Genomic DNA, 915,986 nt, shown 5'->3' on the forward strand with positions numbered 1-915,986 from the left:
ATGTCTCAGCAGGATGTTCCAGACGTCTCGATCTGGTCGGCCGTGCTCGAAGTCCTGGCCACGGATGATCGCATCACGCCTCAGCTGAACGGGTTCCTCAATCTCGCGGTGCCTCAGGGGGTCATGGGCGGGACGCTGTATCTCGATGTCCCGAACGACCTCACCGCGGCGCAGTTCAACAAACGGATGAGGGCGTCCATCATGGAGGCCCTCGCACGCATCGACCATCCCTCCGCCGCGGTCACCTTCCGCGTCGTGGTCAACCCCGAGCTCGCCGACGCGCCGACCGGCCGCTCCGAACCGGAGAGGTCGAGCGAGCCATCGCCCGCATCCGCCGGGCCGGCCGCCGTCGATGCCGCGTCAGGCCCGGCTCTGCGGGCATACGTCGAGCCCGCCCCCGAGCCTGCCCCCGTCGCATCGCGCAGCGATACGCGCCTGAATCCCAAGTACACCTTCGACAACTTCGTGATCGGCCAGTCGAACCGCTTCGCCCACGCCGCGGCCGTCGCCGTCGCCGAGGCACCCGCCAAGGCGTACAACCCCCTGTTCATCTACGGAGACTCGGGGCTCGGCAAGACGCACCTGCTGCATGCGATCGGCGACTACGCGCTGAGCCTGTATGCCGGCATCCGCGTGCGCTATGTCTCGAGCGAGGAATTCACGAACGATTTCATCAACTCGATCGCGAACAACCGGGGCTCGGCATTTCAGGCGCGCTATCGAGAAGTCGACATCCTGATGATCGACGACATCCAGTTCCTCCAGGGCCGCGCCGAGACCCAGGAGGCCTTCTTCCACACGTTCAACACGCTGCACGACCACGACAAGCAGGTCGTCATCACGAGCGACGTCCCGCCCAAGCACCTCACCGGGTTCGAGGACCGCATGCGCAGCCGCTTCGAGTGGGGCCTCATCACCGACGTCCAGGCTCCCGATCTCGAGACTCGCGAGGCGATCCTGCGCAAGAAGGCGCAGAGCGAACGCCTGCACGTACCCGATGATGTGCTCGAATACATCGCCACCAAGGTCTCGAGCAACATCCGCGAGCTCGAGGGTGCGCTCATCCGCGTCTCAGCCTTCGCCAACCTCAACCGCTCGGCGCTCGATGTGCAGCTGGCCCAGACCGTCCTGCGCGACATCGTCGATCAGGACGACGCGAACGTCGTCTCGCCGACCGACATCATCACCGCCACCGCGCAGTACTTCAAGCTCACCGTCGACGACCTGTACGGCTCCAGCCGGTCGCAGGCCGTCGCGACCGCACGTCAGATCGCGATGTACCTCTGCAGGGAGCGCACGAGTCTCTCCCTGCCGAAGATCGGTCAGCTCTTCGGCAACCGCGATCACACGACGGTCATGTACGCGTACAAGAAGATCAGCGACCTCATGAAGGAGCGCCGCTCCCTCTACAACCAGGTCACCGAGATCACCACGATGATCGGTCGCCAATCCCGCTGACGACCACTCCTCGTCGTTCCGTTCGCCCCGATACATCCACTCGACGCGGGATGCATTCCCCACACGGCGCTTGACAGCGTCCCGCGCAACACGCCATCATTTCGATTTTCACAGTGTGGATAACTTGTGGATAAGCCGTCTCGAGGCTCACAACTCTGTGCACCCGCGACGTCGTTCTGTGGAAACCGTCGAGTGGATGCCGCACGCCGCCGTCATCCGTCAGGCCCTGTTTCCGCAGCTCGTACACAACTCACACGCATGTAGTTCCCCGCTCTCGACAGCGATCCACCGAGTTATCCACAGAATCCACAGCTGTTAACACCATTAACGAGAATCTTGATGAGAAACCCCGTCCCATCACCTCCGGGGCGAACGTCGGTACCGGCGGCCCCGCTCACACGAGCGCTCGACCACGGCACTAGCATGGGTAAGCCCACCCCCAGGACGACAAGGGAGCGCCCGTGAAGTTCCACGTCAACCGCGATGTCTTCAGCGACGCGGTCTCGTTCGTCGTGAAGCTGCTGCCGCAGCGCAACCCCCAGCCGATCCTGGCCGGCGTGCTCATCGAGGCAGGATCCGACGGACTCTCCCTCTCGGCGTTCGACTACGAAGCGTCCGCCCGAACCACCATCGAGGCGACGGTCGACAGTCCCGGCACGATCCTTGTGCACGGGCGTCTGCTGTCGGAGATCGCCAACCGGCTGCCGAACGCTCCCATCCAGATCGTGGTCGACGACGACGGCGGAATCGTGCTCACCTGCGGCTCGGCACGATTCACTCTGCCTTCGATGCCTGTGCAGGAATATCCCGCGATCCCCGAGGTCACGGGTGAACCCGGGCTCGTGCCCGCTGACGATTTCGCGACGGCCATCGCCCAGGTCGCCTTCGCCGCATCGCGCGACGATGTCACCCCCGTCCTCACGGGTGTCCAGCTGGAGGTCTCGGGCACGACACTGAGCCTCGTCGCCACCGACCGCTACCGGGTCGCCCTCCGGGAGATCGCCTGGGACGCCGGCGACGCCCGTGCCGATGAGGCGACCGCACTCGTCCCCGCGCGCACGCTGCAGGAAGTGGGCAAGACCTTCGGTCACGGCGGCAACATCCGCATCGCGTTCTCCGGATCGGGTGACCGCGAGATCATCGCGTTCTCCGCGGGTGACCGCACGGTCACGTCGCTGCTGATCAAGGGCAACTTCCCGCCGGTGCGGCGCCTGTTCCCGGAGCAGAACGACCACCACGCCGTGGTCAACACGGCCGAACTCGCCGAAGCCGTCCGACGCATGCAGATCGTGCTCGATCGGTCGGCCCCCCTGCGGTTCACCTTCAACGGCGACGGCGTGACCATGGACGCCTCGGGCGGAGACCAGGCGCGGGCATCGGAGTCCGTCGACGCGCACCTGCAGGGCGAAGACGTCGTCCTCGGCCTCAACCCGCAGTACCTTCTCGAAGCACTGACGGCGGTACGCAGTGAGTTCGTGCGCATCACGTTCACGTCCTCCGACAACGCCAACAAGCTCAGCCCGGTCCTGATCACGAGCCAGACCTCGGTCGAGAAGGCCGGCGGCGACAGCTTCAAGTACCTGCTCCAGCCCAACCTGCTGCTGCGCTGATCCGACCGTTCGGGGTGTCCGCCCCTCGACGTAGGGTTGTTCCGTGATCGTCGAGCATGTCAGCCTCATCGACTTCCGCAACTATGCGGTCGCCGATGTCGCGCTCGCGCCGGGCCCCAATCTGTTCGTGGGACGAAACGGTCAGGGCAAGACCAACCTGGCAGAGGCCATCGCCTACGTCGCCACACTCGGTTCGCATCGAGTCTCGGGTGATCAGCCCCTCGTGCGTGCCGGAGCGGATGCCGCCATCCTGCGGGTGCGCGTCGCCTACGGCGAGCGCAGAATCCAGCTCGAGGCTCAGCTCAACCGTCAAGGAGCCAACCGTGCGCGCGTCAACGGCGCCGACGTGCGGCCCTCCGAGCTGCCGCGATACGCACAGGTGGTGATCTTCGCCCCCGAAGATCTGGGTATCGTCCGCGGTGACCCGTCGTCCCGACGCCGCTTCGCCGACCAGCTCCTGGTGCAGCGTTCACCACGTATGGCCGCGGTGATCGCCGATTACGAGAGGGTGCTCAAGCAGCGCGGCGCTCTGCTCAAATCGGCCCGCGCCCGCGGCATCCGCGGAGAGGCGCTCTCCACACTCGATGTCTGGGATGACAAGCTCGTCACCCTCGGGTCCGCGCTCATCGATGCCCGCGAATCCCTCGCTTCAGAGCTCGCCCGACCCCTGGCCGAGGCGTACGCGGCCATCGCCGGAGACGACCATCAGCCGTCGGCGCTGTGGAACCTCTCCATCCGAGGTGCCGACCCGGAGGACGGCATCGATGCCACCGGTGAGTCCATCGAGGGCGCGACCGCTGAGCTCTTCCGCCGGGCTCTCGCTGCGCGGCGCAGCGCTGAGCTCGAGCGCGGCATGAACCTCGTCGGTCCGCACCGCGACGACCTCCTGCTGCAGATCCGCGGGCTTCCCGTCAAGGGCTATGCGTCGCACGGTGAGTCCTGGTCGGTCGCCCTGGCGCTGCGGCTCGCATCGGCCGAGCTGCTGCGGGCCGAATCCCGCGCCGGAGACCCCGTCCTGATCCTCGACGACGTCTTCGCCGAGCTCGACACCGAGCGACGGGCTCGTCTGTCCCATCTCACCAGCGGCTACGAGCAGGTCATCGTCACAGCGGCCGTCGAAGACGACGTTCCCGATTCGCTCCGCAGCCGGACGGTGCGCATCGAGGCAGGGCGTATCATCCACGACGAGCGCTCGTCCGCACCCTCCGCCGATGTCCATGCCTGACGAGATCGAGGATCCATCGTCGCCTCAGGCGCCGCGGCCGGCGGCCGACGACGCTGCTGACTCGCTCACCTTGGCGACGTATCTGAGACTGCGCGGCATCGCGGCGCCGCGCGGAAGACGTCGGCGCCGCATCCGCGACGAAGACGGCGAGAATGTGCCTTTCGCCCCCGGTCGGGACCCGCGCGGACTCGGCGACATCGTCGCCGAGGTGACGCGCGAGGCGGGTTGGGACTCGCACCTCGCGCAGGAGGACGTCCTCCGGCGATGGAGCGAGGTCGCGGGCGAACAGACCGCTGCGCACGCCCATCCGGTGGCGCTGGAGGGCGGTGTGCTCACGGTCCAGTGCGACTCGACGGCGTGGGCCAAACAGCTCTCGCTGCTGCGCGCCGAGATCGTCACTCGCATCGTGCGCCACCATCCCGATGCGGGCATCACCGGAGTGCGCTTCATCGGGCCCGACGTCCCCTCGTGGAAATGGGGTCCCAGGACGATTCCAGGGCGTGGCCCACGCGATACCTACGGTTGAGGGAGCATTTGGGGTGTCCGGCCCGATTTCCGAGCCGCAGAGGGCCGGATATGCCGTTTCGGGCGGGCCGCCTCGACTAGACTGAGAGGGCCTCATCCCTCGATCTGGAGCGCCGCACCTCTATGACTTCCGACTCGCTCGACAGCGCCCCGGCCGATCCGAACCTCACGCCCGAAAAGACGCCCGTCGAGTACGGGGCCGACGCCATCCAGGTCCTCGAGGGTCTGGAGGCGGTCCGCAAGCGCCCGGGCATGTACATCGGTTCGACGGGTCCCCGAGGACTGCACCACCTCGTGTACGAGATCGTCGACAACTCCGTCGATGAGGCGCTCGCCGGCTACTGCGACACGATCGACGTCGCGATCCTCGAAGACGGTGCCGTCCGCGTCGTCGACAACGGACGCGGCATCCCCGTGGACATGCACCGCACAGAGGGCAAGTCCACCGTCGAGGTCGTTCTGACCGTGCTCCACGCGGGCGGCAAATTCGGCGGCGGCGGATATGCGGTCTCGGGCGGTCTGCACGGTGTCGGCTCGTCCGTCGTGAACGCCCTGTCGACACGACTCGAGGTCGAGGTTCGGCGCCAGGGATACGTGTGGCGTCAGTCCTACCGCAACGGCGGTGTTCCCCAGGCGCCCCTCGAGCGCGGCGAGGAGAGCGCCGAGACCGGAACGACGATCACCTTCTGGCCCGATCCCCTGATCTTCGAGTCCGTCGACTTCGACTACGACACGCTGCGAACGCGCTTCCAGCAGATGGCGTTCCTCAATAAGGGGCTGCGCATCGCGCTGCGCGATGAGCGTCCCGACAAGAAGCTCGAAGATGACGTCGAAGGGCAGGTCGAGCTGCACCAGCCGCGTGACGAGTTCCTCTACGAGCGCGGACTGGTCGACTACGTCGAGTACCTCAATCGCGTCCGCAAGGCGGAGTCCGTCAACGATGTGATCATCGACTTCGAAACGGAAGACACCGAGCGCAAGATCGCGCTCGAGATCGCGATGCAGTGGACGACCTCGTACACGGAGAACGTCTTCACCTACGCGAACACGATCAACACCCACGAGGGCGGCACGCACGAGGAGGGATTCCGCGCGGCGCTGACCACGCTCGTGAACAAGTACGCGCGTGCGAACAACCTTCTCAAAGACAAGGACGAGAACCTCTCGGGCGACGATGTGCGGGAGGGGTTGACGGCCGTCATCTCGGTCAAGCTCTCCGAACCCCAGTTCGAAGGGCAGACGAAGACCAAGCTGGGCAACACCGAGGCCAAGGCCTTCGTGCAGAAGGTCGTCGGCGATCAGCTCGGTGACTGGTTCGACCGCAACCCGGCGCAGGCCAAGAACATCATCCGCAAGGCGATCGATGCCGCGACGGCTCGTCTTGCGGCTCGCAAGGCCCGCGAGACCGCGCGACGCAAGAGCGTCTTCGAATCCGCGTCGATGCCCGACAAGCTCAAGGACTGCACCAGTAAGGATCCCTCGATCAGCGAGATCTTCCTCGTCGAGGGTGACTCGGCCGGCGGTTCGGCGGTGCAGGGCCGCGACCCGCACACGCAGGCGATCCTCGCGCTGCGCGGCAAGATCCTCAACGTCGAGCGGGCGCGGCTGGACCGCGCGCTCGGCAACAACGAGATCCAGGCGATGATCCAGGCTTTCGGCACCGGTATCGGCGAGGACTTCGACATCTCCAAGGCGAGATATCACAAGATCGTGCTCATGGCCGACGCCGACGTCGACGGCCAGCACATCACGACGCTGCTGCTGACACTGCTCTTCCGCTACATGCGCGGTCTCATCGAGGCAGGATTCGTCTATCTGGCCCAGCCTCCCCTCTTCCGCCTGAAGTGGTCGAACGCCGATCACGAGTACGTCTACAGCGACCGTGAACGCGACGCACTGCTCGTGGCCGGTCAGGCCGCCGGCAAGCGCATCCCGAAGGACAACGGCATCCAGCGCTACAAGGGTCTCGGCGAGATGAACGACAAAGAGCTCTGGGACACCACGATGAACCCCGAGGAGCGCACGCTGCTCCAGGTCACGATCGACGACGCGGCGGCAGCCGACGAGATCTTCTCGACCCTCATGGGCGAGGACGTCGAATCCCGCCGACACTTCATCCAGCGCAACGCCAAAGACGTCCGCTTCCTTGATATCTGACCGTTGCAATGCGTTTCGTCTCGCTTCGCTCGCGCAACGACCGAGAGCCTCCGGTCGTTGAGCGAGAAGCGCAGCGACGAGACGAAACGAACTCAGCCCAGACGAGAGAACACCAATGACTGACGAGACCCGACCCGACCTGACCCCCGAGCACGACCACGGCAGGATCGACCAGGTCGACCTGCAGTCGGAGATGCAGCGCAGCTATCTCGACTACGCGATGAGCGTCATCGTGGGACGCGCGCTCCCCGATGTGCGCGATGGACTCAAGCCTGTCCACCGTCGTGTCGTGTACGGCATGTACGACGGAGGATTCCGTCCTGACCGGGCCTTCAGCAAGTGCGCCCGTGTGGTGGGCGAGGTCATGGGTCAGTATCACCCCCACGGTGATGCGCCGATCTACGACGCGCTCGTCCGTCTCGTCCAGCCTTGGTCGCTGCGGTATCCGCTGGCCCTCGGCCAGGGCAACTTCGGATCGCCCGGCAACCAGGGCGCGGCGGCGCCCCGCTACACCGAGACCAAGATGGCGCCGCTCGCACTCGAGATGGTGCGCGACATCGAAGAAGAGACCGTCGACTTCGAGGACAACTACGACGGGCGCACGCAGGAGCCGACGGTGCTTCCGGCGCGGTTCCCGAACCTGCTGGTGAACGGCTCGGTCGGTATCGCGGTCGGTATGGCCACCAACATCCCGCCGCACAATCTGCGCGAGGTCGCCGACGGTGTGCTGTGGGCCCTCGATCGCCCGGATGCGACCCACGAGGAGCTGCTCGAGGGTCTGATGCAGCGCATCAAGGGACCCGATTTTCCGACGGCCGCCCAGATCCTCGGCACGCGAGGCATCCAGGAGGCGTACCGCACCGGGCGCGGTTCGATCACGATGCGCGCGGTGGTCAACGTCGAAGAGATCCAGGGCCGCACGTGCTTGGTCATCACCGAGCTGCCGTACCAGGTCAATCCCGACAACGTCGCCATCAAGATCCGCGATCTCGCCCGCGACGGCAAGATCACCGGTATCGCCGACATCCGCGACGAGACCTCCGGACGCACCGGTCAGCGCCTGGTCATCGTGCTGAAACGGGATGCCGTGCCCAAGGTCGTGCTGAACAACCTGTACAAGCACACGCAGCTTCAGGAGAACTTCGGCGCGAACATGCTCGCGATCGTCGACGGCGTTCCCCGTACCCTCGCGCTCGACGGATTCGTCTCGCTGTGGATCGCTCACCAGATCGAGGTCATCGTCCGTCGGACCACGTACCGACTGCGCAAGGCCGAAGAGCGCATGCACATCCTGCGCGGATACCTCAAGGCGCTTGATGCGCTCGACGAGGTCATCGCCTTGATCCGTGCATCCGCGTCCGCCGATGACGCTCGCGAGGGCCTCAAGTCGCTGCTCGACATCGACGACCTTCAGGCGAAGGCGATCCTCGAACTGCAGCTGCGTCGCCTTGCCGCGCTCGAGCGTCAGCAGATCATCGACGAGGCCGAGAAGCTCGAGACCCAGATCGCGGACTTCCGCGACATCCTGGCCAGCCCCGAGCGTCAGCGCACGATCGTGCGCGAGGAGCTCACCGAGATCGTCGCGAAGTTCGGCGACGACCGACGCACCGAGATCCTCCTCGGATTCGACGGCGACATGTCGATGGAAGATCTCATCCCCGAAGAGGAGATGGTGGTCACCGTTACGCGCGAGGGTTACATCAAGCGCACGCGCAGCGACAACTATCGCTCGCAGCACCGCGGCGGCAAGGGGGTCAAGGGTGCGCAGCTGCGCGCCGACGACGTCGTCGAGCACTTCTTCGTCACCACGACGCACCACTGGCTGCTGTTCTTCACGACGAAGGGCCGTGTCTACCGGGCCAAGGCGTATGAGCTTCCCGAGGCCGGGCGCGATGCCAAGGGACAGCATGTGGCGAACCTGCTCGCCCTGCAGCCGGGTGAAGAGATCGCCCAGGTCCTCGACATCCGCGACTACAAGGCGGCGACGTACCTGACGCTCGCCACCCGCGGTGGCCTGGTGAAGAAGACACGCCTGACCGAGTACGACACCAACCGTCAGGGCGGCATCATCGCGATCAGTCTGCGCGAGGGCGACGAACTCGTGTCTGCGCTTCTCGTCGAGCCCGATGACGACATCCTGCTGATCTCCCGGCACGGCATGTCGCTGCGATTCACCGCGGACGATGATGCACTCCGGCCCATGGGACGATCCACCGCCGGGGTCAAGGGCATGTCCTTCCGCGACTCGGACAGCCTGCTTTCGGCGAGCGTGGCCCGCGACGGAGAGGGCGGACATGTCTTCGTCGTCACCGGAGGCGGGTACGCCAAGCGCACCTCGATCACCGAATACCGAGGACAGTCGCGAGGCGGACTGGGCATCAAGGTGGCCAAGCTGAACGATGAACGGGGCGAGCTGGCGGGCGGATTGATCGTCTCGGAGGACGACGAGGTCTTGGTGGTTCTTGCCAGCGGCAAGGTGGTACGCTCCTCCGTGGCCGAGGTGCCCTCCAAGGGTCGCAACACCATGGGTGTCGTGTTCGCCCGTCCCGACGACGACGATCGGATCATCGCCATCGCTCGCAACGGCGAGCGGGGCATCGACGCAGCGGAGCCCGCGCCCGCGCCCGCGAGCGAGAGCACCGAAAGCGCGCCGGCCGACACGTCCACTTCCCCCGACGAGAGTTCTGACGCATGAGTACTGTTGCCGACAAGCTGGCCAAGAAGTCCAGTCGCCAGACCGGTGCCAAACAGGTGCGGCTGCGCCTGGTCTACATCGACTTCTGGTCCGCGGTGAAGCTGTCCTTCCTCGCCGCGATCGCGGTGGCGATCGTGACGGTGGTGTCGTACTTCCTCGTGTTCGTCGTGGTCCAGACCACAGGGCTCATCGCCCGCTTCGACGAGTTCTTCCAGTCGTTCTCCGAGAACGGTGTTTCGATCACGCAGTTCGTGGGTCTGCCCCAGGTCATGGCGTTCGCCGCGGTCGTGGCGATCCTCAACCTCATCGTGATCACGGTGCTCGGGGCGGTCGTCGCGGGGATCTACAACCTCGCGGTCAAGATCACCGGCGGGCTGCTCGTCGGTTTCACGTCGAACTGATCCTGATCCTCACACGACACCGGCCGTACCCAAGAGGGTGCCGATCAGCCACGTCGCGGTGAGGGCCAGCGCCCCGCCGATGACAAGGCGCACCGCAGAACGCACCCGGGAGCTGCCACCCAGCTGAGCGGCGACCGTTCCGGTCAGGGAAAGCGCGATCAGCACGGCGACGAACGTCGTGGGAACCCGCCAGTCGGCGGGCGGCAGCAGAATGGCCAGCAGGGGCAGCAGCGCGCCGATGGTGAAGGCGACGGCAGATGACAGCGCCGCCTGCCACGGGCTGACCAGGTCCTCCTGATCGATCCGGAGCTCCACCTCGAGATGGGCGGCGAGTGCATCGTGCGCGGTCAGCTCTGTCGCCACCTGCCGGGCCGTCTTTTCGGAGAGTCCCCGCCGGCGATAGAGTTCGGCGAGTTCGGCCAGCTCGGCCTCCGGCATCTCACGCAGCTCGCGGCGCTCCTTCGCGATGAGTGCGCGCTCGCTGTCGCGTTGGCTGCTCACCGAGACGTACTCCCCCAGCGCCATCGAAATCGCGCCGCCCACGAGTCCCGCGACACCGGCGGTCAGCAGAGCCGCACTGTCCGTCGTCACGCCGGCCACGCCGACGACCAGCGAAGCGACCGACACGATGCCGTCGTTGGCGCCCAGCACTCCCGCCCGCAGCCAGTTGAGCCTCCGGCCGATATTGCTGCTGTGGGGCTCGCTCCCGGTGTGCTGCGCCGTTTCATCCTCGCTCATGCGCTCATTCAATACTTCCGCGGCGCTGGTCGTGGGCGGCGGAGCCGGAACAATGCGTCTTCGGTGTCGATCGTCTTGCCTCACGTCAAGATGTCCGGGAGTGAGTGATGCTTGCCTCACGTGAAATGTCCGCGTAGCTCAGGCGGCGGGGCGGGTGCCCTGGGTGCGGGCGGCGGCGAGTTCGATGAGTTGTTGCTGGATCTGGTTGATCCGTCGGGTGATCCGTGCCGGGTTCAGCTTCGCATGCTCGCGCTCCAGTCGGGCGCGGGTCTTCTCGTCGAGCACACCGGCGTCGAGCAACCGCTGGTAGGGGGTACGTGGCTTGTCGTAGACGCGCTTCTTCCGGCCGGCTGCGGTGTGGGTCCAGTCGATCGCTTTCACGCAGGGCAGCAGATGGTTCTTGCGGGCCATCACGAAATCCCAGAGCTCGTTGAGCAGGGTCATCTCCGCCTCGGTCTCGTAGCGGTAGCGGAACGCGTGTTTGCGGACCCAGTCGCCGTTGCGTTGCTCGACGTGCGCGTTGTCGTTGTGCTTGTAGGGACGCCCCCGGGTGACGGGGATCTCCTTCTTGTCCGCCCAGGCGATCACGCCCCAGTTCATGAACTCGGATCCGTTGTCGAAGTCGAGCCCGGCGACCGGGACGGGCGCGTTCTTCACCATCCATTCCAGGGCGCCGTGCACGTGCACGTAGGCGTTGTTGCGGATCGTGCGCAGCATCGTCCACCCCGCGACCGGGTCGGTGCCGGTCAGGGTGCGCAGGAACTCGCCTTTGAGGGAGTGGCCGCAGTGCGCGACGGTGTCCAGCTCCAGGAACCCCGGGACGGTCAGCGGGGCGTCCATGCTGGTGCGCGTCGGGATCGAAGAGCGCAGGATGTGGGACGGCTTCGTGCCCGAGACCGCGACCGGGTAGGCGGCGTCCTTGTGCGGTTTCAGGTACCGGTCGATCGTCGCGGCGCTCATCGATCGCAACTCGTCCAGCACCTCCGGTGTGACCCGCTGCTCGACCTTGCCGAGCTCACGGAAGCGGACGAGGCGTTCGAGGGTGTCGTCCATGATCGCCGCGAAGTACTTTCCCGACGGCTGCCCGGACAGCCGCCAGACTTCTTGCAGCACCACGAGCGCATCGTAGGAGTACTTCCGCTCACGCGGCTTACGCTGCTGATCGCGCGCGGCACCTTTGCGTGCGTTCGCGGCACGGATCGCGCGGCGCGCGTGATCACGCGTCCAGCCTGTCGCGTGCACAAGCTCGTCCAGCAGCCGGCCCTTCTCTTCCTTGCCTGCTTTCGCATACTCGCGGGCGAACTTCTTCGTGATCTCACGGCGCGCCGCCATCGACAACTCCCTGCTCATCACCCCAGGGAACTACGCGGACATTCCTACGTGAGGCACGCGCAGCCCTTCCCGGACCTTTTAGCTGAGTCTCGTCGTCGATTCGAGAAAACCGCGCGCGTCGGGTAAAGTCTTGGAGGTTGCGGGGCTATAGCTCAGGCGGTTAGAGCGCTTCACTGATAATGAAGAGGTCCCAGGTTCAAGTCCTGGTAGCCCCACCACTTCCCTCCCGCGGGGCCTTAGCTCAGTTGGTAGAGCGCCTGCTTTGCAAGCAGGATGTCAGGAGTTCGAATCTCCTAGGCTCCACATCCGGATGAATCCCCGACCGACCTTCCGGTGGCTCAGCTCTCCGCCGGCGGTTGTCGCAATCGTGACCCGCGGCCCGCACCGATTCTGTCGGGCCTCGTTAGGGTTGCATTCATGGACATGCGAGTTGCGGCATACGCGGTGGTCGTCGATCCCGACGATCGTGTGCTGCTCGCGCACTGGAACGAGGGTCGACGCGGGGCGTGGACGATGCCGGGCGGTGGTCTCGAGGCCGGTGAGGATCCCGTCGACGCCGTGCGCAGAGAGGTGCGGGAGGAGACCGGCTATCGCATCCACGTCGGCGATCTGCTCGGCATCCACTCGCGGGTGATCCCGCCCGGGCGTCGGCTGCAGGTCGATGCGCGGGAGCCGCTGCACACGCTACGGATCGTCTATCGCGCCCGCGTCACGGGTGGTCGCCTGCGCGACGAGGTCGATGGATCGACCGACAAGGCCCAGTGGTTTGCCCTGCCGAGCGTGCGCGGTCTGCAGCGGGTAAAACTCGTCGACATCGCCCTGCGCATGGCGGGCCTGCTCTGAGACCGGTGGATGCCGTCAGCCTACGGGCTGCGTGATGTCAGTGATCGTCGCGCCCAGGGCCTCGAGCAACGCGTCGGCCTCGACGAAGAGACTGTATCCGTGGGCCCCCGCCCCCATCGCGATACGACCCGAGATGTTCTCGTCGGCATACACGGGCCAATCGACGGTGCTGCCGAGGGGCACGATGGTTCCCCGTTCGTAACCGGTCGCCTCGAGGGCTCGCTCTGGTTCGGGCAGGCGGAGCTTGTTGACGCCGACGGCGGCCCGCAGTTTCGGCCAGGAGATCTGGCGGTCGCCCGGCACGAGGGCGAACAGGTAGGTGTCGTCGCTGCGCTTGACCACGAGGGTCTTCACGATTTCGCGGGGGGTGAGTCCCAACATCCGCGCCGCCTCTTCGAGGCTCGATGCCCCGGGACGTTCACGGATCTCGATGTCGAGACCCAGGGCGGATGCCGCGCCGCGCACACGCGCGGTCGCGGCATCCGCCTCACTCATCGGGAGAGCGGAGCGGGTCGTCGGCGACCCAGAGCTCGTCGTCTGCGCGCAGCGTCTGCCACGCGGCGTAGAGCACACCCGCGGCCGCGACGACACCGAGCACGATGGCGATGACGCCTCCGACGCCGATGCCCGACTTCTGCGGCGCCGGCTCGAAGGCCGCAAGGCGCTTGGAGAGCGCCTTGGTGGCCTTCTTGCTGTAAGCGTCGGCCTTCTTGCTCACCGACTTAGCGTCGGGAAGCGCGAAGCCGCGACCGGCGGCGATGCGCGAACGGGTGTCGTTGGCGGCGTCCCACACGGAGAGGGCGGACCCGACGACCGAGCCCACCGCGGGCACGACCTTGTCGCCGACGACATGCTTGCCGAACTGCACGCCTCGATCGACGGTCGGCACCACCCGGTCCTGATAGGTGGACTGCACGGCAGGGACGACCTGCTCGCGCGAGTAGTTGCCGAGCTGACGGCTGGCCTCGCGGGCGATGCCCGCGGCCTCACCGACCAGCACCTGCTGCGACTCCCACAGCTTTCCTGCGGTCTCCTGCAGTTTGCGGAGTTCCTTCTTGCGCTTCCGGCTCAGGCTCATGGGGCCTCCTTGATCGCTGGTGGACGACGGTGCGTCGCTTCTTATCTTGCCACGGGGGCGGGGCCAGGCCGGGTTTCGCGACAAACTCCTATGCGAGAATGGCGGAATGCCGCATCACACCGCCGTCGCGACCCTGCACACGAACCACGGCGACATCGTCGTCAACCTCTATGGCGACCACGCTCCCCGCACGGTCGAGAACTTCATCGGGCTCTCGGACGGCAGTGGATCGTGGACTCATCCCGCGACCGGTCAGCCGGGCGAGGGCGCCCTCTATAAGGACGTCATCTTCCACCGCATCATCCCGGGCTTCATGATCCAGGGCGGCGACCCGATCGGCCAGGGCGTGGGCGGTCCCGGTTACACGTTCAACGACGAGATCAGCCCGGAGCTGAACTTCGCCGCCCCGTACATCCTCGCGATGGCGAACGCCGGTCTGCGGCGCAACGCGATCACCGGCCAGGCCGAGGGTACGAACGGCTCGCAGTTCTTCATCACCACGGATCCGACCCCCTGGCTGCAGGGAAAGCACACGATCTTCGGTGAGGTCGCCGATGACGCATCGCGTGCCGTCGTGGATACGATCGCGAAGGTTCCGACCGCCGCGGGTGACCGCCCGATCGAGCCCGTTGTGATCGAATCGGTCGACATCACCCGTCTCTGATCCCGCTGTGAGCGCCGACGCACCGCGCAACACCGACGACTACTGCTACCGCCACCCCGACCGGCGCAGCTACGTGCTGTGTCAGCGATGCCTGCGCACCATCTGCCCCGAGTGCCAGACGCAGGCCGCGGTCGGTGTCATCTGCCCCGAGTGCATGAAAGAGCAGCGTCAGGCGACCCCGCCGCGTGTGCGTCGTGCGCAGGCATCGGTGCGCGCGCTCGACTCGCGCCCCCTCGTCACCTTCTGGATCCTGGGCGTGACGGCGGTCGTCTCGCTCATCGCAGTGGTTCCCGGTGTCCCCATCGCGAACTATCTCGCATTCAACAGCGTGTTCATCGATCCGTCGACCGGCGCTCCCTTCCAGCCGTGGCGCGTGTTGACGACCGCGCTCGTGCACAACGGGTTTCTGCACCTCGGATTGAACATGCTGGCGGTGTGGTGGATCGGCCGGAGCCTCGAGCCACTCCTCGGACACGTCCGCTACCTCGTCCTGTACGTCCTCAGCGCATTCGGCGGCTCGGTGGCGATGACGCTGATCGCACCCGGGACAACGGTGGTCGGGGCATCCGGCGCGGTCTTCGGGCTCCTCGGGGCGCTGCTGGTGATCGGGCGTCACATCGGTGCGAATGTGCGCGGCATCCTGATCATCGTCGGCATCAACCTGGTGATCGGACTGCTGCCGATCCCAGGCTTCTACGTCGCGTGGCAGGCACACCTCGGCGGACTCGCCGTCGGTGCACTCGTCGGTCTGATCTTCGCCCGCACGCGCCGACTCGATCAGCGCGCGCCGCAGAATCTGCTGCTCGTCGCCGTCGTCGCTGTGCTCATCGCCCTGAGTGCGATCCCCGTACTCCTCTGAGCGGGGGTTCTGCACAGAGTTATCCACAGGTGTGGAGAATTACACGCGTGTAACTCTGCGCAGAGGGATTGCCGTGCTCAGCGCCAGCGCGTAGTCATCAGGAAGCCGATCAGGGCGATCCCGAAGCCGATGGCGAGATTCCACGCGGCGATTCCGGGGATGGGAAGGTTGCCGTTGCTGAGGTAGAACACCAAGACCCACACCAGACCGAGCAGCATGAAGCCGAACATGATCGGCTTGAACCAGACGGGGTTGGGTGCTTCGGCGTCGCGACGCGGAGCTTCGGGTTCGACGTCGTCAGAGCGTGCCATGCGGTTCATTGTAGTCGCGGGCTCCGCTCAGCCCCGTGCTTTAGGATCGCCGAAGCAGTGTCGACGTCGGGGGGAGGCCGCGCGTGTCCGGAGATGCGCCCACAGGCGATGAACCGCGCGCGGCTCCGTCGACGCGAGCAGATGCGCGACGACGGGTCCCGCCGAGGCCGGCGCGACGCAGGGTGAGCGTGGTCGGGGTGTTCGGTGAGCTCCTCGTCACCGCGGGCGTCGTGGTCATGCTCTTCGTCGTGTGGCAGCTGTGGATCGGCGACATGATCGGCGCCGCGCGCAACACCGCCGAGGCGCAGTCGCTGGCCGAGGAGTGGAGCGCCCAGGCCACCGATCCGCCCGCCGAGCCCACTGCGTCGCCCGATCCCTCTGAGCAGCCCACCGAGGCTCCCGCTGAGGATGCGCCGATCGAGCCCGTGGTCGCCGCCGAGCCCGGGGACGGGCAGGAGTTCGGCATCATGTACATCCCGCGCTTCGGACCCGACTATCAGGTGCGCATCGGCGGTGGAGTCTCCCGCGCGCGCACCCTCGACACGATCGGGATCGGCCATTACCCCGGCACGCAGATGCCCGGCGAGGTGGGCAACTTCGCCGTCGCCGCGCACCGCACCGGTTACGGTGGGGCTCCGTTCTATCGGATCGCCGAACTCCATGTGGGCGATGCGATCATCATCGAGACACAGGACGGCTGGTACACCTACCGGTTCCGTACGCTCGAGTATGTGCGCCCGAGCGCTGTGGAGGTGCTCAACGCGGTGCCGCAGGACACCGTCGCGGGTACGGGTGAGCGCTACCTCACGATGACGAGCTGTTCGCCCAAGCACACGATCATGGAGCGCATCATCGGCTACAGCGTCTTCGACTCCTTCACGCCGCGCTCCGCCGGCGCGCCCGCCGAACTGACCGAGCAGGTGTCCTGATGTACGGTGCGCTCTGGCGTGTGCTCCCCGGGCCGTGGTGGCTACGTCTGCTCATTCTGCTCCTCGCGGCTGCGGCGGTCGTGTACGCGCTCTCCTTCTACGTCTTCCCCGTGGTGGGACTCTGGCTCACCCCGGAAGAGGTCACGGTCGAGTGAGCCTCCGCGTTCTCGTCGCCGACAACGACGACAGCTTCGTGCACACGCTCTGCGACTACCTGGCCCAGCTGGGGGCAGAGGTCCTCGTGCACCGGAGCCGCGACCTCGACACGAACGACCTCGACGCCCTCCTGGTGGATGTCGATGCGGTGCTGATCTCACCGGGGCCGGGTGCGCCGGGGGATGCCGGAGCCTCGATCGACCTCGTGCACGCCGCGGCCGCGCGCCGGACGCCGCTGCTCGGCGTCTGCCTCGGACATCAGGCGATCGCCGAAGCATACGGCGGCGAGGTCGACACGGCAGCCGAGCTGATGCACGGCAAGACATCCCTGGTGCGGCATGAGAGTGACGGCATCTTCGACGGTCTGCCGTCACCGCTGACGGCGACGAGATATCACTCCCTCGCCGTGCGCGACGAGAACCTGTCCCCGGACCTGGTGGTCACCGCGCGGACGGAGGGGGGCGTCATCATGGCTCTGGCGCACCGCACCCTCCCGCAGTGGGGCGTCCAGTTCCACCCCGAGAGCGTGCTCACCGAGGGTGGACATCGGCTGCTCGCGAACTGGCTCGACACCGCCGGCATGTCGGGCGCGATCGCGGCGGCCGAGGGACGGCATCCCCTCGTCGGACCGGAGTGATCGGACCCGGCGCTCGCGTCAGCCCGCGCCGGTGCAGTAGGTCAGCGAGATCGTCGCTCCGACGGGCGCTTCACCCGGCGGGATCGACTGCTGCGTGACGGTGGGCGGGTCGGTCGCGACGCAGCCGGGATCTTCGATGGGCTCGACCGTCAGGCCGACATCCGGTCCCTGCAGCGCGTCCGTGGCGGCCTGCAGGGTGAAGCCGACGTAGTTGATGATGACGACGCGCCCTGTTGCGGTCACGAGGTCGACCGTCGATCCGCGGATGACCTCGGTGCCCTCGGTGGGATTGGCCGAGATGACTGTGCCCGCCGCGAGGTTGGCGACGCTGCGCGACGTGATCTGCCCGACCGTGAGCCCTGCGGCCTCGATCGCCGCCCGTGCATCGACCTCGTTCAAGCCGGTGAGTGGGGGGATGTCGACGGTGTCGGCGCCCGTGGAGACGTAGAGCGTGACGTCCTGGCCGATATTCACGCTCACGCCGGCCTCGGGCACCGTGCGGATGACGGAGCCCTCGGGCACGGCGTCGCTGGCCTCGTTGCGCGGGACGGCGTTGAGCTCCACCGCGGTGAGCTCCTCCTCGGCCTCGTCGACGCTCATGCCCGCGACATCGGGAACGAGACGCGCACTGGTCGGCGTGTCGGAACTCGGCTGGATCGTCACGATCCAGAAGAAGAGCGAGATGATGACGACGGCGAGGACCGCGACACCGGTCCAGATCCACGCCGCGGGCGGTCCGCTCTGGGTCCTGGTCATCGTGGCGTCGGTGCTGAGCTGTCGCAGCGAGCGTGCGGTCTCGGCCGCCTGCCGGGGGTTCGGCCCGTAGAGCTCGGTCGCGAGGGCGCCCACCTGGCGTTTGGTCGGCGCGCGACCGTCGGTGGCTGCATCGAGCGCCTCACGGAACTCGCCGGCGGTCTGGAAACGCTGGAACGGATCTTTGGCCAGCGCGCGGAGGACGACCGCGTCGAGACCGCGCGAGATCGTCGGCACCAGTTCGGAGGGTGTCTCGGGAGTCTCGCTGACGTGCTGGTAGGCCACCGCGACGGGTGACTCGCCCCGGAAGGGCGGCCGGCCGGTCAGGAGTTCGTAGAGTACGACTCCCGTCGAATAGAGATCGGCGCGGGCATCGACCGACTCGCCCTTGGCCTGTTCGGGAGAGAAGTACGCGGCCGTGCCGAGGATCGCCGTCGTGTCGGCGACCGTCGAGGAGGAGTCGGACACGGCTCGGGCGATACCGAAGTCCATGACTTTGACCTGCCCGGAGGGGGTCACCATGACGTTGCCGGGCTTGATGTCGCGGTGCACGACCCCGGCGCGGTGCGAGTACTCGAGGGCCTCGAGGATGCCGTCGACGTAGCGCGCGGCGTCGTCGACCGGCACGGGGCCCGCGGCGATGATGTCCTTCAGAAGAGAGCCGTGGACGAGCTCCATGATGATGTACGGAACCGGGTGGGTCGCACCGGAGGCATCCGTCTCGGCATCCTCCCCCGCGTCGTACACACGCACGATCGTCGGGTTCGCCATCCTCGAGGCGGCCTGCGCCTCGAGGCGGAACCGCGTGCGGAAGGAGGAATCGCCGGCGAGATCGCGGGAGAGGATCTTGATCGCGACGGGCCGACCGAGGGTCAGGTCGTAGCCGCGATAGACGCTGGCCATGCCGCCGCGCCCGATCAGATCGTCGACCCGGTAGCGACCGGACAGCACGCGTGGCTCGGTCGTCACGTGATACTCCTCGGCGCGTGGAACGGGTGAAAGCCTAGCCTACGAGCCGGGGCACTCTCCGAGAGGAAGCGGCGACCGCTCACTCCTCGTCGCTCGCGTCGCCGCTGGACTCGTTGCCGTTGCTGTTGCCGTTGGAGCCGTCGCTGTTGCCGTTGCTCGCCGCCTCGATGGTGGCCTGTGTCTGAGGTGAGGAGCCGGAGGTGCGATCGCCGCCCTGGCCACCCGTGCACGTCACGGTGTAGCTGACGATGACCGACTGACCGGCGGTGTTGCCCACCGTGAGGGGGATGGGACGCTCGGTCGGACCCGCGGCGATCGTGGACTGTCCGTTCGAGAACAGCCCGTTCGTCGCGGTGAGGTCGTACGACGCGACCGAACCGGTGCCGGCCGGACAGCTGTAACCCGACCAGTTGATCTGCACGGTCGACTCGGCCTCGACCGTTCCGCTGCCATCGCCGATCGTGGCGGCGCCGGGCTCGGGCATCGCGGTCATCGAGGCGTAGCGGGTGAGCGTGATCGTCGAGCCTTCGGGCACCCGCGGACCGGACGGATTGACGTCGTAGACCCGGCCGACCTCGTCATCGGTGGATGCCGAGTTGCCGTCGACGCACGAGGCGTTCAGACCGCTCTCGGTGACCAGCTGACGGGCGGCTTCGCACTCCATCCCCTCAAGGCCGAGGGCGTCGACGTCGACCGTCGTCGGTGTCGGCGTGTTCGAGGGCGTCGACTGAGAGGGTGACGGTGCCGAACTGGTGGGCGACCCGCTCGGGTCGCCGCCCGACCCCTGGTTGGCAAGGAGTGCCCAGACGGCGCCGCCGAGCACGAGTACGAGCAGCACGATGAGGGCGACGAGCGGCCACGTCCACGGGCTGCGCTTGCGGGTCTGGGCGTCGGTCTCGGTTGTGCCCGCGACGGCTGCCCCGGCGGGCGCCGCCGACGTCAGCAGGCGGGTCGCATCGTCGCCGGCCGGGGCCGGGGAGAGCAGCTGCGTCGCATCGTCGCCGAGGAACGCGGCACCGGCGACGGCCGGCACGGCGGCCGCGGCGGCCGTCACGTCCCCGCGTCGCAGCGCCGTCGCGGCGCGCGCGACGGCAGCCGCCGAGGCCGGGCGCTCGTCGGGCTTCTTGGCGATCATCGCCATCACCAGGTTCTGCACCGGCTGCGCGACCGTGGGTGGCAGCGGCGGCGGCTGCTCGTTGATCTGCGCCATCGCGATCGCGACCTGCGACTCGCCCGTGAACGGGCGCTTGCCCGCGAGAGACTCGTAGGCGACGATGCCGAGCGAGTAGATGTCGGTGGCCGGAGACGCCGGGTGCCCGGACGCCTGCTCGGGCGAGAGGTACTGCACCGTGCCCATGACCTGCCCGGTCGCGGTCAGCGGAACCTGGTCCGCGATGCGCGCGATGCCGAAGTCGGTGATCTTCACCCGGCCGTCGGGCGTGATGAGCAGGTTGCCCGGCTTGATGTCGCGGTGCACGAGACCTGCCGCGTGCGCGGCCTGGAGGGCCGCGGATGTCTGGGCCACGACATCCAGGGTCTTGTCGGCGCTCAGGGACCCATCGCGCTCGAGGATCGTGGAGAGGGCCTCGCCGGGCACGAGTTCCATGACGAGGAAGGCGCTGCCGTTCTCCTCGCCGTAGTCGAAGACGCTCGCGATGCCCTCGTGGTTGACGAGCGCGGCATGCCGGGCCTCGGCACGGAAGCGCTCGAGGAACCCGGGATCGCCCATGTACTCGTCTTTGAGGATCTTGATGGCGACGGTGCGCCCGATCACATGATCGGTCGCCTCCCAGACCTCGCCCATGCCGCCGATGGCGATGCGCGAGATCAGCTCGTACCGTCCGCCGAAGGACACTCCCTGCGTCGGCCTCATCTGTTCAGCACCGCCTCCATGACCGCCTTGCCGATCGGGGCAGCGATCCGGTTGGACTGCCCCGCCTGACCCAATCCGCCGCCGTTCTCGATCACGACCGCGACCGCGACCTGCGGATCGTCCGCGGGCGCGTAGCCCGTGAACCACAGGGTGTAGGGGGCGGCCGGTCCGTTCTCCGCCGTACCGGTCTTCCCGGCCACCTCGACGCCGTCTATTCTTGCACCCGACGCGATGCCATCCCGGACATTCGCCACCATCATCTCGGCCATCGTCGCGGCATCCTCCTCGTTCAGAGCGCGCTGGAACTCGGTGTCCTCGAACTGCTGCTGCACCGACAGGTCGGGCGCGATGACGCGGTCGACCATGCGGGGGTTCATCACGAGGCCGTCGTTGGCGATGCCCGCCGAGACCATCGCCATCTGCAGGGGCGTCGCCCGCACGTCGCCCTGGCCGAAGCCGCTGAGCGCCGTCTCGGCGTCGTCGAGAGCGCGGGGATACGTCGAGGGGGTGGAGACCAGCGGCATCTCGAACGCGGAATTGAAGCCGTACTTCTCGGCCTCCTCGCGGATGGCGTTGTCGCCGAGCTCGACGGCGAGCTGCGCCATGGGGATGTTGCACGACAGTGCGAGGGCGGTCGCGAGGGACACGGTCTCACCCGGTCCGCAGGTGCCGCCGCCGGCGTTGCTGATGAAGTCGGACGACCCCGGCAGCTGCCACTGCGCGGGATTGTCGAACGTGGACTCCGGCGTGTACTCGCCCGAAGAGATGGCGGCCGAGGCGACGACGAGCTTGAACGTCGATCCGGGCGGGTTGAGATCCCCCGCGATCGCTCGATTCGAGAGCGGATCCAGATCATCGGACTCGAGCGCGTCGTAGGTCGCCGCGACCTGCTCGGCGTTGTGCACCGCGAGCTGATTGGTGTCGTAGCTCGGGCTCGTGACCATGGCGAGCACGCGGCCGGTGTCGGGCTCGATCGCGATGACCGCTCCCTCGAGGTCGCCGAGGGCCTCGTATGCCGCGCGCTGCACCTGCGGATCGAGCGAGAGGACGACGTTGGAGCCCTGCGGCTTCTGACCCGTGATGATCTGCTCGACACGCTGTAGGAACTGCGAGCCGGCCGTGCCGGAGAGCTCCTGGTTCATCGCGCTCTCCAGTGCCGTCGCCGACCCGAGCATCGGATTGATATAGCCCGTCACCGGCGCCCACATGTCGCCGTCGTTGTACACGCGCTGGAAGGAGTAGACGTCGTCGGAGGGAACGGAGTACGCGATCGCCGCACCACCCGCGATGATCGCCCCGCGCTGGACTTGATAACTGTCATAGAGCGCCCGGGTGTTGTTCGGGTTGTCGGCGAGCGTGTCGACCTGGATGACCTGGATCCAGCTCGTCGCCCCGAAGAGGGCGAGGAACATGGCCAGCAGCACGATCGAGAGCCGGCGGAGTTCGCGGTTCATCCGATCACCACCCGCGGACGGGAGCGCACCGCGTCGGACAGACGCAGCAGGAGGGCGACGATGATCCAGTTCGCGACGAGCGAGGATCCGCCCGCTGCCAGGAAGGGTGTGGTCAGGCCGGTGAGGGGGATGAGCCGGGTGACGCCACCGACCATGATGAACACCTGCAGACCGATCGTGAAGGCGAAGCCTGTGGCGAGGAGCTTGCCGAAGTCGTCCTGACCGGCGAGCCCGATGCGGATGCCGCGGCTGACGAAGACCATGTACAGGCACAGGATCGCGAAGACCCCGAACAGCCCGAGCTCCTCGCCGAGGCTCGGCAGGATGTAGTCGCTCTGCGACAGGGGGGTCAGGTAGGGCCGGCCCTGGCCGAGCCCCGTGCCGATCAGGCCCCCCTGCGCGAGGCCGAAGATGCCCTGCACGAGCTGATAGCTGCCCGCCGGCCGCTCGATGACCTCGGGGTCGAACGCGTTCCACCAGGCGGAGACGCGGGAGCCGACATACGTCATCACCTGTGAGGCGATGACGACCCCGATGGCCGCGAGGGCGATGCCCATCAGCGCCCAGCTCGTGCGTCCCGTCGCGGTGTAGAGCATCGCGACGAACATGCCGAACACGAGCACACCGGTGCCGAGGTCACGCTGTAGCACGATGATGCCGAGCGAGATCAGCCAGATCACGAGCAGGGGCCCGATCTCGCGGGCACGGGGCCACGTCATCCCGAGAAAGCGGTGCCCCGTCGAGGTCAGGCTCTCGCGCGTACGGACGAGGTAGCCGGCGAAGAAGATCGCCAGGCAGATCTTGGCGAGCTCTGCCGGCTGGAACGAGAAGAAGCCACCGATCGAGACCCACACGGCGGCGCCCGTGCCTTCGGCGGCAAGCCCCGGCACGACGGGGAGGATCAGCAGCACGAGGCCCACGAGCCCGAAGATGTAGGTGTAGCGGAAGAGCACTCGGTAGTTGCGCAGCATGAGCACGACGGCCACCGCGCAGGCGACCGCGATCGCCGTCCACACCATCTGCCGCGTGGAGTAGGCGTCCCAGCCGCCGAGCGGAGCCGCGAGATCGATGCGGTAGATCATGGCGATGCCGAGCCCGGTGAGCACGGTCGCGATGGGCACCACGATCGGATCGGCGTTGGGGGCGGTGAAGCGCAGCACGATGTGCAGCGCGAGCACGAGCGCTGCCAGCACCCCCGCGTAGATCAGGATCGACCAGTCGACGGCCCCGAGCGCGCCCAGCTGTACGAGCGCGATCGCGCCGCCGCTGATGGCGAAGGCGAGCAGCAGGAGCCACAGCTCGCGATTGCGCTGGGTCTGCGGCGTGCGCAGTTTGCGCAGTGCCCGCACGACCGTCGTGTCGGCCGAGATCTGCGACGTCTCGGCGCCGGGACCTGTCACGGACGCGCTCATCGGTTGGCCTCCGCGGTGCGGCGAAGGCGGTCGACGATCTCTTGTGCCTCGGCGAGGGAGCCCGCCGAGATCGTGGATTCGACCGTCTGACGTGAGAAGGAGGGCAGGTCATCGAGCGCGATTCCGGTGTCCTCGTACTCGGATGAGAGCGGGATCGGGCCCAGGTCCTGCTGGATCCCCTTGAAGATGACGACGGTGTTGTCGTCGGCACCGACGAAGAACCGGGTCTGCGTCCAGTTGTAGGCGAGCAGCGTGCCGATGGCGAGCACGACCACGACCACGACGGCGCCGATGATCCAACCGATCCGGCGACGTCGCGCGCGGCGACGATCCTCTTCGATGAGCTCCTCGAGGAACTCCGCCGCCGGCTCGAAGTGCGTCGGCTCGTTGGCCGCTTGGCGGTTGGGGTGCAGCCATCCGCCCCATCCGGGTCGCGCGGCCGGGACGTCCACCTCGAGGGGAGTGGATGCCGATCCCACGATCGTCGGCGTTCCCGTCACCACGGGGTGAGAGCCCCCGACATCCACGATCACGATCGTCACGTTGTCGGGTGCGCCGCCATCGAGCGCCTGCTTGAGGAGGAGGTCCGCGGTGCGTGCGGGGGTGAGCCCCTGGCTGAGGGCCTTGGCGGTGTGGGTGTCGTCGACGACACCGTAGAGTCCGTCGGAACATAGCAGCCAGCGATCGCCGGGCTGTGTCGCCATGATGAACGTGTCGACCTCGGGATGGGCGTCCATGTCACCGAGCACTCGCATGAGCACCGAGCGGCGAGGGTGGTAGCGCGCCTCCTCGACCGTGATGCGCCCCGAGTCCACGAGGCGCTGCACGAAGGTGTGGTCGGCGGTGATCTGGGTGAGCTGTCCGTCACGCAGCAGGTAGACCCGCGAGTCGCCGATGTGCGCGATGACTGCGTACTCGTCGACCATCACGAGCGCGCTGACGGTCGTGCCCATGCCCGAGAGCTCGGGTTTGCGCGCAACCATGTCGATGAGGTCGGCCGCTGTCTCGGTGATCGTGTCGCGCAGCGTCCGTTCCGCCTCGGCGGTCGACGCGAACGGTCGGTCGAGATCTTCGAGGTGGCGGATCGCGAGCGAGGATGCCACGTCGCCCCCGGCGTGGCCACCCATGCCGTCGGCGACGACGAACAGGTTGGACCCGGCGTAGCCGGAGTCCTGGTTGTTCGATCGCACCTTGCCGGTGTGCGACAGCGCGACGGACGAGCCCTCGAAGACCATGGCCTATGACCGCAGCTCGAATGTCGTCGCGCCCACCTTGATCGGCGCGCCGATCGTGACGGGGGTGGGCGCGTGCACCCGGTTGCCGTCGTGCCAGGTGCCGTTCGTCGAGTCCAGGTCCTGGATCATCCACTGCTCGCCCCACAGCACGAGGCGCGCGTGGTGGCTCGAGGTGTAGTCGTCGCGGATGACCAGCCCGGACTCGCTTGATCGTCCGATCGTGAGCGGCTCCGTGCCCAGCGGCAACTCGAGTCCCGCCTTCGGACCGGAGGTGATCACGATGCGCGAGACGTCGTCGGTGGTGGCGAGCCCGCCGGGGGACGACCGGGCGGGGCGGGAAGGTCGCGGGGGCCTGGCCGTCGGAGCCGGCGCGGGCGGCAGCGAGGCCGCGGACGGTGCCGGCGCGGCAGCATCCGTCGCCGGTTCGGGCATGCGGCGCACCTTGACGCCGAACAGGTCGGCGCGCATCGAGTAGACGACCACGAAGACGAAGGCCCACAGCAGCAGCAGGAACCCGATGCGCAGCAGCAGGAGGGTGAGCTCGCTCATGCGCGCCCGTCCCCGCGGCGGGTGTCGTACGCCTGGGTGAGGTCGGGCAGCGGGGGCACCGGCGGCCGTTCGGCGCGCGCCTGGGCGACGACGTGGAACACGATCTCGGTGCGCCCGATGCGCACGACCGAATCGGGGGCGAGCGGAGCCTCGCTCACGCGGCGTCCGTCGAGGGTCGTGCCGTTGGTGGAGCCGAGGTCGCGCACCATGGCGCGCTCGCCGTCCCACAGGATCTCGACGTGTTTGCGGCTCGTGCCGGGGTCGGGGATCGTGATGTCGGCATCGCTGCCGCGGCCGATCACGGTGCGGCTGGCGCGCAGGGGGTGCCGCGTGCCGTCGATGTCGACGACGGCACGCCACGACACGCGTCCTTCTTCGGTGCGCGAGGCCACCCGCAGAGTGCCGGCGGAGAGCTGCGGATCTGCCGACAGGGCGATCGTGACGGCGCCGGCGAAGGTGTATCCCTGCGCCTTGGCATGCTTCTGCACGAGGGTGTCGAGTTCGTCGATCAGGGTGGCGCCGAGCGCGCTCATCGTCACGAAGTCATCGGGCGCGAGTTCGACGCCGAAGGTGTTGGGCGCGAGGATGCGGTCGCGGCTGACGACGGCGGCCTTGGTGTCGAGCTCTCGGCGCAGTGCCGAGGCGATCTCGACGGGCTGGATGCCGCTGCGGAAGGTCTTCGCGAAGGCGCCGTTCACGGCGCGCTCGAGACCCTTCTCGAAGCTGTCAAGTAGTCCCACGGGGCTCCTCAGGCGGGGCGGATGGTACGCCCATCGTAGTCAGCCACCCTGTACGGGCACGCAGAGCACCTGTCGACGCGCGTCGAGAGGGCGCGAAGCGCCGTGATATCCTCGGGAAGTTGAGTTGCGGACGGTGTGTCGTCCGCGTCGCGCGAGTGGCGGAATAGGTAGACGCGCTGGCTTCAGGTGCCAGTGCCCGCAAGGGCGTGGGGGTTCAAGTCCCCCCTCGCGCACAGAACGAAAAGGGTCCCGGATGGGGCCCTTTTTCGTTCTGTGCCCACGGCGGCGGCCCCCGCCCGGGTCGCCGATCGCCGAGAGTGCTTCTCGCCTGTCGCCTTGTGCGGGTGTGCGGCGTTGCGACCCGCATTTTGTGACAGGCGAGCGCGGGCTGGGCGGGGCGGATGCTGCTCGCCTGTCGCTTTGTGCGGGTGTGCGGCGTCGCGACCCGCATTTTGTGACAGGCGAGCGCGGGCTGGGTGGCGGCGTGGGCTGGGCAGGCGGCGAGGGCCGGCTGCGTCACCGGCCGCGGGTGCGCGGCGACGTCAGTAGCCGTCGATGGCCGGCAGGAGTGCGTACAGGCGCTCCTCGGCCTCGCGCCCCAAGCCGGGTGCGAACGACGTCGTGCGCGACACCTCCGTGAAGCCGTTCTTCTCCAGCACCGCGATCGAGGCGAGGTTGTGCGAGGCCACCCGCGCGAACAGCGGGCGCTCCGCCTCGAACGCGATGAGCAGGCGCAGCGCGGCGGTGGCGATTCCCCGTCCCCACGCGTGCCGCGCGATCCAGTAGGTCACCTCGCGCTCACCGTCGACCGTGAACAGGGCCGCGGTGCCCGCGAACCCGCCGTTCTCCGTCACCGCGAAGAACTCGACGTCGGGCGCGGTGCGGTGCCGCGACATCCATTCGTCGAAAGACGGGCGGTCGTCGGGATGCTGCGCCGTGAACGCCGCGAGGCGCACGGCCCCGGGGTCGCGCATCATCTCGAACACGGCGTCGACGTCGTCGTCGTCGAGCGGGCGCAGCTCGATGTGGGCCATGGCGACACCCTACGCGCGGGCGGCCACCGCTGGGTACCGCCCCATCGAGCCGGCGGGGTCAGGCCAGGGGATGCTGCTCGCGGACGATCTGCTCGACGAGAACCTCGTCGCGCGCGGCGACCGCGGCTCGCAGACGGCGGAAGGAGTCGACGCACCGCTCGTGATCGCCGCCGAAGGGGCGCCAGCCGCCGACGACGCGCTGCACGGGCAGGTTCACCTCGCGGATGACATTGATCAGCAGCCTGTTTCCCGAGGCGATCGTCGCCGAGCGGTGGAACGCGACCATGCGTGTCATCAGCTCGCGGTCGTCGTCGCGGCCGCAGGCGTCGATGACGGCATCCAGCTCCGTCAGCATCTGGGCGATCTGCTCATCGCTGGCGCGGAGCATGGCAAGGCTTGCGGCCGTGCCGGTCAGTCGCCCGATGAACTCGGTCGCCTCGGCCTGCGCCGATTCGTCGGGCGTCGACACCCGTGTGTAGCGGTGGGCGGCGACCTCGACGAGTCCTTGGCGCTCGAGGCGTTGGATGGCCTCGCGCACGGGCGTGCGCGAGATGCCGTAGAGCTCGGCGATCTCGACATCGCGGAGGCGCTCGCCGGCGGCCAGACGGCCGTCGAGGATGGCCTGGGCGAGAAGTTCGTAGACCTCGTCGGCCAGGGCGGAGCCGTGGGCCTCGAGGCGCTGCGCAGGCGCGTCAATGGGCATGGTGCGGTGAGCCTGATTTCGGGTGGAGGCTGCGATGGGGGGCGCGGCCGGGTCGGGCAGTTGGCCCATCATACGTCCGGGTCCTCCGAGCGCCAGCGAGACGGTGGGGGCTGCTATTTGCGTCACCTTCGAAAATCGTCTCGCAATTCGGGGGCGACGGAGGGTAGCGTGAGATATCACAACCCCGTATGCACCAGAGTTTGCGGGCTGAAGAGAATGGCAAGGCATGTCCAGCACGGGAACCGTCAAGTGGTTCAACTCCGAGAAGGGTTTCGGTTTCATCGCTCCTGATGAGGGCGGCGCCGACGTTTTCGCGCACTACACGGCGATCCAGGCGGGCGGCTACCGCTCGCTCGAGGAGAACCAGCGCGTCGAGTTCGAGACGGCTCAGGGCCCCAAGGGTCTGCAGGCCGAGAACATCCGCCCCATCTGAGGGCCGATCGACTCGAAACGCGCCTCTCGCATCCGTGCGGGGGGCGCGTTTTTTCGCGCCCGGCCGAGAGCGGGGCGCTGATCAGTCGCGCCGGATCATGTCCACTCCCGCTGCGGCGAACTGTCGTAGCGTGGCGTCGGGCAGGAACGCGCGCGTGAGGCCGGCGGCGATGCGTGTGAGGTCGCCCTCGTCGCGGTAGAGCAGATGGATCGGCTCGTAGCGCGGATTGAACTTCGTCTTGAACCGGTGCAGGGAGCGGAACCCGTACACGGGCTCGAGCGACTGCGAAAGCTGTCCGAGCAGCTGCGCGATGACGCCCTCTTCGGGGCGCGCCTCGTGCGCGAGCGGAGCGCCCGAGAGCGACATCACCTCAGCTCCCTCCTCTGCGAAGTCGCGAGCCGAGGACCCGATGAGGTATTCCATGACGGGGCCGAAGCCACCGTCGCGACGGCGCATGAGGTCGAGGGTCCATCCCCGGTGCACACCTCCCGGGCCGAAGACGGGCAACCACGAGAGAAAGCCGTCGACGTCCCCGGAGGGTGAGATCGCGAGGGCGAGCCGGACCTCGGGGTCCTCGGCCTCCTGCAGCGTTCCGAGCGTGAAGCGCATCTCGGGCAGACCCTTGTCACCGACCCACGACTCGGAGATCGCCCGCAGCTGCTGGCGCACGCCCCAGGGCTCGGCGCCGAGAGTGGTCAGCCGGAACGTCATGCCGTCGCGCGCACCGCGGTTGAGGGCCTGGCGCACATACGACCAGGACTTTCCGGTGAAGGCGAGCCCTTCGAGGTCGACGATCGTGTCGTCGGCGATGACCAGCGAACGCCATCCGGCGGGCATCGCGTCACGGGTGGGCGTGCCGCAGCTGAAGAAGCAGGGGATCAGCCCTTCGCCCTCGGTGCGCCGGACGAACTCCTCCACCGAGGCGGGAATGGATGCTGCAGGCCCGAGCGGGTCGGCGAGGGCGATGGCGACCCCGAGTCGCTCCTGGAAGGGCACGATCCCCTCGCCCGTGCGCAGATACCGAAGCCCCTCCCAGGTCGCCATCCACGACAGGGTGCCGCCGCCGTCGGCGCGGATCAGGTTCTTGACCTCGTCCGAGCTCGCGCCCGCCGCGGTGCCCAAGCGCTTGCCGCGGCGGGCGCGGAACGCACGACGGACCATGAGCAGATAGACGAAGAACAGGGCCCACAGGACCGATGTGGCGAAGGAGACATCGGGATCGCCGTAGGTCTCGTGCATGTCGGCCGGGGCGATGACGAAGAGGACGACGAGGGTGAGAGCCAGCAGAAGATTGACGGCCGACCAGATCAGCGTGAGCACCCACGCCCATCGCCGTCCGAGTCTCAGTCCCCGCGCGACGAGCAGGATGACGGCGGCGTCGATCGCGACATCGAGCCAGGGACCCTCGAGAGGCGCCGTGGGGCCGAACGGGCCGTCCGTGGGCAGCAGCAGGGTCAGGATCTGGATGACCCCGAGAGCCAGGATGCCGACGAAGGCGATCAGTCGCTGCTCTCGGATCGTGGTGCGCTGGATGCGGAAGGAGCGATCGACCATGAGGACGAGCGCGATCGCGAAGGCGTGCTCGACGTCGGCGAGTTCGCCGAGGAGGAAGAGGCTGATCGCGGCGTACACGAAGACGATCACCCAGCCGCGCTGACGCCAGGGAGCGGCGAACAGCCCCACGGCGGCGGCGATGCAGGCCATCGTGCCGCCCGACGGGCCCACATCGAGCACCTGCGCGAGCTCCTGCGCCCACGGCCAGGGGAGTAGCTGACCGATCATGAGGAACGCGGCGGCGGCGAAGATCGCGAACAGCTGCCCGAACCCGAAGTACAGCATCGCCACGCGCGAGCCGCGACGCATCTCGACGAAGACCATGCCGGCGACGCTGAGCAGGGTCGGCACGTAGACCCACGGCGACGCGACGAAGAAGGTTCCCGTGATCGGGGTCCACCACCGACCCTCCTCGAGCGCGGGGAGCCCGTAGGCGATCGCCGCGAACCAGTCCTGCTCGATCGCAGGCGTCCACAGTCCACCCCCGGCGACGCCGACGACGAGGAGGATCGCGACGAGGGCGATGCTCGCGGGCGCTGCGCGCAGGGTGCGCACGATCGGGTGGCGGGCAGGCGAGGGGGTCGCGGTGGGGGCGCTCACGCGATCAGGCTATCGAGGCGACCGTCCGGGAGCGGATCCCCCGCCGGGCCGACCGAGACGCGCGTAGGCGCACAGCGCCCGAGCGTCGTCGGCGTGGCGCAGCGCCCGGCGCGCCGCATCGAGGGCTTCGACGGGATCGCCCACGGTGCGCGCGTGCGCGAGCGCATCACGGGCGTCGGCGACGCGCACGCGCGCCTGGGCACCCGCCCCCGAAGCCGCGAGATCGGCCTCCGCGCGAGCCAGCGAGGCGCGCGCGGAGGCCAGAGCGCCGGGAAGCGCCGTGCGCGCGCCGCGCATCCTCTGCTGCGCCGTTCGGGCGTCGCCCAGCGCGAGGTCGAGACGCGTGCGCATTCTCGCGACCGCATCCACGGCGGCGACCGGCCGGCGCGCTCCATTCGACGAGATCCGGGACAGCTCCTCGTCCGCTGCGCGGATCTCTCGCGCGAGAGCCTCGGCCTGCTCGCCGGCCACACCTTCACGCAGGCCGAGTGCGCCCGAGATCGCCTCCCGTGCGGAGTCGATCTCGCCGGCGAACGCCTCCGCTGCCTGCATCACCAGCCGATGCGACTCCTCGAGCCGCCGTTCAGCGTCCTCCGCCGCCCGCAGCGCACGCTCGGCGGCGGCGATCGCGGGGAGTGCCGTATGAGAGGGGTCGGCCACGAGGGCGCGGGCGGCATCGATCTGCCGTCGTGACTCGGAGATGCAGTGCTCGATCGCGGCGGCCGCGTCGGCGACATCCCGGCTCTCGTCGGGGTCGACGCGGCGCTCGAGCTCGCGCAGCAGGGCGCGGGGATCGCCGATCCGGTCGTGCAGCTCGTGCCAGCGCCGCTCGACGGCCGCGAGCTGATCGGCGGCCGAGGCATGGGCTGCAACCCACGACGCATGGGCGCGGCGCGCGGACTGCACCTCGGACAGCGCGCGCTGTGCCTGCTCACGTACGCGGCGCGCGATCCCGCGCGCCTCGGGCACCGGCGTGGCGGGGTCGGCGGCGCGACGGTAGTCGTCGAACGCCCGGTCCCGCGCATGCTGGGCGCGCATGCGCGCCCGACGCAGGGGCGCCGCGCCGTCGCCGCCGTAGAGGGCCCCGGAGAGCCCGACCTCGAGATCGAGCTCCGCGACGGCGTCGTCGAGTTCGACGAGTGTCGTGCCCGCGCGGGTCCGCTCGTCTTCTGCCCGCGCCCTGGCGCCCGCGCCGGCACGCGCGCGGCGCACAGCCCAGACCGTCGCGACGATCAGCAGGGCGGTCGCACCGAAGACCACGACGGCCGGGATCACCCAGCCCAGCGCGGCCCCGGCGATCTCGATCACGGCTGGTCGATCACGGCCGGGCGGGTTCGACCGACGCGGCGGGCAGCAGGAGAGCCCGCAGATCGTGGATGTCGTCAGCCACGGCCGACGCACCCTCGGACTCGTGCGGCCAGCTGAAGCCCCAGCGGACGAAGATGACGGGCACGTCGTGCACGGCGCCGCCGTCGATGTCGTGGTGGCGGTCGCCGACGAGGACGGGCCGCGAGGTGTCGATGCCGTCGATGCGCAGCCGACGCAGGGCCTCGGCGACGATGTCGGCCTTGGTGGCGAGCGTGCGCTCGTCGGGCGTCGCCCCGGCCATCGTGGCGAAGGCGGGTGCCAGCCCGAAATGCTCCATCAGCACGTGCACCTGGCGTTCCGGTTTGCTGCTCGCCGTCGCCTGCGGGACGCCCGCCCGATCGAGGTCGTGGATCAGCTCGGCGACGCCGGGGAACAGGCGCGCACCGGTCGTGTAGCCCTCGGCACGGCCCAGCTCGCGGTACCAGGCGACCGCGGTGGCGGCGAGCTCGGCATCCATACCGGCCTGCGCCTGGAAGGAATCGAACATCGGCGGCCCGATCCAGTGCACGAGCTCTGCCCGCGTGGGCGCGGGCCGGCCGAAGTGCTCGAGGGTGACGGTCAGGCGATGCAGGATGCCGTCGGACGCGTCGACGATCGTGCCGTCGACGTCCCACAGGATGCAGGACCAGGGGGACTCGGGAGGCATGCCTCCAGCCTAGGTCGCTGCGGGCGTTGTCGATGCGTCCTCAGAACAGGCGCGGAACCCCCGACTCGATGCCCTTCATGTCGTCGTAGTCGAGGGTGACGCAGCGGATCCCGCGATCGGTGGCGAGCACGCGCGCCTGCGGCTTGATCTCCTGGGCGGCGAAGACGCCGGTGACGGGGGCGAGGTGCGGGTCGCGGCCGAGCAGTTCGAGATAGCGGGTGAGCTGCTCGACACCGTCGATGTCGCCGCGACGCTTGACCTCGACGGCGATCGTGCCGCCCGCCGGATCGCGCAGGAGCAGGTCTACGGGACCGATCGCCGTCGGGAACTCGCGGCGCACGAGAGTCACGCCGTCGCCGATGAGCGAGACCTGCTCGGCGAGCAGGCGCTGCAGGTCGGACTCGACGCCGTCCTTCTGCAGGCCCGGATCGATGCCGAGCTCGTGCGAGGAGTCGTGGAGGACCTCGTAGATGCTGACCATCAGCGCGTCTCCGGTCTTGGCGTGCGCAACGCGCCACTGCTCGATCACACCCGCCGACGCCGCGTCCTCGCTGGGCGCCTCGACCGTGAGCGAACACGGCGGGCTCATCCAGTTCAGCGGCTTGTAGGAGCCGCCGTCGGAGTGCACCAGAAGGCTGCCGTCGCCCTTGTGCACCAGCAGCCGGGTCGCGAGAGGCAGGTGGGCGTTGAGCCGGCCGGTGTAGTCGACCGAGCAGCGGGCGATGACGAGACGCACCCGACGAGCCTAGACGCGTCGAGGTCAGTGCGAGCGCCGGTGCCCCTCGCCGACGTGGGCGCCGGGCAGCGGTCGGGCCGCACGCGACGCGAGCCCGGAGGCGACGATGAGGACGACCAGCACGTAGAGGGTGTTCAGCAGGCCCACTCGTTCGCTGATGATGCCGAGGATCGGCGGACCGCACAGAAAGGCGATGTAGCCGATCGCGGCGGCCGCGCTGACCCGCGCCGCCGCCTTCTCGGGGTCGTCGGCCGCGGCCGACATTCCCAGCGGAAAGCCGAGCGATATCCCCGCGCCCCAGAGCGCGGCGCCGACGAACACGAGCGGGACGCTCGGGGCGAGGATGAACAGCAGAAGACCCGTCGCGGCCGTGACGGCGAGCACGCGCAGCGTCGCGACGCGACCGAAGCGGTCGACGAGCGGTCCGCCGGCGACGCGCACCACCGTCATGCTGATCGAGAAGACCGCGAGCCCCGCGGCGCCCAGCGCCTGATCCGCGCCGTGGCCCTCGACCATCCCGAGTGCCAGCCAGTCGTTGGCCCCGCCCTCGGCGAAGGCCATGCCCAGCATCACCACGCCGAGGGCGTACGTGCGAGGCTCCCGCCAGGCCGACAGCGCGATGTGCAGGCGTTCGCGCCACGCCGTCTTCGGCTCCGCGGGCGCGTCGGCCGCGTCGGGATCCATGGCCGCGGCCCGTGCGGGGACGTTCGCGATGCTCACGAACGCGAGGACGACGATGCTGACGGCGATGACGGCGGTGTGCGCCAGCACGTCCAGTCCCGCGGCTACGGCGGCTACGCCGAGTCCGGCGCCGATCACCGTGCCGAAGCTGAAGAAGGCGTGGAAGAGCGGCAGGATCGTCTTGTTGAGCTGCTTCTCGATCGCCGCCCCCTCGACGTTCATCATCACGTCCACCGCACCGTTGCCCATGCCGAACAGGACGAGGCCCGTGACCACCAGGGCGTAGGACTGCGCGATGTCGGTGCCGACCCCGATCACCGCGACACCGACCGCGAAGAGGAGCATGGCGCCCAGCATCCCCTTGCGGGCGCCGAAACGCGCGAGCACGACCGAGGCCAGCGAGAGGCCGACGATCGAGGCGATCCCGGCTCCCAGCAGCATCATGCCGACCTGGATGTTGTCGACGCCGAGTGTCTGCTTGATGGCGGGAACCCGAGACGCCCAGGTGGCGATGGACAGGCCGCTCGCGGTGAAGATCGCGAAGACGGCCGCGCGCCAGCGCACGAGCGTGCGTGCGTCGACGGTGGGGGTGGTGCTCATGCCGGGGAGTCTATCGAATCGATTCGATCGCGAGCGACAGGCCGGGTACGATCAGTGCGCGCGCCCCGCGCGCCGAGCATCGGAGGAGTCGATGAGCGCACGCAGACCCACGATCGCCGATGTGGCGCGCGCGGCGCAGGTCTCGCCCTCGACCGCGTCCGTGGTCTTCAGCGGCAACGCCGCCGTCGCGCCGGCCACGAAGGCGCGCGTCCTCGAAGCCGCCGCGGCCCTGGGCTACCGCGGCCCGGACCCGCGGGCGGCGTCCCTGAGACGCGGGCGCAGCGGCATCGTGGGCGTCGTGTTCGAAGAGCACCTCGGGGCGGCCTTCCTGGATCCCGTGAACACCCACATGATGGACGGCCTGGCCGAGGGCGTCGCCCCGCTGGGGGCGGGGCTGCTGCTTCTGCGGGACGATCCCCCGCCGACCGGTGACGCGCCGACCGAGACGACCGGCGCGCTCTCCCTGCGCTCTGCGCCGGTCGACGCCGTCGTGCTCGTCGGCTGCAGCCGCAGGCTCACCGAGTCGCTCGAGATCCTCCGGGCACGCGGCATCCCGGTCATCGTGATGGAGGGAGACGCCGGCCCCGGCATCCCGCGCATCGAGCTCGATAACCGCGAGGCGCAGCGGCAGGCCGCGAGCCACCTGCGCACGCTCGGTCACTCGCGCGCGGCCATCGTGACGCTGCCCTTCGACGGCCGTCGTGAACGCGGCATCCTCGAGCCCGGTGATCCGCGCGTGCCCGCGATCGAGGTGACGAAAGAACGACTCGCCGGTGCGCGGGATGTGTTCCCCGACGCGCCCGTCCACATCGCCGCGGCCAGCCGCATCGACGAAGGGCTGCAGGCCGGGCGGATGATCCTCGCCGACTCCGATGCGCGCCCGACCGCCGTGATCGCGCAGAGCGATCTCCTCGCCGCGGGCGTCATCCGGTCGGCGGAGGAGCGGGGCATCCGGATTCCCGAGGATCTCAGCGTGACCGGCTTCGACGGCATCTCACTCGACGGTTTCGCCCCCTACGAGCTGACGACGCTCGTGCAGCCCTCGACGGCCAAGGGGCGAGCCGCGGGCGAGGCAGTGGTGCGGATGCTGGAGGGGGGCGCCGGGGTGTCGCTGCGCTTCACCTGCGAGTTCCGTGCCGGCAATACGACGGGACCGCCCCCGAGCCTCACGTAGAATGGCACGGACGTCCACCTTCTGAGCCGCCCCGGCCGACGAGCCCGAGAGGACGCCTATGCTGCTGATTCTCGCCGCGTTCGCACTCGCTCCCATCGTCCTGCCCTGGCTGGTCCGCCTATTGGGTGCGCGTGCGTTCTACGCCGCCGCGGTGCTGCCGATCATCGCCTTCGCCGACGCCGCACTGCGGGGACCCGAGATCATCTCCGGTGGCATTCCGTTCGAGGAATACTCCTGGATCCCGTCGCTCGGGATCTCGTTGTCGATGCGCATGGACACGCTGGGCTGGATCATGGCGCTGATCGTCACGGGTGTCGGTGCGCTCGTGATGCTCTACTGCCGCTGGTACTTCAGGGGCAAGACCGAGGGAGTCGGACAGTTCGCGGCGGTTCTGCTGGCGTTCGCGGGAGCGATGTACGGCCTCGTCCTCACCGACGACATCGTCGTGCTCGTGATGTTCTGGGAGATCACGAGCGTCCTCTCCTACCTGCTCATCGGCTATTACCACCAGCGTTCCGCCAGCCGGCGCTCGGCACTGCAGGCGCTGCTGGTGACGACCCTCGGCGGACTGGTCATGCTGATCGGCGTCGTGCTTCTCGTGGTCGACACCGGCACGTCCAGCCTCTCGACGATCCTGGCGCTCTCGCCGTCGGGCCCGGTCATCGAGGCGGCGCTCGTCCTCGTGCTCGTGGGGGCGCTCAGCAAGTCGGCCATCTTCCCGTTCCATTTCTGGCTGCCCGGCGCGATGTCGGCGCCGACGCCCGTGAGCGCGTACCTGCACGCGGCCGCGATGGTCAAGGCCGGCATCTACCTGATCGCCCGCTTCGCCCCGACCTTCGCCGACGACTCGGTCTGGCGTCCGGTCGTGATCTCGCTCGGGGTCTTCACGATGCTGCTGGGCGGGCTGCAGTCCCTGCGCGAACGCGACCTCAAGCGCATCCTCGCGTTCGGCACGGTCAGCCAGCTCGGCCTGCTCACCGTCGTGCTCGGCTTCGGCACCCGCGATGCCGCGCTGGCGGGCCTGGCGATGCTCCTCGGGCACGCCCTGTTCAAGTCGTGTCTCTTCCTCATCGTGGGCGTGATCGACCGACAGCTCTCTACCCGCGACATCGACGAGCTCTCCGGGCTCTGGCGCCAGGCGCCGGTCATGGCCGTGGCATCGCTTGTGGCGATCGCCTCCATGGTCGGGTTCATCCCGACCCTGGGCTTCGTCGCGAAAGAAGGCGCGCTCACCGCGCTCCTTGATGCGAGCATCGCCGGATCGGTGTGGGGTCTCGTCGCCCTCATCGGCGTGCTGCTCGGGTCGACCCTCACGATGGCGTACGGACTGCGCTTCCTGTGGGGAGCCTTCGGCACCAAGCGGGCAGTCGCGCCCACAGAATGGCCCGACCCTCCGCTCGGATTCCTGGCTGCGCCGGTGGTGCTGGCGGCGCTCTCTCTCGTCGGCGGCTTCGCCGCACCGTGGCTGGATGTCGCGCTCGCCCGATATGCCGACACCGCTCCCGCGGCGCCCGCGGGACTGGCGGCGCCCGAATACGCGTATCACCTCGCGCTCTGGCACGGTCTCGAGCCGGCTCTGTTCCTCTCTCTCGGCACACTCGCTGCGGGGGCTCTGGTCTTCGTGGCGGCCCGCGCGCTCGCGTGGGACACCCGCCGCCGCGTGCTGCCGTTCACGTCGGCGGACGCCTACAACGGCGCCCTGCGTCTGATCGACCGGCTCTCGGTCGTGACGACGACGTTCACTCAGCGAGGGTCGCTGCCGATCTACGTCGGCACGATCTTCGTCGTGCTGGTCGCGGCGGAGGGCACGGCGATCCTCTCGTCTCCGGGATGGCGCACTCAGCTCGAAGCCTGGCAGTCGCCGTGGCAGGTGCTCGCGGCGCCGTTCATGATCGCCGCGGGAATCATGGCGGTCCGGGCGCGCAAGCGCTACACCGGTGTCGTCCTCGTCTCGGTGACGGGCCTGGGCATGGTGCTGCTGTTCGCCACGAGCGGTGCGCCCGACCTCGCGATCACGCAGGTGCTGATCGAGACGGTCACCCTGGTCGCGTTCGCACTCGTGTTGCGACGCCTGCCCGCCCAGATGGGGGATCACAACGCCTCCGTCGCGCCCGTGGCGCGAGCGATCCTCGCCATCGGCGTCGGCGCCACGATGGCGATGGTCGCGATCATCGCCACGGGCGCCCGCATCCACGACCCCGTGTCGGTGGACTGGCCCGAGCTCGCCTACGAGATCGGGCACGGCCGCAACGTCGTCAACGTCGCCCTCGTCGACATCCGCGGCTGGGACACGATGGGCGAGCTCTCGGTGCTGATCCTCGCCGCGACAGGCGTGGCTTCGCTCGTGTTCGTCACCGACCGCCGTGACAACCTCCAGACCCTCACCTCGGGACTGCCCTCGGTCCCGGCCGGCCGCGGACTGCGCCGCCCGCTCGTCGAGACGATCGACGGCCCGCGCCCGCAGACGGGCGCGACGCCCACCCCCACCCGGCAGCGCGCGTGGCTGCTGGGTGGTCAGCGGCTGCGTCCCGAGAATCGGTCGCTTCTGCTCGAGGTCATCGTGCGGGTGCTGTTCCACTCGATCATCGTCGTGTCCATCTATCTGCTCTTCGCGGGGCACAATCTGCCGGGTGGCGGTTTCGCGGGCGGGCTCGTCGCCGGCATGGCCTTGGTCATGCGATACGTCGCCGGTGGTCGCTACGAGCTGGGGGTCGCCGCCCCCACCGACGCGGGAATGCTGCTGGGCGTGGGCATGACCCTGGCCGTCGCGTGCGCGATCGTGCCGGTGTTCTTCGGAGCAGCGCCGCTCACGAGCACGTATTTCGCGGGTGAGATCCCCGTGATCGGCCACATCGAGTTCGTCACATCGACGATCTTCGACGTCGGTGTCTACCTCGTCGTGATCGGGCTTGTCCTCGACGTGCTGCGCAGCCTCGGCGCCGAGGTCGACCGCCAGGCGCAGCCGCAGTCCCAGCGCCCGAGGGAGGTGCGCGCCTGATGGACGTCTCGCTCATCCTCATCATCGTGATGGCCGCTCTGTTCGCGTGCGGCGTCTACGCGATGCTCGAGCGCAGCCTCACGCGCGTGCTCATCGGCTTCCTCCTGCTGGGCAACGCCGCGAACCTCCTGCTGCTGATCGTCATGGGCGCCCCGGGCATCGCCCCGTTCACGGGTGACGGGGCCTTCACCGACATGTCCGACCCCCTGCCGCAGGCCCTCACCCTCACCGCCATCGTCATCACCTTCGCGGTGTCCGCGTTCCTCCTCGCCCTCATCTACCGCTCGTGGCAGCTGGGCCAGGCCGACACCGTCTTCGACGACGAGGCCGACATCGCCCTGCGCGAGCGCGGTGTCGAGGACGAGGACGTCATGGACGACGAGGGCGCCGAGGCCGAGGCATCCACCGACTTCGTGGGAGTCGACACCGCGCCGATCACGGTGCTGCAGAGCCGGGACTTCCCGGCGCTGCGCGATGACGCCCCCACCGATCGTCCGTATCGGCGCCCGGGCGGCGACGACGACACCGGCAGCACGACGACGGAGGGGAGGGACGCATGAGCGCACTGGTTCCTCTCCTTGTGACCGTCCCTCTGCTCGGGGCGGCGGTGACGCTGGTCTTCGGTCGACGGCCGCGCCTGCAGGTGCTGATCTCGATCGTCACGCTCGCGGTCGTGCTGGTGATCGCGGCGGTGCTTCTCGCGACCGTCGACCAGGGCACCCCGTTGGCCGTGTCGGTGGGAGGCTGGCCGATCCCGGTCGGAATCGTGCTGTACGTCGATCGGCTCGCCGCGCTGCTCGTGCTCGTCTCGAGCGTCGTGCTGATCGCGGTGCTGCTCTTCTCCGTCGGCCAGGGGGCCGCGGACGGCGACAGTGAGACACCGGTCTCGATCTTCTACCCGTCCTACCTGATCCTCGCCGCGGGCATCTTCAACGCCTTCATCGCGGGCGACCTGTTCAACCTCTACGTCGGATTCGAGATCCTGCTCGTCGCCTCGTACGTGCTGATCACCCTCGGCAGCACCGAGTCGCGCATCCGCACGGGTGTGGTCTACATCGTCGTCTCGCTCGTCTCCTCGATCCTGTTCCTCGCCGCGATCGCGATGATCTATGCCTCGCTCGGCACAGTCAACATGGCGCAGATCGCCGACCGCATGACCGAGATGCCGCCCGAGGTCCAGCTCGTGCTGCACCTCATGCTGCTCGTCGCCTTCTCGATCAAGGCGGCGGTCTTCCCGCTGTCGTTCTGGCTGCCCGACTCGTATCCGACGGCGCCGGCTCCGGTGACGGCGGTATTCGCGGGCTTGCTGACCAAGGTCGGCGTCTACGCGATCATCCGCACCGAGACGCAGCTGTTCGCCGACAGCGATGTCAACCTGCTGTTGATGGTCATCGCACTCGCGACGATGATCGTCGGCGTCCTGGGCGCGGTGGCGCAGGCCGAGCTGAAGAGGATCCTCTCGTTCACCCTCGTCAGCCACGTCGGCTACATGATCTTCGGGCTCGCGATCGCGACCCCTGCGGCGTACGGCGCCACGATCTACTACATGGTCCACCACATCATCGTGCAGACCACGCTGTTCCTCGCCGTGGGGCTTGTTGAGCGTCGCGCCGGAAGCACGTCCATCCTGCGGGTGAAGGGTCTGATGCGGGCCGCCCCGATCATCGCCGTGCTCTACTTCATCCCGGCGGTCAACCTCGGGGGGCTGCCGCCCTTCTCCGGGTTCGTCGGCAAGTTCGCGCTGTTCGATGCGGCCGCCGAGGTGGGCACCCCGGTCATGATGGTGCTCATCGTCGGCGGCATCGTGACCTCGCTCCTGACCCTCTATGCCCTCATGCGCGCCTGGAACCTCTCGTTCTGGCGCGAGGAGGAGGACTCGGCCGAGACCGAGGCGCGGATCGCGTACCTGGGTAACGCACCTGCCGCGGCCGTCGAGACGGAGCGCCGCGTCATCCCCCGCATCATGACCGCGGCGACAGCATCCATGGTCGCCGTCACGGTCGCGCTGACGATCTTCGCGGGCCCCCTGATGGACCTGTGCATGCGCGCGGGCTCCGCACTGGCCGAACCGGTCATGATCGTGCAGCTCGAGGACGAGGAGGCGGCGCAATGAGTCCCGACCGGCGGCCCATGCTCGAGCACCTCTGGGTGCAGCTGCCGTTCTTCGTCTGGCTGATCGCCCTGTGGATGCTGATGTGGGGGCAGTTCACCGTGCTGGCCTTCGTCACCGGCCTCGTCGTCGCGATCGTCGTGACACGCGTCTTCCGCCTCCCGCCTGTCGAGCTGTCGGGCCGGCTGAACCTGTGGTTCGGACTCGTCTTCGTCGTCACCTTCCTCGCGGCGGTCGTGCGCGGGTCGCTGCTCGTCGCGTGGCAGGTGCTCGATTTCCGAAAGCAGCCCGGAGCGGCGGTGATCGCCGTGCAGCTGCGCGTCGACGACGACCTCATCATGACCCACACGGGTGTGACCGCCTCGCTGATCCCGGGTTCGCTCATCGTCGAGGCCGACCGGGATCGCCGCATGCTCTACCTGCACGTCATCGGCGTGCGGTCGCAGGACGACATCGAGGCACAGCGCCGCGCGGTGCTGGGCTGGGAGGCGCGAATCGTCCGCGCCGTGGGCTCGGGAGCGCAGCTGGCGAAGATCCGCGCCGCCACCGTCGACACGCCGCGTCACGGGAGTGCGCCGGTATGAACATCGTCATCGTCATCGCCCTGGTGGTCTTCGCGATCGCCGCCGTGCTCGCGCTGGTGCGCATCGTCATCGGGCCCTCGATCCTCGACCGCGTCGTCGCGGCCGACGTGCTGCTGACCGAGATCATGTGCGTGATCGGCGCCGAGATGGCCATCAACCAGCACACTCGAAGCCTGCCGACGCTGCTGATCATCGCCGCGGTGGGCGTATTCGGCTCGATCTCCGTCGCCCGCTTCGTCGCCCGGAGGGACAACCCCAGATGACGGATGCTGTGACCACACTCGCCGCCGCCGCGGATGCGGGCGGGGCCTTCGACTGGCTTCTCATCGCCGACGGAGCGGCCGTCGTCCTCGTGCTCATCGGGGCGCTGCTGTGTCTGACGGCGTCGATCGGCCTGCTGCGCCTGCGCGATGTGCCGTCGCGACTGCACGCCGCGACCAAGCCGCAGGTGCTCGGCCTCATGCTGATCTGTCTCGCGATCGCGCTGTCGCTGCGGTCGTGGCCGGTGGTCGCGACGCTCGTGCCGGTCGTGCTGTTCCAGCTCGCGACGGCGCCGCTCTCGGCGCACATGGTCGCGCGGGCGGCGTATCGCAACGGCACGTTCGACGAGAACGCGCTGTTCTCCGATGAGCTGCGCGACGCGCAGGAGACACCGCCCGCCTCGGGCGGATGAGGCCGAAACGGCGGCCGCGACTCAGCGAGCGGCGTGTGCGGCGGCGACGCCCGGGTTCGTGATCTCTCCCGCGCGGGTGTTGAGCCCCAGGGCCAGCGCGGGGTCTTCGGCGGTCGCGCGCTGCCAGCCCTTGTCGGCGAGGGCGCACACGTAGGGCAGGGTCGCGTTGGTGAGTGCGCGGGTGGAGGTCTCGGGTACCGCGCCGGGCATGTTGGCGACGCAGTAGTAGAGCGAGTCATGCACCGCGAACGTCGGGTCGTCGTGGGTCGTGGGTCGGGAGCCCTCGAAACAGCCGCCCTGGTCGATCGCGATGTCCACCAGCACGGAACCGGGTTTCATGGTCGCGACCATGTCGTCGGTCACGAGCTTCGGTGCCGCGGCGCCCGGGATCAGCACGGACCCGATCACGAGGTCGGCAGTGGCCACCTGTTCCGCGATCTCGTAGCGGCTCGACGCGCGGGTCTGCAGGGCGCCGCCGTAGCGCTTCTCGAGTTCGCGCAGCCGCGGCAGCGACACGTCGATGACCGTGACCTCGGCGCCCAGCCCCAGAGCATTCGCCGCCGCGTGCTCGCCGGCCACCCCGCCGCCGATCACCACCACGCGCGCGCGGGGCGTGCCGGCGATCCCCCCGAGCAGGGTGCCACGGCCGCCCGCCGCCCGCATCAGCGAGTAGGAGCCGACCGTGATCGAGAGTCGGCCGGCGACCTCGCTCATGGGCGTGAGCAGCGGGAGGCTGCGGTCCGGCAGCTGGACGGTCTCGTAAGCGATGCCGGTGGTGCCCGCCGCCAGCAGGGCGTCGGTGAGCGGGCGGTCCGCCGCGAGATGCAGGTAGGTGAAGAGCGCCAGGTCCGGGCGCAGGTGCGTGTACTCCGCCGCGACGGGTTCTTTGACCTTGACGAGCAGATCGGCCTCGGCCCACACATCGTCCGCGGAAGACACGATCGTGGCCCCTGCAGCCGCGTACTGCTCGTCGGAGATGCGCGAACCCGTCCCGGCGCCCGCCTGCACACGCACCTCGTGTCCCCGCACGACGAGCGCGTCCACTCCTGCCGGGGTGATCGCGACACGGTTCTCGTTGTTCTTGATCTCAGTGGGGATGCCGATCCGCATGGCGGGCCCTTCGGTCAGGTGAGTGCGGGAGAGCGCGGGTGTTGTCGGTACTTTTGCAGGATCTTCGTTTCGATGGGGTTACGGACGACGATCCTTCGGAGGGTAGGCACGTCAAGCTAGTCTGAATGGCATGAACGACCGCAGGACGGGCCCGTCGGCGAAGGATCTTCGGACGGAGGGGCTGGATGAGATCGACGCTCAGATCGTCGCAGCTCTCGCCCGTGACGGGCGCATGACCAACGCCGACCTCGCAACAGCTCTCGGGGTGGCGCCTTCCACGGCGCACGCGCGGGTGCGGGCCCTGACCGAGCGTGGCGTCATCACGGGGTTCCACGCCAGCATCGATCAGCGCTCGCTGGGAAAGGGCCTGCAGGCGATCATCGGTGTGACACTGCGGCCGGGTGCGCGCCAGAGCAGCATCACCGCGTTCGCCGACGAGGTGCGCCGACTGCCGCAGGTGCTGCAGGTGTGGTTCGTCGGCGGCACCGACGACTTCCTGGTGCACATCGCGGTGGACGGGTCGTCCCAGGTGCGCGAGTTCGTCGTCGAGCACCTCTCAGCTCAGCAGAGCGTCGCCTCGACGCGCACGAGCATCGTGTTCGAGTACCACCGCAACACGGTGGCCAGCCCGTTCCGCTGACCGGAGCGGGCTGCGGGCCCGGCCGTCAGTCGGTGCCGAAATCGAAGGCGGCGCCCTCGGAGGCCTCTTCGACAGCATCCGCCAGCGCGTCCCGCTCGGCATCGTGCGGCGCGGCGCTCTCGATGATGTCGTCGGCCTCGCCCGCCGTCACGCGACCGACGAGGGCGCCGGTGGCTCCGCCGATGAGGCCCAGGCCCGCGTACTGCTCGAGACGCGCGCGCGAGTCGGCGATGTCGAGGTTTCGCATCGTGAGCTGACCGATGCGGTCGACGGGCCCGAAGGCGGCGTCGCCCACACGTTCCATCGACAGCTTCTCCGGCGCGTAGGAGAGCGTCGAGCCCGTCGTGTCGAGAATCGTGTAGTCGTCTCCGCGCCGCAGGCGCAGGGTGACGGATCCCGAGATCGAGGTGCCGACCCACTTCTGGATCGAGTCGCGCAGCATGAGCGACTGCGGGTCGAGCCAGCGTCCCTCGTACATCAGGCGACCGAGGCGCCGGCCCTGCTCGTGGTAGGTCGCCAGGGTGTCTTCGTTGAGGATGCCATTGACCAGCCGCTCGTAGGCGATGAACAACAGGGCCATGCCCGGCGCCTCGTAGATACCGCGACTCTTGGCCTCGATGATGCGGTTCTCGATCTGGTCGCTCATCCCGAGGCCGTGGCGGCCGCCGATCGTGTTGGCCTGGCGGACCAGCTCGACCGGGTCGCCGTACTCCGTGCCGTTGAGCGCGACGGGTCGACCCGCTTCGAACGTGACCGTGACGTCCTCGGTGTCGATGGTGATCGCGGGGTCCCAGAATCGCACGCCCATGATCGGCTCGACGGTCTCGAGCGAGACGTCCAGGTGCTCGAGTGTCTTGGCTTCGTGCGTCGCGCCCCAGATGTTGGCGTCGGTCGAGTAGGCCTTCTCAGCCGAGTCGCGATACGGGAAACCGTGTGCGACGAGCCATTCGCTCATCTCCTTGCGTCCGCCGAGCTCGGTGACGAAGTCGGCGTCGAGCCAGGGCTTGTAGACGCGCAGGCGGGGGTTGGCGAGCAGGCCGTAGCGGTAGAAGCGCTCGATGTCGTTGCCCTTGTAGGTCGACCCGTCGCCCCAGATGTCGACGCCGTCCTCCTTCATGGCGCGCACGAGCAGGGTGCCGGTGACGGCGCGCCCGAGCGGTGTCGTGTTGAAGTAGGTGCGACCACCCGAGCGGATGTGGAAGGCCCCGCACGCCAGGGCGACGAAGCCCTCCTCGACCAGCGCGGTCTTGGCGTCCACGAGCCGGGCGACCTCGGCGCCGTACTCGAGCGCCCGGCCGGGCACCGCGTCGACGTCGGGCTCATCGGGCTGACCGAGGTCGCCGGTGTAGGTGCAGGGGATCGCGCCCTTGTCGCGCATCCAGGCGACGGCCACGGAGGTGTCCAGCCCTCCCGAAAAGGCGATGCCGACGCGCTCGCCGACGGGCAGGGACTGGAGGACCTTCGACATGGCCTCCAGTCTAGTGAGGGCGGATGCGCTCACTCAGCGCACGGCTGTGGCGACAGCATCCCGCTTTTCAGCGGCGAGATGGGCCGAGAACAGGAGATGGGTCGAGGACAGGAGCGGTGTGCCGCGCGGATCCTGTTCTCGGCGCGACTCCTGTCGTGGGTGCGGTCAGTGCGGCGATTGCACGCCGGGCGCGGTGCGGGACGCTGCCACCCGGGCGCCGCGCCAGCGCCCGACCGCGACGACGCCGAACGCGACGGTGACGATCGCGACGGCGATGCCGACGACGTACCCGATGACCCCGAGGTATCCGCCGGCGACGACGTTCGGATCGAGGAAGGGATACGGGTACCAGTACGGCACCCCCGTGCCCGGGTTGGTGATGTAGGGAGCCCGCACCAGCGTGTACAGGGCCCACGCGATCGGGTAGATCGCCACGATCAACGCCGCGCGCCACGGCAGCGCACGGCGGCGATAGCCGATGAGGGCGTCGACGAGCAGGAAGACGGGCACCCAGACGTGCAGGATCTCGTTCGACCAGCCCACGACGGCGCCCGGGGCCTGCTCGATGCCGCGCAGCAGGGTGTTGTAGACGATTCCGGTGACGACCATGTAGGTGGTCACGCAGGTGACGGCGAGGGCGATGCCCCAGGGTTCGGGGGTGGTGTCGCGTCGGCGGCGCAGCGCCCAGATCGCCGCGATCGCCAGGACGACCGCTGTGGCGAGGTTGGACTGGATCGTGAAGAAGCTGAAGAAGTTCGTCACCATCGTCGGAATGTGAGAGCCGTACGGGGTCGGGCTGACGAGGGCGAGGCTCAGCGAGCGCTCGAACTGGGCGAAGACGGCGACGACGGCCGCGGCGGCCACGAGCAGTCGAACGATCGGGTACAGCATGACCCTCCAGGGCGTCGACGGTGGGGCCAGGATATCGGCCCGGTAGGATCGTCAGGGCCGTCCGCGCCGCCCGGCGCCCGTCCCCAGGGGGTAGACCAATGCCAGGCATCGTGATCGTCGGCGTGCAGTGGGGCGACGAAGGAAAAGGCAAGGCGACCGACCTGCTCGGTGACCGCACCGACTGGGTCGTCAAATTCAACGGCGGCAACAACGCCGGACACACCGTGGTGATCGGCGACGAGAAGTACGCCCTGCACCTGCTGCCCTCGGGAATCCTCTCGCCCGGCGTGAACGCCGTCATCGGCAACGGCGTGGTCGTGGACCTCGAGGTGCTCTTCTACGAGCTCGAGGCGCTGAGCGCGCGCGGCGTCGACACGTCGCGGCTGCGCATCAGCGCGAACGCGCACATCATCACGCAGTACCACCGCACCCTCGACAAGGTCACCGAGCGCTTCCTGGGCAAGCGTCAGATCGGCACCACGGGGCGCGGCATCGGGCCCGCCTACGCCGACAAGATCAACCGCGTCGGCATCCGCGTGCAGGACCTCTTCGACGAGAACATCCTGCGCCAGAAGGTCGAGGGCGCGCTCGATCAGAAGAATCACCTGCTGGTGAAGGTCTTCAACCGTCGAGCCATCACCGTCGACGAGATCGTCGAAGACCTGCTCTCCTACGCCGAGCGGGTGCGTCCGATGGTCGATGACACCGGCCTGCTCCTGAACAACGCGCTCGACGCGGGCGACGTGGTCGTCTTCGAGGGCGGACAGGCCACGATGCTGGATGTCGACCACGGCACCTACCCGTTCGTCACCTCCTCGTCGGCGACCGCCGGCGGCGCGGCGATCGGCTCCGGTGTGGGCCCCAACCGGCTCGATCGCATCGTGGGCATCGTCAAGGCCTACACGACCCGCGTCGGGTCGGGCCCGTTCCCGACCGAGCTCTTCGACGAGCAGGGCGAATGGCTGCGCTCGCGCGGATTCGAGTTCGGCACGACCACGGGCCGCCCCCGCCGCGTGGGCTGGTACGACGCGCCCATCACGCGCTACGCCACACGGATCAACGGCATCACCGACCTCGTGCTGACCAAGCTCGACATCCTCTCGGGTCTTGATCAGATCCCGGTGTGCGTCGCCTACGACGTCGACGGCGAGCGTTTCGACGAGGTGCCGGTGAACCAGACCGACTTCCACCACGCGACGCCCATCCTCGAGTACTTCCCGGGTTGGAAGCAGGACATCTCCGGCGCCCGCACTTTCGATGATCTGCCGATCGAGGCGCAGGACTACGTGCTCGCCCTCGAGCAGATGAGCGGAACCCGCATCTCGGTGATCGGCGTCGGGGCGGCGCGCGACGCCGTCATCGTGCGCCACGACCTGGTCGACTGACCTTGCAATTCTGGGTCGGCGGCTGGGGTCCCGAGATGGACTCGGCCGCCGAGGGCGTCGGTGCACTCGCCGCCGGTGGGCTCGACGGTGCCTCGGCGGGAGGGCCGCTCGCATTCGTCGGCACGGTCGCCCGGGCGGCATCCCCCTCGTGGCTCGCGGCGCATCCCTCCCTCGACGTCGTGTACGCGACGCTCGAGAGCGAGGGCCGGCTGCAGGCCTACCGGCGCAGCGGGCGGTCCTCGCTCGCGCCGCTCGGCCGCGCGGTCGAGGTCGGCGACGCCGTCTGCCACGCCGCGGTGTCGTCCGACGGTGCCTTTCTCGTCGCGTCGTGCTGGGGTGACGGCCGGGTCGTGCGCATCGGGCTGGATGCTGTCGGCAGGCCGGTCTCCCGCGTCGAGGCCGCCGCGGCGGTCGATCCGCACGCGGGTTCGGGTTCGGGTTCGGGTTGGGGCTCGGGCGCAGGTGCGGGTGTTGGCGCGGGTGCGGGTCCTGCGTCGGCGGGAGCCGATGCGGCGACGGCGGTCGCGGTCGCAGGTGCGGGTGTCGGCGCGGGTGCGGGTCCAGCGGGTGCGGGTTCACCCTGGGCTGGTGCAGGAGGGGTGGACCTCGCCGCGGCCGCCCGTGCGCTGCGGGAAGCGACGGGTGCGGAGTTCGCCCACCTGGTGCCCGATCACGACCGGGAGGACCCGGGCGCTGTCGCCCCAGCATCCACCGTCGAGGGCGAGCCCGCGGAGGCGCCCGTGCGCGTCTCACGGGCTCATGCCGCCGCGTTCCTGCACTGCGGGCGCATCGCGACCACTGATCTCGGCTTCGATCTCGTGCGCATCTGGCGCGTGGATGCCGCAGGGCTCCGTGCCGACCACGAGGTGGTGCTGCCGCAGGGCTGCGGACCGCGACACATGATCGTGCACCCGAGCGGGCATCTCTATGTCGTGACGGAGTTCTCGTGCGAGGTGTTCGTGCTCGCCCCCGATGCGAGTGGACGATGGGGACTCGTCGGCGGGATGCCCGCGCCCGTCGGGTATCTTGCCGGCGACACGGGCGCCGAGATCGCCCTCTCGCGCGATGCGGAGTTCGTCTACACGGGTCTGCGCGGGAGCAACACCATCGCGGTCGCGCGGGTGCGCGGCCAGGGCGAGACGCTGGCGCCGGTCGCGCTCGTCGAGTCGGGGGTGGACTGGCCGCGGCATCACCTTGTCGTGCGCGACACGATGCTCGTCGCCGGTCAGCGCTCGAACGACGTGGTGTCGTTCTCGCTCGACATCCGCACGGGCGTGCCCGGCCGCGTGCGGCATCGCGCCGCGGTTCCCGCACCCACGCGGCTGCTGCCCGCCCGGCCCTGATCGCGCCGGCGTCGCGCGTCTGGGTCGCCTCCGGGCCTTGCGGCCCGGCCTCGGCGCCGGCGCCCGTTCCGGCCCCGCGCCCGCGTCCGCCCCGGCGCCGGCGCCCGCCCCGAACCCACATTTTTGCAGCGAACCGACATCCGTCGTGTGGTGGCTCGCTGCAAGAATGTGGGTTCGACGATCGGGCCGGGTAGCGCGACGCCGACCGCGCAACCCGCCGACCGTGCAACCGCCCGACCGCGCGACACCGACCGCGCGACGCCGACCGCGCAACGCGCCGACCGCGCGACACCGGCCGCGCGACGCCGACCGCGCGACGCAGGGAGACCGTTCCCCCGAGACCGCGCGACCGGCGCGGCGCCGTGTCAGACCTTGGCGTCCTGGCGTGGCACCCAGATCTGCTTGATGATCAGCAGGATCGAGGCCGAGATCGGGATCGCCACGAGCGCTCCGATGAGTCCGAGCAGCGTGCCACCGACGAGGGCGCCGATGACGACGAGCGCTCCGGGCACGTCCACGGCGCGGGACATGATGCGGGGCGTCAGCACGTATGCCTCGATCTGCATGTACACGAGGTAGACGAGGGCGAAGATCAAGGCGGCGACCGGGCTGGTGAACAGGGCGATGATGCTCGCGAAGATCCAGAACAGCACCGAACCGATCATCGGGATGAGGGTGATCAGGAACGCGAGGACCGCCATGAGTGCGGGAAAGGGCAATCCGAGCAGCGCGTGCAGGATGAAGGCCACGACGGAGTTCGCGAACGCGAGCGTGACCTGGCCCATCAGGTAACTGCCGATCGAGCCGGTGATCTGCTCCGTCATCGCCGCGAGGTTCGTGCGACCGCGCGCCGGAGTGAGGCGGTAGAACGCCTGCTTCATGGTCGGCAGCGACCCGAGGAAGAACAGCGTCAGCACGAGCGTGGTGAACCCGCCCGACACGACGGCCACCAGCCCCACACCGAACTGGAGGGCGCCCCCGCCGATCGTCGCGAGATGGCCGGGGTCGGTGAGGAAGCTCTGCAGAGCGGACAGCATGTCGGTCAGGCTCGCCCCGAACATGTCCTCGAGCGACTGGAACCACTCGGTCTGCTGCATCGATTGGATAAGGGTGGGGATGTCGCGGATGAACTGCGAGATCTGCGAGACGACCGTCGGGATGATCAGCCACAGCACGGCCACCACGACGACGACGAGCCCGAGCACGACGATCACGATGGACCACCCGCGCGGCACGCCGAGCTTCATGAGTCGATTGACGATCGGCTCGAGGCCCAGCGCGGCGAACAGCGCGAGCATGATGTAGATGAGCACGGTCGAAAGGTTCGACACGGCGAGCCCGATCACGAAGGCGGTGAGGGCGCCGAGGGTGACCATGAGACCGACCGCGAAGGGGCGGTCGATGCGCGCCCAGAACGAGCGGGCGGGCTCGCTTGTGACGGGGGTCGGCTGGTACGTGTCGGCGGCGACGACGTAGTGCGGATCGCCCGGGGCCGGAGCGAGGGTGAAGGAGTCGGCCGGGCTGGGTGCCTTCGCGGGCCGGGGCTGCTTTGCGCGGCGCCGCCGCGGCAGGGGCTCGTCGCCCGCATCGCGCGCTGCGCGGGGCGTCTTCTCGCTCATGGTCACACTCTAGGGGCGCGAGAGCGCGCTGCAGGTACCCTCGGTGGGGAGGAGGCCGACGTGAGCCAAGAGACCGATCCGCGCGAAGAGCTGCTGCGGCTGCGCGCCAGCATCGACAACATCGACGCCGCGCTGGTGTACATGCTGGCCGAGCGTTTTCGCTGCACCAAGCAGGTCGGTGTGCTCAAGGCCACGCACGAGATGCCCGCGTCCGACCCGACGCGCGAGGTCGAGCAGGTCGCGCGCCTGCGCCGCCTGGCGCTCGACGCCGACCTCGACCCGGCGTTCGCCGAGAAGTGGTTCAACTTCGTCGTCGCCGAGGTGATCCACCACCACGAGCAGGCGGCGAACGGGCGCTGAGGGGCGGAGGCGGCGCGGATGCTGGAGCCACAGCCCGCGGCGGGCCTAGCATTCGCTCATGACCCGTGAACTCCCCGTCGGCTCGCTGATCGGCTCGGACCTGCCCGCCCCCGCACACGTGCTCGCACCTCGTCTGAATCGACACACGTTCTGGTGCGGCCAGAGCGGTTCGGGAAAGACCTACGCGTTGGGGGTTCTCCTCGAGCAGGTGCTGCTGCACACGCGGCTGCCGCTGGTGATCCTCGACCCGAACTCCGACTTCGTGCGCCTCGGCGAGGTGCGCCAGGGTGTCGCCGCCGATGCGGCCGCGGAGCTGGCGTCGCGGGACATCCGCGTCTTCCGTCCCGGTGATGCCGTTCGGCCGCTGCACGCGCGCTTCCTGCAGCTGCCGCTGCGCTCGCGGGCCGCGCTCATGCAGATCGATCCGCTGGTCGATTTCGATGAGTACAACACGATGCTGCGTTTCGAGGACGAGATGCCGCACGTCAAGGACGGTGACCTCGTGGCGCACCTGCGCGCGGGTGAGGGCACGATCCGTCAACGACTCGCTACGCGCCTCGAGAACCTGGGTGTCGCCGACTGGGATCTGTGGGCGTGGGGCAAGCGGTCGATCACCGACGACATCGATGAGCGGCCCGATGCGGCCGTGCTCGATCTCGGCGGCTTCTCGACGCAGGCGGAGGCGCGCGCGGCGGCGCTCGCTGCGCTCGATCACCTCTGGGAGAAGCGGGAGGAGCGCATCGGGCGGCTCATCGTCATCGACGAGGCGCACAACCTGTGCCCGCCCGACCCCGCGAGCCCGGTCGATCGCCTGCTCACCGAACGCATCGTGCAGATCGCCGCCGAGGGACGCAAGTACGGGCTGTGGCTGCTGCTCTCCACGCAGCGTCCCACCAAGGTGCACCCCAACGCTCTCTCGCAGTGCGACAACCTCGCGCTCATGCGCATGAGCTCGCCTCGGGACCTCGACGATCTCGCCGAGGTGTTCGGGTACGCGCCGATGTCGCTGCTGGAGCGCTCCCCGGGATTCGCGCAGGGCCAGGCGCTCTTCGCGGGCGGGTTCGTGCAGGCGCCCGCCCTCGTGCAGATGGGCGAGCGCCTGACACAGGAGGGCGGACGTGATGTGCCGGTTCCGCTGCGGTGACGCGACAGCATCCATCGCCCCTGCGGCGAGCGGTTAGGGGACCGCGCGCCGCAGGGTGAGGAACGAGGATGCCGCGAGCACCGCGATCAGCAGCAGACCCCACAGGGTCAGGCCCGAGGCACCCTGCACCGCGAACCACTCGAACACGCGAGCCCAGGCGTTCATGCGGCCGGTCAGCCACATGAGGCCGACGAGCACCAGGCCGATGCCGACGAGCACGACGGTCAGCCACAGTGCACCGAACCGCTTGTAGATCGTGGCCGCCCAGAACCCGATGACGAAGAACAACATGGCCAGGGCGAAGTAGAACAGACCCGCCATCGCGGGCCCGGCGGCCCAGATCCAGTCGAGGTAGAAGAAGTAGCCGTTGACCCCCCACCCGCCCGTCGCACGCTCGATCAGGCCGCCGGCGACGAAGATGAGCGCCAGGATGCCGCCGGTCAGCACCGCCGTGAGCAGCGTGCCGAGGTAGAACTCGCGCCGGGTGACGCTCATCGCCTGCGAGAACGGAAACGTCAGCGTGAGCGCCTGCACCCCGACGACACCGAAGTACCACAGCGGCGCCTGCGCGCCTCCGCCGTACTTGGGGCTGTCGACGGGGATCATCGACCAGATCAGCAGACTCAGCACGAAGGCTCCCGCGAGCACGATCAGCGGCACCCAGATGTAGGTCTGCCGGTTGATCAGCTGCATGCGGACGACATTGAGTGTGCGACTCATCGGAGTGCTCCTTCATCGACGGTGGATGCTGCGGCGCGATCTTCGGCCGCCTTCTGGGTGACGCGCACGATCAGCTGCTGCAGCGACACGGGTGCGACGTCGAGGCCCGTCGCGTCGAGCTCGGCGCGGTCGGCCGCGTCCAGATGACCGAGAACGGTGACCGAGGCGACGCGGCCGAGCGTCTCGCGATGCAGCACCTCGCGCCCCGCGGTGAACGCGTCGACCGCGCCCGCGTCGCCGACGATGTTCGTGGCGCGATCGCGCACGGCGTCGGTGTCTTCGTCCATGAGGATGCGGCCCTGATCGATGACGATGACCTTCTCGATCAGGTTCGAGACCTCGTCGATCAGGTGGCTCGAGAGGATCACCGTGCGCGGGTGCTCGGTGTAGTCCTCGAGCAGGCGGTCGTAGAAGATCTGACGGGCGACGGCGTCGAGGCCCAGGTACGGCTCGTCGAAGAAAGTGATCTCGGCGCGCGAGGCCAGCCCGATGATCACGCCAACGGCCGAGAGCTGCCCGCGTGAGAGCTTCTTGATGCGGCGCTTGAGCGGCAGCTGGAAGTCGGCGACCAGGCGATCGGCGAGGGCCTGATCCCAGTGGGGGAAGAAGAGGCGCGCGGTGCGGAAGGCGTGCAGGGGCAGTGCGTCGTCGGGGTACTTCTGTCCCTCGCGGACGAAGCACATGCGCCGAAGCACGCGCGTGTTCTCGTACGGATGCTCGCCGAAGATGCGCACATCGCCCGAGGTCGCGAAGTTCTGCGCCGTCAGGATCGACATGACCGTGGTCTTGCCGGCGCCGTTGCGCCCGAGCAGCCCGTAGATGCGGTCCTTCTCGATCGTGAAACTGACATCGTCGACGGCGAGGGTGTCTCGATAGCGCTTGGTGAGGCTGTGCACCTCGATCACATCGGTCATGCGTCGGTCCTTTCTGAGGTCGCGGGAGAGGTGTTAGCGGCGGATGCGGCGGCTCGCTGCGTGATGAGCGCCGCGAGCTCGTCGGGGTCGATGCCGATGCGCGCGGCTTCGGCGAGGAGGGGTTCGAGGTAACGATCCGAAAACGCTTCACGGCGTGCCGTGCGCACTCTCTCGCGCGCGCCGGCGGCGACGAACATGCCGATTCCGCGGCGCTTGTAGAGCACACCCGTGTCGACGAGCATCGAGACTCCCTTCGCTGCGGTGGCCGGGTTGATGCGATAGAAGGCGGCCAGCTCGTTTGTCGACGGGGCCTGGGATTCTTCGTCCAGCGAGCCGTCCACGATCTGGTCCTCGATGCTCTCCGCGATCTGCAGGAAAAGCGCTCGGCCTTCTTCGATCACTCGGTCCTCCGGGGCTGGTGTAATGGTTACTTACTAAACTAAGTAACCATAGAACTCTGGATGCTGTCAACGGGCGTTTTGAGCGGCCGGAGTGATTTGACCTCGGCATCCCGCGTCTGATTGCCTCGAAGGAGGGCCGATCTCGGCCCGTAAGTCCAGTCCGCGTTCGCGCCGCCCCCAACCCGATGGGCGTGGCGGGCGAACGTACGGTTGATGGATCAGTGCGGACGACCCGATGTCCTCCGCCGGTGCGACGAACGCACGACGTCTGCGGACGCGTGCCCGTCGCCGGTGATCATCACCCGGGCGTAACCGATGCGGCCCCACCATGCGCAGCGGGCCGTCGAGGTGTGACCAGTGACCGTCGCGCACGCGATCGAGGCAACAGGCCTCTACAAAGTCTTCGGAAAGAATCCCAAACAAGCCGCCCGGCGCCTCGCCGCCGGGGAGAGCCGCACGCAGGTCGCGGACGCCGGAACGGCGGCCGTCATCGACGCGAGCTTCACCGTCGCGCCCGGCGAGATCTTCGTCATCATGGGCCTGTCGGGATCGGGTAAGTCGACGATCATCCGCATGCTCAACGGGCTGCACGATGCGACCGCCGGCACCATCACGGTGCAGGGCGAGACCATCACCGACATCCCGGCGAACAAGCTGCGTGAGATCCGGCGGGATCGGGTGTCGATGGTGTTCCAGCACTTCGCGCTGCTGCCGCACCGCACGGTCGCCGAGAACGTCGCCTACTCGCTGGAGCTGCGAGGCGTCGGCAAGGCCGAGCGCACGGCCAAGGCCGACGAGATCCTTGCCCTCGTGGGCCTCGAGGGGTGGGGTGACAAGCTGCCCTCGGCACTCTCCGGCGGCATGCAGCAGCGCGTCGGCATCGCGCGAGCACTCGCGGCCGACACCGACATCCTGCTCATGGACGAGGCCTTCAGCGCACTCGACCCCCTGATCCGCCGCGAGATGCAGGAGCAACTGCTGTCCCTGCAGCAGAAGCTGCAGAAGACGATCGTGTTCATCACGCACGACCTCAACGAGGCGATGTTCCTCGGCGATCGGATCGCGGTCATGCGCGACGGTCGCATCGTGCAGATCGGCACACCCGAAGACATCCTCACCGACCCCGCCAACGACTACGTCGAGCAGTTCGTGCAGGACGTCGATCGCGCCCGCGTGCTGACGGCCGCGAACGTCATGGAGCTTCCGCGTCCCGTCGTCAGCGAGAGCGGCGGCCCGCGCACGGCCCTGCGCCAGATGCGCGACGCGTACTCGTCGGCCGCGTACGTCGTCGGCCGTGATCGCCGGCTGCTCGGCATCGTGACGGATCGGGATGCGGTCAAGCTCGTCCGTCGCGGGGAGCGTTCGCTGTCGTCGGTGGTCACCCGCGTGCCGCAGAGCGTCTCGAAGGACGAGGTCCTGGTGAACCTGTTCGTACCCGCGGTGGAGTCGCCGCTGCCGCTCGCCGTGACGGATGACGAGGGCCGGTTGGTCGGCGTCATCCCCCGCGTCACCCTGCTGGCGGCCCTCGGACCCGGACCCAGCGACACCTCGGAGATCACGATCCTGCCCCAGCCTGTTCCCGCGACCGAGATCGATGCGGTGCTGGCGGCCTCCGCCACCGCCGACGAAGCGCCGGCCGGCGAGAGCGAGGGGGTGCGCTGATGGATGGTTTCCGCATTCCGCTCGGGGACTGGATCGACACCGGTGTGGACTGGCTGCGCGACAACCTCGCGGGGCTCTTCGACGTCATCACCGTCGTCGTGCGGTTCCTGGTCGACGGCCTCACCGACGGGCTCGTCGCCATCCCGGTGTTCGTGGCGATCGCGCTCTTCGCGCTGCTGGGCTGGTTCTTCCGGTCGTGGCAGATGGCTCTCGGCACCGCGCTGACATTCACCCTGATCGTCGCGATGGACCTGTGGGTGCCCGCGATGCAGACGCTCTCGCTCGTGCTCGTCGCGACGCTGGTGGCGCTGCTGATCGGGATTCCGCTGGGCATCTGGTCGGCGCGCAACGACACCGTGCGCGCCATCCTCAAGCCCGTGCTCGATTTCATGCAGACGATGCCCGCGTTCGTCTACCTGATCCCCGCGATCACGTTCTTCAGCATCGGTGTCGTGCCGGGACTCGTCGCGACGGTCATCTTCGCGCTGCCCCCCGGGGTGCGCCTGACCGAGCTGGGCATCCGCGGCGTCGACTCGGAGACGGTCGAGGCCGGGCACGCATTCGGCGCCACGCCCGGACAGATTCTGCGCGGCATCCAACTGCCCCTCGCCACGCCGACGATCATGGCGGGCGTCAACCAGGTCATCATGCTCGCGCTGTCGATGGCGGTGCTGGCGGGAATCGTCGGCGCCGACGGCCTCGGCAAGATCGTCGTGCAGTCGGTCTCGACCGTCAACCTCGCGCTCGGCGTCGAGGCGGGCCTGGGCGTCGTGATCCTCGCGGTCTTCCTCGATCGCGTCACGGCCGCGCTCGGAAACCCCGCCGACTACCCGAGATCACTGCGGGGCGTGCTCGGGCGCCGTCGCGCGGCGGGGTCGCGCAGCGGTGGCCCGGCCGGGGGCTCGAACGCTGCGGCCGAGCAGGCCGAGCGCGAGGTCGCGTCGCCGCGGCGGGCTCCCGTCGGTGGCGGCGCCGTCTGAATCCCGCAGATCCACAACTGAAAACCCATACGAAACGCATGCAATCACACATGAAGATGAAGGGAAGCACCATGAGAAATCGCAAGCTGACAGGAATCCTCGCCGTCGGAGCGGCCGCGACGCTGACGCTCGCCGGCTGCTCGGGCGACGCCGGTGACAACGGAACCGGCGACACCGGCTCGGAGGACATGGGCACGATCACCCTCGGGTTCCTCCCGTCGTGGACCGACGGACTGAGCACCGCGTACCTGCTCGAGAACCAGCTCGAGAAGCTGGGCTACACGGTCGAGATGGAAGAGCTCACCGAGGCGGGACCGCTGTACACGGGCCTCGCGCAGGGTGACGTCGACATGTATCCGTCGGCCTGGCCCGAGGTCACGCACGCCGAGTACATGGAAGAGTACGGCGACGACATCGAAGACATCGGCGCCTACTACGAGGGTGCCGTGCTCACGATCGCCGTGCCCGACTACGTCGAGATCTCCTCGATCGAGGAGCTGAAGGGCAACGCCGACATGTTCGGCGGACAGATCATCGGCATCGAGCCCGGCGCCGGTCTCACGCGCGTGACGCAGGAGGAGATGATCCCGGCCTACGAGCTGGGCGACGAGTACGAGCTCGTCACCTCGTCGACGGCCGCGATGCTCACCGAGCTCGAGAACGCGATCGCCGCCGAAGAGAACATCGTTGTGACGTCCTGGCGTCCCTTCTGGGCCAACGACGCCTACAACCTGCGCGACCTCGAAGACCCCATGGGCGCCATGGGCGAGCCCGAGGCGCTGCACTTCCTCGGGACGAGCGACTTCTCGGAGCGCTTCCCCGAGGCGGCCGAGCTGATCGCCGGCATCGAGCTGGATGACGCGCAGTACGCCTCCCTCGAGGACATGGTCGTGAACGAGTACGGCGAGGGCAACGAGCCCGAGGCCATCGAGGCCTGGCTCGAGGCCAACCCGGACGCGTTCGACACGATCATCACCGAGTGATCGCGCTCTAGCGGCTGTGCGAGCGGGTCCCGGCTTCGGCCGGGGCCCGCTTTGGCGTGTCGCCGGCGCCGGGTGGCAGCATCCCGTTCGTCTCGCGCTGGCCGCGCTGGTCGCGTTGGTGCTCGCCTGTCGCGTTGTGTGGGTGTGGATGCTGCGTACCCGCATTTTGCGACAGGGGAGCATCTTGCGGCTCGGGTCCCTGGTGCTCGCCTGTCGCGTTGTGTGGGTGTGGATGCTGCGTACCCGCATTTTGCGACAGCGGAGCGTGGATGGCGGGGTGGATGCTGCGTGCCGCGTGTCAGGTGCGCGACTCGTGCCGCGCGGGCTTGAGCCGAGCGGGGGCGTCGTGCGCGTCGACCCACTCGCACACGAAGGAGCCCCGATACCCGAAGAGGAATCCGAATCGGTGGTTGTGCACCTCCAGCTCGACGTGGAAGCGCTGATCGTCGTCGTCGAAGTACTCCTTCAGCCGCGCGCGCCCGCTCAGCAGGAGCGGGAAGGCGAAGCCGATCGGCCCCGCGAAGAACCGCTGCGTGTCAGAGGTGAGCAGCAGGCCTCCGCGCTCATCGATGCGAAGGTCGAGCTCGACGGCGAGGTGCTGATGCGTGCCCAGATAGTCGAGCACGCGACCGCCGTCGAGGATCATCGTCGCGTCGAAGCGGCGCCGGTGGGCACCCACGGTGTACTCGCGGACGAAGGTGACCGTCTCGCGTCCGAGTGGATCGCGGTACGGATAGTTCTCGATGACGAAGGGCACCCGCACGCCGGTGTCGGGGACGAGGATGTTCCGGAGTCTCCCGATCTGGAGGAACGGCACCGTCCACCAGGGTCCGCGCCGGATCTCGTCCATCACACCCCGCCCGATGCACGCCTCTCCCGCGTCGAGCCCGACGCCGAACCGGCGGCGCATCATGGGGTGCAGGCGGGCGAAATCCTCGCCGAGCGCGCGTTCGAAGATCGACGTCATGAGGGAGACGTCACGAGGGAGATGCCGGGTCGGGGAGGGCAGCAAGCGTCGCCGGAGCGCTCCGCACGAGCTCCGTCCGCTTTCCATACGCGGGCCTGCGACGGCACCGTGTCGCGCGCGGTCGGTCCGGCCGCCACCACCACGCGACGCTCCACAGCGGCCATCGCTCGGGCGGGTCGTCTGACTCGATCCAGAGGCGGAGTCGATCGAAGCTCCAGGCCGTCGCCCAACCGAGCAGTGGGCGGACGACGACATCCAGCATCCCCCAGCCGGCGTCGTAGTCATATCCGGTGATGAAGCGGGTGCCGCCCTCGACGGGCACGTAGCGCCAATATCCGCGACCTGAGCGGATCGGCGACATCCGGTCGCGGGTGTGGAACCGCAGCGCGGACGTGCGCGTGCCGTCGGGCCGGTCGTGTTCGCCGATGCTCACGCCGGTACCGCGCACGACGTGACCCGGCACGCGACGCTCATAGGTGAATCGGGTGGCGCCGTCCTGCGTCTTGTCGACCGGCATGATGCGCGTGAATCTGACGTCCCAGCGCACGTGCGCGCGCGGATCCTGCGTCGCGCGCCACACGGCATCGACATCGGCGCAGATCGTCGTCTCCACATAGATGCCGCGCCCGCTCACAACACGACGCTACGACAGCGGGCGCCGCCCGCGGACGGCGCGCGCCGGTGCGCCGCGGGATGCTCGCTTGGTGGCGCCGTCTTCGCTCGCCTGTCGCGTTGTGTGGGTGTGGATGCTGCGCACCCGCATTTTGCGACAGGGGAGCATCTTGCGGCTCGGGTCCCTGGCGCTCGCCTGTCGCGTTGTGCCGGTGTGGATGCTGCGTACCCGCATCTCGCGACAGGGGAACCGTTCCTCGAGCCGGTCAGTCGGTGGGTGGACGCCGCAGCCGCTTGGTGTCGGTGCGGTGCCGCTTCGCCGTGAGGCGACGCTCCTTCGCGCCTCGAGTCGGCTTCGTCGCGCGCCGCGTCGGGGACGGTGGCCGCAGCGCATCCGCCACGAGGGCCGCGAGTCGGGCGCGCGCCGCCTCCCGGTTGCGGACCTGCGCGCGATGTTCGGAGGCCGCGATCGTCAGGACCCCGTCGACGAGGCGACCGCCGAGGCCGTCGAGCAGCCGCTCGCGCTGAGTCGGCGAGAGGGCACGGGAGTGGACAGCATCCCACAGCAGTTCCACACGCGAGTCGGTGGTGTTGACGCCCTGCCCGCCCGGGCCGGACGAGCGGGAGAAGCGCCAGATCAGCTCTGCGTCGGGGATCGTCAGGCTCGCGGTGACCCGAAGGCCGGCACGATGGGGCGCGGGCACGAGACCTACCGGGCCGGGTCGGCCAGGGCTGCCCGCACGTACGCCACGATCGCGTTGGCGTGCCCGTGCCCCATGCCATGCTCGGCCTTGAGGTATGCCACGACCTGCATGTGCGGGTGATCGGCCAGGCGATCGGCGGCGATGTCGAGCCACTCCTGCACCGGGTGCCCGTACGCCTGCTCGATGCTCGCGAAGTACGACGCCGGTCCTTTCGGCTTCGAACCGTCGGCGGGTGGGTCAGGGGCGAAGACACGTCGAGCGCTCATGCAGCCAGGATAGGAGTGCTCAGCTCCGGATGATGCCGGTGACGAGTGCGGCGAGACGATCGAGATCGGCCCCTCCGGGTACGTCGTTGCGCGATCGCAGGGAAAGTCGCGGGCGTCAGTCCTCGTAGCCGATGAGCCACGTGATGCCGTATCGATCAGTGAGCGTGCCGTCGTGGGCGCCCCATGGTCGCTCCTGCAGCGGATCGATGACGGTTCCGTCGTCGGCGAGGGCCGTGAACCATGACTCCAGGGTGCGCGGGTCGGCGGTGCCGAGCAGCGAGAACATGATGCCGCTCATGACCAGCGGGCGGGTGGCGGTCGAGGCGTCTGCCGCGAAGAGATCGACCGGACCGGCGAGTATTCCGTGAGCGATCGCGTCTGCAGGGCCGTCCGTGCTGCCGAACTCGGCCCGCGTGTGCAGCTCCAGCGCGCCGCCGAAGACGCCGTGATAGAACGTGAGGGCCTCACGTGCAGTACCGGGGAAGTGGATGTACGGAACGAGACGTGCCATGCGCCGACCCTACGCCGGCGCGACGCCGGCGCCGACCTCCGGCATCCGACCCCCGGGATCACTTCGCCGAGATCCGGGCAAGGATGGGTGCCATGTTCACCGTCACCGAATCCATCACGATCGCCAGGCCCGTCGATGAGGTGTTCGCGTTCCTGGCCGACGGTCGCAACCGAGCAAAGTGGGACACGTCGGTGATCTCCGAGGAACTCACCTCGCCCCCGCCGCTCGGTGTCGGAAGCACCCTGCACACGCGCATGCGGGTGATGAGCCGCGAAGTCGAGTTCGACTGGCGCGTGACGCGCTTCGATTCCCCGCGCCGGATGGCGATCGAGAGCACGGCGGGGATGCTGCCCACGTCGTTCCTGCTGGAGTTCACCGATGCGGGCGAGGCCACCGGCGTGGTGGCGACGGTGGCGGGTGAACCGAGAGGGATGCTGCGCCTCGGTGAGCCCATGATCGCCGAGTCCGTGCGCGCCACCCTCGCGACGGGTCTCGCGCGCGCGAAGCGGCTGCTCGAGGAGCGTCAGCGATAGGGGTTCGGTGTGGAGCCGCCCTGCGCGTCGGCCCCACCGGCCGCATGACCCCGATCCCACGCATCGCCGAGGGCCTCGAGATCGCGCGCCAGAGCATCGCGGCGGGCAGGCGGCTCGATCAGTCCCAGAACGATCGGGCGCTCGAGGTCGTCCTCTTCGAATGCGACCCAGACTCCGGCGCCGATCGGCACCGCGTGGGGGGCGAAGGCGCCGAGCGGGATGACGACGGGAGCCCAAGAATCAAGCCCGGTCTGGGGAAACCGGATCTGCACTCGGCCGCGCCCGGACGGATCGTCGTCTGCGATGACTTCAGCCCGGTGAACGCCCACGCGCTCACCGTACCTTGCAGCCTGTCCGAGCGGGCGCGGTGCAGTCGGGATCGTCCGCGCCGTACGCCTGGCAGGATCGAAGAATGGTCAGTTCGTTCACGCTCGTCACGCGGACGACCGCATCCGTCGAGCAGCTCTTCGAGCTGTCGTTGAGTATCGACGAGCACATGTCATCCATGGATAGGTCGAGCGAACGTGCGATCGCGGGCGTCACCGGCGGGTCGATCGGTCTCGGAGAGACGGTCACGTGGCGTGCGCGACACTTCGGCATCTGGTTCACGATGACTTCGAAGATCACTCATCTCGAACGCCCCGGGTGTTTTGTGGACGAGCAGGTGCGGGGCCCCTTCCGATCGTTCCGCCACGAGCATCGATTCGCCCTCGAAGACGGGAAGACGGTCATGGTCGATACGCTGACGATCGCGTCGCCGATCCTCGGTCGCCTCGCGGAGCGTGCGATTCTCGTGCCCTACCTGCGCCGGCTGATCAGACGACGCAACGAGCATCTCCTTCGCGTGCTCGCAGACGCGCCGAGCGGCAACGCCTGATCGCGCGCGCGTCGCGAGCGTTCAGCGGCCGGAGGGGGGCAGCTTGTCGACGCCGTGCCGGAGGGGCTTTTCGGGCTCGGCCGCCGTTTCGGGGGAGGCCGCGCCCTCGTGAGTGGGCGTACCCGTACCCGGGTAGCGCGGCTGCTCGATCTCGTCTCCGCTATCGCGCTCCTCCTCCGGCGTGAGGTTGCCCCCGGATTCCGGACACTGACCAGGCGGGATCCGCGTGTTTGCGTGCCTGTCGGGGAGGATGTCCGTGATGGGCACGAGCAAGAGGAAGACGTATACGCCGGAGTATCGGCGTGAGGCCGCGCGGCTGGTGATCGACACGGGGCGCACGATCGTCGCTGTGGCGGGCGAGATCGGTGTCGGGGCGCAGCTGCTGGGCCGGTGGGTGCAGCAGGAGCACGCGCGGGCTGGTGGTGGGCCGGACGGGCCGCTGGAGGTATCGGAGCGTGCCGAGCTGGAACGGTTGCGGCGCGAGGTCGCGGAGCTGCGGATGGACAACGAGTTCCTGGGAAAAGCGGCGGCCTTCTTCGCATCGAAGCAGAACCCGAGGAGCGGTTCGCGGTGATCGAGGCGGAGAAGGCGAATATGACGATTACGCGCATGTGCCTGCTGCTCGGGGTCGACCGGCGCCGGTTCTACGAGTGGCGCGCCCGGCAGGTCGCGGGGCCCTCGGCCCGGCAGCAGCGGGCGGTGGTCCTGACCGCGCAGATCCGCGAGTTTCATGCCGCGTCCGACGGGACATACGGGGCGCCCCGAATCCATGCAGATCTGCATGATGCTGGGGTGGCCGTCTCACGTAAGACGGTCGCGAAACTCATGCAGGCCGACGGGATCACCGGGATCAGTCCGCGGACCTGGCACCCGCCGACCACGATCCGAGGTGCGGACCCGTTCCCCGTCCCCGACCTCGTCGAGCGGCAGTTCGATCAGGGCGCGCGTGATCTCGCCTGGTTCAGTGACATCACGTATCTGCATACCGGTGAGGGCTGGGCATACCTGTGTGTCGTCCGGGACGGGAACACCCGCCGGGTGCTCGGTCGCACCGTCGGCGACAGCCTGCACACCGACCTCGTCGAGGATGCCCTCCGGCAAGCGGTCGCGCTGCGCGGTCACCTGCCACGGAAGGTGGTCTTCCACGCGGATAGGGGCACCCAGTACACCAGCGCTCAACTCGCGGAAGCCGCGGCCGAGCTCGGGGTGCTCCGATCGATGGGTCGCACCGGGGTCTGCTGGGACAACGCCGCCGCGGAATCGTTCTGGTCCACGTTCAAGAACGAGTACTACCACCGGCACGTGTTCGCCACGATCGACGCCGCTCGACGCGGCGCCTACACCTGGATCGACGGCTGGTACAACGCGCGCAGACGCCACTCCGCGATCGGCTACATCAGCCCGCTAGAGTACGAACGCCGCCAGCTCACGCTGGCAGCCTGACCAACCAACCACCTGTCCGGGATTCGGGGTCAGCCTCAGGCGGAAGGTGGTCCTGCGGCTGCTTGATGTCATCTCGATCGTTCATGCCCCCAGGTTTCGCGTCTCGCCCGCCGCGCGGAAGGGGGTTGCGGACCTCACGGGAGCATGATCTCGCGGGAACGCGGCGCCTCGCGCTCCCGCGCTCCTGCGCCGGCGTTCGGCTGTCGCGTTGTGCGGGTGTGGATGCTGCGGACCCGCACTTTGCGACAGGGGAGCGGTATGAAGGATTCGGGGCGGGTGGGCGCTGGTGTTCGGCTGTCGCGCTGTGTGGGTGTGGATGCTGCGGACCCGCACTTTGCGACAGGGGAGCGGTGGTGCGCGGTGTGGCACTCGCCGTGTGGTGCCCGCGGTGCGGGGTGACGCGCGGGGGTGACGGCGCGCGCCGGGGTCAGGCCGGAGGCCGGGGGCGGGTGATGCGTCCGGGCGCGGCGGGAGGTGCCGGATTCGTGGGTGGCGGCGACGGCGCCGGGCGGGGGGCCGATGGGGGAGGAGTGCCGGAGGACCCAGCATCCGGATCGGGCTCGGCATCCCTCGTCGTCGCCGTGAAACCGCTGCCGGGCCCGGACCCCTGACTCGGAGGCGCCGACGCCGTCCCGTGACCCGGCGCCGACCCCTGACCCGAGGTCAACTCCAGCGCGACCCGCTCCTCGAGCGCATCGATCGCGCCGTCCGAGAGCAGGATGAGACCGTCGAGTTCCTCGCGCACGCGACGGTACGCCAGCTGTCGTTCCGCGGGCGTCGCCGCCTGATCGATCGCGACCGTGAGCAGTTGCTTGGCGGTGTCGAGGCGCTTGCGCTCGGACTCGGTGAAAGACGAGTCGCGGATGCGGCGCGCATCGCGCTCGGCGATCTCGAACGCGGTCGCGAACTCGGTGACAGCATCCCGGTACTCCGCGAGGGCCTCCTTGCTCAGGCGCGCCTTGACCGACGCGGGACGCAGGCCGTCGGCCTTGCGCTTGGCGCGCAGGAACGCCGCCGTCAGCGGCTGGCGCCCGTCGCTCATGGCCGGAAAAGCGATGATCTTCGCCACGTCGAGCTCGTAGTCGAGCCAGCGGGCGGTGATGGCATCGTGCTCGTCGAACAGGCGCTGCAGTCGGGCGACGGGAGTGTCGGCGCGGGCATCCGCGGCTCCGGGCACCTGTAAATCAGTCGACGGCAGCGAACCGGCGACGGCCGCCGTGCGCAGTTCACTCTTGGCACGCAGGATCTCGAGCCGCCGTTTGTGGCGCCGCCGCGCCCCGCGCTCCCAGGCGCTGCCGAGCCCGCCCATGACGCCCACGAGCGGGAAGACCAGCCACCAGTAGCTGCCGAGGAACGTGAAGAGAGGCTCCACCCCCTCATGCTATCCGCGTGGTCGACCCGGGCGAGGTCAGTCCGAGGATCGCCGCGGGACCGGCCACACCCGCCGCGAGGGCGAGGGCGAGGGCGAGGGGATGGATGAGGATGCGGGGGCCTCCCGCCGCGGCTCCGGCTCCGGCCGCGGATTTCGCTGGGGCGGCGGCTCCGATCGCCGCTCAGCGGCAGGAGGCTGGGGCCGCCGCTCAGCGGAGGAAGCCGCGGGTGCGGGCGGCGCCTCGGAACGCTGGGGCCGCCGCTCCGCCGGGGAATCCTCGGGCGCGTGCTCGGGCTCGGGCGCATGCGGGGGCTCGGGCGCGGCAGCGGTATCCGAAGCTCGGGTCCGCTCTGCCGGGTCGTGCGCGTCGTCGCGGCCCTGACCGCGGGTGGCGCGGAGCACAGCATCGAGCGTCCACGCGGGTGCTGCTGCCGCGGCGGCGCTCGCCGTGCTGCGGGCGCTCTGCACGAGGTCGTCCCACGCCCCGCGCAGCTGCGGCGGAATCGACGGCCGCGACCCCGTATCGCCCCCGAGCCCGCCACCCCCGAGCCCGCCACCGCCGAGCCCGCTCCGACCACCAGGCCCGCCGGTGGCACCCGCCGCACGCCACGCGTCGGCCTCGGCGGTCTGGAACGCCGCCTCGAGGTCGGTGACCGCGGCGCGATAGTGCGAGTACGCCTCGGGCGTCATGCTCGCCTTCGGCGAGGTCGGACGCAGCCACCGGGCTCGATCGAGCGCCGTCAGCAGCGCGGAGGTCGCGGGCACACGCGTGTCGGTCATCGTGGGAAAGGCGATCGCCTTCGCGGGATCCGTCTCGTACTCCATCCAGCGCGACACCACGGCGTCGTGGGCGGCGACGAGCCGCGCCGTCGGCAGATGCTCGTCGTCGCGGGGCATGCCGCGCAACGCGATCCGCGCGGCACGCACCTGCACCCGGCGCCCCTGCAGCGCCGTCTGCGCCGACCTCATCTCGCGCTGAGCATCGCCGAGCGACCGGCGCGCAGCATCCATCGCACCCGTGCCGGCGCGTCCGGCCTGGCGTTCGCTCTTGGCCGCCAGCATCGCGGCCCGCGCCGACGTCACCTGGGCGCGGGCGCCGTGGAGTCGGGCGCGCGCGACGTCGAGCTCATGTCGCGCCGCGGCGTACTCGATCGTGCGCTCGCGGTGTCGGCGTCCGTAGCGGATCGCCGCGAACGACGCCGCGCCCCCGCCGATCACGACGGGCCCGAGCCACCACAACTCCGCGGCGAACGCGAAGACAGGGTCCATCACCTCATGCTAATCGCGTGTCGCGAGGGTGTCAGCGGTCCCGCGGGATGGCACCCGGCGTCCGGACATCGCCCTCGGCGCGTGTCAGCCAAAGAGCAGCGCGAGCACCGTTGCGCCGCCACCGCCGATGATCAGCGCCGCGATCACGATCCACGCGGTCACCCGCATCCGCTTCTGCCGCTTGTCGGCGAAGCCGCGGTACTCGTCGTCGTCGCTCATGCTCGTCCTCACGCCACCGGGGGCGCCGCGGGCGCCTCGAATTCGCCGATCGTCGGCCCGAACGCGGCCGGGAGCGTGTCGCGCCACAGGGTGCCGAGCTCCGACAGCGGAACCGTGAACAGGTCCTGGATCTCGAGCTCCGCCTCGCCCGCGGGCGACACGTCCGTGACCCCGATGCGCAGCACCGGGTAGCTGCGGCCCTCGCACAGCCCGCGGAATTTCACGTCGTCTTCGCGCGGGACGGTGACGAGCACGCGGCCCGTGCTCTCGGAGAAGAGCGCGGATGCGGCATCCACTCCATCGCGTTCCATGAGCTCGCGCAGCCAGACGCGCGCGCCGACCCCGAAGCGCAGCACACCCTCGGCGAGGGCCTGTGCCAGCCCGCCACCCGAGAGATCGTGGGCGCTCGAGACCAGAGACTGCTGGGATGCTGCGTGCAGCAGCTCCGCGAGCTGCTTCTCTGCGGCGAGGTCGACCTTCGGCGGCAGTCCGCCGAGGTGCCCGTGCACGACGTGCGCCCACTCCGACCCGCTCAGCTCGTTGGCGGTGACACCCAGCAGGTAGATGTTCTCGCCGGCATCCTGCCACCCGCTCGGGATGCGCCGGGCGACGTCGTCGATGATGCCCAGAACGCCCACGACCGGCGTCGGGTAGATCGGCTGGTCGCCGGTCTGGTTGTAGAAGCTGACGTTTCCGCCGGTGACGGGGATGCCGAGCTCGCGGCAGGCATCCGCCAGGCCCTCGACGGCCCGGCTGAACTGCCACATGACCTCGGGATTCTCGGGGCTTCCGAAGTTCAGGCAGTCGGTGACGGCGGTGGGGACCGCACCCGAGACGGCGACGTTGCGATACGCCTCGGCGATCGCGTGCTGCGCGCCCGCGTACGGGTCGAGCTGGCAGAGCCGGCCCTCGCAGTCGGTCGCGATCGAGAAGCCGAGACCCGACTCCTCGTCGACCCGGATCATGCCGGCGTCGTCGGGGAACGACAGGGCGGTGTTGCCCATGACGTAGTAGTCGTACTGGTTGGTCACCCAGGAGGTGTCGGCGAGGTTGGGGCTCGAGAGCAGCTGGGCGAACTGCTCGCGCAGCGTCGCGGGATCGCTCGAGCGCGGAAGGGCGCTCGCCGAGTCGCCCTGCAGCGCGTCGAGCCAGCTCGGGTAGGCGACCGGTCGTTCGTAGACGGGCCCGTCGATCGCGACGGTGGCGGGGTCGACGTCGACGATCTTCTCGCCGTGCCAGTGGATGAGCAGGCGCCCATCGCCCGTGACCTCGCCGAGCACGCTCGTCTCGACATCCCACTTGCCGGTCACGGCGAGGAAGGCGTCGAGCTTCTCGGGCGCGACGATCGCCATCATGCGCTCCTGGCTCTCGCTCATCAGGATCTCTTCGGGCGTGAGCGTGGGGTCGCGCAGCAGCACGTTCTCGAGATCGACCCGCATGCCCGACCCGCCGTTGGCGGCCAGCTCGCTCGTCGCGCACGAGATGCCCGCGGCACCGAGGTCTTGGATCGCTTCGACGAGCTCGCCCTGGTACAGCTCGAGGCAGCACTCGATGAGCACCTTCTCGGCGAACGGGTCGCCGACCTGCACGGCGGGGCGCTTGGTGGGCCCGCCGTCGGCGAAGGTGTCGGAGGCGAGGATCGACGCTCCGCCGATGCCATCGCCGCCGGTGCGCGCCCCGAACAGCACGACCTTGTTGCCGGCGCCCGAGGCGTTGGCGAGCTTGATGTCTTCGTGGCGCATGACGCCGACGGCCAGCGCGTTGACGAGCGGGTTGCCCTGGTACACCGAGTCGAAGACCGTCTCGCCGCCGATGTTGGGCAGGCCCAGGCAGTTTCCGTAGAACGAGATGCCGCTGACGACGCCGTGCACGACGCGTGCCGTGTCGGGGTGGTCGATGGCGCCGAAGCGCAGCTGGTCCATGACGGCGACGGGCCGCGCGCCCATCGAGATGATGTCGCGCACGATGCCGCCGACGCCGGTCGCGGCGCCCTGGAACGGCTCGATGTAGCTGGGGTGGTTGTGGCTCTCGACCTTGAAGGTCACCGCCCAGCCCTCGCCGACATCGACGACGCCGGCGTTCTGTCCCATGCCGACCATCAGACGCTCACGCATCTTGTCGGTCATGCGCCGGCCGAACTCGCGCAGGTAGATCTTGCTCGACTTGTACGAGCAGTGCTCCGACCACATCACGGAGTACATGGCCAGCTCGGAGCTGGTGGGGCGTCGGCCGAGCAGCTCGCGGATGCGGTCGTACTCGTCGGGCTTGAGGCCGAGGGCGGCGTAGGGCTGCTCGCGCTCGGGGGTGGCCTCGGCGTTGTCGACGGTGTCGGTGGCGGGCCGGGGGGAGACGGCGGCGCGGCCGTCGGAAGTGGGGATGGTCACGCGGCTGGGCTCCAAGATCACGGGATGCCGGACCGCATCAGTCTAGCCGGGGCGCGCCGGCTCCCTCGAGGTGCTGGGGCGCCGCGTCGTCCGGGGTCGCCAGGGTCGCGCGCCCGAGCCTGTTCACGGCGCTCCGGCCGGTGCGGGTTCAGCGCGACGTGAGGACTTCTGCGCGGCGCGAGGATTCTGCGTGCCGCAGCATCCTCGTCTCGAGCGGAAGTCCTCGTGTGGGTGCACGCGCAAGCGCCAGGTGAGCGCGGAAGTGCCGGCGCCGGCGCCGGCAGCAGCGGCGGAGGGAGGAGGAGGGGCCTTGACGGATGCTGCCATCGGGCATAACGTACAACCAAATGGTTACATATCCCCTCTCCGACACCGAGATCGACGCGATGTTCCACGCGCTCGCGGATGCGACGCGCCGCGACATCCTGCGCCGGTCACTCTCGCGTGAGCACTCCATATCGTCGCTCGCGCGGGAGTACTCGATGTCGTTCGCGGCCGTGCAGAAGCACGTCGGCGTGCTCGCGGCGGCGGGCCTGATCGTCAAGCGCGCCGAAGGACGGGAGCGGCTTGTGCGGGCCGACCCCGCGCGCATCGCCCGGGCGCGGCTTCTGCTCGAGGGATACCAGCAGCTCTGGCGCGGCCGCGTCGACCGACTCGACGCGATCCTCGCCGACGATGCCGAAACCGCCGCGGGGACCCCTTCGACAGGGTCAGGGGCCGCCGAAGCCGAGCGGGCCGCCGAGGCCGAGCGGGCCGCCGAGGCGGGGCGGTCCGCCGACACCGAGACGACAGCATCCACACCACTCATCGAAGGAGATCGACATGCCCGTGATTGATGTCACCACCGACCCCGAAGCGCTCACGATGACGCTCGTCGCCGAATTCGACGCGCCGGTCGAGCGCGTCTGGGACGCGTTCACGCAGCCACGTCAGCTCGAGCGGTTCTGGGGACCTCCCGGCTGGCCGGCGACCTTCACCGCGTTCGACCTCAGCGTCGGTGGGCGCGCCGCCTACTTCATGACCAGCCCGAAGGGCGAGAAGGCGCCGGGGGCATGGGAGTTCCTCGCGATCGAGGAGCCGCACCGGTTCGAGGTGCTCGACAGCTTCACCGACGAGCACGGCGATCCGGTCGAGGGCATGCCCTCGATGCGCACCACCTACGACTTCACGACGACGGATGCCGGCACCCGCCTCACGAACGTCACCTACTTCACCTCGGGCGAGGCCCTCGAGCAGGTCGTCGCGATGGGCGCAGTCGAGGGCTCGACCATGGCCATGAACCAGCTCGACCGCGTACTCGCCGGATTGCGGGCGTACGCGCAGGGCAAGGGCACACGGACCGAGTTGCTCGATGACACGCACGTGCGCATCACGCGGCTGATCGAGGGCCCGCGCGAGCTGGTCTGGCGAGCGCACACCGAGCCCGAGCTCATGACGCAGTGGCTGCTCGGGCCCGACGGGTGGCGGATGAGCGTGTGCGAGGTCGATCCGACGGTGGGCGGTCGTTATCGCTACGTCTGGGAGCCGGTGGGCGACACCGAGGGTCAGGAGTTCGGCTTCGACGGCGAGACCGTGCTGAGCGAACCCCCGCGCCGCGCCGTGACGACCGAGCACATGACGGGCACGGACTTCGCGTCGACGCTCAACGACATGACGCTCGACGAGGAGGACGGCGCCACCCTCATCTCGATCGTGATCGAGTACCCCGACCGCGAGACACGCGACATGGTGCTCGCGACCGGCATGACCGACGGGATGGAGGCGTCGTACGCCCGACTGGAGGGTGTGCTCGTGGGCTGAGCGGCCGGGCGATGCGCCGTGGGCCGGCGCTTTCTGTCGAGGTCGGGCTGATTCGAGAAGTTTTTCTGTCACATCATTGACGGAAAAATTGGGCGCCGCTTAGCGTGTGCAGGTGCCCAAGCCCAACGGAGTGCACGCACTCCTTCGCCAGACCCACGAGGACCGCGTCCTGCGCGTCCTGCGCGAGCGCGGCGCCCTCGCCCGCGGTGAGATCGCGCGGCGTCTGGGCCTGTCACGCACGACCGTCTCGGCGATCACGAGCGACCTGCTGGCGCGGGGCGCGATCATCGTCGCCGATACGGATGCGGCCGAACGCTCCGGCAGCGGACGACCGGCGGAGCGGCTTGCCCTCGACCCTCGCGCGGGCCAATACCTCGGCGTGGACTTCGGCCACCGCCGCGTGCGCGTCGTCGTCGCCGACGCGTCGCACGACATCGTCGCCAGCGGGCGAGCGGGGTATGACGACGGGGCCCAGTGGCCCACACGTCTGGATGCCGCGCTGACGCTCATCAACGACGTGGCGCGCGAGCATGGGCTGCACTTCGGGGCACTGCAGGCGATCGGCATCGGCGTACCCGGCCCCGTCTCGACCGCGGGTCTCGAACTCGCCGAGAGCTGGGGACGGATGTCGTCGGGCGTCACCGTCGGCGACGTCTTTCAGGATCGCTTCTCCGCTCCCGTCATCATCGACAACAACATGCGCTTCGCCGCGCTCGCAGAGGCCATGAACCTGCCGGGGGGTGGCGGAGACGTCGTCTATGCGCGCCTGGCCGACGGCGTCGGCGGCGGTGTCGTCGTCGCGGGACGCCTCGTCACCGGTGCGGTGGGCCTCGCGGGCGAACTCGGCCACGTGCGCGCCGTGGACGGCGGCCTCGGCTGCCGCTGCGGTAAGAGCGGCTGCCTCGAGACGGTCGCCTCCGCGCCCGCCGTGCTCGCGACGTGCACCGCTCGGGGTGTCGCCGTGGCGGATCTCGACGAACTCGCCCTGCAGATCGAACGCCGCCACCCCGTCGTGGACGAGGTGCTGCGCGAGGCCGGCGCGGCGCTCGGGCGCGTGCTGGCAGCATCCGCCATGGTGCTCAACCCCGCGCACATCATCATCGGCGGCGAGATCGCCCGCGTCGCTCCCGCCCTGGTCACCGCCGCACGCGACACCCTTCACTTCGAGCGTCTGCCCGGATCCGCCACGGCGCCCGAGGTCCGCGTCGCGGAACTCGGCGACGACGACGGCGCGATCGGCGCCATCGCAGCGCTCTTCCATCAATCCCCGCTGCTCGCGGGGTACCCCGAGCCCGTGGCATCCGCCGCCGCGCCCACCGACGACCGAAGGAGCTCGTGATGACGCGCCGCCTACCCGACCGCGCCACCGAGGAGGCCTCGTGGCTACCGTGACCACGCAGGCCGTGCGCACCGAATCCGAGAAGCAGCAGAAGCGCCTGAAGACGGGCGCCGGCAGTCGCAACCTGCTGATCGGGTTGAACATCGTCTCGATCGTGCTCGGCATCGGCATCTGGTGGGGCCTCGCGCTCGCGGGATTCCAGTTTCCGACCCCTGCAGAGGTCGTCCAGAAGGCGGTCCAGCTCTGGCAGGCGGGAATCCTCCAGGAGGACATCCTCGCCAGCCTCGGGCGTGTGCTCAGCGGCTTCATCCTGGGCTCCGCGGTCGCGATCCCGGCCGGCTTCCTCATGGGGTGGTACACCGTCGCGCGCGGCCTGCTCGAGCCGTGGATCCAGTTCTTCCGCACCATCCCGCCGCTCGCGCTGCTGCCGCTCGTGCTCGTGCTTCTGGGCATCGGCGAGGTGCCGAAGGTGTTCGTCATCTTCCTCGCCGCGTTCCTCGCCTGCGTCATCTCGACCTACCAGGGCGTCGTGAGCGTCGATCGCACCCTCATCAACGCGGCGCGCGTGCTGGGCGCCAAGGACGGCACGATCTTCTTGCGCGTCGTGGTGCCGGCATCCACCCCGTTCATCCTCGTCGGCATGCGCGTCGGGCTCGGATCGGCCTGGGCGACGCTCGTCGCAGCCGAGCTGCTGGCCGCGCAGGCGGGCCTGGGCTACCGCATGCAGAACGCGCAGCTCTACTACGACCTCGCGACGATCTTCGTCGGGATCGTCATGATCGGCATCCTCGGGCTCGTCATGGACCGCCTGCTGCTGCTGGCCGAATCGAAGCTCACCGGATGGCAGGAAAGGCGATGACCGTGACGATCGCAGACCCCAAGATCAGTGTTCAGGACGTCAGCAAGATCTTCCCCCTCAAGGGCGAGGAGTTCGTCGCCCTCGACCACGTCTCGCTCGACATCGCCGACAACGAGTTCGTCACCGTCGTCGGCCCCTCGGGCTGCGGCAAGAGCACGATGATGAACATCCTCGCCGGGCTCGAGACGCCCACCGAGGGGAGGGCGCTCGTCGCGGGCAAGGGCGTGACCGGGCCCGGTCCCGACCGCGGCATGATCTTCCAGCAGTACGCGCTGTTCCCGTGGCTGACCGTGCGCCAGAACGTGGAGTTCGGACTCAAGGTCGCGAAGATGTCGGCGAAGGAGCGGCGCGAGAAGGCCGACTACTTCATCCGGATGGTGGGGCTCGAGCAGTTCGCCGACGCCCTGCCCAAGATGCTCTCGGGCGGCATGAAGCAGCGGTGCGCGATCGCTCGCGCGTACGCGGTGAACCCGTCGATCCTGCTGATGGATGAGCCCTTCGGCGCGCTCGATGCCCTGACCCGCGTGAAGCTGCAGGAGCAGCTGCTCGAGACCTGGAGCCAGGAGAAGCGCACCGTCATGTTCATCACGCACGACGTGGACGAGGCGGTGTTCCTCGCCAACAGGGTCGTCGTCATGGCCGCCCGCCCCGGCCGCATCTACGACGTCATCGACGTGAACCTGCCCTACCCCCGCACCGAAGAGGTGCGCCTGAGCCCCGAGTTCGCCGACCTGCGCAACCGCGTGTGGCACTCGGTGTACCACCAAGAGCCCGACCTGCGCGTCGGCCCCACCCCGTCGGCGACGACGGCTTGAGAGAGGAAAAGCAATGACACCCAGCAGCAAGCTGATCGGCACCGTCGCCGTCGGCGCGACCGTGGCCCTGGCCCTGGCGGGATGCGCCGGATCCGGCGGCGGCGAGGCGTCCGAGGGTGGCGGCGAAGCGCCCCTCGAGACCATCGACGTCAACTTCGGCTACATCCCCGACTTCAACGGCACGAGCCTTCTGGCCATCGCCGAGGACCAGCGCATCTGGGAGGAGCACGGGCTGAACGTCACGACGTCGTCGTTCACCAACGGTCCCCTCCAGATCCAGGCGCTCGGCACCGGCGACCTGGACTTCGGCTACATCGGACCCGGCGCGATGTGGCTGCCGGCATCCGGCCAGGCGAAGGTCGTCGCGATCAACACGCTCGGCCAGGCCGACCGCGTCGTCGCGCAGCCGGGCATCGACTCGGTCGAAGAGCTCGCGGGCAAGACGGTCGCCGTCCCCGAGGGAACCTCCGGCGACATGATCCTCACCCTCGCACTCGAGGACGCGGGAATGACGAAGGAGGACGTCAATCTCGTCCCCATGGAACCGGCCGCCATCGTCGCCGCGCTCTCGTCGGGACAGGTCGATGGAGCGGGCTTCTGGTACCCCGCGCTCGCGACCGTCAAGCAGCAGGTTCCCGACCTCGTCGAGCTCGCCGACAACACCGACTTCGAGGACCGGGTGGCGTTCCCGACGGCGTTCGTCGCCGGCAACGAGGTCGTGGACGAGGACCCCGAGAAGACCGAGCGGGTGCTCGCCGCCCTGCGCGACGCGATCGAGTTCCGCTACGACAACATGGAGGAGACGATTCAGCTCACAGCCGACTTCCTCGCGATCGACGCGGCGCAGGTCGAGGCCGACGCCGGCAACGTGCAGGTGCTCTCGCTCGACGAGATCGACACCTGGACCGAAGACGGCACGATCGACACGTGGCTCAGCGGGATGAACGACTACTTCGTCGGCGCCGGCAAGCTCACGGATCCGACCGACCCGTCCACCTTCTACACCGGCGATCTCTTCTTGGCGGCAGGGCAGTGACTCAGCGGAGAAACATCCTCTTCTTCATGACCGACCAGCACCGGGTCGACACCCTCGGTGCGTACGGCAACCCGCACGCGGCGACGCCCGTGCTCGACGAGCTGGCGGCGACCGGCACGCGGTTCGACCGGTGGTACACGCCGTCGGCGATCTGCACGCCCGCCCGCGCGAGCCTGCTCACCGGGCAGGCGCCGTTCCGGCACAAGCTGCTCGCCAACAACGAGCGCAACGTCGGCTACATCGAGGACCTGCCCGACGGGCAGTTCTCGTTCTCGCAGGCTCTGCGCGGCGTCGGGTACAACACCGGTCTGATCGGCAAGTGGCACGTGGGCACCCACAAGGTCGCGGCGGACTTCGGGTTCGACGGACCCGACCTGCCCGGCTGGCACAACCCGGTCGAGAACGAGGACTATCTCCGCTACCTCGAGGAGAACGGGCTGCCGCCCTACCAGATCAGCGATCGCATCCGCGGGACGCTGCCCAACGGCGGGCCGGGCAACCTGCTCGCCGCGCGGCTGCATCAGCCCGAGGAGGCGACCTTCGAGTACTACCTGGCCACGCGCACCATCGAGATGCTGGAGCGATACGCCGACGAGTACCGAGAAGGCGGCATCCCGTTCTTCCTGGCCCTGCATTTCTTCGGGCCGCACCTGCCGTACATCCTTCCCGACGAGTACTTCGACATGGTCGACCCCGAGCTGGTCGAGCTGCCGAAGTCGATCGCCGAGAACTTCCACGGCAAGCCGCCCGTGCAGCGCAACTACAGCGCGCACTGGACGTTCGACACCATGCCGATCGAGACGACGCGCAAGCTGATCGCGGTGTACTGGGGTTACGTCGCGCTGATCGACAAGCAGATCGGTCGCGTGATGGACGCTGCCCGGATGCTGGGGCTCATCGACGAGACGGCGGTGTTCTTCACGTGCGATCACGGCGAGTTCACGGGCTCGCACCGGCTGCACGACAAGGGCCCCGCGATGTACGAGGACATCTACCGCACCCCGGGTCTCGTCCGGATCCCCGGCGCCCCGGAGGGCGTCGTGCGCGACGAGTTCGTCAGCCTGCTCGACTGCACGGCGACGATCCTCGAGCTGGCAGGGGTGGATGCTGCCCCCGCCGTCGATTCGCGCAGTCTCATTCCCCTCGTCGGGGCCGAGGAGGTGCCGTGGGCCGACGACATCGTGTGCGAGTTCCACGGGCACCACTTCCCGTACCCGCAGCGCATGCTGCGGGAGCGGCGGTACAAGCTCGTGGTCAACCCGGACTCGGTCAACGAGCTCTACGACCTCGACGTCGACCCCGATGAGCTGATGAACGTGTACGAGCACCCGGAGATGGAGCCCGTACGACGCCGCATGATGGGCAGTCTGTACCGCCAGTTGCGGGATCGCGGCGACAAGTTCTACCACTGGATGACGACGATGTACGACGTCGGCGAGGTGGATTACGATCCCACGCAGTCGGGCCTCGACGAATCGACGTACTCCGCGGCGACGGACGGCGCGGTCGGCGGCGCGGTCGTGTCGTGAGCACGCCGCGGGACGGCTCGGACCGCCGGCCCAACATCGTCCTCATCCTCACCGACGATCACGCCGCGCATGCGATCTCGTCGTACGGCTCGGTGGTCAACACGACGCCGCGCATCGACGAGATCGCCGCGCGCGGAGTGCGGTTCGCCTCGTGCTTCGCGGCCAACTCCCTCTGCTCACCCAGTCGCGCCAGCATCCTGACCGGGACCCACAGTCACATCAACGGCGTGACCACACTCGTCACGCCGCTCGATGCGAGCCAACCCACCTTCGTCTCCCAACTGCGGGATGCCGGCTACCGCACGGCGATCGTCGGGAAATGGCACATGGGCGAGGGCCCGGGCCACGATCCCGAGGGATTCGACTACTGGGACGTGCTGATCGATCAGGGCGAGTACCACGATCCGAGATTCCTCAGCGCCGACGGACTGCGGATCGAGCCCGGCTACGCGACCGATCTGATCACTGACCTGGCGCTGCGCTGGCTGGAGGGACTCGAGGGCGACGACCCCTGGTGTGTGCTGATCTGGCACAAGGCGCCGCACCGGCCGTGGCAGCCCGACGCCGCGCACGCGCAGATGTACAGCGATCCGATCCCGCTGCCGCGCACGTGGGACGACGACCTCGCCACCCGCAGCGCGTCGGCGCGGCGTGCCGCGATGCGCATCGCAGAGCACCTGAACGCCGAGGACCTCAAGCAGGATCCCCCGGCCGGGCTCGACCACGAAGCGACCGCGCTGTGGAAGTACCAGCGCTACATGGAGGACTACCTGCGCTGCGTCGCGTCGGTCGACGACAACGTCGGCCGGGTCGTGGACTGGCTGCGCGCCCGCGGGGATTTCGACGACACGGTGCTGATGTACGCCTCCGACCAGGGATTCTTCCTCGGCGAGCACGGCTGGTTCGACAAGCGCTTCATGTACGAGGAGTCGCTGCGCATGCCGCTCCTGCTGAGCTATCCGCGGCGGGTGGCCCCGGCATCCGTGCACGAGGGCATCGTCACCAACGTCGATTTCGCGCGCTCGATCCTCGAGCTCGCCGGCGTCGAGCCGGCGTCGCGCATGCAGGGCCGCAGCTTCGCCGGGGACCTCACGGGCGGCGAGGCCGAGGCGCCCGCGGAGGGCATGTACTACCGGTACTGGGAGCACGACGACGTCTTCCACAAGGCGCCCGCGCACTACGGGTATCGCACCGAGACCCACAAGCTCATCTACTTCTACAACGACGGTCTCGGGCTGCCGGGCACGGGCCCCTTCACCTACGCCGGGGAGTGGGAGCTCTACGACCTGGTGGCCGACCCGGATGAGGTGCGCAACGTCGCCCACGATCCGGCGTATCGCGCGGTGCGCGACGAGCTCGAGTTGCGAATGTGGCACGAGCAGGCTCGCCTGGGCGACAGGCCGCATGCGTCGCAGCGCGTGCCTGCGGGGGTGGAGGTGTCGTCGGTACGGCGGTGAGCCGGAGGCGGCCGGCTCCGTCCGCGCCACGCGCACGCTACGCGCGCGCGAGACCGTCCTCGAGGGCGACCCACGCGAGCATCGCGCACTTGACCCGCGCGGTGTACTTCGACACCCCCGACAGCGCCGCGGCGTCGCCGTACTCGTCGACGTCGAGCTCGGCCCGACCTCGGGAGCGCAGCACCTCCCGGAACCCACCGATCAGCGCGCCGGCATCGGGCACCGTCATCCCGTTCACGAGATCGCTGAGCATCGAGGCGCTGGCCTGCGAGATCGAGCAGCCCGCGCCCTCCCACGTGACGTCGCGGATGCTGGCGCCGTCGTCCGCGAGGCGCACGCGCAGGCTGATCTCGTCGCCGCACACGGGGTTGCGTTGGTGGGAGGTGGCCGAGCGGCCCTCCTCGGGCGCGAGTTCGCGGCCGTGCGGATGCTTGGAGTGATCGAGGATCAGCTCCTGGTACAGCGATTCGAGCCCGCTCACGATGCGACCCCGAAGTAGGCGCGCACGTCGGCGACGGCCTGCAGCATCCGATCGATCTCGTCGTCGGTGTTGTAGAACGCCGCGCTCGCCCGCACACTCGCGGTGAGGCCGAGACGTCGGTGCAGCGGCTGCGCGCAGTGATGCCCGACGCGCACCGCGACGCCGCGGGCATCGAGGAACTGTCCGACATCGTGCGCGTGCACGCCGTCGACGTCGAACGCCCACAGCGCGACACGCTCGACCCCCTCGGCATCGCCCAGCAGGCGCACGCCGGGGATCTCGCGCAGGCCGTCCCCCATGCGCCGGGCGAGGGATGCTTCATGCCGGGCGATCGCGTCGTGCCCGAGGTCGTCGAGGTACCGCACGGCGGCCGCGAAACCGATCGCCTGCGACACCGGCTGCGTGCCGGCCTCGAAACGCTGCGGCGGCGGCAGGTACTCGGCCTCGTCGAGGGTCACCGAGGTGATCATCGACCCGCCGGTGAGGAACGGGGGCAGAGCGGCGAGCACCTCGGAGCGGCCCCACAGGGCGCCGATGCCGTAGGGCGCGAACATCTTGTGGCCGGAGAATACGGCGAGGTCGACGCCGAGGTCCGGCAGATCCACCGGCAGATGCGGCGCGGACTGGCACGCGTCGAGCACGGTGAGGGCGCCGACGCGGCCGGCGAGAGTCACGAGTTCGGCGACCGGATTGACGATACCGAGCACGTTGGAGACGTGCGGGAACGCGACGACCCGCGTGCGATCGGTGAGCAACCGGGCGGCGGTCTCGAGATCGAGGGTGCCGTCGTCGTGCACGGGGATGTGACGCAGCCGCGCGCCCGTCCGGGCCGCAAGCTCCTGCCACGGGATGAGGTTGGCGTGATGCTCGGCTTCGGTGACGAGGATCTCGTCACCCGCGAAGAGGCGCATACGGGCGGCCGGCCGGCCACCGCGACCGGCCGAAGCGTTGCCGATCGCATACGCGACGAGGTTGAGGCCGGCGGTCGCGCCGCTCGTCCAGACGAGGTTCTCGGCATCGGCGCCGATGAACCCCGCCACTGTCGTTCGGGCATCTTCGAAGGCCTCGGTCGCGTCGGCGGCCAGGGTGTGGGCGCCGCGGTGGACGGCCGCGTTGTCGGATTCGAAGAACGCGCGCTCGGCGTCGAGCACGGCGCGGGGTTTCTGGCTGGTCGCCGCGGAATCGAGATACGCGAGCGGATGGTCGTGCAGCATCCTGCCGAGAATCGGGAAATCGGCGCGCACGGCGGCCACGTCGAGCGTTCGGGGGGTGCTCATCCCTCCAGGCTACGCCGCGCCCGCAGGCCCGGGGCGTGCGGCTGTGCGTGCGGGCGCGCGCGTTCGTGTGCGCCGCGGGGCATCTGTCGGCGTTGGGGCGTCTGTCGGCGTAGGGGCATCTGTCGGCGTTGGGGCGTCAGAACCACGTTGGGGCGCGGAGCAGCACGCCCCACGGTGATTTCAACGCCCCAACGCCGAGGGGAGGGCGCCGGGGCGGCAGGGCCGGGGAGCTCGACGGGGCGGCCCGCCGAACCCGAAACGTCAGGCCAGGAACTCGCGCGCGGCCGCGACCATCGCCGCGACGCCGACATCGATCGTGGGGCCCGCGACAGGCGCGAAGAAGGGTGAATGATTGGTCGGGATGTCGCGCTCCACCGTGCCGGCGGCTGCTGCGGCCGCGTACACGGCGGGGTCCACGCCGCCCCAGAACCAGAACACGAGGGGCACGCCGGCGTCGCGGGCGAACCACGACACGTCCTCGCTGCCCGTGAACATGCCCGGGTCGACGACGCTGCCCGCCCCGAGCGCGCCCTCGATCGCCGCGGCGACGCGCGCGGTCGCTGCGGCGTCGTTGATCGTCGGCGGCAGAGTGTGGTCGGTCGTGATCAGCGGCGGCTCGGGTGCCCCCGAGGCCTGCGCCTCGGCGTGCACGATGCGCTCGACCTTCTCGAGCACGCGGTCGCGCGTCTCATCATCGGGGTAGCGCAGGCTCAGCTCGAGGCGCGCGTCCGCGGGGATGATGTTGTGCTTGAGGCCCGCATGGATCGACCCGACCGTCACCACCGCGACGTGCCGGGGATCGATCTCGCGCGACGTGATCGTCTGCAGCCGCATGACTGTCGCGGCCGCCATGACGACCGGGTCGACCGTCGCGTGCGGGCGCGAACCGTGTCCGCCGCGACCGAACATCGTCACGGTGAGACCGTCGGATGCGGCCATCTGCGTGCCCGGGCGCACCCCGACGGTGCCGATCGGCAACGGGGTGACGTGCTGGCCCAGCACGACGTCCGGGCGGGGAAAGCGCTCCAGCATCCCATCGTCGAGCATGGCTCGCGAGCCCGCGCCGAACTCCTCGGCGGGTTGCAGCACGGCGACGATCGTGCCGGTCCACTCGGTGCGCGCCGCGACGAGCCGCTCGAGCGCACCGATCAGCGCCGTGATGTGCATGTCGTGTCCGCACGCGTGCATCACCGGTACCTCGACGCCCTGCGGGTTGAACGCGCGCCGCGTGCTCGCGTACGGCAGGCCGGTCTGCTCCTCGACGGGCAGGGCGTCCATGTCGGCGCGCAGCCATACGACGGGTCCGTCGCCGTTTCGCAGCACCCCCACGACGCCGGTGATGCCCACGCCCTCCTCGACCTCGAATCCGAGATCGCGCAGATGCCCGGCCGCGACCGATGCGGTGCGGGTCTCCTGGAACGACAGCTCCGGATGCGTGTGCAGGTCGATGTACAGTGCCTCGAGATCGATGCTCATGCGACCGAGCCTACGTCCGGCGCCCACGCCGTCGTCTGCCTCGTGACGAGTTCGAAGGGCAGATCACCCACCACGGCGGGGGATGCTGTGGCCCCGGCATCCGTCGTCGGTTCGAGCATCGCGAGCATCGCCTCGGCCGCCCGCTCGCCCTGTCCGCGCGGGAACTGGTCGATCGTGGTCAGCCCGAAGAACTCGCCGAGCTCGTGGCCGTCGACGCCGATCACCGAGAGGTCCTCGGGCACGCGCACGCCGCGATCCCGCGCGCCGAGCACGGCGCCGATCGCCATCTCGTCGCTCGCCGCGAACACGGCGGTCGGGTGCGTGTTCGGGCGGTCGAGCAGCCGCGCGATGGCGCCGAAGCCGCCCTCGACGGTGAAATCCGCGGGTTCGTAGAGTTCGGGGCGCGGGGACACCCCTGCCTCGGCGAGCACGACCTCGAACCCGCGGCGCCGGTGCGTGGGAATGTGGAAGTCGATGTCGAACTCGGGACTCGCCCCGATGTGGGCGATCTCCCGATGCCCGAGTGCCACCAGATGAGCGGTCGCCGCGCGCGCCACGGCGACGTCGTCGACGGTCAGCGAGGGGAAGAGGGGATTGGGGCCGCCGAGACCGATGATCGGGATGCCGATCGCGGCCAGCTCGGCGGACTCGTGGTCGCCGAGCTCGAGCGAGATGGCGATCACCCCGTCGACACGCTGTCGCCGCAGGAACGTCGAGAAGATCTCGCGCCGAGCGTGAGGATCGTCGGTGAGCGCATAGAGCGTGATGTCGTAGCCGCGCCGGGCGAGGGCGGCGGCGATCCCGCTCAACACGGTGCTGAAGAACCATCGATCCAGGTGCGGAACGAGCACGCCGATGTTGCGGGTACGACCCGACGCCAGGCTCGATGCCGCTGCCTGGACGACGTATCCCAGCTGCGTCGCGGCCGCCGCCACCCGCATGCGCGCCTCCGGCGAGACCTGCCCGCGGCCCGACAGCGCCCGCGACACCGTCGCGGTCGAGACCCCCGCGAGGCGGGCGACGTCGTTGATGCTCACCACGAGTCGCTCACCTCGGGCCGTTCGCCCTCCGGCGTCGCCGGCATCCGGCGCTCAGGCCCCGGACTCGACCCACACCGCGGTGTCGGCGGGCAGCGTTCCGCCATCGAGCGGGCCGCTGGCGACGATCACCCGCGCACCCGCCGGCAGCTCGACGGGTTCGGCGCCGACGTTGGCGACGACGGTGACGCCGCCGTTGCGGAAGGCCAGCACATCGTCGCCGTAGCCGTCGAGCCAGCGCAGCGCGCCCGTGCCGAGACCGTGATCGCGCCGGGCGCTCAGCAGAGCGGTGTACAGCTCGAGCGTCGAACCCTCGGCCCCGGCCTGCACGTCGCGGGCGAGGGTCGCCCACTCGGCGGGCTGCGGCAGCCATGCCTCTCCGGTCTCGCTGAACCCGTACGCGGGCGCCTCGGACGTCCACGGGATCGGCACCCGGCATCCATCGCGCCCGTAGCGCTCGCCCTTGGTGCGGAACCACGTCGGATCCTGACGCGAGTCGGCGGGCAGGTCGATGACCTCGGGCAGGCCGAGCTCCTCGCCCTGATACAGGTAGGCAGAGCCGGGCAGCGCCAGCATCAGCGTCGTCGCCGCGCGGGCGCGGCGAAGGCCCACCTCGGGGATCGGCTGCCCGGGCGAGTCCGGGCCGATGCCGTGGCCCTGCGGGTTCTCGGCCGTCAGCGCAAGGCGCGACGCGTGGCGCACGACGTCGTGATTCGAGAGCACCCATGTGCTCGGGGCCCCGACCGCGGGGAAGGCGCGCAGGGACTCGTCGACGACCTCGCGGAGGGCCGCGGCATCCCACTCGGTCTGCAGATACGGGAAGTTGAACGCCTGGTGCATCTCGTCCGGACGCACCCACAGGGCCGTCTTGTCGGGTGTGGGAAGCCACGCCTCGGCGCACAGCGCGCGGTCGCCCGGGTAGGCGGCCAGCACGGTGTTCCAGTCGCGGTAGACATCGTGCACGGCGGGCTGGCCCCAGTACGGCACATCGGCCTCGGCGCCACCCATCGAATCGGCCTCGGCGGGCGGGGTGTAGTCGGGCAGGCCCGGCTTCTTGATCAGGCCGTGCGCGACATCCACCCGGAATCCGTCGACGCCACGGTCGAGCCAGAACCGCAGGACACCGCGGAACATCTCGCGCACCTCTTCGTTCGACCAGTCGAAGTCGGGCTGGGAGGTGTCGAACAGGTGCAGGTACCACTGGCCCTGGGTGCCGTCCTGCTCTTCGACGCGGGTCCAGGCCGGCCCGCCGAACACCGACTCCCAGTTGTTGGGCGGCAGCTCGCCGTGCTCCCCCTTGCCGTCACGGAACATGTAGCGCGCGCGCTCGGGGCTGCCGGGTTCGGCCGCCAGCGCCGCCTGGAACCACTCGTGCTGGTCGGAGGAATGGTTGGGGACGAGGTCGACGATGACGCGGATGCCGCGTGCGTGCGCCGCCTCGAGCATGTCGTCGAAGTCGGCGAGCGTGCCGAAGATCGGATCGACGTCGCAGTAGTCGGCGACGTCGTAGCCGGCGTCCTTCTGCGGGGAGGTCATGAACGGGCTCAGCCAGATGGCGTCGACGCCGAGCGTCTGCAGGTCGTCGAGCCGGCTCGTGATGCCCGGCAGGTCGCCGATGCCATCACCCGAGGCATCGGCGAACGAGCGGGGATAGATCTGGTAGATCACGGCGCTGCGCCACCACTCGGCGCCGGGGGCGGCATCCGCGTGCAGGGCGGACGTGTTCTCCTGCGTGAAAGTCATGCGCCCCAGGGTAATGCAAGCGCTTGCATGGACCCTCCGCGGCGGCCTTGCGGGCGCGAAGCGCACAACATTCCGGATGAACGCGATGGTGCCGGCGGCGGGCCCGCGTCGTTTCGGGGGTTGACGCGGGTGCGGGGTCGAAGTCTCCGGAATGTTGACCGCCTGGGTCGGAACACCGCCCGCCGCTAGGGTGAACGTCGTGCCCGAACCCGATGCCCTCGCGCGCGCCGAGTCCCTGATCGGCGTCATTCCCGACTATCCGAGCCCCGGCATCCTGTTCCGCGACATCACGCCCCTGCTGGCCGATGCGGCCGGACTGCGCGCCTCGATCGAGGCGATGCTCGCGCCGTTCGCGGGGCGCTTCGATGTCGTCGCGGGCATCGAGGCCCGCGGTTTCCTGCTTGCAGGAGCCGCCGCGACGGTCGCGGCCGTCGGCCTCGTGCCGATCCGCAAGGCCGGCAAGCTGCCCCGGCCCGCGGCATCCGTCGACTACGCCCTCGAGTACGGCACGGCGACGATCGAGGCGCACGACGACATACCGGCCGGATGCCGGGTGCTGCTGCTCGACGACGTCCTGGCGACCGGGGGCACGATCGGGGCCGCACGCACGCTCGTGGCCTCGCTCGGCGGTGTCGTCGCGGGCGCCGCGGTGCTGATCGAGCTCGACGACCTCGGCGGGCGGGCGCTTGCGGGCGAGGACGTGCACGCGGTCTTCCACGCCTGAGGCGTGCGGGGCGCCTCTCGTTCGCGCCGAACCCACTTTTTTTGCAGCGAGCCACCAGGCGTCGGATGGTGGTTCGCTGCAAAAATGTCGGTTCGCCGTCCGCGGCCCGTGGCCCGCCGGCCGGGCGTACGCCGTGCGCGGCGCGGCCCGGCCCGCCGCGCTGAGGGCGCCGCGCTCCGGCCCTGCCGCCCGAGGGCGTGGATTGCGTCGGCGTAACGCCGGTGTGAAGAGTCCGCGACGATCGCCCGCCGCGCCTGGCGTCGTCTGCAGCGCGGCCCTACGGTCGCACCCAAGCACCGCGGCGGGCACGTCGCCGTCTCTGCCGCAACCGTCCTTCCCTCGCGAGACCGGAGCAGCGCATGGCGACCACAGACACCGAACCGGGCACGTCCGACGCGACGGATAAGAAGGCCGCGCGCGCGGCGCGCGCTCAGGCCAACACGGTCGACAGCATCCCGCCTCTCGCCCGGTTGTTCCCCCTCGGGCTGCAGCACGTGCTCGCGATGTATGCGGGCGCCGTCGCCGTGCCGCTGATCGTCGGCGGCGCGCTCGGGTACTCCGCAGAGGACATGGCGTTCCTGATCAGCGCCGACCTCTTCGTCGCCGGCATCGCGACGATCATCCAGTCGGTCGGATTCTGGCGCTTCGGCGTGCGGCTGCCGCTGATGCAGGGCGTCACGTTCGCCGCGGTCGGCCCGATGATCGCGATCGGTCAGAGCGAGGGCATCCAGGCGATCTTCGGGGCGACGATCGCCTGCGGTCTGTTCATGATCCTGATCGCGCCGTTCTTCGCGCAGCTGCTGCGCTTCTTCCCGCCGATCGTGACGGGCACGGTCATCCTGATCATCGGCCTCTCGCTCATGCGGGTCGCCGCGGGCTGGATCGTCGACGGGTCGACCGAGGGTGCACCGCCGATCAATGTCGGGTTCGCGGTCGGCACGCTGCTGTTCATCGTGCTGATCGAGCGGTTCGCGCCGCCCGCCCTCCAGCGGGTGTCGGTGCTGCTCGGACTCCTGGTCGGAACCATCGCGGCGCTCTTCGTGCCGGGAATGGTCGACTGGTCGCACGTGGGCGAGGCCGCATGGTTCGGCGTCGTGACGCCCTTCCACTTCGGCCTGCCGACCTTCCAGGTCGCCTCGATCGTGTCGATGATCATCGTCGGCATCGTCATCATGACCGAGACGACCGGCGACATGATCGCCGTCGGCGAGATCGTCGAAAAGCCTGTCAACCGGCGGCAGCTCGCCGACGGTCTGCGCGCCGACGGCCTCGGCACGGTCATCGGCGGCGTGTTCAACACATTCCCCTACACGGCTTTCGCGCAGAACGTCGGACTCGTCTCGCTCACGGGCGTGCGCTCGCGATGGGTCGCGACGGCGGCCGGCGTGATCCTCGTCGTGCTCGGGCTGATCCCCAAGATCTCGGCGATCGTCGAGGGCGTGCCGAGGGCGGTGCTGGGTGGAGCGGGCATCGCACTGTTCGGCATGGTGGCGGCGTCCGGCATCCGCACGCTGGCGAAGGTGCACTTCAACAACAAGAACGTGCTGATCGTGGCGATCTCGGTCGGCGTCGCGCTGCTGCCGACGGTCACCCCGACGATCTACGACCAGTTCCCCGAGTGGTTCACCCTCATCTTCGACTCGGGCATCAGCGCCGGCGCGATCACGGCGATCCTGCTGAACCTGCTGCTCAACTCCGACGAGATGCGCCGAGACCACGCCGCCGATCCCAAACTCGACGCGTCCGACGCCGTGCGCGGGCCCGCCGCGGCGGCGCTCGTGCACCCGCAGGCCGAGGGCACGGGACTGATCCCGACGCACGTGCTCGACACCGATCGGGATGCTGGGGCCCCCGCGCCGCCCGAACGTCCGTGATGCGGCGGGCGACAGCATCCCGTCGCCCGCTCGCGGTGGGGTTGGACCGTGCCGCCACGCGCCGAACCCACATTTTTGCAGCGAGCCACCACGCGTCGGCTGGTGGTTCGCTGCAAAAATGTGGGTTCGGCAACGGGTGAGGGCGTGAACGCGCGCCGCGCCGCAAAGACCGAGGGAACGAACGCCGCGCCGCAAAGACCGAGGGAACGAACGCCGCGCGCCGCGCCGCGACAGCAGCGCGTCAGGTCAGGATGCCGCCGCCGAGGTTGACGGGGGAGTCGACGATGTTGCCCACGATGCCGCGGATGATGCCCGTGCCGTCCTCGGTACGCAGGCCGTCGTACCATTCCTGCGTCGCCGCCGGGTCGAAGGCATGCGTCTCCCACGCGCGCTTGCGCGCCCGCGCGACGAGCTCGCCGGCCCGCTCGGCGCGGATCTTCTCGTACCGCTGCAGCGAGTCCTCGACGCCGAGCGTGTTCGTGGCGAACACGATGCCAAGGGCGAACGAGTCCTCGAGTGCCGAGCACGCGCCCTGACCGATGTCGGGTGCGGTGTTGTGGGCCGAGTCGCCCAGGAGAGCCACACGTCCGTGCACCCATGTGTCGAAGGGGTCGATGTCCCAGATCTCGACGCGGTTGAGGGACACCTCGGGATCGATGGAATCCAGCAGCACCTGCACGCCGGGCGCCCAGTTGCCGAACGCCTCGCGCAGCGGTGCCGCGCCCTCGGCCCGGTCATAGGGGACGCCCGCGGGCTGCGGCACATCGACGAAGAAGTAGAAGCGGTCGCCCGCGACGGGCATCACGGCGCAGCGCTTGCCGTCGGCGACGTATGTCGTCCACTGGTCGAGCGGGCCCACGGCGGGGTCGGCCGGGACGAGCCCGTTGAAGTTCGTGTACCCCGAATACGTGCGTTCGATCGGGGCAAGGCCGCGCGCGGCGGTGATGTAGTCGCGCGTGAACGAACGCGCACCGTCGGCGCCGATGAGCATGTCGGCGGTGTCGGTCGATCCGTCGGCGAAGGTCGCCGTGACGCCGTCCTCGTGCTGCTCGATGCCGACCAGCTGCATCGACAGGTGGATGTTCGGCATGCCGACGCGCTCCATGAGCAGCGCCTGCAGCTCGGCGCGGGCGACGGGATACGGGCGCTGGCCCGTCTGCACGGTGACGGGGTCGAGGCTGAAGCGGCAGAGCGTCTCGCCGGTGTGTCCGTCGTAGTAGGCCATGTCGTCCATGAGGCCGCCGAGGGCTGCGACCTCGTCACGAAGGCCCAGCCAGTTGAGCACCTTGACGCCGTTCGACCACAGCGACAGCGCCGCCCCGACCGGTTTGTTCTCGCGCATCCTGTCGTAGACGACGACCTCGTGCCCGAGGCGCTGCAGCGCGATCGCGGCGCTCGTGCCGCCGATGCCGGCGCCGATGACGATGACCTTCATGGGGATCCTCCGAACGTTGCCCGCGGCGCTCAGCTGCCGCGGTAGGTCGAGTAGGCGAACGGGCTCAGCAGCAGTGGCACGTGATAGTGCCTGCTGGTGCCGTCGTCCGCGACCTCGACGCTGAACGTCACGGTGACCGAAGGGTAGAAGGTGTCGACGCCCTGCGCCGCGAAGTACGCGCCCGTCGCGAAGGTCAGGGCGTAGACGCCCGCGTCGAGCTGCTCCGGGCCGAGGCCCGCGCGCCCGTCGGCGTCGGTGGTCGCCTCGGCGACGGGCGTTCCGGATGCTGTGGCCAGCGCAACGGCGACGCCCGGTGCGGGCGAACCCGTCGCGGCGTCCAGCACGTGGGTGGTCAGGTGCGGTCTCATGCGCCCATCCTGTCGTCCGTCACGGCGCCGCGCAGGCGCAGCACCGCGATCTCCCCGAGTTGCGCAGCGGCTTCGCGCCACTCGTCGGAGGGGTCGTTCGCGAGCCGGCGCTCGAGCTCGGCGAGCATCTCTTCGGGAGCGCGGCCGGCCGCCCGGATCAGGAAGACACGGCCGAACCGGCGCTCGTACTCGGCGTTTCCGTCCGCGATCCGTGCGGTCGTATCCTCGCCCGCCGAGGCCATCGATGCCTGCTCCCGGCGGGAGGCGTCGCCCTCGGCGCCGGACGCCGTGGGCTTCTCGCCGATGCGGGGGTGGTGCGCGAGCGCCGCGTCCAGGTCGGCCTCGTCCCACGCCGCGGCGAGCTGCGATGCCCGCGCGGCGACCTCGTCGACCGAGGTGTAGGGCCGCGACGCGACGATGCCGTCGACGAAGCTCGGGATGTCGGCCCAGACGCGGACGAGGGCGGCCGCCTCGGCAGCATCCACGGTGTTGAAATCCTGAAGGAGCACGACGTCACGTTACCCGCGGCACGTTTCGCGAATGTTGCTGTGGGTAACATCCGGGAAACGCGGGCCGCCTAGCGTGGGTGCCATGACCGCTCTTCCCGACGCCCCGCGCGCCCTCGCCGCGCGTCGTGTCTTCATCGACGGAGTGTTCCGTCCCGCCGTGGTGCACGTCGAGGGCGGGCGCATCACCGCGGTCGACGCGTACGACCCGGATGGTGTGACCCCGGGCGACGTCGTCGTGCTGCCCGATCACGTGACCCTGTTGCCGGGCCTCGTCGATTCGCACGTGCACCTGGACGAACCCGGGCGGACGGAGTGGGAGGGCTTCGCGACGGGCACCGCGGCCGCGGCGGCGGCGGGGATCACGACACTCGTCGACATGCCGCTGAACAGCGTTCCCGTCACGACGAGCGTTGCGGCGCTCGAGGCCAAGCGGGCCGCGTCGCGAGGCAAGCTGGCGGTCGACGTGGCCTATTGGGGCGGTGCTGTTCCCGAAAATCTCGGCGCGCTCGCCGAACTCGCCACGGCGGGGGTCGTCGGGTTCAAGTGCTTCCTCTCGCCCTCGGGCATCGACGAGTTCGAGAGCCTCGACGCCGAGCATCTCGAGGCGGCCCTGACCGAGATCGCGGCCTTCGACGGCCTGCTCATCGTGCATGCCGAGGACCCGGCGCAGCTCGGCGAGGAGGGTCCGCTCGGCCCGCGGTACGACGCGTTCCTCGCCTCCCGGCCGCCCGTGAGCGAGCGCGACGCGATCCGACGCGTGATCGAGGCCGCGCGTCGCACGGGCGCCCGCGCCCACATCGTGCACGTCTCGGATGCGGGCGCGCTCGCCGATGTGCGCGCCGCCAAGGCCGAGGGCGTGCGCCTGAGCATCGAGACGTGCCCGCACTACCTCACCCTCACCGCAGAAGAGGTTCCGGACTCGGCCGCCGAGTTCAAGTGCTGCCCGCCGATCCGCGACGCACACAATCGCGACTTGCTCTGGCAGGGCGTGCTCGACGGCACGATCGACGCGATCGTGAGCGACCACTCGCCCTCGTCCGCAGAGCTCAAGGGCCGCGGCGAGGGCGACTTCGGGCTCGCATGGGGCGGGATCGCCGGGCTGCAGACCGGATTCGCGTCGGTGTGGACCGAGGCCCGCCGCCGCGGCATCGCGCTCGAGACGCTGCTGCCCTACGTCACCACGGGTCCGGCGCGGGTCGCGGGACTCGCGGGTGCCGGTGTGATCGCGGTCGGCGCCCCCGCGCACCTCGCGGTGTTCGCGCCCGACGAGGAATGGACGGTGGATGCCGCCACCCTGCAGTACCGCAACAAGATGTCGCCGTGGCACGGGCGCACCCTTGCGGGCGTCGTGCACGCGACGTACCTCGCCGGCGAGCGGGTGTACGGTCCCGAGGACGGGGTGATCGCGCGCCGCGGGCGTGAGATCCTGGCCGCCGGCGCCGAGTCGACGCTCCCCGGCGCGAGCGACGAGGAGGGCGCGTGAACTTTCCGATCCTGCAGCCGGGCGTGGGCGAGACTCCCGGCGATCACTACCTGGCAGCATCCCCCGACACGGTGCTCTGGGGGCGGCTGCCCTGTGCGCGCGACGCCGCGGTGCTGACCATCGCCGCGGGCCAGAGCGTCACGATCGACACCGTCAGTCACGAGGGGATCCTCGAGGACCAGGGCAAGGATCCGCTCGCGTACTTCACCGGCAAGGGCGTGGATGCTGCCGCCGTCCTCACGGACGCGGTCGACATCGCCGCGACCCTGAGCCGTGACACGCTCGCCGACGGACCGCACGTCGTCACGGGTCCCATCCGCGTCGAGGGTGCGCAGCCGGGTGACCTGCTGAAGATCACCGTGCTGGATCTTGCGCCCCGCGTGCCGTACGGCGTGATCTCGAACCGCCACGGCAAGGGCGCACTCGTGGGCGAGCTGCCGCGCGGCGAGCACAACGTCAGCGTCTTCACTCCCGTGCAGTCGCGCGAGGGCGGCCTCGTCGGCGTGCTGCCCGTCACCGAGGGAGGGCCGGGTGTCGTGGAGTTTCCGCTCGCGCCGTTCCTCGGCACGATGGGCGTCGCCGTGGCGGGCGACCAGCGCCCGCACTCGGTGCCGCCCGGCGAGCACGGCGGCAACATCGACATCAACCTGCTCGTCGTGGGGACCGTGCTCTACCTGCCCGTGCAGGTCGAGGGGGCGCTCGCGTACGTCGGAGACCCGCACTTCGCGCAGGGCGACGGCGAGGTCGCCCTCACGGCCCTCGAGGCCTCGCTCCGCGCGACGCTGCGCTTCGACGTCGTGCCGCGGGGCGAGGCGCTCGCCGAGTTCGGCGAGATCACGGGGCCGCTCGTGCGCACGTCCGAGTACCTCGTGCCGACGGGGCTGGATCCCGATCTCGGCGAAGCCATGCGCCGCTGCGTGCGGGCGGCGATCTCGCTGATCCGGGCGCGGTGGGGGCTCGAGGAGCACCTCGCGTACGCGTACCTGAGCGCCGCGACCGACTTCGACATCTCGCAGGTGGTCGACATCGTCTGCGGTGTGCACGCGCGCATCCGGGAGGCGGACTTCGCGGGGGTGCCGCGGCCGGCCGCACCCGTCGCGGGTGTGGCCAGAACAGGACATTCGACGGGAACAGGAGAGATGACCGGGAATTCTCCTGCTCCGGGCGCATCTCCTGCTCCGGGCGCATCTCCTGCTGCGAAGACGGGCGGCACACGATGACGAATGCGCTCGCCCGAGGCGCCGAGCATGTCCCGGCGGATCTGCGCCAGGCCTTCGACGCGTACGAGCGCGCGATCATCGCCAACGACCTGGATGCGCTCGACGCGGCCTTCGCCCCGGGCGCCGAGACGATGCGAGGGGATGCCGCGGGCCTGCTGGTCGGGCACGACGCGATCAGCGCCTTCCGCGGCGTGCGCGGGGGAGTCCCGCCGCGCACGATCGAGCGCATCGAGTACCGCGAACTGGCGCCCGATGTGGCGCTGCTCGTGTCGATCTCGCGCTACGTCGGGGGCGGCACGGGGCTGCAGACCCAGGTGTGGGAGCGCGTCGACGGGCACTGGCTGATCACGGCGGCCCATGTCACGCCCCGCGCGCAGGCGCTCGACCGCTCGGTGTGGCGCACGGTCGGCGACCCGCTCTTCCAGGGTGCGTGGGAGGGTCCGCTCGAGGGTCTGACCGTCGCGGTCAAGGACCTCTTCGCGATCAAGGGCTACCGCATCGGCGCCGGCAATCCCACCTATCTCGACTCGGCGCGCGCCGAGTCGACGACCGCCGCCGCGGTGTCGGACCTGCTCCGCGCCGGCGCGTCGCTGCGCGGCATCGCCCGCACCGACGAGTTCGCGTACTCGGTCGCCGGCGACAATGCGCACTACGGCACGCCCCCGAACGGAGCGCTGCCGGGCGCCCTGCCCGGCGGCTCGTCGAGCGGCCCGGCGACGGCGGTCGCGACGGGGCAGGCGCAGATCGGCCTCGCGACCGACACCGCCGGGTCCATCCGGGTGCCGGCGTCGTACCAGGGTCTGTGGGGCCTGCGCACGACGCACGGGCTCGTGCCGAGGCAGGGACTGCTGCCTCTCGCGCAGACGTTCGACACGATCGGCTGGCTGACCCGCGACGGTGAGACCCTGCAGAAGGTCGTCGACTGGTGCCTGAGTTACGACGGGTCGGAGTCGACCGAGAGCGTCTTCGGCGAGTCCGGCCGCGACCTGCCGTGGAGCTTCACCGTGCCGGCCGAGATGCTCGATTCCGTAGAGCCCGAGACGCGGGCCGCCTTCGAGCGCCTCCTCGGCGCCCTCGAGGGAGCGAGCGACGCGCCCGCTGTGGCGACAGCATCCCTCGGCGATCCCGACGAGTACGTCGCGGCGTTCCGCGCCGTGCAGGGTGCCGAGGCGTGGCGCAACAACGGCGACTGGCTGCGTGAGCACCCCGGCGCGGTCGGCGCGGCGGTCGCGGAGCGATTCCGCATCGCGTCCGAGGTGACGCCCGAGGCCGAGCAGGCGGCGCGGCACACCGTCGACCGCCTGCGCGAGCGGCTGCACGACGCCACCCACGAGAGCGTGCTGATCATGCCGACGGTGCCGGGGCCCGCGCCCATGCGCACGCACCGCGGCGAGCGGGTCGATGCCGTCCGCACCGCGACGCTGCGCATGACAACGCCCGCCGCGATCGGCGGCATGCCCGCCATCTCGATCCCGCTGCTGACCGTGCCCTCCACGCTCGGCCCCGCGCCCGTCGGCATCAGCCTGATCGCGCGCGCAGGCACCGACATCGCCCTCGTTCGCCTGGCGCGCCGCCTCGCCCGTGCCGCCGCCGACCTCGTCCCCGCCCCGAAGGATGCCCCGTGACCGACCTGCCCGGACCGATCGCCCCGCCCGCCCGCCTGCTCATGGGCCCGGGCCCCATCTCGGCGTATCCGAGCGTGCTCACCGCGATGTCGGCGCAGCTCGTCGGCCAGTACGACCCGTTCATGACGGGCACGATGGCCGAGACGCAGGCCCTCTACCGCCAGGTCTGGGCGACGGAGAACGACGCGACCCTGCTGATCGACGGCACGTCCCGGGCCGGCATCGAGGCGGCGATGATCTCGCTCATCCGCCCCGGTGACCGAGTGCTCGTGCCGGTGTTCGGGCGATTCGGGCACCTGCTCGCCGAGATCGCCGAGCGCGCCATGGCGGAGGTGCACACGATCGAGGTCCCGTGGGGGCAGGTGTTCACTCCCGCCGCGATCGAAGAGGCGATCGTGCGGGTCAAGCCCCATCTGCTCGGCCTCGTGCAGGGCGACACGTCGACGACCATGCTGCAGCCCCTCGACGAGATCGGCGAGATCTGTGCGCGCCACGGCGTGCTGTTCTACTCCGACGCCACCGCATCGCTCGGCGGCAATCCTTTCGAAGCGGATGCCTGGGGCCTGGATGCGGCGACGGCCGGGCTGCAGAAGTGCCTGGGCGGGCCCTCCGGATCTGCGCCCATCACCCTCTCGGAGCGGGCCGTCGGCGTGATCCGGTCGCGGAAGAAGATCGAGGCCGGCATCCGCGAACCCGGCGACGAGGACGCTCCCGACTTCGTGCGCTCCAACTACTTCGACCTGGGCATGATCCTGGACTACTGGGGTCCGCGGCGCCTGAACCACCACACCGAGGCGACCTCGATGCTCTACGGGGCCCGGGAGTGCGCCCGCGTGCTGCTGGGCGAGGGTCGCGACGCCGTCATCACGCGCCACGTGCTGCACGGCGAGGCGATGCTCGCGGGCGTGCGCGGGCTCGGTCTTGTCGTGTTCGGCGACGTGGCGCACAAGATGTCGAACGTCGTCGCCGTCGAGATTCCCGAGGGTGTGGCGGGGGATGCTGCGCGCCAGGCGATGCTCGATGACTTCGGCATCGAGATCGGCACCTCGTTCGGTCCGCTGCACGGGCGCGTGTGGCGCATCGGCACGATGGGGTACAACGCCCGCAAGGACGCCGTGCTCACGACTCTCGCGGCCCTCGAGCAGGTGCTGCGTCGCTTCGGCGCGCGCGTGCCGGTCGGTGGCGGAGTGGACGCGGCCCTCGACGTGTACGCCGGTGAGGCGCGATGACACGCACCCTGCTTCCCGATCTCACCCCCGACGTGGTCGCCACCGCGGCCCGGCGCGTCATGGCGCGCTGCGACGAGCTCGCGCGCGTCACGGCCGCCCCCGGGCAGATCGAGCGGGTCTACCTGTCGCCGGAGCACGCGCGCGTCAATCGCCTGGCCGCGGAGTGGATGCGCGAGGTCGGCATGACGACGCGGCAGGACGCCGCGGGCAACCAGATCGGGCGGCTCGCCCCTTCGACGGGCTCCGGGGCCGTGGGGTCGACGGGCTCCGGGGCCGCTGCGCGGTCGCCGCGGTCGTCGAGCGCGCGCGGAGCGCGAGACGAAACGCCGGACGTGCCCACCCTCATGCTCGGCTCGCACCTCGACACGGTGCCCGACGCCGGCCGCTTCGACGGCATCGTCGGCGTGCTGATGGCCCTCGAGGTGGTGCGGCTGCTTCGCGTTCCGGGGCCGGATGGCCGCGGAAGCGTGTCGCCACTGCCGTTCGCGATCGAGGTCGTCGCGTTCTCCGATGAGGAGGGCACACGGTTCGGCAAGGCGCTGCTGGGATCGTCGGCCGTGGCCGGCACGTGGGACGACGACTGGTGGCAGCTGACGGATGCCGACGGCACGACGCTCCGCCAGGCGTACCTCGAATTCGGGCTCGATCCCGGGCGGGTCGGCGAGGCCGCGCGCCGGTCCGACGAGCTCGTCGGCTACCTCGAGGCGCACATCGAGCAGGGCCCGCAGCTCGACCGACGCGGCGAGTCGCTCGCTGTCGTGTCGTCGATCGCCAGCGCGCGCAGATTCCAGCTGGTCGTCGAGGGCGAGGCCCGCCACGCCGGCGGCACGCCCTACGACATGCGCCGCGACGCCCTGCTCGGGGCGAGCGAGGCGGCGCTCGCGGTCGAGCGCATCTGCGCCGCCGAGCACCACATCATCGGCACGGTCGGGCAGCTCGAGGCATTCCCCGGAGCGGTCAACATCGTTCCCGGCGAGGCGCATTTCAGCCTCGATCTGCGCGGCGAGTTCGACGAGTCCCGCGACCGGGTGTGGAGTGCGATCTCGCGCGATCTCGACGGGATCATGGGTCGGCGCGGCCTGCGTTGGCGGGCCCGCGAAGTGCACAACGCGCCCGCCGTGATGTGCGCCCCGCTGCTGCAGGACGTCGTGCGCGAGGGGATCCGCGGCGCGCTGCCCGACATCCCGGACGACCCGGCGACGCTCTTCAGCCCGGCAGGGCATGACGGCATGTCGATCGGCGCGATCACCGACGTCGGCATGCTGTTCCTGCGCAATCCCGACGGCATCAGCCACCACCCCGACGAGGCGGTCAGCTCCGCCGACGTCGCGCTCGGCATCCGCGCGCTCGCCGAATCGGTGCTGCACCTGGCCGCCGAGCCGCGGTGAGGCGGGCAACCGGGCGTTTCGTCTCGCTGCGCTCGCGGGGCCTGGGCGTTGAGCGAGCCGAAGGCGAGTCGAAACGCGGTTGGGGTGTGGCGTTTCGTCTCGCTGCGCTCGCGGGGCGACCGCGGATGCCCGCTGTGAGACTGGTGCGATGACCGCGGCCGACAGCATCCTCGACGACATCGTCGCCGAGATCCGCCGCACGGGCTTCACGGCCCACGGCGTCCACGTGCTCGTCGGCGGCGACACCGCCGAGCACGCCTTCACCGCGGACGTCCGTCGCGACATCCAGTCGATCGCCAAGGGACTCTGCGTCATCGCCGCCGGCATCGCCGCAGACGAGGGGATGCTGTCGCTCGATGCCCCCGTCGCGGCCTGTCTGCCGAGGGTCGCGCTCGGCGCGGGCGTCGAGCGCGTCACGATGCGCCACCTCCTCACGATGTCGAGCGGCATCGACATGCCCTGGTCTGCCACGATGCTCACCGACTGGCCCGATCTCGCGGTCGAGTTCCTCGGCCGGCCGAGCCGCGGACGGGTCTTCCAGTACGCGGGCGCGAGCACCTACACCGCGATGCGCGCGCTCGCGGCGGTCGTCGGCGACGTCGGCGCATGGGCGCAGTCGCGCCTGTTAGACCCCCTCGGCATCGACGCCGTCGAGTGGGCGCGATGCCCGAACGGCGGGATCGCGGCCGGCGGCGGCGTCGCGCTGCGCACGGCGGAGGTCGCCCGCATCGGCCGTCTCATCCGCGATCGCGGCGTGTGGGAGGGCCGCCGAGTCGTCGGCGCCGAGTGGATCGACGGCATGCACGCGGACTGGGTGGTCGCGGGCTCCGATCCCGGGTACGACCGGTATGCGCTCGCGGGATGGGGTGGGCCCGGCGCCGGCTGGCGCCTGCACGGGGCGTACGGTCAGCTCCTGCTGTTCCACGCCGACGCCGTCGTGACGATCACCGCCGCCGACGACCGGATCGAGAACCACACCGACGCCGACCCCCTCGCCGCGTTCGTGATGGCGTCGCTCGAGGCCCGGGCGGCAGCATCCCCTCGGTCGTAACGGCCTCGAAACACGGTGGCCGATGTTCGTGTAATCGACATCCCGTAGCGTCGATCAGGCGCCTCCATCCGCGCCCGCTCTGCTGTGCCCACCCGAAGGAATCCATGTCTCTTCTCGTCATCAACGCCCGACTCATCACGATCCCCGCGGGCACCGACGACCCCGGCTACATCGAGCGGGGGTGGATGCGGGTCGAGGACGGCCGCATCGCGGGAATCGGCGCCGGCGACCCGGCGGACGCCACCGCCGATGAGGTGCTCGACGTCGACGGCGCGTTCGTGGCGCCCGGCTTCGTCTCGAGTCACAGCCACCTCTTCACCTCGGGCCTGCGTGGGCTGGGTGTCGCCGACACCCTCTACGGCTGGTGCGACTCGATGCTGGGCCTCACCGCGTACGCGAGCGCCGAGGACGTGTACTGGTCGACGCTGCACGGCTCGCTCGACTTCCTCGCCAACGGCGTGACGACCGCCTATAACTTCACCGACCCGCAGCAGGCGTGGGAGTCGATGGTCGACGGCAAGCGGGTCGGCGACGCGCCCCTGCGGGGCACCGAGTACCACACCCGTCAGGCCGACGGATGCCTGGACGCAGGGCTCCGCTTCGTCGACTCGATCGGCATGGATGTCGCCGTCGGGTCCGATGACGAGATCTTCGCGCGCTTCGAGGCCGCGGTCGCGCACACCCGCGCGATGGACCCCGACTTCGCACTGGGCGCGTCGATCATGGGCCAGGTGCAGTGGTCGCCGCGTCCCGAAGCGGCGGAGTTCGAGGTCGAGGCGATGCGCCGATTCGGCGTGACCAACCAGGCGCACTTCCTCGAGTCGCCCGAGGCCGTGCCGCTGCAGCAGTCGAAGTTCGCCCTGTACCGGGATGCCGGGGCCCTCGGCGAGGGCATGATGTTCGGGCACTTCATCCAGACCACGCCCGAGATCATCGAGCAGGCCGCCGCCGGCGGCGCCGCGATGTCGTGGCAGCCCGCCTCGAACGGACGTCTCGCGTCGGGTGTCGCGCTCGTGCCGGAGATGATCGCGATGGGCATGAAGGTCGGCATCGGGCTCGACGATCAGGCCTGCACAGACGTGTCGGACCCGTGGCAGAACATGCGCATGGGCATCGCGATGCAGCGCGCACGCACGAAGGATCCGCTCTCGATGATGCCCGAACTCGTGCTGCGGCTGCACACCCTCGGCTCGGCCGAGATCATGGGGGTCGCCGACCGGGTCGGCAGCCTCGAGGTCGGCAAGTTCGCCGACTTCGTCGTCGTCGACCCGCGCCGTCCCGACATGGGCCCCCTGTGGCACCCCGTGCGCAACTACGTGCTCTCGTCGACCCTGCGCAACCTCACCCGGGTCTACGTCGGGGGCGTGCTCGTGTCCGATCACGGCGCGTCGACCAACCCGCTCGCGGGCGAGGCGACGGCCCGCGTCCACGCGGACCTGCCCGCGGTCGCGGCCCGGATGGGCCGTCACCCGCACTGAGCGGCGCGGCGTCGTGCGGTCGCTGGAGCGGCCGTGCGGCGACATCTGCACGACCGATGGTGCGGGTGTGGCCACGGGGTGCGCATGAGTTGGCGTGGGCGCCGGTGGTCGTGCATCCGTCGGCGCAGCGGCAGCCCGCGAGGTGTAACGGCACCGAAACATCGCGCCAGTGTTCGTGAAATCTACATCGCATAGCGTCTGCAAGGTCGGCACGGCCGAGGCTCTGGGCCGCCGACGTACCCGAGTGCACACACCGTCCTGATGGAGACACAGCACATGACATTCCGCTTCAGCACCTCGCGCCGCCGCCTCGCCGCGGTCGGCGCCGGCCTCGCCGTGGCCGCCCTCGCCCTCACCGCCTGCGCCGGCGGCAGCGGCTCCGACGCCTCCGAGTCGCCCGCGGGCGAGGAGGGCTTCGGCGACCTGACCCTTCAGCTCAGCTGGATCCTCAACGAGGAGTTCGCCGGCGAGTACTTCGCCGACACCAACGGCTACTACGAGGAGGCGGGATTCTCGTCGGTCAACCTCGTCCCCGGACCCGAGACCGGCGTCGCCCCGCTGCTCAGCGGCTCGGCGGATGTCGCGCTGAGCGATGCCGTGTCGATCGGCTCGGCCGTCGCCAGCGAGGGTGCCCCCCTCAAGATCATCGGCGCGACCTTCCAGGCCAACCCGTTCACGATCCTCTCCCTCGCCGCGGGCGGTGACATCGCCACCCCCGAAGACCTCATCGGCAAGCGCATCGGCGTGCAGGACTCCAACCGCACCCTGTTCGACGCCTTCCTGCTCGCCAACGAGATCGACGCCTCCGAGCTGACGATCGTCCCCGTCCAGTACGACCCGGCGCCGCTCGTCAACGGCGAGGTCGACGGCTTCATGGCCTACCTCACCAACGAGGCGATCACCGTCGCGGCCGAAGGCCTCGAGACGACGAACCTCCCCTTCGCCGACAACGGCCTGCCGTTCGTCGCCGAGACGATCACGACGACCGACGAGACCATCGCCTCGAGCCGCGACATGCTCAAGGCCTTCCTGGTCGCCGAGATCAAGGGCTGGACCGACGCGGTCAACGACCCCGAAGAGGGCTCGCGCCTGGCCGTCGAGGTCTACGGCGCCGAGCTCGACCTGAACCCGGAGAACTCGCTCGCCGGTGCCATCGCCCAGAACGAGCTCGTCGTCTCGGAGGAGACCGAGGAGTTCGGCCTCTTCTGGATCAGCGAGGAGCTGCAGGCGGCCACGATCGAGAGCCTCGAGCGTGCGGGCCTCGAGATCGAAGCCGGCGACCTGTTCGACCTCAGCCTGCTGGCCGAGGTCTACGAAGAGAACCCGGAGCTCGTCGCCTACGCGGGCTGAGCTCCCTCACCTCCGACCGAGAGAATCCACTGTGACCGATACGGCCACCCAGACCGGTGCCCAGGCGACGAGCCTGGGCACCGGCCTGCAGATCACCGAACTGAACAAGGTCTTCAGCGTGGGGCGCAAGAGCGTCGTCGCGCTGCAGGACGCCAACCTGCACACCGAGCAGGGCAGCTTCCTCGCCCTGCTCGGCCCGTCGGGATGCGGCAAGTCGACGATCCTGCGGATTCTCGCGGGTCTTGAGGATGCCACGAGCGGCACGACCAGGGTCGACGGCAAGAGTCCCAAGGAGCTGCGGCGCGGCAACGAGCTGGGCATCGCCTTCCAGGACTCCGCGCTCCTGCCCTGGCGCAGCGTGCAGTCCAACATCCAGCTGCCTTTCGAGGTCGCCGGCAAACCCGTCGACAAGGAGTACGTGCGCGAGATGATCGCGCTCGTCGGGCTCACCGGCTTCGAGAAGGCCAAGCCCGCACAGCTGTCGGGTGGCATGCGTCAGCGCGTGTCGATCGCGCGCTCCCTGATCATGAAGCCCTCGGTGCTGCTGTTCGATGAGCCGTTCGGCGCCCTCGATGACATGACACGGCAGAAGCTCAACCTCGAGCTCCTGCGCATCTGGACGGAGAAGCCCGCCACGACTCTCCTCGTCACCCACGGCATCTCCGAGGCGATCTTCCTCTCCGACCAGGTCGCGGTGATGAGCCCGCGACCCGGCCGGATCAAGGAGGTCATGACCATCGACCTCCCGCGCCCGCGCACCCCCGAGATGATGCGTACGCCCGAGTTCCACGCGTACGTCGACCAGGCCTCCGAACTGCTCTTCGGCGTCGGAGGCGCCGCGGCCGATGACCACTGACGCCACCAAGCCGCGCGCCATCCAGTGGGAGGACATCAAGCTTCCCGCCTGGCTCACCGGCCTCATCGGGGTCGTGGGCATCATCGCGCTGTGGTGGATCCTGGCCGCGACCGTCGGATCGAACGTCGGTCCCGGGCGGGTGCAGGCCGTTCCCACCCCGCCGCAGGTGCTCATCGAGTTCTTCAACACGGGCTGGGAGTTCTACCTCCGCAACTTCAGCGTGACCCTCGCCGAGGCGGGCATCGGCTACGCGTGGGGCAACGGGCTGGCCCTGCTGCTGTCGGCCCTCGTCCTCATCGTGCCGCGCCTGGAAGGCGTGGTCATGCAGATCGCGATCATCACGTACTGCGTGCCGATCGTCGCGATCGGTCTGCTCGTCGTCGTCATCGTGCCGGTGCCGGCGGCGGGGGAACCCTCGCCCACGGCGATTTTCCTCGCAGCGCTCAGCTGCTTCTTCACGACCGTCGTGGGGGCGCTGCTGGGGCTGAAGGCGGCCGACAAGGCCAGCCTCGACCTCATCACCGTCTACGGGGGATCACGGCTGACTCAGCTGCGCAAGGTGCGCCTCATCGCCGCCCTGCCCGCGATCCTCAACGCTCTGCAGATCGCCGTCCCCGCCGCCTTCCTCGGTGCCGTTCTCGGCGAGTTCTTCGGCCGCGTGACGGTGGGCGTCGGGCCCGCCATGATCGCGGCGCAGCAGGCTCTGAACTCCGCCCGGGTCTGGGACATCGCGCTCGTCTCCGGTGCCGTCGCGCTGGCCGGGTACGGCCTGCTCGGACTGCTGTCGCGGGCCATCGCGCCCTGGTCGAAGGGAACGGCTAAGTGAGCACGCTCATGACCGAACAGCCGGCGGCGGCGACGGTGGCCGCCAGCCCGCAGACCACGCAGTTGAACGCCGAGATCCGACGCGAGACGCGCCGCGCGACCCTGCGTGCTCTCGGCCGCAGCGTGCTGACCTTCGTGCTCACGATCGTGGCCGTCCTCGTGATCTGGGTGGGCTCGCTCTGGGTGTTCCAGATCTCGCCGTACGTCGGCAAGGGCCCGATCGACGTCTACAACTTCCTCTTCACCGTGCCGAACGCCGCCGAGAACCGCGATCAGCTCTTCGGCCAGCTGTGGGTGACCCTCGGGCACTCGGTCGTCGGGTTCGCCGCGGGCCTCGTCGTCGCGCTGCTGGTCGCGATGATCTTCCAGCTGAGCAAGGGGATCGAGCACGCGCTGATGCCGATGGCCATGCTGCTGCGGTCGGTGCCCCTGGTCGCGATGGCGCCCGTCATCATCCTGATCTTCGGCCGCGACTTCGCGTCGGTCGCCGTCATCGGCGGCATCGTCGTCCTCTTCCCCGCATTGGTGAACATCGTCTTCGGGCTCAAGTCCGCCTCGCCGCAGATGAACGACCTCGTCACCGTCTACGGCGGCACGGCGTGGACGCGCCTGCGCAAGGTGGCGCTGCCGAGTTCGCTCCCGGAGTTCTTCGCCGCCGTACGCATCTCGGTGCCGGGCGCGATCACGGGCGCGCTGCTGGCCGAATGGCTCGCGGTGGGCGGCGGCATCGGCGGGTCCGTCGGCGGCTACATCTCCGGCGCCCAGTTCAACGCCGTGTGGACCGCGGTCGTCCTCGTCACCGGTACCGCCCTCGTGCTCTACAACCTGGTGCAGATCATCGAGTCGGTCGTGCTCGCCCGCGTGGGCATGGCGGACCGGGTCTGACACCACGGATGGATGCCGGGCGCCGGCATCCATCGTTCGCTTCATCTTTCGGAGGACTCCATGACCGAATCCGTCGCGCTCGCCGCGTTCGCCCACGGCCTGCCCAAGGCCGAGCTGCACCTGCACCTGGAGGGCACGCTCGAGCCGGAGCTGAAGTTCGCGCTGGCCGCGCGCAACGGCATCGAATTGGCCGAGAAGACCGTCGAAGAGGTGAAGGCGACGTATGACTTCACCGATCTCACGAGCTTTCTCGCGGTGTACTACCCCGCCATGCAGGTGCTGCAGACGGCCGAGGACTTCGAGGACCTGGCCTGGGCGTACCTGCTTCGTGCCAAGGAACAGGGCGTCGTGCACGCCGAGATGTTCTTCGACCCGCAGGCGCACACGAGCCGCGGTGTTCCCTTCGAAGCCGTCATCGGCGGATACCGCCGCGCGATCGTGCGGGCCGAGCGCGAACTGGGCGTCTCGGGCGAGCTGATCCTCTGCTTTCTGCGGGACTTCTCGGCGGAGTACGCGATGGCGACCCTCATGGAGGCGCTGCCGTACAAGGGGTGGATCGCGGGAGTGGGGCTCGACTCGGACGAGCGCGACAACCCGCCGGGCACCTTCTCGGCCGTCTTCGCCCGCGCTCGCGCTGAAGGTTTCCTGCTGACGATGCACTGCGACATCGATCAGGTCGGCTCGGTAGAGAACATCCGTGCGGTGCTGACCGAGGTCGGCGTCGATCGCATCGATCACGGCACCAACATCGTCGAGGATCCCGACCTCGTCGCGCTCGCCAAGGCGCGCGGAATCGGCTTCACCTGCTGCCCCGTGTCGAACTCGTTCGTGACCGAGCAGATGAAGGCCGAGGAGATCGTGGGTCTCATGCGTGAGGGTGTGCGTGTGACGATCAACTCCGACGACCCGGCATACTTCGGCGCCTACGTCGGTGACAACTACGTCGCTCTCGCGGAGTACGCGGACCTGTCGCACACCGACCTCGTGCAGCTGGCGATCAACTCGTTCGCGGCGTCCTGGCTGACGCCGGCGCGGCGGGCGGCCTACATCGACCTGGTCGAGAAGTACGCCGCCGCACACGGAGTGGCGCTGCCGGCGTAGCGGGATACTGAGCGCATGACGACGATCGTCTCGGACCAGGCCGTCGATGAAGAGGCCGCCAACGAACGGCTGGGCGCCGGCATCCGTCGCCTGCGGCATGCCCGCGGTCTCACGCTCGTGCGCCTGGCCGAGGCGACCGGTCTCTCGCACCCGTTCCTCAGCCAGCTCGAGCGGGGGCTGGCACAGCCGAGTCTGTCGTCGCTGCGGCGCATCGCGGTGGCGCTCGAGACGAGTCCCATCGAGCTGATCGCCGCCGCGGACGCCGAGGCGGAGCCGCACCCGATGATCGAGGTGCACCGGCGCGGCGAGGGCGGGGTCGCGGAGGGCTTCGCGGACGGGTCGGCACGTATGCTCGCGCGCGGCGGCCGGCCCCTGCATCCGCTCGAGGTCACCGATGACCGATCCGTGCCGGGCGAGTGCTTCACGCACGCCGAAGACGAGTTCCTCTACGTGGTCGAAGGGTCGATCCAGATCGAGCTCGACGGTGAGGCGAGCCCGCTCCGCGTCGGCGACTCGGCCTACTACCCGGGTGGAGTGCGCCACCGCTGGTGGTCGACCGATGGTGCGCCCTATCGTCTGATCGTCGTCAAGCAGGGTCCGCGCGGGGGACGCTGACGCGCGGCATCCTCCGTTCGTCCGCGGGCCCGGCCCGCGGCATCCCCCGTGCGTCGAACCCACACTTTTGCAGCGAACCACCTGCCGACGCGTGGTGGCTCGCTGCAAAAATGTGGGTTCGCGGGATCCCGCGGCGGTCGCAACCCCGCCCGCCTGGCACCGGGCGGGGTTACGTCGGCGCGTCGGGTCGCGGGACGTGCTGGTCGATGAGGATCGGATTGCCGTCGGGATCCTCGATCATCACACTCGCGGGCCCCGTGCCCGATTCATCGACGGACTCGAGTGGTTCGATGCCTCGTGCGCGCAACTCAGCCTGGATCGCGCGCACATCGGTGAACTCGGCGCCGGTGGGCCCGTCGGCCGACCAACCGGGCGTGTCAGCGCTCATCGGATCTGCCTTTCCGTCCCGCCCAGCCTGAAGCGCGACGCGATCGCGCGCAAGGCCATCACGCGCGGGCACTGCTCCGATCCGCCCGGTCGTGCACGGCGCCGGCTGAGGTCACAGGGCACCGCGGGAGGCGGCGCAAGCCCATGCAGGCCGCGCCGCGCGCGCGTCAGCCCGCGGCGACGAGCTCGGCCGCGCGCTCGGCGATCGCGACCGTCGGGGCCTGCGTGTTCGCGGTCGGGATGACGGGCATGACCGATGCGTCGGCGATCCGCAGACCCGACAGCCCCCGCACCCGCAGCGCCGGATCGACCACGGCGCCATCGTCCACGCCCATCCGCGCGCTGCCGGCGCAGTGGAAGAAGCTGCCGATGTTCTCGCGTACGAACCGCACTTTGTCCGCGGCCGACAGGCCGTGCGGGGGCGTGATCGGCCCCTCAGCCAGGTCGGCACACGCCGACGTCGCCACGAGGTCGTGCACAGCATCCAATGCCTCGACCATCGCCTGCACGTCGCGCGCATCGCCCAGATAGTTGGGGTGGATGTCGGCTGCCGCATCGACCGCGGACGAGCGTGCGCGCACCCACCCCGTCGACCGCGACCCGTAGAGCCCCGGCACGAGAGCGAACACGCGATCACCCGACAGATCGTGGGCCGCGTGCAGGGCCTCGTCGCCGCGCGATCCGTGCGCGATCACGGCGTGCAGGTCGGGACCCGCGCCGGCGAGCGAGCTGCGCCAGTTGAGCATCGTGCCTCCGCCGTTGCCGATCACGGGCCCGAGACTGGCCCGCGCGCGGAAGTTCATGCCCAGGATCAGCGGATGATCCTGGAAGTTCTCGCCCACACCGGGCAGATGGTGGCGCACATCGATCCCGGCCGCGCCCAGTCGCTTCGCGTCGCCGATGCCCGACCGCTGCAGCAGCAGCGGCGTATCGATGGCGCCCGCCGCGAGCACGATCTCGCTCGCCCGTGTCGTGACGTGAGCTTCGCCGACGACGTGATGGATGCCGATCGCGGCATCGCCCGCCAGCTGCACCGCGTGCACGGGACTGTCCACCAGCACGTCGAGGTTCGGTCGCGGGAGCGCGGGCTCGAGGTAGGCGCGCGCGGTGCTGAAGCGTTCGAAGGCGCCGGTGGCAGCATCCTGGATCGCGTTGTAATCGGCATAGACCGCACCCTCGTTCGAGGCGGCATTGGCATCGTCGATCACCGGCAGCCCTCGCTCGCCCGCGGCGTCCATGAGGGCGTGCGCGATGGGATGCACCTCGCGCAGCGGAGCGACCCGGACGGGACCGCCCTGTCCGCGATAGGTCGGATCGCCGCCGGGGCGTGACTCGCTGCGGCGGAAGAAGGGCAGGAGCTCGTCGTACGACCAGCCGGTGGCCCCGGCATCCGCCCACGCATCGTAGTCGGCACGGTGGCCGCGGTACCAGAGCATCGCGTTGGTGCTCGAGGATCCGCCGAGCACGCGCCCACGCGGCATCGCGACTGCCCGGCCGAGCACATGGTCGGTCGGCCGTGCGCGGTAGCCGTAGTCGAAGGGTCCGCCGATCATGGCGTCCCAGTGGGCGGCGTCGAGGATCTCGCGCACCCCCCTGTGGTCGGGACCGGCCTCGACGAGCAGCACGCGGCGCGCCGGATCCTCCGAAAGCCGCGCCGCCAGCACGCAGCCCGCGGCGCCCCCGCCGACGACGATGACGTCGTAGGCGGGGGCCGGGGCCTGCACGAGGGGCATCAGTTGTGCTCGCTCGGACCCATGATGGTGATGCCCTCGGTCGCCTCGACGTGCCGCACGAAGATGTACTTGTCCTCGCGGCCGTCGGAGTGCTTGCGCTTGATGCCGGGCTCGAGGATGCCGTCGGTCTTCGCCACGACGATGTACGGCGTCGTCGCGGCCAGGCCCGCGGCGCAGTGCGCGTCGAACTCCTCGAGTGTTGCGGCTGTGTACGCGTGTTCGACCCCCGCGCCCCGGGCGATCGCGGCGAGGTCGACGCGTCCCTTCGCGGTGTGCGTCGCGGGTCCGCCGATCGACTGGTACTGCTCGTTGTCCCACACGACGACGAAGAGGTTGTCGGGCTGCTCGTTGCCGAGGGTCGCGAGGATGCCGAGGTTGAACAGCAGCCCCCCGTCGGTGTCGAGCGACACGATGCGACGGTGCGGCAGGCCGACGGCCAGGCCGAATGCTTCGGGCGTGACGCAGCCCAACTGCTGCTGGAACAGACTCGCCTCGCGCATGTGCGGTGCGGCGTTGTGCCACTCATCGACCGCTCCGCCGAGGGAGAGGATGACGAGTTCATCCGCCAGGCGCGCGCCCAGCAGCTTCATGGCTTCGAATCGGCTGTAGCTCATCGGACCAGACCTCCTCCGAGGACGATGGCGGCGTGGTGGTACGACGCGTAGGCCGTTTCATAGGCGTTGACGACGGCCTGCTCGATCTCGTCGACCTCGCGGACGATCGTGTAGGGCGTGCGCAGGGTCTGCAGCAGCGGCTCCATCGTGATGCCGTGCGGGATCGCCCACCAGTTGTTCTCGCCCATCTCGCCGCGATAGCTCATGATCATCACGACGGGGATGCCGGCGCCCAGGCCCATGCGGGCGAGGTGCTCGGTCGCGGCGCGCAGCCCCGAGTTCTCCATCACGAGCACGGCGCGTTTGCCCGAGAGGAAGACCCCGCCGGCGATCGCGGCGCCCTCGCCCTCGTTGGTGACGGGGATCGTGCGGATCTCGGGGTCGGCGTCGAGCGCCGGGTAGAGCTCTTTGAGCAGCGAGTCGGGCAGGTAGGTCGCCACGCTCACCCCGGCTCTCTTCAGACCGCGGATGACCGCCTCGACGGCTTCGGCTTTCATTCGATGGTGCTCGCTTTCGTGGGTGTGGATCGGGCGAATCGGGCTCTCGCCTGTCGCGATTCGCGGGTGCGTCGGGCGGGCACCCGCAGGTGGCGACAGGGGAGCGAGGGCTAGGGCTGGGTCGAGGGCTGGGGCGAGGGCGGGGGGATGCTGTCGCCGGAGCGCGCGGTGAGTCCGTGCGCTCGGTGGGTCGGTGGCAGGCGCGGGCCGCGGCCGGGGTGCACGCGCTCCCGCAGCGTGCGCGGGGCGGCGCCCGCGGCAGGAGGTGCGCCCGTGCCCGCGACAGGAGATGTGCCCGGCACAGGAGAATCCGGGGCCGATCGTCCTGTATCCGCCACGTTTCCTGTTCCGCCGACGCCGGCCACGGCGGTGCGGGATGCTGTGGCCACAGCATCCACGGGCGTGTCGAGGCGTCCGCGCTCGCGCAGCAGCGGCACGACGAGCTCGATGAAGGCACGGTACGCGTCCGGCCCGCCGAAGGTGGGCTCGAGCATGATGCCGTCGATGCCCGAGCCGTCGACGATCGCCTCGATCTCGTCGGCGACCTCGGTGGGGGATCCGGTGATCTGGAAGCCGCGGATCGCCCGGGTACGGAACTGATCGAGGATCTCGCCCACGCGCATCTCGGGATTCTGCCGCGCGTAGCGCTGCACGAGCGTCTGCCCGAGGTCGGTGCGCAGATCGACGACCCGCATCGCGGGGTCGATCCCGGTCAGATCCAGCCCCGTGATCCCCGCGAACATCACCGCGGCGTCGTCGTGCTGCAGCAGCGCCTCGTATTCGGCGCGCAGGGCGTGCGCCTCGGGCGAGGTCGCGGCGACCGTGACGGTCATGCCGGTGACGACCGCGACATCCGTCCCCGCCCGGCCGCCGAGCTCGGCCTGCGCACGGATGTCGGTCACGTGCGCCGCGGCGGAGGCGATCGTCTGCCCCTGGATGAACACGGCCTCGGCGTTGCGTGCGGCGTAGGCGCGGCCGCGATCCGAGGTTCCGGCCTGGAACAGCACGGGGGTGCGCTGCGGGGTCGGCGGCACGGCGAAGACGCCGCGCGAGCGCTGGAAGCGCCCGTCGACCTCGACGCGGTGCAGCTTGGTGGGATCGGCGTAGACGCCGGCGGCGCGGTCGCGCACCTCGGCGTCGTGGTCCCAGCTGTGCTCCCAGTAGCGCAGGCAGGTGTCGAGGAACTCGTCGGCCGCGTCGTACCGCTCGTCGTGGGTGAGCTCGGCCGTCACGCCGAACAGCTCGTCGGTCGTCGACTGCGAGCTGCCGGTGACGATGTTCCAGCCGATGCGGCCGCCGGTCAGCCGGTCGAGCGTCGCGAAGCGCCGGGCCGTCGCGTAGGGGCGCTCGACGGTCGTGGGCGAGGTCACCACGAAGCCGAGGTCGCGGGTCTCGCGGGCGAGCGCCGCGATCGCGAGCATCGGATCCAGCGCCGGAAACTGGATGCCGTGGGCCGCGACCTGCGCGGGCATGACGCCGTCGAGGGTCGCGTAGCCGTAGGTGTCGGCGAAGAAGAGGAAGTCGAATCCGGCAGCGTCGAGCTCGCGTGCGAGGTCGACCCAGTACTCCAGGCGGTCCCAGTCATCGCCGCGCCCGCGCGGGTCGGTCCAGGTGGGCATTCCGTTGCTGGGGTTCATCATCTCGAAGACCCCGAGCGCGATGCGCCTGGTCATACGACCATCACCACCGACTTGGTCTCGAGGTAGTTCTCCAGTCCCTGGGGGCCGTTCTCGGTGCCCCAGCCCGACTCCTTGTAGCCGCCCTTGGGCAGCTCTGGGCCGAGGAACGAGTGGCAGTTGACCCACACGGTGCCGGCCTGCAGGCGCGCGGCGATGCGGTGCCCGTTGCTCAGGCCCTCGGTCCACACGCTCGCGGCGAGGCCGTAGTCGCTGTCATTGGCCCACCCGACCACCTCGTCGAGGTCGTCGAAGGGGGTGACGACGGCGACCGGTCCGAAGATCTCCTCGCGCATGAGACGGGCGTCGGCGCGCACGTCGGTGAGGACGGTCGGTCGGTAGAAGGTGCCCTGTGCGCCGTCGCGCTCGCCGCCCGTGACGACGCTCACGCCCTGCGCGCGCCCCTCGTCGATGAACGAGGCGACCCGGTCGGCCTGGGCGACGCTCACGAGCGGACCGAGATCCGTGCCCTCCGCGAGGCCGTGCCCCAGCCGCAGGTCCTCGCCCGCGCGCGCCATCCCCGCCACCACCTCGTCGTACACATCGCGGTGCGCGTAGACGCGCGCGCTCGCGACGCACACCTGACCGCCGTTGTCGAAGATGCCGCGCGAGACGCCCTCGATCGCGGCGGGCAGATCGGCGTCGGGCATGACGATCGAGGGCGATTTGCCGCCGAGTTCCAGGGTCAGTCGGGCGAGGCGATCGGATGCTGTCGCCACGAGCTTCTTGCCGACGGCGGTCGATCCCGTGAAGGCCACTTTCGCGACCCCGCGGTGCTCGGCCAGGGCCTGCCCCGCTTCGGCACCGAAGCCGGTGAGCACGTTGACGACGCCGTCGGGCAGACCCGCCTCCTGCAGCAGGCGAGCGAGATAGAGCGCCGTGAGCGAGGTGTTCTCGGCCGGCTTGAGCACGATCGTGCAGCCCGCCGCGAGGGCGGGGGCGAGCTTCATCGCCGTCATGATGAGCGGTGAGTTCCACGGCACGATCGCGGCGACGACGCCGACGGGCTCGCGCCGCGTGTAGGCGAAGACCTCCTTGCCCGCCGGTGTGCGGGAGAGGGAGGTGGGGATCGTCTGGCCGAGGATCTTCGTGGGCCAGCCCGCGTAGTAGCGGAATTGGTTGATCGCCGCCGGCACCTCGCCGAACCGAGAGGTGCGCAGGCTCTTGCCCTGATCGAGGGTCTCGAGCTCGGCGAGGTCGTCGAGGTGCTGCTCCATCAGGTCGGCGACGCGCCAGAGCAGCGCGCCGCGGTCGGCGGGGCGCATCGCCGCCCACGCGGGAGCGGCGGCCGTGGCTGCGGCCACGGCGCGATCGGCGTCGACGGCGTGCCCGCGGGCGATCTGCGCGAGTGTGTCGCCCGTCGCGGGGTCGATGCTCGCGAACCGTTCCCCGGCGATGGCCTCGATCCAGCGCCCTCCGATGAGCAGCCGGCCGGGGTCGTCGGCGAGGAACGCCGATACCCGCTCGCGCAGGGGGGAGTGGGTGACGGTGATACTCATTCGGTTCTCCGTGGTGTTCTCGGGTGTGCGGTCGAGGATAGGCGTTTCGGCGCGCGTCGCTCGCTCACCGCCCGGCGAACAGGCCCGACAGATCGTCCTGTGCGTCGAGCCACGCCGAGCGCCGCGCGAACAGATCCGGCACGAGCGCGCGCACCCGATCGATCAGCTCGGCCAGATCGGCGTTCACGAGTCGGCCGTCCCGCACGACGACGTCTCCGTCGACCATGGTCAGGTCGACGTCGGACCCGCGGACCGCATGCACCAGGTTGTGGTGGATGTTCGCGTAGCCGCCGGAGGGCAGGAGCGGGGTCATCCGGGGCGTGTCCGTGCGCACCGCGACGATGTCGGCCTTGTGTCCGGGCATCAGCGCGCCGAGCGCGCCCGCGCGGCCGATGGCCGCGGCTCCCCCTCGGGTCGCCATGTGCAGCACGTCCCAGGAGTCCATGGCTGCAGCATCCATCGTGCGCAGCTTGCCGAGCAGCGAGGCGACCTTCATCTCCTCGAACATGTCGAGGTTGTTGTTCTCCTTCTCGCCGTCGGTGCCGAGGCCGACGTTGACGCCCGCCGCGAGCATCTCGGCGACCGGGGCCATGCCGCTGGCGAGCTTCATGTTCGAGACCGGGTTGTGCGAGACGCCGACCGCCCGCGCGGCGATGAGTTCGACCTCGGCCTGATCGAGCCAGACGGCGTGCGCGATCATGGCGCGCGGGGTGTCGAAGAAGCCGAGCTTCTCGAGCGCGAACATCGGACGGGTGCCGTAGCGGGCCACGAAATCGGCGACCTCGATCTCGGCCTCGCTGCAGTGGGTGTAGATGCCGGTGTCGTAGTGCCTCGCGAGGTCCACGGCGCGGCGCTGCCCCGCCTCGTCGGCGTAGAACGGGTGCTCCAGCCCCACCCAGGGCATGATGCGGCCGTTCGCCGCGCCGGCCCACTGCGACAGCATCCGCTCGTTGTCGTCGAGGGTGTCGAAGTAATCGAAGTCGGGATGCTCGCCCACGTAGTTCACGCTCACGAGCCGGTTGCCCAGGGTCTCGGCGGCGCGTGCAGCCCCGTCCATGAAGCGCCACATGTCGACGACGGTGGTCGTTCCCGACAGAAGTCCCTCGGCGTAGCAGAGCCAGGCCGCCGCCTCGGCCTCATCCGGGCGCAGGACGCGGTGCATCGGATCGATGTGCAGCCGCAGCCACTCCCAGACGGGCAGGTGCTCGGCGGTGCCGCGCAGCATGCCGGAATGGTGGTGGGCGTTGATGAGGCCGGGCATGAGCACGTGATCCGGCAGATCGATGCGCTCGGCGTCGGGATGCTGCGCCGCGAGCTCGGCCGCGTCGCCCACGGCCGTGATGGTGTCGCCCGTGACGAGCACCGCGGCGTCGGTCAGCACGGAACGGGCGTCGTCCATCGGGACGACGATAGGGGCGGTCAGCAGGCGGGTGGTGCTCATGGGAATCTCTCGTTGCGGGTGGGTGCTGCGGCGGGGCGCGGGGGGTCGCCCCGCCGCAGACGGCTCAGCGCTCGTAGGCGATGAGCTCGGGATGCTCGGCGTAGACCTCGTCGAGCAGGCTCAGATCGAAGATGTCGGCGGCGGTGACGTCGAAGCCCGAGTTGATCAGGCTCGCGACCGTCTGCTGCTGGAGATCGTCGGAGATCGTGAACAGGCCGTTCTCGGCGGTCTCGTCCGAGACGACCAGGAGCTCGGCCTGCGCCGTGGCGCTCGCGATCGAGGTTTCGAGCTCGAGGCCAAGATCCGCGCCGTACTCCTCGACGGCGAGTTCGGCGCCCGCGGCCGGGTCGGCCACGGCGTCGGTCCAGCCCTGGATCTCCGCGACGAGGAAGGCCTTGAGGCGCTCGCGGTCGGACGCGATGCTCTCGTCCGTCACGGCGACGACGTGCCCGACGAAGGGTAGGCCGTTGTCGGCGAACAGCAGATCGGTCACCTCGATGCCCTGCACCTCGAGGGTGACGGACTGGCTCGTCACGAAGGCGATGAGGCCGTCGACCTCGCCGTTGACCAGCGGCGCCGGGTCGTACTGCACGGGCACGATCTCGACCTCGGACGCGTCGATGTCGTTGGCGGCGAGGAAGGCGTCGAAGACGGGGCGGTTGGAATCCTGCACACCGATCCTCTTGCCGATCATCTGCTCGGGGGTCGTGATGTCGGCCCCGTCTGCGAGGGACGCGATCGTGAAGGGGTTCTTCTGGAAGGTGGCGCCGATGACCTTGAGCGGCGCGCTCTCGTTGGCGACGGCGGCGCCGACGGAGAGAGCGTCGGTGAACGAGACGTCGGCGGTGTCCGAGAGCAGTTCGGCGATGCCGCTCGAGGGTCCGGGGATGAGGTTGACGGAGGAGAATCCGGCGTCCACGTAGTAGCCCTCGGTGTCGGCGATGAGCTCGCCCGACCACTCCTCGTTGAGGATCCAGCTGAGCTGGACGGACAGGTCGCCGAGGTCAGCGGACTCGGCGGGTGAGGTTTCGGTGGACGCGGCGTCGCCGGCGCAGGCGGCGAGGCCCAGCGAGGCGGCGACCAGGGCGGCACCGACGGCGAGGCCGCGCGTGCGCCGGAGGGGGGCGAAGGGCATGACAGGACTCTTTCTCTCGGGTGCTCACCGATAGTAGAGACTTATCATTGATTGCACGTGGCAATCATGTTTCATGGATGTTTCCCGTGTTCCCGGGCAGGCGGATCAGGTGTCCGTCGTGTACGCGAGGATGATCCGCACCGTCTGGTCGCCCCGCGCCGTCCAGCGGTTGCGCAGCGCGCCGGGGTACGTCAGGGCGTCTCCCGGACCGAGATCCCACGAGCCGCGGCCCTCGACATCCACCCTCATCTCGCCGTCGACGACGTACACGGTGACCTCGCCGTCGGACTCATACCAGTCACCCATGTACTGACCGGGCTCGATCAGGTACTCCTGCATCGAGGCGACGCCGGAGTGCACGACCCGGGTCGTGCCGGCGTTCTCGACCTCGGCGATCGGCACCCAGTGCGCCTGATCGCGCCGCGAGACGTGGATGGGTTCGAGCTCGGGCTCGGCCGGAAGCAGCGCCGACGGGGAGAGGCCGAGTACTTTCGCGATGCGGTAGAGCGTGATCAGCGAGGGCATCGCCGCGCCGCTCTCGATCTGGCTGAGGAATGGCTGGCTGATCTCGGCGGCCGAGGCCAGGGCGCGCATCGAGAGCTTCTTCTGGGTGCGCGCCTCGCGGATCGCCCGGCCCAGCGGTGCACCGATCAGCGCGTCCGGGTTCGCCGAGGTGCGTGCGGTGTCGGGTGATGAGGGTGCGGGCACCGATCCACCCTAGCGATCCGGGCGGCGAAACGGCGGCGTTTTCGATAGGTGCGATCGATCATGCATTGCCGCGGGCAATCACCGCGCGTCGCCCCTGGAGGCGCTTGGTGCTCGGCAGGGGGCGTTGGGGCGTCAGGCCAACGCTGGGGCGTGGAGCAGCGCGCCCCACCGTGATTTCGACGCCCCAACGCAGGAGAGCGGGCGCGGCGCGGGCGACGGGATGCTGCCACCCGGCGCCGCGGGTCAGCGCTGCTGGGCGAGCCGCCAGACGCGATCGCGCGAGAAGGGCTGCTCGTACGGCCGCGAGCCGAGGGCCCGGGCGATCGCGTTGCCGATCGCGGGGGCCACCGGGTTGTACGGCGACTCGCTCATCGACTTGGCGCCGAAGGGACCCAGATCGTCGTCGGTGTCGGCGAAGTACACCTCGGTGTCGGGGATGTCGGCCATCTGCGGCACCCGGTAGAGCCGGAACATCGGGTTCTCGACCGCGCCCCGCTCATCGACCAGCACCTCTTCGTACAGCGCGCTGCCCACGCCCTGTGCGACGCCGCCCTCGATCTGACCGATGCACTGCGCGGGATTCATCACGAACCCCGCATCGGCCGCCTGGATCTGCTGCAGGATCCGCACGCTGCCGGTCTCGGGGTCGACGGCAACGCGCACCGCGTGCACGTTGAAGGCGAGCGAGCGCACGTCGCCGAACTCCTCGCCGCGCGCGACGAGCCCATCGGATGCACGTTCGTCGGCCGATGCCGCGGCGACGATCTCGGCGAAGGTCACGATCCCCGCGGGGGTCTGCACGCCGTCGTCGACGAGGGCGCAGTCCGCCGCGGAGACGTCACGACGAGCGGCGGCGAGCTGCAGCATCCGCTCCCGAAGCGCGAGGCACGCGGCGTACAGGGCCTTGCCCGCCACGGTCGTGCCGGCCGAGGCGAACGCCCCCGTGTCGTGGGCGACCACGTCGGTGTCGGCGTGCGCGAGCGTGATGCGCTCGCCGCCCACGCCGAAGACGGATGCTGCGATCTGGCGCTGGACCGTCGTCGTGCCGTTGCCGAACTCGGCCGTGCCGGTTCGCACCGCGTAGGTGCCGTCGGGGCGGAGGGTCGCCGTCGTGTGCGCGATGTGTCCGCGGGGGGCCATCGTGGCGATCATGGTCGAGGCCATGCCCTCGCCCACGAGCCAGCCCTCGGGGGCGACCGAGCCGTTGCCGCGACGCAGCGCATCCTGCGCGAGATCGAGACACTGGTCGAGGCCGTAGCTGCCCCAGATGACATCGTGCTCGGGCTCGTCGTGCCACGCCAGGGGCGCCTCGCCCTCGCGCACCGCATTGATGCGCCGCAGATCGAAGGCGTCGATGCCCAGCCGCAGGGCGAGCTCGTCCATCGCGGACTCGACACCCAGCTGCACCTGCCCGAGGCCGTAGCCGCGGAACGCGCCCGAGGGCACGTTGTTGGTGTAGACCGCCTCTGCGTCGACGCGCTTGACGGGCGCGCGGTAGAGGCTGATCGACTCGGAGCAGGAATGGAACATCACGCCGATCGCGTGGTTGCCGTATGCGCCGGTGTCGCTGAGCACCTCGAGCTTGATCGCGGTGAGCTCCCCCTCGCGCGTGGCGCCCAGGGTGACCGTGACGCGCATGGGATGCCGCACCGCAGCGCGCTGGAACTGGTCGGTGCGCGAGAACTCGTACGCGACCGGACGTCCGGTGCGCAGCACGGCGAGGGCCACGAGGTCCTCGGTGAAGATCTCCTGCTTGCCGCCGAAGCCGCCGCCCACCCGCGGCGCGTAGACGCGGACCTTCTCCCGCGGCAGGTCGAAGACGTGGCACAGCTCGTCGCGAGTGAGGAAGGGCACCTGCGTGCTCGAGCGGATGACGAGGCGGCCCTCGTCGTCCATCCAGCCGACGGCGCCGTGCGTCTCGAGCTGGGCGTGTGAGACGCGCGCGGTCTGCCACGTTCCCGAGACGGTGACGGCGCTGGCGGCCAGCGCGGCATCGACGTCGCCCCCGTACCCGGCGTGCAGAGCCGCGACGACGTTGCGGCCGGCGTCCGCCACCCGGTCGGCCGGGGTGCGATCGGGATGCAGCAGCGGTGCGCCGGGGCTGCGTGCCGCCTCGGGCTCGAAGACCGCGGGACGCACCTCGTAGTCGATCGTGATGAGGCGGCAGGCCTCCTCGGCAGCGGCGGCCGTCTCGGCGACGACGGCGGCGACCCGCTGGCCGACGTGTCGGACGACGTCATCGAGCAGCCGGGTGTCGTCGGGGTCGTCCGTGCGGTGTTCGTGCCTGCCCGTGGAGTAGCGCGTCGCGGGCGCGTCCTCGTGCGTGAAGACGGCCACCACGCCGGCGACGGCGCGCGCGGCGGTGGTGTCGATCGAACGTATGCGCGCGTGCGCATGCGGTGATCCGACCACGCGCAGCACCAGCGTTCCGGGCTGCGCGACATCGAACGTGAACGGCTCCTGCCCCTGCACGACACGGCGCGCGGGCTCGGGCGAGACGGATGCGCCCACGCCCGAATATGCGGCGCCGTGATCGCATACGCCGGGGGCGCGCGCGGATGCCGGAGCCTCGGCATCCCGCTTGGTCGTCTCGCGGACCGCGCCCATGATCGCCTCGCGGATCGGGCGGTAGCCCGTGCAGCGGCAGAGGCTGCCCTTCATGCGGCGGTCGAGATCGGGCAGGTCGTCCGGGCCCAGCGCGGACGCGGTCACGCTCATGCCGGGGGTGCAGAAGCCGCACTGGAAGCCGAAGTGCTCGATCAGGGCCTCTTGCACGGGATGGAGTTCGTCGCCCGGAGCGAGACCCGCGGCGGTGGTCACCCGTCGGCCCTCGACCCTCGGGGCGGGGACGATGCAGGAGTGCACCGGCTCACCGTCGAGCAGCACGGCGCACGCGCCGCAGTCGCCCGCGTCGCAGCCCTTCTTGACCTCGGTGCGCCCGTGCTCGCGCAGCAGCGTGCGCAGGCACTGGCCGGGCCGGGGCTCCGCCTCGAGGGAAGCGCCGTCGATCTCGAATCTCATCGGGTCTGCCCGCCTTCCGTCTCGGGTGCCGCGGCGAGCTCGCGCCGGGCGCGCTCCGCCAACACGATCGCGACGCCGCGGCGCCAGTCCGCGCTGCCGAGCGGATCGGTGTAGAAGCCGGTCGCGGCGCCGACGTGCCCGGCCAGCCGCTCGGCGGTGGGCATCGCGGCGTAACGAAGGATCGTCGGGCGGAGGGTTGCGGCCGTGATGCCGAAGACCGCGCCACCGTCGTCGTCGAGTCGGCCCGTGACGACCGCACCGGAGCGACCGAGCTCGGCGAGAGCGATCTTGTGCAGGATCAGTCGGGATGTCAGGGCGGATGCCGGCAGTTCGACCGCGCGCAGCACCTCGCCGTGTGCGAGGTCGTTCTCGCCGTTGCCGGTGACGAGGTCGGCGACCGCCACACGACGTTCGCCGCCGTCCGGCGTCCAGATCAGAGCGACCCCGTCGAGCCCGGCCGCCAGGGAGACCATGGCGCCGGCGGCGAACGAGCGGCAGATGTTGCCGCCGACCGTCGCGGTGTTCCAGATCTTGAACGAGGCCAGCAGCGCGTTCGCGGCCACCGGGAACGTGCTCGTCGCCGTCCACTCGGCGGGCGGGTAGATCCGATGACGCCCCTGCGCGAAGGCGACCAGCGTCGCGATCGTGCAGGTCGCGCCGATGGTCAGCCCCTCGGCGGTCACGTCGAGGTCGGGCCAGCCCATCGTCGTCAGATCGACCAGGCCCGTCGCCTCGGGCTGCGGCTCGCCATAGAGCCACGTGCCGCCGCCGAGCAGGATCTCACCGGGTTCGAGCACGAGGTCCGCGCGCGTGCGTGCGCGACGGAAGCTCGTCACGGTGTTGAGGTCCACGGGGTCCTCCCGGCGGTGTGGGTCTGTTGATCAGGTGAACAATGCGAGTGAATCAGGCGCGGATTTCGGCTGTGTTACCGCGCCGCGGTCTGTGCCAGGCTGGGCGGGTCGAGGAGGTCGCATGCTGATCGTAGGAATCGTCTGCGCGGGGCTTTCGGCGATCGTGCACGTCTACATCTTCTGGCTTGAATCGATCGTGTGGGCCGGACCCCGCAGTCGTCGCATCTTCGGGCTCCGCTCCGACGCCGAGGTGGAGCACACGCGGGCGCTGGCCTTCAACCAGGGCTTCTACAACCTGTTTCTCGCCGTCGTGGCGTCCCTCGGCATCGTTCTGCTGCTCGCCGGGGCGCAGCCCGCGGGCGCCGCGCTCGTCCTCGCCGGCACCGGCTCGATGCTGGCCGCCGCGCTCGTTCTGGCGCTCAGCGCGCGCCGCAAGCGCCGCGCCGCGCTCGTGCAGGGATTCTTCCCCCTCCTGGCCGTCGTGGGCACCGTGACCGGACTGCTCCTCCAGCGATGACGCGCCGGATCAGAGCTCGAGCTCGACGGCGGTCTCGAGCGCGGCCTCGATCGACCGCATCCAACCGTCCTTGAGCGCCGTCTTGTTGTCGTCGTAGAGCGAGGCCCCGTCGACGAGGTTGCTCGAGCACGCGCACACCATTCCGGCCCGCAGGCCACGCAGCCGCGCGACGATGTACAGCGCGGACGCCTCCATCTCGACGTTCAGGATGCCCATCCGGTTCAGCTCGCCGATCCACTCGGGAGTCTCGGCGTAGAACGCGTCGTCGCTCACGCTGATGCCGCTGTAGGCATGAACCCCGGATGCTGTCGCGATGCGCTCGGCGTGTCGGTTCAGTGCGAGGGTGAGTTCGAGATCGGGAACCGCGGGAAACCCCTTGGGCAGGTACGCGTCGGTCGTTCCGTCGTTGCGGAAGCTGCCCTCGCTCACGAGCAGGTCGCCGGGAAGGATGCCGGGCTGCACGCCGGCCGAGCTTCCGACGCGGATGAAGCTCGTCACGCCGACGCGGGCGAGTTCCTCGACCGCGATGGCGGTGGACGGGCAGCCCATGCCGGTGGATGTCGCCGTGATGTGGCGTCCCTTGTACCAGCCGGTCATCGTGCGGTGTTCGCGGTTGTGCGCCACCTCCCGCACATCGGTCAGGAACTCCGCGACGAACGGCACCCGGAACGGGTCGCCGGGAAGCAGCGCCACCGAGGAGACCTCACCCGGGGCGATGCCGATGTGGTACTGGCGGGCGTCGATTCCGGCCTGGGATTTGTCGACGGCTGTGGACATGCGGGTCTCCTTGGATCTGCGCCGAGTGCACGACGTGTCGCCGAGTGCACGAGCCGGCCGCGGCGGTCATGTCGTGCACTCGGCGATGTGTCATGCACTCGCGGGGGTGGCGGGCGTGGCGGGCAGGGCGCACGCGATGTCGGCGGGCGTGCGCGCGTGGATGGGGCCCGCGAGGTCGCGCAGCGGCCGACCGGTCGCGCCGTGGCGGGCGGCGAGGATCTCGGCGATCGCGGCGACGGCGGCCTCCTCGGGCGACGCACCCCCGAGATCGAGCCCGAGCGGAGAGTGCAGCCGGGCGAGGTCGCCCTCGTCCACGCCGCGCTCCCGCAGGGCGTTCAGCCGGTGCGCGACCGTGCTCCGCGCACCCATCGCTCCCACGAACCCGACGTTCATGCCCAAAGCGGCATGAAGCGCGGGGATGTCGAGTCGCTCATCGTGGGTGAGCACGCACACGGCGGTGCGTGCGTCGACGGCATCCGGCGCGAGGGTGGCCAGATGCTCCGCGGGGGTGTCGATGACGATCTCGGCGGCATCGGGAAAGCGTTCCCGCGTGGCGAGCAGGGGCCACGGATCGCAGATCGTGACGACGAAACCTGCCGCCGCACCGATCCGGCACAGGGCCGCCGCGTGCTCGCCCGCCCCCGCGATGATGAGCCGAGCCCGCGGCGCGCGGGAGAGGACGAGCCAGGATCCGTCGGCGATGGGTCGTGTCTCGGCCAGCACGGCGGCAGCATCCATCTCGGCGGCGACCTCGGGGGCGAACGCGGTGAGCGCCTCGACATCCAGGATCATGCCCTGCCGCTCACCGCGGGTGGCGATGGCGATCGAGACGCGGTCGTCGGCGAGGGATGCGTCGAGGGCTGTGCGCGAGATCGTGTCCTCGGGCGCAAGGCGGTAGGCGAGCACGTCAACGGTGCCCCCGCAGGCGAGTCCCGCCGCGTGTGCGGTCTCGTCGCTGAATCCGAAGCGCGCGGCGCGCGCGACGCCGTCGGCGAGGACGGCGTGCGCGAGCACCACCGCATCGCTCTCGACGCATCCGCCGGAGATCGAGCCGATCACCTCGCCGCGTGCCGTCACCGCCATTGACGCCCCTGCTCCACGGGGGGCACTGCGGGCGACGCGGGTGACCGTGACGAGCGCGACAGGCTCGCCCGCGCGCAGGCGCGGCAGCAGATCGGCGGCCAGTTCGAGCATGCGTTCACGCTAACCCGGCCGTGTTACGCGCGCGCTACGCTGGCGACATCGTGACATCGCGCCCTCCCCTCGCCGGCCTCGTGCTGGCGGCCGGCGCCGGGGCGCGCTTCGGCGGACCCAAAGCCCTCGCGCGGAGAGCCGATGGCACGCCCTGGCTTGCGATCGCCGTCGATCTGCTGCGCGGCGGAGGGTGCGATCCCGTCCTCGTCGCACTCGGCGCCGGTGCCGACGAAGCGGCTCCCCTGGTGCCCCCTGACGCGGTCGTCGTCCTCGTCGAGGACTGGGCGCGGGGTCTGTCCGCGACGCTGCGTGCGGGCCTGGGCGCCGTGAGGGTGGATGCCGTCGTCGTCATGCCCGTGGACACGCCCGATGCCGACCCCCGCGCCGTCCGCCGCATCATCGCCGGGGCGCGCGAGGAGCCGCGGACGGCCCTCGTGCAGGCGACGTACGGCGGCGCGCCCGGTCACCCCGTGCTCATCGGCCGCGATCACTTCCCGGCGCTGATCTCAGGACTGACCGAGGATCGTGGCGCAGGAGCGTACCTCGCGCGGCATGGCGCGGTCACCGTGGAGTGCGGCGACCTGTGGTCGGGCGCCGACATCGACGTGCGTCCCCGTGGCGAGGACTCCGGCACGGGGTGAGGAGGATTCGCGCGCCGAGGTCCTCGTGTCGCGCGAACGTCCTCGCGTCGCGCCGGGCGCGAGTCAGCGAGCCCCGTCGATGACGACGTTGATCGGGGGCTCGCCGCGCAGCATCCGCTCGATCTGCGTACGTACGAGGCGCGCGATCCGCGGACCCATCGCGCTCGATGCCCCGCCGACGTGCGGGGAGATGAGCACGCCGGGCGATGTCCAGAGCGGGTGACCCGGCGTGAGCGGCTCGGGGTCGGTGACATCGAGCGCCGCGCGGATGCGCCCACGCTCGACATGCGCGACGAGGGCGTCGGTGTCGATGAGTTCGCCTCTGCCGACGTTGACCACGAGAGCCCCGTCGGGCAGGGCGGCGAGGGCGTCGTCGTCGAGAATATGGCGCGTCGACGCGCCCCCCGGCAGTGTCAGGATCACGATGTCGACGGTCGGGAGGAGCTCTTTCAGCTCCTCCACGCCGTGCACGTGGATGCCGTCGTCCTCTCTTGCGCGGGAGGCGACCGGCACGAGCTCGACCTCGAAGCCCGCCAGGCGCGCGGCGACAGCTTTGCCGATGCCGCCGTAGCCGAGAAGGAGCACGCGGCGGTCGGCGAGACTCGGGGCGAACGCGGTGGTCCAGCGCTCACTGATCTGGGCGCGGACGAAGTCGGGGATCTGGCGCTGGGCGGCCAGGGTGAGGGCCACCGCGAGCTCGGCGGTCGAGGTCTCGTGCACGCTCGAGGCATTGGCGAAGGTGAGCCCCGCCGGCAGGTGCTGCCCGATGTGCTCCCAGCCGATGGACTGGCCCTGCACGAGGGTGACATCGATCTCGGCGAGCATGGGCAGCACACGATCGGCCGAGATGTACGGCGGCACGACGATGTCGAGGTGGCTGCGCGGAGCGGGCCCGTCCATCGACCACACCAGGACGTCGACGCCGTCGGGCAGGGGAGCGAGGTCCTCGGCGAGCTGTTCGGTGGGCACGGTCACGACGAGCGGATGCGGCATGGTCCCAGCCTAGGCATCGCCGGGCGCCCGTCCCGCGCCCTGCGTCTCGCGCCTCGCGCCTGCCTGTCGGCCGGCGCCCGCGAGCGCTACGCTCGGCACACACCGAAGGGAGCTTCCCGATGATTCCCGAGATCAATTACTGGGCCGTGCTGATCGCCACGGCATCGAGCATGGTCGTCGGCTCGATCTGGTACACGCCGAAGGTGTTCGGCACGAGGTGGGCGCGCCTGGCGAAGGTCGACATGGACCGGCCCGGGGCCTCCGCGGTGGTGCCGATCGTCGTTACGGTGATCGTGAGCTTCATCACCGCCTGGGTGCTCGCGGGGGCGGTGGCCATCGCGTGGCACTTCTACGGAGGATCGTTCCTCGTGGGGGCGATCGTGACGGGCATCCTGCTGTGGGCCGGATTCACGGCGGCGCGGTTCATCACCCACGACGCGTTCGAGGGACGCCCGGCCGCGCTCACGGTCATGAACGTCGCGCACGAACTGGTGACCATCGTCGTGATGGCGCTCATCATCGGCGTCTGGCCCCCTGCCGGGACCGTCTGAACGGGACCGTCTGAACGGGGCGGTCTGAACGGGGCGGTCTGAACGGGGCCGTTCAGGCCGCGGCGGAGACCAGCGCGGCCACGGCGCTCTCGAAGAACACGCGACCGTCCTCGCCCGAGCGCATCGCGCTGGGCATGTCGGGGCCGAAGCCGAGCTCGACCGCATGCTCGGGGTGCGGCATCAGGCCCACGACGTTGCCGCGCTCGTTGGTGAGCCCGGCGATGTCGCGTAGCGAACCGTTGGGGTTGACGCCGAGGTATCGGAACGCCACCAGGCCCTCGCCCTCGATCCGGTCGAGCGTGTCGTCGTCGGCGATGTAGCCGCCATCGCCGTTCTTGAGCGGAATGACGATCTCCTGCCCCGGCGCGAACCCGTTCGTCCACGCGGTGTCCGCGTTCTCCACTCGCAGCCGCTGGTCGCGGCGGATGAACTGCTGGTGGGCGTTGCGGATCAGGCCGCCGGGCAGCAGATGTGCCTCGACGAGCATCTGGAAGCCGTTGCAGATGCCGAGCACCGGCATCCCCCTGCCCGCCGCGTCTTTGACGTCGGCCATGATCGGCGCGTGCGCGGCGATCGCTCCGGCGCGCAGGTAGTCGCCATAGCTGAAGCCGCCGGGCAGGACAATGGCGTCGACGCCGCGAAGGTCGTGGTCACCGTGCCAGAGCGCCACCGGCTCGGCGCCCGCCACGCGCACGGCGCGCCGCGCGTCGGCGTCGTCGAGCGAGCCGGGAAAGGTGATGACCCCGATGCGCGTGGTCACTCGACGACCTCGATGCCCACGACATCCTCGATGACGGAGTTCGAGAGGATGTCTTCGGCGATCTCACGCGCCTTCGCCAGCACGGCGTCGGTGACGTCGCCGTCGACGGTGAGCTCGAAGCGCTTGCCGATGCGGACGGCGCTGAACTGCTCGACCCCGAGTCGGGTGAGGGCTCCGGTGACGGCCTTTCCCTGCGGGTCCAGCAGCTCGGCCTTGGGCATGACGTCGACGACGATGGTGGGCATTCGAGGCTCCGGATGTCGCGGGTGGGGATCGCGGCAAGTCTAGTCGTCGTCGTCCGCGGGCCCCGTCGCGTCCCGCGTGCAATCCCGCGTGCGGCACGCGGTGGGCGCGGGATCCGCGTTGGGGCGTCGAAATCACGTTGGGGCGCGCTGCAGCACGCCCCAACGGCGTTCTGACGCCCCAACCAACGGCGTTCTGACGCCCCAACGCGAGAGGTGCGCGGCCGTGGGAGCGATCCCACAAAGTGCTTGACAGCGTGGGACCGCTCCCATAGAGTCACGTCTCGATCGGTGGGAGCGTTCCCACGACGGGCCGCAACACCGATGTCTTGCACCCACACACAAAGGAGTGAACGTGAAATCACGCGCACAGCGGCGCATCGCGATCGTCGCAGCCACGGCCGCAGGTTCTGCCCTCGTCCTCGCCGGTTGCGCCGGCGGCGGAGGCGACACCGAGGGCGACGCCGACGGCACCACGACCCTGACGATCGCCACCTTCAACGACTTCGGCTACACCGACGAGCTGCTGCAGGAGTACATGGACGCCAACCCCGGCGTCGAGATCGTGCACAACAAGGCCGCCACGTCGAACGACGCCCGCGCCAACTACTTCCAGAAGCTCGGCAAGACGGGCCTCGCCGACATCGAGGCGGTCGAGATCGACTGGTTCGCCGAGATGATGCAGTACTCCGACCTGCTCGCTCCCGTCCCCGACGACCTCAAGGGCCGCTGGCTCGACTGGAAGGAAGCGGCGGCGACGGATGCCGAGGGCAACCTCGTCGCGTACGGCACCGACATCGGCCCCCAGGCCATCTGCTACCGCGCCGATCTGTTCGCCGAGGCGGGTCTGCCCAGCGACCGCGCGGGAGTCGCCGAGCTGTTCGCGGGGGACTGGGACACCTTCTTCGAGGTCGGAGCGGACTATGTCGCGACGACCGGCAAGCCGTTCATCGACTCGGCGAACTCGGTGCTGCAGGGCATCGTCAACCAGATCGAGTACACCTACGAGGAGCCCGACGGCACGATCATCGCCACCGAGAACCCCGAGGTCCAGGCGGCGTACGAGACCGTCGTCGAGAAGGCGATCCCGATCGCCGCATTCCCCGGCCAGTGGAGTGATGACTGGTACGCCTCGATGGCCAACGGCGAGTTCGCCGCGATGCTCTGCCCGGGCTGGATGCACGGCATCATCTCGGGCGAGGCGCCCGACGTCGCCGGGTGGGACATCGCCGATGTCTTCCCGGGCGGCGGCGGCAACTGGGGCGGGTCGTACCTGACCGTGCCCGCCGACGGCGAGAACGTCGAGGCGGCGCAGGCACTGGCCGACTGGCTGACGGCACCCGAGCAGCAGGTCAAGGCGTTCGTCAACGCGGGCACGTTCCCGAGCCAGACCGACGCGTACGGCGACACCAACCTCACCGGCTTCACCAACGCGTACTTCAACGACGCCCCCACCGGCGAGATCGGCGTGGCGCGGGCCGAGGCCGTCACCGTCTCGCCCTTCAAGGGACCGAAGTACTTCCAGTTCCACGACGCGCTGCAGAACGCCGTGACGCGCGTGTTCGACGGCCTCGAGACCCCCGAGGTCTCGTGGGAGAGCTGGGTGACCGAGGTGTCGGCCTTCTAGGCCGGCCACCGAGCGGGGCCCCGTCATCCGATCCGGGATGCCGGGGCCCCGACATCCACCCTCTCTCGTCACCGCCCGCCGCAAAGGATCCCCCGTGACCGTCACCGCCACGCGCCCGTCCGTGCAGGACGAGGCTCCGCCGCCCCGCGCACCCCGAGTGCTCTCGTTCAGTCAGAGGCTCAGCCGCTTCGACCTCAAGGTCTCGCCCTACCTCTACATCTCGCCGTTCTTCATCCTCTTCGCGATCACGGGGCTCTTCCCCATCGTCTTCACCGCGGTGATCTCATTCCAGGACTGGGACCTCGTGCGGGGGGAGGGCACGTTCGTCGGGTTCGACCAGTACATCTGGATCCTGCAGCAGCCTCACTTCTGGACGGCCCTGCGCAACACCTTCAGCATCTTCCTGCTCTCGACGGTGCCGCAGCTGGTCGCGGCGGTCTTCATCGCGGCGCTGCTCGACCGGAACATCCGCGCCAAGACGTTCTGGCGCATGGGCGTGCTGCTGCCCTACATCGTGGCCCCGGTCGCGGTCGCGCTGATCTTCTCCAACCTCTTCGCCGACCGGTTCGGTCTCGTCAACACCCTGCTCGGCGGCGTCGGCATCGGACCGATCCCCTGGCACACCGATCCGTTCTGGAGCCACGTCGCCATCGCGACGATGGTCAACTTCCGCTGGACCGGCTACAACACGCTGATCCTGCTGGCGGCCATGCAGGCGGTCAACCGGGACTACTACGAGGCCGCCTCGATCGACGGCGCGGGCGCGTTCCGGCAGTTCGTCTCGATCACCCTGCCCTCGCTCAAGCCGACGCTGATCTTCGTCATCATCACCTCGACGATCGGCGGGCTGCAGATCTTCGACGAACCGCGCATGTACGACCAGTTCGGCCGCGGCGGCGCCGCGCAGCAGTGGCTGACGATCACCCTGTACCTCTACGACATCGGCTGGGGGCAGTGGAACTTCGGCCGCGCGGCGGCGATGGCCTGGATCCTCTTCCTGATCATCCTCGTGATCGGCCTGATCAACCTGCTCGTCACCCGTTCCCTCGTCCGCGACGAGGGCAAGCGCGGGGCGATGACGCGCGCATACCGGCGCGCCGTCCGCCGCGCACGAAAGGACGCCCGATGACCTCGCTCGGCACACCCCCTCTCGCGATCACCGAGAGCAGCATCCCGAATGCACGCAAGAGCCGTCGCGGCGCCCGCGCGATCCGCATCCGCGGCAACCGGCCGGGCGTCTGGACGTACGTCGCGCTCGGCGTCGTGCTGGTCGGCTCGATCTTTCCGTTCTACTGGTCGTTCCTGATCGGCTCGGGCGATTCGACGACGATCCGCGACCCGAACATGTCGTGGATCCCGGGCGGGAACTTCTTCGCCAACGCCGCCTCGGTCATGAACGATCCGGCCGTGAACTTCTGGCCGGCGCTGTGGAACTCGATCTACAGCTCCGCCCTCATCGCGCTCTCGGTGGTGGCGTTCTCGACCCTCGCCGGGTGGGCCTTCGCCAAGCTCCGCTTCCGCGGCAGCGGATGGCTGCTCGTCTTCGTCATCGCCACCATGGCGGTGCCGATGCAGCTGGGCGTCGTGCCCCTGTACATCCTCTTCAGCGATCTCGGCTGGACGGGCAGCATCGGCGCGATCATCATCCCGTCCCTCACGAGCGCGTTCGGGGTCTTCTGGATGACGCAGTATCTGCGCCAGTCCGTCCCCGACGAGCTGATCGAGGCGGCTCGGGTGGACGGGGCATCGATGATCCGCACGTTCTGGACGGTCGGGCTGGTCGCCGCGCGGCCCGCCGCGGCGATGTTGGGCCTGTTCACCTTCGTCACGGCGTGGAACAACTTCTTCTGGCCCTTCATCGTGCTCGACCGGCAGAACCCCACGCTCCCGGTGGCGCTGTCGCTCCTGCAGTCCAACTACTTCGTCGACTACTCGATCGTGCTCGCCGGCGTGCTCCTGTCGACCATCCCCCTGCTCATCCTCTTCGTGTTCGCCGGAAAGCAGCTCGTGAGTGGGATCATGCAGGGAGCAGTCAAGGGCTGAGGGATGCCGTCCGCCGGCATCCCTCGACCGTCACATCCGCTGAGAGAGGAGCGCGTGATGAGCGTGCCCGAAACGCGTCCGTTTCCGAGTGACTTCCTGTTCGGTGCGGCCACCGCCGCGTACCAGATCGAGGGAGCAGCCTTCGAAGACGGGCGGACAGCATCCATCTGGGACGCGTTCGCCCGCGTGCCCGGCGCCGTGATCAACGCCGACAACGGCGATGTCGCGTGCGACCACTACCACCGCTATCGCGACGACGTCGCCCTCATGAAGCGCCTCGGCCTGCAGACGTACCGCTTCTCGACATCCTGGTCACGGGTGCGTCCCGACGGGGGCGCGGTCAACCCCGCGGGCCTGGATTTCTACAAACGCCTGGTCGACGAGCTGCGCGCGGCGGACATCATCCCGTGGCTCACGCTCTACCACTGGGACATGCCCCAGGCGCTCGAGGAGAAAGGCGGCTGGACCGCCCGTGACACCGTCGATCGCTTCGCCGAGTACGCGCTGTCGATGCACGACGCGCTGGGCGACCGCGTCGACATCTGGACGACCCTCAACGAGCCGTGGTGCTCGTCTTTCCTCAGCTACACCGCGGGGCTGCACGCCCCGGGGCGGCAGAGCGTCACCGACGGGGTGCTCGCCGCGCACCACCTGCTGCTCGGGCACGGCACGGTCGTGCGCGAGCTGCGGGCCCGCGACGCGGCGCTCGAGCTCGGCATCACGCTCAACCTGACGGTCGCCGAGCCCGCCGACCCGGCCGACCCCGCCGATGTCGACGCCGCGCGCCGCATCGACGGGCAGTTCAACCGGTGGTTCCTCGACCCGATCTTCCGGGGCCAGTACCCGGCCGACATCCTCGAAGACCTCGCGGGGGTGGATGCTGCGGCCCGCGCCGCCCTCGACGCCGCCATCCTGCCCGAAGACCTCGAGACGATCGCGGCGCCCATCGATTCGCTCGGCGTGAACTACTACCACGGCGAATTCGTCGGCGGTCGCGAGGCGGCGGATCCCCCGAAGCCCGGGGACGCCCCCACGGATCGCGAGGGGCGCTCCCCGTTCCCCTCGCACGAGGGCATCTTCTGGCACGAGCGCGGGCTGCCCCGCACGTCGATGAACTGGGAGGTGCAGCCCCGCGGGCTGACGAGCCTGCTCCAGCGGGTCTGGGACGAGTACGCGCGACCGGCGGGCACGACGCTGTACGTGACCGAGAACGGGGCGGCCTACGACGACGTCGTGACGCCGACCGACGCCGGCCCGCGCGTGCACGATGCCGAGCGCCGCGACTTCGTGCGGGTGCACCTCGCGGCGATCCTCGACGCGATCGAGGCGCGAGTCGATGTGCGCGGATACTTCTACTGGTCCCTGCTCGACAATTACGAGTGGGCCTGGGGGTACGAGAAGCGCTTCGGGATCGTTCGCGTGGACTACGACACCCAGGAGCGCACGGTGAAGGACAGCGGCCTGGAGTATGGTCGCATCATCGCCGCGCGCGCCCTCGACCCGGAGCCGGCCGCGGGGCACTGACCGCCGTCCGGGCCGCATCCGGGCCCCGGCGCCGTTCGCGTCGCCCCGGGCCCGCGTGGCCCCACCCGATGAGAGAAGCCATGGCCACCGACGCCGTTCGCGCCACCCCGACGATCGAACAGGTCGCCGCGGCGGCAGGGGTGTCGCGCTCGACCGTGTCGCGGGTCGTGAACGGCTCGAGCGCCGTCAGCCCCGAGGCGCTCGCGGCCGTCAAGGGCGCCATCGAACGCCTGGCGTACGTTCCCAACCGCGCGGCACGCTCGCTCGCGAGCCGGCAGACCCACGCGATCGCGCTCGTCGTGCCCGAGGACGCCTCGCAGTTCTTCGGCGATCCCTACTTCGCCGGGATCGTCACGGGGATCAGTCGGCGGATCAGTGAGAGCGACTACCTGCTGAACCTCATCATCGCGTCGGACGATCCGAGCAACAAGACGGCGTCGTATGTGCGCAGCGGCACGATCGATGGGGCGCTCGTGGCCTCACATCACGCCGAGGACCGTTTCATCGACGCGATCGCTGCGGCCGTGCCGCTCGTCTTCGGCGGCAGGCCCGCGCAGTGGAGCGACACGCATCACTTCGTCGACGTCGACAACGTCGCTGGGGCGCGCCTCGCGACCCAGCACCTCATCGAGCGCGGGCGCACGCGCATCGCGACGATCACGGGTCCGCTGTCGATGCCCGCGGGTGTCGACCGGCTCGCGGGCTGGAGCGCCGCCCTTGCCGAGGCGGGGCTCGCCGAGGGGCCCGCCGAGGACGGCGGCTTCAAGCCCGAACTCGCGGAGGACGCGATGCGCCGGATCCTCGCGAGCGGCCGCGAGTTCGACGCCCTCTTCGTTGCGAGCGACATGATGGCGCGCGCCGCGATCCGTGTGCTCACCGCCGCGGGCATCAGGGTTCCCCAGGACGTCGCGATCGTCGGCTACGACGATTCGCCGGTCGCGACCGACCGGGAACCGCAGCTGACGACGATCCGCCAGCCGCTCGAGCAGATGGGCGAGACGATGGCGTCGCTGCTGATCCAGGTGCTCGCGGGAACGGCCCCGGCCGAGCGGGCGCTGATCATGCCCACCGAGCTTGTGGTTCGCGAGACGACCTGACCCCAGCATCCTGGCGGTCTTGCATGTCCCACTTTCTGTCGCCTCGCGCAGGCGCAGGCGACAGAAAGTGGGACACCCAAGTCAGGCGCCGGTGGGGCGCTCGGGACAGAGCGGTGCTCAGCCGCGCCCGGGTACGGTCGCGTGCAGCAGGTTGGCCCAGGGATCGTCGAACTCGAGGGTGCGGCCGTCGTCGCGCACGGGCGTGCCGTGGTGCCTCAACCGCTCGCCGAGGGAACCCAGGGCATCGGCATCCGGCAGCACGAGGTCGATGCGACCGAGCCCCAGCGCGGGCATACGGGGTCCTGCACCGCGCGAGTTCCACACGTTCATCGCCATGTGGTGGTGGTATCCGCCCGCACTGACAAAGAGGGCCTGACCCCCGTAGTCGAGCGTCTCGTCGAAGCCGAGGCGAGTGACGTAGAACTCGCGCGCCGTCGTGACGTCGCCCACCGAGAGGTGCACGTGCCCGATGGATGCCGGAGCCGCGCGCCGCGCGTCGCCTGAGTAATCCGCGGTCAGATGCTCTGCCAGAAAGGCGTTCGGGTCGAGGGAGAGCGTGGCCATCTCGACCCGGCCGTGCGTCCAGGACCATTCGGTACGAGCGCGATCCCAGTAGAGCTCGACGCCGTTGCTCTCGGGATCGGTGAGGTAGAAGGCCTGGCTGACGAGATGATCGGCGCTGCCTGTGAACGTCTGCGGCGCGCGGGAGGCGACCGAGTACAGTGCGGCCGCGAGGGCGGCCTGCGTCTCGAAGACGATGGCTGTGTGGAACAGCCCCGCGGACTGCGGCGCCGCGGCGCGCAGGTGCGGGCTGTGTCTCAGGACGACGATCGGTCGTGCGGCGCGGCCGAGCGTGACCGAATCGCCTTCGGCTCCCAGCACCTGCAGCGTGATCACGTCGCGGTAGAACCCGGTCATCCCGTCGAGGTCGCCGACGTCGAGGGTCACGGGCCCCATTGCCGTCGCCGGGGCGAGCCCGTTGGACGTATTCATATTCACGTGCATGCTCAACCGAGTTCGGGCGCGGTGCATTCCGGGCTGGTGCCACCATCCGCACGATCGCTGGTGCTGAGGTGGCCTCGAGATACGGATGAGGCAGTGTCCTGCTTCTGCTCGTGCGGATGCCGCCCGTCACTCGCTGCCATGTCGAGGCGTGTCCCACTTTTTGTCGCCTCGCGCAGGCGCAGGCGACAAAAAGTGGGACACCCAAGTCAGGCGCCGGTGAGGCGCGTGAGCAGCTCGCGATAGCGCGCGAGCGTGCGCTCGACGACCTCGCTCGGCAGCGCCGGCGGCTCGCCCGTCTTGTCCCAGTGGGCGGCGAGCCAGTCGCGCACGATCTGCTTGTCGAAGCTGGCCATGCGCTCCTGCGGTGATCCGCCCGCGTGCCATGCGGCAGCATCCCAGTACCGCGACGAGTCGCTCGTGAGCACTTCGTCGGCGAGGCGCAGAACGCCGCGTTCGTCGGTGCCGAACTCGAACTTCGTGTCGGCGAGGATCAGACCGCGCGCCTCCGCGAGCGCGGCCGCTCGGCCGTAGATCGCCAGCGACGCGTCGCGCAGCTCGGCGGCACGTGCCGGGCCGACGAGCTCGACCGTGCGCTCGTACGTGATGTTCTCGTCGTGCTCGCCGAGAGGCGCCTTGTAGGCAGGGGTGTAGATCGGCTCGGGCAGCCGATCGCCGTTGCCAAGGCCCGAGGGCAGCGGGATGCCGCACACCGTTCCCTCGGCGTCGTACTCGGCCCAGCCCGACCCGGTCAGGTATCCGCGCACGACGCACTCGATCGGCGCCATCTCGAGAGAGCGGACGACCATCGCGCGCCCGGTGACAGCATCCGGGATCGTCTCGTGCGCCTCGTCGTCCGCTCCGAGCTCGGCGGAGGCGGCGAGGTGATTGGGTACCGCGGGCCCGCCGTCGGCGCCCGCGAGCTGGTCGAACCACCACAGGCTCAGCGTCGTCAGCAGCTCGCCCTTGCCCGGGATGCCGGGCTCGAGCACATGATCGAACGCGCTGACCCGGTCGGAGGCGACGACGAGCATCCGCTCGGGCGCTCCGCCGTCGGGGGTCGCGGCGGGCACGAACAGGTCGCGCACCTTGCCGGAGTAGACGTGCCGCCAGCCGGGAAGATCGAGGGGGGAGCTCACCCGCCCATTATCCCGGGGTGCGCGGCGGGCTGGGAATGCCCTGGGTTTGCGGGACGGGGATGCTGTCGCCCGGCCCCTACGAGACGACCCGTGCCGCGATGTCGGTGCGGAAGTGCGCGCCCTCCAGGGTGATCCGGCCGAGGGCGTCGTATGCGCGCTCGCGCGCCTGCCCGAAGGTCTCGCCCACGGCGACGACGTTGAGGACTCGACCGCCGGTGGCGATCAGTCCGTCAGCGCCGCCGTCGCCGGTCGCGGCGTGGGCCAGGTGCACACCCGGCACAGCGGCCGCGGCATCCGTGCCGGTGAGAGCGCGCCCCGTGACGGGCGACTCCGGGTAGCCCTCGCTCGCGAGCACGACGGTGACGGCGCAGTCGGGGGCGAACCGCGGCGCGGGGTGGTGGTCGAGCGTGCCCGAGGCGGCGGCCATGAGCAGCTCGGAGAGCGGCGTCACCAGGCGCGGCAGCACGACCTGGGTCTCGGGGTCGCCGAACCGCGCGTTGAACTCGATGACCTTGACGCCGGAATCCGTCAAGATGAGCCCCGCGTAGAGCAGCCCGATGAACGGCGTGCCTTCGGCGTCGAGGCGGCGGATCACGGGCTCGGCGACCGTGCGGGTGACCTGCTCGACGAATTCGGCCTCGCTGCCGAAAGTCTCGGCCAGCCACGGCAGTGGCGAATAGGCGCCCATGCCGCCGGTGTTGGGCCCGGCGTCGCCGTCGAGGGCGCGCTTGTAATCCTGCGCGGGGCTCAGCGGCAGGACGGTGTCGCCGTCGGAGACGAAGAACAGCGACACCTCGGGCCCGGAGAGGAACTCCTCGACGAGGATCGGACCGGTCGGCAGGTAGGTCTCGGCGTGCGCGAGAGCGGCCGCCCGGTCGCCGGTGACGACGACGCCCTTGCCTGCGGCGAGTCCATCGGCCTTGACCACGTGCGGGGCACCGTATCCGTCGAGCGCCGCGGCGACCTCGGCGAGACTCGTCGCCCGCGTCGCGCGCCCCGTCGGCACGCCGGCTTCGTGCATGATGCGCTTGGCGAATGCCTTCGATCCCTCGAGGGCCGCGGCGGCCTTGCCGGGCCCGAAGACGGGGATGCCCCGCTCGCGCAGAGCGTCGGCCACGCCCGCGACGAGGGGGGCCTCCGGTCCGATCACGACGAGGTCGACGTTGTCGTCGCCGGCGAACTCGACGACGGCGGCCGCATCGACCGGGTCGAGGTCGACGATCGTCGCGTCGCGGGCGATGCCGGCGTTGCCGGGAGAGGCGAAGATCTCGTGCGCCGCCGCTTCGGCGCGGAGGGCGAGGATGATGGCGTGCTCGCGCGCGCCCGAGCCGAGGACCAGGATTCTCACCCGGTCAGCCTACCGAGCCGCCCCGTCGGGCACGGTTCTGTGCCCGCGCATCGGCTGTGTGCCCGCGCATCGGCCGCATCCCGCAACAGTCGTCTCCCCGCGCATCACTTGCGGGGCGGCGCATCGCGCACGCGGCGCCGACGCGCGGGTAGCGTGACAGCGTGCCCCGCAAGATCTCGACCGACGACGGCCGCAACGCGCTCGCGGTGGTGGCTGCAGCATCCACGCCCTCGCGCGCCGCGCTCGGCACAGCCGTGCGGTACCTGCTGCAGCTGCTCGCCGAGAAGGCGCCCGGCAACTCCGTCGAGATGCGGGTGCCGCCTTTCGGCGCGGTGCAGGTCGTCCAGGGTCCGCGGCACACGCGCGGCACGCCCCCGAACGTCGTCGAGACCGATCCCGCGACCTGGATCGGTCTCGCGACGGGCGCGGAGCAGTGGGTGGATGCTGTCGCCCGCGGCGCGATCCACGCCTCGGGCACGCGCGCCGATCTGTCGGACCTGTTGCCCCTGCGTCCCTGACGCGGGCCACCGCCCGCCCCCCGGTCCCGGCGAACCCACATTTTTGCAGCGAGCCACCATTCGTCGCGTGGTGGCTCGCTGCAAAAATGTGGGCTCGGCGCCGCGACAGCCACCGCCCGCGGCGCGCCCGGCGGTGCGACAATGAAAGGGTGAGTACCGCGCAGCCCGAGCAGCCCGCCGAGGGGCAGACCCCGACGGATGCCACGGGCGCCCGCCCCGACGGCACGACCGACGGCACGACCGACGGCGCCGCCCCCCGCCAGCGCGAGCACTGGGTGAGCGACGAGATCGTCGCCGCGAAGGTGCGCAGCGTTCCGCGTTACGGCGTGTTCCTCACGCTCGGCTTCGTCCTGGGCGCGGTCGTCGCGCTGATCCTGACCTTCACCTATCGCGGCACCGTCGAGGCCAGCCAGATCACGGGCGCGATGTACTCGCCGATGCAGGTGTTCGGGTTCCTGACGCTGATCCTCGGCGCCATCGGCATGGGCATCGCCGGGTGCGTCGCCCTGATTCTCGATCGCGTCATCGGCCGTCACGCGCGCACGGTCATCGCCGATCGGGAGACCGTCGTCGATTCCTGACGAAAGACGCGCGGGACCGGGGATCAGGCCAGCTCGGCGATGATCGGGTGGATCGCCGCGTCGAAGGCGACGACGTCGCTGCGCAGCCCGTCGGTCACGGCGATCGTCAGCGACCCGATCCACCACAGGCCGCGCTGACTGAGGGGGAGGATCTGCACGTTCAGCTCGAAGGAGTGGGCGCGACGCCCCACCGCGCGCTCGTGCTGCGCGATGGCGCCGGCGTAGGCGCGATACGACACGCCCGTGCGCCCGAGTGCGTCGCCGGCGTGGCGATCGTGGGCGGCACGCGCGAACTCCAGCACATCGGTGTGCGCGGCGAACTCCGCCCGCAGCTCGTCGAAGCCCTCGACGGGCAGGGCGACGTGCGTGTCGAATCCCTCGATCAACTCGAGCGGCCCGGTCGCAGGATGGGCCTGAGGCTCGACCGTCATGGCCCAGTACTCGCGCCATTGGCGCTCGAGCACGTCCTGAGCGGCAGCATCCCGTGTCGGCTTCTGCGAGGGCAGGCCGCGCAGGGGCGGAAGCTCCTCCGGGGCGCGGATGCCGATGCGCTGGCGCAGCGCGAGAGCGATCACCACGGCGACGCTTGCGTCCTCGCGGATCACCCACTCCGGTCCTCCGGCGCTTGGCATGCCGTCATTGTAGGGCGGGCCCGGGTCGCGGCGGGTGGCCCCGGCGTCGGATCCCCGGCGGCCGGGTAGTCTGTTCGGGTGGCCGCACCCTCCCACGAATCCCCCGCGAATCCCTACGCCGCTGCAGGCGTCGACACCGCGGCCGGCGATCTCGCCGTCGAGCTGATGAAAGCCGCCGTCCGGCGAACCCACGGGCCCGAAGTGCAGGGCGGTGTTGGCGGCTTCGCCGGCCTTTTCGACGCCCGCGCCCTCCGTGACTACACGCACCCGCTGCTGGCGACCAGCACCGACGGCGTCGGCACCAAGGTGGCGATCGCCCAGGCGATCGACAAGCACGACACCGTCGGCCAGGACCTCGTGGGCATGGTGGTCGACGACATCATCGTCGTGGGTGCCAAGCCCCTCTTCATGACCGACTACATCGCGTGCGGAAAGGTCGTGCCCGAGCGCATCGCCGCCATCGTCGCGGGCATCGCCGAGGGCTGTGCGCAGACGGGCACCGCTCTCATCGGCGGAGAGACCGCCGAGCATCCGGGCCTGCTCGGCCCCGCCGACTACGACATCGCGGGTGCTGCGACGGGCGTCGTCGAGGCGGGGCGCGTGCTGGGCGCCGACCGGGTGCGCGCAGGCGACGTCGTGCTGGCGCTCGCCTCGAGCGGCCTGCACTCCAACGGCTACTCGCTCGTGCGCCACATCGTGGCGGGGCGCGGCATCCGCTACGGGGATGTCGCCCCCGATCTCGGCGAGCACGGCACGACGTGGGGTGAGGCGCTGCTCGAGCCCACGCGCCTGTACACCTCGCCCCTGCTGCGCATGATCGACCGGCTCGGCGATGGCACGCACTCTCTCAGTCACGTCACCGGCGGCGGGATCGCGGCGAACCTCGCGCGCGTGCTGCCCCGCGGCACGTGGGTCGACCTCGACCGTTCGACGTGGTCGCCGCCTCCGGTCTTCCGTGTGCTCGCCGAAGCGGGCGATCTCTCGCTCGAAGACACCGAGGGCACCTGGAACCTCGGCATCGGGTTTCTCGCCGTCGTCGACCCGGCCGCCGCGGGCGCGGCGATGGCCGAGCTCGCGGCCGACGGCATCGCCGCGTGGCAGGTCGGCGAGGTGCACGCCGGAACGCCCGGGGACGAGGGCTACGAACAGGGCGCGAAGGGCGTCGACGGCGGCGCCGTGCGTCTGGTCGGCGCCTACGGAGGGCACAGCCCGGCGGTCGCCGGCACGGACGGAGCGAAGTAACACCCATGTGCGGCATCGTCGGAATGGTCGGTCAGGGGCCGGTCAACCAGGACATCTACGACTCTCTGCTGCTGCTCCAGCACCGCGGGCAGGACTCGACGGGCATCGCGACCGCCGAGCCGAACGGCATCTTCCACATCGCGAAGGCCCGGGGACAGGTGCGCGAGGCATTCCGCACCCGTGACATGCGCGGACTCCTCGGCACGATCGGACTCGGACACGTGCGGTACGCCACGAAGGGCACCGCGGGCAACGAGGAGGAGGCGCAGCCGTTCTACGTCAACGCCCCCTACGGCATCGTGCTCGTGCACAACGGCAACCTGACCAACACGCGCGAGCTCACGCAGGAGCTGTTCTCCAAGGACCGGCGCCACCTCAACACCAGCTCCGACACCGAGCTGCTCGTCAACGTGCTGGCCAATGAGCTGCAGTCCTCGATCTCGGGGCTCGATCTCGACCCGGAACAGATCTTCCAGGCGGTCAGCCGTGTGCACGAGCGCGTCGAGGGCTCCTATGCCACCATCGCGCTCATCGCCGGCTACGGGCTGCTCGCCTTCCGCGATCCGTTCGGCATCCGCCCGCTGATCCTCGGCACCCGCAAGACCGAGGCGGGCGGCTACGAGTGGATGGTCGCCTCCGAGTCGCTCGTGCTCGAGAACGGCGACTACGAGGTCGTGCGCGACGTCATGCCCGGCGAGGCGGTCTTCATCGACCTCGAGGGGCGTCTGCACACCCGCCAGTGCGCCGCCGACCCGCGGCTCGTGCCGTGCTCTTTCGAGTACGTCTATCTCGCGCGACCCGACTCGATCATGAACGGCATCTCGGTCTACGAGGCGCGCCTGCGCATGGGAGACCGGCTCGCCGACACGATCGCCAAGTACACGCCCTCGGGCGCGATCGACGTCGTGATGCCGATCCCGGACTCGGCTCGCCCCGCCGCGATGCAGGTCGCGCGCAAGCTCGGCATCGAGTACCGCGAAGGGTTCTACAAGAACCGCTACGTCGGGCGGACGTTCATCATGCCCGGCCAGGCCGTGCGTCGAAAGAGCGTACGCCAGAAGCTCAACGCCATGTCGAGCGAGTTCAAGGGCAAGAACGTGTTGCTCATCGACGACTCGATCGTGCGCGGCACCACGAGCCAGCAGATCATCCAGATGGCGCGGGATGCCGGGGCCACCTCGGTGACGTTCGCCTCGGCCGCGCCGCCTGTGCGCTTTCCGCACGTGTACGGCATCAACATGCCCTCGCGTCAGGAGCTCGTCGCGCACGATCGCACGATCCCCGAGATCGCCGAGGAGCTCGGCGCGGACTACATCGTCTATCAGGAGGTCGAGGACCTCAAGGCCGCGATCCTCGAGGGATCAGACCTCGACGACCTCGACATGAGCTGCTTCGACGGCCGATACGTGACCGGCACCGTCTCGGATGAGTATCTCGCCTGGGTCGAGGGCACGCAGACCTCCTGAGGCCTCTTCGACGGACTCGCGGGGCCGGGCTCAGACCCCTGCGACGGGCTCAGACCTCTGCGACGGGCCCGGGGGCCGCGCCGAAGGAACCGGCGCCGTGCCGATGAGTCTGCACGAGTCGGCGGGTCAGGCCTTCTCGTCTTCGTATTCGTCCGCGTACTCGTCTGCCCACTTGTCGACGTAGGCGTCGTCGTCTCCCTCGGGGTGACCGAGTTCGCGTTCCAGCGCCGAGTAGTTCACCGACGGGCTGTACGACTTGAGTTCGCGGGCGATCTTGGTGTGTTTCGCCTTCTGACGGCCACGCCCCATGCGAGACCCCCTCACGACTAGGGCTGCGGGCTTGGTTTCGCTGGACCCGCCGCATTCACGGGACCGGCTCGAGGCCGGTAAGAGTAGCATTCAGAATAGCACGGGCGCGCGTACCGGAGCCGGTCGCGCCGGGCCCGGCGGTGGGAGGATCGATGTCCGACATCAACCCCGATGCCACGCAGGCGCAGACCGAGGCAGACCCCGACGCCGATATCCGCGGCGCCGTCATCGTCGCCGCGATTCCGGGTCAGCCCGCGCGCGTCCTGCTCGAGGGGGCGCACTACGCGAAGCTCATGCACGCGCCGCTGGTGGTCGTCCACGTCGACGTGACGCGCTTCGTCACGTACGAAGACCCCGATGGATTCGTGCACTCCGCCCCGATCGACCTGAACATCGCTCCGGGGGCGAGCGAGCTCGAGGAGGTGCGCGCGGCGGCCGCGGCGGCGTTCGATCCGAAGGGCGTGGCGTGGACGCTGCGCCAGCTCGTCGGCGATCCCGCGATCGCGATCAAGCAGCTCGCCGATCGCATCGATGCGAAGCTGCTCGTGGTCGGCACACGCAATCGCGGCATCGGCGAGTCGATCCGCGAGTTCTTCACCGGATCGGTCGCCGCGCGCCTGGCGCACCGACAACATCGTCCGATCCTCGTCGTGCCGCTCGGCGATCCCGCCGCCGACGATGAGGAGCTGTGGGTGGAGTGAACCCCGCGCGTCCCGCGCCGCGCGAACGGGCGGGCCGCCGCCCCGCGGTTTGGAGGCGACGGCCCGCTCCGCGGGTGCTCGTCAGCGCTGTACCGCCCGCGTGATCGCCGTCGCGGCAGCATCCAGAGCCGTACTCAGCTCATCGACGACGGATGCCGGCAGCACACCGCCGCGCGCGACGAAGGTGCGCAGGTCGGCCCGCACGCGTGCGCGGAACTCGTTGACGGCGGCATCCGCCCGTTGCAGCTGCTCTCGGCTGCGGGCGCGCGGGTCTTCATCCGTGGGCTCGGCCTCCGTCGCCGTGCGGGCGGCGGCGGCGAGGTCGGCGCGCAGGCTCTTCATCGCCTCGCGCACGCTCCCGCGCACCTCGTCGGCGATGAGCCGGACGGAGTCCGCGAGGCCTGCTTCGATGCCCTCGAGGTCCCCCGCGCGAGCCGCCACTTCGGCGCGTCCGCTCGCGGTGATCGCATAGACGGTCTTGCGGCCGTCCACCGTCTTGGTGACCAATCCCTCTTCCTCGAGCTTGGCGAGGCGCGGATAGATGGTGCCCGCACTGGGCGTGTAGGTGCCGCCTGTGCGGTCCGAGAGCGCCTGGATGATGTCGTAGCCGTGCCGGGGGGACTCGTCGAGCAGGTTGAGCAGGTAGAGCCGCAGGTCGCCATGGGAGAAGACGGGGCTCATGACAGCTCCTCGTTGCCGTGGTCGGGCGCGTCGCGAGCCGGCTCTTCTCGCGAACTCGCCTCCTGTGCGGGCGCTCCCGCCGGGGGAGCGGTGCGGCGAAGCACCGTCAGGTCTCCCGACACCGTGTTCGTGCGCACATCGGCGAACGATCCGCTCAGTTCGCCGGTGGAGCCGGTGTGATTGGTGGGGCCGGAGCCCGAGCGCACGACGCCGTCGATCTGGAGACGACCGCTCACGCTTCGGCAGACGTAATTCGCGGCGACGCCCTGATCGAGGCGCACCGTGATGTTTCCGTTGACGGTGTTGACGCCGATCTGCTGGACGGCGCCGGCGGAATCGATCGTGACATTGCCCGACACCGTGTCGACCGACGCCTTGCTCAGGGTGCCCGTCACGGCGACGTCGCCCGAGACGCTGTTCGCGCTGAGCGCGCCGACCATCTCCCGTGCCTGGACATCGCCGGAGACGGCGTTGACCTGCAGGTCGCCGTCGAGCCCGTCGACGATGACGTCGCCCGAGACGGTGTTGAGGCGGGCGTCGTTGCCGAGTCCCGCGACGAGGGCGCTTGCGGAGACGACGCCGAGGTTGAGTGCGACGGCGCGCGGAACGGCGACGCTGATCTCGGCTTTGGGGCCGCCCGCGCCGAAGTTTCGGAACACCTCGAGGAAGTTGTCCCAGCGCAACTGGGGATGATCGATCTCGACCACGTCGCCCGAGACCTCGATGCGCAGATCCTTGATGGTGACCGCGTGCACCTCGATGCGCGCGCCGGGTTCGTCGTGAGCGACGACGTCGATCTGGCCGCCGACGAGGCCCACCTTCAGCTTGCGCACGGTCTCGATGTCGATGACGCGCGCCTCACCGGGGTGGATGATCCACTTCTCAAGTGACATGGGGTTCTCCTGTTGTCCGATTCAGACACGATATATCGTGTGTCGTGACGATAACACGATATATCTCGAAAGGGAACCGGGTCCGCCGACCGCACGGGAGGGCGCCGGCACCACGAACGGATGCCGCGGCCCGACGAGAGACGTCAGGCCGCGGCATCCGCGGAGGAGGGAACGGCGCTCGTACCCGAAAACGGCGCCGATCCGTGGGTTCGTGCGGCTAGGCCTTGCGGTTGCCGCTGATGACTCGGAAGAGGAACACGATGAGGGCGATGATGCCCGCGATGATCGCGACCCAGACCAGCCAGCCCAGCGCCGAGTTCAAACCGCCGACGATCGCCAGGACGATCGCGACCACGATGACGATGATGAGTGCGAGGTTCATGGAGGATTGCTCCCATTTCATTTCAGGCCGACCCCGGGGTGGGGGGACGGGTGCCGGGGCACGACACCACAGTCCCACTCCTGTGCATTCGATGCGAGGGGCTTGACGCTCCAACTCTCGCGGTGCTATCCACATGCGCCTACGCAGGTGCCGTGTCAACCCCGTGCACTCCCGCGGACTCGGGCGTATGGTCTGCGGTGCGGACAGCATCCTCGTCGTCCGCGCACCCACGAACGCGACCGAGAAGGAGGCACACATGCCCCGGGGACGTGGATCGAACAGCCTGAAGGACCCCGAGCTCTACGAGGAGCTTCGCGACGACGGCGCCTCCAAGGAGAAGGCCGCCCGCATCTCCAACGCCGCCGCCCGCGATGGCCGCAAGGCCGTCGGTGAGCGCGGCGGCCGCTCCGGCGACTACGAGGAGTGGACCGTCGCAGATCTGAGGGGCCGCGCGAAGGAGCTCGGCATCTCGGGATACTCCGGCAAGAAGAAGTCGGAGCTGATCTCGATGCTCCGCAACCACTGACGCGTGCCGCGCCTCGTGCGCGTGCGTCCACTCGAGGACGCCGGCATCACCCGTGTGCGCGCGGGCTCCGGATTCCGCTACGTCGACCACAGGGGTCGGTCCGCCGCCGCCCGAGACGTCGCACGCATCCGGACTCTCGTCATCCCGCCAGCGTGGCAGGAGGTCTGGATCTGCCGTGAGTCGCGTGGACACATCCAGGCCGTGGGCACCGATGACGCCGGCAGGCGTCAGTACGTGTACCACCCCGACTGGAGCGCGAACCGGGACCGCAACAAGTACGCGCGCGCACTGGCGCTCGGCGAATCGCTGCCCCGCGCCCGCGCCCGTGTGACGAGCGCCCTGCGCCGCTCCGCGCTCGATCGGGAGAAGGTGCTCGCGGTCGCATTCCGGCTGCTCGACCTCGGCGCGCCCCGGGTAGGTTCGGCGAGGTATCTCGCCGCCCACGGAAGCCGGGGGCTCACGACGCTGCAGAGGCGGGATGTCGTGGCCGAACCGCCGCGCATCACCCTGTCGTTCCCGGGCAAGAGCGGCAAGCGCGCCCACATCGTGATCGACGACGCCGACCTCGCGGCGGTGGTGGCCGACCTGGCGCAGGGGCGGCCACGCGCCGCTCTGCTGTCGTATCGCCGCGGGCGCCGGCGCGTGCCGCTGAGCCCTTCGGACGTGAACGCGTACGTCCGTGCCCTCACGGGCGGCCGGTTCACTGCCAAGGACTTCCGGACGCTGCGCGGCACGATCCTGGCCGCCGAGGCGCTGGCGCGCATCGGCACGGTCGACACCAAGGCCGACCGCAGACGCGCCGAACAGCTCGCCGTGCGGGCGACGGCCGAGGCGCTCGGCAACACTCCCGCCGTCGCGCGCTCGAGCTACATCGATCCCCGAGTGTTCCGCCACTACGCACGCGGACGACTGCTCGACCTCGACATCTCGCCCGAGTCGGCGATCCGCGAGCTCCTGGGCGGGTGAGCCCGGCACCTCAGTAGGGTGGGGCGCATGCCCCGCGCGCCCGTCGTCCGACCGCGTCTGCTGGGCGCCGTCGTCGCGGGCGGGATGCTGGGCGTCGCCCTACGGGCGCTGCTCACGGTGGGCGCGGGCCCCGACGCGATCGCCGCCGCCACCCTCGCGATCAACGTCGCGGGGTCCTTCGGCCTGGGTGTCGTCATCGGGCTGCTCGGCGCCCGTCATCCCGCCCGTCGCGCCTTCTTCGGCACGGGGGTCTTCGGCGGGTTCACCACGTACAGCGCCTTCGCCGTGCAGTCGGTCGAGGCGACAGCATCCGCCCCTCTCCTCGCCGCGGGCCTCGCCGTCGTCTCGATCGTTCTGGGCATCGCGGCGGCCGCGGCGGGTCTCGCGCTCGGCCGGGACATCGCGCGTCGCCGGGGGTCGTTCGATGATCCGAGCGAGGCCGAATGAGCGGGCTCGAGCTGCTGCTGACGGCGCTCGCGGGCGGCGTCGGCGCCGGTCTGCGCTACATCGTCGACGCGATCGTCGTCGCCGGGCGGCCGCTGCGGTTTCCGTACGGAATCCTGGTCGTGAACGCGACGGGCTCGCTCGCGCTGGGTCTGCTCGTCGGCGTCGTCGGGCACGCGGGGTCGGCGGCGCTCGTCCTCGGCGTCGGGCTTCTCGGCGGCTACACGACCTTCAGCACCGTGTCGGTCGAGACGGTGCTGCTGGCCGAGGAGGGGCGCCGTCGCAGCGCCGTGATCAACGCCCTCGGCACCGTCGTGGCGTGCCTCGCGGTGGCAGGTCTGGGCCTGACGGCCGGAGGCGCTCTGACGGCCTGGGGGCAGCGCATCGGGTGAGATACTGGCATCCGATACATCTCCGTATCGAGCGCCGCGCACTCTGTCCTGCTCGATCGTGCGGCGACGCGATCCCCCCAGCGAAGGTCCCCTGTGTCGAAGCTCGCCGTCCTGAGTCTCAAGAACCGCGCCCTCATCGCCCTCATCACGATCGTGGCGGCCGTCTTCGGCGGACTCGCCCTGACGAGCCTGAAGCAGGAGCTGATCCCCTCGATCGAGTTCCCTCAGCTCGCGATCGTGACCACCTATCCGGGAGCGTCCCCCGAGGTCGTCAACACCGACGTCTCGACGCCGATCGAGACCGCCATCCAGGGGGTTGCGGGGCTCGAGTCGACGACGGCGACCAGCACCACCAACGCCTCGATCATCTCGGCATCCTTCACCTACGGCACGGACCTCGCCACCGCCGAGCAGAAGATCACGCAGGCTATCAACCGCATCGACGCGCAGCTGCCGGAGTCCGTCGAGCCCAATGTGATCTCGGCGAGCTTCGACGACTTCCCCGTCATCCAGCTCGCCGTCACCGGATACGACGATGCGCTCACCATCCAGTCGCAGCTGGAGCAGAGCGTGATCCCCGATCTCGAAGACGTCGACGGGGTGAACGCCGCGCAGGTGGTCGGCGGCATCGGGCAGCGCATCACGATCACGCCGGATCAGGCACAGCTGGCGGCCGCCGGATTCAGCACGCAGGCGATCCGCGACGCCCTCGATCAGAACGGCGTGCTCTTTCCCGGCGGCGACATCACCGAGGGCGATCAGACCCTCACGGTGCAGACGGGCGTGAAGATCACGACCGTCGAGGACCTCGCCGCCCTCCCGCTCGTGCCGAGCGACCCTGCGCAGCTGGCCGCGGGAACCACGACGATCGGCGACGTGGCGACCGTCGCCGAAGACACCGACCCCGTGACCTCCATCTCGCGGGTCGACGGCGAGCCGGCACTCACCATCGCGATCACCAAGCTGCCGGCCGCGAACACCGTGGACGTCTCGCGCGGCGTGCTCGCGATCGTCCCCGACCTCGAGGCGGCCCTCGGCGGGCCCGCGTTCACCGTCGTCTTCGATCAGGCGCCCTACATCGAGCAGTCGATCGAGGCACTCGCGCAGGAAGGCCTGCTCGGTCTCGTGTTCGCGGTGATCGTGATCCTCGTGTTCCTGCTGTCGGTGCGCTCGACGCTCGTCACCGCCATCTCGATCCCCACGAGCGTGCTGATCACCTTCATCGGCATCCAGGCGTTCGGGTACTCGCTGAACATCCTGACCCTCGGCGCGCTGACGATCGCGATCGGCCGGGTCGTCGACGACTCGATCGTCGTCATCGAGAACATCAAGCGGCACTACGTGGGCGACGCCGACAAGCGGGCCTCGATCCTGCTCGCGGTGCGCGAGGTCGCGGCCGCGATCACCGCGTCGACGATCACGACGGTCGCCGTGTTCCTGCCGATCGCCTTCGTGGGCGACGTCACCGGCGAGCTGTTCCGGCCGTTCGCGTTGACGGTGACGATCGCGATGACCGCGTCGCTCTTCGTCGCACTCACGATCGTGCCCGTGCTCGCGTACTGGTTCCTGCGGCCCGGCAAGGCGCTGCGCGACGCGGAGGGGAACCCGGTCGATCCCGAATCTCCCGCGGCGCCCCCCACCCGCCTGCAGAAGGCGTATCTGCCGGTGCTGTCCTGGACCCTCAAGCACTCGTGGATCACTCTCGGCCTGGCCGTCCTGGTGCTGGCCGGCACGATCGCCGCCGCGCCGTTCATGAAGACCAACTTCCTCGGCGACTCGGGACAGAACACGTTCACCGTCACCCAGAACCTCGGGCCCGCCGCGAGCCTCGACAGCGAAGATGCCGCCGCGGCACAGGTCGAAGATGCGCTCATCGGGATCGAGGGCATCGACACGGTGCAGGTCTCGATCGGCTCGAGCGGGTCGGCCCTGCGCGACGCATTCTCCGGCGGCGGCGCGGGCATCACCTACTCGATCACGACCGACACCGACGCCGACCAGGTTGCGCTTCGTGAACGCGTGCAGACGGAGCTCACCGAACTCGACGACGTGGGCGAGATCGCGGTGGCGGGTTCGGGCGGCGGATTCGGCTCGAGCGACGTCGAGATCGATGTGACCGCCCCCGACCGGACGACGCTCGAGCAGGCGACCGCCGACGTCGTGACCTCGCTCCAGGGCGCCGAGAGCATCGGGCAGGTCACGAGCAACCTCTCGGCCTCGCTGCCGTACATCGCCGTGGTGGTCGACCGTGATGCCGCCGCGGCCCGCGGCCTCTCCGAGGTCGCCGTCGGCGCCCTGGTCTCGAACACGATGCAGCCCCAGTCCATCGGCACGGTCGAGATCGACGATTCCGCCCTCACGGTCTACCTCGCTGCGTCGGCGTCGCCGGGCTCGCTCGATGATCTGCGCGCACTCGAGGTGCCCACCGCCGCAGGGCCGGTGCGGCTGGACGAGATCGCGACCGTCGAAGAGACCGAAGGTCCGACATCCATCACCACTCAGCGGGGTCAGCGCACCTCGACGGTGACCGTCACGCCCTCGACCGACGACCTCAACGCCGCGTCCGCGGCCGTCACCGCGGCGCTGGCCGACCTCGACCTGCCCACGGGGGCGGACGCCGAGGTCGGAGGCGTGATCTCCCAGCAGACCGACGCGTTCACCCAGCTGGGTATCGCCCTGCTCGCGGCGATCCTGATCGTCTACATCGTCATGGTGGCGACGTTCAAGTCGCTGCGTCAGCCTCTGCTGCTGCTGGTCTCGGTGCCGTTCGCGGCGACCGGCGCGATCCTGCTGCAGATCGCGACCGGCGTGCCGCTGGGCGTCGCCTCGCTGATCGGCGTGCTGATGCTCATCGGCATCGTCGTGACCAACGCCATCGTGCTCGTCGACCTCGTCAACCAGTACCGGGAGAAGGGGATGTCGGCCCACGACGCGACGATCGCGGGATCCGCGCGGCGCCTGCGCCCCATCCTCATGACCGCGTCGGCGACGATCTTCGCCCTGACGCCGATGGCGCTGGGCATCACCGGCCACGGCGGATTCATCTCGCAGCCGCTCGCGATCGTCGTGATCGGCGGGTTGATCTCGTCGACCGTGCTCACGCTGGTCGTGCTGCCGACGCTCTACAACCTCGTGGAGGGGGCTACGCAGCGACGCGCGATGCGCCGTAGCGGCGCGGCGTCGGAGACGGACCGCGACGGTTCGTCGTCACACGGGACGGGCGGTGACGCAGAACCGTCCGACGCGACGGATTCGGCGTACGAAGGGCTGCCGAGGGCGACACCCGTTCAGCAGTCACGCCGTACGCGACGCGAGCACGGGGACGGCTGACCGGGACGGCATGCGCGCTCGTCGTGACGCGGCGAATCCGGCGGGGGATGACCAGGTCGCGGCGTGCGGGCGCCGGGGTGGCGGTCGACGTGTCGCCGGCGCTCCGACGGGTGCGCGAGGCCCGCGCCGTGGCGGGGGAGGCGCGCGGGGCGGGGTGGATGCTGCTCTCCGCGCAGCCGGCGAACACGCCGATCCACCAGAACATGAGCCCGAAGGCGATCACCTCGAACGCCGCCAGGTTGATGACGCCCATGATGAAGACCGTCGCGCCGATGACGAGCACGACGGTGACGATGCCGGTGGCGCGGAAGAGCTTGCGATCCATGCCGCGCAGCAGCCACGGGGCCGTGGCCAGCATGCCGGCGAAAGCCAGCACCATGCCGGTGGCCGCGCGATCGTGCCAGAACTCGAGCACGTTGACGGGGATGAAGCCGACCAGCGCCAGGTGCGCGCCGACGAGCGCGACGAGCACGGGCAGGATCTTCGCGGCGCGCCGGTGGTTCGCGAGCACGGAGAGTCCGCCGAGGCGCTCGATCTCGCGGCGCACCCGCAGGGAGAATGCCACGATCAGCGCGCCGGTGGCGATGAGGGTGCCGTTGAAGACATAGCCCGAGAACACCTGGAACGTGCCGAGGCGGCTGAAGTGCAGCTGCCACCACAGCGGGTCGGGGGTCGTGGCGATCGCGGTCAGGCAGCCCAGGGCGATGAGGATCATCAGCACGCGAACGGCGCGGCTCGTGGCGGTGCCCTGAGCGCTGCGGCGCACGAGGACTCCGACGAGGATGAGTGCGATGGCGCCCCCCGCCGTCGCCTGGAGGAGTGAGACGCTCGAGCCCTCGGTCAACAGATCGATCACGATGAAGGCGAGGGCGACCACGAGGCCCGCGATCAGGGCGTATGCTACCGACGCAGCGAGAGCGTCGATGCCGCGGTGAAGCCGCGCACCGAGGGTCAGCGGAGCATCGGGGGCGATTCCCGTCGCTGCGGTCGTGTACGAGTGAAAGGCGAGGATCGCTGCCGCTGCGGCAGCGCCGGCAGCGGTGAGCGCGCCGACGGACCAGTGGCCCCACAGGGGCACGACGAACGTCTGGGGGGCGAATCCTGCGGCCACCAGCACGGCCACGGAGGCCAGTGCGACCGCGCTGAGCACGCGCCAGGGGCGCAGGCTCGCGGGGACGGAGGGGGCGTAGAACTCGACGAGACCGGGGGCTGCCACGTCTGATCACCTTTCGCGCGCGTTATAGGGGATATCGCGCCCGAGCTAAGGAGTCCCCAGTGGCCTGCGTACACCGACTCCCCAGAACGGCGCGCTTCACATCCGTGGTCCCCATGAACGCAGCTCGTGTCTGTTGTATTTGGGGGAATTATAGCGGCGGAATGTTTCGGATGCGCCACTAAACCACCGCGGTATATACCTCGCGATGACTCGCCGTGTCTGTGGAAACCCTCGGCTGACCCTCGGTCACTCCGTCTGGCCCGTGACGCCGAGGAAGCGGATGAACACCGCGATCCATCCGAAGATGAGCGCGAACACGATGATCTCGAGCGCGGTGAGGCCGAAATATCCGGTCGCGAAGAGCACAACGGTGACCACGGTAGACGCCAGGAAAGCCCAGGTCGATAGAAAATAGAAGGTCGGCATTCCGCGCAGGATCCTGGGACCTGCCGCGAGCAACCCGACGTAGACGAGTGCCATGCCCGAGGCCGAGAGATTGTGGATCGGCTCGTTCACGTTGACGGGCACGAGCCCGACCCCGGCGAGCATGAAGCCCATGAGGACGAAGAGCGTCGAAACAATTCTCGGAGATCGCTCATATGCCAGCTTGCGGCGTGCCACGAGCGCGCGCATGTCGGCGGCGATATACACCGCGAACGTCGTGACCAGCAGGCCCCCGGCGACCAGGGTGCCGTTGAAAACGGCGCTCGAGAGGGCCCAGAACGTGCCGAGGTGGCTGAAGTGGATCTGCCACCAGACGGGGTCCGGCGTCGTCACCATGGCCGTGAGGGTGCCGATCACGATGAACGCCATGAGAAGCGACGACATCCGCTGCGTCGTCATGCGCGAAACGGAAAGTGACACGAGATACGCCGTGAGTCCCAGCGTGACGGTCATGAGCACCACCGACCAGAAGGTGATCACCCCGAGCCCGATGAAGCCGCGGCTGAGTACCAGGTAGATGACGAGCGTGGCCAGGACCGCGAACACCGTGTGGGCGATGACGACCGAGATCGTGTTGACCGTGAAGGCCCAGGGCGCCAACGCGCGCCGCCATTCCTGGCCGGGCGCGTGCCGGGATCGCCAGTAGCCCCATCCGGCAGCCAATGCCGCGATCACGCCCGATCCCGCGGCGGCGAGCGTGCCGAACGACACGTCTCCCGACATCGGAAGGTCCTCCGTGAGCAGCCCGATCAGCAGCCCATAGAGCGCCCCGAGTCCGCCCGCCGAGACCGCGAAGACGATCGCCTCGGACTCGCCGCGCACCGTCGGGGGAGTGGGCGGGGTGGTGGAGGGCGCTGCGGCTGCGGGGGTCGGCGGGGAGCCGGCGGCTGTCATGGCGTCAGTGTAGAACCGGAGCTTCGAAAACGATGCCCCACTCCAGCGTCCAGTTCTCGCCGGGTTCGAGCCACCGCAGCCCCCGGCCGGAGTTCAGGGCGTCGGCGGGCGCCGTCATAGGTTCGACGGCGACGGCGACGGGGTGTCCGGGATAGCGATCCGTCGTGAAGATCTGAGCGTACTCGAAGCCCGGTCCCTGCCACAGCGTCACGCGACGTCCGTCGGGAGCAGTCAGGGAATGCCGCACGCGCCCGTCGTCGTCGCGGGCGAGATCGCCGTACGCCGTGTCGAGGTCGAGTTCGCCGACCACCCGACCCGCGCGCAGGTCGGTGTCGGCATCCACCGGAACCTCCTCGGTCGGCAGCTTGCGAGCGTCGACGACGAACCGTGTCGCACCGCTCGATCGCAGAGTGAGTGTCGCCGTGTCGACGTCCCCGATCATCAGATACGGGTGGGTGCCCAGCGCCACCGGAGCGTCGTCTTTTCCGACGTTCTCGATGCGGTGCGTGATGTGGATGCCGTCGGCCTGCAGCGCGTACGTCACCGCGGTGTCGAGCTGAAACGGGTAGCCGGTCTGCGGAAAGACCGTCGCGCGCAGGGTGACGGTGTCGCCCGCGGATTCCGCCGTCGAATCCGCTGAGTAGGGGGCGAACCGCAGCAGGCCGTGGGCCGCGTTCCCGAGTGCGGGCTCCGAGATCGCCAGGCGGCGGGTTTCGCCGCGCTGGGTCCAGATGCCGTCGCGCACCCGATTGGGCCAGGGGACCAGCACGATTCCGGATGCTGCCGGGGTGGCCGCGCCCGCGGGGTACGGCGTGACGAGGTCGGTGTCGTCGACGCGCAGGGCACGCAGGGATGCGCCCAGCTGCGCGACCTGGGCGCCGACCCTCCCCTCGGGGGACCGCAGGACGAACTGGCGACCGGTGGGGTCGGGGCGGGAGGCGGCTGCGGTCATGGGAGGCTCCGATCGCTCGGCGGTGGGTCCGGCCGGTGAGGCGCTCTCACAGGCTCGGATGGCGGCATCCGCTACAGTAGGCCAGTCGGCTCTGGGCACCGCGCGGGATGCGCGGATGGGTTTGTGAGTCCAAGGGGCCGATGGTGGGGGCGATTCCGCCCCGACGACCATCATGTTGAATGGCCCCCGGCCGACGATAGTCCGGGTTACTCCGTCCGCCTGTGCGCGGGGGTGTCGCACGCTGCTGCGACACGACGTGGAGCGCTGTTCTCGCGAAGAGACAACCCAGAAGGACACCATCGTGCCCAAGAACAAGAAGCCCGCCGGCGGACGCCCGGCCAAGAACTTCGAGCCGCGCCGCGGCGAGACCAAGACCTCGTTCCACGACCGCAACCGCGGTGGATCCGCCGACGCCCGTGGGCAGAAGCCGGGTAGCCGCAGCGCCGGACACCGTGGATTCCGCGCCGCCGAGCCCGACGCTGCCGAGGCGGCGCCCAAGCGTCGCTGGAGCGCCCAGGAGAAGGCGGGGCGCGACGAGGCTCGCGGCATCCGCACGCATGCCGCGGGTGGCGCGCGTCGCCCGGAGCGCCCGGAGCGCCCGGCGCGTTCCTTCGACGAGCGTCCCGCCCGGCGCCCCGTCGGCGGTGAGCGTCCTGCCCGCCGTGAGCACTCGAACGACCGGCCGGCCCGCTCGTTCGACGACCGTCCGCGTCGTTCGTACGACGAGCGCCCGGCGAGGTCGTTCGACGAGCGTCCGCGTCGCGACGACCGACCCGCGCGTTCGTTCGATGAGCGTCCGGCTCGCCGGGAGTACTCGAGCGACCGACCCGCGCGTTCGTTCGATGACCGGCCGCGTCGCTCGTACGACGAGCGCCCCGCGAGATCGTTCGACGGCGAGCGCCCCGCGCGTCGCACCCAGGACGGAGAGCGCCCCGCCCGTCGTGAGTACTCGAACGAGCGCCCAGCCCGTCGTGAGTACTCGAGCGACCGACCCGCGCGTTCGTTCGATGAGCGGCCGGGTCGCTCGAGCGGTACCGCGCGTCCCGCCCGTCGCGAGTATCCGAATGACCGACCCGCGCGGACCTTCGACGACCGCCCCCGTCGCGACGACCGCCCGCGCCGTGACGACCGCCCGCGCCGTGACGACCGCGGTGCCGCGGCGGGTTCGCGTGCCGACTGGAACGCCCCTGCCCGCACCGCGGCTCAGGAGCAACGCGTCGACGTCGTGCACGAGCGTCTGCAGGCCGAGGCCGTCCAGGCGTCGGATGTGCAGGGAGTGAGCTTCGGTGATCTGGGCCTGGGTGAGAACATCGTGCGTGCGCTCGGTGAGCTGGGCGCAGCATCCCCCTTCCCGATCCAGGCGTCGACGATTCCCGAGATCATCGCCGGCCGCGACGTGCTCGCCCGCGGGCGCACCGGCTCGGGCAAGACGATCGCGTTCGGCGCGCCGCTCGTCGAGAACGTGCTGCGCGGCCAGGCTGGGCAGCGCCGCGAGTTCGGACGCAAGCCCAAGGCGCTGATCCTTGCGCCGACCCGCGAGCTGGCTCTGCAGATCGACCGCACGATCCAGCCCATCGCGCGCAGCGTCGGACTGTTCACCACGCAGATCTACGGCGGCGTACCGCAGGCGCGCCAGGTGGGCGCGCTGAAGAAGGGCGTCGACATCATCATCGGCACGCCGGGGCGCATCGAGGACCTGGTCAACCAGGGCAAGCTCGACCTGCGCGACGTGCAGGTGGCCGTGCTCGACGAGGCCGACCACATGTGCGAACTCGGATTCCTCGAGCCCGTGCAGCGCATCCTCCGCCTGACCGCCGACGGTTCGCAGAAGCTGCTGTTCTCGGCCACGCTCGATCGCGAGGTCTCGGCGCTCGTCGACGAGTTCCTCGTCGAGCCGGCCGTGCACGAGGTCGCCGGCGAGGATCAGGACTCCAGCACGATCGAGCACCGTGTGCTCGTGATCGATCACCGCGACAAGGCGCAGATCCTCGACCAGCTCGTCGATCGCGAGGGCAAGACCCTCGTCTTCGCCCGCACCCGCGCGTATGCCGAGATGCTGGCGGAGCAGTTCGATGACGCCGGCATTCCGGCCGTGTCGCTGCACGGTGATCTCAATCAGGCGCGCCGTACGCGCAACCTCGAGCGTCTCACCTCGGGCCGGGTCAACGTGCTGGTGGCGACGGATGTCGCTGCGCGCGGCATCCACGTCGATGACATCGACCTGGTCGTGCAGGCCGACGCGCCCGACGAGTACAAGACCTACCTGCATCGTTCGGGTCGCACAGGCCGTGCGGGCGCGACGGGCCGAGTCGTCACGCTCATCACGCGTCAGCGTCGCCGCAAGATGACCGAGATGCTCGATCGCGCCGAGATCGTCGCTCCGTTCGAGGATGCCGCCCCCGGTGACGACGTGATCGCCGAGCTCGCCGGCTCGGCCCCGACACTGGCCGAGCTCACCGCGTAGTTCGCACGCGCGAGGGCGTCCCGGGTTCGCCCGGGGCGCCTTTCGCATTCGCGGCCCGGGCCCCGAACCCCGAACCTACATTTTTGCAGCGAGCCACCATCCGACGTGTGGTGGTTCGCTGCAAAAATGTAGGTTCGGCGTCCGCAGAAGTGCGGGCGCGGGGCCGGGGCCGGGGCCGGGGCCGGGGCCGGGGCCGGGGCCGTCCGGCCGCCGCCATCCGGGCGCGGCTGACCGGGCGCCGTCGGGGTGCGGGCGGGCGCCGACGGCGCCGCCGATGGCGTCAGTCGAGCGCGCTGTCAGAACAGCGCGGGCGCCGCGGTCGTCGAAGCAGGCCCGGTGGTGCGCACCGGCCCGGGCCGCGACGCGCGCATCGGCAGCTCGTCTTCGTCACTGCCGTCGAGCCCGTGCACGCGCAGCAACGGCCGCACGCGTTTGGCGAGCCACGTGCGGTAGCCCTTCGGCGCGACGGCGCTCTGACCGGGATACAGACCCAGATACGACGACACGAGTTCGGGATGCTGTCGCTCGAGCCATTGCATGAACCAGGGCTTGACCCCCGGTCGCAGGTGCAGCGCCCCGTAGATCACCCGCCGGGCCCCCGCGGCCTTGATGCGCCCGAGGGCGTCGTCGAGCGCGGGCACCGAGTCGGCCAGGTGCGGAAGCACGGGCATGAGGAAGACCGTGACGGCAAAACCCGCGTCGGCGGCAGCGCGGACGGCGTCGAGTCGGGCCGCGGCGGTCGGCGTGCCTGGTTCGATCGAGCGTTGCAGGGCGTCGTCGAAGACGGCGATCGAGAAGGACAGATCGACCGGAACCTCTTCGGCAGCCGCGTGCAGCAGCGGCAGGTCGCGGCGGATGAGTGTGCCCTTCGTGAGGATCGAGAAGGGCGTGCCGGACGCGGCGAGTGTGCTGATGATCTCGGGCATGAGTCTGTATCGCCCCTCGGCCCGCTGGTACGGGTCGGTGTTGGTGCCCAGGGCGACGTGCTCGTGCTGCCAGGATGTTGCGGCGAGTTCTCGCCGCAGCACCTCGGCGACGTTCGTCTTGACGATGATCTGCGAGTCGAAGTCGTGCCCGCCGTCGAGGTCGAGATACTCGTGCGTGCCGCGGGCGAAACAGTAGGCACACGCATGGGTGCAGCCCCTGTAGGGGTTGATCGTCCACGCGAACGGCATCGCCGAGGCGCCGGGCACGTGGTTGAGCGCCGAGCGCGAGACCACCTCGTGGAAGGTGATGCCCGCGAACTCGGGAGTCGTCACCGACCGGACCAGGCCGTCGATGCGTTCGAGCCCGGGCAGCGCATTGGTGTCGACCTCGCCGATCTGTTGCCCACGCCACCTCATCTGATCATTCGAACACAGATGCGACACAGATGCAATCCCATTGGAAGGCTGCATCGACCATACATCCCTGGCCGCGTCGCGACTCGACATGCTCGGGCACAATGAAGGGCATGACCGCACCCGACACCGGCCCGGTTTCGCGCGCCGATGCGCGGGTTCTGCGCCGCCGCGGGGAGCGTGCGCGCACGGCGCTCATCCTCGCCGGGATGCTGGTTCTGCTGCTCGTGACGGGCGTCGGTGTGGCTGCCGTCGTGGGTGGTGGTATCGGTCGTGCTGCCGGCGACGGGGCCGCAGCATCCCCCTCTGCTTCTGCGACCGCGCCGCCGCCCTGGGCCACCTCGATCCCGGCTCCGCAGTTCACGGGCGAACCGGCGGCGGTGGTGGCGCTCTGCGACCGACCCGAGGTGCAGCAGGCCCTCGCGGCCGGCGACGACGCCGCGGTGATCGCGGCTGCGGGCGGGGGTGAGGGGTTCCGTCAGGCGGTCATCGGCGGCGCGGCACCGTGCGTGAACCTGCGCGACGCCTCGCACGTGTGGTTCGTGGTCAACAAGACGCTGCCGATCGAGCCCATCGACTACGCGCCATACGACTGGATCGCCCCGCCCGGCACGACCAACGGGGCCAATGCCGCGGCCCGCACCGACATCGCCCCCACGCTCGGCGAGATGGCGTCCGCCGCGTCCGCCGCCGGGGTCGGTCAGCTGGGCGTGCAGAACGGATACCGGGGCTACTCGATCCAGCAGCGCATCCACTCCCAGCGTGTCGCCGAATTGGGTCGCGAGGCGGGCGAGCGCCTTGCCGCCCGACCGGGCTACAGCGAGCACCAGACGGCGCTCGCCGTCGACGTCTTCGCGTGCGACCCGGGTTGCGGCTCGTCCGAGCAGTTCGGCGGATCGGCGCTGTCGGCCTGGGTGGTCGAGAACGGCTGGCAATTCGGCTGGATCGTCCGATACGAGCAGGGGTACACCCCCATCACCGGATACGACCCCGAGGCCTGGCACCTGCGCTACATCGGTCCCGAGCTCGCCGCGGCGTACCATGCCGGAGGCTTCCACACGCTCGAGGAGTTCTTCGGCCTTCCCGCAGCCCCCGCCTACCTCGACTGAACCCATGGCCGCGGGCGGCGGCATCCGGTGTCATTCGAGACGAGACCGGATGCCGTGACCCGGCCTAGAATCGGAGCGCCGCACCGAGCGTCACGACATCGCCGGTGATCTCGACGAGGAGAAGAGGAGGGTTCCATGGAGCGGGACCTGTACGACGAGGACCACGACGCATTCCGTGACATGGTGCGCGACTTCATCTCGCGCTACGTGACCAACGCGCAGCGCGAGCGCTGGGATGCCGAGGGGGAGGTCGACCGTGAGACGCTGCGCCGTGCGGGCGAGGCGGGGATCCTGGGGCTGGCGGTCCCCGAGGAGTACGGCGGGGGCGGGATGCTGGATGACTATCGGTTCCGTGCCGTCGTGATGGAGGAGGTCATCCGCGCCGGGGCGGGGTCGCTCGCGGGTGCGCTCGGCATCCAGGACGATCTCGTCGTGCCGTACTTCGTGCACTTCGGCACCCCCGAGCAGAAGGCCCGCTGGCTGCCGGGGCTCGCCTCCGGCGAGATCATCGGCGCGATCGCGATGACGGAGCCGGGCACCGGATCGAACCTGCGGGGCATCACGACCACGGCGCGCGCCGTGGAGGGCGGCTACGTCGTCAACGGCGCGAAGACCTTCATCTCGAGCGGCGCGACCGCCGACATCGTGATCACCGTCGTCAAGACCGGCGAGGGCGACGGGCCGCAGGCATTCAGCCTGCTCGTCGTCGAGCGCGGCGCGGAGGGATTCGATCAGGGCAAGAAGCTGCACAAGATGGGGTTCGCCGGCCACGACACGGCCGAGCTGTCGTACGCCGACGTGTTCGTCCCTGCCGAGAACCTCATCGGAGGCGAGGAGGGGCACGGCTTCGTGCAGCTCATGAAGAACCTGCCCCTCGAGCGACTGTCGATCGCGGTGGCCGCGGCGGCGGCATCCGAGGCGGGACTGGAGTGGACGCTGGAGTACACGCGCTCGCGCGAGGCGTTCGGGCAGCCGGTGATCGACTTTCAGAACTCGCGGTTCCAGCTCGCGGGGGTCGCGGCGACCGTCGATGCGCTGTGGGCCTACATCGACAAGGCGATGCTGCTGTACAGGGACGGCAAGCTCTCGGCCGAGGAGGCCGCGAAGGTCAAGTTCTGGACGACCGAGCGCGAGGGCGAGGTGCTCGATGTGTGCGTGCAGCTGCACGGCGGATACGGGTACATCCTCGAGTATCCGATCGCTCGCGCGTACGTCGATGCCCGGGTGCATCGGATCTACGGCGGTACCAACGAGATCATGCGCGAGATCGTCGGACGCCAGCTCGCCGGGCGGCGCTGAGCCTGCGGCTCGTCGGGCGGGCGCGCGGCGTGCGGTGCCTCGGCCCTGCGCATTCGGGCGTTGGGGCGTCAGAATCACGTTGGGGCGCGGAGCAGCGCGCCCCAACGTGATTTCAACGCCCCAACGCGGGGGATTCGGGGGCCCGCACGCGGGGCGGGACGGGGCGGCTCACGCGGGGCGGGGCACGCGAGGCGCGCCCCGGGTCGCTGCGCCGCGGTCAGCCCCAGGGGTGCAGGACAGCGAACAGCGCCACGCTCACGGCCCAGAACCCCGCGACGAACACGGTGTCGCGTACGCGCCAGGGCACCAGGTGGCGCTCTGTGCGCTGCGGATGGGCGCCGAAGGCCCGTGCGTCCATGGCCAGGGCCACCCGCTCCGCATGGCGGATCGCCCCCGCCAGGAGGGGCACCACATATCCCAGGCGCCGCCGCGCCGCCGCGATCGGCCCGCGACCCTGAGCCGCCCCGCGCACCCGATGCGCCGCGCGGATCACCTCGAGCTCGCGCCCGAACCGGGGCACGAAGCGCAGCGCGGCCAGGGCCGTGTATCCGATGCGATAGGGCACGCGCAGCTGCTGCACGAGCGCCCGCGTGAGGTCGGTGCCGGTCGTCGTGAGCCCGCCGACCAGCGCGAGCACGAGGATCGCGCCGAGACGCAGCGCCGTCGCGAATCCGATCTCGAGCGCCGCGCCGTAGAGCACGAACCCGCCGATCCGCAGCGCGACGACGTCCGTGGCGATGCGCGACGGGTCGGTCCACAGGGCGAACCCGAAGCCCACGAGCACGAGGAACGCCGGGACTCCCAGCAGGAGCGTCGACAGCATCCACCCCGACAGTCGCGCACCGACGAGGAGCACCGCGTACCCGAGCAGCAGGAACGCCGCGGGCGTGGCAAGGTCGCGCACGAGAACGAGCGCGATCATCGCGGGGAGGGGCCCGGCGATTTTGGCCAGCGGCCCGATGCCGTGCAGAAAGCGCCACGCCGGGGCGGGCGGCGGCGGCGCATAGGGGTCGAAGGTGCGGGATGCCGTCGCCGCGGCCGCGCCTGCCTCGATCGCCGCGGTGCTCACGATGACGCTCCCGGCAGATCGGTCAGGCTCACGACGCCGTCCAGCTCGGGGTGACCGGACACGCCGCGCAGCGCGTCGGCGAGCGGCGGGGGACGCAGTCCTGCCCGTCGCAGCAGCGCGACATCGTCGAAGATCCGCGCGGTGGGCCCATGGGCGAGCAGCCGCCCGTCGCCGAGCACCGCGGTATGCGTCGCGTATTCGGCGACCAGCTGCATGTCGTGCGTCACGACGATGACGGTGGTGCCCTCGGCGTTCAGGTTGCGCAGCAGGGTGAGCAGTTCGTCGGCGCGGGCACGATCCTGGCCGAACGTCGGCTCGTCCAGCGCCAGCACGGGCGCCCCCGCGATCAGAGCCGTGCCGACCGAGAGTCGCCGCTTCTGTCCACCCGAGAGCAGGAATGGGTGGGATGCCGCATGCCCGGTCAGGCCGAACCGCATCAGCATCTCGTCCACGCGGTGCGCGACGTCCTTCTCGGGCACGCGGCGCAGGCGCAGCGGCTGGGCGAGTTCGTCGAACACGGTGGACGTGACGAACTGATGCTCCGGGTTCTGGAACACGAAGCCGATCGCGCGCGAGAGCGCCCCGGGGTCGGCCCGCCCGGGGTCGAGCGTGCCGACCCGGACCCGCCCTCGCGGCGGCGGGACGACCCCCGCGATCGCCTGCACGAGGGTGGTCTTGCCCGCCCCGTTCGCCCCCGTGATCGCGAGGAAGTCGCCGGCGTGCACGTCGATGTCGATGCGGTGCAGGATCACGCGACGACGGCGGGTGACGGTGAGGTCGCGCACGCCGATCAGCGGGGTGGGAAGCGTGGCGGGTGCGGGCGGGTCGGGCGTCGCCGGTTGCTCGGCGGGTGCGGGCGGGTCGGGCGGCGTGGGCGACTCGGGCGGCTGTGGTGATCCGACCCCGGCATGCTCCGCGAAGGGCGCACCCGGCGGCTGCGCCCCGTCCAGTGCGGCGCGCAGCTCGGGCGGCGTCAGAGGGAGCGGATCAAGCGCATAGCCCGCGGCCCGCAGCCGCAGCGCGGCGAGCGTGGATGTCGGAAGCCACACGCCCAGTGCGTGCAGCGCCTCGGCGCTCCGGCGCAGCACGTCGTCGACACCGCCGTCGGCGATCACCCGCCCGTCGGCGTCCAGCACGACGACGCGGGTCGCGATGGCGACCGCTTGATCGAGGTTGTGCTCGACGAGCACGATCGCCCGGTCCCCCGCAGCGACGACATCGCCCAGCGCCGCGTACACGTCGTCGATGCCGGACGGATCGAGGTTGGCGGTGGGCTCGTCGAGCACCAGCAGGTCGGAACCCATCGCCAGCGCGCACGCGATCGCCAGGCGCTGGCGCCCCCCGCCCGAGAGTCGCTCCGGGTTCTCGCCGCGCCGATCCCAGAGCCCGACGCGCCGCAGGGCGGCTTCGGCGCGAGCGAGGACCTCGACCACCGGCAGCCGCAGATTCTCCGGCCCGAACGCGACTTCGTCGAGTACCGACCCCGTCACCAGCTGCGCGTCCGGATCCTGGAAGACCATCGCGACCCGCTCGCTCAGCCGCGCGACCGGGGTCCGGGCGGTGTCCATCCCCCCGACGTCGACGGTGCCCGCAAGATCGGCGGGGACCGCGTGGGGGATCAGGCCGTTCATCGCGAGCGTCAGGGTGGATTTTCCCGAGCCGCTGGGCCCCATCAGCAGCACGACGTCGCCGGGCCGGACGGCGAACGACACGTCCCGCGGGGTGGGGGCGACAGCATCCACGTGGGTGATCGACACGCCCCGTGCGGTCAGCAGGGCCGCCGCGGCGGGGGTGCCGGGGGTGGGGCGCGCCCTGTGCGGGCGGGTGGATGCTGTCACGAGAGGCCTTCGGAGGTGTCCCTCCAACTTAGCCTGACCTAACCTGCGCGCGGGTGGCTCGGGTGGCGCGGTGCGGTTCTCGGCGGTCGAGACCACATATTTGCAGCGAACCACCATCCGACGTGTGGTGGCTCGCTGCAAATATGTCGTCTCGGGGTCGCGCGGCGCGGCGCCCGGGCGCGGGCGCCCGGCGCGGGGCGCGGGCGCGCCGGGGCGGGGGTCAGCGCCGCGGCGGACGCGCGACACCCGCGCGGCGGAGGGCGGCGCCGACCCACAGTCCCGCGGCGGTCCAGGCCACCGGACCCAGCACCGAAAGCACGATGTACACGATCTGTGCCCACAGGGGCAGGCGTGCGAGGTCGGCCGCGAACCCCACCACCACCGCCACGACCGCGCCGATGACGACGGCCGAGACGAAGAAGCGCCACGCACCCCAGGCCCGATAGCGGGTGAGGGCGGCCACGCCCTCCTGGATCGCGCCGAACAGCAGCGCCGTGCCCAGGAACCGCCCGGCCCAGGCCGGGTTGAACGCGGTGGCGACGAGCGCGGCGATCAGGTGCGTGAGCAGCGCGACGAAGGGCATGCGCAGCAGCTCCTGCGCGATGATCCCCGGCAGCACGTGCGAGCCGAGCACCAGCCCGTAGACGATCGGCAGCGCAACGACCACCACAGGCGTGAGCCAGCCCGCCACCGCCCCGACGAGCCCGGTGGCGACGCCGATCGCGGCGCAGATCAGCAGGACGCGCGTGGAGAGGGCGTTCAGTGTGCGCACCCGGTCAGGCTATCGGCCGGCGCGGCGGAGGGGTCCGGCGATCGCCGTGACAATGCGCCCGCTCGGGGCGCGGGCCCCGGCATCACAGGCGCCGGCGGCGCGGGGTCAGTCGCACGTGCGGCAGGGGCGGGGCAGGGATGCGCTCCGGCCCGTGCCCGACGACGTGACCGAACCGCGGCGCGTCGGCCTCCCACTCCTCGCGGGCGGCGACGATCTCGTCGTGACTGCGTCCGACGAAGTTCCACCACATCACGATGTCTTCGCCGAACGGCTCGCCGCCGAGCACGAAGATCGTCGCGCCCTCGTCGCCCGCCGTGACGTCGACGTGGTCGCGGTGGACGCCGAGGTAGAGCAGGTCGTGCGCGCCGACGGTGATCCCGGATGCTGTGGCCCCGGCATCCGTCGCCGCATCGTCGCCGTCCAGCCTGACCTCGCCGAAGACGCCGACGAGCGCATGCTCCCACGCGGACTCGAGCGGCAGACGCACGGTCGCGCCGGGACGGATGCGCACCTCCGCGCCCACGAGCGGGGTGTGCGTGGTCGCGGGCGAGACCGCTCCCGCGAAGGGTCCCATGACGACGGTCGCCTCGGCGACCTCCGCGCCGTCGGCGCCGAGCGCCACGATCGGGAGGCGCTCATGGCGTTCGAACTCCGGTGCGCCGTGGCGCCGATGCTCGGGCAGGGCGACCCAGAGCTGCAGTGCGTCGAGGGCGACAGCATCCGCGCCCGTGGAGTACTCGGAGTGCGCGATCCCCGCGCCGCTGGTCATGAGGTTGAGCGCGCCCCGCGCGACGAGCACATCGCTGCCGACGGTGTCGCGATGGCGCACCTCGCCCTCGAACGGCCAGGTGACGGTCTGCAGCCCGATGTGCGGGTGCGGTTCGACGCGCATGCGCGTGACCTGCGGGCCGAACCGGTCGAGGAAGCACCAGGCCCCCACCATGGGCAGGTCGCGCTGCGGGAGGGCGCGGTGCACCTCCATCGCGCGCACGCCTCCCAGCGGCACGTCGCGCGAATGCAGCAGCAGGGCCCGCGGCCCGTCGCACGCGGCGGGCGCCTCCACCTCCTCCGGGCCGGCGTCGAGCCTGGTCATGCGGGGGATTCGCCGGGGGCGGCGGAGTCCTGCGCCTGCGAGGACCGCGGCCAGTCGATGACGGCGCCGGGCACCTCGTTCTCGCTCAGGTACTTCGCGATGAACGGGCACGCGGGCACGATCGTGGCGCCCTCGCGGGCGGCGTCGGCCAGCGCCTCCGAGGCGAGGACCCCCGCCAGGCCCCGGCCGCGGAAGGCGGGATCGGTCTCGGTGTGCGTGAAGATCATGCGGCCGTCCTCGCGTGATCTGTACTCGGCGAATCCGGCGAGCGTGTCGCCCATGTGCAGCTCGTAGCGCGACTCGGCGTCGTTGCGGGTCACCGTGGGGGTGGGATCTGACATGCGGCTCCTTCGCTGGGGGCGGTCACCACGCTCCAACGTAGGCGGGCGGCCGGGTGTTCCGCCACGGCGCCGGGCTGCGGCATCCCGCGCCGTGCTTCTCCGGGCTGCGGCCGCCCAACCCACACTTTTGCAGCGAGACACCACACGACGGCTGGTGGGTCGCTGCAAAAATGTGGGCTCGCGCCGGCGGCCTCGGTCGGTCCGCGCCTGCGGCCGCCCGGCGGCCCGCGCCGGAGGCGGGCGCCCGGCGCCGCGCCCCGATGAGGGACTCGCCACGCGCATGCGCGAGACTCGAGGCATGGACCTGCTCGCCACGATCCCGGACGGCGCGGGCCCCGACGAGATCTACGAGGCCTTCACCCTGTGGGCCGAGCACCGCGGCTTCTCGCTCTATCCGGCGCAGGACGAGGCGATCATCGAACTCGTCTCCGGTGCTCACGTGGTCCTGTCGACACCGACCGGCACGGGCAAATCGCTCGTCGCCGTCGCGGCGCACGCCGCGTGCCTGGCGCGAGGCGGGCGCTCCTACTACACGGCCCCGATCAAGGCGCTCGTCAGCGAGAAGTTCTTCGCCCTCGTCGAGATCTTCGGCGCCCGCAACGTCGGCATGGTGACGGGCGACTCGTCGGTCAACGCCGATGCGCCGATCATCTGCTGCACCGCCGAGATCCTCGCCAACCTCGCGCTGCGCGAGGGGGCCGGAGCGGCGGTCGATCAGGTCGTCATGGACGAGTTCCACTACTACGGCGAGCCCGAGCGCGGCTGGGCATGGCAGGTTCCCCTGCTCCTGCTGCCCCGGGCGCAGTTCGTGCTGATGTCGGCCACGCTCGGCGATGTGACGGTGATCGCGTCCGATCTCGAACGTCGCACCGGGCGTGCCGTCGCCGAGGTGACGGGGGTCGAACGCCCCGTGCCGCTGCATTTCTCGTACGCCCGCATCCCCGTCCACGAGCAGGTCGAGCAGCTTCTCGGCACCGGCGAGGCGCCGATCTACATCGTGCACTTCTCGCAGGCCGCGGCGATGGAGCGCGCGCAGGCGCTCTCGAGCATCAAGATCGTCTCGCGCGCACAGCGCGACGAGATCGCCGAGGCGATCGGCGGATTCCGCTTCACGACCGGCTTCGGCCGCACGCTCTCGCGGTACGTGCGGGCGGGCATCGGGGTGCACCACGCCGGGATGCTGCCGCGCTATCGGCGGCTCGTCGAGACGCTCGCCCAGCGCGGTCTTCTCCGGGTCATCTGCGGAACCGACACGCTGGGCGTCGGCATCAACGTGCCGATCCGGACGGTGCTGCTGACCGCGCTGACGAAGTACGACGGACAGCGGATGCGGCACCTCAGCGCCCGCGAGTTCCACCAGATCGCCGGGCGGGCCGGTCGGGCGGGGTATGACACCGCGGGAACGGTCGTGGCCATGGCGCCCGACCACGAGATCGAGAACGCGGCCGCGATCGCCAAGGCGGGCGACGACCCCAAGAAGCAGCGCAAGATCGTGCGGAAGAAGGCGCCGCAGGGTTTCGTCTCGTGGGGTGAGGCGTCGTTCGAGAAGCTCGTCGAGGCCGTGCCCGAGCCGCTCGAGCCGCGGATGCAGCTCACCGCCGCGATGCTCATCAACGTCATCGCGCGCGGCGGCGACGTGTTCGCGAACGTGCGCTCCCTCGTCTTCGACAACCACGAGCCGCGTGCGCGGCAGTACGAGCTGGCGCGCCGGGCGATCGCGATCTTCCGGACTCTGCGCGATGCCGGCATCGTCGAGAGTGAGGATGACAGCATCCGCCTCACCGTCGATCTGCAGCCGAACTTCGCCTTGAACCAGCCGCTGTCGCCCTTCGCGCTCGCCGCGATCGACCTGCTCGACCCCCTCGACACCCCCGGGGCCGCCGGAACGGGACACTACGCCCTCGATGTCGTGAGCGTCATCGAGGCGACGCTGGATGACCCACGTCCGGTGCTCTCCCAGCAGGAGTTCCGCGCCCGCGGGGAGGCGGTCGCGGCGATGAAACGCGACGGCCTGGACTACGACGCGCGCATGGAGGCGCTCGAGGAGATCACCTATCCGAAGCCACTCGCCGAGCTGCTCGCGCAGTCGTTCGAGGTCTTCGCCTCGAGTCAGCCGTGGGTGCGCGACTTCGAGCTCTCGCCGAAGTCGGTCGTGCGCGACATGTTCGAGAGGGCGCTGTCGTTCGGGGAGTTCGTGTCGCTCTACCAGCTGGGACGCAGCGAGGGGCTCGTGCTGCGCTACCTCAGCGACGCGTACCGCGCGATCCGGCAGACGGTGCCGGCGGAGGCGCGCACAGAGGCGCTGCTCGATCTGATCGAGTGGCTGGGCGAACTGGTGCGGCAGGTCGACTCCAGCCTCGTCGACGAGTGGGAGGCGCTCGTGAATCCGTCGCTCGCCGCCCTTCGACAGACTCAGGGACCGGATTCGGGTGTCGTGCCGCCCGCGCCGCCGTCGGTGGTCGTGAACCGCCGGGCGTTCACGGTGCTCGTGCGCAACGAGATGTTCCGGCGCGTGCAGCTCGCGGCGCTGCAGAAGGACGACGAACTGGGCGATCTCGACCCCGACGTCGACTGGTCGGCGGCGCTGGATGCCTACTTCGACGAGCACGACGAAATCCTCACGGGCGGGCCGGCGCGCTCGCCCGCGCTGTGTGCGATCGACGAGACGGATGCCGCGGCTCGGGGCATCTGGCGGGTCGAGCAGACGATCGACGATCCGGCGGGCGACCACGACTGGCGCGTCCGGGCGGAGGTCGACCTCGAAGCCTCGGCCGAGGAGGGCACCGCCATCGTGCGGGTGCTCGAGGTGCGCCGGCTCTGAGGCGGCGGTCTCCGCTTCACCCGGCGCCCCTGATCCGATGTCCCACTTTCTGTCGCCCCGCGCGAGCGTGGGCGACAGAAAGTGGGACATCCTCTGCGCCGGGGCGCGCGCGAGCCCGTCTTGCCTCACGTCAAGATGTCCGGGAGTGAGTGATGCTTGCCTCACGTGAAATGTCCGCGTAGCTCAGGCGGCGGGGCGGGTGCCCTGGGTGCGGGCGGCGGCGAGTTCGATGAGTTGTTGCTGGATCTGGTTGATCCGTCGGGTGATCCGTGCCGGGTTCAGCTTCGCATGCTCGCGCTCCAGTCGGGCGCGGGTCTTCTCGTCGAGCACACCGGCGTCGAGCAACCGCTGGTAGGGGGTACGTGGCTTGTCGTAGACGCGCTTCTTCCGGCCGGCTGCGGTGTGGGTCCAGTCGATCGCTTTCACGCAGGGCAGCAGATGGTTCTTGCGGGCCATCACGAAATCCCAGAGCTCGTTGAGCAGGGTCATCTCCGCCTCGGTCTCGTAGCGGTAGCGGAACGCGTGTTTGCGGACCCAGTCGCCGTTGCGTTGCTCGACGTGCGCGTTGTCGTTGTGCTTGTAGGGACGCCCCCGGGTGACGGGGATCTCCTTCTTGTCCGCCCAGGCGATCACGCCCCAGTTCATGAACTCGGATCCGTTGTCGAAGTCGAGCCCGGCGACCGGGACGGGCGCGTTCTTCACCATCCATTCCAGGGCGCCGTGCACGTGCACGTAGGCGTTGTTGCGGATCGTGCGCAGCATCGTCCACCCCGCGACCGGGTCGGTGCCGGTCAGGGTGCGCAGGAACTCGCCTTTGAGGGAGTGGCCGCAGTGCGCGACGGTGTCCAGCTCCAGGAACCCCGGGACGGTCAGCGGGGCGTCCATGCTGGTGCGCGTCGGGATCGAAGAGCGCAGGATGTGGGACGGCTTCGTGCCCGAGACCGCGACCGGGTAGGCGGCGTCCTTGTGCGGTTTCAGGTACCGGTCGATCGTCGCGGCGCTCATCGATCGCAACTCGTCCAGCACCTCCGGTGTGACCCGCTGCTCGACCTTGCCGAGCTCACGGAAGCGGACGAGGCGTTCGAGGGTGTCGTCCATGATCGCCGCGAAGTACTTTCCCGACGGCTGCCCGGACAGCCGCCAGACTTCTTGCAGCACCACGAGCGCATCGTAGGAGTACTTCCGCTCACGCGGCTTACGCTGCTGATCGCGCGCGGCACCTTTGCGTGCGTTCGCGGCACGGATCGCGCGGCGCGCGTGATCACGCGTCCAGCCTGTCGCGTGCACAAGCTCGTCCAGCAGCCGGCCCTTCTCTTCCTTGCCTGCTTTCGCATACTCGCGGGCGAACTTCTTCGTGATCTCACGGCGCGCCGCCATCGACAACTCCCTGCTCATCACCCCAGGGAACTACGCGGACATTCCTACGTGAGGCACGCGCAGCCCTTCCCGGACCTTTTAGCTGAGTCTCGTCGGAGCCTGGCGCGGGCGGGCCGGCGGGCGTAATCTGGCCGCCACATCGACGGATCGGGGGTGGCCCTGATGGCCCTGTTCAGGCGGCGGCGCAGCCCGTATGAGGCGCTCAGCGAAGAAGAGCGGATGTCGCGCTACATCTACCTGCTCGGGACCCTGCCCGCCGAGGTGATCGAGAAGGCCCACGCCGCCGCGTTCCGCGAGCTCTCGGCCCGCGAACGGCGCGAGATGTTCGACCGCCTGCGGCCGTTCATGTCGGAGCAGGAGCAGGAGCAGGCGCACGCCCGCAGGCCTCAGCCGGCGCTCATGGCGGGCGTGCTGCGGCGCCTGTCGGCCGCGAACGGCGGCACGACCGCGGTGCGTGATCGCGAGGGCGCGACGGCCGTCGACGATCCCCGTCGCGGGTTCGAGGACAGCCTGCAGGCCAACGCCATCACCGCGGCCGTGGCCCACAATTTCATCCTCTCGGCGGTCGTCGTGTCGTACTTCGCCTCCGGCGCGGGCGCGGCGACGCTGTCGGGCGAGCCCGAGTGGGTCTCCGACCTCGCGGCGTCCGACCCGGCCGGTGCGGGGTACGGGGGCGGGTCGTACGGCGGGTACGACGGCGGGGGCGCCGCGGGCGGCGGGTACGACGGCGGGGGCTTCATCGGCGGTTTCGACGGCGGCGGCGGATTCGCCTGAGCGAGAGGGTGCTCGGACCGGGATGTCGGGGCACGTCGTTACACTCGACGGGTGCCGCCGCGCGATCCCGACCCCGCCCGGTGGGGTGACCCCCTCGATGAGTGGGCGCCCCCGGAGGACGAATGGTTCCCGCCGGATGACGCGCCCCCGCCGATGGATGTCGACGCGCTCCCGCCCGAGGGGTTCGTGCCGCCGCGCGATGGTTTGTCGTCCGCGTCGGGCTCGGGGGCAGCATCCGCCCCCCGCCCGGCGCCGCGCCGGTATGCGACGCCGCTCGAGGCGCTTCGCACCGTCTACGGGTTCGACGCGTTCCGCGGCGAACAGGCCGAGATCATCGACCACGTCACAGCCGGCGGAGATGTCGTCGTGCTCATGCCCACCGGCGGCGGCAAGAGTGTCTGCTATCAGATCCCGGCGCTCGTGCGCGAGGGCACGGGGCTCGTGGTCAGCCCGCTCATCGCGCTGATGCACGACCAGGTCGATGCCCTGCGCGCCAACGGCGTGCGCGCGGCATACCTCAACTCGACGCAGGCCCCCGCCGAGCGCGCGCAGGTCGAGCGCGACTACCTCGCGGGCGAACTCGACCTGCTCTACGTCGCCCCGGAGCGCCTGAACACGGAGACCACCCTGCGCCTGCTCCAGCGCGGCGCGCTCAGCGTCATCGCGATCGACGAGGCGCACTGCGTGTCGCAGTGGGGGCACGATTTCCGGCCCGATTACCTCGGTCTGGGTGATCTGGCCGAGCGGTTCCCGGGCGTCCCGCGCCTCGCGCTGACCGCCACGGCGACCCCCGCGACGCACCGCGAGATCGCCGAGCGGCTGCAGATGCCGCAGGCCCGGCACTTCGTCGCGAGCTTCGACCGGCCCAACATCCAGTACCGCATCGAACCCAAGGTCGAGCCGCGCAAGCAGCTGCTGGCATTCCTGCGCTCGATGCCCGACGGTGCGGCGGGCATCGTCTACGCGCTCAGCCGCAAGAGCGTCGACCAGACGGCCGCCTACCTGCGCACGCAGGGCATCGACGCGCTGCCGTACCACGCCGGTCTCGACGCCTCGACGCGGGCGCTGCACCAGTCCCGGTTCCTGCGCGAGGACGGCGTCGTCATGGTCGCGACCATCGCCTTCGGCATGGGGATCGACAAGCCCGACGTGCGCTTCGTCGCGCACATCGATCTGCCCAAATCCGTCGAGGGCTACTACCAGGAGACAGGGCGCGCCGGTCGAGACGGCGAGCCCTCGCTCGCGTGGATGGCGTACGGGCTCGGCGACGTCGTGCAGCAGCGGCGCATGATCGATCAGAGCCCCGGCGACCGCACCTACAAGATGCGGCTCGGCCAGCACCTCGACGCGATGCTCGCCCTCTGCGAGACCGTGGCGTGCCGTCGACAGAACCTGCTCGGCTACTTCGGGCAGGAGGCGGGCCCGTGCGGCAACTGCGACACGTGCCTCACGCCTCCCGAGACCTGGGACGGCCTGATCCCCGCGCAGAAGCTGCTCTCCACGATCGTGCGGCTGCAGCGCGAACGCGGGCAGGCGTTCGGCGCGGGGCATCTGATCGACATCCTGCGCGGGGCGAAGACCGACCGCATCGCGCAGCAGGGTCACGACGCCCTCAAGACGTACGGCATCGGCGCCGATCTGTCGGAGCAGGATTGGCGCAGCGTCATCCGCCAGCTGCTGGCCCGCGGCATCCTCGTCGCCAAGGGCGAGTACGGCACGCTCGCGCTCAGCGAGGTCAGCGCGGGCGTCCTCTCGGGTACGACGCCCGTGCCCCTGCGTCGCGACGTCCTCGGCCGCGGCGGCGGATCGGGGGGTGGGGGATCCCGCGGGCGGCGCTCGGCGGCGTCCGCGTCGCTCGGCGAGGCCGACCAGCCGCTCTTCGAGGCGCTCCGCGCGTGGCGCGCCGAGGAGGCGCGGCGCCAGGGCGTGCCCGCCTACATCGTCTTCGGCGATGCGACACTGCGCGCGCTCGCCGAGCATCGACCCGCGAGCGAGGCCGAGCTCGGCGGCATCTCGGGCATCGGAGAGAAGAAGCGCGAGGCCTACGGCGAGGCCGTGCTCGCGGTGATCGCCGCGGCCTGACCCCGCTCAGCCGGTGAGCACCTGATCGAGGTGCGCGGTGATGCGCGCCGATATCGATCTCGTCGGGGGCGTACAGAGCGCTTCGGCGGCGGGCCGTCCCACAGCGCCAGCAGCCAGAGCGCCTCGGCTGCGCGCCTGCCCGCCTGCCCGCCTGCGCGCCCATCCTTCGGCGTTGGGGCGTTGAAATCACGTTGGGGCGCGCTGCAGCACGCCCCAACGTCGCGCTGACGCCCCAACGCCCCGTGCAGCGAGCCCCGCCGCCGCGACCCCCGGCGCCGCGACCCCCGGCGCCAGCGCCCCCCGCCGCAGCGCCCCCCCCCGCCGCCGCGAGCCCCGCCGCAGCGGGCGCGGGCGCGGGGTTAGGCTGACCCCGAACGTCGACGACGACGGGAGGATCGATGGCGACTCCGAGCAACATCGAGATCGCACAGGCGGCGCGCATGCGACCGATCGACGAGGTGGCGGCGGGTCTCGGCATCCCGGATGACGCGCTCGTGCCTTACGGGCGATACAAGGCCAAGATCTCGCTGCCTTTTCTCGCGCGGCTCGGCCATCGCCCGCGCGGTCGGCTCGTGCTCGTCACCGCCGTCTCCCCCACACCCGCCGGCGAGGGCAAGACGACGACCACCGTCGGTCTCGGCGACGCGCTCACCAGACTGGGCGAAAGGGCCATGATCTGCCTGCGCGAGCCCGCCCTGGGGCCCGTGTTCGGCATGAAGGGCGGTGCCGCGGGCGGCGGGTACGCGCAGGTCGTGCCGATGGAAGACATCAATCTGCATTTCACGGGCGACTTCGCCGCGATCGGCGTCGCCACGAACCTGCTCGCGGCGATGATCGACAACCACATCCACCACGGCAACGCCCTCGGCATCGACGTGCGCCGCGTGACGTGGCGGCGGGTGCTCGATGTCAACGACCGGGCGCTGCGCGACACGGTCACGGGCCTCGGCGGGCCGGGAAACGGCTACCCCCGCGAGAGCGGGTTCGACATCGTCGTCGCGAGCGAGGTGATGGCGATCTTCTGCCTGGCCACGAGCCTCGCCGACCTCAAGCAGCGCCTCGGCCGGATCGTGGTGGCCCGCACCCGCGAGCGCCGACCGGTCACCGCCGCCGATCTCGAGGCGCACGGGGCGATGGCCGCGATCCTGCGCGACGCGCTCGCCCCCAACCTCGTGCAGACCCTCGAGAACACCCCGGCGCTCGTCCACGGCGGCCCGTTCGCGAACATCGCGCACGGCTGCAACAGCGTCCTGGCGACGGATGCTGCGCTTCATCTCGCCGAATACGTCGTGACCGAGGCGGGGTTCGGTGCCGACCTGGGCGCCGAGAAGTTCGTCGACATCGTGGGGCGCGCGTCGGGGCTGCATGCCGACGCCGCCGTGATCGTCGCGACGGTGCGCGCGCTGAAGTACCACGGCGGCGTGGCGCTCGCAGATCTGCCGGTCGAGGACGTCGCCGCGCTCGAGCGCGGCATGGCCAACCTCGAACGTCACATCCGCACCGTCCGCGACGTGTACGGGCTGCCCTGCGTGGTCGCGATCAACCGCCGGGCGGACGACACGGATGCCGAGGTGTCGGCGCTCCTCGCCGCCGTCGGACGGAGCGGGGTCGCCGCCGTCGAGGCGCGGCACTTCGCGGAGGGCGGCGCGGGCGCCGAGGACCTCGCGCGGGAGGTCATCCGGCTCTGCGGTGATGGACCCGCGTCCGCGCCCGTCTACACCTACGACGACGATGCGACGCTCTGGGAGAAGATGCGCGCCATCGCGACGCGCGTCTACGGCGCCGCCGACATCACCGCGTCCACTGCCGTGCGTGCGCAGTTGCGTCGGCTCCAGGACGAGGGGTACGGCCGGTACCCCGTGTGCGTCGCGAAGACGCAGTACTCGTTCTCGACCGACCCCCGGTTGCGGGGTGCGCCGACGGGCCACGTCGTCGATATCCGCGAGGTGCGACTGGCGGCGGGAGCCGAGTTCGTCGTCATGGTCTGCGGCGAGATCATGACGATGCCGGGCTTGCCGGAGCGGCCGGCTGCAGCATCCATCGATGTGACCGACGACGGGCGGATCAGCGGCCTCTTCTGAGGACGGTGGTGGGCGTTTCGTCTCGCTGCGCTCGCGGGGCGACCGGGGGCTGTGGGTTGGCCACAATCGCGGGTCGCGCGAACCGTCGCAAACATTGGCTATACCCCACAGTCGAGTTCGCGCATCGTTGTCGCAGTCCTACCATCGGAGCATCCCCCTTTCCGCGACGAGAGGATGCCTCATGGCCGACGCCGCCGTCCGACCGAACAAGCCCGCCACCGCCCGCCGCACGCCGGCCGGAGGCGCCCGCACCGCACCGAACAGCGCGGCCGAGGCCGCTGAAGCGCGCATCGACGTCGACCAGGTGACCGACATGCTGCTCGGCACGTGGGCCGACACGCGGCGCGAGGCGCGCGAGATGATCAAGGACCCGGCGTTCTGGCGGGTCGATGACCTCGGCAAGGACGAGCACCGCGAGCGCGTGTTGAGCCAGCTGCACCTTCTGGTCGAGAACGGCGGGGTGCATCGTGCCTTCCCCGTCGAGTACGGCGGAGAGGCGAACAACGGCGCGAACATCGCGGGCTTCGAAGAACTCGTCGCCGCCGACCCCAGCCTGCAGATCAAATCGGGAGTGCAGTGGGGTCTGTTCGGGTCGGCCGTGCTGCAGCTGGGCACGAAGGAGCACCACGATGCCTGGCTGCCCGGCATCATGAGTCTCGAGATCCCCGGCGCCTTCGCCATGACCGAGACGGGCCACGGCTCGGATGTCGCGGCCATCGGCACGACGGCGACCTACGACGCCGCGACCGAGGAGTTCGTCATCCACACCCCCTTCCGCGGGGCGTGGAAGGACTACCTCGGCAACGCAGCCCTCCACGGGATCGCCGCCACCGTGTTCGCGCAGCTGATCACGAACGGCGTCAACCACGGTGTGCACTGCTTCTACGTCCCCCTGCGAGATGAGAGCGGCGCGTTCCTGCCCGGCATCGGCGGCGAGGACGACGGACTCAAGGGTGGTCTGAACGGCATCGACAACGGTCGCCTGCACTTCGACCACGTGCGCATCCCCCGCACGAACCTGCTCAACAAGTACGGCGATGTCGCCCCCGACGGCACGTACTCGAGCGCCATCGCAAGCCCCGGCCGCCGATTCTTCACGATGCTCGGCACGCTCGTCCAGGGCCGCGTCTCGCTCGACGGCGCGGCGGCGTGGGCCTCGGCCCTCGGGCTGAAGATCGCGATCACCTATGCCACCCAGCGCCGGCAGTTCGACTCGGGCACGGGCACCGACGAGGTGGTGCTGATGGACTACGGGCGTCACCAACGTCGTCTGTTGCCGCGCCTCGCGACGACCTACGCCCAGATCTTCGCGCACGACGAGTTCCTGCAGAAGTTCGACGCCGTCTTCAGTGGCGCCGCCGACACCGACGCCGACCGCGAGGACCTCGAGACCCTCGCCGCCGCGCTCAAGCCGCTCTCGACGTGGCACGCGCTCGACACGCTCCAGGAGGCCCGCGAGGCGTGTGGCGGCAACGGGTTCCTCTTCGAGAACCGTCTGGTCGGCCTGCGCGCCGACCTCGATGTCTACGTCACGTTCGAGGGCGACAACAACGTGCTGCTCCAGCTCGTGGGCAAGCGACTGCTCAGCGACTACGCCAAGCAGTTCACCGGCAAGGATGCCAAGGCGCTCGCCGCCTACGCGGTCGGCCAGACCGCCGGCAAGGTGTTCCACGGCGCGGGGCTGCGTCAGCTCGGTCAGACGGTGGTCGACCTCGGCCAGGTCGCGCGGTCGGTCGAGCGGGGCCTGCGCGCCGACCAGCAGCAGGAGCTGCTCACCGGTCGCGTGCAGCAGATGATCGCCGATGTCGCGGGGCGCCTGCGGCCGGCGGCGAAGCTGCCGAAGGAGGATGCCGCCGAGCTGTTCAACGCCAATCAGTCGGAGCTCATCGAGGCGGCGCGGGCGCACGGCGAACTGCTGCAGTGGGAGGCGTTCACGGATGCTGTCGCCCGCACGAGCGACGAGGGCACCCGGCAGGTGCTGACCTGGCTGCGGGACCTGTTCGGGTTGACGCTGATCGAGAAGCACCTGGCGTGGTACCTCATCAACGGGCGCCTCTCCACCCAGCGGGCGGCCGCGGTCTCGAGCTACATCGATCGCCTGTGCGCGCGGCTGCGTCCGCACGCGCTCGATCTGGTCGATGCGTTCGGATATGCGCCCGAACACGTGCGGGCGCCGATCGCGTCCGGGGCGGAGAAGGCGCGGCAGGACGAGGCGCGCGAATACGTCGCCGCCCTGGAGGCATCGGGTGAGGCCCCCGTGCCGGAGAAGGTCGCGCGCGCGAGGCGGTGAGCCCTCTCGCTCGCGGTATCACGCGCTGCGCCCCGCGGCGCGTGATACCGCATCGGGCGCTCGCCGCGCAACGCCCTCGCGTCAGCGGGGCATCCCGCGTAGCTTCGTCGGTTGGCACGGCCCAGAAGGCCGCCCCGACCAAGGAAGCAGGAATGTCATGAGTATCGGTTTCGGAATCTTCCTCTTCGCGATCGGCGCGATCTGCGCGTTCGCGCTCAACCTCGATCTCGGCTGGATCGAGATCACGACCGTCGGCTACATCCTCATGGGCGCGGGTGCGATCGTGACGCTGATCGGCATCGCACTGCTCGCGCGCCGCCGCAGCGCCTCGTCGACCACGCGCACGCAGGTCGACCCGGCCTCGGGCACGCGTGTCACGCAGCACGAAGCCTCGGCGCCCGACGACCCGCGGGTCTGACGCTTCGGGCCCGACGCTCCGGCGCTCTGCCCGATCCCGAGGACAGCGGATGTCCGCGGGATCGGGCACACTGGTGCCCGGCAGAGAGGGGCATCACATGCCGGATGAGCAGGCCGCAGCATCCATCGCCGACGTGCACGGGGTGATCCGCGTCGTGGGGGCGCGCGAGAACAACCTCAAGCACGTCTCGCTCGAGATCCCCAAGCGGCGCCTGACGGTCTTCACGGGCGTCAGCGGATCGGGCAAGTCCTCGCTCGTGTTCGGCACGATCGCCGCCGAATCCCAGCGGCTGATCAACGAGACCTACCCCACGTTCGTGCAGCAGTTCATGGCGCAGCTGCAGCGCCCCGAGGTCGATGCGCTCGAGAATCTCAGCGCCACCATCCGGGTCGACCAAGAGCGCATGGGCGCGAATGCGCGCTCGACCGTGGGTACCGCGACGGATGTGCACGCCATGCTGCGGGTGCTGTTCAGCCGCCTGGGCCAGCCGCACGTCGGGTCGCCGCAGGCGTTCTCCTTCAACGTGCCCTCGATCAAGGGCGCGGGCGCGGTGACGATCCAGACCGGGGCGAAGAAGGGCACGAAGGAGCGCCGGGCGTTCGAGATCACCGGCGGCATGTGCCCCGAGTGCGAGGGTCTCGGCGAGGCGAGCGACATCGACCTCGACGAACTGTTCGACAAGACCCGCTCGCTCGCCGAGGGTGCGATCACGATCCCCGGCTACAGCGTCGACGGGTGGATGGTGAAGGGATTCACCGAGTCCGGCTTCGTCGACGCCCACAAGCCGATCCAGGACTACACCGAGACCGAGCGCGCCGATTTTCTCTACAAGGAGCCGACCAAGGTCAAGATCGGCGGCATCAACATGACCTATGAGGGCCTCGTGCCCAAGGTCACCAAGAGCATGCTGCAGAAGGACCGTGACGCGCTTCAGCCGCACATCCGCGCCTTCGTCGAGCGTGCCGTGAAGTTCCTCCCGTGCCCGGCGTGCGAGGGTACCCGCCTGAACGAGGGCGCGCGCTCGTCCCGCATCAACGGCGTCAACATCGCCGACGCCGCCGCGATGCAGATCAGCGACCTCGCCGCGTGGGTGCGCAGCATCGACGACGCGCAGGTCGGGCCGCTGATCGAGGGGCTCGCCGCCACGCTGGAATCCTTCGTCGAGGTGGGGCTCGGCTACCTCTCGCTCGACCGATCCAGCGGCACGCTGTCGGGTGGTGAGGCGCAGCGCACGAAGATGATCCGGCATCTGGGTTCGAGCCTGACCGACATCACGTACGTCTTCGACGAGCCGACGGCGGGTCTGCACCCGCACGACATCCAGCGCATGAACGCGCTGCTGCAGCAGCTGCGCGACAAGGGCAACACGGTGCTCGTCGTCGAGCACAAGCCCGAGGTCATCGAGATCGCCGACCACGTCGTCGATCTGGGGCCGGGCGCCGGGCGCCACGGGGGCGAGATCCAGTACGAGGGCGATGTCGCAGGGCTGCGGGCATCGGGCACGCTCACGGGGCGGCATCTCGATCACCGGGCGCGGCTGAAGACCTCGTCACGCGCGGCCCGCGGGGCGCTCGAGGTGCGCGGGGCGTCGCAGCACAACCTCGTCGGCGTCGACGTCGACATCCCCCTGGGCGTGCTCACGGTGGTCACGGGCGTCGCCGGGTCGGGCAAGTCCTCGCTCATCCACGGCAACGTCCCCGCGTTCGACGACGTCGTCGTCGTCGATCAGGCGCCGATCAAGGGGTCGCGGCGATCGAGCCCCGCCACCTTCACCGGCATCCTCGATGCTGTGCGTACCGCCTTCGCGAAGGCCAATGGCGTGAAGCCGGCGCTCTTCAGCGCCAACTCAGCGGGGGCCTGCATCGCCTGCAAGGGCCTCGGCGTGATCGTCACCGAACTCGGTTTCCAGTCCACCGTCGAGACGCTCTGCGAGCTCTGCGAGGGCACGGGCTTCAGCGACGAGGTGCTCGAGTACACCCTCGAGGGCAAGAACATCGCCGAGGTGCTGGCGATGTCGGCGGTCGAGGCGGCCGAGTTCTTCCCGTCGGGTCCCGCGCACACGACACTCGCCCGCATGATCGATGTCGGCCTCGGCTACATCACACTCGGCCAGGCCCTCAACACCCTCTCGGGCGGCGAGCGTCAGCGGCTCAAGCTCGCGATCAGCATGGCGAAGAAGGGCGCGATCTACGTGCTCGACGAGCCGACGACGGGTCTGCACCTCGCCGACGTCGACAACCTGCTCGGGCTGCTCGACAGGCTGGTGGATGCCGGCAACTCGGTCATCGTGATCGAGCACCATCAGGCCGTCATGGCGCACGCCGACTGGATCATCGACCTCGGCCCGGGGGCGGGCCACGATGGCGGCCGGGTCGTGTTCGAGGGCACGCCCGAGCGGCTCGTCGAGACCGCCGAGACGCTCACCGCCCGCCACCTGCGGGACTACGTCCGATCCGGGGCGTGACCGGGTACCCGGATACTCACAGGCGTCGGGAGCGGTCGAGACCCCGGGTTAGGCTGTTCGACGGATAACGCCCCGCCGTGCTCGCGCGGATGCGGGTGGCGCCGCCCGCCGGTGCCGAGAGCTTTGAGAACACGAGAGCGCGCCCCGGGGGGAGGTCGAACTTTCGCATGAAATCCTTTGCGTGGATTCGTGCGCGCCGTAAGGCGCTCGCCGGGGCGAGCGTGGTCACCGCGTCAGCGGTGGTGATCACGACGCTCGCCTTCGTGTACGAGGGGCTTCCCACCACCGAGGTCGACCTGCACGACGGCGGCGTGTGGATCACCAAGTCCTCGAGCCTGCTCGTCGGTCACTTCAACCACGAATCGCGCGTCCTCGACGGCGGCCTGCGCACGACCAGCGACGACTACGACATCCTCCAATCGGGCACCACGGTGCTCGTCGTCGACGCGGCCGGGTCGACCCTCAGCACGGTCGACCCGGCGCGTGTCGTGCTCGACGAGGGCAGCGAACTGCCCGCCGGGGGCGGCGTCGCGCTCGGCGGTGAGACCGTCGCGGTCGTCGATCCCGCGTCGGGTGCGCTCTGGGCGATGCCCGCCGACGCCGTGGGCGGGTTCCAGCCGCAGGGCGTCGAACCCCTCGTCGAACTCGGCGAGGGTGCGCGAGCGGTCGTCGGGGTCGACGGCGTCGTGCACGCCTTCTCGCCGCGGGACGGCGAGATCGTGAGCATCGCGCCCGCCGAGGGCGGGGAGATGGCCGAGCCCGTGCGGCACGCCGTCGAGGGCTTGGAGGCAGCATCCACCGCCGCCTCGATCACCGCGGTCGGCGACCGGGCATACGTGCTCGACCCGGAGACCGGGTTGCTCTCGGGTAGCGATGGCACGCGGGTCGACGTCGAGGACGCCGACGCCGCCGTGCTGCAGCAGCCCTCCGCGGCCTCAGATGCGGTGACGCTGTCGACGGTGTCGCACCTCGTGCAGGTGCCGACCGACGGCTCGGAGCCGGTGCGCCGCTCGAGCGGGGCGCAGGGCACGCCCGCGGCGCCGGTGTTCCTGGGCGGGTGCACCTATGCCGCGTGGTCGGGGTCGGCGCGCTTCATCCGCGACTGCCCGGGAGAGCTCGACGATCTCGAGACGGGCATCGAGGGAGCGGATGAGACGTCGGTGCTGCAGTTCCGCGTCAATCGCGACGTCGTCGTGCTCAACGACGTCGTCGGGGGCGCGGCATGGATGGCGAGCGATTCGATGCAGCGCGTCGACAACTGGAACGACGTCACCCCGCCCGAGTCCGAGAGCGAGGAGGAGGACGAGCAGACCACGGAGGAGACGGTCGAGACGACCCTTCCCGAGCGCACGGAGCAGAACACGCCGCCGATCGCGGTCGACGACGACTTCGGGGTGCGTCCGGGGCGCACGACCGTGCTTCCGGTGCTCGACAACGACAGCGACGCCGACGGTGACGTGCTCGTGGCCTCGCCCATCGACGGCGGGCCGTCCATGGGCGTGATCCAGCAGATCCACAACGGCGGTGCGCTGCAGATCGCCGTCCCCGAGGGGGCGACGGGGTTGGAGACGTTCCGCTACGGCGCCGAGGACGGCCGAGGAGGCGAGGCGGAGGCCGCGGTCACCCTCACCGTGCACGATTGGGACGTCAACGCCGCGCCGGTGCAGAAGCGCGTCACGGCGGTCACCGTCGAATCGGGCGGCGTCGTGTCGTACAACGTGCTGCCCGACTGGATCGACCCCGACGGCGACGACGTCTTCCTCAAGCAGGTCACCCCGGCCCCCGGCGACGAGGCCGACTTCACGTCGGACGGTCAGATCACCTACCGCGCGATCGGGGGCGTGCAGGGTCGCGTCGACGTGCCGATCGTCGTGTCGGACGGCACCGAGGACGCCGCCGGTGTGCTGCGCCTGGATGTGCGACCGCTCGGATCGACGACGCCCGTCACCAACGCCGACCACGTCGTCGTGCGGGCCGGGCAGACGGTCACCGTCGCCCCGCTAACGAACGACACCAGCTCCGGTCGTGAGCCCCTGCGCCTGACCCGCGTCGACGAGGTCGAGGGCGCAACCATCGTGCCGGACTTCGCCGATCGCACCTTCTCCTTCACCTCGGCTCAGCCCGGCACCTCCTACGTGCAGTACTTGGTCTCGGCGGGGGCGAACTCCGTGCCGGGGCTCGTGCGCGTCGACGTCCTGGCCGACGGCGACATCGAGGTGCCCCCGGTCGCGGTGCGCGACGTCGCGCTCCTGCCCCGCGGCGGCGAGGTGCTGGTGAACGTGCTCAGCAACGACACCGACCCGGCGGGCGGCATCCTCGTCGTGCAGTCGGTCACCGTCGATCCCGGCACCGGCGTCTCGGTCGCGGTGCTCGGCCACGAGACGCTGCGCATCAGCGACCAGTCCGCGCTCGACCGGCAGGTCAGTGTGCGGTACCGCATCTCCAACGGCACGCAGACGGCCGAGGGCGAAGTGGTCGTGATCCCGGTTCCGGCCCCGCCGACGCTGCGCCCGCCGGTCGCGAACGACGACCAAGTGGTCGTGCGCGCCGGCGACATCGTCACGATCCCCGTGCTCGAGAACGACTATCACCCCAACGGCGACGAGATCCACGTCGCGCCCGACCTCGTGGCGCCCCTGCCCGATGCCGCCGACGGCGAGATCTTCGTCTCGGAGGACACCCTGCGATTCCGCGCGAGCAACGAGCCGGGCACGGTCTATGCGACCTACGAGGCCGTCGACTCGACGGGGCAGCGGGATGCCGGCTACGTCACGATCCAGGTTCTCCCGGTCAACGCCGAGACCAACGCCGCGCCGCGGCCCCGTGACATCGAGGCCCGCACCCTGAGCGGGTCGGAGGTGCGCATCGCGGTGCCGCTGGACGGCATCGACGAAGACGGCGACTCGGTCGAGCTCGTGGGGCTGGCCTCCGCACCCGGCAAGGGGCGCATCGTCGAGACGGGCGCCAACTTCTTCGTCTACGAGGCGTTCGAGGACTCCGTCGGCGTCGACACCTTCACCTACCGGGTGCGCGATCGCCTCGGCAAGGAGGGCACGGCTCCCGTGCGCGTGGGCATCGCCCCGCCCGAGTCGGCCAACCAGGCGCCGTATGCCCTGAAGGATGCCGTCATCATGCGCCCGGACCGGCAGGTCGCCGTCCCGGTTCTCCAGAACGACTCCGATCCTGATGGCGATGAGATCTCCCTCGTGCGTGGCGGGCTCGTGCTGCCCGATGTGCCGGGGCTGGACGCCGAGGTCTCGAACGGCCGCGTCGTCGTGACCGCGCCGCCCTCGCCCGTCGAGACCTCGCTGCAGTACACGATCGAGGATGCGCGCGGAGCGCGCGCCATGGCGGTGCTGCAGATCACGGTGGCCGAGGATGTGCCCCTGCAGCGGCCGATCGCACGGGATGATCGGGTACGCGCCGAGGACGTGACCGACGAGGGCACGGTCGATGTCGAGGTGCTCGGCAACGACGAGGACCCCGACGGCACGGTGGCCGACCTCGAGGTCTCGGTCGCGGACGGGGCTCAGGTACGCGCCGACGGCACGGTGCGCGTGGTGCTCGGTGAGAGCGCCCAGCTGCTGACGTACACGATCACCGATCGTGACGGCCAGAGCGCGTCGGCGTTCATCCACGTCCCCGCGCTCTCGGCGCTCGTGCCGAGCCTTTCATCGTCGAGCGGTGTCGAGGTGCGAAGCGGCGAGACGATCCAGATCCCCCTCGCCGAGCACGTGCGCGCCGCGGGTGGTCGCGCGGTCGTGATCACCGAGGCCGGCAAGGTCACCGCCGCCCACCACGACGGCGCCTCGCTCGTGCAGGATCAGTCCACGCTCGTCTACACCTCGCGCCAGGGCTACTTCGGTCAGGACGCGATCGTGTTCGAAGTCACCGACGGCCGAGGACCCGACGACCCCGAGGGGCGCAAGGCGACGCTCACCCTGCCCGTCACGGTGCTGCCGCCCGCGAACCAGCAGCCGGCCTTCGCCGGAGCGCAGATGGATGTCGCACCCGGCGAGGATCCGGCATCCCTCGACCTCTCCGCCCTGGTCACCGACCCCGATCCGGGTGACCTCGACGGCATGGGGTACACGCTCGTCGGCGGCGCGCCGAACGGGTTCACCGCGTCGATGGACGGCTCGGCGCTGAACGTCGCGGCGGACTCCGACGTGCAGAAGGGCACCACGATCGATCTGCGCGTGCGCGTGGACGATGGCACCACCGAACCCGTCGAGGGCACCGTCCAGGTGCGCGTGAGCGCTTCCACGCGCCCCGTGCCGACGGCCAACGACGACGTGATCACGGAGGCGGACCAGGGCGAGAGCATCACCGTCCCGGTGCTCGACAACGACTTCAACCCCTTCCCCGAGACGCCGCTCGTCGTCGTGGCCGCATCCGCCGAGACGGGCGTGGGCGTCGCCGAGGTCGCGGGCGACCAGGTGCGGGTCACCCCCGGTGACAGCTTCGTCGGCACGCTCGTCGTGCGCTACCGCGTGCAGGACGCGACCGCCGACGCCGACCGCGAGGTCGAGGGCCGCATCCGCATCACGGTGCAGGGACGCCCGGGCACGCCCGGAACCCCCACCGTCTCGAGCGTGCAGGATCGCACGGTGGTGCTGGCCTGGACGCCGCCGACCGACAACGGCGCGCCCATCACCGGCTACACCGTGGCCGCGACCTCGGGCGGCTACACCACCGAGTGCGCATCGACGACGTGCACACTCGGCGGGCTGACCAACAACGTCGAGTACAACTTCGTGGTCACCGCGACAAACCGGGTGGGCGAGTCCGACCCGTCGCCGGCCTCGCAGACGGCTCGTCCCGACGCGCGCCCCGACACCCCGCAGCCCCCGACCCTGGACTTCGGCGACCGCAGCCTGCAGGTGGCGTGGACGACGCCCCCCACGCCCGGCTCGCCGGTCGAGTCCTTCTCGCTCGAGATCTCGCCCGCACCGCCCTCCGGTGCGGCGCAGAAGACCGATGTCTCGGGCACGTCGCTCACCTGGGAGGGGCTCGAGAACGGCGTGAACTACCAGGTGCGCGTGCGCGCCCACAACCGCGCCCCCGAGCCCTCGACGTGGAGCGCCTGGTCGGCCGGCATGGTGCCGGCCCGAGCGCCCGAGGCCCCCGCCGCCCCGACGACCGAGCGCCTCGAGCCCGTCGGCTCGCAGGCGCAGATGCGGGTGAGCTGGACCCCGCCCGCCAACAACGGCGATCAGATCTCCGGATATCGGCTGACCGTGCAGGGGGGCGGCGGGAGCCGCACGATCGGCGTGCCCGCCGGCCAGACCTCGCAGGCGCTGGCCCTCGACGCCTCGACGAGCGACTACACCTTCACCGTCGCGGCAGAGAACAAGGCCGGCTGGGGCGCGACGAGTGCGCCCTCGGCGCCGCGTCGTGCCTTCGTGGCGCCCGACGCGCCGACCAATGTGCGGGCGACCGAGGGGGACAACCGCGTGTCGGTCACCTACGGCGCCGCCGACGGCAACGGCGCCAACGCGGGGGAGCTGCGCTACGAGTACTCCGTGAACAACGGGCCGTGGCGCGCCGACTGGGACGGCACGACGATCACGAGCGGCGTCGGCAACGGCGGTTCCTACTCGGTGCGGGTGCGGGCCTATACCGCGCTGGACGGTGTGCGCTACGACGGCGCCGCGTCGGCGGCATCCAATACGGTGCAGCCCTACGGTCCCGTGCGCCAGCCCGGGGTCTCGGCGAACGCGAACGGCACGAACATCACCTACCGGTGGACGGCGCCTGCCGAGAACGGACGCGCGATCACCCGCATGGAGATCCGCATCGACGGCGGAGGCTGGCAGCAGGTCTCGCTCAACGACGCGACCACGCGCGGGTACGGCCACGCCGAGACGCACCGCATCGAGGTGCGGGCCACCGATGCCGCCGGCCAGACGAACACCAACTCCGCGCAGGCGCGCACGTCCGACCCGCCGCAGCCGCGGGCGTGGGCGTCGCGTGGCTCGGCCGTCAACAACGGCAACTGCAACACCGCCAGCTGCGCGCAGGTGCGCCTGAACGTCGAGAACTTCCCCGCGGGCAACTACCGCATCTGGTGCAGCGCCGACGGCGACGCGCGCTGGGGCGGCGGCTACACGATCAACATCCCCGCCAACGGGTCGGTCGAGCCCGGCTGCTACTACGGCTGGCCGGGGGCCCGCGTCTACGTCGAGATCGTCGGCTGGGGCGACTCCGAGAGGGTGACGTGGTGACCGATGGCGCGAGCTCCCCAGACGCACGAGAAGAAGGACGACACACGATGAGCATGACCGCCGAGCAGGCCGCCTGGTTCGAGGGCACCTTCACCAGACTGGTCGACAACGTCGATCGCGCGCTGATGGGAAAGCGCGAGATCGTCGCCCTGGTTCTGCAGGCGATGCTCGCCGAGGGGCACGTGCTCCTCGAGGACGCCCCCGGCACCGGCAAGACGAGCCTCGCGAAGGCGCTCGCGGCCACCGTGCAGGGCACCTCCAACCGCATCCAGTTCACGCCGGACCTGCTGCCCTCCGACGTCACCGGTGTGACGATCTACGACCAGGACTCGCGTCGCTTCGAGTTCCACCGCGGCCCGATCTTCGCCTCCATCGTGCTCGCCGACGAGATCAACCGCGCCTCACCCAAGACCCAGTCGGCGCTGCTCGAGGTCATGGAGGAGTCGCGTGTCACGGTCGACGGGACCGCGCACGAGGTCGGCCGGCCCTTCCTCGTCATCGCAACGCAGAACCCGATCGAGCAGGCGGGCACGTACAAGCTTCCCGAGGCGCAGCTCGACCGCTTCCTGCTCAAGACCTCGATCGGCTACCCCGACCTCGCCGTGGCCGAGCGGATCCTGGCGGGCGCCGCCGAGCGCAATCCGTCGGCGCACCTCACCGCGATCATCACGACCGGCGCCGTCGCCGACATGGCCGATCTGGCAGCATCCGTGCACGTCGATCCCGTCGTGCTGCGTTACACGGCGCAGCTGGCCGAGGCCACGCGCACCGACGCCGCCACCCGGCTGGGGGTCTCGGTGCGCGGCTCGCTCGCGATGGTGCGCGTGGCGAAGGTGCGCGCGGCGTCGCAGGGGCGCCACTACGTCGTGCCCGACGACATCAAGGCGCTCGCCGCGCCGGTCTGGACGCACCGGATCGTGCTCGATCCCGAGGCGGAGTTCGCCGGAACCACCGCCGAGAGCGTCGTCACCCGCGCGCTCGCCGACGTCGAGGCACCGCTGGCGAGGTCGTCCGCGGCATGATGTCACCCTCCCCCGTCACGACGCGCGCAGAGGCCCGCGCGGCTCGCGCCGCCGATCCCTCAGCCGTCGCGGTCCCGCGCGCGGCCGACGTGCGGGGGTCCGGCACAGGGGAGCGGGCGGATGCCGGGGTCTCCGCGCCGGCGGCCACGCCCGTCGCCGCGACACCCGCGCGCGAGTCGTCCTGGCGCGAGAGCGCGGTTCCCGTCGCGGCGTATGCGCTCCGTCGAGTGGCGGGGGTGCTGTCGTGGCCCGTTCCGTGACGTGGGTGCTGATCGCGACCGTGATCGTGTGCGCGCTCGCCGGATCGATGCTCGGCTGGGCGGAGCTCGTCGTCGCGGCCGTCGTCATCACGACGGCGCTCGCGGTCTGCGCGCTGTTCCTGATCGGCCGCACGACGTACGACGTCGCCCTCGATCTCACACGCACGCGGGTGGTGGTCGGCGAACGCGCGGTGGGCGCCCTCACCCTCACGAACGGCGGTGACCGGGCGATTCTGCCCTCCCGCGTCGTGCTGCCCGTCGGCTCGGGTCGGGGCACGTTCGATGTGCCGCGCCTATCGGCGGGCGAGTCGCGCGAGGAGCTCTTCACCATCCCCACGACCGCGCGCGGTGTGCTGGCGGTGGGTCCGGTGAGCGTGCTCCGCGGCGACCCGCTCGGCCTCTTCGAGCGCGTGCACAACCGCGAACGGGCGGTGCAGCTCTACGTGCACCCGCGCACCACGGGGCTCGACGGTCTCTCGCTCGGGCACCTGCGCGACCTCGAGGGATTGCCCGCCAGCGACCTCTCACCGGACGACGTGTCCTTCCACGCCCTGCGCGAGTACCAGCCGGGCGATGACCGCCGTCATGTGCACTGGCGCTCCAGCGCTCGTACGGGCACCCTCATGGTGCGCCAGTACGAGGAGACGCGACGGTCGCACTTCGTGGTCGGCCTGTCGGTGCGTGCGGGGGACTACCGGGACGCCGACGAATTCGAGCTCGCGATCTCGGTGGCGGGCTCCGTCGGCCTCCGGGCGTTCAGCGACAGCCGCCGCCTCGATGCGTGGGTGCAGGGTCGCGCGCTGCCCGCGGCCTCGGGACGACGATTCCTCGACGCCCTCGCGGGGCTCGAGCAGGGTCGCACCCGCACGGGCGGCCTCGTGGAGCTGGCGGGCGTGATCGCTGCGGGGGCATCGACCGCGAGCGTGGCGGTGCTGGTGTGCGGCTCCGGTGTGCCCGCGGCGCAGCTGCGTGCAGCGTGCGCCCGGCTGCCGCGCGAAGTGCGCGTCGTCGCAGTCATCGCCGAGTCCGGTGCCCGGCCGGGCCTGCGCCGCATCGGGGATGCCGATGTCGTGACCGTCGGCGCGCTCGATGACCTGCCCGCGTCGCTTCGCAAGGTGCTCGGATGAGCGCCGCCGCCCCCCGGGCCGATCTCCCGCGTGCCGCCGCGCGGCGGCGCACACTCGTCGACGTCGTCGCGGTCGCGCTGCTGCTGGCGGTGCCGGTGATCGGGTTCGCGCCCACCTTCGCCGGCCCGGGCTTCGCCGTCGCCGGGTTCGGGGGACTCGCCGCGGGCATGGGTCTCGCCGTCCTCGGCGCACGGCTGCGTTGGGGCGTCCTCACCCTCACGGCGGCGACGGCGGCCCTGTACTTCGTCCTCGGCGGGGCGCTGGCGCTGCCGCTCACGACGCTCGCGGGTGTCGTTCCGACGATCGAGACGTGGCGCCAGCTCGCGGTGGGCATCGTCACGAGCTGGAAGCAGCTGCTCACCACCGTCGCCCCCGTGGCATCCGGAGACGGCCACCTCATCGTGCCGTTCCTGCTCGCGCTGGTCGCCTCCGTGCTGACCGCCGGCCTCGCGCTGCGCGTGCGCCCGCCGGCCTGGGCGCTGGTTCCCGCCCTCGCCTTCCTCGGCGTCGAGATCGCCCTCGGTATGTCGCAGCCCGCGCTCCCGGTGGTCCAGGGCATCGTGTTCGCGGTCGTCGCCGTCGCGTGGCTCGCGCTGCGCCAGGCGTGGGATCCTGCCCGCACCGTCGTCGAGGTGGGCGCACCCGACGCGCTGCCCGTGCCCGGACAGGGGATCCGCCGGCTCGTCGCCGGCGCGGCGATCCTCGGCGTCGCGGCCGCCGCAGGCGTCGCCACCGCGGCGATCGCCGCCCCCGCCGGCCCCCGCTACGTGCTGCGCGACGTCGTGATCCCACCCTTCGACATCCGTCAGTACCCCAGCCCGCTCCAGTCGTTCCGCGGATACGTCCGCGACAGCGCCGACGAGACGCTCTTCACGGTGACGGGGCTGCCCGACGACGCTCGTGTGCGCCTGGCGGTGATGGACGCCTACAACGGCATGGTCTACAACGTCTCCGACGAGGGCGCCGGATCGTCGAGCGCGTTCACTCCCGTTCGCGAGAACATGTCGCCGGATGCCGAGGGCCAGACGATGACCCTCCGCTTCGAGATCGACGAGCTCGACGGCGTGTGGCTGCCCGACGCGGGGGCGGTGACCGAGGTGCGCTTCGACGGCGAACGCGCCGATGACCTGCGCCGCGCGGCGCACTACAACGACGCGACGGGCACCGCCGTGGTCACCGCGGGACTGGCCCAGGGCGATGCCTACACGATGACGACGGTGCTCGCGGCGTCGCCGAGCGATGAGGCGCTCGCCGACGTCGGGTTCGCTCCCGTCCGCATGCCGGAGCAGCGTGAGGCGCCGGAGGGACTCGCCGAGGCGGCGACCGACGCGATGGCCGAGGCGGTCACCCCGATCGAGCGCGTGCGGGCGCTCGAGAGCTGGCTGGCGCAGGACGGCTTCTTCAGCCACGGACTCGAGGGCGAGGCGCTCTCGCCCGCCGGCCACGGCGCCGCGCGCGTGACGACTCTGCTCGGCTCGGACCAGATGATCGGTGATGACGAGCAGTACGCGGTCGCGATGTCGCTCATCGCGGCCGAGCTCGGCATCCCCGCCCGTGTCGTGATGGGCTTCCACGCCGACGAGGAGGATCCGGCGGGGCAGGTCTTCACGGCGACGGGTGCGGACCTGCACGCCTGGGTGGAGGTCGCCTTCGAGGGCTACGGCTGGCTGCCGTTCGACCCGACCCCGCCCGAGGACCAGGTGCCCAACGACCAGACCACCAAACCCAAGGCCGATCCCCGGCCGCAGGTGCTGCAGCCCCCGCCGCCGCCGCAGGAGCCGGTCGAGCTGCCGCCCACGGTCGCCGACGATCGCGAGTCCGAGGAGGATCAGGAGGCGGGCGCCGGGTGGATCGTCACCGTGCTGCTGATCGCGGGCGGTGTCCTCGCGGTGTTGGCCGTGCTGCTCGCGCCGTTCATCGCGATCCTCCTGCTCAAGGCCGCCCGCCGCCGGCGTCGCCGCGCCGCCCCCGCCGTCGCCGACCGCATCAGCGGAGGCTGGGACGAGCTGGTCGACCGGGCCGTCGACCTGCGCGCGCCGCTTGCGGCGGGTGCGACCCGTGCCGAGAGCGCTCCGGTCGTGGGGTCGAGTCTCGGTCAGCCCGCCGTCACCGCACTCGCCGCGCGGGCGGACGCCGAGGTGTTCGGCCCCGGCGAGCCCTCCCCGGAGCGGGTGGATGACTTCTGGCGCGAGATCGACGCCGTGCTGGCGGGGTCGGACGCCGGGCTCGGGCGCTGGGCTCGGCTGCGCGCGCGTGTGAGTCTGCGCTCCCTCCTGATTCGCGCGCGCCTCGGCGAGGTGCGCGCGAGCATCGCCCAGCGGGCGACGCAGATCGCCCGCGACGCCCGTGACACGGCTCCCGCACGTCGCGGCGCCCGCCCCGCCGCCGCCGACACCGGGCACGACGCAGCCCGAGCCGAAGAGGACCCTCGATGACGACATCCGCCGATTCCACGCCCTCGCTCGCCCGCCGCGCGGGCGCCTACGCGATCGATGCGGTCATCGCGGGTGTGGTGACGTCGGTCGTGACCGGCGTCGCCGCGATCGTGTGGCTGACCGCGCAGACCTCGCCGCTGGTCGTGGTGGCGGCGGCGTGGGCGGGCGGGTTCGCATGGCTGCTGATCTACACCGCGATGCAGGGTGGGCGCGGCTCCCTCGGACAGCGTGCGCGGGGACTGCGTCTCGTGCGGCAGGACGCCGCCGCCCGTCCGATCGGCTTCGCCCGGGCCCTGCTGCGCAACATCGTCTGGGGCCTTGCCTGCGCCGTCGTGGTCGGGTACTTCACGCCCCTCTTCGACCGCAGCGGCCGCCGTCAGGGCTGGCATGACCGGGCCGCAGGTTCGGTGATGATGGATGCTGCGCCCTCGCGCACCGGATCTCCGGCCGAGTCCGGGACCGAGCAGGGCGCGGCGCCCGCGCTGGCGCCTCATGCGGGCGCGGGCACCGACGCGCCTTCCGGCGAGCCCCTGTCGTTCCTGCCTCCCGGTCCCGTGCTCCCTCCGCCGTTCGCATCGGTCGGCCCGCCGCCCGTGCCGCCCGCTGCCGTCGCGCCGGCATCGGTCGCGCCCCCGGCACCCGCGTACCCCGTGCCGCCCGTGCCGGCGACAGGGCTGATCTCCCACGTCCCCGGCGTCACGTCCCAGGATTCCGCGGCGACTCCGCCGGCCCCGGCTCCGACGACTCCGCCGGCCCTGACCCCGCCGGCCCCGGCGCCGGTCGCGCCGCCCGTGCCCCCGGCTCCGGACGGGCCCACCGCCCGCCCCACTCACGCCGCGTCGACCGATGAGCTCGCGCTCACGCGTATCGCCTCCGGTGAGCGGGCGCTCGTGACCCTCGTCTGGGACGACGGTGCGCACCAGGCGGTCTACGGACGCACGGTCTTCGGTCGCAATCCCGCGCCCGAGACGGGGGCGCTGACCGCCGCCGTGCGCGACGAGACCCTCTCGCTGTCGAAGACGCACTTCGAGATCGGGGCCGGCGACGACGGCACCCCCTACGTCCTCGACCGGCACTCGACCAACGGCGTGGTGCTCGTGCGCTCCACCGAGCGGCAGCGAGCCGAGGCGGGGGTGCGCCTGGCGGTGCGCGCGGGCGACGTGCTCGAATTCGGCGATAGACGACTGAGCATCGAGGTGCCCGCATGAGCCCCCGCGACGAAGGCCCGCCGATCCGCGTCGCGGTCGGCGCCGCCACCCACGAGGGGCTGCGCCGCCGGATCAACGAGGACGCCCACCTCGCGCGTTCCCCCCTGTTCCTGGTCGCCGACGGCATGGGCGGGCACGACGCCGGCGACATCGCGAGCGCCGCCGTCATCGACGAGTTCTCAGCGCTTCCGGGCACCAGTGTGACCGTGGACCATCTCCAGCAGGCGCTCGAACGCGCGCGGGTGCGCGTCGATGCGCTGCGGGCGGGGGAGCGCGCGGCGGGCACGACGCTCAGCGGCGTCGCGATCGCCGACATCGACGGCGAAGGGTACTGGCTGACGCTCAACGTCGGCGATTCGCGCACCTACCGTTTCTTCGACGGAGTGCTCGAGCAGATCAGCGTCGACCACTCCGTCGTCCAGGAGCTCGTGGACTCCGGCGCACTCGATGAGGGGGATGCCGCGTCCGACAGTCGTCGCAACGTCATCACCCGCGCGATCGGCGCCGGCAGCACGGGCGAAGCCGACTTCTGGCTGATCCCCGCCGAGGCGGGCGACCGCATGCTCGTCTGCTCGGACGGTCTGTCGGGCGAACTGGATGCGCAGGGCATCGCCGACATCCTGGCGGGTGTGCGTGACCCGCAGCTCGCCGCGAACCGCCTCGTGCACGAGGCCATCCTGCGCGGCGGACGCGACAACATCACGGCGATCGTCGTCGATGCACTGGAGGTCTCGACCCGCAACGCGGGCGACGATCACGACACGCGGCCTCCGGAGCCGGCGGATGACGGTCCCGACGTCGACACGGAGACCCGGCCGCGCGCGGCCGCATCGGAGGGAGCACGATGAGCGAGATCACCTATGCCGGGGGGCGCTGGCCGGCGGTGGCGGTGCCCGCCGGGCTGGCGGTGTTCGAACCGGGCGTGCCGACGGCCGTCGTGCGGGCGATCGGCGAGCGTCTGGCGTCGGGGGGTGTCGGCGCAGTCATCGGGGCGCTCGCCGAGGCCTTCGGCACGACCCTCGTCACCCTGCCGACCTTCGGGATCGTGCTGTTCGAGGGCGACGGGGTGCGCATCCTCGTGCGCGGCGACCTCGATGTCGATCTGACGACGGAGGCGGGAGTGGAGACCGTGGGCAACGCCGAGGTCTCGACCTGGACCGAGCGCTTCGCCCCGCGCGCCTCGGCCGTCGTGCTGCGCGCGGGCGGAGTGGACGGGCCGGCGCCGGAGGCCGATCGGATGCCGATCCGAGACGGCGTGGTGCTGTTCTCGGAGCTGCGGATCGCGGTGCAGGCCGACGTCGCCGCGCCGGCACCCGCGGCAGCCCCGAGCACGGCGGGCGCGGCGGACGGTGCGGCGTCCTGGACGGTTCCGCTGGATGCGACCCTCGAGGAGCTCCAGACCTCCGCGCCGGAGCCCGAGCTCGAGGCCGTTCCAGAGCCTGCCACCGCGCCGGAGCCCGCCACCGCACCCCAGCCGGCACCCGTGCCCGCTGACGCGGAGTACGACCACCTGTGGGGTGCCACGGTGGCCCGCTCGGTCGAGGACGCGGCCGTGCGTCCCGTCTCGGCTGAGGAGACCGACGCGGAGGAGCCGGTCGCGCCGGTCGTCCCGCCCGCGCCGCAGGGCGACCACGACGGGGCCACGATCTCGGTCGAGCAGGCCCGACAGCTCCGCGGGGCCGGGGCCCCGGCATCCCCGCCCACGGCACCGACGATGTCCCTGCGTGCCGTGCCCCGGGGCCGCATCCGGCTCTCGACGGGACGCATGGCCATCCTCGATCGACCCGTCGTGATCGGGCGACGCCCGCGCTCGACCCGGGCGTCGGGCAGCGAGCTTCCCGAGCTGATCGCGGTCGACAGTCCGCAGCAGGACATCAGCCGCAGCCATGTCGAAATCCGCTCCGAGGGCGAGAGCGTGCTGGTGGTCGATCTGCACACGACGAACGGCACGACGCTGCGGCGCGGAACCCAGGACCCCGTCCGCCTGCACCCCGGTGAGCCCACCGTCGTCGTCACGGGGGACGTGCTCGATCTCGGCGACGGCGTGACGGTCGCGTTCGAGGACCTGCCGTGAGCACGAAGCGCCCGCCCGCGCCGCCGCCGCAGCTGCCGGGCTTCACCTATCTCGAGCTGCTGGGCTCGGGCGGCTTCGCCGACGTCTACCTGTACGAGCAGCAGCTTCCCCGGCGCCGCGTCGCCGTCAAGGTGCTGCTGCCCGATCGCCTGACGACCGGCTCGGCCGAGGAGTTCACCGCCGAGGCCAATGTCATGGCGATGCTCTCGACCCACCCGGCGATCGTGACGATCCACCAGGCGGGCGTCGCGGGCGACGGACGGCCGTACCTCGTGATGGAGTACTGCCCCAAGCCCAACCTGCAGGTGCGCTATCGGGCCGAGCCCTTCTCGGTCGCCGAGGCGCTGCGCACCGGCATCCAGGTGGCGGCGGCGGTCGAGACCGCCCACCGTGCCGGCGTGCTGCACCGCGACATCAAGCCCGCCAACATCCTCGTGACCGAGTACAACCGGCCGGCGCTGACGGACTTCGGCATCGCCTCGTCGGATGCGACGGGGGCGGGGGCCTCGGCGGGCCTGTCGATCCCGTGGTCGCCGCCGGAGTCGTTCGCCGACGCCCCGCAGAGCGGACCGCGCTCCGATGTCTACGCGCTCGGTGCGACGCTGTACAGCCTGCTCGCGGGGCGCTCGCCCTTCGAGACCCCGGGGCGCCGCAACACCGGCGCCGACCTGATCGAGCGCATCGTGTCGCAGCCCCTGCCGCCGCTCGAGCGCCCCGACGCGCCCCGCGCGCTCGTCGGCGTCCTCGAGCGGGCGATGGCCAAGAATCCCGGCGACCGCTTCGACAGCGCGGTCGCCTTCGCCCGTGCTCTGCAGAAGGTGCAGATCGAGCTGGCGCACTCGGTCACGCCCATCGACATCCTCGATGACGCCCCCGCGGCGCCCGACGAGGCGGGCGACGACGACGGTCTCACCCGCGTGCGGGGAATCGTCAGCATCGACCCGCAGACCTCGCCGGCCGCCGGGCCCACCCGTCCCTCGGCGTTCGGCGCCCCCGCCGCCCCTCCCCTGTCGGGCGCGCCCGTCGCCTCCTCCACGACGGATGCCGTCGCCCCGGTCGTCGTGGACGACCCGGGCGAGACGGTGCTCCGCGCCGACGCCTCGCACGCGTCCGCGGCGCCCGCTGATCCCGCGGCCGACTCAACCCTGCGCCGGCCGGTCTCCGTCGCCCCGGCCGCGTCGCAGGCACCGTCACCGGCCTCCCCGCCGGCCGCACCCGCCGTCGTACGGCGACGGCGCGGCGTCTGGGTGGCGGTCGGCGTCGCGGCGGCCCTCGTCATCGTCGGCGGTGTCGTGACGGCATCCCTGCTCACCGGTGGGGACGCGGCGGAGCCGTCGGCTTCTCCGACCGCGGCCCCCGTCGACGTCGTCGGCGCGGCGGTGCCGACGCCGACGGATCTCACCGGTCGGGTCAGCGACGCGGGGGTGGTGTTCACCTGGACCAACCCCGATCCCCGTAGCGGCGACCTCTTCCTGTGGCGGATCGATGCCCCCGGCCAGGAGGAGGCGCTGACCTCGACCGACCAGAGCACCGTCACGGTGCCCGCGGATGCCGGAGCGACCTGCATCGAGGTGCTGCTGCGGCGCGCCGACGGTCAGGCGTCGCAGACACCGGCGACGGGATGCGCGCCGTGAGCGCCGACATCCCCATCGAGACCGTCCCGCCCGAGGATCCCGCGGGGCGTCCCGCCGCGGCGACGCTGGAGTTCGCGGGCGAGTACCACCGCCTCGAGCCCGGGCGTACGTTCACCGTCGGGCGGGAGGGCGATCTCGAACTCGACGACAACCTCTTCCTGCATCGGCACTTCCTGCGAGTCGAGCACGTGTCGGGCCTGTGGTGGCTGGCCAACGTCGGCTCGCGACTGAGCGCGACGGTCACCGACTCGGAGGGGCGTGTGCAGGCGTGGCTGGCGCCGGGGGCCCGGCTGCCGCTGGTCTTCCGGGCGACGACGGTGGTCTTCAGTGCGGGACCCACGACGTACGAGCTGACGGTCCACGCCGATGAGCCCGCCTTCCGCGAGGTGCCCCGGCCCGCCGCGGAGGAGGGGCTCAGCACGATCGGCGCGGTCCCTCTCACCGAGAGCCAGAAGCTGCTGATCGTCGCGCTCGCCGAGCCGGTTCTGCGCCGAGACGGCACCGGCATGAGCGAGCTGCCGACCTCGGCCAAGGCCGCAGAGCGCCTGGGATGGACGCTCACCCGGTTCAACCGCAAGCTCGACAACGTGTGCGACAAGCTCGACCGCCTGGGTGTTCCCGGCATGCGCGGCGGCGTGCGGCAGTTCGCCACCAATCGCCGGGCGCGGCTCGTCGAGCACGCGATCGCGGCGCGGCTCGTGACCCGCGACGACCTGGCCCTGCTGGACGCGCCGCCCGCCGGCTCGACCGACCACGCCCCCGCGGGCGAGGAGGAGAACGAATGAAGCTGCGCGCCACTCTCGTGCGACCCCGCGGCGACGCGGAGGACATCGCGATCACGGCGGACGCGACCGCGCGCGTCGGCGACATCGCCCGTACGATCGTCATCGCCGATCCCCAGCGCGCGCACGACGGGGCGGGGGAGGCGACGCTCGAGGTGTTCAGCACGATCGGCCAGGCACCCGGCCGTGTGCTCGATCCCGAGACGACCCTTTCGCACGTGGAGATCGCGGCGGGCGCGGCGCTGCGTGTCGTCCCCACCGACTACGCACAGCGATCCCCCGTGGGCGAGCTGCGCATCACGCAGGGACCGGCGGCCGGGGCGAACTGGCCCCTCACCCGGGGGGCGTTCTCGATCGGCCGCGACGCGGCATGCGACATCGTGATCGATGATCCGCTCGTCTCCAAGCGCCACGCGCGGCTCGAAGTCGGCCCCGACCACATCGAGCTCGTCGACGCGAACTCCGCCAACGGCGTGCTCGTCGACGGAGCCGCCGTGCCGCACCTGGCCTCGACGCAGGGCCGGATCACCGCGGTGCTCGGCGACAGCGTCGTCGAGATCCGTGTCGCGGTCGCCGACCCCGACACGGCCGCCGCGATCGCTCCGCGGCAGATCCCGTTCGTGCGCTCCCCCCGCGTCGAGCGCCGCTACCTGGGCGAGGAGCTGGCCGGTACCGACCTGCCCGTGCCCCCTCGCCCGCAGCCGTTCCCGTGGCTGGCCCTCGTCGCGCCGATGCTCATGGGTGCGACGCTCTTCGCCGTCACCGGCAGTGCCATCTCCCTCGTGTTCGTCGCGCTCTCCCCGATCCTCATGATCGGAACGTGGCTGACCGCGCGCATGAACGCGAAGGCGCAGCTGAGTGATGACAAGGCCCGATTCGAGCAGCAGCTCGAACGTCTGACCTCCCGGCTCGACGCCGAACGCCGGGAGGAGGCATCCATCCGCCGTGCCGAAGTGCCCGAACTCGATGCCGTCTGCGCCGATGCGGTCGCCGCCGGCCCCCTCGTCTGGACGCGGCGTGTCGAGCACTGGTCCTTTCTGCACGTGCGACTCGGGCTGGGTGCCGCGACCTCGCGCAACACCGTCGCGGATTCGTCGCAGCGCGATCGCGCCTTTCCGGAGTACCTCGAGCGTCTCGACGCCGTCGTCGAGGCGCATCGTTTCGTGCCGGACGTGCCGATCCTCGAATCCCTCCCCGACGCGGGCGCGCTCGGAATCGCCGGCTCGCCGGCGGGCGCGGCCGGGGCCGCCCGGGCCCTCCTCGCCCAGGTCGGCGCGCTGCACGCGCCCGCCGACGTCGTCATCGCGGGATTTCTGGGCGCCTCGTGGACCCCCGAGTTCGCCGACAGCAAGTGGATGCCGCACACCTGGGCGGCGCAGGAGCTGCTCGGCACCGCGAGCCTCGCCGACAACCCGGCGACCGGCGCACGGCTGCTCGCCCAGCTCGAAGAGATCGTCGAGGCGCGCGGGCGCAGCGCCGCAGCCGCAGAGCGGCTCGGGGCGCAGAAGGAGGAGGACGCCGCCACGCGCGCCGGCGCAAGCGTTGGCGAGACCCGCGGACAGAGGGCGGGCGTGCCGACACCGGCGATCGTCGTGCTGATCACCCCCGATGCGCCGGCTGATCTCGGCCGGCTGATCCAGTTGAGCGAGCGCGCTGCCGGCCGCGGTGTGCTGCCGGTGTGGATCGGCGCCGCCCCCGCCGATCTGCCCGCCGCGTGCCGCACGTGGCTGCACGTGCCGGCGGGGGGCGACCCCTCCGCCCACTTCGTCCGGCTCGGGGAGAGCGTCGCCCCGCTGACGGTCGACAGCCTCGATCCGGCCCGCTTCGCCGTCGTCGCCCGGGCGCTCGGTCGCCTGACCGATGTCGCCGACGTCGCCCACGACGAGGCCGACGTGCCGCGCACCGTCTCCCTCGTGCACCTGCTCGGCCGAGAGGCCGCCGAGCAGGCCGAGGCCGTGATCGACCGCTGGACCCAGAACCACTCCATCGCCGCCCGGCGCACCCCCGGCGGGCGCGGCTACCAGCCCAAGCTTCGCGCGCTCGTGGGGCAGACCGGCCAGGGCGCCCTGCACCTCGACCTGCGCGCGCAGGGCCCGCACGCGCTCGTCGGCGGCACGACCGGGTCGGGCAAGAGCGAGTTCCTGCAGGCGTGGGTGCTCGGGATGGCCGCCGAGTACAGTCCCGAGCGCGTGACGTTCCTCTTCGTCGATTACAAGGGCGGGTCGGCGTTCGCCGACTGCATCCGCCTGCCGCACAGCGTGGGTCTGGTCACCGACCTCAACCCCCACCTCGTGCGGCGCGTGCTCGTGAGCCTGCGAGCGGAGCTGCACCATCGCGAGCGCCTGTTCAACCGCAAGAAGGCCAAGGATCTGCTCGAACTCGAAAAGGCCGCCGACCCCGACGCGCCGCCGGCGCTCGTGCTCGTCATCGACGAGTTCGCGGCTCTCGCCAAAGAGGTGCCCGAGTTCGTCGACGGGGTCGTCGACATCGCCCAGCGCGGCCGTTCGCTCGGCATCCACCTGATCATGGCGACCCAGCGTCCCGCCGGCGTCATCAAAGACAACCTGCGTGCCAACACCAATCTGCGGGTCGCCCTGCGCATGGCCGACGAGACCGACAGCGACGATGTCATCGGCTCGGCGGACGCGGCGCTGTTCGATCCGGGCCTGCCCGGGCGCGGTATCGCCAAGACGGGACCGGGTCGCACCACCCTGTTCCAGTCGGCCTACACCGGCGGGTGGAGCCTCGACGAGTCCGACGACACGGTCGTCGAGCTGCGTCCCTTCGGGCTCTCCGACGCGCCCGCCTGGCCGGTGCCCGAGGCGCCGTCATCCGCCGCGGACGCCGAAGACCTCGGCCCGAACGACCAGCAGCTGCTGGTGGAACGGATGGTGCAGGCGGCGCAGGGGGCGGGGCTCGCGGCGCCCCGCCGGCCCTGGCTGGACGAGCTCGCCCCCACGTTCGATCAGACGCTCCTGCCCCAGCGCACCGACGCGGCCCTCGTGATGGGCGTGATCGATCTGCCCGAGCGGCAGGAGCAGACCGCCGTCGCGTTCCTGCCGGACGACGAGGGTCACGTCGCCGTCTTCGGCACGGGCGGCTCGGGCAAGAGCGTCGTGCTGCGCACCCTCGCGATCTCGGCGGGGATCACCCCGCGCGGCGGTCCCGTGCACGTGTACGGCATCGACGCCGCCGCCGGCGGTCTTCGCATGCTCGAGCCGCTGCCGCACGTGGGCGCCGTCATCTCGGGCGACGACGCGGAGCGCGTCGAGCGCCTGTTCGGGATGCTGCGCCACGAGCTCGACCGGCGGGGCGATGCGTATGCAGCCGTCGGCGCGTCCAGCCTCACGGAGTACCGCGCGCTCGCGGACGCGCCCGACGAACCGCGCCTGCTGGTCCTGATCGACGGATTTCCCGCGTTCCGCACCGCCTACGAAGCCGTCACCGGTCGCGCCGACACCTATCGCGCGCTGCAGCAGGTGCTCTCCGACGGTCGTGCCCTCGGCATCCACGTCGCCCTCACCGCCGACCGGGGGCAGAGCGTGCCCTCGGCGCTGCAGGCGATGATCCAGCGGCGCGTCGTGCTGCGCATGACCGACGACGACGCCTACTCGCTGCTGGGCGTGCCGCGCGACATCCTGTCCTCCGACGCCGTGCCGGGTCGCGCGATCATCGACGACCGCGAGGCGCAGATCGCCGTGGTCGGCGGCACCCGCAGCACGAAGGAGCAGGCGACCGCGATCGAGCGGATGGCGGCATCCATGATCCGGCGCGGACGCACCCAGGCGCCGCCGATCCGCTCGCTGCCGCAGCTGTACGGGGCGGGCGAGCTGCCCGCGACGCGTGGCGATCAGGTCGTCATCGGCCTCGCCGACACCGACCTCGGGCCTTTCGGGATCGAGCCGTCGGGCACCTTCATCGTCAGCGGACCACCCGCCAGCGGCCGGAGCAACGCCGTCGCCGCGATAGCCGCGCAGGTGGTGCGGGCGCGACCGGGAGTGCCGACGTACTTCATCGGCGATCCGCGCTCGCCCGCCGTCTCGGCGGTGCCGTGGCGACAGGTCTCGCCCGACGCGTCCCGCGCGATGGCCGCGCTCGCCGACGCCGAGGAGCGCGCCGATGCGGGTGAGGTGCCCCTCGTCGCCATCGAGGGCATCGGCGAGTTCGCCAACTCGCTGATCGAGATGCCGCTGTCGAACCTCGTCAAGCGCGCCGCACGCGGCGAGGTTCTGCTCGTCGTCGAGGGCGAGATCGGGTCGTGGAATTCGAACTTCGGACTGTTCGGCGAGCTCAAGGCCGCGCGCCGGGGGATCATCCTCCAGCCCGAGACGATCGACGGCGAGGTGGTGCTGAAGGCGCCGTTCCCGCGGCTGCAGCGGGGCGAGTTCCCCGTGGGTCGCGGCATCCTCGCGCAGCGCGGAAAGCTCGTGCGGCTGCACCTGCCCCTCGTCGTACCGGAGTCCTGAGCCCGCGCGTCTGGGTATTTGTCCCCATCGGCGCTTTCGTGGCCGCCGGTTAGTCTCGAAGAGTCAGAAGTGCCGTCCGTCCGGGCGGCGCCCGGGGGAGGAAAGGGCTACCCATGTCGAACTTGAACGTCACCTACGACCAGATGCACCAGGCCGCCGGCCGCCTTCGCCAGGGACAGGCCGAGATCGAGGCCAACCTGCAGCAGCTGCGCCAGCTGGTCGCCCAGCTCGTGCAGGACGGCTTCACCACGACCCGCGCCTCGGGTGCCTTCGACGCCTCGTACACCGAGTTCAGCACCGGCGCCACCAAGACCGTCCAGGGCATCGACGGCATGGCCACGTTCCTCGACAAGGCCGCCGAGGCTCTGCGCACGACCGACGAGCAGCTCGCCAGCCAGCTCGGCCAGTAGCGCGGCTCAGCGGCCGGTGTCGAACAGGTGCCGGCCGCCGTGGCCCAGCACCTTGACCACGATGCCGCGGCGGTGCAGCTCGGCCACCGCGCGGGTCTCCTCGTCGATGTCGCGGCCCAGCGCATGCACGGTCGCGACCACGAGCACATCGCCGGGCTGCAGAGTGTCGAAGAAGCGGCCGAGCCGGTCGGACCACCCCTCGAGGGATTCGGGCGACGGGTGCCGGAATCCCTCGATCGGCACGCCGAACCGCGTGAGATCGTCGCGCTGAAGCGCGACCGAGGGCATGTCGGGCCGCGAGACGACGAGCCCGACGAGCCTCGCTCCCGCGGGCCGGGCGAGCCACCAGTCGCGATCAGCCTGCAGTTCGGTGAAGCACTTGGGGCAGGCGGCTGCGGCGTGCGGGAGGGTGATCGGACTCGACTGCGGCGCGTCGGCGCCCGGCATTCGCACGGTCACGCCGCCGGTCTGTGCGTCGTCGCTCATCTCGCCCTCCCTCGCGCCGCAGGCGGCAGACTCCGCGACGCCCCTCCATTGTGCCCGACGGCGCCCGCCGGGCTCAGTCCCGATCAAGACGCAGCTGGATGCTGAGCTCTTCAGCGTCGAGTTCGTCGAGCGCGTGCCGGAGGGCCACCGAGCTGAACGCGCCGTCGCCGCGCACGTCGACCAGGCGCACCCGCATGGCCCGCAGCGCGATCAGGCGCAGCTCGAGTGCCTCGCGCGCGGCGACCGACAGATCATCGTCGCGCGGCTCGGTCCACTTCTTCAGCACCCGCTCGCGCATCCCGGAGTCGAACGTGTTGCCGTCCGCGCGGCGCAGCGCGGGATCGCCGATGGCGGATGCCGCGGCGGCGTGCAGTTCCACGTTCAGGCGCTCGAGCTCGGCTCGGGTCGGCCCGCTGCCACCTTCGCCGGACAGGCCGAGCCGCCGCGCGAGCCACGCGAGGGTGCCGCCCTGGATCAGCAGGGTGCCCGCCGCGACGAGGAATGCGACGAGCACGAGCAGCGCCCGGCTAGGGGTGTCCCGCGGAAGGGTCTGCGCCGCTGCGAGCGTCACGGCACCGCGCATACCCGCCCAGACGATCACCGTGCCGTGGCGCCAGCCCAGCGGTGAGGACTCGAAATAGTCCAGGTCGGCCAGGGCGCGTCTGACCCGCCGTCGCGCCGGGTGCCAGGGGCGGCGGGCGAGCTTCTCCTCGAGGCCGCGCAGCGCGACGCGGCCGCGATCGACCCCGCGTGCACGCCGCGACTGCAGCCAGATCAGGGGCGCGACCCAGAGGGAGCGGACGGCGATGACGATCAGCACCGCGACGGCGGCGAGCCAGGCGGCGTGCGCGAATCCGCCCATGCTCTGCCGGTTCTCGTCGAGGATGGCGGAGAGTTCCAGTCCCATCACGAGGAAGACCGCTCCCTCGAGCACGAGTTCGATGGTGCGCCAGTTCACGCGATCCGACAGCCGCTGCTCGGGCGTGAACCACCTCGCGGCGCCGTGACCCGTCACGATCCCCGCCACCACCGCGGCGACCAGACCCGAGCCGCCCAGGTGCTCGCTGGGCAGGTAGGCGGCGAAGGGGACGACGAAGCCGAGAGCCGTACCCGCCGTCGTGTGCCGGATCCAGGAGCGCACGCGCAGGTTGATCCAGCCGATCACGAGCCCGACGGCGACGGCGATGAAGACCGCCCAGGCGAAATCCAGCAGACCCTCGCTGAACGTGAACGATCCCGTCACGGCGCCCAGCGCCGAGCTCAGCAGCACGAGAGCGGTCGCGTCGTTGAGAAGACTCTCCCCCTCGAGCACGGTCACGACCCGGGGTGAGATGCCCAGGCGCTTGACGATCGATGTGGCCACAGCATCCGTCGGGCTGAGGATCGCGCCCAGGGCGATGGCGAGCGCGATGCCCAGGCCGGGCACCGCCCACGCGAAGAACAGGCCGAGCGCGAACGATGTCAGCAGGACGAGGGCGACCGAGAGCCCGCCGATGGCTCGGAAATCGCGGCGGAACTCCATCGCCGGCAGCGACACCGCCGCCGAGTACAGCAGCGGGGGCAGGACGCCCATGAGGATCCACTCGGGGTCGATCAGGACATCCGGAACGAAGGGCAGCAGGCTCACCCCGACGCCGATGAGCACGAGCGCGAGCGGAGTGACCACGCCCACGCGGGGCGCGAGGGCGGTCACGACCGCGATCGCGACGACGCCGAGGATGAGGACGAGCAGCAGATCCATGAGGAGACCGAGCCTATTGGGTGAGTTGCTGCGGCTCGGTGCGGCGGGACGACCCGTGCTCGCGGCGCGCCCGGCGCTCCCCGGAGATCCCGCTCAACGCGCGGGTGCCGCGCTACCGTGAGGCTGTGACGTTCAATGAGGGGGCCTCGGTCGGGGGCAATCGCGCCCGCCGCCGGGGCCGCGGCGTGGCGATCGCCGGTGGCGGCGTGGTCGGACTCGGCGCGATCGCCGTACTGCTGCTCAACCTCTTCACCGGAGGCGATTTCTCGGGTCTGCTCGGCGGAGGCACGGATGCCGCGCCCGGCGCCGGCGGCGGGTCCGAGATCGCGCAGTGCGAGACGGGGGCCGATGCGAACGAGGACGACGCCTGTCGCCTTGCCGCAGGCTCCCTCGCGATCGATCAGTACTGGGGCGAGACGCTCGAGGGATACGTCGAGCCCGCGCTCGTCATCGTCGACGGTCAGACTCCGAGCGCGTGTGGGACGGCGTCGAATCAGACCGGTCCCTTCTACTGCCCGCCGGAGCAGACCGTCTACATCGACCCCACCTTCTTCGCCCTTCTGCGGGAGAGGTTCGAGGCGAGTGCGGGCAGCCTCGCGCAGCTGTACGTGCTCGCGCACGAGTACGGTCATCACGTGCAGAATCTCGCCGGCATCCTCGAGGCGTATCCGACGGGAGACTCCGGTCCCGACAGCAACGGCGTGCGCATCGAACTGCAGGCGGACTGCCTGGCCGGTTCGTGGGTCGGGGCGATGACCGAGCAGGAGGACGAGAGCGGCGTCCCCTACCTGCAGGCGCCCACCGCCGCGCAGCTCGCGGACGCGCTGGATGCCGCCGCCACGGTCGGCGACGACCACATCCAGCAGGAGTCGGGCGGGTTCGTCAATCCCGAGAGCTGGACTCACGGCTCGAGCTCTCAGCGACAGCGCTGGTTCGACGCCGGCTATCGAGACGGACCCGAGGCCTGCGAGACATTCGGGATCCCGGGAGAGCAGCTGTGAGCACGCAGAACGGCGACGCGGCGTCGCAGGGGGCAGGCGGCGCGCTGTACCCCCCGATCGAGCCCTACGAGACCGGCGAGCTGTTCGTCGGCGACGGCCAGCGACTGTACTGGGAGCAGTCGGGCAACCCGGACGGCAAGCCCGTCGTCTTCCTGCACGGCGGACCCGGAGCGGGGACCTCGCCGTGGCAGCGCCGGCTGTTCGACCCCGAGCGGTACCGGATCGTGCTCTTCGACCAGCGTGGATGCGGCCGCAGCACGCCGCACGCGAGCGCCCCGGGTGCCGACCTGCGCCACAACACGACGTGGCACCTCGTGGCCGACATCGAGCTGCTGCGCAAGAACCTCGGTATCGAGAGGTGGCAGGTCTTCGGCGGCTCCTGGGGGAGCGCACTCGCCCTCGCCTACGCGCAAACGCATCCTGACGCCGTCACCGAGATCGTGCTGCGCGGCATCTTCACCCTGCGTCGGCACGAACTGGAGTGGTTCTACGAGGGCGGCGCCGAGGCGATCTTCCCCGATCTCTGGGAGAAGTTCGTCGCGCCGATTCCGGTGCTCGAACGCTCACGCATGATCGAGGCGTACCACCGGCGCCTGAGCGATCCCGACCCGGCCGTGCACGTCCCCGCGGGCATGGCCTGGACGACGTGGGAGGCCTCGACCCTGACGCTTCGCCCCGACCCGGAGCTCGTGGCGTCGATGACGGATCCCGCCGCTGCCGTGGCGTTCGCGCGCATCGAGAACCACTACTTCATGCACGCCGGATGGTTCCGGGAGGGGCAGCTCATCGCGGACGCGGGGGTGCTGCGTGACATACCGGCCGTCATCGTGCAGGGCCGATACGACGTCTGCACGCCGCCGATGACGGCGTGGGATCTGCACCGGGCGTGGCCCGAGGCCGACCTCGTGATGGTCGACGACGCGGGTCATTCGGCCACCGAGCCCGGCATCCAGGCCGCCCTCGTCGCCGCGACCGACCGATTCGCGGCGCACTGACGCGGGCTCGCGTCCGGGCGCAGGAGGCCGCTCAGATGAGGGAGAGCTCGCGCAGCTTCGCCTCGACGTCGGCGTTCGAGGGCTCGACGTGGTGCGAGGAGTCCGGGTAGACGACCACGGGGATGTTGGTGCGACCGGAGATGTCGCGCGCGACATCCGCCGCGGCCGGCTCGGCCTCGAGGTCGATGTAGGTGTACTCCACACCCAGCTCATCGAGCTGCTTCTTGGTGCGCCGGCAGTCGCCGCACCAAGTGGCGCCGAACATGGTCAGGGTCTCGGAGGATGCAGAAGTCATACCGACAAGCCTAAAGGCGCGCGGGATCAGGGGCGCCCGAGGCCGCGGTAGGTCCACCCGGCTGCGCGCCACGCCGCCGGGTCGTAGCTGTTGCGGCCGTCCACCACCTGACGACGCGCGACCTTCGCTCCCACGGCCTCGGGGTCGAGGTAGCGGTACTCGTCCCACTCCGTCACGAGCACCACGACGTCGGCTTCCTCGACGGCCTCGTCGAACTCCTCGCGGTAGTCCAGCTGCGGGTGCAGGCGACGCGAATTCTCGATCGCCTCCGGGTCGGTGACGCGCACGTCGGCGCCGAGGCCCTTGAGGCGTACGGCGACGTCGAGTGCGGGGGAGTCGCGCACGTCGTCGGAGTGCGGTTTGAAGGCGAGGCCGAGCACGGCGACCCGCTTGCCGTAGGGCTCGCCGTCGAGGGCGTCGACGACGTGGTCGACGACGCGCTGCCGGCGGCGCAGGTTGATCGCGTCGACCTCCTTGAGGAAGGCGACGGACTCGCCTCGACCGAGCTCTTCGGCGCGGGCCATGAAGCCGCGGATGTCCTTCGGCAGGCACCCGCCGCCGAAGCCGACCCCGGCACCGAGGAACCGGCGGCCGATGCGCGCGTCGAAGCCGATCGCGTCGGCGAGCTGAGTGACATCCGCGCCGGTGACCTCGGCGATCTCGGCCATCGCGTTGATGAACGAGATCTTGGTCGCGAGGAACGCGTTCGCCGAGACCTTCACGAGCTCGGCGGTCGCGTAGTCGGTCACGACCAGGGGGGTGTCGTCGCCGAGGGCGGTGGCGTACACCTCCCGGAGGGCTTCTTCGCCGCGGGCGCCCGCCTCGGACTCGGGCGCGAGACCGAACACCAGCCGGTCGGGGGTGAGCGAGTCCTTGACGGCGAAGCCCTCGCGCAGGAACTCGGGGTTCCACGCGAGCACCGCACCGGATCCGTGCTCGGCCACGCGCGCCGCCAGCCGGGCGGCCGTGCCCACGGGAACGGTGGACTTGCCGACGACGACGTCGCCGGGGGAGAGCTGCGGCAGCAGCTGCTCGAGCGCGGCATCCACGTAGGTCAGATCTGCCGCGTTCGAGCCCTTGACCTGCGGTGTTCCGACCGCGATGAAGTGCACCTCGGCCCCCTTCGCCTCGGCGATGTCGTCGCTGAAACGCAGGCGCCCGGTCTTGCCGGCGCTGATCAGAAGCTCGGGCAGGCCCGGCTCGAAGAAGGGCGCCTCGCCGCGTGTGAGCGCGGCGAGCTTGACGGGGTCGACGTCGATGCCGACGACCTCATGCCCGAGCTCGGCCATGGCCGCGGCGTGCACCGCGCCCAGATACCCGCATCCGATCACCGAAACCCGCATACCGTTCCCCCTCGTTGTCCGTCTTCATCCGCGAAAGAGGCCTGCTTCCCGAGGCGATCGACGACTCGGGCGCAAGGCCCACCTCAGACGATAGCGGCGCGGCCGCTGCCGTCGAGTCCCGCCCCGGCAGAGATCATGTCGAGAGCGCGGCGCAGCGCGGTGCTGGAGGTGTGGGCCGTGTACGGGAAGTACACGACCTCGACGCCCACCGCTGCGAACTCCCGCTCGAGGGCCAGGCCTTTCTCGGTGCCGCGCCAGTCGTCGCCCTTGAAGAAGTGCGTGAACCCCACGTCGCGCCAGGCATCGATCTTGTCGGGCATCGTCTCGACGTACACGTCGTCGACGAAACGGATGCTGCGCACGATCTCCGCGCGCTCGATTGTCGGGATCACGGGCTCGACACCCTTGACCTGACGCAGCATTTCATCGCTCACGACCCCCGCGATCAGGACGTCGCAGTTCTCCCGAGCGTGTTTCAGGATGTTCAGATGGCCGACGTGGAACAGATCGAATGCTCCCGCGGCGTAGCCGATGCGCTGTGGCATGAAGGTTCCCCAGTTTCCCCAGATGCCCGGCTCCCCAGCCGAGCGACGCGGCTCCCCAGCCCCGCTGCGCGCCAGTCTAGCGCGACGGCGGCGAGGTCAGGATCCGTCGCGGAGGGCGTACTCGCGGTAGGTCCTGCCCAGAGCGCCGGCCAGCATCCCGAAGCCCCGCGCCGCGAGGCGCGCGCCGCGGGCGTCGTGTACGTCGTCGCGGGTCAGGCGCCCCCATGCGCAGCGCGCCGCGCCCATGCACGTGCGCGCGGCGCCGACGACCGCCCAGCGGCCGCGCCGCAGCGCCCGCCGCGGCGGGGTGGTGCGCAGGCGCACATCGCCCGCGACGGTCGTCGTGCCCACCCGGTACGCGCGGCGCAGCACCCACGCACGGGTAGTCCGCTCGGCGGGCACCGGATCGATCACGCGCGCGGCCGGCGCCGAGACGATGCGTGCCCCGAGCGCGACGGCGCGGCGCGTGAAATCGATGTCCTCGCCGCCCGTCGCGGCGAAGCGCTCATCGAAGCGCAGGCCGAGGGCGGCGATGACGGTCAGATCCAGGAGCAGGTTGTTCGTCGGCGCCGCCGGCATCGAGACGCCCTCGGCGAACCGGACGCGACGGAAGAATCCGCCGGCGATGATCCAGGGATCCACACCCTCCCCGAACACCGAGTGCACCTCGCCCGAGACGGCATCGGCGTCGCCGGCCGCCCACGGGGCGACGAGCGCGGCGAGCCAGCCGTCGTCGGGGATCTCGTCGTCATCGATGAAGACCAGGGCGTCGGCGCCCGCGGCGGTCGCCGCGTCCAGGGCGGCGTTGCGGACCGCGGCGAGTCCGCGCGCGGGTTCGATCATGTGGAGGGCCCCCGCCGCGTGCGCCGCGCCGGCGGCCGAACCCGCGGGATCGTTGTCGACGACGATGATCGTGGAACGGATGCCGGGGGTCGATGCGGCCTGAGCCACCACGACCGCGAGCAGTTGCGCGAGCTGCGCGGGGCGGTGGAAGGTGGGCACCGTGACGGCCACGAGCGGGAGGACGCCGGTCACCGCACCCGCTCCGGCGCGCGGGTGCGCCGCGCGGCGACGGCGTCGGCGTAGGCCGCGGCGTGCAGCATCCCGGTACGGGTCCAGTCCCGTACCGAGAGGTCCGGCGCCGCCGGAGGGTCGCCGGCGACGGCCGCCATGAAGCTCTCGAGATCGCGGGCGTCGAGCTCGCCGGCGAACATGTGCACCCACCCCGGTCCCACCTCGTCGGCGAGCGCGGCGTTGACCTCGTTCTGCGGGACGAGCACGGGCCGGCCGAGTGAGAGGGCGGCAAGGACGACACCCGAGTTGTGCATGAACCGGTAGGGCAGCACGAGACCGCGCACGCGGGCGATGGCCGCGGCGAAATCGGCCTCGGCGAGGAAGCGCAGATCGAAGGCGATCCGTTCGTCTCCGGCGGCGAGCGTTCGCAGCTGATCGGCGAGCTCGGCGCTGCTGGGATTCCCGGCGATCCGGAGTCGCCAGTGCGGGTGTCCGGTCCGGGTGGCGCCGAAGGCCTGGATGAGCCCCTCGACGCCCTTGTAGCGACGAACGAGGCCGACGAATCCGATGGTCTGCGGATCGGGCGTCGTGTCCCCGTCCCGCGCGAACCAGTCGCGGAAGTGGCCGTGCGGGATCACCGTGGACGCGCCGTCGACGCGGGTCTGCTCGTTGAGGAGGATCCTGTAGTCGGTGCGCCGTTCGATGCCCTCCAGCATCCGCCGTTCCGCGCGGGTGACATCTTTCGGGAGCTCGACGTTGTGCACCGTGCGGATGACCGCGACGTTCGTCAGACGCAGGCGGCTCAGCAGGGCCCGGGCGTACACGCGGCGTGCCCATGCCTTGAGCCTGGTCGACCCGCCGAGAAGCGTCTCGGGCCAGTGGAAGTGGATGGCGTCGTATCGGCCGAGCAGCGCCCGGCGCCGATCGAAGCGCAGATGTTCGACGCCCGGCGCCTCGGCGAGGGCGGCATCGAGCATGTGGATGTAGGGGTTCGTGGTCGGTCGCGGCGCCCCGAACGACTGCATCACGCGCACGCGGCGCGCCGGATCGATCGATGTGTCCCCCACGCGGGCCATTCTGGCAGGTGGCGGGGCGTGTCCGTGCGAGCGCCTATGCTCTAGTCCATACCGACGTGCAGTGGTTGGGGGATCTGAGCATGTCCGAGTCGTTCGCCGCGTCCTATCGCCGGCTTTCCGCGGCCCAGAAGGGCCACGCCCGGGGTGCGCCCGGGTATTCCGTCTATGTGAACAGGCGCATCGGCCGTGTGCTCGCGGCCGCCGCGCACACGTGGGGGCTCACGCCCAACCAGGTCACGATGATCAGTGCGGCGCACACGTTCGCGGCCGTCGTGGTCCTGCTCGCGGCGCCCGCCGCGTGGTGGACCGGTGTGATCGTCGCCGTCCTGCTCGCCCTCGGCTACGCCTGGGACTCGGCAGACGGGCAGCTGGCCCGCCTGCGCGGGGGCGGGAGCCTTGCCGGCGAGTGGCTCGACCACTTCGTCGACGCGGTGAAGATCGCCTCGCTTCATCTCGCGGTGCTCGTCGCGCTCTGGCTGCACACGCCCTACCGCGACACACCCTGGCTGCTCGTGCCGCTGCTGTTCTCGGTCGTGGGTGTCGTCACCTTCTTCGGGATGCTGCTGAACGATCTGCTCAAGGGCAAGAAGGGCGTGGCGTCGACCCACGCGCGAGGCGGCGGCACGTTCGTGCGGTCGATGATCCTGGTGCCCACCGACTACGGGCTGCTGTGCCTGCTGTTCGCGCTGTGGGGCGCAACCGCCGTGTTCCTCTGGGCGTACACGGCCCTCATGGTGCTCAACGCGGTCTTCCTCGTGCTCGCCGCGGCGAAGTGGTTCCGCGAGATCCGGGCCCTCGATCGCACGCTCGTCGCATGAGCGGACCGAGTGCCTTCGAGAGCACCCGGTTCGCGGTGATCATCGTCAACTACGGCTCGAGCGCGCTGCTCGAATCCGGCGCCGCCCGGCTCGCTCTGCCACCCAACGGCACCGTCGTGCTCGTGGACTGCTTCAGCGACGTCGACGAACGGGCGAGAGTGGCCGCGCTCGCCGAACGGCACGGATGGACGAGCGTGCTGCTGGATCGCAACGCCGGATTCGGCGGGGGCAGCAATGCGGGCGCGCAGACGGCGCTGCGCACCGGCGCCCAGGTGCTGGTCTTCCTCAATCCTGACGCGCAGATCGATCGCGCCTCGCTCGCCGCCCTCGTCTCGACGGCGGCGACCGATCCGTGCACCCTCGTCTCCCCCCGCATCGTGACGGGGGACGGGGGCGCGTGGTTCGCGGGTGCCGATCTGTACCTCGATGACGGCACCACCGCGGGTGCCGCCCGGCGGGCGCGCAACGGGCATCGCCCCCGCCGGGAGTGGGCGACCGGGGCGTGCTTCGCCGTGTCCGCGCCGCTCTGGGAGCGGGTGGGCGGCTTCGACGAGGAGTACTTCCTCTACTGGGAGGACATCGACTTCTCGCATCGCGTGCTCGACGCCGGAGGACGACTGCTCCTGCTCGAGGAGGCGCGGGCGGTGCACGACGAGGGCGGCACCCACGGCGATGCCGTCGCCGGACGAGCCAAGTCCGAGACGTACTACTACCACAACATCCGCAATCGGCTGCTGTACGCCGCCAAGCACCTCGACGACGAAGACCTCGCCGCGTGGCTGCGCTCCGCGCCGCGTGTCGCCTACCGCGTGCTGCTTCAGGGTGGCCGACGGCAGCTGCTGACATCCATCGCGCCCTGGCGCGCCTATGCCCGGGGACTCCGGGACGGCCGTCGCGTCGCGCGCCGCCCGCGCGCGACGCCGGCGGGCACCGATCCGACGCGACGCTAAAGTCGCACCGACAAGGGGGTTTCCTGTGGCTACGCAACGCAAGGCCTACATTTTGACGGTCTGCACCGCGAACGTCTGCCGCTCGCCGCTGGCGGAGTTCGTGCTCCGAGAGGCCCTCGACGACCTCCCGGGTTTCGAGAGCGTCGTCGTCGAGAGCGCGGGCGCCGGCTCCGCTCGCGCGGACGCGGTCTGCACGCGCGTAGCCGGCCGCCGGGACACGGAGCAGTGGCGCGATCTTGCGGCGGCGCATAGGCCCCGTACGCTCACCAAGGCGCTCGTGACCCGGTCGCAGCTGATCCTGACGGCCTCGCGGTCGGCGCGCGCCGCGGTCGCGCGCATCGCGCCGGACGCCCGCTCGCGCACCTTCACGATGCGCGAGGCCCTCTGGCTCGCCGAGGACTACCGTCCCGACCCCGCGCTCGTCGGCAGGGACGCCGTGCTCGCGCTCGCGGTGTACCTCGACCGCCAGCGCGGACTGCGGCCCGCGCCCGTCCCCCGGCCCAAGCGGCTGTGGGGGTCAGCGCCCGTCGATCCCTTCGACATCCGGGACGGCCACAACATCGACGACCGAGCGCACGGCGCCACCCTCGACGACGTCGAGCACGACGCCCGACGCATCGCGGCCCAGCTCTCCAGCGCCGCGGAGCAGACCAAGCCCGGCCTGCTGCGTACGACGCTGCGCCGCTGAGAGCCCGCCGTCAGCGCGTCGCGGCGCTGCGGAGCACGTCGGCGGCGCGCTCCCACGTGAACTCGTCGATGACCGCGCTCCGTGCCGCGATCCCCGGCCGGCGTCCCCACTCCGCGTCGATGGCCTCGGCGATCACCCCGGCCTCGGCGAGGGGGTCGACGAAGCGCGCGTACTCGCCGACGGTCTCGCGGAAGACGGCGATGTCGCTGACCACCAGTGCGGAGCCGTGCAGGGCGGCCTCGACCGCCGGCATCCCGAACCCTTCATCCAGGCTCAGGGAGATCGTCAGCGCCGCGTGGGCGTACATCCAGGTCAGCTCGTCGTCAGAGATCGGACCGAGGAACACGACGCGCCCCGCGGCGCGCAGCGCCTCCAGCTCTTCACCGAGCCCCGGGCCTCGCCCGGAATGCGCAGTGCCGCCGACGACATACAGCGGCGACCGGGCGGTGATGCGCCCGCTCGCGCCCGCCGCCCGCAGAACCGCCGCGAGATTCTTGCGCACATTGAGCCGGCCGACGGTGATCGCGAACTCCTGGGCCTCGGGAACGTCCGGAGGTCGGCGTCCGGCACCTGTCAGTGTGGCCGGAGGAGCAAGGCCCGTCACCGCGATCGGCGCGGGGGCGGCGGGCCCGTGGCGACGGATGCGGTCGGCCTCGGTGCGGGTCGATGTGGCGACCACGTCGGCGGCCGCGCTCCAAGGGAGCATCGGCGCGAAGTACACGCGCTCCTTGCGGGAGAACCACTCCGGATGTTCGGCGAACATCACGTCGTGGATGAACACGACCGATCGGGCGCCGGACGCCCTGCGCGGTGCGTAATTGTGAGAGATCACCGCATCGGCGCGAACCCTCGACGCATGCCGGGCCAGCTCCAGCCGGTTGGAGAGAGCATGCGGCCACAGGCGCGTGCTCACCATCGCCATGCTCAAGGGCAGGTCGGCGGGTCGGTCCGCGCCGCGCACGGCGACGACGATCTCGTCATCCGGGAAGGCCCGCGCCCAGGCGAGGACGAACTCCCGCTGGACGGTGCGGTTGGCCAGCGGTCCCGACCGCCACCAGTACCCGTCGAACAGCACGCGCATCTGCTCTCCCCCCACCCAGGCACATCCTAGGTGGACGTATGCGCGTACGCGAATGAAGCGGATGTCGACAACCGGGCCCCGCGTGTCGTATAGTCCGTTCTGAACGGCCGTGGGAAGTCGTTCAACTGGGGAATCTGGGGATACGCGTGAACGCACGTTTTCGTGCGAGCCGTGACGGGTGGGGTGCGACGCCGAGCGTCGCCGCTGCCGCGATCGGTCTCGCCGCACTGTTTTTTGTCACGGGCTGCACCGCTGGGGGCGGGCAGACCACGGACTCGTCGGCATCTTCGCCGAGTCCCACCATGATCGCGCCTCCGCCGTTACCGGAGGCCTCGGGTGATCCGTCGCCGGCGGCGCCGGCGCCGCTGCCGACGCAGACGGCCGCCCTCGGCGAGACGATCTCGTTCGACACCGGCGTCGCGATCACGATCGACGAGGTGTCGGCGACGACCGTCACCGCGTCGACGCCGGGCGAGGTCACGGGCCCGGCTGTCATCGTGCACGTCACGGCCCGGAACGACTCGACCACGGCACACAGTGTCGACTCGGCGGTCGTGTCGCTCGTCGCCGACGACGGCGCACTGGGCATCCCGACCACGGCCGGCCCCGTCTCGCCCCTCACGGGCGAGGTGCCCGCCGGCGCCTCCCGCGAGGGCACCTACGTCTTCATGCTCGATCCGGCCACCGGCCGCGCCTTCACCGTCACCGTCAACTACGCGGCGGGCGAACCCGTCGCCGTGTTCCAGGGGAGCATCTCGTGACCGTTCGCACTCGCACAGATCGGCCGGCCGGTCACGTCCGTCGCCTTCTCGCGGCGGCCACGGCGGCCGTCCTGGTCGCCGCAGGCCTCACCGTCGTCACTGCGGCACCGGCCGTCGCTGCGGATCTGCCGTCGCCGGCCACGGCGCTGCAGCGTGATGAGGACGTCGTCACGTCCGACCCCCTGCCGACTGTGCAGATCGACTCGGGTTACGTGTGGGCGCAGACGACGATCGGCAACACCGTGTATGCGGCGGGCAGCTTCAGCAACGCTCGGGCGCCGCTGGCAAGCCCCGGCACCAACCTCACGCCGCGCTCGAACATCCTCGCGTACGACATCACGACGGGTGCGCTGCTGCCGTTCGCGCCGTCGGTCAACGGCGTCATCAAGTCGATCGCCGCGTCGCCCGACGGCACGCGCATCTACATCGGCGGCTCCTTCAACTCCGTCAACGGCCAGACCCGGTGGAACATCGCGGCGCTCGACGCCGTGACCGGCCAGCTCATCGCCGGCTTCGCGCCCTCGGTCGGAGGTGCGGGTGTCTACGGCATCGCGGCGACGGCCGACACCGTCTACGTCGCGGGTCTGCTCACCCAGGCGAACGGGGTCGCACGCAAGAATTTCGCGGCCTTCGGCGCGGCAGGCGGCACCCTGCTGCCCTGGGCCCCGACATCCGACCTGCAGGCCGACGCCCTCGTACTCGAGCCCGGCACGTCGCGCGTCATCGCGGGAGGCCGCTTCTACCTCGTCAACGACGTCGTACAGCGAGGACTCGTGGCGCTCGACGGCACGACCGGGGCGATCGACACCGGCTGGGCGGCGCCTCAGACGATCGTCAACGGCTGGAACTCGGGTCAGTACGCGGGCCGGGCGGGCATCTTCGCCCTCAGCACCGACGCGACCGGTGTCTACGGCACGGGCTGGGTGTTCGCCAACGCCAGCGTCGGCAACCTCGAGGGCGCCTTCGCGGCGGACGCGGGCACCGGCGCCGTCCGCTGGGTCTCGGACTGCCACGGCGACCACTACGGGGTCTACTCGACGGGTGAGACGGTCTACACGACCAGCCACACGCACGCCTGCGAGACCCTGGGCCTGTGGCCCGAGCAGAGCCCCCGCCAGTACCGCTACGTCGAGGCCTACACGGCCGAGGCGGGCGGCATCCTGACCCGCACGGCCTCCGCGGGAACGACCTACAAGGACTGGAGCGGCACTCCGTCGCCCTCGCCCTACATCTGGTACCCCGACTTCACCGTCGGCACGGCGTCCGGTCTCGGCCAGGCCGGTCTGTCCATCACCGGTGCGGGCGACTTCATCTCGATCGCGGGCGAGTTCACGACCGTGAACAACCAGCGATACCAGGGCATCGTGCGCTTCGCGACGCAGCCCTCCACCGGAGCCAATGACGGGCCGCGACTCTCGGCGAGCACCTGGTCGGCGCCCGAGGCGCGCTCGATCTCACCCGGGCGTGTGCGCGTGGTCATCCCGGCCAATTGGGACCGCGACGACCGCGACCTGACGTACGAACTGCTTCGCGAGGGCACGGCCGAGCCGATCGTGACCCGCGTGCTCGCGTCGGGATGGTGGCAGCAGGGCCGGCCGACGGTGATCCTCGACGACAAGGACGTCGAGCCCGGCTCCGCGCAGACCTACCGCGTGAGGGTGAGCGACGGCGACGGCAACACCGTCACCAGCGCGTCGGTGAGCGTCGACGTCGCCGAGGGCGAGCCCTCGCTCTACAGCGACGCCGTGCTCGATGACGGGGCCTCGATCTATTTCCCGCTGGGTGAGGTCACCGAGGACTGGGCGGGCGTCGAGACGCAGATCCGCGGCTCGGGCGTGACGACGACGACGCCCGGAGCCGTCGAGGGGCTTTCGGGCGAGAGTGCTTCCGCGTTCACGGGCACCTCCTCGGGGCGCATCTCGACGAGGAACCGGATCGCGGTCGGGGCGGAATACTCCACCGAGCTGTGGTTCCGCACGGAGACCACCCGTGGTGGCAAGCTCCTCGGATACGGCAACTCGCAGACGGGAACGTCGGGAAGCCACGATCGCCACGTCTACATGCTCAACAACGGACGACTGACCTTCGGCGTCTATCCCGGGACGGTGCGCACCGTCGTCACGCCGACCGCCTACAACGACGGCGACTGGCACCACGTGGTGGCCACGCAGGGCGCTGAGGGCATCAAGCTGTACGTCGACGGCGAACTGCAGGGCGAGAACACCGAGGCGACGTCGGCGCAGAACTACAGCGGCTACTGGCGCATCGGTGGCGACAGCCTCTCGGGCTGGCCCTCCCGTCCGTCCTCCGACTACTTCGACGGAGCGATCGACGAGGTGGCGATCTACCCGACGGTGCTCAACGCGACCCAGGTGCTCGCGCACCACGCGGCCGGTCTCGGGCTCGACGCCCCGACGGCGCAGTTCGCAAGCGCAGCCACCGATCTGGCGATCACCGTGGATGGATCCGCGTCGACCGCGCCCGACGGACGCTCGATCGTCTCGTACGCGTGGGACTTCGGCGACGGGCAGTCGGCGAGCGGGGCCACCGCGTCCCACACCTTCGCCGCCGCCGGCGCCTACCCGGTGACCCTCACCGTCACCGACAGCGCGGGGCTCTCGCACGCGCAGACCCAGACCGTGACCGTGCTGGCGCCGAATGTGCTGCCGAGCGCGGACTTCAGCACCGTGACGCAGAGCCTGACCGTGACGGTGAACGGCGATGCATCGGCCGACGACGACGGCACGATCGACTCCTACACGTGGGACTGGGGCGACGGCTCGGCGCCCGGCGCGGGCTCGACGGCCTCGCATGTCTACGCCGCGAGCGGGCAGTACACCATCACTCTGACGGTGACGGACGATCGCGGGGGCATCGCCTCGACGACTCAGGCGGTATCGGTGGCGCACGACGCCCCGGTGGCCTCGTTCACCTCGGCGGTCTCGGGACTGACGGTCTCGACCGATGCGACAGCATCCACGTCCTCCGACGGCACGACGCGCGACTACGCCTGGTCGTGGGGAGACGGCACACCGGCGAGCGCGGGCGTGGGGGCCTCCCACACGTATGCCGCAGCAGGCACGTACGTCGTCGAGCTGACCGTGACAGACAGCCTGGGCGCCTCGCACACGTCGAGCCAGACGGTGACCGTCTCGTCGGTGCAGTTTGCGGCGCGGGATGATTTCGAGCGGTCTGTGGCGTCGGGGTGGGGTTCGTCGGATGTCGGTGGTGCGTGGTCGGTGTTGTATGGGGCGGCGTCGGCGGCGTCGGTGTCCGGCGGTAAGGGCACGGTGACGATTCCGGCGGGTAACACGCGCAATCTGGCGTTGCAGGGTGTGTCGGTGCGTGATGTGTCGTCGTCGGTGGAGTTCTCGGTGGGTTCGGCTCCGTCGTCGGGTAATTCGTATGTGGGGTTGGCTGCGCGGCAGAGCTCGTCGGCGGATTACACGACGCGTGCGTGGATGCGCAGCGATGGGTCGGTGTGGCTTGTTGCGCAGCGTTCGGGGACGGTGCTTGCGGCGCCGGCGTTGAACGGGGTGACGTGGGCTGCGGGTGATGTGTTCACGATGAAGACCGAGGTGTCGGGTGTGAATCCGACGACGATCCGGTCGAAGGTGTGGAAGGTGGGGTCGGCGGAGCCGGCGTCGTGGCAGGTGTCGGTGACGGATTCGACGGCGGGTCTGCAGCAGGCGGGCTTCGTGAGCGCGCACTATGCGCGGGCGGGTTCGGCGACCGGGTCGGGCACGGTGTCCTTCGACGGGTTCCGCGTCACCGACCTCCAAGCACCCGTCACGCCCCCGGCGAACGTTCCTCCGGTGTCGTCGTTCGCGTCGACGGTGGATGGGCTGCAGGTCTCGGCGAACGGGGCGGGATCGTCGGATGCCGACGGTTCGGTGGCCTCGTACGCCTGGAACTGGGGCGACGGCTCGGCCGCGGGGTCGGGGGCGACCGCGTCGCACACCTACGCGGCGGCGGGCACCTACACCGTGACCCTCACGGTCACGGACGACGACGGCGCGACACACAGCTCGTCGCGCTCGGTGACGGTGAGCGCTCCGGTGCCGGGCAACCAGTCTCCGGTGGCGTCGTTCACGGTGAGCGCGGAGGATCTGCTCGCCTCCGTGGACGGCTCGGGCTCTTCGGACCCGGACGGCACGGTGGCCTCGTATGCCTGGAACTGGGGCGATGGGTCGGCCGCGGGGTCGGGGGCGACCGCGTCGCACACGTACGCGGCGTCCGGCACGTACGTGGTGACTCTCACCGTGACGGACGCAGCCGGGGCGACACACAGCACGACCCGCGAGGTCACGGTGGCCGAACCGGTCGTCGAGCCGCCCGCCGAGCAGTTTGCGGCGCGGGATGATTTCGAGCGGTCTGTGGCGTCGGGGTGGGGTTCGTCGGATGTCGGTGGTGCGTGGTCGGTGTTGTATGGGGCGGCGTCGGCGGCGTCGGTGTCCGGCGGTAAGGGCACGGTGACGATTCCGGCGGGTAACACGCGCAATCTGGCGTTGCAGGGTGTGTCGGTGCGTGATGTGTCGTCGTCGGTGGAGTTCTCGGTGGGTTCGGCTCCGTCGTCGGGTAATTCGTATGTGGGGTTGGCTGCGCGGCAGAGCTCGTCGGCGGATTACACGACGCGTGCGTGGATGCGCAGCGATGGGTCGGTGTGGCTTGTTGCGCAGCGTTCGGGGACGGTGCTTGCGGCGCCGGCGTTGAACGGGGTGACGTGGGCTGCGGGTGATGTGTTCACGATGAAGACCGAGGTGTCGGGTGTGAATCCGACGACGATCCGGTCGAAGGTGTGGAAGGTGGGGTCGGCGGAGCCGGCGTCGTGGCAGGTGTCGGTGACGGATTCGACGGCGGGTCTGCAGCAGGCGGGCTTCGTGAGCGCGCACTATGCGCGGGCGGGTTCGGCGACCGGGTCGGGCACGGTGTCCTTCGACGGGTTCCGCGTCACCGACCTCCAAGCACCCGTCGTGGAGCCCGATCCGGAGCCGGCTCCCGAACCGGAGCCCGAGCCCGAACCCGAGCCCGAACCGGAGCCCGAGCCCGAACCGGAGCCCGGGAACGTCGCTCCTGTCGCGTCGTTCTCATCGGCGGTGAGCGATCTGAGCGTGACGGTGGACGGTTCGGCGTCGTCGGACCCCGACGGCACGGTGGCCTCGTACGCCTGGAACTGGGGCGACGGCTCCGCCGCGGGGTCGGGGGCGACCGCGTCGCACACCTATGCGGCGGCGGGCACCTACACGGTGACCCTCACGGTCATCGACGACGACGGCGCGACACACACGGTCACGGCGCCCGTGACCGTCAGCGCGCCGGTCGTCGACCCGCCGGTCGAGCCCGAAGAGCCGCCCGCCGAGGCGTTCGCGGCACGGGATGACTTCGAGCGGTCCGTGGCGTCGGGGTGGGGTTCGTCGGATGTCGGCGGGGAGTGGTCGGTGCTGTACGGGGCGGCGTCGGCGGCGTCGGTCGCCGGCGGCAAGGGCACGGTGACCCTCAACGCGACCGAGACGCGCAACCTCATGCTCAACGCGGCGTCGGCACGGGACATCAGCCTGAGCGTCGACTTCTCGCTCGACGCCGACCCGGCCACCGGAAACGCGTACGCGGGTCTTGTTGCGCGGGCCACCTCGACCGACAACTACGCGGTGCGTACGTGGCTGCGCAGCGACGGGAGCGTGTGGCTCGTCGCGCAGCGGGGATCGACGGTGCTCGGGATATACCCGGTTCCCGGCATGGTCCGTGCCGCGGGCGACGTGTTCACGCTGAAGGCCGACGTCGTCGGGTCCGGCACCACCACCATCTCCGCGAAGATCTGGCGGGCCGGAACTCCGGAGCCCGAGGCGTGGCAGCTGAGCGTGACGGATTCGACCCCGGCGCTGCAGGCGGCTCTGCCCTACGGCGTGCACGCCAACCGCGCGGGTGGTGCGACGACACCCGGAGTCCTCACCTTCGACGCCTTCCGCGTCACGGCGCTGGGTTGATCCGGTCCGGGGCGGAGGTCCGCGCGATCTCCGCCCCGGCCGGGCGTAATAAGCTCGGCGGGTGAGTCGGGGCATGCGCGGCGGACGGGGTTCCGCATGAACGTCAGTGCGCTCCTGCTTGCGCTCACCGCCGTCGGCATCCTCATCCTGCTCGCGGTCGTCTTCCGGGTGAGTGCGCGATCGGCCTTCATCGTCTGGACCCTGACGCTCTTCTTCGTTCCGGTGTGGATCGGGGTCAACCTCGGATTCTTCTGGGCCGCGGTGACGGGGATCACCCTGCTCGCCGTCGTCACGGGTTGGCGCTCGGTCTCGCTCGCGCCCGCCGACGCCCTCGTCGCGGCCTTCGCGCTCCTGGCGCTCATCCTCTTCGGGCTGCGCATGGTGCCGTTGTCGTCGGCCGTGATCGCGGTCCTGGAATGGGTGCTGCCCTACGTCTGGGGGCGGTTGGTCCTGGCTCGCCTCCCGACCGCGTTCGTGACCCGCATCATCGCGGCGGTCGCCACCGCGGCTGCCGTCATCGCCATTCTGGAGTTCGCGTCGGGCACCAACGTCTTCCTCCTCCTTCCCGCCATGGGGGCATCCTTCGAGGAGTGGGGCAGACTCCAGCCGCGTGGCGGCTTCATCCGGGTGGAGGGCGCCTTCGGGCACTCGATCGCCCTCGGCGCAGCCCTGGCGATGTCGTCGGCCTTCGTGCTCGCGACCCGCTGGACGCTCACGGCCAAGCTCCTCTCCCTGGCCGTCATCTCCGCCGCGACCGTTGTGACCTTCAGCCGACTGGGCCTGCTGACCCTGGTGCTGACGGTGGCGCTGTCCGTCGTCACGCTGCCGGGGCTGACCCGCCGCACCCGCGGCGCGGTCATCGCGGTCGGCGCGATCGCCGCTCTCGTGGTCGTGCCGTTCGTGGGCGGGGTCTTCCTCGAAGCCGGCGACGAGGCCAGCGGCAGCGCCGACTACCGCTCCAGTCTGTGGATGCTGCTCTCGCAGGTGCAGATCATCGGGTCGGCGGGCGACTGGGCCGGTCTCACCGTGGGGGGCACCTACCTCGGTCAGTACGCCGATTCGATCGACAACGCGCTCCTCGTGATCGCGCTGCGCTTTGGCTGGATCCCCGTGCTCCTCGTGATCGCGGTGCTGGTGATGGTGGCTGTCAGCGTCGTGCGGCCCGGTCGCGCCAACCCGGCGTCGATCGCGGTCACCGCGCAGCTTCCGTCGCTGTTCGCGGTGGCTCTCATCACGCAGTACGGCATGTACCTGTGGTTTCTCGTGGGGCTCGCGATCGCGTGGCCGCGCCGCTCACCCGACGGGCACGCCGTAGAGCCTGTCGCGGTTGCGCAGGATGTAGACGGTGTACGGGATGATCTGGAACACCATCACGCTCGCGGCATTGGCCAGCAGCGGACCGTTCACCCCGAACACGGGCACGAGCACGTACGTCAGGGCCACGGTGCTCGCGGCCATGAGCAGCGAAGGGGCGACCTGGAACCGGATGCCGGGCCGGTCCATCATGAACATCCCGAGCGGGTAGAGCACGGCCTGCAGGGTGATCATGAGCCCGAACGCCAGGATGATGTCAGGCGTGATCTCGAGCTCGCCGTCCGAGATGATGCCGAACAGCCACGGACCGATCGCGAGGATCACGGCCGTGGCGGTGACGATCATCGCCCCGAACAGCCCTGACGCGAGGAAGGGCCCGCGGCGGATCGATCCGTTCGCCCGCGCCTTTGCGAAGTGCGGCCACAGGGTGACGCCCGCCGCCGCCACGAGCGCCTGCAGCGCGAAGAACACCTGGCCCGCGACACCGTACTGGGCGACCGCGACCCCGGTGGCGAGCTGGGCGAGGATGTAGCGCGGCAGCGCCATCGACAGCGGACTGGAGAGCAGCTGGGCCATCATCGGCCAGCCGACATCCATCACCTTCACGCCGGGATGCCTGCGCGGAGACAACAGCACGCGCAGGGCGCGCGGGATGAGAGGACCGCTGCTGCGGATCGCGACGAGCAGTCCGATGACCGCGACCGTGAAGGTCGCGAGGAACGATCCCAGCGCGAGGTAGGACTTGAGGGCCTCCGAGCCTGTCGCGAGGAATGCCCAGACGACGAAGAGGGCGAGGGGCGAGATCAGCCCCTGCAGCAGGATCACGACGGGGTTGCGGCCGAGACCGAGCAGCACGCGCTGCCAGATGCCGAGGCAGATCGTGAGGCAGAAGATCGACACGCACACGAACGCCGCGAGGCCCGCGTCGGGTACCTCCGCTCCGGAGCCGAGCACGACGTACCAGCCGCCGGTGAGCAGAAGGACCGTATTGACCACGGCGATGCCGCCGGCGAAGATCACCATGATCCGCATGACCGTGCGCACCTGGCGCTCGAGGTGTCGGTCGGCGCGGACGTCTTTGCTCGTCGCGATCCCGTTCACCACGACCGCGCCGGTGCCCAGGTCGCTGAACGAGACGAGGCTCGGCAGGGCCACGAGCAGCGAGAGGAAGGCGTAGTACTCCACCCCGCCCTGCGTGATGGCAAGACGTGCGGTGAGGATGCCGCACACCAGCGACACCGCCATCGTCCCGACGCGCGCGAGGGTCGACCAGAGAGCGATCACGGCACTCCCCCTGCTCCCGGATTCCGTGTGAACGGCGAGGGGTACTGTAACATCGGACGGGGGCCGAGACGGTCGCGGTGGGGGCTGCGGACCGGTCGAGGACGGCACCGATTCTGTTGCCCGTCCCCATCTCGAAGGACCGCCCAGTGAAGCCAGACTCGTCGGCGTGGACTCTTTCCACCGTCTGGGAGGCCATCCGCAAGTTCTGGCTCCTGATCGTCGGTCTGACGATCCTCGGCGGGGCGCTCGGCTACGGGCTCAGCTCGACGGTGACCCCGATCTATCAGAGCACCGCGACGCTCTACTTCGCGCTCAACCAGGGAAACAGCGCGTCCGACCTCGCTCAGGGGTCGACGTACACGCAGAACCAGATGCTCTCGTTCGCGCAGCTGGCGACGTCGTCCCGTGTCCTCGATCCGGTCATCGACGAACTCGAGCTCGATACGACGCCGCGCGTGCTCGCGCGATCGGTCGAGGTCACGATCCCTCAGGACACCGTCATCCTCCAGGTGCAGGCGTCGTCCACCGACCCCGATGAAGCCGCCGCGATCGCCAACGCCGTCTCCGACAGCCTCACGGACGTCGTGCGCGACGTCGCGCCCAAGGGTCCGGCGGGGGCTGCGACCATCACCGCCCAGGTCATCGACGAGGCCGTCGTCCCGCTGGTGCAGTCCATCCCCAACAAGCCCCGGGATGCTGCGCTGGGTGCCCTGCTGGGTCTTGTCGTCGGCGTGCTCGCCGCCCTGGCGATCACCCTCGGCGACACGAGGGTGCGCAACGAGACGGTGGTCGCGCAGGTCGTCGACGCGCCGCTGTTGGGCTCCGTCACCCGGACGCGTGGCGAGGGCGGGCTCGTGGTGGCTCGCGAGCCGCTGGGGCACACATCCGAGGAGTTCCGGCGGGTGCGTGCCGCGCTGTCGTACGCCAATGTCAGCGACAGCGCGCGGTGTCTCCTCGTCACCTCGTCGACCCCGAGCGAGGGCAAGTCCACGTTCTCGTCGAACCTCGCGCTGACGCTCGCCGGACTTCAGCACCGGGTGCTCCTCATCGACGCCGACCTGCGTCGGCCGCGCATCGCCGACTACTTCGGCGTCGAGGGCGCTGTGGGACTCACGACCGTCCTCGTCGGCGACGTGGACGTCGAGGTGGCGAAGATGACGTGGGGCAGCACCACGCTCGACCTGCTCACCTCCGGCAGCGTTCCGCCCAACCCGGCCGAGATCCTCACCTCCGACGCGATGCGCGAGCTCCTGCGCGAGGCATCGGCGGCCTACGACTACGTCGTGGTCGACTCGCCGCCGGTGATCAGCGTCGCCGATGCCACTCTGATCGCGCCGCTCATGGACGGCGTCGTGGTCGTCGTCGACGCGTCCCGCACGCGTCGCGCGCAGCTCGCCAACAGCGTGCGCATCCTGCAGGGATCGGGTGCGCGCATCCTCGGCGTGGTGCTGAACAAGGCCAAGGTCGCCCGGCGCCGACGCTCGTACTACGCGGAGGATGCCGCGGTCGAGGGTGACGCGCGGGGCTGAGTCTCCCGTCCGCCTCGCGCCGGTCACGATGCGAGGCGGCGTCGGACCGCCTCCACCGCGCGGGTCTTCGCCATGAGCGGTGCGTACCTGAGACGGAAGCGTCGGACGAAGGCGCGCGCCTCGCGCGGGGTCAGCAGGCCCCGCTCCGCCCAGAACGTTTCGATGCGTCGGCGCGTGTCGCGGTCGCCGCGCGCGAGCACGCGTCGGTGCACCGCGAACCACAGCGCGTCCTGCTCGTGCACCTCCGCGATCGTCGCCTCCACGCCGTCGAGGTGCGCGCGGCGCGGCCAGATGACGGGGGCGGGGATGGGACGGCCGTCGACCACCGGTCGTCCGGGCCGATGCAGCGCAGCCCAGCCGGAGTACAGGAAGAACTCCAGCAGGCCCGCGCGCTCGAACGCCTCGGCGAACCCCGTGCCCGCCGAGCTCTCGACGTCATCGATCAGAGCGCGCACGACATTCGTGTCGACGACGAACGGCGTGGCGGTGGGGGGGAAGTCGGCGACGGCGGCGGAGATCGCGGCCTCGTCGGCGCCGAGATGGCGAAGCGTGCGCTCCAGCTCATCGCGGAGCGGATGTGCGAGGTAGGAATGGGTGCCGCCGCGGGGGATGCCATCCGCTCCGACGAAGTCGTCGACGCTGGCGTCCGCGATCAGGTGGTTCTTGGCGTCCAGGATGACCACATGGGAGGACTGCACGCGCCGCGCGATCAGGAGCTTGGCCGCCTGCTGGCTGCGCCACCCGTGGACCGCACCGCCGACGCCGAGATCCGCGGTGCGGACGTACGACACGAGGGGCTCGAGCGCGCCGTACTCGCGACCGATGCGCGTCCGCGACCGGCGGGAGAGTCCTCGAGCGGTGTTGTCGAGCACGACGATGGCCGACGCGGTGCCCGGCGCGAGGTGCGCGCGCAGCGAGCGCGCCTGCAGCTCGAGCAGCCCGATCTCGGCCTCGAAGACGACGGTGACGAATGCGAGAGTGGGGGTCGGTGACTCAGCGGGCTGCATGGTGGCTCGGCTGGCTCGACCACGCGCCCGTCGCCCGGCGTGCACGCCGCGCGACGTCGTGGACGCTGCGGCCATCGGCGAGTCGACGCGCCAGAGACTCGTAGTCGTCGGTCACCCGGTCCCAGCGGAAGACCTCGGACGCTCGCTCGCGTGCGCTGAGCCCGAGCTGCGCGACCCGCTCCGCGTCGGCCTCGACGCCCGCGAAGAGCGCCGTGAGGTCGCGCGCGGACTCGAAGAACCAGCCCTGCGAATCCAGCACCTCGCGATTGAAGGTCACGTCGTAGGCGACGACGGCGGCACCCGCGCCCATGGCACGCAGAAGCGACGGGTTCGTGCCGCCGACGGAATGTCCGTGCACGTAGGTGTACGCGTGCGCATACAGCGCGTCGAGGAGGTCCTGGTCATAGACGCCGCCGAGGAAGACGATGCGCGGATCGTCGGCTGCGGCATCCCGCACGAGGCGTGTGTACTCGGCGCTGTAGGGCGCCGATCCGACGACGACGAGCGGCAGGCGCGCGGTGCCGCGACGGTAGCCCTCCACGATCTCGAGCAGGTGGTTCTCGGGCTCGAACCGGGCGACGACGAGGTGGTAGCCGCCCGGCTCGAGGCCCAGACCGCGCACGCCCTCGTCGGGCATCTCACCGAGGATCGGGGCGCCGTAGCGGATGAGCTCGGTCGGCACGCCGAACTGGTGCGTGTAGTACTCCGCGATGCCGGGCGCGTCTGAGATGAGGGCATCCGCCGTGCGCACGCCGAACTCCTCGGCCCACCGGTAGTAGGCCTTGCCGCGCGCGCCCCACTTGGAGCGCTTCCACTCCAGACCGTCCATGTGCAGTGCGGTCGGGATGCCGCGCGCGCGCAGCACCGGCAGGAAGGGTGCATTGGCGGCGTTGAAGACGAACGCCGCGTCGGGGCGCCGACCGAAAACGGTGTGCAGGGTCGACAGGCCCGTGTGGCTGAGCGTCTCGAGCTGCTTCTGGTGCAGCGCCGGCAGATGCACGAGATCCATGCCGAGATAGGTGCGCTCGCGGGTCTCGGATCCGCGCGTGTAGACCGTCACGCGGTGCCCGCGGTCGACCAGGCGCCGCCCCACCTCCTCGATCGCGGTCTCGAACCCGCCGTATGCCGCCGGCACGCCGCGCGTGCCCACCATGGCGATCGAGAGCGTCCGCTGCGCGGTGGATGCCGGGGCCTTGGCCGCGGTCGTGATGTCAGTGTGTTCGAGGACCATCAGTAGGCACCCTTCGGATCGATCATGACCTGGGCGGTGCGCCACATGATCATGAGGTCGTTCATCACGGACCAGTTCTCGACGTAGCGCAGGTCGAGCCGCACGCTGTCGTCCCAGGAGAGGTCGCTGCGACCGCTCACCTGCCACGGCCCGGTGATTCCCGGCTTGATGTAGAGACGGCGGTAGACGGTGCCGTCGTATGAGGTGACCTCGTGGGGGAGCGGAGGTCGGGGTCCGACGATGCTCATGTCGCCGACGAGGACGTTCCAGAACTGGGGCAGCTCGTCGATCGAGTGGCGGCGCAGGAACCGCCCCATCCGTGTGACCCGGGGGTCTGCCTTGAGCTTGAACAGCGGTCCTGCGCCCTCGTTCGCGGCCTGCAGTGCGGCCAGCTCCGCGTCGGTCGAATCGCGCATCGAGCGGAACTTCAGCATCCGGAACTCGCGGCCGTCGCGGCCGACGCGCGTCTGCCGGAAGAAGACCGAACCGGGGGAGTCGAGCACGATCGCGAGCGCCAGAACCGGTAGCAGCGGCAGCAGGACGAGCAGGGCCGTCGCCGCCACCGCGACATCGAGGGCGCGCTTGAGCAGGTGCTGGCCGCCCTCGTAGACGGGGATGCGCACATGGATCAGCGGAAGACCGTCGACCGGGCGGAACGAGACCCGGGGGCCGGCGACATCCGTCAGGCGGCTCGAGAGCACGAGTTCCGCCGCGCGTCCCTCGAGCTGCCAGCTGAGGCGCCGCACGTAGTCGGGGTCGTCGGAGGGCTGGCTGGCGACGATGATGGTGTCGGCATCCAGCTCCTGAGCGACCGTCGCGACCGTGTGGGTGGTCGCGACGACCTCGTGACGACGTCCATCGACGATGATCGGCTCGGGCGAGCCGTCGGCGGTCGCGGTGCCCACGACGACGTAGCCCAGGAGGGCGTCCTGCTGGAGGCGCCCCACCACGTAGGCGATGTCGTCGGGCTCGCCGACGATGATGGCCCGCGATGCGTAGTGACCGAACCGGCGCTGGCGTACCAGCCACTTGCGCCAGGCCCAGCGGCCGACGAGCAGGGCGACGAGTCCGATCGGCATCGCGAAGATCAGCTGGACGCGCATGCCCTGCCACTGGAACACGATGAAGACGATCGCCAGCACGCCGAAGGCGAGTCCCGTCGCGTGCACGACGCGCTTGTACTCGGTCGGTCCGGAGCCGAGGATGCCGGGCTTGCGCGTGTGCAGCAGTCCGAGCACCGAGAGCCAGGTCAGTGCGACGAGCACGGGCACACGGGCCAGCATCCATGGATCATCGGCCAGGATGCCGGGAGCCCACGCCATCATCGGCAGGATCGCGGCCGCCGCGACGGTCGTCAGCACGATGACCGTGTCGGTCAGGCGCAGGCGTCGCACGTAGCGCCGCTCCCACAGCCGACGCCGCTCGAGTGCGGGCTGAATGCGCGGCGTGACCGTCGTCTGCAGCGGCTGGCTCGCGACACTCCGCGCCGCGACGGGCGCGAAACCCGCGAGCGGTCGGATCGGCGCGGCGGCTCTGTCGAGAGCCGTCATCGGGTATATGCGGAAATCCGCACGCGTCCCCACGCGTCCCCAATTAGCATGCTTTCCCCAAAGCACTCACGATCGACGCCAGGCGTCGACCTACTCCCCAGTTGCGCGCACCGGCTCCCAGACCAGTGCAGACCGGCGTCCCACCGCCGTGCGCTTGTGCCACTGTACTGCACGACGCGCGGAGCGGGAAGATCGCGGCATGTCCGGCGTGTAACGAAATCGTCGCCGAGCGGCCCCACGGCGGTCATCGCGTGTTCATCCGCGTTTCCGCGCGCGGGCATGAAGAAACCCCCGTGCGTAGAAGCCGCACGAGGGTCCCAGTGGCTCCGACGGGCGTCGATCCCGTGACCTCACGATTTTCAGTTAGTTGCGGGGGATTCTCGGGTACTTGTTTGCACTCATTGCCCGCATGATTCCGCGGTTCGAGTGCTCATTGGTGCTCGTTGTTCGTCGTTGTTCTGGTGGAGTTCCCGGCACATTCCCGGCACACGCTTCGTGGGTGCTGTTTAACACTCAGCTACATCATCGGCCTGACCGGTAGCATCATCACTGTGGCTATTGACGACATTTTGGCGCGTTCGCTCGCGCATCCGCCAGTCGTTGAGGCGGTCGCTGGAATCGAGTTCAGGCCTCGCGGGATGGATGTCGTTGCCCTCGTGCGTGAAAGCGACAAATGGAGTGGACGATATCCGGCCGTCACTGCTCAGGGCGCGTTGCCTCCTACGCGTCCTGTGGGTCAGCCGGGTCCGGGTTTCGAGATGCAGTTGGGGGAGGGGCTTATGCCCGTCCGGATCTGGGCTGCGTCTGCAGATCAGAGCTGGCTTGTGCAGAGTCAGGACGATCGACTGCTCTTGAACTGGCGTCGTGTCGTGGCTGACGATAGCTACCCGGGATACCTCGGCCAGATACGTCCAGAGTTCGAGCGCCTACTCGATATCGTCTCCAAGCAGGGAGGCGCTGACATCGTTCCGCTCGTCGCAGAGTTCTCGTACGTCAATCAGATCCCCACAGCCGAAGCCGGGTTGCATAGCGCGTACGCGGTGTTTCGGCAGCCAGACCGAGCAATACCAGGACGAGTCGTGGGGCAGCGGTACGAGGTTGTTTCGCAATTTGACCACGAGCTTGGCATCGGACAGCTGACGGTATCGATCGAGCCGGCCGGGTCTCCGGAGATGACGATGCTGACTGTCTCTGCGAAGGTCTTTGCCGGGAGACATCTCGCGCCTACGGAAGCCCTGCAACTCGTGGATCGCGCGCACGATGCATCCAAGGAGGGGTTCTTCGCGATAGTGTCAGATACTGCTACGAACCAATGGAGGGGTCCGGGTGAGTCCTAGTCTTACTCTCCACCGAGAGAATCTTGTTCCTGAGGCTGCTCCGTACTTTGAGACGTCTTTGACGTACAACGCCGATTCCACGGCGCCGTCTGTTCGATCGCGTCGGGCGCTGCTTACCTTTGCGCACCGCGAGCTACGTGATCTTGCCGAACGAACGGGCGCGCGGGACGACTTCCCGTATGCAACGGTTTTGCGGCTCATTAACGCCCTAATTCAAGACGGCAGTGCCACTCCTCAGATCTCGTCTAACGGTGACGGGGGGATCTTCGTCGAATGGCTGGCCGGTGGGCTGTCACTAACAATCGATTATGAGGACGAGACCGAGATCTTGATCGCGGCATCCTCAGTCGCCGTGGGCGTTGAGTTCGAGAAAACCGTCACTGCTTGGTGGACGGCGTCTAGCGATGTCATTCCCGCGGCGCGATCCTTTCTGGCTCGACTCTCGTCACACGTAGCTCACCCGATTTCGCTGACGTAGCGTGAGCGGGGCGACGGCTTCGTCCCCTGTCGGCGCCGCTGTCGATGGGAAAGAAGTGATCTGGCGGCGTTTCGACGAACGCGACCCAGCCCACTACGACAATCTCTCTGTTGATGAACAATCCGGGGAGTCGAGACTCAAGGGCCACGCGCTCCGCTTCGATGACGACGGATGCTCTGTCTTCAGGGAGCGAGTCATCGTGGAACTTGGCCTACGCCCGGGCGCGATCGCTACTCGTCAGTACTCGGCTCTCGCCGCGGCAAAGTGTTGTGAAGTCGACCAGTTCGAGTCAGGCCTTGCCACGGAAATCGGACAGGAGTTCCGAGTCGTCCCTGACCGCCTCGATCCGCCTCCGCCGTTCAATCCGGCGCACACCCTGATCGAGCATCACGGCGTTTACGGCTCGAAGACGAAACGACGGCAGGCCATTCACCAACTCGCAAGGCGCGTCTTCAGAGTGCCATGATGCGGTTTCCCGCAACGTTTGATGAGGCAGGGGCAGCCCCATCGAGGACCAGACGCTCCGCAACGTTGCCCGCCGCCAGCCGTACGAGCATGCGCGTTGTCACAAGGACGGCCCACTTCGGGATGGTCCCCCGAACAACCCATCCAGCCTCTCCGCCCCGCGCCGCGCCGCGTCCGACCTCGCGCGGCTGTAGCGCTCGGTCATCTGAAGGGTGGAGTGCCCCATGATGGCTTGCACGTCGTTCGCAGAGGCGCCGCCGTCGAACAAGAGCGTCGCCAACGTGTGGCGGAGATCGTGAATGCGGTAGTCGTCACGGTCGAGGAGCGCTTTGAGAGCATCCCATCTGACGGCTCTTCGGACGTTTGATCCGTTGATCCGACCGCCCTTCGGTCCGGTGAAAACGAGCGCCGACCGTGACTTTTCCTTCATCGCTTCTGTGAGGTGCGGGACGAGTGCGGAAGGGATCGGGACGTCTCTCTCCTTGTGGCTCTTCGGTGTGTATTCCTTGATCCGGCCGTCGAGGTCGACGCTGAAGCTCCGGTGGACGTGGATTGTCCGCGCTGTGAGGTCGACGTCACCGACCTGTAGTGCGGCTGCTTCGTTGGCACGCATTCCCGTGTAAATGAGGCCGGCAAGGTAGTTGCGATAGGGACCAGCCGGAACGGCGCTCAACACGACGCCAACCTCTCCCAGCGTGAGTGCGCGCGATCGGAGGTTGAGCTGTGGGTCCGCGACTGGCCGCCGCGCGAGGCGTGCCTGGTTCATCGAAATGAGCTGGGCGCGCACCGCGCCGTCGAGGAGGCGGCTCAGGACCGCGAGCGCGTCGATCTTCGTGGAAGCCCCGCCCGTCCACTCGGTGAGCGCTTGCTCGACATCGCCGGCGGTGATCGTCTCAAGTCTGCGGTGGCCGAGCCACGGCTTGACTCGCAGACGCCAACCCCGTTCGTACGCTCGCGCGGTAGCGGGTCGAACGCTGTTCCGGATCGCCGGCCAATATCTCTCGTGCCAGTCTTCGAGCTTCATCGAGCCTTCGGGGAATTGGCGTGCGACGCTTTCGGCTCGCAGCGCCTTCGCCTCCTTGAGGGTGTCGACGAGGGTGGCCCGTTCTTTCCACTCGCCGTCGCGCCCGACGCCCCACACGCGGACCTGGTACTTGCCGCCGCGGTCTGCGCGGTATCGAATGCCTTCAGGAAGTGTCCGACGGGTCTTGGGGTCGATGCGAGGCGTATGAGCCTCACCGGAAGTCACGGGTGCCTCCGGCTTCGAGGAACTCGTCGAGAGTGGTGCGCTTCCAGAGCATGTGCTTGCCCATCTCGGCATCCGGGTGCGGGATCTGGTTGCGGCGGCGTAGCGAGTCGAATGTCGAAATCGGCACGCGGCAGTATGTGGCTGCTTCCCGCCGGTCGAGGTAGGCGGAGCGGATCGGTTGTTCGTCGATGTCGGCGAATGGTGATGCTTCCAACGTCATTGCGACCTCCTCGAATCTTCCGTGGAACGCGAGATGGCTTCTCGCGACGAGTGTTGCGGGGGCAGGTTGAAATGCAGCCGTATGGATGCGGCGCATTGATGGCGCGCAACCCGGTAGTAGAGCGGCTTGGTGCCGGAGAAGTGCGGGGTGAGGTCACCGAGGCCAACGTGGTGGCGTAGCCGTGATGGGCTGATCCCGAGAGCGGCGGCGGCACTGATGTGGTCAAGGGCCACTGCGGTGGGCGCGGTGATCGGGGGACTAGTCACTCACCGGTCGACCGACATTTGATGTCATTCCGACCAGGCGTCCGGCGCCGCGCGCCTTCTTGATCCAGTCCGAGGCGGTGCGCTCGGGAACGTTGAGCTCGAGCGCGATCATCTTGACCGGCGGCTGATCCGAGAGTGCGGATGCGCCGTACAGGATCTCGATGACCTCCCACCGCTCCTCTTTCATGCCGCGCTTCACGACGGCTTGCGCCATCCATGGCGGGATGATGCGCCCCTCACTGGTGGTGAGATCCGCGATCGTCAGCCACGAGACATGCTGCGCATCGTCCAACTGCACGGCAATGCAGTGCGGGATGGCTGCCTGCAGGATCGCCTGCGGAGCAGTGTGGCGGAGCTTGTCCTCGTCGAACTCGTCGCTGACCGCGCGGTTCACGATCGTCGTGACGATGTACCGCCCGCGCTGCGGGTTGTAATGCGCCTCGATCGTTGTCTCGACGCCAGAGGCGTCATCCGACGCCGTGGCGACGAAGCCGGGGGCTATGCGCAACGCGGTACCGACGGGCTGCGTGATCGCGAGCCCGGACATTGGCTGCCCGTCGGTTGTCTTCACGTCGACCTTCACCTCCTCAGTTTGCCTTACCGCGTTGGCGTTCCGCAGATTGCTCTTGACTAACTATACGACTAAGGCATGTACTGATGTCTAGTACCAATTCAGATCCGCAAGTCCAACAGATCGGAAGTGCCGAAGATGAAGGTCATCGCGATCGCGAACCAGAAGGGCGGCGTTGGCAAGACCACCGTCACTATGCAGCTCGGCGCGGCGTTGTCACGCCGTCACCGGGTGCTCGTTGTCGATGTCGACCGACAGCAGTCGACCGTGTGGTGGGCCGAGAATCTCCACGAACGACTCCCGTTCGACTTCGCTGGTAGCCAGAACCCGAAAGCGCTCACGGGGCTGCGGGAGTTGCGGGTCGAGTACGACTTCGTGCTCGTCGACACCCCAGGAGCTCTCGACGACACACCCGTGCTCGAATCGGTGCTCGACGCGGCCGACTACGTTGTCGTCCCGTTGACGCCCGAGCCCCTCGCAGTGGAACCGACGATGCGGACGATCAGTCGCCTGATCGAACCGCGGCGGCTCCGGCACGCGGTGCTCCTGAACCGCATCGACGCGCGCATCCCGTCCCAGCTGCACACCTGGCAGGACCTGCTCGACACGACGTGGGGCGTCCCTCGTTTCGACGCGTATCTGCGTCAGTACAAGACGCAGTCGGATGCCCCGATCCTGGGTCAGCTCGTGACGAACCTCCGCGACAACCGCCGTACTGCGGGAACGATCGCCGACGTCACCCGGGTCGGCATCGAGATGGCCGCGCAGGCCATCCCGACCCTGGCAGGGCGGTGGTGAGCATGGGCAGAGTCGATCTCGCCGGGAAACTGCACGATGCCCGCGCGCGCGTCGAGGCCGAGACTCCCGCGGAAGAGCGCAGGCTGGCGAAGTTCGCGCGACTCACGCGCAAAGACGCGCGGGTGCGGCGGGATCAGGATGCCGCGCTCACCGCGCTCGCGAAAGCCCTGATGCAGCGCCGGCCCGCGAAGAGTGAGCGGATCACCGAGAACACCCTCATTCGCGTCGCGATCGACCTGCTCCTCACCCACGCCGACGAGCTGTACGGCTCCACCGAGGACGAACTGCGGAACTCCGTGACTTCCGCAGTCCGGACGCTCCGGAGTCCCGCATTTCCGGACGGCGGTGCTGCGGCACCCCCGGGCTTCCCCTCTTCCGAGTTCCCGGAGAATGGGAGGCCGGACCTTCCCGTCTCCCGCACGTCCGCACCGCGTGACCTCGCGCGGCATCGCGCCGGCGCGGACGGCGGATCATGACCGAGCAGGGGCGACGTCCGGAGCCCGAAGAGGAGCGCGCGGCGCGAGCAGAAGGCGGGCGGGGGCGGGGCCGCGTGTATCGCGAGCGAGACACAGACCGGCTCCGGGAACAGAGGCGAGCGTACCGGGCGTCGCACGCCGACCAGATCCGGGAAGGCAAGCGGGCGTGGCGGGAACGGAACGCCGACCACATCCGGGAATATCGCGCCGCGTACGACGCCGCGCACCGTGACGAAGTGCTGCAGCAGAAACGCGAGTACATGAAGGGCTACCACCAGCGAAAGGCGCAAGAGCATCGCCAGCAGGACAACAAGAAGTCCTCGGCGAAGAAGTACTACGAGGCGCACAAGGAACAGCACCACGAGTACACGCGGCAGTGGCGCGCCCGCAAGCTCGCCGAGAACCCGGAGGGGTTCCGGACAGTACAGGTGCAGAGGCAGCGGCGGTGGCGGGAAGCGCACAAGGAGGAACAGAACGCGAAGCTCCGGGCACGGCGGCGGGAGAACCCAGAAGCGAACCGGGTCGCGCAGCGCGTTTACTACGCCGCCCACGCGGAACAGCTCAAGGCACAGAAGCGCGCCCACTACGCGGCGAACCGGGACGCCGTGCTGGCGCGAAACCGCTCCTGGAAGCAACGGGAAAAGCGACGAAAGGATGCCGGGTTGCCACCGCGGCGGATCCACACCACCTCGGCGGGGGAACGTCGGGCCAATACCGTCGCCGCCGACGAGTTCTTCAGCCGCCTGCGATCCCCGGAGGAGGTCGCCCACCTGCGGCACCAACTCGCAGCGCTGGAGCAGACCCCGGAAGTGCTCCTCGCGGCACTCGCGCGGGACAATGCGCGCGCCCGGCTCGAGCACGCCCTCGCCACCGACTTTACTGTCGCCCGTCGCAGCCGACTCGGCGAAGCTCGGGCTGCACTCGCCGCGCAACCCTCTCGCCGCGCGGAACGCGATGCGGAAGAGAACGCGCGGTTGGACGCGATCGGCAGGCAGGTCAACGACCGGCTCCGCCGCAACCCGCCGCGCCGTACCCCGCACGTGGACCCCGCCGCGCCACACCCCATGCTGACCCCCACCATCACGAACACGACAGGAATGAACCGATGACCGCCACCCCGAACACCGACGCGACCATGATCGACCGCGCCCACACCGATGCCACCGTCTACCGGGTCGCGATCTGCGCGTTCACCTACCACCCGAACAAGCACCTCGACGAACTCGGGTGGGACATCGCCGAAGACGTTGCCTGGTGCCTCGCCCCGCTCCGAGCACTCTCCGCGGAGTTGCTCGCAGAATTCCGCGTGACTATCGCCACGTTGATCACCACCCCGGCCGCCGATCGGCAGGCATTCATCCGCCGCCTCTCTGCCTTGAGTGGTGACGACGGCGCGGTTGATCAGCTCACCTGAAACACCGGTATCCGGCCTACGGAAGGAACGCAACCATGAGCATCCCCGCACACCTCGGGGCACTGATCGCACTCGCGACGATCGCGTCCATCACGACCGTGGCGCTGCTGCCGGTCCTCGCCAGGCACCTCCTGCGCGGTCGCCTCAAAGACGCCGCACACATCGCCGGCGTCATCCTCATCCTCGTGGTGATCACGAGCGCGGCCGCGGTCACGCTCGCCACCTATCCGTTCGACGCGACAGCGTCGACATGACCACAATCGCGCGGCCGCGCGCCCGCGCAGAGGCGCGATTGCCGAAGGGAGAAGGGAGCGGCGCCGAGGCCGGGCCTCTCCTGGCGGCCGATGGTAGCTCCCTCACGGGTTGCTCCGTTCCGGCCCTGCGGCATATCCTCCCTCGCTGCGCTCAGTCCGGTAATCCTCGGACTCGGCACTGCGCACCCCTCCGGGAGCATCTGTAGCCACTGCCAGGAAGACACCGGAGGAGCAGTCGACAGCGAGAAAGCAACTCCCAATCCGTCAAACAGGGGACGGTTTCGGTATACTTTTGACATGTCGACGCGAACGCTGGCCCGCGATGATCTCTGGGAGATCGCGACGGCGCAGCATGGTTTCGTCACCGCGCAGCAGGCGAAAGACGTCGGCGTCGGCAAGGAGACGCTCCAAAAACTGGTCGGCCGCGGCACGGTGGAGCGGGCCGCGTTCGGCGTCTACCGCTTCCCCAAATATCCCGTGGGCGAGGCCGACCCGTACATGCTCGCTGTGCTCTGGACCAGGGCACCCGAGGCGGCACTCAGCCACGAGACGGCACTTGACGTGTACCGGATCAGCGACATCAACCCGAACGTCATTCACGTCACCGTCGGCAAACACCGTCGGCTGCGTCGCAGCGACGGGCAAGGCTACGAGGTGCACTACGAAGACCTCGACCCGGCACAGCTCGGCTGGTGGCAAGAAGTGCCGACTGTCACCGCCGCCACCGCGATCGCCCAGTGCATCGGGTACGGCACACCCACGTACCTGCTGCGACAAGCGCTCCAGAACGGGCACGAGCAGGGCCGGCTCACCACAGCCGAACGAGACGCACTGACAGCACGACTGGACACGCGGCATGGCTGAACCGTTCGCGTCACACCAGACCGCCAGGCTCCGCAACCTCGCACCCAAGGCGAAGCCCCCGGCCTCCGCGAGCATCCTGAACACCTGGATCGCCCAAGCAGAACGACAACTCGACTCCGAGACCGACCGGGGGCGGCTGGGCTGGCTCATCGCGTCGTCGGTGGCGGTCGCAGCAGTCCAGCGTGCCGTCGACGACGAAGGCCACCAGCTATTCCTCCTCAAGGGCGGCACTCTGCTGCAGCATCGGCTGCACAACACCGTCCGCGCTACCAGAGACATCGACCGACTCATCCGCGGGGACATCGACGCATTCCTCCTCGCACTCGAGACCGTGCTCGCCACCCCGTGGGGCCCGCTGACACTCCGCCGCGGCCCGGTAGAAGTAATCAACGTCGCCACGCGGATCGCCAAGCCCCGCCGATTCGACATCTACCTCGAACTGCGCGGCGTGACCTGGCGTCGCATCCACTTCGAGATCGCGCCCGACGAAGCGCACATCGGCGACGCATCGGAGTCGATCGCGGCACCCGCGCTGGGCGGATTCGGGCTGCCCGATCCAGACGCGATCGTCGGGATCGCGATACGGCATCAGATCGCACAGAAGCTGCACGCCGTCACCGACCCCCACGACCCGCCCGCTTCGGTCAATGATCGCGCCCGCGACGTCATCGACCTGCTGCTCCTGCGCGATCTCGCCGCCGAAACCGGCACGCCAACCCTGCGCGAGATCAACGACGCTGCCACCGCGGTGTTCCACAGCCGCGCCGCCGAAGCCCTTCAGCTCGGCCTCACGCCCCCGAAGCTGGCCAGCCGAAGTCACCGGCCATCCACACTGGGCCGACGACTATCAGCGCGCAGCCGCGTCCGGATCGCTCACCCTCCCGCTGGGAGAAGCCGTCGACCAGGTCAACGCGTGGATCGCCGCGCTCAGCCGATCCTGACCTGCGTGCGGACCCAGTACCTTCTCAATGCGCGAAGGAATTGACCGTCGAAGCGTGATGTCTCGCTGTCGCTCATAGCCTCTGGGTGGGTTCCGCCGCAGGAGTGGACGCAAGCGCACGCTGCACCGCGTTCGCACTCACCCCGAGCACCCGGGCAATGTGCGTGACCGGCCGGCCGAGGTTCCGTAGCTCCACCGCCATCGCGATCCGCTCCGGGGTCATCACTGTCGGCCGCCCGGGTCGGCGCCCTTCGCTCGCCGCCGAGGCCATCCCCGCTTGTGTCTGCAGACTCACCAACCGGCGCCGCAGCGCCTCCAGCGCCGCGAACACTTCGGCCGGGTCCGCAGCGACACCCACGCGCGCCGATAGCGCCGGTTCGCTCAACGAACGAAACCCGGCACCCCGGCCCGCTATGTCGCTCATCGCCCGAAGGAACTGCGGGACCGTCGGTGCCAGTATCGCCGCGCTCGTCACCAGCAGCGTGTCACCCGGCTCAAGGAACTCCAGACATTCCTGCAACCCCGGGGACCGGCGAGCGCCGGCCAATTCCTCATCCGCGAAGACGGGCGCCGCTCCGGCTCGGGCCAGTTGCTCGGCATCCGCGCTGGTCCCGGCTCCAGAAGCCAGTTCCCGCGTGTAGCCGGCCAGCCGCGTCACCGCGACACGCCCCCACGCTCCGGCCCCGCCGGCGCGATCACCGGAGCCGCGACATCCACCGACGGTTCCCGCTGCAAAGAACGGCGCAGCGTCACCAAACCAGCCACCGTCTTCTGCTCGATCACGGTCGCGAACTTCCCATCCGCCGGAACGTGCAATTCGGGAATGACCTCACGCAGCGCCGTCTCATGCAGATCCACCAGCAACTCCGTCACTCCGCGCGGCAGATCACGCCGGGATACCGCGAACTCTGTCACGTGGTGCAGCTCGCTCAACCACTGCGTCGCATCGAACCGGCTCAGCCGTGCCGATTGCGCAGCCACGAGCGCGGCGCTCGCGCCGTCGAACCCACCATCGGCGCGGTGCGCATCGAACGCCGTGCGCCCGTCACGGCCCAGCACAGTGAGACGATCGACGGATGCCGCGTCCTCGAGCGCGGCGACCAGTGCCCGCGTCGCATCGAATCCCCGATCGTGCGTCTCGCGACTTGTCCACCGTGCCAGAGTCCCGGCCCGCACGTCGCGGAGGTAGAGCGACGCGACCGACAACAGACTCTCTGCGCGCCGCGACGTCACGACCACGACCCGCGCCTGGAAGCCCTCGGCCGCGAACCGGTCAGCCGTGCCGACCGCGATCGACGGATCTTGAAACGCCCCCTCGAGCACCAGTGAGCGCCGGTTCTCCCGCGCATGCCGGATGCAGTCGCGCACCCACCGGGCGGTTACGCGTGCGAGAGCCTCGCGAGCCTCTGGTGCCCGCGTCGCGGTGATCTCGATGAAGCGGGGGTGGAACGCGCGAAGGTCATCACCGGTGACCACGGCGAGATCAGGACCGTGTTCGTGGAGCAGACCACGCGATGCTCGAGACCTTCCCCCGCCCTGCTGACCTGCAAGCAGGATCAGAGTCGGCGAGTCCTCCGTCGGAGGAAGGTCAGGGAAGTAGAGCGGCAGGATGCTGCGCCGAAGGATCTCGTCCCGGGAATCGGCCCCGAGCTCCCACTCGCTCACGGCGACTCTCGAGACAGGTCCGCGATGCGACTGTTGATGCGTGCCGAGAGCGTGTTCACCGCGTCGCGGTCGTACGCATCGACAGCCAGCACATCCTCCCGCAGCTGCGCGACGTCAGTCTGAGCTAGGTCGGGATCGTGGCGGGTCGCTCCGAGCAGAAGCGCAATGAGCGTCGTCGCCGACTCGCGCATCGCGTCGTACGCGACCACATCGTTCACTCGCCACGCCGAGATCCCAGCCAATCGTGCCTCCTACGGATCATGCTAGCCGTAGTCGAAAAGGTCTTCCCCTGAGTTTCGGACATTCGGCTTCTGTCGCCCCACTCTGATGAAAATGTCAGCGGTAGGAGCGAGTGGCCGGACCGGCCGCTGAGCGACAGGGCGGTCTGAGACGCTGGCGGTCGACTTCTTCGGCATCGCCCGCATGGGGATGGTTCAAGCGTCGACCGGAGTCGCGGTGACGGATCACCAATTGCGCAAAGAATGAACGTCGTGTGCCGGCGCCCAATCCTGATCCCCGTGTGCCGCATGCGATTGTTGCTGCCGTTCCGTTGGATAGGCTGGCGCCCACACGCCTTGATTGGACCGGGAGGGGAATCCGTGACCGCAGCGGATCGGCTGGCTCAGTCTACGTATGTCCACTCTCGTTCTTTGGGAGTTTTTCCGCAGGGCGCGGCCGGCTGGGTTGCCGCGCGACGCGCAAGAAGCGTCCTCGATGATTACGTCGGGCTTCGGCGCGTGCAGCGTCCGCGCCTCGGAAGCATCGCCTAATGACGAAGGTAAGCGGCGCGACGAAGCAGTCGTTGGCCAAGCTTCTGGAAGACGAGACCACCCACACGGTTCTCGATAGCCTCTTCACCCGGTACGAGGTCAAACGGCTGACTCCGAACATGAGCTCCAACAAGCTGAGCAAGGCTACCTACCTCGTCCAGCAGCTAAGCGACCGCGGCGCCCTGCCGGACCTAGTTGAGTACCTCGCGAACCCGCACTCCGGGCTATCCAACTCCTTCCGCCGCGGGCACGCTGCGTCGACCGACTTCTATCGCAACTACGACAATGGCTTCGGCGCAAAGACGTCAGCGGCGAAACCGAGAGAGCGCGCGTTCGCGCGACCCGGCACGACCGCGCCCCCCGCGACTAGAACATCCACAACGCACGCCAAGCGATACATCTTTGTCGTTCGGGGGCGCGATGCGAGCGCCTACAACGCTCTCATTTCGCTCCTAACAGCGCTTGACTTGCGCGTGGTCACCTGGGATGAGGCGACTCGGAGCGCAGGTGGGGGCACGCCGCACACGCTCGATATCGTCCGCGCGGGGATAGGCATCTCAGACGCAGTCATAGTGCTGATGACGCCGGACGACGAAGGCTACGTGAAGTCGGGCTTCTACGACGCGACACGCGATGACCCGCGCGAAGCTCGGCCCACCGGACAGGCGCGGCAGAACGTCGTCTTCGAGGCGGGATGGGCGATGGCCCTCAATCAAAACGGAACCGTTCTCGTCCGTGTGGGGGATGTTCGCCCGCTGAGCGACATAGACGGACTGAACTACGTTTGGCTGACCAACGATATCGACAGCCGTCGACAGCTCATTACGAGGTTGCGCAACTGCGACCTCGAAGTGCGCGACAACGACGATCGTTGGCGCACTGCCGGCGAGTTCCCCGAGCGGTAGATCGGGGTCGACTCGAGCAGGGGCATCGGCAAGCGGCCCGGCGCTCCATGGACGGGGAAGGCGAGGCGGAAGGCTCCCCAGTGCGGGAGGCAGGCTGTGGGGATACCCCTCTCGCTACGGACAAGAATCCGTGCTCGCGAACATACTGCGGCGAGACGTTGCTCTTCACCGTTTGAACTGGCATGACCAGCCGGCGTTTGGCGTAAAACGCTCGTCGTCGAACCGAGTGGCGGGTACTGCCAGAATGAAGCAAACGGGGGAGGAATACATCGATGAGCTATGTCGAGCATCCGATTGAACATGTACCGGTAAACGAGCTCCACCTCGACGTCACCAACTACAGGTTTGCCAGTGCTCAGCCATCCGAGAGCGCCGCGATGAACTTCCTTTGGGCCGAGCAGGACGTGGCGGAAGTTGCACGTCTCATCTTGCGTGACAGTTACATCGACAACGAGATCCCATTGGTAGTCCGGGAGGATGATCAGTGGATACTCCTGGAAGGCAACCGTCGAGTCTCCGCACTCATGGCGCTACTCAAACCTTCGCTGGCACCCGCACATCAAGGTGAGGTCGAGCAACTGCTGAAGCGTTTCGCCATCGAAGCCGAGGCGCTTCCCTCAGTTATTCGAGTCATGGTCATGCCTACCCGAGAGGCAGCCGCTCCCGTTCTGGCGCGTCTCCACATCGGACAGTCCAAGAAGGCGTGGAATCTCGACGAACAAGCGAAGTTCGTACTCGCACAGCTCACGAGCGGGACGACCCTCGAACAATTGAAAGCACAGCTCCCCGCGATCAAGGACATCCCCCGCGTGGTCCGGATGGGACGCGTCCGAGAGAGGTTGCGCACATCGCGCTTCAATGACCCGGATATCTCGGCCTACGTGAATGGGCCGAGACTGGCGATGTCCTCCTTCGAATATGCCTATCGGAATCCCACAATTCAGAAACTGATCGGACTTGAGTTTGACGCGCAAGCACGGGTGGTTCAGTGGGCACAAAGTCCAGCTGAGTTAGTCGCACTCGAACGACTGGTTAGGGGGTTCCGCGACGGCGAGCTAAATACTAGACGCGGGCTCAAACCGGACACCGAAGGGTACGAAGACCTTCTCATCGAAATGAAAGGCGGGATCCTCTCGCCAGCGACAACCGATTCGGCGCCTGAATACCTCAGCGATCCGCAAACGCCCGAAAGCCCAGCTTCCGCGCCAGAGGAGTCCGAGCGCAGCGACCCGGACGAGGACGTTCCCGACCACCCGACCGCACAAACACCCGCACCAGATCCCGACAATCCCGCGAGCAGTCCAGGCCTTCCGCCGAGCGAACCTGCCGGTCCACCCGATCCCGGCGAACCCGCTGCGTCGCCGACCGAGCCGGATGCACCAAACACGCCTCGCGGTCCCAACGATCCGGAAACCAAGCTGAATCTCAGCACAGCGGGCATCGATGAAGGCTTGATTCCGATACCGTTCCAGCATCGGCTACGGGAACTGCGGCGAATCAATGTCATCGAATTTCCGGCCGCGGCAGCCATGCTCATGCGCTCCGTGGTGGAGGCCTCAATCAAGGAGCACTACGGGCTCGGAAACGGCATAGAGGCAACCGGAACTCTAGGGGATGTGATGGGTCGGGTCACTGCTGACTACGGAAGCAACGGCCAACTCGCCAACGCGATCTCGAGCGTGAACAGAACTAGGAAGAATGCGAGCGATATCCCCGGTACAGGGCAGTGGTTCAACCTCGTTGCCCACAGCGTGAATGTGGATGCCCAGGGAAAACACATCCACCAAGCCTGGCGCGTGGTGTATCCCCTCGTGCGCTTTATGCTGACTGAATCGCCGCGGCCGCCGAAATAGCACGTTCGAGGTTCGACGAAACGATCATCAGCTCCGAGGCGCGACCGGGGTAGCGCGCCGAGTAGTTCAGGTCGTACGGAAACGTCAAGAAGTCTGCATACAGCTGCTCAATTAGCGGCGAGCGATCGTAGGTCATAAGCCAATGGGCATCCGTCACCGCGGCAACGACCGTCGCGAGGTCCGAATGATCGCGTGCATCGAACGCGTTCAGATAGAGCTTCGACCCCGCCTCGACATACGGAGGATCGATGTATAAGAACGCATTCGAGTCGCTGGCGTAGTCTCGAATTATCGAGCGCCCGTCGTCGTCGCGGACGGTAATGCGGTCTGCTAACGCTCCGATCGCCTCCACGCGGCTGACCAGCGTTTCGCGATTGAACCTCGCGTCGATCTTGTAGTTGCCAGACTGGTCGAGGCCACCGATAACTCCACCGGTCAGAACTCCCGAGCGGTTGGTCCGGTTCAGGTAGAAGAATGCAAACCCAAGCTCGAGGCTGCGACCCACGTCTCCTTGGCGATAGATCTCCCGCTGCTTTAGCCACTCCGTAATGGTGAGCTGAGCGGACTTGATCAGTTCCACGAAGGCCGCGTTCTGATGCACGACGCTGTGCCAGAAGGCATGTACTGCCGAGTCAAAGTCGTTGACCACCAAGTGGTCGACAATCCCTTCCCGAAGGAGCGCAATACCGGCTCCGGCCCCGCCCGCGTACGGTTCCACGTACACCGCTCCGTCGATGCCGAGCTCTTGGATGAGGTCGGCGAAAAGACCTGCCAGCGCGGATTTTCCGCCAGGGTATCTCAGCGGCGAAAGAGTCCCATACCGCCGGCTCGCGGAGAGCGTAAGCGTTTCGTTCAACGAATCCTCCTTCGTTCACTCATCGAGCAGTCCGCCCAACTCTAGAGCTCCCGTCTACGTGACCGCTTACGACCAGTGTTCGCCGGGCAAGACCGACTGACTGGCTACTTCCTCGCGGCACCTGGGATGATCCCTGAATATCGCGCGCATGATTCGGACGTTCCAGATGGGCCTCGCTGCTGGCAGTTGGACGCGCACGCAACGTTCTAATACTCCAAGGTCTAGGCCTTGATCCGTCGAGCAGGGCTGCACGCCGCGAACGGGGACTCACGCCCCGCGACCTGATCGAGCAGCGCGGCATCGACCGCGGGATCATCGCACAACTGGGCACCGACCCGCTCCAGGGCATCAAAACGGTTCACACCCACGGACTCTCCGAGAGATTCGGCGTGCGGGGCCGTGTAGACGGGCACGTCAGAAGAGGGCCGCTGCGGCTGGCGGCTGACCGGGTAGAAGGCGACCGCGACGACCGCGACGACCGCGACGACCGCGACGACCGCGACCAAACGAAGACGAAGAGACAGAGCAATGCACGCAGGCACTTTTTGTGGAATTCGTTTTGAGTTCAGCATAAAAGCGGTACGCTGTTCGGGTGCGAGGAGGTCTCGAGCGCTGGAAGAGAGGTGTCGGATCGCAGGGGGTTCGACAGGCGCTGGGCTATGCGTTGAAGGGCTCGTGTGACTCGCACCTGCGCGCGACCGTTGGTGTGGATGCGCTCGCCGGATACGGGGATGCGGCAGCCGGCGTCCGACGATTCATCGTTACGGCGGGCGTCATTTCGACGGACACGCTTGACGAGATGCAGTTGCGCAGTTGGGTGGATGGGTGCGATCCGGAGTCCGGGGAGCGGCGTGGGCGCGATCTGAGTTCCGCGGATGCGGACCTCATTCTGGATGGCACGATCAACGCACCGAAATCATTCAGCATCGCCGCACTGATCGCCCCGGACCTGGCACGCGAGTTCGAGGCGCTGCAGGATCGGTTGCGGGATCGGATCATCACGACTTGGCAGGCCGAGCTGAACGCGCGCCGCGGCGCGGGTGGCAGGTTCCGTGAGCCCTTGCAGCGGGTCGAGGTTGTCGAGTTGCAGCATCGTCGTTCCAGGGCGTTGGACCCGCACGTTCATCGGCATCTGTGGCTGAGCGTGAAGGTGCAGGGCGAGGACGGGAAGTGGTCCAACGTGGACTCCCGGGTCGCGATGAGGCTGCACACCCTGATCAACGCCGAAGGCGAACTCGCCGCCCGCACCGACCCGCAATGGGTCGCGGCGCTGGCCCGCCACGGATTCACGCTGAACGCCGAGGGCGAGATCGCGGAGCTCGCTCACGCGGTCCGCCCGCTGTCGCGCCGGTCGACGCAGATCGAGGCAAACCGGGCTGTACTGCTGGTTGAGTGGCGAACCGCGCACCCGGGGCAGGAACCAAGCCCAGATCAGATGCACCGGATCGACCGACTGGCGTGGGCGAAAGCCCGACCAAACAAGCCTGGTGATCTCGACGAAGCTGCCTGGGAAGAACTCATCGCAGGCGAACTGGCCGCGATCGACCCGGGGATCCTGCGAGGTCGTGCCCCGGTGCCGGTGCAGGCCGGGACAATCGAGGATCTGGATGTGGCGTTGTTGGCGGCGCGGGCGATTGTGGATGCAGACGCGCGGGCCGCGTCTTGCGGGGGCCGGTTCAGCCTGGTCGACGTGCACGCTGGCGCCACCCGCGCCCTCGCGGCAACCGGGATCGTCGTCCCCCGCGAATCGCTCCAACCCGTGCTCGAGCAGATCATCGAGCGCGCGCTGACGCTGACGGTGGATCTGCTGGCTGCGGAAGAGGAACGGCCCGCGCACGTGAAGCGGCTGATGGCATCGACCACAGCCGCACTCAAGACCGAGCTCGCCGAGCGCTTCGACGCCCTCACTCGGGCGGGCGCCGCGGTTGAGCCCACCCTGATCGTCGCCGCGGCAGAAGCGGTGCTGCGAGAGCACGTCGAACTGGATAGCCGCCAGGTGCAGGCCGCCGCCGCAATCGCCGGGACCGACAGGTTGGTATCGGTGACTGGGCCTGCCGGCGCTGGAAAAACGACCATGCTGCGCGCCGCAAAAGAGGCGCTTTCGCAGCGCGGCGACCGGATGGTGGTGGTCGCACCAACGAAGAAGGCCGCCTCGGTCGCCGGCCGAGAGATCGGCACGTCTGCCTCAAGCCTGCACGCATTGTTGAGCGATCACGGGTTCCGCTGGGGGCGTGACGAGTCGGGTGCCGATGTCTGGACCCGACTCCATCGGGACGAAATCGACCCGACCACCGGGCTTCGCTACGCAGGGCCGCGCCGGTTCCCACTCCGGGCGGGGGATCGAGTCGTGGTCGACGAAGCCGGCATGGTCGACCTACACACCGCGAACGCCCTCGCGATCGTGGCGGCCGAGACCGGGGCCGGGATCGCGATGGTCGGCGACCACCTCCAGGCCCGGCCCGTCGGACACTCCGGTGCGATGGCGACGATGACCCGCCGTGCCACCGCCGTTGTCGAACTCACCGTCGTACATCGATTCCACGACCCGGAGTACGCCGAACTGACCCTGCGCATGCGTGAACCAGGTTCCAAGGATGAGGCGCTCGCGGTCGCGTCCGACCTCGACGCTCGCGGGCTCATCCACTGTGTCGCAGACCAAGCCCAGGCGCGCGAGGTGATGGTGGAGGCGTACTTCCGCGCCTCGGCGGGCCAGCGTCGGATGGCATTGGTGACCAGCACGAACGAGGAAGCGGACGCGATCAATGAAGCCATCCAGCAACGCCGCATCGACCACGGGCAGCTCGCGCTGAGCCGGATCGCGGTGGGACAGGCGGAGCAGCGACTCCTTGAAGGCGACATCGTTCAAACCCGCCGCAACGACCGCCACGCCAACGTCGAGAACAGGGCCCTGTGGGTCATCCGCAAGCTCACCTGCACCGGGATCGAACTGGTCAGCCTCAACGACAGCGCCGACGTCCGCACGGTCACGCGTGAGTACGCAGCCGACCATGTGCATCTCGCGTACGCGTCGACGGTGCACGGCATTCAGGGCGAGACCACGGATGCCGCCGTTGTGGGGCCGGGTGTCGACGCGGCCGGCCTCTACGTTGGAATGACTCGAGGCCGCACTCGCAACGAAGCGCTCGCGATCGCCCCCACCGCTGCCGCGGCCCGCGCGCAGATCGCGGACAGTATGTTCCGCGGCCTCCGTGAAGTCAGCATCAACGACTCCATCCGCGCTGCCCGCATCGAGCTGGGACGCGCCGCCCGCACCCCCCACAACGTTGCCGATACCCCGCCCGACCTGTGGAGCGCTCAACAAAGTCCAAGTCGCGAACTCGAGCGATACCAGTTGGAGCAACTGAATAAGGGGCTCCATGCGACGAAACAGGCGCTGATCGAGCTGGACCGCCGCATTGCGGATGACGACGCCGGCACGCACGGACACCCCGAAGCCGTGTTGACTGCCGCGCCGATAGTCGCGGCGCGGCAGCAGCTTGTGGCACAGTATGTGGCGGGTGTCGGTGAGTATGTCGAGGCCCGTCACGTTCACGAACAGGCGATTCTCGCCGCAAATGACGCGATGAATGGCAGCGGAGCACCCGCCCCGATCGCTCGGCAGAAGGACACCGAACGACGCCGCGGCGACGCAGACGCGCGTGTCGTGGTTCGGTCAGCATTTGACGGGTCGGACCTCTCGCGCTGACATGGTCGTGGCATCCCCCGCGGTCACTTCTTGGATCGGCCGGATTCGTGACTGAGCGTGCTCAGCCGCATGAAATGGATGTCGATGACCCAACTGAGCTCGTTGGCGCGCATTCGTTTCAGCGGGCTGGACCTTGATGATGAATTGAACCGAGCGGTTCTCCGCGCGTCTCGATCTCGACCCGCTCGACTGGATCATGTCTGGGACCTCAGCCCAGCTGGGCACCGAGTGCCCAACGAGCACCAGGCGTACTGGCTCGACGGAGGCCGCAAGATCATCACACCTGATCGTTGTGTTGGGGGACACCGAAACCACTCGAGCGAATGAATCGAGGTCGTAGCTGGGCACGTCGTCGTAACCCTGGAAGCCAACCTGGCCGGAATGAAATCCGCAGGGTGCGAGCACATCCCACTCAAGTCACTCTTCGGTGAGAAAACCTTCCAACTCCAGGAGAATCGTCACTTCTTTCCCAACCATAAGCCCACCTGTCTCGAGCGTCGCGCTCCAGGTCAGGCCAAAATCCTCTCGATCGATGGTTGTCTTCGCAGAAGCGCCTGCTCGATACACCTTGTCCGTGTCATAGCCAAATCCGCCCAGCTCGACCTGAAATGTAATAGACCGAGTCACATCGCGGATCGTCAATTCGCCATCGACGAGAAACTCATCACCGCTCACTCGAGCGCCGCTTGATACAAATTCCATCGTCGGGAATCGTGCGACGTCGAGAAAGTCGACCGATCGAAGATGGTCGTCGCGGATCTGCAAGTTCGTATTTACGGATGCTGCGTCGACCGTAGCGTGGAGGACGAAATCCAAGGGATTGTCAGACGCAATCAGAGTGGCTGATTTTACACCAAAAGCGCCCCGAACCTTCGAGACCATCATGTGACGAACGTGGAAGCCTACTTCGCTGTGAGTTGGGTCGAGAACCCACTTACCTGCGCGAAAGCCAGGAACCTCGGTGTTGGTCAGCGTCATTGATCTTCCTCTCCATGAAGGGACGGCGGCGCTCACATGAGCCGCTCGGGCAGGCGAGGCAACTACTTCGACTGGGACGAAGCACGTCAGCGTCCAAATTTTGTTTATGTTCGCAGAACACTCTGTTGGTTGTCAAGAACCCGACGAGACTCAGCTAAAAGGTCCGGGAAGGGCTGCGCGTGCCTCACGTAGGAATGTCCGCGTAGTTCCCTGGGGTGATGAGCAGGGAGTTGTCGATGGCGGCGCGCCGTGAGATCACGAAGAAGTTCGCCCGCGAGTATGCGAAAGCAGGCAAGGAAGAGAAGGGCCGGCTGCTGGACGAGCTTGTGCACGCGACAGGCTGGACGCGTGATCACGCGCGCCGCGCGATCCGTGCCGCGAACGCACGCAAAGGTGCCGCGCGCGATCAGCAGCGTAAGCCGCGTGAGCGGAAGTACTCCTACGATGCGCTCGTGGTGCTGCAAGAAGTCTGGCGGCTGTCCGGGCAGCCGTCGGGAAAGTACTTCGCGGCGATCATGGACGACACCCTCGAACGCCTCGTCCGCTTCCGTGAGCTCGGCAAGGTCGAGCAGCGGGTCACACCGGAGGTGCTGGACGAGTTGCGATCGATGAGCGCCGCGACGATCGACCGGTACCTGAAACCGCACAAGGACGCCGCCTACCCGGTCGCGGTCTCGGGCACGAAGCCGTCCCACATCCTGCGCTCTTCGATCCCGACGCGCACCAGCATGGACGCCCCGCTGACCGTCCCGGGGTTCCTGGAGCTGGACACCGTCGCGCACTGCGGCCACTCCCTCAAAGGCGAGTTCCTGCGCACCCTGACCGGCACCGACCCGGTCGCGGGGTGGACGATGCTGCGCACGATCCGCAACAACGCCTACGTGCACGTGCACGGCGCCCTGGAATGGATGGTGAAGAACGCGCCCGTCCCGGTCGCCGGGCTCGACTTCGACAACGGATCCGAGTTCATGAACTGGGGCGTGATCGCCTGGGCGGACAAGAAGGAGATCCCCGTCACCCGGGGGCGTCCCTACAAGCACAACGACAACGCGCACGTCGAGCAACGCAACGGCGACTGGGTCCGCAAACACGCGTTCCGCTACCGCTACGAGACCGAGGCGGAGATGACCCTGCTCAACGAGCTCTGGGATTTCGTGATGGCCCGCAAGAACCATCTGCTGCCCTGCGTGAAAGCGATCGACTGGACCCACACCGCAGCCGGCCGGAAGAAGCGCGTCTACGACAAGCCACGTACCCCCTACCAGCGGTTGCTCGACGCCGGTGTGCTCGACGAGAAGACCCGCGCCCGACTGGAGCGCGAGCATGCGAAGCTGAACCCGGCACGGATCACCCGACGGATCAACCAGATCCAGCAACAACTCATCGAACTCGCCGCCGCCCGCACCCAGGGCACCCGCCCCGCCGCCTGAGCTACGCGGACATTTCACGTGAGGCAAGCATCACTCACTCCCGGACATCTTGACGTGAGGCAAGACGGAACCTCTGAACGGTGCGGCTTGCAAGCTATTCCGCATCGAGACACGTCTCCTAACCGCTTCAGCCAGAAAGCGATGGGGCCCGAGAAGAGCGCCCGCAGCGGCAAGTGGGGGCGAGCTTGTCGTAACCGGCCGCGGGTTCGCGCCATCGCCTATCGTCTTCGTTCATCCTCGTTCGACGGTGTTTCGGGCCATGTAGTTGTCGACGTCGTCGTTCACTGGCCGGCCACCCTTCAGTCCGCGGCGTGTGCGGTGTCCGTGCTGAGGAGAGGGTTCGAGGTGTCGGCGATGATGCTGCGCCCATATAGATGCCTACGGATCACGCTCGACGAGTGTGCCTTGTCGCGGCAGACGCGATCCGGCTGTTTGTACGGCCGATCCGGCCGGCGCCTGGCCGCACGGAACTGATCGCTCAGGAGCGAGCAGCGTCGGGAATCGCCGGCTTGAGCAGTGCTGACGCGCACAACAAACGGCAGTCTTGCACAGGTCGGCGATGGACTCTTCGCGCTCAAACCACCGCATGATCGGCCAATCGGGTCATCCGAGGGATCGATACGCAGATCCTCGCAATTCGATTCGGTCGCCCTCCGCGCGTGGTGGATTCGTCGCGCAATTGTGGGGCGGTCGATGGTTAAATTCACACGGACGGCCCACGAGGTCTCGCCGGCGGAGTCCGCGTCGGAAGGAATCCTTCTCGCATCTGGCGCACGTGAAGATGTTCATTTATAGTGAACGAGATCAATGAGGACTGATGTCGGCGAGGGTGCCGACACATGGTCGTCTATCAAAGGAGAGGGATCCAAATGAAATCTGTCCAATCGGCTACTGCGGCGTCAGATGGTGCGCATTCGTTCGTTCCAGAAATCTCACAGCCGAACCTTGACCTCCTCGGCCGCGCCCAATCGCTCTACTCACTTATCCATGAACATGCCCCAGACAGCGATCGTGACCGCCGTGTCTCCGAAGTGGTGATCGATGGGCTGGAAGAACTTGACCTCTTCCAGGTCTGCACTCCTCGTCGCTATGGCGGATTCCAGAGCAATTTTCGAACGCTGTTCGAGCTCACCGCCGAAATCGCACGGGGAGATGGGGGTACAGCTTGGGCGTTTGCGTTGCTCAACTCAAACGCCTGGGACGTCGGCACCTACTCACGCGAGGCCCAGGACGACATTTGGGGCGCGAATCCGCGTGCACGCATCACCACTGTAACGAAACCTCCTGCCGGCCCTACCGCATCGGCGCGCAAGGTTGACGGTGGCTATGTAATCAGCGGCCGTTGGCCGTACGCGTCAGGGTCCCTCCACGCACAATGGGCGGAGCTCGGGTTCGTCGTCGAGATTGATGGCGCACCGGTACGGATGATGACTCTCGTTCCGATGGACGAGGTCACGCTTGAAGACACGTGGTATGTCGCAGGAATGCGTGGCTCTGGGAGCAACACAGTCGTCGGCACAGAGGTTTTCGCGCCGGACTACCGCACTCAAAGCTTTGACAATCTAGTCGAAGGAAACTACGCGTCCGAGTTCACCGATGAGCTCGAATATCTCACGCCTATGGTCCCCAACCACGATCTAGTGCTCGTTGGGGCTCAAGTCGGACTTGCTCAGGCAGCTCTGGATTATGCTCTCGAAAAGCTTCCGACGCGCGGCGTCACAAACACAAAGTATGCAAAGGGGAGCGACGCGCCGACGAACCAGATTGCGGTCGCCGAGGCTGCGAACGCGATTGACACTGCACGCATGCTTGGGCGGCGAGCTAGTTATGACATCGATGCCGCCGCGGTAACCAATCGTGGTCAAATCGATTGGGCAACGCGCGCACGTATTCGGATGGATGCGGCGACCATAGCGGTGCTATGTCGAGAGTCCATCGATAAAATGCTCACTGCTATCGGTTCGGCCGCCTTTGCCTCGGTGAACCCACTTCAGCAGATATGGAGGGACTCGGAAACGGCAAGCCGTCATGCGTTGGTGAACGTGGGCGTTTCGAAGGAAACGTACGGGAAGTCGCTGCTCGGCATCGACGAGTTCGTCATGCCGATTTAGCGAAGGCTCAACCGCTGAGGGCATGGACGCCGCTTCGGTCGTCGACGCGGTGGTCGTGCCCTCAGCCATTGAGTTTCTCAGCGGTAGGCCACGCGTCAGACCGAGGGTCCGGTATTGCAGGGGCCAGCAATTGGTCATCACTCCATCTCGATGCATAGCACACATCCTGTTCGAATGGTCACGACAGTCACTTGTGCCGATTGAACAGCAGGGCTTCGCGGTCGAAGCTCCTGTACAGGTTCAGAGAGCGACCCGCGTGACTCCACAGGGGTGTCAGTCGAGGCGATCCGGCCTGGTGAACTGCTGCCGAAATCGCGCCAGACTAACGGCCACTATGCGATGTTGATCGGCGCGAGGACCACCAGGCCGCTCGCTTCGGGAAGCTCGGAGATGAGCTGCCTTGAACCGGCGGCGACTGACCCATGAACGGGGCGGGCTGTAAAGCCGAGTGTTGCTTTCGGAACTTGCACTCGTTTATTGTGACTACACAGGCTGTGAAAACGTCAGGTAGGACTAAAGTGCATCCGTGCGCTGAACCTGACCTCAGGGTTGAGGAAGGAGGCGTCGATGCGCCGACAACGCTGCCCCGATCCTCCTCGGATATCCAGTAGATCGCGGGAGGGCGAACCGAGACCCTGTCCGAACCCGGTGCGAGCTGAACGGTGTTCCACTGCAGTGAGCTACAGAAGACTTCACTAACCATTTCAGAGCGAAAGGAAGACCGTTCCATGGTCGATAGCAGTTTGCCCCCTGACATCTCCGCCCTCCTGGAGAGGATCGATGAGATCCGCCCGCTGATTGAGAAGAACGCAGCGCAAGGCGAAGCAGAACGACGCGTGTCGCAGGAGTCGATCGATGCCCTCGAGGCAATCGGAGCCTTCCGGGTGACGCAGCCAGCCAAGTATGGAGGATATGAAGGTGATTCTCGTGCGCAGGTCGACGTGGGCGCAGCCGTCGGCAAGGGCGACGGCGGGACTGCCTGGGTCGTCGCGCTCACCAACATCGCGAACTGGCTGACCGCGCTTTATCCCGAGAAGGCGCAGGATGATGTGTGGGGTGAGGATCGCAACGCAAAGGTCTCCGTGGTCCTAGCCACAAACGGTAAGACCCAGCGCGTTGATGGTGGGTACCTCGTCAGCGGGGAGTGGAGCTACAACTCGGCATCGTGGCACACGCAGTGGGCGATTCTCGGGGCCGAGCTCGTCGACGAGAATGGTGACTTCGTTGACACCGCGCAACTGCTGATCCCGCGCTCGGATCTCGGCTTCAAGGACATCTGGCATGTGGCCGGCATGCGTTCGAGCGGAAGCAACGCGCTCAGCGCGACTGACGTTTTCGTTCCCGATCACCGTGTGATGCGTGGGGAACCTGCCTTGCGAGGCACCTACCCTGGCACGACCGAGGACACTCCCGCGGTCTACCGGGCGGGGTGGATTCCCGTGCTGAACATCATTCTCGTCGGCCCGCAGCTCGGCATGGGCCGTGCCGTGCTAGAGAGGGTGATCTCGAAGGCAGACTCGAAAGCCATCGCATACACAAGCTTCGAGCGACAGAGTGACTCGATCGCATTCCAACTCGACATCGCCAAGGCCGCGCTGCTGCTGGAAGCTGCGGAAGGGTTCGCCCACCGCGCCACTGACGAGATCGACATCCCCGCTGCTCAGGGCGTCTATCCGGACTACTTGACCCGAGCTCGAAATCGTGCGTACGTGGGCTGGATCGTCGAGCACACCGCTCGCGCCATTGAGATGTTGCTCACCGCGCACGGGTCGGGAGCTTTCGCGGAAGTGAACCCGTTGCAGCGCCTTTGGCGTGACCAGGCAGTCGCGTCACGGCACGCGTTCGTTCTTCCGGCGCTCGGTTACGAGCTTTACGGGAAGGCCCTTCTCGGCCGCGAAGATGGGGATTCCGTTACGCCTCTGGTTTGAGCCCCCGGCTGGTTCGGGATGGGAGCCACTTCGATCCCGAACCAGCCCCTCCCCCAACAATCGGCATTTGGATCCATATGGCCGAACGAGAAGGGAGACGTCCAAAGCAGTAATCGCTTCTCCTCGCCGGACTGGGGTCTCTTCGCCCGCACACTCACCGCATAGCGATCCAGCGAACTCGCATCGCTGGTGAAGGCGGGCCAAACTGCGTGCGCACTGGGTACCGCACGGCATTTTGTCAGGGGCATCCTTCACATCGTGGTGGTACAGCGAACCGAGGTGCATCATCTCGAGTGCTGTCGCGTCCTCGATGACATCGATACTCAACATCGTCCAGCTGCGGTGATGAGCGCCAACGCCGGCCGCACCCGCTTGCCGACGGCTTCATAGAGGTAGCGGCTCGCGGCGTCGGCAATTCGGTCGGTGACGCCCACCTCTTTGACGAGGCGGTCGACGCGCGCGAGGGCCAACAACGTCGCGATCCTCACCGGCGACTCGCTGTTCTCTCGCGCGAACCAGATCATCGCTCGGCAGGGCGAGCGATGAATTCGCGTCCACGACCATGTTTTCGAGCCGTCGAGCAGCTGGAACGCGACCCCGTCCTTCTCCCCAAACACGACGACCGGCCGCTCGAGCTCTGCCGGGCCCATCGCGAAAATCAGACCCGATTGCGCAGCCGCGGCGATGAGCGAACCAGTCTTGTCGGTGAGTACCTTGAGGTAGATGCCATTGACCTCTCGTCCGACCCGGACGAGCCTGGCAAGATGCCGGGCACCGGATAGCGAACTGGTGCGATGACGATGTCCTACCTCCTGCTCGGATAGCGGACGGATGCAGCACCCGTCTCCCTGCTCGCGCGGATCGACGAGGGATCGAGCGCGTCGCCGGGGTGAAGATCCCTCGATTCTCGACGCTGAACTCCTCGAACTGCGCGAGCACGAAGCGACCGGCGCCACGCTCGACCTTGCCGGCTCCTGGTCGTACGAGGCCGTCGCGGCGCTCGAGGCACTTCCCACTGTGTGGTGGGAGTGGCGCTAACGCGCTTCGCGCAAGCGGTCGGCGATCGTTCCAGCTGATCCAGCCTTGCGGGCGCGCGGGGACGGCCTGGCGCAGAAACGGCTTCCGACTCTCCTGGCTTCGGGTGCTTCCATGCGGCGGCGAACGCAATTGCTTCGCGTGTGGGGTTGACTGCCTCGAGGCGGTCGGGCGCAGCCAAGACGACATCGAGTGTGTCCTGTTCGCGGGAGCGGCCCCGGCTGGTAGGTCTTCGTGGTGTCTATGACGCATCGTCACCCGCAGGGCAGAGGCGCTCGCTATCGGGCGGAGAGTCATGGGGCGCCCCGTTTCACGTCGTCGCCCGACGCTAAGGGACACCCAGGTTCTCCCGTGTGGACGCCGATGATCTGGGCACCGCGGTTCGTGACGGGACCGCCCCTGCGTAGACAGCCGGCCCCAACCGGACTCGCGTCGACAAGCCCCGAGTAATCGTCGCCGACACCATCCTGATCGGTCAGATCAACAGTCCGGCGACTAGCGGGAGGGACGGCCCTCACAGCGACCTGACTCGGTGATTCGTCAAACTCAACCCCGCGCACAAGGCTGGACTTCCGATAAAAAGTAAGTCAGAATAAACACAGGTCGCTGCGACGAGCCGGTCTTGAAATGCTGGCTGGACACAAGGCCCGGATGTGAGAAGTCACAATAAAGTGTTCGCTGCGATGGCACATACGAGAACCGGCTGGACACACACCAAGGATGGTAGAAGTCATGACGTCAGAAAGCCCTACCCCGAAGCACGCGCAGGAGTCGAGCAGTGGGGGTGGCGCTCTGGTCCTGGACACGCTCTCCGCAGACGATTTCCGGGCGATCTTCCGTCGGCATCCTGCTGGCGTGACCGTCGTAACGGCAGACGCAGGAACCGGCCCAGTCGCCCTCACGGCCACATCGGTCGCCTCTATGAGCGCCGATCCGCCGCTGCTAATCTTCTCCGTGTCATCGTCGTCCTCGAGTGCGCGCGTCCTGAAAGATGCCAATACTGTCGTCGTCCACTTCATCGGCCCAGACAGCATCGAGATCGCCAAACTTGGCGCGACGAGCGGAATCGACCGATTCGCGGACTCGACCATCTGGTCCCGCCTCCCAACCGGGGAAGTGGTGTTTGATGCGGTTCGCACGTGGATCCGCGCGCGGGTGGTGAATCGGCTGGAGGCGAGCGGATCGACCATCGTGATCGCACAGGCGATCGAGTCGAACTACACGGCGGCAGAACTCGATCAGCAACCGGAGCGCGAAGGACTCGTCTTCATGAACCGAAGCTGGCACCAGGTCGGAGAGCGCTCAGCAATTATCTGAAATCAGGATTGACCGGTAGCACCCACGTTTCAGGCGGTGGACGAAAGCTCGTCCACCGCCTGAAACGTGTGTGCTACTTGGCGTAGGCCGCAGTGATGCTGTGCAGCGCCGCGTCCAGTGCATCGCCATAGGCCATCTCTTCGACCTGATAGACAGACGGGCGCCCGCCGGCAACCGTGGCACCGCCGCGGGCGACCAATCGAAGCCAGTCCTCGGTTGCCTGGATGACCCTGTCAGCAGGTGCGAGCGCATTGACCAACCCGACCTCCCGCGCGCGTTCCGCCGTGAACGGCTCGCCGCTGGCGATGTTCTCGATCGCAGCACGGGCCCCAAGCCTCTTGATGAGGGCGACTTGAGCGACGATCGGCCATACTCCGACGCTGACTTCGTAAGAGCCGATCTTCGCGTCCGGGACGGAGACGACATAGTCAACGGCAGCAACGAATCCTGCGCCGCCCGCCAGAGCGTCTCCGTTCACGGCTGCGGCAACGGGCTTCGGCAAGGTCGGCAGCAGCTTGAGCACGCGGATCAAGCCCTGGTAAAAGGGAACGGGATCAGCGCCGGCCTTGATCGCCGGCACATCAAGGCCGCCGCAGAACGCATCGTCGCCGGCTCCGGTCAGTATGATGCCGGCCACCGCCGCGTCATTTGCCGCAGCGATTAGTTGGTCCTCGATGCTCTGGAGCACCTCGGGATTGAGAAGATTCCGCCCGGGGCCCGCGATTTCCACGGTCGCAATGCGAACATCGTCAGTCATTAGTCTCTCCTTCGATGAGATTCCTCCGGGCCACGCAACGCGCCCAGTAGCCCGTCCAGCCTCGCAGAAGGCGTTCGGTGCGTCAAGGAACACTGAACGCCTGGACAGTTCTACGACAGCAGGACGCTATTCTCGGAGTGTGGACACCGCCAACCAGCCCGAACCGCCGAAGTCCGGAAGCGACACTCAATACCTTCCGTCTTCCGCACCTGTGATCGAACCGACCAGAGATGGAGGAGGAGACATGAAGGAGCAACTGGGCCGACGACTCCGCGCAACACGTGAAGAGCAGAAGCTGAGTCTGCGTGCGGTTGCCTCAGCGATAGGGGTCTCCCCGAGCATGCTCTCGCAAGTAGAAACTGGGAAGATCCATCCTTCCGTCACGACGCTGTACGCACTTGTGTCGCACCTCAACGTATCCCTGGACGAGCTGCTGGAGATCGTCCCGTCGGATGCCGCGCCGACCGCTGCGCTGCGGGAGATTCAGCGCCTCGGAGTACAACGCGCAGAGGCGAATCCCACCATCGAGATGGAAAACGGTGTCACCTGGGAGCGACTCGCGAATGCCGGGCACCGTGGGGTCGATCCGCTGATTATGACGTATGAGCCGGGTGCATCCAGTTCAGCCGAAGGCAAGCTCATGCGACATTCTGGGACCGAGTACGGGTATCTGATAGAGGGTGAGTTGACGCTCCTCCTCGATTTCGACTCGTTCACATTGCATGTGGGTGACTCAATATGCTTCGACTCGCACCGTCCGCACCTGTACCGCAACGACACGGACCGGGCGGCTCGTGGGATCTGGTTCGTGACAGGGCCGCTGGGCGAGAGTCCTCTACAGTTCGACGGGCAGCCGGCACCCGCGCACATCAATCGACTGCAATCCGTGCGTCAGGTTCTGCGCCAGGACGACACGATAATCCCACCGCGGGCCTGAGGGGGATTTGAGTACCACTTCACAATTGGATCCATGTATGATCGTTCTGACTGAACAGATCTAGGGAGCTCTCGAGTACGTCGACGCGGCGGACGGTCCTCCCTCTCACCTTCTGAGGAGTGGACATGGCCAACGGACGAATCACTCACAATCCAGCGCCCGTCATCCCGGGTATCGCCGACAGTGTCAAGGTCAGCGCCGGGGACTTGCTATTCGTATCGGGCGCGGTGGGCTTCGAAGAGGACGGCTCGGTGCCCGCGGACTTCGCGCGCGCGATCGAACTCACCTACCTTGAGCTCGAACGCGCTCTCAAGGCGGGCGGTGCGTCATTCGATGACCTCGTCCGCGTCAATGTCTACATCACCGAACTGGATCAGGAGAAGCTGGGGATCTGGCGGGACACGCGCGACCGGGTTGTCAGAGTCGACGAGCCGTCTGCGAGCACCGTGATCGGGGTGTACTCGCTCTTCAAGGGCGCCTCCATCGAGATTGACGCGATCGCTGCAATCTGATGAAGAACACCGGAACAACAGGAACCAATGCGGTCGACTGGGAAGCGCGTGTTGACTTCGAGCGACTACGGGATGCGCGCTTAAGAAGGCTGAAGGAGCAACTCAATCGATCCGATTTGGGCGCAGTCTTGGCCTTCGACTTCTCGAACATCCGCTATATGAGCGCGACGCATATCGGCACGTGGGCGATGGACAAGTTGATCCGGTTCGCCCTACTCACCCGTAACACCGATCCGATCGTGTGGGACTTCGGTTCGGCGGCCAAGCACCACGCACTGTACAACCCCTGGTTGGACGTAACGACATCCGAAATGGACGCGGACCCACACGCGCCCCACGAGGGCGCCAAGCGGCCACGACTGGAGTCAGGCGCACGAGCGGGTCTTTCGACGCTGCGAGGCGCCTTCCCGCCGGACGCCGAGATGGCGACCGATCTGGCAAAGAAGATCAAGCGCGAACTCGAGAAGTTCGGACTCGCCCACGCGCCCCTCGGGGTCGACGTGATCGAGCTTCCTGTGCTGATCGCCCTGCAGAAGGAGGGCATCGAGGTCGTCGACGGCCAGCAGGTGTTCATGGAGGCGCGGCGCATCAAAACACCCGACGAGATTCGCTTGCTCACCCAGGCTGCATCGATGGTCGATGCCGCATACGAGGAGCTACACCGGTTCCTACGTCCTGGCGTGAGGGAGAACGAGGCCGTCGGGGTGGTCGCAAAGACGCTTTATGACCTTGGCTCGGAGTACGTCGAGGGAGTCAACGCAATCTCGGGTGAGCGCTGCTCGCCGCATCCGCACGTCTTCTCGGACAGGCTCATCAGGCCCGGCGACCCGGCGTTCTTCGACATCCTGCACAGTTGGAACGGCTACCGCACGTGTTACTACCGCACATTCGCTGTGGGCTCCGCCTCAAGCAAGCAGCGCGACGCCTACACACGTGCTCGGGAGTATATGGACCGCGCGATCGCCCTCGTGAAGCCAGGGGCGACGACGGCCGACATCGTGGCAGTGTGGCCCGAGGCACAGGAGTTCGGCTTCGCCAACGAGATGGAAGCCTTCGCCTTGCAGTACGGGCATGGCGTAGGGCTGTCGATCTGGGAGAAGCCAATCTTCTCACGGTTGACCTCGTTCGATCATCCAGAGACGATCGAGGAGGGCATGGTGTTTGCGCTGGAGACCTACTGGCCTTCAGCGGATGGGTGGGGAGCCGCGCGGATCGAGGAGGAGCTTGTCGTCACCGCCGATGGATGCGAAGTCATCACCAAGTTCCCTGCGGAGGAGCTCATCGTCGCCGGCCGTCAGTACTACACGATCGATGGTCCACTCAACACCAATCGTGATAGTCAGTCGCACCTGAACACGACATGGGGACGCGGTCAGTCGTGACGACTCTCGGTTTTCTCGGAGTCGGCGCGATGGGGTCAAAGATCGCGGCTCGACTCATCGCCGCAGGAAACAGTGTGTTGGTCTGGAACAGATCCCCCGGCCCCCTCGCAGATCTCGTGGCCATCGGTGCTGTGCCGGTGGCGACGCCGTCTGAGGCGCTCGCTGCAGATATATCCTTCAGCATGCTCGCCAACGATCAGGCTGCAGAAGAGGTTCTGAACGATGGAACGACAAGAACGGGCCGCATCCATGTGAATCTGGCCTCGATCAGCCCGACAGCGGCTGACCAACTCACGGGAAGATTCGCCGCGGCCGGCGCGGGATATGTGTCCAGCCCCGTTCTCGGTCGCCCGTCCGCGGCAGCCGCAGGGCAGCTGCACCTGCTCGCCGCGGGTGCCAGCGACCACATCGACGCGGTGTTGCCTCATCTGAATCAGATAGGCAAACGAGTCTGGCGGATCGGGCAAGTCCCCTCCGACGCGAATGCGGTCAAGGTCGCGGTCAATTACAACCTCATCCACGTGTTGCAGGCTCTAGGCGAATCGGTCACGATGGTCGAAAGGCGCGGCGTCGATCCCTCAGTGTTCGTCGAGTTGCTCACTAGCAGCCTCTTCGCCGGCGTGGCCTACACAGAGTACGGGCGAGAGATCGCCGCGCACAGACACACGCCGCCGGCCTTTTCGATGGCGCTCGGGTACAAAGACCTCGGCCTGGCTCGAGACCTCGCCGAGGCCGGCGGCGTGAAGCCCGCCACGATGCCCGCCCTGTTCTCGGTCTTCGAACGAGCCCTAGCCGATCCTGAGCTCGCGACATCCGACTGGGGCGCTATCGCAGAAGTCACGAGACGAAACCTACTGTGATGCGTTACCCGAATTGCAGAGGGATGCTCCCGGATGTCAGGGAGCAGTCGTCCAATCAAAGGAGAGATCGTGACTGATCGTACGGTGCTCATTGCTGGGAGTTCGAGCGGGATTGGGCTGGAACTAGCAAAGGACCTCGTGGCCAGCGGTGACCGTGTCATCGTGACCAGCCGAAGTAGACAGACAGCTGAATCTGTCGCGGCCGAGCTCGGCCCCTTGGCGCACGGAATCGCCCTGGACCTGTCCGAGCCGGAAGGCATCGCTGCGCAACTGGACGGCATCGGCCGCCTTAATGGAATCGTGCTCAGCGCGATCGAGCGCGATGCGAATACCATCCGTGACTACAACCTCGCTCGTGCGAGGAGACTCATCACCCTTAAACTGATTGGCTACGCCGAAACCGTCCACACACTCGTTGACCGCATCGAGCCGTCAGTGGACTCCGGTATCGTCCTGTTTGGGGGCCGCGCCAAGGACGCACCGTACCCGGGATCCACCACAGTGTCCACGGTCAATGGCGGCATCGATGGGCTAATGAACACCTTGGCGCATGAGCTTGCACCCATCCGGGTCAACGCTCTCCATCCGGGGATAATCGGCGACAGCCCCTTCTGGGCTTCGCGACCTGAAGCGGTTGCAGCATACGAAAGCCGGACCCCCGGTGGGAAGCTCGCAGAACTTCACGACGTCATCGACGCCGTGAAGTTCCTCCTGTTCAACCGGGGTGTCTCCGCGCACAGCCTTAACGTCGACCGTGGCTGGCGCATCGGCTAACATGCCCCCGTTGTTCAGGGCAGGACGAACCTATTCGAGAGTCGAAAGAAGCAAATCACGGGTCATGCCTCATTACGATGTCGTCATTCTCGGCGCGGGCCCCGGCGGGTACGTCGCAGCCGTCCGCAGCGCTCAGCTCGGCCTCTCGGTCGCCATCATCGAGGAGAAGTACTGGGGCGGTGTGTGCCTGAACGTCGGGTGCATCCCCTCCAAGGCGCTCCTGCGCAACGCCGACCTGGCCCACGTCTTCCACCACCAGGCCGAGCTGTTCGGCATCTCCGGTGACGTGACGTTCGACTTCGGCACCGCGTGGGACCGCAGCCGCACGGTGGCCGAGACGCATGTCAAGGGCATCCACTTCCTCATGAAGAAGAACAAGGTGACCGAGTACGAGGGTCGCGGTTCGTTCGTGGACGCGCACACGATCACCGTCGCGAAGGCCGACGGCTCCACCGAGCAGCTCACCTTCGACAACGCGATCATCTCGACCGGCTCCAAGGTGCGCCTGCTTCCCGGCGTCACGCTGAGCGACAACGTCGTGACGTACGAGGAGCAGATCCTCACGCGCGAGCTGCCGCGCTCGATCGTCATCGTCGGTGCCGGCGCGATCGGCATGGAGTTCGCCTTCGTCATGGTCAACTACGGCGTCAAGGTCACGATCATCGAGTTCCTCGACCGGGCGCTCCCGAACGAGGACGTCGACGTCTCCAAGGAGATCGCGCGCCAGTACAAGAAGTACGGCGTCGACATCCTCACCTCCACCAAGGTCGAGACCGTCGTGGACTCGGGCGACAAGGTCACCGTCACCTACACGCCCAAGGACGGCGCGCCCGCGTCGATCGAGGCCGACAAGGTGCTCATGTCGATCGGCTTCGCCGCGAACGTCGAGGGCTTCGGCCTGGAGAACACCGGCGTGAAGCTCACCGACCGCGGTGCGATCGACATCGACGACTACATGCGCACCAATGTCCCCGGCATCTACGCCATCGGAGACGTCACGGCCAAGCTGCAGCTCGCCCACGTGGCCGAGGCGCAGGGCGTCGTGGCCGCCGAGACCATCGGCAAGGCCGAGACCCAGACGCTGGGCGACTACCGGATGATGCCCCGCGCGACGTTCTGCTCGCCGCAGGTCGCCTCGTTCGGACTCACCGAGCAGCAGGCGCGCGACGCCGGCTACGACGTCAAGGTCGCGAAGTTCCCGTTCAGCGCGAACGGCAAGGCGAACGGCCTCGGCGAGCCCATCGGCTTCGTCAAGCTCATCGCCGACGGCGAGCACCTCGAGCTGCTCGGTGGCCACCTGATCGGCCCCGACGTCTCCGAGTTGCTCCCCGAGCTCACGCTCGCGCAGAAGTGGGACCTCACGGCCCTCGAAGCGGCCCGCAACGTGCACACGCACCCGACGCTGTCCGAAGCCGTGCAGGAAGCCTTCCACGGCCTCGCCGGCCACATGATCAACATGTGACCGAAGAGTGGCAGCCATCGCCAAAGCATGACATCCCTGAGCGCACGTTCTATGCGGGCGCGGGGGGTGGCGCGTGATGGACACTCCGATGCGCTTGCGGGAGTCAATCTGGTCCGCCGCTTGAGGCACGGCAACGGGCTGTGTGGGTGGCCCCCCAGGCAGCCGACTGCGTCGGGGAGGTCTTGTCTTTGACGTCTTCAAGACCGAGTCGGGGTGGCATCTACATCACGCGTACGGCTGGGAGCGTTGGATATGCAGCGGAGCGGGGCGAGAGTACAGTGACTCTCACCCCGCTCCTGTTGGTTCAGGTCAGCGGATCACTCCGGTGCCGGCGTACGAGGCCGGTACTGCTGTCGGGCCCGTAGCGTCTGCTGCGGGCCTTTCAGCTTTTGGGGTGCGGTCCACCTCGACGCTGGAGAACTTGAGGGACGCGCCGACGTTGTCCGCGACGATGTCGCGGGTTTCGCGGGTCTGCCCGGTTTCCTTGTCGGTGTAGGTCCCGAACCGCAGGTCCCCGGCGACGATCACGCTGTCGCCTTTGCGGAGCGAGTCGGCGATATGCCGGGACTGTTGGTTGAACGCGACGACCCGATGGAACACGGTGCCGGCGTCTTCCCACCGGTTCGTGGTCTCGTTGAGGCGCCGGTCGTTGACCGCGACGGTGAAGCGGGCATACTCGTTGCCTGATTCGCCGGTGCCGTGTTCGGGGTCGCCGGTGAGGTTCCCCTCGATGGCGACCGGGATCTTGGTGGTCATCTCTGCTTCCTTTCATTGGTGAGACGCCCGGGTGGGGTCTCAGTGGGCGTGGGCCTGGCAGGTCCACGCGTCCCATTCCTGCTCGTTCGTGTTCCAGGAGCGGGGTTTTGCGGGGTCGTGTCCGCGTGCGCATCCTCCGAAGTACGCGCGGGATAGTCGGGGGATGGCGAGGCTGAGGCGTTCGTGGAACCCGATCGGCCCGAACCCGGTATCGGACCGGTCGAACGCGGCCGTGTGCGCGGCGTGCAGGGCGGAGAGTTCCTCGACGAGATGCCCGTGCTGGTACCAGCACGGCGGAACCACGGACTCGGAGATCCGATACCGAACCGTGAACCATTCCACCCACGCCCGCAACGCCTGCCATTCAGTGCGGGCATCCCGATCGGTCAGGGTGCGCCAGTCCACGACGTGCCCGCCGATCGGGGCGGAGCCGGCGTAACGGATGTCGGGTTCGAGCTCGGTTAGGTCCGCGGCGATCGCATCGTCCAGATCGATGGGGTCTTCGTAGTCATTCATGACGGGCTCCCGTCAGGGGATTGCAGAGCGGGGCGGAGGCGTTCCAGGGCGAGGCGGGTGGCGTCTCGGCGGGTGCGGTTGCGGGAGAGGACCACGTCGCGGTCGATGAGGCGGTGCAGCAGGTCATGGCAGTACGCGTGCAACGGGATGAGGTCCTCATGCGCCTCGAGCGCCTTGTACCGCCCCTGGATGATCGTCACCCCGGTGTAGTCAAGGTGGTGCAACTGCAGCTGCCTTTTCGACGCGGGACGACCGCAGGCCGCGCAGACCAGTGGCCACCCGAGCGCTGCCTGTTGGGTGAACCAGCGGTCCCGGCGGGCGAACCAGGCCGGGGAGCGGAGGAACCCGGACCGGTACAGGTTCATGATCGGGGGTTTGCGGTGGTTGCTCATTCGTCGATCACCGCCTCCGTTGCATCCGCCCGGGAGGGGGCGGACGGGCGTCGTGTCTCGAACACGTCGCGTTGCTCTTGCTCGGTCTGGTGTTTGCCGGTTTGGATGGTGGCGGCGTCGCGGCGTTCGTCCCACCCGGTGAGTTCCAGCAGCACGCTGCGCCGGTTGCGGTAGGCGAGCAGCCCGGTGCTGGGCGGGAGACGCCGGATCTCATCCACCGACATCAGGGGGCGGCGTTCGTGGTGCTCGTTGGTGGAATGCCCGGCATCCCGTGTCGTCCAGGACCGTAGCGTGCGCTGGGTGTCGCGGGTGCCGAGCAGGGATTCGATGTCGCGGAGGTGGTTCACGTGGCTGGCCCCGCCGAGGAGCACTTTCGCGGTCGCGGCGGCCCAGATCGTGTCGGCCTCCGCCCGGGACCAGGATGTCTCGGCTTGGGAGAGAGCCTGCAGGACGATGAAGGTGCAGATTCCGCGGCCGCCGCCGTCGGCCATGATGCGGGGCAGGTTCCCCCATCGGAACATGTTCGCGATCTCGTCGAGGATGAGTCCGAGCGGGTGGGTCAGGCGGGAGCCGGGGGAGGCGAGCGCCGTGGTGCGGGCGACTTCGACGATGTCATCCAGGAGAGCGCTGAGCCATCCGCCCATCGCCGATGCCCCCGACGAGGACCCGATCAAGTACAGGGTGTTCGCGGCGTTGAGGAATTCGCGCGGGTCGAACGTCGGGTCGCCGGGGTGTGGGAGCAGGGTGTCGCGGATCTGCGGGACGGCGAGCGGGGCGACGGCGCCGTGCACGCCGAACCAGATGGAGGAGACGAGTTTTTCGTCCCCGCTGATGGTGGCGTCGAGGCTGTCTCCCCACCCGGGTGTGCCGTCGGCCTTGAGGATGTCGACCGCGTCTCGGGTTTGGGCGGGGCTGGTGCCCCAGTCATACAGTTCCGCGATCGACTTCCCGCCGACGGCGGCGGCGTGCAGCAGCCGGCCCAGGACGACACCGGAGGCTTGGGCCCATTCTCCGTTCGTGGTCGAGGCGCCCAGGGCGGTGCCGGTGATGATCGCGGTCCCGCGTTGCATTGCAACCAGGGGGTTCTCGCAGCCGACGATCGGGGAGACCCGGAGCGGGTGACGGATGCCGGAGAGCCCTTGCGGGTCGAACACGTGGACGGTCCCGCGGGCCTGCCGCATCCGCATCGTCGCGGTCAGGTTGTCGTTTGTGGTTGATGTGGTGATCAGTGGTCCTGACCAGTCCACGATCGCCGAGATCAACACCCGATACCCCTTCCCGGACCGGGGCGGCCCCTCGAGGGCGACGGAGTCTTCGATGGAGACGTATACGTCTTGCCCGCGGGCGCGCCCGACTCGCCACCCGACGTCGGTAGGGGTGGGTCTGGCCAGGTCGGGGCGGAGTTGCTGGGCGCGACGCAGCACGGCGCGGGCGGAGAGATGGTCGCGGATTTCGGAGGTGCTGGCGAATCCGGTCCGGGTGCGGAGGTCCGCGATGAATGCCCGGTCCGATTCCCGGTACCGGCGCACCGCCCTCACCAGCCACACGGCGAGCCCGGCGACGAGGAGGACGGCGGCCACGTCGGCGACTCGAATCCACTCAACCGGCAGGACGCACCCGGCGGGGATTGCGTACCCGGCCGGGTTGCCGGTGATCGCCAGCCCGAGGCCGGCAAACAGGTTGCCCGGTGTGGGGCGGGTGCCGCAGACACGCCCCGTGATCGCCTCGGCGAGGAACCCGAACGCGACGGCCAGGATCACCCCGCCTGCGATGGTGATCGCGACCGTCTTCCCCAGCACACCCTGCGACATGGCCAACCCTCGCTTTCAGAGTGCCTCGGCGGCCGCGGCGGCCGCGCCCAGCCAGGCGTCCCGGGTGCGCCGGTGCAAGGCGTCGAAGCGGAGTTGCCCGGCTTTGAGGGCGGGATCGAACGGGACGATCTGGACGGCGCGGACGTGCGGGGCGAACCCGTCCGCGATCCGACGGGCCACGGTCAGAGCAGGTTCGGATTGGGTGACGATGACGACGGCATTCGCGGCCAGTGCCGCGGAACGCTCGTCACGCCCATGGAGCGCGTCCAGGAGGAGGGCGGCGGATTCGGCGGACTCGGGGGTTGCGAGGGTGGGGATCACGAGTTGGTAGGAGGAGTCGATCATCCGCAGCCACCGTTCGGCGGACTCATCGTTGCCGGAGTCGAAGATCACGAGCCGGTAGTAGCGGGCGGCGACCTGCATCAGCAAGTCGAACTCGGCCGCTTGGATGCGTTGATCGGTGGCGAGCAGTTCTGGGTTGGAGCGGAGGACGTCGTACCGGTCGGTGGCCTGGTGGTGCACGAACCGGGTGATGTCGGACACTCCTGCGGACGGGCTGAGGAGGGTGGGGGCGGCGGGGAGTAGGTCGCGGAGGGTGGTGTCGTAGAGGCCTTGTTCGGTGCGCCAGCCGAGGGTGCCGCGGGTGTCGTTGTTGTCCCAGGCGAGGACCTGCCCGCTGCCTTCCCTTGCGTAGACGGCGGCGAGCATCGCGCACGTCATCGTCTTACCGACGCCGCCTTTGCCGTTCGCGACGGCGATCGTGCGGCATCCCGCCCACTGCCGCGATACGGTCGCCGTCCACGCGGCCCGCTCGCGCTGTGCCGCCGAGGGGCGCACGGTGATTCCGAGGCGGGCGAGCGCGCCCCGCCACCAGGCAGAAGCGGCGGGAGTGTCGATGGTGGAGGTGAGGAAGGTGGGGCGTGTGGGGGACTCCACAGCCGGCAGCGGTCCTGCGCGGAGGCCATCCGGCCGTGGAGTCTGTTCCCTCACCTCCTTTCCCTGCCCCCTGTTGTGGGCGTCGTCGGAACTGCTCGTGGAGTCGGATGCGGTGGTGACAGGGGTGACCGGGGTGAGGGCCCCATCGGTGCCGATGAGGAGGTGGTGGTCGCCGCGGTCGCCGGAGGTGACCAGTTCGACCGGGGTTCCGGTGCGGCGGGCCTCGTCGGTGGCGCGGCGCAGGATCGTGTGCCGGATGTCTTCGCCCCCGGTGGCGGTGATCGGTTCGGTGTGCCCGTCGAGCGTGACGAAGGTGGCGTGGGGGCCGGTCACGGTCGCATAGGTGCGGGGGTGGGTGACGGTGCTCATGATCAGAGCTCCTCTGTGAGGTCGCGGGTATCGGGGAGGAGCCACCCGTCCAGGCTGGTTTCCGGGGTGGGGTCGGGACCGGGCCAGTAGGTGTCGAGCGTGGTGGGGTCGATCAGCCGGAGCTCGGCGTCGTTGTGGTCGGCGGGGGTGACGGCGTCGTCGGTGGCGAACAGGTCGTACTCCCACGGGGTGGAGGTGGCGAAGCAGTCCACCAGGTAGGAGTACTGGCCGACGTAGGCGAGGAACTCGCCTTTACGCAGCAGCCGGGCCATCTCCACGTGCGGGGCGGGCAGGTTCAGCCGAGTGCGGAGGGCGGTTTGTTCTTGGTGGTTGACGCGGAAGATGAACTTGTTTTCGATGTCCCCGACGATCGAGTAGGCGAGGGATCGTTGTAGGGAGTCGGCGTCGCCGACCGCGTCCAGGTCGCCCATCTTGTGCAGGATCACGATGTTGCTGATCCCGTAATGCCTGCTGAGTTTGAGCCACTGTTGGAACATCTGCAGGGATGCCAGCGAGGTCATGTCCCGCCATCCTTCTTCACGCACCACGTAGCGGGTGCGGTGGGCGGCTCGGTCGCTGATGACGGCTTGGATCCACGCGGTGGAGCACACCTGGGTCAGTTGCGCGGCCAGGTCGCCGCGGGCGAACAGTTCGCTGGTGTCGGTGACCACGATGGGGGCGTCCTGGTCGAATGTGACGGTAGAGGCGTCTTCGAACAGGCCGGATAGATCGCCCTCGACGAACCTGCGCAGCACGAACCGGGGTTGGATGGCGCCGTCCGCGGCGTGGAAGGCGGCATCCGTGTCCGCGGCGAGATGCCCGAGTTGCTCGTAGACGCCGCGCAGCGTCGGCTGGTCGCCGGTGTGTTCGATACACCGGTCGAGGGCGTCGAGGATTGCGGCATGCTCGACCGCGGTCAGCCGAGACCCGAGGGTCATTTCGATGAGGGCGATCAGGGTGCCGATGCGGCGCTGCTTGACCATCTGCTCGTGCTGCTCATCGGTCGTGTCCGTCCGGCGGGGTCCGCGGTCGAGCGGGTTGAGGCGGGTACCGGTGCCGCCGCCGAGGCGGATCACCCGCCCACCGGGGATGGCTTCGGCCACGGCCACCCATTCGCCTTTCGGATCGGAGGGGACTACGACCTGGTGCCCGAACGCGATCGACCGGGTCACGAGGGTTTTCACGGTGGCGGATTTCCCACCCCGGTACGCACCGAGCACGAGGATGTTGGTGGAGAAGGTGCCGCGTTCGGTGGAGTCGACATACGCCTCCCACGGGGAGAAATGCCACAGCGCGTCCGCGTTCAAATCCACCCCCAGGATCGGGCCCCGGTGACCGAGCCCGGAGTCGGCTACGAACGGGTAGATCCCGGCGATGTGCTGCGAGGTGGCCTGATGGGCCGGGATGACCGCTTTCGCGAGATTCCAGTACCCGCCCTGCACCAGCCCCGGCCCGAACGGACCGGGCACCGCCGCCTCCGGGAGAGAACGGTCTTTCCTCGACGACCGTGCTGGCCTCTCGGGCGGTGCCCCTTGGGCGATCTGGCGGCGCAGTTCCTTCTTTTGCCGGCGGGTGAGGTCGGCGGGGGTGAAGGTGGCGGTGTGGCGGGCCATCACTTCATCCCCAACCCGATCGGCAGCGCGTTCACCATCAACGCTTCGGCCTGCTGGCAGTACAAGACCTGCGCCTCCATCCCGGCACGAGACAGCGCGTTGCGCATCCCGGCCAAGGCCTGGTCGAGGCGTTCCTCGTCGGGCGCGGTGATGGTGAGGTAGGCGCCGTAGTGGAACTCGCCGTGCCCGTTCGCGATCTCCTGCTCCTGCTGCTCCAGCGCGCGCCAGTCCGCGGCGTCCGCTGCCGACCCGTCCGCGCCCCGCTTCGCCCGCAGCGACTCGTTGCCCCGCCATACCTTCTTCTCCTCCCGGATCCGCTTCAACGCCTTCGACACCGGCACCGGCGTCAGCACGATGGACAGGATGTGGGTGATCGCCTCCCCGGTGTTCGGGTGCCGGGCGAACACGATCGGGGCGAGGAACCCGACGGGCGAGTCCGAGCGCGGCCATTCGTGCACCCACAGGGTGGTGTGCACGCCCGAGTCGGTGACGACAATCCCGTTGCGGTGCGCGGGTTCGTCCAGATACATCGGCCCAATCGCCACCGGGTCCACCCCGGTCAGGGCATCGGGACGGTTCTGCACGACCGCCGCGAACTCCGGGTCGAACGCGAGCCGCCCCAGAGCGGCGACGTCGCGCGGGGTCAGCCAGCGGCGCACGGTGATCTTCGCCGCCGTCAGGGCGTCGGCGAGGTTGCCGGCTTCGATCTGCGCCAGGGCGAGAATCGCGTCCTGGCCACCGCCGAGCGCCTTCAGCTGTGAGCCGAGGACGACCAGGTCGAGGGTGAGGATCAGGTAGTTGCGGTGGGCGACCTCGAACCGTTCGGACCGGTCCATCACATCCTGATAGTTGTGCGCGACCGGGGAGTCCGGGTTGAGGTCTTGGACGCGGCGGACGGTGTCGTAGTGTTCCCGGGCGGCGCGGATCGTGGTCGGCAAGGTGCGTTCCTGCAACGTCACTCGCTTCACCCCCGGGCGTTGCGTGAACGGGCCCAGGACCCGGTCGAACTGCTCGGCCAGGTCGAACCGTTCCGGCAGGTCATGCATCAAAAACCCCTGCACCTCGAGCTCTGCGATCACGGACACGGACCGGTCGTGGGGGTTGTAGACGGCGCCGGCCTGGCCGGTGTCCCACAGCTGGATCGAGGCCCGCGTACCGGGAAGGTTCAGCGTCCCGGCCAGGCGTGGCCGTTCGGGGCGGAACGTGTGCGTGGTGGCGCCGCCGGCGTGCCGGACTTGCTTCATCAGCCACAGCCCGGCCATCCGCGGGGTAGAGACCCCGTGGATGCTGGTGAGCGCGGTCACGCCGAACCCGAGATACAGCGGCGCCCCATACAACAGCCCCAGCGGGCCGAACCTGTTCACGAACACCAGCAGGATCAGCGCCGCCGTGGCGAGGAAGGCGAGTTGCCAGGGGTCCATGCCCATCACGACGCCTTGCCGTGACCGGCGCGGCAACCGGACAGGGCGCGCGTACTCGGGTGTGGCGGTCATAACGATCTCCCATCCGTGGTCGGAGGTTGCGGCGACGTCGCCGGCGGACGTGACGGCGCGGGCTTCCCGGCACTACCGCTCGACCCAGGACCGCTCGACGGGGCGGTGCGGGTCTGGGCGGGAGAGAGCGCACCGCGCGGCGAATTCGCCGACGTCGAGCGTGTCGAGGCGGACCTCGGAGAGGGGCCGGTGGATGCGGACGAGCTGCCGGCCGGGCGCACACCGGAGGGTAGCCCGCCCAGGCGGGTGGGGATCTGTGCAGCGGAGCGGGCGGCGCCGGTGGCCATCCGCCCGCCGTGCGAGCCGAGACGGGACCCGACACCGTCGGCGGCGACCGCACCGGCGAAGCTGAACAGTCCGAAGATCGCGAACGGCGCGAACGCCACCAACACGAGCCCGACCAGCAGCGGCCAGGACTGCGGGTTCCAGATCGTCTTCACCCCGGCGAGGCCGTTGATGATGAGGGTCACGAACCCGATCGTGAGCGGCCCCGTCAGCAGCAGTACGATCACCGCGGATACATACCGGACCACCCATTGCGGTCCGATGCCGCGGACCGGGAACAGCATCCATGCAACCGGACCGACCATGATCAGCGCGGCCAGCACGATGTTGCGGAACGCGAACACCAGCATGAGCAGCAGCATCCCGAGCATAAGGAGGAAGTGGATGAGGAACGCGAAGAAGTAGTTCGCCTGTCCGCCCGCCCACATCACCGACTGCAACGTCGAGTACATGCTGGCGGGGCCCTCGCCGTTGAGGATGTACCAGGTCATCTCATCGACCGCGTTCAACAGATGTCCGGTCAGCCACAGCGTGATCGCGACTGCGGGGATCGCGATGAAGGACCGCACCAACGCTCCGACCAGTTCGGCCCGGTCGCCCGAGACGACCGCGGCGGCGATGGCCCACACCATCGCCCCGAACGTGATGATGAGGATCGCCCACTGCCAGAACGACCACTGATCGACCGCCGCCGTCCACAACAGGCTGCTGGTATCGAAGCGCATGTTCTCCGCGACGAGGAACATCATCCCGGTCGCCGCCAACGCCATCCCGCGACCGGCATTCTCGAACGTGACGCAGACGGCATCGCCAAGGCTGCACCCGTACTTCACAGTGAGCGCCTTGCCTCCGTCGGATTGGATCGCCCGCGCGTGCCCCTCGTAGGTCGTGCAGACCGTCGCCTTTTCGCCGCCCAGAGAGACGCCTATGAAGCACTGCTGAGGTGTGACGTTTCCTGGATCGGTCGGTGTGCAGGTGACTTGTCCGCTGGCGATCTGGCAGTCGACGGGATAGGCGGGAGCCGACCACGGTTCTCCGCCAACGACCTCCATCCGCACAGGGCTGGGGGCATGCGTCGTCATCGCTTGCGCGGCGGTGCCGGATCCCACGGTCAGCGCGATGCCCACGACGATGCCGAGACGGAGAACGCGCGACAGGTTCATCAGAAACCGAAGTCGAAGTTCACGAACCAGGCGAATAGACCGGATGCGGCGCCAAGCACGGCGGCGGCGATGAAGATCCAGAGGATGTTCTCGCCTGCCCAGGTGCGGACCCGGTCCGATGCCAACCCGCGGAATGCGAGGGCAGCGCCGGCGATGATCAACATGATCAGCACGACCAGCATCGCCCCGGCCAGGATGTAGGACGCGATGACTTGGAAGCCTTGGAAGAACGGGGCCGAGAAGTCGGGTTGGATGTCGGGGATGTCGACATTCCCGGGAGTGGTGCGCCTGGACATGATCGTGCTCCCTTGCTCGGTGGCCTACATCAGGGGGAGGCCGCGGGCGGCCATGAACGGCTCCGGGGCTACCGGAGTTCCGGAATCCCGGACTTCGAAATGCAGATGGCAGCCGAACGACTTCCCCGTGTTGCCTTCCGCGCCCAGCGGGGTACCGGCGGTGACCGCCTGCCCGACGGTGACGCGCAGCGAGTCCCACTGCATGTGGCCGTAGAGGGTGACGATCTCGCCGCCGTGGTCGATGCGGACCGCGTTGCCGTAGCCCTGATAGGAGCCGGCAGTGATCACTTCGCCGGGCCCGGCGGCGTAGACGGTGGCTCCACAGCCTTGGGCCATGTCGTAGCCCTGATGATCCGTGGAGCAGTAGCTGCATCCCTGCACCGGGTTGTACCCGAACCCGCGACCTTTGGAGTAGTCCCCGGCGAGCGGAAATCCCCACTCGCCGCTGACCGCTGGAGCGGCACCGGACCCAGCCGAGGTGGTGCTGACGATGCTGCCCGCGACGGCGAACGGGACGGCGATCAGCGGCGTCAGCAGGAACGCGACCGCTAGGAGGGCAGCGAGGCTCGCCCCGATCAGGATCTTCCGGCCAGTCCTCGTGTTGAGGGCTGCGGCGGCGATCATCGGGGCTCCCATGTCAGGGCTCCAACGGCTCCGTGAAGTAGCGGACCACCTTGCAATCCCCAGCCTGTTGCGCCGACTCGAGTGTCGGCACCGATGCCGGCCCGCAGAGCACCTGGACGCTCACCCGCACCGGTTCCTCGTACGCCGTCTCCCCTCCGTCGCCATCTGACCGGGTGAACGTCAACGTCACGTCCGAAGTGCCGATCGACATGTCACCGGATGCGTCATCGCTGACGGCAACGTAGATGACGTCCCCACTCGTCTTCGCTACGACGCGGCCATCCTCGCGGGCGAGCGAGTCCCACTCCTCCTGAGGAAGGACAACACCCGTCCGCAACTCGACCTGCGCGTCGTCTACCGATGACTGTTGGTCGGCTTCCGACGTGTAGCGGGTGTCTGGCGTGAACCAGCTGTCGAGGTAGTCCAACCATTCTTCGCGGGTGCTCAATGTGGTGTCGAACGTGGAAGCCGCTTCGAGCGCGGCCCGGATATAGGTCTCGGGGTCAGTTGTGATCGGCTCCGGTACCCATCCACGCTCAGAGACCGCAGGATCCACGAACTCACCGCCCGCTGATTCCGTTCCACCCGGGCTCGGAGTATTCGAGTTTCCGCCGGGGCTACCGGTAGGGGATGGGGAGGAGAGGGTGGAGCTGACGATGATCGCGACAATTCCGGCGATCAGGACGAGGCCGCCGATGATCGCCCACGCGAGTCCGCGCCGCCCTGAAGCCTGATTTGTCGTCATTGGTCAGCCCTCCTGATCTTGCAGGATGGCCACCGTGCACGGGGAGAACGGCTCGCGCGACGGTCGCCGTGGCGGCATCTTACGCATCCGGGGGCAGCACGGAAAAGGAACCGACCCAAGGTTGTGGACAACTCGGCACAAATGCGTGCGTGTGGACACCTCGCGACAGAGCCGAGTTGGGTGAGCGAATTTTAGGCCGTGAATGAGCGAGTCGTCTGTAGGAAGTTTGGGGGACAAGGCTGCGAGCGCCGCGTTCGACCGCGGTGCCTGTGGCTTGCTCAACCCGACCATGACCACACGGTATAGCAGTGTTGTCTTCGAGTAAACCCCTAAGTCGTATTGTTTGCTGGACGTGTGCACGGTCGGTGCAGCAGAATGGACCTCATGCCTCGTATCGCTCAGCCAGCGGGTTCCGAGGGTTCCGAGGAGCCGATCGCGCTTCTCGGGAGCCTCGTCAAAGCAGCGGTCCTGCGATACCTGCGATCGAACCCGGACGTCACCGCCGGCCCCATCTGCGACGCACTTGAACTTGGTGCGTCGACGATCAAGCCGATCCTCGACGAGCTCGCAGCGGCCGGCCTCGTCATCGCCGACCCACCCCCGGTAGAGGGGCAGTCCCGGAGAGGGATCTGGATCAAGTACCGCGTGAACGACGAGGCCGTCACCGACCTCTACCTCCGGTTGGGAATGGCGATCGGCGAGTTCTGAGCGGCCGCTCGCCGGTTCGCACCTTCCGGAGATCTGGGCGCTCTTGGGGATCGCGACGAGATAGCGTGCCAGGACAGCGCCGCGTTGTGCGAAGCGGGGCGATCGGGGGCTTGTCGATTCGGATCCGAAGGCGGCGGCGGCGGACGTGCTGGTCGATTGAGATCAATCGGCGAAACACAACCGCCGCAAGCGTCAACCCTGCGGGGGCATCGGGCTTGAGCCACGTGAGACCGTGTCGTCGCAGCCACCGCGACCGCGACACCGTCCGTCGGGTAGCTACGCATGCGCCAAGTCACGTCGATTGCCACGCGCTCGGGTCGATGCCATGCGGCCCTCCTGGTCGTTGATGGTGTCCTTCTACGGGTCTGAGTGTGAGTCAGCTGCGCCTTCGCCATGCGGCGGCTTGGGGATCTGACTATGAGACTGCCAGTACGAAGATGCTCTTCCCCACTCCGATCCCGCTGCCTCGGATGTGCGACATCCCAGAGGTTCCCGCCGCGCAGGTGCCTGGAGCTTTGGTGATCGCGGAAGCCATTGCCGCGAGGATGGCCTTGACCGGCGAGTGAGTGTGCGGGAGATTCTCTCCAGAGCACGGCCGCACATTGTTGGTCGCTGAATCGCGCGTCAGTCGACGGTGAAGACTTCGGGGTGGCGACGGAGCTCGAGTCGACTGCGGCGGATGTGCCCGGCAAGTGCCCTTTCGGCTTCCTCTGGGTCGCGGCGTCGCATTGCGCTGACGATGAGGTGGTGATCGTGGTGGACGCTGCGGTCGCCGTCCGAGTAGTACAGCCTCGTCACCGCGCGGCGGTAGTGCTGGGTGCGATTCCACAGCGACTTCACCGTGTCTCCGAGGACGGTGGTGGGTGCGGCGTCGAGACACGAAAGGTGGAATTCTTCTCGCTCGGCTTGAGGATGACGGTATTACCTGCCGCGAGAGCAATGGGGAAGAACCACATCGGCGCGCCTACGCGTACCCGCCGGGAAAGCCAATGCTGCGGCGCGGACGGCGACGGCGACGTCGGCTGTCTCGGCTAGCGTCACCGATCCGCTCTGCGCGCCGGTGGCAGGGTCGAATACCGCGCTCAGGCGGCGGTCGGGCAGGTCGACGCGTGCACCGTCGATCCAGTGGGGAATGCGCTTGGTCATCGAAACCTCTTCTTCTGAGTGATGTTGTGATCAGTCCATGACGACAACGGCGCGGCCTGTGATCTCGCCGAGCGCGAGGGCCCGGTAAGCGGCGTCCGCGTCGTCAAGGGCGTAATGCCGGGTGACGACGCCCTCGGCGTCGAAGTGCCCATCGGCGGCCAGCTGCACGACGGCGGGCAGATCTACCCGGGTACGTGCGCCGAACGAACCGGTCACCGTATAGCCGCGCCGCACGAGCGGCGTGATCTCGATTTCGGCCGTAGCGGTGCCCGCGGCGATGCCGATCGCGACCATGCGTCCGCCATCGGCGAGGATATCGATGGCCTGACGGAAGGTCGCCGGGTGCCCGAGCGCCTCGAATGAGACGTCGACCCCATGTCCACCGGTCAGTGCGCGGACCTCCGTCTTCACATCGACACTGCTTGAGTTCACGGTATGGGTCGCGCCGAGCCGGAGGGCCGCCTGGAGTTTCTCGTCCGAGACATCGATGGCGATAATCGGATCGGCGCCGGCGGCCTTGGCGATCTGCAGGACTGCGCTACCTACGCCGCCGACGGCTGTGATAGCGACGGACTCGCCACGTTCGACGTGTCCGGCGCGGTGCACGGCGCCGTAGGAGGTGAAGGCGGCGCAACCGAGAATCGCGGACGCCACCGGGTCAAGGCCGGCAGGAAGCTTCGTCAGTGCCGAGATCGGTACCACCGAGTACTCGGCGAGGCCTCCCATCGAGTACATAGCCAGGAACGAGCCGTCGGGTAGCGTGAGCCGGCTTGTGCCGTCGTAGAGCGTTCCTCGCAGGCGATTCTGGCCGAAGAAGTTCGCGCAGAGATCGTCACGACCGCGAATGCAGGCATCGCACTCCGTGCACGGCATGATGAACGCTCCAACGATGTCATCGCCCGCCTGTAGGCCGTGAGTTTCTACGGTTCCATCACCGAACGCCACCACGGTGCCGCTTATCTCATGTCCGAGCACCGCTGGGCGGGGAAAGGTGACTTCGCCCTTGATGACATGGAGGTCCGTGTGGCAGACACCGCACGCGTGCACCTTGACGAGGGCCTCGCCTTCCCGGGGTGTCGGCACAGCGATCCGTATGATCTCGAGCCCCGGGTGGTCGTCTCGCAGAACCGCGGCCTTCATGGTCTCAGGCAGAGCAGTTTTCTTGTCGATGTGCACGTCAGCACCCTCCTGTCGGTCAGCCGTTGTCAGCCTGCGACAGACATGTAGGTGCGGTCAAGCACTAGTCATGCATGGTGAATCTGCGAAATTGCAGATTCGATCGTTCGTAAAGGTATCGCGACCGGGTCAGGTCGACGGGACGAGAGAGTCCTGACGAGCGACGACCACTCGCCGCAGCGCCGCCCGGATAAGGTTGACGGCCTCGGGCGCGGGGCTGTCTCGGCGCATGCTTAGCGAGTAGGCCAGAAGGAACCGCACTTGATCGGGCAGGACGCGGACGAGGTCGGGCTCGCCTTCCGCCATGTAGCAGGGGAGAAGGCCGATCCCTGCCCCGTGCTGTGTGGCTGACACTTGTGCCGACACGCTCGTGCAACCCATCCCCACTCGCATGCCGGCGAAGCCGCGGGCGAGATCGAGCTCAGCGACGTTCAGATGCGAATCCACATAGAAGACGAGACGATGATCGGCGAGATCCTCCATCGATTCAATGGCGGATGCCTGCGCCAGATATCGACGGCTCGCGTAAAGTCCGAGCGCGTAGCTGGTGAGAAACTCTGACGTGAGCCAACCTTGGCGGGGTTCCCCGATGCTCACGGCGAGGTCGAAGCCGGACGCTCGCGAGGTCAGCGGACGAGTGGAAGTGACCAGCTCGATCGAAATGCCGGGATATCGCGCGACAACTTCGGTGATCGCTTCAGTGGCGAAGACGACTCCGAAGCCATCCGGCGCAGAAACCCGGACGGTCCCTCTGACGGTGCCTTCCTCGCCCGCTACCGCATCCCGAACGCTTTGGACGATCTGCTCCAGCGAGGCCGAGCGTTCCACGACGACGCGGCCGAGGTCGGTTAAAGCCCATCCGTCTGCGCCGTGCTCGACCATGGTTGCGCCGAGCGCTGCCTCCAAGCGGTTGAGTCGGCGACGCACGGTCGTGTGGTCGATGCCAAGCAACGTCGCGGCGGTGACGAGTTTCCCGGTGCGGGCGAGCGCAAGCAGCATGCGCAGGTCGTCGGTCGATACCTCACCGGTGGATCGTTGCGCGGTCGCGGTGTGATCGGGATTGCTCCGGGTCATGTGTGGTGACACTCCTTGTCACACGTCTTCGTGCGTGGTCGCCGATCGAATTTCGCACAGCGTCTGACGAACGAAGGAGCGGTGGTGGCTGATGGCATCCCACTCTATGTGCACCAACGCACATCGATCCATGCTCGCAGCGGTCGAGTTTGTGCCGCGTGAGCGGAGCATCGATCACTACGAGCCCTGAATTCCTGCGGTTTTACATCAAGTGGCGTGAACGTGCCGCACATGCCGAACGCGATTCTCGCACGAGGTTTACCGTCAGGCGGAAAACAGCGACCCGGCCAAAATGCGATTACACATAATGGTCGCTGCGGGATCTGCATAATCGCCCGCAATTCCTGGCAGCGGCTTGGTCGTGCACCGATGCACACGACCGTTACTCGACTACATGCCACCCAAGCAAAGGAGCTTTGATGAGAGTCAAGCAGTTTGGGATCCTCTCCGGAGCGATCCTCGCCGTAACAGCCCTCGGCCTCGCCGGCTGCGCATCGAGCTCGCCAGCGGTTACGCCGTCGGCGACCAACGGAGCGTTCGATCTAGATGCGCTAGTTACGGCGGCGAAGGCTGAAGGTTCGCTCATGCTTTACGGCGATTCGTCGGATGCGAGTATGAAGGCCTGGACGGATGCCTTCACACAGGAGTACGGCATCCCTGTGACGATCGTTCGCAACGCAACCGGGCCGCTTTTCCAGCAGTTCGCGCAGGAGGAATCGGCTGGGCAAGCCCAGGCTGACGTCCTCAGCATTCTCGATCACTCGGCTCTCGACCAGGCGGTCGACAATGGCTGGATCGCCGAGTACACACCCCAGGAGGCGGACGCCCTTCCGGCGGAATACGCACGCGCGGGCTACTACTACGCCGTCCAGAGCGTCACCTCGCCGGTCATCGCATACAACACAGACAAGGTCACGCCTGAAGAGGTCGAAAAGCTCCAGGCCGACCCGATGGGCTTCCTCGAGAGCAAGGGCCTCACCGATCGTGTCGGCGTGGTCGCCCCTCAGGCTGGCCAGCAACTGCAGGCGTACTGGTACCTCTACTCGGATGGTCCTGCGGCCGAAGACTTCGGCTGGGATGGTCTGGGCGGCATCGCGGCCAATACTGGCGCCATCTCGGATACCGTGACGATCGCGCAGAACGTCATCCAAGGTGAAGTCGACTTCGGGCTGCCGCTCGCCGACAGCTACGTGATCTCGCTGATTACCGGCAGCGGCGCCCCGCTCGGCTTCGTCTACCCAGACCCGACTGTCGCGGTCATGTCCGCTCTTGCGGTCGTCGAGAACGCGCCCCACCCGAACGCCGCGCGGCTGTTCTCTGAATGGGCCGCCTCCGCCGACGGTGTCAGCGCGTGGGCGGTGGGTGCGAACAACGCCCCGATGCGCAGCGACGTCGAGGACCCTCGTACCTACCTCGACGAGCCCTGGTTCTCGCCGAAGACGGACGACGTCTGGAGCGACTTCGGTTCGGATCCCGAATTCCTCGAGGCCATGACAGCCGATGGCTGGTACTTCCCGAAGTGGAACGAGACGTTCGGCTACTCAGGATGAGCACACGCGACCACACCATGACCACGACCGAAGCGAAGGAACATTGATGAGTACCAGAACACGTAGGGTCCTATGCGCAGCGATCCTCACCGCGGCCGCGATCGGCCTCGCGGCATGCTCGTCGGGGCCTGCAACACCGGTGAGCTCATCGTCGGGCGACGCGTTCGATTTGGCGACCCTGACGGCAGCGGCCAAGGCCGAGGGCAGCCTCACGATCTACGGTGATGCCTCCGAGGCCAGCCTCCGAGGGTGGGCCGACAAGTTCACCGAGGAGTACGGCATCCAGGTGTTCATCGTGCGCAACACTCCAGGCCCGCTGTTTCAGCAGTTCGCCCAGGAAGCATCGGCTGGGCAGCAACAGGCCGACGTCATCAGTATCGTCGACCATGTTGCACTGGACCAGGGCATCGAGAATGGCTGGATCGCGGAGTACACACCTCAGTATGCGGATCAGTATCCCGAGTCCGAGAGCCGGGCGGGGTACTACTATCCGGTCCAGAACGGCAACGCCCAGACGATCGCGTACAACGCCGACAGCCTTTCAGACGATGAGATCGAACTCATTCAGGAGAAGGGACTTGACGCGCTGACCGACCCGATCTTCGCGGGCCGCGTCGGTGTCGTCAACCCGCAGATCTCCTCGGGCGTCCAGGCGTTCTGGTACCTGTACACGGACGGTGCAGCGAAGGGTTTCGGCTGGGATGGTATGGAGGGCATCGCCAAGAACGTCGGCATGATCTCCGACACCCTGACCCTGGGCCAGAACATGATTCAGGGCGAGATCGATATCGCGGTGCCGATGGTCGACTCCTTCATCTCGTCGCAGATCGCCAACAACGGTGCCCCGCTCGAGTACGTCTATGCGACACCGACCATCGGTCAGACCGATGGTGTGGCCGTCGTGCAGAATGCGCCCCACCCGAACGCAGCACGTCTGTTCTTGGAGTGGGCTGCTCTCCCCGAGACGAACGCGTTCTACTCGACGATCTCGCAGTCCGCTCCGACCAACGTGAAAGCGACTGATTCTCGCAAGATCGTGAATGAGGCATGGTATGCGCCGGCCGGAGATGACACGTGGTTCGACTTCGGCAGCGACGAAGCGTTCCTGACGGCGATGAAGGCCGACGGCTCCTACTTCCCGAAGTGGAACGAGACCTTCGGATACTCCGGATGAATGTGACGGTCGGCGAACACGCGATGAACATCGGAACGGAGCTGTGATGCGCACGAAAGGCGTGTACGCAACGCTGCTCATAGTCGCAGCGGCAGGCCTGGCTGCGTGTTCGTCGGCCGTGCCCACAACGGTCACAGCACCTACCGAGAGTGGGAGCGCCTTCAACCTCGAGGCGCTAACGGAGGCAGCACAGGCCGAGGGCAGTCTTACTTTGTACGCGGACTCGACCGAGTCGGTTCTGCGGGGTTGGAGTGACGGCTTCACCAAGGAGTACGGCATCCCGGTGACGATTCTGCGTAACACCGCTGCACCGCTCTATCAGCAGTTCGCGCAAGAGCAGTCGGCCGGGCAGGCGATCGCCGATGTGTTCGGCGTGGTTGACGCAGCCACGATGGCGGATGCGCGGGAGAACGGTTGGATCGCGCAGTACACGCCCCAGAACAGCGACCTCCTGTCGAAAGATCTCGGCGACCCGGGCTACTACTGGGCCCTGCAGAGCTCTACCCAGCAAACCGTCACCTACAATCCCGACAACGTGACTGAGGACGAGGTCGAGTTGATCTTGAAGGACCCCGTCAAGGCCATGACTGACCCACGGTTCGCCGGTCGGGTTGGCGTCGTTCAGCCGCAGGTGTCCCAAGGTGTCGGGGCGTTCTGGTACCTCTACAGCGACGGCGCCGCTGCTGCCAATGTGGGTTGGGACGGCCTTGAGGACATCGCCGACAACACAGCGATGATCGCGGACAACCTCACGCTGGTGCAGAACGTCATCCAGGGCGAGATTGACTTCGCCTTCCCGATCGTCGACTCGATCCCGGCAGCTCAGATCGTCCAGAACGGCGCTCCGCTGCAGTTCGCCTACGCGACGCCAGCGACCGGATCGAGCGCACTCACCGGAATCGTCGCAGACGCCCCGCACCCGAACGCCGCGCGGCTGTTCCTCGAGTGGGCCGCAGAGCCCGACGCGAACTCGCTCTGGTCGAAGCTGTCGCAAACCGCCCCGATCAATGCCGAGGCGACTGACGGACGTGAGTTCACCGACCTGGACTGGTACCAGCCGGCGGGCGACGACACCTGGTTCGACTTCGGCACCGATCCCGAGTTCCTCGCGGCGATCAGTGCAGATGGCGACTACTTCGATCGCTGGAATGAAATGTTTGGATACACCGGATGACGACCATCAATGCCCCCGCCCCGGCCACCAGCAGCGGACGAAACGGGGATCCCGACCCGCCGACGAGGAAGACTACAGCGGAGGCGGTGACGCGCCGGAAAGCGACTAAGCGTGGGCCGAGCCCGTTCGCGGTCGTCATCCTGATCCTGCTCGGCGGCCTGATCCTCGTGCCCGTAGCGATGGTGTTTTTCGGCGCTTTCCAAAGCGCGGCGCCCGGCCTTCCCGGCACCACGTTCTCGCTTCGGGCGATCATGGAGGTCTACGGGACCACGGCGTACCTCGGCTCTCTCATCGGCACACTCCTGATGGCGCTCAGCGTCGCAGTACTGGCGGTGGTCTTCGGTGCGTTGGCGGCCTGGATACTCGCGCGCACCGACGTGCGGCTTCGAGCAGTTCTCGAACTCGGCGTGATCGTTCCGTTGTTCATCTCGCCCTTCATCGGCGCAGTCGCCTGGAACATGCTCGGCGCGCCGCGCTCGGGCATCATCAACGTGAACCTGCGCTGGATCTTCGGCACCGACGCGACATTCATCGACATCGGCACAGTGCCGGGCGTGATCTTCGTGATGCTGCTGTACTTCCTGCCCTACACCTACATGCTCATCTCGGCGTCGCTGAAGAACATGGATCCGGGTCTCGAAGAGGCGTCTTACATGAACGGCCGCGGCATCGTCGCGACTGCGATGAAGGTCACACTCCCGATCGTCCGCCCCTCACTGACGGCCGCGTTCTTCATGATCGCTGTCTTCGCGACCGGGATCTTCGCGATCCCCGCCGCCCTCGGCCTTGACACGGGCTTCTCACCGCTCGCCGTGCAGGTCTACCGCAAGATGACGGTCTTTCCATCTGATCCGCCCGCGGCAGCCGCGATCGGTACGCTTATCTTCTGGTTCACCCTGGCCGGCATCTACTTCTATCGCCGCTCTATTCGCAACAGCGCCCGGTTCGTCACGGTCGGTGGAAAGGCCACGCGTCCGCGCGTCGTGAAGCTGGGCTGGGCACGCTGGCCAGTCACGATCCTCGTCGCGCTCTACGGATTCCTGGCGGCGGTGCTGCCGTACGCGGCGATCATCCTCATTTCGTTGTCGCCCTACACGATCACAGACTTCCGCAAGATGCAGTTCTCGCTCGACAGTCTCTGGACGGTCGTCACCTCCCCGGATGTGACCAGCGCCTTGCTCAATACCGTGTGGATCGCACTGCTCGCACCCACTGTGGCAGTGCTGATCGGCCTTGGTGTCGCCTATATCACCGTGCGCGAACGCGGACGCATCGCCACGATCATCGACTACATCTCGAACTTCCCAATGGCGGTTCCGGGAATCGTGTTCGCAACAGGCATCATTTGGCTCTATGTGCGCACGCCGCTGTATGCGACGCTGGCGCTGCTGATAATTACCCTGGTCGCCACGTATATGCCGCAGGCGACTCGATTCGCAGCCACCGGCTTGATGCAAGTCGATGGGTCCCTGGAAGAAGCCGCGCGCATGTCCGGCGCGAGCAAGTTCCGCGCGATTACCACGGTCACCATGCCGCTCGTTGCCCCGTCACTGATGTCGGCATGGGTGCTCCTGTTCATCTTCTCGTCGCGGGAGGTGAACGAGGCGGTGATCGTAGCCGGTCCCCGCTCCCAGCCACTGTCCGTGCTCGCCTGGAACTACGTCGAGAACGGCTCGCTCAATCAGGCCGCAGTAGTCGGCCTGTTGATGTCGCTCGTGATGCTTGCCGGATTGATCCTGGCGAGATATGTCTTCCGCGTCCGACTCACCTCCTCCCAACTGTGAACATCCGAATCAGTACCCACGCAGAGATGGAAACCCAATGTCTATGACGATTGACAGGACGACGACCGCGACGCAGGAGCGCGTCGGTGCGTCGCTGAGCGTCCGAGATCTGCGCATCCACTACGGCAACGTCGAGGCGGTGAAGGGCATCTCATTCGACATCCTGCCGGGAGAGTTCCTCACGCTCCTCGGCCCTTCCGGATGCGGCAAGTCAACGACCCTGCGCTGTATCGCAGGCCTCGAACCCGCCTCCGCAGGCACGATCACGATCGACGACACGGTTGTGGCAGGTCCCGGAAAGCACGTGCAGCCCGAGAAACGTGGCATCAACATGGTGTTCCAGTCGTACGCTGTGTGGCCGCACATGACTGTCGAGAAGAATGTCGGCTACGGCCTCAAGGGCCTGCAAAAGGACGAGATCAAGACCCGCGTCGACGAGGTTCTCGACCTCATCGGGCTCGGCAAGTTCGCGAAACGGTACGGCACTGAGCTCTCCGGTGGTCAGCAGCAGCGTGTTGCGCTCGCCCGCGCGATCGTCACCCGTCCGAAGGTCCTCCTCTTTGATGAGCCGTTGTCGAACCTCGATGCGGGACTACGCGAGCAGATGAGGTTCGAGATCCTCGCGCTGCAGCGTGCCGTCGGGATCACCGCGGTCTACGTCACGCACGACCAGACCGAAGCTATGTCGATGTCCGACCGGGTCGTGCTGCTCAACGACGGTCTGGTTGAGCAATCCGATGCGCCGCGCGAGATCTACTCCCGGCCGCGCACTGAGTTCGCCGCGAACTTCGTTGGTCATGCGAACATCCTTCCCGGCCGACTCGATGGCGCCCGTGAGCGGTTGACCGTCCCGGGCATCGCCACGCCCGTCCTTGCCGCCGAGACCGCCGCCAACGATGTTCACGAGTCCGCCTCCGCGGTCTTCCGCGCCGAGAGCCTGCTCGCCGGGAGCGCGGCGGAGTCGGCAGAGAACGTATGGCCGGCGAAGGTCGAGCGAGTCTCATACCTCGGTCGTCACCTCGACGTGCTGTACTCGGTCGGCGACTCGAAGGTCCGTGGTGAGCTTCCGTCGGCGACGCCGATCGTTGTCGGCGACACGGTCACCATCGGCATCCGCGCTTCCGACGTGCACTTCGTGCCGCACACCGAGGCCTAGCATGCGAGCGCAGGTCGCGATCGTCGGCGTAGGAACGACGAAACAGGGCGAGCTTCCCGGTCGGACAGCGAACGAAATCGCCATCGAGGCGATCGAACTCGCGCTCGTGGACGCCGGACTCACGAAGGCAGATGTCGATGGGCTCATAACCTGCCGGAATCTGCATGACCGTTTCGGCATCGACGAACAAATCGGGCACCTGCTCGGAGTGAACCCGAGGTTTGGCGCGACCCTCGATTACGGCACGGGCAACTTCTCGCTTCATCTCGCGGTGATGGCGATCGAGGCGGGTATGGCCGAGACAATCGTGCTTGCATACGGCACGAACCAGCGCTCGATGCGCTCGGGATTCGGCATCTCGGTCGGGGGCGGTGCCGAAATGGCGGCGCTCGCCGGAGTTGTGCATGTCGCCGGACCGGCGGCGCTCGCATTCCGGCGCCACCAGGAGCTGTATGGCACAACTGAGGAACAGTTGGGCTGGGTGGCGGTCGGCCAGCGTGAGTGGGCGCAGAAGAATCCGTTGGCCATCTTCCGTACTCCGCTCACGATTGACGACTATCTCTCGAGCGATCCGCTCGTAGCGCCGCTGCGCCGTGCCGACCTCACGATGATCTCGGATGGGGGGGCCGCTCTCGTGGTGACCTCGAAGCAGCGCGCGAAGGATCTTCCAAAGCAGCCCGTCATGATCGACGGCATGGCCGAGCGCACCGCCTTCCGGGCTGACCACGATCGCGACAGTCTGATGCGCCCCTGGCTCGGCGAACTCGCTCGTGATCTCTGGGCCAGCAGCGGGTACCGCCCCGAAGACATCGATGCCCTCTACATCCAGGATGCGACATCCGTATGGGTGCTCCAGATGCTCGAGTGGTACGGCTTCGCACCGGTCGGCGAGGGAGGCCGCTTCCTCGCCGAAGGTCACACCCGACCGGGCGGTTCCCTGCCGGTCAACACGAACGGCGGCCAACTCTCCGAGAGCTACATGTGGGGATGGCTCCACCTTTGTGAGGCCGTCCGCCAGCTGCGCGGTGAAGCAGGGGAGCGCCAGATAGAGGGGATCGAGGTCACCCTCGATTGTTCATCTCACGACTTTCTTAAGGGGGCGGCGTCAATTCTGACGACGAGATCATGACGTACCAAGGACTGCTTCCTGACACGCACAACGTGCTCACCGCCCCGTTCTGGGCCGCGACCCACGAGAGACGGCTGACGGCGCAACGATGCAGCTCCTGCAGTGTGTTCCGCTGGCCGCCCAGTGAGTTGTGCCCAGAGTGCGTCAGTACCGCCGCCACGTGGACGCAGCTCGCGGGCACCGCCGAGGTGTGGAGCTATGCCGTCTATCACCGCTCGATGCACCCGGCATTCACGGCTGTGCCCTATACGGTCGCGCTCCTCGAACTTCCCGAAGGCATCCGCATGTACGGAGCCGTGGTGACCTCGACCGGTGACGCCGATGCCGATGGCGAGGTGAAGATCGGCGACCAGGTGCGAGCAGCGTTTGAACGCACCGAAGACGACGTCGTTCTCGTCCGATGGATTCCAAGCGAGGAAGAATCGGCCCTCGCTGCCGTACAGCTGGAGGAGCAGCCATGACCGACCACGCGAGGCAGGTGAGCTCGACACGCAAGGGGCCGCTGGAACACGTCACCATCCTTGACCTCACCCAGCACCTCTCAGGTCCATTCGGGAGTCAGATCCTTAGCGATCTCGGCGCACGTGTCATCAAGGTCGAGCCGCCCACAGGCGACCCGACACGGCGCATTGGTCCGTACTTCGAAGACGGTGACAGCGCGTACTACCTCAGCGCGAATCGCAACAAGGAGAGCGTCGTCCTTGATCTAAAGGCGCCAGGCGGCGCCGACGCGCTTCTTGCGTTGGCCATGCGTGCTGACGTCGTCATCGAGAACTTCCGCCCGGGTACGCTGGCCAAGCTCGGAATCGACTTCGACGAGCTTCTGCGGGTCAATCCGCGGATCGTGCTGTGCTCGATCACAGGCTTCGGACCGGATGGCCCCTACCGGGCATTGCCCGCGTTCGACATCGTCGTCCAGGCGCTCGCCGGCGGCATGTCGCTCACGGGTGAGGAAAGCGGCAAGTCGGTGCGCTCCGGGCTGCCGATCGGAGACATCTGCGCCGGCATGTACGGTGCAGTCGGCACGCTCGCCGGCCTGCTCGAGGTGGGCAGGACGGGCGTTGGCATGCGTATCGACGTCTCGATGCTCGACGCACAGGTGTCAATGCTCTCGTACGTCGCGAGCTACTACCTCGCCTCAGGCGATGTCGCTGGTCGTCAGGGTCGCGGGCACATGAGCATCCCCACCTACCGGGCGTTCACTTGCCGAGACGGCAAAGACATCGTCGTGGCCGCGAACACGCAGCCGTTCTGGCAGGGTCTCGCGCGTGCGTTCGAGCGCGAAGACCTAGTCGCCGATGAACGGTTCCTCGACAATGACCTTCGCAGGGAGCATCGCGACGAACTCGATGCGGCGCTCGAGGCGGCCGTTGGCGAGCTGGATGCCGCCGAGGCTCTGGCGAGGCTTGCGGCAAACGGTGTACCGTCGGCGCCGGTGAACACCGTCGATGCCGCCCTCGCCGACCCCCAGGTGGTCCAGAGCGACATGGTGTTGCAACTTGAAGGCCGCGGGGACAGCATCCGTGCCGTCGGCAACCCGATCAAGACCCACGGAGGCCGCACCCGTCATATCGCCCCGCCCCGACTCGGCGAAGACACCGAGTCGGTGCTGCGAGACGTAGCGGGCCTGACGGATGATCAGCTCCGGAAGCTCTCGTCCGGCGGGGCGATCACCCTCGCTGCACCCCACGAAGGGTCAGCCGCGGCCTACGCCTGATCCATCGGCGGACATCCGATAACAGTTCACAAGGGAAAGAACTCGACATGCTTCGCACAGTCCTGATCGGCGTAACCCACTGGCATCTGCCGCTCTTCCTGGAGCCAATGCAGAAACGCGATGACCTCTCTTATGTAGGCGTCTCCGACCCCGATCTCGCCGGTGCGCAGAAGGTCGCCGAACGACTCGGGACGATCGCCCTCGCGGACTACCGCGAACTCGTTGAGCAGACCAAGCCGGACTTCGCGCTCGTGCTCGGTATCCATGCCGAGATGGCGGCGACGGCCGAGTTTCTCATCGAACGCGGCATCCCATTCATCATCGAGAAGCCGGCGGGACTGAACGGCGCGCAGGTCTCACACATCGCGGAACTCGCCGCCGAGCGCGACGCGTTCGCGGCCGTACCGTTCGTTTTCCGTCAGAACGGATGGGTCACCCGGATGCGGGAACACTCGGCCGGCGAGCGCTTCGACCATCTCTCGTTCACCATGATCGGGCGGCCGCCGCAGCAGTACGAACGGATGGCGTCGGGCTGGGTGCTAGACCGCGCCCGTTCCGGAGGCGGAGCGCTTATCAATCTGGGCATCCACTTTCTCGACCTCATCCCCTACCTGGTGCCGGACGAGCCGGTCGAGGTAGTGGGCGCCGCGATCTCGAACACGGCCTGGGACCTCTCCATCGAGGATTTCGCGTCGGTGATCCTCAAGGTCGGCACGAGTCTTGCGACGATCCAGACCGGCTACCGTTACACCTCGCCGGACGAGTACATGGATATGCACTTCTCGGTGCGGACGGCCGCCTCGTATTACGTCGCTCGTACCCCCACCGAAGTGCAGGTGACCACGCCAGAGGGGGGCATCGAGACGTGGGCGGTCAGCACCATGAACATGAAGACCTACCCGTTCTTCGTGAACGATGCCATCGAGCGGGTGTTGCGGGGAGACATGCCTGCGTTCGACCTCAGCGACGCGGCACGTGCGATGCGTCTGCTAGATCGAATCTACGAGAAGGCCGGTGCGATTCTTCCGTCGACACCGGGATCCGCAACACAGGAATAGGAGAAGACCGTGGCAGAACAGAAGCGTCGGGGCCTGCTGCACGTGCAGATGGACATCGCGCCTGAGCACGAAGACGAGTTGAACACGTGGTACTGGCAGGAGCATCTTCCCGAGCGACTTGCTGTTCCGGGTTTCCTGAGCGGGCGCCGGTTCGAGATCGTCGACGGCGGCCCGCCGAAGTACCTCGCGATATACGACCTCGAGGATGTGTCGGTGCTGGACAGCCCGGAGTATCAGCGGCTCATCAATCCCCCCGATCCGCGGACGAAAGAGATCGGACGGATGCTTAACACGAACATCCGTCGGGTCTACGTCGAGATCCCGCGGATGGAGGCATAGTCCGGATGAAGCAGCTGCTGCTCTTCCCAGGGATGGCCCAGGATGCACGCGCTTACGATTTGACCGGCTTCCCGCAGGAGCAGGCATACGTGTATCCCGGGCATGGCGGCCGCGAGTCGCAGGTCGTCACTCTGGACGGGCTGGCCGATGAGGCCCTCCGCGGACGAGTCGGCCGGCTCGACCTCGTCGGCGTGGCGCTGGGCGGCATTATCGCGCAGCATGTGATGGTCCAGCATCCGCACAGAGTCCGCTCGGCAGTCCTCGCAAACACTCCGGCCGGCGTGTCGAACCGGTCTCCGCTGATCGAACGAGCCGAGGCGACCGCCGCGACCGGCCCGCAGGTCGACGAGCTGATCGCACGTTGGCTGCGGCCGTCCACGATCGCAGATGACGGCGAGGCCGTGCGATACCTCCGCGAGGTGCTCGAGACGATCTCGTGGGACGGTCTCGCGAACGTCCAGCGGGCGATGGCCGATCACGATCTCGTGACAGCGCTGGAGGGAAATACTCATCCGGTGACGGTCATCATCGGAGAGGACGACTATGTCGGGATCGGTGCAGCCGAGCGCCTCGCCGCCCTGTTCGTCAACCATCGCGTACGCCGCATTCCCGGCGGACACATGGTGCACCTCGACAACCCCCGGGGATTCCGCGAGACGGTGCTGGAGCATGTCGAATGGGTCGATGACCTCGAACGCGCGGCCGACGGCGCACGTGAATCAGAGAGAAGGAGCGCATGACCGATACTCAGGTCAAGGGACTGCTGATGGTGCAGATGGAGGTCGCACCGGAGGATGTCGCAGAACTGGATGCCTGGTACTGGGAGGAGCACATCCCTGAGCGCCTCGCCTGTCCGGGGTTCCTGTCTGCGCGGCGCTTCCAGATGGCCGATGGCTCTCCGAAGTTCGTCGCTCTCTACGAGCTCGACGGCATCGGGGCGCTCGAGACCTCTGAATACCGGTACGTGATCGAGAACAGCACCGCGCGCACGAAGGCAGTGGGTCGGATGGCGACGATCACACGCGTCGAATACATCGAGCTACACGATCCGGCTCCGCAAGGCGAGCCGGCCGGCCCGTGACGACGCTTCTGCTCCACCCGATCGGACTGGACCGGCATACGTGGGACGGTGTAGCGATCGACAACGCGCTGGCTGTCGATCTGCCCGGTCACGGTGGGGCTCCCGGTGCTGAGCTACCGAGCCTCGACGATGTCGCCGATGCCGTACTCGAGGCGGTTCCGCTCGAGCTCGGACCCCTGGATGTCGTCGGGCTGTCACTTGGCGGGATGGTGGCGCTGCACGCCGTGCTCCGGCACCCTCAGCGAATACGGTCTCTGGTGGTGGCATGTGCCCCTGCGTTGTCGCCGGCAGACGCGATGCTCCAGCGGGCGGCCGACACGGAGCGACTAGGCATGCGCGGGATGATGCCCTCAACACTGCAGCGCTGGTTCAGCGCCGACGTTCTCGAGCACACCCCGGATTTTGTCGACACGGCAGCGAGGATGCTGCTCGCCAACGACCCGCGTGTTGTTGCACACTTCTGGCGTCTAATTTCGCAGCATGATGTGCGGACACGATTAAGCGAAATTCGCGTGTTCACGACGATCGTCGCGGGTCGAGCCGACCTCTCGGTTCCTCGGCCCGCCGCGCAAGCACTCGCTAGAGGCATTCCGGGCGCACGCTATGTGGAGCTCCCTGGCGCACACATGCTGCACCTCGAGGCCCCAGGCGCCTTCGCCGAGACCATCCGCGAACATACCTTCGTTGCACAGTATTCGTGACTGTAAGACTCGACCGCCTTCGGGCTTAATCAGGCCGATGCCGCAGATGCTTGCAGCCATGCGGGAGGTTGATCGGCAAGTGCGCGCGATATGCCTCGCGCAGCCATCAACACGGCGGGTATGTGTTCTCGCACCGCCGGTGTACCTTCACCGCGGACCGCGACCGAGACGGCGGCGATGACGTCTCCGGATGTCGATCTGATCGGAGCCGCAACGGAGACCGCTTCGCTTGTCATCTGTCGATCGCAGATGGCGTATCCGTCGCGACGCACGTCCGCAAGGATCCGACGAAGCGAGCCGACGTCGACGATAGTGAACGGTGTGAAACGCGGCAGCGACTTCTCGACCACATCGTTGAACACATCTGCGGGGGCGTGGGCGAGCAGCACCAGCCCCGCACCCGTTGTGCGCATCGGCAGTCGGGTTGCGGCCCTTGTACGGAGCGGTACTGAGCCATGACCGGAGAGATGCGATACGAAGATCGCTTCGGTGCCTTCTCTTACGCCGAGTCGCACGTTTCCATGAGTGGCCTCATATAGGTCTTCGAGGAACGGCAGGGCCGCATCAACCAGCCCGGTGCTGCGCGGAGCAAGCGATCCGAGTTCCCAGAGGTGCAGGCCGATGCGGTACACCCCGTTCTCGTCGCGTTCGAGGCCCCCCCAGTCGACCAGCTCCCCGAGAATGCGGTGCACGGTCGTAAGAGGAAGACTGGTCGATCGGCCGATCGCAGACAGCGACATCGGTCGTCGTGTCCGGTAAAGGGCATCGAGGACGGCGAAGACCTTCTGTGGGGCGGTCAGCGAGCGGTCATCGTCAAGGAGCTTTTCGCCGCCAGGCTTGGACCGGCCTTCACGAGGCATCGTACTCACTCTTTCCCCTGGTTCCCGCGCGGTGCCCGGAACAGTATCAGCCTATCCGTCGGTTTTCGTGCCCTTCTCGGCCGTAGGCTGAATGTATGCCTCAGAAGACTTGGTTCATTACTGGCGCGTCTCGCGGCTTCGGCCGCCAGTGGGCTATCGCAGCGCTCGAGAGAGGTGACCGGGTGGCCGCCACGGTGCGAGATATCTCGACCCTCGATGATCTCGTCGAGCGGTTCGGCGATACCATCCTGCCCATTGCACTGGATGTGACTGATCGGCAGTCTGACCTGTCGGCGGTCTCCTCCGCCGCGTCGCACTTCGGCGGGCTCGATGTCGTCGTGAACAACGCTGGCTATGGCCAATTTGGGATGGTCGAAGAGGTGACCGAGAGCGAAGCGCGAGACCAGTTCGAGACGAATGTCTTCGGCGCGCTCTGGATCACCCAGGCGGCCGTGCCGATCATGCGGGCGCAGGGGTACGGCCACATCATCCAAGTGTCCTCGATCGGAGGAATCACAGCGTTCGTCAACCTCGGAATTTATCACGCGTCGAAATGGGCGCTCGAGGGCTTCTCGCAATCGCTCGCGCAGGAAGTCGCCGAGTTCGGCATTCACGTGACCTTGATTGAGCCAGGTGGATTCGCGACTGACTGGAGTGGGGCAAGCGCCAGCCGCTCGACGCCGATTGCTGCATACGACGGAGCTCGCCAGCGGCGTCAGCAGCAACGCCAATCGCAGGTCCCTGGAAGTCCCGAAGCATCCGCGGCGGCGATGATGCGAATCGTCGACGCCGAGAAGCCGCCGCTGCGAGTATTTTTCGGGACAGCTCCCCGACCAATCGCGGAAGCGGACTACGCAGCGCGGCTCAAGACGTGGGAGGAATGGCAGGACGTGGCTGAACTCGCGCAAGGCTGACGAGCAACGGTCTCGCGCGCTACGTCCGTGACTCTCCGACGAAATCGAAATGCGAGGGTGTCCTTCGCAGCAGCTCGGCTGCTCCACGATCGGCGATACCACGACCCACGGTTCCTCCGTCGGCAAACGTCGGTTGAGCGTACGCGCCACTATCATCGCAAGCCGCGCGGCGGTGACAGAGTTGGGGCTCAGATGGATTGGTCCGCCAAGTGTCCCCTCGGGCGAGCACTCTGCGAATCCACGGCCGGCCAGACCGACGAAGCGGCGCGTCGCATCCGCACCATCGAGGGAAGGTCTCGTGTCGATCAGAGGAAAGTGTGCTGCTATCGCGAAGGCACATGAGGGCGGATGCGCGGCAGTTGGTATCGCGTAGAGACCCTGAAGCGGCCACCACGATGAGTTTCGATGCCGCTTCGCGTGGGCCGCGGTCAGCAATATATGAAGGCCGGGCCTTGATGACTACGAGCGATCCTTCGGCGTCAGCGCCTTCCTGAATTGCATTGGCGAGCTGCTGGGGCAAGTTCCTCTTGCAGTTGTGGCCGGGTGCTCAGAATTTCACGACTCCGCCCGATCGAACCGAAACCCCCCCCGACCACTCGGCATGACGTTGATGGGCCTCCGGACCTTCATTAGGACGCCCCTCGAATCTGCGTCCATTGTCTCGCATCGGCTCAAGCGCATCCCTCGAATCGTTCGCGAACTGGCGAATATGGAGAGCAGCATGCTGGCTGGGCTCGAAGACACTGGGGGTACGTGCGTTTTCACAGGTGCGTCAGTGATCTCCAACCTTCATCCGACGATGCTCACGACGGATGGACCGCCGACTTAGACGGATCGGACGCCAAGCTATCTGACTTCGTCGCGTGACCCAGATGTGGATGCCTGTGCGGGATTGTGTCCGCCGTCGTGAGGGTCCGCATGACCTCGTCGAGTACTTCGCCCACCGACGTGTACCGAGAGGAAAGCACTAGGTCACGCAACCACACGACCTCGGTAAGTTCCGCGACGCACGCCACTGCGCATCGCGGATCGTTGTGCGGAAACCAGTGATCCTGGATGATCGACTCCGTCGCCGTGAGACGACGCAACTCGAATCGGGGGCTATCACACACTGACATGCTCACTCCCAAAGTCAAATCTGACCTGCGCACGAGCCTCCGTGACACCCCGAGAATAACCCTGGCGATACGACCAGGCAAGGGGGCCCCGCAGCGAAGCCGTCATCCCCGTGCGCGCGCTACGTCGGAGCGCTCCGCAGTGGATAGCCGCACCAGGTGGGGGAGGACTCACGACATGGGCGGTGGTGTTCGACTGCCGCTCAAACAGAAATGCCCCGCCAGGTGCTGTGACCGGACGGGGCCGGCGAGAACCAGCCTCGGATTTTTGGACTCGCCGTGCTCAAGGATATCTACCCGGATGGGGAGCGCCGATACGCCCAGTCCGTATGCTGCCCGTCTAGCTCGGCTTGTGCCTTCGCGACGACAACGATCGAACCCAAAAAATATTTGGATGCACTCTCGAGTCACTCCGGTCAATTCGCGCCTTCGGGCCCCTTCGTCGCCTCGGGCGAGCCGGCATGCGTTCTCGTCGTCTTCCCGGCACATTCCCGGCACATGACGCCCAGACGTGCGGGTACAAAAGGATGCTGAATTGACTGGAGGGCTTAGTGTCCGGTGCGGACGGTCAGCGATAAATGCCAGCTAGTCAGGGAATTAGAGAAACCCCCGCGAGTAGAAGCCTCACGAGGGTTTCAGTGGCTCCGACGGGCGTCGATCCCGTGACCTCACGATTTTCAGTCGTGCGCTCTACCAACTGAGCTACAGAGCCTCGCGGCGGGTGATCCGAGGAGCAGCCGTGCCGCGATCTAAGACGAAAGGCCCTTCTCGATGAAAAGGGCCCGTCGCTCAGAGCGACCCTGACGGGACTTGAACCCGCGACCTCCGCCGTGACAGGGCGGCACGCTAACCAACTGCGCTACAGGGCCATGCATATTCAGTTGTGGTGACCCCAACGGGATTCGAACCCGTGCTACCGCCGTGAAAGGGCGGCGTCCTAGGCCGCTAAACGATGGGGCCGAGCGAACCCCTGATCAGAGTCGACCCGGTGCTCACGCTTACCGACGGTCAAGCATACGCAATCCCCGGGCGATCCGCCAATCGGAGCGCGTCGCGCTGGCCGGACGGCCCTCGTGGGGGGATGCTGGATCCACGAGCTGTGCCGAATGCAAGCGATCACGCGCAGCATCCATCGCCGTGCTCAGCGAATCGAATCGTTGCGGATGTGACGGATGTTGCTAGTGTGGTCGCTGTTGCTGGCTCGACGACCGGGAGGGGCGCAGGTGTCCAGTACGAACGACATGGCGCGCGCCGCCGAGCCCGACTGCGGCTGCGCGCCCACGGCCGCCGAGAGCAGCGCCTTCGCGACTGCGACATCGGCCGCGCGCGCCCGACCGCTGAGCAGGCGATGGGTTCTCGGCCTCGGAGCTTTCGGCCTCGTCGCCGCGGGAGCGCTCGCCGCACCCATGATCCCGGCCGCGTTCGCCGCCGACTATCCCACCTGGGACGATGTACAGCGCGCCAAGCAGAACGAGGCGAGCAAGGCAGGCGAGGTCTCTCGCATCCAGGGCCTCATCCAGCAGCTGCAGAACGACGTCGCTACGACCCGCGCCGCGGCCGAGCAGGCGGCCCAGGAGTTCTTCGAGGCCGAAGAGGCCTACTTCGCCGCCGCCGAGCGCGCCGACAGCCTGCAGGCGCAGGCAGATGCTCAGGCGCAGGCCGCGCGCGACGCCTCCGAGCGCGCAGGCCGGGTCGCGGCCCAGCTGTACCGCACCGGCGGGGACGACACGTCACTCGAGCTGTTCTTCTCGGGATCCGCGGCGGGCGCCGAAGACCTGCTCTCGCGCCTGGGCACGATGGACAAGGTGCTCGAGCGAAACAAGGAGACCTTCGCCGAGGCCGTGACGGCCCAGAACTCGGCGCAGTCCCTCAGCGATCAGGCTCAGGTCGCTCGCGACGAACGTGATCGTCTCAAGCAGGTCGCCGAAGAGAAGATGATCGCCTCGCAGAACGCAGCGCTCGCCGCGGAGGCCGCGCTGCAGGCGCAGTCGGAGAACCTCATCGTGCTCGAGGCGCAGCTCGCAGCACTCCAGGACACCACCGCGCAGACCGTCGCCGGATATCAGGCGGGCGTCGAGGCGCGTCGCCGGGCGGAAGAGGAGGCCCGTCGCCGGGCCGCTGAAGAAGCCCGCCGCCTCGCCGAGGAAGCGGCCAAGCAGAACCAGAACAACGGCGGAGGGGGCGGGGGCGGCAGCACGTCGCCCGGGCAGCCCACGACATCGGGTTGGGCGCGCCCCTCGGGCGGTCGGGTCACGAGCCGCTACGGCTACCGCGACACGATCTGCACCCCGAACTACGGCTGCACCGGCTCGCACTACGGCACCGACATGGCCGCCGGCTGCGGAGCGGGAATCTACGCGGCCGCGAGTGGCCGTGTCGTCTTCGCGACGTCGAACGGGCAGTTCGGCAACCACGTGCGCATCGACCACGGGGGCGGCATCGTCACGACGTACTCGCACCTGAGCGGCTACAACGTCAGCTATGGCCAGAGCGTCTCGGTGGGGCAGCTGATCGGCCGGGAGGGCCAGACGGGGCTCGTGCAGGGCTGCCACCTGCACTTCGAGGTGCGTCAGAACGGCAACCGCATCAACCCCGAGTCGTTCATGGGCGCGCGCGGCGTGTCGATCTAGCGACAGCATCCCGCGCGGTGTCCTGACCTGTTGGGGCGTCAGCGCGCGTTGTTGCCGTTGGGGCGTCACCGCGACGTTGGGGCGTGCTGCAGCGCGCCCCAACGTGATTTCAACGCCCCAATGTGCGCCCGCGCGCCGAAACACAAGGCGCCGGTCCCCCGCGTGGGTCCCGGCGCTTTGCGCGTGTGCGGAGGCTCAGACGGTGCTGGGCGCCTCGCCCTCACCCTGCGTGCGGGTGACGCCCTCGTGCTCCTCGAAGCGTACGATCGACTCGGCGAGCAGACGCTCGGCCTCGGCCGCGTCCGCCCACTGATCGACCTTGACCCATTTGTTCGGCTCGAGGTCCTTGTAGTGCTCGAAGAAGTGACCGATCTCCTTCTTCGTGAACTCGGGGATGTCCTCGACGTCCTGGATGTGGTCCCAGCGCGGGTCCTTCGCCAGCACGGCGACGAGCTTGTCGTCTCCGCCGGCCTCGTCGCTCATCTTCAGCACGCCGACGGGGCGCACCTTGACCATGACGCCCGGGTAGAGGTCGTAGTCGAGCAGGACCAGGACGTCGAGCGGGTCGCCGTCCTCGCCGAGGGTGTTCTCGAAGAACCCGTAGTTGGCCGGGTAGCCGAAGGTGGTGTACAGCACGCGGTCGAGGAAGACACGGCCGGTGCCGTGGTCTACCTCGTACTTGATGCGGCTGCCGCGGGGGATCTCGATGACGGCGTCGTGCGCGCTCATGCGTGTGCTCCTCGTGCAGGCGGGGGTCGTGTCGGTCGGCGGATGCCGCGAAACAGCCTAGCCGGGGGCGATGACGCGCCCGTGCGCCCGAGTAGCGTGGTCGGGATGACCGCCCGCGCCCCCCTCGATCCCGCTGTCGCCGCCGTGCGTCTCGCCACTCGGCGCGCGCTCGCCTCCCACGCGGACGCGGCGGTCATCGTCGGGGTCTCGGGCGGTGCGGACTCGCTCGCGCTCGCGTCGGCGGTCGCCTTCGAAGCGCCGAAGCTCGGCATCCGTGCGCTCGCCGTCACCGTCGATCACGGCCTGCAAAAGGGGTCGGATGCTGTCGCCGCGGCCGCCGCCCGCACGTGCACGGCACTCGGGCTCGAGGCCCGCGTGATCGCGGTGCAGGTCGGGGGATCGGGTGGTCCCGAGGCCGCGGCGCGCGATGCCCGGCGGCGGGCTCTGCGCGCGGCGGCGGTCGAGATCGGGGCGCCGGCGATCCTGCTCGCGCACACGCTCGACGATCAGGCCGAGACGGTGCTGCTGGGTCTTGCCCGCGGAGCGGGCGCGGCGAGCCTGGCCGGCATGGCGGGGTCGCGCGCCGACGAGGGCGGGGTGCAGTGGGTGCGACCCCTGCTGGATCTGCGCCGCACCGACACCGTCGCGGCGTGCGCGGCGCAGGGGCTCGAGCCGTGGCGCGATCCGCACAACGACGACGTCGCCTTCGCCCGCGTGCGGGTGCGGCGCCGGGTGCTCCCGGTGCTCGAGGCGGAGATCGGACCGGGCGTCGCCGAGGCGCTGGCTCGCACGGCCGACCAGCTGCGCGAGGACGACGAGGCCTTCCGCGACATGATCGAGGAGATGATCGAGGACATCGTCGAGCACGCCGAGGCGGGCATCGCGATCTCGGTGCGCGCGCTCGCGGCGAATCCCGCGGCCCTGCGCCACCGGGTGATCCGGCACGTCGTCGCCAGCGAGTTCGGGGTCTCGCTCACCCGTTCCCAGACGCTCGAGGTCGCGCGGCTCGTGACGGATTGGTCCGGTCAGGGGCCGATCGACCTGCCCGGATGCCGCGCTCAACGCACCGGGGCCCGTCTGACGTTCGCGGCCCGGGCGTGAGCCGCAGCATCTGAGCGCAGCATCCACGCCCCCTGGCGTTGGGACGTTGAAATCGCGCCGGAGCGTCTCGACATGGTGTTGGGGCGTCGAAATCGCGCCGGGGCGTCTCGACATGGCGTTGGGGCGTTGAAATCACGTTGGGGCGCGCTGCAGCACGCCCCAACGTCGCGCTGACGCCCCAACGCCGCCCGTGCACGCCCCAACGCCACCCGCGCGCCCCCAACACCGCCCGCGCACCCCAACGCCACCCGCGCACGCCCCAACGCCGCCCGCGCACAGCCCGAGGCGACAGCTGTACCGCGCCTAGACTCGGACCATGCGCGCCGCCGACATCGCCGAGGACCTGACCGATGTGCTCGTGACCGAGGAGCAGATCAAAGCCAAGCTCGAAGAGCTCGCGGCCCAGGTCGCGAGCGACTACGAGGGTCAGGATCTGCTCCTGGTCGGCGTGCTCAAGGGGGCCGTCATGGTGATGGCGGACTTCGCGCGTGCTCTGCCGATGCTCGTCCCGATCGACTGGATGGCGGTGTCCTCATACGGCACCGGCACCCGATCGAGCGGCGTCGTGCAGATCCGCAAGGACCTCGACACCGATCTGCACGGCAAGCACGTGCTCATCATCGAGGACATCATCGACTCGGGCCTCACCCTCAGCTGGCTGCTCGAGAACTTCGCCTCCCGCGGGGCCGCATCGGTCGAGGTGCTCGCGCTGCTGCGCAAGCCCAAGGCGATGAAGGTGCACGTCGAGTGCCGCTACGTCGGCTTCGACATCCCGAACGACTTCGTCGTCGGCTACGGCCTGGACTACGCCGAGCGGTACCGCAACCTTCGGGATGTCGCCGTCTTGGCGCCGCACGTCTACTCCTGACCGCAAAGCCCGCACACGCACCCGCACCCACCCACCCACCCGCACCGCCACGCACCGCGCCGCGCCGCACCGCCACACACCGCGCCGCGCCGCACCGCCCCCGCGCCGCGTACGCCGTGGGCGAATGCACAGGCGCCCCCTAGCATGCGCGCGCTACCCTGAGACGACCGCCCGTGAGCGGCCTGTCGACGAAAGGGCATCGGGGCGCACCCGCCACCATGGACTTCAAGAAGATCACCCGCAACCCCCTGATCTACGTGCTGCTGATCGGGGTGTTCCTCATCGTGGGCTTCACGCTGATCTCGAGCCTGGGCGGGGCCAAGCAGATCTCCACCCAGGAGGGTCTCGAGCTGCTCGGTGGCGGAACGGTCACCGAGGTCGTCAACACCGACGGCGACCAGCGGGTCGACATGACGCTCTCGAGCCCCTACGACGGTGCCGACGACGTGCAGTTCTACTACGTCTCGGCGCGCGCCGACGAGGTCGTGCAGGCCATCGACGCCGCCGATCCCGAGAACGGCTACAACGACGTCGTGCCCCAGCCCAGCTGGTTCGACGGCTTCCTCTCGCTCATGATCCCGCTGCTGCTGCTGGGCGTGCTGTTCTGGTTCCTGCTCTCGTCGGCACAGGGCGGCGGCAGCAAGGTCATGCAGTTCGGCAAGTCCAAGGCCAAGCTCGTCTCCAAGGAGTCACCCACGGTGACCTTCGCGGACGTCGCCGGCTCGGACGAGGCGATCGAAGAGCTGCAGGAGATCAAGGACTTCCTGAAAGACCCGACCAAGTTCCAGGCCGTGGGCGCCCGCATCCCGAAGGGCGTGCTGCTGTACGGCCCTCCCGGAACCGGAAAGACGCTCCTCGCACGCGCGGTCGCGGGTGAGGCCGGCGTGCCGTTCTACTCGATCTCCGGATCGGACTTCGTCGAGATGTTCGTGGGCGTCGGCGCCAGCCGCGTGCGCGACCTGTTCAACCAGGCCAAGGAGAACTCGCCGGCGATCATCTTCATCGACGAGATCGACGCCGTCGGCCGTCACCGCGGCGCCGGCATGGGCGGCGGGCACGACGAGCGCGAGCAGACGCTCAACCAGATGCTCGTGGAGATGGACGGCTTCGATCCCAAGGTCAACGTCATCGTCATCGCCGCGACGAACCGCCCCGACATCCTCGACCCCGCACTCCTGCGCCCGGGTCGCTTCGACCGGCAGATCGGCGTCGACGCCCCCGACCTGCAGGGACGCAAACGCATCCTCGAGGTGCACGGCCGCGGCAAGCCGCTCGCCGACGGCGTCGACCTCGAGGTCGTCGCGCGCAAGACGCCCGGCTTCACCGGTGCCGACCTCGCGAACGTCCTGAACGAGGCCGCGCTGCTGACGGCGCGCTCCAACGCGCAGCTGATCGACAACCGCGCGCTGGATGAGGCCATCGATCGCGTCATGGCCGGTCCGCAGCGCCGCACCCGGGTGATGAAAGACAAGGAGAGGCTCATCACTGCCTACCATGAGGGCGGCCACGCGCTCGCGGCGGCGGCGATGAACCACACCGACCCCGTCACCAAGATCACGATCCTGCCCCGCGGCAAAGCTCTCGGGTACACGATGGTGCTGCCCCTCGACGACAAGTACTCCGTCACCCGCAACGAGCTGCAGGACCAGCTCGCATACGCGATGGGTGGCCGTGTGGCCGAGGAGATCGTCTTCCACGACCCCACGACGGGCGCCTCGAACGACATCGAGAAGGCGACCAGCATCGCCCGCAAGATGGTCACCGAGTACGGCATGACGAACGAGGTCGGCCCCGTCAAACTCGGCCAGTCCAGCGGCGAGGTCTTCATGGGCCGAGACATGGGGCACGGCCGCGAGTTCAGCGAGACGATGGCCGAGCGGGTGGACGCGCAGGTGCGCAGCCTCATCGAGCAGGCGCACAACGAGGCCTACGAGGTCATCAACGCCAACCGCGATGTGCTCGACAAGCTCGCCCTCGAACTGCTCGAGAAAGAGACCCTCGATCACCTGCAGCTCGAGGACATCTTCCGCGACGTCAAGAAGCTGCCGCCGCGCCCGCAGTGGCTTTCGAGCGAGAACCGCCCCGTGTCCCCGCTGCCGCCCGTCGCCGTGCCGCGGCAGAGGCTGCCCGAGGGCATCGCCGCCGACGTCGCCGCCGAAGAGGCGGTGGTCGAGGCCAAGCCCCGGCGCCGCCCGAGCGGGCAGGCGCGACCGGCGACGGCCTAGCCCATGGCGGTAGACACACAGCGCGTCGAGGCGCTCGTGCGAGAGCTGCTCGTCGCGATCGGCGAGGATCCGGACCGGCCGGGACTGAGGCGCACCCCGCAGCGGGTCGCCGAGGCGTATGCCGAGTTCTTCGCGGGTCTGGGGCAGGATGCCGGTGAGCCGCTCTCGCATCCGATCTCGGTGTCGCGGGGGCCCGAGCCCGAGACGGTCCCCTCCGGCGCGGTCCTGCTGCGCGACATCGCGTTCCGCTCGGTCTGCGAGCACCACCTCCTGCTCTTCCGCGGGGTCGCACACATCGCGTACCTGCCGGGCGAGCAGGTCGTCGGGCTCGGCGCCCTGCCCCGTGTGGTCGACATCCTGTCGGCCCGCCCGCAGGTGCAGGAGCGGCTCGGTGAGCAGATCGCCGACACCATCCAGAATGCGATCGACGCCCGCGGAGTGCTGGTGGTGCTCGACGCGCGCCACGGCTGCGTGACGATGCGGGGCGGACGTCAGCCCGACGCGACGACGGTGACGATCGCGGCGCGGGGCGAGCTGGCCGAGCCGGCCGCGCGTGCCGAGCTGATCGCCCTGATGTCGGGCGCGCGGTCGTGACCGCCCTGATCATGGGCATCGTCAATGCGACGCCCGACTCGTTCAGCGACGGGGGTCGCTACCTCGATCCACAGCGCGCGATCGATCGCGCGCTCGAGCTGGTGCGTGACGGGGCCGCGATGATCGACATCGGCGGCGAGTCGACGCGGCCCGGGTCCGACCGTGTGCCGCCGCACGTCGAGCTCGATCGTGTGCTGCCCGTCGTCGCAGCCCTCGCCGAGCGAGGCGTGACCGTCAGCATCGACACGATGAACGCCTCGACCGCGGCGGCCGCCGTCGCCGCGGGCGCGCGCATCGTCAACGACGTCTCGGGGGGCCTCGCCGACCCCGACATGCTCGAAGCCGTCGCCGAGACGACCGCCGACATCGCCCTCGGCCACTGGCGCGGGCCGTCAGCCGAGATGTACGCGCGGGCGGAGTACCGCGACGTCGCCCGCGACGTGACGACCGAGCTCGACGAGCGGCTGCGCGCGGCGGCGGCCGCCGGCATCGCGCCCTCGCGGGTGATCCTCGATCCCGGCATCGGCTTCGGCAAGACGGCGGCGCAGAACTGGGGGATGCTGCACGGCATCGCCCGTCTGGTGGCGCTGGGGCCGCGGGTGCTTGTCGGCACGTCCCGCAAGCGGTTTCTGCAGACGGTCCTGGGCGACGAACCGAGCGAGTGGCGACGCGACGCGGCGACCGCGGTCACGAGTGTGCTCGCCGCTCAGGCCGGGGTCTGGGCGGTGCGCGTGCACGACGCGGCGGCCACACGGGATGCCCTCGCGGTCGGCGAGGCGTGGAAGGCGGGGGACGCGTGGGCAGGCTAGATGAGATCGCGCTGACGGGGCTTCGTGCCTTCGGGCGCCACGGCGTCTTCGATTTCGAGCGCGCGCAGGGTCAGGAGTTCGTGGTCGACGTCGTGCTCCGCCTCGATACGACGCGGGCGGCCGAGACCGACGACGTCGCCGAGACCGCGCACTACGGCGTGCTCGCCGAGCGCATCGTCGAGGTCGTCGGCGGTGAACCCGTGTCCCTCATCGAGACGCTCGCCGCACGCATCGCCGACACCGTCCTCGAGGATCCGCGCCTGGACTCGGTGCGCGTCGTCGTGCACAAACCGCAGGCGCCTATCGAGGCATCCTTCAGCGATGTGTCGGTCGCGATCGAACGGGCCCGCGCATGAGCCGCCGTCTCGCCCAGGGGCTGCCGCCGGTGGATGCCGCATCCGAGCGGCCGCCCGTGACGGCGGTCGTCGCCCTCGGCAGCAATCTCGGCGATCGCGGCGGGATCCTCGAGGCGGCGGTGCGCGAGATCGCGCGGCTGCCGCTGGTGGATGCCGTCACCCTCTCGCCCGTGATCGAGTCGGTCGCCGTGACCGTCGACGGGCCGGACGAGTCCGCGCCCGCCTACCTCAACGCCGTCGCTCTCGTGACCACGCGCCTGGCCCCGAGTGTGCTGCTGGGCTTGCTGCACGGGATCGAGACCGCGGCGGGACGCGAGAGGCGCGTGCGCTGGGGGGATCGCACGCTCGATCTCGACCTGATCGCCTACGGCGACGTCGTCTCGGACGATCCCGCACTGGTGCTGCCGCATCCGCGCGCCGCCGAGCGCGACTTCGTGCTCGGGCCCTGGCTCGAGGCAGACCCCGACGCGGTGCTGGTCGGCCGCGGACGGGTCGCCGATCTGCTCGCGGCGCTGCGCCCGGACGGAGAACGTCCCGGCGGCGGCCGCGAGGACGCGGCGGGCGCGAGCACGTGACCCGCACCAAGCCGCTCGTGCTCGTCGTCGCGGCCGTGCTGGGCGGGCTCGCGGGCTTCCTCCTGGACCAGGCGCTGACCTCGACCGGGCGACCGACGTTCACCCCCTCGATCTCGCTGCCGATCATGCTCGCGCTGCTGGCCGTCGTGGTCGTGCTCCTCGCTCTGCCCATCCGGCGCGCGACGCGCCCCCCGCGCGCCGTCTCGGCCGCCCCGGCCACGCCCGCGGCGCCGATCGACCCCTTCCGCGCCCTGCGGATCGCGATCCTCGCGAAGGCCTCGAGCATCGTGGGTGCCGCCGTCGGCGGCGCGGGACTGGGTCTGCTCACCTTCCTGTTGACCCGCCCGGTGCCGCCGCCGTTAGGCTCGGTGGGGGCCGTCGCCGCGACGGTCATCGCCGCTGCGGTGCTCGTCGTGGCAGCGCTCGTCGCCGAGAACATGTGCATCATCCGGAAGGACGACGATGACGAACCTCCCCAGCCCGCCGCCGGAGGAGACACCGCCCACCCCTGGTGATCCGGCCTCGCTCGACGCCGACGCCTTCGCGCGCCTGGTCGAACCGCGCGGCGGCGCCCGGCTCGCGCTCGACGACGGCGCGTGGCATCAGATCTCGCCGAAGTACGTCACCGTCCAGCTCATCTCGACAGGGACGATGCTGCTGATCGTCGTCGCGGCGATGCTCGTGGTCGGCCTGGTCTTCGACCAGCGCTGGGCGTTCATCCCCGGCGGCATCCTCACCGTGATCCTCGTCTGGACCCTCGCGATCATGCCGCGCCAGGCGCGGTCGATCGGCTACCGCCTGCGCGAGGACGACCTCGTCTTCCGGCGCGGCATCCTGTGGCAGCGTCTCGTGGCCGTGCCCTACGGCCGCATGCAGCTCGTCGACATCACCCACGGGCCGCTCGACCGCGGATTCGGCATCGCCCAGCTCAAGCTCGTCACCGCCGCCGCGGTCACGGGGGTCGTCATCCCGGGCCTGCCGCAGCAGGCGGCAGAAGACCTGCGGGACGTGCTCATCGAGGTGGCCGAGACCCGCCGGACCGGGCTGTGACCGATCCGCGCAGCGATCTCAGCGACGGCGAGTGGCACCGGCTGCATCCGCTGACCCCGCTCCTGAAGGGCGGGCTCTTCCTCGTCGTGGTGGTCGGCATCGTGATCGCCAACCTGCGCGACCGTCTCGTCGGCATCTTCCTGCCGGGGCTTCTGCCCGAGCTGCCCGAGGGCGAGGAGTGGAGCAGCGGCGACCCCGTCGACTGGGTGCTGGAGCGCGGGCTGCTGCTGAGCGCATCCCTGGCCGTGCTGGCGGTGCTCATCGTGCTGATCGGCTGGTTCTACCTCTCGTGGCGGTTCCACACGTTCCGCATCACCGACGATGACGTCGAGGTGCGTCAGGGCATCGTGTTCCGCTCGCACCGGCGCGCGCCGCTCGACCGGGTTCAGGGGGTGAACCTCACCCGCCCGCTCGTGGGTCGCCTGGTGGGGCTGGCCAAGCTCGAGGTGGTGGGCGCGGGCGCCGATGCCAACGTGCGGCTGGAGTATCTGACGACGACGCACGCGGAGCGGGTGCGCGCCGACATCCTGCGCCTGGCCTCCGGACGTCAGCTCTCGGCCGCGGGCCGGGCGGAGCAGTCCCGCCAGGGGCTGACGAACGCCGTGGCGAGCACGGTTTCGCAGGGCATCACCGGTCTCATCGAGGGCGCGGAGGGGCCCGTCGATGAACCGGAGAGCGTCGTGCACATCCCCGCCGGCCGCCTCATCGCCTCGCAGGTGCTCGGCGGGGGCACCATCGGCCTGCTCGCGATGATCGGCGTCGCCGTCGTGGGCAGCATCGTCGGATCGCCCTGGGTGCTGCTCGGTCTCATTCCCGCGATCCTCGGCTTCGGCGCCTACTGGGTCTCGCAGATCCTGAAATCCCTGCGCTACTCGATCGCCCCGACGCCGAACGGCCTGCGCGTCACCTTCGGGCTGTTCACGACCGTCACCGAGATCATCCCGCCCGGTCGCGTGCACGCCGTCGATGTGCGCCAGTCGATCTTCTGGCGCCCCTTCGGCTGGTGGACGATCAAGATCAACCGCATCACCGGCCGCAGCGCGGCCGACACCTCCACCGACGCCTTCACGACGGTGCTCCCGGTGGGGCAGCGGGCCGACGTCGAGCGCGTGCTGCGCCTGATCCTGCCCGATATGCCCGATGCGGACTGGCCGCTGGTGTTCGACCAGGGGATCCTCGGCCCCGGCGCAGAAGACCCCTACACCGTCACGCCTCGGCGTGCATGGTTCGTGCGCCCGTTCTCGTGGAAGCGCAACGGGTTCTTGCTCACTCCCGGCGCGCTGCTGCTCCGGCGCGGGGTGATCTGGCGCAGTCTCGCGATCTTCCCGTTCGCCCGGCTCCAGTCCGTCGCGGTGCACCAGGGGCCGATCGATCGTGCGGTCGCCGTCGCCAATCTGCGGCCGCACACCGTGGCCGGCCCGGTCTACGGCTATCTCGCGGCGGTCGCGCGCGAGCACGTCATGACCGCGTTTCAGGATGTCGCGGCCCGCGCGAGCGCCGCCTCCCATGCCGACGCGTCCCATCGCTGGGCAGCACACCTCGACGGCGCGGCTCCGGCGTCGACCCCGGATGCGCCCGATCGTGACGATGTGCACGACACCCCGGCCGCGGCACCATCGCCCGAGGGGGAACCGTCGTGACCCGCTCGGGGCGGCTCGGGGTCGGCATCCTGGGAGCGGGCAAGGTCGGACCCGTCATCGGGGCCGCGCTCGGCGGAGCAGGGCACGCGATCACCGGCATCACCTCGGGATCCGACGACGACCGGGTCGAGGCGATCCTGCCGGGCGTGCCCGTTCTCGATGCGGCGGAGGTCGTCCGGCGCAGCGAGCTCGTCGTGATCGCCGTGCCGCACGATCAGCTCGCCGATCTCGTCGCGGGACTCGCGGCCATCGAGGCGTGGCAGGTCGGGCAGCTGGTGCTGCACACCGATCCGTCGTTCGGCATCGACGTGCTGCGACCGGCCGCCCTGCGAGGCGCGATCCCGCTAGCCGTGCACCCCGCGATCACCTTCACCGGCACGAGCATCGATCTGCGTCAGCTGCAGGCCGGCTACGCGGGGGTGACCGCGCCCGCGGCCGTGCTGCCCATCGCGCAGGCGCTCGCCGTCGAGATGGGCCTCGAGCCCGTCGTCGTCGACGAGGTCGACCGGGCCGCCTACGCCGAGGCGATCGAGACGGCCACCGCGTTCTCGCGGGCGATCGTGCGCCAGTCCACGACGCTGCTGTCGGGGATCGGCGTGCACAACCCGGGCGGCTTCCTCTCCGCGCTCGTGCGCTCGACCGTCGACCACGCCCTGGCCGAGGCGGGACGACCCGAGACCGTGGGCGAGGATCCTCCGGGCGATAGCATCCAAGGATGATCAGCACCATCGACGGGCTGCGCACCCGACTGGCCGAGGCCAGAGCCGCAGCCCGAGCGACGGGCGGCGCCGCACAGGCAGAACCGACCGTCGCCCTCATCTCCACCGTCGGCGCGCTGCACGCGGGTCATTTCGATCTCATCCAGCTCGCACGTCGGAGCGCGGACATCGTCGTGGTGTCGATCTTCGTGAACCCGCTGCGCTTCGCCACGACCGCCGAGTACGAGGCGTACCCCCGTACCCCCGATGCGGACGCCGCGCTGCTGGACTCGCTCGGGGTCGATGTCGTCTTCGCCCCGACGGTCGATGAGCTGCTGCCCGGGGGTGTCGACACGACCCGTGTCACGGCCGGCGACCTCGGCCTGCGCTACGAGGGACGCGCCCGCCCCCGCTATTTCGACGGGCTGCTCACCGTCGAGGCCAAGCTGTTCCAGCTCGTGCATCCCGACATCGCGGTGTACGGGCTGCGGGACCGGCAACGGGTCTTCCTCGTCCGGCGGATGGTCCGCGATCTCTTCTTCGGTGTGCGTCTGCTCACCGTCGACACCGTGCGTGGCGATGACGGCCTGCCCGTGTCGACGCGGGTGGGCATGCTCGAGGAGCGGGACCTCGCCGCGGCGGCGAAGCTCCCCGGAGCGCTCGAGGCGGCAGCATCCAACGCCGACCGCGGTGTCGACGCCTGCATCGCGGCCGCCCAGTCGGCGCTGATGGGCGAACCCCGCATCCGCCTCGAGTACCTCTCCGTCGTCGACCCCGACACCTTTCTCCCCGTCGACGAGGGCCACCGGGGCCCGGCGCTCGCGCTGATCGCGGCATCGGTCGCGGGCAGCCGCTTCATCGACAACGCCGAGATCTACATCGGCTGATCGCCCGAAGGAGCCCGCGGGCCCGCCGGTAGACTGGGCGCGACTTTCGCAAGGAGCCCCCACGCATGACCGAGCCTTCCGCCCTGCCCGCCGTCGCGGCGCCCGACGACGACGTCTTCGAGCAGAAGGCGGTGCGCCTCGACAAGCGCGCGCGGCTCATGCACGAGCGCACGGATGCCGCGGGTGGGGCGTATCCGGTGTCGGTGCCCGTGACCCACGCGATCGCCGATCTGCGGGCGCGTTACGGCGACCTCGAGCCCGACACGCAGACCGGCGAGCGGGCGGGTGTCGCCGGCCGCGTCGTCTTCAGTCGCAACACCGGCAAGCTCTGCTTCGCGACGCTCCAGGCGGGCGGAGGCAGCCGGATCCAGGCCATGATCTCGCTCGCCGGCGTCGGCGAGGAGTCGCTGCAGCGCTGGAAGGAGCTGGTCGATCTCGGCGACCACGTCTTCGTCGCGGGCGAGGTGATCTCGAGCCGCCGGGGTGAGCTGTCGATCATGGTCGAGGAGTGGTCGGTCGCTGCCAAGGCGATCCTGCCCCTGCCCAACCTGCACACCGAACTCAGCGAAGAGAGCCGGGTGCGCAGCCGCTACCTCGATCTCATCGTGCGCGACCAGGCCCGACGCACGGTGCTCGCGCGCGCCGGGGTCAACGCGAGCCTGCGCGCCACCTTCGCCGCGCGCGGCTTCGTCGAGGTCGAGACGCCCATGCTGCAGGTGCAGCACGGCGGGGCGAGCGCCCGACCCTTCGTGACGCACTCCAACGCCTTCGACACCGAGCTGTACCTGCGCATCGCGCCAGAGCTCTACCTCAAACGGGCGGTGGTGGGAGGTCTTGAGCGGGTGTTCGAGATCAACCGCAACTTCCGCAACGAGGGCGCTGATTCGACCCACAGCCCCGAGTTCGCGATGCTCGAGGCCTACCAGGCGTACACCGACTACCACGGCATCGCCGACCTCACCCAGCGCCTCATCCAGGATGCCGCGATCGCCGTCACGGGTTCGACCACCGTGACGTGGGCCGATGGCACCGTGTACGACCTCGGCGGCGAGTGGGAGCGGCTCTCGATGTACGAGTCGCTGTCGCAGGCCGCGGGTCGCGAGATCACTCCGCAGACCTCGCTCGAGCAGTTGCAGACGCTCGCGGCCGAAGCGGGAGTCGAGGAGCCGCCGCACGCGACCCACGGCAAGCTCGTCGAGGAGCTCTGGGAGCACTTCGTCAAGACCGGGCTGACGCGCCCCACCTTCGTGATGGACTTTCCCGTCGACACCAGCCCGCTCGTGCGCGAACACCGCAGCATTCCGGGCGTGGTCGAGAAGTGGGACCTGTACGTCCGCGGCTTCGAGCTCGCCACGGGGTACTCCGAGCTGGTCGATCCGGTGATCCAGCGTGAGCGGTTCGTCGAGCAGGCGGCGCTCGCCGCGCGCGGGGATGTCGAGGCGATGCGCATCGACGAGGAGTTCCTGCGTGCGCTCGAGCACGGGATGCCGCCCTCGGGCGGTATGGGTATGGGCATCGATCGGCTGCTCATGGCGATCACGGGTCTCGGCATCCGCGAGACGATCCTCTTTCCGCTGGTCAAGTAGCCCGCGTCACGGCCGCTCGAAGGCCCACTCCGGCAGGTGGCCGGCGCGGACCAGCGTGCGCACGATCTGGCACATGCCGTGCTCCGGGTCGATCTCGAGCCCGCGGTCGGAGTACCACGCGGCGTGGCTGGACTGGCCCAGCGCCCAGCTCAGCCAGCCCAGCGCCGCGAGCGGACCCGGACGCAGATCCCGCGGCGTGCGCGCCGCGAGAGCACGCACGAGATCGCGCGCACGCTTCAGGCGATCCGGATCCGGGCGCGGACCCTCGCCCATGAATCGCCGCGCCCCGTCTTCGGGATACTCGCCGCCGCGCTGCCACTCCAGCTGCGCCTCCAGAGCGAGATCGCCCGCCACGATGCCGTCGCACCACTGTGCGAGTGCAACATCGCGCAGCGCGGGGCGCGCGAGGCACCAGATCAGAGCCGCGGACGCGAAGGGGTCGAGGTCTTCGGCGGTCATGCCCAGCGCATCTTCGAGCAGCTGCGGAATGTCATCGAGCGCCTCCATGGCGACGATCGCGCGCGGATCGAGCGAGGCGGCAGAGCCCGGGCGCCCGCGGCGGCCGGGAGTCGGGGGCGGCGCGGCGGCCTCGCACAGCAGCCGTGTCGCGTAGTCCTCGATGGCGAGCAGAGCACGGGCGACCCGCTCCTTCTCGGCGAGATCGACCACCGGCAGGGCGAGCTGCGTCCCCTGGTCCTCCGCGGGAGCCGGCAGCGGCAGGTCGGCCGCGCGGGAGGAGATCTCGGCGAGGGGGCGTCCCTCCCGCGGAAAGTCGGGATCGAGGTACGAGCCCCAGGCGTCGGATGCGACGCAGAGGGCGTCCACCAGGCGCAGGCCGCAGGCGTGGGCGTGGGTCTCGACGGCATCGACGATGGCCGAGCCGGTGATGAGCGGGTCATCCCCCGCGGATCGGTAGCCAGCATCCGTGTAGACCACGACCGCCACCCCGTCGACGTCGGGCACCTTGCACGCCAGCCCGATCGCGGTGGAGGCGTAGGCGTCCCGGTCGACGAGATCGGTGTCAGCCGGCAGATCCAGGCGCATGACACCGGCGGTGCGCTTCTTGCGGAAGAGCACCAGCGCGAGGCTGCGCCGGGGGTGGTAGCCGGCGAGGGCGGGCACGAGGGCGAGGAAGTCGGCGGCATCGGCTGCCTTGATCACGGTCTGCATCGCGCCAGCATGCTGGCCGGGCGCTCGCATGCTCCGGCGCGAGGCGGCGGATGGGGATGGATGCTGCCCAGACGGTGCGGGGGAGGGGTCGTCTCCGACCGGCCCGGGCGCCCCGGCGGGTATCCTGGGCAGGTGGACGGATACTGGGTCGCGGTCGTGTGGGCGATCCTGCCGACCACCGCGGTCTGTGTCGTCTTCTTCTTCGTCCTGCGCGGCATCCTGCGCATGGATCGCACGGAGCGCCGCGTCTACGCGCGCATCGAGGCCGAGGAACGCGCCAAGCGGGGCCTTCCTCCGCTGACGGACGACGCGCCGCCGGCCGCCTCCTCGCGCTGACCCGCCGTGCCGCGGTGCATCCGGCGAGGGCCTCGCGCACCGATACGCTGAACCAGAACTCAGCGGAGGCAATCACGTGCTCGTCATCGATATCGACCTGACCTGGCCCGTCCTCGCCCTGCTGATCTTCGATCTGTCGATCCGCGTCTGGGCGATCATCGTGATCCCGCGCAACCGGCGCCCGACGTCGGCGACGGCGTGGCTGCTCGCGATCTACTTCATCCCGATCGTGGGGCTGCTGCTGTTCTTCCTGATCGGCAACCCGAAGCTGCCGCGCGCGCGGCGCCGCAAGCAGCAGCGCATCAACGACTACATCCATGACGCGACCGAGAACCTCGACTTCGGCACTCTGCGCCCGGACGCCCCGACGTGGTTCAACAACCTCGTCCGCATGAACCGCAACATCGGCGCGATGCCACTCGCGGGCGACAACTCGGCGCATCTGATCTCCGACTATCAGGAGAGCCTCGACACGATGGCCGAGGCGGTGCGCCAGGCCAAGGAGTACGTGCACGTCGAGTTCTACATCCTCCAGTCGGACGACGCGACCGACAATTTCTTCCGCGCCATGGAGGAGGCATGCGCCCGCGGCGTCGTGGTGCGCGTGCTGCTGGATCACTGGGCCAACCGCGGCAAGCCGTTCTACAAGCGCACCCTGCGTCGCCTCGATGCGATGGGCGCGATCTGGCACCTGATGCTGCCGGTGCAGCCGCTCAAAGGAAAGTGGCAGCGCCCGGACCTGCGCAACCACCGCAAGCTGCTCGTCGTCGACGGCATCGTGGCGTTCCTGGGCTCGCAGAACCTCACCGACTCGACCTACAACCTCAAGCGCAACATCAAGCGCGGGCTCCACTGGGTCGACCTCATGGTGCGCGTCGAGGGCCCGGTCGTGCCGAGCATCAACGCCGTGTTCCTCTCCGACTGGTACAGCGAGACCGACGAGGCGCTCACCACGGAGTTCGATCTCGAGCATCTGCGCGCCGGCCCGGGCGATCTCGACGGCCAGATCGTGCCCTCGGGCCCCGGATTCGACGCCGAGAACAATCTCAAGCTCTTCCTCGGGCTGCTCTACGGCGCCGAGCACCGCATCATCATCGTCAGCCCCTACTTCGTCCCCGACGAGGCGCTGCTGCTGGCGATCGTGTCGGCCTGCCATCGCGGCATCGATGTCGAGCTGTTCGTCTCGGAGGAGGGCGATCAGGCGATCGTCTACCACGCACAGCGCAGCTACTACGAGGCACTCCTGCGCGCGGGCGTGAAGATCTGGATGTACCGCAGGCCCTACATCCTGCATTCGAAGAGCCTCACGGTCGACCACGAGATCGCGGTCATCGGCTCGAGCAACATGGACATGCGCTCGTTCGGTCTCAACATGGAGATCTCGCTGCTCGTGCGCGGAGCCGAGTTCGTCGACGAGATGCGCGAGGTCGAAGACCAGTACCGATCTCTGAGCCGCGAGCTCACGCTCGAGGAGTGGCAGAAGCAGCCACTGCGTTCGACCGTGCTCGACAACCTCGCCCGGTTGACTTCCGCGCTGCAGTAGCGCGGATCGTTATCGGCCCGTCACCGACTTCGCTGGGTGAGCCCAGACTCGTCCGTCAAGATGAGACGGGCGCGAACGCGTCGGGCGACGTGGAGAGAGGCATCCGCGTCGAGAAGGGATCGAGAATGACTGCGCGCACAGCACGCATCGGACTGGGGATCGCGGCGCTCGCCGTCGCCCTCGTCGGGTGCGCATCGACGCCCGCCACCACCGGCGGCACCTCGACGGCACCGAGCGATGACGAGACGACCGAGATCGAGGTCGACGCCGCCTGGCTCGACGAAGGCCGCATGATCGGGCTCGTGACGTGGGGCAGCTCTTCGTGCGTGCCCACCGCCGGCGAGACCGCGATGCTCGACAACGGCGCGCTGGTGGTCGAGCTCATCGAGGTCGAGGGCGACACACCCTGCACCGCCGATCAGGCCCCCCGTGTGACGCTCGTGGGCGTGCCCGAGGCCGTCGACCCCACGCAGGACCTCGAGATCGAGGTGACCGGTGAGGGCATCGTCGGCGACACCGATCTCGAGGGCGTGCCGGGGCTCGACCCGACCAACACCGCCGCAGAATACGCGCCCAGTGCGGGATGGACCGATGAGGACGGCGTCTTCGCGCTGCTGACATGGGGCTCGTCGACATGCGCGCCCGTCATCTCCGGGGTCGCGCCGACGGCTGCCGATGAGGTCACCGTCACATTCGAGACGCCCCCGGCCGACCAGGTCTGCACGATGGACATGGCACCGCGCGCCACCCTCGCGTTCGTCGAGGGTCTCGAGGCCGAAGACAGCATCACCGCGGTGCTCGACGGCGACGAATTCGCGGGCACCCGCATCCCGATCTACGGCTCCAACTGACCGTCGCGCGCGGGCGGCAACGGCGCCGCCCGCGTGTGCGTTCGCTCGTGCGCGCGGGCTGCGTCTCTGGCGCTCGCCTGTCGCTTGGTGCGGGTGTGGATGCTGCGGACCCGCATTTCGCGACAGCCGAGCATCCGTGGGGCATCGTTGCGGCGCCTGTGGATAACTTCGGCGGATCCGGCGTGGCGCGGGGCACACTGCGAGTGTGCAGCGTGCCGACCTACCCGCGAGCCTGGGCGAGATCTTCAATGTGCAACAGGCGCGAGAGGCCGGTGTGTCAGCGTCGCGCCTGCGCGCGCGCGACCTGACGAAGCCGTACCGCGGCGTACGCACCGACCCCGCTCGGACGGACCCGCCCGCCGAAGAGGATGACAGGTTCTCGGCCGGACGCCGTGCAGAACTCGACCTGATGCGACGGGCGCGACAGTACGGCATGCGGATGAGCGACGAGGCCTTCTTCACCCACATCACCGCCGCGGTGATGTGGGGTGTGCCGCTGCCGACGGGCACGGTCACCGAGATCCTCGACGTCGGGATGCTCGCCCCCGGACGGGCGCCGCGCGGCGCGGGGATCCGCGGGCATCAGATCGCGGCGCACCTCGGGTCGGCGTGGGTTCACCCCCTGCACACGCTGCGGGTCGCGAGCCCCGCGACGACCTGGGCGATGCTCGGGGCCGTGCTCCAGCATCCCTACGACCTCGTCGCCGCGGCGGATCACCTGGTGCGCATTCCGCGGATGCCCGGCAGTTTCGAGCCTGCGCCTGGCGCGCGCACCGAGGCTACGCAACCGTGACGCAGCTGGCTGCCGCGGTCACCTCGGGGCGCCGCGTCGGCATCGGCGCGCTGCGCGAGGCACTGCCGCGCGTGCGGACGGGCGCCTCGTCGCGCCGCGAGACCTGGTTGCGGCTGATCCTCGTCGACGCCGGGCTGCCGGAACCCATGCTCGATCACGACGTCCGCGACGCGGACGGCCGCTTCATCGCGTGCCTCGACCTCGCGTATCCCGACCTGCGCATCGGCGTCGAGTACGACGGCGACCACCACCGGACCGACGCCGGTCAGTGGGCGCACGACGTGGATCGCCTGGATCGCCTCGCCGAGGAAGGCTGGCGCATCATCCGGGCGACGAGGACGCACATCTTCTCGATGCAGGGCGTCGTCACGCAGCGCGTCCGTGCGGCGATCGACTCGCGTACGTAGCGCCCGCGCGGCCCACGCGGCCGCGGCTCGCGCCGCGCATCAATCGTTCGCCTGTCGCGTTGTGCGGGTGTGGATGCTGCGGACCCGCATTTTGCGACAGCGGAATTCGGGGGGCCTGATGTTCGCCTGTCGCGTTGTGCGGGTGTGGATGCTGCGGACCCGCATCTTGCGACAGCCGAGCATCCGCGGGCCGGCCGCTTGTCACTCGGCGATGACGAGCAGGTCACCCACGTCGCAATCGAGCGCCCGGCAGATCGCGGCGAGGGTCGAGTAGCGGATCGCGCGAGCGCGGTCGTTCTTGAGCACCGAGAGGTTGACGATCGACACGCCGACGAGCTCCGACAGCCGGGTCAGCGTCATACCGCGCTCGGCGAGCAACTCGTCGAGGCGACAGTGGATGCCGGAGGGGCCCTCGTCGTCGACAGGGGTCATACGAGGGTGTCCGCTTCTCGCTGCAGCGCCAGACCTCGTCGGAATGCCACCGCGATGATGAGCAGGATCCCACCGATGCCGGCAAGCAGCCAGTTGGTGCGCGTCAGCACCACCCCGAGCCGGTCGAATCTCTCCGGCCACAGTGCTTCGGCATCTGCCGGAGAGCCGGCGTCGAGATAGCTCGTCGTTCCGGGGTCGAACATTCGCAAACCCAGATCGGCGACCGCGAGGTAGTCGCCCTCCAGCAGAAGAGCGGGTGCGATGGCGGCGGTGACGATGCAGAGCAGGCCCAAGCCTCCGATCGCGGGCGCCGCGCCTCGAGAGAAGGGGCGGCCCGAAAGCAGGCGACGGCACAGCAGTATGGCGATCACGCAGGCGGAGACGATCAGCAGGCCGTACATGCAGAACCCCCCGATGCGCAGCAGCCGGCTGGCGAGCGGCGGGTCGAGTGCGACAACGCGGACGGCGTCGTACATCGTCCACACCACGTCCGGGCTCATCCCGAGATCGGGCTGTCGCAGCGAATCCGGAACGAGTGGCACCGTCACGGTCCGGCCTGCGGCGTTGAGCCCGATCACGAAGAGGCCGGCGAGAAGGGTGAGTGCGATGCCGATGACGGCGATGACCGTGAGTGCGAAGGCGATCGAGCGCTCGAGGGCGGACGGACCGCGAGGTGCGGTCGCGGCGGGTGTGGGGGCCATCGGTGCTCTCTTGTCGCTCATGCTTATCGATAGTCGTTATTATCGAAAAACAATATGCACAGGCGCCGCGCGCGTCAACCCCTCACGGCGTCACGCCCACGGCGAACACGGGCACACAGCATCCGCCCGCTCGTTACCCTCGATGTAATGCGCCAGAAGTGGCGTCACGGCCAATGCCGAGGAGTCAGAGATGTTCGAGAGATTCACCGACCGTGCCCGTCGAGTGGTTGTGCTCGCCCAAGAAGAGGCGAAGATGCTCAACCACAACTACATCGGCACCGAGCACATTCTGCTCGGGCTGATCCACGAGGGCGAGGGCGTCGCCGCCAAAGCCCTCGAGTCCCTGGGTATCTCGCTCGACGCCGTGCGCGAGCAGGTGCAGGACATCATCGGCCAGGGGCAGCAGCAGCCGACGGGTCACATCCCGTTCACGCCGCGCGCCAAGAAGGTGCTCGAGCTGTCGCTGCGCGAAGCTCTGCAGCTCGGCCACAACTACATCGGCACCGAGCACATCCTGCTCGGACTCATCCGCGAGGGCGAGGGCGTCGCCGCGCAGGTGCTCGTCAAGCTCGGCGCCGACCTCAACAAGGTGCGCCAGCAGGTCATCCAGCTGCTGAGCGGGTACCAGGGCAAGGAACCGGCCGCCGTCAGCGGGGCCGCGCACGAGGGTCAGCAGGCCGCGCAGGGTGGATCGGCGGTACTCGACCAGTTCGGCCGCAACCTCACGCAGGCCGCGCGCGACAACAAGCTCGACCCCGTGATCGGGCGCGAGAAGGAGATCGAGCGGGTCATGCAGATCCTCTCGCGTCGCTCCAAGAACAACCCCGTGCTGATCGGTGAGCCCGGCGTGGGCAAGACCGCGGTCGTCGAGGGCCTCGCCCAGGCCATCGTCAAGGGCGATGTGCCCGAGACGCTGAAGGACAAGCAGGTCTACTCGCTCGACCTCGGCTCCCTCATCGCCGGATCCCGCTACCGCGGCGACTTCGAAGAGCGCCTCAAGAAGGTCACGAAAGAGATCCGCACGCGCGGCGACATCATCGTCTTCATCGACGAGATCCACACCCTCGTGGGTGCGGGTGCCGCCGAGGGCGCGATCGACGCGGCCTCGATCCTCAAGCCCCTCCTCGCCCGCGGAGAGCTGCAGACGATCGGTGCCACGACGCTCGACGAGTACCGCAAGCACTTCGAGAAGGATGCTGCGCTGGAGCGCCGTTTCCAGCCGATCCAGGTTGCGGAGCCGAGCCTGCCCCACGCGATCAACATCCTCAAGGGTCTGCGTGACCGGTACGAGGCGCACCACAAGGTGCAGATCACGGACGGTGCGATCGTCGCCGCCGCGAACCTCGCCGACCGGTACATCAGCGACCGGTTCCTGCCCGACAAGGCGATCGACCTGATCGACGAGGCCGGCGCTCGCCTGCGCCTGTCGATCCTGTCGTCGCCGCCCGAGCTGCGGGAGTTCGACGAGAAGATCGCGAAGGTGCGCGAGCAGAAGGAGCTCGCCTCTGAGGAGCAGGACTTCGAGAAGGCCGCATCGCTGCGCGACGAGGAGAAGTCCCTCCTCGCCGAGCGCCTGCGCCTCGAGAAGCAGTGGCGCTCGGGTGATGTGGCCTCCCACGCCGTGGTCGACGAGGGCCTGATCGCCGAGGTGCTCGCACAGGCCACCGGCATCCCGGTCTTCAAGCTCACGGAGGAGGAGACCAGTCGCCTCGTTTTCATGGAGAAGGCGCTGCACCAGCGGGTCATCGGCCAGGAGGAGGCGATCGCGGCACTCTCGAAGACGATCCGTCGTCAGCGCGCGGGCCTCAAGGACCCCAAGCGCCCCTCGGGCTCGTTCATCTTCGCCGGCCCCACGGGTGTCGGAAAGACCGAGCTGGCCAAGGCGCTCGCCGAGTTCCTGTTCGACGACGAGGGCGCCTTGATCTCGCTCGACATGTCGGAGTTCGGGGAGAAGCACACCGTCTCGCGTCTGTTCGGTGCCCCTCCGGGATTCGTCGGGTTCGAAGAGGGCGGCCAGCTCACCGAAAAGGTGCGCCGCAAGCCGTTCTCGGTCGTGCTGTTCGACGAGATCGAGAAGGCACACCCCGACATCTTCAACTCGCTGCTGCAGATCCTCGAGGAGGGTCGACTGACCGACGGTCAGGGCCGCGTCGTCGACTTCAAGAACACCGTGATCATCATGACGACCAACCTCGGCTCGTCGGCGATCGCCGGTGGACCCGTCGGGTTCCAGGTCGAGGGCGACGCCCAGACCAGCTACGACCGGATGAAGGGCAAGGTCGACGAAGAGCTCAAGCGCCACTTCAAGCCCGAGTTCCTCAACCGGCTCGACGATGTCATCGTGTTCCCGCAGCTGTCCAAGCCTGAGCTGGTGCAGATCGTGGATCTGTTCACCAAGCGTCTGGCCGAGCGCCTGCTCGACCGCGACATGACCATCGAGCTGTCGGTGCCCGCCAAGGAGCGCCTCATCGAGATCGGGTTCGATCCGACGCTCGGGGCTCGGCCGCTGCGCCGCGCGATGCAGCACGAGGTCGAGGACCGGCTGTCCGAGAAGATCCTGCACGGTGAGCTCAACTCGGGTGACCACATCAAGGTCGGCGCCGAGAACGGGCAGTTCACCTTCGACGTCGCCCCGCGCGGCGAGAAGGTCGCCGTCGGAGTCGGCGCGGCCGGCGAGATCGCGGCGACACCCGATCTCGCGATCACGAACGACTGAATTGCTCGGGGCTCGGCCCCGGAGACGCGAAGAGCGGATGCTTCGGCATCCGCTCTTCGTCGTTCCGGGATGCCGGCGGACACGACGGGTCGTGCACCCTCGTCGGAGGCGGTCGTGCTGCAGCCGCGGCGGACAACATTCCGGAGCATTAGCCCGATTCCGGGCTGGAAGTGCCGCCGACGCCCCCGCGGCAGAGGATCGTTCCGGAGTGTTGACCGCCGGCGACCCACCACCCGCGGTCGGGTGTGGGGCGCGGCGCGGCCCCTACGCTGGGGGGATGGCTGAGTTCACGGTGCGCGCGGCGCGCACGGGCGACGTCGCCGGCATCTGGGACCTGCTCGAGCCGTTCGTGCAGCAGCGGATCCTGCTCGGCAAGGACCTCGTCGTGCTGTACGAATCGGTGCAGGAGTTCGTCGTCGCCGAGGACGCCGAGGGAACCCTGATCGGCTGCGGGGCGCTGCACGTCATGTGGGAGGACCTCGGTGAGGTGCGCACCCTGATCGTCGCCGAGGGCTGGTTGCACCGCGGGGTGGGGCGCGGCATCGTCGATCAGCTCGAGGAACGGGCGCGTGCGCTCGGCCTGCGGCGACTGTTCTGCCTGACCTTCGAGGTCGAATTCTTCGCACGGCGCGGCTTTCACCCGATCGGCGAGCAGGTGGTCGACCCGGACGTGTACTCGCAGCTGCTGCGGAGTCCCGACGAGGGCGTTGCGGAGTTCTTGGATCTGGCGCACGTCAAGCCGAACACGCTCGGCAACACGCGCATGCTCAAGACGCTCGACTGAGCTGTCGATCCGTGCGCCGACGAGCCGCACGCGTGCGGGGCGTGCCGTCGGGATCTCGGCATGCCCTCGACGTACCCTGGGGGCATGATGTCCGACCAGCCGCGCTCGAGGCGGCACTCGCCCGCCGTGTACCGCCGCCGGCGGCTCGTGCTGATCGTGGCCGCGGTGGCCATCATCGCCGTCGTCTGGCTGCTGATCGCCCAGCCCTGGAGCGGCGCGGCGGACACGTCGGACCCCGCCCCGTCGCCGAGCCGGTCGGCCTCGTCATCGCCGTCCGCCACACCGACGCCGTCGCCCGAATCCTCGCCCACGGCGACCGCCGTGAACCCCGGCGATGCGATGCCGGACGCCTCGGTGCAGCCCGAAGATGCCCCACCCGCCGAGGTCGAGGCGTGCACGGCGGGCGACGTGCTCGTCGAGCCGCTCACCGACAAGGAGAGCTACGCGGCGGGCGAGCAGCCGCAGATCTCCCTCCGCCTCACCAACCGCGGTGCCGAGGCATGCTCGCTGAACGTCGGCACGACACAGCAGGTCTACACCGTCACCAGCGGGGATGACACGTGGTGGCGATCGACTGACTGCCAGAGTGAGCCGTCCGACATGGTCGTCACGCTGTCCGCCGGTCAGGTCGTCGAGAGCGCCACGCCCATCGCGTGGGATCGCACCCGCTCGTCGGTCGACACGTGCGACGGGGATCGCCCCCAGGCGCCGGGAGGCGGGGCGTCGTTCCACGTCGCGGTCTCGATCGGCGGCATCGAGGGGCTCTCGACCAAGCAGATCTTCCTCTACTGAGCGATCGCCTCGGGGGATGCTGCGGCGTCGCGGCTACGCTGGAGTGATGGCCCCGGCATCCTCTCGCAGAAAAAAGGGAAAGGCCTCGGTGCAGTTCCGTTCGGAGGCGCTCGCACAGGCGCTCGAGAAGCAGGACATGGCCGCCGTCGCGCTGGCGCTTCGCAACGGCAACACCGTCGTGCCCCTGATGAAGCCCACTGCCCGCGACAACCCGCTCGACACCGGCGAGGTCTGGACTTTCCGCGACCCCGACACGGGGCAGGTCGCGCTTCTGCTGTTCAGCGATGCGCTGAACAAGCCCGAGAACCTGCCACCGGCGGTCGGTCTGCAATCCCCGGGGTGGCTCCTTGCGTTCTTGCGCACCCACCGCGAGACCATCACGACGGTCTTTCTCGATATCGCGGGGCCGCACCCGATGCAGGCATCGCCGGATGATCTGATCGCGGCGCTCGTGGGCTGAGCGCGGCCTGAGCCCCCGTGCGTCAGCCGTCGAGCAACGCCAGCGCCGATCGGCTGCGGGCCTACGCGGATCGTGCGCCCGAGGGCAGAACTCCGGCTGTGCCCAGTGCGAGGGCGATGTCGCCCGCGGACGCGTCGATCAGCGTGCGATAGCCCAGCCGTGTCGCCTCGGAGCGGCGCTGCGGGCCGTGAGAGACGGGCCGCACCTCACCCGAGAGGCTGAGCTCGCCGAACGCGGCGGAGCGCCGCGCGAGCGCGCGATCGCTCGTGGCGCTCGCGATCGCGAGGGCGATGGCAAGATCGGCGGCGGGCTCGGTCAGCTTGACGCCGCCGACGGTGGAGACGTAGACGTCCCGTTGGCCGAACTGCATGCCCGCGCGGCGCTCGAGCACCGCGAGGATCATCGCGACGCGTGAAGACTCGACCCCGTTGACTACGCGGCGCGGGTTGGGTGTCGACGACGGGATGACCAGCGCCTGCACCTCGACGGGCAGGGCCCGCCTGCCCTCGATCGAAATCGTGACGCACGTGCCGCTGACCGGGTCGCCCTTGCCGAGGAAGAGGCCGGACGGATCGGGCACCTCGGCGATGCCGTCGCCCGTCATCTCGAAGCAGCCGACCTCGTCGGTGGGCCCGAACCGGTTCTTCAGCGCCCGCACGAATCGGAGCGCGGTCTGTCGATCGCCCTCGAAGTGGCAGACGACATCGACGAGGTGCTCGAGCAGGCGGGGCCCCGCAATGGAGCCGTCTTTCGTGACGTGCCCGACGATGATGACCGGAAGAGCCCGTTCTTTGGCGATGCGGATGAGGGTGGCGGCGACCTCGCGCACCTGGCTGGGGTGACCCGCGAGCCCCTCGCTGAGCGACGACGACACGGTCTGCACGGAATCGACGATCAGCAGGCCCGGGGCGACAGCATCCACCTGACCGATGAGGGTCGCAAGGTCGGTCTCGCTCGCCAGGTACAGCTCGTCGTGGAGCGCGCCCGTGCGCTCGGCGCGCAGCCGCACCTGGGCCGTGGACTCCTCGGCGCTGACGTACAGCACGCGGTGCCCGTCGCGCGCGGACTGCGCGGCCACCTCGAGCAGCAGGGTGGACTTGCCGACGCCGGGCTCGCCCGAGAGCAGGATCGCCGCGCCGGGCACGATGCCGCCGCCGAGCACGCGATCGAACTCGCCCACCCCGGTCGGGCGCCGCGGGGATTCGGTCGTGCTGAACTGCGTGATCGGCCGGGCCGCGCGATCAGCGACCGGAGCGACAGCCGCGAAGCCACGCAGGATGCCCGTCCGCTGCGCCGCCTCGACGACCGTGCCCCACTGCTGGCACTCACCGCAGCGCCCGGCCCACTTCAGGGTGGTCCACCCGCATTCGGTGCAGGTGTAGTCGGTAGGAGCGGGGCGTCGGGTGGCCATGGATCGAGGCTATGCGCAGGCCCCGACATTCGTTTCCTGGCGCACCGCCGGGCGCGACCGCGTAGGCGGTCCGGGATGCTGTGGCCACAGCATCCCGTGCCCGTGTCTCAGTCCCGCAGGGAGTCGGCGACGGCGCGTAGCGCGTCGGCCGAGGCGTGGAAGAGCTCGAGCTCGTTGGGCGCGAAGGAGGTCTCGCGGATGGGCACGGCTCCGCTCGCGCTGACGAGCGAGGGCACCGAGAGGGCGACGCCGTCGACGCCGTGGAAGTCGTGCAGCACGGGCGAGACCGGCATGACGGCGTGTTCGTCGCGCAGGATCGCTTCGGCGATGCGGGCGCTCGAGAGCCCGATCGCGTAATTCGTCGCCCCCTTGCCCTGGATGACCTTGTAGGCGGCGTCGCGCACGTCGATCGCGATCTGGTCGAGCTCTTCGACGCTCATGCGCGGGCGGCCTCCGGCCTCCCACTCGAGGATCGGGACGGTGCCGATCGTGGCCTTGGACCACAGCGGGAACTCGGTGTCGCCGTGCTCGCCGACGATGTAGGCGTGCACGCTCGAGGTTGCGACGCCGGCGCGTTCGGCGAGTTTCCAGCGCAGCCGCGAGGTGTCCAGCACGGTGCCCGACGCGAAGATCTGCTCGGGCGGCAGACCGGTCTGCTCCTGCGCGAGCACCGTGAGCACGTCGCAGGGGTTGGTGACGATGACGTAGATGGCGTTCGGGGCGACCTCGAGCAGCTGCGGCATCATCGTCTTGAGGATGCCGGCGTTGGTCGCCGCGAGTTCGATGCGTGTCTGTCCGGGCTTCTGCTTGGCGCCTGCCGTGATGATGACGACGTGCGAGCCCTCGACGACCGAGATGTCGCTGCCGCCTGAGATGTCGCTCGCGCCGGTGAACTGGGTGCCGTGAGCGAGATCGAGAACCTCGGCCTCGGCCTTCTCGGTCGCGATGTCGTAGAGGGCGACGTGGCGGGCCGAGCCCCTGATGAGGGCGGCGTAGGCGGTGGAGGAGCCGACGCTTCCGGCTCCGACGACGGTCAGTTTGGAGTTCTCGATCAAGGCCATGGGTTCAGTCTGGCAGGACCGGCCGCGGCGAAGGTAGGCGCTGCGCGGGCGGGTGGATGACGGCATCCCCTCCCTCGCGCACGAAGCGATCAGCCACCGGTGCGCTGCGGGTCGGGAGCAGTTCGTGCGGGGTTGCGGATGCCGAGGAACGACACGACCGCGCCCGCCGTCATGAGCGCCGCGGTGGCGATCGCCGCGCGGTGGAAGCCGTCGAGATCGAGCGCGCCGCCGACGATGAGCGCGAGCATGGCGACCACGATGAGACCCGCGACGCGTGAGACCGCGTTGTTGACCGCCGATGCGATGCCCGCGCGCTCCGGTTCGATGGCGCCGAGGATCGCCGACGTGAGCGGCGACACGGTGATCGCGAGGCCCAGCCCGAACACGACCATGCCCGGAAGTACCTGGGTCCAGTAGGAGAAATCGGTGCCGACGCTCAGCAGAAGCAGGCTGCCCGCGGCCATCACGGCCGGGCCGAGCGTCATGAACAGGCGCGGCCCGATCCGGCCGGCGAGGGTGCCGATGCGCGAGCTGAGGAGGACCATCATGACCGTCGCCGGCAGGCTCGCGAGCCCTGCAAGCGTGGCGCTCAGGCCCGCGCCCTGCTGCAGGTAGACGCCCACCGCGAGCCCGTTGAGCGCGAGCGCGCCGTAGACGAAGGCCGTCGCCACATTGCCCGTCCAGAAATTGCGGGCGCGGAACAGGTCGAGCGGCAGGATCGGTGAGCGGGTCGTGCGCTGTCGAAGCAGGAACAGCACGAACAAGACGATCCCGAGGATCAGCGGCGCCCAGATGCCGGGGTGGGACCAGCCCAGGTTCGGCTGCTCAATCAGCGCGAACACCGCCGCACCGAGACCGAGCGTGCACAGGGTCGCGCCGAGCCAGTCGATGTGGGCGTCGGGTCGCCGCGCGTTGTCGGGACCGAGCCGGTGCAGCAGCACGAGGGTGATTCCGATCGGCACGATGTTGATCAGGAAGGCGAAGCGCCACGACAGCAGATCGACGAACAGCCCGCCCACGAGGGGCCCCGCGATCGTCGCGGCGGTGGTGAGTGCGGTCCAGATTCCGATCGCGCGGCCCTGGGCGGCATCGCGGAAGGTGGACGTGATGAGCGCGAGCGAGCTCGGCACGAGGAAGGCGCCCGCGGCCCCCTGCGCGGCGCGCGCGATGATGAGCACGAGCGGGTCGGGGGCCGCCGCGATCGCGACCGACGCGATGGCGAAGCCGATCAGGCCGATCCGCAGCACGAGCACCCGGCCGTAGGCGTCGCTGACCGAGCCCGCCAGCAGGATCAGGGATCCGAGGGTGATGAGATAGGCATCCACCACCCACTGCTGCGTGACGAGCCCGCCCCCGAGCTCGCGCTCGATCGCCGGCAACGCGACGTTGACGATCGTGCCGTCGAGGAAGGCGACGACCGACGCCAGCACCGCGATGCCGAGCACGAGGCGTTCGCGCACGGCCATGGAACTGCTCACGTCGCCAACTTACGCCCGGAGGTGCGGGGGTGGGGCGGGGGGGTGTGCGGAGGCGCGTGCGGAGGCGCCGGTTGCTCGCCTGTCGCGTTGTGCGAGTGTGGATGCTGTCGACTCGCGTGTCGGGACAGGTGAAGGCGCGGCGAGGCGATCGATTCGCGGGCTGCGCGTTCGTGACGTAAACTTCTCGGCGGTGACGTGTCCGAGCGGCCGAAGGTGCAACTCTCGAAAAGTTGTGTAGGGTAACCCCCTACCGTGGGTTCAAATCCCACCGTCACCGCCAGCTCTGGCCCGGAATTCTGCGGAAATCCGGGCCAGAAGGCGGTTAAGGACTTGAACCGGTCACCACGTCGTCACCACATCCACTCCCTCGCCACCCACCCGCACCCGCTTGCCGATTCCGCACACGGAAGGCATCGGTGCCGCCTGGAGGAGGCGGGACGGCCGGGCGCACATGTTGGGTATGGATACTCAACAGGCTCACCCCGTCCAGCTGGAGCCGTTACTGTCCGTCCGGGAACTGTCGGACTATCTCGGCGTCCCCATCGCGACGATCTACGACTGGAGAGTGGACGGGAAGGGCCCGCCCGGGATCCGCGTCGGTCGGCGCGTCATGTTCTTCGTTGCCGACATCGACGAATGGATCCGATCCCGACGAGAGACGGGCGGTGAGCCCTGATGTCGAGTACCCGAACCCCCATTGGAACATTCGGAACGATCAGCTTCCGGACTGGCGCGAACGGCATAGTCAGAGCCAGGACTCGATACCGCGATGAGGACGGCGCGCTTCGGCAGGTCCAGGCCAGCGGGCGGAGTCGAAAGGCTGCCGAGCAGAGGCTCAAGGTTCTGCTCACGGAACGCAGCCGCCCGGCAGTCGCAGGAGAGTTGACGCCGGACACACCCTTCGCCGATCTCGCTGAGCTCTGGCTGGACGACCTCGATCTGGAGGGACGGATCGCGGTGAAGACGCGCGACCTCTATGAGTGGAACATGCGCAAGCTGGTGCTGCCGGCGTTCGGGCAGTTGCGGCTGAAGGAAGTGACCGTCAGTCGCGTCGATCGGTTCCTGAAGACGTGCGCGAAGACCAGCTACAGCCGCGCGAAGCAGGCCAAGAACGTGCTGAGCCTGGCATTGGGCTTGGCCGTGCGGTACGACGCGATCCCCCGGAATCCTGTCAGCGGCGCGGCGCGATTGCGCAAGCCGGTATCAGAGATCCTCGCCCTCACAGTCCCGCAGATCCAGGCGATCAGATCAGCGGTGAGTCGCTGGCGCACCGCTGAGGGTCTTCCGGGGCCGCGTCCTGATGGCCAGCTCGGAATCATCATCGAGGTGATGCTGGGGACTTCCGCCCGCATCGGCGAGGTGCTTGCGATCCGCCGCTGCGACGTGGATGTTACGGTGGTGCCGGCGACGGTGAAGATCACCGGCACGATCGTCTGCCCGAAGGGCCGACCCGCGTTCCGGCAGGATCATCCCAAGACGGCGAAGTCTCGACGTACAGTCGCGGTTCCCAGCTACACCGCGGCCGGGATACGGCAGCGACTGGCAGCGGTACCGGCCGACGGTGACACGCTGCTGTTCTGCAGCCGAAACGGCACTCCGCTGATCCCGAACAATATCCGTCGGCGGCTCCGGACGATCCTTGAGGCGGCCGGTATACACGGGGTGACACCGCATGCGTTCCGGCGTACGGTCGCGACGGTCCTGGATCGGGCGAGCGGGCTCGAGTTGGCGGCCGAGATGCTCGGCCACACCTCCACGGACATCACGCGGGCGCACTACGTCGAGCCTGACGACCACGTGGATCCGGTCACGGCAGACATCCTCGAGTCGCTCGGGCCGTCCTCGGGAGCGGAGGATGACTCGCGATGAGCACGAAGAACCAGATGATCGATCGCGAGAAGGTTGACGATGCGCTGCAGCGCATCGCGCTGGCCGCATTCATCTACTACCCCGAAGTGCGTCTCGACGAACCGGCCTACCAGGTCGACCAAGATGTCGAATGGTGCATGTACCCCCTCACTGACCTCTCTACTGATGCGCGAGCAACGCTCCGCGAGCTGATCCCCCTAGCGATCGTCGACCCGTCTGCGCACCGCCAGGAAGCGTTCGCCGCCCTGATCGCTCTCTCTGAGCCGCGCACGCACCGCTGACACGCCCTCGTCGTGTCTGACCTGCCCCACCTAAAGGGGTGAGGCCGGACATGACGAGGAGCAGGTATGACGGAGAGGTCTGGGGCAACCAGTGACGATCAGGATCGTCGCAGTCGACGTGTCTCCCCAGAGGAGCGCAAGGCACGGGACACCGCGGCGAGGAAGGCGTGGAACGAGGCCCACCCCGACTACTACCGTGACTATCGCGAGAGAAATCGGGAGAGCATCCGCGCGAAGGGCCGCGAACGCGAACGCGAGCGGCGTGTGCGAATGAAGGCCGAAGCCGAGCAACGACGTCAGAAGATGGCGGCGGAGGCCGAACGTCGACGTCGCGACGTCGAACGCGCACGCGAATGGGCGCAACGCAACCCCGATAAGAAGCGGGAACAACGGCGACTCTACGTCGAGAATAATCGGGAGCGCGTCCGCGCCCTGCAGCTGGCCTACTACTACCGCAATCGGGAGCAGATTCTGCAGAACGCCCGCGAGCGCAGGCTGGCCGATCCGGACAAGCGGCGACAACAGCAGCGGCGATGGCAGCAAGCCAATCCGGAGAAGGTCAGAGAGAACCAGCGGCGCTACCGCTCGAACCCGGAGACCGCCGAGAAGGCGCGTGCGTACAACCGGGAGTGGAAGCGCCGGGAGCGACGCCGCCAGCAAGCCGGGCTCCCCCCGCGTCGGCTGCATCCGGCCTCTGAGGAGGAACGGGCGGCGAATCTCGCCGCCGCGACCGAGTTCTTCACGCGCCGCCGTCTCGTCTCCGAACGGCGGCGGCTGATGCAGCACTTCGAAAGGACGCCCCGGCCGCTTCTCGAGGAGTGGATGCGGAAATCCGCTCTCGCCCGGCGCCGCCAGATCGTCCCCGACTACCTCGTCGAGCACGGCGAGCGACTGCGAGACGAGGTGACCCTGGACTCCCGCGCTCGGCAGGCGCGCGGCGCGGACCCGTACGACCTCGAGACCGAGGTGCGCCGGCGCGCCATCGCCGCCGTGCGGCGGGCACGTGCAGACCCGCAGGGGCGGCTGCGCGAGGACGCGTCAGCCCCCACGCACGGCACGGATGCGTACATCGACTCCTCGGCCGCACGCGTCAGGGTGCCGGTGAGGATCAGACCTTAGGACCCGGCGGCTGTGCGAGGAGCCGGGGCCGTCTGCCCATGGCATGGCCAGGCGCGCACACCGTGTCCAGGTGACGGTCTCGATGCGGGTGATGAGCGCGGGGCAGGGCTACCGCTACCTGCTGCGGACCGTCGCCGCCGGCGACGGCGACCGCGACGTCACCGAACCGCTGACCCGGTACTACCAGGAGAAGGGCACCCCGCCCGGTCAGTGGGCCGGCTCCGGAGTTGCTGGCCTCCCGTCCGCGACGACCCGCGTCGGCGACGAGGTGACCGAGGAACAGCTCAAGCGCTTCCTCGGGGCGGGGCAGGACCCGAACAGCGGCGCGCAGCTGGGACGGCCGTACCGTTCCTTCGCCGGCATGCGAGACCGGGTGCGGGCGCGTGGCAGGAAACTGCCCGCAACACTGTCGGAGGAGGACCGCGCGGCCGCGCTGGTCGCGATCGAGAATGAGGAGAACGCCCGGCAGACCCGCCGCGCCGTCGCCGGATTCGACTTCACGGCCTCCGTTCCCAAGAGCGTGAGCACGCTGTGGGCGGTTGCCGACGCGGGCACCCAGGCGCTGATCGCGCAGGCGCACCATGACGCGGTCGGCGACGTCCTTCGCCTCGTCGAGGCGCGCGTCGCGATGACCCGGGTCGGAGCGCGCGGCCCGCGCGGAGCGGTGGCGCAGGTCGAGGTGCGGGGGGTGATCGCCGTCGCGTTCGATCACTACGACTCGCGCTCCTCCGACCCGCAGCTGCACACCCATGTCGTCATCGGGAACCGCGCGCAGGCCGCCCACGACGGGAAGTGGCGCAGCCTGGACGGCAGGCCCCTGCACGCGTCGGTCGTGGCACTGTCGGAGACCTACAACGCGCTCCTCGCCGACAAGCTCACGGCCATCCTCGGGGTGGGATGGGAATCGCGAGACCGCGGCCGAGATCGCAATCCGGGGTGGGAGATCAGCGGGATCCCGGAGGATCTCATGCGAGATTTCAGCACCCGCAGCCTCGACATCGACGAGCGGCACGAGCAGCTCCGTGCGGAGTTCGTGGAGGCGCACGGCCGGCAGCCGGGCCGTGTGCAGATCATCAAGCTGCGGCAGCAGGCCACCCTGGAGACCCGCCCCCTGAAGAACTCGCACTCCCTGCAGGAACTCACCGCGAGATGGCGGGAACGCGCGACAAAGACGCTGGGTACCGACGCCACCGGGTGGGCACGGCAGCTGATCGCCGCCCAAGAAGCGACGAGACTCCTGCATCGCGACGACCTATCGTCGGCGGACCTGGATGCCGCCGGTATCGAGGTGCTCGCCGGCGTCGGCGATCGTCGCTCGACGTGGCGACGCTGGAACCTCTGGGCGGAGGCGGCTCGGGTGACTCTCCCGTTGCGCTTCGCCACCGCCCAAGACCGCACCGCGATCCTGGACGAGATCGTGGACCGTGCCGAAAGCCGTTCCCTGCGGCTGACACCCCCAGAGCTCGCATCCAGCCCCACCCCGTTCCGACGCCCGGACGGCGGCAGCGTCTTCCGGGAGAAGGCCGGCACGATCTACTCCTCCACGGCGCTGCTGGCCGCCGAGGACACACTGCGCGAATGGGCCAGCGAGATGACCGGCCCCGCTCTCCCCGCGGATGTCATCCAACGATCCGCGCAGGCCCGAGCCTCAGCGCCGCTCTCCCGGGAGCAGCATGGGGCGATCGCTGCGATCGCGGCGTCCGGCCGGGTCCTCGATGTGCTGGTCGGCCCGGCCGGCACCGGGAAGACGACCACCCTCGGCGGGCTCCGGCGCGCGTGGGAAGCGCATCAGGGCGAGGGCACGGTCGCCGGCGTCGCACCGTCCTCCGTCGCTGCGGACGTGCTCGCTGAAGACCTCGGAATCCCCACGGACAACACGGCGAAATGGCTGCACGAGCACCGGCAGACGCCTGCGCGGATCGCCGAACGAGACCGTCTCCTCGAGTGGGTCGGCGCACTCAGCGCGCGACCGTGGATGGCCCGGAGCTGGCGTGGTCGCATCGCGACGATGTCCCCGGTCCTTGCGGACACGCTGGAGGAACGGACCCGGTGGGACTCGCCCAACCTCGCCCCCCGGCTCACCGCGGCCGCCAGACGCAGAATAAGGGTGCTTGATGACGGGATCCAGGCGTGGACCCTGCGACAGGGCGACCTGATGATCGTCGATGAGGCATCGCTTGTAGGCACCATGGCTCTGGAGGCGATCACCCGGCACGCCCGCGAGGTGGGTGCGAAGGTGCTGCTGGCAGGGGACTGGGCGCAGCTCTCGGCGATCGAGTCCGGCGGCGCGTTCGGGATGCTCGTCCGTGACCGCGCCGCGCCACCGGAACTGACGACCGTGCACCGGTTCGCACACGTCTGGGAGAAGGATGCCTCCCTCGGTTTGCGGATGGGGGACGTGGAGGTCCTGCCCACCTACGCGGCGCACGACCGGATCCACGGGGGCGACCTCGAGGACATGCTGGAGGCCGCGTATCGCGCCTGGCACGCCGACCGGGTCGCCGGCGTCACAACAGCCCTCATCGCCGAGACCGGCGACACCGTCTCCGCACTCAACGAGCGCGCCCGCGCTGACCGGATCCTCGCGGACGAGGTCTCCGCCGACGGCGTCACCCTCGCCGGCGGAAGCCAAGCCGGCCGTGGGGACGAGATCCTCACCCGCCGAAACGACCGCCGACTGCGCACCGGCAGATCCGGGTGGGTCAAGAACGGCGACCGATGGGTCGTGATGCGGCACCGCCGCGACGGCTCCCTCACCGTTCGGCGCGTAGGACGCTCTCATGGCGGTATCGTCACGCTGCCCAGCGACTATGTCGCCGAACACGTTGAGCTGGCCTACGCGATCACCGGGCACCGCGCACAGGGCATCACCCTGGACACCGGGCACTGCGTGGTGCACTCCAGCGCAATGACCCGAGAGACCTTCTATGTTTCCATGAGTCGGGGCCGCCAGCGCAACACCTGCTACGTCGCAACCGACCAGCCCCACCTGGAGGAACACCAGAAGCAGCCGGAAGAGATGACCGCGCTCGATGTGCTGGCAAGCGTCGTTCGCCACGTGGGCGCGGAGCGCTCCGCGCACGAGACGATCATCGACGAACAGGAAGCCGCCGGGTCCATCGCCCAGATCGCCAGCGAATACGAGACGATCGCACAGCGCGCACAACACGACCGGTGGATCGAACTCCTGCACCGGTGCAGCATCCCGGCCCCGGCGATCGCGCAGATGATCGACTCAGAATCATTCGGCGTGCTCACCTCGATCCTGTGGCGCGCCGAGGCCGCCGGCCAGGACATCGACGTGTTGCTCGCCGCAGCCATCAGGAGTCGGCCGCTGACCGGCTCCGAGGACGCCGGGGCGGTGCTGACATCTCGGCTCCGAGACGCCCTGCAGGAATCGGGCAACCCACGGGCGCGTGGACGGGGGTGGATCGTCGGAATGGTTCCCCAGGCAGTTGCCGGGGCGGACGCGGAGATGCGCCTCGCACTGCAAGAGCGAGAGTCGCTGATGCGGCGGCGTGGCCGCGCGCTGGTCGACCGGGCGCTCCGCAACCAGGAACGATGGATCCACGAATTGGGCTCCCCGCCCTACGACGTCCACTCGCGCCGCGCGTGGTTCACGCTGGCGGGGACGGTCGCTGCCTATCGAGACCGATACGGGATCGACGCACCAGACGCAATCGACAGTGGCGGGAGCGGGGACTGGACGCGGCTGTCCGACCGCGACCACGCCCGCGACGCCCGCGACCGGGCGCAACTCCTGGCCCGCGGATCCTCATCCACACCGGAGCCGGCCGCACCCGCGACCCGCGAGTCACCCGGCAGCGTCTGGTCGTGACCGACCTACACGCCTGCCGCTCCGGCAGGCGTCGGAGCAGGGGGAGTATCCTGGTCGCAGTGCGAGCAACCTGGACGCTTTGGTCCGGGTCTGGACTTACGGTCCGCGATGATGAAAGCCCCGCGTGGGCGTGGCGCACCGAACGCAACCGTGAGGTTGTCCGGGAGTCCCCATGTTCGTCATCGTTCTGGCCGCGACGGCGGTCGCCGTGAGAATCGTCACCGCGGTCCACCGTTTCACACCGAGCAACCTTGTGATCCGACGCGTCCTCACCCGCACGGGCTACCGCTGGGCGTTGCCGGTCGGCGCGGCCGGAGTCCTCGCCTACGGTGCGATCGCGCTACTGGCAGGGACGCTTGCCGCACAGGGCGGACCGAGCGTGTGGCATCTCGTGCTGCTCGTGGCGCTGTACAACGCGGCGAGATTCGCCGTGCTGGTCCCGGTCGCCACCGCTCGCCTCCTCGCGGCCCGCTGGCGAGAGTGCCGCGTCTCCCGGACGGGCGGCGCCGAGTCGACTGGTGAACTCGGCCCGACGACGGAACGCACCGCGAGCCCGCTGTCCGCTGCATAGACTCGCGTGGCGGGGCTAATCCCCGGAGTTGCCGGCGACGTGGCTGCGTTGGGCGATGTCGTCCCGCACGTGGGCGCGGAAGCTCTCCGTCCGGTTCGCGATGACCTCGTCGATGATCTCCGGCAGGGGCGCTTCACCCGGCCAGCTGGTCTGCCGGGTGCGGCGGTGCCGGTCGAGCTTGCACCCCGCGGTGGTCGTCCATTCCCGCAGGCGGTCCCGCGCCTCGGCATACTGCCGATGCCATGTCAGCGGGCCGTCCGCGTTGTGCTGCGGGTCGTAGTTCGTCAGCCATGCCCGCTGCAGCGCGGACAGTTCCCAGAGGAGCTCGGGGTGAAGATGCCAGCACGGCGGGATGATCCCGGCGGGGAGGCCGTATTCGTGCCGAAGCCAGTCCACCCAGCTGTCGAGGTCCTCCCATGCCTCCGCTGCCTCCTCGCCGGTGAGAGTCAGCCAGTTCACGGGACGGAACGCGGACCCCAGCAGGTCGCTGAGATCGGCATCCAGGTCGTCGAACCCGTCCAGCGGTGGTTGCCCCTTCGGCGGCCCCGCGCTCATCCGCGCGTCACCGGGTCCACCGCTCGCACGGGGCCTTCCTGCGCGTCCGAGATCGCCGGGTCGCGGGTGGCAGCAGGACGGTGCAGGATGCGGATGTGCCGGTTCTGTCCGTTGGGTCCGATGCTGGCGGCGATGAACTGGGAGCGCCCGGTCTCCTCGTCGGTGCGCAGCCTTCCCTCCGCGGTGAATCGGTCGCCTTTCCGGAGGTGTTCGTATCCGGTCTCGGCCGCGTGGCCGAACAGCACCATGTCCCCGTACTCGTACTCGCGTTCGCCAGTCGGGCCGGCGCCGAGCCGCTCCTGCCCGAATCGGAAGTACAGCCGCGCCCGCTCCAGAGTGTGCGAGAGCACCGGGTCGGAGACGACGAATCCGCTGATTCCGGTCGATGTGCGCAGAGACATGATTCTCACGGTCCTTCCATCGGGTGCACAGAGGAGGTGTGCGAGCCGAATCGCGGGTCCGCCGCCTCCGGGGACCCGATGGCGGCCTCGGTGGCGGCGCGATCGTGGTGGAGTTGCTTCGCGTCCGGTCGGGACATCCAGGGGCGCAGTGTGGCGACGATTGCGGGGACGGTGCGCAGCAGCACGACCCCGACCCCGGTTGGCAGGGTGCGCAGCACGCTGGGTGGCAGAATCCTGACCCGCCGGGTGGACCAGCTCACCGATCGTCCGCCGTGCCGGTCGCTGCTGACCGAATCCGTCGTCTCGTCGTGTTCTCCGATCAGCGCGGACACGTCCTCGAGGTCTCGCGGTGAGGAGGCCCCGCCGAGCAGGATCTTCACGATCGCGGCGTCCCAGATCGCCGCGGCCTGGTGCTCACCCCATTTGCTGCGCGCCTGGGCGAGGGACTGCAGCACCGGCATCGTGGTGATGCCGGTGCCGCCGCCGTCCGCCATCAACGTCGGCAGTGACGGCAGCGGTGCGAGGTTTCCGATCTCATCCAGGGCCAGCAGCAGCGGCGGGTCCAGCCGCGCGCCCGGGGATGCGGCGGCCCGTTTCCGGGCGACCTCGACGAGGTCCTCGATGAACGCCGCGACCAGCGGCGCGGCCGTTCCGGCGCTCGCGCCGGCCGCGAGGATGTACAGCGTGCCCCGCTCGTCGAGGAACCGGGCGGGGTCGAATTCGTCGCCGGCGCTGGGTGTGACCGTGTTCAGTACCCGGGGGTCGGCCAGGGCGGCGAACGCGAGCGCTACTCCCTGCCAGATGGAGTCGCGGGTGCGGGGATCGGACTGCAGCATCGAGTCCAGGCCATCCGCCCATCCCTGGGCGGCGGACGGGTGGGCCTGCAGGATGCGCACCGCGTCCTGGGCGGCGGCGGGGCTGAGCGCCCACGATTGCAGGTGCGACGCATCGCGGCCGTCGAGTGCGGCGGCGTGCAGCAGGCTCTGGATCGCAACTCTCGCCTTGCCCTCCCAGAAGTCGCCGTTCTCGACCCCGCCGAACCCGGTGGACGCGGCGAGCCCGCGTGCCCGGGTCATCGCGGTGAGCGGGTCCTGGCAGCCCCGCACGGGGGACCAGCGCAGACCGGAGGGCAGTCCGGGCGCGATCTGCTGCGGGTCGAACACGGCGACCGGCCCCTGGTGTCGACGGGCACGGAGGGTGGTGGTGAGGTTGTCGGGCCGGGTGGAGGTCGTGATCACTGCGCCGGGCGCGTCCAGGATGGCGTTGACGACGATGTTGACCCCCTTCCCGGACCGGGGCGGTCCGAGCACGAGGATCGAGTCTTCGACGCTGGCCCACAGCGGCAGGCCGCGGGCGTATCCGATGAGGTATCCGACGTCCCGGGGGCGTGGGTGCGTGAGCGACGGGCGCAGCGTGCGGCTCCGTGTGCGCAGCGCCTGCGCCGATGCGGCACCGGTGATGTCGTGCCGTGTTGCTGTTCCGATCATGCGGCGGGGATCTGATCGGGAGGTTGAACGCAGTAGCCGCCACGCGAGGTAGCAGGCGCCGGTCGCCACTGCCACCATGACGGCGACGATGACCCAGTACAGGACAGGACTCAGCGCGGGCACTCCGACCGCGCCACCAGGATGCCAGGGGGTGCGGATGATCGCCGCGGACGCCTCTATCCCTGCCGGGGGGTTGGGGAGCTGTTGGATCCAGCAGCACACGATGACCGCGAGGCGCAGCATCCCCGCGCCAGCGACCACGACTGCCACGGTCCCCAACGCCACGTTGGTGAGGGTCTCCCCGCCGGGCGCACTCCCCCCTGAGACCATCAGATGCTCCCCGGGTCGCGGACGACCGTGCCGGAGATCGCACCGTACAGCAGACTGACCTCTCCGTAGTGGGCGCCCGCGCTGGCATGCCCGTCAGCGTCTGCGCGGGTCGCGGACACGAGGCGGAGCAGCTGCACTTCCTCGCCGGGCAGGAATCCGCCGCCGTGCAGGAGAGGATCTCCGGGCACGTCGGTGTCGAACGACGTATTGATGTCCCCTGTGGGCGGATGAAGGATGTCGGAGTGGCGTGTGCCGTCGGGTTCGATGATCACGACGGATGTCGGTGCGCCTTCGGCCGAGACCAGCTCCGATAGGCGAGCGGGCAGCTCCGCGCGAGTGATGTACCCGCCGGGCACGGTGATGTTGTTTCTGCGCAGTACCCCGAGATCCGCCCCGAGCATGAACACCTCGAGCTCCGTTGGGGCTGGCGGTGAGCTGGGAACCGGAACGTAGCTGCGGCGTCGGCGCTTCATGGAGACTCCTGAGTGTTCGATGATGTGAAGAGGTCGGTCTGCCTGTTAGGGGCCGGTCATCCTGTTCGAGGTGTTGAAGGCCCGCATCTCCTCGGGGTGGAGGTGATGTTCGATGACGCGGGCGTGCCCCTTTATCCGCCACAGCCCCTGGCCGACTCCGAGTGTGGGCAGCAGTTGCCGTTCGGTCCTGGTCAGTCCGAGGGCGAGCGTCGTGGGGCCTACTTGATCGGCTCCCTGCCGGTAGATGATCTGGGTCTCCGTATTGGCGAGCAGGCTGGCGGCGACGGCGCGCATAGCCGACCCGGCGTCGCCGACGGTGTCCAGATCGGAGAGCTTGTGGAACAGCAGGGCGTTGGCGATGCCGAAGTGCCGTGCCAGTCGCCACTGCGCGTCCATGCGGCGCAGCAGCGCCGGTTGCGACATCAGCCGCCACGCTTCGTCGTAGATGACCCACCGATGGCCGCCCGCTGGGTCGAGAAGCGCCGCTTCCATCCATGCGCTGGCGCAGGTCATCAGCACCGAAACCAGTGCGTCGCTGTTCGCCACGCGTGACAGGTCCAGGGAGAGCATTGGCAGCGCAGGATCGAAGGTCACGGTGGAGGGGCCGTCGAAGATGCCTTGCAAGTCCCCGGAGACTAGGCGGCGTAGCGCGTGACCGACCATGCGTCCGTCATCGGCGAGACGTGCGTCCTGCTCGGGGCCAGGCTCGAGGATGCGGTCGACGATCATGGGCAGGATCGGCGTCTCGGCCTGCGCGACCACTTGGTTGAGGGCGCGGTCGATGACAGTGTGTTCGATCGGGGTAAGGGGACGGGTGAGCATGGTCTCGGCGAGCGCTCCGACCAGGTCGAGGCGGCGCGCGCCGACCATCGCTTCCCATTCGGGCTCTGAGATCCCGGCGGGGCGTGGACCGGAGTCAAGCGGGTTCAGGCGGGTTCGCAGCCCGTGGCCGAGGATGATGGCCTTCCCGCCGACGGCTTCGGCGATCGCCGAGTGCTCGCCCTTCGGGTCCCCGGGGACGTACACCTTTCGCCCGAACGGGATGCTGCGGGTGTACAGGGACTTGATCAGGGCGGACTTGCCGGCCCCGACGATCCCGGCGATCACCAGGTTCGGTGCTGTGATGACTCCGGCGGCATAGAGCACCCACGGGTCGTACACGAACGCTCCGCCCGAGTACAGGTCCCGGCCGACGTACACCCCTGCCGTGGGCAGGTTGCCTTCGGCGAGAAAGGGGTAGACGCCCCGGACTCGCGCTGAGGTGTCCTGGTGGGCCGGTATCCGAAGCGGGCGCCACATCCGCAGCGACCGCGGTGCCGCTTGGCCGCCGCGCGGCGGGACGTCGTCCTGCAGGTCGGTGTCTGCGCGTTCCGCTCGGACACTGACGGGGGTGCGTGTGCTGGCGGGTGACTTCAATGTGTCGCCTTTCGTCGAGCGGAGTTGCTTGGTCGTGTCTTCGCTGTTCGCGCGGGGGTTGCTGGCTAGAGACCACGGCAGAAGGGCAGGGCGGCGGCAGTGAACGCCTGCGCCTGCTGTCCCGCAAGACGCCGCAGTTCGCAGGAGGACTGCAGCGCTGCTTGCTCGACCGCCGCGCAGGCGGCCTCGAGCTCTTCGCGGGAACCGCTGGAGACCGCGACCAGGCCGGTGTAGCGCAGGGCCCCATGCCCTTCGATGAGCTCCGCCTCCTGCTGCAGCGTGTCGGCGTACTCGGCAGTCGCGGCGGCGTCCTCGAGCTGTCCGATACGCGCGCGCTGCGCGGAGTCGGCCAAGTGACCGGTCTTGCGCTTGCGGATCTGCCGGGCAGCGACGTGCGCGGGGATCGGGTCGACCAGCAGAGTGAAGCTGCGCCGTACCCCGCTTGTCAGAATCAGCGGGCCGAGGAACCCGGGGTAGGTCTGGGCGCGAGGCCACTCGGAGATCCAGTACACCGCGTGATAGGCCGAGTCACTGCGGAAGTGGTCCCACTCCTCGTCGATCGCGAGCGGTCCGGCCGTGGCCAGGTCACGGCCTACAGGATGCTGATCCAGCACTACGGTCGCGGCGGGGTCGTACGCGGCCCGGATGATCTCGGCCACCTCGCCAGGGGTGCACCATCGCCCTGGCTGCAGGTCGGCGGCGCGCAGACCGGTGCTCAGCGCCGACATCTCCTGACGTAGCACCGTCGCTGCCCCCTTCAGTCCGCCGCCGGCGCCACGGACCGCCCGCGCGGCTGTGCGAAGGTCGATTGCCAGGGAGATCGTCGCGACGTGTCGTTCTCCGGTGGGGCCGGCGTCGGCCATCAGGTCGCGATACACGCCGGCGACCCAGGAGCCGTCGTCGACACCGTGCTCTGCCCACCACGCGGCAAGCCCTGACCCGGTGTCGGGCACCGTGCGCTCCAGGACCTGGAGGTGGGCGATCCTGGGGGATCGGCACAGGCCTGCGAGCACCCGTCCCCAGCCGCGGACCCGACGTTCCTGATCGGCAGGGTCCAGCAGCACGAAGCTCGGATACGAGATGGTCAGCGTCGCGGTCAGGGTCGACGCGTAAGGGTCGTGGATCATCGCGCACCCTGTTACCTGATCCTGAATGTGCCGGAGCCGTGCTCCGTCTCCGGGCAGCGACAGCTGGCCCAGTCGGCTCGGCCGGGTGATCTGTCGACGGAATCGGGTCTGACCGGCGGCGCGTCGAAGCGCCCAATGTGCGACGGTGGGCGCCCATTCGACGGCTGGGCGGCCCGCGATCGGCGCGTACGCCAGACCCAGCGCCAGTCCCCAGACCGGTGAGGTCCAGGCCACCCCGGCACCCCCGGCAACATACAGGGCAGCCAGCAAAACCACCCCGCCGGTCGCCAGCACCACCACCTGCCCGGCCGACAGCCCCAGGATCACGCTGCGCTTGCGCAACCGGGACATGCTCACGGGGGAGAGCACCGACGTCTGCTCGCTCACCGAAGCTCCTCCCGTGGCCTATACACCGCGCACGTCCGCGCGAGGTGGCGGCGGGACGGGAGCGGACGGACGATCGGCGGCATCCGCGTGCCCCGTCGCATCCGCTCCGACGTGGGCGCCGACGGAGCGGCCCGCATCTGCGGTCGCTCGCGCCACTCCGATCGCGGCCGCCGCGCCCGCCCCGATCGGACCCGCGGCTGCTCCCGCCCCGCCTGCGGCGCCGGCGCCCCCCGTCGCGCCCGCGCCGCCCGACGCGGGCGCTGTGCCGGGCGCCGCCGAGCCGCCGCTCTGCGCCGCTCCCCCGCCGCGCGCCGGGGGAGTCCCCGCACCCCCGACGGGAGCCCCTTCCGTCGGCGCCGCTGGTCGCGGCGCCGGCGCCGGAGACTCACTCGACCCCCGCTGCGGCAGCGTCTGCGGCAGGTGCGGGATCGGGATCGGCCGGTTCACCGCCTGCTTTGCCTCCTGCTCCGTGGCTGTAGCCGTATACAGGTCAAAGCCGACGAAGGCGACCAACTTGTAGACCAGGTAGGGGGCGAACCCCGCAATGAGCATCAACACGATTCCCGAGACGGGTTCGGCCAGAGAGGCGAGATCGAGATCGATCGGGGCGCCCATCTGCCCGACCGCGACGAGGAAGACGACCGTCATGACCAGCTTGGAGAAGATCAGCGCGACGACGAACAGCGCCCATTTGGACACCCATCCGCGGGTGAACTCCCACGCGCCGCCCGCCAGCGCCAGCGGCGCCAGGACGATCGCAACCAGCAGCAGGCTCTTGCGGATCAGCAGCGAGAACCACACGATCCCTGCCGCTGCGATCGCCATGGCAGCCAGGAAGATCGTCACGATGATCGCCGCCCCGGGGGCGGGGATGCTGAGGGTGCCAAGCCCTGCCAACAGCAAAGCGATTCGCCCGCCCATCTCCTCGATGGTGTGGCCGCTGGCCTGGATGATCCCGATGCTGAGCTGGTCGACGATCTCCAGCAGCGTCGCCGTTACCGTTAGGACGAGGAAGCTGCCCAGCACGGACTTCGCCAAACCCAGCGCGGCGCGTGCCAGCGCGCCCGGTTCTCGTCGCACCAGCCCCGTGATGAGCTGGAAGAGGAAGAAGATGATCATCACCAGCACGGCGATACCGAACAGGATGTTGTAGATGCGGACATAGTGCGGTGCGGTGACGTCAACCAGAGTCGTCGTGTCGAACAGCGTCCAGACGGCCTCGAACATCCAGGCCGCCGCGGCGCCGGTGGCGGCGGCCACCCACGCGAACGTGCCCTCGATGACCGACCCGCCCACGGCTCCCGCCGCCGCTGTCGCCGCATCGCAGACGGCAGAGATGACGGGGGCATCACAGACAGACATCCGGCAGGTCCTCCGTCCACGCTCAGATCGCCTGGCCGACGTTCCAGGCGAACGTGACGAACGTCACCGAGGCGCCCGTCACCAGCGCGGCAATGCAGGCGACGAGCACGCCGGTCTTGCCCCGCGAGGCGAGGTGCGGATTCGAGCTGAACGAGCCGAGCCCCCACACGATCGCCGCGCAGATCAGCGCCAGCACCGACAGCACGAGCCCGATCGTCATAACCGCCCCGACGATCGTCCGCAGCTGAGCGATGCCCGGCAGGCCGCTGTCATTCGGGGTGACACCGATATCGGCAGGCACAGCCAGCAGGATCGGCAGGAGGAGATCAGGCAACACCATGCTCCCTCAGAGACGTCATGAAGGAACGCGAACGCGTCCCACCAGCCCAGTGGGAACGCCCATCCCTATCCGACGTGCGCCGAACGCAGGAGGAGGCACCCCGATTCGAGGCGTCCGCTGCATTGCGAGGCCTGGCGCACGCGACCCGCGACATCCTGCAGCCCGGCGAGACCTACGCCGTGACCGGGGATCTGCTGGGGCGGGTACGGTCGCTGCAGCAGGTGCTTGATCAGCTCGTCGCAATCCACGCCCGCTTCCGCGCCACCGCTCATGACGACACGGGCGATCATCTCGCCGGGGCGCAGGCGGCGCTCGCCACCGCCGACGAGCTGCGACGGGCGGGAATCCTGCTGGGCGAGGTGCAATCCCGGCTGGATTCCGCATCTCAGCACTCTGTCCGCATCGCCTGGCACGAAGTCCCCGCAGATCCGACGCCTCCACCGGCGCGGCGCCTGGTCAGAGTGGTGTTCCTCGATGGCGGGAAGGCTGAGGAGGTCCTGGACCTGATCAGCCACGCGGGCACGGATGCAGCCATTGAAGAGTTTGCAGGGTATGACCGTGGCGCGCAGACCACCGAGGCGGCCTCGCTGAGGGGCACATCTACCGACGCGCCGCGTCGCGGACAACTCGAACGCTCCGCGACGAACGGCGCTTACACACTGACCTACAACCCCTTCCGTAGCCATGTCTCGCTCCTGCGCGAGCAGGACGACCCCGCCGGCCGCTCCCTGGCCGAGAGTGGCGCGCCCGAGGAACCGCAGCAGGGACCTGCGCGTGCCAAGAGTGGACTGAGATCCCGCCCCGGCAGGCAAGAGGTCGTGGGCATGGACCCGTTCACCGATCCGCTGCGCACACCGTTCGGGCCAGGGCGGGGGATGTCGTTCTGACCGTAGCGGGAGGCCAGCTGCGCACCAGAATGTCGGTCGGCGCGGATGGTGAACGGCCGGCACCGTCCCGGGCAGGCAGGAGCTGCGCCCGCCCAGCATCGCGCAGGCGCCCCCCTTTGTCGCGAGTCAGGGACGCGCCGCGATTGCCTGCGCAGTAACGCCGCGCAGGACACGATCGGACTCGACGACCGCGATCTCCACGACATCGCGCGATGGCGCGTCGCTTGCGAGCCACTCCGCGAGGAACGTCGCAGGAATCAGCAACGGCATGCGGTCGTGCACGCTCAAGAGCATGTCCGGTGCGGGACGCATCACGATGGAGTAGCAGGTGAACGCTGTGCCGTCTGCAGTGCGCCCCGGCTGCGTCACGGCGGCCATGGCGAGCAGCTCAAGGTCCGCGCCCTCGAATTGAAACCATTGCCGGCTTGGCTTCTGCATCTCGAACCAGGTGGTCGCCGGCACGACCGCACGCGCGGGAAGCGGTGCCGTTCGCTCCATGAGCCGCTCGGAGCGGGTGTTGATGGAGGGGAAATTCGCCGGCTGCCCCTTGACGAGGTATCCCCACCAGGCCAGTTCGACGGCGCGGTAGCCGTCGCGCTCCTGCACGATCGGATTCACGTTGCGCAGGTTCTTCCCGGTGGGAAGCAGCGTCTGCCCGCCATTGTGAACGGCCCAGGATCGCAGATTGTCGAGGAGCTCCACATCGCCGGCAAGGATGTCGTCGGCGTCCTTGAAGCGCGGGTCAAGCCCGTAGCTGGCGCACATGGTCCTAACCGTAGTTGCAGCCCGCCCACACCGCCGCAGCCGTCGACTGCTTCGCCGCTGTCCTCTTGTCGCGCGCTGCCGGAAGACTGTGCCGAGTTCATCCAACACACCGACAGAGGCATTTCTCATTGTATTTCATCCACCATTGCAATGGACATTTGTGCTGTCCTTTTCCCTGGTCGGGAGTAGGATCGGCACATGAGCACCACGACAGACTCGGACCAGCGGCCAGGCCTCCGCGCGTACGAAGACTCGATTCGGCTGCCGTTCGACCAGCTAGTGGCTCAGTTGCGCGAGATCCTCGGTGTGCGCCTGGTCGCGTACATCGGCGGCGTGAAGGCGGCGCGGTCGGTGTCGGCGTGGGCGGAGGGGCGTGGTGAGCCTAGCGAGCAGGACCGTGACCGGCTGCGCAGCGCGTATCACGCGGCCGCGTTGCTACGGGAGCGATTCGACGTGGTCACCGTGCAGTCGTGGTTCAAGGGAATGAACCCGATGCTGCGCGATGACGCCCCCGCGACGGTGCTGCGCGAGGGTGACGCGCTGGACGGCGCCCGCCGAGTGCTTGCCGCTGCGAAGCGGTTCGCCGTTCTCGGATGACCGCGCCGACACTGCAGATCACGCACGACCCAGGCATAGTGTGGCGTGTCGGATACGAACCCGATCCGTGGGAGTGGACCCCGTGGCGGTACGCCACCGCCCACGGTCTGTTCGACGGGCGCTGGGATGATCCGCGCGGGGAGTTCCGAAGCCTCTACACGACCGACAGCTTGCTGGGATGCTTTCTCGAGCTGCTCGCCCACTTCCGACCCCACGATGTGCTTCTGAGCGAGCTCGACGACATCGAAGATGACGGCACCATCTCCGCCTTCCCCGAGGCCGCGCCCGGCGAGGTCGGCTACGAGTGGCTCACCGGGCGAATCTACGGCTCCGCCCATCAGCGCGGCCGGTACTGCTTCATCACCCACTCACGCACTATTGCGACTCTCGCGCCGCAGTTCCCGTTCCCGGTCTACGGCATCGCGCCAGACCAGGTCGACGCCGCTCTGCTGAAGGACGCGAGTGCACGCGTCCTCACCCAGGCGATCGCTCGATGGATGTACGACCTGCCGGGAGAGGACCGCCGGGACCTCGTGGACGGCGTCGAGTTCCGCTCCCGGCACGGTGACGACATCCGCGTGTGGGCTGTCTTCGAACGTGCCGACGACGACGTCCACACCAGCCACCTGACATCCTTCAGCGACACCGAGCGTGTGGCGGCCGACACGCCCGATCTGCTCGACGCCTTCAGTCGACTCGGCCTGCGCTGGCACGATGTCTGACGCGACCTCGCCGCCTGCCCGTTTGGGTCTGCCGCACCGGTAGGTGACATCTGAGTTGGGTTGCCCGGGAGGGTGCCCTGGAAGGATGTCATCGTGCCCAAGCCCTATCCCTCGGAGTTCCGTGACGATGTCGTGCGCGTCGCTCGGGGCCGCGAGCCCGGAGTGACGATCGAGCAGATCGCGACTGACTTCGGGGTTCACCCGATGACCCTCACGAAGTGGTTGCGGCGTGCCGCGGTCGAAGAGGGCACAAAGCCGGGCGTGACCCGGTCCGAGGGTGCGGAGCTGCGGGAGGCGCGGAAGCGGATCCGGCTGCTGGAGCAAGAGGTCGAGGTGCTGCGGCGGGCGGCGGCGTATTTGTCGCAGGCGAACCTGCCGGGAAAAGGCTCTACCCGCTCGTGACCGAGCTCGCCGTCGACGGGATTCCCGTCGCGGTGACGTGCCGGGTGCTCAAGCTCGCTCGCCAGCCGTACTACCGATGGCTGGCAACCCCCATCACCGATGCTGAACTCGTTGCGGCGTATCGTGCAAACGCGTTGTTCGGCGCGCACCGCGACGACCCTGAGTTCGGCTACCGGTTCCTCCTCGACGAGGCCCGCGACGCGGGCGAGGTCATGGCGGAACGGACGGCATGGCGGATCTGCCGTGACAACGGTTGGTGGTCCGCGTTCGGGAAGCGTCGCCGTGGGAAGAGTCGGCGTCCTGGCCCGCCGGTCCACGATGATCTCGTGCGCCGGGAGTTCACCGCCGACGCGCCGAACCAGCTCTGGCTCAGCGACATTACAGAGCACAAGACCGGTGAAGGCAAGCTCTACCTCTGCGCCATCAAAGACGTGTTCAGCAACCGGATCGTGGGGTACTCGATCAGCGACCGGATGAAGGCTCGTCTCGCGGTCGACGCTGTCAACAGTGCCGTCGCGCGGCGCGGAAACGTCGCCGGCTGCGTGGTCCACACGGACAGAGGATCCCAGTTTCGCGCGAGGAAGATGGTCCGCGCTCTGCACCATCACGGGATGGTCGGATCAATGGGCCGAGTCGGCGCGGCGGGCGATAACGCGGCGATGGAATCGTTCTTCAGCCTGCTGCAGAAGAACGTCCTCAACCGACGCTCCTGGGCCACCCGCGACGAGCTCCGCATCGCCATCGTCACCTGGATCGAACGCACCTACCACCGACGCCGCCGACAGAAGCGGCTCCACGGCTTGACCCCGGTCGAGTACGAAGCAATCATGAACACCGACGTCGCCCTCGCGGCGTGACTATAACCCGTCACCTATCCGTGCGGCAGACCCTTTGGCTGGCAGCGGGCAGGAGCTTGTTGCCGGCTCATCCTGAGACCATCGACATGCGGCCGTCAGAAGGAAGCGCCCACCGAGATCAGATAGCTCACCCAGGCGTTCATCGCGCCGGCCAGAGCCGCCGCACCCACGCTGACCAGCACACCGGTGCGTGCTCGCATCATGCCTCGAACGTTCCCTGCCGAGTGGGTCAGCCCCCACCCTGCTGCGCAGATGACCAGCATCAGGCAGGACAGCACCAGAACGATGGTCAGGAGTGCGCCGGCTACATCCAGCAGCGCCTCCCGTCCGGCGAGAGCCCCGAGGTCGGGGTAGACGTCCAGCGGGCGCGGCACGGCGGCGGTCACCAACCGCACCGCGCGGTGCTCGATGATGCCCCCGAGTGTGCTGCCGCACCGTGCGCGGCCAGCCACGTGAGGGGATCGACAGTGCCCGCGGTCCAGCCATCGGGATGGATTTCCAGGTGCAGGTGTGCGCCCTTGGCGCGTCCCTCCGCACCGACATCGGCGATGTGGTCCCCGGCGCGGACGCGGTCTCCTGCCCGCACATGGATGCCCCAGTCCCACATGTGCAGGTAAGCGCTGGCTACCCGTTCGCCTGCCACGGTGTGCTCGATGACGATGATGTTGTTCCATCCCGCCAGGTATCCCGCGTGGATGACGAGCCCATCGGCGATGGCGACGATCGGCGTCCCCTCTGCTGCGCCCATGTCCGTGCCGTAGTGAAACCGTCGTTCGCCCGTGAACGGGTCGATTCGCAGCCCGTATGGGCTGCTGTCGTTGTAGCTCCCCTCGGCCAGGGGCATCACCACCCGGGCGGTCTCGGGAATGTCCGCGCGGGGATCAGCTGAGCTGGAAGCCGGCCGCGCGGTCCATTCCAGGGCCCGGTCGGTGACCGTCGTGACGTAGGAGCGCACTCCCGCGCTGACGTCCGGCCACCATCGCAGCGCCCCCGGCCCGGCGTTGTGGGCGAGCGCAAGCGCCTCCAGCTCGGTGAGCTGGGTCGCCGCAGGCCACTCCGGGTTCGCTTCTCGGAGCCGCCGCACCTGAGCAAGAAGACCGCACAGGTACCGCGCTCCGACCTCGGCGTGGATCATCGGTTCCCGCACGTCCCAGATTCCGTTGCCGTTGCGGTCCGCGCTCCACGGCGCCCCGTACGTCGCCGTCCACACACCGTTGTTGATCTGGAACAGTCCCCATGTGCCGCCGTTGACGTCGTCCGCGTAAGCGTTCGGGTCGAAGCTCGACTCCTGGGCCATCACCGCGGCGAACCATGCCTCGGGGATGTCGCTGCACGTCGTGGCCGCCAGATGCACCCAGCGGCGGGCCTGCTCCGGAACCGGGGCGTCCGGGGAGAGTGCACCGGGTCCGGGACCCGGTGCGCAGCCGGCCAGGGACAGCGCGATGGCGGTGGCGATTCCCGTCACCGCGACCCCGGGCAGCACCAGCAGCGCGACGAGCAGGAGCCCAAGGATCTTCTTCATAGGGCCACTCAGGGCAGCGGATCGTTCAGCCGCGACACACGAAGGGCGACGCACGGTCCGCCTTCTGGCGGGCAGGCCATGAAGATCGTGAACGACACCGTGTGCTCCGACCGGACATCCGCGCCGAACGCGTAGCCGTCGCGAAGGCGGACACCCTCCACCGTGCGCGCGTCCACGCCGGAGGGGAGGCCTGTCTTGTCGACACCAGCCCATGTGGCGGGCGTGCGCACCCGCTGCACATGCAGTTCCTGCCGGGTATGGAACTCACGCAGCTGGTCCCACGCGTCTCCGGTGGGAAGGTAGCCTGCCAGGTCCGCCTCCAGCCCGGCGCGCTCATCGTCGGGAGGCCTTGCCTGGTCGAACACTCGCTGGACGGCCTGTTGTGGGCCGGCGTCGTGCATGCTGTCCCACCGGAAGAGTGCGTCGGCGACGCCGAGCGCCAACCGGTCAGCGGGTGACGTCGCAGCCGCCGGGCTCGCGGGTGTGTGGGAGGGATGCGGGGCGGTGGGCGCCGGCCCAGGCAGGCCCAGCCCGTACAAGCCGGCGGCGACGGCGGCGATCAGGCTCGCGGCCCCGACGGCGGCCACGATCAACACGAGGATGCGACGCCGCCGAATCGAGGCGCCGGACGTGGGCCGTGTGGTCATACGACCTAGGTGGGTCTGGGCATCCCGTTGCCCCGCGGACGCAAGAGCGTCGGCGTGGACTCGCCTCAGCTCGCCTCAGCTTCGTGTCGCGGTGCCGGCGGACTTGTGGGGGCGTGGGCGGTGCCCTCGAGGACGGTTGCGGTGAAGATGGTGACCAGGTCACGGAACGCGGTGAGCCGTTGGCGGTCCTCGACGGTGAGCACCGGTGAGAGCGATGCCGCATCGATCCGGTCGAGGTGAGAGCTGTGGTCCTCGATCATGGCGAGAAGGCGTTCGCGGGCGAACCGGGAACGCGACTGGGGGTCCACATCCGCCCATCCCGACCGCTGGCCTTCCTCCAGCCGGCGGATCGTCCTGCTCGCCTCCGAGAGCGCACTGGCACGGGGTGTCAGGGACCGCAGGGTGGCGTCGGCTTCCGCGCGCACCGGCGGCGGCGCTGTCGTGTCAGAGGCAAGCGCGCGCAGCGAGTGCGCTGCTTGCGCGGTGCGCACCTCGAGGTAGGGGCCGTGCACTTTGCTGTACCGGTCGATCTCCGCAAGCGCCTGCTCGGCTTGGGCACGCAGCCAGTCCGGGGTGGCCTTGCTTGTGGCCAGGGACTGCAGCTCGAGCACCTGCTCGTGCTGATGATAGGAGTTGCGGCCGGTGATCGTCCGCGAGGCCTTCTCGCGCGCCTTCCCCCGGCGCGGTGGTGGCGATTCGCCACCACCGCGGGACGCGGCTCGGGGCGCGCCGAAACGTGTCGCAGCTTGCCGGGCGCGCGCTTCAGCCGCCTCGAGCTCGCGCAACTCGGCGTACAGCGCAGCCTGTTCGGTGGGAGTGAGGTCCTTGCGCTGCTCGAACGATGCCTTCAGGGCGAGAACGTGGCTGAGCTTGTCGGAGACTCCGCGGGCGATCCAGCAGGGAACCGTGGCATGGCCCAGGGCTGTGGCGGCGGCCAGACGGCGGGCACCGAAGACGAGGACGAAGTCCGCGGTCACGGTCAGCGGCTCCAGGATCCCTCGTTCGCGGATCGACTCCTGCAGGCTGCTCAGATCGCCGAGATCGTGGCGTGCCTGGTATCCCCGCACGATGCGCGAGGGGGCGACGTCGGCGAAGCCGGTGTCGGTCACGGCTGGCTTCCGGGCAGGGTTTGCTGGGCGAGGCTACGTAGGCGCTCATCGCCGAGCAGTTCTGCGAGCGTCTCGCCGGACAGCACCCGGACCAGCAGACCCGGCCGGGCCGGGGATGCCGCGGTGGCCTTGGCCCCCACGAGCAGCCGTACCATGGCCGCCCACTCGGGTTTGGACAACTGAAGGAACTGCCGGAACGCATGATCGCGCCGTAGCACGTCGACGGCGGACTCCTGGGAGCCGAGATCGGAGATCCGCTGGCAGACATACTCTGCCGCCCCCACCGCCCCCAGCGCCGGCCACCCGGCGACAGCGAGGTACGCGGCCGCGCACTGCACGATCCCGTCGATCCGGTCGCTGACCTCCCCGCCGTCATCCTCCGTCCCCTCCATCAGCGTCTCGTCGTCCCCGGCGCGGACCGGCACCGTGTTGGGATGGTTCTTCAGGCGCCTAGCCCGCTCCGGGCTCTGCAGATGACGTTCCCCCTGCGTCTCGGCCATCAGGTTTCGAGCGACGGCTTTCCGCACGACTGCCCACGGGCTGTCCGCGTTGAGGATGCCCGGCTCCCGCATCGCGAGGAACGCGGCATATGCCGCATCCTCGGGGGGACGATGCCACGACCTCGCCAGACTGGCGAACCGCGCCTGTGCATAGGAGAGCAGCTCGGTGGCGATCGGAAGCGTGCGCCACCCAACGGGGCCGGCCGCGTGGATGGTCTGCAACGCCCCACGGACCGCGTCCGCGGACGCGAACGGCTCCTCCGCCCGATGCTCCCGCCCGGCCGCGCTCGGCTCGATCCTCGTCAGGCTCATTGTCCGACACCAGGCCGCTTGATGGTCATGCCCTCGGGGCGCTCAAGGTCGCCGGCTCCGTTCAGACGGGCGCGACGGTCGGCGAGTCGCTGACGCAGCCGGTCGGTCGCCTCGATCCGTCCCTGCATCAATGCCGCACGCAGGCGCCTGTCCAGGTCCACACCGTTGCGGGCGAGCATCCCGGCCATCCGCGTTCCCAGTTCCGTCGGGCGAACCCATTCCACCCACACGCCTTCCCGGGTCCGGGCGCCCCTTGCGGGGCGCCCGCCCGCCCGCCAGTCTCGCCGCCTGTCATGCCGCGGTCGCTCGATGTCCTCACCGATGGTCTCGGTCTCGCTCATCCGGTATCACCGTCCCTTCGCCCGCACCGTCCGCGCCGGGCCCGGCCGCTGCTGCCTCTACTAGGTACGGAATCGGCATCGATGGGGACCGCGGCTAAGCCAATTTCGCCGGGTTTCGCAGCAGCGCCTGAAGACGCTGCTGATCGGGGCTTTTCCACTCGGGTGAGACGGGGATTCCACCGCACCGCCCATAGCGAATCCACGAGGCGAGCCCTCAATTCCACACGCGCTTCTACCGTCCCCGAGCAGTCTCGAGACCACCTCAACGAGATGGGAGCTCGCATGTCACAAGTGCGACGCCGTATCACCCCTTTGACCGCCCAGCTGGACCGGGAATGGGAGCAGCACTACTCGCGCGAATGCATCGACCTCGGCGCTCTCGGCTCTGGCACCGGAGACGAGTGGATGACGCTGATGCGCGCCGGCTCGGCCGACCGGCAGGACGCAGTCCTGCGCGCTCTGCTCGAGCACGCCGCCCAGGGCAGTCCTGAAGCGGAGCGGGTGCTGTTGGCGATGATGATGCCGAAGGTCATCGCGTTCTCCCGCACCACTGTGCGCAGTGTTGCCGGCGCCGATGCCGTCGCGGTCGCGATCGGAGCCGCTTGGGAGGTGATCCGCACCTTCCGCGTCACACCCGGCATGCACCACGTCCGCGGTTCGCTCGTGCTGGCTATCCTGCGCACGATTCTCGCCGCTGAGCCACCGGCCCGGGAGATCCCCTTCGACCCGGCCCTGCTTCCGCATCCGCTCGAAAGCCCCACCCCTGAATGGATCGACCCGGGCGCACGGGTGGAGGCTGTGCTGGAGTGGGCAGTTGCAGCCGGAGTCCTGGACCCCGACCAAGCCCGCCTCATCGTGCGTATCGACGTGCTCGGGGAGGGGTACCGGGAGCTCGCCAGCGAGATGTCCGTCGACTACGACACCCTCCGCAAACGGGCATTCCGGGCCCGCCGCCGGCTTACCGCCGCCGCCTGCGGTGAGGGGTTGGGAATCAACATCGCGGCCGCTGACCTCGTACCTGGGTGGCACCAAGCCCGTGCAACAAACCGACACAACGTTGACTGAGCGCAGTCGGACACTAAGAATCGCCGCAGGCAGACGTTCCCCATGCGGGATATGCAGTCGCATTTCCCGCGACTGGCGTGAGCCTCTTGTTCCCGCCCTGCCGACGCGTCTAGCTGGACGGGTAAGCAGGAGGCACCAATGACACAGGCAACCGGCCTAACGGACCGAATTCCTCCACTTGCCCAACCGGACCGGTCCGCGCCGGCGCCGGTGCGGACCCGGCGCCGCGCGCCGGTGATCGCGGCCGGCGTCGTCCTTGTCGTGGTGGGCACGCTCACCTCCGTCGTGCTGCTGACCTCGGCGGGCAACTCCGTGACGGTCTTCATCACCGGAAGCGAGGTGCTCCGAGGGGAACCAATCGACTCGTCGATGCTCCGGGAGATGCAGATCGGCAGAGACCAGTCGCTGGATGTCTTCACGATCGACGACGCGTCCCGCGTCGTGGGACGGTACGCAAGCGTCGACCTGCCGGCGGGAAGCCTGCTGACCACCGCGAACACGGCGGAGGAGGTCGGCGTGCCCACGGGCCAGTCCCTGGTCGGCGTGCCGCTCGGTCCCGGACAGATGCCGGCGAGCCGCATCGTCGCCGGTGACCACGTCCGCCTTGTCGCCACGCAGCTGCTGGACGCGAGTGGCCGCCCGACCTCCGACGCCAACGCACTCCCGGTCGAGGCGATCGTTGCCGCCGTCGCCGCCGACGACACCGGCACTCTCACTATCGTCGACGTGCTGGTGCCTACCACGGCCGCGGCGTCCCTCGCCAGCCGCGCGGCGGCGGGAACGCTCGCGCTCGTCCTGGACCCGGTGGGGTGATGCATCGTGGCCATCGTCGGATTCGCGTCCATCGCCGGCTCTCCGGGGGTCACCACGTCCGCGGTCGCAACGGCCCTCCTGTGGCCGAGACCGGCGGTGTTTATCGAGGCCGACACCTCCAACATCAGCGCCGTGCTCCCCGGGCTGCTGCGCGGGCGACTGGACTACTCGCGGAGCCTCAGCCAGGCGATGCTGCTGCACACTGGCGGCGACCTCACCGCCGACGCCTTCCTCGACCCGACGCTGCCCTTGTCTGTGCCGATTCACGAGCTCCCCAAGGATCCGTATCTGCCCCACCCGTCTGTGCGCGACGGACATCGCCTCTGGGTGGTGGCGGGATTCGACAACCTCGATGCCGCCGACGGCACCAGCTCCCTGTGGACCGCGCTGACCGGGATCGGCGGCGAGCTGGAGGAGCTCGGCACCGACATGGTCGTCGATTTCGGCAGGCTGAACAGGGTCGAACCCCGGCAGGCACTGCTGGAGGCCTGTGACCGTCTCGTCATCGTCGCCCGGGCGAATCTGCCCGACCTGTTCCGGTCGATCGGGCGGATCTCCGAGCTCCGTGCCCGTTTGGCGCCCCTCGGCCGTGACTCGCACCTGAGGCTGCTGCTCATCGCCTCGCCCACCCGACACGGCACCGAGGCGCTGGACTTCGAGAAGCGTGTCGGAGTGGAGGTCATCAGCGTCCTGCCCTTCTCTCCCCGCGGCGCGGCGGGATACTCGGCCGGCATCTCCGAGCGGCATGCGAGAAGCTCGTACCAGCGCGCGGTCCGCCGGTTCGTTCAGGAACTGTCCCACCCGCTCACCACGCAACGCCGTCCGTGGCCCGCCGAGGCGGGAGCATCCCATGGCTGATCCTCGCGGCCGCGAACCGGCACCCGCCGACATCACCTCGCTGCCGCTGTTCCGCGACACCGCGACCCGTGAGCTGCCCCGTGCGGCGCGCCACCTTCTCGCCGCCGCTCAACCTGCACCCCTCCCCGGTCAGCCCGGTGTCCTCCCGGAGGCGAGCACAGTGTCGGCAGAGCTCATCGCCCCCGCCGCCATGGCTCCGTCGGCAGGGGTCGCTGTCCGCCCCCGACCGCGGACCACGAGCAGCACCGATCCCGACGGAGTCGTCGACTGGGATCTCGTCGAGTTGCTGCAGAAGACGGCCAGCGAGCTTCTCCCCCAAGCGGACGCCGTACGTCTGGGAGAGACCGTCTACCTCGACACCGCCACCGCGTCACCGGAGCTGAGCGAACGGGACCTCGACAACCAGGACATCATCCTCCGCGTGGTCAACGACTACGTCACCCGTCATGTGCTGCTGCAGCGCGGGCAGGACGCCGACTGGTCAGCCGACCAGCGGCACCGCTACGTCGAGGCGGTGTTCAACGAGATCTTCCGGTGGGGGAGGCTGCAGCCGCTGATCACCGAACCGGGCGCGAAGAGCATCAACATCCTCGGCCATGACAGGGTGATCGTCCGATACCAGGACGGCAGCTACGCGCTGAAACCGCCGATCGCCCGCAACGACGCGGAGCTGATGCGGCTGCTGCAGAACATCGCGAAGAAGCGGCACCGTGAGTTCTCCGATGTGAAGGCGTCGGTCGGCATCGATCTCGACGGGGCGCGTCTGAACCTGCTCGCGTCCTCGGTCGCGACCCAGCCCTCCGCCGGGATCCGCATCCACAACCATGTCGACGTCGACCTCGATGACATGGTCCGCCTGGGCACTCTCACCGGTCCCGCCGCGCGCCTGCTCACCGCGGCCGTGGCTGCGGAACGCAACGTGCTCATCTCCGGCGAGCCCGGCGCCGGCAAGACCACGCTGCTGCGTGCCTGCGCCGCAGCGATCCCCCGAGATGAGCTCATCGCGACCGTCGAGACCGAATACGAGCTGTATCTGCACAAGCTGCCCCACCGGCACGTCGCCGTGCTGCCGTTGCAGATGCGCGAAGGCACCGGGGAGGGAACCCACGGGGAATACTCGCTGCGGCAGGCCATCAAAGACGCGCTGCGCCACAACCTCAAGCGGGTGCTGGTCGGTGAGGTCCGCGGCGCGGAGGTGAAAGCGATGATGGAGTCGATGCAGATCGGCGGGGGATCGCTGGCCACCATCCACGCCGAGAGTCCCTCCGACGCGATCTTCCGTCTCGCGAACCTCATCATCGAGGAAGGCAACCTCACCAACGACTACTATCCGCTGCGGTTGATCCAGCAGCACATCCGCCTGATCGTGCAGGTGCGGGAGGTCACCGCCCCGGGCACGGCTCCCCGGCACATCGTGACCGAGATCGCCGAGGTCACCGCCCCCACCACAGAGAAGGGCCCGCCGCTGGCCCAGGCGCTGATGCGCTACGACCCGGACGCGGGCGAGCTGTCCTTCACCGGCACGCAGCCGACCCCGACGCTGCGGACCCAGCTCGAGCGCGTGGGACTTCCCGACGGGTTCTTCCACACCGGGGGGAGACGATGACACACCTGCTCACTGTGCTCGCCATCTCTGTCGCCCTGTGCGGCGTCGCTTTCATCCTCTACGGGTCGCTGACCGCCCCTGCCCCGCGCAGCGACACCACGCCCGCGCGTATGCGGGTCGTCGACCGCGCACGGGGACTTGTCCGCGGGATGAGCCGGCAGCGGGGGCGTCTTGTCGCCGGGGTGGTCGTCGGGATCGCGACGTGGCTGATCTCGGGATGGCCGGTCGCCCTGGTCGCGGTGCCGGCCGGGTTCCTGTTCCTCCCCGAGGTGCTCGTCAAGCCCAGTACCCGCGGACTGACCTTGACGGAGGCTCTGGCGGCGTGGACGCGGAACATCGCCGCGCTCGTGCAGACCGGGACGCTCGGCGTGGAGGACGTCATCCAACTGTCGCTACCCGCGACCGCGGAGAACATCCGCCCTACCGTGGCCACCCTGGTGTCCCGATTCCGCGGCGGGTGGGACACCCAGGACGCCCTGCGCGCCTTCGCCGACGACCTCGCCGACCCCGCCGCGGACAAGGTCACCGCCCACCTCATCCAGGCGGCACGCAAACGCGCCGGCGACCTGCCACGAGCGCTCGACGCGCTCGCGGAGGAGATGGCCGCCGAGGCACGCGTGCGCCGTGCCATCGAGGCGGACCGCGCGAAGCCGCGGCAGAGCCTGCGCATCGTGACCCTCATCACCGTGGGCGTCGTCCTGGTCCTTCCCCTCTTCGGCCGCTCCGGCCAGTTCGCCGGCTACGCGACACCGATCGGGCAGGCGATGCTCGCGTTCTGGATCGCCTGCTACATCGGCCTGCTGCTGTGGGTGCGCGCGATCCTGCGGGAAAGCCCCCCGTCACGCCTGTTCGCGTCGAAGGAGCCGGACCGATGAGCTGGTGGATGCTCGCGTTGCCCGGCCTGTTGGTCGGATGCGGGGCGGCGGTGCTCGTCAGCGCGCTCGCCCCCCGTCACGTCCACGTCGCCTCGGCGCTGACCCGCCTGGGAACGACGACCCGCCCGGATGCGCCGTCGCGCCGGGATGCACCCAGCATCATCGGCGAGTGGGCGCACCGCCACCTCCCCGACGCGCCCGGCTTCCGGATCCCGGCCGCCGACCTCGTCCTGATCGGGATGCCACCTGCGGCATTCCTCTACCGCAAAGTCCTGGGCGCCGCTGTCGGCCTGCTGGTCCCGCTGCTGCTGGGCGCGCTCATCAACCTGGTCCTCCCAGTGCTGCCGCTGTGGATCTGGATGGCCATCTCCGTGGTCGCCGCGGTGGTCGGCTGGACAAGCCCGGACGCCGAGGTGCGCACCCGCGCGCGGCGTGCCCGGGCCGAATTCACCCGCGCGATGGCCGTATATGTCGGCCTCGTGGCCGTGGAGCTCAGCGACGGCGCGACCGGACCTGCCCGCGCGATGGCCAATGCCGCGAGCGTCGCCGACTCGTGGGTCTTCCGACGCATACGCGAAGAGCTCACTCTCGCCGAGTACACCGGACAGACCCAATGGGACGCGCTGGAACGACTCGCTGAGCAGATCCAGGTCCCCGCCTTGCAGGACGCCTCCCGGATCATGCGCCTCGCCGGCGACGGCGCACGCGTCACCGATTCCCTGCGCGGAGCCGGCGACGCGCTGCGCAACGCCATCGTCAGCCAGGCGCACGCAGAAGCCAACGCCCAGAGCGTGAAGATCGGCCCCCCGCTGGCGCTCACGGTCTTCGTCCTCGCAGGACTGTTCATGACCCCCGCGGTGATGGCGATCATCGCGAGATGACCCCGGTGCGGCATGACGCATCACCAATAGAAGAAGAGATGAGAGGAAGAGACCATGGATGAGATCCCCACCCGAGCAGTCCTGCTCGTCGGCGGCATCCTGCTGGCCGGTGTCGTCGTCGCGCTGATCACGGCGTTCGCCACCGGGACGCTGAACCCCGTCATCGGCTGAGACATGCGCGCACCGACACGCCCGCCGCCCAACTCCGCGTGGGCGCGGCTGCTGGGTCGCGGTCGGCGACAACGAGGAGTCGCGGAGGCCGCACTCCTGTATCCGTTCCTGCTGCTGCTCACCTTCACCGGCCTGCAGCTGGGGTTCTATTTCCACGCCGCCCAGGTCGCCCAGGCCGCGGCGACCGTCGCGTTCAACGGTGCGCACGGACTGGACGCATCCGCGTCCGACGGGGATGCGGCCGCGACCGCATTCCTCGACTCACGTCGTGGCGAGCTCCTCGCGGCCAGCGTCGACGTTCAGCTGACACCCACCGAGCTGACCGTCATTGTGACCGGCCAGGCTCCCGGGATCATCCCCGGCTGGGTCTGGCTGGATGTCAACGGCACCTACACGGGTCCGGTGGAACGGTGGACGGGATGACCGTTCGGCGCTTCTTCGGCTCGCACGTACGGCAGCGGGGGGAGATGGACATGTCCGCGGAAACCGCCGTCCTCGCGGTCGGCGTGATCATTCTGCTCGGCTTCACCATCTCGTTCGGATGGATCAATCAGACCGAGACGAGTCTGCACGCGGCAGCGGCCACCGCAGCGCGAGAGATCTCACTGCTGCGCGACCCCGACACCGCCGCCACTCAGGGTGACGATGCCGCCCGTAGAGCGATCGATGCCCACGGCGTGTCGTGCCAGACTCTCACCGTCGACGTCGACCCATCCGGACTACGTGCGCCGCTGGGGGAGATCGGAATCGTGAGCGTGACGATCACCTGCACCATCGCACTCGTCGATCTGCCTCTCGCTGACGCGCCCCTGACCACCTCCATGACCGCCACCGGTACCAACCCGGTCGATCGCTACCGTGAACGATCATGAAGGCCAGCAGCTACGTCGCCGCCGCGGTCCTCGCCCTCGTCGTGGTGATCGCCTGGGTCGTCGACGGAGGAGGGCAGATCCTCGCCCAGCAGCGCGCAATGACCCTCGCCCAGGACGCGGCACGGGTAGGCGCAAACGCCGTGTCTGGCCACGTCGTCGCCACCGGCGCTGTCGCGATCGATGTCACCGCAGCACGAGCCGCCGCGCTCGAATACATCGCCGCCGCCGGCGAGTCCGGGTCGGCGTCCGTGATCGCAAACACTGTCACGGTCACCGTAACCGCCAGCTACGACACGATCTTCGCGGTCTTCCCGGGCCTGGAGACACTACGTGCCGAGGCCACCGCCTCCGCACGACTGATCAGCGGCTAAGGAGCACCGATGACCATCCTTCGACCGACCACGCTCGCCGCGCTGGGCCTGAGCGTCGTCCTTCTCGCCGGCTGTGCACCGACGGTGCCGCCTACCCCCGACCCGTCGCCCTCCGTGAACACGCCGTCCCCTTCGCCATCCGCCACCCCGATAGCCACCCCCGACACGGTCGGTCCGCCCTCCACCGCCGACGACGCGATCGCGCACGCGGTCGACACGATCGGCCGGTACATGCAGCTGCGCTCCGCCGTGTACGCCGACCCGTCCGGACAGCACGACCTCGCCGCCCTGGTCGGCGGAGCCGCCGAGAGCCGGCTGCGCGACGAGGCCTCTCAGCTGGCAGCGCAGGGCATCCACGCCGAGGGGCAGTTCCGCTTCGAAACATCATCCGGACAGGCATCCGAAGCCGTCGTCGACGGCGCCTCCATCCCGTTCGGAACCGTCACCCTCGGTGGATGCTACGACTCCAGCCAAGTCGAGCTCCTGTACGCGGACGGCGGCCCTGTTCCGGTCGCTGATGTTCGCCGTGTGCGCTTCCAGCCCGTCCTGGTCTACCGGCCCACGACACAGTCCTGGATCGTGTTCGACACTCCATCTCCCGCTGAGCCAGAGCCATGCTGAGACGTCACCGCAACTGGATTGTCCTGCTGACCATGCTCACTCTGCTGGCGGCACTCGCACCGCTGCCGGCCCACGCGGACGTGCAGGAACCCCACTGCGACGCGATCGCCCTGGCCTGTACGATCCAGCTGGATCGGCCACCCACGGATCCGGCACCCGACCCGCACACGGGGGTGACGCCGGGGCCAGCGCAATGCCTGGCGGATGTCGGCAGCGGGTACGTGGAGGTGCCGTGCGTGTCCGAGCACGGGCACTGGAGCAACGCGAGCCAGTGCTACTGGGAGCTGCGCGATCCGGCCGTCCTCGGCGAGCACCCGCCACCACCTGGTGCTGACCCGACGGGAGCCTGGTATCTGTGCACGCCATACGCGCCAGGCGCCGGGTTCGTCGTCGCCACTGGTCACTGGCTCACACAGCCTCCACCAGGGTTGGAGCTCACGCCTGGCCAGGCCGCCGCGCGGATCGTCCAAACCATGACCTTCCACGGCATCGACATCGGCATGGCACCCGACGTGAACGCCGAGTGGGGGCACCGGCGCGGGCACGTCGGCATCCCGATCTGGCTGTGGGCACAGAACCGCACCGCGCAGAACTGGGGTCCCTACACCGTCACCGCCACCCTCGGAGGCCAAACGGTCACCGTCACGGCCCGTGTGACCGGCGTGGTGTGGGTCATGGGCGACGGTGCCACAGTCGCCTGCGCAGGACCGGGGACCCCCTATGACGAGGCGCGGGGCCTGGGCGCCTCCCCCGACTGCGGTCACTCCTATGCGCTCACGAGCAGACAGCAACCCGGCGGCTACTACTCCGTCGTTGCACGCAGCCAATGGGATGTCGATTGGGTCGGAGGCGGACAGAGTGGAACCATCCCGCTCACCGCGGAGAGCACGGTCCCCCTCGAGATCCAGGAACTCCAGTCCGTCAACGTTCCCAACCGTTGACAAGAATCCGAGAGAACGGCACGCGGAAATGAGACGCATCCTCGCAAGCATCGCCTCGGTACTGGCCGCGGCCGTCCTCATCATCGGCGCCCCCGCCGTCCTGCTGGCACTGGCCGGGAACCCCCTGCCCTCCTGGGAGACACTCAGCGAGGCGATGACCGTCCCCGACTTCGGCGGCCGCTTCTTCCTCGGCACGGTTCTTCCGCTGATCGGGTGGGGCGCCTGGGCGTTCTTCACCGTTCCCCTCTTCGCCGCCATCCCCACCGCGATCCACCACGCCCGCCGCGGCGCCACCCCGCGCCCCGCCCCGGCGGCCTTCCGGATGCAGCAAGCGGCCGCATCCGCGCTCGTCGCCGCCATCCTGGTCATCTTCGGCGCCACCGCCACGCCTGCCTCCGCGGCATCCACCGGACCGCCCGCGATGACCAGTGCTGTTCCGGCGGCCGACATCTCGCAGCCCACTGAGATACCCGCGGCATCCCGACCCGAACAGCCCGTCACCACGGAACATGAGTTCCTGGAGCGGACGATCGTGCCCGGCGACACGCTCTGGGACATCGCCGCCGAAGAGCTCGGTGCCGGCGAACGGTATCCGGAGATCTTCGAGGCATCCACCCACATCGAACAGCCCGGCGGAAGACGCCTGACCGACCCCGACCTGATTCTGCCCGGCTGGACCGTCCACATCCCGCAGCCCCGCAGCGCTCCCGTCGCCACGCCGGAGCCGGCAGCCCCGCCCGCGGATGACCACGCAACGCCCACCCCTCCTGAGCCCGACCGGCAGGCACTTCCGGGGCCGGGCATCGACCACCCCACGCCGACCGCGGATCCGGAAGTCGCTCAGGCTCCGCACACGGTCGCCGACACCGCCACCGACACGGACGGCGGCGACGAGGACAGCGACCTCGCCGCCGTGGTGCGCACCGCAGGAGGCATCTCCGGGCTGCTCGCCGCCGGGCTCTTGACCGTGCTTGTGGCGTTGCGGGTGCACCAGCGTCGACGTCGCCGGAGCGGGGAACGTCTCCGGCTCCCCGACGAGCAAACCCACCAGCTGGAACGCCAGCTGCGCGACGCCAGCGACGAAGCGGGCATCGCCGACGTCGATCGAGCCGCACGAGCCCTCGGCGCCTGGGCGGCCAGCACCGGCACGGCCCTGCCCGCCCTGTACGCGATCCGGCTCGACACCACCGGCCCCACATTCTTCCTGGCCGACCCGGTCCGACTGCCGGCACCCTTCGAATCCGCCAGCGACGACGACCTGGTCTGGACCTACCCCGCCGCCGCGGCCGATCTTGCGCCCGGCGCGGTGAACCCCTATCCGTCGCTGCTGCTGCTGGGCCAGGACCCCGTCGGCGCGCACATCCTGATCGACCTCGAGCACTGGCGGACCCTCCAGGTTCACGGCGACCCCGCCCAGGTCGCCGCCGCGCTCACGTCGATGACGCTGGAGCTTTCCACCGCGCAGTGGTCTGACGACCTGCGCGTCACGGTCGTGGGCGCGCACCACGGACTGGCCCGCGCTGTGGACACCGGACGAGTCCGGTATCTGAACGACGCCGAGTCGCTGCTGCCGGCCCTGCGCGCGCGCACCATGGACGTCCGCCGGGCGCTCGCCGACGCCGGTCACGCGTCGATCGCCGACGCCCGGATCAGCGACTCTCCCGACTCATGGTCCACCGAGGTCGTCATCATCCACACCACGCTCACCGACGCGCAAGCGGACGCGCTTGCCGACATCGTCTCGCACAGCGACCAGGCCGGCATCGCGGTGATTGCCGGGCAACCGCTCCTCGACGGCGCGCAGTTGCGTCTGCGCGACGACGAGCACGCGTCCCTGGAGCCCATCGGCCTTGAACTGCATCCTCAGCACGTGGGCGACGAGGTCCTCAGCCTCCTGACCCGCCTGATGAACGACGCCGCGGCGCCACCCCGCACCTCCGAACACGATGCGCCGGCGGCCGCCAGACGACCCGCACCCGTTGTCGACGACGATGACCCGTCCCACCCCACGGAGACACGTCCTCCTGACGATGAGGAGCCTCCGCCTCAGGCGAGCGCTCAGCCTAATGCCCCATACCTGCGGCTGCTCGGACCGGTGGGCATCGATCTTCCCGAACGCGAGGGGGAGCCGCGGGCGCCCGCCCCCGGCCGCGGGGTCGAGCTCGTCGCCTACCTGCACCTGCACCCGCACGCGACCACCGACCAACTCGCCCAGGCGTTCTGGCCCAACGCCGCCCCCCAGGCCGCGTCCATGTCGATGCGCAAGCTCACCAACCACACCAGGAACTGGCTCGGCGCCACCGATGCGGACGTCGACACGGGCACAGTGGAGAACTATCTTCCTCGCTACGACTCCACCCACGGGTACCGCCTTCACACCGGGATCCGCAGCGACTGGGGCGAGTTCGAGGACCTCGTCGGCACCGACATCACCGCGGCGAGCTCCGAGCGGCTGCGGGCGGCACTGCGCCTGGTCAAGGGGCAGCCGTTCGCGGGCATCAAGCAACGATTCTGGGCCTGGTGTCACCTCGACCTGGAGGAGATGATCGCGCGGATCAGCGACGTCGCGGACGAGCTGTTCCGGCGCGCCTACGCGGCCCGCGACCACGGCCGCGCCCAGTTCGCCGCCACCGTCGGCAACGTGGTGGACCCGGTCAACGAGACCGCCTGGCGCAATCTGATGCTCAGTGCCCTGGCCAAGGGCGACACCGACCGGTTCGAACGGATCGTCGGCGATCTGGAACGGTATCTGGACAGCTTCGACGAGGGCTACGAACCCGAGCCCGAGACTCAGTCCCTGATCGATGAGGGTCGCCGGGAACTGGTCACGGACCCATGACCCGCCCCGCACCACCCGCCGTCGCGCCCGCGGCGCCGCACCGCCTGATCCCGGCCGCCACGACCGGACTTGCGATCGCGGTCGGCGCCGTTGCCACCGGGATCGACCGGGCCCTCCCGCCCGCCGGAACGGCGGCGCTGCTGGGCGCGGGCGCCATCGTTCTCGTGGCGGTGAGCGTCGTCGACCTCCGCACACATCAGATCCCGGACCGGCTGCTGCTGCCCCTGACCGGTCTTGCGGTGGGGTGGCTGGCCGCCGGCGCGCTGCTGACCGGCGATCTGGCGCGCACACATCTCGGCGGTGCTGCGCTGGCAGCCGTGGTGCTCGCCGCCGTGTACTTCGTGCTGGGACTGCTGGGGGCGGTCGGGTTCGGCGACGTGAAGCTCGCCGGCGCCCTCGGGCTGTGGGTCGGCGGCCTCGGTGGGGTCGCGTGGATGCTCATCCCGGTCGTCGCCGTGGGGATCAGCGGGATGCATCAGCTCGTCGTGTACGTGCTGCATCGACCCGGCGCCGTGGCGCATGGCCCGGCACTCGCGGTGGCAGCCGCGGTGTGCACGGTGGCCGCGCTGTCCGCGTGAACGCGGCCACTCAGTCCCAGGACGACTTGCGGACGAAGCGCGCCGGGTCCTTCCACGCGGCGACCACCTTTTCCACCCGTTCGGCGAGGTCTGTGCTCGACTCGAGCGGGATGGGTGCGCCGGTTCCCGGGTGAACCGCGGTCGCCCGGTAGAAGGTCGAACTGGCGCTGCGAACGTTCCACTGTTCGATCCACCCGATGCGTGCACCGTCGAGCATCACGTCCCACTCCGGCGGAGCGTTGCGCGACCGATGAGACTTCGGCGGCAGGCGCCGCAGTCCGACACCGTCGGGAAGCTCGATCGGTACTTTCTCACTCGAAGACACGCAGCACCTCGAACCTGTCCGGCGCCGTCTCGCGCAGATCGAACACGTACGTCTCGGCGCGATCCTCCGCGCCGGCGATGAACCGCCACCCGCTGCCAATTCGCGGGGAGCCGCCGGTAGCCGGCGGGAAGAGGATGTCCTCCCGGACGTCCAGCCGCGTGGGGCGATCCAAGACTCTCCATCGTCTGTCCGTCCAGAACAGCCGCGTCGGGACACCGTCTTCGAACCAGACCGTCGCTGCACGGTGTGGTGACACTACTCTCATGATGCCGTCCGTTAATAGAAACTATATTCTAGATCGGATAGTACGCCTCCAAGGGGACATCAGTCATCCTCTTCGCACGCATGGTGCGGACACGCCATGTCCTCCGCCACCCTTCGGACCCGCGATCGGATCGCTCGGAACGGCCGGCAGAACGACACTCACAGGCCGAGCGGCGGAGGGGCTGGCCCGGGATCCAGATGCAGCGACCTCGTCGCCGAGACCGTGCGGTACGCGGAGCGGATCGTGGCCACGGCCTCCTCTTGCTTCAAACCGGTGCGCAGCGCCGCCATCCCCAGCGCGCCGTGCGCGTAGTCCTCCGGCAGATCCAGTTCCGCGACTCGGCACGCGGCCCAGAAGAGCGCGCGGTTGCGGTTGCCCTCGGACTGGCGTGCGACGAATCCGGCGATCCGCCGCACGATCGCGTCCGGCGAGCGATCCAGCGCCCGCGGCGGGGCGACGATGGGCGGCGGTGGCGGACGCAGGAAGTCTCGGACCCGGGCGGAGTCCAGCGGGCGGGCGGCGGGAGCTGTTTCCATGACTTCGTACCGCTTCGTTCCAGCCCCGAAGGAGGGCGGCACGATAACATACCCGCCTTCGCCGCGGAAGTCGATGTGGGACGCCGTCACCGCCCAGTTCCGTTGCGGCCAGGCCGGATCGGCCGGGAAGTACACGTGCATCCCCCCAGAGGGGGTGCGCACCTTCGCGGCCCACCCGTCGACAAGGCGGGCGTCCTCGAGCTCGGCGAACGCGCCGTACCCGTCGCCGCTGGCGTACACGTCGATGTCCAGGACGTCGATGCCGTCGCCACCAGTCGGGATCCCGATGCTCGCCCACGGCCAGGACCGCCACCAGGATTCCACAGAGATGATGGATTCGGCTCCGGCGCCGGCGTGACCCGAAATTACACGGACGCCGTTCGCGGCTGTCTTTTTGTGGATCTGTCCGTCGACGCCGGGGTCGCTGCGGGCCGGGCGGGCACATGACTTGATAGGAGCCTGACCGGAAAGTCGTCTCACCTTTGTGCTGTCTGCACTCACCCGACCCGCGGTGACGTTCATCACCATTGGAAGGGAATCCCGTCAATGACGAGCATGACACTCGACCCGCCGCTGACCAACCCGTTGCCACCAGGCTCCGAGTTGGTCGCCGGGGTCGACACGCACAAGAACACGCATCACGTCGCGATCCTCGATCTCGTGGGCCGACCTGTCGCGGACCGAGAGTTCCGTGCCGACGGTCGCGGTTACGCGCAGATCGTCGCGTTCCTCCACGCGCACGGTGATGTCGTCCGTATCGGGGTGGAGGGAACGGGGTCGTACGGGGCTGGCCTCGCACGCGCGCTGACCACGGCGGGGCTGACCGTCATCGAAGTCGCGCGACAGGACCGGCAAGCCCGCCGTCGTCGCGGCAAGTCCGACCCCCTCGACGCCCACCAGGCAGCGGTCGCTGTCCTCTCAGGAACGGACACCGCGATCCCAAAGTCTGGTGATGGCGCGGTCGAGTCGATGCGGATCCTCCTCGCAGAGCGGCGCTCGGCGGCCAAGGCCAGAGCGCAAGTGATGAACCAGATCCACGCGCTGCTGATCACCGCACCCGAGCTCGTGCGACAGGCGTTCCGCGCTCTCAGCGGGCAGCGTCTGGTGAACACGCTCGCCAAGACTCGGCCCGGAACAATCACGTCCCCCGATCCCGCGGTCGTCGCCCGGCAGACACTGCGACGGTTCGCGGTCCGACACCTCACGATGCAAGCCGAGATCGACCTGATAGAACAACAGTTGGAGATGCTCGTCCGGCAGGTCAACCCCACGCTGCTGTCCCTGAGCGGAGTCGGTCCTGTCACCGCAGCGACGCTCCTGGTCGCCGCGGGCGACAACCCCGAGCGGCTCGGAACCCGCGCCAGCTTCGCCGCTCTCGCCGGTGTCGCCCCGATCCCCGCCTCCTCCGGACAACGCACACGGCATCGACTCTCTCGCGGCGGGAACCGGCACGCGAACGCCGCGCTGCACCGGATTGTGCTGTTGCGCATGCGGCATCGCGAGCCTCGGACGATGGCCTACTTCGAGAGGCGTCGTTCGGAGCAACTCACCGACCGTGACATCATGCGCTGCCTCAAACGACACGTCGCGAACGAGATCTATGCCGCTCTGCTCAATCCCGCCACCGACAATCCCGTCGGGCGCGAACTCCGAGCACGCCGACAAGCGAAAGGCATCCCGATCAGCGTTCTCGCCGCCACTCTCGGCGTCCCCTACCAGCGGCTCCGACGACTCGAGATCGGCACTCGCGCCGACCCTGAACTCGAGGCCCGAGCGACCGCCATCCTGGAGCAGATCAGCCCACCACTGGCCGCTTGACAGCAATAGGAGCATCCACACCGACCGACGTTGTCGCGTCTTTGAATCCGTTCTCCGTCATCGGCCGCTTGTGCTTGGGCACGCACGGGAACACCCTCAGACCATGCCGGGCATAGTGCACCGCGGCGGCGGGCAGAGCTGCCGTTGCAGCGGGGAACTCCAGCTCCGCCATGGTCACCGCCCCACCGAGGCGCGTGCGGCAGGTGAGCGTTCCGGCTGCGGTGATGTCGTGTTCGATCGCGCCTCGAGGGCTTCGCTCATCCCCGGCGGGTATCCATCTGAGACGGCGGGCTCGGGCAGGTTTTCCAGGATGCCGAGGGCGGTGCGGCGGGCCTTGTCGGCCGTGTCCTGCAGCACCTCCGCCACGGTCCGGTCGCTCACGCTATTCGCCCATCCAGCGACGTACGGGACGGTGTATCCGCTGGTGTCCAGCCCGTGGCTGGCGGCGACGAACATCGCCACCGATTCGGCTTCCACCTCCCCGATCCCGCGATGCTCCCCGCGTGCGGTGAGGGAGTCCGGGGCGTGCAGCTTCACGTGCGCCAGTTCGTGCAGCGTCGTCTTCAGCCGCGCAGCCTCGCCCATATCCGCACGGACACTCACCGTCCGCTCCGCGAAGCTGGTCATCCCGTTCGCACCATCCAGCGCGACAGCGGTGGCAGCATCCTGCAGCGTGTATCCCGAGGAGCGGATCTGCTCCTGCACAGCCGCCAGCAGCCCTGGGGGAGCGGCGCCCTCCAGCAGCTGGGGCTCAGGACGGTCCGGGATCGGCGTGCCGTCCGTCATCGACACGTCCCAGACCTTCGCGGGCTTGACCCCCACCATCCGCTGTTGCACCACCTCGCCCGGCTCGGGTCGCTGCCCGCGCGGCAGGCGGTGCCAGGAGCCTGGGTCCTGTGGGGTGGCGGAGGCCATCGCCACGAGCACGGGCTGCCGGATCACGAACCCCGGCTGTGTCGGCCACCGCCCCAGCGCTTTCCACGCCACCCTCCCGGCGACATAGGTCGGGTACGGGCTGGGCACCCGGCCGGCCTGGAACGCGTCGGCCTGCTGGCTGAACAGCAGCAGCGTGTTCAGCCATGACCGTGACCGGAACCGCGCGGCGAACCGGATCGACTCCAGCCAGTCCTGCCCGGTCACCAGCCGCTGCACGGACTCCTGCAGCCGCTGGGTGACCTCCTCCATCTTCTCCACCCGGTACGCGGCCACTTCCTCCCGCGTGTATCGACGCGTCATCATCCACCCGCCTTCGAGCCACCCGCGCGGTGGCGCTCCAGCGTGGTGTGCACGCCCATCCCTGCGCCGCGGTCACGCGCGCGGCCTCGGTCCTCCGCGTCGTGGGCGGTGGCGGCGCGTGTCGCCAACGCGGCACCGGTCGCCCGTCTCCGGCCCTGCGACGGTAGCTCCCGCCGCCGGCTGCGTTCCCTTGCTCGCTTTTTCCAGACTCCGCCCTCCGCACCGCTGCCGCGTCGCTGCGGGCTCCGCTTAGGAACCGCTCGCGGCGGGCACTGCGCCGGCTCTGGTCGCTTCCCCTCTGCGTGCCGGAACGGACCAACCGGACCGGCCAGGGACACGGCACCCGCCGCGATCCTTCCTCACACAGAAGGGCAATGCCATGACCACCACTACCCAGAGCCCGCCGGTCGGGATCCTGGAGTACGTCGACCCGGCACAGATCGTGCTGGAGACGAACGTGCGACCCAGCGCGCCGCTGACCGACGAGTTCATCGCCACCATCCGAGAGCACGGCGTGCTCCAGCCCGTCCGCGGCCGACGCGACGACACCGGATCGGTGATCGTCCGCGCCGGGCAGCGACGCGTCCTCGCCGCCCGCGAGGCGGGGCTGACCGCGATCCCCGTGTTCGTGGTCGACAGCACGGAGCACACCGTGGAACGGATCGTCGAGCAGATCGTTGAGAACGACCAGCGCGAAGCGCTCACTGACACCGAGCGCACCGCCGCGTGGCAGCAGCTCGCGCTGGAAGGGCTCACACCCGCGGTGATCGCCAAGCGCACCGGCACCAAGACCGCACGGGTCAAGACCGGGCTCAAGGTCGCCGGAAACGAACTGGCAGCCACCGCGATCGCCGCCCACCAGCTCACCCTCGACCAGGCCGCCGCCTTGGTGGAGTTCGAGGCCGACGAGGGCACCGTCGCCGAGCTGATCGCAATCGCCGTCGAAACGCCCGGGCAGTTCGATCACGCCGTACAGCGCGCCCGGGACGACCAGGCGCGCGCCCGCGCGCGGGAGGCTACCGAACAGGACCTCGCCGCGCAGGGCTACACGATCCTGGACCGCGAACCCGGCTACCAGGACACCACCCACACCCGGATCACGGAGTTGGTCGACAGCGACGGCAACCTCGTCACCGCCGAACAGATCGCCGGGCTCGACGGTGCCGCCGCGCTGGTGCGGGTGTACTACGGGGACGACGTGCACGTGACGTACTTCCTCGCCGACCCCAAGGCCCACGGGTTCGCGCCCCGCTTCGGCGGCGGTCAGTCCGGGCCGATGACCGATGAGGAGAAGGCCGAACGGCGCGAAGTCATCGCCAACAACAAGGCGTGGGATGCGGCGCAGACCGTCAGGCGGGAGTGGCTGACCCAGTTCTTCGGGCGCCGCACCCTCCCCAAGGACGCGCCACGGGTCATCGCCACCGCGCTCGCGGCGGACCGCACTGTGGTCGCGAAGGGTCTTGACGGCGGCAACAAGCTCGCCCACGACCTGCTTGGGGTCGCCCAGGACAGCGGATGGGGTGCGGACCGGCTGGCCGGGTTCGTGCACACCCACCCCGCCAAGGCGGCGCATGTGACGCTGGCGATCGTGCTGGGCGGCCTGGAAGGCTCCACCGGACGGCACTCCTGGCGAAACCCCGACCGCAGGACCGGCGGCTACCTCACCACGCTCGAGGCCTGGGGATACACCCTCTGCGACGTCGAGCAGATCGTCGTCGCACACACCCAGACCCACGAGGTCGACGGGGTCGAGGTCGACGACGAGACGGAGGTCGGCGAGGCTCCGGAGGAGTCCACCGCGGACGGGGTCGAGGTCGAGCCGGCCGTCTGATCCGCATAGGAGGGGCGCCCCAGCAGTGGCTGGGGCGCCCCTTCCTGCTTCTGCACTCCCGGCTACAACCGCCGCGAGGCCGTGGGGCGAGCCGGGGTCAACTCGTCCGCCGGGTCTGCTCGATTGATGTGTGCGGCACGGTCGCTCAGCGCCGCCGCCATGGCCGGGGGCGCGGCCGCAGGCCCGGGGAGTGGGCGGGGCAGGGCTGCTCGGGCGCGTTCGGCTCGGGCGAGGTCAGCGCTGACCTGGCGTGCCGCGTCGACGTCGCGGCCGGAGTCCTCGATGACCGCGACGGCCTGATCCAGGGTCCGGGCGAGGTGACCGGGCGCCAGGCCCGTTAGCGTCGCCGCGAGCTGATCGACGATCGCGCGGTCGGCGTCACCGACCCGGAACGCCGCCGAGGACTCGCCGGCGACACGATCCGCGACCGGACCGACGACCAGCCGATACCGCTGCCCGTCGTGCGTCCCGGTCGCGTCGTACACGCCTGGTGGGATCCAGTGCGCCGCGTCCCACGCCCACCCCGTCCACCGCTCACCGCCTGCGACGGCGTTCGGCGTCGCAACCGATACCTGCGGGTTGGTCCGCTCCAGCAGGCTGCGGGCGCGGTCCAGCTCGGCCGCGCTGTACGGCCAGGCGGCGGGGTTGCGCTCGGCCTGCGTCAGCGCCGACCGCAGCAGTGACACCGACAGCAGCTCGCCCGGTGTCCACAGCTGCACAGGGGCGGCACGGTCCGTGCCGGTCAGCACGACGATCGCGTCCAGCGCGCTCAACGCGCGCTCCAGCGCCTCCCCCTGCCAGTCGTCCCAGGCCTGAGCGAACCTCTCCTCGGACGCGAATTGCGATCTGCGCGGCTGCTCCGGGATCGGCACTGTGGCCGCATCGCGGATCGTCCGCAGCATCTCCTCCCCGGCACTGATCTCGGCCACGACGTCCGTCCCTTCTGAGCGGCACGGTGCCGCACGTATAGATGGTGTGTCGCCCCAGTCGCGCGCGATCGGTCGCTGCCTGATACGCGCCGCGGGGCGGGCATCGCCGGCGACGCAGGCTACGGGGCGGTGCGGACGGCGACGAACGCCGCGCCCGCCCGCAGGCGGTCGCCGCGTCGCCCGCCGCCGCTCCCGCACCGCCCCGTGACCGCCCGCCCTGCCGACACGCCCACCCGGGCGCGGCAGAAAGGACACGACCATGTCGATCGACACGCCGACCACCATCACCAACATCACCGAGCTCACCGCCGCCCCCTCACTCGTCTCGACCGCGCGTGAGCCGCTACCTCTGGTCGACCCCGCCAAGGCCGCCAAGCTGCGCGCGATCATCCAGGCCCGTGCCGACACCGAACGTGAGGCCGCCCGGCTGCGCGCCGAGAACGAGCAGCTGCGCACCGCGCCGGTGCCTGCGGACGACCCGCGGATGCGGCACATCTGGGTCGCCGCCGCGCTCGTCGCCGAACAGGAGGAGTACTGCGGCCAGTACGACGCGATCATCGACACCGTCGGTGGCCCCAGCCGCCAGGACCTGCGCGACGCCGGAGACCTGGACCGTTCCTTCCGAGTTCGCACACACATCACGCTCGAGGTGTGGCTTGAGATCAACGCGTACAGCGAAGACGACGCTATCCGCAGGGTCGACAGCCTGTACCTGGCAGACGTCCGAGAACACCTCGAAAGTCACAGCCTCGACGACGCCGACCTGGAGAGCTGGGACGCCAGGGAGGCCGAAGCCGACGATTGAGCCTCACTGAGTAGGCGGCCCTGGCCGCGCAGTCCAGGGTCGCCGTCGTGTCAATCGCGCTTCGGGGTCACCTCGCTGCCAACACAGGCAGCCGAGTGTCAGAAGCCCGCCAGCTTCGCGCTGCAGACGTCCAAGGCAACCGGCCGTCGCACCGCGAGCGACGCGAGCCCGCGCCGGCTGCCTCACCGGTTCGTGGGTGCCGTCCTCTGGCGCCGCGAGCGTACGGGACGACTCCTCCAGCACCAAGCGGCGACCTCGCTCCCTCCGCTCACGCTCCCCGACCTCGGTCGCCGCTTGGCGCTTCCCCCGTCGCCCCGTCATCTCGCTTCCCGCCAGGACGGCACCCACGAACCGACAGGAGGCAACCATGCTCACCGGGATCCGCATCACCCTCGATGGACAGCTCGAGACCGTCACCCTCGACGACACCACCACCGCCCGCCTCGTCCACAACCTCCACCGCGCGATCGGATGCGACACCTTCGACGTGGTCGGGCTGCCCCTCGGGATCAGTCTCTACGTCGATGACGACGGCATCAGCCGCAGCACGCTGAATCCGATCCTCAGCTTCACGGCCGCCCACCTGGGCGCCCCCGCTGCGCTGTTCGGAGCCGGTGTCTTCCTCAGTTACGACGCCGACAGCGGCGAGTCCCGCAGCCTCACCCACGGCCACGCACGCGCGGTCGTTGCGGCCTACCTCACCGCCATCATCGACCTCGTCCGCGACAACCTCTGATAGCCAGTGGACGGATCGCCCGCGAGGCGGGTCGTGCCTGAACCCAGATCACGCAGGCACGGCTCCGCATCAGGCCGGCCAATGCCGCAACCCCGACACCAAGCTGGACCCACCCACCCTCGCTCACGTCCCGCAACAGCTCGCGCGCCCGAGAATTCCACACAACCCGGCCGCTGCGCGCGCTCACCATCCTCGTGTAGAACGACGTCGACACACTTCTTGCAATCAAGGTCCAGTTGACGATGACGAATCGCATCTGATGCGATCTCGTCATCGTCGTTGACCGCCGCCCCGACGACGCCGCCCTGGATGGTCGAGTCTTTGGTCTTCCATGAAGTGGCGGGCTCGACAATGACTCCCCGGCGATGATCGACGGGGGTGGGGTTGAGCTGAGCGTCCCCTACTCGGAGGCGCGCAGGTCGGTGAGGGGATCAGGCTCCTGGGCGTGCTCGACCACGGTCTCGGTGAAGATCTTGATGGTTCCCTCTTCGCCGTCCTTGCCGCCGGAAACAGTGTCGGTCATGGGATATCTCCTTCGATCTGGATGATGGTGGGCGGTGCGGGCTGAGGATTGACGATGCCGTAGATCGTTCCGGCGCCGGATGCGACCCAGGCGGCCATGAGGACGATGAAGCCGCCGATCAGCCAGTTGTGCCGGTGACGGAGTTGCGTGCGGGAGCGCTTCTGGGATGCCAGGCGACTGCCCACGAGCGACCGGCGCATCCATTCGCTTGCTTTGGCCGCGTACTCGGTGATGGTGCCGTCGAGGGCGGGTTGCTCGGTCAGGCGGGAACGCATCGCGAACAGTCCGCACACGGCCGCACCGAGATACAGTGCCAGGCTGATGCCGCTGATCCACGCGTTCCCCGAAGCGGTGACGAGCTCGGTGCCGCCCAGCGCGCCGCTGACACCGATGAGGACCGCGGCGCGGGTGCTCGTGTTCGACAAGCGGCTGGTCATTGCCGCCTCTTGGCGTTCGAGTTGCTTCTCGATGACATCGAGATGCTCGGCGTCCAGTTTGACGAGCCCCGCAGGTGGTTCGTATGCCGCGCCCGGCTTCTTCTGCCCCCAAGGCCATCTCACGAGCACACTGTACCGAGTAGGCGGGACTCGCGTACCTCACGCTCGATTGAGGTCAGGGGAAGCACCGGTGCACAGCTGGCAAATGCTGGAGGAGTTGTCGGGAATGGCGTCGTCGATCCGACGCTGAGCGAGGAGAGTTGCTCGTGGTGACAGTCGGGGCCGCGCTCACATTGAGGACCTTGGTGAATTGCATCTGATGCGGTCCCGTTGTCGCTCGTCATCGTCACCGGAGCTTTGACCACCGGGGACTGGGTGGCGCAGGCATGTTCACAGCGTCCGTAGGTACGTCGCCATGTCAAAGCTCTGCAGACTCGTGTCGTAGGGTGCGCGTGAAGGATGCCGAGGGTGATGTCTCTTCAGGGGGCTGCCGATCGACATCCAGCCGCAAGACCCTTGTTCCGCGATCTGCGCGATGCCGTCGAGCATCTCAGGGAGATAGGCTCGCTTCTCGATTAGCTCACCCCATGCTGCGAGCAGCGTGACGCTGCGGCCCCGTAGCAACTCAGCGATGTGCTTCTCGTTCTGGGCCTTCAGCTCCGGCAGGTACTGCGTGTGCATGCCGTCCGGATCCTTCGACCGCTGTGGATAGAGGTTCAGCATGATCCAGCTGTCGTAGTTGTTCTTCGCGGCTCTCCGGGCGATACGGGTCACCGTGCGATCCAGCTTCAGTGGCGTCGCAGTGCTCGGGTTGACGCCCACGCATATCAAAGGGTTCTCCCCGACTGTGCCAAGCACGAACCGCGCTGTGTTGTCGGGAGTGTTCTCGTACAGCCATCCTTCGGGCACTGTCACTGTGTCTGTCCGATTTCGAGGGCGCCGGACTCGAGCCGGGCCTGCCAGGTATCGAGTACGAACTCCGCGATAGTGACCGTCGCGTTCAGCGCCAGACGAGCGTGACGTGCAAGCGCCCCGCTGCGCCGGGACTGCCCGTGTCCGATCCCCAGCTCGTTGCGCAGCTCAGAGAGCGAGTTCACGGTCGTCACGAGCGTGCGCAAGATCCTCTGCGAGGTCTGACTCGCCCGCGCGGACTCTGGCACCGCCTCGGCACTAAGGGCGAGAAGGTCCGCGACCTTGCGATAGAGGTCAGGGATGTCGTCGCTGCGACTGTAGGCGACCTCGCTGCGGTCGAGGATGATCTTGAACAACGACTCGATGAGGTTCTTGCACGAGGAGATCGCCGCCGGTGGATCCGCGACTAGACCGGCGCGGATCCGGTTGAGGTGCTCCTGGAGAACGTCCGGATCCGTGAGAGGTCGCTCGCTCAGTCGTAGCTCCGGCGTTGTGCCGTGAAACGCGTCCAAGCGCCGCCAGCCGTAGATCGCATGACCGCTGATCCAGTCGGACGCATAAAGCTCGTAGCCGTCGCGCGCGAGGGCCTCGTTGAACGCCTTCAACAACAGCGCCGCCTCGGCCTCGTCAGTTCGCACGACCGGGTGCAGCATCTCGGCGAGGAACACGAGGACTACCTCATCGTCGCCATGCATGAGCCCGAACCTGCTGTCTGTGAAGACCCAATCGTCTTCCCAGTCGTAAGGGTTGTTCACCCGGTGCTGCCAGATGTCTCCGGACGCGTCTCGGTAGCGGGTATCCGTGCTCGGCAGCTCGCCCAGGTCGTAGATCCGGCCGAGGAAGTCCGGTTCCTCAAGACGTCCCGACCAGCTGAGGCCCGAGAGCGCGATGGAGTCGAACAGCTTGCGACGCGTGATCGCGGTGATGCGACTCGAGCTACTCGGCATGATCTGATCGTATTCACCCGAGCGACTTCCGCAGCCCTACGCACTGGGTGCCATTTCGCGAGGTCTGAGCGCCCGGTGCAATCGAAGGCAGCAACCGCGCAGCCTCGGTTCTCGGAGCTATTCGCTCCCGTTGAATACGCACCCTGCACCAGTCAGTTGTTATACCCATAAGAGGTGACAGACCCCCACCAGCTGCGATATCGGGATATGTCCCGCCTGTGTGGAAAGCGTACCCAGGGGCGCTTGTCGCGGAATGAACGTCTACGACCGGGGGATGTCGAGAAACCCGACGAGTATGGCGCGATCCTCTTCGATGATGAGTGCGGTGTCGATGAAGTGCCGTGAACCAGGGAATGTCCGCACGGTAACGGCAGGTTGTGAGGAGACCTCTAGCACGCCGTCATGATCGATCCATGACACGCGTTCCTGTCCTTCGACAAGAAAGCCGCCCGCCATAGCGTGCGTGGACACGGGAGCACCGCCGGCGGTCGCATCGTCAAGGCGGACGCCTAGCGCGGCAGCCCGGTCAAGCTTCACTCCGTCCAGGGTCCGCAACCGGGCCACACGCAAATCACCGTCAACGTCGTACAGCAGCCGCTGCTTAGAGTTTGCGAGCACTCGCACCCCGCCTTCTCGTACTCGCGACTCGTCGATACCGAGGCTCCGCGCAGACAGCATCGCAAGGTCGTCATCAGAGCGACGGTAGCCGGTGATCATGTGGCTGGGGAAGCGGGACCTCGGGCTCTGGAGACGTCGTTCAGAGGCCCCCAGGTAAAGATTGGGGATTCCTTCTTCTACGAAATTCAACAGGTCCTTGGACGCCATCGACACACCACTGGAGAAGTCGGCAAGTCGCTGCATTGAGTTCCCCTGGGAACGTCCCTCCTCGTGGCCAAAGTCGATCCGATCGAACCAAAGCCCCTCCTCGAAAGCGGATGCCGCGACAGCACCGTAATTCGTATCAAGGTCGTGGACGGCAAAGCTCAGCCGCGACTCGAGGTAGTGCTCTTGGCCCAAGTATTCAGGGTTCAGGTTCGTCTCGAACAGCCCGTCGCTGCTTGCGATGAAGGCGTGATTGCCGTAAATCGACACCGAGAGCAGGAAGCCGGGCACGGACTCGATGTCTACGGACTCCATCGGCGGATCAGCGAACTCCACCCGAGCGACCTTGCTCGCGGCGCTGACGGTGTCAGACAGCGCGTCGCGGATACGCGGCACACGAGTGAGCGCTTCGATCTGCATGCCCCCCTTCCAGTCATTGCGGAAGAGCGCGAACTGTGCGGCGAGAGCAACCTCCGGGCCGTGGGTGCCATGTAGTTGCGAAACGAGGCGAGCCACGGGCGTGTGAACGAGGTCGCCATCTGTAGTCCAGAGAAACAGATGGTCTTTATAGAGCCACCCCTCTGCCCACTCGCCGGGAAGGATCGCTTGGAACAGCGCGGCCCTTGTCATGCTCTGCGCTTCCAGAGCTTCTTGATGAGTCCTCGCGTCGTTGCCCCTTCTTGCTCCCAAGCGCGAAGCACTTCGGGCGGCACGGAAGTGCGCGCCACAGCGTCCGGAAGCGCGGAGACAGGGTAGCCGTGCCAAGGGATACCGACGTCAGACCGGGTGAACGTCGCTATGCGCTCCCGGCTCGCACCGATGACGCTGGCGTCCGGCATGACGAACCAGTGCTTCCCGCGCGAATCTATCCAGCCCCGATCCGACGCGTGGCAGAACGCATGACATTCATCGTCGCTGCTTAAGATCCAGCGAGACTTGCCCGGGAGCTTCGCGGCGGGACGGTGGTAGTAGAGCGACTGGTACTGAACCGGCGGAGCGCATGTCACGTAGACCGGGTCTTGAGCGCCAGGCGTCGCGGTCGCACATGTCCTTGCAGCGATCGCCATTCGAACCCCGTCCTGATCAACAGTGAGAGCCTAGCGAAGTGCTGTGCACTGCAGCAGACCCCGTTGAACCAGACCGTGGTAATCGGCTGGGTAGCTCCACGGCGTCGACGGTGACCTACCGCGCATGCCACGCATACCGCGCGGGAGTCGCGAGGTTGCGTCGACATACGGGCCGGCACTCGGCTCTGACAAGATGGCGACGGAGGGTTCTGGATGACCATCACTGTCGCGACGCAGAAGGTGCTGTGGGGCACATCGCACAACGTCTGCGCCTACACGTTGTGCGTTCAGCCGCTCACCATTGACGCTGGAGACGGGGACGGCAGCGTTGTCGTGGGTGAGCAGGCGCACATTCGTTCCGGCCGGCCGCGGGGGCCGCGTCACGACCCTCTGTACGAAGACGTCGACGGTCCCGACAATCTGATCCTCCTCTGTCCTACCCATCACACCCTCATCGACTCCGACGACGGCCGTCACTTCACCGTGGCGCAGCTCGAGCAGATGAAAGCTCAGCATGTGCGTCAGCAGGACAAGCGAGCGAAGTTCAGCCCCGCGATTCGCGCGTATATGGCCGACCGGTACGGGGCGGAGGACTTCGTCCAGTTCCAGCAGGCCGAGTTGAAAGCGCGCGTGGATGCGATGTTCGTGGACGTCCCGCTTGGTTGCCGGGCAGACAGTCGCGCTGCTGCATTGGTTGGCGAGATCTCTCGCGCGCACCCTGGCGACCCGTTGCCCGCGGACAGTCGGCGGAGCCTCCTCGTCGCCGGGGCTGCGCAGATGTTGCTGCACCCGGAGTGGAAGGAGAACGCGGTCTTGGTCGGCGGACCGGGGCAGGGCAAGTCGACCATTCTGCAATACCTGGCCCAGTACTACCGGGCGCGACGGCTGGACAAGAGCACTTACGACGCGCAGGATGTCAGCCTTGTGCGCAGCACAGGTTTGGCGCGAATCCCACTCCGCCTGGATCTGCGTCGCTATGCACAATGGAGACGCATCCAGAGGGAACGCGCCGTCCAAGAAGGAAAAGAAGCATCCGAAGCGCGCACCGACCTCGAACGGTATCTTCTTGGCGACATCACCCGGCACACCCGAACACACGAGTTCACAGCCGACGACTTCGAGATGATGCTGGCCACCGAGCCACTGCTTCTCGCATTGGACGGGCTGGACGAAATCCCGAACGTCCAGGATCGAGACGAGGTAACGACCGAGATCGCTCGAGCCCGCGACAGGCTCAATGCGTTGGCCGCGAACCTCGTCGTCCTCGTCAGCACCCGCCCGGGCAGCTCGCTGAGCGCGTTGACCGCTTCGGGCACGTTCACCGTTCTCCAAGTGCTACCGCTCACCCCAGGGCTGCGGAGGCAGTACCTCAACAGGTGGATCGAGGTCAACGCGCTCGAACCGGACTCTGCCGAACGGCTCGCGACAGCGTTCCACGACAACGAACACCTTCCTCACATCCAGGAGCTCGCCTCCTCGCCCATGCAGCTGGCCATCCTGCTGAACCTTCTCCACAGACGCCAACTCCTGCCCGAGCAGCGCACTGAGCTCTTTCGCAACTACCTCGAGTCTTCCCTCGATCGGGAACAGGCCGAGAACAAGGAACCGCTTCTCGCCCAGCACCGCAACGTGCTTGTCGACACACACGCCTACCTCGGCTGGTACCTACACTCGCAGACCGAGCTCGGCGCGCTCGAGGGTGGCATCGGTCAAGACGAACTGCGACGTGTCCTCCGCGTCCGACTCGAAGGACAACCAGACGCACAGAAGCTCGCAGACGCCATCTACTCCGCCATCACCTCGCGGGTGCTGTGCCTAGTAGAGCGCGAAGGGAAATTCGAGTTCGAAGTCCAATCGTTGCGCGAGTACTTCGCCGCCTGGCACCTGTTCGAGAACCTCACCTCCCGAGGTGTCGGCGACTCCCGTGACGACGGCGCGACCGCGCTGCTCTCCCGCGCCTACTGGACAAATGTGACGCGCTTCTTCGTGGGCATGTTCACGAAGGGCGAGGTCCGTTCCCTCCATGACAACTTCAGGTCGGCAGATAACGCTGTCAGCCCGCACCCACTGGTTCGCGCGACAGCGGCTCTGACGCTAGCGGACCGCGTCTATCAGGCGCAGTCGTCGACTGTGTTGGAAAAGGTCGTAGCGTTTGTTCTCGACGGATCGGGAGTCACTCTCGGGGAACTGGGCTTGCTCGACAGCACCCGCATCCCGCTGCAGTTCAGCGACCGCGCCGGACGCGCCGAAGCAGTCGCCTACCTACGTCAGCGCCTGGAGAACGGCAACGGTCCGGTCAGGTCGGTCGCTTCGAGCCTGTACCGCCACGCGACAGTGGACGACGACCTGGTCGCGTGGTGGTGGGAGCAATACAGGCCCAGCTCATCGTGGGTGGAGGTCGCGGCGACCCTACAAGCACTGGGCTCGCTAGATCCGGATGAAACTGCACGGCTGGTCGCGGCGCTCGAGGTCGCTGCCGACGAAGAGGTAGCGTTCGCCCACCTGCTCCTCGCTGGCGGTTACGACGGCGACGACGACCGTATCCTTCAACTCGTACTTCGCGAACAGAACCGGGGTGTGGTTGCCGAGGCTGCGCAGGCAACGCCGGTCGCGTTGCTGAGCCAGTTCGCGGCCGCGATCGTCACCAAGAACAGAGCGGGACTACCGCGGGCCCGTCGTAACGAACAAGATCCCCTGGGAGCGGCGCGCGCGGCTCATCTCTTCCTCGGCAAGAAGACAAGCGACGGGGTCGAATCGCTGGTCTCCATCGCCGGAGTATGGGGCGAGGGCTGGGTGCTTGGGCGCGCGGTTGCTTCCCTCCCGTCAGCAACCGACCTCGCCATAGTGACGTCAAACCCGCACCTGAACAGTGCCCTTCGTACCGAGCACTCGTTCCGCACCCACTCCGACGACGCGCAATGGTGGCAAGACGCGCTGCGGACCGCAGCTACCGATACCGAACGTGACCTCCGTGTCGTGGGGCTCCTCTCGCATGCCCGTCAGGACGTCCTCATCGAATCGATAGCGCATCTCGAACTCTCCGTCGGAGCCATGTCTCCGGCGCAGTACTCGACGGTGTGCGACGCCCTCGTCGCCGGTCATGGCATCTCACGGGGACGACGGCTTCCCTTGGACGAGGCGGTACGCGTCGGGACGATTCGGGCCACGGGGCGTGTTCTCTGGCTGATACGCGTGGTGAGCACCGAACCCACAGGATGGATCGACAAGCAGCTGGAGAAAGCACTCGAAGACGTCGCGGAGGCAGGAATAGAGCCCAGCGAGTTGTTCGCGGCGGTGCACCCACGTCGAACAGTCGGCATAGACATCGTCCGCGGCGCCACACTGGAGGAATTGCCACCGACGGTGAAGCTGGGGGCGTTGACTGCGTCCCGCGTGGCCGAGGTGATGTCGGCTCCCGAACTGTGGCCTGTACAGATCGTAGAGAGCGCCATCAACACGCTGGCGGCGAAGAAGGGGACCCAGCTGCCGCCGCTTACGCAGGTCGCGCAGGAGAACACGTGGGACGTCGGCTAACAGAAGTCGCAGAGCGAACGCCGGAAGTCATCTGAAGGAGGCTGCCAAGAGATATCTATGATGCCCGGAATCGCGCAGCCAAGTCGCCGGCGTGGCGAAGCGCGGACTCACAATTGCGGGTAGATCTCTCGTGCATACACCCTTACTCTTTGCTCGCACTCTTCACGACCTCTGCATGTAACGAGTAGTCGGAGATTCCTGGTTCTTCACGAGGGCGTGTACGCGGTGGTTGCGATGTCCTGGCAGAGTGCGATGAGGTCGGGGGTGATGGCGGGACCGGCTGCTCGTGCGCGGTCGAGGTAGGCGTCTGCGATGGCGAGCAAGCCGCTCGTGTCGAGATGGTCGGAGGCCCGCTCACGGTCGATCGCTGCGAGGATCGCCTGTGCGTCGTCGCGGCCAGGGCCGGCGGTGTGCATGACGGTGCCGTGCAGGTTGTGGACGGTCACCGTGTCGAATACGTCGGCGGAGAGGATGTCAGCGACCGAGCCGGGGAGAGCGTCGTAAGCGACCCGGTGTGCCGCGGGGAGGGTGTAGCGGCCGTGGCCGTCGCGATCGAGCTGGTCGAGGTAGCGTCCGAAGATTCGGAGACGGGAGACGACCTCGTGGATGGCGAGGACGTGCAGGTGCGTGTCGAATCCGGCGTCGTGGTAGCGGCGGGCGGTGTCGATGGTGACGGAGGCCCGGCGTAGCGTTCCTTCGACGATGACATGCGGGCGCACTGTGAGCGTATGCTCGATGGCTCGCTCGACCCACCGGGCGGTGTCGCGGTCGGTGTAGAACGCAGCGGTCTCGTCGCTCTCGGCCAGGAGCCGCGCATAGTCGGGATGGTAGGGCCTGTAGTCGTCCCCGATGATCGCGGCGACGGCATCCCAGCTGTCGCGGTGCGCCAGCTCGGTGATGACGGCGGCCTGGGCCACGGACTTGCCGGCCCCCGGTTGCGCGCCGAAGAAGTGCGCGCTCGGGCCTGAAGCGGCGTGCAGACCGGGGAACTCAAGCGGAAGCAGTCGTGTGCGGAAGATGTGTTCGTTGTCGGCGTCGGTGAGCTGGAACCGGGTCGGATCGGTCATCACGCGCGGGCGTGGGCGCGGTCGCTGTCCTGCACCTGCAGCAGCAGTTCGGCGATCAGCAGTTGCTCGTCGTCGTCGGAACGGAGGCGTTTGCGTACCTGGACGAGCGCGGCGATCGCGTCGGTCTGCCGTCGTCCCTCGGGGGTGTCGAGTCCGGCTGTGTGGGCGGCGGCATTGCGGCGGGCGATCTCACCAGTGATCGACTCACGCAGCCCCTCGAAGCGGATGCCGCGCTCGAAGTCAGCGCCCAACGTGACTGTCTCGGTCACACTGCACCTCCGTCGCCCGAAACCGCGCCCGGTGTGGCGGCGGCTGATTCCATGTTCCCACAGCCCCGTGGTGACGGGCCAGAGCACCCCAGACGCGTCATCTGACGACAAGGGGCGGCCCGCGCACCCCTCCGATGTGTTGTCGATGCGGCTGATGTCGGCGGGGTTCGGGTACGGGTACTTGCTGCGTTCGATCGTCATCGGTGACGGTGTCCGCGACATGACGTCTCCGCTTCTCCGGTACTACACGGAGAAGGGCGCCCCGCACAGCCGCTGACAACGTGGGCCGCCCCTGCCTCCCATGACCGGTGCGGCTGTAGCGCCCAACGCAACTCAGGACGAGCATTCATCCCAAGGTGAATATCGACCCTGCGCCAGTGGAGCGGGCGTCGGGAGCGCGGGACTCAATGGGTTCCGGGACGCGACCGGGCTCAGAGCCCCCGTCTACTCGTCCACTCGACTGGCGACGGAGCACCGTCGAAAAGCGGTCGGATACTGTGTGTCAGCGGGAGGGAAGCAAACCCGATCCGCGCACATATCTGGAGGGGGTCGTAGTGACGGATGGCCGCAGTGTCGCGGTTCTCGCAGGGAACGGACTGTCGATCGCTTTCAACCCCGAGTTGAACCTGCAGAGCATCACAGAAGAGGTTCTCCGCCGCATCGAGGAGGCGGACGGCGGTGACGTCGTGATCGCAATGAAAGAGCTCGCGGAGCGCGCTCTCCCAGACGGCGCCACCAGTGCCGCGGACTTCGAGGTGCTTGTGGGCGCCTTCGGCGCAGAATCCCGCACGCTGGATGTGCTGGACACTCTCGCTGAGTTAACCCAGCCCGCCGACGAGAAGCTCCGAAAGGCCATACAGCGAGTCTCGAGGTTCGCGGAACGGGTACGCGACACAGGGATATCCCACGTCCTAGAGGTCATAGCGGAACGTTCGCACGCCTACGTCGACGAGGCGCAGAGTTTGTACGACCTAGTGACGGCGATAACCGGAGCGTTCGATGGCAAGGTCGTCATCGCAAATCTCAACTACGACACCCTCCTGCTTGCATCGCTCCTTACAGTGTGTCAGCCGGAGCTCGCCGATATGGGCCACGGCTACCGTCACGTGAAAGTCGTCGTCGACGACCAGGTTGAGCGCACCGTGCAGGCGCTCAGATCAAGTAGCGATGACTTCCCAAGAAGCAAACGAGTGCAGCTGCTGCACATCCACGGATCACTCACGTTCTGGGCGACGCGGGATGGGAAGATACACGCCAAGCTACCCAAGGAAATGCTGGACGACGGTGATCAATGGCGCGCGGTCCGAGAGAGGACAACCAACGTCAGGCCAGTAGTCGTTCTCGCGAATCGGAAAGACAAGGCCGAGCACGTCGCTCAGTTCCCCTTCGACCTTGCGTACACGATGTTCGCCGATGGATTGGCCGAGGCAGATCACTGGCTCATCATCGGCTACTCCTTCAAAGACGATCCAGTCAACGCCGCGCTAAGCCTCGATCCACCGATGTAGTGAGGTGTTGAGCGGGTGCCGTGACACGGAAATGCCCCTCTGACCGGGAAGAATAGTGATTGTCTAGGCCACTGTTCGACCGATCCGAGAGGCATCTCGTAGATGCAATTCAAGCATGCCCCTGCCGCGGTGTCAGCGGTCTTCGATGACCCGAATCTCGTGTCGGCCGCCGGGCTGGTCCCGATGCTGCGACTCGCGCAGCACGCAGGGCTGATGGAACTGGCTCAAGAGCGGCTGAGCGTCCCGACTGACAAGGGCTCGAACGCCGGCGCGAAGGTCTCCGCACTGGTCGCGGGGATGCTCGCGGGGGCGGACTCGATCGACGACATGAACGTGCTCCGCCACGGTGGGATGGGCCGACTGTTCGACAGGACGTATGCGCCGTCGACGCTGGGATCGTTCCTGCGTGAGTTCCGGTTCGGCCACGTCCGGCAGCTCGACGCCGTCGCAACCCGCGTCGTCCAGAACCTCGCCGTCAACGCGCCACTTCTGCAGATCTCCGCCGGCGAGCGGGTGATGGTGGATCTGGACGACACGATCATCGAGGTCCACGGATACCAGAAGCAGGGCGCCGGGTTCGGGTACTCCGGCGTCCGCGGCCTGAATGCCCTTCTCGCCACGGCATCAACGTCGGCGTCGGCGCCGGTGATCCTCGGCCAGCGGCTGCGGCAGGGCAAGACCGGGTCCCCGAAAGGAGCTGCACGGATCGTCGGCGACGCCCTCGCCACTCTCCGCCGGATGAATCTCGGGAACGGAGCGCGGCCACTGCTGCGGGCGGACTCCGCGTTCTACGGCTATGCGACCGTCGGCACCGCGATCAAGGCCGGCGCGGACGTGTCGGTCACGGTCCGGATGGACCCCGCGGTGAAAGCGGCGATCGCGACCATAGGCGAGGACGCGTGGGAGACGATCGAGTACCCGAACGCGATCCGCGACGAGTCCACCGGCCGGTGGATCTCGAAAGCCGAGGTCGCCGAGGTGCCGTTCACCGCGTTCCGCTCCCGGAAGAAGGCCGAACGCATCGATGGTCGGCTCGTGGTCCGGCGCATCCCCGACCTCAATCCGACGCGGGTGGAGCAGCCGACGCTGTTCGATGTCTTCCGGCATCACGCGTTCTTCACCACCACAGCGAAAGAAGCGCTGGGCACGGTGGTCGCGGACAAGACCCACCGCGCTCACGCGATCATCGAGCAAGTCCACGCCGACCTCAAACAAGGGCCCCTCGCTCACCTCCCGTCCGGGGTGTTCGCCGCGAACAGCGCCTGGCTCGTGCTCGCCGTGATCGCGTTCAACCTCACCCGTGCCGCCGGAATCCTCGCCGACCGCGGCGGCCGACTCGCGAAAGCGACGACCGCGACGATCCGACGCACCCTCATCTCAGTGCCGGCACGACTGGCACGTTCCGCACGGAGGATCACGCTGCACCTGCCCGAAGCGTGGCCCTGGCAGATCGCATTCGACAGGCTCTTCACGAGCACGCACGCACCACCACCGGCAACGGCCAGCTGACCATCGCCGCGACCGCGGCATGACCGAGGACAACGTGGACGACCGGGATGCGACGCCCGGAACTCCGCCATGCCCAAGACGCGTCACCGCACACCGATCACGCCAGCCCAGCCACCCCGAGGCTCATCGGTGGATCGGGGCTAAGAGCCGAGTTCATCGACCGTGACCCGAAGCCGCGGGTCCTTGTCGTCACCTTCGGTGATGAGCCGCGCCGCCGAGACGTGGAGCGAGCACTCGGCTGGGGTGCCGAGGACGGTACATCCAAGAAATGGCTGACCATCAATCGAGATGGCGCCAGTGGCGTCGAAGCCAGCGATGACTGGCAGAGCTTCATCAAGTAGCACGTCAAGGGCGTTGTCTGCGAGCTGTACCTCCTCACACCGCCAATCCTCGACGCGCAGGAGCTCAGCCCGCGCTGAACGCCGTCGCCACAGAGAGCAACAGCCGCAGCCTGAAATCGTGGCCAGCCGCATGACGACGTCGCGGGCGGGTTCCCCCGCTTGCAGACTTGAGCGGCAACTCAGCTGCACCGGTCGCCCGTCGTCACGGCGTGTGTTCGCACCGCAGCTGGTGGTCACCGCGGCCCGCACGCCGTTCAGAAGTCATGACCGTCGGATCGAGCATCCAGAATCCATCGCCGCAGCGGGGGAATGATGTCCTTGGCTGCGCTGAGGACACGGATCTCCGCACACTTCCGGTAGTGCTGCTTCATGTACTCAGCGGCATCTTGGTACTCGATGGACTTATCGGTGTCCGAATGCCACACCATCGCGTTGAGGTAGGTGTTCGCGTAGTCGTAGTCCGTCGCAAGACCTTCGACCGGCACTCCGGACGGCGAAGCGCCCGGTGGTCCGATCTTGACCATCTGACGACGAACATCGCCAGATGCCATCGACGGTGGGGTTCCGCCGAGGTTCCCCGCATACACGAACGCATGCCGTTTCCAGGCCGCGAGACCGCTTCGAGCCGACCTCAACTGCCCCCGCAGCAGAACGTGCTCGCGTTCGATCTGGGTAGTCAGATTCTTAACGCTCACCGGATCGTTTTCAAGGAAAATGATCGGTCTCATCCGCACAGCCATCGTTAGCCAGTCGTCCTCGGGGAGGACCTGTGAATCGAAGCCAGTCGCACTCACCTCACGCGTTCTCAGGTCGAGTCGCATCTGCACACTGAACTGAGCATCTTGTCCGGCGAGCGGGTTGTTGGCGATCCGCGCAGCCCGTTCCAAGAAGTTGGCCACGTTTGCCTTGAGCCCTGGGCTACTCGACCCGCAGGCCTGCTCGTTGCAGCTACTAGGCATGAGGAGAGTCTACGAACTTCGCTGAGCCTGCAGAATGCACATTCCCTAGCGACGCGCGCGCTCCTGGCGTTCGTGTGAGACGGCTGCTATTCGCTCCACACGTGTACACACCCTGCACTGTTAGAAGATCCCCTAAGCCCCGATCCACCGATGAGCCTCGGGGTGGCTGGGCTGGCGTGATCGGTGTGCGGTGACGCGTCTTGGGCATGGCGGAGTTCCGGGCGTCGCATCCCGGTCGTCCACGTTGTCCTCGGTCATGCCGCGGTCGCGGCGATGGTCAGCTGGCCGTTGCCGGTGGTGGTGCGTGCGTGCTCGTGAAGAGCCTGTCGAATGCGATCTGCCAGGGCCACGCTTCGGGCAGGTGCAGCGTGATCCTCCGTGCGGAACGTGCCAGTCGTGCCGGCACTGAGATGAGGGTGCGTCGGATCGTCGCGGTCGTCGCTTTCGCGAGTCGGCCGCCGCGGTCGGCGAGGATTCCGGCGGCACGGGTGAGGTTGAACGCGATCACGGCGAGCACGAGCCAGGCGCTGTTCGCGGCGAACACCCCGGACGGGAGGTGAGCGAGGGGCCCTTGTTTGAGGTCGGCGTGGACTTGCTCGATGATCGCGTGAGCGCGGTGGGTCTTGTCCGCGACCACCGTGCCCAGCGCTTCTTTCGCTGTGGTGGTGAAGAACGCGTGATGCCGGAAGACATCGAACAGCGTCGGCTGCTCCACCCGCGTCGGATTGAGGTCGGGGATGCGCCGGACCACGAGCCGACCATCGATGCGTTCGGCCTTCTTCCGGGAGCGGAACGCGGTGAACGGCACCTCGGCGACCTCGGCTTTCGAGATCCACCGGCCGGTGGACTCGTCGCGGATCGCGTTCGGGTACTCGATCGTCTCCCACGCGTCCTCGCCTATGGTCGCGATCGCCGCTTTCACCGCGGGGTCCATCCGGACCGTGACCGACACGTCCGCGCCGGCCTTGATCGCGGTGCCGACGGTCGCATAGCCGTAGAACGCGGAGTCCGCCCGCAGCAGTGGCCGCGCTCCGTTCCCGAGATTCATCCGGCGGAGAGTGGCGAGGGCGTCGCCGACGATCCGTGCAGCTCCTTTCGGGGACCCGGTCTTGCCCTGCCGCAGCCGCTGGCCGAGGATCACCGGCGCCGACGCCGACGTTGATGCCGTGGCGAGAAGGGCATTCAGGCCGCGGACGCCGGAGTACCCGAACCCGGCGCCCTGCTTCTGGTATCCGTGGACCTCGATGATCGTGTCGTCCAGATCCACCATCACCCGCTCGCCGGCGGAGATCTGCAGAAGTGGCGCGTTGACGGCGAGGTTCTGGACGACGCGGGTTGCGACGGCGTCGAGCTGCCGGACGTGGCCGAACCGGAACTCACGCAGGAACGATCCCAGCGTCGACGGCGCATACGTCCTGTCGAACAGTCGGCCCATCCCACCGTGGCGGAGCACGTTCATGTCGTCGATCGAGTCCGCCCCCGCGAGCATCCCCGCGACCAGTGCGGAGACCTTCGCGCCGGCGTTCGAGCCCTTGTCAGTCGGGACGCTCAGCCGCTCTTGAGCCAGTTCCATCAGCCCTGCGTGCTGCGCGAGTCGCAGCATCGGGACCAGCCCGGCGGCCGACACGAGATTCGGGTCATCGAAGACCGCTGACACCGCGGCAGGGGCATGCTTGAATTGCATCTACGAGATGCCTCTCGGATCGGTCGAACAGTGGCCTAGACAATCACTATTCTTCCCGGTCAGAGGGGCATTTCCGTGTCACGGCACCCGCTCAACACCTCACTACATCGGTGGATCGAGGCTAAGCCGGGCACAGCGGTGTGGGTGCGCTGAGGCGGGTTCTCGCTGATCCGCCGCCGCCTCGACAAGCCAGGCACGCCCTCGATCGTGAGCCGGGAGCATGCATGGCTCCTCCCCGGACGGTACCCCGCCGTCATCTCGTCCGAGAGAGCTTCAGCGGACACGTCGTCGCGGTCGGCGTCCGCCTAAGCCATTCCCGCCATCCCTCGCTGGCGAAGTCCTCGCGCCGGTTCTCGCTGAGTTGAGGGGTATTGCCGATAAGACTGCCGTCAAATGGGCCGCCTTCACTGGACACTACCGGGGGGTAACGGGGGATGCGTCAGCGTGCGCGTCCGTTGACCTGCTCAACGTTTCAATCTCCGTCGTTTCCCCGAGAGGGCGCTCTCCCGTTCGGATACCGAAGGGAAAGATACCCACGGCGAACGGCGATAGCGAAGTTGATCGCGGCAGTGGCCAGTCGGAGCACCACTATGGCTCCGGCAACCACGTGCACTACAACAGGCATGGACAAGAGGTGGAGTGCCGATTCAATCGTCATGATTGCTCCCGTGGGTCGTCGCGTGGTCTTGACGACGATCGTGTCCCGGGGGTTGTCCACCATGGTCCATGCTGGAAACTGGACACAAAATCAGCCTGGACTATGCGGGGGTGAAGCTAGCGTGAAGCCCGCTCGGCCCGCCTGGTGCGAAGTATTGGATGAGTTGAACCAGCTGGTCGGAAGTCCCGGACTGCGTACCATCCAGCATCATGCCGCACTCGTAGCGCCCGCCCACGTCCTCTCCAAATCCACCGTGGGAAACCTGCTCGCAGGCACAACGAACCCCCGAGTGTCTTCGGTTGAGGCATTTGTCTACGCGTGCTTGCACTACGGACGCGCGCGAGGCAAGCGACTTCCTCCGGACAGAGAGCAACCTGCGTACTGGATTCAGCGATTTCACGATGCGCGCGCTGATTCGAATCACACAGACCTTAAGTCGTCGGGGAGCCCGAAGGCCCCGGCGGGAGGCCCCGGATACCGCTTCGAAGCATTCGCCGGGCCCATCCCGCGCACGGCCCCACATCGGTACACGCCTAGTTACCTCCTCGACTCGCGGTATGAGGTTGTTCCCTTCCACGACCGTCGTGAGCGACAGATGTTGGAGATGTGGCTGGAGGGTCGCGCCTCGCGCACATCTGTGCAACTAGTGCATGGTGACGGTGGCCAGGGTAAGAGTGGGTCTGCCGCACGGATAGGTGACGGGTTATAGTCACGCCGCGAGGGCGACGTCGGCCGCGACGATGGCAGTTCTGTGACGCCGCTGGTGTAAGCGTCCCCGCAGATCGTCGGTGAAAGTCTGGGCCGATGCGGCAACCGCTGCGCCTGGAACGAGTTGGCGCCCGCGCAGAGGATGGTGGACTCCCTCGCCTCACAGTGTTCGTTCACGGGCAGCTCGACCTGAAGGAGGAAGGCCTGACTTCTCGAGCGCTCGCGCTCAAGCTTCCGCCGCGTCCGCGACCGCCGGTTCAGCACAAATCCGATCCCGTCGCGGTGAGAACGTTATCGGCGCGTGCCCGCCCTCACGTTCCTCCGGAACCTGATCGCTGACGCCCGTGCGGAGCGTGAGCGGAGCGGTGGACACCATCGTGAAGCGACGTCTGCTGCCCCACGGGGCCGGCTTTGGGGACTTCACCGTAGACGACATCGCCCTGCTCACGGGACGGCTCACCAACGGCGCTCTCGCTTCGTTCAAGGCAACCCGGTTTGCCACCCGGTCGCAAGAACGCTCTGACCATCGAGGTCTCGGGCGACGAGGGTGCCCTCGCATTGATCTGGAAGATCTGAACAGTCTGCAGTTCTACGACCGCACGGCACCACCCGACCGGCAAGGGTACACGAGGGTCCTCGTCACGGAGACTGGCCACCCGTACGTCGCCGGATGGTGGCCGGCCGGGCACGTGCTCGGTTACGAGCACGGCTTCTCCCGCCAAGCCGTCGACTTCATCGTCGCGATCGCAAACGTGGTCGACCCGCATCTAGGCTTCGATGACGGCCTCGCCGTGCAGCGCGTGCTGGAGGCGGTAGAGCGTAGCTCCGTCGCCAACGCGGCCTGGACGACCGTTCACCCCTTCAATGCAGACGCCTAGCACGCGGGCGCCAGCACCATCTGAGGCCGTCGACGGTGTCGAGCAGACCAGCCCACGTCGCCCGAGCTGTCCGGGTGGTCGCTCAGGACATCGGCGGCGGCTGTTCAGGCTCCGATCGCGGACAGCCAGGCGGTGATGGTGCGTGGGATGAGGCCGAGGCGCTGTTGTGCACTGGTCGTCGGGTCGATGACGTGGTCGGGTTGATGCCACAGCGCCTGGTAGAGGCCGGTGACCCCCGCGGCGGCGGGGCCGATCAGCGGGGTGATCAGGGTGCCGAACTCCTCGGGGGTGATCGATTCAAACTTCACGTCCCTTCTGAGGTGCTCAGCGAAGGAGGCGGCAAGGTCGGGACCGGTGATGGCGGGGAGCTGCCCGATCCCGACGATACCGGTGACGTCGCGGCGTTGAAGGAGCACGGCGGCGGCGGCGGCGATGTCCAGGTGGGAGGCCCACGAGACGGGGAAGTCTGCCCGGATTGGGTATCGCAGCACTCCGTCGGATCGGACGGTGTCGATGACCGGAGGTAACAGAAGGTTCTCCAGGAACAACCGCGGCGCGATCACAGCGAACGATACCCCCTGTTCTTCCAGCGACGACAGCAGTGTGGGGAGCGCGGCGTGGGCAGGCTGCTGTAGCGGGCTGCCTTCGGCGTCGATGGTCTTCCCGCTGGTGGAGACAACCACCCGGGCGGGGCGAGCCCGGGTGATCGCGGTCGCGATGTTGTCGGCGTATGGTGCGATCAGCTCTTCAGGACCGAGCGGGGAGGTGCACGAACACCCCGTCCGCATCACGATAGGCCTCGGTCAACTGCTCAGCGGACGCGTAGTCGGCGATCACTGTCTCGGCTCCCGGCACATCGGTGCCGGGAGTGCGGCTGATCGCGGTAACGGGACGGCCCGCGGCGATCAGTTCGGCTGCGACGGGGGACCCTTGAGCGCCGGTGGCGCCGTGCACGAGGTAGCTCATACCCACTATTAGTGCACACACAGCATCGGTTACTTCAACTGCACCAATGGGATAGTGTCGTCCTATGACCAGCACCGTTGCCACCGTCGCCACTTCCGGCTCCTTGGCGACGGCTGCGGGGCTGCTGCCGGAGTGTGGGGTGGCCAGGTTCTTGGTGTTGCTGGAGGGGCCGTGGGCGACGCTGATTGTGCGAGAGCTCCTGCCCGGTCCGCTGCGGTTCACGCAGTTGCGTGACGCCCTGCCGGGGATCAGTCCGCACACCCTCACCAGCCGGCTGCGCCGCTTCGAGGCGCACGGGATCGTCACCCGCACCGCCTACCCTGAGATCCCCCCGCGGGTCGAATATGAGCTGACCGCACTGGGTGAGCGGCTACGCCCGGTGCTGGAAGCGATGGCCGTGTGGGCGCTCACCGTCCCGCCGCCCGCCGATGAACACTGATCCAACGGTCGCATCGCCTGCTCAAGAGGCTCGATCGAACTACACGAATCCGGTCGACGAGCCGCCTGAGCATGCGATGGTTTACCGTGCCGCTGTGATCCTCAACGCCGTCATCGTCGCAGCAAAGACCTTGTCAGAAACGCCTTAGGCCACCCAGACCGTCTTGAGGTTGCAGAACTCGCGAATGCCTTCAACGGAGAGTTCACGACCGAAGCCCGATCGTTTGATGCCGCCGAAGGGCAGCTCTGGGTAGGAGATCGTCATCCCGTTGATGAAAACGGCGCCCGATTCGATCCCACGGATCGCGGCGTCGATCTCGGTTTGGTCTGTGCTCCAGAACGCCGAACCGAGCCCGAAGTCAAGCACATTGGCAACCTGCAGTGCTTGATCGAGCGACGAGACCTTGTACAGGGCGGCGACCGGACCGAACGCCTCCTCGGCGAACAGGCGCATCTTCGGGGTGATCGCGGCGACGACGGTGGGTGGGTAGAACCAGCCGTGACCGCTCCGGCGGTCGCCACCAGTGAGGATTTCTGCGCCCTTCGCGCGAGCATCCTCGACGAGCTCCTCGATATCACGCAACCCTGACTCGCTTGCGAGCGGTCCGATCTGCGTCGACTCCTCGGCAGGGTCACCCACCACGAGCGCTGCCATCTGTTCGACGAAAGCCACGGAGAATGCGTCGTAGACGTCCTTGTGCACGATGAAGCGCTTGGCATTGATACATGCCTGCCCGTTGTTGGACGTGCGAGCCGAGACCGCTGTCCGCACAGCCGTCTCGAGATCGGCCGAGGGCATCACCACGAACGGATCAGAGCCCCCGAGCTCCAGCACGACCTTCTTCAGCGAGTCGCCCGCCGCGCGCGCGACGGCACGTCCCGCGCCTTCGGAACCGGTCAGCGTCACTGCAGCGACGCGCGGATCGCGAACGATTCCCTCCACGCGTGACGAGCCGATCAGTAGCGTTGAGAACGATCCTTCCGGGAAGCCAGCGCGCCGGAATAGCTCGCCGAGATACAGCGCAGAGCGCGGGACGATGCTCGCGTGCTTGAGGAGCCCTGCATTCCCGGCCATCAGCGCGGGCGCGGCGAATCGCACGACCTGCCAGATCGGATAGTTCCAGGGCATGACAGCGAGCACGACCCCGAGCGGCTCGTAGCGGGCGCCTGCCGATGAAGCTCCCACCACCCCGGGGTCATCGAGCGACTGAGGGGCGAGGAAGGCCTCGGCGTGGTCGGCGTAGAACCGCATAGCTCGCGCAGACTTGGAGACTTCCTGGCGGGCCTGCACGATCGGCTTGCCCATCTCCGCCGTGACCGAGGCAGCGACCTCCTCGGTTTCCGCATCGAGCAAGTCGGCGGCGGCACGCATCCATGTTGCTCGCGCGTGCCAGCCGGCCTCCGCGAGCGCCGTGACCGCCAGGTCAGCGGCGGCGAGCTTGGACTCGACGTAGAGCTCGTCGTCCTCTTCGAATGTGCCCAGCTCGACGCCGGTGGCAGGGTTGATGGTGCGGATTGTGGCCACAGAAGGCTCCTGATGCGTGCGAGGGCGGTTGTTCAGATGAGGATGCTGAGCGGATTCTCAATGCGGCGCTGGAACGCGGCCAGCCACTGTGCGGCGATGGCGCCGTCGAGCACGCGGTGATCGGCCGACAGGGTCACGGTCATCACCGTTCCGACGGTCAGCTCACCGTCAGAACCCACGATTGGCACCGGGCGCGCGGCTCCTACCGCGAGGATGCCCGACTGCGGGGGGTTCAGGATCGCACTGAACTGCTCCGTCCCGTACATTCCTAGGTTCGAGACCGAGAAGCTTCCCCCCTCCAGCTCATGCTGGCGGAGGCGACCGGCTCTGGCGCGCTCTGCGAGGTCGGCGACCGAGGCGCTCAGCTGCGATAGCGGAAGGCGCTCGACGGCTCGCACGACGGGCGTGAGCAAGCCGCCCTCGGTAGCGACGGCCACGGCGAGGTCGACACTAGAGAACCGCCGGATGCTGTCATCGTTCCAGATCGCGTTTGCGGCGGGCACGTCAACGAGCGCCGCGGCGACGGCCTTGAGCACGAAGTCGTTTACCGAGATCTTCCGGGGGGCGGTTTCGTTTATCGTGCGGCGAAGATCGAGAAGCGCATCCACGCGGCAATCCGCTACGAGGTAGAAGTGGGGGACAGTCGACTTGCTCTCCGTGAGCCGCCTCGCGATCGTGCGCCGCATTCGGTCGATCGGAACGTCCTCAAACGCCGCGACCGCCTCGGTGGGCGTGGCCGGTGCGCTCGGGGCAGGGGACCGCGGTGCGGCTTCCGCGATAGCCGGGGCCTCGGTAGGAGCCTTCGCCAGGTACCGGTCGAGGTCGCGACGCACGATCCGCCCACGTGGGCCGGTGCCGGCGATCTCATCGAGCGAAACTCCGTGCTGGGCTGCGATGCGACGCACCAGTGGGCTGGCGAACCGCCGCTCTCCTGCAGGAGCGGACTCGGTATCCGTGGTTGACGGGATCGGGGCAGGGCCGGGATCGCCTAGCGCACTTATCGAAGGAGACGCATCAGTTGTGTCGGCCGCACGCGAAGGCGATGAAACAGGTTCGGGATGAGATGCGGAGCCGGAGACTCCGGCTGTACGCAGCGCGTCGTCGATGGCGTCGCCGGATTCGCCTTCGGCGACGAGCACGAGGATCGCGTCGCCGACCGCGACGTTATCGCCTTCCGTCACCAGCAGGCGACCGATCGTTCCGCCCACCTCCGCGGACAGCTCCACGATCGCCTTGTCGGTCTCGATCTCGGCCAGGGACTGGTCGACGGCGACTGCGTCACCCTCCTGCACGAGCCACGTCTGGATGGCGGCTTCTGTGGCGCCTGCCATCACTTCAGGCATGCGGATGATCTGGGCCATGATCAGGCTCCGAATCCGGCCCGGACGGCCTCGAGGGCCAGGACCACTTCCTCGGTGCGGGCGATCGCGGCGCGTTCGAGGACGCGCGAGATGCTCGGAGAGGCCTCGCCGCCAGTCACTCGCGCGATCGGCTGGTCGAGCCAGTCGAAGTAGCGGCGCTGGATCTCGTCGGCGAGCCATCCACCGTATGAGGTGCCCTGTGCGCCCTGCTCGACGATGAGCACGGCGTTGGTCTTGCGGATGCTCTCGCCGATCGTGTCCCAGTCGATCGAGGCTCGGTCGAGCCAGCGCAGATCGATGAGCTCGGCATCCACACCGGTCTGCTCGATCGCCTCGGCGGCGTGGCCGACCATCGACAGATAGCTGATGACGGTGACCTCCGATCCCGGACGGACCACGGCGGCGCTGCCCGGCGGGATGATGTAGTCGAGATCCCCTTCGGGGAGGTGATCGGCCTTGGCGTAGAGATCGACGTGCTCGATGACGAGCACAGGATCCTCCAGCGCGAGGGCGGCGTTCATGAGACCGACGTAGTCGGTTGCGTTGGAGGCGGCAACGATGCGCCAGCCGGGGCTGGTCGCGAAAATGCCGGCGGGGTCCATGAGGTGCTGCGAGCCGTACCCGGAGCCGATCGCGACCTTCGTGCGCAGCACGAGCGGCACGGGGTTGTCGCCGCCGAACATGTGACGTGCCTTGCCGATCTGATTGAACACCTGGTCGGCGGCGACCCACATGAAGTCGGGGTACATGAACTCCACGACGGGGCGATAGCGGCCGTCCAAGGCGAGTCCGCCACCCAAGCCCACGAACGCGTTCTCGCTGATCGGGGTGCCCAAGACGCGGTCGGGCCCGTACTTCTTCGCCAGTCCTTTGGTGGCTCCGTTGGTGCCGCCGTTCAGCTTGTGGATGTCCTCGCCCATCACGACGATCCGGGGGTCCTGCTCCATGCGGCGGTCCATGACCGCCGCGACAGCGTCGACGAACTTCACGGTCCGGGTCGACTCTGGCGAATCCAGGTGGGGAAGGCCCGTGAGCTCACTGCCGTCACCCCGCACGCCGACGTTCACGAACGTGGTTTCGGGCCACAGTCCGGGTCGGATGCGGCGCTTGCCGGGTCGATCGGGATCGGCTTCGATCAAGGCGTCGACGGCAGTCGTCATGGCCTGCTGGACCCGCGAACGGAGCGCGGCCACACCCTCGTCGTCGATGAGCCCGCGGTCGCGCATGCGGTTCGCTGTGAGGTCGAGCGGGTCGCGAGCGCGCCACTCCGCCTCTTCCTCTTTGGTGCGGTAGCCGAAGGCGCTGCCGGGATAAGGGCCGTTCTGGTGGAAGAACCGGTACACCTGCGCCTCGATGACGGCAGGGCCCTCGCCCGACCGCATCCGCTCTGCGGCCTCCTCAGTGGCGAGGTACACCGCGAGAGGGTCCATGCCGTCCACCCGCCACGACGGGATGTGGAAGCCCTGACCGCGTACCGAGAAGCGGGTGTCAGCAGTGATCTCGTCGGCGCGGGTGGAGACGCCGTACATGTTGTTCTCGACGAAGAACGCCACCGGCAGATTCCAAGCCGCAGCGAGGTTCATCGACTCGAGCACCGAGCCGATCTGCGCCGCGCCGTCGCCGAAGTAGTTGATGGTGAGGTCGGTCGTACCGCTGTGCTTCTGTGCCCAGGCGTTGCCGGCGGCCATCGGAGCGCCGCCGCCGACGATGGCGTTGGTGCCGAGCGCGCCCGCTTCGAACCACTGCAGATGCATCGACCCGCCACGTCCGCGACAGTAGCCCTGCGCGAGCCCGAGGATCTCGGCAAGCGTGCGCTGTAGCACGGTCTGAATCCGCTCGTCGACAGGGTCGGCAGGGTCGATCGTGCCGCCGCTCACGTGCGTGAGTGCCTTCGCGAGGAACTGATGATGTCCGCGGTGCGACCCGTTCACCCCATCTGAGGAGCGCAGCCCCACAATGGAGCCGACGGCGCCGCCCTCCTGCCCGATGCTGGAGTGCGCCGGGCCATGGACGAGACCTTCGCCGGCGAGTTCGAGCACCGACTCCTCGAATGCACGAATCAGGTGCAGCTGGCTGAGCATCGTGCCCAGCAATGCGGGATCCGCCGCTTCCCAGTCCGCCTTCGTCGTCACCAGTTCGATCCAGTCGACACCGGTGGAGAGCTTCTTGCGTTTTGGCATCGTCGCCGCTTCCCATCCGCGGCCATGCTGTCGGCCCGCTGGATGCCAGTGTAGAGTAGGATTTGATCCAATACAAGCCAACGACGAGACTCAGCTAAAAGGTCCGGGAAGGGCTGCGCGTGCCTCACGTAGGAATGTCCGCGTAGTTCCCTGGGGTGATGAGCAGGGAGTTGTCGATGGCGGCGCGCCGTGAGATCACGAAGAAGTTCGCCCGCGAGTATGCGAAAGCAGGCAAGGAAGAGAAGGGCCGGCTGCTGGACGAGCTTGTGCACGCGACAGGCTGGACGCGTGATCACGCGCGCCGCGCGATCCGTGCCGCGAACGCACGCAAAGGTGCCGCGCGCGATCAGCAGCGTAAGCCGCGTGAGCGGAAGTACTCCTACGATGCGCTCGTGGTGCTGCAAGAAGTCTGGCGGCTGTCCGGGCAGCCGTCGGGAAAGTACTTCGCGGCGATCATGGACGACACCCTCGAACGCCTCGTCCGCTTCCGTGAGCTCGGCAAGGTCGAGCAGCGGGTCACACCGGAGGTGCTGGACGAGTTGCGATCGATGAGCGCCGCGACGATCGACCGGTACCTGAAACCGCACAAGGACGCCGCCTACCCGGTCGCGGTCTCGGGCACGAAGCCGTCCCACATCCTGCGCTCTTCGATCCCGACGCGCACCAGCATGGACGCCCCGCTGACCGTCCCGGGGTTCCTGGAGCTGGACACCGTCGCGCACTGCGGCCACTCCCTCAAAGGCGAGTTCCTGCGCACCCTGACCGGCACCGACCCGGTCGCGGGGTGGACGATGCTGCGCACGATCCGCAACAACGCCTACGTGCACGTGCACGGCGCCCTGGAATGGATGGTGAAGAACGCGCCCGTCCCGGTCGCCGGGCTCGACTTCGACAACGGATCCGAGTTCATGAACTGGGGCGTGATCGCCTGGGCGGACAAGAAGGAGATCCCCGTCACCCGGGGGCGTCCCTACAAGCACAACGACAACGCGCACGTCGAGCAACGCAACGGCGACTGGGTCCGCAAACACGCGTTCCGCTACCGCTACGAGACCGAGGCGGAGATGACCCTGCTCAACGAGCTCTGGGATTTCGTGATGGCCCGCAAGAACCATCTGCTGCCCTGCGTGAAAGCGATCGACTGGACCCACACCGCAGCCGGCCGGAAGAAGCGCGTCTACGACAAGCCACGTACCCCCTACCAGCGGTTGCTCGACGCCGGTGTGCTCGACGAGAAGACCCGCGCCCGACTGGAGCGCGAGCATGCGAAGCTGAACCCGGCACGGATCACCCGACGGATCAACCAGATCCAGCAACAACTCATCGAACTCGCCGCCGCCCGCACCCAGGGCACCCGCCCCGCCGCCTGAGCTACGCGGACATTTCACGTGAGGCAAGCATCACTCACTCCCGGACATCTTGACGTGAGGCAAGACGGCCAAGGTTGCCAAGGAATCTCGCTAATGGGTGAACCACGCTGACTTGAATGGATACGATATTAGTGACACTTGACAAGGGGGTTGAGCAATGAAGAACAATAGGCGCGCTGGTATACCGGGGCTGCAGGGATCGGACCACATCGGGATTACGGTCCCAGACCTTGATGAGGCGCACACCTTCTTCGTCGATGTCCTCGGCGCCGAGCACGTTTACACACTCGGCGAGAAACGTGCCGACGACGACTGGATGCAGGTCCAGATCGGAGTGCATCCGCGCACGGTGATCCGTGAAATCCGCTTCTACCGACTCCAAACGGGCGTGAATCTCGAGGTCTTCCTATACGACGCCGCTGACGGGCAGAATCCGCAGCCGCGCAACAGCGACATCGGCGGGTATCATCTGGCTCTGTACGTGGATGACATCGACGTCGCAGTTGAGTATCTTCGCGCTGCCGGGGTCGAAGTGATGGGCGAACCCGTTGCGAGCCAGCAGGCCGCACTCGGACAGCGGTGGGTGTACTTCCGTAGTCCCTGGGGACTCCAGTTCGAACTCGTGAGCTATCCAGAAGGCAAGGCGTACGAAGCGGACGCGACGCGTCTGCTGTGGAAGCCCACCGACCCGTCCGCATGAAAGGACCCATGATGGACGCTCCGCGTGTAGGCGGGCACGGCGCCACCGGCGCCCGTGTCGCCGAGACGTTGCGGCTCGCCATCCTGGACGGCGAGTACACGCCGGGTGAGAGAATTCGGCAGGATGAGCTCGCCGAGCGTCACGGCGCAAGTCGGCTACCAGTGCGCGAGGCCCTCCGGATGCTGGAGGCCGAAGGACTGGTCACCCTCGTGGCGAACACCGGCGCGTGGGTCTCGACGCTGAGCGCTGAAGAATGCCAGGAACTGTATCTCGTTCGGGAGCGCCTCGAGCCGCTTCTGCTGGGAATGAATGTGCCCTTCGTGACCGACCAGGAGATCCAGCGCCTGCAAGTTCTCGCTGACCGGATGAACGACTCCGCCGATGTGGAGGAGTTCCTCATGCTGGACCGCGAGTTCCACCTCACGGGTATCGACCATGCCAACACGAGCGTGCTCACCGATCTGGTCAAGAGCTTGTGGAACCGCACCCAGCACTACCGGCGCGCCGCCACACGCCTGTTCTGGAACGAGGGCGACAGCAGCGTGCACCACGACCATCAGCTGCTGGTCGGTGCGCTTCGTCGGCGTGACGCCGACGACGCGGAGTTGCTGCTCGCGCGGCACATCCGTCGCAGCCGCCTCGAACTCTCGAGACATCCCGAGGTCTTCGACGTTCGCGCCGCCTGAGCCTCGAGAGGCCCCTTCTGGCTCCGTGGAAGGCGTGCCGCAACTTCACTCACCGCACTGAGCGCACGGCATCCAAGAGGTCGTCCTGCACGACCTCGGGCGACGGGTATGCCTTCTTGCTGTGGCTGACGCCGGTGAGCACGAGTAGCTCGGCGAACTTCTCCGCCACCACGCCCGGGTTGAGTACCGGCACCTCGAGCACCGTGCGCAGGTGCTCGTAGCTCTGATGCATCGTGGTCGACCCGAGTATGATCACGTCGGCGCCGTCCTCGTCGATCGCCGCACGGGCCTGGCGCTCGAGCAGTTCGAAGACGACCTCCTCCTTGCCCGCGAGCAGCTCGGCGGCATCCGGTCGCACCCCGATGTCGCGGATTGACGCGACCCGATGGGCGAGCCCCTGCTCGGCGATCGTCTTCTCATAGAGCGAGTGCCAGCGCGGCCACATGGTGATGATCGAGAACTTCTTGCCGAGCAGGCACGCCAGCAGGATCGAGGCGCTCGCCGGCGCGACGACGGGGATCTCCAGCCGCGACCGGAGCGCCGACAGAGCGGAGTCGCTCATCGAGTTGATCGCGACGGCGTCGTAGCCCTGTTCCTGGGCGCGGGCGCCGGCCTCCAACACGAATGTCTCCGCGAGAAGCTGCTCGTACGGGCTGTCGATCACCCTGGCTCCTGCCCGCGCGGCCACGAAGTCGTTCTCGAAGTCCGGGTGCACCACCTCATCCGACAACTGGGCACGGAAGGCGTCGAGTGCGGCCGGCGGGACCGGGACAGGGACGATGTTCAGGATGCGTCTGGTCATGATGTCTATGACCTCAGCCGGCCACGGCGACGGCCGCCGGCCGACGGATGCCACGCTCTTCAAGGATGGGCAACACATTGTCACGGAAGTAGGGGAACTCCTCGACGTAGTCCACGAACGAGAGGGTCGTGCCGCCGAAGCCGGCCTCATGCAGAGCCGTGATGCCGTCGGCGACCTGCTCGGGCGTGCCGACGAGCTGGAAACCGCCGTGTCCGATCGCGAAGCTGTCGCGCAGCTGCTCCAGCAGATCATGCGGGAATGACTCGGCGTGGGCGATCTGCAGCCGCACCGTGTTGTCGAGCGCCTCGCGGACGTATGGGCCTGGAGCCTCGAGTTCCGTCGAGGGAAAGCTCATGCGCCACATGGGCACCGAATACGGGTTCATTCTCGAGGGGGAGCTCACGCTGTTGCTCGACTTCGACAAAATGACCCTTCGCGCCGGCGACTCGGTCTGCTTCGATTCGCAACGACCCCATCTCTACCGGAACGACTCCGGCCGATCGGCCCGCGGGCTGTGGTTCGTGACCGGGCATGTCGATGCTGAGGGCGGATCAGTGGTCGCACCGGATCGGTTCGAAGGCGCACCGCTGCGCTCCGCGGTGGATGTGTTGCGGACCGTCAGCTCTCGCTCACTGGACGCGTAACCCCTCTCCCGCCCTCGCCCTCCCGCCCTCAGTTTGAAGTGAAGTAGATACCCTCGTCTTGCCTCACGTCAAGATGTCCGGGAGTGAGTGATGCTTGCCTCACGTGAAATGTCCGCGTAGCTCAGGCGGCGGGGCGGGTGCCCTGGGTGCGGGCGGCGGCGAGTTCGATGAGTTGTTGCTGGATCTGGTTGATCCGTCGGGTGATCCGTGCCGGGTTCAGCTTCGCATGCTCGCGCTCCAGTCGGGCGCGGGTCTTCTCGTCGAGCACACCGGCGTCGAGCAACCGCTGGTAGGGGGTACGTGGCTTGTCGTAGACGCGCTTCTTCCGGCCGGCTGCGGTGTGGGTCCAGTCGATCGCTTTCACGCAGGGCAGCAGATGGTTCTTGCGGGCCATCACGAAATCCCAGAGCTCGTTGAGCAGGGTCATCTCCGCCTCGGTCTCGTAGCGGTAGCGGAACGCGTGTTTGCGGACCCAGTCGCCGTTGCGTTGCTCGACGTGCGCGTTGTCGTTGTGCTTGTAGGGACGCCCCCGGGTGACGGGGATCTCCTTCTTGTCCGCCCAGGCGATCACGCCCCAGTTCATGAACTCGGATCCGTTGTCGAAGTCGAGCCCGGCGACCGGGACGGGCGCGTTCTTCACCATCCATTCCAGGGCGCCGTGCACGTGCACGTAGGCGTTGTTGCGGATCGTGCGCAGCATCGTCCACCCCGCGACCGGGTCGGTGCCGGTCAGGGTGCGCAGGAACTCGCCTTTGAGGGAGTGGCCGCAGTGCGCGACGGTGTCCAGCTCCAGGAACCCCGGGACGGTCAGCGGGGCGTCCATGCTGGTGCGCGTCGGGATCGAAGAGCGCAGGATGTGGGACGGCTTCGTGCCCGAGACCGCGACCGGGTAGGCGGCGTCCTTGTGCGGTTTCAGGTACCGGTCGATCGTCGCGGCGCTCATCGATCGCAACTCGTCCAGCACCTCCGGTGTGACCCGCTGCTCGACCTTGCCGAGCTCACGGAAGCGGACGAGGCGTTCGAGGGTGTCGTCCATGATCGCCGCGAAGTACTTTCCCGACGGCTGCCCGGACAGCCGCCAGACTTCTTGCAGCACCACGAGCGCATCGTAGGAGTACTTCCGCTCACGCGGCTTACGCTGCTGATCGCGCGCGGCACCTTTGCGTGCGTTCGCGGCACGGATCGCGCGGCGCGCGTGATCACGCGTCCAGCCTGTCGCGTGCACAAGCTCGTCCAGCAGCCGGCCCTTCTCTTCCTTGCCTGCTTTCGCATACTCGCGGGCGAACTTCTTCGTGATCTCACGGCGCGCCGCCATCGACAACTCCCTGCTCATCACCCCAGGGAACTACGCGGACATTCCTACGTGAGGCACGCGCAGCCCTTCCCGGACCTTTTAGCTGAGTCTCGTCGACCCTTAGCATGACTTCACACCTTCAGCTATACTGAACAAATGTCACGGCTGATCGTTGCCACTCGGGTATCGATCAGCCTCACATCGACTGAAGAGGGAGAAAGACCACATGGCCAGCAACCGCATCACGCACAACCCGGCGCCGGTTATCCCGGGCATCTCTGACAGTGTGAAGGTCACGGCGGGCGATCTGCTCTTCGTATCCGGGGCAGTCGGCTTCGAAGTCGACGGCTCGGTCCCCACCGACTTCGCGCGGGCTATCGAACTCACCTATCGAGAGGTGGAGCGTGCGCTCACGGCCGGCGGCGCGACGTTCGACGATCTTGTGCGCGTCAATGTGTACATCACGCATCTTGACCAGGAGAAGCTCAAGATCTGGCGTGAGACGCGCGACAAGATCGTCAAGACCGACAAGCCGTCTGCTAGCACCGTGATCGGCGTGTACTCGCTCTTCAACGGCTCGACCATCGAGATCGACGCCATCGCCGCGATCTAGCGAGGTAGGCCGGAGGGTCATTCCACACCGCAGTCCAGGCTACGGAGGGCTCGCTTTCACGCGCGATCGGACGAAGCTACAGGCGAGGCCCTCCTGAGTCGAAGGTGACTACACCGGCGCGCGGGGCATGACGGTGTGCGTCGTCGCCGGATATGCGACCGCCGCGCGTGCTTTGACTCTCGCGCCCTCCGTTGCCCGCGCAGCGTATCCGGTGGATTCTCTGCCGAGTGTTCAATAAGACTGTACAATGCGTTGAGGCTCCGGCCGCAGATCGCAGAACGAGGAGGACTCGATGAAGAGCACGGGAACGTCTGGAACGAATGCCGTCGACTGGGAAGATCGTGTCGACTTCGATCGTCTTCGGGATGCGCGACTCGCGCGGTTGAAAGCGGAACTGGACCGTTCGTCGCTGGGCGCGGTGCTGGCCTTCGACTTTTCGAACATCCGGTACATGAGCGCGACGCACATCGGCACGTGGGCGATGGACAAGCTCATCCGTTTCGCGCTGCTGACGCGCCACACCGACCCGATCGTGTGGGACTTCGGCTCGGCGGCGAAACACCACGCCCTGTACAACCCGTGGCTGGACGTCACGACCTCGGAACTCGATGCGAATCCGCACGCTCCCCACGAGGGGGCCAAGCGCCCCCGGCTGGAGAGCGGCGCCCGCGCCGGTCTGTCGACGCTGCGCGGCGCCTTTCCTCCCGACGCCGAGATGGCCGCCGATCTCGCGAAGAAGATCAAGCGGGAGCTCGAGAAGTTCGGAGTCGCAAACGAGCCGCTCGGGGTGGACGTGATCGAGCTGCCCGTGCTGATCGCCCTGCAGAAGGAAGGCATCGAGGTCGTCGACGGCCAGCAGGTGTTCATGGAGGCGCGCCGTATCAAGACGCCCGACGAGATCCGTCTACTCACGCAAGCGGCGTCGATGGTGGACGCCGCCTACGAAGAGCTGCACCGCTTCCTGCGGCCGGGCGTGCGTGAGAACGAGGCCGTCGGCGTCGTCGCGAAGACGCTCTACGACCTCGGATCGGAATACGTCGAGGGGGTCAACGCGATCTCGGGGGAGCGTTGCTCGCCGCATCCGCATGTCTTCTCCGACAGGCTCATCCGGCCGGGCGACCCCGCCTTCTTCGACATCCTCCACAGCTGGAACGGATATCGGACCTGCTACTACCGCACCTTCGCCGTGGGGTCCGCGTCGAGCAAGCAACGCGACGCGTACACGCGCGCACGCGAGTACATGGACCGTGCCATCGCTCTGGTGAAGCCGGGTGCGACCACGGCCGACATCGTTAAGGTGTGGCCGACGGCGCAGGAGTTCGGCTTCGCCGACGAAATGGCGGCGTTCGCGCTGCAGTACGGCCATGGCGTCGGCCTGTCGATCTGGGAGAAGCCGATCTTCTCGCGTCTCACTTCGCTCGATCACCCCGAGACGATCGAGGAGGGCATGGTCTTCGCTCTGGAGACCTATTGGCCGTCCGCGGACGGCTGGGGTGCCGCACGGATCGAGGAAGAGCTCGTCGTGACCGCAGACGGCTGCGAAGTCATCACCAAGTTCCCCGCCGAAGAGCTCATCGTCGCCGGTCGTCAGTACTACACGATCGACGGCCCGCTCAACCTCAACCGTGACAGCCAGTCACACCTGAATACGACGTGGGGGCGAGGAGAGGTATGACTGACGTCGGATTCCTCGGGCTCGGTTCCATGGGCACCGCGATGGCAAGACGTCTGATCGGCGCCGGACACACTGTGCTGGTATGGAACCGTTCCAGCGGCCCCATGGAAGAGCTCCTGGCCGCCGGCGCCCGCCGCGCGGACTCCCCGGAAGAGGCGCTCGCTACCCGAGTGTCGTTCAGCATGCTGGCCAATGACGAGGCAGCCGAGGCCGTCCTCGGTGGCGGTGTGGCTGCGGCGGCCGGGTCCATACATGTCAACTCAGCTTCGATCGGCATGGCGGCCGCAGATCGGCTCGCGACCCTCTACGCCGATCATGGGGCCGGATACGTGGCCGCCCCCGTGCTTGGGCGTCCGCCGGTGGCCGCAGCCGGCCAGCTGCACATCCTTGCGGCGGGACCGAGCGACATCGTGGACGCCGTGGTGCCTTATCTCGAGCACCTGGGAAAGCGCGTCTGGCGGCTGGGGGAAAAGGCGTCCATGGCCAATGTCGTCAAGGTCGCCGTGAACTACAACATCATCCACGCGCTCCAGGCCCTCGGCGAGTCGCTCACGCTCGTCGAGCGACAAGGAGTGGACTCCGACACCTTCGTCGAGCTGCTCACGAGCAGCCTCTTCGGGGGCGTTGTGTACTCCGGGTACGGCGCAGAGATTGCTGCACGCAGCTACACCCCACCAGCATTCAGGATGTCCCTGGGCCACAAGGATCTCGCTCTCGCACGCGAGGTCGCAGAGGCGGGGGGTGTCAGGCCGGCGACGATGCCGGCGCTAGTCGCCGTGTTCGAGCGGGCTCTGGCCGACCCAGAGCTCGCAGAGTACGACTGGAGCGCCATCGCTGAGGTCACACGACGCGATCTCCTCTAGTCATGGGCTCCGGAACCCCCGAAGCACGCAATCACACACACGTCCGGGTCGGCATCGTGGTGCCTGACGCGGCAATCGAAGGAGGAGCAGTGGCAGACAAGACGATCGTCATCGTGGGCGGGACTTCGGGCATTGGACTCGAGCTCGCACGAGACGTCGCCGCGCGGGGCGATTCGGTGGTCATCACGGGACGCGACGAGGCTCGAACCCAGGAGATCGCGCGCTCGATCGGCAGCCGAGCAACGGGGATCGCTCTCGACATCTCAGAGCCCGAGACGATCGCCCAGGCGCTGCGAGCGATCCCGGGCCCGGTGCATGGCCTCGTGCTCTCAGCGATCGAAAGGGACTCGAACTCTGTTCGTGAATACAGTGTCGAACGCGCCCGCAGGCTCACGGTGCTGAAGCTCGTTGGATACACTGAAGTGGTACATACGCTTCTTGACCGCCTTGACCCAGGCCGCGGGACGGGGATCGTCCTTTTCGGTGGTGGGGCGAAGGATCTGCCGTACCCGGGGTCCACGACCGTGTCGACCATCAACGGCGGTGTTGACGGGCTCACTCGCACTCTCGCGTTGGAATTGGCGCCCATTCGGGTCAATGCTCTGCATCCCGGGATCATCGGAGACAGCCCCTTCTGGGCGTCGAAACCCGAGGGCGTCCTTGACACCTACACATCTCGCACCCCGGGAGGCGAGTTGGCTACGGTCGCAGACGTCGTGGGCGCGACGCGCTTCCTGTTGGAGAACCAGGGTGTCTCAGGAGTGAGTCTGCCGGTCAACAGAGGGTGGTTTCTCACCTGAGCAAGTTGAGCGGCCAATCGGATGGGTCGCCATGCGCCAGATGCGAATGTGCTGCGGGATGGTGCACGAGCGTGTTGAACGAGGCGGCCGCCCGATTCGCGCGGACGGCGACGGAGTGGAACTCGTTTATCGGTCGTTCCGACGGCGCATCGGGGCGCAGACCGCGGAGGCGATCATCGGTCTGTTCGAGTCGGTTCGATCGACCTAGAAGGAAGTGATTCGATGAGTGACCCCAAAGTCCCACTGACGATCCTGGGCAACGCTGACGCGGACGGTATCTGTGGGTCGGATGGATGTCTCCTCCCGATCGGCAGCTCCTCGAACGTGTCTCCTGATGAAGAGAGCCTCAGCTCGCAGCTTGACACCGGGCATGACTGATCAGAATGCAGCTGTTCCTGCTCGCCGCGAGGTCTTGGAGGCTCTGCTGACGGCCGAGCCGCTGAGGCTACGCCGGCGGAGCATCTCGCTCGGTGTGCATCCCGACGACGCCGACGACGTGGCCCAGACGATCGCGTTGCGTGCGTGGCGGTCGGTGGATACAGTCGCCTCTTCCGAACCGAAGTCACTGTGCGCGTGGATCGACGTGATCGCGCGTACAACGGCGGCCGACCTGTTTCGCCTGCGTTCTCGCCGGCCCGAGGAGCAACTCTCCGTCAGTCTCTCCGCTGCGCACGATGTCCTCAGCGCGGTCGACGATCGTGTGCGTCTCCGCCAGGCCGTGGATGCGATCCACGATCTGCCTGACACGTTGCGCGACCCATTCGTGCTCTCAGTAATGGAAGGCCGCAGCGCCGCCGAGACCGCCGCGATGCTCGGTATCAACCCATCAGCGGTGCGTCAGCGATTGACGCGTGCGCGCTCCATGCTGCGAGCCGAACTTCGGACCGAGGGAGGCGAGTCGGGCGTGTGAACGGTGGGCAGGAGGTTGAGCGGACTCCACCCCCTGCCCAGCGGCCGGGCTCAGGCCGTTCCGAACGGATTGTCGATGGTGTATCGCCAGCCCTTCGCTTCGTCAAGGGTCGCGACATCGGCGGTGCTGCCCGACAGCGACACCGCCGCGCCGTCAGGCCCCGTGCCTTCTATCTTCCAATCGGCGACGGCGAGGCCGGTCGCTCCGGCGACGAACGTGTGACGCACGGTCAGCGAGATCGGCAAGTCGATCCCGAGAAAGCTCTCAAGTGCAGCCCGCACTTGATCTGCGCCCTGCACCGGCTGCCCTGGAGCAGGCACAAAGACCGTCTCAGGCGTGGTGAGAGCAACGAGGCCGTCCAAGTCACGGGCATTGAAGCGATCGGCGAACGCCCGCGGCAGCTCAGCGAGGTCGAAGATGGCAGTTGTCATGACGGATCTCTTTCGTGTCATGGCCACGCCGACTTGCGCGGCCTCACAGAGAAAGACGTCCAGGCTCCGGATTTGTGACATGGTCGTCGACTCGCGCCGCTGAGGGAAGGGGCGGGAGCAGAACGAGTCGTTCCTGGGAATGCGGAGCGTCCTGCCGAATGGGAAACACCGGGCAGCAGGCCATGAACGCATCCGCGAGTCGAGACTACTTCGAACCCATCGTCCCTTTGCTCGGTCGATCGCGTTGCGGATCCAGGCGGGGAACCCTGCCGGAGTCGACCAACGATCCCGGAGATGCTGGACCTGCGGCTCCGCTCGCGGATACACCCTCAGCCGTGCAGGGCCGTCCCAGCCATAGGCTTCGCCCTGCTGCAGATCCCTGTCGAGCGAACTACGGTGGACGAAGCGGGATAATTAGCCATGCTGCACGAATGCATCGTAAGCTGGTACGAAGTGCATTCACACTTAACACAACGTTCGTAACGGGAGAGGGCGCTTCAATCCAAGGTGCGCCTGAGGAGAGAGACGTGTCCGCAGCCACCTACGATGCGCATCGTGATGCCTGGATCGCCCGCGAAGAACAGGCGGAGCAGCTTATACCGCGGATCGGCCGCCTGTACCGTGACCACGGGGTGGTGACGTCGATTCACGGGCATCGGCTCATCAATCTGTCCGCTGCCGGCGTCATTTCGGTGCACGAGCGCGCACGTGAACTCGGCCACGAGGAACTCCCCCTTGCCGAGACATCGGTCGTGATCGATGCGCTACTCAAGATCTCACCTAGCCCCGCGTCGATCGACGTGGCGCGGCTAGCGGCGTCGTTGCGCGACGCGGCAGCGTCGGACGTCGTGGATCACGTGCGCAGCATTCTCGCAGCAGCGCCGCGCGAGGCGCCCCCCGTCGCTGGCACGGACGTGGTGCTCTACGGATTCGGCCGAATTGGTCGGCTGCTTGCTCGAATCCTCGTCGCCCACGCGGGAAACGGTCGCGGGCTGCGGTTGCGCGCGATCGTGGTGCGTCGCGGGTCGGAGAATGATCTCGTCAAGCGGGCAAGTCTGCTCGCTCGCGACTCGGTCCACGGGCCATTCGCTGGCTCGGTGACGGTAGACGCCGCACACGACGTGCTGATTGCTAACGGCACCCGAATCCAAGTCATCTACTCCGATGACCCGGCTGGGATCGACTACACGGCGTACGGAATCCACGACGCGATCGTCGTTGATAACACGGGCCGCTGGCGTGATGAGTCTGGCCTGGCTCAGCATCTGCGAAGTTCGGGTGTGGCACGGGTGCTGCTGACCGCGCCTGGGAAGAAGCCGCTAAAGAACATCGTGCACGGCATCAACGATGAGACGATCACAGCAGCCGACCGGATGCTGTCGGCTGCGTCATGCACAACGAACGCGATCACTCCAGTGCTCAAGGCGATCGACGAGGCCTACGGGGTCGCTCGCGGCCACGTCGAGACCGTGCACTCATTCACGAATGACCAGAACCTCACCGACAACTTCCACAAAGGCGACCGGCGGGGAAGGTCCGCGGTGCTGAACATGGTCATCACCGAGACAGGGGCAGCAGAAGCGGTCGCAAAGGCGCTGCCGAAACTTGCCGGGAAGCTCACCGGCTCGGCCATTCGTGTACCAACCCCGGACGTTTCGCTCGCGATCCTCAATCTGACGCTCGACCGTCCGGCGACGAAGGACGACGTCAACGACTACCTCCGTCGCGTATCGCTGCATTCGCAACTGCGGCAGCAGATTGACTACGTCGAATCACCTGAGGTTGTCTCTACTGACTTCGTCGGTTCGCATCGCGCGGGGATCGTCGATGGGCTCGCCACGATTGTCGACGGTGTGAATCTTGTCCTCTATGTCTGGTACGACAACGAGTACGGCTATTCATGTCAAGTGATTCGCGTGCTCGAGCGGATGGCCGGTACACACCCGATTGTCATTCCGACGCGCCGTGACGTCCGCCTCGAGGCGGCGGCCATCTGATGGTTCTAGCCCATCCCTCGACGGCTCGTCGACGGAGGTGAGCCAGTGTCGGGGAAGAGTCGGCCCTCGGGGGACCCGTGCGATCATTGACGGCGACCCCGGTCGCTCCGGAGACTGCACTCCTTGCTGGGCCTCTCGTGGCAGGTTGTGAAGATCGCGGCGGGCCCGCTGTGCTACTTCAGTCCCACCGGACGCCTTCGCTGTTACGGGCGCCGTAGGGACCGTCTCCGATCGCAGTCTCGATCGCGGCGAAGTCATCGGCAGTAAGGCTCAGCCTAGCTGCCGCGAGGTTCTCTTCGACCCGCCTCGGGCTGCGGCTTCCTGGAATCGGCACGATGAAGTCACCCCGCGCGAGGAGCCAGGCAAGCGCGAGCTGTGAGACCGTCGCGGCCTTGCCCACAGCGATCGCTGTCAGCCTCTGGACGATCTCGTAGTTCTTGTCGAAGTTTTCCGGCTGCCACCACGGAAGGCCTGCGCCGGAGTTGCGACTGTCTGTGCCGTCGTAGTCCGCGGTCGACTTCTTCAGGCTGCCGGTGAGGAAACCGCGCGCCAGCGGCGAGTACGGAACGAACCCGATGCCCAGTTCGTTGAGAACGGGGAACAGTGTCTCGACTTCTCGCGTGAAGAGTGAATATTCACTCTGCACGACGGATACCGGCTGTACGGCATGTGCGCGGCGGATCGTGTTCGGTCCCGCTTCGCTCAGACCGAAGTACTTGACCTTGCCGGAATCGATGAACTCCTTTACGACTCCGGCGACGTCCTCGATGGGAACGTTCGGGTCCACTCTGTGCTGGTATATGACGTCGATGTAGTCGACGCCGAGGTACCCCAGGCTGTTGTCGATGACTTCACGGACGTGCTCCGGGCGGCTGTCGTAACCGAACTCGCGGGTGAAGCCGAACTTCGTCGCGATGGCGATCTCGTCACGGAAGTGCTTCACGGCGCGGCCGAGGAACTTCTCGCCCTCTCCCCACCCGTACAGCTCGGCGGTGTCGAAGAGAGTAACGCCCAGCTCGTGTGCCTTCTTGATCGCGGCCGTGGCCTCAGTCTCATCCGTCGGCCCGTAGGCCATGACGAGTCCCATTGAGCCGTAGCCCAGCTCCGAGACGGTCAGTCCCTGCTGACCGAGTGTGCGCTTCTTCATCACGTTGTCCTTCCTGGAGACTTACAACACCCTACGTCAAAACTGACACAGCATGACACAAACGGCGCGGTATGCTCGGAACATGAACCGTCCCCCGGCCCCGGCTAGCGGGTTGCGTGCGATAACTCGCGAAGCAGTGCGCGAACGCATCGCCGAGCACGCGCTCATCCTCTTCGATGAGAAGGGGTTCGAGCAGACCACCATCGAAGACATCGTGACCGCGGTCGGTATCTCGGTTCGCAGCTACTTCCGCTACTACGCCAGCAAAGAAGACGCCGTGATCGGCGACCTTGTCATCGCAGGCACCCAGCTCCGGGACAACGTCGCCCGGCGACTGGCAGACCAGACGCCCTGGCGGGCACTGCACCTCGGCATGCGCGATGGCGCGGAGCAAATCGACGCGCAGCCCGACAAGTGGCTTCGAACCATGCGTGTGATCTACAGTGCAGCATCACTCCGCGCACGAAACCTCGAAAAGCACCTCGCCTGGTCCGCCCTGCTCACACCTCTAATCAGGGAACGCCTCGAGGACGACCCTCTCTTCGTTGACCTCGAGGCTCGCACACTAGTCGGCAGCGCCTTCGCCTGCCTAGACGCAGCCCTTGCCTCGTGGACCGAGACCAACGCCGCCGTGCCGTTCGGTGACGCCCTAGATGCAGCATTCACCGTCCGCTACTAGGGGCCGCGTCTCCTGGTTGGGTGCGCAGGTGAGCGCTGCGTGGAAGGATGACTCCGGCGCTGCTGGCCCTGCTACGCTGACCGCCCTGACTGCAGCTAGGCTGTGGACATCTAGCACGCACGACGATCCGCCGTCATGAGTTTCGATCGGTCACCACCGTGTCATCACATGACTCCCGGAATCCTCCATGCTGATCCGATATACTTCGAGTTGTGCACAAAGCACATTCCTTGAGTATCCAACGATCTCCAGGAGTTCCAGACCTGTACTGCGCAGTGCGGGGAGCTATCGGATGCCTCCCCCCTACCGTGGGTTCAAATCCCACCGTCACCGCCATCGTCGAAGCCCCGCGAACCCTTGGAAACACTGGGATCGCGGGGCTTCTGTCTTTGTCGAGATCGCCAAGTGAGTAAAAAATGAGTAAAACCGGTTTACTCACGCCGCTTCACCGGACCCGCGGGATTGCTCCTCCGCAACGAGGACTTGGTCTTCCGGATCAGCGGGGCGGATCATCAGGCATGAGTGGCTGTGGCCCGCGCGCAGAGTTCCCTCGCCGTACGATCCACGGATGAGGATCCGGATCAAATGTTCGTGCGGCGTAGCGCGTGCTCCTTTGTGCCCCAGCTCCCGCGGGCCAATGTAACTGCTGGCTTATCCGGCGTGAACACTTCAGACAGGTGGCGAGGTCTCGGTGCGGCGCGCGACGTTCCGATGAACTCGCTAGCGCCACAGGCACCGGGTGTTTTCAGGTGGCGACCTCTCCTCGTCCATGTTCACCCGTGGGCATCAACTTGTGCGCGGCCCGCTACTCTTTCTCGAGACTCCGCCGCCTTCGCTTCGAGTTCCCGCGCTAGAGAGGACAGTAAAGTGCGATTCCCCAATGTCGACTGGTGGTGCGATGAATGCACGGCCTTCCTGGCGGACCAACAAGGCTTTACCGACGAGAGCGATGAGTGGATCTGCGCGATATGTGGGCATTCAACACCGATCGCCGCCGACAACGTGCTGAGTGACGAGCAGGTGGCAAGAGCCGAAGAGTGGCTAAGCAACTTCGACCCGAAGAACTATCTAAACCCTTAGGTCATTCGCCAACAATGAAGGCAAGTGATCCCGCTCTCGCCTGGGGCAAGCAACTACGCCATCCTCCTACCGAAGATCGATAGCTCGGCTGCCGGGCTGAATGGCTAGGGCATGTCTGACAATTGCCGGGTCCAGGCGATGACGGCGTTGAGGATGACAGCGGCCCGGTAGGTGATCGCGAGTTTGTCGTAGCGGGTGGCGAGTCCTCGCCATTGCTTGATGTGGCAGTAGCGGCGCTCGATGACGTTGCGGCCCTTGTAGTCGGCGGCGTCGAGGCAGACGGGGCGTCCGCCGCGTGAGCCGCGGCGCTTGCGGTGGCCTTGCTGGTCGGACGGCTCGGGGATCACGGCCTTGATCCCGCGGGCGCGTAGATGCCCGCGGATCGCGCGGGATGAGTACGCCTTGTCACCCCGGACCGCGTCCGGACGAGTGCGGGGCCGGCCGACGGGACGGGCGACACGCAGGTGTCCCATCAGCGGCAGGAACATCGGCGAGTCCCCGGCCTGGCCTGCTGTCAGCAGCGCGACCAGCGGGAGCCCGTTGCCGTCGACGAGCTGGTGGATCTTCGTCGACAGGCCGCCTCGGGAGCGGCCGACCGCGTGATCAGGCGGCTCGCGCGTCGTTCCATCCGACTTGCCGGGATGCATCGGCGATCGGCAGGTCGGTTTCCTCGATCAGTCGCGTGAACTCCGTCAGGCGGGTCTCGATGAGGAACCGCATGGGGGCGACACCGACCTGCTGGGTGAAAACGCGTGTGAGATGGGCGCGGGAGACGGCCACCTCCGCGGCGAGCCTGCCGACCGTCCACGGCTCGGTCATGCGCGAGCGCAGCAGGACGACCGAGCGGCGCACGGGGCGAGCGATTGGCGGCTGCGCGAGCCGGCCGCGCACCGGGAGGACGAACCTCTCGGGCACGGCGCCGTCGTCGGCGAGCAGCGTCGGTAGGGCAATCTCGACGGCGCGGGAGAACAGAGAGATCAGTCGGGTGGTCGCGACCTCCGGTGGCGCGGTCTCGTTCACGAGGCTGATCTGGCGCCACAGCGGTTCGATGCGGTGCAGGATGTCCACGCCAGGCTGCAGCACGAGTGCCGAGCCGTCCCAGGCGTCAGGATGCACGCCCGGACGGACGCGCGTGGTGTCGGCGAGCACCCATCGCATGTGGGAGCGGAGGAAGGACTCGTCGAAGTAGAGCGTCCATAGCCGCACAGTCGGGTCTGGGCGCACTGAGCACCACATGCCGGCCCCGAGAGCCATCGCGTAGCCCGGTGTCAACTCGTGGATGCCTGTGGCTGTCTCAATGTGTGCGGCGCCCTCGAGGACGTGGACGATCTTGGCGTGCCCAAACACGGCGCGGTGGATGCGTTCGGCGCGCACGCTCTCCACCGCCGACAACGGCGGACCGGCCGGCCGGCCAATAACGTAGCCGCGGCCGGTATCGTCACGATCCCGCAGGGGTGGGACCGCATCCCGTCCGATCAATGGCGCCGTCACGCGTTCATCGACACGACCAGTTCCGTGGCCTCCGGAAGGTTGCGCCGTGGTCACGCCCGATAGCCGATGACAGTGGTCATGCCGGTTTCGGCGTGGTAGATGTTGTGGCAGTGGGCGACCCAGAGACCTGGGTTGTCAGCGTCGAAGTCGACGGTGAGGGTCTGCTTGGGCAGGATGATCGACGTGTCTTTCCGCGGGCCGCCACCTTCATGCTGGTAGGTGTGACCGTGTAGATGGAATGGGTGCCACATCTCGGTGTCATTAGTGATCGTGAACCGGACGCGTTCGCCTTCGCGGATCTCGTGCGCGCCGTCGAGGGGCTGATTCATATCGAACCGTCGCCCGTCGATGCCCCAGTCGTATTCGGCCATACCTCCGGTGAGAGTGATCGCCACGGTCCGATCAGGCTGCCGTGAGGACAGCGCAACGCTGCTATCTGACGTCAGCAGCTGTGCGGTCCCGATCCGGCTGCTAGTGAGCTCCGGGATGCTCACATCGGCCGTCGGTGCTGCCGCGGCGCTGCCGGTGCGGATGACGGCGAAGCCGCGGTCGCGCTTGCCTTCGGCTTGCGCGACGAGGGGAAACACGCCGTCGCCGAGGGTGAGGGTCGCGTCGTAGCGTTCGCCCATACCGATGAGGATGCTGTCGACTTCGACCGGTTCCACGGGGAATCCGTCGGTATGGGTGATGGTGAGCGTGTGACCGCCGATGGCGAGGCGGAACGCGGTGTCGCTGCCGGCGTTGATGATCCGCAGCCGCACCTTCTCGCCGGCCCGCCCGGTGAACTGGGTCGGGTCGGCGGGGGGCTTCCCGTTGACGAGGTAGAGGGGATAGTAGACGTCGCCGGCGTCGCCGCCGAGCAGGTCGGAGGTGGCGCCCATGAGGGTGTTGCCCATCCGCATGAACATGTCGCCCATCCCGCCCATGTCGCCCATCCCGGCGGACAGCTCGTCAAGGACGTCGTCGGGGGTGGCGGTGACGCCGTCGAGCCAGTCGTCGAGGATGATGACCCACTCGTCCTCGTACCCGCCGGGCTCGGCGGGGTCCTCGACGATCAGCGCCCCGTACAGGCCACGGTCCAGCTGCACCCCGACGTGGGGGTGGAACCAGTAGGTGCCGGGATCGGGCGCGATGAACTCGTAGTCGAAACTGGCCCCGGCCTTGATGGGCTGCTGGGTGACCGGCGGGACGCCGTCCATGTCGTTGCGCAGCGCGAGCCCGTGCCAGTGCACGGAGGTGTCCGCCTCGAGCTGGTTCCGGACGGTGGCCTTCAGAGTGTCTCCGGCGCCGAGACGGATCACGGGCGCCGGAACAGACCCGAACGCCCAGGTCGGCGCGGTCGCCCCGGCTAGGTCCAGCACGGTCGGGGCGGCGGTGAGGGTCGCGGTGGTGACCTTCCCGGTGCCGCCGCGGCGCCGCTCGGCGCCTTGGACCTGGGCGCCGTCGGGCTGCACCCAGTTCGCCGCCGGCGCGCAGGATGCCAGCGCGACCGTCGCGACGGCGCCAATGCTGACGCCGAGGAACCCTCGCCGAGTTAGGAGGAAGCGGGGGCGTGGGGCGGGCGACGGGTTCATCGTTGTTTCCTTTCCGGCCGGGAGCGCGGGCCGTGGTTTTCGTCAGGGAGGCCGTCCGGGTCGGACGTCGCATGATCGGCGGAGGCTCGTGGGGCACGATTGCCGGTTGCCGTGACGGCCGAGGGCTCTGAGCGCCTGGATCCGATGGCGAGCAACGCCATTGCGATCAGCACGATCACGGTCCCGATCCAGCCCCACAGGCCCGGGTCCTCGCGCAGGATCAGCAGCGACAGCAGGATCCCGAAGACCGGCACGAGCAGCGTCCACGCGGCGAGGAGGTCGAGCCGGGCACGTCCGATCTCGGTGAACCAGGCGACCGTGGTGGCGGCGGTGCCGACCAGTGATAGGAACAGCAGGGTGAGGATGAACCGGATGTTCCAGTCGATCGTGGGCGGCCCTTCTGTGACGGCTGCGGTGCCGGCGAGGATCGCACCTCCGATGAGCAGCTGAGCTGCCGCCACGATTCGGACGTCTGCGTGCACGATCCGGCCGATGAGGGTGCCGGCGGTGATCGCGGCGGCGGAGGTCAGTGAGAGCCACGCTCCGGTGCCGAGCCCGGAGGGAAGGACGATGATGAGTAGGCCGGTGAAGCCCAGGCCGATCGCGGCGATCGCGGCGGGGGTGGGACGCTCGCGGTAGAGCCACCACGCGGGCAGCAGGATCAGGATTGGCTGCGCGTTGGCGAGCACCGAGGCGATCCCGGTCGACAGTCCGGTCGCGGCGACGACATCGTCGTGAATGCCAGGGCGATGTTCACCAGTCCGAGGCAGCCGATCAGTGCCCATGTCTTCGGGTCGCGGGGAAGAGGTGCCCGCTGGATGCCGGCGACGGTTGCGAGCGCGACCCCGGCGATGAGGGCTCTCAGTGCCGCGAGCCACAGCGGCGGGGCGTCTTGCAGGCCGACGGTGATCGCGACGAAGCACGACCCCCAGGCGAGCGTGACCCACAGCATCCGCAGCGGTCGGGGGTGCCCGTGCCGGCTGGCGTCCGCGAGGGGGCGGACGACGGTGTTCACGACGACTCTCGCGTGTCGGTCCCGCTGTCGCCCCCGTGGCGTCGATGATTCGAGTCGTGGGCGCCGGTGTGGTGGCGGTGGCCGAACAGGTGCATGGCGGCCATGCCGATGATCGCGACGTAGGGCAGCACTGCGACGACGTGGGGAAGGTGGTCGATGAACAGGTAGATCGCGATCCCGAGCACGGAGATCCCGATGATCAGCCACGCCGTCACAGGCATCCGTCGCCGCGGGTCGCCTTCGCCGGGATGGTCGGCGGGCGGTTGGTGGTCACCGGTCATGGTCGGGCTCCTCCGCCGGTGTGAGGAAGTCCTGGCGCATGCCGAGGCTCTCGTCGGTGAGGCGGATCGAGGTCGCGGCGTCGGGGACGGTGCCCGTCAGCGCGCGGATCGCGTCGATCGTCTCGGGCACGACGATGGCCTCGTTGTAGACCTGGTAGGCGAGGTAGGCCTCGCTGCCGTTCACGGTGACCAGGTCCTCCCACACGGCGACCTCCCACATGTCTCCCCGGGGGCGGCCGAGATCGCGCATCAGCTCGACGGTGGAGTTGAGGGCGACCAGGCCATCGGACATCCGGATGAACGCGATGCGGGGCGCGGCGCGCAGGGCGTCCAGCACCTCGTCGCGGGTTGCCTCCCGGGTCAGTTGTAGCGTCCAGTAGTGGCTGTGGGTCTGCGTGTGGGCGCCTTTGGCGGCGATGGTGACGACATCGAGTCCGGGGAGCACGGTCTGTGCGTCGGGGCCCTGATGAGAGGGGATGGTCGGTTCTGGGACCATCGTGTTCATGATCCCGCCGAGGTGCGATTCCCACGGGTCGGTGGCGCGGCGGATGAGCACCCCACGGGCGCGCAGCAGGAGTCCGGCCGCATCCAGCGCGCCGAGGATCCGCACGATGCTGGTGGTGTTGCAGGAGACCACCCGGGTGCTGTCCCTGCCGATGGCGCTGGCGTAGTTGGCTTGGGCGACGAAGGAGTGGCCGGTGGTGGAGTGGGACTCGCCGCCTTGGAGCACTGCCTTGACGCCGAGGGCGCGGTAGCGCTCCAGGTTTCCCGCTGCCACATGCTTGGGGGTGGTGTCGACGACGACGTCGCACTGCGCGAGAAGGTCGTCGAGCACTCCCTGTGCGGGCACGTCGGCGCCCCGCATGGCCTGCTGCGCCTCGATGGTGGAGGCGAACACGGGCAGGCGGTTCGCTGCGGACTTGATCCGCCAGTCGGTGGCGATGTCCGCGACGCCGACCAGGTCCATGTCCGACTGCAGCAGGACCGCGTCGGCGACGCGCTTGCCGATGACGCCGTAGCCGTTGACGCCGACTCGAATGGTGTTCATGTGCGTGCCTTTCTGATGAGGGATGGGAGCCGCGGCGGTCATCGCCGTCGCCGCGTGGTCCAGAGCAGGTAGCCGCCGAGTGCGGTGACCACGCTCGCGCCGGCGCCGATCATGACGCCTTCCCGCGAGCGCCATCTCGTGTTCCCGCTGACGAGTTCGCCGATGCCGTTGATCAGGGCGGCGGTGATCATGCCGGCGATCAGGCGATTGCCGATCCGTTCAGCCCGTCCCACGAGCGGTTCCAGTTCGGCCGCGCGCAGGTGCACCTCGAGGCCGCCGTTCTCCAGCACCCGCCGGAGCTGCTTGAGTGTTCCGGGCAGCTCGAGCAGCAGTGCTCCGGCATCCGCGGATGCCTGTGCCCAGCGTTTCGCCAGGGCGGGGAGGGAGAACTGTCGCTGCACGATCCGCTCCGAGAAGGGGGTGAGCGCCTGCAGCATCTCGAACTCGGGGTCGAGCCGTGCCGCCAGTGCCTCGCCCATCATCAGGACCTTGAACAGCAGAGCGATCTGCTGCGGCAGCTGGAGGTGGTGGTGTCGCAGCAGGGCGAGCAGCTCTCCGAGCAGGTGGCTGAGGTTAATGTCGGACAGGGGGCGTCCGAGATACCGCGACACGAAGACGTCCAGGGAGCGGCCTAGCTCGCCGCGGTCGGAGGTGTTCTTGGTGATCGAGAGCGCGAGCAGGGCGGTGGCGAGCGCGTTGGAGTCTCCGCGGGTGAAGGCGAGCAGCACGTCGGAGAGCTGCTCGGTGACCTCTTCGTCGAGTTGGCCGACCATGCCGAAGTCGATGAGGGCGATGGATCCGTCGGTTTGGATGAACAGGTTGCCCGGGTGCGGGTCGGCGTGGAAGAAGCGGTTCTCGAACACCATGGTGAGGATGAGGTCTGCGCCTCGCCTGGCCAGCTGGTTCCGGTCGATGCCGGCCGCGTCCAGGGCGGGCAGGTCGTCGACTCGGATGCCGTGCATCCGTTCCAGGGTCAGCACGCGTGACGTGGTCGTCTCCCAGAACACCTGGGGGACGGCGACGTCGGGTGAGTCGGCGAAGTCGGCGGCGAACCGCTCCGCGTTCCGGCCCTCCTGCAGATAGTCGAGCTCGGCGCGCAGCGTGCGGGAGAACTCCTCGACGATGCCCGGCAGGTTGTACTGGCGGGCGGCATCCCACCGCTTGTCGGCGCGCTCGGCGAGGTTCTGCAGGATCTCCAGGTCTTCGTGGATCTGGGCGACCGCGCCGGGTCGGCGGACCTTCACGACGACCTGGGTGCCGTCGTGAAGGGTCGCAGCGTATGCCTGCCCGATCGACGCGGCGGCCAGCGGTTGCGGGTCGAACTGTGCGAAGAGCTGTTCGGGGTCCGCGCCGAGCTCCTCGCGGATCACCGCCTTCATCGGCTCCCAGGCCTCGGGCGGCGCGGCGTCCTGAAGCTTGACCAACTCGGCGAGGTAAGCGGCGGGCAGCAGGTCGTTGCGGGTGGACAGCAGCTGGCCGAGTTTGATGAAGGTCGGTCCGAGCTCCTCGAGGGCGAGTCGGAGGTGTTCCGGACTGGTGTAGGGCTCGTCCCGGCGCGCATGCCCGAGAACGCCTTTGTTGAAGGGAATCCACTTCTCCAGCCCGAGCAGCCCGAGGCCGAGCCCGAGTCCGTGGTGCTCGAGGATGGTGGCGATGCGCCGATACCGGCTCCGATGCGTGCTCATCAGTCGAGGCCTCCTTCGCGGTTGGTCGCGTCGCGGGCCGAGGTGCCCGGGCCGATCGCGAACGTCTTGGTCTGTCCGGCCGAGAGCGGCACGGCGACCGCGCCGACGCGCACGTGGATCGCGGGTGCTGAGCCGGCGTGCACGCGAAGCTCCAGGCTGCGGTCACGGAGCATCACGTCGACGAGGTGGCCGCGGTATCGGATCTGGAACCCGACCCGGGTGAGGTTCGGCGGCAGTCGGGGGGCGAAGACGAGCTCGTCGTCACCGAGGGCCATGCCGGCGAAGGAGCGGACGGGCAGGTCGATGGTGCCGGCCATCGCGCCGAGGTGGATCCCTTCGCGGGTGGTGCCGCCCTGGGAGTCGTCGAGATCGGCGATCAGCGCCTCGCGGAACGCGATCCAGGAGCGGGACGGGTCGATGCCGGCCAGGACGGAGGCGTTCACGACTCGGCTGAGCGTCGACCCGTTGGCGGTGCGCGCGAGGTAGTACTCGACCGTGCGGGTCAGGTCCTGCTCGGAGAACGGGTAGCCGAGCGTGGCGAGTTGCGCCCGGAGCCCGTCGTGACCGAGCAGGTAGACCAGCATGACGACGTCGGGCTGCTTGGCGAGCTTGTACCGGTTGGTGCTGTCGTTCTCGGACTCGAGGATGAGATCGAGCCGGCCGATGTTCCCGTACTCCTCGCGGTAGTGGTCCCAGTCCAGCTCCTGCAGGCTCTCGTAGCCGTCGAACTGGGTGAGGATGCCGTCGCGGTGGAACCCCACCGCCAGTCGTGTGCTGAGCCGGGCCCACCCCGCGATCTCCTCGTCGGTGACGCGGAGCCGGTCGCGGAGGCCCTCGCCGCGGTGCCCGTGGAGCAGGGCGAGTGTCCGGGCCGCTCGCGTGGCGACCCACGAGGCGAGGACGTTGGTGTACGTGTTGTCGCGCAGGCCGCTGCCGGGAGCGTCCGGGGCGCCGTCGTGGAACTCGTCGGGTCCCATCACCCCGGCGATGTGGAAGCGGTCGGTGGCAGTGTCGTGCTCGGCGAGCGAGGCGAACAGGCGGGCGACCTCGATGATGAGCTCGCCGCCGCGTTCGGCGAGCCACTCGAGGTCGCCGGTGGCCTGGTAGTGCTGCCAGGCGTTGTAGGCGATGGCGAGGCCGACGTGGCGTTGACGGTGGGAGTTGTCCGGCATCCACCGACCGGAGCGCGGGTTGTAGAGCGCCTCGGGCGTCTCCTCGCGACCGTCGCTGCCGCTCTGCCAGGGGAAGAGGGCTCCGCGGAGTCCGGCGGCGGTCGCCGCGGCGCGGGCGGCGTCCAGTCGCCGCCAGCGGTAGTCGATCAGCGCCCGGCTGATCTCGGGCGTGCGCAGAGCGATCACGGGCAGGACGAACACCTCGTCCCAGAAGACGTGCCCCCGATACCCCTCGCCGTGCAGGCCGCGGGCGGGCACCCCGGCGTCGAGCTCGACGGTGTGCGGCGAGAGGGTCTGGAGCAGGTGGAAGACGTGCAGGTTCAGGATGAGTCGGCTGTGCGTGTCGGCGTCCAGGGTGACCGCGAAGCGTTCCCAGAGTCGCCGCCACGCCGCCGCGTGGCGTTCCCGCAGCGCCTCGACGTCGCCACCGCGTTCGGTGAGCAGGGTCAGGGCGGCACCACCCGGCTCGCTGATGGCCCGATCGTGGGAGGTGTAGATCGCGGCCGTCTTGGTGAGGGTGACCGGTCGACCCTGCTCCAGAGGGATGCGCAGCTCCCGGGTGTGCTGCGATGGCGTGTCGATGCGGTGATCGGTCGCGCTGTCGGTTCCGGTGAGGGTCGAGCGGACGGCGGTGGCGATGTGGACCCGGCTCTGCCGGGTCCGCACCTCGCAGAGGGTGGTGTCGCCGACCTGGCGGAACGTCGGCTGCGTGAGGTGGGTGGCGTCCGATCCGAGATACGCGGCCACGTTGCTGTTGCGCACCCCGGCGTCGATCCCGGCGCGGAGGGTGACCGTGCCGCTCCAGTCGGGGGCGGTGAGCGTGGTTTCCAGCACGGCCAGGTGAGGCTCGTCCAGGGAGGTGAACGTCGTCTGCACGAAGTCGAGTCGATCCCCGTTCGGACCGGTGAGGACCGCGCGGCGGACGACCAGGCCGCGGCGCAGGTCGAGCTCGCGTCGTTCGCTGTGCGTCACGACCTGGCCGGTGGACAGCCACGGCCCGTCTCCGAGGCGGAGGTCCACCGGAAGCCAGTTGGGAGTGTTGACGAGATGCTCCTCCTCGAGCTCGCGCCCGTGGATGGTGCTCGCCAGCCGGTTGTACACGCCGGCGAGGTAGGTGCCGGGATAGTGGATGCCGTCGTCGTGGTGCTCGGGCCGGGCGCCCCGGGTGGCCAGGTAGCCGTTGCCCAGCGCGGTGAGCGCCTCCCGGTGCCCTTCGTGCGCGGGGTCGAAGCCGTCGTAGACCAGCTGCCACGGATCCGTGGTGGAGACGCCCAGGTCGAGCTCGGCGACATCGGCCAGGACGAGGTCGGCGCCCGCGGCCTCGAGCTGCTCCCGCGCTCCGGCGCGGTCGATGCCGACGACGAAGCCGAAGCCTCCGCGCCTCCCGGCCGCCACACCGGCGACCGAGTCCTCGACGACCGCGGTGCGGGCCGCAGCGACACCCAGTCGCCGGGCTGCCTCGACGAACATGGCGGGATCCGGCTTGCCTTTCAGGTGATGCGAGAGCGCGATCCGGCCGTCCACCACGGTGTCGAAGCAGCCGGCCAGTCCTGCGGCGGCGAGCATCTGGTGCGCGTTCCGGCTCGCGGTGACCAGCCCGACCGGAACGGCCGCGCCCCGCAGGCGATGCAGCAGCGCCACGGTGCCCGGATAGACGCGCAGCCCGCGGGTGCCCAGCTCCGCCAGGAACAGCTCGTTCTTGCGCGCCGCGAGCCCCGCGATCGTCCACGCCGTTGGTGGGTCGTCGGGATCTCCGGCGTCCAGGGCGATCCCACGGGCCGTCAGGTACGCCGATACCCCGTCCTCGCGGGTTCGCCCATCCACATAGCGGCGGTAGTCGGCGACCGGGTCGAAGGTCGTCTCGGGGTCGTCCACCTGCACACGCGGGTCTCGCAGCACCTCGTCGAACAGCTGCTTCCACGCGGCGGCATGGATCGCGGCGGTGTTCGTGACCACGCCGTCCATGTCGAACAGCACCGCGTCGTAGACGGCATCGAGGTGGTGAGTCCCGCGCTCTGCCGACCGCGGAGTCATCGCGGCGCCTCGCGTCCGGTCATGAGGCGCCGCCGGGCGTCGACGCCGGGGCGAGGCTGCTCGCCTCTGCCGGGGCCGCGGGGGCCTGCTGGGCGGGCAGCCGGAGCCGCTTGAGCAGGAGCGCGTTGACGGCGACGATCACGCTGGAGCCGGACATGCTGATGGCGGCGATCTCCGGGGAGAGCATGATCCCGAACGCGGGGTAGAACACGCCGGCGGCGATCGGCAGCGCGATCGCGTTGTAGCCGATGGCCCAGCCGAGGTTCTGCCGCATCTTCCGCAGCGTGCCCTTCCCGATCTTCAGCGCGATCGCCACGTCCAGCGGGTCGGAGCGCATCAGGACGACATCGGCGGTCTCGATGGCGACGTCGGTGCCGGCGCCGATCGCGATGCCGAGGTCCGCCTGGGCGAGGGCGGGGGCGTCGTTGACGCCGTCGCCGACCATCGCGACCTTCTTGCCGGATGCCTGGAGCTCGGCGATCTTGGCGGACTTGTCCTCGGGGAGCACGTCGGCGATCACGGTGTCGATGCCCAGCAGCGAGGCGATGCGCTCGGCGGTGGCCTTGTTGTCGCCCGTGAGCATCGCCACCTCGATGCCCTGCTCGTGGAGTGCGTCGATCGCGGCTTTCGCGGTGTCGCGGGGGGCGTCGGCGAGGGCGATCACGCCGGCGATCTGCCCGTCGACGGCGAACATGATCGCGGTGCGGCCGCCGTCCGCGAGGGCCTGCTGCTGCGAGACGACCGGGCCGGTGTCGATGCCCTGCGCGGCCATCAGCCGGGCGTTGCCGAGCACCACCTGCTTCCCGTCCACGGTGGCGATCGCGCCCTGCCCGGTGACGTTGCGGAACGCGGACGCGGTGCGGCGCGGGATGTTCCGGCTGTCGGCGTAGGTGACGATCGCCTTGGCCAGCGGGTGCTCCGACTCCCGCTCGAGCGCGGCGGCGAGGGCGAGCAGCTCCAGGTCGTCCATGCCGATGGGGATGTAGTCGGTGACCTCCGGCTCGCCCTTGGTGAGCGTGCCGGTCTTGTCCAGCACGACGGTGTCGATGTGCGCGGCGGTCTCGATGCCGGTCGCGTTCTTGAACAGCACGCCGCGCTTGGCGCCCAGGCCCGTGCCGACCATGATCGCGGTCGGCGTGGCGAGCCCGAGGGCGTCGGGGCAGGTGATGACGACGACGGTGATCGCGAACAGGATCGCCATCGGCAGCTCCGCCCCGGCGAGGAACCACACCAGGAAGGTCAGGGTGCCGCCGACGAGGGCGAGCAGAACGAGCCAGAACGCGGCCCGGTCGGCGAGGCGCTGGCCGGGGGCCTTGGAGTTCTGCGCCTCCTGCACCAGCTTCACGATCTGCGCCAGCGCGGTGTCCGCGCCGACCTTCGTGGCACGCACCCGGAGCGTGCCGACGGTGTTCACGGTCGCCCCGATCACCTCCGAGCCGGGCGCCTTCTCGACCGGCATGGACTCGCCGGTGACCATCGACTCGTCGATCTCGGACTCGCCGTCCTCGACGACGCCGTCGGTGGGGACTTTCGCGCCGGGGCGGATGAGCATGAGGTCGCCGGGGACGACCTCGGAGGTGGGGATCTCGACCTCCTCTCCGTCGCGGAGGACGACCGCGCGGGCGGGCGCGAGCTCCAGCAGCCGGCGGATGGCGTCGTTCGCACCTCCCCGGGCGCGCATCTCGACCCAGTGGCCGAGCAGCACGAAGGTGGCCAGCACGGTGGCGGCTTCGTAGAACACCTCGCCGCCTCCGGTGAGGGTGATGACCAGGCTGTAGATCCAGCCGGCGCCGACACCGACCGCGACCAGCACCATCATGTCCAGGGTGCGGGCGCGCAGAGCCCGGTAGGCGCCGTCGAAGAAGATCCAGGCCGAGTAGAAGATCACCGGCAGCGACAGGATCAGCATGAACACGTCGTCGCGCAGCCCGAACGGGGCCGGCACCTCGAAGCCGAGCACCTCCCGGCCGATCGGGGACCACAAGGTGATCGGGATCGACAGGATCAACGCGACCAGGAACCGGTTGCGCATGTCGCGGATCATCGCCGCCATCGACATGCCGCCGTGATGCCCGCCGTGGCCCATCACATCCTGCGCGCTGCGGCCGGCCGGCTGAGCCCCGTGATCGTGCCCACCCTCGGTGGCCGGAGCGTGACCGGCATGCTCACCGGCGTCCACTGCGGAGTGGTCAGCGTGGTCCGCTGCCGGGTGCGGGTGCTCGTGCCCCGCCGGGGTGTCATGACCGGTGGAGACCGCGCGTCCCTCGTGCTCGGCGTGCTCCTGATAGCCGTCGTGCGCGTCATGCTCGGCGTGGGCATCGTGCTCGGCGTGGTCGTGGTGGTCGGCGTGCTCGTGGGGTTCGTGGGCGGGGTCGCAGATGTGGTCCGGGACGGACTGCCCGGCGCAGTGGTAGCCGCATTCGATCACCCACTGCTGCAGGTGCGCGACCGAGGTGGTCTGCGGGTCGTAGGTGACGGTCGCGGTCTGGGAGACCGGGTTCGCGTCGACGGACAGGACGCCCGGCTGGCGGGCGAGGTGGGCTTCGGTGACGTTCTTGGAGGTCGCGCGGACCATGCCGCTGACCTGCAGGGTCACGGTCTTGGTGTCGGTCATCGGATTTCCTTCGCGGTGGAGGGGCGGTTCGGGTCGGTGTCGGGGTGGGGCCAGCGCCAGTCGGCGACGGCGGGGATGTCGGTGCCGTGCTCGCGGGTGTGGGCGCGGGCGCGCAGGCGGGCGTCGACGAGTTCCTGCCGCAGCTGCGCGTGGGTCGCGGCAAGGCCCGGGACGTGGTCGAGGACGTCGATCGCGAGCCGGTAGCGGTCGAGGTCGTTGAGCATGACCATGTCGAACGGGGTCGTGGTGGTGCCCTTCTCCACGAAGCCGTGGACGTGCAGGTTCTGGTGCCCGGCGCGCTTGTAGGTGAGACGGTGGATCAGCCACGGGTAGCCGTGGTAGGCGAAGATCACCGGCTTGTCGGGGGTGAAGATCGCGTCGAACTCCCGGTCCGGCAGGCCGTGCGGGTGCTGGTCCTCGGATTGCAGACGGGTCAGGTCGACCACGTTCACGACCCGCACGGACAGGTCAGGGATGTGCTCGCGCAGCAACGCGGCCGCGGCGAGCACCTCGAGGGTGGGCACGTCGCCGGCGGCGGCGAGCACCACGTCCGGCTCGGCGCCCTCGGTCTCGGTGCCGGCCCAGGGCAGGATGCCCAGGCCCCGGGTGCAGTGCTCGATCGCCTCGTCCATGGTGAGCCACTGCGGGGCGGGCTGCTTTCCGGCGACGACGACGTTGATGTAGCCGGTGGAGCGCAGGCAGTGGTCGTAGGTGGACAGCAGCGTGTTCGCGTCGAACGGGAGGTAGACGCGGACGATGTCGGGGCTCTTGTTCAGGGCGAGGTCGATGAACCCGGGGTCCTGGTGGCTGAACCCGTTGTGGTCCTGCCGCCAGACGTGGCTGGAGAGCAGGTAGTTGAAGCTCGGCACCGGTTCCCGCCAGGGCACCTCGCTGGCGGCTTCGAGCCATTTGGCGTGCTGGTTGAACATCGAGTCGACGATGTGCGTGAACGCCTCGTAGCAGTTGAACAGGCCGTGCCGGCCGGTGAGGACGTACCCTTCGAGCCAGCCCTGGCACTGGTGCTCGCTGAGCACCTCCATCACCCGCCCGGTCGGCGCCAGATGCTCGTCCACCGGCAGCACGGTCGCGTTCCACTGCTTGCCGGTGGCCTCGAACACGGGCGGGGCGAGCCGGTTGGAGGCGGTCTCGTCGGGGCCGAAGATGCGGAAGTTGTCCGGGTTGCGCCGGATCACGTCGGCGAGCCATTCGCCGAGCATCCGGGTCGCCTCCGCCGTTCCCGTGCCTCGCGCCTCGGGGTCGACCGGGTGGGCGTGGTCGCGGAAGTCGCCCAGGCGCAGCGGGACGGTCAGCTGCCCGCCGTTCGCGACCGGGTTAGCGCTCATCCGCCGCGCTCCGGCCGGGGCGGCGGCGACCGTGGCGGGGAACGGGGCGCCGTCGGCGTCGAAGAGCTCGTCGGGCCGGTAGGAGGCCAGCCAGTCCTGGAGGAGCTGCAGGTGCTCGGGGGTGTCGCGGACCTCGGCGAGCGGCACCTGGTGGGACCGCCAGGTGCCCTCCACGGGGAGCCCGTCGATCACCGGCGGGCAGGTCCAGCCTTTCGGGCTGCGCAGCACGATCGCTGGCCACGCCGGCCGGCCTTCCAGGGTGCCGGCCGCCGCGGCGGTCTTGATGTCCGCGATCCGGTCCAGCACCTCGTCCAGCACGCCGGCGAACCGGGCGTGGGACTCCCGCGGGTCCTCGCCGTCGAAGCCGACGGTGACCACGAACGGCTCGTGGCCGTAGCCGCGCAGCAGCGCGACCAGCTCGTCCTCGGGGATGCGGGACAGCACCGTCGGGTTGGCGATCTTGTACCCGTTCAGGTGCAGGATCGGTAGCACCACCCCGTCCGCGGCTGGGTTGAGGAACTTGTTGCCGTGCCACGCGGTCGCCAGCGGCCCGGTCTCGGCCTCCCCGTCGCCGATCACGCACGCGACCAGCAGGTCCGGGTTGTCGAACGCGGCGCCGTAGGCGTGGACGAGGGAATAGCCGAGCTCGCCGCCCTCGTTGATCGACCCGGGCGTGTCCGGGGACGCGTGCGAGGGGATGCCGCCGGGGAAGGAGAACTGCCGGAACAGCGCCTTGAGCCCCTCCTCGGTGCGGTCGATCCGCGGGTACAGCTCCGTGTAGGTGCCGTCCAGGTAGGCGTTGGCGACCATGCCCGGCCCGCCGTGCCCCGGCCCGGTCACGTACAGGGTGTTCAGATCCCGGTCGGTGATCGCCCGGTTGAGGTGGGCGTACAGGAAGTTCAGGCCCGGGGTGGTGCCCCAGTGCCCCAGTAGTCGAGGCTTGATGTGCTCCGCGGTGAGCGGGTCGCGCAGCAGCGGGTTGTCGAGCAGGTAGATCTGCCCGATGCTCAGGTAGTTCGCCGCCCGCCACCACGCATCCACCTCCTCCAGTCGTTCCGGGGTGACGGCGATGGTGCGGTATGCCCAGCGGGCCGGTGCGGTGCTCATGGTCGGTCTCCTCGCGGTTCGCGGCCGAGGCCGCCGAATGTGGTCATGGTGATAGTGGTCATTGTGCGGTCCCTGCCGGGAGGACGACGGTGGTCTCGGTGCCGTGGATCCAGACGATGCCGCGGTCGTCGACGAGCACGACCGCCCCATCTGCGTTCCCGAGCGCCTGGACGGTGCCCGTGGCGGCACCGACGCTGTCCCAGGATCCGGTGCCGGTGAGTCGCCAGAGGGTGCCGTCGGTGTCGACGCCGACCAGCCCGCCCGTGGAGTCCGCCTCCACCAGGTAGAGCGGCGGCGCATCCGCGACGAGGTCGAAGGTGGCGCCCGCATCCCGGCTCTCCTGCAGGCCCTGCCGCGTCGCGGCGTAGAGGGTGCCGTCGGTGGTGACGGTGAGGTCGGCGGCGGGGAGCTCGGCGCCGTCGATCCAGGTGGTCCCGCCGTCGGTGCTGGTGCGGATGGTGATCGAGCTGGACCCGATCCCGTGGATCGCACCGTCTCCGGCGGTGAGGACGTGGAAGTCCTCCTGCCCGGTGAACGCGACCGGCTCCCAGGTGGTCCCGGCGTCGGTGCTTCGGATGAGTCCCAGGTTGTGCTCGCCGAGCTCCGCCGGGGTGTTCGGTCCCGGGTGCCCGGAGGCGTAGAGGACGTCGCCGTCGGCGGTCAGGCCCATCGCGTCGAAGTCCGCGCCTCCCAGGGGGCCGGAGAGGTCGCCGGTGTCGGTGAGGGTGTAGAGGCCTGCGTGGGCGCCCAGCAGCACGGTGCTCCCGCCGAGGTCGACGATGCCGTGCACATGACCGAGACCGGTATCCGGGGCGGGTGCCGAGGTGGCGGTCGGCGTGGAGGTGCAGCCGGTCAGCAGCAGGCCCGCAGCAGCGGCGACGGCAGCGGCCGTGATCGTGGTGGCGTTGCTGCTCATGCGATCGCCTGGATGAAGAGAATGGTCGCCGCGGACAGGATGATCAGGGCGAGGATGATGCCCACGAAGCACGCGGCCAGAGTCCGGGAAGTCATGACGGGCCTTTCGACGGGTCGACGCTGTCGGTCAGGACGGATGCGCCGGGCGGATCGCCGGGCCTCGGGCGGGGCCAGGTCAGGGGTGGTCGGCCCCGCCCGAGGGGTTCGGGTCAGAGGGTGGCGAGGATGTCCTGCATGGTGGTGATCTCGGCGGTCTGTCCGTCGATGATCTGCTGGGCGAGCGCGGCCACGTCCGGGTTCTCCCCGTTGTCCAGCACCATCTGGGCCATCGTGACGGCGCCCTGGTGGTGGCCGATCATGCCCTCGAGGAACAGCCGGGTCGCCTCGACCCCGGTGGCGGCGTCCAGGGCGGCCATGTCGTCGTCGGACATCATCCCGTTGCCGTGGTCCATGCCGCCCATCCCGCCCATGTCGGACATGGAGTCGTCGTAGGGGATTCCCCAGTCCTCGAGCCAGCCCTTCATGGTCTGGATCTCGGGGCCTTGGGCGGCTTTGATCTGCTCGGCGAGGGTCACGACCCGCTCGTCGATGCCGTCCTTGGCCAGAATCTGATCGGCCATCTCGATGGCCTGTTCGTGGTGCGGGATCATCATCGTGACGAACATCTCGTCAGCGGAGTTGAACGATGCCTGCCCGGAGGGGGCGGGGGTGCTGCTGGTCATGCCGCCGGGGCCGTGGTCCATGCCGGGCATGGATCCGTCGGTGGGGGCGCAGCCGGCGAGCACGAGCGCAGCGGCGAGCGCGCCGGTGCTCAGCGCGAGAATGCGGAAACGCATGGGTGGGTGTCCGTGTCTAGTCGGTCGAATGGTGAGTCGATTCCCGTGCCGTATGCGGGCACGGCGCAGCATCTCCCGGCACAGCGGTGACGGGAGGGCGGGGAATCAGGTTCGACTGATCGACAGGACGATGAGGGAAGGTGGTCGGGGGTGCGGTAACGCGGTGAGCACATTCCGCCCGTGCAGGCGCAGCAGGGCGAGGGCGGTGCCCAGGCGGGCCAGCAGCGCCGGGGCGAGCAGCACGATGGTGGCGGCCAACAGCGCCAGCACGCACGCCATCATCAGCATCGAATGGTCCGGCATTCCGCCCGAGCCGTCGCAGTCGCCCTCACAGTGCCCGCCCGAAGCCTCGGGGCCTGTCCCGATGGTGTCCTCGAGCATGCTCCCGGTCGCGACGGTGCCGCCCAGGTCAGAGGCAGGCGCGGCATGGGCGGCTTCGGAGGCCGCTGCGGGGGTGTCGGCGTGCCCGCTGGTGAGCGTGCCGGTGAGGGTGTGCATGGCCAGCAGGCCGGCGATCAGCAGGAGCGCGGTCGCGAAGGTCAGCAACAGCCGGTGCAGCCCGGATGGGGCGTGCACCAGGGTTCGGATGTGGTTCACCGCCGACCTCCTTCCCGCGTCCAGCGTACCCTGGTGTGCCTGGATCCCCACCGGCGCCGATCGGGCGCACGGCGGTCCTGCCCAGGCTGGTCGCCCGACCGATGCCTGGCCAGGGGCGATGGTCCCGGATGGGGACCGGTGCGCGGCAGCCGGCTCATCGGCGGCCCGTTCCGGCGCGGTGGGCCTTCTCCATCAGAGCCAGCAGCCCGAGGGTGTCGTCCTTGATCTGGGTGCGACCGACGACGGCCCAGTTGCGGGCGAGGTGATCGCGGAGGTAGTCGAGGATGTGCTCGAGGGGGACGGTGTGCCAGGAGCGGGACAGATTGGGGCGGGCGGTGTTGCCGAACGCGACCGTGCGGATCAGGTGGCCCTCCGGGGCGAGGACCTGCCCGGCCGTCAGCAGCTCCTGGACGAGCGCGGGCGCGTCGGCGGGGGTGCAACAGCCGAACCGGGCGAACGCGGCCTCCAGCACCGCGGGGTCGCGCATCGCGGGGTTCAGCTTCGGGGCGCCCTCCTTGACCTCGCCGACGATCATGTCCGGCGCCCCGGGGCGGGCGCCGAGGGCCGGGTCGGGGTCGTCGCCGCGGATGTGGTGCAGTCGGATCGCGAGGATGTCCAGGTCGGTGACGGTGCGCGGCCCGTCCGGACCGGTCGCGTCCAGCACCGGGTACTCGGCGACGGTGAAGTACCCGTTCACCCGCAGGTAGGCCTGCACCAGCCCGACCGCTGTATCCATCCCGCGCCCCCTTTCCCTGCCGTCGTGGGTCAGGCGGCGTTGGCGTAGCGGGCGGGGTCGGCGTCAAACAGCGGCCCGCACTCGGGGCAGCAGAACCAGTACCGGGTGCCTTCGTAGTCGCGGAACAGGCCGCGCTTCTCGGCCCATGCCGGGTCGACCTGGTTGCCGGGCATGACCGGGCAGGTGACGAGGTTGGTCGCTCCGGCCGGGGGCTCGTGGTGATGATGCTCGTGGGACCCGTGATCGTGCGCGGCGGCGTCGTGGCCGGTGTGGTCGCGGTCGTGCGTCATGGCGGTCTCCTTGCGTGGGTGTCAGGCGTGGACGGGGGTGGTGTCGCGGCTGGGCGTCAGGACGGTGGGCGTCGGGGCGGGCAGGAGGCGGAACCGGCGCAGTCGGAGGCTGTTGGTGACCACGAACACGCTGCTGAACGCCATCGCGGCGGCGGCGAGGATGGGGTTGAGCAGGGCGAGCATCGCGACCGGGATCGCGGCGACGTTGTACGCGAACGCCCAGAACAGGTTGCCCTTGATGGTGCCCAGGGTGCGGCGGGCGAGCCGGATCGCGTCCGGGACCAGGAGCAGGTCGCCGGAGACGATGGTCAGGTCCGCGGCGGTGATGGCCGCGTCGGTACCGGTGCCCATCGCGATGCCGAGGTCCGCTTGGGCGAGGGCGGCGGCGTCGTTCACGCCGTCGCCCACCATCGCGACCACCCGGCCGGATGCCTGCAGCTCCCGGATTGTGTCGAGCTTGCCCTGCGGGGTGACTCCGGCGCGGACGTCCTCGATGCCGGCGTCGTCGGCGATGGTGCGGGCGGCGCCGGGGTTGTCGCCGGTGAGCAGGATCGGGGTCAGCCCGAGCCCGCGCAGTCGGGCGATCGCCTCACGGCTGGTGGGCTTGATGGTGTCGGCGACGCTGATCGCGCCGCGCGCCTGCCCGTCCCACGCCACCACGGTCACGGTCGCGCCCGCGGCCTCGTCGGCCGCGATCGTCCCGGCGAGCTCGTCGGGGATCGCGATCGCCCATTGCCCGGTGATCCAGGTGGCGCGGCCGGCGGCGACCATGCGGCCGTCGACGATGCCCTGCACGCCCTGCCCTGACTCGGCGGCGAACGACTCCACCGCATCCACCGGGCCATCCGCGGCGGCGGTGATCGCGCGGCCGATGGGGTGCTCAGAGCCGTGCTCGAGCGCCGCGGCGAACCGGATCAGCTGCGCCTCATCGGTGCCGGGAGCGGGGTGGACGCCGGTGACGGTCATGGTGCCGGCCGTGATGGTGCCGGTCTTGTCGAGCACGACGGTGTCGATGCGGCGGGTCTGCTCCAGCACCTGGGGTCCGCGGATGAGGATGCCCAGCTGGGCGCCGCGGCCGGTGCCGACCAGCAGAGCGGTCGGCGTCGCCAGCCCCAGCGCGCACGGGCAGGCGATGATCAGAGTGGTCACCGCGGCGGTGAACGCGACCTCCGGCGGCGCTCCCGCGATCAGCCACCCGGCGAACGCGATCAGGGCGAGAGCGATGACGATGGGGACGAAGACGGCCGACACCCGGTCGGCGAGGCGCTGCACCTGGGCCTTGCCGGTCTGCGCCTCCTCGACCAGCCGCGCCATCCGGGCCAGCTCGGTGTCGGCGCCGACGCGGGTGATCTGCACGAGCAGGCGCCCGCCGGTGTTCACAGTCGCGCCGACCACGCGGGAGCCGGGGGCGACTTCGACCGGCACGGACTCGCCGGTCAGCATCGACTCGTCCACCGCGGACATTCCCTCGGTGACGAGGCCGTCGGCGGGGATCTTCTCACCCGGCCGCACCACCACGACATCACCCGGAACGAGCTGTGCGACGGGGACGCGCTGCTCAGTGCCTTCGCGGAGGATCACTGCGTCCTTGGCGCCGAGCTCCAGCAGGGCGCGCAGGGCCTCGCCGGACTGCCGCTTGGCACGAACCTCGAGGTAGCGGCCGAGGAGGATGAACACGGTCACCAGCGCGGCGACCTCCAGGTACACCTCGTGGCCACCGGCCTGCGGGGTGCCGACGAAGGTGACGCTCATCCGCATTCCCGGCATCCCCGCACCGCCGAAGAACAGCGCGTACAGCGACCAGCCGAACGCGGCCAGCACCCCGACGCTGATCAGAGTGTCCATCGTCGCCGCCCCGTGCCGGGCATTGATCGCCGCGGCGCGGTGGAACGGCCACGCCCCCCACACCACCACCGGCGCGGCCAGGGTGAGCGTGAGCCACTGCCAGTAGGTGAACTGCAGGGCGGGGATCATCGACAGCACCGCGACCGGCACCGCCAGCACCGCCGAGACGATCAGCCGCTGCCGCAGCGACGCCAGCTCATCGTCCCGCGGGATGGTCTGCTCAGCCGTGTCGGGCACAGGCGGGGCTGGGAGGCTCGCTCCGTACCCCGCCTGCTCGACCGCCGCGATCAGCTCCTCCACCGGCACCGGGGACTCCGAGTGCACGCGGGCCTTCTCGGTGGCGAAGTTGACCGTCGCCTCCACCCCGGGCAGCTTGTTCAGCTTCCGCTCGACCCGCGTCGCGCACGACGCGCAGGTCATCCCGGTGATGTCGAGATCGACGTCCAGCGTGCTCATGAGGCTGCGGCGAGGCTGTACCCGGCCTCCTCGACCGCCTCCCGCACCCGCTCCGCGTCCACCGGGGCGGTGCTGGACACGGTCACCGTGGACACGCCGCCGGCGTGCAGGTCGACCTCGACGCCGGAGACCCCGTCGATCGCGGAGACCTCCTCGGTGACGCTGCGCACGCAGTGCGAGCACGTCATCCCCTCCACCAGGAACTGCGCCGACACCTCGCCCGATGCCGGTTGCGCCGTCGCGGAGGCGGTGGTGTTGGCCGTGGCGGCGTGGGAGGTGGGGGCGCAACAGGCGCAGCCACCGCCGTTCGTCGCCTGCAGGCCGAGTTCCTGGAATCCTTGTCCGGTCATGTTGTGCTTCTTTCGTGAGCGTGTCGATGCGTGTGGTGTGAACGTTCTAGGAGCGGACCAGCCGCGCGATCGCGGCGTTCGCCTCGCGGAGCTTCTCCTCCGCGACCGGGCCGCCCTGCGCGGTCGCCTGCGCGACGCAATGCCCGAGATGGTCCTCCAGCAGCGTCAGCGCGACCGACTCCAGCGCCTTCGTCGCCGCCGAGACCTGGGTCAGGATGTCGATGCAGTACACGTCCTCGTCGACCATCCGCGCGATCCCGCGCACCTGCCCCTCCGCCCGACGCAACCGCGCCAGCAGCGCCTGCTTGTCATCCACGTATCCGTGTGCCATCTCAGCCACCTCCGACGTCGATCGTATACCCTCTAGCGGTATAAGGTACTTCGTGAAGAGGATATTCCCGGAGCGGGCAGAGCGAAAGGGCGAACGTGACCAACTGGTACGTCATCACCGGCGGGCCCAGCTCGGGCAAGACCACCACCGTGAACCTGCTGCGGGACCGCGGCTACACCACCACCATCGAGCATGCCCGGCACTATCTCGACCTGCAGCGCATCGCCGGCCGCACCGTCGAGGAGGTCCGGGCGAAGCAGCGGCAGTTCCAGCGCGGCGTCCTGGACATGCAGCTCGCGGAGGAAGCTGCCCTCGACCCGGACGCCACCGTGTTCCTCGACCGGGCCGTCCCCGACTCCCTCGCCTACTACCGCTTCCTCGATCTCGAGCCCGACCCCGCCCTGCTCACCGCGCTCGAGCACGTCGACTACCGCACGACGTTCATCCTCGACCTGCTGCCCCTGGCCGCCGACTACGCCCGCACCGAGGACACCGCCGCCCAGCAGCGCATCCACGAACTGCTGACCCAGGTGTACGAAGCGCTGCCCTTGCCGGTCGTGCGGGTTCCGGTCCTCAGCGCCGAGGAGCGGGTGCAGTTCATCCTGGACCGGCTCTGACCGCTCTCGCCCGATCGGGGTGTCCTGTGCAACGCTTGGCGCCCAGGGCATATCTCACCGGCACAGGTCCAGGCGAGAACGCGCCCCACGGTCGAACAGGACGGATGTCTCGGATGCCCACTCAGGAACGTCTCCGGAAGGACCTGCTTGGCGGCGCTCTCACGACCGCGCTCGGCGTCTTCACCCTCGGGATCGGGGTCTACTTCCTGTTCCTTCGACCCTCCCTCCTGCCAGAAGACATCCGGCATACGGGTATCGACGCCGCCACGCTGCCAGTGGCATTCGTGGACTGGCTCGGGATCGTCTTCTCGACCTGGGGCGGCTTCATCGCGGGGTTCGGGATCGTGCTGCTGGGCATCGGCGCGACCCTGCTGTCCCGCCGCACGCTGTGGCTCTACCTCGGCACGGCGGCCGGGGTGCTCGTCGCCTTCGGCCGCTTCGTCATCAGCAACATCCTGATCGGCTCGGACTTCCTGTGGTTCATCGCGACCATGTTCGTGCTGGCACTGGTGCTCGCAACCGTCCTCGTCTTGAACGTCATCCGACGGCATCGGACGAACGAGACCGCCTCCTCCGACGTCGACGGAACCGCTAGACGCTGACCGCTGCGAGCGACTGCCGGGCGATCTCGAGCTCCTCGTCCGTGGGAACGATCAGCACGGCGACCGGTGAGCTCGGGTCCGAGATCGCTCGCGCCCCGTCGGCCCTCGCCACGTTGCGTGCCGGGTCGATCAGGATGCCCAGGCCCGCCATGCCGGAGACCACCGCCGCGCGCGTCGCGGCGGCATTCTCGCCGACGCCGCCGGTGAAGACGATCGCGTCCGCTCCGCCGAGCTGGGCGAGGTAGGCGCCGAGATAGTGGCGCAGCCGGTGATGGTAGACGTCGAGCGCAGCGGCGGCTCTCGCATCCCCAGCGGCGGCCGCGGCGTGGATGTCGCGCATGTCCTCGGTGCCGGCCAGCGCCCGCAGGCCGCTCTCGCGCGTGAGCAGCGCCTCCAGCCGATCCCATGCGACGCCGGCGCGGCCGAGCGCGAGGAGCACCCCCGGATCCAGGTCGCCGGCGCGAGTGCCCATCACGAGCCCCTCCAGCGGCGTCATGCCCATCGAGGTTTCCACCGAGCGGCCGCCGGCCATTGCGCAAGCGGATGCCCCGTTGCCCAGGTGGAAGATGATCAGCCGAAGCTCCGACAGCGGGCGCCCGAGCAGTTCGGCGGTGCGGGCGGAGACGTGGTGGTAGGAGATGCCGTGGAAGCCGTATCGGCGGATCTGATGTCGCTGGACGAGGTCTGCGGGAAGCGCATACGATGCCGACGCAGCCGGCAGGGTGCGGTGGAACGCGGTGTCGAACACCGCGACGTTCGGGATGTCCGGGAAGGCGGCGCGCGCGGCGCGGATGCCGGTCAGGTTGACCGGGTTGTGCAACGGAGCCAGGGTGGCGAGCTCGTCGATCTGATGTTCAACCTCGTCAGTAATCAGCGCAGCCGCTGCGAATCGGTCGCCGCCGTGCACGACGCGGTGGCCGATGACCGCGATGCGCTCGTGCTCCAGTCCGGCCAGCAGCGTGCTGATCACGGCGCCGTGCTCACGCCCATCCGCACCGGCGTGGCCGAGCCGCTCCACGACGCCGCCCCGGATCGTCGTGCCCGTTTCCCCGTCGACCAGTCTCCACTTGACCGAGGATGAGGCCGCATTGAGGACGAAAACGACCGTCATCCGCGACCTCCCGAAGGCTCCACCACCGTAGTCGTCGGATTCTATGGTCTCCACCGCACCGACTTCCGGCCTGCAGCACAGCGCACCGCGAAACTCGGCATCAGACCCTCAACCGGCCTGGCCGGCGCATCTATGCTGGGCATCGCCTTCGGCCTCGGTTGGACGCCCCGTCTCGGCCCCACGCTCGCTGCGATCTCCGCACTCAGCCTCAGCGCCGCATCGGCACCACGGGGCGCACTGCTCGCCACCGTGTACTGTGTCGGCCTCGGCCTGCCGTTCCTGGCCCTCGCCGCCGGGCTGGGATGGGCGACCACAGCGACCGCGTTCCTGCGCCGGCACATCCGCGCGATCAACATCGCCAGCGGCGTCGCAGTGATCGGAATCGGCATCTTCCTGATCGGCGGGCTGTGGACAATGCTCGTCTACTCGCTCCAAGGACTCATCAGCGGGACGGTCTTGCCGATCTAGCTCATCACTAACTTCAGCCCTGTAGGCCGTCGCCGAACCAAAAGCTGGGTCAGGCGCCGTCGGACGGAAGAGGACGGCGTATCCAGGCCGAGTAAAATGCGGCTGGTTTGACGAGCTGGAATCGCCAGTGCGCCTTTTCCTCGCGGTCGAATCCTGGGGCACTCATCCCAACCGCTCCCCGCGGTTCCGCATGAACGAGACGGGTCGACGACTCAATCTTCTGGCCGAGCAGATGGTGGATTGATCGCCCGGGCGCGCGACTCTGCGACGACATCGGCGAGAAGCACAAGCAGCAAGGGCAAGGGCAAGAAAGAGCTAGGGCGTGTCTGACAAATAGTTCGGCGGCGCGCTGAGAGTCTGAGGTCGTGACGCGGTTTCAGGTGCTCTCGGATGCTCAGTGGTCGTTGCTCGAGGAGATGCTGCCGCGCCCGACCGGGCGCAGGGGACGGCCCTTCGCGGACGCGCGGTTGATGGTCGAGGGCATCGTCTACCGGTATCGGTGCGGGATCGCGTGGCGGGATCTGCCGGAGGTGTTCGGGCCGTGGCAGACGGTATGGACCTGGCATCACCGCATGGCCACGGAAGGCACCTGGGACAAGGTGCTCGCCACACTCACCGCCGCCGCGGACGAGGCGGGGCTGGTGGAGTGGTCGCTGTCGGTGGACTCCACGATCGCCCGCGCGCATCAGCACGCGACGAACACGAAGCGCCTCACAGGGGGCTGGATCGAATTACACGAATCCGGGCGTCGAGCCGCCTGATCACGCGGTCGGCCGCTCCCGAGGCGGCCTGTCGACGAAGATCCACCAGCTCGTCGACGGCAACGGGCTCCCGCTGGTCGCGCTGCTGACAGCAGGCCAGGCCGGGGACTCGCCGATGTTCCTGCCGCTGATGGGACACCTGCGTGTCGCCCGTCCCGTCGGCCGGCCCCGCACTCGTCCGGACGCGGTCCGGGGTGACAAGGCGTACTCATCCCGCGCGATCCGCGGGCATCTACGCGCCCGCGGGATCAAGGCCGTGATCCCCGAGCCGTCCGACCAGCAAGGCCACCGCAAGCGCCGCGGCTCACGCGGCGGACGCCCCGTCTGCCTCGACGCCGCCGACTACAAGGGCCGCAACGTCATCGAGCGCCGCTACTGCCACATCAAGCAATGGCGAGGACTCGCCACCCGCTACGACAAACTCGCGATCACCTACCGGGCCGCTGTCATCCTCAACGCCGTCATCGCCTGGACCCGGCAATTGTCAGACATACCCTAGCTGTGACACCGGCACGAACTGTTCAACGCCGTCGACGAGCCGGGTGGCGTGCTTCGCTCCGAGATGAAGGAGGGCGCGGAGCGCTTCGGAGGAGGATTTCTTCGCGCGGGCTTCGACAAATCGGCCGGCAAGGATGAATACCGTCACGAGGGCAGTGACTTCCAGGTAGATTTCGCCGCTGCCGGCTTCGGGGCTGCCGAACAGGGTGAAGGTCATGTGCATGCCCGGCATCCCGGCCATCCCGAAGAACAGCGCATACAGGGACCAACCGAATGAGGCGATCACTCCGACGCTGATCAGGGTATCCATGGTCGCCGCGCCGTGGCGGGCGTTAACGAATGCGGCGCGGTGGAACGGCCACGCGCCCCAGACCGCCACCGGTGCGGTGAGGGTCAACGCGAGCCACTGCCAGTAAGCGAATTGCAGCAGCGGGATCATCGACATCAGTGCGACCGGAACCGCCAGCGTTGTGCTAATCAGCAGACGAAGGCGCAGCGAGACCAGCTCGGGATCCTCGGGCTCAACGTCCGTCGATGCGGGTTCGGTGATGACCGGGGCAGGAAGCGCCGCGGAGTACCCGGCGGATTCGACCGCCGCGATCAGTTCCGCGGCCTCGACGCCGTCGGCACGCACACGCGCCTTCTCGGTCGCATAGTTTACGGTCGCTTCGACCCCGGGAAGCTTGTTTAGCTTGCGTTCGATCCTGGTCGCGCAGGACGCGCACGTCATCCCCGAGATCTCGAGCTCCACGTCGACGGTGCTCACGCGGGGTCACCGGCGAGGGTGTACCCCGCCTCTTCCACCGCAGCCCGCACCTGCGCCGCCTCGATTGGTGCGGCACTGTGGATCGTGACCCGCGAGGTGCCGCCGGCGTTCAGGTCGACCGAGACGGACTTGACGCCGTCAATCGCGGTGAGCTCTTCGGTCACGCTCATCACGCAGTGCGAGCAGGTCATCCCCTCCACCAACACATCCTCAGTGGTCGCAGATGCCGTGATCTGGGTGTCGGATGCGGATGGGGTCGAGCAGCAGCTGCATCCGGCAGCGGAGTCGGTCAGGCCCAGGTCGGCGCGGTCGTTGGTGGTGGTCATGATGAGTGCCTTTCGTTGGGGGGTGGGTCAGGAACGGACCAGACGGGCGATCGCCTCGTTGGCTTCACGGATCTTCTCGGTCGCAACGGCCCCGCCCTCAGCGGCCGCTTCCGCGACACAATGCGACAGGTGATCGGCCAGCAGCGAAAGCGCGACCGTCTCGAGGGCGCTGGTCGTGGCGGAAACCTGGGTGAGGACGTCGACGCAGTACTTATCGTTTTCAACCATCCGCGCGATTCCTCGCACCTGACCTTCCGCGCGACTGAGCCGCTTCAAGAGGTCGTCCTTGTTGCCCGCATATCCGCTCACAAGGACACACTATACCCCCCTAGGGTACTCGGAGTCACGCCTGAATACACCGAAGAGTCAACGGTGTGAGACGACGTCGAGACGTGCGGTCGCCCAGCGTGCACCTGCTCATCGGTTGCGAGCCATAGCGCGCTCCGCTCCGATTGTTGGCCGAGGGGTCCAGGCCAGGCGTTGAGGCGCCGGGAGCAGCAGGAGCCTCGTTGAAAAACTGCCGACTTTTGCGGTGTCAGTCACCAGCGGCCCGCTCAGTCCTCCGTCCCTTGCTGCCGAGGGGCCGACGGATTACGTCAGTCACGGCTGTATAGTCATCGTATGCTGACTATAGCGTCCCGTCTCGATGTGATGAACCGGCTCGGTCGGGCGATGGCTGATCCGACGCGCTCGCGTATTCTGTTGACCTTGTTGGACGGCCCGGGGTATCCCGCACAGCTCTCGCGAAATCTGGAACTGACGCGCACAAACGTCTCGAATCATTTGTCGTGTCTGCGGGGCTGTGGCCTGGTCGTGGCTACCCCGGAGGGTCGCCGCACCCGATACGAGATCTCTGACCCTCACCTGACACAAGGCGTTAGGCATCTGCTCGACGCGGTGGTCGCGGTCGACGAGGGCACGCCCTGCGCCGATGACGCGTGCGAGTGCTGTGAGAGCATCGGGTCACCCGACTCGGTGGTGACCGGGGTGACCCGGTGAGCGAGGAATGCTGCGGTCCAGACGAGCCGCGAAAGACCGACAAGGTGCGAAGAGTTGACCTGAGCCGACCCGCGGCGACGGGCGCTTGCTGTGCACCAAGCGAGCCGGTAGGCGCTGCTGCGAAGGTGCCTGCGGAGGAGGGTGACGCTTGCTGCGGGTCGGAACTTGCACATGCGGTGCTCCAACGCCACGGCGAGGAAACCCTCGCATGTTGCAGTGAATGCAACTGTCCGTGCTTGCAATCGATACCTATTCGGCTCCTTCGGTGTCGAAGTGTTCCGACCATAACAGCGTGATCTCGCGGATGCGGAGATCTGGGTTGACACAGTGATGCACTGTCCCATACTTTGTTGCATCTAATGCAAGATTTTGAGGCTTCTCCAGCGGCGCTTCGGCTGATCACGTCAGCATCGAACGTCGCACTGGCGAACCCGGAAGCGCAGGTTTTCAGTGCGATGATCGATGGTTGGCGGAACCAGCAGCTGTCGCGCGGGCTCCTGAGCAGACGATCCGGAACCGGACGGCGACGGTGACACGGTTCCGTGATTTCGTGGACAAACCGCCTTGGAGGTGGACTGTCGCGGATGTGGATGAGTTCACTGCTCAGTCTGGCGGTCGCACTCGGACGTTGTCGACGATGCGCGCCAACCATGGGTCTATCCGTGGGTTCTGTGACTACCTCACGAACCCGTTGTACGACTGGATGGAGATCTGCGATCGCGAGTTTGGGGAGGTCCCTTCGCAGGTGTGCCTGCCGTGGAACACGGTGGCGCACCGGTTCGAGTTCGAAGGCGATGGGAAGCGTCGCCCGTTCACGTACGACGAGATCGAGCGCCTGTTCGATACGGCCGACGCCCGCGTCGAGCTGCTCGTGAGTTCCGGGCGAAAGGGTGCGCTCGGCGCGTTGCGGGATGCCCAGTTGCTGAAGACGGTCTACGCGTTCGGTCTGCGCCGCACTGAGGCGGTGATGCTCGATACCGTCGATTTGCACCACAACGCGAAGATGCGCCAGTGGGGCCGCTACGGCGCGGTCCACGTGCGATGGGCGAAGGCGGCGGGCGGTGGCGCGCCACGACGTCGCACGGTGCTGCTGGTGCCGGAATTCGACTGGTGGGTCCCCGGCATGCAGCAATGGCTCGAGCAGGCCCGGGCCCGTTTCGCGCCCGGAGACGACCTCGACGCGCTCTGGGTGACCGAGCGCCGCACGCGTCTGTCTGCTGGGTATCTCGATCGGAGGTTCGCAGAGTTGCGTGATGAAGCCGGCCTGTCGAAGGACCTGACGTTGCACAGCCTCCGGCACTCCTATGTCACGCACCTTCTGGAGTTCGGGTACGCCGATCGATTCGTCCAAGAGCAGGTCGGGCATATGCATGCCTCGACGACCTCGATCTACGCCTCCGTCAGCTCGGACTACAAGAACCGTGTGCTCGCCGAAGCGCTGAAGGCCCTCATCGAAGGAGAAGCTGATGACCGTTGAGCTCGACACCGGCTGGAATCTGCGCAGCGTGATGGCGTCGCGCGGGATCTTCCAGACCTCCAAACTGAAACCCCTACTCGAAGAGCGCGGCATCGACCTGTCCCGGGAGCAGGTGTATCGGCTGGTGACTCAGCCGCCCCAGCGGGTGCGTCTCGACGTGTTGGCGGCGTTGTGCGATGCGCTGGAGTGCTCGCTCGACGATCTCGTGACGATCACTCGCCGGGAGGCCTCGACCCCGGTGGCGGTGGGTGAGGAGGCGACACGGGGGGCGATCGGTGATCTCCGTCCTGTTCGCGCGGCGATCCGTCGGCCGCGTACGAAGTAGCCGCGGTGGCCAAGCCTCCGCAGCTGCCGCGAGTCGCTGAAGTCGTCGCTCTCGTCCGCCCTCTCGTTCCCGAGATCTCTCCCGAGCGACTCACTGAGATCGTGCATACGGTCGCGCCAGTACCCCTCACGCAGCGGCTTCTTGAGCTCGCGCTGATCAAGCAGCCCGGAGTCCTGGAGGGGCAGCATGCGAACGTGCCAGCGACCGTTCAGAATCTGGCCCATGCGCTGGTCAAAGAAGGGGCGAGCCGGGTGGTGTTGCCGACGTGTGAGTCCTGCGGACGCGCGGTGAGAATGCCCCACAAGACGCCGGGCGGTGGTCGGCACTGCTCCCGATGCGAGCGGAAGGCCCGGTCCGTCTCCTGCGCGTCCTGTGGCCGGGTCCGGCCCGTGCAGCGCACCATCGACGGACAGCGTTTCTGCCGTGACTGTTGGCGAGCCGACCCTCGATCGTTCGGCGACTGCTCGCGGTGCGGTCAGCACGCGACCATCATCGTCCGTCGCCCGGAACTCGTCTGCCTGGCCTGCTACACCGCACCGATCAAGACCTGTGGTCTTTGCGGAGAACCTGGCCGCGTCGCCTCGCACCTCGACGGACGACGAGTATGCGCGCGCTGCTACTACGCGATGCGCAGACCCCAACCTTGTCCCGAGTGCGCGCGCAGAGTGTTCCTCACCGGGTTCATGAATGGCCAGAAGGTCTGCGCCGACTGCGCGGGCACTCCGATCACGATGGCCTGCCCTGGATGCGGCTCGATCGAGGAAATCCGCAAACATCACCTCTGCGTCGAGTGCCGCCGGCCCGTCGCGATCCAACAGCTGCTCGCCGACGATGCGGGAGAGATCCGTGAGGATCTCCACCCGCTTGCCGACTATCTGCTCACGCACCATGGCAAAGCGGCGTCGCTCGAACGCTGGCTGCACAAGAGCAAGTGCGCGATGGTGCTCCGCGAGCTCGCGGACGGGACCCTGCCGCTCACCGCCGAGGCGATCATCACCCGAGCACGGTCGGGACAGTCGGTCGCGTTCCTCCTCTCACTGCTGGTCCGTTCCGGCGTGCTGCCGGAGCTCGACGTCGAGGGCACGCGCTTCGACCACTGGCTCAACGACTGGCTCGGTGGCATCGACCATCCCGAGGACCGGCTGATCCTGCGCCGCTACTGCACCTGGGAGCTCCTCCGATCCACTCGGACACTGCGCAGCGCGTCCAGCCCTGCTTCCGGCTTCCAGAGGCAGAGGGCTGCACTGAAGTACTGCGCCGCGTTCCTCGGGGAGATCCGGGCGCAGCAGGAGACGCTGGCGACGTTCCCGCAGCGCCTACTCGACGCGTATCTGACCGATTCGCCTAGCCAACGCGACGCGCTGGCACCGTTCACTCGTTGGCTGCGAAAACACCGGCTGAGCACCCTTCGGGTCGAGTTTCGAGCCCATCGCCTCGAGGGGCGAGACTACGCCTCTGATCACCGATGGCAGATGGCCCGCAGGTTCCTGTCCGATGCCGACATGGACCCGAAGACCCGGGCCGCGGGTCTCCTCGTGCTGCTCTACGGGATCCAGCTGACCCGCATCGTCACGATCACCCGGGCACAGGTCGACACGAGCTCGCGGCCCGTGACGCTCACCGTCGGGGCCGAGCCGATCGAGGTCCCCGCGATCCTCGGCGACGCCATCGTCGAGCTCGTCGATGCCACAAAGGGCCATCCTGAAGGGTGGTTGTTCCCCGGCCGGAACCCGGGCCGTCACCTCACCCCGGGGCCGCTCAGCCGTCGCCTTCGCGCCGAAGGCCTGCTTGCCGGGAGCGCCCGCACGACAGCGCTCATCGAGCTCACCCGGCAACTGCATCCCCGGATCGTCTCGGATCTCCTCGGCATCACGACGGCATCCGCTGCCTCATGGTCGCGTCTCGCCGGTGGCGAGTGGTCCGATTACCCGGCTCTCCGCTCCACCCACCCCTGATCAAGCATCACCCGTCAGAGCCGGGCCGGAAATCGCTTCGCGCAGTTGCTCGACGGTCGGAGAGCCTCCCAGCCCGGCAGGGGTACGGAACACCCGGCAGGCGAGCCCGACCGGCGTGTGCTCGTCGGCGAAGGGATCGACGCCGTCGACGAGGACGGTCGGTGACCCGTGGAATCCGAGGCGCTCGGCGTGCTCGGCGGTCTCGACCAACTGTCGTGTGACGCGGATATCTGATCGACCGTCGAGCAGCTCAGCAAGCCGGCGGTCGAGTACTTCCCAGTTCGGGCAGCCGTCGAAGTACTGCAGGGTGATCTCCATGGTTGGCCCTCTCAGTTCTCGGTGCCGCGGAGCATCAGGAGCGCTCCGGCAATCGTAGCGGTGACGATCACGATGTCGGCGAGGTTCCCGATGAACCAGTTGCCGTAGGCGAGGAAGTCGACGACGTGCCCCCGGGCGAATCCTGGTTGGCGGAAAAGCCGGTCGCCGGCGTGCGAAGCAGCGGCCCCGCCGAGCGCACCGATCACGATCGCCCACCCGGGGCGTCGGACCCGGAACGCGAACACGATCGCGGTGGCCGTGGCCGCGACGGCGATGAGAGCGAACACCCAGGTGAAGCTCTCCCCGAAGGAGAACGCCGCGCCGGGGTTGTACGCGAGCTGCAGGCCCAACAGGTCGCCGATCAGCGGGATGCGCTCGTGCTCCGACAGGGTGGCCTCGGCCCACACTTTCGTTCCCTGATCGATCACGACGACGACCACGGCGATCAGAAGCGCCCAGGCAGTGAGCCGCCAGCGTCCTCTCTGCGGACGCTCTCCCGACGCCGATGCCGACTCAACGTCGGTATTCGTGTCCGGGGTCATGCGAGGGCCTCGAAGAGACGGACGATAACGCCGGATTCAATGAGGATGAACAGGCCCAGGCCGATGAACACGACGGGGACGAGCCAGTGCTCGACACGTTCGAGCGTTTCGGTGACGGCCTTGTGGGTGCCGATCAGTCGCCCGGCAGCGCACCAGACGGCGACGAGGATCAGGAACACGACGATCATGACCGCGACGTCGCCGGGCGAGCTGGTGCGGAAGATCGGCGTGTAGAGGGAGATGTTGTCGGCCCCGTTGGCGATCGTGATCCCGGCGACCCCCCATAGTCCGACCGCGGTGATCTTGGAGTCGTCATCATCGTCGTCGCCGTTACGGCGCAGGCCGCGAATGAGCGTCCAGATGCCGATGCCGAGCGGGATCAGACCCAGGAAGCCGACCCATTCGTCCGGGACGATCGTGAGACCGAGCGCGGCGATCACGCTGATCACGACGAGTGTGATGAACCCGAGGTACTGGCCTGCGACGATCTGCCACGGTCGCGGCTTTCCCCGGCTGGAGGCGAGGAACAGCACGGTGAGCACGACGATGTCGTCGATGTTGGTCGCCGCGAACAGGCCGATCGCCGACCCGATGGTTGCGAGCATCAGCTTTCCATTCGTGGTGTGCGGGTGCGTGCGGCGCGCAGGCCGTTGAGGATCACGATGACCTCCGCGACCTCGTGGACCAGGACGACAGCCGCGAGCCCCAGGACCCCGAAGAGCGCGAGCGGGAGCAGTGCGGTGATGATCAGCAGGGACAGGATGATGTTCTGGTTGATGATCCGCCGGCCCCGCCGCGCGTGATCGAACGCCCGCGGGATGAGCCGCAGATCATGACCCGTGAAGGCCACGTCCGCAGACTCGATCGCCGCATCGGAGCCGGTCGCTCCCATCGCGATGCCGATGTCCGCGGACGCCAGGGCCGGGGCGTCGTTGATGCCGTCACCGATCATCGCGACCGATCCCGCCTTCGACAACTCGCCGATCGCGGTCGCCTTGTCCTCAGGGCGCAGCTCCGCGCGCACATCAGCGATCCCGGCCTGCGCAGCCAGCGCACGAGCGGTGCGGGCGTTGTCCCCGGTGAGCATCGTCATGCCGACGCCCTGATCCGCAAGCGTGCGGACCACCTCGGGGACTTCCGGACGCAGCTCGTCGCGGACGCCGATCGCCGCGACCGGTGCCTCGTCGCGGTGCACGATCACGACAGTCATGCCCTGCTCCTCAAGCCCTGCAACCCGGTCGCCGAGCTCGCCGGCGTCGAGCCAGCGGGGGCTGCCGACCGTGATACGAGCGCCATCGACGGTGCCGTCGATGCCGTGCCCGGCCTGCTCGGTCACATCCGCGGCCACGGGAACACCCGGGGCTGCAGCGGTGATCGCCGCCGCAAGGGGATGCGTGCTGTGCTGCTCCAGAGCCGCCGCCCAAGCCAGCGCCTGCTCCTCGGCAATGCCGTTCGCAGTGAGGACCGCGGTGACCGCGGGCTCGTTACGGGTCAGGGTGCCGGTCTTGTCGACCGCGACGTGCCGGACCGTGCCGAAGCGCTCGAAGACCGCGCCGGACTTGATGATCACGCCGAACTTGCTCGCCGCGCCGATCGCGGCAACGACCGTCAACGGCACCGAGATCGCCAGCGCGCACGGAGAGGCCGCTACCAGCACGACGAGCGCACGAGTGATCCATACCTCCGGGTCGCCCAGCAGTGACCCAATGATCGCGACGAGCGCTGCGAGAATCAGCACACCGGGTACGAGCGGGCGGGCGATCCGGTCCGCGAGACGCGCACGCTCGCCCTTCTCCGTCTGCGCTTTCTCGACCAACTCCACGATCGTCGTAAGCGAGTTATCGGTACCGGCCGCGGTCGCCTCGACCTCCAGCACGCCGGAGCTGTTAATCGCGCCGGCCGACACCGCGTCCCCGGGCTCGACCTCGACGGGGATCGACTCCCCGGTGATCGCCGAGGTGTCCAGGCTTGAGCGGCCAGAGCGGACGATCCCGTCGGTTGCGATCCGTTCGCCCGGGCGGACCACCATGACCTGGCCGACCGTCAACTCCCTCGCCGGCACCTGCGCAGAGACGCCGCTCTGCAGCACGGTCGCCGTCTCCGGCACGAGCTTCAGCAGCGCCCGCAGGCCGCCACGGGCACGGTCCATCGCCTTGTCCTCAAGCGCCTCAGCAATCGAGTACAAGAACGCCAGAGCAGCGGCCTCCTCCACATAGCCGAGGATGACCGCGCCGATCGCGCTGATCGTCATCAGCAGCCCGATCCCGAGCTTGCCCTTGAACAGCTTCCGAATCGCGCCAGGAGTGAACGTCGACGCGCCCAGCAGCAGGCCGATCCAGAACAGTACGAGCGCCGGGATCTCGAGCCCGGACCATTCAAGGATCAGACCAGCCAGGAACGCGACACCGGAGAAGACCGGCACCATGATCCCACGGTCCCTCCACCAGGGCCGCTCCACCTCTTCGGTCTCATCCTCCGCCGCAGTGGCAGGCTCGTGCTCGCAGCTACACGCCGCGCTCACGCGTCCGCCCCTGTACCGCAGCAGCCCGGCACCGTGCACGACGAGTCCACACACGGCGCGTGCTCATCGACCGCCAGCGTCACATCCACGAGCGCGACGAGCGCAGCCGCAAGATGCGGGTCAGCGATCTCGTAGCGCGTCTGGCGACCCTCAGGCTCGGCGACCACGATCCCGCAGTCACGCAGGCACGTCAGGTGGTTCGAGACGTTCGAGCGGGTCAGCTCCAGCTCGCGCGAGAGCACGGCCGGATAGCTCGGGGCGTTCAGCAGAGTCATCAAGATCCGGGAGCGCGTCGGGTCCGCCATGGCCCGGCCGAGCCGGTTCATGACGTCGAGGCGCGAAGCAATAGTCAGCATGTACTGAACTATACAGCAAGCGCTGATCAATCATTGGTGATCAGTGCCCCACCATTCATTGGGAGAAGAGTCGGAAGCCGCTGAATACGCAACTCAGCAACAATCGGCGCTACCAGTATGAGGAGGTCCGCCCTGCCTGGTGGCGCGATCGTGCGCTGCTGCCCTCCGTGCTTTCTGGGGTGTTCCTGCTCGTCGGGTACATCTTCAAGTGGTCTGGGCTCGACATCCTCGCGTTGGCGTTGCAGTCGGCCGCGTTGGTGGCGGGCGCGTACACGTTCGTTCCCGGCGCTGTTCGGCGGCTTCTCCGCGGACGTCTCGGGGTGGGACTGCTGATGACGATCGCCGCGATCGGGGCTGTGCTGCTCGGCCACGTGGGCGAGGCAGCCACGCTTGCGTTCTTGTTCTCCCTCGCCGAAGCCCTTGAGGACCGTGCGATGGACCGCGCAAAGGAGGGCCTGCGCGCGCTACTATCCCTGATTCCAGAGACGGCGCGCGTCTCGCGCCTTGACAGCGATCTCACGATCCCCGCCTCGGAGGTGCGCGAACTCGACATCCTGGTTGTGGGTGCCGGCGAACGTGTCGCGACGGACGGTGTGGTCGTGGAGGGTCGCTCGAGTCTGGACACGTCTGCAGTGACGGGCGAGTCCATCCCGGTAGATGTCGCGCCTGGCGCGACGGTCGCCGCGGGTTCGGCTCGCAGATCGCATCGCGCGCCCCCTAGTGCCTGTAGTGCTGGTTGCCGCTGCCGCGATCGTCGTTTTCGGGTTCATCGTGGGGGATCCCGGGACGTGGGTCGAGCGCGCCCTGGTCGTCCTCGTCGCCGCGTCGCCCTGCGCTTTGGCGATCGCGGTTCCGGTGACGGTGATCAGCGCGATCGGCGCCGCATCAAAGTTCGGTGTGGTGATCAAGTCCGGCGAGGCGTTCGAGCAACTCGGCACCATTCGTACCGTGGCACTAGATAAGACGGGAACACTCACCCGCAACAGACCGATTGTCGCGGACGTGCGACCCGCCCCGGGCGTTACCCGCGAGGAGCTGTTGGACTGGGCTGCAGCGGTCGAGGCCACCAGCACACACCCACTGGCTGCGGCGATCAACCAAGCCGGAACGGGAGGCGCCTCCGCGACGAACGTGGTGGAGGACGCCGGCCACGGTGTCACCGGCCAGGTGGGCGACCGGGTCGTGCACGTCGGCAACGCCTGCTGGCTGGACCCCGGGGGGCTCCGCGTCGCCGCGGAAGAGATGGCAGCTCACGGCATGACCGTTGTTGTCGTCGAAGCAGACAGTCAGCTCGCCGGTCTGATTGGGGTGCGTGACGAGCTGCGGCCCGAGTCGGCAGAGACCGTTCGGATGCTGCACGCGCAGGGCATCGACACGATCATGCTCACCGGTGACAGCGATCGCACCGCGCGCGCGATCGCTGAGGAAGCCGGGATTACCGAAGTCCGGGCGGAGCAGCTGCCGAAAGATAAGGCCGACGCGATCGTGGAGCTCGTGGCGACGCATCCGACCGCGATGGTCGGTGACGGCATCAACGACGCCCCGGCGCTGGCTACCGCAACGGTTGGGATCGCCATGGGAGTGCGCGGTTCCGCGGCGGCGATCGAATCTGCTGACGTCGCCTTCACGGGCCACGATCTTCGCCTTATCCCTATTGCCTTGGCGCACGCGAGACGCGGTCGGCGGATCATGACGGCCGACATCGGCCTTGCGCTGGCGATTGTCGTTGTGCTTTTCCCCCTCGCGCTATTCGGGGTGATGGGGCTCGCTGGGGTCGTCCTGGTTCACGAGATAGCCGAGCTGATCGTCATCGCGAACGGCGTTCGCGCTGCGCGTCGCCCGGCTCTCGTTCGCAGCATGACTGAGTCAGCCGCCTCGCAGCCCGCACTCGCCTCGACGTCCTGAACCTGCCGATCAACTGAGGCCCGAGTATGAGTGCAGGCCCTTGAAGAAGATGTTGACGATGGTGAAGTTGAACAGCACGGTCATGAAACCGATGATGGACAGCCAGGCGGAACGCTTGCCCCGCCATCCGCGGGTCGCCCGGGCGTGGATGTAACCGGCGTAGAGCACCCAGATGACGAAAGTCCACACCTCTTTGGTGTCGAAGCCCCAATAGCGGCCCCACGAGTCGTTTGCCCAGATGGCGCCGGCGATGAGCGTGAATGTCCAGAACATGAAACCGACGATCGCAAACCGGTAGGACAGCGATTCCAGGGCGTCGGAACTGGGGAGTGCGCGCAGAAGTCCAGAGCGGGGAATGTCGGCATCGTCGGACGTAGCCAAGTCTCGCGTCTCGCGGCGCGCTTGCAGCAACTGCGTGACCGATATTCCGCATGCAATCGCGAAGAGTGCTGTGGCGAGGGACGCGACGAACACGTGGATCACCAGCCAGATGCTCTTGAGCGGGTCCATCAGCGGGACGACCTCCACGTAGAACGCGACCGCCGCCCCACCGAGAAGGAGCACGACCATTCCGAGGAGAAATGCACCCAGGAAACGCAGGTCGTACAACCGGAGGACGAGGAGGAAGACCGCCACGATCAGCAACGTCCCGGTGAGGGCGAATTCGTACATGTTCGCCCACGGAACCCGCTCGGCCGCGATGCCGCGTGAGACGGTGCCCGCCGCGTGGAAGAGAAACCCGAGGACGGTGAGCGCGGTGCCGATGCGCGCCCACAGCAGTCGGGGGCGCAGTCTTGGCGGCACCCGCAGGGCATCGATGACTGCTGGTTTCGCGGCGGCAGTGTTGGCGAAGTCTGCCACGCCGGAGTGGGGGGCGTTTGTGCCCACAGCGACGAGCGCGGGTAGGTGCTCCTGGAGGTGCGCTGTATCGGCGCGCGAGGCACGTTGCGCCAGGTCGATGGTGAAGGCGATGAAGGCTAGGGAGTAGGTGGCGATTGCCGTCCACACCAGCAGCAGTGAGATCCCATCGAGGGAAAGTGGGTCTGTTCCGGGCATTGAGTTGTTTCCAATCGTGAGGGCGAGGTCGGTTGCGAAGACGGTGAGTGAATCCGAAAAGGATCAATCCGGCTCCGGCGCTGATCGGCAGGAGGGTGGTGAGCCAGGCATCGACGATCGAGGCCGGAGTGAGCCGGGTTCGGGGCGGGACAGCGGTGACCCTGCCGTCGCCGGTGTCGGCGTCGGCGTCGGGTGAGAGGCGAAGGTGAGCGAGAGCATTCGTCAGGTGTCCCTCTTGCGGAGCGTTTCGAGGTAGGCGTTGTAGGCGTCGAGATCGGGGTCGCCGTGTGTGTCGGCGTATCGTGCGGCGGCTGCGTCGCGGGTGGTGTCGTCGCGGTACCAGCGATGCATGACGAAGAGGAGCATCAGCAGGGTGGGTGCTTCTCCGTACGACCAGGCCAGCCCTCCCGCGATTCTCTGGTCTACGAGGGGGTCAACGCCGAGGGCGAGGCTGGATGCGGCGAAGTTGTCGATAAGAAGGCTTGCCGCGATCATCAGGAACACCCCGAAGAATGCGTGCAGCGCGGCTTCCGCGAAGACGTCGAGTGCTCGTCCCGCGTGATTGAGGTGCACGGGCAACGGGTCTGAGGAAAGCACGGGGATGGTGAACAGGATCCCCGCGATGAGGAAGCCGACCTCGAGGCCGAGATGACCTCCGGGCAAAGCGAGGATGAGGTCGGCGAAGTCGGCCAGGTAGAGACCGTAGAACGCGAAGAGATAGAGCGGCAGCGCGATCCAGGGGCTGAGGAGCCACCGCGCGAACCGGCTGCGAAGCCCCGCGTGAGCTATCTGGAGGACAATGCGGCCGGCGCCGTGGTGAGGGGTGGCGCGCAAGAGCAGCGTGCCCGGCGAGCCGAGGACCAACAGCGGTGGGATCGCCATCATGAGCGTGAGTTGCTGGAACATGAACACCGAGAACAGCGCGTACCCGTAGGCCTCGACTCCCAGCCCGGTGATGGCGGCGAGGCTGACGCAGCCCAGCAGGAAGCTGACTGTTCGCCAGATCGGCCAGCGCCTGCCCCGCGTCCACATCCGGATCGCGCCTACGAGGTAGACGACCGCAAGAGCTGCCGCGATAAGCGGCAACAGCGGGAACGGCAGCGGGACAGGGGAAAGGAACCCCATCAACGTGGGCGGTGCGTCCGAGATCCATTCCGTCATGGGCGTGGGGCTGCGTTCGGCAGGTCGGTGTAAGCGGTGGAGTGTCGCGATGCGAAGTCGCTGACGGCGCGGGAAAGGGCCGGGTCCTCTCCCCGCGCGAGACCGGCATATTCGACGTGAACCCCGTCCGGCATCAGACGAGCTTTGACCCAGAGGCGTCGGCGCGGGACGAACAGTCCGGCGAACAGCCCCAGGAGGGCGAGGATCGAGAAGACGAGCACCCAGACGCCACTGGGATCCCTCTGGATCTGTAGGGACGCGAACCGTTTCACCGGCTCGCCGACCTGTTCCGTGTCGTCCTCCCAGGTGATGGTGCCCCACCCGTTCGGCAAATCAGCGGTGCCTCCAGGGGTGAGCTCGAGGGAGTCCAGGCCGGAGTCAGCGCCGGTGAGCTGGGTGAGCCCGCCGACATCCAGTGTGTAGACCGACCGGGGTATCCCGTCATCGATGCCGAGATCGCCGCTGAACACATTGAGGGTGAGGACCGGATTCGCGACATCGGGGTAGATCGAGGTGAACGCGCCTGAGGGAAGTACGCCTTGCGTGGGGTAGAAGAAGCCGACGAGGCCGACCTGCTCCGGCAGACCGTCCGGGATCTTGATGATCCCCAAAGAGGTCATCGCAGAGTCCTGCGGAAGGAACGGCTGCGACTCGCTGTAGACCAGCTCGCCGTCGGAGTTGCGGATGGAGAGGGTGGGAGCATAGCCGTTGCCGAGAAGGTAGACCCGATCGCCATCAACGGTGATCGGGTAGTTCACGAGCACGCTCTCGGCGCGGTCGTCGTCTCCCGGTGTGCGGACGGTGACGTCCGCAGAGAAGTCCCCCGCCTGCCCGGCCCCAGGCGCGCCGGGGAGTCGGTACGAGACCTGGAAATCGTCGAGGGTGAGTGAGTACGGTGCGAGCACGGTCCCGTCGACGAACCGGCCGGGATTGAACGAGGAATAGTCGCTGAGCGCGTTGACGAACGTGGTGCCTTCCACCACGACCCGCTGTCCGGTATAGGCGAACCCGGTGCCCACGGCGACCGAGGTGAGCACTCCAACCAGGGCGACGTGGAAAACCAGATTGCCGGTCTCACGCACATAGCCCCGTTCGGCCGACACCGACGCCCAGCCCGCACCTTCGTAGCGGTGCACGCGATAGCCGGCCCGACGCATCTGACGTTCCGCGAGGTCAACTGCGAGCCCCATGGCGTCTGTGTTTCCGCCGACGACAGGCAGGGTTGTTTCCTGATAGGCCGGGAGTCGGGCAAGCCGAGCAGGGGTCCGAGGCGGCTGGGCCCGCAGTGCGGATGCTCCTATTGCTGTCAAGCGGCCAGTGGTGGGCTGATCTGCTCCAGGATGGCGGTCGCTCGGGCCTCGAGTTCAGGGTCGGCGCGAGTGCCGATCTCGAGTCGTCGGAGCCGCTGGTAGGGGACGCCGAGAGTGGCGGCGAGAACGCTGATCGGGATGCCTTTCGCTTGTCGGCGTGCTCGGAGTTCGCGCCCGACGGGATTGTCGGTGGCGGGATTGAGCAGAGCGGCATAGATCTCGTTCGCGACGTGTCGTTTGAGGCAGCGCATGATGTCACGGTCGGTGAGTTGCTCCGAACGACGCCTCTCGAAGTAGGCCATCGTCCGAGGCTCGCGATGCCGCATGCGCAACAGCACAATCCGGTGCAGCGCGGCGTTCGCGTGCCGGTTCCCGCCGCGAGAGAGTCGATGCCGTGTGCGTTGTCCGGAGGAGGCGGGGATCGGGGCGACACCGGCGAGAGCGGCGAAGCTGGCGCGGGTTCCGAGCCGCTCGGGGTTGTCGCCCGCGGCGACCAGGAGCGTCGCTGCGGTGACAGGACCGACTCCGCTCAGGGACAGCAGCGTGGGGTTGACCTGCCGGACGAGCATCTCCAACTGTTGTTCTATCAGGTCGATCTCGGCTTGCATCGTGAGGTGTCGGACCGCGAACCGTCGCAGTGTCTGCCGGGCGACGACCGCGGGATCGGGGGACGTGATTGTTCCGGGCCGAGTCTTGGCGAGCGTGTTCACCAGACGCTGCCCGCTGAGAGCGCGGAACGCCTGTCGCACGAGCTCGGGTGCGGTGATCAGCAGCGCGTGGATCTGGTTCATCACTTGCGCTCTGGCCTTGGCCGCCGAGCGCCGCTCTGCGAGGAGGATCCGCATCGACTCGACCGCGCCATCACCAGACTTTGGGATCGCGGTGTCCGTTCCTGAGAGGACAGCGACCGCTGCCTGGTGGGCGTCGAGGGGGTCGGACTTGCCGCGACGACGGCGGGCTTGCCGGTCCTGTCGCGCGACTTCGATGACGGTCAGCCCCGCCGTGGTCAGCGCGCGTGCGAGGCCAGCCCCGTACGACCCCGTTCCCTCCACCCCGATACGGACGACATCACCGTGCGCGTGGAGGAACGCGACGATCTGCGCGTAACCGCGACCGTCGGCACGGAACTCTCGGTCCGCGACAGGTCGGCCCACGAGATCGAGGATCGCGACGTGATGCGTGTTCTTGTGCGTGTCGACCCCGGCGACCAACTCGGAGCCTGGTGGCAACGGGTTGGTCAGCGGCGGGTCGAGTGTCATGCTCGTCATTGACGGGATTCCCTTCCAATGGTGATGAACGTCACCGCGGGTCGGGTGAGTGCAGACAGCACAAAGGTGAGACGACTTTCCGGTCAGGCTCCTATCAAGTCATGTGCCCGCCCGGCCCGCAGCGACCCCGGCGTCGACGGACAGATCCACAAAAAGACAGCCGCGAACGGCGTCCGTGTAATTTCGGGTCACGCCGGCGCCGGAGCCGAATCCATCATCTCTGTGTAATGGTGCTTCGCGCGCGGGATCACGCAGCCGATGAGGGAGGCGAACAGCAGAAGGTAGATCGCGGAGAACCACGGCGACGAGTACACATCGAACAAGCCGACTGCGTCGGCCAGGGGGAAGACGTCGGGGTTGTTGCGCTCCCACTGGACCACCCCATTGGGGTCGGCGCTACGCTGCGGAAAAAGCGAACCCGGGACGGCGGCGATCGCGAGGAAGAGCAGCAGCACGAGGGCGGTGCGCATACTGGTCAGCTGACGCCACGCCCATCGAATCCACCCGACCAGCCCGAGAGAGGGGCCGACGATGTCGGTCCGATCGGTGTCGGCATGATCGGGCGGCCGCAGCGGATCGACCGCAGTATCGGTGTCAGAGCGGGGCGGGGACATTGATCACCACCTGTTGTAAAGCCGACATCAGCGCGGTCCAGAGCCCGGTCACCATCAGCAGCCCCAAGACAACCAGCAGCGCCCCGCCGACGATGTTCAGGACGCGGATGTGGCGGCGGAGGATCGACACCGAGCGTGACGCCCACCCCCACCCGAGCGCGAGGAGAAGGAAGGGAATGCCGAGCCCCATTGAGTATGCAAGCCCGAGGAGACCCGCGCGGGCGGGGTCGCCGAGGTTCCACGACATAGACAGGATCGCTGCCAGCGTGGGGCCAATGCAGGGAGTCCACCCGACACCGAGTGCGAACCCAAGTAGGGGTGCACCGATTAATCCGGCCCGGCCTTGGACGCGGGGCCGCAGGGTGCGTTGTGCGATCCCGAAGAAGCCGATGAACACCAGCCCCAGCGCGATCACCACCACGCCGAAAATGCGGGTCAGGACGTTCGCGTATTGCAGCAGCAGGTAACCGAATGTGCCGCCGAGGATCGTCACGGACACGAACACCACGGTGAACCCTGCAATGAACAAACCCACTCCCACGATCATGCGGGCACGGTCCGCAGTGGCCGTGCGCTGATTAGTATCAGCAGCTCCCCCATCACCTACCGAGGTGCCACCGAGGTAGCCGAGGTAGCCAGGCACGAGAGGTAGCACGCACGGCGAGACGAACGAGACGAGACCGGCGAGGACGGCGATGGGGATCGCTACCCACAGGGCGCCATCGAAGACCAGCTGACCGGGATTCACGGAGAGTCCTCCGCGAGAGCGTCATCGACGAGGGTGGACAGGATGGATGCGGTTGCCAACTGCCCGATTATCCGGGCGGCGACCCGCCCGTCCCGATCCAGAACGAGTGTGGTTGGGGTGGCCTGGATGGGAGTGACCTGCGCGAACGCAAGCTTGACGGTTCCATCGTTCACGTCGATGACGCTCGGGTAGGTGACGTTGTTGTCCCGGGCGAAGGACAGAGCGGTGGCAGGCTGATCGTAGGTGTTGACCCCGAGGAAGGCGACGCCCTCGCTCTGGTAGTTCTGCCATACCTCCTCGAGGAGCGGCGCTTCGACGATGCATGGGCCGCATGCCGCATACCAGAAGTTCACGACCAGAACGTCCCCCCTGTAGTCGCTGCTGGAGACCGGTTCTCCGGTCTCGATGACTCCTTCGAAATCGACCGGATCGCCGCGCTCGCCCTCCGGGATCTCCACGACCTGAAAGTCGCCGGAGATGTAGCCCTTCTCACTCCCGTCCCGGTACTGCTCCGCGAGAGCGTCGTTGGCGGCGCATCCCGAGAGCACTATGGCGATGGCGAGCACCGTGGAGGGCCAGCCGATTCGCTCGCGCAGGCTCATGTGCGCGGCACCTTGATCAGCACACCCGCGACGAGGAACGCCACCGCCGCGAAGAGCTGAGCGCCCGCCCAAACGGGACCGGCGAACGGCAGCGGGAACACGGGATTCCAGATTACGGCGACAGCGAGGAATACAGGCGTCCACCACCATTGGCGGGCTTGGATCGAGAACCATCCCACGATGGCAGCCAGGATGGCGGTGACGAACAGCACCAGGGTGAACCAGTCGTCTCCCATGAGGACGGGGGCAACGAACAGCACAGCCGCAGCTACGAGCCCGGGGGCGAACGCGTTCCGTTGAAAGGATGAAGCAACACGGGCTTTGTCGCTCACGGAACCACCTGCATGTTCGACTCGTCAGCAGCTGTGCTCGCGGGACGGCCTTCGCGGGTGCGCCGGGAGCGATTCAAGAGCGTCACGGCGAGAACGAGCGCGCCGGCGCCGAGGGCGATGTCGGCGAGATTGCCGATGAAAAGGTTCCCGTACGCGAGAAAGTCGGTTACCTCGCCGCGTGCGAATCCGGGGGGCGAGAACAATCGGTCGATAAGGTTTCCGAGCGCGCCCCCGAGGATCAGTCCGATTCCTGCCGCCCACCCGGCGCTGCGAGCACGCGTTGCGGCGACGACAAGGAACGCCATGGCGCTCGCGCCAAGCAGGGTGAGCAGCCAAGTTGCTTCGGAGCCGAGGGAGAGGATCGCCCCGGGGTTGAACGCCAGCTGCAGCCCGAGCAAGTCACCCAGGATGGGTATCCGCTCCGTCTCGCTCAGCCCGCCGATGGCAGCCGCCTTCGTTGCCTGATCGACCACCACTACGGCTGCGGCGACAATGCATGCCGTCGCGAACAATCGCACCTGGTTACTTTTCATGGGACGCGTCCTTACTTGTGCGCTCGGAATCCTGCTGCTCCTGTCGGTCGACCGCTTCCTCGTTGCGGAGTCGACGTTCGCGGGTGACCTTGAACACCACGATGAACCCCGCTCCGAGGATGATGACCCCGGTGAGTACTGCGAGGATCGGCAGGAGTGCTACACCTCCAAAGGGCTCGCTACCGCCGGTGTTGGTGGTTGTCTCGGCGGAGGTGATGGACGGTTCGGGCGCTTGTTCCGTCGCACCCGCGCCCGGGGTGCTCGCGTCGCTCTGAATCGGTTCGACCGTGTAGGTGTACTCGCCGCTGATCGGGTGGCCGTCGCCGGAAACAACCCGCCACAGAACGGTGAAGGCGCCATCCGGGGGGTTGGTTGGGTTCTAGGTGTTGCGTGATCGTGGTGCCACTGACAGTCGGGGCGTCAGTAGCGATGTTCTCGCCGCCGGGCGCGGTCACCTCGATGACCGCTGATTGCATGTCAGAGATGAGTTCGCCGCTGAATGACAGGGTGATCTCATCCGGCGAGACAGCGACCGTGGAATCTGCGTCCGGGAAGGAGCCCAGGAGGTCGTCGTGCGCCTGCGCCGGGCCTGCCGCCGCGAGCGTGATTCCAGACCCGAGAAGGACTGCAGCGATGACGGAAAAGAGGTAGCGGCGGGATTTACGCATGGGTGGTGTGCTCTCCGGGGTGTGATTGCGGTTCGATCTGGAAGGTGGCGTGCTCGATGCTGACTGGGAAGTGCTCGGCGACACATTCCTGGAGTGCTCGCAGGAGCCGGGCGGACTGCTCCCGGGGTGAGGGTGTCGTCGACCACGACGTGTGCGGTTAGCGTCGGGAGGTCGGTGGAGACTTGGGAGGCGTGCAGGTCGTGCACGGCGACCACCTGCGGGAGTTCGAGGATGTGTCGGCGTACCTCCGCCAGGTCAAGGGCGGGCGGGGTGGATTCGAGCAGGACGCTGCCGGAGGCGCGAAGCAGGATGAAGGTGCGTGGGATGATCAGGAGGGCGATCAGGATGCCGGCGATGGCGTCTGCCTGGTACCAGCCGAGGGTGGCGATCAGGATGGCGCTGGCGATGACACCGCCCGAGCCGAGTGCGTCATTGAGGACCTCGAGGAACGCGGCGCGCATGTTCAGGTTGCGTGTGCGACCGCTCATCAGTACCAGCAGGGACGCGATGTTCGCGACCAGGCCGACGATCCCGAAGAACAACAGGCTGCCGGATGCGATCTCGGGCGGCTCGAATAGACGTCGGATTCCTTCGACGAGAGCGAAGATCCCCACGCCCAAGAGAAGGGCGGCCTGGGCGAGTGCACTGAGAACCTCGGCGCGCCGGAGCCCCCAGGTGTGCCGGTCGGACGGGGGACGGTTCATGAGGTTAGCGGCGGTAACCGCCATCGCGAGGCCGATCACGTCGGTGAGCATGTGCCCCGCATCGACCAGCAGCGCGAGGCTGCCGGTGATGATCGATCCGATCACTTCGACCACGAACACCGCCAGGGTGATCGAGAATGCGATGAGCAATTTATTGCGGGGGGTCGCTTCGCTCATGTCGTGGCTGTGTCCTGCGCCCACGGTTCGCTCCTTTCAGGGGCGGTCGATGATCTGACGGGCCATCGCGATCGCTTCATTCCTCGCCCGCGTCGAGACGTGAGGTCGGTGGCGAGCGTCTACGATTGCCTGCGGCTCGGCTCACGCCGATTTCAGTCGGACGCTCCGTTGACTGCTTGATCGATCGTGTCTTCGAGGTCATTCCACTGCTGCAGCTCCAGAAGTGCCCCGTCTACGAAGAATGTGGGGGTGCTGCTGACGCCGAGCGCGCGTCCGTCGTCGAAGTCCGACTGCACCCGAGCCAGCGTGGCTGGGTCTGCGACTGCCGCGTCGTAGACGGCGAGGTCGAGCCCCAGTCCCTCGGCAAAGCCTCTGAACATATCCGCGCGGGATTCCTGCGACTCGCCCCATTCGGCTTGAGTCTCGAACAGTCGCTGATACATCGCCTCGAACTGGTCCTGCTGCGCAGCCGCTTCGGCCGCGAGCGCGGCGTTCGTGGAGTTGGTGTGCCCGGGCAGCGGGAAGTAGCGGATGACGTAGGTGATCTCGCCGTCGAACTTTTCCCGTATTTCTTCCACGATCGGGTAGAACGCGCCACACGCCTCGCACTCGAAGTCCAGGAACTCCACGACAATGACCGCGCCATCACCTCCGTCGTCGACGACATGCGAGTCGGGGCGCACCACCGAGACAACCCCGGCGTCGCCTGTGAGGGCCGAGGGCTCGCTCTGGTTCACGAGGGCATAGATAATTCCGGCAAGTACCAGAACGACAGCGACAGCAATGGCGATCAATGTCGCCTTTACGGGGGTTTTCACGAAGCAACTCCACACACTCAACACGCGAACGGCATAGAAACGGATGCCTCCGGCGGACGGCCGGAGCGAGACGCCATCACCAAGACGGCGCAGCGAGTATCAGGTTCGAGAAATGCTCAATTGCGTAAGTGAAAGTGCTACCTTGCGAGGCAGGGGCGGCGCGAGGAGGAGTACGCGGGTCATCGCGAGCGCGACGTTGGCGTGGGTTGGGCGCCCCCGCGAATGGAACCAATTGGTCGCCATCAGCACGAGAAGAAGCCCGCACAGCACTCCAAATGCGCACACCGCTATTCCCCATAGGGAATCGGTGCCCGAGTATGTGCTAACGATCGTCTGAACGGCCGGAGCGGGCGCTTCGACGTGTGAATCGATCAGCGCGACGCCGACAGGAACCGGCGCAGCGGCCTCCTGCTCGGAGTGAGTCGACACCCACGCGCCGAGGATGAGAAAGAACGCGAGCGCCACGCTCGTAATGATCTTCGTTATCAACAGGCGTTCGGACAAGATTGACGAGGGTCGGGACGACACCGGGGCGATCATGTCCTCCTCACCCTATCAACGTTCAATGGTGCGCTAAAGGTGCTCCGGCTTAGGCGCGCATTCACGACGCGATCAGGGTCACCCATGACACACCGAAATCCTCCGACGCGAGCACTCCTCGATCATCGGCCGCGAGAAGCATTCCGAACTCGTCCAGATAGCTGAACGCCTGCGCCGTACCCGAGAGAGCGCCCCCGGAAACCCATTCCGCGGAAGGTCCGTCCTGGTAGCGAACCGTGCCAGCGAGGTCGACTCCGACGAGGCCTCCGTCGTTCCGGGCGGCGATGACATACATCACGGGCGCCTGGGGGTCGGTGACGAAGCTCTCGCCGCCGTCAGAACTCACCGCCAGCCCCGCTTCCGTTGTCGCGTTTAGCGTGCCTCCGCTGCCGGGGGACACGACAATGTCGCGGGCCTGCACGGGGGGAAGGTCGACCCACGTCTGGCCGCCGTCGTCGCTGCGGCGCAGCGCCTCGCCCTGCAGCCCGTATATGGTTTCGGATTCCTCAGACGCGGCACTCAGGTCGTGAAAATCCGCTACCCCGGCAAGCGACACGCTCCGCCAGGTGAGGGCGCCGTCGTCCGATTGAACCAAGCCCACGTTCGGACTGCCGAAACCCTCCGGTGTCGCGGGCCCAGGATGCCCGGAGGCGTAGAGAGTATCGGCTGTCGAGGTGATGCCCATTGCATCGAATTCCCATCCGCCGACAAGCTTGGTCAGTTCTCCATTTCCGTCTACGGAGTCGAGACCATAAATGCCGGCGTGGGTCGCGATCAAGATGCCGTCTCCGTCGGGATTGTCGACTATGCCATGGACGTGTTGGAGCTCGGCGATGCCTTCCGGTGTTGTTGCGTCGGGTGAGTTGCTGCAGCCGACGAGCGTCAGCGTGGCGATGACGACTGTGACAGCGAGGCGGAGTTGTTGACTCCCGCCTCGCTGAGAGCGATGTTTGGACGTGCGGGTCATGAGCGCTTTCTGGCGAAGAGGGGTAAGCGAGGGGTCGCCAGTTTCACGGCGACCCCTCGTAATGGCAGGTGGCTACGGGCACGAAGCGCTTAGAGCTGCGTGAGCAGCTGCTCCATCTCTGCGATCTCCGCTGTCTGATCGTTGATGATCTTCTGCGCAAGTTCCACGGCGTCCGGGTTCTGCCCATCCGTCAACTGCGCTTGCGCCATCTCGATGGCTCCCTCGTGGTGCACGATCATCTGCTCGAGGAACAGCGAAGATGCCGCCGGTCCCGAGGCGTCTTCGAGAGCGGTCATATCCTCTTCCGACATCATCCCGCCCATGCTGTCCATGGAGCCCATGGAACCCATTGTCTCCCGGCCCCAAGACGCGAGCCAACCGTTCATGGTGTCGATTTCGGGTTGCTGCGAGGCTTTGATGCGTTCGGCGAGAGAGATGACCTCGGGCGCGACGTCGTCTTTCGCGAGGAGAACGTCGGACATTTCTATCGCCTGCTGGTGGTGCATGATCATTTCCATCGCAAAGGAAACGTCGGCGTCGTTGAAATCGACGTCCGTCGCCTCCGCCGACATGCCTGTCGATGGCTCGTTGCCATTCATGCCGTCCATGCCGTCCATGCTCGTGCCGGTGCAGCCGGCTAGAAAGAGTGCTGTGGCAAGCGTTCCTGCGGCGAGCAGGGTGGATCGAGTGCGCATTTCTTATCCTCAAGTTCAGTTTTAGTGTGGGTGAAGCCGCGCTCAGCGCGGGACTGCGTTGTGGCAGCTACCCGTTCACGTTCGACTGATGGAGAGGACGTTCAGGTCAGGAGGCGCGGGCGGCGCAATGTCTTCAACCCGGCGCTTGACCTCGGGAGCGACGAGGTGCCGCGGGAGCACGCTCATGGCCCTGGGGCGAACGCCGACGAGAAGAGCACCCACCAACAGGGCGAGCACGCACATGAGCATCGTCATCATGTCGCCTGATGGGCACGCTGGCGCGCAGTCTTCTGCGGCTTCTTCGTGATCTGTTGGCGCGGGATTGTCGTGCGGCAGAGATTCCGAGGCAGCAGCGTGTGCCTGAGTTGAGGCGGGCACCGAGTGGTCGGCGATTCCGCCCATCCCGTGCATGGACAGCAGTCCGACGATGATGAGCGCGACGCCTATGGTCGCGAGAAGAAGGGGACGGATATACCCGACACGGCGAGTGAGGGCGACGCGCAGACGCATAACGCTCATGTGCGAAACCTTTCCCGGGATCCGATTCGGCGGTTATACCGCTACGGGGTATCGTACATTCGATTTCTGATGAGTTGGCGGGTGTCGGCGCCTGGCTGCCAAGTCAGATAGAGATGCCGCGCTCGCTCATGAACGGTTCGGGGTTTATTCGTTGCCCGTTCCGCCACACTTCGAAGTGCAAATGGCAACCCCGCGACAATCCGGAGTTCCCTTCCCGCGCAACCAACTGGCCCGCTGCGACCTGTTGCCCGTAGCCCACCAATATCCCGCCCTGCTGAAGGTGCGAGTATGCCGTCAATATGCCACCGCCATGATCGATGCGGACGTGCTGCCCGAACGCTCCATATGTCCCGGCGTATGCAACACGACCCGCACTCGCCGCAAAAACGCCTGCCCCGCAGCCCGTCGCCATGTCAGTGCCGTAGTGATAGCCGGTGCAATAACCGTTCTCGCAAATTGTCGCGCGCGCTCCATAACGTGACGTTGGTCGCCCGCCGGACGGTCGCGCCCAACCCGACTGCCCGATCTGTCCGCCCCCGCCCCCGCCAGGCGCAGCCGCTGCCTCGGCTGCGCGCCGTGCCTCTTCCTCCGCGCGGCGTCTCGCTTCCTGCTCCGCGCGGCGTCGAGCTTCCACGCCGGCCTGGTAGTCCGCCACGGTGCGTGCAGTGGAATCCTGAAGTGCCGCCAGCTGAGCCTCCAGGACGACCAAGTTGGTGGACTGTTCGTCCAAAGCCTGCTGAGCGGCGTCGGCTGCGGCCTGCGACTCTTCCATTCGCTGCGAAGCGAGCTGCTTGAGTCGATCGCGTTCGTCTCGCGCGACCGCGGCTTGATCGCTGAGCGACTGTGCCGCCCCGCGCGCGAGGCTGGCATCGGCGAACGCATCTCGGTTTCGCTGCAGAAGTTTGTCAGCCCTGCCCAACCTGCTCAGCAGCTGGTCGGCGTCACCGGCATCGGAAAAGAACAATCGCAACGACGTGTCGTCGCCACCCGATCGATACATCTCCGCTGCAACGCGGCCCGCTCGTTCCGAGGCAGTCGCTGCGACGGCGGCCTGGGTATCAGCCTGGGACTGGAACTCATCCGCCCGCGCAACAGCAGCAAAGTACTCCTCCTCCGCGACGAAGAATTCTTGAGACGCTTCCTCTGCTGCTGCCTGCGTCCGTATGACGTTGGCGTTCAGTGTTGCGATGAACCCTTGAATGCGCGAGATCTCGGTGGCTTTCGCGGCTTCATTGTCGCGGGCGCGCTGCACATCGTCCCAGGACGGATACGTGGCAGCGAAGGCCGGAGCAGCCACCCCGAGCGACGCCGCGGCGAGCAGCCCGAGCGCGCCGATGCGCACGAAGCCCCGCCGCCCCAATGTGTGTCTGACGCCCGCATCGCGTCGCGGTCCTTCAAGTTTGCGTAGTTCCTCTGCGGATGGTGCACACCCGCAGTCGACAGCGGGAAGCGCCACCGGCGGAAGGTAGCGGGACATTGGACTCCTCGTGCGACGGGCGTCTTGCCTCACGTCAAGATGTCCGGGAGTGAGTGATGCTTGCCTCACGTGAAATGTCCGCGTAGCTCAGGCGGCGGGGCGGGTGCCCTGGGTGCGGGCGGCGGCGAGTTCGATGAGTTGTTGCTGGATCTGGTTGATCCGTCGGGTGATCCGTGCCGGGTTCAGCTTCGCATGCTCGCGCTCCAGTCGGGCGCGGGTCTTCTCGTCGAGCACACCGGCGTCGAGCAACCGCTGGTAGGGGGTACGTGGCTTGTCGTAGACGCGCTTCTTCCGGCCGGCTGCGGTGTGGGTCCAGTCGATCGCTTTCACGCAGGGCAGCAGATGGTTCTTGCGGGCCATCACGAAATCCCAGAGCTCGTTGAGCAGGGTCATCTCCGCCTCGGTCTCGTAGCGGTAGCGGAACGCGTGTTTGCGGACCCAGTCGCCGTTGCGTTGCTCGACGTGCGCGTTGTCGTTGTGCTTGTAGGGACGCCCCCGGGTGACGGGGATCTCCTTCTTGTCCGCCCAGGCGATCACGCCCCAGTTCATGAACTCGGATCCGTTGTCGAAGTCGAGCCCGGCGACCGGGACGGGCGCGTTCTTCACCATCCATTCCAGGGCGCCGTGCACGTGCACGTAGGCGTTGTTGCGGATCGTGCGCAGCATCGTCCACCCCGCGACCGGGTCGGTGCCGGTCAGGGTGCGCAGGAACTCGCCTTTGAGGGAGTGGCCGCAGTGCGCGACGGTGTCCAGCTCCAGGAACCCCGGGACGGTCAGCGGGGCGTCCATGCTGGTGCGCGTCGGGATCGAAGAGCGCAGGATGTGGGACGGCTTCGTGCCCGAGACCGCGACCGGGTAGGCGGCGTCCTTGTGCGGTTTCAGGTACCGGTCGATCGTCGCGGCGCTCATCGATCGCAACTCGTCCAGCACCTCCGGTGTGACCCGCTGCTCGACCTTGCCGAGCTCACGGAAGCGGACGAGGCGTTCGAGGGTGTCGTCCATGATCGCCGCGAAGTACTTTCCCGACGGCTGCCCGGACAGCCGCCAGACTTCTTGCAGCACCACGAGCGCATCGTAGGAGTACTTCCGCTCACGCGGCTTACGCTGCTGATCGCGCGCGGCACCTTTGCGTGCGTTCGCGGCACGGATCGCGCGGCGCGCGTGATCACGCGTCCAGCCTGTCGCGTGCACAAGCTCGTCCAGCAGCCGGCCCTTCTCTTCCTTGCCTGCTTTCGCATACTCGCGGGCGAACTTCTTCGTGATCTCACGGCGCGCCGCCATCGACAACTCCCTGCTCATCACCCCAGGGAACTACGCGGACATTCCTACGTGAGGCACGCGCAGCCCTTCCCGGACCTTTTAGCTGAGTCTCGTCGACGGGTGACGATAGCGGGAAACGTTCGCTACCCTTACACCGATCATCCAGCGCGCTTGTCCAGACACGCCGAGCAACTGCAGTTGGCGATACCTACCAGGTGTGGTTCACAGGAAAGTCTCGGATGCAGATCTTGTACTCTGTCCTGAAGTCATCACGATCACGTAACGAGCCCTGCGGCAGGAAGGCGCGAGTGAACATTCTTCGCGACGGCACACGCACGCAGGGCGCGACCCTCTGGCTCGTCACGCTCGTGTCGCTCTTCGTGCTCGCCCTTCTGGCGATGCATGCAGGGGGCGAGGGCGAGCACAACGTCGCAGGCTCGTCGGAAGTGTCCCTTTCGCAGAGCATTATGGAGAACCCGATATTGTCCTCCGCATCGGACGGTTCTTCTTCCGTTGCTGAACCCTGCGATTCAAATTGCTCATCCCACATGGGTGACCTGTTTGCGTGCATGGTTGTCGCGGTCTACGCGTTCGTCGCTGCCTTAGGCCTCGGGCTCGCACGGGCGTCGCGGCGATTCTGGCTGTCGACACGTCTGGTTCCCCCTTCAGGGACGGGTTTCCGTGCGCGGGTGCTCCTTCACAGCGCACCAGATCTTCACGTCCTCTCGATCAGTCGGACCTGAGCACACCCGTTTTCGTCACGGTGCTCGTTACCGCCCCACGCCGCGTATTTTCAGGCGGCGTGGCGGCGTGAGTCAAGACCGGTCTGCCTCATGATCCGCGACCGCGTCACGAGTGATCCGCTACCTGGATCCTCGCGCTTTTCTTCCGCGCCGGTGCGCGCGACATCTCTCCTCCCGGAATGCACAATGCCCTCATCCTCAGACCCGTCTATGCCCGCTACCTCGCCGACCCGCCGAAGCATCAGGGAGAGCGGAAAGGAGCGCCTGACACTGCCACCATCGGCGCCACCCAACCCTGCGCTCGCCGTGACACGTCGTTCGTCGTTCCGGCGACAAATTGTGTCGGCGACCGCGATGTCGTCCGCGGTGGCGCTAGCGCTAAGTTTCGCTCTTCCCGCCAGCGGCGCCTCATTCCCGGCATCGGTGTCGAGCGACACGGTGGAAGCAAGTGGCTCCGACGGCGAGGCCCAATCGCTTGACCTCGACATCCAGGTGACAGGCGCACCCCTCGATCGGGGAACGTACGTCAGTGCGAGCGCGATCACGACGGGAGTGTATGCGCAGACAGCATCCACATTCGTCAACTACAGCGGCGCGATACAGTGGCCCTTTCTGACCGGAGTTCCGATCAGCAGCGGGTTCGGATGGCGCGAATCACCGTGCCCTGGTTGCCCGCAGGATCACAACGGGATCGATATGAACCCGGGCGCCGGCTCGGCGATCCAAGCGGTCGCCGATGGCGTCGTACGGGAAGCGTCAGCCAGCGACAGCAGCCAGTGGGGCGTGTACGCGATCATCGACCACGTCGTCGACGGGGAGAAAATCAGCAGCCTGTACGCACACATGGCAGTCGGGACGCTGGCTCTCCGGGCCGGTGATTCGGTCAGTGTCGGTGACCTCGTCGGCAAAGTCGGCGATACCGGACTGAGCGGAGGCCCCCACCTACACCTCGGTATGATGCGAGCCGACGGTACCTACATCGACCCCTACGCGTGGCTGTCGGCAAAGGTGAATCCTTGAACGGCAGCGGCCTGATGTTCACGGCGGGTATTCCCAGCCCCTCCATCAATTCTGTCTATCTCGGCGGCTTCGAACTTCGCTTCTATGCGCTATTCATCATTTTGGGGATTGCGATCGCCACGTGGCTGGCTTCTCGGCGCCTCGAACGGCGAGGTGGCGCCCGCGGCGTTGTCGTCGACATCGCGCTGTGGGCGGTCCCTTTCGGGATCGCCGGTGGACGTTCTTACCATGTGATCACCCATCCCAACGACTATTTTTACCCGGGCGCTGATCTGTGGCGCGTGCTCTATGTCTGGGAGGGGGGACTCGCCATTTTCGGTGCCGTCCTCGTCGGGGGCGCTGCCGCGATGATCGGATGCCGCATCGCGGGAATCCGGTTCCTGTCCTTCGCCGACGCACTCGCACCGGCCATGCTCATCGCGCAAGCAGTAGGTCGGCTGGGGAACTACTTCAATCAAGAGCTCTACGGCCTTCCGACCACTCTTCCGTGGGGGCTTCAAATCGACCCGCAGAGCGCCGCTTTCCCGGAGGGCCTGCCGCCGGGCACGATTTTTCACCCGCTCTTTCTGTACGAGATGTTGTGGAATCTCGCAGGCGCCGCGACGATCCTTCTTCTGGAGCGTCGTTATGACCTGAGGTGGGGCAGGGCGCTCGGCGTCTACCTGCTTATCTACGGCACGGGCAGGGCGTGGTTCGAATCCATTCGTATCGACCCCACCGAGCTCGAAATCTGGGGCGTCAAGATAAACGTGCTCACAGCGCTCGTCGTCGCGATTGCCGGCGTGGTTCTCGTCGTTGTCCAAGCGGCCCGGCACCCGGAGCCCGAACTAAGCGTTTACCGACAGGGCCGCTCCCCGAAAACCGCTTCAAGCGACCAGGAGAGTGGCCGCACTCTCGGGAGTGAGAGGCAATCCCACCGCTCAACCTTCGTAGCGTCCGACTCCGACCCCCGCGTGGCGGGCGATAACCCCCCGGGACCGTGACCATCCCGGTCCCGCTCGACGCGGTTCGCCCCCGCCACACGAAGTCGGCGCGGCGACGGGCGCCCCGATATGCCTTCCTGCGGACTCTGGCTCTTGGCGCACTGGGGGGTTCTCTCACGACGCTCGCGTTTCCCCCAGTCGGGTCTTGGCCCTTCGCGCTCGTGGGCGTCGCGCTGCAGGTCTGCGTTCTGACGGCACCACGGATGACCCATGCGCTGGCGGGAGCTGCGGCGGGAGCGACATGTTTCTGGGGTATTCACATTGTCTGGTTGACGACCTATCTCGGTCCCGCACCCTGGGCAGCACTCGTCGCGTTGCAGGTACTCATGTCGGTGGGCGCCGCCGCAATCATGATCGCCGGCTGGCGGACGATTGAGGAGTGGATTCCGGGAGACTTCACCCGGATGGTGGTGGTTCCCGTGCTGGTGGGAGCGGCGTGGGTAGGACGCGATTTCGTTGCTGGGAACTGGCCGTATGGTGGCTTCGCGTGGGGTCGACTCGCCTACAGCCAGGTCGACGGCCCATTGCGCGACCTACTGCCGTGGGTCGGGGTAGCCGGAACTACTTTCGCTGTCGTCGTGATGAGCACGATGCTCGTGCAGGTCGCACGCTCGCTCGGACTGGGGCACGCATCCGCTCCACTCGTTCTTCTGGCCGCTCTCGTGGCCGTGCCCTCTTTTTCCTACAACGAAACAGGAACTATGCGAGTTGGTGCGGCGCAGGGCAACTCGGACGCCGGCATCTTTAACGCCAGTGCGCCGGGGAGAATTTTCGGCGATCATGTGCGTGCAACGCAATCGCTCTATGGCGAAGATCTCGATCTTCTGGTGTGGCCTGAGAATTCTGTTGATGTTGACGTCGCGCGAATCGCCGAAGTTCAAGCCTCGCTCGACGGGATCTCCGATCGGGTGAGCGCGCCTATCCTTTTCGGCACGCTCACGGTAGACGACGGTGAGGTCTTCAACAGCGCACTCGTCTGGCGCGCGGGCGTGGGAGTAGTCGAACAATATGACAAGAGGTACCCGGTCCCTTTCGCCGAATTCCTTCCGGACCGTGCACTTTGGTCAAGCCTCCTGCCGTTCGTTCCGTCACTGATTCCTGTCGATATGACCCCGGGCACGACAGGCGCCACCGTCCAGGTCGACGGCGTCCCGATCGGTGTGGCACTCTGCTTCGACATCGTCTCCGACCGGCTCGCTCGGGAAATCATCGCGGCGGGAGCCGAGATTCTGATCGTCCCATCCAATAATGCTGACTTCGGTGATTCAGCTCAGGGTGAGCAGCAGCTCTCCATCGCGCGCGCCCGCGCCATGGAGACAGCTCGATCCGTGGTCAACGCGTCCACTGTGGGATCATCCGCGATCATCGCGCCCGACGGTGCAGAGATCGCCACGATAGCGCCATTCACAAGTTCTGCCATGGTCGCCGAGGCGCCGCTATCCGACTCGGTCACCCCAGCGATGGCCGTAGCACCATGGCTCGACCAGATCGGTGTGGGCGCCCTCGTTGTCCTACTCGCGGCGGGTGCGGCGCCTCGACTCTCGTCGAAGTCATCCCGCCGCAGCACCGATCGCGCTTGGGGAATTTGTGATGCGTGACTCGCCACCACGAGGGGTGCGGCGATTGAACGCGCCGTGAACGTGAAGCACGTACCCAATGGCGAGGTCCGTACCGGCACAGGCGCTCGCGCTCGCCTAAACGTGGGCCCTGCAATGAACCGTCGGCGACGCGCCCCGACCTGGTCTCACTCACTGTCCGTGTCGGCACATTGAGTGCCGAAGTGCAGCACTTGTCGCCGCAGCACGTTGGTGCTGCACAAACCCATACAAGCAAGGAGAGTATATGGACACGCCGCGTAGAGAGCCCGCCCCTGAAGAACTCCAGAAGCGGTACCGCCGCCGCCGGATATATCTCCGCACTGGTCAAGTGATCATGATCGGTGGAGCAGCAGTTGGCATCATTCACTGGCTTGCGCATTTGGAAGCTTTCGGGCCGGCTCAGCCGGAAGGTTGGGTCGACCTCGTCGCAGGCTATCCTGCTGCCGCGCTACTGGTGATCGTCGGGGCAGTGGTGGCCAGCCGCAAACCGTCCTGATGCCTCGGGCGCCAGGTCATTCTCCTTGCGCGTGAAGGGTGCGTCTCGCGCTTGCGCCGCGCCTGCCGCGCGACAAACGGGCGGCAGTAAGCAGGGATCGGGAATTGTCGGTGCGCGGCGTATGAGGCCGGCCGCCGCGCTGCCTTCTTTTGGTGGGAATCAGGACCGCACGAGTCGCGCGATGGCGTCGGTGGCTTCCTTGATCTTGATGTCCGCCTCGTCGCCTCCCGCCCGCGCGGCGTCGACGACGCAGTGTTTGACCTGACTCGTGCCATTTTCTCGTGATTCTGGTTTCGGGGGCTTGGGATCGTTGATTTTCCGGGGGTGTTGGTGTCCGTGCGGGGCACTAACCGCGTCGATTTAGACTCGCTCGGTGGGGTTGTTTGTGCGGAAGGTGAGGACCGCGTCTGGCGCGACGGCGGTCCAGATCGTCCGCAAGCATCGTGGGGTCCGCACGATCGTGGAGCACATCGGCTCCGCGCACGACGACGCGCAACTGGCCGCGCTGGTGCAGATCGCGAAAGAACGGATCACCGTCGGGCAGCTCGCGTTCGACCTCGACGCGTTGACGCCGACCGCGCCGACTGGGGTGGTGAGTATTTGGACTCTTGAGAGCCACTGGATATTGAGGTTCAGGGCCATTCGATATTGGGATTCGGGGCCAGTGAGTATTGCCGGTGAGCGCCACCCGGGGTGGGTGGTGGCGCTCACCGGCTGGGCTCAGTTCGTCGTGGCGGTGTGTTCGCGCATGTTGACGTCGCCGGTCTCGATCCAGATGGTGTTGTGGACGATGCGGTCCATGATCGCGTCGGCGTGGACTCCGGAGCCGAGGCGCTGGTGCCAGTCCTTCTTCGCGTACTGGGTGCAGAACACCGTCGACGAGGCGTCGTAGCGGCGTTCGAGGAGCTCGAGCAGCATGCCGCGGACGCTGTCGTCGGGGCTGTCCAGGAGCCATTCGTCGATCACGAGGAGGGTGAAAGCGGCGTACTTGCGCAACCACTTCTCCTTCCCTGCCGGCTTGTCCTTCGCCGTGGCCCAGGATTCTTCAAGGTCGGGCATGCGGATGTAGTGCGCCCGGTAGCGGTGCTGACAGGCCTGCTTCGCCAGCGCGGATCCGAGGTAGCTCTTCCCGGAGCCGGTGAAGCCTTGGAACACGACGTTCTGCTGACGGGTGATGAACTGGCAGGTGCCGAGCTGGGCGATCACACCGCGGTCCAGGCCGCGTTGTTCGAGCAGGTCGAGGCGGCGCAGGTCCGCGTTCGGGTAGCGCAGTCCCGCCCGCCGGATCAGGCCTTCGACCTTGGCGTGGCTGAACGCGGCGTGGGCGTCGTCGACGGCCAGTTTCACGCGCTCCTCGAACACCATCCCCAGGGTGAGGGTGTCGTCCTGGACCTCGAGCGCGTCGACCAGCGACGCGACGCCCATCTCCCGGAGCTTCCGCTTCGTCTCGGAGTCGAGCCGGCTCATCGGGCGCCTCCCGCGTAGTAGTCCGCCCCGCGGACGTAGCCTGCGGGCTCCGCTATCGCCGGTTCCGACCAGGGGCTCCTGCCGTCGGGGTGATCCTGGTTCGATTCGAGGATGGGCCGCAGGTGCGCGTAGCGCGGCGAGCGGACCCGTGATGCGAGCGCGATGCCGGCGGCTGCTTCCACCCGGGCCGCGGAGTAGCGGCGCGTCAGCCGTAGCACCGCCAGGGCTGCGTCGAGGCCCTGCTCGTCGACGGGCACCGATTCGAAGATCCGGTTCACCACCGTCGTGGTGTCCTCGCCGATCCGGGCTGCCCATTCCCGAACCCGGTCGGCGTCCCACTGCCGGTAGCGGGGCCTGCCCGGCAGGTCCGCGTCGTGGGTGCGGTACTCGTTCGAGGCCCCCACCGGGGCGAGCAGATGACTGGTCAGGCGCTGATCGCCGTCGAAGATCTCCAGCGTGGTGTCGGTGATGCGCAGGTCGACGCTACGGCCGATGTTCACGTAGGGGACGGAGTAGAAGTTGCGCTCGAACACGACGTGCCCGTTCTTCTGCACCCGGCGGCCGTAGAACCACCGCGAGATCTCGAACGGCACCTGCGGCAGCGGCCGCAGCAGCGGCTTCTCCTCACCCTCGAACACGCCCAGCCGCGAGCCGGCGCGCTTCTGGAACGGCTCCGCGTTGAAAGCGGCCACCCGCTCATAGACCGCCGCCCGCAGCTCCGGCAGCGTCGCGAACTGCCGATCCCGGAGTCCGGCGATCACCCAAGTCGCGATGTTCCCGACGGTGTTCTCGACGCTCGCCTTGTCCTTCGGCTTCCTCACCCGGCCGGGCAGCACCGCCGCGGAGTAGTGCGCCGCGAGCTCTCGATAGGCGTCGTTGAGCACCACCTCGCCCTCCGCGGGATGCTTCAGCACCCCGGTCTTCAGGTTGTCTGGCACGATTCGCGGAACACTGCCGCCGAACCAGTCGAACATCGCGACGTGCGCGCGCAACCAGGTGTCCTGCTTCATGTCCAGCGTCGGCTCCACGAACGCGAACCTCGAGAACGGCAGCGTGCCGACGAACACGTAGACCCGCGCCTGCTTCCCGGTGACCGGGTCGGTCAGCTGCATCGTCTTGCCCGACCAGTCGACCTCGACCGTCTGCCCGGCCTTGTGACCGACCCGCGACGCGGCCCCGGCGATCAGCACGTGCTGCTGGTAGGTCTTGCAGAACCGGTCGTACCCCATCGCCGTCGATCCCGTGGTGCGGCAGGCGTCGACGTACTCGCCGTGCAACAGCTTCAGCGTCACCCCGACACGGGCGAGCTCACGATGCACCCGCTCCCAGTCCGGCTGCGCGTGAACACTGTCATGCTCACCCCGCCCCGGAAACAGCCGCGCATACACCTCGGCTTCGTCGAGATCAGCGACGTCGTCCCAGCCGATCCCTCCCCGGTCAGCGGCGTCGATGACTGCCGCCACGCTCGTGCGGGACATGCCCTGCGCGGCGATCTGCCGCCCCGTGAATCCTTCTGCGCGAAGCCTCAGCACCAGCTTCGCTTTGATCCTGCGTACCATCCGAACTACTCCTTCTGCCGCGCGATAGGTCCGCGCGGCAGAAGGAGCCTAGAAACGATGGCCCTGAACCCGAATATTTGGTGGCCTCCAACGAAGCGATCCCGTCACTGCGCGACCGGCCCTCGGCCGCAATATCGGTGGCCCTCAGAAGAGCGAATACTCAGGTGGCGCCGATCGTGACCGGTTCCCGGTCCCGAGTGATCTGGGAGGTGCTCGAGAGCGCATATCGACGCCTCGGGTTTCATGCTGTGGTCGACGACGACGTGTTCATGAAGCTCGTCCTCGCCCGTGTGGTCGAGCCGACAAGCAAGGCCGACACGATCCGGGTCCTGGACGAACTCGGGGTCGAGGCGCCGGGGCTGCGGACGATCTGGCGAACCCTCGCGAGGTGTGTTGAGCAGGATTGGAGGGGCAAGCTCGCCACCGCCGCCTTTGCACATGCGACCCGGCACGGCCAGCTGAAGCTGGTGCTCTACGACGTCACCACCCTTTACTTCGAAGCCGAAGACGAGGACGCGCTCCGCAAGGTGGGGATGAGCAAGGAACGCCGCGTCGACCCGCAGATCGTCGTGGGGATGCTCGTCACTCCGGACGGGTTCCCGCTCGAGGTCCACGAGTTCCCCGGCAACACCGGTGAGACCCTTACCCTGCTCCCGGTGCTGCGCGCGTTCCAGAACCGTCACCAGGTCGATGATGTCGTGGTCGTTGCGGACGCCGGCATGCTGTCTGCCAGCAACTTGAACCAGATCGAGGATGCCGGGTTCTCGTTCATCGTCGGGTCCAGGATCAGCAAGGCCCCCTACGACCTCGCCGAGCACTTCGATCGGCACGGGGGTGTCCTCTACGACGGCGGCACCCTGGAATCGAAACGGATCATGGGCGTCGGGCCGAACGCACGGGAGCGGCGGGTGGTCTATCACTACTCGGCCAAGCGTGACCGGCGTGACAACCACACCCTGGACAAGCAAGTCGAGCGGGCGCAGAAGATCGCCGACGGGAAGAGACCGCTGAAAAAGGACCGGTTCGTGAAACTCACCGGCACCCGCCCCGCGGTCGATCAAGCCCTTGTCGACCGGGCCCGCCAACTCGCCGGATTGAAGGGCTATGTGACCAACATCCCCGCGATCCGGCTCCCCGGCGGCGAGATCGTGGCGGCGTATCACGAGCTGTTCCAGGTCGAGGCGTCGTTCCGGATGGCGAAGACCGACCTCCGCGCACGACCGATGTTTCACCACGAAGCCGACTCGATCCACGCGCACCTCACGATCGTGTTCACCGCCCTCGCGATCTCACGCCACCTCCAAGCCGCCACCGGCGTGAGCATCCGCAAGATCGTCCGCACCCTGCGGCCGCTGCGCGACGTCACCATCCGCATCAACGGGAACGAACTGACCGCAACGATCCCGCCCGGAGCCGAAGCGCACGCCATCCTCGAGGCCACCGCGGGGCACTAACTTGGCACGACTCAGGGGCGCCAGGTCATTCTCCTTGCGCGTGAAGGGTGCGTCTCGCGCTTGCGCCGCGCCTGCCGCGCGACAAACGGGCGGCAGTAAGCAGGGATCGGGAATTGTCGGTGCGCGGCGTATGAGGCCGGCCGCCGCGCTGCCTTCTTTTGGTGGGAATCAGGACCGCACGAGTCGCGCGATGGCGTCGGTGGCTTCCTTGATCTTGATGTCCGCCTCGTCGCCTCCCGCCCGCGCGGCGTCGACGACGCAGTGTTTGAGGTGCTCATCGAGCAGCCCTACGGCAACGACCTGCAGCGCGCTGGTGAGCGCGCTGATCTGCGTCAGGATGTCAATGCAATACTTCTCGTCTTCGACCATCTTGTGCACGCCGCGCGCCTGCCCCTCGATGCGCTTCAGCCGGTTGAGGAACTTGGATTTGTCGGTGATGTAGCCGTGTCCGGCGGACCCGGATCCGGATTCGGTCTCCGACTCGTGGATGAGCTCGTCAACGGTGGATGACATGGCGCGACCTCCTGGCGGTTTAGGGCTAGCGATTTAGGACGGAGCGGACGGATGCCTCGGGCTGCAGATCGAGGCGTCGGAGCAGCTGGGCGTTGATTGCGACGACGATCGTCGACAGTGACATCAGGATCGCACCAATCGACATCGGCAGCACGAATCCGATCGGCGCGAGCACGCCGGCGGCTAGCGGGACCGAGATCAAGTTGTAACCGGCGGCCCACCACAGGTTCTGCTGCATCTTGCGGTAGCTCGCCCGCGAAAGCTCGATGACTGACACTACCGAGCGGGGGTCGGAGCTGGCGAGGATGACTCCGGCGGAGGCGATCGCGACGTCGGTGCCGGCGCCGATTGCGATGCCGACATCGGCCTGCGCGAGGGCGGGGGCATCGTTTACGCCATCGCCCACCATCGCGACCTTGCGTCCGCCGTGTTGTAGTTCGGCGACCTTCGCGGACTTGTCTTCGGGGCGGACGCCCGCGAAGTACCGGTCGATGCCGAGTTCGCCCGCGACTGTGCGCGCGACGGCATCTGCGTCGCCGGTGATCATGACGACTTCGACCCCGAGGGCGTGCAGCGCGTCGACGGCTTCGCGCGATTCGGGCCGGATCTCGTCCGCGAGCCGTAGCCCGCCGATGACCGCGCCGTTCTGCATGACGTGCAGGATGATCGCGCCCTCATCTCGCCACGCGTCGGCGGCGGGGATCTCGGATGCTGCGGCCTCGGCGAGCAGTGCCGGCCCGCCGACTCGGATCTCGGTGCCCTCGACCATCGCCGTGACGCCGACGGCGGGGGAGGAGCGAAAGCCGGATGCGCGCGGCACGTCCAGGCCCTGATCGTGTGCGGCGCGCACGATTGCCCTGGCCAGCGGATGCTCGCTGTCGGCTTCGGCCGCGGCGGCGAAGCGCAGCACGGTGTCGGGGTCGACATCCCCCACCGTCTGCACGTCGGTGACGGTCGGCTCACCCTTGGTGAGCGTGCCGGTCTTGTCGAAGAGCACGGCATCGATCGTGCGCATGCTCTCGAGCGCCAGGCGGTCCTTGACGAGCACGCCCCCGCGCGCGGCGCGCTCGGTCGCAATCGACACCACGAGGGGGATCGCGAGCCCGAGCGCATGCGGGCACGCGATCACCAGCACCGTGATGGTTCGCACGACGGCGGCGTCCGGATTGCCGAGGACGCTCCAGACGAGCGCGGTGATCACGGCGGACGCGAGTGCAAACCAGAACAGCCACGCTGCGGCGCGGTCGGCGAGACGTTGCGCCCGCGACGACGAGGCCTGCGCCTCGGTGACGAGCCGCTGGATGCCGGCGAGGGTGGTGTCGTCACCCGTCGCGGTGATCCGCACGCGCAGTCCCGAATCGGTGGCGACGGTGCCCGCGACGACCGGGTCGCCCACACCGCGCGACACGGTGCGGGATTCCCCCGTGACCATGGACTCGTCCATGTCGGCGCTGCCATCGACGATGCGCCCATCGGCGGGAACACTGCCCCCGGGGCGGACGATCACGACGTCGTCGACCCGGAGGTCGGAGGGGGAGACAGTGACCACGTCGTCGTCTTCGACCCGTTCGGCCTCGTCGGGCAAGAGCGCCGCGAGCGAGTCGAGGGCCGAGGTGGTCTGTGCGAGCGAGCGCATTTCGATCCAGTGCCCGAGCAGCATGATCACGATCAGCAGCGCCAGCTCCCACCAGAACTCGAGCTCGTGATCCAACAGCCCGAGGCTCGCGCCCCAGGAGGCGAGGAACGCGACGGTGATGGCGAGGGCGATCAGCAGCATCATGCCGGGGGTGCGGGCACGCAATTCGGCGACCGCACCGGTGAGGAACGGGCGCCCGCCCCACACATACATGACGGTACCTAGCGCGGGGGCGATGAATGCGGCGCCCGGGAAGTCGGGCAGCTGGTATCCGACGAGCATCGCAAACATGCTCGAGAACGCCACGACGGGTACGGCAATGATCAGGTTGATCCAGAACAGCCGACGAAATTGCATTACGTGATCGGCCCCGTGGCCCGCATGTGCCCCGCCGTGTTCTGAGTGTGCGTCGTGCTCTGCCATCTGTCCGGTGTGCTGAACGTGCTCCCCGGGGTGCGTCCCCCCAGGGGCGTGGTCAGAGGTGTTTGAGGTCATGGGCCTTTCCTATCGACAACGTCGTCGCGATCATCGGGTGGAACAGAGTGAGCGAGCGATTCAGCGGGCTCCATCGAGCCCGCATGTCATATCCATACCCGAAACTCGTTCATCGACATGACAACTTCCCCTCCTGGGGGGTCGCCTTTGTTGGTATGGCGACAAGTTCACTGTATACCCCCATTGGGTATGGCGGCCGTGCGCGAGACGCTCTGGCTTGCTACGTACGTGTGACTTAGTACCGCAGCCCCCTACCGGTATGCAACCCCCTCCGTGGATGGGTATGCCCGTTGTAGCGTGCCGCTGGTCGGGCATCCGCCCGGCGGGAAAGGAGCAATGACGATGACCATTACGGGAGACATGCTGCGCACCCACCCGAAGGCCGATGCGAGCAATGCGCTGCTGACGTGTATCGAGGCGTGCGTGGAGTGCGCCCAGTCGTGTGCCGCGTGCGCTGACGCGTGCCTCAGCGAGGACATGGTCGCGGAGCTCACCGAATGCATCCGCAAGAACCTAGACTGCGCCGACGTCTGCGCCGCGACCGCTGCCGTACTGACCCGCCAGACGGGCAGCAACCCCGACACTATTCGTGCGGTCCTCGAGGCGTGCCGAGCCGCGTGCGCCGCTTGCGCGGAGGAGTGCGAGCAGCACGCCGAGATGCACGAGCACTGCAAGATCTGCGCAGAGGCGTGCCGCCACTGCGAGCAGGCCTGCGTCGAGATGCTCGCCGCCTGAGAGCGCGACCGATCGCGCCTCGACCGACGAGAGGCAATCGACGGTACGAATGAGTGAATGATTACGAATGAGTGAATGAGGAGATGATCCGTTTGTCGACGAATCAGAACAACGACCAACAGCGTGACCACAACGAGCACCAGACGGAGCAGAAGTCGCGGATGCAGATGCCGATGTATCTGCGATTCGCGGCGATGATCCTCACCGCGATGGTCGTCATGTATTGGGTGATGTTCGCCGGTTCGTGGGAGTGGGGCCACGTCCGCTTCAGCGAGAGCCGTGTGTTCATGGCGGTCACGATGGGCGGCACCATGGTGTTGGTCATGATCGCCTGGATGCTGAACATGTACAAGAACACGAAAGCGAACATCGCGATCGTCGCAGTCGGGGTTTTGCTGATCGGCGGCGGCATCGCTCTCGACCGCAGCCAGATCACGGTGGATGACACGGACTGGATGAGCGCAATGATCCCGCATCACTCGCTCGCCATCACCCGTTCCGAACGGGCGCAGATTCAGGATGTGCGCGTGTGCGAACTCGCGATCTCGATCAGCGAAGCTCAGCGAAACGAGATCCTCGAGATGGACTGGCTGATCAAGGACATCGAGGAGAACGGCATCGCCGCCACTGTCGCCGAGGCTGAGGCCCGCGAGGTACCCGAGTTCGATCGCGCCGCCGCGCGCCAGTGCCCCGCCGAGTAACTGGCGTAGGAGCCCGACGGGCATGTTACGCCGCATCGCCATCTGAGGCTGAAGCGGTGGTGCTTGCCTAGTCGAAGGAGAGAATGAAAGTCGAGGAACGACGCGATGCTGCCGGAGACTATGACGTGCTGTCCGTCGTAGTCGGTGTCGCACTGATTCTCGTTGGCCTTCGTGACGTATTCCACACGCTGTTTCACCCCGCCGGCCGCGGAGGGGTGAGCACGTGGGTGATGCGCGGAACCTGGCGGGTATCCCGGTGGCCGAGGGGGAGCCCGTCACCGCTTGCCGGGCCGGTGGGAATCGTCCTGGTCATCGTCGTCTGGGCAGCGCTGCAGGTTTTCGGGTGGACACTGATCTATCTGCCTCAGATGCCGGACGGCTTCAGCTTTGCCCCGGGTATCAACCCGGACCGCTATCCCGATCTCTTCTCGTCGATCTACCTCTCCCTCGTCACGCTTGGGACCCTCGGCTACGGAGACGTCGTCGCGACCACCCCCGCGCTGCGAATACTTGCCCCGCTCCACGCACTCACCGGCTTCATTCTCTTCACCGCCGCCGTATCGTGGATCATGCAGCTCTACCCCGCGCTGAACCGTCGCCGCACTACCACCTTGCGGACCCGGAGTCTCGTTGAAGGCGGGTTCGTGTCCCGCCTGGAACGCGACGAAGCGTACGAGACCGATGCGCTGGTGATGAACGAAATCGCCTCAGCCCTCGCGCAAACCCGCGTCGATCTCATGCAGAGCGCCGAAACCTACTACTTCGCCGAGAAGGATCGGTCCCTCGCGCTGCCCCAAGCGATGACCACCGGCTGGGGCATCGCGAAAACGGCCAAGAAGAGCCGCATCCCCATCGTGGTGGCCGCCGGAGAGGTGCTCACGGTCGCCGTTTCCGACCTCGCCACCCTGCTGCAGGACGAGTTCTTGCAGCAAGCCGGCGACGACATCCCCGCCATCATTGACGCAATAGCACGCGATCAAGGAGGAACCCGCTCCGCGGGCTGAAAGAAGGCACTTTCCTTGCCCCGCACGAGGCCCGAGCCCGTGGGAACGCCGTGAGAAAGATTGACGAAAGCTCAGGGCCTTCGCAGTACACGGCCGAAAGGTCAAGTCTCGCGGAATGACAGCGAAGCCGGCCTGTTGTGCACGTATGAAAGGTGTTCCTGCTTGGGTTCAAATCCCACCGTCACCGCCACTTTTGAGGCCGGTTTCAGTCGGATTCGATCAGCTGGGGCCGGTGTGATGTCTCAGGACATGGGTGACGGTTCTGCATCAGGACATCGGTGACACTTCTTGTATCAGGACATCGGTGGCAGTTCTTTGGGTTTGGGTCCGCGGGGCCTGCCGTTGCCGACGTAGCGGATGCCGGGTGGTGGCCAGAGGTGTTCGACGATGAGGGTGCCGCGTTCGTCGAAGACCATGATCCCGGCGGGCTCGTAGAGGACGAACACGTCCTGTCCGCGCATCGGGTAGCTGATGTTGAAGATGCAGCCGCGGACCTTGATTGATCCGTTCGGATGGACTGTCGCGACGCGGATCCCGTCGAGCACCCGACCGTTCGGCGAGGGTGCCGGCGGGAGCGGATCGTTCGGCTTGCGTTTGATGGTTCGAGGTCTGGGCGGGGTCGCTTTCTGTGTCGCTTCCCACGCCTGCAACGGTGTGATCCGGCCGGGCAACGCCTGATGCGGGCGTTCGGTGTTGTAGATGTGGTCGAACCGGTCGACCTGAGCCTGCAGTTCTCGGAGGTTGCCGGCGATGGGCTGCTTGTCGAGGTAGCGGAACAAGGTCTGGTGGAACCGCTCGTTCTTGCCTTGCGTGGTCGGCTTGTAGGGCTTCCCGGTGATCGGTTCGACGCCGAGCCGGGACACATACTCGACGAGCTGCCCGATGATTCCGCGGCGTGAGGGGTTCAGTGCGATGCCGTTGTCCGACAGCAGCCGCTGAGGAACACCGTGACGTTTGATCGCCTTGCGGACCACCCGGATCGCGTCTCTGGAGGTCTCGCCGACGGCGGCGTGGGACGCGACGGCGTAGCGGGAGTGGTCGTCTATGAGCTGGAAGATCACGCATTTGCGGCCGCCGGCGAGGACGTACTCGGTCGCGTCGAGCTGCCAGCATGCGTTGGGCGCCGGATACACGAACCGGCGATACGCGGCCCGCGGCTTCTTCCTCGGCTCGACTCGGGCGACACCGGCCTCCCGGAAGATCCGCGCCAGAGCAGCGATCGACGGCACCGGTGCCATCCCCAGGGCGATCATCTTGTCGTGCACGCTGATCGGCCCGTGATCCAGCCCGGACTCCTCCAGCGCGCGCCGCACCCCCACTGCCTGAACCTTGACGTCGTCGGCGATGGCCGTCGGGCTGGACTTCGGTCGCCGGCTCCGCGGCTCGAGCGCCGCGGCCTGCCCCTCGACGAGGGCGCGATTGCGGATCGCGTAGAACGTCTTCCGCGAGATCGAATGCTCCGCGCAGAACGTCGTCACTACCCCACGCGGCGCATCCGGCGGCCACTGCGCGATCGCGAGACGGACACGAGGATCGACAGGCTCAACACGGCTCATCCCTCACAAATAGAGGAGAAGTGTCACCACCAAACAGCCCCGAACTGTCACCGATGTCCTGATGCAGACTCGTCACCGATGTCGTGAGACATGACACCGGTCCGCAAGGGCGTCAAGGTCGTCATCGAAGAGGTCGCTGTAGACGTCCAGGGTCATGGCGGGGCTGGCGCGCTGACCTGGCGTTGACAATGAGCGGGCGCAGGATCAGCCGCGGAGTGGTGAGCCGGTGACGGTGAACTGATGTCCGCCGATGTGGCCCGACAGAAGCGGCATCGCCTCTTCGATCGCCGCACGAACGCTGTCGAGTTGCAGTGACGCACGATGTGCTTCGGCGGATGTCCACAACTCCGCGACGAACACGGTGTCGGGCTCGTCGTCGCTGATGCCGACCTCGTACAGGAGGCAGCCGGCCTCGTTGAGCTGGGGGTTGGGTCGCGTCAGAATCGCGACGACGTCATCACGTCTACCGGGCCGGACGCCGAGGGTGCCCACGTTTGCGAAGGTCATGAGCTTCACGGTACCCGGGGTGATCCGTCGGTCACCTCGGCCGCATCCCCGCTGACCGGGTCTCTGAGTATCGTGCGCAGGGTGCCCTGCGGGGTGGAGCGGGTGAAGGTGTCGAGATGGATCTCGTGGTGGGGGCCGGCTCGGTGCAGATTTCGGCGTCGCGCGTAGTCGCCGAGGCGTTCGAGGGTTGCGAATTCGTCCGCGAACGGTCCGTGGTGCATGACCTGGACGACGTCCTGCTCCGGGATCGAGAATGCCGTGACGTCGTCGCCGGCGGTGTCCGCGGTGCTCGCGGCGCGGGCGCGCGCGGCGGCGATGTCCGCTTCGGTCGTGCCTTCGGGTACGCGCGTGAGTACCCGATACCGCAGGGTCGGGATCGGGTTCACGCTGTAGAAGTCCGCGATCTCCACCGGAGCGGAGCCTCCCAGGTACCAGAACTGGAGCTCCACGACGGGAGTCTCGTCGCTCTCGGTGAGGGCGCGGGCGATGCCGGAGACGAGGATCTTCTTGCGGTAGAACTCGTCGCTGCCGGGGGCGCCGTTGCCGAGCACGGCGACGTAGTCCACGCGGGGTGTCCGTACGTGCTCGGGCGTGTCGGATGCGTGCAGGTGCTGGGTCAGCTCAGGGGTGGTCATGCGCGCGGCTCGGTGCGGGCGATGGTCGATTCCAGTCCGGCACGGATGCTGGACATCGTGTCGGCGTAAGCCTCGTCCAGATCGATATCGAGCTTGTCGGCGAGAACGAATGTCCACCAGATCGATTCGGCGAGTCTGTGTTCCAGCTCGGCTTTCGGATCACCGTCGATGGCCCAGGTCCCGTCGTGGGCGAGGAGGAGGCGGCCGATGGAGCCGACGTCGTTGGAGAATCCGATCATCAGTTCGTGCAATGACCAGGTTTTCCCGTTGATGCGCTCCTCGAGCACTTCGTACAGGGATCGGACCGCGAGAGCTTGCTCTCGCGCGACGGAGAGCGACGATGTCTGCTCAGGCATGGGTGTGATCCTTCGGGTCGGTGGCTTGATGCTCGGCGAAGCGTGAGGTGCTGAGCGGTGTGGGAAAGCCGGTCAGAGCGTGTCGCGCCATCGCCAGGAGGGATTCGCGGGTCACCCCATCGGCTGCGCGGATGGCGAACCCGCTGCTCACGGTGATCAAGAAGGCTGCGAGCTCGTCGGGGTCCTCGTCTTCTCGGAGGTCGCCCTCGTTGATTGCTCGGCGGAACCTGTCGGCGAAGAGGCACTGGATCCGCGCCCGGTTCTCAGTTAGGTGCGCGAGTTGCGTGGATCCCTCTGTGGCGACCGCAGCCTGCACGGAAAGGCAGCCCGCGGGGCGTCCGGGAGTTGTCACCGCGATCACGTTTCCGGTGAGGAAGGCCGCGGCGACGGCGAAGGCGGTCGGCTGGGCGAGGGCGTCGGTGATGTAGCCCATGTTGCGATCCACGTAACGGCGCAGTGCCGACTGGAACAGCCGTGCCTTGTCCCCGAACGTGGCGTAGAGACTGGGCGGCTTGATGCCCATCGCGGCGGTCAACTCCGACAGGCTCGCGCCTTCATAGCCACGCCGCCAGAAGACATCGATGGCAGCATCCAGGACAACGTCGGGATCGAATGCACGCGGGCGTCCCACACCAGCCATGGCGGCCATCTCCTATTGCATAGTGATTGATACAAAATAGATCATGTCACAGGACTCGCTTCGACGCCGGGGGCGCCCCGCCGGAATCCGTGCGCCCGCCCAGTGCCCGAAGCGCGTAGAGGATCGTCGCGAGGTCGACGAGCTCCTGAGTGAGCGCACCGACGACCGCCGGGATGACACCCGTCGTCGCGACGAGCATGAGCCCGATGCTGAGTCCGATGCCGATCCAGATCGCGGTCAGCGCGACGCGCAGGGTGTGCCGGCCGATGGCCACGGCCTCGACCACCTTCGTGAGCGAGTCGACCAGGATCACGATGCCGGCAGCATCCCCCGCCGCGGTGGCGCCCTTCGCACCCATGGCGACCCCGATGTCGGCGGCCGCGAGCACCGGCGCGTCGTTCACTCCGTCGCCGACCATCATCATCGGGCGAGGCTGCAGGCCCGCCGCGATCTTGACCTTCTGACCCGGCAACAGCTCGGCGTGCAACTCGTCGATGCCGACGGCGCCGCCGATCGACGCGGCGGTGGGAGCGGCGTCGCCGGTGAGCATCACGATCCGCTGCACCCCGTCGCGTCGCAGGCGGCCGATCACCTCGGCGGCCTCGGGGCGCGGGTCATCCGCGAGCACCAGGGCGCCCGCATACCGGCCGTCCACGGCGACGTATGCGGCCGCCTGACCCGGCCGGAGGGGCTCGGGGCGCGTGTCGGGTGCGACCGAAGCCACGTATGCGGGCTTGCCCACGACGACCCTGCGGTCTTCGATGACGGCTGTGACGCCGTGGGTGGCGACCTCGGTCGCCTCCGACGCCGAGTGCAGCATCACGCCGCGGTCGATGGCGGCGGTGCGGATGCTGTCTGCGAACACGTGCGACGAGTACTGCTCCGCGGACGCGGCCAGCATGAGTACTTCGAGCTCGTCGGCACCCGCGGCCGGCACGACCGCGACGAGGACGGGGCGGCCGCGGGTCAGCGTGCCGGTCTTGTCGAACGCCGCCGAGCGCACCCGCGCGAGCTGCTCGATGACCGCGCCGCCCTTGATGATCACGCCGGCCTTGGCCGCGCGGGAGAGGCCGCCCAGGAACGCGACGGGCGCCGCGATCAGCAGCGGACACGGGGTGGCGAGCACCAAGACCTCTGCGAATCGCGTCGGATCGCCCGAGAGGGCCCAGGCGACGGCGGCCAGGGCGAGGGCTGCCGCCGTGAAGGGGATCGCGAAGCGATCGGCGAGCCGCACGACGGGCGCACGCGACTGTTCCGCGGCGTGCACGAGGGCGATGATCTGCTGGTACTGGCTGTCGGCGCTCCGTCGGATCGCCCGGACGCGCACCGCGCGGGTGCCGTTCACGGCGCCCGAGAGCACCACCTCGCCCATCGAGCGCTCGGCCGGCATGCTCTCCCCGGTCAGGGAGGACTCGTCGAACGTCGCGGTGCGCGAGAGCAGGATGGCATCCACCGGCACGATCTCGCCCGGCCGCACGAGCAGGACGTCACCGATCTCGAGCTCGTCGACCGGTGCGTCTCGCGGCTCCTGCTCCAACCCGCCGGCGGGGGCGAGAACGTGGGCAATGCGCGGCGACCTGTCCAGCAGCGCGCTGAGGTCGCGGCGCGCGCGCCGCTGCGCGACGTCCTCGAGCGCCCTGCCGCCGGTGAGCATGAGCACCACGATCAGCGCCGCGACGTACTCGTCGACGGCAACCGTCGCCGCGACGGCCATGACCGCCAGGACGTCGAGGCCGACGTGCCCGCGAACGAGGTCGCGCACCATACCGACGAGGATCCAGGCGACGACGGCAGCGGCCCATGCGATGGCCGCACCCCGTGCCGGAGCGGCGGCCCCGGCCCCGGCCAGCACGAGCACGACGGCGAGCACGGCGACGGTCGCCACGACGGTGGGGTACGCGCGCACCAGCCGAAGAATCCTCATGTCGGCGACCAATCCCACGTCCGGGCGACGGCCCGGGACGAGCAGATTCTCGCACGGTGCGGCCCGCAGAGGACGAGTCCTCACTCTTGCGCCGGCGGGGATGTCGGGGCCAGGTTGTACGGTGACAGCATCCGACGGCGGCGCCTGCATGAGCGCTCCGCTCCGTCGTCCTCAGAGGAGTCCCGCATGGCCGAGTCGGTCGCCCCGTCGGGCGCGTCGCCGCAACCCGCGCAGCACACGCCCGGGCCCCGCACGATGCGCGCGTTTTATTAGGTGCTGGGCAACACCGCCGTCGCGAACGTGACCTCCAGCTATCTGTGGTGGGCGCTGACCTTCTGGGCCTACCTCGAGACGCGATCGGTGCTGGCCACCGCGATCATCGGCGGCTCCTACATGCTGCTGGTCGCGGTGTTCGGCGTCGTGTTCGGCGTCATCGTCGACCGCATGAAGAAGAAGGCGGTCATGGTGCTCTCGAGCCTCGTGACGCTCTCGACCTATCTGCTCGCCGGTGGCCTGTACCTATCTTTTCCCGAGAGCGTGCTCGTCGACTGGGGCGGGCCGTGGTTCTGGGTGTTCGCCGGCGTCATCCTCGTCGGCGGCGTGGTCGAGAACCTGCGCAACATCGCGCTGTCGACGACCGTGACGCTCCTCGTGCCGGCCGACCGCCGCGACAGGGCGAACGGCCTCGTCGGCGCCGTGCACGGCATCGCCTTCATGGTGACGAGCGTCTTCTCCGGGCTCTCCATCGGACTGCTCGGCATGGGGTGGACGGTGGTCATCGCGATCGTGGCGACCGCGCTCGCGTTGACCCACCTGCTCTTCGTCCCGATCCCGGAGCGCGGTGTCGTCCACGTCGAGGGGGCGGCGCCGCAGGGGTTCGGATTCCGAGAGGTCATCCCCGCCGTCATCGTCGTGCCGGGGCTGCTGGCACTTATCCTCTTCTCGACGTTCAACAACCTCGTCGGCGGTGTCTTCATGGCACTGATGGATCCCTACGGACTCACCCTGTTCTCGGTCGAGATGTGGGGCATCATCCTCGGTATCACGAGCGTCGGCTTCGTTCTGGGCGGCGGGCTGGTCGCGAGATTCGGCTTGGGCAAGAACCCCGTGCGCACCATGCTGCTGGTCAATGTCGGCATTGCGCTGCTCGGCATGACCTTCGCGATCCGCGAGGCGTGGTGGCTCTACGCGCTCGGCATCCTCGTGTTCATGTGTCTCATGCCGATCGCCGAGGCCTCCGAGCAGACGATCGTCCAGCGGGTCGTGCCCTTCGACAAACAGGGCAGGGTCTTCGGCTTCGCCGCGAGCGTCGAGTCGGCGGCGGCGCCGGTGTCGTCCTTCCTCATCGGGCCGCTCGCCCAGTTCTGGCTGATCCCCTTCATGAACTCCGCGGCCGGTCAGGAGTCGCTCGGCTGGCTGCTCGGACCCGGCGAGGCCCGCGGCATCGCCCTGGCCTTCGTCGGCGCGAGCGCGGTGCTGCTCGTCGTCGTCCTCCTCGCGTTCGTCTCTCGCCCCTATCGGCGCCTGTCCGCCGCCTACGCCGCCGCCCCGCCGCCCCTGTCGACCGACGATGACATCGTGCCCGACATGGAGGTCACGCACCTGCCTTCCACGCGCTGACCGCCCCGCCGCGTAGGCTCGGGCACTATGGCTGCCGGCGCGACGATCCACACATTCACGGTGCAATTGGCCGATGTGGATCGCGGCGTCTACGACGAGCTCTCGCTGAGGGTGGCGCGGCATCCCTCCGAAACCGATGCCCACATGCTCACCCGGGTCCTGGCGTACTGCCTCGAGTTCGAGGAGGGCATCGCCTTCAGCGAGGGCATCGCGGCGACCGACGAGCCCGCCGTGCTCGTGCGCGACCTGACCGGACGCATCACCGCGTGGATCGAGGTCGGGGCGCCGGATGCCGCACGGCTGCACTTCGGCAGCAAGCTGGCCGATCGCACCGCGGTCTACACCCACCGCGACGCGGCGAAGGTGCGCGCCGCGTGGGTCGGCAAGACGATCCACCGCGCCGACTCGATAGCGCTGTTCGCGTTCGACCCGGGCTTCGTCGAGACCGCGGCCGGGTTGATCGCGCGCCGCAGCTCGATGACGCTCTCCGTCACCGAACGCCAGCTCTACCTCGACCTCAACGGCACCGCGCTCAGTTCATCGATCCACGAGTTCACCGCCCAGTAGCCCCGCCACCACGCGGCGGCGGGGCTGCCCGACCTCACTCGGGGTCGAGGACGAAGTCATAGACGGCGACCTCCCCCGATCCGCCCTCGGCGGGCCGGGGGTCGAGCAGCAGCTCGGGCTTGACCGCGCCGGCGATGTCGTCCTCGTTGTGCGGGTCGCCCGGGAAGTACAGCTGCGTGGTGATCAGCTCGTATCCCGGGTGCGAGATCTTGAAGTGCAGGTGCGCGGGGCGCCAGGCGTGCCACCCGGCGGCGTCGATGAGCACTCCGCAGGCTCCCTCCGTGGGGATCTGGTAGGGAGCCGGCCGCACCGTGTGGATGGCGAAGTCGCCGTTCTCATCCGCGATGAAGGTGGCCCGCAGGTTCCATTCGGGCACCCCGGGGGCGAACTGCGAGTAGAAGCCGAGGTCGTCGGCGTGCCAGAGCTCGATCTTCGCCCCGCTCAGCGGAGTGCCGTCGACCGCACGCACCTGACCGGTGAACAGCAGCGGGGTGCCGGGCTCGTCGTCGCGCATCGGAATCGTGCCGTCGGAGGGGAGCACGGGGGCACCGGTGACGTAGTACGGGCCCTCGATGGTGCCCTTGCTGCCCTTGCGATGAGCGCTGGCGACCTCCTCGACCGAGTGCTCGAGCCACACATCGAGGAAGAGCGGCCACTCGCCGTCCTCGCCGACCTTGATCAGCCACGCTTTGAGGGCGTTGTACTCGGGATAGGTGAGCTTCTCCTCGACGATGATGTCGTTCAGCGCCTGGATGGCGCGGCCCGCGAGACGGCTGACCCGCGCGTGGTCGACGGTGCCGCCGGATGCGCCGTGCAGGCGCTCGAGGAACTGCTCGGTCGCGTTGGCGCCCGAGTCCGCGGCGCGCGCGCTGACCTCGGCATCGAAGCTGGTGTCGGTCATGGTCGAACTCCTTTGTTTCGTTGGGTGGGTGTCACAGCCGGGACGGGTGCGCCGCCAGCGGCGTGACGTCGATGGTCATGTAGGGGAAGAGCGGCAGATTCGAGAGGATCTCGTGCAGGTGGTCGTTGTCGCGCGCGTCGAAGACCGAGTAGTTGGCGTACTCGCCCACGACGCGCCACAGCTCGCGCCAGACGCCCTCGCGCTGCAGGCGGTGCGAGTAGGCCTTCTCCTGCGCCTTGATCTCGTCCGCCCGCTCGGCGGGCAGGTCGTGGGGGATGTGCACGTCCATGCGGACCAGGTAGAGCACGTCAGCGGTTCCTTTCGTCGAGGCGGTAGTACGCGAGCTTGTCGGGGTCGACGGTGACGCCCACGCCGGGCAGGGCGGGCGCGGCGACCGAGCCGTCCACGATGACGGGCGGCTCTGCGCTGAGGTCGTCGGCCATGTCGAGGAAGTTCGACAGCTCGGCGGCGTTGCGCGAGGAGTGCGCGAACGCCGCGCCGAAGACGACGGTGGCCGTGCTGCCGATCGCGGTGTCGATCTGGTTTCCCATGATCACCTCGACACCCACGGCCTCGGCGTAGGCCAGGACCTTCTGGGATTCGGTGAAGCCCGTGCGGGCCGTCTTGATCGACAGGGCGCTCGCGCCGCCGGTCTGGATCTCTCGCGCCGCATCGCCGAGGGACGGCGCGGACTCGTCGGCGACGATCGGTACGCGTGAGTGCTGCACGAGGCGTCGTCGGCCGAGCACCTCCTTGGCATCGTCCGGCTCCTCGAAGAACGTCAGCCCCAGGTCCGCGGTCGCATCCAGCACCCGCATGGCGTCGGCGGCGGTCCATCCCCGGTTCGCGTCGAGATAGAGCTCGACATCCGACCCGAGCTCGGCACGCAGCGCCGTGCAGAGCTCGATGTCCAGTGAGAGGGGATACCGGCCGACCTTGACCTTGAAGGCGGTGATCCCGTACTCGTCGCGATAGCGCCGGGCTTCGTCGACCATCTGTCCGACCGGCGCGAAGCCCACCATGTGCGACACGCGCACCGAGGGTGCGAAGCCTCCGAGAAGCCGGTGCACCGGGGTGCCGAGAGCGATCCCGATGATGTCCCAGAGCGCGATGTCGACGGCGCCCTTGGCGGCGTAGTTTCCGACCGTCCGGTGCAGGCGCGCATGGATCGCGCCCCGATCCATCGGATCCGCGCCGCGGAGGGCCTCGGTGAAGAGGCCGTGCAGCAGGGCGACGACGCCGGCCTGCGTCTCGCCTTAGGTGTAGGGGCGGGGAGGCACGTCGGCGACGCCGACGATGCCGGTGTCGGTGATCAGGCGCAGCAGCACGTTGTCCATGTGATGCACGGCGCCGCTGGCGAAGTGCAGGGGCTTTCGCATCGGGATGCGGTAAGGGATCGCCTCCACCCGTTCGATGATCACGCGCGTGCTCCTTCGGCGTCGACGAGTCGGGTGAGGAAGTCGATGAAGCGGCGCACGGCGGGCGAGGGGTCATCGCCCCGCCAGGCGACCGCCAGTCCCGTCGGCGGGGCGTCCTCGACGTCGCGGAAGACCGTGCCGCCGAGGTTGAGTGACGTCGCCGACGAGGGTACGAGGGCCGCGCCGATGCCTGCGGCGACGAGAGAGAGCAGCGTGGATGTCTCGGACACGCGTTGCGCGTGGCGGGGGCGCGCGCCCACCTCGACCCATCGCGCGGCGATCGTGCGCGACAGAGTCGACTCCTCGGGGTAGCCCACCAGCACCTGGCCGTCGAAATCCGCCATCCGCAGGTGGGGACGCGTCGTGAGGGGTGAGCCCGCCGGCAGCGCCGCGACGATCCGCTCGCTCACGCTCGGCAGATATCGGATCTCGTCCGAGGTGACGGGCGGGCGCAGCAGCGCCACGTCGATCCGGTGTTCCAGGAGCGCCGCCTCCAGCTGGGGGGTGAGTAGTTCGCCGCTGACCGAGAGGGCGATGCCCGGCAGCTCATCACTGGCCTCGCGCACCACGCGCGGCATCAGCCCGTACGTCGCCGAGCCCGTGAAGCCCACCCGGAGCACGCCCTGCAGCCCGTCGCCCACGCGCGCGACGTCGGCGCCGAGCGCGTCGAGGTCGTCGATGATGCGTCGTCCGCGCTCGAGCAGAAGCGAACCGGCCGCCGTCAGTTCGACTCGTCGCGTCGTGCGGGTGAGCAGGGTGGCGCCGAGGGTCGCCTCCAGCTGGCGGATCTGCTGGGACAGCGGGGGCTGGGCCATCATCAGCCGAGCGGCGGCCCGTCCGAAGTGCTGCTCTTCGGCCACGGCGATGAAGTAACGCAGCTGTCGCGTCTCGATCATCGCCCGCCTCCTCGCGTCCGGTCGCGCACGGCGACAGTTGCACGATACCCGCGCTCATTCATATTGAGAATGACCAGCATTGTCCTGATTCAGACTTCGTACATCTCAAACACGGCGGCTGCTCCGGTCGTATCACCGGGACCCGGCATCCCCTCTTCCCCGCAGGAGGAGACTCATGGACCTTGAGCGTTTTCGCGTCGCGACATTCAACCTCTACAACTTGCAGATGCCCGGCCTCGACATGAATCCCGGGCAGCGCCCCTGGACGGACGCCGAGTTCGACCGCAAGGCATCCTGGATCGGCGCGCAGCTGCGACAGATCGACGCCGACGTGGTCGGGCTCCAGGAGCTGTGGCACCGCGAGGCGATGGCGCGGGTGCTCGCCGCATCCGGGCTCGACGCCGAGTACGAGCTGCTGGCGGAGCCGGCGGGCGGCGGGCGCATCATCTGCGCGGCGCTCGTGCGCCACGGCCTGCGCGCGGGGGCGCCGCAGTGGATCGAGAACTTCCCCGACGGGCTGCGCCTCGAAACCGATGACCCCATGGATCCGCAGTCGCCCGGCATCCGGGTCGCGATCGGCAGGTTCGCGCGGCCGGTGCTGCGGGCGGGTGTGCGTCTGCGCGAGGATCACGCCGTCGTCCAGGTGTACGTCACGCACTTCAAATCCAAGCTGCCGACCCGCGTCGATACCGAACCGTGGTTCCGCGAGGATCCCGATCGATATCGGCCGCACACCACCGCCATCGGTGCCGCGCTCGCCACGATCCAGCGCACGGCCGAGGCGGCGGCGCTACGTGTCCTGCTCACCGCCGAGATGAAGGGCACCGTCACGCCGGTGATCGTGCTCGGCGACGTCAACGACGGTCAGCACAGCAACACCGTCAACATCCTCACCGAGCAGCCCCGATACCTGGTGGGCGACGGGCGTGGCGGCGCCGACATCGGGCTGTACACGGCGCAGACCCTGCAGGAGTACCGCGACACCCGCGACGTCTACTACACGCACGTGCACGAGGATCTACGCGAATCCCTCGATCACGTCCTCGTCAGCGAGCAGTTCTACGACAACAGCCGTCGTCGGCTGTGGCTGTTCGACGGGCTCGCGATCAACAACGACCATCTCGGTGACGAGGATCACCGCGCCACGGGCAGCGGCGACCACGGCATCGTCGTGGTGCGTTTCGCCTATCGGCCCTTCAGGGGGTGATGGGGGATGCTGCACACCCGTCGCCGCGGCGCGCGGGGCGCAGCATCCGCCCGTTCATCCGCCCGTTCATCCGCCCGGCGTCGGGGCGAAGGTCGTCACGCCCAGGCCGTGCCCGGCGAGGGTGATCAGGTCGGCCATCGTGAAGTCCCCGGCGACCGCGGAGGGCAGGGTCGGGGTCCAGTCGGGCTGCTGGTGCAGATACGACGAGGGGTCCTTCTCCATCAGTCCGAGGAAGACCTCGGCGACGATGCGCCCGCCGACCTCGCCCAAGTGCCGACCGCCGGCCTGCACCTCCGCCTCCTTGAGGATGTAGTACCACAGAGGAGCGGGGCCGCCCTCGGGAAGCCCGAGCGTCGTGTCGTCGAGCACGGTCGCACCCATGTGATGCGCCACGGCCTGACCGGAGGGCAGCATCAGTCGCGCGCCCCGGGTGAGGTTGCGGTCGATCAGGCTGGGGCGGCTGCCGCCGATCTCGGCCGGCAGGTCGTGCAGCGGATTGGCCAGCCGCGTGTCGATCGCGCGGGTCAGCTGTAGCGCGTCGCTGCCGGCGCCCGCGACCTCGAAGAAGCGCGCCCACTCGATCGTCCAGAACGCCGGGAGGACGCGGAAGCCGCCGAAGTGTCCGAGCGGGTCGTCGTTCACCGAGCCGGGCTTGAAGGTCGGCAGGCCGCCCTGCTGGGCGCCGACCAGAGTGTTCAGGCGGTAGCGCCCACGGATCTGGGAGTGCCCGAAGCGGTACGCGGCGACCGAGAACTCCACCGGCATGTAGGGCTCGTAGCGCCAGTGATACGCGCGGCGCACCACCCGGGGCACCGGGCCGGAGGTGTCGAGCACGTCGTCGAGCATCTGCGCCCCGACCGTGCGGCGCAGATAGTCGTGCACGACGAGCCACTGGTAGTGCCACCGCACGATGCGCTGCGCGGCCTCGAAGGGGCTCTCCAGACCCTGCAGGAGGGCGGGGTCGTCGTGCACGCGGGCGAGCACCGCGTTGTGGAACTTGAGCATCGTCAGCTGCAGCTGGCTGACGAAAACGTTCTCGTCGTTGCGCGGGTCGCCGATCAGCGCGGTGCCCTCCTCGTTGCGGGGGAGGTCGTCCTCGTCGTCGTGCCGACCGATCAGGAACGCCTCGCGTCCCGACGCCTTGCTGTACAGGAAGGGGTCGTCGGCCGGTCCCCGTCCGTAGAGGGAGTCGAGATCGAATCGCGGCGTGCGGAAGTTCGTCAGCGCGTCGGGGTCGTTCTGGCGGTCGAGACTCGACGCCGTGTCGAACGTCAGGTCGTGATCGATGAACTGACCGAGGTAGGTGAAACCGGCCGGGATGTCGGGGTTGTCGATGCTCGAATCTCGGGCGGAGTCCCCCTCGAGCATGAGCGCGGCCACCTCGAGGATGCGCTCGGGGGTCGGGGTGAACGGCGGCAGCCGGAACATCCGGCCGAACCGGCCCTCGTACGACCGCGACGCGGGCACGTAACCCAGGCCCCGCAGCTCGTAGCCGTGCCCGCGCGCACTGCGGGTCCCCCCTCCCATGCCGTGTCCCGATGCGGTGCGGGCGAGCACCTGCTCGGGCGTCGGCGGTGAGGTGACTTCGGTTTCGGCGGCGGCCGCCGGTGCGTCATTCACGATGGTGGTCACGATGAGCCCCTCTCTCCTCGCGGTGCGGGCGCCGGCGGGTGTCTCCCGCGCGTCCGGACCCGGTCTCCAGAGTCGCGCAGGATCGCGCGCGGATCTGTACGCACAAGTGCGTAGTCAGCTCGACATCGCCCGCTCGCGCGCCGGCGTCGACGGATGCTGCCGGGCAGGCGCCGGCGCGGCGAGCCGGTGCTCGATCACTTCCACACCGGGCGCAGGGCCGCGCATCCGCGTACGCGGCAGGATGCCGCGCTCGTGCGCGATCATCACCGCCGAGAGCCGGTCGTGCACGCCGAGCTTGGTGTACGCATGCTGCTGATGAAGGCTCACCGTGCGCGAGGAGATCGAGAGGCGATCGCCGATCGCGACGGCCGTCAGGCCCCGCGCGGTGAGTGCCAGGACGCTCAGTTCGCGCCCCGTCAGGTGCGCGTCGCGCGCGGCGGCGGCCGCGTCGGGATGGGGGCGGCTGCCCTCGAGCACGACACTCTGCGCGTCGATCGCCCGCAGCAGGGGTCGAAGCGTCTCGAGCAGCGCGCACGCCGCGCGGCCCATGCGCTCGGTCGTGCCGAGGCACAGCCACCGGTGCGACATGCCGGGGGCGTGCGCGAGGGGCACGAAGAGGGCGTCGATGAACCCGTCGCCGCGCGCGTGCGCGAGCAGCTCGCGCGCTCCCGGTTCGTCATGAAAGCGACGCGCATCCGCGAGGCAGCGCACGTGCGGGTCGTTCGTCGCCGCGTAGTGGCGGCTGAGCGGGTGCCGGGGGACGGCGCGCACGTAGTACGCCGTGTCGAGGTGGGGTGCCCGGTAGCGCGCGATGCGTGACGCGGTCGGGCCCGTGTCGACGATGCCGACCGCCGCATCGCCGAACTGCGCGCTCGCCGTCGCGCAGACATCCACCATCGGATCGTGCTCGGCGGGCAGCGTCATCAGATGAGCGGCGAGATCGATCCACCGCTCCAGATGCGGGGCTGCCACCACGGACGCCTTCTCCCTCGAGGCGCGGGCCGCGGCCCGGATGGCGGTGGCGTCGCGCAACTGCATCGAGTGTGCGGGCATCATCGCTGATACACGCACCCACCGTCGGACCGCGCTCGCGAAGCGAGGGGAGGTCGCGCGGTGTGCGCTCAGTATCCCGCGTGGCGCCGGCCCACGAAAGACCGCTCGTGCACCGCCGCGCTCACGGGGCGAGGATGCGCTCGCGCACCTCGCGGCGCTCACAGGGCGAGGATGCGCTCGCGCACCTCGCGGCGCAGCACTTTGCCGATGAGAGAGCGCGGCAGCTCGTCGAACTCGAAGATGCGACGCGGCACCTTGTAGGCGGCGAGGTGCCCGCGGCAGTAGTCGCGAAGTGCCTCGGCGTCGAACACCGCGCCGGGGCGCAGGACCACGGCGGCGGCGACCTCCTCGGAGCCGCCGGAGCGGGGCAGGGCGACGACCGCGGCGGACTCGACGTCCGGGTGAGCCGTGAGAGCCTGCTCGACCTCGGTCGGGGCGACGTTGAATCCCCCCGTGATGATCAGCTCCTTGAGCCGGTCCACGACGGTGACGAAGCCGTCCGCCGACACGCTCACGATGTCGCCCGTGCGCAGCCAGCCACCCGTCAGCAGCGCCGCGTCGGTCTCATCGCGCCGCCGCCAGTAGCCCTGGAACACCTGGGGCCCCCGCAGCAGCAGCTCTCCCTCGGTACCGGGCTCGACATCCCGCGTCGGATCGTCGACGTCGACCACGCGGATCTCGGTGCTCGGGAACGGCACACCCACGGTGCCCGGCCGGCGCGTCGGACCGATCGGGTTTCCGAGCGCGACGGGCGAGGTCTCGGTCATGCCGTAGCCCTCGACCAGGAGTCCACCCGTGGCGGATTCCCACTTCTCGACGGTGGGCACCGGCAGCGCCATCGCCCCGGAGATCGCGAACCGCACGGTCGACAGATCGAGCGTTCCGCGCGCCGCCGCGCGGGCGAGCTGGTCGTAGATGGGCGGCACGGCCGGGAGGAACGTCGGGGGGCTCTTGCGCGCCGCGGAGACGACAAGGTCGAGGTCGTACTTCGGGAAGAGCACGAGGCGCGCCCCGATGCTCATCGCGAACGTCAGGCACAGCGTCATCCCGTAGGCGTGGAACAGCGGCAGCACGCCGTAGAAGACCTCCTCGCCATCGTGCAGCCCGGGCACCCACGCTCGGCCCTGCATCGCGTTGGCGCGCAGATTGCGGTGGGTCAGGATCGCGCCTTTGGGGCTGCCGGTCGTGCCGCTGGTGTACTGCAGCACGGCCGTGTCATCGAGCAGCGGCCGGGGGTGCCTGTGCGAGAGGGCCCGGTGCCCGACCAGCTTCTCCCACCGGTACGGATGCCGCGCGGCGGGCTTCTGCGTCAGCTGGGCGCGCGCGGCCCGGGCGCGGGGGATCGGCAGGCGCAGGGCCAACCGTGTGCGCCTCGGCATCGCCTCGGTGATGTCGACCGAGACGATCTCGCGGACGGCGATGTCGGCGGGGAACGCGGCGACCGTGTCGTACACCTTGTCCCAGACGATCGCGAACGCGGCGGAGTGGTCTTCGAACTGGTGGCGCAACTCGCGAGCCGTGTAGAGCGGGTTGTGCTCGACGACGATCGCGCCCAGACGCAGCACCGCATAGAAGGCCACGACGTGCTGCGGGCAGTTGGGCAGCACCACCGCGACGCGGTCGCCCTTCTGCACACCGAGGCGGCGCAGCCCCTCGGCCGCGCGCGCGATCTGCTCGCCGAGCTCCCGGTATGTGGTCGTGGCGCCGAAGAACTCCAGTGCCACACCGCGCCGGTACCTCGTGACGCTCTCATCGATCATGTCGGTCAGCGTCTGCGTGACCTCGTCGATCGTGTCGGGCACGTCGGGCGCGTACGCCGCCAGCCAGGGCTTCGACGCATACGGGTACTCCTGCGACATCCGGCGACCTTCCGCTCACTCGTGCCTCAACAGTACGTGCCGTCTGCACGACGCCGGGGGAGGTTGCGCACACATCGCCCTCACGGGTACGCACCTGCACCGCCCGTCGTGCAGACGTCGGCTCCCGCGTCGCCCGCGGCACGCGACGCCGCGGGCCGCGGGCGCGGCGGGGTCAGCGTTCCGCGGGTTCCGTCGCGGCGGCGTCGCCCTCGATGGATGCCGCGCCCCGGGCCTCCTGCCGCTGCTCGGCCTCCAGCCGCTCGGCCTCCTCGCCGCCGACGGCCTCGCCGCGGGCGACGAGCCCGGCCACGTCCGACAGCGGAATCTGCTTCAGGAACAGCGAGAGCACGAAGGCGATCGCGATGAACGGCACGAGGTACCAGAACACGGGAGCGAGGGCGTCGGCGTAGGCCGTCACGATGCCCTCGCGCACCTCGTCGGGCAGAGTGGCCAGCGTCTGCGGATCGATCGTCGCGGTGGCCTCGGCCGCCTCCTCGCCCGAGGCGCCCGCGCCGGTGAACACCCCGGTCAGGTTCTCGGTGAGCCGATTGGTGAAGATCGTGCCGAACACGGCGATGCCCAGAGCCGCTCCCACCTCGCGGAAGTAGTTGTTGGTGCTGGTGGCCGTGCCGATCTGCGCGGCGGGCACGGCGTTCTGCACGACCAGCACGACCACCTGCATGATGAGGCCGAGCCCTGCGCCGAAGAAGAAGAGGAAGACGCAGATCAGCCAGATGGGGGTCTGCGCCGTCAGGGTCGTCATCGCGACCATCGCGACCCCGGTGAGCAGCGTGCCCACGATCGGGAAGATCTTGTACCGACCCGTCTTGGAGATGAGCACGCCCGAGGCGATCGCGGTGCCCATGAGGCCCGCCATCATGGGCAGCATCAGAAGCCCCGACGCCGCCGCCGAGGTGCCCGACGACATCTGCAGGAAGGTGGGCACGAACCCGATCGCCGCGAACATGCCGATGCCGAGGGCGAGCCCGATCGCCGTGGCGTTGACGAAGATCGGGTTGCGGAACAGGCTCAGCGGGATGATCGGGTCGGCCGCCCGCGCCTCGGTCATCACGAAGGCGACGGATGCTGCCAGCAGGCCCGCGCCCCATGCCCACGTCTCGAGCGCGCCCCACCCGTGGGCCGAGTCGCCGCCGAAGTCGGTGAAGAAGATCAGGCAGGTCGTCGCGATCGTCAGGAACACCACGCCCAGGATGTCGATGGGCGCACTGGCCCGCTTGCTCGGCAGCTTGAGGGCCACGAACGCGATGACGAATGCGGCGATGCCGACCGGGATGTTGATCCAGAACGCCCACTGCCAGGTGAGGTGGTCGACGAAGAATCCGCCGAGCAGGGGTCCGCCGACGGCCGAGAGGCCGAAGACCGCGCCGAGGGGGCCAAGATACTTGCCTCGCTCGTTGGCCGGGACGATGTCGGCGATGATCGCCTGCGAGAGGATCATCAGCCCGCCGCCGCCGAGACCCTGGATCGCCCGGAAGGTCACGAACGCCCAGAAGTCGGTCGCCAGGGCGCAGGCGACCGACGCGAGGGTGAACAGCGCGATGGCGAGCAGGAACAGGTTGCGGCGGCCGAGCACGTCGCCGAACTTTCCGTAGATCGGCATCACGATCGTCGTCGCGAGGATGTACGCCGTGGTGATCCACACCTGGTGCTCCACGCCCCCGAGCTCGCCGACGATCGTCGGCATCGCGGTCGAGACGATCGTCTGATCGAGGCTGGCCAGCAGCATCCCGGCGATCAGGGCGCCGAAGATGATCCAGATTCGGCGCTTGGTCAGCAGGAAGGGCGCGTCGGTGGCGGCGGTCATGGGGTCCGTTCGGGGTTCAGGGGAGGAAGAGGCGATGCGCCGCCTCGAGGCGGCGGAGGAAGAGGGTGCGGAAGTCCTCACCCTGGGTCGAGATGTACTCGGCGACGGTGGGGCGGATGAGCGCACCGAGGATGTGCGCGGCCACGGCCGCTCTGGGGTCGCCCGTCTGCCACGCCTGCCGCCGCTCGATGAGCGCGATGTCGGCCCGTTCGGCCTCCGCGGTCAGATCGAGCAGGTGACGCACGAGTCCGGGCTCGCGGTCCAGGGCGGCGGTGATCGCCGGCGCCTCGGCCCGTGTCATGTCGAGGCGCTCCCAGCGGGCGGTGTGCAGCTCGGCGAGCGCTTCGATCAGACCGACGTCCGAGGCGAGGAAGGCGTCGTCGAGGTCGGAGGTGTCGGCGCGCAGCGGCAGGCCGAGCACGGCGTTCTCCTTCGACGCGAAGTAGTTGAAGAACGTCCGACGCGACACACCCACCTCGGAGCAGAGCTCCTCGATCGTGAACCCCGAGAGTCCGTGCGCCGCAGTCAAGCGCCGCGCCTCGGCGCGCAGCGCGCGCGAGGTCTCGGCGATGCGCCGCTCGCGAAGCGACTCGGGTGCACTATCAATCACAGAGTGCATACTTGCACCGAAGCGCAAGAGATGCAAAAACTAGGTGAGCTCGCGCAGGCGCTCCAGAAGGGGGCCTGCCGCCTCGGCGAGGAACCTGTCCTGAGCCTCGTCTCCGATCTGGACGATCGCGATGTCGGTGAAGCCCGCCTCGAGGTACGGTCGCACGCTCTCGGCGAGACGATCGAGGTCGGGCCCGCAGGCGATGGAGCTCGCGACGTCCTCCGGGCGCACGAACTGCGTCGCCGCTTCGAAGCCGGCGGGGGTGGTCAGGTCGGCATTCACCGCCCATCCGCCGGCGAACCACCGGAACTGGTCGTGGGCCCGCTCGATCGCGGTCTCCTCATCGGGATCCCACGAGATCGGGATCTGGCCGATCTTGCGCGACGGTCCCTCGTGCACCGCGTCCCATCGCTCGACCAGGTCGGCATCGGGCTCGACGGCGATCAGGTGATCGCCGAGGGGCGCGAAGTGCTCGATCGATTTGGCACCCGAGACGGCGACGCCGATCGGCACACCGGCCTCCGGCGCATCCCAGATGCGGGCCGAGTCGATGCGGAAGTACTGTCCGTCGTACGTTGTGAGCTCTCCCGTGTGCAGTGCGCGGATGATCTCGATCGCCTCGACGAGCATGTCCTGGCGGGCATCGACCGCAGGCCAGCCCTCGCCCACGACGTGCTCGTTGAGGTTCTCGCCGGCCCCGAGCCCCAGGGTAAAGCGCCCGTCCGAGAGCACCTGCAGGGTCGCCGCCTTCTGTGCGACCACGGCGGGATGATACCGCATGGTGGGGCACGTCACGTACGTCATCAGTTCGACCCGCGATGTCGCCTGCGCGACCGCACCGAGCACGGTCCATGCGTAGGGCGCGTGTCCCTGGCTCGTCAGCCACGGCGAGTAGTGGTCGCTCGAGACCTCGAAATCGAAGCCCGCCGCTTCGGCTGCCGCCGCATACCGTACGAGCTCACGAGGTCCGCTCTGCTCGGTCATCAGGGTGTAGCCGAATCGCGCCATCGTCCTGTCCTCTCGTCGCACGTGCGGTCCTGCACGACGGTAAGCCCCCGCGCGGCGGCGGGCACAGGGGTTGCGTTCCCCGCGGCGATGCGGCAGGAATGCTGCGCCGCAGTAGCACGCGAGCGCGCGCGTCGCCAGGGCCTGACGCGGCATGTGGGGTCGTCGTACGCTCGCGGCATGAGCGATTCCACCGGCATGAGCGCCGACGACAAGCGCCACGACCAGCTGACCAGCGCCCCCGAGGCGACCGAGGCTGATGCTGCCGCTCGCATCGAGGTCACGAAGGTCGACGGCGTCACCCGCATCGACATCGCGTCCGACGCTGAGGTGCGCCCGGGGCTGGACCCCGCCGACGATCCCGAGGCGGCCGAGAACGAGGAGAGACGATGACCGAGAAGAACCGCGGCCAGCAAGACGAGCCGCAGGACCCCGAGGACTACCGCGCCGCCAGCGGAACCGGCGACCCCAACCGGGACCGCCCGGAGGGCGGACCCGTTCAGGTCGACGACGAGACCGACTGACAGCATCCCCCGATCGGGAATACCCGCCGACCCGCCGGCGTCGGCTTCACCAGGCGCGCTGTCGCGCCGCCCCCGCAACGACCCGAGGAGTGCTGTGCTCACCGTCAACGCCTACGCCGCCCCGTCCGCCACAGAACCGCTCATTCCGACGACGATCGAGCGCCGCGACCTCGGTCCGCGGGACGTGCTCATCGAGATCCGCTATGCCGGTATCTGTCACTCCGACATCCACACCGTCCGCGGCGAATGGGGCGAGGTGGCCTATCCGCTCACCGTCGGGCACGAGATCGTGGGCGTCGTCGCCGAGGTCGGGTCCGAGGTCACCCGCCACGCGGTCGGCGACCGGGTGGGAGTGGGCTGCATGGTCAACTCCTGCCGCGAGTGCGAGAACTGCCTCGCGGGCGAGGAGCAGTACTGCCTGAACGGCAACATCGGAACGTACGCCAACGTCGACGAGGACGGCACGATCACCCAGGGTGGCTACTCCACCCACGTCGTGGTCGTCGAGGACTTCGTGCTGCGCGTGCCCGAGTCGATTCCCTACGACAGGGTCGCGCCGCTGCTGTGCGCCGGCATCACGACCTACTCGCCGCTCAAGCACTGGAACGCGGGTCCCGGCGTCAAGGTCGCCGTGGTGGGCATGGGCGGGCTCGGGCACATGGCCGTGAAGATCGCGGCGGCGCTCGGTGCCGAGGTCACGGTGCTCTCGCAGACGCTGTCCAAGAAGGATGACGCCCTGCGCTTCGGCGCCGGGGCTCACTACGCGACGAGTGACCCCGCGACGCTCAAAGAACTGCGCGGGTCGTTCGACCTCATCATCAACACCGTCAGCGCGCCCCTCGATCTCGACGCGTACCTCAAGCTGCTCCGGCTCGACGGCACGATGGTCAACGTCGGAGCCCCGCCCGAGGCGCTGCCCCTGCACGTGTTCACACTCTTCGCGGGCCGGCGCTCCTTCGCGGGTTCGAGCATCGGCGGTATCCGCGAGACGCAGGAGATGCTCGACTTCTGCGCCGAGCACGGCATCGCGCCCGAGGTGGAGGTCATCGCCGCCGCGCAGATCAACGAGGCGTACGAGCGCGTGCTGCGCTCCGACGTGCGCTATCGGTTCGTGATCGACATCGACACGCTGCGATAGCCCCCGTGCGCAGGAGGCCGCGGAGGCGGCGAGCGGGCGGCGTAACACCCATGAAACGCGTCTCGGCGCATACTGGCAGGGCAGCGTAAGCCGTTGCGGGCCCACCGGGCCAAAAAACCCCGGTGGTGTGTGGAGGCGTCGTGCGCCCCGCCGTCCCGTACAGCGCGCGGTCGGCGACGTCTCCGGATTCCCTGTCAACCGGTACAGATGTGAGAAGTGAGATGTCGCTCAAAGTCACCATCGTCGTGGGCAACCCCAAGCCCCTCTCCCGCACCCGCAAGGTCGCCGAACTCCTCGTCGAGAAGCTTCTCGAGCCCGGCTCGTACACGCTCGACGTGATCGATCTGGCCGACCACACCGACCAGATCTTCGCGTGGCCCTCCGAGAAGATGGCGGGCCTGAACGCGCGCGTCGCCGAGAGCGACCTGGCGGTGTTCGCCTCGCCGACATACAAGGCCACCTACACGGGTCTGCTCAAGGCGTTCCTCGATCGTTATCCCGCCAACGGGCTGGCCGGCGTCACCGCCATCCCGGTGCACACCGGGGCCGACTTCAGCCACGCGATGGGTCCGACCTTCACCCTCTCGCCGCTTCTGGTCGAACTCGGCGCGACGGTGCCCGGACGAGGCTTCTACCTCGCCCTCAGCCAGATGGACCAGCTCGGTGAGGTCGTCGCCGCGGCGGCGGCGGAGTACGCCGCCAACCTGTCGCGGCTCTCGACCGTCGCGGGGGCTGTGGCCACCGCATCCACCCGCGCCTGACGATCCGCACGAGAGGAGCACCCGTCATGAGCGAATCCCCCATCCTCGCGCCGACGCCGATCGATGCGCGCCTGTTCCGCGACACCCTCGGCCACTACGCCTCGGGCATCACGGTCGTCAGCGGCCTCGAGAGCGGCGAACCGGTCGGCTTCACATGCCAGTCGTTCTACAGCGTCTCGATCGATCCGCCGCTGGTGTCGTTCAGCGTCATGCGCACCTCCACGACCTACCCGCGCATCGCCGCGAGCGGCCGGTTCGCGGTCAATGTGCTCGCCCATGATCAGCACCACGTGTCGAACCAGTTCGCGCGCAAGGGCACCGACAAGTGGGCGGACATCGAATGGAGCCCCGCGGTCTCGGGCAACCCCGTCATCCACGACACCCTGATGTGGGTCGATTGCGAGATGTGGGCCGAGCACGAGGCGGGCGATCACCTGATCGTGATCGGCAAGGTCGTCGAGATGAGTCCGGTCGAGTGGCACACGCGTGAGCCGCTGCTGTACTTCAAGGGCGCCTACCGGCACCTCCGCGAGATCGACCAGCTCGCGGGCTGACCGCGCTCAGGCGCCGATCGAGAGGTCGGGCAGCGCGGGCTCGCCGAGGTCGTGCCGCAGCCCGCTCAGCGCGGCATGCCATCCGGCGAGCCCGTGCACGCCCGGTCCTGGCGTCGTGGACGCCGAGCACAGGTACACCCCGGGCAGGGGGGTGCGCCACGGGTCGGGTCGCAGCACGGGTCGCCGCAGCAGCTGCGTGAGATTCGGGATGCCGGCGGCGATGTCGCCACCCGGATAGTTGGCGTTGTGGGCGGCCACGTCCTGGGCGGTGGTCGACGCGGTGGCGAGGATCGTATCGCGGAAGCCCGGGGCGAACCGCTCGATCTGGCGGACGACGGCTTCGGTGCGATCGACCGCGGAACCTGCGGGCACGTGCGTGTAGGTCCAGAGGGTGTGCCGACCCTCGGGGGCGCGGGCCGGGTCGAAGAGGCTCGGTTGTGAGACGAGCACGTAGGGGTCATCGACCAGGCGCCCCGCGGCAACGGCGTTCTCTGCTGCCGCGATCTGGGCGCGGGTGCCGCCCACGTGCACGGTTCCCGCGCGGCGCAGTTCGGGGTGGGTCCAGGGCACGGGCTCGGACAGGGCGAAATCGACCTTGGCGACGGCGCTCCCGTAGCGGAACCGCCGCATCGCCCGACGATAGGCGGCGGGAAGCCGGCCGCGGGCGAGGCGGAGGAGAGCTCTGGGCGTGACATCGAGCATCGTCAGCGCCGCCGACGGCAGCTCGTCGAGGCTGCCGATCTCGGCGTCCGTGATGATCTCGCCGCCGTGCGCGCGGATGTCATCGGCCATCGCGTCGGCGATGGCCTGACTGCCGCCGATCGGGATGGGCCAGCCGCGAGCGTGCGCGTAGGCGGTCAGGGCCAGTCCCGCCCCGGCCGATGCGAGGCTCGGCAGCGGCAGGATCGTGTGCGCGGCGGCTCCCGTGAGGAGTGCGGGGGCCGCCTCGCCGCGGAAGCGCGCGCCCCACAGGGGCGACCCCTGCTCGAGCGCGGCGAGTCCGAACCGCACCGGCGTGCGCAGGTGGGTCGGGATGCGCAGCAGCGTCGATCCGGTGAATTCCGCGACCTCGCGGGAGTGTTCCGCGAGGGGGCGCAGCAGTGCCGCGTATGCGCGCCCGTCGCGGCCGAGGGCGTCGCGGGTGCGGTCCACGTCGCGGTACGCCAGCCCCGCGCGGCCCCCGTCCAGGGGATGCGCGAACGACACCTCGGGCACGGCGAAGGCGACGCGCTCCCGTAGCCCGAACTCCCGGAAGAATCGCGATTCGAACGCGAGCGGGTGCACCGCCGAGCACACGTCGTGCGCGAAGCCCCGGAGGGTGAGTTCGCGCGTGGACGATCCGCCGCCGATCCGCTCGGCGGCCTCGTAGACCCGCACCCGGAGCCCTGCGCGGGCGAGCGTGACCCCCGCCGCCAGGCCGTTGGGGCCGGCTCCGACGACGACGGCGTCGCCGGAGCCCGCGCGTGCGCGGCGGGTCACGGCGCCTCGCCCTCGGCCCGCTCTCGTTCGGCGGTCGACAGTTCGGGGCGCGGTGTGCGTCCCTCGGCCAGATAGGCGAGACGCAGCAGCGTCTCGCGGTTGCGCAGCCAGAGCACGAGGTCGGCGAGCGGACGGGGGATGAGCGTGGCGGGGCCCTCGACGGCCTCCTCCTGGATGCGCACGAGGCAGCCGTCTCCGTGAGGCTTGACGTCGATGACCACCTGCGCCTCGCCGATCGGCCAGCCCTTGGCGCGCAGGACGGCGCGGTGCGGCGGCCGCCAGTGCACCGAGCGGGTCTGATCGTTCAGCAGCGTCGGCCATACCCCGACGGAGTGGTGCAGGCGCGAAGTCGGCTCAGGCCATGACTCATCGACGTCGCGCATGCGCGAGGCTCCCACGACCCAGGAGGCGTAGAGCCAGCCATCGGCCAGCACCTCGAAGATCCGCTCGGGCGGGCACTGCATCCTGCGCACGTTGGTCGACACGGTGTCAGAGTCCCATGCGTTCGGAGTAGGCGTTGCGGAACGCGCCGCGCGGATCGAGGGCCCGGGTGAGCTCGCGGAAGTCGTCCCAGCGCGGATACAGGCGCGGCATCCACTCGGCGTCGACGGTGAAGAGCTTGCCCCAGTGCGGGCGGGCGCCCAGCGGCAGAAGCTCGTCCTCGATCCGCGGCAGCAGCGCGCGCACCTCGGCCTCGCGCGGCTGCCACGTGAAGTGGATCCCCACCGTGTCGCGGCCGTAGGCCCCGCTGAGCCAGAGGGTGTCGGCCGCGATGGTGCGCACCTCCGTGATCATCGCGAGCGGCGCGATCTGCCCGGCAAGCGATCGCAGCCGCTCGAGCGCCTCGAGGGCGCGGCCACGGGGAACGAGATACTCGCTCTGCAGCTCGTCCCCCGCGGAGGGCGTGAACTCGAGTCGGAAGTGCGGCAGCCGCTCGAACCACCGGCCGCTCTCGCCGCCCTGCGCCGTGGCGGGCGCCGGATCGGCGCCGGGGATCGGATGCCGGGGCCCGCTCGCGCGCCGCGCGCCGGCCAGTTCGAGGGGCGCGGCGCCGCGGGTCTTCACCCAGGCCTGATCGAAAGTCTGCGGGTTGCGCCAGCTGGTGAACAGACTGACCGAGTCGCCCGCACCGGTGACGGCGTCGAAATCCGCGAGCACCGCGTCCCATCGCGGCGCGTCGTACACGGTCTGGGTCATCTCGTAGGCCGGCATGATGTCGAGCTCGACGCGGACGATGACGCCCAGCATCCCGAGCGAGACGACGGCGCCCTCGAATCCGGTGTCGCCGCGGCCCAGCCGGCGTAGGGCTCCCGCGGAATCGATCAGCTCGAGGCCCGCGACGGCGGTCGCGAGCGAGCCGACGGCATCGCCCGAGCCGTGCGTGCCGGTCGCGACCGCACCGGCGACGGAGATGTGGGGGAGCGAGGCCAGCGCCGACAGAGCCCAGCCCCGTTCGTCGAGTGCCCGGGCGAGGCGGCCGTACCGCCATCCGGCCGGCACGCGGGCGATGTGGGCGTCCGGGTCGATGACGAGATCGCCTGGCATCGTCTCGAGCGAGAGCGCGACGCCGTCGGTGTCGGCGACGTCGTTGAAGGAGTGCCGGCTGCCGAGGACCTTGACGTGGCCGGCGGTGCGCGCCACATGCGCGATCTCGTCGATCGACGTCGGCTGCTCGATCCGCGCGGCGGAGTAGGCGAGGTTTCCGGCCCAGTTCAGGCCCGCGGGGGTGCCGGTGTCCAGATCTTTCGGCACGGGGCCTCCTCGTCGTCTCGGCAGGGTCGGTGCGCGTGCGCTCGAGTGGTCAGTATGCCGCGTCGCCCGCGCTCTGCCGCAGAACCTCGATAACCGCGTCGCGCAGCTCGAGGGGAAGCACGATGTGCCGGCCGCCGAGGAACGCCTCGGCCTCGCGCAGCGCGACGGCCTCGATCTCGGACACCGTGCGGTCGGGACACGCGATGGCCACCTGGGAGACGAGTCGACTGTAGGCGAGCACCGTCTGCCCGTCGACGCAGAACGCCTCGGGGTCGCTGTTCGCGGTGTCTTCGGGGGTGACGTCGCCGAGAGAGCCCGCGGTCGATTCGATCGTCATACCCCCACTCTCCCAGGGGGTGACGGGTGAGTGGGCGCTTTGGGCAGGTGCGTAGGACGGCTAGTTGCTCACCTGTCGTGGCACAGGTCAGCGCGCCGCGGGCTGCGCGTGCGGCTGCACCTGGTCGACGGCGTCCTGCAGGCGCGTGAGGCAGGCGATGACCGTCGCGCTCTCTTCGGGGCTCATATCGATCACGGCGTCGAACATGCGGCTGTGCATCGCGCCGAGAGTCGCCCGCACCTCGGAGTCGGAGTCGACGGTGGCGATGACGTGGATGCTGCGCCGATCGGTCGGGTGCGCGGCACGGCTGACGTGACCGGACTTCTCGAGACGGTCGATGATGGCGGTCATCGACGCGGTCGAGACGCCCAGGTAGCGGGTGAGCTCGCCGGGGGACACGGAGCGCTGCTCGCGCTGGGCCTTGAGCAGGTAGCGCAGCACCAGCAGGTCGTTCTCTCCCATGGCCATGGATTCGCGCGTGCGGCGACGCATCGCGACCTCGGCCGCGCGGTAGAGGCGAAAGGCCTCGAGCACCTCGACCGCGCGGCGTCGGCGCGCGTCGGCGTCGTCGCCGTACCAGTACGAGCTCGTGGCAGGGGATCCGGTCGTCACAGGGAAGATCCTAAATCAGCGTTCGAGGGGTGGGCGCGGTCGCATGCCTGCCGCCCACCCGCGGCTCAGCTGGCGATGAGCTCAGCGCGGCGGGAGCCGTGCAGATCGCTCATCAGACGGGTGTGCTTGTGCTCGAAGTACTCGATCGACTCGGCCTCGGTCATGACGGTCATGGTGCCCGTCGAATCCTCGGTATCGCCCATCGCCTGCACCCAGGTGCGGTTGATCTGCGGGGTGCGGCTGCCGAAGGCGACGAACTGCAGCGGGATGGAGGGCGAGATCCACAGATTGCGGCGCAGGGAGTTGCCGTTGTCGTCGGTCGTGAGGTTGAGCATGAACGACTCGCCCCGGCGCAGGCGCTGACCCACGGCGAGTCGGATGTGTTCGAGAAGTCGGTCCTCGACCTGGATTCCGGCGGTGTCGGCGTACATCAGCATTCCCACGGCAGCTCCTTCCAAAGCCTGTGTCATATTCCTAGCACGCCTTGCTCATCTGTCAAGAATCTAGTTTGATGAGGTAACCGACACGGGAATCCGAGGCGAGCCATGGACGACAGCGAGGCGACAGAGCTCGCCGACGACGATGAGCTCATCGACGACCTCCTGCGCGCGCTGGGCGACAATCGCGACGCGGGACTCGAGAGCGACCGGCGGGCGCGGGAGAAGCTGGGAGTGGGACGCAACGACTTCGCCGTGGTGCGGTTCCTCGTCGAGGCCGACCGCCGCGGCGTCTCCCTCACGCCCGGAGAGATCGCGCTCGCGCTGGGCGTGTCCACCGCGGCCACGACGGCCCTCGTCGATCGGCTCGAGACCGTCGGGCTGGTGCGCCGCGAGCGCAATCCGACGGATCGTCGCAGCGTCATTGTGCGGGCCGCGCTCGCCGAAGGATCGCAAGAGCGCCGCATCGCGATGACCCGCGACGCGGCCGAACGGCGGGCGATCGCCGCGCTGCCCGTCCGCGACCGTCGCGTGGTGCTGCGCGCCCTCGAGCAGATCACGGACGCCGTGCGTCGCGACGGGCACTGAGCGGCAGCATCCCTCGTCGTGCGGTGCGGTGCGGCGCGGTGTCGTGCGGTGCGGTGCGGTGCGGTGCGGTGTCGTGTCGTGTCGTGTCGTGTCGTGTCGTGTCGTGTCGTGTCGTGTCGTGTCGTGTCGTGTCGTGTCGTGTCGTGAGGTCGTGTCGGCGGGGGCGCTGACACACTGAGCACATGACCCGGCTCGGCCATCGCGCGCGCGACGCGGTCGACGCCGGTCCGCCCGAGCATCGCTGGCCCCCCGATCGTGGCCGTCGTCGCGGCGATGGTGCTGTGGCTGCTGCTGCCCGGCTACTTCTTCGCGTCGTTCCGCTTTGCCGCCGTGATCGCGTGCGGCCTGCTCATCGTTCCCCTCGTGGTGCTGAACCCCCGCCATCTCACGCGGCAGACGAACTGGTCGCGATGGCTGTCGGTGGCACTCGCGCTCGTGCTGCTCGCGTTTAACCAGGTGCTGCTGGTCAGGCTGGTGCACGAGCTGCTCACGGCGCCCGAGACCGAGGGTGTGAGCGTCCTGATCGCGGCGCTGCAGCTCTGGTCGACGAACGCGATCGCGTTCGGGCTGCTCTACTGGGAACTCGATTCGGGCGGCCCGGTCGCCCGGGCGAGCGGACTGCCGCCGGTGCGCTCCGACTTCCAGTTTCCGCAGGAGGTCACTCGCCCGCTCGAGGCGTGGCGGCCGAGGTTCTTCGACTACCTCTACGTCTCGATCACGGCGGGCATCGCGTTCTCGCCGGCCGACGCCCTGCCCTTGACCCGCCGGGCCAAGGCCTTCATGGCGCTCGAGGCGCTGTCGGCGTACATCCTGTCGGTGCTGGTCATCGCGCGGGCGGTCTCTGCCGTCACCTGAGCCCGTTTGCGGTTGCCGTCGCGCGTCGCGCTCGCTGCACCTCGCGCCGCGTCGTTGGGGCGTCGTAGCGACGTTGGGGCGTGCTGCTCCGCGCCCCAACGGAGTTTCGACGCCCCAAGGCCGCGGGTGCCCCAGGCGGGGGGTGACCGAGGGGCACCTCGCGGAGCCGCAACGCGCGAGGCTGGACGCTGCACAACCGGTGCTCTCCGGACACGTTCGGGATCCAGCATCCACGCCGTCTTCGTGCGCTCGCTGCGAGCGCGCAGCGGAGCCTCCGGGTGAGAGCCGCCGCGGGGATCCACGCCGATCCCGCGGCGCTCGCCTGGCGCGTGCCGCGCTCGCCTGTCGCGATGTGCGGGTGTGTGGCGCGTTGACCCGCAGTTTGCGACAGCGGAGCCAGGCCGGGGGTGCGGGGTGCCGCGCTCGCCTGTCGCGATGTGCGGGTGTGTGGCGCGTTGACCCGCAGTTTGCGACAGCGGAGCCAGGGGCGAGCGGGAGCGGCGGGATGCTGGGGCGTCGACGCTGCGTTGGGGCGCGCTGCTCCACGCCCCAACGTGAGCTCGACGCCCCAACGCGACAAACCCAGCGCACCGAACCCAGGCGCGCGCCCCTTGCCCATCGGGGGCCGCGGCGCAACCCCCGCGCGACGAGCCGCCGGTAGGCCTAGCGTGGACACGATGCGAGATCAGCAGGAGCCCGCCGGCGAGGATCTGCGCTCCTACGCCGCGATCGGGGACGGACGCACGGTCGCCCTGATCGGCACCCGCGGGCAGATCGACTGGATGCCGATCCCCGACCTCGCCGCGGGGCCGGTGTTCGCCCGGCTCATCGATGATGAGTCCGGCGGATGCATCGAGCTCTACCCGATCGGCGAGTTCTCCGTGACGCGCAGGTACGTCGCGAACACGAACGTGCTGCAGACGACCTTCACCACCCCGACGGGCCGCGCGACGGTCACGGACGCGCTCGTGACCGGAGTCGCCGGACGACTGCCCTGGGCCGAGCTCGCCCGACGCGTCGATGGCGTCGAGGGCGAAGTCGGCTTCGCGTGGCGTGTGCGTCCCGGCACGGTGCTCGGCACGGCATCGCCCTGGATCGAGCAGAGCGCCGAGGGCGCGATCATCCGCTCGGGCGAGGCCACGATCGCGGTCGTGGGCTGCGAGCACGGACCGCACGAGCCCACCCCTGATGGGCCGTCGGGGCCCGAGCTGTCGGGCGGGTTCACGGCGACAGCATCCAGCCGTCATCTGCTCATCGTCGTGGCGACGCACGACGAGCCGCTGCACCTGCCGGATCCGGGCAACGTCGATCGCGGCATCGATCGCACCATCGAGAACTGGCGGCACTGGTCGCGCGAGTTCTCGTACGAGGGGCCGTGGGCGGCGCAGGTGCAGCGCAGCGCGCTGGCGCTGAAGCTGCTGATCTACAGCCCCACCGGCGCGATCGCCGCCGCCGCGACGACGTCGCTGCCCGAGAGCCCGCGCGGGGGCAAGAACTGGGACTACCGGTTCGCCTGGGTGCGCGACCTGGCGTACACAGCGCACGCTCTCGTGCTGTTCGGCCTGCGGGAGGAGACGCACGCGGCGATCTCGTGGCTGCTGCGCACGATCCGCGCGCACGGTCCCGATCTGCACATCTTCTACGCGCTCGACGGCGATCTTCCGCACGGGGTGCTCGAGCACGAGGGGCCGGGATGGCGCGGCATCGGCCCGGTCGTCAGTGGAAATCCGGCACAGGGACAGTTGCAACTCGGGGTCTACGGCGACCTCTTCGCGATCTGTCGCACGTACGTCGACGCCGGCAACGTGCTCGACGTCGAGACGGGCCGCATGCTCGCCGGCATCGCCGACCGCACCTGCGATCTGTGGCGCAGCCCCGACGCGGGCATGTGGGAGCTACCCGACGAGGAGCACTACACCTCGTCGAAGATGGGATGCTGGCAGGCGCTGAACGATGCCGTTCATCTGGCCGAGGCGGGGCAGGTCGCCGGCAGCGCCGACCGCTGGCGTGTGGAGCGCGACCGCATCCGCGAGTGGATCGAGCAGAACTGCTGGTCGGAGGAGATCGGCGCGTACGTGATATCCCCGGGGTCGTCGCGGCTCGACGCATCGGTGCTGCTGCACGCACCGAGCGGATTCGACCGGGGCGAGCGGATGTCGTCGACCATCGATGCGATCACCGCCGAGCTGGCTGCCGGCTCGCTCGTCTATCGCTACTCGGGCGCGCGCCGCGAGGAGCACACCTTCGTCGCCTGCGCCTACTGGAGGGCCACGGCCCTCGTCTGCGTGGGTCGGCACGCCGAGGCGATCGCGCTCATGGACGAGCTTGTGCAGCTTCCCAACGACGTGGGGTTGCTGGCCGAGATGATCGCCGAGGAGGACGGGGCCTTCTGGGGCAATCTGCCGCAGGCGCTGAGTCACCTGGCCTTGATCAATGCGGCGCTGACGATCCGCGACCTCACGGACGCGGCGGAGACCCGTGGGCACTGAACCGGCCCCGCGCCGATCCGTTTCCCGCAGGACGAAGGAGTAGACACATGGACCTCGGCATCGACGGACGCATCGCCCTCGTGACGGGCGCCGATTCGGGTATCGGATGGCACACCGCGCGGCTGCTGTTGGAGGAGGGCGCGACGGTCGTCGTGAGCGACCGGGACCAGGACGCCCTCGACGACGCAGCTGCGCAGCTGAAGGCGCCGAAGGGGCGTCTGCACGCGTTCGCCGCCGACATCACGAGCCTCGACTCGCTCGCGGAGCTGCACGAGCAGGTGACGGATGCTGTCGGCGACATCGACATCCTCGTCCAGTCGGCGGGGGTCACGGGCGCGCAGGGGCTGTTTCACGAGATCAGTGACGAGGGCTGGACGAAGACGATCGAGACCGACCTCATCGGTCCGGTGCGGCTAGTCCGTGAGTTCCTGCCGTCGCTGCGCAGGGGCGGGTGGGGGCGTCTCGTGCTGCTCGCGTCGGAGGACGCCGTGCAGCCCTACGACGACGAGCTTCCGTACTGCGCGGCGAAGGCCGGCATCCTGGCCCTCGCGAAAGGGCTCTCGCGGTCGTACGCGTCGGAGGGGCTGCTGGTGAACGCCGTGTCGCCGGCGTTCATCCATACGCCCATGACCGACGCGATGATGCAGAAGCGCGGCGCGGAGCTGGGCGTGTCGCCGAAGCAGGCGATCGAGTCGTTCCTCGCGGAGGAGCGGCCCTACATGGAGCTCGGCCGTCGCGGCGAACCTGAGGAGGTCGCGAGCGTCATCGCGTTCCTGTGCTCGGATCGGGCGTCGTTCGTCAACGGGTCGAACTATCGCGTCGATGCCGGCTCGGTCGCCACGATCTGACCCGCCGTGCGGCGTCGCTGTGCGCGGGGCGTTCCGCGACGTTGGGGCGTTGAAACGACGTTGGGGCGCGCTGCAGCACGCCCCAACGTCGCGCCGACGCCCCAACGCCGGTAGGCAACGTCGCGCCGACGCCCCAACGCCGGTAGGCAACGTCGCGCCGACGCCCCAACGCCGGTAGGCAACGTCGCGCCGACGCCCCAACGTCGCGCTGACGCCCCAACGCGGGTAGGTCACGGGGGCGGAGCGCAGCGCGCGTCAGCGCACGAGCCGGTCGAGCTCCGTCAGCGCCGCGGCGATCGCGCCCTCGAGCACCTGCTCGGGCGGCCCCGCGAGCATCACGAGCCGGCTGCCCGGGCCCGAGGCATCGCACCAGCCGACGTAGACGGTGCCGGGGTCGTGTCCGTCCTGCGGGTCGGGTCCGCCGACACCGGTCACGGCGATCGCGAGGTCGACGTCGAGCAGGCGATGCATGCCCGCGGCGAGCTGCTCGGCACACGCGGCCGACACGGGATCCAGCCCCTCGGCGACACCGAGCACCCTCTGTTTCGTCCGCGTCTGGTAGGCCACCACGCCGCCGGCGAACCATTCGCCTGCACGCTCCGCGCGTCCGATGCGCGAGGCGAGCAGTCCGCAGGTGAGCGACTCCGCGACGGCGACACGGATGCCGGCATCCCGTGCCCGCGCGCCGATCCGATCCATGTCGATCATGCGCCCATCCTCTCGCCCGCGGCCCGCGCGAGGGGGATCAGCTGCTCGCGCAGGTACCCGGCATACCCGCCGGCGGTGCGCCCGACGGGCCGTCCGCTCGTGCGCACCCACGCGAGATCGGATGCCGTCACCCGCCCGCCCACGGCGATCGCGCGCTCGACGAGCGAGACATCCTCGTGCTCGCAGACGGGTTCGAACCCACCCGCGGCCGTGAGGATCGACGCGCGCATCCCGAGATTGGCGCCGTGCACGTGCCCGTTGGCGACGCCCGGGGTGTGGGTCGCGCCCCAGGCGGCGACCTGCTCGGGGGTGAGGTCGCGGAAGTCGGGGCGCACGGTGCCCACGACGATGTCGGCGCCGGCGCGGGCGAGGTCGAGCTGGTGAGCAAGCCAGTGCGCGGGCACGACCGAGTCGGCGTCGGTGTGCGCCGTCCACAGGGAGGCGAGCGGTGTACCGGCGTGGCGTGCGAGGGCGGCTGCCACCCCGGCCGCGCGCGCGGCGCCCACGCAGCGCGCCTCGACCACCAGCACCTCGAGATCATCGGCGGCGTGCGCCCGCGCGAGAGCCGCCGATCTGTCGGTGCAGGCGTCCAGCACGAGGTGGATCGACGCGCACAGCCCCGCGCCGGCGACGGCGTCGACGGCGGCACGGATCGAGACGAGCGCGTTGTCGAGCAGCTGTTCCTCGTCGTGGGCGGGCACGATCACGGCGATCGCCTCGACGCGGTCGGATCTCACGCGATGACCCCGCTCTCGCGCGCGACCGAGCCGGTCCCCTCGCGGACGAGCACCTCCAGCACGAAGTCCTCCTCTTCGTGTCGCGCGAGTGTGCTCACGAATCCGGCCTCGAGGATGTCCTGGTGCACCTCGTCGCCGGTCGCCGGGTACTCCGCGACCGGGTGCCGCCAGTGACAGGTCACCAGCACGCCGTCACGGGTGAGCGAGCGGTCGATGCGCTCCAGGGCGGTGCGCCGGTCGCGCGGGCTCCAGTAGTAGCCGACCTCGGACAGCACGATCAGATCGAACGAGCCGGTCGGCCACTGCGCCGGCAGGGCTGCGCGCCGCACATCCACATGGGCGCGCTCGCCGAGCCGCTTCCGGGCACGTCGTACGGCCTCGTCGGCGACATCGACGGCGACGAGGGCGTCGCAGCGCTCGGCCAGGCGCGCGGTCAGGATGCCGGTGGCACAGCCGATCTCGAGGGCACGAACCGCGCGGGGTCGGGGCAGAGCCGCGATCAGCAGGTCGCGCTTACGCTGCTCGTACCAGCGCGTCTCGAATCCCCACGGGTCGTCGTGGCGGGCGTAGAAGTCGTCGAAGTGCGCGGCCGGGGTGCTCTCGCGGTCGCCGCCGGCGGGTTCGGCGACGGCCGCGCGCAGCGACCCGGAGGCGCCGCCCTCCGTCGGGGGACCGACGAAGACCTCGACGTCACGCTCGAAATGCGCGCGCATGCCCGGATGCAGCACGGCCTCGTCCCCCGGGGCCGGAGAGAGCGGCCGGATCTGCGTGGTGTGCACCGAGAGTGCGCGCCGTTTCAGCGCGGTCGTATGCGGGTCCAGGGGCAGTGTCAGCCAGCGGTCGGCGGCGATCGCCTCGGGCTCGTCCGGGTCGCCCCAGTGCCACATCCAGATCGGGTATTCCACAAACCTCGCGCCCCGATCGCGAGCCACCTCGGCGGCGACCTCGCCGAGCACGCGATGGTCCCGGTGGCCGTCTCCCCGCCAGGTTGCGGCGACGAGCACGCGGGCGGGGTCGTGATCGGCGGCGACGGCCCCCAGTATCCCGGCGAGCAGCGTCGACAGGCGCGAGCGTCTCTCGCGCAGGGCGCCGTCGGCCACCCCGAGAAAGATCAGCGCGGCGCCCGGGGCGAGCATGTCGAGGGCGGCGGCGACCTCGAGCCGGCGGGCACGGGCGAGCGCGCGTGCCGGAAAGGTGGGCGAGGCCGGGTGCGAGGCGTCGCCGTCCGTGGCGACGATGACGGTCACGGGAATGCCCCGCGCCGCCGCGAGCGCGATGAACCCCGCCGCGCCCAGCGTCTCGTCGTCGGGGTGGGCGGCGAGCACGACGAGGGCGTCGATGTCGGTGTCGAGCGGGGCCGCATCGCGCCAGGGTCGGATGCTGCGCCAGCGGTCCTCCGACGTTCCGGCATCGCGATGGTCGAAGGTGATCGTCACGCGCGTGTTCCGACCCCGTCGGGGGCGGCGGCCAGTGCCATGCCGAGCCGGGCGAGATCCCGCTCGCCGTGGTGCTGCCGGAGGTAGACGCGGAGATCTGCCACGCGGCGGGCGTGCGCCTCGTTCGTCGTGAGGGGACGGGGGCCGAGTGCGCGGTCGGTGAGATCCAGCACGCGCTCGACGGCGTCGGCGACGACCGCCCGCGTCCGTTCGACGAGGATGCGCCCCTGCGTCCGGGTGAGCGGCGAATGGTCCGCCGCGGCGTCGATCATCGCCGCCGCGCGGGCCAGGGCGGACTGCGCGGCCCAGAGGCGCGCGTCGGCGTCGCCGAGCGCGATCGCGGCGAACTGATCGGCCCGATCATCAGCAGCGGCCGCCGCCAATGCGTCGCGCAGGGGCAGGGCCCCGCCCCACCATGCCGCGGCGACCCCGATGCCGCCCCACGCGAATCCGGGACGCTCGAGGTACCAGCCCGGCTCGCCGATCGGTGCGGCCGGGACCTCGTCGAAGTCGACCGGCGCGCTGACGATCTGGGCGAGCCCCCGCGAGAACCAGGGCGCGCGCTGGGCGTGCACGCCCGCGTGCCGCAGCGGCACCGCGAACAGTGCCCGATCGCCGGGCGAGACCCACGCGGTCACGAGCGCGTGGGTGAGCCGCGCGGCGAGCGAGCACCACGGCTTGGTTCCCGACAGCATCCACCCACCCTCCGGCGCGGGCGATGCCTCGAGGCGGGTTCCCGGGCCCTCCGCGGCGAAGACGCCCCACGACGAATCCCGTCCGGCGCCCATCGTGTGCAGCGCCGCGTCGACGTCGACCCCGTGCGCGCGAGCCTCGCTGAGGATCGCGAGGGCGTCCAGGTGCGGCTCGATGACGCGGGCGCCGGCGACATCGGCCCGGGACGCGGTGGCGAGGGTCGACCACAGGTCGGCGGTGCGTCCCGCGGCGGGCGCGGGGGCGCGGCGCCCGAGTTCGACGGCGAGGTCGATCGTGGCGTCGACGTGCTCGCCGAACCAGATCAGGGTCTCGAGCTCGTGGGCGAACGCGGCGGCGAGCGGGTGCTCGCCGCCGGCATCGAGGACGACGGGTGAGACCCCCGGCGGCGCGCCCGCGGGCGCCTCCGCCGGGGGCATGGACACGGTCGTCACCGTGCGGGTGTGCGCTTCTCGGCGCTCACCATCCACGAGAACTGCTCGAGCCCCTCGAGCACCCCGTGCAGGATGTCGGCGGTCGTCGGGTCCTCGTCGTCGATGGGGTCGTGCACCTCGCGCACCGTCGAGATGACGGCATCCAGGCGCTCGGTGACCAGATCGATCGTCTCGGCGGTGGAGACCTCGCCGTGCGGGAACTCGGGCAGCGTCGTCGTCTCGGCGACGGTGTCGGAGCGGCCGTCCGGGAGCGCATGCAGCGCGCGCATGCGCTCGGCGACCTGATCGCTGTAGGTGCGGGCCGCCTCGATGATCTCGTCCAGCTGCAGATGCATGTCGCGGAAGTTCGCCCCGACGACGTTCCAGTGCGCCTGCTTGCCCTGCAGCGACAGCTCGATGAGGTCGACGAGCACCCTCTGCATGTTGTCGCTGAGCTCTTTCGACGCGCGGAAGCCGCTTTCGGCGTTCTGCTCCGTGGTCAGCGCGGCGCCGCGGCTCGGGCGACGCCGGCCCTTGGTGGATGCGCCGTTGGTGGGGGTCTTCGTGGTGGTGGCCATGTCTTGATCTCCTTCCGCGGCGCGCCGGAGCGGGCGCCGCATCGTGGTCGGCTCCACGGTATGACCGCACAGATTCTCGCTCCCGGGGATTGTCAGTCACGCCGCGGGGTGGTAGGACGGCAGCGTTCTACGCCCGGTGCGGGGTGGCTGTCAAGTGCCTCGGGAACCGGGACCGCGGCTCGTAACGTCGATGACCGATGACCTCGCAAGGAGACCCCATGTCGAACGACGACAACGCCGCCACCCACGACCCCACCGACAAGCACCGCAGCGACGGCTTTCCGCCGCAGGAGCAGGAGCAGCCCGGGCTCACCCGCGCGACCGATCCGATGCCCGATCACGGCGAGGCGTCGTACACGGGGCACGGACGTCTCGCGGGACGCCGCGCCCTGATCACGGGAGGCGACTCCGGCATCGGACGGGCCGTCGCGATCGCCTTCGCGCGCGAAGGCGCCGACGTCGCGATCGCCCACATGCCCGAAGAGGCCGAGGATGCGGCATCCACCGTCTCTCTGATCGAGGCCGCGGGAGTGCGGGGGGCGGCGTTCGCGGGCGATGTGCGCGAGGAGGTGTTCGCGACGTCGATCGTCGACGACACGATCGACCGTCTCGGCGGACTCGACATCGTCGTGCTCAACGCCGCCTACCAGAAGGACCGCGAGAGCTTCGAGAGCCTGCCCACCGACGAGTTCGACCGGGTGTTCCGCACGAACCTGTACGGACTGCTGTTCACCGCCCGAGCCGCCGTGCCGAGGCTGCGCGCGGGGGCGTCGATCATCGTGACCTCGTCGGTGCAGGCGTTCTCGCCTTCGCCGGGGCTGATCGACTACGCCATGACCAAGGCGGCGCAGGTCGCGTTCGTCAAGGCGCTGGCCGAGGAACTCGGCGAGAAGGGCGTCCGCGTGAACGCCGTGGCGCCGGGGCCGATCTGGACACCCCTGATCCCGGCGACGGGGTGGGACGCCGAGCGCCTCGCGACCTTCGGGCAGGACGCCCCGCTCGGCCGCGCCGGGCAGCCCGCCGAGCTCGCCGGCGCCTACGTCTACCTCGCCTCGGAGGCCGCCTCCTACGTCTCGGGCGCGGTGCTGCCGGTCACCGGCGGCAAGCCGCTGTAGGCGGCCCACGATGGCCGGGGTGCGGGCGGGGCGGGCGGGTGCGCGGCGTGCACGCCGGGTCCTCGCCGCTCTTCTCGCGGGGATGCTCGCGTTCGCCCTCGCCGCGTGCGGCCTCACCATCCCCGCCGATCCCGACGGCACGCTCGACCGCGTCTCGGGCGGCCTCCTGCGGGTGGGAGCCTCCCCGAGTGCGGGACTGATCGCCGAGGACGACGGGCGGATGTCGGGGCCCCTTGCCGACCTCGTCGGCTCGTTCGCGAGCGGCATCGACGCGGACCTCGAGTGGTTCACAGGGAGCGAAGAGGACCTCGTCGCCGATCTCGAGGCGGGACGGATCGACCTGGCCGTGGGCGGGATGACTGATGCGACTCCGTGGACCGATCGTGTCGGTGCGACCCGCGGGTACCCCCAGATCCCGGGAGCCTCGGGGCGTGCGATCGTGATGCTCGTTCCTCTCGGCGAGAACGCGTTGCTCTCTGCGCTCGAGCGGCACCTCGACGGGGAGCTCGGCTCGTGAAGACCCTGGGCCGCACCGACCTGCCGGCCGAGCAGCGCCAGGCGCTGCGCAAGGCCGTGCGCCTGGAGTGGTTCACGATCGCCTACACGACGGTGACGATCGCCCTCATCGCCCTCGTCGTGGGCAATTCGCAGGCGATGAAGACGGCCTGGATCGAGGACATGCTCTCGCTCGTCCCGCAGATCTCGTTCCTGGTCGCCCTTCTGCTGATCCGGCGCCGGCCGACGCGGGCCTTCCCGTACGGTCTGCACCGCGCCATGGGCGTCGGGCATCTCGTGGCGGGGGTCGCGCTCTTCGCGATCGGCGGGAGCCTCGCGGTCGAGTCGATTCTGGGACTCGTGCGGGCTGAGCATCCCACGATCGGCACGGTGCAGGTCTTCGGGGTCACCGTGTGGCTGGGTTGGTTCATGGTGGGAGTGATGGCTCTCATCGTCGTCGGCCCGCTCTTCTACGGCCCCGCCAAGGCGCGTATCGCGCCCGTGCTGCACAACAAGGTGCTCTTCGCCGACGCCGACATGGCCAAGGCGGACTGGACGACGAATGCCGCCTCGATCGTCGGAGTGCTGGGGATCGGCATCGGCTGGTGGTGGCTCGACGGCGTCGCGGCGCTGTTCATCTCGATCGGCATCGTGTGGGACGGCATCAAGAACTCGCGATCGGCGGTCGTCGACCTGATGGATCAGCGCGCCCGCACCTACGACGAAGGCGAGCCCGAACCCCTCATCGGTGAGATCCTCCGCGCGGTGAACACCCTGCCGTGGGTGCGCGAGTCCGCGCTGCGGATGCGCGACATGGGCCATGTCTTCCACGTCGAGGTCTTCGTCGTTCCGCGCTGGGCGCGCGTATCGGTGGCGCGGATCGAGCGCGCTCGACGCGGCGTGGTCGAGTTGGACTGGCGCGTGCAGGATGTCGTCATCATCGTCGTGCCGCGACTGCCCGACGAGGCCGCGCGAGAATGACGCCATGAGCGATGACTCCCTCGAGGCGGTGGCCGCACGGCTCTACGGGCTCCTGCCGGGGGAGTTCACCGCGGCGCGAACGGCGGCGGCGGCGGACGCGGGGCGCGGGCGGGCGGGCGAGATCCGCGCGCTGCGCAAGCCCTCGACGGCCGCCTGGGTGGTGAACGCACTGGCGCGCGAGAGCGGAGCGCGGCTGTCCGAGGCACTGGACCTCGCCGACCGGCTGCGCGAGGCGCAGGACGACCTCGACGCCGCCGCGCTGTCGCGACTGGGTCGGGAGCGTCGCGCGCTCGTCGCCGCCCTCGCCCGTGACGCCGCGGAGCTGGCCGAGGCGCGGGGCGTCACCGTGAGCGCCGCCGTCGCCGCCGCCGTCGAGCGCACCCTCAACGCGGCGATGCGGGATGCCGCGGCCGCGGCCGCGGTGAGCTCGGGCCGACTCGTCCGCGCTCTTGAGGCCTCGGGCCTCGACCCGGTCGACCTCGACGGCGCGGTCGGCGGCGGCCTCGATCTCCCCGCGTTGGGGCGTCAGGGCGACGTTGGGGCGCGCTGCAGCGCGCCCCAACGTGATTTCAACGCCCCAACGCCGGCGGGGGGCGGGGATGGGGGCGCGGGCCCAGCGGGGGCCGGGGCCGGCGCCGGGGCTGGGGGCGGGGCCGGGGCCGGCGCCGGGGCTGGGGGCGAGGGCCCAGCGGGGGCGGGGGGCGGGGCCGGGGGCGATGAGCTCGCCGAGCGGCGCGGCCGGCGCGAGGCCGAGCGTGCCGCGCGCGCCGCGGAGAAGGCGGCGCGAGAGGCGGAGCGTGCACGAAGGGATGCCGAACGCGAGCTCGCGCGCATCGATTCCCGCCTGCGGCACGCCCAGGAGCACGCCGAACGCCTGCTCGAACGGGTCGAGGGTGTGGAGCGCGACCTCGATCGGGCGCGCGCGGCCGCCGCCGACGCGGTGGCCGAGGTCGAACGACTCGCCGCGCAGCGCCGGGAGGCGGCATCCACGCTCCCAGTGACCTCGTAGGCGCGCGACCTACCGTGGCGGGCATGACGATCTCGTTCGATGAGTCCTCCTTCTCCGCGACCCTCGACGAGATGCGGGCTCTGCGCGACGAGTTCCAGCGCTTCCTGCTGGAATACCGATTCGGGCTCCAGGAGGTCGAGACCAAGATCGCGATCCTGCGGGACGAGTTCCAGCACATGCACGACTACAACCCGATCGAGCACGTCTCGAGCCGCGTGAAGACGCCCGACAGTCTCGCCGAGAAGGTCGCGCGCAAGGGCATCGATCCCGACTTCTCGGTGATCCGCGAGCAGATCACCGACGTCGCCGGCATCCGGGTGACCGTGAGCTTCGTCGCCGACGCGTACCGCCTGTTCGATCTGCTCACCGCGCAGGATGACATCACGGTGCGCACCGTGAAGGACTACATCGCGCATCCCAAGGCCAACGGCTACAAGAGTCTGCACGCGATCGTCGAGGTCCCCGTGTTCCTCTCGACCGGCCGGGTGGACGTGCCCGTCGAGGTGCAGTTCCGCACGATCGCGATGGATTTCTGGGCCAGCCTCGAGCACAAGATCTACTACAAGTTCGACCGGCAGGTGCCCGAGGGCCTGCTCGCATCGCTCAAGGACGCCGCCGACAGCGCCGCCGAGCTCGACACGCGGATGGAACGACTGCACCGCGAAGTCCACGGCGACACCGCGCCCGCGGATGCCGCCCCACGGCGGCCCCTCGCCGTCTAGGGCTGCAGACCCCGCACCCCCGCCCCCGCACCCCGCATCCCGCGTCGCCCCGCGATGGGACACGGTGACCGCGAGGGGGAGCGATGAGCCGACGCGCGGCGGGGCATCATGTGTGGCGCAGCATCCGACGGGGGCTCGCGACGGGGACGGCGGCCCTCCTGGCGCTGCTGGGCGGCGGCATCCTGGTGCTCGAGGCCCGAGCCATCGGCGATGCCCTCGAACGTCCCGGCCTCGCCGCGTTCTACGCGCTGCCCGATCCGGTGCCCTCGGGGTCGCCGGGCGAGATCCTGCGCGTCGAGGAGCTCATCGGCGTCCCCTTCGACTCGCGCGGGTGGCGCGTGCTCTATCACTCCACCGACCTCGACGGCGAGGATGTCGTCGTGTCGGCGATCGTCGTCACCCCGCTCGGGCCCGCCCCGACGGAGGGGCGGCCGGTGCTCGCGTGGGGGCACCCCACGACGGGCGTCGCGCGAGACTGCGCGCCCTCGCTCGGCGCCGATCCGTTCCTCGACATCGAGGGCCTGCGCCTCATGCTCGACCGCGGATATGTCGTCGTGGCCACCGACTATGCGGGGATGGGGGTCGAGGGGCCCGACTCATACCTGATCGGTGCCACGGAGGGCAACAACGTGCTCGATGCGGTGCGGGCGGCGCAGGCGATCCCCGGTTCGCGCGCGGGGTCGGACGTGGTGCTGTGGGGGCACTCCCAGGGCGGTCAGGCGGTGCTCTTCGCCGCCGAGCGTGCGGCGGACTACGCCCCCGAGCTCTCGATCGCCGCGGTCGCGGTCGCGGCCCCCGCCGCGGATCTCACCGCGCTGCTCGATGCCGACATCGGCGACATCTCCGGAGTGACGATCGGCTCCTACGCTTTCCCGGCCTTCGCGGCGGTCTACGGCGAGAGCGTCGAGGGTGCCCGGCTCGAGGACATCCTGACCCCCGCCGCGCTCGCCGCGGTGCCCGAGGTGCAGGAGCTGTGCCTGCTCACCCACACGGCTCAGCTGCACGAGATCACCGAGCCGCTCATCGGCGACTTCGTCGTGAGCGATCCGACGACGACGCAGCCCTGGAGCGATCTGCTCGCCGAGAACTCGGCCGGGTCCGTCGGTTTCGATGCGCCCCTGTTCATCGCCCAGGGCCTCGCCGACACCCTGATCCATCCGAGCGACACCGAGGCGTTCGCGCAGCACGAGGCTTCTCTGGGCATCGATGTCACCCTCGAGCGCATTCCGATGGCCACGCACGCCACGATCGCCTACCTGTCCCTGCCGGCCCTCGCGCAGTGGCTCGACATCCACGGACCGCGCTGACGCTCACTCTCGCAGCCGGGAGTGCGGGAGGATGGGGGGATGCCGAAACCCGCCGCCGTCCCCGAGACCACACGCCCCGCGTTCCTGCCCGGGATCCTCGCGGCCGCGGCCCTGCTCTCCGGCATCCCGCTGATCGGAGCGGACTGGTACCTGCTGATCCGATTCATCGTCGCGATCCTCGCGCTGATCGTGGCGTGGTTCGCCGTACAGGCGGGCCAATGGTGGTGGACGATCGTGTTCTTCGTCGTCGCCATGGCCTGGAACCCGCTGTTCCCGGTGCCCTTCGACGGCCCGTGGTGGATCGTCGCCCACATCGCCGCGGCGGGCCTGTTCGCCGCCGCGGGCGCCCTCATCCGGGTGCCGCTGCCCTCGGAGTCGTCGCCGAAGAAGCGACGCTGATCGCAGGCGGTGCGCGCGGAGGTGCCGACGGGCGCGAGACGGCGAAACACCCGGAAAGCTATGGTGAAGCGGTGAGCCTGAATCCTCCCTTCCGCGCCGACATCGTCGGCTCGTTCCTGCGTCCCGAAGCACTCAAGAAGGCCCGCGCCGACCGGGCCGCCGGCGTCATCGACGACGCCGCCGTCCGCGAGCTCGAGGACGAGCTCATCGGCGACCTCGTGCAGAAGGAGGCCGACAACGGCCTCCGGCTGGCGACCGACGGCGAGTTCCGCCGCTCCTGGTGGCATTTCGACTTCTTCGGCATGCTCGATGGCGTCGAGGTCGTCGAGCTCGACCACGGCATCCAGTTCCAGGGGGTGCAGACCAAGCCCCGAGGCCTGCACCTGAGCGGGGCGATCGGGTTCAGCGACACCCACCCGATGCTCGAGCACTACCGCTCGCTCGCGCAGATCGTCGGGCGCACCACGGGCGTGCTGCCCAAGTTCACGATCCCGTCGCCCACGGTGCTCGACTTCCGGCTCGAGCCCGACCACATCGACCCGCACACCTACTCGGGACGCGATGACTACATCGACGATCTCGTCGGCGCGTACCGCGCCGCGATCGACGCCTTCTACGCCGCAGGCTGCCGTTACCTCCAGTTCGACGACACCGCATGGGCGTACCTGTGCAGCGACGACGAGCTCGCCAAGGCCCGCGACCGCGGCATCCGCACCGATGGACTCGGCGAGCGCTACGCCGACCTGCTGAACCGCATCCTCGAGGGCAAGCCCGACGACCTCACGATCACGACGCACGTCTGCCGGGGCAACTTCCGCTCCACGTGGATCTCCTCGGGCGGGTACGAGCCCGTCGCCGAGCAGCTGCTCGGCCGGGTCGCGTACGACGGCTTCTTCCTCGAGTACGACAGCGATCGTGCGGGCGGCTTCGAGCCGCTGCGCTTCCTTCCCGAGGGCGACCAGACCGTCGTGCTGGGCCTGATCACCTCCAAGAGCGGCGAACTCGAAGACGTGGATGCCGTCATCCGGCGCATCGACGAAGCCGCGCAGTACGCCCCGCTCGGGCAGCTCGCGCTGAGCCCGCAGTGCGGGTTCGCCTCGACCGAGGAGGGCAACGTGCTCACGGAGGACGAGCAGTGGGCGAAGATCCGCGAGGTCGTCGCGATCGCCGACGACGTCTGGCGCTGATCGCGCCGCTGGTGAGCCCGGACCGATGGAGCTGAGCGAGATCGACTTCGTCGTCATCGCGCTCGTGGCGGTGGCGGCGCCGCTGATCGCGCGCGCCCTCGTGCGCTGGGTGCGCGTGCCGATCGTGGTGTTCGAGCTGTGCCTGGGCATCGTGATCGGACCGAGCCTGCTCGGCTGGGTGCAGCCGGGACTGATCAGCGAGCGTCTGGCCGACTTCGGCCTCGCGCTGCTGTTCTTCGTCGCCGGCAACGAGATCGACTTCGCCGTCGTGCGCGGCCGCTCGGGGCGGCGTGCCGCGACGGGGTGGATCGTGAGCCTCGCGGCGGGCATCGCCGCGGGGCTCCTGATCGCACCCGGCGAGGCCGCCGTCGTCGTCGGCATCGCCCTCAGCTCGACGGCGCTCGGCGCGCTGCTGCCGATCCTGCGTGACGCGCGGATGCTGCCCACCCCGTTCGGGCGCGCCGTGATGGCGGTCGGCGCGGCGGGGGAGTTCGGGCCCCTCGTGGCGATCTCCCTCTTTCTCGGCGGGCGCGACATCGGGCTGGCGAGCATCGTTCTGGCCCTCTTCGTCGCCGTCGCGGGCCTGGCGGTGTTCGCGGCCGTGCGAGTGCCGAACGGGCGCCTGCACGAGATCGTCACCTCGACGCTGCACACCTCGGGGCAGTTCGCGGTCAGGGTGATCATCCTGATCCTCGCGGCGCTCGTCGCGCTCAGCCTCGTGCTCGATCTCGACATGCTCCTCGGTGCCTTCGTGGCGGGGGTGGTCTGGCAGCTGATCATGCGCAACGCTCCCGAACCCGACCGCGCCCAGGTCGAATCGAAGGTCGAGGGTCTCGCGTTCGGGGTCTTCGTGCCGATGTTCTTCGTCTACACGGGCGTCACGTTCGATCTCCAGGCCCTCGTCGAGGACCCGCGTGACGCGCTGCTCGTGCCGGTCTTCCTGGTGCTGCTGCTCGTGGTGCGGGGTCTGCCGGCGCTGCTCTCGATCCCCGCGGGAGCGTCCGGGCGCGAACGCGGCGCGATGGTGTTCCTCGGCGCGACGGGGCTTCCGATCATCGTCGCCGTCACGGCCATCGGCGTCGATGCGGGCATCCTGCGCGAGGGACTCGGTGCCGCGCTGGTGGGGGCCGGGATGCTGTCGGTCCTGCTTTTCCCGCTCGTCGGGATGTCGCTGCGGGGCGTCCGGGAACGGGACCTGGCCCGTGAACCCGCCGACGACGACGCGGTGTGAGCGTGAGTATCCATCCGCGGCTACCCTGAGGCGGTGGACTTCTCCTTCGCCTTCACGCCGGATCTGATCGCCGTCTTCCTCACGCTCTTCGTGCTGGAGGTCGTGCTCGGTGTCGACAACGTCATCTTCATCTCGATCCTCGCGTCGAAGCTGCCCAAGGAGCAGCAGGCCAAGGCCCGCAACCTCGGCCTCACGCTCGCGATGCTCATGCGCGTGCTGCTCGTGCTCTTCGCCGGGTGGATCATCACCCTCAAGGACGACATCATCGAGATCGCCGGCATGGGCTTCTCGTGGAAGGACTTCATCCTCATCGCGGGTGGGCTCTTCCTCGTCTACAAGGCCGTCACCGAGATCCACCACAAGCTCGAGGGCTCCGAGGAGGAGCACGGCGGCGGGCGCAAGGCCGTGACCTTCGGATCGGTCATCGCGCAGATCCTCGTGCTCGACCTCGTGTTCTCCCTCGACTCGGTGATCACCGCGGTCGGCATGACCGAGAACCTCGTCGTCATCATCACGGTCGTCGTGCTCTCGTTCGGCATCATGCTGTTCGCGGCGCGCTTCATCTTCGAGTTCGTCAACAAGCACCCCACGGTCAAGATGCTGGCGCTGTCGTTCCTGCTGCTGATCGGCGTCTTCCTGATCGCCGAAGGCTTCGGCTTCCACATCGACAAGGCCTTCATCTACGGCCCGATGGTGTTCGCGATCCTCGTCGAGACGCTGAACCTCACCTATGCGGCGCGCAAGGCCAAGCGTGAGAAGGCGCGCAGCGAGGCCGTGCGGCTGCGGCCGCGCTACACCGACATCGATGAGCAGGTCGCCGTCTCGGCGGCACTGTCCAAGGGGCCTGACGCCGGGTCGGTAGGCCTGTCACGCAAGCCCGTCGAGGGCGCCGATCACTCGCACGAGACCCGGCACGGCCTGGGCTGAGCCCACGAGCCGCGCGCGACGAGGACACGATGACGGATCACGGGGCCTCAGCGCGCGTGGCGGCCGCGCGCATCTTCGACTCCGCGCGGGGCGCGCTCGCGGGGGCACCGCGGGAGCGGCTGGGCGAACTCGTCACGCCCCGTTTCTTCGCCGCCGCGCGGGGGCCGCGGATCGTGCCGCGAGCCCAGGCGTGGCGCCTGGGCGTGCTGCTGCTCGGCGAGGACGAGGTCTACGCCGTCGGCGAGGTGGTGACGGCCCGCGATCCGGGACGGCGCGGGTTCACCGCGCAGTCCTCGCGCGAGCGCGCGGAGCGGGGTTTCGCGGCTCTGCGAGGCGGCTTCGCCGCGGGCGAAGCCGTACACGTCGGCTGGCAGGTGATCGACCTGGACGCGATGGGCGCGCCGGCGGCATCCACACCCCTCGCGGTCGTCGACGGGGTGCCGAGCGTGCGCTGGAGCCCACGGGGCGGATTCGTCGCGCTCGAGGGCTATGTCGAGGAGCGGATCGAACTGCTGCGCCACCCGCCCGCGGGCGCCTCCTGACGCAGCCTTGCAGCCGCGCGCCCGCGGGTTATGCTCGGCCCATGGGCCGCTTCATCTACGACACGATCAACAACTCGGTCGACATCGAGGACCGCACGCTCGCCCACCTGCGCATCGTCATCATGAACAAGCTGCGCCGCAGTGAGTCGTTCATGTTCACGATCGACATGGACAGCGAGGGCATCTCGCGCCGCAGCTTCTGGGTGCACCCGTCGGTGCCCCTGCAGTTCGCGTTCCACGGCAGCCGTGAGCCTCGACTCAATCGCGCGTGGATCGATGCGCTGATGACCTCGGCCTCGAGCCCGAACGGGCTGTTCGTGGTGCCCGAGCCGCCCGAGGAGTCCGCAGCGCCCGCGGAGTGACTCAGTCGGCGTTCTGGGGCTGTCGATCGAGGCTCGAGGCATCGGAGTCGACGACCGCGATGGATCCCACCGTGGCCGAATCGACCTCGACCCGGTCGATCGCGACGACGTTGTCGTCCTCCTCGGAGGGTTCGACGTCGAAGTGCTCGGCGACGAGCATGATGCCGCCCGACGAGTTGGCCGACTGGGCCAGCTCCTCCATCCACTCGCGACTGAGCGAGGCCGGCTCGGGATCGTCGAAGACGAAGCGCAGCGGAATCGACGGATGCAGCCAGATCGTGCTGCGTCCCCGGGGCTGATCCTCCGGGTGGCGCCACGTCAGGGTGAAGCTCTCGCCGCGGCGCAGCTTGGTCGCGATGACCACTTTCAGGTGCGCCAGAGCGCGGTCGTCCACCTGGATAGGCGTGTCGGAACCGCCGTAGTAAATCGTGCCCACGTGCCCACTGTAGGCGCTCGCGGGCCGCCGGGTTCTACGCGACGCGATGTCCAGCGTCAAGGCCTCACTCCCCGGCGACGAGCGTCGGACGCGGGCGCTATGGTGAGCCCGTGCAGACCTGGCCTGGATCCACCTACCCGCTCGGTGCGACGTTCGATGGGAACGGCACCAACTTCGCACTCTTCAGCGAGGGGGCGGAGCGAGTCGAGCTCTGTCTCTTCAGCGAGCGGGGCAAGGAGACCCGCGTCGAGCTGATCGATGTCGACGCGTACGTCTGGCACGCGTACCTCCCGCAGATCGGCCCCGGCCAGCGGTACGGCTACCGGGTGCACGGGCCCAACGACGCGCAGAACGGCCAGCGCTTCAACCCGAGCAAGCTCCTGCTCGACCCCTACGCCAAGGCCGTCGCCGGTCAGGTCGACTGGGGACAGCCGGTGTTCGGCTACAACTTCGGCGACCCCGACTCGGTCAACGAAGAGGACTCCGCCAAGCACCAGATGATGGGTGTGGTCATCAACCCGTTCTTCGACTGGGCGGGGGATCGCCAGCCGAAGACCCCGTACGCGTCGTCGTTCATCTACGAGGGACACGTCAAGGGACTCACCAAGCTCCACCCCGGCATCCCCGACGAGATCCGCGGCACGTACAGCGGCATCGGCCACCCCGCCATGATCGACCACCTGAAGAAGCTCGGCGTCACCGCGATCGAGCTGATGCCGGTGCACCAGTTCGTCAACGACTCCACGCTGCAGGACAAGGGCCTCTCGAACTACTGGGGCTACAACACGATCGCCTTCTTCGCCCCGCAGAACACGTACGCCTCGACCGGCCATCTCGGCAACCAGGTGCAGGAGTTCAAAGCGATGGTGCGCTCGCTGCACGCCGCGGGCATCGAGGTCATCCTCGATGTCGTCTACAACCACACCGCGGAGGGCAACCATCTCGGCCCCACGCTCTCGATGCGCGGCATCGACAACGCCGCGTACTACCGGCTCGAGGACGACGACAAGCGGTACTACACCGATTACACCGGCACCGGCAACAGCCTCAACGTCGGCAACCCGCACACGCTGCAGCTGATCATGGACTCGCTGCGCTACTGGGTGCTCGAGATGCACGTCGACGGGTTCCGCTTCGACCTCGCCGCCACCCTCGCCCGCGAGTTCTACGACGTCGACCGCCTCGCGGCGTTCTTCGAGCTCGTCCAGCAGGACCCGGTGGTCTCCCAGGTCAAGCTCATCGCCGAGCCGTGGGACATCGGCCCGGGCGGCTATCAGGTGGGAAACTTCCCGCCTCAGTGGACGGAATGGAACGGCAAGTACCGTGACACCGTCCGCGACTTCTGGCGCGGCGAGCCGCAGGCCCTGGGCGAGTTCGCGTCGCGCCTGACCGGGTCCGCCGACCTCTACGAGCACTCGGGGCGCCGACCCGTGGCATCCATCAACTTCGTCACCGCCCACGACGGCTTCACGCTGCGCGACCTCGTCAGCTACAACGACAAGCACAACGACGCCAACGGCGAGGACGGCAACGACGGCGAGTCCCACAATCGGTCGTACAACTTCGGCGTCGAAGGGCCCACCGACGACCCCGAAGTGTTGACGATGCGGGCGCGCCAGCAGCGCAACTTCATCGCGACGCTGATGCTGTCGCAGGGCGTGCCGATGATGCTGCACGGCGACGAGCTCGGGCGCACGCAGCAGGGCAACAACAACGGCTACGCCCAGGACAATGAGCTGACGTGGGTGCACTGGGACGAGACCGACGACCCGCTCGTCGAGTTCACCGCCGCCCTCGCCCGGCTGCGCAAGGACCACCCGACCTTCCGCCGCAGCCGGTTCTTCGACGGCCGCCCCGTGCGGCGTGCGAAGGGGCAGAACCTGCCCGACATCGTGTGGCTGCGCGCCGACGGCACCGAGATGCAGCCCGAGGACTGGGACTCGGGCTTCGGCCGCTCGGTCGGGGTGTTCCTCAACGGCAACGGCATCCGTGAGCGCGACCGCCGCGGCGAGAAGATCATCGACAAGCACTTCGTGATCCTCTTCAACGCCGGCGACGAGATGATCGAGTTCCACCTGCCCGATCTCGAGTTCTCACCGAAATGGGACGTGATCATCGACACGGCGGGAGAGCTCGCCGACACCCGCCCGATCGAGCCCGGAGAGCACGTCGATCTGCAGCCCCGCTCGCTCATCGTCATGCGCGAGCACACCGTCCCCGAGCCCGAGGTCGATCACTCGGTCGCGGCGTCTCTCGCGATGCTGGCGGCGAGCCAGAGCGACGACATGCCGAGTGAGACGTCCAAACCCGAACTCGGCCGCTGAGCCGCATCCGCAGGAGGCTCCACATGCCCGCGCATCCCGTATCGACCTACCGGCTCCAGATCCGCGAAGCGTTCGACCTCGACGCGGCGGCCGGGGTCGTGCCCTACCTGCGTGACCTCGGCGTGTCCTGGGCCTACCTGTCGCCGCTCCTCGAGGCCACACCGGGGTCAGACCACGGGTACGACGTCGTCGACCCGACGCGGATCGACCCGGCCCGCGGGGGAGCCGAGGGTCTCGACCGGTTCGCCGCCGCGGCGCACGAGGCGGGGCTGGGCATCCTGATCGACACGGTGCCCAATCACATGGGCGTCTCCGAGCCCGCGCGCAACCCGTGGTGGTGGGATCTGCTTCTCCGGGGGCGGACGTCGCACTATGCGGAGGCTTTCGACGTCGACTGGGACTTCGGCGAGGCCCGGGTGCGCGTACCGGTCCTCGGCGGTGAACTCGACGATGTGCTCGCGAACGGCGAGCTGGTCGTGGACGCCGAGCCCGCCGATCGCGCGCCGTTCGGTCTGCTGCGCTATTACGATCACGCCTTTCCGCTGGCGGAGGAATCGGTCGCCGACGACGAGCGGGAGCGGCTCGGCGACGCCGAGGTCGTGCGTGCCGTCCATGATCGGCAGCACTACGCCCTGATGTTCTGGCGTCGTGAGGCGGGTGAGCTCAACTACCGGCGGTTCTTCGCCGTGACCACGCTCGCGGGGGTCCGGGTCGACGTGCCGCGCGTGTTCGACGAGAGCCACGTCGAGATCCTGCGCTGGGTGCGGGAGGGGCTCGCCGACGGCCTGCGCATCGATCACCCCGATGGGCTCGCCGACCCCGGCGGCTACCTCGAACGGCTCGCCGAGGCGACGGGCGGCCTGTACGTGCTGGTGGAGAAGATCCTCGAGCACGGTGAGACCCTGCCCGCGTGGTGGCACACCGAGGGCACGACGGGGTACGACGCGATGGCCGAGGTCGACCGGGTGCTCATCGATCCGGCCGGGGAGGCGGGGCTCGACGCGCTCGACGCGTGGTTGCGGGCCGACTCCGGCCTCGCGCCGCGGCAGTCCTGGGGCGATCTCATCCACGGCACCAAACGCACGATCGCCGACACGATCCAGGCCGCCGAGGTCGCTCGCCTCGTGCGGCTGCTCGACGAGCCGATCACGGGCGCGGCCGATGCCCTCGCCGAGCTGCTGGCGTGTTTTCCCGTCTACCGCTCCTATCTTCCGGCCGGCCGCGAGCACCTCGATCACGCGATCGCCGAGGCGCTGCGCCGACGCCCCGACCTCGCCGGGGCGATCGACCGCATCGCGCCGCAGCTGGCCGACCCCGAACGCGAGGTGGCCCGCCGCTTCGAGCAGACGACCGGCCCCGTGATGGCGAAGGGCGTCGAAGACACGGCGTTCTACCGCGACACGCGCCTGGGCACGCTCACCGAGGTGGGCGGGGACCCGTCGGTGTTCGCACTCGATGTGCCCGGATTCCACGCGGCACGCGCGACCCGCCAGGCGTCGTGGCCGCACGCGATGACGGCCGCGTCCACCCACGACACCAAACGCGGCGAGGACGTGCGTGCGCGCCTGACCGTGCTCGCCGAGATGCCCGAGCGGTGGGCGGAGGTGCTCGCTGACCTGCGCGGGGCGGCCTCCAGCGGCCACGGACCGTTCGACAACCTGCTCTGGCAGGCCATCGTCGGCGCGTGGCCCGCATCCCGCGAGCGTCTGCACGCCTACGCCGAGAAGGCGGCCCGCGAGGCAGCCGAGGCGACGGGCTGGTGGGATCCCGACGAGGCGTTCGAGGCACGTATGCACGCGGTCGTGGATGCCGCCTTCGATGTGTCGGCAGCATCCGCCGCTCTGTCGTCCTTCGTCGACGAGATCGCGGCCCACGGCTGGTCCAACTCGCTGTCGGCCAAGCTGCTGCAGCTGACGGGCCCGGGGGTGCCGGACGTGTACCAGGGGTCGGAGCTGTGGGAGATGAGTCTCGTCGACCCCGACAACCGCCGCGAGGTCGACTTCGTCGAACGCGCGCGTGCGCTGGCCGAGATCGATGAGGCGTTCGTGCGGGGAGAGACGCCGGGGGTGGATGCCGGGGGCCGGGCGAAGCTGCTGCTGACATCGCGCGCCCTGCGGCTGCGCCGCGACCGCGCACATCTGTTCACGCGGTACACGCCCATGACCGTGATCGGCGACGCCGCGGAGCACGCGATCGCGTACGACCGGGGAGGCGCCGTCGCGGTCGCGACGCGCCTGCCGGTGGGTCTTGCCGCCCGCGGCGGATGGGGCGACACGGTGCTGCTGCGACACGGTGGCGGCACGATCGACGCGCTCACAGGGCGACGCTTCGAGGCGGGGCGCGTACCGCTGCGCGAGCTGCTGTCGTTCTATCCGGTCGCGTTGCTCGTGCCTGAGACGGATCATTGAGCGCCGGGCGAAGCGAACCGGTCATCGAGCGACGAGCGAAGCGAGGAGACGACATGACGATCGACGTCTGGGCCCCGAAGGCCTCGCGGGTGCGACTGCGCCGCCCCGACACCGGCGACAGCGAGATGATCGCCTCGGGCGACGGCTGGTGGCGCGCGCCGATCGATCTCGCCGACGGCGCCGAGTACGGCTTCGTGCTCGGCGACTCCGAACAGCTGCGGCCCGACCCGCGCTCTCGGCGCCAGCCGCGGGGCGTCCACGAGGCGTCGGCGTTCTTCGATCCCGGCGCGTACGAGTGGAGCGACGGCACGTGGACCGGCCGTCAGCTGGCCGGAGGTCTGATCTACGAACTGCACATCGGCACCTTCACTCCCGAGGGAACCCTGGATTCGGCGGTCGCGAAGCTCGACCACCTCGCTGACCTCGGCGTCACGCACATCGAGCTGCTGCCCGTGAACGGGTTCAACGGGGTGCACAACTGGGGCTACGACGGCGTGCTCTGGTACACGGTGCACGAGGGGTACGGGGGGCCCGCGGCCTATCAGCGCTTCGTCGACGCCGCGCACGGCGCGGGGCTCGCGGTGATCCAGGACGTCGTCTACAACCACCTCGGTCCGAGCGGAAACTACCTGCCCGAGTTCGGCCCGTATCTGCGCGAGGGCAGCCGCAACACGTGGGGCGACTCCGTCAACCTCGACGCCGACCCGGTGCGGGACTACATCGTCGAGAACGCGATGATGTGGATGCGCGATTACCACGTCGACGGGCTGCGCCTGGACGCGGTGCACGCGCTGCTCGACGACCGCCCGGTGCACATCCTCCAGCAGCTGGCGACAGCATCCGACGCCCTCTCGGCGCACGTCGGTCGCCCCCTGACCCTCATCGCCGAGTCGGACATGAACGACCCGAAGCTGATCCTGCCGCGCGAGGCCGGCGGATACGGTCTGACCGCGCAGTGGAGCGACGACTACCATCACGCGGTGCACGTCGCGGTCAGCGGCGAGTCCGTCGGCTACTACGGGGACTTCGACGACCTGGGCGCGCTGCCCAAGGTCTGGACGCGCGGATTCTTCCACGACGGCACGTACTCCTCGTTCCGCGGGCGTGACCACGGCCACCCCATCCCCGATGAGGTGCCCCGCTGGCGGCTGGTCACGTTCGCGCAGGACCACGACCAGATCGGCAACCGCGCCGCAGGCGACCGGCTGTCGCAGACCCTCTCGCCCGCACGCCTGGCCGTGGCCGCGGTGCTGAACCTGACCACCCCCTATACGCCGATGCTCTTCATGGGCGAGGAGTGGGGGGCCACGACACCCTGGCAGTTCTTCACCTCGCACCCCGAGCCCGAGCTCGGCGAGGCGGTGCGCGCCGGTCGCACCGAGGAGTTCGCCCAGATGGGCTGGGACGAATCGGTCGTGCCCGACCCGCAGGATCCGGCGACCTTCGAGCGATCCAGGCTCGACTGGTCCGAGCCCGCCGAGGGTGAACACGCGCGCCTGCTCGCCCTGCACCGCGCCCTGGGCCGACTGCGGCGCGAGCGTCCCGAACTGACCGATCCGGCCTTCTCCCCGAGCGATGCCGAGTCGTGGGTCGCGGGAGAGGGCCGCGCCTATGCGCTCGAGCGCGGCGCCCTGCGCGTGCTGGTGAACCTCTCCGACGGCCCGGTCGGCTTCGCGGCGCACGGCGATGACACCGTGCTGCTGGCGACGGATGCCGGCGTCTCGGGCGAACCCGGAGGGGTCTTCACCCTGGGCCCGGACTCCGCGGCGGTGGTCGGTCCCGCGTCGGCGTAACGCGGGCGAAACCTCGCGACGGTATCGTCGCGCCCAGCGTTCATGTTAACGAAGGCTGTCGTGGGCGACGCGCTGCGCCGGACATCGCTGGGACACACGTGAAGTGGCTGCCCGTATTCACGGTCGCCCTTCGAGGCGACCTCTTCCTGCGAGGAGTTGCAATGAGTTTCCACGTCCCCACCGTCGACATCACCCCCTATGTGACCGGAGGCTCGCCCGAGGAGCGCGCCGACGTCGCTCGGCAGATCGATGAGGCCTGCCGCACCGTCGGCTTCATCCAGATCACCGGCCACGGCATCGCCGATGCCGTCATCTCCGGGCTCACCGATGCCATGGATCGCTTCTTCGCCCTCGATCTCGAGGCCAAGAAGGCGTATCGCACCCCGCCGTCGATCAACCGCGGGTACAGTCCGCCGAAGTCCGAATCGCTCTCCCTGTCGCTCGGCGTCGAGTCGGCGACGCGCATGAACGACTTCTTCGAGGCGTTCAACGTGGGGGCGGGGGAGGCCGACTATCCGCACATGCCCTCGCTGCCCCAGCCGGACTATGCCGAGAACGTCTGGCCGGACGTCGACGGCTTCGAGGCGCAGGTGCAGGCGTACTTCGCCGAGGCGGGGCGGGTGGCGCGCGTGATGACGCGCATCTTCGCGGATGCGCTCGGCCTCGACGCCGACTTCTTCGACCGCGTCACCGACCACTCCCTCGATGTGATGCGCATGAACAACTACGCCCTGCCGGCGGGAACCGACATCCGCCTGGACGGGGAGCTGATGGGTATGGGGGAGCACACCGACTACGGCATCGTCACGATCCTCTGGGCCGACCAGGTGCGGGGGCTGCAGGTGCTCGGCGCCGACGGTTCGTGGAACGACGTCTCGCCCGCCGACGACGCGCTGCTGATCAACCTCGGCGACGTGACCGCGCGGTGGACCAACGAACGGTGGATGTCGACCCTGCACCGCGTGAAGCCCCCGATCGTCGACGGGACGATCGAGCGTCGTCGCTCGGCGGCGTACTTCCACGACGGCAACGTCGACGCGCTGATCACGACGCTGCCCTCCTGCATCGACGCCCAGCATCCCGATCTCTACGAGCCGATCACGGTCGGCGAGCACATCGCGGCCAAGCTCGCGGGATCTCGCGCCGGCAGGGCCAACACGTCGGCAGCGCGCGAGTCGGCGCGCGTGCTGGCGAGCCAGCGCTACTGATGCGCCAGCCCGGCTGTGTCCCACTTTCTGTCGCTGCGCGACCGCCTGAGCGACAGAAAGTGGGACACGCAGGGCTGGCTGCTGCTTGCCTGGCCGGGGACACGCAGGGCTGGCTGCTGCTTGCCTGGCCGGGGTGTGTCCCGAATTCTGTCGCTGTGCGACCGCCTGAGCGACAGAAAGTGGGACACGCAGGCGCGCGCGGGTGATGGATGCTGTCAACCCCCGCCCAGGGTCGTCTGGCCGCCGTAGGGTGTGGGGATGACGACGCGCACGCACGCACCCCGGCCGCTCGATCTCGTGCGGCAGATCGCCGTGGTCTCGTCGCTCGGATTCACCCTCGTCGCCGTGCTGGTGGGGGTGGGCGGGCTCGGCGGCACCGCGGTGGAGAGCTCGCAGGGCGGAGCCCTGGACTCCGACGCCACCTACCTCGCGCCGGCGGGCCCCGCCTTCTCGATCTGGTCCGTCATCTATCTCGGACTCGTCGGATACGTCATCTGGCAGGCGCTGCCCTCGCAGCGCGTGTCGGCGCGCCAGCGCGCACTGGGGTGGTGGATCGCGCTCACGATCGTGCTCAACGGGATGTGGCTGGTCGCCGCCCAGCTCCTGCCGATCTGGACGACCGTGATCGTGATCTTCCTGCTGCTCGCGGCGCTGTGCGTCGCCTTCCAGCGCGCTGTCAGCACGCGGGTGCCGGGTGACGGGGTCCTCGACGCCGTCCTGATCGACGGGGTCACCGGCCTGCACCTCGGCTGGGTCACCCTGGCCTCCGCGGCCAACGTCGCCGCGTGGCTGACGGCGATCGGCCCGACGTCGTGGGCCGATCACGCCAGCGCGTGGGGTGTCGCCGTCGTCGTGGTGCTGGGCGTGATCGGGCTCGGGATCGCCTGGGCGAGCGGTTGGCGCGTCGCGCCCGGCCTCGCCATCGCGTGGGGTGCGGCGTGGCTGGCCGTGGGTCGTCTGCTCGATGAACCGCGCAGCGAGCCGATCGGCATCGCGGCGCTCATCGTCGCCGTCGTGGTCGGCGGCCTGCCCCTCCTGGTCGCGGGCCTGCGACTGCTGCGGCCCCAGGGCGACTGATCCCTGCGCGGCCGCGCAGATTCACGCCAGCGACGCGGCGAACGCGCGGAGCAGACGCGGTGGTTCGGTGAGGGAGGCCGCCCGCACGCGCGCCGCGACCTCGTCGAAGCGCTCGGCCTCGAAGTAGCCGTCGTTGCGATACACGGCCATGCGGTCGATGAAGGCGGCCGCGGTGGGCTCGGGGTGGAACTGGGTGGCATAGAGCGTGCTGCCCACACGATACGCCTGCACGGGACACGCCTCTCCCCGCGCGAGCAGCACCGCCCCCGGGGGCGCCTCGCCCGTGCCCTCCTTGTGCGCGGTCAACGCCTGGAAGCGGTGCGCGAGCCCCCCGAAGAGCGCGTCGCGCTCGCCGTCCTCGGTCAGCTCCACGGTCGTGGGCCCGGTGTCCTCGGGAAAGCCGCGCGTGACCTCGGCGCCCAGCATCCGCGACACGATGCCGATGCCGTAGCAGGTGAACAGAGCGGAGGTCCGCCCGGATGCCGCCTGCCGTGCGATCTTCTCGAGATCGGCCTCGAGGCGGCGCTGCACGTCGGTCTTGGTCGATTCGGGGTCGGCCACGTTGAACGGGCTTCCGCCGACGACGAACCCCGCGAAACGGTCGAAGACATCGTCGGGCAGCGGCTGGTGCACGAGGTCGTGGGCGTGCAGGCGTTCGGCTCCCGCGTGCATGGCCTCGCCGAACGAGCGATACTCGGCCTCGGCGGCACCCGACTGCGGCCGTACGCACACATAGAGCAGGGGCGCTCCGCCCGCCACCGCGCTGGTCATCCTGCGAGTCTAAGACGATCGCGCGCCGGATGTATCAGGCCGACCCTGGTGCGCTCCCCGATACGTGGACACAATGGGCACCATGACCGACGTCGAGCCCGAGGGTGTCGCGGACGGTGACTCGATCGGCGATCGCGACGCTCCCGCGGAACCGGAAGAGGCATCCACCCTCGCCGAGCCGTCGCGCTGGGAACGGGCGGCCGGATGCTTCACCCGCTGGCAGAAGGGTGATACACGGGCGATGGATGATCTCGTGCGCCTGATGACGCCCGTGCTGTGGCACGTCGTGCGCTCGTACGGCCTCGATCGCGCGCTTGCGGAGGACGTCGTGCAGACCACCTGGCTGACACTCGTGCGCGGTCACGCCGCCATCGCCGATCCCCGTGCCGTCTCGGGATGGCTGACCACCTGCGCCCGCCGCGAGGCGTGGCGGGTGAGCAGGCTGCAGCGGCGCGCCGATCCCACCGAGATCGAACAGCTGGAGCCTCGGCTGGCCTCGGCGCCCTCCGCGGAGCACGAGGCGTCCACGGCAGATGAATCCCACCGGCTCTGGCGCGCCGTCGCCCTGCTGAACGAGCGCTGTCAGCGGCTCCTTCGGATCGTCGCGTTCGATGAGCGGCCGGATTACGCACGTATCGCCCACGACCTCGCCATGCCGGTCGGATCGATCGGTCCCACCCGGCAGAGGTGTCTGGCCAAGCTGCGCGTCGCCCTCGAAGACGCGGGCTGGGGAGGAGGACCCCATGCCTGAGGAGGATTTCGCCGCGGACGCGGCCGTGTTCGCGACGTTGCGCGCGGTGTGGCAGCGGGTGGATCCGATGCCCGCTGAGCTCGTGGACCGCATGATCGCCGCCGTGGCGATCGAAGATCTCTCGCGCGAGTACGCCCAGCTGACTCTCGTCGAGCAGGCGCAGCTGGCCGCGGTGCGCGGTGACGCCGACACCCTGACGCTGCAGTTCAGCGACGGCACCACGACGGTGCTGCTGCATGTCTCGGCGGCGGAGGACGGCACCCGTCGTGTGGATGGATGGTGCGATGCGTCGGCGCTCGCGGTGCGGCTCGCGCAGGGGGATCGGGAGTGGGCCGCGGAGCCCGCCGAGCACGGGCGGTTCGCGTTCGAGGGCGTCGTTCCCGGCCTCACCCGGCTGCGCATGGTCGTGAAGACCGCCGAGGGGATGTCGGAGTTCATGACACCGCACTTCGAGGTGTGAGCGCCGCTCCGGGACAAGATCAGGGGCCGGCGCAGGGCGCGCCCGCCGGGAGGGGATGAACATGGCCGATGAGATCCGCGCGTCGCGTGAGCCGCAGGGCTGGAGCTGGCGGGACAGGGCGCGAGCCCTCGCGCGCGTGCCCGCGATCCTCGACCCCGTCGACGTGGGTGCCGATGTGATCGAGGGGGTCGACCCCGCCCCGACGGCGTACGTCCGCGACCAGCTGCTGATCTCCACCGCGCAGGGCCTCGACACCGAGGCCCGCTTCGTGGTGGAGGCGGCGCGGCAGTACGGCTGGGTCGCCTCGCCCGTCGCCGACGACGAGAAGGCGCCCGAGGCCGCCCGGTTCGCTCCGCCGCTCGCGCCGAGCGCCGTGCGCCTGGAGACGCAGGGCCGGCGACAGTCGCGGGTGACGCGCTTCGCCCTGCAGAACGCGCCCGAGTCCGAGACGGCGCCCGAACCTCCCGCACCCGGTGACGGGCCGTCGCCGTCACTCGAACCACGCCCGCTTCCCGACGCCTGGCGTGTGCTCCAGCGCGCGCGCCGATTGGCGCGCAGCATCCTGCCCTCGGTCGGGCTCGATCACGTCCTGACCCTCGACGCGATCGGAGCCAACCCGTTCACGAGCTCGAACCCGTTCACCCGCTCCAATCCGTTCACGAGTTCGAATCCGTTCACCCGCTCCAATCCGTTCACCCGCTCCAATCCCGCGGGCCCCGACAGCTACGCCCTCGTGGGCAGCGGCGGCCGCCAGCCGGTGGCCTTCGTCGGCGCCCGCCCGCCGCGGCGCACGGATGACCCGCCCGCACCGGGTCGCCGCCCGCGCGTCGCCGTGCTGGACACGGGATGCGGGGTGCACGACTGGTTGGACGACGTGGTCTCGTGCGGGCTGACGGTGGGCGGTGCGACCGTCGGCGAGGACGACACGCTCTCCGACCCCGAGAACTACCCCAGCCTGTTCGGCGTGCTCGATGGCACCCTGGATCCGGTCGCCGGACACGGCACGTTCATCGCGGGCATCGTGCACCAGGCGTGCCCGGATGCCGACATCCTCGCGATCCGGGTGGCCGACGGACTCGGCACGGTCGACGAGCAGGTGCTGATCGATGCGCTGGAAGGTCTGCTCGCGGCGGTGGAGAGCGGGTTCGAGATCGACGTCCTGAACCTCTCCCTCGGCTATTACCACGAGACGCCGCAGGACGGGCAGTACAGCATCGACCTGTTCGGCGTGCTCGCCGACCTGCGCGCCCGCGGCGTCGCGGTGGTCTGCTCGGCCGGAAACGACTCGACCGACCGGCCCGCGTTCCCGGCCGCGCTGTGGCCGTATCCGGGCGCGGAGGACGAACGTCTGGGTGCCGACGACGCCCTCGCCCCGCACCTCGCGATCGGCGCGCTCAACCCCAATGGCGCCAGCGTCGCGCTGTTCTCCAACATCGGTCCCTGGGTGCACGCGTACGCGCTCGGTGCGGGCGTGCTCAGCACCACCCCGGCCTTCCTCGGCGGCACGCAGGCGGGCACTCGCGACGATCGCCACGGCAGACGCCGGGAGACCATCGACCCCGATGACTTCCGGGGCGGGTTCGCCCTGTGGAGCGGCACGTCCTTCGCCGCGCCGCTCGTCGCGGGCAGGCTCGCCGCCCGTCTCACGCACGCTCTGCGGGAGGGAGGGCTGGCCGAGACCGGCGCGCGCGTGAAGGCCCTGCGCGCAGCATCCGCCGAGGTGCTCGCCGAGTTCGAGAAGCGCGTCGCGCCGGGCCTGCGACCGGAGGGATGAGCGGCGGGCCGGAGGGTCGCGGCGGGCGCACGATGTGCGCCATGCTGAGGCGGTGACGCTCACCGCGGACGAGCTCTACCGTCGCGGCCTCGACCACACCAATGAGGGCCGCAACGGCGCGGCCCGTCGCGCGCTCGCCGCGGCCGCCGCGCGTTGCGACGATGCCGACCTCCGCGCCCGGATCGCGGGCACGCTGGCCTACGTCGTGGACCGCACCGGTGACCCCGATGCTGCGCGACGACTCTGCCTCGACGCGCTCGATGACGCGCGGGTCTCCGCGCACACCGCCGCCATCGTGCGCGGCCAGCTCGGCGTGCTCGCCCTGCATCACGGAGCCGTCGACGAGGCGATCACCTGGCTCGACCGCGCGATCCACGACATCGGCGACGATCCCGAGCATCGCGCCTCGATGCTGATGAACCGCAGCGTCGCCCACATGCAGGAGCGGCGGCTCGTCGCGGCCCGCGCCGACCTGGAGCGCGCCGCCGGCGACTACGCCCGCACCGACCGTGCCGTCGACGCCGCGATGGCCGAGCACAACCGGGGATACGTCGCTCTGCTGGAGGGCGACCTCGTGCAGGCGCTCGCGCGGATGGCCCGCGCGCGACGCGCGTTCGAGCAGTCCCCGGTCAACTCCGCGATCGGCGACCTCGATCGCGCCGAGGTGCTGCGGGACGCGGGGCTCACGACCGAGGCCGAGAGTATCCTCGAGCGGGTCGCGGGGGTTTTCGGTGCCCACCGGATGCGCCAGGCCCGCGCCGAGGCCGAGGTGAGCCTCGCCCGCTCGATCCTTACCCATTCGCCCGGGCGTGCGGCCCGGGTGGCCCGTGCCGCCGCCCGCCGATTCGCGGCCCTCGGCAGCGAGAGCTGGACCGCGCGCGCCGACGCCGTGCGGCTGCGGGCGCTGCTGGCCGGCGCCGGGATCGACCGGACGGGTGCTCCGGTGCCCGCCGCGGGTCGGCCGCCCGCGGCGGCGGAGGTCGAGGCGACGGCGGCGATGCTCGACCGGCATGGTCTGCGGGCCGATGCCGCGGCGCTCCGGCTCGCGCAGGCGCTCAGCGTCGCCCGCCGCGGATCTGCGCTCCCGCGCCCGCCTCGCGTGCACGCATCCGCGCCGCTCGAGGTGCGGCTGCTCGCGCACGAGGTGGCGGCCGCGCGTTCCGCGCAGGCGGGACGGGATGCTGCGGCCCGTCGTGTCGCGGCGCGTGGGCTCGCGGTGCTCGAGGCCTCGCGCCGGGCGTTCGGCAGCCTCGACCTGCAGACGTCCATCGCGATGCAGGGCGCGGGTCTGCTGGGGGCGGGGCTGGCCGCGGCGCTCCGGTCAGGGCGCCCCGACGTCGTGTTCGCCTGGTCGGAACGCGCGCGGCACATGAGTCAGCAGGTGGTGCCGCTGCGGCCCCCGCCCGACCCGCGCCTGGCCGCCGAGCTCGCGCAGCTGCGTCAGCTCCGGGCCGAGAACCCCGCCGGCGATTGGCTGGAGGACCCCCGCGCCGCCGCGCTGCGCGATCGCGCCCGTGAGCGCCAGTGGGAGTCGGTGGGTGCCGCCGGCGTTCAGGCGCGGATCGGCCTGCCCGGCGCCCGCGCCATGCTCGCCGACGGCGAGAGCCTGCTGTCGTACGTCTTCGACGGGGTGCGACTGGTCGCCCTCACGGTCGGCCGCGAGGGCACGCGGATCGTCGAGCTGGACTGGACGCGCGTGCGGCCCGCCCTGACGGGACTGCGCGCAGACCTCGACATGTCGGCATCGGTGCAGGCCGGTCCGCTCGCCGGCGTCGTGGGGCGCGCTCTGCAGGATCGCCTCGCCCGGCTGTCGGCTCTGCTGGTCGATCCCGTGTTCGCGCAGCCGGACCCCGCGCGGGTGGTGATCACCGTGCCGGGCGTCCTCACCGGCGTGCCGTGGACGATGCTTCCCGCGATGCGCGGGCGCGTTCTCACCCTTGCCCCCTCCATCTCGCGGTGGGCGGCGCTGCGGGCGGAGGCCGACACCCGGCCCGCACCGAGACGCGCCGCTTTTGTCGTCGGCCCCCGTGTGGCCCGGGGGGACGAGGAGGCGCGGGTGGCAGCATCCGCCTGGGCGGGGGCGACGGTGGCGACGGGGGATGACGCCACCGTCGATCGGGTGGCGGGCGTCGCAGGCGTGGTCGAGGTGCTGCACCTGGCAGCCCACGGCAGACACGCGGTCGACAACCCGCTCTTCTCGGGCCTCGAGCTCGCGGACGGAGCCCTGTTCGGCTACGACATCGACCGCATGCCGCGCGTGCCCGATGTCGTCGTGCTCTCGGCGTGCGAGGGCGGTCGCTCGTCGGTGCGGTGGGGGGAGGAGGCGATCGGGATGACCCGCGCCTGGCTGCATGCCGGCAGCGCCTGCGTCGTCGCCGCCCCGGTCGTCGTGGCCGATGACATCGCCTGCGAACTGCTCGCCGGCGTGCACGAGGGCCTTGCCGCGGGCCTCGCACCCGCGGTCGCGCTCGCCGACGCGACCGCGAAGACGGGCCATATCGCGCCCTTCCTCTGCCACGGCGCGGGTTTCTGACGCGATGTATCAGCGCGTCCCGCGGCTGCTCCTGACGAGTGGACCTGCATCACGCACGGCGTTCCGGGGGGATCGCCGCTGGGGGCGGGCCGCCGCGGTACGGGGGCGTTCTCGCGGCGGAAGGGTCCCGGGGGATGTCGCAGAGACCCAGGTCGGCGACATCCCCCGCTCGGCGTTGGGGCGTTGAAATCACGTTGGGGCGCGCTGCAGCGCGCCCCAACGGAGATTCGACGCCCCAACGGCCCGCGAGCTCTCAGCCGCGGGAGGAGTTTGCCGAGCGGCCCCGGACGATGCCGACGAACGCCTCGACGTCGGGCGTCGTGCGCTCGGCCGGCCAGGCGAGCGCGACGGGCGAGGGCTCCGCGCCCGCAAGCGGTCGGTGCGCGACGTCGCGGCGATGATGCAGGCGCGCGAGCGACATCGGCACCACCACGATGCCCACACCGGTGGCGACGGTGGCGATGGCCTCGCCGGTGTCCACGGGCGCCGCGAACGACGGGGCCACGGTCGAGGGCAGAACGAGCGCCGGCAGCACGTCGTCCTGCGGCACGATGCGCACCTCGCCGTCCAGGTCCGCGGCCTCGAGCTCGTCAGCCGCCGCAAGATGGGAGTCGGCGGCGAAGACGACGACCGGCGTCTCCTCATAAAGGACGATGACGTGCAGCGCGTCGCGGTCGATCGGCAGCCGCACGAGGGCCGCGTCCACCGCCCCGTCCAGGAGCGCCGTGCGCTGGGCCGCGACGCTGAGCGGGGTCAGGACGAGATCGACCCCCGGCATCCGTTCACGCCACCGGTCGATCCATGTGCCCGGTGTCGCCCCCGGGATGGCGCCGAGCCGGAAAAGGCGCGGGATGCCGTCGGCCGGATGCGGCGCGTGAGGGTCGCCCGCCGGGGTGCTCGGTGTCGAGGCGCGGGCCGGCGCCCGCGTTCTGGCGGGCGCGCCCGGCGTCGCGCGTCGCCCGCGGGGGGATGATCCGCGCGGGGCTCGAGCGCCGCCCTTGCCCTTGGCCATTCCGACAGGTTATCCGGGTGCACGACGCGTGCCGACGAGACACGGGGCCAGGCACCACCCCGCGGCGTCGGGGGTCACGCCACGAGGTGGAATCCTCGGCGGTCGGTTGCCACCGCGCCGCCCTCGACGATCGCCTCGTCGTCTCCGATCAGGGCGCCGACGGCGACCCGGGCACGCGGCCCGACCGTGGTGCGCACGCCGATGCGTGCGCCCGCGCCGATCAGGGCGTGCGAGCCGATGTGCGCGTGCGCGTCGATGACGGCGTCGGGGCCGATCATGGCGTCACGCTCGATCCACGCGCCGCGCATGATGCGTGCACCCGCCGCGACCTGCGCGCCCGGTTCGACGTAGGCGCCGGATTCGACGAACGCGCTCGCGTGCACCTTCGCGCCGTGCGCGATGAGGCCTCGTCCGTTGACGTGCTTGCGGTAGCGCAGCACCTCGCCGCTGTCGCTTTCGATGTCGACGTAGTTCTTGCCCACTGTCTCCTCCTGCGGCTCTGGGTGTCAGCCGAGTACAGGAATAACCTTTCACGCCGCCGGATCATTCCCGCAGGGCTTGCTCGAAAGGGATTCGTTGTGCTCCGCCGGACGGATTGCCGGTCGCGCGAGAAGATTCGGGTCGGAACACCACCGCGCGCTGCACCTGGAAGCTGACGGCGAAGAGCGAGGCGTCCGTGAGCGCCTTCGCTGCGAGAAGCGGCACCCCCGCGTCGGTCAGCGCGGTCAGCATCCCGAAGTTCGCCGCGAGCAGCAGCACCGCGAGCGACGCGTATCGGGCCATGGCCGTGCGCAGGGCGACGTCGCGTCCTCGGGCGAAGACCGCGTGCCGGTTCGCCGCGAAGTTGACGCTCGCGCTGATCAGCCGTGCACCGACGACCGACAACAGCAGGGCTCCGGTGAGGGCCTGCAGCACGAGCAGGGCGACGGTGTCGACGGCGAAGGCCACCAGCGCCGACGCTGCGAAGCGCAGCAGCGGAACATACACCCGCACGGAATCCGCCACGGGCCGGAAGTGCGAGGACGCGTTGCCCTCCGTGTACACGGTGGCGATGGGGTGCTCCACCAGCGAGAAGCCCGCGGAGCGCGCATGCAGCAGCATCCGGAATTCGTACTCGAACCGCTCGCCCGTCACGGTGAGCAACCACGGCAGCGACGCGGGCGGCAGGCCGCGCAGACCCGTCTGGGTGTCGCCGATCGACTGTCCCGACACAGCGCGGAACAGGGCGCGGCTGATCGTGTTGCCGATGCGGCTGCGCGCGGGCACCCGGCCCGAGAACGCCCGGATCCCGAGCACGAGAGAAGACGTCGCGCTCTCGAGGACGGCGGCCACGCGGGCGACGTCGGCCGGTGCGTGCTGTCCGTCCCCGTCGGCGGTGACGACGCCGGCGCCCGGGTGGGCGACGAGCACGTGGCGGATGCCGGTCTTCAACGCCGCGCCCTTGCCGAGATTGCGGGGGTGGTGCAGGACAAGCGCCCCACGGCGCGCGACCTCGTCGAAGATCGGCGCGAATCGCGGCCCCGACCCGTCGTTCACGACGACGACGGCCGCCGACGGATCGTCGGTGCGCAGGGCGTGCACGAGTTCGATCAGGCGTGTGTCCGGTTCGTAGGAGGGAATCAGCACGACATGCACGGGTCAGCCCGCCGCCGCGATGTACAGGATGTCGCTCGTGGCCCGTTCGCCGCCGTTCGAGGGCTGGTTGATGACCGCGCCGCCGAAGTACATGGTGCTCGAGCCGCCGCCGTCGAGGTTGTAGGCGGTCGTCGCGCCGAGCTCGAGCATGATCTGCGCGAGCTCGGTCAGGTCGACGCCCGCGCTGTAGCCTTCGTCGCGACCGTCGACGACGACGAAGACGAGGTGATTGTCGTCGATGACGCCGACGGCGGTGCGCGGCTGGTCGCCCTGGATCGAGTGGTTGCCGACGTTCGTGTCGATCTCGACGTCGTCTATGCCGGCCACGACGGCACCGTCCTCGACGATCGCGGGGCCGAAGCTCAGGGTGTTCCAGGCGCCCTCGGCGAGAAGCTCGTCGGCCGAGGTGGTCGTCTCGTCGTAGATCTCGGCCGTGCCGTCGGTGTAGAAGACGATGCCCTCGCGGGCGGGATCGTCGCGATAGACCACGCCGTTGCGGATCACGATGCCCGTGTCGCGGAACCCGTAGTAGTCGCCGTTGATCGCGAAGATCGCATCGTGCTCGGCGGCGATCGAGCTGACAAGATCGGTGATGTTCTCGCCGAACTGGTTGTTCGCGAATGCGCTTCGCAGCACCGTCGCGTCGCCGAGTGTCACCTCGGCGACGTAGTACGTGACGGTCTCATCGCCCGTCCCGGTGACGACGGTCGAGATCTCGATGTCGGCGTCATCGGAGCTGTATCCCGTGTCGGTCGCGACCGCACCGCCGGCCGCCGTCGTCTGCGCGTCGTCCTCGGTCGTCGCGGCCGCCCCCTGTTCGGCTTCGTATGCCTCGACATCGGCGATCTCGACGTGCGGCACGACGAATCGATCGAGCGCCCACACGGCGCCGCCGCCGGCGGTCAGCACGATGACGAGGCCCGTCGCGATGAGCCCGAGGCGCAGACGTCGGAGGCGGCGGGCGCGGGGGGAGCGGCGGGAGCGGGGCGCGTGCGTCGGCGGGGCGCCGGGGGTCGGGTCTGAGACGTTCATGGATGCTGTTGTACGGGCCGTGCCGAAGAGCACGATAGGGCGCGGCTATGCGTGCGCTATCGGCGGCTTTGCGAGGATGGGACGGTGACACGCATGCCGGATGCCGAGGGTGAGCCGCCCGCCGAGACCTCAGCGACCCTGGTGTTTCCCGCGGACGACACGGCCCACAGCATCCCGGAAGACGTGCTCGGGCTGCTGGCGGGCACTTTCACGGCGTCGCTCGGACTGCACCTGCTGCAGGCGAGCGACGCGGTCACCGGTGGCACGGCCGGGCTCGCGCTGCTCGTGGGCTATGCGACGCCGTGGCCGTTCTGGCTGGTGTTCGCGGTCATCAACCTGCCCTTCGCGGCGCTGGCGCTGTGGAAGAAGGGCCTGGATTTCACGCTGCGCACCGCCCTGGCGATCGGCCTCGTCTCGGCGTTCTCGGTGGTGCACGACCGGCTGTTCCCCATTCTCGGGATGAACGCGATCTACGGCACGCTCGCCGGCAACCTCCTGGCCGGGATCGGTCTGCTGATCCTGTTCCGCCATCGCGCGAGCCTCGGCGGCATCAACATCATCGCGCTCGTCGCGCAGGAGCGCTTCGGCGTGCGCGCCGGATGGACGCAGATGGCCTTCGACGTGCTGATCATCGCGTCGGCGGTCTTCGTCGTGCCGTGGCCGAGCGTCATGATGTCGGCGGCCGGCGCGGTCCTGCTGAACCTCGTGCTGGCGCTGAACCATCGGCCGGGGCGCTACATCGGCCACTGAGCGGGGACCGCCGTCAGGTCGGCGGCTGGCAGCGCGGGCACCAGAAGACGTTGCGCCGACTCGTCTCGGACGCGCCGAGTGACATCGCGCGGATTCCCGTGCCGCACCGCCGGCAGGGTCTGCGCTCGCGGCCGTACACCCAGGTGGACCGGCCCGGGCGGGAGTCGCCCGTGAAGGTGCGACCGGGGCCGGGGAGGTTCTGGCGGATCATGCGGGCCCCGAGTTCGACGAGCGCGCGGGTGTCGACCTCGGCCGTGGGCGTCTCGGGATGGATGCCGCGCACGAAGAGCAGCTCGTTGGCGTACTCGTTGCCGAACCCGGCGACGTTGCGCTGATCGAGCAGCGCGACGTGCGCGGCGCGGGTGTCGGCGGCGAGCCGCCGCGCGGCCTCGGTGGGGTCCCAATCGTCGGCGAGGGGATCGGGTCCGAGGTGGCCGATGACGCGGTCCTCATCTCGGGTGGGGAGCACCTCGACCATGGCCAGGTCGAAGCCGACCGTGTCGTGATCCGCGGTCCCGACGATCACGCGAGCCTTGAAACCGGGAGCCCGCCACCGCGCGCCGGTCGGATAGACGTGCCACTCTCCCTCCATCTTCAGATGCGAGTGCAGCGTGAGCTCGTCGAAGCGGTGCAGGATGTGCTTGCCGCGGGGCACGACCTCGCGCACGGTCTGACCGGTGACGTCGGCCGTCGCGCTGCCGGGCACGCGGATGTCGAAGCGGGTCACGACGGCGCCCGCGAGCGCGGCGTGCAGATGGTGCGCGGTGCGCCAGACGGTGTCGCCCTCAGGCACGAGTGGCCTCGCGTGCGGCGTCGCCCGCGGTCACGCGGCGCAGCGTGAGGCCGCGCGGAGACTCGACGAACCCGGCCTCGCGCAACGCGCGGCCCACGTCCGTGCCGTACACGAAGGCGCCGTTGACCTGTTCGATCGTGAGCGTGTCGAGGCGGCGGGTGCGGGCGACGGTGGCGAGACTGCGGGTCGCCGCCTGCAGCACGCCCTCGTCGTCGGTGAAGGCGAGGGCCGACTTGCCCCCGCGCTCCAGGTAGAGGGCGAGGGCCCCGTCGACGATCGAGACGAGACCGCCCGCCTTGCGGCCGGGACGATGGGTCACGCCCTCGATCGCCGGCCACGGCAGCGCCGCGCCGTACGGGTTGGCGGGGTCGGTCGCGGCGAGGGTCAGGGCGCGGAGCGGGGCGGGGTCGGGCAGGGCTGCGAACTCGCGGAGGCGGTCGATGGTCGGCGATGTCGCGAACTGCGCCGCCCCGAGCCTCTCGATCAGGTAGCCGCGCCGGCAGTGGCCCGCCTGCTCGAAGCCCGCGAGGATGCGATAGACCTGAGCGAACCCGCCGGGCACCCCCTCCGCCTGCACCGAACCGCGCGTGACGACGCCGTAGCGGTCGAGTAGCAGGGATGCCGTGGCCGTGGCCCGCGCGGCCGCGTCGGGTTCGGGGCTCGGCAGCAGAGACCAGCGGCCACCGGTCGCGGACGCACGGGGCGGTGCCGCGCTCGGGCGCGACAGCGGCGTCCCGCGGAACATCCGCGAGCGCGGGGTGCGCCTGGCGGTGCGATGGGCCTGCGACCCTCCGCCGAGGAGGGTGCGCACGGGTGCGAAGGTGTCGTTGGTGACCCGGCCCGCCCACATCAGGGTGAAGAGCGCCTCGATGACGGACTGCTCGTTCGCGGCATCCACGGACTGACGCAGCTGCCCCGCGAACCACGCTCCGCCCGAGGACAGCTCGTCGATCAGGCGCTGTTCGAGCGAATCGGGCGCGAAGTCGACGTCGGAGGGCGCGAGAGTGTAGGGCGCGGCGTCGGCGGGATGCAGGGAGATCCAGCCGTCGCGCCCGGGCAGCGACCCGTTGCCCGACCACACGACCTCACCGGTGGCGGTCAGCTCGTCGAGCAGCGCCGGGGTGTAATCGCCCACGCGGGCGGGAAGGATGAGCGATTCCCAGGCGCTGGCGGGGATCGGCACGCCCGCGAGCTGCTCGATCGCCGCGGCGACGCCGTCGATGCCCTCGAGAGGTCTCGTGACGTGCTGCCACACTGGAGCGAAGCGCGCGAACGCCTCGGGCGCGACCGGTTCGACACTGCCCCGGATCGCGGCGAGTGACCGCATGCGCAGGCGGCGCAGCACCTCGGTGTCGCACCACTCGGTCTCGTCGCGGCTGTCTGCGGTGGCCGGCAGGAAGAAGCCGCTCGACACGCGCCCCTGCGACTCGAGCCGATGCAGCGTCTGACGCGCGACGGCCACGCCGACGCCGAGGCGTCGGGCGACGGCATCGGTCGTGAAGGGGCCGTGTGTGCGCGCGTGACGTGCGACCAGGTCGGCGAGGGGGTCGGCCACCGGCTCGAGGAAGGCGAGCGGGAGGCCCACGGGCAGGGCGACGCCGAGAGCGTCGCGGAGACGGCCGGCGTCCTCGATCGCGGCCACGCGCGCGGTGCCGGAGATCTGCACCGCGATCGCGCGGCGGGCGTCGACGAGCGCGTCGAGAAGCTGCTGCGCCTCGGCGATGCTCGCCCCGGAGTCGGAGCGCGGCCGGTCGCCGTCGAGCCGCAGCTCGCCTGCGGATGCGGACGCGCCCGGTGGTTCGAGCCGTGGCGCGACCTCGTCGGCATCGAGCGGGCCGAGCAGTCGCAGCAGATCGGCGACGCCCTCGACGCCCCGCACGCGGCGTTCGGGATCGAGGCGCTGCGCCTCGCGCTCGAACTGCGCGATCACGTCCGGGTCGAGCAGCTCGCGCATCTCGACCCGGCCCAGCAGCTCGGACAGCAGCGCGGGGTCGACCGACAGCGCCGCCGCCCGCCGCTCAGCGAGGGGCGAGTCGCCCTCGTACATGAACGCACCGACATATCCGAAGAGAAGGTCGCGGGCGAACGGCGAGGGCTGCGTGGTCGTCGTCTCGACGAGCCGGATGCGGCGATCGCCGATGCTGCGCAGCAGACCGAGAAGGGCGGGGAGATCGTAGACGTCCTGGAGCACCTCGCGCAGGGTCTCGAGGATGATCGGGAACGTGGGGTGGCGCTTGGCGACCTCGAGCAGCTGCGCCGATCGCTGCCGCTGCTGCCAGAGCGGGCTGCGCTTGCTGGGGTTGACGCGGGGCATCAGCAGGGCGCGCGCCGCGCACTCGCGGAACCGCGAGGCGAACAGCGCCGAGCCGCCGACCTCGTCGGTGACGATCTGCTCGAGCTCGTCGGGGTCGAACACGAACAGCTCGGCACCGGGTGGTTCGGCCGTGGTGTCGGGAATGCGCGCGATCACGCCGTCGTCGCTCGCGACCGCCGATCCCTCGACGCCGAGTCGCTCGCGGATGCGGGCGCCCACGGCGAGCGCCCACGGCGCGTGCACGCTCATGCCGTACGGGGAATGCAAGATGACCCGCCAGTCGCCGACCTCGTCGCGGGAGCGCTCGACGGTCAGCGTGCGGTCGGTCGGAAGGCTGCCCGTGGCCTCCTTCTGCTCGGCGAGGTACGCCAGCAGGTTGCCGATCGCGCGCTCGTCGAGCCCGGCATCCCGAAGTCGCCCCCGGGCCTTCTCGGCGGACGCCGACGACAGCTCGCGCGAGAGCCTGCCCAACGCTGCGCCCAGCTCGGCGGGCCGGCCGAGCCCGTCGCCGTGCCAGAACGGCAGCTTGCCCGGCTGGCCGTAGGCCGGCAGCACGTTGACCCTGTCGTGGGTGATCTCGACGATGCGCCAGCTGGTCGTGCCCAGCGTGAAGACGTCGTTGACCCGCGACTCGTAGACCATCTCCTCATCGAGTTCGCCGACGCGGGCGTTGCGGGTCTCGCCGGCCACGAACACACCGAAAAGCCCTCGATCGGGGATCGTGCCGCCGCTGGTCACCGCCAGCCGCTGCGCCCCGGGGCGCCCCGCGATCGTGCCCGCATCGCGGTCCCAGACGATGCGCGGGCGCAGCTCGGCGAACTCGTCGGACGGATAGCGTCCTGCAAGAAGGTCGAGCGTCGCCTCGAACGCCGATCGCGGCAGGGTGCGGAAGGGCGCGCTGCGCCGGACCTGTTCATACCACTCCTCGACGGCGAGCTCGCCGAGGGCGGATGCTGCCACCGTCTGCTGCGCGAGGATGTCGAGCGGGTTCTGCGGGATCGAGATCGCCTCGATGCTGCCCGACAGCATCCGCTCGGTCGTGATCGCCGTGTGCAGCACATCGGCACGGTGCTTCGGAAAGAGGTAGGCCCGGCTGACCTCGCCGACCTGGTGACCGGCGCGTCCGACGCGTTGCAGGCCGCTCGCGGCGGACGGGGGCGCCTCGACCTGGATGACCAGGTCGACCGCACCCATGTCGATGCCGAGCTCGAGGCTGCTGGTGGCGACCACGCAGCGCAGGCGCCCGGCCTTGAGGTCTTCTTCGACCTGCGCGCGCTGCTCTTTGGACACGGAGCCGTGATGAGCGCGGGCCAGCACGGGCGGGGCACCCGCGTCGGCACCGGCCTGGGCCATGATCGCCGCGGGCTGCGCCGGCTGCGCCGCGTCGGGCGGATCGAGACCGAGTCGCTCGGCGTAGATCTCATTCAGCCGCCCCGTCAGTCGCTCGGCGAGGCGTCGCGAATTGGAGAAGACGATGGTCGAGCGGTTCTCGAGGATGCGGTCGACGATCGCCTCCTCGACGTGGGGCCACACCGACCCCGTCATCTCGGTGCTCTCGGGGCGCAGCCGGCTGTCGGCGGCGAACCACTCGGGCGCGCCGTCGGGGTCGGTCGCGCCCGGCCCCGTGGCGGCGCCGTCAGCGGCGACCGTGCCCGCGCGGGCCCCGGGCGGTGGCGGGGGATTGAGCATGTCGTCGATCGGAACGACCACGCGCAGATCGAATGCCTTGCTCGCCTTGGGCACCACGATCTCGACGGGCGCGGAACCGCCCAGGAACCGCGCGACCTCGTCGATGGGACGGACGGTGGCCGAGAGCCCGATGCGCTGCGCGGGGCGCTCGAGCATCGCGTCGAGGCGCTCGAGACTGACCGCCAGATGAGCGCCGCGCTTGGTGGCCGCCACCGCGTGCACCTCGTCGACGATGACGGTGTGCACCTCCCGCAGGGTCTCGCCCGCCTGGCTCGTGAGCATGAGGTAGAGCGATTCCGGCGTCGTGATCAGGATGTCGGGCGGCTCCTGTACCAGGCGGCGGCGCTCGTTCGAGGGTGTGTCCCCCGAGCGCACGCCGACCGTGACCTCGGGCAGGGCGACGCCCAGCCGCCGCGCCGACTGCCCGATGCCGACGAGGGGCGAGCGCAGGTTGCGCTCGACGTCGACGCCGAGGGCCTTGAGCGGGGAGATGTAGAGGATGCCGGTGCGTGAGCGGGCCGCCCCGCGTCGGCGTCCGCGCGGCGCGGGGTCATGCGCGACGATCGGCTTCTCGCGGAAGACCCGGTCGATGGCCCAGAGGAAGGCGGAGAGCGTCTTGCCCGACCCTGTGGGGGCGACCACCAGGGCGTGCCGCCCCGCCGAGACGGCCTGCCACGCGCCGATCTGCGCAGGGGTGGGCGCGGCGAAAGCCCCGCGGAACCACTCCTGTGTCGCGGGGCCGAAACGCTCGAGCACGTCGCCCATCGCATCCATCTTGGCCCCGACCTCCGACATCGGGTCGGGGGTTGCGCATCTCCGAGACGGTTCGGACGTCCTCGCGCGGGATCAGCCCGAGGTGTCGGCGTCCAGCCGTGCCCGCAGGAACTCCCGGACATCCGCCAGTTCCGGCTCCGAGACGCTGTGGGTGAGCCCCGCGTAGACCCGACCCGACAGGTCGGCGTGGGAGGGCAGCCACTCGGTCGTGTGCGCGATCAGCGGCGGCGGGATCACCTCGTCGCGCGCCCCCCGCCCCCAGAAGACCGGCGGCCGGCGAGCGGCCAGCGCGGCGTCGCCCGGCAGCGGCCCCGGCGCGGCGTAGCCGCTCAGGTTGACGGCGAACGCGAACCGATCAGGCCGCAGCCGTAGGGCCTGCAGGGCGATCGCCCCGCCCTGCGAGAAGCCGAGAAGACCGATGGACGCCGCACCCGCGGCGTGCGCGTCGACCCATTCGATCAGTCGTTCCGCACCCCGCGTCACGCCCTCGGGGTCGCGTCCGCGGAGCCCCTCGATCGCGTACCAGGAGAATCCGGGCGCCGGAAAGGGCGGCGTGAGCGGAGCGCGGACCGCGGCGACGGCGAAATCGGGCGGCAGATGGGGAACCAGAGCGAAGAGGTCGCGCTCGTCGGCGCCGTACCCGTGCAGCAGCACCAGCAGGGGACGTCCGTCGGGATCACCCGACCACAGAGCGAGGCTCGGATCGAGCGCGGGCGTGAGCGCAGCATCCACCATGCGCCCCATCATGGCAAACACCGCCGACACCCGCCCGGCCGTGCCGGTGGGAGCCGGGTGCCGGGGTCGCGGGACGTGGATGCTGGGCGTCGCGACAGCGGAAGTGACCCCGCGCCGCGCCCACCCCCCAGGGCGACCCACGCCGACGGCTGGGGTATACAGGAGGCATGCCGGTGCGCACACCTGACCCCGACCCCGACGAGCGCGACGATGACGGGAACCCCCGCGATCCGCTCGGCGGCATGACCTCGTTCGGCACGCCCTCGCAGGGCACATCCGCCAATCCGGGGTGGCTGAGCGACATCGAGCTCGCCGAGGCCCGCCGCCGCATGCCGATGCTGTACGTCGAGGCGGTGCCCGTGCGCACCGACGGCGTCGGCACCGTGACCGAGGTCGGCATCCTGCTGCGGGCGACCCCCGTCGGGGAGATCACCCGCACGATCGTCAGCGGGCGCGTGCGGTACGGCGAGACGGTGCGCGACGCGCTGTTCCGCCACCTCGAGAACGATCTCGGCCCGATGGCGTTCCCCCTGCTGCCCCCGCAGCCGACGCCCTTCACCGTCGCCGAGTACTTCCCGATGCCGGGACTCAGCGCCTTTCACGACGACCGGCAGCACGCGGTCTCGCTCGCCTTCGTCGTGCCCGTCACGGGCACGTGCGAGCCGCGTCAGGATGCCCTCGAGGTGACCTGGATGACACCGGCCGAGGCCTGTTCCGACTCGCTCGCCTCCGAGATGGAGGGCGGCCGCGGCACCCTCGTGCGGCTGGCACTGGCGAGCGTCGGCGCGCTGCGCTGAGGGGCGCGGGTCGGATGCCGCAGAGCCCTCTCCTGGTCGACTTCGCCGTCGCGCTGCCGATCGTCCTCGGCATCGCCTACGTCGTGGCCTGGGCGATGCGCCGCCTGTTCGGTCAGCGCCTGCGGCTGAGCTTGACGACCATGACGATCGTCTCGTTGCTCGGGATCAGCCTGGGCCTGCTCCTGTCGGGCCTTCTGTTCTACGGTCAGCGCCTCTGGATGCCGACGACCATCCTGCTCACCGTCGGCTCGAGCATCGGCCTTGCCTTCGTGACGGCGGCGGTCGCGGCGCTGGTGCGGCCAGGGTACGACGACGTGGATGCTGCCGCCGTGCTCGCTGCGGGAGAGTCCGACACCGTCGAGTTCAAGGAGACCGCGCGCTGGAACGTGCGGGAGCAGAAGAAGGACCCGCGCATGGAGCTCGCGATCGCGAAGACCGTCGCCGCGTTCCTGAACTCCCGCGGCGGTGTGCTCGTGATCGGCGCGAACGATGCGGGCGAGGCGATCGGGCTCGACCGCGATCTGGCGACCCTGCGCACACCCGACCACGACCGGTTCGAGCTGTGGCTGCGCGACCTGATGTCGACTCTGCTGGGTCGCAATGCCGCGGCGCTGCCGCACATCCAGTTTGCGGCGGCGCCGGGCGGGGCGACGGTGTGCGCTCTGAACTGCCCGCCCTCACCGAAGCCGGTATTCCTCACCCAGTCCAAGGACGGCGGCTCGACCGATCTGTGGGTGCGGGTGGGCAACTCCACGAGATCGCTCGGGGTCGACGAGGCCGTCGAATACGTCGCGCGGCACTGGCGGCCCACGCTCGCGAGCGTGCTGACCGGGCGGCCCCGGTCCGGCTGAGACGATCAGGTCAGGCGGGCGAGCTCCGCCGCGAAGGCGTCGACGTCGTCGACGGTGGTGTCGAACGAGCAGACCCAGCGCACCTCGTCGCGCGAGGCATCCCAGTCGTAGAAGCGGAACTTCTCGCGCAGCCGGTCGGCGACGCCGGCCGGGAGCGTCGCGAACAGCGCGTTGGCCTGCGTCGGCTGCGTGAACGCCACGCCCCGGATCTTGCCGTCGGCGATGCCCGCCTCGACGGCCTGGCGCAGTCGCGCCGCCATCGCGTTGGCGTGCGACGCGTTGCGCAGCCACAGGTCGCCCTCGACGAGCGCGAGCAGCTGGGCCGAGACGAAGCGCATCTTCGAGGACAGCTGCATATCGAGCTTGCGCAGATAGCGCAGTCCCTCGGATGCTGCCGCATCGAGCACGACGATCGCCTCGGCGAGCATCGCCCCGTTCTTGGTGCCGCCGAAGCTGAGCACGTCGACGCCCGCATCGCGTGTGAAGGCGCGCAGCGGCACGCCGAGGGAGGCGGCCGCGTTGGCGATGCGCGCGCCGTCCATATGCACGCGCATGCCCAGCCCGTGCGCGTGGTCGGCGATCGCGCGCACCTCGTCGGGGGTGTACACGGTGCCGAGCTCGGTGGACTGCGTGATCGAGACCGCGAGCGGCTGCGCCCGGTGCTCGTCGCCGAAGCCCCACGCCTCGCGGTCGATCAGCTCGGGCGTGAGCTTTCCATCGGGCGTGGGCACGGTGAGGATCTTGATGCCCGCGACGCGCTCGGGCGCGCCGCCCTCGTCGACGTTGATGTGCGCGGACGAGGCCGCCACGACCGCGCCCCAGCGCGGCAGCATCGACTGCAGGCCCACGACGTTGGCGCCGGTGCCGTTGAAGACCGGGAACGCCTCGACGCTCGCGCCGAAGTGCGCGGCGAACGCGAGCTGCAGGCGCTCCGTGTAGGCGTCCTCTCCGTACGCGACCTGGTGGCCGTCGTTCGCCGTCGCGATCGCGGCGAGGACGTCGGGATGGATGCCGGAGTAGTTGTCGGAGGCGAAGCCGCGCACGGCGCTGTCGTGGAGGGGTGTCACCCACCCAGCCTAGATTCGTCGTGCGCGGCTTCGGCCCCTGAGCCTGTCGAAGGGCGGTCCCTGAGCCTGTCGAAGGGTCAGTCCGAGCCGCGGATGCCCGCCGTCGACTCGATCACGGGACGCATCTTGCGATCGAGCGCCTCGTAGAACATCGACAGCGGGAACTCGTCGTCGAGCACCGCTCCGGTGTACCCCTTCGGCGGTCCGGCGAGCACCTCCCGCGGCAGCCCTGTCGCCCACACCGACGCCGGATGGGGTGCGAGGACCCCCCGGATCAGCTCGTAGGCCGCCAGCCAGTGCGCCGGCTTGGGCCGGTCGATCGAGCGCCAGTAGAGCTCGTCGATCGCGTCGCCGAGGGCAACAACGGCCGCGGGAACGCCGTCCCAATCGAAACTCAGCGAGGTGTCGGTCCAGTGCAGCACCCCGCGCTGATGCAGCCACGCGAACAGCAGCTGGCCGCCGAGCCCGTCGTAGTTGCGCACCCGGGTACCCGTGATCGCGAAGCGGAAGATGCGGTCGAACACCACGGCGTACTGCACGAGCCGCGCCCGATCGAGCATCTCCTCCTCGATCGGCGCCCTGCCCTCGGCCTGACGCAGGCGGCGCTCGATCGCGACGCACTCGCGATACGCCGTGAGGTCGCAGCGCAGCTCCTCGAGCGAGTAGAGGAAGTACGGCATCCGCTGCTTGATCATGAACGGGTCGAACGGCAGATCGCCGCGCATGTGCGTGCGGTCGTGGATGAGGTCCCACATCACGAACACCTGCTCGGCGAGCGCCTGATCCGACAGCATCCGCTCGGCGTCGTCGGGCAGCTCGAGTTTGGTGATGCGCGCGGCCGCCGACACGACGCGGCGATAGCGCGCCGCCTCGCGATCCTGGAAGATCGCGCCCCAGGTGAACGTCGGCACCTCGCGCACCGCCACCGTCTCGGGAAAGAGCACCGCCGAGTTCGTGTCGTATCCGGGGGTGAAATCGACGAGCCGCAGCGAGACGAACAGCCGGTTGCCGTAGTCGCCCGCCTCGAGCGCCGCGATGAACTCGGGCCAGATCGTCTCGACGATCAGGGCCTCGAACAGCCGATCGCGCGAGCCGTTCTGCGTGTACATCGGAAAGACGACGAGGTGGCGCAGTCCGTCGACGCGGTGCCGCTGCGGTTCGAACGCGACGAGCGCGTCGAAGAAGTCGGGCACGCCGAAGGCCCCCTCGGCCCAACGCTGCAGATCCTGTCGGCATGCCGCGAGATATCTCGCGTCGTGCGGAAAGAGCGGCGCGAGCTCCGCGATCGCGGCGCGGATGCGCGTGACGTGCGCACGGGCGACGTCGTGATCGGATGCTGCCGGCACAGACCCGTCGCCGATCTGCAGCGACTGCAGGGCCACGACCGAGCGCCGCAGGCTCACCCAGGCGGGGGAGTCCTCGACGTCGGCCGCGAGGGCGATGGCGGCGGCATCCGGAATCCGGTCCTCGACGACCTCGGGTTCGCCGATGATCGACTTCTGGGCACCGGGGGTGGTGTGCGCGGACATGGGGAACCTCCGATCGGAAGGCTCGGGGCGCGTCCCCGGCTGGGACGCGCGCTGGTGCTCACAGCGTACGCCCGTCCGCCCGTCAGTCGTGCTGCGGAAACCCCAGGTTCAGGCCGCCGTGCGAGGGGTCGAGCCAGCGCGAGGTGACGGCCTTCTCCTGCGTGAAGAATTCGAACCCGTGCGGACCGTACGCCTTCGCGTCGCCGAAGAGGGAGTCCTTCCACCCGCCGAACGAGTGATAGGCCACGGGCACGGGGATCGGCACGTTGATGCCGATCATGCCCACCTGCACCTCGCGCTGGAAGCGCCGCGCCGCGCCGCCGTCGTTCGTGAAGATCGCCGTGCCGTTGCCGTACGGGCTGCCGTTGATGATGCCGAGCCCGTCCGCGTAGCCCTCGACCCGCACTACCGAGAGCACGGGGCCGAAGATCTCGTCCCGATACACGGCGGACGAGGTCGGCACGCGGTCGATCAGCGTTGGCCCGAGCCAGAAGCCCCCGGCATCCCCGTCGACCTCGATACCGCGCCCGTCGACCACGACGGAGGCGCCGTCCGCCCGCGCCGTGTCGATGTAGCCGGCCACCCTGTCTCGGTGCGCCTCGGTGATCAGTGGGCCCATGTCGCATCCGCGCATGCCGTCGCCGGTGCGCAGCCGCCCCATGCGCTCGGCGATCTTCGCGACCAGCTCGTCGGCGATGGCATCGACGGCGAGCACGACCGAGATCGCCATGCAGCGCTCGCCGGCCGACCCGAACCCCGCGTTGACGGCGGCATCGGCGGCGAGGTCGAGGTCGGCGTCGGGCAGCACCAGCATGTGGTTCTTCGCCCCGCCCAGGGCCTGGACGCGCTTGCCGAACCGCGCGGCCTGCTCGTAGATGTAGCGGGCGATGGGTGTCGATCCGACGAACGAGATCGAGCGCACGTCGGGATGCTGCAGCAGGGCGTCGACCGCCTCTTTGTCTCCGTGCACGACGGTGAAGACGCCGTCGGGCAGGCCCGCCTCGCTCCACAGCGCGGCGAGCCAGTTCGCGGCGGACGGATCCTTCTCGCTGGGCTTGAGGACCACCGCGTTGCCGGCGGCGATCGCGATCGAGAAGAACCACAGCGGCACCATCGCCGGGAAGTTGAAGGGGCTGATGATGCCGACGACGCCGAGCGGCTGGCGCAGTGAGTAGACGTCGATGTCGGTCGAGACGTTCTCGGAGTATGCGCCCTTCATCTGCGAGGGCATGCCGCACGCGAACTCGACGACCTCGAGCCCGCGGGCGATCTCGCCGAGGGCGTCGGAGGTCACCTTGCCGTGTTCGGCCGTCAGGATGTCGGCGAGCTCGCCCTTGCGGGCGTTGAGCAGCTCGCGGAAGGCGAACAGCACCGCCTGACGTTTGGCGATCGAGGCGTCGCGCCACAGCGCGGCCCCTGCGGAGGCCGAGGTGACGGCCCGGTCGACGTCGGAGGCGGAAGCGAGGCGCACCTGCTTCTGCACGCTGCCGAGCGCGGGGTTGAACACCGGGGCGGTGCGGGTCGACGTGCCCGCCCAGGGTGCGCCGTCGACCCAATGGTCGAGGATCGTCGTCGCGCGGTCCGCGGACCGCTCGAGGGTACGTGCGTCGGTCATGGTGTGTCCCTTCCGATCTCGGCGAGCACGTCGTCGTAGATCTCGGCGGCCTCCGCGACCTCGTCGTCGGTGACGACGCACGGCGGCACGACGTGGATGCGGTTGTCCTGCACGAAAGGCAGCAGGCCGCGAGCGACGAGGCCCTTCTTGATCGCGCCCATCGCGGCGGCGGGCAGCGGCTCGCGCGACTCGCGATCGGCGACGAGTTCGAGTGCCCAGAAGACGCCCTCGCCCCGCACCTCGCCGATGAGGGCGTGCTTGTCGGCGAGTGCAGTCAGCGCGGGGCCGATCACATCGCTGCCCACGCGACGGGCGTTGTCGACGATCCCCTCGGACTCCATCGCGTCGAGCGCGCCGACGATGGAGGCGGCCGCCAGCGGGTGCCCGCTGTAGGTCAGGCCGCCCGGATAGACCCGGTCATCGAAGGTCGCCGCGATCTCGTCCGAGATGATGACGCCGCCCACGGGCACGTAGCCGGAGTTGACCCCCTTGGCGAAGGCGATCAAATCGGGCACGACGTCGTAGCCCTCGAAGGCGAACCAGCGGCCCGTGCGCCCGAACCCCGCCATCACCTCGTCGAGGATCAGCATGATGCCGTAGCGGTCCGCGAGCTCCCGCACGCCGGCGAGGTAGCCGGGCGGCGGGACCAGCACCCCGGCGGTGCCGGGCACCGACTCGAGCAGGATCGCGGCGATCCCGTCCGCGCCCTCGGACTGGATGACGCGCTCCAGGTGTCGCAGCGCCCGCTCGCTCTCCTGCTCGGGGCTCTCGGCCCAGAACTCGCTGCGGTACAGGTAGGGGCCGAAGAAGTGCACGTGTCCTCGGGCGAACTCGTTCGGCATCCGTCGCCAGTCGCCCGTCGCGACGATCGCCGCCCCCGTGTTGCCGTGGTACGAGCGATAGGTCGAGAGCACTTTGTCGCGGCCCGTGTGCAGGCGCGCCATGCGGATGGCGTTCTCGATCGCGTCGGCGCCGCCGTTGGTGAAGAACACCTTCGAGAATCCGGCGGGCGCTCGGCGGACGATGCGCGCCGCCGCCTCACCCCGAGCGAGGTTCGCGGTGGCGGGTCCGATCGTGGCCAGCAGCGACGCCTGATCGTGGATCGCCTGGATGACGGCGGGATGCTGGTGCCCGATGTTGACGTTGACCAGCTGGCTCGAGAAGTCCAGGTAGCGGTTGCCCGAGTGATCCCACACGGTCGTGCCCGAGCCGCCCGCGATCACGACGGGATCGAGGGCCCCCTGCGCCGACCAGGAGTGGAAGACGTGCGCGCGGTCGAGCTGCTTCGTCGTCAGGTCGAGGTCGGAAAGGATGTCTGTCGTCATACCGGTCACTCTCATCGTTCGCGATTCGTCTGGTCGCTACGCTCCTCGCTCAGCGGCCGGGGGTCAAGAGACCCCCGGCCGCTGAGCCCGTCGAAGCGACCGGGGTGATCAGTTGCCGCCCTCCAGCAGCTCGACCTCGATCGGCTCGAAGCCCTCTCCCGTGACGTCGACGCCCTCCTCGGCGAGCTCGTCCAGCGCCTGCTGGATGTACTCGTTCGAGTAGGCGCTCGCGGGCGGCTCCTCGGTGATCAGGCGGGCGCCGGTCTCGTTGACGGCGGCCAGCGCTCCCTCGACGGTCTGGTTCCAGGCCGCTTCGTCGATGATGCCGATCCCCGCGGGCGAGGGCCAGATGAGCTTGTTGGTCTCGTTCATCATCCACAGCTCGTGGCTCGGGCCCCAGCCGGAGCCGGAGGCGAGCGTGATCTCGGCCGCTTCCTCCGGGTTGTCCCGGGCGAAGACCCACCCCTTGATGACGGCCTTGAGGAACGACACCGCCGTCTCGGCGTACTCCTCATCGGTTTCGAGGCGTTCGGTGTCGGCCCAGATCGCGTCCTGCAGCATCGCGCCCACCGTGTCCTGGTAGCTGATGACGCTGAAGTCCTCGGGCGTGTACAGCTCGCCCGTCTCGGGGTCGACGGTCTCGAGCAGCTGCGCGTACTCGTTGTAGGTCATCGCCTGCGCCGCGTCGATGTCGCCCTGCAGGAAGGCGTTCATGTTGAAGTCCTGCGTGATGATCTCGACGGTCGTCGAGTCGAGCCCCTCCGCAGCCATTGCGGCGAAGATCTCCCACTCGTTGCCGAAGCCCCACGAGCCGATCCTCTTGCCCTCGAAGTCGGCCACCGATTCGATGCCGGAGTCCGCCCACGCCACCTGCAGCGTGCCCGAGGTCTGGAAGATCTGCGCGATGTCGGTCAGGTTGGCCCCCGCCTCGATCGAGCCGAGCACCTTGGGCACCCAGGCGATCGCGAAGTCCGCGTCGCCGTTCGCGAGCGCGTCCTGCGGCACGATGTCACCGCCCGAGGGGATGATCTCGACCTCGAGACCCTCCTCTTCGAAGAAGCCCTGCTCGGCGGCGGCGAAGTAGCCCGCGAACTGCGCCTGCGGCAGCCACTGCAGCTGCAGCACGACGGGGGTGAGCTCGCCGGCATCGGCATCGCCGGAATCGGTGTCGGTGTCGGTCGAGCCCCCCGCGCAGGCGGCCAGGACGAGCGTCGCCGAGAGGGCGATGCCTCCCGCGGTCAGCGATCGACGTGTGCTGTGTCTCATGTCGTTCCTTTCGGGTCAGGTGGTGCGTCGGTGCGGTGTCGCCTCGGTGCGAGGACGTGGGGGATGCGGGGTCAGGTGCGCGCGGGGTCCGGCACCCGACGCGCGACGAGCCGCTCGAGCAGCGCGGTCGCGGCATAGAACAGCAGCCCCAGCAGGATGCTGGCCGCGACGTAGGCCCACGCGCGGGCGTACGCGCTGGTCGCTGCCGACGTCGAGATCGCGCTGCCCAGGCCACCGCGCGGTCCGCCGAAGTACTCCGCGACGAGCGCGGAGATCACGGCGAGCGAGCTCGCGATCCGCACACCGGTGAGCAGGTAGGGCAGGGCGGTGGGCAGGGTCACGGCGCGGAAGGACTGTGCGCCCGTCGCGGCGTACGCCCGCATCAGGTCGCGGTGCACGGGCCTGGTCTGACGGAGCCCGCGCAGGGTGTTCAGGAACACGGGCACGAATGCTGCGAGCGCGGCGATCGCCTGTCGACCGAACTGGCTGTCGGCGCCGAACATCGAATTGAGCACGGGGGCGAGCGCGACGATCGGCACCACCGCGAGCGCCGCGACGATCGGCGCGGCCATGCCGTCCACGGGGCGCCAGCGCGCGGCCAGGGCGGCCAGGCCGACCCCGAGCAGACCGCCCGCGACGAGTCCCACGAGCGCGTTGGTGCCGGTGATCAGGGTCGCCGTCGCGATCGGCCCCGCGAACGCGACGAGCTCCTCCGCGATCGCCGCCGGTGAGGGCAGCAGGTAATCCGATACGCCCCCCACGGTCACGAGCAGCTGCCACGCGGTGAGCGCGACGGTTCCGACGGCGAGGGGTGCGATCACCCGCAGACGGCGCTCGGCGCGGGGGGAGAGGGTCGTGGTCATCGGTGCTCCCGGGCACCGGATGCGCTCGCGGGAGCGCCGTGCAGCGCCTCCCGCACCGCAGTGACCCGCTCGAAGAATGACGGATCCTCACGCAGGGCCTCGTCGCGCGCCACTCCCGCGCCGAACCCGGTCTCGACGACGTGGGTGATGCGTCCGGGCCGGGGCGACATCACCACGACGCGGTGGGAGAGGAACACCGCCTCGGGGATCGAGTGCGTCACGAACACCACGGCGGCGCCCGTCTCGGCGGCGATGCGCGAGAGCTCCGTCTGCATGCGCTCCCGGGTCATCTCATCCAGCGCGCCGAACGGCTCGTCCATCAGCAGCAGGCGCGGGCGCTCGGCGAGTGCCCGCGCGATCGCCACCCGCTGCTGCATCCCGCCCGAGAGCTGATCGGGATAGCGGTCGGCGAACTCGTCCAGGCCCACCATGGCCGCAAGCTCGCCGACGCGCGCGCGGCGGGCGGATGCCGGCATCCCGTGGATCTCGAGAGGCAGGGAGATGTTTCCCGCCACGGTGCGCCAGGGCAGCAGTCCCGCCTGCTGGAACGCGATCCCGTACTCCTGATCGCGGCGTGCGCGGTCGGCGCTCTTGCCGAAGACCTCGACCGATCCGGTGCTCACCGCGTCGAGGTCGGCGATGAGACGCAGGAGTGTGGATTTGCCGCATCCCGAGGGCCCGATCAGCGAGACGAATTCGCCCGCGGCCACCTCGAGGTGCACATCCTCGAGCGCGCGCACCTCGCCCGCGCGTCCGGCGAACACCTTGCCCGCCCCGCGCACGCTCACCGCGCTGACGGCGGCCTCACTGGTCGCCGTGGTCATCGGTCCGCCTCTCCGCGTCGGTAGTCCTTCAGGCCCGCGCCGAGGAGCGCGACGGAGCCCGCCGCGACGAGCCCCAGCACGATCGCCCCGAAGATCGGTCCCCACGGCTTCGCGGGGTCGCCGGATGCCTGTCCGGCGAACTGGATGAGCAGGCGCCCGATGCCGCCCTGCAGGCCGGTCGAGACTTCGGCCACGACGGCGCCGATCACGGCGGCCGCCGCCCCCAGTCGCATCGCGGGCAGCAGGTAGGGCACCGCGGCGGGCAGCCGGAGCTTGACGAGCGTCGGCCAGTAGCCGGCGGCGTACGTGCGCAGCAGCTCGGTGTGGATGCGGTCGGGTGATTGCAGCCCCTTCAGCGCTCCCACCGCGATGGGGAAGAACGCGAGGTACGAGGCGATGACAGCGACCGACATCCAGTCCTGCCACTCGAACGCGCCGATCTCGATGCGCGAGCCCCAGCTGCGCACGATCGGCGCGAAGGCGATGAGCGGCACGGTCTGGCTCAGGACGATCCAGGGCAGCAGCCCCCACTCCACGAGGCGCCAGCGCTGCATGAGCAGGGCGAGCCCGAGCCCCACGACGACGGCGAGGGCCCATCCGGCGGCCGCGATGCCGAGCGTCGTCACGGCGGCGAGCGCCACCGCGACCCAGAGCGGCGGCGAGCCGTCGGCGCGGGTGACGGGCTCGGCGAGCCGGATCAGCATGTCCCACACATGCGGCATCGCGAGATCCGTCGTGCGGGGGAGGACGCGGGTCTCGCCGACCAGCACACCGTCCTCCGGGGCGAGCAGCTTGTAGCCCTCCCAGAGGGCGACCAGGGCGAGCACGCCCAGCAGGCCCCAGCCCCACGCGGCGAAACCGCGGCGGCGGGTATGCCGGGCGGGCGAGGCGGTCGTCATGCCTTCGCCGTGATGTGCGGGGAGAGGGCCGGGATGACGGTCTCGCCGTACACCCGCAGGGTCTCCTCCTTGTTGTCGTGCTGCAGGTACCCCGCGAACTGCGTGACGCCCAGCGCGCGCAGCTGCTCGAGCTTGCCGATGTGCTCCTCGGCGGTGCCGAGCACGCAGAAGCGGTCGACGATCTCGTCGGGCACGAAGTCGACGTGGTCGTTCGAGGCCTGTCCGTGCGAGTTGTAGTCGTAGCCGGTCCGACCGGCGATGTAGTCGGTGAGAGCCTGGGGCACTGCGCTGCCCGACCCGGTCGACGGGCCGTACTTCGCCACGATGTCGGCGACGTGGTTGCCGACCATCCCGCCGAACCAGCGGCACTGGTCGCGCATGTGCGCGATGTCCGTGCCGATGTACATGGGGGCGGCGACGCAGAACTGCAGGCTCTCGGGGTCACGGCCGGCGCCCGCCGCGGCATCCTTCACCGTCTGGATCATCCAGGCCGCGATGTCGACGTCTGCCAGCTGCAGGATGAAGCCGTCGCCGACCTCGCCCGCGAGCTTCAGCGCGAGCGGGCCGTAGGCCGCGACCCACACATCGAGGCTCGAGCCGCGGCTCCACGGAAACTGCAGGGTCGCCCCGTTGTACTCCACGGGGCGGGAGTTGGCGAGCTCGCGGATGACGTGGATCGATTCGCGCAGTTCCTTCAGCGTCGTCGGCTTGCCTCCGGTGACGCGCACGGCCGAGTCGCCGCGGCCGATGCCGCAGATCGTGCGGTTGCCGTACATCTCGTTGAGCGTGGCGAAGACCGACGCGGTCACCGTCCAGTCGCGCGTGGCCGGGTTTGTCACGAACGGGCCGACGGTGACCCGACGGGTGGCGGCGAGGATCGCCGAGTAGATGACGTACGGCTCCTGCCAGAGCAGGTGCGAGTCGAAGGTCCACACGTGGCTGAAGCCGTGCGCCTCGGCGAGCGTGGCCAGCTGCACCGTGCGCGAGGCGGGCGGGTTGGTCTGCAGGACGACTCCGAAGTCCATCACGTGCCTCTCAGATCAGATACTGGCTCAGGCCGCGCTTGACGTAGCGGCCATCGCCCTTGGACCCCAGATAGCGGCCGCCGTCGACGATCACCCGGCCGCGCGCGATGACCGTGTCGACGTGGCCGTCGATCTCGAAGCCCTCCCAGGCCGAGTGGTCCATGTTCATGTGATGGGTCTTGTCGTACCCGATGGAGGTGTGTCCGTTCGGGTCGTACACGACGACGTCGCCGTCGGCGCCGGGCTGGATGACGCCCTTCGTGCCGTACAGACCGAACATGCGCGCGGGGGTCGTGGAGGTCAGCTCCACCCAGCGCTCGAGAGTGATCTCGCCCGTCACCACGCCCTGGTACATCAGGTCCATGCGGTGCTCGACCGAGCCGATGCCGTTGGGGATCTTGCGGAAGTCGCCGAGCCCGAGCTCCTTCTGATCCTTCATGCAGAACGGGCAGTGGTCGGTCGAGACCATCTGCAGGTCGTTGGTGCGCAGCGCCTGCCACATCGCGTTCTGATGCCCCTCGGCGCGCGAGCGCAGCGGCGTGGAGCACACCCATTTGGCGCCCTCGAACCCCGGCGCACCCAGCTGCTCCTCGAGCGAGAGGTAGAGGTACTGCGGGCACGTCTCGCCGAAGACGTTCTGCCCGCGGTCACGCGCCCCCGCGAGCTGCTCGACGGCCTGCTTGGCGCTCACGTGCACGACATACAATGGCGCGCCGGTCAGATCGGCCAGCATGATCGCCCGGTGCGTGGCCTCCTCCTCCATCTGCCAGGCGCGGGCGATGCCGTGATAGTACGGGTCGGTCTTGCCCGCATCGACCAGCTGCTGGGCGAGCACATCGATGGCGGGGCCGTTCTCGGCGTGCATCATCGTCAGCAGGCCCGTGTCGCGCGAGACCTGCATCGCCTTCAGGATCTGCGCGTCGTCGGAGTAGAAGACGCCCGGGTACGCCATGAAGAGCTTGAAGCTCGACACGCCCTCATCGAGCAGACCGCGCATCGCGCTCAGCGAGTCGTCGTCGACGCCGCCGATGATCTGGTGGAAGCCGTAGTCGATCGCGCAGTTGCCGGCGGCCTTCGCGTGCCATGCCGCGAGCCCGTCCTGCACGCGCTCGCCGTACTTCTGCACGGCGAAGTCGATGATCGTGGTGGTGCCGCCCCACGCCGCGGCGCGTGTGCCCGTCTCGAACGTGTCGCTTGCCGCCGTGCCTCCGAAGGGCAGCTCCATGTGCGTGTGCGCATCGATTCCGCCGGGGATCACGTACTTCCCCGCGGCGTCGACGACGGTGTCGACGGATGCTGTCAGGTCGTGCCCGAGCAGGGTCGATCCGGGTGCGAGCACGGCCCGGATCTTCTCGCCGTCGATCAGGACGTCGGCGGGGGCTCTGCCCGTGGCCGAGACGACGGTGCCCCCGGTGATGAGTGTCGTGGTCATGGTGCGACGATCTCCCCGTACGAGTCGGGACGGCGGTCTCGGTAGAACTGCCAGTCGTCGCGCATCTGACGCACCAGGTCCATGTCGAGATCGCGGATCAGCAGCTCCTCGTGCTCGCCCGAGCCCAGCGCGCCGACGTAGTTGCCGCGCGGGTCGACGATCTGGCTGGTGCCGTAGAAGTCCACCGCCTCATCGCCGTACTCGTTGTCCTCGAGCCCGACCCGATTGGGCGCGAGGACGAAGTACCCGTTCGCGACGGCGGCGGCGGGCTGCTCCACCTCCCACAGCCGGTTCGAAAGGCCGGGCTTCGTCGCGTTCGGGTTGAAAGCCAGGTGAGCCCCGTTGAGACCGAGTTCGCGCCAGGCCTCCGGGAAGTGCCGGTCGTAGCAGATGATGACGCCGATCCTGCCGACGGCGGTGTCGAAGACGGGATAGCCGAGGTTTCCCGGGCGGAAGTAGAACTTCTCCCAGAACTTCTCGACGTGGGGGATGTGGTGCTTGCGGTATTTGCCGAGGATCGTGCCGTCGGCGTCGACCACGACGGCGGTGTTGTAGTAGACCCCCGCCATCTCCTCCTCGTAGATCGGCAGGATCATCACGAGATTCAGTTCTTTGGCCAGGGCCGCGAAGCGCTGCACGATCGGGCCGTCGGCGGGCTCGGCGTAGGCGTAGTACTTCTTGTCCTGCGTGATGCCGAAGTAGGGCCCGTAGAAGAGCTCCTGGAAGCACATCACCTGCGCTCCCTGCGCCGCGGCATCGCGGGCGAACTGCTCGTGCCTGTCGAGCATGGATTCCTTGTCGCCGGTCCAGGTGGTCTGGGAGATCGCCGCCCGTACTGTCGCCATCACTGCCTCGCTCTCGCTTCGCGCGTCGCCCGTCGGGTTTCGCCCGCCGATGGGCTTCGATCTCGCCCGTGTCGGCACCGGGTCCGCTGGTGTCATCGTGCGGCCCCGACGTTTCCCCGCGGTTTCCGCGTGTGACGGGGCCGTAACAGCATCGTCGACCCCGGGCCCGCGCCCGTCAATGGCCGTGGCGGCGTAGCCTCGACCCATGCGACTGCCCCGGCTGCGGCATCCCGTCATCTCGTATCGTCGTGCCCGTCTGCTGCCGCGGCGTGTGCGGCGCTTCGATCGCGAGGCGAACCGCTGGGTCAACGCGCGACGGGATCGACGTGCGCGCGACGGCGGGCTGCGCCGGCTCTCGCGCGCGGCCGATCGCGGTCGCCTGTGGTTCGTGATCGCCGGTGCCCTCGTCGTCATCGGGCGGCCGCGTGCGGCGCTGCGCGGCGTGCTCTCGCTGGCGGCCGCGAGCCTTGTCGCCAACCTCGTCGGCAAGAAGATCTTCGGCGGGCCGCGTCCGGTGCTGGTGGACGTCCCCATCGGGCGCCGCCTTGCGGTGTACCCCACCTCGGCGTCGTTCCCCTCGGGACACTCGGCCAGCGCCGCGGCGTTCGCGACCGGTGTGGGTCTCGAGGCCCCCGTCGTGGGCGCGGCCATCGCCCCCGTCGCGGCCGGCGTCGCCTACTCGCGCCTGCACGTCGGCGCGCACTGGCTCTCGGACGTGATCGGCGGGGTCGCGATCGGCGCCGCAATCGCCCTCGCGGGCCGCGCGCTCGTTCCCGTACGGCGAGCACACGAGCATCCGCCCCGCGAACCCGGAGAGCGGATCGCGCTGCCGGCGCTCGTCGACGGTGCCGGCCTGCTGATGTTCGTCAATCCCTCCTCCGGAGCCGACGTCATCCGAGCCGACCCCCGGCGCACGATCGAGCGGGAGCTGCCCGCCGCGTCCCTGCACGAGCTCACCGGCGCCGAGGAGCCGGCGGCGCTCGTCCGCCGCGCGCTCGCCGGGCAGACGCCGCCGCGGGTGCTCGGGGTGTGCGGCGGAGACGGCTCGGTCGCCGCGCTCGCGCAGATCGCCCGCGACACGGGCCTGCCCCTGCTGGTGCTCCCGGGGGGCACCTTCAATCACTTCGCCCGGGCCGCGGGCGTCGACACGCTGGATGCCGGCATCCATGCCCTGCGGGAGGGGCGCGGACTGCGGGTCGCGGTGGCCGAACTGGACGCCGGCGATACACCGTTGACCGTGCTCAACACCGGTTCGGTCGGCATCTATCCCGACTTCGTCGCGCGGCGGGAGGTGTACCGGGAGCAGCTCGGCACATGGCTCGGCGGGGTCGTCGCCGCGTGGCGGGTGCTGCGGCATGCGGAGCCGATCGACATCGAGCTCGACGGTGAGTCCCTGCGCGTCTGGTCCGTGTTCACGAGCGTCGGGCGCAACGACCCCGCGCGTGTGGCGACGATGCAGCGGTGGAGCATGGACGACGATGTGCTCGACGTGCGCGTCCTGCACGCCCGCGGTCCGCGCCGGCACGCGATGGCCTCCCTGGCCTTCGGGCGGCGCACGGCGGCCCTCGCGAGGGTGCTGCGGCTCATGCCCCGCGCCTCCGACATCGAGCGCCGGCTCGTGCCCGAGATCGCTCTGGGGCTGCCGGATCGCGGCGGAGACGTGCCGGCGTTCGCGCACGACGGCGAGCTGGAGGCCCGCCCCCGCGCCGACGCGCACGGGCGGTACGGTGTGCGGCTGCGGATGATCCCCGGAGCGCTCGACGTCTACGGGTGAGACGCGTCGCCGGGCGATGTCGCGTCGGTCGGCGGATCGAAGGCCCACGTGGGGGCGAGCGCCCGGATGCGTGCCGCCCGCCACTGCCAGATCGTCCACAGCACGGGCCAGAACGCCGGCGCCGCGGCCCCGCCGATGACGAGCCGCTCGCGCCAGAGCGTGCGGGCAGGATCCTCGGATGCGGGAGCGACGGCCATCTGGTGATCCCAGACGTCGAGCGCCGACAGGGGCCCGGTCAGGGGGATCCCGCTGTCGCGGAGGATGCGCACGCGGCCGCGGGAGTCCTCGCGCACGCGGTCCGTGATCTGGATCAGCTGCCGACCCATCGGAAGGGCGCCGGCGAGCGAGAGCTGCACCGCGGCGTCGGACCCCGACTCCCACGCGGTCGGGAGGGCGCCCAGCGGCTGCATCTGCAGCAGCGGACCGTAGAGCTCAGCGACCACCGCGGGGGAGTGCAGCGCCCGCCACGCGGCGTCGGGGTCGCAGTCGATCTCGAACCGGAGCAGGATGCGCATGCCGCCAGTCTCGCACCGCGCAGCCGCGCGCGGTCTATCGCGGGGTCAGCGCCGCGCGTCGGGCGGCGCTGGTGATCTCGCGCCGCTCCCACCGGAAGAGGAACCGCTCGTCGAACCGCGGTGCGCACCGCACGCAGGACGCCGCCCTCGTCGGCCGCCGGTGCCGGTAGGCGACATGCCCCGCGGGACACACGCCCACCCACGGGGCCAGCTCCACCGCCGTCTCGCCGTGATGGGTCGTGCCGCCCGTGTATCCGAGCTCGCGGGCCGCCTTCTTCCACACGGGGCCGTGACCGGCGGCCGGCCCGGCGAGGGCGTGCGCGACCTCGTGCAGCAGCGTCTGATGATTGGTCTCGTCGTCGTAGCGGGCGCTGAGGTATCGCGAGACCGTGATGCGCCGGCGTGTGTAATCGCACAGGCCCGCACGGCGCTTGGCGTTGTCGAAACCGAAGGTCCACGACGAATCGAGATGGAGGGTGATCAGGGCCTCGCCCCAGGTGCGCACGCGCTGCAGATCCGACATGCGAACAACCTAGAACATACCTGCGACACTCGCGCCGGGGCCGGTCAGCTGGCGACCGAGTCGCGCGTGCGGCGTCGGTCGGCGGCATCCACTGCGAGCAGCGTCGACTCGAGTTCGGCGTCGGTCGCCCCCGACTCCTGCCGCAGGAACAGCGCGCGTTTGAAGTCGCGGCGGGCCTGGTCGAAGTCCTGCGCGTCGAAATGCACCTTGCCGCGATGCTGGCACGCGAAGGCCGCGATCGACGCCCATCCCTGGCCCTCGGACTCCTCGACGCACATCGTCAGCTCGTGCGCGGCCGCGGCGTACGCGCCGCGCCACTGCAGCACGGTGGCGTGCAGGATGCGCGCGCGCAGCAGATCTTTGCGGGTGCCGGCCATGCGGGCGACCCGCACGGACTCGTCCGAGATCACGAGGGCGTCGTCGAGGCGGTCGAGCACCTTCAGCAGCCACACCCGCTCGAGAAGGGCGGGCAGGCTGCGCTGGTCACCCAGCTCGAGCAGCCGCTCGCGGCACTCGGCGGGATCGACGACCTCGCGCAGGGTTTCGGGGTCGTACCCGTGGATGTAGCTCACCGTGACCTCCTCACCTGCGCCGCGTCCTGCCGGCGCCCTGACAGTCTGCCTCGGCGACCCGGCGAAGGCGGCCAGCCGCGCCGCGTGTGGTGAACGTCATCGCTCGAACAGCGACGAGTTCGGGCGGGGCGAGGCGACGGCATCCGCATCGGCGACCGGCGCCGCACCGCCCACGAACGCCGCGAGCTCGGCGCCCTCGGCGACCTTCGCGGGGTGGGGACCCGCGGCCATGAGGCGCGGCAGCCACGTGGTGGGAAGGGGGGCCCCGGATGCGGCGACGACGAGATTGCCGAAGCGCCGGCCCTTGAGCACCTGCACCTCGGCGAGCACCACGACATGCGGCAGCACCGACTGCACGGTCGCGACCTGACCGCGGGCGAAGCGCAGACCCGCGCCGTCGGCGACGTTGACCAGCAGCACCCCGTCGGGGGCCAGCAGCGCGGCGGCGGCGCGGTAGAACTCCAGCGAGGTCAGGTGCGCGGGGGTCTGCGCTCCCGAGTAGACGTCCGAGACGAGCAGGTCGACCGCTCCCGTGATCGCCGCCGGCAGGCGTCCGAGTGCCGCGCGTGCATCCTGGACGCGCGTGCGGATCGCCGCTCCCCGGGGCAGCGGCAGGTGCGCGCGCACGAGCTCGACCAGCGCGGGCTCGAGCTCGATCACCTGCTGGCGCGAGCCGGGACGGGTGTGCTCGACATATCGGGGCAGGGTCATGGCTCCCGCGCCCAGGTGCACCGCCGTGAGGGGCTGTCCGGGCAGTCGCAGCAGGTCGATGACCGCGCCCATCCGCGCGACGTACTCGAAGTGCAGATGCGCGGGATCGTCCAGGTCGACGTGGGACTGCGGGGTGCCGTCGACCTCGAGCTCCCAGCCGGAGGTGTAGGGCGAGGGCACGATGCGGGCGAGCGTGCCGTCCGAGAGTCGCGCCTGCGGGGGCGGGGCGTCCGCGGTCCCCCGACGTCTGCGCGCTCCGGCCATCCGCCCACGCTAGCGGGCGCGGGTCTACCGTGGAGCCGTGGGCTCGATCGACCTCAACAGCGACCTCGGCGAGACCGTCGACGGTGTGCCGACGGCCGACGACGTCGCCATGTTCGCGCTCGTCTCCAGCGCCAACGTCGCGTGCGGCGGTCACGCCGGCGATGCGTCATCCATGCGCGACGCCGTCGCCCGCGCCGCCGCGCACGGCGTCGTCATCGGCGCGCACCCCTCCTACCCCGATCGCGCCGGATTCGGGCGCGCCGCGATGAGCCTCGACGCGGACGCCCTCACCGACGTCGTCGCGCAGCAGCTGTCGGCCCTGCGCGCCGCGGGCGCCGACATCCGCTACGTCAAGCCGCACGGCGCGCTCTATCACGCGGTCTCGGCCGATGCGGGGCCGGCCGCCGCGGTCGCGAGTGCCGTGGCATCCCTGTCGGCGGACCTCGGCCGGGCCCTGCCGATCCTCGGGTTGGGCGGACAGATCGCGGCCGCCGCCGCCGCCGCGGGTCTGCCCTTCGTCCGCGAGGCGTTCCTCGATCGCGGATACGCGCCCGGCGGCGGGCTCGTGCCCCGGGGCTCGCCGCGCGCCCTCCTCACGGACCCCGGCGAGGTCGCCGACCGCGCCCTACGCCTCGTCCGCGAGGGCGTGGTGGCGGCGGTCGACGGGAGTCTCGTCGAGGCCGGCGCCGCCTCGCTCTGCGTCCACGGCGACACCCCGGCCGCCGTCGCGATGGCGCGCGCGGTGCGCGCCGCGCTCGATGCCGCCGGAATCGTCGTGCGGGCACCGTGGTGAGCCCCGAAGGTCGCGCGCCGGCGCAGGCCGCGCCGCCGCGCATCCTGCCGATGGGCGAGCGCGGCCTGCTCATCGAGCTCCGCTCGGTCGCCGAGGTGCATCGCGTGCACGCCGCGCTCGCCGACTCCGCCCCGTCCGGTCCGGTCGATCTCGTACCGGCCGCGCGGACGATCCTCGTGCGACTCGGCCCCGGGTCGCTCTCGCTGCACGCCGCGCGCGACTGGATCGCCGACACGGCGACGCGGGCGCGGGATGCCGTCATCGCACCACCGCCCGAGACTCCGGTCGTGCTCGAGCTCGTCTACGACGGCCCCGACCTCGCCGAGACGGCCGCGCTCGTCGGGCTCTCCGCCGACGCCCTCGCGGCACGGCACGAAGCGGCTCGGTGGCGGGTCGCGTTCACGGGGTTCGCCCCGGGATTCGCCTACCTGACGAGCGAGGACTGGGGACTCGACATCCCGCGCCTGGCCTCGCCGCGCACCCGCGTGCCGGCGGGTGCGGTGGGGCTGGCCGGCGAGTTCTCGGGTGCCTATCCGCGCGAGACGCCCGGCGGCTGGCGCCTGATCGGCACGACCTCTGCGCCGCTGTTCGATCCCGCGGCGGCGGAGCCCGTCCTGCTCGCTCCGGGCCGACAGGTGCGGTTCGCCCGCGTGCGCTCCGTGATCCGGGCATCCGTGCGACCCCGTCCCCCGGAGCCCTCCTCCGATCCGCTGCTGCGGGTGATCGAGCCGGGCCTGCTGACGACCGTGCAGGACCTCGGCCGACCCGGCCGCGCGGCGCAGGGGATCGCCCCCTCGGGTGCCCTCGATCGGGGCGCCCTGTGCCTCGCGCTGCGACTGGTGGGCACCGCCGAGGATGCGGCGGGGCTCGAAGTCACGATGGGCGGCCTGCGCGCGGTCGCACTGCGCGACACCTGGGTCGCCCAGACCGGCGCCGAGGCGTTCCTGACGATCGCGGGCCGCCCCGCACCCACCGGAGCGGCGGCGCGCTGGAGAGCCGGCGAGACGCTGGAGGTCGGCTGGGCGAGGGACGGCGCCCGGATCTATCTCGCCCTCCGCGGCGGCATCGACGCCCCGCGGGCGGCGGGATCACGCGCCACGGATCGCCTGGCGGGGCTCGGGCTCGCGCCGCTGGCAGCCGGGGACGTGCTGGGCGGTGCGGGGCAGGAGCGGGCGCCGATCCCGCCGGTCGACCAGGCGCCGCCTCGGCCGGTGAGTGCCGAAGCCGAGATCGCCCTGGCCCCCGGTCCGCGCGCCGACTGGTTCGCCCCCGCCGCCGCCCTCGCCCTCTACGGCAGCGTCTGGCGCGTGACGAACGACGCCGACCGGGTGGGCATGCGCCTGGAGGGACCCGAGCTGGAGCGCGCGGTGCACCGCGAACTGCCGAGCGAACCCATGGTGCCGGGTGCGCTCCAGGTTCCACCCTCCGGCCGGCCGACGATCCTCCTCGCCGACGGGCCCGTGACCGGCGGCTACCCCGTGATCGCCGTGGCGACGGAGGAGTCGCTCGACACCCTCGCCCAGCTCCGGCCCGGCAGCCGGATCAGGTTCCGGCACGCGCGGCCGGCCGGCTGACCGGCGGCGTCGTCGTCGCGCCCGCGGCGCGTTCGCGCACGCCGGCGAGCGCGTACTCCGCCGCCTCGCGTGCTCCGTACTCGCGCCCGCGGTCGATCGCCGCCTGGAGGGCCGCGCCCGTCGGCCCCGTCGCGAGCGGCTCGAGATCGCGGGTGTGGAAGACGAAGGCGGGAGCGTCGTACTGGCCCGTGCGCTTGCGGATCGCGGCCGCCGCCCCCGCCAGCACGCCCGCGCGCTCGACATCCCCGTCGAGTGCGGCGATGCTGCACAGCCCCTCCAGCGAGTAGGCGATGCCCTCGTCGTTGTCGAGCGCGACGGAGCCCGCCATGCCCTCGATGTACACGCGGAGGGCGTCCTCGACGCGCCCGCCCCGCAGCAGCGCCCGGGCCAGGTGGTGCGCCGCCACGGTCGCCGTGAACTCGTCAGCCGCCGCGAGCGACGCGTCGAGGGCCCGCTGGAACATCGCCAGCGCGTCGTCGTCGCGTCGGCGCAGCCACTCCAGGCGGCCGAGCGCGACGAGGATGAGCACTTCGCCCCAGCGGGCGCCCGCCGCGCGGAAGCCCTCGGCGCCCCGCCACAGCCGCTCGGCGGCGGTGTCGAAGTCGGCATCCCCGGCTGTGATCTGGGCGAGCCCCGCGGTGGCCAGCGCCATCGCCGACCCCATCGCCTCGCCCGCCTCCGCGAACAGGTCCGAGACCTCGCAGAACCCGTCCACCGCGGTCGGCGTCTGCGTGCCGAACATCTCCTTCCACAGCACGTAGTAGCGCGCGACCGCGCGGGCGAAGGGCGTGTCGCCGCCCCCGCGGTCGAGCATCTCCTGCATCCACAGGGCCATCTCGCTGAGGTACCCGCCGATCCACCAGTACAGATACAGCCGCCACGCCACGGTGGATGCCGTCGCGAAGTCCTCCATGAAGATCAGATGCCGCACGCCGCTGCGCAGGTTGCTGCGCTCGAGGTTGAGCCGGGCGACCGCCGCCCGCTGCTCGGGACCGCCCAGGCGCGGTGCCTCGCGCAGCGCCAGTGCGGCGTAGAGGCGCGCGTGCGCGGCGCGCATCCGCTGATCCTCGCCGCGGGCGCGCAGCTCGCCGACGGCGTACTCGCGCACCGTCGAGAGGAGCGAGAACACGGACTCCCCGTCGATGTCCTGCTGATCGACGAGCGAGGAGTCCACGAGCGCCGCGAGGCCGTCCATGGCGGTGCCCTCCCATGCGCGGCCCGCACCCAGCTCCTCGACGGATTCGAGGGTGAAGCCGTGCGAGAACACTCCGAGATCGAACAGCAGCTCGCGTTCGGACTCGCGCAGCAGCCCCGTCGACCACTCGATCGTCGACCGCAGCGTGCGCTGGCGCTCGGGCAGATCGCGGGAGGAGTCCACCAGCAGTGGCAGCTGCTTGTCGAGCCGCCGGAGGATCGACTCCGGTGTGAGCACCCGCATGCGGGCCGCCGCCAGCTCGATCGCGAGCGGCAGCCCCTGCAGCACGCGGCAGATGCCCACCACCGCGGCCCCGCCGCTCGCGCTCAGCTCGAAGTCGGGCTTGACCGCCCTCGCGCGCTCGACGAAGAGCTCGACGGCGGCCGAGGAGAGTGCGCGGCTGACCGACGCGGGCGAGGCGGGGTCGTGGGTGGCCAGCGGCGCGACGTCGTAGACGCGCTCGCCGCGGATGCGCAGGATCGAGCGGCTGGTGACGAGGAACGATGCGTCGGGAGCGATCGTGTACAGCTGCACGAGCACGGGAGCGGCCTGCACGAGCTGCTCGAAGTTGTCGAGCACGATCAGCATGCGCCGGCCCTCGAGCGCGAGCGCGAGCCGCCGCTCCAGAGGCACCTCGGCGGTGTCGCGGATGCCGAGGGCGTACCCGATCGTGGGCAGCAGCAGATCCGGCTCGAGGACGTTCTCCAGCATCACGAAGATCGTGCCGTCCGGATACATCTCCGAGGCCGCCTCGGCGACGGCGATCGCGAGCCGGCTCTTGCCGATCCCGCCCGGTCCCAGCAGCGTGACCAGACGGGTCTGCCCGCCGCCGAGCAGGTCGAGCACGTCGGCGACGGCCCGGTCGCGTCCGATCAGGCGGGTGAAGGGCGAAGGGATGCGGGCGGCCAGCGGATCCGTGGTCGCCGTCGTGCCCCCGGCATCCCGGCCCGCGTCGAATCGCTCGGCGAGGAGGGTCGCGAGATCCGCCTCGACCAGCTCGGCGAGCTCCTCGGTGCCCGTGAACGACCGGTACGACGCCGTGTCGTCGTCGCGGATGCGGTCGATGAGGGCGTCGAGCCGCGTGTCGCGCTGAGTGGAGTGGCGGATGTAGATCAGCTTGGGCATCTCGCGGGGCGCGAGGCGGTACTCGTCCTCCAGCCCCGAGATCTGCTCGCCCGGGGCGACCCAGCCGTAGCTGTCGGCGTAGACGCCCACGAACACGTCGCTCTGGGCCAGATAGGCGCGGTACAGCTCCCGCGGAGGGTGCGGGCGGGCGCCGAGCTCGAACATCACCGGTGCGAGTCGCAGGCGCTCGATCGAAGCCCGCGCGACGCGGCGCTCCGCCTCGAGTTCGCGCAGCGTGGACGACACGAACACGCGCAGGCGCTGATCCGGCGTGCGGATCGTGCCGGGTCGCGTCCCGTCGCCGGAGGTCATGCGCTCGTTCCGGGCCTTCGGGGGCCCCAGCATCCACCCATGGCGCGGTTATACCGCAGGAAAGATAGCGCGTCAAGAATCGACTGGACACGGAGGGCTGCGCGACGTATAGTTGTGGTTTGCGCTCCTAGGTTCCCCCTGCCTTCATATGGTGGTCGGCTGTGCCCCTGCGCCCCTCGTGAGAACGGGGAGCGGCGCCAGGGCAATTCGGGGAAAGGCGAGCATTCCACCTGACGACAAGGAATCACGAGCCCTACCCGGGCCCATGGAGGTTATTCCCTTGGCTGCTGCGCGCAACGCATCCACCACCCCCACCCTGAAGAACGGCCGCGGAGCATCCCGCCTCTCGTTCGCCAAGATCTCCGACACCCTCGAGGTCCCCGACCTCCTGGCGCTGCAGACCGAGTCGTTCGACTGGCTCGTCGGCAACGAGGCCTGGAAGGCGCGCGTCGCCGAGGCCCAGGCCGTCGGCCGCACCGACGTGCCCGAGATCAGCGGACTGGAGGAGATCTTCGAAGAGATCTCGCCGATCGAGGATCTCAGCGAGACGATGCAGCTCTCGTTCACGAACCCCTACCTCGAGCCCGAGAAGTACTCCATCGAGGAGTGCAAGGAGCGCGGCAAGACGTACGCGGCGCCCCTGTACGTCGAGGCCGAGTTCATGAATCACCAGACCGGTGAGATCAAGACCCAGACGGTCTTCATGGGCGATTTCCCCCTGCAGACGGGCAAGGGCACGTTCATCATCAACGGCACCGAGCGCGTCGTCGTCTCGCAGCTCGTGCGCTCGCCCGGCGTGTACTTCGACAAGACGCCCGACAAGACATCCGACAAGGACATCGTCTCGGCGCGCGTGATCCCGAGCCGCGGCGCGTGGCTCGAGTTCGAGATCGACAAGCGCGACCAGGTGGGCGTGCGCATCGACCGCAAGCGCAAGCAGTCGGTCACCGTGTTCCTCAAGGCCCTCGGCCTCTCGAGCGAAGACATCATGAACGAGTTCGCGGGCTTCGACTCCATCGAGGAGACGCTGTCGAAGGACACGATCCTCACGAAGGAAGACGCGCTCCGCGACATCTACCGCAAGCTCCGTCCGGGCGAGCAGGTCGCCGCTGAGGCCGCGCGCGCGCTGCTCGACAACTTCTACTTCAACCCCAAGCGCTACGACCTCGCCAAGGTCGGCCGCTACAAGATCAACCAGAAGCTCGGTCTCGACCAGCCCCTGTCCGACTCGGTGCTGACCGTCGACGACATCGTCGCGACGATCAAGTATCTGGTCCGCCTGCACCGCGGCGACGCGACGTTCGACGGCGTCCGCGCGGGCAAGCCCGCCGAGATCCGCCTCGACGTCGACGACATCGACAACTTCGGCAACCGCCGTATCCGCGCCGTCGGCGAGCTCATCCAGAACCAGGTGCGCACGGGCCTCTCGCGCATGGAGCGCGTCGTCCGCGAGCGCATGACCACGCAGGACATCGAGGCGATCACGCCGCAGACCCTGATCAACGTGCGCCCCGTCGTCGCCGCGATCAAGGAGTTCTTCGGCACCTCGCAGCTGTCGCAGTTCATGGACCAGAACAACCCGCTCGCGGGCCTGACCCACAAGCGCCGCCTCTCCGCGCTCGGCCCCGGAGGCCTCTCGCGCGAGCGCGCCGGCGTCGAGGTGCGCGACGTGCACCCCTCGCACTACGGCCGCATGTGCCCGATCGAGACCCCGGAAGGCCCGAACATCGGCCTGATCGGATCGCTCGCATCCTTCGCGCGCATCAACTCGTTCGGCTTCATCGAGACGCCCTACCGCCGCGTCGTGGATGGCCGCGTGACCGAGGACATCGACTACCTCAGCGCCAGCGAGGAGAACGACTTCATCGTCGCGCAGGCCAACGCGCCGCTCCAGGCCGACGGCCACTTCCAGGAGGAGCGCGTTCTCGCCCGCCGCGGAAAGGGTGGCGAGGTCGACCTGTTCCACCCCGAGGAGATCGGGTACATGGACGTCTCCCCGCGCCAGATGGTGTCGGTGGCGACCTCGCTCGTGCCCTTCCTCGAGCACGATGACGCGCAGCGCGCGCTCATGGGCGCCAACATGCAGCGCCAGGCGGTGCCGCTGCTGCGCAGCGACTCGCCCCTGGTGGGCACGGGCATGGAGGGCTACGCCGCGATCGACGCCGGCGATGTCATCACCGCCGAGAAGGCGGGTGTCGTCGCCGAGGTGTCGGCCGACGTCGTGACCGTGCAGCTCGACGAGGGCGGCACGCAGGACTACTACCTCCGCAAGTTCGACCGCTCCAACCAGGGCACGAGCTACAACCAGCGCGTCGTGGTCTCGGCCGGTGAGCGCGTCGAGGTCGGCGAGGTCATCGCCGACGGCCCCGCGACCGAGAACGGCGAGCTCGCGCTCGGCAAGAACCTCCTCGTCGCGTTCATGCCGTGGGAGGGTCACAACTTCGAGGACGCGATCATCCTCAACCAGGACCTGGTGAAGGAAGACACCCTCTCCTCGATCCACATCGAGGAGTACGAGGTCGACGCGCGCGACACCAAGCTCGGCAAGGAGGAGATCACCCGTGACCTCCCCAACGTCAGCCCCGAGCTGCTGAAGGACCTCGACGAGCGCGGCATCGTCCGCATCGGCGCCGAGGTGCGCCCCGGCGACATCCTGGTCGGCAAGGTCACGCCCAAGGGCGAGACCGAGCTGTCGGCGGAGGAGCGCCTGCTCCGCGCGATCTTCAACGAGAAGAGCCGCGAGGTGCGCGACACGTCGCTTAAGGTGCCCCACGGTGAGCAGGGCACGATCATCGCGGTCAAGGAGTTCAACGCCGAGGACGGCGACGACGAGCTCGGCTCGGGCGTCAACCGCCGCGTCGTGGTCTACATCGCCCAGAAGCGCAAGATCACCGAGGGCGACAAGCTCGCCGGCCGCCACGGCAACAAGGGCGTCATCGCCAAGATCCTCCCCGTCGAGGACATGCCCTTCCTCGCCGACGGCACCCCCGTCGACGTCGTGCTCAACCCGCTCGGCATCCCCGGCCGCATGAACTTCGGCCAGGTGCTCGAGACCCACCTCGGGTGGATCGCGAAGCAGGGCTGGAAGGTCGAGGGCACGCCCGAGTGGGCCGGCAACCTGCCCGAGCACGCCCGCGAGGCCGCGCCCGGCACCAAGGTCGCCACCCCGGTGTTCGACGGGGCGAGCGAGGCCGAGATCCAGGGTCTGCTCGATGTGACCACCCCGACCCGCGACGGCGAGCGTCTCATCGGCGGGTCCGGCAAGGCTCGCCTGTTCGACGGCCGCTCCGGCGACCCCTTCCCCGAGCCGGTCTCGGTCGGATACATGTACATCCTGAAGCTGCACCACCTCGTCGACGACAAGATCCACGCGCGTTCGACGGGCCCGTACTCGATGATCACGCAGCAGCCGCTGGGTGGTAAGGCGCAGTTCGGCGGTCAGCGTTTCGGTGAGATGGAGGTGTGGGCCCTCGAGGCCTACGGCGCCGCGTACGCGCTGCAGGAGCTCCTCACGATCAAGTCCGACGACATCCTCGGCCGCGTCAAGGTCTACGAGGCGATCGTCAAGGGTGAGAACATCCAGGAGCCCGGCATCCCCGAGTCCTTCAAGGTGCTCATCAAGGAGATGCAGTCGCTCTGCCTGAACGTCGAGGTGCTCTCGGCCGACGGCACGGCGGTCAACCTCCGCGACACCGACGACGAGGCCTTCCGCGCAGCAGAAGAGCTCGGCATCAACATCTCCAGCCGCTTCGAGTCCTCGTCCATCGACGAGATCTGATCCGGCCCCCTTCGACTCGCTCAGGGACCGTGTCCCGCAGAATTCCGACACAGGAGACACTCAGTGCTCGACGCAACAACATTCGATGAGCTTCGCATCGGCCTCGCGACCGCCGACGACATCCGTCGCTGGTCCTACGGTGAGGTCAAGAAGCCCGAGACCATCAACTACCGCACCCTCAAGCCCGAGAAGGACGGCCTCTTCGGAGAGCAGATCTTCGGACCCAGCCGTGACTGGGAGTGCGCGTGCGGCAAGTACAAGCGCGTGCGCTTCAAGGGCATCGTCTGCGAGCGCTGCGGCGTGGAGGTCACCAAGTCCTCCGTCCGTCGCGAGCGCATGGGCCACATCGAGCTCGCGGCGCCCGTCACCCACATCTGGTACTTCAAGGGCGTGCCCTCGCGCCTGGGCTACCTGCTGGACATGGCGCCGAAGGACCTCGAGAAGGTCATCTACTTCGCCGCGTACATGGTCATCTCGGTCGACGAGGACGCCCGTCACGCCGACATGCCCCAGCTCGAGAACGAGCTGCGTCTCGAGCTGAAGACGCTCGCCGATCAGCGTGACTCGCGCATCGCGGCCCGCCTGCGCAAGCTGGAGGAGGAGCTCGCCTCGCTCGAGGAGGAGGGCGCCAAGGCCGACCAGAAGAAGAAGGTCAAGGACGCCGCCGAGAAGGAGATGGGGCAGATCCGCAAGGGCTTCGACGAGCAGATCACTCGTCTGGAGCGCGTGTGGGAGGACTTCCGCAGCCTCAAGGTCGGCGACCTCAAGCCCGAGGACGACGTCTTCCAGGAGCTGCAGGACCGCTTCAGCCTCTACTTCGAGGCGCACATGGGCGCCGAGTCGATCCAGCGCCGCCTCGCCGCCTTCGACCTGGCCGCCGAGGCCGAGAACCTGCACCTGCAGATCTCCGAGGGCAAGGGCCAGCGCAAGATCCGCGCCATCAAGCGACTCAAGGTCGTCAACTCCTTCCTCTCGACGGGCATGAGCCCCGCCGCGATGGTTCTCGATGTCGTGCCGGTGATCCCGCCGGAGCTGCGCCCGATGGTGCAGCTCGACGGTGGCCGCTTCGCCACCTCCGACCTCAACGACCTCTACCGTCGCGTGATCAACCGCAACAACCGCCTGCGTCGTCTCATCGATCTCGGCGCCCCCGAGATCATCGTGAACAACGAGAAGCGGATGCTGCAGGAGGCCGTCGATGCTCTGTTCGACAACGGCCGCCGCGGTCGTCCCGTCACGGGCACCGGCAACCGCGCGCTGAAGTCGCTCTCCGACATGCTCAAGGGCAAGCAGGGCCGGTTCCGTCAGAACCTGCTCGGCAAGCGCGTGGACTACTCGGGCCGTTCGGTCATCGTCGTCGGTCCCCAGCTCAAGCTGCACCAGTGCGGCCTGCCCAAGCAGATGGCTCTCGAGCTGTTCAAGCCGTTCGTCATCAAGCGCCTGATCGATCTCGGTCACTCGCAGAACATCAAGGCCGCCAAGCGCGCCGTCGAGCGCACTCGTCCCGAGGTCTGGGACGTGCTCGAGGAGATCATCCGCGAGCGGCCCGTGCTGCTCAACCGTGCGCCCACGCTCCACCGTCTGGGTATCCAGGCGTTCGAGCCGCAGCTCGTGGAGGGCAAGGCGATCCAGCTGCACCCGCTCGTGTGCGCCGCGTTCAACGCGGACTTCGACGGCGACCAGATGGCCGTCCACCTGCCCCTGTCGGTCGAGGCTCAGGCCGAGGCGCGTCTGCTCATGCTGGCCTCGAACAACATCCTGAAGCCCTCCGACGGTCGCCCCGTCACCCTGCCCTCGCAGGACATGATCATCGGTCTGCACCACCTGACCACGGTCAAGCCGGGCGCCACCGGTGAGGGACGCGCATTCGGCTCGGTCTCGGAGGCGATCCTCGCCCGCGAGGAGGGCACGCTCGATCTGCAGGCCAAGGTGCGCATCCGCGTCCCGGGTCTGGCCTTCCTCGAGGGCGAAGCCCCCGAGGACTACGAGCGCCACGGCCTCGTCGAGGCATCCCTGGGCCAGGCGATCTTCAACGACGCCCTGCCCAAGGGATACCCGTTCGTGCGCGAGCAGGCCGACAAGGGCAAGCTGTCGCAGATCGTCAACAAGCTCGCCGAGGAGTACCCGGCCGAGGTCGCCGCGACCCTCGACCGCATCAAGGACGCCGGCTTCCACTGGGCCACGCGCTCGGGTGTCACGGTCGCCCTCTCCGACATCCTGACCCCGCCGAACAAGGCGGAGATCGTCTCGAAGTACGAGAAGGACGCCGCGAAGGTCCAGGACGACTTCGACATGGGCTTCATCGACGACGGTGCGCGCCGCAAGGAGCTCATCGACATCTGGACGAAGGCCACCGACGAGGTCCAGGCCGCGATGCGGGAGAACTTCCCGGTCGACAACACCATCAACCGCATGGTGTCCTCGGGTGCTCGCGGTAACTGGCTGCAGATCCGCAACATCGCGGGTATGCGCGGTCTCGTGAACAACCCCAAGGGTGAGATCATCCCCCGTCCGATCATCTCCTCGTACCGCGAGGGTCTGTCGGTGGCGGAGTACTTCATCGCGACGCACGGTACCCGCAAGGGTCTCGCCGACACCGCCCTGCGCACCGCCGACTCGGGTTACCTGACCCGTCGTCTGGTGGATGTCTCGCAGGACGTCATCATCCGCGAAGAAGACTGCGGCACGTCGAAGGGTCTCGAGTACGTCATCGCGGCCCCGGGGGCTTCGGGCGAGCTCGTCAAGGACAAGAACGTCGAGAACTCGGTGTTCGCCCGCACTCTCGCCTCGGATGTCGTCGACGCCCAGGGCGCGGTGCTCGCGGCCGCCGGTGAGGACGTCGGAGACGTGCTCATCGAGAAGCTGTTCCAGGCGGGTGTCGAGTCCATCAAGGTGCGCTCGGTCCTCACCTGCGACTCGGCGGTCGGCGTCTGCGCCAAGTGCTACGGCCGTTCGCTCGCGACGGGCAAGCTCGTCGACATCGGCGAGGCCGTCGGCATCATCGCGGCCCAGTCGATCGGCGAACCCGGCACGCAGCTGACGATGCGCACCTTCCACACGGGCGGTTCCGCGTCGGCAGACGACATCACGCAGGGTCTGCCCCGTGTGCAGGAACTGTTCGAGGCCCGCACGCCCAAGGGCGCGTCTCCCATCGCGGAGGCGGCGGGTCGCGTGACGATCGACGAGACCGACAAGTCGAAGAAGATCATCATCACGCCCGACAACGGCGACGAGCCCACCGTGTACCCGGTGCTCAAGCGCGCGACGCTGCTCGTCGAGGACGGCCAGCACGTCGAGGTCGGCGAGGCGCTGCAGGTGGGTACCCGCGACCCGAAGGACATCATGCGCGTGCAGGGTGCCCGCGAGGTGCAGAAGTACCTCGTCGGCGGCGTGCAGGGTGTCTACCGCTCGCAGGGTGTGCCGATCCACGACAAGCACATCGAGGTCATCGTCCGCCAGATGCTCCGCAAGGTCACCGTGGTCGACCACGGCGACACGACGCTGCTGCCCGGTGAGCTCGTCGACTCGCGTCGCTTCATCGACATCAACCGCCAGACGGTCGCCGAGGGCAAGCGTCCGGCGTCGGGTCGCCCTGAGCTGATGGGTATCACGAAGGCGTCGCTCGCGACCGAGTCGTGGCTCTCGGCCGCCTCCTTCCAGGAGACGACCCGCGTGCTCACCGAGGCCGCGATGCAGGGCAAGAGCGACCCGCTCGTCGGTCTCAAGGAGAACGTCATCATCGGAAAGCTCATCCCGGCGGGTACCGGCCTCGGCAAGTACCGCAACGTCGTGGTGGAGGCGACCGAAGAGGCCAAGAGCGAGCGCTACCCGAACCGCGTGTTCGCGTCGGACGGCGTCTACTCGGAGGCCGATCTCGGGTTCGTCGACTTCGACAGCTTCTCGACGGACGACTTCACGCCCGGCACGTACAACTGAGTCGAGCAACGCAGAAGGGGTCCCGGTTCGCCGGGGCCCCTTCGGCGTTCTCGGGACGCGTCGCGTGGCACCCGCTCGCACCGGGCGGCCTCGCCTAGGGTGGCCTCGTCAGTGCCGTGGGCGCGGTCGGGAGGAACGCAGGATGGCGAGGGTCGGCGGCCGCAGCACGTGGTTCGCGTGGTTCGCGGGCTTGGTGTCGGCGGCCGCGCTCGCCGCGCTGGTGTGGCTTGCGCTGCCGATGGCTCCGGTCGTCGCGGACTGGGCGGGCCAGGCCCTGCGCGGCGATCTCCTGCCGGCGCAGGCCCAGGGCGGTTCGGCAGCCCTCCCTTCTCCCTCCGCGACACCGGATCCCGCCGTCGCGGACGCTCCGGACCCGCCGACGTTCCCTTCCCGCTGCGAGGACCTCTACCCCGGCGGACTCTGGGAGCGGCTGAGCAGCGACTGGTCTCTCACGCTCGACGAGGCGGCCACGCCGCCCCCGTCCGCCGTTCCCGCGCTGCCCGAGGCCTTCGGGGCGCAGATCCTCATCGGATGCTCCTGGCAGGGCGATGCGGGGCGGGCGGTCCTGACGGTCGCGACGGTCTCCGATCGAGCGGCGGGGGAGGCGGCCCGGATCCTGGGTGCGTCGGGGTTCGCCTGTGCGCCGGACGCCGACGGCGTGCGCTGCGAGCGGGGCGCGGCAGAAGGGGTGGATGCCGAGACCCACATCGTGCGGGGCGGCCTCTGGCTCGCCAGCATCCGCTCATACCCCGGACCGCCCACCGAGCTCTCGAGCACCGTCGTCCGGGTGTGGCCGTAGCGCCGCGCCCGGGTCGCTGCGGACTCCGACACGCGTCGGCACGCCTCACGGAGCACCGACACCGCGGAGGGTACCCTGACGACGCGGGTCGGACGCCCGCGCGTGAGGAGTGCACCCATGAGCGACGCCAGCAAGGCCCCGGGAGATCCCGTCGAGGACCCGCGACCCGCGGATGAGGATGTCGTGGGGCGCGCCCACGAGGGGCTCGCCAGCGCCGAGGCCGCCCAGCGCGACATCGACCGCGCCCCCGCCGCCGACACCGCGCCGGCGGCCGGTGCGCAGACCGACGAGGACGACGCGGCGTTCGCCGCGCGCTACGCCGGATACGACACGCCCAGCGACACGAGCGACGAGCCCGCCACCGCGCACACGCCGCCCGCAGCCTCGAAGACCGACGCCGCGCCCGCCGCCGCGACGGCCGCCTACGCGTCGTCGCCGACGGCGTACGACGCACCCGCTCCGGTCACCTCCCCGGAACCGGCCGCCGAGACGGTCGCTGTCGCACCGGCGGCGTCACCCGCGAGCCCTCAGCCGATCTTCGTGCAGGCGCCCGAGGCGCCGCGCCCCCGCGGCAACCGCGCCGCCGCCGGACTCATCGGATTGCTCGCCGCGCTCTCGTTCGCGGTGCTCTATCTCGCCGTGGCCCTGGGCATCGGACTGCTCGATGGCACGTACACGTTCGATTCGGTGCTCGAGGGCGCCATCTCCGGGGCCACCTCCTGGTGGCTGTGGATCACCACGGCGACCTACTTCGTGGGCTTCTGGCTGCTCGGCGCGATCATCAACCGCGGACGATGGGGGCACTGGGTCGTCTGGGGGCTGCTCCTCGGATTCGTCGCCTACGGCGCGCACCTGGTGGGACAGCTCTTCGAGGCGCCGTTCTGGCAGCTCACCCGCAGCGAGGGCGCCGAGCTCGTCGAGGCGCAGCTGGTTGCTCCTCTGGCCTTCGCCGCCTTCGTCATCGGCCGCGAGCTGGCGATCTGGTACGGCGCGTGGATCTCCGCGCGCGGCAGGCGCGTCTCCGAGCTCAACAACGAGGCGCAGCGAGAGTACGAGCGCACGCTCGAAGCGGGGCCCACCCTGGTCCGGTCGTAGCGGAGTATCCGGTGGGCGCCGATGACGCGGGGGCGAATACTCGGCGCGCGTGGACGATCGTCGCCTTCGCGACGGCGGGCTTCTTCGCGCTGCTGGTCTTCGCTCTCGGCATGGCATCGCTGCTCACGGGCGATGCGGTCATCGACGAGCCGGGGCTCGGACCCGTGCCGGGCATCATCGGCACCATCGCGGCGCTCGTCGGCTTCGTCGCCGTGACCGCCCCCGCGCTGCTGCGCGGCGCGGCGGGCGTCGGGCAGGCGCTGGGCGGCGGCGCCGCGGCGGCGGCGGCCTACTGCGCCGGCGTGCTCGTCGGCGCAGTCGCCATCGGCGCGGACCCGCTGCGCGCGCTCGCGATCGCGGGGGCCGTCCTGCTGTCCTGGGTCTCGGTCACCATCGCCGGGGCGGGCGTCGTCGCCGGCGCGGGAGCGGCCGTCGCGGCGCGCTCCGGCCCCGGCGTCCCGCGCTGGCCCTGGGAACGCGACGACGAAGACCGCTGAGCCCGAGAAGCGCGCCGTTCCGGGCGTTCGGGGCTACGGTGGGGGCATGGAGCGCTCGCTCGAGACGCAGGTGAGCCAGGCGATCGACGCCTGGCTGCGCTGGCTTCCCCGCTGGGAGCCCGCGACGCACCGCGGGCGGCTCGCGCCGTGCCGTCGCTGCTTCGGATCTCCCGTCCTGTCGGCGGCGGGTCTCGGCTCCGATGTGCCGCACGGCGTGCAGCACGGCCTGTCGACCAGGGTCAAGACGATCGTCGACCATGCCGTCGCGGTCTACACCGCGCGCAATCTGCCCATGCTGCAGGGTGAGCTCGATCAGCAGGCTGCGCGCAACCGCGCTCGCACCTACCGGCCCGCTGAGGGCCTCGAGCCCGAGTACGAGGGGCTCCCCCTCGACCCCGAGCCGCAGCCGGGCGCCCCCTTCCTCTTCACGATCGCCGAGCTGGCGCAGCAGGTCGACGCCGACGTGCCGGAGCTGCCCGCGCTGAGCGACGATGCCAAGGCGGCCCTCCGGCAGGAGGTGGGACTCGCCGACGACTACGCCAACCTCGTCGGCCGCGAGGTGTGCACACTGCTCCTGCGCCACCGCCTGCGTATCCAGTCCGCGATCACGCAGTACGTCGAGCCGCAGATCGAGTCGATGCTCGAGGAGCTCTCACGCAGCCTCGATTCGCCCTTCGATCCGGGAGATCCGCCTCTCCACAGGGGCGAGCGCGATCAGTGATCCCCCAGCATCCCGCGACCACGGCGCTGTTAGCATGTGAGCCATCCTCGCGTGGGCGGGGAGGGTGCTCACCGTGACGGGGGCTGTGAGCGCTCCGGGAGAGTCATCGACGCCGACGTCGGGCGTCACTGGGGGGAAATGTGGCCAAGCGGCTGCCGTCCGATCCTCCCCTGCTGCCCGGGCTGACCTACATCCGCCCGCTCGGCTCGGGTGGATTCGCCGACGTGTTCCTGTACGAACAGGACATGCCGCGTCGTCACGTCGCGGTCAAGGTGCTGCCCAGCGACGTGCGCGACGCCGACCTGCTGCGCATGTTCAACGCCGAGGCCGATGTGCTCGCCCATCTCTCCGCGCACCCGTCGATCGTCACCGTGTACCAGGCCGGGATCTCGGCCGAGGGGCGGCCCTACATCGTCATGGAGTACTGCCCCGGTTCGCTCTCGCAGCGCTATCGGGTCGAGCGCATCCCCGTGGCGGAGGTGCTCGCGATCGGCGTCAAGATGGCGAGCGCGCTGGAGTCCGCGCACCGCGCGGGCCTCGTGCACCGCGACGTCAAGCCGAGCAACATCCTCGTGACGAGTTTCGGCGCGCCGGTGCTGGCCGACTTCGGCATCTCCTCCTCCCTCGCCCGCGGCAAGGCCGACGAGGTGCTGGCCATGAGCGTGCCCTGGAGCGCTCCCGAGGTGATCACCGAATCCACGAGCGGCACCGTCGCCAGCGAGGTGTGGGGGCTCGGGGCCACGGTCTACTCGCTGCTCGCGGGGCACAGTCCCTTCGAACGCCTCGAGCGGGGTCAGAACACCCGCGAGCATCTGCGCCGGCGCATCACGCGCGCGACCTACCCGCGGTTGACCCGGGCGGATGTGCCGGACTCGTTGCAGGAGGTGCTCGCGAAGGCGATGAGCCGCGAACCGCAGCGGCGTCACCCCGACGCGCTGTCGCTGGGCGAGGCCCTGCGTGGCGTGCAGACCGAGCTGGGCCTGCCGCAGACGCCACTCGAGGTCGCGACCGACGAGTGGGCTCCCACGCCCGCGGCCGTCGACTTCTCGGATGCCGCGCTGCGGGGCCCCGCGCGGACCTGGGTCGAGCAGGCCACGGTGCGCAAGGCCCCGGCCCGGGTGGGCGTGGCGGCGCTGGCCCGTGACGAAGACGCCGACATCTCGGGGCGCGTGGAGCCGGGCACCCGCCGCTGGGCCTGGATCCTCGGCGGGGTCGCGGTAGTGGCCTTCGGGGTCGTCGCCGGTATCCTCGGCGCGCTCATCGGATCGGGCGGACTGTGAAACGCGGGCGGCGCACGCTCATCGCGGGCCTGGCCGGGCTCGCCGCGGTCGGAGTCATCGCGGGGGTGAGTGTCGTGTGGCCGGGGCTCGATGCCCGCGAGACCCCCAGCAGCGATGCGTCCGTCTGGGCGCTGCAGACCGGTGACGGGCGACGCTACGCCCGCGTCAACACCGCCATCGGCGAGCTGGACACCGTCCGGGGCATCGGAAACCCGAGCATGGTGGCGCAGAGCGCGTCGGGGGCGTACCTCTTCTCCGAGAGCTTCGGAAAGGTGACCCGCATCGACGAGGCGCTGCCGGTCGACATCGACGACGACGCCCTGCGCGAATCGCCCTCCACTCCCGAGGGCACCGTCGACGTGGCGGTCGCGGGTGACTTCGCGGCCTACCTCACCGATTCGGGTGCGGTGTGGGCCGGGCGGCTCTCCGATCCGTCGCCCGCGCAGGTGGATCCGTTCTCGGGTGCCGACGATGACGCGCCGGCGTACGCGGCCGACGCGATCGCGGTCGACGAACGGGGGATGCTGTACAGCTACTCGGCCAGGGACGCCGCCGTGCTGCGCTACGACATCCCCACGGGCCAGGCGCGGGGCAGCGACGAGGCGCGGTTCGAGGTCGACGACCCGGGCATCACGGCGGCGGGGGACGTGTGGTTCGTCGTCGACCTCGACGACGGGCGCGCATGGCGCCGGGGCGACGACGTCGCGATCGATACCGAGACGGTCGGCGGGCGGGTGCTGGGGGTGGCGTCGGCGTCCGCGGACGCCGCGCTGATCGCCGATGAGACCAGTCTCGTGCGCCTGCCCGCCGACGGTTCCGCCCCCGTCCGGGCGGCGGGCACGGGCGAACAGCTGCTCGGCGCTCCCGCCGCCCCCGTGACCGTGGACGGGGTCGCCTACGCCGCCTGGCTGCCGCAGGGCGCGGGCGACGGAGTGCTCTGGAACTCGCAGACGCAGTCCTCGGCGCTGGAATACGGCGCAGGCACGCTCGGTGACGAACGTCGACCGGTCTTCGTCGTCGGCTCCGGCGCCGTCGTGCTCAACGAGACGCGGTCGGGCTGGGTCTGGAATCTGCCGTCGGGAAGGCTGCTGCCCTCCAGTCAGGACTGGACGCTCGGCGACCAGATCGACGCGCAGGCCCAGGAGAGCGAGGAGCAGGCGGCGGTCGTGCTCGACCCGAAGCCGCCGATCGCCCAGCCCGATGCCTTCGGGGTTCGCGGGGGCGCGCTGGCGAGCCTTCCGGTCCTGCTCAACGACCACGATCCCAACGAGGACGTCCTGAGCATCGACCCCGAGTCCGTCACGGGACTTGACCCCGGATTCGGCGTCGTGACCATCACCGACAACGGGCAGCGCCTCGCGGTGCGGGTGGATGCCGCGGCGCAGGGCTCGGCATCCTTCTCCTACCGCGTGACCGACGGCACGGCGGCGCCGGGGCTCGTCTCGGAGCCGACCACCGTGACGCTGTCCGTCGTCGGCGAGGCCGAGAACGCCGCTCCGCAGTGGTGCGGGACCACGGGCTGCCTCGCCGATCGTCCGTCGGCGGAGGTCGCCCCCGGCGGCACCGTCGTGGTGCCGGTGCTGCAGGGCTGGGTCGATCCCGACGGCGATCCCCTGCTGCTGGCGTCGGTGCAGAACCCCTCCGGGATCGGCACGGTCGCGGCGTCCCCGGCCGGCGAGGTCGTCTATCAGCACTCCGACGACGGATCGGGCGCCGCCCAGCAGGTGGAGCTGAGCGTCTCGGTCGCCGACACCCGCGGCGGAATCACCTCGATGGATGTGACGGTGCGCATCGGGCAGCAGCCGGCTCTGCAGGCCCAGTCCTTCGCCCTCATCGACACCCTGAGCGAGGGGGGCTTCACGGTCGACGTCGCCCCGCACGTGACGGGCACCGCCGGCCTCGTGTCGCTCACGTCGGTGCGCGTCCTCGATGACGCCCCGGCGACCGCCGTCGCAGCCCCCGGGGGCACGGCCTTCGACATCACCGCTCGCGAGAGCGGCGTGTACCGCGTGAGCTACACGGTGGGCGACGGGTCGAGCGAGGTGACCGCCACGGCACGCATCACGCTGCTCGACGAGGACGCCCAGGCCCAGCTGACGACGGCGCCGGTGGTGGCCTTCGTGCATCCGCGCGAGGACGCCACGGTGGATGTGTTCCGCACCGTGTCGAACCCCACCCGGCGGGTGCTGCTGCTCAGCGACGTGCGCGCGACGGCGCGCGACGGGTCGAGCCTGTCGGTCGACGTCGTCGCCCAGGACTCGCTGCGGGTCTCCGGAACCACCGCCTCCGGAGCCCCCGGTGTGCTCGGCACCGTGACCTACACGGTCAGCGACGGCACCGATGACACGGGATCACGCGTCGAGGGCGAGGCGACGATCTACCTCCTCCCGCCCGCCCCCGAGCTGGCGCCGATCGCGGTCGAGGACCGTGTGGTCGTGCGCCAGGGGGCTCAGATCGACATCCCCGTGCTCGAGAACGACGTCGCACCCGCCGGGTCCGCCCTCACCCTGAACCCCGAGTCGGTGCGCTCGAGCGCGCCCGGCGCCCTCGCCTTCGCAGCGGGCGATTCGCTGCGCTATCTCGCGCCGGATGAGCCGGGGGAGTACACGATCGACTACGGCGTGTTCGCCTCCGGGTCGCCCTCGCTCGCCGACACGGCGAGCGTACGGGTGCGGGTCACGTCCGACGACGCCAACCGCGCCCCGCTGCCCGAGACCCTCGAGGGTCGCGTCCTCAGCGGCCAGTCCACCACCGTGGACTTCGACGGGTTCGGGGTCGATCCGGATGGCGACGCGGTGGTGCTCGACGCCGTCCTCACACAGCCCGAGTCGGGGTCGGCGACCCTCGCTGCCGACGGTGCGTCGATCGTGTACTCCAGCGTGTCCGGATTCCAGGGCCAGGTCTCGTTCCGCTACCGGGTCGTCGACAGCCTCGGCGTGACGGGCACCGCGACCGCCCGGATCGGTGTGCTCGACGAGCAGACCAACCCCAGCCCCGTGACCTTCACGGACTACGTCCAGGTGCAGGCGGGTGCGGCGAGCGAGATCCGGATCAGCCCCCTCGCGAACGACGTCGACCCCACGCGGGGTGCCCTGACGCTGACGGATGTGCGACCCGACCTCGTCGCGACACTCGAGGACGGCACCTCGAGCCCCGAGTTCGTCCGCCAGGACGCGCTCATCCGCGCGGTCGACGACCAGTCCGTCACGATCGCGGCCGGCACGCAGCCCGCGACCATGTCGTTCCTCTACGACGTCGAGAGCGATTCCGGCAACACCGGGCGCGGTCTGATCGTGGTCAAGGTCGTGCGCGAAGCCGTGCCGAACTATCCCGTCGTGGCCGACACCGTGCTCACGGTCGAGACGAGGGAGCAGTTCACCCGCGGCGTCGACGTCGTCGCGGGCAAGGTGTCGTGGTCTGGCGGAAACGCATCCGATCTGACCCTGAGTCTGTGGGGCGAACCCGCGGGTGTCGAGGTGTCGGGCGATCGCGTCTCCGGACCGCTGCCGATGCAGTCGCGGCTGGTCGCCTTCCGCCTCCAGGGAGAGGGACCCGCGGGCCCCGTCGAGACGTACGGGTTCCTGCGCATCCCCGGTGAGCAGGATCTCACCCTGGCGCTGCGCAGCAGTGTGCGCGCGCTCGATGTCACGGAGGGGCAGTCCCGGACGTTCGACATGGATGCCCTCGTCGCGTCGCCGAGGGGAAGCGACATCGAACTCGGCCCCGACGTGAGCGCATCGGGCGCGCGCGCCGAAGGGTCCTGCACCGTCGAGGACGGCACGCGCATCCGCTACGACGCGGGATTCGGTGGACCGTGGGTGGATGCATGCCACGTCCCGGTGCGCATCGTGGGGACCGAGGAATGGACGTATCTGTCGGTTCCGGTGCACATCCTCGCCGTCGAGCCGCAACCCGAGCTGCGCAGCGGATCGCTCACCGTCGGTCCCGGAGAGAGTGCGACCTACGATCTGCGCACCCTCACGACGTGGCAGGGCACCGAGGACTGGGACCGCCTCGTCTACGCCACGCAGTACACCGGCTCGGCCTTCGACGTGACGGTGGAAGACGGCGTCGTGCAGATCACCGGCGCCGACCGCGCCGTGCCGGGGACCGAGGAGGCGGTGCAGGTCACCGTCACCAGCCATACGGGCGTCGCGCCCGCCCGGCTGATCCTGCGGGTGGGTACCGCTCCCGTGACCCTGCCCCGCGGCGGCACCCTCGCGCAGACCTGTTCCCAGGCCGCGGGCTCGTCCTGCACGATTCCGGTTCTCGGCGGCGCGGGCGAGGTCAACCCCCTGCCCCGGACTCCGCTCGAGCTCGTCGCCGTGCGCTCGACCGGCGAGTGCGCCGGGGTGTCCTTCTCGGTCGCGGGCCCCGCCTCGGTCGCCGCGAGCTGGACCGCCGACGCCCCCGGCGCGACATGCACCGCATCCTTCTCGGTGCGAGACGCGCAGGGCCGCGTGACCACTGCCGACCGCGACGGTTCGCTTCTGCTCGACCTGCAGGGATTCCCCCGCACCCCCGCGAGCGTCACGCAGGTCGCCTATGACGACGGCCTGGTGACCCTGCGCGTCGATCCCGGTGAGGCCCGTCAGGCGTACCCCGCACTGACGGGATTCGTCGTGCGGCATGCGGGTGCGGTCGTGGCGACGTGCGCGGCGGACGGCACGTGTCCCGTGATCTCCGCCCCCAACGGGGAGGAGCGCAGCTATGAGGCGGCCGCCGTCAACGCGGTGGGAGAGTCCGCCGGTGTCGTGCGCGTCGTCGCCTGGGCCTACGACCCTCCCTCGGCTCCGGCATCCCTCACGGCCTCCCCCGTGGTCACCGGCGGTGAAGGCGGCGTCGTGTCGCTGCGGGTCGACGGGGTCGACGCCGCGGGCACCGGCTACCTCGAGATCGTGAGTGCGGCCGGCGAGAGCGCGCGCGTGGATGTCGGTCGCGGCGAGACCGAGGTCACGCTGGCGCGGTTCCGGGTGGGGGCCAACACGGCCACGCCCGTCACCGTCACGCCCTATTCCCGATTCGCCGTTCCCCCGGGGCTCCCGGGGTCGACCTCCGGCGGCTCCGTGACGGTGCTGGCCAACGGCGTGGGGGCTCCCCGGGATGCCGAGCTGACGCTCGAGGCGGTGTCGGCCGGCGACGGCACGACGACGGTGCGCGCGCGGGCGTCGGCATCCAGCGGAGGCGACGGCTCGTCTCTGCTGTTCGGTATCGTGCGCGCGGGGTCGGACTGCGAACCGACGCACTCCGATCCGACCGAGGCGTTCGTCGGGCTCCCCGACGGCGATGAGTACGGCTTCACGGCGTGTGTCGCGTCGGTGATCGATGACCGGACGTTCGGAACGGCTTCGGCCGCGGCATCCGTGCGCGCCGTGCAGAGCGGCGACGCACCGCGCGGCTTCACCTACGTCGTCTCGTCGACCCCCGTCGTGACCGACCGTCAGGCGACCTGGGTCATCCGGGATCGACCCACCTCGTCCGAGCCCGTGCCCAACAACAACGTCGTCGAGTACCGCGGGGGTCCGCCCACCGGCGTCTTCGACCGCAACCCCGGCCTGGAGGTCCGCTACACGCACCGGCTGTGGGACACCTCGACCGGATGGGCGACCGCGACGCCGCGCGCCGGCAGCGCGCCCTACCAAGTCTGGGCGCGCTGGAGCGTCGCGTCCTGCATCGGCGGCAGCCCCCTCGCGGTCAACGGCGACTCGTCGGGGGATGCGGCCGCGATCTCGTTCGCGCTCGCGGGCGCGGTGTTCCGCGACGCCGGGGGAGCGGCGCTGCCCTTCGACGCCTCGACGGGCGTCGTGCCCATCGGCGCGGTGTCCGTGTCGAACATCGGCGTCACCGCCGATTGGAGCGCGCAGGGGTGGGGACTCGACGCCGCGTCCGCATCGTTCGGCGGCAGCTGCGACCCGAACAATCCCGTGCCGCCGCCCGAGCCGGAGCCCGACCCCGCCCCCGAGCCCGAGCCCGAGCCCGAGACCCCGGCCCTTCCGGAGGAGAGCACCCCGTGATCATGACCGCATCCGCCCCGCTTCCGAAGGACACGCTCCGATGACCCTCTCCCAGGAACAGGCCACCTGGTTCGCGCAGACCTTCTCGCAGATCGCCGACAACATCGAGCTCGCCATCCTCGGCAAGCGACACGTCATCGAGCTCGTGCTGACGGCCCTCCTCAGCGAGGGGCACGTGCTCCTCGAGGACGTGCCGGGCACCGGCAAGACGTCGCTCGCGCGTGCTCTGGCGCAGTCGGTGAAGGGCACCAACACGCGCATCCAGTTCACGCCCGACCTGCTGCCGGGTGACATCACCGGCATCACCGTGTACGACCAGAAGACCGGGGCGTTCGAGTTCCACGCCGGTCCCGTGTTCGCCAACATCGTCCTCGCGGACGAGATCAACCGGGCGAGCCCGAAGACGCAGTCCGCGCTCCTGGAAGTCATGGAAGAGGGCCGGGTCACCGTCGACGGCGTCAGCCGACCCGTCGGAGTGCCCTTCCTCGTGATCGCGACCCAGAACCCCGTGGAGCAGGCCGGGACCTACCGCCTGCCCGAGGCCCAGCTCGACCGGTTCCTGATGAAGGCCTCCCTCGGGTACCCCGACCACGCCGCCACGGTCCGCATCCTCGACGGCGCCGCCGTCCGCATCGACGACCTCGCGCCGGTGATCGCGCCGCAGGCTCTGGTGGGCATGCAGGATCTGGCACGGGATGTCTTCACCGATGCGCTCGTGCTCGACTACATCGCCCGGATCGTGGACTCGACCCGCTCGGCCGATCAGGTGCGGCTGGGTGTCAGCATCCGTGGCGCTCTCGCCCTCACGCACGCGGCGAAGACGCGGGCCGCGTCGCAGGGACGCACCTACGCCACGCCCGATGATGTGAAATCCCTCGCCGTGGCGGTGCTCGCCCATCGGCTCATCCTGCACCCCGAGGCCGAGTTCGACGGAGTGACCTCCGAGGCGGTCGTCGGACAGGTGCTGCTCGACGTGCCGCCTCCGACCAGACGCGACGCCGGATGACCCTGCCTCCCGATGTGCGCCTGACGCGCACCACGACCGCCTCGGCGTCGGCGACCCGCACCCGCGTGACCACCACGGCGCGCGGGCAGAAGCTCGTGGCCGCCGTCGTCTGGTGGGCGGGCGCCTGGCGCGGCGTCCGCGGCACCGTGGCCTCGGTGGCGGAGCGCACGGCGCAGACCATCACGCCGGCGGGATGGCTCGTCGTGACGGGTGCCACGATCGGGCTCGTCACCGGCGTCGTCTTCGGCTGGGTCGAGTGGATCGTCGCCGCGATCGTGTCGATCGCGCTCCTCGCGCTCTCCGTCCCGTTCCTCTTCGGCGCGCGTGCCTACGATGTCGTGGTCGAGCTCGAGCACGAGCGGATCGTGGCCGGCGATGCCGTCGAGGGGCAGATCGTCGTGCGCAACCGCGGGCGGCGGGCCACGCTGCCCGGGCGTCTCGATCTTCCGGTGGGCGACGGGCTCCTCGAGCTCGGGGTGCCGCTGATGCGTGCGGGACACGTGGTCGCGCAGCCGCTGACGATCCCGGCGCCCCGTCGCGGGATCATCCCGGTCGGCCCGCCCACCGCCGTGCGCACCGACCCCATCGGACTGATGCGTCGCGAGCACGCCTGGGACGACGTGCACCGGCTGTACGTCCACCCCCGGACCGCGGCCGTGCCCTCCACCAGCGCCGGACTCATCCGCGACCTCGAGGGTCACCCCACGCGGCGCCTGGTGGATGCCGACATGTCATTCCACGCGATCCGCGAATACGCCGCCGGCGACACCCGCCGTCAGATCCACTGGAAGTCCACCGCCAAGACAGGTCGCCTCATGGTGCGCCAGTTCGAGGAGTCCCGCCGATCGCGCATGGCGATCGTGCTGGGGGTGGACGTGCTGGAGTACGCCGACGAGGACGAGTTCGAGCTCGCCGTCAGCGCGGCGGCCTCGCTGGGGGCGCAGGCCGTCCGCGACGGACGCGACCTCGACGTCGTCACCGGCGCCGAGGTGCCGCGGGCGGTGAGCGGTCGGCTGCGGGCGATCCAGGACATCCAGGCGTCCTCGCCCCGCGCCCTTCTGGACGGGTTCTGCAGCGTGCGCACATACGCCGACACGATGAGCCTCGCCGGCGTGTGCCGCCTCACGGCCGAGTCCAAGCCGGCCCTGTCGATCGCGATCATCGTGTGCGGCTCGCGGGTCGCCGTGCCGGAGCGCCGCCGGGCCGCGCTCGCCTTCCCCGCCGACACCGCCGTGATCGAGGTGGTCTGCGACGAGCGCGCCCACCCCCGCGTGCAGACCAGCGGCGGCGCGACGGTGCTCACGATCGGCGTGCTCGAGGACCTCGCCGGCCTGATGCTGAGGGGAGCGGTCGCGTGAAGCACCCGCACTCCACCAGGCGCCTCATCGCCGGCAGCTGCTACATGGCGGTGGTCACGCTCCTGGCGGCCCTCGCTGCCTGGCCGATCTATCGCTCCTCGGCCTTCGTCCTGCTGGTGGTCGTCGCCGTCGTCGTCGGCGCGGCCATCGCGGGAACCGCACAGGCTCTGCGCTGGCCCGCGTGGATCGTCGCGGCGGCGATCGGGGGTGCGGTGCTCCTGCTCGGAGTTCCCCTCGCGGTGCCGGGCCGACGGGGTTCGCCGGGGGACTGGCCGGCGGGGCTGGCGGAGGTGCTGCGCGGCGCGATCACCGCGTGGAAGGACCTGCTGACCATCCCGCTGCCGGCGGGCGACTACCGCAACCTGCTGGTGCCGGCGCTGCTGGTGTTCCTGATCGGGGTGCCCACGGGCCTGCTGCTCGCGTGGCGGCGACCCCCGACATCCGGACTCGCCGTGCTCATCGCGATCGGGATGCTCGCCTTCGGGCTGCTCTTCGGCCGCACCGTGGTCAGCGCGCCGATCGAGCTCGCGGGCATCTCGATACCCGCGCCCCTCGAGACCGCGATCGGCGCGACCGGACTCGTCGCCAGCCTGATCTGGCTTGCATGGCAGTCCTCCGACGAGCGCGCGCGCAGCCTCCGCCGCGCGGCGACGGCGACGGGCGTGCGCCTCACCCGCCGCCGCGGGGGGTCCGAGACGCGACGTCTGGCGCTCGGCGGCGCGATGATCCTCGCTGCCGTGACCGTCGGCGCGCTCGTCACCCCCGCGATCGCCCAGGGGGTGGACCGCACCGTCCTGCGCAGCGGCGTCGGGCCCGACATCGCGCTCTCTCGGGCCACCAGCCCGCTCACGCTGTATCGGTCCAACTTCGACGCCGATCGCGTGGACCGCGAGCTCTTCCGGGTGGACGACCTCGAGGGGAGCGCGCAGCGCGTCCGCATCGCGACGCTGACCCACTACGACGGCGAGGTGTACCGCGTCGTCGACCCGGCGGGGCCGGTCGGGGGCGGTCGGTTCGTGCGCGTGCCGTCCGCTCTCGATGCCGGACCGGGTGAGCGGGTTCGCGCCGGCGTGCAGATCGCCGATCTCGAGGGCATCTGGCTGCCGACCGTCGGGGCCACAGCATCCGTCGACTTCGAGGGCGGGCGCTCGCTCGCCCTCGCCGACTCGTTCTACTACAGCGCCGACCTGCAGGCGGGAGTCCAGGTCGCGCAGGGCGGTGTCGCCGCCGGCGACGGGTACGTGCTGGATGCCGTCGAGCCGACGCCGCGGTCGCTGGCCGGTGTCGACGGGTCGGCGTCGGCGAGCGCGGGTGTCGAGGCGCCCGAGTCGCTCCGCGAGTGGGTGGCGACCCACGTCGAGGGGACGGGTGGGGCGGCGCTCGAGTCGCTCATCGCACTGCTGCGGGAGCGGGGGTACCTCAGTCACGCCGTGTCGATCGACCCCGCCGCCCCGCCGGCCTGGATGTCCGGCCTCGAGGGCTACGTGTTCCACCCGAGTGCCTCGGGCCACTCGCTCGCCCGGATCGACGCGATGTTCCGCGCTCTGCTGCAGCGAGAGGCGGACGCCGACGGCGGATCGCTCGTCGCAGCGATCGGCGACGACGAGCAGTTCGCCGTCGCCGCCTCGCTGATCGCGCGCGAGCTGGGGTTCGCCGCTCGCGTGGTCGTCGGGGCACGCCTCGGCCCCGATGCCGACGGTCTGGCCGCGTGCGAGGACGGGATCTGCCGCGGGTCCGACATCGCCGTGTGGACCGAGGTCGAAGCGGCCCGCGGCGAGTGGGTCGCCCTGGATGTGACCCCGCAGAGCACGGTCGCCCCCGACGCGGATCTGACCCGGCAGCGCGACCCGGAGAACGCGACCGAGGTGCGGCCCGAGACCGCCGACGAGGTCGTGCCTCCCGACCCGGTCCAGCAGGACGTCGCATCCCCCGAGGACACAGATGACACGGGTCCCCTCGATCTCACGGCACTTTGGCGCGTGCTGCGCACGATCGGGATCGTCGTCGCCGCGCTCGGACTGATCGCCGGTCCCCTCATCGTCATCCTCGTCGCCAAGGTGCTCCGCCGTCGTCGGCGGCGGCACGAGGCAGACGGCGCGCGGTCGATCATCGGCGGCTGGGACGAGTACGTCGATGCCGCCGTGGACCGGGGTCTCCCCGCGCCCGCGGCGCGGACGAGGAGTGAGCAGGCGGTGGTCTACGCGACGCCGCAGGCCACCGTGCTCGCGGAGCGCGCCGACCGCGCGGTCTTCGCGGGCGCCGCCGTGCCCGAGTCCGACGTCGACGAGTTCTGGCGGATCGTCGAGGATGAGCGCCGCGCGCTCGTCCTCGGACGAAGCCTGTGGCAGCGGGCGCGTGCGGCCGTATCGTTGAGATCCTTCACCCAGGCTCTCGCATCCCGGAACACAGACGCCCGACCGGGCGCCACACGACATCACGAGAGGAGGACGCGGCGCCCGAAGGGCGACACGCGCTCAACATGAACGACTCCCCGCTCCTGGTCACCGCACTTCCCTCCGTCCTGGTTTCTCTGGCGATCTACGTCTGGACCGCGCTGAGCCTGTCCGCCGTCTTCCGAAAGGCGGGGGAGGAGGGCTGGCAGGCGTGGGTGCCCTTCCTCAACACCGCGGTGGTGCTCCGGCTCGGCGGCTTCACGGCGTGGTTCGTGCTTCTCGCCCTCGTCCCCGTCCTCGGGTGGATCGCGTTGTACGCGATCATGGTGGTCTCTTGTCACCGCATCGGGCGGGCCTTCGGGTATGGGTCGGGCATGACCGTCGTGGCGGCGCTTGTGTTCCCCGTCTGGTCGAGCGTCCTCGGCTGGGGGGCCGCGAGATGGATCGGCTCCGATACGACGACCGTGGCCGGCCCGCTCCGCCGCGGCATCCCCGCGGAGCTCGACGAGCGGATCGCCACGCCCTACGCGAGCCGGCTGCCCGCCTCGTCGGTGTTCGGCGCGCACGGCGCGGCCGGCGGACCCGAGGTGCCGCCGCGTCCGCCGGCCCCGACCGGAGGCTTTCCTTCGGTGGTGCCCGCGACCAGCCCGCCCGGAGCCGAATCTGCGCCGGCCGCCCCCGCCCCGCCGACGGCGGCAGCTTTCCGCTCCACCATGCGGGAGACCGACGACGGCGCACGCGTGCCGGGATTCGAGAGCCGCGCTCCGTTCACCCAGACCTTCCCCGTGCAGGGTCGGAACGCCCCGCAGGCGCCGACACCCCCTGCCGCGCCCATCCGGGCGGTACCCGGCGTCGGTGAGGACGACATGGGTGACGGCGCGGGCGTCGCGCCGCTGCCCGCCGGCACTCCGCCCCCGCCCCCGGCCCCATCCCCGGCCTCCGATCCCTGGGCTCCGCCAGCCGTGACGACCGCCGGTCCGGGAGCCCTGCGGCTGACCGTGCCCGACGGCTCCGAGCCTCACTACGAGACGTCCGCGGAGGTCTCCGCCGTCGCAGGCGCTCCCACCCTCGGCTCGCCGAGATCGGCGCGCGCCTCGGTGTCGGCTCAGCATGCCGCGCCCGAGATCCCCGACGACGACGCGTTCGACGAGACCTTCGTCGCCGTGCGTCGTCGCACGGCCTGGACTCTCGTGCCGCCGCTCGGTGCGCCCGTTCCCCTCACGAGCGACACCGTGATCCTCGGTCGCCGTCCGACCCCGGATCAGGCGTTCCCCGACGCTCAGCTCGTCCCGATCTCGGATGAGACCCGGACGGTGTCCAAAACGCACGCGCGACTCGAGCTCGACGCCGAGGGATGGCGCGTTGTCGATCTCGACTCGACGAACGGGGTGATCCTCATCGGCGCCGATGGTGCCGAGGTCGACGCCGCGCCGGGGGTCTCGGAGCGGCTGAGCGCCCGGTTCCTCCTCGGGGACGCCGAACTGCAGGTGCGGCGGGAGGGCGAGTGAGCGGCGACGTCGGCCGGAGCGGAGGGACGCCGGACGACGTGCGGCTCGCAGAGTCCGCCGGGGAAGACCGCGAGACCGACGACACCACTCTCCGGGTCCCGCGAGGAGGCCGGCCGGGCCCCCGGCGGGCGACGGAGGACGAGGATGACGCACCGCCGACGAGCGACACGATCGCAGCACACCGCGCGGCCCGTCGCCGCGCGCAGGCAGGTCAGCCCGAGCCGCCGCGGGTCGAGCCCGCGAACGGGGCGGAACGGCCGACCGTGCGCGCCGCGCACGTGCCCGACCCTCCTGTCGTGGATCCGTTCGGCGCCCGCGCCGCCACCCCGGTCATGGCCGACCGCGGCGCGGTGGTCGCCCGGCACCCGCAGCCGCCCTTCGACGGACGACGGCAGGAGCAGGTGATGCGCGCGACGGCGAGAGCGCGGTTGTGGCTCGTCCTCGCCGCCGTGGGCGGGGCCGTCGTGCTCGCCGGCACCGTGCTCTTCGCGCTGCTCTACCTCTGGAGCCCCTAGAAGCCGGATCGGGCGACCACACGTCGTCTTGCCTCACGTCAAGATGTCCGGGAGTGAGTGATGCTTGCCTCACGTGAAATGTCCGCGTAGCTCAGGCGGCGGGGCGGGTGCCCTGGGTGCGGGCGGCGGCGAGTTCGATGAGTTGTTGCTGGATCTGGTTGATCCGTCGGGTGATCCGTGCCGGGTTCAGCTTCGCATGCTCGCGCTCCAGTCGGGCGCGGGTCTTCTCGTCGAGCACACCGGCGTCGAGCAACCGCTGGTAGGGGGTACGTGGCTTGTCGTAGACGCGCTTCTTCCGGCCGGCTGCGGTGTGGGTCCAGTCGATCGCTTTCACGCAGGGCAGCAGATGGTTCTTGCGGGCCATCACGAAATCCCAGAGCTCGTTGAGCAGGGTCATCTCCGCCTCGGTCTCGTAGCGGTAGCGGAACGCGTGTTTGCGGACCCAGTCGCCGTTGCGTTGCTCGACGTGCGCGTTGTCGTTGTGCTTGTAGGGACGCCCCCGGGTGACGGGGATCTCCTTCTTGTCCGCCCAGGCGATCACGCCCCAGTTCATGAACTCGGATCCGTTGTCGAAGTCGAGCCCGGCGACCGGGACGGGCGCGTTCTTCACCATCCATTCCAGGGCGCCGTGCACGTGCACGTAGGCGTTGTTGCGGATCGTGCGCAGCATCGTCCACCCCGCGACCGGGTCGGTGCCGGTCAGGGTGCGCAGGAACTCGCCTTTGAGGGAGTGGCCGCAGTGCGCGACGGTGTCCAGCTCCAGGAACCCCGGGACGGTCAGCGGGGCGTCCATGCTGGTGCGCGTCGGGATCGAAGAGCGCAGGATGTGGGACGGCTTCGTGCCCGAGACCGCGACCGGGTAGGCGGCGTCCTTGTGCGGTTTCAGGTACCGGTCGATCGTCGCGGCGCTCATCGATCGCAACTCGTCCAGCACCTCCGGTGTGACCCGCTGCTCGACCTTGCCGAGCTCACGGAAGCGGACGAGGCGTTCGAGGGTGTCGTCCATGATCGCCGCGAAGTACTTTCCCGACGGCTGCCCGGACAGCCGCCAGACTTCTTGCAGCACCACGAGCGCATCGTAGGAGTACTTCCGCTCACGCGGCTTACGCTGCTGATCGCGCGCGGCACCTTTGCGTGCGTTCGCGGCACGGATCGCGCGGCGCGCGTGATCACGCGTCCAGCCTGTCGCGTGCACAAGCTCGTCCAGCAGCCGGCCCTTCTCTTCCTTGCCTGCTTTCGCATACTCGCGGGCGAACTTCTTCGTGATCTCACGGCGCGCCGCCATCGACAACTCCCTGCTCATCACCCCAGGGAACTACGCGGACATTCCTACGTGAGGCACGCGCAGCCCTTCCCGGACCTTTTAGCTGAGTCTCGTCGCACGTTTGACCGCCTCGCCCGGCGCGCGTATCATGACAGAGTGTGCGCTCACGCGTGCCTGCTGACGCGCCCCGGCGCTGACGCCGGGTGCGAGCGGCACATCTTCGGGAAAGGGCCTGCGAACAGGCCACCCCCACGGCATACCCACCACAACACGCGTCACTCATCCTTTCGCGTGGGCGGGTCTACGTGAACTCGATGCGACACGGATCGACATGATCCGCGGCCATCGGGGGGAGAACACGAACGCTGTCACCGTGCAGCACAACAAGGAGAATCTGTGCCAACCATTCAGCAGTTGGTTCGCAAGGGTCGCTCGCCCAAGGTCACCAAGACCAAGGCGCCCGCCCTCAAGGCGAACCCGCAGCAGCGCGGCGTCTGCACGCGCGTCTACACCACCACGCCCAGGAAGCCCAACTCGGCGATGCGCAAGGTCGCCCGTGTCAAGCTTTCCAACGGCACCGAGGTCACCGCCTACATCCCCGGTGAGGGCCACAACCTGCAGGAGCACTCGATGGTGCTCGTCCGCGGCGGTCGTGTGAAAGACCTGCCCGGTGTCCGCTACAAGATCGTCCGCGGTGCGCTCGACACCCAGGCCGTCAAGAACCGTAAGCAGGCTCGTAGCCGCTACGGCGCGAAGAAGGGTTAAGCACCATGCCTCGCAAGGGTCCCGCCCCGAAGCGCCCCGTCGTCAACGACCCGGTCTACGGCGCCCCCATCGTCACCCAGCTCGTGAACAAGATCCTCGTCGACGGCAAGAAGTCGCTCGCCGAGTCGATCGTGTACGACGCGCTGCGCGGCGTGGAGGCCAAGAACAGCCAGGACGCCGTCGCCACCTTGAAGAAGGCTCTCGACAACGTCCGTCCCACCCTCGAGGTGCGCAGCCGCCGCGTCGGCGGTTCGACCTACCAGGTGCCGGTCGAGGTCAAGCCGCACCGCGCGAACACGCTCGCGCTGCGCTGGCTCGTCAGCTACGCGAAGGGCCGTCGTGAGAAGACGATGACCGAGCGTCTGCAGAACGAGATCCTCGACGCCTCGAACGGCCTGGGTGCCGCGGTCAAGCGCCGCGAAGACACCCACAAGATGGCCGAGTCGAACCGCGCCTTCGCGCACTACCGCTGGTAAACCGTCTCGTCTCGCTTCGCTCGCTCAACGACCGGGTCATGTTCCCGGTCGTTGAGCGAGGCCGAAGCCCAGAGACGGAACGACCTCTCCCTATCGACAGCTAAGGAAAACATCCCGTGGCACAAGACGTGCTCACCGACCTGAGCAAGGTCCGCAACTTCGGCATCATGGCGCACATCGATGCCGGCAAGACCACCACCACCGAGCGCATCCTGTTCTACACCGGCATCACCCACAAGATCGGCGAGGTGCACGACGGTGCCGCGACGATGGACTGGATGGCGCAGGAGCAGGAGCGCGGCATCACGATCACGTCCGCCGCCACGACGTGCTTCTGGGGCGGAACCCAGCTCAACATCATCGACACGCCGGGTCACGTGGACTTCACCGTCGAGGTGGAGCGCAACCTCCGCGTCCTCGACGGTGCCGTCGCGGTCTTCGACGGCAAGGAGGGCGTCGAGCCCCAATCCGAGACCGTCTGGCGTCAGGCCGACAAGTACGACGTGCCCCGCATCTGCTTCGTCAACAAGATGGACAAGCTCGGCGCCGACTTCTACTTCACGGTCGACACCATCGTCAAGCGCCTGGGGGCCAAGCCGCTCGTGCTGCAGCTCCCCATCGGCGCCGAGAACGACTTCCTCGGTGTGATCGACCTGGTCGAGATGCGCGCGCTCGTGTGGCCGGGTGACTCCAAGGGTGACGTGACCATGGGCGCCAAGTACGAGGTGCAGGAGATCCCCGCAGACCTCGCCGAGCGCGCCGCGGAGTACCGCGAGAAGCTCATGGAGACGGTCGCCGAGACCGACGAGGCGCTTCTGGAGAAGTACTTCGGCGGCGAGGAGCTGACGGTCGCCGAGATCAAGGGCGCGATCCGCAAGCTCACGATCAACAGCGAGATCTACCCCGTGCTGTGCGGCTCGGCGTTCAAGAACCGCGGTGTCCAGCCCATGCTGGACGCGGTCGTGGACTACCTGCCCAGCCCGCTGGACATGCCCGCCGTCGAGGCGCACGACCCGAAGGACGAGGAGAAGGTCATCCTTCGCCACGCCGACGCGTCCGAGCCGTTCGCCGCCCTCGCGTTCAAGATCATGACCCACCCGTTCTTCGGGCGTCTGACCTACATCCGGGTGTACTCGGGCGGTCTCGACTCCGGTGCGCAGGTCATCAACTCGACCAAGCAGCGCAAGGAGCGCATCGGAAAGATCTTCCAGATGCACGCCAACAAGGAGAACCCGGTCGACTCGGTCACCGCGGGACACATCTACGCGGTCATCGGCCTGAAGGACACCACCACGGGCGACACCCTGAGCGACCCGGGCAACCAGGTCGTCCTCGAGTCGATGACGTTCCCCGAGCCCGTCATCGAGGTCGCCATCGAGCCCAAGACGAAGGCCGACCAGGAGAAGCTCGGTCTCGCGATCCAGAAGCTCGCCGAAGAGGACCCGACCTTCCGCGTCGAGCAGAACGCCGAAACCGCTCAGACCGTGATCAAGGGCATGGGCGAGCTGCACCTCGACATCCTCGTCGACCGCATGAAGCGTGAGTTCAAGGTCGAGGCCAACGTCGGAAAGCCGCAGGTGGCGTACCGCGAGACGATCAAGAAGGCCGTCGAGCGTCACGACTACACGCACAAGAAGCAGACCGGTGGATCGGGTCAGTTCGCCAAGATCCAGTTCGCGCTCGAGCCTCTCGAGGTCACGGCCGAGAAGACCTACGAGTTCGAGAACAAGGTCACCGGTGGTCGCATCCCGCGCGAGTACATCGCGCCCGTCGACCAGGGCTTCCAGGACGCCATGAACGTCGGCGTCCTCGCGGGCTATCCGATGGTCGGCGTCAAGGCGACGTTGATGGACGGCGCATCGCACGACGTCGACTCTTCCGAGATGGCGTTCAAGATCGCGGGCTCCATGGGCTTCAAGGAGGCCGTGCGCAAGGCGAGCCCCGTCCTGCTCGAGCCGCTCATGGCCGTCGAGGTGCGCACGCCCGAGGAGTACATGGGCGACGTGATCGGCGACCTCAACTCCCGTCGCGGTCAGATCCAGTCGATGGAGGACGCCTCCGGCGTCAAGGTCGTGCGCGCCAATGTGCCGCTGTCCGAGATGTTCGGCTACATCGGCGACCTGCGGTCGAAGACCTCGGGACGCGCCGTGTACTCGATGGTGTTCGACAGCTACGCCGAGGTCCCTCGTGCGGTCGCTGACGAGATCGTCCAGAAGAACAAGGGCGAGTAGCGTCGTCGGCGTCGGTCGGTTTCACGCCGACCGGCGTCCGGGGCCGCCGGGCCCCGAGTTCGCCGAGGGGCCCGGCCCACACAACTTCACACAGATTCAGAACAACTCTCTCTACTAAGCTGAGAACCATCCCCGTAGAGAACCGGTCGCAATCCAGCGCCCGGAGCTTCTACTCGACGTCCTGAGGAGGACCCAGTGGCTAAGGCCAAGTTCGAGCGGACCAAGCCGCACGTGAACATCGGAACGATCGGTCACGTCGACCACGGCAAGACCACGCTCACCGCCGCGATCTCGAAGGTGCTCGCCGACACGTACCCGTCGGCCACCAACGTGCAGCGCGACTTCGCGTCGATCGACTCGGCTCCGGAGGAGCGTCAGCGCGGCATCACGATCAACATCTCGCACGTCGAGTACGAGACCCCGAAGCGTCACTACGCGCACGTCGACGCCCCGGGTCACGCCGACTACATCAAGAACATGATCACCGGTGCCGCTCAGATGGACGGCGCGATCCTCGTGGTCGCCGCCACCGACGGCCCGATGGCGCAGACGCGCGAGCACGTTCTGCTGGCCAAGCAGGTCGGCGTGCCGTACCTGATGGTGGCCCTGAACAAGGCCGACATGGTCGACGACGAGGAGATCCTCGAGCTCGTCGAGCTCGAGGTCCGCGAGCTGCTCTCGAGCCAGGGCTTCCCCGGCGACGACGCTCCGGTCATCCGTGTCTCGGGCCTGAAGGCTCTCGAGGGAGACGCCGAGTGGACCAAGTCGATCCTCGAGCTGATGGACGCCGCCGACGAGTCGATCCCCGACCCCGTGCGCGACAAGGACAAGCCGTTCCTGATGCCGATCGAGGACGTCTTCACGATCACCGGTCGCGGCACCGTCGTCACGGGTCGCGCCGAGCGTGGCACGCTGGGCATCAACTCCGAGGTCGAGATCGTCGGCATCCGCCCGACGCAGAAGACCACGGTCACCGGTATCGAGATGTTCCACAAGCAGCTCGACGAGGCGTGGGCCGGCGAGAACTGCGGTCTGCTGCTCCGTGGCCTCAAGCGCGACGATGTCGAGCGCGGCCAGGTCGTCGTGAAGCCGGGTTCTGTCACGCCCCACACCAACTTCGAGGGCACGGCGTACATCCTGTCCAAGGAGGAGGGTGGCCGTCACAACCCCTTCTACACGAACTACCGCCCGCAGTTCTACTTCCGCACCACCGACGTCACCGGCGTCATCACGCTGCCCGAGGGCACCGAGATGGTCATGCCCGGCGACACCACCGACATGACGGTCGAGCTGATCCAGCCCATCGCCATGGAAGAGGGCCTCGGCTACGCGATCCGTGAGGGTGGCCGCACCGTCGGCGCCGGAACGGTCACGAAGATCATCAAGTAAGTCCTCGAGACTCACCGACAAGGGGTCGGGCCTTCGGGCCCGGCCCCTTCGTCGTGCGTGGGTGACTACGGCCCCGTGTTGTCGGCGACCTGTGCGCCGGCGGGAGCGTCGACGGCAGCATCCGCACCGGAGATCGTGTTCCCGGTGATCCGCCCGGGGCCGGCATCCCCTCCGACGCGAATGCCGACCTCGGCGGCCGTCCCTCGCAGCTCATTGCGGTCGACGAGGTACGACGCGAGGTCGCCGAGAGCGATACCCGCGGCGTCGAAGCCGCGGAAGCGGTTGTCGGTGATACGGAGGCCGTCCACGCGTCCGACGGTGGTGAGTCCGTCTTCCACGGCAGCGCCCTCGTTGTAACCCGTGTTGCCGTCGATCGTGATGTCGGTGGGGACCTGGTCGCCCTCACCCTGGACGACGACGAAGGCGCGCGCCGAAGCACCGGGTTTGACCACGAGCGAGTTGTCGGTGACCTGTGCGCGCTCCACGCCGCCGTAGATCATGATCGGAGCGCGTCGTGGATCATAATTCTGCCCCTGGTTGTCGTCCGCCGTGCGAGTGTAGAGGACGGTGTTGCCGCTGACGACGCTGTCGTGGGACTGGAGGATCACTGCGATGCTCCACCAGGTTGCGTCCGCGACCGTGTTTCCCGTGATCGTGGTGTGGGCGACGTTCTCGCTGACGATCGAGCGGCGGAAGGTCCCGTAGACGACGTTGCCCGAGATCGTCACCATCGATGCGGAGTGCGGGGCATCGACCTCGTTGCCGAGGGTGATGCTCTCGGTGTGGATGCCCACCCGGGCATCGGTGCCCTCCTTGGCGTTGACGATATTGCCCGTGATCGTCGCCTGAGCGCCCCAAACGACGATCCCATCACCGCGGTCTTCGCCGAGGTTCTCGGGGGACGTCGGGCCACCACCGACGCCGATGACGTCCTTGACCCTGTTGTTGGCGATGACGATGTCGTGGAACTCGCCGCCGTATCGCACCGCGATGCCGTTCTGGAAGAGCTCGATGTGGTTGCCGAGGACCCGCACATCGGACGCCTTGATCTCGATGCCGTAGTTGCGGTCGCCTTCGGCGGTGCCCAGCTCGTTCGGATTCGTCAGGGTCACCCCGGAGATCTCGACGTTGTCTCCGATGACGCTGAGGGCGGCCGCGTTCTCGATACCGGCCGTGAAGCGCAGCTCGCCGCCGCCGCGCAGGACGGTGTCGCCTGGGATCTCGATCGTCCCGTCCAGCTGGATGACGCTGCCGGCGGGCACCTCGATCGCCCGCACACCCTCTGCCGGCAGGCTGGCGATGAACGCGCGGACACCGTCCGTGGAGACGGTCTGGCCCGTGGGATCGATACCGGGACCGGCCAGCACGGCCGACGTTCCGGCGGGGACGGTCGAGGTGATCATGGGCACGATCGACGTGACGGTGGGCGCCGGGTCCGACTGGGCGCGCACCGCCAGAGGTGAGAGCGTCCAGATGCCGGCGGCGACGAGCGAGACTCCGCCCACGGTCGCGGCGAGGGGGAGAAGCCATCGAGGCGGTTTCGGCCGTCGGGACTCCGCCCGCTCGGTCGTGTCGCTCGTTCGGTCGTCCATGTCCCCAGATGCCCCCCGCATGGGCACATGCTACAAGGTTCACGTATCGGAAGGGTTTCGGCTGGGCTCACGCACCGGGCTCGAGGGATCCACACGGTGCCCGAGCCGCTCGGGGTGTGGCGCTACGTACCCGATGCGCGACACTCCGACTGGGCGGCGCGATTTGCGACACGCCCGGGCTGCACGTAGACTATTCAGGTTCCACATTCCGGCGTGCCCGTACTGCGCGCGCCGGATCACTGCCAGGGCAGTGCATAGGCCGCGTCAGCGCAGAGCCTAGGCCGCAGGCAGCAGAACACCACAATCCGACGCACTTCCCTCGCGGGAGGCTCGCACGCGTGCGAGGGCGACGGAAACCGGATGCTCCGGCATGCGGCGTGACATCAGAACAGTGGTGCAGCAGAACCCGCGAGAGCGGGAGATGTGCCCGGCGCAGGAGAACTGCGCCGCCGTGCGTCCGATGCCCGAAGAGGTATGACGCGGAAAGAGAGTGAGCAGACAATGGCGGGACAGAAGATCCGCATTCGCCTGAAGTCGTATGACCACGAGGTCATCGACACGTCGGCGCGCAAGATCGTCGACACCGTGACCCGTGCGGGCGCGACCGTCGTGGGCCCCGTGCCCCTTCCGACCGAGAAGAACGTCGTGTGCGTCATCCGGTCGCCCCACAAGTACAAGGACAGCCGCGAGCACTTCGAGATGCGCACCCACAAGCGTCTGATCGACATCGTCGACCCGACGCCCAAGGCCGTCGACTCGCTGATGCGCCTCGACCTTCCGGCCGACGTCAACATCGAGATCAAGCTCTGAGGATCGACATGGCCGACATCAACAACAAGATTTCGAAGGGGATGCTGGGCACCAAGCTCGGCATGACCCAGGTCTGGAACGAGCAGGGCAAGCTCGTCCCCGTCACCGTCATCGAGCTCGCGCCGAACGTGGTCACCCAGGTTCGCACGCCCGAGCGCGACGGCTACAACGCGGTTCAGATCGCCTACGGGCAGATCGACCCCCGCAAGGTGAACAAGCCCCTCACCGCGCACTTCGAGGCCGCCGGCGTCACGCCGCGCCGCCACCTCACCGAGATCCGCACCGCGGACGCATCTGACTACTCACTCGGTCAGGAGCTCACGGTCGACGGTGTCTTCGAGGCGGGCCAGCTGGTCGACGTCGTCGGAACCAGCAAGGGCAAGGGCACCGCGGGTGTCATGAAGCGCCACAACTTCAAGGGCGTCTCGGCTTCCCACGGTGCGCACCGCAACCACCGCAAGCCCGGCTCGATCGGCGCATCGTCGACCCCGAGCCGCGTCTTCAAGGGCATGCGCATGGCCGGCCGTATGGGTGGCGAGCGCGTGACCGTCCAGAACCTGACCGTGCACGCCATCGACGCCGAGAAGGGTCTGCTGCTCGTCAAGGGCGCCGTGCCCGGTGCGCGTGGCCGCATGGTCTACGTCCGCAACGCAGTGAAGGGGGCCTGAGCGCATGGCTGACTCGACTCTCGCGCTCGATGTCCAGGGCACCGACGGCAAGAAGGCAGGCTCCGTCGAGCTGCCCGCCGCGGTCTTCGACGTCAAGACGAACATCCCGCTGATCCACCAGGTCGTCGTCGCGCAGCGCGCGGCGGCTCGCCAGGGCACCCACTCGACCAAGCGTCGCGGTGAGGTCTCGGGTGCCGGCCGCAAGCCCTTCAAGCAGAAGGGCACGGGTAACGCCCGTCAGGGGTCGATCCGCGCGCCGCACATGACCGGCGGTGGCATCGTGCACGGCCCCAAACCGCGCGACTACTCGCAGCGCACGCCCAAGAAGATGATCGCCGCAGCACTGCTGGGAGCGCTCAGCGACCGTGCGCGGGGCAACCGCCTGCACGTCGTCGAGTCGTTCGGCATCGAGGGCGCCCCCTCGACGAAGGCGGCCGCGACCTACCTCGCCGGCGTCGCGCCGACGAAGAACGTGCTCGTGGTCATCGACCGCGCCGACGAGGTCACCGTGAAGAGCGTCCGCAATCTCGCGTACGTGCACGTGCTGCCCTTCGATCAGCTCAACGCCTACGACGTGCTCGTCTCGGACGACATCGTCTTCACCAAGGCCGCCTACGACGCCTTCGTCGCCTCGAAGACGGCCGACACCTCGGAGGTCTCGGCATGACCGCTGTGAACAAGGACCCGCGCGACGTCATCCTCGGACCGGTCGTCTCGGAGAAGAGCTACGGGCTCATCGACGAGGGCAAGTACACCTTCCTGGTGGACCCGCGTTCGGACAAGACGGAGATCAAGCTCGCCATCGAGAAGATCTTCGGCGTCAAGGTCGCCTCGGTCAACACGATCAACCGCGTGGGCAAGGCCCGCCGCACCCGCTTCGGCATCGGCAAGCGCAAGGACACCAAGCGCGCCATCGTCACGCTGCGCTCGGGCACCATCGACATCTTCACGGCCGTCGGCTGACGATCGGGATAGAGGACTAGAGAACAATGGCTATTCGCAAGTACAAGCCGACGACCCCCGGTCGCCGAGGCTCGTCGGTCGCAGACTTCGCCGAGATCACGCGTTCGACGCCCGAGAAGTCGCTGCTGCGCCCGCTGAGCAAGACCGGCGGCCGCAACAACCAGGGGCGCATCACGACGCGCCACATCGGCGGCGGACACAAGCGTCAGTACCGCGTCATCGACTTCCGTCGCAATGACAAGGACGGCATCGACGCGAAGGTCGCTCACATCGAGTACGACCCCAACCGCACCGCCCGCATCGCCCTGCTGCACTACGCCGACGGCGAGAAGCGCTACATCCTCGCGCCGAACAAGCTCTCCCAGGGTGACGTCGTCGAGTCGGGTGCCGGCGCCGACATCAAGCCCGGCAACAACCTGCCGCTGCGCAACATCCCGACCGGTACCGTCGTGCACGCCATCGAGCTGCGCCCGGGTGGCGGCGCGAAGATGGCGCGCTCCGCGGGAGCTGCCGTCCGTCTGGTCGCGAAGGATGGGCCCTACGCCCAGCTGCGTCTGCCCTCGGGCGAGATCCGCAACGTCGACGCGCGCTGCCGCGCGACCGTCGGCGAGGTCGGAAACGCCGAGCAGTCCAACATCAACTGGGGCAAGGCCGGCCGCAAGCGCTGGAAGGGCGTCCGCCCGACCGTGCGCGGTGTCGCGATGAACCCCGTCGACCACCCTCACGGTGGTGGTGAGGGCAAGACGTCCGGTGGTCGCCACCCCGTCTCGCCGTGGGGCAAGCAGGAGGGTCGCACCCGCCACGCCAACAAGGAAAGCGACCAGCTGATCGTCCGCCGTCGCAACGCCGGCAAGAAGCGCAAGTAGGTAGGAACAGAAGATGCCACGCAGTCTCAAGAAGGGCCCCTTCGTCGACGAGCACCTGCTTCGCAAGGTCGCCGCTCAGAACGAATCGGGTTCGAAGAACGTCATCAAGACCTGGTCCCGTCGCTCGATGATCGTGCCGGCCATGCTCGGCCACACGATCGCCGTGCACGACGGTCGCAAGCACATCCCCGTGTTCGTGACCGAGACCATGGTCGGCCACAAGCTGGGCGAATTCGCGCCCACCCGCACCTTCCGCGGCCACGAGAAGGACGACAAGAAGGGCCGCCGCCGCTGACGCGGTGGCGCTCTGCAGAGAAACGGAGGAGGAGAACACATGGTGGATTCCATCGCACGCGTCAAGCACATCCGCGTGACCCCTCAGAAGGCTCGTCGTGTCGTCGCCCTCATCAAGGGCAAGCAGGCCGAGGAAGCCCTCGCCATCCTTAAGTTCGCGCCCCAGAGCGCGAGCGAGCCGATCTACAAGCTGGTTGCGTCGGCCATGGCCAACGCCCGCGTGAAGGCCGACAAGGACGGGGAATACCTGGACGAGCAGGACCTGTACGTGGCCAACGCGTACGTCGACGAGGGCACGACGCTCAAGCGCTTCCAGCCCCGCGCGCAAGGTCGGGCCTTCCAGATCAAGAAGCGCACGAGCCACATCACCGTGGTGCTTTCGACCCCCGAGGTCGCAGACGCCGCCGGCTCGTCGACCGAGACCAAGAGCAAGAAGGCGAGCAAGTAATGGGACAGAAGGTAAACCCGTACGGCTTCCGCCTCGGCATCACCACCGACCACGTGTCGCGCTGGTTCTCCGACTCGACGAAGCCCGGACAGCGCTACGCCGACTACGTGGCCGAGGACATCAAGATCCGCAAGATGCTGCAGACCTCCCTCGATCGAGCGGGCGTCAGCAACATCGAGATCGAGCGCACCCGCGATCGCGTGCGCGTCGACATTCACACCGCCCGCCCGGGCATCGTGATCGGCCGCCGCGGCGCCGAGGCCGAGCGCATCCGCGCCGATCTCGAGAAGCTCACCGGCAAGCAGATCCAGCTCAACATCCTCGAGGTGAAGAACCCCGAGGCCGACGCGCAGCTCGTCGCCCAGGGCATCGCCGAGCAGCTCTCCGCCCGCGTGGCATTCCGTCGCGCGATGCGCAAGGGCCTGCAGGGTGCACAGCGCGCCGGCGCCAAGGGTGTCCGCATCCAGGTCTCCGGCCGCCTCGGCGGCGCGGAGATGAGCCGTTCGGAGTTCTACCGCGAGGGCCGCGTGCCCCTGCACACCCTCCGCGCGAACATCGACTACGGCTTCTACGAGGCCAAGACGACGTTCGGCCGTATCGGCGTGAAGGTGTGGATCTACAAGGGCGACCTCACCAACAAGGAGCTCGCTCGCGAGCAGGCCAACGCGCCGAAGCAGTCCCGCGGTCGTGACGACCGCGGCGGCGATCGTCGCCGTGGCCCCCGCAACGAGGCCCCCGTCGCAGAAGGAGCATCGGCGTAATGCTTATCCCTCGCAAGGTCAAGTACCGCAAGCAGCACCACCCGGGCCGATCCGGTCAGGCGACCGGTGGCACGAAGGTCAGCTTCGGTGAGTTCGGCATCCAGGCACTCACGCCCGCTTACGTGACCAACCGGCAGATCGAGTCCGCTCGTATCGCGATGACCCGTCACATCAAGCGCGGCGGAAAGGTGTGGATCAACATCTACCCCGACCGTCCGCTCACGAAGAAGCCCGCCGAAACCCGCATGGGTTCGGGTAAGGGCTCGCCCGAGTGGTGGGTCGCAAACGTCAAGCCGGGTCGCGTCCTCTTCGAGGTCGCCGGAGTCAACGAGGAGCTCGCTCGCGAGGCCCTGACCCGTGCCATCCACAAGCTGCCCTTGAAGGCACGCATCATCAAGCGCGAGGAGGGCGACGCGTAATGGCGATCGGCACCAAGGAGCTCGCTTCCACCGAGCTCGACACGTTCGAAGACCAGCGCCTCGTCGAGGAGCTGCGCAAGGCCAAGGAAGAGCTGTTCAACCTGCGCTTCCAGTCGGCCACCGGCCAGCTCGAGAGCCACGGCCGCATCCGCGCCGTCAAGCGCGACATCGCGCGGCTCTACACCGTGATCCGTGAGCGCGAGCTCGGCATCCGTGCCACGCCCGCCCCCGCGGAGGTCGCGACGAAGGCCAAGAAGACGAAGGCGAAGAAGACCGAGGACACCTCGGCCGACGCCGAAGGAGAGGCTGAGTGATGGCCACCACGAAGAAGGCCGCTGAGGCCGAGACCGCCGAGGTGCGCGGCCACGAGAGCGCCGCGCACGATGTGCGCGACGCCGACGCCCGCGGGTACCGCAAGGCCCGTCGCGGCTACGTCGTCAGCGACAAGATGGACAAGACGATCGTCGTCGAGGTCGAGGACCGCGTGAAGCACCCCCTCTACGGCAAGGTCATCCGTCGCACGTCGAAGGTCAAGGCGCACGACGAGGGCAATACCGCCGGGATCGGCGACCTCGTTCTCATCAACGAGACCCGCCCGCTGAGCGCGACCAAGCGCTGGCGCCTGGTCGAGATCCTGGAGAAGGCGAAGTGATCCAGCAGGAATCCCGTCTCAAGGTCGCCGACAACACCGGCGCCAAGGAGTTGCTCACCATCCGCGTGCTCGGTGGTTCGCACCGTCGCTACGCCGGTCTCGGCGACACGATCGTCGCGACCGTCAAGGACGCGATCCCGGGCGGCAACGTCAAGAAGGGCGATGTGGTCAAGGCCGTCATCGTCCGCACCGTCAAGCAGACCCGTCGTGCCGACGGTTCCTACATCAAGTTCGACGAGAACGCCGCCGTCATCCTGAAGAACGACGGGGAGCCCCGCGGCACCCGCATCTTCGGGCCGGTCGGTCGTGAGCTTCGCGACAAGAAGTTCATGAAGATCGTCTCGCTCGCGCCGGAGGTCATTTAGTCATGGCGAAGATCAAGAAGGGTGACCTCGTCCAGGTCATCTCGGGGGCCAAGCCCGAGCGCGGCGGTGACCGCGGCAAGCAGGGCAAGGTCCTCGAGGTCCTCTCCGAGCGCAACCGCGTGATCGTCGAGGGCGTCAACTACGTCACCAAGCACACGCGCGTCGGCCAGACGCAGCGTGGGACGAAGACGGGCGGCATCGAGACGATCGAGGCCCCCATCCACATCTCGAATGTCGCCCTGGTCGACCCCGAGACGAAGAAGCCGACCCGTGTCGGCCACCGCGTCGAGGAGCAGACCAAGGACGGCGTCAAGCGCACGGTCCGCGTGCGCTACGCGAAGAAGTCAGGTAAGGACCTCTGATGAGCACCACCACTGCCGCGCCGGCTGGCAAGATCCAGCCGCGCCTGAAGCAGAAGTACCGTGCCGAGATCCAGCAGAAGCTGCAGGAGGAGTTCGGCTACGCCAACGTCAACCAGATCCCCGGTCTGGTCAAGGTCGTGGTGAACACCGGTGTCGGCGAAGCCGCTCGCGACAGCAAGGTGATCGAGGGTGCGGTCGATGACCTCACCAAGATCACGGGTCAGAAGCCCGTCGTCACGAAGGCGCGCAAGTCGATCGCGCAGTTCAAGCTGCGCGAAGGCCAGGCCATCGGCGCGCACGTCACCCTTCGTGGCGACCGCGCCTGGGAGTTCCTGGACCGCCTCACGTCGCTGGCGCTTCCGCGCATCCGCGACTTCCGCGGACTCTCGCCCAAGCAGTTCGACGGCAACGGCAACTACACGTTCGGTCTGCAGGAGCAGTCGGTGTTCCACGAGATCGATCAGGACAAGATCGACCGCGTCCGCGGCTTCGACATCACGGTCGTGACCTCGGCGAAGACGGATGCCGAGGGCCGGGCGCTCCTGCGTCACCTGGGCTTCCCGTTCCGCGACGAGAACGCACAGCAGTAATCCACCCACCACAGGTCGTCTGCCTTGAACAGGCAGCCGAAACCTGGTGAACGAAGGAATCACACCTCATGACAATGACAGACCCGGTCGCAGACATGCTGACCCGTCTGCGCAACGCGAACTCGGCGCACCACGATTCCGTGAGCCTGCCGAGCTCGAAGCTCAAGACGCACATCGCCGAGATCCTCCAGCGCGAGGGCTACATCCAGTCCTGGGAGGTGTCGGACGCGCGCGTCGGGCAGACCCTGACGATGACCCTCAAGTACGGGCCCAACCGCGAGCGTTCGATCGCGGGCATCAAGCGCGTGTCGAAGCCCGGCCTGCGCGTCTACGCGCGCTCGACCGAGATCCCCAAGGTCCTCGGCGGTCTGGGCGTGGCCATCCTGTCCACTTCCTCCGGTCTTCTCACCGACCGTCAGGCCGAGCAGAAGGGCGTGGGTGGGGAAGTCCTCGCCTACGTGTGGTGATCCGCGATGTCACGTATCGGACGTCTCCCCATCGACATTCCTGCCGGTGTCACCGTGGCGGTGGACGGGCAGCAGGTTCAGGTCAAGGGCCCCAAGGGTGAGCTGAACCTCGTCGTCTCGCGCCCCATCGAGGTCAAAGTCGAGGAGAACCAGGTTCTCGTCACCCGCCCCGACGACGAGCGGGAGTCCCGCTCGCTGCACGGTCTGACCCGCACGCTGATCAGTAACAACATCATCGGCGTCACCCAGGGCTACACCAAGGGCCTCGAAGTCGTCGGCACGGGTTACCGTGTCGCTCAGAAGGGCAGCAACATCGAGTTCGCCCTGGGCTTCTCGCACCCGGTGCTCGTCGAGCCGCCCGCCGGCATCGCGTTCACCGTCGAGGGCAACAACAAGGTGACCGTCAGCGGAATCGACAAGCAGGCCGTCGGCGAGGCGGCCGCCAACATCCGCAAGATCCGCAAGCCCGAGCCCTACAAGGGCAAGGGTGTGCGGTACGCCGGCGAGGTCGTGCGTCGCAAGGCCGGAAAGAGTGGTAAGTAGCCATGGCTGTCAAGACAAAGTCCGACGCCCGCGCGCGTCGTCATGCCCGCCTTCGCAAGAAGGTCGTCGGCACCCCCGATCGTCCGCGTCTGGTCGTGACCCGCTCTGCGCGTCACGTCTTCGTCCAGCTCGTGGATGACAGCAAGGGCCACACCGTGGCCTCCGCTTCGACCCTCGAGGTCGACCTTCGTTCGCACGACGGTGACAAGACCGCCAAGGCCCGCAAGGTCGGCGAGCTCGTCGCCGAGCGCGCGAAGGCCGCCGGGGTCTCCGCCGCCGTGTTCGACCGCGGCGGCAACCGCTACGCAGGCCGCGTCGCCGCCATCGCCGATGGCGCGCGAGAGGGCGGGCTGAACCTGTGAGCACCGACAACAAGGAGAACAACGTGTCCGCCACCACCGAGGCGCCCGCCGAAGGCGTCGCCACGGAGGCCCCCGCAGAGCGCGAGCCCCGCGAGGCCCGTCGCGGCGGCCGTGAGCGCAACCCCAACCGCGACCGCGGTTCGCGTGACGCCGACAAGAGTCAGTTCCTGGAGCGCGTCGTCACCATCAACCGTGTGTCGAAGGTCGTCAAGGGTGGTCGTCGCTTCAGCTTCACGGCGCTCGTCGTCGTGGGCGATGGCAACGGTCTCGTCGGCGTCGGCTACGGCAAGGCCCGCGAGGTGCCCCTGGCGATCTCGAAGGGTGTCGAAGAGGCCAAGCGCAACTTCTTCCGCGTCCCCCGTGTCGGCGTGACGATCCCGCACCCCGTGCAGGGTGAGGCCGCAGCCGGCGTCGTCCTGCTCCGTCCCGCCGCGGCCGGTACCGGTGTCATCGCCGGTGGCCCGGTGCGTGCCGTGCTCGAGTGCGCCGGCATCCACGACGTCCTTTCGAAGTCGCTCGGGTCATCGAACACGATCAACATCGTGCACGCCACCGTGGCGGCTCTCAAGCAGCTCGAAGAGCCGCGCGCCGTTGCCGCCCGTCGTGGCCTCGACTTCGACCAGGTCGCGCCCGCGCGTCTGATCCGGGCAGAGGCCGAGCAGGTTGCGAACGCGAAGGCAGGTGTCTGATGGCCGCCCGTCTGAAGGTGACCCAGGTCAAGTCCAAGGTGAGCGAGAAGCAGAACCAGCGCGACACGCTGCGGAGCCTCGGCCTCAAGCGGATCGGCGACTCGGTCGTCCGTCCCGATGACGCCCAGACCCGCGGCTATGTCAACACGGTCGCTCACCTCGTCAAGGTTGAGGAGATCGACTGATGGCTGAGAACGAGAAGGTCCAGGCCGCCGAGGCCGAGGCCAAGGCTCCCGCCAAGAAGCCGGCGGCCAAGAAGCCGGCAGCGGACAAGGCCGCCAAGGCCCCCGCGAAGAAGGATGCCGCGGGCACCGACGCTCCCGCGTCGCGGCCCGGCGTGCTGAAGGTGCACCACCTGCGCCCCGTTCCGGGTGCCAACAAGCCCAAGACCCGCGTGGGTCGCGGTGAGGGCTCGAAGGGCAAGACGGCAGGTCGCGGCACCAAGGGCACGAAGGCCCGCAACACCGTTCGCGTCGGCTTCGAGGGTGGGCAGATGCCGCTGCACATGCGCACCCCGAAGCTGCGCGGGTTCAAGAACCCGTTCCGCGTCGAGTACCAGGTCGTGAACCTGGCCAAGCTCGCGGAGCTCTACCCCTCGGGCGGAGACGTCACCGTCGCCGACCTCGTGGCCAAGGGCGCGGTTCGCAAGAACGAGAAGGTCAAGGTGCTGGGTGACGGCGACATCGCCGTCAAGCTCACCGTCGCGGTCGACAAGGTCTCGGGTTCCGCCGAGCAGAAGATCGTGGCCGCGGGCGGCAGCGTCAAGTAACACGCATGAAGGGGTCGGAGGAATCCTCCGGCCCCTTCGTCGTCACCTGGCGAGCGCGAGCATCCGCCCGGGGCACAGCCCACCACACCGCTCTTCGGCGGCCTGGGCTACCCTGGTGGTTGGTCGCCCCTCGGGTGCCGTCATTCCCTTTCAGGAGGCCCCTTCTTGTTCAGCGCAATCGCGCGCATCTTCCGCACTCCCGATCTGCGCCGGAAGATCGCCTTCACTCTGGGCATCATCATGCTCTACCGCCTGGGCGCCCACGTGCCGACGCCGTTCGTCGACTTCGTCAACGTGCAGTCGTGCATCGGCCAGAACGCGGGCATGGAGGGTCTCCTCTCCCTGGTCAATCTCTTCTCGGGCGGGGCACTGCTCCAGCTGTCGATCTTCGCCCTCGGCGTCATGCCGTACATCACGGCGACGATCATCACGCAGCTGCTGCGCGTCGTCATCCCGCACTTCGAGACCCTCTACAAAGAGGGGCAGGCGGGTCAGGCGCGACTGACGCAGTACACGCGCTACCTCACGATCGCGCTCGCGCTGCTGCAGTCGACGACGCTCGTCACCGTGGCCCGCAGCGGTCAGCTCTTCGGCAACACCGGCGTCGCCGCGTGTGAGCAGCTGCTGACGAACGAGGCATGGTGGGCGCAGCTGCTCATGATCATCACGATGACCGCCGGTACGGGCCTGATCATGTGGTTCGCCGAGCTCGTCACCGAGCGGGGCATCGGCAACGGCATGTCGCTGCTGATCTTCACCTCGATCGCCGCGACCTTCCCGGCCGCGATGTGGTCGATCTGGCAGGCGCGCGGCTTCGAGACCTTCCTCCTGGTGCTCGCGGTCGGCATCGTGGTGGTGGCGCTCGTGGTGTTCGTGGAACAGTCCCAGCGACGGATCCCCGTGCAGTACGCCAAGCGCATGGTCGGTCGTCGCACGTACGGCGGAACGAACACCTACATCCCGATCAAGGTCAACATGGCGGGTGTGGTGCCTGTGATCTTCGCCTCGTCGCTGCTGTACATCCCGGCCCTGCTGGCGCAGTTCAATCAGCCCGCCGCGGGGGAGGAGCCGGCCGGGTGGGTGGTCTGGATCTCGCAGTACTTCACCACGGGCGATCACCCGCTCTACATGCTGGTCTACTTCCTCCTGATCATCGGCTTCACCTACTTCTACGTCGCGATCACGTTCAATCCGGTCGAGGTCGCCGACAACATGAAGCGCTACGGCGGCTTCATCCCGGGCATCCGAGCAGGCCGGCCCACGGCCGAGTACCTCGACTACGTGCTCACCCGCATCACTCTGCCCGGGTCGATCTACCTGGGCCTCATCGCCCTCCTGCCCCTGATCGCCCTGGCGACGGTCGGCGCCAACCAGAACTTCCCGTTCGGCGGCGCGTCCATCCTGATCATCGTCGGCGTGGGTCTCGAGACCGTCAAGCAGATCGACGCGCAGCTGCAGCAGCGCCACTACGAAGGGCTTCTTCGATGACCCAGACCTCCGCTCGCCTTCTGATCGTCGGCCCGCAGGGCTCGGGCAAGGGCACACAGGGTGTGCGCATCGGCGACGCATACGGCGTGCCGGTGGTCTCGACCGGCGACGTCTTCCGCGCCAACATCACGGAGGGCACCGAGCTCGGGCGCCGAGTGCAGCAGATCGTCGAGGCGGGCAATCTGGTCCCCGACGAGCTCACCAGCGAGATCGTGCGCGACCGCCTGGCAGAGGACGATGCCGCACGCGGCTTCCTTCTCGACGGCTACCCGCGCAACCTCGGTCAGGTGTCGCACCTCGACGAATTCCTCACCGGTCGGGGCGAAGAGCTCGATGCCGTCATCGAGCTCGACGTGCCCCGTGCCGAGAGCATCGAGCGGCTCAGCCTGCGGGCTCAGCAGCAGGGACGCACCGACGACACCGCGGAGGTGATCGCCAAACGTCTCGACATCTATGAGAACGAGACCGCCCCGATCCTCGGCGTCTACCGCGAGCGGGGGATCGTCGACCGGATCGACGGCGTCGGTTCGCTCGACGAGATCACCGAGCGCATCTTCGCGGCCCTCGAGGCGCGGGGACTGGCGCGTCGGGCCGCGGCCTGACGTGGCCCTGCGCCGCTCGCTCTACAAATCCCCCGCACAGCTGCGGGCGATGATCCGCCCGGGAACGATCACAGCCGACGCGCTCGCGGCGGTTCGGGCCATCGTCGCTCCTGGAGTCACGACTCTCGAGCTCGACGCGGAGGCGTCACGCGTGATCCGCTCCGCCGGAGCCCGCTCGAACTTCCAACTCGTCCGCGGCTACCGCCATACGGTGTGCACTTCGGTCAACGAGCAGGTGGTGCACGGCATCCCCGGCCCCCGGGTGCTGCAGGCGGGCGACATCCTCTCGGTGGATGCCGGAGCGGAGTTCGAGGGCTGGAACGGCGACAGCGCTTTCACGATCGTGCTTCCCGACCCTGCGCGCCCCGACGTCGTGACCGAGCGCGAAGAGCTTTCCCGCGTGACCGAGGGGTCGCTGTGGGCGGGCATCGCCGCCCTGGCGACCGCCCGGCACCTCGGCGAGGTGGGGGCGGCGATCGAGGGCCACATCGAGCAGGCGAGCGCGCAGAGCGGCCGCAGTTACGGAATCCTGCAGGACTACGTCGGGCACGGCATCGGCCGCAAGATGCACGAGGCCCCGCCCGTGTTCAATTACCGCGTCTCCGATCGCGGACCCGAGGTGCGACCGGGGCTGGTCGTGGCCATCGAGCCGATGGTGGTCTCCGGAGACCCGGCAACGCTCGTGGAGGACGACGAGTGGACCGTCTCGACGCTCGACGGTTCCGCGGGTTCTCATTGGGAGCACAGCGTCGCGGTGCATGATGGGGGTCTCTGGGTGCTCACGGCGCCCGACGGCGGGGCCGCAGGCCTCGCGCCCTTCGGTGTGACACCCGCGCCGATCTCCTGAGTCGCGAGGGGACGACACCGATGGCCGCAGCTGCAGGCAAGCGCACGAACTGGTTCGCAATCTGGATCTCCATTGCCGTCGTCGCCGTTCTCGTGGTCGCCGCGGTGGCTGTGGTCTGGATCAACAACAGCGCGACGTCGGCGGGCCCTGCGCCCGACTCGGGCATCGTGAACGCGGACACCGGCGCCATCTCGGTGGGAGATGGCGGCGACGTCGTCGCGACCTACATCGATTTCATGTGCCCGATCTGCAACCAGTTCGAGCAGATCTACGGTCAGACGCTCCAGGATCTCGTGGACGACGGATCGATCACGCTCGAGTACCACCCCGTGGCGATCCTGGATCGCTACTCGCAGGGGACCGAGTTCTCCACGCGCGCCGCGAATGCGCTGTACTGCGTCGCGGAGTCCGCTCCCGAGGCGGTCACGCCGTTCGTCGTGTCGATGTACGAGAACCAGCCTGCAGAGGGCACGGCTGGACTGACGGATGAGCAGATCATCGGCATCGCCGCCGAAGCGGGAGCGGAGGATGCCGCCGCGTGCATCACCGATCGCACCTACGATCGCTTCGTCGCGGCGATGACCGGCGACATGCCCGCCGACGAGAACGGCAGTCGCGGGACTCCGACGGTGACGGTGAACGGTGAGCGCATCGAGCTGACGGGCGACCCGCAGCTCGACATCGTCGACCGGATCGGGTGAGGGGTGCACGGCATTTGCCGGGTTGTGCGATATCACGTACACTAGATCTTTGGTGCCTTGCGCCTTCTTCGGCGTGTCTCTCTCGAGATGCCGGCACCATCCACCTATCCACCGCAGACCGGCCGGTCTGCCAGGCGTAAGCGAGTGTATGGCCAAGAAAGACGGTGTCATCGAGATCGAAGGTGTGATCTCCGAGGCGCTTCCCAACGCGATGTTCCGCGTTGAGCTGAGCAACGGGCACAAGGTCCTCGCCACGATCTCGGGAAAGATGCGGCAGAACTACATCCGCATCATCCCCGAGGACCGCGTCGTCGTAGAGCTCAGCCCCTACGACCTCACGCGCGGCCGTATCGTCTATCGCTATCGCTAGACCGGTCGAGAAGTAACGGTCTCCGGCGGGCTCACGCCCGCGCGAGGCACGAAGACAGCGAAACAGGAAAATCATGAAGGTCAACCCGAGCGTCAAGCCCATCTGCGAGCACTGCAAGGTGATCCGCCGCCACGGGCGCGTGATGGTCATCTGCAAGTCCAACCCGCGCCACAAGCAGCGTCAGGGCTGAGTCGGCCGCGGCCCTTGAAGGCTGCGCAGACGAACAACTCAACACACAGAACGGCAGTTTCAGATCCCGCTCTCGAGCGGGGGACACCCCGGGGCGGAGGCCCGGGCACCGATCCTGCTCCACACCTCCTCGAACTCCTCTGGAGATGACATGGCACGTCTGGCCGGCGTCGACATCCCGCGCGACAAGCGCGTGGTGATCGCCCTCACTTACATCTACGGCGTGGGACGCACTCGCTCGAGCGAGATCCTCGCCGCCACGGGCATCAGCCCCGACATCCGGGTCAAGGACCTGAGCGACGAGCAGCTCGTCTCGCTCCGCGATCACATCGAAGGCACCTACAAGGTGGAGGGTGACCTTCGCCGCGAGGTGGCCGCCGACATCCGCCGCAAGGTCGAGATCGGATCCTACGAGGGCCTGCGGCACCGTCGCGGCCTGCCCGTGCGCGGTCAGCGCACCAAGACCAACGCCCGCACGCGCAAGGGCCCCAAGCGCACCGTCGCCGGCAAGAAGAAGGCCGGCCGCAAGTAAGCGCGCCGCAGGTTTAGGAGAAGAGAACTCATGGCACAGGCCAAGACCGCCGCGCGCAAGCCGCGCCGCAAGGAGAAGAAGAACATCGCGCTGGGCCACGCCCACATCAAGTCGACGTTCAACAACACGATCGTCTCGATCACCGACCCGACGGGCGCTGTCATCAGCTGGGCCTCCTCGGGTGGCGTGGGCTTCAAGGGCTCCCGCAAGTCGACGCCCTACGCCGCGGGCATGGCGGCCGAGTCTGCCGCCCGCCAGGCGCAGGAGCACGGCGTGAAGAAGGTCGACGTCTTCGTGAAGGGCCCGGGTTCGGGCCGCGAGACCGCGATCCGCTCGCTCACCGCCGCGGGCCTCGAGGTCGGATCCATTCAGGATGTGACGCCCCAGGCGCACAACGGCTGCCGCCCGCCCAAGCGCCGTCGCGTCTGATCGCGAACTGTCGGGGCGCCCTCGGGCGTCCCGACATTCCGGTCCCCGCTGACCGGAGCCAGGATTTTCGCGGATGCTGCACGTCGGCGCCTCGCCGCCCGCCGGCATCCGCCCGAGAAAAACTCAACACCTCACCCATGCAAGTGTCATATAGCGGGCACTTAGCCGAAAGGAACACACAGTGCTCATCGCACAGCGTCCCACTCTGACCGAGGAAAAGATCGCGGAGTTCCGCAGCCGTTTTGTCATCGAGCCGCTGGAGCCCGGTTTCGGATACACGATCGGCAACGCCCTTCGCCGCAGCCTCCTGTCATCGATCCCCGGCGCGGCCGTCACGAGCATCCGCATCGACGGCGTCCTCCACGAGTTCACCACCATTCCCGGGGTCAAGGAGGATGTCACCGAGATCATCCTGAACCTCAAGCAGCTCGTCGTCTCGAGCGAGCGCGATGAGCCGATCACCGCGTACCTGCGCAAGACGGGCGCGGGCGAAGTCACCGCTGCCGACATCTCCGCCCCCGCCGGCGTCGAGGTGCACAACCCCGAGCTGGTCATCGCGACCCTCAACGACACCGCCAAGTTCGAGCTCGAGCTGACGATCGAGCGCGGCCGCGGCTACGTGTCGGCGACCCAGAACCGCAACGAGTACGCCGAGGCCGGCCAGATTCCGATCGACTCGATCTACTCGCCCGTGCTCAAGGTCAGCTACCGCGTGGACGCGACCCGTGCCGGTGAGCGCACCGACTTCGACAAGCTGGTGCTGGACGTCGAATCCAAGCCCTCGATCGCGCCCCGTGACGCCGTGGCCTCCGCCGGGCGCACCCTCACCGAGCTGTTCGGCCTCGCGCGCGAGCTGAACGTCGAGGCCGAGGGCATCGAGATCGGTCCCGCGCCGGTCGAGACCGTGCTCTCGAACGAGCTGTCGATGCCGATCGAGGATCTCGATCTGTCGGTGCGTTCGTACAACTGCCTCAAGCGCGAGGGCATCAACACGGTGTCGGAGCTCGTCGCCCTCTCCGAGACGCAGCTCATGAACATCCGCAATTTCGGTCAGAAGTCGGTCGACGAGGTACGCGACAAGCTCGTCTCGCTCGGCCTGTCGCTGAAGGACTCGGTGCCCGGTTTCGACGGCGCCCACTTCTACGGCGGCTACGACGACGAGACCGTTTGACCCTTCGCTTCATCTTCTACACGGGAGTAACGACACATCATGCCCAAGCCCACGAAGGGTCCCCGCCTCGGAGGCGGCCCCGCTCACGAGCGTCTGCTTCTTGCGAACCTCGCCGCGGCCCTGTTCACGCACCGCTCGATCAAGACGACCGAGACCAAGGCCAAGCGCCTGCGTCCGCTCGCCGAGCGCCTGATCACTTTCGCCAAGCGCGGCGACCTGCACGCTCGTCGGCGTGTGCTCTCGGTGATCGGCGACCGTGAGGTCGTGCACGTGCTGTTCACCGAGATCGCCCCGCTGGTTGCGGATCGCGAAGGCGGCTACACGCGCATCACCAAGGTCGGCAACCGCAAGGGCGACAACGCGCCCATGGCCGTGATCGAGCTCGTCCTCGAGCCCGTCACGCCCAAGGCGAAGTCGTCGAAGAAGAAGGACGCCGCAGCGTCCGCCCCCGTGGTTGAGGAGACTCCCGCCGAGGAGGAGGCCGCCGAGGCTCCCGCCGAGGGCGAGGCCGCGGACGGCGAGACCGCCGCGGATCAGGCCGCAGCCGGAGAGGCCGAGATCGCCGAGGCCGACGCCGAGAAGGCAACCGAAGAGAAGTAGGCGCCACGCCGACCGTCTTCGCGAATCGAAGCCCGCGCATCCCGTCGAGGGGTGCGCGGGCTTCGTCGTCAGGAGCCGGTGAGGAGCCGGGTGACGAGGGCGGAGCGCTGCTGCGAGCGTTCGAACTCGGCCTGCGCTCGCGCGTCCTCGACGGACTGCACGGCGCTCGCGACGGTGTCGGCGAACAGGCGCCCGCCCGCCGAACCAGGGTGGATGTGGTCTCCCGCGAGGGTGTCGGTGTGGGCGCCCGCGACGCCGGACCAATCCGCGACGACCACCCCGGGCCGCGACGCGGCGAACGCGGCCAGGTCTGCGTTGACGCCCTCGATCCAGTCGCGCGGCGCGAAGGCGTTCACCAGGATGAGGCTGCGGTCGGGGCCGACGATATCCGCCACTCTCGTCAGGGCGTCGGCGTTCACCGGGCCGTTCGTTCCGAGCGCGACGACGACATAGGGTCGGAGCTGTTCCGCATTCGACAACGACTCGAGGATGCCGGGCCCGGCATACATCGAGCGCGAGACCGCCGCGTCGACATGGATGCCCGGAAGTCGCTCGACCAGCCCTCCGGCCGAGGCGAGCATGACCGAGTCGCCGACAGCGGTGATCTGGTCTCCGGTCACCGTGGCGGGTTGCGGGGCGAGGGAGGGTTCTCCTGCCTCCGCGGGCGCCCTCGGCGGCGCCGGGTAGGTCGGCTTCGGTGTCGGTGTGGGTGCGACGCCGGACGAGATCTCGGCAGCGCGCGAGCGCTCCAGCGCGCGTGCGCCGGCTTCCACCGCGGACTCGGCGCTGGTTTCGCGCGGCGCGGCCGCGATCGCGCCCGTGGTGGCGCAGGCTGCGAGAGCGAATGCCGTCACCGACGTGACGGCGACAAAACGCATACGTGGCGTGCCATGCATGCGGCGGGCCCACAGCTTCGCGGAACCGCGGAAACCGAGGCGCCGCACGGGTTGTTCGACGAACCGGTAGGACAGTGTGGCCGCGCCCAGGGTGATCGCGAGGGCTGCGGCGCCCACAGCCGGCGGGATGGGCGCGCCCGGGCCCTCGAAGGCGGCCATGAGTAGGATCACGACGGGCCAGTGCCACAGGTAGATCCCATACGAACGCGCGCCCACCCACCGCAGCGGCGACACATCGATCGCTCGGCCGAACCATGACCCCGGCCAGGCGCCGGCGAGGATCGCGCCGAGCGTCAGCGCCGAGGCCGCGAGCAGGACCCCGGGAAAAGTCTGCGTCCCATCGGTGGGCACAAGCGACGCGAGCAGTACCAGAGCGGCGACGGCCGCGAAACCGCCCAGGGAGCTGATCGAACGAGCGAGAGGATGCAGCATCCATCTCGCCGGTGACTCCAGCGTGCTCTGCAGAGCGAACGCGAGCGCGACGCCGAGAAGGATGCCGAAGGCATGCGTATCGGTGCCGAAGTACGCCCGTGTCAGGTCGCCTCCGCCCGCGACGATCGCAGCCATCCAGGCAGCGGATGCGCCCGCCGCGGCGAGGGCGAGCACGGCTCGTGCCCAGACGGAGGGCACGAGCAGGACGAGGGGCAGAAGCAGGGGCCAGAGGACGTAGAACTGCTCTTCGACGGCAAGGGACCACAGATTGCGGAAGACCTCGGGGGTCGCGGCCTCGAAGTAACCGGCGCCGGCGGCGACGGACGCCCAGTTGTAGCTGAAGGTCAGGGCCCCGAGCACCTGTCTGCCCAGGCCGACCAGGACGTCGCCGCCGACGAACCACGCCCACAGTCCGCAGACGGCGATGAGCGTGACGAGCGCCGGCAGGAGCCGGCGCGCGCGTCGTCGCCAGAAGTCCAGGAGATCGATCCGGTGGGCCCGGGGGACGCCCGCGGCCGCCGCACGGGCGCTTTCGCGCAGAAGGAGCGAGGTGATGAGAAAGCCGCTGATGACGAAGAAGACGTCGACGCCGATGAAACCCTGGCGCAGCCACCACGCCGGAAACAGGTGATAGAGCACGACGAGCGCGACCGCGACCGCGCGCAGGCCGTCGAGGCCGGCGTAGCGGGGGCGGGGGGCGATGGTGGTCATGGCGGCGAAGGCAGACGAAGGCAGGCGAAGGACGGCGCGGGGGCGGCGCGAGCCCGGAGCGGGTGGTCCCCGAAGTCCCCGTCGGAGTGCGTCCCCAGTGTACGTCGGTGCCGGTCGACACGCCCGCCGCCGGGGGCCGATCCGATGAGAATCCGCGCCTTACGCTGGACCGCCCTCCTCCCCTGGCGGTAGTCTGAGGCTGTCGGCGTGCACGGGGGATGCCGACGGTTTCTGGGGGAACCGATGCTGACTTTCGCGCTGGCCGAATCTGCTGTCACCAACTCGATCGGGCGCGCCATCAGCCTGAGTCTCGTCGCCGCGGAGTTCGGCGACGTCGAACTCTGGGCCGTCGACGACGGACCCACCTGGACGGGCGCGCGGCACTTCGATCTGACGGTGCACCGTTTCTCGGCGCACCGCCTCGACACGGTCATCGACCGCATCCGCGACGCCGCGCGCACGCAGCCGGTGCTGGTCTGGATCTCGAAGGGGCTCTCGCCCCTCGACCGCATCGCCCGGGCGGTGGCCGGAACCCGAGGCGTGACCATCGTGGCCGACTTCGATGACGATGACGTGAGCCTCATGCAGGAGCAGGTGCGCAAGTCGGTGAAGACCGCCCTGCATCTGAACATCCTGCACCGGAAGTCCCCCCTGCAGGTCGCGCGTGCGCAGCGTCGCACGGCCGCCGCCGCGTCCTCCTACACGTTCTCGAGCGACGCACTGCGGCGCACCTACCGCGAACGCGAGCTCCCGGCACGTCCCTCCGCCGTGGTGGCCCATGCCCGCCCCACGTCCTGGCTCGCCCCGGCGCGTTCCACGCGTCGCCCGGGTCCGCTGCGGCTGGCCTACCTGGGCACGGTCCGTCCCCACAAGGGTGCGGACCGCATCCTCGCCCTCGTCGAGGCGATGCCCGACATCGAGTTCTCGAGCTTCTCGGGTTCCTTCCGGCCCGCCGGCGGCGGCGCCACGTGGCACGCGATCGGACCGGAGGCGTCGCTCCCGGATGTGTACGCCGACATCGACTTCACCCTGGTGCCGCAGGATCCTCGGTCCAGTGCGGCGCAGAACCAGCTGCCGTCCAAGATCGTGGAGGCGGCGGCGTTCGGCGTCGCCGTCGTGGCGACGCCCACACCCGTGATCGAGGAGTACTGCGCCGGGTCGTACATTCCGGTGCACGACTGGAGCGATCCGCGGGCCGTCGCCGCCAGCATCCGTGAGGCGGACCCGGTGGCGCTGGGCGCGGCGATGCGCCGGGTGTTCGTGGATCGGTTCGCGACCGAAGTCTCGGGCGTGGCAGTGGAGCAGCTGCTGCAGAGCACCCGTACGCGCCGGTCTCAGCCGGCCTGAGCACACGCCGAAAGAGCCGGTGCGCACCCGAGGGTGTGACACCGGCTCTTTCGTTTCTCGGGCGGGTCATCCGCAAGCGGTCCCCAAGCACCCGCCCGACGTTCTATACGCGCTGCAGCACGGGCAGTTCCGCGGCCTGTTCGGTGCGCAACCGGTCGACCAGCCGCCCCTCGGGCAGCTCGACGTCGGCGTAGGTCAGCACCTCGTCTTTGGCGATGTCGCGCACGGTGCGCGCGCCCTCGGCGACGCCGATGGGCAGCAGAGCCTCGGACGCCGTCGTATCGGCCCTCTCGGCCACGCCATAGGTGTGGTAACCACCCAAGCCGTCGATGACGGTGCCCGCGGGCAGGTCGGCCTTGGCGACGGCGATGACCTCGACGGTCGGAGCGCCGAGCGGCTCGAGCGCCGCGTCGCGGAAGATCACCGCGCGCGCCACCGTGTTGGGCACCTCGAAGTGACAGAGGTGATACGGCGTGTAGAAGCTGTAGAGCGGCCCCTCTCCCAGCTTGTACAGGTTGAGATAGTGCCGCTGTTTCGGGTCGTCGTGGGTTGCGAGCACATACACGCCGGGACCGGGCTTGGCGCCCACGACGTAGTCCACCACGCCGCCCAGCCGCTTCAGCTCGTCGACGTCGAACGTCGAGGTGAGCTCGTCGACGTGTCCCGCGTGGTCCGCTCCGCGCATCCCACGCTTCTCGACGGTCATTCCCGTGGCATTGGCGACGATCGCCTGCTCGAACGAGACCTTGGTGCCGTCCGCGAAGCTCGTGACCATGTAGGGATCCTGACCCCACTTCGCCGCGAACCCCGCCTGCGTCGTGGGCGTGCGGTACTCGTCCTGAAGCCCCTTGATATTGCCGCACACGAGTGGCGTCAGCCCGAGCCCCCGCACGAAGCGCACGAGGTTCATCTCCACGCCCGGCTGGTCTCCGTCGCATCCGGTCAGGATGACGCCGGCAGCCTTCGCGCGCTTGCTCAGGATCGGCCCGACGGTGCCGTCCACCTCGGCGTTCATCAGCACGATGTCCTTGCCGGCTGCGATCGCGTCCACGACCACGTGGCAGCCGTACTCCACGGCGCCCGTCGCCTCGACGAGGGCGTCGACGGATGCTGCGCCCACGGCCGCGCGATGGTCCGTGGTGATCGCCACGGCACCCGCCGCGACCGCCGCGTCGACTCCCGCGGCGTCGTGTACGACGCGCACGTCGGTGACACCCGCATCCACCAGCGCCTTCTCGGCCTTCTCGAGGGTGCGATTGACGACGACCGCCACACGCATGCCGGGCACGCTGTTGACGATCTGATTGATCAGTCCACGACCCATGAAACCGGCGCCGACGAGCGCCACCCCGATCGGGCGGCCCTCGTTCTCGCGCGCCTGCAGAGCTTTGTCGATGAGGATCACGGGGTGCCGCCCGTCACCGCGGCGAACTGTTCGTCGGTCCACTCCGAGATCAGCGGCCAGGACGCATCCTTGGCCGAGATGTCGGCGACGGGCAGAGGCCAGGTCAGACCCAGGGCCGGGTCGTCGTGTCGCAGGCCGCGCTCGGCGGTCGGTGCGTACCCGCCCGAGACCATGTAGGTGACCTCGGTGTCGTCGACGAGCGTCTGGTAGCCGTGCGCGAAGTAAGCCGGCACGTACAGTGCGCGCCTGTTGTCGGCACTGAGTTCGACAGAGACGTGCTGCAAGCGGGTGGGGGAGCCCCAGCGCATATCGACGATCGTGTCGACGATCGCGCCCCGCGTGCAGCGGATCAGCTTGGTCTCGGGACTCGGCGAGATCTGGAAGTGCATGCCGCGCAGAGTGCCGGCGCGGTAGTTGTACGAGATGTTCGCCTGCTCGATGTGCGGGTCCAGGCCCGCCGCGACGAACTCCGCGCGGTCGAAGGATCGGGCGAAGAAGCCACGGTCATCGCCGCGCTCCTCGAGGTCGATGATCGCGACGCCCTCGATGGGAGTGGTTCGGAAGATCACGGCTGCCTCCAGAAGAGGTTCTCGTCGACCTGGCCCGTGCGGATCAGGTACTCCAGCTGCTTGAGGCGCGTGAACCCGCGCCCCGTGAAGGATGCTTCGTCCAGGTCGATCGACTGGAAGATGGCGAGCAGCTGCTCCGCACCCTTGCGTGCGTTCCAGTCGCACTCGTACCCGGGCAGCACCTCGCGGATCCGGTCGAAGTTGACCTTGTAGCTGCGATTGTCGCCGCCCGCGGGACCGAACGAGACCTCGCAGCCGGGGAAGACATCACCGATGACCTCGGCGATCTCGCGCACCTGGTAGTTCTGCTCGTCCGAGCCCACATTGAAGATCTCGCCGTGCACGGATTCGCGCGGGGCGTTCAGCGACATGCGGATCGCCTTGGCGATGTCGAGCGCGTGCACGAGCGGACGCCACGGGGTGCCGTCGCTGGTCATCACGATCTTCTTCGTCGTCCAGGCCAACCCGGCGAGGTTGTTCAGGACGATGTCGAACCGCATGCGCGGCGACGCTCCGAACGCCGTGGCGTTGCGCAGGAAGGTGGGGGAGAACGAGTCATCCGCCATCGGGAGGACATCGCGCTCGACCATCGCCTTGCACTCCGCGTAGATCGTCTGAGGGTCGACGGGGGAGGACTCATCCACCACGCCATCGGCCACGCCGTAGACGCTGCAGGAGGACATGTAGATGAAACGCGACACCCCGGCGTTCTTCGCGAGCGTCGCGAGTCGCACAGAGCCCTCGTGGTTGATCGCCCTGGTGAGTCCGGGATTGAACTGCCCGAGCGGGTCGTTCGAGAGCTCCGCCATGTGCACGATCGCCTCGACACCCTCGAGGTCTGCCTCATCCACCTCTCGGATGTCCTTCGCGAGCGTCTTCGGGGTCGCGTCGACGCCGTTGTACAGCCAGCCGGCCTTGTAGAAGCCCGTGTCCACCGCGACGAGATCGTGCCCGTCGCGCAGGAGTTCGGGCGCGAGCACGGAGCCGAGGTATCCCTCGGTGCCAGTGACGAGAACCTTCATGATCAGGCCCACACCTTCCATGCCGCGTCGCCGGAGTCCCAGAGGCCGTTCAGCTCGGTCCAGTCCCGGAAGGTGTCCATGCCCATCCAGAAGCCCTCGTGCGTGAACACGCCGAGCTCGCCGTCGCTGGCAAGCGTCTGCATCGGCTTCTTCTCCAGGAGCAGGTCGGGGTCGTCGTCGAGGTAGCGGTCGACCATCTCGCGCTTGTGCGCGAAGAAGCCGCCCGAAACCCAGCCATCGGCCATGGTCGGCTTCTCGTTGAACTCGGTGACGCGTTCGCCCGAGACGTGCATCTCACCGAACCGGCTCGTCGGGTGCACACCCGTCACGGTCGAGACCAGACCGCTCGCCACGTGCTGGGTGTAGAGCGCGCCGATGTCGACGTTGCCGATCCCATCGCCGTAGGTCTGCAGGAAGTAGGGCTGATCGAGGTACTCCGCAACGCGCTTGATCCGCGCGCCGGTGCCGGTCTCGATGCCGGTCTCGACGAGCGTGACCTCCCAATCCTCGGTCTGAGGATCCCCGTACCACTGGGGCGAGCCTCCGCTGGCGAGGTTGACAGTGACATCGCGGCCCTGGTCACCGTAGGTGAGGAAGAAGTCGCGGATCTGGTCACCCTTGTAGCCCAGCGGCAGCACGAAGCGGCGGAAGCCGTTGGCCGCGTAGATCTTCATGATGTGCCAGAGGATCGGCTTGCCGCCGATCTCGATGAGCGGCTTGGGCAGCTTCTCGCTGGCTTCGCGGATGCGTGTGCCCATGCCCCCGCACAGGATCACGACGGGGATGTCGGCCTTATCGGGCACGACGGTACTGACGTCGGACATGACGACGGTGTTCCTCTCTGAAGGTGGTCGGAGCCCCCAGGCGACGACCTTGTTTATGAGTGTTCAGTTGTCTCGGAAAGTCGGTGCTCAGTGCGCGGTCTCGCCGGGAGCGAGCACGGCCTTGAACGTGCGGAAGAGGATGCTGATGTCTCCCAGGAGCGACCAGTTCTCCACGTAATACAGATCGAGACGAAGAGCCTCGTCCCACGACAGCGCGGAACGCCCGCTGACCTGCCAGAGGCCGCTCATCCCGGGCTTGACGATGAGCCGGCGCTCGGCGGAGGAATCGTAGAACGCGACCTCGCTCTCGCGCTGCGGCCGGGGCCCCACGAGGCTCATGTCGCCCTTGAAGACGTTGATCAGCTGCGGGAACTCGTCGAGCGAGTACTTGCGCAGGATGCGACCGATCTTGGTGATGCGCGGGTCGTTGTCGATCTTGTGCAGTGGCTGATCTGCGGTGCCCTGGGCAGCGAGGAGCTGCTGAAGCATGTCGTCGGCGCCGGTGATCATGGAGCGGAACTTGATCATCTGGAAGGGCTGCCCCTCTTTCCCGATGCGCTCCTGCGTGTAGAAGACAGGCCCGGCGCTGGAGGTCTTCACCAGAAGGGCCAGCACGGCGAAGAGGGGCGCCAGGATCAGCAGCAGCGCACCGGAACCGAGGATGTCGAAGGACCGCTTGAGAACCCGCTGACGGCCGGTGTAGCGCGGTGTCTCGACATGCACGAGAGGCAGGCCGGCGACGGGCCGGGTGTGGATGCGCGGGCCGCCGATGTCGGTCAGGCTCGGCACCATGATCAGATGCTGGCGTCCCGACTCGAGCTGCCAGCTGATCTCGCGCACCCGCTCGACGGGAAGGGCCGCGTCGCTGGCGACGATGACGGTGTCGGCGCCGGTCATCCGCAGCATCCGGTCGACGTCCTCGACGGGACCGAGGAAGGGCACCTCGATGCCCGCCGACATGAAGTCGGACCGGCTGCCGGGTCCGCTCACACCGACGACGCGGTAGCCCGCCTCGGGCATGCTGTCGAGCTCGCGCACGATGCGTGCGCTCTCCTCGTCATCGCCGATGACGAGGACTCGGGACATCGCCTCTCCCGAGCGGCGCGCGGCCCACAGACGACGACGCCAGAGCGCGCGGCTGATCAGCAGGAGCGCCATCCCCACCGGGAAACTCAGCAGGAGGTAGCCACGCGAGACATCCGTCGTCGTCAGATACGACACGATCGCCAGGACCGCAAAAAGGTACAGCGCCGAGGCGATGACCTTGCGATACTCGCCTGTTCCGATACCCACCGTGCGCGGGCTGCGCGACCCCGAGATCGACAGGGCGGCGAGCCAGGCGACGACGAGCGCCACCGACAGCCACGTGTACGTGATCGGCTCGACGTTGTCGACCGGTCGTGTCACGGGCTCGCCCGTGAGCGTGAACCAGACGAACTGCGTCAGGAACACGACGCCGGCGACGATGATCGCGTCGGACACCCAGAGTGTGCGTTGATATGTCGCGTGCCAGTCCATCGGCACGGCCGTGCGTACGGCCGAATGTGACAGCGATTCGGTGACCATGATCTCCCCAGATCGATTTCCCCAGTAGTCAGTGCACCCGCCGAGCGGGTCAGGGCTGCGTGTCGCTGCCCCGGTATCCGCGGCGGCTCGAGCCGCGCTTTCGCGTGGGCTGCGCGGTGCGGTCGCCCACTTCATCGGCGGCCTCCGTCGCCGCGCCCCCCGGCGCGCGCAGGAACTCGTCGAACTTGCCCGTATCGCCGTCTTCTGCCGGCGCCTCGTAGGAGTGATAGGCCTCGGCCAGGTACGACGTGGAACCCCGGCCCGAAAGGCGGTTGACGACGATGCCGGCGATGCGCGCGTTCACACGCTGAAGCGAGGAGATCGCACTGCGGATCTCGTCGCGACGAGTGCGGTCGTTCGCCGTGACGAGCAGCACGCCGCCCACATTGCGTGAAAGGATCGCGGCGTCCGGGACCGGCAGCACCGGCGGAGTGTCGTAGAGGACCACGTCGTACCGCTCCTGAAGCTGCACCATCAGCTCGCGCATCTGCTGCGAGCCGAGAAGTTCGCTCGGGTTCGGCGGGATCCGGCCGGCGGCCAGGATGCTGAGGTTCGGTGACCGCCACGACTGCACGACGTCGGCGAGCTCGGCGCGCCCGATGAGGATGTCGGTGAGGCCCGCGCCCCCCTCGAGTCCGAAGTTGCGGTGCACGCCCGGGCGACGCAGGTCGGCCTCGACGATGAGGACGCGCACGCCGTTGGCGGCGATGGAGGTGGCGAGGTTGGTCGACACGGTGGACTTGCCCTCGCCGCTGCTGGGCGAGGTGATGACGAAGGTCGCGGGGCCGTCGATGTCGAGGAACTGGAGGTTGGTGCGCAGGATGCGGAAGGACTCGGCGGTCGGGCTGCCGGGGTCGTCTTCTGCGATCAGCGCCCCCCCGCGGCTCTTCGGGCTCTGCGGGATCGCCCCGACGATCGGCGCGCTCGTGACGGCCTCGACATCTTCCACGGACCGGATGCGCGTGTCGATGAGGTCGCGGAGGATCGCGGCGAGCACACCGAGCGCGAGACCCGCGGCGAAACCGATCGCCAGGTTGAGCATCAGGTTGGGGCTGACCGGGGTCGTCGGCGCATCGGCGAAGCGCACCTGCGTGATCTTGACGGGAGGCGTCGGCTCGGAGGTGACCGGGTTGCCCGCGGCATCCAGAACGGGGTTGCCATTCGCGTCGAGGGTGACCTGCGCGCCGGTGACGGCCGTGGTCTCGATCTCTGCGACGACCTCGGCGAGGCTCGTGATCAGGGCGTTGGCGATGCTCGCGGCGACGCTGGGCGAGGAATCGGTGACCGTGACCTCGAGCATCGTCGTCTGCACGGGAATGGAGACGGAGATCTTGCCCGCGAAGGCACCCGTGCTCATGTCGAGATCGAACGCGTCGATGACGGGCTCGGTGACGATCGGCTCGGTCAGGAGGTTGGCGTAGGTGTTCACGCGGCGCTCGGTGAACGCGTTGCCCTGCGTCAGTTCGTTCAGCGAGCCGCCGGTCTCGCTCGCGACGAACGCGGCGCTGGTGGCCGAATAGGTCGGCGCGGTGGTGGCCGTCACGGCCCATGCACCCAGCGCGCCCAAGACGGTCGCCAAGACGATCAGTAGCCAAGAACGGCGGAAGATCCGCGCGTAATCCCGAGTCCCCACGTTGTTTCCCCCAGAAACGTTGATGTGATGTGCGCCCGGACGATCTGCGGACGGGGCCCCAATTCCCCGTCGGCGCTGCGTGCGATTCGATCGCCGGTGCACCTATGTATATCGCGATCCACGCCGTGCCCACCACCCCGGGGGCAGAAATGTTCCTGTCCGTAACCCAGGGTTTACAGTCCGCCCGCGTCTTGCCTCACGTCAAGATGTCCGGGAGTGAGTGATGCTTGCCTCACGTGAAATGTCCGCGTAGCTCAGGCGGCGGGGCGGGTGCCCTGGGTGCGGGCGGCGGCGAGTTCGATGAGTTGTTGCTGGATCTGGTTGATCCGTCGGGTGATCCGTGCCGGGTTCAGCTTCGCATGCTCGCGCTCCAGTCGGGCGCGGGTCTTCTCGTCGAGCACACCGGCGTCGAGCAACCGCTGGTAGGGGGTACGTGGCTTGTCGTAGACGCGCTTCTTCCGGCCGGCTGCGGTGTGGGTCCAGTCGATCGCTTTCACGCAGGGCAGCAGATGGTTCTTGCGGGCCATCACGAAATCCCAGAGCTCGTTGAGCAGGGTCATCTCCGCCTCGGTCTCGTAGCGGTAGCGGAACGCGTGTTTGCGGACCCAGTCGCCGTTGCGTTGCTCGACGTGCGCGTTGTCGTTGTGCTTGTAGGGACGCCCCCGGGTGACGGGGATCTCCTTCTTGTCCGCCCAGGCGATCACGCCCCAGTTCATGAACTCGGATCCGTTGTCGAAGTCGAGCCCGGCGACCGGGACGGGCGCGTTCTTCACCATCCATTCCAGGGCGCCGTGCACGTGCACGTAGGCGTTGTTGCGGATCGTGCGCAGCATCGTCCACCCCGCGACCGGGTCGGTGCCGGTCAGGGTGCGCAGGAACTCGCCTTTGAGGGAGTGGCCGCAGTGCGCGACGGTGTCCAGCTCCAGGAACCCCGGGACGGTCAGCGGGGCGTCCATGCTGGTGCGCGTCGGGATCGAAGAGCGCAGGATGTGGGACGGCTTCGTGCCCGAGACCGCGACCGGGTAGGCGGCGTCCTTGTGCGGTTTCAGGTACCGGTCGATCGTCGCGGCGCTCATCGATCGCAACTCGTCCAGCACCTCCGGTGTGACCCGCTGCTCGACCTTGCCGAGCTCACGGAAGCGGACGAGGCGTTCGAGGGTGTCGTCCATGATCGCCGCGAAGTACTTTCCCGACGGCTGCCCGGACAGCCGCCAGACTTCTTGCAGCACCACGAGCGCATCGTAGGAGTACTTCCGCTCACGCGGCTTACGCTGCTGATCGCGCGCGGCACCTTTGCGTGCGTTCGCGGCACGGATCGCGCGGCGCGCGTGATCACGCGTCCAGCCTGTCGCGTGCACAAGCTCGTCCAGCAGCCGGCCCTTCTCTTCCTTGCCTGCTTTCGCATACTCGCGGGCGAACTTCTTCGTGATCTCACGGCGCGCCGCCATCGACAACTCCCTGCTCATCACCCCAGGGAACTACGCGGACATTCCTACGTGAGGCACGCGCAGCCCTTCCCGGACCTTTTAGCTGAGTCTCGTCGGCCCGTTGCGGCGGAGGGGGTCCGCGCCGCTAGCATGGGCGCTACGCAACTCATGATGGGGGATGAGCCATGCGATCGTTGGGGACGATCCAGGGCGGAGTCGAAGAGGGTGAGATTCCGCTGACGCTGGTCTGGGTGGAGCTCACGTCGGATTCGACGGCCGCCGGAGCGCACGTGCGGGGAACTCTGCAGCGCTTGAATGACGCACGGTTCCGCCCGAGCGTCATCACGCAGTGGGAGGACCGGCCGACGTGGCTGCCGCGGCCTGCCCGCAAGATGTGGCGTATCGCCTCGGTCGTGGCGAGGGCTCGTCTGGCGCCCGCACGGGGCGTCCTCCTCGCGCGGTGGAGCCCGTTCATCGCGCTCATCAGCGGGCGATGGACCAAGCGTGGACGCCCGTTCGTGCTGTTCGTCCAGGGCAACCTCGACGACATGTACGACTCGAACCCCTGGACGCGCAGAGCGCGCTGGCTGACCGATCTCGCCCTGTCCTCGATCCGCGAGGCCACGCAGGTGGTCACGCCCAGCGAGGGCCTCGCCGAATGGGTGGGCACGCTGCGGCCGGATGGCCGGACGGATGTGACGGTGATCCCGAACGGCGCGGACGTGGCGTTGTTCGAGCAGGAGCGTGCGAAGGCTGCGCGGGAGACCGCGGGTCCGGCACATGCCCTGTTCTTCGGAAACATGGCGCGGTGGCAGGGTATCGACACGATCCTCGACGCCCTCGCCGACCCCCAGTGGCCCGAGGACCTCGGTCTGCGCGTCATCGGAGACGGGCAGATGGCCGACGCGGTCCGCGCGTGCGGCGATCCCCGGCTCACCTATCTCGGCCGTCGCACCAAGCCCGAGGTGGCCGCCGCCGCCGCGCGGGCCGAGATCTCGCTCGCGACACGCCACGACATCGCCGCGAGCGCGACGGGGGTCTCGCCGTTCAAGATCATCGAGTCGGCCGCCGCGGGCACACCGACGGTCGTGACCCGCGTTCCTGGCCAGACAGAGCTCGCCGAGGACATCGGCGGGTCGGTGCTGATCGACGCCGGCGATGCTCCGGCGCTCGCGGGCGCGGTGGCGCGTCTGCACGCCGACGCCGATGCGCGGGCGGCCCTCGCCGAACGCGGCCTGGCCGGCGCGGCACGCTACGACTGGGCGGCGCGCGCCGACGAGCTGACGGAAGTCGTGCACGCGGCTGCGGGCCTGGCCCAACCGGGTGACGGCGCCGCCGGCGATGACCGGCGTGCGGCGGTCGCATCGTGACCCTTCTGCTCGAGCGCACGCGGCGCTCGCATCGCGACATCCGCAGTGGCGCTCCGCTCGACGCGGTCAAGTACTGGATGGTCTGTGTCGCTCTGGCGGCCGGCGCGTTCATCGCCTGGCGCAGCCACGCGATGCTCCCGGCGAGGCTCTTCCTCGACGAGCACATCATCAAGCGCTTCATCTCGGGCGAGCTGCAGTCCGACGGGCCCAGCTCCTACGGCACCACCGGGTGGCTGTACCAGGTGACGGGTCTGGGGTCGATCCCCGAGGTGTTCCCGATCCTCGCCTACCTCGTCTTCGCGGCGGCGGTGCTCATGGCGACGGGATGGACGCGCATCCCGCGGATGTCGTTCGCCGCGATCGGCCTGATGGCGGGCTCCCTGCTCCTCGGCGGCGTCTACCTCTCGCAGTACTCCAAGGAGTTCTTCGTCATCCCGCTCGCGATGCTGATGCTGCTGGCGCGACGCTCGTGGAAGTTCGAGGTCGCGTGGATCGCCATCGCGCTGCTGTATGCGCAGTACGTGCGGCAGTACTGGTTCCTCGTCGTCGCGCTGTATCTCGCGTTCCGGTTCTTGCTTCCGCGATTGAAGTCCGCATGGATGCTGATCCCGATCATCCTCGTGGGATTCGCCGTGATGGTGCTCGTGTTCAACCTCGTGCTCGGGGCACCGCTGACCTTCTACCGCACCGACATCAACAACACGCTCGACTACGACAGGTCCACCCAGCTGGATGACATCCTGCCGGGCACGGCGCTGCCGGTTCAGTGGCTGAACGCGATCCTGATGATGCTGTCCATGGCGTTCCCGGTCTGGATGGTCCTCTCGGGCGATGTCGTCCAGCTCCTGGCCGGGGTCTTCATGGCAGTCTGCTGGACGCTCGTGATCCTGCGCGCCCGCTTCGTCGTGGGCGGCCGCAGCGAAGGCATGTTGCCCCTGGCCTTCCTGCTCGCGTTCTTGATGGTGCAGACGGCGTTCGAGCCGGACTACGGCTCGTATCTGCGACACATCACGCCGCAGCTGCCGTTGTTCCTCGCCCTGTTCGCGACGACGACCCGGCGCTGGCGAGGCGAGCTGTGATGCCGTCGATGAGGATCGTCCACGCCACGGAGACTCTGGTCGGCGGGGTGCTCGCGGCCGTCGCGGCCCTGGCGAACAAGCAGGCCGAGCTCGGTCACGAGGTCGTGGTGGTGTACCCCCGCAAGCAGACGGTGCCCGCCCGAGCCGAGCTCGAATCGCGCTTTTCGGCGGGGGTGCGGCGCGTCGAGGTCTCCTATCGGGGGCGGATGGCGACGGTGCCCGATCTGCGCCGGGCTCTCGTCGGCGTCACCCGTGAGGGCGCCGACGTGCTGCACCTGCACTCGACGTTCGCGGGGATGGCGGGGAGGATCTCACCCGCCCTGCGCCGCCGCGCGCGCACCATCGTCTACTCTCCGCACGGATGGGCGTTCCTGCGTGGTCAGTCCTCGGCGCTGTCCAACCGTGTGGCGCTGGGTGTCGAGCGGGCGCTCAAGGCGCGGTGCGATGGGATCGTGCTGGTCTCGGACTCCGAGGCCGAGGTCGCGCGGGCACGCCTGGGTGGCGACCGCTGCGAGGTGCTCCGCAACGGCATTCCCGTCGACCACCTGCCCGCATCGACGGGCGGTGATCCGGACCGGCCGGTCGTCGTGGCGTCGGGTCGGCTGATGGAGCAGAAAGCTCCCGATCGCTTTGCGGACGTGGCCCGTGCGCTCGGCGATCGGGCCGAGTTCGTGTGGATCGGGGATGGCAGCGCGGAGGAGCGCGAGCGCTGGATCGGCGACGCCCCCGTGCGGGTGACGGGCTGGCTGGCGCACCCGGACGTCATCGCCCAGCTCGCCAGCTCCGACATCTTCCTCTTTCCCACTCGCTGGGAGGGGATGCCGATCTCGCTGATGGAGGCCCAGGCGATGGGTCTGCCGACCGTCGCCACCGACATCGTCGGAAACCGGGACGTCGTCCTGCACGGGCAGACCGGCGTGCTCTGCGATGACGTGCCCGCTCTGATCTCCGCCGTCGGTGCGCTCGTCGACGACGCGTCGGCGCGCGAGCGCATGCGCGCGACGGCCCTCGAAGTGCAGCGTGCCCGACTCTCGGATGCCGACCTGGGCACAGCATCCCTCGCGGTCTACGCGCGGCTCGCCGGTGGAGACCGTACGGCGCTCGCCTCGGCCTGATACCGAGGGATGAGGCCGCCGTGGGCCTGCGCATCCCTCGACGTCAGCGGCGGATGACCAGGACGGCGTCGCTCCATGTCGAGGGCCACCCGACCGAGACGTCGTCTCCTGTGCGATCGTCCGCGACGAAGAACTCCTCGCCCGTCGCCGGGTTGATCCAACGGATGCCGAACGAGGCCGTCGGGTGCAGGGCCGTGGTGTCGACGGTGATCTGTGACCGCGGTTCGTTGACGTAGACGAGCGCGCCGCGTCCGTCGCTGAGTGTCACCGCACCGACCGAAGATGTCGTGCCGGGCGTTCCGTAGCCATCCGGAAGCAGGGCACTCGTGCCCGCGGCGTCGGAGACCGGCACGAGGGGCTCGGACGCTTCGTCGGCGATGATCGCGGAGAGGACACCCATGTCACCGGATGACTCGGAGGCGAGGGCCTCGACCCAGCCGTCCGCGACGGCGTAGACGAGCTCGTGCCCGTAGACGATGCCCGCGGCGCCCGCCATGAGCGCGTGGTAGGCCTGCGCCCGCACGGCCCTGCGATCCAGCATCGGTTCGGTGTCGCGCGCCTCGTAGTACGACTCCCACAGCACGACGGGACGCACCGTCGGGCGGGCGTACTCGGCGGCCACGTAAGGCGCCGAGTCCTCTCCGCTGTAGGCGGCGGAGATGTCGTACCAGTCCTCGCCGCCGAAGTACTCCTCGACAGTCATGCGTCTCGCCGTGTGATACGACATCAGCTGGGTGACGGCGGCCCCCTCGCGCAGCGCGCGTCCCATCGCGATGGTCTCTTCGATGACCGGGCCGCGGTTCAGGCCGCCCGGCACGCCCGATGTCGCGTCGCCCTCGTCGCTCGGGTCGTTGTCGCCGCCGAGCAGCCACCACACGTTGGCCCGGTCGCCGAAGCGGTCGGCGAGGAAGGCCCCGTACGCGCCGGCGTTGTCGGCGGTCACGTAGCCGCGCCACGAGTCGCCCCATCCGCCGTACCACGAGGGGACGAGACAGGCGACGAGCCCGAGTTCGGCGCAGGTGTCGATGCACCACGCGACGTGGCTCCAGTAGTCGTCGCCGTCGTCCTCGGCCAGCAGGGGATCATCGAGGGCGCCGCGCTCGGCGAAGGGCGCGTGACCGTAGGCGTTCTCGGCGCGCGGATCGAAGTCGAGGACCGACATCTGCAGTCCCGTGAAGCCGCTGTCGCGGCGGGCGGTGGCGAGGGTCGTGAACGACTCCCGCGTCATTCGGCTGATGGCGTTCCACGGGGTGTCGGCGAGATAGAAGAACGGGCTGCCTTCCGCGTCCACGAAGCCGCGGGCGTCGGCGCTCAGCGAGATGGGGAATGCGGCCGCCGCCAGCGGTGCCGCGGTGGGGGCGTCGGCGATGGGGTGGGGTGCGTCGGCGGACGGCGCCGTGGAACGGCCGATCGCGAAGCCGCCCAGCCCGCCGACAGCGAGACCGCCGACACCGATCAGGCCCCAGCGGATCACCTCTCTGCGGCTCACGCCGCGCCGCGCGGGGCGGGCGGCTCGCGCCGGATCGATCACCGGCTCGACTCGTTCGGCAGCGGGCTGACCGCCCGGCATCGGCGGCACGGAGCCGCTCCAATTTCCCCCAGACACCACGAAGCATCCCCCCAGATTCTCGGGGCGGTCCTTCCTCCCAAAGAAGGGCCGCCACAGACCATCGTAGGCGCGCCGCCGCATCGCTCGCCAGACTCTTCCGAAGCGTTACAGTGAGTTCACACGAGGGAAACGCCGGTACGGCAGATTTCCCACAGGCCGCGACGCTCTGGGGGGCGTCGCGCGCCGGGCGTGGGGGCGCGTCGACGAGCATCTGGGGAGCCATGCGCGGAGCGGATTCAGCGAGCGGGACGGATCGATCAGGCCTTCCTGCGCCGAGGCGAAGGCGCGCGCTGTGGATGCTGGGCGCCGGCGTTGCGATCGTCTTCGTCGCGGCGGTCGCCTGGGTGGGCGTGCGCGCGATCGTCGCAGCGTCGGCGCTGCAGACGATCGACGCGGAGGTCTCCGCGGTCACCGACGAGAAGACCCCGTCGGAGGGTCCGTCGACCGACACCGGGCTCGCCGAGGGTGACGACGACATCTCCTGGTCAGCGCTCGGCGCACTGGTGCCGCGTCTGCCGTCCCTGGCGGCAGACGCCGGCCGCGCCGCGAGCGCAGCCGACGACCCGATCTGGCGTGCCGCGGAGGCGATCCCGGGGGTCGGGGCGAATCTGCGTACCCTGCGCGTCGTGGCGGAGGAGTCCGACACCCTTCTGAGCGACACGGCACTGCCCCTCCTCGAGGCCGTCGACGTCGAGCGCGCGGGCCTCACGACGGCCGAGGGAGTGGACCTCGGCGCCGTCGACCGCCTCGCCGGCCGAGTGTCGATGGCCGCAGAGACCGCGGAAGGATCGCTCGTCCGTCTCGAGGCTCTCGAGGCGGACGCGCCGGCGGGGGTGCTCCCCGCCACGACGGATGCCGCGGCGCGGCTCACCCGACTCGCCGCCGCGGCGGCGAGGGCGCTCGCACCCGCCGCAGACCTGGCGGGTGCGGCGTCATCGGTCCTGGGGGGTGCCGGCGAGCGTCAGTACCTCGCGATGTTCCTGACCCCGGCCGAGCTGCGCTCGTCGGGGGGCCTGCCCGGTGCGGCCGCTGTCTTCCGCGCCGAGGGGGGCGCCGTGGAACGCGGTGAGATCTATTCCACGCGCGACTTCTCGCCCGCGCCTGCGCAGCCGGTTCTCGCGCTCACCGAGACGGAGCTCGCGCTCTACGGCAACCGACCGGCGCGCCTGATCCAGGACACGACGGCCACCGAGGACTTTGGCAGAGCCGCCTTGTTCGCCAGCGCCTTGACGCGATTGCACCACGGGTTCACTCCGGACGGCGTGCTGGCCGTGGATGTCGTCGCGCTGGCGTATCTGCTCGACGCGATCGGGCCCGTGTCCCTCGCCTCGGGCGAGATCCTGGATGCGGAGAACGCGCCCGCCCTCCTGATGAACGAGGTGTATCTGCGGCACCCTGATCCGCGCGATCAGGACGCCTTCTTCGCGGATGTCGCCGAGCGGGTCTTCGATGCCGTCCTCGGCGGCGGCCTCGATCCGCTCGACGTTCTGGGAGCAGTCGCCCGCGCGGCCGGGGAAGGGCGCGTTCTGGTGTGGAGCGCGGACCCGTCGGTGCAGTCCGCCCTCGATCGGCTCACGACGGTCGGCGACGGGGAGCCCGGAGCGGCGGCGCTGGGCGTGTACCTGAACGATCGCACCAGCGCCAAGATGGACTTCTACCTGGAGCCCGAGGCCTCAGTGGTCTGGACGGCGTGCGAAGACACCCGGCTGGATCAGGTGCGTGTCGGCCTCGTGAATGCCGTCGATCCGGGCGTGGTGCCGAGTCTGCCGTGGTACATCACGGGGGGTGGGCAGAACGTGCCCGAGGGGGTCATCTCCACGCAGATCATCGCCATCGGGCCGCCGGGCGGCAGCGTGCGCAGCACGGAGGGACCCGAGCCCGATGCCGTCATCGTGGGAGAGGACCGCCGCTCGCGCGTGGCGTGGGTGGTCGATCTGGCGCCCGGCGAAGAGGCCTCACGGACGGTCGTCTTCACCTCCCCGCTCACATCCGCCGACGTCCCGGATGTCGATTCGACGCCCGCCGTGGAGCCGACCGTCGACGAATCCGTGGGCGCCTTGTCGGAATCCTGCAGGTTGGGTGGATAATATTGCGTCGCTGATCCATCCGGGTCCGCTGGATCTCGAGGACGGTGCGCATGGACGTCGCGATGCTGATCCTCGTCATCGTGCTCGGGTGGCTGGCGCTTTCCGTGGGCGTCGCCCTCGTGATCGGTCGCGTCGTGCGCCGCGGGGATGAGGACGCGAGGATTCTCGGGTCCGTCGCCGCGTCGGCGGGATCCCGGGTGAGCACGAGCCGCGCGGCGGAGTCCGGCCCGGCGGGCGCCCCCACCGTCGAGACCTGACCCCGGAAGCCCGCGGCTATCGCCGCATCGCACGAGCGAGCGCGGCGGACTGCACCGTCGCGGCGGTCGCCTCGGCGACGATCTCACCGATCGTCGCGCCGACCGCCCCCCAGAGCACCGCGAACACGCAGATCGCCGGGACCCCCACCGCCGCCGCGACGATCGCCGAGACCGTGACCATGTGCACGCGCCCGTACCGCACGAGCCCCAGAGGGCCGAGCGCACGCGTGAGGCAGACCAGCGCCATCACGCCGCCCGCCGCCGCCGCGAGCAGGGGATCGATCGTGACCGCGCCGGTGAACAGGATCGTCGAGACCCACGGGGCGAGCAGGGCGAATCCGATTCCGCTGACGACCCCGAGAGCGACGTTGAGCTTGATCACCGTTCCCACGCGTCTGCGCGTCTCGGTGCGCGTCGGAGCGGAGCCGAGCCAGTTCTGCAGGGCGTTGGGTACCGCCTGAAGCACCGTGAGCGCCATCCGCATCAGCCTCTCGGCGGCCGCGAAGGCCGCGAGCGCAGCGGGTGCGAAGATGCCGACGAGAGTGATCGGCAACGCGGCGTACAGGGCCGCCACCGAGCGACCGCTCATCGCAGTGAACTGCTCGCGCATGATTCTGACGTCGTCGCGGAGCGTCAGTCTGACCTTGCCCTCCCGCTCATGCCTCGCCAGAAGAAGGCTGGCAACCGGGCTGAACAGGACGGCGATCAGGAAGCCCGCCGGAATCACCTGAAGGGGAGCTCCGGCCACGACCGCGAGAGACGTCGCGGTGACCACGAGGGCGCGGGGAAGCGCGTCGGACCACAGGATCCGCAGCGGCCGACCCACCCCGGTGAAGTACCAGTTGCCCGACAGGCCCGTGGCCGCGCTCGCGAGGGCCATCAGAGCGGCCGTGATCGTGTACGAGGCACCGGTCAATCGCGTGAGCGCCACCGCCACCAGGACGGCGAGAGGGCCGAGCACGAGGAGCACGAGCAGACGCGAGCGCACCGACGCCACGAGGGTCTCCCAGCGTCGACCGGGCGCTTCGGCGGCGACGCGCTGCGGACCGGTCAGGGGCCAGCCGAGTTCGACGATGACGCACGCCGCGGATCCGATCGAGAGTCCGAGCGCATACGCTTCCCAGCCCCGCACCCCCGCCGTACTGGTGATGGCGGGTATCGCGATCAGCGGTGTGACCGCGCTCAGGGCGGGCACCATGAGGAACGTCGCCAGGTAGATGATGCGTCTGGCTGCCATCAGCGATCTCGCTCCGGCATCCGTGAACTCTCGAGCGCACGCACGATATCCCCCATCGTTCCCCGCGGTCGCGCGTGGCCTCCCAACCCCGCGCGCCGATTCCCCAGTCTGGCACGCTACCGCGTCGCCGGAAGTGCCCGTGCGGCGCGATGACCAACCCTCACCTTGCCGGAGAGTCGGTCGTCGAAGCAAGCCCCGCTCGGCGCGCCGCCGGCATCAGCGATCGCGTCGGCGCATCCGGGGCGCTCCGGCATCGGTCACGGGCGCGGCCCCGCCGTGTGCACGGCGGACGATTCGCTCGACCGCATCGAGCGCCGGGATCAGCTGCAGCGCGCACTGCCGGTAGGTTTCGTCGTCCTTGCCGTACGGGTCCACGACGTCGTCGTGCTCGGGCGCACCGGGCGCGGGTGCCGCTGTGCGCTGCTGGGCGACGAATCGCACGAGACTCGCAAATCTCTCGGGTGGCGTGTCACCCGTCGCGGCTGTCTCCAGAAACGTGTCGGGAAGCGAATCGACGACCCGCGCGAACTCTCGCAGCGTGAACGTCGCTCGAAGACGCCGGGGCGCAAGTTCGACGGCCGCTCGCCGGTGCCGGCGGCTCATGCCGAGCACGAGGTCGCTCGACTCGACCGTCGGCGGGATGACGAGCCGTGCGTGGTGATGGGCGGCATCGCTGCCGCGGGCGCCGAACTCGCGCGCGAGGATGAGCGCTTCGGGGGTCATCGGGTGGCCGATCGGGGGATGGGTGCCCGCGCTGTCGATCTCGACCCCCGGTTCGTCCGAGAGCCGCGAACGCAGCACGTGCGTGGCGATCGGCGAGCGACAGATATTGCCGGTGCAGACGAACAGGATGCGGATCATGCGGTGTGCTGCGCGCCATGCGGCACGGCGCAGGCCAGAGAGCATCCGAGGGCGCGGGGCATGTCCAGAGGATACCGGCGCCCGGGGGCGAGCGAGGCCGGAACTAGGCTGGGAGTGTGCGGATCCGCCTCGACATCGCCTACGACGGGACGCACTTCGCCGGGTGGGCACGTCAAACCGCGCTCCGCACCGTGCAGGGGGTGCTCGAGGAGGCGCTGCATCGGGTGGTGCGCAGTGCCGCCGCACCGAGGCTCGTGGTCGCCGGCCGCACGGATGCGGGCGTACACGCACGCGGGCAGGTCGCTCACGTCGACATCGACGACGGTGTTCTCGCCGATCTGGAGGCGGCCCGTCCCCGTGCCGGTGCCGCTCCGGGCCAGATCGCCCACCGGATGCGTGGAATCCTCGGCTCTTACGCCGACGTGACCGTGTCATCGGCGGAGCCCGCGCCCGCCGGGTTCGATGCCCGATTCTCGGCGATCTGGCGCCGCTACGAATACCGCATCGCCGATCGTCTCTCGGGGTACGACCCTCTAGAGAGACACCGCACGACCACCGTGCGCGGCGCGCTCGACGTCGAGGCGATGGATGCCGCGGCCTCGACCCTCATCGGGCTGCACGACTTCGCCGCCTACTGCCGACCGCGCGAGGGCGCGACGACGATCCGCACCCTGCAGGAGTTCGCATGGTGGCGCGACGCCGATGGCGCGCTCGTGGCTCGTGTGCGCGCGGACGCGTTCTGCCACAGCATGGTGCGGGCGCTCGTCGGCGCGTGCGCCGCGGTCGGCGAGGGTCGGCTCGACGTCGCCGACGTCGCTCGGCTGCGCGACGAGGCGACCCGCTCGAGCGCGTTCCCGGTGCTGGCCGCGCGGGGGCTCACACTTGCCGAAGTCGGCTACCCGGCCGACGATCTCCTCGCCGCGCGCGCGGCGCAGACGCGTGCCCGGCGCGACGCAGACGGCAGCATCCCGTCATGAGAACCAACCCTTCCCAAACGGAAGGGTTGGTCTAGAGTTGCACACATGGGGGCACGCTTTGCGTGGATGGACCAGGCGCGGGGGGTCGCGATCATCCTGGTCATCGTCCACCACTCGATGACATGGACGGGGCTGTTCGGCCTCGAGGTACCGGTGGCGCTCGTCGCGTTCGACGACATCGTCTCGCCGTTTCGAATGCCGCTGCTGATGTTCCTCTCGGGGATGCTGGTGACGCGGTCGCTCGCGAAGGCGCCCGGGGTCTATTTCGCCGGCAAGGCGCGCGCGATCGCGTGGCCGTATCTGCTCTGGTCGGTGATCTTCCTCGCGGGGACCGGCACTCTCACGATCGTGCTCGTGCCCAACGTCCTTCTTTTTCCGCCGACCTACCTGTGGTACCTGTGGTTCCTCTTCGCCTACTACGTCGCAGCCTGGGTGATCGCCCGGCTTCGGATCCCGTTGCTTCCGGTGGCCGTGCTCTCGCTTGCGGCGTCGGCCTTCGCGCCCGAGGACTACCGCATCTCCCGGTTCTTCTTCCTGTTCACCTTCTTCGCCTTCGGCTGGTGGTGGTCATCGTCGGGCATCGTGACGCGCGGCTCACCCCGCACGCGCGCGATGGCGATCGCCACGGGTCTCGCGGCGGGCGTCGTCGTGGCGGGGATCTCGGTGGCAGGACACCCCACTCGCTACGAGGCGGGATACGCGTGGGGCGTGCTCGCACTGATCGCCGCCCTCGCCCTCATGCTCCCGCGGGTGGGATCGGGCCGGCGGAGCGCCGCGCTCGAGTTCGTCGGGCGCAACTCCGTCGTCTACTACGTGACGCACTACACCCTGATCTGGGCGCTCGATGTCCTTCTCGTCGATACCTGGGGATGGTCGGAGCCCTGGGTGGTGTGGGCCGCGGGCGTGGTCGTCGCGGTGATCTGCGCGAGCGCACTCTGCCTGCTCAGGCAGCGGTGGGCTCCGATCGGATGGCTCTTCGTATGGCCCGCGGGTACGGCACGCGTGCGCGCATCCGCGTAGTCGAGAGCCCTTCGCCGATCTCCCGCGGGCACATCGCGGCGACACATGCGCTGCGCGGGATGCGGACTGTGCCAGAATGAGGGCGCTGGCTGGGGTCGTGGGGACCGGGGTGGGAGAGGGACTTGGGACTACGCCGTCGTCTGGCGTTCGCGTCGTCGGCATTTGTGTTGGCTGTGACGCTGGCGGGATGCGACTCGCCCCCTCCGTGGACTGAGCCCACCGGAGCAACGACACCGACACCGACCGCCACCGTCGCGGCGCCGATCCCGAACGATCTGTCGGCGGGGTCGACGGAGCGCGTGCTGACCGCAGGCGCGGTCACCGCGACGATCGATTACTGGTCGACGCTGATGATGGACCGATGGACGGCGGGGGCGCTCAAGCCCGTCAGCGTCTCGATGATGACGACGATCGTGCCCGACGACGGCCAGAAGGTCTATCTCCAGAAGGCGTCGATGATCGCGATCCCCGGCACCGTCTCGCAGACCTTCGACGCGCTGCCCGCGCAGGTCGATCAGTCGACCGTCGCCCCGGGCTACCTCGTGCTCGATCCGTACAGCTACTCGCAGACGTTCAACATCGGGGCCGTGCCCGCGGAGGCGACGCTCGTCACGCTGCAGTTCACGTACGACTTCCTCGTGCAGACGACGCCGACTTCGACCGAGTACGCCAAACAGAGCGCGTCCGACACGATGACGATCGCGATCGCCCCCTCGGCGGCGACGGAGTAGTCATGGCCCCGGCATCCACTGCAGTTCTTCGGGAAATTGAGGCAATCCTGCGCTCGGATTCGGTGAATACCGACCGTCGCGTTGACGTGGAAGGACCACACTGATCATGCCCAGCGACCACACCGTGCCCCAGACGAACGAGGTCTTCCGCATGTCCCCGACTGCCACACCCACCCGCACCGCGAGCCGCGCCGTGGAGCGCTTCGAGGAGCCCGCTCCCGTCGACACCTCGCACGCGTTCCCCGACGACTTCCAGGCGGTGCTCGATGTCGCCAGCACCGCGCGCTCGACGATCGGCTGCATCATCCCCGCCTACAACGAGGAGGAGTCGATCGAGGACGTCATCCTCGCCCTCCTCGCGCAGACCCGGGTGCCCGACGTCATCCATGTCGTCGTCAACAACACCTCCGACGCGACCGTGAAGATCGCCTCCCGTCATGCGGGCCCGCACGAGATCGTGACCGAACTCGGCGAGCAGTTCACCGAGGTGTTCGTGCACGACATCGGAAAGAACCCCGACAAGAAGGTCGGAGCGCTCAACTACGGCTTCACCCTCGTCGAGGGGTACGACTACCTGCTGGGCGTCGACGGAGACACCGTGGCCGACGCCAAGGCCGTCGAGTACCTTGAGACCGAGATCATGAACGACACCCGCATCGGCGGCATCTCGGCGATCTACTCGATCGATGACAAGCCCTTCAAGGGCATCGCGTCCTTCCTGATCACGGGTCAGCGCTCGCAGTTCGCCGCGTTCAACCTGCAGAACCTGCTGCGGGGCCGCAACATGGCGGTGCTCGGCGGGCAGTTCTCGATCTTCTCGACGCAGGCGCTGCGCGACGTGATGCGCGAGAACCACCAGTCGACGCCGTGGGTCAAGGACTCTGAGGTCGAAGACTCGCTGCTGTCGCTGCAGATCAAGAGCGCCGGCTACCTGACCAAGATCAGCCCGTTCGCGCGGGCGGATGTCGGCGGCATGACGACCCTGCGTGCGCTCGACGCGCAGCAGGTGAAGTGGACCTACGGTGCCATCGAGCTGATGTGGCCCGGGCAGCGCGGCGACACGAAGGGACAGCCCTTCCACCCGAACCTGCGCCTGCGCTGGCTCGAGAACTTCGGAATGCTGACGAACCTCTTCGTGCGCGTGGCGTTCCTGACGCTCCTCGCGGCATCGCTGTCGATCAACGCCTTCATCTTCTCGCCGTTGTGGCTCGTGCCGATCGCCATGGCGGTCGCCCTGAACCTGCGCATGGCGCTGACGATGAAGAACCGCGATCACAAGGACGTGCTCTTCGCCCTGCTGATCCTCCCCGCCGAGACCTACATGTGGATACGCATCGCGCACTTCCTGCGCGCGTGGACCCGCTTCCTCTCGCGCAAGAAGGTCGACAACTGGGCGATGCAGGCGAAGGCCGAGCGCGGGGCGGGGCTCGGGCACTGGACGCCCCTCATCATCGGTGTGGCCGTCGTCGTCGCCCTCGTCGTGATCTGGAACCTGCTCTCGACGACGGTCCAGTCCACGATCCTCTGGATCGGGTGGCCCATCGTCGGTGTCGTCACCGTGCTGCAGACGCTGCTGATGTTCTCCAAGCTGGTGCGCCGCCAGCACGGCTTCAAGGTCTGAGAGTCAGGCTTCAGCCGTCAGGCGCCAGCCGACTCCGCGCACGGACTCGATGTAGCGAGGATTCTGCGGGTTGGTGTCGCCGAGCTTGCGGCGCAGATTCGTCATGTGGGCCTCGATGGCCTGCTTGTCGGCCTCGCCGACGAAGTACGACGTGACGTAGGACTCGCCCCGGAGCACCAGAGTCAGGTCTGCCTTGCTGCGGATGCGGCGCTGCGACGACATCAGCGTCGCGAGCAGTTCGAACTCGGTGCGCGTCAGATCCAGCTCCTCGTCGCCGATCACGGCGCCGCGTCCCTCCGGATCCACGCGAAGGTCTCGGTGCGTGAGCCACCCGGCGTGCGGGTCCACCCGGGCGATGTCCGATCCCGGCTGGTCGATCTCGGCGATGATCGCCTCGTCGTAGGCGTCCTCGGCGGCGCTCGATCGCGCCGCGGACTCCTCAGCGGCCGGATCGGAGGGCGGCACGACCTGCCACTCGGGTGGCGTGGCCTGAGCGGGTGGTGCGTACCCGGGATGCTGCTGCGGCGGCACCGCGTAGCCCTGGGGCGGCGGATAGGCCGCCGGAGACTGAGCCTGGTGAGGCTGCGGAGGAGGGTAGGACTGGCCGGGCGGGGGATAACCCTGCGGAGGGTAACCGCCACCCTGGGGCACCGTGGGGATCATTCCCGTCGCGGGGCGGGCACCGGGGAAGGACGGGCCGACGTTTTCGCGTGGACGCGGCGCGGGCGCCTGCGGTGTGCGGGGCCGGCGAAGGTATGCGTCGAGCCGCGCGCGGAACTCCCGCGGTCGGAACGGCTTGGTGATGTATTCGTCGGCGCCGGCGCTCAGCCCCAGCACGACGTCGGACTCCTCGCCCATCGCCGTGACCATGATGATGTAGGTGTCGCTCTGGCCGGACCGGATTCGGCGGGCGGCCTCGATGCCGTCGATGCCGGGCATGCTGACATCGAGCGTGGTGATCATGGGCTGGTAGGCCAGCACCGCACGCACGCCGTCGATCCCGTTGCCCGCGGAGACGGTTGAGAACCCCGCGGACTCGAACACGGCGACCAGGAGATGACGCACATCGGGGTCGTCCTCGACGATCACCGCGGTCTTGAGCGATTCGGGGGAATCGGGCATCGGTGAGCTCCTCACCCGTCAGGGGGCGTCGTGGGGTGTGCGGGGCGGGGTAGGGCGGCGGCAGGCGGGGAGGCGCCCTGGGGGAATTGTGCCACACCGCGACGGCGGGGTGACGCCGACGTCCCGCCCCTCATCCGATGCGCTCCCTCGTCAGCTCGATCGCAGCGTGGGGCCACCATGCACCCGCCGCCGGGCCGCCGTTGCAGGGGCCGTCGCTCTCCCCTGGGGGTTTGATCCAGAGGTTGACGTCGACGACGTCATCGCCCAGAGTCCCGGGGTCATCACCGATGAGGCGACCCGCGGGATTGCACCACTGGCCGTCCGAGCCGGCACCGCTGCGCCCGCTGTCGACGACCGCGTGCAAACCGTCGAGCAGGGCGGACAATTCGTGCGCATAGGCGAACTCGGCGACGAGATCGTTGTAGTTGGACGTATTCGTCGCGAATCCGCGGATGCGCGACCCATCATCGACCTGCCGGATGAGATCGGCCATCTGCGCGGCCGGCAGCCAGTTCGAGTGCCCACCGTCGACATAGAGCCATGTCGACGGTGCGGAGAGATCCTCGACGGCGGCGCCGAGCTGGATGACGCGCTCCGAGACGTTTCCGCACTCGGGGGCGAGCGCGAGGGAGTCCGGCTCGACGATGACGATCGCCCGGACGTCGTCCGCGGCGCGCAGCGCGTCGCCGATCTCCGTCGTCCAGGTCTCGTAGTCGGCGGGCGCGAGGCCGCCGGCGGAGTAGTTGCCGCAATCGCGCTCGGGAAGTCCGTAGACGACGATGGCGAGGGTGCTCTCCTGTATGCGGCTCTGCGCGGCCAGCTCGGCGATACGCGCGCCGACCGTACCGATCGGCTCCTGCTCCGGCGTGAGCCACACAGCCGTCGGCTGAGCGGCGAGGAAGCCCGCGGCCGCGGCCTCCTCGCTGCCGGCGGTCGCCGAGCCGGCAGCCTCAGCCGCCTTGCTCTCGGCCACGACCGTGAGCGGGATGCCCGGCGAGGGGTGAGGTGCCAGCACCGACTGTACGAAGCGGACACCGAAGACGACCGCGACGCCGAGAGCGACGATGCCGGCGGCGATCAGCAGCGCGGGCATGAGGCCGCGCCGTCGGGATCGCGTCTGTCGTGGGGGCGCGGTGGTCACACATAAGAATCTAGGTGATCCGCCGCGATTCTCAGGACCGCGCCGGCCGTCGTGGAGCCGAAGAGAAGAGCGGCCCCCTCGAGATGCGCTCTTGGGGTACGGTCATCTCGAGAGGGCCCGGAAAGCCAGGGTCTGCGCGAGAGTTGGGGACCTCATCGCGCGCGTTGCTGGGGACAACACTGACCGAGTGAACGGCCTCCGTGCGACCAGATTACGACCTTCGCGAGCCTTGCGTCGACTCGAGACGCGCCGAGCTCTGTGATATACCAGGCAGATCGCCCGAGACTTCGTTCCGCGGCGGAGGAAGCTCCGGGCGACGAACCGCGAAATGTCGCGAAGAACCGCCCCTGCCGCACGCCCACCCGCGGCGCGACGGTCCTAGGCTGAGACCGTCATGAAGGTCATCTCGTACAACCTGCGCAAGCACCGCGCCGCCGGCGAGCTCGCCTCGCTGGCGGACCGTCACGATCCGGACGTCCTGTGCCTGCAGGAGTGCGATTCGTCGGATATGCCCAGTCAGATCCACGGCCTGCGGCTGGCTGAGGCCACCGCCCGCAACAGGCTCGGTCTGGCTGTCTACTATCGCGAGAACACGTACCGCGCCCTCGACGTCCGTGCCATGCGTCTCAAGAAGTCGCTGCACGACCGCGTGCTCAAGCCTGCGGAGGAGAGATTGCTGGGTGTTGTGCTTCGAGACATCGACCACGGTCGGGAGCTGATCGTGGCATCCTTTCACGCGGCTCCGCTCACTGCCCTGAATTCGCTGCGTCGGCATCAGATCCGCACGGCGCTCGTGGAACTCGAGCAGATGGGGCCGGGTCTGCCCGCGCTCATGGTCGGCGACTACAACTACCCCGTCTTCAAGGAGGCACTGGGGCAGAAGGTGCGCGAGCAGGGATACGAGCTCAACCTCAGCGATGCACGCACGTACACGCGCTACCGCTTCTTCCGTGGTCATTACGACTTCGCGACCTCGGTCGGGTTCGACATCGAACGCGTCCGCACCCTTCCGCAGGGGCGATCGGATCACAAGCCGATTCTCGTCACGGCGACGCCGAGCGCTGTGCCCATGTCGCCGACGCTGCCCGCCCCGGCCTGATCCGAGGAAAACGGAGAGCGCCCCGGGACGACATCCGTCCCGGGGCGCTCTCCGTCAGAACTGTGTGCGTCAGGCGGCGTTCTGACGCTGGCGACGCACCGTCGTGGCGACGACGATCGCACCGCCGGCGAGCAGGAGCGCTCCGCCACCGACCCAGAGGCCGAGCATCAGCGCACTGTCGGTGCCGGTGTCGGGCAGAGCCGAGCCGTCGGAACCGCCGGCCGCCGCTGCCGCGGTGATGGAGATGGGCGAGGCAGTGGTCGACGCCGAGAACACGTTGAGCGTGTAGGTGCCGGTGGCAGCCGGGTGCAGCGTGACGGCGACCGAGGTGGAGCCGTCCGCGTTCGCGGGCTTGGCGAAGCTCTTCGTCTCGACGGCCGTCTTGACGACGGTCGCGAGCGTGGCAGCCGACGCGCCCTCACCCGTCAGGGTGAAGGTGACGGTCTCGCCGGGCTCGAAGACGCCGGCGGCGAAGGAGAAGGTTCCGGTCGTGCCAGGGGCGATGGTGCCGGGACCGGTGATCGATCCGTCGGGCACATAGGCGTTTGCGGCGAGGGGGGCGCCGAACGCGAGCGCGCCGGCGAGCGCGACGGCGGCGGCCGCCTTCGTAAGGCTCTTCTTCATGTTCGTTCGTTCCCTTGGTCTACGTTCCGTATGGACGATGTCATCGATCATGGGGGACCTCCCATCCCACACGACCCCAGGGAACAGGCACGAAACAGCCGTCGAGCGACCCCCAGTGACCACCCCCACGTCCAGTATTCAGCAATATCCCAGAATCCGCCAACCCTGCATGTTTCGTTTGCGTAAAGAGTCGGTGTACGGCACGGAACGCGCGCCAGTTGGGGACGCCGCGTTCTTTCGGCCGCACACGCCTGACAAAAAGACCTGGTCGCGGGCATCGCGGGCCGCTTTCCTGAAAAGTCTTGATGAATCTGCATAGAGTCGGCTAGCCTCCCCGGAGGGCACGAATCTGTGTCTCTGGGCAAGATCGGTGATGGGACCGATCTGGCATGTATCGCCTTGATGAAGAGGCTTTGCGTGTGCGCAATCTTGGGGAAGAACCATGCGCCGTTGGTCATCGACGACTGTCCGCACCGAGCAGAACCGTACGTCCAGGCGCATGCGTCTGGGCGCCGTCGTCTCCAGCTTCGCGATGATCGCCTCCGGGCTCGTCGTCGCGGCGCCCGTGGCGGCTCTCCCCTTGGCGGACGTTCCGCCGGATCCCGCGACGTGGGCGGCAACCCCGTACTCGCCACTGGCGCCGAACGCGGTCGCCGTGGCGGAGAACACGGCGGTGATCGAATTCGACGCGTCCGAGGGTGGTCTGCACGGGGCCGGTGACGTCGACACCGGTTTCACCATGGTGCAGCCCTCGACGTCCGACCCTGCGTACTACCTTCCCCAGAACATCACCGTCGCCGGAGGCGCGCTGACGATCGCGCCGACGAACGGCATCGCGTATCTCGTCAACGGACCGACCGGCGGCGATGTCAACAAGAACAAGCAGGACAACACGCTGGGCGTGGGTGTCGATTCGGCGGGCAAGGCGCTGCGTTTCTCCACGGTCGTCACCGTGCCCGGACATGCCGAGGGCTCCGCGCAGGGCGGGCTGTGGTTCGGACCGGACGACGACAACTACCTGAAGCTCGTCGTCGCCGGCAACAGCGCGGCCGGGCGGCAGATCCAGCTCTCTCGCGAGATCGCGGGTGCCACGGACACGACGTCGCCGACGGCCGACCAGGTCACCTTCCAGTCCAACACCGCAACGATCACCGGAACGACCAAGGTCACGCTCAACCTCGACGTCGACGCCGTCGCCGGCCAGGCACGGGCTTCGTACCAGATCGGTACGGGAGCGGTCACGAACCTCGGCCAGGTGGCGCTGCCCGCGAACTTCGCCGATGGCACGCTGGTCGATGACAGCGTGCCCGTCACCGGCTTTGGCGGCATCTTCGCCACCAAGCGCAACATGGCGGAGTCCGCCATCGTCCCCTTCGTCTTCGACCGGTTCACGGTCGGCGAGCTCGACACCACGGCTCCGGCAGCGCCCGCGGCGCTCGGTGCGAACGCGTCGACGGGTGAGAACGGGCTGGCCTGGACCGCACCCGGCGACGGCGATGTCGCCGGTTACCGCGTGTATCGGCACCCGATCGAGAACCCCGTGTCCCAGAGCGCGGCGAACCTCATCAGCGGGGCGGCGCCGATCTCGGCGACGGCTCTCACGGATTCGGCGGTCTTCGTAGGCCAGAGCTGGAACTACTCGGTCGTCGCGGTAGACACATCCGGCAACGTCTCGTCGCCGGCGACAGTCCAGGCGACGACCCCGCCGCCGTCGGGGAGCGCCGTTGCGAAAATCGACTTCACGACCGCGCAGGCCGCGGCGCAGCCCGGCTACACCAAGGATGCGGGGGCGCCCTACTCCGAGGGTGCCGGGTTCGGCTGGATCACCGCCGACGACGGTGCACCGTTCGACTTCGCGCTCAACACGCGTGTGCGTGCGGCGGCCGACGGGATCTCCGATCCCCGCCTTCTGTCCCTCATCCACATGCAGTACGGGCTCTCGAGCGGTACACCGAATCCCGCGGTCGGCATCGTCACCGAGCAGGGTGTCTGGGAGTACGACCTCCCCGACGGCCGGTACAACGTCGTCGTGGCCGTCGGCGACACCAGCCTGGGTAACTTCGACAGCACGCACGCGGTGACGGTGGAAGGCGAAACGGCCGTCTCGGCGTTCGTCGGCTCGCCCGCGCTGCCCTTCGAGCAGGGCGTGGCCGAGGTGGAGATCACGGACGGTCGTCTGACGCTTGCGCCCACGGGCGGCACCAACACCAAGATCTCGTTCATCGAGATCTACGAGCTCGAGCTCTTCGGCCCCGATGCGCCCGCCGACCTGACGGCGACGCTGTCGACCGAGGCGGACAGCGTCGAACTGGCATGGGAGAGCGTCGACGGCGCCACCGGCTACAACGTCTATCGCGCGGACGCGTCACCGGTGCCCACCGACGGGGCGCCCCTGAACGCCGCGCCGCTGGCGACGACGGAGTTCGTCGATGACACCGTGGTGCCCGGCCACACGTATCACTACACCGTGACCGCGCTCGCCGACGGCGTGCCCGCATCCGCGCCTGCGACGGAGGCTTCGGTGACGACGCCGTCCGAGGCGACGGCACCCCCCGCGCCGGTCGGCGTGACCGCCACTCCGGGGGAGACCGGCATCGCGATCGCGTGGGACGCCGTCGAGGGCGCGCTGGGATACAAGGTCTACCGCGGGGCGGCGAGCGACGTCGCGACGACGGGCACCGCGCTGAGCGGCGAGACGGCCCTGACCGCGACGTCGTTCGTCGACGCCACGGCCGTCCCCGGGCTCGAGTACTTCTACGTGGTCGTCGCGATCGGCGCGGAGGAGCTCGTCTCGGAAGCATCCGCAGCGGTGTCGACGACGATCGAGGAGGACCTGCCGCCCACGCAGTGCTCCGCCACGGAGTGGTCTGCGGATTACTTCGGTGGTCGTGAGCTGGCGGGTGCGGTGATCGCGAGCGAGTGTCTGGCGGAGTTGGATGAGACGCACGCGGCGGGCTCTGCGCCGCTCGCGGGTGTTCCCGCCGACAATTACTCTGCGCGCTTCACGCGAGTCATCGACGACGGGGCGGGGAGCTACACGTTCACCATCGCATCCGATGATGGCGTGCGACTCCTCGTCGACGATGTGGAGATTGTCGCTCGTTGGACGGGCGGATCAGCGACATCGACGGCGACGGTCTCTCTCACCGAAGGTCCGCACGAGCTCGTGGTCGAGTATTTCCAGGGCTACGGCGGTCACCGCCTGATCCTGGACTATGAGGTCGCTCCCAACGTGTGCGCCGCCTCCGAGTGGTCTGGTGACTATTTTCAAGGCAGGGATCTGCAGGGTTCGCCCGTCGCGTCGGAGTGTCTGCAGACCCTCGAGAAGGTACATGCAGCGGGCTCCGGTCCGATCGCGGGTGTGTCCGCCGACAACTACTCTGCGCGCTTCGTGAAGACCATCGATGATGGCGCTGGCAGCTATACCTTCACCGCAACATCCGATGACGGAGTGCGGGTGTTCGTCGACGGCATCCTCATCATCGAACGCTGGTCCGGTGGGTCGGCGACACGAACCGTCACAGTGCCATTGGCTGACGGGACTCACGATGTCGTCGTGGAGTACTACCAGGGCTACGGCGGCCACCGTCTCGCTGTCGATTATGACGTGATCCCCTCGACGTGCGGTGCGTCCCAATGGGCCGTGGACTACTTCGAAGGGCGCGCGCTCGGTGGCGCTCCGCTGGATACCTTCTGCCTGGACCAGATCGACCAGGCGTTCGCGGCCAACACGAGCCCGTCGTCGCAAGTGCCCGCAGACAACTACTCCGCTCGCTTCGTGCGCACGATCGATGATGGAGCGGGAAGCTACACGTTCACCGTGCGCGCCGACGATGGGGTTCGCGTCTGGTTGGACGGCGTCTCGATTGTGGACCGTTGGTACTATTCCGCCGCGCCGATCGTGGTGACGACTCCTCTCACAAAGGGGCCGCACGAGATCGTCGTGGAGTATTTCCAGGGATACGGTTCGGCGCAGATCGCTCTGAACTATGTAGTCGTGGCTAACGCATGTACCCCAACGGAATGGTCGGGAGAGTACTTCGCCGGTCGTGCGCTGGAAGGTGCACCGGTGGCGAGCGAGTGCATCGACGAACTTGATCTGACGTACGCGGCCGGCGCGGCCCCGCTCGCAGGTGTGCCCGCCGACAACTACTCCGCACGATTCACCAAGAGCATCGACGAGGGCGCCGGCGCCTACACGTTCACCGCGATCTCCGACGACGGCGTCCGGGTACTCGTGGACGGAATCCCCGTCATCGAGCGATGGGCGGGCGGCGCGGCCACCCGTGTCGCCGAGATTTCGCTCGCGGCAGGGCCGCATCTCGTGGTCGTCGAGTACTTCCAAGGGTACGGCGGACACCGCATCACCCTCGACTACGAGAAGGAAGGCGCGGACACCGATGCGCCGGAGGCTCCGGCCGACCTGCTCGCGTGGCAGCTCGACCTGGGTATTGCAACCTCGTGGACGGCGTCACCTTCCACCGATGTCGAGGGCTACAACATCTACCGCGGCACCGAGCCGGGTGTCACCGCCGAGACCGGGACCAAGCTCAACACCGGACTGGTGTCGACGACCGGCTTCCAGGATGACGCCGTGACGCCGGACACCACCTACTACTACGTCGTCACGGCGGTGGATGCCGCGGGCAACGAATCCGAGCCCTCGAACGAGTCGGTCGGCATCTGGGATTCGGTGCCGGACACGGAGGCGCCGGATGCCCCGACGGGCGTGGTCGCTGTTCCGGGTGACGGTGAGGTCGCACTGACCTGGTCGGCGTCCGCTGCCGTGGACACCGTCGGATACACGGTGTACCGCTCGATCGTGCCGGGCGCCGTCCAGGACGGCGAGATCGTGTCGGGCGCAGTGCCGCTTGTCGACACGTCCTTCGTCGACGCAGGCGTGACGAACGGAACCACATACTTCTACGCGGTCGTCGCCGTCGACCTGTCGGGCAATGCGTCGGCAGCCTCGAACGAGGCCATCACCGTGCCGCGCGTGCCCAACACGGCGGATCTGAAGGTGGACTTCACCGCGACCAACGGTGTACCGGCCGCCGGCTACGCGGCCGACTGGGGCCAGGCCTACGGCCCGCGATCGAGCGCCGGCCAGGGAACCGGACTGACCTACGGGTGGGTCGACGCCGACGGCCACGAGCTCTCGCTCGTCGGAAACGGTCGGGACCGGGGGCGTGCGGGCGTCGATGAACGACTCGACTCCGTGATCCACATGCAGTACGGCGACGTCGACGGCGGCACGGGCACGAACGGCATCAAGACCGAAGGCATCTGGGAGATCGCCGTGCCCGACGGTCTCTACGAGGTGACCGTCGGTGTCGGCGATGAGATGGGCGGCACGGGGTACGACTCGCTGCACGTGATCAACGTCGAGGGCTCCCTCGCGATCAACGGATTCCAGGGTTCGGCCGCGCAGGAGTACACCACGCTCACGACGACCGTCGGTGTCTGGGACGGCCGCCTCACGATCGATCCGGTCGGCGGGACCAACACCAAGCCCGGCTACGTCGAGATCCTGGGGGTCCCCTTCGATCGGCCGCACGTCGAGACCGTCTTCCCCCAGAACCGGGTGGTGGATGCCGACGTGAACGGAGGCGTGGCAGCCGCGATCAAGGTGCCCTACGCGGGCTTCGGCGTCGACGACACCACGATGCCCGGCAATGTCAAGGTCTACCGCGTGGCGGACGGAGCCGAGATCGCCGGCTCGACGAACACCTCGGGCGGCAACGACACGGTCAACTTCGCGCCGGATGTGCCCTTCGCCCCTGCTACGCAGTACCGCTTCGAGGTCACCGGCGGGGTCGCCGACCTGCTCGGCAACCCGTGGGTGCCCTTCTCCTCGGTCTTCACGACCGGTGCGGGCCAGGTGGACCCGGGTACGGGGGAGTTCGACCCGCTCACCAACATCGCCTTCGAGAAGGTCGAGCTGCCCATCGGAGCCGGCAAGTACTGGGCATCGTTCGCCTTCGGTCCCGACGGCAAGCTGTACGGCTCGACGATCGGACAGGGCCTGTTCCGCTACACGGTGGCAGCGGATGGCACACTCTCCAACGAGGAGAACCTCGGCTACCAGGGCATCGCGATCATCGGGCTGCTCTTCGACGAGTCCTCGACCGCGGGCAGCCTCAAGCTGTGGATCACCAACACCTCGGCGAACGTCGGAAACGAGCTGAACCAGTGGGCGAGCGGCATCAGCCTGCTCACCGGTCCGAACCTCGAGAACCGCAAGCAGGTCTTCCACGAGATGCCCCGCTCGCTCTCCGACCACCTCACCAACTCGATGGTCTACGGACCCGGCGGCGACATCTATGTCCTCCAGGGATCCAATCAGGCCGCGGGCGACCTGGACAACTCGTGGGGCCAGCGGGGCGAGCAGCTGCTGACCGCGGCGCTGCTGCATTTCGACCCGGAGCACGCACGCGTGCAGCAGTCGATCGCCGACGCCCAGGGTGATGACCCGCTCTCGGTGAAGACGGCGCAGGGCGGCACCTACAACCCGTATGGCGCGGGCGCACCGCTGAAGATCTACGCATCGGGCATCCGCAACGCGTACGACCTGGTGTTCCACTCGAACGGTCACATCTACGTTCCGACGAACGGAACGGCCGGCGGCGGCAACTCCCCGGGTGTCACGTACAACGCGGCGACGGGGACGTTCACGCGGGTGGCGGCTGCGGGTATCCCCGGGTTCAGCACGGTCAACGGCCAGGATCTGACCGCGGCGTGCCAGGCGCGGGACGCGCGCGACCCGAGCTACACGCCGCGCTCCGTGCCGGCGATCAGCAACCACCCGACGCAGCGCGACCACCTCTACGACGTGGTGCAGGGCGGCTACTACGGCCACCCCAACCCGACCCGCTGCGAGTTCGTCCTGCACGAGGGCAACGACCCGGCCAACCCGCCGCAGTGGGCGGGGCAGGGCGGCTCGAAGTACGCGTCCGGCGTGCTGCCCGAGTCGCACTACGAAGGGGTCGCCTACGACTTCGAGTTCAACAAGAGCCCCAACGGCGCGCTCGAGTACCAGAGCAACACCTTCGACGGTCAGCTCCAGGGCCGCATCGTCGTGGCGCGGTTCTCGAACAACAACGACCTGATCTTCCTGCAGGCGGACCCGGTCACGGGTGAGATCCTGGGCGGGCAGACAGAGGTCGGCATCACGGGCGTCCCCGACACCACCATGCAGGGAGTGGGCGGCTTCAACGACCCGCTCGAGGTCGTCGAGGACATCCGCAATGGCAACATGTACGTCAACCAGTACGACCGGAGCGGATCGCAGCAGAAGCTGTTCCTGCTGCGTGTGCCCGCCAGCCAGCAGGCGGAGAAGATCACGTCGTCGGTCGACGAGCTCGTCTTCTCTGCGGCCAAGAGCAACGCGGGCAATGCGACGGCGGCGCAGAAGAGCGATGTCGAGAGCATCACCGTGACCAACCAGGGCACGGAGAGCACGACATTCAGCGCGACCATAGGTGGCACCCACGCGGCCGAGTTCGCGGTCGAGGGCAGCCTGCCCTCGACGCTGGCTGCCGGTGCATCGGCGACGTTCCAGGTGCGCTTCACCCCCGGGACGACGGTCGGCCAGCGCAGCGCACAGCTGACTCTCGCCGGTGGCGACGGCTCCGTGACGGTCGGGCTCTACGGACTTTCGACCAACGGCATCGAGGGCGGCAACGAACCGACACTGCAGAACGTCCTCGGCACTCTCGGCTTCGACGTGGATGCCGGCTGGACGGCGCTCGCGGGAGGGATGGAGCCCACCGCCAAGGGCGACGAGATCCTCGAGCCGCTGTTCGTGAAGTCCGGGACGGCCGCGGTCACGTGGAAGCCGCTGGCGCACTACGCGCCGAATGAGAGCATCCCGTTCGGGTGGTACACCGGTGACGGAACTCCCGCCGAGCGCAATCAGGTCGGGGCGATCTCGTCGGCCGGGTACCAGTCGCTCCTGCCGCCGATGACCTCGGCCTCGACGCCGACCTTCGATCCGGGATCCGCGACCTTCGGCTTCTACTATTTCTCGCAGATCTTCAATCGCTACGGCTTCACCGAGGATCGGCTGAACAGCCCGGCCCAGGACGCCCACCGCGCGCGGATCTACCCCGCGGCCAACCGCAACGGGGTGGCCATCCCGAACAGCTACATCGTGGCGTTCGAGGATGCCTCCAACGGCGACTACCAGGACTACATGTTCCTCGTCTCGGGGATCAAGCCGGTCACGGACACGGGGTCGGGTGGCGACGAGATCAAGGTGGACTTCACCACTGCCGCCGGTGACCTGGCCGCGGGATACATCCGTGATCACGGCCAGGCCTACGGTCCCCGCACGGCTGCGGATCAGGGCAGCGGTCTGACCTACGGCTGGAAGAACCAGACGACGGAAGTCGATCTCGACATCTCGGTCGGCGGGAGCACTCCGGGCAACGGACGCGACCGTCAGTCGTCCCAGCCGGACACGCGCCTGGACAGCATCATGCACATGCAGCCCACCGATGTCGCCGGCACGTTCAACGGCACCAGTGTGGACGCCTTCTGGGAGATCGCTCTGCCCGATGGCACCTACGAGATCACCGTCGGCGTCGGAGACCCGGCCGTGGGGACGGATCCCGAGGTGCACGTCATCAATGCGGAGAACGCGCCGCTCGTGACACCCTTCATCCCCACCGGGGTGGCGGGATCGGCGACCCGGCACACGATCGTCAGCGGGACGGTCGAGGTCACCGACGGCGCACTCACCCTCGATGCGCTGGGGGGCACGAACACCAAGATCGCGTTCGTGGACGTCGTGCCGACCGAGATCGTCGACCCCGGCGGCGACGACCCTTCCGACGGCGCGCAGGTCAAGGTGACGTTCCAGCCCTCCGGCACGCCCGTGCCCGCGGGATGGACGGCCGAGACCGGCGGTGCCTTCTCGGAGGCACGCGGCTTCGGCTGGCTCGACGCGGCGAACTCGCAGCCCGTCGATCGCACGATCGCGACGCGCTACCGCACCGCACCGCTGGGCGGGATCGCCTTCCCCTCGGACCCGCGACAGCTGGGTCTCGCCTTCCTCGACAACGCGACACAGCCCACCTACACCAGCGGTGTGTGGGAGTACGCGGTGCCGAACGGCGAGTACGAGGTCGGCGTCTCGGTCGGCGATGCGAACTACACCGACTCGACCCACGGCGTGCAGGTCGAGGGACAGCCGATCATCGAGTCGTTCGTGCCGACAGCATCCACGCCCTTCCAGCTCGGTGTGCGCGATGTGACGGTCACCGACGGGCGCCTGACGATCACCAACAGCGGAACCAACACCAAGATCAACTGGCTCTCGATCAAGGGCGACGGCCTCGAGCCGGGCGGCCCGGTCGTGCCGCTCGCGAAGATCGACTTCCGCCCCGGCGGCACGACGGTGCCGAGCGGTTGGACGGCCGACACGGGTTCGGCGTACAGCGACGCGCAAGGATTCGGGTGGCTCGTCGGCGGGGTCCCGACCGACCGCGGGATCATGACGCGGAACCGGCTCACCCCGACGGCGGGCATCGCCTTCCCGACCGGTGATCCCACACGCCAGTCGCTGATCCTCATGCAGGCCACGACGACCTCCGGCAGCCCCATCACGGGCGGCACCGTCGGGGTGTGGGAGCACGCGTTGGCGAATGGCACCTACACGGTCAGCGCATCGGTCGGTGACGCGGGGTTCCTCGACTCGGTCCACGGCGTCTCGGCCGAGGGCTCTTCGCTGGTGTCGAACTTCACCCCGAGCGGTGCCACTCCTTTCGCGAGCGGCACGGCGACGGTGCTCGTGACCGACGGCAAGCTCACGCTCACCGCGACGGGCGTCAACACGAAGCTCAACTGGGTCACCATCGAGGGGCAAGGGATCACGAACCCGACGATCGGAGTCTCGGCGAACGGCGGCCCGGTCTCGGCGACCTACTCCGGCGGCACGGCGATCGTGACCGCGAATGCCGTGGCGGCATCCGGCGCCACGATCGAGTCCTTCACCTACTCCATCAATGACGGACCCGACACGGCATACAGCGGTCCGATCACCCTCGATGACGCCGGCACCCAGTCGGTCCAGTTCACCGCGACCGACTCCGAGGAGCGCACCACCACGCGCACCGTGACATTCGAGATCCTCGATATCGGCGGCACCGTCGCGCTCGCGAACCAGCAGGTCGTGCGACAGGCGGATGGCACCCCGATGCCCGGCCTCTACGAGGACCTGCTCGTCACACACCGGATCAACTCGGGAACGACGACGCACACGACCACCGAGCAGGCGACCGTGAACGTCACGAACACCGGCGCGAAGGATCTGCGGATCGCCTCCCTCTCCCTGGGCGGCACCCACGGTGCGCAGTTCCAGGTCATCGCACCGACGGGGGAGTTCCCGGTCTTCCTGGAGCCGGGTCAGACGCTGCCTGTCACGGTGCAGTTCATCGGCAACAGCGGGAGCAAGGGTGTGCGCTTCGGCACCCTGACGATCGCCTCGAGCGATCCGCAGTCGCCGAGCACCGTCGTGCAGCTGCGCGGCGGATACATGGGCGCGCCCGAGGGCGGAAGCGAGCTGACGCTGCAGCAGATCTTCACGCTGTTCGGCTCGACCACCTCGACCGGATCCAGCGGCGACTCGCTCGGCAACGGCTCGGAGATGCCGGGCGCTCCGATGGACGGCGACGAGGTGCGCTCCTACCAGTGGAAGAAGCTCGACACGTCCAAGCCCGTGCAGGCGGTGCAATTGGGAGCGTTCCATGGATGCTGCGGCCAGAGCGAGACGATCACGATCAACGGCACGTCCGCCACACATGCCGTCGCCTACGGGCAGGCGATCTACCCGCTGACCTCGGGCGGCGCGAAGGTCGCCCTCACCACCAACCCGGGCGGCAACTTCGGCATCACGATCTCGGGACAGTCGACGACGCAGACGGCGTATATGGCGGTCAAGATGTGGCCCGTCGAGGACGCGACCGGCAAGCCCATCCCGGGTGCGTGGTTCGCAGGGCACGACTACATCTCCTCGCCGAACCAGTGCGGCGTCGGTGCGACCAACTGCGACTACCAGGACAACGTGTACCTCATCACGAACATCCTGCCGGTGTCCTCGTCCGACACGACCGCTCCCGCGGCTCCCGCGGCGCCCGAGGGCGACGCGGACTCCACCGGCGTCGAGTTGACCTGGACCGCGTCGGCTGAGGCCGATCTCATCGGCTATCGAGTCGAGCGATCGAGTGCCGCTGCGGGTCCCTGGGCCCTCGCGAGCGGCACGGGGCTGGTCACGCGCACATCCTTCCGCGACAACGGTGCCGCGGCCGGCCCGACGACCTACTACCGCGTGGTGGCGGTCGACGCATCGGGCAACCAGACCGCGGGAGCCGCGGCATCCGTCGACACGTCGTCGATCACGGCTGCGCCGATCCGCATCAACGCCGGTGGGCCCGCATTGACGCTCGGAGGTGTCTCGTGGGCCGCCGACACCAACTTCTCGGGAGGAAAGTCGTTCAGCAACACCGCCATCGCCGACATCCTCGGCACGACCAGCGATCAGTTGTATCGCACCGAGCGCAGCGCGCTGACGGGCCCGGGCAGCTTCTCCTATGCCATCCCGGTGCCGAGCTCGGGCCAGTATCAGGTGACACTGCACTTCGCCGAGATCTGGCACGGCGCGACGAACGGCGGGCCCGGCGGCACCGGCAAGCGCGTCTTCTCCGTGAACATGGAGGGGGGACCGGTCGAGATCTCGAACCTCGACCTCAATGCGCAGGTTGCGCCCATGACCGCCTACCTCACCAACCACACCATCGGGGTGACCGACGGCACGCTGAACATCGGCTTCAGCTCCACCGTCGACCAGCCGAAGGTGTCGGCCATCGAGATCGTCAAGGTCGGTTAGGGGCGACCGATGACCGGCTTGATCGCGCACGAATGGATCGCGCCGCACGGGGGCGCCGAGGAGGTGCTGTCGCAGATGATGGCCGCCTTCCCGGAAGCGCGGGTGTCATGCCTCTGGAACGACAATCCCGGGCGGTTCGGGGCGACGCGGCTGAACCAGAGCTGGATGAGCAGGACGCCGCTGAGGATGTGCAAGGCCGCGGCGCTGCCCCTCATGCCCGCGACCTGGCGAGCCGTCGACACGCGCGACGCCGAGTGGGTTCTGACGAGCTCGCACGCTTTCGCGCACCACGCGGGCGGCCGCGCGCTGCGCGAGGCGGGGAGGCACTTCTCCTACGTCCACACCCCCGCCCGCTATCTCTGGGAACCCGGCCTGGATCGCCGGGGCGCGGGAGTCCTGGCCGCCGCCGTGCGTGGGCCGCTGCAGCGGATCGATCGTGCGCGCGCGCGGGAGGGCAGCATGTACGCCGCCAACAGCGAGTACGTGCGGCAGCGTCTGCACAGGTTCTGGGGCGTGGACGCGGCGGTCATCCCGCCGCCCGTGCGCGTCAAACTGATCACGTCACGGGTCGACTGGCGCGACGAGCTGGTCGGGCAGGAGCGCGGCGTCGCCCAGCGTCTGCCCGAGGGCTTCGTGCTCGGGGCGTCACGCTTCGTGTCGTACAAGCGGCTGGACCTGGTCATCCGCGCCGCCGAGATCGTCGGACTGCCCGCTGTCATCGCGGGTGCCGGCCCCGAGGAGGCGCATCTGCGGGCCATCGCGGCGTCGGCCACGGTGCCGGTCGTCTTCGTGATCTCGCCCTCGGACGAGTTGCTGTTCTCCCTGTACCAGCGGGCTGCCGTCTACGTGTTCCCCGCCGTCGAGGACTTCGGCATCATGCCGGTCGAGGCCATGTCGGTGGGCACCCCGGCCGTCGTCAACATCGCCGGAGGCGCGCGCGAGAGCGTGGAAGCCCTCGATTCGGGTGAGCTGGCCGACTTCGACTCGCCGTTGTCCATCGAGCGCGCCGTGACGGCGGCACTGCGTCGTGATCGGCACCTCGTCGGGCGCGGAGCAGAGCACTACTCTGAGGCCAGCTTCCGTCGTACATTGCGAAGCTGGATGGGGGTGGACAGTGTCGGAGCGGGAGCGGATCGCAGTCTTGGGGACCGCGGAGTGGGATCACCCGATCGCGACGAACCAGCACTTCGTCGTCACGCAGCTGTCGCGTGAGTTCGATGTCACCTACGTGCAGTCTCTCGGGCTGCGCCGACCGAGGCTCAGCGGCACGGATCTCGCCCGAGCCGCGGGGCGTCTGCGGGGAGGGCGACGAGACGGGTTTCGGCGTCCGCGCCCACAATCCCTCACGGTGTTGTCGCCCCGTGCCGTGCCGTGGCACTCCGGGCTCGGGTCGCGGCTGAACTCGGCGCTGCTGGATTCGCGAGGGGGCACCTGGGCCAGGGTGCGCCCGTTCGATCTGCTGTGGACGTTCAGTCCCGTGACCTACGGACTGGCGGGCGACGCGCCCATCATCTATCACTGCGTCGATCTTCTCGCCGAGGTACCGGGAATCGATCGCCGTGCCATCGCGGAGGGTGAGCGCCAGCTCGCGGGTGCCGGAGCGCCCGCGATCGCGACCTCCCAGGTCGTCGCCGATCATCTGAGCGGGTGCGGCTTCGGCGACCTCCGCATCTGGCAGAGCACCGCACATGTCGGGCCGTTCCTCGAAGCGGGGGTCCGGCCCGCGGCGAGCAGGAATGCCGCGGCGCTGTATGCCGGCAGCATCCGCACGGACAAGGTCGATGTGTCACTGCTGGTTGCGCTCGCCGAGTCCGGGGTCGAGGTCCACCTGGCCGGCCCCCTGTCCGAAGGCGGTGCAGACGGTCGAGCGGCGCTGGCGCGCGTCACCGCCGCCGGAGGCGTGTACCACGGCACACTCGGAGCCGGTGAGCTTGCTCAGCTCGCATCGCAGTGCACCGTCGGGCTGATCCCGTATGCGCTGAACGCGTACACCCGCGGCGTCAGCCCGCTGAAGACCTACGAGTATCTTGCCGCCGGGCTCGCCGTCGTCTCGACGGCGCTGCCCGGGGTCGGCGCTGTTCCTGGACATGTGTGGCGGGAGGGCTCGGTGGCCGGCTTCGTCGCACGAGTGCGTACGACGCTGGCGCTCACGGATTCCGAACGCACGGCGCGGCGCGCGCTGGCCGCGCAGGAATCATGGGACGAACGGCTTCCCGAGATCCTGGCGGTCGCCCGGGCGGAGATCGCCCGGCGACCCGCTAGGGTCGCACCGTGAGGGAGAGGGTCACCGGGGTCCCGAGCGGCGGAGCGTCGCTGATCGCCGTCGTGTTCGTCGTCGTGGCGGTTGCCGCTGCGGGACTGACCTCGTGGCGTGATGATCTCGCCGTGCCCATCGCCGCAGCGGTGGTCGTCGCCGTGATGGCCGTGCTGGATTGGCGCATCCCGGTAGTGCTCGCGGCGCTGGTGCTGCCCACCTCGGTCTCCCTCACGACGCCCGTCGGCTTCGTCGCGGTCTCGGATGCGCTGCTGCTCGCGGGCCTGCTGGGCGCCCTGGTGCGTGGCGACCTGCTGCACGCACTGCGCATCCGGGCGGTTCGCCTCGTCGCCGGGGCATTGGGGGTCTACCTCGGCCTCGCCCTTGCTCTCGGGTTGGCTTCCGGGGCCGAGGGTGTCGTGGTCGAGGTCGCCGTGCGCACGATGTTCTGGATTCCGCCGCTGCTTGCGGGCGCGGCACTCGCCGTCCGGGACGGCGTTCAAGGCGTGCGGTGGATGCTGTCGGCCTACCTCGCCGGTTCGGTCGCCGTCGCCGTCAGCTGGCTGCTGTCGCCGTTCGCGGGCACCGTGTTGTTCACGCACAAGAACGGCGCGGGACAGACCCTCGCCCTCGCCGTTCTGATCATCGCGTCCTCGCTGCGCCCGCGCTCGCGGCCACTCGCCGTGGCGATCGCGATCATCTGCGGGGCCGGCCTGATCGCCACGGGGTCGCGCGGCGCTCTTCTGTCCCTCGCCCTGGGTCTCGTGGTTCTGGCGGTGCTATCGGTGCTGCGGCAGGCGACGCCGGGTCGGATCGTGACGTCGCTGGGTGTGATCATCGTCTCGGTAGCCGTGCTGACAGTGCTCTCGGAAACGATCCTCGCCCGTGTCGCCGCGTTCTCGACGGACTACACGGTGCAGATCCGGTTGACGTTCTGGGCGGATGCGATCGGGCAGACGGTCGGTCGCGAATGGATCGGCAATGGGGTGGGGGCCTACGCGCAGCAATCCTCGTCGCTGCAGCGCGTACTGACGCTCGATCCGCACAACGTCTACGTGCTGACGTACTTCGAAGGCGGCATCCTTCTCCTGATCGCCTTCGCGGCCGCGATGGTGACGATCCTGGTCGTGCTCCTGCGCCTGAGGCGCACGGGCGGCGCGGCGGTGCTGGCTGCGACCATGCAGATCGTCCTGCTCGCCCACACCCTCATCGACGTGTATTGGAGCAGAGGATCACTGACGCTGCCGATGATCGTGACCGGGTGTGCGGTAGCGCTGGGCGCGCTTGAGAGACCTCGGAGCACCGATCGAGGGACAACGGCTGTTCCTCCGCGGAGCCAGCTCCTCACCGCTGAAGAGATGGGTTCCGTTGGCTGACATGCTGAAGGTGGCCCATGTCGTTCGCCGTGCAGGAATCGGGACCGGTGTCGGTTCAGTGGCCGATGCCGTGTGTGTTCAGATGCGCCGCGACGGCATCGACGCCGTCCTTTTCACCCTCAGGGAGACAGGATGGCGCTGGGGGGAGCCGAAGGGCAAGCTGGCGCCTCTGCTTCGGGTCCTGGAGATTGTGTGGTTCACGGCGGCGGGGTCGGTGATCGCGCGCCTTCGCTACCCGTCGAAGGATGGCTGGGTCGTGTTCAGCCACAACGATGCCCTGGTCGGACAGGTGTACGTGAATCACGGTGTGCTCAGAGAAGCCCTGAGAATGCGTCCGGACACGTCCTGGCGGTGGAATCCGCTGCATCGGTTCCTTCTCGCGCGGGAGTGGTTGCGCCACCGGAGTCGTGGATACCGACGCATCGTCTGCATCTCCAAGAGTGAGGAAGAAGTGCTCGCGCGACACTATCCGCGCACCCAGGCGATGACGACGGTCATTTCGAACGGCGTGGACACAACCCGGTTCACCGTCCCCAGCGAAGCCGAGCGGAGAGATGCCCGATCGGCCATCGGCGTCGGCGACCAGGATCCGCTGGCCCTCTTCGTCGGACACGAGTTCGACCGGAAAGGTCTGTTCGTCGTGCTCGCCGCTCTCGATGAGCTTCAGGATCTGCGCCTGCATGTCGTCGGGGGTTCCCCCGCTGCGATCGACCGTGCGCGAACGCAGACCCGCGATCGCGGTCTGTCGGGCAGGGTCTCCTTCGCGGGTGTGGGCGACCCGCGAAGCGCCTACGTCGCAGCCGACGTCCTCGTTGTTCCGAGCCGCTACGAGGCTGCTCCGCTCGTCTTGATCGAAGCACTATCCACCGGTGTTCCCTTCGTGTCGGGGACGAGCGGAATCGGCGCCGATCTCATCGCGCAGGGTGCGCCCGGAGTGGCCTGCGACATCGAGTACGAAAGCGTTGCGCGCGCCGTGCGTGCAATGATCTCTCGCCGCTCCGAGGAGGGACGCCCACTTTCTCAAGAGCGATGCCGTGCGGTCGCCTCCCGCTACGACTGGACCCCGATCGCGCGCCAGTATGTCGACCTGGCGCGAGATGTGATGCGCCGGTGATAGACGGCTTCAGGAAGTTGTTCATGGGCGGGGCGCTGGGGAAAGTGCTCGGCATCGTTCGAGAGATGCTTCTGGCAGCGCTGCTGGGTACGAGCGCGGGTGTCGCCTCCTACCGTGTCAGCCAGACGGCCGCGCTGGCACCGATGAACCTCCTGAATGCCGAGCTGCTTGCAGTGGGCTTTCTGCCCCAGCATGCGAGGTTGGCCGACGACCCCCGCCTTGCTTGGGCGCTCTACCGCATGGTGCGAAATTGGGTGCTGATCGCTTGCAGCGTCATCGCGGTCGGTCTGGTGATGTTCGGTCGGCTCTGGGCGGGCATTCTCGCGCCTGGATTCTCCGGTGATGCCGTCACCCTCACCGTGGCCATGATCGCGATCACGGGATCGGCGCTGCCGTTCTACGGCTACGTGAGCGTGGCCTCCTATCTGGCGATGGCGCGCGGCGAGTACCGCATCGCAGCGCTTCGACCCAGCATTCAGAGTCTGGGGCTGATCGCCGCGACCATTGTCGCGTTCGCCACGGGTAGCCCCGCATGGCTCGCTGTCGGATTCCTCGCGGCCTACGTGGGGATGAGCGGGTGGTCCTGGTTTGTGGTTCACAGATTGCAGAGCGGGGCGGCCGCCCTGGCGGCCGCGGAACCGGGGGAGCGTCGAGCCGTTCGCATCGCTCTTTGGCATGCCATGCGACCGTACCTGGTCGTCCCGATCGTCGTGCAGGCGGTCTGGGTTCTCGAGAGGGCGCTGACGAGTTTGATCAGCGTCAGCGCGGTCGCCGCGCTGGACTATGCCCGGGTCATCTCTGAGACCATCATCGTTCTGGTCGCTGCGCCGCTCGGGTTGTCGGTCCTGGCCTCCTCCGTGCGAGGCGCGCACACCGTGAAAGAGGTCGCTCGAATCCTGCTGATCTTCGGGGTCATGGTTTCGGGGGTGATCGTCGTCGCCACTCCCACATTGGTCACCGTCGTCTTCGGTCGCGGTGCATTCGGACCTGAATCGGTTGCGGTCACGTCGGCATTTCTCCTCGGCCTGGCGCTCGGATTGTGGGCGCAGCTCGTCGCCTACGTGCTCACGCGATTCCTGAACGCGGAAGGCAAGAACAGGATGGCCGCGCTGGCCGTGGGGATCGGATCCGGGGTCACGGTTGTCGCCGACATCATCCTCTTCGTACCGCTGGGACCGCTCGGTATCGGGCTGGGATCGTCGCTGGGCGGCATGGCGCAGATGATTGTCGTGGTTGTCGTCCTCCGTGTGAGCAGAATGCTTCTGTCGACGGCGGCGATGCTGGCTCCGCCCTTTGTGGCCTGTGTCGCTATCGCGTTCACGGTGGACGGATCGCCGGCCGCGCGCGCGCTGTGGGCCGCCGGTGTCTTGGCCTTGTGGGCGGTGTGGGTGGTCGGGATCGCACCCCTGCGTAGGGCGACACTCGACGCGTGCCGACGGCTGCTCGGACGGCATGTTTCACACACTCGTTCGGTGAAGGGTTCAGCTGGTGGATGACGTCCGGCTGCGCGTAGCGCTTGTGTGCGCGAGCGAGACCTATGGCGGAGCGGAGCTGTACCTGCAGCGCGCCGCAGATGCTCTCGTGAGGCGTGGGCACGAGGTCGTCTTGATCGGACGGGTGCCGGGGTTCGAAGGTGCGCGCATCGACGTGGGGCTAGGTGACAAATGGTCACGACGGACGCTTCCGTGGGCATGGATCCAGCTGCCGGCGGAGCGACGGCGAGTTCTCAGTGCAGTGCGGGCTGTCCGGCCTGACGTCATTCATCTGCAGTTCAAGCGAGAGCAGATCGGGATGACTCGCGCGCTCTCGCGGTTCGCGCCGGTTGTCTGGACTGAGCACGGCCGGATGGAACGGGGCGTCGCTCAGATCGTGCTGGGCATGGCGTACAGACGCGCTGCCTCGCATGTCCGGGCCATCAGCGCGGTCGCCGCAGGCGTGGCCGACGATGTCATCGCCCGCACCGGACGCACGAACGGGTTGAGCGTTCTGGAGAACGGCGTCGATACGACCAGGATGGATGTGCCTTCGGCACGTCGACGTGCGGAGGCGCGAAGGCAGCTCGGAATCGATGATGACCGACCGGTCGCGGTATGGGTCGGTCGTATGCACCCGGCGAAGCGGCCAGGGCTTGCGGTGGACATCGCGCGGGACTGGTGGGGACACGTGGTGATGGCAGGCTCAGGTGTCGCGCTGCCCGCCCTTGAGGTGTCCGCACGAACGATTCCGAGTGTCACGATCTTGGGGCACGTCGAAGAGCTGTCGGCGGTGTATTCCGCTGCGGATGTGCTGCTGGTCACCTCGGCGTCCGCGGCGAGGGAGGGGCTCCCGACGACCATCCTCGAGGCGGCCGCATTCGGGGTTCCGACGCTTGCCTCCCGCGATGCGGGCGTGGATGACGGCGTCCTCGCCGCGGGAGGGCGACTTGTCGAATCAGGCGCCGACGCCGCCCGGTGGCGCACAGAGCTGGACGAGCTTGTTGCCAGCTCGTCTAGCGGTCGCCCACGTGCCTGGGCGGAGGCTCACTCTCTCCCGGTGTGGGAGGACGCGATCTGCCGGTTCTTCGAGGCCGCAGGCTACGAGAAGGGCGCTTCGCGGTGAGGCGTGCCCTCACGACCTGCCGTTGACTCCGTCCTGGCAGCGCCCGCCACTCCCGCCGACGCCTCCGCAGCGGCGTGGGAGACGGACCAACCGGTATCGGGCACCGAGGCGCTGTACGTGCCGTAGGAGCCGTAGCCGTAGCCGTAGGCATCGGGTCCGCGAGTGGGGGCCATCGAGAGGACGACGCCCGCGACGGTGGCGCCGACCGCGCGCAGTCCCTCGAGCGACTCCTGCAGCTGGTTGCGCGTCACGCGACCGGCGCCCACGAGCACGAGCGCTCCTCGCGTCTGCTTCGCGAGGACGGCGGCGTCCGAGACGGGCAGGAGCGGCGGTGCGTCGATGATGACGACGTCGTAGGCGAGCGAGAGCTGTGCGATGAGCTGCTTCATCCGCGGGGAACTCAGCAGCTCGCTGGGGTTCGGGGGAATCCGGCCGGCGGGCAGGACCGAGAAGCCGCGCGGTGCCATGTCGATGACGACATCCTCCACGCGGGCTCGCCCGATGAGGACGTCGGTCAGCCCGAGGCCACCCTCGATGCCGAGATAGACATCCGTCTTCGGGCGCCGCAGGTCGGCGTCGACGAGCAGGGTGTGGGTCCCGACGTCGGCAAGGGCTCTGGCGATGTTGATGCCGCTCGAGGTCTTGCCTTCGCCGGGAACGCTGCTGGTGATGACGAATGTCGTCGGGCCGTCGAAGAGCTCGAGGTACTGCAGGTTCGTCCGGAGCGTGCGAAAGGACTCCGCCCGCCGGCTGAGCCGGTCGTCGTGGCGGACAAGCGGGTGCTTCTTCGCGGCCGGATCGAAGGGGATGGACCCCACGATCGGTATGGCGGTCACCCGCTGGATGTCGGAGGGTCGCCGCACTCGTGTGTCCAGGCTCTCGCGCGCGACGACGGCTGCCGCGGCGAGAGCGAGGCCGATGACCAGGGCGAGCCCGACGTTGAGGGGCACGTTCGGCACGACGGGGGCGATCGGAACGCTCGCGCTCTCGACCTGGGTCAGCCGCACGGGGGACGTGGACCTATCGAGCGGCGTCTCGATACGCTGCACGGTGTTGCGCAGGCTGTCGCCGAGCGCGTCGGCGATGACCGCGGCATCGGCGGCGTCGGGGTCGCGCACCTGGATCTCGATGAGCGAGGTGTTGAGAGGGTTGTTGGCCGTGATGTTCTCGGCGAGCTGCGCGGGAGTGGTGTCGAGGTCGAGCTCGTCGATCACGGGCTGGAGCACGCTGGGGGTCGTGACCAGGCGAGTGTAGGTCGTCACGCGGCTCTGCGTGAAGCTGGATCCCTGCTGCACCTCGGCGATGGTGCCTCCGGCCTGAGACGAGACGAAGACCGTCGCCTTGGCTTCGTAGAGTGGCGTCCGCAGCGCCGAGAACACGACCGCGGCGATGAGGGATGCCGCCACGAGAGCCACGATGATCCACACGTTCTTGCGAACGACGCGCAGGAAGTCACGCAGGCCCATCGACCGAGCTCCCCCCAGAGTCGCACGCTCGCCGGCGATGGCGGGTCGTGTGCGTCCATAGTGCCACAGCGGGTGGATGTCGATGCCAGCCCGGCTGGTGTCAGGGAGCGATGCTGCAGCTCGCACCGGCATCCTGCGTCTGCGTGGCGAAGAGGGTCGGCGTGCGCACGACCTCGAGGGAGGGTGTGAGGGGAGTCTGCACGACGATGTCGAAGGTCCCGGACTCGCCGGGCTGCAGGTCGGTGACCCAGGTGATGACCTGCAGCCCGTCGTGCGTTCCCGGGCCGACGGTGCCTGGCGACGCAGCCTCGGCGACGAGGGTCGAACCCCGCGGCAGATAGATATAGGTGTAGGTGCGGATGAGGCCCGCGGGCGCGAAGTACCCGCCCCCGGTGATGTAGCCGGGCAGTGCGGTGGCGGCGTCGGGGGGTGCTTCGCTGCGCAGGGTGACGCGGAGGGCGGCGGTGGCGGTGCCCTCGTCGACGCTGCACCAGCCGGTCGCGGTCTCGAGGCGCGCGTAGTAGTCCATCTTGGAGCCGGTGCCGTCGTTGACGTAGACGCCGAATCTCGTCGACTCGTCATCGGTGACGGGCAGGGCGCCCTGCAGCGTGGTGCCCGCGAGCACGTCCTGGTCGTCCTCGCGCGCGTTCCAGACGAGCAGCCTGTCTTCGGCGCCGGCCCGCGCGAGCGCCTCGAGCAGGGCGGTGGGCTGGATGGCCGAGGTGGTGAGGGCGTCGAAGATGGCGACGGCGGCCTGCGCGAAGAACGCGTCCTGAGCCGCGGGCGCAGCGTAGCGGTAGTAGACCTCGTTGAGCAGCAGCTGCACGGCGTTCTCGCTCGTGAGGACGTCGCCGGTGGGCAGGGTGACGGGTCCTGTCGCGGCGAGCAGATAGGAGAGGGCGACGGGGTCGAGGGCGATGACGCCGTCGACCTGCTGGCCGTGTCCCTGGTACCAGATCTCGCGGGCGAGCTGCGCCGAGACGGTGAAGTCGGGCACCTGGGTGACGTTGTGCATGAACCTGCCGGGGTCGTCGCCGTAGAGGCTCTGGACGTCCGCGGGCAGGGGCAGGATCGACTGCGGCGGCTGCGGCAGGTTGCCGGCGGTGTCCTGCCCGGTGAGGGTGAGGGTGCCGTTGTCGGTGTGGACGACGACGACGGCGCCGGGGATGCCGCCGAGGGAGCGCCATTCGGCGTTGTTCTGGAACAGGATGAGGTAGTCGCGGGGTTCGTTCTGGCCGAGGACGCGGGGCAGCAGAACGGTGGCGCGGTGCAGGGCGTCGGTGCCGTCGGCGACGGTGTCGAGCAGCGTCTGGGCCTGGGTGACGGGGGCGGCGAGCGCGCCGATGAGGGTGGTCGTGTCGAGGGTGTGCAGGGATGCTGCGGCCTCAGCGGCGGCGGTGGCCGCGGTCGCGGCGGGGTCCTGCATCCGGGTGAGGGGTTCGAGGTCGATGCGGCCGTCCCGGGGGGCGAAGGCCGAGACGTCGAGGTTCGCGGCGACGTCGAGGAGGGGGGTGAGGCCGGTGCCGGTGAGGTCGTCGAGGGCGGTGGTGATGGTGGCGAGAGCGTGGAGCTGGGGGCCGATCCAGGGCAGGTGGGTGGCGGTGGTGTAGAGGGGGTCGTCGGTGGCGGCGCGGGCGGCGGCGGTGTGCTCGGTGAGGCGTGTGGCGGTGGTGGTGGCTGCGGTGGGGTCGGTGGTGAGGGTGTTCTGGATGTCGCCGGCGAGGGTCTGTGCGGTGGTGAGGTGTTCGGTGGCTGCCAGGGCGCGGGAGGCGATCCAGGCGGTGGTGGCGATGGCGGCGATGAGGAGGGTGCCGAGGGTGATCGCGGTGATGCGTCCGGCGCGGGCTCTGCGCGCGCGCGACCCGCCGCGCCTCGCGCGACGCGAGGAAGCGGCCTGCGAAGTCACCGTCTCACCCTAAGCGAGATGCTGGGCTAGGATCACGGAAACCGACTGGGGCACCGGTGCCTTCGTCATCGCGCGTCGCCCGGATCGGGCGCACCCGACCGCCCACGGAGGACCGCTTGCCCACGGACGCACCCGCACCGCGCCCGGGCGCGGCTCGGGGCCTGGGCGGGCCGTGGACCTCGCGACACGCGTGGATGCTGTTCGCGGCGTACGCCGTGGCGCTCGCGCTGATCGCGCTCTGGCCCACGCACGTGGACGCGCCGGCTGCGCCGCTGGTCGGCTGGTTCATCGATCGGATCCCCGGGCTGACCTACAACCGGCTCGAGTTCGCCGCCAACGTGGCGCTGTTCGTGCCGTTCGGCCTGCTGGCAGCCCTCGCTCTGCGGCGTTCACGGTATCTCGTGCTGCCCGCCGCGATCGTGGTGACGGTCACCATCGAGGCGTGGCAGTCGCTCGGCGACGGCCGCACGGCGAGCCTGCTCGATGTCGTGGCCAACACCACGGGGGCGGCCCTCGGCATCCTGATCGCCGCCTACATCACACGTCCGCGGCGACGCTGATCACTCGAGATCCCGCGTCGCATGCTCGATGGAGCAGTACACCGCACGCACCGACGAGCGGTACGCGTCGGCGGGGGCGACCTCGACCCCGCACTCCGCGCAGTGCTCGAGCGTCACTCCCCACAGCATCCTGCTCACCGGCGAGCCTCGGCTCGGCTCGAAGGGCGCTGCGGCCCTGCTGGTGTGACCGGCTGCGCTCCCCAGCGCGTGCCCGGCGTCGACGATGAATCCCACCATGGCGGCTTCCCCAAACCCCAGTACGTCACCCACGACCGTGTGGATGTGGGGAGCCTACTCCCGCTCGGGCACAATGGGAACCCGAGAGAGGTGGGGCGATGACCGACACGAATCCCGGGGCGCACCTGAGCGAAGAGGTCGTCGAGGGCACCTTCGCGCTCGCGCGAGAGGGTCGCACCGGCCCCCTCGGCGAGATGATCGACGCGGGGGTGCCGATCGACACGCGCAATGCGCGGGGCGACACGCTGCTGATCGTCGCGACATACGCCCAGCAGGCCGAGACCGTCGCCGAGCTGCTGCGCCGCGGCGCCGATGTCGACGTCGTCAACAGCGCCGGTCAGACGGCTGTGGCGTGCGCGGTCTTCCGTCGCGACGAGCCGGTGCTGCGGGCGCTGCTCGACGCCGGCGCCGACCCCGACCGCGGTTCGCACACGGCGGCCGAGATCGCGGTGCAGTTCGGCATGCCCGAGATGGTGGCCGCGCTGGAGGACCACTCGGCCTGAGTCCGGGGGCACGAGAGGGGCGGCGCAACGAACCTGTTACATCGGTGTCACCGGCGAGCAACACGCGTCGACGCATACTGGTGGGGCAGCGTGAGCCGCTGTGCAACCCATCCGAGACACAACACCTCGGGGGCATCTTCACCCGGTCGGGGTGCAAGCTGCGCGGCTCGTGTTCTCGTGGCTTCTCCGACGGGCTCGCCAGAGCCGCCCTCCCTGGGCGGCCCCCGCAGAAGGAGCCGACCTATGACCCTCATCTCCGACCTCGAGCGCGACGTCGATCTCGCCATGGTTCCCGCCCTCGCACGGGCGCTCTCTCCCGTCAGCGCCGAACCCGCCCACGTGCGCGGGGCGTTCGGACGCTTCCCCTCCGGCGTGGCCGCGATCTGCGCGACCGTCGACGGCGCCCCCGTCGGAATGGTGGCCTCCTCCTTCTCCGTGGGGGTGTCGTACAGCCCGGCCATGGTGATGTTCTCGGTGCAGAACTCCTCGACGACCTGGCCGGTGCTCGAGGGCGCGCAGCGCATCGGGGTCAGCATCCTGGGTGCCGATCACGCCGACGCGTGCATGCAGCTGGCCAGCCGCAGTCGCGACCGCTTCGCCGGGCTGGCCGTGACGACGACGGATGCCGGGGCGCTGTTCATCGACGGATCCACGATGTGGTTGGAGTGCGAGATCGTCTCGACGACACCGGCAGGAGACCACCGGATCATCGTGATGCAGGTGCACGGCATGAGCGTGGATCACGACACCGTGCCGCTGGTGTACCAGCAGCAGCGATTCCACCAGCTGACCGGCCTCTGAGGTCCGCGCGCACAGGGCTGTGCGCGCGTGCGGGCGAGACGGCGCCGAGAACGTAACACGGTGCGCATGATCACGTCACGTGGGCGAAACAGGACGTTCCTACGGTTGAACTAACCAATTCACTCGGGTGGAGCAGCAAGCGTCCGGGTGATCGAGACAAGGACCGCCCGACCGAAACGGAGCCCTCCGATGGCGTCTGCTGCAACACTCACCGCACCCACCGCGACCACCGGGTCGCCGGGCGTCGCGAGCGACCCGGGTCTGCGCACGGCGGTCTCCATTCGGGGCGCCGACAAGGTCTTCTCGCTCGGACGCGGCAAGCAGCTGCAGGCGCTTGCGAAGGTCGACATCGAGATCGAGGAGGGCGAGTTCGTCGCCATCATCGGTCCCTCCGGATGCGGAAAGTCGACCGTGCTCCGCCTCGCCGCCGGTCTCGACGAGGCCACGAGCGGAACCGTGGAGGTCTTCGGCGCGGATCCTCGGCAGCTCGCGAAGCAGCACCGTCTCGGCGTCGCCTTCCAGGAGCATGCCTTGCTGCCCTGGGCGTCCGTCCGATCCAACATCGCGCTGCCCTACAAGGTCGCCGGACGCAAGGTCGACGATGCTCGCGTGGACGGCCTGATCGAACTGGTCGGCCTCACCGGATTCGAGAAGGCGCGCCCCAAGCAGCTGTCGGGCGGCATGCGGCAGCGCGTGTCGATCGCACGCGCCCTCGTGCTCAGCCCTGATCTTCTGCTTCTCGACGAGCCGTTCGGCGCCCTCGATGCCGTGACCCGCCGGCGCATGAACGCCGAGCTTGCGCGTATCTGGGGCGAGGAGAAGATCACCTCGATCCTCGTCACGCACGACGTCGACGAGGCCCTCATCCTGGCCGACCGCATCTTCGTCATGACGGGCCGCCCCGGGCAGGTCCGCGAGGTCAAGAACATCGACTTCCCGCGTCCGCGCGGCGCCGAGACGACGCGCTCACCGGAGTTCCACACGCTCGTGGACGAGTTGACGTCGCTGCTCGATGCCAGCGAAGGCGCCGCGGCGTGAAGGCCGCCCCCCGCGCGTCGATGAAGGTCGTCTACGGCGTGATCGGCAGTGTGCTGCTGATTCTCGCCGCCGAACTCATCGGGCAGTTCCAGCTCGCCGGCCGGGCATGGCCGCCTCTCACGGACGTCCTCCAGTACGTCGCGACGCCCGCCGGCGCGAGCCTGGTCTGGCGCAACAGCCTCGTCACCCTCGCCGCCGCCGCGCAGGGATTCGTCCTGGGCGTCGCGGTGGCGGTCATCGGAGCGGCCCTCGCGCTCGTGGTTCCGCTGCTCAGGCCCGGGTTCGACCGATTCGCGGCCATCCTGCACGCGGTGCCCACGATCGCTCTCGCGCCGCTGCTGATCACGACGGTCGGACGGGAGGACACTCCCATGGTGATCGCGGCGCTCAGCGTCGGATTCGTCATGTTCGTCACGATGACCTCGGGCTTCGCGCAGACGAGTACCGCGCACGAGGACGTCTTCACCGTGCTCGGCTCGGGTCGGGTGCAGCGACTCGCGCGGCTCGAGCTTCCCCAGGCCGTGCCCGCCTTCTTCGACGGTCTCACCCTCGCCGCCCCCGCCGCCGTCCTCGGCGCGACGATCGGCGAGTGGTTCGGCGCTCCGATGGGACTCGGGCTCGTGCTCGTGAGCGCCATGCAGAACTATCAGATGGCCCTGCTCTGGGCGGCGGCGCTCGCCGCGACGATCATGTCGCTCGCGGCCTACCTCGTCTTCGTGCAGCTGCAGCGACTGGCCGTTCGGAGGTTCGCGTGAACCGTCTGCGCTCGTTCGGAATCGGTCTGCTGCACCTGTGGCCGATCGCCCTCATCCTGATCGCCTGGGATCTGTGGATCGTGGCCAACGATTACACCTCCACCGTCGCCCCGCGTCCGTGGTCGGTCATCTCCGATGTCACGGCGGGCTTCGGCGACTACCTCCCCTCGCTCATGTACACACTCGGTGTCTCGCTGGGTGGCCTCATCGGCGGAACGCTCATCGGGTTCGTCGCCGGCATCGCGGTGTGGTGGTCGGCGGCGCTCTCGGGAGTCGTGACCCCCACGGCCCTCGTGATCCGTTCCGTGCCGATCACCGCGATGATCCCGATCATCGCCCGCGTCGTCGGGTACGGCGACGCGGCGGTCATCACCTCGACCGCATTGATCTGCTTCTTCCCGGCCTTCGTGTTCACCCTGTCAGGGCTCGCGTCCATCCCCGATGCGGGACGAGACCTCTTCCGGGTGATGGGCGCGAACAAGCTGCAGGTCCTCGGCCGACTCGGCGTGCTGCACGCCCTGCCCAACCTCATGATCTCCGTGCGCATCACCGCGCCCAGCGCCGTGCTCGCCGCGATGCTCGCCGAATTCCTGATGGGCACCGACGGGCTGGGTGCCCTGTTCTCGCACTCACGCAGCTATATGGACATGGAACGCGCGTGGGGCACCGCTCTTGTGGCCACCGTCGCGTCGGTCCTCGTCTTCGTCGGTGCGCGCGCCCTCGAGCGTCGCGTCGACGCCCGCGTGACCTGATCCTGATCCCTTCCCGATCCGCCTCGCACCACCCACCCCCACCCCCACCCCACCCATCCAAGGAGTCCCATGCCCACCATCAGCGCACGCGGCCGCACCCGGCTGCTGACAGCATCCTCTCTCGCCCTCGTCACCTCGCTCGCGCTCGCCGGCTGCGCCGGTGGGGCGGGGGATGCCGAATCCACCGAGGTTGCCGATGACCTGACCACCGTGCGGGTCTCGCTCGGCTGGATCAAGAACGTCGAGTGGGCGGGCTTCTGGATCGCCGACGCCGAGGGCTACTACGCCGAGGAGGGGCTGGAGATCGAGTGGATCGGCGGTGGGCCCAACGCCCCGACCACCATGGCGACGGTCGCGGCCGGCGACGCCGACCTCGGAATCGTGCCCAGCACCCAGCAGTGGCTGCAGACCTTCGCCGACGGCAACGACTGGACCGCCGTCGGGGCGCTGTTCCAGGAGAGCCCCGGCGCCCTCGTCTCGCTGGCCGAGAACCCCGTCTACTCGGCGGAGGACCTCGTCGGTGAGACGGTGCTGGGTCAGGAGGGCACGCAGATCAACTACGACGCGGCCTTCGCGCTCGCGGGCCTCGAGCCCGACTACGACTTCATCCCCGTCGGCTTCGACATCGCGCCCCTGGTCGAGGGCCAGGGTGTCGCCTACACCGCCTACGCGACCAACCAGCCCATCATGCTCGAGGAGCAGTACGGCCTCGCGCCCGACGACTACGTCGTCACGCTCTACGCCGAGCTCGGCATGCCCCTGTACGGAAACATCGTCTACGGCGACTCCGCGTACGTCGAGGAGAACGGCGATGTGATGGAGGCGTTCCTGCGGGCGTCGATCCGCGGCTGGGAGGAGAACGGCGAGGACTTCGCCGTCGGCGCTCAGCTCTCGGTCGACGAGTTCGGCGCCGACCTCGGCCTCGACATCGTCCAGCAGACCCGCGAGAACGAGCTGCAGCAGCCGCTCGTGGTGGGCGAGTACGGCGACCCGCTCTTCTGGATGGATCCCGAGCTCATGCTCGAGGTGATGTATCCCGGGCTCGAGGCCGCTGGATACACCGATCTTCCCGACCCGAACGAGTACGTCGACATGAGCTACCTGGAAGCGGCGCACGCCAGCCTCCAGGAGTGATCGAGGCGGGGCCGGGCACCATCACCCGGCCCCGCCCCTGCTTCCCGAACCGAGACCGCGAGAGAGACCGACATGACTCTGACCGAGACCTTCACCACCACTGCCGCCACCCGTGACCTGCGGGCCCTGCCGAAGGGGCACCTGCACTTGCACATGGAGGCGGCCATGCGACCGGCCACCCTGGTGGCGCTGTCGGAGAAGCTCGGCATCGAGCCGGTGCCCACGAGCGGCTTCAGCGGATTCACCGCCTTCAGCTCCACGTACCGCGGGCTGCTCGCGGCCATGGACCACGACGACCACCTGGGAATCCTGATGGATCAGATCTTCGAGGATCAGGCGGCCGAGGGCGTCGCCTACCTCGAGCTGAGCGTCAGCCCGCGATTCTACGCCACCCGCTACGGCTCGCTCGATGCGGCCCTCGCCGAGATGCTCGACCTCGCGCGCTCGGCGTCGGCGGCCCACGGCATCGCGTTCGGCTTCATGCCCACGATCGACCGCACCGCGGGTCTCGACAACGCGATCGAGGTCGCGCGCACCGCCGCCCGTTTCGCGGGGGAGGGTGTCGTCTCGCTCGGCCTCGCCGCCGACGAGCGCGGTTTCCCGTGCGCCGACTTCGGCGAGCCCTTCGCGATCGCCCGCGCCGCGGGGCTGCAGGCCACTCCGCACGCCGGAGAGCTGGTCGGCCCCGAATCCGTGCGCGAAGCACTCGACGTCCTGGGCGCCGATCGCATCCTGCACGGCGTGCGATCGGTCGAGGACCCCGCCCTCGTCGCCGAACTGGCCGAGCGCGGCATCCCCCTCGATGTCTGCCCCACCTCCAACGTGCTGCTGGATGTCGTCGCCGAGATCGGCGAGCACCCGCTGACCCGGCTGCTCGATGCCGGTGTGCGCTGCTCGATCAACGCGGACGACCCGATCCTGTTCGGTCCCGACATCCTCGCCGAGTACGAGCTGTGCCGGACGAGCCTGGGGATGAGCGACGAGCAGCTCGCCGCGTGCGCCTGGACGTCGATCGAGACGACGCTGGCGGCCGAGGACGTCAAGGCCACGGCGAGGGCCGACATCGACGCATGGCTCGCCGCGGCGCGCGCCGAGGACACCGCCGCATGAGCAAGACTCTGCACTTCGGCGTCTTCGAGGTCATGGGGCCGCAGGTCGGCGGCACGTACAGCTGGGCCCACCCGCGCAGCGAGGGGCTCTCCTACCTCGACCCGGCGTACTGGATCCGCATGGCGAAGATCCTGGAGGACTCGGGGTTCGACTTCCTCTTCTTCGCGGGCGGGTACGGGTACCCGCTCATCGACGGCGACCTGCCGCGGGTCGCGGTCGAGAAGGGCATCAACTTCCCCGGTGCCGATCCCGACTACCTCATCCCGATCCTCGCGCAGCACACCGATCGGCTCGGATTCGTCGTGACGCAGTCGACCGGGCTCGATCACCCGGTCCAGCTCGCCCGGCGGTTCTCCACGCTCGATCACCTGACCCGCGGGCGGATCGGGTGGAACATCGTCACCGGTGCGTCGCAGAACGCGATCGCCGACGTCTTCGGTCACGACGGCATGGTGCCCCACGACACCCGGTACGAGATGGCGGGGGAGTACGTCGAGCTCGCGGCACGATTCTGGGAGACCGCGTGGGACGACGACGCGTTCGTCGGTGATCCCTCGGCGGGCATATTCGCCCGCCGCGAGGGCGTGCACCGCGTCGAGTTCGACGGAGACCACTACCGCTCGCGGGGATACTACGGCGCCCCGCCCTCGCCGCAGCGCACCCCGGTGCTCTTTCAGGCGGGGACGTCGCCCGCCGGCCGCGCATTCGCCGCGGCGAACGCGGAGTGCGTCTTCGTGCAGGCCACGACGCCCGCCCGCACCGCGGCGGCGGTCGCCGACATCCGCCGGCGCGCCGGTGAGGCGGGGCGCGATCCGGAGGCGCTCAAGCTCATGTCGGGCCTGACGGTGTTCGTCGGCGAGACCGCGGCCGACGCGCGCCGCTACGAGGCCGAGTTCGACGCCCTGCAGACCGATGAGATCGTCGCCTCGCTCTACGCGGGCAACACGGGGATCGACCTGCTGGCGCTGGATCCCGACAAGACGCTGCATCAGGTGGTGGATGCCGGCGGCCCCATCGGACAGATGGGCACGAGCAACATCGAGCGCTTCCTCGGCGACGACGCCCCGACCGTGCGCCAGATCCTCGATCAGCTGCGGGGGCGCGGCACCCGCGGATTCCGCATCGTCGGCGACCCCGTGCAGGTCGCCGACCAGATCGAGCAGCTGATCGCCGAGACGGACCTCGACGGCTTCCTCATCGAACCCGTCTTCGAGCCGCACGACCTGGCGGACTTCGGCGACCTCGTGATGCCGATCCTGCGCGAGCGCGGCCGGCTCCGCGAAGGCGCACCGGGCAACACCCTCCGCGCCCGGCTCACCGAGACGCCGGCCAACGACCGGCTGGGGGCGGCGCATCCCGTGCTGCGTTCCACCCTGCCCGTGCGCTGATCCCGCGCATGCCGGTCGCCCGCCGCCGCCCCTCTACAATGAGCCGGGTGGAGGGCACACCGGAGCGTCAGCGACTGATGGGTCTGGTCGTGGACCTCATTCTGCGCGACGGGGTGATCGATACGAGCCTCAGCGCGATCGCGCGGGCGATCGGCTCGAACAATCGGATGCTGCTGTACTACTTCGGGTCGAAGCAGGATCTGATCGACGAGGCCTCGCTCGTGGCCTTCGAGAGCTTCCCCCGTCTTCGGGACATGTTCGCGCGCCTGCACGCGCCGGGCGATCTCGAGGAGCGGCTGCTGACGGCGTGGGACGATCTCGCCGATCCCGACAGCAGGCCGTACGTGCGCCTGTTCTTCCAGCGTTTCGGCATCGCGATGCGCGATCCCGACGAGTGGGAGGACTTCACGGAGCGCGTCGGTCGCGAGTGGATCGAAGAGGTGGAGACGGCCCTGCTCGGTGAGGGCTTCACGCCCGCGGACGCACTCACCGCGGCCACGCAGGTCATCGCGCTGTGGCGGGGACTCCAGTTCCTCCTCCTGGCCGGTGTGTCTCCCGAGCAGGTACGCGCGTCGTATCGCGCAGCCGTCGTCGACCTCCTGCGGCGAGAGGGCGCGGCGGGATTCCCCGCGCGCTGAACCCACCGGGTGCGCCGGCTCCCGACACGCCGGCGTAACATCGGCCGCCTAGTGTGAACTGAACAGTTCATCTGGAGGGACCATGCCCCGTCGTATGTCTTTCGTGCGCACGATGCCGTTCATCAGTGAGAGCCGATCCTGGCGAGAGGATCCCGATCGCCGTCTTCCCGAGGTCGTCTCGCTCGAGCGCCACATCGAACGCGCGCGCGAGGCCGAGGCGGCCGGTCTGGATGCGCTGTTCTACGTCGATTTCATCGGTCTCGACCGCACGGCGCTCGCGCGCAACCCACAACCGCCGTTCGAGCCGCTCACGATCCTCGCGGCGATCGCCGCCCACACCACACGGATCGGCCTGGTGGGGACGGCCTCGACGCTCTTCACCTACCCCTACGGGCTCGCACGCCAGTTCGCGTCTCTCGAGCAGATCTCCCGCGGACGCGCGGGCTGGAACGCCGTCACGGGGTTCTCCGCGGCTGAGGCATTCGGGATCGCGCAGCTGCCCGCCCCCGAACAGCGCTACCGGCACGCGCAGGAGGCCGTCGACGCCGTGACGCAGCTGTGGGAGAGCTGGTCCGAGGATGCGGTGATCGCCGATGCGGGACGGGGGGTGTACGCGGATGTCGACCGGATCCGCGACGTGGCCTTCGCGGGTGATCACGTGCGGGTGCGCGGCGGGCTCGACATCCCGCGCTCGCCGCAGGGGCGGCCGGTGCTCTTCCAGGCCGGCGCATCGACGGATGGGATCGCCTTCGCGGGCCGAAACGCCGAGGCCGTCTTCGCGGCGACGCCCAACCTCGGCCTCGCGATCGAGTACTCCCAGCAGCTCGCGGGCGCGGCGCGCGCGGCCGGTCGGGAGCGCGACGACATCCGGGTGCTGCCGGGCCTTCATCTCTACGTGCGCGAGAGCGTGCAGGAGGCGTGGCGGGCCGCGCGGGCGGCGGCGGTCACACCCCACCGGATCGACAGCATCCTGGCCGATCTGGACGTCGAGCTGCCCGGCCTCGCGCTGCGCGGACTGGATCCTGATCGTCCGATTCCCGCCGATGTCTTCCCCTCGCCCGCGCAGATCGAGGGACTGGGAGCACGCCGCAGCCGGATCGCCACCTATCGCCGGCTCGCGTACGACGGGCGGCCGACCTACCGCGAGTTCCTCGAGCGCTCGGCGATCGCCGGGCCTCATGCGGCCATGATCGGCACGCCGCAGACGGTCGCCGACGAGATGGAGCAGTGGCTCGACGCGCGCGCGGCGGACGGTTTCACGCTGCTCGGGGGCGACGACATCGCCCACCTGGATCGCACCCTGCTGCCCGAGCTGCGCCGGCGGGGGCTCTTCCGCGTCGGCTACGAAGGGACCACCCTGCGGGAGCACCTTCGGCTGGCCGCCGCGATGCGCCAGCGTTCTCCGGTCGGTGACACGGGTGTAACAAAGGGTCGCTAGCCTTGAACTGTTCAGTTCAGTATGCGCGAGAGGCGACGCGATGACGGCACCGTGGAAGATCGGCATGTTCCAGTGCGCGGGACTCATGGGGGCGTGGAAGCTCCCCGAGAACACCGCCGTGGACTTCCTCGATCTCGATCACTGGCTGACGATGGCCAGGCGCTGCGAGGCGGCGGGAGTCGACTTCCTCTTCTTCGCCGACGACTACGGCTACCCGGTTGTCGGCGACGGCATCCCCGCGGTCGCCCTGCGCGGCGGAGTGCAGTTCCCCAAAGCCGATCCCACGATGATCCTGCCCGCGCTCGCCGCCGTCACCGAGAAGCTCGGTCTCGTCACGACGCTGTCCACGACGATCGAGAAGCCGCCGATGGTGGCCCGCAAGATGGCCACGCTCGACCACATGACGAACGGGCGCATCGGGTGGAACATCGTCACGGGCGCGGGGCAGAACGCATCGGCGCGCCTGTTCGGCCTGCCGATGACAGAGCACGACCTGCGGTACGAGATCGCCGCCGATCACGTCGACCTCTCGCTGAAGCTCTGGGAGGGATGCTGGGATGCCGACGGCCTCGTGATCGATCGTGAGGCGGGCGTCTTCGCCGACCCGCAGAAGGTGCGGGAGATCGTCCACGACGGACCGCACTTCTCCTCGCGCGGCATCCTCACCGTCCCGCCCGGGCCCCAGCGCACGCCGATGCTGTTTCAGGCGGGCACCTCCGGTCCGGGACGCGACCTGGCGGCGAAGTATGCCGAGGCGGTCTTCCTCGCCGCCGAAGTGCCGGCGCTGACGGAGCAGATCGCCGACATCCGCCGCCGCGCCGAAGAGTACGGGCGCGACCCGCGATCGATCAAGTGCCTGATCGCGGGGACGTTCGTCGTCGCCGAGACGGAGGGCGAGGCGCGGGCGCTGCGCGAACGCCAGACGGCGACGCGCACCCTCGAGGACGCCGCCGCGTCGTACGCGTTCTTCACCGGGCTCGATCTCTCGTCGATGGATCCCGACAAGCCGCTCGACCCCGAGGCCGCTCTCACGCAGACGGGGCGCACGAACGTCGAGCGCTTCCTCGGACCCGATGCCCCGACGGTGCGCGAGATCCTCGAGGAGTTCCAGCGCAACAGTGTCATGGGCGCGCCCTTCATCGGCGATGCGGCGCAGGTCGTCGATCAGGCGCAGCAGGTCATCGACGCCACCGACGCCGACGGATTCCTCGTGCAGCCCGATCACACGGGCACATTCGACAGCTTCATCGACCTGGTGATGCCCGTGCTCCGCGCCCGCGGCCTCGTCGACGCCGATCAGGCCGCCACGACGTTGCGCGAACGCCTGCTCGGCACGGGCACTGCGCATCTTGCACCCGAACACCCGGGCGCGGCTTACCGCCGAGACCTCGCAGACAGGAGCATCGCATGACGAAGAAGCTGGCCATCGGAATGTTCCAGAACGGCCGCGCCCGCGGCACCTGGAGAATGCCCGGACGCGCGGGCGAGCCGAATTTCACCGACCTCGAATACTGGGTCGACCTCGCTCGCCGGTGCGAGGCGGCCGGGGCGGACTTCCTCTTCCTCGCCGACTCGTACGGGTACCCCACGCTCGATGGCGCGGTGATCCCGACCGCGATCGAGCGCGACGTGCAGTTCTCCACAGTGGACTCGCAGATGCTCATGTCGGCGCTGGCCGCCGCCACCTCGACCCTCGGACTCGTCACGACGGTGTCGACGATGGCCGAGAAGCCGCCGATCGTCGCGCGGCAGTACCGTTCGCTCGATCACTTCTCCAAGGGCCGGATGGGCTGGAACGTGGTCACGGGTTCCGCGCAGGCGGGCTCCGCCCTGCTGTTCGGCGAGCCGCTCATGCCGCACGATGACCGGTACGCGCTCGCCGACGACCACGTGCAGCTGTCGCTGAAGCTCTGGGAGGGATGCTGGGCCGACGACGCCCTCGTGAAGGATGCCGACACCGGCATCTGGGCCGATCCCGGGAAGGTCCAGGAGGTCGTCCACGATGGCCCGTACTTCTCATCGCGGGGCGTGCTCGTGACCCCGCCCAGCCCTCAGGTGACACCGACGCTGTTCCAGGCGGGAGCCTCGAGCGCGGGGCGGGAGCTTGCCGCGACATATGCCGAGGCCGTGTTCCTCGCGGCCGAGTCCAAGGCGCTGGCCGAGCAGATCTCCGACATCCGCCGTCGCGCCGAGGAGAAGGGCCGCGGACGCGACGCGGTCAAGTGCCTTATCGCCGGCACGTTCCGCATCGCGGACACGGAGGAGGAGGCGCGCCGGGCGCACGCGGAGCAGATCGCCGGCATCTCGCTGGAGTTCGCCGCCACCACCTACGCCTACTTCACGGGCATCGACCTGCTCTCCCTCGATCTCGACAAGCCGATGCCCGCCGCCGCCGCGAACACCGATAACGGACGCACGAACGTCGAGCGGTTCCTCGGACCCGATGCCCCGACGGTGCGCGAGATCATCGAGGAGTTCCGCGCGAACGGCGTGATGGGCAAGCCGTTCCTCGGAACCGTGGAGCAGGCCGTCGATCAGGCGGTCGCGCTGATCGAGGAGACCGACGCCGACGGCTTCCTGGTGCAGCCCGACCCCGATGGTGGACACGACATCTTCTTCGACAAGGTCATGCCCGAGCTGCGTCGTCGCGGCCTGATCAAGGACGAACTGCCCGGCACCACGCTGCGCGAGCATCTCTTCGGCGAGGGCTGTGTGCGGCTGCCCGACACCCACCCGGGCGCGGCGTTCCGGCAGAGCGCGATGGCGGCCGCCGCGCGCTGACGTCGACGGGCGCCCGCGACGGCGCGGCGCCCGTGTCCGCGCATTCCCCGCACTCCCGCACGAGACCCCCTCGGGACGCTCTCTTGGGGAGACCGTGCGACCCGAGGGGGCCCGTAAACGAGAAGGGGACGCCGTGTGCCCCCGTTGGGGACCGGCGGCACCCGCTGCTGGGGACAGCGGTGACGTGGAAGGCCCCTCCCCACCGCCAGGCTAGGCGAGCGCGGGGTCGGCGTCGAGAGTGTATGCCGAGACGTTCACGGACGGATCTGGTCGGGCACCAGCACGCATGAATTCCAGCGCCAGACTGAACGCGCACGCTCGCGGTCATTCCCTTGTCCGGCGTGGGCGCAATCTCCGCCGCGCGGGGGCGCGGCGAAAGGGGTGTCGTCGACGTACCCCGCGGGCCTCCGCGGCAGGCATGATGGGCAGTGGGCAGTGGGCAGTGGGCATCAGGCCCGGACGTGGCAGAGGAAGAGGCCGAATGAGCGCGCACATCGCGATCGTGTGGAACCCGTCGAAGACCGAGAAGCAGGTGCTCGAAGAGGGTCTCGCAGCCGCGGCCGGCGAAACCGAGATCTCGTGGTGGGAGACGACCCCCGAGGATCCGGGGCAGGGCGCCACGCGCCGGGCGCTCGAGGCGGGCGCCGACCTCGTCATCGTCGCGGGCGGCGACGGCACCGTGCGCGCCGTCGCCGAGGCGCTCGCCGATGCGTCATCGGATGCCGAGCTCGGCATCGTGCCGCTGGGCACCGGCAACCTGCTCGCCCGCAATCTGGGAGTGCCGATCAACGACGTCTCCGCCGCGCTCGCCCGTGTGTTCGAGGGCGGGGCGACCCCGGTCGACGTCGGCTGGGTGGATGTCGAGCTCGAGCGCGGCTCGGAGCGCCATGCGTTCGTCGTCATGATCGGCTTCGGCATCGACGCCCACATGATCGCCGAGACCAACGACGACCTCAAAGACAAGGCGGGGTGGCTCGCCTACGTCGAATCCCTCGGCCGCGCGCTGCAGGCGAGTGACATCGTTCCGTTCCATCTGACAGCCGATGACCAGCCGGGCCGCGACGAAGAGGGTCACACCCTGCTGATCGCCAACTGCGGCACGCTCCAGGGCGGTCTGACCCTGCTGCCCGATGCCGACCCCTCGGACGGCGAGCTGGACTACCTCCTGCTCAGCGCCGAGGGGTTGGGGGAGTGGGCGGGCACGCTCAAGACCATGGTGTGGGACAACGGTCTCAAACGTCTGATCAGCGACAAGAGCGAGACCACGAGCACGGATGCCGTCACCCACGCTCGCGCGAAGAAGATCAGCGTGAGCCTGCCCGAGGTGCGCGCCTTCGAGATCGACGGCGAAGAGATCGGCGAGACCCGCGAGTTCGCGGTGACGGTGCAGCCGGCCGCGATCCGGGTGCGGTGAGCACGCCGCCCTCCTAACGGGCGCCCGCGGCGGCGCGTGAGATCGCGAGCGCCGCGGTGCGCAGCGAGCCCGCGTGCTCCTCGACCTGGCGGCGGGTGGTCGCGCCGGTGACCGAGATGGCGGCGATCGGCCGGGCCCCGGCATCCAGGATCGGCGCGGCGACGCAGAACAGGCCGGGGGAGGACTCCTCGAGATCGAAAGCGACCCGGCGCGCCCGGATCTCGGCGAGCTCGGCGCGCAGGGCGACGGGATCGACGAGGGTGTGGGGGGTCAGCGCGCGCAGCGGCGCCGCGAGCACATCGTCGATCTCGTGCTCGGGGCTGAACGCGAGCAGGGCCTTGCCGAGACCCGTGGCGTGCACGTCGCCACGACCGCCGAGGCGCGTGTGCGGGATGCGGTGCGCGGCCTGGGAGATCTTCTCGAGATACACGATCTGGCTGCCCTCGCGCACCGCGAGATTGACGGTGAGGCGGGTGAACTCGCTGAGGTGATGCGCGAAGGGCAGCGCGGCGTCGCGCAGGGTCGCCTGCGTCGGCGCGAGGGTGCCGAGCTCGAACAGTCGGACTCCGACCTGCACCCCCGCGCCGCGTCGCTCGAGAGCCCCGTGGGCCAGCAGCTGCCCGACCGTGCGGTGGACGGATGACTTCGGGATGCCGGCGCGCCGCGAGATCTCGCGCACGCCCATGACGCGGTGGTGCTCGTCGAAGCTGCCGAGGATCGCCATGACGGTGTCGACGGCGCTGCGGCCGGCATCCGTGTCCGGCTGAGGGGGACGGGTCATCACCGCCGATCCTATGCGCCTGCGACGATCGGCGGGTCCCCGAAACGAGGAGATCCGCCGTGACCGAGTACGACGACATCGCCGGCATCCGCGTCGCGCCCGAACTGCGCACGTTCATCGAGCACGAGGCGCTGCCGCACTCGAGCCTCACGCCCCGCGCCTTCTGGGAGGGCGTCGCGACCCTCGCCGCGGAGTTCGGACCCCGCACGCGGGCGCTCCTGGCCGAGCGTGATCGCCTGCAGTCCGAGGTCGACGACTGGCACCGCGCCCACCCCGGTCCGATCGAGGACCCGGCGGCCTACCGCTGGTTCCTCCGGCGCATCGGGTATCTCGTCGATGCGCCGGCGACGGATCCGATCGTCACGACGACGGGCGTCGATGACGAGATCGCCGTGCTCGCCGGGCCCCAACTGGTCGTGCCCGTCACGAACGCGCGCTATGCGCTGAACGCCGTGAACGCGCGCTGGGGCTCGCTCTACGATGCGCTGTACGGCACCGACGCGATTCCCGGCGCCGCGGACGGACCCGGCTACGACGGCGCGCGCGGAGCCCTCGTCGTCGAGTGGGTGCGTGATCTGCTGGATCGTGCGGTTCCGCTCGCGTCGGGGAGCCACCGCGACACGGTCCGTTACCGCGTGGTGCGCGGCCGGCTCGAGGCGTCCCTGCTCGACGGTGCTCACGCCGGGCTCGCGGACGCGGGTGCGCTGCGCGGGTACATCGGCGACCCCGATCGCCCCGATGCGGTGCTGCTGCGCCACCACGGCCTGCACATCGACATCCGCTTCGACCCGCAGAGCATCGTCGGCGCCGCCGATCCGGCGGGCATCGCCGACGTCGTGCTCGAGTCGGCCCTCTCGACGATCGTCGATTTCGAGGACTCCGTCGCGACCGTGGACGCGTCCGACAAGGTCGCGGCGTACCGCAACTGGCTGGGCCTGAACCGCGGAGATCTCTCCGAGCGACTCGCCAAGGGTGGTCGCGAGATCACCCGGACCCTGGCCGATGACCGCCACTACACCGCGCCGGACGGGACGGGGCTGACGGTGCCCGGTCGCGCGGTGATGTTCGTACGCAACGTCGGGCATCTCATGACGACGGACGCCGTGAGGGATGCCGGGGGTGAAGAGATCGGCGAAGGTCTGCTCGACGCGATCGTGACGTCGCTGTGCGCGCTTCCGGGCCGAGACGAGGCGAACCCGCGTCGAAACGGCGACCGCGGGTCGATCTACATCGTCAAGCCCAAGATGCACGGCCCCGCCGAGGCGGCGCTGGCGCGCGACATCCTGATCGCCGTCGAGCGGATGCTGGAGCTGCCCGTCGGAACGATCAAGATCGGCGTGATGGACGAGGAGCGGCGCACGAGCGTGAACCTCGAAGCCGTGATCGCCGAGGTCGCCGATCGCATCGTCTTCATCAACACGGGGTTCCTGGATCGCTCGGGTGACGAGATCCACACGGCGATGCTGGCGGGCCCGGTCGTGCCCAAGGCGCAGCTGAAGACCCAGGTGTGGATCGCCGCCTACGAGGACCGCAACGTCGACGTCGGGCTTGCGACGGGGCTCGTCGGACACGGTCAGATCGGCAAGGGGATGTGGGCGATGCCGGACCTCATGGCCGACATGCTTGCCCAGAAGGCGGCGCACCCGCGGTCCGGGGCGAGCACCGCGTGGGTGCCCTCGCCGACGGCCGCGACACTGCACGCCGTGCACTATCACGAGGTGGATGTCGCAGCCCGGCAGGCGGAGATCTCGACGAGGCCGCGAGCATCGCTCGACCGGGTGTTGACGCCCCCGGTCGGCGACCCGGCTGCCTGGAGCGCCGAGGAGCGCCGGCGGGAGGTCGAGAACAACGTGCAGTCCCTGCTCGGGTACGTCGTGCGCTGGGTCGATCTCGGTGTCGGGTGTTCGAAGGTGCCCGACATCTCCGACGTCGGGCTCATGGAGGATCGCGCAACCCTGCGCATCTCGAGCCAGCTCCTGGCGAACTGGCTCCACCACGGCGTCGTCGAGGCGGACGTCGTGCGAGAGAGCATGCGCCGCATGGCGGCGGTCGTCGACGCCCAGAACGCCGCCGATCCTGCATACCGACCGATGTGCGACGACCTCGAGGGCAGTATCGCGTTCGCCGCGGCCACCGAGCTGGTCTTCGAGGGGGCCCGGCAGCCGAACGGCTACACCGAGCCGATCCTGCACCGTCGCCGTCGAGAGGCGAAAGCTGCAGCATCCGTCGCCTGCGTCTGAGGGGGATCAGGTGGTGACGCGGTTGCGGATGGGGTCGAGCATCGCTTCGGCCGCCCACCCGGCGGCATCCGCGATGTCGCGGCCGTCCATGCCGAACTCGCGCCGCATGGTCACCCAGGTCGCCGCCGAGTCGAGATGCGACAGCGCCGCGACAAGCGCGCGACGCTCGGCCGTGGACATATCAGGCACTTCGCCACGGAGCCTCTGATCGAGCTGCTCGCGACGAGGCGACGGGGCCGCGCCGCTCACGCCGCGCATCTGAGTCTCGGCGACGACGTGCGCCAGCTCGGGGCGCCGGTCATACGCCTCCATCGCCTCGCGGATCGCGAGCGGCACATCGAAGACGGACCGCATCGGCTCGCGCGCGAAGACGCTCTGCTCGAGCCACGCCGCTGTCGCCAGCAACAGATCGATGCGTGCGGCGTAATTACGGAACACCGTGCGCTCGCCGACTCCTGCGCGCCGCGCGATGAGCCGGAACGACACGTCGTCGGTGCCGATCTCCTCGATGAGTTCGGCGTACGCCGCGAGGATCGCCGCCTGCGTGCGGCCCAGGTCCCCGGGCGCTGCGGCGAGGTCGTCGTCGGGTGTGATCATCCCGCGCTCACCCACGTCTGCGACGGCCGACCGCCCATCGCGAGATCAAGAGTCCCGTCGAAGATGTCGCCGATCTCTTCGGCGTCCATGTCGAATCCTGCGCGGCACCGCGCCCAGAACTGCGCCGAGGCGAAGTAACGAAGCGTCGCGGCGACCCGCTGGAGATCGCGTGCATTGAGCGTGGGTGCGCGGGTCGCGAGCAACGCCTCGATCGCCCGCGTGAGGTAGCTGGTCTCCACGTCATCGGTCGGCGAGATCGTTGCCGCGCGCGCGCAGACGAAGGCGAACGCGGGGGCTTCATCGAACCTTCGGAATCGCGCACGAATGGCTGTCCGGAACTCTTCGATCGTCACGAACGGGGGCACCGCGAAGTGCGTCTGCTCCACCCACGTCGCGAGAGCGGCCAGGAGATGCGAGCGCGTCGGGTACTGGCGGTAGACCGTCCGCTCCGACACCCCCACCGCGTCGCCGAGGGCACGGTACGAGATGTCGTCGAAGGTCTGCTCCCGCAGCATCGCCGCGGCGCTGGCGAGGATGGCGGTCGCGGTGTCGACCGGCTCTGCCATCACGGACCTCACTTTTCTCGACTCATCCGCCTCGCCGCGGGGTTCGCGGCCCGCTGGGGAACCGGGGGCGGGAGAGCGCTCGCCGCGGTCTCGGGGGGCAGCATGTACTGATCCGTGCCGTCCAGGGTGAGAGCCAGTGAGGAGACGTACTGCGTCTCGCCGTGTGGTCCGCGCTCCGCCGATGCCAGCATATCCGGGCGCTCGAACGTATAGCCCGTGACGTGGCAGCGCAACCGCTCGCCCGACGGATTGCCGTCCGCGTCGAGCAGAGGGGAGGGGATGCCGTCGGTGCGGCGCCGGAGGTAGTACCGGCCCCGCGTGGCCAGCGCCATCGCCGGGGTCGTCACGAACGCGACGACGATCGCGATGAGCACCGAGAACGGGCGGACGCCCTCGCCGAACAGACCGCCGAATGCCGACAGTGACAGGAGGGAAGCGAGCCCCACGGAGACGAGGCCGACGGGATTCCAGTCGTGCAGCATCCCGCGGCGGAACTCGGGGAAGCTCGGCGAGACCCGGAGCAGCTTCTTGTTGACGACGATGTCCGTGGCGATGGTCACCAACCACGCCATCACGACATTCGCGTACAGGCTGAGTACGAATGCGATGAGGCTGAACACATCCATCCACATCAGCGCGAGGGCGATCGCGAGATTGAAGTACATGAAGACCGAGCGGCCCGGGTACGTCTTGGTGAGCCTGGTGTAGACGTTGGACCAGGCGAGGGACCCCGAGTACGCGTTCGTGACGTTGATCTTCACCTGGGCGACCACGACGAGGATCAGCGCGAGCCCCATCGCCAGCCACTCCGGCATCACCGAGGAGTACAGCCCGACGAACTGTCGCACGGGCTCGGTCGCCTTGGCGCCCAGCTCGGCGTCGATCCGCGTGAAGAGGTAGACCGCCAGGAAGACGCCGACCACCTGCTTGACACCGCTGAAGAGCACCCAGCCGGGGCCGGCGAACAGCAACGACGTCCACCAGGATTGAGTGTTGGCGCGCGAGCGGGGCGGCATCGCGCGGATGACGTCGATCTGCTCGGCGAGCTGCGGCGTCAGCGCGAAACACACCGCCGCGCTTGCGACGATGGCGCCGAAGTCGACGCTGCCATCCGAATTGCCGGTGAAGGAGACGAACGCCTGCACGGCGTCGGGATCCGACACGATCACCCACAGCAGGGGAAGCAGCGCCAGGGCGAGCCAGAGCGGCGTCGTCCAGAACTGCAGGCGCTCGAGCGCGCGCATGCCGTAGATCACGATCGGGATCACGACGACCGTCGAGATGAGGTAGCCGATCGGCAGGGGGATTCCCGCGGCGACCTGCAGTCCCTGTGCCATGATCGCGCCCTCGAGCGCGAAGAAGATGCACGTGAACACGGCGAAGATCACGGTCGTGATCGACGAGCCGTAGTAGCCGAACCCCGATCCGCGGGCGATCAGATCGAGGTCGAGGTTGTAGCGGGCGGCGTAGTAGGCGATCGGCGTGCCGACGATGAAGATCACGACCGATGCCAGCAGGATGCCGAGCACGGCGTTGTGGGTGCCGTGCTCGATGCCGATGCTCGCGCCGATGGAGAAGTCGGCCAGGAAGGCGATCGACCCGAGTGCCGTGACGCCGACGGCCCCGGCGCTCCAGCGGCGGAAGGAGCGCGGCACATACCGGAAGGCATAGTCCTCGAGGCTGTCCTCGGCGGCCGCCCGCGCGTTGTCTGCCCTCGTCACCGTCGCGACCCCCTGCGTCTCGCACGTGGGGCTCATTGTCTCGATTCTCGTGTTTCAGCCGCATTGCGGTGCGCACGAGGGCACCGACTCAGATCGCCATCGCGGCGCGCACGCCCTCCGCCGCGGCCGCGCCGCCCTCGCCGGTGCTCGATGCGAAGCCGCTCGCCAGGACCAGATACTTGTCCGCTGCCTCGAGCGCGAACCCGATGTGCTGCTCCACGAGCAGCACCGACAGGCCTTCGCCCGCCAGCTGCATCACCGTGTGCTCGATCTCGGCGACGATCGTGGGTTGGATTCCCTCGGTCGGTTCGTCGAGGATCAGCAGCTTGGGCTCGGTGATGAGTGCCCTGGCGATCGCGAGCTGCTGACGCTGCCCGCCCGAGAGCAGTCCCGCCTTGCGGGTCGCGAACTTCTCGAGAGCAGGAAAGCGGGCGAGCTGCTGCTCGATGAGGGCCTTGCCGCCCCGGCGGCCGTCGGCGACGAGCTGCAGGTTCTCCATCGTCGTCAGCTGCGCGAAGGACTGCTGACCCTGCGGCACGTACGCCATCCCACGCGCGACGCGCTTGTTCGGAGAAAGCGCCGTCACGTCCTCGCCGTCGAAGATGACCTGCCCGCTGCGGGGCTTGATGAGCCCGATCGCGACACGCAGCAGCGTCGACTTGCCGGCGCCGTTGTGGCCCAGCACGGCCACGACCGTGTCGGAGCGCGGCAGCGTGACGCCGTGCAGCACGAGCGTGCGGCCGTAGCCCGCGCGGATGTCGTTCAGTTCGAGCATGTCAGGCTCCCTCTTCTCGCGCGGCGGCGTCGGGTCCGGCGGACGCGGCATCGGGCACGACCAGCATCCCGGTCGTCGTCGCTGCGCCGGCGGTGCCGAGGTAGACCTCCTGCACCTTCGGGTCGGCCTGCACCTGCGCCACCGTGCCCTCCGAGAGCAGGGTGCCCTGATGCAGCACCGTCACCCGCGAGGCGTAACGGCGCATGAAGTCCATGTCGTGCTCGACCACCAGCACGATGCGTTTCTCGGCGATGCGCTGCAGCAGTTCGCCCGTGGCCGTGCGTTCGTCCTGGCTCATGCCGGCGACGGGCTCGTCGAGCAGGAGCGCGCGGGGCTGCTGCACGAGCATCATCCCGATCTCGAGCCACTGCTTCTGACCGTGCGAGAGGATCCCCGCGGGCGTCTCGCGCTCTTTCGTCAGACCGGTCTCCTCCAGGGCCTGTTCGATCGACGGATCGACGCCGCGCCGCGCGCGCAGCAGCGAGAACGGCGATCGATGCAGCCCTGCCGCGATGTCGAGGTTCTGCAGCACCGTCAGCTGCTCGAACACGCTCGCGGTCTGGAACGTGCGCCCGACTCCGAGCCGCACGATCTTGTTGACGGGGGTTCCGAGAAGTTCCTGCCCGGCGAGCGTGACCGATCCGGAGCCCTTGGACAGGCCGGTGATGGCGTCGATGCACGTGGTCTTGCCGGCGCCGTTCGGTCCGATGAGGAATCGCACCTCACCCGGATGGGCGTCGAAGGACACCCCTCCGACGGCGACTAATCCGTCGAACTCCACGCGCAGGTCGGTGACGACGAGCGATTCTGTCGCGGGGGTCATTTCTTCGCCTCCTCGAGAGCGGGGGTCGCCGTGTCGGTGGATGCCGGGGGCTTCGACCGGGAGCGCCACAGGGCGTCCTTCGCCCGACCCACGAGCGAGGACAGGCCCATCGGCAGGAAGAGCGTGACCAGGATGAAGATGAGGCCGAGGACGTAGATCCATCCGCTCGGCCAGGTCGAGCCGAGACTCGATTGGCCCCAGCCGATCGCCATGGCCCCGAGTGCCGGCCCGAACAGCGACGCACGGCCCCCCAGCGCGACCCCCGCGATCATCAGGATGGAGGCCGCGGCGCCGATCTCGGCCGGCGTGATGATCCCGACGATCGGCACGAACATCGCTCCCGCGATGCTGGCCATCACGGCCGCGACGACGAAGGCGAGAAGCTTGATGTTGGCGGGATCGTAGCCGAGGAAGCGCACGCGCTCCTCGGCGTCGCGCGTGGCGATCAGCAGCTCGCCGTATCGGCTGCGGTTGAGCTGCCAGACGGCGAGCAGGCAGACGATGAGCAGGGACGCGGCGATCATGAACACCATCACCTTGTTGGCGTCGTCGTCGAGGACGAATCCGAAGAAGTACTCGAAATCGCTCAGTCCGGTGTCGCCGCCCGTCTCGCGAATCGTCGAGCTGATCAGCACCGCAAGAGCGACAGCGAGGGCCTGCGTCAGGATCGCGAAGTACGCCCCCTTCACGCGGCGCTTGAAGAGCGCGTAGCCGAGAATCGATGCCACGATGACCGGCAATGCGATGATCGCCACCAGCGTGAACACGGGGCTGCGGAACGGCTCCCAGAAGGCGGGCAGGGGCGCTTGCGGATCGTAGAGGATCATGAAGATCGGCAGGCTGTCGGGCCCGGCCGTCTCGAGCGTCATGTGCATCGCCATCGCGTAGGCGCCGAGCCCGAAGAACACACCTTGACCGAGCACCAGCATCCCGCCCCGTCCCCAGGCCAGCCCGATGCCGACGGCCGCGATCGCCCAGCACGCGTATTTGCCGAGGTTGTTGAGCCAGTGCATGGAGAGCACAGCGGGGGCGATGACCAGGAGCAGGACGGCGAACACGCCGATGCCGATGAGCGGAAGCCACGGTTTGATCTTTGTCATGTCAGCCCCCTGGTGCGAACGGTGAACAGGCCCTGCGGGCGGAACTGCAGGAAGACCACGACGAGCACGAAGGCGAGCACCTGCGCCATGCTGCCGGTCGTCCAGTCGGCGAAGAACGCCAGGGCGACGCCCACGACCCACGCGGCGATCACGGTGCCCTTGATCTGGCCGACCCCGCCGGCGACGACGACGAGGAATGCCGGAATGATGTACTGAGTGCCCATCTGGGAGTTGGTGCCGCCGATGAGCGAGGCGGCGACTCCGGCGACTCCGGCAAGACCGGAGCCGACGAAGAACGTGATGCGGTCGACGTTGCGGGTGCGGATGCCGCTGGTCTCGGCGAGGTCCCGGTTCTGCACCGTCGCCCTGATCCGGCGCCCGAAGGCCGAGTACTTCAGCCAGGCGGCGAGCGCGGCGAGGCAGAGCGCCGCCAGCACGATCGTGAACACCTGGCGCAGCGGCCAGCCGTAGCCGAAGACATCGAGCTGGCCGTCGAGCCACGCGGGGCTCTCGACGGGTACGCCCTGTGCGGGGAAGATCTGCAGGGCGATCTGCTGCAGGATCAGGCTCACGCCGACGGTGACGAGCAGCGTGTCGAGTGGTCGTCGATACATCCACTGGATGATGCCGACTTCGAGCAGCAGACCGAGCATGCCGGCGCCGATGAAGGCGAGCGGCAGCGCGGCGAGGATCGAGAGGTTGCTGGAGACGACGACCAGCTGGGTGAGGTAGGCGATGAAGGCGCCGGCCATGATGAACTCGCCGTGCGCCATATTGATCACCCCCATCTGGCCGAATGTCAGGGTGAGCCCAAGCGCGGCGAGCAGCAGCAGGGCGCCCTGTGCGCTGCCGTTCAGCAGGGGCGGGATGAGTGCATCCACGTGCGGTCGCTCTCTGTCGAAGTGGCGATGGTCAAGGAGCGGTGCGCGGGAGCCGGTGGGACACCGACCCCCGCGCACCGCTGGCGCGGTCAGCCTGCGGCGGCGACGAGCGCCTCGCGGACGTCCTCGGGGAACCAGTCGTATCCCTCGAGGTACGGGTCGGGATCGATGAAGCCCTCGGATGACCAGACGATGTCGAACTGGTTCTCGGCATTGATGCGACCGATGTTGCCGGGCTTGGAGATGTGGTGGTTCTCGCCGTCCAGCGTCACCACACCCTCGGGCGCGTCGACGGTGATCTCGTTCTCGAGGGCCGCGGCGTTGATGGCGTCGACGTCGAATGAGCCGGCCGCCTCGACCAGCGCCTTGTAGAGATAGAGCGAGATGTACGCCGCCTCCATCGGGTCGCTGGTCACCCCGCTGCTGCCGGGGTACGCCTGCCAGCGCTCGATGAATGCCGGGTTGTTCGGGGTGTCCATCGACTGGAAGTAGTTCCACGACGCGTAGTTGCCCGTGACCTCGTGTCCCATGGCCGGTGCCTCTTCCTCGGCGATCGACACCGAGATGATCGGGTTGGTCTCGGGGGTGAGGCCGGCGTCGTAGTAGGCCTTGATGAAGCCGACGTTCGACGAGCCGTTGATCGTGTTGAAGATGAAGTCGGGGTCGGCCTCGACGATCTTCGCCACCTGAGTGGTCCAGTCGTCACGATCGAGCGGAACGTACTCCTCGCCGACGATCTCGATGCCGAGCTCCTCGGCGTACAGCTTGATGATGGCGTTGGCCGTGCGCGGGAAGACGTAGTCGGATCCGGCGAGGAACAGGGTCTCGACGCCCTCGGCGGCGAGGAAGTCCAGTGCCGGGATGATCTGCTGGTTGGTCGTCGCACCCGTGTAGTAGATGTTCGGCGAAGACTCCAGGCCCTCGTACTGAACGGGGTAGAAGAAGAGTCCGTTGTGCTCTTCGACGACGGGCTTCACGGCCTTGCGGGACGACGAGGTCCAGCCGCCGAAGATCGCGCCTACGCAGTCCTGCGTGAGCAGCTTCTCGGTCTTCTCGGCGAAGGTCGGCCAATCGGTTGCGCCGTCCTCCTGGATGTATTCGATCTGCTTGCCGAGGATGCCGCCGTCGGCATTGATCTCGTCGGCGGCCATGTGCAGCACGTTCGAGACGGTCTGCTCCGAGATCGCCATGCCGCCGGTGAGGGAGTTGAGGAAGCCGAGTTTGATGGTCTCGCCGGAGGTGTCGAGACAGCTCTCCGATGCTCCGACGGCCGACTCCTCGGGATCCGCGGAGTCGCTGGCGCGGGCGCCGCAGCCTGCCAGGACGAGGGCTGCGGTGGCGAGCATCGCCGGGACCGCCAACGCGGTCTTGAGCCGCCGTGTGCGAATGGTGCTCATGAAGGGAACTCCGTTTCTCTGTGCTGCAGGTGTGGTGCGTTTCGGGTGGGTGGTGCCCACGAACGGTTGCCGAGGCGCGCCGAAGGACGGCGTGGGCGGCGGCGTCCGGGTACGCCGTTCGTCGGCGGTACCGGCCCGTGGGGCCGGCCGGACTGACGCGGGGTCAGGTGGGGTGGAGCAGGAGATGTCGGTACTGCGGAAGTGCCCGCCGACTGCTGCGGTCTTTTGTCAGCATGGAGCCGTGTCATTACTCTGACATTTCTCGATTGTTCCGATCATGTAAACCGTCTCGGGTGCGTTTCGCCGTCAGGCCTGAAATCACGCGGGTCGATGCGGCCTTGCAGTTATTTCGCCGAGCTTGGTCCCCGCTGAGGGTGCACCTGTGTGGCACACTTCTGACATCGATCCGACGTCGGAGGAGAGCGATGCACTTTACGCCCGCCGAGACCGAGAAGCTGCTTCTCTCGGTCGCCGCGATGGTTGCGCGCGACAGGCTCTCTCGAGGGGTCGCGCTGAACCACCCCGAGACGATCGCGCTCCTGTCGTGCTGGGTCATCGAGGGCGCGCGGGAGGGGCGCGGTGTCGCCGAGCTGATGGAGGCCGGCAGGCAGGTGCTCACCCGCGACCAAGTCATGGCGGGCGTGCCCGAGATGATCGCCGACGTGCAGATCGAGGCGACCTTCCCCGACGGGCGCAAGCTCGTCACCATCCACCATCCGATCGACTGAGGGAGCGCCATGGAATCCGTCTCGAACGAAGGGCCCGGCGCTTTTCGCATCCGCCCCGGGCGGATCGAGCTCAACGCCGACCATTCAAGGGCCGAACGCATCGCTCTCGTGTTCGTGAACACCGGCGACCGGCCCATCCAGATCGGGTCGCATCTGCACCTGCCCGATGCCAACGCCGCATTGCAGTTCGACCGGGTCGCCGCGCACGGCTTCCGGCTCGACATCCCCTCGGGTACGTCCCAGCGCTTCGAACCCGGCGCGTCGCGTGAGCTGGACGCGGTCGCGATGCGCGGAGGGCGGCGTGTGCCCGGCATCCAGATCAAGACAGAAGAAGAGGGGATGCTCGATGGTCTGGCTTGATCGATCGCGGTACGCCGCGATCTACGGACCGACGGTCGGCGACGAAGTGCGCCTCGGCGACACCGACCTGTGGATCCAGATCGAGCAGGACCTCACGGTCGGAGGCGAGGAGGCGATCTTCGGCGGAGGCAAGTCCATCCGGGAGTCGATGGCACAGGCGACGACCACACGCGCCGACGGCGCGCTCGACACGGTGATCACGAACGCGATCATCCTCGACTGGTGGGGGATCGTGCGGGCCGACATCGGCATCCGCGACGGTCGCATCGTCGGCATCGGCCACGCGGGCAACCCCGACATCAGCGACGGCATCGACATGATCATCGGCCCCTCCACCGACGTGATCGCGGGGGAGGGGCGGATCGTGACTGCCGGAGCGATCGACTCGCACGTGCATCTGCTCTCGCCGTCGCAGGTCCATGAGGCGCTCGCGACCGGCATCACCACGATTGTCGGCGGAGGCACGGGCCCATCCGAAGGGTCCAAGGCCACGACCGTCACCCCGGGCGCGTGGCACCTGACGAACATGCATCGCGCGCTCGATCCCCTGCCGGTCAACGTGCTGCTGCTGGGCAAGGGCAACACCGTGTCGGCGGCCGCGCTGAAGGAGCAGGCGCTCGCCGGGGCCGCCGGCTACAAGGTGCACGAGGACTGGGGATCCACCCCGGCGGCGATCGATGCGGCGCTGCGGGCGGCGGAGGACTGGGGTCTGCAGGTCGCCCTGCACTCCGACTCGCTCAACGAGGCAGGCTTCGTCGAGTCGACGATCGCCGCGATGGCCGGGCGGTCCATCCACGCGTTCCACGTGGAAGGCGCGGGCGGCGGCCACGCGCCCGACATCCTCTCGATCGCCGGCCTGCCCCACGTGATCCCCGGCTCGACCAATCCGACCCTGCCGCACACGGTCAACACCGTCGCCGAGCACCTGGACATGCTGATGGTCTGCCACCACCTGAACCCGGCCGTGCCGGAGGACCTCGCGTTCGCCGAGTCCCGCATCCGGGCGACGACGATCGCGGCCGAGGACATCCTGCACGACATCGGGGCCCTCTCGATCACGTCGTCCGATGCGCAGGCGATGGGACGCATCGGCGAAGTCATCACCCGCACGTGGCAGGTTGCGCACGTCATGAAGCACCGACGCGGTCCTCTCGAGGGCGGGTTGCCGGCCGACAACGAGCGCGCGCGTCGGTACGTGGCGAAGTACACCGTGAACCCCGCGATCGCCCACGGCATCGCGTACGACGTCGGCTCCGTCGAGGTCGGCCGACTCGCCGACCTCGTCGTCTGGGATCCCAAGTTCTTCGGCGTACGCCCCTCGGTGGTCGTCAAGGGCGGCGCGATCGCCTGGGCAGCGCTCGGCGATCCGAACGCCTCGATCCCCACGCCGCAGCCGGTCATGATGCGGCCGTCGTTCGGCGACACGATCGGCGCCGATCTGTCGGTCAGCTACGTCTCGCCGGCCGCCCTCGACTCCGGGCTCGCAGGGGCGCTGGGGCTGCGTCGTCGGCTCGCCGCCGTGCAGCCGACGCGGCACATCGGCAAGGCCGACATGAAGAACAACGACGCGCTGCCCTCGATCGTCATCCAGCCCGACACGTTCGAGATCGCGATCGACGGCAACGCCGTGCTGCCCGCCCCCGCCTCCTCCCTTCCGCTCGCTCAGCTGTACTCGATGTTCTGACACGTGCGCCGATGACCCCCTCCGCCCACACCGTCACCATGCTGCTGGCCGATGCGCGCCTGCCCTCAGGCGGGTACGCCTTCTCGTCGGGACTGGAGCCGGCCCTGCAGGGCGGGATGCCCCCGGGTCAGATCGCGGCGTTCCTCCGTGCGCGCGCCCGCACGACGACGATCGTGGATGCTGCGACCGCTGTCGCGGCGCGGGCCGCGGGCATCCGGAGCGATCGCTATGCGCCGATCGAACGCGCGTGGGCCGCCCGCACACCGAGTCGTGCCGCGCGCAATTCCTCACGCGAGCTCGGACGAGGACTGCTGCGCCTGGCGTCGAATCTGTGGCCGGACTCGCCGCCCATCGCCGGCCTCGCGCGTGAGGGATGGTCGCGCCCCGTCGTGCTCGGCGGCGTCGCCGCCCACGCCGGGATCGATGCCGAGGCCCTCGTGCGGATCGCGATCTACGACGACATGGCGTGCGCCGTCGCCGCGCTGCTCAAGCTCGAGCCGGGCGATCCGGTCGACGGCGTGCGGCTCGTCATCGACGCGTGCGCCGCGGTCGAATCGCTCGTGCCCATCCTCGCGCAGATCACTTCGCCCGACGCGATCCCCGCCTCGAGCGCCCCTCAATCCGAAGCGTGGGCCGAAGCCCATGCGACCATCACCAGGAGGCTCTTCCGTGCCTGAATCACTCGCATCCGTCCGCGCCCTCCGTCTCGGCGTCGCCGGGCCCGTCGGCACGGGCAAGTCATCGCTCATCGCCACCGTCTGCCGGGCGCTGGGTGAGGAGCTGCGGCTCGGGGTGATCACGAACGACATCTATACGGATGAGGACGCCAGGTTCCTGCGCTCGGCGGGGGTCCTCGCTCCCGAGCGCATCCGCGCGGTCGAGACGGGAGCGTGTCCGCACACCGCGATCCGCGACGACATCACGACCAATCTGATCGCGGCCGAAGACCTCGAACGAGACTTCGCGCCCCTCGACGTGGTGCTCATCGAGTCGGGCGGAGACAACCTGACCGCGACCTTCTCGCCCGCGCTCGTGGACGCGCAGATCTTCGTCCTGGACGTCGCCGGCGGCGGAGACGTCGCTCGTAAGGGCGGGCCGGGAATCGGCCGTGCCGACCTGCTCGTGGTCAACAAGACCGACCTGGCTCCCTACGTCGGCGTCGACGTCGCGCTGATGGTCTCGGACGCCGAAACCGCCCGCGACGGACGCGCCGTGCTGGCGCTCTCCAAGCACGACCCGTCCTCGATCTCGACCCTGCGCGCATGGGTGCTGGGCATGCTCGCCGCGCACCGGTCGGGCAGTCATGTCCCGCAGGATCCGGGGCCGATGGCGCCGCACTTCCACGCTGACGAGGAGCACCCGGAGGGCGGGTTCGTGCATGCGCATGACGACCCGCACGCGCATTCCCATGACCACGCGCGCACGAACGCAGGGGCGCACGCGCACGAGTGACTCCCACTCGCATCGCCGTCCGCCGGGGCGCCTCGAGGGCCGGGGTCGACCTCGCCGTCGGCGCGCTCGCCCCGCGACTGATCTCGCGCGATGACGCGCGAGCGCACATCGCGCTCGCGGCGGCCGGGATGATCCTCCTCGGCGGCGACCATGTGCACCTCGAGGTCGACGTGGGCGAAGGCTGCGTCCTCGAGCTCGAGGACGTCGGGGGCACGATCGCCTATCGCGCCGACGGCCGGCCCTCCGCGTGGACCATGAATGCTCGCATCGAGACGGGGGGCATGCTGCTCTGGCGCGGACTGCCGTTCGTCGTCACCGATGGAGCGGACGTCGAGCGCCGGTCGAGGGTCCAGCTGGCGCGCGGCGCAACGGCCCTCATCCGCGAGACCCTCGTCCTCGGCAGGCACGGGGAGCCGGGCGGCCGGATCTCATCGTCGTTCGCCGCGGCAGACCCCGACGGTCCCGTGCTCGTCGAACGGCTCGACCTCGATGGTCCCGTCCCCGAGCCCGGCGTGCTCGGCGACCATCGCGTGCTCGATACCGTGATCGCTCTCGGGGTTCGGCCTCCCGTGTCGATCGGAGACCTCGAGCTCGAGCATCCCGGTGCGATCGCCCGGCATCTGGGCGTCGAGACGCACACGTCGCGCCTCGACCGGGTCTGGGAGGAATGGTCCGCGCTCCTGCGCGAGAGAGCGCCGCTGTCGCTCGACTAGCCGCTCGGACACGACTCAGCCCCGCGTCGTGCCTCGCGCCCGCAGCGGATCGAAGCCCCACGGCAGCTCGAGGCGGTGACGACGCAGCAGCTCGACATCGCCGAGCAGGGTGGAGGTCGGGCCGTCGGCGACGATGCGCCCACCGTCGAGGATCACCGAGCGGGCGCACAGCTCGAGGGCATACGGCAGGTCGTGCGTGACGACGACGATCGTCGCCGGAAGGGAGTCGAGGGTCTGCGTGAGCTCCCTTCGCGCTGTCGGATCGAGGTTGGAGGTCGGTTCGTCGAGCACGATGACGTCGACGTCCATCGAGAGGATCGTGGCGATCGCGGCGCGACGCCGTTCTCCCAGAGAGAGGCGCTGAGGGGGGCGGTCCTCGGCTCCGGCGAGGCCCACCTGACCGAGCGAGGCGGCGACGCGCCGTGCGAGTTCCTGGCCGCGCAGCCCGTAGTTCGCTGGTCCGAAGGCGACGTCCTCGCCGATCGTCGGGCTGAAGAGCTGGTCGTCGGGATCCTGGAAGACGAGGCCCACACGACGTCGGATCGCGCGGACGGTCGCGGGTGTGACATCCGTCCCGTCGACGGAAACCGATCCCTCCTGGGGGGCGAGGATCCCGTTGACGTGCAGCATCAGCGTGGTCTTGCCGGCGCCGTTCGGGCCGAGCACCGCGACCCGCTCGCCCGCGGCGACGTCGAGACTCACGCCGTCCAGAACCTGTCTGCCGTCGGGATAGGCGAACCGCAGATCCCGGATGGCGAGGGCGGCCGCGCTCACACGCTGCCCGGCTCGCGGTGGCCGCGCGCGAGCATCGCCAGGTGGATCCGCTCACCGCGGCCGTGCGCGCGGATGAGCACGCCGGCGACGGATGCCGCGAGCACCCGCCACGCGCGCGGACCGCGCAGATCGAACCCGCGCGACTCCCGCGCGACACGCGCCCGCTCGAGCTCGTCGGCGATGACCTCGATGTAGCGCAGCATCAGCGCCATGATCGCGGTCAGCTGTCCGGGCAGCCCGAGTCGCTCGAATGCCTGGACAAGGCGGCCCGGCGGAGTGGTCGCCACGACGATGAGCGTCGCCGTGAGGGCGAGCGTTGCCTTGGCGAGCATCGCCCATGCTCCCCAGATGCCGGCGATCGAGAGCGAGACCGGGCCGATGTCGGCGCGCGGACCGATCGCGACGAACGGCAGCACGACGGCGAAGACGAGTAGAGGCAGTTCGAGCGTCAGCCGCTTCGCGATCCACGAGGGCCGGATTCCGGCGGAGACGATGAAGGCGACGAGCAGCCCCAGGGCGAGCGCATAGACGCCGAACCACTCGCGCGGGGTCGCCACGATCCCGACGGCGAAGACGATCAGGCCGATGAGTTTCGTGCGCGCCGGCACGCGGTCCAGTGCCGTGTTCCCGGCGCGCGAGAGAGTCACCTCGTGCGCCGCCGGCCACGTGCCACGAGGCCGACGCTTGCGGCGAGGCCGAAGATCACGACGCACCCGATGGCCCCCGCGATCGCCGTCGAGAGCCACGTGTGCGACACGCCCTGTGTCGCGTAGTCGGCCAGAGGAGTGCCGGCTGCCGCGCTGTCGGTCGCGGTGTCGAGGAATCCGGTCGCCCCGGCCACGAACTCCAGCCCGTCGGGATTGCTCGAGGCCATGACACTCACCACGCAGGCGATCAGGAGAGCGACCGTGAGCGCGATGATGGTGAAAGCGCGCGTCGACAGGCGGCCGCGGGCGCGGGTGGCGTCGGCCGGTTCGGTCATGCGAAGGCCCTCTTCTCGGTTGCGGCACGCGCGCCGCGGCGCACGAAACGCGCGCCGTAGACGAGGTCGGGTCGCGCGGCGAGGACGGCCGAGACGATGAGCCCGGTGATCACGGCCTCGCCGATGCCGATGAGGCTGTGCCAGCCCAGCATCGCGGCCAGGAGGGCGCCCACAGGCACGGGCGCCTGCCCGCCGATCGCGAACAGCAGGACGAAGATCACGGATGCCGCAGGCACTGACAGCAGCGCCGCGAAGACGGCGGCCGTCACCACAGCCCCGCTGCGGGCGGGCAGAGCGCGGAGGATGGCACGGAAGACGATCCAGCCGACGAGGACGCCCACCAGCGCCAGAAGCGTGATGTTCGTGCCCAGCGCGGTGATCCCGCCGTCGGCGAAGAGGAAGGCCTGCACGATGAGCACGACGCTCAGACACAGCACGGCCGTCGCCGGCCCCACCAGGACGGCGGCGAGTGCACCGCCCATCAGGTGTCCGCTCGTGCCGAGACCCACGGGAAAGTTGACCATCTGCGCAGCGAAGATGACGGTCGCGACGATCCCGACCATCGGCGCCTTGCGGTCGTCGACGAATTCCGCGGGCGCCCGCTTCAGTGCGACGGCGATACCCGTCGCGGCGACGATGCCGGTCCCGATGGATGTGGGCAGATCCAGGAATCCGTCGGGGACGTGCATCAGATCCTCCTTGCGTGCGCCCGCGCGGCGCATCGGTGCGGAGGTACCAATCTACGACCGCCATGTTTCAGGCGATGTCACGCGTTGCCACACAGCGAAAGGCCCCGGAGTGATCTCCGGGGCCTTCACCGTACGCGCCGAGCCCCCCGGCACGGCACATGTCCATCACTCGAGAGAAAGGCGCTCCTTCGCAGCACCGTCCATCTTGACGGAGTCACCGTGTGACATGTCCAACGCTAGGCGAGGCGACGGATTCGTGCCGAGGGTTGCTTTCGGCGCGACGATTTGATACTCAGCGGGATGCTGTCTCCGGCATCCCGCTCGAGGTTCAGGCGCGTCCGGCGCCCGAGCGCGGGCGTCCGCCGCGCGAGCCTCGTCGGCGTCCGCCGCCCGATCCTTCCGTGCGCGGTGCGCCGGTGCGGCCGGACTCGCCGCGCGACGCCGCCGCCGCCGGGCGAGCGGGGCGGCCGGAGCCGCCGGAGCGGCCTGCAGCGCCCGAGCGTCCGCCGCCTGAGCGTTGCGCGGGCTGGGCCTGGACGGGAGCCGGGGTCACGTGCGGCGCGGGGTCGCCGACGAGCGCGGCGATCGCGGGGTGCACGGCCGACACGGGCTCCAGCGGTGCGGTGATCTGCGCCTTGCGCAGCAGGTCGTTCACGTCGCGCCGCTGCGCGTCGAGGGCGACCGTGACCACCGTTCCGGAGGCGCCGGCGCGGGCGGTGCGGCCGGAGCGGTGCAGGTACGCCTTGTGCTCGACGGGCGGGTCGACGTGCACGACCAGCTCGACGTCGTCGACGTGCACACCGCGCGCCGCGACGTCGGTGGCCACGAGCACGCGCACTCCGCCGGCCTCGACGCCCGCGCCGAACGCGGCGAGGTTGCGCTCGCGCGCGGCCTGCGAGAGGTTGCCGTGCAGGTCGACGGCGGGGATGCCCGACGCGGTGAGCTGCTTGGCCAGCTTCTTCGCCTGGTGCTTGGTGCGGGTGAAGAGGATGCGGCGGCCGCGGCCCGAGGCCAGGTGGCGCACGAGGGAGGTCTTGTCGGCGTCTGAGACGACGAACACGCGGTGGGTCATCTCGCCCTGCGGCACGCTTTCCTCGTCGACCTCGTGACGCACCTCGTCGCGGAGGAATCGGCGCACGAGGGCATCGACGCCGCGGTCGAGCGTGGCGCTGAACAGCATCCGCTGCCCGCCCTGAGGCGTGGCGGCGAGGATGCGCGTGACGCCCGGCAGGAAGCCGAGGTCCGCCATGTGGTCGGCCTCGTCGAGCACGGTGATCTCGACGCGGTCCAGTCGTACGACGCCCTGCTTCATGAGGTCTTCGAGCCGGCCGGGGCACGCGACGATGATGTCGACGCCGCCGCGCATGGCTTGCTCCTGGGGGCGCTGGCTGACGCCGCCGAAGATCGTCGTCACCTTCAGGCCGACGGCGTCGGCGAGGGGAGTGAGGGTCGCGGCGATCTGCGTCGCGAGCTCACGGGTGGGTGCGAGCACGAGACCGCGGGCGTGACCGGCGGTGCGGCGGGCGGCGTGCGCCCCGCTCAGGCGGGCGATCAGCGGAAGCGAGAAGGCGATGGTCTTGCCGCTGCCGGTGCGGCCGCGGCCGAGCACGTCGCGGCCCGCGAGCGAGTCGGGCAGCGTGTCGCGCTGGATGGCGAAGGGCTCGGTCTTGCCCTGCGCGGCGAGCACCGAGGCGAGGGGCGCGGGCACGCCGAGGTCGAGGAAAGTAGGCATAGGGATGCTTTCGGGATGAGCGCACGGGATCGGATGATCGGTGAGGCGCGGAGTGGGCGACGGCGCGGGATCGCGCATCGGTTCGCCGTTCGAGAAGAGCCACGAGCCGCGGGGCGGGCCGGGAAGCGTGTCGACGACGCAGGCGATCGGAACCGCCAGGGGCGAGCCTAGCAGTGGTTGCTGCATGAACGCCCCGTGTCGGATGCCTGAGAACCCCCCGTGCATCCGCGTCCAGGCATATGCACCCCCGTAGTGTGGGCCACAGCGATCGGCACCTGCCTTTGGCTTCCGCCCGAACCCGCATCGCGGGACGCCGATCGAGAAGGTGCGACATCTCCTCCACCGCCGTTGTGACAGCATCCGCCGCCTCGACGATGGGTCCGGTCCGCCAGACCTACGCGTCGTCCGACACCTACCCGCACCTGACCCGCGCCTACACCGAGGTGTCTCAGATCGTGCGCGAGACCGGTCTGCTGCAGCGGGCTCGACGCTTCTACGCCCTCGTGGGCGGTGCGCTGCTGCTCGCCTTCGGTGGGCTCGTCACGGGATTCATTCTGCTCGGCGACAGCTGGTTCCAGCTGCTCATCGCCGGGGGTCTCGGCATTCTGCTCACGCAGGCCGCGTTCCTCTCCCATGAGGCGGCGCACAAGCAGATCCTCGCGTCGGGTCCCGCCAACGATCGGCTGGCGAAATTCCTCGGCAACGGAATCGTGGGCATGAGCTTTTCGTGGTGGGGCTCCAAGCACACCCGTCACCACGCCAACCCCAACCGCGTCAGCCGCGACCCCGACATCGAGATCGACACGATCTCCTTCGTCGAGGAGGACGCGGCCAAGGCCTCCGGTCTGCTCGGCTTCATCACCCGGCGCCAGGGCTACCTCTTCTTTCCGCTGCTGCTGCTCGAGGGCCTGAACCTGCACTACCTCAGCATCCGCCACCTCGTCACCACGCCGGGGCTCAAGGGCCGCTGGGTCGAGCTGGGTCTGATCGCGCTGCGCTTCGCGATCCTTCTGACCGCCGTGTTCTGGATGCTGCCGCTCGGTATGGCCTTCGCCTTCCTCGGTGTGCAGCTCGCGGTCTTCGGTGTCTACATGGGCGCGTCTTTCGCGCCGAACCACAAGGGCATGCCGATCATCGCCAAGGACGCGAAGCTGGACTTCTTCAGCAAGCAGGTGCGCACCTCGCGCAACGTCTCGGGCGGTTGGTGGGCCACCTGGCTCATGGGTGGCCTGAACTACCAGGTCGAGCACCACCTGTTCCCCAACATGCCGCGCCCGCACCTGGCCAAGGCCCGAGAGATCGTGCGCGAAGCCTGCGTGAGCTTCGACGTGCCCTACACCGAGACCACTCTGTGGCGCTCGTACGGCATCGTCATCGCCTACCTCAACCGAGTCGGCCTCGCGGCGCGCGATCCGTTCGAGTGCCACATCGTGTCGCGCTTCCGCAAGGCCTGACCCGGCTTCAGGGGCGGCCGGGGCCACCCTGACCGCCGCCGCCCATTCCGCCGCCCATCGTTCCGGTGAGCTCACCGGCGGTCGCGGTGGCGGCCGTGCCGCCCGCGCTCAGGGTGTAGGTCGATCCGGATGCGACGCCCGCCGCCGAGACGATGACCGACGCGGCGGATGCCGGAGCCACGACGCTTGCGAGCGTGGTGCCCGCGGTATCCGTCAGGACGAGCTCGTCTCCCTCGGCGGCCGCCAGTGAGAACTGCGCCGCGCTCTGCCCCGCGTCGGTGGGCACGCTGGGGCTGCCGCCGAGCGCGACCAGCGTCCCTCCCGAGATCTGGATGCCGCCGTCGGCATCGATCGCGCCGTCCCCGCCGGCGGCGGGCCCGGCGGCCACGACGGTTCCACCGGTCATCGTCCAGGTTCCGTTGACGTCGATGCCGTCGCCGCCCCCGGTCGCCGTGAGGGTGCCGCCGCTGATCAGCAGAGTCATCGCGGCGCTGCCGGTGTCGGGTGACGAGACGTTCAGCGCGTCGTCGTCGGCGACCACCGACGTCTCCCCGCCCGAGATCTCGATCTCGCCCGATTCGAGTCCCTCGACAGCGCGCGCGACGGTGTTCACGCCCGCCGAGATCACGAGCTGGAGCTCGGCGTGCACCGCGTCGTCACCGGCCGAGGCCGTGAGCGTCGCACCCGCGAGGTGCGCGTAGGCGTCGGTGTTGATCGCGTCGGCCGCGGCGTCGATGTCGATCGTCCCGCCCTCCAACACTGCGATAGCGCCCGCCTTCAGGCCGTTGGCGGTGCCCTCCGATGTCGCCGCGTCGGCGCCGCCACCGGCGACGACCGTGATCGTGCCGGCGGTCGTGACGACGTCGGTGAACGCGTCCAGGCCGTCGTCGCCCGCGTCGACGGCGATGGTCCCGCCCTCGATGAGGATGTATCCGCGCTCGGCGTCCTCCTCGTTGTCGGATTTCAGACCGTCTCCGCCTGCCGTGACCTCGAGGTCGCCGTCGCGGATCACGAGGTAGTCCTTGCCGCGGACACCGTCATCGACAGCATCCACCTCGATCGTTCCCGACTGGATGACCAGGCCGTCGGCGCTCGCGATGCCGTCATTGCCGTTGCCGTGCACCGAGAGCGCACCGGTGCCGGTGATGGTGAGGTCGGCGGCGCTGTACAGCGCGGCGTTCGCCTCGGCGTCGTCGGCGTAGGACGAGGCGTCGCTGAGCGTGTTGGTGGAGCCCTCGGCGAGGACGATGACGGCCTCGCCGGCCGCGACGACGTTGATGGCCGCGCCGGCGGCGTTGGTGATGTCGACACCGTCGAGGACGAGGGTCACCGTGCCCTCGGCCGCGCTGTCGACCACGAGCGAGCCCGTGAGCGAGCCCGTGAGCAGGTAGGTGCCGGCACCGGTGATCGTCACGGTCGACCCGTCGACGCCGACACCCTCGCCGTCGGCGCTCGCGCCGTCGCCCTCGAGCGCGATCTCGATCGCGTCGGCGGTGTCGTACTCGGCGTCGCCCGCGTCGTCGTGCGTCTCCTGGTTCGCGGCGATCACGTCGGCGGCGCTCTGGTGCGCGTCGCTCGATCCGGTCAGGGCGCTCGCCGCGCTCGAGCTCTCGGCGGCCTGCGTCGAGCTGTCGTCGCTGACGACGACGGCCGGCTCCGCGGCGGTGGCGCATCCGGCGAGCACGATCGCGGCGGCCACCGGCAGCGCGAGTGCGGCGGCGAAGCGGGCGCGGCGCCGTGCCTGAGCGGACGGGGCGGTGCGGGGTGCGGCAAGGGGGCGGGGGGTGAGCATGGTGTGTACCTCTGTTCGGTCGAATCGAGAATCGGGTGAGGGTGGCGGATGCCGTCAGGCGTTGCGGAAGTGGGAGTCGAGCACGCGTCGCCACTTGTTGGCGGGCAGGTCGGAGCGCAGCGCGGCGAGCCCGGTGCCGTACTTCGAGAGCGTTGCGGGACGGATGCCGTGGGCCCAGAGGGCGCGGTCGGCCGGTCCCGCGGACCTGCCCGACTTCGTCTCGACGATCACGGCGTCGGGCAGATTCAGCGTCGACCCGGATGCGGCATCCACCCATCCCAGGTCGATGTCGATCGTCATGCGGGAGGCGTCGCGCCCGCCCGCGGTCGATGCGTCGGGGACGTGGGCCGGCAGCAGCAGGGTGACTCGGCGGTACCGGGTGGTCAGCTCACGGCGCAGACGCGGGGCGATGGCCGCCCCGGCGATTCCGGCCTCGGTGAGCACCCCTTCCGCGTACGCCGTGCCCTCGGGATCGAGGTGACGGGCGTCGGAATCCGACACGTCGACGCGGTCCTTGACCGTGAGAGAACGCCCGCCGCGGGTCTTGACCTCGAGGAACGCGACCTGGGAATCGACGTATCGCCGCGCGCGGACCTTGAACTGGCGCCGCCGGCCCCGCGCGGCGCCGAAGAAGCTCTGCAGATCCGGGGTGTCGAAGTAGTGCGAGAGGTAGCGGGGGGCGTGTTCGCCGAGGTGCTCGAGCACGCGGGTGTCGGAGGGCAGCGCCCGCAGGACGGACGCCAGAGCGCACGCGGGGAGGATGTACTTGCGGTCGACGCGGGTCTGCAGCTCGGCGTGCGCGTTCAACTCGGCCAGGTCGATCGTCCGGAATCGCTCGAGCGAGTGCAGGGCATGCGCGGGGCTCACGCGTTCACCTGCTCGCGCATACGGTGCCAGTCCTGCGCCGGCGTTGACACGCCCGGGGTGGCCGCGTGTTCGCCGGGGAGGCCCGGGCGCGCAAGGGCGTAACGCACCGAGACGGTCGTGGTGTCATCGACGAGGTCGATCGCGCGCACGTCGAGGACGAGGATCCGAGAGCCCAGCAGGTGTTCGACGTGAGCCCGAAGCGCCGCCTCATCGGTATAGGCACGATCGATCGTGAGCGTCTGCTCCCGGTAGCGCTGCAGCATCCATCGGCTGTCGACGATCGCCAGCACCCCGACCACGAGGGCCATGAGGCCCGCGGCGCTCGTCAGTGACGCCACCGCCGTCTCGGCGGTCGCCGCCGCGGCGGTCAGTCCCGAGATCAGACCCAGCGCGAGCGCGGCGAAGTAGTAGGCCACCTCGGTCTGCTCGATCTCGCGCGAGCGCAGGCGGATGATCGAGAGCACGCCGAAAAGACCCAGCCCGAGGCCCGCGCCGACGGTGCCGGTGCCGAGCACGAGCGAGACCGCGAGCACGCCGACGTTGACGCCGACGAATGCGACCGCGAGGTCGCGGCGCCGGTTGCGGGGAAAGTAGATCGCGAACGCGAGCACGCCGATGGCGACGAGGTCGAGCGCGATGACGATGAGCTGAAGCATGGGTCCTCCTGGGGTGATGGATCCACGGTGCGGCGCGACGCTATGTGGCGGCTATGCGTGCCCGCAGCGCCACTGACGAATGACGCGGGATGCCGTCGCCCGGAGCCCGCGCGTGTGGGTCGCGCACCCGGGCGCTAATCTCGAGGGAGGGGGTGCAGTGAGCCCGAAAGCCTCGTCCGATGCTCCGGAAGCGGTCGATTCCGCGTCCGGGGCCGCGGCGCGCGCGAAGCGACCCAAGGTCGCCGACGTCGTGGCGGAGGGTCTGTACATCGCGGTCGCGACGACGCGGCTGTCGCTGAAGAACCGCATCCTGATGGACACGATCGCCGGCGGCGAGGGGTACGACGTCGATCGCTTCCTCCCTGATGCCCGGGCGGCCCTGCTCTCGCTCGCCGACGAGGCCGATGAAGCCGCCGATCGTGTGCGGCGCGAGGCGCGCGACGCGTGGCGCCGGTTCGCCGACCCGGACGGCACGCACGACTACGGCAGCCGCGATGTGCGCAACCTCCGCCGCCGCCGCCGCCAGTCGCGCAAGGTCGCGAAGGAGCTGCGGGCTCGCGCCGACGACGAGGACGCCCTGCGGCAGATCGTCGTCGCCGCACGTGATGCGGCGTGGCAGGAGCTTGCGGCGAACATCGACCGGACGCTGCGGGTGGAGGCGGCGCGGCCCGACCTCGAGCCCGACTACGCGAGGATGCGCGAGGCGCGCATGCAGTCGCTGCGCCTCGTGGATCTCGCTGCTCTCTCCTCGCAGCAGCGCCAGCGCGCCAAGGTCCGCGGTGACCAGAGGGCGCCGGACGACGCGCCCGGCGAGAGCGACTGACGCCTCGATTTCGTCGCGGCGCCGGGCGTGGGGTATTCTGGTCGCTGGCCTGCGCAGGATTCTGCGGCGGCCATGCGCCCGTAGCTCAATGGATAGAGCATCTGACTACGGATCAGAAGGTTAGGGGTTCGAGTCCCTTCGGGCGCACACTGTGTTGAGACAGTGACCACGAAAGCCCCCGGTTCGCCGGGGGCTTTCGTGGTCACCGTGATCGGCGCGCGCTGCGGCGCTGAATGGGAGGTATCTCCAGATGCGGCACTGCCCGCAGCATGAACTTGTCGAAATCGGGGACCGTGAATGCGGCGTAGCCATGCTCCGGCGTGTAGAGCAGACCCATCTCGATGAGTTCGGCCCGCGTGGGGCCAAGTTGCGTCGAATCGCGTTCTAGAAGTCGCGCGACATCGGCGGCCTTCTGCGGTTCAGGACCCAGCTGTGCCATCGCCCTCATGTAGGCGGTCTGCAGCGGGGTGGCGCGGTCGAGGCGGACGCGAAAGAAGGAACTGTCGAGCTTGGCTTCGTATGCTTCACGCGCGAGCGCGACATCTTCCCGCGAGACCCGGTTGCCGCGTGCAACGGTCCAGACCTGATAGCCCAGTTCCTGGATGAAGTAGGGATAGCCTCGCGTGATCTCCATCGCGAGATCGACCGCGTCGCCGTCGAACAAGGCGCCTTCGGCGGCGGCGGGTTCGGTCAGCGCCCGTCGGGCATCGTCGCCGTGCAACGAGTCGATCTTCGGGAACTTGAAGAGTCGCTCGGCGTAGGACTTAGCATCGCCGGCGAGTTCGGCGATCTGGGGGAGTCCGGCTCCGACGAAGGTCACCGGCACGCTTCGCTCCACCGTCTTGTGAATCGCTTGGATCAATGCCTCGAGTTGTGGGGCCGCGAGAAACTGAACCTCATCGATCAGAACGACGACACCCTTATTCACCTCTGCAGCGGCCTCTCCGATGGCGACGAGTACGTCGGTGAGGTCCATGCCGAGGTCTCCGTGATCCCCCAGACCTTCGGCTGGGGGGATGTCCCACGACATCGACCACATCCCTTGCTGATCAACGGAGACGGCGAATGCGCTGAGCACCTCGGCGGCGCGTTGGGCCCGAGATGTCCAGCGAGCACGTGGAGAAAGGCGAAGCAACGCAGCCTTCAATTGAGAGAACATCGTCTGACGGAATCGGGCATCGTCGTGTTTGCTCGCTTCGAATTCGACAACTTCCCAGCCGACGCCCGTCGCGATCTGTTCGAAACGATTGAGGAGGACCGTCTTGCCTACACCGCGCAGGCCGGTGATGATCATCGACTGCTCGGAGCGTCCTCGCTGCAGGCGCCGGAGGAGGATCTCGAATGATGCGGTCTGATCATCACGCCCGATCAGGACCTCGGGGCTGGCACCTGCATTCGGGGTGTACGGATTATCGAGGTTGTCCACCGCAAGATCTTAGCATTCTTAGTTCGTTTTATTGAGATACGAAAAAGCAGAATAAAGGCTCGAACATGTTCCGGCTCAGCGATCGAGCGTGGCGAAGCGCCGGATCGACAACGGCACGAAGATCAGCAGCAGCACGACGATGCCGGCGATGACGGTGGGGATCGGATGCTGCGCCGGCCAGGCGTCGCCGACCGGTGTCCCCTCGGGCACGTTGCCGAAGAGCTGTCGCGCCGAGGTGACGAGCGCGGTCACCGGGTTCCACTCGGCGAAGATCCGCAGGGGAGTGGGCAGGCCTTCGCTGGGCACGAACGCGTTCGAGAGGAACGTGAGCGGAAAGAGGATGAGGAACGAGGCGTTGTTGATCACCTCCGGGCTGCGCACGATCATGCCGAGGTAGGCCATCAGCCACGAGAAGGCGTAGGAGAACAGCAGCAGCAGGAGCACGCCCGCCGCGAACTCGAGCGGCGAGGAGGTCACCCGCCAGCCGACGACGAGACCCGTGAGCATCATCACGGCGAGCGAGAGCAGGTTGATGACGAGGTCGCCGGTGGTGCGCCCGATCAGCACGGCGGCGCCGTTCATCGGCAGTGTGCGGAAGCGGTCGATGATGCCGTCCTTGAGATCCTGCGCCATCGCAGAGCCCGAGTAGGTCGAGCCGAACACGATCGTCTGCGCGAAGATCCCCGCCATCAGGAAGGACGTGTAGTCGCCGCCGGGCACCGGAATCGCCGAGCCGAAGACGAAGGTGAACAGGAGCACGAACATGATCGGCTGGATCAGGGTGAACAGCAGGATGTCGGGCACCCGCACGATCTTCTTGAGGTTCCGCCACGTCGCGATCGCACCGTCGGAGAGGAATCGGCGCAGCGCGCTGCCCTCGGGAGCGCGGAGTAGACCTGGAGCGGTGCGCTCCGTGCGGGTCGACGCGCCGGTATCGGTCATGCGGCACCCTCCGTCTCGTCGTCCGTGCCGGTGGCGTGACCGGTGAGCTGCAGGAACACATCGTCGAGCGTGGGCCGGCGCATCCCGGCATCGTGCAGCGCGATGCCCTGCGCCGTGATGTCGGCGACGATCGCGCCGAGCCCCGATGCCCCTTCGGTGACGGGGACGACCCACGTGCGTTCGCCGCCGGCCGCGACCGGCCCGGACCCGTGCCGCGCGAGGACCTCTCGAGCGCGCTCGGCATCGGCGTCATCGACCAGGGTGATGGCCACGCGCTGGCCGCCGACGGATGACTTCAGCTCGTCGGCGGTGCCCTCGGCGATGACTCTTCCGCTGTCGACGATAGAGATCGAATCGGCGAGACGATCGGCCTCTTCGAGATACTGCGTCGTCAGCAGCACGGTGGTTCCTCCGGCGACGAGCGATTCGATGACCTCCCAGAGGGCGAGTCGGCTGCGCGGGTCGAGGCCCGTCGTGGGCTCGTCGAGAAAGAGCACGGGCGGGTTGATCACGAGCGCGCCGGCGAGGTCGATGCGCCGGCGCATTCCCCCCGAGAACCCCTTGACGGGGCGATTCTGCGCCTCGACGAGATCGAAGACCTCGATGAGCTCTCGCGCACGCTGGGCCGAGACGCGATGGCCCAGGTGGTAGAGCCGTCCGACCATGTAGAGGTTCTCGTATCCGGTGAGATTCTCATCCACCGCCGCGTACTGCCCGCTCGCACCGATCATGCGGCGGATGGCGGCGGGATCGGCGAAGACGTCGACACCGGCGATGCTCGCCTCCCCGGAATCCGGGCGGATGAGGGTGGTCAGCACCTTGACGGCGGTGGTCTTGCCGGCACCGTTGGGGCCGAGGAGCGCGGTCACGCTCCCCTCCGCCACAGCGAGGTCGAGCCCGTCGAGCGCACGCACGACGGCGGCGCCTTTCGGCCGGTAGGTCTTCACGATCTGGTGCGTCTCGATGAACGCCATGCGTGGATGCTACCGCCGCTCGCACGTCAGGGGGTCGATGTGTAGCAAACGAGCCTCGCCGTGGCAACCCCGCACCTCATATAAGCCTCGGGAAGGTAGGACAGAGTCGTGAAGAGAATCATGTACGCGGGCAGTGAGCTCCTCACAGGAGACGCGATCGCGGCCGCGGTGATGCGATACAGCAAGGCGCTTGCCGACGCCGACGCCGCCGAGACGGTCGAGATCCCCGTCGTGAAGGCTGACGGATCCCGAGGCGCTGCCACGATCCTCGTGGGGCCGGCAAGTCAGATCGTCGCTGTGGACGGCGAAGAGAGCGGTGACGAGATGGAGGATCCCGAGGTCGTGGCCGGGCTCGACGAGAAGACGCGCCGACTACACCCGGTCGCGAGGACGGAGGAGGACCCGGACACTGTGGATGACTGGATCTCCGAGTACTGAGCGAGTGATCGTCATCCCCCCAGCGCTTCCCGCAGTGCCCAGGCGTCGCGGACGGCGTTTCCTCCGCCGTCGTTGTTGAAGTACGCGTAGACGTCCTTTCCTTGCTGCTGCCACTCGCGGATCCGATCTGCCCACCACGCCATGTCCTCCGCCGAGTACGAGCCGGCATAGAGCGCATCCGGATCCGGGCCGTGCAGTCGGACGTACACGACCTGCGCGGTCGCCCGCAGCACGCACGGCAGACGCGCCCCGCTCATCACGCAGTACGCGCTGTGATGACGCTCCAGAATCGCGAAGACCTCATCGTCGATCCATGAAGGATGCCGGAATTCGAGCACGGGGCGCATCCATGCCGGCACCCGCGCCAGGAACCATGTGAGCCTGTCGTCATCGCGCTGCATCGTCGGGGGCAGTTGGACGAGCAGCGGCCCGCGGCGGCCCGCCAGCTCGTGCAGGCCCGCCGCCATACGGTCGAGCCACGCCTCGGGCTGCAACAATCGCCGCGCGTGCGTGAGGCCGCGCGGGGCCTTCACCGCGAGCTCGAATCCCGCCGGGAGTCTCGTGCGCCAGGATGCGAAAGCGGAAGGTCGCGGCCAGCGGTAGAAGCTGGCATTCAACTCCACGGTGTCGAACGAGCCGACGTATCGCGAGAGGCGCTCGTGGGACTTCGTCTCGGGGGGATAGAGGACGCCATGCCAGTGCGCGTAGCTCCAGCCGGACGTGCCGATTCGGGGTTGCACGTCACATCTTCCGCGCCGGCTGGGCCAGAGCGGCGATGGCGGCGTCGAAGAGGAGGGTCTGAGCCACCTCGACTGCGCGGTCGTATCGTTCGCCCTCCAGAACGACGTACACGGCTCCGACCACGTCGATGAAGCCGACGGTGTCGCAGGAATCGAAGACCCGATAACGCAGGATGTCGACGAGCTCCCAGCTGAGCGCACCGGGGTTGGTGGCGTCATCGACGGGGCGGCGCGGCGGCAGCGACTTCAGCGTCTCGGCCGCCGCGAATCGCGGCGACGCCTGCCGTCGTCGATGCGATTGCCGCGTGTCGATGGTCATGCTGGTCCTCCTCGGGCACCTCTCACTGTGCCGGGAGCGAGTCCCACGTCATCGGGGCTTGAATTCCCCGGCGCGCTCGGCTAGAGGCAGACCGAGACCGGTATCGGCTAGCGGAGCGCGAGAAGGCGCCTCAGCCAGCGCAGCGCGGGAAACTGAGCCGGCCAGTGCAGCCAGACGCTGTGAAAGCCTCGTCGAATCCGCAGCAGCAGTGCGCGGACGCCACGGAACGGACGCCACGCGATCCCGATCTCCGCTCTCGGCGCAACGATGATGCGGTGTCGCGCGCCGAGGTGAAACGACAGGTCAAGGTCGTCGTGGACGTATATGTCATCTCGGTGAACCTCGGCGGATACGGCGGCCCAGGCGCTGCTGCGCATCGCCATGTTGGAGCCGAACAGCGGGACGTGGCCGAGCGCCGGGGTGAGGACGGCGCGATAGGCCCCGAGGTACAGGAACGCGGCGACGCGCTGCCACTCGACAGGCCCGCCGATGTATCTGGCGCCGCCCGTCACCGCGCCGACATCCGGCCTTCCGTCGAGTGCCTCCAGAAGAGATCGAATCCACGTGGACGACGGGACGCAGTCCGCATCGAGACGCGCGATCACCTCGCCGGAGGCAGCGGCGTAGCCGGCGGCGCTCGCGGCCGCAATCCCCCCGCTCGGATGCGAGATGACTCGCGCACCGGCTTCCTTCGCGATCCGCGCGGACTCATCGCTCGAGCCATTGTCGACCACGATCACTTCCGAGGGTCGTGTCGTCTGCTGCGCCAGGGCGCGCAGGCATCTGCGAAGAAGCTCGCCGTCGTCTTTGACAGAAATGGCGACGGTGACAGCCGGGTGTCTTCGGCTGTCGGCGGGCTCACTCCTCGGAGATCTCGGCAACGGTCTCCCCGGTCTCGACGGGGGACAGTGCGAGCGCGATGTCGGCCTGGCTGATGATGCCGACAAGATCGTGCCCGTCGATGACGGGCAGGCGGCGGATCTGGTGCTCCTGCATCGTCTGCAGCGCCTCCCGGATGTCGTCGTCTGCACCGATCGTGATCGGCTTTCCCGTCGCGAGACTGCCTGCGGTGGTCGTCCGCGGATCACCGTCATCCGCGACGCATCGGACGACGATGTCGCGATCCGTCAGCATTCCCTTCAACCGGTTGTCATTGCCGCAGATGGGCAGAGCCCCGGCATCCAGCTCCCGCATCAGACGCGCAGCCTCGGCCAGGGTGTCGTCCTCCCCGACACAGCGCGGGTCCGGAGTCATGATCTCTCGTGCGGTCGTCATTGCTCTTCCTTTCTTCGTGGCTTCCAGAGAGGGGGCGGCGCCCGCGAGCCCCGCCCCCTCCGTCTCAGGACTGCGACAGGTTCGAGCGAGCTTCTCCCGCGCGGTCGGCGACATCGTTCTTGGCCTCGGCGGCGTCCTCGCGCACATGGGCCACGGCATCGGCGGCTTTGTCCTTGATTGCTGTGGCTGCATCCTGCGCCGGGTCCTTCAGATGTGCACCGACTTCCTTCGCGGCGTCCGTGACCTGGTCCACGAGGGGGGAGGCCTTGTCCTTCACCTCGGAGGCCAAGTTCTTCTCCTTGGCGGACGCGGGGATCAGCGACGAGATGAGCAAGCCCGCGCCGAATGCCATGAGACCGACCGCCAGGGGATTGCCCTCCGCTTTGGTGTGCGCCCGATGGGCCGCCTCGGACACGCTGTCGGAAACGGCTCCGCCCGCGGACGACACGGAGGACGCGGCGTCGTCCGCCACTCCCATCACTCGCTCTCGCACGGCGCCGAACGCGCCGCGCAGCTTGTCGGTCTGGCGGTGGACGATCTTCGACGGGGTGACCTTGTCGGCCAATGCGTCCACATCCTCGCCCAGACCCGCCCTCGTCCGCTCGATGTCGGCACGGATCGCGTCGGTTGATTCACTCATCGGTTCTCCTCGTTTCTCTTGAGTGCATCGGGAATCTTCTTCAGGGTGTCGACGGTGTCGGGCGTTCCCCGGATCTCAGCCACCTGCGCACGCCCGACGCCGAACAGGATCAGCGCGACGACGGCCCACAGTGCGGCGACGATGACACCGGACCATCCGCCGCCGACCAGGGTTCCGAGCGCCCACCACAGAGCGAGCGAGAGGAAGAAGATGGTCATGAGTCCTGCGTATCCCGCGCCGCTGAGAAGCCCCGCAGCCTTGCCAGCTCTGGAGGCGGACTCTTTCGCCTCGGCCTTGGCGAGCTGAAGCTCCTGACGCATCAGCTGGGAGAGATCGCGAGTGACCTCGCCCAGGAGCTCCCCCAGACTGCTCGAGGCCGCCTTCTCCTCGGAGGGAGTGGAATCCGACATCGTCTACCGGCCTTCCCTGCGCTGAGCCTCGGCGGCGGCGCTGTACACCGGGGTGTCGGGCACCGTCGGGTCATGTGAAGACAGGTCTGACGTCGACGGCGCGGACGACTCGTCCGCGGCGTTCGCGGCGAGTGCGCGTGTCAACCGACCCGCTGCGGCACCGGCGATCGCCGCGATGGCGATGAAGGTCCCCGGGTTTCGACGCGCGTAGTTCTTGACCTCGCGCACGAGGGAGCCCGGGTCGCGCTCTCCGAGCCACTCCGCGGCGCCCGTGATCCGCGACGATGCCTGTCGGACGAGGTCCGCGGCGACTCCGGATGACGACGACGACGTCGCCATCGTCTCGAGCTCGTCACCGAGCGCCCTCAATCCCTGGGCGGCCTTCTTCTGCTGAGCCGCGGCCTGCTCGCCGAGCTCTTGTTTCGTCTGCGCGTACAGATCGCGCGCCTGGGTCTTGGTCTCTCGCGCAACGGAGACGGCCTCCTCCTTCGCGCTCGCCGCGACGTGGCCGGCGTCGTCTGCCGCGACCTCCGCCACTGCGCGCGCCTCACCCGACACCGCGTTCGCCTTCTCCGCGGCCGCGGAACGATGAGATGAATGGTCCTCCGGAACCTGACTCTGCGACATGGTCGCTCCTTCCTGCGCCGTTCACGACGACCGGCGTGAGACGTGTGTAGTCCCGCATCGAGGAGGTCGGGCGGGGGTTGCATTCTCCGCCGCGCTGTGGGATACGCGGGCGGGATAGGGAGAGGTCACTCGGAGGGGTAGGGATCTCCCGACAGCAGACGGGCGAGATGGGCCGTGTTGCGGGCGGGGGTCGCGGTCGCGCCTGCCGTGGCGTCGGGCACCCGATCGAGATCCTTGTAGTCGACGGTGTGCATCGCTTCGCCGCTCCAGTAGGTTCCCGCCTGCGAGGCGACGCTGAAGCCCACATCGACGAGCGCCTGGTAGAGATCGGCGGTGATCTTATGGGCGCCGTCCTCGTTGCCGACGACCGCTGTCGCGGCGACCTTGCCGCTGAGGGTGGGACGCCCCTCGTCGTCGGTCTCGGAGAGCTCGGCGTCGAGGCGCTCGAGAACTCGTTGCGCAACGCTCGACATGTGCCCCACCCAGGTGGGCGCGCCGATGAGGACGATGTCGGATGCGATGATCTGCGAGCGAAGCCGCGGCCACTGGTCGCCGTTGCCCATATCGGTCTCGACGCCGGGTCTGATGTCCATGTCGACCACGCGCACCTGCCTGCCGGTCACGCCGTGAGGATGTAGCGCCTCGAGTACCTGATCCAGCAGGATGCCGGTGCTGGACACCGCGGGGGAGGGCTTGAGCGTGCAGTTGAGAGCGAGTGCGTTGATCATGGCGGTCTGCCTTTCCGTGTGGGTGCCTGCGGGGAACCGTAGGCGCACTCCATCGATCCGACACGGGTCTTGACAGACGAGAAGGTCGACCGCGGATCGGTCTCGGATGCGGCGGGTCCGCGACCCCTTGACTGCACGGGTTCGGCAGTGCACGGTTGATACTGGTGCAAGGTCCCGCCCGTCAGGTCCGCATCGACGTCGCCCGGAGCGCGCGGCGCGGCCCTCGCGAACCCCGGTCGGGCCGCGTGATTCTGGAGAAGACGATGGGCAAGCTCTTGTACGAATCGCACATCAAGGTCGACTTCGAGGATCGGTTGCTGGCGCATCTGCAGGTCGTCATCGGAGCCAAGATGCGGCGTGGAGAGTCGTTCCACTTCACGTGGAAGGACGACCTGACGATCGGCGACGGCCGCACGACCGTGTGGATCCATCCGCAGTGCTCCATGGTCTACAAGTTCTACGGCAGCCGCCGTCCCGAGATAAATCCCGCATGGATCACGGCGCTGATGTACGTGGCGAACTCCCCGCCAGGCCTCCACATCGTGCCGGAACCGGACAGTCGCGAACAGGTCGCGGAGCGACTCCCCGTCCTATTCAGCAGCCTCGCTTTCTAGCGTGTGCGAACGGACGATCGCGCCTGGCGGAAGGATCTACATGGGCAAGTTCATCTACGACTCCCTCGTCAGAGTCGACTTCGACGACCGGCTGCTGGCCCATCTGCAGCTCGTGATCGGGGCCAAGATGCGCCGCGGCGAGTCCTTCCACTTCACGTGGAAGGACGACTCGAGCATCGGTGTCGGGCGCACCACGGTGTGGATTCATCCTCGATGCTCGGTGGTCTACAAGTTCTACGGCAGTCGCAAGCCGAACATCAACCGGGCGTGGGTGGACGCCCTGGTCTATGCGGCGAACTCACCGACGGGCCTGTACGCGGTGCCGGAGCCGGCCGAGTACGAGGCGGGCGCCCACGGCCTCAGCATCCACGGGATTCCTCATGAAGCGCATTGACGTCCACTACGCCGGCCATCTCTACAGCATCGGCGGCCGCGAGTTCGACGACGTGCGGCGGGAGGTGTCCGAGGCCCAGGCGGGGGGCGCCTGGATGGTGGTCAATGACGGCGAGGGGTCCCGGCGAGATGCATATATCTGGCTCAGCGGCGGTACGCCGATCGCCTTGATTCCCATCCCTTCCGACGACTGATCGGCTAAGCGACGGCGACGTGCCCTGTCAACCCCCTTCGGGTGGCGCGGCGCAGCAGCGACAATCGAAGGGCACCCAGAGGACGCAGGCTTCCCGAAGTCCGCGACCTCGGTCGACCGCGTCGGTTCCGACGGCGGACGCGGTGCACATCAACCAGTCGAGGAGGTCTGGGGCGATGGCTGAGGCTGCACCCGCACGAATCGAGCTCACCCGGGTGGGTGAGGGATGCTGGCGCCTGTGTGATCCGGCGCTGCACGAAAGCGACCCGCGCCGACTGGTTGCGTTCGTCGAATGCGCAGAGGATCATGTCACCGTCCTATGGCTGCGCGACACGCATGCCGACACGCGTTTCGACACTCTCGAAGACGCGCTGGCCGTCGCCGATTCCCTGCTCGCGCCGCGCGCGCGACGGGCAGTGCGCGCGCAACGTCCGGTGCCCATTCCGCACTTCCCGCCGCGCGCGCGATGATGCCATCGCCCCATCGGCGCGTCAAGCCCCGCGGATGTATGAACCGCCGGACATACCGTAGGCGGAGAACGGCCGCAGGCGCTCCGGAGAGCAGACCCTGAGACGACGAGTCCGGGAGGCGGGGGGCGGTACCTCCCGGACTCGTCACCCTGCTGTCACCCCGCAGAACGAAGGTCCAGATGAGTACTTCCGTCCTCGCCGATATCGACCGCTTGCGCGCTCCGTTCGAGGCCCGAGGCCCGCTCAGCGCGTCGCTGCTTGAGACGCTCGCCGCATCGCCCGCCGACGGAGCGCCGCACCTCGCCGCACTCACCGAGGACGTGCTGACGGGCATCGCCGATCCCCTGCGCGACGACGACGTGCAGCTCACACTGTTCCTGCTCTACGCAGGTCACTACGGCTCCCTGTCCTTCATCGACCCGGCCTGGGAGTGGAGCACGGATCTGATCGCGGCACGGGCCGCGCTCGAGAGACGATTCGAGGACACGCTGCGTCGCGACATCCAGGTGCCGCACCTGCCCCCGGCAGACGCCGAGTCGGTGGCCGCTGCGCTCTTCGCGATGACGTCCCCGGTCCCGGGCCCCAGCCTGTCGCGGCATGTGGCGAAGAAGGCGACTGCGGATCAGCTCAGGGAGTTCCTGATCCATCGCAGCGTCTACACCCTGCGCGAAGCCGACCCCCACTCGTGGGCGATCCCGCGTCTGACCGGCGGCGCGAAGGCCGCTCTGGTGGAGATCCAGTCCGACGAGTACGGTGCGGGCGACCTCCCGCGGATGCATGCCGAGATCTTCGCCCGCACCCTGCGCGGCGCCGGTCTCGACGACGCCTACGGTCGGTACATCGATTCGGTTCCCGCGCTGACGCTCGCGTCCATGAACCTGATGTCGATGTTCGGCCTCAATCGGCGCCTTCTGGGTGCCGTCGTCGGCCACCTCGCCGCGTTCGAGATGACATCATCCCTGCCCAATCGACTGTACGGCGATGGCTTCCGCCGGCTGGGGTTCGGTCCGGATGTCACCCGGTACTTCGACGAGCACGTCGAAGCCGACGCCGTGCACGAGCAGATCGCGGGTCGTGATCTCGCCGGCGGGCTGGCCGAGGATCGCCCCGAGCTTCTGAGTGACATCTTCTTCGGCGCCGCGGCGTGCCTGGCCGTCGACGGATGGGTGGCCGACGGCATCCTGGCCGCGTGGCAGCGGGGCGCTTCGTCATTGCGCGCCCCCGCGCGCGGATGAACGGCGAGGCCCCGCCCTGGCCCGTCGAGTACGTCCTGCCGCTGCGGTGGGAGGACGATCGTGGCTCCGGCGAGATGTCGCGTTATCTCCGAGAGATCGCGGGCCTGGTCGAGGTGACCGTCGTCGACGGTTCGGATGACCCGCTCTTCACGGCGCATGAGAGCGCCTGGCCCTGGGTGCGTCACATCCGACCGGAATGGCCGGGACGCAACGGCAAGGCGCGGGGTGCGATGACCGGCCTGTCGAGGGCACGCCACGAGACGGTGATCATCGCCGATGACGATGTGCGGTACGACGTGGCAGCGCTGCAGGCGATCATCCAGCGGCTCGCGGTGTTCGACCTCGTGCGCCCGCAGAACTACTTCTCGCCGTTGCCGTGGCACGCGCGATGGGACAGCGGGCGCATCCTGCTCAATCGCGCCCTCGGCGGCGACTACTCGGGCACGGTGGCCCTGCGCCGCGGCGCCCTGCCGGATCGTGGATACGACACGGATGTGCTGTTCGAGAACTTCCAGCTTGAGCGCACCGTGCGCGCACACGGAGGGAACGTCGACGTGGCGCGAGACATCCTCGTGCGGCGGATTCCCCCCTCAACGGGGCGATTCTGGGACCAACGGGTGAGGCAGGCCTACGACGGCTTCGCGCAGCCCGTGCGCCTGATCCGGGAACTCGCGCTGCTTCCGCTCTGCGTCTTCGCGTTCGCTCGGCGTCGGTGGGGCGTGCTCGCCGGAGCCGCGTGCGCGATCATCGCGACCGCCGAGATCGGCCGCCGCCGCGGAGACGGGACCGCGCACTTCCCGATGAGCGGGGATCTCTGGGCACTCGTCTGGACGGCGGAACGGTCGATCACGATCTGGATCGCCCTGATCCAGCGGCTGCGGGGCGGCGTCCCGTACCGCGGCGAGCGCTTCATCAGGGCGGCATCGCCCACGCCCCGGCAAGGGAGAAGACGACCATGACAGAGCCCGGCGAGAGGCCGGCCCGAATCCGGGCCTACCCGGATGGGCCGCTCATCGTGCGCGGACGCGTCGAGATCATCGACGAGAACGGTCGCAGCGTGGCGCAACCACGGCGCACGGTGGCGCTCTGCCGATGCGGCGCGTCGCTCATCAAGCCGTGGTGCGACGGCAGCCACAAGCTGACGGGATTTCGTACATCCGCCACTCCCGAGCCTTGACGCTCTGCCGGTGAAGGCTCCGGCGTCGGGGGTAGCACAAGGCGCCGCTATGCGCCTCCCCCTGGAGCCCGTCACGCCGGAGTGCGACGGTGGGCGTATGCAGAGTGAACATATCCTCCGGACCGCGGCGGTATCCCTTCGGCATCGCGCGGGGCGAGTGGGCGCGCTGGTCCGGGATGACTCACTCGCCGTCCTCACCCGCGGGTATGGATTCGGCGCCCACATCTGGCAACGCGCACGGTCCGGGGCGCGTGCCGCGCCGATGAGACTGCTGGGGGATGAAGCCGTCCTCGTCCGCGGGCGCGAGGGCGTTCGCCTCTTCTACGACGAGTCCAGGATCGCCCGGCACGGCGCGCTGCCGGCGCTTGTCCAGGAGACCCTGTTCGGCCACGGCTCGGTGCACAGCCTCGACGGGGCAGACCACCGCCGCCGCAAGTCGGCCTTCCTCGGTGTGGCCTACGAGGATGCCCAGGTCACGCGCCTTTCGCCCCTTCTGGAGGCCGAGTGGCGCATCGAGCGCGCCGATTGGCTCGCCGGCGGCGATCGCTCCGCATACGACGCCGCGGTCGGCGCGATCGGCCGGGCCGTCATGCTGTGGGCGGGGCTGCCGGGCACCCGTGCCGCACAGACGCGCTGGTCAGCGCGGCTGGCGCAGATCGTCGACGGATTCGGAGTGCCCTACTCGCCCCAATTCGCCCTCGCCGCGGTGAATCGCTGGTGGTCTGACCGACATGCCCAGCGCCTCATCGAGGCAGTGCGAGCGGGGCAGCTGTCGCCGCCGAACGAGACCGCCCTGCACACCTGGGCATGGCACCGCGACTTGAGCGGTGACCTGCTCCCCGCCCGTACCGCGGGGATCGAGCTGCAGAACACCATCCGGCCCACGATCGCGGTTGCGCGATTCGTCGCCTTCGCCGCGAAGGAGCTCCACGATCAGCCCGACTGGCGCGATCGGATCGCCGCCCAAACGGCGCAGCGCGGAACCCTCGCGGGCGGTGCTCTCGCGACGGCTTTCGCACAGGAGGTGCGGCGAACCGCACCGTTCGTGCCGATGCTGCCGGGACAGGCGATCGTCGATGTCACCCTCGACGGTCAGGGGGTTCCCGCCGGCGGCCGGGTCGTGCTCGATATCCTCGGCACCAACACCGACACGGAGTCCTGGGAGGATCCCGACCGGTTCGCGCCGGAGCGGTTCGAGGGAGCTGACGACTACGAAGGCATCGAGGCCTTCGTGCCCCACGGGGGTGGGGACCCGGCGCGCGGGCACCGCTGCCCCGGCGAGAAGCTCGCGATCGCCGCCCTCGCGACGGCCATCGCGACGTTGAGCGATCCGGGGTTGAGCATCAACGGCGAAGGGCTGAGGGTGAACAGGCGCCGGCTGCCGACCAAGCCCGCGTCCGGCGGCCGGGTGCGCGCGGTGGGCACCGGGTCGCGCTGTCCTTTCCCCCACGGGTGACGGCCCCCTCTCTCCTGTCAACCCCTGTGCGCGCACGCCCCCGCCCCCGCAGGATCGGACGAGGAGTGAACGGATGCCGGCGCCCGGCGCCCCGCATCCACCGACGATCTCGAGACGAAGGACGTGGAACGCATGAAGGCACTCACCTGGCAGGGCAAGCGCACGCTCACCGTGGAGGAGGTGCCGGACCCCGTCATCGAGCACCCGACGGACGCGATTGTGCGGATCACATCGACGGCCATCTGCGGCTCGGACCTGCACCTGTACGAACTGCTCGCGCCGTTCCTCGACGCGGGAGACATCCTGGGCCACGAGCCGATGGGCGTGGTCGTCGAGGTCGGCTCGGATGTGACGCAGCTGGCCGTCGGCGACCGCGTCGTCGTGCCCTTCAACATCTCGTGCGGCCATTGCTTCATGTGCCGCCGGGGGCTGCAGTCGCAGTGCGAGACCACGCAGGTGCGCGAATACGGCAGCGGCGCCGCCCTGTTCGGCTACACCAAGCTGTACGGACAGGTTCCCGGTGGGCAGGCGGAGTACCTCCGCGTGCCCCTCGCCGACTACAACCACATCCGCGTCGGTGCCGAGTTGCCCGATGACCGCTACCTGTTCCTCAGCGACATCCTGCCCACCGCCTGGCAGGGGGTGCAGTACGCGGACGTGCCCGAGGGGGGCACGTTGGCGGTCATGGGGCTCGGCCCGGTCGGCCAGTTCGTCTCCCGGGTGGGAGTGCATCGCGGCTACCGGGTGCTCGGGGTCGACCCCGAGCCCGAGCGGCGTGCGATGGCCGAGCGCCACGGTGTGCTGACCTACGACCTCACCGACACCGTCGTGGACGAGCTGGTCGATCTGACTGAGGGGCGCGGCGCCGACTCCGTCGTCGACGCCGTAGGGCTCGAGGCGCACGGCAACCCTGGCATCAAATTCGCCCAGGACGCGATCGGGATGCTGCCGGACGCCATCGCCGAGAAGCTCATGGACCGCGCGGGCATTGATCGCCTCGCCGCGCTGCACGCCTCGATCGACGTGGTGCGCCGTGGCGGCACGGTGTCACTGAGCGGGGTGTACGCGGGAGACGCCGACATCCTGCCGATGAAGACGATGTTCGACAAGCAGATCAGCATGCGGATGGGCCAGTGCAACGTGAAGCGGTGGATCGATGACCTCGTCCCGCTCGTCGAGGACCCCGCCGACCCGCTGGGCGTCACGGATCTGACGACCCACCGCGTGCCGCTGCACCGGGCGCCCGAGCTCTACGAGACGTTCCAGAAGAAGCAGGACGGCTGCATCAAGGTCGTGCTCGAGCCCTGACGGGAGCCCGCGCGGCGCCCATCCGCACCGCCACCCGACCGCCGCCGCGGCGCCGGGGCCGTACGATATTCGAGGCGGTCCCGGCGCCGCTCCCGTCCGGGCGGCCGGGCGGCCCGGGATGTGGAGGTGGCGCGGATGCTGCGCACGATGCTGAAATCGAAGATCCACCGCGCGACGATCACCGGCAGCGATCTGAACTACGTCGGGTCGATCACGATCGATGCGGACCTGCTGGACGCGGCCGACATCCGCGCGAACGAGCAGGTGCACGTGCTCGACGTCGACAACGGGGCGCGTTTCGAGACCTACGCGCTGATCGGCGAGCGCGGCAGCGGCGTGGTCCAGGTCAATGGAGCAGCCGCGCGCCTCGTGCACAGCGGCGACACCGTGATCGTCATCACCTACGGGCAGTACTCCCGCGATGAGCTGGGGGACTACGAGCCGGTCGTCGTCCATGTCGACAGGACCAACACGATCATCGAGGTCGACGACGACGTCGCCACCCTGCGCACCGGCGACTAGCGGCGACCCGCAACCCCGGACCCCACTGCCCGACCATCCACCGACGACGCCAGGAGCCCCATGGACCGCGCCCTCTTCTCCCCGTTCACCCTGCGGGGGATGACGACCCGCAACCGCATCTGGGTGCCGCCGATGTGCCAGTACTCGTCCGAGGGCCGGGACGGGATGCCCGCCGCCTGGCACCTCGTGCACCTGGGATCGCTCGCCAAGGGCGGGGTCGGCGCCATCATCCTCGAGGCGACCGCGGTCGTGCCGGAGGGACGCATCAGCCCCGAGGACCTGGGGCTGTGGAACGACGCGCAGCGCGACGCACTCGCGCCGATCGTGTCCTTCCTGCACGATCAGGGCGCGGCGGCGGGGATCCAGCTCGCCCACGCGGGTCGCAAGGCGTCCACCTACCGTGCGTGGGGCGAGACCCGGCGCGGCTCGGTGCCGCTCGCGGAGGGCGGGTGGCCGACGGCCGCGCCGAGCGCTGTGGCCTTCGAGGGGCTCGAGACTCCGCGCGAACTCGACGTCGACGGCATCCAGGCGATCGTGGCGGCCTTCGCGGCGGCCGCGCGGCGGGCCGTCGACGCGGGTTTCGACATGGTCGAGATCCACGCCGCGCACGGGTACCTGCTGCACGAGTTCCTCTCGCCGCTGAGCAACCGCCGCACCGACGCCTACGGCGGCTCGCTCGAGAACCGGGCGCGGATCGTCCTCGAGACCGTCGAGGCCGTCCGCGCCGAGATCGGCCCGGGCGTGGCGCTCCTCGTGCGCTTCTCGGCGACCGACTGGACGCCCGGCGGGTGGACGCCCCAGGAGACCGAACAGGTCGTGCGATGGGTGGCCGAGCGCGGCGCCGACATGATCGATGTCTCGACGGGCGGCAACGTCGCCACGGCGACGATCCCCGCGGGGCCCGGGTACCAGGTGCCGTTCGCCGCGGCGATCCGGGCGGCGACCGGCGTGCCCACGGCCGCCGTCGGCATGATCGATCAGGCGTATCAGGCCGAGCAGGTGCTCATCACCGGGCAGGCCGATGTCGTGCTCGTCGGACGCGAGATGATGCGCGACCCGCACTTCGCGTTGCGTGCGGCACGCCAGCTGGGCGTCGAGCTCGACTACGCTCCGGGACCTTACGCCCGCGCCTTCGCCTGAGCCGGCGCGGTCGCGGTTCCGGTCATCGCCGCCGCGGGCGGTCCTCGCGTTTGGCCGAGCCGCCGAAGCGGTCGGGCCGCAACTCGATGAGCTTGCCGCTGATGCGGGTGCCTTCGAGGCGCTGAAGCGTCTCTCGGGAGAGGTCGGCGGGCAGCTCGACGAGCGAGAACTCGGGGCGGATCTGGATGGCGCCGAAGTCCTCCCGCCGCAGCCCGCCCTCGTTGGCCAGCGCGCCGACGATCTGCCGGGGCTCGACCTTGTGCCGGCGCCCGACGGCGATGCGGTAGGTGGTCAGGGAGCCGCCGCCTCCCCGCGCACGTCGCTCGCCGCGCTCGGGGCGCTCGCCGCGTTCGGGCCGATCGCGTTCGTAGCGGGGCTCGGGTGCCGCGTCGGGTTCGAGCAGCAGGGGGGTGTCTCCCTGCGCGACCACAGCGAGGGCGGCCGCGACATCGGCCTCGGGAACGTCGTGGTGCTCGACGTAGTGCGCGACGATGTCGCGGAAGACGCCGATCTGGGCGGGGTCGGCGAGCGCCGCAGTGATCGCATCGTCGAAACGCGTGAGACGTGTGGCGTTGACGTCGTCGACGCTCGGAAGCTTCATCTCGGTCAGCGGCTGGCGGGTGGCCTTCTCGATCGCGGTCAGCATGCGACGCTCACGCGGGGTCACGAAACTGATCGCCGCGCCCGTGCGTCCGGCGCGCCCGGTGCGGCCCACCCTGTGCACGTACGACTCGGTGTCGATCGGCAGGTCGTAGTTGACGACGTGGCTGATGCGGTCGACGTCGAGTCCGCGGGCGGCGACGTCGGTGGCGACCAGGATGTCGAGCTTGCCGCTCTTGAGCTGATTCACGGTGCGCTCGCGCTGGGCCTGCGCGACATCGCCGCTGATCGCCGCGGCCGTGTAGCCGCGGGCCCGCAGCTTCTCGGCGAGCGTCTCGGTCTCGTTCTTCGTGCGCGTGAACACGATCATCCCCTCGAAGTTCTCGACTTCGAGGATGCGGGTGAGCGCGTCGACCTTCTGCGGGTACGAGACCACGAGATAGCGCTGGGTGATGTTGGCCGAGGTCGTCGTCTTCGTCTTGACGGTGATCTCTTCGGGGTCGTTGAGGTACTGCGCCGAGATGCGCCGGATCTGCGCCGGCATCGTCGCGGAGAAGAGCGCGACCTGCTTGTCGGCGGGTGTGTCGGCGAGGATCGTCTCGACATCCTCGGCGAATCCCATCTTGAGCATCTCGTCGGCCTCGTCGAGCACGAGGAAGCGCAGCTCCGACAGGTCGAGGGTGCCCTTGTCGAGGTGGTCCATGATGCGGCCCGGCGTGCCCACCACGATGTGCACCCCGCGCCGCAGCGCCGAGAGCTGCTGACCGTAGCCCTGCCCGCCGTAGACCGGCAGCACGTGCACTCCGCGCAGGTGCGCCGCGTACTTCTCGAACGCCTCGCAGACCTGGAGCGCGAGCTCGCGGGTCGGGGCGAGCACCAGGGCCTGAGGCGTCTTCTGCGCAAGATCGAGCTGGGAGAGGATCGGCAGCGCGAAGGCGGCGGTCTTGCCCGTGCCGGTCTGCGCGAGCCCCACGACGTCGCGACCCGACAGCAGCGGCGGGATCGTGGCGGCCTGGATGGCGGACGGGGTCTCGTAGCCCACATCCTTCAGCGCGCGGAGCACGGCGTCGTCGAGTCCGAGCTCGGTGAAGGTGGGTTCGACGCGGGCAGGCTCTGCCTCGACGGGAACGTTCTCGGTGGAGGGGCCCATCCTGCGACGGTAGTCCCCCGGACGGTGCCGCCGCGACTTGTACAGTGGGCACATCATGGATCGGCCGTTCAACATCGTCGTGGGTGTCGCGGGCGGCATCGCCGCGTACAAGGCGGTGCTCCTCGTCCGCGAGCTCGTTCTCGCCGGTCACGACGTGCGCGTGATCGCGACCGAGTCCGCGCTCCGGTTCGTCGGCGCTCCCACGTGGGAGGCGATCAGCCGACACCCCGTGAACACCTCGATCTTCGACGACGTCGCCGCCGTCCGCCATGTCGCGCTCGGACAGCAGGCGGATGTCGTCGTCATCGCCCCCGCGACGGCGAACACCATCGCGAAGCTCGCGACGGGCCTCGCCGACGATCTGCTCGGTACGACGGTGCTCGCCAGCCGCGCGCCGCTCGTCATCGCCCCGGCGATGCACACCGAGATGTGGCAGCATCCCGCCACCGTCGCCAACATCCGCACCCTCGCCGGGCGGGGAGTCACGATCGTCGGTCCCGGCTCCGGTCGCCTCACCGGCGCCGACGTGGGGCCGGGGCGCATGAGCGAACCGGAAGAGATCGCCGCCGCAGCTCTCGCCGCCGCCTCGGCCCGCGAGCCCGCACCCGTGCTCGATCTCGATGGGCGCCGCATCGTGGTGACGGCGGGCGGCACTCGCGAGCCGATCGATCCCGTCCGCTTTCTCGGCAACCGCTCGAGCGGCAAGCAGGGTGCGGCGTTCGCGCTGGCCGCTCGCGCCCGCGGCGCCGACGTGACGGTGCTCGCGGCCAACATGGATGCCGCGCCCGCCGCGGCCTTGGACGCCGCCGGCATCGCGCGGATCGACATCGAGACGGCGGCTGAACTCGCCGCCGAGGTCGCCCGGCTCGCGCCCGCCGCCTCCGTGGTCGTGATGACCGCCGCCGTCGCCGACTTCGCGCCGGCCGAGCCGGCGACGCGCAAGCTCAAGAAGCTCGCCCTCGGCGAGCGCACCGAGCTGGTGCTCACGCGCACCCCCGACATCCTGGGCGATCTTCTCGCGCACCCCGTGCCGGGACGCACGGTCGTCGGCTTCGCGGCCGAGACCGCGGCCGACCGCGAGGAGCTGCTGGCGCTCGCGCGGGAGAAAATCGCGCGCAAGCCCGCCGACCTGCTGGTCGCCAACGCCGTCGGTGGCGGGCGCGGCTTCGGCACCGAAGACAACTCCGCGGTGGTGCTGGATTCTGCGGGCGCGGTCGTGGCCGAGGTCTCGGGCAGCAAGCGCGCCGTCGCCGACGCGGTGCTCGATCTGGTCCTGCGGCGACCCGCGTGAGCCGGCCCGCCCCCTCGACCTCTCGAGAGATCACCCGCGCCGAATGGGCGCGACTCGCCGCCGACATGGAGCAGCCGCTCACCGCCGAGGAGGTTTCACACATCCGTGGCCTCGCGGATCGGCTCGATCTGCGCGAGGTGCGCGAGGTGTACCTCCCACTGAGCCGGCTGCTCAGCCACTACGCCGCATCGGCGAAGTCGCTGGGCGCCGCGACCAGTCGCTTCCTGCACGAGGCCGACACCACGACGCCCTTCGTGATCGGCATCGCGGGCTCGGTCGCGGTGGGCAAATCCACGATCGCGCGTCTGCTGCGCGAGCTCGTGGGACGCTGGCCCGACACGCCTCGCGTGCAGCTGGTGACCACCGACGGATTTCTGCTGCCCAACGCCGAGCTGCTGCGGCGCGGCCTGATGCGGCGCAAGGGCTTTCCCGAGTCCTACGACCGGCGCGCCCTGGTCGAGTTCGTGCGGGCGGTCAAGAGCGGCGCCGACGAGGTGCGCGCGCCCGTGTACTCGCACCGCAGCTACGACATCGTGCCGGGGGAGCAGGTCATCGTGCGCCGACCGGACGTGCTGATCGTCGAGGGACTGAACGTGCTGCAACCGCCGCCGCGCCCCAACGACGTCTCGGTGTCGGAGTTCTTCGACTTCTCGATCTATGTCGACGCCGACTCCGACGACATCTCCCGGTGGTACACCGAGCGGTTCCTGGCGCTTCGCGATGCCGCCTTCCGGGACCCCGCGTCGTACTTCAACACATACGCCGATCTGACGGATGCCGAGGCCTCCGAGACGGCAGCCGGGTTCTGGAACGGCGTCAACCTGCCGAACCTGCTCGAGAACGTGCTGCCCACACGGCACCGCGCCGATCTTGTGCTGCAGAAGGCGGCCAATCACACCGTGGAGGGCGTGCTGCTCCGCAAGCTCTGAGGTGTGGATATTCTGGACGCGGTCCAGAACGACGTCGGATGCGCAGATGCACGTCGTCCCCCGGGCGAGAAAACATGAACTCCAACCCGCAGCACTACTTTGCACGCACCGTCGTGGTGGTCGGCGCCGGACGCCTCGGCCGGGCGATCGCCCGAGCCTTTGCGACCGCCGGCATCGATGTCACCGGTCCGCTGGGACGCGGCGAGATCGCCATCGCCGACATCGTGCTGCTGTGCGTGCCCGACGCCGAGATCGCACCCGCCGCCGCGGCGGCCCGTGCCCGAGGGGGCTCCCGCGTCCTCATCGGGCACACCTCGGGAGCGACCCCCCTCGAGGGACTCGACGTCGACTTCGGTCTGCATCCCCTGCAGAGCTTCACGGGGGACGAGGGGTCCGAAGCTTTCGCAGGCATCGGCTGTGCGATCGCGGGGCGCACTGCCGATGCCCGCGAGGCGGCGCTCGCGCTGGCCACGAGTCTCGGCGCGCACCCCTTCGACATCGCCGACGAGCAGCGCGCGGCCTATCACGCCGCCGCCTCGATCGCATCGAACTACGTCGTCACGCTGCTCGATGCGGCCGAGCAGCTCGGGGCCGCCGCGGGACTGAGCGCGCAGGATGCCCGCGCACGGCTTGCGCCGCTCGTGCGCTCCACGATCGAGAATTGGCAGCGGCAGGGGCCTGAGATCGCGCTCACGGGCCCGGTCGCGCGCGGCGACGAGGTGACGGTCGGCCGTCAGCGCGCTGCGGTCGCCTCCGGCGCCCCCGATCTGCTGCCCGTGTTCGATGTGCTGCGCACCGCGACCCGTGCGCTCGCCACGAGAGGACAGGACGCCCGATGAGGATCATGCGCAGTGTGGCCGAGGTGCGGGGCGCGGTGCGCGACGCTCGGGCGGCGGGGCGGCGAGTGGGTCTCGTGCCCACGATGGGGGCGCTGCACGAGGGGCACCTCTCGCTGATCCGGCGCGCGCGTGCCGACACCGATCTCGTCATCGTCTCGCTGTTCGTCAACCCCACGCAGTTCAACGCGCAGGACGACCTCGCGGCCTACCCTCGCGACGAGGCGCGCGATGCCGCGCTCGCGGAGGGGGAGGGCGCCGACATCCTCTTCGCCCCGCCCGTCGACGAGGTCTATCCCGACGGTTTCGCCACGACGATCCACATCGCGGGCCTCACCGAGGTGCTCTGCGGCGCCTACCGCGGCCCCGCGCACTTCGACGGTGTCACGACGGTCGTGACGAAGCTGTTCCAGATGACGACACCCGATGTCGCCTTCTTCGGCCAGAAGGACGCGCAGCAGGTGCTCGTGGTGCGCCGGCTCGTGCGCGACCTCGACATCACCGTGCGCATCGAGGCGTGCCCCACCGTGCGCGAACCCGACGGCCTGGCCATGAGCTCTCGGAACGCGTATCTCGACGCTGACGCCCGGCAGCAGGCCGGCGCCATCAACCGTGCCCTCGAAGCCGCGGATCGCGCCCTCGCGGGCGGTGAGACCGATGCGGCGGCCCTGCTCGCGATCGCGCGGGAGGTGCTCGCCGGCGCGCGTATCGAACCCGAATACCTCGAGTTGCGGCATCCCGAAGACCTTCGCCCGCTGGAGGCGGTCGAAGGCGACGCGCTGCTCGCCGTCGCCGCCCACGTCGGCCGCGCCCGTCTGATCGACAACAGGATGCTGTCGCATCCGGCGAAGGAGCACGCATGAGCGCCCGTCCCACCCCCGCCGAAGACGGTGCCGCGCCGGTGCCCGTGACCTTCGCCGAGATCGCCCGGCGCAGGGCGGCGGGCGAGCCGATCGTCATGGTGACCGCCTACGACTACCCGGGCGCTCAGGTCGCGGAGGCCGCCGGGGTCGATATCGTGCTGGTCGGAGATTCGGGCGCCATGACGGTGCTCGGCTACGACAGCACCGTGCCCGTGACGGTGGACGAGATGCTGATGCTGACCAAGGCCGTGCGGCGGGGAATGACCGTGCCCCTCCTCGTAGCCGACCTGCCCTTCGGCTCGTACGAGGTCTCGGACGAGCAGGCGATCCGTACGGCGCTGCGCTTCGTCAAGGAGGCGGGCGCCGATGCGGTCAAGATCGAGCGCGGCGGCACGTCGGTGGACCGGGCGCGGGCGCTCGTGGCGGCGGGCATCCCCGTGATGGGACACGTCGGGCTGACGCCCCAGACCGCCGCGACCCTCGGCGGGTACCGCTCGCAGGGCCGCACGGCCGACGACGCCGCGCGGGTGTGCCACGAGGCGATCGAGCTGCAGGACGCGGGATGCTTCGCCCTGGTCTTCGAAGCCATCCCGAGCGCCGCGACCACGGCCATGCGCCCCTACCTGCGCGTGCCGGTGATCGGCATCGGCGCGGGCCCCGACGTCGACGGTCAGGTGCTCGTGTTCCACGACCTGCTCGGCATCTACGGCGGGCCGACCGCCCGCTTCGTCAAGCGGTACGCGCACCTGCGCGGCGAGATGATCGATGCCGTCGCGGCGTACGCCGGCGAAGTGCGGGCGCGGCAGTACCCCGGCCCCGAGCACGGCTACGGCATGCCCGACGCCGAGGCCGAGCGGCTGCGCGTGCTGCTGGCGGACTCCGGTCGCTGAGGGCCCCTCGACAGGCTCAGGGCGCGACAGGCTCAGGGTGCGACAGGCTCAGGGCGCGGCGTCACGCGCAGCCACGCGATGCCGTGGGCGGGCAGCATCCATCCGCCGGCGAGATCCACCGCACCGCCCTCGATGAGATCCTCGGCGCCCGCGCGAAACCCCGACAGGGTCTCTGCGGACACGTGTGCGGCGTCGTCGCCGACATTGACGAGCGCGAGCACGCGGGTCGCGACCTCGTCCACCGTCCGCTGGTAGCCCAGCACCTTCGGATGCCCGGCATCGAACCCGATCAGTCTGTTGCCCGCGAACTCGGGGGTCGCGCGGCGCACCTCGAGAAGCCGCATCATGCGTGCGAAGACGCGGCCGGCCGGCGTGGCGGCATCCATGCGCTGCGCGTAGCGCTCGGCGGGCCGGTGCGGCCGGTGCACCCAGCGGCTGTCGCCGGCCCGGTCGGGGTCGTCGGCGTAGCTGTGGTCGTTGAGTTGCGCGACCTCGTCGCCGAGATACAGCAGCGGGATGCCGCCCGTCGATAGCGCGATGGCGTGCGCGAGCACGACGCGGTCCTCGCCGCCGGGGTCGCCGGCCTCGATTCCGGCGAGGGATGCCGTCGTGCCGGTCACGCGCGCATCTCCGGTCTTCGGGTTCTCCTGGAACGGCACGCCGCGCGCGAAGGTGGCGGGGAAACGGCCGACGTAGAAGTCGTTGAGGAAGCGCCGGTGCGGGTAGCCGTGGATGCCGAACTCGGCGGCGTCCTCGTCCGCGAAGGTCCAGCCGATGTCGTCGTGACTGCGCACGTAGTTGACCCACGCCGTGCCGGGCGGCAGGTCGTGCCGGCGCTCGAGGGCTTGGCGCAGCATCCGCGGGTCGCGTGTCGCGAGCGCCTCCCACGTCAGTGCCATCTGCAGCGGGTTGTACGAGAGCCGGCATTCGTCCGGCGAGATGTATTCGATGACCTCGTCGGGGTGCACGATCGCCTCGGACTTGAACAGCAGGCTCGGCGCGGCCATCGCGAGCACCGCGTTGAAGGCCTGCAGCAGCAGGTGCGCCTCGGGCAGCGACTCGCACGGGGTGCCCAGGCGCTTCCAGATGAAGGCGACGGCATCCATGCGCAGGACCTCGACGCCCCGGTTGGCGAGGAAGAGCATCTCGCCCGCCATCGCCCGGAACACCGCCGGATTGGCGTAGTTGAGGTCCCACTGGAAGTGGTAGAACGTCGCCCAGATCCACCGCCCCTCGTTGCCGGCGCCGGGCATCGGCACGAAGGCGCCCGGGTGGTCGTCGGGGAAGATCTCGCGCACGGTGCGCTCGTAGGCGTCGGGCATCTCGCGGTCGGGGTAGATCAGGTAGAAGTCCTCGAAGTCCGGTTCGCGCGCGATGGCTCTCTGCGCCCACTCGTGCTCGTTGCTCGTGTGGTTGAAGATGAAGTCGACGACGAGCGAGATGCCCGCCAGCCGCAGATCGGCGGCGAGGCTCGCGAGCTGTTCCATGGTGCCCAGGGCGGGATTCACCTTCCGGTAGCTCGAGACCGCGTATCCGCCGTCGCTGTTGCCCTCGGGGCTCTCGAACAGGGGCATGAGGTGCAGATAGGTCAGCCCGAGTTCCTCGAAGTAGGGGATCTGCGCGCGAATGCCCTCGAAGTCGCCGCCATAGCGGTCGACGTAGGCGACGGCCCCCAGCATCCGTTCGCTCTCGAACCAGGTGGGCTCTTGCTCGCGCTGTGCGTCGCGGGCTCTGAGTTCGAGAGGGCGGGCGTTCCAGGATGCCGCGGCCTCTCCGATCACGGCCGCCAGCTGCTCGAGTCCGTCGGGGCGTTCGCCGTACAGCCGACGGAAGAGTGCGTGCAGGCGCGGCGCGTGCGCGCCGAAGCGGGAGAGGAAGGCGTCGTCGAGCCGTCCGGCATGGGATTCGGCGAGCGAGAGGATCGGGCCGCGCTGGATGTCGAACTCGTCGTCGAGCCGTGTCATCGCCCCACTCTAGGGTTCGCGAGCGGCGAACGAAACAGCTGGCACTCTCGGGTCGAGAGTGCTAATCTGATCGCAGTTGAGTCGAGTGGACTCAACTCTAGACATTCAGAACAGAAGGAGAGAATCATGGCCACCTATGACCCGTTCCGTGACCTCGACCGCCTCGCGACGAGCCTGTTCGACACCCGCCGCGGTCCGCGGCGCATGCCGATGGACCTCTACCGTGACGGCGACCACTACGTGCTGACGGCCGACCTGCCGGGCATCGACCCGGGTTCGGTCGACATCGACGTCGACGGTCAGCTGCTCACGATCCGTGCCGAGCGCACGCTCGCCGCGGGCGAGGGTGTCAAGTGGATCACGCGCGAGCGCGAGGCTGCGAGCTTCCTGCGTCAGCTCAACCTCGGTCAGGGCATCGACACCGAGAACATCTCGGCGACCTACAGCAACGGCGTGCTCAGCGTGACGATCCCCGTCAGCGAAAAGGCCAAGCCGCGCAAGGTCGAGGTCAAGACCGACGCCGAGACCCCGGTGCTGACGGCGCACGAGAGTCACGCCGGAGCCGGAGCCGGAGCCGGAGCCGGTGCCGGTGCGGCCGACGCTCCGCGCCCCGTCGAGCAGTAATCCGGTCGTGGGCGCGCCCCGCGGGCCCGCACCCGGTCGTGGGCGCCCCGCGGGCCGCGCCCACGACCGAACCCACATATTTGCAGCGAGCCACCACGCGACGAGTGGTGGCTCGCTGCAAATGTGTGGGTTCGGCGATGCGGGGGCCAGGACGCAGCGGAGACCCGGCCCGGGCGGGTCAGTGGCCCGCGGGTCAGTCGCGCGGGCCGCGCAGCTTGGCCGTCAGGTCGCGCAGGGTGCGCAGCTCGTCGTCGTCGAGTCGCGACATCCGCTCGCTGATCGTGCGCGCGTGCTGCGTCGCGATCCGGCGAAACGCCGCCGCGCCCTCTTCGGTCGCGCGCACGAGGGCGCCGCGCCCGTCGTCGGGGTCGGGGCACTTCGTGACGAGGCCACGGGTGACCATGCGATCGACGAGGCGCGAGACCGAGGGCTGGCTGACCAGCATCAGCGACGTGACATCGCGCAGCCGGGCGGTCATCTCGGGTGCCCGGGTGACGGTGAGAAGCACGTCGTATTCGGCCTGCTCGAGTCCCGTGCCGCGGAAGTCGGTGCTGATCTCGGAGAACACCTCGTGCTGCGCGCGGAAGAGACTCTCCCACGCGTCGACGGCGAGGTGACGGTTGGCCATGGGCAAGAGAATACGCCCTCGCCGGTTCCCCGGCGGGTCGGTTCGCGGCGTCCGTAGGCTGGCGTCATGCGCACGATGATCAGGATGCTGGCGGTAACGATCGCCCTCGCGTTCGGTGGGGTGGGGGTCGGTGCGCTCGCACCCCCGCAACCCGTTCACGCGGCGACAGCCCTCGCCGCGGTCGGCGATGTCGACGACTTCGTGTTCGACAGCCTCGACGTCGACTACACGCTCACCCGAGCGGATGACGGCACCTCGCGCATGCGGGTGGTCGAGACGTTCGTGGCCGTGTTTCCCGAGACCGACCAGAACCGGGGGATGAGGCGCAGCATCCCGGATTCGTACCTCGGCAGCCCGCTCTTTCCGGCGCTCGTGTCGGTGACGGATGAGACGGGAGCGCCGCGGGCGGCCGAGACGGACAGCGAAGACGGGCGGTTGGTGATCACGTCGCGCGCCGACGACTTCGTGCACGGCGCGCAGACCTACGTGTTCACCTACGACCTGGAGAACGTGACGCGGGCGTTCGCCGACACCGATTCGGACGAGCTGTACTGGAACGTCAACGGCCTGGAATGGGCGCAGCGCTTCGGTTCGGTGAGCGTGACGCTCACGATGGATGCCGAGCTCGGTGACGCGCTCACCGGAGCCCAGGCCTGCTACGTCGGCGCGGCGGGCGCGACCGATCGCTGCGAGATCTCCGCTGCAGCGGATACCGACGAGCGAGCCGGCGCGCGGATCGAGGCGTCGACGGGGGACCTCGCGCCGTACGAGACGATGACGATCGCGGTCGGGTTCGCGCCGGGAACGTTCATGCCCTTCGATTCGTCGCCGCTCGCGTCGCCGTTCGGCTGGCTGCAGGGAATCTCACTGCTGGGCGGCATCGCGGCGCTGGTCGCGGCCATCGTCGTGCGCGCGCGACGACTGCGCGATGACCCCGGCCGGCCGACGATCATCGCCGAGTACACCCCGCCCCGCGAGCTGGACGCGCTGGAGTCGGCGGTGCTTCTGGGCAAGACGGCCAAGGGGATTCCGGCCGAAGTGCTCGAGCAGGCGATCGCGGGCTCGCTGCGCGTGGTCGAGGGGCCGCGGAAGTGGGGCAGTACGACCTATGAGCTGCACCTCGTCGACCGCTCGCGCGGCGATGAGAACGGGCGGGAGCTGCTGGATGGCATGTTCCACGGCGGCGCGACGACCTACACCCTCGGCAAGAGCGACAGCAGGCTCTCGCGCACGGCGCAGAGGATCCTCGCGGACGCCGACAAGGCGCTGAAGCGGAAGGGGATGCGTCGCGTCGTGCCCGCGCGCGTGCGCGTGTGGCCGATCCTTACGGCGGTGCTCGCGGCCGTGGGTGCCACAGTCTTCGGAATCGCGGCGCTCGGGGCCGGGGTGTTCGCGGCGGTTCCGATCGTTCTGCTGATCGTGGGGGCGCTGCTGGTGTTCGTCGTCGCGGGGCTGCTCTCGCGCAGGCCGCTGACGGCGCACGGCGCCGAGGTGCGTGATCATCTGAAGGGGCTCGAGCTCTTCATCGACTGGGCGGAGGCGGATCGCATCCGCATGCTGCAGTCGCCGCAGGGTGCCGAGCGGCAGTCTGTCTCGGCCGATGATTCGCGGCGGATGCTGGAGCTCTACGAGCGGCTGCTGCCGTACGCGGTGGTGTTCGGGCAGGAGAAGAAGTGGGCGTCGGAGCTGGCGGTGCGCTACGGGGACAGTGCGCCGGGCTGGTACTACGGCAACGCGCCGTTCCACGCCGCGGCGTTCTCGGCGAGCGTGTCGTCGCTGACCTCCAGTGCGTCGACGGCGACCGCCTCGTCGTCGGGCGGGTCGAGTGGGGGCGGTTCTGCCGGTGGTGGGGGTGGCGGCGGCGGGGGTGGCGGTGTGTGACGCGACGCCGCGATCACGGCGTGCGGGCGCACAGAAAGGGCCGGTCGGAGAGGCTTCCGACCGGCCCTTGTCCCTGCACCAAGAGTGTCCTGCAATCACATGTCGGTAGCTGCCACAGCAAAACAACTACCGTGCGAGCACTCTATAACGACGAGGTAACGGTGAGCAAGGATCTCCGTTACCTTTTTGTGATTTCGCCCGGCGTTGTCGTGTCTCACTCCAGTTGTCCGATTCTCACGGACCTGTCGAGTCGTCTCACTCCAGTTGTCGGATTCTCACTCCAGTTGTCGGGAGAGCGGCGCGCCGCGTAGCGCTGCTCCGAGGCGGGAGTAGCTTGCGGTTCAAGCCGGGAGGTTCCACAGGAGCGCTCTGATCGGGTGCGGGATTCTCCGGAAGGGAGAGTTCTCCGTGACCTTGACCCAAGACTGGCTCGCCGCGATCGACGGGACGAACGCACTCGCGGCCACGATCGAGTTTTCCAGACACGGCCTCCTCCAGCACGCAGACCCCGTCGACGCGGCGCGCGTGATGTTCGAGGATGCGGATCCGGTTCGCGAGTTCCCGTCGTGGCCGGGCAAGCGCAACTTCGAGGGCAAGCTGTGGATGGCCTCGACGGGCCGGCACGTTCCGTTCGAGTCGTTCTGGGAGCGCTCGTTCCTAACCTCGCTGGACCGGACGGGGGATGTCGTCGGGGTGGCGAGCCAGCCGATGTGGATCCGCTGGCGGTCACCGAAGCGCTCACACGCGCCCGACTACTTCGCGCGCCGCTCCGATGGGAGTGCGCTGCTTGTCGACGTGAGGCCGGTCGAGCTGATCAAGCCAGAGGACAGCATGAAGTTCGAACTCACTCGTCGCCTTGCTGCCGCACTGGGATGGTCTTATCTCGTCTTCGATCAGCTTCCCGGCGCCACCCAGGCGAACCTGCGCTTCCTGCTCCGGTACCGCGACCCGGCGTGGCTGGACGGCGTCGATATCGCCGCGCTCGGGCTGACCGGCCGGATGACTCTGGGCTCGCTCGCTGCGGTCCTCGGTGGTTCCGCTCGCTCAGGTGTCGGCGCCGCGTACGCACTCGTGTGGAGCGGGGTGGCGCAGGCGGATCTACACCGTCCCTTGTCGATGGCGACCGTTGTCGATCTGGAGGGCGGGTCATGAGCGTTCATCCTGGCGACATCATCCGGTGGCAGGGCGGAAGTCACCAGGTCGTTGCGATCCGGCCCACCTACATAACCCTGCGTGCCGTCGACGGGGATGGAGGCGACGTGGAGGTGCTCGCCGCGGACCTGCGGCACCAAGCGGAACCTGCCGCTCCCGCATCGCTCCGCTCACTGCTGGACCTGCGCAGCCTGCAGGACCTCGACGCGCGTGACCGCAGGATCGTCGACGTGTGGCTGGAGGAGCTCTCGCGGTTCGACGATCTCGTGGTGGCAGGCGGGACGAAGCCCGAGGTGCGGCAGCAAGTCATCGACAACGTCAACCGTCGTCTCGGAACCGACTACAGCTCCGTCAAGGTCTCGCGCCAGCAACGCGCTCTCGAGGAGTTCGGGGTGAGCGGTCTTCTCGATCGACGTCGCCACGGCCTGGCTGACATGCCCGGTCGCTCCTACGACGAGCGCCTCATCGACGCGATCCTGACTGTCCAGGCCGGCCAGGAACGGAAATCCACGGGCACCGGAACGCGACTGATCTGGCTCGTCCGCAGAGAGCTGGACGACCGCTTCGGTGAGGGCGTGGTGCCGATGCCGAGCCGCGCGACGATGTACCGGCTCCTGAGCGAGCTCGACGCCGGCAAGCACACGCTCGGGACGGCCCGTACCCGGCGCACCACGGCGAATCAGCCTGATCACATGCACGGGGTGCGGTCGGGGGTTCGACCAGGTGAGCAGGTGCTGATCGACACGACGCCGATGGAGATCCTCGTCGAGTGCGACGGTGAACCTGTCCGCCCCGACCTCACCCTGTTGCTGTGTGAGGCGTCGAGGTCGGTGCTCTCCGGGATTGTCACCGTCGGCTCTCGCAGCATCGACCTGGTGGTGGTCCTTGCCCGCGCTCTCGTGCCGTACGCGTCCCGCCCGGATGGTGTGCGTGCGAACCGGCGTCAGGTGTCGGAAGCGTGGACCGGCGCGGACGGGCTCATGGTTGAGAGGTTCGAGGCGATGCGTGACGCGCAGCCGTACGTCTTCCCGGAGTCGATCACGACCGACCGTGGTGCGTCCTACGTGTCTCGGCACTTCTCGGATGCGTGCCGGACGTTGGGGATCTCGTTGACGGTCAACGCGGAGTACTCGCCGACGCAGAAGGCGAAGATCGAGCGGATGTTCCGCACCGTCAAAGACCAGTTCACCCAGTACGCGATCGCCTTCCTCGGGCAGAGCCCCGATATGCGAGGTGACGAGGTAATCGCGACGAGCCAGCTGCTCACCCTCGAGCAGCTGCAGGAGCTCTTCGAGGACTGGGTCGCGGTGACCTGGCAGAACCGGCCCCACAAGTCGCTGCGCGACCCCCGCAACCCTCGGCTGATGCTGACCCCGAACCAGATGGTCGCCGCGTACCGGGAAGTCGCACCGGAACTGCAGGTGCCGCTGACGGCCGAGAAGTACATCGCGCTTCTCCCGACCGAGTGGCGTGTGATCAACCACTACGGCGTCGACATCGACCTGCGTGTATACGACTCCGCGGAACTCGGCCCGCTGCGCAAGAAGCGGTCCCCGCACCACCGGCGGCAAGGCAAGTGGCCGTTCCACGTCGACCCCTACAACCCGATGACGGTGTGGCTGGAACTCGGCGACCAGTTCCTCCCGCTGGACTGGCGGTCCCCGTACAGCGGCGCTCCAATGGCTGACGAGGTGTGGCGGGTCGCGCGCGCTCAGGCCGCTGCCCGCGGCGAGAACGAGCCGAGTACCGACGACCTCAACGAGGTGATGCGCCGGTTCATGTACAAGGGCAACGCGCTGCCGACGGCGCGTCAGAAGAAGCGTGCTGTAAGCGCACGGACGGACCCGCTGGCGATCACCAACCAACTCCCACACATCGCACCCACAGCACCGCCGGGCGGCGAGCATTCGGCAACTGGTGACGTCGGCGACAAAGAACTCCATGTTGTCGCGGCGAAGCCAGCATGGCCGGTCGCCGCACCGTTCGGGATGACCCGGTCGCCGGATGAGGCGTGAGCGCGATGTTCGATGACCTGCTGGGGGACTTCGACTTCGACGCCCCATCGACCGACTTCGACTACGCCACAAAGGAAGGGTGGCGCGAGTTTGTCGAGTTCGTCGCCCAACGGCCGCTCCCGCTCACGCTCGCCGAGTACGACGCGATGGACTCCTCGGAGCGAGCGCTGTTCAACATCGCCCGCGAACGGTACATGACCCTCGGCGCCCGGGTGGCGACCCCATCACTCCGACAGGTCGCGGTCGCCATCCGCCACGCGATAACCGACAACCGCTCCCCAGACGCCAGCAAGTCCGGCGTGATCATCTCTGGCAGGCCAGGTCTCGGGAAGACCACCGCGGTCCAGGAGTTCGGCAGGGCGTTCGAGCGAGCCCGACGCCAGCGCACCACGGCCTCGCAACGCAACTTGATCCCCGTCGCATACGTGCCCGTGCCGACCCACGCGACGGCGAAGACCATGATCACCAAGCTCGCCGACTTCTACGCCATCCCGTACTCCCGCAACGCGAACTACGAAGTTCTCCTCAGCCGCGTGAGCCATGTGATGCGCGAATGCCGCACCGAACTCGTGATCATCGACGACATCCACCGGCTGGACCTGCACTACCGCGGCAACGAGCAAGTCGCCGACGCGCTCAAAGAACTGTCCGAGAGGTGTCCCGGCACGATGGTCTACGCCGGTGTCGATGTCGCCCGCAACGGCCTGTTCTGGGGCTCGCGCGGCGAACAGATCATGGCCCGATTCGAGCTGGTCAAGTTCGACACCTACGGGACTGGCGAGACCGCTGACGCCGCGGTGTGGGGGCGCATCCTCGTCGACCTCGAAGACTCACTGTGCTTGATCTCGCAACCTGACGCGGAGATCCTCACCGTCGCTGCGGAACTCCGCGACCTATCCCGCGGCTCCATCGGCCGCGTCGCCCGAGCCGTCCGCCGAGGCGCGCGCCGCGCCATCGAGCAGCACACTGAACGCCTCGACCTCGACGACGTGCTCGCGTCGCTGGCGAAAATCCGTGAGTCAGAAGGCTGGATCGAGGAAGAAGAGAACCGGCCATCACCACGGCCCAAACGAGGCCGCCCCGCGCGAGCGAAATGATGAGGAAGCTCCCCGTGCTCATCGAACCCTTCACGGGAGAAACCGTCAGCAGCGTCTACCGCAGACTTACCACCCGCAACGCCGTGCCGGCCGGGGAACTGTGGACGATCCTCCGTCACGAGCGCCCGCGGCTGCCTCTGCGCACGACACCAGAACTCGTGCCGCGACTGGTCGAACAACTCGCCGACCTCCCTCCCGGGTACTTCGACGGTAGCCGCTCTGACCGCCTGTTCGTCCGCTGCATTCACGCCGACTGGCGACACAACAACTGCCCGATTTGCGCGCCCCTGCCGTCTGCCGGCACGAAATGCAGGCGATGCACCGGCGGTGAACTCGTCGAGGTGCGCACCCGGATCGGAGCGGTGTGTGCGCGACACCGCAGGTGGCACTACGCGGGAGCGGACCGCGACCTCGCGCGAAGCGCCGACTTCTATCGCGCCGAACGATGCCTCACCGGCACGCTCTGGGAACGCGGCATCGGCCCCGACACCGGCGAACTGGAACTCGCCACGACCCTCATCCGCGCCACCGAGCTCGGACAGGAGGACGAATCTCATCGAACGGCGCTTGCGCGCCACTATCCCGAAGCGGTGCGTCTCGTCGCACTGACAACAGAGCCGTGGGCGGAGCGATTCCTCGCAAACACGAACGTCGGCCTCATTCAGGTCGCCGCGCTCGTCGAAGCAGCGGTGAACGCGGTCACCGTGGGCGCGTCGCACAACGTCGACGCCGTCCGCACTTCCTTTCACGCCGAAGGCCGCGAAGCGGTCATCGGCCTTGACCGACCCGTGCGCCTTCGGCACGGGCGGTCCCCGGGCCTCGATGAACTCGGTAAGAGAATCCTGAAGTTCGCCCCGCGGGTCCGCTCCACACTCCTGCGTCACACCGACGCCCGCAAGCCTCCCACACGGCGACCGCGCCTCTCATCGAGGCATGCACAGGTGTGAACACCCAGCTCCGCACGCTACCAATTCGACTCGAACTCATCGAAGGTGAGACCGTCGAGGGGTTCACGAAACGGCTCGCTCAAGCTCACCAGTGCGAGGAACGCGATATCCGCCGGATCGTGCTGGACCGTCTGGGTCGCAACTGGTGGCCCGCGGCGGATCAGCGCGTGGTCGACGTCATCGAGCATCTCGCAGACCTTCCGCGCGACGCGCTACGCCCCAACTTCGAGACAGATGGCATGTGGGTCAGGTGTGGCCACCGCAGCTGGCGTCCCGAGAAGTGCGCTCGATGCGCACGGTTCACCGAACCCCGCATTGCATGCCTGGAATGTTCCTGCGGTTTGGGCACCACCACGATCGCCCGCGGCGGTGCGCTCTGCCTCACCCATCAGCATTGGGCGTACCGCGCCCTGCACGCCGACGTAGCCGGCATGCCCGGCTACGAGAGTGCGGAACTGCTGCTGCGATCACAGCTCTGGAAGCGCGGCGTCGCCCTCCACACCGGCGAAGTAAACCTCGCCGCAGCTTTCGTCGAAGCCTGGCACGAAGGCTCAGATGATTCGTCCCCGATCGGCGACCGCATGGTGATTTTCGGCATCCCGCACCTCGACACCTATGAAAACGTGCTGCTGTGCGCGTACCCCGAGATCATTCGTTTGACCTGCGTGCTCACATCGCCGCGCACGATCACTCCGATCCTGGACGTGACGACTTCCGCGCTCGCTCAGGCCGATCGCCTGCTACCTGCCGTCGCGAAGGCGATCGGTGACGAACCCAACGACGCATTGCGCACCTTCACCGTCAGCGTCGTCGGGCACGCCCACCGGGCGATGTTGTACATGTACGGACTGCGCAGTTCGAAGCAGGTCAAGTATCAGCGGTGCCCACTCAACCGCGCCCTCATTGCTGCAGCGCACCGGCAGCGCGCCTGCCTCCTCCGCCACGCCAACCCAAGGATTCTTCCCCACATCGCGGGGAAGACAGGTCAAGCCGCACCGCGCAGCCGGGTCATCCGCAACTGGCCACCCCGTTCCGACGAGTTGGCTATGTCCTAACCTGCGGTCCTCGTGAGTACTCGCACAGAGTTCCACGGCGCCGTCGGCCACTCGCGCGAAGGCTTGCCGGGGACGCGTCAGAACGATTCGGGAATCGGGCGCTCGGGCCGCGCGCGGTGTTATACACGGCCGACGTATTCGAGAGATTGCGGCAGGCAGGGCGGATCAGCGCGCGCTGCACTGCGACGTGACCTGCATGTGGATCAGTCCGTCGATACTCGTCGAGTCGCGGATACTCATCTTCTCCACCGGCAGCGCGTCGCTGTAGCGGATGTCTTCCTGCATTGCCCGATCCGCGGAGTATCCTGCGGCATCCCAAACCTTGAGGATTCGCGCGAGCGTGGCGCCATTGTCCGCGGTCTCGAACGTGAGCCCGAGTCCGATTCGTGTGCCGTTCTCACCGCACGCGGTCGATACCGGTGACAGCTCGTCGGCGTCGAGGAGCTGTCCAGCGGAATCGTGCACCGGCCCGACGGCTGCGTCCAGCGACGCCGCGACCATATTCTCGAGCCCTGCTCGGGCCTCGTCCGCGCCGTAGGTGGGCGCGGCGGGCGCTGAGGGAATCGGCGTTCGTGCTCCGGTGCTGACACCACATGCGAGCGTACGGTCGGTGAGCTTCGGAAGGGTGAAGTCCGGGTCACGGTCGGTAGTCACCGGCGCAGCCGAGTAGTCAAAGCTGAAATTCCGCCAGACCCGGAGTGACGCGCCGTCCTCCGCCACCGTGTAGGCGCCGTCCGCGAAGGGGTGGTAGCCATCATCGCTGAGGGTTCGCTCGACGGCCGTGACAAGTACGCCATCCTGTCGATAGATCGTGCCCCAACCCGCAAGAAGGAACGACTTCTCTTTGACCACATACCCGGTTTCGCAGCCGTTGGCGACGAGCGGAACAACCGTCGAGGACGAGGTGAGGAAACACACGATCCCTGCCAATGCGGTGGCCGCGATGGCTACCGCGCGCGCCGGGATCATCAGGATGAGCCAAAGCCTGGGCACGGGGATGACGCACAGTCCCGTCGCAAGGGCTGCCAGTGCCGCGATGAGCGCGAGACCAGAGAGCAACTCCGAGTCAACCGTGCCGATCAACACGGAGGTCGCACCGTCCGATGCTGTGGAGACAATGAGCAGTGCCACAAGAACGGTTGTCGAGCAGAACAGGATGGCGCCAGCGAGAAGCAGGGCAATCCGACGCCAGCTCCGTGAAGGAGTGGGCGATTCATCATCGCTCTCGGTCGTCACGGGTGCAGTAGACACGTGGCAAGCCTAAGAGGAGCAACCTGGGGCCCCGCCGCACCATCGTCCACGTCCGTCGCGCGCATAAGTGACAAGTGATTGCGACGGCATCCGCCGACTACGGTGGATGGCATGCGGCACCGCTCGGCTTTCATACTCAGTTCCGTGCTCGCGCTCACTCTGACCGGGTGCGCGACGCCCGCGATGGTGGCAGGCGGCGCCGATGCTGCGGGTGAGCCACTGCCTGCGCAGTCCTCCGAGGCGAGCGACTCGTCGGCGATCGCTACGCCGGGGAGCACCGACCCGGAGGCGCAGGCACAAGCGCACGCATGGCTCGATGCCGCAGCACTCCCGCCGGGCGCGATTCCCGCCGACGCGAGTGTCGCAACGTTCAACTCATATACGGGGTGGCCCTGTGGTCCCGTCGCAGAGTTGGAGGGGTTCTGGTCGATCCCTGACGCAACCGTGAGCGCGACCGCGAACTGGCTTAGGGATAATCCGACCGCCGATCTCATCTCGACTTCAGTGGGGGCGGTCCCAGATGATCCCGCCATTCAATCGGCCATCGTGGGGTACATTCCGGCAGAGGGCGCGCAGGAGGGAGTCGTTTACACCGTGGAGAAAACGACAGACGGCGTCGCGGTGCGCGCCGAAGTCGCAGCGCAGACCGCCGAGGCATCGTGCCCCGTGTTGCCGGACGGCGGGGGGTACGGTGCACCGGGTCAGGGATGACGTCAGGGCACGATCAGCGACTGGGACTCAGACCACCCGGACACGCAAAACTCCGAGGGTCGCGCGCCCGCGGTGACTCGACTCCTGACAGCGATCGGGGGCGCCTCACATAGAATTCGAGAGTGAACCGGAGATGGCTGCTGGGAGTTACCGTGGGCATCGCTGTCCTGCTCGCGGGGTGCACCGCAGCGCCGGCGCTCCCGGACGCTCAACCGACACGCAGTAGCCCACCTGTCTCGTCAGTGCCGACGCCGACTGCTACCGTCACGCCAGAAGCAGAACCGGTGAGCGATCCTGGTCCCTGTGAGGCGGCCACGCCCGCCTATCCCATCGCCGACGACACCGAGGTGGAACAGCTCGGAGGAGCGAGGTTGGCGGTGCCCTTTGATCGGGGTTCGATGCCGCACGCGACAGGAGAGGCTGTTCTCGATGAACATGGTGTTCCGGTCGCCTACAAGGTGGCCGACAATGATGTCATCTCAATGATTGGTGCGAGATTCTGCGTAGGCGAGCAGTGGATCTACTGGGTCAATTACGTCCGCCGCGATGGCGACACGCTGTACTCCGGTGACACCCTCAACCTCGACGCACACACCATCCTGAGCGTGGGCGACCAGAACGGCATCGTTCACAACAATGCTCTACCAGAGGGCTTCGTGATCCCGCCTCAGCGGTGACGGGCGGTCAGTTCGCGTCCACTGTCACTTCTGACTGCAGACCGGTCTCGGTGTCGTAGGTCGTTATCCGCCACGCCGGCCGCCCGTCCTGCATGATCAGCGCCAACTCGATGAGGCGCGGACTGGGGTAGACCTCGCCGGACAGTTGGGCGGCGGCGTACGCACTGACCCCGAGGTCAGCCAGTTCGGCCTCCGTGAGCGTCACGTGGCGTTTCTGCTTCACGGCGAGGGTGCTGGCATCGTAGAGCGCCTCCTGGCCTCGGTCGGGTTCGGTGACGGACTCGCCCCACTCGTCACGACCGGGATCGAGACTCCGTACCCGCCAGACCCACTGGTCGTCGACATACTCCAGCCGCAGCCCGACAAGAGGGCCAGGAGGAGAGTTCGCCTCCCCGAAGAATCCCTCCAGCCAATCTGACGGCCACGCCACGCTGACAGGGACACCGCTGGTGGGGTACTCCTCGCCGACAGAATCCGGAGCGTCCGGGAACGACGCGTCGCACCCGGACAGGACAAGCGTTCCGGCGATCACGATCGCCCCGACGAACATCGTCATCATCCGCTTCATCGGATCACTCCATTCCCGAGGACCAGCCTAGACAAGGCCGTCGCGCATGAGTTGGCTCAGTTCCGCCTCAGGTGGGCGATGATGGGCCGGTGGTCGCTGCCTCTGTCATCGAACGAGCTGTCCACGGTGACCTCGTGCACAGCCCACGCAGACCCGACCAGTACATGGTCGATCGGCGACGCGAGCCACACCGGCAGTGACGTCGGCCAACTGCCTGCTGCCGCAGAACCCGATCCGCTCGCCGCGTCTCGGCAATCCCCGATCAGCGACTCTCCGCGACCGAATGCCGACAGGTGATCGATCGTCGCGTTCAAGTCCCCGGCCACGATCACGTCGGGCTCGCCGCATTGGGTGGCGACCCACTCCAACCCCGCCCGCCAGCCAGCCATGTCTTCCAACAACGGCGGCAGCGGGTGTGCGGCGACAATCGTCGGCCCGATCCCATTGACGGGGCGCCAGACCCCACTTGGCAACCCGGGCGTCGAACCGGCTGCCTCGTCAACGCGGTACTCGCCGAGATCGGTTGCGATGAGCACGGACGTCGGGATCCACGAGTCACCCGCTTCGCCGTACGCGGTGTCGGCCCACATTTCGCGGCCCGACAGTGAAACGATCCGCGCAGTCTCTGCCACGGCAACCGCGTCCGTCTCCGGGAGCGTGACGATGTCGGCGTCGGTCTCGACAATGAGCTCCGCGATGCTCTCGGGCGATACCGCCCCGCCGAGAGTGTTCCACGAAACGACCACGAGATCACCGTTGGGCACGGTCTCACCGGCACTGCGTGAGGCCAGTATCGCGCCGTTTGTGAGGGATGTCGCGCCGAGGATGATGGCAATTCCGGCGGCAATACTCCAGCGCCGCCGGAGCACGGCGACAACTGCGGCGCCGCCGGCGAGAACAAGGAGGGCGATTGCCACCAGTCCGCGGAACGCAAGAAGCTGAGCGATGATCGGAGTCATTTGCGCGCCGAATGCTTGCGGCCACGCGATGAGTACCCCGACGGGCGCACCCACGAGTAGCGTCGCGAAGAGCGGGATTCTGCGGGAACGTCGAGTTGGCATCATCCTCAGTCAACCGTCCTTGAGGCTAGAGTCAAGCCCGTGGAGACGGACGAGTTCGCGAACCTGCTGCAACGCGCGTACGGTCCCGATCAGGTGCCGCTGACGCAAGTCGAATTGGATCAGCTGCGAGCACTCCAGACACTCCCGCAGGACGGGCGCGGAATCGACCAGATTGAAGACGTGCCGCGAACGCGCGCCTCACGACGCTTGGGGTGGCCGGTCGCTGTGGTCGTCATCGGAGTCGTAGCCGGGTTCACCGGATACGCGTACGGCGCGGGAGCGTTCGACCCGGCAGCGCCCGCACAAACGGATAACGAGCAGGTGTCGGGGATCCCGCTCCCCGATGGACGATTGGGCTCGCTCTCAGATGCTGACTGTGCGGTGAATCTGAGCGCGACCAGCGGTGCACGCGAGTCAGTGACATGCACGTGGAGCGAACTGGGCGGTGACACGCGTCGCTGACGTGCTTCCTGGAAAGAGTGTGCGCGAGTGATCCAGGTCAACCGCTCGGGCGACGGGATAGGGCTACGAGCGGCGCAGGGCATCGATCAAATGACCGCGATTCCATTCCTTGGCTGGCGGGGGGTCATAGGGGTGATGTCGTCCACATGCAGTCCGTTCGAGTTGGATTCGAGACATCTGTCGTGAGACCGATCGGATTGTCGGTGCGTTGGTTCGGTCGAGAAAAGCCCTGGTCGGATAGCCGTGACCTAACAACTCTCGTGAGATCCGACAGGCGTCACTCCGTGTTGACCGTATTGAACGGTTGTTCAATACTGATGCGGTGACCATCGAAGACGACAAGCGGCCGGGCAGTCGTGAGCGCATCCTCTCCGCCGCGCTGACCTGCTTCGGCAGGGACGGGTTGGGTGCGACGGTGCGCACCATCGCCGCCGAGGCCGGTGTCAGCGCCGCCCTCGTGATCCATCACTTCGCCGACAAAGCGGGACTGCGCCGCGCGTGCGATGAGGTGGCGCTGCACGCGCTGGCGCACAAACCGGCGGCCGTCGACGCTGCGCAGCGCGAGGAGGTCGCGGAGCACCTGGTCGCGCCGGTGCGCTACGCGGCCCGCGTCCTGGTGGGGGGTGGCGACGATGCCCAGGCGTACTTCGACACGCTCCTTGCCGCGGCACGGCGAGAGACCGAACGTATCGAGCCGGCCGACACCCCGGCATCCCATGCCGATGCCGCCGCCGTCGCTCTCACGACCTACTCCCTCGCCCCTCTGCTGCTGGCGCCGGTGCTCGCGCGTCACTACGGGCGGGCGCACGTGGATGCCGACATCCTGCTGCGACTTCGCGATGGCCTTCAGGCGGTGGCGCCGCTGCTGCTGCTGGGGAGCGAACCTCGATGAGGATGCTGCTGCTCACCGCCGGATCTCGGGGCGATGTCGAACCGTTCGCGGTGCTCGCCCGCCGCGCCCGCGACCGCGGTCATGAGGTCATCCTGGCACTGCCCGACAACTCGGGTGTCGATATCGCGGGCATCACCGTGCGAAGCCTCGGCGCCGACTTCAACCGGCTCGTCACGGACCAGGGCGTGTCGCCGGTCGCCGCGATGCGCAAGCTCAGCACCGTCGTGCGTCCGACGATGCGTGCCGTGATCGTCGAGTCCGCGCGCATCGGGCTGGAGTACGCGCCCGAGGTGATCCTCGCGCACCCCAAGGTGCTCTCCGCTCCGCTCATCGCGGGGCGTGTGGGCGCGACGCTGTGGAACGTCGAGATGGTGCCTGCTTCCATCCCGACGCGGGCCTTTCCCGCCCCCGGGACGGTGGGCGGGAGTCTCGGCGCCCTGAATGCGCTGACCTATCGCGCCGCGGCCGGTGCCGCGGCGATCTTCCGCGGCGAGGTGCGCGAGGCGGCCGCGCTTCTGGGCGACCCGGTCGACGTCGAGCCTCGCGGGCATCTGCTGCCGATCAGCGCGCACATCCTGCCCCGGCCGGCGGATTGGCCATCGTCGGTCGTGATGACCGGCGCCTGGACCGACGAGCGCGACCGGGCGGGGGATGCTGGACTCACCCGCTTCCTCGAAGCAGGTGATGCGGTGTCGGTGGGCTTCGGCTCCATGGTGCGGGGAGATGCGGCGGCGCGTGGCGCGGCGTTCGTGCGGGCGGCGCGCGAGCGGGGGCTCAGGACCCTCGTGCTGCGCGGCTGGGGCGGGGCCGACGTGCCGCCCGATCTCACGGGCGACGACGTGCTCGTTCTGGACGCGGCGTCGCACGCCGCCGTGTTCTCGCGCGTGCGCGCCGCCGTGCATCATGGCGGCGCCGGGACGACGCACGCCGCCGTGCGTGCCAGTGCACCCTCCGTCGTCGTGCCCTTCCTCGCCGATCAGCCGTTCTGGGCCCGGCTGCTGCAGAAACAGGGGTTGGCGGCCGCGCCGCTCTGGCGACGCCGGGTCACGACGGCGCGCGCAGGGATTGCGCTCGATGGGGCCCTGGCGTGCGCCGCGCGTGCGGTCGAAGTGGGGGCCGCCGTCGCCGCGGAAGACGGCGCGCTCCGCGCGATCGAGATCATCGAGCGGGCCGACTGACCGGTCCGCCGCAGGCAGGACCGCCGCGATCTCGGGCCAGACAGAGTAAGGGCCGGTCGGAGAGGCTTCCGACCGGCCCTTGTCCCTGCACCAAGAGTGTCCTGCAATCACATGTCGGTAGCTGCCACAGCAAAACAACTACCGTGCGAGCACTCTATAACGACGAGGTAACGGGGAGCAAGGACTTTCCGTTACCTCTTCGTGACTTTGTGGTCGGGCGCTGACCCGCCGGTTCATCATGCGATGCTGTCCGATGACAACCCATCTGTAGTTCCTGCCATCGATTCTGTGGTTGTGACAACCGACCTGTAGTTTTCGCCAACCGAACTGTAGTTCGAGATGTCCTGAGCCGCCCCCTTCATTCGGTCCGGACGTTCTGTGAGTCGTCGGTTTCCATTTGATGGGTGCACTGTCGAGCGTACTCGGCTGGGGGTAGGTAGCCGAGCGAGGAGTGCCGGCGGTGGTGGTTGTACTCGTCCTTCCAGTCGCCGATGATGACCTGCGCGTGCAGCAGCGAGTAGAAGCTGTTGATGTTGAGGCACTCGTCGCGGATCCGGCTGTTGAACGACTCGACGTACCCGTTGCGCCACGGCGAGCCCGGAGGGATGTAGGACAGGCCGGTGCGGGTGCCGGCCCAGTCGGCCATCGCCTCGCTGATGAACTCCGGCCCGTTGTCCGACCTGAGCACCGCCGGGGCGCCCCGGGCGGCGACGAGGTCCTCGAGGTGGGCGGTGAGTCGGTCGGCGGTAATCGAGCGCTCCACGAGGCCGCCGATGCACTCCCGGGTGTGTTCGTCGACGATCGAGCAGATCTTGATCGGTCGGCCGTGCTCGTCGGCGTCGAACTGAAAGTCCACTGCCCACACCACGTTCGGCGCGTCCGCCGTCGGCGCGTCGACGGTCGAGGACCCGACGCGCTTGCGTCGACGCCGCTGCGGGACCCGGAGCCCTTCGTCACGCCACAGGCGTTGGATCTTCTTGTGGTTCACCACCCACCCCTCGGCGCGGGCGTCGTGATACGCCCGCCGGTACCCGTAGCGGGGATGGTCCTTCGCCCAGGCGCGCAGCCACTCCCTGAACGCCCGATCCGGGTCCGCGACCGTGTCGCCCTTGAGCGGTCGCCGATACGCGGAGCGGCTCAGCCCGACCAGACGGCACGCCATCCGTTCGCTCACCCGCAGCTTGCGCTTGAGGTGATCGACGGCGGCGCGGCGCCTGTCCGGGCTTAGAAGTTTCCCTCAGCCAGCTCCTTGAGCGCGGCCTTCTCCAGCTCCGCTTCCGCGAGCAGACGCTTCAGGGTCGCATTCTGCTTCTCCAGCTCCTTCAGGCGCTTTGCGTCGTCGGCCTTGAGGCCGCCGTACTGGTTCCGCCACCGGTAGTACGTCTGCTCGGACACCACGAGCTCCCGGCACACCGCCGCGACGTCCTGACCGTCGGCGAGCATCCTGTCGGCCTGCCCGAGCTTACGGACGACCTGCTCCGGGGTGTGACGCTTCCTGCTGTTCGTCATGATCTGACCAGTCTCCCTGCCCGCGACCGCGGACAACAGGACGACTCTCATAACGACTGGACCTACGAAACGGGGTCAGCCCACAGCAGCGGCGGCAGGATGCCAGAGCCCGACACGACCGCCACGAGGCACAGAAGGCCCGCGTGCGGTTCATACCAACCGAAAAGCTCGAGGACGATTCATGAGCGACGACAACGACGTCTGGGCCGTCGACGACTGGGTGCCGGCAGATGTGAAACGCCGCAGCACCCGCGCTCTCGCCACAGTGCTGACGCTGACTATCATCGGCGGCGGGCTCTACCTCGCCGGCATCGTGACGATCCGGTCAGCTCTCGGGTGGCCGCTGTTCGTGAGCGGGCTGCTGGTGCTGCTCGCCGTCATCGTCCTCGTGACCGCAGCAAACCCATATCGGAGGGTCAGCGGCGACGCGGAACTACCCCGACACATCTTCCACCTCTCGCCCGAGCGATGGGACGAAGGAGCCACCGTCACGCTCGCAGTGCAACGGTGCCGCAAGAAGCAGTTCATCGCTGAGAACCGCTGGGGCAAGCGATCCCGGCTCGTCTACTTCTTCCCGCAGCGCCCGACGCGCCAGCAAGCGCTAGGGCAGACGCTCTCCGGTCGACGACGCCCCCGATATCTTTACGAGCTTGAAGTGCTGTCACCCTTCGACGCGGTGTACGAGCGCGTAGCCGCCAGAGCCACCACGGAGGACCTCACCGCGCGCGTGGTGCGCAGACAGCCCGCGCCCGCGTGGTCGCGGCGCCGTCTTTGACACGTAGGTGTCAATTGACTCTCACGACAGCGCCCCAAATCCTGCATCGAAGGGCTTGGGGTTGCGCTCCCCAGGTTCGCGGTCGACGCTGCCGACGGCGTCCAGTGCCTCGCCGAGTCGGGTGCGGTCCTCGCCACGGAGTGTGATGAGCCGCCACGTCGGCATTCGCGAACCATCCGAAGAACCTGTCGGCGCCGGCCGCGTCGAGAAAGATGTTGGCCCCGGGCCGAACTGGTTCGCAGTTCGCCCTTGGGTATGGTCCTCCCTTGGACGTCCTTGGAGGCGATCGAGCACAGGCACCGCCCCAGCGCGAACGCCGCCAGCCCGACCAGGATCACGACCCCGGCGACCAGGCCCTGCCCGAGCGCGGCGGTTCCGGCGATCACTCCCGCCGAGGCGGCCTGCACCAGAGCGCCGGAGATGAACACCCACTTGCGGAACCGCACACGGACGATGAGTGGCGTGAGGAACGCCTGCGGGAGCATCGAGAGCGACACGCGGATCGGCACCAGTAGGCCCGTCAGCGCCACGGGAACGCCGAGGGCGTTGAACAGCCACGGCAGGACGGTCGAGGCGTTGACGATCTGATCGCCCGAGGACTGGAGCGCGTTGGCGGCCACCAGTCGAAGTCCATTGGGCGCGAGATTGCGTCGCACCTCAGGATCGAGCTCCTGCTCGGCCCGCTTGTCCCGGTGCAACACCGCCGAGTAGATCCGCTCCCCAGCGCTCATACCCGGGAATCTAGACCGCGCCCGCGACATCCGCGAGACCTCTGTTCGACGCTCGCGTCTGCGCGCGGAACTCCATCCGTTATGCCCGTGTGCGCATAGTCCCACGACACGTCGGGCGGGCTGGTAGCGTGTATCGCATGGCCGCCGCGCAGCGCATGCCTCTGACGCCGTTCGTCGACGTTCTGCCGTTGCCCGAGCGCCTGCTCGCGCGCGATCACAACGGCCGTCTGACGGTGCGGATCCGTACCGGCTCACACAGCTTCCATCGCGATCTGCCCCGGTCGCGTGTGTGGGGCTACGACGGCACGCTCCCAGGCCCGACGATCGAGGCTGAGCGCGGCCACCCGGTCCGCGTCGAGTGGCGCAACGAGCTTGACGGCGGGCTGCCCGTCATCGAAACGATGGCCGGCGACGAGGTCGACGCCGACGGTGTGCCTGTGCAGTGCAGTCCCGGTCTGAGCGGCGGCACGCCGGACCCGCACGCCGCGGCGCTGACGGGACACTCGGTCGTGCACCTGCACGGTGGCCTGACACCGGCCGTGTACGACGGCTGGACCGAGAACCTCTTCGCACCCGGCCAGCTCGCCGTATTTGACTACCCGATGGACCAACGCGCGACGCTGCTCTGGTACCACGACCACGTGATGGGCGTCACTCGGTTCGACGTATACGCCGGGCTGGCGGGACTGTGGATCATCCGCGACCAGCGCGAACGTGACCTCGGGCTGCCCGAGGGACCACCGTACGAGGTGCCGCTGCTGCTGCAGGACCGTAACTTCGGACTCGACGAGGGCGGTCGGCTGACCGGCCAGCTGGTGCACAAGACCGACCCTGGGGTGATGGAGGCCTTCGCGCCGTTCACGGTCGTCAACGGCAAAGTCTGGCCTATCCTCGACGTCCAGCCCGCCACGTACCGCTTCCGCGTGCTCAACGGCTCCAACGCCCGCACCTTCCGGCTCGTGCTGCTGCGAGACGGCGTGCCCGAATTCGATCGCATCACTCAGATCGGCACCGACTCGGGCCTACTCCGCGAGCCCGTCGCGCTGCCACCCGACGGGCTGGTCCTCGCCTCAGCCGAGCGCGCCGACCTGCTCGTCGACTTCTCGGACCTTCAACCGGGCACCGAGCTCACGCTCTACAACACCGCCGGCGCTCCGTTCGATGGCGCGCCCTTTCCCGCCGCTGATGCCGCCGATGCCGCGGATCTCGACGCGCTGCTGCCGTACCCCCAGGTCATGCGTTTCCGTGTCGTCCCGGGCCCGGTCGCGCACCGTCCGGTGCCCCGCGAACTGGCGACCGACTCGCCCTGCCAAAACCCGAGGAGCTGGACGCGGCGCCGCGGCGTGCCATCGCGCTTGTCGAGCGCGAGTTCGAGGACGTACCCAACATGCTGACCATGCGTGAGCTCGCCGTTGTCGACGACGAGGACGAGACGACCGGTCCGCTGATCACCCTCACCGACGGCGACCACACGACGCGCTACCGCGCGGTTGCCGCCCACTTCGAGGACACCGCCACGTTCTTCCCGATGCTCGGCCAGTACGAGATCTGGCAGCTCATCAACCTCACCGATGACACGCACCCCATCCACATCCACCTCGATCCCTTCCAGGTCCTCGCGCGCCGGCCCATCGGCTGGGAGATCCCCGACGACGGCATCGGCGATCTCGACCTCAGCGCGCGGATCACTCTCGGTCGCGACCCCGACGACGAGCTCGACCACGTCATCGACGCCAACGAGCGCGGGCTCAAAGACACAGTCCGCGTCAACCCCCACGAAATCGTCGAGATCGCCGTCCGGTTCCACGCCTACAGCGGCCGCTACATGTACCACTGCCACATCCTCGAGCACGAGGATCGCGATATGATGCGGCCCTTTGTGACCATGCCTCCCGAACTCATGCCGTTCATGGCGTGACCCTGGCACGTCAGGAGCGCCAGGGAATACAAATCGATTCGCCATGTTGAAGTGGGAGACGGGCAGCCACTTCTGCTGGCCCTGCACTGTACGACGCGCCAGGCCCGCGAACATCGAATCTGCTGGGCGCCCGTTCGCGTTTGAGAAGGAGTACGAGAATGGCTATTCAGGATAAGGTCGCATTGGTCACCGGAGCCGGGCAGGGGATCGGGCGCGGCATCGCGCTTCGTCTCGCCGCCGACGGTTTTGACATCGCCGTCGCGGACATCGAGCCGCAGCGCGAGAAGGGTGATTCGGTCGTCGCCGAGATCGAGCAGCTGGGCCGAAAAGCGGTCTTCGTCGCTGCGGACGTGTCGAAGCGCGACCAGGTCGTTGCCGCTGTCGACGCAGCCGCCGAACAGCTCGGCGGGTTCGATGTGATCGTCAACAACGCCGGCATCGCCCAGATCAAGCCCGTACTCGAGATCACCGCCGAAGAGCTCGATCAGATCTTCCGGATCAACGTCGACAGCGTGGTCTGGGGCATCCAGGCGGCCGCAGCGAAGTTCGAACAGCTCGGTCACGGTGGAAAGATCATCTCCGCGGCATCCATCGCGTCGATCCAGGGGTTCCCCATCCTCAGCGCGTATTCGGCCTCGAAGTTCGCCGTTCGCGGCTTCACCCAGGCGGCCGCGCAGGAGCTCGCTCCGAAGGGCATCACGGTGAACGCTTACGCGCCCGGCATCGTCGGCACCGGCATGTGGGAACTCATCGACGCCGAGCTCAGCAAGATCAACGGCAAGCCACTCGGCCAGAACCTCAAGGAAAACGTGGAGGGCATCGCGCTCGGCCGCATCGAGACCCCCGAGGACGTCGCGAAGGTCGTGTCGTTCTTCGCCGGCCCCGACTCGGACTACGTCACCGGCCAGGTGCTTCTCGTCGACGGCGGCATGCTTTACAACTGAGTCATCACTGACCGTCTCACCACCCGCCGCGCGTCGGCGTGTGACCCTCCCGGGCGCCCTCCGGTATCGGCAGCTCAGCCCGCAGACCGAGCAGTCGGAAAGGCCTCGTGAAGATCAGACGAAGTCACGACCGGATCGTACTCACCTGCCCCTCGACGCGACCTGCGTCGGGGGGCTTTTTCGCGCCCACAAATCGGCGCCCAGTGGTGCAGCCACCTCGATACGCCTGTACTGAATTACGTATCGAACGCGTCAGCCGCAACCTCCGCGAGCTCGAGGTCAGGGCGCGCACGCACGTCCGGCGGGTTCTGCCTGCCGGGACGCTCACCGCGCGTCGAGGGCTCCCGGCGAATGTGGTGTTCGCAGCCGCCTTGTCCATGGCGTTCTTCACCGCAGACCTGTTCATTCCGCTCGCCCTTACCAGCGTGCGAGGGATCAGCGCTACACTCGCCGGGATCGTCCTGACCGCAGGCATCATCGGGTGGACCGCCGGCGCCTATGCCCCCGCCCGGCTCCTGAAGTGGGGCATGACCAAGGGGGGCATCGCGCGCCTCGGAGCGATTCTCGTCATCGCGGGTTTGACGGTGATCGGTGCCGTGATCCTCACCACCGTCCCCGTCCCCGTCCCCGTCCCCGTCGCCGCCGTGGGCTGGATCATCGCCGGGCTCGGCGCCGGTCTCGGTTTCACGATCAACTCCATCGCCGTCCTCGATGATGCCGCTGGCACGGTCGGGCGCGCCTCATCGCAGATGGAGCTCGGCAACCAGGCCGGCATCGCCATCGGCACCGGGCTCGCCGGTGCCCTGGTCGCCACCATGGGCGCCACTGCAGCCGGACTAAGCGGCGTCCTCGTCGTCGCTGGGGCCGGCGTCGTACTCGCTCTCCTCGCCTCCACGAGGTTCGCCGAAACCCACCCACCCTTGACTCCCCCCGAAAGATGATGCTGACTTGGACTCGAAGTCCGAGCACGAAAGGAGAACACAATGACCATCAACGACATCGGGCCCCGCCCGAACGCGTTCGACATCGAAGAGGCCACCCGGCGGAACGAGAACTACCGCAGCGTGGCGTGGACCGGGAAGTATTTGCAGGTCACGCTGATGTCTATCCCGGTCGGGGAGTCCATCGGCCTGGAGGTCCACCAGAACACCGATCAGTTCCTGCGCCTCGATGCCGGACAGGGCAGGGCCGTCATGGGCCCGGCCAAGGACCGGCTCGACTTCGAGCAAAACGTCTCGGATGGGTGGTCTGTCCAGGTCCCCGCCGGCACCTGGCATGACGTGATCAACACTGGCGACGAACCGCTGCGCCTCTACGCGATTTATGCCCCGGTGCACCACGCACCTGGCATCACCCAGAGAACCAGCGACAAGGCAGAACAAGACGAAGCGACCGGTAAGGACGAGCCTCCCGCATGGACCGTCCAGCCCGAGGACAGCGCGCCGGACGAGCACGCCAACTGACGTCTACTTGTGTCACCGCTCCGTAAGGATGTTGCGGACGAGGATCGTCTTGGTCCACCCCGGGCAGCGCGCCCCGCCGCCGCGTGAAGACATCGGCCGGTCTCGACCGGCCGATGTCTTCACGCTCCCGCCCCTCACGCTGGTAGGTCTGAGGCTGACCCCGAATCCCGGACAGGTGGTTGGTTGGTCAGGCTGCCAGCGTGAGCTGGCGGCGTTCGTACTCTAGCGGGCTGATGTAGCCGATCGCGGAGTGGCGTCTGCGCGCGTTGTACCAGCCGTCGATCCAGGTGTAGGCGCCGCGTCGAGCGGCGTCGATCGTGGCGAACACGTGCCGGTGGTAGTACTCGTTCTTGAACGTGGACCAGAACGATTCTGCGGCGGCGTTGTCCCAGCAGACCCCGGTGCGACCCATCGATCGGAGCACCCCGAGCTCGGCCGCGGCTTCCGCGAGTTGAGCGCTGGTGTACTGGGTGCCCCTATCCGCGTGGAAGACCACCTTCCGTGGCAGGTGACCGCGCAGCGCGACCGCTTGCCGGAGGGCATCCTCGACGAGGTCGGTGTGCAGGCTGTCGCCGACGGTGCGACCGAGCACCCGGCGGGTGTTCCCGTCCCGGACGACACACAGGTATGCCCAGCCCTCACCGGTATGCAGATACGTGATGTCACTGAACCAGGCGAGATCACGCGCGCCCTGATCGAACTGCCGCTCGACGAGGTCGGGGACGGGGAACGGGTCCGCACCTCGGATCGTGGTCGGCGGGTGCCAGGTCCGCGGACTGATCCCGGTGATCCCGTCGGCCTGCATGAGTTTCGCGACCGTCTTACGTGAGACGGCCACCCCAGCATCATGCAGATCTGCATGGATTCGGGGCGCCCCGTATGTCCCGTCGGACGCGGCATGAAACTCGCGGATCTGCGCGGTCAGGACCACCGCCCGCTGCTGCCGGGCCGAGGGCCCCGCGACCTGCCGGGCGCGCCACTCGTAGAACCGGCGCCGGTCGACCCCGAGCAGCAGGCACATGCGCGTAATCGTCATATTCGCCTTCTCCGCCTCGATCACCGCGAACCGCTCCTCGGGTTCTGCTTCGATGCGAAGAAGGCCGCCGCTTTTCCCAGGAACTCGTTGTCCATCCGCAGCTCCGCGACCTCGCGCCGCAACCGTTCCAGCTCGGCACGCTCCGATACCTCCAGCGGCCCGTCCGGCCCACCACCAGCCCGCGCGTGCTCCTGCTGCACCCACCGGCCCAGCAGCTGCGCCCCGACACCGATCTCGCCCGCCACAGCGACGATCGTGCGCCCCGTGTCGATCACCAGCCGCGCGGCCTCACGCCGATACTCCGGCGTATACGTCTTCCTCTTGCTCGTGCCCATCACGGACATCCTCCCCGACAGGCACGCAAACACGCGGATCCCGCCTGGTCAGTGTCCGGAATCCGGGGGCAACCTCAGTCTGACGATCACGGATGTCGAGGACCTCGACTGGGCCTCGTGTCAGAGTGTCGGCAAGGCCGCATGGTTCCTCGGGCAGGCCAACACTGTGCCCTGTCTGCGACACCGTGCGATCACAGAACGCCGCCACAAAGCGTCAAACTCCACACGCATGGGAACGATGCATCTGGCGGCGGAGAAAGCGGGTGCCCAGAAGCCGCTGGCAAAAATTTCACCGAGCTAAGAGGACGCCCGCCGAAAACGATCGTTTTCGGTGACCAGCGTGCTGAACGAGTGGCAGGCTCGGAGAGTAAGCCGAACGGGGACAGATAATAGGTACGAGCTTGAACCAAGCTGTGTCGGCCAGCTTGGTTCCCGTAAGGCCGAGCAACCCCACGCACGATGACATTCGAACATCGGAAATGCTATGCAAAAGACCTCACTCATCGCCCTCGCGCGACACGAACTCTCTCAGGCGAAGGAAGCGTCCAGTGGTAGAAGCGCGAAGACCGTCTTCGGAGGACACGAGCATCAACTCCGACAAACGCTTATTGCTCTCAAGGCCGGCGAAAGCCTGGCTGAGCACGAAAGCTCCGGAGAGGCAACCCTGCAAGTCCTCGAGGGCCGCGTCCTGCTCAGATTCGGAGACCTGTCGTGGAACGGATCTCCCGGTGACCTCCTCATCATCCCGGACGGGCTCCACTCACTCGACGCCATCGAGGACTCAGTCATCCTCCTGACCGTCGTTAAGAAGCACTGAAGCAGGTTGCGTACGGATCGTGGGAACTCCGCAGTACGGTGCACTTGATCCTCTCGCGCTCATCCATGATGAGCTGATACACGATTCCACCAACAACGCGCTGCGAGAGCAGGGCATGGACCCCATTTACACGGTGGGTGCCGCTGCGCGCGTGGCCGTCTGTCGGTGGCCATGGAAAACTGCCCGTAGGCGGTCACGAGACCTGCCCGTAGGTGGCCAGGAGAACTGCCCGTTGGTGGCCATGAGTTCTGCCCACGTCTGATGGTTCCGCCCCGCGCGTCGTCGCGATGGTGGGGCCCCTTCCCGGTTCGATGACGGGTGCTTAGGTCGTCGTCGCCCGGGAAGGGGCTGTGTTGAAGTCTGACGGAGAAGTCATGGAGATTCTGGAAGCGTTCGATGCGACGGGGTCGTATCGGGCTGCGGGGCAGCTCGCGGGTTGCTCTCATCACACGGTCGCCGCGTATGTCGCGGCGCGGGACGCGGGCCGGCCTGTCGGCGCTGCGGCGCGCAGGCCGCGCGTCATCGACGAGTTCCTGCCGAAGGTCGAGGAGTTGGTCGAGAAGACGAAGGGCAAGGTTCGGGCCGACAAGGTCCACGAGGTGCTGACCTCGATCGGGTTCGAAGGGTCGGAGCGGTCGACCAGGCGGGCGGTCGCTGCGGTGAAGGCGTCGTGGCGGGCGGGGAACCGTCGGGTGCATCGGCCGTGGGTCACCGAGCCGGGGCTGTGGTTGCAGTACGACTTCGGCGACGGGCCCGTGGTCGGCGGGGTGAAGACGGTGCTGTTCGTCGCCTGGCTCGCGTTCAGTCGGTTCCGGGTGGTGATCCCGATCCGCGACAAGACCCTCCCGAGCGTGTTCGCCGCGTTGGATCGGACGTTCCGGGCGGTCGGGGGCGCGCCGACGTATGTCCTCACCGACAACGAGAAGACGGTCACCACGATGCATATCGCGGGGGTCCCGGTCCGCAACGCGCAGACGGTGTCGTTCGCCGCGCATTACGGGGTCACGGTGCTGACCTGTCAGCCCGCGGACCCGGCCTCGAAGGGTGGCGCGGAAGCGTCGGTGAAGCTCGCGAAAGCGGACCTGGTGCCCACCGATGCGAACCTCCGCGACCAGTACGCCTCATTCGGCGAACTCGAGGCGGCCTGCGACGCGTTCATGGACGACGTCAACGGGCGGGAGCACCGGGTGACCAAGCGGCGCCCGGTCGAGATGCTCGCTGAGGAGCAGCAGCGGCTGCACCCGGTCCCGGGTCGTGCTCACACCATCGCGTTCGGAGTGTCCCGGCGGGTCGGGGAGAACACGCCGATGGTCGCGTTCGAGAACGGGCAGTATTCCGTCCCGCACCTGCTGATGGGCGCGGAGGTGTTCGTCCGTGTCCAGGGCGCCGCTGACTCCGAGCGGGTCGTGATCGTCCACCACGGCATCGACGGGCCCGTCGAGGTCGCCCGACACGACCGCGCCCGCCCCGGGACCCCCAGGATCGACGACGCCCACTTCCCCGCCCAGCCGGGGGTGAAGGTTCCCGGCGACTACACGATCAAGGCCCGCAGCACCGAGGAGGCGGAGTTCCTCGGTATCGGTCACGGCGCCGCGGCCTGGCTGCTCGAGGCCGCAGCGGCCGGGACGCAGCGGATGAACCAGAAGATGCGGGAAGCCGTCCAGCTCGCCCGGATCCACGGGATCGAGGTCGTCGACGAAACCCTCGGCACCGCAGCCGCGTATGGCCGGTTCGATACCGGTGATCTCACGTCGATCCTCGGCAGCCGGATCACCGCGACGCCGGCGAGAGCGGCGTCGGAGACCCGGTCGCTCGCGCAGGGCACGTCCGGGTGGGCCGCGATCGGCCAGCCGCGGGGTGTGATCGTCCCCGTCGTCGAGATCATCGCGACGGACGAGGAGGACGAGCTGTGAGCGTCGCGACCCCTGCCGCCCCGCCGATCCCGGCCGAGTTGGAGCAGACCATGCGGCAGCTGAAGATGCCCTACGCCCGCGGCATCGCACCCGACGTGTTCGCGACCGCAAGGGCACAACGCTGGGAACCCGCGGAGGTTGTCAAAGCACTCCTCGACGCCGAGATCGCCGGCCGGTCCCGGTCCATGCTCGCCGCCCGCCGCAAGGCCGCCGGGTTCCCCACCGGGAAGACCTTCGACTCCTGGGACCAGTCCCTGTCGACGATCCCGGCGCCGACCCAGCAGGCGTTGCGGACCCTGGAATGGGTGCACCGGCGGGAGAACCTCGTGATCTGCGGGCCCGCCGGGACAGGGAAGACGTTCTTCCTCGAAGCGCTCGGCCAGCACGCCGTCGAACAAGGCCTCCGCGTCGCGTGGTTCCGGCTCGAGGACCTCGGCGCGCTGATCCGCGCGCACCGCGTCGACGACACCGTCACCCGCACCGTCGCCCGGATCCTCCGCGCCGACCTCGTCGTCGTTGACGACATCGGTCTACTCGGCGTCGGCGACGACGCCGCGGAAGGCCTCTACCGGCTCGTCGACGCCGCCTACGAGAAACGATCGATCGCGATCAGCTCGAACCTGCACCCCTCCGGGTTCGACGAGCTCATGCCCAAGACCCTCGCGACCGCGACCGTCGACCGGCTCCTCCACCATGCCCACCTCGCGCAGACCACCGGCGAGTCCATCCGCCTCGCGCAGGCCCTCGCCGGCACGGGGGTGACCCCCATGACCTGACCCGGCGGGACTGCCTCACGCGGCCAGGGCCACCACAACCCGGTGGGCAGAACTCCTGGCCGCGAATGGGCAGTTCCACTGGCCACCAGCGGGCACTTCCGCTGGCCGCCTATGGGCAATTCCTACTGGCCGTTGACAGCCGTCATTGGCCAGGCGCCGGGACGCCGCGCGCAGGCAAGCGGGGTGCCGTGGGACGACGCCAGTGGTGCCACCCTCATGCAGTGGCTTGGTGTCACCGAAGGACAGTTCCGAGACCCGGACAATTTCGCTCTCTTGCCGATGGACTTCTACTACCCCGGCCCCGGTCGCAGCGGGTCGGGAGATGCGCCGCCGCGTCGAGGCTTCGCGGCCAGGTGGCATCCGCCGCTCTTCGCGTTGATGCCTGATATTCGTTTGACTTTGTTGATCGGACGCTACGCACAGCAGGCGTACTTGCCGATTGCGAAGACCGCGACGCTGACCGCGACGGTACGGAATTATCAGCAGTTTCTTCCTGAGCTGTTCCCTCTAGTGCACCCGTCGCCGCTCAACTTTCGTTGGCACGCGAGGAACCCGTGGTTCGCCGCAGACGTCGTGGAAGATCTCCGTTGGCACATCGAGACCGCGTTGCGGTGAAACCGTTTCTGGGGGTGAATCAATCGCTGATGCCCGCGCACTACATCGGGTCGCGCCGGCCCGTGATGTCCTCCGTTTGGGGGACACCCAGTGGTAATGTCTGTGTGGTAGCTGGGGCTACGCGCGGGGCGTCTGGGGCGCTGCGCCAAACGCAATGAGGCGATGTCACATTCCGTGTGACGAGCCCTCTCCGAGCCACGATTCTGGGGAACTCGACGTTCTGAGAGGGCTACTCGCTCGGCTCACGAGGTTCTCCTGGCATGAGCCGTCCGTCCTCGTGATGCCGACGCTCCCGGCAGGCCTCCGAGCACCGACCAATGCCGGCGGCGGTCATCCTGTCGGAGCTTCGAGCACTTCATCGAGAAGCGTGATGCCTCCGGAACTGTTGGCCGATTGCATGAGCGCGTGGATCCATTGCATGTTGAGGTGCGGGGGCTCGAACTCGTCGAAGGTGAATCGTAGATGAGCCGCCCCCTTCATTCGGTCCGGACGTTCTGTGAGTCGTCGGTTTCCATTTGATGGGTGCACTGTCGAGCGTACTCGGCTGGGGGTAGGTAGCCGAGCGAGGAGTGCCGGCGGTGGTGGTTGTACTCGTCCTTCCAGTCGCCGATGATGACCTGCGCGTGCAGCAGCGAGTAGAAGCTGTTGATGTTGAGGCACTCGTCGCGGATCCGGCTGTTGAACGACTCGACGTACCCGTTGCGCCACGGCGAGCCCGGAGGGATGTAGGACAGGCCGGTGCGGGTGCCGGCCCAGTCGGCCATCGCCTCGCTGATGAACTCCGGCCCGTTGTCCGACCTGAGCACTGAATCGCCCTGGGTTTCGTTCCTATCGGTTTCCCTGTCCAGCGATCGCTAGTTGGGCTGATTCTTGGCCAGCGTAGTACGCGGCCTCGACCTCGGCGGGGGTGCGGTAGCCGAGCTCGCCGTGGAGGCGGGAGTTGTTCCACCACCACACGTATTCGAGGGTCGCGAGTTCGACCTGCTCGATGGTCCGCCAGGGTCCGCGACGGCGGATCAGTTCGGTCTTGTAGAGCCCGTTGACCGCTTCGGCGAGGGCGTTGATGCTCCTATAGTCGTCAACTCCCGATTTCGCCGGTTCTGGGGTTCGCTTTCACGAGGTGATAGACCTCTCGGATGACGTAGCGTTTGAGGCAGCGGATGATGTCGCGCTTGCTCTTGCCCTCGGCGGTGCGGCGGGCGACGTAAGCGATCGTGGGCTCATGGAAGCGCATCCGGACGATCACGGTGCGATAGATCGCAGCGTTGAGCTGCCGATGGCCGCCGTGATTGATCCGATGCCGCCCGCTGGTCATCCCGGAGCCGGTCGGCACGGGGCTGATACCGGCAAGCTTGGCGAACGCGGCCTCAGACCGGATCCGCTCCGGGTTGTCGCCGACGACGATCAGGATCTCCGCGGCCGTGTCGACGCCGATGCCGAACTGGTCAAGCAGTTGCGGCGCGATGCGTCGGACGAGGTCGCCGATCATCGCCTGCAGAACTGCGGCTTCCTCATCGAGCGTGAGCCAGCGCCGTGCGAGGGTGCGCAGCGTGTGCCGGAGCGCGTCGTCGGGGGTGTCCAGGCGTCGTGGTCGTAGCGCGGCGAGGTGGCGGGCAAGGGTGCGCTGCGTCATCCGGGCGGTGTCGCGGCGCAGCTCATCGGAGCCGTGTATCAGCATTGCCTTGAGCGTGACCATGGTGGCCGCTCGGTCGCTCACCGCGGTGTCGTTCGCGACTTTGAGGCGCCGAATCATTTCGACCTCGCCATCTGCGGTCTTCGGCGTCGCCGTCGCGAAACCGGCGAGCACCGCCCGGGCGGCGTTTTCTGCGTCGAGCGTGTCCGATTTCCCGTTCAGCCGCCGGAGGCGCCGGTCTGGCCGGCTCACCTCGACGACCTTGTGCCCGTGACGCCTGGCGAAGGAGGTGAGCGCGGCGCCGTAGGAGCCGGTGCCCTCGATCCCGAACGCGATGATCTGCCCGAACAGTGCCGCCCACTCCAGCAACTGCCGGAACCCGCCGGCATCCGTCGGGATCGTAAGGGTCGCGAGGATCCCGCCGATGGTGTCCATGACCGCCGCAACGTGGATGTGTTTGTGCGTGTCGACGCCGACGACGACATGCCTGGACCTGGTGAGCGCGATCTCCGCCATGGTGCTCCTGTTCTGCTGCCGATTACCGTGGGAACACGCTGTCGCCGGCGGGTGGACAGGACTGTCACGGGGACGCTTCCGAATGCTTGCTCCAGGCTCCTATCAGGTCACGCCCGACCGGCGGCAGCGCTTGCTGCGCGCCCGGCCGGACGGTCGACAGATCAACGCAAAGACACCTTGCGGGTCATTCGTAAGAAGGGTCAGACCGCCGCGGCCAGGACTTCCGGAACGAGTCTCGAACCAGCGGAAACAGAATGACAGTCGTAACTGTCGCCCGCGGTCCCTGTGGAGGGCTTCGCGCCGATCTCGACGATCCGGTCTGTGTAGACCACGGAGAGGTAGTTCGACCCGTGATCGGCGTGATGGACGAGGTCGTCGAGGGGGCCGGTCGCGGTGAACGCAGCCATGTTCAGCGCTTGCAGCGGCAGCACGTCGGCCTTCAGCGTCGACGCGACGTTCCAGCCGACGATCTTCCGGGAGAACACGTCGACCACGAACGCGACGTACGCGAATCCCGCCCACGTCGCGACATACGTGATGTCCGCGACCCACAACCTGCGCGGCGCGGGCGCGGTGAAGTTCCGTTTCACGAGGTCCTGCGGCTGCGGGATCGTCGGATCGGGCTTCGTCGTGAACACCTTCTTCGACCGCTTCACCCCACGCACTCCCGCCAGCCGCATCAGGCGGGCGGTCTGGTCGCGGCCGACGTCCCAGCCCTGCCGGCGCAGCAGCGCATGCATCTTCCGCACGCCATAGACGCCGTAGTTCTCCGCGTGCAGCCGCGCGACCTCGGGCACGAGCGACTCGTCTTTCAGTTGCCGCGCCGACGCCGGGCGGGCTTTCGCGGCCCGATACCCGCGGGACGTGAGGAACCCTCGCACCGCGTCCTTGAGGACGCGGCAGATGAGCTCGACCCCGAACTGATCCCGGTGCATGTCGATGAACCGGATCATCTCGTCGAGGGGCGGTCGAGCTCCTTCGCGAAAAACACGCTCGCAGCCTTGAGCACCTCGTTCGCCTTCCGCAGCTCCGCGTTCTCCCGCCGCAGCCGCTTGTTCTCCTCGGCGACATCGGTCGGCACGCCCGGACGCTCGCCGGCGTCGACCTCCCGGCGACGGTGCCAGACCCGCAGCGTCTCGGCGCTCATCCCGAGCAGGTCCGCAACATGCCGTACCGCGGCCATCAGGTTCGGGTGGTCGGGCTTGGCCTCATCCAGCATCCGCAGCGCACGCTCACGCATCTCCGGTGAATACTTCTGGTTCATCAGGTTCCATCCTTACTTCAAGAACGGAACGAAACCCAGCGCGATTCACACCGCCGGGGCGCCCCGGGCGGCGACGAGGTCCTCGAGGTGGGCGGTGAGTCGGTCGGCGGTAATCGAGCGCTCCACGAGGCCGCCGATGCACTCCCGGGTGTGTTCGTCGACGATCGAGCAGATCTTGATCGGTCGGCCGTGCTCGTCGGCGTCGAACTGAAAGTCCACTGCCCACACCACGTTCGGCGCGTCCGCCGTCGGCGCGTCGACGGTCGAGGACCCGACGCGCTTGCGTCGACGCCGCTGCGGGACCCGGAGCCCTTCGTCACGCCACAGGCGTTGGATCTTCTTGTGGTTCACCACCCACCCCTCGGCGCGGGCGTCGTGATACGCCCGCCGGTACCCGTAGCGGGGATGGTCCTTCGCCCAGGCGCGCAGCCACTCCCTGAACGCCCGATCCGGGTCCGCGACCGTGTCGCCCTTGAGCGGTCGCCGATACGCGGAGCGGCTCAGCCCGACCAGACGGCACGCCATCCGTTCGCTCACCCGCAGCTTGCGCTTGAGGTGATCGACGGCGGCGCGGCGCCTGTCCGGGCTTAGAAGTTTCCCTCAGCCAGCTCCTTGAGCGCGGCCTTCTCCAGCTCCGCTTCCGCGAGCAGACGCTTCAGGGTCGCATTCTGCTTCTCCAGCTCCTTCAGGCGCTTTGCGTCGTCGGCCTTGAGGCCGCCGTACTGGTTCCGCCACCGGTAGTACGTCTGCTCGGACACCACGAGCTCCCGGCACACCGCCGCGACGTCCTGACCGTCGGCGAGCATCCTGTCGGCCTGCCCGAGCTTACGGACGACCTGCTCCGGGGTGTGACGCTTCCTGCTGTTCGTCATGATCTGACCAGTCTCCCTGCCCGCGACCGCGGACAACAGGACGACTCTCATAACGACTGGACCTACGAAACGGGGTCAGCCCAGTCCGACCCCGCTCGTATGGTTTGCGCATGCAGGTCAGATCAGAGACGGCGCGGGTGCTCATCACCGTGAAGGCATCGCCTCAGCCGTCGGCGAAGTACGGCGACACGGTGTGCGTCGCCGGCATTCGGGTCGACGGGGGACGGGCCGAGTGGATCCGTCTCTATCCGCTCGCGTTCCGCTGGATGGGTGTCGAGCAGCAGTTCAAGAAGTTCGACCTGATCGACGTCGAGGTGCGGCGGGAGACCAAAGACAGCCGGCCTGAGAGCTACAGGCCAGACATCGACAGCATCAGAATCGTTAGGCACCTCGACGACTGGAAGGACCGTCAGCCGTTCATGGAGCGAGTCGCGCGCACGTCGACGTGCGCGTTGAGCGCCGCGGCTTCCGAGCACCATGACGCACCGTCACTCGGAATGGTCACCGTGAAGTCGGTCTATCGACTGAAGGTTGAACCGTTCGGAGATTGGGCCGAGGCGCAGAAGGAGCGCATCGCCGCGGCAGCCAACCTTGCACCGTTGTCCCTCTTCGGAGATGCGGCGAAGACGCCCGCTGAGTTGAAGGCGCCGCGTTTCATCGCCCGTTACGAGTACTTCTGCACCGCTGATGGCTGCCCGCGGCATGTCGGTCAGATCCTGGACTGGGAACTCACGGCGTTGCAGGGTCGGTTACGTCGCGAGAACGACGCCGATGCTATTGCCCAGATAGAGCGGAGGTTCCACGCTCAGATGTTCGCTCCGGGCCGGCAGACCTCGTTCTTCATGGGCAATTTCGAGGATGCGCGCAAGCGCCACAGCTTCAGCGTGCTCGGGGTGTATTACCCGCCGGAAGGCATCGGCACCAGCGTCGGCTTGTTCGACCTAGACGAGGACTGATGCGTCCGTCACGGCGGCGATGACTTGCTCACGGTGGCAGTGAGCTTCGTCGGCTTCGAAGCACAGAACGGCGACGGACTGCTTCTCCGCGAGGGCTGCCAGTTCACGCACAGCATCGGCGCCGTCACCGCTCGTGATGAGAGCGCGATAGCTGGCTCGGGCTGCGGCGCCAGCGTCCGACGTAGCGTCGGCGTATGCGGCCCGATTGTCCTTCGGGTTGCCGAGGCGACGGTCGTGAATGTAGCGGATGCCCGCAGCCGACAAAGCTTCGGACAGCGCCCGCTTCGACAGGCCCGGCTTGCGGGAGAGGGGAGTCAGCCTGACGTCAACGAGCGTCTCGATTCCTTTCAGCTTCAGGCGCGCAACCACTTGGTCGAGGCTGAGCCCTTCGTATCCGATACCGATCACTCCATGCTCCTTCTGGCTCGCGTTGGTTCGCGCCCGTTGCGCCCGAACTCGACAGGTTGTCGAGCAGGTTCTCGCACCCGCGCGGGCGACGAACTCGGTCCCGCAGACGGTGCAGACGTGTGTGCTGCCGCGACGGCGCAGTTGTTCCTGCCGCACCTGATGGGCGAGCGCTAGGAGTGACTCATCACTCCGTGCGGCGAGCTCCATGCAACGAATATATCTGTTACATCGCACGCGCGGGCGTGTCTTGACGCGAACGTAGCGCCGCAGTCGTACTCTGGCGGCGTCAGAGGACTCTCCAACTGAACATCTCGTCGAGATCGGAGAGCAGATGTCGTTGAAGCGCTGGGAACCCGCGACTAGGGTGAACGCGCCGCAAGCTCAGATCGAGTACGTGCTTCGGGGCGTGGATCATCGTCGTGACTCCGCTGACGTGGTCGATGTGGCTTTCGAGGCCGTCGACAAGGTTCGAACCCCAAAGTCGTGGAAGCACAAGAAGAACTACACGGGCCAGTACTGGGCTGCCGCGACGGGCGGGCATGTCTGGTTCGAGTCGTTGTACGAACGGGTCGCCCTCATGCAGATGGACCGTGACCCTGCTGTCGCTGCGATCGCGTCTCAGCCGATGTGGATTGACTGGGCGGGAATACCTCGACGCCACGCGCCCGACTTCTTCGTCCGTTTCCGCGACGGATCGGCCGCGGTGATCGATGTGAAGCCTCTGCTGCGCATCAAGCCGGATGACGTCGAAGTATTCGACTGGACCTCGACGCTCTGCGGTGAACTGGGATGGGACTACTTCGTCGTGCACGACATCACTGAGAGCGAAGGCCGCAACCTCCGCTTCCTGTCCGGCTACCGGTATAACCGGTGGCGCGACCCGGCGAGCCTGGATGTGATGCGTGCCCACTCCGGCGAGTCCGCGCGGTTGTCGGAGTGGGCGAGCCTGCTGGAGGGTGTAGTCCCTCAGCCGCTGGGTGCGGTCTACTCGGCGCTGTGGTGGCGTGATCTGATCTTCGACCCGTCGCGGCGTTTGTCGTTGACGACGGTCGCGAAGGCGGCGTGATCGTGCGGGTCGGCATCGGTGTGACGCTGACCTGGGACGAGCAGCGGTTCGTGATCATCGCCGCTGACTACCGGCATGTCACTCTCCGCTCTCTGGAGGCTGACTTCACGCGAATGGTCGACGCCGATGAGCTGGTCAGGTTGCCGAATGTCACCTGGCATGCGGACCGCACGGATTCGGCGACAGGCTCAGCGGCCCGCATTCTCGACGGACTCGACGATGAGGAGAGACGCGTTGTCGATGCGTGGGCCGAGCACTTGGCTGTGGTCAAAGCCGCGGTCGACAACGGGCAACCGGCGAAGGTGTACTTCGAGGACGTGCGCACGGCGATGTCGAAACTGACTTCCGTGACCTCGTTGGAGACGGTCCGCCGCAAGTTCCACAGATACTGCGCGGAAGGTGTCCTCGGGCTTGTGGACGCGCGGCACCTCAACCGCGGCAAGCGAGACATCGACGTCCGTATTGGCATGGCGCTGAGCGAGCTCGGCGAGAAGGGGACGACGCGATCATCGGGGACGACGAGCCGGACACTCGACCGACTGCGATGGACTCTCGAGGAGGACTACGGCGATGCGATCGACATTCCCAGTCAGCGCACGCTGTACCGGATGGTCGCGGCGCATCCCACGGCACGGAAGCTGAACGGCTCCGCGAAGTCACGTCAGACCTCGGCCAACAAACCCGGTAGAGCGTTCGGGGTGCACGGTTCGTTGCGACCTGGGGAACATGTGCAGATCGATTCCACGGTCATCGACGTGCCATCGCGACTGCTGGACGGTCGGCTGAACCGTGCGGAGCTGACGGTCATCCACGATGTCTCGTGCCGTTCCATCCTCGCGGGAGTCGTGCGGGCAGTCGCAACGAACTCCGCGGACCTCGCGGGAGTGCTCGCCCGGGCGCTGACACCCTACGAGCTGCGGCCGCCGGGCGCGCGGGAGCAGCGGGAGCGTGTCGCGGCTACATGGACTGGGCGGTTCATGATCGACCAGGAGCGACTGGACCACCACCGGCTCGCGCAGCCGTACATTTTCCCCGAGACAATCACGACCGACAACGGCAAGATCTGCCGTTCAGAGGCATTCCGCCGGGGCTGCGAGCGAGCCGGCATCTCACTCATCCACGCGGCACACGAGACCGGCACCGACAAACCCCATGTAGAGAGCGGCTTCGACGCGATCAAGGACGGCTTCGTCCAGTACTTGGAGGGCTTCACCGGCGGCAGCGTCGATCGCCGCGGCCGAGACGAACCCACCGACAGGGCACTTGCCCTCAACCAACTGCAGGAGCTGCTCGAAGACTGGATCGCCATCGAGTGGCAGAACCGACCGCACGCTGGTCTGTCCGATCCGATGCTCCCGGGTCGGGCGCTCACACCGAACGAGATGTTCCGCGCCTACCGACGCATCGCACCCGAGCTGCACGTCCCCTTCGGCCTGGACGAGTTCATCGGGTTCCTTCCCGCCAAGCGCTGCACGCTGCAGGACTACGGCATCAACCATGCGCGGCGCGTCTACCGCTCGAACCGCCTCACAGAGCTCCGTGCCGCAGGTGCGGGCGGAGAGGGCGCCACCCGACCTTGCGTGATCCGCTACGACCCGCACAATCCACTATTCGTCTGGGTCGAGCACGGTGACGAGTTCGTGCCATTCCGTTGCGTCGGCGACCTCCTCGACGAGCCGATGGGAGGCGAAATCTGGCAAGCGGCCCACGCTGTCGACACGGCCACGGACACAGCGATCCGCGAAGAGGCCGCGTACCTGGCCGACCGAATGAAACGCGCCCAATGGGTCAGGCCCGGCAAAGAGCGCAACCGCGCCGTCCGCACGGCCGAGGTCAACCGCGACCCCATGCACATGACAGGTGTCTCGAAGACGATCGCCCGAGAGACGCCAACGACCGAGCCTGACGGAGATGAGGTCATCTGGGAACGCGGTGGCGGCTTCTCACTGCTCACCGATGACGACGGGGTGTGGGAGCGGCTGACATGACTCAGGCCATCAGTACGCGCGAGGGTTGGTCCGCGTTCGTCAGCGAGTCCTTGGACAAGCCACTCCCCATCACGCGCGCTGAGCTGGACGCGATGTCGCCGGGCGACCGCGCGATGAACCGTGAAGCTCGCAAGCAGTTCATGATTCGCGGCCCGGTGGTGAACACGGCGCAGTTCGCGGCGATCGAGACGGAGATTCTGCGACGCCTGATGCTGAACCAGTACAAGTCGCACGGCAAGCTCGGTGTGATCGTGTCGGGGGAGCCGAATATCGGCAAGACCACCACGGTCTCGCATATTGCTCGCAGGTTTGAGCGTCGCCGACGTGACATCGGGCGGGCCAGCGGCGGCAACTCGATCCCGGTGATCTACGTGTCGGTGCCGCCCTCGTGCACCCCGAAACTGATGCTCGGAGAGTTCGCCCACTTCCTCGGCCTCCCGGTGCGTGCGCACTACAACACGGGAGAGCTGATGAACACCGTCGCCAGCGTGATCGCCGCCTGCGGAACCGAGCTGATCATCGTCGACGAGATCCACAACATCAACCAGAAGTACAAGCAGATGGGTGAAGCGTCCGACACGCTCAAGCAGCTGTCGGAGAAGTGCCCCGGCACGTTCGTCTACGCCGGAGTCGACGTCGAAGCCAGTGGACTGCTCGACGGTACCCGCGGACGGCAGATCAGCAGCCGATTCGACATCCTGAACCTGCACAAGTTCGAGAACACCGGAAGGGGCAAAGCGGGATGGGCAGACCTGCTCGTCGCGGTCGAGGACTCCCTCGGACTCATCGACCAGCATCCCGAGGTGATTCTGCGCCACGCGAGCCATCTACACGCCGCGACTGGTGGTGTGATCGGAGACCTGACCGGGATGGTGCACATGCTCGCGATGGAGGCCATCGACAGTGGCACCGAACGCCTCGATTTGGACACGGTCTTCGGCACCGTCCCGGCTGCCGCCCCTGACCGGGTGCCCGCGACGACATGAGGGTGACGACGCCGGCGGGGAGCGTGCGCCGGCTACCAGTGATGGTGCAGCCCCTGGCCGCCGAAACAATTACGGGATTCCTCGGCAGGCTGGCCACCGCGAACGCCCTCACTCCCCGCGATCTTCGGCTCCACGTCACAGACCTCGCTGGAATGTCGCCCTCGCATCCCAACCTCGAGCGCGCTGCAGCGTGGGCGGAGCGCCTCGGCGGTCTCAGGCCCGGGCACTTCGCGGACGATGCCCGCAGGAACGCGATGTATGTGCGCTGCCAGCACTACGCCTGGCAGCCGACGCTCTGCAAACGCTGCGGGTACATGCAGGCTGCCCGAACCGCGTGCCGACGATGCGCGAAAGGCGAGCAGACCTCTGTCCAAAGCCGGGGAGGCGCGGTCTGTAACCGCCACCGGCGCTGGCATTTCGACGGTGCCGACATCGACCTGACGCGGCTTCCGGAGTTCGCCCACGCTGAGCGTTGCCTGTCCGGAACCCTTTGGAAGCGCGGCGTCGGACTCACCACCGGCGAACTCCAACTGTCGGCCTCACTCATTCGGTGTTGGGCGGTCGACGAGCGACTTGAGGGGAGGATCGTCGATCGGATGGGGGTGATCGGGATCGACTCGCTCGACGCGGACAGCGTCTTCCTCGCGGCCTACCCCGAGATCGTGCGCCTGACCACGATCCTCACCGACCTGTCCTTCGCGAGCCACCTCCTGAGCCCGCGGTTCAGCCTTGCGGAGCAGGTCTGGGCACTCGAAGCCGCGGTCATCACGGTCATGCACGGCAGCACGAACCCACGGCTCCACCAGGTCGCCGAACAGATCGTGGCACGAGGGAAGATGGCTGTGGAGACCGCGTTCGGCATGCGCCAGAACGCGAACAACAAGCGCCCAGCCACGCTCGAGAAGGCACTTATTGCTTCGTCCCAGCGGCACCGAAGCTGCCTGCTCCGGCACCTCAGCACCGTCCGGCTTCAGATCGTCCCTTATGAGGCCGGAATCGCTGTTCCAAGGAGCCGCGTGCTGGACCGCCGGAGGCCTTTGCCAGACCTCGTCGTAGCAGAGACATTGAGTATTTGGACTCTTGAGAGCCACTGGATATTGAGGTTCAGGGCCATTCGATATTGGGATTCGGGGCCAGTGAGTATTGCCGGTGAGCGCCACCCGGGGTGGGTGGTGGCGCTCACCGGCTGGGCTCAGTTCGTCGTGGCGGTGTGTTCGCGCATGTTGACGTCGCCGGTCTCGATCCAGATGGTGTTGTGGACGATGCGGTCCATGATCGCGTCGGCGTGGACTCCGGAGCCGAGGCGCTGGTGCCAGTCCTTCTTCGCGTACTGGGTGCAGAACACCGTCGACGAGGCGTCGTAGCGGCGTTCGAGGAGCTCGAGCAGCATGCCGCGGACGCTGTCGTCGGGGCTGTCCAGGAGCCATTCGTCGATCACGAGGAGGGTGAAAGCGGCGTACTTGCGCAACCACTTCTCCTTCCCTGCCGGCTTGTCCTTCGCCGTGGCCCAGGATTCTTCAAGGTCGGGCATGCGGATGTAGTGCGCCCGGTAGCGGTGCTGACAGGCCTGCTTCGCCAGCGCGGATCCGAGGTAGCTCTTCCCGGAGCCGGTGAAGCCTTGGAACACGACGTTCTGCTGACGGGTGATGAACTGGCAGGTGCCGAGCTGGGCGATCACACCGCGGTCCAGGCCGCGTTGTTCGAGCAGGTCGAGGCGGCGCAGGTCCGCGTTCGGGTAGCGCAGTCCCGCCCGCCGGATCAGGCCTTCGACCTTGGCGTGGCTGAACGCGGCGTGGGCGTCGTCGACGGCCAGTTTCACGCGCTCCTCGAACACCATCCCCAGGGTGAGGGTGTCGTCCTGGACCTCGAGCGCGTCGACCAGCGACGCGACGCCCATCTCCCGGAGCTTCCGCTTCGTCTCGGAGTCGAGCCGGCTCATCGGGCGCCTCCCGCGTAGTAGTCCGCCCCGCGGACGTAGCCTGCGGGCTCCGCTATCGCCGGTTCCGACCAGGGGCTCCTGCCGTCGGGGTGATCCTGGTTCGATTCGAGGATGGGCCGCAGGTGCGCGTAGCGCGGCGAGCGGACCCGTGATGCGAGCGCGATGCCGGCGGCTGCTTCCACCCGGGCCGCGGAGTAGCGGCGCGTCAGCCGTAGCACCGCCAGGGCTGCGTCGAGGCCCTGCTCGTCGACGGGCACCGATTCGAAGATCCGGTTCACCACCGTCGTGGTGTCCTCGCCGATCCGGGCTGCCCATTCCCGAACCCGGTCGGCGTCCCACTGCCGGTAGCGGGGCCTGCCCGGCAGGTCCGCGTCGTGGGTGCGGTACTCGTTCGAGGCCCCCACCGGGGCGAGCAGATGACTGGTCAGGCGCTGATCGCCGTCGAAGATCTCCAGCGTGGTGTCGGTGATGCGCAGGTCGACGCTACGGCCGATGTTCACGTAGGGGACGGAGTAGAAGTTGCGCTCGAACACGACGTGCCCGTTCTTCTGCACCCGGCGGCCGTAGAACCACCGCGAGATCTCGAACGGCACCTGCGGCAGCGGCCGCAGCAGCGGCTTCTCCTCACCCTCGAACACGCCCAGCCGCGAGCCGGCGCGCTTCTGGAACGGCTCCGCGTTGAAAGCGGCCACCCGCTCATAGACCGCCGCCCGCAGCTCCGGCAGCGTCGCGAACTGCCGATCCCGGAGTCCGGCGATCACCCAAGTCGCGATGTTCCCGACGGTGTTCTCGACGCTCGCCTTGTCCTTCGGCTTCCTCACCCGGCCGGGCAGCACCGCCGCGGAGTAGTGCGCCGCGAGCTCTCGATAGGCGTCGTTGAGCACCACCTCGCCCTCCGCGGGATGCTTCAGCACCCCGGTCTTCAGGTTGTCTGGCACGATTCGCGGAACACTGCCGCCGAACCAGTCGAACATCGCGACGTGCGCGCGCAACCAGGTGTCCTGCTTCATGTCCAGCGTCGGCTCCACGAACGCGAACCTCGAGAACGGCAGCGTGCCGACGAACACGTAGACCCGCGCCTGCTTCCCGGTGACCGGGTCGGTCAGCTGCATCGTCTTGCCCGACCAGTCGACCTCGACCGTCTGCCCGGCCTTGTGACCGACCCGCGACGCGGCCCCGGCGATCAGCACGTGCTGCTGGTAGGTCTTGCAGAACCGGTCGTACCCCATCGCCGTCGATCCCGTGGTGCGGCAGGCGTCGACGTACTCGCCGTGCAACAGCTTCAGCGTCACCCCGACACGGGCGAGCTCACGATGCACCCGCTCCCAGTCCGGCTGCGCGTGAACACTGTCATGCTCACCCCGCCCCGGAAACAGCCGCGCATACACCTCGGCTTCGTCGAGATCAGCGACGTCGTCCCAGCCGATCCCTCCCCGGTCAGCGGCGTCGATGACTGCCGCCACGCTCGTGCGGGACATGCCCTGCGCGGCGATCTGCCGCCCCGTGAATCCTTCTGCGCGAAGCCTCAGCACCAGCTTCGCTTTGATCCTGCGTACCATCCGAACTACTCCTTCTGCCGCGCGATAGGTCCGCGCGGCAGAAGGAGCCTAGAAACGATGGCCCTGAACCCGAATATTTGGTGGCCTCCAACGAAGCGATCCCGTCACTGCGCGACCGGCCCTCGGCCGCAATATCGGTGGCCCTCAGAAGAGCGAATACTCACCGAGCCATCTTGCGGCGTCCCTCTTTTGTGATCTTCGACGAGCCTTCCGCCTCGCTTGGCCAGAACGAGACCAAGCGTGTTCTCGAGCAGATCGAGGTGCTGCGGTCGCGCGGTACTGGCGTGGTCTACATCAGTCACCGCTTGGATGAGATCTCCGCCATCGCCGACCGCGTGTTCTGCTTGCGCGACGGTCGAAAAGTCGGTGAATGGCCGGCGAAGGAAATCGACCGCAATGGCATGATCCGAGCAATGGTCGGCCGGGAGCTTTCACAGCGGGACGTCGCACCCCCACCTCACGATGAGGAAGTAGTAGCTGCCGTGGAAGGACTGTGCTCCGACCGCTTCGACAACATCACCTTCGAACTCCGTCGCGGAGAGATCTTCGGGATGTCGGGTCTCGTCGGTGCCGGCCGGACAGAGATCGTGCGGTCACTTGCGGGCGCGGACCGCTTCTTCTCGGGCACGGTCGCGGTGAATGGTCGCGTCGTGAAGATCCGATCGGTGTCTGATGCCGTGTCCGCGGGTATCTACATGGTCCCCGAAGACCGGAAGACGCAGGGGTTGAACCTCAACCGAACCAGCGCTGAAAACATGGCGCTGCCCTGGGAGTCCCGGCTCGTCCCGCGGGGATTCGTCACCATCCGTTTCCTGAATCGGCTCAAGAAGCGGATGACGAAGGAGCTCGACATCCGAGGCAATCTCGACAAGCCGGTCGGGTTGCTGTCTGGTGGGAACCAGCAGAAAGTGCTTCTCGCTAAGTGGCTGGTCCGCACCCCGAAGGTGCTCATTCTGGACGAGCCGACCCGAGGAGTGGATGTCGGCGCCAAGGAAGCGATCTACGAGATCATTCGCGACCTCGCCTCCCAGGGCGTAGCGGTCATCGTCGTCTCTTCCGAGCTAGAGGAAGTCCTCATGCTCTCCCACCGCGTGATGGTCGTGGCAGGCGGACGCCAGCGAGCCGTCCTGTCCCGCGAAGAAGCAACCCCTGAGCGCGTCATGCAGTTGTCAGTGTCCTGACTCGCCTCGCCAACATTCCTTAGGAGTTCTCATGTCTACCCCAGTCACCGACGACACGGCCACCAGAGCAAATACCGGCACCACGCCGAGTACCTCCGCGATTCGCGTCGCGCAGGTGAGGAATCGCCTGAAGGTCCTCTCGGGACCGCTCATCGGACTGATCCTGCTCATCGTTGCGATGTCGTTCTTGTCGCCGGTGTTCCTGACCCCGAACAACCTGGTGAACATCATGGTTCAGGTGTCCTACATCGGCATCATGGCGGCCGGTGCGACCCTGGTCATCATCCTTGGCGGGATCGACCTGTCCGTCGCAGCCGTGCTCGGGTTCAGCTTCATGGTCGTTGCTGTGACCTATCAGAACCTCGGTTGGCCGTTCTGGCTCTCCATCATCGTTGGTCTCGCCGTCGGTGCCGGCATCGGCCTTCTCAACGGCATACTCATCGCCTACGGAGACATCCAGCCCTTCATTGCGACCCTCGCCACGATGTTCGCCGCGACCGGTTTGTCGCTCTACCTCACCAACGGCACCCCCATTCTTGGACTGCCTGACTGGTTCCAGGGGCTGTCGCAGTTCCGCCTGGCGGGGATCTCGCTGCAGGTTTACCTCATGCTCGCTGTATTCATCGTCGCTGGATTGTGGCTGCGCTACCGTCCCGCGGGTCGCTCGCTTTACGCCATCGGCAGCAACGAAGAGGTCGCCCGCCTGTCGGGCATTCGAGTCAAGCGGATGCAGCTGCGCGTCTACGCGATCGCCGGGTTGCTTGCCGCTGTGGCAGGCCTTGTGGTGGGCGCCCGTCTGAACGCGGCACAGCCTGGTGCTGGCAACTCCAGCGACTTGCTCAGCGTGATCGCCGCGGTTGTCATCGGTGGGGCGAGCCTCGCCGGTGGTATCGGGTCGATGTGGGGAACGTTCGTTGGACTTCTCATCATCGGTGTCCTCAACAACGGGCTCACGCTGCTGAACGTGTCCCCACATCTGCAGCCGGTCGTCATCGGTGCGGTCATCATCCTCGCGGTGCTGAGCGACGGTCGCCTCATCTCGATGATCCGATCCCGCGGCCGATCCACCGCGCACTGACGAAAGGGCAGCTAGGAATGTGGGCACTTGATCTCTTCGCAGGCAAAGTTGTCGCCGTCACCGGCGCTGCATCTGGCATCGGTGCGGCTATCGCCCGACGCTTCCTGGAGGCGGGCGCAACGGTGGCGGCGGGAGACCTGCAGATTGAGCTCTTCGCTCGCCTGGAGCAGGAGCTGGGCTCCGATCTCAGTCGTCGGCTCGTCCCGTTTTCGATCGACGTTTCTGATCCTCAGTCCGCAGACGCGTACATCACCGCCATAGTGAGCAAGCTCGGTCGGCTGGACGTACTGGTCAACAACGCCGGCATCGCCCCAGTCGGATCGGTGACCGAGACCACAGATGATCTGTGGCGGAAGGTGATGTCCGTAGATGTGGACGGCGTCTTCTACGTCTCACGGGCAGCGCTGCCGCACCTCGAGACCGCTGGCGGAGCCATCATCAACACCGCGTCGGTGTCCGGGCTCGGTGCTGACTTCAACTACGCCGCCTATAACGCCGCGAAAGGCGCCATTGTCAACTTCACCCGCAGCATGGCGATCGACTACGGCAAAGCGGGTGTGCGCGTAAACGCCATAGCTCCCGGTCCCGTGCGCACACCGCTCCTGGTGAGGAACCTCGAAGCACTGCCCGGTCTCGAGCAGGCATTCGGCAAATTCATCCCGCTCGGGAGAATCGCAGACGCCGTAGAGATCGCAGACGCTGCCGTGTTCCTCGCATCGCCCGGCGCCTCGTTCATCACGGGTGCCATTGTGCCTGTTGACGGCGGCGTCACCGCTTGGAACGGTCAACCCAACGGCGACTTTGTTCAGTAACTGGAAGGTCTAAGGAGATACAGATGAAAGACGGAATGTTCGTGTTCGACTGTGCGGTGCACACTCAGGACTTCACGGATCGTCAGATCGCCCCTGGTACGGACGGAAAGAACGTCGTAGCTCATCGCGTCAATCAGGCCGGATTCAATGAGCTGATGGCCAGCAAGGGTGGCCCAGCGCCTAAGGCGGACTTCTACGACCCGGTCGACCCCGACTGGGCCAACGATCAGCTGTTCAAGCGCTCTGACACGGACATCGCGATGGTGCAGACCGTGCCGCTGTTCGGGCCTTGGAAGGACTCGCTCGGCCCCGCACAGTTGTGTTACGACCTGACGCGCAAGAATCCGAAGCGTCTTCTGTTCACTGGGGGCGTCGACCCGAGTTGGCAGGGACTTGACTTCGCTCTGCATGAGATGGAGCGCCAAGTTCACGAGATGGGCGCAATCAGCTTCAAGTTCTACACGTACCAGGACCGCGATCACTATTGGCGGGCAGACGACCGCGAGGTTGCCTATCCCTTGTATGAGAAGGCGCTCGAACTCGGTATCAAAATGGTGCAGTTCCACAAGGGGTATCCCCTCGGTATGCATCCGGTAGAGGCATTCATGCCGAACGACCTCCAGATGGCGGCCTACGACTTTCCGGATCTCAACTTCGGGATCCATCACATGGGCGATCCCTACGTGGACGAGATGATCTCAATCGCCGGTCGGTTCCAGAACATGCATCTGCTGCTGCCGCTGTGGTTCAACCAGTACTTCCTCCAGCCCTACCCGATGCTCCACCGCATCGGTCAGGCACTCTTGTTCGTCGGTCCTGATCGCCTCGCGTATGGGTCGGAGGGCTTCATCTGGCCCGATATCCAGTCGTACATCGACATGTGGGCGAACTTGGAGATGCCGGAAGAACTCCAGGAGCGATATGGCTATCCCGAGCTCACGCGAGAGATCAAGGAGAAGGTCTTCGGGCTGAGCTTCGCGCGGGGTCTTGGCTATGACATCCCGCCCGAGTATCAGAGCGGGGCTTGATCGTGGCCGTCGACCCAGACGAGCTTCAGCGTGCCCTCCAGTTTGTCCGTCCGCGCCTCCGCGGCCACGCGGGAGATATGACGGCTGTGGTGGACGACGAAGGAAACGTGACGATCGAGTTCTACGGCGCGTGCGAGCGTTGCCCTGCGATGGCGGTTACCTACGCCGGACTGGTCCAGACCTATGTGGAGGCGGTGCCGGGGGTTCGGTCTGTCCGTGCACCTCAGATCAGCGCGTCGCCCCAGACTCTGGCGAGCATTCGTCGGCGTCTCGGTGTTCGAGCAAACTCAGCGGTACCACTCGGACTGCCCACATCGCGGACGGCTCAGGCGCCGGGTGAAAGTGCCCCCACGTGACCGGGCACGGGTGCCTCGTCGTCGGCGCGAGTGGCGTGACCGGTGGCGCGATTGCGCGTTACCTCGAGGCTGCGGGTCGGCAGGTCATTGGGCTCTCAAGAACTGGATGTAGGGCCAATGCCGCCGCACCAGAGCACAACATCCGAGGAGATCTCTCAATAGCCAATGGTGTGGAGAAGGGTGCCCTGGGGGACATCCGCCATGTGGTCTACGCGGCGTATGTCGAAGGTTCCTCGCATCGTGAGACCACGGCTCTGAATGCCGCGATGGTCAAGAACTTGCTGGAGGCGCTCGACCGAGATCGCGCGTCCGTCGAGCAGATCGTGCTCATCGGTGGTGGCAAGTCATACGGTGAGCATCTCGGACCGTACCGAACTCCTGCTCGCGAATCAGATCCGCGGCTTCTCGGACCGATCTTGTACAACCCTCAAGAGGACGCAATCTGGGATTGGTCATCCCGGAGAGGATCGTCCTGGACTGTTCTGCGACCCGACGGCGTGATCGGATTCGCGCCCCGTTCACCGATGAACATCCTTGCCGGGGTGGCTGCTTTCGCGATGCTCAGCAAGCAGGAACGGGTCCCTCTCCGCTTTCCGGGAAGCCCGGGGGCGTGGGACGCGCTGCACCAGGCGACGGATGCTCGAATCCTGGCCAAGGCCGTCGAGTGGGCGTTTGACAGCACAAGCGCGCGAGGGCAGATCTTCAACGTCACGAATGGTGACCTCTTCAGATGGTCGCAACTGTGGCCCGCTATCGCTGAGTTCTTCGCCATGCCGTATGACGTACCGCAGCCGCTCTCCCTAGAGGCTCACATGGCCAACCGCGACGACGAGTGGGACGAACTGGTAGTCCGTGACGGGCTTCGGAGCGTGGGGTTTGCTGACTTCGTTTCCTGGCCGTTTATCGAAGGTTGGTGGCAGACGGATTTCAGCATGATCCAGAGCACCATCAAGATTCGCCAAGCCGGGTTTGGAGAGTGCATTGACACGCACGACAGCTTCATCGAGCACCTCACTGCGTTGAGGAAAGCCAGGATCATCAACTGAACTAGAAGGCCGTTCGGTGGGCCGAAGCCCCCGTCAAGGGCATCAGTCATCTTTATTGGCGACAAAATATGGACCAACTGTCCGAAAATGATAGGATCGACGCATGAGCAAGGATGCTGCAGCTGACGTAAGCGTCGCACTGCCCCACAGCCCGGATCTCGAAGAGCTAGCGCGGCTCTCTCAATTGGTCCGATGGCACATCGTCAACACGGTGGCCCAGAGCAAGGCCGGCCACATCGGTGGGCCGATGTCGATGACCGATCTGCTCGTGGCCCTCTACTTCGCCGAGTTGCGCATCGACCCCGCGAACCCACTGGATCCCGCGCGCGATCGCTTTGTGCTCTCGAAGGGTCACTCAGCCATCGGGCTCTACGGCGTTCTGGCCTTGCGTGGCTACTTCCCGGTGGACGAGTTGGCCACCTTCGACCGCGGCAACTCGAGGCTTCAAGGGCACCCGGACATGAAGCTCACCCCGGGAATCGACGTGTCGACTGGGTCGCTCGGTCAAGGCCTATCGGCCGCGGTCGGGATCGCTCTCGCTGCGCGCAAGCAGCAGTCCGACCACCGCACTTGGGTGGTTCTGGGGGATGGTGAGCTTCAAGAGGGAATGGTGTGGGAGGCAGTCAACTCCGCCAGCCGCTACGAGCTGAGCAACCTGATTGCGATCGTGGACCTCAACGGCCTTCAACAGTTCGGCTGGCCGGCAGATGCCTCGCGCGACCGATTTGATCGGAGCGACCCCTGGGCTCATGTGAACCTGCGCGGGGTCTTCGAGGGATTCGGATGGAACGTGCTGGATGCGGATGGACACGACTTCTCATCGATTCTCGAGGCCTATTCGGCCGCCTCGGACAACGTGGTCAGAACCTCGCGGCCGACCGTCATCCTTGCCCGAACTGTGAAAGGTCATGGCCTTTCATTCACTCAGGGCACATACAAGTGGCACAACGGCGTCGCAACAGACGAGCAGTTGCAGATTGCGCGGAACGAACTTCAGATCGAGGAGACAAACCGATGAAGGCACAGAGAGATGTCTGGGGCGACACGATCGTCGACATCGGACATCACGATCCGACCATCGTCGTCGTCGATGGCGACCTCGCCAACTCCACAAAGGCGGACAAGTTCGCCGAAGCCTTCCCGGACCGATTCATCGAAGTCGGGATTGCCGAACAGAACATGGTTGGAATCGCGTTCGGGCTGTCGACGGCGGGCTATCGTCCCTGGCTTTCGACCTTCGGCGTCTTCATGACGCATCGCGCGCTTGACCCGATTCGGATGCTTGTATCGCAGACCGAGGCGCCCGTACGCATTGCCGGCGCGTACAGCGGCTTGCTCAATGGCAGCAGCGGCAAGACTCATCAGGACATTGAAGATCTGGCCATCATGCGAGCGATGCCCAACATGACCGTGCTCGCGCCCGTCGATGAATTCGAAGCGGAGGCAGCTACACGATGGGCCGCCGAACACAATGGGCCGGTGTACATGCGAATCGCTCGAGACGCGGTCCGTCCAGTGCTCGACGACAGCTACGAGTTCAAACTTGGAAGCGTGGTCCAGCTCCGTACCGGGGGAGTCATCTCCCTCGTCTCAACAGGCGTGCAGAGCTCCCGCGTTCTTGAGGCTGCCGAGCTTCTGAGCCAGGCAGGGATTCACACGAGAGTCATCCACGTTCCAACTATCAAGCCGCTGGACGTCGGATCCCTGATCGCCGCGCTCGAGGGTTCCCGCATCGTCATCACCGTCGAGGAGCACAGCGTCATCGGTGGCCTGGGAGGGCTCGTCAGCGAGGTCCTCAGCGAACTGCCCAACGCGCCGCGAGTCACGCGAATGGGACTGGCAGACAGTTGGTCCGAGTCTGGGCCCAACGACTTCCTTCTCGAAAAGTACGGCCTGTCTCCGTCGCGAGTGGCCGAACAGGTGCGGGCGTGGCTCAACAGCCCCGTTGCGGGCACCGGGACCGTTGAGCAGGTTGTGGCATGACGATCCTGACAAACGTTGAGTCTGGCCTGTTCATCGCGGGAGAGTGGCGGTCAGCGACCGGCGGTGCAACTTTTCCCGTGCGAGACCCCGCAACCTGCGAGATCCTCACGGAGGTGGCGGACGCGACGCCAGAGGACGCACTGTCCGCACTCGATGCCGCCGTCGACGCTGGAGCCACGTGGGCAGCCTTGAGCGCACGCGCGAGGTCAGATGTACTCTCCCGCACCTTCGATCTGGTCAAGGAGAACGCCGACGAGATCGCGCGACTCATCACGCTCGAAATGGGGAAACCACTGAAGGAATCTGCCGCGGAGGTCAACTACGGCGCCGAGTTCCTGCGATGGTTCGCGGAGGAGGGCCCGCGCGTAGGCGGTCGAACGGGCGCAACGCCGGAAGGCACCGGCTCGATGATCATTTCCCACCGACCTGTCGGGCCCTGCTATCTGATCACCCCGTGGAACTTTCCACTCGCGATGGCAACGCGCAAGCTGGCGCCAGCCCTGGCAGCTGGATGCACGGTGGTCATCAAACCAGCGGCGCTCACTCCGTTGACGACGCTGTACCTCGTCGGCCTCTTCGAGAGAGCGGGACTTCCAGCGGGTGTCATCAACGTGGTGACTTCCTCCCGCTCGTCTGATATTTCGAAGGCACTCATGGACGATCCACGGTTGAGAAAGGTGAGCTTCACCGGTTCTACGGAAGTTGGACAGACTCTGCTCCGACAGGCTGCCAACAACGTCCTTCGTACTTCGATGGAACTCGGCGGCAACGCGCCGTTCCTCGTCTTCGACGATGCGGACATCGACGCCGCCGTCGACGGCGCGATGGTCGCGAAGTTCCGCAATGTCGGACAAGCCTGCACCGCCGCAAACCGGTTCCTGGTGCACGCGGCCGTTCACGACGAGTTCGTTGAGAAGTTGGCGGAGCGAGTCCGCGAGCTTCGCGTCGGGCCTGGATCTGACGAAGGCATCGACATCGGCCCGCTGATCAACGAGAGTGCCTCACGCCGAATTCGTGCGCTCATTGACGACGCCATCGAACTCGGCGCCTATGAGCTCGTCGGCGGAGTCGACGAGCGAGGAGGCAGCTACTTCAGCCCGGCGTTGATCACAGATGTTCCTGTGACTTCGCGTCTGTACACCGAGGAGATCTTTGGGCCAGTGGTGGCTGTGACGAAGTTCGAGACTGAGCAGGAGGCCATTGAGTTGGCCAACGGCACACCCTACGGCCTGGCTGCGTACGTCTACACCACGGACCTTTCGCGGGCGCATCGGGTCATGGCTGCGGTGGACTCCGGGATGCTCGGCGTGAACGCGGGGGCGATTTCGAATGCAGCCGCCCCGTTCGGTGGCACCAAGCACTCTGGAATGGGGCGAGAAGGGGGAGGAGAGGGGATCTTCGAGTATCTCGACACCAAGTACGCATTCGTCCCCGAATCAGCATGAGCTCCCGCACTGAGCAGCTGTCCGCGGCGGGCGTCAGCATCTGGCTCGACGACCTCTCGCGCTCGCGCATCACCTCCGGCAACCTCGCCGAGCTGATCGCCACCCGCAACGTCGTGGGCGTCACGACGAACCCGAGCATCTTCCAGGCCGCGGTCGGCGGCGGCGCCGAGGCCTACACGGCGCAGATCGCGGAGCTCGCGGCATCCGGAGCCTCCGTCGACGAGACGATCTTCGCCGCGACGACCGACGACGTCCGCGACGCGGCCGACATCTTCACTCCCGTGTTCGAAACCTCGAACGGCGTCGACGGGCGCGTGTCGATCGAGGTCTCCCCCGACCTCGCCCACGACACCGACGCGACCATCGCGCAGGCCAAGGAGCTGTCGGCCACCGTCGACCGTGCGAACGTGCTCATCAAGATCCCCGCGACCAAGGCCGGCCTGCCCGCAATCACCCAGGTGATCGGCGAGGGCATCTCGGTCAACGTGACCCTGATCTTCAGCCTCGACCGGTACGCCGAGGTCATCGACGCGTACCTCGCGGGCCTCGAACTCGCGCAGGCGAACGGGCACGACATCTCGAAGATCCACTCCGTCGCGTCGTTCTTCGTCTCGCGCGTCGATACCGAGGTCGACAAGCGCCTCGCCGCGATCGGCACCGACGAGGCGGCCGGCCTCAAGTCGCTCGCGGGCGTCGCGAACGCGCGCCTCGCGTACGAGCTGTACGAGCAGAAGTTCGCCGAGCCCCGCGCCGTCGCCCTCCTCGACGCCGGAGGAACACTGCAGCGGCCGCTGTGGGCATCGACCGGGGTCAAGGACCCGGCCCTCCCCGACACGCTCTACGTCACCGAGCTCGTCGCCCCCGGCACGGTCAACACGATGCCCGAGAAGACGCTCGAGGCGACCTTCGACCACGGCGTCGTGGCGGGTGACACGATCTCGGGCACCTACGAAGCCGCGCACAAGGTCTTCGCCGACCTCGCAGCAGTCGGCATCGACTTCGCCGACGTCACCCAGGTGCTCGAAGACGAAGGCGTCGACAAGTTCATCGCCTCGTGGCACGACCTGCAGAACACCGTCCGCGAGGCACTCGCCGGCGCGGTGATGGCCAAATGGCCTAGTCGTCTGTGAAGGTGCGCAAGTGCGGCGAGGAGCAGGTTCGCCCAACGGTTCGGTCGACCTCGCGTCTAGGTACGAACAGTAGGACGGGGAGCCCGCCATGATCACATCCGTTTCCCCGCAGGTAGCGCGATCTTGGCTGCTTCTGTCGGCATGGGGACGCGACTTCGATGCCGCGGCTCAATCACAGCCTGACCAGATCGTCCTGGACCTCGAAGATGGTGTGGACCCTCGGCATAAGGCCGCCGCACGGGACGATGTCGTGGACTGGCTCAGGGAGAGTTCCGCTTGGATCAGGATCAATGAGCGTTCGTCTGAGGAATGGCAGCGAGACATCGATGCTCTACGTGGCTGCAAAGGTCTGAAGGGTGTCGTCCTCGCGAAGACAGAGTCAGCCGACGAAGTGAGCGAGACCTTCGACCGGTTGGGAAGGAAGAGCCCAGTGCTACCTCTCATCGAATCGGCTATCGGCATCGAATCGGCATCGTCGATAGCCGCCTCGCGCGGGACCATTCGTCTGGCCTTCGGAAGTGGCGACTATCGCCGAGACACTGGAACCGCTGCTGACGATCTCGCGATGGCGTACCCGCGCTCAAGACTGGTGATCGCTAGCCGCGTCGCTGGTCTGCCTGGACCGATCGATGGGCCGACGGTGAGCGCGAGCCATCCCGTGGTGCGCCGCCAGTCCGAGGTCGCAGTCTCGCTCGGAATGACTGGACGATTGTGTCTCAGTGTGGAACAGGTGCCGCTGGTTAACGAGGTCATGAGCCCGGCTCCGTCTGACGTTTCCTGGGCGAGAGAGTTCCTCAACGATTTCGAGCTTCGCGGCCGCGTGGTTCGAGATGGAAGCGACCCTCCGCGGCTCAAGCGCGCGGAGAAGATCGCGCATCTCGCGGAAGTATTCGGTGTGGGGCAGATGTGACGATTCGCCTCGCTGCTGGCCGTGCGCGGTGGGTACGCCGCTCACGCGCCTGTCGAAGCGTCCCACTTGTTCATTTCCTTTGAATGGTCGACGGTTCGATGCTGAGGCCAGCGACTCGAATCAGGTATGCGCCGATCGCGCTTAACCTCGCCGAAGTGACCTCAACGTCCAGTTGTCGAGATCGGGCAGATCGACGAAGAGCCTGCGCGGATTGCGGAACGCCAAAGCGAAGATTGCGCAGTTGGACTCTGCGCCGTGTCCCGCGCCCACAGATGAGCCTAGACAGGCGTACTCTCGCGACCACCCGGACCACGCGAACAGTCCGTGGCCCCAGGCTTCGAACGACACCGACTTCCGTGGTCGTGGCCGGTTGCATGAATAGCAGCCGGCCACGACCACTCACGAACTCAGAGCGGCGGTTGGCGATGTACGAGCAGCGCGCATTGCCGGGAGCGAGCCAGCGATTGCCCCGACGAGCATCGTCACGATCACGCCCCCGACCAATACATACGGCGGAATGGAAACGAGCCATCCGTTTGCGGTGGCGACCAGCCAGATGATCAACCAGCCGATCAACGACCCCCCTAGCCCACCAAGAGAAGCGAGCAGCACAGCCTCCACGAGGAACTGGGAACGGATGTGCCCCCGGGTAGCCCCAATCGCTCGGCGCAGTCCGATCTCGCGTCGTCGTTCAAGTACCGTGATGACCATCGTGTTCGCCACGCCGATACCGCCCACCAGGAGCGCGATCGATCCCACTCCTACGAGGAGGCCTGTGAAAGCTTGGTCGATAGTGTTCTTCGCCGCGAGTGCATCCGATGGACGGCTCACCTTCACCTCGTTGGGTGACTCAGGGTTCACTGTCCGCGGGAGGAGCTCGCGTACGACCGCAACCGACTCGTCGCTGGAGCGCTCATAGATAGTCGTGGGTGATCCATCGAAGACGAACAGCTCTCCGGCGATCTCGCCGCCGATGAGTGCGGCGACATCAAGTTCAGGGGCGAGCGGAGCTGGTTCCAAGATGCCTACTACAGTGAACAGCCGACCCCCGAGCGATACTTGGCTCCCGATCGTGCGGATGCCGAGGCGCTCGGCTGCTTTCGCCCCCAAGACTGTGGTCGGCAGGTTTGCGGTCGCAGGGTTTAGCCACACACCGGCGCGCAAGCTGGATCCGGTCGCCGGCAGGAGTTCGTCTCCTGCGGCAAGAACTGTCAAACCTCCCGTTGCCTCCGCGTCGATCGAGGGGTTCCGGTAGACGTTGACCTCGGCGAGGGCCGCGGTCCAAGTTGCCGTTTCGACGCCGGACAGATTGCGGACTCGCTGAATGCCGTCTGCAGGCAGCTTCGAATCGGAGCCGAACAGGTCTGATCCGGCGGTCACGGTCAAGAGATTGGTGCCGAGGGACGAAAGTCGTTCCTTGACGAGCGCCTCGCTGGATGTCGAGATGCCGATCACCGCGACCATCGCCGCAATCCCTATCGCAATGCCGAGGGCTGACAACGCCGCGCGAAGGGGATTGGCCCTGAGCCCATGGAAACCGAGCTTGAGCAGGTCGGAAGTACGCAGGCGGGACTGCAGGAATCTGCTCATGTGAGCACCTCCAGATCCGGGGGAACCTCGAGCTTACGTAACGCCGAACCGGAGTCACTGACGACTTCTCCATCCCTGATGCGCACCTGTCGAGGCATCCTGTCGGCGAGGTCTTGATCGTGGGTGATGACCACCACGGTGGTTCCTGCCTCGTTCAGTTCCCTCAGGATCTCCACCACTGCTGCCCCTGACCGGCTGTCGAGACTTCCTGTGGGCTCATCCGCAAGCAGCAGGTCAGGTTTCCCGACGACCGCTCGCGCTATAGCTACACGCTGGCGTTCACCTCCCGACAGGTGGCGGGGCTGGTGGCGCAGGCGATGCTTCAGCCCTACGCGCTCCAGCGCAAGCGCTGCACGCCGTCTTCGCTCCGCGACGGGACCACCGGTGTACATCAGCCCGGTGGCGACGTTGTCCAAGGCTGTGACGCCGTCAGCGAGGTGGAACTGCTGGAATATGAACCCGATCGTATATGCGCGCAGCGCAGACAGCTCAGCGTCTCCAAGCTCCGCCACGTCATGGCCCGCGATACATGTGCGTCCCGACGTCGCACGGTCAAGAGTGCCCATCAGGTTCAGCAGAGTGGACTTTCCCGAGCCGCTCGGGCCCACAATGGCCACCATCTCTCCCCTGTCGATGCGGAGGTCTACACCGCGCAAGGCGAGGGTGGGGGGCGACCCGTACGAACGGGTCACCCTGGCAAGATCGATCACGGCGTTCACTTTGCGACCGCCACTGCATCGCCCTCAGCGACATCGCCACCTACGATCTCCACCATTCCGTCGGCGAACTTTCCGAGCTCGACGGGCACGACCTCGCTCTTGTTCTTTCCGACGCGTTCAACCGCCGACACTCCGCCGACGTCGGCGAGAAGCGCCGTGACCGGCACGAGGAGCACATCCTCGGCGATCACGTCGCGCAAGGTGACACTGATCGTCACGGTATCGAAAGCTGCCGCCACAGAAGGGTCATCGAGCACGAGTGTCAGTGGAAGCTTCAGCGAGGTGCCACCGTTCGGGCTATCACGTTCGACTGGCGAGCCAACTGCAGTGATGGTTCCTTCGGCCGACGTTCCGTTCGGGAGCTGGACAACTACCTTCGCACCCAGCGGAGCGTTGGCTGCCATGCTCGGATCGAGGTCGATGCTGGCCTGCTTGCTCGTGTCTGAAACCTTCAGAACTACGCCGCCCGCTCCACTTCCGACGCCCGCCACCACGTCCTGTATTCGCAGGTCCGCAGGCGCGAACACAATTCGACCTTGCTCGATCCTTCCCGTTCGTTCGAGCCCACGGGCGTTCTGCCACTTCCTGATGGCGACGATGGTTGACCACCTGAACTTTTCATCGGGTGTTTCGCCGAAGAATCCGAGGGCAGCAAGGTTCTCTTCAAGCTGTCGAACGTCGGGGCCGTCGCTCATCCCTTCAGCGAACTCGCGCCAGGCAGGAAGCCCTCCCAGCATCAGGATCACCGGGGTGTTGTCCACTCGAAACAGCTCCCCCCCCGCGTCCAACCACTGTTCCCGGAGTTGGGACGGCCGTCACGGTGCCCTGAAGAAGGGAACCCAGATCACGGATGTTTCCGAACTCGAGTTTGCCCGTAAGCCGGACCTGCTCCACAAGATCCCCCCGACTGACTTCAGTGGTATCGGTCGGCGGCGCACCGCGTTCGTCGTTCGCTTCCGCTGGCGGCCTGGCTAGGAGGAAGGCCGCAACAACTGCGATGACCACTGCAGCGCTCGTCGCCGCGACTATCCATCCGCGGCGAGCACCCCGTGAATGGGATCTGTTCTCTGAATCGTCCTCCTTCACGGAATCAGAGGATTCAAGGCTTGGAAGCGCATCCGGGGATTCGTTTGGATGCTGAGGGCGCTTGAGGTGGGTCACTCGCCGCTTCATCCTTCCGCTCCTGGATATCCGGCTTCTTCGATGCACTTGTCCAGATCCTCGGGTGCGTAATCACCGGAAGGCATCGCCGCGACAGTGCCGCCGGGACCGATCTCAGGGTCCGGGAAGTCGTATCCTGCTTCACGCATGCATGCCGCGAGGAGGAGTCCCATCTCATTCATCTCTTCGCTAGACGGGAGGTCGTCCCGAGTGGGAGCCTGCCCGAGTTCCTCGTCACAGAACTCCATCGCCTTTTCCATCGCGACCCGATCGGCTTCAGTCGGCTTAGGCGGCGGAGCCGAGCCCTCATCGCCAGCCTCGCCGGCCTTGACCATGAACTGTGAGAGGTCGACTCCCTGATCCCCGACGCACTTCTCCCAGGCGAGCTGCCACTCCTCGTAATCCTGTTGCTGACTTGAAGAGTCCAGTTCGCCGGGTTTCTCGGTGGCGGGCGAGGGCGCGCAGGCGACGAGTCCGGTCAGCAACACGACGCCCGCAAGGGCGTGCAAGCCACGGTTACGTATGTTTCGCATGAAGATGTCCTTTCGAGTGGGCCCGTTTGTGGGCACAGCCAAGTAGGCGGTGAGCCCGGTCGCAGGGGAGTAAAGGGATCTCTTTACGATCAGCGAACCCGTGCAGTGGTTGCATAGGAATACGAGTTGAGGAGTATCACCGTGAGGGTTTTGGTTGTTGAGGATGAGGTGTACCTCGCCGAAGCTATTCGCGCGCGGCTGGCGCTCGACGCGATTTCAGCGGACGTCACCTACGACGGCGAGGCCGCGCTTCAGGCAGTGTCGGATACCAACTATGAGGTTGTCCTGCTTGACAGGGATATCCCCGTGGTGGATGGCGACGAGGTATGCCATCGGCTCGCGGTGAACCCAGATCGACCCGCGATCCTGATGCTCACAGCAGCTCGCCGCCTCGACGACAAGGTCGAGGGACTGGCGCTGGGTGCGGACGACTATCTGTCGAAGCCGTTCGAATTTGCTGAGCTGATTGCCCGCATCCGCGCGCTCGCCCGACGCCGGTTTACGGCGCTGCCGCCAACCCTGGAATTAAACGACCTCCGCCTCAACTCGGTGCGTCGGGAGGTGACACGGTCGGGAAGGTTCGTCCAGCTCACTCGCAAGGAATTCGCCGTCCTCGAAGTGCTGATGCGTGACCCCGGGGCCGTCGTCAGCGCCGAGCAACTTCTCGAGCGGGCATGGGACGAGAATGCAAACCCGTTCACCAACTCCGTCAAGGTCACGATCAGCACTCTACGTCGCAAGCTCGGGGAGCCGCGACTAATCGATACGGTTCAGGGCGGCTACGTGATCGGAAGGTCGGGCTAAACGTGATCGGAGGTCGGGCTAAATGAGGACTGAACAAGAGACGGTCAAGCGACGAAACGCGCCGAGTCACGAAGATGCCTCATGCGCGTGAGGCCCCGGATGCGCATGGAGCGCTTCCGGCTGACGCTTCGTGCTCGCCTGGCCTACACCTACGCGGGGCTGCTCACCCTGGCGGGCGCGCTCATGATGCTCGTGGTGTATTTGGTGGTTGGCTTCTTGCCCACATACACGTTCGCAGTGCCCTCAGTCAGGACGACTGGCCCGCCCGCCGTCGGTGAGGTCGACCCGGGGATCGCGAGCACGGCTCTGACTCCGGGCTACGTCGTGTCATCTCGCGACGATGTGCTACGACTCATCCTCGTCATCGCATGCATCCTCCTCGTGCTCCTCGCGGTAGGAGGCGGTTGGGTAGGGTGGGTTGTTTCCGGACGCATGCTGCGACCGTTGCAAGAGGTGAATGCAGCGGCTCATCGGGCAGCCCGAGGGCACCTTGACCATCGCATCTCGCTACGAGGTCCACGAGACGAGATCTCTGATCTTGCAGACACCTTTGACGAGATGCTGGAGGGACTCGAGCGCTCGTTCGCAACTTATCGTCGATTCGCGGCAAACGCATCTCATGAACTGAGGACGCCCCTCGCGACGACTCGCGCGATGCTCGACGTCGCGCTCGCGGGCGCGGAGGACGCCGAACGTCCCCTTCTTCAGCGCCTGCGAGAAACTAACGAGCGGAGCATTCAAACGGTTGAATCGCTCCTTGACCTCAGTGAGGTCGAGGCTGCCCGCCCAGTGCAACAGCCTGTCGAGCTGGAGCAGATCGTATCCTTCGTCCTCGCCGATGTCGCACAGGAGGCGGACGAAGCCTGCATCCGGATTGATTACCGGCTCTCGGCGGCGACGGTCAACGCTGACCCGACCCTCCTCCGTCAGCTGGTGCTGAACCTGATTCAAAACGCAATCCGGCACAACTCGGAGGGCGGGTGGATAGTGGTCACTACTTCCCTCGAACGCAGGGGCTGCCCGGTTCTCCAGGTGAAGAACAGCGGGGCCCACGTTCCCGAGTCCGCAATCGATTCGCTGACGTCACCTTTCTTTCGACTGCAGGGTCGCTCGACGGCATCCACGTCGAAAGGACGTGGGCTCGGGCTCTCGATAATCGAGGCTATTGCCGACCGTCACGACGCCCACTTGGGGCTCGAGCCAGGACGAGAAGGAGGGCTTGTCGCCACCGTCACGTTCCCTTCAGGCGAAAACCGCCAATCGGAACGTTCGCGTGGGGCGCCAGCCCTAACTCCGTCTGAGCTCGAACTACCTCGAGCACGCGACGGAGCTTCTCGAGCCCCGTCGCGTAGATAAGGCTAACCGGCCCATTCGATCCTGGTGGAAGTGCTTAGTGGCACGTCGACGTTGCGCCAGGACGCGGTCTTCAGTCAGGTCGGCACCAGCCGATCTGCGCGCGTGGTTGGCACGGCTGACGGATGCTCGAATCTATGTATTGCGCTCCGCGGGCTCGCATCAGTCTCACGCGCGGCAGAGAGGCGCGACTGGGCGGCCGGATCAGTTGCTCAAATCCTTGACCCACGGTCACCGCACCTTGTCCCAACAGGACCGAGCGCTCGGACACGAGACTGCTCTCGGGCAGACCTCAATGACAGGGGCTCCTTCACTATCGACGCGCGCTTCCACCTCTCGTCATAAGCCAAGTCAGAAAACGTCCCAGTCGCGCGCACGTTCAACAAGGCCGTCAATCACCCTCGTCGTGGGGGCCGTCAACGGCGTGGCAGCCGCGATCGCGAGGTGGAGGGTGTTTATCGGTCTCTCTCCCGGGCGGTGAAGCACCTCCACGCTCCCGGCGCCAATCGCCGCGTCGGCGAGGTATCGCGGCAGCGCAGAGATTCCCGCGCCCGCCACAACGGCGGTGAGAACGCCGCGCAGATCGGGAACGATCAATGCAAGACTGTTAGTTGGTCTGTGACCGAACTGGCTACGCCAGTACCGCCGCACGATTGACAAGTCGGCGTCGTACGCTACCAAGGGGAGATGCTGTAACGCTGTCGCCGGATCGGTCGCGAGGTGGTCTCGATCGATGCTGCGAGCAAGTGACGGAGCACCGACCAGAACGAATTCCTCGTCCACGAGCCCGCGATATCGGATGCCCTTCATCGGTTTCCGCACTGACGACACGACGATATCGAGAGCGCCCTGAGCGAGCTGGTTCAGCAGGTCCTCTGCCAGGCCCAGGGTGAACTCGAGCCGTATGCCATCGGCGGTGAGGGGCGCGAGCGTCGGTATCACCCGAGCAGCCACGACGTCGCTCGCCCCGCCAACACGCACCGTTGAGTCGAGACCTGACGGCGGCGCAGTCCAGGCATCTTGCAGTCGGTCGACGGCCGCCGCCACCTTCAGCACTAATGCTTCCCCCGCGGAGGTCGCCACCGATCCACTGACCGAGCGGATGAAGAGCGACGTGCCGAGGTCCGCTTCCAGACGGGCGATCCGGTCGCTGACCGCAGGCTGGCTAAGGCCAAGGCGGGTCGCTGCAGCGGTGAATGAACCTGCGCGGTGCACGACGACGAACGTATGCAGCAGATCGAGGTCGGGCATCGATTGCTCCCATCAGAAAAGTGATCTTCACCGAGGATCATAAGAAATTTACGTGATGTATACCTCGTTTCCAACCTCAACGGCCCAAGCATGCCGTCGAAAAGGAGAAGACATGGCACACACACTTTTGGTGGTTACCGGCGCGAACTCCATCGCGCTCGCAGACTCCACGGCGCACCCGACCGGATTCTGGGCAGAGGAACTTGTCGAACTGCATCGGGGCCTCGTTAGTGCCGGTCACGACGTGGACCTTGCAACGCCAGGCGGTGTGCATCCGGTGGTCGACCCTGGCAGCCTCGTCGGGGAACACGCCGAGGACTTAAAGGCGTACCTCGCCTCGATCGACGGATTCCTCGCGCGCCCGCGTGCTCTCGCGGACATTCGCTCAGGGCAGTACGACGCGATCATTCTGCCGGGCGGCCACGGGCCAATGGTCGACCTTGCGTTCGATGCATACCTCGGGCGCCTCCTCATAGACGCGATTGACCGCGATGCGGTCGTGGGGGTGCTGTGTCATGGACCGGCTGGGCTGCTCAGCGCGGTGCGCCAAGACGGGTCGCTCGCGTTCGCAGGTCGCCGATTGGCCGTGTTCACCGATGACGAAGAGCGCCAGGGGGGACTCGGCGACGCGTCGCCATATCTGGTGGAGTCCCGGCTGAGGGCACTCGGTGTTCTTGTCGAGTCTGGCAAGCCCTGGTCGGTAACCGTCGTCACCGACGGATCACTCGTAAGCGGTCAGAATCCGCAGTCCAGCATCGCGACTGCTCGGGCGCTAGTCGAGGTGCTTTCGGGTCGCTGATCGACGGTCGGCGCAACCTGATCGTCAGCATCGAGTCACCCGAAGTCGAGGTTGATTTGTGGACGCCGGTCTATCAGCAGGTGCGGTCCACGATTGAGATTTCTAGGGGACGGGACGTACCTGTCGTCCTCGAGCTGACCGTCGAACTGAGAACAACTTGAGAAACATTGAGCGGAAACGAGTACAAGCGAAGAGGGCGTCCAGTCGACCTGTGCCGCGTCAGTTGGGTCCGAACCCGCTCATCTGATCGAGTAGGGCCGCTGCGCAAGGAGTTCAAATCCCTCCGTCTCCGCTCGAAAAAGTCCTGATCAGAAGCTTTTTTGTCACCACCTGCCACGAAATCTGCCATTTCTGCCACGTTCCTAACGGGGTTGGTGTTGAGCATTCTGGCGATCATGTGCGATCGCACGTAGCTTTCTGCTCGCCGCGCGGTCGTTCGACTTGCCGCTTCGGCCGCTTCGGCGCGGGACCGAGAGCGCGAATCCCTCCGTCTCCTTGTGTGCTTGCGTGCCATCGCTTGAGCGGCACGGCGGGCTCGGTCGCGAACGCGCCGAAGATGCGAGCGACCGCAGTGGCGGTGAATCACGCCGCGGAGAATGCGTGCCCAACTCTCCGTGACCGCGTCGCCGGACTCCGCTCGGTCGGAATGGGCGCTCGTTCATCCCGAGGCGCTACGCAGGATTGGGTTGCTGGCGGCAGCGGATCCCGCGCGAGCTGACGAGCTGAAGAGCCCGCAATTTCCGTCAACCAAGTGGCAGGGGAGGGGCGGCGCGAAGTCGGTGAACGTGATCAATGGGTGGACGACTTAGCCTCGATCCACCGATGTAGTGAGGTGTTGAGCGGGTGCCGTGACACGGAAATGCCCCTCTGACCGGGAAGAATAGTGATTGTCTAGGCCACTGTTCGACCGATCCGAGAGGCATCTCGTAGATGCAATTCAAGCATGCCCCTGCCGCGGTGTCAGCGGTCTTCGATGACCCGAATCTCGTGTCGGCCGCCGGGCTGGTCCCGATGCTGCGACTCGCGCAGCACGCAGGGCTGATGGAACTGGCTCAAGAGCGGCTGAGCGTCCCGACTGACAAGGGCTCGAACGCCGGCGCGAAGGTCTCCGCACTGGTCGCGGGGATGCTCGCGGGGGCGGACTCGATCGACGACATGAACGTGCTCCGCCACGGTGGGATGGGCCGACTGTTCGACAGGACGTATGCGCCGTCGACGCTGGGATCGTTCCTGCGTGAGTTCCGGTTCGGCCACGTCCGGCAGCTCGACGCCGTCGCAACCCGCGTCGTCCAGAACCTCGCCGTCAACGCGCCACTTCTGCAGATCTCCGCCGGCGAGCGGGTGATGGTGGATCTGGACGACACGATCATCGAGGTCCACGGATACCAGAAGCAGGGCGCCGGGTTCGGGTACTCCGGCGTCCGCGGCCTGAATGCCCTTCTCGCCACGGCATCAACGTCGGCGTCGGCGCCGGTGATCCTCGGCCAGCGGCTGCGGCAGGGCAAGACCGGGTCCCCGAAAGGAGCTGCACGGATCGTCGGCGACGCCCTCGCCACTCTCCGCCGGATGAATCTCGGGAACGGAGCGCGGCCACTGCTGCGGGCGGACTCCGCGTTCTACGGCTATGCGACCGTCGGCACCGCGATCAAGGCCGGCGCGGACGTGTCGGTCACGGTCCGGATGGACCCCGCGGTGAAAGCGGCGATCGCGACCATAGGCGAGGACGCGTGGGAGACGATCGAGTACCCGAACGCGATCCGCGACGAGTCCACCGGCCGGTGGATCTCGAAAGCCGAGGTCGCCGAGGTGCCGTTCACCGCGTTCCGCTCCCGGAAGAAGGCCGAACGCATCGATGGTCGGCTCGTGGTCCGGCGCATCCCCGACCTCAATCCGACGCGGGTGGAGCAGCCGACGCTGTTCGATGTCTTCCGGCATCACGCGTTCTTCACCACCACAGCGAAAGAAGCGCTGGGCACGGTGGTCGCGGACAAGACCCACCGCGCTCACGCGATCATCGAGCAAGTCCACGCCGACCTCAAACAAGGGCCCCTCGCTCACCTCCCGTCCGGGGTGTTCGCCGCGAACAGCGCCTGGCTCGTGCTCGCCGTGATCGCGTTCAACCTCACCCGTGCCGCCGGAATCCTCGCCGACCGCGGCGGCCGACTCGCGAAAGCGACGACCGCGACGATCCGACGCACCCTCATCTCAGTGCCGGCACGACTGGCACGTTCCGCACGGAGGATCACGCTGCACCTGCCCGAAGCGTGGCCCTGGCAGATCGCATTCGACAGGCTCTTCACGAGCACGCACGCACCACCACCGGCAACGGCCAGCTGACCATCGCCGCGACCGCGGCATGACCGAGGACAACGTGGACGACCGGGATGCGACGCCCGGAACTCCGCCATGCCCAAGACGCGTCACCGCACACCGATCACGCCAGCCCAGCCACCCCGAGGCTCATCGGTGGATCGGGGCTTAGCATCCCGCCAATGAATGCGTCTAGCTGGACTTGACGGCAGTGGGGCGGCGTGTGCATAATCATCCTGACCGATTGGTCAATCGATTTAGCAGATTCCTCTAGCGGGATATCGCCACCATCGACTCAACGAGGAGCAGGAGTGGGCAGGGTTCGCATTTCCGACGTCGCAGCGGCGGCGGGCGTGTCGGTATCGACCGTCTCGCTCGTCATGAACGACGTCGAATCGCGTATCCCCGAAGCCACGCGTGAGCGGGTGCGTGCCGCCGCGGAGCAGGTCGGCTACCAGCCCAGCTCCGTCGCCCGCAGCCTGCGCACGCAGCGCACCCGCACCGTCGGGCTCATCTCCGACCAGATCGCGACGACGCCGTTCGCCGGACGCATGCTCGCCGGTGCGCAGGACGTCGCCCGCGAGCACTCGCACCTGCTGTTTCTCGTCGACACCGGCGGTGACGTCGACATCGAGCGCGACGCGATCCGTGCCCTCGGCGCGCAGTGGGTCGACGCCATGATTTACGCCGCGATGTGGCATCGCGTGCTCTCGACCCCGGCCGGCCTTCCCGACGACGCCGTCTTCCTCGACTGCCGCCCCGCGGCCGGCGGCTACCGATCCGTCGTGCCGGCCGACCGCGAAGGCGGTCGTGCGGCGGTGCGTGCGCTCACCGAAGCCGGGCACCGGCGCATCGCATACATCGACACCAACGAAGATGCGCCGATCGCCGCGAGCCTGCGTCACGAGGGCTACCTGGAGGCGCTCGCCGAGGCGGGCATCGAGCCCGACCCCGCATGGCACGTCGCCGCGCAGACCTCGCCCCAGGGTGGTCGCATCGCGGCCGAGAGGCTGCTCGACCTGCCCGAAGCGATCCGCCCCACAGCGTTCTTCTGCTTCAACGACCGGATGGCGACCGGCGTCTACCGCGCGGCGCACGCCCGCGGCCTCGACATCCCCCGCGACCTCTCGGTCGTCGGCTTCGACGACCAGCAGTTCGTCGCGGCCGAACAGGACCCACCCCTCACCACCGTTGCCCTGCCCCACTACGAGATGGGTCGCTGGGCGATGGAGGCCGCGCTCGGCATCCGCGCGGAGGGTGAAAAGGATGCCGTGCACCACATGGAGTGTCCCGTCGTGCGACGAGACTCCGTGGGCCCGCCGCCGGCGCACGTCGGCAAACAGAACCGGCGACGGGCTTCACACACAACCGAACGGTCGCGAACCGCGACCACCGATCGGTGATCGACGCGGGCGTCGATCACAAGAAAAGGAAAGCACAATGAAGCGCACTCCCGTGCGGGTCGCCGCGGCAGCGGGGCTCGTGAGCGTTCTGGCACTGGCCGGCTGCGGACAGGCCGGTCAGGGCGACACCACCACCGAGGACGGTCGCACCCAGCTCACCATGTGGACCCACTCGGCCGGAAACGAGGCCGAGCTCGAGGTCTACGAGCAGATCATCTCCGACTTCAACGCGTCGCAGGACGAGTACGAGGTCGTGCACGAGTCGTTCCCGCAGGGCGCGTACAACGACGCGATCGTCGCGGCGGCAGCCTCGAACGACCTGCCCTGCCTGCTCGACCTCGACGGTCCGATCATGCCCAACTGGGCCTGGGCGGGCTACCTGCAGCCGCTCGAGCTGCCCACCGAGCTCACCGACTCGCTGCTGCCCACCGCGGTGGGTGTCTGGGACGACGAGATCTACTCGGCCGGCTACTGGGACGCCGCACTCGGCATCTTCGCTCGCCAGTCGGTGCTCGATGAGAACGGCATCCGCATTCCCACGGTCGACGAGCCCTGGACGGCAGACGAGTTCGCCGACGTCCTGTCGACGCTGAAGGATGCCGGCTACGAGACGCCCATCGACATCGGCGCCGAAGACACCGGCGAGTGGTGGCCGTACGCGTACTCGCCGTTCCTGCAGAGCTTCGGCGGCGACCTCATCGACCGCGACACGATGCTCTCCGCAGGCGGCGCGCTCAACGGCGCGGATGCCGTCGCGTGGGGCGAGTGGTTCCAGGGGCTGTTCGCCGACGGTTACGCGAACGCGAGCGGCACGATCGGCAACCAGGAGTTCATCGACGACCAGGTGGCGCTCAGCTACACCGGCGTGTGGAACGCGCTGACGGCGCTCGAGGAGGTCGGCGACGACCTGCTCATCCTGCCGGCGCCCGACCTCGGCAATGGCCCCAAGATCGGCGGCGGCTCGTGGCAGTGGGGCATCTCGTCCAGCTGCGAGCAGGCAGACGGTGCACGCGCGTACCTGGAGTTCAGCTTCCAGGACGAGTACATCACCGCCTTCGCCGACAAGCAGATCGTGATCCCGGCCACCGAGTCGGCAGCCGCGGCATCCGAGTACTTCGGTGAAGACGGCGCCCTGCGCGACTTCGTCGAGTTCTCGCAGCAGTATGCCGTGCTGCGTCCCGAGACGCCCGCCTACGCGGTCATCTCGACCACGTTCGAGACCGCTGCGAAAGACATCATGAACGGCGCCGACGTGCAAGAGACCCTCGACCGCGCCGTCTCCGAGATCGACGCCAACATCGCGTCGAACGACGGGTACGGATTCCAGTGATCGCCTGACCGGTGGGGGCGCTCGCCCCCACCGGTCCCCACGGAAGCACTCCCATGACTGTCACACCCCCGACGGTCGCGGCCGAGACGCCTCGGCGCGCGACCCGCCGCATCCGCAGCGCACGCGGACGCGAGACCTGGGCCGGCCTCGGCATGATCGCCCCCGCGGCGCTCCTGCTGCTGCTCTTCCTCGTGATCCCGGTGATCCTCGCCTTCACGCTCTCGTTCACCAACGCGCGACTGATCTCGCCGAACCCGCCGCGGTTCGTCGGCTTCGACAACTTCATCCGGGTCTTCACGACCGACCCCGTCTTCTTGCAGTCGGCGTGGAACACCTTCGTCTTCGCCCTGGTCGTCGTGCCGGTGCAGGCGGGCCTCGGCCTGCTGCTGGCCGTACTCGTGAACCGGCGGATGCGGGGGACGACGTTCTTCCGCGTCGTCTTCTTCATCCCCGTCGTCACCTCGATCGTCGTGGTGTCGATCCTCTGGAAGTTCATGTACCAGAAGGACGGCCTCATCAACTCGATGATCGACACGCTCACCTTCGGAGCGTGGGCGGGCGTCGATTGGCTCAACAACCCCGACACGGCCCTCGGCGCCATCATCGTGCTGTCGATCTGGCAGGCCGTCGGGTTCCACATGATCATCTGGCTCTCGGGCCTGCAGACCATTCCCGAAGAGCTCTACGAGGCGGCCAAGATGGACGGCGCGAGCCCGTGGCGCCAGTTCACGAACGTCACCTGGCCGGGCCTGCGCCCGACGATGGTGTTCGTCCTGGTGACCATCACGATCGCGGCCCTCGGCCTGTTCGTGCAGGTCGATGTCATGACGCAGGGCGGTCCCGTCAACTCGACCTCCACGATCGTCTTCCACGCCGTGCGCAAGGGCTACGAGCAGCAGGAGATCGGCTACGCGGCGGCGATCTCGCTGATCTTCTTCGTCGCCGTGCTGATCATCGCGCTCATCCAGCGCTGGCTGACGCGAGAGAAGGACTGACATGGCCATCGATACGACCTCGACCCGTGCCGTCACCACGCGCGGCAGCGGCCAGCGCCGCGCGGCGACGCCCGCCAGCGAGCACCGTGTGCGCCTGCGGGGCCGCATCTTCACCTACATCGCGATGAGCGTGTTCGGGATCATCTTCATGTTCCCGCTCGTGTTCATGTTCGTCTCGAGCCTCAAGCCCGACGCGCAGATCCTGCAGGACGTCGACTCGCCGATGGCGTTCGTGCCGGCAGGTGACATCAGCCTCGACAACTACTTCGGGGTCTTCGACCGGGTGCCGGTGGCGCAGTTCCTGTTCAACTCGATCTTCATCACGGTGCTCACCGTGGGACTCGGGCTCATCGTCAACTCGATGGCCGGCTTCGCACTGTCGCGTCTGCGGTGGAAGGGTCGCGCCGTCGTCATGGCGATGGTGATCGCGACGCTCATCGTGCCCTTCGAGACGATCGCGGTGCCGATGGTCTACTGGGTCGCCCAGCTGCCCACCCTCGTGATGGAGGGCGGACTGCTCAAGTACGACTTCGGCTGGCTCAACACCTACGAGGTGCAGATCGTGCCGTTCGTCGCGAACGCGTTCTCGATCTTCCTGTTCGCGCAGTACTTCTCGACGATCCCGACCTCGCTCGACGAGGCGGCGCGCATCGACGGGGCGAGCTGGTTCACGATCTACCGTCGCATCCTGGTGCCGCTGTCGGGTCCCGCGTTCGCGACGGTCGCGATCCTCACGTTCCTGCCCGCGTGGAACCAGTACCTGTGGCCGCTCATGGTGGTGCAGAAGGAGGAGCTGCGGCCGGTCATGGTCGGCATGCAGTACTTCTTCCAGCTCAACACCGCGTGGGGCGAGGTCATGGCGTACACGTCGCTGATCACGCTGCCCGTGCTCATCGTGTTCTTGATCTTCCAGCGGGCGTTCGTCAGCTCGATCGCCGCGAGCGGGGTGAAGGGATGACGCCGCCTGCGCGCGTGGCCGTCGTCGGCGAAGCGCTCGTCGACGTGGTGCACCGCATCGACGGGAGCGTCGATCGCGCCCCTGGTGGCAGTCCTGCGAACGTCGCCCTGACCCTCGGCAGACTGGGGCTCGACGTGGCGCTGCACACGCGCCTCGGCGACGACCCCGATGGACGCGCGGTGCGGCGGTGGCTCTCCGACTCGGGGGTGCGGATCGAAGCCGCTGCTGCACCGCGCACCTCGACGGCGACCGCCCGGCTCGATGAGGCGGGAGCTGCCGAGTACACGTTCGACATCGACGGCGAGCCCGTCGACGCGGCGCTCGCGCCGGCCGACGTGCTGCACGTCGGCTCGGTCGCTGCGCTGCTGACGCCGGGTGCGGATCTGGTCGTCGAACTGGCCGAGCACCGGATGCCGGGGACCCTCCTCAGCTACGACCCGAACATCCGCCCCGCACTCGTCGACGACCCCGCCGACGTGCGTCATCGCGTGCAGCGCCTGGTCGCCGCGGCCGACATCGTGAAGGCCAGCGATGAGGACGTGCGGTGGTTGCACCCCGACCGCGACATCGACGACGTCGCACGGGAATGGCTGGCGAGCGGGCCGACGCTGGTGGTGGTCACGGCAGGCTCGGGCGGCGCCACCGCCTATCGGACGGACGGACGCCACCGTGTCGTGGCGGCCGACACCACCGTCGTCGACACCGTCGGCGCAGGCGACACGTTCATGGGCACCCTCGTCGCCGCGCTGCTCGCGGCGACATCGGGTGCCGAAGACAGGAGGGCCGCGATCGCGGCGCTCACGCCCGGCGTGCTCGAGCATGTGCTGCTCGCGTGCGCCGAAGCAGCCGCGATCACCGTGTCGCGGCCCGGTGCCGACCCGCCGGTCGCCGCCGAACTCAATTTCCTCAACTCCGTGGGCCTCGCCCACACCACGAAAGGCTGATGCGTGTTCGATCTTCCCGGTTCCTGGGTCTGGGACTACTGGTTCGCCGACGACGGCGAGCGCTACCACCTCTTCTACCTGTACGCCTCGCGCGCGCTGCAGGACCCCGATGCGCGCCACTACCGCGCGTCGATCGGTCACGCCGTCTCGACCGACCTTGAGACGTGGACGCAGGTGCCCGACGCACTCGTGCGCAGCGATGCCCCCGCGTTCGACGACCTCGCCACGTGGACCGGCTCGACCGTGCGCCACCCCGACGGCACCTGGTTCATGTTCTACACGGGGTCGACGCTCGCCGAGGGCGGCAAGAACGTGCAGCGCATCGGGTATGCGACCTCACCCGACCTCGAGGTGTGGACGAAGCACCCCGGTGCCGTGCTCGAAGCATCGGGCCCGTGGTACGAGACCCTCGCCGACGACGCCTGGCACGACGAGGCGTTCCGCGACCCGTGGGTCTTCGCCGACCCGAACGGCGACGGCTGGCACATGTACATCACCGCCCGCGCCCCGCACGGTGACCCCGCAGGGCGGGGCGTCATCGGGCATGCGACCTCGCCGAACCTGCGGGAATGGACCCTGCAGCCGCCGCTGTCGACGCCGAGCGAGACCGGGTTCGGGCAGCTCGAAGTGATGCAGGTCGAGGTCGTCGACGGCACACCCGTGTTGCTGTTCTCGTGCCTGGGTGATCACGCCACGGCATCCCGCAGCGATGCCCGCGGCGGCACCTGGGCGGTGCCCGCGGACAGCCTCACCGGGCCGTTCCACCTCGACGACGCCTACCCGCTCACCGACGAGACGCTCTACGTCGGGCGTCTGCTGCAGCGTCGCGACGACGGCCAGTGGCTGCTGTTCGCATTCCGCCACCAAGATGCCGACGGCCGCTTCGTCGGCGGTGTGACCGACCCGATGCCCGTCTCGTGGGTGGGTGGCCGCCTGACCGCCGCAGGGGTGACAGTCTCCGCCTGACCTCAATGAAAGGAGACGCCGATGACGTCATCTCCCCACCACTCCGACACCCGAGCCCGCCGGTGGGCTCGGGTGGGCGGGGCGTCGGCAGCAGCAGCCGTCGCCGCGTCGCTCGCGCTCGCAGCCCCCGCGGCGCCGGCTGAGGCCGCGCCCGGCGACACGTACCGCAACATACGCCTCGAGCAGGAGCGCATTCCGTGGAGCTACGCGCTCGCACGACTCGGGGTGTCCTGACGAGGATCTGATCGTTGCTCCAGCGCGCTCCTATTGACCTGTCGGTGACGCGTGGTACCTTAATCGCAACAAACGCAACCACCTGCGTTTACGTTTATTGAGGTGATCTCCGTGTCTCGCGCTGCAGTTGTTGAAGAGACGTACCTTCCCAGCAGGGGAGTCGAGCTTGCCCCTGTGCTGGACTTCCTCACCGCCCATGAGGCCGCCGGTCGGGCTCTTCCCGAGCCAAGGTACTTTCTTGCGGGGGCGCGTCCAGGTGACCAGGTGGAGCTTCCGGAAGAGGTCTACCTCGCTCTCCGCAAGATCGTGGACGCGATGCAGAGCGGGCTTGCCGTGTCAGTTGTACCCCAGACAACACGGCTCACCACCCAGCAGGCAGCGGATCTCCTGAACGTGAGCCGCCCGACCATTGTGAAGCTCCTCGACGAGGGCGAGATCCCGTTCGAGAAGGCGGGAACACACCGGCGCGTTCTCCTCGCGGATCTGCTCGAATACCGCGAACGCCGCCGTGAGCGCCAGTACGACATGCTCGCCGCCACGCGCGACCCCGTCGACGAAGACAACATCGAGCAGACGCTCGAGGCCCTGAAAGCGGCTAGGAAGGCAGTGGCAGCGAGGCGGGCTGCCCGACTCTGACTTCGCAGGCTGACAGGATGGGGTCGTGTTCACGGCGACCCTCGACACCAGCGTGCTGTGGCCAAGCCTGCAACGCGACTTCCTCCTTTCCCTCGCGGTCGAGGGCGCGTATCGACCGACCTGGAGTTCGGCGATCCTCGAAGAACTCGAGTTCCACGAGGAGGCCAAGCTCGTGAAGCGGGGGATACCCATAGTGGAGGCGGCCAGCCGCGCAGCGACCCTCATCGCCGCGATGCGGCGAGAGTTCGCCGACGCGGAGGTCGAAGGCTGGGAGCCGCTGGAAGGTACGTTCGGGCTTCCCGATCCGGATGACGAGCATGTGGTCGCTGCGGCCGTCATCGCGGGAGCCGGAGCGATCGTCACCGAGAACCTGAAGGACTTCCCTGCAGGCAAGATTCCGCCGGGCATTCAGGTGCTCAGCGCCAGGGAGTTCGCGAAGAACACTGTCGCGCTCAACCCAAGGCATGCACTTGCCGCGGTGCAGGAGATCGCGAGTCGTTCTGGCCGCTACGGTGCAGCGCTCACCGTCGAGGAGATTCTCGACATCTTGCGAGATCGATACGGCATGATCGAAGCCGCCGAGATGATGGTCGAAGCTGCGTCCGCGTAGTCTCCAGATCGCGTGACTAAAGGGCGAGTGCGGCCACCTGATTTCGCGCCGAACACTCGCCACGTTTCTGCCACGAATCGAACCCGGTCGACCTGATCCAGGAGTACGTCGGCGACGTCAGAATCCGCGGAATCATGCGGTTTGAGTTGGGTTCGATTGTCATTGGCGTGATTTCAAATCCCTCCGTCTCCGCTCTAAAAAGCCCTGATCAATTCGTATTTCTGATCGCTCCTGCCACGCGAGCTGTCACTTCTGCCATGTTTGCGGCGTCGCGATTACTGATCAGGTAGTGCAGCTCGGCGCCCGACGCCCAGGCGATGTGCGAAGCTCCGACGGTACTGTTGGCCAGTTCGGCAGAGCTGAACGGGCGACCGTGAGCGCGAATCCCTCGGTCTCCGTGCCGGCGTCGTTGGGGCGCTCGAAATGAAGACGATGTCTTCTCATTTGACCTCGGCGCTGCCATTCCTCCACAAAGCGACGCCTGTTCGCGTTGTCCCCATCCGCCCGATGCTGGGCGATCGGCCCTCTCTGCGAACGGGATCATCGGCGCATGGGAATCAGATACTACGCATACGCGTTCGACGCCGACCTCGCGCAGCAGGCGGTCGACGACCCGCACAGCGTCCTCTCCAGCGACCCGCTCGCTGACGCGTGGGGTATGGAACCGCATGCGAGCGTCAGCGTCGCGACGTTCGAGCAGACCTCGCCCAAGCACGAGATGCTCTACCTCGACAAGGCCTGGTCGGCTCTGCAGTCGCTCACGCAACCGCACTCGGGTGGGCCCGAAGTCGGTTCCTCGTATCGCATGTTCGAAGGCAACGTGACGATGCACGAGATGGGCTGGGACCCGTGGGTGAGGACGATCCTGCCGGAAGAGGTGCCGGCGATCCGCGACCACCTCTGCGCGGTCGACGAGTCCCGGGTGCGGACGTGGGCGCAGACCTGGCGCAGCCGGCACGGAGCCGACGATGAGGATGAACTCCGGTACGTCCTCAGTTTTCTACGACGGGCGCAGGAGTTCGTCGAATCGCTCGCGGCGGACGGCCGTGGAATGGTCTACCTCATCGGGTGACTCCGTTCGAGCGAACCCTCTCCGGATCAGCTGATGTCGGTGCCGTCCTTCAGAATGGACCCGTGCCCGCCGTCGCCCGCGTCCTCGAGCTCGCCCAGCTTGTTGAACGCGATGCTGCGTGGAAGCTTCTCCGTGCGGACAGTGCGCCGGTGATCGCCGGTCTCCTCGGCGTCCATCTTGGTGGAGACGAGCGCCGGGTCGACGCCGAGGAACTGTATGAACGGATCGATGCCGATCTCGAGCGGCTCCGCGCGCAAGGGGTGTCCTTGCCGCTGAATGCGAAGGGCTATTGCGGGGAGTGGCGCTACGCGGGGTTTCTGGTGCGTCGGCCGTCCTCGGAAGCCCGCGGTGAGACGCTCGAGCTGTCCCCTGACGCGATCGCCGGAATCCGCTTTCTGCAGGGCCGCGCTGCCCCGCGATCGAGCGCTACCGAGTCGCGTCTCGCGAGTCTCGCAGCTCAAGTACATCGCCTCGCGATCGACACCGATCCCGACGTGTCAGCGCGCATTGCGCTGCTCGAGGAAGAGATCGAGGGGATTGAGCGGCGGATCGAAAACCTGCGCTCGGGTGACGAAGCCACGATTGACGAGGACCGGGCGCTCGAACGCGTCCGAGACGTGCTGGGGCAAGCAGCGGACGTACCCGACGATTTTGCACGGGTCCGCGCCGAGTTCGAGGCGCTCAACACTTCGCTGAGGACGAAGATCGTCGAGTCCGACGTGTCTCAGGCTTCGGTCGTCGATGAGGTGTTCCGTGGAATCGACCACATCTCCGACTCGGATGCCGGGCGCAGCTTCGCTGCTTTCGCACAGCTCGTGCTGGACCCCGCGCTTGGTGCCGCGTTCGAGGCCGATATCCGTCGCATTCTCGACCGCGGATTCGCTCGCAACCTCACGTCGGACGAGCGCCGGGCGCTGCGCTCGTTCCTTTCGACGCTCAAGGGTCGAAGCGCTGAAATTCATGACGTCATCACGTTGTTCGCCCGGGCACTGCGCCGCTACGTGCAGTCGCAGGACTACCAGCGAGACCGGGTGCTACGGACTCTACTGCGCGAGGCTCAGCACGCGGGGGTCGAAGCCGCCGCGCACACGCGTCCGTGGCACCCGACGTCGCTTTCTCTAGATCTGTCGGCCGTGACACTATCGAGCGTCGGTGCCATCGACCTTCACGATCCGGCCGAGTTCGCCGCTACGGAGGAGGTCGTCACGCAGACGATGTCCCTCGCGAGCCTCAAGGAGTTGCGGGCGATCGCTCGGGAGACCGAGATCGACTTCGACGAACTGACCCGCAACGTGAACGATCTGCTTGCCGAGGCTCCGTCGTGCACCGTCGCGGACGTCCTCGCTCGCTACCCCGCGACGCAGGGGGTCGGCAGCGTGATCGGGCTGCTCTCGATCGCAGCCGAGCAGGGCACCGTCGACGATGAGCCGGAGGTGCTCTCGTGGCAGGGCGCCGACGGAGTTGCGCGCGCGGCGATCATCGCCGCGCACCGATTCACAGGAGCGGTGACATGATCGAATCGACGACAGCGGATGCCGCAACCGACGAACACGCCGGCCTCTGGCGCGGCGACTCGGGTGAACTTCCGGATCGCACCAGACGTGTGCTGCTGCGTCTGGTGCGCGGCCCGTATCTCTCCGGCGCACGGGAGGCGCAACTGTGGGCAGTGCTCCTCACCGACGAGGGTCTGATCCGCTCCCGTCTCGCTGACCTCTTCCTCGAACTGGTGATCGATCGTGACAACGAGTTCGCGTTCGTCCGCAACGCACCGTCCGACGATGCACCGAAGGCGGTGAGGTCGGAGGCGCTGACATTTCTGGATACCGCGATGCTGCTTGTCTTGCGGCAGACACTGCTGAGCGAGGAGGGCCGGGGGCGCGTGATCGTCGGGCAGGCGGAAGTGTTCGAGCAGCTTGCTGTGTTCCGCACCGCTGATCGGGACGAGAAGGACTTCGCCAGTCGAGTCAACTCGTCGTGGAACAAGATGCAAAACAAACTCCGCGTGCTGCACGCGGTCGGCGACGATCGCGCGGAGATCTCGCCCGTGCTCCGCCTTCTCGTCGATGCTGACCAGATCCGCGCGATCACCGCGGAGTACCAGCGAATCGCCCGCGAGGGCGAAGGAGAACGTGCCGAGCTACCTATGGACACCGAGGGTCAGGCCGAATGACAATGCTGACTTTCCCTTCCGATGAGCCTGAGATCGATCAGACCAGGCCCGGCCAGTGGCGGCTTGCCCAGATCGAACTGGTCAACTGGGGCACGTTCGCAGGACACATCGCGATCGACGTCGCACGCGCCGGGCACCTCTTCACCGGGGCGTCCGGATCGGGCAAGTCGTCGCTGCTCGATGCGATCGCCGCAGTCCTCACCCCCGATCGGTGGCTTCGACTCAACGCGGCAGCCCAGGATGGCACTTCCCGGCAGAGCGATCGGACGCTGATGAGCTATGTGCGTGGGGCATGGAGCAAAGAAGCGGACGAGAACGCCGATCGGGCCACGACGACATATCTTCGGTCGAAGGCGACCTGGGGCGGCATCCTGCTGCGCTATGAGAACCTCCGCGACGAACCGGTCGTCCTGTTGCGTGTGTTCCACGCGCCTGGATCGCGCACCGACCCGTCGGCATTGAAGGACGCGCGAATCTTCGTGCGCGGTCAAGTGGAGCTTCTCGACGTGAAGCCGCACGTCGAAGGCGGCATCGATGCACGCCGCATGTCGAAGGCCTTCCCCGATGCGCTCATCACGACCGGAGGGCGGCACGGTCGCTTCCATGAGCGCGTCGTCCGACACTTCGGCTTCCGCGGGGAGGCGACGCTCCAGCTTCTTCACAAGACGCAGTCCGCTAAGAACCTCGGAACCCTCGACGCACTGTTTCGAGGGTTCATGCTCGATCAGCCGCTGACATTCTCACGCGCCGAGACCGCAGTCGAACAGTTCACGGAGCTGGATGCCGCGCACAAGCACGTGGTCGACTTGCGCAAACAGGTCGACGCGCTTCGCAAGGTCGACGAGGCGATCACGGCGTTCGACCTGGCGGGCGTCGAGATGGCGGGGATCTCGGGGCTGCACGATGCGGTCGAGCCCTTCACCGCGACGCTCAAACTTCGGCTGGCGCGAGAGGCGGCCGGCCCCGCACGGGCCGCACTGGCGCGCGCAGAAGGCGAGCTGAGCGATGCCGCGCGAGAGCAGCGATTGGCGGGCGAAGCGTTGGAGAACGCGAAGGCGCGGGTGCGGGACGAGGGCGGTGCGCGCGTGGAGCTGTTGCAGGAGCGGATCGAGAGTGCGCAGCGCGACGAGGACGTCGCCAGGAAGTACCGGGCACAGCTCGCCGCCGAGCTGGCGCGCATCGGAGCGCCGATGCCCGAGGACTCGGCTCAGTTCGCGGAGCTCCTCGCGGCGGCTGTCGGGGAGGCTGCTCACGACATCCCCGCGGTGCCATTTGACGTGCGCGACGCCGCGAGTCGGTCGCGCAAGGCGCTGGACGATGTGACGAAGCAGATTCAGTCGCTGAGGGATCACCGGAGCAACCTCGACGAGAAGCTTCTGCGAGTTCGGCGATTCGTCGCGGACGCCATCGGCGTGCCTGTCTCGGCACTGCCGTTCGCCGGCGAACTCATCTCGGTCGTCGAGCAGCACTCCGCTTGGCGCGGCGCAGCTGAGCGAGTGCTTGCCCCGTTCGCAACGACCCTCCTCGTACGCGACGAGCACCTTGCGCCGGCCCGGCGTGCCGCCGAGTCGCGGTCACTTGGCGTTCGGCTCGTCATCGAGGCGGTTCCGCACTCAGTCGAGGAGCCGCGTCGCCCGAAGGATTCCCGGTCCTTGGTGCATCGTCTCGTGGTGAGCGACGGGCCCTTCGCGGCGTATGTTCGCAAGCGCATCGCCACCGAGTTCGACTATGCCTGCGTCTCGCACCCCGACGAGCTGGACGACGTCGAACGTGGGGTCACGATCGGTGGTCTCGTCAAGCGCAACTCGCGCAGGTACGAGAAAGACGACCGCCACGACGTCGAAGACGCGACTCGATGGGTGCTGGGCGGTGATACAGAAGCCCGGCTCGAGGCGTTGCTGGAGCGTCGTCGCCAAGCCATGGCGGCGATGGATGAGGCGGCCGCACGGGATGCCGAGGCAGACGCAGCCCATCAGGATGCGGTGACGCGGCGCGACGTCTTCGCACGCGTTTCGCAGTTCACCTGGGACCGAGTGGATGTCGCGTCCGCGGCCGCGGTCAAGGCGGCTCGGCTTGACGAGCTCCGGGAGCTCACCAATGAGTCGGGATCCCTCCGTGACGCCCAGGACGTCGCTGAACGTGCAACGCAGCGGCTGATGGACACCAATCAGCACCATTTGCGCGCTCTGGAGGGCCGTGCGGTGGCTCGCAGCTACGTCGACGGAATCGCTGCGCAGATCGCGGAACTCGATGCCGCCCCACACGATCCGGTGGATGAGCGGGTTGCCGATTCTCTCGAAGGTCGGTTCCGTGCCGAGCGGCGCTCCATCAGCTTGGAGACGGTGGACGAGGTCGCACGAAGAGTGCAGTCGGCGCTCTCGAAGGATAAGGATGCTGCCGCCAGCCGTGCTGCGGACGCTGAAGCCCGTTTCGCCGGGCATGCGGCGGAATTCCGGCTCGGATGGCCTGCGGCAGCCGCTGAGCTGACTGCCGAGATCGGCGACCGCTACGGGTACCGGGAACTTCGGGAGGGGATTCTTGCCCGCGGCCTGCCCGAGAAGGAGACCGAGTTCCGCAAGCTGTTGCGGGAGCGATCGCAGGATGTCGTCGCCCACTTGCTCAGTGACCTCCGCGACGCCCCTGGGCTCATCCGAGAACGCGTCCTCCCCGTCAACGCCTCACTGGGAAGATCCCCGTTCGAGGGAGTGGATCGTTTCCTCGAGATCGATGTGAAGACGACACGGACCCCCGAGGTCGACGAGTTCCTCTCCGACCTGCGTCGCATCGTCGAAGGTAACTGGGCCGACGAGTCGGCTGCCGGCGCGGAGCAGCGCTTTGCCGTGCTGCAGCGCGTGATCGGACGGTTAGGCTCCAAGGATCGCGTCGATCTCGACTGGCGCAACCGTGTGCTCGACACAAGGCTTCATGTGAGCTTCCTCGCGCGCGAGAAGGACGTGACCGGCAGGGTCATGCGGGTGTACGACTCATCCGAGGGGTTGTCAGGCGGGCAGAGGCAGAAGCTCGTCATCTTCTGCCTCGCCGCCGCGCTGCGCTACCAGCTCACCGAGGAAGAGGACGAGGTCCCGCGGTTCGGTTCGATCGTGCTTGACGAGGCGTTCGACAAAGCTGACAGCCGATACACGCGCAACGCCATGGAGGTCTTCCGAGAGTTCGGGTTCCACATGATCCTCGCGACACCTCAGAAGCTGCTCCAGACCCTCGAGCCCTACGTCGGAGCGATCACGTCGGTCTCGAACCCCGACCGCCGCGCGTCAGGGCTGGCAAACGTGGTCTTCTCCGTCGATCAGCCAGAGGTCACCGCAACGCCACGCGCGGAGTCTCGCGCGTGACCACACTCGTCACCCCAGCCGATCTGCGCGCGCGAGCGAAGAAGCTCTTCGACCGCGACGCGCGCACGTGGGCGGCCGAGCAACAGACCGCTATCGTGCTCGACGTCCCACTGCGTCCGCCAACGGAGCGGGAGGCGCTCAGCGACCTCAATCTCGTTCGAGAGTGGGTCGACGCCTGGCGCGGCGTCGGCGAAGGCTCGGGAATCGAACTCGAGTGGGTCGTCCGAAGTTGGTCGCGCATCGGAACGCAGGAGGTGCCGGTTCGCGCGGTCCTACACGGTCCGGACGTGATCGCTCAAGTTGCGGGCGAGGCGGATCGGTGGAGACTTCTGGTGGCGCGACTCGACAAGTTGAGAGGGATGACCGGTCCCGACGCCGGCGACGTGCTCCGCACCCATGCCCGCGCGGTCGCCGACCTCGATGGTGTCGATTTCGACAGGCTCGTCGATGTGCTGACTTGGGTGCGCAAGAACCCGGCATCTGGTCTCCTGATCCGAGAACTGCCGATCCGCGGCATCCACACCAAATGGATCGAAGCCCGCAGGGGACTTGTGGAGGCACTGCATCGAGCGGGAACCGGCGCATCCGGTCTGGGCCTTCGCGAGCCGTCACCGCTGGTGCGGATCCGCGTGCTTGACCCATCGCTCTCGTTCCGAGGGCTCAGCGACATGTCGGCGCCCGTCGACGACCTTGCAGGGATCCCGTTGCAGCCTCAGCGAGTCTTCGTCTTCGAGAACCTCGCCACAGTGCTCGCAATGCCGAATGTGCCCGGCGCGATCGCCGTGCACGGCGGAGGCCATCGCGTCGATCTCGTCGCTCGCCTCCCCTGGGCGCGGACAGTCACCTACTGGGGCGACCTCGACTCCCATGGATTCGCCATTCTCAACAGACTCCGGGCTAGGGGAGTCGAAGCAACCTCAGCGTTGATGGAGTCTGTGACACTGTTCGATCATCGAGACCTTTGGGGAATCGATCCCGAACCGAACGTCGGCGTGTGCGAGTTCCTTACGTCAGGTGAACGCGCGACGCTGCAGACGCTGAGCGCAGAGGGGAACATCCGCCTCGAGCAGGAACGCATCCCCTGGAGCTATGCGCTCGCGAGGCTGGGGTGTGCTGAGTCGTGCTCTGATCCCGAGGTCGAAATCGTCGATCTCGACGCAAAGAATAAGGGGCCTCGGCTTGCGCCGGGCCCCTTATGAGTAAGCACCGATCCGCAGAGCGTCCGGTGTTTGTACGTCTAGTCTAGCGTGTGTGTCGCCGCTCGAGCCTGTGAGTTCCCGATTCATCGGGGGTCCACGGTTGCGGCGGCTTCTCGTCGACACCGGCGGTGATCTTGCACGAGCGCACGAGCTGTTCGAATGGAACGTGCACGCTGCGGGCGCGGCGATGGAGGCGATTCACGTCTTCGAGCTCATCCTGCGCAATGCCATCGATCGTGAGCTTCGCATCTGGAACGACGCGATGGCCGGCACGCCTGACTGGGCGCTGAGACCCCACCCGTACCTTCTGCGCGCGCTCAACCAGACGGAACTGGCGAACGCGGTCACCCGGGCGCGACGGATCGCCGCTGAGCACGGGCGTCCGCTCTGTCATGATGACGTCCTCGCACAGATGTCGCTCGGGACATGGCGGTACATTCTTCCGTCGAAAGCGAACAAGTCGAAGCAGAAGCTGTGGGCTGTGGCCATCAGGAACGCGTTCCCCGCGTGGCCGGGTACCTGGTCAGCAGACAGCGTCGTGAGCCGAGTGGCGAACGTGCATGGACTCCGAAACCGTGTCGCCCATCTCGAGCCATTGCATCGGTACGACCTCCGCAGAGTGAGGCGGGACATGCGCAGCGTGTGTCACGCGATCGGTCCCGACGCTGCCCGCTTCTTCGTGCAGACTGAGCGACTGCTTGCCATCATCGAGTCGAACCCGGCAGGCCAGGACTGATCCATGCCAGCCGCCACGTTTCTGCCACGAATCAAGCCCAACCCACCTGATCGAGAAGACCTATCGCGAGGTCAGAAACCGCGGGATCACGCGGTTTCGGTTCGACTCGGTTGCCATCGGCGCGATTTCAAATCCCTCCGTCTCCGCCAAGCTAGGCCCCCGAGATTCCTGTGATTCCGGGGGCTTTCGCGTGGTTCCCGCGGATCGCCCCCCGCAGATCCCCCATACGCTCACGCGAACGAGCCTCATCGAGACGCGTTGCGAGGGCATCGAGGTGAGCCAACCCCGCTGCTCGCGGTGTCGGTGTGCTCGACTCTCTCCTCAGAGTTGGTGGCCAGGTCGGGTGAGGACGTCGGTCACTCTGCGGGTCTGCGTGTACGTGGTGTGCGGGTAGAGCGCGACGGCGGGGAGATCTTTGAAGCGATGGGGGAGCGATTCGGTGACGACGGCGACGGGGAACTATGCCCTCGAACGGCTCGAAGTGTCCTCAGCCCGGTGCGCGTACGGGCCGCAGAAGTCTGAGAGTATCGATCCCATGTCAGACGTTGCCGCACGCCGCTCGAACTCGACTGCCTGGTTTGCATTCTGGGTCGCCTTGGCGGGCCTGATCCTCATGCCCATTCCGCTGTTCATCGGGCTGATTCTAGGCGGCGGTCTGTCGATCATCGCGGCGATCCTGGCCGTCATCGCCCTGCTCAAGGGGCTCGCGCGCAGCGGCAAGGGCATCGCGCCCGTCGTCTTCGCCGGCATCTTCATCGCTCTGACGTGGGGCGGGATCTCCATCGGCGGCGGCGTCATCTGGTGACCACGCCGGGGGCGTGCGCTCGTCACACGCCGACGGTGCGGAATCCGGCGTTGCCCATCGAGGAGTCGGGCGTGTTCTGCGAGCGCGCCGAGTTGCGGTAGCGGTTGCAGTACGAGATGTGGCAGAGGTAGCTGCCGCCGCGCAGGATGCGGGATTCGCCGTGCGCGGGGCCCCGCGGATCGGTACCGGGCGAGGATGCGTAGTAGTTCGGGTCGAACCAGTCGGCGCACCATTCCCACACGTTGCCCACGCTCTGCCACAGCCCGTAGCCGTTGGGGGCGAACGAGCGCACCGGCGCGGTGGTGAGGAAGCCGTCCTCGAGCGTGTTCGTGCGGGGGAACTCGCCCTGCCAGATGTTCGCGCGCCATGTGCCCCCGGCATCCGGTTCGTCGTCTCCCCACGGATAGGTCGCCGAGGTGATTCCGCCGCGCGCCGCGTACTCCCACTCGGCCTCGGTGGGCAGGCGCCGGCCGGCCCACGCGCAGTAGGCGAGGGCATCGGTGTGCGAGACGTGCACGACGGGGTGATCGCCCAGGCCCTCGATCGAGGACTTCCGCCCACCCGGGTGGGCCCAGTCGGCGCCGCGGACACCGAACCACCACGGCGTGCCGGGCGGCTGGCCGAGGATGTCGTCCTGCGGGGCGGCGAGGGCGAGGTGGAAGACCGCGGAGTATCCGAACGTCTCAGCCTCCGTGCGGTATCCGGTGTCGGCGACGAACCGCGCGAAGTCGTCGTTGGTGACGGTCGTGGCGTCGATCTCGAACGCCGCGAGCGTGACCTCGTGCAGCGGCACCTCGCCGTCGCCGGGGTTGCGGTGGCCCGACGAGTCGCCCATCACGAAGGTTCCGGCGGGCACCTGCGCCTGGGCGATCGTGTGGCGTCCCGCGCCGGGGATGGATGCCGGTGCCCGGCTCGTGCGCGTCGTGTCGATGTTCAGCAGGCCCGACCGTGACGGTGCCCCGCAGCCGCACGCTCCGGGCTCCGACCCGCAGGCGGGAGCGGCGATCGAGGGACCGGAGTGCGCTTCGGAGGACACGACTTCACCCTATGGTCCCGCTAGGGTCGGGGGTGAGCCCATGACGAACCGCTTCCCCAGATCGCTGTATTCGCGCGGATCCGAGCCGGATCCGCGGTTCAGTCTTGCCAACGAGCGCACCTTCCTGGCGTGGGTGCGCACATCGCTCGCGCTGCTCGCGGCGGGGGTGGCGCTGGAGGCGCTGCAGGTTCCGATCTCGCCCGGGTTCCGGCTCGCATCGGCGGTCGTCTTCGTGCTGCTGGGGGTGCTGGCCGCCGTCCAGGCGTGGGTCGGGTGGCTGCGCACCGAGCGTGCCCTCCGTGAGAACCAGGCGCTTCCCGCACCTAGCACGGGGCTCGTCATCATCGTCGGCGTCGTGCTCGGGGTCGTGCTGTTGACGCTCGGATTCTTCTGGTGAGGGGGCGGCGCAGGTGACCACGCCCTCGCGGATCCCGTTCGACCCCGGGCTGCAGCCCGAGCGGACCCTGCTGGCGTGGCGTCGCACCTGTCTTGCGCTCGCGGTGGCCAGCGCCGTGGTGGTGCGCTTCGCGGGCGAGGCGATCGGCGTCGTCGCGGCGGTGCTCGGTGTCGCCGGCGTGGCGGCCGCGGCCGCGGGATACATCCGCGCCTCGGCGCGCTACCGGCGGGCGCACGAGGGGTTGACCGGCACGGGCGAGCTGCCGATCGACGGCCTCGCGCTCGCGTTCGTGACGCTCACGCTGCTGCTGATCGGGGCCGGCGCGGCGATCTACGTCATCGGAATCGGCATCCAGCACCTGACATCATGAGCACATTCAGAGAGCGGGTGCGCGAGGCCGGAGGCTGGTACGCCTGGTTCAACTCCCGCCTGATCCGGGTCGCGGGTCCCGCCGCGGTCGGCCCCTACGAGAGTGAACCCGAGCCCTCGCGCACCGACCGTGCGTGTCCGCTGTGCGGGGCGCCGATGAGCGAGCACACGTTCGACCGGTCGGGGCCGAAGCCCCTCATGACCTGCCCGCGCTGATCCGGTCGCTCGACTCTCGCGAAGCTAGGGCGCGAGGGCTTCGGCGACGCGCTCCCACCAGTCGGCTGCGGCGGCGCGCGCGCCCGGCCGGAGTCGGGCGGCGGCGGCGCGCGTCTGCGCCGACGACGAGTGGATGCCGCGCAGGGCGTCGGCGGCAGCATCCATGCCCGCGCCTGCCGCGCCCGTGCCGGCGTCCGCGATCTCGTCGAGGTCTCGGACGCCATGCTGGCCCCAGCGGCCGAGGGCGCCGTCGAGTTTGACGCGCGTGTAGTCGTCGGCCGAGAGCGCGAGCACCGGGACCCCTGCGGGCGCGGCGAAGACGACGGGGTGGTAGCGGCTGGAGACGAGCAGCGAGGCGCCGCGGGCCAGGCGCGCGGCTGCGCGCGGATCACCCGTCGGCACGACATCGGACGGCGTGCGCATCTGCGCGCGCACCTCGTTGTGCAGGATCGCATCGCCGCGGCTCTCGCCCGACCGGAGCGAACCCCAATGCGCGTGGAATCGCGTCGATTGCCCCGTCTCATCGGCGTGCCGATCGAGCAGGTGCGCAAGGCCGCGGACGATCGCGCGGCGGTCGCGTCCGCCGAGGTGCGTCGAGAGGCTCACGAGCGTGTACCCCGCCGCGCCCGCGCCGCCCGCCGAATCACCCGACGGGTCGTCCCACCCGAGGAACGACGCGTCGTCGAGTGTGACCAGCGCCCGATCGCCCGGCACGCCGAGCTCGGCGGCCAGGCGGCCCGACGCCTCCTCGCGCAGCCCGACGACTCTCGCCGAACGCAGTGCCTCGCCGAGCACGACGCGGTCCGGCGGCGTGAGCTCGGGGCCGAGCGTCTGACCCGTGACGACGAGCGGAACCCCCGCCGCCGCGGCGATACGCGCGAGGGCCGCGCGTTCGAAGATGTGCAGCGGCCAGGTGGAGGCCATGTTGCCGCCACCCGCGATCACGACGCCGGTGGCCGAGGCGACAGCATCCCGCACCGCCCAGAACGGATCGTCGGCGCTCAGCCCGCCGCCGGCGTCGATGGCGCGCACGACCGCCGCGAACCGCTCCGCGCCGGCGGCCCGCGCGGGCGCGAACCCGATACGCGGCAGGGCGTCGATGCCGTACCGCACAGCGGATTCGCGCGGTGCCGCGCTGAGCCCCGTGATCGCGGTGGCGCCCCGAGCGCGCATCTCGTCGACCAGGGCCTCGAACATCGCCTCGTCGCCGATGTGCATCATCTGATCCGTGACGCCGATGTCGCCGATGGCGATGATGTGCATACAAGGACTCCCGGTGAGAAAACCCGATGTCAAGGCCGGGCCCTTCACCGTATAACGGCCATATGGTCGGACTATCATCATGCCGCGCGCCCGGGAGACCACCCCGTATCGCGCCCGGCGACAAGGAGCGAACGTGGGCATCCAGACCTCTCTCGACGCGGTGGCGCAGGCGCCCACCATCGTCGACGCCCTGCGCCTGGCCGACGACCTCGCCTTCGAGGCGGGCCGCGATCCCGGCATGCGCACCCTGCGGGTGCTCGATCGCGCGATGCACGGCGACGATCAGCTCGTCGTCATCGCCGCCGTCCACGCGCTCGCCGAGATCAACGACGGCGAGGCGGCCCGCTCGCTCGTGCGCCTGCTCGATGACCCCCGCACCTTCGTGCGCGAGCACACCGCGTGGGCGCTGGGCGCGGGGCTTCCGAGGCCCGAGGCGATCGGGCGGATGCTGTCGCTCGTCGCCGCGGGCGGCTTCACCGGCATGCTCGCCCAGCGCTCGCTCGAGCAGTGGTCGGCAGCCGTGCCCGAGCTGCTCGTGGTCGGCGTCGAGGGTGCGCTGCTGGGTGTGGCGGAGCCGGGCGCGCGCGGACGGCTCGTCGAAACCCTGGGACTCGTTCGCGCCGCGATCGCGACCGCGCCGCTGCTGCGCGTCGCCGTCGACGACGGCGAGCACGACGCCGCGCGCATCGCGGCGATCGCGGCGCTCGGCCAGCGCGCCCGCGCCCGGAGCCTTGTCACCGCCCTCGAGGGGCTGGTCGAGGAGGGTGGCGTCATCGGTGATGTCGCGGGTCTCGCCCTGCGCGACCTCGAGGTGCCCGCGCCCGCCGAGGCCGTGCGCACCGAGGGGCTCACGATCGCGCAGCTGTTCCTGCACGCCGACATCGACCCGCGCCTGAGCGCCGCCGGCGCGGGCGACAACGGCGGCATCGCGACGCTGCTCGTGCGTCTGGGCGACGCGCTCTCGGCCGACCCCTCGCCCACCGTGCGCCGCGTGATCACGCTCTCCCGCGGCGCGATCGTCACCGCGACCTCGGATCTGTCCGCTCTGCGCGACGCCGACGAGGGGCACGTGTACGGCCGGATCCCGCTGCTGCGCGACCCCGTGCCCTCGGCCGCGGCGTGGCCCCTGCGCGTGACTGTGCGCCGCGGCATCCGCCGGGTGCTCCGAGCCGCGGGCGGGGTCGACCTGCTGCACCTGCGCATGGCCGATGTCGGCAGCCTCGCCGCCGCGGACGTCGCGCGCGAGCTCGGCATCCCGGTGGTCTTCACCGTCGCCCCCGATCCGCACGGCGTGATCGAGTCGCTCGACCGGGCCGGCCGCATCACGCGTGCCGATTTCGGCGACATCGATCTTCTCGAGCACTTCTGGTTCCGCACGCGTCTCGTGCAGAGCCTGGCGGCCAATGCCGCGCACACGGTGTTCTTTCCGCGGCCCCGACTCGAGGACGACATCCGCCGCCTCGTCGGCATCGACATGGCGGCGCACGCCGAACGGCACTCGATCGTGCCCGAGGGTGTGGATCTCGTCACGATCGAGGCGGCGCTCGCCGATGCGACCGCCGCCGCCGGCGGCGCGCCCGCCGTGCCCGCGATCGCGGAACTGCAGGCGCGCGTGGCGGATCTTGCGCCGCATCGCCGGGGGCTGCCGCTCGTCGTCAGCGTCGGGCGGCTGCACCGGGTCAAGGGGATGGCGGCGCTGGTGGAGGCCTGGTCCCGCGCGGGCTGCGCCGAGCGGGCCAACCTACTCATCGTCGGCGGGGACCTCGAGCATCCCTCGCTCGACGAGCGCGAGCAGCTCGAGCGCATCGAGAAGCTCGTGCCCGCTCACCGTCGCGCCGAAGCGGGCCTGATCCTTCCCGGACACCGACCCAACGACATCACCGCGCGCTGGCTCGCCGCCGCGCGCACGGGCCTGCCGGGGTTCGTCGCCCCGCGCGGCGTCTACGCCTGCGCGAGCATCAAGGAGGAGTTCGGCATCGCGCTGCTCGAGGCGATGGCCGCGGGGCTCTACGTCGTCGCCCCCGACGGCGGCGGGCCGGCGACGTACGTCGAGCACGCGGTCACGGGCGAGCTGACCGAGACGTGGGATGTCGAAGCGCTCTCGGCGGCTCTGGATGCCGCCCTCGGCACCGCGGACGCCGAGACCGACGACGCGCGTGCCGAGCGGGCGCGGGCGATGGTGCGCGAGCGGTTCACGATCCAGCGGATGGCGACGGCACTGGACGGTGTCTACGGACGAGTCGCCCGCGACGAGGCCGAGCTGCGCGCGGTCGTGGAGACGACCTCGTGAAGGAGGCGAGACGGTGACTCTTCTGGTCATCAGCCCCGATTACGCATCGCACCTGCTGCCGCTGGTCACCCTCGCAACGGCGTGGCGCGAGCGCGGCGAGCGGGTCGTCGTCGCGACCGGCCCCTCGACGGATGCGATCGTCGCCTCGTTCGGGTTCGAGCGGGTGCACCTGCAGCTGGGCCGCGGATCCAACCCCGGCGTCATCCGTGCTGACGATCAGCCCGATGAGGAGGCGGACTCGCTGCGCGGATTCTTCGATGCGACCCGCGAGGGGATGGTGCCGACGCTGCTCTATCAGGCGAACGAGCGCCTGACCGACCTCATGTGGGACCCCGTGACGGCGGGCCGGGCGACGCTGCGGATCATCGACGACGTGCGACCCGACAGCATCCTGATCGACCACCTCGCCTTCAGCGCCCGCCTCGCGCTCGACGTCGCCGGGCACGATTACGCCGACGTCGTGCTCGGGCATCCGAGCGCGCTGCCGGTGGGAGATGAGCTGTACGGATACCCGCCCGCGTGGCCCGCCGCGTTCGCGCCGCGCCCCGATGAGCTCGCGGCGCTGCGCGCGGTCTGCGAACGGGTGTCGGCGAACTTCACGGCCGGATGGAACCGCACGGCGACGGCCCTCGACCCCCGGGCCGCCGGGTCGCCGTCGGCGTTCGCCGAGCATGGGCCGCGGGTGCTCTACAACTATCCGCGGGAGCTGGCCCCGGCATCCACCGCGGCGGGGGCCGATTTCCTCGGCTCGACCAGGCGCGAGGAGCCCGCCGATGCCGACGTCGACGGGTGGCTGGCCGCGGGCGAGCCGTTCGTCTACGTCAGCTTCGGCAGCTTCCTCTCGGTGCGCGGCGATGTGCTGCGCCGCGTCTGCGACGCGCTGCGCGGCCTCGGCGTGCGCGCCGCCGTCGCCACGGGATCGACCGCGCCGTCGGATATCGGACCCGTGCCCGCGGACTGGCTCGTGCGCGCGTATCTGCCGCAGGTGCGCCTGCTCGGCGCGGCCGCGGCGGCCGTGACGCACGGCGGCAACAACTCGGTCACCGAGGCGCTCGGGGCGGGTGTGCCGTTGCTCGTGCTGCCCTTCTCGACCGATCAGTTCGCCGGCGCCGCCGCGATCGAGCGCACCCGTGTGGGGGTCTCCCTCGCCCCCAACGACGCCACCGTTGCGCAGCTCACCGTCGCGCTCGACGCGCTGCTGACGCGCGAGGGTATCGATACGCGGATGCTGTCGGCCATCGCTGCCGATCAGCGCGATGTGCCCGGGCCCGAGCGCGCCTACCGCTCGCTGACGAGCGAGGCCATCGCGGCGGCATCCCCCGACGCCGCCTCGTAGCGTCGCATCAGCGCCGCGTTGGCGTCGAACAGGGTGCCGGCGCGGGTCTCGGCGACGTGGTGGAGGGCGTAGACGCGTCCCTCGTGCCGCTGCGGCGCAGCGCCGAGGATCGTGGTGTGGGCGAGGTTCCAGGCGGCGTCCTCGTAGCCCCAGCCGCGGAAGCGGGGATCCTGCCCGCCGTGGCGCTCCCACGTGCGGCGGGTCGTGACGTAGACGCCCGAGCAGGCCCCGCGCACGAGCTCGTGGTCGCACCGATCGGGCGCGACGCCGGCGGCGAACTGCGCCGATCCCGCGGCGCCCAGCCAGTGGTACGCGGTGTAGGGCAGGTGCACGAGTCCCGACGTGCGCGCGGCGGCGATGGCTTGGCGGAGCGGCTCGGGTTCGGGGAGGGTGTCGGCGTCGCCGAGCACGACCACGTCGTCGGGGTCGGCCTGAGCCGCGACCGCCAGATTGCGGCACAGCGCCAGGTTGAAGACGGGGTCGGGGGAGTCGAGGGTGAGCACCCGCAGTTCGGGCAGTTGGCGCGCGTACCAGGCGATCACGGACTCGAAGGCCGCGATGCGCGAGGACGCCGGGCGCCAGGGGAGGACGACGGTCGCGGCAGGCACCCGGTGATTCTAAGCGCGCTACGGTGGGCGACGTGCCCACTCTCCGTGCCCTGACCCCGGACGGCGAGAGCTTCGCCGCCGAACGCCATCTTGCGACGCTGTCGACGATCGCGCCGTCGGGTCTGATCCACGCCGTGGCGGTGGGCTTCACCCTGTCCGATGGCGTCGTGCGCATCATCACGAGCGACGGCAATCAGAAGGTGCGGAACATCGAACGCGATCCGCGGGCCACGGTGGCGCAGGTCGAGGGCGCGCGCTGGCTGAGCATCGCGGGGCACGCCGTGATCGAGCGGGAGCCGGATGCCGTCGCCCACGCCGTTGCGCTGTACACGATGAGGTATCGCGCTCCGCGTGTGAATCCGCGGCGCGTCGTGATCCGGCTCGAGCCCGCCCGGTTTCTCGCCTCCGCCGGTCTCCTCGTGCCTTGATCGCGAGACCCTCGGCGTCGAGTGCACGAGGTGTCGTCGAGCGCACGACAAATCTCGCGCGTGTAGGTCGTGCATTGGGCGACAGGTCGTGCACTCGGTGCCGCAATCGCGCGTTACGGTCGATTCATGGGTTCCGGCGCGCGTGACGACGAGGTCGATCTGATCATCGACGCGTGGTCGCAGCTGCTGCCCGAGGTCGACCTCACCCCCCTCGATGTCATGTCGCGCCTGCGTCGCGCCTCCCACCGTCTGACGCGCCTGCGTGCCGCGGCGTTCGGCTCGGCGGGGCTGGCCGTCTGGGAGTTCGACGTGCTCGCCGCCCTCCGCCGTGCGGGCACGGAGCTGAGTGCGGCGCAGCTGATCGAGGCGACGATGATCGGCAGCGCTGCCATGACGACCCGCCTGGGCAAGCTGTCGACCCGCGGCCTGGTCGAGCGCAGACCCAATCCGCTCGATGGTCGGGGTGTCCTCGTGCGCATCACCGCCGAGGGCGAGTCGAGGGTGGATGCGGCCATGACCGAACTGGCGCGTCTCGAGGCCCTCGCCCTGGAGGGCATCAGCCGCGAAGATCAGGCGACCCTCGCGCGAGTGCTGCGGCTGCTCAGCTGACCTTCGCCGGGTCGAGATAGTGCTCGATGACGTACTGGGCGATGGCGATCGAACTGGTCGCTGCCGGCGAGGGCGCGTTGCGCAGAAGGGTCACGGGGCCCACCTGATCGACGGCGAAGTCATCGAGCAGCTCGCCGCCTCGCCCCCAGGCCTGCGCGCGCACGCCCGCGGAGGTCTTCGCGGTGAGGTCGCTCATCCTCAGTTCGGGGATGAAGCGCCGCGCCTTGCGGTAGTAAAGCGGCTTGATCAGCGATCCGCTGATCTCATCGACTCCCATGCGCCAGTGCTGCTTGGCCAGCGGCCAGGCCCCGGGCCAGCGCAGCGACTCGATCGTGTCCTTCGGTGAGACACGCAGCCAGCCGTAGCCCTCGCGGGCGAGGGCGGGGACGGCGTTGGGGCCGATGTGGATGTCGTCGTAGACGCCGCGGGTGAAGTGCACTCCGAGGAACGGGAACCGCGGGTCGGGCACCGGGTAGATCATGCCGCGCACGAGGTCGCCGCGTTCGGGAGCGAGCTCCCAGTACTCCCCGCGGAAGGGCAGGATCTTCGGCGACGGATCGGCGCCGACGAGTCTGGCGACGACGTCGGACTGCAGGCCCGAGCACGCGATGACCCGGTCGAAGACGTGTTCCCCCGAGGGGGTGATCACCCGCACGGTGCCGTTCTCGAGATGGATGCCGGTGACCTCGCTGTGCAGGAGGATGTGTCCTCCGGCGGCGCGGACGTCCTGCGCCATGGCCTCGGTGATGGCCGCGTAGTCGACGGCGGCCGTGTGCGGAGAGTGGACGGCGGCGACGCCGGCGACATGCGGCTCGATCTCTCGGAGGCGTTCGACGTCGTCGATGCGCACGAGGTCGGGCACCTTGTTCTCGATCGAGCGGCGCTCGATCTCGGCGAGGGCGCCCAGCTCGCTCTCGTCGACGGCGACGACCAGCTTGCCGACCTCGCGGTAGGGCAGGCCCTTCTCCTCGCAGAATTCGCGGATGGAGACACGGCCCGCGGCGCAGAGGGTCGCCTTGAGCGATCCGGGCTTGTAGTAGAGGCCGGCGTGCACGACGCCGGAGTTGTGACCGGTCTGGTGCGCGGCGAGCCGCGCCTCCTTCTCGAGCACCGTCACCTCGCCGGCGCCCGCCTGCGCGAGTTCGCGCGCGAGTGCGATGCCGACGATTCCCCCGCCGATGATTCCGATTCGTTCCCCGGACATGCAGATCCCCCTCTGCGGCGTCCCCCTGACGCCCGAGCAAAACCGTAGCGCGTCCGGGGCCCGTTGCCGAACCGCGGCCTAAAGGCACATGGGTTCGCCGAGGTCGATCGTGCGGCCGTCGATCGTGATCGCGCCGACCGCGCAGATCTTCGTGTCCGGGGTGGGGCGTACGAGCAGCGTCGTGTAGGCGCCCTGGGCTTCGGGCTCGGAGGTGCTCTGACGGTCGTCGGCGCCCGGGGCGAGCTGCCGGTAGATGCTCGCCGAGACGACGTTGCCCGCGGCCAGACCGTCGTATCGGGTGATGCGCGCCCAGCCTGCCTGGCAGGCATCCGACCAGATGATCTCGAGCAGGGTGTTCTCGGCGCGGGTCTCGGCTGCGGCGACGGCGGCGTCGTCGACGCACTCCGTGAAGGCGGGGTCCGAGCCCGTCTTCACCGCGATGCGCGGAGCGGAGGCGCCGTGCGTTCCGGGCGTCGCGCTGTCGGTCGGCGCCGCGGCCGTCGCCCCCTGCCCGCGCGGCTGCAGCAGTTCGAGGGTGCCGACGGTGCCCGCGACGCCCAGGATCAGGCAGGTGAACGCGGCGGCGATCGCGACGCTCAGGCGCACGCGGCGTGGCTCGCGGCCGCGGGTGGGGGCGGGGACGGCCGTGCCGACGGGCGCGTCCGTCGTGGGCGCGGCGTCGAGGGTGGATGCTGCGGCCCGGCCGTTCTGCGCCGCGGCCAGGCGGTCGCGACGCGCCACCCACGCTGCGGACTCACCGCCGCACGCGTCGACGATGCCGTCGACGGTGCGCGCGGAGGGCAGTCGCCGCCCGGCGAACGCCTCCGACAGCACCGTCTTGGAGATGCCCGTCTGGTGCGCGAGTGCCGACAGGGTGGGGTTGCCCGCTTTCAAGCGCAGCGCGCGCAGGTCGGCGGAGAGGGTCGCGAGCGTGTCGTCGATGGCCTCGTGCGAACCCGAACCGTCGAGTGAATCTGACATGGCGGTTGAGCCCCCCGGTCGATCAGCGTCATGTGCATGTATTCATACCAGTTCGGGCATGCCCGTTTTTTCCGGATCGGACGAACGGAACGCCGGTCCGGGGCGGGGGCCGCTTCACTGGGACGGGGAGATCGACGCGGCGCGAACACCGGGGGGCTGAGCGTCGCCGACGATCTGCGCGCGGAGAGCGGCCTTCGGGTGGTCCGCTCTCCGCGCGCTCGCCTCAGCCGATGACGGCCTGGGGCCGCAGGTCGAGCCGGCGCAGCAGCTGCGCGTTGAGGGCGACGACGATCGTCGACAGCGACATCAGGATGGCGCCCACCGACATCGGCAGGACAAATCCGATCGGCGCCAGGACGCCCGCCGCCAGGGGTACCGACAGCAGGTTGTAGCCCGCCGCCCACCAGAGGTTCTGCCGCATCTTGCGGTAGCTCGCGCGTGAGAGCTCGATGACCGAGACCACGGCCCGGGGGTCGGATCCGGCGAGGATCACCCCGGCCGAGGCGATCGCGACGTCGGTGCCCGCGCCGATCGCGATGCCCACATCGGCCTGCGCGAGCGCGGGCGCGTCGTTGACGCCGTCGCCGATCATGGCGACTCTCCGGCCCTCGGCCTGCAGCGCCGCGACCTTCGCCGCCTTGTCCTCGGGGCGCACGCCCGCGAACACGCGGTCGATGCCGAGCTCGTCGCCGACCGACTCGGCGACGGCGCGGGCATCGCCCGTGATCATGACGACCTCGATCCCGCGGCGGTGCAGCGCATCCACCGCCTCGCGCGACTCGGGACGCACCTCGTCGGCCAGTCGCAGGGCTCCGATCACGACGCCGTCGCGCACGACGTGCAGCACGATCGACCCCTCTGCGTGCCAGCGGGCGGCGGCATCCATCTCGTGCGCGTCGATCTCGGCGAGCAGTCGTGGCCCGCCCACCCGGATCTCGTGGCGGTCGACCGTCGCGGTGACGCCGACGGCGGGGGAGGAGGTGAAGGCCGAGGCACGGGGCACGGAGACCTCACGATCCGTCGCGGCTCGCACGATCGCCCGGGCGAGGGGGTGCTCGCTGTCGGCCTCGGCGGCGGCAGCCAGTGCGAGCACGAGGTCGACGTTGCTGCCCGGGACCGCCTGCGTCGCCGTCACGGTCGGCTCGCCGCGGGTGAGGGTGCCGGTCTTGTCGAAGAGCACCGTGTCGACGGTGCGCATGCTCTCGAGAGCGAGGCGGTCCTTGACGAGCACGCCGGCGCGGGCCGCGCGCTCGGTGGCGATCGAGACGACGAGGGGGATGGCAAGTCCCAGGGCGTGCGGGCACGCGATGACGAGGACGGTGATCGTGCGGATGACGGCGGCGTCGGGATCGCCGACGAGGGTCCACACCACCGCCGTCAGGGCGGCCGCGGTCAGCGCAAACCAGAACAGCCACGCGGCGGCGCGATCCGCCAGGCGCTGGGCGCGCGAGGTCGAGTTCTGCGCCTCGGTGACCAGTCGCTGGATGCCGGCGAGGGCGGTGTCGTCGCCGGTGGCGGTGACCTCGACGCGCAGGCCGGAATCCGTGGCGACGGTGCCCGCCGTGACGGTGTCGCCCACCTCGCGTGTCACGGGACGGGACTCTCCCGTCACCATGGACTCGTCCATGTCGGCGCGTCCGTCGACGACGCGGCCGTCCGCCGGCACGCTGCCGCCGGGGCGGACCACGACGACGTCGCCCACTCTCAGATCGGCGGGGTGGACCGTGACGACCGCGTCGCCCTCGACGCGCTCGGCCTCGTCGGGCAGGAGGGCGGCGAGCGAATCCAGCGCCGAGGTGGTCTGGGCGAGGGAGCGCATCTCGAGCCAGTGGCCGAGAAGCATGATGATGATGAGCAGCGCGAGCTCCCACCAGAACTCGAGTTCGTGATGGAGGATGCCGAGGCTCGCTCCCCAGGACGCGATGAAGGCGACCGTGATGGCCAGGCCGATCAGGAGCATCATGCCGGGGGTGCGCTCACGCAGCTCGGCGATCGCGCCGACGAGGAACGGGCGTCCGCCCCACAGGTACATCACGGTGCCGAGCACGGGAGCGATCCACTGAGTGCCGAAGAAATCGGGCAGGTCGTAGCCGATCAGCGTCGCGAACATGCCCGAGAAGGCGACGACGGGGATGCCGAGGGCCAGGTTGGCCCAGAACAGCCGTCGGAACACGGCGACGTGGTCGGCGCGGTGGTGCTGGTGCTGGTGCTGGTGCTCGGGGGTGCCGTCGTGCGCCCCGTGCGTGTGCGAGCCGGTGTGCGTGTGATTTGCGCTGTCGTTCATCATTCGCCTCCTCGAGTTATACCCCCTAGGGGTATATGCGGTTAGCGGTCTGGACCCCCGACCTATTCCCTAAAGGTCGGCGAGAATCTCGCGCATGAGGGTGATCTCCTCGGTCTGTGTGGCGACGATCGTGCGAGCGAGCTCGAGCACGTCGGGGTCGGTGCCGTTCTCCAGCTCCTGTTCTGCCATGTCGATCGCTCCCTCGTGATGCGCGATCATCTGCTCGAGGAAGAGTCGGGCGGCGGTCGGGCCCGATGCCTCGCCGAGTGCCTCCAACTCCTCCTGCGACAGCATCCCGTCGCCCATCCCTGGCATGTCATCCGTGTCGGGCATCCCGCCCATGCCCCAGTCCTCCAGCCAGCTCTGCATCAGCGTGATCTCGGGTGCCTGCGCATCCTTGATGCGTTGCGCGAGATCTCGTACGCGGTCGTCGATGTCGGGGTCGTCGAGGATGAAGTCGCTCATCTCGATCGCCTGCTCGTGGTGGGGGATCATCATCATCACGAACATCCGGTCGGCCATGTCGGCGTCGGACGCCGAGGCGGCGGGTGTCGGGTCGATTTGGCTCATTCCGGGCATCCCCGGCATTCCGGGGTCCGCCGGATCCGCGACGCATCCGGCGAGCCCGCCGATGAGGGTGAGGCTCAGCGCCAGGGCGGCGAAGGGTCGTGTCCTGCGTGTGGTGTTCATGTCGATACCTCATTCGCTCTTGGTACCCCATGGGGGTATCATCTAGCGACCATGGTACCCCTCAGGGGTATCCGGCGCGAGGGGCCGAACCGCTAATGTGTGCGCGGGGGAGTGAGGATCGATTGGGGTCGGCCATGCCCGAAAACTTCGCCACGACGCCCCCGGGCTGGTACCCGGAGCACGACGGCGCGCAGGCGTTGCGCTGGTGGGACGGCGATGCCTGGACCGCGCACACCACACCGTACGATCCGTCGGCGCACCTGATTCCGCAGGGCGCGCTCCCGGAGGGTTCCGACGCCGAGCTCGAGCGCCGCATCGAGCGCATCGTGGCGGCGGCCCTCGCCCGCGACATCCCGGGCGAGGCGGCGCTCATCGACGACCTCGATCGGTTCGCCACCTCCCGCGGCGGACGCAAGGCGGTCGAGAGTGCGCGGATGCGGCTGGCCACAGCCCGGCGCGCCGCGGGAGTGGTCGAGCCACGCAAGCTCGGTGTGGTCTCCCTCGAGGGGTGGCGCCGGTCCGAGCCGCTGCGCTCGGATCCTTCGGTGACGCACCCGATCGAGGTGTACGAGGATCGTGTATGGCAGGCCGCGGCCGCGCACCCGATAGACGCGTACACGCGCGCCCGCGTCTACCTCGACGGTGAGCAGCTCGTGAGTGCGGGCACGATCTTCGGCGACGGCACCGACGAGGTCGGCGCTCAGGTCAAGAAGGAGTACACCGACCTGCGCACGGCGGTGTTCCACGTGGCAAGCACGGACTGGGCGCTCTGGTGCGCTGTGAACCCCGCGGCGGTCGATGAGCCGCGGGCGCTTGCGCACCGCATCGAGGCGATCGCCGCCCGTCGCCGCGACGAGGCCCTTCGCTCGGTCTGAGGCCCGCTACCCCGCGACGACCTCCGCCGCGCGGTGCACAAAACGCAGGTAGGCGTCCGGGGTGTCGTCGGCGACGATGGCGCGCAGCACCACCTCGTCGACGGCGGCGCGATAACGCTGCACGCGGCGCGGAGCCGCAGCATCCCCGCCCCGGATCACCGTGTCGAGTGCGGTGATGCCGAGCCGGCCGAAGTGGGCGGCGTAGGAGGGGATCGCCGCGTAACGGTGGGCCTCGTCGTCGAGCCGATCGTTCGCGTCGGCGTCCCACGCGGTACGCACGTAGAGGGCGGATCGGGAGCCCGCCGCGGCGAGCGGTTCGGCCTGTTCGCGTGCGGCCTCGGGGGTCAGCCAGCTCAGCAGGGCGCCGTGTGCGGCCCGTGCCGCGAGTCCGCGCATGCGGGGGCCGAGGGCACCGACGTAGACCTCGGCCACAGTCGCTGATCGCAGCGCCCGCGCGGCATCGTCGACGGACTCGAGCGCGCCGCGGCGCAGGGCGCCCGAGCCGATGCCGAGCACGAGTCGATCCTCGGGCAGGCCCAGGTCGCGCACCGTGCGCAGGATCGAGGCGGGTGGGCGTCGATCCACCGGCACGACGCCTGTCGCGAGCACCAGGTGCTTCGTGACGGTGGCGGCCGCGGCGAGCACCTCGAGGGCGTCGTGTCCGGGGGTGTCGTTGACCCACAGCGCACGGAATCCGGCGTCCTGCGCGGCGGGCGCGATCCGGGCGGCGACCTCCGGGCCCGCCGCGGCCGCGATCCCGATCGAGACGGCTCCGAGAGCCGGGTCGTGCGCGCGCGTGTCCGTCATTCGTGATCTCCCTGCATCGCTGCGGCGCCCTACCTACGCCGCACCATACCCTCCCACGCCACCTCGAACCCGGCGCGGCATCGGTCTCGCATCGCCGGGTCGCTGAAGCTGTCGCCGCGCACGACGATCTGGTAGTAGACCACGCCCGCGAGCAGATCGAAGCAGGCGGCGGGATCGAGCTCGGGACGCAGGATGCCGCGCTCGATCGCCGTGCGCAGGGCTGCTTCGAGGCTGACCCGGCGCCGGGATACGTGGCTGGTCCAGTAGGCGCGCTGCAGTCCGCGGTCCGCCATCGCGAGCGCGATCCGCTGGCGGAAGCGCTGCTCCGGGTAGCCGGCGAGCGCGGTCTCGGGATCGCCGAAGAGCGCCCCGAGGACCGCCGCCTTGACGCTCGCCTCGTCGTCGCCGAGGTCGAGCGGGCCGGGCACGACGCGGCCCTGGTCGAGTGCGGCGGCGATCAGCTGCGTGAGCGAGGGCCAGCGCCGGTACAGGGCGGCGCGGCTGACACCGGAGCCGGCGACGACACGGCTCACCGTAACGGGCTCGCCGGCGTCGATGAGCGCCAGTGCGGCGTCGAGGATCTGTCCGTCGATGTCTTCGTCGCGGGGACGACCGGGGCGGCGCGGGGCGATCGCCGCGCCCGCGCTCATGCGCCGACCGCCCGCGCCCGCAGGCGCGCGATCGTCTCGTCGCCGAGGCCGGCAGCGCGCACGGGCGCGAGCGGGTCGCCGTGGCGTTCGCGCAGCTCGCCGAGCAGGACGCGCATCGAGATCGCCATCGCCGCCTCGCCCAGGCCGGACTGCAGCGCGGTCATCTCGTCGAGGTCGAATCCGAGCCGCCCGAGCAGCACGCCCATGACGGGGCGCATGCGCTCGTTGATGGCCGACATGTTCGGCTCGGTGCGGGCGTAGTCCTCGACGATGTCGTCGTCGGTGGCGCCGAGGGCGAGCAGCAGGAGCGCGGCCACGACGCCGGTGCGGTCGCGTCCGGCGGCGCAGTGGAACGCGGTCGCGCCGGGCGCGAGCGCGATGACGGTGAGAGCGGTCGCGAGCTGCGGCGCCGCGCCCTCGACCATGCGCACGTACATCCGGCCCATCGCCTCGTGGGTGAAGGCGCGCAGGCCCTCGCGCGGCATCCCCTCGCCGATGTCGGCCATGAGCGGCAGGTGGTGGTAGGCGACGGGAAGCCCCGCGAGCGGCCCGCGGCCGGTGAGGGCGACCTCGCCGCTCGAGCGGAGGTCGATGACGCTCGAGAGTCCGCGCTCGGTGAGGGTGACGGCATCCGCCTCGGTGATCATCGAGAGGTCGTCGGCGCGCACGGCCAGCCCCGGGCGCAGGGTGCCGCCGGCGACGGGGATGCCGCCGAGGTCGCGCAGGTTGACGGGAGCGCTCAGGGTGATGTCGATGGTGGTCATGTGATTCGCTTTCTGATGAGGGCGCTGCCCTGGTCGATGGCCGTGACGAGCACGATGATGCAGATGATGATGGCGCTCAGGTGCCCGTAGTCGTACATGCGCATGGCGGTGGTCAGCTCGAGGCCGATGCCGCCGGCGCCGACGAGGCCGAGGATCGTCGCCCCGCGCACGTTGCCCTCGAACAGCAGCAGCGTGTACGACACGAGCAGGGGTGCCGCCTGCGGCAGCACGCCGTACTGGATCACCTGGCGTTTGGAGGCGCCGACCGCCTCCATCGCGGTCAGAGGGCCGGGGTCGACGGATTCCATGGCCTCGGCGAAGACCTTGCCGATCGAGCCGATCGAACCGAGGGTCATGGCGAGGATTCCGGCGAAGGGGCCGAGGCCGACGGCCGAGACGAACATGAGCGCGAAGACCAGGTCGGGCACCGCGCGGATGATGTTCATGACCCACCGGGAGCAGTAGTAGAGCCAGGTGGGCGCGAGATTCGACGACGCGCCGAACGCGACCACGAGCGAGAGGACCGCGCCGAGCACGGTACCCACGATCGCCATCTGGAGGGTCTCGATGAGCAGCGCCACGATGGTGCCGAAGTCGCTGAAATCCGGCGGGAAGAGCCGGCTCATGAACTCCGACATGTTGACGGCGCCCTCGGCGAGCTTGCCGACGTTGAACTCCGCGCCCTGGAACGACCACAGCAGCACGAGGATCGCGATCGGGATGCCGAGGAGGAACCGGGTGCGCGGCAGCCGCATCGCGCGCTCGAGGCGGTGGCGCTCGGCCGGGTCGAGGGTCGCGGGCGTGCGCTCGCGGGTGCGCGGCGGGCGCTCAGAAGATGTGGTCGTCATGGTCGTGTCCCCCTTCGGTGTCGTCGTACAGCACCGCGAGGCTCTCGGCGTCGAGTTCGGTCGTGGGGGCTGCGACCCGCACCTCGCCGTGGCGCAGGCCCACGATGCGGTCGCTGTGGCCAAGCGCGAGCGGCAGCACGTGCAGGCTGACCAGCACCGGGATGCCGTCGTTTTCGGCGATCTCGCGCAGCAGAGCGAGCACCGAGTCGGCCAGTCTGGGATCGAGCGACGCGACGGGTTCGTCGGCGAGGATCACGCGCGGCCGCTGCATGAGGGCGCGGGCGATCGCGACGCGCTGCTGCTGCCCGCCGCTGAGCGAGCGGGCGGGTGCGGTCGCCTTGTGGGCGATGCCGACCCGGTCGAGCAGCTCCAGGGCTCGGGTGCGCTGCTCGCGCCCGAAGCCGCCGACCAGGTTGTACGGCCCGGCGCGGTGAAGGCCCCCGGTCAGCACGTTCGTGAGCATGCTCATGCGGGGGATGAGGTTGAACTGCTGGAAGATCTGTCCGACGTCGGAGCGCAGGGTCCGCATCTCTCGCGGGCGGAGGGAGGCGACATCACGGCCGGCGACCGTGATGCGGCCGGCCGTGATGGGTGCGAATCCGGTGAGGCTGCGCATCAGGGTGGACTTTCCCGAGCCGGAGGCGCCGAGGAGGGCGACCATCTCGCCCGGGTGCAGCTGGAGGTCCACTCCCTCGAGCACGCTCGTGTCGGCGTAGGCGACAGAGAGGTCCTGCACGTCCACGACGGGACCGGTCGAGGGCGGGCCTTGGGGCGCGCGCACCGCCGGGGCGAGCGCCGTCATCAGCGCAGGTCCTCGAGCTGGACGCCCGCGACGGCGGCGATGTCGACGAACCCGTCGAAGATGCTCGCGTCGGGGGCGATCATGATCTCCTGGCCGATGAAGCCCTCACCGTACGCGCCCAGCGCCTCGGCGTTCTCCTCGGAGAAGACGGCGGGGATCGCCTCCTCGAGCAGCGTGCGGGTCTCGGCGTCGAGCGAGGGGCGCACGAGGACGCTCCCCGAGACCGGCATCGAGGCGCTCTCGCCGACCCCGCGCCACTCGCCGTCCGCGAACGGGAAGTAGGGTGCACCCAGCTCGGTGAGCATGACGGCGGTGCATGCAGCATCCACCTGTCCCTGCTGCAGCGCGATGAAGCTGCCCTCGTGGCCGCCCGAGAAGACGCCCTCGTAGTCGACGCCGTTCTCGAGGCCGGCCTCGTGCAGCATGTGCACGGGCATGAAATAGCCCGAGCTCGAGGCTTGATCGGCGAAGGCGACCGTGGTGCCCTCGAGGTCTTCGAGGGTCTCGATGGGGGAGTCGGCGAGCACGACGCAGGTCGAGACGGGGGTGTCGTCGGCCGCCCAGGCGACGAGCGCGTCGACCTCGCCCGTGTTCACGGCGAGGGCCGAGGGAAAGCCGCTCATGATGCCGATGTCGACGTGGTCGGCGCGAATCGCCTCGACGACGCTGAGGTAGTCGGGCACGTCGGTGACCTCGACCTCGCGTCCGGTCTCCTCGGCGATCAGCCGCGCGAGCGCGTCGGCGGGGTTCTCGACGCTCGGGTCGTCGCCGAGCGGGATGGTCGCGATCGTGATGGGGGCGTCGGATGCTGCGGCCTCACCGGATGCGTCGCCGGATGCGTCGGCGGTGGCGGCCTGGCAGCCGGTGAGGGCGATGGCGGCGGCGCCGGTGAGGGCGAGCAGGCGGAGGGAGGAGCGGGTGGAGCGGGACATGACACGGGACATGGCGGGGGTCCTTTCCGATGATTTCAAGACCATCGGTATGCAAACCCGCGCGGGTGACGTGCAATTACGAGACTGCTGGACTCGTAAGCGAACGCGAGGTGAACAGTCAGCTGAGCCGCCCTAGCCGACGCCGGCCCCGATGACGGCGAGCATGCGCAGCTTCTCGTGGCTCTCGCTGCCGGGGGCGGCGGTGTAGACCAGGAGTGAGTGCGACTCGGCGGGGTCGACGAGTCGCTGACAGCTCAGTTCGAGTGCACCGACCTCGGGGTGCACGAATCTCTTGATGTCGTGCGGGCGCACGCCCACCTCGTGCTCGCGCCAGTACCGCTCGAACTCGGGGCTCTGTTCGAGCAGCAGATCGACGTAGTGCGCCGCGCGTGATCCGGGCCCTCGCAGGGTCGAGATCTCGCGCAGTCCAGACGCGTACAGGCGCGACATGAAGTCGTGATCCTCCGCCGGGTACAGCCGGCGCACGTCCGCGTCGGTGAACCACCGGTATCCGACGCTGCGCGCCGCGCCTTCGTAGCGGGTCAGGTCGCCGGTGAGCGCGACGCCGAGGGGGCTCTGGCGCAGCGTCTCGCCGAGTTCCGTGACGATCTCGGCGGGCGTGTCGGTCAGTCGGTCGAGGATGCGCAGCATCCCGGGCGGAACGTGGGCGCTGAACGCGCCGCGGGCGGGCGGGTTGTGCCCCGCCAGGCGGAAGAGGTGGTCGCGTTCGTCGAGCGTGAGGTGCAGGCCCTGCGCGATCGAGGCGATCATCTGGGGGGAGGGCTGGGGTCCGCGCTCGCGTTCGAGACGCGAGTAGTAGTCGGCGGACATGTGGCTGAGAGCTGCGACCTCCTCGCGACGCAGTCCGTCGGTGCGGCGGCGCGGGCCGCGGTGAAGTCCCACGTCCTCGGGTTGCAGCGCCTCGCGCCGGCTGCGCAGGAATTCGGCGAGTCCCGCTCGATCGATCACAGCATCCCCCGTCGTCTCGGTTCTACCCTGCCCCACGCCCGCTCACCCGTGGCCGCGCGAGCCTGGGATCAACAGGCCGTGGATGCTGCGGGATCGAGCGCGCAGGATCGATCGGGCACCGCGAAGCCACCGACCCGCACCCCGCCCCCCGACACACCAGGAGCACACCATGGCCCGCACTTCGATCGATCACCCCGTTCCCGACCTCACCGGAAAGCGCGCCGTCGTGACCGGCGCCAGCGATGGCATGGGATCGGTGATCGCGGCCCGCCTGGCGGCGGCGGGCGCTGAGGTCGTTCTGCCCGTGCGCAATGTGCGCAAGGGTGAGGCAGCGATTGAGCGGATCCGGGGCGCGCAGCCGCACGCGAATGTGTCGCTGCGTGCGCTCGATCTCTCGTCGCTCGACTCGGTCGCAGCCCTCGGCGAGACGCTGCGCGCCGAGGGGGATCCCATCCACATCCTGATCAACAACGCGGGTGTCATGACGCCGCCCGAGCGCCAGGTCACGGCCGACGGGTTCGAGCTGCAGTTCGGCACGAATTACCTCGGGCATTTTGCGCTGGTCTCGCACCTGCTGCCGCTGCTGCGCGCGGGCCGTGCGCGGGTCACGTCGCAGGTGAGCATCGCGGCGCGGCGCGGTTCGATCAACTGGGACGACACGAACTGGGAGCGCAGCTACAACGGTCAGCGGGCGTATGTGCAGTCCAAGATCGCGTTCGGGCTGTTCGGGCTCGAGCTCGAGCGCGTCAGCCGTGCGCAGGGGTGGGGCATCACGAGCAATCTGTCGCACCCCGGTGTGGCGCCGACGAGCCTGCTGGCGGCGCGCCCGGAGCTGGGGCGTGGTGGCGACACCCCGCAGGTGCGGATCATCCGGGCGATGTCGGCGCGCGGCATCCTTGCCGGCACCGTCGAGACGGCGGCCCTGCCGGCGCTGATGGCCGCGACCGATCCGACGGCGAAGCCCGGTGTGCTGTACGGTCCGCGCGGGCTCGGTCATCTGGGCGGTGCCCCCGCCGAGCACACGACGTATGCGCCTCTGCGCAGCGAGACCGACGCGAAGCGGGTGTGGCGTCTGTCGGAGGAGCTGACGCGCACGGCGATCCCGGCGCGCTGATCGAGCGGGCTGCGGGAGACGTCTGCGGGTCAGCGCGGTTGCGCGAGCGCCGCGCCGATGCGCGTGATCGCCTCGCGCAGCAGCGGGCGCGGCATCGCGAAGACGAATCGCACGTGGCCGATGGCTGCTTCGCCGCAGGCGGCGCCGTCGGTCATCGCGACGCCCGCGTGCTCGCGGAACCACGCGCCGAGATCGCCCTCCAGCCCGTAGTCGCGCATGTCGATCAGGGTGATGTAGGTGCCCTCCGGCATCGTCACGCGAGCGCGGGGTGCGTGTTCGGCGAGCAGGGTGATGAGTTCGCGGCGGTTCGCATCGAGGTAGTCGATCACCTGATCGAGCCACGGGCCGCCGGCGGTGTAGGCGGCGACGCCGGCGACGACGCCGAGTGTCGAGGTGCCGTGTCCTGCCCACATGCCGAGTTTGGCCCAGACCGTCACGTCGGCGTCGTTCGAGAGGATGACCTGCGCACACTTCAGGCCCGCCAGGTTCCAGGCCTTGGATGCGGAGGTCGCGGTGATCGTGTGTGCGGCCGCGGCGTCCGAGATCGAGGCGTAGGGGATGTGCCGGGCGGGAGCGTAGACGAGGGGCGCGTGGATCTCGTCCGAGAACACGCGTCCGTTCTTGGCGTCGACGAGGCGGGCGACGGCGTCGAGCTCGTCGCGGGTGAAGACGGTGCCGAGCGGGTTGTGCGGATTGCAGAGCACCAGCATCCCGGCGCCGTCGTCGAAGGCGGTCGCGATCGCGTCGAGGTCCATCGTCATGCGGCCCTCGATCATGGTGCTGGGCACCTCGATCACCCGACGCCCGAGGCGCTGAGGCACCAGGAGGAACGGCATGTAGGCGGGGGTGGGCACGATGATCGCCGAGCCGGGTGCCGTGTAGTGCTCGATGGCGGTCTCGAAGGCCGCGATCACGTCGGGCACGTGATGGATGCTGTCGGCCGGCACCTGCCATCCGTAGCGGTCCTGGTACCAGGCGGAGGTGGCGGCGGCGAGCTGGTCGCTGAGGTGCTGCGGCAGGTAGCCGGTGAGGCCGCGCGCGAGGGCGTCGGCCACCGCCTGCTGGATGGCGGGGGCGACGCCGAAGTCCATTTCGGCCACCCACGCGCCGATCGTGTCGGGGAACATCGTCCATTTCACGCTTCCCGCGATGCGCAGGTCGGCCTCGGTGATCGTGTCGAACTGGGGGGCGGTCATGGGTCCCATCCTCGCGTGAGAATGGACCTTGTGATTCGTCCTGCCCCGCGTGCCTCCGGTGTCCGCGCCGTCACGGTTGCTCTGGCGACCGACGTCGTTCTTGTCGTCGTGTTCGCGGCGGTGGGGCGCGCGAGTCACGATGAGACGCTGACTGTCGCGGGTGTGCTGCAGACGTCGTGGCCGTTTCTCGTCGGTCTCGTCGCCGGGTGGCTTGTGACGCTCGGGCGGCGACGGCCCTTCGCGCCGTTGCGCACGGGCGTGGGCGTGTGGGCGGTGACCGTGGCGGGCGGGATGCTGCTGCGCATGGTTTCGGGCGAGGGCACCGCGGTGGCGTTCGTCATCGTGGCGGCGGTGACCCTTCTCGTGTTCCTCGTCGGGTGGCGGCTGATCGTGGCCGCGGTGCGGGGACGTCAGAAGGGTGCGTCGTCGGGGTCGGGCACGAATCCGATGGTGACGGGTGGTGGTGTGTCGGTGTAGTGGAGTCCGCCGGGGGAGATCCATTCGATCACCCCGCCGGGGTGGTGTTTGACCCGCCAGGGTGTCTCGCCCTTCAGAACATGATGTCGTCGGCAGAGGGCGCAGAGATTCCTGTGATCGGTGGCCCCGCCGAGGGCGAAGTCCTCACCGTGATCGATATCGCAGCGGTGGGTGGGCATGCGGCATCCGGGGAATCTGCAGTGCGGGTCCCGCACCCTCAAATGTCGAGTGAGGTCGGCGGATCTTGTGTATCTGTCGACGGCGAGAACGCCGCCGGTGATCGGGTCGGCGAGCACTCGTTCCCATCCGGGTACCGAGGAGGCGAGGATCCTTGCGGTGTCGAGGTCGATGGGTGCCCTCCCGACGAGTTCTGCGGGGTCATCGGTCACTCCGGCGAGTGCGAGGGCCGGAACGGTGACGTTGACGGTCGCCCGGATCGACGCCAGTCCGCCGTGCCCGTCGCCGAGTCCTTCACCGGTCTGAGTGTCGATCCGATGCGTGAGGACCATCTCCATGAGCACGTCCGCACGCACCTGATCCAGGGTCCGAGAATCGACCGGGACCCCGTCACCCTCACCCTCACCCGCAGCCGCGTCCGCGTCCGCGTTCTCGGCGTGTGCGGTGTTGAGGACGTCGCGGGCGATGTGGGTGATCATGTCGTGGATGCCGTGCACGGGTACCGCAGGGCCTCGCAGCAGGAGTTCGGTCATCCCGTCTTCGACGTCCCGCACCCACACCCCGCCGCTCTTTCGCGCGACCTTGTGCCGCTCCGCAAAAGTGGTCGGCTGCACCTGCTCGACCAGCCGTGCGAGCTGTGGTCCGAGCCGCCCCGGTGTGGTGGACGCGGCCCGCTCCAACGCCTCGACCTCGAACGCCGCGCGAATCTCCGGGTCGGTGAGTTTCACCCCGTGTTCGACGATCGCCCGCACATGCCCGACCGACACGACACCTGCCGCCAGCGCCTCAAACGACGCCGCGAACCGGTTCACCAGGGTGTGGGCGTCGTTCATCCGCCGCTGCACGGACCGATCCGGTTGCCGCGCGCACGCACCCAGCTCCGCGGCCAGGGCCCGCAACGGAAGTTCCGCTTCGCGGCCGGCGGTGCGGGGGATCTCCGCGACCCGTTCCAATCCGACCGCCTGTGCCCGCGCCAGCACGGCCATCGCCTGCGCCTCGGCCGCAGCGATCGCTACCACCGCGGCCGCGTACTCTGCCGCAAGGTCCGCCGCGACAGCATCCACACCGTCGACGCCATCGACGTTGTTGTCGTGTGTGCCGTCACCGGGCCATGTCTTCATGTTCGAGACTCTACGCCGGGCCACCGACATTGAGATTCGAAGTTATGTCGTTCTGACGCCCCACGGCGATTCTCTTGGTGAGACTTCTCTCATCCAGTGTCAGAATGCATGCGCGACCGCCCTTCGACAGGCTCAGGGCGCGACAGGCCACCGCCCGTCGACAGGCTCAGGGCGCGACAGGCTCACGCCCCGCGCGACTCGCGCTCCATCAGGGTGCGGGTGATCTCGGCCTCGGCGGCGACCTGGAGTCGGGGTGAATCGTCGTCGGCAGCATCCATCTCGACGTCGCCCGTGTCGTCCGGTCCGCCCGTGCCCGGGACCACGCGCACCGCGTCGGTGTCGATGTCGTCGTCGAGGGTGTCGGGCAGCGGGTCGGCCTGCTTGTGCTGCGTCTCGGTCTCGCTGGCGGGGCTGTAGGCCACGTCCTTGCGCACGTCGTCTTGCATGAGTCCATCCCATCTCTCGTCGGGTCTGCGACGGTACGCCTCTCGCCCCTCCCGACCGAGGGGCTTGACAGTCGCCCTGGCAGGATGGGCCGGTGACCTTCCTTCCGGATGACCTGTACGCCACGATCGAAGGCTCGATCCCGATCGCGTGTGTCGACTTCGTGCCCGTGCGCACGACGGTGGACGGGGATCTGGAGGTGGGGCTGATCCTGCGGGAGTCGCCCTATGGCCGGGTCTGGTGTCACCTCGGCGGCCGGGTGCGGTACGGCGAGACGCTGGCGGCCGCGATCCGCCGCCACAGCCGGGACGCGCTGGGTGTCGAGCCCGTTCTCGGCGACGATCCGCAGCCGGCCTACGTCTATCAGTGGTTTCCGGATGCTGTCCGGCCCGAATCGCCCGAGACCGGCCACGACGAGCGCAAGCATGCGATCGGGCTGTCGTACACGGTGCAGCTCGGGAGCGACGCACCCGCGCCGCGCGATGAAGCTCTGGATTTCTCGTTCTTCGCGCTCGCGGCGCTGCCGGATCCGCTATGGCCCGGGTGCGAGAGGCTGATCGAGCGGATGCTGCGGTAGACCGGCCCGAGACCTCCGGGCATATCCTCGCCCGCCGGCGTCCGCAACCCCCGCCCGTGACGCGCCGCCGGCGCCTATCGTCGCCCCATGCCCAACCCCGGCCCCATGCCCAACCCCGGCCCCATGCCCGACCCCGGCCCCAACCCCAACCCCGACCCCAACCCCGGCCCCAACCCCAACTCCGACCGCGCGCCCGAGGGTGCGGCGACCCATCACGACGTCCTCGTCATCGGGGGCGGCAATGCCGGGCTTTCGGTCGCGGGTCGGCTGCGCCGCCTGCTCGGTCGCACCCGCGGTGTCACAGTGATCGAGCCGCGCGGCACGCATCTCTACAAGCCGCTCTTCTCCCACATCGCGGGCGGCACCGCCCCCGCCCACCTCGCCCAGCGACCCCAGGCGGCGATCACGCCGCGAGGGGTCGCGTGGATCCAGGATGCCGTCACCTCCATCGATCCTGAGGGCGGCGCCGTGCACCTCGCCTCGGGCGCGACCCACACGTACGACCAGCTGATCGTGTGCCCCGGCATCCAGAAGAACTGGGACGGCATCCCGGGTCTGCGAGAGGCCATGCGCTCGCCCTCGGGTGTGTCGAACTACGAGTTCGATCTGGCCGCGAAGGCGTCGGGCGCTCTGTGCGACCTCGCGCGGGGCACGGTCGTCTTCACGCAGCCGCCGGGCGATGCCTCGTGTGCGGGTGCGGCGCAGAAGCCGATGTACCTCGCCTGCGACTTCTGGCGCGCGCGGGGCGTGCTCGACGACATCCGGGTCGTGCTCGTCGTGCCGACCGAGACGATCTTCGGCATGCCCCTGATCGATCGCGAGCTGGAGCGCAAGATCGCCGAGTACGGCATCGAGGTGCGATACGGCAGCACGCTCGCCGATGTCGACGCCGGTGCGCGTGTCGCGACGATCGAGCGGCCGGACGGCGGGCGCGAGCGGCTGACGTACGACGTGCTGCACGCGGTGCCGCCGCAGTCGGCTCCCGACTGGATCGCACGGGGGCCGCTCACAGGCCCCGGCATCCCGGGCGGTTTCGTCGATGTGGATCCCGAGACGCTCCGGCACGCCCGTCATCCGAACGTGTGGGCGCTGGGGGATGCTGCCGCCACGCGCGCGTCGAAATCGGGCGGTGCGCTGCGCCCGCAGGCGAAGGCGGTCGCGAAGAACGTCGTCGCCGCCCTGCGCGGCAAGCCCGCGCGCGCCCGCTACAACGGGTATTCGGTGTGCCCGTTCACGGTGTCTCGGCACAGCGTCGTCTTCGCCGAGTTCGATGCCTCGTACCGACCCAAGCCCACGATCCCGTTCTGGCGGGGCCTTGCCCGGGAGCGTCGCCTGACGTGGGTCTTCGATCGCCGGATCCTGCCGTGGGTGTACTGGCACCTGATCCTGCAGGGGCGGGCCTGACGCTCAGGCTGCGAGCAGGCGCGCCACCTCGCCCGCGCGCTGGGCGAAGCCGGCGAGGTCGGGCTCGTCGGCGCGCGGCTGCAGCACGACCGTCGTGGCTCCGGCATCCATCAGCTGCTCGACCGCCCGCGCGACGGCTCGGGCGTCGCCGACCGCCGCGAAGCGATCCGAGCCGGGCGAGGCGCCCGCGAACTCGCCGGTCAGGTCGGCGTCGTCGCCGAAGACGGTGAGCAGATACACGACGACGGCATGCGGGGCGTCGCGGCCGGCCCGCCCCGAGCGCACCCGCTCGAGCGCGCGCGTGAGTCCGTCGGGACCCCACCCGCCCGGCAGCACGGTGCCATCGGCCAGCGCACCGCTGCGCGCGAGGGTCTTGGGGCCCTCCGCGGCCGCGACGACGGGCACCGGCACGGTCGGCGGCCAGTCGAGTGCGACGTCGTCGAGCTGCACGTAGCGCCCGGCGGTGCTCACGCGCTCGCCGGCGAGCAGCGCCCGCAGCGCGGGGATGTACTCGTCCATGAGCGTCAGCATCGACGCGGGTCGCGCACCGACCTGCGCCATCCAGTCCTGCACGCCGTGCCCGACGCCGCCGATGATGCGCCCGGGGTGGAGCCGCCCGAGGGTCGCGAGCTCCATCGCCGTCAGGGCGACGTTGCGCAGCGGCATCGGCATCACCCCGATGCCCACGCGCAGCCGCGTCGTGACGGCCAGGGCCGTGGATGCTGTCGCCACACCGCTCTCGCGGAAGCAGTCCTCCCAGAGCCACAGCTCGGGGACTCCCGCGTCTTCGACGGCGCGCGCCACCTCGACGAGGCGTTCGGGGGGAAAGGAGGGCTGGAAGATCACACCGAGGGATCGCACCCGGACAGGCTACTCCGGGCCCTGCTCCGGGCTCTCCCAGCGCAGCAGGTCCCCCGGCTGGCACTGCAGTGCCTCGCAGAGCGCGTCGAGGGTCGAGAAGCGCACCGCGCGCGCGCGGCCGTTCTTGAGGACGGCGAGGTTGGCGGGCGTCACGCCCACGAGGTCGGCGAGGGCGCCCACCGACATCTTGCGGCGCGCGAGCATCACGTCGATATCGACGACGATCGGCATCAGATGACCTCGTCGAGCTCGGAACGCAGGGCTCGGGTCTCGGCCTCGCGCTCGATGGCCTGACGCAGGAGGGTGCGCATGACGAGTACCAGGAGCGCCATGCCGGCGAGGACGAGGCCGAATCCTCCGATGACGGCGACGAGCCCGGGCGCGGCGCCGCCGGGGGCGAGGATGGCGGCGAGCCAGAACACGATGGCGGCGGCCGCGGCGACGGTGCCGATGATGACATCGACCCAGCGGAAGGCCGCGGGCGTGAACACCGATCCGCGGCGCACCATCGTCAGCAGGCGCCACACGCAGATCGCGAAGACCTGCATGCTCAGCACCCCGAGCACCACGATGGTGACGACATTGATCCGCGCCCACAGCGGGATGCCCGCCATGTCCACCCAGAGTGCGGGCACGATGCCGATCTGCACCACGAGCGATCCGGCGAGCGACAGCGCGATGACGACGCGCAGCACGAGCACCAGCAGTTTCCCCATGACGACCCATTCTCTCGAAGAACGAGAGGAATCTATCGAATATCGATGGGTGGTGCAAGCATGTACCTCGCGGCGGACTCCGCGGCGGCCGCGACGTAGCGCGTGGGGTCCCGGAGGGCGTCGTCGGGCGTGGGCGCGTGCGCCACGGCCGAGAAGATGCCGCCGATGCCGTCGTCGGCGAGCGCGTGCGGCGCGAGGTCGGTCGTGCCCACCACGGCGACGACCGGGATGCCCAGGCGCTGCGCGCGGCGGGCGATGCCGACGGGGGTCTTGCCAAATCGTGACTGCTCGTCGAGTGAGCCTTCGCCGACGATGACCGCGTCGGCCGCGAGGATGCGCTCGTCGAGTCCGAGCAGCTGGGCGAGCACCTCGACTCCGCTCTCGATGTGCGCGCCGAGTACGGCGATCATCCCGGCGGCGAGGCCCCCGGCGGCACCGCCCCGCGTGCGCGCCGCGTCCGCGTCCGCGCCCGCAAGGCCGTCGTAGAGGGCGCCCAGGTGCTCGAGGCGTCGCTGCAGACGTGCGACCGTGACGGTGTCTGCGCCTTTCTGCGGGCCGAAGACGGATGCTGCGCCGTCGGGGCCGTGCAGCGGTGAGAGCACGTCCGAGCACAGCCGGATGTCGACCTCGCCCAGTCGCGGATGCGCTCGCGTCGTATCGATGCGATCGGTGCGATCGGCGTCTTCGACCCGGGTGAGGTCGGTGCCGTCCACATCGACGAACCGTATGCCCAGGGCGCGGAGGGCCCCGAACCCGCCGTCGGTCGTCGCGGATCCACCCAGGCCGATCACGATGCGGTCGACGCCGTCGTCGAGCGCGTGGGCGATCAGCTCCCCGGTGCCGCGCGTGTCGGCGCGCAGGGCCGAGGCGGGAGTGGGGCGGACGTGCCGGAGGCCGCTCGATTCGGCCATCTCGATGAAAGCCGTGCCCTCGTACATCGCCCACGAGGCGTCGACGTCCCCGCCCAGGGGCCCGGTGACCCGGTTCACTCTCCGTTCGCCGCCGGCGAGCACGACGGCCTCGACGGTGCCTTCGCCGCCGTCGGCGAAGGGGAACAGCATCAGTTGCGCCCCCGGGTCCGCTCGCAGGATGCCCTCCGCGATGGCCGCGGCCGCCTCCGCTCCGGTAAGGGTGCCCTTGAACTTGTCGGGCGCCACGAGGTAGCGGCGGCTGGCTGCGCTCCGGGGCGGTGGGCTCATGGAACAAAGCTAGGGCTCCTGATCGCCCCGACCCCGCACCCCCGTAAACTCACGACCGGAGCGCATCGGCCTCCGCTTCGGAGGTGCACAACGCATGAACGCTCCCGCAACGCCCCGCACGACGTGGCTGCTCGTCGACGGCGAGAACATCGATGCGACGCTCGGGTCGGCCATCCTCGATCGCCGGCCGCAGCCGGGGGAGCGGCCGCGTTGGGATCGGCTGACCGACTTCGCCGAGGATGTCTGGGGTCAGCCCGTGCGCGGGGTGTTCTTCTTGAACGCCTCGGCATTCATGCCTATGCCCTTCATCCAGGCGCTGAAGGCGATGGACTACATCGTGCTGCCCCTCGCGGGCGCCGCCGATCAGAAGGTCGTCGACATCGGCATCCAGCGCACGATGCAGGAGCTGGCCCGTCGCGCGGACGACGTGATGCTGGTCAGCCACGACGGCGATTTCCTGCACGACATGGCGGGCCTCATCGACGGAGAGCGCCGGGTCGGCGTGGTCAGTTTCACGGAGTTCCGCAGCCAGGGATTCAGCCGGCTGGACGGCGTCGAGCGGTTCGACCTCGAGTACGACGCGGGCGTCTTCGACGAGCCGCTGCCGCGGATCCGCGCGATCCCGATCGACGAGTTCGATCCCGCCGCGTTCCTGTTCTGAGGTGCCGGCGCGTCCTCAGCGCGCTGCCCCCGCCCGATCCGCGCCCGCACCCGACATGGCCTCCGCACCGGCCCCGCCCCGGGTCTTCGTCAGCACGTACCAGACCGTCACCGAGACACCGGCGTAGATGGCGAAGAGCACGATCCACACCCAGAACGGTGCCGAGGTCTGCTCCCAGCTGCCGGGGAAAGGCAGCAGGACCAGCATGAACAGCGAGGCGCCGATCGCGTAGACGATCATCCACATGCCGCGACCTGCGGCGAAGATCGCCTCCCCCGCCATGCCGCGGATGGGCAGCAGCACGATCGGCAGGGCCGAGAGCCCGAGCACCGTGATGGCCGCGAGTGACTCGATGGCGAAGCGGTCGAGGATGCCACCCGATGTCGTGAGAGGGTCGGCGAGGATGCCGTACAAGAACCATGCGGCCATGCCGGCGCCGACGATGTACGCGACTTCGGCGACGGCGAGGCGCAGTCCGTCGCGTCTGCTGAGGGCCGAAGGCAGGGTCGCCGCGATGATCAGGCCGAAGACGACGCCGGGCACGAATCCGGTGAGCCGGGACAGCAGCACCGAGACCAGCAGGATTCCGATCGAGCCGGCGACGAGCCCGATGCGCGCGGTGGGCGCGATGGCCCAGCGCCGGGCGAGCGCCGCGACCAGCGCCGCGCCGAGGATCGCCTCGACGCCGAACGAGACGAGGTTCGACGCGACCATGCGCACCGATCCCGCATTCCATCCGAACGAGGGGTCGACGAAGCCCGCGATGATCGCCGCCGCGATGACCCCGATCGCCAGCGGTGCCGAGCGGGGAAGTCGACCCGACGCGGCACGCCCCGCACGGGCGAGGGGTGCGCCGATGCGTCGGGCCACTCCCGCGAGCGGTGCCCACAGACGTGACACCCGGTCGTAGTTCTCGCTGATCGCCGTCTCCATGAGCTTGCCCGGAAAGGCCAGGATCGCGGCGAAGACGAGGGTCAGGGCGAGCGTGCAGCCCAGGATCACCGGGCTGAGGTCGACCTCGCCCGGTGTGCGCAGTCCGCTCAGGGTCGAGGGCGCCGCCGCCGAGTCGTCGAGACGTGTGGATGCTGCCGCCGGCACGCTCGCGTCGGCTCCGACGGCGTCCGACGCGGTCTCGTCGGTCACGGTCTCGTCGGCCCCGTCCGCCTCGGCCTCGATGACGACGGGATCCGGCAGATCGAGGAGGGGCAGGATGCGGGCGCGGATGACCGCCAGCGCGCTCGAGGTCAGGCCCCGCGCGGCCATGACGACGCCCGCGCCCTCGTCGTTCTCGGGCAGCAGCACCTCGCGCGCGGGGAACGAGAGGACGACGGTGGAGTCGGGTCCGGCGATCAGGGTGTAGACGGGTCCGTCGGGCGACTCGGTGCGGCTGTATCCGTTCTGCGCGAGGTCGGCTTCGAGCGCGTCGCGGTCGTCGACGACGGCGTATCCGACGGCGACCGCGTCGGGATCCTGCTCACGCAGCCACCAGCAGGTCAGCCCCTGTTCTTCGAAGATGTACGACCATGCGCTCCATTGCGCGTCGTCGTCGTGCATCGTCGGCTCGTCGCTCATCTGCATCGTCTCGGCTGCGCGGTAGCCCGACGAGGCGAGCTCTGCCTGCAGCGGTTGATCGATGAGGTCTTCGCAGCCGACCGGCGCCACATCAGGCACCGTCGCGGACGCCGCCGCGGTCGCTCCGCCCCACATCGCGACCGCGAGCGCGATCGCCGCGAGTAACTTGCGCGCCATGACCATCTCCCCAGATTTCGGCTGTACGCGTTGTGCTCGTGCCCGTCCTTCCTATCCCAGCCCACGTCGCGGACACAAGGTTCACCCCAGCACCCCGCCCCACCGGGCACCTCCCGGGGCGCGTCTGGGAGACCATGCGCCCCGAGAGGTCAGGCTCGGAACCGCCCCCGGAGTGCGGCGGCGGTGGAAGGTCCTCCCCCACGATCACGGTATGAGCACCGCTGCCGTCGGCACAGGGATGCCAGGGCAAGTCACCCGCGATTCACCCGATGAAGAAAGGGCGGCCCTCTCGAAGCGCGCTCTTGGGGAACGGTCGCTTCGAGAGGGCCTGGTGAGAGTGTCGGCCTGCGGCGGAGCACTTGGGGTTGCGTCCGACGCGCGCTGCTGGGGACAACGGTGCCGACAAGGATCGATCCCTCCCGCGTTCCAGGCTAGTCAGGGCCCGCGCGCCGCGTCGATCCCTGACGCCGCGCCACGGACACGTCACCCGCACGTCACCCTCTGCGGGGGCGGCGGGGGCGCTCGTCAGCGGGCGCTCGCCAGCGGGCGCTCAGATCAGCCCGCGACGGCGGGCCTCGGCGATCGCCGCGGTGCGGGACTGCACACCCAGCCGGCGGTAGAGGCGATGGCAGCGCGTCTTGATCGTGTTGATCGAGAGGTAGAGCTCGTCGGCGATCTCCTGCCGCGTCATGGTGGTGGCCAGCAGCACCAGCAGGTGCTCCTCGCCGCGAGTGAGCGCACCGTCACCGGGGGCCGCATCGCCCGGGGCGCCGCCGCCCTCGTGCCGGAGCGCGCGCAGCAGGAGGGCGGCGTCGGTGGGCATCGCGGCGAGCTCGTCGTCGGAGGGCGGCCGGGTATGGGCGAGGCATCTGCGCAGCAGGTCGGTTGCTCCCGTGCCATCGCCTCGGCGCAGCAGGGCGGCGGCGATCACTCCGGTGCTCGAGATGCGCAGGCGCCGCAGCTCGCCCGCGCGGGCGATGACCTGCTCGGCAGTCTGGATCGCGGCGTCGTAGAGACCGCTCTCGAGCAGCACGAGGGCGCGTCCCGAGAGGGTGAGGTCGCAGTCGGGGTCGGCGGCTTCCAGCGCCGCGCGTGCGGCGGTGTGCTCGCCGCGCAGGCGGTGTGCCATCGCACGCGCGATCGGGATGATCGAGCGTGCGACGCCGTCCCCGCGCAGACCGGGCGGTTCGGCGTGCTCCACCTGTGTCAGCAGCCCGAGGGCGTCGTCGAGGTGCCCGCGCCGGTAGATCGGCCGTAACACGGCCCACAGCCCGAATGGCCAGAGCTCGCGGGCGTCGGCGGCCAGCAGGGGGTCGCGGGCGTCGCCCGCGGGATCGGGGGCGACGAGGTGACCGGCGAGCCGGGCGGCGTAGCCGATCTCGGGCTCGGTCCACGATGCCGATCGCGGCAGTCGGTCGAGAGCGATCAGCACGCGGCGCGCGATCTCCGTGTCGCCGACAAGGGCGTGCAGCAGCGCGTACTTGGCGTGCGCCTCCCGCTCGAGGGTGCGCACCTCGTCGGGCAATCGCCAGAGGGTCGCGGTCGCCAGCCGGCCCGCGCTGCGTGAGAAATCGCCGGCGAGCAGGGCGGTGACCCCGGATTGCAGGGTGACGAACGGACGCCACCCGCGCGAGGTGTCGAAGAGCGCGGATGCCGGGGGCAGCGACGCCTCGATCTGTCCGGTGTGCACGCGCTCGAGCGCCGCGCGCGGGTGTCCTGCCAGGCGCAGGCGGGCGGACTGGATGAGGTGCGAGACGGGCGAGTCATCGGGCGGGGTCGACTCGTCGATCGCGGCCGTGTCGCCGGCGGTCAGCGCGTGCATCATCTGGACCAGCGGGTGATCGGCGCGCACGCAGGCGGGCAGCTGCGACAGCGCGTGGTGCAGGCGGTCGGGCGCCACCAGGTACCAGTAGGCGACGGGATGCTGCTGCACGGCCTCGGCGAGCTCGCCGGGCGAAAGATCCAGGCGCGGGGGAGAGACCCCGGTCGTGCCGGCGGAATCGGCGGGGGTCTGCGAGGAAGGAGGGTACGAGGTCATGCCTCTGATCGGTGAGGGGCGGAGTTCCAGTGTTGCGATACAGCGAAAAAAATGTCAAACGATATCGTGTTTCAACCGTGTGAACATCAAACATGAGAGCGTTCTCATTCAATTTTCCTTCATGCTGCACGGTGTATCAGGGAGCGTCCTCGGCCCCTCCTCGTCGTATTGCGCAGGGCGCGCAGGCGGAGGTGCATGGTGCTCGAATACCGGATGCTGATGGCGGCGCTGCACGATTTCGAAGACGCGCTCGCCGCGCAGACCATCACGCAGCCTGAGATCTCGGGCGCTCGCGCACGCCATCTCGGCCGCCTCCAGGCGGAGCCGGCGCACGCGGCGCTCGGGGCCCTCGCCACGCCGCTCGCGTGGTTCGCGACGGTCGGTGGCACCGAGGCCGACCTGGTTGCCGATGTCGCCGCCCTCTGGACCCGAGGACTTGCGCTCTACGACGCCCTCGGGCGGTTCCGGCTCTCGCTCCAGGCCGTGCTCGATCAGCCCGGCGCCCCCGATCCCGCGTCGCTCGCCGAGCTCAACGACGCTGGCAACGCGCTGCGGCTGCTCGCGCCTCAGGTGCAGAGTCTGCTCGCCGACCTCGACAAGATCCGCACACGCGTGGCGTCGCACGATCACCTGCCGCCGCATCCGCGTCAGGAGGATCGGCCGATCGAGGACTGGAACGCGAGCGATCTGCTGCTGGCCCGACGCACCGACGCGCTCGTCCGGACGCTCCTGTCCCGCGCGGGCACTCCGCGCACGGAGGCGTTCGCCCTCGGGGCCTGCGCCGCGTACGGCGCGCAGGCATCGGGGTCGATGTATCTCGGCCAGGTGGTGGGCGGGCCGCGCCGCGCGCACCGGATCCGCGACCGCCTCGGGCGCAACGCGATCGGCGCGTGGATCGCGGGCGCGCGTCCCGACGTCCCGACCTTCGCGGCGCTCGCGGATCTGCTCGAGGGTGCCATGCCGGCGGGTATCGACGTCGAGGCGGCGACCCTGCTGTCAGAGGCGCTCGCCGAGGTGCTGCCCGGCGGCATCCCGCCTGTGCCGCTCGATGCCGGGACGGGTTTCACGCGCATGATCGCGCATCTGCGCGCGCTCGCCGTGATCCGCACGCCCGCGCCGCCGGCTCCGCTCTCGGATGCGCTGGCGGCGACGCTGTTCGGCGATCCGGCCGCGCCGTTCACCCCCACCCTCGAGGATCAGAGCGCCCTCACGCAGTCGGGCGGCACGCCCGGGGTGGCGGGCAGCGGCGGGGGAGTGCAGATCCTGTCGGCGGGGGATGATGGGCCCACGCACCAGGAGGAGCCCGACTCGACCGAGGTGAAGTGCGGCGCGTTCTGGGAGGCGCTGGGTCTGAGCCTGCTGTTCGTGCTCGGGGGCTGGTTCGCGTGCGTCCTGCGCTGGGCGGGTGGCGATCGCTGCCCCCTGTGGGATGACGCGGGGGCCAACTGGGCGGCCGCGTTCGACAATGGCGTCTATGTCGGCGGCGAGGTCGACACGGACTGGGGTTCGCAGATGCTCACCGCGGGCGATGCCGCGGCCCTCGCCCAGCGACCGGAGGTGATTCAGCTCGCGGGCGATCTCTTCACGGCGCAGTCGTCGCTGTGGGAGGGGTTCGAGCGCGCGGCGGAGTTCCTCGCGCTGCACGGGGTCATCTATCCCGACGGCTTCCTCGGGCGCCATCGCTACCGGCAGTTCACGGCGATCCCGCGCACCGAGCAGGGGCTGTGGCCGCGGCAGGCGTTCGACGGGCCGCGCTTCGACCTCTATCCCGACACCGAGGTCGAGGAGCCCGCGGGCCTTGCGCCGTTTGTTCCCGGCACGCCGCCGTCGGCGATCCTGAGCGGCATCGGCGGGGGCGGGCAGCTCTCGGCGCCGGCGATCAGCGTCCCGCTGTGGGCGGATGCTGTCGCGGCGATCGATCCGGTCGTGAACCTCGATCTCGACGCCGATCGCGGGTGGCGGCACGAATGCTGGCAGACCGGGGGATCGATCGCCGATCAGCCGGTCGATGCGCAGATCCTGGGTTACGACGACGTCTGAGCATGCGGCGACGAGACATGCTGCGAGAGACAGAGAGCAGAAGAGACCATGCCTGAGCGTGAGATCGACGATTCCCGTCCGTTTCTGACGATTCCGTACGGGCCGGCCGACACGGGCGAGGTTCGGCCCCTGCCCGGTTCGGTGACGTGGTGGCTGTGCGGCGGCATCCGCACGTCGACGTATCAGCCCGGTGAGGTGCTCGAGGTCGCCGTCGATGTACGCAACAGTGGCGGTGCCAACGCGGCGTCGCTGGCGCAGGTGACGGTGTGGTGGTCGGATCCGGCGCTGGGGTTCGTGATCGTGCCCGAGAACCTGATCGGCTTTCGCCAGGTGGCGGTGCCGCCGCGTGGGGGGACTGCGACGACGGCGACGATGACGCGGCGGATGCCGCCGAATGCGCCGAATCACATCTGCCTGATCGCGAGGATCTCGCATCCGCTCGATCCGGCGGCGCAGACGCCCGATCCGGTGAATGATCGGCACTGGGCGCAGCGCAATCTGTCGGTGCTGGCGACGCCCGTGGGGGTGCCGGCGGTGGTGACGTTCACGGCGGCGAATCCCACGATGGATGCTGCCGACTGGCTCGTGCGCATCGCTCCGGTGCGCGATGCCGGGCGCTTCGTCGGTCTGGATCAGGTCGTGGGTGAGCCGCAGGATGATGTGTTCGCCGTGATGCGCGTGGACGGCGAGGTGGGCGAGGGCGCGTTGGAATTCTCGATCGCGCTGGAGCCCGGCGAGCGTCGTACCTTCGATGCGGAGCTCGAGGTTCAGGGTCTGGAGCCCGGCCGGTTCGCGGTGTTCGAGGTGTCGCAGTCGCAGCCCGAGCGCGAGCAGGTGTTCGGCGGCATCGGCGTGGTGGTGGTCGCGACCCGCGACTGATTTCGAGCATTCCCTCCGCGCATCGGTGACTAGCCTGAACCCATGCCGATCGAGACATCAGCCATTCTCTCCTGGACGCTCCAGCAGGAGATCCCGATCCCGAACGATGTTCACGGGCTCCTCGTCGAGGGCGAGCAGCCGGTCGCGTCGTTCAAGACGTTCCGCGACTCCGCGACGTTCACCACGAAGCGGCTCATCGTGCGCGATGCGCAGGGCATCACCGGCAAGAAGGTCGAGATCTATTCGCTGCCGTACAGTGCGATCAACATGTGGTCCACCGAGAATGCCGGCGGATTCCTCGATCGAGACGCCGAACTCGAGTTGTGGACGCGAGCGGGACACATCAAGGTGAAGATCACCAAGGGCGCCGACATCCGTCGCATCGACAGCCTGATCGCCTGGGCCGTGCTACAGCCGCACTGACGCGGCACGACCGCCGTTTGGCGGGAACTCACCCTCACTCCGGTGATGTCACCCGTCAATCACCCGCGTCGCGGGTTGCGTGTCGCGGGGTTCGCGGACGCGATCGCGGACAGTACGGTGCGTCCGCGAGGTCGGGATCAGAAGGGTGCGTCCTCAAGGTCGGGCACGAATCCGATGGTGACGGGTGGTGGGGTGTCGGTGTAGTGGAGTCCGCCGGGTGATATCCACTCGATCACCCCGCCCGGGTGATGTTTCACCCGCCAGGGCGTTTCGCCCTTCAGCACATGATGTCGTCGACAGAGTGCGCAGAGGTTTCGATGATCGGTTGCTCCGCCGAGGGCGAAGTCTTGGCCGTGGTCGATGTCGCACCGGTGGGTGGGCATGCGGCATCCGGGGAATCTGCAGTGCGGGTCCCGCACCCTCAGATATCGGGTCAGATCCGCCGAACGCGTGTATCTGTCGACGGCGAGGACCCCGCCGGTGATCGGATCGGCCAACACCCGTTCCCATCCCGGGACGGATTTCGCAAGGATCCTCGCGGTGTCGAGGTCGATGGGGGTGCGTCCGACGAGTTCTGCGGGGTCATCGGTCACCCCGGCGAGTGCGAGGGCGGGGACGGTGACGTTGACGGTTGCGCGGATGGAGGCGAGTCCGCCGTGTCCGTCGCCGAGTCCTTCGCCGGTCTCGGTGTCGATGCGGTGGGTGAGGACCATTTCCATGAGCACGTCAGCGCGCACCTGATCCAGCGTCCGAGAATCCACCGGGACTCCGTCACCCTCGGCCTCGGCGGCGTCCTCGCCCTCGACCTCGGCGGCGTCCGCGGCTTCGGCCGCGTCCGCGGTTTGGGCGGCGTGTGCGGTGTTGAGGACGTCGCGGGCGATGTGGGTGATCATGTCGTGGATGCCGTGCACCGGTACCGCCGGGCCCCGGAGGAGGAGTTCGGTCATTCCGTCTTCGACGTCTCGTACCCATACCCCGCGGCTTTCCCTTGCCACCTTGTGCCGCTCCGCGAACGTCGTGGGCTGCACCTGCTCCACGAGTCGCGCGAGTTGCGGTCCGAGCCGCCCGGGTGTGGTGGACGCGGCCCGCTCCAATGCTTCGGTCTCGAACGCGGCCCGAACCTCCGGGTCGGTGAGTTTCACCCCGTGCTCGACGATCGCCCGCACATGCCCCACCGACACCGCCCCTGCCGCCAGCGCCTCAAACGACGCCGCGAAGCGCGTCACCAAAGTGTGGGCGTCGTTCATCCGCCGCTGCACCGACCGGTCCGGTTGCCGCGCACACGCACCCAGCTCCGCAGCGAGGGCCCGCAACGGGAGTTCGGCTTCGCGGCCGGCGCTGCGGGGGATCTCCGCGACCCGCTCCAACCCGACCGCCTGCGCTCGCGCCAGCACGCTCATCGCCTGCGCCTCGGCGGCAGCGATAGCGGCCACCGCGGCGGCGTACTCCGCCGCCAACCCTGCCGCCACGGCGTCGACGCCGTCGACGTCGTCGTCGTGTGCGTCACCGCCGTGCTTCGTCTTCATGTTCGAAACTCTACGCGGGGCCTCCGACATTGACCCCCGGAAATCGACCCTCAAGAGCCCCGATCCGAGAAGTTTCTGGGTTAGACCTTTCTCATCTTCACCGGCCCTTCGACAGGCTCAGGAACGGCTCTCGGCCACGCTCCATCCGGGCCGCGCGCCTGCCCTCCGTTCGGGATGCCGTACCCACCCCAGCCTCGCAGCCCCCACCCAAGCCCCGGCCCCTACCGCCCCCACGCCTCCAGCCCCACGACAAGGCTCTCCACGACCCGTTCGTAACTAGATTCGATGGAGACCGGCAACCGAAACGCGCCCGACGTCTCCAGGCTGACGAACCCGTGGATGGTCGCACGAAGGAACCGCGTCGCGTCCACGGCGTCTTCTCCCTCCAGTCCGTAGCCGGCGAGCACGGTGTAGATCACCCGCAGCGCGGTCTCGCCGGCGGCAGTGTCCTCGGCATCCCCCTCGATGGCGGCCGCGATCGTCAGTGGGTACTGCGCGGGGTTCGCCAGCGCCCACTGCCGGTACGCGACGCTGATGCCGCGCACGGCCTCGGCGCCCGACCGCCCGATCGTGGCCTGCGCCAGCGCGTCGCCTAAGGAGCGCTTCGCCCGCAGCATGATGCCCCGCCGCAGCCCCGGCAGCCCGTCGACGTGTTTGTACAGCGACGGCGCCCGCACCCCGAGGCTGCCCGCGACCGCCGCGAGCGTCAGCTCCGCCCCCGGCGCCCGCTCGAGCAGCTCAGCCGCTCGCTCGATCACCACGTCGGTCGTGAGTCCCGCCCTAGGCACTCGGCGCACCCGCCCCGGAGGTGCCCGAACCCGCCACGCTCCCCGCCAGAAACGCGAGCACCGCGCGACTGCTCGACTCCGGCTGCTGCGCCTGCGGGTAGTGTCCCGCATCCGGCACCATCACAACCCGGCCACCGAGCGCGTCCGCGACCCAGTGCGCCTCGACGGCGGGTTCCGGGAAGTCCGGATCCCGCTCGCCCATCACCACCAGCACGGGCGCCTGCACCTCGGCCAGTCGCGCCGCGGCCGGTGCGTGGTCGGTTTGCCGTGTCGTGAGAGAGAACGCCTTGCGATACGCGGGTCGTCGCATGCTCGCGTGCACGGCCGCGCGGTAGGCGTCGAAGTCGTCGGGTTTGCGCCCCGCGTAGAGCATCGGCATGTACGCCCGCCACGCGGCCGCGGCCCACAGTGGCATCGTCATCGCTCGGAAGATCGCCGTCATCACCGCGTTTCCGGGCGGGTTCCGCACGAACGGCCCCACCAGCACGAGCCCCGACACCCGCTCCGAATGTCGCGCCGCCACGATCACTGCCGCTCCCGCCGCGAGCGAGTTGCCGACGATGACGGCGGGCGCGCGTCGCTGTCCGACCTCGTCGATCAGGGCGGAGATGTCGGATGCTGTCGCCTCGTCGCCGTACGAGGGGAACCCGGCATCGCTCTCCCCGTGACCCCGCAGGTCCGTGGTCACGACGCGGTAGCCCGCGGCGGCGATCGCGGGCGCGAGGAAGCGGTAGGACGAGCGCAGTTCGCCCATACCCGGGACCATCACGACGAGCGGGCCGGACCCCTGCACGTCGTACGCGATCCTGCCGTCGGCAGTCTCGAGATATCTCGTCACCGGCGCTCCGGCGTCATCCTGTGGGGTCATGGGGCTACTGTACATAGCTAAAAAGCTAATGACAATAGCCAAACTCACGACAGCCGAATTGCCCGCAGGGCTGTGTTACCGTCTTCGCCGCCGTATTCGCGGCGCACACGACGGACGCAGGAGTCCCATGGGCAACGACAATCCACACCCGACCACGATCACCGACCGCGCCGATCTCATCCCTTCGAGGACGGGTATCACCGGGCGCGTCCTGCGCCGCGGGGGAGAGGCGTACGAGACGCTGCGGCGCGGTGCGGTGTGGCATGCGGGGGTGCCCGACAGGTTTCCCGAGATCATCGTGCTGGCAAGCTCCGAAGAGGATGTCGTCGCCGCGGTGCGTCTGGCCAAGGTCGAGGGTCTGCAGGTCGCGATCCGCTCCGGCGGCCACAGCTGGTCGGGGTCGCATCTGCGCGACGATTCGCTGCTCATCGACATGTCGAACCTTCGCGGGGTCGAGATCGACAAGGAGTCGATGACCGCGACGGTGCAGCCCGGCATCCGCGGATCCGAGGTGCTCGCGATGCTGCGCGAGCAGGACCTCTTCTTTCCCGTCGGCCACAACTATGCGGTCGGCATCGGCGGGTATCTGCTGCAGGGCGGCTTCGGGTGGGCGGGGCGCGAGTTCGGACCGGCGTGCATGTCGGTGATCGGCATCGATGCGGTCACCGCCGACGGCGAGCTGGTCCATGCCGACGAGAACGAGAACGCCGATCTGCTCTGGGCCGCGCGCGGGGCGGGCCCCGGCTTTTTCGCCGCGGTCACGAAGTTCCATCTCCGCGTGTACCCGCATCGGGCGGTGACGATGAACAGCCGCTACATCTTTCCGGCGTCCGCGGCCGAAGAGGTCTTCCGCTTCGCGAACGAGCGCGGTCGCGACACCCCCGTCGAACTCGGCGTCATCGTGCAGCGGCACGAGATCGCCGATTGGGAGCCCGTCGTGCTGCTGGGCGGATTCGCCTACGCCGAGACGGAGGAGGAGGCCCGCGCGCAGCTGGCCTTTCTCGAGGAGTGTCCCGCTCGGTCGCGGGCGCTCGCGGCGATGCCCTTCCAGTTGACCCAGCACGGCGCCGACGAGCTCGACGAGAGCACTGCGGTGCCCAACGAGAGTCGTCGCTGGATCGCCGACAACATCGTGAGCGATGCCGGTGCGGACGAGCTGCTGCCCAACCTCGAGCACCTCATCCAGACGATTCCGGCGGCGCCGACCTATCTGCTGATGTTCAACTGGGATGGCTATCCCGGTGCGCCCGAGCGTCCGTCGATGGCGTTCTCGCTCAAGGGTGACTTCTGTTACGCGCTCTACACCGCGTGGGATGATCCCGCCGACGACGCGTCGATGAAGGGCTGGACCACCGATGTCATGCGCGCGTGGGAGCCGCACGCGGCGTTCACGATGCTGGCCGACGAGAATCTGATCAATCGGCCGATGCCCTTCATGGCGCCGGAGAACCTCGCCCGCCTCGATGAGATCCGCAGCGAGCGCGATCCCGAGGGTCGTTTCGTGGCGTGGCTCGGTCGCCCCGCCTGAGAACCCGGGCGCAGCGTCCTAGGCGTCGACGGTCATCGTCTTCGACTTCACCGGGGTGATGACGAGCTCATTGACGCAGGCGCTCGCGGGACTGGTGGCGACGAAGCGCACAGCTGCCGCGACGTCTTCGGGACTCAACATCTGCCGACGTGCGTCCTCGTCGGGCACGGAGGGTCACGCGGATGTGGAGTCGCGGAGAAGCGCGAGCACCCCGCCTGTGGAGGCTGTCGACGAGTCCGATTCGACCACGCGCACGTGAAGTGGTTCGTCGATTTCGCCCTCCAGCGTCCGCCCGGCGGTGCCTTGAGGGGAGGACTCGGGGCGGTCCAGCGTGTCGTCACGGTGTTCGCTGACGACGGCGTCCGTGATGCTTTGTTGGTTATCGCCGCGCGGGATGAGGGGAAATCCCTCCCCTGTGCTCCGCCTCCCGCCGTCTCGCATGCCCGTGAGCATAACGTCACCGGATCACTGCATCGCGGCCTGTCGCCAAGAAAGGTCCGGCCCCCCCGCCCCTTGCCCCGCAGGCCAGACGTTGCGATCCTTGCTCCAGGCGGCCCCGCCCACACGTCAGTGGCAGGCCCGGCAGTTCTCCGCAGCGTCGCAAGGACAGAGCATGAGTGACCTCTCACCCGGTACCCGCGTCGGCGAGAAGCGCACGATCTCGGGTGTGCTGCACGAGTGGACCGGCGCGGTCTGGCGCCCGATCATCGGGTATCCGACGCGGGATGACTCGAACGTCCCGTACAAGCGACTGCCTCCGCTCGACGCAGACAGTCGGCTCGAGTGACGACGCCCGCGCCGCCCGCGTCAGCGGCGGCTCCGACCTCGGCCCCGAGCCCCACGGCAGGCACACCGTCCGTCGACAGGTGGACGGCGGCGATCAAGGCCAGTCGCGACGCCGCGACGTGGGTTGCGACGGCGCTCGGTGTGGTCGCGGCAGCGATCTTCGGCGGCATCCCGGCGCTGAAGGGTCTGCCCTTCACCTGGGGAGACCCGAGCGACAACGCGCAGTCGATCCTGGCGGCCATCGCGGCGGTCGTCGGCCTGGGCGGGATCATCGTCGTGATCCTGATGGTCACTCGAGCGACGCTGCCGATCTATGTGACGTTGTCGACGCTCAGTTCGCGCACGCAGGCGGCGATCGCCAAGACGCCGGGCGAGTATCTGCCCGAGGGGATCTCCTCGCTCGCCGAGCTTCGCACGCAGCTGAAGAACTGGGAGGCGCTGATTCCGCTCCTCGAGGAGCAGGAGCGCGTCGCCGATGCGGCATCCCGCGGTCCCGCCGCCGAGGCGCTCGCGGATGGCATCGCGCAGCGTGACAATCTGCGGCAGTGGGCCGCGTCGATCCGGCAGCTGGATGTGCTCTCGCAGACGCAGGCGCGACTGCACAATCCCGCGTTGTGGGCGGCGGTCGCGGTGGCGACGCTGGGCGCGGTGGCGTTCATGTTCACCACCGTCGCGCGGGCGGAGAGCGATCCGCCCGCCGAGATCGGGCAGGTGGCGTTCGTCACGCCGACCGATGAGCAGGCGTGGGCGGCGATCGCCGGTTCGGCTGATCTGAGCGGTTGTGCCGACGAGGAGGGGCGGTATCTCGTTCTCGTCTCGGATGTCGTCGACGATGCCTATGTCGTGCAGACTCTCCCGAACGCCGATGGATGCCGCGCCTGGCGCCTGAACATTCGTCCCGAGATCGCCGATGTCATTGTGCTCGCCGAGCCGATGCGGGTGACGGTGACGTACTCGCCGGCTCCGCAGCCGTCACCAACACCGGCCGGCTGATCTGCGCCGCGCCCGCGCCCACCAGAATGGACACATCCTGCTTCCTTAGGGGGTGAATCAATGGACGGCCAGATCGAGGTCGATTTCCGCACGAGCGATACCGACGCCGCGGTGGAGCATCTGCGTCAGAGCTACGGGCGGCTCAGTATCCGGGGCCCCGTGGACTACGGCGTCTCGACGGTCGGCGACCGGCGATTCTCCATCGGTTCGGTCCTGCTCGGCGGTGAGCTGTCTGTCAGCGGCATCGTCGACGGGTTCACGGTGGTTACGGGACCGGATCGATATCACTGGCAGGTCGATGACGAACGGGGCTACCTGGGACGCGACCCGATCCTGTTCCATCCCCATGTTCCGCTGCAGGTGCACGTCGATCGGGTTCAGGTGAGCGCCGTTCGCTTCGACACCCGCGAACTCGAGCGCCTGGCCAGGCGGGCGTTCGACAATCCCGATCTGCACCTGGGGTTCGATGGTCCTCGCCCGATCTCCACGCCCCGTCGTTCCGTGACCTCGCGCGGCGCCGCGGTCTCGTATCGGGTGGCGGTGGCGTTCATCGAGGAGAATGCCGGGCTTCCGATCACGGTCGAGGATGTCGCCGTCGCAGCGGGCGTCTCGTCCATGCGACTCGGGCAGATCTTCTCGCAGCACGCCTCACCCGCGGAGAGCCCGCGCGCCTGCATCCGGCGCATGCGGCTGGAGGCTGCGCGCCGGCAGATGTCGAAGGCGGCGCCAGGGGAGATGACGTTGGGGGATGTCGCGGCCCGGTGGGGCTTCACGCAGCAGGGTCTCGTGCGCCACTATCGGCGAGCCTTCGGTGTCGATCCGCGGCCGGATCCCGCTGGAGACCTGGAGCAGTAGGCACCGTCACCGCGCGGGCCGACTCCTGCGGTGTTTCGCGAACGACGTCGCCGACGTCATTCAGCATGGCGAATCGCTCCGACCTCGCCTGAAGCCGCGACATAGTGGGCATCCTCGGGCACAACAGCCAGCGCCGATACGCTGACGCCATGACGGATGACGGAGACTTCCTGTCTGCCGACGACGCCCGCATCCTCGCTCTGGAGTCATCTGTCCTCACGGGCCACACGCTGAAGCTCATGGTTCTGAGTCCCGGGACCCCGATCGATTTGGAGGCGCTGCGCGCGTCGGTGCAAGCTCGACTCGTGGATGCACCTCGCGGGCTCGAGCGGGTGGTGGCGGGAGCCGCGGGCGAGCGGCCGCGCTGGGAGGCGGTGGACGGGGTAGACGTCGCCGCACACGTGCGGCGACGCGCTGGCACCGAGTGCACCACGTCCGAGGATCTGTGTCGCGTCGTGAGCGAACTCATGTCGGAGCATCTCGACCGATCCCGTCCGCTCTGGACGCTGGATGTCATCGGGCCGCTCGCCGATGGTAGGGAGGCGATCGCGGCGAGGATGCACCATGCCATGGTCGACGGGATCGCGGGGATGCGGTTCCTCGAGGCGATCCTGCTCGACCCGCATGACACCCCCGCACGCGCCGGTATCTCCCGTTCCGTGGCGTCCGACTCCCGGCCCGCGCCGTCGCCGACGCTCGGGGCAGGGGACTGGGCGCGATTCGCCGCCGCGATCGCCCGAGAGCTGGGTCATCCCGGTTCGCGCTCGCCGTTCGATCGGCCGGTCACGGGTGCGCGCGAGCTGGCGTTCGCGACGATGCCGCTCGACGCCCTCCGGGCGATTGGCGCGTCTCGACCCGAGCACGCGACCGTCAACGATGTGCTGCTCGCGGCCGTCGCCGGGGGGCTGCGGACCTGGCTCGGCGATGGCGCGAGCGGGCTCGATCTGCACGCGCAGGTTCCGGTGAGCATGCATCGCCGCGACGAAGACCCTGGGACCGCGGGCAACCGGGACTCGTTCCTCAATGTGGATCTCCAGATCGGGGCACACGATCCGCTGCAGCGCCTCGATCTCATCAGTGCGCGGACCCGTGTGGAGAAGCAGGCGGATGATGCGGCGCTGCTGTACGACCTGTTCCACGCCCTCGGAGCGGTGCCGCTGGTGGATGCTGTCGCCCACAGGATCGCCGACACGTCCCGCGAGTTCAGCGTCGCGATCTCGAACGTGCCTGGTTCGCGCGTGCCGGTCGCCGTGAGTGGGCGCCGCGTAGAGGGCTTGTTCTCCTCGTCGGAGCCCGCACCGCATCATGCCCTGCGCATTGCTGCGATCTCGCATTCCGATCAGATGGGCATCGGGTTCTGCACGGATCCGACAGTGACCCCGGGGGTGCGAGAGCTCGCCGAAGCAGTAGCCGAGGCGTATCGCGAACTGCAGCGGGCGGCGCTGGGCGAAGTTCTGTGACACCGCAACATCTGCCAGACACGCTCGTGACCGGCTACTGCGGTGTTTCATGGACGACGTCGCCGTCGTCATCCAGCATGGGCGTTTCGTGCTGTCCGGTGCCGTGTCGTTCGTCGGTGTCATCGGGCACCCCGGCGCCTGAGGTGTCGGGTTCGGGTCCGGGCTCGATCGGAGGCTTTTCTCTGTCCATACCGATCAAGTCAACAAAGTCGGCTGTGCAGGCGCAACCGCGTCCGCCGTGCACCGGGGGTCGTGATGGATGCTGGCAGCAATGTCAAGGCGGGTGACGATCGGTCTGGACTTTGATCCGATGGGGCTCATGAATGAAAAGAAGCCGATTCCCGATCCCGAATCCCAGCATTCCGACGCGGACGACACGTCCTTCACCCCCGACATGTCTGCCGATCCCGTCGAGAAGGAGAAGAAGCGCACGGAGGGCTTCGGCCCGAATCGCCCCGACCTCGCTTGAAGCCGCGACATTGAGTCGGAGCGTCTCGCGCTGCACACCGTGGGCGAACTCGCGCCGAGTTCGGACCCGGCCCGAGGCGATTAGTGCGGCGCGTCCTCGAGGTCGCGATCAGAAGGGCGCATCCTCGACGTCGCGATCAGAACGGCGCGTCCGTGAGGCCGCGATTCAGAAGGGTGCGTCCTCGAGGCCGCGATCAGAAGGGCGCATCCTCAACGTCGGGAACGAATCCGACGGTGACCGGGGGTGGCGTGTCGACGTAGTGGAGTCCGCCGGGGGATATCCACTCGATCACCCCGCCCGGATGATGCTTCACGCGCCAGGGCGTCTCGCCCTTCAGCACATGATGTCGTCGACACAGCGCGCAGAGATTTCGATGATCGGTGGCCCCGCCGAGGGCGAAGTCCTGCCCGTGGTCGACGTCACAGCGGTGCGTGGGCATACGGCATCCGGGGAATCTGCAGTGCGGATCCCGCACCCTCAAGTGCCTGGTCAGATCCGCGGATCTTGTGTACCTGTCGACGGCGAGGACCCCGCCGGTGATCGGATCGGCGAGTACCCGTTCCCATCCGGGGACGGATTTCGCGAGGATCCTTGCGGTGTCGAGGTCGATGGGTGCCCGCCCGACGAGTTCTGCGGGGTCGTCGGTCACCCCCGCGAGTGCGAGGGCCGGGACGGTGACGTTGACCGTCGCCCGGATCGACGCGAGCCCGCCGTGTCCGTCGCCGAGTCCTTCACCGGTCTCGGTGTCGATCCGGTGGGTGAGGACCATCTCCATGAGCACGTCCGCACGCACCTGATCCAGGGTCCGAGAATCCACCGGGACCTCGTCACCTTCACCTTCACCCTCGGCGTCGGACTCCTCATGAGCCCCGGCCTCCGCGGCTTCAGCCGCGTCCGCGGTTTCGGCGGCGTGTGCGGTGTTGAGGACGTCGCGGGCGATGTGGGTGATCATGTCGTGGATGCCGTGCACCGGCACCGCGGGTCCCCGCAGCAGGAGCTCGGTCATCCCGTCTTCGACGTCCCGCACCCACACCCCGCCGCTCTTGCGCGCGACCTTGTGCCGCTCCGCGAACGTCGTCGGCTGCACCTGCTCCACGAGTCGTGCGAGTTGCGGTCCGAGCCGCCCCGGCGTGGTCGACGCCGCCCGCTCTAACGCCTCGACCTCGAACGCGGCCCGAACCTCCGGGTCGGTGAGCTTGACCCCGTGTTCCACGATCGACCGCACATGCCCGACCGACACGACACCCGCGGCCAGCGCCTCAAACGACGCCGCGAAGCGCGTCACCAATGTATGTGCGTCGTTCATCCGCCGCTGCACCGACCGGTCCGGTTGCCGCGCACACGCCCCCAGCTCCGCGGCGAGGGCCCGCAACGGGAGTTCGGCTTCACGGCCCGCGGAGCGGGGGATCTCCGCGACCCGTTCTAACCCGACCGCCTGCGCCCGCGCCAGCACGCTCATCGCGTGGGCTTCTGCCGTAGCAATAGCGGACACCGCGGCCGCGTACTCCGCGGCCAACCCCGCCGCCACGGCGTCGACGCCGTCGACGTTGTCGTCGTGTGCGTCACCGCCGGGCTTCGTATTCATGTTCGAGACTCTACGCCGGGCCTCCGACATTGACCCCGGGAAATCGACCCTCGACAGCCCCGATCCGAGAACTTTCTGGGTTAGACATCTCTCATTTTCGAAAGCCGCCTCAGCCCAGCCGCGCACCGGTCCGGTGTTCCATCGCCAACTCTCGCGCCACCCTACTCGGCACCCCACCCCGCCCGTCCGCTCGCCCACCCCGCCCGCTCGCCCATCCCGCCCGCTGTCCCCGCTCTCCTACCCGACCCGACCCGACCCGCTCGCCGAGGGCAAGGGATCGCGCGCGATCCCGCGGCAGCCCTCGCCACCCACGGCCCAAGTCGCCACCACTGCTACGTTTCGCAGGTGACCGCCGCCATGCCCGCAGCCGCAGCCGCAGCCGCAGCAGTCGCCGCCGTCGCAACCACCGCAACCACCGCCACCGCAGCCACCGCCACGGCAACGCCAACCACAACCCTCGCCGCGATCGCGCTCACCGCGATCCTCGGCGCGCTCGCCCTCTTCGAGCTTGCGCTCGTCCTCGGCGCTCCGCTCGGTGAATTCGCCTGGGGCGGTGCCGACCGCGTGCTGCCGCGCCGCAAACGCATCGGCAGCGCGGTCTCGATCCTCGTCTACGCGCTCATCGGCTGGATCATCCTCGCCCGCGCCGGCGCAGCCCCCGCACCGATCCCGCAACCCGCGGTCGCCATCGCCGCCTGGATCGTCACGGCCTACTTCGCGCTCGGCATCCTGATGAACGCCCTCTCCCGCAGCCGCAAGGAGCGCTTCACCATGACCCCGGTCGCCGCCCTGCTTGCTGTTCTATCGCTCATCGTCGCGCTCGGCTGACGCACAGCCCACGCCCCACAGCCCACGCCCACCGCAACCGCGAAGTGGCATTCGCAGAGTGGATGCTGTCACCCTGCACCGCGCGACGCCAACGCAGACGCGCTTGTGCCCGCCAACCCGCCCCGCCCCGCAACCCAACCCGCCAACCCGCAGGCCCTAAGAATCCACCCCGCCCGCCCGCAGATCCGCGAGCAGTGCGTCGACCCCCGTGACCTCGACATCAGCGCCGAGAATCTCCCGGTTGGCGGCGCGCACGGTCGCCCAGCGGTCGCGGTCCAGGCGATATCGGGTCTGAGTTGCTGCAGCACCCTCCCGTACAACCCGCTGGATTCCGTCGACCTCATAGCCGGTGCGGCGCGATACCGCATTCGACGCCGCATTGTCGGTGAATGCCGTCGACACGACGCTCTCGGCGCCCAGCGCGTCGAAGCAGAAGTGCAGCATCAGAGCGCGCATGCGTCGGCCGATGCCCATCCCCTGGTGGGTGCGACCCAGCCAGGATCCGGTCTCCACCTCCCGCAGCACAGACCAGTTGTCACCGGACGCGCTCTGAATCCCGACGGCCTCGCCGCCGACGAGCACCCCGAGCTCCAGGGTCAGCCCCTCAGCTCCCACTCGCGAGCGAGCTGCCCACTGATAGGTGAGCATGTTTCGAGCGACCTCGCGTTCGGTGCCTCGAGTCCAGGGGTGGCCGAAGGGCATCGAGCTTCGGTCGTGGACGCCCTTGCCCGCAAGCAACGCAAGATCCACCGCGAGCTCGTCGTCGATCCAGCGCATCTCCAGGTCGCCCGCGCGCACGCGCACACCTGCGGCGGGCCAAAGGTCAACGAGTCGGCTCGAGGTCATCCTTCGATTCTGCCGCGGCATTCGCAACGGCCAACGACGTGGATGCTGTCACCCGGCCCCGCGATCCGCACGACAACATTCCGCAGTGGTCCGTGCCGCCCGCCAACGCGCGGGTTCAGCCGCGCGCGGCGACCGCCCGAGCCGTCGATGGCCCCAGCCGCACGCGGTGGACGATTCCGGGATGTGTGAGTGAGCGGATCTCTGCGTACCCGTGTTCGTGGTCGACCTCGACGGTGAATCCGCGCTCGGCTTCGTCGGTCGAGACTGGTTCGTTCATGTCAATCCGTCCGGGGTGAAGTGGGGGCCGTCAGCAGCGGCCACACGATGTAGAGCATCCGCGCAATGATCTCGGCGACAGCAAGGTCATGAGCTCGGTCGAACACGTCAGCGTCCACACTGTCGACGCACAAGAAGCCCACCGTATCGAATGGACCTTGTGATGTGGCTCCATTCTCCACCCTCGCGTTGACCGGGAGCACAATGGTTGAGCGGTACGGGTATTCGCCGTTCGCGGTCCACTCTCGCATCTTCGCAGAGGTCCAATGACTGTTGCGGTAGCCGCTCTGGATGTCGGCGACCAAGTCGTTCGAAAAGAAGTTGGTTGCGCCCTCGACGATTTCTGCGAAGTCGGTGTTGTCACGCACCAGATCCGCATCACGGGGATCAGGCGATGACAGCGTCGTCGGATAGACGAGGGTGCGAACAGCCGGTTCGTTGCCCAGTCCTTCGGCCACGTACAACTCCTTGACCGAGACTCGGCATTGGCTGCCGGTGACGGCGGTGAATGCCGTACCGAGTGCCGCGCAGGCCTTGCCCGCTCGAACGAGAGGGGTTTCGCCATCGGCGTTCTCGCTTGCGCGGATGTCAGCGATTGTTAGCGCGATGTCTGAGACGTGCCGCATCGCGCGAGACCATCGCGCATTGGCGCGTGCGGCGCGCTTTTCTCGCTCATGAGCGACGACCAGCAGCGCACTCCCTGTGAGAGATGCGAGCGCGATCACGACGAGTCCGGCGGAGAGGATGATGAGCGCGACATTGCCCGACGTGAATAGACCCACGACGCCGAGTACCACGCCGGCGAGCACCGTCGCGAACTCACCCACCCTCAGCCGCAGTGATGGATCCATTGTGGACACTCCCTCCAATCGGTAGAAGCGTCTCAGCCGCCCCCGACATCCGCAGACCCGCCCGCAGCGCGGCGAAACTCTCAAGTGGCATTCGCAACGGCATGGATGCTGTCACCCAGCGCCCCGCGCTGCATCGAGCTCCGCTCGCCCAACGTACGAGCCCGCAGCCCTACCCCCGCAATTCCCCCACGTGCTCGCGATACCAAGCCACGGTCCGCTCCAGCCCCTGTTCCAGCGAGATCGAAGACCGCCACCCCGCCGACGCCAGCAGCGACACGTCCAGCAGCTTCTGTGGCGTCCCGTCCGGCTTAGACGTATCCCATTCGGTAGCCCCCGAGAAACCCACCACCGAGGCGATCACAGAAGCGATCTCCGCGATCGTCACGTCCGAGCCGGTGCCGACGTTGACCTGCGCGGGACCGTCGTAGTGCTCGAGCAGGTGCAGGCACGCGTCGGCCATGTCGTCGGCGTGCAAGAACTCGCGGCGCGGCGTCCCGGTGCCCCAGTTGGTCACCGTCCCCAAACCAGCAGCGCGCGCCTCGTCATACCGCCGAATCAGAGCCGGCAACACGTGCGACCCCTGAGGCGAGAAGTTGTCGTTCGGCCCGTACAGGTTGGTGGGCATGGCCGAGATCCACGGCAGCCCGTACTGGCGGCGCACCGATTGCACGTGCAGGATGCCGGCGATCTTCGCGATCGCATACGCGTCGTTGGTCTCCTCGAGGTGACCGGTCAGCAGCGAGTCCTCACGGATCGGCTGTTCGGCGAACTTCGGGTAGATGCACGACGACCCGAGAAACAGCAGGCGCTCCACCCCGACCGACAGGGCAGCATCCAGCACGTTCACCTGGATGCGCATGTTGTCGCTCAGAAAGTCGACGGGGTAGGTCGAGTTCGCCAGGATGCCGCCGACCTTCGCCGCCGCCAACACCACATACCGCGGACGCACACGCTCGAAGTACTCGAAAACAGCGTCGCGATCCTTCAGATCCAGCGCCGACGACGGCTCACCCACCAGCCGCGTGAAGCCGGCCGCCGACAGCCGCCGCCAGATCGCCGACCCCACGAGCCCGCGGTGTCCCGCGACGTAGAAGACGGCGTCGCGATCCAGCTCACCGGGTTCGAATGCCATCAGCGGGCCCCCCACGACGCGAGCGACACGGTGTCGGTCCACGGGCGGCCCTCGTGCGACAGGGCTTCGACATCGGCATCCACCATCAGGCGAGCCAGCTGCAGCCCGTCGACGGTCGGCACCCACCCCAGCTCAGCTGCCGCCTTCGACGGGTCGCCGATCAGCGCGTCGACCTCGGTGGGCCGCAGGTAGCGCTCGTCGAACTTCACAAACTTCTCCCAATCCAGCCCGACGTGTCCGAACGACGCGGCAAGGAAGTCCTTGATCGTGTACCCGACGCCGGTGGCCAGCACGTAGTCGTCGGGGGTGTCGGCCTGCAGCATGCGCCACATGCCCTCGACATACTCGGCGGCGTAGCCCCAGTCGCGGATCGACTCGAGGTTGCCGAGGTACAGATCCTTCTGCACGCCCGCCGCGATGCGCGCCACGGCCCGCGTGATCTTGCGCGTCACGAAGGTCTCACCGCGGCGCGGCGACTCGTGGTTGAACAGGATGCCGTTGACCGCGAACATGTCGTACGCCTCGCGGTAGTTCTTGGTGATCCAGAAGCTGTAGAGCTTGGCGGCGGCGTAGGGCGAGCGCGGATAGAACGGCGTGGTTTCGCTCTGCGGCGGGGGAGTGGCGCCGTAGAGCTCCGACGACGACGCCTGGTAGAAGCGCGTCTTGATGCCCGACAGGCGCACGGCCTCGAGCAGGCGAATGGTGCCGGTGCCGGTCGTGTCGGCCGTGTGCTCGGGCTCGTCGAACGAGACGCGCACGTGCGACTGGGCGGCCAGGTTGTAGACCTCGTCGGGGTTGATCTCCGCCATCAGGGTCACCAGGCGCGCGCCGTCCGACAGGTCGCCGTAGTGCAGAAAGAGCTTGGCCGCGGGGTCGTGCGGGTCGACGTACAGGTGGTCGATCCGCGACGTGTTGAAGGTCGAGGCGCGGCGGATCAGGCCGTGCACCTCGTAGCCCTTCGACAGCAGCAGTTCGGTCAGGTAAGACCCGTCCTGTCCGGTGATTCCGGTGATGAGTGCGCGCTTGGTCAAGTGGTACTCCCTGTTTTCTGCGAGGTGGCGAAGGGCGTCAAGAGGGGGATGCTGCAGCCACCGGTTCGCGAGCCGTCAGGCTCGTGAGCAGGTCGCTGAACTTGTCGATGGCAGCCTCTTCGTCGAGCACTGTTTCGCGGTACCGGCGGCCGCTTGCGCCCAGCCGCGTGCAGCGGTCGGCGTCGCCTCCCAGCTCGACGATGGTGTCGAGCAGAGAGGCGGGTTTGCCGGCCGGCACGACGACGCCCGCGCCGGCGGCGCGCACCTCGTCGGCGGTGATGCCGGTCGGGTCGGTCGCGGCGACGACGGGCCGCCCGGCCGAGAAGTACGAGGTCAGCTTGCTCGGCACGGCCATCTCCGACACGCCGGCCTTCTCGTTCACGAGCAGCACATCGGCCGACCCGAGCGCCGCGGCGAACTGGGCGTCGTCGAGCGACGACATGAACTGCAGATTGGGGACGCCGGCGCCCATGCCCTGCAGGCGCTCACGTTCGGCGCCCCCGCCGAGCAGCACGAACCGCACGTCGGCGCCGCGCTGCGAGGCGAGCTCGGCCGCGTTCACGACGTTGTCGAGCCCCTGCTTGACGCCCATGTTGCCGGCGTGGAGCACGACGGTCTCGTCGCCCCACCCGAACTGGCTGCGCGCAGCATCCACGTCGATAGCGGGCGCCGGCGGCAGGTGCGTCCAGTTGCGGATGACCTCGATGCGTTCGCGGGGCACGCCGAAGTCCTCGTGCACGCGGGTGGCGAACCGGTCGTGGATGACGACGACCCGATCGGCGTTGCGTAGCAGCCAGCCCTCGAGCTTCTGCATCATCGCGAGCACCGCGCCGCCTCCCTGGCCGGTCTCGGAGAGACCCAGGCTGTAGAGGTCTTGCACCCAGACGATCAGTGGCACGTTGCGGTGCAGCATCTTCGCGCGCTGAGCGGCGATCGCCGACGAGATGAGCGCCGGCGAGACGGCGACGATCGCGTCGGGGGCGTGCCATCTGGTGGCGTGCAGGCGCGCGCCGAACGAGATCTCGGAGGCCAGCCGGCGCAGCCCGATGGGCCGGTTCGGTACGTAATGACGCAGACGATGCAGCTCGACTCCGTCGACGCGTTCCCTGCGCGACCACTGCCCGTAACCTGGGCGAACTTTCCAGTCTGGATAATGTGGGTGCGCCGTGAGGACGCGTGTCGCGTAGCCACGGCGAGCCAACCCTCTGGCCATCGCACCGGTGTATGGGGAGATTCCGGTGTGCTCAGGGGGGTAGTTCAGTCCGAGGACCGTGACGCGTGGGGAAGATCGCGGCATATCAGTGACACTATCGTGGGACTGGTTTCGTAGAGGTAAACGGTCAGAGGAGTCGTGTGAATCCGCAAGCGTCAACCCTCAAAGCGCAATCGTCTCCACGGGCGAACTTGCGGCTGCCACCAAGAGGCGCGTGATGTCGCGGGAGCGAAGCGCACTCACAGTAGGGCCGCATGGCGGCGAGAACCTGGGAGATGAGCTCATCTTGAGCACTGTGCTGGAGGTGCTTTCTGACGCGGGCTGGAGTCCGAGCGCCATGTCCAGTCACCCTAGCCTGACGGCTGAGGTGCACGGAGTCCGCGCAGTGGAGCAAATCAATGTAAAGCATCGAAGATTCAGCGCCCTTCGCAGACTTGATCGATTCGATCTATTGGTGTTGGCGGGAGGCGAGCAGTTGGCCGAGGGGAGGTTTCACAATCCTCTATGGGGGCATCTTGCAAACGCGTGGCTAACAATGCGGCATGCACGGAAGAACGGGATCGACTACTGCATCTATTCGGTCGGTGCGGAGGAGATAAAGTCGACAGTCGGGCGTAGAATGCTGCGTTCTTTACTGAACGGCGCCCGCTTTGTCGCAATACGAGATCCACGCTCGTACGAGTACCTCAGGAAATTAGCGCCGGATGCGCCGCTGTTCTTGACTGCTGATCCCGTTTATGACCTCGAACGGGTCAGTCACCTCGAGGCTCGCGCAGCGCTACTGAAACGAGAGAATCTCCCTGACGGTCCGCTTTTGCTCTTTGCGCCGGCCGATGACCATCGTGTCTCAACCGACTATGTCGACACGATAGCCGCGGCGCTCATCGGGGTAGCTGAGCGTATTGGGGGGACGCTTCTCGTGCAGGCGATGGAGCATCAAGAGAGCTACGATCCGCGTCTCCTGCAAAAAGCAGTATTTCACCATGGTCGAGTTCACGTGATGCCATTGAGGCAATTCGATAAACGCGAACTCATCGAAACCTTTGCGGGTGTCGACCATGTCACGAGCGCTCGCATGCATCCTTTGATATTGGCTGCCACCCAGGGCACACCATGGCTGTGCCTGAATCGCAACCGCAAACTTGAGACATTTTCTGCCGAACTTGGGCGTCCGGGCTTACCGCTCGACGTGAGTGCCGACAGGGTGCAGAAGCGGGTGGCGCAGTCCATTCGGCAAGGCCGAGCGGAGTGGCAGGACGCGAATGACAATGCCCTCGCGCCTCTAGTCGAGCGCGCCCGCTACGCAAGGGCTCTACTCAATGCCATATAGGCCTCTCGCCCCCGATTCGAGAATGCGCGATCTCAGTTTGTCAAGCTCGAAAAGCGGCCGCGCCATGACGACGACGCTGTGGTCCTTCGCAGCGTTCGCAGGCATCCTGCTCGTGGGAGTCATCATCGACCCTTCCGCGGGGGCGTTCACACTAAGTGTACTAATTGCAGCGACAGGGGCATTGCTCGTGGGGATGGCTGCGCAGGCGGCTACCGACGCTTCCAGACTGGGGTTGTTCAATCCTTCCGTTTTGCTGTTTGGCTATTTGGGTCTGGTATATGTGGGTCGACCATTGTATATAATGGGAAGCGGCGAGCTTGGAACCCATCAAATGGGCAGGTACGAAATAGGCTTCGGCTACTCTGGCATGATCACGACCTCGCTTATCGTGCTCATTGCCCTCGCTACTTTCTCCATTTTGTATTCGACTGCACCTACACTGGGCATGTCGCGAGTCTATTGTCGACTGCTACGCGGGCGCAGAACGTACGGTCTGCGCCTATTGGTGCTATTCTTCATATCGTTCGCTGGAGCAGCATATGTTGTACTAAAGTCGATGCAGGATTTCGGGGACTTGCGAATCGCCCTGAGCCTGCGTGCGGATTTGTATGCGGGCGAACAGTATCTTATTTTTGTCCTGCAGGCTTACAAGTTTGGCTTCCTCTTCTGGCTAGCGGATCGCCTTAGCGCGAAAGTGAGGTCACCTCGGAAGCTCGCTTTGATGGCTGTCATTCTGTGGTTGCCAGCGTTCGGATTTGATTTCCTAACAGGCAGCAGGGCTGACCTAATTTACCGAAACCTCCTCCCGGTCGCAGCAATACTATGTACTAGTGCTGCGTTGCGCCGGCCACTACTCAGGTATGCTCTAGTGCCGGTGTTGGTTGCGGTCATAGCATTTGTTGGTATTCGCGTGGGAGTCCGGGATGCGGCGGCCGCTGAAGCCACCGGAACGGTATCTCAGTCGGACTTCTGGGATACAATTGTGTCACTGCCCGAGTTCGTACTATCGGGCGACGAGGCGGCTGTTTTTGACGCATTCAGCATAATCCTGATGCAGAATACTTCCGCTCTTCCTCCCCGAGGGATGGAGGGAGTCGCCGCGTTCCTTCTGGCGCCTGTGCCGTCCGGCTTGCTGGATGAGAAGCCGGTTCGCTCCACAACATATTTCACTGAGATCGTGCGCCCGTCCCTTGCTGCCAGTGGGGGAAACATTGCAATATCGTCGCTCGGCGATCTCTACTTGGTTGGCGGAGCAGCCGTCGCGGTTGTTGGGTACGGAGCGGTAGGCTTCATCGCGGGCTTGCTAGTGCGAGGCGTGAGCGTAGCTGCTACACGAATAGGTGCGCGTAAACAGCTTGTTGTGCTCGGTTTCGCTGCCGTCGCTGGACTCATGTCAGTGATCCGTGCAGACACCACAGAGCTAGCACTGCTGCCGCTAAGACTCGGTCTGCCGATTCTCGTGATTCTGTTTCTAGCGCTGGACATCAGGCCTAGTTCGCGACGAGCTACGAGCGTCTCGCGGTCTCGGTGGCGGGTGTGAAATACCTCGTCACGATCGCTGACCAGATGGCTCTAAGCCTCACCGTCTTGGTGACTACTGTGTCTGTCGCTCGTATCGCCACTCCTTCCGAGTTCGGCGAGTACTCAGTCGCCATTGGAATCTTTCTTGTCTGCCAGGGTGTAGTAAGGGCGGGATCAGGCGAGGTTGTAATCGTCTTTTCGAAGGACTGGGCTGAGCGCGCGCTCGCGTACGCGCGCAGTAGTCTCTTGGTGGCTCTACTGCTGGGCTCGATATGCTCCACCATGATCCTTGTTGTCGCGGCGCTCCTGCAGGGGTCCGTCGCCAAGTTTCTCCTGGTGCTCGCAGTCACCTACCCGCTGATCGCAGCGCTGGACGCGACTCGATACTTTAGGCTGGCGCGAGATCGCCCTTGGGGGGCTCTTGTCCTGGACTCCTCATGGCTTCTTGGCTCCTTGGTGGTTCTCACCGCTGGAGTCATGTGGCCGCACTATCTCTCGCCGCTCGGAATATATGCCTGTTGGGGGGCTGTGGGTGCGTGCCTAGGAGTCGCATCATTGGTGGCGTGCAAAGCATGGCGCGCCATAAGCGATGTGCGGGCTTATCTCATCGCAAATAGGCGTTTCGGCGCGCACTATGTTGCTGACTATTTGCTGATGAGTGGTGCCTCCCAGCTAACAATTCTTGTTCTTTCCGCCGCATCATCGTTGCCGCAGGCGGGCGGTGTGCGTGGGAGTCAGACAATGCTGGGTGTTGTGAACGTTCTGCTAATGGCCGGGAGCGTCGTGCTGCTGAAAGAACTGTCGATACTGAGGGGTGCGGCCAATTTCGAGAAGCGGGCGAGGTGGTACGCGTTGACCTTCGGAGCTGTAGGAGCAGCACTGATGGTGGCGGTTCTGCTGGTTGTAGTACTGATTCCATCTGAGCTGGGCGAACTATTCTTTGGGAGGTCGTGGACACAGATCGTCGACCTCGTGCCAGCATTGGCGTTGGCGGCGGCTGCGGCCGCTGTAGCGATGGGGGCAACCACAGGCCTTCGAGCGATGGGGGCGTCAGATGTCGCGCTGAGGGTGCGGATGTTTGTCGCACCCCTGACGGTTGCAGCGGTCGTCTTGGGCTTTGCAGTCGGCGGACTATCCGCAGCCCTGTGGAGCTTCTTCGCCGCCAGCGCACTGTCGGCCGGCGGTTGGTGGGTCGCGTACGTTGGAAGAATACGACGAGCTTCATGAGAGACTCAGAAGGGCATGGGGGGCTGACTTGCGGATACTGCATGTGAAGGCGTCAGTGGACCGTCGAATGGGAGGATCGGTGACGGCCATGGTCAATAACGCCAGTGGGACCGCCTATTCCGGTCATTCGACTTCTATTGTCGCGACTACGACGCCGGGCGAGGACCTGACGTTTGTCGGCGAACGCGCCCCCGGCGTGGAACTGCATCTTTTGCCACGCACGTTTCCCGGCGTTTATGGCTACTCGCGTCCATTGTCGGCATGGCTGCGCGCCAGTTTGTCCAATTTTGATCTGGTGGTTATCCACGAGGTCTTCTCTTATCCAGCGATCGAGGCTGCCCGTATGGCGGCGGCCCTGGGTGTGCCCTATGTTGTGAGACCCCACGGCTCCCTGGATCCCTATGACCTTCGAAAGCATGGGAAAACAAAGCGTTTGCTCAGCCCCTTGTTTCGAAAGATGCTTAGTCGATCAAACGGGATCTGGCTAACCGCGGAGATGGAGGCGGATCGGGTCGATACGTTCGGGGCTAAGCCGTCCAAGGCTGTGACGCCTTTGGCTGTGCCCAGAGTTGATCCAGTCGGTAGTCGTTCACGCTTCAGAGCAACGTACGGATTCGCTGATGATGATCTTGTTTTTCTGTTTCTAGGGCGACTCGACGCAAAGAAGGGCATCGAGAGAATCATGAATGCCTTCGCCCATGCTACTTTTCATCGGCGCGCATTTCTGGTCCTGGCTGGCTCGGGCGAGGCTGAGTTCGAGCGAGTGATCGACGAGCGTCTCCGATCTTTGCCGCGCAATGAAGCTGTAATTCGTACGGGCTTCCTAATAGGCGCTGAGCGCAGTGACGCCTTCGCGGGGTCCGACGTATTTCTACTTCACAGCGACAACGAGAATTTTGGACTTGCGCCGGTTGAGGCACTTCATCATTCACTTCCGTCGATTCTGTCTGACGAGGTCTACATCTCCGCAGACTTGCATCGTGAGGGGGTTGCGTTTGTCGTTGCGGTGGATGACGTCGAAGCCCTCGGTGATCTCATGGGCACGTTGTCGGACAGCGCCGGAGCGGCCGCCCTGGCCGAGGCGGGCGCGCGGTCCGCCGCCGCGGCGGCGCTCTACGATCCGGAACGTGTCGCTCGGTTAGATGATGACGTACTTGCGTCGCTGCTGAAAGGAAGCGCTACGTGATGGGTAAGCCGTTTGACGATTCTCGAAGAATAGCAATCACGGGTGGGTCTGGTTTCATTGGCACTAACCTCGTGGCTGTTCTCAGCCTTGACCCGAATACGGAAGTGGTCAACCTTGATGCCACGCCGCCGCGGAATGAAGGTCACACGAGATTCTGGAGGCAGGTTGATGTTCGCGATCGCGAGACTCTCACCCGAGAACTCGCTGACTTCGCGCCCCATTACTTGATCCATTTGGGAGCGAGAACCGACCTTCACGGGCTTAAGATCGAGGATTACGACGTTAACACTTCTGGCGTAAAGCATGTAGTGGAGGTCGCGAATCAGATTGACTCTATTCGACGTGTGATTTTCGCATCCAGCAGGCTAGTCTGCGAGATCGGGTACCAGCCATCCTCCGACACGGACTACTGCCCGCCCAACCTGTATGGGCAGAGCAAGGTGGAGGGTGAGCGTATTGTGCGTGCTCACTGTCGAAAGCCCTGGGTGATCTTAAGGCCGACGTCCATATGGGGTCCATGGTTTGGTGTCCCTTACCGCGACTTCTTCGACAATGTACTACGAGGGACTTACGTTCATATTTCTAAGAAGCCCGTAGAGAAGTCGTTCGGCTACGTCGGCAACGCTGTCCATCAGATTATCGCGCTCCTCACTGCGCCGCTCTCGCAAGTGGAGGGGCGAACTTTCTACTTAAGCGATTATGAGCCGATTGAAGTGCGCGCGTTCGCTGAGATGATTCGTCAGAAGGCTGGCCTGGCTCCTTTGCGGGCCGTGCCGTACCCCCTGATGCGAGCTGTCGCAGGGGCGGGAGATATCGCAGCTCGGTGTGGGGTGAAACACGTGCCCCTGACGAGCTTCAGATTGGCTAATCTCTTGACACCTATGATTCATGATTCCTCAGAGTTGAGTGAAATTGCGGGTGACCTTCCCTATTCTTCGGATGAGGGAATCGAGGCGACGCTTGCATGGTTGAGGACTCAGTGATGCGGTCGAAGAGAATCAGGACTGCTCGAAGCATGCGGTGACGATCACGGATTATCTCTAACTCGGTGCGATTCTGTGCGCGACTACGACAACGATGTGACTGCGCGGCTACGATCTCTTCCTGGGAGCAGACCCCTTAATGTCCTCCTCCGAACGAATCTGAGCAGACGTCGAGATGCTGCGCTCATGTGGCGCCAGTGCTTGGGCGCGTTGCTCGAGTGGCCCGCTCTTAGCCGCATTTCGCTTCTGGTTGGGTCGAGCTGGTGCCGAGAGTGGGTGTGGCCACAACTTCGAGTTCCTCTGTCAATGGCGCCTGCACGAGGAGATCTAGAGTCGCCTTCTCTCCGGGCCAGAGGTCGGTTATCCATGTGACCACCTGCAAGCCGTCGTGGGACCCAGGGCCCAGGGTGCCGACAGTGACCGCTTCCGAGATTAGTGTCGAACCCCTGGGGAGGTAGACATATGTGAATACGCGCGTGAGGCCCATGGGATAGTAGGTGCCGTACCCCGTGATGTGCCCTGGCAAGGATGTGGCCGCGTCAGCAGGAGCGTCGCTGCGGAGGGTCACTCGCAAAGCAGCCGCAGCTTGTCCGGGGGCGTATACGCGGCACCACGCCGTCGATGTTTCCAGACGTGCGTAGTAGTCCATTTTGGAACTGGTGCCGTCATTCACGTAGACGCCGAATCGAGTTGCGCTTTCGTCTGTGACGGGCAGGCGCCCTTGAAGGGAGGTGTTATCGAGTACAGACTGTTCATCGTCAGCGTCACTCCAGATCAGCAAACGATTTTCTGTCCCCGCGCGTGCCAGTCCCCCGACCAACGAAACGGGATCAGCCTGCGCGGTGGTCAGGGCGCCGAATACCGCTGAAGCCGCAGAAGCGAAGAATGCATCTTGCTCGGCAGGAAGCTCGTAGCGGTAGTAGACCTCGTTGAGCAGCAGCTGCACGGCGTTCTCGCTCGTGAGGACGTCGCCGGTGGGCAGGGTGACGGGTCCTGTCGCGGCGAGCAGATAGGAGAGGGCGACGGGGTCGAGGGCGATGACGCCGTCGACCTGCTGGCCGTGTCCCTGGTACCAGATCTCGCGGGCGAGCTGCGCCGAGACGGTGAAGTCGGGCACCTGGGTCACGTTCTGCATGAACCTGCCGGGGTCGTCGCCGTAGAGGCTCTGGACGTCCGCGGGCAGGGGCAGGATCGACTGCGGCGGCTGCGGCAGGTTGCCGGCGGTGTCCTGCCCGGTGAGGGTGAGGGTGCCGTTGTCGGTGTGGACGACGACGACGGCGCCGGGGATGCCGCCGAGGGAGCGCCATTCGGCGTTGTTCTGGAACAGGATGAGGTAGTCGCGGGGTTCGTTCTGGCCGAGGACGCGGGGCAGCAGAACGGTGGCGCGGTGCAGGGCGTCGGTGCCGTCGGCGACGGTGTCGAGCAGCGTCTGGGCCTGGGTGACGGGGGCGGCGAGCGCGCCGATGAGGGTGGTCGTGTCGAGGGTGTGCAGGGATGCTGCGGCCTCAGCGGCGGCGGTGGCCGCGGTCGCGGCGGGGTCCTGCATCCGGGTGAGGGGTTCGAGGTCGATGCGACCCTCCCGCGGGGCGAAGGCTGCGGGGTCGAGGTCTGCGGCGACATCGAGGAGGGGGGTGAGCCCGTCGGCTGTGAGGTCGTCGAGGGAGGTGGTGATGGTGGCGAGGGCGTGGAGTTGGGGGCCGATCCAGGGCAGGCGTGTGGCGGCGGTGTAGAGGGGGTCGTCGGTGGCGGCGCGGGCGGCGGCGGTGTGCTCGGTGAGGCGGGTGGCGGTGGTGGTGGCTGCGGTGGGGTCGGTGGTGAGGGTGTTCTGGATGTCGCCGGCGAGGGTCTGTGCGGTGGTGAGGTGTTCGGTGGCTGCCAGGGCGCGGGAGGCGATCCAGGCGGTGGCGGCGATGGCGGCGATGAGGAGGGTGCCGAGGGTGATCGCGGTGATGCGTCCGGCGCGGGCTCTGCGCGCGCGCGACCCGCCGCGCCTCGCGCGACGCGAGGAAGCGGCCTGCGAAGTCACCGTCTCACCCTAAGACGGACAAGGTGGAGGCTACGAATCGATACTGTCGAGCGGTTGCGAAGCGAACTCGAATCATCCACGCTCTTGTCCCTAGCAGGCGTCCTGGCCGCGCAACTAGTGCGCGGTGGAACCTGGCACCAGCACGGCCTTACCTGTCTTTGCCAGAATGAGCACGTCGTTCAACAGAGACCAGTTCTCTACGTAAGAAAGATCGAGCCGGACTGACTCATCCCAAGACAGGGCGGAACGGCCGCTTACCTGCCACAGCCCGGTGACGCCTGGCTTCACCAAGAAACGGCGGTGGACATGGTCGGCGTATTGCTCGACTTCCGATTCAAGTGGCGGGCGGGGGCCCACGAGCGACATCGACCCTGCGAAGACGTTGAGCAGCTGGGGCAGTTCGTCGAGACTGTACTTGCGCATGAAGCGACCCACGCGCGTGATCCGCGGGTCGTTGGTCATTTTGAAGAGAATCTCGTTTCCGGCGTCACGCTGCTCTTGAAGTTCCGGGAGTAGCGCTTCGGCGTTCTGCACCATGGAGCGGAACTTGAGCATGGTGAACGTGGTGCCGGCGTAGCCCACGCGCGTCTGGCGGAACAGGACCTCGCCCGGGCTCGTCGTCTTGACAATGATCGCCAGGGCGACGAGGAGAGGGCTCAGAACGATGAGGCCGACGCTGCTGAGGATGAGGTCGGTCGCGCGCTTGACGACGCGCTGACCCTTGCTGAAGCGCGGGGTCTCGACGTGGATGAGGGGCAGGCCCGAAACCGGGCGCGTGTGGATGCGCGGGCCTGCGATATCCGCGATGCTCGGGGCGAGCACGAGGTGCTGGCGGCCGGCCTCGAGGCTCCACGAGATCTGCTTGACCTTGTCGGGCGGCAGATCGTCAGTGCTCGTCACGACGACCGTGTCGGCCTGGGTCACGTTGAGAGCCCGGTCGATGGCGTTCACGCTGCCCATGATGGGAATGTCGGTTCCCTCGATCGTTGCGGCGATGCGACCGGTCGGTACGCAGCATCCCACTACGGCGTAGCCGGCGCTCCACGAGCGCTCGAGCTCTCGAGCGACCTGGGCCACGGAATCCTCGGACCCGACGAGCAGCACCCGGGCGGCGTACTGACCCTGCGCGCGCTTGACCATCAGCCACTGGCGCCACAGCCAGCGCTCGAAGAAGAGGAAGAGGATGCCCAGTGGCAGGGAGATGAGCAGGAAGCCGCGCGCCACGTCGATCTGGAAGAGGAACGCGACGATCGCGATCGCGCCGAACAGCACGAAGCTGGCGTCGAAGATGCGCTTGTACTCCTGCGAACCGTTGCCGATGACGCGGTGGCTGCGGGTGTCGTTGAGGGCGAGCACGGTCATCCACAGCACGATGAGGGCGCTGGAGAAGATCCAGTAGGCGAGGTCGCCGATGACCGAGCTTTCGCGGGTGACGACGTCGGCGTCGAGACCGAGCCAGGCTAGCTGCGTGCCGAAGACCACCCAGATGAGCACGAGCGCGTCGCTGATCGCGAGGAAGCGGGCGTAGCGGCGGCGCCAGTTCTTCTGCTTCGGGGCGATCTTGATGGGGCCGGTGAGCGACTGGCGGCCCTTGGGGGGTGTGTCGGCGGGGGTTTCGCGCTTCGACGGGCTCAGGGCGCGGTCATCGGTCTCGCCCTTCGACAGGCTCAGGGCGCCGTCGTCAGGGAGCTCGATGGGTGCGGTGCGGTGGTAGCGGGGCTCGGGGCCGAAGCCGAGATCGTGTGCGGTGGCGTCGGTGCGCGGAGCCGCGATGGGCTCCGTCTCCGTACCGATGTCTCGTGCGCTCACGTGGCTGGGGGCTTCCGCGTTCTGTGCCTGGGATGCGTCCTGGTATATGAGGACCTTCTCATTCGACGGTAGCACCCGTATATGACGCGGCTGTGAACGCGAGTGGCGTTCGGGGTTCGGAAACGTGTGGTTAGTTCTGATCCTGCTCGGGCGGACGGGGCGGTCTGGGGGCGCTCTTTGAAGGCGAGCTGCGGCGCGACCCACGCGGCCACGCTCAACGCGAGCGCCCACAGCGGTGCCCACTTCCACGGCGCCCGGACGACACCGGCCCGCGCGATCTGCGTCGCGGCAGTCAGGCTGCGCCGAACGGGAGAACGAGTGCGAGGTAGCCGTTGCGAGCCCGATCGCGAGCGTCGCGACCCCGAGCGCGTAGAGGATGTCGCACGTCAGACCCAGGATCTGGCCGGCGCCGGGCGTGCCCAGCAGGCTGTAGCGCAGCATCCCGATCACGCCGCACGCGATCAGCCCGATGCCGCCGGTGAACGTCAATCCTCTCGCCCGTGGGTGCGGCCCGCGGCGGGCGCGGCCACCGGCGGTCGTGCTCCGCGGCGCGAGGACTTCGGCGCGGTGCGAGGACTCGTCCGGCGCAGAAGTCCTCGCCTCGCGCCACAGTCCTCGCGCGGGGCGGGTGGGCGTGTTCGGGCCGGGTGTGTCCGGACTCGTATGGATCGGCGCTAACCCGTGCGCTCGGTGCGCGCGGGGCGCGCGTCAGCCCTCGGGCGTGCGCCCGAGCGACAGGTGCACGGTGTATCTTCCCGAGCCCGGTTCGAGTGTGATCGTGCGATCCTCGGCGGGGGAGTCGGGCGGCAGCGGCGCCACGGCGGTGGCATCGGTGTCGTCGCCGACATCCTCGTTCTCGATGATGTGCAGCCGCAGCAGATCGGTGAAGCCGAGATCGCTCGGGCGCCACGGGCCCAGGGGAGCGGCGGTCACGATCTGGGCCTCGCCCGTGTGCATGCGGGTCTCGCTCAACAGGGGCAGGCGGTCGGGCGCGCCGTCGATCGTCGCGATCAGCGAGATCTCGTCGGCGCCGAGCGCGTCGATGCCCGTTTCGTCCTCGCAGATCAGGCGCGGCGAATGCATCGTCGCCTGCACGAAAGTCAGCGGTGACCGAAACGACACCTCGACCGGATCGACGGCGGGATTCGCCCGGTCGATCCGCCACCGCACCGTGCCGCCCTCGGCCGAGCGCACGACGTGCGCGTGCGAGCCACGCCCCCACGTGACGGGCGGTTCGGCGAACGCGTCGTGCGTCAGGGTGAGCGTCACCGGGTTGTCGCTGGTGTTGTGTACCTCGAACGTCCAGTCGACGACCCGGCGCTGCGCCTGCCGGTGCAGCTCGCTCGCAAACCACAGGGTCGACGGCACGGCCGCGGGCCCCAGCATCCGCTCTATCGTGGCGGTATCGACCGACACCGGCCCGCGCTGCGGGTGCACGTGGATCGCCGATGCCGGCGATGTGCCCAGGTGTCGTATGAAGACGATCGCCGAGCTCTCGGCGCCCGGAGCGTCGGGTCTGCGTCGCACGCACACGAAGAACTCGTCGGCGGGCACGGCGTAGGTGCGCACTCTTGTGTGCGCCACACCGTACTCGCGCAGCACGTCGTGCGCGTACTCGATCTCGCGCGTCTCGGTCTCAAAGACCGGGCGCCGCGGCGTGCTCATGTCCTCGGGCACGAATACGTCGTATTCCAGATCGGATGTCGGGGCCACCGACCACGTGCCCCCGCCCTGCACGCGATACCAGCGCAGACGGCCACCCGGCAGATCGAAGGCGTCGCCGTCGAGCGGCAGCTCGACATCGCGCGCCCGGGCGGGGGAGTGATGCGGCGAGGGCTCGTTGATGTCGGCGAACACGCCGATGTGGTCGGAGGCCCCGGGGTACACCAGGCGCATCTGATGCACGACCGCGGGCGCCTGCGAGTCTTCGTTGCGCACCAGCACGTAGTCGAGCCGGCTGTTGCGTTTGTTCGGGGCGTCGATGTTGGTGATGCCCTCGTCGTGCGCATCGTGGCCCGCGCAGGCCATCTCGCTCGCCCACCCGTCGACGAACTCGCGCGTGAAGTAGGCGCCCGGCGTCTCGAAGACCGAGCGCCACTCCGCGGGAAAGGCCCGGTCGCCGATGATGTTGAGATCTCCGCACACGATCGTGTGCAGCTGGTCGGTGGTCGCTCGCGACAGCTCGATCATCGACTCCTCGATCAGCTGCGCGATCGTCCGCAGCTGCGCGGCGCGCACCGGCACGCCCTCGGCGATCGAGTCGTAGCTGGCCTGCGTGTGCGTCGAGAACACCACATAGCTCGTCGACGGGCCCGTCTTGACCCGCACCCGGAGCACCCCCTTGTCGGCCAGCCGGTCGGGACCCTCGGCGTCGTCGCCGAACGAGACGAACTTCGCGTTCTCGAGCGGGTAGCGGCTGAGCACCAGCAGACCGCTGTCCTGCGGAACCGAGAACACTCCCGCCGCCACCTGAGAGAGCACGAACTCCACGAGCGCCGCGACGGCGACCGTGCCCGGCATCCAGAACGCCGCCTGGGCGACGGCGGACGTGACGATACGTTCCTTCTCGGTCGCCGAGAGCTGGCGGGTGGGGCCCGCGACCGGGGTCGCGTGCGGGTACCGGTCGTGCAGTCGCGCGATCAGGTCGACGCGGGCGCGGTGCGAGAACACCTCCTGCAGGCAGACGACATCGTGCGCGGGGCCCGTCGCGAGCAGGTCGCCGATGCGACGCGCGCGGGCCATGATCGCCTCCTCGCTCGCCACCCCCGGCAGGTACATCAGCTTGGTGTTGAACGTGACGAGCCGCAGCCGCGCGGCCGGCTCGGGCTCGGGTGCGGCCCACCAGGCGTGCGTGAAGCGCCCGTCGTTCTCGGGAACGAACGCATCGAGCCGCCGCGGCCCGCGCGCGACAAGACCGATCGGGATGCCGGGGCTCACCCGCCGCGCCAGGATCGAGGATTGCATCCAGGTCGGGGAGGCATCGGCCCACGACACCGAGATCGCCGAGCCCGTCGTGTCGACGAACGCGATGTCGAGCCGGTCGGCGGCTCGGGTGACGGCCGAGATGGGCGCGCCGGGGATGGTTCGTGTGTCGGTGATGTCGTTGCGGGTGTGCCACAGGTTGTTGCTCGCGTGATTCCACCAGGCCGAGACGATGCGCCCGGTGGCGTCGGCGAAGAAGATGTCGAGCTGGTCGGGCCGGCGGGCGACGGCTGTGACCGGGGCGCCGGGTGTTGTGCGCACGGTGGTGATGTCGGTGCGGGTGCGCCACGTGTTGTCGGCCGGGTCGTACCAGGCCGAGACGATGCGTCCGGTGGTGTCGGCGAAGAAGATGTCGATGCTGTGCGGTGTGCGGGCGACGGCGGTGATGGGGGCGCCGGGTGTGGTTCGGATGTCGGTGATGTCGGCGCGGGTGCGCCAGGTGTTGTCGGCCGGGTCGTACCAGGCCGACACGACGCGCCCCGTGGTGTCGGCGAAGAAGATGTCGATGCTGTGCGGTGTGCGGGCGACGGCGGCGATCGGGGCGCCGGGTGTGGTTCGCGTGTCGGTGATGTCGGTGCGGGTGCGCCAGGTGTTGTCGGGAAACCGCGACCACCATGCCGACACGATGCGCCCCGTGGCGTCGGCGACGAAGATGTCGAGCTGGTCGGAGTGTCGCGACACCGCCGCGATGCGCGTGGCTCCCAGCATCCCGGGTGGTGAAAGCGGTTCGTGCAGGCCGTACCCGTCGGCGGGGGTGAACCATGCGGTGCGCACGCGCCCCTCGGCGTCGACGAAGAACATATCGAGGTGGTGCGGGCGGCGCGACACCGCCGAGATCGGTGCGCTGACGGGCCCGATCGGGCGTGGGCGGTCGATCGTGATGAGTGTGCGCTGCCAGTCCAACGACAATCCCCTCGCCCGTGGGTGCGGCCCGCGGCGGGCGCGGGGCGGTCTTATGGTGGCGCCTCGGCGCGGTGCGGCGAAAGCCTGTTGAGAGCTTTCTCATGTGGGCGGGGCTCGGCGCTCCGCGGCGCGAGGACTTTGGCGCGGCGCGAGGACTCATTCGCTGCATGAGTCCGCGCCCCGCGCGAAAGTCCTCGCGCGGATGACGGCGAGGAACCGTGCCTGCCCGGCGCGGTCGTGCGCTCTGAGGTCGCGGATCGCCATGGAATCGAAGACCAGACCGAAGTATTCGGGGCTGAGCGCGAGCCGGTCTGCGCTGATCCCCAGGTCGTACACTCGCGGCTAACCCGTGCACTCGGCGCGTGGGAGCCCGTTCGGAGGACCTCTTCGCCCCTCGTCGCGTGCTCGGGCGCGCTCGCTTACGCTCGACGAGTGCTCGCGCGAACGGTGAGCTCTGTCGGCAGGACGGTGGCGCCGGCCGGGTTCATGCCAACGCCCGAGATCTCCGCGATGAGGCGCCGCGCCGTCGCTGCGCCGATCTCTTCGAAGGGGACGCTGATGGTGCTCAGTTCAAGCAGCGCCGAGGTCTCGTGGCCGTCGAAGCCGATGATGGCCACGTCGCGCCCCGGGATCAAGTCTCGATCGCGCAGGACGCGAAGGGCGCCGTAGGCCATCTCATCGGAGAAGGCGAAGACGGCGGACGGAGGAGCATCGGCGTCGAGGAGCTGCTCCATCGCCCGTGATCCGCCGGCGATCGTGAAGTCGCCGGGCGCGATCAGGTTCGGGTCCGCCTCTCTGCCCGAGCGCGACATCGCGTCGTGAAAGCCTAGATGGCGCTGATACTCCAGCACCGCCGGATCCTGCGCCTCGCGACCGTAGATCACCCCGATGCGCGTGTGACCCAGGTCGAGGAGATGCTCGGTGGCTGTTGCCGCGCTCGCGCGGTCGTCGATCTGCACGTTCGAGCCCCACGGGCCCTGCTCCCCGAACGAGACGACCGGCATGTTCAGCTTGGCGATCTCTTCGACATCGGGGCTGTGCAGCGACAGCGAGAGGACGAGAAACCCGTCGACCCGGCGCGCGAGGCGCTTGCGCGGCGGCACGGGATGAGGATCGCTCGGATCGCCGGTGCAGTAGAGGAGCAGATCCATCTCGGTGCCCCGCATGGCGCTCTCGATGCCCGCCAGCATTCGCTGGAACGCCATCCGATTCACGAACGGCGTGATGACTCCGATGCTGCCGGCCCGACCCGTCGAGAGGGCAGCGGCCGCGGGCGAAGCGACGTAGTTGAGACGATCGGCAACCTGCTGCACGTGCTGCCGGATCGCGGGGTCGACGGTATCGAAACCGCGAAGCGCGCGGGAGACCGTCGCTGTCGACACGCCCGCCACGCGGGCGACGTCTTTGACGGTGACGCTCAACGATCCTCCTCGGTGCTTCCGAGGCTCATCTTATCCGTCGCCTTCGTAGGCGCAAGTAAGCGATTACGCAGCGTATCCAACTCGTTACATCATGACGGGTTCCCTGATTTGGTGCAGTTATCCGGGGTGATCCGAGCGCGCTCTCAAGAAGCCGAGTAATCGGTTACTTGACAGGAGCGGCGAATCTCAGCATCCTGAATCGCGGCGCACAGCATGAGCGCCACCGACCGGTCGGTGCGGCCAGGCCGGAGGAACGGCTCAAAGGAGAGAGAAATGCACACCAAGAAGCGGCTGATCATCACCGCGTCGGCGACGGCGGCCCTGCTGACCGTCCTGACGGCATGTGGCGGTAGCGCGTCCGACGAAGGTGGCGACGACGGCATCGGTCCGATTACGTTCGCGTCCGGCAAGGACCTCACGGGTGCCATGCCCCAGCTGATCGAGATGTGGAACGAGCAGAACCCCGACCAGGAGGTCACGTTCCTTGAGCTGTCGGCATCGCCGGATGACCAGCGCACGTCGTTCGTGCAGGACTTCCAGGCCAAGAGCGGCAACTACGACGTGGTGTGGGGCGACGTGGTCTGGACCTCGGAGTTCGCCGCGTACGGCTGGCTCGAAGAACTCGACCCGGAGAAGGTCGCGGGTCCCGACATCCTGCCCGCCGCCGTCGCATCGGCCACCTACGACGGCAAGGTCTGGGCCGCGCCCTTCATGACGAACGCCGGGCTGCTCTACTACCGGTCCGACCTCATCGAGACGCCGCCCACGACATGGGCGGAGATGGATGCCGCGTGCGAGATCGCGGCCGCGAACGACATGGACTGCTACGCCGGGCAGTTCGCCCAGTACGAGGGCCTGACGGTCAACGTCGCCGAGGCGATCAACTCGGCGGGCGGCGCATTCTTGAGCGAAGACGGCCAGTCGGTCGCCGTCGACTCACCGGAGGCGCGCGAGGGGCTGCAGCACCTGGTCGACATGTTCGAGAGCGGCCAGATCAACGCCGCCGGCATCACCTACCAGGAGCAGGAGAGCGCCAACGCCTTCCTCGACGGCGACGTGATGTTCCTGCGTAACTGGCCCTACGTGTACACGGCGGCCAGCGAAGAGGGCTCGGCGATCGCCGGCAAGTTCGGCATCACCACCCTGCCGGGTCTCGACGGCCCCGGAGTCTCGTCGCTCGGCGGCATCAACCTGGGTGTCTCGGCTTTCTCGAAGAACAAGGAGACCGCCAAGGCGTGGGTCGAGTGGATGCAGTCGGACGAAGCGCAGCGCGTGCTGGTCAGTGTCATGAACCAGGCCTCGGTGCGCAGCGACCTGTACACCGACCCCGAGCTCGTCGAAGTGTCGCCCTACCTGCCCACGCTGCAGGAGTCGCTCGAGAACGCCAACCCCCGCCCCCGCACGCCCAACTACAACGCCGTGAGCCTGGCGATCCAGGAGAACGCCTACGCGGCGCTGCAGGGCTCGATGTCGGTCGATGAGGCCATCACGCAGATGGCGGCCGACCTCGAACAGGCGATTCAGTAAAGCGACCCAGAAGGCGAGTCATGTCGACCTCACTCCGGCCCGCCACACGCGGCCCTCAGAAGAAGTCCCGGCCTGGCCGGGAGAGAGACGGCGGACTCGCCTTCTGGCTCGTCATCCCCTCCATCGTCGTCCTGACCCTGGTGATCGCCTTTCCGGTGATCTCCTCGATCATCCGCTCGCTCTTCGGCGACGGCATCGGCGAGGCGCCCTTCGTGGGTCTCGACAACTACGCGCAGGCGCTCTGGGGCTACAACGCCCCCGACTTCTGGGCGGCCACCGGCGTGACCTATCTGTTCGCCGCCGTGACCATCGTGCTCGAAACGCTCATCGGCCTGGGCATGGCGCTCGTCGCCAACAGAGCGTTCCGCGGCCGCGGGCTCATCCGTGCGAGCGTGCTCATCCCGTGGGCCGTTCCCACGGCCGTGGCCGCTGTGCTCTGGAAGTGGGCCTTCGACCCGCAGGGCATCATCAACGCGCTGATCGGGTCCGACATCATCTGGACGGGCTCGACGATCCCGTCGATGATCGCGATCATCGTGGCCGACACGTGGAAGACCGCACCGTTCATCGCGCTGCTCGTGCTCGCGGGACTGCAGGTCATCCCCGAAGAGGTGTACGAGGCGGCGAAGATCGACGGCGCGGGCGCCTGGAAGCGCTTCGTCTTCATCACGCTGCCGCTCGTGAAGCCCGCGCTGCTCGTGGCAGTGCTCTTCCGCCTCCTCGATGCCCTCCGCATGTACGACCTGCCCGAGATCATGACCAACGGTGCGAACGGAACCGCCACCCTGTCGGTGCTCGTCGTGCAGTCCACCCTGAGCCAGCTCAAACCGGGATACGGGGGCGCGCTCTCGACCCTCACCTTCCTCTTCATCTTCGTGACGGCCTACCTGTTCGTGCGCCTGCTGGGCGTCAACGCGGTCGAGCAGGCCGGCGGCCGGAAAGGCAAGAAGTCATGACCGTTCGCTGGGGCACCGTCGGCACCTACGTCGCGCTCGCCGCCATCACGTTCTTCTGCCTGGCGCCCTTCTACTGGATGCTGGTGACCAGTCTCAAGGGGCCCGACGAGATCTTCGACAACACTTTGTGGCCGATCGTGCCGACACTCGAGAATTACGCCGCCGTGTTCGGCGCGCAGAACACCTTCGTGTTCGCCCTGCGCAACTCGGTCATCATCGCCGGCAGCGTCACGATCATCGCCCTCTTCTTCGGGGTGACCGCCGCATACGCGATCGCACGGCTGGAGTTTCGTGGCAAGAACATCGTGCTGGGGCTCTTTCTTGCGACATCCATGTTTCCCGGCGTCGCCATCCTGACGCCGCTCTTCCAGCTCTTCGCCGACTTCGGATGGATCGACACGTACCAGGCCATGATCATCCCCGACGTGAGCTTCGCGCTCCCGCTCGGCGTCTACATCCTCGTCAGCTTCTTCCGGGCGATGCCCTGGGAGCTCGAGGCCGCGGCGCGCGTCGACGGGTGCACGCGCGGGCAGGCGTTCCGCAAGATCATCCTTCCCCTCGCGGTGCCCGGCGTCTTCACCACGGCGATCCTCGTCTTCATCTCGGCGTGGAACGAGTTCATGATCGCCAACGCGATGTCGCAGACGCCGGCCGCACAACCGGTCACCGTCGCGATCGCGCAGTTCACCGGCATCTCGCAGTACGACAAGCCCTACGGCACGCAGATGGCGGCGGGCGTCATCGTCACGATCCCGCTCATCATCCTCGTGCTCATCTTCCAGCGCCGCATCGTCAGCGGCCTCACCGCAGGAGGCGTCAAATGAGCGTGCTACGGATTCTCGTCGTCGGCGGGACCGGCATCATCAGCGGCGCCGTCGTCGCCGAGGCGGTGGCCTGCGGGCACGACGTGCACACGCTCAGCCGATCGGGTGCGGGCGCCGAAGGCGTGCGAGCCCATCGCGCCGACGTGCGCGACGCAGACTCGGTGGCGCGGGCGCTCGAAGGCCTGCGCTTCGACGTCGTCGTGCAGTTCGTCGCCTTCGCGGAGGCGCATGTGAGGGCCGACATCGCGATGTTCGCCGGTCGCACGAACCAGTACATCTTCATCAGCTCGGCGTCGGCGTATCAGACGCCGCCGAGTCGGCTGCCGGTGACGGAGTCGACCCCCCTGCGCAACCCGCACTGGGAGTACTCGCGCAAGAAGATCGCCTGCGAGGACGCGCTCGTCGAGGCGTATCGGTCGAGCGGATTTCCGGTGACGATCGTGCGCCCCTCGCACACCTACAACCCGACCATGGTGCCCTTCGACGGCGGCTGGACCGTGGTCGAGCGGATGCGCCAAGGGCGGGAGGTGGTCGTACCCGGCGACGGCACGTCGCTCTGGACCATCACCCACCACACCGATTTCGCCCGTGCGTTCGTCGGGCTCTTCGGTCGCGACGAGGCCATCGGCGAGGCCTTCCACATCACCTCCGACGAGGCGCTGACGTGGAACGCGATCTACGGGCACATCGCCCGGGCCGCGGGCGTCGAACCTCGCCTCGTGCATGTGGCCTCGGCATCCATCGCCCTGGCCGACCCCGAATGGGGTGCCGCGCTGCTCGGTGACAAGGCGAACTCGATGGTGTTCGACAACACCAAGATCAAGGCGCTCGTACCCGACTTCGTGTGCCGCGTGCCCTTCGCTCGCGGCGCCGAAGAGATCATCGCGTGGCACGACGCCCACCCAGAGTCGCGCCGCGTCGACCGGCGGATGGATGCTGTCATGGACGCGCTCGTCGACACCTACCGGCCGCGACCGATCGCCGGCTTCTGACCCCCTCTCGAAAGGCTTACGAGAATGAAGTACACCACCCTCGGCCGGTCCGGCCTCGCCGTCTCGACACTCGCGCTCGGCACGATGACGTTCGGTGCGGAGGCCGACGCCGAGCAATCGCACGCGCAGCTCGATGTCTACGTCGATGCGGGCGGGACCGTCATCGAAACCGCAGACGTGTACAGCGGCGGCCGCTCGGAGGAGATCGTCGGCGAGTGGCTGCGGCAGCAGAGCTCGACCTCCCGCGACCGTCTCGTGCTGGCCGGCAAGGGCCGCTTTCCCGTCGACGTCGACCCCCGGGATGCCGGCACCTCGCGCCGCCACCTGCGCCGCGCGCTCGATCGCACGCTCGGCCGCCTGGGCGTGGATCACATCGACCTGTACCAGGTGCACTCGTGGGATCCGGTGACGCCGCTGGAAGAGACGCTCGGGTTCCTCGAAGACGCCGTGCGGGTCGGCAAGATCAGCTACGCGGGCCTGTCGAACTACCTCGGCTGGCAGATCGCGCAGGCGGCGACCATGGCCCGCGGGCGATTCCCGCTCATCTCGATGCAGCCGCAGTACAACCTGCTGGCGCGAGAGGTGGAGTGGGAGATCCTCCCGGCTTGCGAGGCGAACGGCCTCGGCGTGCTGCCGTGGTCACCGCTCGGCGGTGGCTGGCTGGCGGGCAAGTATTCGCAGGATCAGCGGCCGGCCGGAGCGACGCGTCTCGGGGAGGACCCCGAGCGCGGGGTCGAGGCCTACGACCTGCGGTCGTCTCAGGCGCGCACCTGGCGGGTGCTGGATGCTGTGCGTGAGGTCGCGCAGGTGCACGGTCAGTCGATGTCGCGCATCGCGCTCGCGTGGCTGGGCGCACAGCCTGCCGTCAGCTCGGTGATCCTCGGGGCGCGGACCGTGTCGCAGCTCGAGGACAACCTCGGCAGCGCCGACGTCTTGCTCTCGACCGAGGATCTGGCGGCATTGGATGCGGCGAGCGACCCGGAGCCGTCGGCCTGGCCGTACGGCGCCGCGGGACGCGAGCAGCGCAGCCGCGGGCTGGCGTAGGGCTCGGGCGCGGCGCGAGCGTGCGGCTGCGTGCGGCGACCGCGTGGCGCGGCGCGGCGCGGCGCGAGGAGTGTGGCGCGGCGCGAGCGTGCGGCTGCGTGCGGCTACCGCGTGGCGCGGCGCGAGGAGTGTGGCGCGGCGCGAGGACTTTGACGCCGCAGAAGTCCTCACCCCGCGTCATTGTCCTCGCGCCGGTCGCGGGCTCGGGTTTGTGAGGCTAGTTCTGATCCCGTTCGGCAGCGCGGGGTTCGCCGCGCTCGTCGAGGTGGTCGCGCCACGAGCGGGACGGGGCCCAGCCGAACAGGCGTGTCGCCTTCGACGAGTCGATGCCGCTCGCGTCGACGCGGGGAACGGGGCGCAGCTCGACCTCGGGGTGCAGGCGCGCGACACTCGCGAGCAGGTCGCGACCTGCGATGTTGTCGGCCGCGGCGGCGTAGACGACCTCGTGACCCGGGGTCTGGGTGCGCAGGCAGGCGACGACGAGGTCGGCGAGATCGCGCACGTCGATGTAGGCCCAGAACACCGCGCTCGGCAGGTCGGGGTCATCGAAGAAGGGGCGCAGGTTCGCGGCGTAGGTGTCGGGCGTCAGCACCCAGGTCGGGCGGATCGACACGGCGGACGCGTCGGTGCGCGCGACGAACGCGTCGCACAGCATCTCGGTCACGCGCTTGGACAGGCCGTACGCGTCGTGCGCGCGGTCGGGGTGCGTCTCGTCGATCGGGCAGAAGGCGCCGACCATCGGTCGGTGCGCCCAGGTCATGCCCGAGACCGAGTCGCTCGACATGTTGATCAGACGGCGGATGCTGCGAGCCTCCATCGCCTCGATCACGTTCATTGTCGACTGCGTGTTCGTCGCGAACACCTCGTGCGCCACGTTCTTGGTCGGCTCGGGGATTCCCGCCGTGTGCACGACGGCGTCGACATCGCGGACGACCGCAAAAGCGGCTCCGGCATCCGTCAGATCCGCCTGCACGTACGGCACGGCGTTGGAGTCGTCGGCGTCGTACACCGGCCTCCCGATATCGGTCGCCCGCACCTCGAACCCCGCGGCGACCAGCGCCGCGACGACGTGCCGGCCGACCTTTCCGCGCGATCCGGTCACGAGCACGCGTTGGACAGCGGTCATGTTCACGGCGTCCACGCTATCCGGGCCGGTCACGCGTCGAGAAAGGCCCGGTGGCCGGCCTCGATCACGTCGGTGTCGACGTCGATGCCGAGCCCTGGATGCGTCGGCACGGCGACGAAGCCGTCGACGATCGAGGGGATGCCGAACCCGGCCGTCGGCGCGACCCGATCGAGCATCGGCGAGAGATGGAAGGGGTACTCGATCAGATCGACGCCCGGCGTCGCGGCGGCCACGAGCGCGTTCGCGGCGAATGTGATCGGGCTGCCGTGCGTGTGCATGACCACGCGCGCGCCGCGCCCCTGCGCCGTCTGCGCCATCAGCTGCGCGTCGGCGAACCCGCCGCAGATCGACGCATCGGGTTGCACGACCGAGATGGCCGCAGCATCCATTGTGTCGAGCATGTGCTCGACGCTGAACAGATGCTCGCCGTAGGCGATGGGCACGGGCGAGGCCGCGGCGATGCGGGCGATCGCGGGCAGGCGCGCGGCCGAGACCGGCTCCTCGAACCAGCTGATGCGGAGGTCTGCCAGGCGCTGAGCCATCTCGAGGGCCTCGGCCACCGAGAACAGCTCGCTGCCATCGACCATGAGGTCGATGTCGGGCAGCTCGGCGCGCAGATCGGTCAGCACGCGCATCGCGGTGCGCCAGTCGGCGCCGATGCGCATCTTGACCATCGACACCCCGCACTCGAGCAGCGGCCGAAGCAGCTCGAGGTGCCCGCCGACCTCCCGGGACTCGAGAAAGTGGCTGTTGCCGGCGTAAACCCGCAGGCGCTCGCTCGCTCGCGAGCCCAAGGGAGCCAGCGACTGCCCGGCCGAGCGCGCCTGCGCGTCGCGGATCGCGATGTCGACGGCACTCATCGACTGGGCGGCCGAATAGCCGAACCCGAGCGTGCGGCCCACGGCCCGCCGCTTCTCGGCGAGCGCGTGCAGGGCCGCGTCGAACGAGAGCCCCGTCGCGACCGGACCCCACACGTCGTCGACGAATCGCGAGAGAACGGTGGGGTACGAGATACCGAAGCTGTCGCAGCTCTCGCCCCACCCCACGACGCCGTCGGTGGTTTCGGCCCGCACGACGAACAGCGACATCTCGGCGTAGTCGGTCGCAAGCCGCAGGGGCATGGCGGTGAGGGAGGCGATGGTCATGAGCTGAAGCTGATGCTCGGGTCGAGGAACTCGTTGGTGTAGATGTCTTCGGCGGTCAGACCCTCGGCGACGTCGACGCCCGACTCGGCGTAGATCTCGGCGAGGAGCGTCGTCATCCGCTCCATGCGCTCGGCATCGAACGACCCGAAGACGCCGTCGGTACCGTCGGTGACGAGGCCCTCCTCCTGCATCACACGGTGGATCTCGGCGCCCAGCTCGGGGCTGACCTGGAAGAACTGGTCGATCTCGACGAGGTAGTCCGAGATCGCCTGGTTGATCGGCTCGGGGTCCTCCATGTAGTCGAGCTGCGACTGCTGCATGGCGGGAACCAGCTGGGCCAGGCACTCGGACTGGGCTTCGACGACCTCGGGCTTGCCCGACCACGCGGCCGCGTAGATGTCGTAGCCCGAATCGGCGATCAGGAACGAGTCGACGTCGCGCCCGTAGTCGGGAAAGTCGACCTTGAGGCGGTACGGCTCCTGCGTGATGTAGCCCTGCATGACGACCGGCTCGTCGGCGACGAGGCGCGTGACCGAGCCGTCGAACGACCCGTCGACCTGGTCGGCGCGCACATCGCCCTGGGCGATGAGGTAGTCCATGTACGTCGCGCCCTGGAAGTAGAGCACCGTGGCATCGCTCTGCCCGATGTCGGCGAGGTCGTCGAACGAGTACCGCTCGGGATCCCAGAACAGGATCTGCGGGTTGACCTGCAGCGGCGTGTACACGGCCTTCGTGGGCTGGTCGGCCGAGAGTTTGACCGACTCGTCGGTGTCGATCATGGCGAGCATGATCGAGTCGTCCGAGTAGAGCAGGGCCGTGGACTGCTGGAATCCGATGAACGGCCCACCCGAGCGCACCTCGATGGTGATGTTCGGGTCGACGATCGCGGGGCCCGAGTAGATTCCCGCGTCGGGGTCGGTCGTCGCCTCAGCCGGGTCGATGAGGGCGTAGGCGGCGGAGTGCTCCGGCTCCGGAAACCAGTTCGTCTGCAGCACGACCGTGGCCGGGCAGGCGCTGAGCGCTCCGTCACCGCCTGCGGCTGCAGCATCCTGCGCGGTCGGTTCGGTGCCCCCGCAGCCGGTCAGCGCGACCGAGAGGGCCGCGCCGATCGCGGCGGTGGAGACGAGAAGGCGGGTGCGGTTCATGTGATCTCTCCAGGGGTGAATGGTGCGTGTCGGGTGATGCGGGTGCGGGTGCGGGTGGTGCGGGGGATGCTGCGCTCAGCGGCCGTCGGGCTGGTACCACCGGCCGATGACCAGGCGCGAGAGCAGGCCGAAGAGCCAGAAGACGACGAGCCCGAAGAGCGAGGCCAGGATGATGGCGCCGTACAACATCTCGCCGTCGAGGCGGTTTCGGTACGTGTCGATCGCGAGGCCGATGCCCGAGTTGCCCTGGCGGAAGAAGAAGTCGGCGACGATGGATCCGACGACCGCCATGCCCGCCGAGATGCGCAGCCCCGTGAAGAGGGCCGGCAGGGCCGCCGGAAACTGCAGGCGCCAGAGGATCGTCCAGCGGCTGGCACGCTTGAGGCGGAAGAGGTCTTTCATCTGGGCGTTGGCGGAGTGCAAGCCGAAGAGGGTGTTCGTGATGATCGGAAACAGCGAGATCAGGATCACGACGAGGATGCGGCTGCCGAAGCCGTACCCCAGGGCGAAGGCGATCAGCGGCACGAGGGCGAGGATCGGCACACTCTGCAGCGCGACGGCGTAGGGGTAGAGCGTCGTCTCGACCCACTTCGCCTGGCTCATCAGGATCGCCGTGGTGATGCCGATCACCGTCGCGATCGCGAGCCCCGTCATCGCGACGATCGCCGTCGTGCCCAGCTGCTCGAGCAGATCGCCGAGGTTGCCGGGATCGAGAAAGGCGACGACGAGGATCTCGTGCGGCATCGGCAGGATGAAGCGCTTGGAAGGGGCAAGCAGCACGGCGCTCGTGAGGTACCAGAGCGCGAGCACACCGGTCGCGAAGGCGATCGGCAGCAGGATGGACCGCAGGCGTGCACGGGTCATGACATCGCCGCCTTGAGGACGTCGGCGATCTCGGCCGACAGTTCGGCGAACTCGGGGGAGTAGCGGGTGTGCTCGTCGCGGTCGTCGCCGAACGGCACCGCGAATTCGCCGATGATGCGCCCCGGCGAGGCGCCCATGACGACCACCCGCGTCGCCATGAAGACGGCCTCGGCGATCGAGTGCGTCACGAACACGCCCGTGAATCCCTCGTCGCGCCACAGGGCCCGTACGTCGTCGTTGAGCTTCTCGCGGGTGAACTCATCGAGCGCGCCGAACGGCTCGTCGAAGAGGAAGAGCGCGGGGTTGTTGACCAGCGACCGCGCGAGCGAGGTGCGCATGCGCATGCCGCCCGAGAGCTGGTGGGGCAGATGTTTGGCGAAGGGCGCGAGGCCCACCATGTCGAGCGCGTGGGCGACGCGGCGCTCGATCTCGGGTCGGGGCAGGCGGTCGAGCTCGCCGAACAGGGCGACGTTGCGCTCCACACTCAGCCACGGGAGGAGCGTCGCATCCTGGAAGACGTAGCCGATGCGGTCGGTGTCGCTCGCGGTGCGCCCGGACGTGGCCGTGTCGAGACCCGATGCGAGGCGCAGCAGCGTCGACTTGCCGCATCCCGACGGTCCCAGAAGGGAGACGAACTCGCCGGGTCGGATCGAGAGATCAACGCCGCCGAGCGCGACGGTTCCGTTGGGGAACCTCATCGCGACATCGGTGAAGTCGAGCGTGGCGCCGGACATCGGCCCTCCCTGAGTGAATATTGACTAGATCAATATCCGCTGAGGATGTTTCGCGGGCGTTTCCCGATAGTTGCGGCGCCGTGAAGGTGGGCGCGCTTACCTAAATATGCTCGACGGTAATATTCTCGTCGCTCGCCCGCGGTGCACTCGTGCCGGACTGCGTGACGAGCAGGCGGGCCGGCCAGAGCCCGACGACACGCCACCGGTGCGACACGCCTCCCGCGAAGTAGAGCGTGTCGCCGGGGCCGATGCGGTGGATGCCCTTCTCGGCGAGGTCGACCTCGAGGTGCCCCGAAATGACGAAGATGAACTCCGCGCCGGGATGCTGGTAGTAATCCTCGAACTCGGTCACGTTCGTGACGAACTCGAGCGGATACATCTCGCGCTCGCCCACCACGAGAGCCTTCGCCTGCCCGTTCGACTGCGTGACCATCGAGCCCTGGTCGACGCGCACGAGGCTGACGGCGTCGTCGTCGATCTCGGCGGCCGAGCCCACCCCGCGCTCGCCGCCCGACAGCAGTGCGGGCGTCGTCGTGCCGAGCGCGGACGCCAGCCGGTGCAGCGACGGCATGCTCGGCCGGGCTCTGCCCCGCTCGATCTGGCTCAGAAAGGGCTGCGAGAGCTCGGTGCGCGCCGCGAGGGCGACCATGGTCAGCCCGCGCTCTTTGCGCAGGGCGGAGATGCGCCGCCCGAGCTCGAGCGTCATCCGCGCCTCGGTCTCGTCGCCGGGGGTCGCTGCCATGCGATTCACCCTAGAGGCTGGCGCGGGTCGGGCTTGCGCGCGCGGGTCGGGCTTGCGTGGGGTCGGGGGTTGCGCCCGGGGGTTCGTCGACCCCGACCTGGCACGAAGTGTCGGGTGCGCGTGGCGGTTTCGACCATTCGTGCCGACTCGCGGCCCGCCGGCGGTGGCGCCCGCGTGCGCGAAGTATCCGCGAGTGCCACGTGGTGCTACCGAGCGGTACGCCGCGATCGAGTACAACCTCTGGAACATGTCGTACACCTCCGGAGGTCGCATCGACTTCGGGGCGATCGACCCCGACACGCGCGTCGACGACATCGATCTGTCGAAGCAGAACGGCGAGCACAGCTCCATCGCGAACCTGTTCCAGGACACGGAGGGGCGGACGCTGCGCGACGTCGTCGCGTCGTCTTTTCAGATCACCGACCTGGGCCTCGTCGGCAGCCCCGACACCGTCGCGGCGAAGATGGGCGAGATCATGGACGAGGTCGGCGGCGACGGCTTTCTGCTGTATCTGCCCTCGACGCGGCGCAACTTCGCCGAGGTCGCGGATGGGCTGGCGCCCGCGCTGCGCAGGCGGGGGCTCATCCGGGACGGATACGCCGGCACCACGCTGCGCGACCATCTGCTCGAGTTCTGACGATTCGATGATCACGGTATTCGAGGAGATCGAGAGATGAAGTGCGGCGTCTTCCTTCCGACAACCAACAACGGGTACATCTACTCGGTGAACTCGCCCCAGTACATGCCGACCTACGCCCTGCAGCGCGAGATCACCACCACCGCCGAGGAGTGCGGATACGACTTCTCGCTGTCGATGGTGAAGTATCGCGGCTTCGGAGGCGAGACCGACTACTGGAACTGGGCGCAGGAGTCCACTGCGGTGATGGCGGCGCTCGTCGAGGCCACGAGCACGATCAAGCTCTGGGCGTCAGTGGCCATTCCCACGACGAACCCCGCGATGCTCGCTCGCACAGTGGCAACCCTCGACGACGCGTCCGGTGGCCGGTTCGGCGTGAATATCGTGGGCGGCTGGAACCGGTACGAATACGAACAGATGGGGCTCTGGCCCTCCGACGATCACTACCGGGATCGGTACGCGCGCACGGGTGAGTTCATCGACATCATGCGGGGGCTCTGGCGCGAGGGGCGTCTGACCCACCGCGGCGATTTCTACACGATGGATGACTGCATCGTGCAGCCCGTGCCCCAGCATCCGATCACCGTCATCATGCCCGGGCAATCGGCTGCGAGTCTTCAGATCGCCGCGCGATGCGCCGACGTCAACTTCGTGCTCGGCCCGCTCGACGAACTCGCCCAGGCTCGACGGTCGCTCGAGGAGCAATTGCGCGAGACCGGTCGGACATGCGAGAGCGCCGTGCTTCTCGGCATCATCATGGCGGAGACGGACGAAGAGGCCGCGGCACAGGCTACCCACTACATGGAAGGCGTCGACCTGGGCGCGCAGGCGGGCATTCTCGCCGCGGCGAGCAATGACCGCAGCGGCACCGCGGCCGGTGTGGGATTGGAGCGGCAACGGGGGCCGGTGCCACCTGTCGTCTTCGAGCATCCCGAGCGCGCGGCTTTTCTCCAGGGATCGTGTTGGTACTCGCCCGTCATCGTCGGCTCCTACGCGCGGATCGCCCGGTACTTGGACGACCTCGAGCGCGAGGCCGGGATGTCGAGCGCTGTGCTCACATTCGCCGATTACACGACGGATGTTCGCCGCTTCGCGGCGGAGGTGATGCCCTTGATGGAGACGCTCGAGACGCCGTAATCCGCAACGCGTTCACATGGTGTTTCGCAATCGGAACTCGCGGCCCCGTGCGCTCACCGCCCGGACAACCCGAGCGCGTGCATCACATCGACGAGCGTCTCGGAGTCGCCGACGTTGCCCGGGACAACGACGTAGAGCACCGGCTTGTGTTCGAAGGACTCGAGTTGCCACACCGACACCCCGGGCGACACCTGACCCAGAACCGTCGCGCGCGTCGCCCCGACACCGGCGTGCGCGAGCTCGGCTGAGGTGATGCCGCCCTTCGCGACCACGACGTCCACGTGCGGCACCAGTTCGCGAACGGCCGTTGTCAGGGCCGTCATCACGGCTTCGCCATGTGAGAGCGTATTGTGTTCGGCTTGGCGCGTACGCTCTGTCGACACGCTGGTCACCCGGCCGCTCTCGAGGCGCACGGCTGCCTCTGCTGCCGCGGACCGCCCCGCGGCAGCAGGTGCAGTGAGGGCGGCATCCGTCGAGATGACTACGGGCGCGCCGAAGTCGTCCCCGAAACGCGCGAGCTGCGACGTCGCGCCCGCCGTATGCGATCCGCACGCGAGCAGAACCCGCACCGGGCCGCTCACGAGCGGTCGATCGAGCAAGCCCTCGCTCTGCACCCCCGCGAGTGCCGCTGCCAGGGGAGCCGCGCATCGCACCACGACCGTGCGCCCCTCCGCTTCGGCCGCCACGATGCCTGCGGCGATCATGCGTACGTCGTCGTCGTTCACGGCGTCCGGTACTACAACGGCGCCCGGAGCGGCGTTGCGAATCGCCTCGAAGACGCTCCCGGCGCGCACGTTCAGCAGCGAGACAGCGAGCGGGGCGCGCGACGACTTCTCACGCACGTAGTCGTTGAGCACCCCCGTGCGGAAAGGGAAAACCGGGTCATCGGCATATTCGGTCTCGTGAGCCGGTAGGGTGCGCCCGCCCGCCTGCACGAGGTGGATGTTGTCACGCGTCGTGCGACCGCCAGCAGGAAATGCCGGGACGAATACCATCACGGCATCGTCGTTGAGGAAGACCTCGGTCTCGGCGAAGACATGTCCGCGCAGCGTTGAGTCCCCGCGCAACACGAAGCGAACTCGCTCGCCCAACGCCTCACCCGCGGCCACTCCCATGTCGCGAATCGACGTGACCAGCGCGACGGCCGCGGCCTCGTCGATCGCGCGCGAGTTGGTCTGCACGTACACGGCGTCGTCATGGCGGAGCACATCGACGAGCTCATCGACGCTGCATTCGAGCACAACAGTCACGTGTGAAGCGGACTGGGTGCCGGTGGGGTCATCGTCGAGAATGATCGTCTTCATGGTCGGTTGCTCCTTGTCAGAGGGTGGACCGACCCGTCGCTGCCTACAGCGGCGTTGCGAAGTCTCCGAGTCGGTCGTTGGAATAGAAGGATCGGATGTGCTCCTGCACCCGCGCGCTGGCCGCGGCAGCATCCCGTGCGATCAGCGCGTCGAGGATTGCTCGGTGCTCGGAGCGGACTGAATCGGCGACCGCACGCCAGTCGTCGAGCCGTGCGTACGCGTCGATCATCTGGCGCTGAATTGCCAGGCGCATCGCGGACATCAACTGCGACATGAATGCGTTGCCGGTCGACGCGGCGATCGCCACATGGAACTCGGTATCGAGCGAGTTCCACTCGGTGGTACTGATGCCGGCAGCATCCATCTTGGCGAGGATCTCGTCGAGGTGATCGAGATCCTCCTTCGACGCCCTGGATGCTGCTTCGGCACACGACCAGGTCTCGAGCGCGATGCGCGTCTCGAGCAGATCGCGATGCGTGAAGTGGCCGATCGCGAACTGCAGTCGCAGAAGATTGACCAGCCCGTCGCCGGGCTGGCTGAGCAACACCGCGCCACCGTCGGGGCCGCCCCCGCGACGAATGTCCAGCACCCCCAGCGCTTCGAGCACGCGCAGACTCTCGCGCAGTGAAGGCCGGGAAACGCCCAGCAGAAGCGCTAAGTCGCGCTCGCTCGGAAGGTGATCCCCCGCCGACAGTTCGCCGGAGAGGATCCTCTCCTCGATCTGGTGCATCACCTGTTCGTACGTGCGCAAGCGCTGCACGGGGGACCAGCCCTCGGACGAAGCCACATTGCCCTCGATTCGCTCTGCCGATGCGGCCGGCGGTGACGCCGGGTTGATCCAGCATATGGGTGCGGGTGCGCTCGGATGGGTCAGCGCGAAGCGAGCAGCTCGGCGCGGAACTCTGTCTCGAGCGCCTGGCGGAGCTGAACGGCAGACAGGGTTTCGTTCACTTCGACATCGTCCCACGTAACCGTCTGGTCCTTCGCCACGTCGCGGATCATCTTCGCTCCGTGGGCAAGACCCAGGGGCAGTGCGCGCTGGCTGAGCGAGCGCTCAGCGGGCGCGAGCTTGCCGAACACGGTGTAACCGCCCTCGCCGTCGAGCAGGTCGCCCGCGCGGAGGTCTTTCTTGGCGGTTGTCACGACGTCTCCGCGGAACCCGGTCGGCGAACCCGTCGCCTCCCCGCGCAGCACGGCCGAGGCAACGCTCACCCCCAGCTCGAGACCGATCATGTGGTATGGGCGGTACAGCGATCCGTAGCGGCCAGACGAGTCGGTGTGCACGCCGTACTCGGCAAAACACTGGACGGCGTAGTCGGTTCGGGCCTCGAATGTCACGAAGACACCCCAACGGATGTCGCGCTCAACGTTGCTGCCGTCGCGATTGAGGCTCGAAGCGATCTCGACCGTGCCGCGTTTGCTGAGCGAGCCGCCGACCGCGCTCGCGCGGAAGACGGAGGGCAGGTCATCGACTCCGGCCGGCGGAAAGTTCAGGCCTTCTTCCTGCGGCGTCAGGCCCGTGCCGTTGGCAACGGCGGCCATCTCGATCGCCGACTTCGTGCCGTCGAGGAACGAGTTGAACATCTTGGGGTTGTAGTCGCCGCTCTCGAGCTGCTCGGCGGTGAATCCGTAGTAGTCCCAGACGGTGTCGGGCGTCGAGTAGTTGTACTCGGGCAGGTACTTGGTGCCCTTGCCTGTGGCGACGACGTCGAAGCCGACCGTGCGGCACCAGTCGACGAGCTCGCAGATGAGGGCCGGCTGGTCGCCGTAAGCCATCGAGTAAACCACGCCCGCCTCGGCCGCACGGCGCTGAAGCAAGGGCCCGACCATGCAGTCGGCCTCGACGTTGACCATGATGACGTGCTTGCCGGCGTTGATCGATGCGAGCGCGTGGTCGGTGCCGACCAGAGGGTTGCCGGTGATCTCGAGGATCACTTCGACCGCGGGGTGCGCGATCAGCGCCGCGGAGTCATCGATCACTGCCGTGCTGCCGCTTCGTGCTGCAGCATCGAGATTCGTCGCCGCATAGCGCTCGGGCGTCCACCCCGTTCGTGCGAGCGCACCGCGAGCCTTGGTCACATCGATGTCGGCGACTCCGACCACGTGGATGTTTGGGCTCGTTGCGGCCTGGGTGAGGAACATCGAGGCGAACTTGCCCGCCCCGACGACGCCGACGCGGATGGGGCCGGCCGATTCGGTGCGCTGCTGCAGAAGGGCGTAGAGGTTCACTGCGGGACTCCTTCGTCGAGGTGCTCTGGAAAGTTCAGATGGTCAGACCATACACTAGTCAGGCCAATGGTCGAACGGCTACCGTCGAGGTTATGAATGTGAATGATCCCGTCGTCGTGACCGCTACTTTCCATCCGCTCGCTGGACATCGCGAGGTGGTGCTGGAGGCCCTCCGTGTGGCGATCCCTCGGGTGCATGAGGAGCGAGGCTGCGAGATCTATGCGATAACAGCCGCACCCGGTGGGGACATCTTCATGATCGAAAAATGGACGAGTGTCGCTGATCTCGATGCCCACGCCGAGGGGGCTCCCGTCGTGGACCTGAACCGCGCGCTCGAGGGTCACCTGCGTGAACCTGTGGAGGTGGTCCGCTACGCGCCCCTCCCGCTCGGTCAGGCGGCGAAGGGACAGTTGTAGCCCGTTTTCGCCGCCTCTGTTTGACATGGCGCGGGATCATGGCCCATGATCTCGTTGGATAGATGGTCTGACCAATACTTGGCGGACGCCCCGCACAATCCCGCGGGCCCCGAATGATCGCAAAGGAGCGGCCGACATGGCAGCACGGTTGCTGGATAGGGCACTCAGTCGTGTCGATCAGGCTCTACAGGTTGCGGCGATGGTGATGCTGGCGATCATCGTGATCGCCGTGGCGTGGCAGGTGCTGGCTCGCTATGTCGTCGAAACCTCTTCGGGGTGGACGACGGAGGCTGCAACGTACAGCTTCGTCTGGCTCGCGATGATTGCCATCGCCCTCGGTGTCAGGCGTGGACGGCACATGGTGCTCGACATCTGGGAGTACCTGCCCTATCGCCGCTGGCTGCACATCCTCGTCGTCAGCGTGTCGAGCTTGGCAGTGATCGCCGTTCTTGCCGTTCTGATCTGGTTCGGGGTCTCCATGCTTCCTGCATCCTTCAGCCGGTCGCTGCCCGGCCTTGGCGTCTCCTATGGCTGGGTAGCGCTCGCTGTGCCGGTCGGATGCTTCTTCTCGCTGCTCTTCGCGCTCGAAGCCTGGTGGCGCCTGCTTGCGGCACCCCGAGGCGCCGAAGCGCTGCCGCAGGCACTGCTCGGCCAGCCGGCCGACGCGATCGTCGTCAAGGGAGAGTACTGATCATGGGGCCGTTCCTGCTCGGCAACTTCGCCGTCGCCATGCTGGCGCGCGTACCCATCGGGTTCGCGCTCGCGGCCGCATCCCTGCTGACCCTTTGGCTCGTCACCGACGTGCCGCTGACGATCGGCGGGCAGCGAATCCTCGCGGGCATGACCTCGTTCCCCCTGTTGGCTATTCCTCTGTTCGTGCTTGCGGGGGCCATCATGAACGCCGGCGGCATCACACGCCGACTGCTCGACCTCGCGGATGCGCTGGTAGGAGGGATGCGCGGCGGCCTCGCGCAGGCCAACGTGATGTCGTCGCTGTTCTTCGGTGGCATCTCCGGATCTGCGATCGCCGACATCTCGAGCCTCGGTCGTATCCTCATTCCCGCGATGAAGGAGCGCAACTACCGTGCCGCGTACGCGGCCGTTGTGACCGCCGCCAGCCCCGTGGTGTCGCCCATCATGCCCCCGAGCATCACGCTCATCGTCTACGGTGTGGCCAGCGGCACATCTATCGGAGCGCTCTTCTTCGCCGGCATCCTGCCCGCCTTCCTCTACATCGCGCTGCTCATGATCACTGTTCACCTCACGGTGCAGAAGCAGGGATTCACCGCCGAGGCGATGCAGGCCGCGCCCGACATGCGGAACATTGGCAAGGTGGCGCGGGAGGACCGGCCGAAGTTCTGGATCTCGCTCTACCGTGCACTGCCCGCGCTCTTGTTGCCGGTGCTGATTCTCGCCGGCATCCGATTCGGCTGGTTCACCGCGACCGAGGCGGCTGCCATGGCCGTGGTCTATGCGCTCGTTGTCGGTCTCCTCATCTACCGCGAGATCACGCTGAAGAAGATCGTGTACGCCCTCACAGACTCGGCACTCGTGGTCGGATTGATCATGCTCGTCCTTGCGGCGGCCCAGCTGTACTCATGGGCGCTCACGTCGGGCCGCGTGCCTGAGGCCATGGCCGACGCCATCTTCGCCGTGAGCGAAAACCCCGTCATCCTGCTTTTGCTGATGAATCTGCTGCTGATCGTGATCGGCATGTTCATCGAGGCCAACGCCGCGCTGATCATCCTCACGCCGATCCTCCTGCCGCTCGCCGTGTCGATCGGAGTGGATCCCGTCCATCTCGGGATCATCATCATCGCGAACCTCGGCATCGGCCTCCTCACACCGCCCGTCGGAATCGCCCTCATGCTCTCGGCAGAGCTGGGCAAGGTCAGCATGGTGTCCGCCATCCGCGCGGCCTGGCCCTTCCTGCTTGCCGGGCTCGCGTTCATTCTCGTCGTCACCTTCGTTCCGGAGGTTTCGATGTGGCTCCCCACGCTCCTCATGCCCTGATGGGCGTGAGTCCTCGCGCGGTCCCCGCGCACTCGTCCCACAACACAAGGAAGTGATCTCATGAAGAAGACCACAGCACGCGGCCTTCCCATCATCGCCGTGTCCGCCGCGCTCGTTCTGAGCGGATGCGCAGGCGGAGCCGGAGAGGGCGAGGGGGCGCCGGCGGAAGGCGAGACTCTCACTCTCACGCTCGGCCACGCCGGCAGTGAGGAAGACACCCGCCAGATCGCGTCGCTGCGCTTCGAGGAACTCGTCGAAGAAATGTCGGGCGGCGACATCCAAGTCGAGGTTTACCCTTCCGCGACACTCGGCACCTGGGAAGAGATGATCGAGGGACTCCAGCTCGGCACGACCGACGTCGTCGTCGAAAGCCTCCTCTCTCTCGAGACCTACACGGACCTTGCCGGGATCGAGACCGCCCCGTTCCTCTACGAGGACGAGGAGCAGTTCTTCGAAGTCTGGGATGGCGAGCTCGGTGCCGAGATCAAAGGTGCGATCGCAGAGGCGAGCGGCTACGACGCGCTCGGCAACATGTACCGAGGCGCGCGCCAGCTCACCACGAAAGAGGCCGTCGAAACGATCGATGACGTGCAGGGTCTGACGATTCGCACGCCCTCGGCGGCAACGATGATGGCGACGTGGGATGCGCTCGGTGCTCGGGCGGAGGCGCTCGCCTTCAACGAGGTCTACTCGGCGCTGGAGAGTGGCGTGATCGACGGCCAGGAGAACCCGCTCGACACGATCCTGCACAACAGTTTCGCCGAGGTTGCGCCGTACATCGCCGAGACCAGCCACGTCTACGCGAACTACCACTTCCTGATGTGGGAGGACACACTCGCGGGCTACCCGGAGGAGTACCAGGACATCATTCGTGAGGCCGCGCAGCAGGTCGGCGAAGAGTACACTGCGGCGACGATCGAGAGCGAGGCGGAGTATCGCCAGGAGCTGACCGATGGCGGCGCGACTTTCACCGAGTTGACCGACCGCGAAGCCTGGGTGGACGCGACTCAGCCGGTGATCGATTCGTTTCCCGAGCAGGTCAAGGAGTGGGTGTCGCAGATCCGCGGCTGAGTTCAGCGCGAGGAGACATGGCCGGGGCGGATCATCCGCCCCGGCCATGCCGTGGTTCCCAACCGTGTCGGGGGACGATCGCACGATCGCGAAGGGATGCTGCGCCCCATCTTTCTCATGGGTGCACATCCGTTCCGGCGCTCGTGCGGATGAGCAGGCGGCGGCATCGAGGTTTCGCGCCCTGAAGCTATCGAACGGCGCCCGGGCATTTTCTCGCTGTGCTCGCTCAACCCAGGGGTGCGCCCGCCACCGCAACCCGATGTTCAGCTTCGGGTCACCGGGGGCTCACCGGGCGCCGAAAGCCTGGGAACCCCCCGATGAATCGACGTGGCCTCGGCCGGTCTTCGGTCGTGCGCGCGTCTGCGACCGAAGAGAAGAGATATGCGCAACCGAACGACCGCCCTCGCGACGGGAGCCGCCATGTGCCTCGCTCTCACCGCGACCCTTCTGCCCGCCTCGGCGATCGGCGTCACGCCCGCCGCGTCGGCAGCGACCGCCGCCAGCACCGACCCGAGCGGCACCCTGCCCCTGCTCAGCGACCCCTACCTGCAGCTGCCCGGCGCCGACGATGTCCGCGTCGTGTGGAACACCGAGTTCGCCGGCACGGCGAACGTCGCGCTCGTCGGCCCGGGCGTCGCGGCCTTGACGGATGCCGAGGCGATGAGCGCAGCATCCGGTCAGCCGTTCACGGGGGTGCAGGCGTTCGCCGCCGACACCACGAGCTACTCGCGCTTCGCCGAAGACAGCGGCTCGCGCCTCGCGACCCCGCCGACACCCGAAGAGGGCATCGTCGCCCGCGACGTGTGGCGGCACGAGGCACACGTGACCGGACTCGCCCCGGGCGAGCGTGCCGCCTATCGCGTCGTCTCGGTTGACGGCGACGAGGCCGCGGTCTCGGGGACCTTCTCGCTCGCGCCCCTGCCGCAGCCCGGCGACCCGCTCAAGGTGCTGCTCACGAGCGACCACCAGGCCATGGCCAACACCGCCGCGAACCTGCAGAAGGCCGCCGAGACCATCGGGCAGATCGACGCGGTGTTCCTCGCGGGCGACCTCGTCAACCAGCCCGACCGGGCGTCGGAGTGGTTCGACGACACCCGCGGCAGCGCCTTTTTCGCGGCGCTCCAGGGCAACGGTGGACGCGCCGACAACAACAACATCGCCGTCTACTCGGGCGGCGAGATCGTGCAGAACGCGCCTCTGTTCCCGGCGGTCGGCAACCACGAGGTGCAGGGCCGCATCGACGGCATGGCGAGCATCGGCGCAAGCTACAACGCCGCCGTGCCGCGCGCGATCGCCGAGCAGGAGTACGAGAAGGTCGCCGCCTCGGTCAACCCGACGGGGGATGCTGCCATCACAGCGCAGTGGATCGAGGACAACTCCTTCAGCACAACCAGCTACGAAGAGGTCTTCACCCTGCCCGAGGGGTCGCCGGGCGGCGAGACCTACTACGCCACGACGTTCGGCGACATCCGGCTCGTCTCGCTCTACTCGACGCGCATCTGGCGCGGCACGACCGCGAACGCCGACCCCGCGGAGCGCACGGGATCGTCGCGGTATCAGGAGGCGGCATCCACCCTCGACGACGCGCTCGCGCAGGGGTACGGCGAGCACGTCTTCGAATCGCTCGCCGTCGGCAGCGAACAGTACGAGTGGCTGCAGGACGAGCTGGCGAGCGACGATTTTCAGGACGCGCGCTACCGCATCGTGATGCTGCACGAGGGCCCGCAGGGGCTCGGCGACAATGTCATGCCGCAGTTCGCCGACCCCGTGCGCATCGAGGAGCGCGACGACTCGGGGGCACTGATCGGCGTGCGGTACGAGTACCCGGCCTCGGGCAACATGCTGCTGAACGACCTGACCCCGCTGCTCGAGCAGTCGGGCGTCGACCTCGTGCACAACGGGCACTCGCACCTGTGGAACCGGTTCGTGTCGCAGAACGGCGTCAACTATCTCGAGACCTCGAACACCGGCAACAGCTACGGCGCCTATCACGAGCTGAGCGGGCGATCGCGGCCCCTTCCTCCCGAGCCGTGGGATGCCGCCAACTACCTCGCGCAAGGAAACCCGGGCGGCCTCGACCCGATCGTGCCGAACGTCGCGCCGTTCTCGACCGCGGGTGGCGAACCGCAGCCGTTCGTGCAGAGCAACGACCTCGCGGTGTTCGCGATGCTCGACACCGGCGCCGGCGAGGTCGTCTCGTACGCCTACGACGTGCGTACGCCGGATGTCGAGCCGTGGATCATCGACCGGTTCGAGCTCGGTCGGGCCGGGACTGAGCAGCCTTCGGAACCGGGCGACCCGGGCGAGGAGCCCTCGCCGTCGCCGACTGATCCCGAGCTGCCCGGCACGGGTGAGCCGGGTGTCGATCTGACCGATGCGACCGTGTCGCTGTCGGCGGGCACGATCGCTGCGGGCGGATCGCTTCGCGTGTCGGGCTCCGCCTTCGAGGCCGGTGAGACGCTGATGATCGAGCTGCGCTCGACGCCCGTTGTGCTGGCGACCGTGGCGGCGGACGCTGCCGGCGCGCTGTCAGCGCGGGTGACGGTGCCGGGTGACACGATGCCGGGGGCTCATCGGATCGTGCTGACGGCAGCATCCGGCGAGTCGGTGTCGGCGGCGCTCACGGTGACGGCCGCGTCGTCGGCGTCGGATGGTTCGCTCGCCTCGACGGGTTCGAACGGCGCGGCCGCGTGGTGGGCGGCGGGTGGCGCGCTGGTCGCGCTGGGGCTCGGCAGCGCGCTGCTGTGGGTGCGTCGGATGCGCTCGCGTCGCGAGGCCTGATCGGGTCGGGCCTGGGTCGGTCGAGGAACGCCTCGAGCCCTGAGCCTGTCGAAGGGCGTCTGTGGCGGCGCTTCGACAGGCTCAGCGGCCGTGGGCTCGACGGTTTCGTCTCGCTTCGCTCGCGCAATGCCCGGGTTGCGGCCGGGGCTATACGCGGCGAAGTGCTGCGATGAGTCGCTCGGCCGCTTTGCGTGAGTCGGTGATCCGCTGCGAAGACATAGAGATAGCCCCATAGCCTGCGGCGCTCTTCACGCTGATCAGCCGTTGCAGAGCGGGTGCCAGAGTCGCGTCGGCGCGCGTGAGCAAGGCGACGGCGTCGCTGTGATTGCCCGACGTCGAGTACTCACCCAACCGTGCGCAGCAGATGGCGTCGGCGGCCGCGATTCCCGCGTGCACATAAAGCGTCACCAGCGTGTTGGGGCTGCCGGTTGCGAGCGCCGCGAGGTCCTCGGCGTCGCGCCAGAAACCCTCGGCCTGAGCTCGGCGCCCGTCGCGGTCCGAGGGGGCGCATGCCCGCGTGCGGGTCGGACGGGGTGTCATGAACGCATGTCGGCCTGCTGTGCGCGGAGTACGCGCGTCAACCAGCCAGAGTCGTCTGTGAATGCGATCCCGTCGGCCAGCACCTCGTCGAGAAGCGGGCGTATCGAGGGATCGTCGATGTCATCCTCAGTGACATCAACGATGCGCGCGTCATTTCCCGTCCACGCGGTAGCGGACGCAGAGAGGCGCACCACGTGAGAAAGCCACGACTCGTCGCTCATGCCTGCCTCTCGCACGAGCAGGATGTCGAGGTCGCTCTGCGCCCGCATGTCCCCCCGCGCGGCCGATCCGAACATCGCGCCGAAAACGGGCGGGTTCGGCCAGTCGGCGACGGCCGCACGCAGGCGGTCCAGAAGCGAGCTCTTCATCGCGGCGAGCGCGCGGATCGGCACGGCGGCGAGGTGCTCATCGTTGAGTTCGTAGGTCGCAGAGCGCCCGATCCGATGCTCGAGCACGATCCCCTGTTCGACCAGCCGTCTCATGGCCTGGCGGATGCCTGCGGGTGATCGATGTGCGATGAGTCGTGAGCTCTGCGCCACCGTGAATGTCGAATGCGCCGCCGCGAGCACGCCGAGCACATCGCCGTCGACGGTCGGGGTGATCACCGCGAATGGATGCTGCAGCTCCATGTGGAAATTATACGTCGTCGCGTACAATTCTGCGCAATATTGCACAATTGTGTCTGTCCGGAGCGGATGCGCCGCCGCCGTCGCCAACGCCGATGCGGCGATACGACCGGCCCGCGACCCCGCCCCCACCGCACCCGACCTGGCACGAAATGTCCTGCCGAGCGACGATCGCCGACACATCGTGCCGACTCGCGGGGCATCGCGCGGCGCGCGGCGCCGAAATCCGTCGCGCGGCGGATCCGCGGCCGCATCGAGCTTCGTAACCTCATGCGAAGGCACCGCAGAGAAGGACAGCATCCATCATGCAGAACGGCCGGTGGAGCATCGACCTCGAGGCTCTCGAAGCGGCCTTCGCCGCGGGCGGCCGGCTGCTCCTGCTCTGCAATCCGCACAACCCGCTCGGCCAGGTCATGACGCCGGAGGAGCAACGCGCCGTGGCCGCCGTCGTCGAGCGGCACGGTGCCCGGGTCTTCTCGGACGAGATCCACGCGCCCGTCGTCTACCCCGGCGCTCGGCACCACCCGTACGCGGCCTTCTCGCCCGAGACCGCCGCGCACACCGTGACCGCCACGGCCACATCGAAGGGCTGGAACATCCCGGGCCTGAAGTCCGCGCAGCTCATCCTCACCTCGGACGTCGATCAGCGACGCTGGATCGAGCGTGACATCGTGCCACGACTGGAAGGCAGCATCCTGGGCGCCGTTGCCGCGAGGGTGGCCTACAACAGCTCGGTCGACTGGCTCGACGACACGATCGCGATGTTCGACGCCAACCGGCACCTGCTCGGCCGCCTCCTCGCCGAGCACGCGCCCACCGTGCGCTACGTCGTGCCCGAGGCGACATACCTGGCGTGGCTCGATTTCCGGGACTGCGGTCTGGATGTCGATCCCGCTGGATTCCTCCGTGTGCACGCCGGCGTCATGGCCTCGAGCGGACGCGACACCGGCCCCGGCGGGGAGGGGCACGTGAGGTTCAATTTCGCGATGCCGCCCGAACTCTTGGAGCGATCGGTGCGCGCCGTCGGCGCGGCCCTCGCGGGCGCTGCGGCGGGGCGCGCCACGGGAGTGCGCGGCGCGGTCGCGTAGGCGTCGCCGCGCGCACTTCGGGTACGCGCCGCGGTCGGCCTGCGGATGCATGCGGTCGTGGAGGCGCAGATGCACGATCCGACGAAGACGGGGTGCCTCATCCGTCCCGGAAATGAACTTCCGTACCGCCGGTCGTGCCGATGTCGCCGCGCGCCGCGGATGCGCCTCGCTACGGTCGAGGACTTTTGCGCCGCGCGAGGACTCTCGTGTCGCGTGTGTCCTCGCACGGCGCCGAAGTCCTCGTGTCGCTCACATGCGGCGGGCCACGCGTCCCGGAGATCGAGGAAGTCGCCGGCCCAGACCCTGCGAAAGCGCAGCACTCGGAGGAGGCGCGCCCAGAGGGTGGTGAGCGGACGTGCCGCACGGCGGGCCCGAGAATCGATTGCCACGTGGCCCTCACGCCTGGGACGGCTCGTGAGGCCAGGCTCTGTGCGGATGAAGTGGCATTCCCGAAATCGACGGCGTCGGCGTCGTCACCGTTGTCACCGCACCCGACCTGGCATGAAATGTCCTGCCGGGCAACGATCGCCCACACAACGTGCCGACTCGCGGGGGCATCGCCCGGGCGCACGGCGCCGAAATCCGTCGCGCGGCGGATCCGCGGCCGCATCGAGCTTCGTAACCTCGTGCGAAGGCACCGCAGAGAGGGGACAGCATCCATCATGCAGAGCATCTGGTCGGCAAAGATCTTCGGCGACCGCGAAGACCCCCGCGCGCGGCTGCACGCGCTGTTCGGCGGCGCGAAGCCGGCCGCGGGGCAGCCGCCGGAGGCCGCGTTGATGTGGGCGCGCGAGGTGCTCGCCGAGATGGATGCTGCCGCCGCGGCCGATTCTGTCGCTGTGACGCGGCGCTTGCGCGCCGCTGAACCGCGGCTCACGCTGCGTGCCGCGACGTTCCTGGCGGCGCACGTCCGCTGAGCCGCCCGGCCTTGAGCCTGCTCGGGAGCCCCGCTCGAGCCCTGAGCCTGTCGAAGGGCCCCGTCCGCCGCGGCCCCGATCTCACAGGCCGAGCGACGAGAGATCCTCCGGCGACCCCGGGTCGAGGTGAACGAGGCCGTCGACCGCCGCGAACGCCCGATCCGCAGAGACGAGTCCTGTGATGTGCTCGCGCCGGAGGGCGGCGGCCACGAGCACCGCATCGAAGGCGCCGAGCTCTTCGTGCGCGCGGAACACGCGCAGCGCGCCCGCAAGATCATCGGCGTCGACGGTCACAAGCGGCGCGAGCAGGATCGCATAGTTCGCGGTCAAGGCGGCGGCGTCCTCACGTCCGCGACGACGCGCCCGCACATGCGCGAACTCCTGCAGCACCTCCACCGTCGTCGTCGCCGCGACACGGCCGTCGCCGACCGCGGCGACGAGGGCGCGGCACGGCTCCCGCTGGGGATGCTGCGCGCCGACGGCATACAGCAGCACGGTGGTGTCGAGCAGGATCACGCGCGCCGACCACGCAGCTCATCGAGCTCTGCGACCAGCTCATCGACCACGGGCGCGGGCATCGGATCAGCCGCGAGCACGGCCGCTGCCGCCTTGGCCCGAGATGTCGCCTGCGGCGGGTAGACGACGTCGATCGCCGCGCGCACGAGCGACGCGACCGATACTCCCCGCTCCGCCGCCGCGCGCTCGAGTCGCTCCCGCTGCGTGACGTCGACGAGCACCTGGAGTCGCTCTGTCTTCATGTGCATACATTAGCATGCGGAGGTTCACGCGCCCGCACGCCCCTGGGCGCCCGCGAACGCACGACATGTCGTCGAGTGCACGGGATGCTGGTGGCAGATACCTCGTGCACTCGACGAGACGTCGTGCATTCGGCGGCAGAACCCGTGCTACCCCGGGAGGTACCGCCGCGCCCAGCCCGACCCTGCGCGCGTGAACTCCACGCGCCGGCTCGCGGCCTCGGGATGCGACACCCAGAACATGACTCGGTGCGGCGTCACGGCGTATCCGACCCACCCCTCCGGCTGCGCCGGCTCGGGATGCTGCTCCGCAAACGCCGCCCACCGCGCCTCGCGCTCCGCGAGCGGCAGCGCGGCGAACTCGGCCGTGTTCATCCACGCCAGCTGCTGCAGATACGGCGAGCGCCGGGCGTACGCGTGAGCGACCTCCTCGGCGGGCGCGACCTCGGCGGTGCCCTGCACGATGATCTGCCGCGAGAATCCCGGCCACAGCATCGCGAGCGATACGCGCGGGTTCGCGGCGAGGTCCACGACCTTGCGGCTCGCCGCGTCGGTGTGGAAGAAGAAGCGCTCCCCGTCGAACTCGCTGAGCATGACGGTCCGCGACCGCGGGAATCCCTCGGCATCCACCGTCGTGAGGGTCATGAGCATGCGCTCCTCGCCCTCGCCCGGCAGCCACGCGGCGGCGAGCGCGGCGGGGTCCTCCCACGGCACATCGGATTGCACCGGGTCGACCCGGCGATCGATCTGCGGCACGTCGACGACGAGCCGACCGGCAAGCGTATCCATGAAGAGCCCCTACCCGAACTCGAAGCCGTCGATCTCGACCAACGCCTCGGCGACGAAGTCGACGCCGCTCTCGAAGATCATCCGCCCCACCTCGGCGTTCGCCCCGGTCGGATCGCCGATCACGCCCGTGGGACCGAAATCGTCGCTCGTCCAGCCGAACATCACCGGCTTGCGGTTGAACCCGATGTGCGTCATGCCCGCGATCTTCTCGGGCACGTTGCGCGGCGGCATCTCGGGCGCGACGAGGTGCGGCGCGAGGTGCATGACGACGGAGGTCTCGCCGAAGCCTGCGTGGATGCCCTGGCCGAGTTCGTCCGGCCGCCCGTCCAGGCCGTCGCCCGCCACCCCGGCTCCCGCGGGCATCGAGAACGAGCGCAGCCCGAACCGGCGCCGCAGCTCGCGGTTGGCCCAGCCGAGCAGCATGACGTTGCCGCCGTGCCCGTTCACGAACGCGACCGTGCGC

General features: G+C 68.6%; 849 protein-coding genes, 8 tRNA genes and 16 pseudogenes (1 of these 873 running past the window's edge). 478 read left to right on the plus strand and 395 right to left on the minus strand.

The annotated features are described in order from the left end of the window. The 7 genes from dnaA (at position 1) to AB2L57_RS00035 (ending at position 10,071) form a co-directional block, all read left to right on the plus strand. Entirely contained in the window at positions 1–1,458 is a 1,458-nt protein-coding gene (dnaA, locus tag AB2L57_RS00005; protein ID WP_409047749.1) for a chromosomal replication initiator protein DnaA, read from the plus strand. Between the two features lie 461 nt (positions 1,459–1,919). Beyond that, the gene (gene dnaN / locus AB2L57_RS00010) at positions 1,920–3,068 is read left to right on the plus strand and encodes a DNA polymerase III subunit beta (RefSeq protein WP_292814350.1); all 1,149 of its coding nucleotides are present in this window, start codon (positions 1,920–1,922) and stop codon (positions 3,066–3,068) included. A 43-nt stretch (positions 3,069–3,111) separates the two neighbouring features. Continuing rightward, positions 3,112–4,293 carry a DNA replication/repair protein RecF gene (gene recF / locus AB2L57_RS00015; protein WP_409047750.1) on the plus strand — a complete coding sequence of 394 codons (1,182 nt, stop codon included), beginning with the start codon at positions 3,112–3,114 and terminating at the stop codon, positions 4,291–4,293. Next, on the plus strand, positions 4,286–4,819 hold the full coding sequence (locus tag AB2L57_RS00020; protein ID WP_409048653.1) for a DUF721 domain-containing protein: 534 nt from the start codon (positions 4,286–4,288) through the stop codon (positions 4,817–4,819). The genes recF and AB2L57_RS00020 overlap by 8 nt, the downstream gene beginning before the upstream one ends. 122 nt (positions 4,820–4,941) lie before the next feature. Then, entirely contained in the window at positions 4,942–6,975 is a 2,034-nt protein-coding gene (gene gyrB, locus AB2L57_RS00025) for a DNA topoisomerase (ATP-hydrolyzing) subunit B (protein ID WP_409047751.1), read from the plus strand. A gap of 115 nt (positions 6,976–7,090) precedes the next feature. Beyond that, on the plus strand, positions 7,091–9,670 hold the full coding sequence (gyrA, locus tag AB2L57_RS00030) for a DNA gyrase subunit A (protein ID WP_409047752.1): 2,580 nt from the start codon (positions 7,091–7,093) through the stop codon (positions 9,668–9,670). After that, positions 9,667–10,071, plus strand: coding sequence for a DUF3566 domain-containing protein (locus AB2L57_RS00035; RefSeq protein WP_292813160.1), 405 nt, complete (start codon positions 9,667–9,669; stop codon positions 10,069–10,071). Before gyrA ends, AB2L57_RS00035 begins: the two co-directional genes overlap by 4 nt. 9 nt (positions 10,072–10,080) lie before the next feature. Here the strand turns inward: AB2L57_RS00035 and AB2L57_RS00040 are convergent, their stop codons facing one another. Beyond that, complete coding sequence (locus tag AB2L57_RS00040) at positions 10,081–10,809, minus strand: VIT family protein (RefSeq protein ID WP_292813162.1); 729 nt, start codon at positions 10,807–10,809, stop codon at positions 10,081–10,083. Between the two features lie 138 nt (positions 10,810–10,947). After that, positions 10,948–12,159 (minus strand): integrase, encoded by a 1,212-nt coding sequence (locus AB2L57_RS00045; protein ID WP_409046856.1) that lies wholly within the window; start codon positions 12,157–12,159, stop codon positions 10,948–10,950. Positions 12,160–12,282: 123 nt separating this feature from the next. Here AB2L57_RS00045 and AB2L57_RS00050 point away from each other — a divergent pair. The 3 genes from AB2L57_RS00050 to AB2L57_RS00060 all read left to right on the plus strand — a co-directional run bounded on the left by AB2L57_RS00050 (position 12,283) and on the right by AB2L57_RS00060 (position 12,984). Then, positions 12,283–12,359: transfer RNA gene (locus AB2L57_RS00050), tRNA-Ile, on the plus strand. Between the two features lie 12 nt (positions 12,360–12,371). Then, positions 12,372–12,444: transfer RNA gene (locus AB2L57_RS00055), tRNA-Ala, on the plus strand. A 114-nt stretch (positions 12,445–12,558) separates the two neighbouring features. Continuing rightward, on the plus strand, positions 12,559–12,984 hold the full coding sequence (locus AB2L57_RS00060) for an NUDIX hydrolase (RefSeq protein WP_292813165.1): 426 nt from the start codon (positions 12,559–12,561) through the stop codon (positions 12,982–12,984). 15 nt (positions 12,985–12,999) lie between these two features. Here AB2L57_RS00060 and AB2L57_RS00065 read toward each other — a convergent pair whose 3' ends face one another. Together AB2L57_RS00065 and AB2L57_RS00070 are read right to left on the minus strand one after the other, a co-directional pair. Beyond that, positions 13,000–13,479 (minus strand): aminoacyl-tRNA deacylase, encoded by a 480-nt coding sequence (locus AB2L57_RS00065; protein ID WP_292813167.1) that lies wholly within the window; start codon positions 13,477–13,479, stop codon positions 13,000–13,002. Continuing rightward, positions 13,472–14,062 carry a DNA helicase gene (locus tag AB2L57_RS00070; RefSeq protein ID WP_292813170.1) on the minus strand — a complete coding sequence of 197 codons (591 nt, stop codon included), beginning with the start codon at positions 14,060–14,062 and terminating at the stop codon, positions 13,472–13,474. The genes AB2L57_RS00065 and AB2L57_RS00070 overlap by 8 nt, the downstream gene beginning before the upstream one ends. A gap of 106 nt (positions 14,063–14,168) precedes the next feature. On the opposite strand from AB2L57_RS00070, the gene AB2L57_RS00075 reads away from it, so the two are divergent. Together AB2L57_RS00075 and AB2L57_RS00080 are read left to right on the plus strand one after the other, a co-directional pair. Beyond that, a complete protein-coding gene (locus AB2L57_RS00075) occupies positions 14,169–14,726 on the plus strand; it encodes a peptidylprolyl isomerase (RefSeq protein WP_409047753.1) in 558 nt (185 codons plus the stop codon). A 7-nt stretch (positions 14,727–14,733) separates the two neighbouring features. Next, positions 14,734–15,585: a rhomboid family intramembrane serine protease gene (locus tag AB2L57_RS00080; RefSeq protein WP_409047754.1), complete on the plus strand. Its 852-nt coding sequence runs from the start codon at positions 14,734–14,736 to the stop codon at positions 15,583–15,585. A gap of 77 nt (positions 15,586–15,662) precedes the next feature. Here AB2L57_RS00080 and AB2L57_RS00085 read toward each other — a convergent pair whose 3' ends face one another. Next, a complete protein-coding gene (locus tag AB2L57_RS00085) occupies positions 15,663–15,896 on the minus strand; it encodes a cell division protein CrgA (protein ID WP_292813177.1) in 234 nt (77 codons plus the stop codon). Positions 15,897–16,093: 197 nt separating this feature from the next. Here AB2L57_RS00085 and AB2L57_RS00090 point away from each other — a divergent pair, with 197 nt between their 5' ends. From AB2L57_RS00090 to AB2L57_RS00100, 3 genes are read left to right on the plus strand one after another with little or no spacing between them, the layout of a single operon-like run. Beyond that, the gene (locus AB2L57_RS00090) at positions 16,094–16,825 is read left to right on the plus strand and encodes a class E sortase (protein ID WP_409047755.1); all 732 of its coding nucleotides are present in this window, start codon (positions 16,094–16,096) and stop codon (positions 16,823–16,825) included. Further along, complete coding sequence (locus tag AB2L57_RS00095; RefSeq protein ID WP_409047756.1) at positions 16,825–16,980, plus strand: hypothetical protein; 156 nt, start codon at positions 16,825–16,827, stop codon at positions 16,978–16,980. The genes AB2L57_RS00090 and AB2L57_RS00095 overlap by 1 nt, the downstream gene beginning before the upstream one ends. After that, a complete protein-coding gene (locus AB2L57_RS00100; RefSeq protein ID WP_409047757.1) occupies positions 16,977–17,618 on the plus strand; it encodes an anthranilate synthase component II in 642 nt (213 codons plus the stop codon). Before AB2L57_RS00095 ends, AB2L57_RS00100 begins: the two co-directional genes overlap by 4 nt. An 18-nt stretch (positions 17,619–17,636) precedes the next feature. On the opposite strand, the gene pknB is transcribed toward AB2L57_RS00100, so the two are convergent. The 7 genes from pknB to AB2L57_RS00135 form a co-directional block, all read right to left on the minus strand. Further along, positions 17,637–19,340, minus strand: coding sequence for a Stk1 family PASTA domain-containing Ser/Thr kinase (pknB, locus tag AB2L57_RS00105; RefSeq protein WP_409047758.1), 1,704 nt, complete (start codon positions 19,338–19,340; stop codon positions 17,637–17,639). Positions 19,341–19,419: 79 nt separating this feature from the next. Further along, on the minus strand, positions 19,420–21,213 hold the full coding sequence (locus AB2L57_RS00110) for a serine/threonine protein kinase (protein ID WP_409047759.1): 1,794 nt from the start codon (positions 21,211–21,213) through the stop codon (positions 19,420–19,422). After that, complete coding sequence (locus tag AB2L57_RS00115) at positions 21,210–22,667, minus strand: peptidoglycan D,D-transpeptidase FtsI family protein (protein WP_409047760.1); 1,458 nt, start codon at positions 22,665–22,667, stop codon at positions 21,210–21,212. The genes AB2L57_RS00110 and AB2L57_RS00115 overlap by 4 nt, the downstream gene beginning before the upstream one ends. Next, positions 22,664–24,079, minus strand: coding sequence for an FtsW/RodA/SpoVE family cell cycle protein (locus tag AB2L57_RS00120; RefSeq protein WP_409047761.1), 1,416 nt, complete (start codon positions 24,077–24,079; stop codon positions 22,664–22,666). The genes AB2L57_RS00115 and AB2L57_RS00120 overlap by 4 nt, the downstream gene beginning before the upstream one ends. Further along, positions 24,076–25,314 (minus strand): PP2C family protein-serine/threonine phosphatase, encoded by a 1,239-nt coding sequence (locus AB2L57_RS00125; protein WP_409047762.1) that lies wholly within the window; start codon positions 25,312–25,314, stop codon positions 24,076–24,078. The genes AB2L57_RS00120 and AB2L57_RS00125 overlap by 4 nt, the downstream gene beginning before the upstream one ends. Before the next feature lie 3 nt (positions 25,315–25,317). Then, the gene (locus AB2L57_RS00130) at positions 25,318–25,863 is read right to left on the minus strand and encodes an FHA domain-containing protein (RefSeq protein ID WP_409047763.1); all 546 of its coding nucleotides are present in this window, start codon (positions 25,861–25,863) and stop codon (positions 25,318–25,320) included. Then, positions 25,860–26,603, minus strand: coding sequence for an FhaA domain-containing protein (locus AB2L57_RS00135; protein WP_409047764.1), 744 nt, complete (start codon positions 26,601–26,603; stop codon positions 25,860–25,862). Before AB2L57_RS00135 ends, AB2L57_RS00130 begins: the two co-directional genes overlap by 4 nt. A gap of 149 nt (positions 26,604–26,752) precedes the next feature. Here AB2L57_RS00135 and AB2L57_RS00140 point away from each other — a divergent pair. After that, positions 26,753–26,836 (plus strand) — tRNA-Leu (locus tag AB2L57_RS00140). A gap of 309 nt (positions 26,837–27,145) precedes the next feature. Here the strand turns inward: AB2L57_RS00140 and AB2L57_RS00145 are convergent. Both AB2L57_RS00145 and AB2L57_RS00150 read right to left on the minus strand, forming a co-directional pair. Then, on the minus strand, positions 27,146–27,637 hold the full coding sequence (locus AB2L57_RS00145) for a GNAT family N-acetyltransferase (RefSeq protein WP_409047765.1): 492 nt from the start codon (positions 27,635–27,637) through the stop codon (positions 27,146–27,148). 58 nt (positions 27,638–27,695) lie between these two features. Beyond that, on the minus strand, positions 27,696–28,340 hold the full coding sequence (locus AB2L57_RS00150) for a GntR family transcriptional regulator (RefSeq protein WP_409047766.1): 645 nt from the start codon (positions 28,338–28,340) through the stop codon (positions 27,696–27,698). 226 nt (positions 28,341–28,566) lie between these two features. Between AB2L57_RS00150 and AB2L57_RS00155 the strand changes: the two genes are divergently transcribed. Further along, on the plus strand, positions 28,567–28,773 hold the full coding sequence (locus AB2L57_RS00155) for a cold-shock protein (RefSeq protein WP_292812501.1): 207 nt from the start codon (positions 28,567–28,569) through the stop codon (positions 28,771–28,773). Positions 28,774–28,854: 81 nt separating this feature from the next. On the opposite strand, the gene AB2L57_RS00160 is transcribed toward AB2L57_RS00155, so the two are convergent. From AB2L57_RS00160 to AB2L57_RS00180, 5 genes are read right to left on the minus strand one after another with little or no spacing between them, the layout of a single operon-like run. Next, positions 28,855–30,927 carry a bifunctional lysylphosphatidylglycerol flippase/synthetase MprF gene (locus AB2L57_RS00160; RefSeq protein WP_409047767.1) on the minus strand — a complete coding sequence of 691 codons (2,073 nt, stop codon included), beginning with the start codon at positions 30,925–30,927 and terminating at the stop codon, positions 28,855–28,857. Between the two features lie 9 nt (positions 30,928–30,936). After that, a complete protein-coding gene (locus tag AB2L57_RS00165) occupies positions 30,937–32,235 on the minus strand; it encodes a hypothetical protein (RefSeq protein ID WP_409047768.1) in 1,299 nt (432 codons plus the stop codon). A 10-nt stretch (positions 32,236–32,245) separates the two neighbouring features. After that, positions 32,246–32,941 carry an HAD hydrolase-like protein gene (locus tag AB2L57_RS00170; protein WP_409047769.1) on the minus strand — a complete coding sequence of 232 codons (696 nt, stop codon included), beginning with the start codon at positions 32,939–32,941 and terminating at the stop codon, positions 32,246–32,248. Positions 32,942–32,981: 40 nt separating this feature from the next. After that, positions 32,982–33,677, minus strand: a complete 696-nt coding sequence (gene nucS / locus AB2L57_RS00175) for an endonuclease NucS (RefSeq protein ID WP_292812491.1) — start codon at positions 33,675–33,677, stop codon at positions 32,982–32,984. Between the two features lie 24 nt (positions 33,678–33,701). After that, positions 33,702–34,958, minus strand: coding sequence for an MFS transporter (locus tag AB2L57_RS00180; protein WP_409047770.1), 1,257 nt, complete (start codon positions 34,956–34,958; stop codon positions 33,702–33,704). 91 nt (positions 34,959–35,049) lie between these two features. On the opposite strand from AB2L57_RS00180, the gene AB2L57_RS00185 reads away from it, so the two are divergent. The 7 genes from AB2L57_RS00185 to mnhG are packed head-to-tail and all read left to right on the plus strand — an operon-like array spanning position 35,050 to position 42,497. Next, entirely contained in the window at positions 35,050–36,132 is a 1,083-nt protein-coding gene (locus AB2L57_RS00185) for a LacI family DNA-binding transcriptional regulator (protein WP_409047771.1), read from the plus strand. Positions 36,133–36,190: 58 nt separating this feature from the next. Next, positions 36,191–39,130, plus strand: coding sequence for a Na+/H+ antiporter subunit A (locus tag AB2L57_RS00190; RefSeq protein ID WP_409047772.1), 2,940 nt, complete (start codon positions 36,191–36,193; stop codon positions 39,128–39,130). After that, on the plus strand, positions 39,130–39,690 hold the full coding sequence (locus AB2L57_RS00195; RefSeq protein ID WP_292812482.1) for a Na(+)/H(+) antiporter subunit C: 561 nt from the start codon (positions 39,130–39,132) through the stop codon (positions 39,688–39,690). Before AB2L57_RS00190 ends, AB2L57_RS00195 begins: the two co-directional genes overlap by 1 nt. After that, a complete protein-coding gene (locus AB2L57_RS00200) occupies positions 39,687–41,243 on the plus strand; it encodes a Na+/H+ antiporter subunit D (protein ID WP_292812480.1) in 1,557 nt (518 codons plus the stop codon). Before AB2L57_RS00195 ends, AB2L57_RS00200 begins: the two co-directional genes overlap by 4 nt. Then, positions 41,240–41,824 carry a Na+/H+ antiporter subunit E gene (locus AB2L57_RS00205; protein WP_292812478.1) on the plus strand — a complete coding sequence of 195 codons (585 nt, stop codon included), beginning with the start codon at positions 41,240–41,242 and terminating at the stop codon, positions 41,822–41,824. Before AB2L57_RS00200 ends, AB2L57_RS00205 begins: the two co-directional genes overlap by 4 nt. Then, positions 41,821–42,087, plus strand: a complete 267-nt coding sequence (locus AB2L57_RS00210; protein WP_292812475.1) for a monovalent cation/H+ antiporter complex subunit F — start codon at positions 41,821–41,823, stop codon at positions 42,085–42,087. The genes AB2L57_RS00205 and AB2L57_RS00210 overlap by 4 nt, the downstream gene beginning before the upstream one ends. An 8-nt stretch (positions 42,088–42,095) precedes the next feature. Beyond that, on the plus strand, positions 42,096–42,497 hold the full coding sequence (gene mnhG / locus AB2L57_RS00215; protein ID WP_409047773.1) for a monovalent cation/H(+) antiporter subunit G: 402 nt from the start codon (positions 42,096–42,098) through the stop codon (positions 42,495–42,497). A gap of 21 nt (positions 42,498–42,518) precedes the next feature. On the opposite strand, the gene ald is transcribed toward mnhG, so the two are convergent. Continuing rightward, a complete protein-coding gene (gene ald, locus AB2L57_RS00220; protein ID WP_409047774.1) occupies positions 42,519–43,607 on the minus strand; it encodes an alanine dehydrogenase in 1,089 nt (362 codons plus the stop codon). A gap of 130 nt (positions 43,608–43,737) precedes the next feature. On the opposite strand from ald, the gene AB2L57_RS00225 reads away from it, so the two are divergent. Further along, the gene (locus tag AB2L57_RS00225) at positions 43,738–44,247 is read left to right on the plus strand and encodes an Lrp/AsnC family transcriptional regulator (RefSeq protein WP_409047775.1); all 510 of its coding nucleotides are present in this window, start codon (positions 43,738–43,740) and stop codon (positions 44,245–44,247) included. A gap of 25 nt (positions 44,248–44,272) precedes the next feature. On the opposite strand, the gene argG is transcribed toward AB2L57_RS00225, so the two are convergent. Both argG and AB2L57_RS00235 read right to left on the minus strand, forming a co-directional pair. After that, the gene (gene argG, locus AB2L57_RS00230) at positions 44,273–45,715 is read right to left on the minus strand and encodes an argininosuccinate synthase (RefSeq protein WP_409047776.1); all 1,443 of its coding nucleotides are present in this window, start codon (positions 45,713–45,715) and stop codon (positions 44,273–44,275) included. Positions 45,716–45,880: 165 nt separating this feature from the next. Continuing rightward, a complete protein-coding gene (locus AB2L57_RS00235; protein ID WP_292814564.1) occupies positions 45,881–46,606 on the minus strand; it encodes a Pr6Pr family membrane protein in 726 nt (241 codons plus the stop codon). A gap of 98 nt (positions 46,607–46,704) precedes the next feature. Here AB2L57_RS00235 and AB2L57_RS00240 point away from each other — a divergent pair, with 98 nt between their 5' ends. Continuing rightward, the gene (locus AB2L57_RS00240) at positions 46,705–47,991 is read left to right on the plus strand and encodes an adenylosuccinate synthase (RefSeq protein WP_409047777.1); all 1,287 of its coding nucleotides are present in this window, start codon (positions 46,705–46,707) and stop codon (positions 47,989–47,991) included. 2 nt (positions 47,992–47,993) lie between these two features. Then, on the plus strand, positions 47,994–49,334 hold the full coding sequence (locus AB2L57_RS00245) for a lactonase family protein (protein WP_409047778.1): 1,341 nt from the start codon (positions 47,994–47,996) through the stop codon (positions 49,332–49,334). Between the two features lie 365 nt (positions 49,335–49,699). Here AB2L57_RS00245 and AB2L57_RS00250 read toward each other — a convergent pair whose 3' ends face one another. Beyond that, a complete protein-coding gene (locus tag AB2L57_RS00250) occupies positions 49,700–50,953 on the minus strand; it encodes an AI-2E family transporter (protein WP_409047779.1) in 1,254 nt (417 codons plus the stop codon). Positions 50,954–51,013: 60 nt separating this feature from the next. Between AB2L57_RS00250 and AB2L57_RS00255 the strand changes: the two genes are divergently transcribed. Next, the gene (locus AB2L57_RS00255; RefSeq protein WP_292814551.1) at positions 51,014–51,313 is read left to right on the plus strand and encodes a chorismate mutase; all 300 of its coding nucleotides are present in this window, start codon (positions 51,014–51,016) and stop codon (positions 51,311–51,313) included. A 58-nt stretch (positions 51,314–51,371) separates the two neighbouring features. Continuing rightward, entirely contained in the window at positions 51,372–52,457 is a 1,086-nt protein-coding gene (locus tag AB2L57_RS00260; RefSeq protein ID WP_409047780.1) for an ATP-binding protein, read from the plus strand. A 33-nt stretch (positions 52,458–52,490) separates the two neighbouring features. Here AB2L57_RS00260 and AB2L57_RS00265 read toward each other — a convergent pair whose 3' ends face one another. The 3 genes from AB2L57_RS00265 to AB2L57_RS00275 are packed head-to-tail and all read right to left on the minus strand — an operon-like array spanning position 52,491 to position 54,492. Next, positions 52,491–53,177 (minus strand): hypothetical protein, encoded by a 687-nt coding sequence (locus tag AB2L57_RS00265; protein ID WP_292814546.1) that lies wholly within the window; start codon positions 53,175–53,177, stop codon positions 52,491–52,493. Next, positions 53,174–54,091, minus strand: a complete 918-nt coding sequence (locus AB2L57_RS00270; protein WP_409047781.1) for an ABC transporter ATP-binding protein — start codon at positions 54,089–54,091, stop codon at positions 53,174–53,176. Before AB2L57_RS00270 ends, AB2L57_RS00265 begins: the two co-directional genes overlap by 4 nt. After that, the gene (locus tag AB2L57_RS00275) at positions 54,088–54,492 is read right to left on the minus strand and encodes a GntR family transcriptional regulator (protein ID WP_409047782.1); all 405 of its coding nucleotides are present in this window, start codon (positions 54,490–54,492) and stop codon (positions 54,088–54,090) included. Before AB2L57_RS00275 ends, AB2L57_RS00270 begins: the two co-directional genes overlap by 4 nt. Positions 54,493–54,849: 357 nt before the next feature. Here AB2L57_RS00275 and AB2L57_RS00280 point away from each other — a divergent pair, with 357 nt between their 5' ends. The 3 genes from AB2L57_RS00280 (at position 54,850) to AB2L57_RS00290 (ending at position 58,117) form a co-directional block, all read left to right on the plus strand. Then, positions 54,850–56,154 (plus strand): glycine betaine/L-proline ABC transporter ATP-binding protein, encoded by a 1,305-nt coding sequence (locus tag AB2L57_RS00280; protein ID WP_292812264.1) that lies wholly within the window; start codon positions 54,850–54,852, stop codon positions 56,152–56,154. Continuing rightward, positions 56,154–57,134, plus strand: coding sequence for a proline/glycine betaine ABC transporter permease (locus AB2L57_RS00285; RefSeq protein WP_292812267.1), 981 nt, complete (start codon positions 56,154–56,156; stop codon positions 57,132–57,134). Before AB2L57_RS00280 ends, AB2L57_RS00285 begins: the two co-directional genes overlap by 1 nt. A 71-nt stretch (positions 57,135–57,205) precedes the next feature. After that, on the plus strand, positions 57,206–58,117 hold the full coding sequence (locus tag AB2L57_RS00290; protein WP_292812269.1) for a glycine betaine ABC transporter substrate-binding protein: 912 nt from the start codon (positions 57,206–57,208) through the stop codon (positions 58,115–58,117). A gap of 298 nt (positions 58,118–58,415) precedes the next feature. On the opposite strand, the gene AB2L57_RS00295 is transcribed toward AB2L57_RS00290, so the two are convergent. The 5 genes from AB2L57_RS00295 to AB2L57_RS00315 form a co-directional block, all read right to left on the minus strand. Then, positions 58,416–59,084 (minus strand): DUF4166 domain-containing protein, encoded by a 669-nt coding sequence (locus AB2L57_RS00295; protein ID WP_292812270.1) that lies wholly within the window; start codon positions 59,082–59,084, stop codon positions 58,416–58,418. Between the two features lie 10 nt (positions 59,085–59,094). Beyond that, entirely contained in the window at positions 59,095–59,718 is a 624-nt protein-coding gene (locus tag AB2L57_RS00300; protein WP_409047783.1) for an SRPBCC family protein, read from the minus strand. A 244-nt stretch (positions 59,719–59,962) separates the two neighbouring features. Further along, positions 59,963–60,400, minus strand: coding sequence for an alternative ribosome rescue aminoacyl-tRNA hydrolase ArfB (gene arfB, locus AB2L57_RS00305; RefSeq protein WP_292812274.1), 438 nt, complete (start codon positions 60,398–60,400; stop codon positions 59,963–59,965). Positions 60,401–60,405: 5 nt separating this feature from the next. Further along, entirely contained in the window at positions 60,406–60,666 is a 261-nt protein-coding gene (locus AB2L57_RS00310; RefSeq protein ID WP_409047784.1) for a DUF4287 domain-containing protein, read from the minus strand. 115 nt (positions 60,667–60,781) lie between these two features. Beyond that, entirely contained in the window at positions 60,782–61,177 is a 396-nt protein-coding gene (locus tag AB2L57_RS00315) for a VOC family protein (protein WP_292812279.1), read from the minus strand. Positions 61,178–61,269: 92 nt separating this feature from the next. On the opposite strand from AB2L57_RS00315, the gene AB2L57_RS00320 reads away from it, so the two are divergent. Next, positions 61,270–61,710: an SRPBCC family protein gene (locus AB2L57_RS00320; RefSeq protein WP_409047785.1), complete on the plus strand. Its 441-nt coding sequence runs from the start codon at positions 61,270–61,272 to the stop codon at positions 61,708–61,710. Here AB2L57_RS00320 and AB2L57_RS00325 read toward each other — a convergent pair. Continuing rightward, on the minus strand, positions 61,701–62,039 hold the full coding sequence (locus AB2L57_RS00325) for a phage baseplate assembly protein V (protein ID WP_409047786.1): 339 nt from the start codon (positions 62,037–62,039) through the stop codon (positions 61,701–61,703). The genes AB2L57_RS00320 and AB2L57_RS00325 overlap by 10 nt on opposite strands. Before the next feature lie 83 nt (positions 62,040–62,122). Here AB2L57_RS00325 and AB2L57_RS00330 point away from each other — a divergent pair, with 83 nt between their 5' ends. Together AB2L57_RS00330 and AB2L57_RS00335 are read left to right on the plus strand one after the other, a co-directional pair. Then, positions 62,123–62,587, plus strand: a complete 465-nt coding sequence (locus AB2L57_RS00330) for an SRPBCC family protein (protein WP_409047787.1) — start codon at positions 62,123–62,125, stop codon at positions 62,585–62,587. Between the two features lie 259 nt (positions 62,588–62,846). Continuing rightward, positions 62,847–64,030, plus strand: a protein-coding gene (locus AB2L57_RS00335; protein WP_409047788.1) for an IS3 family transposase whose coding sequence is annotated in 2 segments (ribosomal slippage) — positions 62,847–63,102 and positions 63,102–64,030 — 1,185 coding nt in all. Because the reading frame shifts where the segments join, the coding sequence is not laid out codon by codon here. Positions 64,031–64,457: 427 nt separating this feature from the next. Here AB2L57_RS00335 and AB2L57_RS00340 read toward each other — a convergent pair. The 4 genes from AB2L57_RS00340 to purL all read right to left on the minus strand — a co-directional run bounded on the left by AB2L57_RS00340 (position 64,458) and on the right by purL (position 69,274). Beyond that, positions 64,458–65,402 (minus strand): hypothetical protein, encoded by a 945-nt coding sequence (locus AB2L57_RS00340; RefSeq protein ID WP_409047789.1) that lies wholly within the window; start codon positions 65,400–65,402, stop codon positions 64,458–64,460. Between the two features lie 36 nt (positions 65,403–65,438). Then, a complete protein-coding gene (locus AB2L57_RS00345; protein ID WP_409047790.1) occupies positions 65,439–66,671 on the minus strand; it encodes a hypothetical protein in 1,233 nt (410 codons plus the stop codon). Positions 66,672–66,755: 84 nt separating this feature from the next. Next, on the minus strand, positions 66,756–66,890 hold the full coding sequence (locus AB2L57_RS00350) for a hypothetical protein (protein WP_292812293.1): 135 nt from the start codon (positions 66,888–66,890) through the stop codon (positions 66,756–66,758). Positions 66,891–66,898: 8 nt separating this feature from the next. Then, positions 66,899–69,274 carry a phosphoribosylformylglycinamidine synthase subunit PurL gene (gene purL / locus AB2L57_RS00355; RefSeq protein WP_409047791.1) on the minus strand — a complete coding sequence of 792 codons (2,376 nt, stop codon included), beginning with the start codon at positions 69,272–69,274 and terminating at the stop codon, positions 66,899–66,901. 347 nt (positions 69,275–69,621) lie between these two features. Between purL and AB2L57_RS00360 the strand changes: the two genes are divergently transcribed. From AB2L57_RS00360 to AB2L57_RS00395, 8 genes are all read left to right on the plus strand, one after another. After that, a complete protein-coding gene (locus AB2L57_RS00360; RefSeq protein WP_363331350.1) occupies positions 69,622–70,110 on the plus strand; it encodes a transcriptional regulator in 489 nt (162 codons plus the stop codon). Further along, entirely contained in the window at positions 70,097–71,074 is a 978-nt protein-coding gene (locus AB2L57_RS00365; protein ID WP_409047792.1) for an SRPBCC family protein, read from the plus strand. Before AB2L57_RS00360 ends, AB2L57_RS00365 begins: the two co-directional genes overlap by 14 nt. Positions 71,075–71,186: 112 nt before the next feature. After that, positions 71,187–72,413 carry an ROK family protein gene (locus AB2L57_RS00370; protein ID WP_409047793.1) on the plus strand — a complete coding sequence of 409 codons (1,227 nt, stop codon included), beginning with the start codon at positions 71,187–71,189 and terminating at the stop codon, positions 72,411–72,413. Positions 72,414–72,453: 40 nt separating this feature from the next. Then, positions 72,454–73,272 carry an ABC transporter permease gene (locus tag AB2L57_RS00375; protein ID WP_409047794.1) on the plus strand — a complete coding sequence of 273 codons (819 nt, stop codon included), beginning with the start codon at positions 72,454–72,456 and terminating at the stop codon, positions 73,270–73,272. A 2-nt stretch (positions 73,273–73,274) separates the two neighbouring features. Further along, entirely contained in the window at positions 73,275–74,087 is an 813-nt protein-coding gene (locus tag AB2L57_RS00380) for an ABC transporter ATP-binding protein (protein ID WP_409047795.1), read from the plus strand. A gap of 13 nt (positions 74,088–74,100) precedes the next feature. Next, complete coding sequence (locus tag AB2L57_RS00385) at positions 74,101–75,123, plus strand: aliphatic sulfonate ABC transporter substrate-binding protein (RefSeq protein WP_409047796.1); 1,023 nt, start codon at positions 74,101–74,103, stop codon at positions 75,121–75,123. After that, entirely contained in the window at positions 75,120–76,652 is a 1,533-nt protein-coding gene (locus tag AB2L57_RS00390; RefSeq protein ID WP_409047797.1) for a sulfatase-like hydrolase/transferase, read from the plus strand. The genes AB2L57_RS00385 and AB2L57_RS00390 overlap by 4 nt, the downstream gene beginning before the upstream one ends. Beyond that, positions 76,649–78,109, plus strand: a complete 1,461-nt coding sequence (locus AB2L57_RS00395; RefSeq protein ID WP_292812464.1) for a sulfatase — start codon at positions 76,649–76,651, stop codon at positions 78,107–78,109. The genes AB2L57_RS00390 and AB2L57_RS00395 overlap by 4 nt, the downstream gene beginning before the upstream one ends. A gap of 37 nt (positions 78,110–78,146) precedes the next feature. Here AB2L57_RS00395 and sufU read toward each other — a convergent pair whose 3' ends face one another. The 5 genes from sufU to AB2L57_RS00420 form a co-directional block, all read right to left on the minus strand. Next, complete coding sequence (gene sufU / locus AB2L57_RS00400) at positions 78,147–78,590, minus strand: Fe-S cluster assembly sulfur transfer protein SufU (protein ID WP_292812462.1); 444 nt, start codon at positions 78,588–78,590, stop codon at positions 78,147–78,149. Beyond that, positions 78,587–79,867: a SufS family cysteine desulfurase gene (locus AB2L57_RS00405; protein ID WP_292812459.1), complete on the minus strand. Its 1,281-nt coding sequence runs from the start codon at positions 79,865–79,867 to the stop codon at positions 78,587–78,589. The genes sufU and AB2L57_RS00405 overlap by 4 nt, the downstream gene beginning before the upstream one ends. Before the next feature lie 261 nt (positions 79,868–80,128). Further along, positions 80,129–81,343 (minus strand): amidohydrolase, encoded by a 1,215-nt coding sequence (locus AB2L57_RS00410; RefSeq protein ID WP_292812457.1) that lies wholly within the window; start codon positions 81,341–81,343, stop codon positions 80,129–80,131. Continuing rightward, the gene (locus AB2L57_RS00415; RefSeq protein ID WP_292812455.1) at positions 81,340–82,383 is read right to left on the minus strand and encodes a LacI family DNA-binding transcriptional regulator; all 1,044 of its coding nucleotides are present in this window, start codon (positions 82,381–82,383) and stop codon (positions 81,340–81,342) included. The genes AB2L57_RS00410 and AB2L57_RS00415 overlap by 4 nt, the downstream gene beginning before the upstream one ends. A 51-nt stretch (positions 82,384–82,434) precedes the next feature. After that, the gene (locus AB2L57_RS00420; RefSeq protein ID WP_292812452.1) at positions 82,435–84,123 is read right to left on the minus strand and encodes a glycoside hydrolase family 13 protein; all 1,689 of its coding nucleotides are present in this window, start codon (positions 84,121–84,123) and stop codon (positions 82,435–82,437) included. Between the two features lie 199 nt (positions 84,124–84,322). Here AB2L57_RS00420 and AB2L57_RS00425 point away from each other — a divergent pair, with 199 nt between their 5' ends. Both AB2L57_RS00425 and AB2L57_RS00430 read left to right on the plus strand, forming a co-directional pair. Continuing rightward, positions 84,323–84,847 carry an adenine phosphoribosyltransferase gene (locus AB2L57_RS00425; RefSeq protein WP_292812450.1) on the plus strand — a complete coding sequence of 175 codons (525 nt, stop codon included), beginning with the start codon at positions 84,323–84,325 and terminating at the stop codon, positions 84,845–84,847. Positions 84,848–85,206: 359 nt separating this feature from the next. Then, the gene (locus AB2L57_RS00430; RefSeq protein WP_409047798.1) at positions 85,207–86,721 is read left to right on the plus strand and encodes a nucleobase:cation symporter-2 family protein; all 1,515 of its coding nucleotides are present in this window, start codon (positions 85,207–85,209) and stop codon (positions 86,719–86,721) included. A gap of 241 nt (positions 86,722–86,962) precedes the next feature. Here the strand turns inward: AB2L57_RS00430 and hpxO are convergent, their stop codons facing one another. The 3 genes from hpxO to uraD are packed head-to-tail and all read right to left on the minus strand — an operon-like array spanning position 86,963 to position 89,033. Beyond that, positions 86,963–88,156 carry an FAD-dependent urate hydroxylase HpxO gene (hpxO, locus tag AB2L57_RS00435; protein WP_292812446.1) on the minus strand — a complete coding sequence of 398 codons (1,194 nt, stop codon included), beginning with the start codon at positions 88,154–88,156 and terminating at the stop codon, positions 86,963–86,965. 29 nt (positions 88,157–88,185) lie between these two features. Then, positions 88,186–88,524: a hydroxyisourate hydrolase gene (gene uraH / locus AB2L57_RS00440; protein WP_292812443.1), complete on the minus strand. Its 339-nt coding sequence runs from the start codon at positions 88,522–88,524 to the stop codon at positions 88,186–88,188. Then, positions 88,521–89,033 (minus strand): 2-oxo-4-hydroxy-4-carboxy-5-ureidoimidazoline decarboxylase, encoded by a 513-nt coding sequence (uraD, locus tag AB2L57_RS00445; protein ID WP_292812441.1) that lies wholly within the window; start codon positions 89,031–89,033, stop codon positions 88,521–88,523. Before uraD ends, uraH begins: the two co-directional genes overlap by 4 nt. Before the next feature lie 82 nt (positions 89,034–89,115). Here uraD and allB point away from each other — a divergent pair, with 82 nt between their 5' ends. From allB to AB2L57_RS00510, 13 genes are all read left to right on the plus strand, one after another. Continuing rightward, the gene (gene allB / locus AB2L57_RS00450; protein WP_409047799.1) at positions 89,116–90,516 is read left to right on the plus strand and encodes an allantoinase AllB; all 1,401 of its coding nucleotides are present in this window, start codon (positions 89,116–89,118) and stop codon (positions 90,514–90,516) included. Continuing rightward, positions 90,513–91,736 (plus strand): acetamidase/formamidase family protein, encoded by a 1,224-nt coding sequence (locus tag AB2L57_RS00455; RefSeq protein WP_292812437.1) that lies wholly within the window; start codon positions 90,513–90,515, stop codon positions 91,734–91,736. Before allB ends, AB2L57_RS00455 begins: the two co-directional genes overlap by 4 nt. Next, complete coding sequence (locus AB2L57_RS00460) at positions 91,733–93,361, plus strand: AtzH-like domain-containing protein (protein ID WP_409047800.1); 1,629 nt, start codon at positions 91,733–91,735, stop codon at positions 93,359–93,361. The genes AB2L57_RS00455 and AB2L57_RS00460 overlap by 4 nt, the downstream gene beginning before the upstream one ends. Before the next feature lie 41 nt (positions 93,362–93,402). Further along, the gene (locus AB2L57_RS00465; RefSeq protein WP_409048654.1) at positions 93,403–94,590 is read left to right on the plus strand and encodes a pyridoxal-phosphate-dependent aminotransferase family protein; all 1,188 of its coding nucleotides are present in this window, start codon (positions 93,403–93,405) and stop codon (positions 94,588–94,590) included. Then, positions 94,587–95,978 carry a Zn-dependent hydrolase gene (locus AB2L57_RS00470; protein WP_409047801.1) on the plus strand — a complete coding sequence of 464 codons (1,392 nt, stop codon included), beginning with the start codon at positions 94,587–94,589 and terminating at the stop codon, positions 95,976–95,978. The genes AB2L57_RS00465 and AB2L57_RS00470 overlap by 4 nt, the downstream gene beginning before the upstream one ends. A 148-nt stretch (positions 95,979–96,126) precedes the next feature. Continuing rightward, entirely contained in the window at positions 96,127–97,029 is a 903-nt protein-coding gene (locus tag AB2L57_RS00475) for a serine hydrolase domain-containing protein (RefSeq protein ID WP_409047802.1), read from the plus strand. A gap of 104 nt (positions 97,030–97,133) precedes the next feature. Next, on the plus strand, positions 97,134–98,507 hold the full coding sequence (locus AB2L57_RS00480) for an amidohydrolase family protein (RefSeq protein WP_409047803.1): 1,374 nt from the start codon (positions 97,134–97,136) through the stop codon (positions 98,505–98,507). A gap of 276 nt (positions 98,508–98,783) precedes the next feature. After that, positions 98,784–99,857: an ABC transporter substrate-binding protein gene (locus tag AB2L57_RS00485; protein WP_409047804.1), complete on the plus strand. Its 1,074-nt coding sequence runs from the start codon at positions 98,784–98,786 to the stop codon at positions 99,855–99,857. Between the two features lie 31 nt (positions 99,858–99,888). Beyond that, a complete protein-coding gene (locus AB2L57_RS00490) occupies positions 99,889–100,713 on the plus strand; it encodes an ABC transporter ATP-binding protein (protein WP_409047805.1) in 825 nt (274 codons plus the stop codon). After that, on the plus strand, positions 100,703–101,539 hold the full coding sequence (locus tag AB2L57_RS00495) for an ABC transporter permease (RefSeq protein WP_409047806.1): 837 nt from the start codon (positions 100,703–100,705) through the stop codon (positions 101,537–101,539). The genes AB2L57_RS00490 and AB2L57_RS00495 overlap by 11 nt, the downstream gene beginning before the upstream one ends. Continuing rightward, positions 101,536–102,423 (plus strand): ABC transporter permease, encoded by an 888-nt coding sequence (locus AB2L57_RS00500; RefSeq protein WP_409047807.1) that lies wholly within the window; start codon positions 101,536–101,538, stop codon positions 102,421–102,423. Before AB2L57_RS00495 ends, AB2L57_RS00500 begins: the two co-directional genes overlap by 4 nt. Before the next feature lie 60 nt (positions 102,424–102,483). Then, positions 102,484–103,524 (plus strand): adenosine deaminase, encoded by a 1,041-nt coding sequence (gene add / locus AB2L57_RS00505; RefSeq protein ID WP_409047808.1) that lies wholly within the window; start codon positions 102,484–102,486, stop codon positions 103,522–103,524. Positions 103,525–103,539: 15 nt separating this feature from the next. After that, positions 103,540–104,139: a helix-turn-helix transcriptional regulator gene (locus tag AB2L57_RS00510; protein ID WP_292812021.1), complete on the plus strand. Its 600-nt coding sequence runs from the start codon at positions 103,540–103,542 to the stop codon at positions 104,137–104,139. A 169-nt stretch (positions 104,140–104,308) separates the two neighbouring features. Here the strand turns inward: AB2L57_RS00510 and AB2L57_RS00515 are convergent, their stop codons facing one another. The 11 genes from AB2L57_RS00515 to AB2L57_RS00565 form a co-directional block, all read right to left on the minus strand. After that, a complete protein-coding gene (locus AB2L57_RS00515; protein ID WP_409047809.1) occupies positions 104,309–104,527 on the minus strand; it encodes a VOC family protein in 219 nt (72 codons plus the stop codon). A gap of 166 nt (positions 104,528–104,693) precedes the next feature. Then, positions 104,694–106,259, minus strand: coding sequence for a GMC family oxidoreductase (locus AB2L57_RS00520; protein ID WP_409047810.1), 1,566 nt, complete (start codon positions 106,257–106,259; stop codon positions 104,694–104,696). Continuing rightward, complete coding sequence (locus AB2L57_RS00525) at positions 106,259–106,873, minus strand: thiamine pyrophosphate-dependent enzyme (protein ID WP_409047811.1); 615 nt, start codon at positions 106,871–106,873, stop codon at positions 106,259–106,261. Before AB2L57_RS00525 ends, AB2L57_RS00520 begins: the two co-directional genes overlap by 1 nt. Continuing rightward, positions 106,870–107,370 (minus strand): thiamine pyrophosphate-binding protein, encoded by a 501-nt coding sequence (locus AB2L57_RS00530; RefSeq protein ID WP_292812014.1) that lies wholly within the window; start codon positions 107,368–107,370, stop codon positions 106,870–106,872. The genes AB2L57_RS00525 and AB2L57_RS00530 overlap by 4 nt, the downstream gene beginning before the upstream one ends. A gap of 110 nt (positions 107,371–107,480) precedes the next feature. Continuing rightward, positions 107,481–109,043, minus strand: coding sequence for an NtaA/DmoA family FMN-dependent monooxygenase (locus AB2L57_RS00535; protein ID WP_409047812.1), 1,563 nt, complete (start codon positions 109,041–109,043; stop codon positions 107,481–107,483). Further along, on the minus strand, positions 109,040–110,545 hold the full coding sequence (locus AB2L57_RS00540; protein ID WP_409047813.1) for an aldehyde dehydrogenase family protein: 1,506 nt from the start codon (positions 110,543–110,545) through the stop codon (positions 109,040–109,042). The genes AB2L57_RS00535 and AB2L57_RS00540 overlap by 4 nt, the downstream gene beginning before the upstream one ends. Positions 110,546–110,609: 64 nt before the next feature. Then, positions 110,610–111,986, minus strand: a complete 1,377-nt coding sequence (locus AB2L57_RS00545; RefSeq protein ID WP_409047814.1) for an amidohydrolase — start codon at positions 111,984–111,986, stop codon at positions 110,610–110,612. Positions 111,987–112,050: 64 nt separating this feature from the next. Continuing rightward, positions 112,051–113,121 (minus strand): ABC transporter substrate-binding protein, encoded by a 1,071-nt coding sequence (locus AB2L57_RS00550; RefSeq protein WP_409047815.1) that lies wholly within the window; start codon positions 113,119–113,121, stop codon positions 112,051–112,053. 105 nt (positions 113,122–113,226) lie between these two features. Next, complete coding sequence (locus AB2L57_RS00555) at positions 113,227–113,829, minus strand: helix-turn-helix domain-containing protein (RefSeq protein ID WP_292812002.1); 603 nt, start codon at positions 113,827–113,829, stop codon at positions 113,227–113,229. A 243-nt stretch (positions 113,830–114,072) separates the two neighbouring features. After that, entirely contained in the window at positions 114,073–116,850 is a 2,778-nt protein-coding gene (locus tag AB2L57_RS00560) for a molybdopterin-dependent oxidoreductase (protein ID WP_409047816.1), read from the minus strand. After that, complete coding sequence (locus AB2L57_RS00565; RefSeq protein WP_409047817.1) at positions 116,847–117,701, minus strand: FAD binding domain-containing protein; 855 nt, start codon at positions 117,699–117,701, stop codon at positions 116,847–116,849. The genes AB2L57_RS00560 and AB2L57_RS00565 overlap by 4 nt, the downstream gene beginning before the upstream one ends. Before the next feature lie 121 nt (positions 117,702–117,822). On the opposite strand from AB2L57_RS00565, the gene AB2L57_RS00570 reads away from it, so the two are divergent. Next, complete coding sequence (locus tag AB2L57_RS00570) at positions 117,823–118,218, plus strand: DUF1304 domain-containing protein (protein WP_292811996.1); 396 nt, start codon at positions 117,823–117,825, stop codon at positions 118,216–118,218. 9 nt (positions 118,219–118,227) lie between these two features. Here the strand turns inward: AB2L57_RS00570 and AB2L57_RS00575 are convergent, their stop codons facing one another. Together AB2L57_RS00575 and AB2L57_RS00580 are read right to left on the minus strand one after the other, a co-directional pair. Beyond that, complete coding sequence (locus AB2L57_RS00575) at positions 118,228–118,995, minus strand: nucleoside phosphorylase (RefSeq protein WP_292811993.1); 768 nt, start codon at positions 118,993–118,995, stop codon at positions 118,228–118,230. 90 nt (positions 118,996–119,085) lie between these two features. Next, a complete protein-coding gene (locus AB2L57_RS00580; RefSeq protein ID WP_409047818.1) occupies positions 119,086–120,189 on the minus strand; it encodes an XdhC family protein in 1,104 nt (367 codons plus the stop codon). Positions 120,190–120,239: 50 nt separating this feature from the next. Between AB2L57_RS00580 and AB2L57_RS00585 the strand changes: the two genes are divergently transcribed. Beyond that, positions 120,240–120,830 carry an NTP transferase domain-containing protein gene (locus tag AB2L57_RS00585; RefSeq protein WP_409047819.1) on the plus strand — a complete coding sequence of 197 codons (591 nt, stop codon included), beginning with the start codon at positions 120,240–120,242 and terminating at the stop codon, positions 120,828–120,830. Positions 120,831–120,893: 63 nt separating this feature from the next. Here the strand turns inward: AB2L57_RS00585 and AB2L57_RS00590 are convergent, their stop codons facing one another. Then, on the minus strand, positions 120,894–121,823 hold the full coding sequence (locus tag AB2L57_RS00590; RefSeq protein ID WP_409047820.1) for a 2-hydroxyacid dehydrogenase: 930 nt from the start codon (positions 121,821–121,823) through the stop codon (positions 120,894–120,896). 119 nt (positions 121,824–121,942) lie between these two features. Here AB2L57_RS00590 and AB2L57_RS00595 point away from each other — a divergent pair, with 119 nt between their 5' ends. Further along, positions 121,943–122,374, plus strand: coding sequence for a DUF1761 domain-containing protein (locus tag AB2L57_RS00595; protein WP_292815760.1), 432 nt, complete (start codon positions 121,943–121,945; stop codon positions 122,372–122,374). A 52-nt stretch (positions 122,375–122,426) separates the two neighbouring features. Here AB2L57_RS00595 and purQ read toward each other — a convergent pair whose 3' ends face one another. Continuing rightward, a complete protein-coding gene (gene purQ / locus AB2L57_RS00600; protein ID WP_292815763.1) occupies positions 122,427–123,134 on the minus strand; it encodes a phosphoribosylformylglycinamidine synthase subunit PurQ in 708 nt (235 codons plus the stop codon). Then, positions 123,131–123,379, minus strand: coding sequence for a phosphoribosylformylglycinamidine synthase subunit PurS (gene purS / locus AB2L57_RS00605; RefSeq protein ID WP_292815766.1), 249 nt, complete (start codon positions 123,377–123,379; stop codon positions 123,131–123,133). Before purS ends, purQ begins: the two co-directional genes overlap by 4 nt. A gap of 352 nt (positions 123,380–123,731) precedes the next feature. Here purS and AB2L57_RS00610 point away from each other — a divergent pair, with 352 nt between their 5' ends. The 5 genes from AB2L57_RS00610 (at position 123,732) to AB2L57_RS00630 (ending at position 129,667) form a co-directional block, all read left to right on the plus strand. Next, positions 123,732–125,003: an ABC transporter substrate-binding protein gene (locus AB2L57_RS00610; RefSeq protein ID WP_409047821.1), complete on the plus strand. Its 1,272-nt coding sequence runs from the start codon at positions 123,732–123,734 to the stop codon at positions 125,001–125,003. A gap of 94 nt (positions 125,004–125,097) precedes the next feature. Further along, positions 125,098–126,132 (plus strand): carbohydrate ABC transporter permease, encoded by a 1,035-nt coding sequence (locus tag AB2L57_RS00615; RefSeq protein WP_409047822.1) that lies wholly within the window; start codon positions 125,098–125,100, stop codon positions 126,130–126,132. Next, positions 126,129–127,046 carry a carbohydrate ABC transporter permease gene (locus AB2L57_RS00620; protein WP_409047823.1) on the plus strand — a complete coding sequence of 306 codons (918 nt, stop codon included), beginning with the start codon at positions 126,129–126,131 and terminating at the stop codon, positions 127,044–127,046. Before AB2L57_RS00615 ends, AB2L57_RS00620 begins: the two co-directional genes overlap by 4 nt. Positions 127,047–127,103: 57 nt before the next feature. Next, complete coding sequence (locus tag AB2L57_RS00625) at positions 127,104–128,570, plus strand: GH1 family beta-glucosidase (protein ID WP_409047824.1); 1,467 nt, start codon at positions 127,104–127,106, stop codon at positions 128,568–128,570. Between the two features lie 80 nt (positions 128,571–128,650). Continuing rightward, entirely contained in the window at positions 128,651–129,667 is a 1,017-nt protein-coding gene (locus AB2L57_RS00630; protein WP_292813622.1) for a LacI family DNA-binding transcriptional regulator, read from the plus strand. Positions 129,668–129,784: 117 nt separating this feature from the next. Here AB2L57_RS00630 and AB2L57_RS00635 read toward each other — a convergent pair whose 3' ends face one another. From AB2L57_RS00635 to purD, 3 genes are all read right to left on the minus strand, one after another. Continuing rightward, a complete protein-coding gene (locus AB2L57_RS00635; protein WP_409047825.1) occupies positions 129,785–130,660 on the minus strand; it encodes a VOC family protein in 876 nt (291 codons plus the stop codon). 218 nt (positions 130,661–130,878) lie between these two features. Next, positions 130,879–131,808: a phosphoribosylaminoimidazolesuccinocarboxamide synthase gene (locus AB2L57_RS00640; protein WP_292813619.1), complete on the minus strand. Its 930-nt coding sequence runs from the start codon at positions 131,806–131,808 to the stop codon at positions 130,879–130,881. A gap of 76 nt (positions 131,809–131,884) precedes the next feature. After that, entirely contained in the window at positions 131,885–133,156 is a 1,272-nt protein-coding gene (purD, locus tag AB2L57_RS00645) for a phosphoribosylamine--glycine ligase (protein WP_409047826.1), read from the minus strand. Positions 133,157–133,317: 161 nt separating this feature from the next. On the opposite strand from purD, the gene AB2L57_RS00650 reads away from it, so the two are divergent. Together AB2L57_RS00650 and AB2L57_RS00655 are read left to right on the plus strand one after the other, a co-directional pair. Continuing rightward, complete coding sequence (locus AB2L57_RS00650; protein ID WP_292813614.1) at positions 133,318–133,674, plus strand: sterol carrier family protein; 357 nt, start codon at positions 133,318–133,320, stop codon at positions 133,672–133,674. A gap of 149 nt (positions 133,675–133,823) precedes the next feature. Further along, on the plus strand, positions 133,824–134,255 hold the full coding sequence (locus tag AB2L57_RS00655; protein ID WP_292813612.1) for a hypothetical protein: 432 nt from the start codon (positions 133,824–133,826) through the stop codon (positions 134,253–134,255). A 23-nt stretch (positions 134,256–134,278) separates the two neighbouring features. Here the strand turns inward: AB2L57_RS00655 and AB2L57_RS00660 are convergent, their stop codons facing one another. Continuing rightward, positions 134,279–134,887, minus strand: coding sequence for a zinc-binding alcohol dehydrogenase (locus AB2L57_RS00660; RefSeq protein ID WP_292813609.1), 609 nt, complete (start codon positions 134,885–134,887; stop codon positions 134,279–134,281). Between the two features lie 78 nt (positions 134,888–134,965). Between AB2L57_RS00660 and purM the strand changes: the two genes are divergently transcribed. Together purM and purF are read left to right on the plus strand one after the other, a co-directional pair. Then, entirely contained in the window at positions 134,966–136,129 is a 1,164-nt protein-coding gene (gene purM / locus AB2L57_RS00665; RefSeq protein WP_409047827.1) for a phosphoribosylformylglycinamidine cyclo-ligase, read from the plus strand. 5 nt (positions 136,130–136,134) lie between these two features. Further along, entirely contained in the window at positions 136,135–137,595 is a 1,461-nt protein-coding gene (gene purF, locus AB2L57_RS00670; protein WP_292813604.1) for an amidophosphoribosyltransferase, read from the plus strand. A 126-nt stretch (positions 137,596–137,721) separates the two neighbouring features. Here the strand turns inward: purF and AB2L57_RS00675 are convergent, their stop codons facing one another. After that, positions 137,722–137,904 carry a DUF3073 domain-containing protein gene (locus tag AB2L57_RS00675; RefSeq protein WP_292813601.1) on the minus strand — a complete coding sequence of 61 codons (183 nt, stop codon included), beginning with the start codon at positions 137,902–137,904 and terminating at the stop codon, positions 137,722–137,724. Positions 137,905–138,056: 152 nt separating this feature from the next. On the opposite strand from AB2L57_RS00675, the gene AB2L57_RS00680 reads away from it, so the two are divergent. Further along, positions 138,057–138,605, plus strand: a complete 549-nt coding sequence (locus AB2L57_RS00680) for a universal stress protein (RefSeq protein ID WP_409047828.1) — start codon at positions 138,057–138,059, stop codon at positions 138,603–138,605. A gap of 81 nt (positions 138,606–138,686) precedes the next feature. On the opposite strand, the gene AB2L57_RS00685 is transcribed toward AB2L57_RS00680, so the two are convergent. The 3 genes from AB2L57_RS00685 to AB2L57_RS00695 all read right to left on the minus strand — a co-directional run bounded on the left by AB2L57_RS00685 (position 138,687) and on the right by AB2L57_RS00695 (position 140,561). Further along, positions 138,687–139,286, minus strand: coding sequence for a PadR family transcriptional regulator (locus AB2L57_RS00685; RefSeq protein ID WP_292813596.1), 600 nt, complete (start codon positions 139,284–139,286; stop codon positions 138,687–138,689). Continuing rightward, on the minus strand, positions 139,283–140,179 hold the full coding sequence (locus tag AB2L57_RS00690) for a DUF4097 family beta strand repeat-containing protein (protein WP_409047829.1): 897 nt from the start codon (positions 140,177–140,179) through the stop codon (positions 139,283–139,285). Before AB2L57_RS00690 ends, AB2L57_RS00685 begins: the two co-directional genes overlap by 4 nt. 217 nt (positions 140,180–140,396) lie before the next feature. Continuing rightward, positions 140,397–140,561: a hypothetical protein gene (locus tag AB2L57_RS00695; protein WP_292815606.1), complete on the minus strand. Its 165-nt coding sequence runs from the start codon at positions 140,559–140,561 to the stop codon at positions 140,397–140,399. A gap of 256 nt (positions 140,562–140,817) precedes the next feature. Here AB2L57_RS00695 and AB2L57_RS00700 point away from each other — a divergent pair, with 256 nt between their 5' ends. The 5 genes from AB2L57_RS00700 (at position 140,818) to AB2L57_RS00720 (ending at position 146,219) form a co-directional block, all read left to right on the plus strand. Next, entirely contained in the window at positions 140,818–141,087 is a 270-nt protein-coding gene (locus AB2L57_RS00700) for a Rho termination factor N-terminal domain-containing protein (RefSeq protein WP_292815604.1), read from the plus strand. A 3-nt stretch (positions 141,088–141,090) separates the two neighbouring features. Then, the gene (locus AB2L57_RS00705; RefSeq protein WP_292815603.1) at positions 141,091–142,053 is read left to right on the plus strand and encodes a DNA topoisomerase IB; all 963 of its coding nucleotides are present in this window, start codon (positions 141,091–141,093) and stop codon (positions 142,051–142,053) included. A gap of 27 nt (positions 142,054–142,080) precedes the next feature. Further along, positions 142,081–142,500 (plus strand): CrcB family protein, encoded by a 420-nt coding sequence (locus tag AB2L57_RS00710; RefSeq protein ID WP_292815601.1) that lies wholly within the window; start codon positions 142,081–142,083, stop codon positions 142,498–142,500. Next, positions 142,497–142,889 carry a CrcB family protein gene (locus tag AB2L57_RS00715; protein ID WP_292815599.1) on the plus strand — a complete coding sequence of 131 codons (393 nt, stop codon included), beginning with the start codon at positions 142,497–142,499 and terminating at the stop codon, positions 142,887–142,889. The genes AB2L57_RS00710 and AB2L57_RS00715 overlap by 4 nt, the downstream gene beginning before the upstream one ends. A 93-nt stretch (positions 142,890–142,982) precedes the next feature. Next, a complete protein-coding gene (locus tag AB2L57_RS00720; RefSeq protein WP_409047830.1) occupies positions 142,983–146,219 on the plus strand; it encodes an efflux RND transporter permease subunit in 3,237 nt (1,078 codons plus the stop codon). A gap of 190 nt (positions 146,220–146,409) precedes the next feature. Here the strand turns inward: AB2L57_RS00720 and AB2L57_RS00725 are convergent. The 3 genes and pseudogenes from AB2L57_RS00725 to AB2L57_RS00735 all read right to left on the minus strand — a co-directional run. Continuing rightward, positions 146,410–146,934: pseudogene (locus tag AB2L57_RS00725) on the minus strand (DUF998 domain-containing protein); the annotation flags it as partial. 747 nt (positions 146,935–147,681) lie between these two features. Then, positions 147,682–148,773 carry a hypothetical protein gene (locus AB2L57_RS00730; protein WP_409047831.1) on the minus strand — a complete coding sequence of 364 codons (1,092 nt, stop codon included), beginning with the start codon at positions 148,771–148,773 and terminating at the stop codon, positions 147,682–147,684. A 4-nt stretch (positions 148,774–148,777) separates the two neighbouring features. After that, complete coding sequence (locus AB2L57_RS00735; RefSeq protein WP_409047832.1) at positions 148,778–149,725, minus strand: aldose 1-epimerase family protein; 948 nt, start codon at positions 149,723–149,725, stop codon at positions 148,778–148,780. A 301-nt stretch (positions 149,726–150,026) separates the two neighbouring features. Between AB2L57_RS00735 and AB2L57_RS00740 the strand changes: the two genes are divergently transcribed. After that, positions 150,027–152,189: a DEAD/DEAH box helicase gene (locus tag AB2L57_RS00740; RefSeq protein WP_409047833.1), complete on the plus strand. Its 2,163-nt coding sequence runs from the start codon at positions 150,027–150,029 to the stop codon at positions 152,187–152,189. A gap of 296 nt (positions 152,190–152,485) precedes the next feature. On the opposite strand, the gene AB2L57_RS00745 is transcribed toward AB2L57_RS00740, so the two are convergent. Further along, positions 152,486–153,532, minus strand: a complete 1,047-nt coding sequence (locus AB2L57_RS00745; RefSeq protein WP_409047834.1) for an Rv2578c family radical SAM protein — start codon at positions 153,530–153,532, stop codon at positions 152,486–152,488. A gap of 110 nt (positions 153,533–153,642) precedes the next feature. Here AB2L57_RS00745 and AB2L57_RS00750 point away from each other — a divergent pair, with 110 nt between their 5' ends. Next, positions 153,643–154,638 (plus strand): M15 family metallopeptidase, encoded by a 996-nt coding sequence (locus AB2L57_RS00750; protein WP_409047835.1) that lies wholly within the window; start codon positions 153,643–153,645, stop codon positions 154,636–154,638. A 135-nt stretch (positions 154,639–154,773) separates the two neighbouring features. Further along, positions 154,774–155,937: an acyl-CoA dehydrogenase family protein gene (locus AB2L57_RS00755; protein WP_409047836.1), complete on the plus strand. Its 1,164-nt coding sequence runs from the start codon at positions 154,774–154,776 to the stop codon at positions 155,935–155,937. A gap of 217 nt (positions 155,938–156,154) precedes the next feature. Here AB2L57_RS00755 and AB2L57_RS00760 read toward each other — a convergent pair whose 3' ends face one another. The 5 genes from AB2L57_RS00760 to AB2L57_RS00780 form a co-directional block, all read right to left on the minus strand. Then, positions 156,155–157,006, minus strand: coding sequence for an energy-coupling factor transporter transmembrane component T (locus tag AB2L57_RS00760; RefSeq protein ID WP_409047837.1), 852 nt, complete (start codon positions 157,004–157,006; stop codon positions 156,155–156,157). After that, complete coding sequence (locus AB2L57_RS00765; protein WP_409047838.1) at positions 157,003–158,844, minus strand: ABC transporter ATP-binding protein; 1,842 nt, start codon at positions 158,842–158,844, stop codon at positions 157,003–157,005. The genes AB2L57_RS00760 and AB2L57_RS00765 overlap by 4 nt, the downstream gene beginning before the upstream one ends. A gap of 220 nt (positions 158,845–159,064) precedes the next feature. Next, positions 159,065–159,616 (minus strand): ECF transporter S component, encoded by a 552-nt coding sequence (locus tag AB2L57_RS00770; protein ID WP_409047839.1) that lies wholly within the window; start codon positions 159,614–159,616, stop codon positions 159,065–159,067. Between the two features lie 82 nt (positions 159,617–159,698). Continuing rightward, the gene (locus tag AB2L57_RS00775; RefSeq protein WP_409047840.1) at positions 159,699–160,709 is read right to left on the minus strand and encodes a pirin family protein; all 1,011 of its coding nucleotides are present in this window, start codon (positions 160,707–160,709) and stop codon (positions 159,699–159,701) included. Next, entirely contained in the window at positions 160,706–161,050 is a 345-nt protein-coding gene (locus AB2L57_RS00780; RefSeq protein ID WP_409047841.1) for a GNAT family N-acetyltransferase, read from the minus strand. Before AB2L57_RS00780 ends, AB2L57_RS00775 begins: the two co-directional genes overlap by 4 nt. 298 nt (positions 161,051–161,348) lie before the next feature. On the opposite strand from AB2L57_RS00780, the gene AB2L57_RS00785 reads away from it, so the two are divergent. Further along, positions 161,349–163,871 carry a DEAD/DEAH box helicase gene (locus tag AB2L57_RS00785; protein WP_409047842.1) on the plus strand — a complete coding sequence of 841 codons (2,523 nt, stop codon included), beginning with the start codon at positions 161,349–161,351 and terminating at the stop codon, positions 163,869–163,871. Between the two features lie 183 nt (positions 163,872–164,054). Here AB2L57_RS00785 and AB2L57_RS00790 read toward each other — a convergent pair whose 3' ends face one another. Beyond that, complete coding sequence (locus AB2L57_RS00790) at positions 164,055–165,266, minus strand: integrase (protein WP_409046856.1); 1,212 nt, start codon at positions 165,264–165,266, stop codon at positions 164,055–164,057. Positions 165,267–165,410: 144 nt separating this feature from the next. Here AB2L57_RS00790 and AB2L57_RS00795 point away from each other — a divergent pair, with 144 nt between their 5' ends. The 19 genes and pseudogenes from AB2L57_RS00795 to AB2L57_RS00885 all read left to right on the plus strand — a co-directional run bounded on the left by AB2L57_RS00795 (position 165,411) and on the right by AB2L57_RS00885 (position 197,002). Beyond that, positions 165,411–166,022: a hypothetical protein gene (locus tag AB2L57_RS00795; RefSeq protein WP_409047843.1), complete on the plus strand. Its 612-nt coding sequence runs from the start codon at positions 165,411–165,413 to the stop codon at positions 166,020–166,022. A 153-nt stretch (positions 166,023–166,175) separates the two neighbouring features. Beyond that, the gene (gene recQ / locus AB2L57_RS00800; protein WP_409048655.1) at positions 166,176–168,104 is read left to right on the plus strand and encodes a DNA helicase RecQ; all 1,929 of its coding nucleotides are present in this window, start codon (positions 166,176–166,178) and stop codon (positions 168,102–168,104) included. A 398-nt stretch (positions 168,105–168,502) separates the two neighbouring features. Continuing rightward, positions 168,503–170,185 carry a formate--tetrahydrofolate ligase gene (locus tag AB2L57_RS00805; protein WP_409047844.1) on the plus strand — a complete coding sequence of 561 codons (1,683 nt, stop codon included), beginning with the start codon at positions 168,503–168,505 and terminating at the stop codon, positions 170,183–170,185. A 181-nt stretch (positions 170,186–170,366) separates the two neighbouring features. Continuing rightward, complete coding sequence (locus AB2L57_RS00810; protein ID WP_409047845.1) at positions 170,367–172,475, plus strand: acyl-CoA dehydrogenase; 2,109 nt, start codon at positions 170,367–170,369, stop codon at positions 172,473–172,475. A 157-nt stretch (positions 172,476–172,632) separates the two neighbouring features. Continuing rightward, entirely contained in the window at positions 172,633–172,893 is a 261-nt protein-coding gene (locus AB2L57_RS00815; protein WP_409047846.1) for a DUF6458 family protein, read from the plus strand. 97 nt (positions 172,894–172,990) lie between these two features. Then, positions 172,991–175,357: an ATP-binding cassette domain-containing protein gene (locus tag AB2L57_RS00820; RefSeq protein ID WP_409047847.1), complete on the plus strand. Its 2,367-nt coding sequence runs from the start codon at positions 172,991–172,993 to the stop codon at positions 175,355–175,357. A 167-nt stretch (positions 175,358–175,524) separates the two neighbouring features. Then, positions 175,525–181,584: an Ig-like domain-containing protein gene (locus AB2L57_RS00825; protein WP_409047848.1), complete on the plus strand. Its 6,060-nt coding sequence runs from the start codon at positions 175,525–175,527 to the stop codon at positions 181,582–181,584. Between the two features lie 47 nt (positions 181,585–181,631). Continuing rightward, positions 181,632–182,606, plus strand: a complete 975-nt coding sequence (locus AB2L57_RS00830; protein ID WP_292810240.1) for a MoxR family ATPase — start codon at positions 181,632–181,634, stop codon at positions 182,604–182,606. Further along, positions 182,603–182,866: a hypothetical protein gene (locus tag AB2L57_RS00835; protein ID WP_409047849.1), complete on the plus strand. Its 264-nt coding sequence runs from the start codon at positions 182,603–182,605 to the stop codon at positions 182,864–182,866. The genes AB2L57_RS00830 and AB2L57_RS00835 overlap by 4 nt, the downstream gene beginning before the upstream one ends. Then, positions 182,851–183,993: a DUF58 domain-containing protein gene (locus tag AB2L57_RS00840; protein ID WP_409047850.1), complete on the plus strand. Its 1,143-nt coding sequence runs from the start codon at positions 182,851–182,853 to the stop codon at positions 183,991–183,993. The genes AB2L57_RS00835 and AB2L57_RS00840 overlap by 16 nt, the downstream gene beginning before the upstream one ends. Continuing rightward, positions 183,990–185,207: pseudogene (locus AB2L57_RS00845) on the plus strand (transglutaminaseTgpA domain-containing protein); the annotation flags it as partial. The gene AB2L57_RS00840 and the pseudogene AB2L57_RS00845, both read left to right, overlap by 4 nt. Positions 185,208–185,324: 117 nt before the next feature. Next, entirely contained in the window at positions 185,325–186,428 is a 1,104-nt protein-coding gene (locus tag AB2L57_RS00850) for a transglutaminase-like domain-containing protein (protein ID WP_409048656.1), read from the plus strand. Continuing rightward, positions 186,425–187,636: an RDD family protein gene (locus AB2L57_RS00855; RefSeq protein ID WP_409047851.1), complete on the plus strand. Its 1,212-nt coding sequence runs from the start codon at positions 186,425–186,427 to the stop codon at positions 187,634–187,636. Before AB2L57_RS00850 ends, AB2L57_RS00855 begins: the two co-directional genes overlap by 4 nt. Further along, positions 187,633–188,484, plus strand: a complete 852-nt coding sequence (locus AB2L57_RS00860) for a PP2C family protein-serine/threonine phosphatase (RefSeq protein ID WP_409047852.1) — start codon at positions 187,633–187,635, stop codon at positions 188,482–188,484. The genes AB2L57_RS00855 and AB2L57_RS00860 overlap by 4 nt, the downstream gene beginning before the upstream one ends. After that, positions 188,481–189,710: an FHA domain-containing protein gene (locus AB2L57_RS00865; protein ID WP_409047853.1), complete on the plus strand. Its 1,230-nt coding sequence runs from the start codon at positions 188,481–188,483 to the stop codon at positions 189,708–189,710. The genes AB2L57_RS00860 and AB2L57_RS00865 overlap by 4 nt, the downstream gene beginning before the upstream one ends. Beyond that, positions 189,707–191,344 (plus strand): serine/threonine-protein kinase, encoded by a 1,638-nt coding sequence (locus AB2L57_RS00870; RefSeq protein ID WP_409047854.1) that lies wholly within the window; start codon positions 189,707–189,709, stop codon positions 191,342–191,344. Before AB2L57_RS00865 ends, AB2L57_RS00870 begins: the two co-directional genes overlap by 4 nt. Continuing rightward, on the plus strand, positions 191,332–192,129 hold the full coding sequence (locus AB2L57_RS00875) for a hypothetical protein (protein WP_409047855.1): 798 nt from the start codon (positions 191,332–191,334) through the stop codon (positions 192,127–192,129). The genes AB2L57_RS00870 and AB2L57_RS00875 overlap by 13 nt, the downstream gene beginning before the upstream one ends. Then, a complete protein-coding gene (locus AB2L57_RS00880) occupies positions 192,126–196,592 on the plus strand; it encodes an FtsK/SpoIIIE domain-containing protein (RefSeq protein WP_409047856.1) in 4,467 nt (1,488 codons plus the stop codon). The genes AB2L57_RS00875 and AB2L57_RS00880 overlap by 4 nt, the downstream gene beginning before the upstream one ends. 113 nt (positions 196,593–196,705) lie before the next feature. After that, positions 196,706–197,002 (plus strand): WXG100 family type VII secretion target, encoded by a 297-nt coding sequence (locus tag AB2L57_RS00885; protein WP_292810223.1) that lies wholly within the window; start codon positions 196,706–196,708, stop codon positions 197,000–197,002. Positions 197,003–197,008: 6 nt separating this feature from the next. Here AB2L57_RS00885 and AB2L57_RS00890 read toward each other — a convergent pair whose 3' ends face one another. Then, a complete protein-coding gene (locus AB2L57_RS00890; RefSeq protein ID WP_409047857.1) occupies positions 197,009–197,488 on the minus strand; it encodes a recombinase family protein in 480 nt (159 codons plus the stop codon). Positions 197,489–197,561: 73 nt separating this feature from the next. Further along, on the minus strand, positions 197,562–199,229 hold the full coding sequence (locus tag AB2L57_RS00895) for a cation:proton antiporter (RefSeq protein ID WP_409047858.1): 1,668 nt from the start codon (positions 199,227–199,229) through the stop codon (positions 197,562–197,564). A gap of 125 nt (positions 199,230–199,354) precedes the next feature. On the opposite strand from AB2L57_RS00895, the gene AB2L57_RS00900 reads away from it, so the two are divergent. Together AB2L57_RS00900 and pip are read left to right on the plus strand one after the other, a co-directional pair. Next, the gene (locus AB2L57_RS00900; protein ID WP_292810219.1) at positions 199,355–200,230 is read left to right on the plus strand and encodes a neutral zinc metallopeptidase; all 876 of its coding nucleotides are present in this window, start codon (positions 199,355–199,357) and stop codon (positions 200,228–200,230) included. Beyond that, complete coding sequence (pip, locus tag AB2L57_RS00905; protein WP_409047859.1) at positions 200,227–201,225, plus strand: prolyl aminopeptidase; 999 nt, start codon at positions 200,227–200,229, stop codon at positions 201,223–201,225. Before AB2L57_RS00900 ends, pip begins: the two co-directional genes overlap by 4 nt. Before the next feature lie 31 nt (positions 201,226–201,256). Here the strand turns inward: pip and AB2L57_RS00910 are convergent, their stop codons facing one another. The 5 genes from AB2L57_RS00910 to AB2L57_RS00930 all read right to left on the minus strand — a co-directional run bounded on the left by AB2L57_RS00910 (position 201,257) and on the right by AB2L57_RS00930 (position 205,489). Then, complete coding sequence (locus AB2L57_RS00910; protein WP_292810215.1) at positions 201,257–201,520, minus strand: glutaredoxin domain-containing protein; 264 nt, start codon at positions 201,518–201,520, stop codon at positions 201,257–201,259. A gap of 26 nt (positions 201,521–201,546) precedes the next feature. Continuing rightward, complete coding sequence (locus AB2L57_RS00915) at positions 201,547–202,863, minus strand: UDP-glucose/GDP-mannose dehydrogenase family protein (RefSeq protein ID WP_292810213.1); 1,317 nt, start codon at positions 202,861–202,863, stop codon at positions 201,547–201,549. A gap of 83 nt (positions 202,864–202,946) precedes the next feature. Beyond that, positions 202,947–203,408 carry an adenylyltransferase/cytidyltransferase family protein gene (locus AB2L57_RS00920; protein ID WP_292810211.1) on the minus strand — a complete coding sequence of 154 codons (462 nt, stop codon included), beginning with the start codon at positions 203,406–203,408 and terminating at the stop codon, positions 202,947–202,949. Between the two features lie 96 nt (positions 203,409–203,504). Then, complete coding sequence (locus tag AB2L57_RS00925) at positions 203,505–204,443, minus strand: glycosyltransferase family 2 protein (protein ID WP_292810209.1); 939 nt, start codon at positions 204,441–204,443, stop codon at positions 203,505–203,507. After that, positions 204,440–205,489 (minus strand): glycosyltransferase, encoded by a 1,050-nt coding sequence (locus AB2L57_RS00930; protein ID WP_409047860.1) that lies wholly within the window; start codon positions 205,487–205,489, stop codon positions 204,440–204,442. The genes AB2L57_RS00925 and AB2L57_RS00930 overlap by 4 nt, the downstream gene beginning before the upstream one ends. An 89-nt stretch (positions 205,490–205,578) precedes the next feature. On the opposite strand from AB2L57_RS00930, the gene AB2L57_RS00935 reads away from it, so the two are divergent. The 3 genes from AB2L57_RS00935 to AB2L57_RS00945 are packed head-to-tail and all read left to right on the plus strand — an operon-like array spanning position 205,579 to position 207,954. Continuing rightward, entirely contained in the window at positions 205,579–206,316 is a 738-nt protein-coding gene (locus tag AB2L57_RS00935) for a CDP-alcohol phosphatidyltransferase family protein (RefSeq protein ID WP_292810205.1), read from the plus strand. Beyond that, entirely contained in the window at positions 206,313–207,266 is a 954-nt protein-coding gene (locus tag AB2L57_RS00940) for a glycosyltransferase family 2 protein (protein ID WP_292810203.1), read from the plus strand. The genes AB2L57_RS00935 and AB2L57_RS00940 overlap by 4 nt, the downstream gene beginning before the upstream one ends. Before the next feature lie 25 nt (positions 207,267–207,291). Next, on the plus strand, positions 207,292–207,954 hold the full coding sequence (locus AB2L57_RS00945; protein WP_292810201.1) for a hypothetical protein: 663 nt from the start codon (positions 207,292–207,294) through the stop codon (positions 207,952–207,954). Positions 207,955–207,964: 10 nt separating this feature from the next. On the opposite strand, the gene AB2L57_RS00950 is transcribed toward AB2L57_RS00945, so the two are convergent. Beyond that, positions 207,965–209,050, minus strand: coding sequence for a glycosyltransferase family 4 protein (locus AB2L57_RS00950; protein ID WP_409047861.1), 1,086 nt, complete (start codon positions 209,048–209,050; stop codon positions 207,965–207,967). A gap of 287 nt (positions 209,051–209,337) precedes the next feature. Between AB2L57_RS00950 and AB2L57_RS00955 the strand changes: the two genes are divergently transcribed. The 4 genes from AB2L57_RS00955 to AB2L57_RS00970 all read left to right on the plus strand — a co-directional run bounded on the left by AB2L57_RS00955 (position 209,338) and on the right by AB2L57_RS00970 (position 219,907). Further along, positions 209,338–209,796: a hypothetical protein gene (locus AB2L57_RS00955; RefSeq protein WP_292810197.1), complete on the plus strand. Its 459-nt coding sequence runs from the start codon at positions 209,338–209,340 to the stop codon at positions 209,794–209,796. Next, positions 209,793–215,780 carry a PKD domain-containing protein gene (locus AB2L57_RS00960; protein WP_409047862.1) on the plus strand — a complete coding sequence of 1,996 codons (5,988 nt, stop codon included), beginning with the start codon at positions 209,793–209,795 and terminating at the stop codon, positions 215,778–215,780. Before AB2L57_RS00955 ends, AB2L57_RS00960 begins: the two co-directional genes overlap by 4 nt. Before the next feature lie 96 nt (positions 215,781–215,876). Next, complete coding sequence (locus tag AB2L57_RS00965) at positions 215,877–217,457, plus strand: hypothetical protein (protein WP_409047863.1); 1,581 nt, start codon at positions 215,877–215,879, stop codon at positions 217,455–217,457. A 1,067-nt stretch (positions 217,458–218,524) separates the two neighbouring features. After that, the gene (locus AB2L57_RS00970; protein ID WP_409047864.1) at positions 218,525–219,907 is read left to right on the plus strand and encodes a polysaccharide biosynthesis tyrosine autokinase; all 1,383 of its coding nucleotides are present in this window, start codon (positions 218,525–218,527) and stop codon (positions 219,905–219,907) included. 23 nt (positions 219,908–219,930) lie between these two features. Here AB2L57_RS00970 and AB2L57_RS00975 read toward each other — a convergent pair whose 3' ends face one another. The 3 genes from AB2L57_RS00975 to AB2L57_RS00985 are packed head-to-tail and all read right to left on the minus strand — an operon-like array spanning position 219,931 to position 223,695. Further along, positions 219,931–220,914, minus strand: a complete 984-nt coding sequence (locus AB2L57_RS00975; protein WP_292814647.1) for a hypothetical protein — start codon at positions 220,912–220,914, stop codon at positions 219,931–219,933. Beyond that, complete coding sequence (locus AB2L57_RS00980; protein ID WP_409047865.1) at positions 220,901–222,145, minus strand: DUF1972 domain-containing protein; 1,245 nt, start codon at positions 222,143–222,145, stop codon at positions 220,901–220,903. The genes AB2L57_RS00975 and AB2L57_RS00980 overlap by 14 nt, the downstream gene beginning before the upstream one ends. After that, on the minus strand, positions 222,145–223,695 hold the full coding sequence (locus tag AB2L57_RS00985) for a sugar transferase (protein ID WP_409047866.1): 1,551 nt from the start codon (positions 223,693–223,695) through the stop codon (positions 222,145–222,147). The genes AB2L57_RS00980 and AB2L57_RS00985 overlap by 1 nt, the downstream gene beginning before the upstream one ends. A 551-nt stretch (positions 223,696–224,246) precedes the next feature. Between AB2L57_RS00985 and AB2L57_RS00990 the strand changes: the two genes are divergently transcribed. Genes AB2L57_RS00990 through AB2L57_RS01000 form a run of 3 tightly spaced genes read left to right on the plus strand, consistent with a single transcriptional unit; the run spans position 224,247 to position 225,976 of the window. After that, on the plus strand, positions 224,247–225,032 hold the full coding sequence (locus tag AB2L57_RS00990; RefSeq protein WP_409047867.1) for a TIGR04255 family protein: 786 nt from the start codon (positions 224,247–224,249) through the stop codon (positions 225,030–225,032). A gap of 58 nt (positions 225,033–225,090) precedes the next feature. Further along, positions 225,091–225,510, plus strand: coding sequence for a hypothetical protein (locus AB2L57_RS00995; protein WP_409047868.1), 420 nt, complete (start codon positions 225,091–225,093; stop codon positions 225,508–225,510). Between the two features lies 1 nt (position 225,511). Further along, the gene (locus AB2L57_RS01000; protein ID WP_409047869.1) at positions 225,512–225,976 is read left to right on the plus strand and encodes a hypothetical protein; all 465 of its coding nucleotides are present in this window, start codon (positions 225,512–225,514) and stop codon (positions 225,974–225,976) included. Between the two features lie 99 nt (positions 225,977–226,075). Here the strand turns inward: AB2L57_RS01000 and AB2L57_RS01005 are convergent, their stop codons facing one another. From AB2L57_RS01005 to AB2L57_RS01015, 3 genes are all read right to left on the minus strand, one after another. After that, complete coding sequence (locus AB2L57_RS01005; protein WP_409047870.1) at positions 226,076–227,224, minus strand: tyrosine-type recombinase/integrase; 1,149 nt, start codon at positions 227,222–227,224, stop codon at positions 226,076–226,078. Continuing rightward, the gene (locus AB2L57_RS01010; RefSeq protein ID WP_409047871.1) at positions 227,211–227,444 is read right to left on the minus strand and encodes a hypothetical protein; all 234 of its coding nucleotides are present in this window, start codon (positions 227,442–227,444) and stop codon (positions 227,211–227,213) included. The genes AB2L57_RS01005 and AB2L57_RS01010 overlap by 14 nt, the downstream gene beginning before the upstream one ends. Positions 227,445–227,702: 258 nt before the next feature. After that, positions 227,703–228,281 carry a hypothetical protein gene (locus AB2L57_RS01015; protein ID WP_409047872.1) on the minus strand — a complete coding sequence of 193 codons (579 nt, stop codon included), beginning with the start codon at positions 228,279–228,281 and terminating at the stop codon, positions 227,703–227,705. A 138-nt stretch (positions 228,282–228,419) separates the two neighbouring features. Between AB2L57_RS01015 and AB2L57_RS01020 the strand changes: the two genes are divergently transcribed. From AB2L57_RS01020 to AB2L57_RS01050, 7 genes are all read left to right on the plus strand, one after another. Then, positions 228,420–229,079: a ParA family protein gene (locus AB2L57_RS01020; protein ID WP_409048657.1), complete on the plus strand. Its 660-nt coding sequence runs from the start codon at positions 228,420–228,422 to the stop codon at positions 229,077–229,079. After that, complete coding sequence (locus AB2L57_RS01025) at positions 229,076–229,555, plus strand: hypothetical protein (RefSeq protein WP_409047873.1); 480 nt, start codon at positions 229,076–229,078, stop codon at positions 229,553–229,555. Before AB2L57_RS01020 ends, AB2L57_RS01025 begins: the two co-directional genes overlap by 4 nt. After that, on the plus strand, positions 229,552–230,664 hold the full coding sequence (locus tag AB2L57_RS01030) for a hypothetical protein (protein WP_409047874.1): 1,113 nt from the start codon (positions 229,552–229,554) through the stop codon (positions 230,662–230,664). Before AB2L57_RS01025 ends, AB2L57_RS01030 begins: the two co-directional genes overlap by 4 nt. Next, positions 230,661–230,969: a hypothetical protein gene (locus tag AB2L57_RS01035; protein ID WP_409047875.1), complete on the plus strand. Its 309-nt coding sequence runs from the start codon at positions 230,661–230,663 to the stop codon at positions 230,967–230,969. The genes AB2L57_RS01030 and AB2L57_RS01035 overlap by 4 nt, the downstream gene beginning before the upstream one ends. Positions 230,970–231,004: 35 nt before the next feature. Next, positions 231,005–231,223, plus strand: coding sequence for a hypothetical protein (locus AB2L57_RS01040; protein ID WP_409047876.1), 219 nt, complete (start codon positions 231,005–231,007; stop codon positions 231,221–231,223). A gap of 297 nt (positions 231,224–231,520) precedes the next feature. After that, positions 231,521–232,087 carry a type IV toxin-antitoxin system AbiEi family antitoxin domain-containing protein gene (locus AB2L57_RS01045; protein WP_409047877.1) on the plus strand — a complete coding sequence of 189 codons (567 nt, stop codon included), beginning with the start codon at positions 231,521–231,523 and terminating at the stop codon, positions 232,085–232,087. Continuing rightward, on the plus strand, positions 232,080–233,072 hold the full coding sequence (locus AB2L57_RS01050; protein WP_409047878.1) for a nucleotidyl transferase AbiEii/AbiGii toxin family protein: 993 nt from the start codon (positions 232,080–232,082) through the stop codon (positions 233,070–233,072). Before AB2L57_RS01045 ends, AB2L57_RS01050 begins: the two co-directional genes overlap by 8 nt. Positions 233,073–233,100: 28 nt before the next feature. On the opposite strand, the gene AB2L57_RS01055 is transcribed toward AB2L57_RS01050, so the two are convergent. From AB2L57_RS01055 to AB2L57_RS01065, 3 genes are read right to left on the minus strand one after another with little or no spacing between them, the layout of a single operon-like run. Then, complete coding sequence (locus AB2L57_RS01055; RefSeq protein WP_409047879.1) at positions 233,101–233,685, minus strand: recombinase family protein; 585 nt, start codon at positions 233,683–233,685, stop codon at positions 233,101–233,103. After that, positions 233,682–234,692 (minus strand): zeta toxin family protein, encoded by a 1,011-nt coding sequence (locus AB2L57_RS01060; protein WP_409047880.1) that lies wholly within the window; start codon positions 234,690–234,692, stop codon positions 233,682–233,684. Before AB2L57_RS01060 ends, AB2L57_RS01055 begins: the two co-directional genes overlap by 4 nt. Then, on the minus strand, positions 234,689–234,910 hold the full coding sequence (locus tag AB2L57_RS01065; RefSeq protein WP_409047881.1) for a hypothetical protein: 222 nt from the start codon (positions 234,908–234,910) through the stop codon (positions 234,689–234,691). The genes AB2L57_RS01060 and AB2L57_RS01065 overlap by 4 nt, the downstream gene beginning before the upstream one ends. Positions 234,911–235,461: 551 nt before the next feature. Between AB2L57_RS01065 and AB2L57_RS01070 the strand changes: the two genes are divergently transcribed. Both AB2L57_RS01070 and AB2L57_RS01075 read left to right on the plus strand, forming a co-directional pair. Then, on the plus strand, positions 235,462–236,367 hold the full coding sequence (locus AB2L57_RS01070) for a TIR domain-containing protein (RefSeq protein ID WP_409047882.1): 906 nt from the start codon (positions 235,462–235,464) through the stop codon (positions 236,365–236,367). Positions 236,368–236,639: 272 nt separating this feature from the next. After that, entirely contained in the window at positions 236,640–238,220 is a 1,581-nt protein-coding gene (locus tag AB2L57_RS01075; RefSeq protein ID WP_409047883.1) for a hypothetical protein, read from the plus strand. Here the strand turns inward: AB2L57_RS01075 and AB2L57_RS01080 are convergent. Both AB2L57_RS01080 and AB2L57_RS01085 read right to left on the minus strand, forming a co-directional pair. After that, positions 238,186–239,076, minus strand: a complete 891-nt coding sequence (locus tag AB2L57_RS01080) for a DNA adenine methylase (protein WP_409047884.1) — start codon at positions 239,074–239,076, stop codon at positions 238,186–238,188. The two genes, AB2L57_RS01075 and AB2L57_RS01080, sit on opposite strands and share 35 nt — an antisense overlap. A 221-nt stretch (positions 239,077–239,297) precedes the next feature. After that, positions 239,298–239,582, minus strand: a complete 285-nt coding sequence (locus AB2L57_RS01085) for a hypothetical protein (RefSeq protein WP_409047885.1) — start codon at positions 239,580–239,582, stop codon at positions 239,298–239,300. Between the two features lie 86 nt (positions 239,583–239,668). Between AB2L57_RS01085 and AB2L57_RS01090 the strand changes: the two genes are divergently transcribed. Next, positions 239,669–242,782, plus strand: coding sequence for an AAA family ATPase (locus AB2L57_RS01090; RefSeq protein ID WP_232711513.1), 3,114 nt, complete (start codon positions 239,669–239,671; stop codon positions 242,780–242,782). Between the two features lie 417 nt (positions 242,783–243,199). Here AB2L57_RS01090 and AB2L57_RS01095 read toward each other — a convergent pair whose 3' ends face one another. Then, positions 243,200–243,760, minus strand: a complete 561-nt coding sequence (locus tag AB2L57_RS01095; RefSeq protein ID WP_409047886.1) for a YceI family protein — start codon at positions 243,758–243,760, stop codon at positions 243,200–243,202. A 218-nt stretch (positions 243,761–243,978) separates the two neighbouring features. On the opposite strand from AB2L57_RS01095, the gene AB2L57_RS01100 reads away from it, so the two are divergent. From AB2L57_RS01100 to AB2L57_RS01110, 3 genes are all read left to right on the plus strand, one after another. Next, positions 243,979–245,190 (plus strand): integrase, encoded by a 1,212-nt coding sequence (locus AB2L57_RS01100; RefSeq protein WP_409046856.1) that lies wholly within the window; start codon positions 243,979–243,981, stop codon positions 245,188–245,190. Between the two features lie 839 nt (positions 245,191–246,029). Beyond that, complete coding sequence (locus AB2L57_RS01105) at positions 246,030–247,301, plus strand: acyl-CoA dehydrogenase family protein (protein ID WP_409047887.1); 1,272 nt, start codon at positions 246,030–246,032, stop codon at positions 247,299–247,301. A gap of 728 nt (positions 247,302–248,029) precedes the next feature. Beyond that, positions 248,030–249,229 carry an acyl-CoA dehydrogenase family protein gene (locus AB2L57_RS01110; RefSeq protein WP_036299419.1) on the plus strand — a complete coding sequence of 400 codons (1,200 nt, stop codon included), beginning with the start codon at positions 248,030–248,032 and terminating at the stop codon, positions 249,227–249,229. Between the two features lie 323 nt (positions 249,230–249,552). Here the strand turns inward: AB2L57_RS01110 and AB2L57_RS01115 are convergent, their stop codons facing one another. After that, positions 249,553–250,185, minus strand: coding sequence for a hypothetical protein (locus tag AB2L57_RS01115; RefSeq protein WP_409047888.1), 633 nt, complete (start codon positions 250,183–250,185; stop codon positions 249,553–249,555). An 811-nt stretch (positions 250,186–250,996) separates the two neighbouring features. On the opposite strand from AB2L57_RS01115, the gene AB2L57_RS01120 reads away from it, so the two are divergent. Continuing rightward, on the plus strand, positions 250,997–251,581 hold the full coding sequence (locus AB2L57_RS01120) for a flavin reductase family protein (protein ID WP_100813236.1): 585 nt from the start codon (positions 250,997–250,999) through the stop codon (positions 251,579–251,581). A gap of 73 nt (positions 251,582–251,654) precedes the next feature. On the opposite strand, the gene AB2L57_RS01125 is transcribed toward AB2L57_RS01120, so the two are convergent. Next, a complete protein-coding gene (locus tag AB2L57_RS01125; protein WP_069696851.1) occupies positions 251,655–252,338 on the minus strand; it encodes an enoyl-CoA hydratase/isomerase family protein in 684 nt (227 codons plus the stop codon). 139 nt (positions 252,339–252,477) lie between these two features. Here AB2L57_RS01125 and AB2L57_RS01130 point away from each other — a divergent pair, with 139 nt between their 5' ends. The 6 genes from AB2L57_RS01130 (at position 252,478) to lpdA (ending at position 258,265) form a co-directional block, all read left to right on the plus strand. Beyond that, positions 252,478–253,275 carry a helix-turn-helix domain-containing protein gene (locus AB2L57_RS01130; RefSeq protein ID WP_409047889.1) on the plus strand — a complete coding sequence of 266 codons (798 nt, stop codon included), beginning with the start codon at positions 252,478–252,480 and terminating at the stop codon, positions 253,273–253,275. 125 nt (positions 253,276–253,400) lie between these two features. Beyond that, positions 253,401–253,787, plus strand: a complete 387-nt coding sequence (locus AB2L57_RS01135; protein WP_051513789.1) for a RidA family protein — start codon at positions 253,401–253,403, stop codon at positions 253,785–253,787. Further along, positions 253,787–255,169, plus strand: coding sequence for a Xaa-Pro peptidase family protein (locus AB2L57_RS01140; protein WP_036300216.1), 1,383 nt, complete (start codon positions 253,787–253,789; stop codon positions 255,167–255,169). Before AB2L57_RS01135 ends, AB2L57_RS01140 begins: the two co-directional genes overlap by 1 nt. After that, positions 255,166–256,029, plus strand: coding sequence for an NAD(P)-dependent oxidoreductase (locus AB2L57_RS01145; RefSeq protein ID WP_036300214.1), 864 nt, complete (start codon positions 255,166–255,168; stop codon positions 256,027–256,029). The genes AB2L57_RS01140 and AB2L57_RS01145 overlap by 4 nt, the downstream gene beginning before the upstream one ends. Positions 256,030–256,098: 69 nt before the next feature. Further along, positions 256,099–256,803 carry an SDR family NAD(P)-dependent oxidoreductase gene (locus tag AB2L57_RS01150; RefSeq protein WP_036300211.1) on the plus strand — a complete coding sequence of 235 codons (705 nt, stop codon included), beginning with the start codon at positions 256,099–256,101 and terminating at the stop codon, positions 256,801–256,803. Positions 256,804–256,867: 64 nt separating this feature from the next. Then, positions 256,868–258,265 (plus strand): dihydrolipoyl dehydrogenase, encoded by a 1,398-nt coding sequence (gene lpdA, locus AB2L57_RS01155; RefSeq protein ID WP_056216905.1) that lies wholly within the window; start codon positions 256,868–256,870, stop codon positions 258,263–258,265. Between the two features lie 309 nt (positions 258,266–258,574). Here lpdA and AB2L57_RS01160 read toward each other — a convergent pair whose 3' ends face one another. The 11 genes from AB2L57_RS01160 to AB2L57_RS01210 are packed head-to-tail and all read right to left on the minus strand — an operon-like array spanning position 258,575 to position 269,075. Continuing rightward, a complete protein-coding gene (locus AB2L57_RS01160; protein ID WP_100813235.1) occupies positions 258,575–259,021 on the minus strand; it encodes a single-stranded DNA-binding protein in 447 nt (148 codons plus the stop codon). 39 nt (positions 259,022–259,060) lie between these two features. Continuing rightward, positions 259,061–259,537: a hypothetical protein gene (locus AB2L57_RS01165; protein WP_051513879.1), complete on the minus strand. Its 477-nt coding sequence runs from the start codon at positions 259,535–259,537 to the stop codon at positions 259,061–259,063. Further along, a complete protein-coding gene (locus AB2L57_RS01170; protein ID WP_036300578.1) occupies positions 259,534–259,929 on the minus strand; it encodes an HNH endonuclease signature motif containing protein in 396 nt (131 codons plus the stop codon). Before AB2L57_RS01170 ends, AB2L57_RS01165 begins: the two co-directional genes overlap by 4 nt. Further along, positions 259,926–261,740, minus strand: a complete 1,815-nt coding sequence (locus AB2L57_RS01175; protein ID WP_100813447.1) for a type IV secretory system conjugative DNA transfer family protein — start codon at positions 261,738–261,740, stop codon at positions 259,926–259,928. Before AB2L57_RS01175 ends, AB2L57_RS01170 begins: the two co-directional genes overlap by 4 nt. Before the next feature lie 15 nt (positions 261,741–261,755). Beyond that, positions 261,756–263,045 carry a ParA family protein gene (locus AB2L57_RS01180; protein ID WP_036300576.1) on the minus strand — a complete coding sequence of 430 codons (1,290 nt, stop codon included), beginning with the start codon at positions 263,043–263,045 and terminating at the stop codon, positions 261,756–261,758. A gap of 2 nt (positions 263,046–263,047) precedes the next feature. Next, positions 263,048–264,658 (minus strand): hypothetical protein, encoded by a 1,611-nt coding sequence (locus AB2L57_RS01185; protein ID WP_157814015.1) that lies wholly within the window; start codon positions 264,656–264,658, stop codon positions 263,048–263,050. Continuing rightward, positions 264,658–266,151 carry an SCO6880 family protein gene (locus tag AB2L57_RS01190; RefSeq protein WP_036300538.1) on the minus strand — a complete coding sequence of 498 codons (1,494 nt, stop codon included), beginning with the start codon at positions 266,149–266,151 and terminating at the stop codon, positions 264,658–264,660. The genes AB2L57_RS01185 and AB2L57_RS01190 overlap by 1 nt, the downstream gene beginning before the upstream one ends. After that, entirely contained in the window at positions 266,148–267,599 is a 1,452-nt protein-coding gene (locus AB2L57_RS01195) for a hypothetical protein (protein WP_100813231.1), read from the minus strand. Before AB2L57_RS01195 ends, AB2L57_RS01190 begins: the two co-directional genes overlap by 4 nt. Beyond that, positions 267,599–267,895, minus strand: a complete 297-nt coding sequence (locus AB2L57_RS01200; protein ID WP_036300536.1) for a hypothetical protein — start codon at positions 267,893–267,895, stop codon at positions 267,599–267,601. Before AB2L57_RS01200 ends, AB2L57_RS01195 begins: the two co-directional genes overlap by 1 nt. Positions 267,896–267,919: 24 nt before the next feature. Further along, entirely contained in the window at positions 267,920–268,519 is a 600-nt protein-coding gene (locus AB2L57_RS01205; protein ID WP_157814014.1) for a M23 family metallopeptidase, read from the minus strand. Between the two features lie 13 nt (positions 268,520–268,532). Continuing rightward, entirely contained in the window at positions 268,533–269,075 is a 543-nt protein-coding gene (locus AB2L57_RS01210) for a hypothetical protein (protein ID WP_409047890.1), read from the minus strand. Between the two features lie 573 nt (positions 269,076–269,648). Between AB2L57_RS01210 and AB2L57_RS01215 the strand changes: the two genes are divergently transcribed. Continuing rightward, on the plus strand, positions 269,649–269,972 hold the full coding sequence (locus AB2L57_RS01215; protein WP_100813230.1) for a helix-turn-helix transcriptional regulator: 324 nt from the start codon (positions 269,649–269,651) through the stop codon (positions 269,970–269,972). A 624-nt stretch (positions 269,973–270,596) separates the two neighbouring features. Here the strand turns inward: AB2L57_RS01215 and AB2L57_RS01220 are convergent. The 3 genes from AB2L57_RS01220 to AB2L57_RS01230 form a co-directional block, all read right to left on the minus strand. Further along, positions 270,597–270,812 carry an FCD domain-containing protein gene (locus AB2L57_RS01220; protein WP_232711512.1) on the minus strand — a complete coding sequence of 72 codons (216 nt, stop codon included), beginning with the start codon at positions 270,810–270,812 and terminating at the stop codon, positions 270,597–270,599. 81 nt (positions 270,813–270,893) lie between these two features. Beyond that, entirely contained in the window at positions 270,894–271,118 is a 225-nt protein-coding gene (locus tag AB2L57_RS01225; protein ID WP_157811200.1) for a hypothetical protein, read from the minus strand. A gap of 30 nt (positions 271,119–271,148) precedes the next feature. Beyond that, complete coding sequence (locus tag AB2L57_RS01230; protein WP_232711351.1) at positions 271,149–272,126, minus strand: zinc-binding dehydrogenase; 978 nt, start codon at positions 272,124–272,126, stop codon at positions 271,149–271,151. On the opposite strand from AB2L57_RS01230, the gene AB2L57_RS01235 reads away from it, so the two are divergent. Then, positions 272,031–272,345, plus strand: a complete 315-nt coding sequence (locus AB2L57_RS01235; RefSeq protein WP_232711355.1) for a hypothetical protein — start codon at positions 272,031–272,033, stop codon at positions 272,343–272,345. The genes AB2L57_RS01230 and AB2L57_RS01235 overlap by 96 nt on opposite strands. A gap of 78 nt (positions 272,346–272,423) precedes the next feature. Here AB2L57_RS01235 and AB2L57_RS01240 read toward each other — a convergent pair whose 3' ends face one another. Beyond that, complete coding sequence (locus tag AB2L57_RS01240; RefSeq protein ID WP_100812284.1) at positions 272,424–273,368, minus strand: LysR family transcriptional regulator; 945 nt, start codon at positions 273,366–273,368, stop codon at positions 272,424–272,426. Between the two features lie 419 nt (positions 273,369–273,787). Here AB2L57_RS01240 and AB2L57_RS01245 point away from each other — a divergent pair, with 419 nt between their 5' ends. Genes AB2L57_RS01245 through AB2L57_RS01305 form a run of 13 tightly spaced genes read left to right on the plus strand, consistent with a single transcriptional unit; the run spans position 273,788 to position 286,231 of the window. Next, the gene (locus tag AB2L57_RS01245) at positions 273,788–274,918 is read left to right on the plus strand and encodes an ABC transporter substrate-binding protein (RefSeq protein ID WP_100812283.1); all 1,131 of its coding nucleotides are present in this window, start codon (positions 273,788–273,790) and stop codon (positions 274,916–274,918) included. A 46-nt stretch (positions 274,919–274,964) separates the two neighbouring features. Continuing rightward, on the plus strand, positions 274,965–276,092 hold the full coding sequence (locus AB2L57_RS01250; protein WP_157811199.1) for an ABC transporter substrate-binding protein: 1,128 nt from the start codon (positions 274,965–274,967) through the stop codon (positions 276,090–276,092). Positions 276,093–276,138: 46 nt separating this feature from the next. Beyond that, the gene (locus AB2L57_RS01255) at positions 276,139–277,266 is read left to right on the plus strand and encodes an ABC transporter substrate-binding protein (RefSeq protein ID WP_157811198.1); all 1,128 of its coding nucleotides are present in this window, start codon (positions 276,139–276,141) and stop codon (positions 277,264–277,266) included. Next, a complete protein-coding gene (locus AB2L57_RS01260) occupies positions 277,263–279,050 on the plus strand; it encodes an iron ABC transporter permease (protein WP_036300527.1) in 1,788 nt (595 codons plus the stop codon). Before AB2L57_RS01255 ends, AB2L57_RS01260 begins: the two co-directional genes overlap by 4 nt. Before the next feature lie 43 nt (positions 279,051–279,093). Then, positions 279,094–280,206 carry an ABC transporter ATP-binding protein gene (locus tag AB2L57_RS01265; protein ID WP_051513871.1) on the plus strand — a complete coding sequence of 371 codons (1,113 nt, stop codon included), beginning with the start codon at positions 279,094–279,096 and terminating at the stop codon, positions 280,204–280,206. Between the two features lies 1 nt (position 280,207). After that, entirely contained in the window at positions 280,208–281,335 is a 1,128-nt protein-coding gene (locus AB2L57_RS01270) for a thiolase C-terminal domain-containing protein (RefSeq protein ID WP_036300524.1), read from the plus strand. Further along, on the plus strand, positions 281,332–281,796 hold the full coding sequence (locus AB2L57_RS01275) for a Zn-ribbon domain-containing OB-fold protein (protein ID WP_051513868.1): 465 nt from the start codon (positions 281,332–281,334) through the stop codon (positions 281,794–281,796). Before AB2L57_RS01270 ends, AB2L57_RS01275 begins: the two co-directional genes overlap by 4 nt. Then, a complete protein-coding gene (locus AB2L57_RS01280) occupies positions 281,793–283,052 on the plus strand; it encodes a CaiB/BaiF CoA-transferase family protein (RefSeq protein WP_219811477.1) in 1,260 nt (419 codons plus the stop codon). The genes AB2L57_RS01275 and AB2L57_RS01280 overlap by 4 nt, the downstream gene beginning before the upstream one ends. Positions 283,053–283,099: 47 nt before the next feature. Beyond that, complete coding sequence (locus AB2L57_RS01285) at positions 283,100–284,110, plus strand: Gfo/Idh/MocA family protein (RefSeq protein ID WP_409047891.1); 1,011 nt, start codon at positions 283,100–283,102, stop codon at positions 284,108–284,110. A 9-nt stretch (positions 284,111–284,119) separates the two neighbouring features. Next, positions 284,120–284,449 carry a hypothetical protein gene (locus AB2L57_RS01290; protein WP_409047892.1) on the plus strand — a complete coding sequence of 110 codons (330 nt, stop codon included), beginning with the start codon at positions 284,120–284,122 and terminating at the stop codon, positions 284,447–284,449. Between the two features lie 5 nt (positions 284,450–284,454). Next, entirely contained in the window at positions 284,455–285,189 is a 735-nt protein-coding gene (locus AB2L57_RS01295) for an alpha/beta fold hydrolase (RefSeq protein ID WP_409047893.1), read from the plus strand. Continuing rightward, positions 285,186–285,530 (plus strand): DUF4286 family protein, encoded by a 345-nt coding sequence (locus AB2L57_RS01300; RefSeq protein WP_157814003.1) that lies wholly within the window; start codon positions 285,186–285,188, stop codon positions 285,528–285,530. The genes AB2L57_RS01295 and AB2L57_RS01300 overlap by 4 nt, the downstream gene beginning before the upstream one ends. Beyond that, entirely contained in the window at positions 285,527–286,231 is a 705-nt protein-coding gene (locus tag AB2L57_RS01305) for an alpha/beta fold hydrolase (RefSeq protein ID WP_157814002.1), read from the plus strand. The genes AB2L57_RS01300 and AB2L57_RS01305 overlap by 4 nt, the downstream gene beginning before the upstream one ends. A 29-nt stretch (positions 286,232–286,260) precedes the next feature. Here AB2L57_RS01305 and AB2L57_RS01310 read toward each other — a convergent pair whose 3' ends face one another. Beyond that, on the minus strand, positions 286,261–287,091 hold the full coding sequence (locus tag AB2L57_RS01310; RefSeq protein ID WP_100812278.1) for an IclR family transcriptional regulator: 831 nt from the start codon (positions 287,089–287,091) through the stop codon (positions 286,261–286,263). Positions 287,092–287,186: 95 nt separating this feature from the next. Here AB2L57_RS01310 and AB2L57_RS01315 point away from each other — a divergent pair, with 95 nt between their 5' ends. After that, on the plus strand, positions 287,187–288,005 hold the full coding sequence (locus AB2L57_RS01315) for an SDR family oxidoreductase (protein WP_100812277.1): 819 nt from the start codon (positions 287,187–287,189) through the stop codon (positions 288,003–288,005). 1,754 nt (positions 288,006–289,759) lie between these two features. Here the strand turns inward: AB2L57_RS01315 and AB2L57_RS01320 are convergent. The 3 genes from AB2L57_RS01320 to AB2L57_RS01330 form a co-directional block, all read right to left on the minus strand. After that, positions 289,760–289,832: transfer RNA gene (locus tag AB2L57_RS01320), tRNA-Phe, on the minus strand. 83 nt (positions 289,833–289,915) lie between these two features. Continuing rightward, positions 289,916–289,989: transfer RNA gene (locus AB2L57_RS01325), tRNA-Asp, on the minus strand. A 15-nt stretch (positions 289,990–290,004) separates the two neighbouring features. Then, positions 290,005–290,080, minus strand: a tRNA-Glu gene (locus AB2L57_RS01330). Positions 290,081–290,343: 263 nt separating this feature from the next. On the opposite strand from AB2L57_RS01330, the gene AB2L57_RS01335 reads away from it, so the two are divergent. Beyond that, on the plus strand, positions 290,344–291,750 hold the full coding sequence (locus AB2L57_RS01335; protein WP_292813285.1) for a M23 family metallopeptidase: 1,407 nt from the start codon (positions 290,344–290,346) through the stop codon (positions 291,748–291,750). Positions 291,751–291,945: 195 nt separating this feature from the next. Here the strand turns inward: AB2L57_RS01335 and ppa are convergent, their stop codons facing one another. Next, positions 291,946–292,479, minus strand: a complete 534-nt coding sequence (gene ppa, locus AB2L57_RS01340; RefSeq protein WP_292813288.1) for an inorganic diphosphatase — start codon at positions 292,477–292,479, stop codon at positions 291,946–291,948. A gap of 105 nt (positions 292,480–292,584) precedes the next feature. On the opposite strand from ppa, the gene tilS reads away from it, so the two are divergent. The 13 genes from tilS to lysS all read left to right on the plus strand — a co-directional run bounded on the left by tilS (position 292,585) and on the right by lysS (position 304,868). Next, entirely contained in the window at positions 292,585–293,580 is a 996-nt protein-coding gene (tilS, locus tag AB2L57_RS01345; protein WP_409047894.1) for a tRNA lysidine(34) synthetase TilS, read from the plus strand. A gap of 316 nt (positions 293,581–293,896) precedes the next feature. Next, positions 293,897–294,448 (plus strand): hypoxanthine phosphoribosyltransferase, encoded by a 552-nt coding sequence (hpt, locus tag AB2L57_RS01350; protein WP_292813293.1) that lies wholly within the window; start codon positions 293,897–293,899, stop codon positions 294,446–294,448. Between the two features lie 218 nt (positions 294,449–294,666). Next, positions 294,667–296,673, plus strand: a complete 2,007-nt coding sequence (gene ftsH, locus AB2L57_RS01355; protein ID WP_292813295.1) for an ATP-dependent zinc metalloprotease FtsH — start codon at positions 294,667–294,669, stop codon at positions 296,671–296,673. A 3-nt stretch (positions 296,674–296,676) separates the two neighbouring features. Then, the gene (folE, locus tag AB2L57_RS01360; protein WP_292813297.1) at positions 296,677–297,267 is read left to right on the plus strand and encodes a GTP cyclohydrolase I; all 591 of its coding nucleotides are present in this window, start codon (positions 296,677–296,679) and stop codon (positions 297,265–297,267) included. A gap of 11 nt (positions 297,268–297,278) precedes the next feature. After that, positions 297,279–298,076: a dihydropteroate synthase gene (gene folP / locus AB2L57_RS01365; protein ID WP_409048658.1), complete on the plus strand. Its 798-nt coding sequence runs from the start codon at positions 297,279–297,281 to the stop codon at positions 298,074–298,076. Further along, on the plus strand, positions 298,064–298,432 hold the full coding sequence (folB, locus tag AB2L57_RS01370) for a dihydroneopterin aldolase (protein WP_292813302.1): 369 nt from the start codon (positions 298,064–298,066) through the stop codon (positions 298,430–298,432). Before folP ends, folB begins: the two co-directional genes overlap by 13 nt. Then, positions 298,429–299,007, plus strand: coding sequence for a 2-amino-4-hydroxy-6-hydroxymethyldihydropteridine diphosphokinase (folK, locus tag AB2L57_RS01375; RefSeq protein WP_292813304.1), 579 nt, complete (start codon positions 298,429–298,431; stop codon positions 299,005–299,007). The genes folB and folK overlap by 4 nt, the downstream gene beginning before the upstream one ends. Continuing rightward, positions 299,004–299,522, plus strand: coding sequence for a DUF3180 family protein (locus AB2L57_RS01380; protein WP_292813307.1), 519 nt, complete (start codon positions 299,004–299,006; stop codon positions 299,520–299,522). Before folK ends, AB2L57_RS01380 begins: the two co-directional genes overlap by 4 nt. After that, positions 299,470–300,057 carry a PH domain-containing protein gene (locus tag AB2L57_RS01385; protein ID WP_292813309.1) on the plus strand — a complete coding sequence of 196 codons (588 nt, stop codon included), beginning with the start codon at positions 299,470–299,472 and terminating at the stop codon, positions 300,055–300,057. Before AB2L57_RS01380 ends, AB2L57_RS01385 begins: the two co-directional genes overlap by 53 nt. Next, positions 300,054–301,697: a PH domain-containing protein gene (locus tag AB2L57_RS01390; protein ID WP_292813312.1), complete on the plus strand. Its 1,644-nt coding sequence runs from the start codon at positions 300,054–300,056 to the stop codon at positions 301,695–301,697. Before AB2L57_RS01385 ends, AB2L57_RS01390 begins: the two co-directional genes overlap by 4 nt. After that, complete coding sequence (locus tag AB2L57_RS01395) at positions 301,694–302,416, plus strand: DUF2520 domain-containing protein (protein WP_292813315.1); 723 nt, start codon at positions 301,694–301,696, stop codon at positions 302,414–302,416. Before AB2L57_RS01390 ends, AB2L57_RS01395 begins: the two co-directional genes overlap by 4 nt. After that, positions 302,413–303,282, plus strand: a complete 870-nt coding sequence (gene panC, locus AB2L57_RS01400; protein WP_292813317.1) for a pantoate--beta-alanine ligase — start codon at positions 302,413–302,415, stop codon at positions 303,280–303,282. Before AB2L57_RS01395 ends, panC (AB2L57_RS01400) begins: the two co-directional genes overlap by 4 nt. 65 nt (positions 303,283–303,347) lie before the next feature. Beyond that, positions 303,348–304,868 (plus strand): lysine--tRNA ligase, encoded by a 1,521-nt coding sequence (lysS, locus tag AB2L57_RS01405; RefSeq protein ID WP_409047895.1) that lies wholly within the window; start codon positions 303,348–303,350, stop codon positions 304,866–304,868. Between the two features lie 6 nt (positions 304,869–304,874). Here lysS and AB2L57_RS01410 read toward each other — a convergent pair whose 3' ends face one another. After that, the gene (locus AB2L57_RS01410) at positions 304,875–306,038 is read right to left on the minus strand and encodes a DUF4192 family protein (protein ID WP_409047896.1); all 1,164 of its coding nucleotides are present in this window, start codon (positions 306,036–306,038) and stop codon (positions 304,875–304,877) included. A gap of 132 nt (positions 306,039–306,170) precedes the next feature. Between AB2L57_RS01410 and AB2L57_RS01415 the strand changes: the two genes are divergently transcribed. The 5 genes from AB2L57_RS01415 (at position 306,171) to AB2L57_RS01435 (ending at position 309,968) form a co-directional block, all read left to right on the plus strand. Further along, on the plus strand, positions 306,171–306,374 hold the full coding sequence (locus AB2L57_RS01415) for a hypothetical protein (RefSeq protein ID WP_292813323.1): 204 nt from the start codon (positions 306,171–306,173) through the stop codon (positions 306,372–306,374). An 85-nt stretch (positions 306,375–306,459) separates the two neighbouring features. Beyond that, positions 306,460–307,917: a cardiolipin synthase gene (gene cls / locus AB2L57_RS01420; RefSeq protein ID WP_409048659.1), complete on the plus strand. Its 1,458-nt coding sequence runs from the start codon at positions 306,460–306,462 to the stop codon at positions 307,915–307,917. Positions 307,918–308,042: 125 nt separating this feature from the next. Then, positions 308,043–308,768, plus strand: coding sequence for a hypothetical protein (locus tag AB2L57_RS01425; protein ID WP_409047897.1), 726 nt, complete (start codon positions 308,043–308,045; stop codon positions 308,766–308,768). 205 nt (positions 308,769–308,973) lie between these two features. Continuing rightward, positions 308,974–309,561, plus strand: coding sequence for a hypothetical protein (locus tag AB2L57_RS01430; protein ID WP_409047898.1), 588 nt, complete (start codon positions 308,974–308,976; stop codon positions 309,559–309,561). Continuing rightward, positions 309,558–309,968 carry a hypothetical protein gene (locus AB2L57_RS01435; protein ID WP_409047899.1) on the plus strand — a complete coding sequence of 137 codons (411 nt, stop codon included), beginning with the start codon at positions 309,558–309,560 and terminating at the stop codon, positions 309,966–309,968. Before AB2L57_RS01430 ends, AB2L57_RS01435 begins: the two co-directional genes overlap by 4 nt. Positions 309,969–310,169: 201 nt before the next feature. Here AB2L57_RS01435 and AB2L57_RS01440 read toward each other — a convergent pair whose 3' ends face one another. Together AB2L57_RS01440 and AB2L57_RS01445 are read right to left on the minus strand one after the other, a co-directional pair. Continuing rightward, the gene (locus AB2L57_RS01440) at positions 310,170–310,400 is read right to left on the minus strand and encodes a helix-turn-helix transcriptional regulator (RefSeq protein WP_292813333.1); all 231 of its coding nucleotides are present in this window, start codon (positions 310,398–310,400) and stop codon (positions 310,170–310,172) included. Next, positions 310,397–311,122 carry a hypothetical protein gene (locus AB2L57_RS01445; protein ID WP_292813336.1) on the minus strand — a complete coding sequence of 242 codons (726 nt, stop codon included), beginning with the start codon at positions 311,120–311,122 and terminating at the stop codon, positions 310,397–310,399. The genes AB2L57_RS01440 and AB2L57_RS01445 overlap by 4 nt, the downstream gene beginning before the upstream one ends. 169 nt (positions 311,123–311,291) lie before the next feature. Between AB2L57_RS01445 and AB2L57_RS01450 the strand changes: the two genes are divergently transcribed. From AB2L57_RS01450 to AB2L57_RS01465, 4 genes are all read left to right on the plus strand, one after another. Then, entirely contained in the window at positions 311,292–313,817 is a 2,526-nt protein-coding gene (locus AB2L57_RS01450; protein WP_409047900.1) for an ATP-dependent Clp protease ATP-binding subunit, read from the plus strand. Positions 313,818–314,094: 277 nt separating this feature from the next. Next, entirely contained in the window at positions 314,095–314,601 is a 507-nt protein-coding gene (locus tag AB2L57_RS01455) for an amino-acid N-acetyltransferase (protein ID WP_409047901.1), read from the plus strand. A gap of 84 nt (positions 314,602–314,685) precedes the next feature. Next, positions 314,686–315,393, plus strand: coding sequence for a hypothetical protein (locus AB2L57_RS01460; RefSeq protein ID WP_292813341.1), 708 nt, complete (start codon positions 314,686–314,688; stop codon positions 315,391–315,393). A gap of 46 nt (positions 315,394–315,439) precedes the next feature. Beyond that, positions 315,440–315,853, plus strand: a complete 414-nt coding sequence (locus tag AB2L57_RS01465; RefSeq protein ID WP_292813343.1) for a dehydrogenase — start codon at positions 315,440–315,442, stop codon at positions 315,851–315,853. 61 nt (positions 315,854–315,914) lie between these two features. Here AB2L57_RS01465 and radA read toward each other — a convergent pair whose 3' ends face one another. The 3 genes from radA to AB2L57_RS01480 form a co-directional block, all read right to left on the minus strand. Beyond that, the gene (gene radA, locus AB2L57_RS01470) at positions 315,915–317,264 is read right to left on the minus strand and encodes a DNA repair protein RadA (protein ID WP_292813345.1); all 1,350 of its coding nucleotides are present in this window, start codon (positions 317,262–317,264) and stop codon (positions 315,915–315,917) included. A 107-nt stretch (positions 317,265–317,371) separates the two neighbouring features. After that, positions 317,372–318,325, minus strand: a complete 954-nt coding sequence (locus AB2L57_RS01475; RefSeq protein WP_409047902.1) for an L-lactate dehydrogenase — start codon at positions 318,323–318,325, stop codon at positions 317,372–317,374. A gap of 89 nt (positions 318,326–318,414) precedes the next feature. Next, positions 318,415–319,791, minus strand: coding sequence for an MFS transporter (locus AB2L57_RS01480; protein ID WP_409048660.1), 1,377 nt, complete (start codon positions 319,789–319,791; stop codon positions 318,415–318,417). Positions 319,792–319,992: 201 nt separating this feature from the next. Between AB2L57_RS01480 and AB2L57_RS01485 the strand changes: the two genes are divergently transcribed. The 7 genes from AB2L57_RS01485 (at position 319,993) to AB2L57_RS01515 (ending at position 327,481) form a co-directional block, all read left to right on the plus strand. Next, a tRNA-Ser gene (locus tag AB2L57_RS01485) sits at positions 319,993–320,083 on the plus strand. Between the two features lie 180 nt (positions 320,084–320,263). Beyond that, a complete protein-coding gene (locus tag AB2L57_RS01490; protein ID WP_100812410.1) occupies positions 320,264–320,479 on the plus strand; it encodes an AlpA family transcriptional regulator in 216 nt (71 codons plus the stop codon). Positions 320,480–320,685: 206 nt separating this feature from the next. Then, the gene (locus tag AB2L57_RS01495; RefSeq protein WP_232711327.1) at positions 320,686–321,672 is read left to right on the plus strand and encodes a site-specific integrase; all 987 of its coding nucleotides are present in this window, start codon (positions 320,686–320,688) and stop codon (positions 321,670–321,672) included. Beyond that, positions 321,669–321,953, plus strand: coding sequence for a hypothetical protein (locus AB2L57_RS01500; RefSeq protein ID WP_100812204.1), 285 nt, complete (start codon positions 321,669–321,671; stop codon positions 321,951–321,953). Before AB2L57_RS01495 ends, AB2L57_RS01500 begins: the two co-directional genes overlap by 4 nt. A gap of 66 nt (positions 321,954–322,019) precedes the next feature. Next, the gene (locus AB2L57_RS01505) at positions 322,020–323,072 is read left to right on the plus strand and encodes a hypothetical protein (RefSeq protein ID WP_100812203.1); all 1,053 of its coding nucleotides are present in this window, start codon (positions 322,020–322,022) and stop codon (positions 323,070–323,072) included. A gap of 43 nt (positions 323,073–323,115) precedes the next feature. Beyond that, a complete protein-coding gene (gene mobF, locus AB2L57_RS01510; protein WP_146048052.1) occupies positions 323,116–326,910 on the plus strand; it encodes a MobF family relaxase in 3,795 nt (1,264 codons plus the stop codon). A gap of 172 nt (positions 326,911–327,082) precedes the next feature. Then, positions 327,083–327,481: a hypothetical protein gene (locus tag AB2L57_RS01515; protein ID WP_100812202.1), complete on the plus strand. Its 399-nt coding sequence runs from the start codon at positions 327,083–327,085 to the stop codon at positions 327,479–327,481. Positions 327,482–327,496: 15 nt separating this feature from the next. Here the strand turns inward: AB2L57_RS01515 and AB2L57_RS01520 are convergent, their stop codons facing one another. From AB2L57_RS01520 to AB2L57_RS01555, 8 genes are read right to left on the minus strand one after another with little or no spacing between them, the layout of a single operon-like run. After that, positions 327,497–328,036, minus strand: a complete 540-nt coding sequence (locus tag AB2L57_RS01520; RefSeq protein ID WP_100812201.1) for a hypothetical protein — start codon at positions 328,034–328,036, stop codon at positions 327,497–327,499. Further along, complete coding sequence (locus tag AB2L57_RS01525) at positions 328,033–328,437, minus strand: hypothetical protein (RefSeq protein WP_100812200.1); 405 nt, start codon at positions 328,435–328,437, stop codon at positions 328,033–328,035. The genes AB2L57_RS01520 and AB2L57_RS01525 overlap by 4 nt, the downstream gene beginning before the upstream one ends. A 5-nt stretch (positions 328,438–328,442) precedes the next feature. Next, positions 328,443–330,254: a type IV secretory system conjugative DNA transfer family protein gene (locus AB2L57_RS01530; protein WP_409047903.1), complete on the minus strand. Its 1,812-nt coding sequence runs from the start codon at positions 330,252–330,254 to the stop codon at positions 328,443–328,445. Continuing rightward, positions 330,254–330,727 (minus strand): hypothetical protein, encoded by a 474-nt coding sequence (locus tag AB2L57_RS01535; RefSeq protein WP_146048051.1) that lies wholly within the window; start codon positions 330,725–330,727, stop codon positions 330,254–330,256. Before AB2L57_RS01535 ends, AB2L57_RS01530 begins: the two co-directional genes overlap by 1 nt. Before the next feature lie 45 nt (positions 330,728–330,772). Beyond that, positions 330,773–332,224, minus strand: coding sequence for an ATP-binding protein (locus tag AB2L57_RS01540; protein WP_374935780.1), 1,452 nt, complete (start codon positions 332,222–332,224; stop codon positions 330,773–330,775). Further along, entirely contained in the window at positions 332,209–333,621 is a 1,413-nt protein-coding gene (locus tag AB2L57_RS01545) for an SCO6880 family protein (protein WP_100812408.1), read from the minus strand. The genes AB2L57_RS01540 and AB2L57_RS01545 overlap by 16 nt, the downstream gene beginning before the upstream one ends. A gap of 54 nt (positions 333,622–333,675) precedes the next feature. Beyond that, on the minus strand, positions 333,676–335,019 hold the full coding sequence (locus AB2L57_RS01550) for a conjugal transfer protein TrbL (protein ID WP_103663369.1): 1,344 nt from the start codon (positions 335,017–335,019) through the stop codon (positions 333,676–333,678). Between the two features lie 22 nt (positions 335,020–335,041). Beyond that, entirely contained in the window at positions 335,042–335,353 is a 312-nt protein-coding gene (locus tag AB2L57_RS01555) for a DUF6112 family protein (RefSeq protein ID WP_100812197.1), read from the minus strand. A gap of 80 nt (positions 335,354–335,433) precedes the next feature. On the opposite strand from AB2L57_RS01555, the gene AB2L57_RS01560 reads away from it, so the two are divergent. Continuing rightward, positions 335,434–336,246, plus strand: a complete 813-nt coding sequence (locus AB2L57_RS01560; protein ID WP_409047904.1) for a hypothetical protein — start codon at positions 335,434–335,436, stop codon at positions 336,244–336,246. Positions 336,247–336,372: 126 nt separating this feature from the next. Here AB2L57_RS01560 and AB2L57_RS01565 read toward each other — a convergent pair whose 3' ends face one another. Continuing rightward, entirely contained in the window at positions 336,373–337,011 is a 639-nt protein-coding gene (locus AB2L57_RS01565; protein ID WP_100812159.1) for an SOS response-associated peptidase family protein, read from the minus strand. 198 nt (positions 337,012–337,209) lie between these two features. Between AB2L57_RS01565 and AB2L57_RS01570 the strand changes: the two genes are divergently transcribed. The 3 genes from AB2L57_RS01570 to AB2L57_RS01580 all read left to right on the plus strand — a co-directional run bounded on the left by AB2L57_RS01570 (position 337,210) and on the right by AB2L57_RS01580 (position 339,589). Beyond that, entirely contained in the window at positions 337,210–337,608 is a 399-nt protein-coding gene (locus tag AB2L57_RS01570; RefSeq protein ID WP_198519601.1) for a hypothetical protein, read from the plus strand. Continuing rightward, the gene (locus AB2L57_RS01575; RefSeq protein WP_100812158.1) at positions 337,605–338,330 is read left to right on the plus strand and encodes a hypothetical protein; all 726 of its coding nucleotides are present in this window, start codon (positions 337,605–337,607) and stop codon (positions 338,328–338,330) included. Before AB2L57_RS01570 ends, AB2L57_RS01575 begins: the two co-directional genes overlap by 4 nt. A gap of 93 nt (positions 338,331–338,423) precedes the next feature. Further along, a protein-coding gene (locus tag AB2L57_RS01580; protein ID WP_100812122.1) for an IS3 family transposase occupies positions 338,424–339,589 on the plus strand; the annotation gives its coding sequence in 2 pieces (ribosomal slippage) (positions 338,424–338,708 and positions 338,711–339,589; 1,164 coding nt in all). A 95-nt stretch (positions 339,590–339,684) separates the two neighbouring features. Here the strand turns inward: AB2L57_RS01580 and AB2L57_RS01585 are convergent. The 6 genes from AB2L57_RS01585 to AB2L57_RS01610 form a co-directional block, all read right to left on the minus strand. Further along, complete coding sequence (locus tag AB2L57_RS01585; RefSeq protein WP_258034439.1) at positions 339,685–339,975, minus strand: DUF6112 family protein; 291 nt, start codon at positions 339,973–339,975, stop codon at positions 339,685–339,687. Beyond that, complete coding sequence (locus AB2L57_RS01590; RefSeq protein ID WP_181003453.1) at positions 339,972–341,111, minus strand: M23 family metallopeptidase; 1,140 nt, start codon at positions 341,109–341,111, stop codon at positions 339,972–339,974. Before AB2L57_RS01590 ends, AB2L57_RS01585 begins: the two co-directional genes overlap by 4 nt. Before the next feature lie 8 nt (positions 341,112–341,119). Further along, the gene (locus AB2L57_RS01595; RefSeq protein ID WP_181003452.1) at positions 341,120–341,758 is read right to left on the minus strand and encodes a hypothetical protein; all 639 of its coding nucleotides are present in this window, start codon (positions 341,756–341,758) and stop codon (positions 341,120–341,122) included. A 65-nt stretch (positions 341,759–341,823) separates the two neighbouring features. Beyond that, positions 341,824–342,867 (minus strand): ParB N-terminal domain-containing protein, encoded by a 1,044-nt coding sequence (locus AB2L57_RS01600; RefSeq protein WP_100812155.1) that lies wholly within the window; start codon positions 342,865–342,867, stop codon positions 341,824–341,826. After that, on the minus strand, positions 342,864–343,679 hold the full coding sequence (locus AB2L57_RS01605) for a hypothetical protein (RefSeq protein WP_100812154.1): 816 nt from the start codon (positions 343,677–343,679) through the stop codon (positions 342,864–342,866). Before AB2L57_RS01605 ends, AB2L57_RS01600 begins: the two co-directional genes overlap by 4 nt. Further along, entirely contained in the window at positions 343,676–344,020 is a 345-nt protein-coding gene (locus tag AB2L57_RS01610) for a hypothetical protein (protein WP_198519600.1), read from the minus strand. Before AB2L57_RS01610 ends, AB2L57_RS01605 begins: the two co-directional genes overlap by 4 nt. A 312-nt stretch (positions 344,021–344,332) precedes the next feature. Between AB2L57_RS01610 and AB2L57_RS01615 the strand changes: the two genes are divergently transcribed. The 13 genes from AB2L57_RS01615 (at position 344,333) to AB2L57_RS01675 (ending at position 356,511) form a co-directional block, all read left to right on the plus strand. Then, on the plus strand, positions 344,333–345,085 hold the full coding sequence (locus tag AB2L57_RS01615; protein WP_409047905.1) for a sigma factor-like helix-turn-helix DNA-binding protein: 753 nt from the start codon (positions 344,333–344,335) through the stop codon (positions 345,083–345,085). A gap of 210 nt (positions 345,086–345,295) precedes the next feature. Further along, a complete protein-coding gene (locus AB2L57_RS01620) occupies positions 345,296–345,898 on the plus strand; it encodes an SAF domain-containing protein (RefSeq protein ID WP_146048049.1) in 603 nt (200 codons plus the stop codon). 6 nt (positions 345,899–345,904) lie between these two features. Next, a complete protein-coding gene (locus tag AB2L57_RS01625; protein ID WP_100812150.1) occupies positions 345,905–346,756 on the plus strand; it encodes a hypothetical protein in 852 nt (283 codons plus the stop codon). Continuing rightward, positions 346,749–348,362, plus strand: a complete 1,614-nt coding sequence (locus tag AB2L57_RS01630) for a CpaF family protein (protein WP_157813996.1) — start codon at positions 346,749–346,751, stop codon at positions 348,360–348,362. Before AB2L57_RS01625 ends, AB2L57_RS01630 begins: the two co-directional genes overlap by 8 nt. Beyond that, a complete protein-coding gene (locus AB2L57_RS01635; protein WP_100812148.1) occupies positions 348,359–349,237 on the plus strand; it encodes a type II secretion system F family protein in 879 nt (292 codons plus the stop codon). Before AB2L57_RS01630 ends, AB2L57_RS01635 begins: the two co-directional genes overlap by 4 nt. Then, positions 349,234–350,118 (plus strand): hypothetical protein, encoded by an 885-nt coding sequence (locus AB2L57_RS01640; RefSeq protein WP_100812147.1) that lies wholly within the window; start codon positions 349,234–349,236, stop codon positions 350,116–350,118. The genes AB2L57_RS01635 and AB2L57_RS01640 overlap by 4 nt, the downstream gene beginning before the upstream one ends. Before the next feature lie 174 nt (positions 350,119–350,292). After that, entirely contained in the window at positions 350,293–350,712 is a 420-nt protein-coding gene (locus AB2L57_RS01645; RefSeq protein WP_100812146.1) for a TadE/TadG family type IV pilus assembly protein, read from the plus strand. 50 nt (positions 350,713–350,762) lie between these two features. Continuing rightward, positions 350,763–351,161 carry a pilus assembly protein TadE gene (locus AB2L57_RS01650; protein WP_146048048.1) on the plus strand — a complete coding sequence of 133 codons (399 nt, stop codon included), beginning with the start codon at positions 350,763–350,765 and terminating at the stop codon, positions 351,159–351,161. Beyond that, positions 351,158–351,532, plus strand: coding sequence for a hypothetical protein (locus AB2L57_RS01655; protein WP_100812144.1), 375 nt, complete (start codon positions 351,158–351,160; stop codon positions 351,530–351,532). The genes AB2L57_RS01650 and AB2L57_RS01655 overlap by 4 nt, the downstream gene beginning before the upstream one ends. A gap of 9 nt (positions 351,533–351,541) precedes the next feature. Further along, positions 351,542–352,153 (plus strand): hypothetical protein, encoded by a 612-nt coding sequence (locus AB2L57_RS01660; RefSeq protein ID WP_100812143.1) that lies wholly within the window; start codon positions 351,542–351,544, stop codon positions 352,151–352,153. Further along, on the plus strand, positions 352,147–353,094 hold the full coding sequence (locus tag AB2L57_RS01665; RefSeq protein WP_146048047.1) for a hypothetical protein: 948 nt from the start codon (positions 352,147–352,149) through the stop codon (positions 353,092–353,094). Before AB2L57_RS01660 ends, AB2L57_RS01665 begins: the two co-directional genes overlap by 7 nt. A gap of 28 nt (positions 353,095–353,122) precedes the next feature. Continuing rightward, positions 353,123–355,933: a hypothetical protein gene (locus AB2L57_RS01670; protein ID WP_103663366.1), complete on the plus strand. Its 2,811-nt coding sequence runs from the start codon at positions 353,123–353,125 to the stop codon at positions 355,931–355,933. After that, positions 355,930–356,511 (plus strand): prepilin peptidase, encoded by a 582-nt coding sequence (locus AB2L57_RS01675; protein ID WP_100812140.1) that lies wholly within the window; start codon positions 355,930–355,932, stop codon positions 356,509–356,511. Before AB2L57_RS01670 ends, AB2L57_RS01675 begins: the two co-directional genes overlap by 4 nt. A gap of 10 nt (positions 356,512–356,521) precedes the next feature. On the opposite strand, the gene AB2L57_RS01680 is transcribed toward AB2L57_RS01675, so the two are convergent. The 3 genes from AB2L57_RS01680 to AB2L57_RS01690 form a co-directional block, all read right to left on the minus strand. Then, entirely contained in the window at positions 356,522–356,731 is a 210-nt protein-coding gene (locus AB2L57_RS01680) for a hypothetical protein (protein ID WP_409047906.1), read from the minus strand. A 91-nt stretch (positions 356,732–356,822) separates the two neighbouring features. After that, positions 356,823–357,008: a hypothetical protein gene (locus tag AB2L57_RS01685; RefSeq protein WP_100812138.1), complete on the minus strand. Its 186-nt coding sequence runs from the start codon at positions 357,006–357,008 to the stop codon at positions 356,823–356,825. Between the two features lie 251 nt (positions 357,009–357,259). Then, positions 357,260–357,961, minus strand: coding sequence for a bifunctional DNA primase/polymerase (locus AB2L57_RS01690; RefSeq protein WP_409047907.1), 702 nt, complete (start codon positions 357,959–357,961; stop codon positions 357,260–357,262). 222 nt (positions 357,962–358,183) lie between these two features. Here AB2L57_RS01690 and AB2L57_RS01695 point away from each other — a divergent pair, with 222 nt between their 5' ends. Continuing rightward, a complete protein-coding gene (locus tag AB2L57_RS01695) occupies positions 358,184–359,455 on the plus strand; it encodes an IS110 family transposase (protein WP_409046946.1) in 1,272 nt (423 codons plus the stop codon). Here the strand turns inward: AB2L57_RS01695 and AB2L57_RS01700 are convergent. Then, entirely contained in the window at positions 359,433–359,627 is a 195-nt protein-coding gene (locus AB2L57_RS01700; RefSeq protein ID WP_409047908.1) for a bifunctional DNA primase/polymerase, read from the minus strand. The two genes, AB2L57_RS01695 and AB2L57_RS01700, sit on opposite strands and share 23 nt — an antisense overlap. Positions 359,628–359,629: 2 nt before the next feature. Continuing rightward, entirely contained in the window at positions 359,630–360,694 is a 1,065-nt protein-coding gene (locus AB2L57_RS01705; RefSeq protein ID WP_232711321.1) for a serine/arginine repetitive matrix protein 2, read from the minus strand. A gap of 376 nt (positions 360,695–361,070) precedes the next feature. On the opposite strand from AB2L57_RS01705, the gene AB2L57_RS01710 reads away from it, so the two are divergent. Next, a complete protein-coding gene (locus AB2L57_RS01710; RefSeq protein WP_100812136.1) occupies positions 361,071–362,522 on the plus strand; it encodes a ParB/RepB/Spo0J family partition protein in 1,452 nt (483 codons plus the stop codon). A gap of 62 nt (positions 362,523–362,584) precedes the next feature. Here AB2L57_RS01710 and AB2L57_RS01715 read toward each other — a convergent pair whose 3' ends face one another. Continuing rightward, entirely contained in the window at positions 362,585–363,451 is an 867-nt protein-coding gene (locus AB2L57_RS01715) for a hypothetical protein (RefSeq protein ID WP_100812135.1), read from the minus strand. A gap of 259 nt (positions 363,452–363,710) precedes the next feature. Between AB2L57_RS01715 and AB2L57_RS01720 the strand changes: the two genes are divergently transcribed. Both AB2L57_RS01720 and AB2L57_RS01725 read left to right on the plus strand, forming a co-directional pair. Next, complete coding sequence (locus AB2L57_RS01720) at positions 363,711–364,256, plus strand: hypothetical protein (protein WP_100812134.1); 546 nt, start codon at positions 363,711–363,713, stop codon at positions 364,254–364,256. A gap of 367 nt (positions 364,257–364,623) precedes the next feature. Further along, the gene (locus tag AB2L57_RS01725) at positions 364,624–364,992 is read left to right on the plus strand and encodes a DUF3846 domain-containing protein (protein WP_409047909.1); all 369 of its coding nucleotides are present in this window, start codon (positions 364,624–364,626) and stop codon (positions 364,990–364,992) included. 400 nt (positions 364,993–365,392) lie between these two features. Here the strand turns inward: AB2L57_RS01725 and AB2L57_RS01730 are convergent, their stop codons facing one another. The 5 genes from AB2L57_RS01730 to AB2L57_RS01750 all read right to left on the minus strand — a co-directional run bounded on the left by AB2L57_RS01730 (position 365,393) and on the right by AB2L57_RS01750 (position 369,263). Next, on the minus strand, positions 365,393–365,515 hold the full coding sequence (locus AB2L57_RS01730) for a hypothetical protein (RefSeq protein WP_269800329.1): 123 nt from the start codon (positions 365,513–365,515) through the stop codon (positions 365,393–365,395). Beyond that, positions 365,512–366,075, minus strand: a complete 564-nt coding sequence (locus tag AB2L57_RS01735) for a hypothetical protein (protein ID WP_157813995.1) — start codon at positions 366,073–366,075, stop codon at positions 365,512–365,514. Before AB2L57_RS01735 ends, AB2L57_RS01730 begins: the two co-directional genes overlap by 4 nt. A 267-nt stretch (positions 366,076–366,342) precedes the next feature. Beyond that, positions 366,343–366,867, minus strand: coding sequence for a DUF1643 domain-containing protein (locus tag AB2L57_RS01740; RefSeq protein WP_409047910.1), 525 nt, complete (start codon positions 366,865–366,867; stop codon positions 366,343–366,345). Further along, on the minus strand, positions 366,864–367,811 hold the full coding sequence (locus AB2L57_RS01745; RefSeq protein ID WP_100812130.1) for an abortive infection family protein: 948 nt from the start codon (positions 367,809–367,811) through the stop codon (positions 366,864–366,866). Before AB2L57_RS01745 ends, AB2L57_RS01740 begins: the two co-directional genes overlap by 4 nt. 261 nt (positions 367,812–368,072) lie before the next feature. Next, positions 368,073–369,263, minus strand: coding sequence for a hypothetical protein (locus tag AB2L57_RS01750; RefSeq protein WP_100812129.1), 1,191 nt, complete (start codon positions 369,261–369,263; stop codon positions 368,073–368,075). A gap of 650 nt (positions 369,264–369,913) precedes the next feature. Between AB2L57_RS01750 and AB2L57_RS01755 the strand changes: the two genes are divergently transcribed. Next, positions 369,914–373,234, plus strand: coding sequence for an NACHT domain-containing protein (locus AB2L57_RS01755; RefSeq protein ID WP_100812128.1), 3,321 nt, complete (start codon positions 369,914–369,916; stop codon positions 373,232–373,234). A gap of 206 nt (positions 373,235–373,440) precedes the next feature. Here AB2L57_RS01755 and AB2L57_RS01760 read toward each other — a convergent pair whose 3' ends face one another. Beyond that, positions 373,441–374,301, minus strand: coding sequence for a zeta toxin family protein (locus AB2L57_RS01760; protein ID WP_100812127.1), 861 nt, complete (start codon positions 374,299–374,301; stop codon positions 373,441–373,443). After that, on the minus strand, positions 374,301–374,570 hold the full coding sequence (locus AB2L57_RS01765; protein ID WP_100812126.1) for a hypothetical protein: 270 nt from the start codon (positions 374,568–374,570) through the stop codon (positions 374,301–374,303). The genes AB2L57_RS01760 and AB2L57_RS01765 overlap by 1 nt, the downstream gene beginning before the upstream one ends. A 70-nt stretch (positions 374,571–374,640) precedes the next feature. Between AB2L57_RS01765 and AB2L57_RS01770 the strand changes: the two genes are divergently transcribed. The 3 genes from AB2L57_RS01770 (at position 374,641) to AB2L57_RS01780 (ending at position 377,587) form a co-directional block, all read left to right on the plus strand. Then, on the plus strand, positions 374,641–374,847 hold the full coding sequence (locus AB2L57_RS01770; RefSeq protein WP_409047911.1) for a hypothetical protein: 207 nt from the start codon (positions 374,641–374,643) through the stop codon (positions 374,845–374,847). 277 nt (positions 374,848–375,124) lie between these two features. Further along, complete coding sequence (locus AB2L57_RS01775; protein ID WP_409047912.1) at positions 375,125–376,078, plus strand: hypothetical protein; 954 nt, start codon at positions 375,125–375,127, stop codon at positions 376,076–376,078. A gap of 102 nt (positions 376,079–376,180) precedes the next feature. Then, positions 376,181–377,587 carry an IS1380 family transposase gene (locus tag AB2L57_RS01780; protein WP_409047074.1) on the plus strand — a complete coding sequence of 469 codons (1,407 nt, stop codon included), beginning with the start codon at positions 376,181–376,183 and terminating at the stop codon, positions 377,585–377,587. Positions 377,588–378,182: 595 nt separating this feature from the next. Here AB2L57_RS01780 and AB2L57_RS01785 read toward each other — a convergent pair. Continuing rightward, positions 378,183–378,827 (minus strand): hypothetical protein, encoded by a 645-nt coding sequence (locus AB2L57_RS01785; protein ID WP_100812123.1) that lies wholly within the window; start codon positions 378,825–378,827, stop codon positions 378,183–378,185. A gap of 337 nt (positions 378,828–379,164) precedes the next feature. Next, complete coding sequence (locus tag AB2L57_RS01790) at positions 379,165–380,571, minus strand: IS1380 family transposase (protein WP_409047074.1); 1,407 nt, start codon at positions 380,569–380,571, stop codon at positions 379,165–379,167. A gap of 1,710 nt (positions 380,572–382,281) precedes the next feature. Here AB2L57_RS01790 and AB2L57_RS01795 point away from each other — a divergent pair. Further along, positions 382,282–382,815 (plus strand): annotated as a pseudogene (locus tag AB2L57_RS01795) (gfo/Idh/MocA family oxidoreductase); the annotation flags it as partial. Positions 382,816–382,919: 104 nt separating this feature from the next. On the opposite strand, the gene AB2L57_RS01800 reads toward AB2L57_RS01795, so the two are convergent. Then, complete coding sequence (locus AB2L57_RS01800; protein ID WP_409047913.1) at positions 382,920–383,498, minus strand: hydroxylase; 579 nt, start codon at positions 383,496–383,498, stop codon at positions 382,920–382,922. Positions 383,499–383,562: 64 nt separating this feature from the next. Next, positions 383,563–383,781 carry an NAD(P)H-binding protein gene (locus AB2L57_RS01805; protein WP_198519594.1) on the minus strand — a complete coding sequence of 73 codons (219 nt, stop codon included), beginning with the start codon at positions 383,779–383,781 and terminating at the stop codon, positions 383,563–383,565. Positions 383,782–383,845: 64 nt separating this feature from the next. On the opposite strand from AB2L57_RS01805, the gene AB2L57_RS01810 reads away from it, so the two are divergent. Then, positions 383,846–384,220: a helix-turn-helix domain-containing protein gene (locus tag AB2L57_RS01810; RefSeq protein ID WP_100812116.1), complete on the plus strand. Its 375-nt coding sequence runs from the start codon at positions 383,846–383,848 to the stop codon at positions 384,218–384,220. Positions 384,221–384,364: 144 nt separating this feature from the next. On the opposite strand, the gene AB2L57_RS01815 is transcribed toward AB2L57_RS01810, so the two are convergent. The 3 genes from AB2L57_RS01815 to AB2L57_RS01825 are packed head-to-tail and all read right to left on the minus strand — an operon-like array spanning position 384,365 to position 389,285. Continuing rightward, positions 384,365–385,744 (minus strand): aldehyde dehydrogenase family protein, encoded by a 1,380-nt coding sequence (locus AB2L57_RS01815; RefSeq protein WP_232711320.1) that lies wholly within the window; start codon positions 385,742–385,744, stop codon positions 384,365–384,367. A gap of 32 nt (positions 385,745–385,776) precedes the next feature. Then, on the minus strand, positions 385,777–387,105 hold the full coding sequence (locus AB2L57_RS01820) for a dihydrolipoamide acetyltransferase family protein (RefSeq protein WP_409047914.1): 1,329 nt from the start codon (positions 387,103–387,105) through the stop codon (positions 385,777–385,779). A 2-nt stretch (positions 387,106–387,107) separates the two neighbouring features. Then, a complete protein-coding gene (locus AB2L57_RS01825) occupies positions 387,108–389,285 on the minus strand; it encodes a thiamine pyrophosphate-dependent enzyme (RefSeq protein WP_100812114.1) in 2,178 nt (725 codons plus the stop codon). A gap of 158 nt (positions 389,286–389,443) precedes the next feature. Between AB2L57_RS01825 and AB2L57_RS01830 the strand changes: the two genes are divergently transcribed. The 3 genes from AB2L57_RS01830 to AB2L57_RS01840 all read left to right on the plus strand — a co-directional run bounded on the left by AB2L57_RS01830 (position 389,444) and on the right by AB2L57_RS01840 (position 392,041). Beyond that, positions 389,444–390,655, plus strand: coding sequence for an integrase (locus AB2L57_RS01830; RefSeq protein WP_409046856.1), 1,212 nt, complete (start codon positions 389,444–389,446; stop codon positions 390,653–390,655). A gap of 157 nt (positions 390,656–390,812) precedes the next feature. After that, a complete protein-coding gene (locus AB2L57_RS01835) occupies positions 390,813–391,355 on the plus strand; it encodes a VOC family protein (protein WP_100812113.1) in 543 nt (180 codons plus the stop codon). Between the two features lie 8 nt (positions 391,356–391,363). Beyond that, positions 391,364–392,041: a GntR family transcriptional regulator gene (locus AB2L57_RS01840; protein ID WP_409047915.1), complete on the plus strand. Its 678-nt coding sequence runs from the start codon at positions 391,364–391,366 to the stop codon at positions 392,039–392,041. Positions 392,042–392,090: 49 nt separating this feature from the next. On the opposite strand, the gene AB2L57_RS01845 is transcribed toward AB2L57_RS01840, so the two are convergent. Continuing rightward, positions 392,091–392,843, minus strand: coding sequence for an aspartate/glutamate racemase family protein (locus AB2L57_RS01845; protein WP_100812190.1), 753 nt, complete (start codon positions 392,841–392,843; stop codon positions 392,091–392,093). Between the two features lie 13 nt (positions 392,844–392,856). Beyond that, entirely contained in the window at positions 392,857–393,198 is a 342-nt protein-coding gene (locus AB2L57_RS01850; RefSeq protein ID WP_409047916.1) for a hypothetical protein, read from the minus strand. Here AB2L57_RS01850 and AB2L57_RS01855 point away from each other — a divergent pair. Further along, the gene (locus tag AB2L57_RS01855) at positions 393,197–393,487 is read left to right on the plus strand and encodes a cupin domain-containing protein (RefSeq protein WP_409047917.1); all 291 of its coding nucleotides are present in this window, start codon (positions 393,197–393,199) and stop codon (positions 393,485–393,487) included. The genes AB2L57_RS01850 and AB2L57_RS01855 overlap by 2 nt on opposite strands. Before the next feature lie 121 nt (positions 393,488–393,608). Here AB2L57_RS01855 and AB2L57_RS01860 read toward each other — a convergent pair whose 3' ends face one another. Beyond that, positions 393,609–394,820 carry an integrase gene (locus AB2L57_RS01860; protein WP_409046856.1) on the minus strand — a complete coding sequence of 404 codons (1,212 nt, stop codon included), beginning with the start codon at positions 394,818–394,820 and terminating at the stop codon, positions 393,609–393,611. A gap of 187 nt (positions 394,821–395,007) precedes the next feature. Here AB2L57_RS01860 and AB2L57_RS01865 point away from each other — a divergent pair, with 187 nt between their 5' ends. From AB2L57_RS01865 to AB2L57_RS01885, 5 genes are all read left to right on the plus strand, one after another. Continuing rightward, complete coding sequence (locus AB2L57_RS01865; RefSeq protein ID WP_409047918.1) at positions 395,008–395,394, plus strand: RidA family protein; 387 nt, start codon at positions 395,008–395,010, stop codon at positions 395,392–395,394. Between the two features lie 292 nt (positions 395,395–395,686). Beyond that, on the plus strand, positions 395,687–397,069 hold the full coding sequence (locus AB2L57_RS01870; protein ID WP_409047919.1) for a M24 family metallopeptidase: 1,383 nt from the start codon (positions 395,687–395,689) through the stop codon (positions 397,067–397,069). Next, on the plus strand, positions 397,066–397,932 hold the full coding sequence (locus tag AB2L57_RS01875) for an NAD(P)-dependent oxidoreductase (RefSeq protein ID WP_103663364.1): 867 nt from the start codon (positions 397,066–397,068) through the stop codon (positions 397,930–397,932). Before AB2L57_RS01870 ends, AB2L57_RS01875 begins: the two co-directional genes overlap by 4 nt. An 89-nt stretch (positions 397,933–398,021) precedes the next feature. After that, positions 398,022–398,732, plus strand: a complete 711-nt coding sequence (locus AB2L57_RS01880) for an SDR family NAD(P)-dependent oxidoreductase (protein ID WP_103663402.1) — start codon at positions 398,022–398,024, stop codon at positions 398,730–398,732. A gap of 370 nt (positions 398,733–399,102) precedes the next feature. Continuing rightward, complete coding sequence (locus AB2L57_RS01885) at positions 399,103–399,642, plus strand: RNA polymerase sigma factor (protein ID WP_100812107.1); 540 nt, start codon at positions 399,103–399,105, stop codon at positions 399,640–399,642. A gap of 50 nt (positions 399,643–399,692) precedes the next feature. Here AB2L57_RS01885 and AB2L57_RS01890 read toward each other — a convergent pair whose 3' ends face one another. Continuing rightward, entirely contained in the window at positions 399,693–400,073 is a 381-nt protein-coding gene (locus AB2L57_RS01890) for a nuclear transport factor 2 family protein (protein ID WP_100812106.1), read from the minus strand. Positions 400,074–400,600: 527 nt separating this feature from the next. Between AB2L57_RS01890 and AB2L57_RS01895 the strand changes: the two genes are divergently transcribed. Next, positions 400,601–402,070, plus strand: coding sequence for a glyceraldehyde-3-phosphate dehydrogenase (locus AB2L57_RS01895; protein WP_258034437.1), 1,470 nt, complete (start codon positions 400,601–400,603; stop codon positions 402,068–402,070). 178 nt (positions 402,071–402,248) lie between these two features. Here the strand turns inward: AB2L57_RS01895 and AB2L57_RS01900 are convergent, their stop codons facing one another. After that, the gene (locus tag AB2L57_RS01900) at positions 402,249–403,217 is read right to left on the minus strand and encodes an aldo/keto reductase (protein ID WP_100812104.1); all 969 of its coding nucleotides are present in this window, start codon (positions 403,215–403,217) and stop codon (positions 402,249–402,251) included. Between the two features lie 82 nt (positions 403,218–403,299). On the opposite strand from AB2L57_RS01900, the gene AB2L57_RS01905 reads away from it, so the two are divergent. Together AB2L57_RS01905 and AB2L57_RS01910 are read left to right on the plus strand one after the other, a co-directional pair. Continuing rightward, the gene (locus AB2L57_RS01905; protein ID WP_100812103.1) at positions 403,300–403,896 is read left to right on the plus strand and encodes a TetR/AcrR family transcriptional regulator; all 597 of its coding nucleotides are present in this window, start codon (positions 403,300–403,302) and stop codon (positions 403,894–403,896) included. An 867-nt stretch (positions 403,897–404,763) separates the two neighbouring features. Continuing rightward, complete coding sequence (locus tag AB2L57_RS01910) at positions 404,764–404,976, plus strand: hypothetical protein (RefSeq protein ID WP_409047920.1); 213 nt, start codon at positions 404,764–404,766, stop codon at positions 404,974–404,976. 104 nt (positions 404,977–405,080) lie between these two features. Here the strand turns inward: AB2L57_RS01910 and AB2L57_RS01915 are convergent. From AB2L57_RS01915 to AB2L57_RS02005, 19 genes and pseudogenes are all read right to left on the minus strand, one after another. After that, a pseudogene (locus AB2L57_RS01915) lies at positions 405,081–405,590 on the minus strand (IS5 family transposase); the annotation flags it as partial. Then, complete coding sequence (locus AB2L57_RS01920) at positions 405,580–406,230, minus strand: helix-turn-helix domain-containing protein (RefSeq protein ID WP_409048661.1); 651 nt, start codon at positions 406,228–406,230, stop codon at positions 405,580–405,582. The gene AB2L57_RS01920 and the pseudogene AB2L57_RS01915, both read right to left, overlap by 11 nt. Before the next feature lie 287 nt (positions 406,231–406,517). Then, positions 406,518–408,041, minus strand: coding sequence for a multicopper oxidase family protein (locus tag AB2L57_RS01925; protein ID WP_100812073.1), 1,524 nt, complete (start codon positions 408,039–408,041; stop codon positions 406,518–406,520). Beyond that, positions 408,038–408,730: a DMT family transporter gene (locus AB2L57_RS01930; protein ID WP_409047921.1), complete on the minus strand. Its 693-nt coding sequence runs from the start codon at positions 408,728–408,730 to the stop codon at positions 408,038–408,040. Before AB2L57_RS01930 ends, AB2L57_RS01925 begins: the two co-directional genes overlap by 4 nt. Beyond that, positions 408,703–409,056 (minus strand): EamA family transporter, encoded by a 354-nt coding sequence (locus tag AB2L57_RS01935; RefSeq protein ID WP_409047922.1) that lies wholly within the window; start codon positions 409,054–409,056, stop codon positions 408,703–408,705. The genes AB2L57_RS01930 and AB2L57_RS01935 overlap by 28 nt, the downstream gene beginning before the upstream one ends. Then, positions 409,053–409,337, minus strand: a complete 285-nt coding sequence (locus AB2L57_RS01940) for a DUF2933 domain-containing protein (protein ID WP_033107642.1) — start codon at positions 409,335–409,337, stop codon at positions 409,053–409,055. Before AB2L57_RS01940 ends, AB2L57_RS01935 begins: the two co-directional genes overlap by 4 nt. Continuing rightward, positions 409,327–410,385 (minus strand): type II glyceraldehyde-3-phosphate dehydrogenase, encoded by a 1,059-nt coding sequence (locus AB2L57_RS01945; protein WP_033107657.1) that lies wholly within the window; start codon positions 410,383–410,385, stop codon positions 409,327–409,329. The genes AB2L57_RS01940 and AB2L57_RS01945 overlap by 11 nt, the downstream gene beginning before the upstream one ends. Before the next feature lie 38 nt (positions 410,386–410,423). After that, positions 410,424–412,070, minus strand: a complete 1,647-nt coding sequence (locus AB2L57_RS01950) for an AarF/ABC1/UbiB kinase family protein (protein WP_058253887.1) — start codon at positions 412,068–412,070, stop codon at positions 410,424–410,426. Then, positions 412,070–415,276, minus strand: a complete 3,207-nt coding sequence (locus AB2L57_RS01955; RefSeq protein WP_344004635.1) for an HAD-IA family hydrolase — start codon at positions 415,274–415,276, stop codon at positions 412,070–412,072. The genes AB2L57_RS01950 and AB2L57_RS01955 overlap by 1 nt, the downstream gene beginning before the upstream one ends. Before the next feature lie 19 nt (positions 415,277–415,295). Continuing rightward, positions 415,296–417,890, minus strand: a complete 2,595-nt coding sequence (locus AB2L57_RS01960; RefSeq protein ID WP_409047923.1) for a heavy metal translocating P-type ATPase — start codon at positions 417,888–417,890, stop codon at positions 415,296–415,298. Beyond that, positions 417,887–420,340 (minus strand): phosphoketolase, encoded by a 2,454-nt coding sequence (locus AB2L57_RS01965; RefSeq protein ID WP_409047924.1) that lies wholly within the window; start codon positions 420,338–420,340, stop codon positions 417,887–417,889. The genes AB2L57_RS01960 and AB2L57_RS01965 overlap by 4 nt, the downstream gene beginning before the upstream one ends. A gap of 58 nt (positions 420,341–420,398) precedes the next feature. Next, entirely contained in the window at positions 420,399–421,256 is an 858-nt protein-coding gene (locus AB2L57_RS01970) for a F510_1955 family glycosylhydrolase (RefSeq protein WP_253034363.1), read from the minus strand. A gap of 208 nt (positions 421,257–421,464) precedes the next feature. Further along, complete coding sequence (locus AB2L57_RS01975; RefSeq protein ID WP_344004625.1) at positions 421,465–422,091, minus strand: DUF305 domain-containing protein; 627 nt, start codon at positions 422,089–422,091, stop codon at positions 421,465–421,467. Positions 422,092–422,196: 105 nt separating this feature from the next. Further along, positions 422,197–422,688, minus strand: coding sequence for a DUF6153 family protein (locus AB2L57_RS01980; RefSeq protein WP_409047925.1), 492 nt, complete (start codon positions 422,686–422,688; stop codon positions 422,197–422,199). Positions 422,689–422,842: 154 nt separating this feature from the next. Beyond that, positions 422,843–423,424 (minus strand): hypothetical protein, encoded by a 582-nt coding sequence (locus AB2L57_RS01985; RefSeq protein ID WP_042378563.1) that lies wholly within the window; start codon positions 423,422–423,424, stop codon positions 422,843–422,845. Between the two features lie 29 nt (positions 423,425–423,453). Then, positions 423,454–423,714 carry a YHS domain-containing protein gene (locus AB2L57_RS01990; protein ID WP_042378564.1) on the minus strand — a complete coding sequence of 87 codons (261 nt, stop codon included), beginning with the start codon at positions 423,712–423,714 and terminating at the stop codon, positions 423,454–423,456. A gap of 21 nt (positions 423,715–423,735) precedes the next feature. Beyond that, positions 423,736–426,015, minus strand: a complete 2,280-nt coding sequence (locus AB2L57_RS01995) for a heavy metal translocating P-type ATPase (protein WP_409047926.1) — start codon at positions 426,013–426,015, stop codon at positions 423,736–423,738. Next, the gene (locus AB2L57_RS02000) at positions 426,012–426,365 is read right to left on the minus strand and encodes a heavy-metal-associated domain-containing protein (RefSeq protein WP_396642849.1); all 354 of its coding nucleotides are present in this window, start codon (positions 426,363–426,365) and stop codon (positions 426,012–426,014) included. The genes AB2L57_RS01995 and AB2L57_RS02000 overlap by 4 nt, the downstream gene beginning before the upstream one ends. 46 nt (positions 426,366–426,411) lie before the next feature. Then, positions 426,412–426,696: a metal-sensitive transcriptional regulator gene (locus tag AB2L57_RS02005; RefSeq protein WP_033107649.1), complete on the minus strand. Its 285-nt coding sequence runs from the start codon at positions 426,694–426,696 to the stop codon at positions 426,412–426,414. 95 nt (positions 426,697–426,791) lie between these two features. On the opposite strand from AB2L57_RS02005, the gene AB2L57_RS02010 reads away from it, so the two are divergent. After that, positions 426,792–427,313 (plus strand): ATP-binding protein, encoded by a 522-nt coding sequence (locus AB2L57_RS02010; protein WP_363379814.1) that lies wholly within the window; start codon positions 426,792–426,794, stop codon positions 427,311–427,313. A gap of 113 nt (positions 427,314–427,426) precedes the next feature. Beyond that, a complete protein-coding gene (locus tag AB2L57_RS02015) occupies positions 427,427–427,915 on the plus strand; it encodes a hypothetical protein (RefSeq protein WP_396642846.1) in 489 nt (162 codons plus the stop codon). Here AB2L57_RS02015 and AB2L57_RS02020 read toward each other — a convergent pair. Continuing rightward, positions 427,905–429,026 carry an acetate/propionate family kinase gene (locus AB2L57_RS02020; protein WP_409047927.1) on the minus strand — a complete coding sequence of 374 codons (1,122 nt, stop codon included), beginning with the start codon at positions 429,024–429,026 and terminating at the stop codon, positions 427,905–427,907. The genes AB2L57_RS02015 and AB2L57_RS02020 overlap by 11 nt on opposite strands. On the opposite strand from AB2L57_RS02020, the gene AB2L57_RS02025 reads away from it, so the two are divergent. Together AB2L57_RS02025 and AB2L57_RS02030 are read left to right on the plus strand one after the other, a co-directional pair. Continuing rightward, positions 429,003–429,494: a cytochrome c biogenesis CcdA family protein gene (locus AB2L57_RS02025; protein WP_409048662.1), complete on the plus strand. Its 492-nt coding sequence runs from the start codon at positions 429,003–429,005 to the stop codon at positions 429,492–429,494. The two genes, AB2L57_RS02020 and AB2L57_RS02025, sit on opposite strands and share 24 nt — an antisense overlap. 365 nt (positions 429,495–429,859) lie before the next feature. Then, positions 429,860–430,754 (plus strand): IS5 family transposase gene (locus AB2L57_RS02030; RefSeq protein WP_409047928.1). Its coding sequence is split into 2 segments (ribosomal slippage): positions 429,860–430,210 and positions 430,212–430,754, totalling 894 coding nucleotides; the frame shifts between segments, so codons are not numbered across the junction. Here the strand turns inward: AB2L57_RS02030 and AB2L57_RS02035 are convergent. The 3 genes and pseudogenes from AB2L57_RS02035 to AB2L57_RS02045 all read right to left on the minus strand — a co-directional run. Continuing rightward, positions 430,752–431,519, minus strand: a pseudogene (locus tag AB2L57_RS02035) (cation transporter); the annotation flags it as partial. The gene AB2L57_RS02030 and the pseudogene AB2L57_RS02035 overlap by 3 nt on opposite strands. Continuing rightward, complete coding sequence (locus AB2L57_RS02040; protein WP_409047929.1) at positions 431,516–431,845, minus strand: heavy-metal-associated domain-containing protein; 330 nt, start codon at positions 431,843–431,845, stop codon at positions 431,516–431,518. The gene AB2L57_RS02040 and the pseudogene AB2L57_RS02035, both read right to left, overlap by 4 nt. Positions 431,846–431,872: 27 nt before the next feature. Further along, entirely contained in the window at positions 431,873–432,154 is a 282-nt protein-coding gene (locus tag AB2L57_RS02045; protein WP_409047930.1) for a metal-sensitive transcriptional regulator, read from the minus strand. Positions 432,155–432,466: 312 nt separating this feature from the next. Between AB2L57_RS02045 and AB2L57_RS02050 the strand changes: the two genes are divergently transcribed. The 4 genes from AB2L57_RS02050 (at position 432,467) to AB2L57_RS02065 (ending at position 436,601) form a co-directional block, all read left to right on the plus strand. Beyond that, positions 432,467–432,844, plus strand: a complete 378-nt coding sequence (locus AB2L57_RS02050) for an ArsR/SmtB family transcription factor (protein ID WP_409047931.1) — start codon at positions 432,467–432,469, stop codon at positions 432,842–432,844. A gap of 637 nt (positions 432,845–433,481) precedes the next feature. Continuing rightward, the gene (locus AB2L57_RS02055) at positions 433,482–434,321 is read left to right on the plus strand and encodes a tyrosine-type recombinase/integrase (RefSeq protein WP_276510563.1); all 840 of its coding nucleotides are present in this window, start codon (positions 433,482–433,484) and stop codon (positions 434,319–434,321) included. Continuing rightward, the gene (locus AB2L57_RS02060; protein ID WP_058631822.1) at positions 434,311–434,646 is read left to right on the plus strand and encodes a helix-turn-helix transcriptional regulator; all 336 of its coding nucleotides are present in this window, start codon (positions 434,311–434,313) and stop codon (positions 434,644–434,646) included. The genes AB2L57_RS02055 and AB2L57_RS02060 overlap by 11 nt, the downstream gene beginning before the upstream one ends. A 683-nt stretch (positions 434,647–435,329) precedes the next feature. Further along, positions 435,330–436,601, plus strand: coding sequence for a hypothetical protein (locus AB2L57_RS02065; RefSeq protein ID WP_242868642.1), 1,272 nt, complete (start codon positions 435,330–435,332; stop codon positions 436,599–436,601). Here the strand turns inward: AB2L57_RS02065 and AB2L57_RS02070 are convergent, their stop codons facing one another. From AB2L57_RS02070 to AB2L57_RS02090, 5 genes are read right to left on the minus strand one after another with little or no spacing between them, the layout of a single operon-like run. Continuing rightward, a complete protein-coding gene (locus AB2L57_RS02070) occupies positions 436,602–436,919 on the minus strand; it encodes a hypothetical protein (RefSeq protein ID WP_036297871.1) in 318 nt (105 codons plus the stop codon). 11 nt (positions 436,920–436,930) lie between these two features. Beyond that, positions 436,931–437,461: a signal peptidase II gene (locus AB2L57_RS02075; protein WP_036297873.1), complete on the minus strand. Its 531-nt coding sequence runs from the start codon at positions 437,459–437,461 to the stop codon at positions 436,931–436,933. Next, positions 437,458–438,066, minus strand: coding sequence for a cadmium resistance transporter (locus tag AB2L57_RS02080; RefSeq protein ID WP_036297875.1), 609 nt, complete (start codon positions 438,064–438,066; stop codon positions 437,458–437,460). The genes AB2L57_RS02075 and AB2L57_RS02080 overlap by 4 nt, the downstream gene beginning before the upstream one ends. Further along, complete coding sequence (locus tag AB2L57_RS02085) at positions 438,066–439,982, minus strand: cation-translocating P-type ATPase (protein ID WP_036297919.1); 1,917 nt, start codon at positions 439,980–439,982, stop codon at positions 438,066–438,068. Before AB2L57_RS02085 ends, AB2L57_RS02080 begins: the two co-directional genes overlap by 1 nt. Beyond that, entirely contained in the window at positions 439,979–440,338 is a 360-nt protein-coding gene (locus tag AB2L57_RS02090; RefSeq protein WP_036297877.1) for a helix-turn-helix transcriptional regulator, read from the minus strand. The genes AB2L57_RS02085 and AB2L57_RS02090 overlap by 4 nt, the downstream gene beginning before the upstream one ends. Before the next feature lie 332 nt (positions 440,339–440,670). On the opposite strand from AB2L57_RS02090, the pseudogene AB2L57_RS02095 reads away from it, so the two are divergent. Further along, positions 440,671–442,243 (plus strand): annotated as a pseudogene (locus AB2L57_RS02095) (heavy metal translocating P-type ATPase). 9 nt (positions 442,244–442,252) lie between these two features. On the opposite strand, the gene ccsB reads toward AB2L57_RS02095, so the two are convergent. The 19 genes and pseudogenes from ccsB to AB2L57_RS02190 form a co-directional block, all read right to left on the minus strand. Continuing rightward, entirely contained in the window at positions 442,253–443,299 is a 1,047-nt protein-coding gene (gene ccsB, locus AB2L57_RS02100; RefSeq protein ID WP_100812066.1) for a c-type cytochrome biogenesis protein CcsB, read from the minus strand. Positions 443,300–443,521: 222 nt separating this feature from the next. Then, positions 443,522–444,460: a cytochrome c oxidase assembly protein gene (locus AB2L57_RS02105; protein WP_100812065.1), complete on the minus strand. Its 939-nt coding sequence runs from the start codon at positions 444,458–444,460 to the stop codon at positions 443,522–443,524. Further along, positions 444,457–445,770, minus strand: coding sequence for a cytochrome c biogenesis protein ResB (locus AB2L57_RS02110; protein WP_409047932.1), 1,314 nt, complete (start codon positions 445,768–445,770; stop codon positions 444,457–444,459). Before AB2L57_RS02110 ends, AB2L57_RS02105 begins: the two co-directional genes overlap by 4 nt. Beyond that, complete coding sequence (locus tag AB2L57_RS02115; protein WP_409046946.1) at positions 445,767–447,038, minus strand: IS110 family transposase; 1,272 nt, start codon at positions 447,036–447,038, stop codon at positions 445,767–445,769. The genes AB2L57_RS02110 and AB2L57_RS02115 overlap by 4 nt, the downstream gene beginning before the upstream one ends. A gap of 200 nt (positions 447,039–447,238) precedes the next feature. Then, a pseudogene (locus AB2L57_RS02120) lies at positions 447,239–447,652 on the minus strand (cytochrome c biogenesis protein ResB); the annotation flags it as partial. Further along, positions 447,633–448,400 carry a cytochrome c biogenesis CcdA family protein gene (locus AB2L57_RS02125; protein WP_409047933.1) on the minus strand — a complete coding sequence of 256 codons (768 nt, stop codon included), beginning with the start codon at positions 448,398–448,400 and terminating at the stop codon, positions 447,633–447,635. The pseudogene AB2L57_RS02120 and the gene AB2L57_RS02125, both read right to left, overlap by 20 nt. Next, entirely contained in the window at positions 448,397–449,002 is a 606-nt protein-coding gene (locus tag AB2L57_RS02130) for a TlpA disulfide reductase family protein (protein WP_036297888.1), read from the minus strand. The genes AB2L57_RS02125 and AB2L57_RS02130 overlap by 4 nt, the downstream gene beginning before the upstream one ends. Beyond that, the gene (locus AB2L57_RS02135) at positions 448,999–449,334 is read right to left on the minus strand and encodes a DUF6804 family protein (protein ID WP_036297890.1); all 336 of its coding nucleotides are present in this window, start codon (positions 449,332–449,334) and stop codon (positions 448,999–449,001) included. Before AB2L57_RS02135 ends, AB2L57_RS02130 begins: the two co-directional genes overlap by 4 nt. Next, complete coding sequence (locus tag AB2L57_RS02140) at positions 449,331–449,867, minus strand: signal peptidase II (RefSeq protein ID WP_100812062.1); 537 nt, start codon at positions 449,865–449,867, stop codon at positions 449,331–449,333. The genes AB2L57_RS02135 and AB2L57_RS02140 overlap by 4 nt, the downstream gene beginning before the upstream one ends. Continuing rightward, positions 449,857–450,213: pseudogene (locus tag AB2L57_RS02145) on the minus strand (hypothetical protein); the annotation flags it as partial. The pseudogene AB2L57_RS02145 and the gene AB2L57_RS02140, both read right to left, overlap by 11 nt. A 73-nt stretch (positions 450,214–450,286) precedes the next feature. Next, positions 450,287–450,535 (minus strand): annotated as a pseudogene (locus AB2L57_RS02150) (copper resistance protein CopC); the annotation flags it as partial. Further along, positions 450,528–451,440: pseudogene (locus tag AB2L57_RS02155) on the minus strand (cation diffusion facilitator family transporter). The pseudogenes AB2L57_RS02155 and AB2L57_RS02150, both read right to left, overlap by 8 nt. A gap of 128 nt (positions 451,441–451,568) precedes the next feature. Further along, on the minus strand, positions 451,569–452,234 hold the full coding sequence (locus tag AB2L57_RS02160; protein ID WP_036297896.1) for a thioredoxin domain-containing protein: 666 nt from the start codon (positions 452,232–452,234) through the stop codon (positions 451,569–451,571). A gap of 99 nt (positions 452,235–452,333) precedes the next feature. Further along, positions 452,334–452,774, minus strand: a complete 441-nt coding sequence (locus tag AB2L57_RS02165; RefSeq protein WP_036297898.1) for a hypothetical protein — start codon at positions 452,772–452,774, stop codon at positions 452,334–452,336. Between the two features lie 61 nt (positions 452,775–452,835). Beyond that, entirely contained in the window at positions 452,836–453,741 is a 906-nt protein-coding gene (locus AB2L57_RS02170; protein WP_051513316.1) for a hypothetical protein, read from the minus strand. An 89-nt stretch (positions 453,742–453,830) separates the two neighbouring features. Beyond that, complete coding sequence (locus AB2L57_RS02175; protein ID WP_409047934.1) at positions 453,831–454,436, minus strand: DUF305 domain-containing protein; 606 nt, start codon at positions 454,434–454,436, stop codon at positions 453,831–453,833. Between the two features lie 75 nt (positions 454,437–454,511). Further along, positions 454,512–454,955 carry a DUF6153 family protein gene (locus AB2L57_RS02180; RefSeq protein ID WP_304689528.1) on the minus strand — a complete coding sequence of 148 codons (444 nt, stop codon included), beginning with the start codon at positions 454,953–454,955 and terminating at the stop codon, positions 454,512–454,514. Between the two features lie 103 nt (positions 454,956–455,058). Next, positions 455,059–456,297, minus strand: coding sequence for a peptidoglycan DD-metalloendopeptidase family protein (locus tag AB2L57_RS02185; protein ID WP_304689527.1), 1,239 nt, complete (start codon positions 456,295–456,297; stop codon positions 455,059–455,061). Between the two features lie 222 nt (positions 456,298–456,519). Next, on the minus strand, positions 456,520–457,731 hold the full coding sequence (locus tag AB2L57_RS02190; protein WP_409046856.1) for an integrase: 1,212 nt from the start codon (positions 457,729–457,731) through the stop codon (positions 456,520–456,522). A gap of 269 nt (positions 457,732–458,000) precedes the next feature. Between AB2L57_RS02190 and AB2L57_RS02195 the strand changes: the two genes are divergently transcribed. Further along, entirely contained in the window at positions 458,001–458,435 is a 435-nt protein-coding gene (locus tag AB2L57_RS02195; protein ID WP_409047935.1) for a hypothetical protein, read from the plus strand. Between the two features lie 50 nt (positions 458,436–458,485). On the opposite strand, the gene AB2L57_RS02200 is transcribed toward AB2L57_RS02195, so the two are convergent. Next, positions 458,486–458,980: a hypothetical protein gene (locus tag AB2L57_RS02200; protein WP_304689533.1), complete on the minus strand. Its 495-nt coding sequence runs from the start codon at positions 458,978–458,980 to the stop codon at positions 458,486–458,488. A 7-nt stretch (positions 458,981–458,987) separates the two neighbouring features. Between AB2L57_RS02200 and AB2L57_RS02205 the strand changes: the two genes are divergently transcribed. From AB2L57_RS02205 to AB2L57_RS02220, 4 genes are all read left to right on the plus strand, one after another. Continuing rightward, positions 458,988–459,455 (plus strand): M23 family metallopeptidase, encoded by a 468-nt coding sequence (locus AB2L57_RS02205; protein ID WP_409048663.1) that lies wholly within the window; start codon positions 458,988–458,990, stop codon positions 459,453–459,455. Continuing rightward, a complete protein-coding gene (lgt, locus tag AB2L57_RS02210) occupies positions 459,428–460,438 on the plus strand; it encodes a prolipoprotein diacylglyceryl transferase (protein WP_409047936.1) in 1,011 nt (336 codons plus the stop codon). Before AB2L57_RS02205 ends, lgt begins: the two co-directional genes overlap by 28 nt. Further along, positions 460,435–462,036 carry an apolipoprotein N-acyltransferase gene (gene lnt / locus AB2L57_RS02215; RefSeq protein ID WP_292815850.1) on the plus strand — a complete coding sequence of 534 codons (1,602 nt, stop codon included), beginning with the start codon at positions 460,435–460,437 and terminating at the stop codon, positions 462,034–462,036. Before lgt ends, lnt begins: the two co-directional genes overlap by 4 nt. A gap of 244 nt (positions 462,037–462,280) precedes the next feature. Further along, the gene (locus AB2L57_RS02220; RefSeq protein WP_292815851.1) at positions 462,281–462,532 is read left to right on the plus strand and encodes a hypothetical protein; all 252 of its coding nucleotides are present in this window, start codon (positions 462,281–462,283) and stop codon (positions 462,530–462,532) included. Positions 462,533–462,691: 159 nt separating this feature from the next. Here the strand turns inward: AB2L57_RS02220 and AB2L57_RS02225 are convergent. The 3 genes and pseudogenes from AB2L57_RS02225 to istA (AB2L57_RS02235) form a co-directional block, all read right to left on the minus strand. Further along, positions 462,692–462,784 (minus strand): annotated as a pseudogene (locus tag AB2L57_RS02225) (CopY family transcriptional regulator); the annotation flags it as partial. A 468-nt stretch (positions 462,785–463,252) separates the two neighbouring features. Continuing rightward, on the minus strand, positions 463,253–463,999 hold the full coding sequence (locus AB2L57_RS02230) for an ATP-binding protein (RefSeq protein ID WP_409046896.1): 747 nt from the start codon (positions 463,997–463,999) through the stop codon (positions 463,253–463,255). After that, complete coding sequence (gene istA / locus AB2L57_RS02235; protein ID WP_409046895.1) at positions 463,996–465,558, minus strand: IS21 family transposase; 1,563 nt, start codon at positions 465,556–465,558, stop codon at positions 463,996–463,998. The genes AB2L57_RS02230 and istA (AB2L57_RS02235) overlap by 4 nt, the downstream gene beginning before the upstream one ends. A gap of 80 nt (positions 465,559–465,638) precedes the next feature. On the opposite strand from istA (AB2L57_RS02235), the gene AB2L57_RS02240 reads away from it, so the two are divergent. Then, positions 465,639–467,012, plus strand: a complete 1,374-nt coding sequence (locus tag AB2L57_RS02240; protein ID WP_409047937.1) for an IS1634 family transposase — start codon at positions 465,639–465,641, stop codon at positions 467,010–467,012. A gap of 168 nt (positions 467,013–467,180) precedes the next feature. Here the strand turns inward: AB2L57_RS02240 and AB2L57_RS02245 are convergent, their stop codons facing one another. After that, a complete protein-coding gene (locus AB2L57_RS02245) occupies positions 467,181–467,525 on the minus strand; it encodes a metal-sensitive transcriptional regulator (protein WP_292815833.1) in 345 nt (114 codons plus the stop codon). Positions 467,526–467,550: 25 nt separating this feature from the next. Continuing rightward, the gene (locus AB2L57_RS02250) at positions 467,551–469,518 is read right to left on the minus strand and encodes a heavy metal translocating P-type ATPase (protein ID WP_409047938.1); all 1,968 of its coding nucleotides are present in this window, start codon (positions 469,516–469,518) and stop codon (positions 467,551–467,553) included. 480 nt (positions 469,519–469,998) lie between these two features. Here AB2L57_RS02250 and AB2L57_RS02255 point away from each other — a divergent pair, with 480 nt between their 5' ends. The 3 genes from AB2L57_RS02255 to AB2L57_RS02265 all read left to right on the plus strand — a co-directional run bounded on the left by AB2L57_RS02255 (position 469,999) and on the right by AB2L57_RS02265 (position 472,096). Next, positions 469,999–470,391 carry a four-helix bundle copper-binding protein gene (locus AB2L57_RS02255; RefSeq protein WP_370651852.1) on the plus strand — a complete coding sequence of 131 codons (393 nt, stop codon included), beginning with the start codon at positions 469,999–470,001 and terminating at the stop codon, positions 470,389–470,391. A 71-nt stretch (positions 470,392–470,462) separates the two neighbouring features. Continuing rightward, positions 470,463–471,092 carry a DUF305 domain-containing protein gene (locus AB2L57_RS02260; RefSeq protein ID WP_304689518.1) on the plus strand — a complete coding sequence of 210 codons (630 nt, stop codon included), beginning with the start codon at positions 470,463–470,465 and terminating at the stop codon, positions 471,090–471,092. A gap of 83 nt (positions 471,093–471,175) precedes the next feature. After that, positions 471,176–472,096 carry a potassium channel family protein gene (locus tag AB2L57_RS02265; RefSeq protein ID WP_409047939.1) on the plus strand — a complete coding sequence of 307 codons (921 nt, stop codon included), beginning with the start codon at positions 471,176–471,178 and terminating at the stop codon, positions 472,094–472,096. Positions 472,097–472,363: 267 nt separating this feature from the next. On the opposite strand, the pseudogene AB2L57_RS02270 reads toward AB2L57_RS02265, so the two are convergent. The 6 genes and pseudogenes from AB2L57_RS02270 to AB2L57_RS02295 all read right to left on the minus strand — a co-directional run bounded on the left by AB2L57_RS02270 (position 472,364) and on the right by AB2L57_RS02295 (position 477,714). After that, positions 472,364–473,574, minus strand: a pseudogene (locus AB2L57_RS02270) (integrase core domain-containing protein). Between the two features lie 282 nt (positions 473,575–473,856). Then, positions 473,857–474,159: a putative quinol monooxygenase gene (locus tag AB2L57_RS02275; RefSeq protein WP_292814148.1), complete on the minus strand. Its 303-nt coding sequence runs from the start codon at positions 474,157–474,159 to the stop codon at positions 473,857–473,859. A 5-nt stretch (positions 474,160–474,164) separates the two neighbouring features. After that, on the minus strand, positions 474,165–474,794 hold the full coding sequence (locus AB2L57_RS02280; RefSeq protein ID WP_292814145.1) for a GyrI-like domain-containing protein: 630 nt from the start codon (positions 474,792–474,794) through the stop codon (positions 474,165–474,167). Next, entirely contained in the window at positions 474,791–475,150 is a 360-nt protein-coding gene (locus tag AB2L57_RS02285; protein WP_409047940.1) for a hypothetical protein, read from the minus strand. The genes AB2L57_RS02280 and AB2L57_RS02285 overlap by 4 nt, the downstream gene beginning before the upstream one ends. After that, the gene (locus tag AB2L57_RS02290; protein WP_409047941.1) at positions 475,143–475,790 is read right to left on the minus strand and encodes a TetR/AcrR family transcriptional regulator; all 648 of its coding nucleotides are present in this window, start codon (positions 475,788–475,790) and stop codon (positions 475,143–475,145) included. Before AB2L57_RS02290 ends, AB2L57_RS02285 begins: the two co-directional genes overlap by 8 nt. A 46-nt stretch (positions 475,791–475,836) precedes the next feature. Then, the gene (locus tag AB2L57_RS02295; RefSeq protein WP_409047942.1) at positions 475,837–477,714 is read right to left on the minus strand and encodes a heavy metal translocating P-type ATPase; all 1,878 of its coding nucleotides are present in this window, start codon (positions 477,712–477,714) and stop codon (positions 475,837–475,839) included. Positions 477,715–477,987: 273 nt separating this feature from the next. Between AB2L57_RS02295 and AB2L57_RS02300 the strand changes: the two genes are divergently transcribed. Then, positions 477,988–479,334 carry an MFS transporter gene (locus AB2L57_RS02300; RefSeq protein WP_409047943.1) on the plus strand — a complete coding sequence of 449 codons (1,347 nt, stop codon included), beginning with the start codon at positions 477,988–477,990 and terminating at the stop codon, positions 479,332–479,334. Between the two features lie 27 nt (positions 479,335–479,361). Beyond that, positions 479,362–479,901, plus strand: a complete 540-nt coding sequence (locus AB2L57_RS02305) for a YaeQ family protein (protein ID WP_409047944.1) — start codon at positions 479,362–479,364, stop codon at positions 479,899–479,901. Between the two features lie 34 nt (positions 479,902–479,935). On the opposite strand, the gene catA is transcribed toward AB2L57_RS02305, so the two are convergent. The 5 genes from catA to AB2L57_RS02330 form a co-directional block, all read right to left on the minus strand. Next, complete coding sequence (catA, locus tag AB2L57_RS02310; RefSeq protein ID WP_409047945.1) at positions 479,936–480,802, minus strand: catechol 1,2-dioxygenase; 867 nt, start codon at positions 480,800–480,802, stop codon at positions 479,936–479,938. 31 nt (positions 480,803–480,833) lie between these two features. Next, entirely contained in the window at positions 480,834–481,109 is a 276-nt protein-coding gene (gene catC / locus AB2L57_RS02315; protein ID WP_409047946.1) for a muconolactone Delta-isomerase, read from the minus strand. A 1-nt stretch (position 481,110) separates the two neighbouring features. Then, positions 481,111–481,986 carry a mandelate racemase/muconate lactonizing enzyme family protein gene (locus tag AB2L57_RS02320; protein ID WP_409047947.1) on the minus strand — a complete coding sequence of 292 codons (876 nt, stop codon included), beginning with the start codon at positions 481,984–481,986 and terminating at the stop codon, positions 481,111–481,113. A gap of 72 nt (positions 481,987–482,058) precedes the next feature. Further along, positions 482,059–482,223, minus strand: coding sequence for a hypothetical protein (locus AB2L57_RS02325; protein WP_409047948.1), 165 nt, complete (start codon positions 482,221–482,223; stop codon positions 482,059–482,061). Further along, positions 482,220–483,116: a LysR substrate-binding domain-containing protein gene (locus tag AB2L57_RS02330; protein WP_292812132.1), complete on the minus strand. Its 897-nt coding sequence runs from the start codon at positions 483,114–483,116 to the stop codon at positions 482,220–482,222. The genes AB2L57_RS02325 and AB2L57_RS02330 overlap by 4 nt, the downstream gene beginning before the upstream one ends. 175 nt (positions 483,117–483,291) lie before the next feature. Between AB2L57_RS02330 and AB2L57_RS02335 the strand changes: the two genes are divergently transcribed. After that, positions 483,292–484,323 carry an endonuclease/exonuclease/phosphatase family protein gene (locus tag AB2L57_RS02335; protein WP_292812134.1) on the plus strand — a complete coding sequence of 344 codons (1,032 nt, stop codon included), beginning with the start codon at positions 483,292–483,294 and terminating at the stop codon, positions 484,321–484,323. Between the two features lie 66 nt (positions 484,324–484,389). Here the strand turns inward: AB2L57_RS02335 and AB2L57_RS02340 are convergent, their stop codons facing one another. The 6 genes from AB2L57_RS02340 to AB2L57_RS02365 all read right to left on the minus strand — a co-directional run bounded on the left by AB2L57_RS02340 (position 484,390) and on the right by AB2L57_RS02365 (position 492,310). After that, positions 484,390–485,955, minus strand: a complete 1,566-nt coding sequence (locus AB2L57_RS02340; RefSeq protein WP_292812136.1) for a heme peroxidase family protein — start codon at positions 485,953–485,955, stop codon at positions 484,390–484,392. A gap of 114 nt (positions 485,956–486,069) precedes the next feature. After that, positions 486,070–486,927, minus strand: coding sequence for a response regulator transcription factor (locus AB2L57_RS02345; RefSeq protein ID WP_409047949.1), 858 nt, complete (start codon positions 486,925–486,927; stop codon positions 486,070–486,072). A gap of 239 nt (positions 486,928–487,166) precedes the next feature. Then, positions 487,167–488,867 (minus strand): long-chain-fatty-acid--CoA ligase, encoded by a 1,701-nt coding sequence (locus AB2L57_RS02350; protein WP_409047950.1) that lies wholly within the window; start codon positions 488,865–488,867, stop codon positions 487,167–487,169. A 172-nt stretch (positions 488,868–489,039) separates the two neighbouring features. Continuing rightward, positions 489,040–490,692, minus strand: coding sequence for an MDR family MFS transporter (locus AB2L57_RS02355; RefSeq protein WP_409047951.1), 1,653 nt, complete (start codon positions 490,690–490,692; stop codon positions 489,040–489,042). A 16-nt stretch (positions 490,693–490,708) separates the two neighbouring features. Next, positions 490,709–491,302 (minus strand): TetR/AcrR family transcriptional regulator, encoded by a 594-nt coding sequence (locus AB2L57_RS02360; protein ID WP_409047952.1) that lies wholly within the window; start codon positions 491,300–491,302, stop codon positions 490,709–490,711. 39 nt (positions 491,303–491,341) lie between these two features. Then, positions 491,342–492,310 (minus strand): LLM class F420-dependent oxidoreductase, encoded by a 969-nt coding sequence (locus AB2L57_RS02365; RefSeq protein WP_409047953.1) that lies wholly within the window; start codon positions 492,308–492,310, stop codon positions 491,342–491,344. 177 nt (positions 492,311–492,487) lie between these two features. Here AB2L57_RS02365 and AB2L57_RS02370 point away from each other — a divergent pair, with 177 nt between their 5' ends. From AB2L57_RS02370 to AB2L57_RS02390, 5 genes are all read left to right on the plus strand, one after another. Next, positions 492,488–492,700, plus strand: a complete 213-nt coding sequence (locus AB2L57_RS02370; RefSeq protein ID WP_292812146.1) for a multidrug transporter — start codon at positions 492,488–492,490, stop codon at positions 492,698–492,700. After that, positions 492,697–492,831 carry a hypothetical protein gene (locus tag AB2L57_RS02375; RefSeq protein WP_292812148.1) on the plus strand — a complete coding sequence of 45 codons (135 nt, stop codon included), beginning with the start codon at positions 492,697–492,699 and terminating at the stop codon, positions 492,829–492,831. Before AB2L57_RS02370 ends, AB2L57_RS02375 begins: the two co-directional genes overlap by 4 nt. A 94-nt stretch (positions 492,832–492,925) precedes the next feature. Beyond that, positions 492,926–493,969 carry an NAD(P)-dependent alcohol dehydrogenase gene (locus AB2L57_RS02380; protein WP_292812150.1) on the plus strand — a complete coding sequence of 348 codons (1,044 nt, stop codon included), beginning with the start codon at positions 492,926–492,928 and terminating at the stop codon, positions 493,967–493,969. 221 nt (positions 493,970–494,190) lie between these two features. Continuing rightward, a complete protein-coding gene (locus tag AB2L57_RS02385) occupies positions 494,191–494,730 on the plus strand; it encodes an NADPH-dependent FMN reductase (protein WP_292812152.1) in 540 nt (179 codons plus the stop codon). A gap of 26 nt (positions 494,731–494,756) precedes the next feature. Beyond that, positions 494,757–495,284, plus strand: a complete 528-nt coding sequence (locus AB2L57_RS02390) for a flavin reductase family protein (RefSeq protein ID WP_292812154.1) — start codon at positions 494,757–494,759, stop codon at positions 495,282–495,284. Between the two features lie 6 nt (positions 495,285–495,290). Here AB2L57_RS02390 and AB2L57_RS02395 read toward each other — a convergent pair whose 3' ends face one another. The 6 genes from AB2L57_RS02395 to AB2L57_RS02420 form a co-directional block, all read right to left on the minus strand. Beyond that, positions 495,291–496,763 carry an NAD(P)/FAD-dependent oxidoreductase gene (locus AB2L57_RS02395; protein ID WP_292812156.1) on the minus strand — a complete coding sequence of 491 codons (1,473 nt, stop codon included), beginning with the start codon at positions 496,761–496,763 and terminating at the stop codon, positions 495,291–495,293. Further along, positions 496,760–497,248, minus strand: coding sequence for an SRPBCC family protein (locus AB2L57_RS02400; RefSeq protein ID WP_292812158.1), 489 nt, complete (start codon positions 497,246–497,248; stop codon positions 496,760–496,762). The genes AB2L57_RS02395 and AB2L57_RS02400 overlap by 4 nt, the downstream gene beginning before the upstream one ends. Positions 497,249–497,252: 4 nt before the next feature. Next, positions 497,253–498,515: a D-arabinono-1,4-lactone oxidase gene (locus tag AB2L57_RS02405; protein ID WP_409047954.1), complete on the minus strand. Its 1,263-nt coding sequence runs from the start codon at positions 498,513–498,515 to the stop codon at positions 497,253–497,255. Positions 498,516–498,564: 49 nt separating this feature from the next. Next, positions 498,565–498,852, minus strand: a complete 288-nt coding sequence (locus tag AB2L57_RS02410; RefSeq protein ID WP_292812161.1) for a hypothetical protein — start codon at positions 498,850–498,852, stop codon at positions 498,565–498,567. 87 nt (positions 498,853–498,939) lie between these two features. Continuing rightward, positions 498,940–499,464, minus strand: a complete 525-nt coding sequence (locus AB2L57_RS02415; RefSeq protein WP_292812163.1) for a MarR family winged helix-turn-helix transcriptional regulator — start codon at positions 499,462–499,464, stop codon at positions 498,940–498,942. Positions 499,465–499,529: 65 nt separating this feature from the next. After that, positions 499,530–499,934 carry a hypothetical protein gene (locus AB2L57_RS02420; RefSeq protein ID WP_409047955.1) on the minus strand — a complete coding sequence of 135 codons (405 nt, stop codon included), beginning with the start codon at positions 499,932–499,934 and terminating at the stop codon, positions 499,530–499,532. A 75-nt stretch (positions 499,935–500,009) separates the two neighbouring features. Here AB2L57_RS02420 and AB2L57_RS02425 point away from each other — a divergent pair, with 75 nt between their 5' ends. From AB2L57_RS02425 to AB2L57_RS02440, 4 genes are all read left to right on the plus strand, one after another. Beyond that, complete coding sequence (locus AB2L57_RS02425; RefSeq protein ID WP_292812167.1) at positions 500,010–500,489, plus strand: MarR family transcriptional regulator; 480 nt, start codon at positions 500,010–500,012, stop codon at positions 500,487–500,489. Between the two features lie 255 nt (positions 500,490–500,744). Beyond that, on the plus strand, positions 500,745–501,344 hold the full coding sequence (locus tag AB2L57_RS02430) for a hypothetical protein (RefSeq protein WP_409047956.1): 600 nt from the start codon (positions 500,745–500,747) through the stop codon (positions 501,342–501,344). A 677-nt stretch (positions 501,345–502,021) separates the two neighbouring features. Further along, a complete protein-coding gene (locus AB2L57_RS02435) occupies positions 502,022–503,833 on the plus strand; it encodes a glycoside hydrolase family 15 protein (protein ID WP_409047957.1) in 1,812 nt (603 codons plus the stop codon). Between the two features lie 47 nt (positions 503,834–503,880). Continuing rightward, a complete protein-coding gene (locus AB2L57_RS02440) occupies positions 503,881–504,681 on the plus strand; it encodes an SDR family NAD(P)-dependent oxidoreductase (protein ID WP_292812521.1) in 801 nt (266 codons plus the stop codon). 255 nt (positions 504,682–504,936) lie between these two features. On the opposite strand, the gene AB2L57_RS02445 is transcribed toward AB2L57_RS02440, so the two are convergent. The 5 genes from AB2L57_RS02445 to AB2L57_RS02465 are packed head-to-tail and all read right to left on the minus strand — an operon-like array spanning position 504,937 to position 509,264. Further along, entirely contained in the window at positions 504,937–505,389 is a 453-nt protein-coding gene (locus AB2L57_RS02445) for a CinA family protein (protein WP_292812524.1), read from the minus strand. Further along, complete coding sequence (locus tag AB2L57_RS02450; protein WP_292812527.1) at positions 505,386–506,126, minus strand: glycosyltransferase family 2 protein; 741 nt, start codon at positions 506,124–506,126, stop codon at positions 505,386–505,388. Before AB2L57_RS02450 ends, AB2L57_RS02445 begins: the two co-directional genes overlap by 4 nt. Next, on the minus strand, positions 506,123–507,562 hold the full coding sequence (locus AB2L57_RS02455) for a PIG-L family deacetylase (protein ID WP_409047958.1): 1,440 nt from the start codon (positions 507,560–507,562) through the stop codon (positions 506,123–506,125). Before AB2L57_RS02455 ends, AB2L57_RS02450 begins: the two co-directional genes overlap by 4 nt. Beyond that, positions 507,559–508,707: an acyl-CoA dehydrogenase gene (locus AB2L57_RS02460; RefSeq protein WP_292812531.1), complete on the minus strand. Its 1,149-nt coding sequence runs from the start codon at positions 508,705–508,707 to the stop codon at positions 507,559–507,561. The genes AB2L57_RS02455 and AB2L57_RS02460 overlap by 4 nt, the downstream gene beginning before the upstream one ends. Continuing rightward, complete coding sequence (locus AB2L57_RS02465; protein ID WP_292812534.1) at positions 508,704–509,264, minus strand: Dps family protein; 561 nt, start codon at positions 509,262–509,264, stop codon at positions 508,704–508,706. Before AB2L57_RS02465 ends, AB2L57_RS02460 begins: the two co-directional genes overlap by 4 nt. A gap of 218 nt (positions 509,265–509,482) precedes the next feature. Between AB2L57_RS02465 and AB2L57_RS02470 the strand changes: the two genes are divergently transcribed. From AB2L57_RS02470 to AB2L57_RS02525, 12 genes are all read left to right on the plus strand, one after another. Next, complete coding sequence (locus AB2L57_RS02470) at positions 509,483–510,379, plus strand: SDR family oxidoreductase (protein ID WP_292812536.1); 897 nt, start codon at positions 509,483–509,485, stop codon at positions 510,377–510,379. Between the two features lie 10 nt (positions 510,380–510,389). After that, positions 510,390–510,896: a hypothetical protein gene (locus tag AB2L57_RS02475; protein ID WP_292812537.1), complete on the plus strand. Its 507-nt coding sequence runs from the start codon at positions 510,390–510,392 to the stop codon at positions 510,894–510,896. Continuing rightward, entirely contained in the window at positions 510,893–511,855 is a 963-nt protein-coding gene (locus AB2L57_RS02480) for a cation diffusion facilitator family transporter (RefSeq protein ID WP_292812540.1), read from the plus strand. Before AB2L57_RS02475 ends, AB2L57_RS02480 begins: the two co-directional genes overlap by 4 nt. Positions 511,856–511,859: 4 nt before the next feature. Then, the gene (locus AB2L57_RS02485) at positions 511,860–512,864 is read left to right on the plus strand and encodes a transposase (protein WP_292812544.1); all 1,005 of its coding nucleotides are present in this window, start codon (positions 511,860–511,862) and stop codon (positions 512,862–512,864) included. A gap of 23 nt (positions 512,865–512,887) precedes the next feature. After that, positions 512,888–513,586: a GTP pyrophosphokinase family protein gene (locus tag AB2L57_RS02490; protein ID WP_292812546.1), complete on the plus strand. Its 699-nt coding sequence runs from the start codon at positions 512,888–512,890 to the stop codon at positions 513,584–513,586. Between the two features lie 83 nt (positions 513,587–513,669). Further along, a complete protein-coding gene (locus tag AB2L57_RS02495; protein ID WP_292812548.1) occupies positions 513,670–514,893 on the plus strand; it encodes a lipase family protein in 1,224 nt (407 codons plus the stop codon). A gap of 39 nt (positions 514,894–514,932) precedes the next feature. Continuing rightward, the gene (locus tag AB2L57_RS02500; protein WP_292812551.1) at positions 514,933–515,292 is read left to right on the plus strand and encodes a DUF6804 family protein; all 360 of its coding nucleotides are present in this window, start codon (positions 514,933–514,935) and stop codon (positions 515,290–515,292) included. A 71-nt stretch (positions 515,293–515,363) separates the two neighbouring features. Further along, positions 515,364–516,479, plus strand: coding sequence for a 5-methyltetrahydropteroyltriglutamate--homocysteine S-methyltransferase (locus tag AB2L57_RS02505; RefSeq protein ID WP_292812553.1), 1,116 nt, complete (start codon positions 515,364–515,366; stop codon positions 516,477–516,479). 25 nt (positions 516,480–516,504) lie between these two features. Continuing rightward, entirely contained in the window at positions 516,505–517,710 is a 1,206-nt protein-coding gene (locus AB2L57_RS02510) for a cation:proton antiporter (protein WP_292812555.1), read from the plus strand. Positions 517,711–517,743: 33 nt separating this feature from the next. Continuing rightward, positions 517,744–518,637: a TerC family protein gene (locus AB2L57_RS02515; protein WP_292812557.1), complete on the plus strand. Its 894-nt coding sequence runs from the start codon at positions 517,744–517,746 to the stop codon at positions 518,635–518,637. Positions 518,638–518,666: 29 nt separating this feature from the next. After that, positions 518,667–519,179 (plus strand): glutaminase, encoded by a 513-nt coding sequence (locus tag AB2L57_RS02520; protein ID WP_292812560.1) that lies wholly within the window; start codon positions 518,667–518,669, stop codon positions 519,177–519,179. A gap of 41 nt (positions 519,180–519,220) precedes the next feature. Further along, the gene (locus AB2L57_RS02525) at positions 519,221–519,541 is read left to right on the plus strand and encodes an ATP-dependent DNA ligase (RefSeq protein WP_409047959.1); all 321 of its coding nucleotides are present in this window, start codon (positions 519,221–519,223) and stop codon (positions 519,539–519,541) included. Positions 519,542–519,677: 136 nt separating this feature from the next. Here the strand turns inward: AB2L57_RS02525 and AB2L57_RS02530 are convergent. Continuing rightward, positions 519,678–519,977: pseudogene (locus AB2L57_RS02530) on the minus strand (hypothetical protein); the annotation flags it as partial. A gap of 110 nt (positions 519,978–520,087) precedes the next feature. On the opposite strand from AB2L57_RS02530, the gene glgX reads away from it, so the two are divergent. From glgX to AB2L57_RS02555, 5 genes are all read left to right on the plus strand, one after another. Beyond that, positions 520,088–522,301, plus strand: coding sequence for a glycogen debranching protein GlgX (glgX, locus tag AB2L57_RS02535; protein ID WP_409047960.1), 2,214 nt, complete (start codon positions 520,088–520,090; stop codon positions 522,299–522,301). Positions 522,302–522,324: 23 nt separating this feature from the next. Next, entirely contained in the window at positions 522,325–524,709 is a 2,385-nt protein-coding gene (gene treY, locus AB2L57_RS02540) for a malto-oligosyltrehalose synthase (RefSeq protein WP_409047961.1), read from the plus strand. Positions 524,710–524,762: 53 nt separating this feature from the next. Next, positions 524,763–526,502, plus strand: a complete 1,740-nt coding sequence (gene treZ / locus AB2L57_RS02545) for a malto-oligosyltrehalose trehalohydrolase (protein WP_409047962.1) — start codon at positions 524,763–524,765, stop codon at positions 526,500–526,502. A gap of 161 nt (positions 526,503–526,663) precedes the next feature. Then, on the plus strand, positions 526,664–527,710 hold the full coding sequence (locus AB2L57_RS02550; protein ID WP_409047963.1) for an isopenicillin N synthase family dioxygenase: 1,047 nt from the start codon (positions 526,664–526,666) through the stop codon (positions 527,708–527,710). Between the two features lie 258 nt (positions 527,711–527,968). Beyond that, positions 527,969–528,787, plus strand: a complete 819-nt coding sequence (locus AB2L57_RS02555) for a tryptophan-rich sensory protein (protein WP_292813228.1) — start codon at positions 527,969–527,971, stop codon at positions 528,785–528,787. Between the two features lie 21 nt (positions 528,788–528,808). Here the strand turns inward: AB2L57_RS02555 and AB2L57_RS02560 are convergent, their stop codons facing one another. Next, on the minus strand, positions 528,809–529,558 hold the full coding sequence (locus AB2L57_RS02560; RefSeq protein ID WP_292813226.1) for a glutamine amidotransferase-related protein: 750 nt from the start codon (positions 529,556–529,558) through the stop codon (positions 528,809–528,811). 82 nt (positions 529,559–529,640) lie between these two features. Here AB2L57_RS02560 and AB2L57_RS02565 point away from each other — a divergent pair, with 82 nt between their 5' ends. From AB2L57_RS02565 to AB2L57_RS02580, 4 genes are all read left to right on the plus strand, one after another. Further along, positions 529,641–530,309 (plus strand): RNA polymerase sigma factor, encoded by a 669-nt coding sequence (locus tag AB2L57_RS02565; RefSeq protein ID WP_292813223.1) that lies wholly within the window; start codon positions 529,641–529,643, stop codon positions 530,307–530,309. Continuing rightward, the gene (locus AB2L57_RS02570) at positions 530,302–530,769 is read left to right on the plus strand and encodes a hypothetical protein (RefSeq protein WP_292813220.1); all 468 of its coding nucleotides are present in this window, start codon (positions 530,302–530,304) and stop codon (positions 530,767–530,769) included. Before AB2L57_RS02565 ends, AB2L57_RS02570 begins: the two co-directional genes overlap by 8 nt. 61 nt (positions 530,770–530,830) lie before the next feature. After that, the gene (locus AB2L57_RS02575; RefSeq protein ID WP_292813218.1) at positions 530,831–532,543 is read left to right on the plus strand and encodes a S8 family serine peptidase; all 1,713 of its coding nucleotides are present in this window, start codon (positions 530,831–530,833) and stop codon (positions 532,541–532,543) included. Between the two features lie 52 nt (positions 532,544–532,595). After that, the gene (locus AB2L57_RS02580; RefSeq protein ID WP_409047964.1) at positions 532,596–535,076 is read left to right on the plus strand and encodes a CHAT domain-containing protein; all 2,481 of its coding nucleotides are present in this window, start codon (positions 532,596–532,598) and stop codon (positions 535,074–535,076) included. Between the two features lie 253 nt (positions 535,077–535,329). Here AB2L57_RS02580 and AB2L57_RS02585 read toward each other — a convergent pair whose 3' ends face one another. From AB2L57_RS02585 to AB2L57_RS02600, 4 genes are all read right to left on the minus strand, one after another. Continuing rightward, on the minus strand, positions 535,330–536,088 hold the full coding sequence (locus tag AB2L57_RS02585; protein ID WP_409047965.1) for a LysR substrate-binding domain-containing protein: 759 nt from the start codon (positions 536,086–536,088) through the stop codon (positions 535,330–535,332). A gap of 74 nt (positions 536,089–536,162) precedes the next feature. Further along, positions 536,163–536,570: a transferase gene (locus AB2L57_RS02590; RefSeq protein ID WP_409047966.1), complete on the minus strand. Its 408-nt coding sequence runs from the start codon at positions 536,568–536,570 to the stop codon at positions 536,163–536,165. 61 nt (positions 536,571–536,631) lie between these two features. After that, entirely contained in the window at positions 536,632–537,714 is a 1,083-nt protein-coding gene (locus AB2L57_RS02595; RefSeq protein ID WP_409047967.1) for a glycosyltransferase, read from the minus strand. A gap of 12 nt (positions 537,715–537,726) precedes the next feature. Then, positions 537,727–538,755 (minus strand): phosphodiester glycosidase family protein, encoded by a 1,029-nt coding sequence (locus AB2L57_RS02600; protein WP_409047968.1) that lies wholly within the window; start codon positions 538,753–538,755, stop codon positions 537,727–537,729. Positions 538,756–538,848: 93 nt separating this feature from the next. Here AB2L57_RS02600 and AB2L57_RS02605 point away from each other — a divergent pair, with 93 nt between their 5' ends. Further along, positions 538,849–539,505, plus strand: coding sequence for a YitT family protein (locus AB2L57_RS02605; RefSeq protein ID WP_409048664.1), 657 nt, complete (start codon positions 538,849–538,851; stop codon positions 539,503–539,505). Between the two features lie 13 nt (positions 539,506–539,518). Here AB2L57_RS02605 and AB2L57_RS02610 read toward each other — a convergent pair whose 3' ends face one another. The 3 genes from AB2L57_RS02610 to AB2L57_RS02620 form a co-directional block, all read right to left on the minus strand. Beyond that, positions 539,519–540,298 carry a DNA-formamidopyrimidine glycosylase family protein gene (locus AB2L57_RS02610; RefSeq protein ID WP_409047969.1) on the minus strand — a complete coding sequence of 260 codons (780 nt, stop codon included), beginning with the start codon at positions 540,296–540,298 and terminating at the stop codon, positions 539,519–539,521. After that, positions 540,291–545,066 (minus strand): DEAD/DEAH box helicase, encoded by a 4,776-nt coding sequence (locus AB2L57_RS02615; protein WP_409048665.1) that lies wholly within the window; start codon positions 545,064–545,066, stop codon positions 540,291–540,293. The genes AB2L57_RS02610 and AB2L57_RS02615 overlap by 8 nt, the downstream gene beginning before the upstream one ends. Positions 545,067–545,147: 81 nt before the next feature. Further along, positions 545,148–545,822 carry an alpha/beta hydrolase gene (locus tag AB2L57_RS02620; RefSeq protein ID WP_409047970.1) on the minus strand — a complete coding sequence of 225 codons (675 nt, stop codon included), beginning with the start codon at positions 545,820–545,822 and terminating at the stop codon, positions 545,148–545,150. Between the two features lie 155 nt (positions 545,823–545,977). Here AB2L57_RS02620 and AB2L57_RS02625 point away from each other — a divergent pair, with 155 nt between their 5' ends. Next, positions 545,978–546,607 carry an NUDIX hydrolase family protein gene (locus tag AB2L57_RS02625; protein WP_409047971.1) on the plus strand — a complete coding sequence of 210 codons (630 nt, stop codon included), beginning with the start codon at positions 545,978–545,980 and terminating at the stop codon, positions 546,605–546,607. A gap of 14 nt (positions 546,608–546,621) precedes the next feature. After that, positions 546,622–547,458 carry a helix-turn-helix domain-containing protein gene (locus AB2L57_RS02630; protein ID WP_409047972.1) on the plus strand — a complete coding sequence of 279 codons (837 nt, stop codon included), beginning with the start codon at positions 546,622–546,624 and terminating at the stop codon, positions 547,456–547,458. Between the two features lie 5 nt (positions 547,459–547,463). Here the strand turns inward: AB2L57_RS02630 and AB2L57_RS02635 are convergent, their stop codons facing one another. The 11 genes from AB2L57_RS02635 to AB2L57_RS02685 all read right to left on the minus strand — a co-directional run bounded on the left by AB2L57_RS02635 (position 547,464) and on the right by AB2L57_RS02685 (position 560,148). Further along, a complete protein-coding gene (locus AB2L57_RS02635) occupies positions 547,464–548,525 on the minus strand; it encodes a threonine aldolase family protein (RefSeq protein ID WP_409047973.1) in 1,062 nt (353 codons plus the stop codon). A 77-nt stretch (positions 548,526–548,602) separates the two neighbouring features. Further along, a complete protein-coding gene (locus tag AB2L57_RS02640) occupies positions 548,603–550,054 on the minus strand; it encodes a DUF6421 family protein (RefSeq protein WP_409047974.1) in 1,452 nt (483 codons plus the stop codon). 82 nt (positions 550,055–550,136) lie between these two features. Further along, positions 550,137–551,669: a CoA-acylating methylmalonate-semialdehyde dehydrogenase gene (locus tag AB2L57_RS02645; protein WP_409047975.1), complete on the minus strand. Its 1,533-nt coding sequence runs from the start codon at positions 551,667–551,669 to the stop codon at positions 550,137–550,139. Continuing rightward, positions 551,666–552,994 carry an aspartate aminotransferase family protein gene (locus AB2L57_RS02650; protein ID WP_409047976.1) on the minus strand — a complete coding sequence of 443 codons (1,329 nt, stop codon included), beginning with the start codon at positions 552,992–552,994 and terminating at the stop codon, positions 551,666–551,668. Before AB2L57_RS02650 ends, AB2L57_RS02645 begins: the two co-directional genes overlap by 4 nt. A 108-nt stretch (positions 552,995–553,102) precedes the next feature. After that, positions 553,103–554,260: an ABC transporter substrate-binding protein gene (locus AB2L57_RS02655; protein WP_409047977.1), complete on the minus strand. Its 1,158-nt coding sequence runs from the start codon at positions 554,258–554,260 to the stop codon at positions 553,103–553,105. Positions 554,261–554,331: 71 nt separating this feature from the next. After that, entirely contained in the window at positions 554,332–555,123 is a 792-nt protein-coding gene (locus AB2L57_RS02660) for an ABC transporter permease (RefSeq protein WP_409047978.1), read from the minus strand. Beyond that, entirely contained in the window at positions 555,120–555,947 is an 828-nt protein-coding gene (locus AB2L57_RS02665) for an ABC transporter ATP-binding protein (RefSeq protein ID WP_409047979.1), read from the minus strand. The genes AB2L57_RS02660 and AB2L57_RS02665 overlap by 4 nt, the downstream gene beginning before the upstream one ends. Continuing rightward, positions 555,944–556,846 carry an ABC transporter permease gene (locus AB2L57_RS02670; RefSeq protein ID WP_409047980.1) on the minus strand — a complete coding sequence of 301 codons (903 nt, stop codon included), beginning with the start codon at positions 556,844–556,846 and terminating at the stop codon, positions 555,944–555,946. Before AB2L57_RS02670 ends, AB2L57_RS02665 begins: the two co-directional genes overlap by 4 nt. Further along, entirely contained in the window at positions 556,843–557,871 is a 1,029-nt protein-coding gene (locus AB2L57_RS02675; protein WP_409048666.1) for a TIGR03842 family LLM class F420-dependent oxidoreductase, read from the minus strand. Before AB2L57_RS02675 ends, AB2L57_RS02670 begins: the two co-directional genes overlap by 4 nt. A 10-nt stretch (positions 557,872–557,881) precedes the next feature. Beyond that, the gene (hydA, locus tag AB2L57_RS02680) at positions 557,882–559,303 is read right to left on the minus strand and encodes a dihydropyrimidinase (protein WP_409047981.1); all 1,422 of its coding nucleotides are present in this window, start codon (positions 559,301–559,303) and stop codon (positions 557,882–557,884) included. Beyond that, positions 559,300–560,148, minus strand: coding sequence for a nitrilase-related carbon-nitrogen hydrolase (locus AB2L57_RS02685; RefSeq protein ID WP_409047982.1), 849 nt, complete (start codon positions 560,146–560,148; stop codon positions 559,300–559,302). The genes hydA and AB2L57_RS02685 overlap by 4 nt, the downstream gene beginning before the upstream one ends. Before the next feature lie 205 nt (positions 560,149–560,353). On the opposite strand from AB2L57_RS02685, the gene AB2L57_RS02690 reads away from it, so the two are divergent. Next, a complete protein-coding gene (locus AB2L57_RS02690) occupies positions 560,354–561,922 on the plus strand; it encodes a bifunctional phosphatase PAP2/diacylglycerol kinase family protein (protein WP_409047983.1) in 1,569 nt (522 codons plus the stop codon). Here the strand turns inward: AB2L57_RS02690 and AB2L57_RS02695 are convergent. The 4 genes from AB2L57_RS02695 to AB2L57_RS02710 form a co-directional block, all read right to left on the minus strand. Then, positions 561,913–562,437: a hypothetical protein gene (locus AB2L57_RS02695; protein ID WP_292811736.1), complete on the minus strand. Its 525-nt coding sequence runs from the start codon at positions 562,435–562,437 to the stop codon at positions 561,913–561,915. The genes AB2L57_RS02690 and AB2L57_RS02695 overlap by 10 nt on opposite strands. 34 nt (positions 562,438–562,471) lie before the next feature. Then, positions 562,472–562,960 carry a SprT-like domain-containing protein gene (locus AB2L57_RS02700; RefSeq protein WP_292811737.1) on the minus strand — a complete coding sequence of 163 codons (489 nt, stop codon included), beginning with the start codon at positions 562,958–562,960 and terminating at the stop codon, positions 562,472–562,474. Between the two features lie 44 nt (positions 562,961–563,004). Further along, on the minus strand, positions 563,005–563,532 hold the full coding sequence (locus AB2L57_RS02705) for a hypothetical protein (protein ID WP_292811739.1): 528 nt from the start codon (positions 563,530–563,532) through the stop codon (positions 563,005–563,007). Positions 563,533–563,628: 96 nt separating this feature from the next. Continuing rightward, positions 563,629–564,507, minus strand: coding sequence for a spermidine synthase (locus tag AB2L57_RS02710; protein WP_409047984.1), 879 nt, complete (start codon positions 564,505–564,507; stop codon positions 563,629–563,631). Between the two features lie 37 nt (positions 564,508–564,544). Here AB2L57_RS02710 and pxpA point away from each other — a divergent pair, with 37 nt between their 5' ends. Together pxpA and AB2L57_RS02720 are read left to right on the plus strand one after the other, a co-directional pair. Beyond that, the gene (pxpA, locus tag AB2L57_RS02715; RefSeq protein WP_409047985.1) at positions 564,545–565,300 is read left to right on the plus strand and encodes a 5-oxoprolinase subunit PxpA; all 756 of its coding nucleotides are present in this window, start codon (positions 564,545–564,547) and stop codon (positions 565,298–565,300) included. Next, complete coding sequence (locus tag AB2L57_RS02720) at positions 565,297–566,874, plus strand: 5-oxoprolinase/urea amidolyase family protein (RefSeq protein ID WP_409047986.1); 1,578 nt, start codon at positions 565,297–565,299, stop codon at positions 566,872–566,874. The genes pxpA and AB2L57_RS02720 overlap by 4 nt, the downstream gene beginning before the upstream one ends. On the opposite strand, the gene AB2L57_RS02725 is transcribed toward AB2L57_RS02720, so the two are convergent. Next, positions 566,843–569,506 carry an ATP-binding protein gene (locus AB2L57_RS02725; protein ID WP_409047987.1) on the minus strand — a complete coding sequence of 888 codons (2,664 nt, stop codon included), beginning with the start codon at positions 569,504–569,506 and terminating at the stop codon, positions 566,843–566,845. The two genes, AB2L57_RS02720 and AB2L57_RS02725, sit on opposite strands and share 32 nt — an antisense overlap. Before the next feature lie 280 nt (positions 569,507–569,786). Here AB2L57_RS02725 and AB2L57_RS02730 point away from each other — a divergent pair, with 280 nt between their 5' ends. The 13 genes from AB2L57_RS02730 to AB2L57_RS02790 all read left to right on the plus strand — a co-directional run bounded on the left by AB2L57_RS02730 (position 569,787) and on the right by AB2L57_RS02790 (position 594,406). Beyond that, the gene (locus AB2L57_RS02730) at positions 569,787–573,284 is read left to right on the plus strand and encodes a DNA-directed RNA polymerase subunit beta (RefSeq protein ID WP_409047988.1); all 3,498 of its coding nucleotides are present in this window, start codon (positions 569,787–569,789) and stop codon (positions 573,282–573,284) included. Positions 573,285–573,347: 63 nt separating this feature from the next. Beyond that, positions 573,348–577,220 carry a DNA-directed RNA polymerase subunit beta' gene (locus AB2L57_RS02735; RefSeq protein WP_409047989.1) on the plus strand — a complete coding sequence of 1,291 codons (3,873 nt, stop codon included), beginning with the start codon at positions 573,348–573,350 and terminating at the stop codon, positions 577,218–577,220. Positions 577,221–577,362: 142 nt separating this feature from the next. After that, positions 577,363–578,019, plus strand: coding sequence for a hypothetical protein (locus tag AB2L57_RS02740; RefSeq protein ID WP_409047990.1), 657 nt, complete (start codon positions 577,363–577,365; stop codon positions 578,017–578,019). A 117-nt stretch (positions 578,020–578,136) separates the two neighbouring features. Continuing rightward, positions 578,137–579,114: an ABC transporter gene (locus AB2L57_RS02745; RefSeq protein ID WP_409047991.1), complete on the plus strand. Its 978-nt coding sequence runs from the start codon at positions 578,137–578,139 to the stop codon at positions 579,112–579,114. A gap of 11 nt (positions 579,115–579,125) precedes the next feature. Continuing rightward, on the plus strand, positions 579,126–579,611 hold the full coding sequence (locus AB2L57_RS02750; protein ID WP_409047992.1) for a hypothetical protein: 486 nt from the start codon (positions 579,126–579,128) through the stop codon (positions 579,609–579,611). 46 nt (positions 579,612–579,657) lie between these two features. After that, positions 579,658–580,332, plus strand: a complete 675-nt coding sequence (locus AB2L57_RS02755; RefSeq protein ID WP_409047993.1) for a spermidine/putrescine ABC transporter substrate-binding protein — start codon at positions 579,658–579,660, stop codon at positions 580,330–580,332. Between the two features lie 140 nt (positions 580,333–580,472). Beyond that, the gene (locus AB2L57_RS02760) at positions 580,473–581,612 is read left to right on the plus strand and encodes a serine/threonine-protein kinase (protein ID WP_409047994.1); all 1,140 of its coding nucleotides are present in this window, start codon (positions 580,473–580,475) and stop codon (positions 581,610–581,612) included. Then, positions 581,609–587,626 carry an Ig-like domain-containing protein gene (locus tag AB2L57_RS02765; protein WP_409047995.1) on the plus strand — a complete coding sequence of 2,006 codons (6,018 nt, stop codon included), beginning with the start codon at positions 581,609–581,611 and terminating at the stop codon, positions 587,624–587,626. Before AB2L57_RS02760 ends, AB2L57_RS02765 begins: the two co-directional genes overlap by 4 nt. 40 nt (positions 587,627–587,666) lie before the next feature. Beyond that, a complete protein-coding gene (locus tag AB2L57_RS02770) occupies positions 587,667–588,632 on the plus strand; it encodes an AAA family ATPase (protein ID WP_409047996.1) in 966 nt (321 codons plus the stop codon). Then, positions 588,629–589,990 carry a DUF58 domain-containing protein gene (locus AB2L57_RS02775; RefSeq protein WP_409047997.1) on the plus strand — a complete coding sequence of 454 codons (1,362 nt, stop codon included), beginning with the start codon at positions 588,629–588,631 and terminating at the stop codon, positions 589,988–589,990. Before AB2L57_RS02770 ends, AB2L57_RS02775 begins: the two co-directional genes overlap by 4 nt. Continuing rightward, positions 589,987–592,473, plus strand: coding sequence for a transglutaminase-like domain-containing protein (locus tag AB2L57_RS02780; protein ID WP_409047998.1), 2,487 nt, complete (start codon positions 589,987–589,989; stop codon positions 592,471–592,473). The genes AB2L57_RS02775 and AB2L57_RS02780 overlap by 4 nt, the downstream gene beginning before the upstream one ends. Then, positions 592,470–593,891 (plus strand): DUF5684 domain-containing protein, encoded by a 1,422-nt coding sequence (locus tag AB2L57_RS02785; protein WP_409047999.1) that lies wholly within the window; start codon positions 592,470–592,472, stop codon positions 593,889–593,891. The genes AB2L57_RS02780 and AB2L57_RS02785 overlap by 4 nt, the downstream gene beginning before the upstream one ends. After that, positions 593,888–594,406 carry a hypothetical protein gene (locus tag AB2L57_RS02790; RefSeq protein WP_409048000.1) on the plus strand — a complete coding sequence of 173 codons (519 nt, stop codon included), beginning with the start codon at positions 593,888–593,890 and terminating at the stop codon, positions 594,404–594,406. The genes AB2L57_RS02785 and AB2L57_RS02790 overlap by 4 nt, the downstream gene beginning before the upstream one ends. 91 nt (positions 594,407–594,497) lie before the next feature. On the opposite strand, the gene AB2L57_RS02795 is transcribed toward AB2L57_RS02790, so the two are convergent. Beyond that, on the minus strand, positions 594,498–595,709 hold the full coding sequence (locus AB2L57_RS02795) for an integrase (protein ID WP_409046856.1): 1,212 nt from the start codon (positions 595,707–595,709) through the stop codon (positions 594,498–594,500). A gap of 357 nt (positions 595,710–596,066) precedes the next feature. Here AB2L57_RS02795 and rpsL point away from each other — a divergent pair, with 357 nt between their 5' ends. The 4 genes from rpsL (at position 596,067) to tuf (ending at position 600,531) form a co-directional block, all read left to right on the plus strand. Next, complete coding sequence (gene rpsL / locus AB2L57_RS02800) at positions 596,067–596,435, plus strand: 30S ribosomal protein S12 (RefSeq protein ID WP_409048001.1); 369 nt, start codon at positions 596,067–596,069, stop codon at positions 596,433–596,435. A gap of 5 nt (positions 596,436–596,440) precedes the next feature. Continuing rightward, positions 596,441–596,911: a 30S ribosomal protein S7 gene (gene rpsG, locus AB2L57_RS02805; protein ID WP_409048002.1), complete on the plus strand. Its 471-nt coding sequence runs from the start codon at positions 596,441–596,443 to the stop codon at positions 596,909–596,911. Positions 596,912–597,027: 116 nt separating this feature from the next. Continuing rightward, a complete protein-coding gene (gene fusA / locus AB2L57_RS02810; protein WP_409048003.1) occupies positions 597,028–599,142 on the plus strand; it encodes an elongation factor G in 2,115 nt (704 codons plus the stop codon). 195 nt (positions 599,143–599,337) lie between these two features. Further along, entirely contained in the window at positions 599,338–600,531 is a 1,194-nt protein-coding gene (gene tuf / locus AB2L57_RS02815) for an elongation factor Tu (RefSeq protein ID WP_409048004.1), read from the plus strand. A gap of 65 nt (positions 600,532–600,596) precedes the next feature. On the opposite strand, the gene AB2L57_RS02820 is transcribed toward tuf, so the two are convergent. Then, on the minus strand, positions 600,597–602,144 hold the full coding sequence (locus AB2L57_RS02820) for a hypothetical protein (RefSeq protein WP_409048005.1): 1,548 nt from the start codon (positions 602,142–602,144) through the stop codon (positions 600,597–600,599). Positions 602,145–602,624: 480 nt separating this feature from the next. Between AB2L57_RS02820 and rpsJ the strand changes: the two genes are divergently transcribed. From rpsJ to rplQ, 30 genes are all read left to right on the plus strand, one after another. Continuing rightward, a complete protein-coding gene (gene rpsJ, locus AB2L57_RS02825) occupies positions 602,625–602,933 on the plus strand; it encodes a 30S ribosomal protein S10 (RefSeq protein WP_017201594.1) in 309 nt (102 codons plus the stop codon). An 8-nt stretch (positions 602,934–602,941) separates the two neighbouring features. Then, the gene (gene rplC, locus AB2L57_RS02830; protein ID WP_409048006.1) at positions 602,942–603,601 is read left to right on the plus strand and encodes a 50S ribosomal protein L3; all 660 of its coding nucleotides are present in this window, start codon (positions 602,942–602,944) and stop codon (positions 603,599–603,601) included. Positions 603,602–603,605: 4 nt separating this feature from the next. Beyond that, positions 603,606–604,268, plus strand: coding sequence for a 50S ribosomal protein L4 (rplD, locus tag AB2L57_RS02835; protein WP_409048007.1), 663 nt, complete (start codon positions 603,606–603,608; stop codon positions 604,266–604,268). After that, the gene (gene rplW / locus AB2L57_RS02840; RefSeq protein WP_409048008.1) at positions 604,265–604,564 is read left to right on the plus strand and encodes a 50S ribosomal protein L23; all 300 of its coding nucleotides are present in this window, start codon (positions 604,265–604,267) and stop codon (positions 604,562–604,564) included. The genes rplD and rplW overlap by 4 nt, the downstream gene beginning before the upstream one ends. A 26-nt stretch (positions 604,565–604,590) precedes the next feature. Beyond that, complete coding sequence (gene rplB / locus AB2L57_RS02845; protein WP_409048009.1) at positions 604,591–605,430, plus strand: 50S ribosomal protein L2; 840 nt, start codon at positions 604,591–604,593, stop codon at positions 605,428–605,430. 13 nt (positions 605,431–605,443) lie between these two features. After that, complete coding sequence (rpsS, locus tag AB2L57_RS02850) at positions 605,444–605,725, plus strand: 30S ribosomal protein S19 (protein ID WP_330170435.1); 282 nt, start codon at positions 605,444–605,446, stop codon at positions 605,723–605,725. A 39-nt stretch (positions 605,726–605,764) separates the two neighbouring features. Next, the gene (gene rplV, locus AB2L57_RS02855) at positions 605,765–606,172 is read left to right on the plus strand and encodes a 50S ribosomal protein L22 (RefSeq protein ID WP_409048010.1); all 408 of its coding nucleotides are present in this window, start codon (positions 605,765–605,767) and stop codon (positions 606,170–606,172) included. After that, on the plus strand, positions 606,172–606,933 hold the full coding sequence (gene rpsC, locus AB2L57_RS02860; RefSeq protein WP_409048011.1) for a 30S ribosomal protein S3: 762 nt from the start codon (positions 606,172–606,174) through the stop codon (positions 606,931–606,933). Before rplV ends, rpsC begins: the two co-directional genes overlap by 1 nt. Then, entirely contained in the window at positions 606,933–607,352 is a 420-nt protein-coding gene (gene rplP, locus AB2L57_RS02865; protein ID WP_018171451.1) for a 50S ribosomal protein L16, read from the plus strand. Before rpsC ends, rplP begins: the two co-directional genes overlap by 1 nt. Continuing rightward, a complete protein-coding gene (rpmC, locus tag AB2L57_RS02870) occupies positions 607,352–607,666 on the plus strand; it encodes a 50S ribosomal protein L29 (RefSeq protein WP_409048012.1) in 315 nt (104 codons plus the stop codon). Before rplP ends, rpmC begins: the two co-directional genes overlap by 1 nt. After that, entirely contained in the window at positions 607,666–608,004 is a 339-nt protein-coding gene (rpsQ, locus tag AB2L57_RS02875) for a 30S ribosomal protein S17 (RefSeq protein WP_409048013.1), read from the plus strand. Before rpmC ends, rpsQ begins: the two co-directional genes overlap by 1 nt. Next, positions 608,001–608,369: a 50S ribosomal protein L14 gene (rplN, locus tag AB2L57_RS02880; protein WP_409048014.1), complete on the plus strand. Its 369-nt coding sequence runs from the start codon at positions 608,001–608,003 to the stop codon at positions 608,367–608,369. The genes rpsQ and rplN overlap by 4 nt, the downstream gene beginning before the upstream one ends. A gap of 2 nt (positions 608,370–608,371) precedes the next feature. Continuing rightward, the gene (gene rplX, locus AB2L57_RS02885; protein WP_409048015.1) at positions 608,372–608,731 is read left to right on the plus strand and encodes a 50S ribosomal protein L24; all 360 of its coding nucleotides are present in this window, start codon (positions 608,372–608,374) and stop codon (positions 608,729–608,731) included. Next, positions 608,731–609,321, plus strand: a complete 591-nt coding sequence (rplE, locus tag AB2L57_RS02890; protein ID WP_409048016.1) for a 50S ribosomal protein L5 — start codon at positions 608,731–608,733, stop codon at positions 609,319–609,321. Before rplX ends, rplE begins: the two co-directional genes overlap by 1 nt. A gap of 68 nt (positions 609,322–609,389) precedes the next feature. Next, positions 609,390–609,788, plus strand: coding sequence for a 30S ribosomal protein S8 (gene rpsH / locus AB2L57_RS02895; RefSeq protein ID WP_409048017.1), 399 nt, complete (start codon positions 609,390–609,392; stop codon positions 609,786–609,788). A gap of 6 nt (positions 609,789–609,794) precedes the next feature. Continuing rightward, positions 609,795–610,331 carry a 50S ribosomal protein L6 gene (gene rplF / locus AB2L57_RS02900; protein ID WP_409048018.1) on the plus strand — a complete coding sequence of 179 codons (537 nt, stop codon included), beginning with the start codon at positions 609,795–609,797 and terminating at the stop codon, positions 610,329–610,331. 2 nt (positions 610,332–610,333) lie between these two features. Further along, positions 610,334–610,693 carry a 50S ribosomal protein L18 gene (rplR, locus tag AB2L57_RS02905; RefSeq protein WP_409048019.1) on the plus strand — a complete coding sequence of 120 codons (360 nt, stop codon included), beginning with the start codon at positions 610,334–610,336 and terminating at the stop codon, positions 610,691–610,693. A 23-nt stretch (positions 610,694–610,716) separates the two neighbouring features. Further along, the gene (rpsE, locus tag AB2L57_RS02910; RefSeq protein ID WP_409048020.1) at positions 610,717–611,382 is read left to right on the plus strand and encodes a 30S ribosomal protein S5; all 666 of its coding nucleotides are present in this window, start codon (positions 610,717–610,719) and stop codon (positions 611,380–611,382) included. Further along, positions 611,382–611,567, plus strand: a complete 186-nt coding sequence (gene rpmD / locus AB2L57_RS02915) for a 50S ribosomal protein L30 (RefSeq protein WP_344737406.1) — start codon at positions 611,382–611,384, stop codon at positions 611,565–611,567. The genes rpsE and rpmD overlap by 1 nt, the downstream gene beginning before the upstream one ends. After that, positions 611,567–612,151: a 50S ribosomal protein L15 gene (gene rplO / locus AB2L57_RS02920; RefSeq protein ID WP_409048021.1), complete on the plus strand. Its 585-nt coding sequence runs from the start codon at positions 611,567–611,569 to the stop codon at positions 612,149–612,151. Before rpmD ends, rplO begins: the two co-directional genes overlap by 1 nt. Before the next feature lie 165 nt (positions 612,152–612,316). Then, on the plus strand, positions 612,317–613,639 hold the full coding sequence (secY, locus tag AB2L57_RS02925; protein ID WP_409048022.1) for a preprotein translocase subunit SecY: 1,323 nt from the start codon (positions 612,317–612,319) through the stop codon (positions 613,637–613,639). After that, positions 613,636–614,241 (plus strand): adenylate kinase, encoded by a 606-nt coding sequence (locus AB2L57_RS02930; protein ID WP_409048023.1) that lies wholly within the window; start codon positions 613,636–613,638, stop codon positions 614,239–614,241. The genes secY and AB2L57_RS02930 overlap by 4 nt, the downstream gene beginning before the upstream one ends. 1 nt (position 614,242) lies before the next feature. Continuing rightward, the gene (gene map / locus AB2L57_RS02935) at positions 614,243–615,088 is read left to right on the plus strand and encodes a type I methionyl aminopeptidase (RefSeq protein ID WP_409048024.1); all 846 of its coding nucleotides are present in this window, start codon (positions 614,243–614,245) and stop codon (positions 615,086–615,088) included. Positions 615,089–615,108: 20 nt separating this feature from the next. Further along, on the plus strand, positions 615,109–615,789 hold the full coding sequence (locus tag AB2L57_RS02940; RefSeq protein WP_409048025.1) for a DsbA family protein: 681 nt from the start codon (positions 615,109–615,111) through the stop codon (positions 615,787–615,789). Between the two features lie 148 nt (positions 615,790–615,937). After that, on the plus strand, positions 615,938–616,159 hold the full coding sequence (gene infA, locus AB2L57_RS02945; RefSeq protein ID WP_017201569.1) for a translation initiation factor IF-1: 222 nt from the start codon (positions 615,938–615,940) through the stop codon (positions 616,157–616,159). Between the two features lie 73 nt (positions 616,160–616,232). Next, positions 616,233–616,349 (plus strand): 50S ribosomal protein L36, encoded by a 117-nt coding sequence (gene rpmJ / locus AB2L57_RS02950; protein WP_292815000.1) that lies wholly within the window; start codon positions 616,233–616,235, stop codon positions 616,347–616,349. Between the two features lie 150 nt (positions 616,350–616,499). Further along, complete coding sequence (gene rpsM, locus AB2L57_RS02955; RefSeq protein ID WP_409048026.1) at positions 616,500–616,880, plus strand: 30S ribosomal protein S13; 381 nt, start codon at positions 616,500–616,502, stop codon at positions 616,878–616,880. Positions 616,881–616,910: 30 nt separating this feature from the next. Next, positions 616,911–617,309 carry a 30S ribosomal protein S11 gene (gene rpsK / locus AB2L57_RS02960; RefSeq protein WP_292814994.1) on the plus strand — a complete coding sequence of 133 codons (399 nt, stop codon included), beginning with the start codon at positions 616,911–616,913 and terminating at the stop codon, positions 617,307–617,309. 181 nt (positions 617,310–617,490) lie between these two features. Then, positions 617,491–618,480: a DNA-directed RNA polymerase subunit alpha gene (locus AB2L57_RS02965; RefSeq protein ID WP_409048027.1), complete on the plus strand. Its 990-nt coding sequence runs from the start codon at positions 617,491–617,493 to the stop codon at positions 618,478–618,480. Positions 618,481–618,519: 39 nt separating this feature from the next. Then, positions 618,520–619,080, plus strand: a complete 561-nt coding sequence (rplQ, locus tag AB2L57_RS02970) for a 50S ribosomal protein L17 (protein ID WP_409048028.1) — start codon at positions 618,520–618,522, stop codon at positions 619,078–619,080. Positions 619,081–619,148: 68 nt separating this feature from the next. Here rplQ and AB2L57_RS02975 read toward each other — a convergent pair whose 3' ends face one another. Further along, positions 619,149–621,119 (minus strand): acyltransferase family protein, encoded by a 1,971-nt coding sequence (locus AB2L57_RS02975; RefSeq protein WP_409048029.1) that lies wholly within the window; start codon positions 621,117–621,119, stop codon positions 619,149–619,151. Between the two features lie 243 nt (positions 621,120–621,362). On the opposite strand from AB2L57_RS02975, the gene AB2L57_RS02980 reads away from it, so the two are divergent. Next, the gene (locus AB2L57_RS02980) at positions 621,363–622,466 is read left to right on the plus strand and encodes a hypothetical protein (RefSeq protein ID WP_292814985.1); all 1,104 of its coding nucleotides are present in this window, start codon (positions 621,363–621,365) and stop codon (positions 622,464–622,466) included. A 103-nt stretch (positions 622,467–622,569) separates the two neighbouring features. Here the strand turns inward: AB2L57_RS02980 and AB2L57_RS02985 are convergent, their stop codons facing one another. The 7 genes from AB2L57_RS02985 to AB2L57_RS03015 all read right to left on the minus strand — a co-directional run bounded on the left by AB2L57_RS02985 (position 622,570) and on the right by AB2L57_RS03015 (position 630,951). Continuing rightward, positions 622,570–623,871 carry an NAD(P)H-dependent oxidoreductase gene (locus tag AB2L57_RS02985; protein WP_409048030.1) on the minus strand — a complete coding sequence of 434 codons (1,302 nt, stop codon included), beginning with the start codon at positions 623,869–623,871 and terminating at the stop codon, positions 622,570–622,572. After that, on the minus strand, positions 623,868–624,440 hold the full coding sequence (locus tag AB2L57_RS02990; RefSeq protein WP_409048031.1) for a dTDP-4-dehydrorhamnose 3,5-epimerase family protein: 573 nt from the start codon (positions 624,438–624,440) through the stop codon (positions 623,868–623,870). Before AB2L57_RS02990 ends, AB2L57_RS02985 begins: the two co-directional genes overlap by 4 nt. Continuing rightward, complete coding sequence (locus AB2L57_RS02995; RefSeq protein ID WP_292814975.1) at positions 624,437–625,462, minus strand: NAD(P)-dependent oxidoreductase; 1,026 nt, start codon at positions 625,460–625,462, stop codon at positions 624,437–624,439. Before AB2L57_RS02995 ends, AB2L57_RS02990 begins: the two co-directional genes overlap by 4 nt. Before the next feature lie 2 nt (positions 625,463–625,464). Beyond that, on the minus strand, positions 625,465–626,286 hold the full coding sequence (locus AB2L57_RS03000) for a sugar phosphate nucleotidyltransferase (RefSeq protein WP_409048032.1): 822 nt from the start codon (positions 626,284–626,286) through the stop codon (positions 625,465–625,467). Between the two features lie 87 nt (positions 626,287–626,373). Further along, positions 626,374–627,852: a sugar transferase gene (locus tag AB2L57_RS03005; protein ID WP_409048033.1), complete on the minus strand. Its 1,479-nt coding sequence runs from the start codon at positions 627,850–627,852 to the stop codon at positions 626,374–626,376. Between the two features lie 49 nt (positions 627,853–627,901). Next, on the minus strand, positions 627,902–629,587 hold the full coding sequence (locus AB2L57_RS03010; protein WP_409048034.1) for a polysaccharide biosynthesis tyrosine autokinase: 1,686 nt from the start codon (positions 629,585–629,587) through the stop codon (positions 627,902–627,904). A 152-nt stretch (positions 629,588–629,739) separates the two neighbouring features. Further along, positions 629,740–630,951, minus strand: coding sequence for an integrase (locus AB2L57_RS03015; RefSeq protein ID WP_409046856.1), 1,212 nt, complete (start codon positions 630,949–630,951; stop codon positions 629,740–629,742). A gap of 146 nt (positions 630,952–631,097) precedes the next feature. Between AB2L57_RS03015 and AB2L57_RS03020 the strand changes: the two genes are divergently transcribed. From AB2L57_RS03020 to AB2L57_RS03030, 3 genes are read left to right on the plus strand one after another with little or no spacing between them, the layout of a single operon-like run. Then, the gene (locus tag AB2L57_RS03020) at positions 631,098–632,282 is read left to right on the plus strand and encodes a glycosyltransferase family 4 protein (RefSeq protein ID WP_409048035.1); all 1,185 of its coding nucleotides are present in this window, start codon (positions 631,098–631,100) and stop codon (positions 632,280–632,282) included. Then, positions 632,279–633,361, plus strand: coding sequence for a hypothetical protein (locus AB2L57_RS03025; RefSeq protein ID WP_292814253.1), 1,083 nt, complete (start codon positions 632,279–632,281; stop codon positions 633,359–633,361). Before AB2L57_RS03020 ends, AB2L57_RS03025 begins: the two co-directional genes overlap by 4 nt. Continuing rightward, positions 633,361–634,476 carry a glycosyltransferase gene (locus AB2L57_RS03030; protein ID WP_409048036.1) on the plus strand — a complete coding sequence of 372 codons (1,116 nt, stop codon included), beginning with the start codon at positions 633,361–633,363 and terminating at the stop codon, positions 634,474–634,476. Before AB2L57_RS03025 ends, AB2L57_RS03030 begins: the two co-directional genes overlap by 1 nt. 43 nt (positions 634,477–634,519) lie before the next feature. Here AB2L57_RS03030 and AB2L57_RS03035 read toward each other — a convergent pair whose 3' ends face one another. Beyond that, positions 634,520–636,046 (minus strand): DUF4038 domain-containing protein, encoded by a 1,527-nt coding sequence (locus tag AB2L57_RS03035; RefSeq protein WP_409048667.1) that lies wholly within the window; start codon positions 636,044–636,046, stop codon positions 634,520–634,522. A gap of 335 nt (positions 636,047–636,381) precedes the next feature. Here AB2L57_RS03035 and AB2L57_RS03040 point away from each other — a divergent pair, with 335 nt between their 5' ends. Continuing rightward, positions 636,382–638,172 (plus strand): DUF4012 domain-containing protein, encoded by a 1,791-nt coding sequence (locus AB2L57_RS03040; protein WP_409048037.1) that lies wholly within the window; start codon positions 636,382–636,384, stop codon positions 638,170–638,172. A gap of 50 nt (positions 638,173–638,222) precedes the next feature. Further along, entirely contained in the window at positions 638,223–638,429 is a 207-nt protein-coding gene (locus tag AB2L57_RS03045; protein WP_292814243.1) for a hypothetical protein, read from the plus strand. A 16-nt stretch (positions 638,430–638,445) separates the two neighbouring features. Here the strand turns inward: AB2L57_RS03045 and AB2L57_RS03050 are convergent, their stop codons facing one another. Both AB2L57_RS03050 and AB2L57_RS03055 read right to left on the minus strand, forming a co-directional pair. Then, the gene (locus tag AB2L57_RS03050) at positions 638,446–639,666 is read right to left on the minus strand and encodes a hypothetical protein (protein WP_409048038.1); all 1,221 of its coding nucleotides are present in this window, start codon (positions 639,664–639,666) and stop codon (positions 638,446–638,448) included. Positions 639,667–639,882: 216 nt separating this feature from the next. Next, entirely contained in the window at positions 639,883–640,527 is a 645-nt protein-coding gene (locus AB2L57_RS03055) for a low molecular weight phosphatase family protein (RefSeq protein ID WP_409048039.1), read from the minus strand. A gap of 116 nt (positions 640,528–640,643) precedes the next feature. Here AB2L57_RS03055 and truA point away from each other — a divergent pair, with 116 nt between their 5' ends. The 4 genes from truA to AB2L57_RS03075 all read left to right on the plus strand — a co-directional run bounded on the left by truA (position 640,644) and on the right by AB2L57_RS03075 (position 644,876). Next, a complete protein-coding gene (gene truA / locus AB2L57_RS03060) occupies positions 640,644–641,504 on the plus strand; it encodes a tRNA pseudouridine(38-40) synthase TruA (RefSeq protein WP_409048040.1) in 861 nt (286 codons plus the stop codon). 45 nt (positions 641,505–641,549) lie between these two features. Further along, positions 641,550–642,524 (plus strand): acyltransferase family protein, encoded by a 975-nt coding sequence (locus AB2L57_RS03065; RefSeq protein ID WP_409048041.1) that lies wholly within the window; start codon positions 641,550–641,552, stop codon positions 642,522–642,524. A 164-nt stretch (positions 642,525–642,688) separates the two neighbouring features. After that, entirely contained in the window at positions 642,689–643,255 is a 567-nt protein-coding gene (locus AB2L57_RS03070; protein WP_409048668.1) for a hypothetical protein, read from the plus strand. 106 nt (positions 643,256–643,361) lie between these two features. Further along, positions 643,362–644,876 carry a glycosyltransferase family 2 protein gene (locus AB2L57_RS03075; RefSeq protein WP_409048042.1) on the plus strand — a complete coding sequence of 505 codons (1,515 nt, stop codon included), beginning with the start codon at positions 643,362–643,364 and terminating at the stop codon, positions 644,874–644,876. 3 nt (positions 644,877–644,879) lie between these two features. Here AB2L57_RS03075 and AB2L57_RS03080 read toward each other — a convergent pair whose 3' ends face one another. Then, complete coding sequence (locus AB2L57_RS03080) at positions 644,880–645,998, minus strand: response regulator (RefSeq protein WP_409048043.1); 1,119 nt, start codon at positions 645,996–645,998, stop codon at positions 644,880–644,882. A gap of 130 nt (positions 645,999–646,128) precedes the next feature. Beyond that, positions 646,129–647,139: a glycoside hydrolase family 6 protein gene (locus AB2L57_RS03085; protein WP_409048044.1), complete on the minus strand. Its 1,011-nt coding sequence runs from the start codon at positions 647,137–647,139 to the stop codon at positions 646,129–646,131. Between the two features lie 394 nt (positions 647,140–647,533). Between AB2L57_RS03085 and AB2L57_RS03090 the strand changes: the two genes are divergently transcribed. Continuing rightward, positions 647,534–648,238 (plus strand): endonuclease/exonuclease/phosphatase family protein, encoded by a 705-nt coding sequence (locus tag AB2L57_RS03090; RefSeq protein ID WP_409048045.1) that lies wholly within the window; start codon positions 647,534–647,536, stop codon positions 648,236–648,238. Positions 648,239–648,307: 69 nt separating this feature from the next. Here the strand turns inward: AB2L57_RS03090 and AB2L57_RS03095 are convergent, their stop codons facing one another. After that, positions 648,308–648,862: an LPXTG cell wall anchor domain-containing protein gene (locus tag AB2L57_RS03095; protein ID WP_292815858.1), complete on the minus strand. Its 555-nt coding sequence runs from the start codon at positions 648,860–648,862 to the stop codon at positions 648,308–648,310. A gap of 499 nt (positions 648,863–649,361) precedes the next feature. Between AB2L57_RS03095 and AB2L57_RS03100 the strand changes: the two genes are divergently transcribed. The 7 genes from AB2L57_RS03100 (at position 649,362) to AB2L57_RS03130 (ending at position 668,091) form a co-directional block, all read left to right on the plus strand. Next, on the plus strand, positions 649,362–660,749 hold the full coding sequence (locus tag AB2L57_RS03100; RefSeq protein ID WP_409048046.1) for a PA14 domain-containing protein: 11,388 nt from the start codon (positions 649,362–649,364) through the stop codon (positions 660,747–660,749). A gap of 9 nt (positions 660,750–660,758) precedes the next feature. Continuing rightward, positions 660,759–661,961, plus strand: coding sequence for a glycosyltransferase (locus tag AB2L57_RS03105; RefSeq protein WP_292814019.1), 1,203 nt, complete (start codon positions 660,759–660,761; stop codon positions 661,959–661,961). Beyond that, positions 661,891–663,024 (plus strand): glycosyltransferase, encoded by a 1,134-nt coding sequence (locus AB2L57_RS03110; protein WP_292814022.1) that lies wholly within the window; start codon positions 661,891–661,893, stop codon positions 663,022–663,024. Before AB2L57_RS03105 ends, AB2L57_RS03110 begins: the two co-directional genes overlap by 71 nt. Next, positions 663,021–664,379, plus strand: coding sequence for an O-antigen ligase family protein (locus AB2L57_RS03115; protein WP_409048047.1), 1,359 nt, complete (start codon positions 663,021–663,023; stop codon positions 664,377–664,379). Before AB2L57_RS03110 ends, AB2L57_RS03115 begins: the two co-directional genes overlap by 4 nt. Before the next feature lie 256 nt (positions 664,380–664,635). Further along, on the plus strand, positions 664,636–665,493 hold the full coding sequence (locus AB2L57_RS03120) for a glycosyltransferase family 4 protein (protein WP_409048048.1): 858 nt from the start codon (positions 664,636–664,638) through the stop codon (positions 665,491–665,493). 23 nt (positions 665,494–665,516) lie between these two features. Beyond that, positions 665,517–666,989, plus strand: a complete 1,473-nt coding sequence (locus AB2L57_RS03125) for a lipid II flippase MurJ (RefSeq protein ID WP_409048049.1) — start codon at positions 665,517–665,519, stop codon at positions 666,987–666,989. A gap of 22 nt (positions 666,990–667,011) precedes the next feature. Next, complete coding sequence (locus AB2L57_RS03130; RefSeq protein ID WP_292814045.1) at positions 667,012–668,091, plus strand: glycosyltransferase family 4 protein; 1,080 nt, start codon at positions 667,012–667,014, stop codon at positions 668,089–668,091. On the opposite strand, the gene AB2L57_RS03135 is transcribed toward AB2L57_RS03130, so the two are convergent. Both AB2L57_RS03135 and AB2L57_RS03140 read right to left on the minus strand, forming a co-directional pair. Beyond that, positions 668,067–669,557 (minus strand): polysaccharide biosynthesis tyrosine autokinase, encoded by a 1,491-nt coding sequence (locus AB2L57_RS03135; RefSeq protein WP_409048050.1) that lies wholly within the window; start codon positions 669,555–669,557, stop codon positions 668,067–668,069. The two genes, AB2L57_RS03130 and AB2L57_RS03135, sit on opposite strands and share 25 nt — an antisense overlap. A gap of 100 nt (positions 669,558–669,657) precedes the next feature. Further along, positions 669,658–671,463 (minus strand): DUF4012 domain-containing protein, encoded by a 1,806-nt coding sequence (locus tag AB2L57_RS03140; protein ID WP_292810784.1) that lies wholly within the window; start codon positions 671,461–671,463, stop codon positions 669,658–669,660. A 116-nt stretch (positions 671,464–671,579) separates the two neighbouring features. On the opposite strand from AB2L57_RS03140, the gene AB2L57_RS03145 reads away from it, so the two are divergent. Further along, positions 671,580–672,023 carry a VanZ family protein gene (locus tag AB2L57_RS03145; RefSeq protein ID WP_292810786.1) on the plus strand — a complete coding sequence of 148 codons (444 nt, stop codon included), beginning with the start codon at positions 671,580–671,582 and terminating at the stop codon, positions 672,021–672,023. Here AB2L57_RS03145 and AB2L57_RS03150 read toward each other — a convergent pair whose 3' ends face one another. Further along, positions 672,024–672,260 (minus strand): hypothetical protein, encoded by a 237-nt coding sequence (locus AB2L57_RS03150; RefSeq protein ID WP_409048051.1) that lies wholly within the window; start codon positions 672,258–672,260, stop codon positions 672,024–672,026. Positions 672,261–672,358: 98 nt separating this feature from the next. On the opposite strand from AB2L57_RS03150, the gene AB2L57_RS03155 reads away from it, so the two are divergent. The 13 genes from AB2L57_RS03155 to AB2L57_RS03215 all read left to right on the plus strand — a co-directional run bounded on the left by AB2L57_RS03155 (position 672,359) and on the right by AB2L57_RS03215 (position 686,012). Next, positions 672,359–672,763, plus strand: coding sequence for an ankyrin repeat domain-containing protein (locus tag AB2L57_RS03155; RefSeq protein WP_292810790.1), 405 nt, complete (start codon positions 672,359–672,361; stop codon positions 672,761–672,763). Between the two features lie 243 nt (positions 672,764–673,006). Beyond that, positions 673,007–673,564, plus strand: a complete 558-nt coding sequence (locus tag AB2L57_RS03160) for a flavin reductase family protein (RefSeq protein WP_292810792.1) — start codon at positions 673,007–673,009, stop codon at positions 673,562–673,564. Positions 673,565–673,753: 189 nt separating this feature from the next. Continuing rightward, the gene (locus AB2L57_RS03165; protein ID WP_292810794.1) at positions 673,754–674,602 is read left to right on the plus strand and encodes an ABC transporter ATP-binding protein; all 849 of its coding nucleotides are present in this window, start codon (positions 673,754–673,756) and stop codon (positions 674,600–674,602) included. Further along, complete coding sequence (locus tag AB2L57_RS03170) at positions 674,599–675,357, plus strand: ABC transporter permease (protein ID WP_292810797.1); 759 nt, start codon at positions 674,599–674,601, stop codon at positions 675,355–675,357. Before AB2L57_RS03165 ends, AB2L57_RS03170 begins: the two co-directional genes overlap by 4 nt. Continuing rightward, entirely contained in the window at positions 675,354–676,109 is a 756-nt protein-coding gene (locus tag AB2L57_RS03175) for an ABC transporter permease (protein ID WP_292810799.1), read from the plus strand. The genes AB2L57_RS03170 and AB2L57_RS03175 overlap by 4 nt, the downstream gene beginning before the upstream one ends. 69 nt (positions 676,110–676,178) lie before the next feature. Continuing rightward, positions 676,179–677,243, plus strand: coding sequence for an ABC transporter substrate-binding protein (locus tag AB2L57_RS03180; protein ID WP_292810801.1), 1,065 nt, complete (start codon positions 676,179–676,181; stop codon positions 677,241–677,243). A 72-nt stretch (positions 677,244–677,315) separates the two neighbouring features. Beyond that, a complete protein-coding gene (gene add, locus AB2L57_RS03185) occupies positions 677,316–678,353 on the plus strand; it encodes an adenosine deaminase (protein ID WP_292810803.1) in 1,038 nt (345 codons plus the stop codon). Beyond that, complete coding sequence (locus AB2L57_RS03190; RefSeq protein WP_292810804.1) at positions 678,350–679,741, plus strand: NtaA/DmoA family FMN-dependent monooxygenase; 1,392 nt, start codon at positions 678,350–678,352, stop codon at positions 679,739–679,741. The genes add (AB2L57_RS03185) and AB2L57_RS03190 overlap by 4 nt, the downstream gene beginning before the upstream one ends. Positions 679,742–679,788: 47 nt before the next feature. Further along, positions 679,789–680,379: a TetR/AcrR family transcriptional regulator gene (locus AB2L57_RS03195; protein ID WP_292810806.1), complete on the plus strand. Its 591-nt coding sequence runs from the start codon at positions 679,789–679,791 to the stop codon at positions 680,377–680,379. 112 nt (positions 680,380–680,491) lie between these two features. Further along, on the plus strand, positions 680,492–681,817 hold the full coding sequence (locus tag AB2L57_RS03200) for an NtaA/DmoA family FMN-dependent monooxygenase (protein WP_409048669.1): 1,326 nt from the start codon (positions 680,492–680,494) through the stop codon (positions 681,815–681,817). Between the two features lie 40 nt (positions 681,818–681,857). Further along, entirely contained in the window at positions 681,858–683,228 is a 1,371-nt protein-coding gene (locus AB2L57_RS03205; protein WP_292810810.1) for an NtaA/DmoA family FMN-dependent monooxygenase, read from the plus strand. After that, positions 683,225–684,598: an NtaA/DmoA family FMN-dependent monooxygenase gene (locus tag AB2L57_RS03210; protein WP_409048052.1), complete on the plus strand. Its 1,374-nt coding sequence runs from the start codon at positions 683,225–683,227 to the stop codon at positions 684,596–684,598. Before AB2L57_RS03205 ends, AB2L57_RS03210 begins: the two co-directional genes overlap by 4 nt. A gap of 481 nt (positions 684,599–685,079) precedes the next feature. Then, positions 685,080–686,012, plus strand: a complete 933-nt coding sequence (locus AB2L57_RS03215) for a diacylglycerol kinase family protein (RefSeq protein ID WP_292810815.1) — start codon at positions 685,080–685,082, stop codon at positions 686,010–686,012. 13 nt (positions 686,013–686,025) lie between these two features. Here AB2L57_RS03215 and AB2L57_RS03220 read toward each other — a convergent pair whose 3' ends face one another. Next, on the minus strand, positions 686,026–686,793 hold the full coding sequence (locus AB2L57_RS03220) for an IclR family transcriptional regulator (protein WP_292810817.1): 768 nt from the start codon (positions 686,791–686,793) through the stop codon (positions 686,026–686,028). Positions 686,794–686,852: 59 nt separating this feature from the next. Here AB2L57_RS03220 and AB2L57_RS03225 point away from each other — a divergent pair, with 59 nt between their 5' ends. After that, positions 686,853–689,033 carry a malate synthase G gene (locus tag AB2L57_RS03225; protein ID WP_409048053.1) on the plus strand — a complete coding sequence of 727 codons (2,181 nt, stop codon included), beginning with the start codon at positions 686,853–686,855 and terminating at the stop codon, positions 689,031–689,033. A gap of 6 nt (positions 689,034–689,039) precedes the next feature. Here the strand turns inward: AB2L57_RS03225 and AB2L57_RS03230 are convergent, their stop codons facing one another. The 8 genes from AB2L57_RS03230 to urtA form a co-directional block, all read right to left on the minus strand. Continuing rightward, positions 689,040–689,630 (minus strand): TetR/AcrR family transcriptional regulator, encoded by a 591-nt coding sequence (locus tag AB2L57_RS03230; RefSeq protein WP_292810821.1) that lies wholly within the window; start codon positions 689,628–689,630, stop codon positions 689,040–689,042. Further along, complete coding sequence (locus AB2L57_RS03235) at positions 689,627–690,196, minus strand: TetR/AcrR family transcriptional regulator (RefSeq protein WP_292810823.1); 570 nt, start codon at positions 690,194–690,196, stop codon at positions 689,627–689,629. The genes AB2L57_RS03230 and AB2L57_RS03235 overlap by 4 nt, the downstream gene beginning before the upstream one ends. A gap of 8 nt (positions 690,197–690,204) precedes the next feature. Next, positions 690,205–691,953, minus strand: coding sequence for a purine-cytosine permease family protein (locus AB2L57_RS03240; RefSeq protein ID WP_409048054.1), 1,749 nt, complete (start codon positions 691,951–691,953; stop codon positions 690,205–690,207). Positions 691,954–692,005: 52 nt separating this feature from the next. Continuing rightward, positions 692,006–692,692 (minus strand): ATP-binding cassette domain-containing protein, encoded by a 687-nt coding sequence (locus AB2L57_RS03245; RefSeq protein WP_292810827.1) that lies wholly within the window; start codon positions 692,690–692,692, stop codon positions 692,006–692,008. Between the two features lies 1 nt (position 692,693). Continuing rightward, positions 692,694–693,515 (minus strand): urea ABC transporter ATP-binding protein UrtD, encoded by an 822-nt coding sequence (gene urtD, locus AB2L57_RS03250; RefSeq protein ID WP_292810829.1) that lies wholly within the window; start codon positions 693,513–693,515, stop codon positions 692,694–692,696. Further along, entirely contained in the window at positions 693,512–694,615 is a 1,104-nt protein-coding gene (urtC, locus tag AB2L57_RS03255; protein WP_292810831.1) for an urea ABC transporter permease subunit UrtC, read from the minus strand. The genes urtD and urtC overlap by 4 nt, the downstream gene beginning before the upstream one ends. Then, on the minus strand, positions 694,612–695,496 hold the full coding sequence (gene urtB / locus AB2L57_RS03260; protein ID WP_292810833.1) for an urea ABC transporter permease subunit UrtB: 885 nt from the start codon (positions 695,494–695,496) through the stop codon (positions 694,612–694,614). Before urtB ends, urtC begins: the two co-directional genes overlap by 4 nt. Before the next feature lie 89 nt (positions 695,497–695,585). Then, positions 695,586–696,893 (minus strand): urea ABC transporter substrate-binding protein, encoded by a 1,308-nt coding sequence (gene urtA, locus AB2L57_RS03265; RefSeq protein WP_292810836.1) that lies wholly within the window; start codon positions 696,891–696,893, stop codon positions 695,586–695,588. 425 nt (positions 696,894–697,318) lie between these two features. On the opposite strand from urtA, the gene AB2L57_RS03270 reads away from it, so the two are divergent. The 6 genes from AB2L57_RS03270 to AB2L57_RS03295 are packed head-to-tail and all read left to right on the plus strand — an operon-like array spanning position 697,319 to position 701,830. Continuing rightward, a complete protein-coding gene (locus tag AB2L57_RS03270; RefSeq protein ID WP_292810838.1) occupies positions 697,319–697,621 on the plus strand; it encodes an urease subunit gamma in 303 nt (100 codons plus the stop codon). A 9-nt stretch (positions 697,622–697,630) separates the two neighbouring features. Further along, positions 697,631–697,981 (plus strand): urease subunit beta, encoded by a 351-nt coding sequence (ureB, locus tag AB2L57_RS03275; RefSeq protein ID WP_292810840.1) that lies wholly within the window; start codon positions 697,631–697,633, stop codon positions 697,979–697,981. Further along, positions 697,968–699,665: an urease subunit alpha gene (locus AB2L57_RS03280; RefSeq protein WP_292810842.1), complete on the plus strand. Its 1,698-nt coding sequence runs from the start codon at positions 697,968–697,970 to the stop codon at positions 699,663–699,665. Before ureB ends, AB2L57_RS03280 begins: the two co-directional genes overlap by 14 nt. Positions 699,666–699,676: 11 nt before the next feature. Continuing rightward, positions 699,677–700,342: an urease accessory protein UreF gene (locus AB2L57_RS03285; RefSeq protein ID WP_292810844.1), complete on the plus strand. Its 666-nt coding sequence runs from the start codon at positions 699,677–699,679 to the stop codon at positions 700,340–700,342. After that, the gene (gene ureG, locus AB2L57_RS03290; protein ID WP_409048055.1) at positions 700,308–701,117 is read left to right on the plus strand and encodes an urease accessory protein UreG; all 810 of its coding nucleotides are present in this window, start codon (positions 700,308–700,310) and stop codon (positions 701,115–701,117) included. The genes AB2L57_RS03285 and ureG overlap by 35 nt, the downstream gene beginning before the upstream one ends. Continuing rightward, on the plus strand, positions 701,114–701,830 hold the full coding sequence (locus AB2L57_RS03295) for an urease accessory protein UreD (RefSeq protein WP_292810848.1): 717 nt from the start codon (positions 701,114–701,116) through the stop codon (positions 701,828–701,830). Before ureG ends, AB2L57_RS03295 begins: the two co-directional genes overlap by 4 nt. A 15-nt stretch (positions 701,831–701,845) precedes the next feature. Here the strand turns inward: AB2L57_RS03295 and AB2L57_RS03300 are convergent, their stop codons facing one another. The 5 genes from AB2L57_RS03300 to AB2L57_RS03320 all read right to left on the minus strand — a co-directional run bounded on the left by AB2L57_RS03300 (position 701,846) and on the right by AB2L57_RS03320 (position 706,007). Further along, positions 701,846–702,604 carry an energy-coupling factor ABC transporter ATP-binding protein gene (locus AB2L57_RS03300; RefSeq protein ID WP_292810850.1) on the minus strand — a complete coding sequence of 253 codons (759 nt, stop codon included), beginning with the start codon at positions 702,602–702,604 and terminating at the stop codon, positions 701,846–701,848. After that, positions 702,601–703,251: a cobalt ECF transporter T component CbiQ gene (gene cbiQ, locus AB2L57_RS03305; protein ID WP_292810853.1), complete on the minus strand. Its 651-nt coding sequence runs from the start codon at positions 703,249–703,251 to the stop codon at positions 702,601–702,603. Before cbiQ ends, AB2L57_RS03300 begins: the two co-directional genes overlap by 4 nt. Further along, positions 703,248–703,586 carry a PDGLE domain-containing protein gene (locus AB2L57_RS03310; protein WP_409048056.1) on the minus strand — a complete coding sequence of 113 codons (339 nt, stop codon included), beginning with the start codon at positions 703,584–703,586 and terminating at the stop codon, positions 703,248–703,250. Before AB2L57_RS03310 ends, cbiQ begins: the two co-directional genes overlap by 4 nt. Beyond that, on the minus strand, positions 703,583–704,275 hold the full coding sequence (locus tag AB2L57_RS03315; protein WP_292810856.1) for an energy-coupling factor ABC transporter permease: 693 nt from the start codon (positions 704,273–704,275) through the stop codon (positions 703,583–703,585). Before AB2L57_RS03315 ends, AB2L57_RS03310 begins: the two co-directional genes overlap by 4 nt. A 328-nt stretch (positions 704,276–704,603) precedes the next feature. Next, positions 704,604–706,007 carry a DEAD/DEAH box helicase gene (locus AB2L57_RS03320; protein WP_292810858.1) on the minus strand — a complete coding sequence of 468 codons (1,404 nt, stop codon included), beginning with the start codon at positions 706,005–706,007 and terminating at the stop codon, positions 704,604–704,606. Positions 706,008–706,381: 374 nt separating this feature from the next. Between AB2L57_RS03320 and AB2L57_RS03325 the strand changes: the two genes are divergently transcribed. Further along, entirely contained in the window at positions 706,382–707,461 is a 1,080-nt protein-coding gene (locus tag AB2L57_RS03325; RefSeq protein ID WP_409048670.1) for a fatty acid desaturase family protein, read from the plus strand. Positions 707,462–707,468: 7 nt separating this feature from the next. Here AB2L57_RS03325 and AB2L57_RS03330 read toward each other — a convergent pair whose 3' ends face one another. The 3 genes from AB2L57_RS03330 to AB2L57_RS03340 are packed head-to-tail and all read right to left on the minus strand — an operon-like array spanning position 707,469 to position 710,776. Next, on the minus strand, positions 707,469–709,253 hold the full coding sequence (locus AB2L57_RS03330; protein WP_409048057.1) for a carbohydrate-binding domain-containing protein: 1,785 nt from the start codon (positions 709,251–709,253) through the stop codon (positions 707,469–707,471). A gap of 54 nt (positions 709,254–709,307) precedes the next feature. Continuing rightward, entirely contained in the window at positions 709,308–710,120 is an 813-nt protein-coding gene (locus AB2L57_RS03335) for a polyphosphate polymerase domain-containing protein (protein ID WP_409048058.1), read from the minus strand. Then, positions 710,117–710,776, minus strand: a complete 660-nt coding sequence (locus AB2L57_RS03340) for a DUF4956 domain-containing protein (protein ID WP_292814767.1) — start codon at positions 710,774–710,776, stop codon at positions 710,117–710,119. Before AB2L57_RS03340 ends, AB2L57_RS03335 begins: the two co-directional genes overlap by 4 nt. A 157-nt stretch (positions 710,777–710,933) precedes the next feature. On the opposite strand from AB2L57_RS03340, the gene AB2L57_RS03345 reads away from it, so the two are divergent. Both AB2L57_RS03345 and AB2L57_RS03350 read left to right on the plus strand, forming a co-directional pair. Continuing rightward, on the plus strand, positions 710,934–711,599 hold the full coding sequence (locus AB2L57_RS03345) for an asparagine synthase (RefSeq protein WP_292814770.1): 666 nt from the start codon (positions 710,934–710,936) through the stop codon (positions 711,597–711,599). A gap of 74 nt (positions 711,600–711,673) precedes the next feature. After that, a tRNA-Arg gene (locus AB2L57_RS03350) sits at positions 711,674–711,746 on the plus strand. A gap of 55 nt (positions 711,747–711,801) precedes the next feature. Here AB2L57_RS03350 and AB2L57_RS03355 read toward each other — a convergent pair. The 3 genes from AB2L57_RS03355 to AB2L57_RS03365 all read right to left on the minus strand — a co-directional run bounded on the left by AB2L57_RS03355 (position 711,802) and on the right by AB2L57_RS03365 (position 714,941). Further along, positions 711,802–713,025, minus strand: a complete 1,224-nt coding sequence (locus AB2L57_RS03355) for an ATP-binding protein (RefSeq protein ID WP_409048059.1) — start codon at positions 713,023–713,025, stop codon at positions 711,802–711,804. Positions 713,026–713,100: 75 nt separating this feature from the next. Beyond that, positions 713,101–713,967 carry an ABC transporter permease gene (locus tag AB2L57_RS03360; protein WP_292814774.1) on the minus strand — a complete coding sequence of 289 codons (867 nt, stop codon included), beginning with the start codon at positions 713,965–713,967 and terminating at the stop codon, positions 713,101–713,103. After that, positions 713,964–714,941, minus strand: coding sequence for an ATP-binding cassette domain-containing protein (locus tag AB2L57_RS03365; protein WP_409048060.1), 978 nt, complete (start codon positions 714,939–714,941; stop codon positions 713,964–713,966). The genes AB2L57_RS03360 and AB2L57_RS03365 overlap by 4 nt, the downstream gene beginning before the upstream one ends. A 108-nt stretch (positions 714,942–715,049) precedes the next feature. Between AB2L57_RS03365 and AB2L57_RS03370 the strand changes: the two genes are divergently transcribed. Then, a complete protein-coding gene (locus AB2L57_RS03370; RefSeq protein WP_409048061.1) occupies positions 715,050–715,379 on the plus strand; it encodes a hypothetical protein in 330 nt (109 codons plus the stop codon). An 11-nt stretch (positions 715,380–715,390) separates the two neighbouring features. Here AB2L57_RS03370 and AB2L57_RS03375 read toward each other — a convergent pair whose 3' ends face one another. The 8 genes from AB2L57_RS03375 to AB2L57_RS03410 all read right to left on the minus strand — a co-directional run bounded on the left by AB2L57_RS03375 (position 715,391) and on the right by AB2L57_RS03410 (position 720,118). Beyond that, positions 715,391–716,119: a DUF72 domain-containing protein gene (locus AB2L57_RS03375; protein ID WP_292814781.1), complete on the minus strand. Its 729-nt coding sequence runs from the start codon at positions 716,117–716,119 to the stop codon at positions 715,391–715,393. A 1-nt stretch (position 716,120) separates the two neighbouring features. Beyond that, positions 716,121–716,438: a hypothetical protein gene (locus AB2L57_RS03380; protein ID WP_292814785.1), complete on the minus strand. Its 318-nt coding sequence runs from the start codon at positions 716,436–716,438 to the stop codon at positions 716,121–716,123. A 107-nt stretch (positions 716,439–716,545) separates the two neighbouring features. Continuing rightward, a complete protein-coding gene (locus AB2L57_RS03385) occupies positions 716,546–717,319 on the minus strand; it encodes a glycosyltransferase family 2 protein (protein WP_409048062.1) in 774 nt (257 codons plus the stop codon). Continuing rightward, complete coding sequence (locus AB2L57_RS03390) at positions 717,297–717,713, minus strand: CBS domain-containing protein (RefSeq protein WP_409048063.1); 417 nt, start codon at positions 717,711–717,713, stop codon at positions 717,297–717,299. The genes AB2L57_RS03385 and AB2L57_RS03390 overlap by 23 nt, the downstream gene beginning before the upstream one ends. Positions 717,714–717,777: 64 nt before the next feature. Next, positions 717,778–718,353 (minus strand): DUF3618 domain-containing protein, encoded by a 576-nt coding sequence (locus tag AB2L57_RS03395; RefSeq protein ID WP_409048064.1) that lies wholly within the window; start codon positions 718,351–718,353, stop codon positions 717,778–717,780. Further along, the gene (locus AB2L57_RS03400) at positions 718,350–718,763 is read right to left on the minus strand and encodes a phage holin family protein (protein WP_409048065.1); all 414 of its coding nucleotides are present in this window, start codon (positions 718,761–718,763) and stop codon (positions 718,350–718,352) included. Before AB2L57_RS03400 ends, AB2L57_RS03395 begins: the two co-directional genes overlap by 4 nt. A 3-nt stretch (positions 718,764–718,766) precedes the next feature. Then, positions 718,767–719,390: a hypothetical protein gene (locus AB2L57_RS03405; RefSeq protein WP_409048066.1), complete on the minus strand. Its 624-nt coding sequence runs from the start codon at positions 719,388–719,390 to the stop codon at positions 718,767–718,769. A 125-nt stretch (positions 719,391–719,515) separates the two neighbouring features. Next, complete coding sequence (locus AB2L57_RS03410) at positions 719,516–720,118, minus strand: flavodoxin family protein (protein ID WP_409048067.1); 603 nt, start codon at positions 720,116–720,118, stop codon at positions 719,516–719,518. 263 nt (positions 720,119–720,381) lie between these two features. Here AB2L57_RS03410 and AB2L57_RS03415 point away from each other — a divergent pair, with 263 nt between their 5' ends. The 11 genes from AB2L57_RS03415 to AB2L57_RS03465 all read left to right on the plus strand — a co-directional run bounded on the left by AB2L57_RS03415 (position 720,382) and on the right by AB2L57_RS03465 (position 728,626). Beyond that, a complete protein-coding gene (locus AB2L57_RS03415) occupies positions 720,382–720,732 on the plus strand; it encodes an ATP-dependent DNA ligase (protein ID WP_409048068.1) in 351 nt (116 codons plus the stop codon). Between the two features lie 40 nt (positions 720,733–720,772). Continuing rightward, positions 720,773–721,126 carry an ATP-dependent DNA ligase gene (locus AB2L57_RS03420; RefSeq protein ID WP_409048069.1) on the plus strand — a complete coding sequence of 118 codons (354 nt, stop codon included), beginning with the start codon at positions 720,773–720,775 and terminating at the stop codon, positions 721,124–721,126. Continuing rightward, entirely contained in the window at positions 721,113–721,319 is a 207-nt protein-coding gene (locus AB2L57_RS03425) for a hypothetical protein (protein ID WP_292812375.1), read from the plus strand. The genes AB2L57_RS03420 and AB2L57_RS03425 overlap by 14 nt, the downstream gene beginning before the upstream one ends. Before the next feature lie 175 nt (positions 721,320–721,494). Then, positions 721,495–721,788: a hypothetical protein gene (locus tag AB2L57_RS03430; RefSeq protein WP_409048070.1), complete on the plus strand. Its 294-nt coding sequence runs from the start codon at positions 721,495–721,497 to the stop codon at positions 721,786–721,788. A gap of 179 nt (positions 721,789–721,967) precedes the next feature. Next, positions 721,968–723,023, plus strand: coding sequence for an iron-containing redox enzyme family protein (locus tag AB2L57_RS03435; protein WP_292812380.1), 1,056 nt, complete (start codon positions 721,968–721,970; stop codon positions 723,021–723,023). Next, the gene (locus AB2L57_RS03440) at positions 722,978–723,982 is read left to right on the plus strand and encodes a glycosyltransferase family 2 protein (protein WP_292812382.1); all 1,005 of its coding nucleotides are present in this window, start codon (positions 722,978–722,980) and stop codon (positions 723,980–723,982) included. Before AB2L57_RS03435 ends, AB2L57_RS03440 begins: the two co-directional genes overlap by 46 nt. Next, the gene (locus AB2L57_RS03445; RefSeq protein ID WP_292812385.1) at positions 723,979–724,200 is read left to right on the plus strand and encodes a CDGSH iron-sulfur domain-containing protein; all 222 of its coding nucleotides are present in this window, start codon (positions 723,979–723,981) and stop codon (positions 724,198–724,200) included. The genes AB2L57_RS03440 and AB2L57_RS03445 overlap by 4 nt, the downstream gene beginning before the upstream one ends. 262 nt (positions 724,201–724,462) lie before the next feature. Beyond that, positions 724,463–725,656 (plus strand): cytochrome P450, encoded by a 1,194-nt coding sequence (locus AB2L57_RS03450; protein WP_409048071.1) that lies wholly within the window; start codon positions 724,463–724,465, stop codon positions 725,654–725,656. A gap of 132 nt (positions 725,657–725,788) precedes the next feature. Continuing rightward, positions 725,789–726,964 (plus strand): zinc-dependent alcohol dehydrogenase, encoded by a 1,176-nt coding sequence (locus AB2L57_RS03455; protein ID WP_292812390.1) that lies wholly within the window; start codon positions 725,789–725,791, stop codon positions 726,962–726,964. 135 nt (positions 726,965–727,099) lie between these two features. Next, entirely contained in the window at positions 727,100–727,486 is a 387-nt protein-coding gene (panD, locus tag AB2L57_RS03460; RefSeq protein ID WP_409048072.1) for an aspartate 1-decarboxylase, read from the plus strand. 60 nt (positions 727,487–727,546) lie between these two features. Beyond that, positions 727,547–728,626, plus strand: coding sequence for an NADH:flavin oxidoreductase/NADH oxidase (locus AB2L57_RS03465; RefSeq protein WP_409048073.1), 1,080 nt, complete (start codon positions 727,547–727,549; stop codon positions 728,624–728,626). A gap of 22 nt (positions 728,627–728,648) precedes the next feature. Here AB2L57_RS03465 and AB2L57_RS03470 read toward each other — a convergent pair whose 3' ends face one another. Then, a complete protein-coding gene (locus AB2L57_RS03470; RefSeq protein WP_409048074.1) occupies positions 728,649–730,376 on the minus strand; it encodes a DEAD/DEAH box helicase in 1,728 nt (575 codons plus the stop codon). A gap of 55 nt (positions 730,377–730,431) precedes the next feature. Between AB2L57_RS03470 and coaBC the strand changes: the two genes are divergently transcribed. The 5 genes from coaBC (at position 730,432) to panB (ending at position 735,185) form a co-directional block, all read left to right on the plus strand. Next, positions 730,432–731,667, plus strand: a complete 1,236-nt coding sequence (gene coaBC / locus AB2L57_RS03475; protein WP_409048075.1) for a bifunctional phosphopantothenoylcysteine decarboxylase/phosphopantothenate--cysteine ligase CoaBC — start codon at positions 730,432–730,434, stop codon at positions 731,665–731,667. Then, positions 731,664–732,596 carry a type I pantothenate kinase gene (gene coaA, locus AB2L57_RS03480; protein ID WP_409048076.1) on the plus strand — a complete coding sequence of 311 codons (933 nt, stop codon included), beginning with the start codon at positions 731,664–731,666 and terminating at the stop codon, positions 732,594–732,596. Before coaBC ends, coaA begins: the two co-directional genes overlap by 4 nt. Before the next feature lie 74 nt (positions 732,597–732,670). Beyond that, a complete protein-coding gene (locus tag AB2L57_RS03485) occupies positions 732,671–733,435 on the plus strand; it encodes a DUF2520 domain-containing protein (protein ID WP_409048077.1) in 765 nt (254 codons plus the stop codon). A 5-nt stretch (positions 733,436–733,440) separates the two neighbouring features. Then, complete coding sequence (panC, locus tag AB2L57_RS03490; protein ID WP_409048078.1) at positions 733,441–734,295, plus strand: pantoate--beta-alanine ligase; 855 nt, start codon at positions 733,441–733,443, stop codon at positions 734,293–734,295. Further along, the gene (panB, locus tag AB2L57_RS03495; protein ID WP_409048079.1) at positions 734,292–735,185 is read left to right on the plus strand and encodes a 3-methyl-2-oxobutanoate hydroxymethyltransferase; all 894 of its coding nucleotides are present in this window, start codon (positions 734,292–734,294) and stop codon (positions 735,183–735,185) included. Before panC (AB2L57_RS03490) ends, panB begins: the two co-directional genes overlap by 4 nt. Before the next feature lie 32 nt (positions 735,186–735,217). On the opposite strand, the gene AB2L57_RS03500 is transcribed toward panB, so the two are convergent. Beyond that, positions 735,218–737,149, minus strand: a complete 1,932-nt coding sequence (locus AB2L57_RS03500; RefSeq protein ID WP_409048080.1) for an alpha-amylase family protein — start codon at positions 737,147–737,149, stop codon at positions 735,218–735,220. Positions 737,150–737,275: 126 nt separating this feature from the next. On the opposite strand from AB2L57_RS03500, the gene AB2L57_RS03505 reads away from it, so the two are divergent. After that, complete coding sequence (locus tag AB2L57_RS03505; RefSeq protein ID WP_409048081.1) at positions 737,276–737,773, plus strand: Hsp20/alpha crystallin family protein; 498 nt, start codon at positions 737,276–737,278, stop codon at positions 737,771–737,773. Positions 737,774–737,966: 193 nt separating this feature from the next. Here the strand turns inward: AB2L57_RS03505 and AB2L57_RS03510 are convergent, their stop codons facing one another. After that, positions 737,967–738,401 carry a MarR family winged helix-turn-helix transcriptional regulator gene (locus tag AB2L57_RS03510; protein ID WP_292812431.1) on the minus strand — a complete coding sequence of 145 codons (435 nt, stop codon included), beginning with the start codon at positions 738,399–738,401 and terminating at the stop codon, positions 737,967–737,969. Between the two features lie 66 nt (positions 738,402–738,467). Between AB2L57_RS03510 and AB2L57_RS03515 the strand changes: the two genes are divergently transcribed. The 6 genes from AB2L57_RS03515 to AB2L57_RS03540 all read left to right on the plus strand — a co-directional run bounded on the left by AB2L57_RS03515 (position 738,468) and on the right by AB2L57_RS03540 (position 746,548). Then, positions 738,468–740,282 carry a DUF2207 domain-containing protein gene (locus tag AB2L57_RS03515; RefSeq protein WP_409048082.1) on the plus strand — a complete coding sequence of 605 codons (1,815 nt, stop codon included), beginning with the start codon at positions 738,468–738,470 and terminating at the stop codon, positions 740,280–740,282. A gap of 408 nt (positions 740,283–740,690) precedes the next feature. Then, positions 740,691–741,434 carry a TnsA-like heteromeric transposase endonuclease subunit gene (locus tag AB2L57_RS03520; protein ID WP_409048083.1) on the plus strand — a complete coding sequence of 248 codons (744 nt, stop codon included), beginning with the start codon at positions 740,691–740,693 and terminating at the stop codon, positions 741,432–741,434. Continuing rightward, positions 741,431–743,449, plus strand: a complete 2,019-nt coding sequence (locus AB2L57_RS03525; RefSeq protein WP_409048084.1) for a hypothetical protein — start codon at positions 741,431–741,433, stop codon at positions 743,447–743,449. Before AB2L57_RS03520 ends, AB2L57_RS03525 begins: the two co-directional genes overlap by 4 nt. Positions 743,450–743,454: 5 nt before the next feature. Beyond that, a complete protein-coding gene (locus AB2L57_RS03530; protein WP_409048671.1) occupies positions 743,455–744,546 on the plus strand; it encodes a TniB family NTP-binding protein in 1,092 nt (363 codons plus the stop codon). 14 nt (positions 744,547–744,560) lie between these two features. Continuing rightward, a complete protein-coding gene (locus tag AB2L57_RS03535; protein ID WP_409048085.1) occupies positions 744,561–745,493 on the plus strand; it encodes a hypothetical protein in 933 nt (310 codons plus the stop codon). Beyond that, positions 745,490–746,548: a hypothetical protein gene (locus AB2L57_RS03540; protein WP_409048086.1), complete on the plus strand. Its 1,059-nt coding sequence runs from the start codon at positions 745,490–745,492 to the stop codon at positions 746,546–746,548. The genes AB2L57_RS03535 and AB2L57_RS03540 overlap by 4 nt, the downstream gene beginning before the upstream one ends. Positions 746,549–746,713: 165 nt before the next feature. Here the strand turns inward: AB2L57_RS03540 and AB2L57_RS03545 are convergent, their stop codons facing one another. Next, positions 746,714–747,799 carry a hypothetical protein gene (locus tag AB2L57_RS03545; RefSeq protein ID WP_409048087.1) on the minus strand — a complete coding sequence of 362 codons (1,086 nt, stop codon included), beginning with the start codon at positions 747,797–747,799 and terminating at the stop codon, positions 746,714–746,716. Positions 747,800–747,943: 144 nt separating this feature from the next. Between AB2L57_RS03545 and AB2L57_RS03550 the strand changes: the two genes are divergently transcribed. Continuing rightward, a complete protein-coding gene (locus AB2L57_RS03550) occupies positions 747,944–748,510 on the plus strand; it encodes a hypothetical protein (protein ID WP_409048088.1) in 567 nt (188 codons plus the stop codon). A gap of 284 nt (positions 748,511–748,794) precedes the next feature. Further along, complete coding sequence (locus AB2L57_RS03555) at positions 748,795–749,187, plus strand: hypothetical protein (protein ID WP_409048089.1); 393 nt, start codon at positions 748,795–748,797, stop codon at positions 749,185–749,187. Between the two features lie 7 nt (positions 749,188–749,194). Here the strand turns inward: AB2L57_RS03555 and AB2L57_RS03560 are convergent, their stop codons facing one another. Both AB2L57_RS03560 and AB2L57_RS03565 read right to left on the minus strand, forming a co-directional pair. Next, positions 749,195–749,746 (minus strand): hypothetical protein, encoded by a 552-nt coding sequence (locus tag AB2L57_RS03560; RefSeq protein ID WP_409048090.1) that lies wholly within the window; start codon positions 749,744–749,746, stop codon positions 749,195–749,197. Positions 749,747–749,811: 65 nt separating this feature from the next. Then, positions 749,812–750,714, minus strand: a complete 903-nt coding sequence (locus AB2L57_RS03565; protein ID WP_409048091.1) for an endonuclease/exonuclease/phosphatase family protein — start codon at positions 750,712–750,714, stop codon at positions 749,812–749,814. A gap of 141 nt (positions 750,715–750,855) precedes the next feature. On the opposite strand from AB2L57_RS03565, the gene AB2L57_RS03570 reads away from it, so the two are divergent. From AB2L57_RS03570 to AB2L57_RS03580, 3 genes are all read left to right on the plus strand, one after another. Next, the gene (locus AB2L57_RS03570) at positions 750,856–751,278 is read left to right on the plus strand and encodes a hypothetical protein (protein WP_409048092.1); all 423 of its coding nucleotides are present in this window, start codon (positions 750,856–750,858) and stop codon (positions 751,276–751,278) included. 322 nt (positions 751,279–751,600) lie between these two features. Next, a complete protein-coding gene (locus AB2L57_RS03575) occupies positions 751,601–752,170 on the plus strand; it encodes a helix-turn-helix domain-containing protein (protein WP_409048093.1) in 570 nt (189 codons plus the stop codon). Continuing rightward, the gene (locus AB2L57_RS03580; protein WP_409048094.1) at positions 752,167–753,348 is read left to right on the plus strand and encodes a glycosyltransferase; all 1,182 of its coding nucleotides are present in this window, start codon (positions 752,167–752,169) and stop codon (positions 753,346–753,348) included. The genes AB2L57_RS03575 and AB2L57_RS03580 overlap by 4 nt, the downstream gene beginning before the upstream one ends. A gap of 358 nt (positions 753,349–753,706) precedes the next feature. On the opposite strand, the gene AB2L57_RS03585 is transcribed toward AB2L57_RS03580, so the two are convergent. Continuing rightward, positions 753,707–754,857 (minus strand): IS3 family transposase gene (locus AB2L57_RS03585; RefSeq protein WP_087132324.1). Its coding sequence is split into 2 segments (ribosomal slippage): positions 753,707–754,587 and positions 754,587–754,857, totalling 1,152 coding nucleotides; the frame shifts between segments, so codons are not numbered across the junction. A gap of 181 nt (positions 754,858–755,038) precedes the next feature. Between AB2L57_RS03585 and AB2L57_RS03590 the strand changes: the two genes are divergently transcribed. Next, positions 755,039–755,632, plus strand: coding sequence for a hypothetical protein (locus AB2L57_RS03590; protein WP_153244270.1), 594 nt, complete (start codon positions 755,039–755,041; stop codon positions 755,630–755,632). A gap of 21 nt (positions 755,633–755,653) precedes the next feature. On the opposite strand, the gene AB2L57_RS03595 is transcribed toward AB2L57_RS03590, so the two are convergent. After that, positions 755,654–755,797 (minus strand): hypothetical protein, encoded by a 144-nt coding sequence (locus tag AB2L57_RS03595; protein WP_227991652.1) that lies wholly within the window; start codon positions 755,795–755,797, stop codon positions 755,654–755,656. Positions 755,798–756,500: 703 nt separating this feature from the next. Here AB2L57_RS03595 and AB2L57_RS03600 point away from each other — a divergent pair. From AB2L57_RS03600 to AB2L57_RS03620, 5 genes are all read left to right on the plus strand, one after another. Continuing rightward, entirely contained in the window at positions 756,501–757,757 is a 1,257-nt protein-coding gene (locus tag AB2L57_RS03600) for a multicopper oxidase family protein (RefSeq protein WP_409048095.1), read from the plus strand. Continuing rightward, positions 757,751–758,281 carry a multicopper oxidase domain-containing protein gene (locus AB2L57_RS03605; protein ID WP_194239221.1) on the plus strand — a complete coding sequence of 177 codons (531 nt, stop codon included), beginning with the start codon at positions 757,751–757,753 and terminating at the stop codon, positions 758,279–758,281. The genes AB2L57_RS03600 and AB2L57_RS03605 overlap by 7 nt, the downstream gene beginning before the upstream one ends. A 158-nt stretch (positions 758,282–758,439) precedes the next feature. Then, positions 758,440–759,225, plus strand: a complete 786-nt coding sequence (locus AB2L57_RS03610) for an acetoin reductase (RefSeq protein WP_025104939.1) — start codon at positions 758,440–758,442, stop codon at positions 759,223–759,225. Positions 759,226–759,602: 377 nt separating this feature from the next. Beyond that, a complete protein-coding gene (locus AB2L57_RS03615; protein ID WP_409048096.1) occupies positions 759,603–760,166 on the plus strand; it encodes a hypothetical protein in 564 nt (187 codons plus the stop codon). A 42-nt stretch (positions 760,167–760,208) separates the two neighbouring features. After that, the gene (locus tag AB2L57_RS03620; RefSeq protein ID WP_025104937.1) at positions 760,209–760,688 is read left to right on the plus strand and encodes a cupin domain-containing protein; all 480 of its coding nucleotides are present in this window, start codon (positions 760,209–760,211) and stop codon (positions 760,686–760,688) included. A 187-nt stretch (positions 760,689–760,875) separates the two neighbouring features. Here the strand turns inward: AB2L57_RS03620 and AB2L57_RS03625 are convergent. Then, positions 760,876–762,059 (minus strand): IS3 family transposase gene (locus AB2L57_RS03625; RefSeq protein WP_409047788.1). Its coding sequence is split into 2 segments (ribosomal slippage): positions 760,876–761,804 and positions 761,804–762,059, totalling 1,185 coding nucleotides; the frame shifts between segments, so codons are not numbered across the junction. Between the two features lie 484 nt (positions 762,060–762,543). On the opposite strand from AB2L57_RS03625, the gene AB2L57_RS03630 reads away from it, so the two are divergent. From AB2L57_RS03630 to AB2L57_RS03645, 4 genes are all read left to right on the plus strand, one after another. Beyond that, entirely contained in the window at positions 762,544–762,876 is a 333-nt protein-coding gene (locus AB2L57_RS03630) for a cupin domain-containing protein (RefSeq protein WP_058631432.1), read from the plus strand. A 353-nt stretch (positions 762,877–763,229) separates the two neighbouring features. Continuing rightward, positions 763,230–764,789, plus strand: coding sequence for an IS21 family transposase (gene istA / locus AB2L57_RS03635; protein WP_409046926.1), 1,560 nt, complete (start codon positions 763,230–763,232; stop codon positions 764,787–764,789). Beyond that, positions 764,786–765,565, plus strand: a complete 780-nt coding sequence (istB, locus tag AB2L57_RS03640) for an IS21-like element helper ATPase IstB (RefSeq protein WP_198159083.1) — start codon at positions 764,786–764,788, stop codon at positions 765,563–765,565. The genes istA (AB2L57_RS03635) and istB overlap by 4 nt, the downstream gene beginning before the upstream one ends. 111 nt (positions 765,566–765,676) lie before the next feature. Then, entirely contained in the window at positions 765,677–766,180 is a 504-nt protein-coding gene (locus AB2L57_RS03645) for a uracil-DNA glycosylase family protein (protein WP_409048097.1), read from the plus strand. A gap of 476 nt (positions 766,181–766,656) precedes the next feature. On the opposite strand, the pseudogene AB2L57_RS03650 reads toward AB2L57_RS03645, so the two are convergent. From AB2L57_RS03650 to AB2L57_RS03675, 6 genes and pseudogenes are all read right to left on the minus strand, one after another. Beyond that, positions 766,657–766,989 (minus strand): annotated as a pseudogene (locus AB2L57_RS03650) (integrase core domain-containing protein); the annotation flags it as partial. A 19-nt stretch (positions 766,990–767,008) separates the two neighbouring features. Beyond that, positions 767,009–767,242, minus strand: a pseudogene (locus tag AB2L57_RS03655) (IS3 family transposase); the annotation flags it as partial. A 16-nt stretch (positions 767,243–767,258) separates the two neighbouring features. Beyond that, positions 767,259–768,329: an IS110 family transposase gene (locus AB2L57_RS03660; RefSeq protein ID WP_409048098.1), complete on the minus strand. Its 1,071-nt coding sequence runs from the start codon at positions 768,327–768,329 to the stop codon at positions 767,259–767,261. A gap of 200 nt (positions 768,330–768,529) precedes the next feature. After that, entirely contained in the window at positions 768,530–769,282 is a 753-nt protein-coding gene (locus AB2L57_RS03665) for an IS3 family transposase (protein WP_409048099.1), read from the minus strand. Then, complete coding sequence (locus AB2L57_RS03670) at positions 769,279–769,593, minus strand: transposase (RefSeq protein WP_409048100.1); 315 nt, start codon at positions 769,591–769,593, stop codon at positions 769,279–769,281. The genes AB2L57_RS03665 and AB2L57_RS03670 overlap by 4 nt, the downstream gene beginning before the upstream one ends. Before the next feature lie 48 nt (positions 769,594–769,641). After that, a pseudogene (locus tag AB2L57_RS03675) lies at positions 769,642–770,465 on the minus strand (IS3 family transposase); the annotation flags it as partial. 110 nt (positions 770,466–770,575) lie between these two features. On the opposite strand from AB2L57_RS03675, the gene AB2L57_RS03680 reads away from it, so the two are divergent. Next, positions 770,576–771,421 carry a hypothetical protein gene (locus AB2L57_RS03680; protein ID WP_409048101.1) on the plus strand — a complete coding sequence of 282 codons (846 nt, stop codon included), beginning with the start codon at positions 770,576–770,578 and terminating at the stop codon, positions 771,419–771,421. Here AB2L57_RS03680 and AB2L57_RS03685 read toward each other — a convergent pair. Further along, positions 771,407–771,829 carry a DUF488 family protein gene (locus AB2L57_RS03685; protein WP_409048102.1) on the minus strand — a complete coding sequence of 141 codons (423 nt, stop codon included), beginning with the start codon at positions 771,827–771,829 and terminating at the stop codon, positions 771,407–771,409. The genes AB2L57_RS03680 and AB2L57_RS03685 overlap by 15 nt on opposite strands. Before the next feature lie 331 nt (positions 771,830–772,160). On the opposite strand from AB2L57_RS03685, the gene AB2L57_RS03690 reads away from it, so the two are divergent. From AB2L57_RS03690 to AB2L57_RS03700, 3 genes are read left to right on the plus strand one after another with little or no spacing between them, the layout of a single operon-like run. After that, entirely contained in the window at positions 772,161–772,895 is a 735-nt protein-coding gene (locus tag AB2L57_RS03690) for a TnsA-like heteromeric transposase endonuclease subunit (RefSeq protein ID WP_409048103.1), read from the plus strand. Positions 772,896–772,897: 2 nt separating this feature from the next. Then, positions 772,898–774,883, plus strand: coding sequence for a Mu transposase C-terminal domain-containing protein (locus AB2L57_RS03695; protein ID WP_409048104.1), 1,986 nt, complete (start codon positions 772,898–772,900; stop codon positions 774,881–774,883). Then, the gene (locus tag AB2L57_RS03700) at positions 774,880–775,869 is read left to right on the plus strand and encodes a TniB family NTP-binding protein (RefSeq protein ID WP_292815436.1); all 990 of its coding nucleotides are present in this window, start codon (positions 774,880–774,882) and stop codon (positions 775,867–775,869) included. Before AB2L57_RS03695 ends, AB2L57_RS03700 begins: the two co-directional genes overlap by 4 nt. A 1,192-nt stretch (positions 775,870–777,061) precedes the next feature. Here the strand turns inward: AB2L57_RS03700 and AB2L57_RS03705 are convergent. Beyond that, positions 777,062–777,808, minus strand: coding sequence for an ATP-binding protein (locus tag AB2L57_RS03705; protein WP_409046896.1), 747 nt, complete (start codon positions 777,806–777,808; stop codon positions 777,062–777,064). Then, positions 777,805–779,367: an IS21 family transposase gene (istA, locus tag AB2L57_RS03710; protein ID WP_409046895.1), complete on the minus strand. Its 1,563-nt coding sequence runs from the start codon at positions 779,365–779,367 to the stop codon at positions 777,805–777,807. The genes AB2L57_RS03705 and istA (AB2L57_RS03710) overlap by 4 nt, the downstream gene beginning before the upstream one ends. A 191-nt stretch (positions 779,368–779,558) precedes the next feature. Between istA (AB2L57_RS03710) and AB2L57_RS03715 the strand changes: the two genes are divergently transcribed. The 11 genes from AB2L57_RS03715 (at position 779,559) to AB2L57_RS03765 (ending at position 790,336) form a co-directional block, all read left to right on the plus strand. Continuing rightward, positions 779,559–780,548 (plus strand): sugar ABC transporter ATP-binding protein, encoded by a 990-nt coding sequence (locus AB2L57_RS03715; protein ID WP_409048105.1) that lies wholly within the window; start codon positions 779,559–779,561, stop codon positions 780,546–780,548. Between the two features lie 196 nt (positions 780,549–780,744). Beyond that, a complete protein-coding gene (locus tag AB2L57_RS03720; protein WP_409048106.1) occupies positions 780,745–781,626 on the plus strand; it encodes an ABC transporter permease in 882 nt (293 codons plus the stop codon). Between the two features lie 17 nt (positions 781,627–781,643). Then, positions 781,644–782,438, plus strand: a complete 795-nt coding sequence (locus AB2L57_RS03725) for an SDR family NAD(P)-dependent oxidoreductase (protein ID WP_100809658.1) — start codon at positions 781,644–781,646, stop codon at positions 782,436–782,438. A 23-nt stretch (positions 782,439–782,461) separates the two neighbouring features. Further along, positions 782,462–783,466 (plus strand): amidohydrolase family protein, encoded by a 1,005-nt coding sequence (locus tag AB2L57_RS03730; RefSeq protein ID WP_100809659.1) that lies wholly within the window; start codon positions 782,462–782,464, stop codon positions 783,464–783,466. Between the two features lie 2 nt (positions 783,467–783,468). Continuing rightward, positions 783,469–783,822 (plus strand): NifU family protein, encoded by a 354-nt coding sequence (locus tag AB2L57_RS03735; protein ID WP_157813848.1) that lies wholly within the window; start codon positions 783,469–783,471, stop codon positions 783,820–783,822. Further along, complete coding sequence (locus tag AB2L57_RS03740) at positions 783,819–784,868, plus strand: SDR family oxidoreductase (RefSeq protein WP_100809661.1); 1,050 nt, start codon at positions 783,819–783,821, stop codon at positions 784,866–784,868. Before AB2L57_RS03735 ends, AB2L57_RS03740 begins: the two co-directional genes overlap by 4 nt. Before the next feature lie 103 nt (positions 784,869–784,971). Further along, positions 784,972–785,886: a transketolase gene (locus AB2L57_RS03745; protein ID WP_100809662.1), complete on the plus strand. Its 915-nt coding sequence runs from the start codon at positions 784,972–784,974 to the stop codon at positions 785,884–785,886. Next, complete coding sequence (locus tag AB2L57_RS03750; RefSeq protein WP_100809663.1) at positions 785,883–786,851, plus strand: transketolase family protein; 969 nt, start codon at positions 785,883–785,885, stop codon at positions 786,849–786,851. Before AB2L57_RS03745 ends, AB2L57_RS03750 begins: the two co-directional genes overlap by 4 nt. Beyond that, the gene (locus AB2L57_RS03755) at positions 786,848–788,296 is read left to right on the plus strand and encodes an NAD-dependent succinate-semialdehyde dehydrogenase (RefSeq protein WP_100809664.1); all 1,449 of its coding nucleotides are present in this window, start codon (positions 786,848–786,850) and stop codon (positions 788,294–788,296) included. Before AB2L57_RS03750 ends, AB2L57_RS03755 begins: the two co-directional genes overlap by 4 nt. Then, positions 788,293–789,426, plus strand: a complete 1,134-nt coding sequence (gene tal / locus AB2L57_RS03760) for a transaldolase (protein ID WP_100809665.1) — start codon at positions 788,293–788,295, stop codon at positions 789,424–789,426. Before AB2L57_RS03755 ends, tal begins: the two co-directional genes overlap by 4 nt. An 88-nt stretch (positions 789,427–789,514) precedes the next feature. Then, positions 789,515–790,336, plus strand: a complete 822-nt coding sequence (locus AB2L57_RS03765) for a CoA ester lyase (protein ID WP_100809666.1) — start codon at positions 789,515–789,517, stop codon at positions 790,334–790,336. 399 nt (positions 790,337–790,735) lie between these two features. Here AB2L57_RS03765 and AB2L57_RS03770 read toward each other — a convergent pair whose 3' ends face one another. The 4 genes from AB2L57_RS03770 to AB2L57_RS03785 all read right to left on the minus strand — a co-directional run bounded on the left by AB2L57_RS03770 (position 790,736) and on the right by AB2L57_RS03785 (position 794,339). Then, complete coding sequence (locus tag AB2L57_RS03770; protein ID WP_100809667.1) at positions 790,736–791,926, minus strand: ABC transporter permease; 1,191 nt, start codon at positions 791,924–791,926, stop codon at positions 790,736–790,738. Then, entirely contained in the window at positions 791,923–792,645 is a 723-nt protein-coding gene (locus tag AB2L57_RS03775) for an ABC transporter ATP-binding protein (RefSeq protein WP_100809668.1), read from the minus strand. The genes AB2L57_RS03770 and AB2L57_RS03775 overlap by 4 nt, the downstream gene beginning before the upstream one ends. Then, entirely contained in the window at positions 792,642–793,382 is a 741-nt protein-coding gene (locus AB2L57_RS03780; RefSeq protein ID WP_409048672.1) for a peptidoglycan-binding protein, read from the minus strand. Before AB2L57_RS03780 ends, AB2L57_RS03775 begins: the two co-directional genes overlap by 4 nt. A 432-nt stretch (positions 793,383–793,814) precedes the next feature. Continuing rightward, a complete protein-coding gene (locus AB2L57_RS03785; RefSeq protein ID WP_103663531.1) occupies positions 793,815–794,339 on the minus strand; it encodes a hypothetical protein in 525 nt (174 codons plus the stop codon). Positions 794,340–794,480: 141 nt separating this feature from the next. Between AB2L57_RS03785 and AB2L57_RS03790 the strand changes: the two genes are divergently transcribed. Then, positions 794,481–795,143 carry a response regulator transcription factor gene (locus tag AB2L57_RS03790; RefSeq protein ID WP_100809748.1) on the plus strand — a complete coding sequence of 221 codons (663 nt, stop codon included), beginning with the start codon at positions 794,481–794,483 and terminating at the stop codon, positions 795,141–795,143. 105 nt (positions 795,144–795,248) lie between these two features. Further along, the gene (locus AB2L57_RS03795; protein ID WP_409048107.1) at positions 795,249–796,499 is read left to right on the plus strand and encodes a sensor histidine kinase; all 1,251 of its coding nucleotides are present in this window, start codon (positions 795,249–795,251) and stop codon (positions 796,497–796,499) included. 348 nt (positions 796,500–796,847) lie between these two features. Here the strand turns inward: AB2L57_RS03795 and AB2L57_RS03800 are convergent, their stop codons facing one another. After that, the gene (locus AB2L57_RS03800) at positions 796,848–797,747 is read right to left on the minus strand and encodes a LysR family transcriptional regulator (RefSeq protein WP_100809672.1); all 900 of its coding nucleotides are present in this window, start codon (positions 797,745–797,747) and stop codon (positions 796,848–796,850) included. A gap of 112 nt (positions 797,748–797,859) precedes the next feature. Here AB2L57_RS03800 and AB2L57_RS03805 point away from each other — a divergent pair, with 112 nt between their 5' ends. The 18 genes from AB2L57_RS03805 (at position 797,860) to AB2L57_RS03890 (ending at position 818,264) form a co-directional block, all read left to right on the plus strand. Next, positions 797,860–798,546 carry a type 1 glutamine amidotransferase domain-containing protein gene (locus AB2L57_RS03805; protein WP_100809673.1) on the plus strand — a complete coding sequence of 229 codons (687 nt, stop codon included), beginning with the start codon at positions 797,860–797,862 and terminating at the stop codon, positions 798,544–798,546. Between the two features lie 930 nt (positions 798,547–799,476). Further along, a complete protein-coding gene (locus AB2L57_RS03810; RefSeq protein WP_409047074.1) occupies positions 799,477–800,883 on the plus strand; it encodes an IS1380 family transposase in 1,407 nt (468 codons plus the stop codon). A gap of 284 nt (positions 800,884–801,167) precedes the next feature. After that, entirely contained in the window at positions 801,168–802,259 is a 1,092-nt protein-coding gene (locus tag AB2L57_RS03815) for a LacI family DNA-binding transcriptional regulator (protein ID WP_292809964.1), read from the plus strand. A gap of 37 nt (positions 802,260–802,296) precedes the next feature. Then, positions 802,297–803,589, plus strand: a complete 1,293-nt coding sequence (locus tag AB2L57_RS03820) for an extracellular solute-binding protein (RefSeq protein ID WP_292809966.1) — start codon at positions 802,297–802,299, stop codon at positions 803,587–803,589. Between the two features lie 53 nt (positions 803,590–803,642). Further along, on the plus strand, positions 803,643–804,584 hold the full coding sequence (locus tag AB2L57_RS03825) for a carbohydrate ABC transporter permease (protein WP_292809968.1): 942 nt from the start codon (positions 803,643–803,645) through the stop codon (positions 804,582–804,584). A 1-nt stretch (position 804,585) separates the two neighbouring features. After that, positions 804,586–805,542, plus strand: coding sequence for a carbohydrate ABC transporter permease (locus tag AB2L57_RS03830; protein WP_283716200.1), 957 nt, complete (start codon positions 804,586–804,588; stop codon positions 805,540–805,542). Then, the gene (locus AB2L57_RS03835) at positions 805,539–806,486 is read left to right on the plus strand and encodes a carbohydrate kinase (RefSeq protein ID WP_283716201.1); all 948 of its coding nucleotides are present in this window, start codon (positions 805,539–805,541) and stop codon (positions 806,484–806,486) included. Before AB2L57_RS03830 ends, AB2L57_RS03835 begins: the two co-directional genes overlap by 4 nt. A 3-nt stretch (positions 806,487–806,489) precedes the next feature. Next, a complete protein-coding gene (locus AB2L57_RS03840; protein ID WP_292809973.1) occupies positions 806,490–807,452 on the plus strand; it encodes a glycoside hydrolase family 68 protein in 963 nt (320 codons plus the stop codon). A 21-nt stretch (positions 807,453–807,473) separates the two neighbouring features. Beyond that, positions 807,474–807,686, plus strand: a complete 213-nt coding sequence (locus AB2L57_RS03845; RefSeq protein ID WP_292809975.1) for a hypothetical protein — start codon at positions 807,474–807,476, stop codon at positions 807,684–807,686. A 102-nt stretch (positions 807,687–807,788) separates the two neighbouring features. Then, on the plus strand, positions 807,789–808,322 hold the full coding sequence (locus tag AB2L57_RS03850) for a helix-turn-helix domain-containing protein (RefSeq protein WP_409048108.1): 534 nt from the start codon (positions 807,789–807,791) through the stop codon (positions 808,320–808,322). A gap of 25 nt (positions 808,323–808,347) precedes the next feature. Continuing rightward, a complete protein-coding gene (locus AB2L57_RS03855; protein WP_409048109.1) occupies positions 808,348–808,932 on the plus strand; it encodes a PIN domain-containing protein in 585 nt (194 codons plus the stop codon). 550 nt (positions 808,933–809,482) lie between these two features. Then, positions 809,483–810,004 (plus strand): DUF1877 family protein, encoded by a 522-nt coding sequence (locus AB2L57_RS03860; protein ID WP_409048110.1) that lies wholly within the window; start codon positions 809,483–809,485, stop codon positions 810,002–810,004. A 62-nt stretch (positions 810,005–810,066) separates the two neighbouring features. Then, positions 810,067–811,518 carry a DUF3375 domain-containing protein gene (locus tag AB2L57_RS03865; protein ID WP_409048111.1) on the plus strand — a complete coding sequence of 484 codons (1,452 nt, stop codon included), beginning with the start codon at positions 810,067–810,069 and terminating at the stop codon, positions 811,516–811,518. Beyond that, positions 811,515–812,174, plus strand: a complete 660-nt coding sequence (locus tag AB2L57_RS03870; protein ID WP_409048112.1) for a DUF4194 domain-containing protein — start codon at positions 811,515–811,517, stop codon at positions 812,172–812,174. Before AB2L57_RS03865 ends, AB2L57_RS03870 begins: the two co-directional genes overlap by 4 nt. Continuing rightward, a complete protein-coding gene (locus AB2L57_RS03875; protein ID WP_409048113.1) occupies positions 812,171–815,524 on the plus strand; it encodes an ATP-binding protein in 3,354 nt (1,117 codons plus the stop codon). The genes AB2L57_RS03870 and AB2L57_RS03875 overlap by 4 nt, the downstream gene beginning before the upstream one ends. Beyond that, a complete protein-coding gene (locus AB2L57_RS03880) occupies positions 815,521–816,723 on the plus strand; it encodes a DUF3322 domain-containing protein (RefSeq protein ID WP_292811319.1) in 1,203 nt (400 codons plus the stop codon). The genes AB2L57_RS03875 and AB2L57_RS03880 overlap by 4 nt, the downstream gene beginning before the upstream one ends. Positions 816,724–816,775: 52 nt before the next feature. Next, a complete protein-coding gene (locus tag AB2L57_RS03885) occupies positions 816,776–817,459 on the plus strand; it encodes a hypothetical protein (protein WP_292811317.1) in 684 nt (227 codons plus the stop codon). A gap of 439 nt (positions 817,460–817,898) precedes the next feature. Further along, a complete protein-coding gene (locus tag AB2L57_RS03890; protein ID WP_409048114.1) occupies positions 817,899–818,264 on the plus strand; it encodes a hypothetical protein in 366 nt (121 codons plus the stop codon). A 22-nt stretch (positions 818,265–818,286) separates the two neighbouring features. Here the strand turns inward: AB2L57_RS03890 and AB2L57_RS03895 are convergent, their stop codons facing one another. Further along, on the minus strand, positions 818,287–819,120 hold the full coding sequence (locus AB2L57_RS03895) for a formylglycine-generating enzyme family protein (protein WP_409048673.1): 834 nt from the start codon (positions 819,118–819,120) through the stop codon (positions 818,287–818,289). A gap of 220 nt (positions 819,121–819,340) precedes the next feature. On the opposite strand from AB2L57_RS03895, the gene AB2L57_RS03900 reads away from it, so the two are divergent. From AB2L57_RS03900 to AB2L57_RS03910, 3 genes are read left to right on the plus strand one after another with little or no spacing between them, the layout of a single operon-like run. Beyond that, positions 819,341–819,697, plus strand: coding sequence for a YidH family protein (locus AB2L57_RS03900; protein ID WP_292811313.1), 357 nt, complete (start codon positions 819,341–819,343; stop codon positions 819,695–819,697). 13 nt (positions 819,698–819,710) lie between these two features. Continuing rightward, a complete protein-coding gene (locus tag AB2L57_RS03905; RefSeq protein WP_292811311.1) occupies positions 819,711–820,067 on the plus strand; it encodes a DUF202 domain-containing protein in 357 nt (118 codons plus the stop codon). After that, positions 820,064–820,282, plus strand: a complete 219-nt coding sequence (locus AB2L57_RS03910) for a hypothetical protein (protein WP_292811309.1) — start codon at positions 820,064–820,066, stop codon at positions 820,280–820,282. Before AB2L57_RS03905 ends, AB2L57_RS03910 begins: the two co-directional genes overlap by 4 nt. Positions 820,283–820,306: 24 nt before the next feature. On the opposite strand, the gene AB2L57_RS03915 is transcribed toward AB2L57_RS03910, so the two are convergent. Further along, a complete protein-coding gene (locus tag AB2L57_RS03915; protein WP_409048115.1) occupies positions 820,307–821,545 on the minus strand; it encodes a polysaccharide pyruvyl transferase family protein in 1,239 nt (412 codons plus the stop codon). Between the two features lie 133 nt (positions 821,546–821,678). Here AB2L57_RS03915 and AB2L57_RS03920 point away from each other — a divergent pair, with 133 nt between their 5' ends. Both AB2L57_RS03920 and AB2L57_RS03925 read left to right on the plus strand, forming a co-directional pair. After that, on the plus strand, positions 821,679–823,835 hold the full coding sequence (locus AB2L57_RS03920) for a glycosyltransferase (RefSeq protein ID WP_409048116.1): 2,157 nt from the start codon (positions 821,679–821,681) through the stop codon (positions 823,833–823,835). A 13-nt stretch (positions 823,836–823,848) separates the two neighbouring features. Then, entirely contained in the window at positions 823,849–825,171 is a 1,323-nt protein-coding gene (locus tag AB2L57_RS03925) for a nucleotide disphospho-sugar-binding domain-containing protein (RefSeq protein WP_409048117.1), read from the plus strand. Here AB2L57_RS03925 and AB2L57_RS03930 read toward each other — a convergent pair. Beyond that, positions 825,114–825,779: a hypothetical protein gene (locus AB2L57_RS03930; RefSeq protein ID WP_409048118.1), complete on the minus strand. Its 666-nt coding sequence runs from the start codon at positions 825,777–825,779 to the stop codon at positions 825,114–825,116. The genes AB2L57_RS03925 and AB2L57_RS03930 overlap by 58 nt on opposite strands. Before the next feature lie 32 nt (positions 825,780–825,811). Between AB2L57_RS03930 and AB2L57_RS03935 the strand changes: the two genes are divergently transcribed. Beyond that, positions 825,812–826,207 carry a TIGR03618 family F420-dependent PPOX class oxidoreductase gene (locus tag AB2L57_RS03935; protein WP_409048119.1) on the plus strand — a complete coding sequence of 132 codons (396 nt, stop codon included), beginning with the start codon at positions 825,812–825,814 and terminating at the stop codon, positions 826,205–826,207. 126 nt (positions 826,208–826,333) lie between these two features. Next, positions 826,334–826,816, plus strand: coding sequence for a MarR family winged helix-turn-helix transcriptional regulator (locus AB2L57_RS03940; protein ID WP_292811296.1), 483 nt, complete (start codon positions 826,334–826,336; stop codon positions 826,814–826,816). Here the strand turns inward: AB2L57_RS03940 and lhgO are convergent. The 4 genes from lhgO to AB2L57_RS03960 form a co-directional block, all read right to left on the minus strand. Continuing rightward, positions 826,809–828,020, minus strand: a complete 1,212-nt coding sequence (gene lhgO / locus AB2L57_RS03945; RefSeq protein WP_292811294.1) for an L-2-hydroxyglutarate oxidase — start codon at positions 828,018–828,020, stop codon at positions 826,809–826,811. The genes AB2L57_RS03940 and lhgO overlap by 8 nt on opposite strands. A 78-nt stretch (positions 828,021–828,098) precedes the next feature. Further along, entirely contained in the window at positions 828,099–829,001 is a 903-nt protein-coding gene (locus AB2L57_RS03950; protein ID WP_409048120.1) for a DUF2690 domain-containing protein, read from the minus strand. Positions 829,002–829,224: 223 nt separating this feature from the next. Then, positions 829,225–831,285: a heavy metal translocating P-type ATPase gene (locus AB2L57_RS03955; protein ID WP_409048121.1), complete on the minus strand. Its 2,061-nt coding sequence runs from the start codon at positions 831,283–831,285 to the stop codon at positions 829,225–829,227. 69 nt (positions 831,286–831,354) lie between these two features. Next, positions 831,355–831,975, minus strand: coding sequence for a DUF305 domain-containing protein (locus AB2L57_RS03960; RefSeq protein WP_409048122.1), 621 nt, complete (start codon positions 831,973–831,975; stop codon positions 831,355–831,357). Positions 831,976–832,109: 134 nt separating this feature from the next. Between AB2L57_RS03960 and AB2L57_RS03965 the strand changes: the two genes are divergently transcribed. Further along, on the plus strand, positions 832,110–832,850 hold the full coding sequence (locus AB2L57_RS03965) for a DUF2510 domain-containing protein (protein WP_292811286.1): 741 nt from the start codon (positions 832,110–832,112) through the stop codon (positions 832,848–832,850). A 6-nt stretch (positions 832,851–832,856) separates the two neighbouring features. Here AB2L57_RS03965 and AB2L57_RS03970 read toward each other — a convergent pair whose 3' ends face one another. From AB2L57_RS03970 to AB2L57_RS04000, 7 genes are all read right to left on the minus strand, one after another. Continuing rightward, positions 832,857–833,657, minus strand: a complete 801-nt coding sequence (locus AB2L57_RS03970) for an LLM class flavin-dependent oxidoreductase (protein WP_409048123.1) — start codon at positions 833,655–833,657, stop codon at positions 832,857–832,859. A 29-nt stretch (positions 833,658–833,686) separates the two neighbouring features. Next, positions 833,687–834,307 carry a TetR/AcrR family transcriptional regulator gene (locus tag AB2L57_RS03975; protein ID WP_292811281.1) on the minus strand — a complete coding sequence of 207 codons (621 nt, stop codon included), beginning with the start codon at positions 834,305–834,307 and terminating at the stop codon, positions 833,687–833,689. Further along, positions 834,304–835,071: a tyrosine-protein phosphatase gene (locus tag AB2L57_RS03980; protein WP_292811279.1), complete on the minus strand. Its 768-nt coding sequence runs from the start codon at positions 835,069–835,071 to the stop codon at positions 834,304–834,306. Before AB2L57_RS03980 ends, AB2L57_RS03975 begins: the two co-directional genes overlap by 4 nt. Beyond that, positions 835,068–835,919, minus strand: coding sequence for a phosphonate ABC transporter, permease protein PhnE (gene phnE, locus AB2L57_RS03985; RefSeq protein WP_292811276.1), 852 nt, complete (start codon positions 835,917–835,919; stop codon positions 835,068–835,070). The genes AB2L57_RS03980 and phnE overlap by 4 nt, the downstream gene beginning before the upstream one ends. Continuing rightward, positions 835,900–836,721: a phosphonate ABC transporter ATP-binding protein gene (locus AB2L57_RS03990; RefSeq protein WP_292811274.1), complete on the minus strand. Its 822-nt coding sequence runs from the start codon at positions 836,719–836,721 to the stop codon at positions 835,900–835,902. Before AB2L57_RS03990 ends, phnE begins: the two co-directional genes overlap by 20 nt. Beyond that, a complete protein-coding gene (gene phnD / locus AB2L57_RS03995) occupies positions 836,721–837,665 on the minus strand; it encodes a phosphate/phosphite/phosphonate ABC transporter substrate-binding protein (protein ID WP_292811273.1) in 945 nt (314 codons plus the stop codon). Before phnD ends, AB2L57_RS03990 begins: the two co-directional genes overlap by 1 nt. Before the next feature lie 120 nt (positions 837,666–837,785). Next, positions 837,786–838,622 (minus strand): helix-turn-helix transcriptional regulator, encoded by an 837-nt coding sequence (locus AB2L57_RS04000; RefSeq protein ID WP_292811327.1) that lies wholly within the window; start codon positions 838,620–838,622, stop codon positions 837,786–837,788. A 169-nt stretch (positions 838,623–838,791) separates the two neighbouring features. On the opposite strand from AB2L57_RS04000, the gene AB2L57_RS04005 reads away from it, so the two are divergent. Further along, positions 838,792–839,736 (plus strand): SDR family oxidoreductase, encoded by a 945-nt coding sequence (locus AB2L57_RS04005; RefSeq protein ID WP_292811271.1) that lies wholly within the window; start codon positions 838,792–838,794, stop codon positions 839,734–839,736. A 29-nt stretch (positions 839,737–839,765) separates the two neighbouring features. Here AB2L57_RS04005 and AB2L57_RS04010 read toward each other — a convergent pair whose 3' ends face one another. Next, on the minus strand, positions 839,766–840,932 hold the full coding sequence (locus AB2L57_RS04010; protein WP_409048124.1) for a MalY/PatB family protein: 1,167 nt from the start codon (positions 840,930–840,932) through the stop codon (positions 839,766–839,768). Positions 840,933–840,953: 21 nt separating this feature from the next. On the opposite strand from AB2L57_RS04010, the gene AB2L57_RS04015 reads away from it, so the two are divergent. Beyond that, complete coding sequence (locus AB2L57_RS04015; protein WP_409048125.1) at positions 840,954–841,409, plus strand: DUF3054 domain-containing protein; 456 nt, start codon at positions 840,954–840,956, stop codon at positions 841,407–841,409. Here the strand turns inward: AB2L57_RS04015 and AB2L57_RS04020 are convergent. Both AB2L57_RS04020 and AB2L57_RS04025 read right to left on the minus strand, forming a co-directional pair. Further along, the gene (locus AB2L57_RS04020) at positions 841,343–842,707 is read right to left on the minus strand and encodes a DUF222 domain-containing protein (protein ID WP_409048126.1); all 1,365 of its coding nucleotides are present in this window, start codon (positions 842,705–842,707) and stop codon (positions 841,343–841,345) included. The two genes, AB2L57_RS04015 and AB2L57_RS04020, sit on opposite strands and share 67 nt — an antisense overlap. A gap of 182 nt (positions 842,708–842,889) precedes the next feature. Continuing rightward, positions 842,890–843,153: a hypothetical protein gene (locus tag AB2L57_RS04025; RefSeq protein WP_409048127.1), complete on the minus strand. Its 264-nt coding sequence runs from the start codon at positions 843,151–843,153 to the stop codon at positions 842,890–842,892. Between the two features lie 92 nt (positions 843,154–843,245). Between AB2L57_RS04025 and AB2L57_RS04030 the strand changes: the two genes are divergently transcribed. Then, positions 843,246–843,728 carry a DUF4916 domain-containing protein gene (locus AB2L57_RS04030; RefSeq protein WP_409048128.1) on the plus strand — a complete coding sequence of 161 codons (483 nt, stop codon included), beginning with the start codon at positions 843,246–843,248 and terminating at the stop codon, positions 843,726–843,728. 87 nt (positions 843,729–843,815) lie between these two features. Then, entirely contained in the window at positions 843,816–845,132 is a 1,317-nt protein-coding gene (locus AB2L57_RS04035; RefSeq protein ID WP_409048129.1) for an NAD(P)/FAD-dependent oxidoreductase, read from the plus strand. Positions 845,133–845,135: 3 nt separating this feature from the next. On the opposite strand, the gene AB2L57_RS04040 is transcribed toward AB2L57_RS04035, so the two are convergent. The 4 genes from AB2L57_RS04040 to AB2L57_RS04055 are packed head-to-tail and all read right to left on the minus strand — an operon-like array spanning position 845,136 to position 847,908. Further along, positions 845,136–845,993, minus strand: coding sequence for an LLM class flavin-dependent oxidoreductase (locus AB2L57_RS04040; protein ID WP_409048130.1), 858 nt, complete (start codon positions 845,991–845,993; stop codon positions 845,136–845,138). A 9-nt stretch (positions 845,994–846,002) separates the two neighbouring features. Further along, entirely contained in the window at positions 846,003–846,224 is a 222-nt protein-coding gene (locus AB2L57_RS04045; RefSeq protein WP_409048131.1) for a helix-turn-helix domain-containing protein, read from the minus strand. Beyond that, positions 846,224–846,709 carry a DUF2975 domain-containing protein gene (locus AB2L57_RS04050; RefSeq protein ID WP_409048132.1) on the minus strand — a complete coding sequence of 162 codons (486 nt, stop codon included), beginning with the start codon at positions 846,707–846,709 and terminating at the stop codon, positions 846,224–846,226. Before AB2L57_RS04050 ends, AB2L57_RS04045 begins: the two co-directional genes overlap by 1 nt. A 32-nt stretch (positions 846,710–846,741) precedes the next feature. Continuing rightward, complete coding sequence (locus AB2L57_RS04055) at positions 846,742–847,908, minus strand: glycerate kinase (RefSeq protein WP_409048133.1); 1,167 nt, start codon at positions 847,906–847,908, stop codon at positions 846,742–846,744. Positions 847,909–848,002: 94 nt separating this feature from the next. Between AB2L57_RS04055 and AB2L57_RS04060 the strand changes: the two genes are divergently transcribed. Next, positions 848,003–848,569 (plus strand): NYN domain-containing protein, encoded by a 567-nt coding sequence (locus AB2L57_RS04060; protein ID WP_409048134.1) that lies wholly within the window; start codon positions 848,003–848,005, stop codon positions 848,567–848,569. Between the two features lie 15 nt (positions 848,570–848,584). On the opposite strand, the gene AB2L57_RS04065 is transcribed toward AB2L57_RS04060, so the two are convergent. Next, complete coding sequence (locus AB2L57_RS04065) at positions 848,585–850,318, minus strand: hypothetical protein (protein ID WP_409048135.1); 1,734 nt, start codon at positions 850,316–850,318, stop codon at positions 848,585–848,587. Between the two features lie 550 nt (positions 850,319–850,868). Next, positions 850,869–852,356, minus strand: coding sequence for a LuxR C-terminal-related transcriptional regulator (locus tag AB2L57_RS04070; RefSeq protein ID WP_409048136.1), 1,488 nt, complete (start codon positions 852,354–852,356; stop codon positions 850,869–850,871). Between the two features lie 195 nt (positions 852,357–852,551). On the opposite strand from AB2L57_RS04070, the gene AB2L57_RS04075 reads away from it, so the two are divergent. The 3 genes from AB2L57_RS04075 (at position 852,552) to AB2L57_RS04085 (ending at position 855,698) form a co-directional block, all read left to right on the plus strand. Further along, positions 852,552–854,396, plus strand: a complete 1,845-nt coding sequence (locus AB2L57_RS04075) for a hypothetical protein (RefSeq protein WP_409048137.1) — start codon at positions 852,552–852,554, stop codon at positions 854,394–854,396. A gap of 195 nt (positions 854,397–854,591) precedes the next feature. Beyond that, complete coding sequence (locus tag AB2L57_RS04080; protein WP_409048138.1) at positions 854,592–855,275, plus strand: hypothetical protein; 684 nt, start codon at positions 854,592–854,594, stop codon at positions 855,273–855,275. Between the two features lie 42 nt (positions 855,276–855,317). Beyond that, a complete protein-coding gene (locus AB2L57_RS04085; RefSeq protein WP_409048139.1) occupies positions 855,318–855,698 on the plus strand; it encodes a PH domain-containing protein in 381 nt (126 codons plus the stop codon). A gap of 137 nt (positions 855,699–855,835) precedes the next feature. On the opposite strand, the gene AB2L57_RS04090 is transcribed toward AB2L57_RS04085, so the two are convergent. The 3 genes from AB2L57_RS04090 to AB2L57_RS04100 all read right to left on the minus strand — a co-directional run bounded on the left by AB2L57_RS04090 (position 855,836) and on the right by AB2L57_RS04100 (position 858,880). Further along, positions 855,836–857,224, minus strand: a complete 1,389-nt coding sequence (locus AB2L57_RS04090; RefSeq protein ID WP_409048140.1) for a DUF222 domain-containing protein — start codon at positions 857,222–857,224, stop codon at positions 855,836–855,838. A 221-nt stretch (positions 857,225–857,445) separates the two neighbouring features. After that, a complete protein-coding gene (locus AB2L57_RS04095; RefSeq protein WP_292815727.1) occupies positions 857,446–858,012 on the minus strand; it encodes a TetR/AcrR family transcriptional regulator in 567 nt (188 codons plus the stop codon). Further along, positions 858,005–858,880 (minus strand): alpha/beta fold hydrolase, encoded by an 876-nt coding sequence (locus tag AB2L57_RS04100; protein ID WP_292815730.1) that lies wholly within the window; start codon positions 858,878–858,880, stop codon positions 858,005–858,007. Before AB2L57_RS04100 ends, AB2L57_RS04095 begins: the two co-directional genes overlap by 8 nt. Positions 858,881–859,007: 127 nt before the next feature. On the opposite strand from AB2L57_RS04100, the gene AB2L57_RS04105 reads away from it, so the two are divergent. Further along, on the plus strand, positions 859,008–860,408 hold the full coding sequence (locus AB2L57_RS04105; RefSeq protein WP_292815733.1) for an FAD-binding oxidoreductase: 1,401 nt from the start codon (positions 859,008–859,010) through the stop codon (positions 860,406–860,408). A gap of 18 nt (positions 860,409–860,426) precedes the next feature. On the opposite strand, the gene AB2L57_RS04110 is transcribed toward AB2L57_RS04105, so the two are convergent. After that, positions 860,427–860,549, minus strand: a complete 123-nt coding sequence (locus tag AB2L57_RS04110; RefSeq protein WP_409048141.1) for a hypothetical protein — start codon at positions 860,547–860,549, stop codon at positions 860,427–860,429. Positions 860,550–861,021: 472 nt separating this feature from the next. Between AB2L57_RS04110 and AB2L57_RS04115 the strand changes: the two genes are divergently transcribed. The 5 genes from AB2L57_RS04115 to AB2L57_RS04135 all read left to right on the plus strand — a co-directional run bounded on the left by AB2L57_RS04115 (position 861,022) and on the right by AB2L57_RS04135 (position 864,971). After that, positions 861,022–861,195, plus strand: coding sequence for a hypothetical protein (locus AB2L57_RS04115; RefSeq protein WP_292815472.1), 174 nt, complete (start codon positions 861,022–861,024; stop codon positions 861,193–861,195). Beyond that, positions 861,192–862,187, plus strand: a complete 996-nt coding sequence (locus AB2L57_RS04120) for a hypothetical protein (RefSeq protein ID WP_292815475.1) — start codon at positions 861,192–861,194, stop codon at positions 862,185–862,187. The genes AB2L57_RS04115 and AB2L57_RS04120 overlap by 4 nt, the downstream gene beginning before the upstream one ends. A gap of 60 nt (positions 862,188–862,247) precedes the next feature. Beyond that, entirely contained in the window at positions 862,248–863,042 is a 795-nt protein-coding gene (locus AB2L57_RS04125; RefSeq protein WP_292815478.1) for a helix-turn-helix domain-containing protein, read from the plus strand. A 149-nt stretch (positions 863,043–863,191) separates the two neighbouring features. Then, positions 863,192–864,502, plus strand: a complete 1,311-nt coding sequence (locus tag AB2L57_RS04130; RefSeq protein ID WP_409048142.1) for a wax ester/triacylglycerol synthase domain-containing protein — start codon at positions 863,192–863,194, stop codon at positions 864,500–864,502. A 319-nt stretch (positions 864,503–864,821) separates the two neighbouring features. Beyond that, positions 864,822–864,971 carry a hypothetical protein gene (locus AB2L57_RS04135; RefSeq protein WP_292815485.1) on the plus strand — a complete coding sequence of 50 codons (150 nt, stop codon included), beginning with the start codon at positions 864,822–864,824 and terminating at the stop codon, positions 864,969–864,971. 193 nt (positions 864,972–865,164) lie between these two features. On the opposite strand, the gene AB2L57_RS04140 is transcribed toward AB2L57_RS04135, so the two are convergent. After that, complete coding sequence (locus tag AB2L57_RS04140) at positions 865,165–866,556, minus strand: DUF222 domain-containing protein (RefSeq protein WP_409048143.1); 1,392 nt, start codon at positions 866,554–866,556, stop codon at positions 865,165–865,167. 345 nt (positions 866,557–866,901) lie between these two features. Between AB2L57_RS04140 and AB2L57_RS04145 the strand changes: the two genes are divergently transcribed. Further along, entirely contained in the window at positions 866,902–867,384 is a 483-nt protein-coding gene (locus tag AB2L57_RS04145; protein WP_409048144.1) for a hypothetical protein, read from the plus strand. A 156-nt stretch (positions 867,385–867,540) separates the two neighbouring features. Here AB2L57_RS04145 and AB2L57_RS04150 read toward each other — a convergent pair whose 3' ends face one another. The 6 genes from AB2L57_RS04150 to AB2L57_RS04175 form a co-directional block, all read right to left on the minus strand. Then, complete coding sequence (locus AB2L57_RS04150; protein ID WP_409048145.1) at positions 867,541–868,230, minus strand: GNAT family N-acetyltransferase; 690 nt, start codon at positions 868,228–868,230, stop codon at positions 867,541–867,543. Between the two features lie 115 nt (positions 868,231–868,345). Continuing rightward, entirely contained in the window at positions 868,346–868,507 is a 162-nt protein-coding gene (locus AB2L57_RS04155) for a hypothetical protein (protein ID WP_409048146.1), read from the minus strand. A gap of 1 nt (position 868,508) precedes the next feature. Further along, positions 868,509–869,357 carry a hypothetical protein gene (locus tag AB2L57_RS04160; protein WP_409048147.1) on the minus strand — a complete coding sequence of 283 codons (849 nt, stop codon included), beginning with the start codon at positions 869,355–869,357 and terminating at the stop codon, positions 868,509–868,511. Positions 869,358–869,526: 169 nt separating this feature from the next. Continuing rightward, positions 869,527–870,489 carry a GDP-L-fucose synthase family protein gene (locus tag AB2L57_RS04165; RefSeq protein WP_409048148.1) on the minus strand — a complete coding sequence of 321 codons (963 nt, stop codon included), beginning with the start codon at positions 870,487–870,489 and terminating at the stop codon, positions 869,527–869,529. Next, positions 870,489–871,520, minus strand: coding sequence for a GDP-mannose 4,6-dehydratase (gene gmd / locus AB2L57_RS04170; RefSeq protein ID WP_409048149.1), 1,032 nt, complete (start codon positions 871,518–871,520; stop codon positions 870,489–870,491). The genes AB2L57_RS04165 and gmd overlap by 1 nt, the downstream gene beginning before the upstream one ends. Before the next feature lie 37 nt (positions 871,521–871,557). Then, complete coding sequence (locus tag AB2L57_RS04175; RefSeq protein WP_409048150.1) at positions 871,558–872,817, minus strand: glycosyltransferase; 1,260 nt, start codon at positions 872,815–872,817, stop codon at positions 871,558–871,560. Positions 872,818–872,950: 133 nt separating this feature from the next. On the opposite strand from AB2L57_RS04175, the gene AB2L57_RS04180 reads away from it, so the two are divergent. The 5 genes from AB2L57_RS04180 to AB2L57_RS04200 all read left to right on the plus strand — a co-directional run bounded on the left by AB2L57_RS04180 (position 872,951) and on the right by AB2L57_RS04200 (position 878,980). Continuing rightward, a complete protein-coding gene (locus tag AB2L57_RS04180; RefSeq protein ID WP_409048151.1) occupies positions 872,951–874,063 on the plus strand; it encodes a polysaccharide pyruvyl transferase family protein in 1,113 nt (370 codons plus the stop codon). Between the two features lie 64 nt (positions 874,064–874,127). Then, positions 874,128–875,603: a hypothetical protein gene (locus AB2L57_RS04185; protein ID WP_409048152.1), complete on the plus strand. Its 1,476-nt coding sequence runs from the start codon at positions 874,128–874,130 to the stop codon at positions 875,601–875,603. After that, positions 875,600–876,811 carry a hypothetical protein gene (locus AB2L57_RS04190; RefSeq protein WP_409048153.1) on the plus strand — a complete coding sequence of 404 codons (1,212 nt, stop codon included), beginning with the start codon at positions 875,600–875,602 and terminating at the stop codon, positions 876,809–876,811. The genes AB2L57_RS04185 and AB2L57_RS04190 overlap by 4 nt, the downstream gene beginning before the upstream one ends. Positions 876,812–876,890: 79 nt before the next feature. Beyond that, entirely contained in the window at positions 876,891–877,997 is a 1,107-nt protein-coding gene (locus tag AB2L57_RS04195; protein ID WP_409048154.1) for a glycosyltransferase, read from the plus strand. Further along, positions 877,997–878,980: an NAD-dependent epimerase/dehydratase family protein gene (locus tag AB2L57_RS04200; RefSeq protein ID WP_409048674.1), complete on the plus strand. Its 984-nt coding sequence runs from the start codon at positions 877,997–877,999 to the stop codon at positions 878,978–878,980. Before AB2L57_RS04195 ends, AB2L57_RS04200 begins: the two co-directional genes overlap by 1 nt. 229 nt (positions 878,981–879,209) lie before the next feature. Here AB2L57_RS04200 and AB2L57_RS04205 read toward each other — a convergent pair whose 3' ends face one another. From AB2L57_RS04205 to AB2L57_RS04220, 4 genes are all read right to left on the minus strand, one after another. Then, the gene (locus AB2L57_RS04205; RefSeq protein ID WP_409048155.1) at positions 879,210–881,006 is read right to left on the minus strand and encodes a DUF4012 domain-containing protein; all 1,797 of its coding nucleotides are present in this window, start codon (positions 881,004–881,006) and stop codon (positions 879,210–879,212) included. A gap of 114 nt (positions 881,007–881,120) precedes the next feature. Continuing rightward, entirely contained in the window at positions 881,121–883,304 is a 2,184-nt protein-coding gene (locus AB2L57_RS04210) for a sugar transferase (protein ID WP_409048156.1), read from the minus strand. Between the two features lie 219 nt (positions 883,305–883,523). Then, positions 883,524–886,700: an endonuclease/exonuclease/phosphatase family protein gene (locus tag AB2L57_RS04215; protein ID WP_409048157.1), complete on the minus strand. Its 3,177-nt coding sequence runs from the start codon at positions 886,698–886,700 to the stop codon at positions 883,524–883,526. 419 nt (positions 886,701–887,119) lie between these two features. Then, positions 887,120–888,121 carry a LacI family DNA-binding transcriptional regulator gene (locus AB2L57_RS04220; protein WP_292813944.1) on the minus strand — a complete coding sequence of 334 codons (1,002 nt, stop codon included), beginning with the start codon at positions 888,119–888,121 and terminating at the stop codon, positions 887,120–887,122. A 273-nt stretch (positions 888,122–888,394) separates the two neighbouring features. Here AB2L57_RS04220 and AB2L57_RS04225 point away from each other — a divergent pair, with 273 nt between their 5' ends. The 5 genes from AB2L57_RS04225 to AB2L57_RS04245 are packed head-to-tail and all read left to right on the plus strand — an operon-like array spanning position 888,395 to position 893,464. Next, positions 888,395–889,648, plus strand: coding sequence for an ABC transporter substrate-binding protein (locus AB2L57_RS04225; RefSeq protein ID WP_292813941.1), 1,254 nt, complete (start codon positions 888,395–888,397; stop codon positions 889,646–889,648). 20 nt (positions 889,649–889,668) lie between these two features. Next, the gene (locus AB2L57_RS04230; RefSeq protein ID WP_292813939.1) at positions 889,669–890,604 is read left to right on the plus strand and encodes a carbohydrate ABC transporter permease; all 936 of its coding nucleotides are present in this window, start codon (positions 889,669–889,671) and stop codon (positions 890,602–890,604) included. Then, positions 890,601–891,428 (plus strand): carbohydrate ABC transporter permease, encoded by an 828-nt coding sequence (locus tag AB2L57_RS04235; protein WP_292813936.1) that lies wholly within the window; start codon positions 890,601–890,603, stop codon positions 891,426–891,428. The genes AB2L57_RS04230 and AB2L57_RS04235 overlap by 4 nt, the downstream gene beginning before the upstream one ends. Beyond that, positions 891,425–892,420, plus strand: a complete 996-nt coding sequence (locus tag AB2L57_RS04240; protein WP_409048158.1) for an SDR family oxidoreductase — start codon at positions 891,425–891,427, stop codon at positions 892,418–892,420. The genes AB2L57_RS04235 and AB2L57_RS04240 overlap by 4 nt, the downstream gene beginning before the upstream one ends. Before the next feature lie 24 nt (positions 892,421–892,444). Next, positions 892,445–893,464 (plus strand): aldo/keto reductase, encoded by a 1,020-nt coding sequence (locus AB2L57_RS04245; protein WP_292813931.1) that lies wholly within the window; start codon positions 892,445–892,447, stop codon positions 893,462–893,464. A 217-nt stretch (positions 893,465–893,681) separates the two neighbouring features. On the opposite strand, the gene AB2L57_RS04250 is transcribed toward AB2L57_RS04245, so the two are convergent. The 6 genes from AB2L57_RS04250 to AB2L57_RS04275 form a co-directional block, all read right to left on the minus strand. After that, positions 893,682–894,590: an NAD-dependent epimerase/dehydratase family protein gene (locus tag AB2L57_RS04250; protein WP_409048675.1), complete on the minus strand. Its 909-nt coding sequence runs from the start codon at positions 894,588–894,590 to the stop codon at positions 893,682–893,684. A gap of 29 nt (positions 894,591–894,619) precedes the next feature. Then, positions 894,620–895,735 carry an enolase C-terminal domain-like protein gene (locus AB2L57_RS04255; RefSeq protein ID WP_409048159.1) on the minus strand — a complete coding sequence of 372 codons (1,116 nt, stop codon included), beginning with the start codon at positions 895,733–895,735 and terminating at the stop codon, positions 894,620–894,622. Continuing rightward, a complete protein-coding gene (locus tag AB2L57_RS04260; protein WP_409048160.1) occupies positions 895,732–896,880 on the minus strand; it encodes a hypothetical protein in 1,149 nt (382 codons plus the stop codon). The genes AB2L57_RS04255 and AB2L57_RS04260 overlap by 4 nt, the downstream gene beginning before the upstream one ends. Before the next feature lie 75 nt (positions 896,881–896,955). Continuing rightward, complete coding sequence (locus AB2L57_RS04265; protein ID WP_409048161.1) at positions 896,956–897,744, minus strand: ABC transporter permease; 789 nt, start codon at positions 897,742–897,744, stop codon at positions 896,956–896,958. After that, complete coding sequence (locus tag AB2L57_RS04270) at positions 897,741–898,478, minus strand: ABC transporter ATP-binding protein (RefSeq protein ID WP_409048162.1); 738 nt, start codon at positions 898,476–898,478, stop codon at positions 897,741–897,743. The genes AB2L57_RS04265 and AB2L57_RS04270 overlap by 4 nt, the downstream gene beginning before the upstream one ends. A 100-nt stretch (positions 898,479–898,578) precedes the next feature. Then, complete coding sequence (locus AB2L57_RS04275; RefSeq protein ID WP_292815452.1) at positions 898,579–899,220, minus strand: helix-turn-helix domain-containing protein; 642 nt, start codon at positions 899,218–899,220, stop codon at positions 898,579–898,581. Positions 899,221–899,413: 193 nt separating this feature from the next. On the opposite strand from AB2L57_RS04275, the gene AB2L57_RS04280 reads away from it, so the two are divergent. Both AB2L57_RS04280 and AB2L57_RS04285 read left to right on the plus strand, forming a co-directional pair. Beyond that, on the plus strand, positions 899,414–899,857 hold the full coding sequence (locus tag AB2L57_RS04280) for a hypothetical protein (protein ID WP_409048163.1): 444 nt from the start codon (positions 899,414–899,416) through the stop codon (positions 899,855–899,857). A 36-nt stretch (positions 899,858–899,893) separates the two neighbouring features. Further along, positions 899,894–900,994, plus strand: a complete 1,101-nt coding sequence (locus AB2L57_RS04285) for an LLM class flavin-dependent oxidoreductase (protein ID WP_409048164.1) — start codon at positions 899,894–899,896, stop codon at positions 900,992–900,994. A 53-nt stretch (positions 900,995–901,047) separates the two neighbouring features. Here AB2L57_RS04285 and AB2L57_RS04290 read toward each other — a convergent pair whose 3' ends face one another. From AB2L57_RS04290 to AB2L57_RS04300, 3 genes are read right to left on the minus strand one after another with little or no spacing between them, the layout of a single operon-like run. Next, the gene (locus AB2L57_RS04290) at positions 901,048–902,298 is read right to left on the minus strand and encodes a four-carbon acid sugar kinase family protein (RefSeq protein ID WP_409048165.1); all 1,251 of its coding nucleotides are present in this window, start codon (positions 902,296–902,298) and stop codon (positions 901,048–901,050) included. Between the two features lie 43 nt (positions 902,299–902,341). Beyond that, a complete protein-coding gene (locus AB2L57_RS04295) occupies positions 902,342–903,265 on the minus strand; it encodes a FadR/GntR family transcriptional regulator (protein ID WP_409048166.1) in 924 nt (307 codons plus the stop codon). Continuing rightward, positions 903,169–904,527, minus strand: a complete 1,359-nt coding sequence (locus AB2L57_RS04300) for an NAD(P)H-dependent oxidoreductase (protein ID WP_409048167.1) — start codon at positions 904,525–904,527, stop codon at positions 903,169–903,171. The genes AB2L57_RS04295 and AB2L57_RS04300 overlap by 97 nt, the downstream gene beginning before the upstream one ends. Positions 904,528–904,625: 98 nt before the next feature. Here AB2L57_RS04300 and AB2L57_RS04305 point away from each other — a divergent pair, with 98 nt between their 5' ends. From AB2L57_RS04305 to AB2L57_RS04325, 5 genes are all read left to right on the plus strand, one after another. Next, on the plus strand, positions 904,626–904,943 hold the full coding sequence (locus AB2L57_RS04305; RefSeq protein WP_409048168.1) for a putative quinol monooxygenase: 318 nt from the start codon (positions 904,626–904,628) through the stop codon (positions 904,941–904,943). Between the two features lie 136 nt (positions 904,944–905,079). After that, positions 905,080–905,634: a TRAP transporter small permease gene (locus AB2L57_RS04310; protein ID WP_409048169.1), complete on the plus strand. Its 555-nt coding sequence runs from the start codon at positions 905,080–905,082 to the stop codon at positions 905,632–905,634. Between the two features lie 2 nt (positions 905,635–905,636). Next, positions 905,637–906,956, plus strand: coding sequence for a TRAP transporter large permease (locus AB2L57_RS04315; RefSeq protein ID WP_409048170.1), 1,320 nt, complete (start codon positions 905,637–905,639; stop codon positions 906,954–906,956). A gap of 60 nt (positions 906,957–907,016) precedes the next feature. After that, positions 907,017–908,027, plus strand: coding sequence for a TRAP transporter substrate-binding protein (locus tag AB2L57_RS04320; protein WP_409048171.1), 1,011 nt, complete (start codon positions 907,017–907,019; stop codon positions 908,025–908,027). A 381-nt stretch (positions 908,028–908,408) separates the two neighbouring features. Beyond that, positions 908,409–910,808 carry a metallophosphoesterase gene (locus AB2L57_RS04325; protein ID WP_409048172.1) on the plus strand — a complete coding sequence of 800 codons (2,400 nt, stop codon included), beginning with the start codon at positions 908,409–908,411 and terminating at the stop codon, positions 910,806–910,808. A 147-nt stretch (positions 910,809–910,955) separates the two neighbouring features. On the opposite strand, the gene AB2L57_RS04330 is transcribed toward AB2L57_RS04325, so the two are convergent. Both AB2L57_RS04330 and AB2L57_RS04335 read right to left on the minus strand, forming a co-directional pair. After that, entirely contained in the window at positions 910,956–911,348 is a 393-nt protein-coding gene (locus AB2L57_RS04330; protein WP_292815678.1) for a hypothetical protein, read from the minus strand. Further along, positions 911,345–912,274: a nucleotidyltransferase domain-containing protein gene (locus AB2L57_RS04335; protein ID WP_409048173.1), complete on the minus strand. Its 930-nt coding sequence runs from the start codon at positions 912,272–912,274 to the stop codon at positions 911,345–911,347. Before AB2L57_RS04335 ends, AB2L57_RS04330 begins: the two co-directional genes overlap by 4 nt. A 5-nt stretch (positions 912,275–912,279) precedes the next feature. Between AB2L57_RS04335 and AB2L57_RS04340 the strand changes: the two genes are divergently transcribed. Beyond that, complete coding sequence (locus AB2L57_RS04340) at positions 912,280–913,062, plus strand: aminotransferase class I/II-fold pyridoxal phosphate-dependent enzyme (RefSeq protein WP_409048174.1); 783 nt, start codon at positions 912,280–912,282, stop codon at positions 913,060–913,062. 662 nt (positions 913,063–913,724) lie between these two features. Further along, entirely contained in the window at positions 913,725–913,979 is a 255-nt protein-coding gene (locus AB2L57_RS04345; RefSeq protein WP_409048175.1) for a hypothetical protein, read from the plus strand. An 81-nt stretch (positions 913,980–914,060) separates the two neighbouring features. Here AB2L57_RS04345 and AB2L57_RS04350 read toward each other — a convergent pair whose 3' ends face one another. From AB2L57_RS04350 to AB2L57_RS04365, 4 genes are all read right to left on the minus strand, one after another. Beyond that, positions 914,061–914,495 (minus strand): type II toxin-antitoxin system VapC family toxin, encoded by a 435-nt coding sequence (locus AB2L57_RS04350; protein WP_409048176.1) that lies wholly within the window; start codon positions 914,493–914,495, stop codon positions 914,061–914,063. Beyond that, positions 914,492–914,737, minus strand: coding sequence for a hypothetical protein (locus tag AB2L57_RS04355; RefSeq protein ID WP_292811039.1), 246 nt, complete (start codon positions 914,735–914,737; stop codon positions 914,492–914,494). Before AB2L57_RS04355 ends, AB2L57_RS04350 begins: the two co-directional genes overlap by 4 nt. 147 nt (positions 914,738–914,884) lie before the next feature. Continuing rightward, positions 914,885–915,523, minus strand: coding sequence for a pyridoxal 5'-phosphate synthase (locus AB2L57_RS04360; RefSeq protein WP_409048177.1), 639 nt, complete (start codon positions 915,521–915,523; stop codon positions 914,885–914,887). 9 nt (positions 915,524–915,532) lie between these two features. Continuing rightward, a protein-coding gene (locus AB2L57_RS04365) for a creatininase family protein (RefSeq protein ID WP_409048178.1) crosses the window boundary here: on the minus strand, positions 915,533–915,986 show its 3' portion. It continues 344 nt past the right edge of the window; only the last 454 of its 798 coding nucleotides appear in the window; the start codon falls outside the window, past its right edge; the stop codon is at positions 915,533–915,535.

The sequence above is a fragment of the Microbacterium sp. HA-8 genome, from assembly GCF_046111165.1.
Lineage (GTDB): Bacteria > Actinomycetota > Actinomycetes > Actinomycetales > Microbacteriaceae > Microbacterium.

Excerpts from the sequence above, each read along its gene's own strand:
- AB2L57_RS03500 (WP_409048080.1), bottom strand. The coding sequence starts at position 737,149 with ATGACACGGCTCGACGACGAGTTCGACATCCAGCGCGGCCCGATCCTC.
- AB2L57_RS04360 (WP_409048177.1), bottom strand. The coding sequence starts at position 915,523 with ATGGATACGCTTGCCGGTCGGCTCGTCGTCGACGTGCCGCAGATCGAT.
- AB2L57_RS02230 (WP_409046896.1), bottom strand. The coding sequence starts at position 463,999 with ATGAGCCGGCTCGACTCCGAGACGAAGCGGAAGCTCCGGGAGATGGGC.
- AB2L57_RS00855 (WP_409047851.1), top strand. The coding sequence starts at position 186,425 with ATGACGACATCCGCCGATTCCACGCCCTCGCTCGCCCGCCGCGCGGGC.
- AB2L57_RS04155 (WP_409048146.1), bottom strand. The coding sequence starts at position 868,507 with ATGAACGAACCAGTCTCGACCGACGAAGCCGAGCGCGGATTCACCGTC.
- AB2L57_RS00185 (WP_409047771.1), top strand. The coding sequence starts at position 35,050 with ATGAGCGCACGCAGACCCACGATCGCCGATGTGGCGCGCGCGGCGCAG.
- ccsB (WP_100812066.1), bottom strand. The coding sequence starts at position 443,299 with ATGCCCGGAACAGACCCACTTTCCCTCGATGGGATCTCACTGCTGCTG.
- AB2L57_RS00045 (WP_409046856.1), bottom strand. The coding sequence starts at position 12,159 with ATGAGCAGGGAGTTGTCGATGGCGGCGCGCCGTGAGATCACGAAGAAG.
- AB2L57_RS03220 (WP_292810817.1), bottom strand. The coding sequence starts at position 686,793 with ATGACCCGTCCCCCTCAGCCGGACACGGATGCCGGCCGCAGCGCCGTC.
- AB2L57_RS02745 (WP_409047991.1), top strand. The coding sequence starts at position 578,137 with ATGAGCGACGCCAGCAAGGCCCCGGGAGATCCCGTCGAGGACCCGCGA.
- AB2L57_RS02560 (WP_292813226.1), bottom strand. The coding sequence starts at position 529,558 with ATGACCAGCGCGGTGGCGGGCGGAGCGCCCCTGCTCTATGTGTGCGTA.
- AB2L57_RS00965 (WP_409047863.1), top strand. The coding sequence starts at position 215,877 with ATGAACGTCAGTGCGCTCCTGCTTGCGCTCACCGCCGTCGGCATCCTC.
- AB2L57_RS02165 (WP_036297898.1), bottom strand. The coding sequence starts at position 452,774 with ATGATCGCCCCGGTGTCGTCCCGACCCTCGTCAATCTTGTCCGAACGC.
- AB2L57_RS04175 (WP_409048150.1), bottom strand. The coding sequence starts at position 872,817 with ATGCCGCGATCTTCCCCACGCGTCACGGTCCTCGGACTGAACTACCCC.
- AB2L57_RS03830 (WP_283716200.1), top strand. The coding sequence starts at position 804,586 with ATGGCCATCGATACGACCTCGACCCGTGCCGTCACCACGCGCGGCAGC.
- AB2L57_RS00735 (WP_409047832.1), bottom strand. The coding sequence starts at position 149,725 with ATGACCGCAGCCGCCTCCCGCCCCGACCCCACCGGTCGCCAGTTCGTC.
- AB2L57_RS00385 (WP_409047796.1), top strand. The coding sequence starts at position 74,101 with ATGACACCCAGCAGCAAGCTGATCGGCACCGTCGCCGTCGGCGCGACC.
- AB2L57_RS03365 (WP_409048060.1), bottom strand. The coding sequence starts at position 714,941 with ATGGCGTTCATCGAGACGCACCAGATCGTGAAGACCTACCGGCCGAAA.
- AB2L57_RS02370 (WP_292812146.1), top strand. The coding sequence starts at position 492,488 with ATGAGCGATTCCACCGGCATGAGCGCCGACGACAAGCGCCACGACCAG.
- AB2L57_RS00350 (WP_292812293.1), bottom strand. The coding sequence starts at position 66,890 with ATGAGCGACGACGACGAGTACCGCGGCTTCGCCGACAAGCGGCAGAAG.
- AB2L57_RS03160 (WP_292810792.1), top strand. The coding sequence starts at position 673,007 with ATGACCCTCATCTCCGACCTCGAGCGCGACGTCGATCTCGCCATGGTT.
- AB2L57_RS03940 (WP_292811296.1), top strand. The coding sequence starts at position 826,334 with ATGGGTTCCGGCGCGCGTGACGACGAGGTCGATCTGATCATCGACGCG.
- AB2L57_RS01860 (WP_409046856.1), bottom strand. The coding sequence starts at position 394,820 with ATGAGCAGGGAGTTGTCGATGGCGGCGCGCCGTGAGATCACGAAGAAG.
- AB2L57_RS01865 (WP_409047918.1), top strand. The coding sequence starts at position 395,008 with ATGGCCAGCAACCGCATCACGCACAACCCGGCGCCGGTTATCCCGGGC.
- AB2L57_RS02685 (WP_409047982.1), bottom strand. The coding sequence starts at position 560,148 with ATGGCGACAGTACGGGCGGCGATCTCCCAGACCACCTGGACCGGCGAC.
- AB2L57_RS01650 (WP_146048048.1), top strand. The coding sequence starts at position 350,763 with ATGTCCGCGGAAACCGCCGTCCTCGCGGTCGGCGTGATCATTCTGCTC.
- AB2L57_RS03430 (WP_409048070.1), top strand. The coding sequence starts at position 721,495 with ATGGCTGAGGCTGCACCCGCACGAATCGAGCTCACCCGGGTGGGTGAG.
- phnE (WP_292811276.1), bottom strand. The coding sequence starts at position 835,919 with ATGACGACCACATCTTCTGAGCGCCCGCCGCGCACCCGCGAGCGCACG.
- AB2L57_RS00110 (WP_409047759.1), bottom strand. The coding sequence starts at position 21,213 with ATGAGGCCGACGCAGGGAGTGTCCTTCGGCGGACGGTACGAGCTGATC.
- AB2L57_RS00775 (WP_409047840.1), bottom strand. The coding sequence starts at position 160,709 with ATGACCAGGCTCGACGCCGGCCCGGAGGAGGTGGAGGCGCCCGCCGCG.
- AB2L57_RS03975 (WP_292811281.1), bottom strand. The coding sequence starts at position 834,307 with ATGAGCGCGGGCGCGGCGATCGCCCCGCGCCGCCCCGGTCGTCCCCGC.
- AB2L57_RS01660 (WP_100812143.1), top strand. The coding sequence starts at position 351,542 with ATGACCATCCTTCGACCGACCACGCTCGCCGCGCTGGGCCTGAGCGTC.
- AB2L57_RS03965 (WP_292811286.1), top strand. The coding sequence starts at position 832,110 with ATGCCCGAAAACTTCGCCACGACGCCCCCGGGCTGGTACCCGGAGCAC.
- AB2L57_RS00295 (WP_292812270.1), bottom strand. The coding sequence starts at position 59,084 with ATGACGTCGATCTTCGAACGCGCGCTCGGCGAGGATTTCGCCCGCCTG.
- AB2L57_RS00070 (WP_292813170.1), bottom strand. The coding sequence starts at position 14,062 with ATGAGCCTGAGCCGGAAGCGCAAGAAGGAACTCCGCAAACTGCAGGAG.
- AB2L57_RS00120 (WP_409047761.1), bottom strand. The coding sequence starts at position 24,079 with ATGAGCGCGTCCGTGACAGGTCCCGGCGCCGAGACGTCGCAGATCTCG.
- AB2L57_RS02445 (WP_292812524.1), bottom strand. The coding sequence starts at position 505,389 with ATGATCGACATGGATCGGATCGGCGCGCGGGCACGGGATGCCGGCATC.
- AB2L57_RS03600 (WP_409048095.1), top strand. The coding sequence starts at position 756,501 with ATGGCCGCCGCGCAGCGCATGCCTCTGACGCCGTTCGTCGACGTTCTG.
- AB2L57_RS01200 (WP_036300536.1), bottom strand. The coding sequence starts at position 267,895 with ATGTCCAGGCGCACCACTCCCGGGAATGTCGACATCCCCGACATCCAA.
- AB2L57_RS04255 (WP_409048159.1), bottom strand. The coding sequence starts at position 895,735 with ATGACCATCGCCTCCCTCACCGCCATGCCCCTGCGGCTTGCGACCGAC.
- AB2L57_RS01105 (WP_409047887.1), top strand. The coding sequence starts at position 246,030 with ATGGTCGTCTATCAAAGGAGAGGGATCCAAATGAAATCTGTCCAATCG.
- AB2L57_RS02115 (WP_409046946.1), bottom strand. The coding sequence starts at position 447,038 with ATGACGAGCATGACACTCGACCCGCCGCTGACCAACCCGTTGCCACCA.
- AB2L57_RS01855 (WP_409047917.1), top strand. The coding sequence starts at position 393,197 with ATGCGCCACATGGGCACCGAATACGGGTTCATTCTCGAGGGGGAGCTC.
- AB2L57_RS02060 (WP_058631822.1), top strand. The coding sequence starts at position 434,311 with ATGACCGTTGAGCTCGACACCGGCTGGAATCTGCGCAGCGTGATGGCG.
- AB2L57_RS03360 (WP_292814774.1), bottom strand. The coding sequence starts at position 713,967 with ATGACCGATACCGGCGCGTCGACCCGCACGGAGCGCACCGCTCCAGGT.
- AB2L57_RS00250 (WP_409047779.1), bottom strand. The coding sequence starts at position 50,953 with ATGAGCGAGAAGACGCCCCGCGCAGCGCGCGATGCGGGCGACGAGCCC.
- AB2L57_RS00210 (WP_292812475.1), top strand. The coding sequence starts at position 41,821 with ATGAACATCGTCATCGTCATCGCCCTGGTGGTCTTCGCGATCGCCGCC.
- AB2L57_RS00510 (WP_292812021.1), top strand. The coding sequence starts at position 103,540 with ATGACGACGATCGTCTCGGACCAGGCCGTCGATGAAGAGGCCGCCAAC.
- AB2L57_RS00825 (WP_409047848.1), top strand. The coding sequence starts at position 175,525 with ATGAAATCCTTTGCGTGGATTCGTGCGCGCCGTAAGGCGCTCGCCGGG.
- AB2L57_RS03605 (WP_194239221.1), top strand. The coding sequence starts at position 757,751 with ATGCTGACCATGCGTGAGCTCGCCGTTGTCGACGACGAGGACGAGACG.
- urtA (WP_292810836.1), bottom strand. The coding sequence starts at position 696,893 with ATGAGCACCATTCGCACACGGCGGCTCAAGACCGCGTTGGCGGTCCCG.
- AB2L57_RS02105 (WP_100812065.1), bottom strand. The coding sequence starts at position 444,460 with ATGACGGAATGGATCTCGGACGCACCGCCCACGTTGATGGGGTTCCTT.
- AB2L57_RS01245 (WP_100812283.1), top strand. The coding sequence starts at position 273,788 with ATGAGAGTCAAGCAGTTTGGGATCCTCTCCGGAGCGATCCTCGCCGTA.
- AB2L57_RS01970 (WP_253034363.1), bottom strand. The coding sequence starts at position 421,256 with ATGAGCAGCAACGCCACCACGATCACGGCCGCTGCCGTCGCCGCTGCT.
- hpxO (WP_292812446.1), bottom strand. The coding sequence starts at position 88,156 with ATGAAGGTCATCGTCATCGGCGCCGGCATCGGCGGCACGAGCGCCGCG.
- AB2L57_RS04065 (WP_409048135.1), bottom strand. The coding sequence starts at position 850,318 with ATGGCGCGCAAGTTACTCGCGGCGATCGCGCTCGCGGTCGCGATGTGG.
- AB2L57_RS00680 (WP_409047828.1), top strand. The coding sequence starts at position 138,057 with ATGTCCGACATCAACCCCGATGCCACGCAGGCGCAGACCGAGGCAGAC.
- AB2L57_RS00895 (WP_409047858.1), bottom strand. The coding sequence starts at position 199,229 with ATGGATCTGCTGCTCGTCCTCATCCTCGGCGTCGTCGCGATCGCGGTC.
- AB2L57_RS03395 (WP_409048064.1), bottom strand. The coding sequence starts at position 718,353 with ATGAGTGAATCAACCGACGCGATCCGTGCCGACATCGAGCGGACGAGG.
- AB2L57_RS00470 (WP_409047801.1), top strand. The coding sequence starts at position 94,587 with ATGACACGCACCCTGCTTCCCGATCTCACCCCCGACGTGGTCGCCACC.
- lysS (WP_409047895.1), top strand. The coding sequence starts at position 303,348 with ATGACCGAGCCTTCCGCCCTGCCCGCCGTCGCGGCGCCCGACGACGAC.
- AB2L57_RS04270 (WP_409048162.1), bottom strand. The coding sequence starts at position 898,478 with ATGTCCGGCGCCACGCTCGACTTCACCGATGTCGCGATGAGGTTCCCC.
- AB2L57_RS02355 (WP_409047951.1), bottom strand. The coding sequence starts at position 490,692 with ATGACCGCCGCCACCGACGCGCCCTTCCTGCTGACCAAGCGCCGAATC.
- rplV (WP_409048010.1), top strand. The coding sequence starts at position 605,765 with ATGGTGGATTCCATCGCACGCGTCAAGCACATCCGCGTGACCCCTCAG.
- AB2L57_RS00620 (WP_409047823.1), top strand. The coding sequence starts at position 126,129 with ATGACCTCGCTCGGCACACCCCCTCTCGCGATCACCGAGAGCAGCATC.
- rpmJ (WP_292815000.1), top strand. The coding sequence starts at position 616,233 with ATGAAGGTCAACCCGAGCGTCAAGCCCATCTGCGAGCACTGCAAGGTG.
- AB2L57_RS03845 (WP_292809975.1), top strand. The coding sequence starts at position 807,474 with ATGACGTCATCTCCCCACCACTCCGACACCCGAGCCCGCCGGTGGGCT.
- AB2L57_RS01050 (WP_409047878.1), top strand. The coding sequence starts at position 232,080 with ATGGCTGAACCGTTCGCGTCACACCAGACCGCCAGGCTCCGCAACCTC.
- AB2L57_RS03465 (WP_409048073.1), top strand. The coding sequence starts at position 727,547 with ATGGACCGCGCCCTCTTCTCCCCGTTCACCCTGCGGGGGATGACGACC.
- AB2L57_RS03315 (WP_292810856.1), bottom strand. The coding sequence starts at position 704,275 with ATGCACGTCCCCGACGGATTCCTGGATCTGCCCACATCCATCGGGACC.
- AB2L57_RS03590 (WP_153244270.1), top strand. The coding sequence starts at position 755,039 with ATGAGCGACGACAACGACGTCTGGGCCGTCGACGACTGGGTGCCGGCA.
- folP (WP_409048658.1), top strand. The coding sequence starts at position 297,279 with ATGGGCATCGTCAATGCGACGCCCGACTCGTTCAGCGACGGGGGTCGC.
- treY (WP_409047961.1), top strand. The coding sequence starts at position 522,325 with ATGCCCGCGCATCCCGTATCGACCTACCGGCTCCAGATCCGCGAAGCG.
- AB2L57_RS01840 (WP_409047915.1), top strand. The coding sequence starts at position 391,364 with ATGATGGACGCTCCGCGTGTAGGCGGGCACGGCGCCACCGGCGCCCGT.
- AB2L57_RS03080 (WP_409048043.1), bottom strand. The coding sequence starts at position 645,998 with ATGCCCGATTCCCCCGAATCGCTCAAGACCGCGGTGATCGTCGAGGAC.
- AB2L57_RS03510 (WP_292812431.1), bottom strand. The coding sequence starts at position 738,401 with ATGGCCAACCGTCACCTCGCCGTCGACGCGTGGGAGAGTCTCTTCCGC.
- AB2L57_RS03205 (WP_292810810.1), top strand. The coding sequence starts at position 681,858 with ATGACGGCACCGTGGAAGATCGGCATGTTCCAGTGCGCGGGACTCATG.
- hpt (WP_292813293.1), top strand. The coding sequence starts at position 293,897 with ATGCGCGCCGCCGACATCGCCGAGGACCTGACCGATGTGCTCGTGACC.
- AB2L57_RS02420 (WP_409047955.1), bottom strand. The coding sequence starts at position 499,934 with ATGACACAGGCTTTGGAAGGAGCTGCCGTGGGAATGCTGATGTACGCC.
- AB2L57_RS00485 (WP_409047804.1), top strand. The coding sequence starts at position 98,784 with ATGACATTCCGCTTCAGCACCTCGCGCCGCCGCCTCGCCGCGGTCGGC.
- AB2L57_RS01610 (WP_198519600.1), bottom strand. The coding sequence starts at position 344,020 with ATGAGCGAGACCGAGACCATCGGTGAGGACATCGAGCGACCGCGGCAT.
- rpsK (WP_292814994.1), top strand. The coding sequence starts at position 616,911 with ATGGCACAGGCCAAGACCGCCGCGCGCAAGCCGCGCCGCAAGGAGAAG.
- AB2L57_RS03055 (WP_409048039.1), bottom strand. The coding sequence starts at position 640,527 with ATGATCCGCATCCTGTTCGTCTGCACCGGCAATATCTGTCGCTCGCCG.
- uraH (WP_292812443.1), bottom strand. The coding sequence starts at position 88,524 with ATGAGACCGCACCTGACCACCCACGTGCTGGACGCCGCGACGGGTTCG.
- AB2L57_RS04260 (WP_409048160.1), bottom strand. The coding sequence starts at position 896,880 with ATGAACCGCACCCGCCTTCTCGTCTCCACCGCCGCGATCGGCGCGGCC.
- AB2L57_RS00530 (WP_292812014.1), bottom strand. The coding sequence starts at position 107,370 with ATGAAAGCCGAAGCCGTCGAGGCGGTCATCCGCGGTCTGAAGAGAGCC.
- AB2L57_RS03595 (WP_227991652.1), bottom strand. The coding sequence starts at position 755,797 with ATGCCGACGTGGCGGCTCATCACACTCCGTGGCGAGGACCGCACCCGA.
- AB2L57_RS03755 (WP_100809664.1), top strand. The coding sequence starts at position 786,848 with ATGACGATCCTGACAAACGTTGAGTCTGGCCTGTTCATCGCGGGAGAG.
- AB2L57_RS03105 (WP_292814019.1), top strand. The coding sequence starts at position 660,759 with ATGACCGGCTTGATCGCGCACGAATGGATCGCGCCGCACGGGGGCGCC.
- AB2L57_RS00690 (WP_409047829.1), bottom strand. The coding sequence starts at position 140,179 with ATGTCACTTGAGAAGTGGATCATCCACCCCGGTGAGGCGCGCGTCATC.
- AB2L57_RS03620 (WP_025104937.1), top strand. The coding sequence starts at position 760,209 with ATGACCATCAACGACATCGGGCCCCGCCCGAACGCGTTCGACATCGAA.
- AB2L57_RS02645 (WP_409047975.1), bottom strand. The coding sequence starts at position 551,669 with ATGACCGACGCACGTACCCTCGAGCGGTCCGCGGACCGCGCGACGACG.
- AB2L57_RS03780 (WP_409048672.1), bottom strand. The coding sequence starts at position 793,382 with ATGCTGGGAGGGCTTCCTGCCTGGCGCGAGTTCGCTGAAGGGATGAGC.
- urtC (WP_292810831.1), bottom strand. The coding sequence starts at position 694,615 with ATGACAAAGATCAAACCGTGGCTTCCGCTCATCGGCATCGGCGTGTTC.
- AB2L57_RS01500 (WP_100812204.1), top strand. The coding sequence starts at position 321,669 with ATGAGCACGAAGAACCAGATGATCGATCGCGAGAAGGTTGACGATGCG.
- argG (WP_409047776.1), bottom strand. The coding sequence starts at position 45,715 with ATGTCGAAGGTCCTCCAGTCCCTGCCCGTCGGCGAGCGCGTCGGCATC.
- AB2L57_RS03505 (WP_409048081.1), top strand. The coding sequence starts at position 737,276 with ATGGCCACCTATGACCCGTTCCGTGACCTCGACCGCCTCGCGACGAGC.
- AB2L57_RS04240 (WP_409048158.1), top strand. The coding sequence starts at position 891,425 with ATGAGCGTGCTACGGATTCTCGTCGTCGGCGGGACCGGCATCATCAGC.
- AB2L57_RS00480 (WP_409047803.1), top strand. The coding sequence starts at position 97,134 with ATGTCTCTTCTCGTCATCAACGCCCGACTCATCACGATCCCCGCGGGC.
- AB2L57_RS01875 (WP_103663364.1), top strand. The coding sequence starts at position 397,066 with ATGACTGACGTCGGATTCCTCGGGCTCGGTTCCATGGGCACCGCGATG.
- AB2L57_RS03310 (WP_409048056.1), bottom strand. The coding sequence starts at position 703,586 with ATGACCGAACCGGCCGACGCCACCCGCGCCCGCGGCCGCCTGTCGACG.
- AB2L57_RS01185 (WP_157814015.1), bottom strand. The coding sequence starts at position 264,658 with ATGGCCCGCCACACCGCCACCTTCACCCCCGCCGACCTCACCCGCCGG.
- AB2L57_RS03425 (WP_292812375.1), top strand. The coding sequence starts at position 721,113 with ATGAAGCGCATTGACGTCCACTACGCCGGCCATCTCTACAGCATCGGC.
- AB2L57_RS01110 (WP_036299419.1), top strand. The coding sequence starts at position 248,030 with ATGGTCGATAGCAGTTTGCCCCCTGACATCTCCGCCCTCCTGGAGAGG.
- AB2L57_RS00745 (WP_409047834.1), bottom strand. The coding sequence starts at position 153,532 with ATGAGGTGGCGTGGGCAACAGATCGGCGAGGTCGACACCAATGCGCTG.
- AB2L57_RS02255 (WP_370651852.1), top strand. The coding sequence starts at position 469,999 with ATGACCATTACGGGAGACATGCTGCGCACCCACCCGAAGGCCGATGCG.
- AB2L57_RS00875 (WP_409047855.1), top strand. The coding sequence starts at position 191,332 with ATGCGCGCCGTGAGCGCCGACATCCCCATCGAGACCGTCCCGCCCGAG.
- ureB (WP_292810840.1), top strand. The coding sequence starts at position 697,631 with ATGGAATCCGTCTCGAACGAAGGGCCCGGCGCTTTTCGCATCCGCCCC.
- AB2L57_RS00910 (WP_292810215.1), bottom strand. The coding sequence starts at position 201,520 with ATGACTTCTGCATCCTCCGAGACCCTGACCATGTTCGGCGCCACTTGG.
- AB2L57_RS01695 (WP_409046946.1), top strand. The coding sequence starts at position 358,184 with ATGACGAGCATGACACTCGACCCGCCGCTGACCAACCCGTTGCCACCA.
- AB2L57_RS00495 (WP_409047806.1), top strand. The coding sequence starts at position 100,703 with ATGACCACTGACGCCACCAAGCCGCGCGCCATCCAGTGGGAGGACATC.
- AB2L57_RS03065 (WP_409048041.1), top strand. The coding sequence starts at position 641,550 with ATGGGGGCACGCTTTGCGTGGATGGACCAGGCGCGGGGGGTCGCGATC.
- AB2L57_RS00410 (WP_292812457.1), bottom strand. The coding sequence starts at position 81,343 with ATGAGCATCGATCTCGAGGCACTGTACATCGACCTGCACACGCATCCG.
- AB2L57_RS01315 (WP_100812277.1), top strand. The coding sequence starts at position 287,187 with ATGCCTCAGAAGACTTGGTTCATTACTGGCGCGTCTCGCGGCTTCGGC.
- AB2L57_RS00465 (WP_409048654.1), top strand. The coding sequence starts at position 93,403 with ATGGGCCCGGGCCCCATCTCGGCGTATCCGAGCGTGCTCACCGCGATG.
- AB2L57_RS02320 (WP_409047947.1), bottom strand. The coding sequence starts at position 481,986 with ATGGATCGGGGCGCGATCCATGCGCGCCTGCACCGGACGGTCGGAAAC.
- AB2L57_RS01490 (WP_100812410.1), top strand. The coding sequence starts at position 320,264 with ATGGATACTCAACAGGCTCACCCCGTCCAGCTGGAGCCGTTACTGTCC.
- AB2L57_RS00145 (WP_409047765.1), bottom strand. The coding sequence starts at position 27,637 with ATGGCCCACATCGAGCTGCGCCCGCTCGACGACGACGACGTCGACGCC.
- infA (WP_017201569.1), top strand. The coding sequence starts at position 615,938 with ATGGCCAAGAAAGACGGTGTCATCGAGATCGAAGGTGTGATCTCCGAG.
- AB2L57_RS03235 (WP_292810823.1), bottom strand. The coding sequence starts at position 690,196 with ATGGCAGAGCCGGTCGACACCGCGACCGCCATCCTCGCCAGCGCCGCG.
- AB2L57_RS00805 (WP_409047844.1), top strand. The coding sequence starts at position 168,503 with ATGGCGACTCCGAGCAACATCGAGATCGCACAGGCGGCGCGCATGCGA.
- AB2L57_RS03000 (WP_409048032.1), bottom strand. The coding sequence starts at position 626,286 with ATGTCCGACGTCAGTACCGTCGTGCCCGATAAGGCCGACATCCCCGTC.
- AB2L57_RS00360 (WP_363331350.1), top strand. The coding sequence starts at position 69,622 with ATGGTTACATATCCCCTCTCCGACACCGAGATCGACGCGATGTTCCAC.
- AB2L57_RS00865 (WP_409047853.1), top strand. The coding sequence starts at position 188,481 with ATGAGCGAGATCACCTATGCCGGGGGGCGCTGGCCGGCGGTGGCGGTG.
- AB2L57_RS00625 (WP_409047824.1), top strand. The coding sequence starts at position 127,104 with ATGAGCGTGCCCGAAACGCGTCCGTTTCCGAGTGACTTCCTGTTCGGT.
- AB2L57_RS04250 (WP_409048675.1), bottom strand. The coding sequence starts at position 894,590 with ATGACCGCTGTCCAACGCGTGCTCGTGACCGGATCGCGCGGAAAGGTC.
- AB2L57_RS01730 (WP_269800329.1), bottom strand. The coding sequence starts at position 365,515 with ATGACCGACACTGTTTCCGGCGGCAAGGACGGCGAAGAGGGAACCATC.
- AB2L57_RS04020 (WP_409048126.1), bottom strand. The coding sequence starts at position 842,707 with ATGAAGACATGGCCCGGTGACGGCACACACGACAACAACGTCGATGGC.
- AB2L57_RS00820 (WP_409047847.1), top strand. The coding sequence starts at position 172,991 with ATGCCGGATGAGCAGGCCGCAGCATCCATCGCCGACGTGCACGGGGTG.
- AB2L57_RS00955 (WP_292810197.1), top strand. The coding sequence starts at position 209,338 with ATGATCGCGCCTCCGCCGTTACCGGAGGCCTCGGGTGATCCGTCGCCG.
- AB2L57_RS03015 (WP_409046856.1), bottom strand. The coding sequence starts at position 630,951 with ATGAGCAGGGAGTTGTCGATGGCGGCGCGCCGTGAGATCACGAAGAAG.
- AB2L57_RS00115 (WP_409047760.1), bottom strand. The coding sequence starts at position 22,667 with ATGAACCGCGAACTCCGCCGGCTCTCGATCGTGCTGCTGGCCATGTTC.
- AB2L57_RS01550 (WP_103663369.1), bottom strand. The coding sequence starts at position 335,019 with ATGTCTGTCTGTGATGCCCCCGTCATCTCTGCCGTCTGCGATGCGGCG.
- AB2L57_RS00935 (WP_292810205.1), top strand. The coding sequence starts at position 205,579 with ATGTCCGAGTCGTTCGCCGCGTCCTATCGCCGGCTTTCCGCGGCCCAG.
- gyrA (WP_409047752.1), top strand. The coding sequence starts at position 7,091 with ATGACTGACGAGACCCGACCCGACCTGACCCCCGAGCACGACCACGGC.
- AB2L57_RS01985 (WP_042378563.1), bottom strand. The coding sequence starts at position 423,424 with ATGGATACAGCGGTCGGGCTGGTGCAGGCCTACCTGCGGGTGAACGGG.
- AB2L57_RS04165 (WP_409048148.1), bottom strand. The coding sequence starts at position 870,489 with ATGGCATTCGAACCCGGTGAGCTGGATCGCGACGCCGTCTTCTACGTC.
- purS (WP_292815766.1), bottom strand. The coding sequence starts at position 123,379 with ATGCCCACCATCGTCGTCGACGTCATGCCCAAGGCCGAGCTGCTGGAC.
- AB2L57_RS03150 (WP_409048051.1), bottom strand. The coding sequence starts at position 672,260 with ATGGTGGGATTCATCGTCGACGCCGGGCACGCGCTGGGGAGCGCAGCC.
- AB2L57_RS02665 (WP_409047979.1), bottom strand. The coding sequence starts at position 555,947 with ATGACCACGGCGACCAGTGAGGCCGCCGTCAGCGCGGTGAGCGTGCGC.
- AB2L57_RS01990 (WP_042378564.1), bottom strand. The coding sequence starts at position 423,714 with ATGACGCACGACCGCGACCACACCGGCCACGACGCCGCCGCGCACGAT.
- dnaA (WP_409047749.1), top strand. The coding sequence starts at position 1 with ATGTCTCAGCAGGATGTTCCAGACGTCTCGATCTGGTCGGCCGTGCTC.
- AB2L57_RS00285 (WP_292812267.1), top strand. The coding sequence starts at position 56,154 with ATGGATGGTTTCCGCATTCCGCTCGGGGACTGGATCGACACCGGTGTG.
- tilS (WP_409047894.1), top strand. The coding sequence starts at position 292,585 with ATGACCGCCCGCGCCCCCCTCGATCCCGCTGTCGCCGCCGTGCGTCTC.
- AB2L57_RS04225 (WP_292813941.1), top strand. The coding sequence starts at position 888,395 with ATGCACACCAAGAAGCGGCTGATCATCACCGCGTCGGCGACGGCGGCC.
- AB2L57_RS00985 (WP_409047866.1), bottom strand. The coding sequence starts at position 223,695 with ATGACGGCTCTCGACAGAGCCGCCGCGCCGATCCGACCGCTCGCGGGT.
- AB2L57_RS01275 (WP_051513868.1), top strand. The coding sequence starts at position 281,332 with ATGACGTACCAAGGACTGCTTCCTGACACGCACAACGTGCTCACCGCC.
- rplF (WP_409048018.1), top strand. The coding sequence starts at position 609,795 with ATGTCACGTATCGGACGTCTCCCCATCGACATTCCTGCCGGTGTCACC.
- AB2L57_RS03410 (WP_409048067.1), bottom strand. The coding sequence starts at position 720,118 with ATGATCAACGCACTCGCTCTCAACTGCACGCTCAAGCCCTCCCCCGCG.
- panC (WP_292813317.1), top strand. The coding sequence starts at position 302,413 with ATGATCAGCACCATCGACGGGCTGCGCACCCGACTGGCCGAGGCCAGA.
- AB2L57_RS01670 (WP_103663366.1), top strand. The coding sequence starts at position 353,123 with ATGAGACGCATCCTCGCAAGCATCGCCTCGGTACTGGCCGCGGCCGTC.
- AB2L57_RS00915 (WP_292810213.1), bottom strand. The coding sequence starts at position 202,863 with ATGCGGGTTTCGGTGATCGGATGCGGGTATCTGGGCGCGGTGCACGCC.
- rpsM (WP_409048026.1), top strand. The coding sequence starts at position 616,500 with ATGGCACGTCTGGCCGGCGTCGACATCCCGCGCGACAAGCGCGTGGTG.
- AB2L57_RS04150 (WP_409048145.1), bottom strand. The coding sequence starts at position 868,230 with ATGACCTCGAGCCGACTCGTTGACCTTTGGCCCGCCGCAGGTGTGCGC.
- add (WP_409047808.1), top strand. The coding sequence starts at position 102,484 with ATGACCGAATCCGTCGCGCTCGCCGCGTTCGCCCACGGCCTGCCCAAG.
- AB2L57_RS00040 (WP_292813162.1), bottom strand. The coding sequence starts at position 10,809 with ATGAGCGAGGATGAAACGGCGCAGCACACCGGGAGCGAGCCCCACAGC.
- AB2L57_RS00520 (WP_409047810.1), bottom strand. The coding sequence starts at position 106,259 with ATGCCCCTCGTGCAGGCCCCGGCCCCCGCCTACGACGTCATCGTCGTC.
- AB2L57_RS02995 (WP_292814975.1), bottom strand. The coding sequence starts at position 625,462 with ATGAAGGTTCTCGTCACTGGCACCGAGGGATACCTCGGCTCCGTGCTC.
- AB2L57_RS04070 (WP_409048136.1), bottom strand. The coding sequence starts at position 852,356 with ATGACCTCGTACCCTCCTTCCTCGCAGACCCCCGCCGATTCCGCCGGC.
- AB2L57_RS04035 (WP_409048129.1), top strand. The coding sequence starts at position 843,816 with ATGCCCAACCCCGGCCCCATGCCCAACCCCGGCCCCATGCCCGACCCC.
- AB2L57_RS02065 (WP_242868642.1), top strand. The coding sequence starts at position 435,330 with ATGAATGGCCAGAAGGTCTGCGCCGACTGCGCGGGCACTCCGATCACG.
- AB2L57_RS03415 (WP_409048068.1), top strand. The coding sequence starts at position 720,382 with ATGGGCAAGCTCTTGTACGAATCGCACATCAAGGTCGACTTCGAGGAT.
- AB2L57_RS01505 (WP_100812203.1), top strand. The coding sequence starts at position 322,020 with ATGACGGAGAGGTCTGGGGCAACCAGTGACGATCAGGATCGTCGCAGT.
- AB2L57_RS00560 (WP_409047816.1), bottom strand. The coding sequence starts at position 116,850 with ATGAGATTCGAGATCGACGGCGCTTCCCTCGAGGCGGAGCCCCGGCCC.
- AB2L57_RS01530 (WP_409047903.1), bottom strand. The coding sequence starts at position 330,254 with ATGGTCTCAGGGGGGAGTGCGCCCGGCGGGGAGACCCTCACCAACGTG.
- AB2L57_RS01255 (WP_157811198.1), top strand. The coding sequence starts at position 276,139 with ATGCGCACGAAAGGCGTGTACGCAACGCTGCTCATAGTCGCAGCGGCA.
- AB2L57_RS02555 (WP_292813228.1), top strand. The coding sequence starts at position 527,969 with ATGACGACGCGCACGCACGCACCCCGGCCGCTCGATCTCGTGCGGCAG.
- AB2L57_RS01790 (WP_409047074.1), bottom strand. The coding sequence starts at position 380,571 with ATGCAATTCAAGCATGCCCCTGCCGCGGTGTCAGCGGTCTTCGATGAC.
- AB2L57_RS02390 (WP_292812154.1), top strand. The coding sequence starts at position 494,757 with ATGAGCGAATCCCCCATCCTCGCGCCGACGCCGATCGATGCGCGCCTG.
- AB2L57_RS00635 (WP_409047825.1), bottom strand. The coding sequence starts at position 130,660 with ATGAATACGTCCAACGGGCTCGCCCCGGCGACGGCAATGGGGCCCGTG.
- AB2L57_RS02140 (WP_100812062.1), bottom strand. The coding sequence starts at position 449,867 with ATGAAAAGTAACCAGGTGCGATTGTTCGCGACGGCATGCATTGTCGCC.
- AB2L57_RS02650 (WP_409047976.1), bottom strand. The coding sequence starts at position 552,994 with ATGACGACAGACATCCTTTCCGACCTCGACCTGACGACGAAGCAGCTC.
- AB2L57_RS00475 (WP_409047802.1), top strand. The coding sequence starts at position 96,127 with ATGACCGCGGCCGACAGCATCCTCGACGACATCGTCGCCGAGATCCGC.
- AB2L57_RS01760 (WP_100812127.1), bottom strand. The coding sequence starts at position 374,301 with ATGACCGATCCGACCCGGTTCCAGCTCACCGACGCCGACAACGAACAC.
- AB2L57_RS02275 (WP_292814148.1), bottom strand. The coding sequence starts at position 474,159 with ATGACCTTCGCAAACGTGGGCACCCTCGGCGTCCGGCCCGGTAGACGT.
- AB2L57_RS03785 (WP_103663531.1), bottom strand. The coding sequence starts at position 794,339 with ATGCGAAACATACGTAACCGTGGCTTGCACGCCCTTGCGGGCGTCGTG.
- AB2L57_RS00130 (WP_409047763.1), bottom strand. The coding sequence starts at position 25,863 with ATGAGCGAGCTCACCCTCCTGCTGCTGCGCATCGGGTTCCTGCTGCTG.
- AB2L57_RS03690 (WP_409048103.1), top strand. The coding sequence starts at position 772,161 with ATGTCGTTGAAGCGCTGGGAACCCGCGACTAGGGTGAACGCGCCGCAA.
- AB2L57_RS01120 (WP_100813236.1), top strand. The coding sequence starts at position 250,997 with ATGACGTCAGAAAGCCCTACCCCGAAGCACGCGCAGGAGTCGAGCAGT.
- AB2L57_RS04310 (WP_409048169.1), top strand. The coding sequence starts at position 905,080 with ATGGCAGCACGGTTGCTGGATAGGGCACTCAGTCGTGTCGATCAGGCT.
- AB2L57_RS00730 (WP_409047831.1), bottom strand. The coding sequence starts at position 148,773 with ATGACAGCCGCCGGCTCCCCGCCGACCCCCGCAGCCGCAGCGCCCTCC.
- AB2L57_RS02265 (WP_409047939.1), top strand. The coding sequence starts at position 471,176 with ATGAAAGTCGAGGAACGACGCGATGCTGCCGGAGACTATGACGTGCTG.
- folK (WP_292813304.1), top strand. The coding sequence starts at position 298,429 with ATGAGCCGCCGTCTCGCCCAGGGGCTGCCGCCGGTGGATGCCGCATCC.
- AB2L57_RS01205 (WP_157814014.1), bottom strand. The coding sequence starts at position 268,519 with ATGATCGCCGCCGCAGCCCTCAACACGAGGACTGGCCGGAAGATCCTG.
- AB2L57_RS01165 (WP_051513879.1), bottom strand. The coding sequence starts at position 259,537 with ATGAATGACTACGAAGACCCCATCGATCTGGACGATGCGATCGCCGCG.
- AB2L57_RS02075 (WP_036297873.1), bottom strand. The coding sequence starts at position 437,461 with ATGACCCCGGACACGAATACCGACGTTGAGTCGGCATCGGCGTCGGGA.
- AB2L57_RS02410 (WP_292812161.1), bottom strand. The coding sequence starts at position 498,852 with ATGACGATCGAATCGACCGCGGGCTCTCTCGGCGACGTCACCCCCGAA.
- AB2L57_RS03910 (WP_292811309.1), top strand. The coding sequence starts at position 820,064 with ATGAGCACATTCAGAGAGCGGGTGCGCGAGGCCGGAGGCTGGTACGCC.
- mobF (WP_146048052.1), top strand. The coding sequence starts at position 323,116 with ATGGCCAGGCGCGCACACCGTGTCCAGGTGACGGTCTCGATGCGGGTG.
- AB2L57_RS01310 (WP_100812278.1), bottom strand. The coding sequence starts at position 287,091 with ATGCCTCGTGAAGGCCGGTCCAAGCCTGGCGGCGAAAAGCTCCTTGAC.
- AB2L57_RS01545 (WP_100812408.1), bottom strand. The coding sequence starts at position 333,621 with ATGTCCCGGTTGCGCAAGCGCAGCGTGATCCTGGGGCTGTCGGCCGGG.
- AB2L57_RS01475 (WP_409047902.1), bottom strand. The coding sequence starts at position 318,325 with ATGGCCTTGATCGAGAACTCCAAACTGACCGTCGTCGGAGCCGGAAGC.
- AB2L57_RS00405 (WP_292812459.1), bottom strand. The coding sequence starts at position 79,867 with ATGAGCACCCCCCGAACGCTCGACGTGGCCGCCGTGCGCGCCGATTTC.
- AB2L57_RS03565 (WP_409048091.1), bottom strand. The coding sequence starts at position 750,714 with ATGACTCCGATCATCGCTCAGCTTCTTGCGTTCCGCGGACTGGTGGCA.
- AB2L57_RS02605 (WP_409048664.1), top strand. The coding sequence starts at position 538,849 with ATGCCGGATGCCGAGGGTGAGCCGCCCGCCGAGACCTCAGCGACCCTG.
- AB2L57_RS03485 (WP_409048077.1), top strand. The coding sequence starts at position 732,671 with ATGAACTCCAACCCGCAGCACTACTTTGCACGCACCGTCGTGGTGGTC.
- AB2L57_RS03075 (WP_409048042.1), top strand. The coding sequence starts at position 643,362 with ATGCCCAGCGACCACACCGTGCCCCAGACGAACGAGGTCTTCCGCATG.
- AB2L57_RS02520 (WP_292812560.1), top strand. The coding sequence starts at position 518,667 with ATGACGGATCACGGGGCCTCAGCGCGCGTGGCGGCCGCGCGCATCTTC.
- AB2L57_RS03515 (WP_409048082.1), top strand. The coding sequence starts at position 738,468 with ATGCGCACGATGATCAGGATGCTGGCGGTAACGATCGCCCTCGCGTTC.
- AB2L57_RS03530 (WP_409048671.1), top strand. The coding sequence starts at position 743,455 with ATGTTCGATGACCTGCTGGGGGACTTCGACTTCGACGCCCCATCGACC.
- AB2L57_RS03390 (WP_409048063.1), bottom strand. The coding sequence starts at position 717,713 with ATGACGACCGCACGAGAGATCATGACTCCGGACCCGCGCTGTGTCGGG.
- AB2L57_RS04290 (WP_409048165.1), bottom strand. The coding sequence starts at position 902,298 with ATGAAGACGATCATTCTCGACGATGACCCCACCGGCACCCAGTCCGCT.
- AB2L57_RS03035 (WP_409048667.1), bottom strand. The coding sequence starts at position 636,046 with ATGCCGGGCGGTCAGCCCGCTGCCGAACGAGTCGAGCCGGTGATCGAT.
- AB2L57_RS02070 (WP_036297871.1), bottom strand. The coding sequence starts at position 436,919 with ATGGAGATCACCCTGCAGTACTTCGACGGCTGCCCGAACTGGGAAGTA.
- rplO (WP_409048021.1), top strand. The coding sequence starts at position 611,567 with ATGGCTGAGAACGAGAAGGTCCAGGCCGCCGAGGCCGAGGCCAAGGCT.
- AB2L57_RS00155 (WP_292812501.1), top strand. The coding sequence starts at position 28,567 with ATGTCCAGCACGGGAACCGTCAAGTGGTTCAACTCCGAGAAGGGTTTC.
- AB2L57_RS03045 (WP_292814243.1), top strand. The coding sequence starts at position 638,223 with ATGGACGTCGCGATGCTGATCCTCGTCATCGTGCTCGGGTGGCTGGCG.
- AB2L57_RS00795 (WP_409047843.1), top strand. The coding sequence starts at position 165,411 with ATGGCCCTGTTCAGGCGGCGGCGCAGCCCGTATGAGGCGCTCAGCGAA.
- AB2L57_RS03190 (WP_292810804.1), top strand. The coding sequence starts at position 678,350 with ATGAGCAAGACTCTGCACTTCGGCGTCTTCGAGGTCATGGGGCCGCAG.
- AB2L57_RS02220 (WP_292815851.1), top strand. The coding sequence starts at position 462,281 with ATGGACACGCCGCGTAGAGAGCCCGCCCCTGAAGAACTCCAGAAGCGG.
- AB2L57_RS03090 (WP_409048045.1), top strand. The coding sequence starts at position 647,534 with ATGAAGGTCATCTCGTACAACCTGCGCAAGCACCGCGCCGCCGGCGAG.
- AB2L57_RS03470 (WP_409048074.1), bottom strand. The coding sequence starts at position 730,376 with ATGGGCCCCTCCACCGAGAACGTTCCCGTCGAGGCAGAGCCTGCCCGC.
- AB2L57_RS03990 (WP_292811274.1), bottom strand. The coding sequence starts at position 836,721 with ATGACGGCGCTCGCCCCGGCGGTGCGCGCGCCCCAAGGCCCGCCCTCG.
- AB2L57_RS02295 (WP_409047942.1), bottom strand. The coding sequence starts at position 477,714 with ATGAGGATTCTTCGGCTGGTGCGCGCGTACCCCACCGTCGTGGCGACC.
- AB2L57_RS02575 (WP_292813218.1), top strand. The coding sequence starts at position 530,831 with ATGGCCGATGAGATCCGCGCGTCGCGTGAGCCGCAGGGCTGGAGCTGG.
- rplE (WP_409048016.1), top strand. The coding sequence starts at position 608,731 with ATGAGCACCACCACTGCCGCGCCGGCTGGCAAGATCCAGCCGCGCCTG.
- AB2L57_RS01705 (WP_232711321.1), bottom strand. The coding sequence starts at position 360,694 with ATGATGACGCGTCGATACACGCGGGAGGAAGTGGCCGCGTACCGGGTG.
- AB2L57_RS03230 (WP_292810821.1), bottom strand. The coding sequence starts at position 689,630 with ATGATCACACCCGACGACGACCTCGCCGCAGCGCCCGGGGACCTGGGC.
- AB2L57_RS04130 (WP_409048142.1), top strand. The coding sequence starts at position 863,192 with ATGACGGATGACGGAGACTTCCTGTCTGCCGACGACGCCCGCATCCTC.
- AB2L57_RS01100 (WP_409046856.1), top strand. The coding sequence starts at position 243,979 with ATGAGCAGGGAGTTGTCGATGGCGGCGCGCCGTGAGATCACGAAGAAG.
- AB2L57_RS03705 (WP_409046896.1), bottom strand. The coding sequence starts at position 777,808 with ATGAGCCGGCTCGACTCCGAGACGAAGCGGAAGCTCCGGGAGATGGGC.
- AB2L57_RS02785 (WP_409047999.1), top strand. The coding sequence starts at position 592,470 with ATGAACGACTCCCCGCTCCTGGTCACCGCACTTCCCTCCGTCCTGGTT.
- AB2L57_RS01480 (WP_409048660.1), bottom strand. The coding sequence starts at position 319,791 with ATGGCCGTGCGCGAACGCCTCGTGCTCGGCATCGCGGTGCTGGCGTCG.
- AB2L57_RS02795 (WP_409046856.1), bottom strand. The coding sequence starts at position 595,709 with ATGAGCAGGGAGTTGTCGATGGCGGCGCGCCGTGAGATCACGAAGAAG.
- AB2L57_RS01720 (WP_100812134.1), top strand. The coding sequence starts at position 363,711 with ATGTCGATCGACACGCCGACCACCATCACCAACATCACCGAGCTCACC.
- AB2L57_RS02020 (WP_409047927.1), bottom strand. The coding sequence starts at position 429,026 with ATGACGGTCGTTTTCGTCCTCAATGCGGCCTCATCCTCGGTCAAGTGG.
- AB2L57_RS01750 (WP_100812129.1), bottom strand. The coding sequence starts at position 369,263 with ATGACAAGGGCCGCGCTGTTCCAAGCGATCCTTCCCGGCGAGTGGGCA.
- AB2L57_RS02725 (WP_409047987.1), bottom strand. The coding sequence starts at position 569,506 with ATGACCTCCGGCGACGGGACGCGACCCGGCACGATCCGCACGCCGGAT.
- AB2L57_RS04085 (WP_409048139.1), top strand. The coding sequence starts at position 855,318 with ATGCCGATCGAGACATCAGCCATTCTCTCCTGGACGCTCCAGCAGGAG.
- AB2L57_RS00890 (WP_409047857.1), bottom strand. The coding sequence starts at position 197,488 with ATGAGCGACGACGCACAGACCGGCGGCGTGACCGTGCGAATGCCGGGC.
- AB2L57_RS00460 (WP_409047800.1), top strand. The coding sequence starts at position 91,733 with ATGACGAATGCGCTCGCCCGAGGCGCCGAGCATGTCCCGGCGGATCTG.
- AB2L57_RS00515 (WP_409047809.1), bottom strand. The coding sequence starts at position 104,527 with ATGAGCGCTGACACGCCCGGTTGGTCGGCCGACGGGCCCACCGGCGCC.
- AB2L57_RS01190 (WP_036300538.1), bottom strand. The coding sequence starts at position 266,151 with ATGACCGCCACACCCGAGTACGCGCGCCCTGTCCGGTTGCCGCGCCGG.
- AB2L57_RS02600 (WP_409047968.1), bottom strand. The coding sequence starts at position 538,755 with ATGAACGTCTCAGACCCGACCCCCGGCGCCCCGCCGACGCACGCGCCC.
- lpdA (WP_056216905.1), top strand. The coding sequence starts at position 256,868 with ATGCCTCATTACGATGTCGTCATTCTCGGCGCGGGCCCCGGCGGGTAC.
- AB2L57_RS01225 (WP_157811200.1), bottom strand. The coding sequence starts at position 271,118 with ATGACCAAGCGCATTCCCCACTGGATCGACGGTGCACGCGTCGACCTG.
- AB2L57_RS01265 (WP_051513871.1), top strand. The coding sequence starts at position 279,094 with ATGACGATTGACAGGACGACGACCGCGACGCAGGAGCGCGTCGGTGCG.
- AB2L57_RS00700 (WP_292815604.1), top strand. The coding sequence starts at position 140,818 with ATGCCCCGGGGACGTGGATCGAACAGCCTGAAGGACCCCGAGCTCTAC.
- AB2L57_RS03155 (WP_292810790.1), top strand. The coding sequence starts at position 672,359 with ATGACCGACACGAATCCCGGGGCGCACCTGAGCGAAGAGGTCGTCGAG.
- AB2L57_RS00580 (WP_409047818.1), bottom strand. The coding sequence starts at position 120,189 with ATGCTCGAACTGGCCGCCGATCTGCTGCCGCGCCTGCGCGCGGGCGAG.
- AB2L57_RS02435 (WP_409047957.1), top strand. The coding sequence starts at position 502,022 with ATGCGAGATCAGCAGGAGCCCGCCGGCGAGGATCTGCGCTCCTACGCC.
- AB2L57_RS04060 (WP_409048134.1), top strand. The coding sequence starts at position 848,003 with ATGAACGCTCCCGCAACGCCCCGCACGACGTGGCTGCTCGTCGACGGC.
- AB2L57_RS00835 (WP_409047849.1), top strand. The coding sequence starts at position 182,603 with ATGATGTCACCCTCCCCCGTCACGACGCGCGCAGAGGCCCGCGCGGCT.
- AB2L57_RS03870 (WP_409048112.1), top strand. The coding sequence starts at position 811,515 with ATGATCGAATCGACGACAGCGGATGCCGCAACCGACGAACACGCCGGC.
- AB2L57_RS02660 (WP_409047978.1), bottom strand. The coding sequence starts at position 555,123 with ATGACCACGACCCTCTCCCCCCGCGCCGAGCGCCGTCTGCGGGTGATC.
- hydA (WP_409047981.1), bottom strand. The coding sequence starts at position 559,303 with ATGACCACGACACTCATCACCGGGGGCACCGTCGTCTCGGCCACGGGC.
- AB2L57_RS04330 (WP_292815678.1), bottom strand. The coding sequence starts at position 911,348 with ATGACACCCCGTCCGACCCGCACGCGGGCATGCGCCCCCTCGGACCGC.
- radA (WP_292813345.1), bottom strand. The coding sequence starts at position 317,264 with ATGGCCACCCGACGCCCCGCTCCTACCGACTACACCTGCACCGAATGC.
- tal (WP_100809665.1), top strand. The coding sequence starts at position 788,293 with ATGAGCTCCCGCACTGAGCAGCTGTCCGCGGCGGGCGTCAGCATCTGG.
- rplW (WP_409048008.1), top strand. The coding sequence starts at position 604,265 with ATGACCGCTGTGAACAAGGACCCGCGCGACGTCATCCTCGGACCGGTC.
- AB2L57_RS00260 (WP_409047780.1), top strand. The coding sequence starts at position 51,372 with ATGACCCGTGAACTCCCCGTCGGCTCGCTGATCGGCTCGGACCTGCCC.
- ppa (WP_292813288.1), bottom strand. The coding sequence starts at position 292,479 with ATGAGCGCGCACGACGCCGTCATCGAGATCCCCCGCGGCAGCCGCATC.
- AB2L57_RS04045 (WP_409048131.1), bottom strand. The coding sequence starts at position 846,224 with ATGCCGATCGTCGTCGATATCGACGTGATGCTCGCGCGCCGCAAGATG.
- AB2L57_RS01260 (WP_036300527.1), top strand. The coding sequence starts at position 277,263 with ATGACGACCATCAATGCCCCCGCCCCGGCCACCAGCAGCGGACGAAAC.
- AB2L57_RS00755 (WP_409047836.1), top strand. The coding sequence starts at position 154,774 with ATGGAGCGGGACCTGTACGACGAGGACCACGACGCATTCCGTGACATG.
- AB2L57_RS03960 (WP_409048122.1), bottom strand. The coding sequence starts at position 831,975 with ATGAACACCACACGCAGGACACGACCCTTCGCCGCCCTGGCGCTGAGC.
- AB2L57_RS01820 (WP_409047914.1), bottom strand. The coding sequence starts at position 387,105 with ATGGCCCAGATCATCCGCATGCCTGAAGTGATGGCAGGCGCCACAGAA.
- AB2L57_RS01570 (WP_198519601.1), top strand. The coding sequence starts at position 337,210 with ATGAGCACCACGACAGACTCGGACCAGCGGCCAGGCCTCCGCGCGTAC.
- panC (WP_409048078.1), top strand. The coding sequence starts at position 733,441 with ATGCGCAGTGTGGCCGAGGTGCGGGGCGCGGTGCGCGACGCTCGGGCG.
- AB2L57_RS00880 (WP_409047856.1), top strand. The coding sequence starts at position 192,126 with ATGAAGCTGCGCGCCACTCTCGTGCGACCCCGCGGCGACGCGGAGGAC.
- AB2L57_RS03725 (WP_100809658.1), top strand. The coding sequence starts at position 781,644 with ATGTGGGCACTTGATCTCTTCGCAGGCAAAGTTGTCGCCGTCACCGGC.
- AB2L57_RS02375 (WP_292812148.1), top strand. The coding sequence starts at position 492,697 with ATGACCGAGAAGAACCGCGGCCAGCAAGACGAGCCGCAGGACCCCGAG.
- AB2L57_RS02425 (WP_292812167.1), top strand. The coding sequence starts at position 500,010 with ATGGACGACAGCGAGGCGACAGAGCTCGCCGACGACGATGAGCTCATC.
- AB2L57_RS02820 (WP_409048005.1), bottom strand. The coding sequence starts at position 602,144 with ATGCGGGGGGCATCTGGGGACATGGACGACCGAACGAGCGACACGACC.
- AB2L57_RS01725 (WP_409047909.1), top strand. The coding sequence starts at position 364,624 with ATGCTCACCGGGATCCGCATCACCCTCGATGGACAGCTCGAGACCGTC.
- AB2L57_RS03660 (WP_409048098.1), bottom strand. The coding sequence starts at position 768,329 with ATGGCGGAGATCGCGCTCACCAGGTCCAGGCATGTCGTCGTCGGCGTC.
- AB2L57_RS01655 (WP_100812144.1), top strand. The coding sequence starts at position 351,158 with ATGAAGGCCAGCAGCTACGTCGCCGCCGCGGTCCTCGCCCTCGTCGTG.
- AB2L57_RS00225 (WP_409047775.1), top strand. The coding sequence starts at position 43,738 with ATGAACGACCGCAGGACGGGCCCGTCGGCGAAGGATCTTCGGACGGAG.
- AB2L57_RS03135 (WP_409048050.1), bottom strand. The coding sequence starts at position 669,557 with ATGGGCCTGCGTGACTTCCTGCGCGTCGTTCGCAAGAACGTGTGGATC.
- AB2L57_RS03950 (WP_409048120.1), bottom strand. The coding sequence starts at position 829,001 with ATGTCAGATTCACTCGACGGTTCGGGTTCGCACGAGGCCATCGACGAC.
- AB2L57_RS03435 (WP_292812380.1), top strand. The coding sequence starts at position 721,968 with ATGAGTACTTCCGTCCTCGCCGATATCGACCGCTTGCGCGCTCCGTTC.
- AB2L57_RS04265 (WP_409048161.1), bottom strand. The coding sequence starts at position 897,744 with ATGACCCGTGCACGCCTGCGGTCCATCCTGCTGCCGATCGCCTTCGCG.
- AB2L57_RS03745 (WP_100809662.1), top strand. The coding sequence starts at position 784,972 with ATGAGCAAGGATGCTGCAGCTGACGTAAGCGTCGCACTGCCCCACAGC.
- AB2L57_RS03770 (WP_100809667.1), bottom strand. The coding sequence starts at position 791,926 with ATGAGCAGATTCCTGCAGTCCCGCCTGCGTACTTCCGACCTGCTCAAG.
- AB2L57_RS00035 (WP_292813160.1), top strand. The coding sequence starts at position 9,667 with ATGAGTACTGTTGCCGACAAGCTGGCCAAGAAGTCCAGTCGCCAGACC.
- AB2L57_RS03860 (WP_409048110.1), top strand. The coding sequence starts at position 809,483 with ATGGGAATCAGATACTACGCATACGCGTTCGACGCCGACCTCGCGCAG.
- AB2L57_RS02710 (WP_409047984.1), bottom strand. The coding sequence starts at position 564,507 with ATGGCCGGAGCGCGCAGACGTCGGGGGACCGCGGACGCCCCGCCCCCG.
- AB2L57_RS00885 (WP_292810223.1), top strand. The coding sequence starts at position 196,706 with ATGTCGAACTTGAACGTCACCTACGACCAGATGCACCAGGCCGCCGGC.
- AB2L57_RS01160 (WP_100813235.1), bottom strand. The coding sequence starts at position 259,021 with ATGACCACCAAGATCCCGGTCGCCATCGAGGGGAACCTCACCGGCGAC.
- AB2L57_RS04140 (WP_409048143.1), bottom strand. The coding sequence starts at position 866,556 with ATGAATACGAAGCCCGGCGGTGACGCACACGACGACAACGTCGACGGC.
- AB2L57_RS04050 (WP_409048132.1), bottom strand. The coding sequence starts at position 846,709 with ATGGGGAAACTGCTGGTGCTCGTGCTGCGCGTCGTCATCGCGCTGTCG.
- AB2L57_RS04335 (WP_409048173.1), bottom strand. The coding sequence starts at position 912,274 with ATGCTGTCCTTCTCTGCGGTGCCTTCGCATGAGGTTACGAAGCTCGAT.
- AB2L57_RS03750 (WP_100809663.1), top strand. The coding sequence starts at position 785,883 with ATGAAGGCACAGAGAGATGTCTGGGGCGACACGATCGTCGACATCGGA.
- AB2L57_RS03455 (WP_292812390.1), top strand. The coding sequence starts at position 725,789 with ATGAAGGCACTCACCTGGCAGGGCAAGCGCACGCTCACCGTGGAGGAG.
- AB2L57_RS00065 (WP_292813167.1), bottom strand. The coding sequence starts at position 13,479 with ATGAGTGAGGCGGATGCCGCGACCGCGCGTGTGCGCGGCGCGGCATCC.
- AB2L57_RS02440 (WP_292812521.1), top strand. The coding sequence starts at position 503,881 with ATGGACCTCGGCATCGACGGACGCATCGCCCTCGTGACGGGCGCCGAT.
- AB2L57_RS04275 (WP_292815452.1), bottom strand. The coding sequence starts at position 899,220 with ATGGCAGCGACCCCCGGCGACGAGACCGAGGCGCGGATGACGCTCGAG.
- AB2L57_RS04135 (WP_292815485.1), top strand. The coding sequence starts at position 864,822 with ATGAATGAAAAGAAGCCGATTCCCGATCCCGAATCCCAGCATTCCGAC.
- rplD (WP_409048007.1), top strand. The coding sequence starts at position 603,606 with ATGGCTGACTCGACTCTCGCGCTCGATGTCCAGGGCACCGACGGCAAG.
- AB2L57_RS03245 (WP_292810827.1), bottom strand. The coding sequence starts at position 692,692 with ATGCTCGAACTGAACGACATCCGCGCGGGCTACGGCCGCACGCTCGTG.
- AB2L57_RS02550 (WP_409047963.1), top strand. The coding sequence starts at position 526,664 with ATGAGTTTCCACGTCCCCACCGTCGACATCACCCCCTATGTGACCGGA.
- AB2L57_RS02625 (WP_409047971.1), top strand. The coding sequence starts at position 545,978 with ATGCCGGTGCGCACACCTGACCCCGACCCCGACGAGCGCGACGATGAC.
- AB2L57_RS03680 (WP_409048101.1), top strand. The coding sequence starts at position 770,576 with ATGCAGGTCAGATCAGAGACGGCGCGGGTGCTCATCACCGTGAAGGCA.
- AB2L57_RS00430 (WP_409047798.1), top strand. The coding sequence starts at position 85,207 with ATGGCGACCACAGACACCGAACCGGGCACGTCCGACGCGACGGATAAG.
- AB2L57_RS02175 (WP_409047934.1), bottom strand. The coding sequence starts at position 454,436 with ATGCGCACTCGATCCACCCTGCTCGCCGCAGGAACGCTTGCCACAGCA.
- AB2L57_RS02330 (WP_292812132.1), bottom strand. The coding sequence starts at position 483,116 with ATGATCGAGACGCGACAGCTGCGTTACTTCATCGCCGTGGCCGAAGAG.
- AB2L57_RS02775 (WP_409047997.1), top strand. The coding sequence starts at position 588,629 with ATGACCCTGCCTCCCGATGTGCGCCTGACGCGCACCACGACCGCCTCG.
- AB2L57_RS00750 (WP_409047835.1), top strand. The coding sequence starts at position 153,643 with ATGACCGCACCCGACACCGGCCCGGTTTCGCGCGCCGATGCGCGGGTT.
- AB2L57_RS01890 (WP_100812106.1), bottom strand. The coding sequence starts at position 400,073 with ATGACAACTGCCATCTTCGACCTCGCTGAGCTGCCGCGGGCGTTCGCC.
- AB2L57_RS00235 (WP_292814564.1), bottom strand. The coding sequence starts at position 46,606 with ATGCTGTACCCGATCGTTCGACTGCTCGTGGCCGCCGCGGCCGTCGTC.
- AB2L57_RS01075 (WP_409047883.1), top strand. The coding sequence starts at position 236,640 with ATGAGCTATGTCGAGCATCCGATTGAACATGTACCGGTAAACGAGCTC.
- AB2L57_RS01030 (WP_409047874.1), top strand. The coding sequence starts at position 229,552 with ATGACCGAGCAGGGGCGACGTCCGGAGCCCGAAGAGGAGCGCGCGGCG.
- AB2L57_RS00815 (WP_409047846.1), top strand. The coding sequence starts at position 172,633 with ATGAGTATCGGTTTCGGAATCTTCCTCTTCGCGATCGGCGCGATCTGC.
- AB2L57_RS03560 (WP_409048090.1), bottom strand. The coding sequence starts at position 749,746 with ATGATGACGATGTTCGTCGGGGCGATCGTGATCGCCGGAACGCTTGTC.
- AB2L57_RS03125 (WP_409048049.1), top strand. The coding sequence starts at position 665,517 with ATGGGCGGGGCGCTGGGGAAAGTGCTCGGCATCGTTCGAGAGATGCTT.
- AB2L57_RS02510 (WP_292812555.1), top strand. The coding sequence starts at position 516,505 with ATGGAGCTGAGCGAGATCGACTTCGTCGTCATCGCGCTCGTGGCGGTG.
- AB2L57_RS02465 (WP_292812534.1), bottom strand. The coding sequence starts at position 509,264 with ATGGCCACCACCACGAAGACCCCCACCAACGGCGCATCCACCAAGGGC.
- AB2L57_RS00940 (WP_292810203.1), top strand. The coding sequence starts at position 206,313 with ATGAGCGGACCGAGTGCCTTCGAGAGCACCCGGTTCGCGGTGATCATC.
- AB2L57_RS01710 (WP_100812136.1), top strand. The coding sequence starts at position 361,071 with ATGACCACCACTACCCAGAGCCCGCCGGTCGGGATCCTGGAGTACGTC.
- AB2L57_RS01125 (WP_069696851.1), bottom strand. The coding sequence starts at position 252,338 with ATGACTGACGATGTTCGCATTGCGACCGTGGAAATCGCGGGCCCCGGG.
- AB2L57_RS00860 (WP_409047852.1), top strand. The coding sequence starts at position 187,633 with ATGAGCCCCCGCGACGAAGGCCCGCCGATCCGCGTCGCGGTCGGCGCC.
- AB2L57_RS01595 (WP_181003452.1), bottom strand. The coding sequence starts at position 341,758 with ATGACCACACGGCCCACGTCCGGCGCCTCGATTCGGCGGCGTCGCATC.
- AB2L57_RS01445 (WP_292813336.1), bottom strand. The coding sequence starts at position 311,122 with ATGAGCGACAAGAGAGCACCGATGGCCCCCACACCCGCCGCGACCGCA.
- AB2L57_RS04115 (WP_292815472.1), top strand. The coding sequence starts at position 861,022 with ATGAGTGACCTCTCACCCGGTACCCGCGTCGGCGAGAAGCGCACGATC.
- AB2L57_RS02005 (WP_033107649.1), bottom strand. The coding sequence starts at position 426,696 with ATGGCACACGGATACGTGGATGACAAGCAGGCGCTGCTGGCGCGGTTG.
- AB2L57_RS02365 (WP_409047953.1), bottom strand. The coding sequence starts at position 492,310 with ATGGCGCGATTCGGCTACACCCTGATGACCGAGCAGAGCGGACCTCGT.
- AB2L57_RS04075 (WP_409048137.1), top strand. The coding sequence starts at position 852,552 with ATGGTGCTCGAATACCGGATGCTGATGGCGGCGCTGCACGATTTCGAA.
- rpmC (WP_409048012.1), top strand. The coding sequence starts at position 607,352 with ATGGCGATCGGCACCAAGGAGCTCGCTTCCACCGAGCTCGACACGTTC.
- AB2L57_RS00125 (WP_409047762.1), bottom strand. The coding sequence starts at position 25,314 with ATGGTCTTCGAGGGCTCGTCCGTCGCGCTGTCGCACACCGGCAAGGTG.
- AB2L57_RS02755 (WP_409047993.1), top strand. The coding sequence starts at position 579,658 with ATGGAGCGCTCGCTCGAGACGCAGGTGAGCCAGGCGATCGACGCCTGG.
- AB2L57_RS00180 (WP_409047770.1), bottom strand. The coding sequence starts at position 34,958 with ATGAGCACCACCCCCACCGTCGACGCACGCACGCTCGTGCGCTGGCGC.
- AB2L57_RS03200 (WP_409048669.1), top strand. The coding sequence starts at position 680,492 with ATGCCGTTCATCAGTGAGAGCCGATCCTGGCGAGAGGATCCCGATCGC.
- AB2L57_RS03630 (WP_058631432.1), top strand. The coding sequence starts at position 762,544 with ATGCAAAAGACCTCACTCATCGCCCTCGCGCGACACGAACTCTCTCAG.
- AB2L57_RS03525 (WP_409048084.1), top strand. The coding sequence starts at position 741,431 with ATGAGCGTTCATCCTGGCGACATCATCCGGTGGCAGGGCGGAAGTCAC.
- AB2L57_RS02500 (WP_292812551.1), top strand. The coding sequence starts at position 514,933 with ATGCCGAAACCCGCCGCCGTCCCCGAGACCACACGCCCCGCGTTCCTG.
- AB2L57_RS02980 (WP_292814985.1), top strand. The coding sequence starts at position 621,363 with ATGCTGACTTTCGCGCTGGCCGAATCTGCTGTCACCAACTCGATCGGG.
- AB2L57_RS02630 (WP_409047972.1), top strand. The coding sequence starts at position 546,622 with ATGCCGCAGAGCCCTCTCCTGGTCGACTTCGCCGTCGCGCTGCCGATC.
- AB2L57_RS01515 (WP_100812202.1), top strand. The coding sequence starts at position 327,083 with ATGTTCGTCATCGTTCTGGCCGCGACGGCGGTCGCCGTGAGAATCGTC.
- AB2L57_RS01455 (WP_409047901.1), top strand. The coding sequence starts at position 314,095 with ATGGCTGAGTTCACGGTGCGCGCGGCGCGCACGGGCGACGTCGCCGGC.
- AB2L57_RS02975 (WP_409048029.1), bottom strand. The coding sequence starts at position 621,119 with ATGACCACCATCGCCCCCCGCCCCCGCTACGCCGGCCTCGACGGCCTG.
- AB2L57_RS01665 (WP_146048047.1), top strand. The coding sequence starts at position 352,147 with ATGCTGAGACGTCACCGCAACTGGATTGTCCTGCTGACCATGCTCACT.
- AB2L57_RS03795 (WP_409048107.1), top strand. The coding sequence starts at position 795,249 with ATGGAGCGCTTCCGGCTGACGCTTCGTGCTCGCCTGGCCTACACCTAC.
- AB2L57_RS01135 (WP_051513789.1), top strand. The coding sequence starts at position 253,401 with ATGGCCAACGGACGAATCACTCACAATCCAGCGCCCGTCATCCCGGGT.
- treZ (WP_409047962.1), top strand. The coding sequence starts at position 524,763 with ATGACGATCGACGTCTGGGCCCCGAAGGCCTCGCGGGTGCGACTGCGC.
- rpsS (WP_330170435.1), top strand. The coding sequence starts at position 605,444 with ATGCCACGCAGTCTCAAGAAGGGCCCCTTCGTCGACGAGCACCTGCTT.
- AB2L57_RS02930 (WP_409048023.1), top strand. The coding sequence starts at position 613,636 with ATGACCCAGACCTCCGCTCGCCTTCTGATCGTCGGCCCGCAGGGCTCG.
- AB2L57_RS01285 (WP_409047891.1), top strand. The coding sequence starts at position 283,100 with ATGCTTCGCACAGTCCTGATCGGCGTAACCCACTGGCATCTGCCGCTC.
- AB2L57_RS00595 (WP_292815760.1), top strand. The coding sequence starts at position 121,943 with ATGATTCCCGAGATCAATTACTGGGCCGTGCTGATCGCCACGGCATCG.
- AB2L57_RS04245 (WP_292813931.1), top strand. The coding sequence starts at position 892,445 with ATGAAGTACACCACCCTCGGCCGGTCCGGCCTCGCCGTCTCGACACTC.
- AB2L57_RS00540 (WP_409047813.1), bottom strand. The coding sequence starts at position 110,545 with ATGAGTATCACCGTCACCCACTCCCCCCTGCGCGAGCGGGTATCGGCG.
- AB2L57_RS00685 (WP_292813596.1), bottom strand. The coding sequence starts at position 139,286 with ATGAGCCCCGTCTTCTCCCATGGCGACCTGCGGCTCTACCTGCTCAAC.
- AB2L57_RS00830 (WP_292810240.1), top strand. The coding sequence starts at position 181,632 with ATGAGCATGACCGCCGAGCAGGCCGCCTGGTTCGAGGGCACCTTCACC.
- rplC (WP_409048006.1), top strand. The coding sequence starts at position 602,942 with ATGGCCGACATCAACAACAAGATTTCGAAGGGGATGCTGGGCACCAAG.
- AB2L57_RS02130 (WP_036297888.1), bottom strand. The coding sequence starts at position 449,002 with ATGAGCCTGCGCGAGCGAATCGGCTGGCCCTCCACGGTGCTCGCCATC.
- AB2L57_RS03285 (WP_292810844.1), top strand. The coding sequence starts at position 699,677 with ATGACCCCCTCCGCCCACACCGTCACCATGCTGCTGGCCGATGCGCGC.
- AB2L57_RS02280 (WP_292814145.1), bottom strand. The coding sequence starts at position 474,794 with ATGACCACCCCTGAGCTGACCCAGCACCTGCACGCATCCGACACGCCC.
- AB2L57_RS02670 (WP_409047980.1), bottom strand. The coding sequence starts at position 556,846 with ATGACGACCGCCTCGCCCGCCCGGCATACCCGCCGCCGCGGTTTCGCC.
- AB2L57_RS00205 (WP_292812478.1), top strand. The coding sequence starts at position 41,240 with ATGAGTCCCGACCGGCGGCCCATGCTCGAGCACCTCTGGGTGCAGCTG.
- AB2L57_RS00660 (WP_292813609.1), bottom strand. The coding sequence starts at position 134,887 with ATGCCAAGCGCCGGAGGACCGGAGTGGGTGATCCGCGAGGACGCAAGC.
- AB2L57_RS04105 (WP_292815733.1), top strand. The coding sequence starts at position 859,008 with ATGGGCAACGACAATCCACACCCGACCACGATCACCGACCGCGCCGAT.
- AB2L57_RS02640 (WP_409047974.1), bottom strand. The coding sequence starts at position 550,054 with ATGTCCGCGCACACCACCCCCGGTGCCCAGAAGTCGATCATCGGCGAA.
- ftsH (WP_292813295.1), top strand. The coding sequence starts at position 294,667 with ATGGACTTCAAGAAGATCACCCGCAACCCCCTGATCTACGTGCTGCTG.
- AB2L57_RS03645 (WP_409048097.1), top strand. The coding sequence starts at position 765,677 with ATGGGCAATTCCTACTGGCCGTTGACAGCCGTCATTGGCCAGGCGCCG.
- AB2L57_RS02655 (WP_409047977.1), bottom strand. The coding sequence starts at position 554,260 with ATGAGACACAGCACACGTCGATCGCTGACCGCGGGAGGCATCGCCCTC.
- AB2L57_RS03005 (WP_409048033.1), bottom strand. The coding sequence starts at position 627,852 with ATGGTCACCGAATCGCTGTCACATTCGGCCGTACGCACGGCCGTGCCG.
- AB2L57_RS03805 (WP_100809673.1), top strand. The coding sequence starts at position 797,860 with ATGGCACACACACTTTTGGTGGTTACCGGCGCGAACTCCATCGCGCTC.
- AB2L57_RS03400 (WP_409048065.1), bottom strand. The coding sequence starts at position 718,763 with ATGTCGGATTCCACTCCCTCCGAGGAGAAGGCGGCCTCGAGCAGTCTG.
- AB2L57_RS02180 (WP_304689528.1), bottom strand. The coding sequence starts at position 454,955 with ATGAGCGTTATGCGTCTGCGCGTCGCCCTCACTCGCCGTGTCGGGTAT.
- AB2L57_RS01700 (WP_409047908.1), bottom strand. The coding sequence starts at position 359,627 with ATGGCGGAGCTGGAGTTCCCCGCTGCAACGGCAGCTCTGCCCGCCGCC.
- AB2L57_RS02350 (WP_409047950.1), bottom strand. The coding sequence starts at position 488,867 with ATGTCGCAGGAGTACCCGTATGCGTCGAAGCCCTGGCTGGCGGCGTAC.
- AB2L57_RS00785 (WP_409047842.1), top strand. The coding sequence starts at position 161,349 with ATGGACCTGCTCGCCACGATCCCGGACGGCGCGGGCCCCGACGAGATC.
- AB2L57_RS03900 (WP_292811313.1), top strand. The coding sequence starts at position 819,341 with ATGACGAACCGCTTCCCCAGATCGCTGTATTCGCGCGGATCCGAGCCG.
- AB2L57_RS01520 (WP_100812201.1), bottom strand. The coding sequence starts at position 328,036 with ATGAGCGCGGGGCCGCCGAAGGGGCAACCACCGCTGGACGGGTTCGAC.
- AB2L57_RS03405 (WP_409048066.1), bottom strand. The coding sequence starts at position 719,390 with ATGTCGCAGAGTCAGGTTCCGGAGGACCATTCATCTCATCGTTCCGCG.
- AB2L57_RS03615 (WP_409048096.1), top strand. The coding sequence starts at position 759,603 with ATGGCGTTCTTCACCGCAGACCTGTTCATTCCGCTCGCCCTTACCAGC.
- AB2L57_RS01045 (WP_409047877.1), top strand. The coding sequence starts at position 231,521 with ATGTCGACGCGAACGCTGGCCCGCGATGATCTCTGGGAGATCGCGACG.
- AB2L57_RS00270 (WP_409047781.1), bottom strand. The coding sequence starts at position 54,091 with ATGACCGATGTGATCGAGGTGCACAGCCTCACCAAGCGCTATCGAGAC.
- AB2L57_RS00020 (WP_409048653.1), top strand. The coding sequence starts at position 4,286 with ATGCCTGACGAGATCGAGGATCCATCGTCGCCTCAGGCGCCGCGGCCG.
- folE (WP_292813297.1), top strand. The coding sequence starts at position 296,677 with ATGGCGGTAGACACACAGCGCGTCGAGGCGCTCGTGCGAGAGCTGCTC.
- AB2L57_RS01920 (WP_409048661.1), bottom strand. The coding sequence starts at position 406,230 with ATGGCTCTCGGGGCCGGCATGTGGTGCTCAGTGCGCCCAGACCCGACT.
- AB2L57_RS00790 (WP_409046856.1), bottom strand. The coding sequence starts at position 165,266 with ATGAGCAGGGAGTTGTCGATGGCGGCGCGCCGTGAGATCACGAAGAAG.
- AB2L57_RS00980 (WP_409047865.1), bottom strand. The coding sequence starts at position 222,145 with ATGGTCCTCGAACACACTGACATCACGACCGCGGCCAAGGCCCCGGCA.
- AB2L57_RS01590 (WP_181003453.1), bottom strand. The coding sequence starts at position 341,111 with ATGAAGAAGATCCTTGGGCTCCTGCTCGTCGCGCTGCTGGTGCTGCCC.
- rplQ (WP_409048028.1), top strand. The coding sequence starts at position 618,520 with ATGCCCAAGCCCACGAAGGGTCCCCGCCTCGGAGGCGGCCCCGCTCAC.
- AB2L57_RS00810 (WP_409047845.1), top strand. The coding sequence starts at position 170,367 with ATGGCCGACGCCGCCGTCCGACCGAACAAGCCCGCCACCGCCCGCCGC.
- AB2L57_RS03980 (WP_292811279.1), bottom strand. The coding sequence starts at position 835,071 with ATGACCACCATCGACATCACCCTGAGCGCTCCCGTCAACCTGCGCGAC.
- AB2L57_RS02285 (WP_409047940.1), bottom strand. The coding sequence starts at position 475,150 with ATGCCTGAGCAGACATCGTCGCTCTCCGTCGCGCGAGAGCAAGCTCTC.
- AB2L57_RS01635 (WP_100812148.1), top strand. The coding sequence starts at position 348,359 with ATGACACACCTGCTCACTGTGCTCGCCATCTCTGTCGCCCTGTGCGGC.
- AB2L57_RS03380 (WP_292814785.1), bottom strand. The coding sequence starts at position 716,438 with ATGACCATCGACACGCGGCAATCGCATCGACGACGGCAGGCGTCGCCG.
- rplR (WP_409048019.1), top strand. The coding sequence starts at position 610,334 with ATGGCTGTCAAGACAAAGTCCGACGCCCGCGCGCGTCGTCATGCCCGC.
- AB2L57_RS04325 (WP_409048172.1), top strand. The coding sequence starts at position 908,409 with ATGCGCAACCGAACGACCGCCCTCGCGACGGGAGCCGCCATGTGCCTC.
- allB (WP_409047799.1), top strand. The coding sequence starts at position 89,116 with ATGACCGCTCTTCCCGACGCCCCGCGCGCCCTCGCCGCGCGTCGTGTC.
- AB2L57_RS04160 (WP_409048147.1), bottom strand. The coding sequence starts at position 869,357 with ATGGATCCATCACTGCGGCTGAGGGTGGGTGAGTTCGCGACGGTGCTC.
- AB2L57_RS02385 (WP_292812152.1), top strand. The coding sequence starts at position 494,191 with ATGTCGCTCAAAGTCACCATCGTCGTGGGCAACCCCAAGCCCCTCTCC.
- AB2L57_RS01945 (WP_033107657.1), bottom strand. The coding sequence starts at position 410,385 with ATGAACACCATTCGAGTCGGCGTCAACGGCTACGGCGTCATCGGCAAG.
- AB2L57_RS01175 (WP_100813447.1), bottom strand. The coding sequence starts at position 261,740 with ATGTCGCAGGGTGTGCTGGGGAAGACGGTCGCGATCACCATCGCAGGC.
- AB2L57_RS00590 (WP_409047820.1), bottom strand. The coding sequence starts at position 121,823 with ATGCCGCATCCGCTCGTCGTGACCGTGCCCACCGAACAGCTCGCCGAG.
- AB2L57_RS01955 (WP_344004635.1), bottom strand. The coding sequence starts at position 415,276 with ATGACTCCGCGGTCGGCAGAGCGCGGGACTCACCACCTCGATGCCGTC.
- AB2L57_RS04320 (WP_409048171.1), top strand. The coding sequence starts at position 907,017 with ATGAAGAAGACCACAGCACGCGGCCTTCCCATCATCGCCGTGTCCGCC.
- AB2L57_RS00630 (WP_292813622.1), top strand. The coding sequence starts at position 128,651 with ATGGCCACCGACGCCGTTCGCGCCACCCCGACGATCGAACAGGTCGCC.
- AB2L57_RS01805 (WP_198519594.1), bottom strand. The coding sequence starts at position 383,781 with ATGAGCTACCTCGTGCACGGCGCCACCGGCGCTCAAGGGTCCCCCGTC.
- AB2L57_RS03210 (WP_409048052.1), top strand. The coding sequence starts at position 683,225 with ATGACGAAGAAGCTGGCCATCGGAATGTTCCAGAACGGCCGCGCCCGC.
- AB2L57_RS00240 (WP_409047777.1), top strand. The coding sequence starts at position 46,705 with ATGCCAGGCATCGTGATCGTCGGCGTGCAGTGGGGCGACGAAGGAAAA.
- urtD (WP_292810829.1), bottom strand. The coding sequence starts at position 693,515 with ATGACCCCCGCGACAGAATCGCTCGTCGTCACCGACCTGCGCGTGGAG.
- AB2L57_RS01270 (WP_036300524.1), top strand. The coding sequence starts at position 280,208 with ATGCGAGCGCAGGTCGCGATCGTCGGCGTAGGAACGACGAAACAGGGC.
- rpsJ (WP_017201594.1), top strand. The coding sequence starts at position 602,625 with ATGGCGGGACAGAAGATCCGCATTCGCCTGAAGTCGTATGACCACGAG.
- AB2L57_RS01465 (WP_292813343.1), top strand. The coding sequence starts at position 315,440 with ATGGCCCCGGCATCCTCTCGCAGAAAAAAGGGAAAGGCCTCGGTGCAG.
- AB2L57_RS04185 (WP_409048152.1), top strand. The coding sequence starts at position 874,128 with ATGACGACGACGCTGTGGTCCTTCGCAGCGTTCGCAGGCATCCTGCTC.
- AB2L57_RS04025 (WP_409048127.1), bottom strand. The coding sequence starts at position 843,153 with ATGCAAGACGACGTGCGCAAGGACGTGGCCTACAGCCCCGCCAGCGAG.
- AB2L57_RS03215 (WP_292810815.1), top strand. The coding sequence starts at position 685,080 with ATGAGCGCGCACATCGCGATCGTGTGGAACCCGTCGAAGACCGAGAAG.
- istA (WP_409046895.1), bottom strand. The coding sequence starts at position 465,558 with ATGGTACGCAGGATCAAAGCGAAGCTGGTGCTGAGGCTTCGCGCAGAA.
- AB2L57_RS03030 (WP_409048036.1), top strand. The coding sequence starts at position 633,361 with ATGCCGTCGATGAGGATCGTCCACGCCACGGAGACTCTGGTCGGCGGG.
- purF (WP_292813604.1), top strand. The coding sequence starts at position 136,135 with ATGTGCGGCATCGTCGGAATGGTCGGTCAGGGGCCGGTCAACCAGGAC.
- AB2L57_RS03040 (WP_409048037.1), top strand. The coding sequence starts at position 636,382 with ATGCTGGGCGCCGGCGTTGCGATCGTCTTCGTCGCGGCGGTCGCCTGG.
- AB2L57_RS01385 (WP_292813309.1), top strand. The coding sequence starts at position 299,470 with ATGACGAACCTCCCCAGCCCGCCGCCGGAGGAGACACCGCCCACCCCT.
- AB2L57_RS00570 (WP_292811996.1), top strand. The coding sequence starts at position 117,823 with ATGCTGATCGTAGGAATCGTCTGCGCGGGGCTTTCGGCGATCGTGCAC.
- AB2L57_RS01940 (WP_033107642.1), bottom strand. The coding sequence starts at position 409,337 with ATGACCGGTGACCACCAACCGCCCGCCGACCATCCCGGCGAAGGCGAC.
- AB2L57_RS01825 (WP_100812114.1), bottom strand. The coding sequence starts at position 389,285 with ATGCCAAAACGCAAGAAGCTCTCCACCGGTGTCGACTGGATCGAACTG.
- AB2L57_RS02305 (WP_409047944.1), top strand. The coding sequence starts at position 479,362 with ATGGCTGCCGGCGCGACGATCCACACATTCACGGTGCAATTGGCCGAT.
- AB2L57_RS03955 (WP_409048121.1), bottom strand. The coding sequence starts at position 831,285 with ATGAACGACAGCGCAAATCACACGCACACCGGCTCGCACACGCACGGG.
- AB2L57_RS02570 (WP_292813220.1), top strand. The coding sequence starts at position 530,302 with ATGCCTGAGGAGGATTTCGCCGCGGACGCGGCCGTGTTCGCGACGTTG.
- AB2L57_RS00575 (WP_292811993.1), bottom strand. The coding sequence starts at position 118,995 with ATGTCCACAGCCGTCGACAAATCCCAGGCCGGAATCGACGCCCGCCAG.
- AB2L57_RS00850 (WP_409048656.1), top strand. The coding sequence starts at position 185,325 with ATGGCCGAGGCGGTCACCCCGATCGAGCGCGTGCGGGCGCTCGAGAGC.
- AB2L57_RS04355 (WP_292811039.1), bottom strand. The coding sequence starts at position 914,737 with ATGAAGACAGAGCGACTCCAGGTGCTCGTCGACGTCACGCAGCGGGAG.
- AB2L57_RS02615 (WP_409048665.1), bottom strand. The coding sequence starts at position 545,066 with ATGGGCGACGTGCTCGAGCGTTTCGGCCCCGCGACACAGGAGTGGTTC.
- rpsQ (WP_409048013.1), top strand. The coding sequence starts at position 607,666 with ATGGCCACCACGAAGAAGGCCGCTGAGGCCGAGACCGCCGAGGTGCGC.
- AB2L57_RS01845 (WP_100812190.1), bottom strand. The coding sequence starts at position 392,843 with ATGACCAGACGCATCCTGAACATCGTCCCTGTCCCGGTCCCGCCGGCC.
- AB2L57_RS02190 (WP_409046856.1), bottom strand. The coding sequence starts at position 457,731 with ATGAGCAGGGAGTTGTCGATGGCGGCGCGCCGTGAGATCACGAAGAAG.
- AB2L57_RS00075 (WP_409047753.1), top strand. The coding sequence starts at position 14,169 with ATGCCGCATCACACCGCCGTCGCGACCCTGCACACGAACCACGGCGAC.
- AB2L57_RS00535 (WP_409047812.1), bottom strand. The coding sequence starts at position 109,043 with ATGACCAGGCGCATCGCGCTCGGGGTCTTCGAGATGATGAACCCCAGC.
- AB2L57_RS02170 (WP_051513316.1), bottom strand. The coding sequence starts at position 453,741 with ATGACCCGCACGTCCAAACATCGCTCTCAGCGAGGCGGGAGTCAACAA.
- AB2L57_RS02475 (WP_292812537.1), top strand. The coding sequence starts at position 510,390 with ATGGCCGGGGTGCGGGCGGGGCGGGCGGGTGCGCGGCGTGCACGCCGG.
- AB2L57_RS04015 (WP_409048125.1), top strand. The coding sequence starts at position 840,954 with ATGGACCTTGTGATTCGTCCTGCCCCGCGTGCCTCCGGTGTCCGCGCC.
- phnD (WP_292811273.1), bottom strand. The coding sequence starts at position 837,665 with ATGTCCCGTGTCATGTCCCGCTCCACCCGCTCCTCCCTCCGCCTGCTC.
- AB2L57_RS01170 (WP_036300578.1), bottom strand. The coding sequence starts at position 259,929 with ATGAGCAACCACCGCAAACCCCCGATCATGAACCTGTACCGGTCCGGG.
- AB2L57_RS04285 (WP_409048164.1), top strand. The coding sequence starts at position 899,894 with ATGAAGTGCGGCGTCTTCCTTCCGACAACCAACAACGGGTACATCTAC.
- AB2L57_RS04005 (WP_292811271.1), top strand. The coding sequence starts at position 838,792 with ATGGCCCGCACTTCGATCGATCACCCCGTTCCCGACCTCACCGGAAAG.
- AB2L57_RS04345 (WP_409048175.1), top strand. The coding sequence starts at position 913,725 with ATGCAGAGCATCTGGTCGGCAAAGATCTTCGGCGACCGCGAAGACCCC.
- catA (WP_409047945.1), bottom strand. The coding sequence starts at position 480,802 with ATGACCGACACCAGCTTCGATGCCGAGGTCAGCGCGCGCGCCGCGGAC.
- rpsC (WP_409048011.1), top strand. The coding sequence starts at position 606,172 with ATGGGACAGAAGGTAAACCCGTACGGCTTCCGCCTCGGCATCACCACC.
- AB2L57_RS03700 (WP_292815436.1), top strand. The coding sequence starts at position 774,880 with ATGACTCAGGCCATCAGTACGCGCGAGGGTTGGTCCGCGTTCGTCAGC.
- AB2L57_RS00190 (WP_409047772.1), top strand. The coding sequence starts at position 36,191 with ATGCTGCTGATTCTCGCCGCGTTCGCACTCGCTCCCATCGTCCTGCCC.
- AB2L57_RS02940 (WP_409048025.1), top strand. The coding sequence starts at position 615,109 with ATGGCCGCAGCTGCAGGCAAGCGCACGAACTGGTTCGCAATCTGGATC.
- AB2L57_RS03240 (WP_409048054.1), bottom strand. The coding sequence starts at position 691,953 with ATGAGCCCCACGTGCGAGACGCAGGGGGTCGCGACGGTGACGAGGGCA.
- AB2L57_RS00310 (WP_409047784.1), bottom strand. The coding sequence starts at position 60,666 with ATGAGCGCTCGACGTGTCTTCGCCCCTGACCCACCCGCCGACGGTTCG.
- AB2L57_RS04010 (WP_409048124.1), bottom strand. The coding sequence starts at position 840,932 with ATGACCGCCCCCCAGTTCGACACGATCACCGAGGCCGACCTGCGCATC.
- AB2L57_RS02290 (WP_409047941.1), bottom strand. The coding sequence starts at position 475,790 with ATGGCTGGTGTGGGACGCCCGCGTGCATTCGATCCCGACGTTGTCCTG.
- AB2L57_RS01745 (WP_100812130.1), bottom strand. The coding sequence starts at position 367,811 with ATGCCGAGTAGCTCGAGTCGCATCACCGCGATCACGCGTCGCAAGCTG.
- AB2L57_RS03165 (WP_292810794.1), top strand. The coding sequence starts at position 673,754 with ATGGCGTCTGCTGCAACACTCACCGCACCCACCGCGACCACCGGGTCG.
- AB2L57_RS03420 (WP_409048069.1), top strand. The coding sequence starts at position 720,773 with ATGGGCAAGTTCATCTACGACTCCCTCGTCAGAGTCGACTTCGACGAC.
- AB2L57_RS00150 (WP_409047766.1), bottom strand. The coding sequence starts at position 28,340 with ATGCCCATTGACGCGCCTGCGCAGCGCCTCGAGGCCCACGGCTCCGCC.
- AB2L57_RS00200 (WP_292812480.1), top strand. The coding sequence starts at position 39,687 with ATGAGCGCACTGGTTCCTCTCCTTGTGACCGTCCCTCTGCTCGGGGCG.
- AB2L57_RS03445 (WP_292812385.1), top strand. The coding sequence starts at position 723,979 with ATGACAGAGCCCGGCGAGAGGCCGGCCCGAATCCGGGCCTACCCGGAT.
- AB2L57_RS04235 (WP_292813936.1), top strand. The coding sequence starts at position 890,601 with ATGACCGTTCGCTGGGGCACCGTCGGCACCTACGTCGCGCTCGCCGCC.
- AB2L57_RS01900 (WP_100812104.1), bottom strand. The coding sequence starts at position 403,217 with ATGAAGAAGCGCACACTCGGTCAGCAGGGACTGACCGTCTCGGAGCTG.
- AB2L57_RS01525 (WP_100812200.1), bottom strand. The coding sequence starts at position 328,437 with ATGTCTCTGCGCACATCGACCGGAATCAGCGGATTCGTCGTCTCCGAC.
- AB2L57_RS03095 (WP_292815858.1), bottom strand. The coding sequence starts at position 648,862 with ATGAAGAAGAGCCTTACGAAGGCGGCCGCCGCCGTCGCGCTCGCCGGC.
- AB2L57_RS03020 (WP_409048035.1), top strand. The coding sequence starts at position 631,098 with ATGCGATCGTTGGGGACGATCCAGGGCGGAGTCGAAGAGGGTGAGATT.
- AB2L57_RS01630 (WP_157813996.1), top strand. The coding sequence starts at position 346,749 with ATGGCTGATCCTCGCGGCCGCGAACCGGCACCCGCCGACATCACCTCG.
- panB (WP_409048079.1), top strand. The coding sequence starts at position 734,292 with ATGAGCGCCCGTCCCACCCCCGCCGAAGACGGTGCCGCGCCGGTGCCC.
- AB2L57_RS00320 (WP_409047785.1), top strand. The coding sequence starts at position 61,270 with ATGTTCACCGTCACCGAATCCATCACGATCGCCAGGCCCGTCGATGAG.
- AB2L57_RS01295 (WP_409047893.1), top strand. The coding sequence starts at position 284,455 with ATGAAGCAGCTGCTGCTCTTCCCAGGGATGGCCCAGGATGCACGCGCT.
- AB2L57_RS01830 (WP_409046856.1), top strand. The coding sequence starts at position 389,444 with ATGAGCAGGGAGTTGTCGATGGCGGCGCGCCGTGAGATCACGAAGAAG.
- AB2L57_RS01040 (WP_409047876.1), top strand. The coding sequence starts at position 231,005 with ATGAGCATCCCCGCACACCTCGGGGCACTGATCGCACTCGCGACGATC.
- AB2L57_RS00780 (WP_409047841.1), bottom strand. The coding sequence starts at position 161,050 with ATGTCAGATCCCACCCCCACGGTGACCCGCAACGACGCCGAGTCGCGC.
- rpsG (WP_409048002.1), top strand. The coding sequence starts at position 596,441 with ATGCCTCGCAAGGGTCCCGCCCCGAAGCGCCCCGTCGTCAACGACCCG.
- AB2L57_RS01950 (WP_058253887.1), bottom strand. The coding sequence starts at position 412,070 with ATGAGCACGCATCGGAGCCGGTATCGGCGCATCGCCACCATCCTCGAG.
- AB2L57_RS03270 (WP_292810838.1), top strand. The coding sequence starts at position 697,319 with ATGCACTTTACGCCCGCCGAGACCGAGAAGCTGCTTCTCTCGGTCGCC.
- AB2L57_RS01425 (WP_409047897.1), top strand. The coding sequence starts at position 308,043 with ATGACTGCGCGCACAGCACGCATCGGACTGGGGATCGCGGCGCTCGCC.
- AB2L57_RS02740 (WP_409047990.1), top strand. The coding sequence starts at position 577,363 with ATGGCGAGGGTCGGCGGCCGCAGCACGTGGTTCGCGTGGTTCGCGGGC.
- AB2L57_RS00265 (WP_292814546.1), bottom strand. The coding sequence starts at position 53,177 with ATGAGTCGCACACTCAATGTCGTCCGCATGCAGCTGATCAACCGGCAG.
- AB2L57_RS02565 (WP_292813223.1), top strand. The coding sequence starts at position 529,641 with ATGACCGACGTCGAGCCCGAGGGTGTCGCGGACGGTGACTCGATCGGC.
- AB2L57_RS03050 (WP_409048038.1), bottom strand. The coding sequence starts at position 639,666 with ATGGCAGCCAGACGCATCATCTACCTGGCGACGTTCCTCATGGTGCCC.
- AB2L57_RS01905 (WP_100812103.1), top strand. The coding sequence starts at position 403,300 with ATGAACCGTCCCCCGGCCCCGGCTAGCGGGTTGCGTGCGATAACTCGC.
- AB2L57_RS01565 (WP_100812159.1), bottom strand. The coding sequence starts at position 337,011 with ATGTGCGCCAGCTACGGGCTTGACCCGCGCTTCAAGGACGCCGACGAC.
- AB2L57_RS03665 (WP_409048099.1), bottom strand. The coding sequence starts at position 769,282 with ATGATCCGGTTCATCGACATGCACCGGGATCAGTTCGGGGTCGAGCTC.
- AB2L57_RS00330 (WP_409047787.1), top strand. The coding sequence starts at position 62,123 with ATGGTCAGTTCGTTCACGCTCGTCACGCGGACGACCGCATCCGTCGAG.
- AB2L57_RS00525 (WP_409047811.1), bottom strand. The coding sequence starts at position 106,873 with ATGAGCTACAGCCGATTCGAAGCCATGAAGCTGCTGGGCGCGCGCCTG.
- AB2L57_RS03280 (WP_292810842.1), top strand. The coding sequence starts at position 697,968 with ATGGTCTGGCTTGATCGATCGCGGTACGCCGCGATCTACGGACCGACG.
- AB2L57_RS04100 (WP_292815730.1), bottom strand. The coding sequence starts at position 858,880 with ATGACCCCACAGGATGACGCCGGAGCGCCGGTGACGAGATATCTCGAG.
- AB2L57_RS00365 (WP_409047792.1), top strand. The coding sequence starts at position 70,097 with ATGCCCGTGATTGATGTCACCACCGACCCCGAAGCGCTCACGATGACG.
- AB2L57_RS01975 (WP_344004625.1), bottom strand. The coding sequence starts at position 422,091 with ATGCGTTTCCGCATTCTCGCGCTGAGCACCGGCGCGCTCGCCGCTGCG.
- AB2L57_RS01300 (WP_157814003.1), top strand. The coding sequence starts at position 285,186 with ATGACCGATACTCAGGTCAAGGGACTGCTGATGGTGCAGATGGAGGTC.
- AB2L57_RS02050 (WP_409047931.1), top strand. The coding sequence starts at position 432,467 with ATGCTGACTATAGCGTCCCGTCTCGATGTGATGAACCGGCTCGGTCGG.
- rpmD (WP_344737406.1), top strand. The coding sequence starts at position 611,382 with ATGGCCGCCCGTCTGAAGGTGACCCAGGTCAAGTCCAAGGTGAGCGAG.
- AB2L57_RS00345 (WP_409047790.1), bottom strand. The coding sequence starts at position 66,671 with ATGGACCCTGTCTTCGCGTTCGCCGCGGAGTTGTGGTGGCTCGGGCCC.
- AB2L57_RS01645 (WP_100812146.1), top strand. The coding sequence starts at position 350,293 with ATGCGCGCACCGACACGCCCGCCGCCCAACTCCGCGTGGGCGCGGCTG.
- AB2L57_RS01675 (WP_100812140.1), top strand. The coding sequence starts at position 355,930 with ATGACCCGCCCCGCACCACCCGCCGTCGCGCCCGCGGCGCCGCACCGC.
- AB2L57_RS00060 (WP_292813165.1), top strand. The coding sequence starts at position 12,559 with ATGGACATGCGAGTTGCGGCATACGCGGTGGTCGTCGATCCCGACGAT.
- AB2L57_RS01240 (WP_100812284.1), bottom strand. The coding sequence starts at position 273,368 with ATGACCCGGAGCAATCCCGATCACACCGCGACCGCGCAACGATCCACC.
- AB2L57_RS01450 (WP_409047900.1), top strand. The coding sequence starts at position 311,292 with ATGTTCGAGAGATTCACCGACCGTGCCCGTCGAGTGGTTGTGCTCGCC.
- AB2L57_RS00715 (WP_292815599.1), top strand. The coding sequence starts at position 142,497 with ATGAGCGGGCTCGAGCTGCTGCTGACGGCGCTCGCGGGCGGCGTCGGC.
- AB2L57_RS03580 (WP_409048094.1), top strand. The coding sequence starts at position 752,167 with ATGAGGATGCTGCTGCTCACCGCCGGATCTCGGGGCGATGTCGAACCG.
- AB2L57_RS02485 (WP_292812544.1), top strand. The coding sequence starts at position 511,860 with ATGAGCGATGACTCCCTCGAGGCGGTGGCCGCACGGCTCTACGGGCTC.
- AB2L57_RS01010 (WP_409047871.1), bottom strand. The coding sequence starts at position 227,444 with ATGACGTTGGAAGCATCACCATTCGCCGACATCGACGAACAACCGATC.
- AB2L57_RS01810 (WP_100812116.1), top strand. The coding sequence starts at position 383,846 with ATGACCAGCACCGTTGCCACCGTCGCCACTTCCGGCTCCTTGGCGACG.
- AB2L57_RS01250 (WP_157811199.1), top strand. The coding sequence starts at position 274,965 with ATGAGTACCAGAACACGTAGGGTCCTATGCGCAGCGATCCTCACCGCG.
- AB2L57_RS02690 (WP_409047983.1), top strand. The coding sequence starts at position 560,354 with ATGCGACTGCCCCGGCTGCGGCATCCCGTCATCTCGTATCGTCGTGCC.
- AB2L57_RS01535 (WP_146048051.1), bottom strand. The coding sequence starts at position 330,727 with ATGAAGCGCCGACGCCGCAGCTACGTTCCGGTTCCCAGCTCACCGCCA.
- AB2L57_RS03915 (WP_409048115.1), bottom strand. The coding sequence starts at position 821,545 with ATGCACATCATCGCCATCGGCGACATCGGCGTCACGGATCAGATGATG.
- AB2L57_RS03610 (WP_025104939.1), top strand. The coding sequence starts at position 758,440 with ATGGCTATTCAGGATAAGGTCGCATTGGTCACCGGAGCCGGGCAGGGG.
- AB2L57_RS03875 (WP_409048113.1), top strand. The coding sequence starts at position 812,171 with ATGACAATGCTGACTTTCCCTTCCGATGAGCCTGAGATCGATCAGACC.
- AB2L57_RS00170 (WP_409047769.1), bottom strand. The coding sequence starts at position 32,941 with ATGCCTCCCGAGTCCCCCTGGTCCTGCATCCTGTGGGACGTCGACGGC.
- AB2L57_RS00920 (WP_292810211.1), bottom strand. The coding sequence starts at position 203,408 with ATGCCACAGCGCATCGGCTACGCCGCGGGAGCATTCGATCTGTTCCAC.
- AB2L57_RS03325 (WP_409048670.1), top strand. The coding sequence starts at position 706,382 with ATGGGTCCGGTCCGCCAGACCTACGCGTCGTCCGACACCTACCCGCAC.
- AB2L57_RS01095 (WP_409047886.1), bottom strand. The coding sequence starts at position 243,760 with ATGACGCTGACCAACACCGAGGTTCCTGGCTTTCGCGCAGGTAAGTGG.
- AB2L57_RS01605 (WP_100812154.1), bottom strand. The coding sequence starts at position 343,679 with ATGAGCCTGACGAGGATCGAGCCGAGCGCGGCCGGGCGGGAGCATCGG.
- AB2L57_RS02495 (WP_292812548.1), top strand. The coding sequence starts at position 513,670 with ATGAGCCGACGCGCGGCGGGGCATCATGTGTGGCGCAGCATCCGACGG.
- AB2L57_RS01140 (WP_036300216.1), top strand. The coding sequence starts at position 253,787 with ATGAAGAACACCGGAACAACAGGAACCAATGCGGTCGACTGGGAAGCG.
- AB2L57_RS01195 (WP_100813231.1), bottom strand. The coding sequence starts at position 267,599 with ATGAACCTGTCGCGCGTTCTCCGTCTCGGCATCGTCGTGGGCATCGCG.
- add (WP_292810803.1), top strand. The coding sequence starts at position 677,316 with ATGACTCTGACCGAGACCTTCACCACCACTGCCGCCACCCGTGACCTG.
- AB2L57_RS04110 (WP_409048141.1), bottom strand. The coding sequence starts at position 860,549 with ATGTTGAGTCCCGAAGACGTCGCGGCAGCTGTGCGCTTCGTCGCCACC.
- ald (WP_409047774.1), bottom strand. The coding sequence starts at position 43,607 with ATGCGGATCGGCATCCCCACTGAGATCAAGAACAACGAGAACCGTGTC.
- istA (WP_409046895.1), bottom strand. The coding sequence starts at position 779,367 with ATGGTACGCAGGATCAAAGCGAAGCTGGTGCTGAGGCTTCGCGCAGAA.
- AB2L57_RS01640 (WP_100812147.1), top strand. The coding sequence starts at position 349,234 with ATGAGCTGGTGGATGCTCGCGTTGCCCGGCCTGTTGGTCGGATGCGGG.
- AB2L57_RS00195 (WP_292812482.1), top strand. The coding sequence starts at position 39,130 with ATGGACGTCTCGCTCATCCTCATCATCGTGATGGCCGCTCTGTTCGCG.
- AB2L57_RS01960 (WP_409047923.1), bottom strand. The coding sequence starts at position 417,890 with ATGACCGACACCAAGACCGTGACCCTGCAGGTCAGCGGCATGGTCCGC.
- AB2L57_RS00095 (WP_409047756.1), top strand. The coding sequence starts at position 16,825 with ATGTACGGTGCGCTCTGGCGTGTGCTCCCCGGGCCGTGGTGGCTACGT.
- AB2L57_RS02040 (WP_409047929.1), bottom strand. The coding sequence starts at position 431,845 with ATGACCACCACCAACGACCGCGCCGACCTGGGCCTGACCGACTCCGCT.
- AB2L57_RS03340 (WP_292814767.1), bottom strand. The coding sequence starts at position 710,776 with ATGCTTCAGCTCATCGTCATCGCGCTCGACCTCGTCGCCATCGGCGTG.
- ureG (WP_409048055.1), top strand. The coding sequence starts at position 700,308 with ATGCGACCATCACCAGGAGGCTCTTCCGTGCCTGAATCACTCGCATCC.
- AB2L57_RS01035 (WP_409047875.1), top strand. The coding sequence starts at position 230,661 with ATGACCGCCACCCCGAACACCGACGCGACCATGATCGACCGCGCCCAC.
- AB2L57_RS01835 (WP_100812113.1), top strand. The coding sequence starts at position 390,813 with ATGAAGAACAATAGGCGCGCTGGTATACCGGGGCTGCAGGGATCGGAC.
- AB2L57_RS03730 (WP_100809659.1), top strand. The coding sequence starts at position 782,462 with ATGAAAGACGGAATGTTCGTGTTCGACTGTGCGGTGCACACTCAGGAC.
- AB2L57_RS02055 (WP_276510563.1), top strand. The coding sequence starts at position 433,482 with ATGCGCGCCAACCATGGGTCTATCCGTGGGTTCTGTGACTACCTCACG.
- AB2L57_RS02585 (WP_409047965.1), bottom strand. The coding sequence starts at position 536,088 with ATGGCCAAGGGCAAGGGCGGCGCTCGAGCCCCGCGCGGATCATCCCCC.
- AB2L57_RS01215 (WP_100813230.1), top strand. The coding sequence starts at position 269,649 with ATGCCTCGTATCGCTCAGCCAGCGGGTTCCGAGGGTTCCGAGGAGCCG.
- AB2L57_RS01280 (WP_219811477.1), top strand. The coding sequence starts at position 281,793 with ATGACCGACCACGCGAGGCAGGTGAGCTCGACACGCAAGGGGCCGCTG.
- AB2L57_RS02675 (WP_409048666.1), bottom strand. The coding sequence starts at position 557,871 with ATGGACTTCGGAGTCGTCCTGCAGACCAACCCGCCCGCCTCGCGCACG.
- AB2L57_RS01575 (WP_100812158.1), top strand. The coding sequence starts at position 337,605 with ATGACCGCGCCGACACTGCAGATCACGCACGACCCAGGCATAGTGTGG.
- AB2L57_RS03100 (WP_409048046.1), top strand. The coding sequence starts at position 649,362 with ATGCGTCTGGGCGCCGTCGTCTCCAGCTTCGCGATGATCGCCTCCGGG.
- rpsH (WP_409048017.1), top strand. The coding sequence starts at position 609,390 with ATGACAATGACAGACCCGGTCGCAGACATGCTGACCCGTCTGCGCAAC.
- recQ (WP_409048655.1), top strand. The coding sequence starts at position 166,176 with ATGGATGTCGACGCGCTCCCGCCCGAGGGGTTCGTGCCGCCGCGCGAT.
- AB2L57_RS00975 (WP_292814647.1), bottom strand. The coding sequence starts at position 220,914 with ATGCAGCCCGCTGAGTCACCGACCCCCACTCTCGCATTCGTCACCGTC.
- AB2L57_RS04340 (WP_409048174.1), top strand. The coding sequence starts at position 912,280 with ATGCAGAACGGCCGGTGGAGCATCGACCTCGAGGCTCTCGAAGCGGCC.
- AB2L57_RS04180 (WP_409048151.1), top strand. The coding sequence starts at position 872,951 with ATGTCGCGGGAGCGAAGCGCACTCACAGTAGGGCCGCATGGCGGCGAG.
- AB2L57_RS00675 (WP_292813601.1), bottom strand. The coding sequence starts at position 137,904 with ATGGGGCGTGGCCGTCAGAAGGCGAAACACACCAAGATCGCCCGCGAA.
- AB2L57_RS01780 (WP_409047074.1), top strand. The coding sequence starts at position 376,181 with ATGCAATTCAAGCATGCCCCTGCCGCGGTGTCAGCGGTCTTCGATGAC.
- AB2L57_RS00085 (WP_292813177.1), bottom strand. The coding sequence starts at position 15,896 with ATGGCACGCTCTGACGACGTCGAACCCGAAGCTCCGCGTCGCGACGCC.
- AB2L57_RS02080 (WP_036297875.1), bottom strand. The coding sequence starts at position 438,066 with ATGCTCGCAACCATCGGGTCGGCGATCGGCCTGTTCGCGGCGACCAAC.
- AB2L57_RS01410 (WP_409047896.1), bottom strand. The coding sequence starts at position 306,038 with ATGCAGACCGTGATCAAGGCAGCCGATGCCGCCGACTTCCTCGCCCTC.
- AB2L57_RS04315 (WP_409048170.1), top strand. The coding sequence starts at position 905,637 with ATGGGGCCGTTCCTGCTCGGCAACTTCGCCGTCGCCATGCTGGCGCGC.
- AB2L57_RS02470 (WP_292812536.1), top strand. The coding sequence starts at position 509,483 with ATGTCGAACGACGACAACGCCGCCACCCACGACCCCACCGACAAGCAC.
- AB2L57_RS04125 (WP_292815478.1), top strand. The coding sequence starts at position 862,248 with ATGGACGGCCAGATCGAGGTCGATTTCCGCACGAGCGATACCGACGCC.
- AB2L57_RS01460 (WP_292813341.1), top strand. The coding sequence starts at position 314,686 with ATGATGTCCGACCAGCCGCGCTCGAGGCGGCACTCGCCCGCCGTGTAC.
- AB2L57_RS00710 (WP_292815601.1), top strand. The coding sequence starts at position 142,081 with ATGCCCCGCGCGCCCGTCGTCCGACCGCGTCTGCTGGGCGCCGTCGTC.
- AB2L57_RS02770 (WP_409047996.1), top strand. The coding sequence starts at position 587,667 with ATGACCCTCTCCCAGGAACAGGCCACCTGGTTCGCGCAGACCTTCTCG.
- AB2L57_RS01925 (WP_100812073.1), bottom strand. The coding sequence starts at position 408,041 with ATGAACCCGTCGCCCGCCCCACGCCCCCGCTTCCTCCTAACTCGGCGA.
- AB2L57_RS02700 (WP_292811737.1), bottom strand. The coding sequence starts at position 562,960 with ATGTCGGATCTGCAGCGCGTGCGCACCTGGGGCGAGGCCCTGATCACC.
- AB2L57_RS03835 (WP_283716201.1), top strand. The coding sequence starts at position 805,539 with ATGACGCCGCCTGCGCGCGTGGCCGTCGTCGGCGAAGCGCTCGTCGAC.
- AB2L57_RS03820 (WP_292809966.1), top strand. The coding sequence starts at position 802,297 with ATGAAGCGCACTCCCGTGCGGGTCGCCGCGGCAGCGGGGCTCGTGAGC.
- AB2L57_RS02620 (WP_409047970.1), bottom strand. The coding sequence starts at position 545,822 with ATGATGGGGCGCATGGTGGATGCTGCGCTCACGCCCGCGCTCGATCCG.
- AB2L57_RS03765 (WP_100809666.1), top strand. The coding sequence starts at position 789,515 with ATGATCACATCCGTTTCCCCGCAGGTAGCGCGATCTTGGCTGCTTCTG.
- AB2L57_RS03450 (WP_409048071.1), top strand. The coding sequence starts at position 724,463 with ATGAGACTGCTGGGGGATGAAGCCGTCCTCGTCCGCGGGCGCGAGGGC.
- AB2L57_RS02090 (WP_036297877.1), bottom strand. The coding sequence starts at position 440,338 with ATGCTGACTATTGCTTCGCGCCTCGACGTCATGAACCGGCTCGGCCGG.
- AB2L57_RS02335 (WP_292812134.1), top strand. The coding sequence starts at position 483,292 with ATGGACCTTGAGCGTTTTCGCGTCGCGACATTCAACCTCTACAACTTG.
- AB2L57_RS02015 (WP_396642846.1), top strand. The coding sequence starts at position 427,427 with ATGCCCACTCAGGAACGTCTCCGGAAGGACCTGCTTGGCGGCGCTCTC.
- AB2L57_RS01885 (WP_100812107.1), top strand. The coding sequence starts at position 399,103 with ATGACTGATCAGAATGCAGCTGTTCCTGCTCGCCGCGAGGTCTTGGAG.
- AB2L57_RS01850 (WP_409047916.1), bottom strand. The coding sequence starts at position 393,198 with ATGAGCTTTCCCTCGACGGAACTCGAGGCTCCAGGCCCATACGTCCGC.
- AB2L57_RS04055 (WP_409048133.1), bottom strand. The coding sequence starts at position 847,908 with ATGAGCCCACCGCCCCGGAGCGCAGCCAGCCGCCGCTACCTCGTGGCG.
- AB2L57_RS03320 (WP_292810858.1), bottom strand. The coding sequence starts at position 706,007 with ATGCCTACTTTCCTCGACCTCGGCGTGCCCGCGCCCCTCGCCTCGGTG.
- AB2L57_RS03670 (WP_409048100.1), bottom strand. The coding sequence starts at position 769,593 with ATGAACCAGAAGTATTCACCGGAGATGCGTGAGCGTGCGCTGCGGATG.
- panD (WP_409048072.1), top strand. The coding sequence starts at position 727,100 with ATGCTGCGCACGATGCTGAAATCGAAGATCCACCGCGCGACGATCACC.
- AB2L57_RS01965 (WP_409047924.1), bottom strand. The coding sequence starts at position 420,340 with ATGAGCACCGCACCGGCCCGCTGGGCATACCGCACCATCGCCGTCACC.
- AB2L57_RS02490 (WP_292812546.1), top strand. The coding sequence starts at position 512,888 with ATGACGATCTCGTTCGATGAGTCCTCCTTCTCCGCGACCCTCGACGAG.
- AB2L57_RS01755 (WP_100812128.1), top strand. The coding sequence starts at position 369,914 with ATGACCATCACTGTCGCGACGCAGAAGGTGCTGTGGGGCACATCGCAC.
- AB2L57_RS03810 (WP_409047074.1), top strand. The coding sequence starts at position 799,477 with ATGCAATTCAAGCATGCCCCTGCCGCGGTGTCAGCGGTCTTCGATGAC.
- gyrB (WP_409047751.1), top strand. The coding sequence starts at position 4,942 with ATGACTTCCGACTCGCTCGACAGCGCCCCGGCCGATCCGAACCTCACG.
- rplB (WP_409048009.1), top strand. The coding sequence starts at position 604,591 with ATGGCTATTCGCAAGTACAAGCCGACGACCCCCGGTCGCCGAGGCTCG.
- AB2L57_RS01070 (WP_409047882.1), top strand. The coding sequence starts at position 235,462 with ATGACGAAGGTAAGCGGCGCGACGAAGCAGTCGTTGGCCAAGCTTCTG.
- AB2L57_RS03330 (WP_409048057.1), bottom strand. The coding sequence starts at position 709,253 with ATGCTCACCCCCCGCCCCCTTGCCGCACCCCGCACCGCCCCGTCCGCT.
- AB2L57_RS04200 (WP_409048674.1), top strand. The coding sequence starts at position 877,997 with ATGGGTAAGCCGTTTGACGATTCTCGAAGAATAGCAATCACGGGTGGG.
- AB2L57_RS00290 (WP_292812269.1), top strand. The coding sequence starts at position 57,206 with ATGAGAAATCGCAAGCTGACAGGAATCCTCGCCGTCGGAGCGGCCGCG.
- AB2L57_RS00315 (WP_292812279.1), bottom strand. The coding sequence starts at position 61,177 with ATGGCACGTCTCGTTCCGTACATCCACTTCCCCGGTACTGCACGTGAG.
- AB2L57_RS00420 (WP_292812452.1), bottom strand. The coding sequence starts at position 84,123 with ATGACTTTCACGCAGGAGAACACGTCCGCCCTGCACGCGGATGCCGCC.
- AB2L57_RS01020 (WP_409048657.1), top strand. The coding sequence starts at position 228,420 with ATGAAGGTCATCGCGATCGCGAACCAGAAGGGCGGCGTTGGCAAGACC.
- AB2L57_RS01995 (WP_409047926.1), bottom strand. The coding sequence starts at position 426,015 with ATGAGCACGCTGGACGTCGATCTCGACATCACCGGGATGACCTGCGCG.
- AB2L57_RS03800 (WP_100809672.1), bottom strand. The coding sequence starts at position 797,747 with ATGCCCGACCTCGATCTGCTGCATACGTTCGTCGTCGTGCACCGCGCA.
- AB2L57_RS00545 (WP_409047814.1), bottom strand. The coding sequence starts at position 111,986 with ATGAGCACCACCCGCCTGCTGACCGCCCCTATCGTCGTCCCGATGGAC.
- lhgO (WP_292811294.1), bottom strand. The coding sequence starts at position 828,020 with ATGTCCGGGGAACGAATCGGAATCATCGGCGGGGGAATCGTCGGCATC.
- AB2L57_RS04230 (WP_292813939.1), top strand. The coding sequence starts at position 889,669 with ATGTCGACCTCACTCCGGCCCGCCACACGCGGCCCTCAGAAGAAGTCC.
- AB2L57_RS00695 (WP_292815606.1), bottom strand. The coding sequence starts at position 140,561 with ATGAACCTCGCACTCATCATCGTCATCGTGGTCGCGATCGTCCTGGCG.
- AB2L57_RS01870 (WP_409047919.1), top strand. The coding sequence starts at position 395,687 with ATGAAGAGCACGGGAACGTCTGGAACGAATGCCGTCGACTGGGAAGAT.
- AB2L57_RS03180 (WP_292810801.1), top strand. The coding sequence starts at position 676,179 with ATGCCCACCATCAGCGCACGCGGCCGCACCCGGCTGCTGACAGCATCC.
- AB2L57_RS01180 (WP_036300576.1), bottom strand. The coding sequence starts at position 263,045 with ATGAGCACCGTCACCCACCCCCGCACCTATGCGACCGTGACCGGCCCC.
- AB2L57_RS03970 (WP_409048123.1), bottom strand. The coding sequence starts at position 833,657 with ATGACGGACACGCGCGCGCACGACCCGGCTCTCGGAGCCGTCTCGATC.
- rplX (WP_409048015.1), top strand. The coding sequence starts at position 608,372 with ATGGCGAAGATCAAGAAGGGTGACCTCGTCCAGGTCATCTCGGGGGCC.
- AB2L57_RS02250 (WP_409047938.1), bottom strand. The coding sequence starts at position 469,518 with ATGCAATTTCGTCGGCTGTTCTGGATCAACCTGATCATTGCCGTACCC.
- AB2L57_RS02000 (WP_396642849.1), bottom strand. The coding sequence starts at position 426,365 with ATGACCGGACAAGGATTCCAGGAACTCGGCCTGCAGGCGACGAACGGC.
- AB2L57_RS00550 (WP_409047815.1), bottom strand. The coding sequence starts at position 113,121 with ATGCCCTTCGCCCCCCTCCGGCGCACGCGCGGCCTCGCCGTCGGTGCC.
- coaBC (WP_409048075.1), top strand. The coding sequence starts at position 730,432 with ATGGATCGGCCGTTCAACATCGTCGTGGGTGTCGCGGGCGGCATCGCC.
- AB2L57_RS04090 (WP_409048140.1), bottom strand. The coding sequence starts at position 857,224 with ATGAAGACGAAGCACGGCGGTGACGCACACGACGACGACGTCGACGGC.
- AB2L57_RS02245 (WP_292815833.1), bottom strand. The coding sequence starts at position 467,525 with ATGTCATCCACCGTTGACGAGCTCATCCACGAGTCGGAGACCGAATCC.
- AB2L57_RS02525 (WP_409047959.1), top strand. The coding sequence starts at position 519,221 with ATGGGCCGCTTCATCTACGACACGATCAACAACTCGGTCGACATCGAG.
- AB2L57_RS02695 (WP_292811736.1), bottom strand. The coding sequence starts at position 562,437 with ATGCGCATCCTGCTCCGGTTCGAGATCGACTGCGACCCCGACGCCGCG.
- AB2L57_RS01440 (WP_292813333.1), bottom strand. The coding sequence starts at position 310,400 with ATGACCCCTGTCGACGACGAGGGCCCCTCCGGCATCCACTGTCGCCTC.
- rplP (WP_018171451.1), top strand. The coding sequence starts at position 606,933 with ATGCTTATCCCTCGCAAGGTCAAGTACCGCAAGCAGCACCACCCGGGC.
- AB2L57_RS03825 (WP_292809968.1), top strand. The coding sequence starts at position 803,643 with ATGACTGTCACACCCCCGACGGTCGCGGCCGAGACGCCTCGGCGCGCG.